Annotated in this window: 532 protein-coding genes, 3 tRNA genes and 1 riboswitch (1 of these 536 running past the window's edge); of the genes, 186 read left to right on the top strand and 349 right to left on the bottom strand. The window is 39.0% G+C overall.

The genetic code is table 11. The features are described 5' to 3' along the window. The 7 genes from OQ267_RS06985 to OQ267_RS06955 form a co-directional block, all read right to left on the bottom strand. The coding region (locus OQ267_RS06985; RefSeq protein ID WP_265835355.1) for a beta strand repeat-containing protein at positions 1–4,471 on the bottom strand (4,471 nt) is incomplete at its 3' end. Between the two features lie 105 nt (positions 4,472–4,576). Beyond that, a complete protein-coding gene (locus tag OQ267_RS06980) occupies positions 4,577–5,197 on the bottom strand; it encodes a phage tail protein (RefSeq protein WP_265835354.1) in 621 nt (206 codons plus the stop codon). A gap of 29 nt (positions 5,198–5,226) precedes the next feature. Then, entirely contained in the window at positions 5,227–5,844 is a 618-nt protein-coding gene (locus OQ267_RS06975; protein ID WP_265835353.1) for a phage tail protein, read from the bottom strand. Between the two features lie 24 nt (positions 5,845–5,868). Then, positions 5,869–6,477 carry a phage tail protein gene (locus OQ267_RS06970; protein WP_265835352.1) on the bottom strand — a complete coding sequence of 203 codons (609 nt, stop codon included), beginning with the start codon at positions 6,475–6,477 and terminating at the stop codon, positions 5,869–5,871. Positions 6,478–6,483: 6 nt separating this feature from the next. Continuing rightward, entirely contained in the window at positions 6,484–7,422 is a 939-nt protein-coding gene (locus tag OQ267_RS06965; RefSeq protein WP_265835351.1) for a formyltransferase family protein, read from the bottom strand. A 2-nt stretch (positions 7,423–7,424) separates the two neighbouring features. Next, positions 7,425–8,549, bottom strand: coding sequence for an ABC transporter substrate-binding protein (locus OQ267_RS06960; protein ID WP_265835350.1), 1,125 nt, complete (start codon positions 8,547–8,549; stop codon positions 7,425–7,427). Positions 8,550–8,562: 13 nt separating this feature from the next. Next, positions 8,563–9,279: a Fe2+-dependent dioxygenase gene (locus OQ267_RS06955; RefSeq protein ID WP_265835349.1), complete on the bottom strand. Its 717-nt coding sequence runs from the start codon at positions 9,277–9,279 to the stop codon at positions 8,563–8,565. A 207-nt stretch (positions 9,280–9,486) separates the two neighbouring features. Between OQ267_RS06955 and OQ267_RS06950 the strand changes: the two genes are divergently transcribed. The 5 genes from OQ267_RS06950 (at position 9,487) to OQ267_RS06930 (ending at position 15,152) form a co-directional block, all read left to right on the top strand. Next, on the top strand, positions 9,487–11,190 hold the full coding sequence (locus OQ267_RS06950) for a carbamoyltransferase (RefSeq protein ID WP_265835348.1): 1,704 nt from the start codon (positions 9,487–9,489) through the stop codon (positions 11,188–11,190). Continuing rightward, a complete protein-coding gene (locus OQ267_RS06945; RefSeq protein WP_265835347.1) occupies positions 11,174–12,370 on the top strand; it encodes an aspartyl/asparaginyl beta-hydroxylase domain-containing protein in 1,197 nt (398 codons plus the stop codon). The genes OQ267_RS06950 and OQ267_RS06945 overlap by 17 nt, the downstream gene beginning before the upstream one ends. Continuing rightward, positions 12,371–13,384 (top strand): phytanoyl-CoA dioxygenase family protein, encoded by a 1,014-nt coding sequence (locus OQ267_RS06940; RefSeq protein ID WP_265835345.1) that lies wholly within the window; start codon positions 12,371–12,373, stop codon positions 13,382–13,384. Between the two features lie 291 nt (positions 13,385–13,675). After that, on the top strand, positions 13,676–14,245 hold the full coding sequence (locus OQ267_RS06935) for a glycoside hydrolase family 108 protein (RefSeq protein WP_265835344.1): 570 nt from the start codon (positions 13,676–13,678) through the stop codon (positions 14,243–14,245). Between the two features lie 16 nt (positions 14,246–14,261). Further along, positions 14,262–15,152 carry a hypothetical protein gene (locus OQ267_RS06930; RefSeq protein WP_265835343.1) on the top strand — a complete coding sequence of 297 codons (891 nt, stop codon included), beginning with the start codon at positions 14,262–14,264 and terminating at the stop codon, positions 15,150–15,152. A 69-nt stretch (positions 15,153–15,221) separates the two neighbouring features. Here OQ267_RS06930 and OQ267_RS06925 read toward each other — a convergent pair whose 3' ends face one another. From OQ267_RS06925 to OQ267_RS06910, 4 genes are all read right to left on the bottom strand, one after another. Then, positions 15,222–16,199, bottom strand: coding sequence for a methyltransferase domain-containing protein (locus OQ267_RS06925; RefSeq protein ID WP_265835342.1), 978 nt, complete (start codon positions 16,197–16,199; stop codon positions 15,222–15,224). A gap of 98 nt (positions 16,200–16,297) precedes the next feature. Continuing rightward, entirely contained in the window at positions 16,298–18,157 is a 1,860-nt protein-coding gene (locus tag OQ267_RS06920) for a clostripain-related cysteine peptidase (protein ID WP_265835341.1), read from the bottom strand. Further along, entirely contained in the window at positions 18,157–21,300 is a 3,144-nt protein-coding gene (locus tag OQ267_RS06915; RefSeq protein ID WP_265835340.1) for a hypothetical protein, read from the bottom strand. Before OQ267_RS06915 ends, OQ267_RS06920 begins: the two co-directional genes overlap by 1 nt. A gap of 80 nt (positions 21,301–21,380) precedes the next feature. Beyond that, positions 21,381–21,878 carry a hypothetical protein gene (locus tag OQ267_RS06910; RefSeq protein ID WP_265835339.1) on the bottom strand — a complete coding sequence of 166 codons (498 nt, stop codon included), beginning with the start codon at positions 21,876–21,878 and terminating at the stop codon, positions 21,381–21,383. A 965-nt stretch (positions 21,879–22,843) separates the two neighbouring features. On the opposite strand from OQ267_RS06910, the gene ettA reads away from it, so the two are divergent. After that, a complete protein-coding gene (gene ettA, locus OQ267_RS06905) occupies positions 22,844–24,523 on the top strand; it encodes an energy-dependent translational throttle protein EttA (protein ID WP_088303269.1) in 1,680 nt (559 codons plus the stop codon). Between the two features lie 119 nt (positions 24,524–24,642). On the opposite strand, the gene OQ267_RS06900 is transcribed toward ettA, so the two are convergent. The 7 genes from OQ267_RS06900 to OQ267_RS06870 all read right to left on the bottom strand — a co-directional run bounded on the left by OQ267_RS06900 (position 24,643) and on the right by OQ267_RS06870 (position 31,034). Then, positions 24,643–25,035, bottom strand: a complete 393-nt coding sequence (locus tag OQ267_RS06900; protein ID WP_265835338.1) for a hypothetical protein — start codon at positions 25,033–25,035, stop codon at positions 24,643–24,645. A gap of 18 nt (positions 25,036–25,053) precedes the next feature. Next, entirely contained in the window at positions 25,054–25,401 is a 348-nt protein-coding gene (locus OQ267_RS06895) for a hypothetical protein (protein ID WP_265835337.1), read from the bottom strand. 192 nt (positions 25,402–25,593) lie between these two features. After that, entirely contained in the window at positions 25,594–26,331 is a 738-nt protein-coding gene (locus OQ267_RS06890) for a GDSL-type esterase/lipase family protein (protein WP_265835335.1), read from the bottom strand. Between the two features lie 36 nt (positions 26,332–26,367). Next, complete coding sequence (locus OQ267_RS06885) at positions 26,368–29,067, bottom strand: TonB-dependent receptor (protein ID WP_265835334.1); 2,700 nt, start codon at positions 29,065–29,067, stop codon at positions 26,368–26,370. After that, positions 29,051–29,284, bottom strand: a complete 234-nt coding sequence (locus tag OQ267_RS06880) for a DUF1456 family protein (protein ID WP_029287857.1) — start codon at positions 29,282–29,284, stop codon at positions 29,051–29,053. Before OQ267_RS06880 ends, OQ267_RS06885 begins: the two co-directional genes overlap by 17 nt. A 180-nt stretch (positions 29,285–29,464) precedes the next feature. Beyond that, positions 29,465–30,769 (bottom strand): DEAD/DEAH box helicase, encoded by a 1,305-nt coding sequence (locus tag OQ267_RS06875; protein ID WP_265835333.1) that lies wholly within the window; start codon positions 30,767–30,769, stop codon positions 29,465–29,467. Between the two features lie 46 nt (positions 30,770–30,815). Next, a complete protein-coding gene (locus OQ267_RS06870) occupies positions 30,816–31,034 on the bottom strand; it encodes a hypothetical protein (protein WP_088303275.1) in 219 nt (72 codons plus the stop codon). A gap of 215 nt (positions 31,035–31,249) precedes the next feature. Here OQ267_RS06870 and OQ267_RS06865 point away from each other — a divergent pair, with 215 nt between their 5' ends. Next, positions 31,250–31,723, top strand: coding sequence for a ribonuclease H-like YkuK family protein (locus tag OQ267_RS06865; RefSeq protein ID WP_088303276.1), 474 nt, complete (start codon positions 31,250–31,252; stop codon positions 31,721–31,723). A 353-nt stretch (positions 31,724–32,076) separates the two neighbouring features. Beyond that, positions 32,077–32,544 (top strand): SRPBCC family protein, encoded by a 468-nt coding sequence (locus tag OQ267_RS06860; protein WP_088303277.1) that lies wholly within the window; start codon positions 32,077–32,079, stop codon positions 32,542–32,544. A gap of 12 nt (positions 32,545–32,556) precedes the next feature. Here the strand turns inward: OQ267_RS06860 and OQ267_RS06855 are convergent, their stop codons facing one another. The 15 genes from OQ267_RS06855 to OQ267_RS06785 all read right to left on the bottom strand — a co-directional run bounded on the left by OQ267_RS06855 (position 32,557) and on the right by OQ267_RS06785 (position 48,067). Then, entirely contained in the window at positions 32,557–33,135 is a 579-nt protein-coding gene (locus OQ267_RS06855) for a DUF4468 domain-containing protein (protein ID WP_265835332.1), read from the bottom strand. An 87-nt stretch (positions 33,136–33,222) separates the two neighbouring features. Next, a complete protein-coding gene (locus tag OQ267_RS06850) occupies positions 33,223–34,239 on the bottom strand; it encodes a porin (protein WP_265835331.1) in 1,017 nt (338 codons plus the stop codon). 37 nt (positions 34,240–34,276) lie between these two features. Next, complete coding sequence (locus tag OQ267_RS06845) at positions 34,277–35,683, bottom strand: ammonium transporter (protein WP_088303280.1); 1,407 nt, start codon at positions 35,681–35,683, stop codon at positions 34,277–34,279. Between the two features lie 345 nt (positions 35,684–36,028). Further along, the gene (locus tag OQ267_RS06840; RefSeq protein ID WP_265835330.1) at positions 36,029–36,976 is read right to left on the bottom strand and encodes a TIGR01212 family radical SAM protein; all 948 of its coding nucleotides are present in this window, start codon (positions 36,974–36,976) and stop codon (positions 36,029–36,031) included. A gap of 748 nt (positions 36,977–37,724) precedes the next feature. Continuing rightward, positions 37,725–38,264, bottom strand: coding sequence for a hypothetical protein (locus OQ267_RS06835; RefSeq protein WP_265835329.1), 540 nt, complete (start codon positions 38,262–38,264; stop codon positions 37,725–37,727). 35 nt (positions 38,265–38,299) lie between these two features. Further along, positions 38,300–38,572, bottom strand: coding sequence for a hypothetical protein (locus tag OQ267_RS06830; RefSeq protein WP_265835328.1), 273 nt, complete (start codon positions 38,570–38,572; stop codon positions 38,300–38,302). A gap of 440 nt (positions 38,573–39,012) precedes the next feature. Beyond that, a complete protein-coding gene (locus tag OQ267_RS06825; RefSeq protein ID WP_265835327.1) occupies positions 39,013–39,591 on the bottom strand; it encodes a hypothetical protein in 579 nt (192 codons plus the stop codon). A gap of 16 nt (positions 39,592–39,607) precedes the next feature. Continuing rightward, a complete protein-coding gene (locus OQ267_RS06820; RefSeq protein WP_265835326.1) occupies positions 39,608–40,219 on the bottom strand; it encodes a hypothetical protein in 612 nt (203 codons plus the stop codon). After that, positions 40,212–40,832, bottom strand: a complete 621-nt coding sequence (locus OQ267_RS06815; RefSeq protein ID WP_265819653.1) for a hypothetical protein — start codon at positions 40,830–40,832, stop codon at positions 40,212–40,214. The genes OQ267_RS06820 and OQ267_RS06815 overlap by 8 nt, the downstream gene beginning before the upstream one ends. A 5-nt stretch (positions 40,833–40,837) precedes the next feature. Next, positions 40,838–41,833, bottom strand: a complete 996-nt coding sequence (locus tag OQ267_RS06810) for a hypothetical protein (RefSeq protein ID WP_265835325.1) — start codon at positions 41,831–41,833, stop codon at positions 40,838–40,840. 47 nt (positions 41,834–41,880) lie between these two features. Beyond that, positions 41,881–42,825 (bottom strand): hypothetical protein, encoded by a 945-nt coding sequence (locus OQ267_RS06805; RefSeq protein ID WP_265819655.1) that lies wholly within the window; start codon positions 42,823–42,825, stop codon positions 41,881–41,883. 2 nt (positions 42,826–42,827) lie between these two features. After that, a complete protein-coding gene (locus tag OQ267_RS06800; protein WP_265835323.1) occupies positions 42,828–44,633 on the bottom strand; it encodes a type VI secretion system Vgr family protein in 1,806 nt (601 codons plus the stop codon). A gap of 29 nt (positions 44,634–44,662) precedes the next feature. Beyond that, positions 44,663–45,379, bottom strand: coding sequence for a hypothetical protein (locus OQ267_RS06795; RefSeq protein WP_265819657.1), 717 nt, complete (start codon positions 45,377–45,379; stop codon positions 44,663–44,665). A gap of 6 nt (positions 45,380–45,385) precedes the next feature. Next, positions 45,386–45,967 (bottom strand): hypothetical protein, encoded by a 582-nt coding sequence (locus tag OQ267_RS06790; protein WP_265835322.1) that lies wholly within the window; start codon positions 45,965–45,967, stop codon positions 45,386–45,388. Between the two features lie 657 nt (positions 45,968–46,624). After that, complete coding sequence (locus OQ267_RS06785) at positions 46,625–48,067, bottom strand: APC family permease (protein ID WP_265835321.1); 1,443 nt, start codon at positions 48,065–48,067, stop codon at positions 46,625–46,627. A 299-nt stretch (positions 48,068–48,366) separates the two neighbouring features. Here OQ267_RS06785 and OQ267_RS06780 point away from each other — a divergent pair, with 299 nt between their 5' ends. The 4 genes from OQ267_RS06780 (at position 48,367) to OQ267_RS06765 (ending at position 54,276) form a co-directional block, all read left to right on the top strand. After that, positions 48,367–50,613 carry a sodium-translocating pyrophosphatase gene (locus OQ267_RS06780; RefSeq protein ID WP_265835320.1) on the top strand — a complete coding sequence of 749 codons (2,247 nt, stop codon included), beginning with the start codon at positions 48,367–48,369 and terminating at the stop codon, positions 50,611–50,613. A gap of 132 nt (positions 50,614–50,745) precedes the next feature. Then, the gene (locus OQ267_RS06775) at positions 50,746–52,203 is read left to right on the top strand and encodes an amino acid permease (RefSeq protein WP_088303239.1); all 1,458 of its coding nucleotides are present in this window, start codon (positions 50,746–50,748) and stop codon (positions 52,201–52,203) included. A 105-nt stretch (positions 52,204–52,308) separates the two neighbouring features. Continuing rightward, on the top strand, positions 52,309–53,634 hold the full coding sequence (locus tag OQ267_RS06770) for a porin (protein WP_265835319.1): 1,326 nt from the start codon (positions 52,309–52,311) through the stop codon (positions 53,632–53,634). Positions 53,635–53,709: 75 nt separating this feature from the next. After that, entirely contained in the window at positions 53,710–54,276 is a 567-nt protein-coding gene (locus OQ267_RS06765) for a MarC family protein (protein ID WP_029287908.1), read from the top strand. Positions 54,277–54,651: 375 nt separating this feature from the next. Here OQ267_RS06765 and OQ267_RS06760 read toward each other — a convergent pair whose 3' ends face one another. The 5 genes from OQ267_RS06760 to OQ267_RS06740 form a co-directional block, all read right to left on the bottom strand. Beyond that, on the bottom strand, positions 54,652–55,812 hold the full coding sequence (locus OQ267_RS06760) for an RsmB/NOP family class I SAM-dependent RNA methyltransferase (RefSeq protein ID WP_265835318.1): 1,161 nt from the start codon (positions 55,810–55,812) through the stop codon (positions 54,652–54,654). A 14-nt stretch (positions 55,813–55,826) separates the two neighbouring features. Continuing rightward, positions 55,827–57,038 carry an ABC transporter substrate-binding protein gene (locus tag OQ267_RS06755; RefSeq protein WP_265835317.1) on the bottom strand — a complete coding sequence of 404 codons (1,212 nt, stop codon included), beginning with the start codon at positions 57,036–57,038 and terminating at the stop codon, positions 55,827–55,829. A 105-nt stretch (positions 57,039–57,143) separates the two neighbouring features. Next, on the bottom strand, positions 57,144–58,673 hold the full coding sequence (guaA, locus tag OQ267_RS06750; RefSeq protein ID WP_265835316.1) for a glutamine-hydrolyzing GMP synthase: 1,530 nt from the start codon (positions 58,671–58,673) through the stop codon (positions 57,144–57,146). 178 nt (positions 58,674–58,851) lie between these two features. Beyond that, positions 58,852–59,310, bottom strand: a complete 459-nt coding sequence (locus OQ267_RS06745) for a deoxycytidylate deaminase (protein ID WP_088303244.1) — start codon at positions 59,308–59,310, stop codon at positions 58,852–58,854. A gap of 60 nt (positions 59,311–59,370) precedes the next feature. Continuing rightward, entirely contained in the window at positions 59,371–60,978 is a 1,608-nt protein-coding gene (locus tag OQ267_RS06740) for an MFS transporter (RefSeq protein ID WP_265835315.1), read from the bottom strand. Positions 60,979–61,128: 150 nt separating this feature from the next. On the opposite strand from OQ267_RS06740, the gene OQ267_RS06735 reads away from it, so the two are divergent. Next, positions 61,129–61,755, top strand: a complete 627-nt coding sequence (locus tag OQ267_RS06735) for a LysE family translocator (protein WP_088303246.1) — start codon at positions 61,129–61,131, stop codon at positions 61,753–61,755. A 227-nt stretch (positions 61,756–61,982) separates the two neighbouring features. Here the strand turns inward: OQ267_RS06735 and OQ267_RS06730 are convergent, their stop codons facing one another. The 14 genes from OQ267_RS06730 to ubiE all read right to left on the bottom strand — a co-directional run bounded on the left by OQ267_RS06730 (position 61,983) and on the right by ubiE (position 76,385). Continuing rightward, the gene (locus tag OQ267_RS06730) at positions 61,983–63,884 is read right to left on the bottom strand and encodes a class II glutamine amidotransferase (protein WP_088303247.1); all 1,902 of its coding nucleotides are present in this window, start codon (positions 63,882–63,884) and stop codon (positions 61,983–61,985) included. Between the two features lie 317 nt (positions 63,885–64,201). Then, on the bottom strand, positions 64,202–65,020 hold the full coding sequence (gene murI / locus OQ267_RS06725; protein ID WP_265835314.1) for a glutamate racemase: 819 nt from the start codon (positions 65,018–65,020) through the stop codon (positions 64,202–64,204). A gap of 219 nt (positions 65,021–65,239) precedes the next feature. Then, positions 65,240–65,818 carry an OmpH family outer membrane protein gene (locus OQ267_RS06720; protein WP_088303249.1) on the bottom strand — a complete coding sequence of 193 codons (579 nt, stop codon included), beginning with the start codon at positions 65,816–65,818 and terminating at the stop codon, positions 65,240–65,242. A gap of 61 nt (positions 65,819–65,879) precedes the next feature. Continuing rightward, complete coding sequence (locus tag OQ267_RS06715) at positions 65,880–66,410, bottom strand: OmpH family outer membrane protein (RefSeq protein WP_088303250.1); 531 nt, start codon at positions 66,408–66,410, stop codon at positions 65,880–65,882. Positions 66,411–66,727: 317 nt separating this feature from the next. Beyond that, positions 66,728–69,286 carry an outer membrane protein assembly factor BamA gene (bamA, locus tag OQ267_RS06710; RefSeq protein ID WP_265835313.1) on the bottom strand — a complete coding sequence of 853 codons (2,559 nt, stop codon included), beginning with the start codon at positions 69,284–69,286 and terminating at the stop codon, positions 66,728–66,730. A 148-nt stretch (positions 69,287–69,434) separates the two neighbouring features. Then, on the bottom strand, positions 69,435–70,175 hold the full coding sequence (locus OQ267_RS06705; protein WP_088303252.1) for an isoprenyl transferase: 741 nt from the start codon (positions 70,173–70,175) through the stop codon (positions 69,435–69,437). Positions 70,176–70,194: 19 nt separating this feature from the next. Then, positions 70,195–71,001 carry a DUF6089 family protein gene (locus OQ267_RS06700; protein WP_088303253.1) on the bottom strand — a complete coding sequence of 269 codons (807 nt, stop codon included), beginning with the start codon at positions 70,999–71,001 and terminating at the stop codon, positions 70,195–70,197. A 2-nt stretch (positions 71,002–71,003) separates the two neighbouring features. Next, positions 71,004–71,885, bottom strand: coding sequence for an NAD kinase (locus OQ267_RS06695; RefSeq protein WP_088303260.1), 882 nt, complete (start codon positions 71,883–71,885; stop codon positions 71,004–71,006). Between the two features lie 9 nt (positions 71,886–71,894). Continuing rightward, on the bottom strand, positions 71,895–72,557 hold the full coding sequence (locus OQ267_RS06690) for a CBS domain-containing protein (protein ID WP_265835312.1): 663 nt from the start codon (positions 72,555–72,557) through the stop codon (positions 71,895–71,897). Next, the gene (locus tag OQ267_RS06685) at positions 72,557–73,321 is read right to left on the bottom strand and encodes an alpha/beta fold hydrolase (RefSeq protein ID WP_088303255.1); all 765 of its coding nucleotides are present in this window, start codon (positions 73,319–73,321) and stop codon (positions 72,557–72,559) included. The genes OQ267_RS06690 and OQ267_RS06685 overlap by 1 nt, the downstream gene beginning before the upstream one ends. 170 nt (positions 73,322–73,491) lie before the next feature. Further along, positions 73,492–73,938, bottom strand: a complete 447-nt coding sequence (locus OQ267_RS06680) for a GatB/YqeY domain-containing protein (RefSeq protein ID WP_088303256.1) — start codon at positions 73,936–73,938, stop codon at positions 73,492–73,494. A 60-nt stretch (positions 73,939–73,998) separates the two neighbouring features. Continuing rightward, positions 73,999–74,763, bottom strand: a complete 765-nt coding sequence (locus OQ267_RS06675; RefSeq protein WP_088303257.1) for an SDR family oxidoreductase — start codon at positions 74,761–74,763, stop codon at positions 73,999–74,001. Between the two features lie 96 nt (positions 74,764–74,859). After that, on the bottom strand, positions 74,860–75,657 hold the full coding sequence (locus OQ267_RS06670) for an outer membrane beta-barrel protein (protein WP_265819669.1): 798 nt from the start codon (positions 75,655–75,657) through the stop codon (positions 74,860–74,862). Beyond that, the gene (gene ubiE / locus OQ267_RS06665; RefSeq protein WP_265835311.1) at positions 75,654–76,385 is read right to left on the bottom strand and encodes a bifunctional demethylmenaquinone methyltransferase/2-methoxy-6-polyprenyl-1,4-benzoquinol methylase UbiE; all 732 of its coding nucleotides are present in this window, start codon (positions 76,383–76,385) and stop codon (positions 75,654–75,656) included. The genes OQ267_RS06670 and ubiE overlap by 4 nt, the downstream gene beginning before the upstream one ends. A gap of 168 nt (positions 76,386–76,553) precedes the next feature. On the opposite strand from ubiE, the gene yihA reads away from it, so the two are divergent. From yihA to OQ267_RS06645, 4 genes are all read left to right on the top strand, one after another. Beyond that, entirely contained in the window at positions 76,554–77,177 is a 624-nt protein-coding gene (gene yihA, locus OQ267_RS06660) for a ribosome biogenesis GTP-binding protein YihA/YsxC (RefSeq protein WP_265835310.1), read from the top strand. Between the two features lie 189 nt (positions 77,178–77,366). Then, positions 77,367–78,224 carry a UbiA-like polyprenyltransferase gene (locus OQ267_RS06655; protein ID WP_265835309.1) on the top strand — a complete coding sequence of 286 codons (858 nt, stop codon included), beginning with the start codon at positions 77,367–77,369 and terminating at the stop codon, positions 78,222–78,224. A 174-nt stretch (positions 78,225–78,398) separates the two neighbouring features. Continuing rightward, on the top strand, positions 78,399–80,105 hold the full coding sequence (locus tag OQ267_RS06650; RefSeq protein WP_265835362.1) for a M3 family oligoendopeptidase: 1,707 nt from the start codon (positions 78,399–78,401) through the stop codon (positions 80,103–80,105). A gap of 90 nt (positions 80,106–80,195) precedes the next feature. After that, on the top strand, positions 80,196–80,912 hold the full coding sequence (locus tag OQ267_RS06645) for a hypothetical protein (protein ID WP_265835308.1): 717 nt from the start codon (positions 80,196–80,198) through the stop codon (positions 80,910–80,912). A 151-nt stretch (positions 80,913–81,063) separates the two neighbouring features. On the opposite strand, the gene OQ267_RS06640 is transcribed toward OQ267_RS06645, so the two are convergent. Continuing rightward, the gene (locus tag OQ267_RS06640) at positions 81,064–82,287 is read right to left on the bottom strand and encodes an MFS transporter (protein WP_322974797.1); all 1,224 of its coding nucleotides are present in this window, start codon (positions 82,285–82,287) and stop codon (positions 81,064–81,066) included. 278 nt (positions 82,288–82,565) lie between these two features. Between OQ267_RS06640 and OQ267_RS06635 the strand changes: the two genes are divergently transcribed. Beyond that, a complete protein-coding gene (locus OQ267_RS06635) occupies positions 82,566–84,515 on the top strand; it encodes an amino acid permease (protein ID WP_265835307.1) in 1,950 nt (649 codons plus the stop codon). A gap of 354 nt (positions 84,516–84,869) precedes the next feature. Here OQ267_RS06635 and OQ267_RS06630 read toward each other — a convergent pair whose 3' ends face one another. Then, positions 84,870–86,849 (bottom strand): KUP/HAK/KT family potassium transporter, encoded by a 1,980-nt coding sequence (locus OQ267_RS06630; RefSeq protein WP_088299365.1) that lies wholly within the window; start codon positions 86,847–86,849, stop codon positions 84,870–84,872. A gap of 232 nt (positions 86,850–87,081) precedes the next feature. Here OQ267_RS06630 and OQ267_RS06625 point away from each other — a divergent pair, with 232 nt between their 5' ends. The 17 genes from OQ267_RS06625 (at position 87,082) to OQ267_RS06545 (ending at position 106,637) form a co-directional block, all read left to right on the top strand. Next, the gene (locus tag OQ267_RS06625; protein ID WP_265835306.1) at positions 87,082–87,561 is read left to right on the top strand and encodes a T9SS type A sorting domain-containing protein; all 480 of its coding nucleotides are present in this window, start codon (positions 87,082–87,084) and stop codon (positions 87,559–87,561) included. A 69-nt stretch (positions 87,562–87,630) separates the two neighbouring features. Continuing rightward, the gene (locus OQ267_RS06620; protein WP_088299363.1) at positions 87,631–88,242 is read left to right on the top strand and encodes a fumarylacetoacetate hydrolase family protein; all 612 of its coding nucleotides are present in this window, start codon (positions 87,631–87,633) and stop codon (positions 88,240–88,242) included. Between the two features lie 3 nt (positions 88,243–88,245). After that, the gene (locus OQ267_RS06615; RefSeq protein ID WP_265835305.1) at positions 88,246–89,979 is read left to right on the top strand and encodes a M23 family metallopeptidase; all 1,734 of its coding nucleotides are present in this window, start codon (positions 88,246–88,248) and stop codon (positions 89,977–89,979) included. Positions 89,980–90,096: 117 nt separating this feature from the next. Next, a complete protein-coding gene (gene bcp / locus OQ267_RS06610; protein ID WP_265835304.1) occupies positions 90,097–90,561 on the top strand; it encodes a thioredoxin-dependent thiol peroxidase in 465 nt (154 codons plus the stop codon). 55 nt (positions 90,562–90,616) lie between these two features. Continuing rightward, on the top strand, positions 90,617–91,462 hold the full coding sequence (locus tag OQ267_RS06605; protein WP_088299360.1) for a transketolase: 846 nt from the start codon (positions 90,617–90,619) through the stop codon (positions 91,460–91,462). A gap of 89 nt (positions 91,463–91,551) precedes the next feature. Next, positions 91,552–92,511, top strand: coding sequence for a transketolase family protein (locus OQ267_RS06600; RefSeq protein WP_265819677.1), 960 nt, complete (start codon positions 91,552–91,554; stop codon positions 92,509–92,511). An 86-nt stretch (positions 92,512–92,597) separates the two neighbouring features. Then, positions 92,598–93,158 carry an RNA polymerase sigma factor gene (locus OQ267_RS06595; RefSeq protein WP_088299358.1) on the top strand — a complete coding sequence of 187 codons (561 nt, stop codon included), beginning with the start codon at positions 92,598–92,600 and terminating at the stop codon, positions 93,156–93,158. Positions 93,159–93,191: 33 nt separating this feature from the next. Next, complete coding sequence (locus OQ267_RS06590; RefSeq protein WP_265835303.1) at positions 93,192–93,842, top strand: hypothetical protein; 651 nt, start codon at positions 93,192–93,194, stop codon at positions 93,840–93,842. A gap of 2 nt (positions 93,843–93,844) precedes the next feature. Continuing rightward, positions 93,845–94,285 (top strand): hypothetical protein, encoded by a 441-nt coding sequence (locus OQ267_RS06585; protein ID WP_088299356.1) that lies wholly within the window; start codon positions 93,845–93,847, stop codon positions 94,283–94,285. 66 nt (positions 94,286–94,351) lie between these two features. After that, positions 94,352–95,551, top strand: a complete 1,200-nt coding sequence (locus tag OQ267_RS06580) for an aspartate aminotransferase family protein (protein ID WP_265835301.1) — start codon at positions 94,352–94,354, stop codon at positions 95,549–95,551. An 81-nt stretch (positions 95,552–95,632) separates the two neighbouring features. Next, a complete protein-coding gene (locus OQ267_RS06575; RefSeq protein WP_088299354.1) occupies positions 95,633–96,310 on the top strand; it encodes a response regulator transcription factor in 678 nt (225 codons plus the stop codon). Positions 96,311–96,594: 284 nt separating this feature from the next. Beyond that, positions 96,595–97,905 (top strand): sensor histidine kinase, encoded by a 1,311-nt coding sequence (locus OQ267_RS06570; protein ID WP_088299353.1) that lies wholly within the window; start codon positions 96,595–96,597, stop codon positions 97,903–97,905. A 55-nt stretch (positions 97,906–97,960) separates the two neighbouring features. Beyond that, on the top strand, positions 97,961–99,859 hold the full coding sequence (locus OQ267_RS06565; RefSeq protein WP_265835300.1) for a 7TM diverse intracellular signaling domain-containing protein: 1,899 nt from the start codon (positions 97,961–97,963) through the stop codon (positions 99,857–99,859). A 289-nt stretch (positions 99,860–100,148) separates the two neighbouring features. Beyond that, a complete protein-coding gene (locus tag OQ267_RS06560) occupies positions 100,149–103,061 on the top strand; it encodes a SusC/RagA family TonB-linked outer membrane protein (protein ID WP_265835299.1) in 2,913 nt (970 codons plus the stop codon). Positions 103,062–103,072: 11 nt separating this feature from the next. Beyond that, positions 103,073–104,497, top strand: coding sequence for a RagB/SusD family nutrient uptake outer membrane protein (locus OQ267_RS06555; protein ID WP_265835298.1), 1,425 nt, complete (start codon positions 103,073–103,075; stop codon positions 104,495–104,497). Between the two features lie 97 nt (positions 104,498–104,594). Further along, complete coding sequence (locus OQ267_RS06550) at positions 104,595–106,037, top strand: glycoside hydrolase family 30 protein (RefSeq protein WP_265835297.1); 1,443 nt, start codon at positions 104,595–104,597, stop codon at positions 106,035–106,037. A gap of 141 nt (positions 106,038–106,178) precedes the next feature. Then, entirely contained in the window at positions 106,179–106,637 is a 459-nt protein-coding gene (locus OQ267_RS06545; protein WP_265835296.1) for a hypothetical protein, read from the top strand. Between the two features lie 34 nt (positions 106,638–106,671). Here the strand turns inward: OQ267_RS06545 and OQ267_RS06540 are convergent, their stop codons facing one another. Together OQ267_RS06540 and panB are read right to left on the bottom strand one after the other, a co-directional pair. After that, positions 106,672–107,358 (bottom strand): RluA family pseudouridine synthase, encoded by a 687-nt coding sequence (locus OQ267_RS06540; protein ID WP_088299347.1) that lies wholly within the window; start codon positions 107,356–107,358, stop codon positions 106,672–106,674. Between the two features lie 75 nt (positions 107,359–107,433). Next, positions 107,434–108,249, bottom strand: coding sequence for a 3-methyl-2-oxobutanoate hydroxymethyltransferase (gene panB, locus OQ267_RS06535; protein WP_088299346.1), 816 nt, complete (start codon positions 108,247–108,249; stop codon positions 107,434–107,436). Positions 108,250–108,569: 320 nt separating this feature from the next. Between panB and carA the strand changes: the two genes are divergently transcribed. The 5 genes from carA to OQ267_RS06510 all read left to right on the top strand — a co-directional run bounded on the left by carA (position 108,570) and on the right by OQ267_RS06510 (position 113,672). Next, a complete protein-coding gene (carA, locus tag OQ267_RS06530; protein WP_088299345.1) occupies positions 108,570–109,682 on the top strand; it encodes a glutamine-hydrolyzing carbamoyl-phosphate synthase small subunit in 1,113 nt (370 codons plus the stop codon). A gap of 237 nt (positions 109,683–109,919) precedes the next feature. Next, positions 109,920–110,684, top strand: a complete 765-nt coding sequence (locus OQ267_RS06525) for an ABC transporter ATP-binding protein (protein WP_088299344.1) — start codon at positions 109,920–109,922, stop codon at positions 110,682–110,684. 69 nt (positions 110,685–110,753) lie between these two features. Beyond that, positions 110,754–111,872: an ABC transporter permease gene (locus OQ267_RS06520; protein ID WP_265835295.1), complete on the top strand. Its 1,119-nt coding sequence runs from the start codon at positions 110,754–110,756 to the stop codon at positions 111,870–111,872. 111 nt (positions 111,873–111,983) lie between these two features. Next, on the top strand, positions 111,984–112,940 hold the full coding sequence (locus OQ267_RS06515) for a Fic family protein (protein ID WP_265835294.1): 957 nt from the start codon (positions 111,984–111,986) through the stop codon (positions 112,938–112,940). Positions 112,941–112,985: 45 nt separating this feature from the next. Beyond that, entirely contained in the window at positions 112,986–113,672 is a 687-nt protein-coding gene (locus tag OQ267_RS06510; RefSeq protein WP_265835293.1) for an XAC2610-related protein, read from the top strand. Positions 113,673–113,676: 4 nt separating this feature from the next. On the opposite strand, the gene OQ267_RS06505 is transcribed toward OQ267_RS06510, so the two are convergent. The 4 genes from OQ267_RS06505 to kbl form a co-directional block, all read right to left on the bottom strand. Continuing rightward, a complete protein-coding gene (locus OQ267_RS06505) occupies positions 113,677–114,252 on the bottom strand; it encodes a TetR/AcrR family transcriptional regulator (RefSeq protein ID WP_265819689.1) in 576 nt (191 codons plus the stop codon). Further along, complete coding sequence (locus OQ267_RS06500) at positions 114,252–114,659, bottom strand: hypothetical protein (RefSeq protein WP_265835292.1); 408 nt, start codon at positions 114,657–114,659, stop codon at positions 114,252–114,254. Before OQ267_RS06500 ends, OQ267_RS06505 begins: the two co-directional genes overlap by 1 nt. A gap of 2 nt (positions 114,660–114,661) precedes the next feature. Beyond that, the gene (gene pheS, locus OQ267_RS06495; protein WP_265835291.1) at positions 114,662–115,702 is read right to left on the bottom strand and encodes a phenylalanine--tRNA ligase subunit alpha; all 1,041 of its coding nucleotides are present in this window, start codon (positions 115,700–115,702) and stop codon (positions 114,662–114,664) included. Between the two features lie 167 nt (positions 115,703–115,869). After that, entirely contained in the window at positions 115,870–117,057 is a 1,188-nt protein-coding gene (kbl, locus tag OQ267_RS06490; protein ID WP_265819692.1) for a glycine C-acetyltransferase, read from the bottom strand. Between the two features lie 282 nt (positions 117,058–117,339). Here kbl and OQ267_RS06485 point away from each other — a divergent pair, with 282 nt between their 5' ends. From OQ267_RS06485 to OQ267_RS06440, 10 genes are all read left to right on the top strand, one after another. After that, positions 117,340–119,751, top strand: coding sequence for a DUF5686 and carboxypeptidase regulatory-like domain-containing protein (locus OQ267_RS06485; RefSeq protein WP_265835290.1), 2,412 nt, complete (start codon positions 117,340–117,342; stop codon positions 119,749–119,751). A 185-nt stretch (positions 119,752–119,936) separates the two neighbouring features. After that, positions 119,937–120,881 (top strand): rhodanese-related sulfurtransferase, encoded by a 945-nt coding sequence (locus OQ267_RS06480; RefSeq protein WP_265835289.1) that lies wholly within the window; start codon positions 119,937–119,939, stop codon positions 120,879–120,881. Between the two features lie 399 nt (positions 120,882–121,280). Further along, positions 121,281–124,148, top strand: coding sequence for a ligand-binding sensor domain-containing protein (locus tag OQ267_RS06475; RefSeq protein ID WP_265835288.1), 2,868 nt, complete (start codon positions 121,281–121,283; stop codon positions 124,146–124,148). Between the two features lie 333 nt (positions 124,149–124,481). Next, complete coding sequence (locus tag OQ267_RS06470) at positions 124,482–127,514, top strand: SusC/RagA family TonB-linked outer membrane protein (RefSeq protein ID WP_265835287.1); 3,033 nt, start codon at positions 124,482–124,484, stop codon at positions 127,512–127,514. 22 nt (positions 127,515–127,536) lie between these two features. Continuing rightward, positions 127,537–129,006 carry a RagB/SusD family nutrient uptake outer membrane protein gene (locus tag OQ267_RS06465; RefSeq protein ID WP_265835286.1) on the top strand — a complete coding sequence of 490 codons (1,470 nt, stop codon included), beginning with the start codon at positions 127,537–127,539 and terminating at the stop codon, positions 129,004–129,006. A gap of 56 nt (positions 129,007–129,062) precedes the next feature. Continuing rightward, on the top strand, positions 129,063–130,430 hold the full coding sequence (locus OQ267_RS06460; protein ID WP_265835285.1) for a glucoamylase family protein: 1,368 nt from the start codon (positions 129,063–129,065) through the stop codon (positions 130,428–130,430). A gap of 52 nt (positions 130,431–130,482) precedes the next feature. After that, entirely contained in the window at positions 130,483–130,884 is a 402-nt protein-coding gene (locus tag OQ267_RS06455) for a hypothetical protein (RefSeq protein ID WP_265835284.1), read from the top strand. A 13-nt stretch (positions 130,885–130,897) separates the two neighbouring features. After that, positions 130,898–132,652, top strand: coding sequence for a family 43 glycosylhydrolase (locus OQ267_RS06450; RefSeq protein WP_265835283.1), 1,755 nt, complete (start codon positions 130,898–130,900; stop codon positions 132,650–132,652). A 26-nt stretch (positions 132,653–132,678) separates the two neighbouring features. Continuing rightward, complete coding sequence (gene bglX, locus OQ267_RS06445; RefSeq protein ID WP_265835282.1) at positions 132,679–134,976, top strand: beta-glucosidase BglX; 2,298 nt, start codon at positions 132,679–132,681, stop codon at positions 134,974–134,976. 66 nt (positions 134,977–135,042) lie between these two features. Then, on the top strand, positions 135,043–135,822 hold the full coding sequence (locus tag OQ267_RS06440) for a prolyl oligopeptidase family serine peptidase (RefSeq protein ID WP_265835281.1): 780 nt from the start codon (positions 135,043–135,045) through the stop codon (positions 135,820–135,822). A 52-nt stretch (positions 135,823–135,874) separates the two neighbouring features. On the opposite strand, the gene OQ267_RS06435 is transcribed toward OQ267_RS06440, so the two are convergent. Together OQ267_RS06435 and OQ267_RS06430 are read right to left on the bottom strand one after the other, a co-directional pair. Then, positions 135,875–136,603, bottom strand: coding sequence for a YebC/PmpR family DNA-binding transcriptional regulator (locus tag OQ267_RS06435; RefSeq protein WP_088299327.1), 729 nt, complete (start codon positions 136,601–136,603; stop codon positions 135,875–135,877). Positions 136,604–136,728: 125 nt separating this feature from the next. Beyond that, a complete protein-coding gene (locus tag OQ267_RS06430; RefSeq protein ID WP_265835280.1) occupies positions 136,729–137,676 on the bottom strand; it encodes an NAD-dependent epimerase/dehydratase family protein in 948 nt (315 codons plus the stop codon). A gap of 525 nt (positions 137,677–138,201) precedes the next feature. Here OQ267_RS06430 and OQ267_RS06425 point away from each other — a divergent pair. The 10 genes from OQ267_RS06425 (at position 138,202) to OQ267_RS06380 (ending at position 148,678) form a co-directional block, all read left to right on the top strand. After that, positions 138,202–138,786, top strand: coding sequence for a gluconate 2-dehydrogenase subunit 3 family protein (locus OQ267_RS06425; RefSeq protein ID WP_088299325.1), 585 nt, complete (start codon positions 138,202–138,204; stop codon positions 138,784–138,786). 26 nt (positions 138,787–138,812) lie between these two features. Continuing rightward, a complete protein-coding gene (locus OQ267_RS06420; RefSeq protein WP_172406412.1) occupies positions 138,813–140,513 on the top strand; it encodes a GMC oxidoreductase in 1,701 nt (566 codons plus the stop codon). A gap of 82 nt (positions 140,514–140,595) precedes the next feature. Then, entirely contained in the window at positions 140,596–141,753 is a 1,158-nt protein-coding gene (locus OQ267_RS06415) for a Gfo/Idh/MocA family protein (protein WP_265819703.1), read from the top strand. Positions 141,754–141,761: 8 nt separating this feature from the next. Further along, positions 141,762–142,820: a sugar phosphate isomerase/epimerase family protein gene (locus tag OQ267_RS06410; RefSeq protein ID WP_265835279.1), complete on the top strand. Its 1,059-nt coding sequence runs from the start codon at positions 141,762–141,764 to the stop codon at positions 142,818–142,820. Between the two features lie 75 nt (positions 142,821–142,895). Beyond that, complete coding sequence (locus OQ267_RS06405; protein ID WP_265819705.1) at positions 142,896–143,279, top strand: c-type cytochrome; 384 nt, start codon at positions 142,896–142,898, stop codon at positions 143,277–143,279. Positions 143,280–143,309: 30 nt separating this feature from the next. Next, positions 143,310–144,767 (top strand): Gfo/Idh/MocA family protein, encoded by a 1,458-nt coding sequence (locus OQ267_RS06400; protein WP_088299321.1) that lies wholly within the window; start codon positions 143,310–143,312, stop codon positions 144,765–144,767. A 43-nt stretch (positions 144,768–144,810) separates the two neighbouring features. After that, entirely contained in the window at positions 144,811–145,491 is a 681-nt protein-coding gene (locus OQ267_RS06395; RefSeq protein WP_265835278.1) for a 3-keto-disaccharide hydrolase, read from the top strand. A gap of 183 nt (positions 145,492–145,674) precedes the next feature. After that, entirely contained in the window at positions 145,675–146,910 is a 1,236-nt protein-coding gene (locus OQ267_RS06390; RefSeq protein ID WP_265835277.1) for a nucleoside permease, read from the top strand. 1 nt (position 146,911) lies between these two features. Next, positions 146,912–147,796, top strand: coding sequence for a hydroxypyruvate isomerase family protein (locus tag OQ267_RS06385; RefSeq protein ID WP_265819707.1), 885 nt, complete (start codon positions 146,912–146,914; stop codon positions 147,794–147,796). 9 nt (positions 147,797–147,805) lie between these two features. Continuing rightward, the gene (locus OQ267_RS06380) at positions 147,806–148,678 is read left to right on the top strand and encodes a sugar phosphate isomerase/epimerase family protein (protein ID WP_172406411.1); all 873 of its coding nucleotides are present in this window, start codon (positions 147,806–147,808) and stop codon (positions 148,676–148,678) included. A gap of 102 nt (positions 148,679–148,780) precedes the next feature. On the opposite strand, the gene OQ267_RS06375 is transcribed toward OQ267_RS06380, so the two are convergent. Then, the gene (locus OQ267_RS06375) at positions 148,781–149,800 is read right to left on the bottom strand and encodes a lamin tail domain-containing protein (RefSeq protein WP_265835276.1); all 1,020 of its coding nucleotides are present in this window, start codon (positions 149,798–149,800) and stop codon (positions 148,781–148,783) included. Positions 149,801–149,849: 49 nt separating this feature from the next. Between OQ267_RS06375 and OQ267_RS06370 the strand changes: the two genes are divergently transcribed. The 7 genes from OQ267_RS06370 to OQ267_RS06340 all read left to right on the top strand — a co-directional run bounded on the left by OQ267_RS06370 (position 149,850) and on the right by OQ267_RS06340 (position 156,989). Then, positions 149,850–150,839 carry an aspartate-semialdehyde dehydrogenase gene (locus OQ267_RS06370; RefSeq protein ID WP_265835275.1) on the top strand — a complete coding sequence of 330 codons (990 nt, stop codon included), beginning with the start codon at positions 149,850–149,852 and terminating at the stop codon, positions 150,837–150,839. Between the two features lie 291 nt (positions 150,840–151,130). Next, positions 151,131–152,243 carry an ATP-binding protein gene (locus tag OQ267_RS06365; protein WP_265835360.1) on the top strand — a complete coding sequence of 371 codons (1,113 nt, stop codon included), beginning with the start codon at positions 151,131–151,133 and terminating at the stop codon, positions 152,241–152,243. A 13-nt stretch (positions 152,244–152,256) separates the two neighbouring features. Further along, a complete protein-coding gene (gene dacB, locus OQ267_RS06360) occupies positions 152,257–153,663 on the top strand; it encodes a D-alanyl-D-alanine carboxypeptidase/D-alanyl-D-alanine-endopeptidase (protein ID WP_265835274.1) in 1,407 nt (468 codons plus the stop codon). A gap of 23 nt (positions 153,664–153,686) precedes the next feature. Beyond that, positions 153,687–154,046: a hypothetical protein gene (locus OQ267_RS06355; protein ID WP_088299314.1), complete on the top strand. Its 360-nt coding sequence runs from the start codon at positions 153,687–153,689 to the stop codon at positions 154,044–154,046. Positions 154,047–154,184: 138 nt separating this feature from the next. Beyond that, the gene (locus OQ267_RS06350; RefSeq protein WP_265835273.1) at positions 154,185–155,003 is read left to right on the top strand and encodes an alpha/beta hydrolase; all 819 of its coding nucleotides are present in this window, start codon (positions 154,185–154,187) and stop codon (positions 155,001–155,003) included. A gap of 191 nt (positions 155,004–155,194) precedes the next feature. Further along, complete coding sequence (gene eno, locus OQ267_RS06345) at positions 155,195–156,490, top strand: phosphopyruvate hydratase (RefSeq protein ID WP_029286806.1); 1,296 nt, start codon at positions 155,195–155,197, stop codon at positions 156,488–156,490. 199 nt (positions 156,491–156,689) lie between these two features. Continuing rightward, positions 156,690–156,989: an FtsB family cell division protein gene (locus tag OQ267_RS06340; protein WP_088299312.1), complete on the top strand. Its 300-nt coding sequence runs from the start codon at positions 156,690–156,692 to the stop codon at positions 156,987–156,989. Here OQ267_RS06340 and OQ267_RS06335 read toward each other — a convergent pair. Together OQ267_RS06335 and OQ267_RS06330 are read right to left on the bottom strand one after the other, a co-directional pair. Further along, positions 156,986–157,600: a trimeric intracellular cation channel family protein gene (locus tag OQ267_RS06335; RefSeq protein WP_265835272.1), complete on the bottom strand. Its 615-nt coding sequence runs from the start codon at positions 157,598–157,600 to the stop codon at positions 156,986–156,988. The genes OQ267_RS06340 and OQ267_RS06335 overlap by 4 nt on opposite strands. Positions 157,601–157,718: 118 nt before the next feature. Next, positions 157,719–159,803, bottom strand: a complete 2,085-nt coding sequence (locus OQ267_RS06330; protein ID WP_265835271.1) for a hypothetical protein — start codon at positions 159,801–159,803, stop codon at positions 157,719–157,721. Between the two features lie 214 nt (positions 159,804–160,017). Here OQ267_RS06330 and OQ267_RS06325 point away from each other — a divergent pair, with 214 nt between their 5' ends. Next, on the top strand, positions 160,018–160,752 hold the full coding sequence (locus OQ267_RS06325; RefSeq protein ID WP_265835270.1) for a L,D-transpeptidase family protein: 735 nt from the start codon (positions 160,018–160,020) through the stop codon (positions 160,750–160,752). Positions 160,753–160,860: 108 nt separating this feature from the next. Here the strand turns inward: OQ267_RS06325 and fabG are convergent, their stop codons facing one another. From fabG to sucD, 11 genes are all read right to left on the bottom strand, one after another. Continuing rightward, the gene (fabG, locus tag OQ267_RS06320; RefSeq protein WP_088299308.1) at positions 160,861–161,604 is read right to left on the bottom strand and encodes a 3-oxoacyl-[acyl-carrier-protein] reductase; all 744 of its coding nucleotides are present in this window, start codon (positions 161,602–161,604) and stop codon (positions 160,861–160,863) included. A 91-nt stretch (positions 161,605–161,695) separates the two neighbouring features. Further along, positions 161,696–162,772: an agmatine deiminase family protein gene (locus tag OQ267_RS06315; protein ID WP_265835269.1), complete on the bottom strand. Its 1,077-nt coding sequence runs from the start codon at positions 162,770–162,772 to the stop codon at positions 161,696–161,698. Between the two features lie 103 nt (positions 162,773–162,875). Then, positions 162,876–163,751 carry a carbon-nitrogen hydrolase gene (locus OQ267_RS06310; protein ID WP_265819717.1) on the bottom strand — a complete coding sequence of 292 codons (876 nt, stop codon included), beginning with the start codon at positions 163,749–163,751 and terminating at the stop codon, positions 162,876–162,878. Positions 163,752–164,016: 265 nt separating this feature from the next. Next, complete coding sequence (locus tag OQ267_RS22435) at positions 164,017–164,238, bottom strand: cysteine-rich CWC family protein (RefSeq protein WP_082491372.1); 222 nt, start codon at positions 164,236–164,238, stop codon at positions 164,017–164,019. A gap of 261 nt (positions 164,239–164,499) precedes the next feature. Next, positions 164,500–166,884, bottom strand: coding sequence for a ribonucleoside-diphosphate reductase subunit alpha (locus tag OQ267_RS06300; protein ID WP_265835268.1), 2,385 nt, complete (start codon positions 166,882–166,884; stop codon positions 164,500–164,502). Positions 166,885–167,042: 158 nt separating this feature from the next. Next, the gene (locus tag OQ267_RS06295) at positions 167,043–168,038 is read right to left on the bottom strand and encodes a ribonucleoside-diphosphate reductase small subunit (protein ID WP_088299304.1); all 996 of its coding nucleotides are present in this window, start codon (positions 168,036–168,038) and stop codon (positions 167,043–167,045) included. Between the two features lie 430 nt (positions 168,039–168,468). After that, positions 168,469–168,849, bottom strand: coding sequence for a septal ring lytic transglycosylase RlpA family protein (locus tag OQ267_RS06290; RefSeq protein ID WP_265819718.1), 381 nt, complete (start codon positions 168,847–168,849; stop codon positions 168,469–168,471). Positions 168,850–168,993: 144 nt separating this feature from the next. Next, positions 168,994–169,497, bottom strand: coding sequence for a methionine-R-sulfoxide reductase (locus OQ267_RS06285; RefSeq protein ID WP_088299302.1), 504 nt, complete (start codon positions 169,495–169,497; stop codon positions 168,994–168,996). 217 nt (positions 169,498–169,714) lie between these two features. Further along, the gene (locus tag OQ267_RS22535; protein WP_416348655.1) at positions 169,715–169,816 is read right to left on the bottom strand and encodes a GxxExxY protein; all 102 of its coding nucleotides are present in this window, start codon (positions 169,814–169,816) and stop codon (positions 169,715–169,717) included. A gap of 52 nt (positions 169,817–169,868) precedes the next feature. After that, on the bottom strand, positions 169,869–170,099 hold the full coding sequence (locus OQ267_RS06280; RefSeq protein WP_265835267.1) for a GxxExxY protein: 231 nt from the start codon (positions 170,097–170,099) through the stop codon (positions 169,869–169,871). A 176-nt stretch (positions 170,100–170,275) separates the two neighbouring features. Next, positions 170,276–171,148: a succinate--CoA ligase subunit alpha gene (sucD, locus tag OQ267_RS06275; protein WP_088299300.1), complete on the bottom strand. Its 873-nt coding sequence runs from the start codon at positions 171,146–171,148 to the stop codon at positions 170,276–170,278. Between the two features lie 198 nt (positions 171,149–171,346). On the opposite strand from sucD, the gene OQ267_RS06270 reads away from it, so the two are divergent. Further along, on the top strand, positions 171,347–171,775 hold the full coding sequence (locus OQ267_RS06270; RefSeq protein WP_265835266.1) for a cupin domain-containing protein: 429 nt from the start codon (positions 171,347–171,349) through the stop codon (positions 171,773–171,775). Between the two features lie 262 nt (positions 171,776–172,037). On the opposite strand, the gene rlmF is transcribed toward OQ267_RS06270, so the two are convergent. The 6 genes from rlmF to truA all read right to left on the bottom strand — a co-directional run bounded on the left by rlmF (position 172,038) and on the right by truA (position 178,207). Then, positions 172,038–173,003, bottom strand: a complete 966-nt coding sequence (rlmF, locus tag OQ267_RS06265) for a 23S rRNA (adenine(1618)-N(6))-methyltransferase RlmF (RefSeq protein WP_265835265.1) — start codon at positions 173,001–173,003, stop codon at positions 172,038–172,040. A 308-nt stretch (positions 173,004–173,311) separates the two neighbouring features. Then, complete coding sequence (locus tag OQ267_RS06260) at positions 173,312–173,794, bottom strand: cyanophycinase (RefSeq protein ID WP_265835264.1); 483 nt, start codon at positions 173,792–173,794, stop codon at positions 173,312–173,314. Beyond that, positions 173,742–174,146 (bottom strand): hypothetical protein, encoded by a 405-nt coding sequence (locus OQ267_RS06255; RefSeq protein ID WP_265835263.1) that lies wholly within the window; start codon positions 174,144–174,146, stop codon positions 173,742–173,744. Before OQ267_RS06255 ends, OQ267_RS06260 begins: the two co-directional genes overlap by 53 nt. Beyond that, positions 174,146–175,171 (bottom strand): isoaspartyl peptidase/L-asparaginase family protein, encoded by a 1,026-nt coding sequence (locus OQ267_RS06250; protein ID WP_265835262.1) that lies wholly within the window; start codon positions 175,169–175,171, stop codon positions 174,146–174,148. The genes OQ267_RS06255 and OQ267_RS06250 overlap by 1 nt, the downstream gene beginning before the upstream one ends. A gap of 52 nt (positions 175,172–175,223) precedes the next feature. Beyond that, positions 175,224–176,993, bottom strand: a complete 1,770-nt coding sequence (locus tag OQ267_RS06245; RefSeq protein WP_265835261.1) for an ABC transporter ATP-binding protein — start codon at positions 176,991–176,993, stop codon at positions 175,224–175,226. Positions 176,994–177,448: 455 nt separating this feature from the next. After that, positions 177,449–178,207, bottom strand: a complete 759-nt coding sequence (gene truA / locus OQ267_RS06240; RefSeq protein ID WP_265835260.1) for a tRNA pseudouridine(38-40) synthase TruA — start codon at positions 178,205–178,207, stop codon at positions 177,449–177,451. A 148-nt stretch (positions 178,208–178,355) separates the two neighbouring features. On the opposite strand from truA, the gene OQ267_RS06235 reads away from it, so the two are divergent. From OQ267_RS06235 to OQ267_RS06210, 6 genes are all read left to right on the top strand, one after another. Continuing rightward, positions 178,356–178,823 (top strand): DUF4293 domain-containing protein, encoded by a 468-nt coding sequence (locus tag OQ267_RS06235; protein WP_265835259.1) that lies wholly within the window; start codon positions 178,356–178,358, stop codon positions 178,821–178,823. 19 nt (positions 178,824–178,842) lie between these two features. After that, positions 178,843–179,733, top strand: a complete 891-nt coding sequence (locus tag OQ267_RS06230; RefSeq protein WP_265835258.1) for a dienelactone hydrolase family protein — start codon at positions 178,843–178,845, stop codon at positions 179,731–179,733. 321 nt (positions 179,734–180,054) lie between these two features. Next, positions 180,055–181,971, top strand: coding sequence for a DEAD/DEAH box helicase (locus OQ267_RS06225; RefSeq protein ID WP_265835257.1), 1,917 nt, complete (start codon positions 180,055–180,057; stop codon positions 181,969–181,971). 159 nt (positions 181,972–182,130) lie between these two features. Beyond that, positions 182,131–182,559: a putative quinol monooxygenase gene (locus OQ267_RS06220; protein ID WP_265835256.1), complete on the top strand. Its 429-nt coding sequence runs from the start codon at positions 182,131–182,133 to the stop codon at positions 182,557–182,559. A 221-nt stretch (positions 182,560–182,780) separates the two neighbouring features. Beyond that, positions 182,781–184,367, top strand: a complete 1,587-nt coding sequence (gene bshC, locus OQ267_RS06215) for a bacillithiol biosynthesis cysteine-adding enzyme BshC (RefSeq protein WP_265835255.1) — start codon at positions 182,781–182,783, stop codon at positions 184,365–184,367. A 149-nt stretch (positions 184,368–184,516) separates the two neighbouring features. After that, positions 184,517–185,602, top strand: coding sequence for an Ldh family oxidoreductase (locus OQ267_RS06210; protein ID WP_265835254.1), 1,086 nt, complete (start codon positions 184,517–184,519; stop codon positions 185,600–185,602). Positions 185,603–185,887: 285 nt separating this feature from the next. Here OQ267_RS06210 and OQ267_RS06205 read toward each other — a convergent pair whose 3' ends face one another. The 10 genes from OQ267_RS06205 to OQ267_RS06160 form a co-directional block, all read right to left on the bottom strand. Continuing rightward, positions 185,888–187,312 carry an alpha-L-fucosidase gene (locus OQ267_RS06205; protein WP_265835253.1) on the bottom strand — a complete coding sequence of 475 codons (1,425 nt, stop codon included), beginning with the start codon at positions 187,310–187,312 and terminating at the stop codon, positions 185,888–185,890. A 55-nt stretch (positions 187,313–187,367) separates the two neighbouring features. After that, the gene (locus OQ267_RS06200; RefSeq protein WP_265835252.1) at positions 187,368–188,975 is read right to left on the bottom strand and encodes a SusD/RagB family nutrient-binding outer membrane lipoprotein; all 1,608 of its coding nucleotides are present in this window, start codon (positions 188,973–188,975) and stop codon (positions 187,368–187,370) included. A gap of 20 nt (positions 188,976–188,995) precedes the next feature. Beyond that, the gene (locus OQ267_RS06195) at positions 188,996–192,262 is read right to left on the bottom strand and encodes a SusC/RagA family TonB-linked outer membrane protein (RefSeq protein ID WP_265835251.1); all 3,267 of its coding nucleotides are present in this window, start codon (positions 192,260–192,262) and stop codon (positions 188,996–188,998) included. An 80-nt stretch (positions 192,263–192,342) separates the two neighbouring features. Then, on the bottom strand, positions 192,343–193,533 hold the full coding sequence (locus OQ267_RS06190) for an ROK family protein (RefSeq protein ID WP_265835250.1): 1,191 nt from the start codon (positions 193,531–193,533) through the stop codon (positions 192,343–192,345). A gap of 138 nt (positions 193,534–193,671) precedes the next feature. Beyond that, positions 193,672–194,859, bottom strand: a complete 1,188-nt coding sequence (gene lepB / locus OQ267_RS06185) for a signal peptidase I (protein ID WP_265835249.1) — start codon at positions 194,857–194,859, stop codon at positions 193,672–193,674. A gap of 397 nt (positions 194,860–195,256) precedes the next feature. Then, positions 195,257–196,450, bottom strand: coding sequence for a signal peptidase I (gene lepB / locus OQ267_RS06180; protein ID WP_265835248.1), 1,194 nt, complete (start codon positions 196,448–196,450; stop codon positions 195,257–195,259). Between the two features lie 159 nt (positions 196,451–196,609). Further along, a complete protein-coding gene (gene dapB, locus OQ267_RS06175; RefSeq protein ID WP_265835247.1) occupies positions 196,610–197,344 on the bottom strand; it encodes a 4-hydroxy-tetrahydrodipicolinate reductase in 735 nt (244 codons plus the stop codon). A 69-nt stretch (positions 197,345–197,413) separates the two neighbouring features. Beyond that, complete coding sequence (locus OQ267_RS06170; protein WP_265819739.1) at positions 197,414–198,127, bottom strand: DUF5683 domain-containing protein; 714 nt, start codon at positions 198,125–198,127, stop codon at positions 197,414–197,416. Next, positions 198,127–199,035, bottom strand: coding sequence for a ParB/RepB/Spo0J family partition protein (locus OQ267_RS06165; protein ID WP_265819740.1), 909 nt, complete (start codon positions 199,033–199,035; stop codon positions 198,127–198,129). The genes OQ267_RS06170 and OQ267_RS06165 overlap by 1 nt, the downstream gene beginning before the upstream one ends. A 7-nt stretch (positions 199,036–199,042) precedes the next feature. Beyond that, on the bottom strand, positions 199,043–199,846 hold the full coding sequence (locus tag OQ267_RS06160) for a ParA family protein (protein ID WP_088299278.1): 804 nt from the start codon (positions 199,844–199,846) through the stop codon (positions 199,043–199,045). A 183-nt stretch (positions 199,847–200,029) separates the two neighbouring features. Here OQ267_RS06160 and OQ267_RS06155 point away from each other — a divergent pair, with 183 nt between their 5' ends. After that, complete coding sequence (locus tag OQ267_RS06155) at positions 200,030–200,551, top strand: NADPH-dependent FMN reductase (protein ID WP_265835246.1); 522 nt, start codon at positions 200,030–200,032, stop codon at positions 200,549–200,551. A gap of 225 nt (positions 200,552–200,776) precedes the next feature. After that, on the top strand, positions 200,777–201,364 hold the full coding sequence (locus OQ267_RS06150; protein WP_088299276.1) for an autotransporter outer membrane beta-barrel domain-containing protein: 588 nt from the start codon (positions 200,777–200,779) through the stop codon (positions 201,362–201,364). 101 nt (positions 201,365–201,465) lie between these two features. Here the strand turns inward: OQ267_RS06150 and OQ267_RS06145 are convergent, their stop codons facing one another. Beyond that, on the bottom strand, positions 201,466–202,539 hold the full coding sequence (locus OQ267_RS06145) for a DUF2891 domain-containing protein (protein WP_265835245.1): 1,074 nt from the start codon (positions 202,537–202,539) through the stop codon (positions 201,466–201,468). A gap of 82 nt (positions 202,540–202,621) precedes the next feature. Continuing rightward, complete coding sequence (locus OQ267_RS06140; RefSeq protein WP_088299904.1) at positions 202,622–203,074, bottom strand: hypothetical protein; 453 nt, start codon at positions 203,072–203,074, stop codon at positions 202,622–202,624. A 46-nt stretch (positions 203,075–203,120) separates the two neighbouring features. On the opposite strand from OQ267_RS06140, the gene OQ267_RS06135 reads away from it, so the two are divergent. Next, positions 203,121–204,755 (top strand): ABC transporter substrate-binding protein, encoded by a 1,635-nt coding sequence (locus tag OQ267_RS06135; RefSeq protein WP_265835244.1) that lies wholly within the window; start codon positions 203,121–203,123, stop codon positions 204,753–204,755. On the opposite strand, the gene OQ267_RS06130 is transcribed toward OQ267_RS06135, so the two are convergent. The 14 genes from OQ267_RS06130 to OQ267_RS06065 form a co-directional block, all read right to left on the bottom strand. Beyond that, complete coding sequence (locus OQ267_RS06130; protein WP_265835243.1) at positions 204,752–206,827, bottom strand: S9 family peptidase; 2,076 nt, start codon at positions 206,825–206,827, stop codon at positions 204,752–204,754. The two genes, OQ267_RS06135 and OQ267_RS06130, sit on opposite strands and share 4 nt — an antisense overlap. An 80-nt stretch (positions 206,828–206,907) precedes the next feature. Then, positions 206,908–208,341 carry a SusD/RagB family nutrient-binding outer membrane lipoprotein gene (locus OQ267_RS06125; protein WP_265819745.1) on the bottom strand — a complete coding sequence of 478 codons (1,434 nt, stop codon included), beginning with the start codon at positions 208,339–208,341 and terminating at the stop codon, positions 206,908–206,910. Between the two features lie 11 nt (positions 208,342–208,352). Next, positions 208,353–211,487, bottom strand: a complete 3,135-nt coding sequence (locus OQ267_RS06120; protein ID WP_265835242.1) for a SusC/RagA family TonB-linked outer membrane protein — start codon at positions 211,485–211,487, stop codon at positions 208,353–208,355. Between the two features lie 262 nt (positions 211,488–211,749). Beyond that, the gene (locus OQ267_RS06115; protein WP_088299271.1) at positions 211,750–214,206 is read right to left on the bottom strand and encodes a TonB-dependent receptor domain-containing protein; all 2,457 of its coding nucleotides are present in this window, start codon (positions 214,204–214,206) and stop codon (positions 211,750–211,752) included. A 291-nt stretch (positions 214,207–214,497) separates the two neighbouring features. Further along, a complete protein-coding gene (locus tag OQ267_RS06110) occupies positions 214,498–215,226 on the bottom strand; it encodes an acyl-CoA desaturase (protein ID WP_088299270.1) in 729 nt (242 codons plus the stop codon). A 158-nt stretch (positions 215,227–215,384) separates the two neighbouring features. Further along, positions 215,385–215,882: a phosphoheptose isomerase gene (locus OQ267_RS06105; protein ID WP_088299269.1), complete on the bottom strand. Its 498-nt coding sequence runs from the start codon at positions 215,880–215,882 to the stop codon at positions 215,385–215,387. Positions 215,883–216,007: 125 nt separating this feature from the next. Beyond that, a complete protein-coding gene (locus OQ267_RS06100; RefSeq protein ID WP_265835241.1) occupies positions 216,008–218,356 on the bottom strand; it encodes a glycoside hydrolase family 127 protein in 2,349 nt (782 codons plus the stop codon). Between the two features lie 6 nt (positions 218,357–218,362). Next, the gene (locus OQ267_RS06095; RefSeq protein ID WP_265835240.1) at positions 218,363–219,481 is read right to left on the bottom strand and encodes a glycoside hydrolase family 43 protein; all 1,119 of its coding nucleotides are present in this window, start codon (positions 219,479–219,481) and stop codon (positions 218,363–218,365) included. Between the two features lie 60 nt (positions 219,482–219,541). Then, positions 219,542–220,783 carry a DUF2264 domain-containing protein gene (locus OQ267_RS06090; protein ID WP_265835239.1) on the bottom strand — a complete coding sequence of 414 codons (1,242 nt, stop codon included), beginning with the start codon at positions 220,781–220,783 and terminating at the stop codon, positions 219,542–219,544. Between the two features lie 11 nt (positions 220,784–220,794). Next, entirely contained in the window at positions 220,795–221,901 is a 1,107-nt protein-coding gene (locus OQ267_RS06085) for a glycoside hydrolase family 88 protein (protein ID WP_265835238.1), read from the bottom strand. Between the two features lie 20 nt (positions 221,902–221,921). Beyond that, positions 221,922–224,084, bottom strand: a complete 2,163-nt coding sequence (locus OQ267_RS06080) for a family 43 glycosylhydrolase (RefSeq protein WP_265835237.1) — start codon at positions 224,082–224,084, stop codon at positions 221,922–221,924. Between the two features lie 11 nt (positions 224,085–224,095). Further along, positions 224,096–225,451, bottom strand: a complete 1,356-nt coding sequence (locus OQ267_RS06075; RefSeq protein ID WP_265835236.1) for a BNR repeat-containing protein — start codon at positions 225,449–225,451, stop codon at positions 224,096–224,098. A gap of 247 nt (positions 225,452–225,698) precedes the next feature. Then, the gene (locus tag OQ267_RS06070) at positions 225,699–226,298 is read right to left on the bottom strand and encodes an FMN-dependent NADH-azoreductase (RefSeq protein ID WP_088299263.1); all 600 of its coding nucleotides are present in this window, start codon (positions 226,296–226,298) and stop codon (positions 225,699–225,701) included. Positions 226,299–226,445: 147 nt separating this feature from the next. After that, positions 226,446–226,976 carry an NAD(P)H-dependent oxidoreductase gene (locus tag OQ267_RS06065; RefSeq protein ID WP_265835235.1) on the bottom strand — a complete coding sequence of 177 codons (531 nt, stop codon included), beginning with the start codon at positions 226,974–226,976 and terminating at the stop codon, positions 226,446–226,448. 400 nt (positions 226,977–227,376) lie between these two features. On the opposite strand from OQ267_RS06065, the gene OQ267_RS06060 reads away from it, so the two are divergent. Beyond that, positions 227,377–227,670, top strand: a complete 294-nt coding sequence (locus tag OQ267_RS06060; RefSeq protein WP_265835234.1) for a hypothetical protein — start codon at positions 227,377–227,379, stop codon at positions 227,668–227,670. A 62-nt stretch (positions 227,671–227,732) separates the two neighbouring features. Then, entirely contained in the window at positions 227,733–228,185 is a 453-nt protein-coding gene (locus OQ267_RS06055; RefSeq protein ID WP_265835232.1) for a GNAT family N-acetyltransferase, read from the top strand. A 39-nt stretch (positions 228,186–228,224) separates the two neighbouring features. On the opposite strand, the gene OQ267_RS06050 is transcribed toward OQ267_RS06055, so the two are convergent. The 19 genes from OQ267_RS06050 to OQ267_RS05960 form a co-directional block, all read right to left on the bottom strand. Next, positions 228,225–229,325 carry an ATP-binding protein gene (locus OQ267_RS06050; RefSeq protein WP_265835231.1) on the bottom strand — a complete coding sequence of 367 codons (1,101 nt, stop codon included), beginning with the start codon at positions 229,323–229,325 and terminating at the stop codon, positions 228,225–228,227. A 218-nt stretch (positions 229,326–229,543) separates the two neighbouring features. Continuing rightward, positions 229,544–231,580 carry an NPCBM/NEW2 domain-containing protein gene (locus OQ267_RS06045; RefSeq protein WP_265835230.1) on the bottom strand — a complete coding sequence of 679 codons (2,037 nt, stop codon included), beginning with the start codon at positions 231,578–231,580 and terminating at the stop codon, positions 229,544–229,546. Between the two features lie 79 nt (positions 231,581–231,659). Next, positions 231,660–233,027, bottom strand: coding sequence for a glycoside hydrolase family 43 protein (locus tag OQ267_RS06040; protein ID WP_265835229.1), 1,368 nt, complete (start codon positions 233,025–233,027; stop codon positions 231,660–231,662). A 143-nt stretch (positions 233,028–233,170) separates the two neighbouring features. Next, complete coding sequence (locus tag OQ267_RS06035) at positions 233,171–235,105, bottom strand: RagB/SusD family nutrient uptake outer membrane protein (RefSeq protein ID WP_265835228.1); 1,935 nt, start codon at positions 235,103–235,105, stop codon at positions 233,171–233,173. Between the two features lie 9 nt (positions 235,106–235,114). Then, positions 235,115–238,210, bottom strand: a complete 3,096-nt coding sequence (locus OQ267_RS06030) for a SusC/RagA family TonB-linked outer membrane protein (protein WP_265835227.1) — start codon at positions 238,208–238,210, stop codon at positions 235,115–235,117. A 550-nt stretch (positions 238,211–238,760) separates the two neighbouring features. Next, positions 238,761–239,792, bottom strand: a complete 1,032-nt coding sequence (locus tag OQ267_RS06025; RefSeq protein ID WP_265835226.1) for a DUF5627 domain-containing protein — start codon at positions 239,790–239,792, stop codon at positions 238,761–238,763. 28 nt (positions 239,793–239,820) lie between these two features. Continuing rightward, positions 239,821–241,593: a RagB/SusD family nutrient uptake outer membrane protein gene (locus OQ267_RS06020; protein WP_265835225.1), complete on the bottom strand. Its 1,773-nt coding sequence runs from the start codon at positions 241,591–241,593 to the stop codon at positions 239,821–239,823. 21 nt (positions 241,594–241,614) lie between these two features. After that, complete coding sequence (locus tag OQ267_RS06015) at positions 241,615–244,482, bottom strand: SusC/RagA family TonB-linked outer membrane protein (RefSeq protein ID WP_265835224.1); 2,868 nt, start codon at positions 244,480–244,482, stop codon at positions 241,615–241,617. A gap of 16 nt (positions 244,483–244,498) precedes the next feature. Continuing rightward, on the bottom strand, positions 244,499–246,394 hold the full coding sequence (locus OQ267_RS06010; protein WP_088299253.1) for a RagB/SusD family nutrient uptake outer membrane protein: 1,896 nt from the start codon (positions 246,392–246,394) through the stop codon (positions 244,499–244,501). Positions 246,395–246,405: 11 nt separating this feature from the next. Continuing rightward, positions 246,406–249,573: a SusC/RagA family TonB-linked outer membrane protein gene (locus OQ267_RS06005; protein WP_265835223.1), complete on the bottom strand. Its 3,168-nt coding sequence runs from the start codon at positions 249,571–249,573 to the stop codon at positions 246,406–246,408. An 869-nt stretch (positions 249,574–250,442) separates the two neighbouring features. Further along, a complete protein-coding gene (locus tag OQ267_RS06000; RefSeq protein ID WP_265835222.1) occupies positions 250,443–252,224 on the bottom strand; it encodes a glycoside hydrolase family 43 protein in 1,782 nt (593 codons plus the stop codon). A gap of 165 nt (positions 252,225–252,389) precedes the next feature. Beyond that, positions 252,390–253,967: a glycoside hydrolase 43 family protein gene (locus OQ267_RS05995; RefSeq protein ID WP_265835221.1), complete on the bottom strand. Its 1,578-nt coding sequence runs from the start codon at positions 253,965–253,967 to the stop codon at positions 252,390–252,392. Positions 253,968–253,993: 26 nt separating this feature from the next. Continuing rightward, a complete protein-coding gene (locus OQ267_RS05990) occupies positions 253,994–256,480 on the bottom strand; it encodes a glycoside hydrolase family 95 protein (RefSeq protein ID WP_265835220.1) in 2,487 nt (828 codons plus the stop codon). A 34-nt stretch (positions 256,481–256,514) separates the two neighbouring features. Then, positions 256,515–258,938: a glycoside hydrolase family 127 protein gene (locus tag OQ267_RS05985; RefSeq protein ID WP_265835219.1), complete on the bottom strand. Its 2,424-nt coding sequence runs from the start codon at positions 258,936–258,938 to the stop codon at positions 256,515–256,517. Positions 258,939–258,956: 18 nt separating this feature from the next. Continuing rightward, positions 258,957–260,891, bottom strand: a complete 1,935-nt coding sequence (locus OQ267_RS05980; RefSeq protein WP_265835218.1) for an alpha/beta hydrolase-fold protein — start codon at positions 260,889–260,891, stop codon at positions 258,957–258,959. A gap of 78 nt (positions 260,892–260,969) precedes the next feature. Then, on the bottom strand, positions 260,970–261,938 hold the full coding sequence (locus OQ267_RS05975; protein WP_265835217.1) for a glycoside hydrolase family 43 protein: 969 nt from the start codon (positions 261,936–261,938) through the stop codon (positions 260,970–260,972). Between the two features lie 48 nt (positions 261,939–261,986). Then, positions 261,987–262,862 (bottom strand): sialate O-acetylesterase, encoded by an 876-nt coding sequence (locus tag OQ267_RS05970; protein ID WP_265835216.1) that lies wholly within the window; start codon positions 262,860–262,862, stop codon positions 261,987–261,989. Between the two features lie 263 nt (positions 262,863–263,125). Next, positions 263,126–265,066: a sialate O-acetylesterase gene (locus OQ267_RS05965; RefSeq protein WP_265835215.1), complete on the bottom strand. Its 1,941-nt coding sequence runs from the start codon at positions 265,064–265,066 to the stop codon at positions 263,126–263,128. Between the two features lie 258 nt (positions 265,067–265,324). Beyond that, on the bottom strand, positions 265,325–269,494 hold the full coding sequence (locus tag OQ267_RS05960) for a hybrid sensor histidine kinase/response regulator transcription factor (protein WP_265835214.1): 4,170 nt from the start codon (positions 269,492–269,494) through the stop codon (positions 265,325–265,327). 594 nt (positions 269,495–270,088) lie between these two features. Here OQ267_RS05960 and OQ267_RS05955 point away from each other — a divergent pair. The 3 genes from OQ267_RS05955 (at position 270,089) to OQ267_RS05945 (ending at position 275,945) form a co-directional block, all read left to right on the top strand. Then, a complete protein-coding gene (locus OQ267_RS05955; RefSeq protein WP_265835213.1) occupies positions 270,089–271,177 on the top strand; it encodes an endo-1,4-beta-xylanase in 1,089 nt (362 codons plus the stop codon). 99 nt (positions 271,178–271,276) lie between these two features. Then, entirely contained in the window at positions 271,277–273,901 is a 2,625-nt protein-coding gene (locus OQ267_RS05950; RefSeq protein WP_265835212.1) for a glycoside hydrolase family 3 C-terminal domain-containing protein, read from the top strand. Position 273,902: 1 nt separating this feature from the next. Further along, positions 273,903–275,945, top strand: coding sequence for an alpha-glucuronidase (locus tag OQ267_RS05945; RefSeq protein ID WP_265835211.1), 2,043 nt, complete (start codon positions 273,903–273,905; stop codon positions 275,943–275,945). A gap of 70 nt (positions 275,946–276,015) precedes the next feature. On the opposite strand, the gene OQ267_RS05940 is transcribed toward OQ267_RS05945, so the two are convergent. The 7 genes from OQ267_RS05940 to OQ267_RS05910 all read right to left on the bottom strand — a co-directional run bounded on the left by OQ267_RS05940 (position 276,016) and on the right by OQ267_RS05910 (position 282,348). Next, positions 276,016–276,885, bottom strand: a complete 870-nt coding sequence (locus OQ267_RS05940) for a helix-turn-helix domain-containing protein (RefSeq protein WP_265835210.1) — start codon at positions 276,883–276,885, stop codon at positions 276,016–276,018. A 231-nt stretch (positions 276,886–277,116) separates the two neighbouring features. Continuing rightward, positions 277,117–278,778, bottom strand: a complete 1,662-nt coding sequence (locus OQ267_RS05935; RefSeq protein WP_265835209.1) for an alpha-L-fucosidase — start codon at positions 278,776–278,778, stop codon at positions 277,117–277,119. Positions 278,779–279,223: 445 nt separating this feature from the next. Then, a complete protein-coding gene (locus OQ267_RS05930) occupies positions 279,224–280,219 on the bottom strand; it encodes an alpha/beta fold hydrolase (protein ID WP_265835208.1) in 996 nt (331 codons plus the stop codon). A gap of 1 nt (position 280,220) precedes the next feature. Beyond that, positions 280,221–280,781 carry a TetR/AcrR family transcriptional regulator gene (locus OQ267_RS05925; RefSeq protein ID WP_265835207.1) on the bottom strand — a complete coding sequence of 187 codons (561 nt, stop codon included), beginning with the start codon at positions 280,779–280,781 and terminating at the stop codon, positions 280,221–280,223. 391 nt (positions 280,782–281,172) lie between these two features. Next, positions 281,173–281,249 (bottom strand) — tRNA-Ala (locus tag OQ267_RS05920). Positions 281,250–281,295: 46 nt separating this feature from the next. Beyond that, complete coding sequence (locus OQ267_RS05915) at positions 281,296–281,511, bottom strand: hypothetical protein (RefSeq protein ID WP_088299236.1); 216 nt, start codon at positions 281,509–281,511, stop codon at positions 281,296–281,298. A gap of 141 nt (positions 281,512–281,652) precedes the next feature. After that, on the bottom strand, positions 281,653–282,348 hold the full coding sequence (locus OQ267_RS05910; RefSeq protein WP_265835206.1) for an HAD family hydrolase: 696 nt from the start codon (positions 282,346–282,348) through the stop codon (positions 281,653–281,655). Between the two features lie 570 nt (positions 282,349–282,918). On the opposite strand from OQ267_RS05910, the gene OQ267_RS05905 reads away from it, so the two are divergent. Together OQ267_RS05905 and OQ267_RS05900 are read left to right on the top strand one after the other, a co-directional pair. After that, positions 282,919–283,533, top strand: coding sequence for a hypothetical protein (locus tag OQ267_RS05905; RefSeq protein ID WP_265819782.1), 615 nt, complete (start codon positions 282,919–282,921; stop codon positions 283,531–283,533). 327 nt (positions 283,534–283,860) lie between these two features. After that, on the top strand, positions 283,861–284,490 hold the full coding sequence (locus tag OQ267_RS05900) for a carbonic anhydrase (protein ID WP_088299233.1): 630 nt from the start codon (positions 283,861–283,863) through the stop codon (positions 284,488–284,490). Positions 284,491–284,652: 162 nt separating this feature from the next. Here OQ267_RS05900 and OQ267_RS05895 read toward each other — a convergent pair whose 3' ends face one another. The 3 genes from OQ267_RS05895 to OQ267_RS05885 all read right to left on the bottom strand — a co-directional run bounded on the left by OQ267_RS05895 (position 284,653) and on the right by OQ267_RS05885 (position 287,620). Beyond that, on the bottom strand, positions 284,653–285,420 hold the full coding sequence (locus tag OQ267_RS05895) for an SDR family NAD(P)-dependent oxidoreductase (RefSeq protein ID WP_265819783.1): 768 nt from the start codon (positions 285,418–285,420) through the stop codon (positions 284,653–284,655). Between the two features lie 72 nt (positions 285,421–285,492). After that, positions 285,493–286,332, bottom strand: a complete 840-nt coding sequence (kduI, locus tag OQ267_RS05890; RefSeq protein WP_265835205.1) for a 5-dehydro-4-deoxy-D-glucuronate isomerase — start codon at positions 286,330–286,332, stop codon at positions 285,493–285,495. Between the two features lie 442 nt (positions 286,333–286,774). Further along, a complete protein-coding gene (locus tag OQ267_RS05885; protein WP_265835204.1) occupies positions 286,775–287,620 on the bottom strand; it encodes an XAC2610-related protein in 846 nt (281 codons plus the stop codon). Positions 287,621–288,350: 730 nt separating this feature from the next. On the opposite strand from OQ267_RS05885, the gene OQ267_RS05880 reads away from it, so the two are divergent. Together OQ267_RS05880 and OQ267_RS05875 are read left to right on the top strand one after the other, a co-directional pair. Continuing rightward, on the top strand, positions 288,351–289,667 hold the full coding sequence (locus OQ267_RS05880; protein WP_265835203.1) for a M23 family metallopeptidase: 1,317 nt from the start codon (positions 288,351–288,353) through the stop codon (positions 289,665–289,667). Positions 289,668–289,675: 8 nt separating this feature from the next. Further along, positions 289,676–290,098 carry a secondary thiamine-phosphate synthase enzyme YjbQ gene (locus OQ267_RS05875; RefSeq protein WP_265835202.1) on the top strand — a complete coding sequence of 141 codons (423 nt, stop codon included), beginning with the start codon at positions 289,676–289,678 and terminating at the stop codon, positions 290,096–290,098. 78 nt (positions 290,099–290,176) lie between these two features. On the opposite strand, the gene OQ267_RS05870 is transcribed toward OQ267_RS05875, so the two are convergent. The 15 genes from OQ267_RS05870 to surE all read right to left on the bottom strand — a co-directional run bounded on the left by OQ267_RS05870 (position 290,177) and on the right by surE (position 314,133). Beyond that, entirely contained in the window at positions 290,177–291,157 is a 981-nt protein-coding gene (locus OQ267_RS05870) for a YihY/virulence factor BrkB family protein (protein ID WP_265835201.1), read from the bottom strand. Positions 291,158–291,254: 97 nt separating this feature from the next. Then, on the bottom strand, positions 291,255–293,861 hold the full coding sequence (locus OQ267_RS05865) for a PAS domain-containing protein (RefSeq protein ID WP_265819789.1): 2,607 nt from the start codon (positions 293,859–293,861) through the stop codon (positions 291,255–291,257). Between the two features lie 101 nt (positions 293,862–293,962). Beyond that, a complete protein-coding gene (locus OQ267_RS05860; RefSeq protein ID WP_265835200.1) occupies positions 293,963–295,282 on the bottom strand; it encodes a DUF3887 domain-containing protein in 1,320 nt (439 codons plus the stop codon). A 917-nt stretch (positions 295,283–296,199) separates the two neighbouring features. Then, positions 296,200–296,589 carry a LiaF transmembrane domain-containing protein gene (locus tag OQ267_RS05855; RefSeq protein ID WP_216359244.1) on the bottom strand — a complete coding sequence of 130 codons (390 nt, stop codon included), beginning with the start codon at positions 296,587–296,589 and terminating at the stop codon, positions 296,200–296,202. 147 nt (positions 296,590–296,736) lie between these two features. Then, positions 296,737–297,426 carry a ribose-5-phosphate isomerase RpiA gene (gene rpiA / locus OQ267_RS05850; protein WP_088302007.1) on the bottom strand — a complete coding sequence of 230 codons (690 nt, stop codon included), beginning with the start codon at positions 297,424–297,426 and terminating at the stop codon, positions 296,737–296,739. Between the two features lie 260 nt (positions 297,427–297,686). Next, complete coding sequence (locus OQ267_RS05845) at positions 297,687–299,975, bottom strand: GH92 family glycosyl hydrolase (RefSeq protein ID WP_265835199.1); 2,289 nt, start codon at positions 299,973–299,975, stop codon at positions 297,687–297,689. A gap of 26 nt (positions 299,976–300,001) precedes the next feature. Continuing rightward, entirely contained in the window at positions 300,002–300,673 is a 672-nt protein-coding gene (locus OQ267_RS05840) for a basic secretory protein-like protein (protein WP_088302005.1), read from the bottom strand. Between the two features lie 204 nt (positions 300,674–300,877). Continuing rightward, entirely contained in the window at positions 300,878–301,753 is an 876-nt protein-coding gene (locus tag OQ267_RS05835) for an ROK family protein (protein WP_088302004.1), read from the bottom strand. A gap of 305 nt (positions 301,754–302,058) precedes the next feature. Next, the gene (locus OQ267_RS05830) at positions 302,059–304,503 is read right to left on the bottom strand and encodes a glutaminase family protein (protein ID WP_265835198.1); all 2,445 of its coding nucleotides are present in this window, start codon (positions 304,501–304,503) and stop codon (positions 302,059–302,061) included. 289 nt (positions 304,504–304,792) lie between these two features. After that, positions 304,793–305,794, bottom strand: a complete 1,002-nt coding sequence (locus OQ267_RS05825) for a LacI family DNA-binding transcriptional regulator (RefSeq protein ID WP_088302003.1) — start codon at positions 305,792–305,794, stop codon at positions 304,793–304,795. A 171-nt stretch (positions 305,795–305,965) separates the two neighbouring features. After that, a complete protein-coding gene (locus OQ267_RS05820) occupies positions 305,966–307,618 on the bottom strand; it encodes a RagB/SusD family nutrient uptake outer membrane protein (RefSeq protein ID WP_265835197.1) in 1,653 nt (550 codons plus the stop codon). A gap of 11 nt (positions 307,619–307,629) precedes the next feature. Further along, positions 307,630–310,830: a SusC/RagA family TonB-linked outer membrane protein gene (locus OQ267_RS05815; protein ID WP_265835196.1), complete on the bottom strand. Its 3,201-nt coding sequence runs from the start codon at positions 310,828–310,830 to the stop codon at positions 307,630–307,632. A gap of 920 nt (positions 310,831–311,750) precedes the next feature. Then, positions 311,751–312,851, bottom strand: a complete 1,101-nt coding sequence (gene lpxB / locus OQ267_RS05810; RefSeq protein WP_265835195.1) for a lipid-A-disaccharide synthase — start codon at positions 312,849–312,851, stop codon at positions 311,751–311,753. 156 nt (positions 312,852–313,007) lie between these two features. Next, positions 313,008–313,280, bottom strand: a complete 273-nt coding sequence (locus OQ267_RS05805; protein ID WP_265835194.1) for a stationary phase survival protein SurE — start codon at positions 313,278–313,280, stop codon at positions 313,008–313,010. 10 nt (positions 313,281–313,290) lie between these two features. Beyond that, complete coding sequence (surE, locus tag OQ267_RS05800) at positions 313,291–314,133, bottom strand: 5'/3'-nucleotidase SurE (protein ID WP_088301998.1); 843 nt, start codon at positions 314,131–314,133, stop codon at positions 313,291–313,293. 204 nt (positions 314,134–314,337) lie between these two features. Here surE and OQ267_RS05795 point away from each other — a divergent pair, with 204 nt between their 5' ends. Beyond that, positions 314,338–317,271: a M16 family metallopeptidase gene (locus OQ267_RS05795; RefSeq protein WP_265835193.1), complete on the top strand. Its 2,934-nt coding sequence runs from the start codon at positions 314,338–314,340 to the stop codon at positions 317,269–317,271. 178 nt (positions 317,272–317,449) lie between these two features. Here OQ267_RS05795 and OQ267_RS05790 read toward each other — a convergent pair whose 3' ends face one another. Further along, positions 317,450–318,502 carry a glycoside hydrolase family 130 protein gene (locus OQ267_RS05790; RefSeq protein WP_322974788.1) on the bottom strand — a complete coding sequence of 351 codons (1,053 nt, stop codon included), beginning with the start codon at positions 318,500–318,502 and terminating at the stop codon, positions 317,450–317,452. Positions 318,503–318,913: 411 nt separating this feature from the next. Here OQ267_RS05790 and OQ267_RS05785 point away from each other — a divergent pair, with 411 nt between their 5' ends. Continuing rightward, positions 318,914–322,009 (top strand): SusC/RagA family TonB-linked outer membrane protein, encoded by a 3,096-nt coding sequence (locus OQ267_RS05785; RefSeq protein WP_265835192.1) that lies wholly within the window; start codon positions 318,914–318,916, stop codon positions 322,007–322,009. A gap of 17 nt (positions 322,010–322,026) precedes the next feature. Continuing rightward, a complete protein-coding gene (locus OQ267_RS05780) occupies positions 322,027–323,406 on the top strand; it encodes a RagB/SusD family nutrient uptake outer membrane protein (RefSeq protein ID WP_265835191.1) in 1,380 nt (459 codons plus the stop codon). A gap of 50 nt (positions 323,407–323,456) precedes the next feature. Here OQ267_RS05780 and acs read toward each other — a convergent pair whose 3' ends face one another. Further along, complete coding sequence (acs, locus tag OQ267_RS05775; RefSeq protein ID WP_265835190.1) at positions 323,457–325,355, bottom strand: acetate--CoA ligase; 1,899 nt, start codon at positions 325,353–325,355, stop codon at positions 323,457–323,459. A 213-nt stretch (positions 325,356–325,568) separates the two neighbouring features. Here acs and rpmB point away from each other — a divergent pair, with 213 nt between their 5' ends. The 7 genes from rpmB to OQ267_RS05740 all read left to right on the top strand — a co-directional run bounded on the left by rpmB (position 325,569) and on the right by OQ267_RS05740 (position 329,808). Then, entirely contained in the window at positions 325,569–325,802 is a 234-nt protein-coding gene (gene rpmB, locus OQ267_RS05770; protein WP_025145121.1) for a 50S ribosomal protein L28, read from the top strand. Between the two features lie 42 nt (positions 325,803–325,844). After that, positions 325,845–326,027, top strand: coding sequence for a 50S ribosomal protein L33 (gene rpmG / locus OQ267_RS05765; protein WP_010599807.1), 183 nt, complete (start codon positions 325,845–325,847; stop codon positions 326,025–326,027). Positions 326,028–326,110: 83 nt separating this feature from the next. Then, complete coding sequence (locus OQ267_RS05760) at positions 326,111–326,266, top strand: DUF4295 domain-containing protein (protein ID WP_088301992.1); 156 nt, start codon at positions 326,111–326,113, stop codon at positions 326,264–326,266. Between the two features lie 81 nt (positions 326,267–326,347). After that, the gene (gene ftsY, locus OQ267_RS05755; RefSeq protein ID WP_265835189.1) at positions 326,348–327,310 is read left to right on the top strand and encodes a signal recognition particle-docking protein FtsY; all 963 of its coding nucleotides are present in this window, start codon (positions 326,348–326,350) and stop codon (positions 327,308–327,310) included. Positions 327,311–327,395: 85 nt separating this feature from the next. Beyond that, positions 327,396–327,770, top strand: coding sequence for a GxxExxY protein (locus OQ267_RS05750; protein ID WP_088301990.1), 375 nt, complete (start codon positions 327,396–327,398; stop codon positions 327,768–327,770). An 80-nt stretch (positions 327,771–327,850) separates the two neighbouring features. Next, the gene (gene rimO / locus OQ267_RS05745; RefSeq protein ID WP_265835188.1) at positions 327,851–329,182 is read left to right on the top strand and encodes a 30S ribosomal protein S12 methylthiotransferase RimO; all 1,332 of its coding nucleotides are present in this window, start codon (positions 327,851–327,853) and stop codon (positions 329,180–329,182) included. A gap of 116 nt (positions 329,183–329,298) precedes the next feature. Beyond that, complete coding sequence (locus OQ267_RS05740) at positions 329,299–329,808, top strand: hypothetical protein (protein ID WP_265835187.1); 510 nt, start codon at positions 329,299–329,301, stop codon at positions 329,806–329,808. Between the two features lie 56 nt (positions 329,809–329,864). On the opposite strand, the gene OQ267_RS05735 is transcribed toward OQ267_RS05740, so the two are convergent. The 4 genes from OQ267_RS05735 to OQ267_RS05720 all read right to left on the bottom strand — a co-directional run bounded on the left by OQ267_RS05735 (position 329,865) and on the right by OQ267_RS05720 (position 334,246). After that, complete coding sequence (locus OQ267_RS05735) at positions 329,865–330,206, bottom strand: hypothetical protein (protein WP_088301987.1); 342 nt, start codon at positions 330,204–330,206, stop codon at positions 329,865–329,867. Between the two features lie 201 nt (positions 330,207–330,407). Beyond that, entirely contained in the window at positions 330,408–331,406 is a 999-nt protein-coding gene (locus OQ267_RS05730) for an NAD(P)H-dependent glycerol-3-phosphate dehydrogenase (RefSeq protein ID WP_253249045.1), read from the bottom strand. Positions 331,407–331,523: 117 nt separating this feature from the next. Next, positions 331,524–332,858, bottom strand: coding sequence for an efflux RND transporter periplasmic adaptor subunit (locus OQ267_RS05725; protein ID WP_088301986.1), 1,335 nt, complete (start codon positions 332,856–332,858; stop codon positions 331,524–331,526). 29 nt (positions 332,859–332,887) lie between these two features. After that, positions 332,888–334,246 carry a TolC family protein gene (locus OQ267_RS05720; protein WP_265835186.1) on the bottom strand — a complete coding sequence of 453 codons (1,359 nt, stop codon included), beginning with the start codon at positions 334,244–334,246 and terminating at the stop codon, positions 332,888–332,890. Between the two features lie 74 nt (positions 334,247–334,320). On the opposite strand from OQ267_RS05720, the gene OQ267_RS05715 reads away from it, so the two are divergent. Further along, complete coding sequence (locus OQ267_RS05715) at positions 334,321–334,956, top strand: polysaccharide deacetylase family protein (RefSeq protein ID WP_265835185.1); 636 nt, start codon at positions 334,321–334,323, stop codon at positions 334,954–334,956. Between the two features lie 348 nt (positions 334,957–335,304). Further along, the gene (locus tag OQ267_RS05710; RefSeq protein WP_265835184.1) at positions 335,305–337,584 is read left to right on the top strand and encodes an aconitate hydratase; all 2,280 of its coding nucleotides are present in this window, start codon (positions 335,305–335,307) and stop codon (positions 337,582–337,584) included. 344 nt (positions 337,585–337,928) lie between these two features. Here OQ267_RS05710 and OQ267_RS05705 read toward each other — a convergent pair whose 3' ends face one another. From OQ267_RS05705 to OQ267_RS05695, 3 genes are all read right to left on the bottom strand, one after another. Beyond that, positions 337,929–338,360 carry a putative signal transducing protein gene (locus tag OQ267_RS05705; protein ID WP_265835183.1) on the bottom strand — a complete coding sequence of 144 codons (432 nt, stop codon included), beginning with the start codon at positions 338,358–338,360 and terminating at the stop codon, positions 337,929–337,931. A gap of 404 nt (positions 338,361–338,764) precedes the next feature. Beyond that, positions 338,765–340,102, bottom strand: coding sequence for a GH1 family beta-glucosidase (locus OQ267_RS05700; RefSeq protein ID WP_265835182.1), 1,338 nt, complete (start codon positions 340,100–340,102; stop codon positions 338,765–338,767). Between the two features lie 135 nt (positions 340,103–340,237). Then, positions 340,238–342,052 carry a MutS-related protein gene (locus OQ267_RS05695; protein ID WP_265835181.1) on the bottom strand — a complete coding sequence of 605 codons (1,815 nt, stop codon included), beginning with the start codon at positions 342,050–342,052 and terminating at the stop codon, positions 340,238–340,240. 43 nt (positions 342,053–342,095) lie between these two features. On the opposite strand from OQ267_RS05695, the gene rlmH reads away from it, so the two are divergent. Next, a complete protein-coding gene (gene rlmH, locus OQ267_RS05690; RefSeq protein ID WP_265819809.1) occupies positions 342,096–342,569 on the top strand; it encodes a 23S rRNA (pseudouridine(1915)-N(3))-methyltransferase RlmH in 474 nt (157 codons plus the stop codon). Positions 342,570–342,831: 262 nt separating this feature from the next. On the opposite strand, the gene OQ267_RS05685 is transcribed toward rlmH, so the two are convergent. Together OQ267_RS05685 and OQ267_RS05680 are read right to left on the bottom strand one after the other, a co-directional pair. Continuing rightward, positions 342,832–343,374: a DUF5606 domain-containing protein gene (locus OQ267_RS05685; RefSeq protein WP_265835180.1), complete on the bottom strand. Its 543-nt coding sequence runs from the start codon at positions 343,372–343,374 to the stop codon at positions 342,832–342,834. Between the two features lie 72 nt (positions 343,375–343,446). Continuing rightward, the gene (locus tag OQ267_RS05680; protein ID WP_088301977.1) at positions 343,447–343,905 is read right to left on the bottom strand and encodes a peptidylprolyl isomerase; all 459 of its coding nucleotides are present in this window, start codon (positions 343,903–343,905) and stop codon (positions 343,447–343,449) included. A 230-nt stretch (positions 343,906–344,135) separates the two neighbouring features. On the opposite strand from OQ267_RS05680, the gene OQ267_RS05675 reads away from it, so the two are divergent. After that, the gene (locus OQ267_RS05675) at positions 344,136–345,317 is read left to right on the top strand and encodes an asparagine synthetase B (RefSeq protein WP_088302022.1); all 1,182 of its coding nucleotides are present in this window, start codon (positions 344,136–344,138) and stop codon (positions 345,315–345,317) included. A gap of 260 nt (positions 345,318–345,577) precedes the next feature. Then, positions 345,578–346,324: an outer membrane beta-barrel protein gene (locus OQ267_RS05670; RefSeq protein ID WP_265835179.1), complete on the top strand. Its 747-nt coding sequence runs from the start codon at positions 345,578–345,580 to the stop codon at positions 346,322–346,324. Between the two features lie 267 nt (positions 346,325–346,591). Here the strand turns inward: OQ267_RS05670 and OQ267_RS05665 are convergent, their stop codons facing one another. From OQ267_RS05665 to lpxK, 3 genes are read right to left on the bottom strand one after another with little or no spacing between them, the layout of a single operon-like run. Further along, positions 346,592–348,604 carry a putative porin gene (locus OQ267_RS05665; protein ID WP_265835178.1) on the bottom strand — a complete coding sequence of 671 codons (2,013 nt, stop codon included), beginning with the start codon at positions 348,602–348,604 and terminating at the stop codon, positions 346,592–346,594. Next, the gene (locus OQ267_RS05660) at positions 348,591–349,406 is read right to left on the bottom strand and encodes a purine-nucleoside phosphorylase (RefSeq protein WP_265835177.1); all 816 of its coding nucleotides are present in this window, start codon (positions 349,404–349,406) and stop codon (positions 348,591–348,593) included. The genes OQ267_RS05665 and OQ267_RS05660 overlap by 14 nt, the downstream gene beginning before the upstream one ends. Then, positions 349,378–350,442, bottom strand: a complete 1,065-nt coding sequence (gene lpxK, locus OQ267_RS05655; RefSeq protein ID WP_265835176.1) for a tetraacyldisaccharide 4'-kinase — start codon at positions 350,440–350,442, stop codon at positions 349,378–349,380. The genes OQ267_RS05660 and lpxK overlap by 29 nt, the downstream gene beginning before the upstream one ends. A gap of 229 nt (positions 350,443–350,671) precedes the next feature. Between lpxK and OQ267_RS05650 the strand changes: the two genes are divergently transcribed. The 9 genes from OQ267_RS05650 to pruA all read left to right on the top strand — a co-directional run bounded on the left by OQ267_RS05650 (position 350,672) and on the right by pruA (position 359,718). After that, entirely contained in the window at positions 350,672–351,811 is a 1,140-nt protein-coding gene (locus OQ267_RS05650) for a sterol desaturase family protein (protein ID WP_088302019.1), read from the top strand. Between the two features lie 78 nt (positions 351,812–351,889). Then, positions 351,890–353,014, top strand: a complete 1,125-nt coding sequence (locus OQ267_RS05645; protein ID WP_265835175.1) for an NAD(P)/FAD-dependent oxidoreductase — start codon at positions 351,890–351,892, stop codon at positions 353,012–353,014. After that, positions 353,015–353,728 (top strand): methyltransferase domain-containing protein, encoded by a 714-nt coding sequence (locus OQ267_RS05640; protein ID WP_265835174.1) that lies wholly within the window; start codon positions 353,015–353,017, stop codon positions 353,726–353,728. After that, positions 353,725–354,777, top strand: coding sequence for a type III polyketide synthase (locus OQ267_RS05635; RefSeq protein WP_265835173.1), 1,053 nt, complete (start codon positions 353,725–353,727; stop codon positions 354,775–354,777). The genes OQ267_RS05640 and OQ267_RS05635 overlap by 4 nt, the downstream gene beginning before the upstream one ends. A 2-nt stretch (positions 354,778–354,779) precedes the next feature. Beyond that, positions 354,780–355,226 carry a 3-hydroxyacyl-ACP dehydratase FabZ family protein gene (locus OQ267_RS05630; protein ID WP_265835172.1) on the top strand — a complete coding sequence of 149 codons (447 nt, stop codon included), beginning with the start codon at positions 354,780–354,782 and terminating at the stop codon, positions 355,224–355,226. Then, positions 355,219–356,496: a beta-ketoacyl-[acyl-carrier-protein] synthase family protein gene (locus OQ267_RS05625; RefSeq protein ID WP_265835171.1), complete on the top strand. Its 1,278-nt coding sequence runs from the start codon at positions 355,219–355,221 to the stop codon at positions 356,494–356,496. Before OQ267_RS05630 ends, OQ267_RS05625 begins: the two co-directional genes overlap by 8 nt. Beyond that, positions 356,489–356,749, top strand: coding sequence for an acyl carrier protein (locus OQ267_RS05620; RefSeq protein WP_265835170.1), 261 nt, complete (start codon positions 356,489–356,491; stop codon positions 356,747–356,749). Before OQ267_RS05625 ends, OQ267_RS05620 begins: the two co-directional genes overlap by 8 nt. After that, on the top strand, positions 356,739–357,206 hold the full coding sequence (locus OQ267_RS05615; RefSeq protein ID WP_265835169.1) for a 4'-phosphopantetheinyl transferase superfamily protein: 468 nt from the start codon (positions 356,739–356,741) through the stop codon (positions 357,204–357,206). The genes OQ267_RS05620 and OQ267_RS05615 overlap by 11 nt, the downstream gene beginning before the upstream one ends. 877 nt (positions 357,207–358,083) lie before the next feature. Next, positions 358,084–359,718 carry an L-glutamate gamma-semialdehyde dehydrogenase gene (pruA, locus tag OQ267_RS05610; protein ID WP_265819829.1) on the top strand — a complete coding sequence of 545 codons (1,635 nt, stop codon included), beginning with the start codon at positions 358,084–358,086 and terminating at the stop codon, positions 359,716–359,718. 479 nt (positions 359,719–360,197) lie between these two features. Here pruA and can read toward each other — a convergent pair whose 3' ends face one another. The 3 genes from can to OQ267_RS05595 form a co-directional block, all read right to left on the bottom strand. Beyond that, positions 360,198–360,854 (bottom strand): carbonate dehydratase, encoded by a 657-nt coding sequence (gene can, locus OQ267_RS05605; protein WP_265835168.1) that lies wholly within the window; start codon positions 360,852–360,854, stop codon positions 360,198–360,200. A gap of 5 nt (positions 360,855–360,859) precedes the next feature. Next, positions 360,860–362,464, bottom strand: a complete 1,605-nt coding sequence (locus OQ267_RS05600; protein ID WP_265835167.1) for a SulP family inorganic anion transporter — start codon at positions 362,462–362,464, stop codon at positions 360,860–360,862. A gap of 144 nt (positions 362,465–362,608) precedes the next feature. After that, the gene (locus OQ267_RS05595) at positions 362,609–362,911 is read right to left on the bottom strand and encodes a hypothetical protein (protein ID WP_265835166.1); all 303 of its coding nucleotides are present in this window, start codon (positions 362,909–362,911) and stop codon (positions 362,609–362,611) included. A 288-nt stretch (positions 362,912–363,199) separates the two neighbouring features. On the opposite strand from OQ267_RS05595, the gene OQ267_RS05590 reads away from it, so the two are divergent. The 6 genes from OQ267_RS05590 (at position 363,200) to gpmA (ending at position 368,738) form a co-directional block, all read left to right on the top strand. Further along, positions 363,200–364,741, top strand: coding sequence for an acyl-CoA carboxylase subunit beta (locus OQ267_RS05590; RefSeq protein ID WP_265835165.1), 1,542 nt, complete (start codon positions 363,200–363,202; stop codon positions 364,739–364,741). Between the two features lie 83 nt (positions 364,742–364,824). Beyond that, positions 364,825–366,003, top strand: coding sequence for an MFS transporter (locus tag OQ267_RS05585; RefSeq protein WP_265835164.1), 1,179 nt, complete (start codon positions 364,825–364,827; stop codon positions 366,001–366,003). 8 nt (positions 366,004–366,011) lie between these two features. Beyond that, on the top strand, positions 366,012–366,422 hold the full coding sequence (locus OQ267_RS05580) for a GNAT family N-acetyltransferase (protein WP_253249040.1): 411 nt from the start codon (positions 366,012–366,014) through the stop codon (positions 366,420–366,422). A gap of 127 nt (positions 366,423–366,549) precedes the next feature. Further along, on the top strand, positions 366,550–367,665 hold the full coding sequence (locus tag OQ267_RS05575) for a M42 family metallopeptidase (RefSeq protein WP_088301944.1): 1,116 nt from the start codon (positions 366,550–366,552) through the stop codon (positions 367,663–367,665). Then, positions 367,665–367,931, top strand: a complete 267-nt coding sequence (locus OQ267_RS05570) for a hypothetical protein (protein WP_088301943.1) — start codon at positions 367,665–367,667, stop codon at positions 367,929–367,931. The genes OQ267_RS05575 and OQ267_RS05570 overlap by 1 nt, the downstream gene beginning before the upstream one ends. 117 nt (positions 367,932–368,048) lie before the next feature. Beyond that, positions 368,049–368,738 carry a 2,3-diphosphoglycerate-dependent phosphoglycerate mutase gene (gene gpmA / locus OQ267_RS05565; protein WP_265835163.1) on the top strand — a complete coding sequence of 230 codons (690 nt, stop codon included), beginning with the start codon at positions 368,049–368,051 and terminating at the stop codon, positions 368,736–368,738. 21 nt (positions 368,739–368,759) lie between these two features. Here gpmA and cobA read toward each other — a convergent pair whose 3' ends face one another. Then, positions 368,760–369,494 carry a uroporphyrinogen-III C-methyltransferase gene (cobA, locus tag OQ267_RS05560; RefSeq protein ID WP_322974802.1) on the bottom strand — a complete coding sequence of 245 codons (735 nt, stop codon included), beginning with the start codon at positions 369,492–369,494 and terminating at the stop codon, positions 368,760–368,762. Between the two features lie 288 nt (positions 369,495–369,782). Between cobA and nirB the strand changes: the two genes are divergently transcribed. Next, positions 369,783–372,293, top strand: coding sequence for a nitrite reductase large subunit NirB (gene nirB, locus OQ267_RS05555; RefSeq protein ID WP_265835162.1), 2,511 nt, complete (start codon positions 369,783–369,785; stop codon positions 372,291–372,293). A gap of 61 nt (positions 372,294–372,354) precedes the next feature. Continuing rightward, a complete protein-coding gene (locus OQ267_RS05550) occupies positions 372,355–372,750 on the top strand; it encodes a hypothetical protein (protein ID WP_253249038.1) in 396 nt (131 codons plus the stop codon). A gap of 123 nt (positions 372,751–372,873) precedes the next feature. Here the strand turns inward: OQ267_RS05550 and xth are convergent, their stop codons facing one another. Then, positions 372,874–373,644 (bottom strand): exodeoxyribonuclease III, encoded by a 771-nt coding sequence (gene xth, locus OQ267_RS05545; protein WP_265835161.1) that lies wholly within the window; start codon positions 373,642–373,644, stop codon positions 372,874–372,876. Positions 373,645–373,754: 110 nt separating this feature from the next. On the opposite strand from xth, the gene OQ267_RS05540 reads away from it, so the two are divergent. The 4 genes from OQ267_RS05540 to OQ267_RS05525 all read left to right on the top strand — a co-directional run bounded on the left by OQ267_RS05540 (position 373,755) and on the right by OQ267_RS05525 (position 376,029). Beyond that, complete coding sequence (locus OQ267_RS05540) at positions 373,755–374,210, top strand: hypothetical protein (protein WP_265835160.1); 456 nt, start codon at positions 373,755–373,757, stop codon at positions 374,208–374,210. A gap of 7 nt (positions 374,211–374,217) precedes the next feature. After that, positions 374,218–374,694 carry a hypothetical protein gene (locus OQ267_RS05535; RefSeq protein WP_088301938.1) on the top strand — a complete coding sequence of 159 codons (477 nt, stop codon included), beginning with the start codon at positions 374,218–374,220 and terminating at the stop codon, positions 374,692–374,694. Positions 374,695–374,750: 56 nt separating this feature from the next. After that, the gene (locus OQ267_RS05530; protein WP_265835159.1) at positions 374,751–375,332 is read left to right on the top strand and encodes a DUF1543 domain-containing protein; all 582 of its coding nucleotides are present in this window, start codon (positions 374,751–374,753) and stop codon (positions 375,330–375,332) included. A 109-nt stretch (positions 375,333–375,441) separates the two neighbouring features. After that, positions 375,442–376,029 (top strand): DUF4142 domain-containing protein, encoded by a 588-nt coding sequence (locus OQ267_RS05525; RefSeq protein ID WP_265819843.1) that lies wholly within the window; start codon positions 375,442–375,444, stop codon positions 376,027–376,029. 54 nt (positions 376,030–376,083) lie between these two features. Here OQ267_RS05525 and OQ267_RS05520 read toward each other — a convergent pair whose 3' ends face one another. The 3 genes from OQ267_RS05520 to OQ267_RS05510 form a co-directional block, all read right to left on the bottom strand. Next, positions 376,084–377,796, bottom strand: coding sequence for an FAD/NAD(P)-binding protein (locus OQ267_RS05520; RefSeq protein WP_265835158.1), 1,713 nt, complete (start codon positions 377,794–377,796; stop codon positions 376,084–376,086). Positions 377,797–378,122: 326 nt separating this feature from the next. Then, positions 378,123–380,618 (bottom strand): PAS domain S-box protein, encoded by a 2,496-nt coding sequence (locus OQ267_RS05515; RefSeq protein WP_265835157.1) that lies wholly within the window; start codon positions 380,616–380,618, stop codon positions 378,123–378,125. Positions 380,619–381,185: 567 nt separating this feature from the next. After that, entirely contained in the window at positions 381,186–381,605 is a 420-nt protein-coding gene (locus tag OQ267_RS05510; protein WP_140418684.1) for a helix-turn-helix domain-containing protein, read from the bottom strand. A 350-nt stretch (positions 381,606–381,955) separates the two neighbouring features. On the opposite strand from OQ267_RS05510, the gene OQ267_RS05505 reads away from it, so the two are divergent. The 7 genes from OQ267_RS05505 (at position 381,956) to OQ267_RS05475 (ending at position 390,067) form a co-directional block, all read left to right on the top strand. Next, complete coding sequence (locus OQ267_RS05505) at positions 381,956–384,373, top strand: alpha/beta hydrolase family protein (RefSeq protein ID WP_265835156.1); 2,418 nt, start codon at positions 381,956–381,958, stop codon at positions 384,371–384,373. A gap of 207 nt (positions 384,374–384,580) precedes the next feature. Further along, complete coding sequence (locus OQ267_RS05500; protein ID WP_265835155.1) at positions 384,581–384,718, top strand: helix-turn-helix transcriptional regulator; 138 nt, start codon at positions 384,581–384,583, stop codon at positions 384,716–384,718. A 452-nt stretch (positions 384,719–385,170) separates the two neighbouring features. After that, complete coding sequence (locus OQ267_RS05495; protein ID WP_265835154.1) at positions 385,171–386,070, top strand: J domain-containing protein; 900 nt, start codon at positions 385,171–385,173, stop codon at positions 386,068–386,070. After that, the gene (locus OQ267_RS05490) at positions 386,070–386,372 is read left to right on the top strand and encodes a chaperone modulator CbpM (RefSeq protein ID WP_088301930.1); all 303 of its coding nucleotides are present in this window, start codon (positions 386,070–386,072) and stop codon (positions 386,370–386,372) included. Before OQ267_RS05495 ends, OQ267_RS05490 begins: the two co-directional genes overlap by 1 nt. 101 nt (positions 386,373–386,473) lie before the next feature. Beyond that, positions 386,474–388,042, top strand: a complete 1,569-nt coding sequence (locus OQ267_RS05485; protein WP_265835153.1) for a helicase HerA-like domain-containing protein — start codon at positions 386,474–386,476, stop codon at positions 388,040–388,042. Positions 388,043–388,100: 58 nt separating this feature from the next. Then, positions 388,101–389,000: a nucleotidyltransferase family protein gene (locus tag OQ267_RS05480; protein WP_265819851.1), complete on the top strand. Its 900-nt coding sequence runs from the start codon at positions 388,101–388,103 to the stop codon at positions 388,998–389,000. Beyond that, positions 388,991–390,067 (top strand): phosphotransferase enzyme family protein, encoded by a 1,077-nt coding sequence (locus tag OQ267_RS05475; RefSeq protein WP_265835152.1) that lies wholly within the window; start codon positions 388,991–388,993, stop codon positions 390,065–390,067. Before OQ267_RS05480 ends, OQ267_RS05475 begins: the two co-directional genes overlap by 10 nt. A 243-nt stretch (positions 390,068–390,310) precedes the next feature. On the opposite strand, the gene dnaK is transcribed toward OQ267_RS05475, so the two are convergent. Continuing rightward, positions 390,311–392,221 carry a molecular chaperone DnaK gene (gene dnaK, locus OQ267_RS05470; RefSeq protein WP_088301926.1) on the bottom strand — a complete coding sequence of 637 codons (1,911 nt, stop codon included), beginning with the start codon at positions 392,219–392,221 and terminating at the stop codon, positions 390,311–390,313. Between the two features lie 315 nt (positions 392,222–392,536). Between dnaK and OQ267_RS05465 the strand changes: the two genes are divergently transcribed. Next, a complete protein-coding gene (locus tag OQ267_RS05465) occupies positions 392,537–392,896 on the top strand; it encodes a DUF1304 domain-containing protein (protein ID WP_265835151.1) in 360 nt (119 codons plus the stop codon). Between the two features lie 99 nt (positions 392,897–392,995). Here the strand turns inward: OQ267_RS05465 and OQ267_RS05460 are convergent, their stop codons facing one another. After that, the gene (locus OQ267_RS05460) at positions 392,996–394,201 is read right to left on the bottom strand and encodes a class I SAM-dependent methyltransferase (protein ID WP_265835150.1); all 1,206 of its coding nucleotides are present in this window, start codon (positions 394,199–394,201) and stop codon (positions 392,996–392,998) included. 278 nt (positions 394,202–394,479) lie between these two features. On the opposite strand from OQ267_RS05460, the gene OQ267_RS05455 reads away from it, so the two are divergent. Then, a complete protein-coding gene (locus OQ267_RS05455) occupies positions 394,480–396,216 on the top strand; it encodes a GMC oxidoreductase (RefSeq protein WP_265835149.1) in 1,737 nt (578 codons plus the stop codon). Between the two features lie 11 nt (positions 396,217–396,227). Next, positions 396,228–396,866 (top strand): gluconate 2-dehydrogenase subunit 3 family protein, encoded by a 639-nt coding sequence (locus OQ267_RS05450; protein WP_088301922.1) that lies wholly within the window; start codon positions 396,228–396,230, stop codon positions 396,864–396,866. Positions 396,867–396,935: 69 nt separating this feature from the next. Here OQ267_RS05450 and OQ267_RS05445 read toward each other — a convergent pair whose 3' ends face one another. From OQ267_RS05445 to OQ267_RS05270, 36 genes are all read right to left on the bottom strand, one after another. Beyond that, positions 396,936–399,905: a glycoside hydrolase domain-containing protein gene (locus OQ267_RS05445; RefSeq protein ID WP_265835148.1), complete on the bottom strand. Its 2,970-nt coding sequence runs from the start codon at positions 399,903–399,905 to the stop codon at positions 396,936–396,938. 82 nt (positions 399,906–399,987) lie between these two features. Beyond that, positions 399,988–401,157: a hypothetical protein gene (locus OQ267_RS05440; protein ID WP_265835147.1), complete on the bottom strand. Its 1,170-nt coding sequence runs from the start codon at positions 401,155–401,157 to the stop codon at positions 399,988–399,990. Positions 401,158–401,245: 88 nt separating this feature from the next. Then, the gene (rplQ, locus tag OQ267_RS05435; protein WP_265835146.1) at positions 401,246–401,779 is read right to left on the bottom strand and encodes a 50S ribosomal protein L17; all 534 of its coding nucleotides are present in this window, start codon (positions 401,777–401,779) and stop codon (positions 401,246–401,248) included. 125 nt (positions 401,780–401,904) lie between these two features. Further along, the gene (locus OQ267_RS05430) at positions 401,905–402,897 is read right to left on the bottom strand and encodes a DNA-directed RNA polymerase subunit alpha (RefSeq protein ID WP_056848536.1); all 993 of its coding nucleotides are present in this window, start codon (positions 402,895–402,897) and stop codon (positions 401,905–401,907) included. Between the two features lie 85 nt (positions 402,898–402,982). Then, positions 402,983–403,591: a 30S ribosomal protein S4 gene (gene rpsD / locus OQ267_RS05425; protein WP_029282720.1), complete on the bottom strand. Its 609-nt coding sequence runs from the start codon at positions 403,589–403,591 to the stop codon at positions 402,983–402,985. Between the two features lie 61 nt (positions 403,592–403,652). Then, positions 403,653–404,042: a 30S ribosomal protein S11 gene (rpsK, locus tag OQ267_RS05420; RefSeq protein ID WP_010599885.1), complete on the bottom strand. Its 390-nt coding sequence runs from the start codon at positions 404,040–404,042 to the stop codon at positions 403,653–403,655. A gap of 152 nt (positions 404,043–404,194) precedes the next feature. Beyond that, positions 404,195–404,572 (bottom strand): 30S ribosomal protein S13, encoded by a 378-nt coding sequence (gene rpsM / locus OQ267_RS05415; protein ID WP_010599886.1) that lies wholly within the window; start codon positions 404,570–404,572, stop codon positions 404,195–404,197. Positions 404,573–404,642: 70 nt separating this feature from the next. Continuing rightward, a complete protein-coding gene (rpmJ, locus tag OQ267_RS22430; protein WP_010599887.1) occupies positions 404,643–404,759 on the bottom strand; it encodes a 50S ribosomal protein L36 in 117 nt (38 codons plus the stop codon). Between the two features lies 1 nt (position 404,760). Next, positions 404,761–404,979, bottom strand: a complete 219-nt coding sequence (gene infA, locus OQ267_RS05405) for a translation initiation factor IF-1 (RefSeq protein WP_010599888.1) — start codon at positions 404,977–404,979, stop codon at positions 404,761–404,763. Between the two features lie 71 nt (positions 404,980–405,050). Then, positions 405,051–405,836: a type I methionyl aminopeptidase gene (map, locus tag OQ267_RS05400; protein ID WP_265835145.1), complete on the bottom strand. Its 786-nt coding sequence runs from the start codon at positions 405,834–405,836 to the stop codon at positions 405,051–405,053. A gap of 92 nt (positions 405,837–405,928) precedes the next feature. Continuing rightward, complete coding sequence (gene secY, locus OQ267_RS05395) at positions 405,929–407,269, bottom strand: preprotein translocase subunit SecY (protein ID WP_088301918.1); 1,341 nt, start codon at positions 407,267–407,269, stop codon at positions 405,929–405,931. 7 nt (positions 407,270–407,276) lie between these two features. Beyond that, complete coding sequence (gene rplO, locus OQ267_RS05390; protein ID WP_154281254.1) at positions 407,277–407,723, bottom strand: 50S ribosomal protein L15; 447 nt, start codon at positions 407,721–407,723, stop codon at positions 407,277–407,279. 126 nt (positions 407,724–407,849) lie between these two features. Continuing rightward, the gene (rpmD, locus tag OQ267_RS05385; protein ID WP_010599892.1) at positions 407,850–408,029 is read right to left on the bottom strand and encodes a 50S ribosomal protein L30; all 180 of its coding nucleotides are present in this window, start codon (positions 408,027–408,029) and stop codon (positions 407,850–407,852) included. A gap of 4 nt (positions 408,030–408,033) precedes the next feature. Further along, the gene (rpsE, locus tag OQ267_RS05380; RefSeq protein ID WP_010599893.1) at positions 408,034–408,552 is read right to left on the bottom strand and encodes a 30S ribosomal protein S5; all 519 of its coding nucleotides are present in this window, start codon (positions 408,550–408,552) and stop codon (positions 408,034–408,036) included. A 17-nt stretch (positions 408,553–408,569) separates the two neighbouring features. After that, positions 408,570–408,923 carry a 50S ribosomal protein L18 gene (gene rplR / locus OQ267_RS05375; protein ID WP_088301917.1) on the bottom strand — a complete coding sequence of 118 codons (354 nt, stop codon included), beginning with the start codon at positions 408,921–408,923 and terminating at the stop codon, positions 408,570–408,572. Between the two features lie 5 nt (positions 408,924–408,928). Continuing rightward, positions 408,929–409,486 carry a 50S ribosomal protein L6 gene (gene rplF / locus OQ267_RS05370; protein ID WP_088301916.1) on the bottom strand — a complete coding sequence of 186 codons (558 nt, stop codon included), beginning with the start codon at positions 409,484–409,486 and terminating at the stop codon, positions 408,929–408,931. Positions 409,487–409,504: 18 nt separating this feature from the next. Further along, on the bottom strand, positions 409,505–409,906 hold the full coding sequence (rpsH, locus tag OQ267_RS05365) for a 30S ribosomal protein S8 (protein WP_231427289.1): 402 nt from the start codon (positions 409,904–409,906) through the stop codon (positions 409,505–409,507). A 146-nt stretch (positions 409,907–410,052) separates the two neighbouring features. Further along, a complete protein-coding gene (gene rpsN, locus OQ267_RS05360; protein WP_010599897.1) occupies positions 410,053–410,322 on the bottom strand; it encodes a 30S ribosomal protein S14 in 270 nt (89 codons plus the stop codon). Continuing rightward, positions 410,322–410,888 carry a 50S ribosomal protein L5 gene (gene rplE, locus OQ267_RS05355; protein ID WP_088301915.1) on the bottom strand — a complete coding sequence of 189 codons (567 nt, stop codon included), beginning with the start codon at positions 410,886–410,888 and terminating at the stop codon, positions 410,322–410,324. Before rplE ends, rpsN begins: the two co-directional genes overlap by 1 nt. Continuing rightward, positions 410,885–411,226, bottom strand: a complete 342-nt coding sequence (gene rplX, locus OQ267_RS05350; protein WP_029282701.1) for a 50S ribosomal protein L24 — start codon at positions 411,224–411,226, stop codon at positions 410,885–410,887. Before rplX ends, rplE begins: the two co-directional genes overlap by 4 nt. Position 411,227: 1 nt before the next feature. Beyond that, positions 411,228–411,596 (bottom strand): 50S ribosomal protein L14, encoded by a 369-nt coding sequence (gene rplN, locus OQ267_RS05345; RefSeq protein WP_010599900.1) that lies wholly within the window; start codon positions 411,594–411,596, stop codon positions 411,228–411,230. A 1-nt stretch (position 411,597) separates the two neighbouring features. Beyond that, positions 411,598–411,852 carry a 30S ribosomal protein S17 gene (gene rpsQ, locus OQ267_RS05340; protein ID WP_010599901.1) on the bottom strand — a complete coding sequence of 85 codons (255 nt, stop codon included), beginning with the start codon at positions 411,850–411,852 and terminating at the stop codon, positions 411,598–411,600. Positions 411,853–411,865: 13 nt separating this feature from the next. Next, the gene (gene rpmC / locus OQ267_RS05335; protein ID WP_025145217.1) at positions 411,866–412,078 is read right to left on the bottom strand and encodes a 50S ribosomal protein L29; all 213 of its coding nucleotides are present in this window, start codon (positions 412,076–412,078) and stop codon (positions 411,866–411,868) included. 73 nt (positions 412,079–412,151) lie between these two features. After that, positions 412,152–412,574, bottom strand: coding sequence for a 50S ribosomal protein L16 (rplP, locus tag OQ267_RS05330; protein WP_010599903.1), 423 nt, complete (start codon positions 412,572–412,574; stop codon positions 412,152–412,154). Positions 412,575–412,614: 40 nt separating this feature from the next. After that, on the bottom strand, positions 412,615–413,466 hold the full coding sequence (gene rpsC, locus OQ267_RS05325; protein WP_029282699.1) for a 30S ribosomal protein S3: 852 nt from the start codon (positions 413,464–413,466) through the stop codon (positions 412,615–412,617). Positions 413,467–413,475: 9 nt separating this feature from the next. Then, on the bottom strand, positions 413,476–413,838 hold the full coding sequence (gene rplV, locus OQ267_RS05320) for a 50S ribosomal protein L22 (protein WP_025145219.1): 363 nt from the start codon (positions 413,836–413,838) through the stop codon (positions 413,476–413,478). Positions 413,839–413,845: 7 nt separating this feature from the next. Then, positions 413,846–414,112, bottom strand: a complete 267-nt coding sequence (rpsS, locus tag OQ267_RS22425) for a 30S ribosomal protein S19 (RefSeq protein WP_010599906.1) — start codon at positions 414,110–414,112, stop codon at positions 413,846–413,848. Next, on the bottom strand, positions 414,112–414,936 hold the full coding sequence (gene rplB, locus OQ267_RS05310; protein WP_088301914.1) for a 50S ribosomal protein L2: 825 nt from the start codon (positions 414,934–414,936) through the stop codon (positions 414,112–414,114). The genes rpsS and rplB overlap by 1 nt, the downstream gene beginning before the upstream one ends. A gap of 20 nt (positions 414,937–414,956) precedes the next feature. Next, complete coding sequence (rplW, locus tag OQ267_RS05305; protein ID WP_025145221.1) at positions 414,957–415,247, bottom strand: 50S ribosomal protein L23; 291 nt, start codon at positions 415,245–415,247, stop codon at positions 414,957–414,959. A gap of 1 nt (position 415,248) precedes the next feature. Next, positions 415,249–415,878, bottom strand: coding sequence for a 50S ribosomal protein L4 (rplD, locus tag OQ267_RS05300; RefSeq protein WP_088301913.1), 630 nt, complete (start codon positions 415,876–415,878; stop codon positions 415,249–415,251). 4 nt (positions 415,879–415,882) lie between these two features. Continuing rightward, entirely contained in the window at positions 415,883–416,500 is a 618-nt protein-coding gene (gene rplC, locus OQ267_RS05295; protein ID WP_088302012.1) for a 50S ribosomal protein L3, read from the bottom strand. A 535-nt stretch (positions 416,501–417,035) separates the two neighbouring features. Beyond that, positions 417,036–417,599, bottom strand: a complete 564-nt coding sequence (locus OQ267_RS05290) for a hypothetical protein (RefSeq protein ID WP_265835144.1) — start codon at positions 417,597–417,599, stop codon at positions 417,036–417,038. A gap of 76 nt (positions 417,600–417,675) precedes the next feature. Then, entirely contained in the window at positions 417,676–418,068 is a 393-nt protein-coding gene (locus OQ267_RS05285) for a DUF1634 domain-containing protein (protein WP_265835143.1), read from the bottom strand. Then, entirely contained in the window at positions 418,068–418,901 is an 834-nt protein-coding gene (locus OQ267_RS05280) for a sulfite exporter TauE/SafE family protein (RefSeq protein WP_088301910.1), read from the bottom strand. The genes OQ267_RS05285 and OQ267_RS05280 overlap by 1 nt, the downstream gene beginning before the upstream one ends. 129 nt (positions 418,902–419,030) lie before the next feature. After that, positions 419,031–419,630 (bottom strand): hypothetical protein, encoded by a 600-nt coding sequence (locus tag OQ267_RS05275; RefSeq protein WP_265835142.1) that lies wholly within the window; start codon positions 419,628–419,630, stop codon positions 419,031–419,033. An 8-nt stretch (positions 419,631–419,638) separates the two neighbouring features. Then, the gene (locus OQ267_RS05270) at positions 419,639–420,895 is read right to left on the bottom strand and encodes a prephenate dehydrogenase (RefSeq protein WP_265835141.1); all 1,257 of its coding nucleotides are present in this window, start codon (positions 420,893–420,895) and stop codon (positions 419,639–419,641) included. A 169-nt stretch (positions 420,896–421,064) separates the two neighbouring features. On the opposite strand from OQ267_RS05270, the gene OQ267_RS05265 reads away from it, so the two are divergent. Then, the gene (locus OQ267_RS05265) at positions 421,065–421,676 is read left to right on the top strand and encodes a hypothetical protein (RefSeq protein WP_088301907.1); all 612 of its coding nucleotides are present in this window, start codon (positions 421,065–421,067) and stop codon (positions 421,674–421,676) included. Between the two features lie 33 nt (positions 421,677–421,709). Here the strand turns inward: OQ267_RS05265 and OQ267_RS05260 are convergent, their stop codons facing one another. Both OQ267_RS05260 and OQ267_RS05255 read right to left on the bottom strand, forming a co-directional pair. Then, on the bottom strand, positions 421,710–422,315 hold the full coding sequence (locus tag OQ267_RS05260) for a YiiX/YebB-like N1pC/P60 family cysteine hydrolase (RefSeq protein WP_265835140.1): 606 nt from the start codon (positions 422,313–422,315) through the stop codon (positions 421,710–421,712). A 38-nt stretch (positions 422,316–422,353) separates the two neighbouring features. Next, positions 422,354–423,697 carry a deoxyguanosinetriphosphate triphosphohydrolase gene (locus tag OQ267_RS05255; protein ID WP_172406532.1) on the bottom strand — a complete coding sequence of 448 codons (1,344 nt, stop codon included), beginning with the start codon at positions 423,695–423,697 and terminating at the stop codon, positions 422,354–422,356. A 169-nt stretch (positions 423,698–423,866) separates the two neighbouring features. Between OQ267_RS05255 and OQ267_RS05250 the strand changes: the two genes are divergently transcribed. Together OQ267_RS05250 and OQ267_RS05245 are read left to right on the top strand one after the other, a co-directional pair. Continuing rightward, the gene (locus OQ267_RS05250; protein WP_140418683.1) at positions 423,867–424,250 is read left to right on the top strand and encodes a hypothetical protein; all 384 of its coding nucleotides are present in this window, start codon (positions 423,867–423,869) and stop codon (positions 424,248–424,250) included. 14 nt (positions 424,251–424,264) lie between these two features. Next, complete coding sequence (locus tag OQ267_RS05245; protein WP_088301903.1) at positions 424,265–424,459, top strand: hypothetical protein; 195 nt, start codon at positions 424,265–424,267, stop codon at positions 424,457–424,459. Between the two features lie 113 nt (positions 424,460–424,572). On the opposite strand, the gene OQ267_RS05240 is transcribed toward OQ267_RS05245, so the two are convergent. The 11 genes from OQ267_RS05240 to OQ267_RS05190 form a co-directional block, all read right to left on the bottom strand. Continuing rightward, entirely contained in the window at positions 424,573–424,851 is a 279-nt protein-coding gene (locus OQ267_RS05240; protein WP_265819864.1) for a hypothetical protein, read from the bottom strand. Between the two features lie 203 nt (positions 424,852–425,054). Further along, on the bottom strand, positions 425,055–425,300 hold the full coding sequence (locus OQ267_RS05235) for a hypothetical protein (protein WP_265835139.1): 246 nt from the start codon (positions 425,298–425,300) through the stop codon (positions 425,055–425,057). A 98-nt stretch (positions 425,301–425,398) separates the two neighbouring features. Further along, positions 425,399–425,704, bottom strand: coding sequence for a 30S ribosomal protein S10 (rpsJ, locus tag OQ267_RS05230; protein WP_008244591.1), 306 nt, complete (start codon positions 425,702–425,704; stop codon positions 425,399–425,401). 68 nt (positions 425,705–425,772) lie between these two features. Beyond that, on the bottom strand, positions 425,773–427,887 hold the full coding sequence (gene fusA / locus OQ267_RS05225; RefSeq protein WP_088301900.1) for an elongation factor G: 2,115 nt from the start codon (positions 427,885–427,887) through the stop codon (positions 425,773–425,775). 130 nt (positions 427,888–428,017) lie between these two features. Next, the gene (gene rpsG / locus OQ267_RS05220; RefSeq protein WP_056097505.1) at positions 428,018–428,485 is read right to left on the bottom strand and encodes a 30S ribosomal protein S7; all 468 of its coding nucleotides are present in this window, start codon (positions 428,483–428,485) and stop codon (positions 428,018–428,020) included. A gap of 17 nt (positions 428,486–428,502) precedes the next feature. Beyond that, on the bottom strand, positions 428,503–428,916 hold the full coding sequence (gene rpsL / locus OQ267_RS05215; protein ID WP_010599925.1) for a 30S ribosomal protein S12: 414 nt from the start codon (positions 428,914–428,916) through the stop codon (positions 428,503–428,505). A 275-nt stretch (positions 428,917–429,191) separates the two neighbouring features. Continuing rightward, entirely contained in the window at positions 429,192–429,647 is a 456-nt protein-coding gene (locus tag OQ267_RS05210) for a hypothetical protein (RefSeq protein WP_265835138.1), read from the bottom strand. Positions 429,648–429,913: 266 nt separating this feature from the next. Next, entirely contained in the window at positions 429,914–431,230 is a 1,317-nt protein-coding gene (gene ahcY / locus OQ267_RS05205) for an adenosylhomocysteinase (protein WP_088301898.1), read from the bottom strand. 160 nt (positions 431,231–431,390) lie between these two features. Next, positions 431,391–432,839 carry a M20/M25/M40 family metallo-hydrolase gene (locus tag OQ267_RS05200; RefSeq protein WP_265835137.1) on the bottom strand — a complete coding sequence of 483 codons (1,449 nt, stop codon included), beginning with the start codon at positions 432,837–432,839 and terminating at the stop codon, positions 431,391–431,393. 190 nt (positions 432,840–433,029) lie between these two features. After that, complete coding sequence (locus OQ267_RS05195) at positions 433,030–434,079, bottom strand: TerC/Alx family metal homeostasis membrane protein (protein WP_265835136.1); 1,050 nt, start codon at positions 434,077–434,079, stop codon at positions 433,030–433,032. Next, positions 434,079–435,050: a polyprenyl synthetase family protein gene (locus OQ267_RS05190; protein WP_088301895.1), complete on the bottom strand. Its 972-nt coding sequence runs from the start codon at positions 435,048–435,050 to the stop codon at positions 434,079–434,081. The genes OQ267_RS05195 and OQ267_RS05190 overlap by 1 nt, the downstream gene beginning before the upstream one ends. 291 nt (positions 435,051–435,341) lie before the next feature. Here OQ267_RS05190 and OQ267_RS05185 point away from each other — a divergent pair, with 291 nt between their 5' ends. Beyond that, a complete protein-coding gene (locus OQ267_RS05185) occupies positions 435,342–436,373 on the top strand; it encodes an alpha/beta hydrolase (protein ID WP_265835135.1) in 1,032 nt (343 codons plus the stop codon). A 44-nt stretch (positions 436,374–436,417) separates the two neighbouring features. Here the strand turns inward: OQ267_RS05185 and OQ267_RS05180 are convergent, their stop codons facing one another. The 6 genes from OQ267_RS05180 to OQ267_RS05155 all read right to left on the bottom strand — a co-directional run bounded on the left by OQ267_RS05180 (position 436,418) and on the right by OQ267_RS05155 (position 445,301). After that, entirely contained in the window at positions 436,418–437,386 is a 969-nt protein-coding gene (locus OQ267_RS05180; protein WP_265835134.1) for a YpdA family putative bacillithiol disulfide reductase, read from the bottom strand. Positions 437,387–437,480: 94 nt separating this feature from the next. Further along, complete coding sequence (locus OQ267_RS05175; protein WP_265835133.1) at positions 437,481–438,896, bottom strand: MBL fold metallo-hydrolase; 1,416 nt, start codon at positions 438,894–438,896, stop codon at positions 437,481–437,483. 207 nt (positions 438,897–439,103) lie between these two features. Continuing rightward, on the bottom strand, positions 439,104–440,123 hold the full coding sequence (locus tag OQ267_RS05170) for an asparaginase (RefSeq protein WP_088301892.1): 1,020 nt from the start codon (positions 440,121–440,123) through the stop codon (positions 439,104–439,106). 386 nt (positions 440,124–440,509) lie between these two features. Next, a complete protein-coding gene (locus OQ267_RS05165; RefSeq protein ID WP_265835132.1) occupies positions 440,510–441,277 on the bottom strand; it encodes a TatD family hydrolase in 768 nt (255 codons plus the stop codon). Positions 441,278–441,313: 36 nt separating this feature from the next. Then, a complete protein-coding gene (uvrA, locus tag OQ267_RS05160) occupies positions 441,314–444,229 on the bottom strand; it encodes an excinuclease ABC subunit UvrA (RefSeq protein WP_088301890.1) in 2,916 nt (971 codons plus the stop codon). A 112-nt stretch (positions 444,230–444,341) separates the two neighbouring features. Further along, on the bottom strand, positions 444,342–445,301 hold the full coding sequence (locus tag OQ267_RS05155) for a hypothetical protein (RefSeq protein ID WP_265835131.1): 960 nt from the start codon (positions 445,299–445,301) through the stop codon (positions 444,342–444,344). A gap of 162 nt (positions 445,302–445,463) precedes the next feature. Between OQ267_RS05155 and OQ267_RS05150 the strand changes: the two genes are divergently transcribed. Together OQ267_RS05150 and OQ267_RS05145 are read left to right on the top strand one after the other, a co-directional pair. Beyond that, the gene (locus OQ267_RS05150; RefSeq protein ID WP_265819876.1) at positions 445,464–445,712 is read left to right on the top strand and encodes a DUF6364 family protein; all 249 of its coding nucleotides are present in this window, start codon (positions 445,464–445,466) and stop codon (positions 445,710–445,712) included. Then, positions 445,709–446,125: a type II toxin-antitoxin system VapC family toxin gene (locus tag OQ267_RS05145; RefSeq protein WP_265835130.1), complete on the top strand. Its 417-nt coding sequence runs from the start codon at positions 445,709–445,711 to the stop codon at positions 446,123–446,125. The genes OQ267_RS05150 and OQ267_RS05145 overlap by 4 nt, the downstream gene beginning before the upstream one ends. Before the next feature lie 48 nt (positions 446,126–446,173). On the opposite strand, the gene OQ267_RS05140 is transcribed toward OQ267_RS05145, so the two are convergent. Next, positions 446,174–447,217 (bottom strand): ferredoxin--NADP reductase, encoded by a 1,044-nt coding sequence (locus OQ267_RS05140; protein ID WP_265835129.1) that lies wholly within the window; start codon positions 447,215–447,217, stop codon positions 446,174–446,176. A 511-nt stretch (positions 447,218–447,728) separates the two neighbouring features. Then, positions 447,729–448,514 carry a lytic transglycosylase domain-containing protein gene (locus OQ267_RS05135; RefSeq protein ID WP_088301885.1) on the bottom strand — a complete coding sequence of 262 codons (786 nt, stop codon included), beginning with the start codon at positions 448,512–448,514 and terminating at the stop codon, positions 447,729–447,731. 265 nt (positions 448,515–448,779) lie between these two features. On the opposite strand from OQ267_RS05135, the gene OQ267_RS05130 reads away from it, so the two are divergent. After that, positions 448,780–450,252, top strand: a complete 1,473-nt coding sequence (locus tag OQ267_RS05130; RefSeq protein WP_265835128.1) for a pseudouridine synthase — start codon at positions 448,780–448,782, stop codon at positions 450,250–450,252. A gap of 105 nt (positions 450,253–450,357) precedes the next feature. Then, complete coding sequence (locus OQ267_RS05125) at positions 450,358–451,470, top strand: lactonase family protein (RefSeq protein WP_265835127.1); 1,113 nt, start codon at positions 450,358–450,360, stop codon at positions 451,468–451,470. A gap of 227 nt (positions 451,471–451,697) precedes the next feature. Here OQ267_RS05125 and OQ267_RS05120 read toward each other — a convergent pair whose 3' ends face one another. From OQ267_RS05120 to tilS, 4 genes are all read right to left on the bottom strand, one after another. Then, positions 451,698–452,144, bottom strand: a complete 447-nt coding sequence (locus OQ267_RS05120; protein ID WP_088301882.1) for a KTSC domain-containing protein — start codon at positions 452,142–452,144, stop codon at positions 451,698–451,700. 206 nt (positions 452,145–452,350) lie between these two features. After that, entirely contained in the window at positions 452,351–453,493 is a 1,143-nt protein-coding gene (bshA, locus tag OQ267_RS05115) for an N-acetyl-alpha-D-glucosaminyl L-malate synthase BshA (protein ID WP_265819881.1), read from the bottom strand. A gap of 166 nt (positions 453,494–453,659) precedes the next feature. Beyond that, positions 453,660–454,148 (bottom strand): hypothetical protein, encoded by a 489-nt coding sequence (locus OQ267_RS05110; protein WP_010601266.1) that lies wholly within the window; start codon positions 454,146–454,148, stop codon positions 453,660–453,662. After that, positions 454,149–455,480: a tRNA lysidine(34) synthetase TilS gene (tilS, locus tag OQ267_RS05105; RefSeq protein ID WP_265835126.1), complete on the bottom strand. Its 1,332-nt coding sequence runs from the start codon at positions 455,478–455,480 to the stop codon at positions 454,149–454,151. It abuts the gene before it with no gap. A 167-nt stretch (positions 455,481–455,647) separates the two neighbouring features. On the opposite strand from tilS, the gene OQ267_RS05100 reads away from it, so the two are divergent. Further along, the gene (locus OQ267_RS05100; RefSeq protein WP_416348654.1) at positions 455,648–457,837 is read left to right on the top strand and encodes an OstA-like protein; all 2,190 of its coding nucleotides are present in this window, start codon (positions 455,648–455,650) and stop codon (positions 457,835–457,837) included. 117 nt (positions 457,838–457,954) lie between these two features. On the opposite strand, the gene OQ267_RS05095 is transcribed toward OQ267_RS05100, so the two are convergent. Further along, positions 457,955–458,527 carry a non-canonical purine NTP diphosphatase gene (locus OQ267_RS05095; protein ID WP_265835124.1) on the bottom strand — a complete coding sequence of 191 codons (573 nt, stop codon included), beginning with the start codon at positions 458,525–458,527 and terminating at the stop codon, positions 457,955–457,957. Positions 458,528–458,643: 116 nt separating this feature from the next. Further along, on the bottom strand, positions 458,644–459,297 hold the full coding sequence (locus tag OQ267_RS05090; protein ID WP_265835123.1) for a hypothetical protein: 654 nt from the start codon (positions 459,295–459,297) through the stop codon (positions 458,644–458,646). Between the two features lie 95 nt (positions 459,298–459,392). Here OQ267_RS05090 and OQ267_RS05085 point away from each other — a divergent pair, with 95 nt between their 5' ends. The 5 genes from OQ267_RS05085 (at position 459,393) to OQ267_RS05065 (ending at position 463,362) form a co-directional block, all read left to right on the top strand. Beyond that, positions 459,393–459,989 carry a hypothetical protein gene (locus OQ267_RS05085; protein ID WP_265835122.1) on the top strand — a complete coding sequence of 199 codons (597 nt, stop codon included), beginning with the start codon at positions 459,393–459,395 and terminating at the stop codon, positions 459,987–459,989. A 47-nt stretch (positions 459,990–460,036) separates the two neighbouring features. Next, a complete protein-coding gene (locus OQ267_RS05080; protein WP_322974778.1) occupies positions 460,037–461,404 on the top strand; it encodes a peptidylprolyl isomerase in 1,368 nt (455 codons plus the stop codon). A 5-nt stretch (positions 461,405–461,409) separates the two neighbouring features. Further along, positions 461,410–462,372 carry an AAA family ATPase gene (locus tag OQ267_RS05075; RefSeq protein ID WP_265835121.1) on the top strand — a complete coding sequence of 321 codons (963 nt, stop codon included), beginning with the start codon at positions 461,410–461,412 and terminating at the stop codon, positions 462,370–462,372. Positions 462,373–462,486: 114 nt separating this feature from the next. Beyond that, positions 462,487–463,026 (top strand): hypothetical protein, encoded by a 540-nt coding sequence (locus OQ267_RS05070; protein ID WP_265819887.1) that lies wholly within the window; start codon positions 462,487–462,489, stop codon positions 463,024–463,026. A 135-nt stretch (positions 463,027–463,161) separates the two neighbouring features. Then, positions 463,162–463,362, top strand: a complete 201-nt coding sequence (locus OQ267_RS05065; protein ID WP_265835120.1) for a hypothetical protein — start codon at positions 463,162–463,164, stop codon at positions 463,360–463,362. A 51-nt stretch (positions 463,363–463,413) separates the two neighbouring features. Here OQ267_RS05065 and OQ267_RS05060 read toward each other — a convergent pair whose 3' ends face one another. The 5 genes from OQ267_RS05060 to msrA all read right to left on the bottom strand — a co-directional run bounded on the left by OQ267_RS05060 (position 463,414) and on the right by msrA (position 468,671). Next, positions 463,414–464,298 carry a glycerophosphodiester phosphodiesterase family protein gene (locus OQ267_RS05060; protein ID WP_265835119.1) on the bottom strand — a complete coding sequence of 295 codons (885 nt, stop codon included), beginning with the start codon at positions 464,296–464,298 and terminating at the stop codon, positions 463,414–463,416. 140 nt (positions 464,299–464,438) lie between these two features. Beyond that, entirely contained in the window at positions 464,439–465,296 is an 858-nt protein-coding gene (locus OQ267_RS05055) for a DUF4440 domain-containing protein (protein WP_265819889.1), read from the bottom strand. Positions 465,297–465,376: 80 nt separating this feature from the next. Then, positions 465,377–466,360, bottom strand: coding sequence for a M28 family peptidase (locus OQ267_RS05050; protein WP_265835118.1), 984 nt, complete (start codon positions 466,358–466,360; stop codon positions 465,377–465,379). Positions 466,361–466,430: 70 nt separating this feature from the next. After that, positions 466,431–467,891, bottom strand: coding sequence for a cysteine--tRNA ligase (cysS, locus tag OQ267_RS05045; protein WP_265835117.1), 1,461 nt, complete (start codon positions 467,889–467,891; stop codon positions 466,431–466,433). 180 nt (positions 467,892–468,071) lie between these two features. Next, entirely contained in the window at positions 468,072–468,671 is a 600-nt protein-coding gene (gene msrA, locus OQ267_RS05040; RefSeq protein ID WP_265819892.1) for a peptide-methionine (S)-S-oxide reductase MsrA, read from the bottom strand. Positions 468,672–468,951: 280 nt separating this feature from the next. Between msrA and OQ267_RS05035 the strand changes: the two genes are divergently transcribed. Further along, complete coding sequence (locus tag OQ267_RS05035) at positions 468,952–469,914, top strand: isopenicillin N synthase family dioxygenase (RefSeq protein ID WP_265835116.1); 963 nt, start codon at positions 468,952–468,954, stop codon at positions 469,912–469,914. 97 nt (positions 469,915–470,011) lie between these two features. Further along, the gene (locus OQ267_RS05030; RefSeq protein ID WP_265835115.1) at positions 470,012–470,854 is read left to right on the top strand and encodes a DUF6929 family protein; all 843 of its coding nucleotides are present in this window, start codon (positions 470,012–470,014) and stop codon (positions 470,852–470,854) included. Positions 470,855–470,950: 96 nt separating this feature from the next. Here OQ267_RS05030 and OQ267_RS05025 read toward each other — a convergent pair whose 3' ends face one another. Together OQ267_RS05025 and OQ267_RS05020 are read right to left on the bottom strand one after the other, a co-directional pair. Next, entirely contained in the window at positions 470,951–472,768 is a 1,818-nt protein-coding gene (locus tag OQ267_RS05025; protein WP_265835114.1) for a serine hydrolase domain-containing protein, read from the bottom strand. Between the two features lie 235 nt (positions 472,769–473,003). Further along, positions 473,004–473,576, bottom strand: a complete 573-nt coding sequence (locus OQ267_RS05020) for a helix-turn-helix domain-containing protein (RefSeq protein ID WP_265835113.1) — start codon at positions 473,574–473,576, stop codon at positions 473,004–473,006. A gap of 186 nt (positions 473,577–473,762) precedes the next feature. On the opposite strand from OQ267_RS05020, the gene mutL reads away from it, so the two are divergent. From mutL to OQ267_RS04990, 6 genes are all read left to right on the top strand, one after another. Further along, on the top strand, positions 473,763–475,601 hold the full coding sequence (mutL, locus tag OQ267_RS05015) for a DNA mismatch repair endonuclease MutL (protein ID WP_265819896.1): 1,839 nt from the start codon (positions 473,763–473,765) through the stop codon (positions 475,599–475,601). Between the two features lie 95 nt (positions 475,602–475,696). Next, positions 475,697–476,437, top strand: a complete 741-nt coding sequence (locus tag OQ267_RS05010; protein WP_088301863.1) for a rhomboid family intramembrane serine protease — start codon at positions 475,697–475,699, stop codon at positions 476,435–476,437. Then, positions 476,430–477,284, top strand: coding sequence for a rhomboid family intramembrane serine protease (locus tag OQ267_RS05005; protein WP_265835112.1), 855 nt, complete (start codon positions 476,430–476,432; stop codon positions 477,282–477,284). The genes OQ267_RS05010 and OQ267_RS05005 overlap by 8 nt, the downstream gene beginning before the upstream one ends. Continuing rightward, positions 477,284–478,408: an endonuclease/exonuclease/phosphatase family protein gene (locus tag OQ267_RS05000; protein ID WP_265835111.1), complete on the top strand. Its 1,125-nt coding sequence runs from the start codon at positions 477,284–477,286 to the stop codon at positions 478,406–478,408. The genes OQ267_RS05005 and OQ267_RS05000 overlap by 1 nt, the downstream gene beginning before the upstream one ends. An 88-nt stretch (positions 478,409–478,496) precedes the next feature. Then, positions 478,497–479,129, top strand: a complete 633-nt coding sequence (locus OQ267_RS04995) for an NAD(P)H-dependent oxidoreductase (protein ID WP_265835110.1) — start codon at positions 478,497–478,499, stop codon at positions 479,127–479,129. Positions 479,130–479,307: 178 nt separating this feature from the next. Beyond that, on the top strand, positions 479,308–482,034 hold the full coding sequence (locus OQ267_RS04990) for a carboxypeptidase regulatory-like domain-containing protein (protein ID WP_265835109.1): 2,727 nt from the start codon (positions 479,308–479,310) through the stop codon (positions 482,032–482,034). A gap of 1,034 nt (positions 482,035–483,068) precedes the next feature. On the opposite strand, the gene OQ267_RS04985 is transcribed toward OQ267_RS04990, so the two are convergent. The 6 genes from OQ267_RS04985 to OQ267_RS04960 form a co-directional block, all read right to left on the bottom strand. Then, positions 483,069–484,028, bottom strand: coding sequence for a 2-hydroxyacid dehydrogenase (locus OQ267_RS04985; RefSeq protein ID WP_265835108.1), 960 nt, complete (start codon positions 484,026–484,028; stop codon positions 483,069–483,071). A 54-nt stretch (positions 484,029–484,082) separates the two neighbouring features. Next, a complete protein-coding gene (locus tag OQ267_RS04980; protein WP_088301858.1) occupies positions 484,083–484,883 on the bottom strand; it encodes a DUF4249 domain-containing protein in 801 nt (266 codons plus the stop codon). Between the two features lie 3 nt (positions 484,884–484,886). Further along, the gene (locus tag OQ267_RS04975; protein WP_265835107.1) at positions 484,887–487,214 is read right to left on the bottom strand and encodes a TonB-dependent receptor; all 2,328 of its coding nucleotides are present in this window, start codon (positions 487,212–487,214) and stop codon (positions 484,887–484,889) included. Between the two features lie 173 nt (positions 487,215–487,387). Beyond that, positions 487,388–488,050 (bottom strand): GDSL-type esterase/lipase family protein, encoded by a 663-nt coding sequence (locus tag OQ267_RS04970; RefSeq protein ID WP_265835106.1) that lies wholly within the window; start codon positions 488,048–488,050, stop codon positions 487,388–487,390. A 218-nt stretch (positions 488,051–488,268) separates the two neighbouring features. Further along, positions 488,269–489,702, bottom strand: a complete 1,434-nt coding sequence (locus tag OQ267_RS04965) for a SusD/RagB family nutrient-binding outer membrane lipoprotein (RefSeq protein ID WP_265835105.1) — start codon at positions 489,700–489,702, stop codon at positions 488,269–488,271. A 10-nt stretch (positions 489,703–489,712) separates the two neighbouring features. Next, the gene (locus OQ267_RS04960; protein ID WP_265835104.1) at positions 489,713–492,886 is read right to left on the bottom strand and encodes a SusC/RagA family TonB-linked outer membrane protein; all 3,174 of its coding nucleotides are present in this window, start codon (positions 492,884–492,886) and stop codon (positions 489,713–489,715) included. Positions 492,887–493,233: 347 nt separating this feature from the next. Then, a riboswitch (SAM riboswitch) is annotated at positions 493,234–493,339 on the bottom strand. 134 nt (positions 493,340–493,473) lie between these two features. Between OQ267_RS04960 and OQ267_RS04955 the strand changes: the two genes are divergently transcribed. Both OQ267_RS04955 and OQ267_RS04950 read left to right on the top strand, forming a co-directional pair. After that, positions 493,474–494,736 (top strand): peroxiredoxin family protein, encoded by a 1,263-nt coding sequence (locus OQ267_RS04955; RefSeq protein ID WP_265835103.1) that lies wholly within the window; start codon positions 493,474–493,476, stop codon positions 494,734–494,736. A gap of 106 nt (positions 494,737–494,842) precedes the next feature. Beyond that, positions 494,843–497,425 carry an alpha-L-arabinofuranosidase C-terminal domain-containing protein gene (locus OQ267_RS04950; protein ID WP_265835102.1) on the top strand — a complete coding sequence of 861 codons (2,583 nt, stop codon included), beginning with the start codon at positions 494,843–494,845 and terminating at the stop codon, positions 497,423–497,425. Positions 497,426–497,650: 225 nt separating this feature from the next. Here the strand turns inward: OQ267_RS04950 and OQ267_RS04945 are convergent, their stop codons facing one another. From OQ267_RS04945 to OQ267_RS04935, 3 genes are read right to left on the bottom strand one after another with little or no spacing between them, the layout of a single operon-like run. Beyond that, positions 497,651–500,104 carry an outer membrane beta-barrel family protein gene (locus tag OQ267_RS04945; RefSeq protein ID WP_265835101.1) on the bottom strand — a complete coding sequence of 818 codons (2,454 nt, stop codon included), beginning with the start codon at positions 500,102–500,104 and terminating at the stop codon, positions 497,651–497,653. A 45-nt stretch (positions 500,105–500,149) separates the two neighbouring features. Then, complete coding sequence (locus OQ267_RS04940; protein ID WP_265835100.1) at positions 500,150–501,904, bottom strand: PspC domain-containing protein; 1,755 nt, start codon at positions 501,902–501,904, stop codon at positions 500,150–500,152. A gap of 13 nt (positions 501,905–501,917) precedes the next feature. Next, positions 501,918–502,262, bottom strand: a complete 345-nt coding sequence (locus OQ267_RS04935) for a PadR family transcriptional regulator (RefSeq protein WP_029282550.1) — start codon at positions 502,260–502,262, stop codon at positions 501,918–501,920. Between the two features lie 368 nt (positions 502,263–502,630). On the opposite strand from OQ267_RS04935, the gene OQ267_RS04930 reads away from it, so the two are divergent. From OQ267_RS04930 to OQ267_RS04915, 4 genes are all read left to right on the top strand, one after another. Continuing rightward, positions 502,631–504,079, top strand: coding sequence for an amino acid permease (locus OQ267_RS04930; protein WP_265819910.1), 1,449 nt, complete (start codon positions 502,631–502,633; stop codon positions 504,077–504,079). 234 nt (positions 504,080–504,313) lie between these two features. Then, positions 504,314–507,391 (top strand): SusC/RagA family TonB-linked outer membrane protein, encoded by a 3,078-nt coding sequence (locus tag OQ267_RS04925; protein ID WP_265835099.1) that lies wholly within the window; start codon positions 504,314–504,316, stop codon positions 507,389–507,391. Between the two features lie 11 nt (positions 507,392–507,402). Beyond that, positions 507,403–509,061, top strand: coding sequence for a RagB/SusD family nutrient uptake outer membrane protein (locus tag OQ267_RS04920; RefSeq protein ID WP_265835098.1), 1,659 nt, complete (start codon positions 507,403–507,405; stop codon positions 509,059–509,061). Positions 509,062–509,333: 272 nt separating this feature from the next. Continuing rightward, a complete protein-coding gene (locus OQ267_RS04915) occupies positions 509,334–509,498 on the top strand; it encodes a hypothetical protein (protein WP_265835097.1) in 165 nt (54 codons plus the stop codon). A gap of 14 nt (positions 509,499–509,512) precedes the next feature. Here OQ267_RS04915 and OQ267_RS04910 read toward each other — a convergent pair whose 3' ends face one another. The 10 genes from OQ267_RS04910 to recO all read right to left on the bottom strand — a co-directional run bounded on the left by OQ267_RS04910 (position 509,513) and on the right by recO (position 514,989). Continuing rightward, on the bottom strand, positions 509,513–510,409 hold the full coding sequence (locus tag OQ267_RS04910; RefSeq protein WP_265835096.1) for an NAD(P)/FAD-dependent oxidoreductase: 897 nt from the start codon (positions 510,407–510,409) through the stop codon (positions 509,513–509,515). Positions 510,410–510,476: 67 nt separating this feature from the next. After that, entirely contained in the window at positions 510,477–511,106 is a 630-nt protein-coding gene (locus OQ267_RS04905; RefSeq protein WP_265835095.1) for a class I SAM-dependent methyltransferase, read from the bottom strand. Between the two features lie 64 nt (positions 511,107–511,170). Beyond that, positions 511,171–512,082: a UbiA family prenyltransferase gene (locus OQ267_RS04900; protein ID WP_265835094.1), complete on the bottom strand. Its 912-nt coding sequence runs from the start codon at positions 512,080–512,082 to the stop codon at positions 511,171–511,173. Between the two features lie 259 nt (positions 512,083–512,341). Further along, positions 512,342–512,626 carry a GIY-YIG nuclease family protein gene (locus OQ267_RS04895; protein ID WP_265835093.1) on the bottom strand — a complete coding sequence of 95 codons (285 nt, stop codon included), beginning with the start codon at positions 512,624–512,626 and terminating at the stop codon, positions 512,342–512,344. 153 nt (positions 512,627–512,779) lie between these two features. Continuing rightward, the gene (locus tag OQ267_RS04890) at positions 512,780–513,064 is read right to left on the bottom strand and encodes a GIY-YIG nuclease family protein (protein ID WP_265835092.1); all 285 of its coding nucleotides are present in this window, start codon (positions 513,062–513,064) and stop codon (positions 512,780–512,782) included. Between the two features lie 153 nt (positions 513,065–513,217). Further along, positions 513,218–513,502 carry a GIY-YIG nuclease family protein gene (locus OQ267_RS04885; RefSeq protein ID WP_265835092.1) on the bottom strand — a complete coding sequence of 95 codons (285 nt, stop codon included), beginning with the start codon at positions 513,500–513,502 and terminating at the stop codon, positions 513,218–513,220. A gap of 153 nt (positions 513,503–513,655) precedes the next feature. Then, complete coding sequence (locus OQ267_RS04880; protein ID WP_265835092.1) at positions 513,656–513,940, bottom strand: GIY-YIG nuclease family protein; 285 nt, start codon at positions 513,938–513,940, stop codon at positions 513,656–513,658. A gap of 57 nt (positions 513,941–513,997) precedes the next feature. Further along, a tRNA-Val gene (locus OQ267_RS04875) sits at positions 513,998–514,072 on the bottom strand. Positions 514,073–514,125: 53 nt separating this feature from the next. Continuing rightward, a tRNA-Val gene (locus tag OQ267_RS04870) sits at positions 514,126–514,200 on the bottom strand. Positions 514,201–514,263: 63 nt separating this feature from the next. After that, positions 514,264–514,989, bottom strand: coding sequence for a DNA repair protein RecO (gene recO, locus OQ267_RS04865; protein ID WP_265835091.1), 726 nt, complete (start codon positions 514,987–514,989; stop codon positions 514,264–514,266). A gap of 120 nt (positions 514,990–515,109) precedes the next feature. Between recO and OQ267_RS04860 the strand changes: the two genes are divergently transcribed. Beyond that, a complete protein-coding gene (locus OQ267_RS04860; RefSeq protein WP_265835090.1) occupies positions 515,110–517,425 on the top strand; it encodes an efflux RND transporter permease subunit in 2,316 nt (771 codons plus the stop codon). Positions 517,426–517,429: 4 nt separating this feature from the next. On the opposite strand, the gene OQ267_RS04855 is transcribed toward OQ267_RS04860, so the two are convergent. Next, positions 517,430–517,702 (bottom strand): isoleucyl-tRNA synthetase, encoded by a 273-nt coding sequence (locus OQ267_RS04855; protein WP_265835089.1) that lies wholly within the window; start codon positions 517,700–517,702, stop codon positions 517,430–517,432. 257 nt (positions 517,703–517,959) lie between these two features. Between OQ267_RS04855 and ileS the strand changes: the two genes are divergently transcribed. The 4 genes from ileS (at position 517,960) to OQ267_RS04835 (ending at position 523,079) form a co-directional block, all read left to right on the top strand. Then, positions 517,960–521,361, top strand: a complete 3,402-nt coding sequence (gene ileS / locus OQ267_RS04850) for an isoleucine--tRNA ligase (protein ID WP_265835088.1) — start codon at positions 517,960–517,962, stop codon at positions 521,359–521,361. 30 nt (positions 521,362–521,391) lie between these two features. Continuing rightward, complete coding sequence (locus OQ267_RS04845; RefSeq protein ID WP_029286865.1) at positions 521,392–521,775, top strand: TraR/DksA family transcriptional regulator; 384 nt, start codon at positions 521,392–521,394, stop codon at positions 521,773–521,775. Then, positions 521,775–522,377, top strand: coding sequence for a lipoprotein signal peptidase (locus OQ267_RS04840; RefSeq protein WP_088302274.1), 603 nt, complete (start codon positions 521,775–521,777; stop codon positions 522,375–522,377). The genes OQ267_RS04845 and OQ267_RS04840 overlap by 1 nt, the downstream gene beginning before the upstream one ends. Before the next feature lie 186 nt (positions 522,378–522,563). Then, complete coding sequence (locus OQ267_RS04835; protein ID WP_265835087.1) at positions 522,564–523,079, top strand: DUF4269 domain-containing protein; 516 nt, start codon at positions 522,564–522,566, stop codon at positions 523,077–523,079. Between the two features lie 178 nt (positions 523,080–523,257). On the opposite strand, the gene odhB is transcribed toward OQ267_RS04835, so the two are convergent. The 3 genes from odhB to OQ267_RS04820 all read right to left on the bottom strand — a co-directional run bounded on the left by odhB (position 523,258) and on the right by OQ267_RS04820 (position 528,999). After that, entirely contained in the window at positions 523,258–524,493 is a 1,236-nt protein-coding gene (odhB, locus tag OQ267_RS04830; RefSeq protein ID WP_265835086.1) for a 2-oxoglutarate dehydrogenase complex dihydrolipoyllysine-residue succinyltransferase, read from the bottom strand. Between the two features lie 100 nt (positions 524,494–524,593). Continuing rightward, the gene (locus OQ267_RS04825; RefSeq protein WP_265835085.1) at positions 524,594–527,392 is read right to left on the bottom strand and encodes a 2-oxoglutarate dehydrogenase E1 component; all 2,799 of its coding nucleotides are present in this window, start codon (positions 527,390–527,392) and stop codon (positions 524,594–524,596) included. Between the two features lie 329 nt (positions 527,393–527,721). After that, a complete protein-coding gene (locus tag OQ267_RS04820) occupies positions 527,722–528,999 on the bottom strand; it encodes a DASH family cryptochrome (protein WP_265820310.1) in 1,278 nt (425 codons plus the stop codon). Between the two features lie 179 nt (positions 529,000–529,178). Here OQ267_RS04820 and OQ267_RS04815 point away from each other — a divergent pair, with 179 nt between their 5' ends. The 3 genes from OQ267_RS04815 to OQ267_RS04805 are packed head-to-tail and all read left to right on the top strand — an operon-like array spanning position 529,179 to position 533,088. Then, positions 529,179–530,792, top strand: coding sequence for a DUF4139 domain-containing protein (locus tag OQ267_RS04815; RefSeq protein WP_265835084.1), 1,614 nt, complete (start codon positions 529,179–529,181; stop codon positions 530,790–530,792). Between the two features lie 55 nt (positions 530,793–530,847). Continuing rightward, positions 530,848–531,756 (top strand): TIGR01777 family oxidoreductase, encoded by a 909-nt coding sequence (locus OQ267_RS04810; RefSeq protein WP_265835083.1) that lies wholly within the window; start codon positions 530,848–530,850, stop codon positions 531,754–531,756. Positions 531,757–531,789: 33 nt separating this feature from the next. Next, positions 531,790–533,088, top strand: a complete 1,299-nt coding sequence (locus OQ267_RS04805; RefSeq protein WP_265835082.1) for a cryptochrome/photolyase family protein — start codon at positions 531,790–531,792, stop codon at positions 533,086–533,088. On the opposite strand, the gene OQ267_RS04800 is transcribed toward OQ267_RS04805, so the two are convergent. The 9 genes from OQ267_RS04800 to OQ267_RS04760 form a co-directional block, all read right to left on the bottom strand. Then, positions 533,085–534,098: a hypothetical protein gene (locus OQ267_RS04800; RefSeq protein WP_265835081.1), complete on the bottom strand. Its 1,014-nt coding sequence runs from the start codon at positions 534,096–534,098 to the stop codon at positions 533,085–533,087. The two genes, OQ267_RS04805 and OQ267_RS04800, sit on opposite strands and share 4 nt — an antisense overlap. Positions 534,099–534,276: 178 nt before the next feature. Next, a complete protein-coding gene (locus OQ267_RS04795) occupies positions 534,277–535,227 on the bottom strand; it encodes an FKBP-type peptidyl-prolyl cis-trans isomerase (protein WP_265835080.1) in 951 nt (316 codons plus the stop codon). Continuing rightward, the gene (locus tag OQ267_RS04790; protein WP_265835079.1) at positions 535,228–535,719 is read right to left on the bottom strand and encodes an FKBP-type peptidyl-prolyl cis-trans isomerase; all 492 of its coding nucleotides are present in this window, start codon (positions 535,717–535,719) and stop codon (positions 535,228–535,230) included. It lies immediately after the preceding gene. A gap of 216 nt (positions 535,720–535,935) precedes the next feature. Beyond that, positions 535,936–536,376, bottom strand: a complete 441-nt coding sequence (locus OQ267_RS04785) for an FKBP-type peptidyl-prolyl cis-trans isomerase (RefSeq protein WP_253249061.1) — start codon at positions 536,374–536,376, stop codon at positions 535,936–535,938. A 159-nt stretch (positions 536,377–536,535) separates the two neighbouring features. Beyond that, entirely contained in the window at positions 536,536–538,329 is a 1,794-nt protein-coding gene (locus tag OQ267_RS04780) for an acyl-CoA dehydrogenase family protein (protein ID WP_088302264.1), read from the bottom strand. A gap of 159 nt (positions 538,330–538,488) precedes the next feature. Further along, positions 538,489–539,664, bottom strand: a complete 1,176-nt coding sequence (locus OQ267_RS04775; RefSeq protein WP_088302263.1) for an acetyl-CoA C-acyltransferase — start codon at positions 539,662–539,664, stop codon at positions 538,489–538,491. A gap of 133 nt (positions 539,665–539,797) precedes the next feature. Further along, the gene (locus OQ267_RS04770; protein ID WP_265835078.1) at positions 539,798–540,175 is read right to left on the bottom strand and encodes a four helix bundle protein; all 378 of its coding nucleotides are present in this window, start codon (positions 540,173–540,175) and stop codon (positions 539,798–539,800) included. Between the two features lie 69 nt (positions 540,176–540,244). Next, positions 540,245–542,650, bottom strand: a complete 2,406-nt coding sequence (locus tag OQ267_RS04765; RefSeq protein WP_265835077.1) for a 3-hydroxyacyl-CoA dehydrogenase/enoyl-CoA hydratase family protein — start codon at positions 542,648–542,650, stop codon at positions 540,245–540,247. 5 nt (positions 542,651–542,655) lie between these two features. Then, positions 542,656–543,090, bottom strand: a complete 435-nt coding sequence (locus OQ267_RS04760) for a MarR family winged helix-turn-helix transcriptional regulator (RefSeq protein ID WP_088302260.1) — start codon at positions 543,088–543,090, stop codon at positions 542,656–542,658. A 125-nt stretch (positions 543,091–543,215) separates the two neighbouring features. Between OQ267_RS04760 and OQ267_RS04755 the strand changes: the two genes are divergently transcribed. Beyond that, on the top strand, positions 543,216–544,175 hold the full coding sequence (locus OQ267_RS04755; RefSeq protein ID WP_265835076.1) for a hypothetical protein: 960 nt from the start codon (positions 543,216–543,218) through the stop codon (positions 544,173–544,175). A gap of 89 nt (positions 544,176–544,264) precedes the next feature. Here the strand turns inward: OQ267_RS04755 and OQ267_RS04750 are convergent, their stop codons facing one another. From OQ267_RS04750 to OQ267_RS04740, 3 genes are all read right to left on the bottom strand, one after another. Continuing rightward, a complete protein-coding gene (locus OQ267_RS04750) occupies positions 544,265–545,578 on the bottom strand; it encodes a DUF6089 family protein (RefSeq protein WP_088302258.1) in 1,314 nt (437 codons plus the stop codon). A 90-nt stretch (positions 545,579–545,668) separates the two neighbouring features. Beyond that, positions 545,669–547,384, bottom strand: a complete 1,716-nt coding sequence (gene ggt, locus OQ267_RS04745; protein ID WP_265835075.1) for a gamma-glutamyltransferase — start codon at positions 547,382–547,384, stop codon at positions 545,669–545,671. Further along, a complete protein-coding gene (locus tag OQ267_RS04740) occupies positions 547,356–549,131 on the bottom strand; it encodes an AMP-dependent synthetase/ligase (protein WP_265835074.1) in 1,776 nt (591 codons plus the stop codon). Before OQ267_RS04740 ends, ggt begins: the two co-directional genes overlap by 29 nt. A 264-nt stretch (positions 549,132–549,395) precedes the next feature. On the opposite strand from OQ267_RS04740, the gene OQ267_RS04735 reads away from it, so the two are divergent. Then, positions 549,396–549,869 carry a hypothetical protein gene (locus OQ267_RS04735; RefSeq protein ID WP_088302254.1) on the top strand — a complete coding sequence of 158 codons (474 nt, stop codon included), beginning with the start codon at positions 549,396–549,398 and terminating at the stop codon, positions 549,867–549,869. 80 nt (positions 549,870–549,949) lie between these two features. Here the strand turns inward: OQ267_RS04735 and OQ267_RS04730 are convergent, their stop codons facing one another. After that, positions 549,950–551,731, bottom strand: coding sequence for a M61 family metallopeptidase (locus OQ267_RS04730; RefSeq protein ID WP_253249060.1), 1,782 nt, complete (start codon positions 551,729–551,731; stop codon positions 549,950–549,952). Positions 551,732–552,086: 355 nt separating this feature from the next. Between OQ267_RS04730 and OQ267_RS04725 the strand changes: the two genes are divergently transcribed. From OQ267_RS04725 to htpG, 7 genes are all read left to right on the top strand, one after another. Further along, positions 552,087–553,166, top strand: coding sequence for an efflux RND transporter periplasmic adaptor subunit (locus tag OQ267_RS04725; RefSeq protein WP_088302252.1), 1,080 nt, complete (start codon positions 552,087–552,089; stop codon positions 553,164–553,166). A gap of 2 nt (positions 553,167–553,168) precedes the next feature. Continuing rightward, positions 553,169–556,279, top strand: coding sequence for an efflux RND transporter permease subunit (locus OQ267_RS04720; RefSeq protein WP_088302251.1), 3,111 nt, complete (start codon positions 553,169–553,171; stop codon positions 556,277–556,279). A 1-nt stretch (position 556,280) separates the two neighbouring features. Beyond that, a complete protein-coding gene (locus OQ267_RS04715; protein WP_088302250.1) occupies positions 556,281–557,591 on the top strand; it encodes a TolC family protein in 1,311 nt (436 codons plus the stop codon). A gap of 33 nt (positions 557,592–557,624) precedes the next feature. After that, complete coding sequence (locus OQ267_RS04710; RefSeq protein WP_265835073.1) at positions 557,625–557,837, top strand: hypothetical protein; 213 nt, start codon at positions 557,625–557,627, stop codon at positions 557,835–557,837. Positions 557,838–557,962: 125 nt separating this feature from the next. Then, a complete protein-coding gene (locus OQ267_RS04705) occupies positions 557,963–558,826 on the top strand; it encodes an N-acetylglucosamine kinase (protein ID WP_265820327.1) in 864 nt (287 codons plus the stop codon). 117 nt (positions 558,827–558,943) lie between these two features. Continuing rightward, entirely contained in the window at positions 558,944–559,336 is a 393-nt protein-coding gene (locus tag OQ267_RS04700; protein ID WP_088302249.1) for a response regulator, read from the top strand. A gap of 180 nt (positions 559,337–559,516) precedes the next feature. Further along, positions 559,517–561,403, top strand: a complete 1,887-nt coding sequence (gene htpG / locus OQ267_RS04695) for a molecular chaperone HtpG (RefSeq protein ID WP_265835072.1) — start codon at positions 559,517–559,519, stop codon at positions 561,401–561,403. Positions 561,404–561,542: 139 nt separating this feature from the next. Here htpG and OQ267_RS04690 read toward each other — a convergent pair whose 3' ends face one another. After that, positions 561,543–562,031 carry a type I restriction enzyme HsdR N-terminal domain-containing protein gene (locus tag OQ267_RS04690; protein ID WP_088302248.1) on the bottom strand — a complete coding sequence of 163 codons (489 nt, stop codon included), beginning with the start codon at positions 562,029–562,031 and terminating at the stop codon, positions 561,543–561,545. 417 nt (positions 562,032–562,448) lie between these two features. Between OQ267_RS04690 and OQ267_RS04685 the strand changes: the two genes are divergently transcribed. After that, a complete protein-coding gene (locus tag OQ267_RS04685; protein ID WP_088302246.1) occupies positions 562,449–563,189 on the top strand; it encodes a LytR/AlgR family response regulator transcription factor in 741 nt (246 codons plus the stop codon). A gap of 146 nt (positions 563,190–563,335) precedes the next feature. Here OQ267_RS04685 and OQ267_RS04680 read toward each other — a convergent pair whose 3' ends face one another. Further along, positions 563,336–563,476, bottom strand: a complete 141-nt coding sequence (locus tag OQ267_RS04680) for a hypothetical protein (RefSeq protein ID WP_172406550.1) — start codon at positions 563,474–563,476, stop codon at positions 563,336–563,338. Between the two features lie 140 nt (positions 563,477–563,616). Here OQ267_RS04680 and OQ267_RS04675 point away from each other — a divergent pair, with 140 nt between their 5' ends. Then, on the top strand, positions 563,617–564,732 hold the full coding sequence (locus OQ267_RS04675) for a sensor histidine kinase (protein ID WP_088302245.1): 1,116 nt from the start codon (positions 563,617–563,619) through the stop codon (positions 564,730–564,732). On the opposite strand, the gene OQ267_RS04670 is transcribed toward OQ267_RS04675, so the two are convergent. The 4 genes from OQ267_RS04670 to OQ267_RS04655 form a co-directional block, all read right to left on the bottom strand. After that, positions 564,722–567,520, bottom strand: coding sequence for a lantibiotic dehydratase (locus tag OQ267_RS04670; protein WP_265835071.1), 2,799 nt, complete (start codon positions 567,518–567,520; stop codon positions 564,722–564,724). The genes OQ267_RS04675 and OQ267_RS04670 overlap by 11 nt on opposite strands. 118 nt (positions 567,521–567,638) lie before the next feature. Beyond that, positions 567,639–569,639, bottom strand: coding sequence for an OmpA family protein (locus OQ267_RS04665; protein WP_265835070.1), 2,001 nt, complete (start codon positions 569,637–569,639; stop codon positions 567,639–567,641). Positions 569,640–569,650: 11 nt separating this feature from the next. After that, complete coding sequence (locus OQ267_RS04660) at positions 569,651–570,652, bottom strand: PorP/SprF family type IX secretion system membrane protein (RefSeq protein WP_253249058.1); 1,002 nt, start codon at positions 570,650–570,652, stop codon at positions 569,651–569,653. 41 nt (positions 570,653–570,693) lie between these two features. Beyond that, complete coding sequence (locus tag OQ267_RS04655; protein ID WP_265835069.1) at positions 570,694–584,211, bottom strand: putative Ig domain-containing protein; 13,518 nt, start codon at positions 584,209–584,211, stop codon at positions 570,694–570,696. A gap of 213 nt (positions 584,212–584,424) precedes the next feature. On the opposite strand from OQ267_RS04655, the gene OQ267_RS04650 reads away from it, so the two are divergent. Next, positions 584,425–587,004 (top strand): hypothetical protein, encoded by a 2,580-nt coding sequence (locus OQ267_RS04650; RefSeq protein WP_265835068.1) that lies wholly within the window; start codon positions 584,425–584,427, stop codon positions 587,002–587,004. Between the two features lie 39 nt (positions 587,005–587,043). On the opposite strand, the gene OQ267_RS04645 is transcribed toward OQ267_RS04650, so the two are convergent. From OQ267_RS04645 to OQ267_RS04455, 39 genes are all read right to left on the bottom strand, one after another. After that, positions 587,044–587,883, bottom strand: a complete 840-nt coding sequence (locus tag OQ267_RS04645; RefSeq protein ID WP_088302240.1) for an OmpA/MotB family protein — start codon at positions 587,881–587,883, stop codon at positions 587,044–587,046. Positions 587,884–587,930: 47 nt separating this feature from the next. Next, the gene (locus tag OQ267_RS04640; RefSeq protein WP_088302239.1) at positions 587,931–588,593 is read right to left on the bottom strand and encodes a DUF2461 domain-containing protein; all 663 of its coding nucleotides are present in this window, start codon (positions 588,591–588,593) and stop codon (positions 587,931–587,933) included. Between the two features lie 108 nt (positions 588,594–588,701). Beyond that, positions 588,702–589,097: a DUF983 domain-containing protein gene (locus tag OQ267_RS04635; protein WP_265820333.1), complete on the bottom strand. Its 396-nt coding sequence runs from the start codon at positions 589,095–589,097 to the stop codon at positions 588,702–588,704. 3 nt (positions 589,098–589,100) lie between these two features. Beyond that, positions 589,101–589,373: a hypothetical protein gene (locus OQ267_RS04630; protein ID WP_088302237.1), complete on the bottom strand. Its 273-nt coding sequence runs from the start codon at positions 589,371–589,373 to the stop codon at positions 589,101–589,103. 688 nt (positions 589,374–590,061) lie between these two features. Then, complete coding sequence (locus tag OQ267_RS04625) at positions 590,062–590,433, bottom strand: hypothetical protein (RefSeq protein WP_265835067.1); 372 nt, start codon at positions 590,431–590,433, stop codon at positions 590,062–590,064. A 384-nt stretch (positions 590,434–590,817) separates the two neighbouring features. Next, a complete protein-coding gene (locus tag OQ267_RS04620) occupies positions 590,818–591,261 on the bottom strand; it encodes a hypothetical protein (protein WP_265835066.1) in 444 nt (147 codons plus the stop codon). 34 nt (positions 591,262–591,295) lie between these two features. Then, entirely contained in the window at positions 591,296–591,475 is a 180-nt protein-coding gene (locus tag OQ267_RS04615; RefSeq protein WP_265835065.1) for a hypothetical protein, read from the bottom strand. A 628-nt stretch (positions 591,476–592,103) separates the two neighbouring features. Continuing rightward, on the bottom strand, positions 592,104–592,967 hold the full coding sequence (locus OQ267_RS04610) for a hypothetical protein (protein ID WP_265835064.1): 864 nt from the start codon (positions 592,965–592,967) through the stop codon (positions 592,104–592,106). 89 nt (positions 592,968–593,056) lie between these two features. Then, positions 593,057–595,975, bottom strand: a complete 2,919-nt coding sequence (locus OQ267_RS04605) for a hypothetical protein (RefSeq protein WP_265835063.1) — start codon at positions 595,973–595,975, stop codon at positions 593,057–593,059. A gap of 1 nt (position 595,976) precedes the next feature. After that, positions 595,977–596,462 (bottom strand): PAAR-like protein, encoded by a 486-nt coding sequence (locus OQ267_RS04600; RefSeq protein WP_265835062.1) that lies wholly within the window; start codon positions 596,460–596,462, stop codon positions 595,977–595,979. Positions 596,463–596,478: 16 nt separating this feature from the next. Beyond that, positions 596,479–597,462 (bottom strand): hypothetical protein, encoded by a 984-nt coding sequence (locus OQ267_RS04595; RefSeq protein WP_265835061.1) that lies wholly within the window; start codon positions 597,460–597,462, stop codon positions 596,479–596,481. A gap of 10 nt (positions 597,463–597,472) precedes the next feature. Then, positions 597,473–598,888, bottom strand: a complete 1,416-nt coding sequence (locus OQ267_RS04590) for a T6SS phospholipase effector Tle1-like catalytic domain-containing protein (protein ID WP_265835060.1) — start codon at positions 598,886–598,888, stop codon at positions 597,473–597,475. Position 598,889: 1 nt separating this feature from the next. Then, positions 598,890–599,858: a DUF2931 family protein gene (locus OQ267_RS04585; RefSeq protein ID WP_265835059.1), complete on the bottom strand. Its 969-nt coding sequence runs from the start codon at positions 599,856–599,858 to the stop codon at positions 598,890–598,892. Positions 599,859–599,929: 71 nt separating this feature from the next. Beyond that, complete coding sequence (locus OQ267_RS04580; RefSeq protein WP_265835058.1) at positions 599,930–600,103, bottom strand: hypothetical protein; 174 nt, start codon at positions 600,101–600,103, stop codon at positions 599,930–599,932. A 2-nt stretch (positions 600,104–600,105) separates the two neighbouring features. Further along, positions 600,106–601,947 (bottom strand): type VI secretion system Vgr family protein, encoded by a 1,842-nt coding sequence (locus tag OQ267_RS04575; protein ID WP_265835057.1) that lies wholly within the window; start codon positions 601,945–601,947, stop codon positions 600,106–600,108. A 339-nt stretch (positions 601,948–602,286) separates the two neighbouring features. After that, positions 602,287–602,682: a type VI secretion system tube protein TssD gene (gene tssD / locus OQ267_RS04570; protein WP_088299806.1), complete on the bottom strand. Its 396-nt coding sequence runs from the start codon at positions 602,680–602,682 to the stop codon at positions 602,287–602,289. Positions 602,683–602,812: 130 nt separating this feature from the next. Next, positions 602,813–603,208 (bottom strand): type VI secretion system tube protein TssD, encoded by a 396-nt coding sequence (tssD, locus tag OQ267_RS04565; RefSeq protein WP_025141859.1) that lies wholly within the window; start codon positions 603,206–603,208, stop codon positions 602,813–602,815. 535 nt (positions 603,209–603,743) lie between these two features. Then, positions 603,744–605,060 (bottom strand): DUF4302 domain-containing protein, encoded by a 1,317-nt coding sequence (locus OQ267_RS04560; protein ID WP_265835056.1) that lies wholly within the window; start codon positions 605,058–605,060, stop codon positions 603,744–603,746. A gap of 16 nt (positions 605,061–605,076) precedes the next feature. Continuing rightward, on the bottom strand, positions 605,077–606,435 hold the full coding sequence (locus tag OQ267_RS04555; protein WP_265835055.1) for a zinc-binding metallopeptidase: 1,359 nt from the start codon (positions 606,433–606,435) through the stop codon (positions 605,077–605,079). Positions 606,436–606,437: 2 nt separating this feature from the next. After that, a complete protein-coding gene (locus tag OQ267_RS04550) occupies positions 606,438–607,898 on the bottom strand; it encodes a RagB/SusD family nutrient uptake outer membrane protein (RefSeq protein ID WP_265835054.1) in 1,461 nt (486 codons plus the stop codon). A 10-nt stretch (positions 607,899–607,908) separates the two neighbouring features. Beyond that, positions 607,909–611,529: a SusC/RagA family TonB-linked outer membrane protein gene (locus OQ267_RS04545; RefSeq protein WP_265835053.1), complete on the bottom strand. Its 3,621-nt coding sequence runs from the start codon at positions 611,527–611,529 to the stop codon at positions 607,909–607,911. Between the two features lie 339 nt (positions 611,530–611,868). Further along, on the bottom strand, positions 611,869–613,047 hold the full coding sequence (locus tag OQ267_RS04540) for a FecR family protein (protein WP_265835052.1): 1,179 nt from the start codon (positions 613,045–613,047) through the stop codon (positions 611,869–611,871). Positions 613,048–613,112: 65 nt separating this feature from the next. Next, the gene (locus OQ267_RS04535) at positions 613,113–613,706 is read right to left on the bottom strand and encodes an RNA polymerase sigma factor (protein WP_265835051.1); all 594 of its coding nucleotides are present in this window, start codon (positions 613,704–613,706) and stop codon (positions 613,113–613,115) included. A gap of 156 nt (positions 613,707–613,862) precedes the next feature. Continuing rightward, positions 613,863–614,405: a DUF420 domain-containing protein gene (locus OQ267_RS04530; protein ID WP_265820350.1), complete on the bottom strand. Its 543-nt coding sequence runs from the start codon at positions 614,403–614,405 to the stop codon at positions 613,863–613,865. Positions 614,406–614,510: 105 nt separating this feature from the next. Next, positions 614,511–615,206: an SCO family protein gene (locus OQ267_RS04525; RefSeq protein ID WP_265835050.1), complete on the bottom strand. Its 696-nt coding sequence runs from the start codon at positions 615,204–615,206 to the stop codon at positions 614,511–614,513. Beyond that, a complete protein-coding gene (locus OQ267_RS04520) occupies positions 615,206–615,553 on the bottom strand; it encodes a cytochrome C oxidase subunit IV family protein (protein WP_088302216.1) in 348 nt (115 codons plus the stop codon). Before OQ267_RS04520 ends, OQ267_RS04525 begins: the two co-directional genes overlap by 1 nt. Positions 615,554–615,577: 24 nt before the next feature. After that, positions 615,578–616,285, bottom strand: coding sequence for a cytochrome c oxidase subunit 3 (locus OQ267_RS04515; protein WP_088302215.1), 708 nt, complete (start codon positions 616,283–616,285; stop codon positions 615,578–615,580). Between the two features lie 31 nt (positions 616,286–616,316). Continuing rightward, the gene (locus OQ267_RS04510; protein WP_088302214.1) at positions 616,317–616,883 is read right to left on the bottom strand and encodes a cytochrome c oxidase subunit 3; all 567 of its coding nucleotides are present in this window, start codon (positions 616,881–616,883) and stop codon (positions 616,317–616,319) included. Positions 616,884–616,899: 16 nt separating this feature from the next. After that, positions 616,900–617,808: a heme o synthase gene (cyoE, locus tag OQ267_RS04505; protein WP_088302213.1), complete on the bottom strand. Its 909-nt coding sequence runs from the start codon at positions 617,806–617,808 to the stop codon at positions 616,900–616,902. A 12-nt stretch (positions 617,809–617,820) separates the two neighbouring features. Beyond that, entirely contained in the window at positions 617,821–618,879 is a 1,059-nt protein-coding gene (locus tag OQ267_RS04500; RefSeq protein WP_265835049.1) for a COX15/CtaA family protein, read from the bottom strand. Between the two features lie 84 nt (positions 618,880–618,963). After that, positions 618,964–620,844 carry a cytochrome c oxidase subunit I gene (locus OQ267_RS04495; RefSeq protein ID WP_172406547.1) on the bottom strand — a complete coding sequence of 627 codons (1,881 nt, stop codon included), beginning with the start codon at positions 620,842–620,844 and terminating at the stop codon, positions 618,964–618,966. A gap of 22 nt (positions 620,845–620,866) precedes the next feature. Next, a complete protein-coding gene (locus OQ267_RS04490) occupies positions 620,867–622,102 on the bottom strand; it encodes a cytochrome c oxidase subunit II (RefSeq protein WP_088302210.1) in 1,236 nt (411 codons plus the stop codon). Between the two features lie 72 nt (positions 622,103–622,174). Then, complete coding sequence (locus OQ267_RS04485) at positions 622,175–623,398, bottom strand: quinol:cytochrome C oxidoreductase (RefSeq protein WP_088302209.1); 1,224 nt, start codon at positions 623,396–623,398, stop codon at positions 622,175–622,177. Between the two features lie 15 nt (positions 623,399–623,413). Then, positions 623,414–624,031 (bottom strand): c-type cytochrome, encoded by a 618-nt coding sequence (locus OQ267_RS04480; protein WP_088302208.1) that lies wholly within the window; start codon positions 624,029–624,031, stop codon positions 623,414–623,416. Continuing rightward, the gene (locus OQ267_RS04475) at positions 624,003–624,539 is read right to left on the bottom strand and encodes a DUF3341 domain-containing protein (RefSeq protein WP_029286947.1); all 537 of its coding nucleotides are present in this window, start codon (positions 624,537–624,539) and stop codon (positions 624,003–624,005) included. The genes OQ267_RS04480 and OQ267_RS04475 overlap by 29 nt, the downstream gene beginning before the upstream one ends. Before the next feature lie 2 nt (positions 624,540–624,541). Further along, a complete protein-coding gene (gene nrfD, locus OQ267_RS04470; protein WP_029286948.1) occupies positions 624,542–626,014 on the bottom strand; it encodes an NrfD/PsrC family molybdoenzyme membrane anchor subunit in 1,473 nt (490 codons plus the stop codon). A 26-nt stretch (positions 626,015–626,040) separates the two neighbouring features. After that, positions 626,041–629,061 carry a TAT-variant-translocated molybdopterin oxidoreductase gene (locus OQ267_RS04465; RefSeq protein WP_265835048.1) on the bottom strand — a complete coding sequence of 1,007 codons (3,021 nt, stop codon included), beginning with the start codon at positions 629,059–629,061 and terminating at the stop codon, positions 626,041–626,043. A gap of 48 nt (positions 629,062–629,109) precedes the next feature. After that, a complete protein-coding gene (locus OQ267_RS04460) occupies positions 629,110–630,411 on the bottom strand; it encodes a c-type cytochrome (RefSeq protein ID WP_265820355.1) in 1,302 nt (433 codons plus the stop codon). 252 nt (positions 630,412–630,663) lie between these two features. Then, positions 630,664–631,644 (bottom strand): deoxyhypusine synthase family protein, encoded by a 981-nt coding sequence (locus OQ267_RS04455; RefSeq protein WP_265820356.1) that lies wholly within the window; start codon positions 631,642–631,644, stop codon positions 630,664–630,666. Positions 631,645–631,880: 236 nt separating this feature from the next. Between OQ267_RS04455 and OQ267_RS04450 the strand changes: the two genes are divergently transcribed. After that, positions 631,881–633,008 (top strand): polymerase, encoded by a 1,128-nt coding sequence (locus OQ267_RS04450; RefSeq protein WP_265835047.1) that lies wholly within the window; start codon positions 631,881–631,883, stop codon positions 633,006–633,008. A gap of 443 nt (positions 633,009–633,451) precedes the next feature. Here the strand turns inward: OQ267_RS04450 and OQ267_RS04445 are convergent, their stop codons facing one another. Both OQ267_RS04445 and OQ267_RS04440 read right to left on the bottom strand, forming a co-directional pair. After that, the gene (locus OQ267_RS04445; RefSeq protein WP_265835046.1) at positions 633,452–634,123 is read right to left on the bottom strand and encodes a DUF1345 domain-containing protein; all 672 of its coding nucleotides are present in this window, start codon (positions 634,121–634,123) and stop codon (positions 633,452–633,454) included. Then, entirely contained in the window at positions 634,120–634,908 is a 789-nt protein-coding gene (locus OQ267_RS04440) for an O-methyltransferase (RefSeq protein WP_265820220.1), read from the bottom strand. Before OQ267_RS04440 ends, OQ267_RS04445 begins: the two co-directional genes overlap by 4 nt. 42 nt (positions 634,909–634,950) lie before the next feature. Between OQ267_RS04440 and OQ267_RS04435 the strand changes: the two genes are divergently transcribed. Both OQ267_RS04435 and OQ267_RS04430 read left to right on the top strand, forming a co-directional pair. Then, positions 634,951–635,826 (top strand): transglutaminase-like domain-containing protein, encoded by an 876-nt coding sequence (locus tag OQ267_RS04435; RefSeq protein ID WP_088302196.1) that lies wholly within the window; start codon positions 634,951–634,953, stop codon positions 635,824–635,826. A gap of 10 nt (positions 635,827–635,836) precedes the next feature. Further along, complete coding sequence (locus tag OQ267_RS04430; RefSeq protein ID WP_265835045.1) at positions 635,837–636,940, top strand: glycoside hydrolase family 18 protein; 1,104 nt, start codon at positions 635,837–635,839, stop codon at positions 636,938–636,940. A 5-nt stretch (positions 636,941–636,945) separates the two neighbouring features. Here OQ267_RS04430 and OQ267_RS04425 read toward each other — a convergent pair whose 3' ends face one another. From OQ267_RS04425 to OQ267_RS04400, 6 genes are all read right to left on the bottom strand, one after another. Next, positions 636,946–637,494, bottom strand: coding sequence for a hypothetical protein (locus OQ267_RS04425; protein ID WP_265820222.1), 549 nt, complete (start codon positions 637,492–637,494; stop codon positions 636,946–636,948). Positions 637,495–637,595: 101 nt separating this feature from the next. Further along, entirely contained in the window at positions 637,596–638,510 is a 915-nt protein-coding gene (locus tag OQ267_RS04420) for an alpha/beta hydrolase (protein ID WP_265835044.1), read from the bottom strand. Positions 638,511–638,514: 4 nt separating this feature from the next. Then, on the bottom strand, positions 638,515–638,904 hold the full coding sequence (locus OQ267_RS04415; protein ID WP_265835043.1) for a type II toxin-antitoxin system VapC family toxin: 390 nt from the start codon (positions 638,902–638,904) through the stop codon (positions 638,515–638,517). Next, a complete protein-coding gene (locus OQ267_RS04410; RefSeq protein WP_088302191.1) occupies positions 638,886–639,086 on the bottom strand; it encodes a hypothetical protein in 201 nt (66 codons plus the stop codon). The genes OQ267_RS04415 and OQ267_RS04410 overlap by 19 nt, the downstream gene beginning before the upstream one ends. A gap of 74 nt (positions 639,087–639,160) precedes the next feature. Beyond that, positions 639,161–640,235, bottom strand: a protein-coding gene (gene prfB, locus OQ267_RS04405) for a peptide chain release factor 2 (protein WP_216359252.1) whose coding sequence is annotated in 2 segments (ribosomal slippage) — positions 639,161–640,174 and positions 640,176–640,235 — 1,074 coding nt in all. Because the reading frame shifts where the segments join, the coding sequence is not laid out codon by codon here. 105 nt (positions 640,236–640,340) lie between these two features. After that, positions 640,341–641,645, bottom strand: a complete 1,305-nt coding sequence (locus tag OQ267_RS04400; RefSeq protein WP_265835042.1) for an amidohydrolase — start codon at positions 641,643–641,645, stop codon at positions 640,341–640,343. A gap of 186 nt (positions 641,646–641,831) precedes the next feature. Here OQ267_RS04400 and pgi point away from each other — a divergent pair, with 186 nt between their 5' ends. Together pgi and OQ267_RS04390 are read left to right on the top strand one after the other, a co-directional pair. Continuing rightward, positions 641,832–643,478: a glucose-6-phosphate isomerase gene (gene pgi / locus OQ267_RS04395; protein ID WP_265835041.1), complete on the top strand. Its 1,647-nt coding sequence runs from the start codon at positions 641,832–641,834 to the stop codon at positions 643,476–643,478. A 134-nt stretch (positions 643,479–643,612) separates the two neighbouring features. Further along, entirely contained in the window at positions 643,613–644,146 is a 534-nt protein-coding gene (locus OQ267_RS04390; RefSeq protein ID WP_265835040.1) for a DUF4251 domain-containing protein, read from the top strand. 51 nt (positions 644,147–644,197) lie between these two features. Here the strand turns inward: OQ267_RS04390 and OQ267_RS04385 are convergent, their stop codons facing one another. From OQ267_RS04385 to secA, 14 genes are all read right to left on the bottom strand, one after another. Beyond that, a complete protein-coding gene (locus tag OQ267_RS04385; protein ID WP_265835039.1) occupies positions 644,198–645,283 on the bottom strand; it encodes a glutaminyl-peptide cyclotransferase in 1,086 nt (361 codons plus the stop codon). Next, positions 645,261–645,626, bottom strand: coding sequence for a YraN family protein (locus OQ267_RS04380; protein ID WP_265835038.1), 366 nt, complete (start codon positions 645,624–645,626; stop codon positions 645,261–645,263). Before OQ267_RS04380 ends, OQ267_RS04385 begins: the two co-directional genes overlap by 23 nt. A gap of 67 nt (positions 645,627–645,693) precedes the next feature. Further along, positions 645,694–647,673 (bottom strand): DNA primase, encoded by a 1,980-nt coding sequence (dnaG, locus tag OQ267_RS04375; RefSeq protein WP_265835037.1) that lies wholly within the window; start codon positions 647,671–647,673, stop codon positions 645,694–645,696. Between the two features lie 755 nt (positions 647,674–648,428). After that, positions 648,429–648,728: a GIY-YIG nuclease family protein gene (locus tag OQ267_RS04370; protein ID WP_265835036.1), complete on the bottom strand. Its 300-nt coding sequence runs from the start codon at positions 648,726–648,728 to the stop codon at positions 648,429–648,431. 238 nt (positions 648,729–648,966) lie between these two features. After that, the gene (locus OQ267_RS04365) at positions 648,967–649,266 is read right to left on the bottom strand and encodes a GIY-YIG nuclease family protein (RefSeq protein ID WP_265835036.1); all 300 of its coding nucleotides are present in this window, start codon (positions 649,264–649,266) and stop codon (positions 648,967–648,969) included. Positions 649,267–649,639: 373 nt separating this feature from the next. Next, positions 649,640–650,284 (bottom strand): SGNH/GDSL hydrolase family protein, encoded by a 645-nt coding sequence (locus OQ267_RS04360; RefSeq protein WP_265835035.1) that lies wholly within the window; start codon positions 650,282–650,284, stop codon positions 649,640–649,642. Between the two features lie 26 nt (positions 650,285–650,310). Further along, positions 650,311–651,873, bottom strand: coding sequence for a serine hydrolase (locus OQ267_RS04355; RefSeq protein ID WP_265835034.1), 1,563 nt, complete (start codon positions 651,871–651,873; stop codon positions 650,311–650,313). A 57-nt stretch (positions 651,874–651,930) separates the two neighbouring features. Continuing rightward, positions 651,931–652,872, bottom strand: coding sequence for a hypothetical protein (locus tag OQ267_RS04350; RefSeq protein WP_088302594.1), 942 nt, complete (start codon positions 652,870–652,872; stop codon positions 651,931–651,933). Between the two features lie 66 nt (positions 652,873–652,938). After that, positions 652,939–654,126: a M20 metallopeptidase family protein gene (locus tag OQ267_RS04345; RefSeq protein WP_088302593.1), complete on the bottom strand. Its 1,188-nt coding sequence runs from the start codon at positions 654,124–654,126 to the stop codon at positions 652,939–652,941. Continuing rightward, the gene (locus OQ267_RS04340; protein ID WP_088302608.1) at positions 654,113–654,553 is read right to left on the bottom strand and encodes an SPOR domain-containing protein; all 441 of its coding nucleotides are present in this window, start codon (positions 654,551–654,553) and stop codon (positions 654,113–654,115) included. The genes OQ267_RS04345 and OQ267_RS04340 overlap by 14 nt, the downstream gene beginning before the upstream one ends. Before the next feature lie 112 nt (positions 654,554–654,665). Further along, positions 654,666–655,058: a hypothetical protein gene (locus tag OQ267_RS04335; RefSeq protein WP_088302592.1), complete on the bottom strand. Its 393-nt coding sequence runs from the start codon at positions 655,056–655,058 to the stop codon at positions 654,666–654,668. Next, the gene (locus OQ267_RS04330; RefSeq protein WP_088302591.1) at positions 655,055–655,732 is read right to left on the bottom strand and encodes a DUF433 domain-containing protein; all 678 of its coding nucleotides are present in this window, start codon (positions 655,730–655,732) and stop codon (positions 655,055–655,057) included. The genes OQ267_RS04335 and OQ267_RS04330 overlap by 4 nt, the downstream gene beginning before the upstream one ends. Positions 655,733–655,928: 196 nt before the next feature. Then, entirely contained in the window at positions 655,929–656,300 is a 372-nt protein-coding gene (locus OQ267_RS04325; RefSeq protein WP_265820235.1) for a PEGA domain-containing protein, read from the bottom strand. 118 nt (positions 656,301–656,418) lie between these two features. Then, positions 656,419–659,619, bottom strand: the 3' portion of a protein-coding gene (gene secA / locus OQ267_RS04320) for a preprotein translocase subunit SecA (protein WP_265835033.1). Its footprint extends 102 nt past the window's final position; 3,201 of the gene's 3,303 nt are visible here — the last part of the coding sequence; its start codon lies beyond the right edge, outside the window; its stop codon occupies positions 656,419–656,421.

Here is a 659,619-nt window from a genome sequence, read left to right as displayed (position 1 = left end):
CCGGAGCAAAAGTATAAGTCAGTGCAGGATCAGCATCACCGTAGGTTTTGCTTTTCGCGGCTGCCGTTACCGTTACTGTTTTCGCACCTATCGTTAAATCAGCACCAATATAAGTTAAAGTATAGTTGCCATTCAGTGCAAGCGTACCCTGGTTGATCGCATATGTTCCCACGTTTTCGCCTGGCAAACGGCTTAAACTTCCCGTGAAAGTATCAGTACCCACCAGTGCGCCCGAGGTAATGCTGTACGTCAGTGCAGGGTCGGCATCGCCGTAGTTCTTTGTCTTCGCATCTGCCGTTACCGTGATCGCTTTTGCATTAACAGTAAGTGTTTGTTGTTTATTAGCAGCTGCACTGTGTGTCGCATCTCCTGTCTGGCTGGCTGTAATGGTTGATGTACCTACAGCAATAATTTGAATTTTACCATTTACAATTGTTGCTACGCTTGTATTACTACTTGTATAACTAATTGGAATGCCAGGATTGTCACTGGTTGCTCCCGGATCAAAGTCTGCATCACCATAAGTTTTTGCAGGCAAAGTATTGAATGTAATAGTTTGAGGAAGGCTTGGGGTTCCATCTACCAGTACGCCAGCGGTACTGCCCACATTATTTAATGTAGTATTTACATCGTTACCAGCTGCATCCCTAATGGTAGCCCCATTGATATTTAACGCACCTAAAACAATGCCATCCAAATCTCTGTCTGTACTGGCAACTGTGTATCGATATACGAGTGCAGTGGTGCCGCTACCCGAAATATAATTTGCACGTACAGTACCCCCTGTATTTAAATTTACATCAATATAAGGTGTACCACCTGTGGCGTCGACTGTAACAGCTTCTGAAAAATTAACCGTGAAATCAAGATTTTGTGAAGCGGTATAAGTACCATTAGCCGGAACAGCTACCGAGGTAACGGAAGGTGCAATTTTATCAATATTGTATGTTTCTCCAATAAACGGCAGGTTAGTAATTGTGCTAGGCGAGATACCGGTAGAATTAGCAAGATTTAGCCTGAGCGTTCCAGAACCTGTACCCGTATTAATGGTAACGGTATAAGTAGTACCTGAACCAGATACGGAAGGCGAAATACCGTTTATGGTACCACTTGTGGTGATGGAAAAATTAGTTGTACTCAGACCTGTTACCGATTTATTAAAAGTAACGGTATAGGTTACAGCCGCAGCATTAGTTGGATTCGATGCCGCACGAACAATTGAAGTTACTGTCGCCTGGTTAATAACCGTTACATTTTTGGTAGCCGTATTACTATTTGCAGTACCATCGTTTACTGTAAAACTTATCGTTCTTGTTGCGGTATTTGGTGATCCCGCCGTATTATTATAGGCAACTGATCTTAAAGCAGCCTGCCATTGCGCAACCGTTGCAATAGCCCCACTTGATGTTAAAGTTAATACACCTGTACCGGCATTATAGCTACCGGTAATATTGCCATATAACGCTGAAGAATTATTCGTGTAAGTCAATATATCTTCTCCGGCAATGAAGTTTCCAGTGATACCAACCGTAGCAAAACTTAGTGTGGTGTTATCAGCATCGGCAACCGTTAGCCCGTTATCTATTACAACCTGCGAACCCGAAAAAGTATTTGAACCACCGGTGGTGGTAACTATAGGAGCTTGATTGGCTTGTGCATAAGTAATCGAAAACTGACTGGCTGCCGTATTGCCATTGCCTGCAGCATCCTGTGCCACATTAGCCGCAATGTTCATCGTTACCGCACCATTCGCTATTGGTGTGGCATTAAAAGTATAAGTCGTTCCGCTTCCTGAAAACCCGCTGATCGTAGCGTTCCCCGGCGTAATATCTCCTGCTACAAAACCCGTTACGGCCTCTGAAAAGGTGACCGTAAACGGAATTGGAGAATTGCTTGTTGAACTGCCTGATGCACCGGCAGTGCTCGTAATCACCACTGATGGACGCGTCGTATCAATCGTATAATCCTGTCCAGCATATGGTAAAGCGTTACTTATGGCTGGAGAGATGCCTGTAGTATTGGCCAGATTTAACGTAAGAATTCCTGTACCGATACCTGCATTCACCGTAATGGTGTATGTATTGCCCGATCCGGTTATTGAAGTTACACTGACCCCGGATAAACTACCACTGGTGGTTATTGAAAAATTACTGGTGGTTAAGCCTGTAACCGAACCATTAAATGTTGCCGTATATTGTACAGAGGCTGCATTAGTAGGATTTGAACTTGCCCTTACAAGAGCAGTAATTGTGGTTTGCGGGTTTATCGTTACCACTCTGCTGGCCGTGTTGCTGTCATTAGCACCATCATTTACAATAAATGAGATCGTTCTTGAAGCGGTATTTGGAGTAGAAGCGGTATTATTGTATGTGATAGATCTGAAGGCCGCCTGCCACTGCGGTACTGTGGCAGTAGCGCCAGCAGATGTAAGTGTTAGTGTACCGTTACTGCTGTTATAGCTCCCCGTGATGTTACCATATGTTGAACTGTTGGCAAGAAAATTCAAAACATCCTGATTGCTTTGAAAATTTCCGGAAATGGATACCCTACCACTGCTCAAAGTCGAATTATCAGGGTCTGAAACAGTAATTCCGTTATCCACAGCAACTGCCGAACCTGAAAAAGAAATTGTACTACCTGTAGTGGTTACTACCGGAGAACCACCTATTGTAAATGTGTTTACTGCACTTTCAGGGCTTACATTACCAGCTGCATCAGTGGCAGTAGCTTTAACGGTATGTGAACCGAAGGTAAGCGCAGAAGATTGCGATCTAGTCCAGATCCCGCTAGCGTCGGATGTAGTCGTACCAATAGCGTTATTATCTACATAAACGGTAATTAAAATGTTTCCATCAGAAGAGCCTGTATAATCTGGCGTTAGAGAGGCAATCGTTGCGCCATTAGCAGGTGAAACAATAACAGGTGTAGCCGGTACCTGATTATCGACCGTAGCATTGGTAGCATCTGCGGTGGTGCTACTGTTTCCTGCATTATCAGTAGCAGTTACCGCCACATTTCTGTTGGTTACACGATTGATATTACCAGCCGTAATGGTGTAGACGGCAGTCCAGGTACCACTACTGTTCACGGCAGCAACGGCATTCCCTCCGCCAAACTGGCTGAAATTAACAGTAACGGTCGAGATGACATCCGAGTTATTATCGCCTCCTGCTGTATTGTTCCAGGTAGCGGTTACCACATCACCAATTTTAAAAACGCCGCCTGTTCCGCTTGCTCCACTGATGCTGATCCTTGCATCGGTAACTGTTGGTGCCTGGTTGTCAACGGTAACATTAGCATCGTCAGCTGTAGTGGTAGATCCGTTTGCGTTCGTGGCGGATATAGAAACATTTCTACTTGTGGCATCAATAGTGCCGGCAGTAATTGTATAAATAGCTGTCCAAATGTCGCTACTGTTGGTAGCCGTAACCGTAGTGCCACCGCCGAACTGACTAAAGTCAACTGTTACAGCTGTGATACCAGAATTGTTATCACCACTGGCAGTATTATCCCATGTTACGGTTACAACATCTCCTATTTTGAATGCACCGCCTGTGCCGCTTGCACCGCTGATGTTAATCTTAGCAGCTGTAACGGTAGGTGCTGCCGAGTTGCCCAGATTAAATTGTTTCACATTATTAGCGCCGAAACCCAAACTAAAGTCATATGCTGAACCGGAAGTGGTTTTATTAATCCAGTTAGCCGTATTCGTAATATCTGTTAAAAATGCTGTTTTGGTTCCGCTTGATGAAGTAGGATTATACTTTTCATTGGGGTACCGTGAATTAGCCGTACTGGTCAGGAAGCCGGTAGAATAAGTTGTACCTAAATCAGATGGTAATTCGCTATAAGCTGGAAGCTGCGTAGTGGGCTCAGTACTGTTGGGATTTATATTCCATCCGTTTGAGGTAGTCCCAACAGCAGTATTTAATCTGATATTATTAAACGCAAAAATAAATGAAGGGCTGACTTCATTTCCCTGGTAAATGATTAGCTGATCACCCGTTGCCGGAGGCCATGGGTTGGTAGAGAGCGTGGCATTGCTCCATGTGCCCGACAATATTGAAAAATCTGTATTAAGAAACGCAGTACCATCGCCTTTTGTAGCGGACACGGTTCTGGTAGCTAAGTCAATCTTGAAAATAATCACCGTACCTGCTGGTATAGTTGAAGAAGGCTGCCATTGCAAAGTGCCCTCATTAGTTGTTGCTACGGCTACGAAATGCCCTGCAGTTGAGCCATAGGCATTCACCCATCCACGGTCGGTGATGTAAATTACTTCATTCGCAGGAATGGTATTAAGTGCCACCACGGCAAAACTACGTAGGGTTGTTCCGCCATCTGCGTCGCTATTCATTCCAATTACCGCAAGATCACCTTTAGATAAAGCAGCGCTGGCATTTAAAGTCGTAATTATTAGTGCCAGGGCAATAGATAAAAAATGAAATGCTTTTTTGTAAAATTTCTTCATATAAATAACTTTTCTAAATCTTCAATACATTGCGGTAGATAATAAAAAGTATAACCGGGATTGAAGCTACCGGTTATACTTATAAATGGTATTAGAATCTTTATATTAGTTCCTCATGGGAAAATTTCCAAGCAAACAAATCATATAATTAAGTGCAAGCGAAGGCTGCCTGTTTTCATGTACAGCAGGTACAGCTGCACCGGTAGCAGCTATAGTCACGCTGGTTAGCTGCGGGCCGGTAACCTTTGTTACAGTAAGCGTACCGGTGGCCATAGGCACTTCTTGTGCCATCCCTTGCGGAACACCATATATGGACTCTCCTAATGCATCTGGAGCACCTAATAAGTTACCTGCAGGCCCGGGTTGATCATATTGATCAGCTAAAACCTTAATGGTGACAGTTGCAGTACCTGCTGCAGCTGTATAGATTAAATTATGGTTGTGCGCAGACATCTCTGATGAATTAATGCTTAATGCCTCCACGCCTAAGGCATCACCTGGATCATACAGGCTAAGCCCCTGGCCTTGCCCTGCGCCTACAATAGTACGTCCCTGAAGATCAGGCAACATAAATGTAGTTTTCCCGTCGCCACCATATATATTACCTATTATGGCGAAAAGTGCAGTATTGCCCCTTACTTGTAACATTTGCCCATTACAAATAGACCAATACCGTGGTGCAAATGTTCCGGCGAACATTCTTATTTCTCCTATAGTTCCTTCCATTGTTAATAAAATTTAGTATGAATCAATCTTTAGTTTCTTGAAGGATAAATTCCCTCAATACAAATAATGTAGTTTACTGCAAGTACCGGCTGTATATTATTGTGCGGAACGCTGCTACCTGCTATGCCTATATTTACCGTTGCTAAAGGTGGCGAAAGTTTGCTCACCTGTGCAGCTTTACTATTTAAGCTAACCAGGTTGGTAGAACTTCCCTCACTAGCGTAAATATTGTCGGTACCTGATGAATCCTGTGCTAAATAGTTTCCTACCGGGCTAGCCTCAAGACCTGGCGCGGCAACCGCATTTAATGAAATTTCAGCAGAACCTGCAGTTGTACTAAAGGTAGCCGAGGCCTGATGGTTATGCGTTGGCAGTTCTGATACAGTGAGTGAATGAGATTCCTCACCGCTAATCTGACCTAAATTATAAGCGCTAAGACCAGTTCCCTGACCTGCACCTACAACAGTGCGACTGGCAATGTTTGGTAAATTATAAGTTGTTACACCATCACCACCGTAAATAGTTCCAATCACCGTAAAAAGCGTCGTATATTCGTTTATTTGCATTGACTGACCCTGACAAAAAAGCCAGTTCACTGGTGCGAAATTGCCTCCAAAGGCCCGAATTTCTCCTATATATCCTTCCATAATAATTTAATTTAGGTTTAGTACTTAATTTCTTGAAGGAAATAATCCTTGTAAACAGATAATATAATTTAATGCGATGCTTGGCATAATGTTATTATGTCCGGCGCCTGCCCCGGCTGCCTGTATCGCCACACCAGGATTAGGTATATTTACGTTCGTTACTTCTACAGATTTGCTATTCAAAGCACTTAATGTACCACTGGGGGTATAAGTTTTAACCGTGCCTGATCCATCCTCGCTTATAAAAGCATTTTGTCCGCTCGACTGGCTTCCGGCACTCGGACTAGCATAAAATGTAGCATCACCTGTTCCATTACCTGTTCCAGAAGTAATGGTAGCGGTATGCGTATGTGCAGGTATTTGATTTAAGGTAAGTGACACCGTTTCTACACCAACCTTCTCACCTTCAATATAGGTGGACAAGCCAGCACCGGCACCTGCACCTATTACCGTTCTGCTACGTAGATCAGGCAATCCAAATGTAGTTTGTCCATCTCCACCATACAAGGTACCTACCAATGCAAAAAGGGCCTGATTAGTGCTTAAATTTAATAACTGACCCTGACATAAAGTCCAACCTTTGGGTGCAAAGTTGCCGGCAAAAATCCGGACTTCTGCAATTGTTCCTTCCATATTATTTTAATTTAGATTTATAAATTTTTCTCCTGCTTTTATGCCCATCTGAAAAAGCTTACTTCCTGAAAAATAGCCTTCACGCATGTGCAAAATGTTAATCTTTAAAAAACGATTTTCACGGCATGATACAATTAATCCATAAAGCGCATCAGCATAAACTATAGTGCCGGGTTCTGGCTCCGCCCCTTCCGGTAACTGAATTTCTGCCGGCGATGCTTCTAGTATGCGTACTTCTGCATTTTTTACCCAAGCCGTAGCGCCGCCATATTTTGGATTCGCTGCATTAATCAGGCACTCTATTTCATCTGAAGACTGCTGCTTCCAATTAATAGCCAGCTCCTGATGACCTGGTCTTTTTTCAAAGCGCTCCTCATTATCAGCATTTTTATTTACACCAAACAAGAGGCTACTATTATTAACCAGAAGAGGAATTGCATCTAGTGCCATAAACCCTAACCGCTGGCAAAGCAGCCCATAATTTTCACCTTTCATAATGGGTAATTGCTTTACCCATACAATGGGTCCCGCATCTATGTTCGCCGTCATTTGATGTACCGTAAGGCTTGCATAAGGTTCATTATTTTTGATTTGCCAGAATATCGGATCGGCACCACGGTATTTAGGTAATTCTCCGAAGTGAAAATTCAGATAGCCCTTGTGTACACTTTCGAGTAAGTGATCTGGAATCATCCAGGGGAAACCAAATACCCAAACAGCATCTGCATCTAATTCCGTCAACCAATGCTTTAATTCATGTTCCCAAGAGCCATGATGCAATTGTAATATTTGATTGCCTGATAAGCCAATAGCATGCAAGGGCTTCAGCAACACTTTGCTACTTCGCTCCAGAATAGCTACACCAACTAAAAGTCCTTGCGAGAATAATGCCTGGACCGTTGGAAATGCAAGTGAATCTGAATTGCATATAACCGCTATTTTCATATTTAGATACCGAGATAAGGGTTCATCCAAAAGGAAGACGTTTGGCTGTTGATCTGCTTGACATCTTCATGATTGATATTAATCGTCTCCAGTTCACCAATCAGTTGCCGCGATATTTCATCTTTAATGCCATTAAAAGTATTTTTAACCAGGTAAACCCTGCTTTGCATAGCATTTGATCGGGATTTAACTTCAACACGGCCTCGGTCTGTTTCAATTTCGGCTTCAGCAATGGCTTTTTGTAAAGATTTTCCGCCCTGATCTTTAACCGCCCGGGCAATGAGTAAACCCGTTTCAAAACCAAATTGTGTAAAAGGATTTGCCATAGCATGACTCACCTCCTCAAGCTGCTCTGGCTTGAGTTCACGGTTTATTGACAGTGTAGTGTACACCTCAACGGGTTCAGCTGTTGTAAATGGTTCCAGTAAAAATGGCAGACCAAGTAGCGGAATCGTTTTATGCAAGCCCTGCTCTACATATTGGGTTAAAAACATTTCGGCTTCTTTGCCGCAAAAAGTAGCCAGAATAAAATCAGGCTTATAGTGATGGATGTGCTCAAATACAGCCGAAATATCGCCTGCTTCTTTAGGGTTAGGTGTTGGCGCAAGGGCAAATGGCATGGTTACCCCACTCGATACTGATTCCATACCGGCACTCAGCATGCTTTGAAATGAATAGCCGCAATCATACAGACCAGATACGTACATTCCTTTTTTACCAAAGGTTTTACCCCCCCAACTACCCATTGACCACAATTGCTGCCAGGTATGATTAGAGTTCAGGAACATGTAATCGTTAAATTTTTCAGGATCTGGCAAATGCTCGCCGATGTTATTAATGATGAACGGCCGTTTAACGTTTGCTATCTTTTCAGAAAGATCAATACCGACTTTATTCGAAACTATACCGGTGATTACGTCAGCATCATCAAAACTAACCAGCTTGGTAATGGCAGCTTCAGCAAGATCACGTGATCCCTGTCCGATAAATTCGGGCACAATTTCTACTTCAACATCACTGTTCAGCTTCTTTAATCCATTTTTTAATCCGGTGCTAAATTGCTTCGCCATTGGCGTGATGGATGAATTGGATAGCAAAACGCCCACTGTTAATTTTCTAAATGCCATTAATTGTATAAAATTAGTTTGCCCACATCCGCAAAAGGTTACTATAGTGTTGCTGTAGAAAAAGATATTCTTCTCCAATCAGCGCTTTTTTATGTAGATTTTCCGTGATTTGAAAAATTTCGAATAATAACTTTCTGTATTCCGTTTCTTTCACCAAGGACTGCACCCAGCTGACGGCGACATTCCTTTCACCGCGCGTAACTGCCCGTACCTGGTGAATGTGCGTGCATGGATAGCAGATTGCATCCCCTTTATTGAGTTTGTACAATACATTTCCATTTGGCGTCTGCAGTTCCAGCTCCCCTCCGTCATAATCTTCAGGATCATTCAGGAAAATGGTAATGGCCACATCCGTACGGATCATATTGCCCATAACCGGACTATCAACATGCCAACCATAATGCATGCCCGGCTTGTAGTTACTAATTATAAAGGGATGTATGCTTTGCGGAAGAACCGCATTTCTGAATAAAGCATTGCGGTTAAGCGCTTCTAGAATACTTTGTTGGATAGCGGCATGCTCTTGTGTTTGGCTATTGAGCTGCAAATTGCTTTTCACGTCTTTCGCAGCGCTGTATGCTGTTAACCTGCCGTCATCGAATTTTCCGGATTTCAAAAGAAAATTTACCTGATTGATTTCTACTTCGTTGAGTAGTTTAGGGATATACAGATACGTACCATTTAAAATACAATGATTTTTTTGATCTGCGGTTATGACTTGAGAGTTCATTAGAGAGAGCCGATTTAGATAGGTGTAAATTTATTAATAACTTTTTATATTTGGAAGTCAGTAAGAATAAAATATTTTTAAATAGAAGTTTCCTCTACTGATACGGCTATCTACTTAACCAGACATGAACGATAACACCAGCATCTCCCTAAAATTCTTCATATGTTTATGTCCTGATTTAGCACATTTTAATCATATTAAACGCTAATGGATACTTATATTCTTGGAACAGGCCTGTCTCATAACGGATCAACTGTGCTATTAAAAAATGGGAACATTTTGGTTGCGATTGAAAAGGAAAGGCTTAGCAGGATTAAGCATGACGGAGGTAACGATTTTGATACGGTTCGATATTGCCTGGATTTTGCCGGGATCACACCTGCCGATTTAACGCTAATTGTACAGGCCTCAAATTTTGAAAACAACATCTCCCTAAGCCAATATGCCGGACGCCGGTACTTCGATACGCATATTCAAACCCCTGTTATTACCTTATCCCACCATCTGGCACATGCCTGGAGTGCTGTGGGCATGTCTCCATATCATGAATGTAATGTAATGGTTATCGATGGCGCAGGTAGTCCTTACAGTCAATGTTTAGATCTTGAAGGCACCATGGTACCATCCTATCCTTTTGATGGTGGAATGTACTGTGAAAAAGATAGTTTTTATCATTTTAACGGAAAAACCCTGATTCCTTTATTTAAAGATTTTTCTGAGGTTAAATTATTTCAGCATACCGCATCATTAAAATTACCAACCAATTATCATTCCATAGGTGGGCTTTATCATGCCGCGAGTCAATACTGCTTCGGCAACCTTGATGATGTGGGCAAACTGATGGGATTGGCGCCTTATGGTGGCCTAAATGGAAAACCGACATTGTTTAAACTGGAAAACGGATTAATCGAAGTTCTTTACGAAAATGTAAATCTATATTTTAACAGGCCTTCATCAGGCTATGATGACTTTAAAAATGATTTTGCGCATTATGCTGACATGGCACGCTGGGTACAGGATGAAACAGAAAAAGCAATCATTTATCTTTTTCAGGAGCGCGCTAAACTTCAGCCACATGCCAATTTTGCTTATGCCGGTGGTGTCGCCTTAAATGCAGTAGCCAATCATAAATTACTCCTGTCGGGCATTGTCAAAAATTTATACGCTCAGCCTGCAGCAGGCGACAACGGACTGGCTATTGGCTGTGCCTATTATGGCTGGCACGAGGTGATGGGGCATCCTAAAACATCAGCACCTGCGCATGTTTTTTTCGGACAGCGCTATTCTGATGATGTTGTGGAACAAGCCATAGCTAAGGCCGGACTCCGTGGTAACACCGCATTTTCAGTCACACAAACGGCAGATTTTGTTGCCCTTACGGCTACCGAACTTGCCCGGGGCAAAGTAGTGGGTTGGTTTCAAGGTGGAGCTGAATTCGGACCAAGAGCTTTAGGACATCGTAGCATATTGGCTGATCCGCGTATTAAAGGCATAAAAAACCACATTAACAGTGCCATTAAATTCAGGGAAGATTTCAGGCCATTTGCACCGTCGGTAAGAATTGATGATGTACAAAAATACTTCACTCATGCGTGGGAAAGTCCTTATATGATATTGATTGATGAGATAAAGCCGGAATGGAAAAATCAGCTCGATGGCATTGTGCATCAAGATGGGACCTGCAGGGTACAAACCGTTACCCAGGCCTTTAATGCAGACTTCTATCAGCTGATAGGTGATTTTGAGGCGAAAACTGGTATAGGTGTTTTATTGAACACGTCGCTCAACCGTAAAGGAATGCCAATAGTTGAAACACCTGCTGAGGCCGTATCGCTTTTTTTATCCGGCGCAATTGATGTATTAGTATTAAATAATTTTATAATTTGCAAGCATCATGATTTGCTTCTCTAAATTAAACCTCCGCATTAACGTTCATCTGCTGCAGCAAGAATTGAACGATTTATTAACTGGTAATCAATGGATGCCGCATTACAATACTGCCAATTATATAGGAAACTGGCATGTTTTGCCTTTGCGTACACCCGGAGGGAATAGTGAGAATCCCTACGCCGAACTGTTCCACCACACGCATTTTGAAAACACAGCTTTACTGAACAATCTTCCTGAAACAAGCAGATTTCTGGAAAATTTTGAATGCGAAAAATTTTCCATCCGCTTACTCAACCTCAACGCAGGATCAGTTATTAAAGTGCACAGAGATATCGAACTTGCCTTTGAACAGGGAGAGGCACGCTTACATATTCCCATATTCACCAACCCCGGAGTCGAATTTTATGTGGATGAAGACCGTGTGGTGATGAACGAAGGCGAATGTTGGTACATCAATGCCAATATCAAGCACCGTGTGGCCAACAATGGTCTGGCAGATAGAATACATCTCGTCATCGATTGTAAAGTGAACACATGGCTTACCAAAATGATCACTGAAGGAGAGAAAAAAACAATCTTTTTAAAAGAAAATCCGGAAGCCACTCAACAGGTCATCACAAGTCTGAAGATGGCAAACACGGATTGTTCCAATGAACTGGCTGATCAGATGGAAAAAGAATTAAATCACAACCTGTTAATCGCCAAACTTCTCGATTTTATTACAGAGATCGGTTTGCAATACCAGTTGGAGACAATAGAGGGCGAAACCTTCTTACCTGGCCTTAAGCTAAGGGATGGTAAATTGATTGTGGATACGGACAAGTTACTTTATCCTGGAGATATTTTGCATGAAGCCGGACACCTGGCCTGCATGCCTGCCGAAATTCGCCGCCAGATGAATGATTCTTTACCCAGTAATAATATCAATGACGGCGGCGAATTGATGGCTATTGCCTGGTCATATGCTGCATCAGTACATTTGGGTATTGATCCTCACATTGTGTTCCACGATAACGGATATAAAGGTGGAGGCCAAAGCATTGTTGAAAACTTTACCCAGAGCCGTTTTTTCGGCGTTCCATTGCTGCAATGGAACGGGATGACTTATCCTTCAGGCCATGAAGCTGATTTGTTTTTTCCAAAAATGTTACACTGGACCTGTCAACAAAATGTATATACCACCAATACAGCGGAAGAATAAATGATTACGGAATTTACTTTATCGCCATCGACACAAACAGGTGCTTTAGGCCTGATGCACATCAAGCGTTTTTGGAGCAAGGTAATGCTCAGAAGAGCAAACCAGCTTAATGATGACATGTGGAGACAGGAATGGCAAATGGACAAAACCTTACTGAGCGTTCTGGGACTTGGCCAGGAGCAAACTTTGACTTATGTTTTCCAGTATGCTCCGGCATTTGAAGAATTTGAACAATGGATTATACGAACTGCAGGTACTCCGCCCGCTGAACAAGTTGACAAATTTAACAGCTTGTTCTTTAAAACACCTGCGGTTAGCGAGTCCATACCATCCATACTCAATGATGAAGAACTTGCTTTTTGGGCACAAAACGGGTATATCATTATTAAAAATGTGGTCCCGAAAGCAGACTGCCAGGCCACGGTTGATGTGATTTGTGATTTTCTAAAAATAAAACTTAATGAGCCTGAAACCTGGTATGGACCACATACTTCAAGGCAGGGTATTATGATACAATTGTTTCAGCATCCCTTGTTACAAAAAAACAGGCAGTCAGCAAGGATCAGAATGGCTTACGAACAATTATGGCAGCGTACAGATATCTGGGTAACAACAGACCGCGTAGGTTTTAACCCTCCGGAAACCGATACCTGGAAATTCCCAGGTCCCGATTTACATTGGGATTGCGGTCTTGACCTTCCCATTCCGTTTAACCTGCAGGGCTTGCTTTACCTTACAGATACAGCTCCCGAACAGGGTGCCTTCACACTGGTTCCAGGATTTCATAACCGTATTTCGGAGTGGCTTCCCTCCCTCCCTGAAGGCACTAACCCCAGAGCAGAAAACCTGCATGCCCTGGGTAGTTTCCCTATTGCAGCAGCGGCAGGGGATTTTGTCATCTGGCACCAGGCATTACCACACGGCAGCCGCCCAAATACTTCGCTAAAGCCCCGGTTTGTACAATATATTAATTATCAACCCGCCGATATACCCCTGCAACAACACTGGCTTTAAGGACTGTCGACGTTTCAAATCTTCAAAACCAGCCTTACAGCTTCTATATGCTAAAACTTTTTTCACTTAAATTTATCGGTTCGCTTTGCTTATTAATAAAAATGAAAAGCTATATTTGAAATAACCTTGTATCTATCACAAAAGAGGTTTTACAAACCGTATTTGTTTTAAAAAAGGCCGTTAATGCCCTCAGCAATCTAAATTTTTCGATCATTTACCGTAATGGATTTTATGGTATCAGGAGCATTGACGTATGGATACTAAAAGTTAAAAACTTAATTATATCTAAATATGGCAATTTTCAATCCGGCATTTAAAATTACAATGGGCAACGAAGGTGGTTATGCCAATAATCCCAATGATAGCGGAGGTGAAACCTACGCAGGTATCGCCAAAAATTTCTGGCCAAACTGGGCCGGTTGGCCTGCAGTAAATCAGGCAGTTTCAACGCATCCGCAAAATATCAATGCAGTACTTGCTGCCGATAGTGCGGTACAGGCTGAAGTACAATCATTTTATAAGCAGAATTTCTGGGATGTGATCAGTCTCGACAATTTAAATAGCCAACAGCTTGCCAACCAGCTATTTGACACGGCTGTAAATATGGGTACAGGTATCGCCTCCCGTTTTTTACAGCAGGCAATAAATAATATTATACCTGGTAAACTCATAGTAGATGGCATAGTTGGGCAACAAACCATTGCCGCAGCTAACAGTATTCCGCTGGAAGCACTATACAACCAGGTTATTGCACTTCGAAAACAACGTTATCTAAATATTATTCAACAGCATCCTTCCCAGGCACAGTTTCAGAACTCTTGGTTCAGTCGTTTAACGCCATTTAATCCGGCTTTGCCATAATATAGCCTGAATAATTATGAAAAATATTTGGAGACTTTTATTGATCCTGATTGCAACAGGGCTTATTACCGGATGTAAAGGGACTGGCCAATCTTATGATCTTCATAAAACATTGGCACTTATCATTATACTGGGAATCGTTCTGGCTTTTTTTACCTTGGCTTTATACACGAATATGCTTCGGGATGAAGTAAATGACCAGGATTTATTTAATACCAATGCTGTAAAGATAAAAATGCGGAAACGTTTGCCGGCCTTTAAAAGCACTAATCCGTTTAGCTTGTCGCGGGTGCAATTGGGTATATGGACAGTGGTCATATCATGCAGCTATATCTATCTACAACTTTGCATGGGTAATTGCAATGACACCGAATTGAATGAAACGGCATTGATTTTAATGGGAATCAGTGCTGGTGTCGCTGCAGGTGGAACCATGATAGACAAGCGTGAAATACAGGATGGTCGCTTCAGACATCAGAACAGCCCCTCAGAAGGCTTTTTTGTTGACATTCTTTCTGATGATAATGGCATTAGTGTACATCGTTTCCAGAAGGTAACCTGGACTGTCATTGCTGTAATTATTTTTCTGAATAAAGTATATAATATTAAAACAGGCTGTGCCTTACCCGAACTGAGCCAGACACTTTTGTGGCTAACCGGGATAAGCAGTGCCGCTTACTTGACCTTGAAAACGCAGGAAAATGACCCTTCCATTGATTCTGCCGCCGCAAATAACGGATTATCTGGTGTCCCACCATCGCCGCAGGTATTCCCTCCGGCAACTAATTCCCTGCAACCACCAACAGTTACTTCTACGGAGAACAATCCGGCTTCCTATCAGGATCAGACAATGGCTACAGGTGATTCAACATCTTCGCCAAATAGTGATTATACAACGACTTCATAAATAAGCTAAACCCGGGCAAAAGAACAGCGACAGATTATTCTGTCGCTGTTCTTTTGTAAATACTATTTTTTAAAATGTGCAGGTGAAACCGGGGTTATCAGACATCACATATTCAAATGTTACCGCTATGTCTTCATTTTGATTTTCTAATTTACAAACGGCTAATGGCATGGTCAAACTGCAATTATAAGTTTTTAGCATCTCCCCGCCAAACACATTTATCTCTGTAAATAAGTCGAGGCGGTTATGGGTTTCAGAAGCGGGAGCATGAATAACAACTGGCTTTGGAAGCTGGAATTTCCTGTCAGCGCGGTACACCAATCCTGCTTTGATCCTTTTTGGCTGATAATCCGGTGTAATAAAATACTTGTATTCCTCCTCCCATCGGGTTAACACAGCTTCAACAGTTATATGCTCCGGAATGAAAATGGCATCCGGGTTTAATTGTGGAACAAGATTATTCATGATGGCCAGTTGAGGCTCTTTTCTGAGAGCATTAAGCATGGTTTCTGAAATGATCATATCAATACTCCCATTTGCAGAGAGTTGATAATGCGTTGCATCCGTACAAACAAAATCCGTCACATAATCCAATATACCCAATTCTTTATATAGTAAACGCGCCGCATCAAGTGATGCAGCATTCACATCAAGCATAGTGAACCTTACCTGTTGTGCCGTAAAAATTGTAGTTAATGGTGTAAGTAGAGTTGCATATGGACCACATCCCGCATAGAGTATGTTAATGGTTTGGTTTGGCCGCTTATCCAAAATATGATTAATTGCCTGATGTATACCCCTTAAAAATTTGCGCGTGCGGTCTATTTCCATCAGGCAATGAGCTGCTTTTATAGTTGAAACCGCTTTACCGCTTGGCAGATGAATATCTTGATCTGTAATATTACCTGCATTTACCCCGGTTACGCCGGCAAAAAGCAAATGGAGCTGGTCAATAGCATTTTTGATGTGCAGATAGTCGTCTTCAAAGAGTAAGGCATTAGTCGCATTAGAAATGCTTTCGTTGCGTTGTTGAGTCGTTAATTCCATATATTTATATCTAATACTAAAAGTAAATGCTGAACTAAAAAAATTTTAGGTCAGACCGGTCGTTAATTATTAATTTATTTAACCATATCAACAGGACATTAATTGATTATATAATCTTCAAATTTGGTATAGTGTTTATTTCCATAAAAATCCACTATACAAAATCCTACCTGATAATTTCCTTTTGGCATGGTTAAAAGCTTGATGTCTAAAGCTGAAGGATCAGTGATGGTAATTTTACCCAATTCAATACTCATTGATTCATCCAGGGTATTCTGACCCAGAAAAGTAATTTCATCATGTGCTTGAAGGTCCTTAATCTTATCCGTAATTCCATCAGCATAAATCTCCCGAAATCCGATCACTTTGGCCAGATTTTCCCCGTCAACATTAAAATACTTGATCATGAGTTCAGCTTGTTTTCCATTCCAAAGCACAGGTACATTGTAAGATACACCCGATTGATTGGAAAGGCCCATGAATACACAAACATTGATATCGTTAATACTGATCCACCTGGCATCCCATTTTTTATTACTCCCATACAAGGTAATATTTCCACGGTAATCCACATTGGTATCGTAGGCATCCAATCCATACGACACTAGCGAACTATCCCCTATTAGCTTTCTGATGTTTAAGTAAATCTTATTGGTGTTAACCAGCATGGCTGCGTTTAGCTTTCTTCCCGAATCACTAACAAAAACACTATCAGCACCTCCACCTATTAATTCAGCTACATAATTTTCAATAAATTTTTCAAATTCTGTATTGAAAGGCGTTAGCAAATAATCATTTAACTGGCTGGCTGTTTTTCTATTGTAATAAGGGAAATATACCGAAAGCCCTGAAATGGCATCTTTATCTAAATTTTTTGAATAAACATTGAATAGAACTGCATCTCGCATTTTTTTCTCGAAATCGCTAAACAATGTATCGGTACTTTTAGCGGCGATCTTAAAAAAGCTAAAAATATCAATCATATCTTCAGCCGCAAATGAAAAAGAAGGTAATCCGAATGATTTGGACTTGGCCCGGTAATTTGATTTCTGTCTAAAAGCTTCTTTAGGCGGATACGTTGAATTTAGATTTGCAGAAATATTACTGATCAATTTTCCTATACTTTTATTTAAAGCGTCAACTTTATTAAGCGCTATTACAGATAATGTTGCCTGAAGATAAGGTTGAGACGAATAAATATCGATATACGATTTTGCAATTCCCTCCAGAAGTTGAGTTGTGCTTAGATTTGGATTGGTAGATAAGGAGTTGATGATATATTTATAATTCCAGCCGTTGCCAGGTTCAAGTTCTTGTGAGGCAACCATATATTCAGCATAGGGTGCCAGTACGGTAGCCGTTTCAATGGTTGCCATTAAACAGGCGTCAAAACCTATAAAATCCAGGTTTAAATCATTTTGGCTATGTTTTAAATCAGCAAAAGCCTCTCCCATTTCACGTAACGACAGGGAAATATCTTCAGGAAATAACTCATCATATCCAAAACCATATACACTGCCTCTTCCGTGATTCCAAAAAATCAACCCATATCTTTCTGCAGGGAAGTTCTTTTTGCTATAAGCAATAAAATCAACCAGGGTTGATGGGTCTCCTATACTTTTGTTGGCTGTAACTTTTACTTTTTCAAACCCATTTTTAGTAACCTTACTATAGGTCAGGCTATCGCTGGAAATCGGCTCAGAGAATTGCCATTTTTTAGTCCCTCCCTGCAAAATCACCGTTGCAAAGTTATCTTCAACGTTATTATAGGAATGGATAATTTCGTTAATGTCTTCACTCGCCAACTGATGTTTGCTTTCCAGGTCTGATCCATTCATATAAATCAGCAGCACAAAACTGCGCTTAGGCTCCACGTTTTGAGCATAGCTGATATTAGCATAAAATATTAATCCAGATAGTATTAACAGTAAATGGCGACTTTTTCTAATGAAGCCCATTATCTTCTTGGATTAATTTGTGGAGGATTTCTAAATTGATAAATGGCTGCGGCCACAGCATCTTTAAATTCCTCGCCATATTCATTCGTATTATCTGGGAATGTTTTCTTTAACAATTCTGATAACCCATCTGCATAATTCTCATTGGCTTGATCTATATCAAAATCGCTGTTGGCCTTAAATGATCTTTTAACTTCGTTATTATCTTCAATAACGTTCTCTACTCTTGAAAACAAAGAACGTCTTTCGCTCCTTAAACTTCTTGCAACTGTTTTCTGATCGTTTATATCCCTGACAAGACCTAAGAGATCGGTCATCTGCTGGTCCATTTCATTCGAAATATTGGCCCTAACCTGGTTATCGCGTACCAATGTAATTACTTCATCCAATGAACTTACAAACTCATCATCAAAGGCTTCTACACATTGGCGCTGTATCACTTCATTTTTGAGTTTTACCTCTTCTATTTCGCAAATATTTTGTTGCCAATCTTCGGGTTGTTTTTCATATTCATTCACGTATCTCTTATTCGATTCGATCAGGAAATCTTCTATCATGTCATGAAATTCCAGTAAGTCATAATAGTCCTTTTTATTTTGCGCAATGCTTTGCAATTTAGGCGTTAATAAATTATAATCTGTTTCTGAACTTAAAGTTCTAAAAATACCGTTACCGATATTTGAGGTCACTTCCTGCGTTTTAGCAGATAGTTTATCCTTCACAAAACCAGTGATCAAAGCACCAATATCGTTCATCGCTTTATCTACATCCAACGAACCTTTTAACATGATATCATTTCCAAAAACGGTCAACTCAAGTTCGGCTTCTATTTTCTTGGCATTAGCGCTAAATTCCATACTCAATACGAAAGATTTAATCCACAGTAACTTCGTAATGGCACTTAAAATATTAGCTACCGCCTCTAAGGCTCCTGATGCGACCTTTCCTCCAAGGGTTAGTGCTGCCTTTGCTATTTCCAAAGCACCATAGGCTACGCCAATAGCCACATTGACACCCACCTTTAAGGTTTCATAATATAAAATCTGAGCGGAATAATAAATTTTTTCATCAACGCGCCACCAGGAAGCATCTTCTCTTCTATCAAGATAACCCCGGATGTAATCATTATATTCATTGATCGTGTTACTCAGATTTAAAATCTGCTGCTGCGCCTCGGTTAATTTCCGGTTTGCATTTTCTATAGAGTTTTGCACGCTCCTGGCCGCATCACGCACGGCATTCTGGGCTTCTTCCAAAAGTTTGATAAATCCACTGGTATCGAATACCAAACGTGAACTAAATCCACTGCTCGAAAAATCTGCGTAGTTTCCATCTAAATGGAATAAGATTTTAAAGCCAAAGTATTGCAGTTCGAGATCAATGTATACCTTTCTGTCTTTAAGAAGAATCAAGGCATCTAACTGAAAGATATTTAAGATATTCACATAAGCACTTAAATAAAATTCGAGTTTTTTTGATGCCCGGTTGATATTTAAATACAGTACGGGGCCTTGGGCATCTGCTTTTATCAAGGCCCCAGCCAATCCACCTTCTATAGGTTCCATAGGCATTGTTTTTCGTGACCTTGTCAATTCAAATATTCCCTTGATCTCAATTTTTGAAATTTCAATCAATGCCAGAATAGCATTACCAGGCTCTATAAGAAAGAGTCCTCTAGCCTTTACATTAAAGATTTCGATAGTGCCACACAGAAAAAAACCAACATTCATCTGATATTTCCCAATTCTGGTAGGCTGAGTGCATATAAACAGCTGGCAGTTTAAAGAAATAACTCCCGATGAGTCCACCCGGTAATGCCGCATGGTTGAAGTATCGGTAAAAATGGACTGACGGCTGGTTCCCAAAGCAGAAACCTGAAGATTTTCTACACCGGGGATAGCGAGTTCAGTAGGCAGGCTCGAATTAAAATTATTCAATATTTCTGCTTTATTGGCCTCTTCTGGGTCCCAGAGAGGCATTTTAGCATTATTGATTTCAAAATCGGCTAAAGCCACCACATCAAGAAATTCTATTCCAGGAAAATCAACTTCTGCAATATCTACGATTATGTCCTTTAAGGAAGTCCTTCCCTTGGTAGAGGTAATGGCTGCTGTAATTAGTCCGATATTAGCCTGGCTAACAATAAACCCTGCAAAAATGGAAATATTATTGGTTGTTACCCTACCAGTCATCCCAAAAGTAATTCCTGTTGCCCCTACGCCAATCATCAAGCCTAAATCGCTCAGGCTAATCGTGGTGTTTAATGGTATCTTATAGTTTGAAGAAGCAGACAAGGTAAAGGAAGAAACGGATAGGTTTCCGGCAAGAACAAAGGTTAATATATCATCTTTCAAAGGAAAATTAAGCTTCCCTCCAGCCTCCAGGTAGAACCCATTATCATTTTTAATCCCGAAATATAAATTTTCAATTTCATAACCATCCTTTTTGATATTTGCACTGATGAGCATCGCCTCAAATTTTGAAGTATTCAGCGCTGCTGCTATGATCAAGTCAATATGGTCCAGACCAGTTAATTGATAAAGCCCCGATCCAAATGCACTATCACTATTTTTCAAATCAAATAATGAGTTGGCAAGCAATTGGTAATTACCATAGCGATCTGATAAGACCATTTCGGGAAAATGATCGGACGCGATTCCTTTCAAATATTGGTTTATGGCAAGGGAAGCTTTGTTTCTAACAATTAATGCTACTTTTTTTATCGCAAAAAAAGTCATGGTGTCGTAAATGAACCGCTCTAATACATTTCCACCCTGAAAAAAATCGATGTCTATGCTTAAAGCCAACTGTTTAGTATCCGCCAGCACAACCGCGTTAACATATAGCGAAGCCTTAACACCCGCCACATTTTTATCGTACTGAATAACTACAGACCAGATACCAGCAGATTTAAGCACCTGTGCCTTAAAGCTTCCGGGTAAGCTATTAAACAGCGTAAATTGCGCAGAAAGCCCATTAACGCCCAATTCATTGTTGTTCAATAAATCTTTGATCTTAGCCCGACTGGTGTCAAGCTCTCCTAAAAGCAATTTTTCATTGTTCCTTAAAATAATGGTTACTGATGCATCTAACTCAAAAATCTTCCCGGTAGCCGAAAAAGCGAAGTTGGTATGGTTACTCATTTGAAATCAAAAAATTATGCGCTTGCGGCTGTGCTTAAAAGATATAGATCATCTTAGCTGATACTAATCATCTAATATTATTATGCTTCGGCTATTTTTTTTTCAGGAGCATCAAGTTTCTTAACTAAATTTTCAATGGTATCTAAATTCAGCTGCTGTAAGATCACATTCTTTTCGGTATTCCAGATTTTAAAAGCCAATTTTTCTATTTTCACAAATCCTAAATCAGGAATGGCATCTCCACAATCCACCTCAATGGCAAAGGCATATTCCTTAGTATCTCCTTTTTTATATATGTAAGCTGTTTTTAATGTGAATTTTAAATTATCTAAATTAAATTTATTTTCATCTTTAGATTCGCTATTTATAGCGGTAAGGCTATCTTCTATTTGCTTTGCGCTAATTTCACTACTAAAAGCAGCTTTAAAATCATCTTTCATCTCTTTAAAGCTAACGCTATTAACTTCTTTGATATTCATAGGAGCTAAAAGAAAAGAAGATTCCTCTCCAGTTTTCTCGTAAACTGCCACTAATTTGGTTTTAAGTAATTGGAACTGCACGCCCAATTGAAGACTCATGTCACTCATTTTTTTAAAATTTTTAATTTTCCTACTCTTTTGGCTTTTCGGATGATGCCCCGTTTGCGTGGTGGTGTCTGGTCTCCACTTTTGGTTATTTAAGATTATTCAGCAGATCGGTGCAAATTGCTTATGGCATTAATCACCAACCACTAATGTTTACAATCATTAATTTAAGTACAGTTAAAAGCAAGGATATGAGCCTAAGAAAGTTGGTTTACTATTCGATTGTGCTTTGGCTAAGCATCCCAAAGCACACATTGGGATCATTGTTTTTTGCATATCAACTATATTTATGGTCGTTAAATACATTTTTCAGGCACAAACTTAACATTAGCCGTTTTATGGCTAACAAAAAGATTGGTCTTTAGGCAATACAGCTGCAACGAGAAAGAGTTGTGACTTGAGAGCGTTGCATATCTAGATTGTTCCTTCAAAATTACCCTGGGATAATTCTAAACAGTTATTGCATCATGAACAATTACTGATGCACGAATATAATATTTTTATCATTTCGAATAAACATCCTGAGCAAAAAATAATATTAAAATAACACCCGGCGGAAGAGATGATGAAAGTTTAGCGAGTAAGCCTATTGCTTCATAAATTAGCTATTATTGTTTTAACCAGTTTTTTTTGATCTGTTGCTAAAACCGGTTCAGCGATAGCAGTAGCTAGAGGTCTTTCAGATGATTACCTTTAAATTTAGTGAAATTTATAATTAAAAGAAACTACACATATACCAGTTCTTCACTTCGATATTACAAAATGTGATCCATCCATCATCAAATTTAGGATATACTTAACAAACCATTTTGTAATGGGCTTGTTGTTTCTATCTTTGTACACGGTCTTGGCATTGCCATTTTCGGAGCCTGCGGCGAATTTTAAAAAGCAGATTTTAGTATAAAATTCCCCTTTTCGAAACAAAAATGCCTTTAAACATTCTAAAATAAGAAGCTAACATGTCTGACGAAAAAATAATCTTTTCAATGGCGGGTGTAAATAAAATTTACCCCCCACAAAAACAGGTTTTAAAAAATATTTATCTCTCTTTCTTCTACGGTGCAAAAATCGGAGTTATCGGTTTAAATGGTTCTGGTAAATCGTCTCTTTTAAAAATTATTGCCGGCCTTGATAAATCATACCAGGGTGAAGTGGTTTTCTCTCCAGGTTATTCTGTGGGCTATCTGGCTCAGGAGCCGATTCTGGATCCGGAAAAAACCGTTCGCGAGGTGGTTGAAGAAGGCGTTGCCGAAGTTACTGCCATTTTAAAAGAATACGAAGAAGTGAATGAGGCCTTTGGTTTGGAAGAAAACTATTCTGACCCAGATAAAATGGATAAGTTAATGGCCAAACAAGGCGAACTTCAGGATAAAATCGATTCTTTGGGTGCCTGGGAAATTGATTCGAAATTAGAAAGGGCCATGGATGCCTTACGTTGTCCTGATCCGGATACTAAAATTGGTGTATTATCAGGTGGTGAGCGCCGCCGGGTGGCCATGTGCCGTTTATTGCTTCAACATCCTGATGTACTCTTATTGGATGAGCCAACCAACCACTTGGATGCCGAAAGTATCGATTGGTTAGAACAATTCTTGCAAAACTACGAAGGAACTGTAATCGCAGTAACCCACGACAGGTATTTCCTGGATAATGTTGCCGGCTGGATTTTAGAATTGGATCGCGGCGAAGGGATTCCATGGAAAGGAAATTACAGCAGCTGGTTAGATCAAAAGGCCAAACGTTTATCACAGGAAGAAAAAACCGAAAGCAAACGTCAGAAAACACTGGAACGTGAGTTGGAGTGGGTACGGATGGCACCAAAAGCACGTCATGCCAAATCTAAGGCCCGTTTAGCAAACTACGACAAATTAGCTTCTGAGGATGGCAAAGAAAGAGAAGACAAACTCGAACTCTTTATTCCTGCCGGACCACGTTTAGGCAATGTGGTAATTGAAGCAACTAATGTAACCAAAGCTTACGGTGATAAAATATTATTTGATAACCTGAACTTCTCTCTGCCTCCTGCTGGAATTGTTGGGATTATTGGCCCCAATGGTGCAGGTAAAACCACATTGTTCCGCCTGATTACAGGTCAGGAAGAAGCCGATGCAGGAACCTTCCGCGTGGGTGAAACGGTAGAACTGGGTTATGTAGATCAGATGCATAATGACCTGGATGCTGATAAAACTGTTTATGAAAATATCACGGATGGATTGGATAACATTCAATTGGGCACAAAGGCTGTAAATGGTCGTGCCTATGTGTCCAAATTCAACTTTAATGGTGGCGATCAGCAGAAAAAAGTGGGTGTGTTATCAGGCGGTGAACGGAATCGTGTTCACCTGGCCATTACTTTGAAAAAAGGCGCGAACGTGCTTTTGCTGGATGAGCCGACCAATGATATCGATGTGAATACGCTACGTGCTTTAGAGGAAGCTTTAGAAAACTTTGGCGGTTGCGCCGTGGTGATTAGTCACGACAGATGGTTCCTGGATAGGATTTGTACGCATATTCTGGCCTTTGAAGGTAACTCTGAAGTGTATTTCTTTGAAGGAAATTATTCGGACTATGAAGAAAACCGCAAAAAACGTTTGGGTGATGTTACGCCAAAACGAATCAGATATAAAAAATTAGATTAATGAAAAGTCCCGATGAAAGTCGGGACTTTTTTGTATTACAGCGGCTGATTGATGATTTACTGAAGGTTCATTTACTCGTCCAGAAGACAAACCGCAACCATTTCTTCAAATAAATTTAGCTAATTAGAAACTGGTGTTACCATTGTGCCTGGGTTATAATTTTCCTTTGATTTCCTTTTACCTCTAAAAAACAAGTAGAGATTGATGAATAACATCAGCCCAAGATAAATAGAAAACCCGCCTATTTTAGTTCCTAAAGCCTCTACCAAATGCTGATAACTGTTTAAACTGGCGGTAATTTTCATAATTAACAAAGCAAACCCAATGTTCAGTAAATAAAAGCCTGTTTCAAACAGCTTATTGGTAGCATTGGCAATTTCCTGCCGTCCTTTAAAAATATCGAGCATATAAATTTGACTGTTTTTAAATAATGTTCTTGAAACATAGAGGGTTAAAAAAAGTACCACAGGAAGATAAATAGCATAGCCGATTAAAATTTTTGAAGTTTCCATGATTAAATTTTTAGATTGTTATTTAATTAATTTATGAATGGCATTGGTAAGCAAGAAAATATTAGTGTAATGGAGCACCGATAATGCGGAAATGATAATGGCCACCTTGATCACCAATACTTCAATCAGCTGCAAAGGCGAATTTATGATCTCCCAGGTGGCAAGCATCATCACACAATAGCCTATATTTACCAGGTAATAGCAAATCAGAAGTGTCTTATTAATCTGCAAACATAAATCCAAATGGTCAGGGATAAGTGCTCCAACAAAAACATTCCCGTTTCGATAGCAGATCTTCCCTACGATAACGATGATTAAAATAATAACTGTTATAAAAATGCCATATCCTATTAAATTGTAACTCATTCCGAATGGATTTAATAAAGTGAATATTTAAAAGGGGATCAAATTAGATGATCTGCCAAATAGTATATCATCCTGATGCACTAACTTAACCTCTTTCACGAAGTAAAGATAAATACAACTTATTGTATTTTCAAATATTATTGAAAGTTTCGTTTAAAAAATAACCCACAATTGAATTTGTGGGTATTCATCTTATAATTTTCTTTTTAAGGCTTCATCAATGGCTTTTTCAGTTACGGCTTCCATAATTTTATATCCTGCTAAATTCGGATGTACGCCATCAACTGTTAATTCTGCCCGCTGCCCTTTTTTATCATCTACTAATGGTGTCCAATAATCTAAAATGGTCAATTTATTTTCTTTGGCATACCTTTCAATGAGTTGATTCAGTGCTACAATTTTATCTGTAGGCTGAATATCTTTGTTCCAGGGATATGCATAAACAGGCAGGTATTTGCAAAGGATTACCTTAATATCATGAAGCCTTGCCAACTCTGCCATTGATTTAATATGATCCATGATGCTATCATTGGTTACATGCCCTGTATTGCCTGCAATATCATTACTTCCCGCTAAAATAATTACGGCTTCAGGTTTTAAATTAATAACATCCTGCCTGAAACGCACCAACAACTGTGGAGAAATTTGTCCGCTTATACCCCTGCAGATGTAAGGATTATTGCTAAAATATTCAGGCCTTTTTTGCTTCCAGAACTCAAATATGGAACTACCCAAAAAGACAACACTTTTTTCTTTCTTACCTTGGGCCATCAAAAGTTCATTTTCCTTTTGATACTTACTTAGCGCGGCCCAATCGTCTGCAAAATTTTCCTTTTTAGATTTTTCTTTTACATCCTTAATTTTTGAATCTTCTGTAAGAAAACGACAGGTGGAAATAAATAAAATAAAGAATAGTAGGCTACTTTTCATAATTGTATATTGAATGCTAAAATAGCAATTATGTCATTAATAGGATTCATTGTCATCAACATTAAATGCTGCTGATCTCCATTTTTTATTTCCAAACTGGCTCAGGTTATAAATCAACGTAGCCTGCACAAAACGGCTGATAAAACGCGTTCTGTTTTCGGAAATGGAATTGTTAGTTATACTGGTGCTAAAGAGTGCGCCCTGATTAAACAAATCATTAGCCTGTACTGAAAAAACCAGTTTATTGTTTTTCAGGAACGATGTGTTCAATCCCATATTAACCAGCAAGGGGTTGCCTGCATATAAACTATAGCCAAAATTAAGGCTTTTAGCGGCAGATGCATTCAACCTGAAATGCTTATTAGGAATCCAGCTGGCACTCCCACCTAATGCAAGTACCTGAATATTTTTAATATTCTGATTCATTACCGCATAAGTATTGGAGCTGAAACTGTAGGATACATTGGTATTTATTGCATATTTCTTCTCATTCAGGCTAAACCTGAATCCATTTGAAATGTTAATCCCACTGCTGCGGTTTAATACATTATCAGTATAAAAAACATTATGGCTATAGGCTATGTTTCCGTTAAACAATAAAGAGAGTTTGTTATTCAGTAACCTTTTATTCAGTGAATAATTTCCACCCAGGTTATAAATGCCGTTTACATTCTCGTAAGTGGTTTGTTGCTTTAGGCTGTTTAATGTATCCCTCAGAAAGATGGTATTGCTCACTACACTGTTAAAGGCAAAAGTTCCTGTTAAACCTGCCATAATACTTAATCCGGATTTAATTCCATATTTATTATAGCTCAGATCAGCAGTATGATTTGATGTGGCTTTCAGATCCGGATTGCCGATAATAAGATTTTGGACATCATTACTGTTTCTGATAGGCTGGAGTTTATTAAAATCTGGTGAATTCGTTGTACCATTATATCCAAAACTCAGGTTACCTTCATTTTTAAGCTGATAACTTAAATTTGCAGATGGTGCATAATTGAACTGATATTTTTTCAACTGCTGTCCGGTATTGCGGTCTCTGCCCATAATCATACTTGGGGTAAAATTGAGTCCGATATTATAACTAAGCAGCTTACTATTGAGGTTATAGCTTACTCCAATATTTTGATTGATAAAGCTGGATACATAATCCTGCCCAAGTGAATCTACCACAAAACTGTTTCCAGGCAGATTGGTAACGGTTGTAGTTTGCTCATGCTGACTTCTGGTTACAGAAAAACGATAAGTAAAATTCAAATAACCTGTACCGGTACTATCTGTTGCCCTTTTCAATGCATCTGAGAACTGGATATTACCGCCAAAAGTAGCATTTGAAGTATTATTATCCACCAATCTGTTCAGAAGAGAATCTTTCACCAGGATATTGGTTGTTTCATTATAATAACGGATCATATCTCGAATGGTACTGTTCGAATTTCCCTTGCCGCTTCCAAAATTAAATCCCATAGACAGGGATTGTTTAGGATTTGCTAAGCGCCTTGACCAGTTAACATTACCATTTAGGTTGGCGTTACTGCTTTTTGATCCGGCATCAGATATCAGATCTTGCTTAATATAGCCCGTTTTATTGGAATTAATTATGGCTTCATTTCTGGCATCCGTTAAAGTTCCGTTAAGGGAAGCATTAAAATAATTCTTTTTTGTAGTGCCGGTTAAACCAAGGTTAATGCTATTGTTCAAAGAATTAGCACTATTGTTACTCTGCCTTAAATCGTAAATGGTTCCCTGTGGGTTAAATGTTTCCAGGTAATTGCTTTGAATAGATTCATTTGCCCCCCGGCTAATGTTATAGCCCCCATTATAGTTCAGTTCTTTTGAGACCTTTTCCCTGATGTTCCCGTTCAGGGCAACATTATCCATCTTTGTAAATTCGTTATTGGTAATGCCATAGCGGCCACCAAAGCCAATTTGTTTTGTTTTTTCCCACACATTGCCATTAACTCCTAAGTTATTGGCATTATTGGTGGCCGAGCTCACATTTGCATTACCAAACAGTCCGTTATCCTTTCCAGGCTTAGTTACGAGGTTTAACATTTTAATAGGGGTGCCCGTTTTGATGCCCGTAAAATTAGCCTGATCGCCGTAATCATCAATCACCTGTAGCTTGGCAATAATATCAGCAGGTAACTGCCTGATATAATCTTCTACATTATTGGTAAAAAAATCCTCCCCGTTTACCCGAAGCTTGGTCATCTTTTTGCCCATAGCCGTAACTCCACCTTTTTCATCAACTTCAATGCCCTGCAGTTGCTTCAGCAGATCTTCCACTTTATCATTTTCCCTTATGGTATAAGCACCAGCATTATATTCGATGGTATCTTTTTTGATTTTAACGGGATCTACTTTTACTTTAACCTCTACATCTTCCAGGTGGATGGTTTCTGCTTTGAGTAAAATAGGTTCCAGAATTAAACTCTTTTTTGATTGTTGAGTTTCGTAAACAGATGCAAAGGATTTATATCCCAATGCTGTAATGGAGAGATAAAACTTGGATGGTTTAACTTTTGAAAAGGCAAAATTTCCTTTGGCATCAGAGGTTGTACGGAGCGTATCCTCAGCCATAATTAAGCGGATACCAGCACCTTCAATAGGATTTTTTAGAGAATCGATTACTTGTCCGCTGATTTTTACCGGCGATTGAGCGAAAGCGTTAAGAGAAAATATAAAAATTAAAAAAAATATTAAAAAGCATAAATTATTGCTTTTTTTCATCCCTCGGACCCCTTTTGTAAATTACCAGACCATTTAAAAAATTACGCAGAATCTGGTCGCCGCAAGGTTTAAAATTCTCGTGATCTTCATTTCTAAAAATATCGCCCAACTCTGCTTTGGTTACTTTAAACCCTACCAGGTCACAGATCGTAATGATATCATCTGTTTTTAATGATAATGCTACTCTTAGTTTTTTTAATATATCGTTGTTACTCATGTTTTTAATTGTTGAAGGATTGAATTAATGAAGGATTGAATTAATGAATGTTTGAATGATAGAAGGATTGAATTAATGAATGATTGAATGATAGAATGTTTAAATGTTTGAATGTTTGAAGGCAGTAAAATTACAATGAACTTATGAAAAAAAGTATCAACTTTAGCTTTCAAAAAAACGTCAACTCGCTATTTCCAGCTTAAGTTTTTTCCCTTTAATTTTCTCATTACTCAAAACCTTCAGCAAGTTTTCAACTTTATTGCGCTTTACAGCAATATAACTGGCAGAATCTTTCACCTCTATTAATCCTAAATCTTCTTTCTCTAATTCACCTTTTTTAAGAAAAACACCCACAATGTCAATCTTGTTGATCTTATCCTTTTTACCGTTTGGTATATATAGCGTAACCCAATCACTGGCCTCAGGTAATTGATAATGCTGTGATAAGTCTTCTTCCTCAACATTTTCTGGCAGGTATTTATAATTTTCTTCAGGAGTAAGTACAACATACGCCGTGCCCTTTGCATTCATTCGTGCTGTTCTTCCATTTCTATGGATGTAAGCATCCTCCGTGTAAGGCAACTGGTAATGCACAATATATTCCACCTCCGGAATATCTAATCCCCTGGCGGCAAGATCAGTGGTAATTAAGATTTTATGACTTCCGTTTCTGAATTTAAGCAACGCTTTTTCCCGGTCAAATTGCTCCATTCCGCCATGAAAAACATCATGCCCCAAGCCATTTTCAAACAGCAGATCACTAATCCGGTCAACCGTTTCACGGTGATTGCAAAAAACCAGTGTATTTTTACTGCCAATTTTACTTAAAAGCTTAAATAAAGCATCCAGTTTATCAGCTGCCGGGGCTGTTATTTTTTTGAGTTTTAAATCGGGTTTAACCTGAATATTTTTAGAAAAATCAATTTCAGCAGGTTTGTTCAGCTTTACAAAAGCCGGAATTTCTTCCATTTTAGTTGCGGAAGTCAATATCCGCTGTTTCAAAGAATATAGAGACCCGATGATGTATGACATATCCCTTTCGAAACCAAATTCTAAAGACTTATCAAATTCATCTAAGATGAGCGTTTCAATAAATGATTCGTCAAAATGATGGTGCTCCAGGTGGTAAGCGATGCGCCCAGGTGTTCCGATTAAAACAGCCGGAGGATGTGCGAGGTTATTTTTTTCTACCCGCACGGCATGGCCACCATAACAGCAATTCACTTTGAAGGGTGTACCCATCTGCTTAAAAACCTGCTCAATTTGCAATGCAAGCTCTCTGGAAGGTACCAGAATCAGTGATTGTACACCCTTCACTTCAGCATTCAAGCTGGAAATTAATGGAAGTAAAAATGCTAAAGTTTTGCCGGAGCCGGTTGGGGCGATCAATAAGATATCCTTCCTCAATTTTCCCTGCTTAACCGCCATTTCCTGCATCTCATTGAGCGCAGTAATATTTAATCTTTTTAAGGCATTTTCTATCATTGAGTCAAAGATAAACATTTCTCAGCCTCCGGGAAGCTGCCATGACCTAGAACTTGAAAAACTTGTTCTTAAATCGCTTTAAAAGAGAGAAATTTAACCTTTTTTCCAAAAGCAACAGCATGTTTCCTCTTTTAGAGATGGAAGAGTTCACTTTTTCGGTAACCAGGTCTACTGATGACATAAACCTGTCGGTTAATTCATCTGCAAATTTGTTAGCTCTACTATTTTGCAACATTTGAAATTCTTGAATGAGTTCGGCTTTCATAACATTAAAGTATTTAGTGAGATAATACCATTATTAACGACGGGCTGGAATATTTGTTTCAAAAAGCAGCCGCCAATATCATTTAAATTAATTAACTTGTTGATAACTAAACATTTGTTAGCAAATAAACAACTTAACATTAACACGCATTTAACTTATAGCACTTATTTTTATAAAAACCTGATTACCATTTATTAACCTCAATAAAATTGTGTATGACCTGGAAAAAATTTAGTGGTGAAATTATTCAATCTTCCATCCACGAGGAAATCGAAAAATCTATTATCAGAGAAACTGAAAAGGGCTTTAAGCTTAAAGTTTGTATTGGAACCGACTCACAGGTTAAAGGTGCCATCACTGATTTTGCAACAGTAATTGTATTGCTGAGAGAGCATCATGGTGGTTTCATGTATATCCACCAGGAAAAGAGCACACAACAGGTCAGCATAAAAGAAAGAATGCTGGTGGAAGTGCAAAAATCTATAGAAACGGCTTACTCCATTTGCGATTTACTGGATGTTTATGATGTGGCACTTGAAGTCCATGCAGACATTAATACGAATCCACTTTTCAAATCCAACAAGGCACTTAATGATGCCATGGGATACATCATGAGTATGGGCTTTATTTTTAAGGCCAAGCCTGAAGCCTTCGCTAGTTCTACCTGTGCAGATAAGATGGTGCATTAGATTTACATATAAATGTCTTTGACAACTCCCGGCAGGCGTATTCTGCCAAAGTTGTCAAAGCTAAATCAACAGGTGACGTTGCATTCGCTTTACATGCTTTGTGCTCAGATCTTAAATCAGTTAACTAACCATCGGATTCATCCAGTTCACGCCCTAACGAGATATCAAAAAAACAGACTTCAGCGTGTGTTGTGTACTTTCTTTGTACGCTCAGTGCTTAATTTCACGGGCAATTTGAGAAGGCTAATTTTATTTAGTGGCTTGCCCTATATTTTCATGCGTTTTTGTTGCTCACCAGTAAATAATAATCCCAACAAAATGTCTTCTCTGCTGTTATGTTCTAAAATAGAAAATTGAAAACATACCGATTAGCATTCGAACAAAAACTGCCAGTTGATTTAGATACCGCCTGGGATTTCTTTTCCTCTCCTTTAAATCTTGCCGAGATTACGCCGAAAGATATGACCTTTGATGTGACTTCCCCAAATATGGAACAAACGAAGATGTATCCTGGTATGATTATCACTTATAAAGTTTCGCCCTTATTGGGCATTAAGCTTGATTGGATGACTGAGATTACTCATGTAAAAGAAAAGGAATATTTTGTTGATGAGCAGCGCTTTGGTCCTTTTGCATTCTGGCATCACCAACACCATTTTAGTAAAATTGAAAATGGAATTTTAATGCGCGATATTTTACATTATGCTATAGGTTATGGTCCAATTGGTAAGATTGCTAATGCCGTTACCGTACATAAAAAGATCAATGCTATTTTCGATTTCAGGTTTAAAAAAGTAGTAGAAGTTTTTGGTCAGCTTTAGTAGTTGTTTGGCTTACCATCTTTTAGTGGAAATCGTTTCTGCGGGTTTAGCTATTTTTTTAACTGTTGCATCAGATGCTAAAAACTTCTTTAAACTTTCCCCGAACTTTTCAACCTTCTGGTAAGCTGCGGTCTGAATATCTTTCCACTGCCCTGATGTAAGTTTATCTACCTTTTTTTCTAAAGGCGAACCAATGTGTGTTGTGGCCACAAAATTCCCATACCGATCTCTTTGATATGGAATAAATTTAAAGTCAGTGAGCCAAAACCTGTATTTATGATCTCTGGCCTCAAAATTAAGGTTATAGATGACTTCTCCACTTGGATGCCCCACCACCAATACTGTTTTATCAATAATTAATTTCCCTTTTGCTGTTAAAGATGAATCTGTTTGATTTTCAGTTTGAATTATTTTTTGCTGTGCGTTAATGAAATTTTTGGCACGTTGTACCAATACATCCTTACCGACCTTTTGAGAATCTACGATCTTATAATAAATAAATTTACCATCCTCAGCTGTAGTAAACAGTTTCTGTTGTGCAGATAAAGTAATGGAAAATAAAGTAAAAACCAGAAGTAAGCCGTATTTCATTGCATTTAATTAATGGATGCTGTAATATTTAAAGGTAACAAAAAGCCGCCAGTTTTGAATGCTGGCGGCTTCTATTAAAAAATCCATTTAAAAAGCGTAAACCGCAGCTAAAGAGAATTGTCCGGCGTTTGGTGCCGCCATGCCGTTTTCTTTCACAAAAGGTTTGTTACCGCTATGGTCCAATCGCACCTCAGGAATGAACGTTAACCCACCGGATTTAATATTGGCAGTGAAAGTTACTGCCGTATATTTATCACCAGCGACTCCAGCCACTTCTTTATATTTAAAATACTCTCCTCTTAAACCCAGTGTTACCGCATCTGCAACAGCAAATTGCGGATAAAGTGCTGCACCAGCATAACCACCGCCATCATTGTCGATATCATAATTGGCTGCATTTAAACCCAATTTAAATTTACTGGTAATCTGATAAGAGGTGGTTAAGTCTTCAATGGTTCCATAGCCACCGGCACCTGCGCCAGATAATACATTCAGATAAGCTGTCCATCCTTCAACCGGGGCAATCATTAACTGACCACCAAGGCTCGATACACCGCGGGTAGCGGTATACACATTCCAGTCGTTAAATAAACCAGCCATTAAACTCACTTTATCAGAGAATTTATAGGTTGCCTTAATCCCGGCGTTCTGGAATGGACCATTGGTGAATAAATACGAAGTGGAATAGTTAAAGTTCCCTACAGGAGAAATTACTTCGTATCCGATAAAGGTCCCCATATAACCAGCCGTCATGGAAAATTGATCAGTAAAATCATAATTAACGTATAGATTCTGGATATGGAATGAGGAAACATCTTCAGCTGCGTTTATCAATGACTGCGCCTGCCCACGCGGGCCAAAAGATAGCTCTCCAACAAATGAAGCTTTACCTGTTCTTTTTTTAAGCACCAGATCAATCATACCTAAGGAAACAGAATTGTGATCTGATGCAAATGAGGTTTTGATATTAGGTTTCTTGGCAAAATCATACTTAAAGTAAGTATCTACTGATCCTGAAATTTCAAGAGGTGAGTTTGGTGTCTCTTGAGCAAAGGCACACGTAGTGCTGGCCATAGTAAATACAGCAGTTAAAAATTTCTTCATGTTTGAGCTATTGGGGTTTAGATATAGTTTTTAGGGCTTAAGAAATGGATTCAGTTACCGGACTGTTTCTTTCAATATAGATCGCTCTTTCCTCAACCAGTAAAGTTCCCTGAGAGTATTTCTCATTGTGCTGCGATTCATCAAGTCCCATTTCTTCTTCTTCTTCAGATACACGGATGGGCTGAATCAGGTTGATGAATTTGAAAATTACGAATGATACCACAAAACTAAACACAATAACAATGGCTGCACCTTTCAACTGTGTGAAAAAGAATTCCGGATTACCATAGAATAAACCATCATTACCCAAACTGTTTACTGTTTTTGTCGCAAAAACTCCTGTTAAAATCATCCCAACAATACCTCCGACTCCATGACAAGGAAATACATCTAAAGTATCATCTAAACTTGTTTTTTGTTTCCATGAAACAACCAGGTTGGAAATTACCGCAGCAATAACCCCGATAAATATGCTTGATGGAATACTGACGAAACCCGCACCAGGGGTAATAGCTACTAAACCAACTACTGCGCCAATACAGAAACCCAAAACTGAAGGTTTTTTACCTCTGGCTACATCAAAAAACATCCAGGATAAACCAGCGGCACCAGCGGCGGTATTGGTGGTTAAGAAAGCAGATACGGCTAAACTACTTGCGCCCAATGCAGAACCTGCATTAAAACCAAACCAGCCAAACCATAATAATCCTGTACCGATTAACACGTAAGGGATATTTGCAGGCGGAACTTCTTTATGCTCCATATGCGATTTTCTGCGTTTCAAAACCAAGGCTCCTGCCAAAGCCGCCATACCTGCAGAGATATGTACTACCGTTCCACCAGCAAAATCTAACACACCCATTTTTAATAAGAAACCTTCAGGGTGCCATGTCCAGTGTGCCAATGGCGAATAAACAAATACGGCAAATAATACAATAAATAAGATATAAGATGTAAAACGGATCCGTTCTGCCACTGCTCCAACAACCAAACCAGGTGTAATGATGGCGAACATTAATTGAAATACTGCAAATAAGGAAAGTGGAATAGTTAAGTCTGAACCTCCCTGTAAATGCGGCGCACCTGAATTTACATTTTTAAAGAATAAAAAGGTAGATGGATTGCCGATAAAGCCGCCGATAGTATCGCCGAAGGCTAAGCTAAAACCTACAACAATCCAAAGTACAGTAATTACACCTGCAGCCACTACACTTTTAATCATGGTGGAAAGCACATTTTTCCGGTGAACCATGCCGCCGTAAAAAAATGCCAGACCAGGTGTCATTAAAAAAACCAATGCTGCGGCAATTAAAATAAATGCCATATCCGGACCACTGTATTTTCCTTCATCAAAATTTGGAAGAAGTGGAATAAATAGGGCTAGAATCGCGACAATCATCAAGATCAAGAATGGCGCATACTGTTTTAGTGAAAGTTTAGTCATCTTTTTTTAGTTTGTTTTGCTAGTTGATATAAATAGTTTAATTATTTCCGAATTACATCTATAAAAATACAACATATTGAATTTTTAACACTATAAAATGATAATTTTCTAACAAAAACATTAAATTTTTATAAAACAATAAGATTTAATCGATTTTAAATACCAATTAATAAAAAAACAATCCTTTTTGATCGCATTTTTTAATAAAATTAAAATCGAAATTTTAACACAAACCGATAAGATGGCAATACAAATCAGACGTTTTCTAAATAAAAAAGATCTATAAAACAAAAAACCCATGAAAAAATCATAGGTTTTCTGAAAATTTTATAAAAAATTCAGTTATTAAGGTAAATACGATGATCCTTGCACGATGCCTCTTTTTTCTAATTCTTTATCCATATAAGTCTGAATTGCTGACTTATTTAATCCCCAATTGGGTGCGATTAATAAATCCCAGTCAGAAATACCAAATAATCGCTGAATAACAATATCCGGACGGAGCAATGGAATTAACTCGCAGAGTAAATCGGTATATTCTTCTAAAGTAAACAGCTTGAAAGGTTCTTTTTTATATTTAGCCCCCATAATAGAACCTTCCACTACATGCAAATGATGGAATTTAACAAATTTGATTTGCGGGAAACGATTAATTTCGTGAATATAGCCATACATCTGCGCTTTGGTTTCCCACGGAAAACCGAAGATAGTGTGCACGCAAAGGTCTAGCTTACTGTTCTCCAGAAGTTTCACCGCAGCGACAAACTCAGCATGACTGCAACCCCTGTTAATCTGATCAAGCGTTTCGTCGTAAATAGATTCCATGCCCATTTCTAAATCAACATCAAAGCGATCGGCATAACTTTCCAGTAATGCTACCTTTTCGGCATCAATGCAATCTGGCCGGGTGCCCACAGAGAAACCTACAATATCTTCTGTATTGATGGATAAAGCTTCGTCATACATCATCTTCAAATAATGTACCGGCGCATAGGTGTTGGTATTGGGCTGAAAATATACAATATACTTATCTGCACGATAGGAGGCTTTTGCTCTTGTCATCCCCTCAATCAACTGATCTTTAATATTCGGATTCTGCCTGGAGGGTTCGGGAGTGAAAGAATCTACATTACAATAGGTACAACCGCCAAAGCCCTTGCTTCCATCACGGTTAGGACAGGTAAATCCTCCATCTACGATCACTTTAAATACGCGCTGTCCTTTATACTTTTCGCGCAAATATGTACCGTAATTTCTATATCCTTTTATTCCTAAATCTACGAGTGTTCCCATTACCTGCAAAAATACGCTTTTTGAACGAAACGCAGGGTTAGATTTGAGATGTGAGAAATGAGATGTGAGATTGAGCGTACATTGAGCAGGCAGGAATGCATAACTTTTTAAATTCTTCTATTGATTTTGAACCATGTTTTTCATTGCTCAGGCAACTAACCATATCATGTTTGATCGAAGCATTTTTTTGTTTCTTGGTAAATTGTTTCCCATTCTAAATTTAGGCATGTAGCGGCCATTTTAAATTATTATTCTGTACTTGCAGTTCGCAGTTCTATACTTGCAGTTAACAGTTCTAAGTTCGCAGTTCAGCCGTTGCGGTCGATAGTTCAGACGTTGCAGTTGGTAATTCAGACGTTACAGTCGTTAGTTCAGGCGTTGCAATCGATGGTTCAGACGTTGCGGTCAGCAGTTCAGACGTTGCGGTTGATAGTTCTATACTTGCAGTTCGTACTTCTATAATTGCAGTTCGAAGTTCTATATTTGCAAATTAGCTATCTAAATTTCATTCTATCGGGCGGTGTCTCACCGCACGAAATTAAAGTATTGTAGTTCACACGCGGCAAGCGTACGCTAGCGAGGAAACAAAAAAAAGTTTCCCGTTATTTTGTTTCGGAATTGTTTCGGTCAGGCCCATTTGCTGGCGCATATGTGAAGTTTTTCAAATTTTTATAATTCACCTAAATCTATTAGCCCTTTGCTCATAATGCACACGCGGCACGCATGCGCCAGCGATGGAGATATAAATTTATTGGACTTTGGAATACCAATAAGCGCCTAATTTTTGAAATGAGCGCATGCGGTTTTTATTAAGTTTTACAAATCCAATTTCCCTTTCAAAGGCAGTCATCAATTTTCTTAAATTCCCACAAACATCTAAATCATATTTTTCAGTAAAAATAGAATCAACAATTTCTATTTTTTTGCCGCTCTTGAAGTTTATTTGAATAGAAATAAGAGAAGTACTGGTATGATGGTAATCATGTGCAAAAATGCCTGTTATGTCTTTTTTGTTATAAATAGTGCTCCTCCCATTGATGTTAATATCTATCTTTTCGGGCAAGAACCTAATTGTAATATTCTTGCTTAAGTATTTAATCAATAATGATAAAATGGCAAAAAAGATCATAGCAGTGAAAACAAGCCCCCATACACCTAAATATCGAAAACCATAGGTACCATAAATGATGAATAATGGCATGCCAATTACTAATCCTCCTAAAGGAAACCAAAAAAAAGGTAAAATAAGTACGTTTTTCAATACAAATTCTTTATTATTTACATCCATATTTTAAATTTACTACTTTGTATACCAACTAGCTGTTATATTGCTAAAAATCGGAATCTGCCTTTCTTAGCTAAACTAAAATCCAATTCTGTCAATAATGTATCTAAAAAAGCTTTAAATTTTTCATTCTTAACTTGGTCATACTTTTCTGGCAAAAACAAAGCTGAATATTCATTGGCCTCGAATACCTTTCCATTTCTATAATATATCGTTATAGACGAAGCAGGGCCTTTTTTAGTTGAGTCTGAATGGTTAATGGCTGCCTCATCATGAAAGTAAAATCCATTAACTTGACTAAGGTTAATCAAAATTGTTTTTTTCCATCGCTGATAATTAAATTATCTCCTACAATACTCAATTCCAGATTCTTACTAATTAGAAAACTTCCCGTTATATAAACTAATAGTACAATAATTGATAGTTATACTTTACTTCTTCTTTTCGTTCTATCGGGCGGTGTCTCACCGCACGAAATTAAAGTATTGTAGTTCATACGCGGCAAGCATACGCTAGCGAGGAAACAAAAGAAAGTTTCCCGTTATTTTATTTCGGAATTGTTTCGGTCAGGCCCATTTGCTGGCCCATATGTGAAGTTTTTCAAATTTTTATAATTCACCTAAATCTATTAGCCCTTTGCTCATAATGCACACGCGGCACGCATGCGCCAGCGATGGCACTATTTTGGGCTTTTCTCAATTCAAGCATTTCCTCTGTTGTGCCGGTTGCAATACCTACAGGCTGGAAACTATTATTTCTTTTCAAACCTCTCCTGAAATTCTTCTTTTGGCATAATGTAAGTTAAGTACTGTTCAACATTATATTTAAATTGATTTTTAGTAATATCAACATTCCATCCGTCCTCTGAGCCCCTTGTTTTACTGATTGAATCAGGAAGGTCTTCTCTTACTCTAAAAACAGGTATTGGATTGTCGGGGGTACCATATTTAGGATCATCTAAATCATTTTTATTTATAGTTATTATTATCTTCTTTCCCCGTAAAGAAGTTGAAAAAGCAAGTCCTTTATCATCAGGATAATTAAAAAAAGTAATCTCTAGATACTTTTTTATCGATTTTTCCCTGAAAAAAATTTTGTAAATACTTTCCTGTGGAGATAGTAAAGATGTTTTATATTGAGTATCTCTAAAATCTAGCTGATCAGGAAATAAAATCCTTAGTTCTACACAATTATCAATATATATAGGAATCGCACTTTTTGAATTATTATCTTTTTTTTTGAAAAGATAGTTAATGCCATAAATTATTAAAGGGAATATAATTAATACACCTACTGCCCAGCCAATTGCTTGTGATATTTGCTTATTCATTTACAGACCGGAACTATTATTTCTTTTCAAACCTCTTCTGAAATTCGTCTTTCGGCATAATGTAGGTTAAATAGGTTAGTACATTGTGTTTGAATTGTTGATCAGTGGGCTCTAAATTTTTATATCCGTTTACAGAACCTTCATTTTCTGAATCATATCTGATCGGCTCATCAACTCCTTTAAAATTAAAAACAGGAATAGGCTTTTCTTTAGTACCGTAATTGGGATTTTTCAAATCCTCCTTATTTACCCATGCCATTATTTCTTTACCTTCTAAAACATCAGACAATGGATAGTATTTCTGCTTATCGACATCATACATCGCTATTTTAAATATTTTTTTCATCTTTAAATCTAAAAATGAAACAGAAAGAATATTTCCACTTAAACCCTTAAAACCAATTGCGCTTGCCCCTACTCTGTAATGGTCAAAACCAACACTTAAGGTATCAGAATAATCACCTTGAATAGTTGGGACATTTAAGCGCAATACTTCAATACTCTTATAATAATTTGAAAAACCCTTTTCTCCATCATTCTTTCTTATAGTGATTTTATTATACAAAAACACGAATATGGGGAACAATACAAATACACCGACTATCCATCCTATAAATTGCTTATTCATTAGTTTTTTCAAAACGTTTTTTAAATTCGTCTTTTGGCATAATGTAGGTTAAATAGGTTAGTACATTATGCTTATATTGTTGATCAGTAGGCTCCAAGCTCTCATAAACTACTTTTGAACCCGTTGCATCTCCGCCCCAAGTCCTTATCGGCTCGCCTATCCCTTTAAAATTAAAAACAGGAATAGGTTTTTCTTTAGTACCGTAGCTAGGATCTTTTAGGTCATCTTGATTTACCCATGCAGTTATTTTCTGTCCTTCTAACGAATCCGAAAAAGGAGCAAATTTCTGATTATCAACATCATACATTCTTATTCTATAAAACTTATGTTGATTCAAATCCAAAAATCGAACACCAATGATATTTCCACTTAAACTTTTATATCCTATTGGGCTTGCACCAACCCTATAATGGTCAAATTCAACATTTAAAGTATCAGAATACCCTCCTCCCAATTTTGGTACATCTAATTGAATAGAGAATATTTTTTCGTAATATGCTGAAAAGAATTTTGCTCCATCATTCTTTTTTACAGTAATTTTATTATACAAAAACACAAATATTGGGAACAATACAAATACACCGACTATCCATCCTAAAAATTGCTTATTCATAATTATTATTTATTAGATATAATTGAAATGTTATTTTTTCCATCCAATTTATTTAGTTCTCTTGAAGCTAAGGTTGTCGTATCTTCATAAGATTTTTCCAACATATCTGTAGTTTCGCCAATGACAAGGTTAGCAGCAGCACCTATTAAACCATTTTTCATACTCGATGGTTTGAAATCGCTCATTATCCTGCTTTTACCGATAGCCGTTGCTACTCCACCTAACAACTGCGTACCAGGACTTTTAACTAATACGCCGGCTCCATAGGCTACATAACCTGTTCCCATTATTAATGCCCCTGGGGCAGCAGTGCCGGCAACTGTACTGGCTGTTGCCTCAACCGTTCCTCCAACAAAAGGTGTATCCGCCACATCGTCACTCATGATTGATTTAGCAATTAATTTATCCTCTCCAGACCAATATCCCAATGGGGTTAGCACTGCCGTTGTAACGGCACCAAGCACACCGATACCCGACATAGTTAATCCACTGATTACCCCCATTACCAATTGAGAGCCTGCTTGAATGGCTACTTCTTTTCTATTGTTGCTGCTAATCTGTTTCGCGGCCTCTTTAGCAATAACCGGATCTATTATCAGATTTAAAACTCCACCTTTCGGACAGTTTAAATATGATCGATTCAATATTGCTAATTTACTCTGAATTCGAACAGTGGTATGCGGTTTTTGCCAAAATACATCCAAAGTAGAATCACAGTCGTGGGCAATTTTTATTCCCATCATCACACCTGAACTCACAGCCACAACGCTCGCTGCGATTATAACCGCAACCAAAAGACCACCTGATAACACGCAAGCGGCACCTATTGCAATACCCACTGCTAATGCAGCTAAACCACCCCAAAATTTAGCAGGGCTTTTACATGAAAGACTGCCGGATATTTTATTATCGACAATTGTTAACAATGGAACATTTTTACTTTTATACAAGGTTTTATATGGCCGGGTAGATTGCGCTGTTTGCGGACTACTGGACATCATATATGTGCATATAACATTTGTTCCCTGCGGGATGTACGATTCTGCCATTACTCTATTTTCCTAAGTTTATAATCAACACTTAACTCAACATTATTCTTCACTTCTTCGGCAATACTTAAATCAGCCTGTAAAATCCATTTATCTTTTTTATCCAATAAAACTGTTTCTACAATGCTAGCATCATAACCAGAGAATTTATATTTGACGAGCGGTTTATATTTTAAATCATAAAGCTGCTCAAACTTCTTTGCATCTTCTTTTTGCAATCGCCCTGTATTATTGTATTGAACCTGACTTTCGTTTTCGGCAATGATGTTTTTGGTAAAATTTAAAGTGGAACTTTGACCTTCGAAAAGTTGCGAATAAAAAGGTCTTTTATGCTCTTCAAGATTTAACCTGTCATTGACCAGGTATTCATCAAAAAACAAATCATAAAACATCTTAGTTTTTAAATCATCTATCAGATTTTTTTCAATCACGATGGTATTTTCGGCTACAGTCAAAAATTTTAACACATTTAACTTTGCTTCTGGGCTTTGCACTCCGGCAAATCTCTTTTCAAGTTCAGCCCTGTATTTTTTCCATTTTTCAATAATCTCACTGTGGTTAATTATTCTATCAATATCTCCATTGGTTTGATTTACCGCTACCATGGCTGTACTTTTAACAACATCGAGTTCAATAAGCAGGTTAATCGTTTCCTGCAAGCTATCTGGATAAATATTGACGATGTTTTCTTCCATTTTTACATCAACTACCAAATTTGTTTTGCCAGCTGATTTAGTTACAAAAAATTCTCTTTTTGTCTCTGCATGGCTTTGTATCACTCCATCCATTTTAGTTATGGTAAGTTGTTCAACCCTGTATCTTGCATTACCTTTCAAGCTTAGTTCTTCTACTGCCTCTGGTTTATTATCAACCAAGTTTTCTTTTGTAATATCAGAATTGACGGTTTCATTGCCGTCATCAAAAAATTTAAATCTACTACTCATAATTAATTAATATCTACTTGACTACCTGTTATTGTTTGTACACCTGCTGAAGTTTGAGAAATAGTCGCATCCGAACAAACGACAATCGTTCCCTGCGATTCTAAATTATAAGTTTTACTACCAACGTTTACCGCAGTTGTCCCAACTGTACCCATATTCACCGCTGTACCCGGCATTTTACCCGCATTGGCATTAATCGCATCGGTACCCTGAATATTAATAATTTTTCCGACAATATCAATCGTTCCATCTTTTTTTAAGGTAATACTGCTATCGCCTGTTCTGATCACAATTGTTTCAGCAGATTCTGCCGTAATCTGTCCCGGTCCATTTTCTACCTTTACATAGTTGGCTGCGTTTGTACCCAGGTTCAGGGCATGGTTTAAATCATCAAAAGTTAACGCACTTCCCTTCCTGGAGGTTAATCCTTTAGTGTTACTATTTTTAAATCCCTTACTATCGCCACTCTTCCCATGGTATACACTGCCAATCACCACCGGCCGGGCCACATTCCCTTCCTCAAAGGCAATCACCACCTGGTCTCCTTTTTCCGGAATTACGTGGAAGCCCCGATTTTTACCGGTATCGCCGCTTCCGGCATTTGGGCTCACCACCCTTAACCATTCAGTAGGGTCGTTGGTTTGGCATTCCCATTTAAACCGCACTTTAATCCGGCCCTGCCCCTGCGGATCGTCATTATCCAGCACATCCGCCAGTTGCATATCCGGACTGGGCTTATCATAATTTTTAACCAATAGGCGCTCTGTGGTTGATACTAAACCTTCAAAGGTATTGCTGTATTTTCCGGTTCCATCCAGCGTATGGTTAACACTGGTAATTAAAAACTTACCCAGGCTTTCTGTAGCAAAAGCAATTTCCTGCCTGATGCTCATCGTAATTTCGGCAATGGTACCAATACCCAGTTCGGCATTATCGCCACTGCCATTTACTTTTAACAACTCGCTGATGTGCGCTTTTTCTTCATTTTCTACGTGGCTTTTAATGTCGTTTCCATTATCTACCCTGATCAGCGAGGGCTGGTTAAAGGTTTTGCTGAACATGTTGTTCGAAGCTTTGATGGCATGAGCCAGATCCGGATGGCCATCCGCCTTGCCGCTACTTTCGCTGTGCAGCATTTCATCCTGCTTCGGGTTATAGGCAAAACGTTTGTTTTTAATGGGGGCTACTTCCATGGCATATTGCAGGCTATGCACATCACGACCATAAAATAAGGATACATCTTTTTGCTCATCCGGCTTTCCGAAATTCAGCTGCAAGCCATCATAATACAACCATTCATGGTATTCGCCAGATAAGCGGTTCATAAATTCCCAGTCGCTTTCTTTATATTGAATCAGGTAATCTATACTCGACTGGCGGCTGGCATTTGCTACAATTTTTAAATCGTTAACCGGGGTATCTTTTGTGGCCAGTTTTACAATGTCGTTTAAATCCTTATCCAGATAAGATCCCAAATCCTGGCCCCTGTCTATTAATATAGTGGGACTATAGCCACTTACAATTAGCACCCCATGGTAACCATGGCTTTGCGAAAGTTCTACTTTGGTCACCAGGCCTGAAAAATGCTGCTGGCGTTCTGGTGAGTGACCAAAGGATGCTGTTAAGGTTTTCCCTACGAAATCCCGGCTGTCGTCTAAATTGATTAATCCCGGCGTGCCCAGTTGGTCGTGGTTAAAATGCAGCTCAAAATAATGGTGCTGATTAAAAGCCTGTACCAGGTTAAAGGAGGCAAAGTGGGCTATTGGCGTATCTTCTATATTAATTTCTACGATAAGTTTGTTTTCCATAATATTTATAGGTGGTTGAGCAGATTAATTTATATTGATTTATAGATGGCAATTTTAAACAAGCCCGGATAAAAATGCACTTCAAAGGGTAAGCCTGCGGTATTTCTATTAAGCGAAGAATCTATTGCTTTTTTTGTATAAGGATGAACCTCTACCGTATTCCCTTTCTTCAGGTAACCATTACCGATCATGGTATCTATATCATTTGGTTTAACATGAATACAGCCATGTGATTCTCCCAACTGAAATATTTTTCTCCTTGCTGTTGAGGCTTCATCTATAGGTGTGGTATGAATGAAATCGCCCATAACATATTCCTTACCATTCATTTTACGATCAAGGTTAACATCCTTGAAGTATTTAACAGATACGTGTCCGAAATCATTAAAAAGCCATTTAGTAGGGATGGGAGAATTTGGATAGAGCTCACGTTGATATTTGAGTACGGCATTTGCAACGCCTTTCTGATCATTTTTATATTGCCCCCATTGTGCGTTCACATCAGTTAATTTTTTCCATACTCCGTTGTACTTAACCATTACAATATCTCCAGTGATTTTAACTTCAGTACCCCAGGCTATACCAGACCATGCAGCATATTTACCATAGCTAACATGTTTCTCGATACTTTTAATCACAAACCTACCAACAGTTGTAGATGTTTGCGCATGTCCATCGCCACCCATCTTTACGTTTTCAGGGCCTCCATGTGCATCAAATTCCTTTATCTTTAAAAGCGTATTCATCTATAGTTAGTTATATTTTAAAATCTCTACCATAATTACATGGGCCTGATCTAGTTTCTCATGGTTATTAAAAGTTAGTTTAATGGTTGTACTATCTGATACTTTAATCTTTACTGGGAGAGGTTGTGCCGTTATCCCAATTTCAGTTTTTTCTTCTTTAATACTTCCGAAGTAGCTAGCAAAATCGGCAATGCGTAAAGAATCTGAAATCGGCTTAGGTATAAGACATATTACACCTGCCTTTATCATATTTCTTTTCTCCCCGTTTTTATAGTATTGCACCACGATGCTTTTTTCCGAATCGTGCTTTTCATCATGATAAATCTCAAGTTTGAGTTTTCCTGAAAATTTTTTATTTAATGCTTGAATATTTGGTTCATCAAATTGGGCTAATGGAAGTTTAACCAATGAATCAATATAATTAAGAAATAGATCAGCAATTCCCGTTTTATGATTATCTACAAGTTGAAGTTTACTTTCTTCTTTTTGATGATGATCTTGATTTCCACTACAACCGAGAAAACAACTTATGATGAAAGTGAAAATAATGGTGTGCCCTATTTTAGAATTAAAAGATAAGCTTTTCATTGAGGATTAGTTATGGTTAGATGGTTTAATAAGTTAAATGGATAGTTGGTTAATTAGAAAATCATGGCTGATAAAATATAGAAACCATAATCATTTTGATAGCATAGTTGCCCCCCAAACCAAATTATAAATACCTAATTGCCGGAAGAGACTTCCTATGAGGTTTTAAAGGAAAACTTAATGTAAACGTATTGTTCCAACGGATCAGAATATACAACGTATCAGAGAAACTCAAAATAGCTTGGAAAGCCATAATATTTAAATTTAGCGTTAATAAATTTGGTTAAAGCAGCTGAGAGCTACCAGCTTAATGTAAATCCAAATATCAGGCCAATTTAAATTTGATAAACTGTTAATGAGTATGATAATTATATACAAACACTAAAATGAAGTATAAAAAGCCTTAAAGGCTATTAAGGAGAAATGATTAGCCAGATTGATATATTAAAAAATTACACTATTTGAATGTAAATACCTACAGTAATGCAGATAAAATGTTCAAAAAACATACATCAAAATAAGTTTGATTGTGCAGCGAGATTAATATCATCATAGGTAGCACTAGTCATGCTACCTATGATGGGGTGCTTATAAGTTTTCAGGTAAAGACATAAATGCTCCGATCACCTGGAATACTTTTATAAATTTTAGCAGTTGTTATAATTTAGCTTCATTCCTGTTGATGAAAAAGTAAACAGGCACTCCCAACAACACAATGATGAGGCCAGGCCAGGTGTATTGTTGTTTATAAATGAGCAACAATATGCAAAATGCTGCACCTATTAGCAGATAGATAACTGGTGTAACAGGGTAAAACCAGGTTTTGTAGGGCCTTTCCAAATCAGGCTTTTTAAACCTTAAATAGATCACACCAAATACCGTAATCATATAAAACAATACAATTACAAAAGAAATCATATCTAAAAGATTGCCATACTGACCACTTAAACATAATAAAGATGCCCAAATGCCCTGCATCCAAAGTGATCTTTCAGGAACGCCATTTTTATTATTTTTAATAGCCGCTTTAAAGAACATCCCATCCTGTGCCATGGTTTGAAAAACCCTTGCACCCGCCATTACGAGTCCGTTTACGCAGCCAAAAGTAGAAATCATCACCAAAACAGCCATTATTATGGTACCTGCTCCGTTGCCAAATATTTGCGCAGAAGCTACTACGGCAACTCTGTCGTTCGGTGCAAAAGCAATACTATCTCTATCTAGAGTATTGAGGTAAACAAAATTGACCAACAAATACAATATCATCACCGCTGATGTGCCTAAAACCATCGATCGAACCACATTTTTTTTAGGGTTTTCAATCTCTCCCGAAACAAAAGTTACATTTTCCCAGGCTACACTAGAAAATACCGAACCCACCATTGCAGCAGCAATTCCACCCATTATGGTCATGCCGGAGATGGATTCCCATCCGGTTTTTAAGAAATTTCCACTCAAATCAGTCTTAAAGTTATTAAAAGCACTCCAGCCATATTTCATATGTTCTGCCCAAAAACTATTTTTTACCAGGAAGAAGCCCAATATAATTAAGCCAATTAAAGCGATAATTTTAGATCCCGTGAAAATATTTTGCAGCACCTTACCGCTTTCTACACCCTTTGTATTGATATAGGTTAGCAGCAGAATAACTGCAATAGCCAGCAACTGTATCCAGGTAATTTTATAACTTCCGCTCTGAAAAATCGGGGCAGCATCATTTAATGCCGGTATTAAATAGGCCGTAAATTTACCAAAAGCTACCGCAACGGCAGCAATGGTACCAGTTTGAATCACCGTAAAGAGCCCCCAGCCGTAAAGAAAGCCCATCATTTTGCCAAAAATCTCTTTTAAATAAGTGTATTGACCACCTGCTTTAGGAAACAGGGCAGATAGTTCTCCATAAGAAATTGCTGCAGCTATTGTCATTACTGCAGTGATTACCCAAACAACAATGAGCCAGTAACCTGAACCTAAATCCCTCATGATGTCAGCGCTGACAATAAAAATACCGCTTCCGATCATTGAGCCCATTACCAGCATTGCCGCATCAAAAAGGCCTAATTTTCTTTTAGAAGATTCTGCTTCATGTCCTTTTTCCATTTTCTTAGTTGTTTGGTTTTAGTTAGTTTGTGGCTAATTTATTTATAATAATAGAGAAACGAACCTGTTGGCCTGTATTATTTTAGTCGTATAAAATTCCGGCTTGGTTAACGGGTCCTCAATTATGAAATTTTATTTATGAATGCACCTTAAGATTCAGTCCATTAATAATTTCATCTGAAGAAAATAAAATATTATATTGCTGATTAATAACCAAATCTCTAAAATCAGCGTGCTGTTATGTATGAGCGTAATGGCAAAGAACTGATCGCTATGAACCAATAACCAAATATTTAACTATGATTTTTTTACAAGACAATTTAATTTACTGTATTCCTGCATTGGGCCTGATCGGAATAATTGTAATGATGATGAAAAGTGCCTGGGTAAACAAACAGGATGCAGGCGACAAAAACATGCAGGAACTGGCCGGCTATATTGCGGATGGCGCAATGGCATTTCTTAAAGCAGAATGGCGGGTGCTGAGCATCTTTGCTGTTTTTACAGCGGCATTACTGGCCTATTCCGGAACCATTACTGAAATTAATGGTGTTCCGATGCATTCCAGCTGGATCATCTCACTTTCTTTTATCATAGGTGCGGTATTTTCGGCAACTGCCGGATACATAGGAATGAAATCGGCAACGAAGGCTAATGTGAGGACTACCCAGGCCGCAAGAACAAGTTTAAAGCAGGCACTAAAAGTTTCCTTTACCGGTGGAACGGTGATGGGATTGGGTGTAGCCGGATTGGCTGTTCTGGGTTTAGGCGGTTTATTTATCGTCTTCATGCAGTTGTTTCACGTCACCAATGCCAATAGCGTAGAAATGAGAACCGCCATTGAAGTACTAACCGGCTTTTCTCTGGGCGCTGAATCTATTGCCCTTTTTGCCCGTGTTGGCGGTGGAATTTATACTAAAGCAGCAGATGTTGGTGCAGATTTGGTAGGAAAAGTCGAAGCCGGAATCCCGGAAGATGATGTAAGAAACCCTGCTACCATCGCTGATAATGTAGGTGATAATGTGGGTGATGTGGCAGGTATGGGTGCCGATTTATTCGGATCATATGTGGCTACCATTCTGGCTACAATGGTTCTGGGACAGGAAATAACCGTTACAGATCAGTTTGGCGGCATGTCTCCTATTTTGCTTCCCATGGTTATTTGTGGCCTGGGCATTATATTTTCCATCATCGGAACCTGGTTTGTGACCATTAAAGATGAAAAATCGAACGTTCAAACTGCGTTAAACCTTGGCAACTGGTCGTCCATTATCATTACCGCTGTAGCCTCCTTCTTTATTGTAAAATGGATGCTTCCTGAAACCTTAAGCCTTCGTGGATATTCATTTACCAGCATGAATGTTTTTTATGCCATTATTGTTGGCCTTGTAGTGGGAACCATTATGAGTGTGGTGACAGAATATTTTACGGCCATGGGGAAAGGTCCGGTTAATTCAATTATTCAACAATCATCAACCGGGCATGCCACGAATATTATCGCCGGTTTATCGGTCGGGATGAAATCCACTGTCATTCCGATTTTGGTTTTGGCGGGTGGAATTATGGCTTCCTATCATTTTGCCGGATTATATGGCGTTGCCATTGCGGCGGCGGGTATGATGGCCACCACAGCCATGCAACTGGCCATTGATGCATTTGGCCCGATTGCAGATAATGCCGGCGGAATAGCAGAAATGAGCCAGCTTCCGCCAGAAGTACGTGAACGTACAGATAATCTTGATGCAGTAGGCAATACCACTGCCGCAACAGGTAAAGGTTTTGCCATTGCATCGGCCGCATTAACATCTTTGGCCTTATTTGCCGCTTTTGTTGGCATTGCTGGAATTACGGCGATCGATATTTATAAAGCACCCGTTCTGGCCGGGTTATTTGTAGGTGGCATGATTCCGTTTATTTTTTCGGCACTTTGTATTCAGGCAGTGGGTAAGGCGGCTATGGACATGGTTCAGGAAGTACGGCGACAGTTCCGCGAGATTCCTGGAATTATGGAATACAAAGCAAAGCCAGAATATGATAAATGCGTGGCCATCTCTACCAAAGCTTCCATCCGGGAAATGATGATGCCTGGTGCCATTGCTTTGATTACCCCTATCATTGTCGGTTTTACATTTGGACCAGAGGTTTTAGGTGGATTACTGGCCGGCGTAACCGTTACCGGTGTGTTGATGGGTATTTTCCAAAGCAATGCCGGCGGTGCCTGGGATAATGCTAAAAAATCTTTCGAACAGGGGGTGATGATTAACGGGGAAATGTTTTATAAAAAATCAGAGCCGCATAAAGCTTCCGTAACTGGTGATACCGTAGGTGATCCGTTTAAAGATACTTCCGGTCCTTCAATGAACATTTTAATTAAATTAATGTCTATTGTTTCACTGGTTATTGCGCCATATATTGCCGTAAAAGCTGTTGCGGCAGAACATCGGACAGAAATTCACAGCGAAATGAAAATTCAGCAGAAAGCAGACCGTCTGGGCAACACAATTACAGACACCTTAACAAATGTTTCCGATACTTTACGCAATTAGTTGTAAAAACATAGATATAAAATATTAAGGAAGGGGATTTTAACACAATCCCTTTTAATTTTTGGTAATTTTTATTTAGGTTTACCGCTTATTATCATAAAAATCAACAAAACATAAAAGACTAAACAACTTATGAATCTAAAAAAGCCTATTGATGTACTTATAGCAGAATCTGCTGAAAGTGGCGAAGGCACACTCAAACGTACACTAAGCAGTACGAGTCTTGTCGCTTTAGGTATCGGCGCTATTATTGGGGCAGGTTTATTTTCTTTAACAGGTATCGCAGCAGCAGATCACGCTGGCCCTGCAGTAACCTTATCATTTGTATTGGCCGCAGTAGGCTGCGCATTTGCCGGATTATGCTATGCAGAATTTGCATCAATGATTCCGGTAGCAGGTAGTGCATATACTTATTCTTATGCCACTATGGGCGAGTTTATGGCCTGGGTAATTGGATGGGATTTAGTACTGGAATATGCATTGGGCGCTGCTACGGTGGGTGTTTCTTGGTCAGGATATTTCAATAAGTTACTTCATGAATTTGGCCTTGAAATGCCGCTTTATTTAACCAAGTCATTTGCTGAAGTGGATGGCGGAGGAATTAATTTCCCTGCAGTCGTAATTGTTTCTTTACTTTCCCTGATGTTGATTCGCGGTACCAAAGAATCTGCAAGCCTGAACAATATCCTGGTCATCGTTAAGGTTACTGTGGTAATCGTATTTATTGCATTGGGATGGAAATTCATTAATCCGGCAAACCATACGCCATATATTCCTGAAAACACGGGTGTTAAAGGTGAATTTGGTATTTCTGGTATCGCAGCAGGTGCTGCATTGGTATTCTTTGCTTTTATCGGTTTCGATGCGGTTTCTACAGCTGCACAGGAAGCCAAAAACCCGCAGAAAGGTATGCCAATCGGTATCCTGGGTTCATTAGTCGTATGTACCATATTATACGTTCTGTTTGCACACGTTATGACTGGTTTAGTACCTTATAGTGTATTTAAGGGTGATGCCTCTCCGGCTGCAACAGCATTTAAAGTAACCGGATATAGCTGGTTACAAATGGGTTTAATCATTGCCATCCTGGCAGGTTATACTTCTGTTATACTGGTGATGTTAATGGGACAATCAAGGGTGTTTTATACCATGTCTAAAGATGGATTACTACCTAAGTTCTTCAGCAACATCCACTCAAAATTCAGAACGCCTTTTAAAACAAACTTATTTTTCATGGTGTTCGTGAGCATTTTCGCCGGATTTGTTCCGGTAACAGATTTAGGTCACATGGTATCAATAGGTACATTATTTGCATTTTCACTGGTTTGTATCGGTGTTTTATTATTGCGTAAAACTGATCCTGACAGACCCAGACCTTTCAGAACACCATTGGTTCCTTTCGTGCCAATTATGGGTGTAATTGTTTGCGTTTATTTAATGTCGTCATTACCGATTGAGGCCTGGATCAGGTTAGCCATCTGGATGGCTTTAGGTACGGCCATTTATTTCTTCTATGGAAAGAATAATTCTGTCCTACGGAATAAAGGAAAAGTAGTTCAACCTGTTGATCCGCCAAAACCTGGCTTATAATCAATAAAAAAATATGTTTTAAATCCCCGGTTAAAAGTCGGGGATTTTTTTGTGTTAAATAATTGTTAATAAACTACCTTTGCACAAAAATCAGAGATATTATAAATGGTACCACATCAAAACAAGTATTTTGCCATTCTTGTGCTTTTGTTATTGCTTTCCTTACAAACTTATGCGCAACGTACCATTAACGATATAATGGATTCCACAACGGTTAACCATTTATTAATCATTTCAAAAAAATACGGTTCACTTTCCTTTAGTGGTTATTTACAGCCTCAGTTTCAGGTGGCGCAATCAAATGGCACACAGGCGGAATATCAGGGCGGCAATTTCGGCGAATACACCAACAATCGCTTTCGGTTAAGACGGGGCCGGTTACGTGCTGATTACATGTTATTGGATGATAACAACAATCCTTCTACTTATTTTGTATTGCAGTTCGACGGAACAGAACAGGGTGTGAATGTCAGAGATTTCTGGGGCCGTTATTATGAAAACAAATGGAAATTAATTCATGTCACATTAGGTTTATCCGGCAGGCCATTCGGAAATGAATTACAACTTTCTTCTGCAGGCAGAGAAGCGCCTGAACGCGGACGCATGTCGCAAATTTTAATGAAAACCGAACGGGATTTGGGCGCAACATTTACATTCAATCCCCGATGGAAAAATGCCAGACTTAAAAATGTGGTATTGGATCTTGGGGTATACAACGGGCAGGGATTGGCTGGTCCGGCTGAATTTGACAACAGCAAGGATGTGATTGCCAGGTTAAGCCATAAGCCATACACGTTTAAGAAAATGCGTTTCTCTATAGCGGGCGGAATAAGTACCTTACAGGGAGGATTAAACCATCGCCTACCCGTGAGTTATAAAATGGAACACAATGGTCATTTATGGCAAATGACAAAAGATTCTTCTGCCAGTACTTTAAATGCTGTTGCACCACGCCGCTACTACGGTGCAGATATTCAGCTGGCTACTGCAACCAAAAGCTGGAAATCAGAATTGCGTGCTGAGGTCATATCCGGACTCCAAACCGGAACGTCTACTACCTCAACCACACCAGGTTCGTATCCGGTAGATGATAAGGCTGAACCTCTGCCCTATTACACCCGGACTTTTAATGGGGCATATTTTACGTTTGTTCAAACATTAAACAGTACAGACAACCAGATTATATTAAAATACGATTGGTACGACCCCAACTCAAAAGTGAAAGGCATGGATATTTCAGCAGTAAGGGGATTATCAGCTGCAGATGTTCGTTTTGATACTTTTGGATTTGGTTTTTTACATCATTTTAATCCACATTTTAAAGCAGTGCTTTATTATGACGTCATTAAAAATGAATCTACAGCCTTATCAGGCTATACCGATGATAGAAAGGATAATGTATTCACTTTAAGAACACAATTCTATTTTTAAGAATTTTTTGTAAATGAAGTTTAGCACAAATTGCGCTACCTTTGATCAAAATTGCGCGATATGAAACTTGATTTTATGAAATTCGATTTAAATCAGATCCTCACGACCACGATGGTTATTTTTGCCATTATCGATATTTTAGGTTCTATTCCGGTTGTCATTCAGTTGCGAAAAAAGGCTGGTCATATTGAATCAGAAAAGGCATCCATTGTAGCTACCGGATTAATGATTTTATTTCTTTTTCTGGGTGAGTCATTGCTCAAAGTCATTGGCCTGGATGTAGAATCCTTCGCCATTGCAGGCTCCATCGTTATTTTTTGTATTGCCATGGAAATGGTTCTCGGGCTTACGATCTTTAAAGAAGAAGCACCTGAAACCGTCTCTATTGTACCACTGGCCTTTCCATTAATTGCAGGTGCCGGCACCATGACAACACTGCTTTCATTAAAAACGGAATACCAGACCCAGAATATCTTGGTAGGGATAATCCTGAACATGCTTTTTGTTTATTTTGTATTGAAAAATACGGAGCGACTGGAAAGGTTATTTGGTAAAACCGGTCTGAATATTCTGCGTAAGGCATTTGGCGTGATTTTACTGGCCATCGCCATTAAGTTATTTCGCAACAATACAGGCCTTTAGCACTTCTTGTAATCTCAGTGATAGTTACCTTCTTATGTCGGACGGACGAAGTTTCGTCTGCACTTAGCCATTTAAAACCTTGTAAATCTGCTAGTGTTGTAACAAAAACTGGTTATATTGATCTTAATATCAAGCTAACCAAAAATGAAAAGCTTTGAAGAATATACTGTTATTATCGGTGCCATTGCAATTTTGATGGAGGCAGTGAAATACCTAAAAAGAAATATGAAGAAATGGCTCGAAAATATCTAGCTACTATAAAAATATTTTGAGCTAAGCTGATTTGTTCCTTTCACTACACTTCAGGAGTTAATAATACAACACACGCTCCGTCATGGCGAGGAGGCACGACGAAGCAATCTATTCTTGCTGAGATCATTTCTTCATTAACCTGGCAACAAACATCGTATCTGCATAATTCTCATAACCGTCAATCAGTTCCATCTTTTCCAGTTCGAGTGGCAGGTTTTCCAGCATATATTTGACCACATCCTCATTTTCTTCTGCAAATGCCGAACAGGTGATGTAAATGAGTGGTTTTCCGGGTTTTAAATATTTGATCACATTCTGTACAATCCCCTTCTGGATGGCTGCAAACTGGTTAATTTTTCTTTCTTCGAAAAACGTAAGCATTTCAGGGGTTCTGCCCCAGGTTCCTGAACCGGTACAGGGCGCATCCAGGATGATTCCATCAAACTGATAATGATGCAGTACCTGATCATTATTTTTCAAAAGATCTAACTCTTTTTTATGGTACTTTTTTATTCCTGCGAGACGAAACCGCTCATCAAGATTTTGTAAAATGCTGTCGCGCAAGTCGGTTACTAATAACTCTACAACTGGCTCAATGCTATGCAAAAGCAACGTTTTCCCACCAGATGCGGCACAGCAATCCCACCATTTATCCCACTTATCTGGCTTAAAATAAGTGCCCGTATGTTGTGAAGAAAGATCCTGAACCTGGTAACTTCCCTCCTGCAAAATGCTTTCCAGCTTTGTTCCGTTTGGCATTGCCAGGGCTGTTTCACCAATGGCCTTTACCGGTATTTCCTGCGCACTAAGCCTGCTCATCACTTCTGCCTGATCATTGGCATGAACACGAATAAAAAGATCCGGCTGCTTGAAAAACGAAGTCAGAAACTCCTGTTTATTTACGGCTTCCGATAAATGCGAATGAAGTGGATAAACATCCTCCAGGTTAAAATCAGGATATGTCGTTTTGATAAAATCTATCTTTTCGGATAGTGGATGCAAAATGTGGTTAATCCATTCCGGGAATTTTTGAGCAACAACGGGACTTAAAGTTCCCTGACAAAGAAAATCTGCAATACATAAACGCTCTTCGTTATTCAGTGTTTTTAAAGCATTACCCAGCCTGAAAAAACTATAAACATGCCGCGTTGCCCATCTCCGGTCAGAGGAGCCCATTTGCTTATGCTGCTTAAAATATCCAGGTAAAAAACGGTGTAAGGGCAAACTTCCATCGTAACTGTTTAAAATCTGCTCAAAGGCCCTTAACTGATGATTGGCTTTCATAAAAGAGGGAAAATTTAGTCTACAATTTCTAAAGCGAAATTTTTGTATTTCAGCAGCATTAAACTGGTATTGATGTAACCCAGTTTTTCGTCATGGATAAATGAAAATGTATTGTGAAGCCCTTTATACTTATCTTTTGTCAGGTATTCGCGGTAATCTTCTCCATGATTACTCAATAATTTACCAAAGTAATACCCTACATCAAAACCTTTAAAAGCATACTCTCCGGGTTCAAAGCCATAGCGGTAACGGTATTTTTTGATAAAACCAATAACTGCTGTATTTTTATAATCAATTTTATAAGAAGAACTGATAATGGTATTTAATGCCTGAATTTTATCCGTTGTATAGTTTTGTTTTACCCAATTCGGATGTCCGAATAAGTTAATTACATAACCACCTGAAGCCAGATTTTTAAGCTTATAAAGTTTATCAATTGTTGGCTGAACGAAAGCACGATCAGATGAGGTAACCACTACAGCATAATGCTTGCCTTTTTGCATCTTGGTTTCAAATGTAAAAACCGATGCATATTCCTGAACCACAAACTTACCATTGGTTTTTAAATAATCCCTTACCGGCGCAGCAAATGCCTGATCATCTGTTTTTTTAGGATTGATGATAACCACAATTGTATTGGACGGATTAAAATTTTTGACAATATAGGTGGCAATTCGCTGTCCATGTAACTCAATATTGTTCACAATAGACACGAGATTAGGGTTATTAAACTCTGCCGGATTGGTTGCAGCCAGTGGAGATACAATGGTAGCATCATTTTCTTTTGAGTAAGCAGAAATATGTTTTAAACCATCAGGAAAAACCGGACCGATAATTAAATTACTTTGATTAAACCGTTCGTTTTTATACAGCATGGAGATATGAGCATTATCATCCTGTGTATCAAAAACATTCAGTTTAAAGTTTAGTCCGGATGCTGCTGCAGAATCCAACCCAAGCTTAAAGCCCTGATAAAAATCGATGGGCATGGCGAACTTTTCAATATCTGCTTTGGTGGCTGTTTTTAAATTGAGTTCATCTAATTTAAATGGAACTAAAAGAGAAACATTTGCCTGCGTAAACTTTTTAGCAGGCTTTTTCTCTTCTTGCTTCTCCTTTTCTTTTGGTTTAGCAGTATCTTTTTTTGTCGTTCTGACTTTTGGTGAACAGGCCACAAAAATCATCGCCAGCAGCATCAAAAACCAATAATTCCTCTTTAAATTCATATGTGTATTTTAAACAAAATATGCTGGCAAATGTTTAAACCGCCAGCATAATCCTATATTCTTTAAATTGACTCCTGACATAGGACTCAAGACTATGAATCAATATTATTCCCACTCAATTGTTGCCGGTGGTTTGGAGCTGATATCGTAAACCACGCGGTTAATCCCTTTCACCTTATTGATAATTTCATTTGATATTTTGGCGAGTACAGGATATGGCAAATGGCACCAGTCTGCAGTCATTCCATCAAGAGATTCAACAGCTCTTAGCGCAATTACATTTTCATAAGTGCGTTCATCACCCATTACACCAACAGATCTCACCGGCAGAAAAATTGCACCTGCCTGCCAAACCTGATCATAAAGGCCAGCTTCTTTCAGGTTATCGATATAAATTTTATCTGCTTCCTGTAAAATAGCTACTCTTTCTGCGGTTACTTCACCAATAATCCGGATGCCTAAACCCGGACCCGGGAAAGGATGGCGACCCAAAATAAAGGATTCAAGACCTAAAGTTGACCCCACTCTTCTTACTTCATCTTTAAATAAAGTTTTAAGCGGCTCCACAATTTTAAGCTTCATAAAATCAGGCAAACCGCCCACATTATGGTGCGATTTAATGGTAGCAGATGGTCCTTTCACTGAAACAGACTCAATAATATCCGGATAAATGGTTCCCTGTGCCAACCATTTTACATCCTGAATCTGGTGCGATTCTTCATCAAAAACTTCAATAAATACACGGCCGATAATTTTACGCTTTTGCTCCGGATCTTCCACACCGGCCAGCTGGCTCAGAAACTTATCCTTGGCATCAACACCTTTAATGTTTAAACCAAAATCTTTATATTGTTCTAAAACACTTTCATATTCATTTTTACGCAATAAACCATTATCCACAAAGATGCAATGCAGGTTTGTTCCGATAGCCTGGTGTAATAAAACTGCAGCAACACTACTGTCTACCCCACCCGATAACGCTAAAACAACTTTATCATTGCCTACAGTCGCTTTGATGTCCGCAATAGTGGTATCTACAAAGGCTGCTGAAGTCCAATCCTGACTACATCCGCAGATATCGACAAGGAAGTTTTCCAAAAGCACCTTTCCATCAATACTATGTGTTACTTCCGGGTGAAACTGAATGGCGTAAGTATCTGAATCTTTAATATGGTAAGCAGCAACTTTAACACTATCCGTACTGGCAATTAATTCAAAGTTATCAGGAATGCTGGTGATGGTATCGCCGTGGCTCATCCAAACCTGAGAGCCAATATTAATGCCTTTGAAAAGTTTGTTTTCCTGATTGACAAAATTCAGGTTCGCGCGGCCGTATTCACGGCTGGATGAAGGCTGAACATCTCCGCCGGAATACTGGGCGATGTACTGGGCTCCATAGCAAACAGCCAATACAGGATATTTATTATGGTATTTAGCAAAGTCAATCTGCGGTGCATCATCCTGGCGAACGGAAAACGGGCTACCCGAAAAGATAACACCTTTTACATCTTCAGTAATTTCAGGAAGATTATTGAATGGATATATTTCACAGTAAATATTTAGTTCGCGAACTCTCCGGGCGATGAGCTGTGTAAACTGCGAACCAAAATCGACGATAATGATTTTTTCTAGCATCTGCAAAGCTACCAATTAGATATGAGATTTCAGACGGGTGAGGTGAGATTTTTAGCATGAAAGTTTAGGCTTTAAGCAGAGTACACAGCGTTTGGGCTTTTGACAACAATCGTATGTCGTTTGGGCATCGACGGGACAAATTCAAGCTATAAACTAAAGCGCATCAAATCAATGAAACTTAGGATTCCATTAATTTCACTTCTACCCCGAACTTCCGGAGAAAATCTACCCCTTCATCACTGGGTAAACCTTTATAAGCGGCATAAGATTTGGAATAATAAACCAATTTAATTCCCGATGATAAGATTAACCTGGCGCAGGCGATACAGGGAGATAAGGTGGTATACAAAGTACACCCCTCTATTTTAGATCCGTTTTTTGAGGCATAAAGAATGGCATTTTCTTCGGCATGCAAAGCCAGCGAGCAACTGCCTTTGCTGTCTCTTGCACAACCATGTTCCGGCCATTCCTCATCACAATTGTGCGTTCCGGCAGGTGGCCCGTTGTAGCCTATGGAAATGATCCGGGTATCTTTGGTTAAAACCGCACCTACATGTGCACGAACGCAATGCGAACGGGCAGCCAGATCGGTAGCCAGGTTCATGAATATGGTGTCGAAGCTTGGTTTATCAGTCATGTAAAAATTAAAAAGCCACAGGAAATTTATCCCTGTGGCTGCAAAAATACTTTATTAAAATTAATGTCCGCCTTCGGCTGTAATATTTTCAACGTCAATACCTTGTTTTTTAAGTTCACCGCTTACTTTCCATGCAAAGAAAATCAGGTAGGCGAAACCAATTACCGGAATGATGTATGAATGATGGATTCCGGCACTATCTGCCAGTTCTCCCTGAATCGGAGGAATAATTGATCCACCCAGAATCATCATAATTAAAAATGATGAACCCTGAGAGGTATATTTACCCAAACCTGTAATGGCCAGTGAGAATATGGATGGCCACATGATGGAGCAACATAAACCGCCACTTACAAAAGCAAAAATAGCCACATGACCAGTGGTTAATAATCCGATAATCATTGCTACGGCACCAAGTGTACCGAAAATGGCCAGTGTTTTAGCAGGTTTTTCCTGGCCAATAAATACCGCAGCAACCATAATGGCAACACATACGGCATAAACATACAAGTTACCTACATCTGTACCTGTTGCATGGTTAACCCCTAAAATAATGGCAAATGCCACAAATGGAACAATGACAGTTAAAATCTTTTTGGTTGTTTTACTTAAATTAAATGCACCTACAGCACCAGCCCATCTTCCAATCATCATACTGCCCCAATACAAGGAAATGTAGGGTTTAATATCGGCATCATCCAATCCTCCAAAATCCGGTAGTTTAAGCAAGGCACCCAGATTACTTTGGATAGTTACCTCAGTACCTACATACATAAAGATGGCCAGCATACCCAATACCAGTTGCGGATATTGCATCGCACCCCAGCTTGCAGCATTATCTTTTTTAGTGAAATAACCGAATAATAAAGCACCCAGAATAATAACCAGTGAAGAGTATACAAAGATAGAAGCATTGATGCCTGTCAGTTTAGCCAGTGGACTTGCTGCAGCCACCATCAGGAAACCAACAATCATCACTACCAACGGACCAGTAGGTTTACTGCTGGCTTCAATCTTTTCTGTACTGGTTACATCAGGAAGTTTAGAAATAGCAAAAAATATGGCTACTGCCAGAAACAATCCACCCAGGATATAATATAAGTTGTTAATTGATGAAATTTCAACGGCTTTTGCTACGGCATCGTTCGCTGTACCAAAAAGTACCACACTAACAATAACAGGTCCCATTAAACCACCGAAGTTATTGATCCCTCCTGCCAGGTTTAAACGGTGTGCACCACTTTCAGGCTCACCTAAAGCCACCACAAATGGGTTTGCTGCTGTTTGCTGTAAGGAAAAACCCAGTGCAATCACAAAGAAGGAAAATAAGATGAATAAAAAAGAACCGGAATGTACGGCAGGTATCATTAAGAATGCCCCTCCTGCAGAAATAATTAGGCCGGCAATAATTCCTTTTTTGTAACCAATTTTGTTGAGGATATCAACTTTTGTGGCTTGAGATGCAAAATACAAGATTAATGAGCCAATAAAATAGCCACCATAGAAGGTGAAATCAATAAGTTGAGATTCAAATTGCGTTAATTTAAAATGAGTTTTACAAAAGGGAATGAAGATACCGTTTGACGCGGCAACAAAGCCCCAAAAAAAGAATACAGTGATAATTGTGTATAATGCTGTACCATAATTTTTTGTTGTTTCTTTTGACATTTCGATTTAAATTGTTTTAGTTTTAGTGGGGCTAAACTTAGCTAAAAAAAAATAAAATCCATTAATTTTTGTGCGGCAGACCTAACAAAAATAAATGTTACATGTTTAGGTATAAAATTGCATATTCGCATATTATAAACAATACAATACATGTTTGAAGCCATATTATTAGGTATTGGGGCAGGGATTATATCATCGTTTCTAACAGGTCCGGTATTTTTTGCAATGATTAAAACCAGTATAGAAAGAGGCTTTATGGCAGGTTTTTCTCTAGCTGTTGGGGTAATAATTAGTGACGTTATATTAATTGCGATCGTTCTTTTTGGCAGCCAGTTTTTTGACTATAAAGCAGACTTTGATAAATATGTAGGTGCCATAGGCGGCGTATTTTTACTCGCCGTAGGGATTTATTACCTGGTTTCTAAAATCAAGGTTCATTACGACAGTTCAGCACTTCAGAAAGTCAGTAAAAGAAGTTATGTATTAAAGGGATTTTTGATGTGCATCCTTACGCCTTCTACACTCATGTTCTGGATCATCGTAAGTGGCATCATCTCGGTTAAACTCAATAATATGCTGAACGAGAAACTGTTTTGTTTTTTTATTGCCATGGCTACCCAGCTCAGCATCGATGCAACCAAAAGTTTTTATTCCAGTAAACTTCGTTATAAAATTAAGGAAGACGCCTTAAAAACGCTGAATAAAATTGCAGGTGTAATTATCATATTCTTTGCCTTCTGGCTGATATATAAAACTTATATCCAGTTTTACGCTTAGTATTAATCTTACTATAAGGGCTCGAAGAATTGTCCTTGCGAAGCGAATTTTTATTAGCTAAAGCCATATACTCAGCAAGGCTTACCTGGTGTAAAAGATTGCTTCTCCATATCTGCTCAGCAAGAACACTCCTCTATTAGGCAAGTTCAACCATACAACCCCAATGTATTCACAAAAAAGGCCCATATTTTCATATGAGCCATCCAATATTATATTTTAATCTTCGCTTAGTAAGCCCTTTGATTATTTCCTTCTTTCCAGTTGATGAAGGCTTTATTTACAACTTTATTTCCACCAGGTGTTGGGTAATTACCGGAGAAATACCAATCACCTTTATTTTTTGGACAAGCTTCATGAAGGTTCTCCAGGCTCTGATAAATTACCTCCACTTCTGCAACAGTACCTTTAGGCGTAATGATCTGTGCGATTTTAGCTGAAATTTCCTCTGGTGTAAATGGTTTGTAAATCTCTTTTACGTGATTTACAATTTCCTCTTTTGGCAACAATAACGATGCTTTGCATTTGGCATAAACATCCTCAATCACCTGCCACATACCACGTTCAGTAAGCAACTGGATCGCCGCATCAAAAGCTACGAATTGTCCCATCCTGCTCATATCAATACCGTAACAATCCGGGTAACGAATTTGCGGTGCCGAAGAAACAATGATGATTTTTTTCGGATGTAAGCGGTCTACAATTTTGATGATACTCTGTTTCAGTGTAGTACCACGCACGATAGAATCATCTAATGCCACCAAAGTATCCTGATGATTATTGATAATACCATAGGTGGTATCATAAACGTGTGCAACCATCTCGCTTCGATCAGCATCTTGCGTAATGAATGTTCTGAGCTTAACATCTTTTACGGCAAGCTTCTCTACCCTTGGGGCCAGCGACAATAAAGCCTCCAGCTCTTCGTCTGATAATTCTTGTTTCTGATGTAAAAGGATATCCTTTTGATGCCTGCGAACATATTGCTGCACACCATCAACCATTCCAAAGAAAGCCACTTCCGCAGTATTCGGAATAAATGAAAACACCGTATTTTTTAAATCGTAATTAACAGCCTGAAGGATTTTATCACTTAGTAAACGACCTAATTGCTTACGTTCGCGGTAAATCTCTACATCACTTCCTTTAGAAAAATAAATCCGTTCAAAAGAACATGAAAGTCTTTCAGTAGGTTCCCTGAATTGCTGCATGCTTACCTCGCCATTTTTCTTGATGATTAACGCATGCCCCGGATCGATCTCCTTCACATCTTTAAACTGAATATTAAATGCGGTTTGTAAAGCTGGTCTTTCTGACGCTGCAACCACGATTTCATCATCATAATAATAGTAGGCGGGACGAATTCCGGCCGGATCACGCATAATAAACGAATCGCCGTTACCCACCATTCCACAGATGGAATAACCACCATCCCAGGTTTTAGCCGAGCGGCGAAGAATATTCGCAATGTCTAGGTGGTCGGAAATTTTGTGTGTAATGGCTACGTTATCGTGCCCTTCTTTTTTGTACTGATCAAAAAGTTCCTGGTTTTCATCATCTAAAAAGTGTCCGATTTTTTCTAACACGGTAACCGTATCTGCTTTTTCTTTAGGATGTTGTCCTAACTCGTATAATTGCTCTAACAATTCATCAACATTGGTCATGTTGAAGTTACCGGCAATGACCAGGTTACGGGTCATCCAGTTGTTTTGCCTTAAGAAAGGGTGGCAATTTTCGATGCTATTTTTACCATGCGTACCATAACGCAAATGGCCCATTAACACTTCACCGATAAAGCTTACGTTGTCTTTGAGCCATTCTGTATCCTGCATTAATTCAGGCGTATTTTCCTGAATATCGACAAATTTGTTCTGGACATATTCGAAGATATCCGCTACTGCATTCGAAGCCATGCTCCGGTATCGGCTGATGTACCTGCTACCCGGTTTCATATCCAGCTTAATGGTAGCGATACCCGCGCCATCCTGGCCCCGGTTATGCTGTTTTTCCATTAAAAGGTATAATTTGTTAAGGCCGTAAAGTGCTGTACCGTACTTTTGCTGGTAGTAAGAAAGTGGTTTTAACAGGCGAATAAAAGCGATTCCGCATTCGTGTTTTATCTGATCACTCATTGTGTGGGTTTGAAGGCGCAAAGTTATCCTTTTAAACAATCACAACCTAAATAAAAAGTATTTCTTTTGTCAGTAAGAAGTTAATTCGGATTACAGACCGCACCATTTAAGTATTTTTATATCAATTCTAAGATATGGATGATATAATGAACATGTACAATATGGCGAAGCCTGTGTAATGCGTTAAGCCAGAACAGGTAAATGATAAATTGTTAAAAGGCTTATGTTAAGCAATGCTGAAAAAGATGCGGTAGTTTCATTTTTAGCTGCATGAACCTCCTGATCCAACACACCTACCCCTTTAACCAAGTTAACGCTTACGCCATTTTCTCTGATTTCAACGCTTCTCCAAAGAAAACCGAAGCATGTTCATCAAAGGCTGAAGGATCTCCGCTGGTGTAAAAAGATTTCTTTCCGGCTCTTGCTAGTTTTGCCTCAATCTCCGGATGTCTTTCCAAATAATCAACTAAACTATTAGCAACAATTTCTCCTTGCGTTAAAATGTTTATGGTTTCCGGCAATGTATTTTTCAGTTTTGGCAACAACAAAGGATAGTGTGTGCAAGCCAGTAAAACACAATCAATACCGGCAGATTGTGCCATTAGCAGCCGGCAATATTCCTGGACAAAAAAATCAGCACCTGTTTGCAAATGCTCATTGTTTTCAATTAATGGCACCCACATCGGGCAGCTTTGCTGAAACACTTTAATATCGGGAAAGAACTTATTAATTTCCAACAGATAGGATTGCGAGTTAACCGTTCCGCGGGTTCCCATTACGCCTACCTGTTTGTGCTGCGTGAATTGGTCAATTACTTCTGCTGTCGGCCTGATTACCCCTAAAACCCTTCTATCCGGATACTTTGCCGGCAAGTCTTTCTGTTGTATCGTCCTGAGTGCTTTCGCAGAAGCGGTATTACAAGCCAGAATCACCAGTTGGCAGCCCCGGGCAAAAAGCCATTCCACACATTCTAAGGTATATTTGTAAATGGTATCAAAAGAATGGTCTCCATAAGGAGAGCGGGCATTATCACCCAGATAGATGTAATTATATTCCGGCAACTGATCTGCTATAGATCTGAATACGGTTAATCCGCCATAACCAGAATCGAAAATACCTATGGGTGATGTTTGCATTGCTTCGGAAAGTTAAATATTAAAATGTTGTAAAGTTAACTGAAAATTGGTTAAAACGCTGAGAAGGTTTAGCACCGCCTGAATAGCATCTCCTTAGTCTTTTAACTTTGCAACATTAAAATGCTTCAGTACAAAAAAGCGGAACTAAGTTAAACTTAATTCCGCTTGTATTTTTTAAATCATGAAGGAAACACTCAGTTCCTAATGCTTTACTCAGTACTATTTTTTAGGCGCAGGTGCTTTAGTAGCAGTAGCTGAAATACCTAACTTAGTTTTAACTGAAGCAGTGATATCATCACCACCTTCCCAGAAAACAAGGTTATTACCACCCTGACCATTTGCAATGTCAAAAACATAAGCTAAACCTTTTTCTTTAGCTACAGCAGAAATGGCTGTTGCAACTTTAGCCTGGATAGGCTGGAACAATTCACCTTGTTTAGCACCGATATCCTGTGACGCTTTTGTACGTGCATCAGTAATGCGTTTTTCTAAATCCTGTAATTCCTGTCCCATCGTTTGTAATTGCTTACCTACGGCTTCTTTATTTGCCTCACTTAAGGTTTTTTCTAAGCTCTGGGCACTGGTCATTTTTGTCTGATATTCTTTGATCATCGCATCAATATCAGTTTGTTTTTGTTTGCCTAATGTTTCTAAAGTAGTTTGAGCCGCTTTAGCTTCGGGAAGGTTTGCAAAAACCTCTTCTGAATTAATGTGACCTAATTTTTGTTGCGCACTTGCCATATTCACTGTAAACACTAATCCTGCTGCTACAAAGAATACGTTAATTAACTTTCTCATCTTTCTATTTTACTTTTTTTATTTTTTCTAATTGTTTCTCAGAATTCAAGGGGCGAATATACTAATTATTTGCACTTCCTGGTTTGTAACCTAATTTTACAACAACATCATTACTAAGATCGTAGCTGCTGCTGGCATAAATCATCATGGTAGCTTCACTGCTCTTGTCAAAAATGAAATCGAGATATTTTGCTTTTGCAATTTGTTTAATGGCATCGGCTACCTTATCCTGTATAGGTTTCAGTAATTTTGCCCGGCTTTGGAAAAGTTCGCCATCCGGTCCAAATTTCTGACGCTGAAATTCCTTTGCCTGTTTTTCCTTTTCGATAATTTCATTTTCGCGGCGCTTGCGCATATCGTCAGTAAGTAAAACCTGGTCTGCCTGATAAGCCTTGTACATCCGGTCAATTTCAGAAAAATTTTGATCAACCTGTTGCTGCCACTGTTTTGATGCCACTTCCAGTTGGCTTAATGCAGATTTATACTCAGGCATTTGCTTTAAAATGTATTCTGTATCTACATATGCAAACTTCTGTGCAAAGGCACCAAAAGATGTGCAAAGTAAAAATGCGACTAAAAGATATTTTTTCATTGTGTGTAAATTTGTTTTCAAAGGTAAGTGAAGCAACTATGATTTCAAAAGCCAATAAATTTATATGAACTCATCACCCTTTTCTTATTAGCTAAAGATTTTATTTAATCAGTTTAAGTTCTATTTAAACCCTGACTTATTTATTACCTGAAACATAATCAGTACAAAGATACTATCAAATAACTAAAGCCCAAGTAAACTTGAGCTTTTAACTTTTTTTAACAAATACATACTAAAATAACAATCAATGTCTATATGAATTCACAAAAAAGGGATGCTTATGGTGAGCATCCCTTTAAATATTATGTTATAATCTTTTAAAATCCGCCCAATTGTTGAGCAATACTGAATGTAAAATTCTGACGTCCAAAATTACCATCTCTACTATTGATAATTTTATCAAATCCATGACCATAGTCAATTCCTAATAACCCAAATATTGGTAAGAAAATTCTGGCACCAATACCTGCAGATCTTCTTACGTTAAACGGATTGAAATCACCAAACCTGTTCCAGGTATTACCACCCTCTGCGAAAGCCAGTACGAAAGCGGTTGCCTGCTGACTTGAAATAACAGGATAACGAAGTTCTAAAACATATTTAGTGTAAATCGGACTTCCGGAAGTTTGAGCTGTATTTATAGCATTAGGATTTATATCTACCGGTACTACAGCATTGTTTGCGTAACCACGCATGGCAATAATTTCAGAACCTTGTAAGAAATCGAATCCCTGCATACCATCACCACCCAATTTAAAACGCTCAAATGCTGATTGACCAACTGCTTTATTATATTGACCTAAGAAACCAAACTGTGCCTGTGCTTTAACAACCAAGTTTCCGGCAATACGCTGATACCATTGTGAATCAAATTTCCACTTGTGGTATTCCGTAAAACGATATTTATCTTTATCAGATGCGGTAGCATAATTCGTTTTGTTGAATAATGAATACGGAGGCGTTGCCTGAATGGTAAATCGAATAAAAGATCCTGATTTCGGGAAAATTGGTGAATCTCTCGAATCACGGCTAATTTCCTGAGACAAATTAATATTATAAGATGTTCCTGATGAAAACAAAAACCCTGTATAATTATTCAAAATGTATTGCTGCAAGCTCACTGCATGACTCAATTGGAAATAGTTATCCGGCCAGTTTAATCTTCTTCCTAAACTTACGGTTACACCATTTAAACGAATCTTCTGCAATCTATTGTCATCAGAATTATACCCATTAGATTGCAATGAGGTAAATGCACTTACACCAAAACTTACCGGTTTCTCGCCACCGAACCAGGGTTGAGAGAATGAGAAACTATAAGACTGGTAATACTTACCATTGGTTTGTCCACGTAAGCTTAATTTCTGTCCGTCACCTTTTGGCAAAGGTTTATAGGCTTTTAAATTAAATAAGTTTCTTAAAGAGAAGTTGTTAAAGGTTAAGCCCAATGTACCGATGATCCGGCCACCACCAAAACCACCTGACAATTCAATCTGATCTGAAGGTTTTTCTTCCACTGCATATTCAATATCGACTGTACCATCTGCCGGGTTAGGGCGAGGTGTAGGTACCGTTTTAGATTCGTCAAAGTTACCCAACTGTCCAATCTCACGAATAGTACGAATTAAATCACTCTTATTAAATTTCTGCCCGGGTTTGGTACGGATTTCACGCAAAACCACTTTATCATTGGTGATGGTATTCCCCTTTAAGGTAATTCTGTTGTTTACATATTGAGGACCTTCATACATGCGCATTTCCACATCTACGGTATCTCCATAAATTTTGGTTTGTACCGGATCGATGTTGAATGTCAGGTATCCATTATCAGTATACATACTGTTGATATCTCCGCCATTTTCGCCACCACCGTTCAGTTTTTTATTTAGTCGTTCCTCACTGAAAACGTCACCTTTCTCAATTGTTAATACTTTACTTAAAATACTGTCAGGATAAATGGCATTACCTGCCCAGGTAATATTTCCGAAGTAATATTTCTTGCCTTCATAAATATCCATCTTAATGTTAACCTTCTTTTTATTGTGCTGATAAATGCTATCTTTCAAAAGGGTTGCATCACGGTAACCTTTCTCCTGCAATTTCGCGATCATCTTCACTTTATTCTCTTCATATTTCTCTTTAGAAAATTTTCCTGAACCCCAGAAACGCCACCAGGCAAATTGCTTAGGGTTCTTTAAAAACTTCCTCAGCTTGGCTTCCTTAAAATCTTTATTCCCGGTAAAGTAAATGCGCTGTACTTTAACCCGGCTTCCTTTATTGATATTAGCCTCTAAAACAACACTGTTTTCGGCATTAGGATCTTTACGGGTTTTATAATCAATGGCGGTAAAAAAGTAGCCCTTATCCAGCATATACTTTTTAATGATCGTTGAGGTGGTGTTATATAAGTTATCATTAACGATTTTACCTGTTTTATCATTTAACTTTTCCTGAATGGCTGTTCTTTGAGATTTGCTGATGCCCTTTAAATCAATGGAACTTAAGCGGGGACGTTCCACTACTTCGATTTCAAAATAAACAGAGTCCTGAACAAACTTCTCAATATTAATCTTCACATCATCAAACAATCCCTGTGCCCAAAGCGTTTTAATTGCATCGGAGGTTGCCTCACCCGGAAGCACCACCTTATCGCCTTTTGTTAATTTGGATAGCGTAATCAAAACATCTTTATCCAAATACTGCGTACCTGTTACGGTTGTACCGCCGATAATGTATTCTTTGGGACTGAAATAATCGAGATCCAAGCCTCCAACCTTCAAAGATGGGGTTACCGGTGCCTGACCTTGCGGACGTATTTGAGCAAATGCCGGAGCGGCTAAAACTAGTAGGATTAAAACTTGAAATATTCTTTTCATTAAAATAATTTGTTCAGTAATGGCCACGAAGGTACACGTTTTATAAAGTAAATCACTTTATTTAGTTTCGCTTTTGATGGTTACATTTATCGTATAAAAGTGGCGCTAAGTTAGTTTAAACGCTTGTTAAAAAGTGTTAAAAGAAAAATTAGTTTAATTGTTCACTAATTTTGCCGAAGCGGCGCTCGCGTTTTTGATAGTCTACTATCGCTTCAAAAAGATCTTCACGTCTGAAATCAGGCCAGAGCACATCGGTAAAGTAAAACTCCGTGTAAGCCATTTGCCAAAGTAAATAATTACTGATGCGGTGTTCTCCGCTGGTCCTGATCATTAATTCGGGATCAGGCATATTAACCGTAGTTAACTTTGAGGAGAATAAATTTTCATCAATATCCTCAATAGAAATGGTATTGTTTTTTACAGCCTCAGCAATTTGTTTGGCCGCATCTAAAATCTCCCATTTTGCGCTGTAACTTAACGCAAGTGTTAAAGTACATTTCTGATTATGCGCAGTTTTAGCCATGGCTTCATGCAAATCATTAATGCATTGTTGTGGCAATGATGAAATGTTACCAATGGCGTTTAACCTAATATTGTTCTTATTCAGTGTTTCAGTTTCGTTGTTGATGGTAGAAATCAGGATTTGCATCAATGCATCAACCTCTTCCTTTGGCCTGTTCCAGTTTTCCGTAGAAAAAGCATAGAGCGTTAAGTATTCAATACCTACATCTACGCAACCTTCTACAATATCTTTTACAGAAAGTACCCCCTGCTCGTGACCAAACACGCGTACTTTACCCTGGCCTTTTGCCCATCTTCCATTACCATCCATGATCACGGCAATGTGCTTTGGCAGGCGGCTATAGTCTATTTGTTCTTTAAATCCCATTAATTATGTCAAAATCAGCTTAAAACGAATAGCATTTTGAGGATACAAAGGTAAAAGATATGCCAACACTAACAAATAGATAAGTATCCCTTTTTCTAAAATCTCCTCTTTGGGTACCTGGAATTCCAATCTGACCGATAGATGGATCAGATAAATTTAAACCAGGACTTCCTACTCTGGTATTGTTTTGAAGTTCTAAACTTGGATATTTTCCGCTCACATCATCAATATAATCCGTCATAGGTGTTCTGTATCCGATTTCTGAAAAAATACTCCAGGTATCTTTATAATTGTATCTTAAGCCTACACCATATGGGATAGTGAGGGCAATATTACTGTAGGCATTTTCCTGTCCTTCAGTAGCCATCCGATCCAAGCGGTATTTTTCTCCGCCATACTTGATTGTAGGTTTGAACATCACTACACCGGCACCTGCAAAAATATAAGGTGAAAACAACCTGTTGCCACCGCCCAGTTTAAAATTAAATAAGTTAAAATCTAAGATGGCGCTTAATTCATTTAAACTTGTTTTGAAACTTAGATTCCTTTCCCTGAACTGTGCATTGTCAGATTCTGAATCTTTGGCCTGAATCTGCCCGTAGCTATAATTCAAACGCACCCCTAAATATGAATTGAAATTTTTCTTTCCGAATATTCCTGCAGAAAGACCACTGATTTTAAGGGGATTATTCTGATTTAAATCACCCATGTAGCCTGCACCTCCTGCCATAACGCCAAGTTCCCAGTTTCCTCCCTCCTGCCCACGTGACACCTGCGTGCTGAAAGCAAAAAAAAGAAAAATCAAAAGGAGTTTGTTTGGCGTCATATTTAATAGTTACGGGTATCAATTCCCCATAATAATTTATTTCTTAACGTATTCAGGTAAGTCTCATTATGAAGCCGGATCAGATTCAGGCAAAAATCTGCCTTTTTAATGGAAATTTTAACAGATCGTTCTACCGTAACGGTTCTGCTGTCGCAGGAAACCAGAAATTTAGATTCACGTGCTTCTACTTCAAAAGATAATTTATGGGCATCAGGCAGCACCACCGGCCTTACATTCAGGTTATGTGGCGCAATTGGCGTTACCACAAAATTTCTGGAATCCGGATAAATGATCGGTCCGCCACAGCTTAGTGAATAGGCGGTAGAACCCGTAGGTGTAGCAATGATTAATCCGTCAGCCCAATAAGAATTGATAAACTCATCATTCATGGAAGCATGAATAATCATCATGGCAGAATTATCACGGCGGTGAATGGTAATATCATTCAGCGCAAAATTTTCTTCGCCAAACAATTTATTATCTGATTCTAAAACCAGCAGTGAGCGGCAATCTAAGCTGTATTCTCCATGAATGACAGCTTTTAGTGCAGATTCGATTTCATTTTTATTGATGCTGGCGAGAAAACCCAACCTTCCGAAATTAATTCCAATCACCGGGATGTTGGAATTTCTGATCAAGGAAAGTGTATCCAGCAATGTGCCGTCGCCACCTAAACTGATTAAGATATCAGCCCGTTCTTTAAGCTCTGCATGGTTATGAAAAATAACTGTGTTTTTCGGTAAATTAATCTTACCATGAAGCGATGTTTTAAATTTGGAATATAACACCGGCTGAACATCATAGTTAGCCAAATGATTAAAAACCTCCTGAACATAGGGCAAAACTGTATCATTAAAGTCTCTCCCGTAAATGGCTATCCTCATCATTGGTTTTTAAACATTTAAATAGTTCATGAAAGAATCAAACCGTTCCTGAGATCCATCATCAACCTGGGTGTTGTTATACACTTCTTTTACCTGATAATCGTAGCGTTCAAAAGCGGCTACTAAAGAAGTAAGTTCTGTTTTATTGATTTTTAAAGTTATTTCAAGGCGTGTAGAATCCGCAAAGGAATTAACATAAGAAGATAAAATCTGGGCATTGTCTGCTTCTACAATCTGAGCGATATGCGCCAGAGAATTGTCTCGGTTACCAATTTCCAGGACAATTATTCCGCCGGGTTCATTTACAGCGTATTGACCGGCCACAGCATCTACCATCTCATGAATGGAAATTAAACCCAGGTAATTTTTTTGCTGATCAACCACCGGAACCGCGCTGATGTGCAACTGGCTGAGTAACCTGATCACATCGTAAGTATGCGTATCATTAAGGACAAAAATACTGAGCAAATGAACCGATGCATCATTTAAAGAAGTATCATGATCATGAATATTAAGTAAATCATCCTCCGAAACTAACCCCACAAGCACACCATCATGTACTACCGGCAAGTGCTTTAATTTAAAATCGTTTAAGCGATCTAAAGCCTTTTGCACCGAGTCGTTGATGTTCAGTGTCGGGATGTCATTCGATATGATTTCTTCAGCAAACATTATTTAAGTAATATCCTGTCTAAGAATTTTTCTAAGTAATTGTTAAATATTTCGGGTTGCTCCATCATGGGTGCATGACCACATTGATCTACCCAGTTAAGTTCCGAGTTTGGCAATAATTCATGAAATTCCTTTGCCACTTCCGGGGGGGTAACCTTATCATTTTTACCCCAGATTAAGGAAACCGGAATGGTAATTTTTGATAATTCCTTCGCCATATTATGGCGGATAGCTGATTTTGCCATCGTTAAAATCCGGATCACCCTTGATCTGTCGTTAACGGTTTTAAACACATCATCAACAAGTTCTTTGGTGGCCGTAGCCGGATCATAGAAGGTAAACTCTACTTTTTCCTTAATGTAATCATAGCTTTCACGGCGTGGAAAAGAACCGCCAAAAGCATTTTCGTACAAACCTGAACTTCCCGTCAGCACTAATGCCTTTACAAATTCCTGATGTGCAACGGTAAACACCAGGCCTACATGTCCACCCAGCGAATTGCCGACCAGCACTACCTGATTTAATGATTTAAATTTTAAAAAACGGTGAACGTACCTCGACAGGGCTTTAACGCCCAAGGTTAAAATGGGTAGGTCATATATCGGAAGAATGGGAATAATGACATGATATCGGTCTTTAAATCGTTCTATCACCAATTCCCAGTTGCTCAGTTCACCCATCAGGCCGTGTAGCAATACCAGTGTCTGGCCCTTTCCAGCTTCAATATATTTAAATCCTTCTTCTTCTATTACCTGGTATGTCATATGTATTTTAGATGGTATTGTGCACTAAGTTAGTAGAGTAAAATTAAATTTCCGCATTTCTATGCCATTTTTCTGAAATAAAACAGAAAACGGTACAAAAACACGGTTATTGAAGCGGAAAGCGACTTCGATTAGCGTTTACGAACTTTCTACCTTTAAATCTTTTGTCCTTAAGCCAGTTTTTCTTTAACAATTTCAGCAATTAGTTTCCCATCTGCTTTACCGGCAAGTGCCTGGTTAGCCGGCCCCATTACCTTACCCATATCTTTAACTGATGTTGCGCCAGATTGTTTGATTACTTCATCAATAATCACTGCAACCTCTTCCCTGCTTAACTGCTTTGGCAAAAACTGGCTAATCACTGCAATTTCTTCTTCTTCCACCTGATATAAATCGGCTCTGTTCTGTGATTTATAAATATCAGCAGATTCACGGCGCTGTTTAATCAGTTTCTGAAGAATTTTTAATTCAGCTTCTTCTGTCATATCCTCTGAAGATCCTTTCTCTGTTCTGGCCAAAAGTAAAGCCGCTTTTATTGCCCTTAAGCCTCTTAACTGTGCCTGATCTTTAGCCAGCATAGCTTTCTTCATTTCCTGATTTATAGTGTCTGATATCATATTTTATTTTTTTAAAGGTGAGGTGATTATCTGGTAAGTTGTGCTATCTCAAATCCCCGACTATCCATTCTTTCTATCTATAATCGTAGCCGTGGCCTGAACTGTTGGCATAATTAACATATCATTAATATTTACATGTTTTGGCCGGCTCACTACATACCAAATGGCATCAGCGATATCATCGGCAACAAGCGGCTCCAGGTTTTCATAAACCTTCTTTGCCCGGTCTTCATCTCCTTTAAAACGCACTACAGAAAATTCAGTTTCGACCATGCCCGGATTAATTTCAGTTACTTTAATACCATGAGGTAAAAGATCTATCCGCATGCCTTTACTTAACGCATCAACAGCATGTTTGGTAGCACAATAAACATTTCCATTTGGATATACCTCTTTGCCGGCAATTGAACCAATATTGACAATATGACCAGCATGTTGAGGTATCATCCAGTTAGATACTATTTTTGTAACGTACAATAATCCTTTTACATTGGTATCAATCATGGTATCCCAATCACCGGTACTGCCCTGGTCAATCGGGTCTAAACCCTGACTCAAACCAGCGTTGTTAATCAGGATGTCTACTTTTTTCCAGTCGGCAGGTAATGCTTCCAGCGCAGCGGATAAATGCGCTTTATCTCTGACATCTGCCAAAACCTGCTTAATTTCTATTCCGTATTGATTGTTAAGTTGTTTTGCAACTTTCGCCAGACGATCTTCACGGCGGGCCAGTAGAATTAACTGATAACCTTGCTGAGCGAATGTACGTGCGCAAGCCTCGCCAATGCCAGATGTTGCGCCTGTAATTAAAACAATTTTAGACATGTTTGTGATTTTTTAAGTCATGATAAACCCCCGACCCAAAACTAAGGCTGATGATTTACCTCCGCTGGCAAAGGTAAGTTTTTTTGAATTGTACGGCTATTGAAAAATTAAACTGAACGTTAATTGACGCAATTTCAACTTATCTATCGGATTGGCAAATGCCGTATTATCATGTTGAAGGATATCATTCGTAGAATACGATAATTTAATTTCCGGAGACATTTTAAAATATTCGAAATACAAATCGAAGCCAATTCCAGTTTCGTAAGAGAGGTAATTGCGCTGATTTTTCAACAATTTATTGATGGCCGCTTCACCTTCATCTAAAGTTTTTTTCTTTGATGCAATATCAATAGAATACTTTGCGCCACCTAACCAGTAAGCACGAAAGTTATTTAGGCGGTTTGATTTCACTTTTATTCCGAGTGGAAATTCAAACATGGTCGCCTGCACTTTCTTATCTACCAGGGTTTCAAAATTTTTCATTTGTCCATTTCCCAAAGGAATTGATTCCTTTGGTTCATATTCATAGCTCACGATACGGTCGCTAAAAATTAAGGAAGGTGTTGCTCTAAGATCAAAGTTTTCAGAAATGTTTCTATTGATCACAAAACCTAATCCAAAGCCCTGAGCAGGTTTACTGGAAATGGCATTGAGTTGGCTTGTTACAGGTAAACCTGTGGTGGAGTCATACGAGACGCCAAAAGAATCCGGCAACTCATAAAATGGTGATTTCCAGTTTTCCTTTTTAAGAATTTTATATTCAGCAGAAATATACTGAAAGTTAAACCCAAAGCTCCAGTCTTCATTGTCAATGCCTCCACCCCAATTTTGGGCGAATGCCGTACTTGATCCAATAAATAAGGAAAGAATGAGGCTTAATTTTTTTATCATTTAGTTCCGACGTAAATTGAACTTATTCCGAACGTTAAAATCCTTTGTTTGGTATTTTTAAAACCAACTCTTTCCATTAGGCCAGTAAAATCATTACCATCCGGAAAGGCTGCTACAGATTCTGGTAAATAGGTGTAGGCCCTAGCATCTTTTGAAAATAATTTTCCAAAAAATGGTGTAACATGTAAAAAATAAAAATTGTATAGCTGTTTTACCGGAAACACCCTCGGTTTGGAAAACTCCAGAATGACCATTTTGCCACCTGGTTTTAATACACGGTACATATCAGCCAAACCTTTCTCCAGATTTTCGAAGTTCCGCACGCCATAAGCACAGGTAATGGCATCAAAGGTATCTGCTTCAAAATGCAGGCCTTCCGAATCACCAACCTGAACCGAAAATATTTCACTTAAGCTACGTTGGTTGATTTTTTTGCGGGCCACTTCCAGCATGCCTTCAGATATATCGACACCAACCACTTTTTCAGGATGCAGTTTCTTGATGGCTTCGAATGCAAAATCACCTGTGCCGGTAGCCACATCCAGTAAATTTCTTGGCTGAATAGACACCAGTTCCTTAATGGCCTTCTTGCGCCAGAGTACATCTATACCTAAAGAAAGAAAATGGTTTAAAAAATCGTATGTACCTGAAATGTTATTAAACATGGTTGCAACCTGCTCTTTTTTAGTTGCATCTGTAACCTGGTATGGAGTGATGTTCTGATTCATGATAAGTAGCAAATATAAGGAAAAAGTCGGGAGTCTTTAGTCAAGAGTCTAATGTCTGGGTTGCAATAATCAATGCACCATTTAAAGTTTACATTTCTACCAGACTAATCATTTTCCACTTTAGACTTTGAACTTCGGACTTCGGACTCAAAACCCTACCTTTGCATTATGGTTATCAAAACGGCAACATTTGTTTGCAGCAACACCCAGATTTCGGCTTTACCGGCACCATTAATGCCTGAATATGCTTTTATTGGCCGGTCTAATGTCGGTAAATCCTCTTTAATTAATATGTTAGTGAATCAGCATGGCCTAGCGAAAACTTCGCAGCGCCCAGGCAAAACACAACTTATTAATCACTTTTTAATTAATGAGAAGTGGTACATCGTCGATCTTCCGGGCTACGGTTATGCAAAAGTTTCAAAAACCAGCAGAGAGAAATGGGAGAAATTTATCCGCGCCTACATTACCAAAAGAGAAAGTCTGCAATGTGTTTTTGTTTTGATTGACAGCCGTTTAGAACCACAACAGATTGACATTGAATTTTGCTACTGGTTAGGTGAAAAGCAAATTCCATTTTCGCTGATATTTACCAAAGCCGATAAACAAGGTATGACAACCACACAGAAAAATGTAGCTGCATTTAAGAAAAAATTAGGCGAATTTTTTGAGGAAATTCCGGCTACCTTTATTTCTTCTGCAGAAAAAGGAACCGGAAAAGATGAGGTGCTTCAATTTATTGGAGAAGTAAATCATGATTTTGTTGTTCCAACAGAATATAAAAAGTTTTAGTTGGTTCATTAGTCATTAGTTTATTTCGACAGCCAAATGTTTATAGTTTGATAGCTCATGGTTTCGTTATCGATAGCATGTTTGAGAATTGAGTTTCACGACTGATTTTCCTTTAAAACATTTAAGCGATCAACCCTGAACAATTAACCATTTTAAATTATTAATATCTGTGTAATCAGTTCAAAAAAAATGAAAAAATACTTTTCTCTCGTATTATTCGCTCACTCCGTTTTTGCATTACCTTTTGCCATGATTGGCTTTTTTCTCGGTATAACCACCACTGAAAATCCTTTCGAATGGCATAAACTGATTTTAGTTTTACTGTGTATGGTATTTGCCAGGAATGCAGCCATGGCATTTAATCGCTACCTGGACCGGGATATTGATGCCAAAAACCCACGTACACAAATGCGTGATATTCCTGCCGGAAAGGTATCAGCTAATGAAGCACTCATTTTTGTAATCATCAACTGTATATTATTTGCAGCTGCCACCTATTTCATCAACCCGCTCTGCCTCTATTTATCGCCCGTTGCCCTCTTCGTGGTATTGTTTTACAGCTATACCAAAAGGTTTACCGCACTGTGCCACCTGGTACTCGGACTTGGCCTTGCGCTTGCCCCTATTGGTGCCTACATTGCCGTAACAGGGCATTTTGCTTTGGTACCTGTTTTATATTCTTTAACCGTACTTTTCTGGGTAAGTGGATTTGATATTATTTATGCCTTACAGGACGAGGATTTTGATCGGGCAGAAAAATTACACTCCATCCCATCCGCACTTGGCATAAAAAATGCACTGAATGTATCGGTTTTACTGCATGTATTTTCAGCAGCCTGCGTTATCCTGCCAGTTTTTTTTACCGAATTTAGCTGGGTATATTACATCGGGATTCTGTTTTTCTGCTCCATGCTGGTATATCAGCATTTGCTGGTTAAACCAAATGATATTAGTAAAGTAAACAGGGCATTTCAAACCTTAAATGGATACGCTTCAGTGGTATTTGCGCTCTGTTTTTTAATCGACGCCTATTTAAGACATAAATAAAAATGAGTGAGTTTGAAGAATAATTTAGAATGAGTAAATGACCGAATGAGTGAGTTTTAAGAACAATTTTGGATGAGAGAGTTTTGAATGAGAGAACATTTGGCAATTTCAATATCATTCAGTCATTCTCTAACTCTCTCATTCAATCCCTCGCTAATTCTCTAATTAAATATGATGATAATAGAAAAAAAAACCAGAACATATATTCCGCAGGATTTAACCATCAACTGGGAAAGCCTGGAACCACTTTTTAAGGAACTGCAAAGCCGCGAAATCAATAACGTGGAGGAACTGGAACAATGGTTAAAAGACCGTTCAGAACTCGAAGCCGCATTGGAAGAAGATTTTGCCTGGCGATACATCAAAATGAGCTGCGATACAGCCAATGCGGAATTGGTTAAAAGCTTTCAATATTTTGCTGAAGAGATTGAGCCAAAAATTTCACCACTGGCTAACGAATTGAACAAAAAATTTGTAGAAAGTCCTTTCATGGATGACCTGGACAAGGAAAAATTCTTTGTTTACAGCAGAGCGATTAAAAAGGCTTTAGAAATTTACAGGGAAGAAAACATTGAACTGTTTACGCAGTTACAGGTAAAACAACAAAAATATCAGGGCATTACCGGTGCCATGAGTGTGGAAATTAATGGCCAGGAATATACGCTGGAGCAGGCTTCCATTTTCATCAAAGATTTAAACCGTGAGGTTCGTGAGCATGCCTGGAAAACCATTCAGCAACGTCGTTTAATTGATAAGGACGACCTGAACATTTTATTTGATGAATTAATCAAGATGCGAAACCAGGTGGCGCTAAATGCAGGTTTTGAAAACTACCGTGATTATATGTTTCAAGCTTTAGGTCGTTTTGATTATAGCCCGCAAGATTGCTATGATTTTGCTAATGCCATTGAAAAAGAAATCGTTCCGATTTTAAAAGAGCAGGCAGAGAAACGCAGGGAGGCTTTGGGATTAGAAACACTTAAACCCTGGGATGTAGAAGTCAGCATCAGTGGTAAACCAGCACTTAAACCCTTCCATAATGGCGAAGAACTGATTGATAAGAGTATTGCCTGTTTCAATGCCATTGATGAAAAGTTAGGCGTAAAACTGGCAACGATGAAAGCCAACCATCTTTTTGATGTGGAGAGCAGAAAAGGTAAGGCTCCTGGTGGTTATAATTATCCACTGGCAGAAACAGGTGCACCGTTTATCTTTATGAATTCTGCAAACTCGCTTCGCGATTTAACAACAATGGTTCATGAAGGTGGGCATGCGATTCATACTTTCTTAACGGCAAACCTGGAGTTAAATGATTTTAAACATTGCCCTTCGGAGGTTGCGGAACTGGCATCCATGAGCATGGAACTCATTTCAATGGACAACTGGAGTGTCTATTTCGATAATGAAGAAGATTTAATCCGTGCTAAAAAAGAGCAACTGGCCGATGTGCTGAAAACATTGCCCTGGGTAGCCGTAATTGATCAGTTTCAACACTGGATTTATACCAATCCTGAACATACCGCAGCAGATCGGGAAGAAACATTTAAACAAATTTACAATCGCTTCGGAGCGGGTTTTGCAGACTGGGACGGTTTAGAGCAGCAATTTGGAAACGTTTGGCAGAAACAGTTGCATTTGTTTGAAGTTCCTTTTTACTATATTGAATATGCCATTGCACAATTGGGTGCTATTGCCGTATGGAAGAACTATAAAGAAAACCCTGGCAAGGCACTTGATCAATACCTGGCTGCACTTTCTTTAGGCTACACCAAACCAATCAATGAGATTTACGAAACGGCAGGAATTAAATTTGATTTCAGCTCAGATTATGTAAAGGAACTGGCAAACTTTGTTAAAGATGAGTTAGAGAAATTAGGATAATCCATACATCCATATTTACTACGTCGCGGTTAATCCCCGCGACTTTTCTATTTTTAGAAAAAAACATTTATGCGCATCCTTAAAACAATAATGATCATTTTAACATTTGCAACAAGCATTTGTTCCGCACAGCAAAATAATACCATACAGAAATATAGCTTAACCGGTTTCATCAATAAAAAGATTCCGGTTGAATTAAATATTTCCGTTTATAATCAGCTCATTTTAGGAAATATCAGGTATTTAAATACCAGGTTGAAACAGCCAATTAAGGTTATTGGCCATGTGGAAGATCAAAATCAGTATTCGATGCATGAATTTGAAAGAGATGGAAATATTAGCGGAAGCATTTATGCCGCGCTCAAAAACAATAAACTGGAAGGCAACTGGTCGGCAACCAAATCAGATACCAGTTATAACGTCATGCTGGCGATTAAAACCAATAAAAATCTTAAGCCGGAAATATTTTCACCTCTTAAACCAGATCAGCTGGCAGGTGAATATACTTATCAATACGGTGAAAAAGGGTATCAGGGAAACATCACCATCAAAAAAATAAGTGGTAACACCTACAGTTATGATATTGGTTCGGTTACGCATGATCCCGGAAGAAACATTGCTGATGCATCTGGAAAGGCTATTTTAAAAAACAACCAGCTGATTATACAGGTGAACAAATCCTGTACATTCAAAGTTAAATTTTACAATGGTTTTTTAATCATTTCGCAGGAAAGTCCAGGTCAATTAAACGATTGTGAATTCGGATTTAACGCCACCTTAGAAGGCATTTATCTGAAAATAAAATAGTAACCCGAATCAGTTACCTGTATCGCAGACATAGCACATTCTCTTTTCCATTAAATATCCCGACGTGATATATCATTATAAGCTGTAAGCTAAGCTAATATGTATGTTGATTGCCACACAGATCCTCATCTACATCAGCTTACTGTATGTCTTATACCACCTCACTATTTTTATCACGTGTTTTCATAATGACAAACATCACCATTACCGAAATTAAGATCATCACCAAATAGCTGTAACTTAAATTTCGCTCATCCTTGGCAGGGAAAAGATTAACGACACCATAACTCAGGAAGGAAACAATTACATACGTAATACCCCCTGTTAAGCCACCCGCAATCCCCGCATTTTTCGGGAACTTGCTTAAGCAAAAGGTAAAATAATTATTGAATGTATAACCGGCCCCAATATGAATGATGAAAGCGAAAAAAATAAGTGAATACAGGTTGCTGATGAATTGTAGACTGATGATCATCAAGATCACAAACAGGAGCTGCAAGGCTGCGTTAATAGCAAGTCTGCTAAAAAATGGACGGTTAATGGTAGCCTTGCCGATAAACCCACCTACCATCCAGGCAAAACCCAAAACCAGCGAGCTGTACCCCGCAATAACCGGAGAAAACTTAAGGTCGTGTTCAATAATAAAGGGACCCGTCATATTATAAACCATTACCATACAGTACGCCAGGCCCAGCATCACAATGCCAAGGGTAAAGCTACTGGTTTTTACCATCGTGACATAAATGCCCGCTATTTTTTTCAACTGAAACTCAGTAAAATGTTTTAGTGTTTCCCCACTGAAAAGAAATTCAAGTAAAGCAAAAAGCAGCGCGAAACCAGCTAAAAAGTAAAAATTTGATTCCCAGCCAAAGGCAGTTTGTAAATATCCGCCAACAAAGGGTGCAATAATTGGCCCGGTAGACCAGATGATAGAAAACAGGCTTAAATAATGCTTGAGCTGATCACCTGCAAACAAATCAACAAAATAGGCACGTTTGGCTACAACAATGCATCCAACCGTTAAACCATGGATTACCCGCATCAGATAAATCAGATAGATATTATGGGTAACGGCAATTACTATACTCGCTGCAGCAAAAATCAATAAGGCATAAAGGCAAATTTTATAACGCCCGAAACTATCCAGCACACTGCCAATAAACAATTGCGAAACACCATAACTGATCAGGAAGATACTCAAGGTTAGCTGAACCTGGATACTGCTGACGTTCATCTTGCCGGCCATAGTGGGCAGCGAGGGGATATAAATATCTGTAGCGAAACCCGAAAGTGGAATCAAAGCAAAAGCAAGCATAGTGGCTATTTTTTGATTCTTTTCTTTAATATAAGAGACATTGTGATTTACGGCTTGCATGGGGTAATAAATATTATAATCAAATAAATTTTTCCTTCTATAAATTGGCTTGATTGGTTCAAGTTGACAAAAGTATCGTTTTAGCCCATGGATAAATTATGTCAATCAAATAAAGGATAATGTTTTTCAAATAATTGCACATTTTGACACTTTACCAATAATACCTGATTTTTGATACCAATTGGGTCAAAATAATGATGCTTTGAAATTTATATCCTGCTTTAAACGTTTTTAGCTGATATTTTTTTAAGTTTGAAGAATACTACAAGCAAATAAAAATGTTCGAAAAGCTATTCAGGAAGAAATCTATTTCAAAGATATTAAAGGATGCAGCAGGAGGCTATGGCGATCATGAAAATACACTTCACAAAACACTGGGGGTACGGGATTTAACCGCATTTGGTATAGCTGCGATTATAGGTGCCGGAATTTTCAGTACCATAGGCAAAGCCAGTGCAGATGGCGGACCAGCAGTAATTTTTCTATTTATTTTTACAGCCGTTGCCTGTAGTTTTGCCGCTTTCGCCTATGCAGAATTTGCATCTATGGTTCCCGTTTCAGGAAGTGCATACACTTATTCTTACGTTGCTTTCGGCGAACTGGTCGCCTGGATTATCGGCTGGTCACTGATTATGGAATACTCTATCGGAAACATCACGGTGGCAATTTCCTGGTCGGATTATTTTACGGGATTACTTTCTACCATCCGAATTCCTTTTTTGGGTATTGATGGGATCCATATACCCGACTGGGCAACAATGGATTACTTAAGTGCCTATAACGGACACGAACATGCCGAAGCATTACGGGCAGCTGGTAAAAATATTGCTGCCCTGGATCCCGCTACCGCCTTAGCAAATAACGCATGGCTTACCGCACCCCAAATTGGAGGTTTTCACCTAGTGGCTGATCTCCCGGCATTAGGTATCATTATATTAATCACCTGGTTAATTTACAGGGGTATGAAGGAAAGCAGAAATGCCAGCAATGCCATGGTAGTGGTAAAATTAGCGGTGATTATGCTGGTACTGGCGGTTGGTATTTTCTATGTTGATACCAGAAACTGGAATCCCTTCGCACCAAACGGGGTGTCGGGAATTTTAAAAGGAGTATCGGCCGTTTTCTTTGCTTACATTGGTTTTGATGCCATTTCTACCACTGCAGAAGAATGTAAAAACCCGCAGCGTGATCTACCCCGCGGAATGATGTGGGCCATCATCATCTGCACTATTTTATATGTTGCAATTGCACTTGTACTCACCGGAATTGTAAAATCAGATACCCTTGCCGTTGGCGATCCACTGGCTTTCGTATTTGATCAGATTGATTTAAAGCTAATGAGCGGAATCATTGCCGTAAGTGCCGTTTTTGCCATGGCCAGTGTACTTTTGGTATTTCAGATGGGACAACCCCGAATCTGGATGAGTATGAGCAGGGATGGATTATTACCTAAATCATTTTCTAAAATTCACCCAAAATATAAAACACCATCCTTTGCAACCATTGTAGTAGGCTTCGTAGTCGCAGTTCCTTCACTTTTCATGAATTTAACCATCGTAACCGATCTTTGTTCTATAGGTACGTTGTTCGCATTTGTGCTGGTATGTGCCGGCGTGCTGGTATTACAAAACCGCCCTGATGTGCAGCGTGGTAAATTCAAAATCCCCTATCTTAACAGTAAATTCATTGTTCCTGTTGCGTTCATTGCTGCATTGGCCTTCGCTTTTATTCAATTTCCAAAGGAAACCAGTGCCTTCTTTTTTAATACTCCAAAAACGGTTACTACTGTAAATTTTGTCACCTCTTTAAAGGGTGAGGAACTGCAGATGGTAAAAGAAGAAATTGTTAAGGATGCTGTGCCACAAATTATCCTTTCGGAAAAAGTAGATGCAGAATCATACCTCAGTGCTTTACCGGGTAATCGTTACGAGCAGTTTATTGCAGCATCAAAGGTTTCTTTTGATAAGAAATATGAAACAGGCTGGAGTTTGTTTAAACATAAGATCCCGATGTGGATTTTTCTGATCATCTGCGTGGTCATCTCGTATTATTGCATTACTAAAAACCTATCCCTGATTCCGGTTTTAGGATTAATCAGTTGCTTATACATGATGTGTGAACTGGGCATATCCAACTGGATTGGCTTTGGAATCTGGCTGGTTATCGGACTGATCGTTTACTTTGCATATGGATACAGGCATAGCAAACTGGCACATCCTGAAGTTTAATTTATTTCTAATAAGATACTGATGATGAGAAAGTGTCCGCTATCGGTTTACTCCTCATGAACAGGTATCATACGCCGATCTTTATCATAATGAAATCAGTTTCGGTCTGTGGAGACACATGACCGATAAGAAAATCCCCTATCGGTTGGTGACTCACCAACCGAAAACAGGTCCTTTAGTTTTCATTGGATAGCATACGTTATCACCGCTTTTTAAACACAAAAACAGTTAATGCTATCAATCCTATTCCAGAAAGAATAAGGTAATATTCACTATGTGCTAAACCATTTACCTTAGCGGCTGGCCCGGCAATAAATAATAAAACAGCCAATACAATCAATAAGTTCCTGATCATTATACCGCTAATCTGTTCAACTCAATATCATCAGGTGTTACAAATATTAACGGAACTTTCTCTACATCTACATAACTGCTGTCCAGTCCAAAACTACGTTCTTCTGATAAACTTAACTTTTTAAGGATAAAATAATAGTCCATAATCTGGCGTTCATAGAAACTCAGTTTGGTGAATTTAGACAGGTGTTTCTCCAGCAATACAAACCTGAAATCGCCGGCAATTTTATGTTTGTTTAAAGAAGTATACTGACTGGTAATATCAATTTCCCCATTTTTAACCAGCTCTTCCACTACTTTACGATAAAGCAGGTTTACCCGTTGCTCTACCCTGAAGCCCAGTCTGAAATCAATCCTGATTAATTTACCGGGGATTAAAAACTCCACTTTGTAATCCATGGTATAAGGCTCATCCATCACGTCTACGTGAACCAGCCAATACACATCTGCCCGCTTAGGTTCCTTCTGGATAATGGAATAAATAATCTTGGATTCAATCTCCGTTTTAAAGTTTGCGCTGGTTAAATAAACCAGTTGTGAGGAATATTTCGGAACAGATTCATCACTGCTCAGTTCGCTTAAAATCGGATAATAATCTTCAATCTCCACATATTTTACAAAACGGTTTTTAATTTTTCTGGCCACAAACCAGCTCCACATAATAGTAAATAATAAAGATCCGATAAATACCGTCACCCATCCGCCGTGCACAAATTTGGTTAAGTTACTCACTAAAAATGTTCCCTCAATTACAATGTAAGTAAGGAAGAAAATTAAAATGGAATATTTAGGAAACCGCCTGCTGCGCAGATAAAAACTCACCAGAATCGTGGTCATTAACATAGCGATGGTAATGGATAAACCATAGGCTGCATCCATGCGTTCTGACTCTTTAAATAACAAAACAATTCCACAGCAACCAATCCATAACATCCAGTTGATAGAAGGGACATATAACTGGCCTTTTGAAACCGTAGGGTAAACAATCCGGATTTTTGGCCATAGGTTTAAACGTACAGCTTCTGATATCAGGGTAAATGAGCCGCTAATTAAAGCCTGAGAAGCTATAATTGCTGCCATTGTAGCCAGGATCACCATGCCGATCTGAAACTGTTCAGGCACAATCATAAAGAACGGATTCATTTTTGCGCCAGGCATGAAATTAGCGGAGTTTTGCAGAATCCAAACACCCTGCCCCAGATAGTTAAGAATCAGGGTAAGCTTTACAAAGATCCAGCTGATACGGATATTATTTCTTCCGCAGTGACCAAGATCAGAATATAAGGCTTCAGCCCCGGTTGTACATAAGAATACACCACCTAAAATATAAAATGCATTGTGATTGTTAGCCAATAAATGCACTGCATAATATGGATTTAAAGCCCTCAGAATGCTAAAATCTTTGATGATAAAGGTAATTCCTATAACCCCTAAAATGGCAAACCACACAAACATAACCGGTCCGAATAGTTTCCCAACCAAATTGGTTCCAAATTGCTGAATGATGAACAGCATGGTTAAAATGGTTAATACGATCGGAATAACCGGAACATCAAATTTACTCGTTAAACCCTCTATAGCTGAAGTTACCGTAATACTCGGCGTAATAATTCCATCAGCCAGTAAAGCACAGCCACCAATAATAGCCGGTACCACAAGCCATTTGGCTTTTTTCCTTACCAAAGAGAAGAGTGAAAAAATACCACCTTCTCCTTTATTATCAGCCCTTAAGGTAATAATAACATATTTAATGGTGGTTTGGAGTGTCAGTGTCCATATAATGCAGGATAGTACGCCTAAAACAACATCAGTCGTAATGGCACCCGGATGGTTAATTACACCGTCTTTAACCCCCAGTATGATTTTAAAAATTGCGTTAAGTGTATAGAGCGGCGATGTACCAATATCTCCAAATACGATTCCTAAACTAATCAGAACCCCACCGGCGGTTAATGCATTAACATTTTTATGATTTGACACTTTATGTTTTTTTAGTGGGGCAAAAGTAAACTATGTATAACAAATTAACAACCAAATTATTGTGTATTTTTAACACGATCAAAAATGTATATTATTGTTAAATTGTGTTAAAATATCGCTTTCAAACAAAATGTTTAATTTCTTTGTTTAAAATTAATACATTTGCTTCAGCAATTTGATGAAACTCTACACTAGGATAACGTTACTCACAAAACTTGTATGCACAGGGTGTATGGTTTTGTTGTGTAGTTTAAATTCCTGGTCGCAACAAACTGACAGCATTCATTTTAGCTTAAAAAACAAAACCAGAAAAGCCATCAGAATTCCTGAAATCAAAGCCAATATCGAACCTTACAAACCCATATTCGGATCGTTTGGATACTCAGGGGTTTACCATACCTACTCCAGTGTTACTAAAAGTCCGGCCGTAGCAACTAACAAAGACAAATTACTTACGGTAGTCAAAATTTATCCCAATCCTGTTGAAGATCAGTTAAATATTATTTTATCTATTGGTAAAGATGGCACCCAGACAACAATCAAAATTATTGATTTGCTGGGCAATGAAGTAGTCACCCTTGCAAACGAACGCTTAAATGCAGGAGAGCAAACCAAAAGCTTTGCAATCCCTAGCCGTTTAAATGCTGGCATTTACTTTTTAAGGGTAACCGCAGGGTCAGAAAGCCAGGTAAAGCGCATCTCAGTTTTATAAAATCATTTTCTTTTCTATTTTTGAAAAGGTATGGGCAATCTCATACTGCACACACCTTACCTTTAAGAGATGAAAATTATAGCCATCGGACGGAATTATGCCGAACATGCCAAAGAACTGAATAATCCGGTTCCCACTACTCCCGTGATTTTTATGAAGCCTGATACGGCCCTATTAAAAGATAACAAACCTTTTTATCTGCCCGATTTTTCAGATGATATCCATTATGAGCTTGAAGTAGTGCTGAAAATCTGCAAAGAAGGAAAGCATATTGCCGAAAAATTTGCTTCAAATTATTATGACGAGATTGGCCTGGGAATTGATTTTACAGCCCGGGACATCCAAAGCAAACATAAAGAAAAAGGCCTGCCTTGGGAACTGGCGAAAGGATTTGACCATTCCGCGCCGGTAAGTATCTTTTTGCCCAAAAGCGATTTTGAAGATTTATACCTGATGAACTTCGAATTGCAAATTAATGGCGAAACACGTCAGCATGGTCACACTAAAGATTTATTGTTCTCTTTCGAGAAGATTATCAGTTTTGTATCGCAGTATATCACTTTAAAAAAAGGTGATTTGATTTTTACAGGTACACCTGAAGGTGTTGGCCGAGTTCATCAGGGTGATAAATTAGCCGCATGGCTGAATGGCAAACAACTTTTGAATTTTGAAGTTAAATAAGGAATGATTAAAAAACCGATCCTGCATCTATTTAACCTCTCACTTTTTATTTGTTGTTCTATCACCGTTAATGTACTTCATGCGCAGCAGATATTCAGCAATAATAAATATCCCATTACGGATTTCAGGCAACCACTGGACATTGCACCTCCTGCCCTGGCGGGTTCATTTGGCGAACTAAGAGGCAATCACTTTCACTCGGGCGTGGATTTCAGAACCAATCAACGCGAAGGTTATCCTGTTTATGCGGTTGCGGATGGCTATATTTCCAGGTTAAGGGTTCAGAACAGTGGCTTCGGACAAGCGCTTTATATTAATCACCCGAATGGTTTCACTACCGTATATGGGCACTTACAACGTTTTGCACCAAAAATAGCTGCGATTGTAAAAAACCTGGAATATGAGAAAAAATCATTTGAGATTGATGAATTTCCCGATGCCACATTGATTCCTGTACATAAAGGTGAAGTAATTGCCTGGTCTGGTAACCGGGGAAGCTCTGGCGGTCCGCATTTACATTTTGAAATCAGAGATACCAAAACTGAAGAAACCATTAATCCACAATTTTTCGGCATTATCATTCCAGATAACATCCCGCCTATTATTCATGGATTATACGTTTACCGTTTAAACGGCAAAACATTTAATGAATTTACACCCAAACAAGCTATTGGCATTACAGGCGCGAATGGCAATTATAAAACTGTTGCCCCCCTTAGTTTAACGGGCGAAGTTGGATTTGGATTAGTGACTACAGACCGACATAATGGTGCATCTGGCACCAATGGGGTGTATTCTATTCAGCTGGAAATGGATGGGAAGATGATCTATACTTCTGCGCTGGAACGTTTTGCTTTTGAAAACAGCAAGGCGATTAATTCGCATATTGACTACCCCACATACCTGAATACGAAAAGAAGTATTCAGAAAAGTTTTGTCGATCCCGGAAATCCTTTAAAAATTTACAGCGGATTGGTGAACAGCGGAAAAATTAATTTCAACGACGGCGCCGCACATCAGCTTCGGTATATCATTACAGATGCTAAAGGGAATGCGTCCATTCTACCTTTTACCGTAAATGCAGGAAGTGCACCAATTATGGCACCTATTATTCCATCAGGCATAATTTATCCCTATGGGAAAATGAATGAATTTAATACAGAAGACATTAAAGTAGTTTTCCCAAAAGGAACCTTATATAATGATTTAAACTTTGTTTATAAAAAGCTTCCGAAGCCGGCAGGAAATGCGTGGTCTGCTGTCCATCAAATTCATAACCGTTATACCCCGCTTCACATTGGGTTTGATTTATGGATTAAGGCTGATCAGCTTCCGGAGAACTTAAGGTCAAAAGCACTTATCCTCAATTCAAATGGCTCGACACAGGGAGGATCTTATGATAATGGATTCGTAAAAGCAACACCTAGAAACTTTGGAAGTTTTTACATTGCTGTTGATACCATTGCACCACGAATTTCTCCTATCAACATCATCGAAGGAAAAAGCATGTCAGGTCTATCAAGAATGAACTTCAGGATCAGTGATAATTTGTCTGGCATTAAAAGTTTTAATGGTTACCTGGATGGTAAATGGATTCTCATGGAGTTTGATGCGAAAACCGCGACGCTTTGGCACAGCTTTGATGAGCGAACCACTTCCGGTAAGCATACCTTCGAACTCGTGGTGGCCGATATGAAAGATAACACAAGAAGATACACGGTACATTTTTCCAAATAGATGGTACAAATGTTTTAAAATGTCATCTTTTAAAAGATCGCGAACAGGATACTAATTTAAACTGTTTACATTGCAGCATTAAATTTAAATATTAATCAAAATTCAATCATTTTATATATGGCAGAATTAAAAGAAGGTGATCCGGCACCAGCAATTACATCAAAGGATCAAAGCGGAAATGAAATTTCACTAAATGATTTTAAGGGTAAAACCGTAGTGCTTTACTTTTACCCCAAGGATGACACACCGGGCTGTACAGCTGAAGCATGCGATTTCAGAGACAATTATCAGGGGCTGCAAGCCAAAGGCATTGTGGTTTTAGGTGTTAGTGTAGATGATGAAAAATCACATCAAAAATTCATTACCAAGCACAACCTGCCCTTTACCTTACTGGCCGATACCGAGCAGAAAATTGTAACAGATTATGGTGTATGGGCTGAAAAAAACATGTACGGAAAGAAATATATGGGCACTGTTCGTACCACATTTATTATAGATGGTGAGGGTAAAATTGCCCATATAATTAAAAAGGTTGACACTAAAAACTCAACTCAACAGGTACTCGATTTAATCAATAACTAATTATAATATAGCAAGTAAAATATTAACTTTGCTATGAACAACAACCTCGTATTTAATGAAACATACAATTAAAGAGCTAGAAGATATTGCCTCACAAATCAGAAGAGATATCGTTAGAATGGTTCACGGATGTCAATCTGGACACCCAGGCGCTTCGCTTGGATGTGCTGATTTCTTTACAGCTTTATATTTTGAAGTACTGAACCATAAAACAGATTTTACCATGGAAGGTGTTGGTGAAGATTTATTCTTCTTATCTAACGGACACATTTCTCCTGTTTGGTACAGTACACTGGCACATGCCGGCTATTTTGATAAAAGTGAACTGGCCACTTTCCGTAAGCTGGATTCCAGGTTACAGGGTCACCCAACCACACATGAGCATTTACCTGGAATCCGTATTGCATCCGGATCATTAGGTCAGGGATTATCAGTAGCCATTGGTGCTGCTTTAGCCAAAAAGTTAAATGGCGATCAATCTCATATTTTTGCCTTACTTGGTGATGGAGAATTACAGGAAGGCCAAAACTGGGAAGCAGCAATGTTTGCGCCGTTTAACAAAGTAGATCATTTAATTGCTTCTGTGGATTATAACGGACAGCAAATTGATGGCCCAACCAGTAAAGTACTTGCGTTAGACGATTTACAGGCAAAATTCGAAGCGTTCGGATGGCATGTAATCAATACTGATGGTAATGATATGCAGGCTATTGTGGAAGGTTTGCATTATGCTAAAACTTTAACAGGAAAAGGTAAACCGATCTTAAATTTAATGAGTACACAAATGGGTGCAGGTGTTGATTATATGGTAGGTTCGCATAAATGGCACGGTACGGCCCCAAATGATGAGCAACTGGCCTCAGCATTGGCGCAGTTACCAGAAACTTTAGGGGACTATTAAATTAGATTTGAGACCATAGATAGGAGATTTAAGACTAATTGTTGCATGATCTCCTATCTAAAATCTCATATCTCATATCTAAAAACAAAATGAAAAAATACACATATACAGAGAAAAAAGATACACGTTCGGGATTTGGTGCTGGCTTACATGAGGCAGGAAAGAAAAACGAAAACGTGGTTGCCTTATGTGCCGATTTAGTTGGATCGCTAAAAATGGATGCTTTTATCAAAGATTTTCCGGAGCGTTTTACACAGGTGGGTATTGCAGAAGCCAATATGATTGGTATTGCGGCCGGAATGACAATTAATGGTAAGATTCCTTTCACCGGAACCTTTGCCAATTTTTCTACAGGTCGCGTTTACGATCAGATCCGTCAGTCGGTAGCTTATTCTAACAAAAATGTTAAAATCTGTGCTTCACATGCCGGATTAACTTTGGGTGAAGATGGTGCAACCCACCAGATCCTGGAAGATATCGGTTTGATGAAAATGTTGCCGGGAATGGTGGTGATTAATCCATGCGATTACAACCAGACCAAAGCCGCAACTATGGCTATCGCAGAATATGAAGGTCCTGTTTATTTACGGTTTGGCCGCCCGGTAATTCCGGTATTTACAGATCCTGATCAAAAGTTTGAGATTGGTAAAGCCTGGATGGTAAATGAAGGAACTGATGTAACCATTATTGCAACAGGCCATATGGTATGGAAAGCCATCGAAGCTGGTGAACAACTGGCTGAACTGGGCATTGATGCAGAAATCATCAACATCCACACCATTAAACCATTGGATGATGAAGCCATTTTAAAATCGGTTAAAAAAACAGGTTGCGTAGTAACCTGTGAGGAGCACAATAAATTTGGTGGTTTAGGTGAAAGTGTTGCGCGTTTATTAACGACCGAATTACCTACTCCGCAAGAATTTGTAGCTACAAATGATACTTTTGGCGAAAGTGGTACACCTGATCAGTTAATGTCTAAATACGGCTTAGATGCAGTTAACATTGTTGAAGCAGTTAAAAAGGTAATTGACAGAAAAAAAGCTTAAATTAAGTCACTTTAAAGGCACGAAGAACGCGAAGAAAAACTTGGTGGTCTTGGTGCCTTTTTAGTAAAAAATACTAATATTCCTCGATGAAACCAATTGAAGATTCGCAAATTCTTGAAATGTTTGCCGTCGAGAAAACCCGCGATGAAGCTTTCAATTTACTATTAAAAAAATATCAGCAGAAAATTTACTGGCACATCAGGCGATTGGTACTCAACCATGATGACTGTGACGATTTATTACAGGAGGTATTTGTAAAGGTGTGGAAGAATATTGATAAATTTAGAAACGATTCGCAACTGTATACCTGGATTTATCGCATTGCCACAAATGAATCCATCACTTTCCTCAATAAACAAAAACTAAAAAATAATACTCCTTTGGATGAGGTTTCTGCAGAACTGGCTGAAAATCTCGTAGCTTCTTCATATTTTAATGGAGATAAATTAGAATTAAAGTTGCAAAAAGCCATTCTTACCCTGCCCGAAAAGCAACGTCTGATTTTCAACATGAAATATTTTGGAGACATGAAATATGAGGAGATTTCGGAAGTACTGGGCACATCAGTTGGGGCGTTAAAAGCATCATTCCATATTGCTGCAAAAAAAATTGAAGCTTTTATTACAAATGATGAAATAGATTATTAAACCTTTTCACTCAAATTGTATCCTATATCTGTGATGAATGAAAATATAGAAAATAACGATTGGAAAAAGGATGCTCCTGTACTGGCAGCAATGCCGGAAAGCAATCCATTCAACATTCCAAACGGATATTTCGAAAGTGTAGATGACAGGGTGAAGTCTGCTATCTTCATCGATGGCTTAAATAAAGAATTAAACGGTGATGGTTTTGAGGTTCCACAAAATTATTTTGAAAACCTCACCGAACGGATTGAAACAAATATCAAGATATCAGCACTGCCAAAAGCCGAGGATTCATTTTCAGTTCCTGAACACTATTTTGAAGGTTTAAAGCATAGAATTACTAAAAGAATAGCTGCTGAACAACCTAAAAAAGCTGCAAAAATTGTTCCTCTTTGGAGACGAAACATTTTGAAGTATGCCAGTGCAGCCTGTTTCGTTTTGATGGCGTCATTTGGTGCATATTTTTATCAAAACAATGCATCATCAATACCTTCGCAAACCCAATCTGCAGAGCTTTCGAGCGAACAACTGCTATATGATATTGATGAAAGTACCATTATAGAACATTTAGAAACTCAGAATACCACATCAGCAAATAATACTTCTGCGTCAGATACAGAAATGGAAAACTATTTATTGAGCAATTTCTCCTCGAGTGATCTATCTCATGAATTAAATAACTAATAATGAAAAACTTAGTATTCAGTACCTTAATATTCCTTTTACCCCTTACGCTTTTGGCTCAAAGACCTAAAAGTGAAGAAATCGAATCGCTTAAAATAGCTTATTTTACCCAAAAACTTGATTTATCGCCAGATGAAGCAAAAATCTTCTGGCCGATTTACAATGATATGCAGAGCGAGCAAAATGCCTTACGCAAAGAACGCATGCAAAAGATGATTTCTTTCAGAAAAGTAAATGAAATAGATAATCTTACTGATGCTCAGGTTCAAAGTTTGATTACGAGCGAATTTGATTTTAAGCAAAGAGATCTTAATTTGGATAAAAAGTATTATAGTAAATTAAAAGCCAAGCTACCGATCAAAATCGTTGGAAAATTTTATCGGGCGCAGGAAGGATTTAAGCGTGAACTGCTTAATAAATTTAGAGGCGGACAGAAAAATTAGATTAAAGACTTGCAGCGATGCAGGTCTTTTTGTTTTAAAGGCTATTGTATTTCCGTACTTTTGTGCATGCTTACTCAACGTCAGTTGTTTTTACAACACAATGCACAAACCTCTCCCGAACCGCTTATGCTCGAATTTGTACGGGCAAAAGGCGTTTATATTTACGATTCATCAGACAAAAAGCATTTAGATTTAATTGCAGGTATTGGTGTGAGCAATGTTGGCCACTGTCATCCGGCTGTGGTTAAGGCCGTTCAGCAACAAGCCGAAACCTATATGCACCTGATGGTATATGGTGAATATGTGCAGACACCCCAGGTTAATTTCGCTAAAGCGCTGGCAGAGGTTCTTCCTGAAAGTTTAAGCTGCACTTATTTTCTGAACTCCGGTACCGAAGCTGTTGAAGGCGCCATGAAGTTAGCTAAACGTTATACGGGAAGAAAAGGCTTTATTGCCTGCAAAAATGCTTATCATGGCAGTACCCAAGGTGCAGAAAGTTTAATGGAAAGTGATTTCTATTCATCAGGCTATGGGCCTTTTTTACCGCATGTCGGCTTTATCAGACATAATCATATGGCCGATTTAATTAAGATAACAGAGGAAATTGCAGCTGTTTTTATTGAACCCATTCAAGGAGAAGCTGGCATCCGCGTAGCCGACCTCGCATACATGCAGGCATTAAAAGCAAAATGCTTGGAAACAGGAACCTTGCTTATTTTTGATGAGATCCAATCAGGTTTCGGTAGAAGTGGTAAAATGTTTGCCTTCGAGCATTATAACGTTATACCCGATGTGTTGCTGCTGGCAAAAGGAATTGGTGGCGGCATGCCAATCGGTGCTTTTATCAGTTCGCTGGAAATTATGTCTGTACTATCGCATAACCCGATTTTAGGGCATATGACTACCTTTGGTGGACATCCGGTGTGTTGCGCAGCCGGTTTGGCGACATTGAGCACTTTAGTCGACAATAACATTGTGGATGAAGTAGAAGAGAAAGGTCAACTATTCAAATCGCTTTTAAAACACCCGGCCATAAAAGAAATCAGAGGAAAAGGCCTGATGCTGGCAGTTGAATTTGAAAGTTTCGAAATGAATAAAAAAATCATCGATGCCTGTATTTTAGATGGTGTACTATCCGATTGGTTTCTGCATTGCAGCAATTCGATGCGTATTGCCCCTCCCCTTATCATCACTAAAACAGAAATTGAGGAAGCCTGTAACATTATCCTTAAAAATATTAACTTAGTTCTCGAACAAAAAGCTTAAAGCGGAAAGACTAAAGTTAACAGACAAGCGATGATATTCTTCGTAAAGTTTTAATACCTGATACTAAATACTGGATACTAAATGAATGTTTTAATAGTAGAAGATGAAAAAAGCCTTGCGCTTGAAATGGATGAATTTCTGAGCAAAGAAGGGTTTATAGTAGAACATGCCTGGAAAAAATCATCTGCAGAAGAGAAGATCTTCGTGAACAACTACGATTTTATTCTGCTGGATTTAGGTTTACCAGACGGCGATGGCTTTGAGGTTCTGAAACAGCTTAAAGCAATGAAAGACCGCGATGATGCCGTGATTATTTTAACAGCCAGGAGTGCGGTTGATGACCGTATCAAAGGTTTGGATGAAGGTGCTGATGATTATTTACCCAAACCTTTTTCATTAAATGAACTTTTAGCCCGCATGCATGCCATCACCAGGAGGAAACATAAACTGGAGAAAAATGAGGTTAACATTCATAACTTCCTGTTAAGCATTCAAAATCGTACTGTTTCTTTTGGAGAAGAACGCCTGAACTTAACCAAAAAAGAATTTGAAATTTTCAACTACCTCGTTTTAAATAAAAACCGTGTGGTTTCCAGAATGAGCTTAACTGAACATGTATGGGGCGATATATTAGAAGTCAATTCTGATTCTAATTTTGTTGATGTGCATGTTAAAAATTTACGTAAAAAACTGGCTGCAACCGCAAATATAGACTGGTTTGAAACGGTAAGAAGTATCGGATACAGGATTAATTGTTAAGCGAAAAGATGATAAGGTAATAAAATTGGTTAGCGGATTAGTATTTCAAGACCGCAGAAAAAGCTTTCAATTGGCTGTTCGCAGTTTATTATGATCAGGCGATAAACTGGAGTTGAAAAGATATAATGTGATTACTAAACTTTAAATTTATACGATTAATGCCTTTTTGACGCTCAACACCTAAACAATTCTATATCTTATCAATCTGATACAACATGAATAACTAACCGTTCTAAACACTAACTCTAACCTAACCTTCACATAAAATACCTAACCAACACCCCATGAAATTACAGGTTAAGTTTTCTTTATATAATGCAGTCACTAAAATTGCGATCATATTGCTTTTAGGCGCTGCCATTTTGTTTTCACTGGAAAAACTGGCCTACAATCAACTGGATAACCGACTGATCAAAAAAAAGAATAAGATTATCAAAAACCTGACCGACAGTGAGATTGATAGCTTGCTTAATAATCAGGATTCCTTTACCGATTATAACATATTAAAAGAAGAGTTTATTGTTTTACAGGATATTCCTGACAACCAAAAGGACTCGTCAGCAACTGTTTACACAGAGAGGCGTGAAATTGAAGGCAATATTGAAGTTTACCGGATTCTGAATTATAAATTCTCTTACCACACCAACTGGTATAATCTTGAAATTGGCGAAACCATGACTACATTACAGTCAATTAAAAATTCCATTCGCTTTTATACGCTAATAGTATTGGTTATTGCCCTTTTGATCACTTTAATAGCGGACTATGCCTTTTCAAATTATTTACTCAAACCTTTTTACCTGATCATCGATAAAAAAATCAATAAGGTTGATGATCCATTGCATTATAATTACCAGAATATCCCCACCACTACTGAGGATTTTAAAATGCTCGATAACAGTGTAAATACACTCATGCGAAAAATCAATACGCTTTTTGCACTCGAAAAGCAGTTTATCGCGAATGTTTCACATGAATTATTAACCCCAATCTCTATTCTAAGTACCCGTTTCGAGAACATGCTGAACACACCTGAAATTCCGGTAGAGCATGAAAATAAAATCTACGCTTCCATTAAAACCCTGAACCGGCTTAAGGTGATCATTAACAGCCTGCTTTTAATTTCGAAAGTAGAAAACAATCAATATCTGAAAACGGAAGAAATAAGCCTGACACAGGAACTCAGCGACATTTATGAAGACCTGGAAGACAGAATTATAGATAAAAAAATCAAATACAGTATTAATTTAAATCATGATTACCAACTTATCGGAAATAAGGCCCTGATGCATACATTATTGATGAACATTATTAATAATGCCATTAAATATAACCGGGAAGGTGGAGAATTATCAGTTACAGGTTTACTCACCGGTCAAAAATATGTATTAACTATTTCAGACAGTGGACTAGGCATGAGCGAGGAGTTAGTGGCCAATGCTTTCGATCGTTTTAAAAGAGGAAATACAGAAGAAAACGGATTTGGCCTGGGCCTCGCCATTGTACAGAGTATAGCCAGTTTTCATAAAATTGATGTCGAAATTAAATCTGTTGAACAACAGGGCACCAGCATCTCCTTAATTTTTCAGGTATAATCTAAACAGCACTATATCTGTATCGGCCAGCTACAAATTTGTACCTTTGCATCTTATGCCTGTATCCTTTAAAAAAGCATTACTCCTGATCTTCAGTTTTTTGCTCTGTTGTGCGTCGAATTTATTTGCACAAAAAGTTGTAGCCATACAGGAATCGGTACCACAGCATATTTTTACGTTCAAAGAAATTGAAGTACTGGAAGATCCTGCCGGTCAATTCGAATTTAATCAGATCAGCAGTAAGGCATTTGAGCAACTTTTTAAGGCCAGTATTACCAGCACACCTCAAACCAAAAATCTCCATAAAACTTATTGGTTCAGGATCAAAATCAGGCAGAATGAAAAAGTAGAGAAACCCTTTTTACTGGAATTTTTTGATCAGACCATCGATCATGTTACCGCATTTATTCCACAATCTGACGGCAAATATCAGAAAAAAAAGCTTGGTGATGCATATGATTTCAGCAAAAGGCTGATTAACCATAAAAATTTTGAAATTCCGATTAAAAATAATGGAAACAGTATTCAGACCTACTATTTCAAGATCAAATCATCTCAGATTTCAGATATTATAATTGTATTACGAAGTGCGGAATGGTTCATTTCCTATGCCCTTGATGAATACTTTTACTTCGGTATTTTTTATGGCATGATTCTGGTTTTCAGCTTCTACAACCTGATTATGTACGTAGCCATCAGGCAGAAACAATATCTATATTATGTACTGTACAATCTGAGTGTAGGCTTTTTTGAAATGAGTACCGATGGTATTGCTTATCAGTACCTTTGGCCAAACGCACCGGCCTGGAATCAGGTTGCCTATGCTTTTGCACTTTGTGCCACCAGTATATTTGCTTTGCTTTTTACTAGAGAACTGTTATTCATTAAATCGAAAGCACCAAAAATAAACAAATTAATTACTGGCATAATCACCTTAAGGATTATCTTTTTTTTCTACTGTTATCTTTTTGATCAGACTTTATTCAGTTTTAAATTTATAGAAGCTATACCGCTTTCAGTCGCTTTCTTCACCGGAATTTATATTTACAAAAATGGCTATAAACCTGCCCGCTTTTTTGTACTCGGCTATAGCTTTCTATTTATAGGCTTTGTGCTTAAGTTCTTAATTATGCTGGGTATCAACTGGCTGAACTTTGGGGTAATAAGTTATTATAGCCTTAGTTTTTGTTTTATTATGGAAATGGTTTTCCTATCCTTCGCTATCGGCGATAAGGTGCGGATTCTGAAGTTAAAAAAAGATAAGGCTCAACAAAAAATTATTCGGCAAATGGCTGTTAATGCCACCTTAAAGGATACTATTAACCGTGAACTGGAAAGTAAGGTAGAAGAACGTACACGTGATGTTTTCCATAAATCCTTAATTATTGAGAGTAAAAACCAGGCTTTGGAAGAAGCCAATATGTTATTACAGAAGCAAGCTGAAGAAATTTCCAGGATGAATGTATTGCTGGAGCAGGATAATGAGGAGTTACAAACCAGTGTAGAAAAAGTAACCCGTGACCGGGTAATGAATACCGAAGTAGATTTTGAAGAGTTTAGTAAAATCTATCCTGATAAAGAAACCTGCTATGAATTTTTGGCTGAGCTCAAATGGAAAAATGGCTACCACTGCAGAAAATGCAGTAATGATCATTATTTTACCGGCCATATCTTACATAGCCGACGCTGCAGTAAATGCGGTTATGAAGAATCGGTTACAACCTACACCATTTTTCACAATACAAGGATTCCCATTAATAAAGCGTTCTATATGATTTTCCTGATTTATGCATCAAAAGGAAAAATCTCTTCACATAAGCTTTCAGAGTTACTAACCATCAGACAAAGCACCTGCTGGACCTTCGGATCACGAATTAAAAAAGTGATGGAAGACCGGAAAAAAACACTTAAAAAAAGTGGAAAAAATGGTTGGAGCCAGCTGGTAATTGAATAATCAGTAGTGCTTATTGGTCACATTTTTGTTATTACTGTAAATCAGCAAAAATAATTTGACCGGTATTTAAGCGTATCAAAATCGTTCTGAAGCCATATCCATTCCTTGCATTTAATAACTGATTATCAGGCTGAAGTGACCTGCAATAATTGCGGTATTAAAGCGTATCATTATTCACATAAACAACTAAAAATCAATTACTTATATCAAAATTAACTTTCAGAATACTTGCTTTTAACATGAATTGCATAGTAACTTTACCTCATATAATATTAACAAAGCAAAAATTATGAGAAAAAAGTTTACATTGCTTATGGTATTTTTTATTGGCGCTATCTCATGGAGTATGGCACAAAACATTACCGTAACCGGCCAGGTGAAGGATCAGAAAGGTCTGCCTTTACCTGGTGTTTCCGTTAAAGTGAAAGGCTCAAACCAGGGTGCATCCACGTCAGACAACGGAACTTTTACCATTTCTACACCACAGAATGCAATACTTGAATTTTCTTTTATAGGATTCAAAGCGATAGAAGAATCCGTAAATAACAGAACCAGCATTAATGTTACCTTGTCGGATGACAATCAACAACTCAATGAAGTCGTTGTAATTGGCTATGGTACCACCACTAAAAAAGACCTGACTACCTCGGTGGTGTCAGTTTCATCAAAAGATCTAGAGAATCAGCCCATCACTAACCCGCTACAAGCTATTCAGGGTAGAGCAGCAGGTGTACAGGTAAGTTCACAATCAGGTAAACCAGGCGCAGGAATTTCCATCAGCATTAGAGGGAATACATCAATTACCGCCTCTAATAGTCCGCTTTATGTCATTGATGGAGTGACTTCCAGAGATGCGAGCTTTTTAAATGCCAACGATATCGAATCCATGACAATTTTGAAAGATGCATCTGCAGCGGCTATTTATGGTTCAAGTGGTGCGAATGGAGTGGTTTTGATTACCACTAAAAAGGGATCGGCCGGCAAATTAAAGGTGGCTTTCAATGCCTTTACGGGTTTTTCTAACTTCTGGCAAAAACAAGATGTACTCAACAATGAGCAATATATTGGTTTGATGAAAGAATTGGGTTACACTACTTTTGGTGGAAATCAAAATACCGACTGGCAGAAAGAAACCTTTGGAACAGGAACACAAAACCAGTATCAGGCTTCTATTTCTGGCGGCATAAAAGGGGGACAGTATTATTTTTCTACAGGTTATCAGCAGGATAAAGGCGTTGTTGCCCCCGCAAAACTGGATCGTTTAACGGCCAACTTTAACGGATCACAAAACATCACCTCATGGTTAAAATTGACGGGTAATGCGGTGTTAACTTCAAGCAATTCTATTGATGTTGGTGACAACAGCAGCGTTTCTCGTGGAGGGGTTATTTTAGGCGCACTAACTACGCCTCCTACCATTGGTATTTTTGAGCCAAATGGTCAATACACCACGATCCCGAATGCGGGTGGATGGGATAATCCTTTAGCTTTGGCTTTCGGATCTAAAAACAAAACCCGTAATTTCAGATTCATCGGGGCTTTTGGTGCGCAAGTTAACTTCACTAAAGATTTGTTTTTCAAATCAACGATCAGTACCAATGCTAATCGAAACTTTTACAAGTATTCTACTGACAATTTCTTAACCACCTATGGCCGTCAGGAAAGAGGCGTTTACAGAGATAACACCACTAATGACCATGTTTGGTTAAATGAAAACATTTTAAATTACACCAAAAATGTGGGTAAAAATGCTTTTACGGCAACAGGTGGCTACACCATTCAATCTTCAGATTATCAATATAAAAATAATGAGTTAACTCGTTTTTATGATGTATCCGGCAATCCAACGGCACCATCAGTAGCTTTAACAGTGCCACAAAGGGCACAATGGAGTAAACAATCTTATCTGGCCAGGGTTACTTATGCTTACGATAGCAAGTATTTATTCAGTTCAAACTTCAGGGCTGATGGCTCATCGAGATTTGCCAAAGAAAACCGTTTTGGTTACTTCCCGTCCTTTTCAGCAGGCTGGAGAATTTCTGGTGAGAACTTCATGAAAGAAAGTAAGACCATCAATGATCTAAAACTTCGCGGTAGCTGGGGTAAAGTGGGTAATGATGAAGGAATTGGCGATTATGCTTACTTAAAACTTTACAACGTAAATGCACAGGGCGAATACAACCTTCAAAACCCTGCAAATGATAACCTATCGTGGGAAAAAACCACGCAAACCAATATTGGTTTGGATTTAACCCTATTCAATAGCCGCATTACCTTCACTGCTGATGCTTATTTAAAAAAGACAAATGATCTTTTAATTAACGTGCAGTTGCCTCCATCATCAGGCTTTGGAAGTCAGGCCTATAATGTTGGTGCGATGGAAAACAAAGGTTTGGAGTTTGTTTTGTCAACGAAGAACTTTGATCGTGAGCAATTCAAATGGACTACGGATTTAAATTTTTCCATCAACCGGAATAAAGTGACCGATTTAGGTGCCACTACACAATCATTAAACTTTGCCGGCATCTACGAACGTGACGATGCTGTTCGCGTAGTAGCGGATAGGCCGTTGGGCAGCTTTTACGGTTATGTATTTACAGGTGTAAATCCGTCCAACGGAGCAGCACAATATGCAGATACCAATGGCAATGGCCTTACGGGCTCGGCAGATCCGGGCGACAGAACTTTTATTGGTTCTGCACAACCGAAATTTATTTATGGTATCACTAATAATTTAACTTATGGAAACTGGGGATTTAATTTCTTCTTCCAGGGAGTTCAGGGCAGTGAATTATTTAATGCCTCTAGAATTGATATCGAAGGTATGTTCGATTCCAAAAATCAATCAACAGCCGTATTAAACAGATGGACTACGCCAGGCCAAATCACCAATATTCCAAAAGCATTAAGAAGTAGCTCAGAAAACTCCCTTACTTCCAGCCGTTTTGTAGAAGATGCCTCTTACCTGCGCTTAAAAACCGCAACGCTTTCATACAGTTTTAGCTCATCGGTATTGGAAAAACTAAAAATGAGCAAGTTAACCGTATTTGCTACCGGGTATAACTTATTAACTTTTACAAAATACTCAGGGCTGGACCCTGAAGTGAACATGAATTCAGCAAATGGCCCATCGATGGGTGTTGATTATGGCACTTATCCACAATCAAGAAGTTTATTGTTCGGTATTAATGTTGGATTTTAAAGATTAAGAAAATGAAATTAAATATATATTCATTAGTGGCAACCGCAGCATTAGCGATTACTTTGCAAAGCGGATGCAAAAAAGGTTTCCTTGAAAAACAGCCTTTCAATCAAGTTACTGCAGATGTAGCCTTTACAACGGCAGCGGCAGCAGAGAAATTAATGGCCGGCGTTTATGGTGGTATGTATAACGACTATCACATCTGGGATTACATGGTTAATGGTGATGTTACGGCAGATAATGCCTATGCAGGAGGTGATAACCCTGCAAATATCCAGATTGATCTTTTCACCACCAATTCAACGAATGGCAATGTTGGCCGCGACTGGAGTGGACTTTATTCCAATATTAAAAATGCAAATGAAGTTTTGGAAAATGTTCCAAACATTCAGGATCCTACTTTGGATGCCAGTGGCAGGAGAAATCAGATTTTAGGTGAGGCTTCCACATTACGGGCTTACTTTTATTTCCACCTGGTAAGGTTATATGGAGGTGTTCCTTTGGTTTTAACCTCGCCAACCTCTTTAGAAGAGATGCAAAAACCCCGCTCTTCAGTAGAAGCGGTTTATGCGCAAATTATTAAAGATTTGGAGTTTGCCTTACCAAATGTTCGTTCCATTGCGCCAAATAAAGGCATGATCACCAAAGGGATTGTTAATGCACTTTTAGCGAAAGTTTATGCTTCAAAACCAAATCCGGATTGGAGCAAAGTACAGCAATACGCTGATGCCACGATAAATGGCGGCTATAACCTGATGGGATCTTTTGATCAGCTGTTTGATGGCGCACATAAAAACAACAGTGAATCCATCTGGGAAATGCAATACGATGGCTGGGGCGGCCCGAATGGCCGTGGAAACTGGATGACTGGCGTAATTGTAGGTACAGGCTGGAAACGCTTTTGTACGCCTACAAATGATTTGGTTGCTGCTTTTGATACAGAAGGTGATGCTATCCGCAAAAATTCCAGCATAAGCTTTAAAAACGTAAGCACAGAAGGATGGTCTGATGATTACTGGACCAAATCCAATTATCCGTTTATCAACAAATACCGCAATGATGATTTAGCGAATTCTTATATTCTTCGTCTGGCTGACATTAAATTGCTCAAAGCAGAATCCTTAAATGAACTAAGTACATCAGGCTGGTCGGCTGCTGCTGCTCTGGTAAATGAAATCCGTCGTCGCGTAAATCTGGCCGCCACTCCGGCAAATGATCAGCCATCCATGCGTCTGGCCATTGAAAAGGAACGCCGTTTAGAACTGGCTTTTGAAGGTCACCGTTGGTTTGATTTATTAAGAACAAATAGGGCAATCGCCGTTATGAATGCGCAGAAAAACGGTAATGGTGCAAACTTAAATTATAATGTTACCGCTGAGAAGTTATTGTTCCCGATTCCGCAGGCAGAAGTAGACCGAAATCCAAGCATCAAATAATTCAACACACCAAATAATCCCTAAGGTTCGGGGCCAAAGTATACCGTCCCGAACCTTTTAAAAACAAAGATTTCGATTTTAAACTTTTTATCTCCCTATGAAATTCATTTACAATATTTGTTTAGTGACCTGTCTGCTATTATCTGCCTGCGCCAGCAGAAATGTAAAATCAGGCAATGAAGCCAATCAACAAAACAATGCTAATTCCAAAAAAAGTGAAGTGGGTTTCTGGTTAACCAAAGGTGACCAATCTCAATTGCTTCAGAAACAAAATATCGCCCTGAACTTCTCTGATGAAACCAATTCAAATCCAACGATTGAAGTTGACCCGGAAACTAAATTTCAAACCATTGATGGTTTTGGTTATACCTTAACAGGTGGAAGTGCTACTTTAATTAATGCCTTGCCCGCAACGGAAAAAGATAAACTGTTGAATGAACTCTTTGCCAATACTGATCAGGCCATCCGTGTTAATTACATCAGGATCAGCATTGGTGCTTCTGATTTAAGTGCTACTCCCTTCACTTATAACGATATCGCAGAAGGCGAAACCGATGAAGCACTGGCTAAATTTTCGATTGCCAAAGAGCAGGCAGATTTAATTCCAATATTAAAGAAAATTGTAGCGATTAATCCTGCTATTAAAATTTTGGGTTCACCGTGGACCGCTCCAACCTGGATGAAAACGAATAAAAGCTTTATTGGAGGAAGTTTGAAACCGGAATATTATCAAACCTATGCCAAATACCTGGTCAAATACATCCAGGCCATGAAGGCAGAAGGTATCGTCATTGATGCCATTACTCCTCAAAACGAGCCTTTACACCCGGGGAATAATCCAAGCATGTACATGACAGCTGCTGATCAGGCAAATTTTATTAAAACAGCTTTAGGTCCGGTATTTAAAAACAGTGGTATTAAAACCAAAATCATCATCTACGATCATAATGCTGATAAACCTGAATATCCAATCACCATTTTGAACGATGCTAAGGCGAAAAAATATATAGATGGTTCTGCCTTTCACTTATATGCTGGTCCGATCACTGCTTTATCCAAAGTTCATGAGGCACACCCCGATAAAAATGTTTATTTCACTGAGCAGTGGGTGGGCGGACCAAGTAATTTTGCCGAAGATTTGAAATGGCACGTATCTACACTAATTATCGGGGCAACCCGAAACTGGAGCAGAAATGTATTGGAATGGAATCTGGCTGCAGATCAAAATTATAATCCACACACAGATAAAGGTGGTTGTACATCATGTTTAGGCGCAATTACCATTGCACCTGCAATAAGTAGAAACGTAGCCTATTATGTTATTGCTCACGCCTCTAAATTTGTTCCGGCAGGATCAGTGCGAATTGCATCCAATTTGACCAATAATTTGCAGAATGTAGCTTTTAAAACTCCAGATGGGAAAGATGTGCTGATTGTATGCAATAACAATAGCTTCACTACCCATTTCAACATTAAATACAAAGGAAAAATAATAACCAGCAGCCTTGATCAGGGTACTGTTGCCACTTATGTTTGGTAAAAAACTTAGTTTAATTGTCAGGATAGCCTCGCCAATGCGGGGCTTTTCCTTTTCAGATGGTACTGAAATTATTGTTTTTAAAACCCTACACTGATTTTTCTGGCAAGGGCTTTGATATTAAAACTTATCAAAACCTAAACCATGAGAAATATCATTCCACTACTCGCTATTTTTGCCTCTACTATGCTTGCCTGCCAAAGTAACAGCACAAAATCTGTATCTACTGATATTAAAGCTACCCACACAGATACAGCTTCGAAACAATGCTTTCAATACGTTGATAAAAAAGATACGGCCTCTTTAAGCTTGGAAATCAACAACGGCAAAGTAAATGGAGTGCTGAGTTATAAGCTATTTGAAAAGGATAAAAATGATGGAACCATTACAGGCATCGTTAAAGGTGATACCATTATTGCCGATTATACTTTCCAATCAGAAGGTACAACATCAACGCGTGAGGTAGTATGGTTAAAGAAAAACGATCAGTTAGTTGAAGGATTTGGAGAGGGAGAAGAATCAAATGGTAAAATGAAATTTAAGAACCTCGCTAATCTTCGTTTTGATCAGGCAATGGTTTTCAAGCCGGTGATTTGTAAATAAATAGGCTATACGATCGGATCGATAAAACCTGGTATTAAAGATTCTCAAACCTTTCCCAAAAGCCGTCTACAGGCAATTTGGCAAAAATGTTGACAGGTTCTTTCTTTACCGGATGCAGAAACTGGAGTCTGCGGGCATGCAGGCAAATACTTCCTTTTCTGCTTCCCCTCGGATAGCCATATTTATTATCTCCAACTATAGGACACCCCATCGAAGACAACTGTACCCTGATCTGGTGCGACCGGCCGGTAAGCGGATCAACCTCAATGAGATAATAATCGCCTACTTTTGAGAGTAAACGATAAGATAATTCTGCACGCTGAGAACCCTGAACTTCGGCTTTATAATAGGTAACCACATTTTTCTGCGGATTTTTGATCAGCCAATGAATCAATGTTCCTGATTCATTTTCAGGCTTATTTTTCGCCACTGCCCAATAAGTTTTTTTAACCTCACGATTTTTAAAGGCAGCATTCATCCGTTCCAAAGCTTTACTTGTTTTTGCAAATAAAATGACACCGCTTACCGGACGATCTAATCGATGTACCACGCCTAAAAAAGCGCCGTTGGGTTTATTATATTTCTGGGCAATGTATTTTTTTACCTGCTCATCTAACGGTTCATCACCTGTTTCATCAACCTGTACAATATCCCCCGCTCTTTTATTAATAGCGATTAAATGATTGTCTTCAAAAAGAATATCTTTATCGGTAATGGGCATAGGGAGGTTTTTTGGGTAGAGGATTAATTGCTTAATAGACTTTAGACTAAAGGCTCTGAACTATAGACTCCAAACTTAATACTGTTCTTTTTCGCTGGGAAAATCATTGCTTTTAACATCGCGGATGTAAGACTGGGCAGCACCTAGAATATCATCATATAAATTAATATACTGACGCAAAAACCTGGGTTTAAAACCTTTGGTTAAGCCAATCATATCATTTACCACTAAAACCTGTCCGTCGCAGCCATTTCCTGCGCCAATACCAATGGTAGGAATATGTAAGCTCTCGGTTACTTCTCTACCCAGTGCAGCAGGAATTTTCTCCAGTACAATGGCGAAACAGCCGGCAGCCTGCAAAGCTAAAACATCAGTTTTTAATTTATTTGCTTCTTCTTCTTCTTTTGCCCGAACGGTATAGGTACCAAATTTATAAATCGATTGTGGTGTTAACCCCAGGTGACCCATTACCGGAATTCCTGCTGTAATAATGCGCTGAACAGATTCAATAATTTCTTCACCACCTTCTAACTTTACACCATGTGCGCCAGATTCTTTCATAATTCTGATGGCAGAGTTTAAAGCCTCCTTTGAATTTCCTTGGTAAGAACCAAAGGGAAGATCGACCACTACAAATGCACGTTTTACCGCTCTGATCACAGATGCCGCATGATAAATCATCTGATCTAAAGTAATAGGCAAAGTTGTTTCGTGACCAGCCATTACATTCGATGCCGAATCACCAACCAGTAAAACATCCAGTCCTGCATCATCTAAAATGGTTGCCATGGAATAATCATAGGCTGTTAGCATGGATATTTTTTCACCACGCTGCTTCATTTCCTGTAAAATGTGTGTGGTTATTCTTTTGATTTCTTTATGTACCGACATGGGTTTTGTTTTGTAGCCCCAAAAGTATTGTTTTTTCCTTAAATAAGCGGAAAGACCAAAGGTAAAAGACTAAAGCTACCAAACCTGAAATCGTTTTATACTCAAATCAAGCATCAAACCTTTCGCTTTAGTCTTTCTACTTTTACCTCAAAGCTTATTTAACTTTTTTCTTTACATTTCCATTCTTAAATCATATCTTTGTACCCCGAAATGGAAGGGATATATTCATCTTTTTTTGCACCCTGCAAAAACAGCTTAAGTACTGAGATAAACCCTTTTTTCATGTCTTTTTTCAACTCAAAATCCATATTGTAATTACCATGACTAACTACACCAAGTTACCTGCGATTTTATTACTGGCCGATGGCACTATTTTTCACGGCAAAGCGGCTGGAAAAATCGGCACCACCACTGGCGAGATTTGTTTTAATACCGGGATGACGGGTTACCAGGAAATCTTTACTGATCCAAGTTACTTTGGACAAATAATGGTGACCACCAACTCGCACATTGGTAATTATGGAATTCAGAAAGAAGAAATTGAATCTGATTCAATTAAAATTGCAGGCTTAGTTTGTAAAAACTACAATATTGTTTATAGCCGTAAACAAGCAACTGAATCTATCCAGGATTACTTTCAGAATGATAACCTGGTCGCTATTTCTGATATTGACACCCGTGCCCTGGTACGCCACATCAGAGATAAAGGTGCCATGAATGCCATCATTTCTTCAGAAATTACAGATATTAATGAATTGAAACAAAAACTTGCTGAAGTTCCTTCTATGGAAGGCCTGGAGTTATCATCAAAAGTAAGTACAACTGAACCTTATTTTTATGGAAACCCTGATGCCAGCTTAAAAGTTGCAGCATTAGATTTGGGGATAAAGAAAAACATTCTCCGCAGTTTCGAAAACCGGGATATTTATGTAAAGGTTTTTCCTGCAAAAACAAAGTTTGCTGAAATGGAAGAATTTGGTCCGGATGGTTATTTTATTTCTAACGGTCCTGGCGATCCGTCTGTAATGCCTTATGCTGTAGAAACCATTAAGGAAATCATGGAAGAAGACAAACCATTGTTCGGCATTTGTTTAGGCCACCAGTTACTGGCAGAAGCAAACGGCATTGGTACGATGAAAATGTTTAACGGACACCGTGGCTTAAATCACCCGGTTAAAAATATTATTAAAAACCATTGTGAAGTAACTTCACAAAATCATGGTTTTGGCGTTATTCCGGATGAGGTTAGACATTCAGATAAAGTTGAAATTACACATGTTAACCTGAACGACAAATCTATCGAGGGTATTCGTGTAAAGGGTAAAAAAGCCTTTTCAGTACAATACCACCCAGAGTCTTCACCAGGCCCTCATGATTCTCGTTATTTATTTGATGATTTCGTGAACGTGATGAAGGGCGAATTGGTTTGGTAAACGGGTCATGGGTTAAAAGGTTTCCAGTTATAAGTTGTGGATTACAGGTTTAATGTCATAGATTACAACATATAATAACACTGTATCGTTTCTGATTCTGGCTTCGCCACACAGACTTTCAACTTTTAACTAAAAAAAATGCGGATCTAACCTGATTCGCATTTTTATTTTATCATATTTTCTTTTTTTCTGACTAATTTCACTTTTAATTCATTTTTAGCTCCTTACCTTCGTTATATGGAAACAAACAAAGCCATGATCAGCGTCAAAAATCTGGTTAAAAAGTATGATGATTTCATTGCCGTTCAGGATTTAAGTTTCGAAGTTTACGAAAATGAAATTTTTGGCTTGCTCGGTCCTAATGGTGCCGGAAAAACCACTACTCTCGAAATTATTGAAACACTCAGAGAGAAAACTTCAGGAGAAATTATCGTTGATGGCCTTTCAGTTGATAAACATCCCAACGCAATTAAACAGCTCATCGGTGTGCAATTGCAGGCGGCCGGCTATTATCCCAACTTAAATCTGATTGAACTGATTGAACTTTTTGCAGGTTTGTATGGTGCTAAAATCAAGCCGATGGATATGTTGGAAAAGGTTAATCTTCAGGATAAGGCAAAAGCCAAATACAAGGCCCTTTCCGGCGGACAAAAACAGCGCTTCTCTATTGCTACGACACTTATTAACCAGCCCAAAATTATTTTCCTGGATGAGCCTACAACCGGCTTGGATCCACAGGCGAGAAGAAATTTATGGGATTTAATTATTGAAATTCGAAATGCCGGCACCACTGTGGTGATTACAACGCATTATATGGATGAAGCCGAGCAACTTTGTGATCGCGTTGCATTTGTAGAACGTGGAAGAATTATCGCTGTAGATACGCCTGACAACCTGATTGATCAGCTGATTAACAGTGGTTTCGAACGTAAAAAAGAAGTAAAAAAAGCGAATCTGGAAGATGTATTTATCAGTATGACAGGTAAAGAATGGAGAGAATAACCTCATTAGGAGTTACCTGCAAATGGAATACAATCTGCAAAAAAGTAAAAAATAATTATACGTTAATAAATGAACGATAGAAATTCAGGTTCCGCTCTGGCGGGAGAAAGACCTAAGGCTTATAGCAATACTACAGCAACACTTGCCCTGGCTAAGGCAAGTTTCCGTTCAATTATGAGAAGCCCTTCTGCAGTTGTTTTTACGCTGGCTTTTCCCTTAATATTCATATTGGTTTTTGGCTTTTTAGGTGGTGGCGGCACGCGCATTGATGTTGGCATTACACCCGGATCAGATATTAATAACCCTGTGATCAGCATGCTTGGAAAAACAGGTATGATCCGACTGGTAAAAGACAAATCAAAAGCAGAATTTGATAAATTGCTTGAAAAAGGAAATGTAGATGCGATGGTAGATATCCACAGAAAAGTGAATACCTCGGCTTACTCCGTTAATGTGGTTTATACTTCTGCATCCCGTGATAAGGGAGGCATTTTAAAGTCGGTTTTGAACAACCTTTTTTACGATAAAACACTAAAACCAACCGTTGCAGAAATTAAAGAGCGTACCGTTACCGGAAGAGAATATAAAACGATTGATTTTATTTTACCGGGTCAATTGGGTTTTTCCTTATTAAGCACCGGCGTTTTTGGCACCGCTTTCGTTTTTCTGAGCTTACGCCAGACACTCGTAATCAAACGTTTTTTTGCAACCCCTGTAAAGCGCTCCAGCATTGTAATCGGTGAAGGCATTGCCAGAATTGGTTTCGCACTCATTGGCGCTTTGTTTATTATCCTGATCGGCCATTTTTTCTTTGGTTTTACCCTCGTCCACGGAGTCGTCACGGTGATAAATATGTTATTGCTGGCTACGATGGGAATTATTGTATTTATGGGTTTTGGCTTTATCATTTCAGGCATAGCGAAAAGTGAAAGTATGGTTCCTCCCATTTCCAATATTGTAACCTTACCACAATTTTTATTGTCTGGAACGTTTTTCTCCATTGAAGCTTTCCCTACATGGCTGCAACCCATCAGCAGGGCTTTACCTTTAACCTATCTTAATGATGCCATGCGAAAAGTCGCTTTTGAAGGTATGGGCTTATGGGACGTAAAGTTTCAGATTATGATTCTGTTGATCTGGGGGATTGTGATTTACGCAGTTGCCGTAAAAGTTTTTAAGTGGGAATAACCTTTAAAAAAAATATTTTAGGCCGGTGCGAAATAACTCCGGCTTTTTTTTGGTAAAATTAATATCGGTTATATATATTTTCTATTCTAAACGATATTAATATATTTGTATATGTGGAATTTTAACCTGGACGATCTGAAAGAATTACAACCCCTTATTGATCGGTTGTATGAGAAAAAAGCCAAAATTGATTCTTCGAGGCCTTTACCTAATAGCGCACTTCAGCGCATTAAAACAGATTTAAGCCTTGAATGGACTTACAATTCTAACAGTATAGAAGGCAACACTCTAAATTTACAGGAAACCCAAATGGTACTCCAGGAAGGAATGACCATCAAAGGAAAATCACTGAGAGAGCATTTCGAGGTATTTAATCATGAAAAAGCGATTAATTATCTATACACTCTGGTAGAAGAAAGCTACCAATTACGCAGTATAGATATATTATCACTTCATGGTTTGGTATTAAGAAGCATTGAGGATGATTTTGCCGGTCGCATCAGAAATGGAGGTGTTCGAATTGTAGGTGCCAATTTTATACCGCCCAACGCAAATAAGGTTTCTGATTTACTGGATGAGCTGATTAATTTTGTGAATAATAATCCGCTGTCTTTAAATGACATGGTGCTAACCACCATTTTCCACCATAAGCTGGTATGGATTCATCCTTTTTTTGATGGCAATGGCCGAACCGTAAGGCTGGCCATGAATCTGCTATTAATGAGAAAAGGGTTGCCACCTGCAATTATTCTTAAAACAGACCGAAAAAAATATTACGAATCACTTAACCAAGCCAATAAAGGAAATTACCATAAGCTCTGCTTACTTATGCTTCAGGCTGTTGAACGTTCATTAAATATGTATATCAATGCCCTTCCCGGCAATCACTATGGTGATTATGAATCAATAGCAAGCATTGTTGCAGAACCGGATATTCCTTACGGCCAGGAATATGTTAGCTTGTTGGCCAGGCAGGGCAAAATTGATGCACACAAAGAAGGAAAAGACTGGCTCACCACAAAAAAAGCTGTAAAAGAATATATCACCAACAGAAAAAGAATACGTTAACCTTTTTTAACTTTTTGCTTAAAACGAATCAGGTACTTTTGTATCATGAAAAAACTGATGATTATTTTTGCAGCCTTATTGGTTTCTTTTAACGCATCTGCGCAATTTAAATTTTTATCGAATAATACCTCAGATGAATATAATGCGAAGTTATTTGTTGCCGATTGCACTGATGGCCATTGTGAGGGAAAAGCTACGATTGCCATTTCTGACAAAATCACAGGAGATGATATTCAGACATTTCACTCTGATGACCTGGATTTTTCTTTAACTGAAAAACAAAATGCAAGAATAGGCTGGCTTGATCTCGGAAAGTATCAAAGTCCGTTAATTTTTGGCGATTTTAATTTTGATGGCAAAGAAGACCTCGCCATCAGAAATGGAAATAAAGGTGCCTATGGCAGTGCTTCATATGATATTTATATTTCTGATAAGAACAGGAAGTTTACACTGGATAAAAATCTGACGAAACTGGCCAGTGAAAATTTAGGTATGTTCGATGTTGACCGGAAGAAAAAGCAAATCAGTATTGAACAAAAAAGCGGATGTTGTTTTCACAGTACAACCAGTTATGAAGTGGATAGCAAAAAGGGACTTAAAGAAGTGTCGTCAGTGATTGAAGATTCCAGTATGGGCGATGAAGTAACCGTTATCACGCAAAAAATGGTGGGAGGCAAAATGCAAAAAACTGTTCAAAAGTTTAAAACCAAAGATTACTATGCAACACCCTAATTATTTATAGGGCTGCTTTCACCAGGAATGGTAAAATTTCTTTTTGAAAACTGACAAAATTCTTTCTCACATCGGCATCACTCACTGAAGTAAATGCAAATGAAAATACGATACTTTTACTGGCTTTAAGCAAAAAGGCTAAACCTTCTCTCCTGGCGGGATTATTCTTAAAATTATCCAGTTCCAGATAAGCCGCGAGCAGTAAAGCTTCCAGTTGATCGGATAAATGCTTTAAAAACTCCTGCGAATTGGCATTTTCACGAACAAAATCCCATCCGATAAATTCATTACATGCAGTGAAGGATAAGCGGCTTGTTTTCATCACCAAAGCTTTCAGGTGCTCTTCTTCAGAAGCATAGCTTACTTTGTTATTGATGATTTCGTAAAGATTCTGATCTAAATAATCCATCAGGATACTGTCCAGCACCTGCTCCTTGCTTTCAAAATATTTATAAATGGTAGCCTTGGCTATCCGGGCCTTTTTAGCAATTTCGTTTACACTTGTTTTGTGATAACCATATTTTCTAAAAAGTTCTTTGGCAGCTTTTTTTACGGTATCTTTTATTTTTTCGGCTTCCATTAATTGGTTACGTTTAATAAAACATTCCCCTGCAGGGAAACATTGTAAATTTTCAGATTTTTTTCTGCCGGAGCTTTCTGCGGTGTTCCGTCAAGCAGGGAGAATTTTGCCCCTGAACACGGATCAGTAGCAGTGATACTGTTGTCATCAGGAACAATGGCACATTTTTTCTCCGGATTAACGGTGCTGCAACGATCAAAAGCCACAAAGCTACCCAATGGTGTTTTAACAATAATTAAACCAGCTACTCCCTGATTAGGCACCAATAATACACCGTTTTTTGCCTGCAAACTAAATTGTGTGAGTGTAACATTATAATTAACCACCACTTCTGGAATATAGTTTTCCTCTTTCCCGCAGCCACACAATAGTATCGTAAAAAACAATATGCTATAAAAATGCCGCATTGCTAAATTAAGGCTGATTTAAACTGTTTTAAGAAGCGGGCGTCGTTTTCTGAAAATAAGCGTAAATCTTTGATCACATATTTTAAATTCGCAATGCGCTCAATACCCATACCAAAAGCAAATCCGCTGTATTTTTTAGCGTCGATCCCACAGTTTTCCAACACATTCGGATCAACCATTCCACAACCTAGAATTTCTACCCAACCACTGTATTTACATAACTGGCAGCCTGCGCCTTTACAAATGGTACAAGAAATATCCATCTCGGCAGATGGCTCAGTGAAAGGAAAGTAAGAAGGACGGAAGCGAACTTTTGTTCCCTCGCCATATAATTCCTGTACAAAGTAGAATAAGGTCTGTTTTAGATCCGCAAATGAAACATTTTCATCCACATACAAACCTTCTATCTGATGAAAAAAGCAGTGTGCCCTGGCCGAAATGGCTTCATTGCGGTAAACCCTGCCCGGCATAATTGCCCTGAAAGGTGGCTGTCCCTGCTCCATCATACGCACTTGTACCGATGAAGTATGTGTACGCAAAGCAATGTCGCCTTTTTCTCCGCCTTTTTTTATGAAAAATGTATCCTGCATATCTCTTGCCGGATGTTCTTCAGGAAAGTTTAGCGCCGAGAAGTTATGCCAGTCGTCTTCAATTTCTGGTCCTTCGGCAACATTAAAACCAAGCTTGGCAAAAATCTCTACAATTTCACGCCTAACCAGCGCCAAAGGATGCCGTGAACCAATTTCAAAACCTTCTCCAGGTAGTGTTAAATCCTGGTCATTCACAGAATCCTGAGCCGTACTGGATTCCGTAATTTCCTTCAGGGAATTGTATTTTGATTCGGCAATTTGCTTAAACTCATTTAAAACCTTCCCCAGTGATTTTTTTTCTTCAATGGAAACAGATTTAAATTCTTCGAAAATTTCTTTTATAATGCCTTTACTGCCTAAGTATTTAATTCGGAATTGCTCCAGTTCATCTGCTTTTTGTGTTACGAAAGCTTGAATATCCGTGGTGTATTGTGTGATCTTATCCTGCAACATGGGTTCAAATATACAGCAAAATATCGTAAAAATTTAAACATACCGGGTTCAAAAATCTGTTTACAATATCAGCATAAAAGAAAATGAACCCAAAACAGCAAAAGCCACATGATGTGGCTTTCTAAATATTTACACTGGTTGGTGAGACACCAACCAGTAGGTTAAATTTAAATGACACCTAAGTCTTTACCCACCTTGGTAAAAGCGGCAATCGCCTGATCAAGGTGATGTTGTTCATGTGCAGCAGAAAGCTGGACGCGAATCCGTGCTTTACCCTGCGGAACAACCGGATAGAAAAATCCGATCACATAAATTCCTTCTTCCAGCATTTTTGCAGCAAATGTTTGGGCTATCTTCGCATCATATAACATCACCGGCACAATGGGGTGAAAACCAGGCTTGATATCAAAACCTGCCCCGGTCATTTTTTCACGGAAATATTTGGTATTGCTTTCCAGTTTATCTCTCAATGAAGTGGTTTCACTTAACATATTCAAAACGGCGATAGAAGCACCGGCAATAGCAGGCGCAAGCGTATTGGAGAACAGATATGGGCGAGACCTTTGACGCAACATATCAATGATTTCTTTTTTGCCTGAAGTAAATCCGCCTGATGCTCCTCCCAAAGCCTTACCTAAGGTTCCGGTAATGATATCAATGCGATCCATTACATTAAAATGCTCATGTGTGCCACGTCCGGTTTTACCTATAAAACCAGAGCAATGCGACTCATCAATCATGATCAATGCTTCGTATTTATCAGCTAAATCTGCAATTTGGTCTAATGGTGCAACAGATCCATCCATTGAAAAAGCACCATCGGTAACAATAATCCTGTGGCGACAATCTTTAGCTGCAATCAGTTGTTTTTCCAAATCTTCCATATCTGCATTTTTATAACGGAAGCGCTGTGCTTTACATAAACGAACACCATCAATAATGGACGCATGATTTAGTTCATCTGAAATAATGGCATCTTCAGCATTAAATAAGGGTTCAAAAACACCTCCATTCGCGTCAAATGCTGCTGCATACAAAATAGTATCTTCAGTGCCTAAAAATTCAGATATTTTGGCTTCAAGTTCTTTATGTACATCCTGGGTACCACAAATAAAACGTACTGATGACATGCCATAACCATGGTCATCAATTGCTTTTTTAGCAGCTTCAATTACTTTCGGATGAGAGGAAAGGCCTAAATAATTATTCGCACAAAAGTTGATCACCTCTGCGCCGCCACTCACTTTAATATCTGCACCCTGAGGTGTAATAATTATACGTTCGCGTTTAAACAATCCAGCGTTTTCAATTTCTTCAAGTTCCTTCTGAAGAACAGGTTGTAAGGTTTTGTACATGGCTTTTTATGGTTATTACGGCATCAAAGTTATAAAAAAAACCGCGCTCCGTTTGAAATTCCAACTTGAAATACCATTTTACTTCCAATGAAATCTGATCTCAGCTTGCCGATGCAATATATTATCTTGCAAAAACGAAAAAAGAAACCAGGTAAGCTATTTTTTTTCCTACTTAACAAACTTTAACATTGAAATTCTGTATAGTCTTAAAACTTATTCGATATTTATAGCTTACTAATCATTACCATGATAAAATTTTGCGCGCTCCTTTTATTTTGTAGTTTGGCCAATTTTGTAATTGCACAGCAACATATTATTTCAGGAACTATTCGGGATACGGGCGGGCAACCAGTACCTTTTGCATCTGTTTATATAAAAAATACCACTACGGGCACATCAGCCAATGTGGATGGAAAGTATACCATTAAGCTGAATAGTGGCCAGTTTACACTTAGTTTCAGGGCTGTAGGCTATACACAACAAGATCATATCGTAAACGCTAATACAAATATCGTTTTGGATGTTAAACTCTCTTCTGAAAGTTATACGCTTGATAACGTTAACATCAAGGCAAATGCAGAAGACCCTGCCTATGAAATCATCAGACAAGCCATTAAAAAGAGAAAGGAACACCTGGAGGAAGTGAAAGCATTCTCCTGCGATGTTTATATTAAGGGAGTGCAACGGCTAAAAGGTGCCCCTAAAAAATTCATGGGCAGAGATATCAGAAAAGTAATGGATCTGGATACGAATAGAAAAGGCATTATTTATCTCTCAGAATCGCAAAGCAGATTCAATTTTCAAAGGCCAGATGATATCCGTGAGGAGATGATTTCTTCTAAAGTAGCAGGTACAAACAGTGCGTTCAGCTTTAATAAGGCTTCAGATTTAATTATTAATTTTTATGATAATTACCTGTTAGAGAATAAATTGAGTGCCAGAGGATTCATATCTCCAATTGCTGACAATGCGCTGTTCTACTACAAATACAAATCTTTGGGTGATTCGAAAGAAAATGGTGTACTCGTTCATAAGATAGAGGTGATCCCACGTCGCGAAAATGATCCTGTATTCAGAGGTATTATCTATATTATTGATGAAAGCTGGAGAATTTACAACACCGATCTTTACCTGACTAAAAATGCAGGGATCAATTTTATTGATACTTTAAACATCAACCAGCAGTTTACGAAGGTAAAAGAGGTGTACATGCCTACCAGTGTGAACTTTCAGTTTAATGGGAATATTTTGGGTTTCAAATTTGCAGGGTACTATGTTGGCGTATATAGCAATTACAACCTTGAGCCTAAATTTCCAAAAAGCTTTTTTAATGGTGAAATTCTGAAAGTTACCCAAATGGTGAATAAAAAAGATTCTATTTATTGGAGCAGTAACCGTCCGATTCCTTTAACACCTGATGAGAAATTAAATTATGTTAAAAAAGACAGCATTGCAAAGCTTAAAGAATCTAAAAAATATTTAGACTCTCTGGAGAAAGAAAATAATAAATTCGGATTAGGTAAGCTTTTTATGGAGGGCCACAGCATCAATGACCGCTATGATAAAAAATATTATTCATTTGATCCCATCAGAAAATCTATTTTTTATAATACCGTAGAAGGACTTGTGATCAAGTATGGTGTTACGTACAAAAAAGTTCTTGATGACAACGTTTCATACAGTATCAGACCGGAGGCAAGGTATGGTTTTGCTAATCAGAAATTAACGGCGAGTTTAAGCGGAAATTACCTTTACAATCCATTAAAACGAGCCAGTGTGAGTGCATCTTTTGGTAATGGAATTTTCGACATGAACAATTTGGGTTCGATGACGGCCATAGGTAATACCATTAACTCGCTATTGTACGAAAAGAATTTTGCGAAATACTACGAAAAAAGTTTTTTCAACATCAATACCACCAGAGAACTGGCTACAGGTTTACAAGCCAGCCTGGCCTTTGATTATAACAGGAATCATTATCTCACCAACAGCACTGATTTTAAATTCTTCGATAATAAAGAGCGGGAATTTACCTCCAATAATCCGTTTAGTCCGAATGTGGAGACACCACTATTTCCAACTTACACTTCCGTTAGTGCGACAGCAAGTTTAACTTATACCATCGGGCAAAAATACATCACCAGACCGGATGGTAAGTTTTACACTGAATCAAAATATCCGAAAATAACCTTCTTGTATAAAAAAGGGATGAACGGGGTATTGGGCAGCGATGTCGATTACGACTTTGTAAAAGCAGAGGTTTCTCAGGATAGGATTGGGTTAGGCTTATGGGGATATACTTCACTTTTAGCGGGCGTTGGAAAGTTTTTAAATAACAGCAAAATGTATTACCTGGATTATAAACATTTCCAGGGTAACATTTCTACCATCTTCCCTCCTAACCTTCGTAAATTTCAATTTCTTGATTTTTATCAGTTCAGTACCAATCAGCAATATTTTGAAGCACACCTGGAACATAATTTTGCAGGCTTTTTCTTCAATAAGGTTCCAATCTTACGCAAAGCAAGGTTAGAAGAATTTATAGGCGGCGGGTATTTATCTTCACCAGAAAAAAGAAATTATAAAGAATTTTACTTTGGTATTCAGCGATTGGTATTAAGAGCAAGTTATGGCTTCGCCTATGATGGCGCACAAAAGCTGACGCAGGGATTTAGAATCAGCTATGGATTTTAATTTAGGTTAAGATTAAAGGTTGGATTGGTTAGGGGTTAGATGAGTTAGGCTTATTTCTTACATCTTTTACTTATAACCGGGAGACATAAGAAAGCACCTCCTTTACCTAAACGCTTTCTTCCATCCATCTTTTTTATTATCTTTGCCTCGCTTTAAACGCCGTTTGCAACGGTATCAACAGCATTATGAAAAAATATCAGACACTTCTTTATTATTGCTATAGTTACATAGCAGATGCAGAACAATTTGCTGCAGATCACCTTAAATTTTGTAAATCTTTAAATTTAGTAGGCCGTATTATTGTGGCTGATGAAGGTTTAAACGGAACGGTTTCAGGTACGCAACAATCGTGCGATGCCTACATGAAAGCGATCAATGCTGATGAACGTTTCGCGAAGACAGAATTTAAAATTGATGAGGTGGAAGAACCATCATTTTTAAAGATGCACTGTCGCTATAAGTCAGAAATTGTGCATTCGGGCTTAAGAGACACTTCGATTATCAATCCAAATGAAAAGACAGGCAAACACCTGGAACCAGCAGATTTCATGGCCATGAAGGATGATGAAGACGTTGTTATTTTAGATGTTCGCTCCAATTATGAGCATAACCTGGGGAAATTTAAAAATGCAATTACGCTAGATATTGAAAATTTCCGCGATTTCCCGGAGCAGATAAATCAGTTGGCTCAATACAAAGACAAGAAAATTTTAACTTACTGCACCGGAGGCATCAAGTGCGAAAAGGCTTCGGCCCTTCTTTTACACCATGGCTTTAATGATGTTTACCAGTTACATGGTGGAATTATCAAATATGGAAAGGAAGCAGGCGGTAAAGACTTTGAAGGTAAATGTTACGTATTTGATAATCGAATAGCCGTAGATGTTAATCAGGTTAATCCTACCGTTGTATCAGTTTGCTATAATTGTGGCAAAACCACCCCAAAAATGATCAATTGCGCCAATCCGGAGTGTAATGAACACATTACCCAGTGTGATGAATGTGGAGAAAAACTGCAAGGTTGTTGCTCTACGGCTTGCACCACTAATCCACGGAAACGCCCATACGACGGAACAGGTTATTATGTGAAGGTTCCTCAGCCAGTAGCAAAGAAAGTAGAAATGATATGATGGAGTTGATGGCCAACAGTTAGTGGTCAATAGCTTAGTTGGAAATCCATAATTGATTGTTTAATGCGGATAGGCACCAGCCGATAAACCTAAAAAGCGTCCATTCTGGTAATTAAGAAAGCCGCAGATTCAGTAAACCTAAATATTGCATGACGCTGTATGGGCAATAAAAAGCTGAATTTTCTAGATCCGGATTAGAAGTTGTTTATTTATGGCTTCATCCCGGAGTGATATCATTAAAGCTGCATTTAAGAGGCTTTATGATGAATATGAACAACTTTGCAAAAATGATGTCTATGGACTATTGAGCAATTAGTTTAATAATAAAACCATCAACTAACAAGCATCCAATGTTTTTCATTTACTTTGCAATGCAATGGCTTAATCAGATCCCATTATATGTTTAGTATAGTACGCCTGTTTTTATTATTTCTTCTTCTATCCCATTATACTTTTGCTTCCGACATTAAGAGCATTGGTGTTCCGTATATTGAAAATTACTCCAAGTCTGTTTACGGTGCAGGCAATCAGAATTGGAGCATAGCCAAAGACCATCATGGCATTATGTACTACGGCAATGCCGAAGGTTTACTCACTTTTGATGGAAAGTATTGGCAAAAATATAAAATGCCAAACGGTCAGATCGTAAGATCGGTTGCGACAGATCAAAAAGGAAAAATTTATACCGGATGCTTCGGCGAATTTGGTTATTGGGCCATTAAGGAAAATAAATTAACTTATCATTCGCTCATTTCACTGCTTCCAAAAGGGGCAAAAATCACAGATGAAATCTGGAAAATTTATGTGGATGGCGACCGTGTTATTTTTCAGTCGTTTTCCAAAATTCTCATTTACCATAATAATAAAATTAGCATTGTAGCTTCCTCAAAATCATTACTTTTTCTGCACCAAGTAAATAAACGATTTTTTGTAGAGATACTTGAAAACGGATTACACGAACTGGTTGGCAATAAACTGGTTTACCTTGCAGAGAGCGATCAGTTGGGCAAACAAGGGGTATTATCTATCCTACCCTATAAGAATGGAGGACTTTTAATCGGCACCAGCAAAAACGGCCTTTTTGTCTATGACGGAAAAAATTTTACCCCCCTAAATACACCGGCAAATGCATTCCTGAAAACTTATCAGCTTAATAACGGTGTTCGGTTACTGGGAAAATATTATGCCTATGGAACCATTCTGAATGGCTTGATTATCATTGATGAAGACGGCAACATTGTACAGAAAATCAATAAATCAAGCGGACTTCAGAACAATACCATATTAAGTTTGTATGCTGATAACGAACAGAATCTTTGGGCAGGTTTGGATAATGGCATCGACAGGATTGAATTAAATTCGCCCCTGTACTTTTATTTTGATAAAACCGGGCAGTTCGGAACAGTTTACTCCAGTATTATTTTCGACAAAAAAATCTATCTTGGCACTAACCAGGGGCTATTTTATAGTGAATGGTCTCCAAATACGGCATCAAATCTTAATTTTAAACTTATTCCGGGTTCACAAGGACAAGTTTGGGAACTGAGCATCATTGACAGCGAATTAATTTGCGGCCATAACAGCGGTACATTTAAAGTTTTTGGTGACCGGATTGAATGGATCTCGCGTACAAGTGGCGGCTGGACGATAAAAAAGCTAAATTCCAATCCCAATTACCTGATCCAGGGCACTTATGTTGGTCTCTCACTATATCAGAAAATACCCGGGGCAGGTTTAAAATTTATCACACAAATTTCGGGTTTCGATGCACCATCCCGGTTTATTGAGCAAGATAATAAAGGCGATATATGGGTCGGTCATGCTTACAAAGGGCTTTATAAACTTACTTTAAATTCAGATTATACAAAAGTCATTAGCACCAAGTATTTTGATGAACGCAATGGTTTACCTGGTAATTATAATATCAACATTTTTAATCTGGAAAACAGAATTGTCTTCTCTTCTGATAAAGGTTTTTATACCTATGATGAATTGAGCAATAAATTTACCAGCTACGAAGTATTAAATAAAAAACTGGAGTCTTTTGCCGCTTCAAATAATATTATTCAGGCCGGAGAAAAGAAATACTGGTTTATCAACCACGGCAAAACATCTTTGGTTAATTTTTCTGCCCCGGGGAAAATAGAAATAGATTCCAACCAGTTTAGTTTGCTCGACGGACGAATGGTTCAATACTATGAAAACATTAGTAAAATTAGTAATTCCATCTATCTGATTAGTGTAGATGATGGCTTTGTAATTTATAATTCACAGCAAAATCAATCTATTGCGAGTAAACTCCCCGCTGTTCTCATTCGGAGAATAGATGACATTACCGATAAATACTATACGCTTAATGAAACCGGAAATGATACCGAGCTCCCGTACAGCAGAAATAATATCCGCATTTCTTTTGCACTTCCTTATTATAGGCAGGCTAAAGTAAAATACCAGTATTTCTTAGAAGGTTATTCAAAAGACTGGTCAGACTGGAGTGATGCTGCCGAAAAGGATTTTACTAATCTATCCAGTGGAAGCTATAAATTTAAGCTCAGGGCTAAACTTAATGACTCATCAGTAACAGATGTAACGGTCTTTAAATTTACCATTCTTCGTCCCTGGTATTTGAACAACTGGTCATTACTTGCCTATTCTATTCTTTTCGCTGTGGTTTTGATCTTAGGTAAGAAAATCTATGAAACAAAGCTTAAAAGAGACAGTCAAAAAATAAGTGAGCAACTAAAGTCAGAACAGGATGAAATCCTGAGAAGAGAAACAGAAGCCAATGAGAAGCAGATTACAAAGCTTCAGACAGAAAAATTACAGGCTGAGCTGGCTTCTAAAACCCGCGAGTTAGCCAATTCGGCCATGACACTGGTTTATAAAAATGAGTTGCTGCAAAAATTAGGTGGCGAAATTACCAAATTGAAAGATGAGAACGGCAAGAAGCTGTCTGATGATCAAACCCGTAAAATACAGAAGGTAATTAACGATGGGATGAATGATGAACGCGACTGGCATTTATTTGAAAACAGTTTCAATGAAGCACATGAAAGTTTCTTCAAAAAATTAAAAGCACAGCATCCTGATTTGGTCCCTAACGACCTTAAACTATGTGCTTACCTAAGGATGAATATGAGCAGTAAAGAAATGTCATCACTGCTTAACATTAGCCTGAGGGGCGTGGAAATCAGAAGGTATAGATTGCGTAAAAAACTAGAGGTTCCGCACGATAAAAACCTTACAGAATTCTTGATGGAATTGTAGTTTTAAAATGACAGGAAGTTTTAGGCAGATCATTTTAAATAAAATTGTACTCATAAATTCATTAGTTAGGGCAGCAAACCACTACATCATTACCTCTCATAGCCGAAAAATTTACCCCACAATTTACTTCGTGTATATTTTACACTATTTAAAAAAAATTATTAAGGTGCCGTATTAAAAAAGTGCCTATTTGGCCCTTTACGCTATTTGGTACGTTTAACTGAAGTATTCAAATCAACTTCATGATGTATAAATGTTGAGGTATATTTACTTGCACAAGCAGAAAAACAACCTCACTTTTATATTAACAATTAACTAAATTTTAATAATAGCATGAAAAGAATCTTTACAAGAATTTCTGTTCTCGCTGCATTTTGCTTGCTAACCATTAACGTAGCATTTGCGCAAAACATTACCATTAAAGGTAAAGTAACTGATGGAGGTGATAAGACATCTTTACCGGGCGTAACCATTACAATTAAGGGTGCACAAGGGGGAACGCAGACGGATGCAGACGGGAATTACTCAATCAGCGCACCTGCTGATGCCACTTTAGTATTCAATTTTGTAGGTTACACGGCACAAGAGCAGGCAGTGGCTAACCGCACCGCCATTAATGTGGCTTTAGCTTCATCAACACAACAATTAGAGCAGGTTGTAGTGGTAGGTTATGGTACACAAAGAAAAATTGATGTAACCGGATCGGTAGCCAGTGTTAAGGGTGAGGATATTTCAAAACAACCATCTACTAATCCAATTAGTGGCTTACAAGGTAAAGTTGCAGGGGTTTCTATCAGCAATAACGCTACACCTGGATCGTCGCCTCAAATTACCATTCGTGGAACGGGAACTATTTATGGTAACACCGGACCATTATATGTTGTGGATGGTGTTTGGTATGATGATATTACATTTTTGAATCCTGCTGATATTGCAAGTATCAATATTTTAAAAGATGCATCTTCACAATCAATTTATGGTATTCGTGCTGCAAATGGTGTAGTATTGGTAACTACTGTTAAGGGTAAAAGCGGTAACGCTACAATTAATTACAATGGTACTGTAGGTTTGCAAAGTGTTACAAATGCAGTTAAAATGACTAATGCAAGTGAATACGCAACCGCAGTAAATGAAGCCTATGCAATTAATGGTGCCACCCCTTTATTTACAAATACTAATCTTGGAGAAGGTACCGACTGGTATGATCAAGCATTAAGAAATGCTATTATTAGTAATCATCAACTTTCCATCAATGGCGCAACAGAAAAATCAAGTTATAATTTTTCATTGGGTTATGTAGATCAGGATGGTATCATAAAAACCAATAATTATAAGAGATATACTGCACGTTTATCAAACGATTTTCAGGTACATAAAAATCTTAAAATAGGTTATAATGTTACTGGTAGCTCTAGTATATCTAAGAATGTTCCTGAATCAATATACCGCGCTCTATATACAGCTGCTCCTGTTTTACCTATTTTTAATGCAGATGGTTCCTATGGAGATCCTACTAAAGTTTCAAATGGAAACTCTACCGTAAATTTAGGTAACGGAAGTAATGTAAACCCACAAGCAACGCTTGATTTCAACAATAGCAGAACTTCAAAATACAGAATAACTGGGAATGTTTATGCAGAATTAAAGTTTGCAAAACATTTTACATTTAAAACAAGTGCAGGTGGAGATTTCGGACAGGAAGAAAATACCATATATGTACCTAAGTATTTTGCTACCAGTGCACAAAACACCAATATCAGTAACCTCACTATCGGCAGGGTTGAAACAAGAAACTGGATTCTGGAAAATACATTAACTTATGAAAATAAGTGGAATGATCATAGCTTGACCGTCCTGGCAGGCCAAACCGCACAACGCTATAAATCTTATACCGTAACCGGAACTGCACAAAACGTTCCTTATCAATCTGAAGGAGACCTTTACTTGCGTTTAGGCAATGCTGATGGCAGAAAAATTGAAGATGAAGGATCATTAAACACAGCTACATCTTATTTTGGACGGATAAATTATGGTTTCAAAAATAAGTACTTATTGAATGCTTCATTGAGAGCTGATGCTGCCTCGCAATTTTTTGGCGGCAGTGATTTATGGGGATATTTCCCTTCAGTTGGTGCAGGTTGGGTGATCAGCAATGAAGATTTCATGAAAGACCAGAAAATCTTCAGCAATTTAAAATTAAGAGGTAGCTGGGGTAAAGTGGGTAATGCAGGTGTACCAATCAATCCTACAACACTTACAGTAAATCAAAGTGCTGCTTTAATTGCGTTTTATAATGGTGTAGCAAATACCGGTGCCAGTGTAACAACCATAGTTCCTCCAGCACTTTTCTGGGAGCGCAGTGCAGGAACTGATATTGGTTTAGAAATGGGGTTTTTCAATAATAAACTATCCATTGAGGCCGATTACTATAACAAAAAAACAGAGCAGGCAATCTTTAACATTCCTATCCTAGGTTCATTAGGTACTTCTAACAGTTTATTATTAGGTAACCAGGCTGACTTCAGAAACAGAGGGTTTGAGCTAGTAGCTACCTGGTCTGATAAAACTGACGGCGGTTTAACTTATTCCATCAGTGGAAATATAGGCATTAATAACAATAAAGTGCTGAATGTTACTTCTGGATCCAATCCAATTGATGCTGGTGGAGATGGATTAAATAATGCAGTGGTTCCAACCAGAACAGTAGTTGGGCAGCCAATTGGATCTTTTTTTGGTTATCAGGTAACTGGCATTATTCAAACTGCACAGGAAGCTGCTACATCTGGGTTATCCGGAGCCAAACCTGGAGATTTTAAATATGCAGACTTAAATGGAGATGGAATTATTGACCAAAAAGACAAAACCTTTCTTGGAAATCCAAACCCTAAGTACACTTATGGTGTTAACACAAACTTTGCATACAAAAATTTCGATTTAACAGTTGATATTCAAGGCGTTGCAGACGTAGATGTATTTAACGCAAACTTAGGCAACAGATTAGGTAATGAGAATTACACTAAAGAGTTCTATGACAACAGGTGGACAGGTGCTGGAACTAGTAATACCTATCCTTCAACAAATTTGGCTGGCGGGAACAATAACCAAACCAATTCATTTTATGTAGAAAGTGGTGCTTATATCAGATTAAGAAATATTCAATTGGGTTATAATTTGCCACAACAGTTAACTTCTAAATGGAAAATACAAAAATTACGCGTATTTGCCAATGCACAAAACGCAGTTAACTTATTTGGATACAGGGGTTTTACGCCTGAGGTTGGAGGTGTACCCACCAAGGCAGGTATAGATCTAAACGTATATCCAATGTTTGCTACCTACAATATTGGTGTAAACTTAACTTTTTAATTGATTTGAAATGAAAACATATATGAACATAAAATTACAAAGATGGTGTGCAGTTGGTGTGTTATCCACTTTAATGCTCGCATCTTCCTGTAAAAAAAGCTTTCTTGATGTAGATCCACAAGGGCAACAGGCTGCGCAGCAGTTCTGGAAAACCCAAGATGATGCAACTAAAGCGGTTAACGCGATTTATGGAAACTTACGTACATGGGAAAACCTGGCTTTTCCCGCTATAGCCATAGAAAGTACAGGCTCTGACGAGGCAGATAAGGGCAGTACACCAGTTGATGCTACCTTCTTTAATTTATATGATACCTTCACTGTTACTTCTACTGAAGGTTCTTTACAAAGTTTCTGGACAGGTCAGTATAGAAATATCAATCTCTGCAACCAGGTATTGGATAACATTCCTTCCATTTCTATGGATGAAAGTTTAAAATCGCGTTATCTGGCTGAAGCCAAATTTGTGAGGGCTTATTCTTATTTCAGGTTAGTCAGAGCTTATGGTGGTGTTCCCCTTAGGCTTAAGGTTCCCGCAGATGCTTCAGAATATAATATTCCAAGAGCAGATAAGGCAGCCGTATATGCGCAGATTGAAAAGGATTTAAACGAAGCAGCTGCAGTATTACCGGCCTCTTATGGTGCTGCAGACTTAGGCAGAGCTACAAAAGGAGCAGCTATTGGTATGCATGCTAAAGTAGCCATGTATCAACAAAAATGGAGTGATGTATTATCATTAACCAATCAGGTCATATCTTTGGGTTATGCTCTGTTTCCAGATTTTGAAAAAGGGTTTCGCACCCAAAATGAAAACAATGTTGAATCTTTGTTTGAAGTTCAATGTGAATACTATCCTACAAACCTAGATGCCTCGAACTCGCAATATAGCCAGGTTCAGGGTGTAGCCGGAGAACCGGCAGGAGGTTGGGGCTTTAACACACCATCTCAGGTATTAATTGACGGCTTTGAAACGGGTGATCCAAGAAGAGATGCGACTATAATTTTTCCTGGTGAAACTACTCCACAGGGAGATATCATCAAAACCAATTTAGTAAATATTGGGTATAATCAAAAATCATATGTTCCATTCAGCATGTACATTGCCGGAAATCAGGGATCTCAGCAAAATTTCAGAGCGCTAAGATTCGCTGATGTCTTGCTTATGAATGCTGAAGCAGCAAATGAACTAGGAAATTCTTCTTTAGCCTTAACATCGCTAAATAAAGTACGTGCTCGTGCAAGAGGCTCCTTAACTGGAATTCTTCCTGATGTTATCACAACAGATAAAGCTTTACTTCGTTCAGCCATCTACAGGGAAAGAAAAGTGGAGTTGGCTTTAGAGAATGACCGTTATTTTGATGTGATCCGTCAAGGTAGAGGTGCTGAAGTATTTGGTGTTAAAGGTTGGAAGGCTAATAAAAATGAAGTATGGCCAATCCCACAAACAGAAATTGAATTAAGCGGAGGCTTGCTCACGCAGAATCCTGGTTACTAATAAAAATTTTGATAAAGGTTGCCAGATGATCTGGCAACCTTTTTTTTTAAACCGCTATGTTAAAAACTTACCTTATCCGTAACATCCTAATTTTCTCGCTCCTTCTGGTTTCACTTTCATCATGTGCACAAAAAGAAAACACCAATGATAGTGCTCAGCAAACCATTAAAAAAAATCTTTCTGATGAAGAACTTTTAGACCTTGTTCAGAAACAAACCTTCCAATATTTTTGGGATGGTGCCGAACCTACATCCGGTGCGGGAAGAGAACGTTATCATGTTGATAATATTTATCCTGAAAATGACAAAAGTACGGTAGCGACAGGAGCAACAGGTTTCGGATTAATGGCCATTTTAAGTGGAATAGACAGGGGTTATGTAACGAAACATGATGGCTTAACACGCCTGAATAAAATACTTGATTTTCTGGCTAAGGCTGATCGTTTCCACGGCGCCTGGCCGCATTGGCTTTACGGGGAAACCGGTAAAGTGCGTCCATTCGGACAAAAAGATAATGGAGGCGATTTAGTCGAAACTTCATTTGTCGCTCAGGCACTGATTTGTATCGATGCTTATTACAAAAACGGATCTGCTGAAGATAAAGCCCTGGCAAAAAAAGCAGATGAACTTTGGAAGGGTATTGATTTCAACTGGTACCGCAACGGCAACCAGAATGTACTATACTGGCATTGGTCGCCGGAATACCAGTGGGAAATGAACTTTCCTGTTAAGGGCTATAATGAATGTTTAATTATGTATGTTTTAGCAGCTGCATCACCTACCCATACCGTTCCTGCCGAAGTTTATCATCAGGGCTGGGCCGACAATGGCGCAATCAAAGCTGATTTTAAGGTATATGGTCATCCATTCACATTGAAATATCAGGGACAAAAAAAATCTGTTGGTCCATTATTCTGGGCACATTATTCCTATCTCGGATTAAATCCTAAAGGTTTAAAAGACCGCTATGCCGATTACTGGCAAAATAATGTGAACCATACCCTTGTCATTCATGATTACTGTGTGGCTAATCCTGAGAAGTTTAAAGGATATGGCGAAAACAGCTGGGGATTAACCGCAAGCTACTCGGTTAAAGGCTATGCTGCGCATAATCCACAGGAAGATTTTGGGGTAATCTCCCCTACCGCAGCCATTTCATCCATCCCATATACATCAAAAGAATCAATGAAGGTTATCCGCCATCTTTATGAAGACTTAGGCGATAAGGTTTGGGGTAAATATGGCTTCTATGATGCTTTTTCTGAAAGTGAGAACTGGTATCCAAAAAGATATTTAGGCATCGATCAGGGGCCAATGGTGGTGATGATCGAAAATTACAGATCAGGTTTATTATGGAAATTATTTATGAGTAACTCCGACGTACAAAAAGGGTTAACAAAACTCGATTTCCAGTTTAAACCTTAGCATTCCATATAAATGTTTAGCCATCATATATTTAAACTTAAATTCAAAAACCATGAAAAAAGTAATTTTAATATTGACAGCAATGATGGGATTCGTAATCCTTAATTCAAGTTTTACAACCCTACCAAAGGTTAAACATAAGACAATAAAGGCAAAATTTGCTACCGTAAATGTAACCGCAACCAATTCAACCAGCGACGGCATTTATGTACAGTTAGAGAACAACACCAGTGGTGGCACTTATTCTTTTTTTATTGCTCCGAATACGCCAAATGCAACAATTATCGGACAAATACCTGAAAATAGTGACATCTATACCGTAAAATTAACTTCTGCGGGAGGTGCCCATGATATGTGGGTTTACTTGGAACATCGTACGCATGTTACCGGGCTTAGTGTAAGTGGCATGGCGATAGGCTGTTCCAGCTGCGCTAGAATCACCATTTTTAATTAATTACGAAGGAATAATGGCTAAACATTTATTCAAAATATTTGTAATTACAGCGCTGTTTTGCAATAGCTATCGCATTTATGCTCAGCAAAAAACCTATTGTAACCCCATCAATGTTGATTATGGTTACACTCCTATTGAAGATTTTACCAAATGGGGAAAACACCGTGCTACAGCCGACCCTGTAATTGTAAATTACAAAGGCGACTTTTACCTCTTCAGTACCAACCAATGGGGTTACTGGCACAGTCCCGATATGCTGAACTGGAAATTTGTAGAACGCAAATTTCTTCGCCCGTGGAATAAAACCAAAGATGAGCTTTGTGCTCCTGGCGTAGGCATTGTAGGTGATACCATGGTCGTCTTCGGCAGTACCTATACCAAAAACTTCACTTTATGGGGAAGCACTGACCCCAAAGGCAATAAATGGTTTCCGCTGGTTGATTCGCTGGAAATTGGCGGATGGGATCCTTCCTTTTTTACAGATGATGATGGCAAATTTTACATGTACAACGGCAGCAGTAATAATTACCCGATGTATGGTGTAGAGTTAGACCGCAAAACCTTTAAACCTAAAGGAACACGAACGCCCATGTATTTACTCGAAAGCTGGCGCTATGGCTGGCAACGCTTTGGAGAATATATGGATAATACTTTTTTAGATCCTTTTGCCGAAGGTGCCTGGATGACCAAGCACAATGGCAAATATTACTTCCAATATGGTGCGCCGGGAACAGAATTCAGCGGGTATTCTGATGGTGTGGTGGTAGGAAGCAAACCTTTATTTTACGATACGCAGTTTACACCACAATCTGACCCCTTAAGTTATAAAGGTGGTGGGTTTTCACGGGGTGCAGGCCATGGTGCCACCTTTCAGGATAATGCTAAAAATTATTGGCACATTTCCACCAGCATCATCTGCGTTAAAAATACCTGGGAACGCCGGATGGGCATCTGGCCAACAGGGTTTGACAAGGATGACGTGATGTGGACGAATACCGCATTTGGAGATTATCCGCTATATCTTCCAGCTGAAAGAAAAGAAAATGGCCCTGCCGGACCAGGCTGGATGCTGATCAATTATAAAAAGCCCGTAATGGTTTCTTCCACACTGGGTAGCTTCTACGCCAACAATGCAGTTGATGAAAATATTAAAACCTATTGGAGCGCCAGAACAGCGAATAAAGGTGAATGGATTCAAACTGATTTAGGCAGCCTGGCCGCTGTTAATGCCATTCAGATTAATTATGCTGATCAGGATGCCACGTTTATAGGTAAACAAATTGGAATTTATCACCAATACCAGATTCTTTCTTCAACTGACGGAAAGAAGTGGACCATGCTGGTTGATAAAAGCAAAAACAAAACGGATGTGCCTCATGATTACATCGAACTTCAGAAAGCGGTTAAAACCAGGTTTATCAAAATGGTCAATATCCATATGCCCACCGGAAAGTTTGCCATAAGCGGTTTACGTGTTTTCGGAAATGGAAACGGCAAAAAACCATCAGCAGTTGAAAATCCAGTGGTATTAAGAACTGAAAAAGATAAACGTAGTGCTTACATTAAATGGGAACCTGTTGACAATGCTTTTGCCTACAACCTGTATTATGGAACAGCGCCAGATAAACTGTATAACTGCATCATGATACATGATTTTAATGAATATTGGTTTAAGGCAATGGATAGCCAGAAAGCCTACTACTTTTCAATTGAAGCCATCAACGAAAATGGCGTTTCAGAGAAAACAACGGTAAAGAAAGTAGATTAATTTTAAAAGAATAAAACACACATATAATGAATAGAGCGAAAATCCTGATTATTTTATTAGCATCCTTTGCGCTGAACGCATCAGCACAAAACAAAAAAACAGTATCTCCCGAAGAGGCAAAGATGAATACCTTTATCACCAACCTCATGTCGAAAATGACAGTTGATGAAAAGATTGGGCAGCTGAATTTACCAAGTTCCGGAGACATCACTACCGGACAAGCCAATAGCAGCGACATTGGTAAAAAAATCGAAGCCGGACAGGTAGGCGGTTTGTTCAACATCAAAGGTGTAGAAAAAATCAAAGCGGTACAAAAGGTTGCGGTAGAACAGAGCAGAATGAAAATTCCATTACTTTTTGGTATGGACGTCATTCATGGCTATAACACTGTTTTCCCAATTCCATTAGGCGTTAGCTGTATCTGGGATATGGATCTGGTACAAAAAACAGCCAGAATTGCAGCCATTGAAGCCAGTGCAAGCGGTATTAACTGGACCTTCTCCCCTATGGTAGATATTTCACGCGATCCACGATGGGGCCGGATTTCTGAAGGTAGTGGTGAAGATCCTTACCTCGGTTCAAAAATTGCAGCAGCCATGGTAAAAGGCTATCAGGGCAGGTTACAAGCCAACAATGAAATTTTAGCTTGTGTAAAACACTATGCTTTATACGGAGCAGCTGAAGCAGGCAGAGATTACAATACGACTGATATGAGCAAGGTAAGGATGTATAATGAATATTTCCCTCCTTATAAAGCAGCTGTAGATGCCGGTGCAGCCAGTATCATGGCTTCATTTAACGAAGTTGATGGTATCCCGGCTACAGGAAGCAAATGGTTAATGACTGATGTTCTACGCAACCAATGGGGTTTTAAAGGCTTCGTGGTAACCGATTATACAGGTATTCCTGAAATGATCGCGCACGGAATGGGGGATTTACAAACGGTATCTGCATTGGCCATGAATGCCGGCATTGATATGGATATGGTTGGCGAAGGATTTTTAAGTACGTTAAAAAAATCACTGGCAGAGAAAAAAGTTAGCATCAATGAAATTAACAGGGCCTGCCGTTTAATCCTTCAGGCGAAATATAAACTGGGTTTATTTACTGATCCTTATAAATTCTTAAGTACAGAAAGAGCCGAAAAAGATGTTTTCAATGCCGAAAACCGTCAGGTAGCCCGTGATATTTCAGCTGAAAGTTTCGTATTACTTAAAAACAACAACAACATTCTGCCCTTAAAAAAATCAGGTACCATTGGTTTAATTGGCCCACTGGCAGATAACACCGCTAACATGTATGGAACCTGGAGTGTTGCTGCCTTGTTTGATAAGTCTGTTACCGTATTACAAGGATTAAAAAATGCTTTAGGCAACGATGCCAGGATTTTAACTGCTCGTGGTTCTAATTTCCTGGCCGATTCTGCCATGGAACACCGTTATGTAAATGTGCACAATCCTACATATAAACGGGATGGACGCACAGAAGCAGAAATGATTAAAGAAGCTTTAAAAGTGGCCGAAAAATCCGATGTCATCGTGGCTACACTTGGCGAAGGTTCTGAATTTACAGGGGAAAGCAGTAGTGTTACGGATATTCAGATTCCTGAAACCCAAAAAAACCTGTTAAAAGCATTGGCAAAAACAGGCAAACCCATAGTACTCGTATTATTTACAGGCCGTCCATTAGCCTTGAAGTGGGAAGAAGAAAATATCCCTGCCATTTTAAATGTTTGGTTCCCGGGAAGTGAAGCCGGAAATTCCATCGCAGACGTATTGTTCGGCAAAGTTAATCCTTCAGGAAAACTGAGTACCACTTTTCCTCAAAACGTTGGACAGGTGCCGTTATATTATGCACATAAAAACACCGGACGTCCTCTGGCTGAAGGAAAATGGTTTGAAAAATTCCGTTCCAATTATTTAGATGTAAGTAATGATCCGTTATACCCATTTGGATTCGGTTTGAGTTACACCACATTTGATTATAGTGATGTGAAATTAAGTGCTAACACTTTAACCAAAGGAAAATCAATTACTGCATCGGTTACCTTGAGTAATACCGGAAAGTATGACGGCAAAGAAGTGGTTCAATTATACATCCGCGATTTGGTGGGCAGCATTACCCGCCCGGTAAAGGAGTTGAAAGGTTTTCAGAAAGTAAGTTTAAAAGCCGGTGAAAGCAAAACCATCAGTTTTAATATTTCAGAAAATGATTTGAAATTCTACAATTCAGAACTAAAATTCGTTGCTGAACCAGGAGATTTTAAAGTATTTATCGGTACCAATTCCAGAGACGTAAAAGAAGCTGCTTTTACATTAAAATAAAGAAATCAAATGGTTCACTAAACCCTGACCCATTGCAAAATGATCAGGGTTTTTTATTTTTGTCAGATGAAAAAGATTATCCTATCCCTTTGTTTAATTTTCAGTTTCCCTCTTTTAAATGCCCAGGATTTAAAGAAATACGAGTATGGAAGTTTTATCAAAAGAGGCGACTCCATTCATTACAGAATCCTCTTCCCTGAGAACTTTAATCCCACACAAAAATACCCGGTTTTATTTGTATTGCATGGCCGTGGCGAAAGCGGAAGCGACAATGAAAAACAATTAACACATGGTGCCAGACTATTTCTGAGAGATGATATCAGGAAGAATTTTCCTGCAATTGTGGTGTTTCCACAATGCCCTGCAGATAGTTACTGGGCCAATGTAAACATCACAACGAATGATAAAGGGAAAAGAAAGTTTAGTTTTGTGGAAGCTGGCAAACCAACCCGGGCCATGCGGGCCTTACAAGGGATGGTAAAAGATTTTCTAAAAAAACCGTTTCTTGATAAAAAACAAGTCTATGTTGGTGGCCTCTCTATGGGTGGAATGGGCACTTATGAATTACTGAGAAGACAGCGAAGAACATTTGCCGCAGCTTTTGCCATTTGTGGTGGCGATAACACCAACAACATTAAAAAATACCAAAACGTGCCCCTTTGGATTTTTCACGGCGGAAAAGATGATATTGTAGATCCGGCCTTTTCAATGGCCATTGCCGAAAGGTTGAAAACCGTTGGCGATGATGTAAAATTTACGCTATACCCAAATGCCAACCACAACAGCTGGGATAATGCTTTTGCTGAACCAGACTTGCTGCCTTGGTTATTTGGACATAAGAGATAAAATTTCAGACCATATAGATTTTAAGAATCTATATGGTCTTGATCATTAATTACTATTCAGCCATATTATGGTAAACCGCCTGAACGTCATCATCTTCCTCTAATTTATCAATCAGTTTTAATACATCAGCTGCCTGCTCCTCTGTTACTTCATGATGTGATAAAGCAATACGCTCTAATTTGGAACTTTTCAGTTCGATTCCTTTTTCTTCCAAAGCTTTTTGCAATGAACCGAAGTTTTCAAAAGCACCCTGTGCAACCGCGATATCATTTCCTTCTTCATCAGCCTCTACATATAACTCTTCTAAACCGGCATCAATCAATTCAAATTCAAGTTCTTCCAAATCCAAACCTTCAGCAGGAACAAAGCGAAAAACAGATTTGCGGCTGAAAACAAAATCCAGGGAACCTGTTTTACCCAGGGAACCATCAGTTTTGTTAAAATAGCTACGCACATTGGCAACGGTGCGGTTGGTATTATCTGTAGCCGTTTCAATTAAAACCGCAACACCATGAGGCGCATAACCTTCATATACAATTTCCTCATAGTTAGCCATCGACTTATCAGATGCACGCTTGATTGCAGCTTCTACCCTGTCCTTTGGCATATTTACAGCTTTCGCATTTTGCATGGCTGTACGTAAACGTGAATTGGTTTCCGGATGAGGTCCGGATTCCTTTACTGCCATTACAATATCTTTACCAATACGCGTAAATTGAACGGCCATCTTGGCCCAACGCTTAAATTTTCTTTCTTTTCTAAATTCGAATGCTCTTCCCATGTTTTAGTATTGAGATAGGAGATGTGAGATAAGAGACCTTAGGCCTTCAACCTTCCAACCCTGTACCTAATTATTTATTTTTTAATTTATTCCTTCAGCTTTTTGCTTTTATTTTCGCTTAGCTTTTAGCTCTTCTTTAAATTCGTTAACATGTCTTCTGTCATTTTCGCCAGATCAAATTCAGGTTTCCAGCCCCAGTCTTTAGTTGCGAAACCATCATCAATTGAACGTGGCCAGCTATTGGCAATTTGCTGACGTGGATCATTGCTGGCGTAAGTTAAGGTAAAATCCGGAATATGTTTTTTAATCTCTGCCGCAAGCACTTCCGGCGTAAAACTGACGCCACCAAAATTGTAACTGCTGCGTACAGAAATTTGATCGGCCGGTGCATCCATTAACTCAATAGTGCCGCGGATGGCATCATCCATGTACATCATTGGCAGTTCGGTTTCTGCATTCAGGAAACTCTGGTAACTTCCCTTTTTCAAGGCCTCATGAAAAATGTGAATGGCGTAATCCGTTGTTCCGCCACCCGGGGCAGCTTTCCAGCTGATTAATCCGGGGTACCGGATACTTCTTACATCTAAACCATATTTCTGGTTATAGTATTCGCACCAGCGCTCTCCGGCCAGCTTACTAATGCCGTAAACCGTATTCGGATCCATTACACAAAATTGCGAAGTATTATCCTTTGGTGAATTTGGTCCGAAAACAGCAATGGAACTTGGCCAGTAAACCTTCGCCACTCTATATTCAAGTGCTAAATCCAGCACATTTAAAAGACCGTTCATATTCAGATCCCAGGCCAGTTTAGGATTTTGTTCTCCGGTTGCCGATAATAGAGCAGCCAAAAGATAAACCTGCGTAGGTTTGTATTTTTTGAAAATGCCATTGATCATTTCTTTATCCAGAACATTTACAAACTCGAAAGGAGCAGAATTTTTGATGTCATAATCAGGTCTGCGGATATCGCAGGCAACCACATGATCATCACCATATATCTTACGTAACATGGTTACCAACTCCGTACCAATCTGGCCATTAGAGCCTAAAACAATAATTTCTTCCTGCATATTTTTTTTGAGAATGTGCAAAGGTAAAAAAATGAGACAAAAGGCTATAAAATATTTGTACTAAGCATATGCGATGTGTGTTTCCGATAATAAATAAATCAATATTTCTGGAAACTGCTTTGTACCATCAACATAAATAGGAATTTTTATTACGGTGCATTGCTGATAATCGATCATAAAAGCTAAAAATAATGCCAATTCAAAGCTGACAAATTTTAAAATTAGAGCGAAGAAAAAGAAAACAAAACAAAAAAAAATCTTTCAAAAGCAGGAGAGGTGAGAATTTATGAAAAAAACTTATCTTTATCTAAGGTTAATGTAATTAGTACACGAAGTATTTAGCCTACAAAAACCAACATAAACGTACTTAAGACAGTAATTAATTAATTATTTAGAACAATTCTATTTAGTAACAATCGCATTGCGAATACGGAATTAAAGCTTTCATATTTGATTATCATGCCATTTTTTTCTAATATTACCTATCCAACGCATAAATAACCAATATATAAAAATACAAAAACGATGCACAGAAGAGAAGCACTCAAAAACGTTGCATTTTTACTGGGAGGAGCCATCTCAGCGAGTACAATGGGCGTTCTATTTGAAAGTTTTACACTCCCTGAAAATGAAAAGAATTTTGTTTCATTTTCAGTACAGGATCAAAAAATTTTCGCCGAATTTGCCGATATTATTGTCCCGACAACTAAATCATCTGCCGGCGCTAAAGCTGCAGGCCTAGGTAAATTCATTCCAATGATGATGCAGGATTGCTATCCGAAGGAAATGCAAACCTCATTTGCAAGGGGTTTCAAACAACTTCAGGACAAGTCGATGCAAGATTTCAAAAAAAGTTATGTGGCCTTAACCGTTCCTGAACGTACCAAATTAATGGTTGATTTAAGACTAATGTCTATAGCCCAAAAAGAAACAAAATCAGAAGAAAATAAGGATCTGGTTTACTTTTTCATTACGGCCAGAGATCTTACCTTATTGGGCTACTATTCTTCTGAAATTGGATGCACCAAAGCCCGAGAATATATTCTTGTTCCCGGAAGATACGATGGCAATACCAAGCTGAAACCCGGACAAAAATCCTGGGCTACCTAATTTCAAAACTACAACGACAAAACATCATGAATTTAAATACAAATTTAAAAGCTGAAAATACTTACGATGCCATTGTAATAGGATCGGGGATTAGTGGCGGCTGGGCTGCAAAAGAACTTACAGAAAAGGGCTTACGGGTATTAATGCTCGAAAGAGGAATGAACATTGAGCACATTACCGGTTATGAAACAGCCATGAAAAATCCTTGGGATTTTGAACATGCAGGCAGATTAACCGAAGAGCAAAAACGTACGCACCCGGTACAAAAAAGAGATTATCCATATAGTGAGGCCAATGAAAAATGGTGGGTAAATGATTTGGAATGTCCGTATACAGAAGATAAACGTTTCGACTGGTACCGTGGTTTTCATGTTGGTGGTAAGTCTTTAATGTGGGGCCGTCAGAGTTACCGCTTAAGTGAACATAACCTAGAAGATAATGCAAAAGACGGACACGGTAGTGACTGGCCTCTACGTTACAAAGAACTTTCTCCATGGTATGATTATGCAGAGCGCTTTGCAGGAATAAGTGGTTCTAAGGAAAACTGGTCAACCTGCCCGGATGGAGAATTCTTACCTCCAATGGACTTGAATATTGTTGAAAAATCAGTAAAAGCCAGGATTGAGGAGCATTACAAAAGAGAGCGAATCATGATGATTGGCCGTGTAGCCAATCTAACTGTTCCTCATAAAGGCCGTGGAAACTGCCAATACCGTAACTTATGCAGCCGTGGTTGTCCGTTTGGTGCGTATTTCAGTACGCAATCCTCTACCCTGCCTGCAGCAATGGCTACTAAACGTTTAACGTTAAGACCTTACTCTATCGTAAATCATATCATTTATGATAAAGACACGAAAAAAGCAAAAGGCGTAATGGTAATCGATGCAGAAACCAACAAAACCATGGAGTTTTATGCAAAAATTATTTTTGTGAACGGTTCTACATTGGGTTCAACTTTTATTTTATTAAACTCTACTTCGGATGCACATCCAAATGGATTAGGGAATGGAAGTGGACAATTGGGGCATAATTTAATGGATCATCATTTCCGCTGTGGTGCTTCAGGCGAAGCAGAAGGCTTTGATGACAGATATACCTACGGACGCCGGGCAAATGGCATTTATGTCCCGCGATACCAAAATATTGGAAATGATAAACGTGATTACCTGCGTGGTTTCGGTTACCAGGGTGGTGCAAGCAGATCAAACTGGCAAAGTGATGTTGCCGAACTTTCATTTGGTTCTGGTTTAAAAGAAAAAATGACGAAACCAGGCAGCTGGACCATGGGTCTTGGCGGTTTTGGAGAAATGTTACCATACTATGAAAACAAGGTTTACATTGATAAAACTAAAAAAGACAAATGGGGTCAGCCAGTATTAGCCATTGATTGCGAATACAAAGAAAATGAGAAAAAAATGCGTGTGGATATGATGAATGATGCAGCAGAAATGTTAGAAAAAGCGGGCATGAAAAACATCAAAACATATGATGCAGGTTGTTATCCGGGTATGGCCATCCATGAAATGGGAACGGCAAGAATGGGTAATGATCCGAAAACTTCAGTTCTCAACAAATGGAATCAAATGCATGAAGTGAATAACGTGTTTGTAACTGATGGTGCCTGTATGCCTTCAATCGCATGTCAAAACCCATCATTAACTTTTATGGCTTTAACCGCTCGTGCTGCTGATTATGCAGTGAAAGAATTAAAGAAAAACAACATTTAATTAATAGGTAAAAGGTATGAGGTTTAAGGTATAGGGTTAGGAGTCCAAAGCCTTAAACCTTATATCTTAAACCCTAACCTCTATGAAAAGAAAATTAAGAATGGGCATGATAGGCGGTGGAAAAGACGCCTTCATCGGTGCAGTACATCGCCTTGCGGCCAATATGGATGGTTTAATCGAATTTACCGCAGGTGCACTAAGTGTGAATCCGGAAGTTGGTTATGAATCCGGTAAAATCCTCTTCCTCCCTGATAACAGAATATATAAGAGTTATGAAGAAATGATTCAGCAGGAAAGTGAATTACCTGCTGATGAAAAAATAGATTTTGTAACCATCGTTACCCCAAATTTCGCACATTTTGCCCCAGCCATGCTGGCACTGGAACATGGCTTTAACGTGGTGATCGAAAAACCAATGACGCTTACCTTGGAAGAAGCTAAACTGTTAAAAGCAAAGGTAGAAGAAACAGGCTTAACACTTTGTTTAACGCATACCTACTCTGGCTATCCAATGGTAAAACAGGCCAGGCAAATGGTAAGTGAAGGTTTGCTCGGCGCCATCAGAAAAATTATTGTGGAATATCCGCAAGGATGGTTAAGTACTTTGTCTGAACGTGAAGGAAATGCACAGGCCGCCTGGCGTACAGATCCTTCCAAAACAGGAAAAAGTGGCAGTATGGGCGACATTGGAACACATGCGGCACATCTTGCAGAATATATTTCCGGTTTGAAAATCGCCAAAATTTGTGCGGATTTAAATATCGTTGTTCCTGGAAGAGCTATAGATGATGATGGAAACGTGCTTTTAAAGTTCGATAACGGATCAAATGGCGTACTCATTGCATCTCAAATTGCAGCAGGTGAAGAAAATGCATTAAAAATTAAGGTTTATGGTGAAAAAGGGGGATTAGAATGGCATCAGATGGAACCAAATACACTGATTGCAAAGTGGCCTGATGCACCGGCTCAAATTTACAGAACAGGTAACGGTTATATGGGCAGCTTTGCGAAACACAATACGCGTACACCAGGTGGACATCCTGAAGGTTACCTTGAGGCATTCGCCAATATTTATAAAAACTTTGCCTTAACGGTTAATGCAAAACTGAACCAGGAACAACCTACACCTGAAATGTTAGATTTCCCTACCGCTGATGATGGAATACGGGGAATGGCATTCATTGAAAATGTAGTGAACTCAAGCCAGTCTGACCAAAAATGGTGGGATTATAAAATTTAAATACAAGCATGACAACAATAAAAGGACCGGCCGTATTTTTAGCGCAGTTCATCAGTGATGATGCGCCGTTTAATTCGCTGGAAAACATATGCAAATGGGCTGCAGGCCTGGGTTTTAAAGGGATCCAGATGCCAACCCTGGATAAAAGGTTTATCGATCTTCAGAAAGCCGCAGAGAGTAAAACCTATGCTGATGACTTAAAAGGCACTATTGCTTCTTATGGTTTGGAAATCACTGAATTATCTACCCACCTACAAGGGCAATTGGTTGCTGTTCATCCTGCTTATGATGATTTATTTGATGCCTTTGCGCCAAAAGAATTGCACAAGAATCCAAAAGCCAGAACGGAATGGGCAGTGCAGCAAATGAAATATGCCGCAAAAGCATCTCAAAATTTGGGGTTAAACGCACATGCTACTTTCAGTGGATCCTTGCTTTGGCAGTATTTCCATCCATGGCCACAACGTCCGGCAGGTTTAGTGGAAGAAGGTTTTGCCGAACTGGGCAAACGATGGATGCCTATTTTAAATGAATTTGATCAGTGTGGTGTAGATGTTTGCTATGAAATTCATCCTGGTGAAGATTTATTTGACGGAGAAACTTATGAAATGTTCCTTGCGGCAGTGAATAATCACAACAGGGCATGCTTATTGTATGATCCATCTCACTTTGTATTACAACAGTTGGATTATATTCAATACATTGATATTTACCACGAACGCATTAAAGCATTCCATGTAAAGGATGCTGAATTTAATCCAACAGGTAAGCAAGGTACATTTGGTGGTTATCAAAGCTGGGCAAACAGAGCAGGCCGCTACCGCTCTCCTGGAGATGGCCAGGTTGATTTTAAAACCATTTTCAGTAAACTGGCACAATACGATTTTAAAGGTTGGGCCGTAATGGAATGGGAATGCTGCATTAAAAACCAGGAAGACGGTGCCCGAGAAGGTGCCGAATTTATAAAAAATCACATCATAAAAGTAACCGATAAAGCATTTGATGATTTTGCTGCATCGGGTAGTGATAGCGCTTTCAACAAAAAAATATTAGGATTACAAGACTAACAACATGAAAATCTGCATGGTTTTCTACATTAGATCATCAAACCTGCAGCATCACATGTTATTAAAAACACACAAATGAAAAAAACATTATTAGGTTTAGGCGCTGTAGTTATTTTTATGGCCTCTTTTACCAAAGCAGACTTAGAAAAAGAAAAAACGGTAGTGGCAACAGCTACATTATCCAGTCATGCCATGCAAATGAGTGCAGGCGAAAAGCTGATTAACAAATCAGATTGTATTGGTTGCCATAACAAGGTGAATAAGATTATTGGTCCTTCTTACATGGATATTGCTAAAAAATACCCTGCAACTGAAAAAAACATCAATTATTTAGCAGATAAGATTATCAAGGGCGGTACAGGTGTTTGGGGTACTATGCCAATGACAGCCCATTCAACATTAAAACCTGCCGATGCTAAATTGATGGTTAAATATATCTTATCCTTAAAAAAGAAATAGGCATACATTTTTAAACCTCATATAATTCTAATGAAAACAGAGCAAGAAAATAAAAACACGAGTAACCGCCGTGATTTTATTAAAACCAGCGCCATAGCTGCCGCTGCATTTATGATTGTTCCACGACATGTTTTAGGTGGGCCGGGTTTTTTAGCACCCAGCGACCGTTTACTGATTGCCGGTATCGGCGTGGGTGGTAAAGGACAAGGTGATATTGCCATGTTTGCCAAAAGTGGTAAGGCAGATATCGCTTTTTTATGCGATGTAGATGATCGCCGTGCTGCATCAAGTGTAAAAGCATTTCCAAAAGCAAAATACTATAAAGACTACCGCGAAATGCTGGATAAGGAACACAAAAACTTTGATGCCGTTTCGATCTCCACACCTGATCATAACCATGCGATACAGGCACTTGCAGCCATGCAGCTTGGTAAACATGTGTATGTTCAAAAACCGCTTACGCACGATATTCATGAAGCACGGATTTTAACCGCTGCCGCGAAAAAATATAAGGTGGTTACGCAAATGGGTAATCAGGGCGCATCAAATGATGGTCCGCGCCAAATGAAAGAATGGTATGAAGCAGGCTTAATTGGTGATGTACATACGGTTTATGCCTGGACCAATCGTCCGGTTTGGCCGCAGGGTATTCCATGGCCGGATAAAAAAGCAGAAATTCCAAAAGAGTTAGACTGGAATTTATGGTTAGGCACAGCCCCTGAGAAGGATTATGTAGATAAACTCGTGCCATTTAACTGGCGTGGCTGGTGGGATTATGGTACCGGTGCACTGGGAGATATGGGCTGTCACTTAATTGAAGCACCTTTCAGCGTTTTAAACTTAAAATATGCCAAAGAGGTAGAAGCCAGTGTGGGATCTGTTTATGTGGATGAATTTAAACGTGGGTATTTTCCTGAAAGTTGTCCGCCGTCAAGCCATGTTACTCTGAAATTCCCTAAAACGGAGAAAACAAAAGGCGATGTTACTTTACACTGGATGGATGGAGGTATCCAACCGGAACGCCCTGCTGAATTGGAAGCTAACGAAACCTTTGGTGATGGTGGCAATGGTACTTTGTTTATCGGCACGAAAGGTAAAATGATGTCGGAAACCTATAGTGCAAATCCGAAATTGTTACCACTCAGCAGAAACAAAGACATTAAAGTAAAAGAAAAATATGCCCGGGTTAAAGGAGGTGCTGATGGACACTATGCACAATGGGTAGAAGCAGCAATTGCAGGTTATGGTAAACAGGAAGTAAGTTCGCCTTTCGAAATTGCTGGCCCTTTAACTGAGGCTTTATTAATGGCTAATTTAGCCATCAGAAGTTTCGATATTCAAAAAACGGTAAATGGTAAAGTAACTTACCCGGGCAGGTACATGAAAATGCTTTGGGATAATGACAACATGAAAATTACTAATTTCGATGAGGCCAATCAGTTTGTCAAACGTGAATATCGCAAAGGCTGGAACAATTTAACTTTATAAAAATACACTCATCATTCCTCGCAATGATGAAAACCGAAGTAAAATGAAAAAAATAATCCTTTCTGCCTGCATCATGTTGGCAGTTACACAAATATCCCAGGCACAAAAGGGCTTCAAACCCTTATTTGATGGTAAAACAACTACTGGCTGGCATACTTACAATAAAACCAATGTGGGCAGTGGCTGGCAGGTTCAGGAAGATGCATTACACCTTGATCCTAAAACCAAAGGTGCTGATGGCGGTGGCGATTTGGTCACAGACAAAGAATACAAAGATTTCCATTTAAAATACGAATGGAAAGTAGCACCAAAGGCCAACAGCGGTTTAATTTTCTACGTTCATGAAGAACCAAAATACCATGCAACCTATTCTACTGGTTTAGAAATGCAGGTATTGGATAATGATGGTCATCCTGACGGAAAAATAACCAAACACCGTGCCGGAGATTTATATGATTTAATCAAAAGCTCATCTGAACCTGTTAAGCCGGTTGGTGAATGGAACAAAGCAGAAATTATTAGTAAAAAAGGAAATTTAACCCTAATTTTAAATGGGGTTCAGGTGGTGAAAACAACCTTATGGGATGAAAACTGGAAAAAGCTGGTTGCCGGAAGCAAATTTGCTAATTGGGAAAACTGGGGAACTTATACATCAGGCAAGATTGCCCTTCAGGATCATGGTGATGAAGTTTGGTACAAAAACATCATTATAAAAGAATTATAACTGAGGTTTAGGGCGTAAGGTAAAAGGCTTGAGGGTTTCCTTTCTCGCTTTAACTTTACACCTTAAACATGATAACCTTACTAAAATTAGGCTAAAAGCGTAAGGCAAAAGATTGATGGATTTATATTCCTAGCTTAAACCTTACGCCTTAAACCTTATACCTCATAAACTTATATAAACCAAATGAATACCACTACCCGCTTTAAACTCTCTACCATGATGTTCCTCGAATTTTTTATATGGGGATCATGGTTTGTAACACTGGGCACATTTTTAGGCAACAATTTGAAAGCAAGCGGATCAGAATCTGCTTCTGTTTTTGGAACACAATCCTGGGGAGCTATTATCGCTCCGTTTATTGTTGGCTTAATTGCAGACAGATATTTTAATGCGGAGAAAATACTTGGTGTGTTGCATATTGTTGGCGCTGTATTAATGTATCAAATGTACAGGGCAACTGATGTAAGTGTATTTTACCCTTATGTACTCGGTTATATGATTTTATTTATGCCAACATTGGCATTAATCAATTCCGTTTCATTTAACCAAATGCAGGATCCGGAAAAGGAATTTTCAAAAATACGGGTTTGGGGAACCATCGGCTGGATCATTGCAGGCTTGCTTATTAGTTTTGTTTTCCATTGGGATTCTCCTGAAGGCATTCAATCGGGATTATTGAAAAGCACCTTCCTGATGGCTGGTATTGTTTCATTGGTACTGGGTATCTTCAGCTTTACCCTCCCTAAAACACCGCCTAAAGTTTCTTCGACCGAGAAAATCAAAATTGGTGATTTAATTGGTCTGGATGCCCTCAAGCTGTTAAAGGATAAAAACTTCGCCATCTTCTTTATTTCGGCTATATTAATTTGTATTCCGTTGGCATTTTATTATCAGAATGCCGGCTTGTTTTTAGCGGAAATTAAAGTTTCAAATCCAACCGGAAAAATGGCAATCGGTCAGATATCCGAAGCATTATTTTTGCTGGCCATTCCTGTTTTCTTTTCGAAATACGGCTTTAAAAAAACCATATTGGTAGGTATGCTTGCCTGGGCACTTAGATATGTATTATTTGCTTTTGGTAATGCCGGCGATTTAAGTTTTATGCTTATTATTGGTATTGCATTGCATGGTGTTTGCTACGACTTCTTTTTCGTATCCGGTCAGATTTATACCAATTCCAAAGCTGGCGAGAAATACAAAAGCTCAGCGCAGGGTTTAATAACCTTAGCCACTTACGGTGTAGGGATGCTTATCGGATTTGAGGTTGCAGGTAAAATAACAGATACTTATAAAGCAGCGGATGGTGCAATCGACTGGAAAATGGTGTGGATTATTCCTGCAGTTATTGCTGCTGCAGTCTTCCTGCTTTTTGCTGTTCTTTTTAATGATAAAACAAAATCAGAAGCTAAAGCCCTTTAACATGCCTTCAAAATTAAACAGAAGAAATGCACTAAAGAACATCATTGCAGGCACTGCCGCAATTGGTGTTTCATCGGGTATATCATCCTTCGCTATGGATCAGCCAAAACCATCTGAAAAACTTAAAGGCAATGTAAATCATGCTGTTTGCCGCTGGTGTTTTAGTACGCTTGATGTAGAAACACTTTGTACCGAAGCAAAAAAAATCGGTATAAAGGGCATTGATTTGGTTGGCCCGAAAGATTGGCCAATACTTAAAAAACATGGACTGGTTTCTTCTATGTGTAATGGCGCTGAAATTAATCTCGTTGATGGGTTTAATGATAAAAAATTTCATGAAACTTTAATCAAGAATTATTCTGCCATGATTCCCCTTGTGGCCGAAGCTGGTTACAAAAACTTAATCTGCTTTAGCGGAAACCGTCGTGGAAAAGACGATGAAACCGGCTGGAATAACTGTGTAGAAGGATTAAAACAGTTAATGCCATTGGCAGAAAAACATGGCGTGGTATTGGTAATGGAATTGTTAAACAGCAAAATAAACCATGCCGATTATCAATGTGACAAAACGGCCTGGGGTGTTGAACTGTGTAAACGCTTAGGTTCAGAAAACTTTAAACTGCTTTACGATATTTATCATATGCAGATCGATGAAGGAGACGTGATTCATACCATCCGGGATCATCATCAATACATTGCGCATTATCATACAGCTGGTGTTCCAGGCCGGAATGAAATTGATGATACGCAGGAACTTTATTATCCGGCAATTATGAAAGCCATTGTAGAAACCGGCTTTAAAGGTTTCGTTGCACAAGAATTTATACCTAAAAATGCAGATAAAATAGCTTCGTTAAAAAAAGCTGTAGAGATCTGTGACATTTAATTAATTATTATGTTATCAAGAAAAAGTTTCATCATCAATAGTTGCTTAGCAGTAGCAACTTTACTTTTGGCACCATCAATTGCATGTGTAGCCCAGAAAAAGGCAGTTGGCCTACAACTTTATTCGTTAAGAGAAGACCTGCCAAAAGATTTAAAGGGAACGATTGAAAAAGTGGCAAAAGCAGGCTTTACAGAAGTTGAAACTTATGGCTTTTCTATTAAAGGTCAGTTTTGGGGTTTAACTCCTGTAGAATTCAAGAAACTACTGAGCACAAACGGACTTAAAGCAGTTAGCGGGCATTATGGATTAGGTACTTATTTAGCTGATGGCAACACTGATGAACTAAAAGCGGCTATTGCTGCTGCAAAGGTTTTAGGCAGTGAATATGTTACTATTCCTTATCTGGATGCCAGTATCAGAAAAAATGCAGAAGACTATAAAAAACTTGCCGCCAAAATCAATATTGCAGGCAAAATGTGTAAAGATGCAGGTTTACGACTGGCTTATCATAACCATGATTTTGAATTCCAGAAACAGGGAGAAACCACCGGCTATCAAATTTTGTTAAATGAAACGGATAAGAAACTCGTTGACTTTGAACTGGATTTATACTGGGTAGTACGCTCTGGAAATGATCCTATCAAATTATTTACAGAAAACCCAGGTCGTTTTACCATGTGGCATGTAAAAGATATGGACAAAACAAATCCTGCTTTAAATGCAGAAGTTGGAACGGGAAGTATTGACTGGAAACCCATTTTCGCTGATGCCAAGTTATCAGGCATGAAACATTTCTTTGTTGAGCATGAAACCAATTATAAGCCTAACCCAATCGAATCTGTTGCGGCAAGCTGTGCTTATATCAAGAAAAACATTTTGTAATTTCTTATCAAAATTTTATTAGTAAAGGTCGTAGTGTTTTCTCGCTACGACCTTTTTCATGTTAACGCCTTTCTGAGTTATGATCTGACAAGACATTATTGCTCAATTCAACTTGCCAGCGAGTACACATGCCAGCTTAAATCTTTTGGTATAGCCCTGTAAATCAAAAACATCAAACAGGACAATATAAATTCCGATATTGGACATACCTCCGTGATCATCCAAACCATCCCAGGTTAAAAAGCCATTTGTTCCGATGGTTTGATTGTTAAGCAACTTTCGAATCAGCCTTCCTTTATCAGAATAAATACTTACCGTAGCCAGGCTTGAATTCTGCCTCATATGGTATTCCAGTTTAAGCACATCCTCGAAGTTATCCCCATCCGGAGAAAAGGTTTTAGACAATAGAAAAACTTCGCTATTGCCATCAACTGACGATTGTGAGTTTTGATAGGTTGGAGTGGCAAACCCCGCTGCGGCAGCTGCTGATGTGAAATTACCAGGTTCATTTGCCGGCACCTTGAATGATACCCTTTCCAGCGAGATTCCGTCTTCATCCTGGATTAACGGATGATGAATTTTCGATTGATAATCTAACCGGTCCAATACCTGATTATGGCTCAACAAAACCACCGTTCCCTTATCATTATTATAGGCCGGCATACTGCTGATCTGAATCAGTTGGTTCGGAAACTTCACATCATAATTCTCCCGGATATTCTTTTGATTGCTCGTAATTACCCAAAACGTTCCCTCAGGCATGGTTAATTTTTTAGCCGAAATATTTTTAATATTGGCTACTTTACCAGCAGTATTGGTATTGGCGAGTTGCAATTCACTTAAATCAATATCATGACCGGAATTGTTGTAAATCTCTACAAAATCCACTCCACCAGGCCTCGGATTGAATAACACCTCCGAAATTAAAACATCATCCTGAACGAGAATGGATCGTGCACAACCAGGTGAAGCCTTATTTCCTGAAGAACTGGCTATAGTAGCTTTTTTGGGGATGTGTTTGCTGATATTTTTAATCCGGTCATTTCTGACAGGGTGAGGATTAAAAATAATCGATGCAATTTTAATGGGTAACAATAGGGATATAAGCTTAATTTTTAGCATATTTGGACTTATATCAAATGTTTTATAAATATAATAATTAAAATTTAAAATGAAAGTAGCAGTTGTTGGTGCCACCGGATTGGTTGGAACCGTAATGTTAAAAGTATTGGAGGAAAGAAATTTCCCTTTAACAGAGTTAATTCCCGTAGCTTCAGAAAAGAGTGTTGGTAAGGAAATTACTTTTAAGGGTAAGAAGTTCCCAATCGTTAGCATGGATACTGCAATTGGTATGAGACCAGATATTGCCTTGTTTTCTGCCGGTGGAAATACTTCATTAGAACATGCACCACGTTTCAAAGAAGCTGGTACTACTGTGATTGATAATTCATCAGCCTGGAGAATGGATCCTGCGATTAAATTGATCGTGCCAGAGGTTAATGCCCATGAACTTTCTATCGATAATAAGATTATCGCCAATCCAAATTGCTCTACCATTCAAATGGTTGTGGTTTTGAAACCATTGCATGATAAATATAAAATTAAAAGGGTTGTTGTTTCTACCTATCAATCCGTTACTGGCACGGGTGTTAAGGCCGTTGAGCAATTAATGAATGAACGTAAAGGCATTGATGGTCCAAAAGCCTATCCATATGAAATTGACTTAAATGTTCTGCCTCATATTGATGTTTTCATGGATAATGGGTATACCAAAGAAGAAATGAAAATGGTTAAGGAAACCAATAAGATCATGAGCGATGATGCCATCAAAGTTACGGCAACTACTGTTCGTATTCCGGTAATGGGCGGCCACTCTGAATCTGTAAACATTGAATTTGAAAATGATTTTGATTTGGCTGAAGTACGTAGTATTTTAGAAAAATCGCCTGGAATTATTGTAGTTGACGATGTAGCAAATTTAAAATATCCAATGCCTAAAGATGCACACGAAAAAGATGAGGTTTTTGTTGGCCGTATTCGGAGAGATGAATCAGCACCCAAAGCTTTAAACCTTTGGATTGTTGCCGATAACTTACGTAAAGGTGCAGCTACTAACGCTGTTCAGATAGCAGAATACCTTATCCGGAAAGAATTAGTTTAATTTTAAAACAAAAAACTTAAGCCCGTGCCACAAACACGGGCTTTTTTGTATTCTTTTCAGGATAAAAATTCATATCACCACAGTTTATCCTATGTTATATTTCTACACATGCCTATGAAATTTTAATCAGAAATCAATTACTAAACATAAAACGAAAACACTAATCACCAAATTATATATAATTTGGTGATTACAATATTAAATTTATATATAATTTGATGATTACAATATCAAAATTATATATGAATGAATTATATTTGTTTAGAAAGGTATTTTAATTATGATTAAAGAATATTAGAGAATTATATTGAATCCAAGTTTTTTAAGGGAAAGGCAATCATCATTACTGGTGCCAGGCAGGTAGGTAAAACAACGATGTTAAAAAAACTCGCGAAGCGGAAAGAAGAATCATTTGTTTTTCTTAATTGCGATGAAGCCAATGTGCGTATAACACTGGAAGATATCAGTATTGAACGATTGAAATCAATCATAGGAACGCATAAAATACTTTTAATTGATGAGGCGCAAAGGGTTACCAATATTGGTTTAACATTAAAGCTTATTGTAGATAACTTTCCAGAAGTACAACTTTTAGTTACGGGTTCCTCCTCTTTAGATTTAGCAGCTGGCACAAAGGAGAGCTTAACAGGTAGAAAATTTGAGTATCACCTTTTTCCTTTTTCAGTCGCTGAGCTGGTGCAGCATACCAATATTCTTACTGAAGAACAATCATTGGAAAAGAGATTAATTTTTGGCAGCTACCCAGATGCGATAAACTATCCAGGTGAAGAAAAGGAACTTTTATTAAATTTAACCAACAGCTATTTATTTAAAGATATACTGGCACTGTCCGGTATCAGAAAACCCATTCAGCTGGAAAAACTAGTACAGGCTTTGGCACTGCAGATTGGAAACGAGATCTCATATAACGAACTTGGGCAAATGATAGAAGCAGATAAGCTCACTGTTGAACGCTATATAGATTTACTTGAACAATGTTTCGTGGTATTCAGATTAGGTGCCTACAGTAAAAACCTGAGGAATGAAGTAAAGAAAGGGAAGAAAATCTATTTCTATGATAATGGCATACGCAATGCTATAATCCAGAATTTTAGTCCGCTAAGCTTACGGCAAGATACCGGGCAGCTTTTCGAAAATTATATGATATCCGAATTTATAAAAGCCAATAGTAACCAGATTAAGCATACCAAACATTTCTTCTGGAGAAGTTTCCAGCAGCAGGAAATAGATTTGATTGAAGAATTTGAAGGAAATTTAACCGCATATGAGATTAATTGGAACGAAAACAAAAAAGTGAAATTCCCAACCACATTTACCAATGTTTACCAACACGTACAAACCAAGGTAATTAATAAAAAAAATTATACCGATTTATTGGTTTAACTATATTTTTTATATGAAAAAGTCACTTATCATTCTTTTATACGCTCTATTTTATGTGAACTGCTTTGCCCAGAACAGCATCCAAAACCTGGATAAAGCATTCAATACTTTACTCGGCGACGAGCAGGCCAAACATGCCATAACATCCATTTGTGTTTTAGATGCACGCACCGGAAAAGTACTGTTCGCCAGAAATGAGCAAATAGGCCTGGCGACAGCATCAACTTTAAAAACCATTACAGCGGCAACCGCTTTCAGTATTTTAGGGAAAGATTTTCAATTCCAAACCACACTCGCCTACTCTGGAGAAATCACAGCTGATGGGACTTTGAAAGGCCATATTATCATTACAGGAAGCGGGGACCCTACATTAGGCTCCCCCCGCTTTCAAAACACTGAACCCGCAGTTTTAAAACAGTGGGTTGCAGCGATAAAATCTGCAGGCATTAAGAAAATTGAGGGATCAATTATTGGTGATGATCAAATATTTGGCACGCAAACCACACCCGAGGGTTGGGTATGGCAGGATATCGGCAATTACTATGGTGCCGGAACATCAGGCCTAGCCTGGAGGGAAAATCAGTTTGACATACAATTGCGTCCCGGATCAAGTACAGCTACAGCAGTGCAAATCATAAAAACAATTCCGCTTACACCATATATCCAGATCGAAAATGAATTAAAAACAGGTTCATCAGGTAGTGGAGACAAAAGCTATGCCTTTCTTCCACCCTATTCTAATGTTGCTTATTTACGCGGTACCTGGGGCATGGGCATTGGCAAATCGGGTATTTCCGTAGCCCTGCCCGATCCTGCTTTTGATTGTGCTTACCATTTACAGGACACGTTGAAGCGCTTGGGTATTCAAATCACACGGGAAGCTACTACCACAAGATTACTGAAACAGAATAAACAATCCGTTCCAACAGCTATGCAAAAGATCAGCACCGTTACTTCACCCACCCTGAGCAAAATGACTTACTGGTTTCTAAAAAAAAGCATCAACCTTTATGGTGAAACTTTTTTAAAAACTATGGCCTTGAAATCCGGAAAACCTGCAACTACTTCTAAAGGAGCAGAAACTGAAATTAATTTCTGGGCAGCTAAAGGCATTGATCAATCTGCCCTGAATATCATTGATGGTAGCGGACTTTCTCCGGGAAACCGAATTACGACCGCTGCCATGGCAAATATATTGTTCCAGGTTCAAAATGAAGATTGGTTCACGGATTTTTATAAAGCTTTGCCGGAATATAATGGCATGAAAATAAAAAGTGGCACTATAAATGATGTTTCGGCATTTGCCGGATACCACACTGACACCGCTGGAAATAAATATGTGATTGTAATCAATATCAACAATTATAGCGGAAGTGGAATTAATAAAAAATTGTTCAAGGTACTGGATGAACTGAAGTAAAAATTTTATCTAAAAACGACGCTATGCCACATTTTATTAAAAACCTTCAAACGGTTGATGGTTTGATCTCTAATTTATACAAAGACATCTCTATTGCAGAGATGACCGAAAAGATAAATCATTATTTTGATATCCAAGGTTATAAAGTAATTAACCAGCAATTTGGAAACCTGATTCTGGAAAAAGGCAACCGGACCATGCGCATTTTGTTCGGTGCATTTGTGAAGTACTTTAAATTTAGTGTAACCATTACACAAACCGCAGAGGATGAGCTTACAGTAAATGTTTTTCAGCAATCAAGCGGCATATCCGGAGGTTTAATCGGGATGAACCAAGTTAAAACGGAACTCACCAGATTGAATTTTGTTTTTTCTCAAATTTAAGACGAAAGGTATAAACGGATAATAAATTGCTATTGCAACTGCATCAACAACAGATATTTGCAGGCAGTAAATAAGTCAGCATTATAAATGAGTGTTTGTCTTTTAAAACCGGATATTCTTTTCTAATGTTGATTGGATATGGATGTAAGAATCGAAAACTGGAAAGACAACCTCAAACAAGAAAAACCTGATTACCAATTTGGTGACCATGTTCATGTGGTAGATGAAAAATTCTACATGCCTCAGCTTGACAAACACAGGCAGGTTTGGATTTATCTCCCTAAAAGCTACAAAGATTCTGAAAAAAAATATCCTGTTCTTTATATGCACGATGGTCAGCATCTATTTCATGCCAAACCAGCCAGAAATGATGAATGGGCTGTTGATACGACTGTAGATAACCTGATCCGTGAAGGTTTGCAAGAAATGATTATAGTTGGTATAAATCATGGTGAGGAAGATCGCCTGACAGAATATAATCCCTATGATAGTGAAAATGGCAAAGGCGAAGGGAAAGCATATCTGCAGTTCTTGGTAGAAACACTTATGCCATTTATCAATCATCAATACAGAACACTAACCGATATGAATCATACAGCAATTGCCGGAAGTTCTCTTGGTGGCCTGATTTCCATGTTTGCCATTGCAGAGTACCCTGAAGTTTTTGGTTCAGCAGGAATATTCAGTCCGGCATTTTGGCTGGGACCTGAAATTTACACAGATGTTACGGATCGTTTACCTGGTTTAAAAGGAAATAAAATCTTTTTAGTTGCCGGAGATAAAGAAGGTACAGAAATGGTAAACAATGTAAAAAAAATACATGCCATCTTAAATCCTGATGGTAGCAACCAAAATATTCTTTTTCATGAGTGCGAAGATGGAAAGCATACGGAATGGTTCTGGCACCGGGAATTTCCCGCATTTTATAGCTTTATAGCGAAAGATTCAGACAATTAGAATAGTGCCATACCATACAAAAACCCTCTGTATTAAATTAAAATTAACGAATCATTAGGCTTTGTAATGATCGTAACATTAAGCCTGAAAACGCTTTATTTATTTAAAAATTATACTAACTTTGATGTTAGGCTTAGTAATTGTACTTTATACACTAAGCAGATTAAAAAGTAACAAAAAATCAAATAAAAATGAGCATAATCGTTAATGTCCATGCCAGACAAATCCTCGATTCAAGAGGCAATCCAACAGTAGAAGTAGAAGTAGTTACAGAAGCAGGTGCTTTTGGCCGTGCTGCTGTTCCAAGCGGTGCATCTACCGGGCAATATGAGGCTGTTGAATTACGTGACGGAGATAAATCTACATACTTAGGTAAAGGTGTTTTAAAAGCTGTAGAAAATGTAAATACTAAAATTGCTGATGCTTTAAGAGGTATTGATGTTTTCGAACAAAATGCAATTGATAAATTAATGCTATCTCTTGATGGTACAGAAAACAAAGGTAATTTAGGTGCTAATGCTATTTTAGGTGTTTCTTTAGCGGTGGCTAAAGCTGCTGCCGATGAAATAGGCCAACCTTTATACCGCTATATTGGTGGTGTTAATGCCAATACTTTACCAATCCCAATGATGAACATCATTAACGGCGGTTCTCACTCTGATGCCCCTATTGCATTTCAGGAGTTTATGATCATGCCAGTTGGTGCGCCTTCATTCTCTGAGGCTTTACGTTGGGGAACTGAAGTTTTTCATAGCCTGAAAAAAATTCTTCATGATAGAGGTTTATCTACTGCTGTAGGTGATGAGGGTGGTTTCGCCCCTACTTTTGATGGTACTGAAGATGCAATTGAAACCGTATTAAAAGCGATTGAAACTGCTGGTTACCAACCTGGTTCTCAGATCTGTTTAGCTTTAGATTGTGCTTCTTCTGAGTTTTACAAAGATGGAAAATACGATTACACGAAATTTGAAGGTGCTACCGGTGTAATTCGTTCAAGCGAAGAACAAGCGCAATATTTAGCTGATCTTTCTGCAAAATATCCAATTATCTCTATTGAAGATGGTATGGATGAAAACGATTGGACCGGCTGGAAAAGCTTAACCGATAAAATTGGCGACCATGTTCAATTGGTTGGTGATGATTTATTTGTAACCAACGTAACGCGTTTACAACGTGGTATTGATGAAGACACTGCAAATTCAATTTTAGTAAAAGTTAACCAGATCGGTTCTTTAACTGAAACAATCAATGCTGTTACTTTAGCTCAAAACAGTGGCTATACGTCGGTAATGAGTCACCGTTCAGGCGAAACTGAAGATGTGACCATCGCTGATTTAGCTGTTGCTTTAAACTGCGGACAGATTAAAACAGGATCAGCATCTCGTTCAGACAGGATTGCAAAATACAATCAGTTATTGCGTATAGAAGAAGAATTAGGTGAAAATGCTCGTTTCATCGGTTCGAAATTCAAATACGCAAAGAAATAAACCCCCTAAATCTCCTAAAGGAGACTTAAGGAACTGCCACTAAGTCCTTCTAGGCTTTGGGTTGTTAAGAAGTTGAAAAACTAATTTGCTAAACATCCGGAGATTTTAAATCTTCGGATGTTTTTATTTTAATACTATATTTGTTCTGTGTTAGGTGCATGATCTTAAATCACATATCCCAATACTCATATCTTCAACTATGAAACGTTTAATAGACCTTTTCCGCAATAAATATTTTCTTGCAACGGCTGCATTTGCAGTTTGGATGCTATTTTTCGATAAAAATGATATGATGTCGCAATATGAATACCGTAGTCAGGCGAACAAATTACAGGAAGAAAAAGAGTATTTTGAAAAGGAAACCGCTCAGGTTAAAAAGGATTTAAACGAGCTGAATACGAACCTTAATACTGCTGAAAAATTCGCTCGCGAAAAGTATTTCATGAAAAAAGATAATGAGGATGTGTTTGTGATCATTCGTGAGGAGAAAAAAGACTAATCCCGGGCATAATTAAATTTCGGCAGTGATAGTTTATACTTAACCGCTACAACCCTTAATAAAAAGATAATAGCGATAACGGCAAGCTTTGCAATTACACTACCTACTCCAAATTCCAGCAGTAAAAAATAAATCGAACCACCCAAAATACAAGCAGTGGCATAAATTTCTTTTCTAAAAATCAGCGGAATCGTATTTAACAAGGTATCTCTGATAATACCTCCGAAACAACCGGTTATGGTTCCAAGTGCAATACAAACGCCAGGATTTAAACCAAAAGCAATTCCTTTAAGTAAACCCAACATTGTAAAAAACCCCAGCCCAAGGCTATCAAACAGGAATAAAGTAATTTTTAGTTTCTGAACCTGCGCCTTGAAAAACATCGCCACTAAAGAGGTCGCAAGAATAATCAAACAGGTTTGAATATCCCGCATCCATGCCACGGGAGTATCGCCAATTAACAAATCCCGAACGGTTCCCCCACCAATTGAGGTTACAAAAGCAATAATCAAAACACCAAATGGATCCAGTTTACGCTGCATAGCTGTAAAGGTCCCGGAAATGGAGAAAGCAACAGTGCCCAGGATTTCTAATATTTCTGAAGTACCCATCTATATAATTGAATTGTCTTCTCTTTTAAACTGAAAATAATATTGATCTTATTGAAATAACTCATTTAAACTACTTCAAAAAGTAATACTTCCCGGATACGTTCGGGGTTGAAAAAATCTACAGTTCTCCGTTACGTTTTCTTAAAAACCATTCTATACTCAATAGTATCAGAATACATGCATATAACCACTTTATATTAATCAGCTCATCGTATTTGCGGTCTTCATAACTAATAGTTTTAATATTTTCATTTTTCAAGATCTCATCTGCTATCTTTAACAGATCTTCAGGCATAAAAAGCTTGCCATTGCTCTGTTTAGCCATCGTATTTAATAACTGATGATTCGCCGTGGTTTCCTGATATTCGGCCATTAAAGAATTGACGTAAAAACTTCCTGATGCTGTTAAACGTTTTCCGCCAAGAGCAGTATTGGACAAATAGGAATAATTGCCCGCATCCATTGTCCCGGCATCAAGTTGATAAGCATTCTCGGTTTTAGAAAAAGTATAGTTGAATACCTTCCCCGCTTCATTTTTTACCTGAAGATTAACTTCCGGTTCATTTACAGGCTGGTAACTATCGTTATAAAGTGTGGCATTAAACTGAACAGCTTCATTTTCATCATAGGCTGATTTTGAGGTAAAAACTTTAAACTTTCGCTGATCATCTTTTACCGCAAGATATTGAATCGTTTTAGAAATCAAATCGTTTAACCCGGATGATCCATTTTCATTTTGTGCTTCTGATAATTTCCAGCGCCATAAGCCTTCTCCCATCAGGTAACCGCTTTTTAACCCATTTTCATTGGTAAAAAACAATAACGGTTGTTGTGTACTTACCTTTCCGATACGTTGATTAAAAACGGGTGTTGCACTTGCATTTACCATTAACCTTCCGAACGGCATCAATAAGGGGTCGAAAGTGGAAAATTTCTTTTTATCATCTTCGGATAAGTTAAAACTCGTAAAACCATTGGCAACATCAGCATAAACTTCTTGAAAGGAACCATTGGCAGCACTTAAGTTTACCTGATTTTGAATCTGATTAAAAGCATTCACATTGCTTTGTGCACCTAAAACATACCAAACGGGCCTTTTTAAAGCCATTACTTTCTGCAAAAATGAAGTCGACATATTTTGAGCATCTGGCAACTGGTATAATATGATTAAATCAAATTTGGATGGATCAGTGGCATTCAAATCATCAGCAAGGGCGAGTTTAGCCTCATAATGTTTATTGAGTGAAATGGCCTCTTTTAAAACACCTAAATCAGGATGTGGTGCTGCTGCAGCCAATAACACTTTTTGTCTGCCATCAATCACTTCCACATAAAAAGTTTGTGAATTATTTTTCGTGGTGATTTCATTAGGTAAAACGCCCAGTTGAACGGTATATTTTTGAACACCTATTTTCCCGGCATGCAGTTTTATAGGAATATTTTTAACAAATGAATTTCCGTTAATGGCAATGGCTTGCTGAACTACTTTAACCCCATTCTGATTCACCGCTATTGTCGTATTTTCATGATCGCTTTGAAAAGCCTGAACCTGAACTTCAATGGTGAAGTCATCATCCAGGTAAACGATATTATTATAGTTTACATTTGAAATTAAAACATCTCGTTTGGGAATACTATCGCCCAAGGCAATGGTATAAATCGGCGCATTCATCTGATTGATGCTATATAAGGGATTTCCGCCACGATTGAATATCCCATCAGTAGCCAGGATAACAGCGCCTACATTTCTGTTGGTATACTCATCTCTGATTTTCCGAAAAAAAGCGGAAGCATCTGTAAGTTTTCCCTGGTTTTTAAAGTCAAGGCCATCCTTTACCGTATCAGAAAAATGGTAAGCTTTAACTTCATACCGATCTGATAGTTTATCCTGAAGAATTTTCAGGTTTTTCTCGTACAATTTCTGGTCAAAACCAGCCGCTTTAACCTGAGCAATAGAAAGGGAATTGTCCTGCCCGATAATGATGACAGGCTTATCTAAAGTATAGTTTAGCGTTTTAATTAAGGGCACAAATATTAGCCAGGCAATCGCCGTAACAGCAACTATTCTGATGGCAGCTAAACCATATTGCAGCTTTCTATTAATATTTTTATTTCCCCGATACAGTAACCATGCATATAAAATACCTAAAGCCAGGCAAGCCAGAAAATATAAAATAGAAGTACCGGCAAAAATGCTGTTCATATTTTATAAAGATGCTAATTTTGTTATTAACCACAAAGAAAGAAAGTTGAGGGTTTTTAACTACAGGGGACACAAAAGGTAGGCATAGAGATATACGTAGTCGGGTGTGAAGATTACTAAAAGATGAATCATTTGGTGTGTGTTATGCCTGGAAATCTATAAATTCTCTGCGTGCGCTGTCGTTAAATAAGTAGATTTGACCAAAGCAAATTTTATGAAATTAATCTGTTTAACGCTTCTCTTATCATTCAGCATTATGGCCAATGCACAAAATAATTTCAAGTCGACCCAAATTCAATTCGAAAGGGTAGAAAAAGCTTATCAAGAGAAGTGGGAAACTTTATATCAGTCACTACAATTAGCGGGTTATAAAGATCATTTTTCAATGATCATCAATGCTTATAAAGCTGAAGGAAAATTAGAAATATGGTTAAAAGCTAAAACTGACCATAAATATTCACTTTATAGGGCGTATGATTTCTGTGCCCATTCCGGTACATTGGGTCCAAAAGTAATGGAAGGCGATAAGCAAACACCCGAGGGATTTTATGCTATCAATGTTTTCAACCCGATGAGTACCTATCATTTATCACTTGGCCTAAACTATCCTAATAATGTTGATTTGGCGAGAACCGGCAAAGACAGAAAACCTGGAAGTGACATCTATATTCATGGGAATTGCGTAACTGTCGGTTGCATTCCGCTCACTGATGACAAAATTAAGGAGATTTATATTTTAGCAGTTGAAGCCAGAAATTATGGTCAGGAAAAAATACCGGTAAACATCTATCCTTTCAAAATGACAAATGAAAATATGAAGAAATATTCCATTCAGTTTCCTCTACAAGCCGGTTTTTGGAAAACACTACAACCGGGTTATTTAGCTTTCAAGAAGCATAAAAAACAATTGGATATTAATGAAATTGATGGGGAATATACGTTGAGGTAAAAGCTAAAAGGCATAAGGTTCAGGCCAAAAAACCCATCTTATGCCTTTTAATTTTTTAGTTTGGAACAGGAGAATCCTGTGTCTTAAACCTTTAATCCCTCTACCTTCTTATAGCATTCCGCCACAAACGGATAAAGTTTGACCAGTAACATACGCACTCATATCTGAAGCTAAAAACACGCAAACATTGGCAATATCTTCCGTTTCGCCGGCACGTTTTAATGGAATGTCTTTTTCCCAGCCCGCAACCACTGCAGGGTCTAAAACTTCTGTCATTTCAGTACGGATAAAACCCGGAGCCACCACGTTTGCACGGATATTCCTGGAACCTAATTCTTTGGCCACAGATTTTGTAAAACCAATAATACCCGCTTTAGACGCCGCATAATTGGCCTGACCTGCATTACCTGTAACACCGACTACAGAACTCATATTGATAAATACACCTTTACGCGCTTTCATCATCACTTTGGATGCAGCCTTAGTCACATTAAAGATAGACTTCAGGTTGATATTGATAACATCATCCCAGTTTTCTTCACTCATCCGCATTAATAAACCATCTTTGGTAATGCCTGCATTGTTCACTACAATATCAATAGTTCCAAACGCTGCTACAACATCACTGATCAATTGCTCGGCCTGATCGAATTTCGAGGCATCAGAACGATAGCCTTTAACTTTCGTTCCAAAAGTTTGCAGTTCTTTTTCTAATGCTTCGCCTTTTTCTACTGATGACAAGTATGTAAAAGCAACGTTAGCACCTTGCTCCGCAAATTTTTCAGCTATTTTACGACCAATACCTTTTGATGCACCGGTAATTAATGCCGTTTTTCCTTCTAATAATTTCATGATGAAATGTTGTAAAGTTGAATTTTTTAATGTTGTAAAGTTAATACTAAAAACCAAATTGACTAAATGACTTCAGACTAAAGACTTCTGACTAAACTGCCGGTTCCTGCTGACTTAAACAGTGAAAACTTCCCAATCCCCAGATAATATCTACGGAATTGATTCCGATAACTTTTCTATCCGGGAAACAGCCCTGAATAATATCCAGCGCTTTCTGATCATTCACATCATCAAAGACCGGTACGATTACAGCTGCATTGGCGATGTAAAAGTTAGCATAAGATGCCGGCAAGCGCGTGTCATCATAAATCACGGGCGAAGGCATTGGTAATTCTACAATATTCAGTGAACGGCCATCCTTTAATTTCATGGCCTTTAAAGCTTCTAAATTCTCTTGCAACAGCAAATAGTTTTCATCCAGCGGATTGCTTTCTACCACCGTCAAAACGGTATCTTCATTGACAAAACGGGTAATATCGTCAATGTGTCCATCCGTGTCATCGCCAACAATACCATCTCCTAACCATAAAACCTGGTCTTGACCATAATATTCCAGCAAATATTTTTCAATCTGCTCTTTGTTTAACTGTGGGTTACGGTTTTCATTTAGCAAGCACGCAGTCGTAGTCAGAATGGTTCCTGCACCATTAAATTCAACAGAACCGCCTTCCATTACTAGATCAGGATTAAATAATGGCAAATCAAAATGTTTAGCGATTTTTGTTGGCACCACATCATCCAGATCAAAAGGGGGATATTTTCCACCCCATGCATTGTAGCCCCAATCCACTACGGCTTTTTCATTCCCTTTTAATACAAAAGCAGGACCATGGTCGCGACACCAGGCATCGTTGGTTTCGTTGAAATAAAACTCAATCTGCGATAAATCTGCATCAACTTTAATAAGTTCGGAAACAGCAAATGCTTTCATCTCCTCATCTTTCACATTAATGCGAACTTTCTCGCCTTCAGCAACTGCTTTAATAAACTGGCAATATGGCGTATATATCGTTTCGATTTTCCCTGGCCAGCTTGCCTCTTTATGTGGCCAGCTTAACCACGTGGCTTCATGTTTCGCCCACTCGGCAGGGAAAGCATAACCTTGTTGTTTTGGTGAATAATCGAATGGATTGATATTTAATTCTTTTCTTGGAGGGAAGTTTGACATTTCTTGTAGTCTTATAAGTTTAAGGTATCACATGGAATTTGTCGAAGTGTTTAGACCCTTCGACAAACTCAGGATGCACCCATACGTGGTTTTCGCTTTCAGCTTAATCCCCGTCAATATATCTTTTGGTAATTGGTTGATAAGAATCAATTCTTCTGTCTCTTAAAAATGGCCAGTGTTTACGCATGAAATCGCTTTGATCCAGGTCCAATTCCACCACTTTTGTTTCCTCCTGATCATGAGAGGCCAGATAAAGTAATTTACCCTGGGCATTCGTAGCAAAACTTCCGCCCCAGAATTTCATTCTGCCTTCTTGCTCAAAACCAACTCTGTTTACGCTTACCACAGGTACACCATTAGCCACAGAATGAGAACGCTGAATAGTTTGCCAGGCATTATATTGATCTTGATTCGTCTCTTCATCCTGCGTAGTATCCCAGCCAATAGCAGTTGGATAAAACATAATATCTGCGCCCATTAAAGCAGTTATGCGGGATGCTTCCGGATACCATTGGTCCCAGCAGATCAGGATTCCTATTTTAGCAAATTTGGTTTCAAAAACTTTATAGCCTAAATCACCCGGTGTAAAATAGAATTTTTCGTAATAAGCAGGATCATCTGGGATATGCATTTTACGGTATTTTCCTAAATAGGAACCGTCGGCATCTAATACAGCCGTTGTATTGTGGTACAATCCCTCAGCGCGTTTTTCAAACAGAGATGCAATAATCACCACACCAAGTTCCTTTGCTACCACCTGCAAAGCATCAGTTGATGGTCCAGGAATGGCTTCTGCTAAATCAAAATTATCATAGTCTTCCACATCGCAGAAGTACAATGAAGTAAAAAGTTCTTGCAAACACACAATCTGTGCACCCTTTGCCGCTGCCTCTCTTACTTTAGCAATTGCTTTGTCTAAATTTTCCTGCTTATCTTTAGTACAACTCATTTGTACCAAGCCAACGTTTACTTTCTTCATGTTTTTTTGAAATGAGAGAATGAGAGAATGATTCATTGAGAGAATGTTATTGTACCTATAGGCTACATTCACTCATTCAAAATTCATTCATTCAAATTTCCGTCAAAGTTACTATTTTGTTTAAAAGTAGAACGGCATAATCGTGTAAATGTTTTCTGGAAAAGGATAGGATAAGCTTAGAAGATTTTTAAATAATTTAGAGTACTTTAAACTGAACTGACGAAGTTCCCCCATCACACAAGCCAGCTAAACTTCGTAAGTTGAGTTATACCCCAATTTCTTCACGGTATTCTTGTTGCAATTCGAATAAACACTTGGCACACAAGCAACCATCATACAATTCAGAAATATATTGTACTTCGTTAATACTAAGTTGAACCACGCTACACTGACATTTGGTATAAGCATTTGCCTTGCACTCAATAGCTGTTCCGCATCTTTCGCAGGGAATGATTTCGTGTTTGCTATGTTTCAAAAGGTTGTTCATTGGTTCACTCGTCATTAGTTCATTGGTGCTTGGCGCATTAAAACCAAATGGCTAATGAACTATTGAACTAAGCAAAAATAAGGACAAAAAGTAAGGTTTTGAGCGTTTGCCCAAAACCTTACTTAATTTTGAATATGTGATACAAGTGCTATTGGAAAACAGATTGCTTCAGCTCGCTCGAATTGGCTTCGCAATGACGGCAAGGTGATTAGCTTTTCGCTTTAGTCTTTTATCCTTGCTCCTTAATCCTTGTTCCTGTTTCTAACCAGAGCAACTGATACAGCCTTCTTCCATTGAACAAACCGGTCCGTCAACAATTTCTTCGGCCACCTGATCTTGTGTCATTTGCGCCGGGATAACCGCTTCGATCGCTTTACCGCCTTGATTTTCGACAGTGAATTTAACAGCTTGTGATGCGGCTTGCGTACGTAAGTAGTACATACCGGTTTTCAAACCTTTCTCCCATGCATAGAAGTGCATTGAAGTTAATTTTGAAGTATTCGGTGCATTTACGAATAGGTTTAATGACTGCGACTGGCAGATATATGCGCCACGGTCTGCAGCCATATCGATGATGTTACGCATCTTGATCTCCCAAACCGTTTTGTATAATTCTTTAATGTAATCCGGAATAGATGGAATGGCCTGAATGGAACCGTTTGCCAATATGATCTGGTTTTTCATTTCATTGTTCCATAAGCCTAAGGCCACTAAATCTTTCAACAAGTGTTTGTTTACCACCACAAACTCTCCACTTAATACCCGGCGGGTATAAATGTTTGAGGTATATGGTTCGAAACATTCGTTGTTACCTAAAATCTGAGAAGTAGAGGCTGTTGGCATCGGTGCAACCAATAAAGAGTTATATACACCATCTTTTACTACTTTACTACGTAATGCTTCCCAATCCCAGCGACCACTATCTGGTGTTACGTTCCATAAATCAAACTGGAACTGACCTTTTGATAAAGGCGATCCTGCAAATGTTTGATATGGACCATTTTTAACCGCTAAATCATGAGATGCAGTCATTGAAGCAAAATAAATTGTTTCGAAAATATCTTTGTTTAAACGTTTTGCCTCATCGCTCTCGAAAGGTAAACGCAATAAGATAAAGGCATCAGCCAAACCTTGTACACCTAAACCAACCGGACGGTGACGCATATTAGAGTTTTCAGCTTCCTGAACAGGGTAATAATTATGATCAATAATTTTATTCAGGTTTAAAGTAGCCTGATAAGTTACTTCATATAATTTCTGGTGATCAAACTGTCCGTTGATTACAAAACGAGGCAATGCTAAAGATGCTAAATTACAAACCGCAACTTCGTCTTTTGATGTATATTCAATAATCTCAGTACACAAGTTAGAACTTTTAATGGTTCCTAAATTCTGTTGATTAGACTTGCTGTTCGCCGCATCTTTAAACAACATATAAGGTGTACCCGTTTCAATTTGCGAATCTAAGATAGCAAACCAAAGTTCCTGTGCTTTAATCGTTCTTCTGCCACGGCCTTCAGCTTCATACTTTGCATATAAAGTTTCGAATTCCTGACCAAAGCAATCAGCTAAACCCGGGGCTTCATGCGGACAGAATAATGTCCAGTCGCCATTATCTTTAACGCGTTGCATAAACAAATCGTTGATCCAAAGGGCATAGAACAAATCGCGGGCACGCATTTCTTCCTTACCGTGGTTTTTACGCAGGTCTAAAAATTCAAAAACATCCGCATGCCAAGGCTCTAAATAAATAGCAAATGCGCCTTTGCGTTTACCACCACCCTGATCTACATAACGGGCAGTATCATTAAATACACGTAGCATTGGAATAATACCATTGCTGGTGCCATTTGTACCACCGATATAAGATCCTGTCGCACGGATGTTATGAATACTTAAGCCAATACCGCCGGCACTTTGAGAAATCTTAGCGGTTTGTTTTAAAGTATCGTAAATTCCTTCAATGCTATCATCCTGCATGGTTAACAGGAAGCATGACGACATTTGGGGTTTTGGGGTTGCAGCATTGAATAATGTTGGCGTGGCATGTGTAAACCAACGCTCGCTCATTAAATTATACGTTTTGATTGCACTTTCAATATCTTCTTTATGGATACCAACTGAAACACGCATAAACAAATGTTGCGGGCGTTCTACAATCTGACCGTTAACTTTTAACAGGTATGATTTTTCTAAAGTTTTGAAACCGAAATAATCAAAACCAAAATCACGGTCGTAAATGATAGAACTATCTAAAATATCCTTGTTTTTTTCAATAATTTCAAAAACATCATCAGCAATTAGCGGTGCAGCCTTTTGCGCTTTCGGATCGAAATATTCGTACAACATTTTCATCGTACCCGAAAATGATTTTGTGGTATTTTTATGCAGGTTGGAAACCGCAATACGCGAAGCCAATAAAGCATAATCAGGGTGTTTTGTGGTTAACGATGCAGCCGTTTCTGCAGCAAGGTTATCCAACTCTGATGTGGTAACACCATCGTATAAACCTTCAATTACCTTTTTGGCAACGTCGATTGGATCGACAAGGTCTGAATTTAAACTGTAACACAACTTTTGAATGCGGGCTGTGATTTTGTCAAATTGCACCGGCTCTTTGCGGCCATCTCTTTTTAGTACGAACATATGTTATGAGATTTAATTTTTATTGACTGAATGAGTGAGTTTTGAATGTGAGAATGTTAATCTACCCATCGCCTCCACTCTATTCATTGCATTTATTTATTTCTTTGACTGATAAAAGAGCATTTACTCATTCCATCATTCACTAATTCGAATTTGGATTAAAAGTCTTCGTCTAATGAAAACGCTTGTTTATTATTATCGGCTGAGGTTAGCACACCACTTTTTTGATAATCACCTACCCTTTTCTCAAAGAAGTTGGTTTTTCCCTGCAAGGAAATCATTTCCATAAAATCGAATGGATTGGTTGCATGGTATATTTTTTTATAACCCAGTTCCTGTAACCACCTGTCTGCTACAAATTCGATATACTGACTCATTAATTTAGCGTTCATGCCAATCAAGGCTACCGGTAATGCATCTGTAATAAACTCTTTTTCAATTTCTACTGCATCACTAATGATCCCGTGAACCGCTTCTTCACTTAGCTTATTGCTCAACATGCTGTATAACAGGCAGGCAAACTCACAGTGTGAACCTTCATCTCTTGAAATTAACTCATTACTGAACGTTAATCCTGGCATTAAGCCACGTTTCTTTAACCAGAAAATTGAGCAGAAACTTCCGCTGAAGAAAATACCTTCAACCGCAGCAAATGCCACTAAACGCTCTGCGAAAGTTCCGTTTTCAATCCAGCGAAGTGCCCATTCCGCTTTTCTTTTAACTGCCGGAACAGTGTCAATGGCATGGAATAAACGGTCTTTTTCTTCCGGATCTTTAATATAAGTATCAATTAATAACGCATAGGTTTCGGCGTGGATGTTTTCCATCATGATCTGAAAACCATAGAAACAACGGGCTTCCGGCAACTGCACTTCACTCATGAAGTTTACCGCCAGGTTTTCATTAACAATACCGTCACTGGCAGAAAAGAATGCCAGAATATGAGAAATGAAGTGTCTTTCTCCATCATTTAAATTATCCCAGTGTTTCTGGTCATCAGAAAGATCAATTTCTTCTGCCGTCCAAAAGCTGGCTTCGGTTTTTTTATACATCTCCCAAATTGCCGGATATTTAATCGGCAAAAGCACGAACCTATCTTTGTTTTCTTGTAGTAATAATTCCTGTTCCATAACTGATACTTTATTTTTCTTCATTTTAATCAGAGCCGACGAAGACATGCATCCACCAATGTGATATGGTGATTGAAATGTCTTTATCAAAACGCTGTAGTGAAAGTGCTAACTCCTGCTTTCTGGCAAACAACTACATTTTTTAGCTGGGGAAATTTAAATTTTAATCGAGAGATCTACCAGTAAATCACTAAAAAATAAGCCTTTATATTTGTTTTCAGGTGCAAGAAGTTGAAGAACTTTGTTGAAACAAATATAGATACACAGGGCTTGTTTTTTGAACCAAAGTTGTTAACACCGTTGTGATTTAGGTGAATAAACACATCAGCTAAATCTCATTTTCTGGCGAAAAAAAAGGTAATTGTTTAGTTTCAAGGGGCTAGCAAATAAAAATAAGTGTTAATAACTTAAATTTAAGCCATATAGGCTTTACAAAATAGAGCTAAAAAGAATATTATTCTAAGTTATAACTGAGGCTAACTTTGGCAATTCCCTGGCGATAAATGCCAATCTGTTTTGCGGCACTTTCTGAAAGATCTATGGCTAATTTTTTTGAGAATGGACCACGATCATTCACTTTTACCACAACTGATTTTCCATTGTCGGGATTAGTTACGGTAATCATCGTTCCCATGGGTAAGGTGCGGTGTGCGGCAGTTAATTTTTTTGCCCGGTATTTAACACCGCTGGTGGTTCGGCGGCCTTCGAATTTTCTGTGATAATAAGTTGCCAGAACTGTTTTATTGATACTATCCGGCGCATTTAAGGGACCGGAATTTTGTGCTTTACCTTGTAAAAACAGCAGACTAAAACTTAATAACAGCAGATACTTCATAGGCTAAATTTTATTTGTAGAGCGCACAAATATAAGCATTTAGTTTATAATCAACAATTTGTGGAAAAACAGCTAAATTCTGAGCATCAAAAAAGGCGTATAACTTATCGCTATACGCCTCTACCTAACCCTACTACATCCACCTTATTTTTTATCCGGCACAAAGTTCATGGAGATTGAATTTACACAATGACGGGTGTCTTTATTGGTAAATCCTTCACCTAGAAATACGTGACCTAAATGCGCGCCACAATTGGCGCAAACAATTTCTGTACGTGATCCGTCAGCATCCGGGATGCGTTTAACGGCTCCTTTAATTTCATCATCGAAGGCCGGCCAGCCGCAGTGTGCATCGAATTTACTTTCTGATCTATATAATGCTGCATTGCAACGTTTGCAGGTGTAAGTACCTTTTTCGGTAGTATGTTCATATTTACCCGTACCAGGATATTCTGTTCCTTTATTAACAATTACTCTTTCTTCTTCGGGGGTTAATGGATTCCAGTTCATTTTCTTTTTCGGTATAATATTTTCTGATTGCTGTGTTCGCTCGGTCTCTTTCTTTTCCTGCTTTTGCGCACAGGCAGAAAGACTCGTAATTAAAACAACAGCAGAGATCAAAAATAGTTTATTTAACATCGTGTTCATGTATCAATATACGCCATTGATTTTGATTTGGTTTGCAGGTTTGAGAGAATGTAGTAGTGTTTACAAAGGAATGATAAATCAGTTGGGCGTTGGGCAATTCCGGAAGCTAAAGGTGCCATCATTCGAAAGATCGCTGGTTTGCCATGGAAGACCCGGAAAGTTTTTTAAATTTTCTTATGCGCCATTTTTTTTTGCCACGGAATAAACGGAAAATGATTTAGAAAACAACGCGTCTTATTTCTAAAATGGGCTTGCCGAAGTTTAATACTAAGCCAACGCTACATTCAGCGCATTTCAGGTAGTTTATAGTTTGTGCCAAATCTTCGCTATTCTACTTTTTGATTTTATTTCTAAAACTACAGTATCCAAAACTATAAAATCACATAAAAGCTATGCGGAAATAAAACATCCTTATAGTAAACAGGATAATATTTTTCGCTCTCATAAAAGTATCCGCGGCTTTCAAATTCGATAGAAAGCGCGTTTTTATAAATCTCAAGAAAACCACGACCTAAATCCTTATGAACTTCAATTGCAGCATTAATAATTAAATCAGTTTCATTTTTATAGGGAAGATTACCTTGTTTTATTTGATAATCCATAAATGAGAATTTTAAGCTAACTAAATTTTCTAATTTTTTCCTGTTTTTTATTCCGTGCTTTCCGTGGCAACTAATTTATTGTTTTCTTTTTTCCTTTAGTTGTATGCAACCTGCCAAAACAAAAAAAGCGTCTCGAACCTAATCGAAACGCTTTTCTATAATGAGATTTTTAAATCTTACTTAGCCAGTTCTTCTGCCATTGCAGCACCAATTTCAGCAGGACTTTCTACTACACGAATACCACACTCACGCATGATTTTCATCTTTGCAGCTGCAGTATCATCAGCACCGCCAACAATTGCACCAGCGTGACCCATTCTACGTCCCGGAGGCGCAGTCTGACCAGCGATGAAACCTACAACCGGTTTAGTACCGTGTTCTTTAATCCAGCGGGCCGCTTCAGCTTCCATTCCCCCACCAATTTCACCAATCATGATGATACCGTGTGTTTCAGGATCGTTCATTAATAACTTAACTGCTTCAACTGTTGGTGTTCCGATAATCGGGTCACCACCGATACCGATAGCTGTCGTAATACCTAAGCCTGCTTTAACTACCTGATCTACCGCTTCGTAAGTTAAAGTTCCTGATTTAGAAACCACACCTACATGACCTTTTTTGAAGATAAAACCTGGCATGATACCAATTTTAGCCTCATCAGCAGTAATCACACCCGGGCAGTTAGGGCCAATCAAAGTCACATCACGGTCTGAAATATATTCTTTAACCTGAATCATATCCTTAGTCGGGATGCCCTCAGTAATACAAACAATTACTTTAATACCACCTTCTGCAGCTTCCATAATGGCATCAGCAGCAAAAGCAGGTGGCACAAAAATGATAGATACATTTGCTCCTGTTTGATCAACAGCATCTTTAACCGTATTAAAAACAGGCTTTTCTAAATGCAATTGCCCACCTTTGCCAGGCGTTACACCACCAACTACGTTTGTACCGTACGCCAGCATCTGCTCGGCATGGTAAGTTCCTTCGTTTCCGGTAAAACCCTGAACGATAACCTTAGAATCTTTATTTACTAAAACGCTCATGTATCTATTTTTTTTGTGCAAAGCTAATATTATTGACTGGAAAGTCAAGCCTAAAAACAGATTATTTAGTCCATTTTTTCATGAAAATGTAAGGATTCGTTACTTTAGTGTAGAAAAATTAAGGACTAAAGCAGGAAGCTCAGGGCTTAAAGTTCGATGCAAGAAACAACAATATAGTTTAATACTGAAATCTACCTTATGAAAATCAAAATATTGATCATTACGGCCATTTTCGCCTCGCTGGCTGTTTGCGTTAATGCGCAGCAGAGCGGGGCCGCCGGATATATCCTGCAGAATGATGCGGAGGTGGCAAAGAAAGAACCCGGGACCCATCAGGGTGGGGGCGAAACCATCGGTTTTAATTTCTTCGGTGCGGCCAAAGACCTTAAAACAGTTTTTAAAAAAAGAATATTAAAGCCTGGATCTGCTATCGGTTATCATTTGCAAAAGGAAGATGAAATTTATTATGTCATCAGTGGAAATGGCATCATGCGGATGAATGGCAAAGTTTTCCCGGTAAAACCTGGTGATGCCATTTTAACCCGACCGGGAAGTTGGCATGGCCTTGCACCGGACCAAGACAATAACCTGGTTATCTTAATTGCTTACGAAAAGAAGTCACATTAGAATTTTTCTGTATTTACCATTACCAGGATAAGCTGTACTTCGTTTAATTAAGGCATTTCTATAATTGCAGCAGGCAGTTCTATGGTTGCCCTTCGTAAAAATACGTTGCTTTCAGGATCCCGAATCTTTGTAGCTCAAAACTTGATTGCAAATGCTACTAATGCAAAAAGCCAGATTAACTTTCATTAATCCAGCTTTGTTTATATTTTGCTTCGACAAAATCGCTTGGCCGACTAAAGACTTCCGACTCCAGACTTGAGACTTATTTCCATCCTTTTGCCCATTCGGCCTGTTCATGGTCATCCTGGAAAGTCCAGGCAACGAAACGACTTATTTTCTGTCCCTGACTCATTTGCACAGTACGCACCTCAAAGGCTTCTGCTTTAACCAAAGCACCATAAATGCTTTTTAAATTGGCACTTTTAGAAACCAGCGAGGTAAACCAAAGCACCTGGTTTTTGATTTGTGCACTTTGAATAATCATTTGTTCCACAAAAGCGCGTTCACCACCCGGGCACCAAAGTTCGGCCTTGTTGCCACCAAAGTTTAAAACGTGTTTCACTTCTTTTTCATTGCCACCCAGGTTGCGCCATTTTTGACGGGTACCCTGCTCTGCTTCTTTTAAGGAGGCATGAAATGGCGGATTGCAAACTACCGCATCAAAACGTTCAGTTCTACCCACAATCCCCCTGAAGATACCCATTTTTGATGATTGCTGACGGATTTCAATTGCGCCCTGCAACTCTTTGTTTGCCTCTATAATACGCTTTGCAGAATCTACAGAAAGCGGATCGATTTCAGAACCGACGAAATTCCAGCCGTATTCCTGATGGCCGATAATCGGATAAATACAATTGGCGCCCACACCAATATCCAGCACATGGACGTTTGCGCCTTTAGGATTCTTTCCTTTATTACTTGAACCTAACAGATCGGCTACATAGTGGATATAATCGGCCCTGCCCGGAATTGGCGGACAAAGAAAATCCTGCGGGATATCCCATTGAGAGATATTGTAAAAATATTTCAGTAATGCCCTGTTTAATGCTTTTACCGCATTCTGGTCTGCAAAATCAATCGAATCATCGTGATGTTCATTTTTGAAAACGAAACGTTTTAATTCTTTTGAAGTAGAAATAAGTTGTTTGAAATTGTAGCGCGAACGGTGTTTGTTGCGTGGGTGTAACTCGCTTTTTTCCTTGCGGTTATTTTGTTCTTCCTGAGCCAATGTGATCTGGTTTAATTAAACAAGCTGTGTGCATGTTTCTGCCGCAAAGATAGTCTAAATAGTTGGAAGTTGAGCGCATGGAGACGGGAGTCGAAAGTTACAAAGCGCTTCAGGCTTTGTGCATATAAGATAAAAATGCTTAGAGCTGGAAGTTTCGAGTATGGAGTTGCATAGAATATAAAACACAAATGGTTGAGTTTATGCACCACTATCCCATTAAACAGATCACTTCAAAATTATCTTTAATCCAGCGCACCAGGTTCTGCACTTAAACCAAACTCCTAATCTGCATCATCAAAAGCGTTTCTTCAAGGTTTTACATCAATCACATCACCAGCGGTAAACACCCCAAATTCGGCGTGACTAAATTTTAATAAACCTTTATCTGTATTTTTAAGTGCCACAGGATTGGCCAGCCGAATCACCTGACCTTCACCAGCTACAGTGGCCTTACTACCGTGTACAATAATGGCTGTGCTTTCATCAATCCCCACACAAACCAAATCGGGATGTGCGGCCAATGCCGAAATCAAACGGCTGTATCGGTTGCGTTTCAGAAAATGCTGATCAATAATGGTATTTTCCAGCAACCCTAAGCCCGGCGAAAACTCAATATTTTTATCCCGGAGTTTATTAAAAGCTTCTTTGTAAGCCGTATCTAAAAGCTGTTTTCCGGTAATCATATATTTACTCATTACGGCAGCTCCGGCGCTTGTGCCAGCAATAGTGGAACCATTTTTACAGGCTTTGTGTAGGGCGGTATAAATGGGTGTATTTAAAACAGACTTCATAAACCGGTTTTGATCGCCGCCTAAAATAGTAGATCAGCTTCGCTCCTGCAAGTGAATCAATCCAGCTTTTATCATTTACATCGTGTTTGTTAAAATTAAAGTTCCTGATCGGGTGTTGATCCAGCTTTTTCAATTGCAGAACAAGTGTTTTATAGCCAGAATCCGGGATTTCACTCGCCATAGGCAAAACGATAATATAATCCTTTGCTTTTAAATCAGCAGTATTCAACATTTGTTTCATCAAATCATCAGAACGATTTCCACCCCCGATAATGAACAAATTACCTTTATTTTGGGCATTTACAAAAATTGAAAAACCAGCCAGCACCAGCAACAAAAACAGCTTTTTCATTATTTATAAATGCTCACTTCAATTCTACCATCAGCCGTAATGGCGCCTCTGTACATGCCTTCTGTATTAAACGGCATGGTGATATTCCCTTTTCTATCCAGGGCAATCAAACCACCATCCCCACCCATTTTACCTACTTTATCTAAAGCAATTTTTGATGCTTTAACAACCGATAAACCTTTGTATTCCATTAAATCTGAAATGGTTTTGGCAACCACATTACGGATGTAAAATTCCCCCCAGCCTGTACAGGAAATACCGGCCGTTTCATTATTGCAATAGGTACCGGCACCAATAATGGGTGCATCGCCTACCCTTCCATACTTTTTATTGGTCATGCCTCCCGTGGAAGTTCCGGCCGCTAAGTTACCTGCCTTGTCCAGCGCCACACAACCTACGGTACCAAATTTATAATCGTGATTTTTTATACCCAAAAGCTCAGATTTTTTGCTGCCATGATCCAATACGGCTTTGGTAGAATCTTCTTTAATGGCTTGCTGCAAACCATCCCAGCGTTCTTTCGTCCAAAAGTATTTTGGATCTACGATTTCCAGACCTGCTTCCTTTGCAAACAGATCAGCACCTGCACCAACCAGCATTACATGTTCTGATTTTTCCATCACCGCCCTGGCTGCAGAAATTGGATTTTTAATTGTAGTGACGCCGGCAACAGCACCCGCCATTAATGTTTTTCCATCCATCATGGCGGCATCCAGTTCATTTTTACCCTCATGTGTAAAAACAGCCCCTTTGCCTGCATTAAAGTGCGGGTCATTTTCCAGTACTTGAATGGTTGCTTCCACAGCATCCAGACTAGATTTTCCAGCTTTTATTTGTGCGTAACCTGTTTGCAATGCCTGTGTTAAAACCGCTATATAAGCCGCCTCCTTTTCAGGTGTCATGTTCTTTTTAAGAATGGTTCCGGCACCACCATGGATCACCATCACATATTTTTTCTGCTGTGCAGATACGTTCAATGTAAATAAAACAATTAGGAAAAGTATGGATTGCTTAAATATTTTCATCTTTCAGGTATAAAGAGGTTAAATTAAGAAATTCTATCGAGAAAAGGTTAGATTAAACCTTGGCAATTCCTTTTGAAGAAAACTGCAGGTCGTAAAGTTTTTTATAGTAGCCATCAAGTTTCAATAGTTCCTGATGCGTACCTTTTTCTTTGATTTCGCCTTTATCCAAAACAACAATCAGATTGGCCTTCTGAATGGTAGATAAGCGGTGTGCAATCACAATCGAAGTTCTGCCCTCCATTAAGTTATCGATGGCTTTTTGAATCAGCAATTCTGTTTCGGTATCTACCGATGAGGTGGCCTCATCTAAAACGAGAATAGCCGGATTGTGGACCAGTGCACGAATAAAGGAGATCAACTGGGCTTGTCCGGCAGACAGTGTAGCCCCTCTTTCCATCACATTATACTGGTAGCCCCCGGGTAAACGCTCAATAAACTCATGAGCGCCCACCTTTTTTGCCGCATTTACGACTTGCTCCATGGTTATTTCAGCATTATTGAGTGTAATGTTATTCAGGATGGTATCTGAAAACAGGAAAACATCCTGAAGCACCGTGGCAATGTGGCTACGCAGGTAATCTAAATCAAAATCTTCAATCTGAATGCCATCTACTGTAACCTTTCCTTTTCCTGTTTCATAAAAGCGGTTTAAAATATTGATTGTTGATGATTTGCCTGCACCGGTTGCACCCACTAATGCAATAGTTTCACCGGCCTTCACCTCGAAAGTTAAATCTTTCAATACATAATGATCCTCATTATAGGCAAACCAAACGTTTTTAAATTCGATATTACCTGCCAGTTTTTCTGGCTTTTGACGCCCTTCATTAGGTGTAGTGTCTTTGGTATCAAGCACTTTAAATACACGTTCTGCGCCAACCATCCCCATTTGGAGAGTATTAAATTTATCGGCCAGCTGTCGAATGGGCGTAAAAACCATCCCCAGGTACATAATGAACTGGGTAATTGTTCCTGGTGTTACATCAAGTGGCTTCGCTAAAATACTCCTCGCACCATACCAGATCAATAAACCAAGGGACATGGCTGAAATCAGTTCTACTACAGGAAAAAATATAGAATAATACCAGTTGGACCTGATATTCGCATCGCGGTAACGCTTATTGATGGCATAGAATTTCTTATACTCCTGACGTTCTCTTGCAAAATACTGCACAATAGAAACACCTGTAATGTGTTCCTGCAAAAAAGTATTCAGGTTGGAGACCTCGTTTCTGATTTCCTGGAAAGCGATTTTTATGGCTTTCTGAAATTTCCGGGTGGCCATGATCAGGAGCGGTATGGGTAACAGTACTACTATACTCAGCTCCCAGTCGGTATACAGCATCACTCCAACAATGACCACCACCTGGAGTGAATCGCCAATCATGGAGATCAATCCTTCCGAAAAGATATCGGCTATGGTTTCTAAATCGGATACCGTGCGGGTAATCAATTGCCCGATGGGGGTCTGATCAAAAAACTTTAGCCTGAGTTTGGTAATGTGATTAAACACATTTATTCGTAAATCACGAATAACAGACTGGCCCAGCGTATTGGTTAAAAGGGTATGGTTATACTGAATCAGCGTTTGAAGGATCAGCATAAAAATCATCAGCATGGTCATGTTCACCAAACCCGAATATTTACCGGCCAGAATATAATGATCAAGTGTATATTTAATTAAAAAGGGACGAATGGGAGAAATTGCGGCCAGTAAAACCGTTAAAATGACCGACCATACAAAAACAGCACGATAAGGCTTAACATATTGAAAAATACGCTTTAGTAATCCTGTGTTATATACGTCGCCTGTTACTGCCATTTTTTAAATTTTGAATGAATGAATTTTGAATGAATGAATAACCACTCTATAATTCAATCAATCTGTAATTCTATAATTTTGAATGAATGAATTTTGAATGAACGAATAATCATTCTATAATTCAACCAATCTGTAATTCTATAATTTTGAATGAATGAATTTTGAATGAACGAATAATCATCCTATAATTCAATCAATCTGTAATTCTATAATTTTGAATGAATGAATTTTGAATGAATCAATAACCATTCTATAATTCAACCAATCTGTAATTCTATAATTTTGAATGAATGAATTTTGAATGAATGAATAACCATTCTATAATTCAACCAATCTGTAATTCTATAATTTTGAATGAATGAATAACCATTCTATAATTCAATCAATCTGTAATTCTATAATTTTGAATGAACGAATAATCATTCTGTAATTCAATCCATCTATAATTCTATACTTCAATCATTTTTTATATACGGATATTCTATTTTAACCAAATACAAACCACAGGCTGGCACGGATTGACCGGCATTGCTTCGGTTTTTACTTTCAATAATTGTTTTAAATCCAGCTAGATTAAGTTCATTTTTGCCAACGCTTACCAGTGTTCCCATAATTGCCCTGACCATGTTCCGCAAAAAACGATCAGCCTGAATGGTAAACACCAAACCTCCATCTATCTCTGCAAAAAAGGCCTGGGTAATTTTACAATTATTCGTAAATGTTTGGGTATTAGATTTACTGAAACAGGAGAAATCAGAATAATCAAACAATAGTGCAGCCGCCTCATTCATCGCTACGATATTTAGATGATCTTTTACTAACCAGGATCTGTTGAGTTTAAAAGGATCTTTCGCAAAATGGATAAAATACTGATAAGCACGTGATATTGCATCGAAGCGGGCATGTGCGGCATCATGTACCACAATAATCTGCTTTGCTGCAATCTGGTAAGGTAAAAGTGCGTTTATACCTGAAATTGAATTTAAAACCTTATTTTCTTCTATTTCATCCAGATCAAAATGGGCATAAAAATCTTTGGCATGTACACCTGAGTCAGTTCTGCCGCAGCCCAATGTTTCAACAGCTTGTCTAAAAACAGTCGACAATGCCTTATCCAATAGCTCCTGAACGGTTATGGCATTGGGCTGAATTTGCCAGCCATGGTATAAGCTGCCATCATATGCGATTTGTATGAAATACCTTTTTCTGTTCAAAGCGCTGCAAAAATACGTTTTAGGTAGCAAAGGGCAAAGGGTTTAGTTTATTGGATTCGGCGGTTAGGTGAAAGCACAAGCCTAATGTTTGAATCTCTTTTATCCTACCGATAAAAAAGTTATTTTTGCCAAAACAGTTTAAATTAACATGATACAAAGGATACAATCAATTTGGCTTTTCTTAGCTACTGTCGTTCTGATCTTAATGCTTTTCTTACCAATTGCCACAAAAACCGTTGATGGTTCTGAAGCCATACTCTATACCTATGGATTACATCGTTTCATGCACGTGCAAAGCGGAAGTGCATTAAATGCTGAAGTATTTTTGCCGCCATTAATTGTAAATATCATCCTGATTCTTTTATGTTTTGTCAATATCTTCAATTTTAAAAGAAGAACGTTACAAAAACGCCTGGTAATTTTGACCATACTGACCATAATTGGTTTTGCATTTTTGTGCAGTTTTTACGCAAAAGAGCTTCCGGGCGGCATTGAAGGTGCGAGTTTTGGAATGGGTGCCTATATGCCTGCATTGGCTATTTTATTTCTCATTTTAGCTATTTTTGGCATTAACAAAGATGAACGCTTAATTCGTTCAGCTGAAAGGTTAAGATAGTTTAACTTCACCAGCAGATATGTCGAAAATTTTGCTCCAAACCACTAAAGCAATTTCCAGCCTATTAAATAAAAGACCAATAACTTATCCCCTGTTATTGGTTTTATTTTGTGGCATATTATCTTGCAGTAAACGTATTCATACTTTTGGAAAAACCATTATCCCTGAAAGTACTGATACTGTTTTTCTTCGAAAAAGAATAGGCAAAATAAAAAGCTTCAATACCGATGTTTTTACGAGGGGATCATTCAATGGTAATGCTGACACCGCAATTGTTTACCGCTTGTTTAAACCTGGCCATATTAAAGGTAAACACCCTTTAGTGATTGTGTTTCATGGATCCAATGCCGTTGGAAATGACAATAACAGCCAGTTGGGAATTTTGGCCAAGCTGTTTGCAATGGATGAAATACAGGCCAGATACCCGGCTTTTATTTTAGCACCGCAGGTTCCTTCGAGATCATCAAATTATATACCGGATAAAAATAGAAATGTTTTAACTTCAGTACCGCAATCTTGTCTGCAAACAGCATTGCAATTAATAGACAGTTTGAAAAACACTTTAAATATTGATGAAAAGAGAATTTATGTAGTCGGTTTTTCGATGGGTGCTTCTTCTGTGATCAATGCGCTATCTTTAAAACCTGGTTTATTTGCCGCCGGCATCAGCATATCTGGCATACCACAGTTCGATCACATCAACGAACTGGCAAACACCCCCATTTGGTTGATTCATGGAAACAGGGATACAGAAAACCCTTTTAACAGCGACAAGCAATTTTACATGGAATTAAACCACAACAAAACCAGATTTTGGGAATTCGACCATCTGGCCCACAACGATATATTTGCGCCAGCCATATTAACCGATGAGTTACCGAAGTGGTTATTTAAAAACAAACGCAAATAATTGCATTCCCCCCGCCAACTAAACCCGGTTGGAGTGAAAATCCTTTTTAAAACCGGAAAGGTTTAAAAAGATTGAAACGGAAAACGGGACTGCTGCGACACAAGCACTACTGCAACCGCTTTCCAAATAAAAACGCCCATCGCTGACGTAGTCACAACCTTCACTTAAACCTGTTCCATCCAACATTTCCCATCATCCTTTTCTCATTTTCCTTTAGTCGCTTATTCTCAAATATTTAGCTCAAAAAACTATTTACTTGATTATCTGTAAAATACGAAATATTAACCTTACCTTTGCGGCTCAATTAAAAATAAAAGACGAATGACAAACCCATTTCAATTATTGGGGATAAGTGATGACGTCGTTAATGCCGTAAAGGACCTTGGATTCGAAAATCCAACGCCGATTCAGGAGCAAAGTATTCCTGTACTGTTAGAAGGCACTAATGATTTTGTTGGTTTGGCCCAAACAGGAACAGGAAAAACAGCCGCATTTGGTTTGCCGCTGTTAGAACTAATCGATTTTAAAGTTAATAAACCACAGGCATTGATTTTATGCCCTACCCGTGAGTTATGCTTGCAGATCGCTAACGACCTTAAAAACTTTTCTAAAAACATTGCTAATGCCCACGTTGTTGCCGTTTACGGTGGCGCGAACATTATGCAACAACTACGTGAAATACGCCAAGGCGTTCAGATCGTAGTGGCCACGCCCGGCCGTATGTTGGATATCATTGGCCGTAAAGCCATCGATTTTTCTTCAGTTAAATATGTTGTGCTTGATGAAGCTGACGAGATGTTAAACATGGGTTTCCAGGATGACATCAACGACATTTTATCAACTACACCTGATGACAAAAAAACCTGGTTATTCTCGGCTACCATGCCAGCAGAAGTTCGCCGTATTGCTAAAAAATACATGAACGAGCCTGTTGAATTAACCATGGGCACTAAAAACACTGGTAACGTAAACATCGAACACGAATATTATATTGTTCGTGCCCGTGATAAATACGCGGCCTTAAAACGTATTGTAGATTTCAACCCTGAAATTTTTGCGGTAGTATTTTGTAAAACCAAACTGGATACACAAGATGTTGCAGAGCACTTAATTAAGGATGGCTACAATGCCGATGCTTTACACGGCGATTTATCGCAACAACAACGTGATAAAGTAATGCAACGTTTCCGTGAGCGTAACATGCAATTATTAATTGCTACTGATGTTGCTGCCCGTGGTATCGATGTAAATAACGTAACACACGTCATCAATTATTCTTTACCTGATGAAATTGAAAGTTATACCCACCGTTCTGGCCGTACCGGTCGTGCGGGTAAAACAGGTATATCCATCTGTATCATCAACTCTAAAGAAGTTGGAAAAATCCGTCAGTTAGAACGCATTATTGGTAAGCAATTTACCAAAGCTGAATTGCCTACCGGATTTGATGTTTGTGAAAAACAATTATTCTCTCTGGTACATAAAGTACACAACGTTGAAGTTAACAACGAACAGATTGACCAGTACATTCCCCGTATTATGGATGAATTTGCTGATTTGACCAAGGAAGACGTAATCAAACGTTTCGCTTCATTAGAATTTAACCGTTTCCTGGATTACTATTCTAAAGCACCTGATTTAAATGCAGCTGTTGGCGATGACCGCGGTGAAAGAGGTGAGCGTGGTGAAAGACGCGGACGTGGTAGCGAAGGCTACACCCGTTTGTTTATCAACCTGGGTTCTGTAGATGAATTTACCCGTGGCGATATGTTATCATTTATCTGTAATAATGGTAAAATTGGTGGCAAAAGCGTTGGCAAAATTGATTTAAAAGGTGTTTTCTCTTTCTTTGAAGTTGAAGATGCTGTAGCTGATACCGTTTTTGAAGGTTTCAAATCTGTTGAATTTAATGGTCGCCAGGTTCGTATTGAAAAAAGCGGAGATGGCGGTCGTGAAGGTGGTGGTGAAAGACGCGGTGGCGGAGAAAGACGTAGCGGTGGTTTCGGCGGTGAACGCAGAGGCGGCGGTGGCGGTGGTTTCCGTGGCGGCGACAGAAGATCATCTGGCGGTAGCGGCAGACGCGAAGGCGGAAGTCGTGAAGGCGGAGCCAGCAGTGGTGGTTTCAGAGATTTCTCTGGCCGTAGCCGTGATGAAAAAGGTGGAAACACCGGTGGTAGCGGACGTAGAGAAGGTGGAAATCGTGAAGGCGGAAGCGGCGAACGCAGAAAAAAATGGTAAATCACTAAACCAAATATTTCACAACCGGTCTTGTTTATTCAAGGCCGGTTTTTTTTGGCCATTTTTTTTGTATTCATCACTACATGAGCGTATATTATCAATTTTATTGCCGAAACCAGCTCGCAGGTTTTGATTATTCAAATTAACTCAATATAAATTATGAAAATCCTACAACCAATTTATAAAATGCAAATAAGAGAAATTAATTTGCTGAAATTTGTAGCTATCTTATTTATGCTAACACTTTTATTTAGCATAAATACTATGTCGCAGGAGAAAAATCAAATGGTTCGATTGGCCAAAATTAAAGTTGCCCCATTACAACTAGACAAATATAATAGGGCATTAAAAGAGCAAATGACTGCTGCCATTAGTTTTGAGCCAGGTGTATTAACCTATTATGCTGTTTCCGACAAAAATGATCCATCACATGTTACCATACTTGAAATTTATGCCGATACTGCTGCATACCAAAAGCATATCACAACAGCTCATTTTAAAAAGTATAAAGAGACGGTTAAGGATATGGTTAAATCTTTAGAACTTGTTGATGTTGATTTGATTGCTGCCGCCAAAAAACCTGACTAATAGATTCTTAATTTTATAAAAATAATCTAAAATGAATACATTCATATCAACCGTCATCTAGTTTAAATATCATCAGTAATCGCTTCAACATTTGGAGTATTTTTTTTGCCAAAAAAATCAGAAAGTGAAATGTGAAGCTCTTCGCAATGAAATTATTTAACAATTGTAAAATAGTTATGTAGCTTTATATTTATCCTTAAATTGCACTACATTCGCTGATTATGCAGGCAAAATACATCTCCTATCAGGAAACCGGTTCATTTTCTAAACTGGTTTTGGATTACATCCATAACGAAGAAGCACTACAGCCTTTTTACAGTTACCGCCCTGATATGGAAGGTTTAAATGAAGCCATAGAGCGCAGGAATTTTCTAGGCGACCGGAACATCCTCGCAGATGTGCTCAAGAAGCAATATGAAAACCTGAAAACCAATAAATCTGTATCCAAAAATATTGAATTACTTGCCAGTGAAAATACCTTTACTGTCACCACGGGGCACCAGTTAAACCTTTTTACTGGTCCGCTTTATTTTATTTATAAAATTGTTACGGCCATTAACCTGGCCATTGAGCTGAAAATCGCGCATCCTGAAAAAAACTTCGTGCCGGTTTATTGGATGGCAACAGAGGATCATGATTTTGAGGAAATTAACCACGTCAGTGTTGATGAAAAAAACATCAGCTGGATACAAAAAACAAATGGTGCAACAGGCAGGCTAAGTACTAAAACTGTTGCTGCTGCTGTTACGGCTTATAAGGGTTATCTGGGCATCTCTAAAAACGGAAAACATATTGCCCGCCTGGTTGAAAAAGCCTACCTTGAACATGATAACCTCGCAGATGCGACCCGGTACCTCGTGAATAAATTATTCGAAAAATATGGGCTGGTTATTGTTAATGCCGATGATCTAGCACTGAAAGGTTTATTTAAACACATCATCGCTGCAGATATTACGGCACAGAACAGTGCTAAAAACATCGAAAACAGTTCAAAAGATTTAGAAAGCTTAGGTTATAAAACCCAGGTGAATGGTCGTGATATTAATTTCTTTTACCTGAAAGATGACTTACGCGAACGGATCATTTTCGAAAACGGCAAATATGTGGTAAACCATACGCCAATCAGTTTCAATGAAGATGAATTAAAAACAGAAATCAATGAATATCCGGAACGCTTTAGTCCGAATGTGGTGATGCGCCCCATGTATGAGGAAGTGATCTTACCAAACATTGCCTATATAGGTGGTGGCGCTGAAGTGGCTTACTGGATGCAGTTAAAGGCTAATTTTGATTATTATAAAGTTGATTTCCCGGTATTATTGCTGCGTAACTCTGCCTTATTGATTGATAAACGAAGTGCTGAAAACTTATATAAGTTAGGCTTTTCGCTGGAAGACATCTTTCTGCCAGTTGAAGAATTAAAAAATGAGTGGGTTAAGAAAAATACCAGCGCTCAATTAAGTCTGGCAGATGAAACCAGGGCCATTAACAGCATTTTTGATCAGATTAAACTGAATGCCTATAAAATTGATAAAACCCTCTCCGTTTCTGCAGATACCGCAAAGCAGAAAACTAATCATCTGCTGGCTAACCTGGAAAAGAAATTATTCAGGGCTGAAAAACGCAAGCATGAGATGGCTTTAATCCAGATTGAAAATGTTAAGAAAAGACTTTTTCCAAATGGAACCATGCAGGAAAGAACGTTAAACATTGCGCCGATGTATGTAAATTACGGGGAGGACTTTATTTCTACCTGCATTGAGAATTTTGAACCATTGGGCGGAGATTTTACCTTATTGCTACCATAAGAGCAAGTATAAAAGAACAAAGAGTAAGGGTAAAAGAGCCAGGTATAAAGAAAAAAACCGACACATAGCAGAAAATATAAAAAATGAAACCTGATTTAAAGGCATAAATCATTGTTCTTTGCTCTTTATTCATTAATCAAAAATTAAAAATGAACTTCATCACTTTTACCGAAAGCAAACTCCGAACTTTTACCTGTAACGTGTTTAAAAAAATGGGTTGTTCTGATGAACATGCTACTTTAGCTACAGATGTATTAATCCGTTCAGATTTACGGGGAATTGATTCGCATGGTGTGGCACGTTTGAGTGGTTATGTGCGTTTATGGGAAAAGAAAAGAATTAATGCCACACCCAATATTAAAATCGTACATGAAACACCAACCACTGCCACTATTGATGGTGATGCAGGCTTAGGTTTAGTGGTGGCACCTTTTGCGATGCAGGTAGCGATAGACAAGGCTGAAAAATATGGTAGCGGATGGGTTTCAGTTAAAAACTCTAACCATTTTGGTATCGCGGGCTATCATGCCTTAATGGCGGTAGAAAAAGATATGATCGGCATCAGCATGACCAATGCGAGTCCCCTGGTGGCGCCTACTTATGCCAGCGAAAGGTTATTGGGAACCAACCCTATGTGTTACGCCTTTCCAGCGGGAAAATATCCACCCGTAATTGTGGATATGGCTACCGCAGCTGCTGCCAATGGAAAGTTAGAAATTGCCCAAAGGGCAAATAAAAGTATTCCGGATGGCTGGGTTCAGGATAAAAACGGAGAAATTTCTACCAACCCGAATGAATTAAAAAGCGGTGGTTCACTTTTGCCCTTAGGCAGTGACAAAGATCATGGCAGCCATAAAGGTTACGGATTGAGCGCTACTGTTGATATTTTATCGGCGGTACTTTCAGGTGCTAATTACGGCCCATGGGTACCTCCCTTTGTAGCTTTCCTGGAGCCTTCGGCAAATCCGGTCGGCGAGGGACTCGGACACTTTCTGGGAGCCATGCGGGTAGATGGTTTTCGCCCTGCAGCAGATTTTAAAAATCATTTAGATAACTGGATCGAGCGGTTCAAAAATGCTGAAACAATCGATCCTGATAAAAAAGTGATTATTCCCGGCGAACCTGAGCATGAATTTGAACAGGAAAGAAAGGTTAACGGAATTCCTTTAATTGATGTGGTGGTTAAAGATTTGAATGAACTGGCTGTTAAATTAGAAATTGAGGGGTTAGATTAGCCAATTTGCAGTGTATATTATCTATAATGACTGTTCAGCCTTCTTTTCATCTATATATGGGTTCAAATAAGCCCCGTTCAAATTTCGTATTTAATAACCGTACCAAGTCATCATCAATTCTGGATTAGGGCATACTGCCATCTAGAAATGCAGGCAAGAACAGTTTATAGTGCTGATAACTCACCTGGAAAATCATATCCAGACCTGCATTGATCGCCTGGGCGGTAACACCATCATAATTTTTTGCCGTGAAATGTAATACATTGGCACCACTTACGGTCTTTTTTACTGCGGAATAAATTCAAAAGCCAGGGCAGCAGTTTTTTCAAGCTTCGGTAAGGATAAAATGATTTCACCACCTACATTTTGCCATCTCACTTTCTTACCTGTTGATAAAAGAAGAACGTCAGTACCTTTTTTCGGTATATTATTGCGCCATTTTATTACACCAGGAATAGCCTCATCTGCATGAATACAATAGATTGCAAAACGCTTTTTGCCATCCTTACTTTGTGTAAACCAGGTTTGTCCGTCGTGATAGTTTTTGGTGATTCGGGTATTGTAAATGGCTTGTCCATTTTTGGAAGTCCATTTCCCGATTTCACTTAATTTCTGAGTCACTTCGTCGGGTAGTGTCCCATCTGGTTTAGGGCCGATTCCAAGAAGCAAACTGCCTCCTTTGGCTACAATTTCCACTAATTTATGTACTACCTCGCCAGCCGGCTTATATTGGTCATTGGGCACGAAACCCCATGCACCACCCAAAGTCATACAACTTTCCCATGGATGATCCAGTTGTGTATCAGGAATTTTTTGTTCAGGTGTCTGATAGTTTTCATAAGGACCATGAACGGTACGATCTACCATCAGTAAACCAGGTTGTGCCTTTCTGGCCATGGCCGCTATTTTTGGCATATCAATGTCCTGACTCCATTTCGGGATTGGTGCACCCCATGAAAGTACTTCTTCATTCACCGTTTCCAGCGGACGAACCCAGCCACCATCCAGCCAGAGAATATCAATACTTCCATAATTATTCATTAATTCGCCAATCTGGTTATACGTAAATGATTTGAACATATTCCAGCGCCAGGGGTATTTCTTGATGTCATAGTTATTATTGCGATCGGGCGTGGCGTATTTTTGCCACCAGTAATATTGCGAGTGCCAGTCTGGTTTAGAAAAGTAGGCACCAATCATAAAGCCATCTTTTCTAAAGGCATCAAAAACATATTTCGCTACATCAGCTTTGGGATTATTAGCAAAAGGCCCTTTGGCAATACTAAAATCACTTTCTTTGGTATCAAACATGGCGAAACCATCGTGATGCTTGGTGGTAAAAACCAGGTATTTCATGCCTGCTGCCCTGCCGGCAGCCGACCATTGTTCAGGATTAAATTTAGTAGGATTAAATTGCTTACTATAATCCCAGTAAGTCTTTTTATAATCTTCATAGGAAATGGTGGTGTCTCTTTCAATCCAGTCTTCGGAGCAGATGGACCATGATTCGATAATTCCAGGAACAGCGTACAACCCCCAGTGGATAATCATACCGAACTTTTCATCCTGCCAATGATCCAGCTTTTCTTTTACCAATGGATCTTTGGGCCATTCATAAGTGGTAGATTCTTTTACAATATCATGGCGTTGGGCATAAAGAAGGTTGGCACAGAATCCGAGAGTCAGCACTAAAAGTAATTTTTTATTCATGTGTAAATATAAAAATCCCAGCCATTTTAGTGACTGGGATTAGTGAATCATTTAATTAAGGCATCCAGAATATTTTGGTTTTCCGGGTATCTTTTGAAACAACAGCCTGATAGTTTTCGCTGTTAAGTGTTTTTTCCTTTGCAGGATAAATTAATCTTGTTGGAGGGGTATCAAAACCGGATAACTTTCCGGTTGTTGGAAATGTTAATACCGGGAAACCAGTTCGTCTATATTCAGACCATGCTTCCGTTGATTGTAATACACCATAGTGTAACCATTTTTGCGTGTAAATCTGAGTAAGTTTTGCAGCTGACGAGCCTGCGTAAGTAGCTGTTGATGAATTAACCCAGGTATCTACCACTGAAGTTGCAGGAGCAGCTACATTTTTGAAGCCACCACCTTGGTTTAAATTGTTTAAGTAATGATAGAAAGTTACTGATTGTCTTAACGCATTATCATAGGCCGTTTTTGCATCAGTTGTACTTCCCCATCTTTCAAAAGCTTCCGCTTTGATAAAGTTTACTTCAGAAGCTGTAATTAAAATTCCAGGAAGTTTTTGGTTAAACAAGAAGGTTGCCGAATCTAGAACAGCATAATCAGCAAAACCAGCCTCTTGTTGAGCAGTGGTAAAAGTAATTGGCATTGCTCTATAAGTCGCATTTGGAACAAAAACATCTTGGTTATTAATTTTGACAGTACGCCCGTATTTATCATAAATTACCGGAATACGCGGATCATTTGCTGGTAACATTACCGTATTTAATGCATAATCAGTTGCATACCAGCTACCTTCAAAGAATGCATCACGCAAATCACTGGAACTATTTGTGAGTGGTGTAAGTAAAATATCAGAAGCTGCTGGATTATAAGTTCCCACATTGCCACCATCTACCAAGGGGTAGGTATTTTGATTAGCTAACATGGCCAATATCGCAGTCCTTGCAGTCGCTTCATCTGTTCTGGATATGCGCATTAATAACCTTAAGCGTAGAGAATTAGCATAACGTGCCCACATATTCATATTTCCCTTCAATAAAATATCCGATTTTGAAAATGCAGCAGTTGTAGTATTAGTATTAAAATAGGTTCCTAACGCATCTAAATCAGCAATAAATGATGTATATAATGCTTTTTGTTCATCATATTTAGGGTTGTTGATTGTATTTGTAGTATTTAAACTTCCAGCTGCTGAAAATGGAATATCACCCCACAAATCAACCATTTTAGCCGCCTGCTCTATTAATACTACTTTTGCTGCTTGCATAATTACTTTTTGACTGGCCTGATCTGCCGCAGAAAGCGTATTATATTTCGTTTCCATCGTTCTGTATTGTGCCATTACACCACTACCATTACCACCAGTGCTATAAAAATCATCCCAGTATTGCTGAGAGTAACCATCATTTTGCTGATAAATTGTATTTCCATTTGCGATATAGCTGGTTTGTGCATATACGCCAGGCATTTGTGTTAGAAACGTACGTACATTCCAATATTTTGCCGCTACCCTGTCATTATTTAACATACCTGTAAATAGCCCGGTCACACTAGGATCCAGAACTTTTTCCGGATTATTAAATTTTTCATCAAGGTTCTTTTTACAACCAACCACAGTTGTTATTGCAATTAAAAGAAAGCTTGCTTTTATGATTAACTTTTTCATAATTCTTTTTTCTTATCTGATTAAAAGTTTGCATTTAAAGAGAAACCAAAGTTTCTGGATGCAGCTGTAGAACCTACGTCAACACCTTGAGACCACCATTTATTACCTAGTGGTGCTTCAGGATCCAAATCTTTTAATGTGCGGTGGATATAGAATAAGTTACGTCCGATTAAAGAAAAACGCATGTTGGTAATGCCTATCTTTTTGGTAAAAGTTGAAGGTATTTTATAACCTAGCGTAATTTCTCTCATTTTGATATAGTTATTTTTGAATATCTCTGCTTCAGTTAGCGATCCTTCACCCCAATTGTAAGTAGTGATGTAATAATCAGCTGCTGAAAGGATTTTGGTATTTGGCAAGCCAGTTGTTTGATTTACACCTTGTAAAAGTACACCGTCATTATAAGTTTTGCCGTTGCTGGTATAAGAAATTCCACCATTTTCAGCATCTCTAAACTCCATTGAATTCTCCAGCATACCTGCACCAAGTATATACTTTAAGTTAGGGGCGATCATTTTACCACCGAAGCGATAATCGATTGTAAAATCTAAAGAAAAGTTACCATAACTAAAGGTATTTGAAAATCCACCAACTGCTTTAGGCATAATATTTCCAGCTTTTACGTATACTGAATTATCCATTACATAGAAGCCATCATCATTGATCAGGTAGTTTCCATTTGCGTCAGTCTTACGTGGACGAATGTAAATATTTCCAAGATCTTCACCTGCTCTTGCTACAATTTTAGCAGTGGCCTGATCAGAACTATAGAAGTTGATTTCAGAATTAGCATCTTTTAAAGAGTTAACTTTAGATTTATTGGTCGAGAAATTTAATCGTGTGTCCCATCTAAACTTTCCTGTTATTGGCGTTGCATTTAAAGCTACTTCGAATCCTCTGTTACCGATCTCACCAACATTTACAATCTGGCTTTGTGCACCATTAGTTGCTGAGATGTCAAGTGGTAAAATCTGGTTTTTGATTTTATTATCATAATAACTAAAATCAAATCCTAATCTTCCTTTTAAGAAACGGGTTTCCAATCCAAATTCAGCTTCATGTTTCTTTTCGGGCAATAGGTCAAGATTACCATATGATCTAGGTGCCAGAATAGATGGTACTGATCCATTGATGGTTTGAAGGGAATTTTGGGTATAAGCAATATTCGCTTCGTATATTGGAGGCGCATTACCTACTACACCATATGATGCTCTCAATTTACCATAATCCCAGAATGACGGAAGTTTTACTACATCACTGAATACAAATCCACTGTTGACAGAGAAGTAAGAATACTGATTATTTTGTGGCGGCAAAGTAGAAACATATTCTCTTCTGCCGGTTGCTTCCACAAAAAGGAAATCTTTATAGCTAAAGTTTGCTATCCCTAAATAAGCATATTTTAATTGTTCTTTTCTTGCTTCTGTTGTTTCAGCCACATTAAATGAATTTGATAAGGCAAAGAAATTCTCCGTTACCAAACCATCCCTTGTATTTGATTTTAAATCTTTATAGGTTTCTTTTCTGCCCTGATAACCTCCGCTTAATGACAAGCCGAAATCTTCCCCAATTTTATTTGAATAGGTCACCAATGCATCTCCATACAATATCGCATACTGACCTTGGTTTGTGGTATAAGCACCGGTACTGGTGTTGCCATTCAGCGCACTAGGAATTTCTGTGAACTGTCTGTTCTCCGCTTTTAAGCTGGTATAATCATTACCAATACGCCCCCTAAATTTTAAGTTTTTGGCAAAATCATAATTTAAGGTAAAACTCGACAATAACCTGTTTTCATTTTCATTATACTGGTTTTTTAATTGTTGCCAATAAAAATCTAATAAGTTTGTTGCCCTGATATTGTAAACAAACGGCTCCGGACGGTTTGGTTGATCGAATGTTGAATATTTATAGCCATTGCTGGTTTGGTATTTTTCCTTCATCAGCCCCATATCTTCTGCACGGCTAAAGAATCCTGCAAACGAACCTAATACCTGTCCTAATTGATATGGCCTATTAATAGTTTTAGTATTTACATAACTTACAATTACGTCAGCAGATAATTTTGGTGCTAATTTGATTGTAGAGTTTAAGTTGAATGAATTTTTTGATCCTGTATTTCCTGGTTGCGTTCCTTTATAATCTAAGCGTGATGCTGAAAAACGATAATTCAATGCATCTGTTTGATTAGAAATAGCAACGTTTGCATTTGAGGTATAACCATCCTGATAAACATCTTTGTAATTATTTGGCTGTGGTGAATAAGAACGAATTGATCCATCCCACCATCTCACCTGCTGACCTTCCATTTTAGGCCCGAAGTTGGCATAAGCCCTGAAATATGGCCTTAATCCTGTCGGTGAAAGCAGATCTGCAATCCATCCTTCTTCCGTTGCACCATTTGCTACGTTAGTTTCTCTGTCGTAACCTGGTCCATAGGTATTTTGAAAGTTTGGTAAAAATGCAACCTGGTCTATTGATCCCTGATAGTTGAAATCAATTCCTAAACCGCGGTTTTTAGAACCTTTTTTAGTCGTGATTACCACCACACCACTGGCTGCATCAGAACCATACAATGCGGATGCACTTGCACCTTTTAAAACGGTCAAGCTCTCAATATCTGCAGGATTGATATCTAAAATACCGTTACCGCGCACACGTTGATCATCTGAATAGTTATTATTGTTTGCACCTGTAGCTCCATTCTGTCCATCATTTCTAATCATTACACCATCCACCACATATAAAGGTTGCTGGTTGTAATTAATAGAGTTAATGCCGCGAATCTGAACATTTACCGCACTACTGGCACCACCTGGCGCAGTGGTCACTTTTACACCCGCAGCTTTACCATACAATGCCGATGCAAAATTGGTGTTACCTGCTTCCGTTAATTGTTTCGCCGTTACTGTACTTACAGCATATCCCAGAGATTTTTCTTGTCTCTTGATACCCAGCGCAGTGGTTACCACATTCACTTCATCCAATTGATTGGAACTTTCTTTCAGGGTTACGTTTAATGTTGTTTGACCGCCATATACAATTTCTTGTTTTGCATATCCAATAGCAGTAAAAACCAGCGCTTCTTTAGCATTTACAGCGATGGAGAACTTTCCGTTCCCATCTGTCTGGGTAACTTTAGATGTGCCTTTGATAGAAATACTGACCCCAGGAAGAGGACCAGAAGCATCTCTCACCGTTCCGGAGATGCTTGTTTGTGCGTAAGATGTTATTGTTAACAAGGTTAACAACAGTATACTTAAGCACCTTAAGTACATTTTTTTCATAATTCTTTGTTGTTTAGGGTTATTAGTTGATTGGATACGCGTTCTACTTTACTTGCTATTTATTTGTTAGGTTTGTTTACTTATTCGAATTGACTGTTCTCGACCATTAAACTGGCTGCAGCCAAAAGTTCAGCCTCATCAGTCAGTGTTGATAATTTTATAGTTGTAAATTCCGAAATACGAGGCATGCAAAACTGATTAATGGCCTGCTGAATAGATGGCAAAAACATTTTTCCTACTTTAGCCCCTCTTCCACTCAGCACCACACACTCCGGATTTAACAGGTGCATTAAGGTGGAAAGCCCTTTTCCAATCTGAAATGCGGCTTTGGAAAGAATAGAAATGGCTAATGGGTCCTGCGCTTCTACAGCATCTAAAAAATGATCTCCGGGATGTTTGGTTTTATCTTTAAAGAGTATGGACATGCTGGATTCGGCACCTTCTTCCAGCGCCCGTTCTGCTTTCTCAGCCATCACAAGCAAAGATGTGTCTACTTCCAGGCAACCTCTTTTTCCACAGGCACATAGATTATTGCTATCGGATAAGGGAATATGACTGAACTCACCTGCATAACCCCGACTTCCACGATAAAGCTTTCCATTTACAATCATGCCTAATCCCGTACCCCATCCTATGTTTACCACCATCACATCCTGTAAATCAATTGCTTCACCAAAATTGAGCTCAGCCAGGGCAATTAAACTGGAGTCATTGTCTATCGATACGGGAAGATTTATTTTTTTTGAAAGATATTCCTGAAGCGTTTCACCACTTTCAACAAACAGGAACGAAGAATTGATACCCAATTGTGTATTTACGAAACCCGGCATACCAATTCCAACGCCAATGATATCATTACGCTTGATTTTGGATTTTTGAATACTATTGCTAATGAAGTCAGCGAGTACGTCCACATCTTGAAAAGAATCAGACATATTCAGATCAAGGTGTTCAATCGGTAAAATCACCCTTCTGGATAAATCATATATGGTAAGCCTGGTAATCAGCTGATCCATTGCCACCGCTATGATGTATTTCTGGTGATCGGGATTTAGTAAATAGATGGATGCCCGTCTGCCTCCCGTGGATGGCGCAAGTCCTTGTTCAAGAATATAACCTTCTGCTATTAAACCATTTACAATAGCAGTAACCAGCGGCAAACTTTTTTTGGTGAGTTTACTTAAGTCTGTTAAGGATAAAGCCTTTTTATAATAAAGATGCTTGATAATATCAGCCCGAAGCCGCTGACCTTTCTCAATAATTACCGACATTTTTATTTGGTTTATCAACAAACTTAATAAATATTTTTAAAACATTATCCGACTTATTAATTTTTTTTAAAAGTATTTTCCCAAACAAAAAAAGGCCTGAATTACTCCAAGCCTTTTTTTGTTTGGTTATCGTTTAATTTAATTTATACTTTTGAACAACCTGTTCCATCTGATTTTATGAAAAAAAGAAGCATCAGCATCAAAACTCATCCAGATAAATAATGCTTTTCCAACTACATGATCTTCAGGAACAAAGCCCCAATATCTTGAATCTGTAGAGTTGTGGCGGTTATCCCCCATCATCCAATAGTAATTCATTTTGAAAGTATAAGTAGTGGCGGGCTGATTATTGATATACCAAACACCACCTTTTTGTTCTACCTTATTTCCTTCATAAGTTCTGATGGCCCTGTAATAAAGCGGCATGGTATTGCTATCAATTTTTATCGTCCAGCCTTTTGCAGGAATTTTGACCGGGCCAAAATTATCCACATTCCATTTTCGATTTGGATCCAGCGGGAAAAGATCACCATCATTAGCAGTAGATGGCGTTACAGATAGTTCGACAGATTTTACAAAATCAAGCGGCTTTAATTTCTGAATCATTTCCGATGTGGCATTGGCGATGTAGGTCTCTCCGTCAAGCTGTTGCATTTCACTGACTTTAAATCCCAAATTGCTGAATACCTCAAGATTAACATTGGCTGTGGTTAATTTAATTTTATAAGGCATCTGACCTGTATTTTTTAAGGGGTCTATTTTACCATTAATGCTTACTATGCCATTTTTCATCGCAACTACATCACCAGGAATTCCTATACATCTTTTAATGATATTTTCTCTTTTATCTACAGGCCTGCTGGTGACGGTATATTGGCTGTTTACAGTTTTCCAGTCAGACTGACGAATCAAATTATAATAACTGGGTTCCTGATTTTCAAGAGCCACCGTATCTCCTACCGGTAAATTGAAAACCACCACATCATTTCTTTTGATTTCAGATAAACCGGGTAGACGGTGATATTTCCATTGAATACCATCCCAATATGCTTTGGTACCGGTTAAGGGCATGGTATGGTGAGCAAAAGGAAATGCTACAGGGGTCATGGGGATTCGGGCACCATAATTTACTTTACTGACAAAAAGAAAATCACCTATTAAAAGTGATCTTTCCATTGACCCTGAAGGAATGGTATAGGCTTCAATAAAAAAAACACGAATAATTGTTGCTGCCACTACTGCAAAAACAATCGCATCTACCCATTCCCGGGTTTTGGTTTTCTTCTTTTTATGATCATTTTTCTTTTTCCAGATTTTCCAGTTCATAATAATGATTGATACAATGGGTTTTAGATGAAGAGAAGGTTATTTTGTTACAGGCATGTAGTGATGTGCTATTTTTCCCTGTGCGTTCGCTTGCCTCAACTAACCGCCGAAGGGCTTTACTTTTGGCCTGGCCCATAAAGTAACAAAAGACCAAGGTTGCATTAAAATACGCCTTCACATCGCTACTGTCAGCCAGAGATAAGATGGAGACCTGCGTTTTTAATCAATACATTCATTGTTAACCGAACCAGGCCTTCTAATTGCTAGTTACGTATTACACGCCCTTTCCCTCCCTGGGGAAAAGTGCCGACAGGCAGATAGGGACTGCTTACATTTATGGCCCATAAAAAAAGCGCTTTGATTGACATCAAAACGCTTCTTAACTTTTAACCCGGGATTAGTGGATCCCTCTGAATAACCTGCTCCACCTTATTTTATGCAAGAATGAACCTTCGCTATCAAAACTCATCCAGATAAATAGGGCTTTACCTACAACGTGGTCTTCAGGCACAAAGCCCCAATACCTTGAATCTGCAGAGTTATGGCGGTTATCCCCCATCATCCAGTAGTAATTCATTTTAAAGGTATAGCTGGTGGCCACTTTATCGTTGATATACCAAACGCCACCCTTCTGCTCTACTTTATTTCCCTCATATGTCCTGATGGCACGGTAATAAAGCGGCATTGTGTTGCTGTCAATCTTAACTGTCCACCCTTTTGCAGGGATTTTAATCGGACCAAAATTATCCCTGTTCCATGGTCTTTTCGGATCGTGAGGAAAAATACCACCAGCTTCTTCACCAACAGGATCAGGATTCATCACCACTGATTTTACAAAATCTAAAGTTTTAAGTTTCTCTACAATCTCTGGTGATGCATTGACCACATAAGTATTTGCTGCTATCGCCGGACTGCTTCCCAAATCAAGTTTGTACTCATCTAAAGCTGAGTAGTTAAAATCCATAGTTTTAAACTCAATACGGTATGGCATCATCCCTGTACTTTTAATAGGCTCAGGCTTACCATTTACACTCACCACACCGGCAGACATAGACACCACATCGCCTGCAATACCAATACATCTCTTAATATAATTTTCACGTTTATCAACAGGTCTGTCTATAATGGTATAGGTATTTCTCACCTGCTCACGTCCACTCATCCTAACCAGATCATAATAACTGGCATCTTGTTTTTCAACAGCAACGGTATCGCCTTCCGGGAAGTTAAAAACCACTACATCATTTCTTTTAATATCTGATAAGCCTGGCAAACGGCGGTATTTCCATTGAACGCCATCCCAGTAGGCCTTGGTAGATGTGGTTAGTGGCATGGTATGATGTGCAAATGGAAAAGCCACTGGCGTCATCGGGATACGGGCACCATAATTTACCTTACTTACAAAAAGAAAATCGCCGATTAATAAAGAGCGCTCCATTGATCCGGATGGAATGGTATAAGCCTCGATAAAGAAAACACGAATAATGGTGGCAGCCACTACTGCAAAAACAATGGCATCTACCCACTCGCGGGTTTTGGTTTTTTTCTTCTTTGTGGCATCATTTTTTTTCTGCCAGAATTTGTAGTTCATATTTTTATCTGTTGGTTAACGGTAAATCCGGTAACTATTATCTGCATTATTTTATAATTATACTGTTTTTATTGTTCTATTCATCACCTCGGTTATTAATTGTACAAATTGAATGATTAAACAGATCAATAACAATCCAGTCTTTTATTCATTCAGCTCCTATTCAAATATATCGGTAATACTGAAAAATCCTTTTTTATCTTTTAACCATTCTGCAGCAACCACCGCACCTAAGGCAAAACCCGCTCTGCTGTGTGCGGTATGTTTAATTTCAATCTCATCCACTTCACTGCTATAAATTACCGTATGTGTACCTGGTATATTTTCAATCCGGTGAGATTCGATCAGTAGCTGATCTGCCTTTGGAAACAATTCAACATCAGTTCCTACCACTTCATTTAACCATTCCGATTTACGTTCTAAATGATCAACGATTCCTTCAGCGATGGTGATGGCAGTACCACTTGGCGCATCTAACTTTTGCGTATGGTGAATCTCTTCTACCTGCACTTCATAAGCTGGATAATTGTTCATCAGCTTTGCTAAAGTTTGATTCAGTTTAAAAAAAAGATTGACACCGATACTAAAGTTGGAACCATAAAGCAGGGTATTGTTACTGATATCACAATCATTTTTTACTTCCTGCAATTTCCCGTACCAGCCAGTTGTACCCACTACTACCGGCACATTGGCATCAAAACAAGCATCAATGTTGCCCAACACTGAATCAGGTGTACTGAAATCAATGGCTACATCGGCATTTTTTAAATTTTGCCTGTTTAAATCTTCACGATTTTCTATTGATATTTTTAACACGATTTCATGACCACGTTCCAGCGCAAATTTTTCAATAATCTGCCCCATTTTGCCATAACCTAAAAGTGCTATTTTCATCTGTATTATTTTATAGTTAAAAATGATGAATCCATCTTAATCTCAATTACCGCGATGGTTCCCTATTTATTAAAATGTTAAAGACAGTTTTAGTGCCGGTGCAGCATTAAAACCATACATGGTATTGTTACTGATTACTGTAGGATGAACCTGAAAAGTCAGGTTGTCATCAATGTTAAAAAAGTGTAAGCGTGCTGCCACGTAGGCATCTACGATATTTGCCGCGTAAAGCAATCCATAAGAGAAAATCACGATCTGGGAATTTCTCTTATAAAGACTTTTCCCATCTAATACACCCTGATCAGAATATTGAGTTAAGTCTAATTTTTTCTGAGGATTTGCTGCGCGATATTGTGCCTCATTCAAAAAACGATTGTAGTTTTTCCTACTATCGATATAAGATAAGGTGAGCGCAGTAAAACCACCATAAATGGCCACAATTTTACCGGAAGTATAGATTTTTTGAAGCGTCTGGCTTTTACCCGCTCTCGTTCCATATCCATCATTAAGCAATGACATGTTGTACAATTGTCCCCAGCCGGGAATAATCATTGATCTGAACACGGCCTTTCTCCCTGCCACTTTTCCTGGATTAACATATCTGGCTTTTGCAGAATCGCGCCGCGACATTACTTTTGGCGAATCAAGCTTTACCGGCTTATCTTTACTGCTTTTCAGCGTATCAGGTTGTTTTAACACCGTATCTCTTACCTGTGCAGCAGCCAGATTTACAAGAAAAAATGTAAAGAAAGAAACCAGAATTAAAAACTTGAGGATACGCATTACCAGTCTAATAATTCTAAGATTCTGTTTAAATCATCATCACTCATGAAAGGAATTTCAATTGCTCCCTTACCATTCTGACTTACTTTTAATTTTACCCGGGTGGCAAACTTAGAGGCTAAATCATCCTGCAGTTTCTGATACTGAAAGGAAGCACCCTTTGTTTTTTGTTTCTCTTCGGCTTTTAAAGGCGCGTGTTGCAGGTTTCTGACCAATTCTTCCACCTTACGAACAGATAAACCTTTTTCTAAAATTTCCTGGTGAATAAATAACTGCTTATCCACCCCATCAACATTGATTAGTGCCCTTGCATGCCCCATCGAAATTTTCTGATCACGGATAGAAGCCTGAATGGCTGGCGGAAGTTTCAGTAAGCGAAGGTAATTGGTTACCGTGGTTCGGTTTTTCCCTACACGCTCACCCAATTGTTCCTGTTTTAAGCCAACCTCATCAATCATCCGCTGAAAACTCAGGGCCACCTCAATTGCATTTAAGTTTTCCCGCTGGATATTTTCAATCAATGCCATTTCCAGCATTTGCTGGTCGTTAGCACTCCGGACGTAAGCCGGAATTTGTGTTAAACCGGCTAATTTTGAAGCCCTGAACCTACGCTCACCCGATATTAGCTGGTATTTGTTGGCACCAAGTTTACGAACGGTAATGGGCTGAATCAAGCCCTGAATCTTGATCGAGTCTGCCAATTCATTTAAAGCAACCTGATCAAACTCTGTACGCGGCTGATATGGATTGGTTTCCACTTCCGTTAAACTCACATGACTGATATTGCCGATCTGCTCGGTTTCGCTTACCGCATTGACCTGCTGCTTTGGGGGATGAGCGGATTCGCTATCATCTAAAAGCGCACTTAATCCTCTTCCTAAACCTGTTTTTCGCTGAAAAGATGTCATCTATAATTTATAAAGTTGCAGTATCAATATTTTCTTCTTCCTTTAACAGGCCATTTTTCTTCACAATCTCTCTGGCCAGGTTGAGGTAATTAATGGCACCTTTACAGTTTGCATCGTGCATGATAACAGATACGCCATAACTCGGCGCTTCACTTAAACGCGTATTCCGCTGAATGATGGTATCAAAAACCAATTCATGGAAGTGCGTTCTCACTTCTTCTACTACCTGATTTGATAAACGTAAACGCACATCATACATGGTGAGTAAAATGCCTTCTATTTCCAGGTCAGGATTTAAACGGTTTTGTACAATCTTAATGGTATTCAATAATTTCCCTAAACCTTCGAGTGCAAAATACTCACATTGAACCGGTATGATTACTGAATCGGCAGCGGTTAAGGCATTAATGGTAATTAAACCCAGAGATGGGGAACAGTCAATAATGATAAAATCATACTGATCTTTAATCTTCTCTAAAACCGCCTTCATTTTATATTCACGGTTATTGAGGTTAATCATCTCAATTTCGGCACCCACCAGATCAATATGCGCGGGCAATAAATCCAGGTTTGGCGTTTCCGTTTTCTGAATAGCCTGAGCCGGGTCGATATCATTGATGATGCATTCGTATATACTATCTTTAATATTCCGGGGATCGAAGCCAATACCTGATGTTGAATTTGCCTGAGGATCAGCATCTACCAATAAAGTTTTGTATTCTAATACGGCTAAACTGGCAGCCAGGTTTATAGATGAAGTTGTTTTACCAACACCACCTTTTTGATTTGCTAATGCAATAATTTTGCTCATCTATCTATCCGAAATTTACTTAACGTTTATTTGGGCGTTGTTTATTTTATGCCTTTTAATCGGCAAAAAGTTCTATTTTTGCGTTGTTTACGCCCTTTTTCTCAATCAGCTAAGATACAAACTATATGGCAATTTTAGCAATAAGGGTTTCCGGGTTTTGAACATCTTATTAACAATTCATCCATGATCACTATAATAGCCGCCACCAACAGGCCCAATAGCAATACGTTAAAAGTTGCCAATTATTATCAAGCGCAGTTGCATCAGCGAGGTGAAAACGTAAATGTATTTAGTCTTGAACATTTGCCTGCCGATGTATTGAACACGGACATGTTTGGCAAGCGCTCAACCGCTTTTCAAAAAATACAGGACCTGATTACACAAACAACCAAATTTATTTTTATCATTCCTGAATACAATGGCAGCTTTCCGGGCGTGCTGAAGGTATTGATTGATGCCTGTGATTTCCCTGGCAGCTTTTATGATAAAAAGGCCTGCCTGGTTGGCATTTCTTCAGGTAAATATGGAAACATTCGCGGAATTGATCATTTCACCGGCGTTTGCCATTACATTCACCTGAATGTAATGCCCCTCCGCATTCATATTCCAAACATTAAACTGGAACTGGATTCATCCGGAAATTTGATCCAGGAAGATACCATTAGGTTTACGCACGAGCAGATTGATAAGTTTCTTAGGTTTTAGGATTTATGACCTCGGGCATAAAAAACCAGGAGGGTTAAGATATTGGCCTGTCAAATAAAAAATAGCCTTGTTCTTTAACGGGCGATGGCGCAAAGAGAAAATCAAAACAGCAATGGAAAGGCCATTTAGTCGATGTTTTTAACATAAATTAAGTTAATTATTGTAAACTTAGTTAAACGAGGTTAATAAATCCATTTATGGTTTTAGCGGGTATATTTTAGCGGTATGAAAACTAAAAACATACTTCTCATGCTGCTGATTACAGTAATCAGCATGTCTAAAATCAAAGCACAGGATTCACTGGTAAGACATTCGGTTCATGTTTCACCTTTTGCAGGCTATAACGCCACACTTAAAGCCGCGGTTTACGGGGCAGAGGTTGGTTATGAATACCGGCTGAATAAAAACTGGGGGCTTACTGCCGGCGTAAATATTGCCTATACGCAAAAAAATGCCGATGGATCAACGAATATGGTTAGCAACGGCGTATCGCAATTTAAAAACATGAAATTTCTTCAAAATGCAATCTATGCAGGAGCCAAATATTATATTGGCCGGTTTTATCTATCTGCCGACCTTGGTTATCAGGAAGCTTATTCAACTACTAACTACACTTATCAAGGTGCAGGATCCAGCTATAATAATGGTACATCTGCCACAAATGGCTTTTACCAGGCATACGGATTAGGTTATCAATTACCACTTAAAAAGGGCGATAACATTGAGTTCTTCGCTAAAGGCAGCAATGGAAACAGCAATACCAGTTATGTTGCCGGTTTCAGGTATAATTTTGGCTTATTCAGACGAAAATAGTGTAATTTATCCCTTGCGCTCGTTTTAGAAACGAGCGCATGATCCTCTACTGATTCAATCGCAATTTCTAACAAAAAAAGATTAATGCAAATCTTCAGAAACTATTTTTCTAATGCATAAACCGCAAAAGAGGCCAACCAATGATCGCCACCATAATTGCCGGCAAAAACAAGTGGTAAGGCATTGGCTAAAAACCGGTTGGCTGTAACTTCAAAATGCTTTTTTAGCTTATGGTTTTGAGGTAATTCTTTAGCGATTCCCTTCATACACCATGCCCGGGTAAACGATAAACCAACCAGGTGAACCCCCTGATAATCGTTGATATCGCTAATGATTGGTAGATCACTGATGCGTTTAATACTTTTCTCTTCGTAAAATTTATTTAACCAACGCACAAATTCTTTATTCGGCAATACCCGCCTCATTAAGTCAGCTATCTCCAGGCTCGGCGAAAAGAAATCTGATCCATCCGGCTCGAGGTATGCCGGTGTAGCAGTATTATCCAGGTAAAAGGCTTTGGCCTTCTCATCAATTTGCTTTTCAAAATCAGCATCCTTTAAAGTCCTGGCCCAATCTAAGGCAAAAACTAAACCAAACGCCGTATTGGGATGAACACCCGTCCGGTTTGGATAAGTTTGTTTAGGCAGATAAGCTTTCCAAAGTTTCAAAATTTGCTGCGTAAGGGGTTGCAACGCCGCATACCATTTCTTTGCGTCAGGATTATCCCAGGTATACAATTCCTGATCAAGTTTTAATAACCAGGCCCATCCATAAGTCCGTTCGTAGGTATTGGCTACCTGGTATTTCGTAAAATATTCGGCCTCTGCCCTCATTTTTTCTGGGGTAAAGGTTTTGTTGAGCTGGGCAACAATTTCTGGCTTATTTTTTAAATCCGGAATGGTTTTTAGTAACCGAATCAGCATCCAGTGACCGTGCACAGAACTGTGCCAATCTAAACAGCCATAAAATGCAGGGTGTAATTCACTGGGCAACAATCGACCATCTACAGCTGCATTGGCTACATGAGAAGTTTTATTGGGAAATTCCTGACTGATACATCCTAAAGGCATCTTTGAAAGTTGATCAGCTACATCTGCCGTTAGTGTTGGAACAACTTGTGCACTGACTAACAAGGATGAAAAGAAAAGGATAACGATTAATGTAAGTTTTTTCATGATGAAATTGAATTTGATGCATTTAGATGATGTAGACTTATTGGCCATTCTTCTTCAAAACCAGCCCTCTGTTTCCCCTTTGTTATGCGCCAAAACGAATCCACTTGTCGCCTTCGTGACCAAAAATAAATGAGCCAGGATGCAGCATTTCGGCCATATCTTCAATTAAAGACACTACGTTTTCAGCAGATCTCTCCCGGTTAACATCATCATTAAGCAAGATAATCCGGTTGTTTTTCACCGCCTGCCAATCTGAGCTTAACAGGGATGGCACTTCCCGCATTAAATCGGTCAGCGTTTTTTCAGGCTGATAGTAAATAATGAATACGGCACTCATGATATCTGCCTCTATCATTCCACCAGCGAAGGCAATTTCTTCAGAAAAATAATAGCCCGGCATATTACTTACATCAAGCACAGCCACGGGCACTTTTTCCATAAATTTAATTTTGTGCTCCACAATATCTAAACGTTCCTGTAAATCTTCACGTTTTGTAGCATCAAGGCCGATAAATAAATCGTTTAAAAAAGACATCTGCATTAAATTTATTAATTTGTGCAAAAATAACAATCCTTATTTCATGCGAGCCTCATTTAATTATATATTTTGGATTTTCATTAGCATTATTTTCGTTTCATGTCATCAGGATACTTCAAATAATCATAAAAAAACATTTAATATTAATCTCGATCAGGGCTTAACCTCCATCGATCCGGCTTTTGCCCGCAACCAGAATGCCATCTGGATGACCAATCAGATTTTTAATGGCCTGGTACAGATCGATTCCAATCTTCAAAGCGTTCCCTGCATTGCTAAAAATTGGAAAATATCTGAGGATGCCTTGACGTATACCTTTAATCTTCGCAATGATGTTTACTTTCATGATGATCCGATTTTTAAAAACGGCAAAGGCAGAAAGGTAGTAGCCAAAGATTTCAGTTATAGTTTTTACCGGTTAATTGATCCTAAAGTGGCTTCTTCCGGTGGATGGATTTTTAGCGATAAGGTAAAAGACAGGCGTAATTTTATCGCCATAAATGATTCGACTTTTCAGATTAAACTGGTAAAACCCTTTCCTCCATTGATGAATTTGTTAACCACACAATATTGTTCGGTAGTACCTGAGGAAGTAGTTACCCATTACGGAAAAAATTTCAGAAGCCACCCGATTGGCACAGGCCCCTTTAAATTTAAGTACTGGAAAGAGGGCGAGATCCTGGTTTTATTAAAGAATGAGCATTATTTTGAACATGATCAAAAAGGGACCAAGCTACCTTATCTGGATGCCGTAAAAGCAACATTCATTACTGATAAGCAAAGTGGCTTTATGAGTTTCCTGAAAAAGGATTTGGATTTTTATTATAATGTTGATGGCAGCTACCGCGATGACATTCTAACCAAAAGCGGCAAAATGGTTTCTAAATATAAAGACAAATTCACCTTAACCAAAAGCCCCTATCTATGCACGGAGTATGTAGGTATTTTAGTCGATACTAATCTGGCCATTGTAAAGCAATCGCCGTTAAGAATAAAAAAGATCAGGCAAGCCATTAATTATGGCATTGACCGGGATAAATTAATCCGGTATTTGAGAAATGGCATTGGTATTGCGGCCACGTCCGGATTTATTCCAAAAGGCATGCCCGGCTTTGATAGTTTAGCCGTGCGTGGTTACACTTACAACCCTGTTTTATCTGCCAGGTTATTAAAAGAAGCTGGTTTTCCGGAGGGCAAGGGTTTACCTGAAATCACATTAAATACCACCACCACTTATAAAGATTTGATTGAATTTATTCAGGGCGAACTGACCAATATTGGGATGAAGGTTAAAATTGATGTGAGTCCGAGTGCAAGTTTAAGAGATCTGATGTCTAAGAATAACGTAAATTTCTTTAGAGGCTCCTGGCTGGCAGATTATGCTGATGGCGAAAACTTCCTTTCGATGTTTTATTCCAAAAATAAAGTACCTAACGGACCCAATTATTTTGCCTTTTATAACCGGGATTTTGACAAATTATTTGAGCAAAGTTATTACGAAACCCATACAGAAAAACGTTTTGAACTTTACCGGAAAATGGATCAGCTGGTGATGGATCAATCGCCGGTGGTTCCGTTATTTTATGATCAATCTGTCGTGATGCTTCAAAATAACATCAGCGGTTATGCTTTTAATGCTTTAAGCTTAATGATTTTAAAAAACATTAAGAAGAATTAATTTTTCATCAGCTTACGTGTAAGAAAATCAGCCGTAATTTTACTGACTTTAACCGCATTGGAAAATTTCATCCAGTGATGGGTATCATCAGGAATAACTAAGAATTCAAAGTTGAACTTCCTAGCTTCAAATCGTTTAGCTAAATCAACACTTTGGCTAAAGGCTACATTACGATCGTCATCTGCATGGATAATTAGTGTTGGTGAAGTCCACATTTTTAAATAAGCGACGGGCGAAGATTCACCTGCAATCTTTGCGGCAAGGTCTGCATCGGGAGCGGGTAATTTACCTTCCATTGCCACACTGCTAAACCGGCTGTTTACGCCGTGAATATCTACCCCAGCCGCAAATAATCTGGAATCTTTTCCCAATGCCAAAGCAGTTAAATAACCACCATATGATCCACCATAAATACCGATTCTTGCCGGATCTACATTAGCCTGTTGAGCCAGCCATTCACCAGCGGCCTTAATATCCTGGTATTCTGAAGCACCTTGAGCCCCTGCCCGTAAAGGCTTATGGAAATCATATCCATAACCCAAACCCAATCTGTAATTTACTGATAACACTGTAAAACCCAGGTTTACCAGGTATTGGTTCAAAGCATAATCGATGGAATAATAATCCATCGGGTTCCAGCCCAGCATCATCTGTCGCTGTGGTCCTCCGTGTACATAAACAATGGCAGGATGATTTTTAACCGTCTTTTTCGGGGAAAATAGTTGGCCATAAACTGTTTTTCCATCTGCCGACTTAAAACTCACATGAACCGGGCTAACCAGCGCGCTGGTTGGAAAATCTGTTGGAAGCAACTCTGCTCCGATCAGATGGATTTTACCCTGATCAATCCTCGCTGGCAATAAAGGCTGACTTGCAGTAGCACTTAAACAGAATACATTTTTACCATCTCCCGAAATAACAGGATAAGCCTCAATCCCTTTTCCGGTAGTAAGCGGCTTCATCCCGGGCTGATCTACAGATGCCTGATAAATGTGGCGTCTGTCCAGATCATCCTTATCTAAACCCGTATTGGCCGCAAATACCAATGTTTTTAAATCATTACTCAGCTTGATATTTTCAACAGTAAAATTTCCCGGCGTGAGTAAGGTTTTTCCCGACCCGTCAGGATTCATCGCATATAGATGTGGCCAGCCGTCCTCATAAGAAGTAAATACGATTTTCTGATGTGCCCACATTAAATTGGCTCCTCCTTCCATGGCGGGAAATGAACCCCTGATGGTTTCAGGTGCCTTGTTAAGCTGCATCCCTTTGCCATTATTGACATTAACTTTCCAGATGGCCCATGGCTGATGTTTTCGGGTTAAAATGGAATCCGTTTCCAAACCAATGCCAGGCAGTCTGATAAAAGCAATTTCATTTCCATCAGGAGACCAGGAAGGCGTAATATCCCTTGAAAAAGAAGGCAACAGCCATTGAACAGGTGTTTTCTGATCGGTGTAAATCCCTACATAGGAATGATCCGTCCGGTTGCAAACAAAAGCTATTTTCTTCCCGTCCGGCGACCATCTGTAACTGCTATTGTTTCCTTTGGCATAAAATAACGGTTTAGCCGCTGTTGATCCATCTATTGGCACACTTTTAACTTGTCCGCCATTTGAAAAAATAACTAACTTACCATCAGGTGAAATCAGGGGATAATCACCTTCGCCGAGTGGGATCGTATTTCGATTTTTAAGGTTAAGCGAAAATACCTGCATTTTTGGAGCAAGCGGAGCAGATGCCGCGTTTACAGGTCCACCGTCTTTACCTCCATGATCTCCTCCCCTGACATAAACAATCCAGTTTCCATCCGTAGAAAACGAAAGGCTGGTGAGTTCCTGTCCGTCATCCTCGTTATAACTGGTCATTTTTATGGCTTTGTAGTCTGGTGCTCCTGCAACATAAATATTTCTTTTGCCCTGTTCATTTGCCGTCCATGCCACATTTGATCCGTTTGGGGAAGCCACCAATTGAGATGGAAAGGGATAACTCAGAACCGACTGAACAGAAAAAGACTGCGCAAAAATATTTGTTGAACAACAGCACAACAGTACGAAAAACAAATGCTTCATGGTTTAACGTTTGATGATAAATTGCAAAAAAGCCCTATCCATTAAAAGGAAAGGGCTGGAAAGTTCTTTTTATAAAAATGTTACTGATCCCACCACAACCTGCTTGTCCTTGGGACATCAATGGGTACGTTTGCTCCATTTTTGCTTCTTTCACCCTGAGGATAATCCAGGCGGCGAATAAAGGTTGGCAACGCAGCATTTACCGGCATGGTGAAATCTTTATATTGATAATCAAAGCGGCGGGCATCATTCCAGGCTTCCGGATTTAGATAAGTAGCAATGTATTTTTCCTTAAAAATTAAGCTTTTCGTTAATGCAGCTGCACCAACCGCCACTGTTGGCTGCGCCATATACGCCTCTTTATCTGTGGCTGAAACCTGGAATTTATCCATATTCGCCCGGATCGCCGCCAAATAAGCAGCATACGATCTGGCCCGATCAATATTCAATGCGGCCTCAGCCTCAATAAATTTTAGTTCTGCATAAGTCACGATAAAAATTGGCGACGTGTTTCCACTCCATGGAGAATTGCGCGAAATGTAATTTTCATCTTTTCGGGTATTGGCACCCGGAGCCCGGTTTCCTGCACCATTCACTGTTCCGATATATTTCCCATCTACTGTTAAATCTGTAATTTTCGGCAAGCGCGGATCAAATACACCATAGGTTGTTCCATTTAAGGCGTCGATCAACTGCTCTGAAAGCCAGCCACCTAATGATTGTTGTTCATTATTTAAAGCCACTGTTGCCCACGGACTGCGTTCTCTAAAGGTCTGCATTCTGGCATCATCGTCATTACCCGTAAAGGATTTGCTCACCGCATCCAATACAGCAGCAGGATTATAAGTACCGGACTTACTCACCTTATTCAGCAAACGGGCCTTTAGTGCATAAGCCATTTTTAACCAGTTTGCCCTTTCAGTAGAAACATTAGTGCCATAAATTAAATCGCTTGCTGCAGCCAGTTTAATGGCAGAATTGGTTTTAGATAGTTCTGTGATGGCCTCATCTACCAGTGCCAATGTCGACGCATAAACATCCTGCTGCTTATCATATTTTGGTACCAGGTTATTGATGTTGAATGCTTCAGAAAATGGTGCATCGCCCCAAAGGTCATTCACCATCATCAGGTTGTAGGCAATTAATACATCAGCCACACCTTTATATTCACTTGAATTTTGTGTTACAGCCAGTTTTTTCATTTCATTGGCATCAGCCATGGCAAAATAAAGCAAATCCCAGGTGGCACTGAAATCAATAGCCTGAAAGGTATCTCCGGCACCATTTGCCGCCGGGTTGGCTGTATATTGCACATATGGAAGGATAATGCTGGCCACGCTGTAATTGTTAAAACCAGCCTTATAGGTAGAGGTAGCCAGCAAAGCATTTAAACTTGGTGCTGTCACCTGATTCGGATTATCAGATAGTTTATCAAAGTAGCTATCTTTACAACCCTGCAAGCCTAATGTTGCCATCATGGCTGATAAAAAAGTATATTTTATAATCTTTTGCATCTTAATTCTTTTTAAAAACCAACATTAAGGGTAAACATAATGGTACGTGCTGATGGATAGGTAAAACCTGCAGAGCCATCATTGTTACTGCCCGAGTCATAAGAACTCGATTCAGGATCTACGCCATAATATTTAGTCCATAACCATAAATTATTGCCTGTAACAGATAAGGATGCACTTTTAATGGCTTTTGCCGGCAGCCATTGTTGCGGGAACCTGTAACTTAAACTGGCCGAACGCAAACGCACCCATGAAGCATCAGAAACAAAAGGTTCTGAAACGTTTCTATACAGAATACGATAGTAACCTTCACCATAATTATTACCATCTGGTCCAAGGCCCTGCCCCATGTAAACAGGCTTGGTATTGGGTTGTCCGTTGGCCAGCACGCCATCAAAAACTTTAGTCGTTCTTCTGTCTGCCGTATAATCCGGAAGACCAAAGGCAGAATAGAAATCTTCGAGCCAGTTGTATTTTTCGAAACCTAAGCGGGCATCAAACAAGACATTTAAACTGAAGTTTTTGTAGCTGAAATTATTACCGAAACCAATAATATAATCTGGCTGGGAATTTCCTAAAAGTTTTTGCTTCCCTCCCGAAATACTTGGAAATCCATTGGCACCTATCAGTAAAGGCAGATTTTTATCTAAAATCGTCGGATTCTCTGCCTGCGTTCCATAATACCTGTTGAAATAACTCCCATAAATATTACCATATGCCTGACCCTCAATTAATTTCATCGTTACTCCTGCATTACCATAACCTCTCGCTGCACCATACACAATTTCAGTAACGCCATTAGGCATGGAAAGCACCTTGTTGCGGTTTGCAGAAAGATTAAGGTTCACGCCCCAGTTAAAATCTTTTCCAACAATGGGCTTACCGTTAATCACCAGTTCTACCCCCCGGTTTCTGATATCACCGGCATTAATTGATTTGGTCACATAACCCACTGCAGAAGATACTTGTGTTTGGATAATCTGGTCTGTACTTAATGAGTAATAATAGGTTAAATCAAAACCTAATCGATTTTTAAAGAAAGACATCTCTAAACCTCCCTCATAAGTATTGGTAAACTCCGGCAGTAGATCAGGATTGCCTAAATTGGATCCAATCGTTAAGCCACCTGTTCCTGATGGTAAATTAAGGTATGGGGTGTAACCTGTAAAGGTAGAATACTCTGCTGCATCCTTCCCAATGCGGGCATATGATAATCTTAATTTAGCCTGACTGATGACGGCTGGTAATTTAAACTGATCCGAAAACACATAACTTAAACTGGCAGATGGATAAAAGAAAGATCTGTTTTCCTTCGGTAAGGTAGAGCTGATATCATTTCTCCCTGTAACGCTTAAGAAAAGGAAATTTTTATAATCAAAAGTAGCCTCTCCGAAATAGCCAACTAAACGTTTCTCTCTTGTGGCCTGACTCGGGGTAAGCACACTGGCATTCTCCAGACTAAAGAAGTTATAAATTCCTAAAATACTTCCCAGCGTTCCGGTTTCTTTAATTCTTCTATCATAAAGTTCCTGACCCAATCTTAATGTTCCGGTAATATCTTCACCTAATTTTGTAGAGAGTGTTGCCACAAAAGTGCTGTTCAACGTTCTGAACTTTGAATTATATTCTCCGTAGTAACCCTGATCATTATCGTACATAGCCTCTCCGGTATACATCGGACCGCGAGCGGTTCTTACCCGGTTTTCATTATAAGTATCTACCCCAAAGCGATAAGAAAAGTTTAACCATTTGGTTGGATCATAGGTTAGACTTGCTCCGGCGATGTAACGGTTTACATCACCTTTCAGTTTATTATTGGCCGTACCCCATATTGGATTATTGGTACCCAAATACTTTTGCGAGCCATCTGCATTCTGGTAATCTGCTAAGTCATATCTAGGCGAAAAATAAGCCAATCCCTCACCAAACCGGTCGGCACTATACGTGTAACCACCAGAATTGGTAAAGTTCATATTCACAGAAGCCTTTAATTTCGGACTGATAATAAAATCAGTATTCAGTCGCCCGGAGAGGTTCCTGTTGTCGGTATTTGGCATCATTCCCTTTTGGTATAACTGAGAAACAGAAGAGAAAAACTTGACTACATCACTTCCTCCGGTTAAAGAGACGGAGTTTTTAATTTGCTGACCGGTACCGAATGCCTGATCGTAATTGTTATATAATTTATCTGGATGGGTTGGATCAATCAATTTAGCTTCTGCAATGGTTGGACCCCAGGCAGGTCCGATACCACCCGGCGGATTGGTGTACACACCGAGCACACCCTGCGTATATTCCGTTTGCACTTTCGGACTGATCAACACCTCATCAAAACCATAACTGCTGTTGAGGTTAATTTGGATGCCATTTTGCTTACCTCTTTTTGTGGTAATCACCACCACTCCATTTGCACCCCTTAAACCATAAAGTGCCGTTGCTGCCCCACCTTTTAAAATATTAATGGTCTCAATATCTTCTGGGTTAATATCTGATGCCCTGTTGGTTACCCCTCTTGAACCATACGCATTTCCGCTCGGGTTTGCACCCTGGGTTGAGGTGGTGTTATCAATCTGAACACCATCAATCACATAAAGCGGATCACCGGATCTGTTCGGATCTATAGAGTTTACCCCTCTGATTCGAATGCTTGCTCCCTGCCCCGGACCACCACCTGTGCTTGAAATGGTGGCACCGGCAACTTTACCTTGCAAAGCATTAATTAAGTTGGGCTGATGGTTAAAGTTAAGATCCTTATCACCCACAGTTTGTGCAGCATAACCTAATGATTTCGCCTGCCTGGTGATTCCTAATGCTGTTGAAACAGTTACTTCCTGAAGTTGTTGGGAATCTGAAGCAAGAGCAACACTAATGACTGTTTTATCACCTATGGTAACTTCCTGCTGTTTGTAACCTACTAAACTAACCTGTAGCACCGCATTAGCTGAAGGAACCTGGATACTGAAAGCACCATTTCCATCCGTAGATGTCCCGGTAGTGGTACCTTTAATTTTTATACTGGCTCCTGGCAATGGCCCTCCATCTTCAGCGGACGTAATTTTCCCTGTAATGGTTTTTACCTGAGCTATGGCAGAAAGCCCGGTTAACAAAATACACAGAAAAAAAAGTGAAGTAAAGATTTTTTTCATATCTAAAGATTTAAATGAATGATGTTAGTCACTGCAAGATAACCTTTTAACATAAAAAACACGCACAAAATATCATACATACATTCAAATACCGCAAAAAGCCGTATAAATCAACCCCAAAACGAAGCAAAAACAGGCAATAACAATTAAACAATCAAAAAAATTACAAATCTTAGTGTATTTTTCAAACACTAAATTTCCGGCACAAAAAAAAGCGCTTTCAGATTAACCAGAAAGCGCTTTAAATAAGAAGAATATTGTTTTATTGCTGTAAGCCTCCACCCATTCCGCCACCTTGTTGCTGATCCTGCTTCACATCGTCGTTTTTAATCTTTTTCTTTTCCGTAAATTTCAACTTACCAAAAGAATAACTAAAGTTTACACCGAACGAGCGCAATGGGTAGTAAATGTTAGAACTTTGGAAAAGTGTACTTACCTTATTACCTACATTAGTTACCGAATTATTCACGGTTTTAATGTGTAAATCGCGGGTAAAAGGATTTAAAGTATTGATTCCGATTGATCCCTTTTTATTCAGAATGTCCTTTTTAAATGAGGCTCCGTAAAAAACCATTGCATCGGTTTTACCCTGATAGGTTCTTCTTGGAGAATTAACTACGCCGAATAATTCGAAGTTATATCCTTTACCGAAACCGTAAGCCGAACGTCCAAAAATATTATAATTTAAAAACGTACCCGTGCTTACTCCGGTTTGGGTATTACTTACTTCATAAGTATTTACGCCAAGATTAGTCATTAAAGTCCATTTTGGTTTTGGATTGTATGAACCAAATAAGTTAGCACCATAAGTTTGTGCAGTACCCACGTTGATATATGTGGTGAGTGTTTTATCCAGGCTTCCTTCTCTAAAAGGCGTAATTGAACTCTCAATTACACCACCCGTACGGCGGTAGAATACAGAGGCATTGATGACCGATCCTTTAATAAAGGTAGAATACCCAAGCTCAAGGTTATCACTCAGCTCCGGGTTTAATGTTGGCTCACCCTGGCGGATATTGAATTGATCGCTCTCATTACGGAAAGGATTCAGGTAGGCTAAACTTGGCCTTTGAACCCTGCGGTTATAACTCAGTTTTAAGGTAGCGTTCCCTTTTAATGTTTGTGAGATAATTGCACTTGGGAATAAATTGAAATAGTCGTTTTTCTGGGTACCACCTTGTGCGGTATTAAAATCGATTGCGGTATATTCTGATCTTAAGCCACCTTTAAAATTTAATTTTTTATTCAGTTTAAAGCTGATCACACCATAAGCGGAGGCCACATCCTGACTATATTCAAAATCCTGTGCGGTATTATTTGAAAATTCACTGTTAATGTTTCTGAAGATCCCTTTTGCTCCCACTTCCAATATCGTTGATTTGCTAAATGGATAGGTATAATCTGTTTGGGCAGTATATTCTTTATTTCTGCCGATATTGTTACTGCTTATCGCCGGAAAAGGACTTCCTATAATTTCATTCTCAAAATCCGTGGTATTACTTCCTGATGATAACTGACCTGAAATGGTAAATTCTTCACCTTCTTTCTTGGTGGTATGTTTATAGTCAACGTTCCAGTCGAAATTGTTGAAACCCACATCCATGTTGCTGACATTTTTAAGCGGAACACCATTTAAAATATAGTCGGCACTACCCGGACCACCATTAGAGAAATTATTATATTTAAAGGTAGAACTTACATTATCATAGGCGTTAAAATCATAATCTGCTCCAAAACTTCCGTTGTAGCCATTGCGACTGAATTTGGAAACACCATTCTGGATAATACTGTTTATCCTGTTTGTTCCGGCAGAATCTGTACGGGTAATGTTTTCAAATAATAATCTTGAATCCTGCGCATAGGCCAGGTTTGCACCCAAACTGGTATTCACACTTAAACGACCTGTTTTAGCAGTCAGGTTAAAAGCACCATTATTTTGCCTGGTTCCAACAGATGTATTTACGGTTCCGCTTACACCCTGTGCATTTGATTTTTTAGTAATGATATTGATAATCCCTCCTGAGCCTTCTGCATCATATTTGGCAGAAGGACTCGTGATGACTTCTACACTTTTAATCTGCTCTGCAGGAATCATTTTTAAAGCATCAGAAACGCTGCTGGCCATGGTTCCGGATGGTTTGCCATTGATTAAAACCCGCACCGCACCCCCACGCAACTGAACATTTCCGTCAACATCTACTGAAAGCATAGGCACTTTACGCATCACATCCGTTGCATCTCCTCCCGCATTGGTTCCGTCAGCTTCTGCGTTATAAACCATTCTGTCAATTTTATTTTCAATGACTGCCTTGGTACCCTGCACCTGAACATCTGCCAGTGAATTTTCTGTAGAAGAAATATAGATCGTTCCTAAATTCTGATCTGGCTTTGCAGGTGTAGTCGTAACTGTAACCGATTTGGTTTTATAACCCATAAATCCAATCATCAGTTTGTAAGTATCAGGCGCTACATTTTGCAAGGATAACTTACCTTTCGGATCAGTTACACCACCATTTACGGATTTATTATCTTTAGCACTGATTAATGATACGGTTGCATAATCTATAGGCTGTTTGGTTACAGAATCTAAAATGGTTGCCGTTATCCGGCCGAAAACTGTGGGCTTCTTTGCGCCTCCGCCAAAACCTCCTGCAGGAAACTGGGCATTGGCATGAATAAACGTTCCAAATATCAGGAGCGAGAGTAAAATTCTTTTCATTATAATTTGTTAGTATGATGGTTTATTAGTCTGCGCAAATTGCATTTTGTTACAATTCTTCAAAATAGTTTTTATGCCACTACGTTAATTTAGTCGGCAAAGGTGCAATTTTTATCGGTAAAATACTGGTCAACAGGAGAAAAGATGAAACATTTTATATACATGCCTGCGCAAAATGGCTTAAAAAAAAGGCTGATGAATTAAATCCATCAGCCTTTGTAAAATATGGTAGTCTGTAAAATGTTTGTACGAGCTATCCTCAATTGAGGTGAGGCTTTGATTGGAACAGGATTAAACCTTTCTGATTTTGATAATCTTCATCCAGTGCAATACCTTCATCACCGGGTAAGTAGGATCAAACTCCCACCATTTGGTTGCAAAATTAGGGCTGTTTGGTTTTTTGTGGTGATTGTTCTGAAACAACTCACCCATTAAAAGGAAATCCCATGGCAATGAATTTTTACTGTGATCATCATTATCGTGATTGGAATAACCATATTTATGTCCGCACCAATTTACAATAGCACCGTGTAAAGGTCCCATCAAAAAGTGAACGGGCAATAAAATAAATAACCACCAATGGCTGGCAAAAGCGATGTAGAAACCAATATAGAACAAGCCACATCCTATTCTCCATAACCATGAATTACCAATCCGGTCTACCAGTGGCCATTCCGGATAATTCCCCTGGAAAGCAGGTTCAGGTTGTATTTTAAAATGAAGATAATTCATGTACATGTTTTTGGTCGCGATCATCATCCCAAAAACGTCCTTAAAAAAATGTGGCGAATGCGGGTCTTTTTCTGTATCACTGTAAGCATGATGCATCCGGTGTAAAATGGCATAAGCTCTTGGATTTAAAAAAGATGAACCCTGAGAAATCAGTAAAACAAGATAAAAAAACCTTTCCCAGAAAGGCTCCATTTTAAACATTTTATGTGATGAGTAACGGTGGAGGAAAAAAGTTTGGCTGAAAAGAGATAAGAACCAATGGCAAAGAAAGAAAATAAGGATAATCATGTATAACGTGTATGCTTAATAAACGGAATTTCCCGACATTTAGTTTTCGGTATCTTTCCGCTGGCAAATATCCGTAATTAAACGAATACCTGAAAGTTGTTAAAAAGGCACTTAGAATAATTCATCCATGCCTTTTTATCTTTTATTTTTAAAAAAAATTATCTTCCGAAATCGTCCTGAACCCTTACGATATCGCTTTCATCTGATGGATTTGAAGCATCTGTATGTTGCCAGATTTCGGCCACTACCCCCCAATCATCCAAACCAATTAAGCGGTGACGCTCACCCTGCTGTAATTTGATCTGATCTTTAGGTGCATATTTTTTAACTTCTCCTTCTTCATCAGTCTCACTGGTTTTAATGCCAACTGTACCGGTTACCACTTGCCAGATTTCTGCCCTGCGGTGGTGGTATTGCCATGACAGGCGGGTATTTGGGGCTACGATTAAAATCTTCGGACTTAATTTACCACCAATTTTTAAGCTTTCTACATCTAATCCATCAAAATAAGTGTCTGCAAATTGCTGAGCTTGTGCTTCATCAATCACAAAAAAACCACCCCAAGGGCGTGTTTCATCGCGGTTTACCACATTAAAGCCTTCAATTTTTAATCTTTGTGCAACGCTATCGAATATTTCTTTTTTATCATTTTCCATAATTGGCGTAAAAATAATGCTTTGGAATTAAAAAAGCACTTTTGAACTTTTATTTTTTTCCATATGATATTTTAATACTGCTCACAAGTGAGCCGAACATCTTGCTTAAAAAAAATTGCAGCTGCCTATTTCACCAGCCTTACTTCAAAAATACTGGCAATGGCAGATCCGGGCTCGGCTTTTAATGTCAATTCCAGCTGTGATTTTAATAAGTTTTCAGGGATTTCGAAATCCTGCGAATAAAAAACATCGCCCTTACTTCCATCAAGTTTAACTTTTTCCACGACTACGTGATTGATCAGGATTTGGAAATTTCTATTTTTTTCTTTGCCATAAAAAGTAAGCCTGATCTTTTTCCCCTTCAAATCCTTATTCGCTAAATTATAACTGAACCAGCCCTTCCCCGCGCGAAAGTGCTGGTCCTGAAAAATTCCATTATCTGTATCTTCACCTTTAAAACCATGATCTGATTCCGGCTGCTGCTCTCCCGTACGCACAATGTCAACGGTTTCCTGTTCTAACTTGATTTTTTCAGTCTCAGCCAATTTAATCGCTTTAGCTTTTGCCTCCAGATTTTCTGGATTGGTATAAGGGAAGTATACCACATAACGCTTCTCTGCCAACTCATAAAAGGGAACCAGTTTGAGGTTTTTATATTTAGGCTGGTAGATTATCTTTTCTGCGCTGAACGTAAGCACCTCATTTTTAACTGGTGTAAGCTGCTGTGCCAGATCTGTTTTTTTACCAGATACCAATGGCGCCTCGCTCAGCGGGAATAAGGGACCGGAAGCAATATGCCCCATCCTGCTGCCATCTGCAGTTAAATTGGGTTGCGACAGGGTATCCAGCTCTGCAGCTAAAACGATTGGCCCATGAAGAAAGGCCACCCAATCTGATCCATCGGGCATGAACTGGGCAGTATTGTGCATGGGTAGTGCCACTTTAATTACGTCACCAGATGACCAAACCCGATCAATACGCACATAACCATTACCTAATGCTTTTGCCATGATTTTTTTACCATTCACCAGGATAGTCATTTGCCCTGCTGCAACCCATGATGGATGGCGCAAACGGATCGAAAACTGTTGTTTTTTATCCATTTTTAACACCATCTGCGTAAATTCCTGATTTGGAAACTGATTTCTTTGTGTAAGGGTAATGCCTTTTTCCTTCCAGTTGATCACCGATGGAATAAAGAGATTAACGTACAGGTTTTGATCGTCATGTGCATATATCAATTCGCCGTATTTGCCATGATTTTCTAAACCGGAGCCTACACAACACCAGAAACTTTCCTGGGGATTGGAATACGTACGGTAATGCCCGGGGCGCATGGGTGTAAAATAAACAAAACCTCCACCGGCCCTTTGTGAAGTTAGAATATGATTGTATAGTGTTCTTTCATAATAATCTAAATATTTAATGGAAGGAGCATCAAGAAATAACTGTTTGGTTAACTTGAGCATGTTATATGAATTACAGGTTTCCGGTCCTTCCCTGGATTCGAGCATGGAAGAAAAATCGTTAGCCGGATGGAAGTGTTCTCTTACGCTATTTCCACCAATGGCCACCGTGCGGTTATTCACCACGGTTTGCCAAAAAAAACCTGCAGCCTTTGCCCAGCTGGCATCGTGATCTACCCGTGCAATCTGCTCAAAACCAATCACCTTCGGAATTTGCGTATTGGCATGTAAACCGTTTAAAGCATCTTTTTGTTCCAATAATGGCTTCAAAATGGATTGATCTGAAAATTGCCTGGCCAGTTTCAGGTATTTTTTATCCCCGGTAAGGGCATAAACATCCGCGAATATTTCATTCAACCCACCATGCTCACTTTTTAACAGCTCCTGAATCTGCTGATCGGATAAACCAGCCACCAAATCAATGCACCAGTCTGTTAATCTGATCAGCATTTGTTTCGCTTTTTCATTATCCGCCACGGCATAAGCATCGTGTAAACCCGCGAAAATTTTATGAATATTGTACAAGGGCACCCATTTGCCATTCAGGGAGAAGCTGGAAGCTTTGATGTTTCCGGATTTGATTTCTGCCCATATTTCTTTACCTCCGGGAACGCCGGATAGGTAACCATTTCCATTTTTTAACTGGCATTTTTCCAACTCATCAATCATATAATCCAGCCTTTCTTTCACTTTTGCATCGCCTGTAGCAGCGTACATGAGTGAAAGTGCCGAAACATAATGCCCGCCAATATGGCCATCCAACCCCGTATTCTCCCAGTTACCATAAGATTCAGCTTTTGGGGTGAGACCTGCCTCTTTTAAATAAGGTGCCAGTAAGCGATCGGGATTGAGGGAAAGCATATAGGTTTTATCCGTTTCTTCTGCCTGGAGAAACGGACTTTCCAGCAAACGCACATCTTTTAGTGAAAAGGCCTCCAGTTTCTTGGTCTGCGCAATTGTTTGGAGTGAAGATGTAGCAATCAATAAAAAAATGAAGATCCGTTTCATAAGCTCCTATTTATTAAACGTACTGAGGTTCCACTCATCCTGCCAGTTTATAGTAAGCTTATCGCCTTCAAATTTAATCGGCAACCAGAGGTAACGACCATCGATGGCGTTTTTAGGTTCCCATTTATCTGCCATAAAAATGAAATCACCTTTCTTTCCTGGAGCCGGAAGAATGTGGGTGCTTTGTCCGCCATATGTGATATTTGCACCTGGTCCCTGACAAGGGTTTCCCATATACGTCCATGGTCCCCAAATGGAACTGGCCTTAAACCATCGGGCAGGGTTTGGAGCCCAACCTGTGCAACCAGAACCCACCATATAATAGGTGCCATTTTTCTTAAATAAAGCTGGTGCTTCTGTTTGATGTCCTACATAGATTCTGATGAACTTGCCTGTATGACTTAAATAATCAGGGCTTAATTCGGCTAAGTGTAAGGTGAAATTCTCTTCAGAAGAAAAAACATGATAAGCCTTGCCATCATCATCAACAAAAACAGTCATATCTCTTGCCATCTGTCCGCCAGGAAAATCCCTGCAGAAAAAGCCATCACTTTTATTTGCCGGATTTTCACAATTTACCTTTTCTGCCTCAGGTGTACCCTCTGCATAAAACGGCATTTTACCTGCATTAGGGCGATAGCTTTTGATAAAGGTATAAGGCCCGTTGGGTTTATCTGCTACGGCAACGCCACTTCTGGCGGCTTCATAACTTTTGCCCAGAAGTTCCAGGTGGAACCACATCACAAATTTCTTAGTTTTTTTATTGTAAACAACCTTAGGTCTTTCTAAAATACATCCTCTTGCAATATCACTTTTCAGGTCATCAGAAACCGACAGTGCGATGCCTTCATCCTTCCAGTTATATAAATCTTTTGAAGAATAGCAATGAACCCCAACCTGTGCGGTATTTCCTTTTTCACCTTCAATTTTATGTTCACCAAACCAATAATAGGTGCCTTTATGTTCAACTATACCACCACCATGCGCATTAATGTGTACGCCTTTATCATCCTTCCAGATTTTACCCTGCGTAAATGAAGCATATTTTTGCTGCGCAGAAGCAAGTTGACAGGCCAATAAAGAGAGGGTTAAAAAGCATAAGATAAAGTTGATCCTCTTATTCATAACTATGTTGTTTGGTTTAATTACATGTGAATGAGTTAATAAACACTTATTTTTTTGTTTTTACTTTAAATTTTCGCTGTGGTCATTTTTGAAATTTTCGCCACTCCAGATCTTCTGTGCACTCCATTTAGCTGGTGGATTTGCCCAGAATGGGTCGCTGGCGGGTAAGCCCAGCGGTAAAAAAATATTGGAAGCAATATAAGGACTACCTTGGTTGTTATAAAAATCGCCTAACTCAGTCTGCTCACCATATAAGCCAATGGTTAACCAACCATTTTTATAGGTGGTAGAGCTTTCCAATGTTTTTCTGATCACGGCAGTCAATGCACAGCGAACCTGTTCTGCTGATAATTGCTTTGGCAATGCTTTTCGCAAAGCCATATCCGCTAAATGATGAAATGCCGCACCACGGTAAATGATCGAGCGGCCAGTTGCAGGATAAGTTCCATCTGCATTAATTAACCGCTCCTGAATGATGGCATATCTTTCATTGCGCTTTTTAATCTTCTCAAACATATCCCTATAGGCATTGGTTTTTTTGCCAATAATTTCTGAAAGTGCCGCCAGGTAAGGATGAATCACGTAGCTATTGTAATAGTCAAAAGCGAATGAGGTGCCATCAGTATACATCCCATCACCCGTATACCATTGCTCCATTTGCTGGAGAGCATAGTCCACACGCATAGGGTCCCAGTCATAACCAAATTTGGCTAGAAAAGCTTCATTCATGGCTGAAAACAATAGCCAATTAGAAAATACAGGTTTAAATTTCCGGGTAGTGACAATGGATTTCATCAATAAAGTTTGATTTTTCTGATCCAGGTTTTCCCATAACCAGGGTGCACGTACCACTGCCAGCGCCACATAGGAAGCATCAACCAGTTGTTGTCCGCCGATATCAAAATTCATAAAATCTTTGGCATTAGAATCCAAAGCATTTTTTAATCCACGGAGTGCCCATTCGCGATATTGTTTCCTTAAGGCAACCTCTTCTGCATCACCACCATCCAATTGCAACCATGGCGCAATACCACTTAAAACTCTTCCCAACACTTCTACATATTGAACTTTAATCCGGTGCTCTTTATTATCAACATGCACTGAGGTTACCTTTGGCATGGCAATCCGCAGACTATCATTGGCTAAATTCTGTAACACCGGACGAACCATTTTATCCATCTGCTGGATCCAGAATTGCCTGTCGTTAAGCATTACACTTTTTTTACTTACTTTCTGTGCAATTGCCGATCCGCCAAGGCACATCAGCATTAAAAAAGCAAGCGCAATATTTTTTATGTTCATTGAATTGAGCTTTACTGTTGATTTGATAAATAACGATACATTTCGCAGCCGGCTAATAAAAAGGCACCTACGCCAAAATTAGCTGTAGAATTTGCATCTACTACTTGCCCGGGGATGGCCTTTTCACCAATAGGCTGTACATACCCTACTTTTCCATTCTTTTGCAAGGCCGTTTCTGACAAGTATTTCCATGCCTTTTTTGCTGCCGGAAGATATGTCTTCTCTTTTAAATAGCCATTGTTAATACCCCAAAGCAAACCATAGGTAAAAAAAGCAGTTCCGCTGGTTTCTGCACCGGGCGCATGTTCAGGATCCAGAATACTCCTTGTCCAATAGCCTTCTTTTTGCTGAGATTTTGCAATAGCCTTGGCCATGTTCTGGTATTTGGTAAGGTATTCTTTCCGATGCGGATCATTTTTAGAAAGATCTTTTAACACTTTAGCCAAGCCAGCGAAAACCCATCCATCGCCCCTGGCCCAGAAATCTTTTTTGCCATTGGTACTTTTATGCTTGGGATAAACATATTTGGCATCGCGGTAATAAAGCTTCGCTTCCTGATCATACATAATGCTATTGGCATACATAAAATATTCATAAAGCTTATCTGAATATTTTTGATCGCCTGTTAACTTATAAAGTTTGGTCATTACAGGCATCACCATATACAAACCATCTGCCCACCACCAATAATCATGATTGGGCGTACTCATTTCGTATTGCATCACATCTTTTGCACGCGCCACTTTATATTCTGCAGGTTGTATATGATAAAGATCGATATAGGTTTGAAAGCAGATTTGCCAGTCGCCAAAAAGCACATGGTCATCTGTTTCACCATAGTTATATTTCCATTCAGATTTATTGGCAGACTTTGCTCCCATCCATTGGTTGTGTTCCGCCCAATCCTCAGCATATTTGCGGTAAGCCTCATTTTTGGTGAGCTGATAAAGTTCCATATTGCCCGTATGGTAGGCGGCATGATCCCAAAAGGCACGAACTTGTGGTTTATTTGTAGTCTGCCAGTATTGATTGGCTAAATTAAGCTGAGCAAGTACGGTATCTTTTGTTTGCGCATGAACTTCTGTTAACCCATAAAACAGGATTAAAAGAAATGCCATTGAAAATAATTTTATTGTTCTCATTTACTAATTGGGTTTATACCTTCCAATGTGGGAATAACTTTCTTGATATTGCCATTTTCATCAAATTCCATTTGATCAATGCATACCTCCCGGTTGTAGCCTGCGGCATCACCCATGGTTATCCCTTTTGGTCTGTTAAAACGGTGATAAACGATATACCATTCATCTTTACCCGGAATTTGAATCACACTATTATGGCCAGTACCATAAATACCCTGATCTGGCCTTTTCGATAAAATTAAATTATTAGCCGGAACCGTAATTTTTCCTGTAGGTGAATCAGAAAATCCATATCGCACGGCATAATCAGGACTTCTGGTGTCTTCTTCCGACCAAAGAAAATAGTATTTTCCGTTTCTATAGAAAACCTCTGTGCCTTCACGGAAACTATTATCCGGTGTGATGATCTTCACAGATGTCGTATCAATGGATACCATGTCATCATTAAGTGTTGCTACAGCCATATATCCATTACCCCAATACAAATAGCTTTTCCCGGTTTTCGGATCGGTGAATACATCAGGATCAATTTCTTGTCCACCCTTTATACCTGCAGGCCGCTTGGCAATTAATGGTTTACCACTGTCCTTAAAAGGTCCGGCAGGATGATCAGACACGGCCACTCCGATTTTCTGTGCAGCAGTGAAATAGTAAAAATATTTATATTCGCCATTTACCTTCTTCTCTATCGCAGTTGGAGCCCATGCATTTTTCTTTGCCCATGAAACATCTTTATTTAAATCTACAATCACCCCTTCATCTTTCCAGTTCACCAGATCTGTTGAAGAAAAGGTTTTAAAATAGGTGCCACTCCAGCCGGTAAAGCCATCACTGGTAGGGTATAAATAAAATTTTGAAGTTTTGTTTGAATACAGGATTTCAGGATCGGCATAAAAACCATTTAATACCGGGTTACGGTTGATGGCGGCGGATATGGCATAAGTTTGCATTGCCTGGTTGCCAATTTTAAGTGTATAACGTACAGGTCCTTTAGAGAAATCAACCTTCCCTTCAGGCTTAATGCTCACACCTGAAAATTTAGAAAACCCGGGATCAAATGCTTTCAAATCTGTACCATCATTAACAGGCAAATAAACGGTTCTGGCCACAGTATCCAGCACAATGTTATTTTGCTTGATGGATGGGTTGCCTGCCCCCTGCAATACGGATGAAGCACTATACCATTTGCTTAACAAGCGGTTTTCTTCTTCTTTACTGATTGACATCACCGTTCCATGGCGGGGATGAAAATCCATTGTTACTTCTTCATCAATGATTTTGAAAGTGTTCAGGTCCTTAGATTTGGTAAACTGATAGCGTCCTTTCATGTAAACATCATACATTAAAATATAATCTTCAGAATCATTCAGCTTAAAAACCCCGGCACCCTCAACCGCATCAGTGGTTTGTTGTAAGTAACGGTCTTTCAATACATATCCCTTTGTTAAGGAACTGGAAACTGCTTTTTTGATGCCGTTTCCATTGCCCTCCGTTTTAAAAAACAGGTTGTATTTTCCCTTATCGTAAATGATATCTCCATCAATACAGGATCCATTTGTCGGGCTGAAAAATAATTGTTTAGGCGTTCCCTCCAGGTCGCTAAAATCTGCATTGGCATAAGCATAATAGATTTTATCAGGATCATTGCCATGTTTCATAGACCAGTATACCATGTATTTTTTAACAGCCGGATCATAAATGGTTTGCGGCGCCCACACCCGTTTTAAATTCTCCTGATTCGGATATTTTTTTTGAATATTAACAATACTGGATTTCCATGTAATTAAGTCATTTGATTTCAATAACACCATTGCCCGGTTACTGTCCCAACCTTTTGCCGATACCATATCAGTTGCCACCATGTAAAAATGCTTGCCATCGGCACCACGTAAAATATGCGGATCGCGAACACCGCCTGTTGAGCTGATTTTTTCTGATGAAATAACCGGCCTGTTATGATTTAAGGCTTTGTAATGATAGCCATCTTCGCTAATGGCAAAGCGAATAGATTCTTCCGCTTTATCATTCCCTGTAAAATAGGCAAACAGGTAAGCACTGTTACGAGCTTGCTTTTTTCCTTGTGCATGTACGCCAAAATTTAAAGTAAATACGGCGAAAAGCACGAGTATCATACTGGCCTTTGTCTTATTTTTATTCATATTAATTGTGCTTAATCATTTTTTTTAGGTTCCCAATTCAATACCTGAACGGCAGTAGGTTGCTGACTGGCTTTTCCTTCGCCGTCTATCTGTTTTACATCCTGCAAAAACAAACTTAACACTTTTCTATTTTTCCACAATTCGGTATCATAACTGGGTTCCCAATCGCCAACGCTTTGGGCAGTTAAATCCTTTATTGTCCAGTTCGTTGTCTGCAGGTTATTATTCAAAGCGATTGAAGCTTTACTTCCTCTTTCCTTGTCTCTAAAGATCAGGCCGGCAGCGTAATGCCTGCCATTTTTCCAAACGATAATCTGGGGCCTGGCGATGGGAATCTGCTTGGTTCCACCACCACTTAAACTGAATGTGGTTTTTCTAAAATTTAAGTGATGCACTCTCCAATCGTTATCCGTTTTATAAACCAGATGATATTGCGGAATGCTTTCCCCCTCCTCACGCCAATAACTTGCTATAAACACTTTGCCTTTGGCATCTGCAAACATAGAAGTCTGGTTAATGAGCTCACTTTTTTGTGGGATTTTTAAGGCATACTCTGCATTACCCGCACTGATAGGCAATTGATAAGGTGCACCATTAGATTTTTGCCAGGTTAAACCCCCATCAGCAGATTTTGCATAACAGAGATCGTGGTTACTGGCCACATCAGGACTTTCACGCCATACCCAGGAAAGATGAATCACGCCTTTTTGATCGATTGCAACCTGCCAATAGGCATTTCTACGTCCTTCGCCATCAATTAAGTTATTCTGGATTCTGCTCCATTTTTTTGTTTTTACCGCATATCGATTAATCACCAGATTGCCGTTACCAGATCCTCCATCCCGGTAGAGGAATAACAAATCGCCGTTAGCCAGTTTGTAAAATTCGGGATAACTCACCTTACCCTCCCGTTCGGCCAGCATTGGTTTTTTCTCACTTAAAATCAGGCTGCCTGCACTTAGCGCATATGCATAATTTAACGTGTTATTGTGCTGGCTCCATACCACATGTAAAATCCCATCTCCATCTACCATAATACTGATGGATTTATGTGCATCGGCTGCATCACCTTTATAAGCAGTTCTTAAAGTTTCCCAGGTTGGCGAATTCAGTTCTCTTTTGGCAAGCACTAAAAACTGATCAGCATCATAATAGGCCGCATATTGAATATGCCGAAAACTGACTAAGGCATTTTTTCTAAAGATTACCGTATTTACCGAATTGTTAGACCATCCGTTAGCGGCAACGGTACTGACAGTACTTTGCTGCGCCACACTATATAAACTCAGCATACAGCATAGGCCACTAATCAGTATATCTTTAATCAGTAAGTGCAACTGGAAATTAGGATGCTTGATTTTCATCATTTGGTTAAAATTCAAAGTACCGATTTTTTATGGATTTAAACAGGGGGTTAAATCACACTTTAGGGGGGACAATTTAACACAAAGGCTTTTAAACTGTAGCATTGATGTTATAATAGTTACGGAAGTTTTGCAGTATTTCTTAATAAACCCTTAAAGTGTGGGCAAAAAATCTAATTCCAGGATGCGACATATACAAAAAAGGCCATCTCTTTTTTAGAGACGGCCTTTAATATGCATTCAATTTATTTTACAGAACGATACTATCAATTGCTTTGTCCAATGCAGTTTCCTGCAAGTCAGCCACAGCAAAACCTTCAGCCCTCACTATGGTTACATCAGTAATACCGATAAAACCTAAATAGGCTTTAATATAAGGCGCTACGAAATCGTAACCTGCGGCAGGTCCTGAACTATAAACGCCACCTGTAGCCATAGCGATATATGCTTTTTTACCGGTAACCAAACCTTCAGGACCATTTGCACCATATTTAAACGTAATCCCGGCACGGCCGATATGATCAAACCAGGCCTTTAATACTGAAGGAATACCAAAGTTGTACATTGGCGCACCGATGACCAACACATCTGCATCCATAATTTCCTGAATCGCCTGGTTCGAGTGGCTGATGGCCGCTTTGTTTTCTTCGGTATGGTGTTCAACAGGTGTAAAGAAGGCATTTAAATGCGCTTCTTCCAGGTGTGGAAAAGGTGTTTTGGCTAAATCCTTTACCACAACAGCAGCTGCAGGATCTTGTGCTCTTAACTGATCTATAATGGCATTTGCCAATTTAATACTATTGGATGCTTCGCCTCTTGGGCTTGAAATTACATGAAGAATCTTTGACATTTTATTCTAAGTTTAGGTAGCTAAAATCGCTATGTTTAGCCAAACCCATCTTGATGTGTGATAAGAAATTACTTTTTCCTAAAAATTTATCACGCGCTAATGCCAGCACAATGCAATAGAAAATACTTTTCAGTCCAGCCCATAAAATTACAAAGCATTTAAAAAATCCATATAGGGTTGTACGCTTTTTTCTATCCATTCAACAGTAGAATGATATTCTATTCCATAATATGTAAACGGTGGCTGATAATCTGCTTTAACATATCCAAAAGAAAGTTCAAATGGACGGAGTAACTCGGCTAAGGTATAATTGTAAGTCCCTGATGGCAGATAGTCAGCCTCATCAACCCCCACCGATATGGCCAGGGCTATGGTTTTTCCTGCCAGTTTATACCCACTCTTACTTCCATAAGCCCAGCCATGGGTAAGCACTTCATCTAACCACTTTTTAAATAACCATGGGCAATTGAACCAATAGTACGGAAACTGAAAAACAATTTGATCATACTGTTCTACCAGTTGCTGTTCATAATGAACATCTATCTTCCCGTCGGGATAGCACTCATGCAATTGATGGATCACATATTGATCAGGAAATTTCTTCAGTTCTTCTACCCATCTTTTATTCACTACAGCACCCGGAAGATCAGGATGAATCACAATAATGAGTGTTTTCATAATTTTAATTTTTAAATTTTATGTTGCAAACATATGTTAAGTAACCTGAATTAGATTCAATAGCAACCCATTGTGATGTACTATAAAAAATGTAAGTAATGTCTACAATCGAAAAAACATCTGTCAACTTCGCCAAAAAAAGCATTGGCAGCAGAATGTCCTGAAGCCTATCCCGCCAATGTTATACTGTAGCACTGATGATTGATGCCGCAAGGGATACCGGTATCCAACAAATCTGGGATATCTGCCATTTTGGATACCCGGTAGATTTGAGCCCCCTACACCCTCATTTCCTGATTCGATTTGTGGATGTCTGCTCGGCGTTTGCCACCTTTTATAAAAATTACTGCCCCGGCCAGCAGCTTATTGTTACCCCAATTAATGAAGTAGGTTTCATATCATGGTTAGGTGGCGACTAATTGTATTAACAGAAACCAGCCATCCGGGTGAACATCGCCCAAACTGGATAGAACTCATCGCAAAAGAGTGTGTAAAAACTTTAAAACCGGGCATCCCGTTAAAGGGCATTTGCCTCTATCTCATCATTGACAGGCCAGATTGGGATCACCTGCATTACTGGCATCACTCCGGCTTATGGGATGCCGATGCACTTAATCCGCATGCAAGAAATTTATATCTGCCATATGCTGAGGCCATTGAAGAGGCCATGACCTTAGTTAAACCATATTTATAAATAATGGGGCTGCCTGACTCATAAAAAATGTTCAACTTTACGTGCTTAATTAAAAAAATTCAATGATTACCCCTATTGTTAACCAAACATATCCTACTCAAATTAATCCGGATTTAACCCGTATAGACTGGACACATGTATTGCATTTATTCCAAAAAATTAATTGGAAACATCGCCTGGCTGCAGAAATAGAAAGTGCCTTTAAATTGAGTACGCATACCCTTTTTGTATACCATGAAGAGGTAATTATTGCATTTGGAAGAGTAGTCGGAGATGGCCGTTATTACGCCATGCTGGCTGATGTAGTTGTTGATCCTGATTACCAGGGACAGGGCTTGGGCAAGTATATTGTGACCACCTTAAACAATCAATTGAATAATTATCATTTCGTAAACTTAAGCGCGGCACCCGGGGCAGATTCTTTTTATAAAAGTATGGGTTGGAAAAAGCAAACCACTGCATTTATATGGCCGCAGGGGCCAAAGCAACTGAGGCAGCATTGTGCAGAAGATTGAACGGCATTTACTTCAGTCTGATATTCAATTTTATAGTTTTCAGGCTGTTGTACTCTTATCTACATTTTGGTTTTTCAGGTAGACCCTGAATATGGTTCCTTTATCCGGTTCACTTTCAATGCTGATTTTTCCGCCTGATAAATTAACAATTTCTTTCACGAGGTGAAGGCCAACACCTGTCCCTTCCACATCTGTTGAAAGGCGCTCGTATTTATTGAATATTTTTTCCAGGTTTTCTTGTGCTATCCCCCTCCCGTTATCCGAAACGCTGAGCACAAAATCATCATTTTCCATATAGGTTTTAATCATAATTTCCGGCACACGGCTGGTACTCCGGTATTTGATTGAATTGTTAATCAGGTTGTAAAGTACACTTCTGAGCTTGCGGCGCACAAAAACAACTTCCGAGTGTTTAAACGCCCAACTGATGACGGCATTAGATTCCAGTATCTGCGCTGCCAGCGTTAAGCGGACATCTTCCAGAATTTGTTCAATATCCAATAACTCTGCAACAGTTTTAAAATGATGTTCAGATTGTCTGGCATCTGTTAAATCGATGATAATTCCTTTTATTTTTAACAGCCCGGTTTCAATTTTCTCCAGCAGTACCGGGAATTTTTCCATTCCTTTTTCGGGTACTTTCTTCAGCATTTCAATGGTTAAACCCAGGCTGGTTAATGGGGTTTTGATGTCGTGAGAGATGGTATCCAATAATAACTCATGCTCCATAATTAATTTTTCCTGCTCTTTGAGATCGCGGATCCTGGAAGTAATGTCAATAAAGGTAATGATCACCCCATTGGTTTTATTTTCCTTCATCACAATGTACGGCAAAATGTTCATCTGGAACCACCGCATATCCACCGTTTGAACTTCCTTCTCTAAAAGTTCGCCAGTGCTGATTACCTGCTCAATATTATCAATAATGCTGGGAAAGCGAAAATTGTCTTTAACATCAAGAATGGATTTTCCAATGTCGCTATGATGAAGCTTAAACTGCTTCATTGCCGGTGGTGTAAATTTGCGCAGTATTAAATTGGCATCAACAAAAAGCTGGGGAATGATGGTGTTTCGAAAATAATTCTCCAGCTCGTCATTCAGATCTATTAGTTCACTAATCTTAGAATTTTTGTTTTGCATTCACCGTTGTTGCGCGTAAATGTACCTGCGCGGAGTAAGGTAGTTAAAATTATCGGGTTAGCACCATTATGTAACAATCTAATCATTAAGCGCATTTTTTTCATACGCCTCAAAAATGGCATTTAAATACATCCGTGATCAGGCATTGTAAAAAATCAAAATGCCTGGCAAGCGATCAAACCCACTCCCCAACCATAGGTGCAGCACAATCCAAGCTATTATTTTGTTGCAAATGAATACAGCAATACACCGTGGGCAGGTATGCTCAGGGGAAGTTTACCATTTTCGCTGTTTACGGATGCCAGATCCTTTTGTCGCCAGAGATCACGAACGTTTAAATTGCCTTTAAGGCCCAGCTTTTTAAAATCGCTATATGTTAATTCTGCCTTTTCCTGTCCAAAATTGGTAAATCCTACGGCATGGCTTCCATCTTCTAAGGCCTTTACATAAATGCGGACATCGCCAATGGTTTGTACGCAGGTAGCCTGTTTGCCAAGCGGATCCTGATTGATGGCGATTACTTCATCATTGGTGAGCAGATTCATCGTAAAATCATCCAGTTTTTCCATATCGCAGCCAATCAGTAATGGTGCAGAGAAGAGGCACCATAAACTAAAGTGAAGGTATTGTTCATCTGGCCTGAGTTTGCTGGGATGCGGATTACCCCATCCCACCGTGCCCACTACCAGCATATCCGGATCATTCCAGTTGCCAGGCTTGGCCCATGCAGCTGCCTGATCTTGTTGCAAAGCAATATTTTTGACACTTGTCCAGGTATCGGTAATATCATTGGTGGTACGCCAGGATGTACCTCCAACAGCATTGCCCCATTTCCAAACATCAGACATTCCATACTGACACAGACTGAAAACAATATCCCGTGGCTGTGCTTTAAGTGCATCGCCCATTAATTGAAACGGTTTCATCGCGGTAGCCAGGTCGTTTCCACCTTTATAAGATAAGGCACCAATTTTATACGGATCATTATTTGGCATGCCATTAATTACATGACCGTAACTGCACCAATCATATTTCAGGTAATCGAAACCCCATTTTCCATAGGTGTCTGCATCTTGTTTTTCATACCCATAACTTCCGGTGCAACTGCCACAAGTCCAGGGACCAGGACTGGAATACAATCCAATTTTCAGGCCCATGGCATGAACGTCGTCTGCCAGCCCTTTCATGTCCTTAAAACGTGAGTTGGTTATGATGTTTCCGGCCTGATCACGAAGTTCGCCCCTAATGGAAGGGTCTTTAGCATCTTTATTATTTTGCCAGAAATCATCAATATTGATGTAAGTCCAGCCATGATTTACTAATCCGCTTTTGATCATTGCATTTGCAGCACGCTTCACTTTATCAGCAGATACCTGATCAGCAAAACAATTCCAGCTGTTCCAGCCCATAGGTGGCGTAAGCGCAATCTGATCGCCACAAACAATGCGTAATGCTTTTTTTGCTTTACCTTTTGCATTCATGGCACCCAGGCTTACTGAAAATGTGCCTTTTTCCTTCAGATAACCTGTAATGATGCCTGTATTTACATCTAATTTTAGTCCGGAAGGCAATCCGGCTGCTGAGAACTTCATTGGCCTTTCTCCGGTTGCCGCCACAATAAACTGAAATGGCGAACCGGGTCTTACGCCGAAAACGCCGGCACTGTTGATTTTTGGTAACAAAGATGTTTTAGGTGTAAGGATATATGGTATACCTGGAATTGGATTAAGGGTAGCAAAGGTGCTGACACCCGTTGCTTTGAAAGCTGCATTTGCCCAATTTGCATGGTCATAATAATTGCCATTGCCACCATCTGTCACAACTAATTCCAGTTTTTGTACCCCTTTAAGTGAAGCTTCACAAGGCTTTGCTTTATCACCCAGGTGCATTATTCCGCTTGACCAGATTTTTTGACCATCTGCCACCAGTATAAACTCGGCTGCAGGCTCATGCCCGGTTATTTCATCATCAATACCCACCTGTGCTGAAAATGAATTTGCTTTTCCGTTCAGTAAAATCAACAATGAACTTTCGGCATGTGTTCCAAATCCACGATCAAAAGTTTTGCCTGCAATGGTCATGGTTTTTCCATCAACCGACTTGTTTTTTTGAGGTGTACCATTTCCCTGGGTGGCTGCTGTTAAATCCAGCATATCAAGCCATATGATCTCTTCATGAGCGGAAGTTTGTGCCCAGCAACTTCCCGCAGAAATGAATGTTAAAATGGTGATGACAAATAATTTTACGATGTTCATGATGTGGGTAGATTTTTTATAATAAGGTATTCATGATAGAAAGTTCAGCAGTATTGAGCGAAGCGGAGTGTTTTTTAAATTATTTCGTAAACATCCAGTAATCAAAAAAGGCGATATCTGTTTCTGCCTTGCCTTTAAAAACAAAGTAAAGATCATGGATGCCTGTGATTTTGCTTACTGCCGTTGAAACAACAGCCCAGCGATTATTGCCCCCTGTCAAAGGGACTTTGATGGTGCTGAGTAAGGGGCCGTTTAAACCATCAGCGTGAACTTCCATCGTTACATCAGCATTATGCGTAGTGCCAACTCTCGCTGTAAATTTTGAAGCACCCGCAGCCTCAAAGTCGACAGATTTAACTTTCGTATAGGCCAGATTTTTTTTCGCGGTAACAAACACACCCACATTTTTATTTTCAGAAGCTTTTATGTTTTCAGACCAGGCAATGGTTTCAGCCTCCACTTTTTGATAGGGATTTAAATTTTGCAGGGGCTTAACAATGCCATCCGTCATTTTCATGGGTGATATGCTGCCATCTTTTTTAAAGTTCATTTCCTGTACAGCGACAGAGCGGTTAAAACCATTTCCGCCTGGCAGTGCTCCGGAATGGTAAAAAAGGTAAGTTTTTCCTTTATAATCGACCACGCCCGGGTGATTGGTAAAACTTCTGCCTTCAGGCGGCATTAGCGTACCGCTGTATTTCCAGGGGCCTTTCGGACTTGTGCTGGTAGAGTAACCCAAATGTTCCGGTATGGGGCCACCTGCCCAAAAGAGGTAGTATAGCGGGTTTCGCTTATATAACCACGGCCCTTCTTCATATAAGGTTGGGCGGCGCTCGTTGGCTTCACGTTTGCCAAAAGATGCCACCGTCATGGGTACACGAATAGCCTCGCCTTTGAGCGAGATCATATCATCATTAAGCTCGGCATAATAGCAGTCTGGATTTCCCCAATAGAGATAGGCTTTTCCATCCGCATCGATAAATACTGTAGGATCAATATCTCCGTCACTTACGCTGACCAAAGGTTTCCCCAGCGGATCATAAAATGGGCCATATGGATTATCGGCAACTGCCACACCAATAGCCGAATGTTTTTTATCGCGTGATTTTACCGGCGCGTATAAATAAAATTTACCTTTTCTCTCTACCACCTGAATGGCCCAGGCATCACCAATGGCCCAGTCAAATGTTTCATATGATGCCACTGCGCCATGATCGGTCCAGTTGACCATATCTTCTGTGGTGTATAATTTCCAGTTATTCATCACAAACCATGTGGAATTATCCTCATCATGGCTGGTGTATAAATAAAGTTTTCCGTTATACATCAAAGGTGCGGGATCGGCCGTATAATGGGTTTGTACAATGGGATTTTGCGCGGTAACCCTGAGCGGAAAATAAAAAACCACGCATAGCATCAGGCTCAGGCTCAGAATAAATTGTTTCATTGGGTTTTTCAAAATTATTTTATTTCAGTTGCGCTGTAGGGAATGGTATTTTTATGGCAGAATGAATTGAACTGCTTGTCCATAAAAACAGATAAAAAAAAGGCAGATTATTCCGTAGAACAACCTGCCTGATTTTTTAAAGGTTAATATCCTGGATTCTGATAGGCCTTTTTATCAGCATCTGACATTTGCATTTTGTCAATCTGATCCTGAGGAATCGGACGCAAATATAAAGCTGGTGTAATGGTTCTGGTTACCGTTACTGGTGTATGATCACCATAATTGATCCCGGCAATGCTATAAGTGGTGGATAATTCAGCCCATTTCTGAGTTCTGATCAAATCAAATCTTCTATAGCCCTCTCCATAATATTCACGGGAGCGTTCTGCGAGAATGTAATTGATATCAATAGTAGCTGGCGTGGCAGCAACCATTGCGGCACTGTTATCTTGCACTTTAGCTACATTTCCATTATTATCCCAACGCCATTTTCCAGCGCGTGCACGAATCACATTAATCAATTCGCGTGCACTTTTGCCCGCTTTTACATTAGCCCCTTTTACGGCAGCTTCTGCAGCAACAAAATACAGTTCAGAGAATTTGGCGATTGGATACGGGCGTGTACTACCGGCATTTGGCTGCCCCAGTCCGGTTCCATTATCTGTACGGTAAGGGCCGAGTTTCCAAAGCCCAGGATAAACGATTCTGCTGATGCCATTTGGTGCAATCACATAATCTGCTCTTCCAGGCAAAGTTCCGGCTCCAACGTTGCTGGCTCCGGCACCGGTTGGGTAAGTAATTGCACTGTTGTCCGTATCTAAAAAGCTTAATACCGCATTGCCCGGAACAATTGATATGCCGTTGGCATTCACCAATGAAGCAGGTGCAGACTCTGGCGGATTATAACCTTTTGGCCAGTTACCACGATATACGGTAGTAAAGGTTCCGTCGTAACGGGAATCAAGGGTTTTATCTGCAAAGGTATTTTTAAACACTTCTATGGTTGGGGCCATACGGTTCCACGGGCGACCAAGATGTTGTTCTGCTTCACGTTGAACTGAACTGATGCCTCCACTTCTCAGGTTGGTGTAATTCCAGGTCATCATCCACCCAGAAAAATTATCCGGTGCACCACCACTTCCAAAAGTTAAACTACCACCGTTATACCGCTCACTGCTTTCTGTGTGATCGGCATAAAGCAACATTTCTTTATTGCGGTCATTTGGACCCAGATTAACATCATAGTAAGTATCAACCAATCCGTTAGCACCAGGGTTTTCTATACCTGTTGTAGCAATATCATAAGCCTGCTGAAAATACCAGGCGGCATCATGTCCGTCAGGATCAGTTCTGTTGGCTGCCGGGTATGTTGGAATGTTATTGGGATTTTGTAACCACCATCCGTAAGTCAGGTATGCTTTAGATAAAAAGAGTCTTGCTGTAGTTTTGGTTACGCCTCCGATAACCCTTGAAGTTGCAGGTAAATCGGCAACGGCCTGCAACAGGTCAGGAAATACCGCTTTGGTATAAACCACTGGTACAGTATTGCGGGTAGAAGTTCTCACCGGATTGATATTAAATTTAAGTTCACCTCCGCCTAAATCAAGTGGTACACCTCCAAAGGTTTGTACCAGCATGAAATAATCAAAAGCACGGAAAAACCTGGCTTCTGCTACCAATGCACTGGAAATACCCGCCGCACTGGCATTCTCTATCACACCACTGGCCGTATTGATATTTGGAAAAGCTTCGGTCCACAATACGCTGCTTGGATAACTCGTAGAAAGAATAGAGCCTACGCCTGAACAATCCATATCTTTAAAGTTACCATCGGCATCTTTACCCCAGGTTGCTTCATCTGTACCTGTAATCAATGAATTATAGTAATAGGCCTGCCCGTAAATGTTACGCAGGTGAGCGTACATTGCGGTAAGTCCGCCATTTACACCTGTTACTGTTTTAAAATAATCAGGGGTAAAAATACTGCGTGGTTCTTCATCAAGAATTTTTTTACAGCCGGAGAACATGACCATTCCCAGCCAAACCCCTAAAGTTATATTGAAGTGTATACGTTTCATATTGGTATATTAAAAAGTTAAGTTAAGGCCGGCCACATAATTACGCGTAGAAGGCGTATTGGTACCTACAGTTAAAAACCTTCTCTGGTATGTATTGGTTACCGCAGCATTTTCATCGCCATATGAATTGGTTTCCGGATCCATACCTGATTCGCTGTAATATGGAGAGAACATTACAAATGGATTTTGAACAGTTAAATACATCCTAAGTCTCACCTTCGAATTCTTAATTAAGTCGCGGTTAAAATCATAACCCAGTGAAATGGTACGGATTTTTAAAAATGACGCATCAAAATAACCTAATGTACTGCCATATTTAGGATTATCACCACTTGCAATACCACCTGGTTTCGGATATTTTGCACCGGTATTATCTGGCGTCCAATAATCTACCTTTACGTTATTTCTTCTTCCTGATAAAAGGTTTAAGTAACCTGTAGAACCATATAACGTACTGATCAGGATACCGCCATCTTTGAATAAACCAACTACATTCAAGTCAAAGCCTTTATAGGCTACCCGGGTGTTAAAACCACCTGATAATTTCGGATCTACATTCATAATCTGTCTGTCAGCGGCTCCAATTGCCCTTGTAGGCTTGCCTGTAGCATCATAATCGCCGGTATATTTAACCTTGATCATACCCACGTTACCACCTGGTTCCAAAACATTCAGGTTAGGATCTCCAGTCTGCCATAATCCTATTTTTTCATAGTCATAAATGGCATTGATGTTATACCCTACAAACCAGGCATTTCCCTCATCCCTGGTTTGTCCGGAAGCCAGTGAAACCAGTTTGTTACGGTTTGCAGACAGGTTAAAACCTACATCCCATGACCAGCCATCTTTATTGTTGAAGATGTTACCATTCACGCTGAGTTCCCAACCTTTATTCTGTGTTTGTCCGATGTTGGCCGTATAACTTCCCACACCTGAAGTTGGAGGCAAAGCAATACCCAGTAAAATATCATTGGTATTGGTTACATAGTATTCAAATGTACCGTTGATTCTGTTTTTCAGTACAGAGAAATCTAAACCATAATTCCAGGTTTGTGAATATTCCCATCCTAAATTCGGACTTGGAAGTTGTGAAACATAGTAGCCTATAGCATAGTTCGTATCGCCAAAATTATAAGGCCTTGTATTTAATAAACCTAGTGTCTGGTAAGGATTTACCGACTGGTTTGATGTTTGTCCGTAACCTACTCTGATCTTTAACCTGTCAATAGCTGTAATGCCTTTCATAAAAGGTTCATTCATCAGGTTCCATCCTACTGAAACAGCAGGATAGGTATTCCATTTATGTCCTGGTGCCAGGCGAGATGAGCCATCAGATCTGATTGTGGCACTGATTAAATACCGGTTATCATAAGAATACATCACCCTTCCCATGTATGACATTAATCCGCTTAAGTTGTAATTTCCATTTCCGATTGTTAATTCACCATTGGCCTGACCAAGATTATAGAACTGGAAAGCATCTGAAGGAATATCACGTGCTGACATGGAAGAGGAATTAAATTTATTCTGTTCGGCAGAATATAATGCCACTACATTAAAATTGTGTTTTTCTGAAAAGGTACGGTCGTATGTTAATAAATTTTCAAGTGTCCAGTGGTATGTTTGTGAGTTGCTCACACCTGCGGTAGAAACTGTAGTAGCGGTAGCACTTCCAATTCCAACACCTGTATAATTACCATTATTGCTCTGAATAAAATCAAGCCCCAGGTTGGCCCTGTATTTTAAACCTTCTACCCCCGGAATTTTTACCTCTCCATAAAATGAATTATAGGTAGCAAAACCACGTGTTTCATTTAACCATTTATCATGAAGGTCTTTCGTAGATTGATTGGTGTAAATCCACGATTCATCCTGTGGCATTCTGATGGTTCTTTTTAAACTGCCATCTGCATTATAAGGGTTTGACATTGGCGTATTGCTCAGCACACCGTAAACACCCACCTGATTACCTTCACTTAGATTATAGTTATTGTTACTGGTAAAACCAACCCGGAAAAACTTACCAATTTGCTGATCCAAAGATGCTTTCATTGAATACCTGGTGTATTGTTGTGTGGGGATCAAACTTTGATTCTTATAATAACCACCGCCAAAACTATAGCTACCTGTAGCAGAACCACCTGATACGCCTACGTCATGACTGGTTACTACTGCAGATTTGTTATAGAATAAATCCTGCCAATCCGTATCGGTATCATTAGATTCATCTACCCCGTTAGTTGTAAACAAACCTGCTGCTTTACGCATTGCGATTAATTCCTGCGAATTCATCATCGGGAATTTTGCAAAAAGTGTTTGTAAACCCGTATAGGTATTATAAGAAACCTGAGCAGGCGCACCTTGTTGTCCACGGTTTGTAGTTAACAAAATTACACCATTTGCACCTCTTGATCCATAAATCGCAGTTGCAGATGCATCTTTAAGGATATCTATACTTTTAATATCGTTTGGATTAATATCACCGATGGAGCCTGGAAAAGGAATTCCATCCAATACCACTAATGGATCATTACTGGCAGAAAGTGACCGTGCACCACGAATCAGAATCTGCATGGTTGCACCAGGTTTGGTTGAAGTTTGGGAAATATTAACTCCGGCTACACGACCTTGAATGGCCTGTGCGATATTTGGAGCCGGAACTTCGCGAACCTTCTCACCGGATATATTGGCTACTGATCCGGTTACGGCTTCTTTACGTTGTGTACCATAACCCACTACCACTACCTGTTCCAGCTCTGCTGCACTCGGCAATAAAGTCACATTGATTTCGGTTTGGTTGCGTACCGGAATTTCTTTACTGGTAAAGCCAATATAAGTGAATACCAATACCGAACTGGCTGAGGGCACTGAAATACTGAAGTTACCGGTGTTGGATGCAGTTGTACTCGTGGATGTTCCCTTCACTAAAATGCTTACGCCCGGAAGGGGTTTTCCCTGATCATCTAATACACGCCCCTTAATTTGAGTTTGTGCCTGTGCGGCCAGCGTGAAGATCATTAAAATTGCGGTAAGTGCAATTCTGGGGAGACTTATAGAAAATCTCAAATGAGGTCTTACAATAAATCGTAAAATTTCAATTCTCATAAAAACAGTTTATAATGGTTAAAAAAAACAGACCTCAACAGATGATCAATCGTCAGTTGAATAGCAAGAGCATGTCATGAAAGACATAAAAGAATGCGAAACAAAAAATACTACTGAATACTATTAAGCCTGTATGAAGGTAAAGGTATTTAGATCAACCCTTCAACAATGATTCAATTGTACATTTTTAAGGTAGAAATGTGCAAGAAAATTTCTTTTTTTATCAAATACAGCGTTTCAGGCAAGATTCTTTAAATCAAGCCCAAAAACGCATCATTAAAAATGCAATCGATTGTATTTTTTTATTTTCTCAATTTTTATTCCAAACACCACCAAATAAAAGCTTAACAAATGGAAATTATCAGGCTATTTAATCATACAATCCTAGCATCAGGAAATCGTTTTTTAACCTTATTGTTTTTATCAAATTAAGGGACAGGCTTGCTCACCTGTCCCGTTCTGGAGTAAATATTAATTCGAATATTTTGGAATCATAAAGAGACTCATTTCAGACAATTTTATAAAAGCTTCGAATTAATGAACAATATGACTAGTTAGTCACATCAAAATATTCAGCTTTAATTCCTCTGTCGCGAGCAATTAGCGTGTCTTTTGTTGCATATTTTAAATTAAGATTTTTAAAGTTCACCGTATAATCTACGTATATCGCACTTCTGTTGCTGCCACCGATACTGTTCTTCTCACCATTGGAAACAAACCTGCCACTTCCTGTAACCTCTATATTGGTCGTACTGCTGGTGAGGGTACAGGTATTGTCATCAGCAAAATTTAACAGGAGCGTAAAGGGTACGTTTGTACCTGCACTATTTTTAATGGTAAGGGGTAAACTTGCCGTTTTAAGTGATACCGTGCTCATGCTCACCAGCTCATTGCTTTCTACATAAGGCGTATGACGTGAAACGGTATTCATGGTACCGTTGGCCTGGGTAATCTGGTCTATGCCTTTGCGTAAATAGTTGGCATGCCACGGATTAACGTATTTAACACCATAAAGTATATAATCTTTTGGTCTGGTTGCCCAGTGCAGCGGGTTTACCCTTGAAGGATTGGATACAACAGGAATCCCTTTTAAAATAGAATCCGCACCGGTAACCTTGGTCATTACCAATGGGATGACATAGTTTCTGCTCAGCGCTTTGGGATCAGCAAAAAATGCATCTGTTAATTGTACATCCACCCCACCTAAAACATCACCGGCATTGATTCTGATTTGGTTAGACATTAAGCGATAGTATTCTGCCGGCATCGGCAAAACCTGTCCGCCGCCATTATTAAACTTCAGTCCATTCAGCAATGTTTCAGCCTTCTGAATATCAATTACCACATCGTTTTTATTTTCATAGCCTCCGCCAAGGGTAGCTTTAATGGAAACCATGTGGTTTTTATCCATTGAATTGTCTACAATTAAATCTTCTCCCAAAACCACTGTTCTTAAAGGATATTGACTGGCAAAATAAACTGTTTTATAGTCAAATTCAGGAAAGGCAATCTTCTCGTTTTTACAGGAGGCCATCAGGCTAAGTGCTAATGCGAGAGCGATATATATATTGTTAATTTTCATATTGTCTAAATGATTAATTCAGTGTTACTTATTTCCAACCTTGATTTTGCAGCAGTTGATTATACTTCAGGACTTCTGAGTTTGGAATGGGGCCGTAAATCATATATTGCTGAAAGGCCCTCGTTTCGGCATTAAATGGCTTATAAACACCACCATTGACATCTAAGCCTCTGGCCGTTTCATTAAGTTTTGACAGATCTGCTTTCCAGCGCCTGAGGTCCCAAAACCTAAAACCTTCGAAAGAAAGCTCCAATCGGCGTTCATTCCTGATCAGTTCACGCATTTTAGCTACATCGGCCTTACATTCTTCCAGGTAAGGATCGTTATTGAATCCGAAAGCCCGCTTACGAATGGCTTTTATGATATCGTATGCAGAATAGGTTCTGGTTCCGGTGGCGGTTGGCCCCCATGCTTCATTTGCTGCTTCGGCATAATCGAGGTAAATCTCGGTATAGCGGATCCGTGGATTATAATGTGTTTTACCACTTAAAGAGATCGGGTTACGGTTAACATCCATCCTTAAACGCTTTTTCATGTAATAACCTGTACGCGTAGAAGTTGCACGAACATTAATACCGTTATCTGTGCCGGAAGCACTACCTGTTCTGATCACGGCATTGGTTACACCGGCGGTTGCCCCGTCAAAAATAATATATTTTGCAAATCTCGGGTCTCTTGACGCATATGGTGCATTGGCATTAAAATTAGCGTTCGGATGATTTATCGGGTAACCGTTTGCCATAGCAAAAGATTCTACCAGGTTTTGTGTGGGATTCATTAATCCGTTTCCGAATAAAGATGGCGGAAAATGCTGCCCTTCCTGGGTACCGTCATTAGTGATGATATTTTCACGCCAGATGATTTCAGAAGGATTACTACCCCCACCTAATCCATCAACCTCTGAGTTGTTGGCATAATAAGTACCTCCATTTGCCGGAAGGGCGTTGGCTCCGCCTTTATAATCGATCACACGGCCGGCATATTCAGCAGCATCAGCCCAGGTAGTGGTATTGGCACTATTCTGAAATGCCGGACTGGCCGCCAGCAGTGCTGCTCTTGCCCTAAACGATCTTGCTATTAATCCATTAAACAATTGACGTGCATATTGTCCCATTACCCGATTGTAGGTTTCCACATTTCCGGTAAAAGCTTTAAAGCGATCGGGTATCTGGCTTGCAGTCGAGATATCATTATACTCCACGGGTAAATACGCTTCAGCGCTATCCAGGTCTTTGTAAATTTGTTTAATACAGGCATCAAATGTAGCCCGCGGAACATTAAAATCTGTTTTAGGGGTTTGATAGGCTGTTACAATCGGCACACCCATCAGCTGTCCATTGGTGGCAATACCGCCATGGTTGCGCAACAGAAAATAGAGATACAATCCACGAAGACCGAAAGCCTCTCCCCTCATTCTCAGGTTAAAAAGCCTGGAACTTTCTGCATCCGTTGCCCACTTGACTTTCGGTGAATTTTCCAGGAAAAGATTGATGTATTGCATGGCTTCATAAGACTGGTTCCAAACTGATGCAGGATTATTGGTTGATGTCCATGAACCCGCAGCAGCCTGCAAATAACCATTGGTAAGCTGGTTGGTTACAGCATCATCAGTGGCATATTCAGAGTTATCGTAATAAGCGGGAATGGTACGGTAAGCGTTGATTAAAAAACCTTGTGCAAAATTCGCATCCGTATACATCTGATCAATCGTCTTCAGATTTTCTGGTTCAGGTTCCAGAATTTTTTTGCAGCCAGTGAATGAAAGCACTGCCAATCCTAAAATTAATATTTTGAATTTCATATCATTAAAAGTTATAGGTCATTAAAAAGATACCCTTGCACCCAGGTTAAAGAACCGTGTTTGCGGTGCTGTCCCAATGTTGGTTTCCATTAGTTTCCGTTCTGATGAAATCACCAGTAAATTATCTCCTTGTATGTATAAGCTTAGTCCATGCACAAATGAATCATTGAAAATTTTCTTATCAAAATCATAAGTTAACTGTACCCGGTTAAGATCGAACCGATTCGTTTTATACATCCAGAAGGTAGAATTTCGGAAGTTATTATTGCTATTGGTGGTTAAACGCGGATAGGTTGCCGTTGCTTTGGTTTGCTCGGTCCATCGGTCTAACACCGCCTCAGAATATTTTCCACTTCCGCCAACCCAGTAGTACGAGCTGTTTTTAAATCCAACGGCTCCCCTGGTACCAGATGCCAGGGCAAATAAGGTGAAGTGCTTATATTTTAACGTGAGGTTTAACCCGAAGCTAAAAGGTGAAGCGGCCCAGCCTGTATGGCCCAGATCCTGCTGATCCCTGTTATCAATTAAGCCATCATTATTTAAATCCTTGTATTTGATATCTCCTGGCTTAACTGTACCAAAGGTTTGTTTGGCATGAGCATCAATTTCTGCCTGATTTTGAAAAAGACCCTCACTGATGTATCCATAATAAGCATCTAACGGCCGGCCGGCCCTGGCCAGATAAGCCTGATCAATGATTTCATCCCTTTGAACAGCCTTACTATTATAGAACATTCCTGATACGCCAAGCGAATAAAATAACTGTCCGGCCTGTTTGTTCAGGTTCAATGCAAAATCAAATCCTGTACGTTTGTCTTCATTAAAATTGATCCACGGGCGGAAATCTCCTGAGCCAGAAAAATAAGAAGGATAAATGGTGAGGCCCCGGGCAAGTAATCCTTTGGTGTTTTGTGAAAAATAATTAAAATCAAAAGTCAGGAGGTTTTTAAATATTGTACCATCCAGACCTAAACGAAACTCATTTCTTTTAACAAAAGTTAAATCAGGATTTTCTGCCTGTCCGGATAAGGTGGTTCTGCCACCCGCAACATTGTCTCTCCATTGGTAATATCCACCAAGGATAGCATTGTTGCTGTAATAACCCTGGTATAAATAATAATCTACCGGCTCATTTACATTATTGGCCCTGTAGCCCGTGATATCCAGATCTTGTTTAATAGAAGCATATGATGCAGATAGCTTAAGATCATCAATAAAAGATAAATGATCTTTAAAAAATGATTCATTAGATATGCGCCATCCAACTGTAACTGCCGGAGAAATTCCGTTTCTGTTACCTGGAGGTAGTTTTGCGGAGTGAATCAATGCCGCTGAAAAATCGAAATAATATTTACTCCTGAAGTTATAAGCCGCCTGAAAACCAAGATTCGTGTTGAGAACAGGTTGATAATCGCTGCCACCTTCATTGTCGATATCACTTGAAAACTGTGTTTTATACCACCAGCCTAAAACATTTGCAGAAACCGTATGGTCCTGAGCAAAAGTTCGGTTGTAATTAAACTGCGACCTGAATGACATGGTTTGCGTGTAAGTAGAACGGCCAACATATTCATTAGTAGAGTTTTTATCTTCTCCGAATTTCTCCAATGAGGTGATCACATCCTTACCATTTACAGTTGACCATGTTGGTCTGTAAGTGGCATAAGGTAATAGATAGGCTTCAGAATACAGAGAAGAATAATCCATACTGGTTCCGGTTTTAAAACTTAAACCCTCTGTTATCGAACTTAAATCTGCCTTCAGGTTCAGGTTGTAGAGAAAAGTATTGGATTTGGTCCGAATATAACCTGCGGCAAGCATATCTGAGAATACGTTTGTAGGGTTGGTACTTTGTCCGCCCAGTAAAAATTTTCCATCGATAATATGATTGCTATTTTTAACAATCGTTTGCAAAGCCGCATTACTGGGGTCAAGCATATCAATTGGTATAAGTGGCGAAAACCTGTTGAAATTAGGTGCAATGGTAGAACTTGAACCCCAAAAATTTCCTCTGCCAGTGTAATTACTATTAGAGATGGCTACTGCATCAGCTGATGCGGTGAGCCATTTGGCAATGTTCATATCTACATTTCCCCTCACATTGAATGCCAGGTCGCTATTGTTTTTTTGTTCCCCGTATTTGACCAGGCTGTTGTTATAAGAAAGGCCAATATTGGTATAATAACGTGCAAAGTTGTTGCCACCGGAGACTTCAGTGGTTACATCTGAACGGGAATAGGCTTTCCTCAAATAATCCGAGCTGAAAAAATCTACATCAGGATATTTGTAAGGATTTACACCAGACCTGGTATTGTCAATATCCTGCTGCGTGTATCCCGCTCCTGAAGTGGCAATTCCATCATTGGTTAAGGCTTCATTGTACAAAGTCATGTAATCAGCTGATTTTAAATAGCCGGGAAAACTTTTAGGCACAAAAATCCCTGAATTGAGCCTTACTTTAATTTTTAAAGGATTTTCACTTCCACGTTTTGTGGTAATGAGGATTGCACCCTTGGCTGCGGTACTCCCGTATAAGACCACTGCACTGGCCCCTTTTAAAACCGTGATAGCTTCTACTTCCACCAAACGGACATCTGTGGCGCGGCGCGGAATACCATCAACCAATATTAATGGTGCCTGGCCCCAGATATTTCCGGTATAACCGCCAACAAAACTCTGAAGATTATCCAGACTATAGGTGCCGTAACTTTTATTCAGTAAATCTGAAACGTTTACGACAGACACCCCTCCGAGAAGATTTTTTTTCGCGACCTTATCAAAGGCAACATTTACCAAACTGTCTTTGGTTTCCTGTGCATAGGCTCCATTGAAGCTGAAAAAGCAGATCAGGAGCCAAAAGCAGTAAGCATTTATATTTTTTGTGTTCATCTTTTCTCCCTTAAAATTACCAACCTGGATTCTGCTTGAATTCTTTATACATGTTTATATCCTCTACACGGAAAGGCAGCCAGTAATGGCGTTGCCCAAGCTGTCTTTCAAACAACACTGTTTCCCTGAAATTTCTTACCCTTGCATTTTTAGGATCTGCGTAAACCTGAGCGTTTGGTATTGCCCGATCAAACTCTACTGCTTTTTTTAAAGTATAAGGACGTTCTGTAAGCAGTAACCATCTTCTTAAGTCATTGAAACGGTGTCCTTCAAAAGATAATTCTACAGCTCTTTCTCGCCTTAATTCACCAAGAAAATCAGTAGTTGAGCCCAAAAATTTGCTGGCAACGCCTGCCACGCCGGCTCTGGTTCTGATTTTATTCACAGCCTCAACCGCACTAAGCGAATAACCTGCTGCCATACTTTGGGGGCTGCCATATCCTGTTGCTGTGGCTTCTGCATAAAGGAGGTATACATCTGCCAAACGCATTAAACTGAGCACAAACGTATTGTTCTCCCGGTATCCGTCATATTCGTTCATCAGTTTAGATACAAATTTGGAATTCAGGTATCCTGTCCACACTTTTTTATTACCGTCAGCAGTTCTATAAAGTCCGTTGGTATATAGGCTGGCATACTGGCGAAATTCATTGTTACCAACGCTTTGCGCGGTAAGTACACATTTCTCGCCGTCAATTAGAATATCGTTATAAAAACGTGGGTCTCTGTTTTTCCATGGATATTCCGGGTCATAACCACTTTCTGCATCCTTTTTTTCTGCATCTGTAATGGGTAAACCATTGGCCATGCCATAGTAATCTGCATAGTTAGCTGTTGGATAAACCTTAATTCCGGTTTGATGGATCACGAGAGGACGATAATCATTTACCTGGTTCCAACGCCAGCGTCCGCCTGCATTTGCTAAATTTTCCAGAAAAATAGATTCTTTTAATCCTGGAATTTTGCCGTTTTGGTTAAAGGTGTAAAACAAATCGCGATACTGCGAAAAAGGAGCCAGTTCATAGCGGTTTGTACTTTCTGTAATTTTTAAAGCTTCGGCCAGTACATCAGCGGCTTTTTTACAAAACTCAGTATTATAGCTGCTGTTTCCGGTTGACGCCCTGTTCATTAGCGGACTTCCTGCCCACAAGTAATTTTTCCCCATAAAACACAGGGCCATAATTTTATTAATCCGGGTGTTGTTGTTTCCTGAGGTTTGTTTGCCCACAAGTGTCTGATCCCAGTCTACAGGAAGCAAGTCTGCAGCACGCTTTAAGTCTTCGGCCACTTTATTGGCACTTGCCTGATAGCTGAGTCTTGGGATTTTTATCACCTCATCACTTGGCAATACCTGGTCAATGTAAGGCAATCCGCCCCAGTACTCCATTAACACAAAATGAAAGTAGCCCCTGAAAAAATAAAGCTGGCCTGCAATCAGGTCTTTTTCTTCCTGGGTGGCATCGGTTAGTTTATCCAGATTTGCCAGCCCTATGTTGGCTTTCCTGATGGCATACCAGGAGAGACCCCATAGTTTTCCTTTTGATCTGTTCGGATCATTAAGGGTTCCATTAGCCGGATCGCCTCCTGTACCTAAAAAATTGTAGAAAGTATTGGTCCAGGCCATGTAGTTACCCTGATCAATATGATAGGAGATCAGGCGGGTTTCGCCCACTTCCCAAAATTCCTCTTCACCAAGATTGAAACTGTTATGTGCTTCAACAACACTTAACAACGGGATACAGTTATAGAGTTCTTCAGTAAAGCCCTGAAAGTTCCTGAAATTTTTGTAAGGATCGGTTTCCTGGATATCAGCTAAAGGCGATCTTTCCAGATACTTTTTACATGAAGGTAATGTTAATGTACCCACCAGGATAATTGCTGGGAACAAAATATTCTTAAAGAGATTTTTCATCTTCAAATCGTTTATAAAGTGATGTCAATACCAAAATTGAAACGTTTAACTGTTGGATATGCCCCACCTTGGGAAACTCCGCTGAAGTTGGATTCCCGGTCGTCCGGCATGTTTGTCCAAAGGAACAAGTTGTTGCCGTTCACATAAAACCTGCAGGACCTTATTCCCAGCTTGCTGATTGATTTTCCCGAAAGGGTATAACCCAGTTCTGCGTTTTTTAAACGGATGTAAGAGGCATCATAATAATAGCGGGTTCCGCTGCCACCAAAAGCATCAAGAACACTCCAGCGCGGTGGCGGAACTTCTCCTCCTCCATCCTGCAGATACCAGAAAGGACGTTCCACAAATACCACATTGCTTTTTCCCTGGTAATTCGGAAATTCAATTTCACGGGTAACATTATTTACGGCATAAAATTGAAAGAACAGGTTAAAACGTTTCCATTCAAAGCCAATACTGGCATTATAGGTATTTTGAGGGCTTCCTGTGTAACCATAAGGCGCCCTGTCTTTATCATCAATCACCCCATCTGCATTAAAATCAATGATGTTATAATCTCCGGGAAGTTTGTTTTGATTGTTAGATAAGCGCACTGTGCTGCCGTATAAATCATCCCAGCTTTTGATAAAACCATTATCCAGAAAGGAACGGGTTTGGCCAATGGCATAACCTTCCTGTTTCTGATAATCTGGTGTGAGTTCCGGATCATCTCTGAAATTGGTTTTATTGGTGGCATGTGTTAAGGCCAGGTTTGCCCATGCCCTGATGCCTTGCCCAAATGAATGTGTTAGGCGCAGTTCAATTTCATAACCTCTACTGCTTACTTCACCCAGGTTTGCCCTCGGGGCACTGCTGCCAAATCCATAATAAGAAGGAATGGCCCGGGCGCCCCCGCCAATCATAATATCTTTTCTGTGATCTCTGAATATATCTATGTTTCCGGAAATATCACCTTTAAAAAAACTATACTCAATACCCAGATTTCGTTTTTCTACGGTTTCCCATGACAGGTTTGGATTACCCATTGTCCCGATCCGGTAAATGGTATATGGCGTAGCAATAGCCGGACTGCCCATTGGCGTATTGTTTCCATACAGATAGGAATCGCGGAAAGGCCATCTTGGTCCTCCTAAAGCATCATCCCCAATTCTTCCCCATGATGCCCGTACTTTTAATAAATCAAGAAATTTTAAAGACTTCATAAATTCCTCGTTACTAATGGCCCAGCCAGCAGAAACTGAGGGAAAAAATGCAAAGCGATAATCCGGGCCGAATTGCTCTGATCCATTGTAGGCACCATTTGCTTCAAATAAGTATTTTGATTGATAGTTATAAGTGGTTCGGAATACCCAATCTTCACGAAATGTTGGAAAGGCACTACCCCTGGCCGTTCGCTGACGTTGGACCAAACCCATTCCGGTAACAGCATGTGAACCGAATGTACGGTCATAGTTTACCTGAAACTGGTAGTTCATGTTCCGGAAGGTAGCATTTTTATCAACTTCACCGGCAGCTGTTGACCATTGAATGGCATCCGTAAAGTCAAACTGGGTTCCGGTATTCCTTTGTTGTTCAAATGAGATAATACCGGTTAGCGGATTAACATATTTTCGCTGTGCGGCGTTGAACTGGTCATTAACGCCCCGTTTTCTTTCCAGAAAAGTATTATCCAGCGATAAGCTACCTCTCAAACTCAATCCTTTGGTAAGCATATCAAGCTTTTGCTGTAGAATGAAATCCGTTGTCAGCTGCGTACTTGTTCTTTTTTCAACACCTGAATACGCCAGCCAGAAAGCCGCATTGGGCTGATCCTGTGTAGCTGTTGGAAAAAAACCATAGGTACCATCACTATAAATAGGACGAAATGAATCAGGTGCTGTTCGATAGGCAGATGACCAGAAAGACTGGTCGCCATCAGCCATATCATAAGGCAACTGGCGTACACCATTTGATCCGAATAATTTGGTTGAAAATTTGGTTGTCTTGGTTAAGTTGAAATCGAGATTACTCCTCACGTTGGTACGGTTATAGCCAAAATTTGATTCATAGCCACGCTGATTCGGAAATGTTTTAAATAAATCCCCTTCACGCGTCAGATCCAGGCCGGCAAAATAGGTCACAAACTTAGACCCACCGGAAACATTGGCAGAGGTATTGTAAGACATGGCCCTGTCTTTAAAAAGTTCTTTTTCCCAATCTACATTAGGATACCTGTCCCATTCGTTTGCATTTAGCGGATTCCGGTACTTATCAATCATCTGCATCGCAGTATAACCAGACCATGCGTTTTGATCTACCACAGATTCACGTTCAATAATCCTGTTTTTAATCATCAGGGCATCATATGAATCATATTTTTCAGGCAGTCTCGAAGCAACTTTAGCCGTTAAGTTCGACCGTACCTGTACTTGTGCCCTGCCTTCAACGCCTTGTTTGGTGGTCACCAGAATTACACCGTTTGCCCCTCTTACACCATAAACTGCAGTGGCCGAAGCATCTTTAAGTACAGACACACTTTCTACTGATGAAATATCAATAGAACTGATAGAACGTTCAATACCATCAATTAGAATTAATGGCGAGCTGTTATTCCAGGAGCTTTGTCCACGGATCAGAATTTGCGGATCTTCTCCACCCGGCATACCGGATGAAGCGGTAGTAACCACGCCAGGAAGATTTCCGGTTAAGGCCATTCCCAGATTGGTTACCCCTCCGCTACGTTCCAATACCTTGCCACTGGTTTGGCTAATGGCACCCACCACACTGGCTTTCTTTTGTTGTCCGTATCCCACTACAATAACCTCGTTAAGCACTTTGTTATCATTGTTCATAGATACCACAATATCATTTTTATCAGTAAGGGTGATTTCTTTTTGGCTCATCCCGATATAATTAAATAAAAGCGTGCTTTTCTCTGTCGGGATTTCCATTGAAAATTTACCCTCACCATTGGATACCACACGGGTATTAGTGCCCTTTAATGTAATGGTTACACCCGTAAGCGGGTCATTCTGTTCATCTACAACGGTACCTCTTAATATCCTTTTTTGCTGAGCCATCACCGCATTGGCCATGAGCAATAAGGAGAGCATCATAAAAGTTATTCTGAGTAATAATGCGCTAAATTTTTGATGTATATGCCGGCCATTACTACTTGTAATTGTGTAATTGTCCATCATATAAATTGATTTAGAAAATGCAGAATTTGATTTGTTCGGTTGTGCATAGAAGGCTCATATTCTATGGCTTTGAAGTTGGATTTCTTCATCATACATGGGTTAGAATTTGGTTAGTATAAAATGCTGTAAACTGATGCAGGTCTGAGTTAGAGACATTGCTATTGTTTAGTTAGGTAGGCGGTCTCATATGGGCAATATTTGGTTTATTTGTATTAATGGATCATATCTAAAATCGTCCATTCAGTTCAATCCATTAATCAGGTGCAATAAATTCCATCATCGGACAGCTCACCTGCCCCATAAAAAATCTGTAATTAGTTAAAATGCACGCTAATGAAAAGGATTAAGTTTGGTTAAATTTAGATTCATAAGTTATTTGGTTAGCCTTACATCTCAGTTAAGATGTGTCTTATATTTGGTTGAGATAAATGTAGGATCGTGTGTAATTTATAGATAGCACAATTGTTTAAATTTATAGGATTCATGTTCAGGACAGGTAAAAGCAGCCAGAAAACCGCCCTTAGAGACATATAAAAGCAATTATGACGAAAAATTATTTTAAAATATTTATTACCCTGAATAATATTTTTAAGACTTAGTGTATTTTAATCTCCAAAAACATAAAAAAAATGCATAAGCATTCATAATGGGAATGTTTCAGCAGGATAACAAAACACCAAACCTGCGAAAAATACCGAAAAGACTAAATGATGTATGATGTATTAGTCATAAAATGGACATAGTGATGTTATTAATATTCATCTGATAATTAAATTGCCTCAATACAAAAGGAGGATAAATAAAAAGCCCTGGTCGTGTTTCCACAAACCAGGGCGCATACTTTAAAATTTACTTTTTATAACAATTGCTTACAATTTAACCTCGCTTGCTGAAGTAGCATAAAGTCCGATTAGGGCACCGGTGAATCCTTTTGCCACATTTGTTGAAAGGATATCACCAGAAACGGTACCACCCAGATTGGTAAATTTCTTGTCTCCTGAAGCATAGCTGAAAGTGTAATCATCACCTTTTGCAGCTACCTTCAAATCGATAGGGCGGTTAACATCAATTTTTACCTTTGCCAATATGGTTGAGGCATTGTCTTCCGTACGTTGCAATAAAAGGTAATAATCATTATCTTTTTTAGTGACACCAAAAACATAGTGATAGCTTTCCTTTTGCAGACAAACAATTCCGGCCAGGTCTTTATCCGTATCTGGTTTATAATTCATCGTTACCGTGGTGGAGAAGCTATTGTGCTGCTGCCGCTGAAACAATGCAGAAATGGGTTCAGCAGCTTTTACATCTTTAGCAAAGGGCTTAATCTGCAAACCATTGGGCGTTACTGCAGCAAATTCTTCTCTTGGCCCTCTTAATCCAATCCAGCGGTAATCCAGCTTTCCTGCAGAAAAGTTATCCCGGAAAGTAAAGTTCCCATTTGGGAAAAAACCAGGTTTGCCGGTGTTATTTTTAACCCCTGCAGGCATTTTCAGTTTTGTTTTTAAAGGCTCCAGTCCACCTTCAAAAACAGGAAACTCTCCATCCCAGTTTACCGGAAGAATATACGTTTCGCGACCAGTATTTACACGGTCTTTTTCATTTGGCCTGATGCCCAGGAACACGCCATAATACTGTCCGTTCGGACCTTCTACCAGATCAGCATGACCTGCCCAGTCTATTTTATCTGCCCTTTTAGCCGGAAGATGACGCTGACTTAAAATCGGATTTTTTGCTGAAGGTACATATGGCCCTTTAACGTTATCGCTCACAAAAATAACCTCGCTGTGCGCACCGCCTGTACCGCCTTCGGCACACATCAGGTAATACTTATTATTCTTTTTATAAATATGCGGCGCTTCAATCCATATCGGGCGCTTGCTCAGATCTACCCCGCCATTCACAATAATTTTATCCGTACCCGGAATAATCTGGTCATTTACCAAATCATACTCCCAGATTTTGATGGCCCGGTGACCGGTATACAATTCCTTTTCAGGAGCATCATTGTGCACTACGTAGGCCTTTCCGTTATCATCAAAAAACAATGACGGATCGATGCCATCAAATTTTAGTTGATAAGGCTCACTCCATCCTTTGGCCGGATCTTTCGTTTTCACCACCATATTCCCCATTCCGCCTGCAATCTGCGTGGTAATCATGTAGAAGGTATCATTAAGCTTGTTGTATAAGATAGCTGGTGCATAAATGCCGGCACTCATGCCAGAACGTGCCACTTTTAGTTGCGAAGTGCGGTCTAATACGTGTCCGAGTTGTTTCCAGTTTACTAAATCTTTAGAATGAAAAATAGGAACTCCGGGAAAGAATGCAAAAGAGGAAACCACCAGGTAATAATCATCTCCTTTCTTGGTGATGCTGGGGTCTGGATAACACCCCTGAAGGATGGGTGTATAAAACTCATCGGCTTTTAGGGGATATTTTTTATAAATATCATCGTCACCCTGATAAACGTAATTACTAAATAAAGGAATAGCTGATGGCACTGGTTTACGGCCATCAGCATTCTGAGTAAAAGCGCTAAATAAAAAAAAGGTGAAACAGGTTAATGCACCTGCGAGTATAAGTTTAAAAGAAAAATATGGTTTGTCCAGATTTTTCATTTTCAGAAAAAGGTTTTCAAATGGTTTGTTCATAAATCAGTTTATATTGGTTATTCCAGATGAATGCTGGCCATTATCACCACACATTCATACCCTTAATAAATTCCGAAGATAGGCCTATCAGATACCGCAGCGTTGAACTATTGACTAAATTATTAGCATTATTGTTCAATTTTGGTATAAAAAAGGCTTGTCTTTTTATTCTGTGCTCTGAATGGAAGGCTTTTCTGACAAATGGAAATAATCAAAATCAACATAGCCACCTGATTCTTTTTCTGCATAGTTAAAAAGTGCAAAGCGATAACCCATAAAGTGCGGAATGGTATAGCTCATTTTTACCGGATCGCCAATGCTTATCCATGCTTTTCCATCCAGGCTATAAAAGAATGTAGCGAGATCTTTTCTTTCAGCAAAATTGCAATCAACCCTGAAGAATATTTTGTTTTGCTGAATGGGAATTGCTGTTGATAATTTGGCTTTCCCCCCGGTAGCATTAACGAAAACGATCGACTTATGCTCATTTTCTACTTTTATATAGATTTGTCCATAATTTTTCTGTAAAACTGCCAGGCCGGCAAAATCACCGTTTTTCATATTGGAAAGATCCAAAGCCGTAGTGGCCGATGAAAATGGGCCGATGGTGCGTTGCGTAAGCGTATTCCTGGCAGTAAGAAAGCTGGTATCAATACGTCCGGTAGTTAACCGCAGATAACCTTTTCTTTGGTGAACCGACCAGTATTGTGCATCAGGATTATGGTTCCATTGCCAAACCAGTGGCAAATCACGTTCTCCTTTTTTTCGGATAAATTCATCTGAAGCAGCAATCGACGGAATCATTCCTTTACTTTTTGGCAAATGAAGTGTTTCGGGCACTTTGCCGTCAATCCCTAAGATGGGCCAGTCATTTTCCCATCTGATCGGCACGAGGTAAGGAATCCGTCCAACGGCGCCATTATCCCGAAACAAATAGGCAAACCAGTCTCCTTCAGGTGTATCAATCATGCCACCTTGCGCCACACCCTTATCCTGTAAAGCTACTTTCCCTTCATAAGGGCCGAATAAATTATCCGAGCGGTGGATCACTACGGTCCGCATTCCTCCTTTTGGCCAGGTGATATTGAACAGGTAGTATTTTCCTTTCACCTTAAATAATTGTGAGCCTTCGGCAGGCAAGCCGCCTGCATTACCCGAAGGCATTCCGGCATCTTCTATTAATATACGTTCAGGCACCTCGGTATTGATTCTGCTGAGGTCAGCCTTCAGCTCAACCAATTTAATTTTCCCGCTGCCATATACCATGTAGGCTTTTCCGTGATCAAAAAATAAAGAATGATCATGAAGACTGGGTTTGAAATCTATCCTTTTCCAGTTTCCTTTTTCGATATCTTTGGTACTGAAGATGGTCGTCTTTCCGGTAGTCTGAGCAAAAGTGCTCACATAATAAATACCCTCATGATAGCGCAAACTGCTCGCCCAGGTACCTTTTCCATAGGCACTTTTACCATTAACCAGATTCAGTGCATCTACATTGGCCAGTGTATCATAGGCGTAACCCACCATTTGCCAGTTCACCAGGTCTTTTGATTTCATGATAGGCAAACCCGGGCTCATGTGCATCGTGGTGCTGCTCATGTAATAGGTATCACCAACCCGGATCATGGAAAGATCGGGTACATCGGCAAAAATAACCGGATTTTGTGCCTGTTGCTGAGCAAATGCCTGCAGGTTTAACAAGGCGATAAACAGCAGACAGGCCAGTAATTTTCTCATCTTCATTTTATATATTGTTTTGATTGTAAAGATCATTTTAACAGAAGTGTGTAAGATTTACCCGCAATTGTAGGAATATCATATAAGAAAGTCTCCCGCAAAACAGGTTCGGCAGTTACTGCATGTTCAGACAACAGGGCAGCAGGTGTTTTAGCTACGGCATAAAATACATTTGGATTGCTTCCCTTAGCGGGTTGCAGTACAAATCCCCGGCCTTTCAGCTGATTGGGCACCCGAAGACGCAGGTTACCGCCAATGGTTGACCTGATTACAACTTTAGTCAGTTTACCCGCTACCCATCCCATTTCCTTTACTTCAAAACCTCCCCTGGCGCGCAATCCTTTTATCGTTCCCTGCTTCTTCCATACCTCGGGAAGTGCCGGCAGGAGCTGCAGGGCTTCATCAGCACTTTGCATCAGCATCTCCGTAATCCCGGATGTGCAACCAAAATTTCCGTCAATCTGAAAAGGCGGGTGCGCATCAAAAAGATTGTTATAGGTACCTCCACCGCCCGGATTTACGCCTAATGGTGTCAATTGGTTCTGGATCAGCTGATAGGCATGATTTCCATCCTGCATCCTGGCCCACCAGTTAATTTTCCAGCCCATGCTCCAGCCGGTTGAAACATCTCCCCGCTGCAATAGCGTATTTTTGGCTGCCGAAAAAAGTAAGGGTGTGCGATATGGTGAAATCTGATTGGAAGGGAAGAGCCCATAAAGGTGTGAAATATGACGGTGTTTGTCATTCGGACTGTCGATATCATCCAGCCATTCCTGCAACTGTCCGTACTTACCGATGTGCATCGGGGGTAATTGGGCCCGCATCTTCGCCAGGCTATCGGTGAAATTCTGATCAATGTTCAGGATTTTTGCGGCCTGGATCACCGAAGAGAAAACATCAAAAACGATCTGGTTATCCATGGTTGTGCCGGCATCTATAGATGAACCCCCATGTGCCTGGGGTGCATTTTCGGGTGAAGTGCCCGGGTTAACCACCAGCCATTTATATTTCGGGTGTACCACCAGAAAGTCTTTATAAAAAGCCGCTGCTCCTTTCATCACCGGATAAACCGTTTTCAGGTAGTTTTTGTCGCCATTATAGAGATAATGTTGCCAGAGGTGCTGACTTGTCCACCCGCCACCGGCATTCCAGATGCCCCAAAATGCCCCATCCACAGGGCCGGTACTTCTCCAGATATCCGTGTTATGATGGGCGACCCATCCTCTTGCCCCATACATGTTCCTCGCGGTGACTGTACCGGTTTCAGCCATTTCTTTTACCATTTTCAGAAAAGGTTCATGCAATTCAGCAAGATTAGTAGGTTCTGCCGGCCAGTAATTCATCTGTGCATTGATATTGATGGTGTATTTACTGTCCCAGGCCGGATAAAGTTTATCATTCCAGATGCCCTGTAAGTTTGCGGGCTGCCCCCCGGGCTGCGAAGAACTGATGAGCAGATATCGCCCGAACTGGTAATAAAGGGCTACAAAAGCCGGATCATCTACCTTTCTGAAATTTGCCAGCCGCTGATCCGTAGGTAATGCAGCAGCAGGAGTTGTTCCCAGGTCCAATTGCACCCGGTTAAAATATTTTTGATATTCTGCTACATGGGTATGATACACGCTGGCATAAGATTTTGCCACGGCCTTTTTCAGGTATGCTGAAGCACGGGCAGCAGCATTTCCACTCACATCAAGATAATTATTAAAATTGGTGGCAATGGAAATATAAACCGTAACCGCATCTGCCCTTTTTACCGTGATACTGCTGTCTGAAACCATGGCACTACCCCCTTCATTTTTGAATTGGCTGATAACCTGGTATTTTACTTTTCCTTTTACCCCTTCATGGTCACTTGAAGTGCCTTCCATCATCAGGTCTTTTGCTTCCGAAGACCTGACCACATTTTTGTGTGGCGTAGTATAAGTTGCTGAGAAAGAAATTTGTCCAGGCTTGCTGGCCGTAAGCCGCATCACAATCACCCGGTTACCAAAAGCGGCAAATGTGGTTCTGGTATAGGTTACCCCGGCAACTGTATAGCTGGTTTTCGCCACAGCCTTTTCCAGGTCCAGTTCCCGACGATAGTTTTGATAAACATCCTGACCTGGAAAACTGAGTTCGAGATTTCCTGCTGGCTGAAAAATCTGTCCGGAAGATTTTTTTCCAAACATCACTTTATTGGCCAGGTTTTCTGCCGCTTTGTGTTTTCCATCAAAAATCAACTGCCTGATTTCTGCTAAATAATTGATGGTTTCCGGAACATCATTCTGGTACGGGCCTCCGCTCCAAAGCGTATGTTCATTGAGTTTAAGGATTTCCCGTTCCACATTTCCATACACCATGGCACCAAGCATGCCATTCCCCACAGGCAGGGCATTTTCCCACACTTTTCCGGCAGGCTGATGATACCAGAGTTTTAATCTGGAATCATCAGTTTGCTGAGCTTTTAAAAAAGAACTAAAAGCAGCTGAAAATAAGAATATGAATGTCAGTATCCTGAGGTGTTTGCCTGGGCTCATTGAAAGATTTTTATTGTTTTAGGAATGGTATCGTTTATTCAGGCTTCACTAAACGGACATAATAAACCCTGCCGGTAGCTTTCTTATCCAGGGATACAAATTTCACCCGGATATTTTGTTTGCCTTTAAGCATGCTTACGGGAATTTTATATTCCTGGTTGTAAAAGCCTGGTTTATGTTGCACGGCAGCAGGATTAACGGTTAATAATTTTTGGTCGTCAATCAAAATATCAAACTGACCATTGGCATTGCCTATAGTATGATAACGGACATGAAGTAACAACGCGTCCGAACCGCCGGTACTTAACTGATAACTAAAATATCCGCCGTTGCCGGCATCCCGCCAGAATTCATCCAAATAAGATCCGCTTTGAGAACGTTCGCTCTTCAGCTGATGATCCACCTCGGGCTGCTGCTCGCCGGGGGATACAAAATCCACCGTACGTGCTGAAAGTGCCATTTTCTCCGCCTCTGATCGCTTTACCTCATTCAGATAATCTTTATATTGACCTGGTGTTAAAGCCATCCAGTACATCATATACCTCGAATCATGGATGCGGTAAAAGGGTTCAAGCGTTAGTGGTTCGGGATTAATAATTTGTTCATTGACAAAAGAAAACTGCATGGGATGACCCGCAACCGGAACAAGCTTACCGGAGATTTTAGTTATATCCTGATCAATTAAAATTGGTGCCTGATCAATGGCTAACTTCTGACCACTGGCAATATGCCCCCAGCGACTATCATTTGCGATCAGTCCGTTAAGGTGCTCTGTTTTGGTTTTGGCACCCAGCAAAATTGGCCCGTGCATAATGGCCACATATTCCGGAAGGTTAGGCAGACGCTCAATGGTTGATTCCATCGGCATATCAAGTTCTACCACATCCCCTTTTTTCCACTTACGCTGAATAGCGATATAAGATGAAGGAGATAAGGTATAGCTTATTTTTTTTCCATTGATTTTGACTTCCATACTATCCTTTTTCACCCACGAAGGGTGTCTGAGCAGGAGGGTAAATGCTGCTGAACCATTTATTACGGTTAGCCGGGTACGCGCTTCATCAGGAAACAGGGTTTCTTGCTTTAGTTTAATATTCTTTTCTTTCCAATCCAGTTCAGAAGCAATAAACAGATTCAGGTATAAAGAATCTTTCCGGTGTGTATAAATAAATTCGTTGTATTTACTATGGTTTTCCATGCCACTGCCCACACAACACCACATGGCTTCATTCGGTGCCGAATAAACCCGGTAGTGCCTTGGCCTGGCTGGTGTAAAATAAACATATCCGCCATGTTGCGGATGCTGCGTAGAAAGAATGTGGTTGTAGAGTGCGCGTTCGTAAAAATCGGCGTATTTCGCATCCGGTTTCTCTCTGAACAATCCCTCGGTAAGTTTAAGCATATTGTAGGTATTGCAGGTTTCAGGGCCTTCCACATCGTTTACAAAATCAGCACTGGCAGCGGCACTCGGAAAAAACTCCCTGCGGCTGTTTCCACCAAAGGCCAGACTGCGTTTTCCGGTAACGGTTTCCCAGAAAAAATGCCCCGATTCTTCATAAGCACTATTGTGGTTTAATTCGCCGATCCGCTGAAAACCAATGGCCTTCGGCACCTGTGTATTGGCGTGTTTGTTATTGAGGTTATCCTGATCATTTGACATTGGTTTGAGTAACATCTGATGCGAAAAACGCATGGCCGCATTCAGGTATTTCTGGTTACCGCTAAGCTGATAGGCATCAGCCAGCACCTCATTCATTCCGCCATGCTCTGTATCTAACATTTCCTGCATCTGTTGTTCAGAAAGGCCTGATGTGATGTCAATGGCCCAGTCGCAGAATTTAAGAAAAACATCTTTGGCTTCCGCACTTTTTCCGTATACCCAGGCATCACGCAAACCGGCAAATGTTTTGTGTAAGTTATACCAGGGCACCCAGGCCGCCTTATAAGCTTTAAAATCTCCGTTTTTAAGTTTCGACCATACCTCACGACTGTTTGGTACGCCACCAGCATAGCCTTTTCCCCAGTCAGGCTGCCCTGCCGTATTTTTGCGCTGGCATGCTTTCAGCACCTCAACCATTTTATCCATGCGGCTTTTACATTCCGGGTTATTGGTAGAAGCATAATTAAAAGCCAGCGCAGAAAGGTAATGTCCGCCAACATGCCCGTCAAGGCCATCCCAGTTTTTATAACCACTTTTAACAACTGGCAGCTGGGCTTCCTTCAGGTAAGGATAGAGTAATTTATCCAGATCATAACTCAATAAAGTTTGAATGTTGAGGTCGCGGGCATGGCCAAATGGCCCTTTAAGCAAAGTGACCTGCTCGAGTGGAAAGGTATTGGGATACAACTTGTCCTGTGCAATCACGGTTCCGCAAAAGCTTGTCATCAGTACAGCAGCAAAGCAGCATTGCGGTAAAATAGTTTTAGCGGCTGGAAACTTCCATAGCATCTTCATCATTATATTATTTATATCGTGTTATTTAAAAAGTAAGGCAGAAAATTGGTAAAGATTATTGCGCCATACCGGCCAGGTATGGCCGCCGGGGTACTCCTGGTAAGTGTAATTGATGTTTAAATTTTTCAGCTTATCCATCATGACCTGACAGTTTTTATAAGCAATATCTTCCTTACCACCCATGGCAATCCAGAACTGTTTCAGGTTAGCATTGATTTTTTCACGGTTGTTTTTCATAAAATCGTATTGGGCATCGGCTACCTCATTCTGGCGACCAACAATCCAGCCGGAGCTGAACACGCCCAGATATGCAAAATCAGCTGTATTTTTGATTCCGGTATACAGGGTATGCATTCCGCCCATTGATAAACCTGCCAAAGCACGGTTTGCAGCATCGGTTTTGGTACGGTACGTTTTTTCCACGAGTGGAATGATCACCTCCTTGAGTTCGGATTCAAACGTTTTTAATCCGCTTTCAGCGAAAGCCGATCCACCCACGTTGGCATCAGGCATGACAATGAGCATGGGTTTGGCCTTTTGCGCCGCGATCAGGTTATCCAGGATCAGATCAGTTTTCCCCTGGTTTGCCCACCCCGTTTCATCTTCACCTCCTCCGTGGAGAATATAAAGCACGGGATATTTTTCACTGGTACCGGCATCATAACCTGGTGGCGTATATACATAAAACTGTCTCCAGGAGTTGGTGACTTTAGAAAAATACTTCTTCAACCGGATATCACCATGTGGCACATCTTTCAAAGCATAATAAGCGCCACCTGTAAATGGTATTTCGATACCACTAGCCATCCTGCCCATTCCATAATACGTTTTACTGGCCGGATCGGCTACCGGAATGCCATCGATAATGAGCGAATAATAGTGAAAGCCTTCGCCAATAGAATCAGTGGTGGCTGTCCATTTTCCCTGGCTATCCTTTACCATATCATATTTTTTCCCTAAATCTACCTGTACCTTTTGGGCTTCTGGTGCAGAAATACTAAACATCACCCGGTGATCATCCAGAATCTGCGGATATTTGTTTGATCCGATATTAGTTGAGGCCGGTACTCCTGCTACCGGATATTTAGAAAATGTGGCGGTATCTACGGGTTTGAAAATTAACTGCGAAAACATATACAAACCATCTTTCCATACCTTAAAATCATGTACACCTGGCTCAATGAAATAAATATGCGGGACATCATTTTTTTGCAGGTAACCATGTGTACGCTTACTGAAACTGATGAGGTTATCACTTGCCCCACAGGAAATAAACAATAACTTCAGCATTTCTTTTGCTTTTTTAGGATCAGGTACCAGTTCCTGAGGCAACTTGGTATTTGGTGCAGAAGAAAATCCACCTACCCAGGCAAATTTATTCAGATTGCCTAAACCAAAATTGAGAGACTGGCCTCCGCCCATTGACAAGCCGGCAATTGCCCTGTGCTCGCGGTCTTTGTAGACGCTTAATTTCTTCTCCACATATGGAATGAGATCATTCAGCAAGTCTTTTTCAAAGTTGGCAAAGGCTTCTACTTTATCTTTCGCCATAATGTTACCCGTTGCACGGTCATCTTTCATGGCTCTTCCGTTGGGCATTACCACCACCATTGGTTCAATTTTCCCATCTGCATACAGATTATCAAGAATGACCTGTGGTTTTCCACCCCTGAACCATTCTTTTTCATCACCTCCTATGCCATGCAAAAGATATAAAACCGGGTATTTTTTATTTTTAGCGTAACCCGGCGGCGTGTAGACCAGGGCCCGGCGATTGTTTCCAACAGTTTTGGAAGCATAAGTCAGGGTATCGATTTTCCCGTGGGGTATATTTGGTTTTTCTACGTCAAATTCCGGCGGGCCCGGTGTTACCATGCCCTGTGAGAAAGCCGGAAAGGTAAATAACGCTGAAATGCCGAAGAGCAAGGCGATATGAAATTGTGAAGGTTTAAGCATATTTGGTTAGGTTAATTAAGGTTATCAGGCACGGCAATGCTGTCTGTGCTGTTGCATTTTATGATTGAATGGGCTGGTTTAGCGTTTACCAACGGCAGCGACACCTTCAGTTGTTTGAATGATTTTCTGAATCGTACCATCCGGATTGTAATGCATATAATCGATGCAAATTGATCTTCTGTAACTTCCACCGGTTGGCAACGTGCCGTTATGATAGAAAAAATAGGATTTTCCTTTAAAATCTACAATTCCCGGGTGCGTAGTAAAACTATTGGCTACGTTTTCCTGAATAATCCCTTTGTACACCCAAGGGCCCTGCGGACTTTTAGCCATACAATATTCAATCATTTCGGGTTTGGTACCGGCGCCCGCATAAACCAGGTAATAATTTCCCTTTCTTTTATAAACCCAGGGGCCTTCTATATAGTTTTTAATATCCAATACCGTAATCGGCCCATCCAGCTCCGTCATATTTTTTTTAAGTTTTACACTTTTGCAACTGCCGTTGCCCCAGAAAAGATAGGCCTGGCCATCATCGTCGATAAATACAGTAGGATCGATATCATCCCATCCGTGTTTTTTATCTTTGGTCATTTCATTGGTGATCAGTGCCTTTCCTATCGCATCTTTAAATGGCCCCGTCGGATGATCTGATACAGCAACCCCAATGGCCATTCCGCCGCCACTTTCCGCATTTTTCTGATGCCCTGTTGATACAAACCAGTAAAACTTACCGTTACGGAAAATACATTGTGCAGCATAAGCATCTCCGCCTGCCCATGAAAATGTTTTGGGTGAAAGCAGCGCGCCATGGTCTTTCCAATCGACCATATTCTGAGAAGAAAACACATGCCAGTCGGGCATTTTATAATTGGTATCTTTTACTGTAGCCGTATCATGCCCGGCATAAAGATAAACAGTATTTTTATACACGATTGGTGCCGGATCGGCCGTAAAAATATTTTTAATAACGGGATTCTGTGCCTTTAAATTACTTTGTGCGGAGCAGATCACCGCAATCAGCAGCATCAGGTAAGGGAATTTCATATCGTTCGTATTTGGTTAGTTTAATAATTAAACTGCAGGGATTTAGTCTTATTTTTTTAACAGCGAAAGCATTTGTGCAGCATATCGCTTTCCAAGTTCACGGTAACCCGCAGCATTAAAATGGAGTTTATCAGCAGCTACCGTACAACCTTTTGAGGAAATGACATGTGCAGCAGGAATGGTTTGAGGCAGCTTTGCAATGATATTGTTCATACTGGCGCAAACCCCACCCTGATCTGCATTCACAACCTCGCCCGCAAGCAATGGCACCTGATCAGGTTGCAGATGAAGATCCTGAAGCAGGTGATCATAAACGCCTTTTACTTTGTGCAGCCATAAGCTATCGCCCGTATTGGATTCCCCCTGATGGAGCAATATTCCTTTAATAACGCCTTTTTTCTGTGCTTCCTTTGCCAGGCTTAATAAACGACCATAAGGATTCCCATCATATTGCTGAAGCATACCTTTCATCCATTCTGGTGCAGTGGCCGTATAAGAGGTATAATTGTCTTTATCAAATAATTCAATTTTGCATCCGCCGACAGCTACGACAATCACCCCAACGCGTACTTTTTCAGGAAGTTCAGCAACCATGGTGCGCCCGAAATAATCAATTGGTGTTAAGCCGGTATTGCAACGGGTTAAAGGCGGAACGGCAGTGTACCATTGATTCATTTCCCGCTTCAAATCCGGACAATTAACCGCCTGCAAAACCTGAAAACGAGGGTCAACCTGAACGGTATCCTGTGCTTCAAAACGGGCATTTCCTTCCATATTTGACTGGCCCAAGCAAAGGTAAATATGAAAATCCGGGTCTTGTGCAAAGGAAGTAAATGGCAGGGTTAAAAATAACAGCGCAGTTATAATGATCCTTTTTAAATTAACAGGCGATAAAATTCTGGTTAGCAGTTTTTGGTCATTCATGGTGATAAATTAATATTCATCGTGCCTTTCCTGATTTAAAAAATCACTATAACTTAATAATGACCCGATCAGGAATACCACAGGATAAAACTAGGCGATATGCCCGTTTCAGGCGGGAAGTTTTGATGATTATTATAGAAAATATGTTTACCGGTGATTTTGAGAGGTAACGCTTTGGATACAAACATCTTTAAGTTTAACCCTTGAGTGAAAAGAATAAAACAGGTATGGAAGGTCATTAATTAACCTGAAACTTAATCAGGCTACCTGTCAGTACGAAAGGGTGAAGCCGGAAGGTTTTCCTGGTTATATAAATTTGGATTAACCGGATTATCTGCCCAGGCATAACGTACATACATCGGCTTTTCAATCTGTGATGAATGAACAATCACCTGATCACCTTTAATTTCTGCATCTGCCCATACAAATTTCTTGTCTGCACCGGCAATTTCAAACTGTGAAAGGGCTTCTCCATCGATTGTTTTCAGGCCTGAACCGATATGATCAAAACGGAGGATCATCTGACGACCTTCAATAGCCGAGGATTTGTAAATAGGCCCCGAATAAACGAGATTTTTTCTTCCGTAACTCCATCGTTCAGCAATCAATGCCAGGCGTTCGCCAACATCTTTTTTATCATCCGGATGAATGTCATTCCACTCTCCAAGATCAATTGTAACGGCCATTCCGGTATGGGGTACCTGGAGTGTTTCCAGTGCTGCTTCTCTCAACAAAGCCCAGGCACTTTCACCTGGCTGATAGCGCATATCGCCGTAATTGGGCAGTTGAACATAGTAAAACGGAAGGTCAGGTTTTTTAAACTGCGTCCTCCAGTCCTGAATCATGGCCGGCAATAACTTTTTATAGGCCAATGCATTGCCAACATTACTTTCACCCTGATACCACAATACGCCTTTTATCCCGTATTGAATAGCAGGTGCTACCATCGCATTATAAAGTGCGGTAGGTTGCGCCTGTTCCTGAATGCGGAAGGGGCCCTTTCTAAATACAGGTCGATAAGTTTCTCCTACTTTATATTGCCATTCTCCTTTCAAACTGATTAGCTGTTGATTAGCTTCAATCGAATACGGTTTATCTGGCACAAAACCTCCTTTTCCATTTGAATTTTCAACCCGAACCACCAAAATATTTTTACCGGGCTTTAGTACGCCGGCGGCGACATGGTATCTTCTTTGAGGATACTGATAGCCCGTTGAACCCACAAGCGTTCCGTTGAGGTAAAGGCGGTCTGCATCAACTATTCTTCCCAGCTGGATAAAGGCAGGAGCATCGGCCATACCAGCAGGTACTTCTATTTCTTTCCGGAACCAGACCACACCATCCAGATCCCGCACGCCCTGATCTTCCCAGTAACCAGGCAGATCAAACTTACGCCACCCTTTAGGCTGGTATGCCGGATCAAACCATTTCACCTCCTCCAGCAAGCCTTTATCGGCACTTACTGCAGGCGGGGCTTGGCTGGCATCGGCCATCCTGTTTATTTTGTTAACTGCAGCCGTGTCTTTATTACGGGCAATAACCTGACTGATTTCATCCATTCCTTTTAATCCGTCTTCCCCTGTCCAGGCTTCAATTGTGGTTCCGCCAACACTTGAATTGATGATCCCGATGGGTATTTTTTGTTCTTCATAGATTTTACGTGCAAAAAAATAAGCCACAGCAGAAAAATCATTGATGCCTTCCCGGGTGGCCGGTTTCCAGTTGCTTTTAGGCAGGTCTTTGGATGGTCCGTTTAAATTGGTGGCCGTGGGCACCCAGAATTGCCTGATCTGCGGATAATTTGCAGCAGCAATGTCCTTTGCGTAGGTAATATTGTGTACCTTCAGCTGGTGTACCATATTGGATTGTCCGGCGCAGAGCCATACATCACCAAAAAGAACATCTTTTAATACCACTTTATTTTTACCGGAAAATTCCATGGTATAAGGCCCGCCCGCTTTCACGGCCGGAAGTGCGATGCGCCACTTTTCATCTGCACCTGCTGTAGTGCTGAATTGCTTTCCCTTAAAATGGAGTATCACCCGTTCGCCTGGTGAAGCCCATCCCCATATTTCCAAAGGCTGATCGCGCTGCAGGATCATGCTGTCGCAGATAATATGCGGCAATCTGATCTGGGCATTTCCTGCCGAGGCCCCACAAAAAATAAGGTATAGAAAAAAAATAAAGCGCTTGCTCAGGCTCATGCTATAATTGGTTAATCTTCAAATTTAGTTTAATTGCCTAAGCCAATAAAACAGATTTGAATAAAAAAGTGCGATAAATGTTTAAGTTGGCCTCCTATCGGCACCTTTTCGCTGAAAGGAAGAAGAACGTAAAAAAACAAACACCTGATCTGGAAACCCAATCGTTCACAGCTTTATGCCTGTGCTGGTCTGGAAACGAGCGTGAGCGGGGCAAGAACAATTTAATTCAAAGCCAACATCCAGATCAGGGTGAACATCTTACTTGTCCTTTGTAACATGATCCTCCAACTTCCGTTTCAGATTCATGTATTCAGAGGGCTGCATATTGTATTTGGCCTTAAATGATTTCGCAAAATAATTTGGCGTGGCAAAACCAACCATATAGGCAATCTGCGATACATTCAGATCGCTTTTTTCCAGTAATACGGTTGCCTTATCCAGCTTAACCGACCTGATATACTCTACTGGTGAAAGTCCTGTCAGTTCTAAAATTTTATGGTAAAGCGAACCCCTGCTCATGCCCACATGTTTACTTAAATCTTCTACCGACAGCTTTGGATTGTTCAGGTTTTCCTCAATATACAGTGCAACCTTATTCAGTAAGCGGTTGCTATGCGATTCGATGACCACCTCTGGTGCCTGAACTTTAATTTGCTTGGTATAGGTATCCCTTAACCTTTGATTCAGGGCCAGCAGGTTTCTAATTTTCGCATGCAGAATTTCAAAATTAAAAGGCTTGGTCAGGTAATCATTTGCACCGGTTTCCAGTCCTTTGATCTGCTCTTCTTCACCCGTTAGGGCTGTTAATAAAATAACCGGGATATGGTTTGTACGCTTATCTGATTTCAATTTTTTGCACAATTCAATTCCATTCATATAAGGCATATTGATGTCGCTAACAATGATCTGTGGATGGTTAGCCAGGGCTTTTTGCCATCCTTCCTGACCATTACAGGCTTCATGTACCTTGAAAGATGATTTTAATCCATCCTTCAGGTAAAAACGAAAATCCTCATTATCCTCTACCAGTAAAATAGATGGAATTTCTGCTCCTGATGTTTGTTTGGCAGTTTCCTCATTTTCTTCCGCGATCACTTCAGTTTTTCCTGAATCAGAGAAATCAATGGTTAACTCCTCTGAAAATTCTGCTTCAGCAAATGGCAACTCAATGCAAAAAGTACTTCCCACACCGGGTTCGCTCTGTACGGTAATGTCTCCCCCATGCAGTTTCACAAATTCCTTTGCTATTGATAAACCAATCCCGCTTCCCTGATTTAAAATCGGAGCGATGCCATCGGCCTGAAAAAAACGTTCAAATATCTTTTCCTGGTCTGCTGTGTTGATGCCGATCCCTGTATCAGTAACCTTAATCACTAAGGCCGATTGACCGTTGCCTGCCGAAAATTCCTTTTTTTCCAGCTCTACGGAAATGGTACCACCCTGCGAGGTAAACTTAAACGCATTAGACAACAGGTTAAATAATACGCGCTCTATTTTATCGTGATCAAAAGCAGCATTAAAATAACGCAGCTGACTTTTAAAAATAAGCTGAATTTGCTTGCGTTCACTCAAATCATTAAATGATTCGAGTACTTCTTTAATAAAAGCCACAATATCGGTTTCCGAACGGTCTAATCTCAATTCATGATCTTCAATTTTCCTGAAATCAAGAATTTGGTTCACCAGGTTAAGCAAGCGCTTGGTATTGCGTTTAATCATGCTTAGCGGCGCAACAACCTGACTGTCTTTTTCTTCTGCAATCAGTTTATCTACCGGCCCCATAATTAAGGAAAGCGGTGTACGGAATTCATGGCTCAAGTTGGTTAGGAATTTGATCTTCAGTTTATCCAGTTCTCTTAACCTTTCGGCTTCCTGTTTTTCCTGCATGCTGCGCTGATCGGCCTTCATTTTCTCCTGAACCACGGCAAATTCCCTTTTTAACTTCCGGATGCCACGGTGACGGATATACAGCAAGGATCCGGCAATTAAAACAACATAAAAAATATACGCATAAATGCTTCGCCAGAAAGGTGGCCGCACGTGGATACGGATGGAAGTTTCTGCTGCATTCCACAAACCATCATTGTTACTGGCTTTAACATGAAATACATAGTCACCCGGATCCAGATTGGTATAGGATACCGATTTAGAAGATCCGGCATTGATCCATTCATTATCAAAACCTTCTAAACGATACGAATAGCGGTTTTGCTCCGGCGCAGTATAATTGACGCTCACATAACTCAATGTAAAGCTTTGCTTATAATCCAGGTAAATATCTTTTGCCACTGAAATATCCTCTTCAATCGGCCCGTCTTCTGCCGGAAGAATGGAGGTATTGGATATTCTGAGATCAGTAAAAAGAACTGAAGGCAGATTTTTATTCTTTTTAAAATACTGCGGATTAAAATAATTAAAACCATCAGCACCACCAAAATAGATTTCACCATCAGGAGTGCTCAGCCCGGCGCCCACTACAAAATTATTGTTCTGAACGCCGTTATAAATGGTATAATTGGTGAACGTATGTGATTTTCGGTCAAAGCTACTGATGCCTTTATTGGTGCTCACCCATATCTGTCCCTGCTTATCTTCTTTTATAGCATATACAGTGGCATTGTTTAGCCCTTCCTTTTCACCAAAGGTGATAAACTTTTTAGTAGCCTGATTATACAAGCTTAATCCACCGCTGAACGTTCCTACCCATAAATCACCGGCATGGTCTTTCAGAATAGATAAAGTCAGATCATTGGGTAATTTATTTTCTGCTTTGTTCAGGATGGTAAACGTTTTTCCGGTTTGGTTAAAGATGGCTATGCCCGATCCGTATGAACCGATCCAGATATTGCCGGCGTTGTCTTCTTCAATAAAACGGATAAAATTATTGCCGGGATAATCCACTTCATTGATGGCCTTCGGGTTTTTGCAGTATTTAATCAATGCCTTATTGTCGGCATTTAGCACATTTACTCCACCACCATTGGTTCCTACCCAGATTTTACCAGTGTGGTCTTCTTTAATACAGAAAATATCGTTTGAATTTAAGGCATTGGCACCTGTACCCTGTTTATACTGCTTCAGGTTTTGCGTGGCCAAGTCCATCACCACCAAACCATTTGAATAGGTACCCATGTAGAGTTTTTGCTGCCGGGTCAGTTCCATGGCCATGATGGATATGTTATTTAAGGCACTTCCATCGGCAAGACCTGCATCAAACCGCTGCACCAGTTCTGTTTTGCGGTTAAACAGATTCAAACCTCCCCCATCGGTACCTACAAATATATCGCCTTTATATGCGGCAAATGATGTGACAACAGAACCATTCAAACCATTCCGGTCCAGAATATTACTTTGCTTCAGGTGAAATAAATTCAGGTTGGTATCATATTTACATACCCCGCCATGGTAAGGCCCAAGCCAGTAAATCCCGGCGTTATCGACATAGATGCAACTGATCGATTTGCCGGTCAGGCTGTAAATATCCCTCGAATCGGGCCTGTATCTCGACATCCTGCCACTTTTAATGTCCAGTACGTTTAAGCCATCTTCCGTTCCGATCCAGAGCTGATTCTTCTGATCAACAGCCAGGCTTCTGATGCCATTGTTCATCAGCGTATTCAGGTCACCTTTGTTATTCCTTAACGTTTTAAAACCTTTTCCTTCCGGAAGCAGCATACTCAGGCCATTTCTGGTACCAAACCAGATGTTTCCGGTTTTATCTTCCACGATTGATGAGACAGCATTATCACACAAACCGGCAGGATCAGAAGCATTATGCTGAAATAACCTGAAAGTGTTGGTTGCCCTTTGGTATAAGTAAATGCCATTGTTTGAACCTACCCAGATTCTGCGTTTACTGTCTTCAATCAGGCAGTTAAAGGTGAGTGCAGGAAAAGAACCTTTGGAGCTATACTGGCGAAGGTGGTTTTTAATTTTGCGGGTTTTGGGATCAAGTTCATCCAAACCATTAAATGTGGCAACCCATACCTTACCTTTATAATCACTGCAGATAGAACGAATGATATTACTACTCAGTGCATCGGCTTTGTTTGCAGGGAAGGTAATAAAAGCATTTTTTTTCCGGTCAAATAAACTCAGAGAACCGCCCGAAGTACCAATCCATAAATTTCCGGATTTATCTTCATGCAGGGATCTGATGTCATTAGACTGGATGCCAGTAGAATCATCTGATTTATACCGGTATACGGTAAAGTTACTTCCGTCAAACTTATTCAGTCCGTCTTCTGTCGCGAACCACATCAAACCATAGTGGTCCTTTTGAATCGCATTCACCGTATTGGAAGAAAGTCCGTCTCTGATTTGTAGGGAAGTAAAATTAATTTTTTGTTCTTGTGCATGTCCGGACATTGTGAAAACCAGACAAAGCGTAAAACAAAAAACAGTATTTAAAACAACGCGGTTCAGCATGATGATTAGGTCAATTTTTTATTCCGGTTAACTTTAAACCTGCAAAATCTGATGATTTTCCAAGCGGTAAACCAGTTATCCTTTGCAAATAGGCCATGTGTTTGAACAGGCCTATTGGGAGATGATTTGGTTAAAGCCACCAATTTATATAAAATTTAATAGTACAGCGAATCAATTATTTATTTGATGATGATGAACATGCATTTCAGTCAGTTCAGCTTAAAGTTAATGTTCAGCAATGCTTTAAAATAAGTGCTGTATGAAGCTCCGGTTTAAGCGGGGCGGTCCTGCCAGTTTGATGGTATATCATATTTGGTTATTTATTTTTGTCTGGTTACGGGATAGCCCCGGTTACCATTGAATTTGCTAAATTAGGACAAATGAAAACAGCGGAGTGTGATTATTGTAAAAAGTGCGGCAACAGATGTTCATTTTTATCCGTTTACAGGGTTAAAAAGCATTTCACATAAAGTAAAGGCGTGCAAAATCACTTTGTAATCTAATGGTTAGAAAACATTTGTTTCCGATATTTATCCATAAGAGCACTGTTAAAAATCAAAATGTGGCGAATTTGCAAATCCTAAAAAACCAAATATGACAAAAAGGAATGTGTTCATCATCGGTACCCTACTTTTGATGGCTTTTGGCATCATCATGACAGCCTTTAAACCAATGCTGCCGAAAGCAAAGGGTTTAAAAGACTATTACCGAAACTACTTTCCTATTGGCGTAGCCATTACCCCACGTGATCTGGATGGCACAAACAAAGCACTCATCCTAGATCAATTCAATAGCGTGACAGCAGAAAATGCCATGAAAATGGCCCCGATTCATCCTGTGGAAAATGAATACAACTGGAGAAACGGAGACGCTATTGCCGGTTTCGCCAGAAAAAACAACCTAAAAATGAGGGGGCATTGTCTGGTGTGGTACAATCAGGCACCGCGATGGTTTTTCAAAGATGAACAGGGAAATACCGTATCAAAAGATTTATTATTGAAAAGGTTAAAGGAACACATTCATACTGTAGTTAATCACTATAAAAAAGATATTTATGCTTGGGATGTGGTAAATGAAGTTATTGCTGACGATTCTACCTATTTCCGCAATTCGCAATTTTATAAAATAGCAGGTGAGGATTTTGTAGAAATGGCTTTCCGTTACGCGCATGAGGCCGATCCAAAGGCCCGTTTATTTTATAATGATTATAATACAGAACAACCTAAAAAGCGGGATAAAATTTATAAAATGCTAAAGACCTTGCTGGCCAGGGGCGTACCCATTCATGGCATCGGCTTACAGGGACATTGGTCGGTAAGTAACCCAAGCCGTTCCGAACTTGAAAAATCAATCGCGTTATTTGCCGGCCTGGGCCTGGATGTGCAGATTACCGAACTGGATGTTTCTGTATACGATGGCAACCAGGGCGGGCAGCTCATTCAAAATGCCGAACAAAAAGCAAAGGTAGAATTTACCCCGGAAATGGAATCGCGCCAGATGGAACAATATAAAATGATATTTGAAGTATTGCGGAAATATAGAAAAAACATTACCGGCGTAACCTTCTGGAACCTGTCTGACCGCTATACCTGGCTGGATGCCCGGGGCAGAAAAAATTATCCCCTGTTATTTGACACTGAACTAAAGCCCAAAAAGGCATTTTATGAAGTGACCAAGTTTTAGATCCGATATTGGATCCACAATTTATCAACCTATAAAATATTAACCATCTGCTAAAACGATTAATTCGCCATGAACTTTGGTGATCGCTAACCAAAACCTATGAGAAAAGCCCAACCTTTAAAAATCTTCATCACCCTTTTACTTTTAACGGGTTTCAGTTCAGTAAAAGCGCAACAATACCCTTTTCAGGATTATAAACTGCCTTTTGAAAGAAGAGTTGACGACCTGGTTTCACGCCTGACACTGGAAGAAAAAGTATTTCAGATGCTCAACTCTGCCCCGGCCATTCCGAGATTAAAAATCCCGGCATACGACTGGTGGAACGAAACCCTTCATGGCGTGGCCCGTACCCCTTTTAAGGTAACCGTGTTTCCGCAAGCCATTGCCATGGCAGCCACCTTTGATTCGGATGCCCTGTTTAAAATGGCTGATTATGCTGCACTCGAAGGTCGTGCCATCTACAATAAAGCGGTAGAATTAGGTAGAACCAATGAGCGCTACCTGGGTTTGACCTACTGGACACCCAATATCAATATTTTTCGCGATCCCCGCTGGGGCCGGGGTCAGGAAACCTATGGTGAAGACCCTTACCTTACCGCTACTCTGGGTGATGCTTTTGTAAGAGGCTTGCAGGGTGATGATCCTAAATATTTAAAGGCCGCTGCCTGTGCCAAACATTATGCGGTACATAGCGGACCGGAACCACTGCGGCATGTATTTAATGCCGACGTCAGTCAGTTTGATCTTTGGGATACCTATCTTCCTGCGTTCGAAAAACTGGTTACCCAATCTAAGGTGGCGGGTGTAATGTGTGCTTATAATGCTTTTCAGGGGCAGCCTTGCTGTGCCAGCGATTTACTTATGACAGATATCCTGCGCAGGCAATGGAAGTTTACCGGTTATGTAACCTCCGATTGCTGGGCGATAGATGATTTCTTTAAAAATCATAAAACCCATAAAGATGCTGCTGCAGCCTCTGCGGATGCTGTTTTTCATGGTACTGATATTGATTGTGGCACAGATGCTTACAAAGCCTTGCTTACTGCAGTTAAAAACGGGATCATTACAGAAAAGGACATCGATGTTTCCGTAAAACGCTTATTTATGATCCGCTTCAGACTGGGCATGTTCGATCCGCCAACGATGGTTAAATATGCCAATACCCCCATCACCGTATTGGAAAATAAGGATCATCAGGCACATGCACTGAAAATGGCCCGCGAATCAATGGTTTTACTGCGCAATGAGGCCAATACCCTTCCATTGAAAAAAAACCTGAAGAAACTGGTGGTTTTAGGTCCGAATGCAGATAATGCCATTGCCGTACTGGGTAATTATAATGGTACCCCATCCAAAATCACCACGGTACTGGAAGGCATAAAAAACAAAGTTGGTCCAAATACAGCGGTGGTGTATGAACAAGCCGTATCATTTACAAACGATACCCTTTTAAATTACCTTGATCTGGACAAACAACTGAACATCGACGGTAAGCAGGGATTTAAATCAGAATATTTTAAAGGGGAGAAACTGGAAGGAAAACCAATTCTTACACAAATGGAGGCCAGCCTTAACCACAGTTGGCAGGAAGGCCAGCAGATGGAAGGAGGCCTTACCGCAAATCATTTTTCAGCACGATACACCACCGACTTTAAAGCCGCGCAAACAGGCAGCATGACTTTTGAGCTGGAAGCTGATGACGGCTACCGCTTTTTTGTAAATGGGAAAAAAGTATTGGATGCCTGGACCAGAAACCGCTGGGGAGCACAAACCTATAAGCTACAAACTGTTAAGGATAGTACTTATAACCTGGTTATTGAATACTGGCAAGGCGAAGGTACCGCTAAAATCCGCTTCTCCGGTGGTGCATTTATGCGTACTGATTTTAATGCTTTGGTCAAGCGGCACCAGGATGCAGATGCCTTTATTTTTGCAGGAGGCATCTCTCCTCAGCTGGAGGGCGAAGAAATGAAGGTCGATCTTCCTGGTTTTAGCGGTGGCGACCGGACATCCATCATGCTTCCACAAGCGCAAACAGCATTAATGAAAGCCTTAAAAAACAGCGGTAAACCAGTGGTTTTTGTGATGATGACAGGAAGTGCCATTGCCATGCCGTGGGAAGCAGAAAATATTCCGGCGATTGTTAATGCCTGGTATGGTGGTCAATCGGCTGGTACGGCCATCGCCGACCTGCTTTTTGGCGATTATAATCCATCTGGCAGACTCCCGGTTACTTTCTATAAAAGCGACCAGGATCTGGCCAACTTTAATGATTACAGTATGGAAAACCGGACCTACCGCTACTTTAAAGGCAAGCCGCTTTTTGGTTTTGGCTACGGATTAAGTTACACCACTTTTCGTTATGAAGGCTTTAACGCACCCGCAACAATTAAAGCGGGTAAAGGCACTAAAGTCACCGTAAAAATCACCAATACCGGAAAAATGGAGGGTGATGAGGTTGTACAACTATATGTAACGCACAGTGATCCGGCGATTAAAGCTGCCAGGAAAGCACTTAAAGGTTTCCAAAGGGTAAGCCTGGCCCCTGGCAAAAGCCAGCTCATCAGTTTTAACCTGCAACCCGGCGACCTTACCTATATTGATCAAAACGGCAAAAAACAACCGCTGACAGGCAAAATAGACATTACTGTTGGTGGCAGTCAGCCCGACGAAACCTTGAAAACCAGCGGAAATATTTTAAGCCACACGCTTAACATCAACTAAAATGAAAAGAACAATATACCTGGTACTGACTTTTATTGCCTGTGCCTATCTTGCAAAAGCTGAAGACGGACATGAACTTTGGCTGCGTGGTAAATCTGCTGCAAGTGTTCAGATACAGCACAGCAGAAAATCATCCGTTCTGGATGTTGCGATAAATGAGCTGAAAACGGGATGGCTAGGTAAAAATGAGGCCAACATAAAGTTCGAATTCAGCCAGCATGCATCCATTAAAGGTGATGGCTTTCGCCTGGAACAGGATAAAATTATTGCCAGAACCGATCTTGGCATCCTTTATGGAACCTATGAACTGCTCAGAAGGCAGTATATGGGCAAAACGGATGATCACTTTAGTTCCAACCCCTCCTATTCCCGCAGGATATTGAATCATTGGGATAATCTGGATGGATCAGTAGAACGTGGTTATGCCGGTCAATCCATCTTCTGGAAAAATGATCAGGATTTAACCATCAGCAAGGCAGATGAGGCGCTTTATCAATTATATGGCAGGGCCAATGCTTCCATCGGCATAAACGGAACAGTATTAAACAATGTGAATGCCTCGGCAAAAATTTTAACGGCACCCTACCTTAAAAAGGTTCAGGCCATTGCCGGAATTCTACGCCCCTATGGTTTAAAGGTTTATCTGTCTGTTAATTTTTCCTCACCGGTTACCATCGGAAAACTGAAAACTGCCGATCCACTTGATCCACTCGTCAGAAAATGGTGGGCAAACAAAGCGAAAGAAATTTACCAGCTGATTCCTGATTTTGGCGGTTTTCTGGTGAAGGCCAATAGTGAAGGACAACCGGGTCCGCAGGATTTTGGCCGCACACACGTGGATGGCGCGAATATGATGGCTGATGCGGTATCTCCTTTCAACGGAATCGTGATGTGGCGGGCTTTTGTTTACCAAACCAGCGAACAGGACCGAACCAAACAGGCTTATACAGAATTCCTTCGCTACGATGGGAAATTTAAGAAAAATGTGATCCTCCAGGTCAAAAACGGACCATTGGATTTTCAGCCCCGTGAACCTTTCAGTGCCTTATTTGGTGCAATGAACCAGACACCGGTGATGCCGGAATTTCAGATTACGCAGGAATACCTCGGCCAATCCAAACAACTTGCTTTTCTCTCTACCCTCTGGGAGGAATGTTTAAACAGCGATACTTACCAAAAAGGCAAAGGAAGCACTGTTGCGGTGGTTACTGACGGAACACAGGATAAAAGTACATTCACTGCTATTGCAGGTGTGGCTAATATCGGTTCAGACCGCAACTGGACCGGGCATATTTTTGCACAGGCCAACTGGTATGCTTTCGGCAGATTGGCCTGGAATAACCAGCTTAAAAGTGAAGACATTGCCGATGAATGGATCAGACAGACATTTTTAGGTGTTCGGGAGAATGCAAAGGACCAGTCATTTGTGAAACCCGTTAAGAAAATGATGCTCGAAAGTCGCGAAGCAATAGTGAATTACATGATGCCACTTGGCCTGCACCACATCTTTGCCGAGGGACATCATTATGGCCCTGCTCCCTGGTTTGCCAATACTAAAATCAGGGCCGATTGGACTTCTGTATATTACCACAAGGCAGACCTGGAAGGGCTGGGTTTTAACAGGAGCCACAGCGGAAGCAATGCCGTAGCACAATACCACGAACCATTGCGTTCCAGATTTGATGACCTGAATACCTGCCCCGAAGAATACCTGTTGTGGTTTCATCATGTGCCCTGGACTTACCGGCTTAAAAATGGTCAAGATCTCTGGACAGCACTCTGCTATCGTTATGATACCGGCGTACAACAGGTGCGGGATTTCCAGAAAACCTGGGATAAAATGCATGGCCTTGTAGATGAAGAACGCTTCATGGCAGTACAATCCAAATTGCGGATACAAAGCCGTGATGCCCAAATCTGGAAGGATGCCTGCCTGCTGTATTTTCAGACTTTCAGCAAAAGGGAAATTCCTTTTGATATCGAGCGCCCTGTTCATGACCTCGATGCCCTGAAAACCCTGAGCAAAAGTAAAAGTTATGAGTAGTTTTGGTACGCCATACCGCCTCGTTTTTGCAAGGCGGATTTTTCAGCAACCGAAGGATATTAAACAGTATTTAATATCCCGGGTTTTGGTTCCGGTATGCTTTCGGACTAAGTCCGGTGATTTTTCTGAATATCCTGGAGAAATATTGCTGATTTTCAAAACCAGTTAATCTGGCAATCTCTCCATATTGTATATTGGTGGTCATAATCAGATATTGTGCCCTTTCAATACGCTTTTCCAGTATAAAATTGACCGGACTTTTACCTGAATACCGATGAAAGATTCGGGAGAAATAATCTGTATTGAGATTTGCATCCGAAGCCAGTTGACTGACTTTAAGGGGCTTTGCGATATTAATCTGTATATAACTGATTGCCGCGAGAATTGCAGAAGGTATAGCCTCCTGATTGGAGATCCCAAATCTTTCTGACTTCATAAACCTGGATAACAGCTGCAAAATAATGCCCTGGGTTTCAAATTGTGTGGCAGCTGTTTGAAGCTCATTCAGTTTCGTATACTCCTTATAATAAACATCTTTTTCATATACTTTTGGATTATCAGAACGGTTGATTCCTCTTCCGGGGTTAATCTCAAGCAGCCTTTTAAAGTTACCTACATCAATGGCAGATGCAGCTACACTTAAAACCTCCCTGCAATGTCCGAATAAGGAAATGCCATCTGGTGACTCTTCAAAAAACTGAACAAAATATTGCGACAAATAATCCTCGCAATGCAAATCACAGAGGGTAAAACTAGGAATGAGATACAGATGACCTGCTGCAAGTGGCGTACGTCCGGCTGGACTATTGATATAACCTGTTCCATCTTCAATGTAATAAAGCCTGTAGTAAGGGCTGATGACATTGATAAAATTCCAGCTGTGTCCTAACCTTACGGCATCAGCATTTAAAAGATGAAAATGGTTTTTTATAAATTTCATGGATAACAGCATACTAAATCTTCCTGACGTTTCTTAGGGGATACGATGTAGCGTGCAATGAATATATCAAATGCAGTCAATGCATCAAAACATTCTGATCATTAATTATCCATTAGTTCAAAAAGAGATTTCATTATATGGATTAAGACGGCTCATCATCGTATAAAAAACGGCCGGAAAAAATCCGGCCGTTCTCATCTCAAATAAATTGTGATATGGAGCCGTGATGAATTAACTGATTTTTATGGGGACGGCAAAAGATGGCAATTTGCTGTGCGCCGGAAAGGTTACCTTCAAGCCATCTGCGGTACGTGAAAACGGCAAGGGTGCACCTGTTGCAACCAACTCCACTTTATTAATTTTTTGTCTGTAATACGGACTATTCTCTGCCAGGCTTTTGATGAATATGACGTCTTTTTGCGGCACAGACATGATGGTTGCAAATAAAACATCACCTTTTGTGGCAAACCTTACATCTTCCACCGTAAAAGATTTCCCCTTGCCTTCATTAAAACCTTGTGCCGTTAGTGCAGCAGCAGCCTGTTGTGCCGGACCTTCGCCAAAAATCTTCCAGGGGCGGGTTTTATAAATACTTTCACCATTCTCCCGCATCCACTGGCCAATCTCTTCCACAATTTTAGCTTCCAGCTCATCCATGGTGCCATCCCCCCTTAAAGGTATATTTAACATCAGATTTCCATTTTTACTGACGACATCAATAAGTGTATGTATAACTGACTGTGGGGTTTTATACCTGTTCTGATCATAAACTTCGCGGTTATAATGCCAGTCGCCGATACAGGTATCCGTTTGCCATGGTAATGGCTCAATAGCATTGCTTTGACCTCGTTCAATATCCCACACCATGGCCTTTCGCTGTTCAACATCCAGAATCTTGCCTGTGATTACCGCCTGAAGGCTTCCTTTTTCATTTATACTTTTATTGTAGAAATGAGATGCGATCTCCAGTCCTGCATCACTGATTGGCCATAAGGGAAGCTGCGAATCGTCAAAATAGATCATGTCTGGCCCGTACTTATCAATCAGCTCAATGGTCCGTTTATAAAAATTTTCAATATATTTTTGATCGGGGATGCTTACCCCATTCCCCCAGTTCCACTGGCGGTGAATCATGCCATCATCTAAACTGTTTTCACTTAAGGCATGGTTCTGGGCATACAGTTCCTGAGGGTCAAGCCCCTCCCACCATTGGCCTTTACCCTGAGTTTTTGTGAGCTTCCCGTCATATGGAACACCTGCCAGTGGCCCGGATTTATCCGAGCGTTGTGCTGTTTCAAACCAACTCCAGGCATGTGCGGCATGCACACTTACACCAAAGTGTAATCCTCTTTTGCGGGCTGCATCAGACCAACCTTTAACAATATCTTTTTTAGGGCCTATTTTGGTCGAATTCCAGTTTTTCTGGTAAGAACTGTCATATAAATCCAGGTTATCATGGTGGTTCGCCAAAGCCATAAAATATTTCGCCCCTGTGCGGTGATAAAGATCTACAATGGCCTGGGGATCCCATTTTTCTGCTTTCCAGGTATTGATCACATCTTTAAACCCAAATTTAGAGGGATGTCCATATTTTTTGAGGTGAAACTTATACTGACCGGAACCTTCCATATACATATGCCTGGCGTACCAGTCGCCTGCCTCTGGCTGACATTGAGGCCCCCAGTGTGCCCACATCCCAAATTTGGCATCACGAAACCACTCGGGCGTCTGGTAATTTTTTAAGGATTCCCAGGTAGGCTGAAAGGTGCCCTTCGGCAAACCAGTATTCGGCTTACCTATCATATGTTGGAGCAATGATGCTTTAGCAACCTGTGTGAGATAAAGTCCGGGGATACCGGCAGCAATGTACCTGAGCAATGTTCGTCTCTTCATAAAATATTTGGCTAAAAAGATTAAAAACAAATATACAGACCTCCCTGCCTATAGTTTTTGTATCAGTGCGACAAATTATTGTACTGATCCGACTTTTCGCTGTTTAGCTTCCCTAAAGCATTCAATAAGCAGCAGAGACAACATTCCCAAGCAAAGCATGCAATTCAAGTAAGATAGCGTTTTTCATGTTCGGATTAAAATAGATCACATAGTAGAATTCCGGGGGGTTGCTCCGGATCTAAATAAAGTCCCTTTAAAGTAAAATCCAAATCTTTTTATCCGGTTTTTTTAAGATCATTCTCACTAAACGCAAAACATAACAGATAGCAGCTATAAATCAAGTTAACCTCTTTCTCTCTTTATTTTTAATCATTAATTACCACAAACGAACGGCAAACTTAAGTGTTCATACACAAAATTTATGTCGTACCATACCGTATAAGAATTATTTAGATTTCAAAAATTCCAGTATTGAACTTCCCACCTCTTCAGGCCGCTCTTCCTGAATGAAGTGGCCACTATCCTTAATCTCCTTTAATTGTAGATTTTCAATATAATTTGGCAAGGATGCCTTCAGCATTGTGAGTCCGGCGCTACTTCCAATTCCTAAACACGGTGCCGCTATCATCTTCATTTGTTTAATATCCTGAATATCTTCCGGAAATGCCTGATACCAACCATTAGATCCCTTAATTGCTTCTTTGGATTCGTAAGCTTTTGCATAAACCTTCCTGTCAAAATCATTTATACTTTCTTTGTCAACCAGCATTTTATCGAAGATCCAATTCTGTACAATATGATAGCGCCCTTCTAATAACAACTCCGGTAATTCCTTTACCTGGTTGAAGGCCACCCACCAAGGATGCACAGGCATCCCGATTGGCATCATAGGCAGTTTATAAAGATCTTCTTCGGGGTGTGGGGTGTCCAGCACAATTAATTTGTCAGTTTGATGGGGAAAGTGGCCGGCAAAACTGATGGCAATGTTGGCCCCGATGTCATGGCCTGCAATACTTACTTTATCAAGTCCTAATTTTTTTATTAGCGATGCGATATCTCCAGCCATTGCTTTCTTACTATAGCCTTCGCTTGGTTTGCTTGAAGACCCCATGCCGCTATAATCAACAACAATTACTTTATGATGCTTTGCCAGCATCGGCATGATTTTGTGAAAGCTCCACCAATTCTGCGGCCAGCCGGCAAGCAGTATCAATGGTGAACCTTCACCACCTTGTACATAATGGAGTTTAAGTCCCCCTATATCCTGGTATTGATTAGTGAACCCAGGCAATAGGCTTACAAGATATTCATCATCATATTGTTCCTTTTGTGGTAGTGTCAATTTTGAATTCATAGATTTTTTGTTTTGTGCAATGCTTCTGATGCTCGTTAGGATTAATATTAAAAGCAATACTGTTGTAAGCTTATTTCTTTTTTTCATTTCATGAATTATTTATACCAATACTGCCTTTAAAAGCAGTCCAGGAAAGCATCTTAATATCATTTACTGCTACGTCTCCGCTCGTTTGTGCTGCTATGGCAATGTCTATCATACCTCCAAAAAGATCGTAAATCCACGGGAGTGGGATCGTGCTTTTGATGATCTGTTTTTCTTGTAACGCTAGAATTAGCTTAAACCATTTTTCTTTGACATTGTCATAAACTTCCACTTCAGTACCAACTACATCAGCATATCCGCTACGATCAAATAGCTTTTTAACAAAAGAGTATTCTGTACCAATTGTTAACGCCGCGTAAAACATGTTCTCAATCTGTTTCAAAGCTTCATTACTGCTATCATAGGCTTGATTCATGGCTAAATTACATGTGGTCATCATTTTCTCCTGACAACATTGGATTAAAGTACTTCGATCTTTAAAATACCTATGGATTGTTCTTCTATTTAATCCAAGATGATTTGCAATCTCATCAATGCTTGCTTTTTCATTCTTGTTTAAGCAGAAAACGGCAGCATCAACAATTTTATCCTTTGTACTTTTCATGGCGCAAACATAAGACAAATGTCACACATAAGAGACATTTTTTTAAAATTTATTTCTTATAAAAAAGTTATGGATGAAGATTGTGTTTGCATCAACTAAGCTGTGCAGAAAGCAATTTAGGGGCTAAGAATAATTTATAGATGAATCCTGTTAGCAAAAAAAATTGATTCTTTGGAGCTGGAATTTAAAAGGGTAAAATTATGCACCAGTTACGACAAATAGAAAAGCTCAAAAAACGAACATTTTCTTGATTTTCTTTAGCAGAATTTGATTTTTTCGCCTTGCCGCACAGGGCGAACTTTAAATTCCCGAGGCCTTTAGTGGCAGACTTTCATCAAAGTGACGAAGCAAAAAAAATTCCAAGTCATTGTTTTCAACGACTTGGAATTATTGGTGGAGAATATCGGATTCGAACCGATCACCTCTTCACTGCCAGCGAAGCGCTCTAGCCAAATGAGCTAATCCCCCTTATGGTGCAAAAATAGCAATTAGTTTAGCTAAAGCAAATGATAAATTAATTTATTATTAAAATTCTTTTTAAACGCTTCAGCAACATCATCGACAGCACACTTAGTGCCGAAGGTAAAGGATAATCGATAAACAGAAAAAGAATAAAAGTAACCGCCAGCAACAACACCAAAAACATCAGCGCTTTAAAAAAGGTGTCCATGTAAAACATGGCTACAATAGCTAAGGTATATATTGGAATGGAAATGACGATAAGAAACATTAAACCTAAAATAGAAGGTTCATGTTAAGTCAGCATTATATTGTAATTAACTCACGTTCTTATTCGGTCGTTTCTGATCAGCAGGAACCAATGATCAAACATGAATGCTGCCAGAAAATGATCCCGCCATCCAATCTTATTTCATATCCGCAATTTTAATAGAACCTCCGATAAACTCTCCATCTGATAAAAATTAGGGTGTTCAATGGTATGATCAATATGTTCATGCACCCAAGTGGTATGAAATGGAATGTGAATGGCATTCCCACCAATGGCTAAAACCGGTAAAACATCAGATTTCAGTGAATTACCAATCATCAGAAACGCTTCCGGTTGACAATCCAGGTGCCTGATTAACTTCTGATAATCTTTTTCCTGCTTGTCACTCATCACTTCAATGTGGTGAAAATAATGATCCAGACCAGATTTCGTTAGTTTTCGCTGCTGATCCAGTAAATCGCCTTTTGTTGCCACTACCAATCTGAATTTTCCATGCAGGGCTTTCAGCACCTCTTCCACTCCCTCAAGCAGTTCCACTGGCTTATTCAGCATGGACTGCCCTAACTCAATCACCTTTTGGATCACCAAGGGATCCGCTTTTCCTTCCGTAATGCGTAAGGTAGCTTCAATCATACTTAACATAAAGCCTTTGATGCCATAACCATATAAAGGCAGATTCAGGATTTCAGTTTCATACAAAGCCGCAACAATGCTTTTTACGGGCATAAAATCTGCTAACAGCGAAGCAAACTGCGCTTCCGCCTCACGGAAATAAGGTTCATTTACCCAAAGGGTATCATCGGCATCAAAGGCAATCACCGAAATTTGATTATCCATAATTCTGCTTAAATTTTGCGTGACAAAGGTAAAAAACATCATGATCGCATCAAGCATATTTGCCTGCCTGCGCGATCTGCATGAATGATTCAAACCAGTACCGGGACATCCTTTTCGAAAATGATATACGCTGGAATATTTGTTAGTGGAGAACGCGCGACTCCGGCGTGAAAAAGAAATCACCCGCTTTCTATGCCTGTGGCATCCTGATAATAAGTTTCATCCACATCAAAAGCCTTTTTGCAAAAAAAAATGACCATAAAACTGCAAAAAATTAGTTTAAAGGGGGGCTGAAGAAACAGTTAATAAAAATTAAACAACTGACATGCTGACTTTTAAAACTAATAGAGATACTTGTGTAACGTTTTCATTAATTCATGCGTTTATCTTAAAAAAAACACCAATATTAAGAATATATTTGCAACCTTTAAACCAACGGCTCAATATGTTAAAAATATTAATTTCTAACCTGATTTTCAAAATACCTGCCCGGCCATTTCAATGGCAGTTCCAATTAATTAATAAACCTGTGCTTTAAAACAGTTTTTTTGTTGATGTAATAAAAAATTTATGAGTGCTCACATAAACGTATATACAAATTCTCTAACGGACAAACTGATTCCTGAAATTATAGAACGCTTAAATCAACATGAACATGTATTAAGCCTGGAACCGTCATTTACATTTAATAATCCAAGAAGTATTTTGTCTTTGATTTTCAGGTGGACGAAACCAAGTATTGAAATTCTGAACAACAGCGATCTGAAAGCACAGTTTAGCACATCTTTTAAGCCCTTTGAACTGGCTGAATTTAAAAGAAAAAACGTCCGCCAAAAGGTGGTTAAACAAAGTTTCATCAATAAATTATTGGGCAAAAAGAAAACCAAGGTTTATAAACCGATTAAAATCAGTGCCGAGGTAGAAGCACAACTTAAAGGCTATAATAAGGTTTTTTCTATTAAATATTATCCTGGAAACTTATTTGAACATCACCTGGCTTCTTTATTTGGAAGCATTGTAACGGAAATGGGTAAAGGAATCTGTCATTTCACCAATGATGATACCTGGTATACAGATAAAAACGCAGTGGCAGAGTGTATGGCTAATCTGTATTCATTGGAAGAACTTTCTAACGTAGCAGAAGAAAATGTGCTGAAGATCCCCCTCGTGAAAACACGCCTTTAATTTATTATCGTCACTATAAACATTTTCTAACCAGACTTTCTTGTAAACTGTCATTTATTGTCGTTGCTTTTTAACCTTATGTTGAGGCATTAATTTTAGCAAAAAGGAAATAACAACAAACATTTTATTTGACCGTTTGTTAAAAAACAGATAAATACGCTGATCATTCATCGCTGAATAAATGTTTTGCCGGTGATTGATTTAATGCCACATATTTTCTGTAACATTTGGAATTTAATTGTGGAAAGGGTATCTTTTTTTATTTTTGGCGCAGATAGTATATCCTTTATCTTAACGATAATACAACTATAAATTTAAAGTAAGCATATGAATGTAGAACAAGTTTTTAAAAATAACGAGGAATGGATCGGCCGGAAACTGGCTAATAATCCGGATTATTTTACAGAATTAGCAAAAGGCCAGACACCTGAGTTTTTATACATTGGATGTTCTGATAGTCGCGTTACTGCCGAAGATTTAATGGGTATACAACCTGGACAGGCTTTTATACACCGAAATATTGCCAACCTGGTCAACAACGTAGATTTAAGTGTGATGACCGTCCTGAATTATGCGGTCCGTCATTTAAAAGTGCAGCACATCATCGTTTGTGGCCATTACAATTGTGGCGGGGTTAAGGCTGCCATGCAACCTGCAGATATGGGGATTTTAAATCCATGGCTCAGAAACATCCGCGATGTTTACCGTACGCACCGTGATGAATTAAATGCAATTGAAGATGAATCCGCCCGCTACAATAGATTGGTGGAACTAAATGTACAGGAACAATGTGTGAACTTACTTAAAACAGCCGCTGTACAGGAAGCCATTACAAAAAGAGGTTTAACCGTACAAGGTTGGGTATTTGATATCCATACCGGCCGTTTAATTGATCTGAAAATAGATTTCGACAGTATCCTGAAAGATATTAAGGAAATTTACAACCTTTATCCTTAATCATATAGTCAGCCGTAATTGGCTATAAAAATTTTATTTAATAAAAAACCGGTGCCTGAAGGATATGGATGTTTAATACGCCAGCTTCAGACACCGGTTTTAATTTATAGATAGCGTTGTTTAAAGACTTTAGACTCCGAACTCAAAACTTTGGACTCCAAACTACCTTCCCATCCAGCCGCCATCAACAGTTAATATGGTACCATGAACGTAATCACTTGCATTTGAGGCCAGAAACAAGGTTGGGCCTTTAAAATCTTCTGGTGTCCCCCACCTTCCTGCGGGAATACGAGATAAAATAGCAGTACTTCTTTCCTGGTCTTCGCGCAAAGCTGAAGTATTATCGGTTGCTACATAACCCGGGGCTATGGCATTTACGTTTACCCCCTTAGATGCCCATTCATTTGCAAAAGCCTTGGTTAAGGAGGCAATCGCACCCTTACTGGCAGCGTAACCCGGAACCGTAATTCCACCCTGAAATGATAACAGTGAAGCGGTAAAAATGATCTTGCCACTTCCCCTTGCCACCATGTCACGCCCGATTTCTCTTGTTAAAATAAAAGGTGCATCTTGGTTTACGGCAATTACCTCATCCCACATCTCATCCGGGTGCTCGGCAATTGGCTTACGCAGAATTGTGCCAGCATTATTTACCAGTATGTCAATTTGCGGATGTTCTGCTTTAACTTTTGCTACAAAAGCCAGGGTAGATTCACGTTTACCAAAATCACATTGATAAGCATAAAACTTTCTTCCCAGTTTTACAACTTCCTGCTCAATTGAACTTCCTTCCAGTTCCAGACTGGCCGAAACACCAATGATATCTGCTCCGGCCTCTGCCAGGGCGACCGCCATGGCCATGCCGATTCCTCTTTTACAACCCGTTACCAATGCAGTTTTACCTGCCAAATTAAATACGTTAGCTAACATTTTTTGTTTAGTTATCATGATTTCGGGATCTGCAGCACTAAATCCAGGATTCCCCATACCATTCTTTCGAAATTATTTTAATTCAGTGATGGCACAGTGGTCCATATCACCATAATCCAGGTTTTCACCAGCCATTCCCCAGATAAAGGTATAGTTGCTGGTTCCGGCTCCGGAATGGATGGACCAGTTGGGCGAAATTACCGCCTGATCATTCTGCATCCAGATATGACGCGTTTCCTGAGGCTGCCCCATAAAATGGCAAACACTCTGTCCCTGCGGAACCTCAAAATAGAAATAGGCTTCCATTCTTCTGTCATGGGTATGGGCAGGCATGGTATTCCAGACACTGCCTGACTTTAACTCAGTCATTCCCATCTGCAACTGGCAGGTGGGCAATACACTGTTCACCAAAAGTTTATTGATAATGCGGTGATTAGCTGTTTCAGGAGTGCCCAGTTCAACTATTTCTGCTTCGGCCTTGCTGACTTTCTTTGTTGGATAAGTATGATGAGCAGGTGCAGAATTGAGGTATAGTTTACCTGGTTCAGCAGCATCTGCCGATTCAAACGAAACAACCTTTGTTCCTTTCCCGATATACAGGGCCTCTTTATATCCAAGTTCAAATTGAACGCCATCAGCGGTGACAATGGCCTTACCGCCAACATTGATCATGCCCAGTTCCCTGCGTTCTAAAAAGTAACTGGCTTTTAGATCGTCAGGATTTGGCAAATCCAGTTTCTGATGAACAGGCATGGCACCGCCAACAATGTACCGGTCAAAATGTGATAAGGTTAAATTAACCTGGTTAGCCTCAAAAATGCTTTCGATTAGAAAATTTTCCCGCAATGCTGCGGTATCCATTTGTTTAACTTCTTTCGGGCTCTGGGCGTAACGGCTTTCGAATGTATTCATTGGTTAAAATTTGAGGTGTGGTTAAAATTGAAAGATCAATCTTCTCCACAAATATATTTAACCGATCCTGATTAAAGGAATTAATAGTCAAATTGTTTTTGTTAAAAGACGAATACGTCAGTGTGCAGCTATGTTCATGGAATCATCAGTTTGAGCGATATTTTCCGGATACTGCAGCACCTCTTCTTTTTTTCTGCTGGAAACGCGTATATTTTCTTTATGCTCCGTTTGTAAATAACCTTCTCGATCGTATTTTTTACGTACCTGAATTGATTAAATACGATTGATGACACCTCAGAAAGCCCAAATGGTGTAAGCCAGGCTTTCGTATTCCTTCAACCTTTTGACACCACAATTTCCCGTCTGATGTTTAAATAGAAACTCGTAAACAAATTTTCTAACTGGCTTTTTTATCGGTTTCCGGTACTTTTATTTCTTCTGGTTAATTCTGATGTTGCGCTGCAGACCGAACCCAAACCAACCTATTATTGGCTGTAAAACGATATTGATCCTGCCACCATTTGGCGCCGCCGCGACAAGAGGTAAGGAATAATTTCCGCTTCTGATCAAGGGTAACATCGCACAGGCAACTGCAACCGGCTTTCCCATAATCGGGTTCAGACAACTGATCAAAACGCTTTGATACAGGGTTATATAACCATATGCTAAACATGCGGTACACCCCCATACCGGCATCGGGAATAGAGAATGCCAAATCGTCATAACCATCAAAATTATAATCGGCAATGGTGCTTTGCCGGGCTGCATTTGGCGAATCGAAATCAGGCAGCGCAGCATTAAATCGTTTACCGTCGGGATATTGAATATTTAACTTATTGTTATCAAAATGGTTAAAACGAATTAATGCACCATGTAAAAGGTATTGATCATCATTATGGTCACCCTTATGTTCCATATTTTGTAACTTAAATCTTTTGTTATCCTTGTTGCGCAGATACCAGATGTTATCAATACCATTTATGGTTTGTGTAAGGCCATAACGGCCATTTATCTTTCCGTCAATCAGCTCATCCCACACTAATGTTTCCACATCTGGCTGCCCGTCGCTTCTACCGCTTTTATCAACGTGATAACTTTTAATGCGCAAGGCGATAATATGAGTTTGGCCCTGGTATTTAACAAAAGCACCTTTGCCTCCATCTCCAAAATAAATACTTAAGGAAAAGGGTTTACTTAAACCAACTGATTGCAAGGTGTAGGGCTGTGCCAGGCTTCTATTGCCCAAAAATACAGATAAGAGCAGGATCAGTTTTGTTACTATTTTCATTTCAATATTTCTTTAGTTTACCATTTGCAGGCATCTTATAATTCCTGAGCACACTCACTATACACCACGATTAAATTTCATCTTCCGTGAAATGGTGCCTTCCTCCTTATTTTATTCGTTATATTTTCCATTTAAACTTAATTCAAATTAATCAATCTTTTACATCATTAAAACAAGTAATTGCAATTTGCAGCAGCCGGGGTAACAGCTGTTAGACGTTGCTTAAGATTTGATGAAACGATTATCGATGGATGATATTTAATGCTATTTACAGGGATATGTTGGATAAACATCAATCTCCTAACTGTTTATCCTTTGGTGCAGATGTATTAACCTTTTGCTTACCTTTTGTTTACCCTTCGTTTACCCCTTGTTAACCCTTTGCTTACCCTTTGCTTACCCTTGGTTAACCCCTGGCTTACCCTTTGTTAACCCCTGGCCTACCCTTTGTTAACCCTTTGCTTACCTAAAAGGTAACAAAACACACTACAAATGGTATTTAGGAAGCGAGCACACTGGTATTCTTAAAATTAACCAGTATCAGACCAATGATGATGCATTGGTTATTGCTGTGGTGATAAAACTATAATAATTGCTGCTTTTAATCTATTGCCTGCTTATCCCACTCCCACCGCATGAGGGTTACATCTTTAAGGCTTAAAGAAATAAGACCTATCATGAAAGCAAACTTGTGTACATCACATTTGTTATTCAACTATAATCCATCCAGATGAATAGATTACTTGATAGAATACTTCCTTTTATTTTACTTACCTCCATGATCCTGTCCTGTAAATCAGGGACGGTGAATTTGTTTAAAGCCGCCAGCCCGCATGAACAGTATCTCAGAAAACTCGAAACTTCAGGTTTAAACAAAACCGCCATGGGATCAGCCTGGATCAAAACTGCCTCTTTAAGTATGGAAAAGGCATTGAATATCAATATTCCTTATCTGGAAACCGGTTATTTTGCTTCGGACAGAACACCTGCCGCCGCTTACAAATTCACGGCCACGAAAGGACAAAAGATAAACATCTCCATCACTAAAAAACCGACAAATGCTGCCATGCTCTACCTTGATCTCTGGCATTTACCGGCAGATGGAAAAATCAGGATGGTGGCATCTGCAGATACGCTGAATAACCCCATCCAATACGACATTGAGGCTTCAGGAAATTACCTGATCAGATTACAGCCTGAACTGCTGCAAAGCGTTCAGTATACTTTAGAAATCACCTCAGGCCCTTCACTGGCTTTTCCTACGCAATCAAAAAGCAAAAACATTGGAAGTTTCTGGGGCGACGGACGAGACAATAATGCCCGGAAACATGAGGGAGTTGATATTTTCGGCACTTTTCGAAGTCCGGTTTTAGCCATTGCCGAAGGTACCATCACCCGGGTAAATGAAAATAACCTGGGTGGAAAAGTGGTTTGGCTGAGACCAAAAGGTAAAGATTATACGCTATACTATGCACATTTGGATGAACAGATCGCCATGCAAGGCCAGGAAGTAAAAACAGGTGACACCATTGGTTTGATGGGCAATACAGGAAACGCCAGAAATACCCCCACGCACCTCCATTTTGGGATATATGCTTCTGACGGAGCTACGAATCCTTTGCCCTTTATTGATCCGGTAACGAAAACACCTCAAAAAATTATTGCTCCCCTTAACAGTCTGAATGAAAACTTAAGAACTTCGAAAGCGGTGAAATTTTACCGTGCGCCTTCTCCGGCTGCCCTTGCAGAAAACCTGGATGCGGCTACTCTTCTGAATATTCAATCGGCAACCGGCCATTTCTATAAAGCTGAATTACCTGATGGCAAAACCGGATTTGTACCAAGTGCGGCATTAAGCAAAATAAACAAACCCTTAAAAAAAATTAAAGTTAATTTGGCCCAACAAATGGTTTACGACCAGCCGGATAGTGCAGCCGCTGTAAAAAAGACACTGGCAGCCGGACAATTGGTAAACGTTTTAGGCAATTTTGGAAATTATCAATTCATCAGTGAAGATCAAGTGCCTTTGGGTTGGATTGTTAAGTAATTTTGAATATGAAAATATATCAGCATGCGCTTTCATTGCGCGCAAGAAAAAGAGGCTTTCACCTCATCACGGATGAAATAGAAAATTCGATGAAAGAAATCAGTTTGATAAAGGCCGGTATTTGCCAGATATTCATCCAACATACCTCTGCTTCATTAACCATTAACGAAAACGCCGATCCCACGGTAAGGGTAGATTTTGAAATGTTTTTTAACAAAACAGTAATGGAAAATGATCCGGCTTATGAACATGATTATGAAGGTGCTGATGACATGCCCGCACATTTAAAATCAGCTTTACTGGGCAGTTCCGTTACCATTCCTATCCGGAACGGAAGGCTGGCACTTGGCACCTGGCAAGGGATATATTTAGGTGAACACCGCAATCATGGCGGTCCCAGGCAACTGATCATCACCGCCTGGGGAGAATAATACGCGATAGCGTAAAGGCCTGCCTCTCAAATCAAATCTCCATCACCGGAACATTTTAAGTGTGCTTATGTGAAAGGATTATTTTTCCGATGCATGCTGCTTCACTTCTTCAACAAGCTCAGGATGATTATCCTGGATAGAAACATGGCCGGTTTCAACCTCTACCTCCTTCAGCGTTACCGCATAGTGTGAAGGATAAATTTCTGATCCGTAGGCAATGGCATAAGCTTTGGTAAATTCGGCTCCGAAATATAAAATGATAGAGGAATAATATGTCCACATCAACACGACAACCAACGATCCTGTGGCACCATAGGTTCCACCCACATCACTTTGTCCGATATAAAGGGAGATGGCGAACTTTCCAATCATAAACAAGATGGCGGTAACCACTGCTCCGGCAATTACATCCCGCCATTTAATAATCGCATCTGGCAATACTTTAAAAATCACCCCAAAAATTAAGGAGATAACAGATAAAGTTACTACCTGGTTAATGACATAGAATACATAATAAGAAATATCTGCAAAACGGGCCTGCAACCTGGCGCTAAATATATCTAAAAGGGAAGTTACGGCTAAAGAAACCAATAGAACAAAACCTAAACTAATGATCACAGAGAAAGACAGAAACCTGTTCTGCAGCATTTTCACCCACCCTCTTTTAGGTTTAGGTTTGATGCCCCAGATGGTGTTAATCGAATCCTGAATGTCGCCAAAAATAGTAGTTGATCCAATCAGTAAAGTAACAATACCAATAATCAGGGCAATGGTACTTTTGCCATCCAGGTAAGCATTTTTAATCAGCTCCTGCAAGGATGCTGCAGACTCTCGACCTAAAAAGCCCTCCAGTTGCGCATATACCTGGCCTTCGGCTATTTCTCTTCCTAAAAAAATACCACATAAAGAAATAATAACCACCAGAAGCGGCGCCATCGAAAACACAGTATAATAAGCCAGTGAACCACTTAATTTCGTAACCTTATGGTCTCCAAAACCTGTAAAAGCGGCTTTTAACACGCTCCATATTCCCCTGATAGTGATTTTGTTCTTTGCCATAAATAGATCGGATAGAATAAATATATACCTATTCTAACTGTTCTGCCGGCAGAATTGTTTAAACTTTATAAGAATGAACATCAAAAGTCATCAACTTTTAATCACTTAACGGGATGGAGAAACTAAAAACAGAACCCTTGCCCTCTATGGAGTCAACCCATATTTTGCCGCCCAGTCTTTTAATAATTTCTGATGAAATATACAGTCCTAAACCCAAACCCGGAAAAGTATGTTGCTTTTCCCCGCTCACCCTGTAAAACTGTTCAAAAACATGATCTTTTAATTCGGGGCTGATGCCAATTCCATAATCTCTTACCGAAACCTGAACACGATCTTCCAGATCATGCGTATAAATCACCACTTCACTGGCACCAGGAGAATACTTGATGGCATTGGTTAACAGATTGGTTACCACCTGGCAAATGCGATCACGATCACCGATAATATTCCTTCTGAACCCCAGGTCTGCCCGAATAGCGTGATTAAAGGAAGTCCGCTGAACATCTTCAATCACCTCCTCAACCATCTCATTGAAATCAAATTCCGTTGGGTTAAACTGCAGCCTTCCGGAATTCATTTTAGTGACATCAAGCAAATCGCTGATCAAACTGCTTAAACGGTCTACCTGTTTATTCATCCTGGCCAGAAGATCCGCATTTTTAAAATCACCGGAACGCTTAAACATAGCTTCCAGTACCTGTGCATAGGCTTTAAGACTGGTAACAGGTGTTTTTAATTCATGACTGGCAATACCTAAAAAGTCATCTTTTTGCTTTTCCAGTTCCTTTTGGTGATGAATATCTGTGTTGGTACCATACCATTTGATGATATTTCCTTCAGCATCTTTAAGTGGAATTGCCCTGACCAGGTACCAGCGGTAGGTTCCGTATTTATCCAGGCAGCGAAATTCAATTTCATACGGATTACCTGTTTCTAAAGAGGCTTTCCAGGTTTTAATGGCATCAGGAACATCATCAGGATGTACATTCTCTGCCCAGCGGCTGCCCAGTGTTTCATCATCGCCTTTACCGGTTTGGTCAAACCATCGTTTATTGATATAATCCAGGTAGCCGTCTGGCTTACTAGACCAAACTACGGGCGGTACACTATTGGCTAAGAACTCCAGTTCTTCCACTGCATTTTGCAAGGCTGCATTTTTATCAGCCAGAATTTTCCGGATGTTTAGTTCCGGACGTAAATCTCTGGCGATGGCTGCTATTGCCACCGGCATATTGGTAAATTCTTCCCTGATCATATAAAACTGTTTATGAATGGGGATAATTTCTCTGGTTACCTGATGGATTAATTCAAGTTCTCCAGACCATTTTCCTTCAGCAAAAAGCACGGGAAGGATTTCCTTTTTAATCTTGTGATTTGATGCCTCGCTATGGTAATCAAAAAGATTGGTGTTTAGCAATTGGTCCTTATCAATGCCGATAAGGGCAATACCTGATGGATTGATATAGCGGGTACGGCCATCTATGTCGCAGTAATTACAAAAATCTTCGCTGCTGCCGATGATGGCTGCCAGTTTCTGAAGATCTGCCTTTACCCTGATTTCCGGCCTTAAATCCCTGGCGGTGGCTCCCCTTCCGATAATCTCACCTGTTTCCAGATCTTTGATCAATAAATAGCTAACCATACAGGGAATACTTTCCCTGGTTTGATAGTTAACCAGGGTGATATGGCCTGTCCATCCCCGTACTGCATCAATCTCATTGATAATGTGGTTCTGTACACGTGCCAATTCTTCAGGAGTATAAAAATCACCGGCACTGAATTTACTGACGTCTGCATCCAGCGCTACGCCCAGCATTTTCCTGGAGGCTTCATTCATGTAAATCAGTCTGCCATCTAAATCGGCAATAGTCATGTGGTCGGCATTATGATTGACCAGCGTTAACATCTGATGTTCCCTTTGCCTGGATTTTACTTCATCTGTGATATCCTGTACGATACCTGCAAAGCGGTAAGCAATATCGTTTTCATTAAAATAAGCTTTTCCTTTACAGTGAACCCATCTGATCTGGCGATCTTCTTCATTGATGGTGCGGTATTTAATATCATATTGCCCGTCATTGACCTGATGAATAGCCTTAGATACGGCCTCACGAACCATCTTCTCATCCTGAGGATGGATACAGGACAATACTTCTTCATATTTAACCTCGCCCTCTTTACCAAATCCAAAAAGGGTCCTGCATTTATCATCCCAGTTTACTTTGTTGTTAATGGGATCAAAATCCCATGTGCCAATTTCAGCCGATAGCAATGCAAAAGATAAACGTTGCTGTGTTTCAATAATTTGCTTTTTTGCTTCTACCAGCTCGGTAAGATGCGCGGCGGTATTAATAATGGCAAAAACTTCCCCCAGATCATTTCTGATGGGTTTATAGGTAAAAGTAAAATAGAAAGTTTGTAATACACCATTTACCTCCAGATCTGCAGGAGATTCTTTGGTATGATAAGTTTCCCCGCTTTGAAAAACCTGACTTAATATCTGAAAAAATGGTTGTCCTTCCAGTTCAGGAAGTGCTTCCATGAGTTTTAATCCGATAATTGAGGCTGATTTACCCCACAAATCGAGCATGGCCTGGTTTGCAGCTCCTATGATCATATCCACTCCAATATATAGGGCTGTTGGCATCGGTGATGCCTCTACCAGAGACTTATATCTCTCCTGCTCAGAAAATAGCGTTACCATTAAATAGTTTTGTTCATTAAAGATAAGAAATACTATTTAATCAGAAATAAAAGCAACAAAAAAGCCTTGATTAAATCAAAGCTTTAGAGAATATTTCATGTTTATTTACTTTTAATCCACGTGGCAATATCATTAACCAACACTTCTGAAACATTTTTTGGGATCTGGTATTGTGCAGAGCTGCCTTTTTCGGCTTGTACACTTAGCAAGTGGTTAAGTTCAGGATAATATTTAAGCTGAACATTTTTCTTTTTTCCCAATGCCGCATTCCAGAGGTCATAATCAGTTTTACTTACCTGGAAATCATTTCCGCCCTGAAGGATATAAATTCTTTGTTTATTTAATCCTTTCGCTGCATTAACCTGATCATAGGCATTTAAATCGGCCCAGTATTTTGCCGGTATACCCAATATTATGGAATCTGGTTTGATGCTTGTACCTAATTGTGAGATTCTGCTTTTATTGATCTGTTTAACAGCCTCATTCAGTTGCGCTTTATTCTCTGCTGTGGTATCTTTAGAAAGATTAAACATGTATTTATTCTGTTCGATAATGATATCCGTTAGCTTTCTTGCCGGAGCCGCCGCCAGAATGATGCCGGCCAGATCTGGTGTGCTAGTTGCAATTCTCGGTGCTAACATACCACCCAAGCTATGTCCGAATACGTATACCTGCTTTATATTTGCCCCTGTAATGGTTTTGGCCATGGCAATAGCAGCCGCAGCATCATCCAATACTTCATCCTTTACGGTATAAACATTTGCAAATTCATTGGGGTATACCAGCGTTCTTTTCACATAGCGTACCGAGCCGATTCCTTTGGAAGCTAAACCTGTGGCCAGATCTTTAAAAGGTTTGTTTGCACCGATCGTTTCATCCATATCGCTTGGCCCCGAACCATGCACAAAAACCACCATCGGAAAATTCTTCATATCTTTAGGTGTGGTAATGATGGCAGCCAGTTGCTTTCCGGCTGCACCAATATAAACTGATTTTTCGCTATAGTGACTCGTATCAGCATAGGTGGGTTTTAAATAAGCCGATGCTGTTTTAGGCGGAGCCAGAAAAATGCCCACAATTTTTTGTGCTTTATTGAAACCTAAAATAAAATTCTGATCTCCGTTACTGAATTTACCTTCAACAGTTACGGCAAAAAATTCACCCTGTGCCTTACTTTGAATCGCATCGAATGATTCTGCCTTTCCGAATTTGGTTCCCATATCTAACCATAACTTTTTTAATCCTTCTTCGGTAAGTTTGCTTTTCAGGGTGTCATCAAAAATGGCATGCGCATCGGCAAATTTTTCTTCCTGTAATAACTTAAAGAAATCATTTGCGCCATTAAATAGTTGAATGACATTTTGTGAAAATGCACTTGTAGTAAACAAAAGTGCGATGATCATTAAAATATTTTTTTTCATGTCTGGTCTTGGAATTGTAGATATTCAAAGTTAATAATATTTACCACTCAAAAGCCGCTGAATCAACTATCTATTTAGTTTTAACTTTTTTTAACATTTAGCAGAGTAAGAATAACATGTTGTCGTTTCTCTTTCAGCATATCCTGGCATCCTTCACCGTCATCAACTGGCTGATGTGTAACGATGAGCCTGTCAGCAAAAGGTTTATTTCACAGATCAAAAGGATTTCGCAAAGTTTTGCTACCTGCTGCTACGGAAATCTTTAAAAGATGCGGAATGATTACTGTTACCAGTGGTTTGCACGTTATCAACTAGCCTATAAACAGCAGCAGTCATTATTTTTTTAAATAAAAATATGCCTGAGCACAATATTTCGATATCTCAGCGTTTATGTATGTGAGAGCGTTAATTTAGATGACGGGGATACTGCCTTAATGGTGGAATCCCCGTTTCTTTTTTTAAGAGGATTTTTTTAGTCTGAAAAAATAGGATAGTGATGAATTTTAAAATTAATTTCCTTTTGTCGCACCATAAATCTATCGGTTGCTATCTTAACAACTGAAAAAATCATACTGATTAACACTATGGTTTTAGAAGATAATTATTGATGGTCGGTGAGACACCAACCAATAGGGACATTTAAATCTATCTGTTGCTGTCTCATCAACCGAAAAAATTATACTGACTAACGCTATGGTTTTAGAAGATAACTATTGATGGTCGGTGAGACACCAACCAATAGGGACATTTAAATCTATCTGTTCCCATCTCACCAACCAAAAAATCATACTGACTAACGCTATGGTTTTAGAAGATAATTATTGATGGTCGGTGAGACACCAACCAATAGGGCTTTTACGAAAAAGGGACAATTACTAAAATGTCCCTTTTTTACAGATATGATGGAGTGATGAATTTTAAAATTTAATTTCTTCTTTCTTTGAAGATGGGTTTTGAAAATAATGATCAAATTTCTTAGTCTTATTCGGTTTCAGGATTACGTATAAACCGAGTACAATTAAGATTAACGCAGCACTGATTCTGGATAAATCAAAGTCGAATACCGAGATATCTTTTAAAGTAAAAATCCCACCGATGATGGTAAGCGCCAGCCAGCTGCCGCTTTCAAAGTTTCGACGATAGCCCAACCATAAACCAACGCCCAGCATGACAGTATGCCAGCTTAAAATCCAATGTGGAATATCCAACCCGGTGTTTCTCAGCACAAAGATTGAACCGATTACCAAGAGTAAAATACCTAAGCCAAATTGTTTATTGTCGTGATTGTTTTTAGTGAAGTTTTCCATGATCGTTTTGATTTATATTCAAATGTATCATGAAAATGAAGGCGGGAGAATGGCTTTTCCCTTAACAACTTTAATTCGTCGGTGAGTTAAATAAATTTGCCGGTTAAAACATTTCTGTTTTTTTCGCCGGGCACTATTTCGGTGAATTTACTTAAAAACAATAATTTCCGACCTGTCACTCATCACTACCTCTGCCGTTAAATCAATAAACAATCCATGAGCCAATAAACCATCTATTTTATTTAAGGCATCTGATAAAGCTCGTGGATCATCAATTAAACCAAAGTCGGCATCAATAATCAGGTTTCCGTTGTCAGTGATATAATCTTGGTTAGCTATAGTTCTTTTTTTACCGCTACCATTCAGTTTTGCAATCTGATCGAAAACATATTGATAGGCAAATGGAATGACCTCGATTGGCAAAGTGAATGCACCCAGTTTTTTTACTTTTTTAGAGGAATCAGTTACGATAATGGCCTTTTTACTTAATGAGGCCATGATTTTTTCCCTGAATAAGGCACCGCCGCCGCCTTTTATTAAATCTAAAGATTCTGTAAATTCATCTGCACCATCAATACTGATATCCACGGAGGAGATTTCGCCTAAATTTAAAATTTCAATGCCCAGCGATTTCGCAAGTTCTTCTGTACGAATGGAACTGGCCACGGCTTTGATGTTCAGCCCCTCGCCTACCAGCCTGCCCAATTCCTTTATGGCAAATGTTGCGGTAGTTCCGGTTCCCAACCCCACAATATCTCCATTTTTAACCAGTTTAACGGCCGTTTTTGCCGCAGCAAGTTTCTCTGCATTCTGGTGATGTTGATCGATGATTCCCATAAGGTAAAACTAAGAAAATTTGTCGAGCGTTTTTGCTGGTTGTTATTTGTGATCGCTTCGTTTGGTGTAATAATGATCAATTTATAGGTAAACCCAGTAACAAAATGATAAGCTGATAAAAGTTCAGAGACCCAAAACAAAAAAATTATTGCACGCATGCAATAATTCCTTTTAATAACGTTTATATAACTGAGAGCGTTAATTTAGATGATGGGGATTCTGCAATTGTGGAATCCCCATTTCTTTTTGTCGAAGGTTTTTTATTTCTCTGTCGAGAGTGAATAAGGGAAATCAACCGGTTTAGATCCCCTCACTTTATTCGGAGTTGAAGTCATATTGAAATTCAATACCGCACCTTTTTGTAAGCCGCTATGGCTGATCCAGTTTTTTGAATAAGGTTTACCGTTCATCTGCAACGATTGTACATAACGATTGCTGTCACTGTTATCAGCCGCATTAATCGTTACTGTTTTGCCATTATCCAGGGTTACGGTTACTTTCTTAAACAAAGGCGCACCCAACACATATTGATCTGTAGCCGGCGTTACGGGATAAAACCCCATGGCAGAGAAAACATACCATGCAGAAGTTTGTCCGTTATCTTCATCACCGCAATAGCCGTCCGGTGTTGCTTTATACATCCTGTTCATGGTTTCCCTGACCCAATACTGCGTTTTATAAGGTGCACCACCATAGTTATACAGATAGATCATGTGCTGGATAGGCTGGTTTCCATGTGCATACTGACCCATATTTGCAATCTGCATTTCACGGATTTCATGAATCACGCCACCATAGGCACTTTCATCAAATACCGGAGGCATTGAGAAAACAGAATCCAGCTTGGTTACGAATTTCTCATGACCGCCCATTAATTTAGCTAAGCCATCTATATCCTGAAATACCGACCAGGTGTAATGCCAGCTGTTTCCTTCGGTAAAAGCACCACCCCATTTAAACGGACTAAACGGCGTTTGGAAACTGCCATCTTTATTTTTACCCCTCATTAAGCCGGAAGCCGGATCGAAAAGGTTTTTGTAGTTCATGGCTCTTTTCTTATAAATATCAATCTCTGATGCCGGTTTGCCTAAAGCTCTTCCTAACTGATAAATGGTAAAATCATCGTATGCGTATTCTAATGTCTTTGCGGCATTTTCATTTTTCTTTACATCGAAAGGCACATAACCCAACTCGTTGTAATACTTTACGCCATCACGGCCAACTGCCTCTATCGGGCCTTCATTGTTTGCACCATGTTTTAAAGCATCCCATAAGGTTTGGATATCATAGCCACGCAAACCTTTGATATAGGCGTCAGCAACCACAGATGCAGAATTATTTCCTACCATGATATTGGCGTAACCCGGGCTACTCCATTCCGGCAACCAGCCGCCTTCTTTATAATCGTTGATGAGGCCTTCCTGCATTTCTTTGTTAATGGAGGGATATACGAGGTTTAAGAATGGATATAGAGCACGGAAGGTATCCCAGAAGCCCGTTCCTGCAAACATATAACCCGGTAAAGTCTGGCCATTATATGGGCTCCAGTGTACCACTTTGTTGTTCGCATCTATTTCGTATAATTTATTCGGAAAAAACAGCGTACGGTATAAGCAAGAATAGAAAGTGCGGGTTTGATCGATCGTTCCGCCCTCTACTGCAATTTTATTCAAGGTTTTATTCCAGATAGCTCTGCCTTTTGCTTTCGTAGCATCGAAACCATCATTGGCCAATTCTCTTTTTAAATTGAGATCTGCCTGTTCGAAACTGATAAATGATGAAGCCACTTTAGCGGTTACCTGCTCACCTTTTGTGGTTTTAAAACCAATGATGGCACCACTATGATCACTTTCCAGTTCGAGTTCTTCATCTTTAAGCTTGTTGCCACTCCAGGTTTTAGCCAGCTTGAAATCTTTATTAAAGTAGATCACGAAGTAGTTTTTAAAGTTTTTAGGAAGTGGTCCGCGGGCATATTTCGTAGTATAGCCGATAATTTTACGTTCAGCCGGGATAATTTTAATGTACGACCCTTTGTTTAAAGCATCTACCACCACATAAGAACTATCTGTTTCAGGAAAGGTAAATCTGAACTGTGCTGCTCTTTCGGTGGGTGTAATTTCAGTGGTTACATCAGCATCAGCAAGATAAACACTGTAATAATAAGGCTTTGAAACTTCTGCCTTATGGCTGAACCAGCTGGCACGGTCATCTTCGGCGAATCTAAGTTTACCCGTTACCGGCATGATGGAAAACGCGGCATAATCATTCATCCATGGAGATGGCTGATGGGTTTGTTTAAAACCGCGGATTTTATCCGCATCGTAAGTATAGGCCCAACCATCACCCATTTTACCAGTTTGTGGGGTCCACATGTTCATGCCCCAAGGCAGGCCAATGGCTGGATAGGTATTGCCGTTTGATAAGCTGGGTTTTGATTGTGTCCCCATTAAAGGATTGATCCAGTCTACAGGGTCAGTAATTTTGCCCACCGTTTGTGCAAAACTTGCTGAGGCAGCAAAGCTGAGGAAGGCAATAAATAGTTTTTTCATTCGTGTATATCGGTTTATGTCTATAATTAAAGTTCAGGATTTTTTACGTAATCTGCCCAAAGTGCATCCAAATCTTTGCCTGTTAATGTAGTCCAGATTTCTGGCTGATAAGTATGATCTCTTAAAGATGCATCAACTGCTTTGATGGTACCTGCCTTTACCTTTTTTTCTATCCAGGCAAAAAACCGGGCGGTAATTCTGTAACTGTTCTGATAACTGTGTTCAGGTTTTAAAGCCGGTAAGGTCCATTTTGCACCTGCATGATCTACACCAAACTTAAAGCGTGCATAATCTGCAATGCCTTCTGTAAGCCAACCTGGCCCAACACTGTTACCATAATCCTGAACAATATGCATTACTTCATGCGTAACTACATCAATATCTTCAGGGTGCTTGTTCATCCAGATCGAGCTGTAAGTTACTTTACCATTAGTCGTTGCCGCCACACCTTTATAAGCAGTATCTACAAAAAACTGAACTGATTTCAACGTATTTGGATTATACTCCTTCGCCAGCTTTGGATATACCACAAAAAAGGTTTCTATTAATCTTTTCTTCAGTTTTGGATCGAGCGCATCGTCATTACTTTCAAAGGATAGCGTGTAACCATTTTTTTTAATGGTTTCCTGGGCCGAAAGCTTTGATAAAGGCAATAGGGCCATAATGGGCAATGAAATTAAAAAGGATATTTTTTTCATTTAATTTTATTTTCAGTTTTAATCATTTGATGATAATACAAGTTTGCAATATATTTAAAACGTTTTAGCAAATCATCCAATTTTTTTCAGGCCGTTAATTACATTATTAAAAATTTTGTGAATGATATTTAAGCTGTAATTTAATCCTTATCTCCATTAATGAATGGATGGAAATTTTCCACCCATTTATAAATATCCGGTGATTTACATTACACGCCCATCGCAACAACTGGCGGCTCCAATTAAAGTGGCATGTTCTTTCAGTTCTGACACTTTAATACTGGCATCAATATCGTTACCCTTTAAGGCAGCAATCAATTCAGGTGCAAAAGCAGGAAAAGCTTGTGATATATTTCCACCAATAATGACGGCATCTATCTTATGTTCATTGATAATAGGAATCAGAAATTGCGCCAGGTTATAGCCAAACTCCATAAATACACGGGTGGCCAAATGATCCTCTTCTACAATCTCCACCAGTTCTTTTACACCTGCCAGTGTTTTTCCACTCAATTGCTGATACCGTTTGACAAACCAGCGGGTAGACAGGTAATCTTCGGCAATGCCATCCAAAAACGGGGCATTCCATAAATCGGCATCTATTGCCCTGGTTTTTAAACTCAATGATGACCCTAAACCCGTTCCCAGGGTTAAGCCCAAAACATTGGCATTTCCTTTTGCCGCACCTGCAAAAACTTCACCTTGCAAAAATCCGGCGGCATCGTTAATGAAGTGAATGTTTTCAAGCGGAATATTAAGTCGACTGGCCAGCTCCTGTTTTACATTGACTTTGTAAAGTGATTTAAATTTATCCTGATCTTTGATGAGCGATATACCTTCCTGGTAATCAAACGGGCCAGGCATCGCGATCCCAATGTTCCGATGACCGTTTTTAATGTTTTCAAATGATTGATTAATAACCTCACACCAGGCGGATAAGATATCTTCTTTACTCTCCTGAGAATTTACAGGGCTACGTTTGATTGAATCATCAATCAGGCTTCTTGTTTCTAAATTTACCAATGCGGCTGTAATATGCGAGCCGCCGATATCTACACCCAGTGCTACAGGCTTTTCCATTATTTATGTATTTCTATTTTATTTGTTCATTATTTTACCAGACGTTAAACGTTTTACCAAATGAAAAATATAGATTTTTTATAAAAGCAATATTTAAATCATTCGTTATAAAGCAATTTATTTTCCGCCTGGTTCTGCAAGTACCGGCAGTATAAATTTTTCATCGGCCTGCGAAAATACAGAATCTAACCGAGCAACAAAATTTTAATGGCACTGATCAACAGGTGAATGTTCTTTTATAACGCATTTATTTCAAATCTGGTCTCCGTTAAACCTTGTACTGCTCCTGTTCTGACAACTTTTGTCTATTTTATATTCCATTGATCAGCCAGCATTTTGATAAAATATCCGCCCACAACACTTCGTGCCTGAAAACCAACCTGTTTACCCGTTTTGGTTTCATGCCAATCTGTTAAGGGTACTTTACTCGTTGTTTCTGTAGCGAATTTGTGAACAGGACTAATAAATTTCTCAAAGTCAGCCTGATTATCTGCCAATGTAGCTGTCCACATGATCCAGTCTGATTTGGTATAGTCTTTCCGGCTATCCAATGGCAAACCAAATTCATTTTGTTTGCTCAGGTAAAAATCTATTTCTTTTTTATATACCTCCTGTGGAAAAAGATTTAGTTTTAAAAGCTTATCCCAAACGAGGTTATATTTCTGGCTCCAGGTATTTTTATCATTAAAGGTCAGGGCAAAATGATCACCGCTGTTGGCTAAAGTCTGCCAGTTTTTCGCCATTTCCAATGCTGCATTTTTGTATTTAGTGGCGATATCCTTTTTACCTAATTTTTCGGCCATTTGGGCATAAGCGCCTAAACCCACAATTGCTTTCACTGACAAGTTTGCATTTCGGGCAAGATGACCTGCGAAATCATCTGTACACAATTGATTTGCCGGATCAAAGCCTTCCTTGAGGAGATAATCTGCCCAGATGGACATCACGGCCCAATGTTTACCGGCATAAGCGGTATTGCCATCTGCCCTGGTAATGGCCGCCGTTAAAATCAGCATATTACCTGCTTCTTCTACCGGCATGTCTTCTCCGTAAATCTGGCCATTGGCTATGGGATAAACGCCAATATCATGTGCAGGATAAGGTTTTTTCCATCTTCCGCTTTCTGAATAATAGAAAATACCGTTTAGCATACCTTTCAACAATTCAGGATTGTATAACAAATATTGGGGTGCTGAAGGATAAGTTACATCAACAGTGTTAATGAAACCACCACTAAAATTTTCCTTAGAGAGAAACAACAGGTCTCCGTTTGGTGCATAAACAATTTTATGTGCAGCTATACTCTGCCTGTACACCAGTTTACATAAATCTGCATATTCCTTGCCGCCCGCTCGTGTCGCATCAGCAAGTAGCCTGGCATCAAAAGCTTTTGTTTTCGCCTGGAGGGACTCATAATCCTTACTGGCTGCCGCTAATTGATCTTCAAAAGTACTCGCTTCAGATTTTCTCCAGATGGGAAGCAGTTGATTGCCAAAATATTCGATAGACTTCAGGTCATCATAGCCCAGCATGAGATATTTCTCTACCGGTTTCGAATTAACCGTACCAAATGGGATTACTGTACTTAAGCTTTGTGTTTTAACATTCAAAGCCTGTGTGGTTTGCAGGTATTTTCCTGTTTTGAAATTGCGGAGATTATCCATCGGTGTGCCTAAAAATTGGGTAGCCTTGAATTGATTGGGCACAGCGATGTACAGGTAACCCCAATCAATTCTTAAATCATCGTTTTTCTTTTTCAGCACGGGTTGTTCAACTGATCCGGCTTTTAGAATAGAAAGGTTATCCTGGTTCTTCTTCCAAACAGCAACGGGTTGATTGGGCGTATTTACAGCGAGATCAGATGAAGCACTAAAATAAATATCCACCTGATGTGGTTTTGCATCTGCTGATTGTACGGTATAAGTCAGGTAACTGATGGGCCTGGCGGTTAAATTCAAATCATTCAGCAGTAAGGGCGAAGTAAAAGTAAGATTAAGGTTTATACCGCCGGCTTTAAAAGTATAAAGGGTATGGGTAGCCCCAACTGAAACATTGGTTTGATTTGCATTTAACATATTTGCAGCCTGCGGAACCTCTTCCACGATGCCGGCATCTAAAAACCGTCCGCCAGCTGTGTTTTTACATTCTATGGCTAAAAGGTTTTCGCCTTTTTTTAAAATACCCTCAGCCAATGGAATGTAAATGTATTCATGTACCCAGCCTTCTTTTTCATAAACTTTCTGACCATTGATATACACGATGACATTGTCATCATGGTTAAGCTTTAAATATTTTCTGGCTGAAGATATTTTGTTGACAGTAAACTTTCTTCTGTAAAAGATTTCATCCGTATTCCATTTGGTTTTCGCCTGCTGGTTATCACCAAAAGGTGCATCTCCATTTTGCCAATTTTTATCGTTAAAGGCAAGCGTATTCCATCCATCAGCAGGTTTTTTAGTAAGATAACCGGCTTTATATTTTAATTCATCAGCCGCAGCCAGAATGGTTTTATAGGTTTTACCATCTGCACCTAAAAAGCGGTAGCACTGGTTATCAACTTTGATGATTCCGGTGAGGGCTTGTTCTTTACCTGTCCAGTGTTTGGTTGTTGATTGATTCAGTCCATCACCGAACGACCAGATACTGAGATACGTATCATGTGTGATTAAAGGATATGCAGGAGCCTTGTCCTGTCCGAAAGAACAAAGGTTCAAAAACATTAAAACTGCTGATAAATAAAAGGGTTTCATATAGATCATATTGGTTAGTGTTCTTCGCAAAAAGATTCACTTATTCAATTAGGAGGCAATTAGAAAGCATCCCATAAATAGTAAAACGTTTTACTATTCAATATTAAAAACTAAAGCCTGCAAATACAATAGTTCTCAGTAACATTTACATGACGGAATGATTAAGTCGGTTTTTCTGGTTGGTGTTATCTTCAGTTAATATGTTGCATAGGAGTGGTGATTTACCGAGTTTGTTAGTGAACACTACCTGAATGGAAAATCAAATGATAGAAGAATGAATGAATTATCATTATCTCTGAACAATTTTAGCAGGGAATATGATCTGCTGGTTATCCAGCTTGGTTTTAGAAGATAGCTGTCTCAAAATCAACTGAATAATGGCTTCAGCAATTTCCTCCAGTGGCTGTTGTATGGCTGAAATGCCTGGTGTATGGAGTTCGAAAACCTCATGGTCATCATATGCCATCACACTTAAGTTTTTGCCGATTTTTTGTCCGGTTTGTTTCAATACTTTTAGCCCGCTGATGGCCAGGTAATTGGTTGCAAAAAGTATGGCATCTGTTTCTACGGTGCGAAACAGTTTTTCCATCTGCAGCCTGGTTTCATCTTCTTCCTGATTAAAATGAACCTTTAAAACCAGGTTTTCATCATAGGCAATGTCATGGTCCTCAAGTGCTTTCTGATATCCTTCTAAACGGGCAGTAATTTGCGCCACATCAATATCAGTGGTAATCAGTGAAATTCTCCTTCTTCCCTGTTTAATAAAACTTGCTATGGATTCATATGTCGCTTTAAAATGATCAGCACCAACATAATTGGTATCCAAACCGGGCAAACTCCTGTCAAAAAGAATAACGGGTTTCTGATCAGTTAATAACTGCTGAATATCTTCTTCCAAACCCTTTATCGGCGATATAATATACCCATCAACCTTTCGTGATTTAAACATGTTGATCAGTTCTTTAGCCTTTTCAACATTGTTTTCGGTACTGGAATAAATGATTTTATACCCTTTTTTATAGGCTTTGTCTTCTATCAGGCGTGCAATCCTGGAAAAAAAGGAATTTGAAATATCCTCAATGATTAATCCGATAATATTAGAATTTCCGGTGCGCAGGCTTCTGGCAATCTGGTTGGGCTTATATCCGCTTTCGGCAATTATTTTTTCTACTTTTTTAATTACGGCTTCGCTAATTGATTTATTCCGGGCTTTACCATTAATGATAAAAGAAACTGTGGTGATGGATACGCCAGCTTCAACTGCGATATCTTTTATAGAAAGGGTTTTCATTTAGCGAACGTATTAACTGGGTACATTTCAGGTCAAATCAATTCGATATTACCTGTGATTGGGCTAATATAATGTATAATCGTTAATATTAATGGTTTAACAGAAAGGAAACTTGATTTATGTTAAAAGAAAAAAGACGCCGTTTTTTGGCGTCTTTCTAATTGATGTTAATTAATATCCCGGGTTTTGGGTCAGTTTTGTATTTAAATCTCTTTGTCTTTGAGGTATAGGATACAATGTTCTGAATGATGCAGATGGCGAATGATCCCACCATTTCTCCGTAGTTAGCTTCCCAAATCTGATTAAGTCATCTCTTCTGTATCCTTCAAATATGAATTCTCTACCTCTTTCTGCCAGAAGTTCATTTAAATCCAGTGTACCTGTAGTGTAAGCTTTCGAAGGCCATATTGCCGGATCATATGCTCTTGATTTGCAATCATTAATTAACTGTACGGCTTCTGCAGTTGCAGCACCGCCATTTTTACGCATAATGGCTTCAGCTTTCGCAAAATAAATCCAGGTTAACCGGTATACGTTCCAATCGGTATTGTTATAATTCGGATCTGGCTCTACCCTTACACCATTTACAATACCTGGAATAGAATTGCCCAATTTATATTTATTAAATCTAACACCACTATTTTCCTCCCCTTCACTCATATTGCTAAGGGTAGAATTTTTGGAATTTCTTTGAATATTATCAACAAATACAAGTGGCTTGCCTGCATACTCTACGGTACCCTGAACATCAGACCCATCTACAAACTTCTTCTGAGGACCAAATAATAACCAACTGGTTTTACGTAAATCTTCCGTTTCATACTTGTTGTAAACCTCCGGAATCAGCACTATGCCATCATTACCATTTCTACCGCCACCATAAATATCACGTTGTGCAAAGTGGTAAAATTCTCCCGTCCACGAAGGTTCGAATTTTGCTCTGGTGAAATCGTAAGCAATGGAGAAAATAACTTCTTTTGATAAATCATTGGTGTTTTTAAACTGGTCAAAAATATTTGGATCAAGTGCCATGTTTCCATTTTGTCCACCAGCTTCACCATTAATTAGTTTGTTAGCCGCAGCAATACAGTCATCCCACCGCTGTGTACCTGTCCATACCTCTGCATTCAGGTATAACTCCACCAACATAGCGTAACCACTTGCCTGGCTCATTCTTCCGAGTTGCGATTTTGCCAGCTTAGGTATGTTGTTGATATTATCTTTAATTTCCTTTTCAATGAAGTTGAAAACATCTTTCCTTGCAGTAGTATTTGGCAATACAGGGTTTGATGGATCAACCAGATCTGTGGCGATTGGAATATTACCGAACAAATCCATCAGCTTTAGATAGTGAAACGCCCTAAGTAATTTTAGTTCTGCAACATAACCATTCTTTTCCTGTTGGGTAATGCCCATTTGCGCAACATCACGCTTCTCGATGTTTCCAATGGCGTCATTACAAAAACCAACTCCGCCATACATCAGAGACCAGGCATTATTAATACCCCCTTCATCAACCGTCCAGGTATGGTAATGTAATCTTTTCCATTTACCACCATCTTCACCATGCGGACCCTTTGTTGGCCAAGCCAACTGATCGGCCGAAAGTTCGGCCAATCGCCACCAGCCATCCTGACCGGATGGTGTTACCCATGCATTGGCGTGCGTATATGGTCTTAAAACAGCAGAAACAACTTCGTTTTTATTAGAGTAGAATTTATCAGCCGGGATAACATCGTATGCATTTTCATCGAGTTTAGTGCAAGCAGAACCCATACTTACCACTAATGCAAGAGTTGCGTATATGATTGATTTATTTTTCATTTGATTATATTTTAAAAGCCTACGTTAACACCAAAAAGGAATGATCTTGTACTTGGATAAGCACCACGACTATCAATACCAGGGCCTAAGCCAGTATCTTGTACAAAATCAGGATCATTACCGGAGTAACCAGTTATCGTAGCTAAATTTTGTCCTGTAGCGTATACTCGCAGATTGCGGATGAACTTCGTTTTTAACTTAAAGTTATAACCTAAAGTCACCTCATCAATTTTAACATTGGTTCCGTTTTCCAGGTAATAGTCTGAATACATAAAAGTATCGTTGATTTCACTATACTTTCCAAAAGCATCTCTTAAATAGTTAGAACCCGTAACAAACGGATTACCATAAGTTAATGCTGTAGTATTTAAAATTTTATAATCAAACTTACCTCTTAGGAAAACCCTGAAATCGAAATTTTTATACGTAAAATTCGCTGTATATGAAGCGTAATATTTAGGTATGGCATTTCCCAGTGGAGCAAGATCTGTTAAGTTTTTATCTTTCGAATTGTTGATTTGATCGTTGCGAACAGCTTGTCCGTTTCTATTAAAGAAAAGCCATTTTCCATCAGCATCAAAACCGGCGAAACGCTTCCCATAAAATATACCCACATCTTCTCCTTCGTAAGTAGTAATCGCATCACCCAAATCTCCTGCACCACCAATACCACCAAATGTTTTAAACTTAACGGCAAAAACATCATTTGAGTAAGAGTTTAAAGTGTTTTTAATGGTACTTCCTGTAAAGTCCATGCTGAAAGTAAAATCTTTGGTCTTGATTGCTTGATAACTTAAAGCAAGTTCGATACCTCTCGAAGAAATATTACCCACGTTGGCATAGATTTGGCTTTGAATATATGGCGGTTGAGGCGTGGTATAAAGATCTAACAAATCCTTAGTTGTTCTATCAAACAAATCTAATGAACCTGTTAACTTGCTATTAAACAATGTAAAATCGGCACCAATGTTGGTTTCACGTTTTGATTCCCATTTCAAAAATGGATTTGGGTTACGTGTTGGCCCATAAGTTTCACGGTAACTCCCGTCAGGATATAAATATTTTCCACCTGGACCCAGTGTTACCCTTGATGCATTATTTGCAAAACCAGAGTTACCAGTTACCCCATAACCTGCTCTTAATTTTAGATAATTAACCCACTTTACGTTCTCCATGAATTTTTCTTCGGTAACATTCCAACCTAATGATACGGCTGGAAAATTTCCCCATTTGTTATTATCACCGAAACGGGAAGAACCCTCACGTCTTAAAATTAATTGCACCAAATACTTATTGTCAAAAGCGTAGTTCACTCTTCCGAAAAATGCGATTAGCGTATTGTCGTTTTTATAACTACCCATTGACGCTTTTCCATCTGCTAATGCCTGCCCAACGCCCATGTTATCTTCATTAAACTGATCGTTCAGAAAACCACGGGTACTCATTCTAGCACCTTCTTCGATATTGTAACGATAACTGTAACCTGCCAATGCCGTAAAAGAATGTTTATCTGCAACAACAGTATTATATTGTAAAGTAGGTTCAAAAGCATAGGCCTGAGAAAGGAAATTATTTTTGAAAGCATAACCGCCGCTAGGGTAATCACTATTTTCGAAAGAATCTTCGCTTGCTAAGGTTGCATATCCACCATCTAAATAACTGTCACGCTGCATCGATCCAAAAACACTGGCTTTTAATCCTTTAGTAATGTCAAAATCAGCTTTTAAATCTGCCGATGTTGTTTGCTGCTTGCGGTAACTGGTGTTATTGAATAATCTGGCATATTGGTTAGTACTCTGGTTATCATAATAGTATGAACCATCTGGATTGTAAATTGGCTTAGTCGGATTTTTACCCAGTTCTTCTTCCCAACCACTTCTGTTTAGCTCATTGTTAAAAAATTCTGTTGTTGCGCCATTGGATAGCAAATTCGCATTATTAACATTGGTAGCTAAATTTAGCTGAATGTTCAATTTATCATCAAAACCTTTTTGATTGATATTTAAACGACCAGTATATTCTTTTCGTCCGTTTTCCAAAGCAATACCTTGTAAATCGCGGTAGTTTAAACTTGCACGATAGCTCGTTTTATCAGTACCACCAGATAGCGCAAGATTATGATTTTGCGACAAATTATCGCGATTGATTAGTGAACCATATAAATCTTCACTTGCACCGTAATCACGGGCATTAATCTCTCCTGAATTGATTTTTGCTCTAAATTCTTCTGCTGATAAAAAATCTAAGCGTCTTTGAACAAACTCTTTACGAAGGTAGCTAGCGTAATTAAAAGTTGGCGGACCTGGTTTTCCCTTTTTGGTTGTAATTAAGATTACACCTGCATTTGCACTTGTACCATAAATAGCAGCACCAGAACCATCTTTCAATACATCAACAGATAAGATATCATCTTGTTGTAAGAGATCCGGGTTACCACCTGGGATTCCATCAATTACATAAAGCGGACTGGCACTTCCTGATACGGAAACTACCCCACGAAGTTGCACACTTGGTCCGGAATTTGGATTAGAGCTTCCCGCCCTGGTGATGTTTAATCCGGCAACTTTTCCCTGAATAAGATCTAACGGGCTTCGGGCACCACTTTGCCTGAACTGAGCAGTGTCAACATGCGCAACCGCAGATGTTACTTCTTTCGATTTCATGGTACCATAACCCACAACCACCACATCGCTCAAGCTTTGCGCACCTGAAGGAACTAGATTCACGGTTAAAGGCGAAGCACCCGTTCCTGCTGCAACAGATTTAGATTGGTAACCAATGTAACTAAATACCAGTATATCAGTTGGTGAAGTAACACTGATACTGAATTTACCATCTCCCTGCGTTACAGCTGCACCGGTTTTACCCTGAATTTTAATACCAACTCCCGGCAATCCGATTTTTTTTTCATCTAAAACGATTCCGGTAATGGTTTTCTGTGCAACTGCTGTTTTAGGAGCAGCGGCTGGTCCATCTTGAGGAGGAGCTTGTACAGGACTTGTCCCACCTAAAGGATTTACCGGAACTTTTACTGAATCAGCTGGCTTTGGAACCGGAACTTTTTTAGTCGTATCCTGCCTCTTCGTAGTGTCTTGCTGAAAATAAAAGCGATTTATTTTAATCTTTTCGCTTTTAAATGCTGCAAATAGCCATTGGCTGGAAATTAGGAACAGGAATATAAATCCTGTTATCCTGAGTAAATTAATTTTCATTAGCAATTTATTATAGGTAGATATGGATAGTATTAGCCTCTATAAATGATTGACAAGCAATCCAGGAACAATTTTTTAGGATATGGACACAATTATTCATTGTTTAATAGTTATTCGGTTAGTTATCTGATATAGTTAGGTCAATATTAATAAAATATCCATTTATTAAAACGTTTTAGTTAGTAAAAAAAGTGTTACAAAAACGTTTTAGTATTTATTAGAAGAATTATTTAAGTTTTAGTTTATAATGCATTTAACCCAGAGGTGAAATGATTTGATATAAATGTCAATGTTGCGGAAATTCATTTAATGTGTAAGAGAAATAAGCGTTTAGTTTGCTATTAATGTTTCCCGCGGATTTTAGATGATTTCGCAGATCAGGTCAACATCATTAAATCTGCAGAAATTACTTTAATCTGCGGGAGAAACAGGCGTTTAGTTTCCTATTAATGTTCCCGCTGATTTTAGATGATCAGGTCAAGATTATTAAATCTGCGGAAATCAATTTAATCTGCGGGAGAAACAGGCGTTTAGTTCCTATTAATGTTTCCCGCTGATGTTCGCTGATTTCGCAGATCAGGTCAAGATTATTAAATCTGCGGAAATCAATTTAATCTGCGGGAGAAACAGGCGTTTAGTTCCCTATTAATGTTCCCGCTGATGTTCGCCGATTTCGCAGATCAGGTCAAGATTATTAAATCGGCGGAAATTACTTTAATCTGCGGGAGAAACAGGCGTTTAGTTTCCTATTAATGTTCCCGATGATGTTCGCTGATTTCGCAGATCAGGTTAAGATCATAATTGCTACGGAAATCAATTTAATCTGCGGGAGAAACAGGCGTTAAGTTTAATATTAATGTTCCCGCTGATTTTAGATGATTTCGCAGATCAGGTTGCTTCTCTCTGATTCAAATGTGACCTTACTTGAGGTAGGAATAAATCAATTGTGCTGTTTTTGAAGATGCCCCGGGCGTCCCCATGAGTTTCATCAACGCCTCATAATCGCGCAGTACGTCTTTTCGGCCTTCGCCATCCAGGATTTGGAAAAGTTCCTGGTTCAACTTTTGTGAATTGCAGTCTTCCTGAATCAACTCCGTAACAATTTTCTTGTTTACAATCAGGTTAACGAGTGAGATGAATTTAATTTTCACCAGCATCCTGGCTATGGCAATGGATATGGCGCCACCTCTATAAACCACCACTTGCGGCACTTTAAACAAGGCGGTTTCCAGTGTAGCGGTCCCCGAAGCGACAATAGCAGCATGTGCAACGTTCAACAGGTTATAGGTATTGTTGAAAAGTAGCCGGACTTTTTTGGTCCCGGTAAACTGATGGTAGTAGTCTTCAGAAAAAGTAGGTGCCGCAGCAATAGCAAAAGTATATTCGGGATAATTTTCGGTTACACTTAACATTACCGGCAAAAGCCATTCAATCTCTTGTTTCCGGCTTCCCGGCAACAGGGCAATTATTTTATCCCCTAAATTATTCTTCGTGCTGAAATTTACATCGGGGCTGAACTGTGCAATTTCATCCAACAGTGGATTACCGACATAATCTACCTCCATCCCCCATTCACGATAAAAATCGACCTCAAATGGCAGGATGCAAAACAGATGATCGACTATTTTTTTGATTTTCAATACCCGCTTCTGATTCCAGGCCCATACTTTAGGTGAAATATAATAACAAACCTTGAGGCCATTGGCTTTTGCAAAATCGGCTATTTTAAGGTTAAACCCCGGGAAATCTATCAAAATCAAAACATCGGGTTTCCATTTCAGCAGGTCATCTTTGCAGGCTTTGAGGTTTTTAAAAATCGTGCGCAAATTCAACACCACTTCCGTAAATCCCATAAAGGCCATATCGGCATAATGTTTAACCAATTCGCCACCTTCTCCCTGCATTTTATCACCTCCAAAATACCGGAAAACAGCATCGCTATCCTCTGCCTTTAAAGCCTTCATCAGGTTTGCTCCATGTAAATCGCCGGATGCTTCTCCTGCTACGAGGTAATATTTCATAATTTTTATTTTAGCACAAAATCGTCATTGCGGGGAGGCATGACGAAGCCATCTTTGATATTGTTATTGTATTCGTTAATCCTTTTTTTGTTCTGGAAGGATTGCTTCACCCCAACTCACACGCCCCTTCTTCAGTTCGCAATGACGCCAGTTTTTTCAAAAAACTTTATACGTAAAAAAAATAAAAGCGCACAAAAATGTAGCGGCTAAAATTCCTCTTCCAATGTTAAGTTTATGGTATCTGAAAAAATATTGCATCACATAAGCATTGACAGCAATACTTCCAATATACAGTAAATCAGCTTTCGCCAATACGGCCACATGATGAATAATGTACCAGGCTAATCCGCATAAAATTGCCGGAATGATTAAACCCAGGCCCAGTCCAATCCAAACTGAATCATTCACTTTCCTAAACTTATCATTCATGTTTAATCAATCAGCCTAAGTTAATGCCATCAGGCGATGAAACCTGAGTGGTCTGACCAGATTTCGCTTTATTCACCATCCCAAAATCCCAGCTGCTTAGGGTTTGAATGGCGTGATGAGCAGTTAAATCAAACTGCACCGGAACTATGGAAACATAGCCATGTTCCAAAGCCCATACATCGGTATCTTCACCATGATCAAAATTTTCAAAAACACCGGTAAGCCAATAATAAGGACGGTTGTATGGATCGGTTCTTTCGTCAAATTCTTCCATCCATTTCGCATTGGCCTGTCTGCAGATCTTAATTCCTTTTAAATCTGCACCCTTTGGGAAATTAACATTTAACAAGGTGCCTTCAGGTAAACCATTGGCTAAAACCTGTTCGCAAATATTTTTAATATACTTTTTGGTATGACTAAAATCAGCATCAGCGGCAAAATCATCCATGGAAAAACCAATAGACGGAATTTTTTCAATGGCGCCTTCTACGGCGGCAGACATGGTACCGGAATAAAGTACATTGATTGAATTGTTTAAGCCGTGGTTAATTCCTGAAACACATAAATCGGGTTTTTTACCTTTGAATATCTTATTCACGGCAATCTTCACACAGTCTACAGGTGTACCACTGCATTTATACATTTCTACTCCTTCATAAATGCTTACTTTATCAAAGCGAATGGGCTTTCCTATCGTAATGGCATGCCCCATTCCGCTTTGCGGACTATCAGGTGCAACCACCACCACATGGCCAATTTCCTGCATTACTTCCATCAGGTTTTTGATCCCGGTAGCTGTAATCCCGTCATCATTAACTACTAAAATATTGGGTTTAGAACTTTGCTTTGTCATACCGGTAAAAATACGGATTATTAAATTCAGGCCACAATTAATGGCAATTTAATATACTATTTTCATTAATTCCTGCAATTTTGTTTGAGATTTACAAAAAGCATTTCATTCAACAAAAGAAAGCATATATATTTGGGTAAAAATGAGTGCGCTGTTTATACTAATTGAACAGGCATTTATTTTATAAACCAAAAAAACAATTCAATGAAAATCAAACTATTTACTTTAGCTTGTTTTCTGATTACAGGTACAATTGCCCAGGCACAAAATACCTATCAATGGAAAACAGGGTCATCTGGTGGCTACAGTTATAAATATGTAACAAACGATCCCACCAAGACGCGTTTTTATACTTTAAAGAATGGCCTGACCGTTATTTTATCTCAAAATAATAAAGAACCAAATATTGTTTATAAAATGGCTGTCAGGGCGGGCAGTAATACCGACCCACGCACCAATACCGGCCTTGCACATTACCTGGAGCATTTATTATTTAAAGGAACGGATAAATTCGGAACTTTAAATTACGCCAAAGAAAAACCACTTCTGGATAAAATTGAGGCACTTTACGAAACCTATATTAAAACTACAGATCCGGCAAAACGTAAAGAAATTTATAAAGAAATTGATAAGATTTCAGGAGAGGCGTCCAATTATTCTATCGCGAATGAATATGATAAAATGATGAAATCAATTGGAAGCGGTTCAACCAATGCCCATACTTCGGTAGAGGAAACTGTTTATGAAGAAGATTTTCCATCTAACGCAATCGATAAATTTTTAGCTGTTCAGGCCGAACGTTTCCGTTCACCGGTTTTTCGTATTTTCCATACGGAACTGGAGGCTGTTTATGAAGAGAAAAATATCGGAATGGATAATGACGGACGTAAAATGTATGAAAAAATGCTTAATGCTTTATTTCCAACACATAATTATGGCCAGCAAACCACCATTGGTACCATAGAGCACCTTAAAAATCCTTCATTAGTAGAAATCAGAAAATATTACAATAAATATTATGTGCCTAATAACATGGCCCTGATTATGTCTGGTGATATTAATTATGACGACATAATTAAGAAGGTTGACAAAGATTTCTCCTACATGGTTCCAAAGCCATTTGCACTTTACAACCCTGCTGCTGAAAAACCACTTACACAGGTGCAAAAAGTTGATATTTATGGCCCAAGCGCAGAAAATTTATATGTAGCTTACCGTGGTTTTGCCCAAAATACCCATCAGAGTTTATTGCTGGATTTAATCGGTAATATCTTATCTAACGGCAAAGCTGGTTTAATGGACATCAACATCAATAAACAACAGAAAATGCTACGTGCCAGTGCAGGTTATAACCAGATGAAAGATTATGGCGTTTTCGTTTTGTCAGGTTCACCTAAAGCCGGACAAAGTTTAGAAGAAGCGCAGAAACTATTACTTGAACAGGTTGAATTACTTAAAAAAGGCGAGTTTGATGAGGGACTGATCAAAGCTACTGTAGCCAACGCTAAACTATCGGAATTACAGGCATTTGAGAACAATGATGTACGGGCAGATTATACCATGACTGCCTTTATCCAAAACCGGGGAACCGAATGGGATAAAATGCTGGCCTCAACAGATGCAATGGGTAAAGTAACTAAAAAGGAAATTGTAGATTTTGCCAACAAATTCTTTATCAATAATTATGTTTCTGTTCTGAAACACAAAGGTGAAGATAAGAGCATTTTAAAGGTAGAAAAACCTGCCATAACTGCAGTTAAAACCAATTCGAATGAAGTTTCACCATTTACCAAAAGTATCATTGATGCACCGGTAAAACCAATTGCCCCTAAATTTTTAGATTACACCAAAGACCTTAATTTTGGTAAAGCCGGCATTGCGGATGTAATTACTGTTCAAAACACAGAAAATGAAATCTTCCGCATGAATTATCGTTTTGAGATGGGTTCTTATAACTATAAACTGCTTCCCTATGCATCGCAATACCTGGCTTTCTTAAGCACAGATAAATATTCTGCTGAAGATATCAGTAAAGCTTTTTATAACCTTGCCTGTAACTATAACATCAATGTTGGCACCGATGTAACCACTGTCAGCCTTTCTGGTTTGCAGGAAAACTTTGATAAAGCAACGGCTTTGTTAGAAGATGTATTGGCAAACTGTAAGCCAAATGAAAAAGCACTGGAAGATCTTAAAGGGAGGATTTTAAAATTAAGGGAAAACACAAAATTAAACAAGTCGTCAATTTTAAGCGGCTTGATGAGTTATGCACAATATGGTACTGATAACCCATTTAATTATGGCCTTAGCAACGATGAAATTAAAAACATGAAATCATCTGATTTAATTTATCTGCTGCACAATCTAAGCAATTACCAACATACCATTACTTATTACGGGCCTAAAACCTTAGCTGCTTTTTCTGCAGATATTGTAAAGGTACATCCGTTAGCCAAAGAGTTTACACCGGCAGCACCATTGAAGAAATTTGTTTACACCAAAACAGATTCTAACAAAGTATATTTCGCAGATTATGACATGGTGCAGGCTGAAATCCGCTGGGTAAGAAATGGCGGTTTATATGATCCTTTAAATGCAGCCAAAATTAGTTTATTTAACAACTATTTCGGTGGTGGCATGGGCTCTATCGTATTCCAGACTATCCGCGAATCAAAAGCCTTGGCTTACTCTACATTTGCGGTTTATTCTTCTCCAAACAGTAAGGATAAAGAAAATGCAGTAGTGGCTTATGTAGGTACCCAGGCTGATAAAATGAATGAAGCCGTTGCGGGCATGAATGAATTGCTTACTACTTTACCAGAATCAGATAAGTCTTTCAATCTTTCCAAAGCCAATTCATTGAACAGTATTGAAACTTCCAGGATTACAAAAGATGGCATTATCGCCAGTTATTTTTCAGATAAAAAGTTAGGATTTGATCATGATTCCAGAATAGATGAATATGCCAACCTTAAACCATTAAGTTTTTCGGATGTAAACACTTTCCATCATGATAATTTATCTGCAAAGCCTTACAACTATTGCGTTGTTGCTTCTGAGAAAAAAATTAACATGACTGATTTAGCCAAATTTGGTCCGGTTACTAAATTAACATTGGAGCAGATTTTCGGATACTAAGTAAGACTAAAGCAAAAGCTTAAAGAATAAAGTAAAAAGCGATTTCTGGAAACAGAAATCGCTTTTTTTATAGCTGTTGGTCTGGAAATATTTTCGAGATTATTGATCTGTGGATTTGTAATCCGCTTTAATAAAATATCCCCAACATCTCATCAGTCTCCATCTGCATGCTAATAAATTACAGCCATTTCAATGCCCCTAAAATTTCTTGAATCGAAAACTTTGCCCCGCAAACAAATTCATCGGCCGCACCATAATACAGGGTTAATTCATCACCATTTACCAGATGACCGTTGGTAAACACCACCTCCCCAAAGAAACCATTTATTTCATAATCAGTTGTTGGTACCATAATCGGGTATTCCGTTTGGGCCAATACTTTTGACGGATCTGCCAAATCCATTAAAAAAGCCCCTAAACAGTATTGGTGTTTTTCATTTGCACCATGATAAATTTCAAGCCAACCTTGTGCGGTTCTGATTGGAGCTGCCCCTGCTCCTACACGTTTGCTATCCCATTGATGCTTTCTTGTTTTGATGATGCATTGATGGTTTCCCCAGTGGATTCCGTCAGGCGATTCTGCCAGCCAGATATAATTCCCTCCTAAATCAACACTACTCGGACGGTGAAGCGCATAAAACTTTCCGTTAATTTTTTCTTCAAAAATGGCGCAATCTTTATTATGCGGAGAAATGATCATACCGTGCTTTTCAAAGGTCTTCCAATTTTTGGTGGTACGAAGCCCCACACCTACTCCATGTACAGATACCGCGGTATAGGTAAGGTAATAAGTATCGTCAATTTGAGCAACCCGGCAGTCTTCTATTCCAAAGGTTTCATTTTTGCCCTCCCCCAGTAATAACGGGAATCCTTCAGGCTGATAGAAATGAACACCATCTTCACTGCAAACCAAACGGAGGTGCGAAAGTGTGGTTAAATAATCCATTCCTTTATAACGGATGACTCTTGGGTCGTCTGCTATCAGTTCAGGATCATTTTCTTCTATCGATATTATTTCCATTCCTCCATCTTTCAGTACAGGAAAAGAAATGATACCAGGTTCTTGCTTGGGCCGCTCTGCCACCCTGATGATCATCCAGACTTTTCCCTGAAATCTAAATACGCCAGGATTTAACAAACAGGCTATTTCCAAACCAGGCCTGCTCGGAACCAAATCCATTGGTGAAAGAATTGGATTTTCTGAAAATCTTTTAATCTGTTCGTTCATCATACGCATTTAAAACTGTTGCTTATCTACCAAAACTATGAATAGTAATAAGCACTTGCCCATAATTTTATTGTTTGATTGAATGACATTAATACTTTGCAAGGATTCATTATGCTCACTAAGAATCAGTTGATCTTACACTAGATTAAGCATATAAAGCTTATTAAAAGTTTCATTTTTAAAACATTCGCTTTCATTCTCTTCAAAAAGAAACTAATTCCGGAAAAATCACTCAAAAAACAATAAATAACCGAGAAATATCAATCTCGTTCCGCATAAATTAAATTTAAAAACAAGATCACACTTAGAAAAGTGTTAAAATTTACATCTGGATATTTTTCTGACTATTTTTTACTTAAATTTCATTGTCATCCCCTAAATCATTCAATTACACTAAACAAAACTAAACAATTAATGAAAAAACTACTACTTAGCATGGTTTTAACTTTCGGGTTAATTTCATTTGCTTTCGCACAAAGCAAAATGATTAGCGGTAAAGTTACATCTGGCTCCTCTGGTCCTATACCAGGTGTGAGTGTCTTTGTAAAAGGCTCACCATCCAACATCACGCAAAGTGATGCCACCGGAAATTATAAATTAAATGTTCCCGACAATGCAAAAACACTTGTTTTTAGTTTTATCGGCTATACCACTTTAGAACTGCCCATTAACGGAACAACAGTTAATGCCAGTCTTAAAGAAGAAAACACTACACTTTCTGATGTTGTAGTGGTGGGGTATGGTACGCAGAATAAACGGGATGTATCCGGATCGGTTGCTTCTGTAAAATCAAAAGATCTGGAGAACTTACCTGTAACCAGTTTTGAACAAGCTTTGCAAGGTAAGGCTGCCGGTGTGCAAATATCTGCACAAAACGGAAAACTCGGCCAGGGCATTACGGTTAGGGTTCGTGGTGCCGCTTCTGTTACTGCAGGTAGCGAACCGCTTTATATTGTAGATGGAATCCCCATTACTTCAGGAAATTTCTCAGCAACGTCATCTCCTACAAGTGCACTCGCAGATTTGAACACCAATGATATAGAATCTATCGAAGTGCTAAAAGATGCGTCAGCATCTGCCATTTATGGTGCCAGGGCATCAAACGGTGTTGTGCTAATTACCACTAAACAAGGTAAGACAGGTAAAACATTAATCCAGTTTAATGCGCTCGGCGGAATAAGTACACCCTCAAATCATAGAGAATTTCTGAATGCCGAACAGTATGTTCAACTCATCAGAAGAGCCGGACAAGGTGCTGCTAATCAGGATTTCTTAAATGGAGATTATACCACATTGCAGGAAGCACTTGATGATTATAGTTCCATTGTCGAAGGCAGACTAAATCGTTATTCGGCAGGAAACAATGATTATCAAACCTATAAAGTGAATACGAACTGGGAAAGAGAATCTTATCAGGATAATCCTGTAACACAACAGTATGATTTAAACTTTACTGGCGGCAACGAAAAAACAAAATTTTACATTGGTGGACAGGCACTCGATCAAAATGGTATTTTAGTGGGTAATAGCTATAAGCGCTACAGCGGAAGATTAAACCTGACCAATAAGGCAACAGATTTTCTGGAGGTTGGTATAAATTTGAATTTTTCCAATAGTATAAATAACCGTCTATCCAATGATAATGCTTTTTCTAGTCCATTACAATCAGTGGCCTTATCTCCCATTACGCCATTTATCGATCCAAGATCTGGCTTAATCAGCGGAACTTTACCTGGAGCTGCAACAAATTATCCTGTTTATTATAATCCATTTATTAGCATCGAAAATGCTGCATACAAAGCAACTGTATACCGCACCATAGGGAAAGCATTCGCCAATGTTAACATTGCCAAAGGATTAAAATTCAGCACAGATTTTTCTATTGACAATTTAAACCAGAATGAAGAAAGTTATTATGGTTCACTAACATTTAGAAATACAGGCACTTCCAATGGCGATGGACAAAATATCTCCACATTCGTAATCAATGCCAACACAAACAATTTTTTTAGCTACAATACCACGGCAGGCAAAAGTACTTTTGATGCTATTTTAGGAACAAGTTATCAAAAATCTACTACCAAATTTAGCAGCATTGAGGGCCAGGATTTCCCGAGTGATGCCTATATTAAGTTAGGCTCTGCGGCAACGAAGGTAGTTGCCCTGAGCAATGAAAGTGCCTTTAGTTTTCTTTCCTATTTTTTCAGAGCCAATTACAAATACAATAACCGTTATTTAGTTGGCCTTAGTGTTAGAGCAGATGGTTCATCCCGTTTTGGCGCAAACCACAGATATGGATATTTTCCTGCAGGATCGGTGGCATGGATTGCTTCAGAAGAAGATTTTCTGAAAAATAGTGAAACAGTTAGCTTATTGAAAATTAGAGCAAGTTATGGTCTTACCGGTAATGCAGAAATTGGTAACTATTCAGCAAGAGGCCTATTTGCCGGAACGGGTGCTTATGGAGGCATAGCTGGTCAGATCCCATCACAAATTGCCAATCCAGACCTAACCTGGGAAAAAACAAAACAACTGGATCTTGGATTTGATTTTGGCTTATTAAAAAACAGGATTACGGGCACCTTTGATTTCTATCAGAAAAACACCACAGATTTATTGCTGGATGTGCGAATTCCCCAAACTACGGGTTTTGGTATTAAGACACAAAACTTGGGTGCCTTGAAAAATAATGGCTTTGAACTGGGTATCAATACTGAAAATTTTGTTGGTGACTTTAAATGGTCTACGGCCATTACAGGTGCCATCAATAATAACAAAATCACGAATCTGGGTGGACAAATCCTAAACTCGAATGAAATCAATGCCGCGGTGGAAGGACAGCCCATTGGTGTATTTTATTTACCAGAATATGCCCGTGTCAATCCAGCCAATGGCGATGCCCTGTATTACTTAAATACCGTAGACCCAAGCACAGGAAACATTAACAGAGGCACAACCACTAACATTAATGAGGCCGCAAGAATATTTGCCGGCAACCCAAACCCTAAATATACCTTTGGTTTAAACAATACATTTTCTTATCAGAACTTTGATTTAACTGTGTTTTTTCAAGGCGTATCTGGCAATAAAATATTTAATGCCGGTGGGCAGTACATGAGTGCAAATGGTTCAAACGGATACGATAACCAGACGGTTGATCAGATGCAATACTGGAATAAGCCAGGTGATATCACTTCCGTTCCTGAACCCAGGTTAGGTTATGGAAACGGAGTAGGATTCTCAACCAGATATATATCAGATGGCAATTATGTCCGCCTAAAAACCTTAACCCTAGGCTATACTTTTCCTGCATCAGTTTTAACGAAGATTAAACTTAGTAAACTGAGACTTTATGCCACAGCCCAAAACCTGGCAACGATTACGGGTTACAAAGGCTGGGACCCGGAGGTTAATGCAGATTATCAATCTACAAACATTAACCAGGGTGTAGATTTTTATTCTGCCCCACAGCCGCGGGTAATTTCACTTGGCATAAACATAGGTTTATAATTTACAGACGAATCAACATGAAAAATACATATAAATATACTTTGCTTTTTGCATCTGCGGTACTTTCTGTAGCCTCATCATGTAAAAAAGCACTTGAAATTTCTCCGGTAAATACCATTGAACAGAGCAATGCATTACGCACTTCAAAAGATGTTGAGGCTGCGCTGGTAGGTTCTTATTCGGCACTTGGAAGCAGAAATCTTTATGGTGGCAGACCATTTTTAATGGCCGATTTCTTAGCAAATACCGATGCCATTGAATGGTATGGAACTTATGCCGAACTTACTCAAACCATCAATAAATCGCTATTAAAAACCAATACCTTTGTAAATAATATTTGGGCGGATAGTTATACCGCAATTAATGATGCCAATAATGTACTGGCAGCGATTGATAAAGTAGATGCCACGAAAAAAAATAAAGTTGAAGGCGAAGCCAAATTTATCAGAGGCTCAGTTTATTTTGACTTGGTAAGACTGTTTGGTAAGGCATATAATGATGGATCGCCATCAACCAACCCAGGGGTACCTATAGTACTAAGTCCTACTATAAATATTACTGATGGAAGTTATGTTAGCAGAGCAAATGTTGCCGCTGTATACACGCAAGCTATTGCTGATTTAACCGATGCAGAGGCTAAGTTACCAGCAACTAATGGTTTCTTTGCTACAAAATTCGCAGCGGCAGGCATGCTGGCCCGAATCTACCTGCAAATGGGAAACTATGCAGCAGCTGGAGCAGCAGCCAATCGTGTGATTACATCTGGCAATTATAACTTAATAAATACTTTTATTGCAGCATTCCCTAAAATGCCCGAACCAGGAAATTCAGGTCAACCAGCAGACAATACAAAAGAAGATGTCTTTGCAATTCAAGTGAGAACCTTAACAGGCTTTAACGCTTATAATGAATTTTATGCCTCATCAACCTATGGTGGGCGTGGAGATGCTGTGATTTCGAAAAATTGGATTGAACGTACTTACAGCACGGATGATGATCGAATTAATGCCTTTTATGATGATGGAGATATGTTCACTTCTAAGTTCGGCAACCAATATGGAAATGTTCCAATTATTAGATTGGCTGAAATGTACCTGATTAGAGCTGAATGTAATGTACGTTTGGCCCCTGCCACACCAATTGGTGGACAAACTCCTCTACAGGATTTGGACGTGATTAGAAATAGGGCTGGATTAACTACAACCACAGCAACTTTAACGGATATCCTGACCGAAAGAAAACTTGAACTTGCTTTTGAGGGCTTTGCGCTTCATGATGCTAAGCGAACGCAAACCAATATCGGATCTATTCCATGGAATGCAAATCAACTGGTATTCCCAATTCCGCAAATTGAAATTGATGCCAACAAAAATATTGTTCAAAATCCAGGTTACTAAACAAAAATGCTCCCGGAAATCGGGAGCATTTTTGTTTAAATCAATTTACACTACTTCAAATCTTTAGCCGCTTCAATAATTTCATCTACCACAGCCGGATCCAACAATGTCGAGGTATCACCCAAATTTGAAGTATCACCCTCTGCTACTTTCCTTAATATTCTCCGCATAATTTTACCGGAACGTGTTTTAGGCAAGCCTGAAACAAAAAGAATTTTATCGGGCTTAGCAATTGCACCAATAACACGTGTTACGGTTTGAAGGATATCTTTTTTAGTCAGTTCAGCTTCACCATGCATTTCAGGGTTAATCACGAAGGCATAAATGCCTTGCCCCTTGACATCGTGTGGATAACCTACAACAGCACTTTCCACTACTCCAGCATGCATATTGATGGCATTCTCCACTTCAGCAGTCCCGATCCGATGCCCTGAAACATTTAAAACATCATCTACACGCCCGGTAATTCTGTAATAACCATCCTCATCGCGTAAGCACCCGTCTCCTGTAAAATATAAATTTGGATAAGTAGAAAAATAAGTCTGTTTACACCGCTCATGGTCTCCATAAGTAGTTCGCAGCATTCCAGGCCATGGAAATTTAATACACAGATTCCCCATTACACCATTCCCAACAATTTCCTGCCCGTTTTCATCAACCAGAATAGGCTGAATGCCAGGCAAAGGCAAGGTTGCAAAACTAGGTTTGGTAGGTGTTACTGTAGCGATGGGCGAAATCATGATCCCTCCGGTTTCTGTTTGCCACCAGGTATCAACAATAGGCGCTTTACCCTTTCCTATTTTTTCATCGAACCAGTGCCAGGCTTCTTCGTTAATAGGTTCTCCTACCGATCCTAAAACGCGGATGCTGCTCAGGTCTTTCCCTTCAAGTGGTTCATCACCATAACTCATTAAAGACCGAATTGCTGTTGGCGCCGTATATAAAGTATTTACTTTGTGTTTTTCTACAACATCCCAAAAACGAGATGGGGTTGGATAAGTAGGGATGCCTTCAAATAATACTGAAGTTGCACCTTGAGACAGCGGACCGTAAACAATGTAAGAGTGACCCGTAATCCAGCCAATATCTGCCGTACAGAAATAAACTTCCCCCGGCTGGTAATTGAAGACGTTGGCAAATGTATAACCGGCATAAACCATGTAGCCGCCACAGGTATGCACAACACCTTTTGGTTTTCCGGTTGAACCGGATGTATAAAGAATGAAAAGCATGTCTTCTGCATCCATCTCTTCCGCTTCACAAATATCATTAACATGCTTCACTTCATCTTCCCACCATACATCACGACCTTTTAACATGGAAACAGGCGTACGCACATGTGTCAGCACAATACATTTTTCTACCGTTGGACACCCAATCAGTGCATCATCAATTACATCTTTTAAAGGAATCTGTTTACTTCCGCGATAGGCACCATCTGCTGTGATCACCACTTTACATTGCGAATCATTAATACGATCGGCGATTGATTTAGCAGAAAAACCGCCAAAAATGACGGAGTGAACGGCACCGATTCTGGCACAAGCCAAAACAGCGATCGCCAGTTCCGGAACCATTGGCATATAGATACAAATGCGGTCGCCTTTTTTTGCACCATTGCGTTTTAATACATTGGCAAAGCGGCAAACACGTTCATGCAGCATTTTATAGGTAAGCGTAACGCTTTCTTCTTCAGGATTATTGGGTTCCCAGATGATGGCAGGTTGATCACCGCTTTTTTCCAGGTGGCGATCCAGACAATTTTCGGTAATATTCAGTTTTGCACCTTCAAACCATTTGATTTCAGGTGCTTCAAAATTCCATGATAATACCTTAAACCAAGGTTTACGCCATTGAAAATTCTGCGCAACCTCCCCCCAGAACTGTTCCGGATTTTCTACGCTTTTTTTGAAATCTTCCTCGTATTGCTTAAAAGATGTAATTTGCATTGCTCAATTATATGTTTTGGATTAGTATCGGCTAATTTAATTAAATAATGATAAGGAGAAATATTCAAAGATGATTAAAATGAATCCTGCACCATATTTAAAAAATATATGAAAATATTTACAGGCTCTCTTGCGCTTTTCATTTATTATTCAGATATTTGCACACTCTTAAAAAAATTAAGCGGACGATATTAACAACTATATTTACAAGTCATGTCAAGAGTTTGTGATTTAACAGGAAAAAAAGCAATGGTAGGTAACAACGTTTCTCACTCAAACGTTAAAACCAAACGCAAATTTTACCCGAACCTTCAACTTCAGAAATTTTATATTCCTGAAGAAAACCGTTGGATTACGTTGAAAGTTTCAACTTCAGCGATCAAAACCATTAATAAAGTGGGTATCAGCGAAGCCATTAACCGTTTCGTTAAAAAAGGATTTTTGTAAAAACATTAACTGTTGAGATTAACAGTTTAAATTTATATTATAATGGCAAAAAAAGGTAACAGAGTTCAGGTTATTTTAGAATGTACTGAACATAAAGAAAGTGGCATGCCAGGTATGTCTAGATATATTTCTACCAAAAACCGTAAAAACACGACCGAGCGTTTAGAATTGAAAAAATTCAATCCGGTATTGAGAAAAGTAACCGTACATAAAGAGATAAAATAATTGGATGATAGATTGATTCAATGATTGAGTTAAAATTCTTTCATTTCAACATTCTATAATTCGATCATTAAAATTATAAAAACATGGCAAAGAAAGTAGTTGCAACCCTTAAAACAGGTACAGGTAAAGAATATTCGAAAGTAATTACAATGGTTAAATCACCAAAAACAGGTGCTTATTCATTTAAAGAACTTATCGTTCATAACGACCACGTAAAAGATGCTGTTGCATCTAAATAAGGTTAGTATTTTAATATTGAACATATTAAAGGCCGTTCCGTTTTAACCGGAAGGGCTTTTTTTGTTATATAAAATTTAGATATGGGCTTATTTGATTTTTTCAAGAAGAAAGAGGCTGCGCCTGAAGCTCAGGAAGCTTTAGAGAAGGGTTTAGAGAAAACAAAAGATGGTTTCTTTAATAAAATTACCAAAGCTGTTGCCGGTAAATCTACTGTTGATGATGAAGTACTGGATAACTTGGAGGAAGTTTTAGTCACTTCTGATGTGGGCGTAAAAACCACTTTAAAGATTATTTCACGTATTGAGGGCCGTGTATCAAAAGATAAATACCTCAATACTTCTGAATTGAATTACATCCTTCGCGATGAAATCCAATTGCTTTTATCAGAAAACAACAGCAATGATTTCCGCCAGTTTGAATATGGCGACCATAAGCCTTATGTCATTATGGTCGTGGGTGTAAATGGCGTGGGAAAAACCACAACGATTGGTAAGCTGGCGCATAAACTGAAAGAATCGGGCTTAAAAGTTGTTTTAGGTGCCGCTGATACTTTTAGGGCGGCAGCTGTAGATCAGATTAAACTCTGGGGCGAACGTGTAGGTGTTCGGGTAGTGGCGCAAGCCATGGGCTCTGATCCTGCTTCTGTTGCTTTTGACACGCTGCAATCAGCCGTAGCTGCTGGTGAAGATGTCGTAATTATCGATACAGCCGGCCGTTTACACAATAAAGTTGGCTTGATGAATGAATTGGGTAAAATTAAGCAGGTGATGCAAAAAGTGGTACCTAATGCCCCACATGAGATTTTATTGGTGCTGGATGCCTCTACCGGACAAAATGCTTTTGAGCAATGCAAGCAGTTTACAGAAGCTACTGATGTAAATGCATTAGCCATTACAAAACTAGACGGAACGGCTAAAGGCGGCGTGGTAATTGGTATTTCTGATCAGTTTAAAATACCCGTTAAATACATTGGTGTGGGTGAAAAAATAGGAGATTTACAGCTTTTTGATAAAAAAGAGTTTGTGAATAGCTTGTTTAAATAACGCAATCTGTTGAGTACAAATATTTTTCACTTCGTGGTTGATTCCATAGATTACATGATTACACCGATTTTATGTAATTTCAATAATGGAAGCATATGAAAATCATGAACTTACAAGAATTATAATTGGCTGTTGTTATGAAGTTCATACTCAATTAGGACCAGGCTTTTTAGAGAGAATCTATGCAAATGCACTTAAAATAAAACTTCGCCAAGCCGGGCTCAGTTTTGAAGTTGAAAAGGAATTTGTAGTCATATTTGAAAATCAGATGATTGGTAAATTTCGATGTGATTTAGTAGTTGAAAACAAAGTGATAGTAGAGCTTAAATCCATAACAGGATTTCAACCAAAATTATTCCAGCACCAGGTTATTTCCTATTTAAAGGCAAGTAAAATTAAAACTGGATTATTGATTAACTTTGGAAACATAAGTTGCGAAGTTAAAAGGATATCGGTTTAATCTCTTAAATACCACATCCGATCTGTGGAATCGTCAAATCTGTGACATCAAACCGTAGGTAAGACGTAATAAACAATAATATGAATACCAAAATTATAAAAAGTAAATCTGCCATAAAACAACCTAAAATCAATGTGATTACTTTGGGTTGCTCTAAAAATATTTACGATTCGGAAGTATTGATGGGACAGCTGCGTGGAAACAATTTAAATGTGGTGCACGAATCTGACAAAATGGGAAAAGATGATATCGTAGTCATTAATACCTGTGGATTTATAGATAATGCCAAACAGGAATCAATTGATACCATTCTGCAGTTCAGCGAGCTGAAAGAAGCTGGCAAGATAGGAAAGGTTGTAGTTACAGGATGTTTATCTGAGCGTTACAAACCCGAACTGGAATCAGAAATCACCAATGTTGATGCCTTTTTCGGCACCAATGATTTGCAAAATATCTTACATGAACTAGGAGCGAATTACAAACATGAACTGATTGGTGAACGTTTGCTTACCACCCCTTCTCATTTCGCCTATTTTAAAATTGCCGAAGGCTGTAACCGTCCGTGTTCATTTTGTGCCATCCCGCTGATGCGCGGAAAGCACATGAGTAAACCCATGGAAGAATTGGTTAACGAAGCCAAAATCCTGGCCAAAAATGGCACAAAAGAGTTAATTTTAATTGCGCAGGACCTCACCTATTATGGGCTTGATTTATATGGCGTTCGTAAATTAGATGAACTGATGCGCCGCCTTTCTGACGTTCCCGGAATTGAATGGATCCGTTTGCAATATGCCTATCCGAGTGGTTTCCCAATGGAAATTTTAGATGCCATGAATGAGCGTGATAACATTTGTAATTACCTTGACATGCCGTTGCAGCACATTACGGATAACATGTTAAAATCCATGCGCCGTGGGACCACGAAACAGAAAACCATCGACCTGGTAAACCAGATCAGAGATAAGGTGCCGAATATAGCCATGCGTACAACATTGATTTGTGGTTATCCCGGCGAAACACAGCATGATTTTGAAGAAATGGCTGCTTGGGTGGCAGAAACTAAATTTGATCGCTTAGGTTGTTTCACGTATTCGCATGAGGAAAAAACACATGCACATACGCTGACTGATAATATACCTGATGAGGTAAAGCAACAACGTGTTGATGACATTATGGAAATTCAGCAAGGCATTTCATTTGAGATCAACCAGGAAAAAGTTGGTCAGACATTTAAAGTACTGGTTGACAAAAAAGAAGGCGACTTCTTTGTGGGAAGAACAGAGTTTGATTCTCCCGAAGTAGACAATGAAGTTTTAATAGATGCTGCAACAGGTTATGCCGCAAACGGAAGTTTCGTTCGGGTTAAGATAGACCGTGCCGAAGATTTCGATTTGTATGGCACAATCGTTTAAGATAATTACCTTTACATTAATCCCGATAGCAATACTCCTATCGGGATTTTTTTTGCTGTTATTTTTTCTTTGAACTGTAGCGGTATCCCTAACACAGTCGTTTAAAGAAAAAAACAATGATGAAAAAAATCTTTATCGTTCTCGCAGTCATGCTTGTCGTTGGCATTGCTTGTAAAAAAACAATTGATCCGGGCGGAGGTGCATGTGCCTGCTCCCCTACCGAAGAACCATCTTACTTAAGTTTATCTATAAAAGGAGATAATGGTTCAGATTTGTTAAATGCAGCAAATGTTGGTGCATTTAGTAAAGATCAAATACAACTTTATTATAAGGACAATCAAGGCGTTTCGCAGTCAATAGAATTTACCATCAGGCAATCTTTCTCTCGTGGAACCACGGTATATGCATTTAACCAGTTATTTTCTACTCAAATTACGTCACTTGCTAAAAACATCAATCACACATTTTACCTGAAACTTGGCGATCGCCAGCCGTTAGCACTTAACCTGAAGATGAATGGAAACAAAACAGAGCAGTTGTTAATAGATCAGGTAGCAGTACCTCTGGAAACAATGGTACCAAATGACGATTTCTACATCAAAAGTATATTTTCGCTAAAATTATAAAGCAAAAAAGCAGCTCATTATGATTGAGCTGCTTTCCTTGCTAAATTTGCCTGACCCTATTTTTTAGATTGTGGTCTGTTTTTGATCTGGCTAGCTTTTAACCAGATTTTTGCACCTTTAGCATTAACATAATACTTTTCGTTTTTCGAATTGATGTATACATCAGAACCATCAGGTGCCATCTTACCTTTCCAGGTTTTATCTGCAACCTTTGAACCACCTTTAACAGCAACTTCAGCCGTTTTATTGCCTACAGATTTTGCACCTTTTTCAATAGCTTTACCGGTATGATCTAATGCTTTTCCTACTTCTGTTTTTTTCTCTTGTGCACCAGCACTGAAGGTTAATCCACCAACTAATGCAAGCGCTAATAATCCGATTGAAAATTTCTTTTTCATGGCCTTTATATTTATTTCAGATGATAACAGCCGTTGATTAATTTTGTTTTAATTTACAGGCAACCAAAATGTTAAATAATTTTACATTTCCATTCCAGTGTTAAAAACCAGATTAATAAATTGAAGGTAATACCATCAAAGAATGGTAAGCGGTGCAATAAACGTGGTGTAGTACATCTTTTCCATCACCGCAACAAATGATTAATTTAATTTTTCAGCCAGTAACTTCATCTCCACCTGTGGTGAACGGTTACCGTATAAAATATTATGAACGGCCTTGCTGATTGGCATATCTACATCATATGACTGATTTTTAATATGCATACATTTAACGGCATAATAGCCCTCCGCAATCATATTCATTTCAAGCTGTGCCGATTTAACGGTATAGCCCTTGCCTACCATATTGCCAAAAGTACGGTTACGACTGAACTGAGAGTAAGCCGTAACCAGTAAATCGCCCAGATAGGCAGATTCCATAATGTCTCTGTCGATTGGATGCACTGCATCAACAAAACGCTTAATTTCACGGATGGCATTGCTGATTAATACGGCCTGGAAATTATCACCATAACCAATACCATGGCAAATACCGCTGGCCACCGCATAAATATTTTTTAATACTGCAGCGTATTCGGTACCGAAAATATCATCTGATACATTGGTTTTGATATAACGGGTATTTAAAAATGCCGCAAATGTAGCAGCCTTTTCCACATCCGTACAGGCAATGGTCAGGTAAGAAAGCTTTTCGAAAGCCACTTCCTCTGCATGGCAGGGACCACTGACCACTAAAATATTTTCATAAGGCACCTGATAAACTTCGTGCAAAAACTCACCGATGATCAGGTTATCCTCCGGTACGATTCCTTTTATCGCCGAAATAATTTTTTTCCCTTTTAAATCTTCCGGAGTAATGCCTTTTAAACTTTCTTTTAAAAAAGCAGCAGGAACATTCAAGATGACAAAATCTGCTGACTGGATGATACAGGCAATATCTGAAGAAATCTGATGTTCAGGCAATTTAATTTCTACAGAACTAAGGTAATGAGGATTGTGCTTAAACTTTTTAATGTGTTCAATCGCCACTTCATTGCGCATCCACCAATAAATTTCCTTCTCAGATAAATTATCAGATAGCATTTTCACAATAGCCGTAGCCCAGCTACCGCCTCCTATCATTGCTATTTTAGGTACCATTCTATAAAAAAGATTTAAGGTAAAAGGTGTAAGCTTTAGGATATAGACCATTGCCTTAAATCCTAAACCTTACACCTTAAACAACGCAAGTTACTATTTCTTGCGATTAATTATCATCTACTTTTTACCGTCTTTGCTAAACAATTGGTCTTTAGCTGTTTTTTCTACGATCATTCCATCCTTTAATTTATTTTGAATGGCAGAATATGGTCCGGTTACAATTTCTTGTCCGGCTTTAAGACCAGATTTAACAATAATAAACTGATCGTTTTGGATACCAGTGGTTACTTCAGCTTTTTTAACCTTTTTGGTTTTAGCATCGTAAGTGTATACAAACTGCTTAACCTTTTTATCTGTTAATTTAGATTTTTGTTTATCTGCACTTTCCTGATTCCCCTGGTTTTGATCGGCATTTTTACCGCTTTCAGTAAATACGGCCTGAATCGGAATGGCTAAACCATTCACTGAAGCACTTTCGATATCTACTGTAGCTGACATCCCGGGACGGAAAATAGATTGCTGTTTGCCTTCCATAACCTCAGTAATCCTGATTTTAACTGAAAAGTTGGTTACCTGATCTACAGAAGTGCCGGTGGTCGTACCAACAGCGGTTGATGAACTGGCAATTTCAGTAACGATTCCCCTGAATTTTTTATCAGAAAATGCGTCAACTTCTATTGCAGCCTTATCACCCACTTTAACGCGGGTAATATCATTTTCATTCACATCCACATTCACTTCCATGGAAGATAAATTTGATATGCGCATAATTTCGGTACCGGCCATTTGAGAAGTACCTAAAATACGGTCGCCTAATTCGATGGAAAGTTTAGAAACTACCCCGTCTGCCGGTGCATAAATTGTTGTTCTGGCTAAGTTCGCTCCTGCTTCTTTCACATTTGCACCAGTTTGCTCCAGTGTAAACTTGGCACCGGTTACACTTTCTTTAGCGCTGGCTAATGTTGCTTTAGCGGTTAAATATGCTGCTTTGGCCGAATCAAATTCAGAAGCAGAAATTACCTTTTTCTGAAACAGTTCAACATTACGTTTATAGGTGGCTTCCGCATTAACAAAGTTAGCCTGATTTTGGATCAGCTGTTGTTGTGCAGCCGCTACACTTGCTTTTTGTGCATTAAATGTTGCCACGCTTCTTTCATAACCTGACTGTAAGATATCCGGACGAACCTTACAAAGCAGCTGGCCTGCCTTTACAATATCACCTTCTTTGACCTTCAATTCTACTACTTCTCCTGAAACCTCAGAGCTGAGTTTAACTTCGGTTTCGGGTTGAATTTTACCACTTGCGGTTACTGTTTCCACAACATTTTTTGTGTTTGCTTTTTCAGTAGTTACTTTCTCAGTTTTATCTCCGCCAATCACACCCGCCAGTTTTAATCCGATAAGAATGGCAATGATCACACCAATGGTAATGAGTATATGTTTCAGTTTCATAATTGTTAATGTGTTTCCTTTGTGGTTATTTAAAATGTTATCTGTTTCCCTAAGTAATAATCAATCACTTTGGCTCTGAATAAAAGATCATATTTAGCCTGAATAAAATCTATTTCCGCTTTATTTCTATTCGTCTGGGCTGTACTGTAATCCAATGAATTTACCAGGCCAACATTGTAACGTTGCTCAACTACATAAAATGCATCTTTTTGAGCATCAAAAGCATTTTGTGTAGAACTGTACCGGCTTTCGGCTGCTTTTAAATCCGTTGTGGCCTGAAAGATTACCTTATTTAAATTGTTCTTTGCAAGCTGCTCTGAAGTTAATGTATTCTGATAAGTTATTTTCGCCCTCCGGACATTTGAGCGGGCAGTAAATCCATTAAAAATAGGAATCTGTAAACTCATCCCAATACTTTGTCCTAAACGTTGATTAATCTGATCTGCAAATGATGACTGCGGAAATGCTCCGGAATAATCAAACTGGTACGAATAAGAAGTATTAAGTCCGGCACCCAGGCTTAACGAAGGCGCATAAGCACCTTTTGCAACTGCAATTGCTTGTTTAGCTGCCAGTGAACGTAAATTTGCCAGTTTTATATCCGGAAAAATGTTCAAGGCATTATTGTAAATTTCTTCAGCATTAGCTGCTGAAGAAGCTGCTTTAACATTATCAATTAATGGTGCCTGCACAACAAATCGCTGGTTGGGTTGCATTTCCATAAGCTGCCCCAGCGTTAAATAAGAAATTGACAACGCATTTTGAGCATTTGTTAAATTAAGCTCTGCAGTGGCCGCCTGAGATTTAGCCTGAGATACATCAGCAAGTGTTTTATTTCCCGCATCAAGTAAAGCATTTTCCCTGATTAAAGTTTTATTGGCTATATCCAATTGTTCTTTTGATGCCCTTTCCAAGTCAGCATTATATAAAACCTGAAGGTAGGCCGTAACCACACTTAAAATTAAATCATTTTTAATCTTGTCTACATTGGTTTGATCAGCTTGTAATAACAATTTATTTTGTCTGATCTGATTAATTTTAGAAAAGCCTTGAAACAAATTAACATTAGAACCCAAATTACCGCTTGTATATAAGGATGTTTGATTGGTCACCTGAAAAGTGGTTTGATCCAAACCACGTCCGAATGTTAAATTTGGACTCACACTTGCGCTTAAGGTCGGATACAATGCGTATTTAGATTGCGTTAAATTTTCATCAGTAATTGCAGCATTAAACTGCGCCTGCTTAATGGTAAGATTATTTTTCAAGGTATTATCAACCGCTTGCTGTATGGTAATGACTTCCTGTGCTTTAAGCGTTTGGCCAAAACCTAGCGCAACTAACAATACAGAACCGGTAAAAAACTTTGTTTGGGTAAACATCTTCATAATTTGTTTTCAAATCTATATAAACAACTCTAATAATTTAAATCTGTACAGGCATTTACTAACTTTGAAATTAAATGTACCTGATCAAATCACCGCTTCTGCTAAAATGGTATTATCCATCTTTGTTGTGGAATAAATCCCGCACCGAAAAAGTTATTTATTTGACCTTTGACGATGGACCTATACCCAATGTTACAGAATTTGTATTAAAAACTTTAAAAGCCTTTAATGCAAAAGCTACTTTTTTTTGCATTGGCGATAATATTGTAAAGCATCCTGAAATTTACGCTAAAGTTATAAAGGACAGTCATGCCATCGGAAACCATACTTTTAACCATTTAAAAGGCTGGAAAACCGATGATGAAACCTATCTCCAAAACACTTTAAAATGCCAGCAACTTACCCAAACCAACCTTTTCAGACCACCTTACGGAAGAATAAAGAAAAGTCAGATTGCGAGTCTTCAGTCCTTAGTCCAAAGCCCAAAGCCAGACTCCAAACTGAACATCGTCATGTGGGATGTACTCAGTGGTGACTTCGACATTAAACTTTCTCCTGAAAAATGCTATCAAAATGTAATTAAACATACCGAGAACGGCTCCATCATTGTTTTTCATGATAGCTTAAAGGCTTTTGACAGATTGGAATATGCATTACCACGGGTTTTAAAATATTTTACGGGTAAAGGTTTCACTTTTTCAACGCTTTAGCTTTTAGCGATTGCTATGCCAATAAAATTAATCTGATTACAGGTGCGTTGGACACACATTCCTTTCCTATTTAAAACTTAAAGCGTCCGTAATTGAACAACTATGTTCGTTAGCGGACAATTATTTTTACGGATATTAATCAATACCGTGATTAAGTATATTTTAGCAAACGTTATACTAAAAAGTATAACATTTATATAAACTTCAATACTTATAACCACCTGAGCATATTTTATTTAGAACATTTCCAAATAATACAATGATCTAAGGATGACCCGAAGAGGTGCTTTTTTTTTGTAAATTCGCAGCTATTAGAATAGAAGTATTACCTTTTAACCAATAAAATCGATGGCTTTTGATATAGACATGATTAAAAAGGTGTATGCAAACTTTGGAAGCCGTGTTGATGCGGCCCGTAAAATTGTTGGCAGACCTTTAACATTATCAGAAAAAATATTGTATGCTCACCTTTGGGATGGCGATCCTAAAAAAGCATTTTCACGCGGAACTGATTATGTAGATTTCGCACCAGACCGCGTTGCGATGCAAGATGCAACCGCTCAAATGGCGCTTTTGCAATTTATGCAGGCGGGCCGTCCACAAGTGGCTGTTCCCTCTACCGTTCACTGCGATCACTTAATTACCGCAAAAGAAGGTGCTTCAATTGATTTGCCTCACGCCAGAACAGAAAGTGCTGAAGTTTTTGATTTCTTATCATCTGTATCAAATAAATATGGTATCGGCTTCTGGAAACCCGGAGCAGGTATTATTCACCAGGTCGTTTTAGAAAATTATGCATTCCCGGGTGGAATGATGATTGGAACCGACTCACACACGGTGAATGCCGGTGGTTTAGGTATGGTTGCTATTGGTGTTGGTGGTGCTGATGCTTGTGATGTAATGGCTGGTTTACCTTGGGAACTTAAATTTCCAAAGTTAATTGGAGTTAAACTAACAGGTAAATTAAATGGCTGGACTGCTGCTAAAGACGTTATCCTGAAAGTGGCTGGTATCTTAACTGTAAAAGGTGGTACCGGTGCAATAGTAGAATATTTCGGTGATGGTGCTACATCAATGAGTTGTACCGGTAAAGGTACCATCTGTAACATGGGTGCTGAAATTGGCGCAACAACTTCAACCTTTGGTTACGATGAAAGCATGGAGCGTTATTTACGTGCTACAAACAGAAATGAAGTTGCTGATGAGGCAAACAAAATCGCGGCATATTTAACTGGAGACAGCGAAGTTTATGCTAATCCTGAAAATTATTTCGATCAGGTTATTGAAATTAATCTTGATGAGTTAGAGCCTTATCTAAATGGTCCTTTTACACCAGATTTAGCTACTCCTGTTTCTCAGATGAAAGTGGAGGCAGAGAAAAATGGCTGGCCTTTAAAAGTAGAATGGGGATTGATTGGTTCTTGTACCAACTCTTCTTATGAAGATTTATCAAGAGCAGCATCTATCGCTAACCAGGCTATTGAAAAAGGATTGGTAACCAAAGCTGATTTTGGTATTAATCCTGGATCTGAGCAGGTTCGTTATACCGCAGACCGTGATGGCTTCTTAAAAACATTTGAAGATTTAAACGCAACTATCTTTACCAATGCCTGTGGACCATGTATCGGTATGTGGGACAGAACAGGTTCAGAAAAAGCTGAAAAAAATACAATCGTACATTCGTTTAACAGAAACTTTGCTAAACGTGCCGATGGTAATCCAAATACTTTCGCTTTTGTAGCCTCACCAGAAATGGTTGCTGCAATTGCTATTGCAGGCGATTTAGGCTTTAATCCATTAACGGATACGTTAATAAATGATAAAGGCGAACAGATCAAATTAGACCCACCTACAGGTGACGAATTGCCGACAAAAGGTTTCGCGGTAGAGGATGCAGGTTATCAGGCACCAGCTGCCGATGGTTCTGCTGTGGAAGTTTTGGTTTCTCCAACTTCTCACCGTTTGCAACTGTTAGATCCATTTACACCTTGGGAAGGCACCGATTTAAAAGGTTTGAATCTTTTAATCAAAGCTAAAGGAAAATGTACAACGGATCATATTTCTATGGCAGGCCCATGGTTAAAATTCCGTGGTCACTTAGATAACATCTCTAACAACATGTTAATTGGAGCAGTGAACTACTTCAATGATAAGACCGATAATGTTAAAAATAATTTAACAGGCGAATACGGTCCTGTTCCGGCTACACAACGTGATTATAAAGCGGCGGGTATCGGTTCAATCGTAGTTGGTGATGAGAATTATGGTGAAGGTTCATCTCGTGAACACGCAGCTATGGAACCTCGTCATTTAGGTGTTCGTGCTGTACTGGTAAAATCTTTTGCCCGTATTCATGAAACTAACCTTAAAAAACAAGGGATGTTGGGCTTAACTTTCGCAGATAAAGATGATTATGATAAAATCCTGGAGGATGATAAAATCGACATCTTAGGCTTAACAGAGTTTGCACCTGATAAACCATTAACATTGGTGTTACACCATGCAGATGGTACTGAAGAGTCATTCCCGGTTAACCACAGTTATAATGCACAACAAATCGACTGGTTTAAAGCTGGTGGAGCATTAAACATTATCAGGGCAGAAGCTGCTGCTAAAGCCGCGCTTTAATTCAGTCTAAAGTCTTCAGTCAATAGCCTGGAGTCTATTAATAATAAAATCCCGTTTTGAGTAAAATCAGAACGGGATTTTTATTTTGGTTAAAGCACTAAAGTTGATGTTTAATCTTTTAGATCTGCTGGAAAATAATATACAACCATTCCTAATCCTATATCTGCGATTATCACTCCAAAATCTGCGGGAAAACATATATAACCATCCTACACTGCGCTTATCACCCTAATCAGCGGGAAAATAATGTACATCCCTTCCTAATTCCTATTCTTCAAAAATTCTTCTAACAGATCTAAATAACTAAAATCGAAAATCAACACAAATCTTTACTGATGACGGCCTTATTTAAACTCATAGCCGCAGTCATAACAGTGGTAGCATTTCTTCGCGAAGAATGGAAGGACTAAAAATATTAGAGACAATACTTTTACCCATGAACTGTGCTTATCTTGTGTTGCCATCCCATAGCTCACATTTAGTGAACCACATTTTTCACAGGCTACACCAGCCGTTTCTTCGGGCGTATATTCACTAAATTCTTGCTGATCGAGTACCGGATATTCGACAGCAAGCAATTCATTTATCGTCATGACGTCTTTTTCAAATACAATCAGCTTTACTCCTCCAATTGCCTGATTATAAAGCGGATTAAGCGTTGCAACATTTTCATCTGCAAGAAAACAAGCAAAACCACTATCTTCCAATCTGGATTTAATAATATTGGCTTCCATTGGATTATAATATGTGCTATGCACTATAGTTTTATCGCTCATGTTGTTAAAATAATGATTATTTGGGAATTAAAAAATTTATATGCGGAAAAATAATGTATAACACTTTATAATGCTATGCCTTTCAATCTGCGTTTATTATTCCCAAATCCGCGGGAAAATAATGTACAACCATACCTAATGCTATGACCCCTTCAATCTGCGCTCATCGTTCTCAAATATGCAGAAAAATAATGTACAACCATACCTAACACTATAACCCCTTCAATCTGCGGTCATCATCTCCAAATCTGCGGGAAAATAATGTACAACCATACCTAATGCTATAACCCCTTCAATCTGCGCTTATCATCTCCAAATCTGCGGGAAAATAATGTACATCCATACCTAACGCTATAACCCCTTCAATCTACATTGATCATCCCCAATCACCAGAAAAACCCAACCTAATTCCTTAAAAACTCCTGCCACCAATAACCCGAATATTTAATTGTCCTCACCAGTGTTTTAAAATCTGTGTGCACCAAACCGAACCGGGCATTAAAGCCTTCTGCCCATTCGAAGTTATCCATTAAAGTCCAGACCATGTAACCGGTAATATTGATTCCTTCTTTCTTTGCCTTTAGCAAGGCACTTAGATACAGTTCAAAATATTCGATCCGCTCGGCATCTACTATATTTCCATCTGTTAGCTTATCATGGTATGCAGCACCATTTTCACTAATCACCAAATTTTTAATATTAGGATAGGCAGCAAATTGCTTAATAATCCTATAAAAACTATCAGCATTAATCTCCCAACCCATTGCGGTATGCGGTTTCTTTCTGCTCTTCGCTTTAACTTCCCAGGCCTGAATCACAGGGATAAAAGCATTGTATTTTATGGTTAGAGGGAAGTAATTTTGCAAACCAATAAAGTCGAAATCAAACTTCATGCGTTCATTTAATCGCCAGGTGCCGTATTCAATTTGAAATTTCTCCAGTACATCCCAGTTTTCTGTCGGAAAACCTAAACCCTGAGCGGGTTCAACAAATAATCTGTTCATTAAACAATCTACCCGCTTGGCAGCCAGGAGATCATTATCGCTATGCGTATAAGGAATAATCTCAGAGCAGGAATAGGTTGTACCAATATTGGCATGTTGAATTTCAGCACGAAGAATCCTGCCCCCGTCAGCCTGTGCAATGGCGGTATGTAAAACAGCAGGAAAAAAATTACTTAATCCGGTTCTGCCAGGTGCATGGATTCCCAGCATGTAACCCAATGATGTGAATCCGAAGGGTTCATTTAACACCAGCCAGTTTTTAACTTTATCGCCATATTCTGATGCACAGCGGCTTACAAAAGCATTAAATGCGGCGTTAATACTGAAACTTGTCCAGCCACCTTCATTTTCCAGTGCCTGTGGTAAATCCCAATGGTATAAGGTAATGCATGGCGTAATACCCAGGGTCAGACACTCGTCGATCAAATTATGATAAAATCTGATTCCTTGCTCATTAACTTCTCCCCTTCCTTCCGGTAAAATTCTGGGCCAGGAAATGGAAAACCTGAATACCTTAAAACCCAAAAGCTTAACAAGCTGAAGGTCCTCATGGTATTGATGGTAGAAGTCGCATGCCACATCCAGTTTATGTCCCTTTTTTATTTTTCCACTTCTGGCAGAAAAGGTATCCCAGATGGAAGAACCTTTGCCATACAGCTGTGCAGCACCCTCTATCTGTGCTGCAGCAGTAGCCACCCCCCATGAAAAATCATTACCGAAATCACTTGCTTTAATCATCTTATCAATTGATTGGGCGTAAGTTGCAAGTTTACTATTAAGAAATCATTAACAATTAAGATGGGATAAAGAATTTTAACCATTTTACAGCTAAATTATTCCCTTCATATTATGTCAGACGATTTTAGCTAAAAATTAAGTCAGGGTTAATCCAATTTCCTTCAGCAAAATTGCAGCATTAAAAGTAGCACAGGGCCCCTCTTTCAATTTATAATCAAATTTCATCTCACCATTTGCAATTTGAATATCAAAATGAAAATTACGAAGTGTTTGTTCGTGATCATTTTTAAGATCAGCCAATTGCAGATCATGGGTAGCAAAAAGTGCAGGTGTGCCTTCTGCAATCAGTTTTTCTACAAAAACTTTCGATCCAAGGTATTTATCTCGACTATTGGTTCCCCGTAACATTTCATCAATTAACACGAAGGTATCTGGATCACGAACGACATGATCCAGAATCATCTTCAAACGATTGAGTTCTGCTTTGAAGGTAGAAGTGCTTTCATTCAGCGAATCTTTAATCCGCATGTAGGTATTGATCGAGAAAACGGAAAGACTCATCGATTGTGCACATACCGGTGCTCCGGCATAAGCCAATACCATGTTGATGCCCAGTGTACGAAGGAAAGTACTCTTTCCAGCCATATTGGAGCCTGTTATAATATCTACAGTAGGTTCTGCTTCTAATGAAAAAGAATTGGTTATTCTTATGTTGGGTGAAATTAAAGGATGGCCAACCGCTATGGTACTTAAAGCAAAGGCATCTGCGATTTCCGGGAAAACCCATTCCGGTTCATTATGGGCTGAAGTAGCCAGAGAAATCAATTCTTCAAAATCACCTAGATGATTAAGTGCCGAAATCACATCATCAGATGAAGATTGATACCATTGATTTAGTTGAATGCAGCATTTAAGATCCCATAAAGACAGCGCATTGAGTACGGTGCCGACTACAACATTTAACCTGGTATCAAAACGCTGTATAATTTTAGACAGGCCTTTGATTTCCTGGCTAACGGGTATTTTCGAATGAAATAAAGCGAGGATATAGGTACTGGTCCATTGATGGTTTTCCGTCCATAAAATGGCATCAGCATAACCATTCAGTAAATTAGAACTGCCCCCGAAGCTATAAAACACCATATTTATTTTTGAGTTTTGGAGTACGGTAATACCAATGTTAATGATCATATATATGGTAATGACATTCCAAAAGGTACTGTTTAAAAATATTGCGGCTAAGAATATTATTCCGGAAATATAAGGCGTAATGGCAACATAATATTTCAAGATCTTCTTACGAATAAAACCCAGCTGTTCACCTAACTGAAATTTGAGCTGAATTTTAATCTGCTCAATTTTTTCCACATCGTGGCCATGCAGGTTAGCCCTGAAATCGAAAGTATCTTCAATTTTTGTCTGCATTTCTCTTACAGCCTCCTGCCTCTCTAGCATTTTGTTCCTGGATGTTTTTTCTGCTAAACTTTTAGCCAGCAGTTCTTTACCATTTTTAGTATAACACCTGTTTATCAAACCATAAAGTGATGCATTTCCAAAAACATCAAGATCAGAGGAATAGGGGTGAATCTCTGATTCAAACGATTTGCCATCATCGTAACCATTAACCTTACCGTTTAAAATATTCCATTCATTTTGATAAACCCACAACAGTTCTTTTTGATATTCAATTTCACGATCCAGTTTACTTTGCTTTTTAACAATATAAGCGAATACCAGAACAGGCAATAAGAGTAAAATCTGAAGAAGTGTTCGCCAGCTATCGTCAGCAGAATTAAGAAGCAAAACGAAAAATAAAATTTCGATGAGAAAGAGTCCTATTCTAACCAGAGAGAGCTGATCTATCTGCTTTTTCGTCTGATCAATCCGATGGGTTACTTCACTAATTTTTTGGCTGTAACCAGATATTATTTGTGCTTGCGTTTTTAACATTATCTTTGAATCGCTGAAAATTCTAAAGATAGCAAAATATTAAATGAAGATTACCTTAATAGCCATTGGCAAAACGGAGGATAAATATTTGATTGAAGGAATTGATAAATACATCAATCGCTTGAAGCATTATATTAATTTTAACTTTTTAGCAATCCCTGATGTGAAGAATGTAAAAAACCTGAGTGAAGCACAGCAAAAGGGTAAAGAGGCAGAGTTATTACACAAACAAATTAATAATGGCGATGTTGTTATTTTGCTGGATGAAAAGGGGAAAAAATATTCCTCTGTAGCCTTTTCAGAATATTTGAACAAACAGATGATTGGCAGTGTTCAACACTTGATTTTTATCATCGGCGGTCCATATGGTTTTGATGAGCGCATATACCAAAGGGCAAATGGATTAATTTCCTTATCCGACATGACCTTTTCACATCAAATGATCCGTTTATTTTTTGTGGAACAATTATACCGCGGATTCAGTATTCTAAAAAATGAACCTTATCATCATGCCTAAGATGAAAGATATGGAAAATGGTAGATGTAAAGGATGAAATTGATATGGATTTGCTTTTCATTAAGCATCATTAAATAAAAAAGATATGTTAGATAAATATAAACGCCAGTACCGGTTCAGAAGTAATCAAAGTGGAAACAGCAGAATGTTATGGATTAGTATTATCATTTCATTGGTAATTGTAGCAATCCTTTATTATTTCTTTTAAACAAAAAAACACCAGACAAATGGCCTGGTGTTTTCATCATATCCAAGTGAAAGACTAAACGCCTTTTTTGCTTGTCATACTTGCTTTTTTAGCTGGAGCAGAAGTTTTAGTAGTGGCTTTCGCGCTTGCCGAACCTTTAGTACTTGCAGCTTTCTGTTTTTTATCTGCAGCTACTTTTTCTTCAGCTAAGCTCACTTCCGCCGGAGAACCCTGAGTTTCAGGCGTATCTTCCGTAAATAATGGCAAATCTTTCAATAAGTTATACCAGGTAATGATTTTTTTCATATCTGAAGCATAAACTTTTTCCTGATCATGACCAGGGGCAACTTCTAAAAAGTAAGCGCGTAAATCACCTTTTAAATCAGGAGTTGATCCCTTTTCAGAAATTTTAGTAAAAATATCTGCAAGTTTGATCTCTTCCTCTTCGCCATATACGGTAATATCTTCCAATGAAGCCAGTTTTGTATTGGTAATATTGGCTACCACTTTGGTTTTCTGGGCATCTAAACCCTCTAAAATATAACCTACTTTATTTTGTCCAACCAGTTTAAATAATCCTGGTCTGCCGGATACGGCAACAATTCCTCTTAAATTCATAATATATTTGTTAAGCGGTTAGCGGCTGGTGCATCGCGAAATAAACGCTTATCGCCAAACGCTCAACGCAATTTAATCTTCAATTATCTCAATTCCTACAATTTTATCTCCCTGACGGATATCATCCACAAGATCAACATTTTCAATTGCTTTACCAAAAACGGTATGATTGCGGTCTAAATGTGCCGTATTGGCTCTGCTATGGCAGATAAAAAACTGAGAACCACCGGTATTGCGACCGGCATGAGCCATAGATAATACGCCACGGTCATGGTATTGATTTTCACCATCAAGCTCACAATCAATCTTGTAACCCGGACCACCAGTGCCTGGCATACCAGTAGCACCATCTTTGGAATTCGGACAGCCGGTTTGAACCATGAAATCAGGAATTACACGGTGGAAAGTCACACCATCATAAAAGCCTTCGTTGGCTAATTTTTTAAAGTTTGCAACTGCTTTAGGAGCATCTTGTTCAAAGAACTCAACAGTCATATTTCCTTTTTCGGTTTTTATTATTGCTTTACTCATATCAATTGGGTACTAATTTAAAATTTAACACGTTAAAAAACAGTTCATTTTTTAAGTAAAGGGCAAAAATAACAAAATTGTATCAATCCAATACCATTAAATTTTTCTAAACAGTTTAAATGCGTAATTTTAATAATTTAAACATCTGCATTTTGAGAAAAAAATATTATATCTGGATATTTTGTTTGTGCTGCACACTTGGTGCTCGCGCATCCTCCCTGTTAATTTATATGGATGAAGACCAGAAAAACCACCTGAAAGCCTATGGCATAGCATATTGGACCATCAGCAAGCAGGTAGAAGTAGATTGGCTTTTAAACTACCGTGGAGGCAGTTTCCTGATTAAATACAATAAAAACGTTGAAGATGAATTGAAGATCAGGGGTGTTTCTTACGAGGTAATGGCCGACAGCAAAGTGATTAACCTTTTAAATGAAATCAGCGATCCATCCGTAAATATGGAAATGGTTAAACTGGAAAAGACACCCAAAATTGCTGTATATTCCCCTAAAAGTAAACTGCCCTGGGATGATGCAGTAACGCTTGTGTTGACCTATGCTGAGATCCCTTACGAGGTTATTTACGATGATGATATCATTCAGGATAAATTAAGCAAGTATGACTGGCTCCATCTGCATCATGAAGATTTTACTGGTCAGTATGGTCGGTTCTGGTCTAACTTCAGGTATGCCAAATGGTATCAGGATGATGTTAAAAATCAGGAAGCCCTGGCCAAAAGATTAGGCTTCAAAAAGGTTTCGGAGATGAAACTTGCCGTTGCCAAACACATTAAGGAATATTGTGCCGGCGGCGGCTTTATGTTTGCCATGTGTTCCGGTACAGATAGTTTTGACATTGCCCTGGCAGCAGAAGGGGTAGATATTTGTGCCCAGATGTTTGATGGGGATGGTGTTGATCCAAATGCACAATCCAAACTCGACTTTAACAAAACACTTGCTTTTCAGAATTTCAAATTGGACAATAACCCAATGAATTACGAATTTTCAGATATTGACGTTACGCAGTTCAGAACGCTGAACCAAAGTAATGATTACTTTACCTTATTTGATTTCTCGGCAAAATGGGATTTGGTGCCAACCATGCTGACACAAAACCACGATAAGGTAATTAAAGGTTTTATGGGCCAGACCACTGCATTTAAAAAGAGTTTGGTTAAGCCTAGTGTAACTGTTTTAGGCGAAAATAAGGGTGCTGCAGAAGTGAGGTACCTTCATGGAGAAATCGGGAAAGGACAATTTACCTTTTATGGTGGCCACGATCCTGAAGATTATCAGCATGCCGTTGGCGACCCTCCTACTGACTTAAATCTACATCCAAATTCTGCAGGTTACCGTTTGATCTTAAATAACGTGCTTTTTCCGGCAGCGAAGAAAAAGCCACAGAAAACGTAATCAGGCATTCAAAGAAAACCTAACATATACAATTTAATCATATTCCTGATTTGTATACACTTCACAAAGGTGTATTGAGTCCGTCCTGAGTTTATATCTCAATCTTAAATCAATGTAAAAAAGCACTGGCAAACAATGCTTTAGCACTGAAATTATCAAAGCATCATACTTTGGCACAGCTTTTGGAAAGAGGCATGTAATTAACAAAAGGTTTCGGCCTTGATTATTTTAAACATGATTTTTTATCTAAGAAAGATATTATGAAAAAGTTACTATTAAGTGCATCAGTGGTATTATTGGCAACGGGTGCTTTCGCGCAAACAACAACCATGACTGGCTCTGATGCTAGATTCGGAATTAAGGCAGGTGTTAACTTATCAAAGTTCCACATGGGCGGAGATAACGCTTTATCAAATGCATACAATGACAATGTAAAAAATAATGTTGGTTTTAATGTTACCGCATTTGCAGATTTTGGTGTGGCAAACAACTTTTTTATTCAGCCAGGCGTTTCCTTACAAAACAAGGGTGATAAGTTTGAATCAGTTAATTCAGCAACTGTAAATAACACAACTACAACTGTTACCACTACGGGAAAAAGAAATTTAATGGCAATTGAAGTTCCAATCAACGCAGTTTTTAGAATTCCTACTGGTACAGCCGGTGCAGTACAAATTAGTGCTGGTCCTTATATAGGCTTCAACATTTCTGGTAAAAATAAAGGAGATATAACTACAACCGTTACAAACAATACGACTAATACAAGCTCATCATCAACTGTAGCGAATGACACCGACTTATCTTTCGGTAGTGCAACAAACAAAAATTTTGCTAGTACAGATTTCGGTGCAAACTTTGGTTTAGCTTACCGTACCAATTCTGGATTCTTGGTTGGTGCAAACTATGGTTTAGGATTGTCAAACCTTATCCCTAAAGATTCAAGAGCGAATAACGATAACAAATTGACTAACCGCGTATTAGGTTTCTCAGTTGGTTATTCTTTCTAAGAAAGCGTAAAATTTCAAAAGCCGTTTTGATTCATTTCAAAACGGCTTTTTTGTTTAGAAATTTTAAAGTCCATTATTCGCTATAATATATTACGGCTGAATAACTGGCATTGACTACCTAATTCCTATAATATTCATCAAAGTTGACAAAGCTTATTTACTAAATCATATTCACTTCATGATTGTTCAATGAAATAGTATTTAATGGCCTTGTATCAAGGAGCATGAAGAAGCTGCTGAACTACTACAGTCAACACTATTAATTTGCTAGTCGTAAAAATTCCAGCTTACACCAAACTTCAATAAAGCATCCTGCATAGGATAGCGGTTAACAGTATAGTAACCCGGCACAAACAAACCCTGGTTAATGAAGTCGTATTTAATAAACAGGTTGGCCCTTTTTAAATTGGCTTTCAGAAAAACATCAACAATAGGCGTAGATTGGTAAACCGTACTGCTGCCCACATAAAACTGCGCAGTGGCTGGCGAATATGAATAATTGGCATATTCAGAATTGTAGCGCACATCAAAACCAATATTTGCCTTAAGTACCTTAAAAAAGGTATTGTTCAGGTAAAAACTGTTATAGGTATAAAATTCAGGGGTTCTTAAGATTTCATTCCGGTCTGTTTTTTGGTAAGCCAGATAATTTTCTAAAACAAATTTGCCAAACCGCCACTTTTTGGAAACATCAAACCTGATCAGGCTGATATCTCCATCTACCTGCTTTGGCGCGATGGCATTGGTACCGTTACTGTCATCCATACCAAAATATAAATAATTGCTGGTTAAAAAATACTTCGCTCCTGCTGTAAAATCATATTTGTCATTGATAAACTTGAATGAAAGGTTAGCGATTTTGGTATTCTTAAAGCCTGTATTATCCCAGCGGTAATGGTTACCATGATAATAGTTAAAAAGTTGTGAGGGAGACTGGTTCTGAGCATAAGCACCCAATTCTATCCTCCCTACCGATTTACTCAAAAGGATTTTAGTTTTGGCTTCATATAAATAATCACCGGCATTTTCGCCCTGGAGAATCTGCTGTAAATCCAGGTTAAAATCAATGTTATTAGAGAAGCGATAACCAGCAGACCCTAAAACAGTAATGTTCTGATAAGAAAACTTGCTTTCTTCGTAGGTAAGTCCATTGGGTTTAAAGCCTAAAAACCTGTGCTGGTAATAATCATGACGAATCCCGGCATCAATTTTCAGCTCATTTTTAATTACTGTTGAGTTTTTTGGACGCAAAAAGAAACTGTAAATAAATTCATTTTTAAGGTGTTTTACCTTAGTTGAATCATTGGTAAAACTAGCATCAGCCAATCCCGGTGGCATTACATTATTTACATCCAGCTCATTCTTAAAAAAACTGTAATTGTCGCTATTATATTCTACGGTATAGGTTACTTTATTGGTTGGTAAAACGGCATTATTAACATTTGCTGAAGTATCAATCCGGCCCACGTAATAGGTTTGCCTTAAAAACAAAGTATTTTTTCGGTATAAATTCCTGGCTGTATTTAAGTTAACGGCTTCTGCAGTCCTTTCAATTTTCTGATAACCTGGCTCAAATATGTTGGGGTTGGTGTTCGAACCATTTTCATATGCCCGCATGGTATTAAAAATAACGGATGCCCACATATTATATCGCTTACTGGGAGACTGGTACCATGAAAATACGGCAACATTTAAATTATCACCCCGCTCCCTGCGGTAAAAACCACGTGAATCGCCACGGTTAAAATTAACGCCAACATTCCAGTTTTTTTTAATGTTCTGACTGTGAATCATTTTAAACAGCTGCTCTTTTTGTCCGGCACTGATCAGGTATAAACTCGAATATGGTGCCCTGGCCTGATAATACACAATATCATCCGGAGTTAAAGCGTAATAATCTAAAGAATGAAAACCTACGTCAAAGCCAATTCTTTTGCTTGGCTCATAAAGCAAAGGCCTGGCAGAAAGCCCCATGTTTCCATTATTGATGGTTGGGTGTTCCGGCTGTAAAAGCGGGCTATAATTCTGGATATTTGTAGTAGAAGTATCAAGCGGCAGCAATACGATACTGTCTTTACTTAAGCCGAGTTTGGTATAACGGATAAATTTAGCCGTATAGATAATCGAGTCTTTACTATCCAGTTTTTTCCTGATGGAATCTGCTTCCGTTTTATTATTAATGCTTGTTTTTAAATCCTGTGCAAAAGTTTTGTTAATGCCGGTAAGCAGTAAGATGAAAAGAAAAATTTGAGCCAGTTTACCCATCTTACAGTTCAGCAATTAGGCGGGTTAAAATTTCGGTCATTTTAGGCTCTGCCTTTGCAGCAGCAGCTAAAATCTCATCCAGGTTAAAGGGTTGTAAATCTTCCGGGAAACCTTCATCTGTCAGCACAGAAATGGCAAACACCGGCAAGCCCGCGTGGTTGGCAACAATTACTTCGGGTACAGTGCTCATGCCTACAGCATCTCCTCCTATTAAACGAAGGTATTTATATTCTGCCTTGGTTTCCAAATTCGGACCTGAAACGGCTACATAAACGCCTTTATGGCATTTTATATCTACTTCTTCAGCAATCTTTAAGGCCTTTGCAATGACATCACGTTTGTAAGGTTCACTCATATCCGGAAAACGCGGACCCAATGAACTTTCAATTAAGCCCCGTAAAGGATTATTCGGCTGAAGGTTGATGTGATCTTCAATAATCATTAAATCGCCTTTTTTAAACTCGGGATTCAGTGAGCCTGCGGCATTAGAAACGATTAAGTTTTCAATACCCAATCCTTTCATTACCCGAACCGGGAAAGTAATTTGCTGCATGCTATAGCCTTCATAATAATGCAGACGCCCTTGCATGGCGACTATTTTCTTACCGTTTAAGGTTCCAAAAATTAACTTACCGCTATGAAATTCTAAAGTAGAAATAGGGAAATTCGGAATATTCGAGTACATCAGCTGATGTTCGATTTGTATTTCCTTCACCAGGCCACCTAAGCCAGTGCCTAAAATAATACCAATTTCGGGCTTAAAGTTCTCGGTTTTACGTTTGATGTATTCAACGGTTTCTTCTATTGCTCTTAACATAGTTTAAAATAAGTTCATCAAAGGTAATCTTATCTTCCTCAAATAATTCAACCTCGATGGGTAAAAAATATACCGGTAAATTTACCAGTAAATCTTTAAATCCCGCAGCTTTTAAACGTTTGCTATCCTTTTCTGTTGTGATGATGATTTTTTCTTTTCTGTTACCCGATTCATAAGCTGATTTAAACTTTTTGATATCATCCGTTTTAAAGGCATAATGATCAGGAAATTTTTCGTGCTTAATGGTTTTCGTATATTTCTCCAGTTCCTCAATTAAAGGATCCGGATTGGCAATACCGGTTAATAAATATATTTCAAAATCCCTGATTGTTTCCAGCGAACGTTGCTCTTCTGTATACAGCTGTTTCAGATCACCATATTTTAGGTAACTATGCAGTACTTTCTGGGCATTATTGGGTTGCAGTTCATTTATGGAAGCCTGTTGGGCAACATGTAACAAAGGCACCGGAGATTTGGTGACCAGTAAAACCTCGGCCCTTTTCCGTGATGAAAAAACATCTCTTAAGTTTCCGGCGGGAAGTAAAAACTGTAGGGTTCCCAGCTTGCGGAATTCAAAAAGCAATATATTCAATCCTGCCTTAACGGGGCGATGCTGAAATGCATCATCCAGGATAATGAGGTCATGACCATCTTTTAATTTTTCGATGCCCTTAACCCGGTCCTCACAAACGGCCACGGTGATGCCCTCAAACTTCTGATAATACTGTAAAGGTTCATCGCCGATGCTTTTTGCAGTTGCCCGGTCATCAGCCAATATAAATCCTTTCGTTTCCCTTCCATATCCCCTGCTGAGTATGGCGATTTTATAACCTGCCAGCAACCTCACCAGATATTCTGTTGTAGGTGTTTTCCCTGAACCACCAACGGCCAGGTTACCCACGCAGATTACAGGCAAATCAAATTTAACTGAACTTATAATACCCCAATCATACAGTTTTTTACGAAGCGTAATGGCAATCCCATAAATAAAAGAAAAAGGCAGAAGTAAAAGGCGCAAATAATTAAGTAGCATCATGATGTGTTCAAAATTACTGATTATTTAAAAAAGAAAAGTACCGCGTTATGGCGATGCCTATTAAAGCAACCCCAATCCAACAAAAAATGTTTTTCCAAATGTTTAGCTGATTTGCTGAAACTGATTTATCAGAGACAGCATGAAAGTCTGTTTAAAAAATAATCTGATGCAAAACTTTACGTAATTGGCCCGTATTTTTATTATCATTGTTATTATCAAATGCAGCATCATGTCTCCAAATAAACGTTTAGTAGTTGGCCAAGGCCAGATCAGTGGCTATATTTCCATATTCCTTGCCGTTTTAGTCCTGCTTGGGATATTGTGTTTTCATTACCCCGAGAAGCTGACCACGCCAGAATTTAGAGAGATTTACACTAAAGACAGTATGGAAGTCTTAATGCTCGGGGGCGTAATTGCTTCATTCTTTTTCGCTGCTTTAAGTATTATTTTAAGCAAGAAACTTAAATGGGGCTGGCCGGGTTTCGCACTGGCGGCGCTGGCGGTTATCCTGGGTGCCTTGAGTGTGGAAGGCAGGGATGTAGCCAAATCAGGCTGGCATTTTGGCCTTGACTGGATGATTCTGGATTTACTGCTGATGGTTGCTATTTTTGTTCCGCTTGAGCTATTCTTTCCAAAGAACAATGAACAAACCAAATTTCATGAAGAATGGCGTACCGATTTAACCTATTTTGTCATCAGCCATTTGTTTATCCAGTTTTTCGGAATCATTACCCAAAAGCCTGCTGTGTTATTTTTCGGCTGGATGGGATTAGATAAATTACATACCTGGGTACAAGGCTTACCTTTCATCGTGGCCTTATTTCTTGCCTTTTTTACTACAGATTTATTTCAATACTGGGCGCATCGCTTTTTCCATACCCGTGTGGCGCTGTGGCGTTTCCATTCCATCCACCATTCTACACAGCATATGGATTGGCTGGCCGGTAGCCGAACCCACTTTATTGATATCTTTTTTACCCGGGCCATGACATTCATTCCTTTGTACGTCCTTGGTTTTTCCTCAACAGTGTTTAATGTGTACATCATTTTTATCGCCATCCATGCCGTATTGATCCATGCGAATACCAGAATTAATTTCGGGCCGATTAAATATATTTTTACTACGCCGCAATACCACCATTGGCACCATTGTGAAGATCCTAAATATTACGGACATAATTTCGCATCTATTTTCCCCTTTATCGATATGATGTTCGGAACCTATTATTTGCCGAAAAATGAGTGGCCTGCGGGTACAGGCGTACATGAGGCATCATACCCAAAAGGATTTGTCAAGCAATCCATTTATCCTTTTACCAAAAGTCCGTTTGATACTGACTTAAATATGGAGGAAAGAAGCGACAGATAAGTTTGATCGATCGCTTTCGTTTAGCATTTGATTGATGACTTCAAACATTCTTCATTTAATTACCTTAAATTGCGGAATATGTTTGATGCCGATGTGATGATTATTGGAGGAGGCCTTGCCGGGTTGGTGAGTGCCATTCATTTATCGCAGGCAGGCAAGAGGGTAATTGTGATCGAAAAAAATAACTATCCGCACCATAAAGTTTGCGGTGAATATGTTTCGAATGAGGTATTGCCATATCTTACCACCTTAGGCGCAAATCCGGCCATTTTAAATCCAGCAAACATTACTAAATTCGAAATGAGCACACCAAAAAGTGCCCTGGTACATGCTGATTTACCTTTAGGTGGCTTTGGGTTGAGCCGTTTTTCATTTGATCATTTCTTACAGGAAAGGGCAAAACAATCAGGTGCGATCCTTATCCATGACACCGTTGTAGATGTAGTTTACGAGGATGAAATCTTCACCGTTGTAAGCAAAGATAATCGCTACAAAAGCCGTATTGTAATTGGCGCCTATGGCAAAAGATCAAACCTGGATCTTAAACTGGAACGTCCTTTTATAAAAGAAAAATCTGATTGGCTGGCCATAAAAGCACATTATACAGGTGATTTCCCAAACGATCTTGTTGCGCTGCACCATTTTAAGGGTGGCTATTGCGGGGTATCAAAGGTAGAGCATCACTTTATTAATATCTGTTACCTGGTTAACTACGCTTCCTTTAAAAAGTATAAGAATATCAAAGAACATCAGGAAAATGTATTGTTTCAAAATCCACATCTGAAAATGATCATGGAAAACAGCACCCTGCATTTTGATGTGCCAATGAGTATCAGTCAGATTTCCTTTGAACAAAAAGAATGCGTCAGAAACCATATTTTAATGGTTGGCGATACTGCCGGATTGATTCATCCGCTCTGCGGCAACGGAATGAGCATGGCCATCCATGCGGCCCAAATCGCCAGTACGCTAATTTTAAAGTTTTTAAATGGAGAAGTGGCCACACGGAAAAATCTGGAAAATGCCTATACAGCCGAATGGAAATTTCATTTTAATTCGAGATTAAAAACCGGGAAGCTCCTTTCAGGGTTACTAAGAAAGGAAGGCCTGTCTGAATTTTTAATCAATGGTTTGGCTAAATTCCCGGCACTTTTGCCTGAAATCATCAAACGTACACACGGAAAACCCATAACAATAAATTAAATGCCGGTAAACACCAGAACCAGAAGCAATGAACCCGAACTGATGGATGATTTTGCACTTGAGGGGGAGATATTGAGGGATGCACTTGACAAAATTGCCAGCATAAATAAACTGCTGGGCGGAAACAATGTAACCCTGCATGGTGTTAAAACTTTAATTCCTCACCTGCACACTCAGAAAGAAATATCCATTCTGGACGTAGGTTGCGGAAACGGCGATATGCTGAGAACATTGGCAGACTACGGACAGAAAAACAATATAAACTTTAAGCTGACGGGTGTTGATGCAAATGCTTTCACCATCAAACATGCTGAGGGCTTGTCTGTAGCTTATGAAAATATCAGTTATGACTGTGTTGATATTTTTAGCGATGCGTTTAAAACTAAAGATGTTGATATCATTTTATGTACATTAACCTTGCACCATTTTAAGGATAACGAAATTTTAGCCTTAATGCATGCATTTCAGCAGCAGGCTAAACTTGGCGTTGTGATTAATGATTTACACCGCAGCAAACTGGCCTATTATTTATTTAATGCGATATGTTTAGTATTCAGGCTGAATGACATGTCAAGAAAAGATGGACTGGTTTCCATTTTAAGAGGGTTTAAAAAAACTGATCTGCAGCGATATTCATCCACATTAAAATTTAAAAATTTCAGCATCCGGTGGAGATGGGCTTTCCGTTACCAGTGGATTATAAAATCAATATGAGCGTAAAAATTAAAGCCGTTAGCAAAGCCTTACCACCTTTTAACCGTGCCACTGAAGAGATTGTACCGTTTCTGGATGCCTGGCTAACCGGGCAGGACGAAAGGTTTATCCGGAAAGTGAAGAAGATTTTCGAAAATGCAGCGGTTGATAAACGCTATTCGTTCATGTCGCCGGAAGAGGTTTTTAGTGATGCTTCATTTGAAGAACGAAACAAAATCTATATTAGAGAGGGGATTAAACTGGGTACGCAATGCCTCACTGATGCTTTGGAAAAAGCCAATTGGAACCCCGGAGACCTGGACTTTCTGATTACGGTGAGTTGCACCGGGATTATGATCCCATCTTTGGATGCTTTTTTAATCAACGAATTAAAACTCCGTCAGGATGTTGTTCGCCTACCGGTAACCGAAATGGGTTGTGCTGCCGGTGTTTCAGGAATGATTTATGCCAAAAACTTTTTAAAGGCAAACCCAGGCAAAAGAGCAGCAGTTGTTGCTGTGGAATCGCCAACGGCAACTTTTCAGTTAAACGATTTCTCCATGACCAACATTGTAAGTGCGGCTATTTTTGGTGATGGTGCAGCTTGTGTGTTATTATCTTCACATGAAGAAGATGAAGGGCCTGAAATTATCGCCGAAGAAATGTACCACTTTTACGATGCGGAACACATGATGGGTTTTGACCTCACCAATACTGGTTTAAAAATGGTTTTAGATATTGAAGTTCCGAATACGATAGAAGCACATTTCCCGGATATTATCCATCCTTTTCTGGCTAAGCAAAACCTGAAAATTGATGACATTGATTATTTAATCTTCCATCCGGGAGGAAAAAAAATTGTACAGATGGTAGAGGGGTTATTTGGTGCACTCGGAAAGAATATTAATGACACCAAAGAAGTTTTGCGCCTTTACGGGAACATGAGTAGCGCAACTGTATTATATGTTTTAGAACGTTTTCTGGATTCAAAACCTGCCGAAGGAGAAAAAGGCTTAATGCTGAGTTTTGGTCCGGGGTTTTCAGCACAAAGAATTTTAATCGAATGGTAAAAATGACAAGCAAAGAAATAATAACCCTACTGCCCTATTCAAAGCCATTTCTTTTTGTTGATGATATCGAAAGCATCAACGAGGATGGTGTAAGAGGTTCTTTTACTTTCGATCCGGAACTAGATTTTTACAAAGGTCACTTTAAAAACAACCCGATCACACCTGGCGTTATTTTAACGGAAACTATGGCGCAGATTGGCCTGGTTAGCCTGGGGATTTTTTTGCTGTCGGCTAAAGAAGAGGACTTTAATGGTCAGGTGGCGATGACATCTACCAATGTTGAGTTTTTACGACCTGTTTTTCCGGGAGAGAAAGTAAGCGTTGTTTCAGAAAAAATATATTTCAGGTTCAATAAACTGAAGTGTAAAATCACCATGCAGAACCTGGCTGGAGATAAGGTTTGCTACGGGGAACTGGCCGGGATGTTTATTAAAAGCACAAATGGATAATCGAGTCGTCATTACCGGGATGGGTGTAGTTTCACCAAATGGCATTGGGTTAGATCAGTTTCTATCCGCCATACAAAATGGTACTTCAGGGATTAAACACCAGCAGCTTTTAAGCGAGCTAAAATTCTCCTGTCAGATTGCCGGCTTACCAGACGTACCTGCTGAACTTGCTGCTCAATACTTCAGCCCTTTAGAATTGCGTAATTTTAACAGCACGGGCATTTTATATGGCGTAATCGCCGGCATGGATGCCTGGAAGGATGCAGGATTGCCTTTAAATGATACAGATGAACCTTTCTGGAATTATGGAATGGTTTTCGGTGCCGGCACTTCCGGAATCGACCGCTTCAGGGAAGCCATTTACACCATTGATAAACTCGACATCAGACGCTTGGGCAGTACTGTGGTGGCACAAACCATGAACAGTGGGGTAAGTGCATACCTTTCAGGAAAAATAGGACTGGGAAATCAGATTTCCACCAACTCATCTGCCTGCTGTACCGGAACGGAAAGTTTATTAACGGCTTTCGAAAGAATAAGGAGCGGGCAGGCAAGCGTAATTCTCGCTGGTGCCACCAGTGATAGTGGTCCGTACATTTGGGGCGGTTTCGATGGTATGAAAGTGTGTACTTACAAGCACAATGATAGCCCTGAAAAAGGTTCACGACCAATGAGTGCCACCGCAAGTGGTTTTGTACCGGGAGCTGGCGCAGGTGCTTTGGTGGTAGAATCATTAAGCCATGCCAAAGCAAGAGGGGCAAAAATATATGCAGAAATTTTAGGTGGACATGCCAATTCCGGCGGACAAAGGGGGGCTGGAACGATGACTGCCCCAAACTCCACAGCGGTGCAACGCTGTATTGTAAAAGCACTTGAAAATGCCGAAGTTGAAGCAGGTGAGATTGATGCCATTAATGGCCATTTAACGGCTACCGCAATGGATGCATTGGAAATTAAAAACTGGACCATGGCATTGAATAGGAAAGGGATTGATTTTCCTTACATTAATGCTTTAAAAGGAATGACAGGCCACTGCTTAACGGCATCTGGCAGTATAGAATGTGTAGCCTCCGTGCTGCAGATCCATCATAATTTTCTTTTTCCGAATGTAAATTGTGAAGATTTAAACCCCGCCATTACGGCGTTAATCGATGCAGAAAAAGTTCCGCAAAAAATGAAATCAATAAAAATCAATACCTTAATTAAGGCAAGCTTCGGTTTTGGCGATGTAAATGCCTGTATTATTTTTAAAAAATACGCACATGAGTAACGAAGAAATTATCCATAAACTAAAACTAATCATCACCACTTATGCACCGGCTTCCGCGGCATTGGAAAACCTGAGCGAAGAGTCTGATTTCATCAAAGATTTAAACATCAACTCAGCCAATTTGGTGGACATCATCTTAGATGTAGAAGAGGCATTCGGCATCAACATTGATAACGCCTCTATGGAAAAAATGTTAACCGTGAAGGCTTCCATTGAAGTGATAAAAGAAAAACTAAGCAAAATTGATCGGTAACGACATTGTAGATTTAGATTTAGCGAAAGTACAAAGCAACTGGCGACGTAAAGGCTATCTGGATAAAATTTTTAGCCCAAGCGAACAAACCTTAATTGCGACCACAAACTGTGCTGATGAAATGGTTTGGCTATTATGGAGCATGAAAGAAGCGGCTTACAAAATACATAATCGTAAAACAGGTATTCGAAATTTCGCCCCGGCAAGCCTGGCCTGTAAACTGACTTCTGCTCATGAAGAAGTAAATGGTTTGGTTACTGTTGATGGCCAGGTGTATTTCACGAAAACGAGTGTTTTGCCAAATCATGTGCATACGATTGCTGCTCCGGTTTGTGATCAGCTTAGTAAAATCAGCATCGCCATTTATTCGCAACCCCATCACCCGGCGGATTATAAAAGTATGGCTCCCGGCTGTGTAAGCCATCATGGGCGGTATCTGGCTTTGGTGTTTGGATAATAATACTTAGATTATAATGAACTACGTTCGGGTAAGGCAGAATTAACATTGAATACATTCAACTTATTGTATTTTCTATTTCATTTCCGTATTTTATATTACGAACATCAAATTAAAAAGAAATGCTGGTTTGCTTCTACTATTCTAAAGGCTAGAACAGCAGTATGATCAAATAAAATTAGCTGTTGGGAATAACATAGGTAGTTACAATAGCTTCTAATGAGTTAAGTAATAAAGCATTTTTCCAAATAACAAGCCTACAGGAATGGATAATATCATACAACCTATTGCCAGGAAAATAATATTCAAAATAAACGCATTTTTCTTGACAACATTCCCAATAATGAATGAAAAAGTCGGAATGCAACACATAAGCGCGGAAAGTACAAGCAGGAAAATCATATAATATTTTTTAAGTTTATGATGCAGTATCAAATACCTTAATCAGATATTGTTTAGTAGCGGATGGCTAATAAATCATTTAAGCCTGCTTGCAATCCATTTAAAAAATCTACCCTATAATCATATAAATAGATAGATAGCAGTAAAATAAAAAATAGTAAGCTCGTTAGATTTTTATTTTTCTTTAACAGCGAATTTTCCATAATTCAATTATTTTTTGTTTAGAATTAAATGTTTAACTCTTTTAAATTTAAAACATATAAATGTCAATAGCAAGGTAAATAAGTCTTAAAGATTTTACAGTAGTCAATGTTTGATCAATTCGTGCTTAGACTAAAAATTTCTAAAAAGCTTTGTGTTCCATAAACTGTATATCCTATTATCATTAGCAAATCGCTAACTTATTTCTTTACAGAATAATAGAATAGCATCCCTCAAAAAGCCTTATCTTTGGCCAACTCATAAAAAATACACTATGCTTAAAGGATTTTTTAACGTACCCACTCCGGTAAACGAACCTATATTAAACTATGCCCCGGGCAGTAAAGAACGTGCACTTTTAAAAGAAGCATTAGCTGAAGCCCGCGCACATCAACAAGATATCCCCATGTATATCGGCGGGAAAGCCGTTCATACCGATAAAAAAGGAAAAGTTGTTGCGCCTCATGATCATCAGCATGTTTTGGCCCAGTTTAGCATTGGCGATCGTACGCATATTTCACAAGCCATTGATGCCGCTTTAGCAGCGAAAGAAGATTGGGAAAACCTTTCCTGGGAACACCGGGCGGCCATCTTTTTAAAAGCCGCAGATTTAATTGCGGGCAAATACCGTTATAAATTAAACGCCGCAACCATGCTTGGGCAGAGCAAAAATGCTTACCAGGCAGAAATTGATGCCGCTTGCGAGTTGATCGATTTCTTACGTTTTAACGTCAGCTATATGGCTGATATTTATAAACAACAACCTCCTGTATCGCCGCGTGGCAGCTGGAACCGTGTAGAACAACGCCCTTTAGAAGGTTTTGTATTCGCCCTCACCCCATTCAACTTTACCGCCATTGCAGCCAACTTACCGGCATCTGCGGCCATGATGGGCAATGTGGTGGTTTGGAAACCTGCAGACACACAAGTATATGCTGCCAACCTGTTAATGGAAATTTTCCGCGAGGCGGGCTTGCCAGATGGCGTGGTGAATTTAGTATATGCGGATGGCCCTGAAACGGGTGAGGTGATTTTTAATCACAAAGATTTTGCGGGGATTCACTTCACCGGTTCTACTAAAGTTTTTCAGGAAATCTGGAAAACCATTGGCACAAACATCCATAAGTACAGGTCATACCCACGCATTGTAGGCGAAACAGGCGGTAAAGATTTTATTCTTGTTCACCCTTCAGCACAAACGGATATTGCCAGTACTGCCATTGTGCGTGGTGCTTTTGAATACCAGGGACAAAAATGTTCTGCTGCATCAAGAGTTTATATTGCAGCAAGCATCTGGCCTGAAATTAAGGAATTAATGCTTCGTGATTTAGCCACATTCAAAATGGGCGGAACAGAAGATTTCAGCAACTTTATCAATGCGGTAATTGATGAGCGTTCTTTTGATAAGTTAGCGAAATACATTGATCAGGCCAAACAGGATGAAGGTGTAGAAATCATTGCCGGAGGGAACTACGATAAATCAAAAGGATACTTTGTAGAACCAACTGTACTGGTTGTTAATGACCCTAAATATACCACCATGTGCGAAGAGCTGTTTGGTCCGGTATTAACGGTTTATGTGTATGCCGACCAGGATTTTGATGCTATTTTAGAGGTGATAGATACGACTTCGCCATATGCCTTAACAGGTGCTTTAATTGCTCAGGACCGTTATGCCATTGATAAAGCATCACATGCTTTACGCAATTCGGCTGGTAACTTTTACATCAATGATAAATGTACAGGAGCCGTGGTTGGTCAGCAGCCCTTTGGCGGTGCCAGAGGTTCTGGTACAAACGATAAAGCCGGTTCAATGATTAACTTGTTGCGCTGGGTTTCGCCACGTACCATTAAGGAAGTTTTTGAATCTCCAACGGATTATCGCTATCCGTTTTTAGCAGAAGATTAACTTATATACCCATATCCTTTTAAAATCCCCGAATACCCGGGGATTTTTCTTTTTAAAAGCTTCGGAATGCAATTGGTGTAGCAATATTTAATCTTAGGCTTTATGCTGTGTTCCCGATAAAAACCGGACTTCGTTTTTAAACCTGACAGCAGCGGCAGCCCCGAATTTTTCATGAGGGCTACAGCAAATGGCAGGACTGCAGCAGCTACCTGGCATAAACATTCATTTTCAAACCTTTTGCTATCCGTTCGGTCGAAAATTTTTACACCCCAAATAAAAAATCAGGATGTAAATCATTTGCAAGGATTTTGGGCTTTGCCCAAGAACATAATAAAGAAGCGGTAGCACCAGATTAAGATTGTCATGCCGAACTTGTGAAGACACCGTTAAAGACATTTTTTACCAGTCCTTCGAGGCTTCCCTGACCTTCCAAAATTTGTGCTACGGCCACTCCTTAAGAACTCATATCATCAGAATAATTAGCCAATCTTAAATGCTGGCGTCACATCATCCAGGCAGTTACTGGTTACTTCCAGATCTTTAATGATACCGGTTTTTAAACTATAAACCCATGCATGCACAGATAAATCCTGTCCGTTAGCCCATGCACTTTGAACAATAGAGGTATTCATAATATTCGCAGCCCCTTCAATGGCATTTAACTCCACCAGGCGGTCAAACTTTTTTTCAGGATCCTGAATGGCGGCCAATTCATGTTCATGAGTACGGTATACATCACGGATATTTCTCAGCCAGTTATCAATAATACCGACCTGCTTATTACCCATTGCAGCTTTTACACCTCCACAGCCATAATGGCCGCAAACAATAACATGTTTAACTTTTAATACGTTTACTGAATAATCCAGAACAGAAAGCATATTCATATCCGTATGCACCACTACATTGGCAATATTTCGATGAACAAAAATATCACCCGGCTTGGTATTTGTGATCTGGTTGGCTGGCACTCGGCTATCCGAACAGCCAATCCATAAAACAGGTGGATTCTGACCATTGGAAAGCTTATCAAAAAAAGCCGGATCTTTATCTATCGTGTCTTTCACCCAGTCTATATTTCCTTGCAATAAGGCTTCGTAAGATATATCTTTTGTTTCTATTGGTTTTGCGCACATGGCTTCTACTTATTAAGGTCTTCTACAAATTTGTTGGTTAATTTTGGCACAGCATAATGTTTCTTAATGTGCTCTAAAGTGACAATAATGCCTTTGGTATAGGCATTATGCTTATAATTGAAAATGGTTTCCAATACATCAGGATCAATATACCGGGCATTGGAACCATCAATAATGACGTTTGTTTCGCGTGGAATATTTGTTAAAACCACCTGTATAGCCGCTTTATTTAAAAACGACACTTCTTCTGCCAGCTTAATCCGGATGTTCTTCCGGTCGCCATCATTGCTGATCCGGTAAAAGAATGGGTTACGCATGTTGGTACGCAGCAAATAAAATATGGAGACCATCATTCCTACAGCTACCCCTTTCAGTAAATCGGTAAACAATACGGCCAGTACGGTAACCACAAAAGGTACAAACTGATCCCAACCTTTATGATACATATGTTTGAATAAGCCTATACGCGTGAGTTTATAACCTGTTACCAACAAAATGGCCGCCAGACAGGAAAGCGGAATCATATTGATCACCTGCGGAATAAACAGTAAAGATAAAAGCAGCCAGATGCCGTGGAAAATAGCAGACATTTTAGTCCGCCCGCCTGCATTCACATTAGCAGAACTCCTTACAATTACCGATGTCATGGGCAAACCGCCAACCATCCCACTCGCCATGTTGCCAATTCCCTGTGCAATCAGTTCACGGTTGGTAGGCGATACCCGTTTGATCGGGTCTATCTTATCCACTGCTTCAATACTTAAAAGCGTTTCCAAACTGGCCACTACGGCTATGGTAAGGGCTACGATGTAAACGTTTTTATTGGCCAGCTGTGAAAAATCTGGAAGTGTAAACAGGCCCAAAAATCCACTGAAACCACTGATCACCGGAATTTTAACCATTTGATCTGCCCGTAGCGGATGATCTGTTCCGGAGAAAAAGAATGTCCCTAAAATACCCAGGGCCACCACCAGTAAGGGAGCAGGTACTACAGTTAATTTGGGAAATTTGGGCCAGGTAATTAAAATTGCGATTGATAATAAGCTGATGACCACAGCCGCCAAACTAAAATGACCAATTGCAGCAGTAATTGCAGAAAAGGTATTTTCATGATCTTGCTGAAAAAATCCCTCATCACCACTAAAATCGGTATCCACACCCAATGCATGTGGCAATTGTTTCAGGATCAAAATCAAGCCAATGGCGGCTAACATGCCTTCAATCACGCTGGATGGAAAGTAATTTCCGATAGTGCCGGCCTTTACCAAACCCAGAATTAATTGAAAAACCCCGGCCAGTACAACAGCTAATAAAAACGTTGGATATGCACCTAATGAAGTGATTGCACCTAAAACGATCACCGTTAAACCGGCAGCAGGTCCGCTTACGCTCAACTGCGAACCGCTACATGAGGCCACAACAATACCACCGATAATCCCCGTGATTAAACCGGCGAACAATGGTGCACCGGAAGCCAGGGCAATGCCCAAACATAATGGCAGGGCCACTAAAAACACGACAATACTGGAAGGAAGATCTTTTTTGAGATTCTTTTTCAGGAAATACTTTTTGATATCCGAACCTGAAAAGGCCGGGTTAAACTTTTGCATAACAGTATAATGATCGGGTGAATTTTAACGAATAAATCGCTGGGTATATCCATTCATGCCAAAGAAAACTTTTCGCATAAATCTGTCAGTAAGATGCCTGAAACAGTTTATGTAAACAGCATCAAAGAATAACCCAGAAAAAAATCAGATCTGGTTGGGTGGTGGCGTAGGTACCCAAGGATGATATGGGTCTACATATCTTCTGAAATGTTCAATAAAACTACTCTTCAATACAATGTGACTGGAAGAGAATTCATAAGAAAAGATCGGGTGATTGAGTTCAAGAAGTTTGAAATCGCTAAATTTCGTGAGGTCATTTGCAGCATCCTTGCCGCCATCATGTTCCTGCTCAATTTGCATGATCACGGCACTCATGATGTCTTTGTCCATACTCTTATAAAATACCGGCGCGCCCGAAATACCCATCTTCGCAATGAAGATGAACATAAAGGTGCTCACGATAATATATTTGTATTTCCTGAAAAACATTGACTTCTAATCCTGTTCTAATGTTATATTACAAAAATAGACGGATAATCGAGTTTTCAATACGATATGTTGTAAAAAAAACGTAACAACATGTAAAACAGATCATTTGATTAATTTAACAATCCGCATTTTCAGTAGCTTTCAGGTAACGGGCCGCAAATAGAAATCATGACATGCGCAATTCAATCTGATCTAACCTTGTAATACCGATGGTAATTTCTAAATTTAAAATCTCATTAATCAGCGATGGAAAAAAAAATAGCACTCCTTCAGGATAAAATAAAGCAAGCCAGCTTAGGTGGTGGTCAGACCCGCATTGACAGCCAGCATAAAAAGGGCAAGCTCACCGCACGTGAACGCATTCATTTTTTAATGGATGAAGGAAGTTTTGAAGAAATCGGGATGATGGTTACACACCGGAGTACGGATTTTGGAATGGAGCGTGAAAAGTATCTGGGTGACGGCGTAGTAACCGGTTACGGTACGATAAACGGTCGTTTAACTTATGTCTTTTCTCAGGATTTTACTGTTTTTGGCGGATCATTATCCGAAACCCATGCGGAGAAAATCTGTAAGCTGATGGATATGGCTATGAAAAACGGCGCACCATTAATTGGGCTCAACGACAGCGGAGGGGCCAGGATTCAGGAAGGCGTGGTTTCATTAGGTGGTTACGCTGATATCTTTTATAAAAATGTACAGGCTTCGGGGGTAATTCCTCAGTTATCGGCCATTATGGGCCCCTGCGCGGGTGGCGCTGTATATTCACCAGCCATTACCGATTTTATTCTAATGGTAGAAAACACTTCCTATATGTTTGTGACGGGCCCGAATGTGGTTAAAACCGTTACACATGAAGATGTCACGTCAGAAGAATTGGGTGGCGCCATCACACATGCAACCAAATCTGGCGTAACGCATTTCGCCTGCAGCAACGAGATAGAAGCCATCAATCATTTAAAAAAGCTGTTGAGTTATATGCCACAAAATTGCGAGGAAATACCTTTGCAGTGGCCTTATGAAACAGCAGATGAAAGCCGGCTGGCCCTAAATACCTTTATGCCGGAAAATGCATCGCAACCTTATGATATCCGTGAAATTATTAATAGCGTAGCTGATCAGGACAGTTTTTTTGAAATCCATAAAGATTTCGCTGAAAATATTGTGATCGGTTTCGCCCGCTTAGCTGGCCGGAGCATTGGTATAGTGGCCAATCAGCCTGCGTATCTGGCGGGTGTTCTGGATAGCAATTCTTCTACAAAAGCGGCAAGGTTTGTGCGTTTCTGTGATTGCTTTAACATCCCCTTGCTCGTGTTCGAAGATGTTCCGGGGTTCCTTCCGGGAACAGATCAGGAATGGAATGGCATTATTACCAACGGTGCGAAATTGCTGTATGCTTTCAGTGAAGCAACAGTTCCGCGGATTACGGTCATCACCCGGAAAGCTTATGGTGGTGCCTACGATGTGATGAACAGCAAACACATCGGTGCAGATTTGAACTATGCCTGGCCTAGTGCAGAAATTGCCGTTATGGGTGCAAAAGGTGCCGCAGAAATTATATTTAAAAAAGAAATACATGCAGCAGAAAATCCGGAAGATAAATGGATAGAAATGGAAAAACGCTATGCTGATATTTTCGCCAACCCCTATCGTGCTGCAGAAAGAGGCTTTGTAGATGAGGTCATTGAACCTTCGCAAACCCGGATCAAGCTGATTAAAGCTTTCAAAATGCTGGAAAATAAAGTAGTTAATCATCCCCGAAAGAAACATGGAAATATACCTTTGTAAAAAATAGTCCATCGTCATAAGTCCATAGTCTGGGAGTATCAATCTCGGCCTCCAAGACTAAGGACTTTGGACTTTAGACTAGCATGCAGACTACTTCAACATTATCCCGTACCGACATCCTTCTCATGGCCTTTTGTACCGGCCTTATTGTGGCTAATATCTATTACTGCCAGCCGCTGGTGATCCTCATTGCCAAAGATTTTAACATAAATGAAACCTATGCAGGCAGAATTACCTATATCACGCAGATTGGCTATGCATTAGGTCTATTTCTTTTGGTTCCGCTGGGCGATATGTTCGAGCGTAAAAAACAGATTTTATTTATCACTGGCTTAGCCATTGTGGCTTTACTGGTGGCCGCAGTTTCGCATACTTTTTTCTTACTTGAAATTGCCTCCTTATTAATCGGCATCTGCTCCATTGTTCCGCAGCTTATTTTACCACTCGCAGCCAACTTAAGTACTGACGAAAACCGAGGGGCCAACATAGGCATCATCATGAGTGGTTTACTCGTGGGCATCCTCGCCTCCAGGGCAGTAAGCGGAAGTATAGGTTTCTGGCTGGACTGGCGTGCCGTTTATTATATGGCTTCCGGAATCTGTTTCCTGCTGATCCTCTTAATGGCAAAACGGTTTCCGCAAAGTTTCCCGGCATTCAAGGGTTCCTACAAACAGTTAATGGGTTCAATGTTCAGCTACATCAAAACACAACCCGTTTTACGCGAAACATCCATCATCAACTTCCTGGCTTTCGCCATCATCAGTGCCTTCTGGACAACCATGGTATTATTTTTAGCCAACCCTCCCTTTCATTTTCAAACCTTACAAATTGGTTTGTTCGGCATTGCCGGGGCTGCTGGCGCGTTGGCTGCACCCTTGGTAGGCAAATTAAGTGATGGAAATAACCCACGTAAAAACCTGATGATTGGTTTTGTGTTGCAATTGGTTAGCATCGCCTTATTCTATTTTACCGGCAGTCATTTATACCTTTTTGTCATTGGGATTATATTGATTGATATTGGTCAGCAGGCCATTCACGTCACCAATCAAACCCGCATCTACACCCTCATTCCGGAAGCCAGGAACCGGTTGAATACCATTTTTATGTCAGTCAGCTTTATTGGCGCGAGTTGCGGCTCCGCCTTAGGCTTATGGCTGTGGGGGCACGGTGGCTGGACACTGTTTTGCTTTGGCATGGCCGCCATCACAGTACTTAATATCCTAATTTATCAGTTCTACGGAAGAAAAAGAACACGCTCATAAAGATTATTATGCTCATTCAGATTGAACAAATTTTCCCTTCCCTCACCTGGCGCATTCGACATCAGGTGATGTATCCTGAATTACCGCTGGATCGTGTTAAACTACCCGATGATTTCGACGGCATACATTTTGGTTTATACCTGGATCATCAACTTACAGGTGTGGTATCGTTATTTAACGAAGGTGATGTATACCAGTTTAGAAAGCTGGCCATTCTTTCAAATGCACAAAAAGCTGGCCTGGGTACCCAACTCATGCAGCATATCTTGGATTTTTGTAAAATTCAGAAAGCCTCAAAGCTTTGGTGCAACGCCCGTGTAAATGCTAAAGAATTTTATTATAAATTTGGCTTTCACGAAACACCAAAAACCTTTTTTAAGGATGGGTATGATTTTGTGATCATGGAGAAGGAATTTTAGATTGTAGATTAACAAAATGGTTGGTTTAACCTATCAAAAGAGCAATTCTAAAATCCAAAAAATTTGATTGATGATTTGATTTGATCCATGCAAATCATAAATCTGAAATCGTAAATCTAAAATACACATGGCTAAAAAGAAAGAAGACGAAAAAAAAAATCATGTTCCGGTAGTAACTAAAAAATCATTACAGTTTCTGGAAGAATACATCAATAACCCTGCGCCTACCGGTTACGAATGGGAAGGGCAGAAACTTTGGTTAAACTATTTGAAACCCTATATTGACGAGCATTTTGTAGATAACTACGGCACGGCAGTTGGTGTAATTAACCCCAAAGCAGCTTACAAGGTGGTAATTGAAGCACATGCCGATGAAATTTCATGGTACGTGAACTATATCACCAGTGACGGCTTAATTTATGTCATCCGCAATGGCGGTTCTGATCATCAGATCGCCCCATCCAAAAGGGTAAATATTCATACCGAAAAAGGGCTGGTTAAAGCCGTTTTTGGCTGGCCGGCCATTCATACCCGCCATGGTGAAAAAGAACAGGCACCTGAATTAAAAAATATCTTTTTAGATTGTGGCTGCACATCAAAAGAAGAAGTAGAAAAACTGGGTATCCATGTAGGCTGTGTAATTACTTACGAGGATGAGTTTATGATTTTGAACGACCGTTATTACGTAGGTCGCGCTTTAGATAACCGTGTGGGTGGTTTTATGATTGCCGAAGTTGCACGCTTATTAAAAGAAAACAAGAAAAAACTTCCTTTCGGATTGTATATCGTAAATTCGGTACAGGAAGAAATTGGCTTACGCGGTGCAGAAATGATTGCTCAACGGATTAAACCAAATGTAGCCATTGTGACCGATGTAACACATGATACCACCACGCCAATGATTAATAAAAATATTCAGGGCGATTTATCAGCAGGCAAGGGCCCGGTTGTATCATATGCACCCGCGGTTCAGACCAATTTAAATAAACTATTAATTAAAACGGCTGAAAAGAATGAAATTCCTTTTCAGCGCCAGGCTTCATCACGCTCTACCGGAACGGATACAGATGCCTTTGCCTATTCTAACGGAGGCGTTCCATCTGCATTGATTTCATTGCCGCTCAGGTATATGCACACCACAGTAGAAATGGTTCATAAAGAAGATGTTGATAATGTAATCAGCTTGATTTATGAAAGCCTACTGAACATTAAAGACGGCCAGGATTTCAGAGAATTTAAATAATGAAAGAAAAGATTTCGCACCCGAAAATAGCAGTCAGAACCTTATTAAAGGTGCTTTTAATGATTGTAATTATTTTCATTATAAACTCCTGGCCAAGCATTATGCGAAGCCTGGATGGCCAGGCGCCACCTTTTAACTACTGGCTCGACCACAGTTTTAAGCCCAGCAACTTCCTGCTCATCATCGGCTTTGGTGCTTATTTTTACTATAAGGATTTAACAGATCAGAAAGAACTGATAGCAAAAAAGCAGAACGAAATTGAATAAAGCTTATCAAGGCTTGAAGTGAACTTCAGGCCTTTTATGTAGATATTGCGTTCTAATTTGACAATCCGCATACAGCAGCATAAATCAATTATCGAAAATAACGGTCATCAGAAACAAATGAAAAAACTCGTATTAATTCGCCACGGACAAAGCATCTACAACCTGGAAAACCGTTTCACAGGCTGGACAGATGTAGACCTTTCTGAAAATGGCTGCCAGGAAGCTAAAAAAGCTGCAGAAATATTAAAAAAACATGGTTATAATTTTGATATTGCCTTCACGTCCTTACTGAAGCGTGCCATCAAAACCCTGCATATTATTTTAGAAGACCTGGATCATCTCTGGATTCCGGAATATAAAACCTGGCACTTAAACGAGCGTTTTTATGGCGCATTACAGGGATTAAACAAGGCCGAAACAGCAGAAAAATATGGCGCGGAACAGGTTTATAAATGGCGCAGAGATCCTGATGAAGAACCGCCACAGTTAACAAAAGACGATGAACGTTACCCGGGAAATGATTTGCGCTATCAGCATTTAACCGCCGGACAATTGCCACTCAGCGAAAACCTGTCGGACACGATTGCGAGGGTATTGCCGTTCTGGAACGAATCTGTTGTGCCCGCCATCAGCAAAAATGAGAAGGTGATCATTTCTGCACATGGAAATAGCCTCAGGGCCTTAATCAAATATATTGATCACCTCTCAAACGAAGAAGTTACCGCCTTAGAGATTCCTACAGGAAGCCCACTGGTTTATGAACTGGATGACGACCTGAAAAAAATCAGGCATTATTATCTGGAGTAATGAATTCTATAAAAACAAAGGTTAAACAGCAATAGCTTGTTTATAATAATGTTGTGCAGCCATAATCTCCCTTGCCCGCACCACATCACCAATAACAATGATTGCCGGGTGTGCCATTCCTTCCTTTAAGGCCGTTTCCTGAAGATCTTTAACCATACACCTTACCTGTTTTTGTTTAGCCAGGCTAGCATGCTGAATAATCGCTGCTGGCGTAGCACCCAAACCAGCTTGTTTATATGCGGCAGAAATTTCCGCAAGCTTTTTCATGCCCATATAAATCACTACTGTAGCCGAACTGCTCATGGCACACTTAAGATCTTTTGATAAGCTTCCATCTTTCTTTGTACCGGTTATCGCCCAAACGCTTTCGCTAATGCCACGGTGGGTAAGTGGAACATCAATAAAACCTGCACCCTGCATACTGCTGATTCCTGGAATGTAGTGTGATTTAATCCCATATTTCTCTGCATAAAGCAATTCTTCGAAACCCCTGCCAAAAATAAATGGGTCACCTCCCTTTAACCGCACCACCACATTGTAGGTTAACGCGTATTTTACAATCAAATCATTTATATCATCTTGCGGCGTGCACCTGGCATAAGGTTTTTTACCTACGTATACCATTACACAGCTTTTTGGAGCAATTTCCAGCAGCTTTTCATTGCTTAAGTTATCATATAGGATCACTTCTGCCCTTTTCAGCACATTAAATGCTTTCATTGTGATTAATTCGGGATCTCCGGGCCCCGCTCCCATTATAAAAAGTCCAAAATCTTCCATTATTACAGTATAATTTTAATGATTTAATCAAAATAATAGTAAATATGATTAAATAATATTAAAAATTATATTAATTTATGATAAAAATCATGTTTAAATAAAAATATTAATCAATAAAACTATATTTGAATATCATAAATCATATAAAAAGCCTTTACAAAGACAAAATAATCATTAATAGCACCATTTTTTTAGCACTAAAGACTAAAGAACCTATAAAAAAATAAGTACAAAGCAAAATATTTCACCAAAAAACAAGAAGTCATGAACAAATTAAAGATAATCGTAATTGGAAATGGGATGGTTGGATATAAATTCTGCGAAAAGCTAACAGCTAAATCTGATGCCTTCAAATTAATTGTTTTTGGTGAGGAACCAAGAAGGGCTTATGACCGTGTTCATTTAAGCGAATATTTTAATGGCAAAACCGCTGATGATCTTTCGATGTCGGCAGCAAACTGGTACCAGGAACAGGATATTGACCTCTATTTAAACAATCCAATAGTTGGTGTAGATCGCAATTTAAAAACAGTTAGAACATCCGGCGGTGAAATTTATGGCTACGATTTTTTAGTTTTCGCAACAGGTTCTGCTGCATTCGTACCCAATATAGAAGGGATAGAAAAAGAAGGTGTTTTTGTTTACCGGACCATAGATGATCTTGATTTGATTGCAGGCTATGCAACGAAAGCCAAAACAGCCGCCGTAATTGGTGGCGGATTATTAGGCCTTGAGGCCGCGAAAGCACTGATCGATTTAGGCATAGCAGAAACCAGCATTGTAGAATTTGCGCCCAGGTTAATGCCCAGGCAAATTGACCTGGCGGGCAGCGAAATGCTGAAATCCATGCTGAATGAATTGGGCTTACAAATCCACCTCAATAAAAATACAAGCCGCATTGAAGGTGATCAATGCATCACAGGTTTAAAGTTCAGTGATGATTCAGAATTAGCATCAGATATGCTGGTAATTTCTGCCGGAATAAAACCAAGAGATGAACTGGCCAGGTTTTGCGGCCTTGAAGTAGGCACCAGGGGCGGCATTCTGGTCGATGATAAAATGCAGACCAACGACCCCTGCATTTTTGCCATCGGAGAATGTGCCCTGCACAATGAAATGATTTACGGGCTGATCGCCCCGGGTTATGAAATGGCTGAAGTGTTGGCTACCAATCTTTGTGCAGAAGATAAATCCTTTAAGGGTTTTGACATGAGCACAAAACTTAAACTCATTGGTATAGATGTAGCCAGTTTTGGTGATCCATTTATCAATGAACCCGATTGCCGCACCATCGTATTTGAAAACAAACATAAAGGCATTTATAAAAGAATAAACATTAGTAATGACGGGCAGTACCTTTTAGGAGGTATTTTAATTGGCGATGCAGCAGCGTACAATATGCTGCTGCAAACCAGTGTGAACAAAATATTATTACCTGAAAACCCGGAAGAACTTATCCTGGGAAGCAGAGGTGGCGAAGCATCAGCCGCCGCAGGAATCACTTCCCTTCCAAATGAGGCCTTAATCTGCAGCTGTGAAGGCGTAACCAAAGGCAACATCTGCCATTCCGTTGCTGAACAAGGTTGCGAAACGCTGGATAGCATTAAGAAATGCACTAAAGCCGGAACCGGATGTGGTGGCTGCGTACCCATGGTAAAAGACCTCATGCTGCATACCTTAAAAGCACAAGGCAAATATGTCCGGAACGTCATTTGCGAACACTTCAATTACAGCCGTCAGGAACTTTATGACCTGATTCACATCCACGAATTAAAATCTTATGATGAGGTATTGGATAAATTAGGGAAATCTGATGGCTGCGAGGTTTGCAAACCATTGGTGGCTTCCCTGCTGGCCAGTTTATGGAATGAAATGATCCTTAAAAAAGGGAATGATACCGCGCAGGACAGTAACGACCGTTTCCTGGCGAACATTCAGAAAGGGGGTTCCTATTCTGTTGTACCACGCATTCCTGGCGGAGAAATTACACCTGATAAACTCATTGTCATTGGTGAAGTAGCAAAAAAATATAATTTATACACCAAGATAACCGGCGGACAGCGAATCGACCTGTTCGGTGCTCACTTAAATGATCTTCCGGTAATATGGGAAGAATTGATCGCGGCAGGTTTCGAAAGCGGTCATGCTTATGGCAAAGGACTAAGAACAGTAAAAAGCTGCGTTGGAAGCACCTGGTGCCGTTTCGGATTGCATGACAGTGTCAGTTTCGCCATCAGAATTGAAGAACGATACCGTGGCATCAGGGCACCCCATAAATTCAAATCGGCGGTGAGTGGCTGCATCAGGGAATGTGCCGAGGCGCAGAGCAAGGATTTTGGTATCATCGCCACAGAAAAAGGCTGGAACCTTTATGTATGCGGCAATGGCGGAAGTAAACCGCAGCATGCGCAGCTACTGGCCGCAGATGTAGACAGCGAAACCTGCATTAAATATATCGACCGTTTTCTGATGTTTTACATCCGTACAGGAGATCCCTTAACCAGAACGGCAACCTGGCTCAATAAAATGGAGGGCGGCATGGAATACCTCCGCAATGTGGTGATTCATGATAGCCTGGGCATGGCTGAAAAATGGGAAAACGAAATTGAAAATCTGATTGCCAGCTATAAATGCGAATGGAAAGAAGCTGTGGAGAATCCTGCCATCAGAAAGAGATTTTCACACTTCGTTAATGCGCCGGAAGAAAAAGACCCTACTATTGAATTTGTGGAAATGAGGGGCCAGAAAAAAACACCTGAATGGAAAACAACCTAACCAAATATAAGCCAGTTATTGCACGGGATCAAACAATTAAAACCAAAACCAAACTTACATTATGAAAAGAAGAAACATCGTTATGCTTTCAACCTGCCTTTCACTGGCTTTATTTTCTTCAGCGCTAAAGGCACAAACCAAAGTGGCGTTATTTGATGGAACAATCGTTGCTGGTTATGTAGATCACGGAGGATATGTTAACTGCATCGGACCATCGGTTAAATACCTGAAAAAACCATTTTCAATCAGCGCCGGTTTACTTCCTTCATTAAGAATTAAGGAAGACAAGGTGGCTGCCGGAGCAACTAAAAACAGTTTGATCACGCCATCTTTAGGCTTGGGCTTAACAGCGGTTTTTAACCACATCGCCCTTCAGCTTCCGCTTTATTATAATGCCAAAACGAGCACCAAAAATGGTGAATGGAATGTGGGTGTAGGCTTGGGATATAAGTTATAAAAATGAATGATTGAATGTTGAATGAATGAATGTTGAATGATTGAATTTTGAATAATTGAATGTTTGAGTGATTGGACATTCTCTAATTCTTTCATTCAATCACTCAAACATTCAATCCTTTCCCTATTCAATTTCTATCCACACCGGACAGTGATCACTTGTTTTTTCCCAGCCCCGGACATGCTTATCTACGCCACCCTTTACTAACCTGCCATCAAGTTGCGGACTTAATAAAAAGTGATCGATCCTTAAACCAGCATCACGACCATATGCATTCCTGAAATAATCGTAAAAAGTATAAACCGTTTCTGTCGGATAGAGTTTTCGGATGGCATCTGTCCAGCCCTGATCTACCAGCTTTTTAAAAGCTTGCCTGACTTCAGGCTTAAACAAAGCATCATTAATCCAGCGTTCGGGTTTGTAAACATCTTTTTCGGTTGGCATAACATTGTAATCGCCCGCAAGTACCACAGGTAGGTTATATTCCAGCAATTTCGAAGCATGATCAGTTAATCTTTCAAACCATGCCATTTTATAATCAAATTTTGGCCCCGGCGTTGGGTTTCCGTTTGGAAGATACAGGCAACCAATTACGACATCATTAACCAATGCTTCTATATAGCGGCTATGCAAATCTTCCGGATCACCAGGTAAACCGCGTTTAAGTTCTTTGATTTCGTAACCATGCGACAGGATAGCTACACCATTCCAGCTTTTTTGTCCGTGCCAGATGGCCTGATAGCCAGCATCTAAAATGGCTTGTTCCGGAAATTTTTCTTGTGGGGCTTTTAGCTCCTGAAGACAAACCACATCAGGCTTAGTTTCCGCAAGCCATTGTAACAGCACGGGTAAACGACCATTAACACCGTTTACATTATAGGTTGCAATTCTCATGATCAATTAAAGTCAACAGAGCAGTTAATCATTAAAAAAAAGTTTTTTTTGTAAATGTAAATCAAAATTTGGCCTTATCTTGCAATTTATTTCACCAGGAACGCTAATTAATGTCTGAAGTTATTCTAAACATCTCAAAAGAAGCATCAAAAGATATCCGGCAATTTTATGATAAATATGCGGGTATGCTTCTGGGCTTTATCCAGGGTACTATCCAGGATCCCCAAAAATCTGAAGCGCATTTAATAAAAATTCTAACATCTTTTATATTGGAAGTAAAATTAAATCCACAAAGTAAATCAAGTACCTGGATGCTTTTAAGGCAACATGCGCAAAAGATATTAGCTCAGGAACAACTTACAGATACAGAATCAATGATCACATCTGATTACGCATCGGTAAATCCAGACCAGTTAAGCTTAAAAGAAAAAGAAATTTTCAATGCGGTATATTATCTTGGCAGATCAGTTTCATACCTGGCGGCATCTTTTGGAGAAGAAGAAAACAGCATACGCATTCAACTGAAATCATCAATAGACAAAATGAGGAGGTTACGTGAAAATTAAGGAAATAATGGAAAGCGGCATCATGGAAACCTATGTCATGGGCATCGCCACCGAACAGGAAATTGAACAGATAACATCACTTAAAAAACAGTATCCGGAGTTTGAGCAGGAACTTGCGAAGCTGGAATATGACATGGAAATTCTTGCACTCGGCATGGCCATTCCACCTCCGCCCGGAGTATTGGCTAAGATCGAAAATGAAGTGAATGAAATTCAGCTCCGCGATCAGAAAGTGGAGAAATTTACTGCACGTGATCACGCAGCGGGCTACGATGATATCCGGAAAGACCGTTATATTGAAGTGGAATCATCATCCAGCCACATGCGCATCCATAAGGCATGGAGATGGGTTTTTGCCGCCGTTTTTGTATTGGGAAAAATATTTTTAGGCTTCGCCATTTATTATTACCTCGAAAACAGACAGGCTAAAGAACAGATTAATGAACTTAAATTGGAGATTAAACAAGGTATCCAGAGACGTTAATTTCTTATTTTTTTAAACCATAGCTTCTTTATGGCGTTGTTAAAGAAAAAATAAAAATGTCCGTAGATTTAAATCAGCATCCCCATCCTAAATTATATATGCTATTGCTGGGCTCAAAAGCGCCCAAAAGAAATGTAGAACAGCACGATTACTTTTTTGGCATAGCGCATTCATTGAAAGAACTTGTTCCGGAAATTAAAGCTTTCTGGCCAGAAGCCGGAGCAAGCATCCATGTTGATGGCTGGCGTGAAGTGAACCAGGTGGATGGTTACCAGATTAAAATACTACCTAGAACATCAACCCCTGAAACTTCTCCTCATCAGTTATTTTTCACCAACCTCGGAGGATACCAGGCAGGCAAGCTGGCCGAACAGCATTACATCGTGTTAAGCGTAAAAGATGACCGGGCTTCGGCCATACAGGATGCCAAAAAAACTGTATTCTTTAAAACCAATTCCATTAAGGGAGCAAATGCCCATATCGACGAAAAGTACGGCATAGATATCGATGATATCTACCGGGTTGAAGAAATTTTAAGTCCCGTGTTTAAAGCCAAGTACCTCATCGAAATCACACCTCATTCCGCTTTACCTGAAGATGAAATTCATTTAGGCTATTTCAAACTGGATAAACTTTAAGACAGTACGCTATAAAAACCATTCTTAATTTATCCTGTTATTAAGGTGATAACAAAACCAATATTTGAAGCGATTAGGATTGCTTCATCACCTTTTTAAAAATAAAACGATGAAAAAGTTAATTTATGTAATGGCAGTTTCCGTATCAGCCCTGGCATTTCAGGCTTGCAATGGCGGAAATAAAGATGCTAAAGAAAGTGCAGACAGCTTAAATTTAAGCAAAGACACCACTACCAATGTAGCCGCAACCGGCGGAATTGCGGTTGATGAAGCTGATGCCAAATTTGCAACCACTGCAGCAGCGGGCGGAATGGCTGAAGTGGAATTAAGCAAACTGGCCCTTCAAAAAAGCAGCAATGCGCAGATTAAAGAGTTTGCCACCATGATGGTTACCGACCATGGCAATGCCAATACAGAATTGATGGGAATTGCCAAAACTAAAAATATTACCTTGCCTACTACTGTAGATGCTGACCATCAGAAAAAACTGGACGATTTAAGCAAGAAATCAGGCGCAGAATTTGACAAGGCCTATGTAAGTGATATGATCGACGGACATAAATCCACCTTAAAATTAATGGAAGATGAATCGAGAGATGCTAAAGACACAGAATTAAAAGCATTTGCCACCAAAACAGCCCCTATTGTTCAAAGCCATTTGGTGATGATCAATAAAATCAACGATTCCATGAAATAATTAAGGAATAAGCATTTATTAAAAAAAACCGGAACGTATTCCGGTTTTTTTATTTTAAAGCTGCTTTAATATTTCAAGAGAAGCCATTTCACTAAAATCAATTCCTGAATAATCGGGGTTATAACCACCAATATAAGGTACAGCCATGATGTAAATCCGATTGTTCGCCTGGTCATCTTCACCAATTACCTGAAAGAAATCATTGATCTTAATTCCCGGAACCCGCAACACATATTCTCCTTTTCCCTTTTCTGTAACAAGCTTATTTTCCTTTTCAACCTCTTCTTTACCTTTTGCTTTAGATTTAAAGTTTAATGTAGCAGGGCTGACCATGCCACCATCAACCAGGCCTTTAAACGGAAAATCTTCATATGATAAATGTGGCTGGCCAATGCAATTCACAAAAGTTTGATAAGCAACGGCTATTTCTTTGCCTGTATCATCTGTATAGGTATATATGGCACCACCTTTTTCCTGAGGGTCTACAGTGCTGTCTTCACCTACTGAAATTATTTCCAGCACACCAGCATCGTGCATAGCCATTAAATCGCGGCAGGAGCTTTGGGGCACGAAGGCAATCACAATAGAAATCAAAGGCATTAATGCCTTTTGTAACCGCTGCATATCTTCTGCCGATAAATATTTTGCAGGATAGTTCATGGCAAAACTAAGCACAGCCAATGCCTCTTTCCAATAAATGGATTCTTCACGCTCAATCGATTTTTCCGCCTCTTCATATTCCTTTTTAAACAAGTCAAATGGCGGAACATTTTCCCGGTAAGACATCATGGCCCCCACAAAGGTTTCCAGATCCATATCCTTTATTTTCTGATAAAATGCCGGCTCTTTCTTTTTAAACTGATCTTTAAAGTTTTTTTCAAAAACATAATCCAGCGATATGAAACCACCATTATCCTTAATATTTTTCTGAATCTGTGCCTTGGTCAGTGTAGCATCTTTTCCCAGATGAGAATCTTCCAGATGAAATCGAACGGCAGGCAACAAACCATTCCTGGAATGCATAACAATTTTAAACTGATCGCTTTTTTCATCAGGCACAAATTTATACCTGCCATCTTTTTCTTCCTGAAATACGCCATTATTGCGCGCCAATGTTCTGATGGCGTCTATTGCGGTAAGCGATGATCCCATAATAGCGATGGGATGATTGAATCTCTGGGCCAGCTTTTTCGGTGGATAGGGCGAATCAAAATAATCCGGGATTTTACCTTCATATTTTTTTGGCCAGTTGTGGCCTACACAGATAATGATCCGGTCAAAATATTTCATTTCCTTCCCGTTTGTTTCAACACCAACCTTATTTGCATTGGCATCATCCACAACATCCGTAACTGATGTATTGAGGTGAATAATTGTAGTCATCCCCTTACTGTCAGCCACTTTTTTCAACAAACTAAATTGTGCAGAAAGGTATTCACCAAAAAATAACCTGGGGAGTACTTTATATTCATTAAAATTATCCGGACTAATATTGAACTTTTTTAAAACAGACTTTGGTGCCATCTTTACCCAATCTTCAATGGAGTTAAAAATAACCGGTATTTCATTGTCTGATACATTCGTAATGTGCTCCTGGTTGGCGCCTTCTGTGCTATAAGGCATTCCGGAGCCCAGCATATTTTTGCGTTCAAAAATTTCAATGGTCAGATCTTTAATTTCTGATTCAACCAATCGTTTATACATAAAAAGGCCACTGGGGCCACCGCCAAGAATGGCTATTTTTAAGGGATGAGCTTTGTGAGTCATTTAAAATTGATGATAGTTTTGTAACCTATGTCCGAAAAAACTAATATTTTGCAAGCCTGGTATAGATCATTCCTTACATAATCTTAAAAAGGAGAAATTGTTTTGCGAAAAATTAAATCCTGCATTAAAGCAAAATATACATGCCTGCTGTATAACCTTTCCATTGAAATATATCTGGCAACAGCAAGAAGTAAATAAGGAATTGAAAAATAAACTAATCTAAAACCAACATCAACAACGGTTGTTTATTTCGTAATTCATTCATGTTTGAGCGCATGTTTGGGTTTAGATAGAGGGACGGGCTTTTTGCCTGTCCCTTTTTGCGATTAATGAAGCGGGAGAGAGAAGTAAAATGTAGAACCAACGGATTCATTGCTTTCTACCCATATTTTACCATTATGGCGCTGGATAATTTCTGCACTCAGGTATAAACCAATACCAAAACCTGATATAGTGTGGTTACTTTGAACACGATAATAACGGTCAAACAGCTTTTTCGCGTCTTCGTCTGAAATTCCAATTCCCTGATCCATTACGCTTACTATAACTTCATTTTCCCTTAATTCACAATTGATTTCAATCGTACTTCCGTTTGAGGAATATTTATGTGCATTGCTTAACAGGTTTGAAATCACACTGCTGATTTTATCCCGGTCGGCAAATATCGTCACCTCGCAGGATAGCGCAAATACGATATCATGCGTAGAAGGAGATATAAAGGTTTCATCTACGGTTTCCTGTAAAAGCTGATCTAAACGGAAAGATGTTTTATCAATCATCAACTTGCCTGATTCTAACCTGGAAACATTCAGAAAACCATTAATCATGGTTGTCATTTTACGAACCTGAATATGGGTTTTTTCCAGTGCATTAACTGAATACTGATCTCCATCGATTTTTGATTTGCGCTGCAATACCTGTACAAAACCGTTTATGGCCGTTAGCGGTGTTTTCAGTTCGTGGCTTACCATGCCAATAAAATCATTTTTACGAAGTTCGTCCAGCTTACGTTCGGTAATATCCATAAACATTCCTGAATATTCTGCTACATTACCCATCTCATCCAAAAAGACTTTACCTGTGGCGCGAACCCACTTTTCTTCCCCACTTCTTAAATTGTTGATCAGATACTCGATATCGCTGGAAGAATGATGGTTTAACGCTTCATCTAATGTTGCTGAAAATATTTCCCGGTAATCTTCATTAATGGTGTTTAAAACCTCCTGCATAGCAACCTCCCCTTCCATCTGCAGCCCCAGTAATTCACGTACAAAGCCAGACATGGAAATCTTCAGCGTATTGGGATCGATGCTCCAGGCGCCCATTTTTCCGGTTTCAATAGCCTGCAGCAATTTTTCTTCACTATCTGATAATTTCCGGATGTACTGAACGAGGTCAAAATGTGTTTGCGCAAGCTCTTCATTGGTGGCAGCCAACTCTTCATTGGTTGCCGCAAGTTCTTCATTTGCCGCAGCCATCTCCTCATTAATATCCTGTAATTCTTCCTGATGGCGCTTTCTTTCCGTTACATCCGGCCCTACCGTTGCCAAAGCAATAAACTCATTGGAAATCGGATCTTTAATGGAAATACCGTTCCACTCTACCCAGAAAGGTTTACCCGTCCTTTCATTCCAGTAACGAATTTCATGTCTGAAGTTGCCATATTCGGCTAAACTCACCAAGGCTTTTTCTGCAAAATTTCTGTCATCAGGATAGACACAATCCAATATGGTTCTGTTTCTCACCGTATCCCATCCCAGCTTTTTAAGGGCAATTGGATTGGCATAGGTCATTTCATAATTTACATTGGCTAAAGAAATAAATTCTGAGCTTGCATCTACCAAAGCACTCAGGTTTTGCCTTTCCAGTTCCGCCAATTTACGGTCAGTAATATCAATACACGAACTGATATAACCGGCAAAGGTTCCATCGGGATGAAAACGGGGCGGGCCACTGGCTAAAAGCCACCGGTAATTCCCCTCCTTACTCAGGATGCGGAATTCGCCAGCAAAAGGTGCTTTTTTTGCTAGTGCTGAAAGATAAATATTAACATAATCTTCCCGGTCCTGAGGGTGAATAAGATCTGCCCAGCCAAAGGCTAGCAGATCGGTCATAGATCTTCCGGTAAGATCCATCCAGGGCTTATTGAAATATATGGCATTTCCACTTTCATCGCCAACAGCAATAAAAATCTCAGTCCCTTCAGCCATTGTCCTGAAACGCTCCTCGCTTTCAGAAAGTTCTTTTACGCGTGCAGTAACCCGCTCTTCGAGTTCAGTATTCAATAGGTATAAACGGTTTTGTGCCTCCTGCAATTCTTCATTGGTAGCAGAGAGTTCCTCGTTCATGGCGGCAAGTTCTTCATTTAAAGCCTGCTCACGGTTTAGTGCAATTTCTTTCTCCGCGGCAAGTTCAATCGCTTCCTGTCTAAGTACCCTTTCGCTTACATCTATTGCCGTATGAAGAATGCAGATTACTTTTCCGTTATCATTTTTAACTGCGCGATATTCGAAGTCAAAATAGAAGGTTTTTATTTCGCCATCAATATTGAGGTCTGCGGCTGTATCTTTTCCCGATATCACCAGTCCTTCATTCCATACCCTTTTAAACATATCAATAAAAGGTTGGCCTTTGAGTTCCGGTAGCGCATCAGCCAATGATTTCCCTATCACACTTCTATCCTTACCCCAAATGGCCAGCATGGCATCATTGGCTTCCTGTATAATGGCGTCTTCTGTTACATGTATGGCTGTGGCAGTATGGGTGAGATTAAAAACCTGGAGTAATTCATGGTTACTTAAAAGATATGACGGACGACTCATTCTAATATGCTAGGATAAAAGGTTAAAATTATACTTTTTCGAGAAATAGTGCAGTAAGTTTTAAAAATAATCTACTCCTAATTCCGCTATAATCCTCCAACAGAACAAGTGTGTTTTAATATCTCGATTTAGGAAACCAGAAAAAAATATAAATGTTTGATCGTGACTGAATTTTAGTTATTCACATTATCCACATGATGTGTAAAATTATTTTGCAGATTGAAACTAACATTTCACTAAATTGTTACTGTTAAATAATAGAGATAAAAAAGTCCTGTGAGCGGGTGATCCGCGGAGGGCAGGCACACCATAAAAGGCTAAAGAAACCTAAGAGATGTAGCCACTTATTTAAAATAAGTGGCTACAATATCTGAATGTTTGAATGCCGGATTCAGACCCAATCATAGTTAAAAAATGGGGTTATTCTGCCCTTCAGAATCAGATCAGATTCTGAATAATCCTAATCAATAAAGATGATTTGAATATCCTTAACATCTAATCTTTTGCTTCAACTAGCTTATATGAAGCAATGATACTGATTCAGACTTTTCCATCCCAACTGAATGGTTACTGATACATAAATGCTTCAGCAATCCTTTCTTTTAACGGCATTTTTTGCGCATTATCCGCATCACACTCTTCATCTTCAACACTAAGCAAACTATTGTATTTTTCCAATAGATGAATGTATTTATTCATCCAGAAATAAACTGAATTGGAATCTGCAGAAAGTTTTACACCATTCTCTGTACGAGACGTTACGTCATCTCTGCTTTCTGCAAAAACATCCGGAAAAGAGACAGCAAGATTCTGCCCTAACGATTGTCCGATCTGCCAAATGATCTCATGATTGAGCTGATCCTGGCCGAACCAATTATAAATTGTTCTTCTGCTAACATTCAGTTTCCTGGAGAGCTCGCTAATGCCCATTCGATTTCTGCGAACTATTCGCTCTAAAATCTCACCGTGCTTTAATTTTGTTGTCATTGAGATAATTAATTTTAAGTTTAAAAATTCAATTAAATCAATATCGGGGACGATTGACGGAACGAAAGTATGAAAAAGTGCGTGACAATGGTTAAAACCAGCAATTAATTTGACTTATGTCAACATTTTGAGTGGTTTTTGACATTAAAAACAGGTATTTAACTAAAATAATACATTTAAAACTGTAATGTTAAAAATACATCACTACCATCAATTGTAAAAAATATAGATTATGATTGAAAATGATGATATCATCAAGCTTTCCTCCGGCAAACTGTAAATAAGAAGTTACGGGGCAATACTTTTAAATTTCCAATCTTTGAATCCCTTATTCATCATAACTCATTAAAATGATTAAAAATTTATACGCCTTTTTATTGATAGCGGGTACTTTTAATTCGCTTAACGCTGCTGCACAGGATGCCATTAGCTATCAAAACCCACCAAAAGAAATTGCTGATTTATTATTGGCTAAACCAACACCTGCAGTAAGCATGGATGGCAAAGCAGAATGGATTTTATTTAGCGAACGCAATTCTTATCCTTCAGTAGAAGAATTGGCCATGCCCGAATACCGGATCGCCGGTTTAAGGTTGAATCCTAACAATTACGCACCAAGCAGGCAGAATTACATTAATAATTTCAGCCTGAAAAACATTAAAACAAATCAAACCTTTCAGGTTACTGGCTTACCAGCTCCTTTATTCGCCGGCAATATCAGCTGGAACCCTTCAGAAACCAAAATTGCCTTTACCCAAACCACCCAAAAAGGAGTTGACCTGTATGTGATTGATCTGACGACAAAAAAGGCTGTCAAAACAAATAAAGCATTTTTAAATGTGGTATTGGGAAGCGGATTAACCTGGTTAAATGACCAAACATTAATTTATCGTACGGCAACGCAACCAGCTGCTGCTGCACCTAAAAAGCCTTTAATGCCAAAAGGGCCAACCATCCAGCAAAATCTGGGTAAAGCAGCACCAAGTGCTACCTATCAGGATTTAATCAAATCACCATTTGATGAGCAGCTGTTTGAATTTTTTGCTACCGCTCAACTGGTTAAAAATACAGCAGGCGTAGAAACCCCTATTGGAAAGCCAGCCATTTACACCCGGGTAGAATTATCTCCTGATAAAAATTATATGCTGACAGCAACCATCAGAAAACCTTTTTCTTATCTGGTTTCAGCATTTGGTTTTCCATCAACCATCACCATTACTGATCAAAATGGAAAAACGATTAAAACCATCGTTGAATTACCTTCATCAGAAGGAACACCATCTGGTTACGACAATACACAAAATGTTGCCCGTAGTTTCGACTGGCGGGATGATGAACCAGCCACACTGATTTGGGCAAAACCTTTAGATAGTGGCTTGATTAAAAAAAGTGTTCCATTTCATGATGCTGTTTATGCCTTAAGTGCGCCTTTTGCAGGTGCTGAAAAAGAATTGTTCAAAACTCAAACCCGTTACCGCGGTGTACAGTGGGGAGATGCTCATCTGGCCCTGATTATGGAAGGCCTGAGAAGTAAACAAACCAATAAGGTAAGCAGGTATAATCCAGCCAACGGTGTTGTAGAAGAATTATATACCCGTAATCAAACAGATGCTTACGGCAACCCAGGATCGCCGGTAACCGTGAAAAACAAGTATGGCCGCCAGGTGATTAAAACGGTTGATAATGGCACCAAACTGTTGATGAATAATCCGGTTGGTTCTTCAGAAAAAGGAGATTTACCTTTCCTGGCCAAGTTTGATCTGGCCACAAAGAAAAATGAAATCATCTGGCGCAGTGCAGAAGGCACATTTGAATACGTAAGTGACGTCATCAATCCGGATAAATTAGTTTTATTAACCCGCAGGGAAAGCCAGAAAATGGTACCCAATTATTTCATTAAAAACCTCGTACTGCGCATTGCCGATCAGCCTGTGACTGATTTTGCGAATCCCTATCCATCACTTGATGGCATCACAAAAGAAAAAATTTCTTATAAGCGTGCAGATGGGGTGGATTTAACCGGCGATTTATATTTACCGAAAGGATATGACAAGGCCAAAGACGGACCACTGCCAACGCTAATCTGGGCTTATCCACGTGAATTTAATTCTGCAGCAGATGCGGCGCAAATCCGTGGTTCTAAAGATAAGTTTACCAACATCAGCTGGGGATCGCCAATTTATTGGGTTACCAGGGGCTATGCCATTTTAGATAACGCAGAAATGCCTATCGTAGCCAAAGATGGTAAAAAACCAAATGATACTTTTATTGAGCAGCTTAAACTAAATGCAGAAGCAGCAATTAATAAACTGGCTGATTTAGGCGTTGGCGATAAAAAAAGAATGGCTGTTGGCGGCCACAGTTACGGAGCTTTCATGACAGCAAATTTGCTGGCCCATACCGATCTTTTTGCAGCAGGAATTGCCCGCAGCGGCGCTTACAACCGTACACTTACACCGTTTGGTTTTCAAAATGAAGAACGTACCTACTGGCAGGTACCCCAACTTTATTATGAGATGAGTCCCTTCAGTTATGCAGATAAAATTAAAACACCATTGCTGTTGATCCACGGCGATTCTGATGATAATCCAGGTACCTTCCCAATCAATAGCGAACGTTTATTTAATGCGATTAAAGGTGCCGGCGGAACCACCCGTTTCGTATTCTTACCTTATGAAGCGCACGGCTATCGCGGAAAAGAAAACATCCTTCATACCTTATGGGAAGAAGACCAATGGTTAGAAAAATACGTTAAAGGAAAGAAATAATTTTTCGCTGATCATTAACATTAACCCATTAAAATATCTGCTCTTGCTGGTATTTTAATGGGTTTTTACTTTTCTAAACCCACTTTAATCTTTGTTTTTGTATTACTGTAATGCTGATATTGCCTACTGCAAAGTTCATAAATAGGCTATTGTTAACGACAACTCCATATAGTCTTTTACCAGACAAAAATTAGATATATTTAAAATATGGAAACCGCAGAAAAAACAAACACCCCTCACATCAGTAGAAAAATTAGCCGTATAAGAGAATCACGCGGCATGAAGCAAGAAGCCTTAGCCATAGAACTTGGTATTAGTCAGCAAGCGGTAAGTAAATTAGAATAGAGCGAACAAATAGAAGATAGCACTTTAGATAATTTGCCAGCATATTAGGCCTGAGCAAGGAAGCAATAAAGAATTATAGTGATGAAGTGGTTTTCAATGTCATATCAAATACCTACCATAATTCCAGTAGGGATCATTCAACACTGATTGCAAGTTCAGTAAATTATCAACCGACGTTCAATACGGTTGAAAAGATTATTGAACTATTTGAGCGTTTATTGTCAAGTGAGCGGGAAAAAATAGAAATTTTAAAAGGGAAGTAAATCACATCCACAAAGATTAATAACACTAATCTGATCATTAACATCAGATGCCTTCAATTTTTTGGAGGCATTTTTGTTTAATGGTTTTGAAGTAAAAATCAATATTTAAGTAAGATATACGTTAAAAATATAAAGTAAATTTAGCTGCCAAACATTAAACTTTAGCACTTATGATTTGTTAACAGCATTATGGACTACATAGATTACTATAAAATCCTCGATTTAAAAAAAACCGCAACCATTGACGATGTAAAAAAAGCATATCGGAAATTGGCCAGGAAGTATCACCCGGATTTAAATCCCAATAACGAAGAGGCAAACAAGAAATTTCAGCAAATTAACGAAGCCAATGAGGTTTTGAGTGATCCTGAAAAACGTAAAAAGTACGATAAATACGGTAAAGACTGGCAACATGCCGATCAGCTGGATGCGCAGGAAAAACAACGCAGACAATACCAGTCTCAGGGTGGAGGCTACGGCAATGGCGGAGGTTATTCCGGTGGATTCGGAGGTGATGATTTCTCCGATTTTTTCTCGTCCATGTTTGGCGGTGGCGCTGGCAGAAGCAGCAGGCAATCGCCTTTTAAAGGACAGGATTATAATGCTGAGCTGCAATTAAACCTTCAAGATGCTTACACCACACATAAACAAACCTTAACGGTTAACGGGAAACAAGTGCGGATTACCATCCCGGCAGGGGTAGAAAATGGGCAAAAGATAAAACTACCGGGTTATGGTGCACCAGGTGCAAATAACGGACAACCTGGCGACCTGTATATTAAGTTCAGCATCAGTGAAGACCCTAAATTTAAGCGGAAGGGGAATGATATCTACATTCAGGAAGAAATTGACCTGTACACAGCTGTTTTAGGTGGTGAAAAAATTGTGGAAACCTTAAATGGTAAAGTAAAGCTTAAAATACCTGAAGGCACTCAACCTGATGCCACCTTACGCTTAAAGGGAAAAGGATTTCCCGTTTATAAAAAAGCAGATCAGTTTGGCGATTTGTATATTAAGTGGCAGGTTAAATTACCTACCCATCTAAACCAGGAGCAAAAAGAATTATTTGAAAAACTTTCTAAAAGCTAATGATGATGAGAAATAATCTGATAGCCTTAAATGATATATGTGTGTATCACCATGTAGAGATCGATTTTATTCAATCACTTGAAGATTTCGGCCTGATTAAAACCACCACTCAAAAAAAAACTATCTTTCTGAGTATGGATGAGCTTTTAAAACTGGAACGGTATGTTCGTTTAGCCAAAGACCTCAACATTAACCTGGAAGGTTTGCATGCCATTTCTCAATTGCTAAATCAGGTAGAAACCATGCAAAACGAAATCAGCACATTAAGGTCTGAATTAAATCATTATAAACAGTTTAATTAATTTAGTGACCAATCCTGTGCAATAAATTGAACCAGGATGTTCCGGTAATTACACATTTTTTTAAGATTAGTTTCTTAGATTAGGCATTTAAATAAAACAACATGAGTGAGTCGGCTAAATTCATCGAACAAATAAAATCATCCTACAGCCCTACGGGTTCATATATTTATTTGGGTGCCGGAATTTTAGATGGACAGGTTTATAGCGAGGCTGAAGTTAATTTATCATTAAAAATGATGAACCGGCATGGTTTAATTGCCGGGGCAACCGGGACAGGAAAAACCAGAACACTGCAGTTGCTTGCAGAACAGCTATCAGACGCTGGTGTACCGGTATTTATGCTGGATGTAAAAGGAGATTTATCAGGTTTAAACAAACCCGGATCCGTTAATCCTAAAATTGAAGAACGTGCCCGACAATTGAATAAGCCATTTGCACCATCAGGCTTTCCTTTGGAAATTTATTCCTTATCTGGAAAAACAGGTGCACAAATGCGTGCTACAGTATTGGAGTTTGGTCCTACACTGTTATCAAAAATACTTGACCTTAATGATACGCAGGCAGGTGTGATGGCTGTGATTTTCAAATATGCCGATGACAACAAAATGCCCATCATAGACCTGAACGATTTAAAAAAACTGGTTTCTTATCTCTCAGAAGGTGCTGGTGCCGCAGAAATCAAAAGTGATTATGGCAGTATTTCCAGTTCAACATCTGGTACAATACTGAGAAAAATCGTGGCAATTGAGCAACAGGGATTAGGTGGAATGTTTGGCGAAAAATCTTTCGACATAGCCGATTTATTAGAACGTGTGGATGGCAAAGGAATCATTAGCTTGCTTAATATTGCCGATGTTCAAAATCAACCGGTATTATATTCAACCTTTTTATTAAGTCTGCTGGCCGAACTGTTTAATACAATGCCTGAAGTTGGAGATTTAGATAAACCAAAGTTGGTGTTCTTTATTGATGAAGCACATTTATTGTTTAAAAATTCATCTAAAGCTTTCTTAGAGCAGATTGAAACCATTATCAGGTTAATCCGTTCAAAAGGTATAGGGGTGTTTTTCTGCACGCAGTCTCCAACAGACGTACCCGAAAGCGTATTGGGCCAGTTGGGTAACCGGGTTCAGCATGCACTAAGGGCATTTACACCAAATGATGCCGATGCTTTGAAAAAAACAGTGAACACCTATCCAAAATCTGATTTCTATGAAATAGATAAAATTTTAACGGCACTGGGCACCGGGCAGGCACTCATTACCGTATTAAATGAGAAAGGAATCCCAACAGAAGTTTCTGCTACCATGCTTACACCTCCCCGGTCAGTGATGGCGCCCTTGAGTTCAGCAGATTTCGAGCAACTGATCAATGGCAGTCAGATGTATGCAAAATATAAAAATACATTAGACCCTGAAAGTGCTTATGAAATGCTAACAAAAAAAATAAATGATCAGACAGCAGCAGCAGAACAGATAAAGCAGGAAAAAGAATTACAAAAACAGGAAACAAGTAAAAATAAACCCGGCACGAATGAAAAGAGTTTGGTTGAACAGGTAATGGGCGCAACCATCACTCGCCAAATTGGCAAAGAAATTGTTAGGGGTATATTCGGAATGCTAACCGGCAAGAAAACCAAGTCTAAAACCGGTGGTCTTTTCGGTTTTTAACCCTCCAAAATAATCAATATAAGTACAATACATTAATGCTCCGTTAATATTTTATAACATGAAACCAACCCTATTGATATTGGCTGCCGGGATGGCCAGCCGTTATGGCAGTATGAAACAAATTGATGGCTTTGGCCCAAATGGCGAAACCATCATCGATTATTCCATATATGATGCAATTAATGCCGGATTTGGCAAGGTTGTATTTATTATTAAAGAAGAATTTGTAGAAAATTTTAAATCTATTTTTGAGCCAAAATTAAATGGCAGAATAGAAACTGAATATGTTTTCCAGAACTTTGATCTGAAACAATTTGGTATTGAAGACGAAATTTACCGGGAAAAACCATGGGGAACCGCCCATGCCATTTTATCCGGAAGAAAGGTAATTAAAGAACCTTTCTGTGTGATCAATGCCGATGATTATTATGGTTTTGATGCCTTTCAGAAAATGGCTGATTTCTTAAACACAGAAGCTACTGACAGTAATTATTCAATTATAGGCTATGAAATTGGTAAAACACTTTCTGAATTTGGATCAGTATCCAGAGGGGTTTGCAAAGTAGACGAATCCGGTAACTTATCAGAAATTGTAGAACGCACAAAAGTTTATCCTAAAGATGGCAAAATTTTCTATGAAGAAGATGGTGAAGAGTTTCCATTGGATTTCAGCACGCCTGTATCCATGAACTTCTGGGGTTTTACACCTGCTGTTTTTGAAATTACAGAGCGCCTATTTAAAGAATTTGCCATGGCCAACAAAGACAAACCTAAAGCAGAATTTTTTATTCCGTTAATCGGCGAAAACCTAGTACGAAACAATACGGCGACATTTAAGGTGGTTCCAACTTCAAATAAATGGTTTGGTGTAACGTATAAAGAAGATAAACCATATGTTCAGGATTCTATTAACCAATTGGTTAACAATGGAACCTATCCTGAAAAATTATGGAACTAAATTTAGCTTCCGAAGTTTTAAGCGCTTACGGATTTACTAAAGAAGATACAACAATCACACAAATAGGTACGGGTTTAATTAACCGTACCTATTTGCTTACTCCCCTAGCCGGGCAGGATAAATTTATTCTCCAGAATATCAACAGTTCGGTTTTTAAATCCCCCTGGATCATTGCCAATAATCTAAAGGCAATCTCAGCTTATCTTTCGCTGCACGATCCCGATTACCTTTTCATTAAACCACTTCCTACTACCGGTGGAATGCAAATGGCGCACATCAATGAGGAGTTCTGGCGGTTATTACCCTTTGTGCCGAATACCATTTCTCTTGATGTTTTAACCACGCCTAAGCAAGCTTTTGAAGCAGCAAAGCAATTTGGCAAATTAAGTAGATTGCTTGATGATTTTGATACGAAGTCGCTTCAGGCTACTATTCCTGGTTTTCACGACCTGGCGTTGCGATATGCACAATTTGCAAAGGCATTAGCCAAAGCCCCGGAATTTGTGAAGGTACAAGCTGAAAAGCAGATTGAAGATGCTTTGAACCATAAGCATATTTTAGATTATTATATTTCCTATTCACACAGAAATGACTTTCCTGACCGCGTAATGCATCACGATACTAAAATCAGTAATGTGCTATTGGATGAAAAGACTTTCGATGGCGTTTGCGTAATTGACTTAGACACTATCATGCCTGGCAAATTTATTTCAGATTTAGGCGATATGATGCGAACTTACCTGTGTGCATGTTCTGAAAATGAAACAGATCTCAGCCTGATCAAAATCAGAATCCCTTATTTCGAGGCCATGATTAAAGGTTATCTTTCAGAGATGAAGTCAATATTAACCGCAACAGAGAAGGAGTTGATTTTATTCTCAGGCAGGTATATCATTTACATGCAAGCTTTACGCTTCTTAACTGATTTTTTAAACGGCAACATGTATTATCCTGTAAACTATGCCGCTCAAAATTTAGATCGGGCTAAAAACCAGTTTAAATTGCTTCAGGAAATAGCCATAAATGAAAAAGAATTGCAGGATATTATAGCGGAAAACCTGAATTAAAAATTATCTGCTTGTAGCTTCGCTACGTCATGACGCTTATAGCAATCGCATGAAGATTGCTTCGTGCCTCGGAATGACGAATATGAAAAGCCTTCCTGAACTTAATCAAAAACACTTGCTATTTCCGTCCAAAACGCTCCACTCAAAAACTTCAGACTCCAAACTAAAAAAGCGTTCCTGAACTTAATCAGAAACGCTTTTATTTCAACCCAAGACTCTCGACTCAGGACTTCAGACTCAAGACTATTTCTTATCGTCTTCTTTTACTTCTTCAAAATCAACGTCAGTAACGTTATCGCCACCACCTTGAGGTTGACCATCAGCTTGTGGTTGCTCGCCACCTTGAGGCTGACCGCCATCTTTGTACATTTCCTCAGATGCTGCGTTCCATGCATTTTGCAATTCAGCTTGTGCTGCATCGATATCTGCAAAGTTACGAGATAAGTGAGCTGCTTTTAATTTCTCTAAACCAGATTCGATTGGCGCTTTTTTATCAGCAGATAATTTATCACCAAACTCTTTCAATTGTTTCTCAGTAGAGAAAATTAAAGCATCAGCACCATTGATTTTATCAGCTTCTTCTTTAGCTTTAGCATCATCAGCTGCGTTAGCTTCTGCTTCTTCTTTCATTTTTTTGATCTCAGCATCAGTTAAACCTGAAGAAGCTTCGATACGGATTTTCTGCTCTTTACCAGTAGCTTTATCTTTTGCACTTACGTGTAAGATACCGTTAGCATCAATATCAAAAGATACTTCTACCTGAGGCACACCACGAGGTGCTGGTGGAATACCATCTAAAATGAAACGACCAATTGTACGGTTTTGGTTAGCCATTGGGCGTTCACCTTGTAAAATATGGATTTCTACCGAAGGCTGGTTATCAGCTGCAGTTGAGAAAGTCTCTGATTTTTTAGTTGGGATAGTTGTGTTAGACTCAATTAATTTAGTCATTACACCACCCATAGTTTCGATACCTAATGATAAAGGCGTAACGTCTAATAACAATACATCTTTCACATCACCAGTTAACACACCACCTTGAATAGCAGCACCAATCGCCACAACCTCATCAGGGTTAACACCTTTACTTGGCTCTTTACCAAAGAAAGCTTTAACTGCATCCTGGATTGCAGGAATACGGGTTGAACCACCTACTAAGATAATTTCATCGATATCGCTTGTGCTTAAACCAGCATTTTTCAAAGCAGATTTACAAGGCTCGATAGTACGTTTAATTAAGCTATCAGCCAATTGCTCAAATTTAGCACGGGATAAGGTACGCACCAAGTGTTTTGGGCCACTCGCATCGGCAGTAATATATGGCAAGTTAATTTCAGTAGAAGTAGTGCTTGATAACTCAATTTTAGCTTTCTCAGCCGCTTCTTTCAAACGTTGTAATGCCATCGGATCTTTTGCAAGGTCCATGCTGTTTTCTGATTTGAATTCTTCAGTTAACCAGTCAATAATAATGTGGTCAAAGTCATCACCACCTAAGTGCGTATCACCATCAGTAGATTTTACTTCGAAAACACCATCACCTAATTCTAATACAGAAACGTCATGCGTACCACCACCACAGTCAAACACAACAATTTTCATGTCTTTGTGTGCTTTATCTAAGCCATAAGCTAAAGCAGCTGCAGTAGGCTCGTTAATGATACGTTTTACAGATAAACCAGCAATTTCACCAGCCTCTTTCGTAGCCTGACGTTGTGCATCATTAAAGTAGGCAGGTACAGTGATTACCGCTTCTGTCACTTCCTGACCCAAGAAATCTTCAGCAGTTTTTTTCATTTTCTGTAGAATCATGGCAGAAATCTCTTGTGGAGTATATTTTCTGTCGTCGATTTCTACGCGAGGTGTATTGTTATCACCTTTAATTACTTTATAAGGTACACGTCCAGCTTCTTTCGCACTTTCGTCGTAGCTGCTACCCATAAAGCGTTTAATCGAATATATCGTTTTTGTTGGGTTGGTTATAGCCTGACGTTTAGCAGGCTCGCCAACTTTACGCTCACCGTTTTCTGCAAAAGCAACAATAGACGGTGTAGTACGTTTACCCTCACTGTTTGCAATAACTACAGGCTCATTGCCCTCCATTACGCTCACGCAAGAGTTTGTTGTTCCTAAGTCTATTCCAATAATTTTTCCCATTGTATTATGTTTTTTCTTTTTTAAGCTTTATAATTTCTACCTGTTAAACAATGCTTGTGCCAATTGGGTTTTGGCAGATAATATGTGCAAAAGACTGATAAAATGTAAAAAAAGGGGCTGCAGATTACTGACAGCATGACAGAATAAAGATGAATGGTGAAAGCTGAAGGCTACAACTCATTTCAAAGGTTAAGGATTATCTCTTGATCAGATTACTTTTAGTTGCTTGGTTTAAAAATAGCATGTAAGTGCTAACATATTAGGGCCTGATAACATTTTTTTTGTACCTTGAGCTATTAAAAAAACCCATTCAAAATGCAACTAGCAGCACAGATTTTAATTGGTATTATTGCCGTCCTTCATATTTATATTTTATGGTTAGAAATGTTTGCCTGGACAACCAAAGCACCTCATGTTTTTAAAACCATCCCTAAAGATTTGTTTCCACAAACCAAGGCATTGGCCGCTAATCAAGGTTTATATAATGGTTTTCTGGCCGCTGGACTAATTTGGTCATTATGCATCGGCGATCATCAATGGAAAACATATGTAGCGATCTTTTTTTTATGCTGCATCATCGTGGCCGGGATTTATGGTGCAGCTACGGCAAGTAAAAAAATTCTGTATGTACAATCCATTCCAGCTTTAGTTGCCTTGATTTTATTGCACTTATAAGCTTGATCCTATAGGTTGACATCGAGCTAAATAAGAAATTATCTGGCACCTGAAGCCTTTCGTTTCTTCGCGAAAAACTTAGTGCTCTTTGCAGTTAATCTACAATTCCAACAATTTTTCCAAATGATGATAGCCAATCCCAAAATAGGCTTTACTTGCTTTAATTTTTTGTAAAATCATGTTCTGCTCCTCATTCCACAAACTTCCGACTAAAGACTTCGGACTTTTTTTAACTCCAACTACAAGCACATTCTTCGGTGTATGTGCATCCGAAATGAATTCAAAAACCTTAGTCTTATAACCAAAGTATTCCAAAATCAAAGCACGAATTCCATCAGCCACCATTTCAGCCTGGCGTTCTAAAAAGATCCCGTATTTGGTTAAAAACGAAACATCATTTTTTACTTTATGCTGCTCAATCTCCCTCCTGATCTGTTTATGGCAGCATGGTGCAACTACAATTAACTCAGCATTTGCCTTAATTCCTTTAAAAATAGCATCGTCAGTAGCGGTATCGCAGGCATGAAGCGCAATTAATAAATTCACATTTTCGGCATTATAATCTTCTATCGTTCCCTGAACAAAACTCAACTGATCAAATTCAGACTTATCCGCTACAGCATTACATAAATCAACCATATCCTGACGATATTCTACACCTACCACTGCTGAATCCAGCTTTAAAACCGAATGCAGATAATCATATAAGGCAAAGGTTAGGTAGCCCTTACCTGATCCCATATCAGCAACTTTCTTAATGGTTCCTTCGGGCAGTTCTTTAATTAATGCACTCAAAATTTCAATGTAATGATTAATCTGACGAAATTTATCCTGTGCATTCTTAAATACCCTGCCATCGGCATCTGTAATTTTTAATTCGGTTAAATAAGATTTATCATCTGGTTTGATTAACCTTGCTTTCTCCTTATCGTGGCTGGCTGCAGGAACTTCCTTTGCAGATGCTGTGATTTCCCTGATGACAACCTTCCCGTTATTCAATTCCTCAAAAATCAAATCCTTTTCAGTTGTAAAGAGTGTAGCGATTTTAAAACCAGATTGTAAATATTCTGAAATCAGCTTCACCCCTTCTTCTTCATTAAAGTTCTTTACAATATCACGGGTTTTATAGCGAAAAGTTAAAGCCAGTTTAGGCATTCTTTTAATCAATACTTTTCTAACTAAAATTTGCCTCAATCCTTCATCTGTGCCCTTATAATTCCCCAGGGAGATTTTAACAAATTGTTGTAAGCTCAGGCTATCTGCTAAAGCTGCTATAAATTGTTCTGTTTGTGCTGAAAATACCATCAATTAAATTTATAACGCAAAGATAAACCTAATTATTCGAAGAAATGCTGAGCCTGATCATGTAACAATGAAGCGATGTTTTTATTCATCATTTATAGCAAAAAAATTAATGTTTAAGCTAAAAATTGTCTTGAGATCAGGAAATCACATTTCATGAGGTAATACGATTTAGAAAACTCAGAAAAGACATTATCTGTAATCGTTCCAAAATGATTAAACGTTTTTATTTCATAAAAAATAGCACTAGCTTAGATAAACAGTTTATCTAACCAATACAAATGAGTGAATTTCAGATTAAAAAATCGCCCACCGTTTACGACGTGATTATCGTTGGTTCTGGTGCAGGTGGCGGGATGAGTGCTTACGTTTTAGCGAATGCCGGACAAAAAGTTTTAATGCTCGAAGCTGGTCAGTATTTTGATCCTAGAATTGATGCACACCAGTTAAAATGGTCCTGGGAATCTCCTCGTCGCGGTGCTTCAACCACCAGACCATTTGGTGATTTCGACGCCTCTTATGGCGGCTGGGAACTGGAGGGCGAACCTTATACCACAAAAGATAAAACCGAATTTGAATGGTTCAGGTCGCGCATGTTAGGCGGACGTACCAATCACTGGGGAAGAATATCGCTCCGGATGGGGCCGCTTGATTTTCAGGCAAAAGATGGTTTAACTGACGATTGGCCCATCACTTACGATGAAGTGAAGCCATTTTATGATAAAGTTGATCGTTTAATTGGCATTTACGGAACTAAAGAAGGTTTGCCAAATGAACCAGATGGCATTTTTATGAAACCACCAAAACCACGCCTGACCGAACTTTTCATTAAAAAAGGTGCAGATAAAGCTGGTGTCAAAGTCATTCCCGGCCGTGGCTCCGTTTTAACGGAACCCTTACCCAATAATAGCGACCGGGCCCCATGTTTTTATTGTGGCCAATGCGGCAGAAGCTGTAAAGTGTATGGCGATTTTTCTTCTTCATCCTGTCTCGTTATCCCGGCTGTAAAAACAGGAAATTTAACTGTAATCACTGATGCAATGGTCCGGGAAGTCATTACCGATAAAGATGGATCTGCCAAAGGGGTTTCTTATGTAAACCGGAAAGATTTGCAGGAATATCAGGTGAATGGCAAAATGGTCATATTAGGTGCCAGTGCTTGCGAATCTGCCCGTATTTTATTGAATTCGAAATCATCTGCACATCCTAATGGTTTAGCCAATAGTAGTGGCATTGTGGGTAAATATCTGCATGATTCTACCGGTGTTAGTGTTTCCGGTTTTTTGCCTCAACTCATGGACCGGAAACGTTATAACGAAGATGGTTTGGGGAGTGTTCACATTTATTCTCCATGGTGGCTGGATAACAAAAAACTTAACTTCCCCCGCGGATATCACATTGAATATTGGGGCGGAATGGGCATGCCAGCTTATGGTTTCGGAGGCGGTGTACCGGAAATGAATGGCATGGTACCCGGCAGAGATGGCAAAATGAAAGAAGCTGGTGGGTATGGGAAATCACTCAAGGATGATTATCGCCGTTTTTACGGTACAACGGTAGGAATGGCCGGACGTGGAACTGCTATTGCCCGCGAAGATAACTATTGTGAAATTGATCCCAATACTGTTGATAAATATGGTATCCCCGTTTTAAGATTCCACTACAAATGGGCTAAAGAAGAAATTTTGCAAGCCAAACACATGCAGGATACTTTCCTCACGATGATGAAAGAAATGGGCGGTGTAGTGACCTCTAAAATCCAGGGGCCGGAAACCAATTACGGATTGCTTCCGCCAGGAAAAATAATTCATGAAGTGGGGACCATCCGCATGGGTGATGATCCGAAAAAATCTGCGCTAAATAAATACTGCCAGGCACATGATTGTAAGAACTTGTTTGTGGTTGATGCTGGTCCGTTTGTACAACAAGGCGATAAAAATGCTACCTGGACCATCCTTGCACTCTCTATGCGAACCGCCGAATATATTTTAGCTCAAAAGAAAAAACATAACATTTAAAGAATTACAACATGAACAGACGTGATTCCATAAAAGCACTAGGTTTAACAGCAATCAGTACCACTGTAATATTAGAAGCCTGTAAGCAACCCGAAACAAAAACAGCTGAAGTTGTTGCCCCTAAAGAGGAAGCTGCTACAGAAGCCGGAAGGGAACAATGGGAAATTGACCGGGATAAAAAACTAAAGGCAGAAACGTTTTTCAATAAACACGAAATGGCTACCATTACAGTGCTTGCTGATATTATTATTCCAAAAGACAATGTTTCAGGCAGTGCATCGGATGCCAAAGTACCCGAATTTATTGAGTTTATCGTAAAAGATATACCAGAACATAAAACACCCATGCGTGGTGGCTTAAAATGGCTGGATGTTTATTGCTTTAATAAATTTGGTAAATCATTTATTGATGCTTCATCTGCCCAGCAGATCTCAATAATTGATGAAATTGCTTATCCTAAAAAAGCAAAGCCTGAAGTTCAGGCAGGCGTGACTTTTTTTAATAGAATGAGAAGTTTAACAGCATCAGGATTTTACACCACCGAAATTGGGGTTAAAGACATTGGTTATGCAGGAAATGCACCAAACCAGTGGACGGGTGTTCCTGCCGATGTACTAAAGCAGTACGGTATGGAAAATGTAAAGGTATAATTCTAAAAATTCGTCATTGCAAGGAGGCTTTTTCAGCTAACGAAGCAATGACGAATACTTACTTACCAACTACTCCACAATCAATATCAAACCTTTTCCTTTTTCAATAGGAATAGATTTTCCGTTAGTATAATTCCCTGCAGTCTGAAAATTTTCAATTGCCGGAGCCAATATTTTTATCTTATCGGCATCCAAGCCAAGTGTAGCCCAATCGATATTTAAATTAATTTTTACATCTTCTTCTGCCCAGCTGGCCAAGGCAATCATCGTTTTACCTTTCTGTTTATAAACCGTAGCCAATACTTTAGGATGATCTGTTTTTACCGGGCAATTATCACTCCAGTAACCAATCATTTCAGCACCCTTTAATCCGAAGTTATCCCATGCCTTCCAAAGTGGTTTAGGATCGCTCTTCTCAGACCAACCTAACCTGCTTGTCATCCCATAAATCATCCCACGCCAGGCGTTTCCATCATCCTGCAGCATCTCTCCCATCAATCCAAATGGAATTCCGCTTACTTCGGTCAGCAAGAAATCCGGATCATTTTTCTGATAATCAAAATATTCACCAAACCATAAACGATTCAGATAAGGAAAATGCTCCATGTACAAAATGGCACTATTGTTAAAACCATCACTTTTATTGTATTGATTCGCAGAGTGCAAATCAATAATTCCCGGATGATTATGCTGTGTTAACACCCGTTTAATGCGCTTCATGGTCACCCGATCAAAAGCCACATCATCCAGGTAAACCCCATCTATTCCAACATTATTTACCAGCCAATTCATCCCTTCTACATAATAGTTATGCCAGCGATTCATTCCGCTGTTAATCACAGCAGCGTCTTTTATTTCCGGCACAAACCAGGCCGCAATATAATTAGAATCCAAATGTTCCTGGAGCCAGCTGAAACCACCACCTTTACCCGGAGAATACACTTCAGTACCTAGACTTCTTAATGCAGGCCATTCATAAGCATGATTAGAAAGCTCCCGAACAGTATTATAAATCTTTACTTTCAAGCCTTTATGGTGTGCCTCATCCACATAAGTTTTCATCTTCTTCCATTCGATAAACGGATAATTAATCCATGGATTTATTGGCGTGGCATGATGAATATTTACAACCGTTGCTCCGGTAGCTTTAATGGAATCTAAACTTCCATATTTATGATAAAAACGATTATCCCACTGAAAATCAGTATCCAGTAAGTGAAACGGCGTAATGAGCAAATTGAAATTATAGTAAAGTACATCTCCCTTCTTCATGCTCCTTGCTCCTGTAAAACTATCTGCCAACATGGAACTTCCTTTTATATTAATCTGGATACCGCCTTTATTGTCGTTTCCCCAGGATTTTGGTAACACTAATGGTTTCTGCAGATAGAAATTTGTATTCAGCGGACGGACATAGTTCTCATCTCTCAAATGGTAGTACAGGCCTGCATTTACATTTCCAATCCACACGGCATCTTGATTTTTGTTTGCCACGTCCCATTTCCATTTTACAGTGTCAGGCCTAACCCCACCCTTCTCACCTAACCCCATCAGGTACTTTGTTGCAGATTTATCAAAAGGAATATGAAAATCGACATTGCTAAATAGCACATCGTTTAATGCCGTAACCTTGATCACATAATGTATATAACCATCAAATTCTAAAGTACCTTCCAAATCCATTGCCAGGTTTTTCGAGGTATTATTTGCTTTCCATTTTACCGTTCCTGCTTCTTTACTGGTAATCTGGAAGCTACCCGTAATAAACTTCTCTTGTGTTTTAGGGGTATTGTAAAAATGAAAATGTATCGGTTCGTATAACAAATTATTGGGTTTATCGGTATAACCAGTCATTTCTGTATTGAAAAAAGTCTGGATCTGCTTTGGAAAACCATCGCTATTGATTTCAAACTTTCGCCCGAGCAGTGAGATTACATTTCCATCAACCTTTAGTGGTGTATATGGTGCCACAACGGTATTTGATTGTGCCAGTTTGGAGTTCAACCATGTTAACCGGGTTTGTTTATATGGCATTCCAACGCCGGCATCGGCCAAAACTTTATGGCCAACAGTTAATTTTACATTGATAACTTTTGATTTACCTCTGGATTTCACGGTAAATTTGCCCTTATAAATCCCCGCTGAAGTTGATTCGGGGATATCAACCGTAATCCACATGGGCTGCATTTTTCCTGCTGCAACATTTACCGTTTCTGTTAATGATTTGTTATCATAGCTCGTTCCGTTTGTATTTAAGCAGTTGATATATTTAGCAGAAATTATTTTCCCTGTTGATGTTTTTAAATCACCAAAAGAAACTTTAACATCTTTCAAATCCTTCAAGGCATAAACACCCAATTGAAATGCGTAATTTTCGCCCTTGCTGGCCGTTCCTGTGAAAGAATTTAATGCACCTTTCTGAACCCATCGATAAGGCAAATCGTTTTGCATTTTGATGGGGTACATCCTATCCTCCGGAAATACAATAAAAGCTTCGGATGGATATTTAGATTTTACAACAGTAGTTTCCTTAGCTGTCGCAATAACTTCCATCGGATAAAAAGAATTGAAAGCATCGATAGACTGAATCTCTACCACTGAAGCGTTAACCTTAACCTGCTTTGCAGTCGCTAACCAGGCCTGATCTGCTTGTTTAGGTTTGATATACACACCTTTTGGATAATTGCTCCTGCCTTCGTTTTTATAAGCCAGATAGTACACGTAATACTTGCCTGGACCAGAGGTTTCGAAATAAACATCAGCACTTTCTCTTGTTAGTTTATCTGTACCAACAACCGAAATGGTTTTACCGCTGGCATCCTGAACAATGATTCCCTTTAATTCAGGATGTTCATCTCTTCTGCGCCAATCGATTTTTGCATGGGCAATTTTGCCTTTTCCATTAAACAGAACAACTACCCTGTGGTTGCCCAGCGAATCAGGATTCCAGGCATTGTTACCGTTAGTATATTTTAAAATTTGGGCGTTTGATGCAAACGCAGAGCAAATGAAAAGAATCAGAAAAAGCTTAAATTTCATTACGGTTTATTTTAAGCTAATTTATAGATCCATAGCCGAAAAACTACTATGTAATAAAAAAATGAGACAAAGGTTTGTCCAATTATTTAAATCCGTTATAGATCAAAAAGGCATCGTAACGTTTTAAAAAATCAAGTTTTCCAGATGGCAATTGCTTAAAGTTTCCCATTAAAATAAGTTGCTTATCCACTTTTCCAGCAGTTTCTTCAACCAAGCGATTAGCTTCTAGCTGATCTTTTGAAGATAATCCTGTTATTGCTGCACCTTGCCAAATCACTGGTTTCAGTTTATCATACGTCGATAAAGAGTTGTAATAACCGGTTGCAATAAATGCTACATTGTTCCTGAAATCTTTGGATTTATCCAAAATCGAGGCAAAAGAATATTTTTTTTCTATAGAAGCATGGTAACTACCAAAATTGCCGAAAAACCTAGGTTTCAAATCAGGGTTTGTTTTTAAAATTCCGTCAAATGCAATTTTGAAATTCTCCAATAACTCCTCTTCACGGTGAATGCCACGAAATTGCTTTACACTATTTACAATAAGGTAATAATCTTTATAAAAATCACCAAAGCAGGCCAGTAATTCAGGAACATGCATTTTGCTTACTTCTTTCAACCGAAATGTTAAACCACTTAAAATCTGATAATCATTACTATTTAAGATTTTTTCGAATAAATCATTGATCTCTCCAGGTAAGGGCCTGAGAGAATATTTTCTTAAATACTTAATAGCATTCAAATAATCACGCTGAACATTTGTTCTTGTGGATGTATTTTGAAGATCAATATCTATTCCTACAAATGAAATCCTATTTGAACTTGATTGTTTTAAATTGTATTTGTACAAAGAAATCATGTTGTAATAATATCGCTTAAGGCTTAAACTATCAAGCCCCAGCTGATCATCCCAAGTAGCCAGAATCTTTAGATCTCCGGTTTTCAGGAAAAGATTATAACAAAATAAGTAAGAATGACTATATTCTGAAAGCATGTAATTAACACCCTTTATTTCATGCAACGCGATAAAAATTGAACGAAGGCTCCTGCCGGTTGATTTCATATCATGATATTCTCCTTTCAAATAGATCATTTTTTCAGGTAGCATCTTAGCCATTGATTGAGATAAAGATTTAATATCAATACTATCTGAAGTTGCGATAACAAGTTTATTAATAATACTATCCTGTTGATTTTGAGCCGCTGCGCTTGAAAAGCAGAACAGGATGCAGAGGGGGATAATAACTTTCATAATTTGGTAATACAAGAATAGAAAAAAAACAACATAAAAAAAGTCCTGCTCTTTCGAACAGGACTTTTTAATCTTAAGGTGAATAAAATTATTCTCCTTTTGGTTCTTCAGTTGCAGGAGCTTCTTCGGCAGCAGGTGCTTCAGTTGCAGCTTTTTCAGCAGTCTCAGCTTTAGCTTCTTCTGCTTTAGGAGCAGCAGCTTTACTTCTACCACGACGAGTTGTTTTCTTCTCTTCTTTCGCTTCTACATCTTTACCGTAAACTTCGTTATAATCAACCAATTCAATTAAAGCCATTTCAGCATTATCACCGGCACGGTTATTTAATTTAATGATACGAGTGTAACCACCTGGACGGTTTGCCACTTTCTCAGCAATTTCGCGGAATAAAATAGTAACTACTTCTTTATCCTGTAAATAAGCAAAAACTGTACGACGGGAGTGCGTAGTATCATTTTTTGATTTCGTGATAATAGGCTCAACATAAGTACGTAATGCTTTAGCTTTAGCTAAAGTAGTTGAAATTCTTTTGTGCAAAATAAGTGATGAAGCCATGTTCGCTAACATCGCCTTTCTGTGGCTTGCGGTTCTACCTAAGTGGTTTACTTTTTTACCGTGTCTCATTGTTTTTTAATAAAGTGTATACCGTCTCTGTCTCAGAGGGAATTATACACAGTGAATAATTAATGTATTAAAGTAATAAGTTGTAAGTTTTACGTAAGACGTATCACTTATAACATATAACGTTTTTATTCTTCGTCTAATTTAAATTTAGACAGGTTCATACCAAATGATAAACCTTTTGATTTTACTAATTCCTGAATTTCTGTTAAAGATTTTTTACCGAAGTTTCTGAATTTTAACATATCAGCAACATCGTAAGAAACCAAATCAGCTAAAGTACGGATATCAGCAGCTTTTAAGCAGTTTAATGCTCTTACTGAAAGGTCCATATCCACTAATTCAGTTTTAAGGATTTTACGCATATGTAAAATTTCCTCATCAACTTCTTTAGTTTCTTCTTTAGCCTGAGATTCTAATACCAAGTTCTCATCAGAGAATAACATAAAGTGTTGGATAAGAATCTTAGCCGCTTCTTTTAATGCTTCTTCAGGATGAATTGAACCATCAGTAGAAATATCTAATACCAATTTTTCATAATCCGTTTTTTGTTCAACACGGAAATTTTCAATTGTGTATTTTACATTTTTCATTGGCGTGTAGATCGAATCGATCGCGATAACACCTACAACAGCATCAGCAACTTTATTTTCTTCAGCAGGTACATAACCACGTCCTTTATTGATGGTTAATTCTACCTCCAGAGTCACAGATTTATCCATATTACAAATCACATGCTCAGGGTTTAAAACTGTAAAGTTGTTAGAGAATTTAGTGATATCACCAGCTTTAAACTGATCCTGGCCATTAACGATGATGAAAACTTTTTCTGCATCACCTGAATCACCGGTTTTCTTAAAACGAACTTGTTTTAAATTTAAGATGATATCAGTTAAATCTTCTACAACACCTTTCATGGTAGAAAACTCATGAGAAACGCCTGAAAAACGAATAGTAGTAATAGCATAACCTTCTAATGAAGAAAGTAATATTCTTCTTAAGGCATTACCAATTGTTACACCGAAACCGGGCTCTAAAGGACGAAATTCAAATGTGCCATCGAAATCAGTTGATTTCTGCATGATCACTTTGTCTGGTTTCTGAAATGCTAAAATTGCCATTTATAATTTTTTAAATTCGTTATTGAATATATAGTAACAAGAAAAAAGTTAATTACCCTTTCGAGGTAATTAACTATCTTATTTATTACTTTGAGTATAACTCGATGATTAAGTTTTCCTTAATGTTTTCAGGAATCTCATCACGTTGTGGATAGGTTAAGAACTTACCGGTTAATTCACTGGCGTTCCACTCTAACCAGGCAAACTTATTAATTGTTCTGCCTGCAACTGAGTTACTAATTGATTCTAATGATTTCGATTTTTCACGAACAGCAACCACATCACCAGCTTTTAACTGATATGAAGGAATATTTACAACTTCACCATTCACGGTAACGTGTTTATGGCTAACTAACTGGCGTGCACCAGAACGGGTTGTTGAAATACCTAAACGGTAAACTGTGTTATCTAAACGTGCCTCTAATAATTGAAGTAAGTTATCACCGGTGATACCAGCACGAGAAGATGCTTTTTTAAACAAGTTACTGAATTGTTTTTCTAATACACCATAAGTGTATTTTACTTTTTGTTTCTCCATTAACTGGATAGCATATTCAGATTGTTTTCCTCTTCTTTTTGATGAGCCATGTTGCCCAGGAGGATAATTTTTTCTGTCTAACACCTTATCAGGACCGAAGATTGGTTCTCTGAATTTACGGGCGATTTTTGATTTTGGGCCTGTATATCTTGCCATTTTTTTTCTGTTTTAAAGTACCATTCGGCCTGTAACCGAAGATTCTTAGCTTTAAAATTAATTAAACTCTTCTCTTTTTAGGAGGACGACATCCGTTGTGTGGAAGTGGTGTAATATCTTTGATAGATGTTACTTCGATCCCTGCTACTTGCAAAGTTCTGATTGCAGATTCACGACCTGAACCCGGACCTTTTACAAATACTTCAACTTTACGTAAACCTAAATCAAACGCCACTTTACCGCAATCTGAAGCCGCTTGACCAGCTGCATACGGTGTGTTCTTTTTAGAACCTTTAAAGCCCATTTTACCAGCAGAAGACCAAGAAATAGTCTGTCCGTTGTTATTTGTTAAGGTAACGATGATGTTGTTGAAGGTAGCATTGATATGCGCCTGACCAACAGGCTCAATTACAACGATACGTTTTTTTGTTACTTTTTTACTCTTAGCCATTTTTTTTATTAGATTTTAGATATGAGACTTAAGATATGAGACTTTCTCTTACCCCGACACTCAGTATCCTACTTTTTATCTTTTATTCCAGATTTGAGCAGATTTTAAAGATATGTTCTCACATCTAAAATCTCACATCTCGTCTCTATCTATTACTTAGTAGCTTTTTTCTTGTTAGCAACTGTTTTTCTCTTACCCTTACGAGTACGGGAATTATTTTTAGTACGCTGACCACGAGAAGGTAAACCTTTTCTGTGACGTAAACCGCGGTAACAACCAATATCCATTAAACGTTTAATGTTTAACTGAACCTCTGAACGTAAAGCACCTTCTACTTTAATTTCATCGTTAATCATTGTACGGATTGCTGATAACTCATCATCAGACCAGTCTTGTACTTTTTTGTTCAAGTCGATGCCTGCAGTAGTTAAAATACGTTGTGCAGTAGTTCTTCCTATTCCGTAGATATAAGTTAAACCAATCTCTCCTCTTTTGTTTCTTGGTAAATCAATACCTGAAATCCTTGCCATATTTGTTTATTATTTTTAAGTAATTCCGAACGGCGGGCCACCGTTGTACGGGTCATTACACTATTTTAAATTACCCTTGACGTTGCTTGTATTTAGGATTTTTCTTGTTGATAACGTAAAGTTTACCTTTACGGCGAATAATCTTGCAATCAGCGCTACGTTTTTTAATTGATGATCTAACTTTCATTTTATTTATATCTATAAGTGATGCGTCCCTTTGTTAAATCATAAGGAGACATCTCTAATTTTACTTTGTCGCCAGGAAGGATTTTGATGTAGTGCATCCTCATCTTACCTGAAATGTGCGCGATAATCTCGTGTCCGTTTTCAAGTTCTACCCGGAACATTGCATTAGACAATGCTTCTCTGATTACTCCGTCTTGTTCAATTGAGGCTTGTTTAGCCATATTTTGTTGATTGTTACTTAATTAGCTGCTTCTAAACAGGGTTGCAAAATTAAATAAAAAATTTTAATTATTTATTTTTTTTGTTGTAAAACTTCTTCTATTATAGAAAAGGTTGATAAAACTTCTGCTTTGCCCCTTTTTATGGCCACTGTGTGTTCAAAATGTGCCGATGGTTTATTATCATTACTAGTTACCGTCCATCCATCGTTATGGAATTTAACACCGGCAACACCTGCATTAATCATAGGCTCGATTGCAATCACCATTCCTTCTTCAAGTTTTGGTCCTGCTCCGCGTTTCCCATAATTAGGTACTTCAGGCTTCTCGTGAAGTTTTACACCAACGCCATGCCCTACCAGTTCTCTTACTACTCCGAAACCATTGGCTTCCGCATATTGCTGAATGGCAAAGCCTATATCACCGATCCGCATACCTACAACAGCCTTTTCAATTCCTAATTCCAGGCAACGTTTAGTAACCGCTACCAGCTTCTGTTTTTCAGCATCAATTTCTCCAATAGAGAAAGTATAAGCCGAATCACCGAAATAGTTGTTTTTGATTACGCCGCAATCAACTGAAATTAAATCACCCTCCTCAATCACATACTTACTTGGAAACCCATGAACAACTTGCTCGTTAGGTGAAATACACAAAGAATTAGGGAAACCATTGTAGTTTAAAAAAGCTGGGATTGCACCATGATCGCTGATAAACTCATAAGCCAGCTTATCCAGTTCAATAGTAGTCATGCCTGCCTTTATTACCTTAGCCACTTCTGCTAAAGTTTTAGAAACAAGCATGGAACTTTCTCTTATTAACTCGATCTCCTCAAGAGACTTGTAATAAATTTTAGACATTTAATTCTAGTTTTGAATGATTGAATTTTGAATGAATGAATAGCTATATGAGCATTCATTCATTCTATCATTCAAAATTCACTAATTAATATTTACAAAGCTGCATTGCTACTCGCAGCAGGAACACCTGTTCTTCCAGTAACTCTGCCCGTTTTCATCAAACCATCATAATGGCGCATCAATAAATAACTCTCGATCTGTTGTAAAGTATCTAAAACAACACCAACTAAAATTAATAAAGAAGTACCACCAAAGAAGTGAGCAAACTCTTGTTTAATACCAAACTTAACTGCCAATGAAGGTAAAATAGCAATGATTGCTAAGAATACCGCACCTGGGAAAGTGATTTTAGAAATCACATCATCAATAAAGGTTGATGTTGCAAAACCGGGTTTAACGCCTGGAATAAAACCACCATTTTTCTTCATATCGTCACTCATTTGAGTTGGATTAACTGTAATTGCAGTATAGAAGAATGTAAATGCGATAATTAAAAAAGCGAATGTTAAGCTATAGGCTAACGAAGTTGTATTGCTGAACTGAACCAACCACGAACCTTGTAATGACGGAACGAATTGCATTAAAGCGCCCGGGATGAACATCAATGCCTGAGCAAAAATAATTGGCATTACACCAGCTGCATTTACCTTTAATGGAATATATTGACGAACACCACCAAACTGACGGTTACCTACAATTTTTTTAGCATATTGTACAGGGACTTTACGTACACCTTGAACAATTAGAATGGTAAACATGACTACAGCAAATAAAGCAACAATCTCCAATACCAATGCCACCGGACCTCCACCTTCACTGGCAGAACCCACGCGGGCACTAAATTCCTGACTGATCGCCTGCGGTAAGCGGGCAATAATACCAGTCATGATGATTAAAGATGTTCCGTTACCAATTCCTTTATCCGTAATTTTTTCACCTAACCACATTACAAATAATGTACCTGCCGTTAATACAAACGTAGATAATATTAGAAATATCGTGTTTGGTAATAAAATAGCTTCAGCCGGAACCTGCGTTTTAACGTAACCTACAGACTGAACGATTGTGATCGCTACCGTCAGGTAACGCGTGATCTGGTTCATTTTCTTTCTACCACTTTCGCCCTCTTTCTGCATTTTTTGGAAAGAAGGAACAGCAATACCTAATAATTGCACCACGATAGACGCAGAGATATAAGGCATTACCCCCAACGCTAAAATAGACACACGGGAGAAAGAACCTCCGGCAAACATATCTAGTATGCCTAAAAGTCCTGATTTTTCATTAGCATCTAAAGCAGTTGGATCCACACCTGGTAAAACCACGTGAGATACGAAACGGTATACCAAAAGAATTAAGAGCGTAAACAAGATACGCTCTTTTAATTCTTGAATTTTCCAGATATTACTTAAAGTAGTAAATAGCTTCTTCATTTAATAATTACAATTTTACGATAGAACCACCTGCAGCTTCAATAGCTTTTTGTGCGGTTGCAGAAAACGCATGTGCAGTAATCTCTAATTTTGCTTTCACTTCACCACGACCTAAAATTTTAACTAAGTCATTTTTTGAAGCTAAACCATGCGCTTGGAGAGCAGCGAAATCGATAGTTGTTAAGCTGTGTTTTTCAGCTAAAGTTTGTAAAACATCTAAGTTTACACCAACGTACTCTGTACGGTTAATTGGTTTGAAACCAACTTTAGGCACACGACGTTGTAAAGGCATTTGACCACCTTCAAAACCGATTTTGGTTTTGTGACCTGAACGGGAACCCGCACCTTTGTGTCCACGAGTTGAAGTACCACCACGACCAGAACCTGTACCACGACCAATTCTTTTGCTGTTTTTTGTAGAACCTTTTGCAGGTTTTAAATTACTTAAATTCATTTTTTTGAATTTGTGTTGCCCTTCGCTTTCACTAAACAGGTACAACGATAAATAATAATGATTGAATTTTGAATGAATGATTGTTTCACATTCAATCACTCAAAACTCATTCATTTAATAATTCTCTTAAATTGCTTCGATTGCTACCAAGTGGTTCACTTTACGAACCATACCAATAATTTGTGGTGTAGCTTCAACCTCAACACTTTGGTTCATTTTAGATAATCCCAAAGCCTGAACAGTTCTCTTTTGGCGCTCGCTTCTGTCGATAACGCTTTTTACTTGTGTTATTTTGATCTTAGCCATGATATTATCCGTTAAATACTTTGTTTAAATCTATACCACGGGTTTGAGCCACCGTATAAGCATCACGCATTTTTGTTAATGCATCAACAGTTGCTTTTACCACGTTGTGTGGGTTTGATGAACCTTTAGATTTTGCCAATACGTTATGCACGCCAGCACTCTCTAATACAGCACGCATCGCACCACCAGCAATTACTCCGGTACCTACTGCAGCTGGTTTAATTAAAACAAAACCACCTGAGAATTTACCAATTTGTTCGTGAGGAACAGTACCATTTAAGATTGGCACTTTTACTAAGTTCTTTTTAGCATCATCCACACCTTTAGCAATGGCTTCAGTTACCTCTTTCGCTTTACCTAAACCGAAACCAACAACACCGTTCTCATCTCCAACAACAACAATTGCTGAGAAGCTGAAAGTACGACCACCTTTGGTTACTTTGGCAACACGTTGTATACTAACCAAACGATCCTTTAATTCGATATCGGTGGTTTTTACTCTTTTTATATTGATAGTTGACATCTTACTTTTTCTTCAGATTAAAATACTAAACCAGCTTCGCGGGCACCCTCTGCCAACGATTTTACACGACCATGGTATAAATAGCCGTTTCTATCGAAAACAACTTGTTTAATACCTGCAGCGATTGCTTTTTCGGCAACTAGTTTACCTACAGCTACTGATTGGTCACTTTTGTTTCCAGTACCAGTAAAATCTTTCGATAATGATGATGCTGATGCAATTGTTTTACCGGTTACATCGTTAATTACCTGCGCATAAATCCCTTTATTGCTTCTATATACAGATAACCTTGGACGTTCTTCTGAACCGGTAAGTCTTTTTCTGATCCCTTTTTTAATACGATCTCTTCTTGATAATTTTTTACCTGCCATGATTACTATTTTTTAGACGCTGATTTACCTGCTTTTCTTCTTAACACTTCACCTACAAACTTGATACCTTTACCTTTATATGGCTCTGGTGCACGTAACGAACGGATTTTCGCTGCTACCTGACCGATCAATTGCTTGTCAATACTTTCTAAGATAATTTTAGGCGTCTGACCTTTTTCTGATGATGTAGTTACTTTAATCTCTTCTGGTAACTGGAATACATAATGGTGAGAATAACCTAAAACCAGATCCAGTGTATTACCTTGATTTGTAGCACGGTAACCAACACCTACTAATTCCTGAGTTAATTTATAACCATCCGTAACACCAATAACCATGTTATTAAGCAATGAGCGATATAAACCGTGTAATGCTTTGTGTTTCTTTTGTTCTGATGGACGTTGAACCGTTAAAATTCCATCTTCCTGACTAACAGTGATATCTGTATCAACTGCTTGCGTTAATTCACCTTTAGGACCTTTTACAGTTACTACGTTATCATTTGATACGGTAATTGTAACACCTGCAGGGATTGTAATTGGGGCTTTTCCTATTCTTGACATTGTGCTGTTCTCCTAATATTAATAAACGTGACACAATACCTCACCACCAATGTTTAATTTGGCTGCTTCTTTATCAGTCATTACACCTTTAGAAGTAGATAAGATTGCGATACCTAAACCGTTTAATACTCTTGGCATATTTTCAACACCAGCATAGTTTCTCAAACCTGGTTTACTTACTCGCACTAACGTACGAATAGCAGGAACTTTAGTAATCGGATTGTATTTCAAAGCGATTTTAATGGTGCCTTGAACGGTAGTATCTTCAAACTTGTAGTTCGCGATGTAACCTTTGTCAAAAAGAACTTTAGTAATTTCTTTTTTAAGGTTTGATGCAGGAATTTCTACAACACGGTGGTTGGCCTTAATGGCATTCCTTACTCTTGTTAAATAATCTGCTATTGGATCTGTATTCATTATTTATTGTTTTTGATAGTGGTTTCCTTCTGCTACCCAGCTGTGGGACCTGCTATCGGTTAAAATTCTTTCAAAGCGAAAAGCAAAAAGACTAAAGCCTAAAGCGGGTTTATTCGCTTTAGACTTTAAGCTTTCAGCTCTAAGCTATATTACCAAGATGCCTTTTTAACACCTGGTATTTTACCGTCTAGTGCCATTTGGCGGAACGTTACCCTTGAAATACCAAAGGTACGCATATAACCACGTGGACGACCAGTTAATTTACAACGGTTGTGTAAACGTACCGGAGATGAGTTTTTAGGTAATTTATCTAAACCTTCGAAATCTCCCGCAGCTTTTAATGCTGCACGTTTTTCAGCGTATCTAGCTACCAATTTTTGGCGCTTAACTTCGCGTGCTTTTACACCTTCTTTTGCCATTATTCTGCTGTTTTTTGATTTTTAAATGGTAATCCGAATTGTTTCAATAACTCAAGTGCTTCAACATCAGATTTCGCCGAAGTTACGAAAGTTATATCCATCCCTAAAATTTTATTGATTTTATCTATATTAATCTCCGGGAAGATGATTTGCTCAGTAACACCTAAAGTATAGTTACCTTTTCCATCAAATCCTTTATCGTTAATACCTTTAAAATCACGAATACGTGGCAAAGCTACAGAGATCAGACGATCTAAGAACTCGTACATATTGTTATCACGTAATGTTACACGTACACCTACCGGCATACCTTTACGCAATTTAAAGTTCGAGATATCTTTCTTAGAGTTAGCAGGAACTGCTTGCTGACCAGTGATGGTTGACAATTCAACGATTGTCGTATCCATGATCTTTTTATCAGTTACAGAAAAACGACCTACACCCTGATTGATACAGATTTTTTCCAATTTAGGAACCTGCATTACAGTTTTGTACTGGAATTTCTCTTTTAATGCATTTACAACTTCTTCTTTGTATTTGCTTTTTAATCTAGGTGTAGCCATTATTTAATTTCCTCCCCTGAAATTTTAGCAACTCTAACTATTTTACCATCTGCGTTTAGTTTACGACCAACGCGGGTAGCTTTACCTGATTTTGGATCAACCAACATCAGGTTAGAAATATGAAGAGCAGCCTCTTTTTTAATAATACCACCGTTCGGATTTGCAGCATTTGGTTTAGTATGTTTAGATACTAAGTTAACGCCTTCTACAATGGCTCTGTTTTTATCTATTTGTACTGATAGTACTTTTCCTTGTTGACCTTTTGAATCGCCAGCAATTACTTTAACTAAATCTCCAGTGCGGATTTTAAGTTTTGATGGTGTATTTACTTTGTTTCCCATTTTATAATACCTCCGGTGCTAATGATACAATTTTCATGAATTGTTTTTCACGTAGTTCTCTCGCAACCGGGCCAAAGATACGTGTACCTCTTGGCTCATCCTGTGCGTTCAATAATACAGCAGCATTATCGTCAAAACGGATATAAGAACCATCTTTACGACGGATTTCCTTTTTAGTTCTTACAACAACTGCTTTTGAAACTGTACCTTTTTTAATATTACCTGACGGTAATGCGCTTTTTACGGTAACAACTACTTTATCACCAATTGAAGCATAACGTTTGCCGGTTCCACCTAGCACGCGAATTACCAATACTTCTTTTGCGCCGCTGTTATCAGCAACGTTTAATCTTGATTCCTGTTGTACCATCTTATTTAGCTCTTTCTAAAATTTGTACCAATCTCCAGTTCTTGTTCTTACTCAAAGGACGAGTTTCCATGATCAATACCGTATCACCGATACCACATTCGTTTTTCTCGTCGTGAGCCATAAATTTGGTAGTTTTCTTCACGAACTTACCATAAATCGGGTGCTTTACTTTACGCTCAACGCTCACTACAACAGATTTGTCCATCTTGTTGCTCACTACTAATCCCGTTCTTGTTTTTCTTAATTGTCTTTCCATGTCGACTCTCAAATTATTTAGTTTCAGTAGCTGACTCAGTGTTTTTCACTTTAGTCAACTCAGTGTTTAAACGGGCTATGTCTTTCCTTACTTTCGCAATACGCGAAGGATTTTCGATAGCTGAAATAGTGTGTGCGAACTTTAATTTTGATAAGTTCTCTTTTTCTTCCGCAATCTTAGCTACTAATTCTTCTTTTGAAAGCCCTGTGATTTCTGAATTTTTCATTTTTCTTTTTCTTTTACGTTGAGTGTAGCGGTTATAATAAACAAGTATTTACAACATTCACCTCAACACTTTACTATGCTTCTACGTAATCTCTACGTACTACGAACTTGGTTTGGATTGGTAATTTCTGAGCGGCTAAACGCAATGCTTCTTTAGCTACTTCTAAAGGCACACCTTCAGCTTCGAAAATTACACGTCCAGGTCTTACAACTGCTACCCAATACTCAGGAGCACCTTTACCTTTACCCATACGTACCTCAGCAGGTTTTTTAGTTACCGGTTTGTCCGGGAATATTCTGATCCATACCTGACCTTCACGTTTCATGAAACGTGTTACGGCGATACGGGCAGCCTCTATCTGGCGACTTGTGATCCAAGTGGCTTCTAAAGATTTGATACCGAAAGATCCGAATGCTAATTCAGCTCCACGAGAAGCTAAACCCTTCATTCTGCCTTTTTGCATCTTCCTGAACTTCGTTCTTTTTGGCTGTAACATTTTATTTTGTTCTAATCGTTAAACGATGTTAATAAATCAATTATTTACGAGGACCTCTGTTAGCGCCTGCGCCACCACCTCTATTTGCTCCGGGACCGCCTTGACCTGGACCACGACCACCACCTTGGTTTCCACCACGTCTGTCGTTACCGCCGCCACGGTTATCTCTTCCACCACCTCTGTTATCTCTTCCGCCGAAAGCTGGTTTCTCTGATGCGCCTTTTGGACCGTTGTTTGTCGAACCAATGTTCGGAGACAAATCACGTTTTCCATAAACTTCACCTTTACAGATCCAAACTTTAACACCTATTTTACCATAAGTAGTTAAGGCTTCAGCTAAAGCGTAATCGATATCAGCACGGAATGTATGCAAAGGCACTCTTCCTTCTTTGTACTGCTCAGTACGTGCCATCTCAGCACCACCTAAACGACCAGAAGTCATGATTTTAATCCCTTCAGCACCCATACGCATAGTTGATGCGATAGAAGATTTCATTGCTCTACGGAATGAGATCCTTGCTTCTAATTGTTTTGCAACACCTTCTGCAACTAATTGTGCATCAAGTTCTGGGCGTTTAATTTCGAAGATGTTAATTTGAATTTCCTTTTTAGTCAATTTCTTTAACTCTTCTTTGATTTTATCAACCTCAGCACCTGCTTTACCGATTACGATACCTGGACGGGCTGTGTGGATAGTTACGGTGATACGTTTTAACGTACGCTCGATCACTACTTTTGCAACGCCACCTTTAGCGATACGGGCAGAAAGGTATTTTCTTATTTTCTCATCTTCAACTAATTTATCGGAGTAGTTGTTGCCACCGAACCAGTTAGAATCCCATCCTTTGATGATACCTAACCTGTTACCTATTGGATTTGCTTTTTGTCCCATTTCCTAAAATTAGTTTTGAGTTGTTTCTGTATTTTTACTATCTACAATCAGCGTTACGTGGTTAGAACGTTTACGAATTCTATATCCACGGCCTTGAGGAGCTGGACGTAAGCGTTTTAACTGACGGCCACCATCAACCATAATTGTTTTAACAAAAAGTTGATTTTCTTCAGGACGGGCACCTTCATTTTTAGCTTCCCAGTTTTTAATGGCAGATAATAATAATTTCTCAACTCTTATTGCTGCTTCTTTATTGGTAAACTTTAAAATGCTTAATGCTTTCTCTACACGTTCACCTCTGATAAGATCTACAACCAAACGCATCTTACGTGGTGAGGTTGGACAATTGTTTAATTTTGCTATTGCTTCCATTGTCTAATTATTTTTTCTTTTCAGCGTGTCCTCTGAATGTTCTGGTTGGAGCAAATTCTCCCAACTTGTGACCAACCATGTTTTCTGTAACATACACCGGAATAAATTTATTTCCATTGTGTACTGCAAATGTATGATTAACGAAATCTGGTGAGATCATTGATCTGCGAGACCAAGTTTTGATTACAGACTTTTTGCCTGAATCATTCATAGAGTTTACTTTTTTCTCTACGTTATGGTCAATATACGGTCCTTTTTTTATCGAACGAGCCATTATTTCTTCCTTCTCTCTATGATGTAACGATTAGAATATTTTTTAAGTTCTCTGGTTTTAAAGCCTTTAGCTAAAACGCCATTTCTTGAACGTGGGTGACCACCTGATGATCTACCTTCACCACCACCCATTGGGTGATCGACAGGGTTCATCGCTACCGGTCTAGTTCTCGGACGACGGCCCAACCAACGTTTACGACCAGCTTTACCTAATACTTCGTTTGCGTGATCTGAGTTAGATACCGCACCGATAGTAGCCAGACAAGTAGTCAGGATTAAACGGGTTTCGCCTGAAGGCATTTTCAAAGTCGCATATTTACCATCGCGGGCAGCTAATTGTGCGTAAGCACCTGCACTACGAGCCAATTGTGCTCCTTTTCCAGGGTGAATCTCCACGTTGTGGATGATAGAACCTAATGGAATGTTCGATAATTTTAAAGTGTTACCTACTTCTGGTGCTGCTGCATCGCCCGATAATAATACCGAACCAACTTGCAATCCTTCAGGAGCAATGATATAACGCTTCTCGCCATCTGCATAATGTAATAATGCGATGCGGGCAGTACGGTTTGGATCGTATTCAACAGTAGCTACTGTTGCAGGAATATCAAATTTATCACGTTTGAAATCGATCAAACGGTATGATTTTTTGTGACCACCGCCCATGTAGCGCATAGTCATCTTTCCCGTGTTATTACGTCCACCAGACTTTTTTGATGATACAACCAATGATTTTTCGGGCGTGGTTGCTGTAATCTCCGTGAAACTGGCACCAACTCTGAAGCGGGTACCTGGAGTAACTGGTTTAAATTTTCTTAAGCCCATAGTTATAATGAATTATTAAATTAAAGGGTTGCGTAATAATCTATTGTTTCGCCGTCTTTCAACGTTACGATTGCTTTTTTGTATTTCGGGCTACGGCCAGATACAAAACCTGCTTTAGTGTAACGTGATTTAGCTTTTCCATCCACAACCATTGTGTTAACTGCAACGATAGTTACACCGTACAATTTTTCAATAGCTGCTTTAATCTGGATTTTGTTAGCCTTATGGTTAACGCTAAACGTGAAACGGTTAGATTTCTCAGTTAAAGCTGAAGCTTTTTCGGTTAATATTGGTTTTTTTAAAATTTCCATATTATTTGGCAAATGCCTCCTCCAAAGTTTTAACAGAATCAGCAGTTAACACAAGCACACCAGCATTTAATACATCATAGGTATTTAAGTCTGCTGCAGAGATTACTTTAGTTTTCTGAACGTTTCTGCTTGATAAATAGATATTATTATTTTGTGCAGGTAAAACCAATAAAGTTTTTTGAGTACCTACGTTTAACGCAGCCAATAAACTGGTGTAATTTTTAGTTTTAGCTGTTTCGAAGTTGAAATCTTCTAAAATTACCACGTTATTATCTTTTGCTTTATAAGCTAAAGCAGATTTACGTGCTAATGATTTTAATTTCTTGTTCAATTTGAAACTATAGTCACGTGGCTGAGGACCGAATACACGACCACCACCGTTAAATAAAGGAGATTTAATGCTACCAGCACGTGCACCACCTGTACCTTTTTGTTTGTATAGTTTACGGGTCGAACCTGCAATCTCATTACGCTGTTTAGATTTGTGCGTACCCTGACGTTGGTTAGCCAGATACTGTTTTACATCTAAATAAATCGCGTGGTCGTTAGGCTCGATACCAAATACCGATTCAGGAAGTTGCACCTTGGCACCTGTTTCTTTACCTGAAATGTTTAATACTTTAACTTCCATCTGATTACTTGTCTAAGATTACGTAAGAACCTTTAGCTCCTGGAATGGAACCACTAACTACTAATAAGTTTTGCTCAGCATAAACTTTCAAAACCTGTAAGTTCTGAACTTTTACCCTGTCTCCACCTGTTCTTCCAGCCATGCGCATTCCTTTGAATACACGTGAAGGGAATGATGATGCACCCAATGAACCTGGGGCACGTAAACGGTTATGCTGACCGTGAGTCTGCATACCAACACCGGCAAATCCGTGGCGTTTTACAACACCTTGAAAACCTTTACCTTTTGAGGTACCTACAACATCAACAAAATCGCCTTCTGCGAATGCATCAACAGTTACCACATCACCTAAGCTAAGTGAAGTTGTAAACGAGTTGAATTCTACCAGCTTGCGTTTCGGAGTTGTGTTTGCTTTCGCGAAATGGCCTTTTAACGGTTGAGTTGTGTTTTTCTCTTTTTTCTCATCATAACCCAATTGGATTGATGAATACCCGTCTTTTTCTTCGGTTTTCACTTGTGTAACTACACAAGGCCCAGCCTCGATTACCGTACAAGGAATGTTTCTTCCTTCGGCATCAAAGATACTGGTCATTCCTACTTTTTTTCCAATAATTCCTGACATTTTATCTTTTATTTTTAACACCCATCGAAGCAGTAGGGCTTCGTTCAAGGTGGTTGTACATCCCCCGAAAGGGACGGCAAAGATAGGCAAGAAATATTAATTTTCAAATAGTTAGCTAAATATTTTTTCAAATAAATTGCTGATATGATGGGATTTAACTTTCACTGAGCAGCTACAGCATCAAACCAGGCCTTTAAACCCATAGTTGGGTAATCCTGTTTATATCATTTATTTTTGTTTTCCTGCTTAAAATACGTTGTCTTCAGCTACTTAGCACCATTCCGCTCTAAGAGCAAAGATCATATAGATGGCATATTCATACATTCACAAAGCAAATGGCGGGAGCAATATCTTTTTTAGCCAAGAAATATTCGCACAAAGCAGAATATAAAAATATAAACTCAACTGTTGGAAATATAAGAATCAGGAAAAAGTTCATCCCTGTTCCGCTATTTCACAGGCCTCACCATGAGAGCCTAACTCCATATAAATAAGGCTTGGTAATGATGTAGATTTATCCCCTTTCATTCCTGCATCAGTCACGCTTATCATCTTCATAAAAATAATAATTTCCAGGCCCCAGGTTTTTATCCAAAGTGGCCAAAATTCTATTGATTGTATCATCATCTTCATTTGGACCGGGATAATAAGCAGGAACTCCTTCTTCTCCAAACGGAATATCAGTAATTTGAATCCGGTCATCGTCTTCCTCAAGTATAAGCTGACCTATGGCCCAATCTTTATGGGGTTTAAAGCCACAACTTTCAGCAAATGCTTCTGCACCATATAGCATATTATGAACCCGGTTGTATTCAATTTCTTCACCCTTTATATAGGCGATCAGGTATTGAACTTCATCTAAAGGGATATTAAACTTAAAAGCGGAATCTTTAATACCTAAACACTTAAAGTCAACAAGGTACATGCCTATTGTAAGATTTCCATTAATGTGGATTCGGCTTACAATCACATTTGCAATACCACTTTCCTCCCAGTTGGCAGAGATATAGCATTTCCCGAGCTGGAGTTGTCGGGCACGGGATTTTATAAAATTTTCAGGTTTCTGAAACAGCTGAACTATCTTTCCAGACTTTGCCATTTTGGTGATTTTATATACAATCTTAAGCGTTTAAACTTAATTTTAATATTTTTTTTCAACAAATAAGCTATTTGACTTAATGGGCCAGTCCTCCATTCAGACTAATGGTAATAATGGACAAGATAATTAGTCCAATCAATACATACAAATAGTCCTTTTCAATTAAAAAGCTGAAAATGGCGAAAACGATGCGGGCTACCGGTGTAAAAATCAACATCAATATACCAAATTGTACAATGGCATCACCATGAAAAGTAAGCAGGCCTTTGAAAATAGCTGAAATAGATGAAAAACCAGCCAGTTCCGGTCTGAATACTTTATAATCGGTTATCACACCATTTTGATGAATAAGAAAGATAATCCCACCAATGAGCACAATGGTCATCGATATGATTACACCTGCACGCAATAAGGTGCCCAGTATAACCTGAATATCCTTATCATTCATATTTTCTTTTGATGCTGCCATTATAATCCGCTTATTCCTTTGTAAATCATTTGTAATGCTAAAAATGTTACCACTACAGCAAATACAATTTTCAATTTATCTGTTTTGGCTTTTAATAAAACTTTTGAGCCAACGGTAGCCCCGGTTAATACGCCGATACAAACCGGCATGGCGATACCCGGATCAATTTGTCCGCGATGTAAATAAACAATAGCACTGGCAGCGGCGGTAACGCCCATCATAAAATTACTGGTCGTGGTAGAAACTTTAAAGGGTAAACGCATGATATTATCCATCGCGATTACCTTAAGGGCGCCACTTCCTATTCCCAGCAAACCTGAAAGTGTGCCGGCAAAGAGCATCATTAAAAAACCAGCTGGGACGTGTTTTACGGCATAAGGGTGATCAGTACCTTTATCAGGATATGAACCATTTAGTTTAAAAAATTTGGCCCACCGGTCAGTGTCATCTAAAGTAGTATGATCTACTTTTTTCTTTAAAGTCATAATAGCAGAAAAGATCAGGATGCAGCCAAATATGATAGCGATGTAATTGGCATTGAGGTAAACAGCTACAATGGCACCGCAAATAGCGCCCACAGTAGTTGCAATTTCCAGAAACATCCCAATCCGGATATTGGTGATTCCTTCTTTAACATAAGCTGCTGCAGAACCGGATGAAGTTGCTATAACCGAAACAATGGATGCGCCAATTGCATAATGAATATCAACACCCAGTGCCAGCGTAAGTAAGGGTATGATAATTACACCACCACCTAAACCAGTGAGTGAGCCCAGTAAACCGGCTAAAAAAGCCCCTAATAAAACTATAATGGTAAACAATAATACCGACATGCCGGCAAAGATAATGTACTGATTTTGTGGAAACGAAAGATTAACCGAATAAAATAAAATCTATATATAAAGGGGATAAAATAGATTTTCATATAAAAATCATCTTTATGCCTATTTTTAGAAGCCGATCTATAAATTAGATTTGTAATACAATTTACTTTCTTGATTCAGGTTCACTGTACGAAAACACACTAACACTTCGAAAGCAATTTGCCTAATCGTTTCAGGGATTGGGTTAATCGTTGTTTTCTTACCATTAGCATCAGTAATTTTCCATCCGGATGTATCAAGTAATAAAGGATCGTTATGGGCAGCTGATTTTATGATCTTGGCCCTTGTAAAGGCATTACCATCCGAATCAATCATCACTTTTTTATTATTCCACCAGTTTTCATAAGAAACCTTCACCAATTCGAACTTATGTAACCTGGCTAGATATGTCCAGCCTTTCTCAGTGTGGTGTTCTAATTTCAATAAGCCAATAAAATTAGTAAGGCTTTTTGAATCATCCCTTTCTGAACTGCAAAGAAAATCAAGATGCGTTAGCTTAAGTTGATTTAATAATGATTGAGATTGATTTGAGTTGTGAAAAATTAAAGCAATCTTTTCAGCTATTAAATGTATAACTCTTTCATTCCCGCTATCGTAATCATTACAAAGAATATCAATATTTTTTAATTGTTGCTGCAATAACGAAACCAGTTCTGGTTTATTTAAAATAGTCTTCATATAAAAAACTACCTTCCTAATCGCTTAATCAACTCTGCACTTAAATCCCGTCCATCATTTAAACGGTTTGCAAAAAATGATTTCGCGGCTTCAAAATGCGCTTTATAACCTTTCAAATCGCCATAACCAATAATCGATGCCCATTCGTGTACGGCGGTATGAAATTCTAAATCATCGCCACGAATAGATTTATCATATAATGCCGTATGAATAGATTCTTCGAGCATTTCCTCATTTTTAAACAAATATTCAGCAATGCCCAACCTCAATTTAAATGGCGGTGTCTGGCAAATTAAATTATCATAAGGGTTTACACCCATTTTATACCAGGCGTAAACCATACTCAATAAACTCAGGTGTGAATTGGGTTTTTGTTTATGAGCGGCATCAGACAGGCTAAATTCTTTCATAATGTTATCATCCAGGAGCAAAAGGCTTCTGCTTTCGTGAAAAACAAAATCACGGGCAGCATAAATTTTAGATCGAAATTCCGTTTCATTTTCACAAATCATCAATTTATACAATTCTGACTCTGCCTGTGCATAATACTTTACCTGCTTTTGTGCATATGGATTTAAAATAGCTAAGCCTGCATAAATATGTGATTTGTAACTAAAAATGCGCAGTGTGGTTAAAATCTTCACATTATCAATTCCACCAGCATAAGCCGGATTATCCCAGGGGAAGAAACCTGCATTTTTCCAGGCTGAGCCCATGCTTTCAAACCCCATATGGGTAACGGCCTGCGTATCGGCGACGATCCGGTCGTGTTCGCGGTAATCATCCATCTCGATAATATTCGATTTTAAAGACTTATAAATCTCCAGTGCCCTTGCATAAACCTCGTTGGTTGCACGGTGCCTAACCACAACTAAGGTTTGCCCCTCAGGACTAAAAGCAGGGCCATGCAGAGAGTGACAGGTTACGATTTGCGTATCTGTTGGTAAATGTTTTTCAAAAGCTGCAATTTCAGGATGCTTTACAGAGGTTTGCCCGGAAACAATGGCACCAAATTTAGTTGAACGTGCAAAAGTAGCCACCACTTCATCAATCTTCTCTGCCTCTACACAATAGATAATAAAATCAGATTTTCGGGCAACCTCATGCCCATCTGCTAAAATTTCAATGCCTTTAGGTTCAAGCTCACTTTTCAATTCTGAGTAGCGTAAGGGCATGTCTGCACCACACACTTTGTAACCTGCATTAAAAAACGAAATGGCGTATAATCTACCCATATCGCCTAAACCGATAATTCCTATTTGCATGTGGCAAATGTAATCTATCACGATTAATTTATAATAAAACGCCGATAAAATTGTTAATTTATAGATTATATCACATCATTTTATAACTAAGCCAAAAGATAAGGTCATTTAGATGAGCTCATGATGGTATAAAAATGTAGTTTTACACTTTAACACCTATAATTTAACTATGCAAAAACTTAAACCAACCCTGTTATTTTTAGTAGCCATGCTATTGGTAAATATCGCATTCGGGCAGGCCAGACAAGACACTTCGAAAAATACTGATCCATCTCTAAACGGCCAGTATAATTTTATGCTGAAAAAATCTAAAAGTTTATATGGTTCAAAACTGATTAACCCATCCAGGTTATCTGCTTTATGGAAAAGCGTTAATGATACATTAAGAAAAGAGCGAAAACAACTTCAGGAAGCTAAAAAAGAAATAAAGGGACAAAGTGATAACATTGCCAGTTTGAAAGGCGAAGTTACGGGCAAAGAAAGTTCGCTTGCTCATGCAACGGCATCTGTAAATGAAATCAAATTTTTAGGGATCGCTTTCGATAAAGGTACATACAATACCATCGTTTGGGCAATTATTATCATACTGGGTGCCGGTTTGGCCATTGTGATCTTTCAATCCGGAAAATACCGTAAAGAAGCCACCTACAGAACTCAACTTTACCAGGAAGTTGCAGATGAATTTCAAACCCATAAGGTTAAAGCCAAAGATAAAGAAATGAAACTGGCCCGTGAATTACAGGATGAGCGTAATAAATGGGATGATACAAGAGGCAGATAATTGATATGGTTGAATTTCATCAATTAATAGGATTTAATTGATGAAATTCCCTATTAAAAATAATTTATTACTGGCTGCTAAACCATTTGGATTACAGCCTAACTTCCCCTCGGGAACTTCAAGGTTTTGTTTTTTATAAAACTCAATCCAAAAATCATCCGGTTTTCCGGTTTTCGGATTAATAAAGGTCATTGGTTCCAGCGCAAATATTTGATTTTTTCTAAAACACCTTTCAATAAAATCAGAGCAATAGTAAGAACTGTCATTCAGAATATATGTCCAGTTATACGGTTTGCCTAACATCTTCTTGGCAGATAAAATGGCATCAGGAATGGCCTGATCAAAATTATTCTTTAACCTATAAACGACTATTTTATTGTCTGCCGTTTTTTCTGCCTGATAAAATGCTTGCATATTTTCTCTTATGCTTCCTTTTTTTGAAGAGGCATGTAACACAAATATGGAATCAGCACTTTTTTCAATGATTCCGATATGATCAAAAGCGATAGCATCTCTTTTTTGCGTCACCCGGTTAATGGCACCTGATAGGTTAGCTTTTTCGGCACCCACAAATATTAAATCTCCATTTTTTAAATCACGCAGGGTAATGGTTTGTGCATTAACATATGAGGAGAGCATTAATAGGCAGGTTATATATATTAATAAACGCTTCATGATTATGTTTCTGATGGAAAAGAAATGCCTTTAATATTCCGGTACAAATCTACCGCATATAAATCTGTCATACCTGATACAAAATCTAAAACGCTTTGCGTACGGGAGTAGATATCGGTTAAATCGGTATGGTATTGCTTAGGGATAAGCTTCACCAGTTTTTGATAATAATGCGTGTTGTTATTGATTAATGCCGGAACAAATTCTTCCAGTAAGCCTGCCATAATTTTATAACCAGCCACTTCTTTTTGAATAACAGATGAAAAATTATAAATCCTTTCTACCGATACTTTCTCAATCGCTTTCCAGGCCGTTAAATAGGGTTCTGGCAGAAGATCTGTTAAGCTGTTATTCAGTTCACCTTTTAGCAATAATTCCTGCTCTTTAAAAAATATTTCTGCACAAATGTTGGTTAGCGTGTTGATCGCTTTAGCTCTTAGCAAGCCAATTTTTGCATCATCATCTTCATAATCATTTTTTAATCGGTTTTCAATGGTCTGAGAATTGGAAAAAGGCAGCAAATAATTCTTAACTTCCTCATATGATAATATCTTTAAGCGATGCGCATCTTCCAGATCAATGATGCTATAGCAGATATCATCGGCGGCCTCTACTAAATAAACCAAAGGGTGACGTTTATAAATCAGATATTCACTTTCTTCCTGAGCCAGATTTAACTCTGATGCAATCTTTCTGAAGGTTTCTTCTTCTGACTGAAAAAAACCGTATTTCTTCCGGTGTAAAAGTTTTTTCTGCCGTCCAGCTATTGATGCGCAGGGATATTTTGCAATCGAGGCCAATGTGGAATACGTTAAGGCATAGGCATCGTTTCCTTTTCCTTTCAAAGGGTGCGTCAAAATCCGAATGGCATTTGCATTCCCTTCAAAATAAATAAGGTCGTGCCATTGCGAATCGCTCATATCCTTTTGATAGATTTGTCCATCCCCATCGGTAAAATAACGTGAAATTGCCGCTTCTCCCGAATGTCCAAAAGCTGGATTACCCAGGTCGTGAGCCAATGCTGCAGCTGCTACAATATTGCCTACTTCATTTAGCAAGGGCACTTCTTTAAGTAAAGATGGCTGATGTTCTTCTAAATTATTTAAAAAAATATTGGCCATAGAGCGGGCCACACTTGCCACTTCCAAACTGTGCGTTAAGCGGTTATGAACAAATACACTCCCCGGCAAGGGGAAAACCTGTGTTTTATTTTGCAAGCGCCTGAATGGTGATGAAAATATTAACCTGTCATAATCCCGCTGAAAATCAGAACGAGCCTTGTCCCGATCGCCAGTCCAGCTTTCCTGTCCGAATCTTTTATTTGATAATAGGTATTTCCACTCCATCAGATGCTTACTTTTAATTTTCGCCCGAAGTTAAACAAAAGAAAAAACTCGTGTTGAAATTTATTTATGCAATTATCTTATTTGCCTGTTCGTGAGATACAACATCAAGATCTGCCAGATTTAATACAAACCATTTGCTTGGCAGGATGTTCTTTATAAAAACATGATTATGAAAACGAGTATTTATAATAAGGACGAACATACCGAAGGTTACTTCGGAAATGGTAATACCGATAAAAAATCTGACCTTCAGAAAGCACATGAAAAAGGTAATGAAGGAAATGAAGTTACTGCCTTTGGGCGGGCACCAATAGCCGAAGAAAATGCAAATGGTTTTAATGATGGGAATATAAATGCACGGGATGGGTTTGATAATTCAGGTACACAAGGCAAGGATTCATTAAGCGATGATACTTACAATAGCACTGAAGCGCAACATACAGTTGAAAGTGCTGCAAGCAAAACCGGTAGTTCATCTGAGGATTTTAAAGACAATAAAGATTCAATTATCAAAAACCGTGATGAGGATGATGTGCTCAATACGGGAATTTAAATTAATAATATATTATGGGATTACTAAAGTATGCCTTCGTTGGCGCAGCAAGTGTTTATGCACTTCATTATATCACTAAAAAAAGACTCAGTGATGGAAAATCATTAGTGGACGATTTAATAGAAAAAGCACCGGAATTAATTAAAGAGGTGAATCATCTCAGCCAGAATATTAAGCAGGATTACCGGCAAACCACCACACTTTATTAAATTTTTAATAGCCAATACTAATCTGGAAGTGGTTATCTTATTAATAGCCAGATTCTGGATTAAAGCATAATAAAAGGGATTTTCAATAGCTTTTAGCTTTTCCCTTTTATTATTTATAAATCTTTGCCACCCAATCCCTTTTCCTGATTACTGTTCCGGTGATCAGGATTGTCACTTTTACTTAAATTTACATTTTTAAGATTTCCGTTTACATCCTGATCATTTTCTTCTAATTTCGACAAATGATTTTCATCCGGAGTATTCTTCCTTCTGAACGGCGAATCACTAACGGCATGACCATAGGTAGCGTCGTCATTGTCCCACTCTATATTATTATGATCAAGATCCTGCTTATTTTTCTGATCATTATGTGCGTTCTGTGAGGTGCTCATCTTTTTAATTTTTAGTTCACTATTCATTTGACAACATAGCGCTGACTTAGAAAGTTTGGTAGATTTTATTTTATTTCTTTAAATGGTTATTTTGGGCGTACTATTTAATCTCCGTTTATCTATAGTCAGGCAAAGGAATATCATTTAAAACGAGCATCAGAAAATAAAAAAGAATACGCTCAACAGGCAGAAGTTATGCCGCCTTATTTTACACCTTTAGATTGATCTATCTCGCCTTCTGGATTGTCAACATCACCTTCATCTGAACCATTTTCATCACGGTGTTCAGGGGGATGTTCCATCCTGCTTTCTTCCAGATCTGAGAAATCACTTCCTTTCTGATTGGCAACTTCACCATGTGAGGAAGGTTTTTTTACTGTTTCTTCTTTCGGATCAGCAAAATCCTGCCCCTCAACCGGCAAACTTCCTTCTTTTAATGGCTTTTTCATACTTATTAAACCTGTGTAATTACTTTTTGTTTGAAAATGACCGGGCACAAAAAAAGGCCGCAATTTAACATTACGACCTTTCTTAATTTTTAAATCAATTAAACTTTGATTTCAACTTCAACACCACTAGGTAATTCAAGTTTCATTAAAGCATCAACTGTTTTAGAGTTAGAGCTGTAAATATCTAATAAGCGTTTGTAAGCGCATAATTGAAATTGCTCTCTGGCTTTTTTGTTTACGTGTGGAGAACGTAAAACAGTAAAGATTTTTTTCTCTGTAGGAAGTGGAATCGGACCACTTACAACTGCACCCGTAGGCTTAACAGTTTTCACGATTTTCTCAGCAGATTTATCTACCAAGTTGTAATCGTAAGATTTTAATTTAATTCTGATTCTTTGGCTCATCTTATTTTTAATTGTGATTCCCTGTTAGAGCTATTAACAACAGGAACCGGATTTATCTTGAGTATTAATTAGTCTTCAGATTTTACTCTTCCTTTGGATTTAGCAATTACTTCATCCTGAACGTTTTTAGGCGCTGGCTCGTAATGATCAAATTCCATTGTAGAAGTTGCACGGCCTGAAGTGATGGTACGTAACTGCGTTACATATCCGAACATTTCTGAAAGTGGAACCAATGCTTTAATTACCTGAGATCCGTTACGGGTATCCATACCTTGTAACTGACCACGACGACGGTTCATATCACCGATTACATCACCCATGTTTTCTTCAGGGGTTAAGATTTCGATTTTCATGATTGGCTCCATCAAAGTAGGTTTACATTTAGGTAAAGCCTCACGATATGCCATACGGGCAGCAAGCTCGAATGATAAAGCATCTGAATCGACTGCGTGGAATGAACCATCAATCAAACGTACTTTCATATCAGGAAGTGGATATCCTGCTAATACACCATTTGACATCGCTGCAGCAAATCCTTTTTCTACTGAAGGAATAAATTCACGTGGAATTGAACCACCTGTAATTTCGTTTACGAATTGTAAACCACCTTTTTCGAAATCAGTATCAATTGGCGAAATGATCACCTGAATATCTGCGAACTTACCACGACCACCTGATTGCTTTTTATAAGTTTCACGGTGTTGAGTGGTACCAAAGATAGCTTCTTTGTAAGCTACTTGTGGTGCACCTTGATTAACCTCTACTTTAAACTCACGTTTTAAACGGTCGATTAGAATATCTAAGTGAAGCTCACCCATACCAGAGATTACAGTCTGACCAGTTTCCTGATCTGTTTGTACCCTGAATGTAGGATCTTCTTCCGCTAGTTTAGATAATCCCATACCTAATTTATCCACGTCAGCCTGAGTTTTAGGCTCAATAGCTAAACCGATAACCGGCTCAGGGAATACCATTGATTCAAGAACGATTGGGTGTTTCTCATCACAAAGTGTATCACCTGTTTTGATATCTTTAAAGCCCACTACCGCAGCAATATCACCCGCACCTACATTAGGAATTGGATTTTGCTTGTTAGCGTGCATCTGGAAGATACGGGAGATACGCTCTTTGTTATTTGAACGGGTATTGTAAACGTATGAACCTGCTTCTAAATTACCAGAATACACACGGATGAAACATAAACGACCTACGAATGGGTCAGTTGCAATTTTAAATGCCAATGCTGCAAACGGCTCGCTTTCTGATGGTTTTAATAAAACCTCAGCATCTGTATTTGGATTAGTACCAACCACACCTTCAGAATCTAAAGGAGAAGGCAATAATTCCATTACATAGTCAAGCATAGTTTGTACACCTTTATTTTTGAAAGATGAACCACAAACCATAGGAACAATTTTCGCATCTAATACAGCTGCACGTAAAGCGTCTAAAATTTCACGTTCAGTGATGGAGTTTGGATCATCGAAGAATTTCTCCATCAATGTCTCATCATAATCCGCTACAGACTCCAATAATTTCTCTCTCCATTCTGCCACCTCATCCAACATATCTTCCGGAATCGGCACTTCAGTGAAAGTCATACCTTTATCGTGCTCATTCCAAACAATACCACGGTTGTTGATTAAATCAACCACACCAGTAAAATTATCTTCAGCACCGATAGGTAACTGTAATGGAACTGCATTACTACCTAACATGTCTTTAACCTGCTTAACTACTTTTAAGAAGTCAGCACCTGAACGGTCCATTTTATTAACAAATCCGATACGGGCAACATTATAGTTGTTAGCTAAACGCCAGTTGGTTTCTGATTGAGGCTCAACACCATCAACTGCAGAGAATAAGAATACTAAACCATCTAATACACGTAGTGAACGGTTTACCTCAACGGTAAAATCAACGTGTCCTGGTGTATCAATAATATTGATATGATAGTTTTGGTTTCTATATTTCCAACCAACAGTAGTTGCGGCAGAAGTAATGGTGATACCACGCTCTTGCTCTTGTGCCATCCAGTCCATTGTTGCAGCACCTTCGTGCACTTCACCAATTTTATGACTTACACCAGCATAATAAAGAATACGCTCAGTTGTTGTAGTTTTACCTGCATCAATGTGAGCTGCAATTCCAATATTTCTTGTAAATTTTAAATCTCTTGCCATTGTATTTTTTTTGATTTATCTGATTTTAAATGATTACACCGATTATGTTAAAAACAAATCGGTGTAATTTATTTAATCAGTATAATCTTCTAATTAAATCTGTGTAATCTTACTAATTTGCTAATCACTACTAGAAACGGAAGTGAGAGAACGCTTTATTGGCTTCAGCCATTTTATGCGTATCTTCTTTCTTCTTAACAGCAGCACCTTCACCTTTAGCAGCAGCAACGATTTCGCCAGCTAATTTCTCTTTCATCGTTTTTTCACCACGACGACGGGCATATAAAATTAACCATTTCATACCCAGAGCTGTTTTACGTTCTGGTCTAACCTCAGTTGGAACCTGGAAGTTAGCACCACCAACACGGCGAGATTTAACCTCTACAGCCGGCATGATGTTAGTTAAAGCACGTTTAAATATCTCTAAACCGTTTTCACCTGCTTTTTTCTCAGCAATTTCAACAGCATCATAAAAAATAGAATAAGCGATAGATTTTTTTCCATCGTACATCATATTGTTTACAAAACGAGTTACCTGAACATCGTTAAATTTTGGATCAGGAAGAATAATTCTCTTTTTTGGTTTTGACTTTCTCATTTCTTATTTCCTCCCGATTATTTCTTTTTGCCTTTTGCAGGAGCTGCAGCAGCTTGACCTGGTTTAGGACGTTTAGTACCATATTTAGAACGACGTTGGTTACGACCAGCAACGCCTGATGTATCTAATGCACCACGGATAATGTGGTAACGTACACCTGGTAAATCTTTAACACGACCACCACGGATCAATACGATTGAGTGCTCCTGTAAGTTGTGACCTTCTCCAGGAATGTATGCATTCACCTCTTTACCGTTCGTTAAACGAACACGGGCTACTTTACGCATTGCTGAGTTTGGTTTTTTAGGGGTAGTGGTGTACACACGTGTACATACACCTCTTCGCTGTGGACAGCTGTCCAACGCTGGAGACTTACTCTTGAACTCCAGTGCTACTCTACCTTTTCTAACTAATTGTTGAATGGTTGGCATTGTGCTTTTTTATGTTTTTTATTGAAAATTTTACCGCTCCCCCGGCATCCTTACAGATAGCCCATAAAACGGACTGCAAAAGTAGAACAATTCTTTTTAAGAATCAAGGGGTTAGAAGAAAAAAATAACGATAACGCTTTTTCAAATATGCTAGTGGTTTGATAAAGTGTCATTCACCGGAATAGTTTGGGCATAAACAGATTATGATGTTAACCGTTTTAAACTAACAGTATTGTCTGCTTACTTTGTTTGTAACGATCAATATAAAGGATCAGTTAATTGCAATCTGTAATTGAAGCTTCAGTTTCCCTTAACTTATCAACCAATTCTTTAATAGCCGCCGGAGCCTTACCGTAATCGAAAGTAACTTTTTTTGATTTTCCATTTTCGATTATCGTTACCCATTCAGCTCCTCCATCTGCACAATCAGGACAATCTATAACATCCGGAAGTTCAAAAAACTCACTTTTAATTAAGCTTTTTATGGAAGAAAGCTCTTCATTGGATAGTGATTTCTGACAGCGTTTAACATCAGATTGATCACTGTTTTTTTTCTTCTCCAAGGAAACCTGATTAGATGTGATGGCCATAATTCTCACGCAATATCCCCAACACATTCCGAAAGAGCTTCCATATTCAATTTTATTTAAGGAAGCATGGGCACCCTTTTTACAAGAACCAACACCCAGTATCACGATTAATGTGGCCAGTAAAGTTAAAATTTTCTTCATCTTTAGTATTTTTTTACCAATACGTTTAAATAAACACTTTCGCTACAATAACTGGATATGATGCAAACAGGTGAATGATAAATTTCAAATTCAATCAGGTATGCAAATGGGCTGAAATCCATCAAATGAGGAAACCATTGATATTTTAGCTACCGGGTTTTATATTTAAAATCAGAATTACAACAAAAAAAAAGGGATATGCAATGTGCACATCCCTTCTATTTTTTTAGACTCCTGACTCTGTACTACAGACTCAAAACTAATTTTTAGTAACGATATTCGTCTGATTTAAAAGGACCTTCCACCGGAACACCAATATAATCAGCCTGGTGCTGATCCAAAACATCTAATTCTACACCGATTTTAGCTAAGTGTAAACGGGCAACTTTTTCATCCAGATACTTAGGCAAAACATAAACTTTGTTTTCATACTTATCTGTATTTGTCCAAAGTTCTAATTGAGCCAGAGTTTGGTTAGTAAATGAATTACTCATTACGAAACTTGGATGACCCGTTGCACAACCTAAATTTACTAAACGACCTTCAGCCAATAGGATGATATCTTTACCTTCGATCGTATACTTATCTACCTGAGGTTTGATCTCCACCTTAGATGAACCATATTTCTCGTTTAACCAGGCAACATCAATTTCATTATCGAAGTGACCGATGTTACAAACAATCGCCTTATCTTTCATTGTTAAGAAATGTTCTCCGCGAACGATATCACGGTTACCAGTTGTGGTAACAATAATATCTGCTTCTTTAACAGCTGTAGCGAATTTTTTAACTTCATATCCTTCCATTGCCGCTTGTAGTGCACAAATCGGATCAATTTCCGTTACGATTACACGAACACCTTGTGAGCTTAAAGATTCTGCAGAACCTTTACCCACATCGCCATAACCACAAACCACAGCTACTTTACCAGCCATCATGACGTCAGTTGCACGACGAATTGCATCAACCAATGATTCGCGACAACCGTATTTGTTATCAAATTTAGACTTGGTTACAGAATCATTCACGTTAATTGCCGGTAAATGCAATGTTCCGTTTTTCATTCTTTCGTATAAACGATGAACACCAGTTGTGGTTTCTTCTGATAAACCTTTAATTGCTGCAATAAGTTCAGGATATTTATCGAAAACCATATTGGTTAAATCGCCACCATCATCCAGAATCATGTTTAATGGTTGTTGCTCCGGACCGAAGTGTAAAGTTTGCTCAATACACCAATCGAATTCTTCTTCATTTAAACCTTTCCAGGCATAAACCTGAATACCTGCAGCAGCGATGGCAGCAGCAGCATGATCCTGTGTAGAGAAAATATTGCAAGATGACCAGGTAACTTCAGCACCTAATGCCACCAATGTTTCGATTAAAACAGCCGTTTGGATCGTCATATGCAGACAACCTGCAATACGTGCACCTTTTAACGGTTGCGTAGGACCAAATTCTTCACGTAAACTCATTAAACCGGGCATTTCTGCTTCGGCTAATTCAATTTCTTTACGGCCCCATTCTGCCAGTGAAATGTCCTTAACTTTATAAGGAATGTATGTTGTCTCTACTGATGACATAATTATTTGTTTTTAAATGTGATGCAAAGTTACGGCATCGCTTTGTGAAAGCCAAATAATTAAAGACACTGGCTCGTTTATACAATGTAAAATAGTGTGATTATCATTTCTTCCTGTAAAGGAATTAGCCTTTATCTGGATCCTTTATTTTAACCAGATTTTACTTCCACTTCCACTCACCCGCAATGGTGAGCGGTTCCTTTAGGTTCTGGGATTCTAAGAAAGCTTTTAATTCTTGATCTTCCTGAACACCTACCGGTATTTTCGGCGTATTCGCCAAAGCATAGGTAAGCATGGCGCTATAACGAACGGTATTTTTTAATTCCTGTTCATTTACCAGTTTAAACGAATCGCCATCTGAATGATAAAAGGGGCCTGAATTATTTGGCAATTTACCGCCAAAGCCACCTCCTGTTGGGATTCCTTCTAACATAAATGGCTGATGATCGCTATGTAAACCAGCACCCGCATTAAATAAGTTTTTAAAACCGGTGTCTATTTTTACGATATCAGTTCCCCAGGCCGTAAATAAGTCTTTCATTTCGGCACGGGATGTTGAGAATCCCTTCGGATCATTGGTCATGTCGTAGTTCAGCATAAACTTCACCTGGTTGAGCGTTTTATCTTTCTTGGCCTGATCAATGTATGCCTTCGAACCCAGTAAGCCTTGCTCCTCCCCCATAAACAATACAAATTCAACTGTACGTTTTGTCTTTAACTTTAGCTTTTTGAATGTCCGGGCCATATCCATAATGGCGAAGGAACCTATTCCATTATCAATCGCACCTGTTGCCAGATCCCAACTATCTAAGTGTCCGCCGACTACAATTTTATCTTCCGGCAATTCTGTTCCTTTAAACACAGCAACTACGTTTCTGGCTTTAATTAAACCAGAAAAATTAGTCATGGCAATATGCGCTGTTTGTGGCTGCGATTTAATCTTCTCTTTCAAAGCCATTCCATCTTCCAAACCAATACATACTGCTGGTATTGGAATCAATTTACCCGTTACTGAAGCAGTTCCGGTTAACAACACCCCATTTTTAACTGTATTGATGATAATTACACCAATGGCACCATATTTCGTGGCAATAGCAGTTTTTTCTGAGCGGTGTAATGATTTTGTTCCGGTAGCCGAACCAGGTAAAATACCCAGATAAATCAAAGCAATTTTACCTTTAAATTTTTCAGGACTGGCCTGATAATCTGCTTCCAATCCATTACCAGCGTCTACAATTTCACCTGTAACATCGGCACTCACCGGCGAATGCGCCAGGGTTACGGCTTTCATTTTAGTCAAACTATTTTTATCGGCGCCAATTTCTACATTGATCGTTTTTCTTGCCCAGCTTTCGACCTCAAAAGGTTGAAATTTAACGTCACAACCATACGATTTTAGTAAATCATAAGCATATTGTTCTGCTTTAGCACCATTTTCCGAACCTGTTAACCGATGACCAATGTTCTCAGTTTCATATTTAAGCGTTTGATAAGCTTTTGAATTTTGCTGAACGTCAGTATTGATTTTTAAGAAGACATTTTCAAATTTATCCTGAGCATTAGCGAAGAAGGTCGTACAAATAATTACTGTTAAGAAAAGGGATTTCATGAATAATGTTGCTGATTATTCGATGAAAATACAAAAATTACGCTTAGGTATTAGGCTGTAACGTATATTTTGCTTAGCTGGTATTTAAAACGGCTATGGGTAATTTTCAAAAAAACATATAATACCTTAGAAAAAATAGCCTTAGAACATTAACTTAAATGATCTTAGTTGCCTGAGATGGTAAATTATATTATTGATGCATCACCTTTTTCGGAAAAACCAATGATGCCACTACACTGATCACCAGAATACTGACAATAATAATCAATGAGTGCTGAGTGGTAAACCCTAACTTCTCCAGGTAAACATGCCCAAGCATTTTCACGCCAATAAAGGCAAGTAACACGGCCAGGCCTGTTTTCAAATAATGGAACTTATGGATAATATTCACCAGTAAAAAGAACATGGAACGCAGCCCCATGATGGCGAATATGTTAGAGAAAAATACAATATAAGGGTCTTTTGTCACCGCAAAAATAGCCGGGATAGAGTCTATGGCAAAAAGTAGATCGGTAAACTCTACAATTAAAAGAACCAGGAAAAGTGGCGTAACCAGTGTTTTGTGGTTGATTTTTACAAAAAAATTTTTTCCTTCATACTTCGGATGGATAGAGAAGATTTTTGAAGCCCATTTTACTACCGGATGGTTCTCAGGATCAATTTTCTCATCTTCATCCTTACTAAAAAACATTTTGACGCCGGTAAAAACCAGGAAAGCTCCGAAAATATAAAGAATCCAGGCAAACTTCGCGATCAATGCCGCACCTACAAATATAAAGATGAAACGCATGATAATCGCACCCAGGATTCCCCAGAACAACACACGATGATAATACTTTTCTTCCACAGCGAAGGCAGAAAAGATTAATACAATAACAAAAATATTATCTACAGATAAGGCGTATTCTATTACATAGCCAGTTAAAAACTCTAAACCGAGGTTCTTTTTGTAGACAGATAGGCTTCCTTCAAAATCGTTTGGAATAAGGTTGATATGATGCTGGTGTTTGACAACGATTTCCTTGAGATGCGCAAAATCCTTAATCCCGTGAAGCTGATGGCCTTCTGTCCGTAAAATAAAATAGAAGCCTAATGCAAGTGCTACCATGATTACGCTCATGATTCCTGCCTGTTTCAAACTCACCACATGTTCTTTACGGCTAAAAAGACCTAAATCCAAAGCCAGTATGATCACAATAAACAGCAGGAAACCAATACTGAAAAGTAGCTCGTTACTCATTATTTTTTACGTTCTGTAGTATAAAGGACAAGTTGTTCTAAACCTGTTCTGGCTTCTCCTGCATCAAACTGACGCAGAATATCAAAAGCCTCTTCCTGGTATTGCAACATCTTCTCATTAGCATAATAAACACCTTTATGTCCATTAACAAAATCGATGATCTGCTGAATTTTAGCCGGATCATCCTGATGGTTTTTTACCAAATTGATGATGCGTTTACGTTCAGGTTTTTCAGCACGGTTTAAAGCGTAAATCAGCGGAAGTGTTACCTTTTTCTCCTTAATGTCAATTCCAAGAGGCTTCCCTACGTCATCCGTTCCAAAATCAAAAGTATCATCCTTAATCTGAAATGCAATTCCCACCTTTTCCCCAAATAATCGCATCTTCTCAATAATAGTATCATCAGCACCTGCAGATGCAGCACCCGCAGCGCAGCAGGAAGCGATTAAAGAAGCTGTTTTCTGACGGATCACGTCGAAATATAATTCCTCTGAAATATCCATTCTGCGCACTTTCTCAATCTGCAGCAATTCACCTTCACTCATCTGCTTCACTGCCTCTGATACAATTTGTAACAAACGGTGTTCATTATTGTTTACCGAAAGCAACAACCCTTTAGCCAGTAAAAAATCGCCAACCAATACCGCTATTTTATTTTTCCATAGTGCATTAATAGAGAAAAATCCACGCCGCTCATAGGCATTATCAACCACATCATCGTGTACGAGTGTTGCCGTATGCAACAATTCCACTAATGCAGCCCCACGGTGGGTAGATTCGGTAATGCCACCACATAATTTTGCAGCAAAAAACACGAACATGGGCCGCATTTGTTTGCCTTTTTGTTTTACAATATAGTGGGTAATTCTGTCAAGCAACGGTGCGTCGCTATGCATAGATTCTTTGAACGTCTTTTCAAACGCTTTAATATCTGCTGCTATAGGTTTTTTTATCTGTTCGATTCCCGGCATTAAGTCGAAAAATTTTGATTGCAAACTTAAGCTAATTTCCCATAAAAAAGGAATGTATTATGAAGCATCCTCATCTGTAGAAAAGCAACGGCAGTAATCACCTGCACCTTTCCTCCTGCTTTTGCCTATAGTCCTTCGCCCTCATGCTTCGGGCTGTGGGCTATTTGGCGCAATCAGGTTTAGCGTGAAAGTTGCTGCAGATCAAAGCTTCCCCTCAAAATGAAAAACCAGCTACTGAAAAATTACTTTACTCCGTCAAAAGTTTATTTGTAAACCTATAATTTAGGCACAATGAAAAAACGTTATAAAGTATTAATCGGTTTTTCGGTATTTATCATTGTCGGGTACTTATTGGGGCCCAGGCCAAAAAAACCGCTGTACAATACTTCATTGCCCGATGTTCCGGATATTAAAAACCTTGAAGATTATGTGGAAGCTATGGAGCATTCAAACAACATTAAGCCCGGAAATGAGGCTGAAATTGTATGGGCTGATACCGCACATCAGCAAACCGAATATGCCGTGATTTACCTGCATGGCTTTTCTGCTTCAAAAATGGAAGGTAACCCCATACATCTCCATCTGGCGAAAAATTTAAGCGCCAATTTATATTTAGCGCGTTTGGCCGACCATGGTATTGATACCCTTGCGCCGATGCAGTATTTTACCGCCGACAGGCTTTGGGAAACCAGTAAGCAGGCTTATGCCATCGGTCAGAAATTAGGTAAGAAAGTAATCTTAATCGGAACTTCAACAGGTGGAACAGTAGCCTTAAAACTTGCCGCTACTTATCCTGAAATCAATAGTTTAATTCTGCTGTCTCCCAATGTAGCGATAAACGATAAAAACGCCTGGTTGTTAAACGATCCGTGGGGTTTACAAATAGCAAGGCGGGTTTTAGGTAGTGATGAACGCAAAGTGGATGGCAGAACAGATGAATTTAAAAAATACTGGTATACCCATTACAGAATAGAATCTTTAGTGCAGTTACAGGAATTTGTAGAAAGCACCATGAATAAATCCGTTTTTCAAAAAGTGAAGCAACCGGTTTTACTGTTATATTACTATAAAAATGAACTAGAACAAGACCCTGTGGTACGTGTAGATGCCATGCTTAGCATGTTCACAGAATTGGGTACATCAGAAGATTTGAAACGAAAAATTGCCATTCCAAATGCAGGAAATCATGTACTTGGTTCTTATTTAACTTCTCAAGATTTGCCAAGTGTAGCAGTTGCAATCAATAGTTTTATGGGAAGTGTTCTTAAAATCAACTTGCCAAGTTTCAACAGCCCTGTGCTCGAAAAGCCTTTGCCGGTTTAACTTTCCTCGTGCAACATTCCACCAGGACTTTATTAACAGGAAATCTAGTTAACGATATTTTTAATAATCATTTCTGCATGCACCCTGGAGTTCTCTATAAACAACTTGTGTGTATCCAACCCCCCGCAAACAACTCCCGCCAGGTACAAACCTTTCACATTGGTTTCCATCGTTTCTTCGTTGTAAACAGGACAAAGGGTTTCCGGTAGTTCTATGCCAAATTTCCGCAGCATTGAAAAATCAGGCTGATAGCCCGTCATGGCAATCACAAAATCGTTCGGAATGGTTTCAATGCCTTCAGGTGTTTTAATATCTACTTCACCTTCTCTTATTGCAACAAGTTCTGAATTAAAAAGTGCAGTTACCTCTCCTTCTTTTATCCGGTTTTGAATATCCGGACGAACCCAGTATTTTACATGCGGACCAAGATCTCCACTGCGGACAACCATGGTTACGTTTGCGCCTTTCCGGTAAGTTTCCAAAGCGGCATCTACACCCGAATTATTTGCACCAACAACCACAACATTTTGAAATGCATACAAATGCGGATCTTTATAATAATGAGTTACTTTGGGTAAATCTTCACCAGGAACATTCATTAACAAGGGAACATCATAAAAGCCTGTTGCCACAATCACATTACTGGCAGTATAATTTGATTTAGTGGTCTGAATTTCAAATCTCTCCTGATCATTTTTATGAACCTGATTGACCCTTTCAAATAAATGAATATTCAGATTAAACTTTTCAGCAACCCTGCGGTAATACTCAACAGCCTCATTACGGTTTGGTTTCGGGTTGATGGTAACAAAAGGCGCACCTCCTATTTCCAGTTTCTGTGAAGTGGAAAAGAAGGTCATGAAGACCGGGTAATTGAATAAACTATTCACTAACGCACCTTTCTCGATAATGAGATAACTTAAGCCAGCCTGTTTAGCCGCTATTGCGCAGGCCATGCCAATTGGTCCGGCACCGATGATGATGATATCGTAGTGATTTTCTTTTTGAAGCATTTTAAAAATGTTGACCACCTTAGACATTTAAGATCATCTAAGCTTAGCGTGTAAAATAAATGAACAGTGGTAAGATGCTCTTAGGTTATTCAAACTAACTAACTTTCATGGCCTTGCTTGGACAGGCAAAATCAGTTCTTTTTAAGCCTGTGGTTTTAAGTGCACCATATCCGCCAGCGATGTCAATTACATTTTCAACACCTCTGGATTTTAAAATTGAAGCCGCAATCATGGAGCGATAACCACCAGCACAATGAATATAATAAGTTGCTTTAGGATCAATTTCGCCCATCCAGTCGTTGATAAAATCAAGCGGACGGCTTAATGTAAATTCCAGGTGTTCTGCTTCATATTCGCCAGGTTTACGAACATCCAATGCTGTAATTTCACTTTCCTGCACAGCTTGTTCAAAAGCTTCTGCAGAAATGGATTCGATACGATCGATTTCCTTACCTGCATCCGTCCATCTCTCAAAACCACCATCCAGATATCCAATGGTACTGTCATAACCTACCCGGGTTAAGCGCGTAATGCTTTCCTGTTCTTTACCTTCGTCAGTAATTAATAAAATAGGCTGTTGTAAATCAGTAAATAATGCCCCCACCCAAGGTGCAAATTGCCCGTTTAAACCGATGTTGATGGAGTTAGGAATAAAACCTTTGGCAAATAGCTGTGGATCACGCGTATCGAGCATAATTGCACCAGTTTGGTTAACGGTATCTTCAAATGCCTGCGGTGTTAAAGCATTCATTCCCTTTTCATAGACATCGTCGATACTTTCCACGCCTCCTTTATTAATGGCTGCGTTTTTAGCAAAATATTGTGGCGGAGGCATGATTCCATCCGTTACTTCTTTTATAAACTGCTCTTTTGTTTGTGCTTTTAAAGCGTAATTAACCTGTTTCTGATGACCCAATGTATCGAAAGTTTCCTTACTCATGCTTTTACCACAAGCTGAACCCGCGCCGTGAGCCGGGTAAACAGTCACATCATCCGAAAGTAGTTTTATTTTCTCATTGAGTGAATCATAAAGCATACCAGCCAGATCCTCCATGGTTAAATTTCCTTTCTGAGCCAGATCAGGTCGACCTACATCACCAATAAAAAGTGTATCACCACTAAAAATACAGTGATCTTTACCATTTTCATCCGTTAATAAATAAGTGGTAGATTCTAAGGTATGGCCAGGGGTATGCAAAGCGGTTATGGTAACATCTCCGATTTGAAATTTTTCTCCATCATGGGCGATGTGCGATTTAAATCCTGTTTTAGCAGTAGGGCCGTAAATAATTGTAGCGCCAGATTTTTCGGCAAGGTCTACATGTCCGGAAACAAAGTCTGCATGAAAATGCGTTTCAAAAATATATTTAATGGTTGCGCCGGCTTTTTCAGCTTTTTTCAGATATGTTCCAACTTCCCTTAATGGATCGATGATAGCCGCTTCCCCTTTGCTTTCTATATAGTAAGCAGCTTCGGCTAAACAACCCGTGTATATTTGTTCTATTTTCATTTTTCTGGAGTATCAAATTTGGGTATCAGGTATCAAGAAAACCCCTGAATCAAATATCTTGCCTCAAAAATAGGGCTAAATGTGAATAACTGAAATGATGATGATCATAATTGCAGAAGTTTTACGAATCAGCATTGACAACTTTTATAAACATCATGCATCAAAAAGTTGTCAATACTTAGAATATCGCTCAGATGTTGACTTATATTAATCTTTAGTCAATTCACCACGAAGCGATTCTTCCATTAATCTACGGCTTTCCACAATGGTTAAACCTAATCCCATTACAAACATCAGTTTGGTAACCGTAGCTTCAAAAGTAAGGTCATAACCACTTAGAACGCCCATTTTTTGAAGCTCCCGACTTGTTTCATAACGACCGAGGTGTACCGAGCCTTTTTTACACTGAGAAATATCAATAATGATTTTCCCACTCAGGATGGCCTGGCGCAAACTATCTAGAAACCATTGTGCTGTAGTGGTATTACCGGATCCGAAGGTTTCTAAAATAATGGCATCTACTTTCGAATCAGCAATGGCTGAAACGGCCTGTGGCGTAATGCCGGGATAGAGTTTTAAAACCCCGATATTTGAATTAAAATTGGTATGCAAGGTCAATTTACCTTCTGGTGCATTTAATACATAGTTGGTATGGAACTGAAGATGTACACCCGCTTCTGCTAAAACCGGGTAGTTAGGGGAACGAAAGGCTTCAAATTTTTCACTGTTGTATTTAATAGAACGGTTTCCCCTGAACAGCTGCGCATCAAAATAAATGCAAACTTCTGGGAATAACGACTTGCCGTTTTCTTTGGTGGCAGCAATTTCCAGTGCAGTAATCAAATTTTCTTTTGCATCGGTTCTGATTTCGCCTATCGGTAACTGGGAACCTGTTAGTACCACTGCCTTACCTAGGTTTTCGAGCATAAAACTCAATGCAGACGCAGTAAATGCCATCGTATCTGATCCATGAAGAATCACGAAACCATCATAAAGATCATATTTTTGGTAAACGAGTTCTGCTAATGTCTTCCAGATTTCAGGATCCATATTGGATGAATCTAAAACAGGGTTAAAAGAATGTACGTCTAAATGATAATCCAAACGACTTAATTCGGGAACGTTTTCTTTGATCTGTTCGAAATCGAAAGGAATTAACATCCCATTGCTGGGATCATTTACCATACCAATGGTACCACCGGTATAAATAATCAGGATTTTCGTCATTACTTGGTTTGGTTGCTCTTCACAAAGAAACTAAAAGAATTTTAATTTAAAGGGCTTTTTAATGATAAAAATCAGGAAAAACAACTTAATCGTTTTACTTTATTGCCATTTTAACAATAAGTGTTTCAATAACGTTTATTATGATCATATAGCTTTTAAGGGAGTGCACTGAATAGAATTTATAAATGACAAATGCAAACAAAAAGGGCGTTTTTGCGGGGAGGAACAGCGAAGCAATTTTTCATGCGAAAGAGACCTGCTAAAAGGATTGCCTCATCACTTTAAAAATTGTTCACAGCAATGACAGCACCGCTATTATAAGGAATTGCAAGTAACTTTTCAGAAAACATAAGAAGATGCTGAATCAATTTCAAGACGGCCAAATCTTAAACCCCAAAAATTTTCTTTGAATTTTCTGTGGTAATATTTGCAATTTCTTCCACAGAAACGCCATTAATTTCCGCCAGTTTTTCAGCAATATAAATCAGATAACTGCTTTCATTCGGTTTACCTCGAAAAGGAACCGGCGCCAGATAAGGTGAGTCGGTTTCCAATACCAGATTTTCCATAGCAATTTCACTCAACACACCATCCAATCCTGCTTTTTTATAAGTGACCACACCACCTATTCCTAAATAAAAGTTCAGATCAATAGCTTGTTTTGCCTGCTCTACATTCCCAGTGAAGCAGTGAAATATGCCCCGCAACTTTTCATCGCGCTCACTTTCCAGCACTTCAAATACTTCGTCAAAGGCTTCACGACAATGAATCACAATGGGTAGACCTAAATCTTTCGCCCAGGCAATTTGCTTGCGGAAAGCATCCTGCTGAGATGACAAAGTGGTTTTATCCCAAAATAAATCAATTCCGATCTCCCCAATGGCATAGATTTGTCTTCCGGATATACTTTTATAAATTTCATCCAATACAGCCAGGTAGTCCTCCTTTACATCACAAGGATGTAAGCCTGCCATTGCAAAACAATTTTCCGGATATTTACTCACCAGATCATTAATCATTGCAATGGATTTAATATCAACATTGGGCAGAAATAACCTGTTTACATCATTTTCAAAACAGCGGTCCATCAACTGCGCCTGCTTTTCGGCATCTTGCTCGTAATATAAATGGGTATGGGTATCAGTAAAATTCATTTTAGTATCAAGTAGTAAGTATCAAATCTGGCGGGTTTAATTTTTTTTCTCCGATTTTGTCTTTTTAGGTTTCTTCATTTCTACCGGCTCGACTTCAAACTTATGCCCATCGAATTCCATTTCTTTTTTCAGGAATTTTCCAGTCAAGCTAATCGGATTCTGAATTAAGCCTTCCGGAGTACCTTCAAATAAGATTCTTCCGCCGCCTGCTCCACCTTCTTCCCCCAAATCAATCACCCAATCAGCCACTTTAACTACATCCAGATTATGCTCAATCACCAAAATGGTATTTCCTTTTTCCACCAATTCCTGTAATACACCTAAAAGCACATTAATATCTTCAAAATGCAATCCGGTGGTAGGTTCATCTAAAATATAGAATGTTTTTCCGGTATCTTTTTTTGATAACTCGGTGGCCAGTTTAACCCTTTGTGCTTCCCCACCCGATAAAGTGACTGATGATTGTCCCAAAGTGATGTAGCCTAAACCTACATCTTTCAGGGTTTTTATTTTCCTGTAGATGATCGGAATATTTTCAAAGAAAACGCAGGCATCTTCAATACTCATATCCAGCACATCACTAATCGATTTGCCACGAAAACGAACCTCTAAAGTTTCACGGTTATATCTTTTACCGCCACACTCTTCACATGGCACCTGCACATCAGGTAAGAAATTCATCTCAATCACCTTTAGACCGGCTCCCTGACAGGTTTCACACCTTCCTCCTTTTACATTAAAAGAAAAGCGACCGGGTTTATAACCCCGGATTTTTGCTTCAGGCAATTGCACAAAAAGGTTCCTGATATCTGAGAAAACGCCCGTATAGGTAGAAGGATTAGAACGCGGTGTTCTGCCTATAGGTGCCTGATCTATTTCAATCACCTTATCAATTTCCTTTAACCCTGTGATTTTCTCGTATGGAAGTGGTGTCTTTTTCGCCCTGAAAAAATGATGATTCAGAATCGGGTATAAGGTTTCGGTGATTAAGCTCGATTTTCCTGAACCCGAAACTCCGGTTACGGCAATAAATTTGCCCAGCGGAAAATCAACAGAAACTTCTTTCAAATTATGTCCGGTAGCTTTGGTAATAGATAACTTATGTCCGTTGCCCTTTCTCCGAACCTTTGGCGTCTCAATTTTCTTATCACCATTTAAATACGCTGCAGTTAAGGTGTTAGAATTTAAAATTTGTGCCGCAGTGCCTTCTGCTACTACTGTTCCGCCATGAATACCTGCTCCAGGCCCCACATCAATTACCCAATCAGCTTCGAGAATCATATCTTTATCATGCTCTACCACCAAAACGGTGTTCCCCAGATCTCGAAGGTTTTTTAAGGCATTTATTAAACGCTCATTATCACGCTGGTGCAAACCAATACTGGGCTCATCCAAAATGTACATGACATTCATTAACTGAGAGCCAATTTGAGTAGCTAAACGAATCCGTTGTGCCTCGCCACCAGAAAGGGTACGGGCTGTTCTATCTAGTGTTAAATAAGTTAAACCTACATCCGTTAAAAAACCAATCCGGGCTCTGATTTCTTTTAAAATTTCTTTTGCAATGATATTCTGGCGATCGGTAAGACGCTCATCAACATGTTCAAACCACTGGAAGAGGTTATTAATATCCATGGAAGAAAGTTCAAAAATATTCTTACCATCAACTTTGAAGTGCAAACTTTCCTTTTTTAAGCGGGCGCCATGGCATTCCGGACAGGTTTTTAACTTGCGGAAAGCATCCATATCATCAGATGCAGACTCGCTTCGCTTTTCGTTCTGCTCTTCCAGCATTTTAATGATGCCATCGAAAGTAATGTTATAGTTTTGAACGTTCCATTTATTGTATTCCACTTCTACCTTAATCAGATCTGGCGATCCGTTTAAAATAATATTGATGACTTCATCGCTCAATTTTTCTATCGGCGTAGATAAAGAGAAGCTGTATTTTTTGGCCAGTGATTTCAATACCTGAAACATCCAGATATCCCGATATTCGCCTAACGGTGCCAGGCCACCATTCAGAATGCTCAGCTTAGGATTGGGCATCACTGATTCCTTATCCACCACAAAAATATAACCTAAACCATCACAACGGTCGCAGGCTCCATAAGGTGAATTAAACGAGAAGCTATTCGGTTGCGGTTCATCATAAGAAATCCCCGTAGTTGGACACATCAGAAACTTACTAAAATGGGCAACATGATTATCCTTATCAGTAATTTTAATCACACCTTTACCCATCTTCATGGCCGTTTGCACAGAATCCAACAAACGCTTTTTATCTTTATCATCAACAATCAGGCGATCAATCACCACTTCAATATCATGGATTTTATAACGATCAACCTGCATTTTGGCCGTAATATCTTTGATTTCTCCATCTACACGAACCTTTACATAGCCTTGCTTACGGATTTGCTCAAAAAGCTCCCGGTAATGTCCCTTCCTGCCTTTTACTACCGGCGCCAGGATATTTACGGCCATACCGTCGAACTTATTAAAAATGTTCTGCAGAATCTGATCTTCACTCATCCGCTCCATCTTCTCCCCGGTATTGTATGAAAAAGCATCCGCCACACGGGCATATAGCAAACGCATGAAGTCATAAATTTCCGTAATGGTACCAACAGTTGAACGTGGGTTTTTACTGGTTGTTTTTTGTTCAATGGCAATCACCGGACTTAAACCCGAAACCTTATCTACATCCGGGCGCTCCATCCCACCCATAAACTGGCGGCTGTAAGCACTAAATGTTTCCATATAGCGGCGCTGGCCTTCAGCATAAATGGTATCGAAGGCCAGAGAAGATTTCCCGCTGCCACTTAAACCAGTGATTACCACCAATTGGTTCCGTGGGAAACTAACATCTATATTTTTTAAATTATGTACCCTCGCACCGTATACTTCTACATCTTTTTGCTCGCCAAGGTCGATAGATTTATTGCTCATATTTTATTTAAAAGTTGAGGAAAAATTCAGCTTATAAAATAGCCAAATTTCAATCCGCAAAAATGCTAAAAATTTTATCAAAATGAAAGTGTAACTCAAACTGTATTAAGGATTAATTGTCATAATGCTTGCTTCTATTCCGAAGGAAACCAGATGATAAACCAAAACGCAGATAACCATAATGATCCTGAAAATAGATGTTATAATTATCTTCACCATAATAGCCAACTGCAGCCATTAGAAAGACGTTATTCATAAATGGAAGACTATAATTAAAATTAATTTCGGCGTTTAACCGCTTTTGAAGATTCGCTAAATTCTTTGCAGGGATTTTATTCACTGCATAGGAAACCTCAGCATTTAAACGCCAGGTTTCTTTCTCGGTTTTAACTTTCAGTTTATTTCTCGCATGTCTTTCGATCAGTCCATATTTTCGCCAGGAGAAATTGTATAAGATTCTCGTGAATCCAAAGCCCAGATCCAAAGCAGGTTCATACCTGAAAAACTTATACCACTGTAAACCTACCCGATGATTAAAGGAATAATAACTTTCATCTGCATCTGTTTCCGTTAAATGTCCGAAACGATAAGATGCCGTTAAATAATTGGCATTGAAATTCCCCGTTAACGTATTTACTGAGCCATCGGTATTTAAAGCATCCTGATCCTGGCCATTAGAATGATGGGTAAAAGCAAGTTCTCCATATTGATAATTTTCCGGATTGGCATTTAGCCTTGCATATAAGGCACCGCCAAGGCGATAACTCGGCGTACGTACGCCTGCAGAAAACTCATTTCTGACCCGAACCGTAAAATCTGGAATGATGGCGAAGGCTATGGGTGATTTATAAGTTCCAACCAACATATAGGTAGTGGTCAACCTCCCATTAATGACATATTTAGATGGCGCTCCCAATTCTCCGGCCGGAGCAGTATAAGAGAAATCAGCATTTTCTTTGTAAAGATTGATATATTCTTTATTGGCAGACTCATTTCTAATGATAAGGGAATCTTGCGCAAGGAGATGAAAACACAGAAAAGAAAAAACAAACGTTAATAAAGTTTTCATCATACCATATAAACGTTAGTGAATGATTGATGGTTTTGTAATTTGTTAAATCGCTATCAGATCTGCACTTTAATTTCTTTCTTAAAAAGAAAAATAAAATTAAAGTATTATGAAATATTTTGATACGTCTATAAATACATATATTTGTACGTACAAATATTAGCTATGGATATTAAACTTACATTAAAGCTCAATCAGGAAATTATTGAAAAGGCTAAGCTATATGCTTCAGATAAAAAATTAAGTTTGTCCAAATTAATTGAAAATTACCTTAACTCCTTAACTTCCAACCAGGATAATGATGAATTACAGATTTCACCTTTTGTGAAGAGTCTGACATCTGGTGTTAAAATCCCTGCTGATTATGACTATAAAAAAGATCGTGCAGATTACTTAGACGAAAAGCATAAATGACCAAAATATTTTTAGATACCAACGTCATATTGGATTTATTGGCTGAAAGAGTTCCTTTTTTTGATTCAATTGCTAAAGTTGCCACACTGGCTGATCAGAAAAAAATCATTTTAATGGCATCTCCATTATCATTTACAACTGTTGAATACGTTTTAACTAAGTTTGAACCTTCAGAATCTGTATTGAACAAATTAAGAAAATTTAAAATTCTTTGTAAAGTATGCGAGGTTAACGAAGAAATAATTGATAAAGGATTAAATTCAAATTTTAAAGATTTTGAAGATGCTGTACAGTATTTCACAGCAATTCAATCAGGTTGCAACATCATCATCACCAGAAATGGAAAAGATTTTAAGTATTCCACCATCCCGGTTATGGCAGCTGATGAATATTTAAGTAGTGTTGGATGCTGAAACCATCAAACTAATAACGGTTTTTCTGATTAGTAGACTAATTAAACCCTACCACTCTATCGTGGTTCCATTCTCTGTTGGGTGACCAGTGCAAACCAACACCCTACCCTTTTCTATTTCTTCATCCGTAAGTACTTCATTATAATCCATGCGAACATTTCCTTTGGTACAGGTAGCTACGCAAGTGCTGCATACACCTCCCCTGCAACTATAAGGGAGTTTGATTTTATGTTCAAGGGCAACATCTAAAATTCTTTTTGGCCAGGGAACTGCCAGATTATACGTTTCGCCATTGAAATTCAAGATGACCGAGTAGGTGCTTTTATCTACTACTTTTTCTGAACTATCGTCTTCATCCATTTCATCTTCTGGTAAAACGAATGTTTCTCTTTTGATCTGTTTTAAATCGAATCCCATCCCCAGCAAAGTAATCCTGCATAAATCCATATATATTATAGGCCCGCAGGTATAGCATAGCGCTTGTTTGCGATCGAAATGTAAATGTGTTTTAATTAATTGCTCGATGTAAAACTTATTTAAGCGGGCAGTCATCAGGTTTTTACTATTGCTAAAAATCCACACGATTTTTAATCTTTCTGGGTACCGTGCTTGCCATTCTAAAAGCTCATTATAAAATAAGGCATCTTCCTTTGATCGGTTACTATACACCAGTGTGATTAGTGAATTTCTCTCTCTTACCAATGCTGTTTTTAAAATGGAAAACAAAGGTGTAATGCCCACACCAGCAGCAAACAGAAAAAGATCCCGTTCTACATATTCATCAGGTAAATAGCTGAATAATCCTTGGGGCTCCTGAGCAAACAACACATCATTTACAGCGGTTTTATGATGCAAAAATCTAGATATTTCTCCATTCTCAACCCTTTTAACTGTAATGGCCAGCGGTTCATCCACATCAGGTGAACTGTTGAATGAATATGATCTACGAACTTCTCTATTTTTTCCTTCAAATACCAATGAAACAAACTGACCGGCCAGATATTCAGGATATGACTGATCTACCTCTTCAAATTGAAATGTGAGGTTATCACCAGGTTGATTGATGATTTTATGGATGCGAAGCTTGAACATAGTGCAAAGAAAAGGATTTGAGTTGAAAAGTTGTTAGGCGTTAGGCGTTAGGCGTTAGGCGTTAGGCGTTAGGCGTTAGGCGTTAGAAGTAACAAGCTTCAACCAATGGGTGTTTGATTGTTTAAAATATTTTTTTTAAGGGTTAGAAGTTTAGGGTGGTAGTAAACACACTGAAGAAATCCGTTTATGGCTCAAAATCATTTATTCGTTATTAGAACGGCGATCGGAGAAATTGGGCGATAGACTTAGAAAGTTAAAAAATAATTCCGTGGAAGTTTGTGCTTCCTAGGCAAAGAAACTTTATCTCATTAATAATTGGTTCATTACTAACCTAGAAGGCGCTTTAAACTTTAAAAAAACAATTTGATGGTCAGTGATTTATTCAATATCACTACAAACACTCACACCGAAATCTGTGAAATCAAAAAATCTTTGTAATTATCTTCAAAAAAAACGCTCCGATTCAGAAATCGGAGCGCCTTACCAAATGCTTGTCTTTATCTTAATTATATTATTCGGCGTTGTAAGCCAATAGCACACGCTTTTTCTGATATCCGTAGCGTTTCGGATGTTCCACAATCTGTTTCATCGAGATCACCTGATAAACGTAGCGGCCGGTTTCCCGGTTTAGCCTCATTTTATAATAATTATCCTGATTTTGATTGCTGATTTGCCTGCGTAAACGTCCGTCACCAACATTATAGGCCGCAGCCACCAATGTCCAGCTCTCTAAACCTTTATACATTTCTTTAATGTATTTACAGGCTGCGATGGTTGATTTACGCAAATTATAGCGTTCATCTACATCAGCATTTACTTTTAAACCATATGAACGTGCAGTGCCTGGCATAAACTGCCATATTCCGGCTGCACCTTTTGGAGATACGCCAGCTGCCATTCCAGATTCAACCAAAGCCAAATATTTGAAATCATTAGGAATTCCGTAAGCAGCAAGAATCGGCTCTATCACTGGAAACCATTCTTTTGCCTTTTTATGCAAACGATTTGTCTGCGTGTTGCCGTAAGTGTGTGCGGCAAGGATTTTTTTCATTTTGCGTTCCACCTTTTTATCGCCTAAAGGCAGGGTTTCATCCGCGAAATTCAACTGAGCCATTAAAGATTGAGGCTTAACCTCCTTTTTTTCAACTTTCAGGCGTTGAGTTGTTGGTATTGTAGTGTGTAATTGTTCTTTTTTTAAAAGACTTTTTTGTGCTAAGGGCATTTGGTAAGCGAACACTTTTGCCAAGATAAATAGTGTAACCACTACCGCAATTGGTACGATGTGTTTCTTTAACATTTTCCTCCTTTTTTTGGTGAACTTATATAAAAACGTCGGCAAAGCTAAAAAATAATAAGCACATTATCAAACAGTTACACAATTAAGCTCAAAAAACAGGCGCTAAAGTGCTTTAAACGTGGATTTTAAATTTTGAATTTTGACCGATATTACCTATATTAGAGGCTATTTTTTTATCTGATTTTCTGCCTACTCAATATTGTAATACTCATCAATTTTTCATAAATTTGCAACCCGCATTTCAGGATGCGGTTAAAAGCGTATCATGATAAATAAAAACAACAGGAACAGTCGGGATGACAAGTCCAAACCGGGTAGCCGGAAAACTGATGGCAGAAGTAATTCAGCCGGATCTGACAGAAAAAGATCAGACGACAGAGACAACAAATTCAACAAATCATCCGATTCAAAAGACAACTTCAGACCTAGAAGTTCAGAGGGTAAAGATTTTAAATCAAAATCATTTAGCGACAGAAAAGATTCCAGACCAAGAACAGGCGGGCGAGATTTCAAATCAAAAGATGCAGAGCCACAAAGCTTTAAATTTGGCGATCGTGAATTTAAATCTAAAGACACCGGAGCAAAAGAAGAACGCAGTTACAAACCCAGGGAAGGTGGATCAAGAGATTACAAGCCGAGAACGGGTGACAGAGACTTTAAATCAAGAGATGGTGGAGCAAGAGATTATAAACCAAGAACAGGAGAACGCGACTTCAAGTCTAAGGATGGAGATTCGAGAGATTTTAAACCGAGAACTGGCGACAGGGATTTTAAATCAAGAGGTGGAGAACGCGACTTCAAACCCAGAGAAGGCGGATACAGAGATTATAAATCGAGAGGTGAAAGAACTGATGACTTTAAGCCAAGTGCCGGAAGTTCAAGAGATGTAAAACCTAGAGAACCAAGAGAAGGTGACACTCGTCCGTTTAGAAAACGTGAAGAAACACAACCAAGAGATACCGAATTTAACCGTCCGGAGCGAACTGTTATTGCGCCAGCACGTAAAACAAATGAAGATAAAGGCTTAATTCGCCTGAACAGATATATTTCCAATGCAGGGATTTGCTCGCGCCGTAAGGCTGATGAACTTATTGCTGCCGGCGTAGTTTCTGTAAACGGCGAAGCTGTTACGGAATTAGGTCATAAAGTAGATCCTTCGAAAGATCTTGTGCGCTATAATGGCGAGCTGCTTAAGCGTGAGAAAAAGGTTTATGTGTTACTGAATAAACCAAAAGACTATATTACCACGACAGATGATCCGCAGGAACGCCGTACCGTCATGCAGTTAGTGGACAAAGCAAGCCGTGAACGGATTTATCCGGTTGGCCGCCTGGATCGCAATACAACAGGATTATTGTTGATGACGAATGACGGTGAACTGGCTGATAAATTATCGCATCCAAAGAACGGAATCACTAAAATCTACAATGTTGAACTAGACAAAGCATTATCGCAGGGAGACCTGAATAAAATTGCTTTCGGCTTAGAACTCGAAGATGGATTGATTAAACCGGATAACATTTCTTATGTAGCGGGTGGAACGAAAAAAGAAATCGGCATCCAGATTCACAGTGGTAAAAACAGGATTGTTCGCCGTATTTTCGAACATCTAGGTTATAGCGTAGATAAGTTAGACCGTGTAGTTTATGGCAATTTAACAAAGAAAGATTTGCCTCGTGGCAGATGGCGTTATTTAGAAGATCATGAACTGATCCAGATTAAACACTTAATAAAATAATTTTAAAGGCAATCGTAAAGGTTGCCTTTTTTGTTTGTCATTAAATTAATTTAGGAATTGCCTCAACAAATTTTTCTCATATTTGTTGCTAAAGCAGGTCATCTTATGAAAAAATATATTGGATTATTCTTAATGTCGTTATTATCAACCATTGCAACTGCACAACAAACCCATTACAACTTGGTCATCGGCACCTATACCGCTCCTGGTAAAAGTGAAGGAATTTACACTTATGATTTTGATACCAATGCAGGGAATACAGCGTTAAAAAATATCACAAAAGGCACGGCTAACCCGAGTTACCTGGCTATTTCTGCTGATCAAAAATATGCATATGCTGTAAATGAAACTGGTGAAACCAGCGCTGTTACGGCCTTTAAATATGATGCCATAACCGGAGCATTAACTTTCATCAATAAGGTAGATAGCCATGGGGCTGATCCATGTTTCATTACAATTGATGAGCAAAATGTAATTATTGCAAATTATTCTGGCGGCAGTTTAGCTGTATTTTCGCGTAAAACTGATGGATCTTTAAGTGAAGCCGTTCAGGTGATTCAACATACAGGTAAGAGTATTGACCCTAAGGGCAGGCAAAAAAGTGCACATGTGCATATGGTTAAGTTCACTCCAGACCACCGGTATTTAGTGGTAAATGATTTGGGCGAAGACCAGACTTACATTTACAGCTATAATAAAACCGGGAAGGACAAAACCCTTGTTGAGAAATCAATTATTAAAACCAATGCAGGTACAGGCCCAAGGCATATTGTTTTTAGTCCGGATGGAAAATTCGCCTACCTGGTTCATGAATTTAACGGGCGCATAACCGCATTTAGTTATTTGAATGGTCACTTAAACAAATTACAGGAGATCGGAACCACGGCAAAAGATTTTACAGGTGCTATTGATGCGGCTGATATCCATATTTCTTCAGATGGGAAGTTCCTTTATGAAACCAACAGAGGTGATGCCAATAGTATTTCTGCCTTTTCTATTCTTCCCAACGGCCAACTTAAATGGATTGAAACGTTAAGTACTTTAGGTAAAGGACCAAGAAATTTCACCATTGATCCGAGTGGAAAATTTTTATTGGTTGGCCATCAGTATACCAATAACGTTGTGATTTTTAATAGAGATGTTAAAACAGGTAAATTAACGGATAGCGGAAAAAGGATTGATGTTGGCGCACCGGTTTGTTTGGTGTTTGATAAATAAGTTCCTTCAAGTAGATCCTGAATCAAGCTCGGGAGGACGACCGTTCATAGTTGGTGCATTTAAGACTCCGTAAAACAATAACCGCATTAAACGCTTTCTATAAACAATCGCTACAGCCTACTCATCCTGAACTTCATTCAAGGGCTTAATGCTTGATATCCCTGTTACTCTGAATACAAAAAAGACCCGCTTTTCAACGGGTCTCTAATCAATATTTTAAGTTTAAACTAAGCAGGTTCTGCTACCTTAGCCACATTACGATAAGGGAATGAATTACAGATGTGACGACGGGCAAAACGACCAGGAGAATCGGCATTCACTAATTTAATGTAGATGGCTCTGGGCACATCAAAGTATTCATAAGCACTTCCATCAAAAAACTGAATATTCAAAACTGATTGTTTGTACTCAAAATCTAAAATATTAGAATTTGTTATCGTATGGTTATATGTCTCAATGTTTTGCTCACGGGTTTCCGGTGCAATACTTACCAGGAAATGGTAAGCTTCTATAATTTCTTTACTTCTAGCTTCTGCCGCTAATTTCTCTTCCTCTACCTGGAATTTATCAGGGTGATACTCTTTCATTAGGGTGCGGTAAACCGACTTAAGCGCTGCAAGCTCGGCCGTTTTATCTACGTTCAAAAGCTTTCTGTAATCTACTATCTTTTTCATTTGGCGCAAAGGTACGATTTATAATGATTTGATTTTGAGAAAGTTTAATTTGATAATGATTTCTTTATAAGAACCTTACGTCATAAATTTGTTCAACAGATTTTTATTCCTATATCGAATATATCATCAGAAAAAGATTTCAAATATTTATATCCATAAAAAAGTCGCCAGGCAACCCAGCGACTCACTTTTTTGATCAATTAAACTTATTTACTATGCTGTAAAGCATTTTCTATAACTTCCCTGTAAAACTCTACGTAAGATGGCAGAATCTTTTTCAAATCAAAATCCTGCGCCCTTTTAAAAGCATTTTCTTTGAACTGCTTTAAAGTATCGTCGTCTTTTAAAATAGCAATAGCATTAGCAGCCATTGCATCTACATCACCAACATCGCTCATATAACCACAGAAACCATTTACATTTAATTCTGGTAAACCGCCGGCATTTGTAGTAATGGCTGGCACTTTACAAGCCATAGCTTCCAGTGCGGCTAATCCGAAACTTTCAGACTCTGAAGGCATTAAAAACAGGTCAGAAACAGAAAGGATTTCTTCTACAGCATCCTGTTTGCCCAGAAATCGTACATTTTCTCCAATATTTAAATTTCGACAGAGTTGTTCATCATAAGCACGTTCTGGTCCGTCACCTACCATCAACAGTTTCGAAGGAATTACGGCCTGAACTTTTTCGAAAATTCTGATTACATCTGCGGTGCGTTTCACTTTTCTGAAATTCGAAGTATGAATCAGGATTCGCTCGTTATTTGGCGCAATTGCCTTTTTAAAGTGATCTTTAGCCTGCAAACTAAACCTGGTGAAATCAATAAAATTAGGAATAACCTTAATGTCTTTTTTGATCTCGAAATGGTTATAAGTGTCTTCCCTCAAGTCATCCGAAACAGTAGTCACCCCATCACTCTGGTTGATAGAAAAAGTAACCACCGGTTTGTAGGTCGGATCTTTACCTACAAGCGTAATATCTGTTCCGTGTAAAGTAGTCACCACCGGGATATGGATACCATAACTGGCCAGAATCTGTTTGGCCATAAAAGCAGCTGAAGCATGTGGAATGGCATAATGAACATGCAACACATCCAGCTGTTCAAAACGAACAACGTCAACCAGTTTACTGGCAAGTGCAGATTCATATGGTGCATAATCAAAAAGCGGGTAATCTCTTACGGAAACTTCGTGATAAAATAAATTTGCAGAGAAAAAATCCAACCTGGCTGGCTGGCTGTAGGTGATAAAATGAACCTGGTGCCCTTCATTTGCAAGTGCCTTTCCAAGCTCTGTTGCAACGACTCCACTACCGCCAAAGGTTGGGTAGCAAACAATTCCTATCTTCATTTATAAATGCGTTGTTGTTGCCACAAATGTAGCCGATTTTAATCTATAATATGTGTCGGGGTATTGCAATAAAAACTTTGGTCAGTCAGGCCGTAGATTCGTAGATTAAGTTTTCTAAAAAAAATTATAGCACAATCAGTATAAGCAGTTTAATGCGTCAATTTAATTATTTTAAATTTCTCATTTCCTCTTTAATCACCAGAAAAAGTTCATTTGGTCTTTGGGTGCCAATAAAATATTCCAGCCCATCGCGATCAGTTAATACTACGGCATCTTTACCAGAGGAGTAAAAACGGATGGTGCCTTTGGTATGCAGGTTATAAACCGGGTTATTAAAAAAATAACGGCTATAAGTAGCCTTACGCACATCAACAATACTGTTCAAATCAATCTTTACGCGTTTTGTTGTCCACAACCCATCCAGTATCATACTTCCGTTATCCACAATGATTTTATACTGAATTAAGAAAAGCAACAGCATGGAAACACCAATGATTCCAAAACCCACTACCAGAAAAAGATCTTGCGTATTATCGCGGTCACGCTCGTAAACATAAGCAGCAAAGCAGAAGGCGGCCATAATTAACCTGATGAAAATGCGAACATAATCCCGACCAATGTATTGTTTTTCGATATAGGCGTATTTGCTTTCCACTTAATAATTTTCGAGTTCGAATATAGCAACTTTTTTTGTTGCTGTAGTTAATTTATATCGATTATCCTGCCGCATACCTGCAACCCAGATAATATCTCCGTTTCCGTTTACCAGGATGGGCGTGTTATGCTTGACGTGCAGCGGCACTTTCTCATCAATAAAAAAATCACTGACCTTTTTAAACATCTTCATGCCTAGTGGAATAAATTTATCACCATTTTGCCAATTTCTAATCACCAAAGGGAAAATAAGTTGATCAGCATTTACGAATGCTTTCTCCGCATTGACCTCAAACTTTATTTCGGTGGAATAGTGTACAAAAATAGTAGCATCCCCAAAATCAATTTTAGCTGTAGCAGGATGAACAAACTGATTAAGAAGGTTACCGGCATGCTTTTCTACAATCACCAAATCGTTCCTGTTGATAATCGCCTGATGCGTGGAACTGAAAAAATGCGTTCCGCTCACTGCGTTTAAACTATCTAAAATCTCTTCAGCTACAGTGGCTGTAAAATGATAGGGTTTTAGCAACTCATACAACAGGAGCTTTTGCGGATTCAATCTGGCAATTTCATCTAAGGCAATATACAGGCCATCAACCTTTTTGTGGATTAATTTAGTTCGGAGTTTAGCCACCTCCAGTTCCAGGAAGTTTTCAAGTTCCGTAAAGCGGGCCATATTTTCAGCAAAAGTTTTCTCAAGGTTGGGATTAATATCCTGTAAATGCGGAATCACCTGTAGCCGCAGTTTATTCCGGGTATAGTGCGTACTTACGTTAGAGCTGTCTTCTACAAAAGAAATATTTTCTGCTGTTACAATTTCATCAATCTCTTCCCTGCTTAAAAACAAAAGCGGACGGATCAGATGTTGTTTTTTTGGTAGAATGCCATGCAAACCACTGATTCCGGTTCCGCGAATCAGATTAATCAACACCGTCTCAATGGCATCATTCTGGTGCTGTGCTAAAGCAATATAATCATACTCATGTGCCAGCCTGATCTCTTCAAACCAGGAATAACGCAAATAACGGGCAGCCATCTGCGTAGAAATTTTATTTTCGGCTGCATATTTTTTAGTATCAAAATGCGTTATATGCAACGGAAGATCAAGGGTTTCAGCAAGTATTTTAACGAAATTTTCGTCGCGTTGCGCTTCATCACCCCTTAAATTAAAATTACAATGTGCCACACCAATATTAACGCCTATCGCCTTAAACAAATGCAACATCAATACAGAATCTTTTCCTCCGCTAACGGCTAAGAGAATCTTGTTACCACTGCTAAACAACTTGTGTTTTGTGATAAAATCCTGAAATGGAGATAAGGGTAACATCCACCAAAAATATTTAATTTTAACTGGTATTCCGAACGTTCGGAACAAAAAACTAACTTTGTAGGGTGCAAAAAATATTTGTTTTTATATTTCTTTTAATCAGTCCTATTTTACTATTCGGCCAAAAGCAGATTAAAATTGTTTCATACTCCAAAATTAACGGAGATATGAAAAACAGCATTACATATCTTAGAAATCCGGTTTTTCAGCAGGATAATGCCACGCTTACCTGTGATAGTGCGGTTTTTTACAACAAGCGGAATTATTTCGAGGCTTACAGAAATGTGCACATCAATCAGCTTACCACCAATATTTATTCTGAACAACTGCAATATGATGGAAACAAAAAGCAGGCCCATTTAACCGGAAATGTTCGGATGACTGATCCTACATCGGTTTTAACGACTGATATTTTAGATTATAATACCGTCAGCAAAATAGGAACTTATACCAGCGGCGGTAAAATTGTGAATCAACAAGTTACATTGACCAGTAAAAACGGCTACTATTTTAGCGGAAGTAATGATGCCTATTTCAGGTACAATGTGGTGGCGGTAACTCCTCAGGTAACCATTAAATCAGATACGCTTCGGTACAACACGCAAACCAAATGGACCTATTTTTATGGCCCGACAAATATCAAAGGGAAAGACGATAATCTTTACACCGAAAATGGCGCCTACAACACCACTACAGAAGATGCTTATTTCGGAAAAAAAAATCTTTACACACAGGGCACCAGATCACTTAAGGGGGATAGTTTATATTACTATGGTAAAATCGGCTATGGCAAGGCAGTAAAAAATATTGTGTTTTCTGATACCAAAGATAAAATGAAAATGTTTGGAGATCTTGGCTTTTACTACAAAGCGGATCAACGGACATTGGTTACCCGCAATGCTTACATGGGGATTGGCACAGAAGATTCTGTCATGGTGAAGGACAAAAAGCGCCCGGATAGTTTATGGATGGGTGCAGATACGCTTGAAACACAAATGGTTTTACAGAAAACCCTGAAACTGATTCCCAAAATTTCGATAAAATCTGACAATGAAGTGGGGGAAGATGATGAAGACGAAGGGAAAAAAGATGGTGCAGAGTCGCCTGAAGAAATGCCTGCAAAAAACACGGAAAGTAAGCTTGGCGACAGGAGAAATCAACTTTCCAAAAATGATAAGCGTGCTAAAAACAAACCTAAAGAAGACACAAAAAACACCGTGCCAATCAGTGTACCAACAACAGTTCCTATAGATTCACTGTCTAAAAAATTACCGCAGTTAAACACAGATAGTTTAAAGAAGGGAAATATATTAAAAGACAAGGCAGATAGTATTGTGAAGAGCTTACCCAAGATTAAGGCCGACACTACAGTAACTAAAGCCATTAAAACAGATAATATTAAAAAAGCTGCTGGTAAAGCAGATAGCCTGGCTAAAACAATTGATAAAAGCAATATTAAAACAGTCGGTAAAAATGTACTATCGGCCTTGAAGCCCGGCCAGGCTAAAAATGATACCACAAAATTTAATCCGGCAGATACCTTACAGGCGAGGATTATAAAGGCTTATCATGGTGTTAAAATCTTTAAAACAAATATCCAGGCCAAGACAGACAGCGTATTTTATACCAGTGCCGATTCTACCCTGCGCTGTTTTGTCAACCCCATTATCTGGTCAGAAGGTTCGCAGCAAATTGCAGATACCATTTATGTGCAGTTTAAGAATAAAAAACTAAATAACCTCCAGGCCATCAGAAATGCATTTTTAGTGAATACACCTAAAGATTCATTAAGATTTAATCAGATTAAGGGGCGTTTAATGACTGGCTTTTTTAGTAAGGGAAAACTAAAAACCATGTATGTGGATGGTAATGCAGAAAGTATTTATTACACGCAGGATGACAGCACAAAAGTATATAAAGAAATGAACCAGACACTCAGTAGCCGGATTAAGTTTATTTTTCAGGATAATGAGAACGACATTCAGGATATTGTATACATCAAAGGGGTTGAAGGTGCTTTAAATCCGGAGAGTAAGGTTTCTAAAGATAAGGTACTGAAAGGTTTCTCATGGAAACCCAAGGAACGTCCAAAGACCAAAAAAGACGCTATAGGATCATCAGGGAAGGCAAAACCTAAAACCAAAGCAAAAGCAACCGCACCTGTAAAACCGAATGCTGCAGGTAAAACTATCGCACCTGGTAAAGCCGTTTCCTCGCCGGCTAAAACTGGTAAAGAAGTAAATTTAAACCTGAATAAAAACTTGCCTGCTGGAAAATTAGCTGATACGGCTAATTTTGGGATCAAACCTATTTTACCGAAAGCAGATTCTTTAAAGAAAGTAATTCAAAAATTATAAGTTTAAGATGTACCTGAGAAAAAGTACTACTAAACAAAATTTTCCATCTATCAGTTGGTGCCTCCAACTTAGGCAGGTTGGTGAGACAATAACTTCTAGGTTAGATTAAATGATCCATTATCCTTTCAAAAACTCCATCATCTTTTTCAGTGCAATGGCCCTATGGCTGATTTTGTTTTTCTCCTCCATCTCCATTTCAGCAAAGGTAATATCATAACCATTCGGCTGAAAAATAGGGTCATAGCCAAATCCTTTAATGCCTGATAAGCTTTCTCTGATGGTTCCTTCAATTACCCCTTCAAAAATATGGTTTTGCCCAGCGATCATGAGTGAGATCACCGTTTTAAATTTTGCCCTACGATTGGTCTGCCCTTTTAATTTCTGTAAAACCAGCTGCATGTTTTCTACCGTATCTCTGCTCCCACTGTAACGGGCAGAAAAAATACCAGGTTCATTGTTTAAGGCTTCGATTTCCAAACCGCTGTCGTCGGCAAAACAGTCAAGTTTAAAATTTTTTACCACATAACTGCTTTTTAGTGTGGCATTGCCTTCAAAAGTATCGGCCGTTTCCGGAATGTCTTCAGTACAACCAATATCATTCAGGTTTAAAATTTCATACTGGCCAGCAAGTGCCAGGCGGATTTCATCTGTTTTATGTTGATTGTTGGTGGCGAAAACGAGTTTATGCATTAGGATTAAGTGCTTAGGTAGTTAGGTTTTTGATAAAGTTGTGCAACTGATGTTATAAAATAACCTGATTAATTGACTTACACAATATTTTGATAATCGATACGAACAACTTGTTACTATTTAATTTTCTGGAGATTTGCCCAAAGCAGCTTCTTGGCACCTAAATCACCATCAAGATTGTGCAGATTCGGTGCAAAGATTATCCGAGTAGTTTCATGTTTAATAATTTCATTTTGCCATTCGTATTCCAATTGTAAATCAGCAATTTCAACACCGAAAGAAAGCATAATTACAGGTTTGAAAAACTGGTGAAAAGATGCAAAGGTAGTGCCTGGATAATTAGCATAATTTACCAAGGCAAAATCAGCAGTTCCTAAATCTATAGCTTTTACAATTTTCCGAAGTAATTCTTTACCCTGTTCAGTGCTCACATCATTCGTTCCATCATTCACCAAAATCAAAACTGATTTTTTATTTCCGCCTAAAAACTTAAATGATTTTTCAGTCGCTGAGTCTGCTATATTAGGCAGAATTTCCCCGTTTTCTGTTTTGTTTTTGGGTATTTCGATATCCTTAGGCAAAGAAATTTCCGTATGAACCAAGGGTACAGCAACATTAGTATCTACTTTACTTACAACAGAAGCCTCCTCTAAAACAGGCTCTGCAGCAACATGATGCGATATTTCCACACTTTCATCTTTCACTAAAAATACTTCTTCAGTAAAAAATAAACGTAAAGCGTTCGCATTGTTGGTAAGCTGGTTTTCCATTCGTATTTTTGCAGGATAATAATTTCTGTTAAAATTAGTTAAATATCTTATAATAGCGCCGCTTATTGTTACTTTTATCCTTTAAAATTTACAGAGTGCTCCATGTAAAAAAGGCTTATGGCTTATTCGTTTTCGGCTTTATTTGCAGTTATTCGTTTGCCCAAAACGTTGCTGTAATTGATGCTAAACCCATAAGTTCAAAGGAATTTCTCTGGGCTTATAAAAAAAGCCACAAGGGTAGCGTAAGTTCAGATTATGCTGAGTTAGCATCCTATCTGAACTTGTATATAAATTTTAAACTGAAAGTTTTGGATGCCCGCGAAATGGGGCTGGATAAAAATCAGGTATACCTGGAAGAAATTAAGGCTTATGAAACTGCGTTGGAAACCCATAAAAAAAATAACGGGGTCAATAAAAACCACGACTTTTTGCTCAACGAATACCGCGAAGGTGTTTTAATGTTTAATGTTTCTGAGCAGAAAATCTGGAGTAAGGCACAGGAGGATGAACAGGAGATCAGGGATTTTTACCAGGATCACAAAAAGAACTATCATGCACCTTTAAGTGAAATCAGAGGCGAAGTGATCGCAGATTACCAGCAAGACCTGGAAGAAAAATGGCTTAAAGGCCTGAAACAAAAATATCAGATTAAGGTGAATGAAAGCGAATTGAAAAAACTCACCAAACCTTAAAAACTGATACTGAATACGTATAATAATTGCAAAATATAAATAATAGAATGAAAAAAGTTTTTTTAGCAGTAACCGCATTAACTTGCTTATTTTTAAACAGTTATGCTCAAACGGGAAAACATAACATTGATAAAGTTGCTGCTGTTGTAGGAAATAACATTGTACTCCTTTCTGATTTAAATCAACAATACACACAATATCTTTACCAGGGCAATCCTGCAAATGAGGATGTTAAATGTAAGATTTTACAAAACACACTTACCCAGAAACTTTTAAAGCAACAGGCAGAAATCGATTCGGTTATGGTTGAGGATGGCCAGGTTGATGATGAAGTGAATAAACGGATGCGTTACAGTATGCAGCGTGCAGGCGGTCAAGAGCGTTTAGAACAGTTCTTAAACAAATCTGTATTGCAGTATAAAGATGAGATCAGACCGTCAGTAAAAGATGAATTGATTGCTCAGAAAATGCAGGCAAAAATTACCGAAAACATTAATGTCACACCAATGGAGGTTGAAAAATACTTCAAAAGCCTTGGCGATAGTATTCCGGAATTTAACACTGAAGTGGAAGTTGGAGAAATTATCTTAGACCCGAAACTAACCAAAGCAGAGAAACAAAGATTTCATGATAAGATTGAAGCCCTTCGTTTAAGAATAAAAGGTGGTGATGATTTTGGTGTTCTGGCTAAAACCTATTCTGAAGATCCAGGCTCATCAGCTGATGGTGGTGATTTAGGCTTCTTTGACCGGAGTACCATGGCGAAAGAATTTACAGCCTGGGCTTTTAAACTTAAAGCCGGCGAAATGTCGCCTGTTTTCGAAACTGAATTTGGTTTCCACATTTTACAGGTCATCGAACGTAGAGGTGAGCAGGTTCATGCCCGCCACATTTTGATCAGACCTGCAACCACGCCAGAAAGTTTAACCCGTTTGCAACTTCATGCAGACAGTATTTACAATAATATTTCTTCCAAGAAAATCAGCTTTGCTGCTGCTGCAAGTTTATTCTCTGACAATAAGGAAACGAAGTTTAATGGCGGAATGAAACTGAATGCTGAAGATGTTCAATCCAGAAGTACATTCATTCCGATTGATAAATTGGAACCTTCTGTATTTTTAGTGATTGATACCATGAAAATTGGCGGTATTTCTAAACCAAATTTATATACCGGTGCTGATGGGAAACAAGGTTATCGCATTCTATACCTGAAATCGAAAATCCCACCGCATAAAGCCAATATGGCGCAGGATTTTCCAAAAATCAGAGATGCTGCACAACAAGACAAAATAAGTCGTACATTAAGCGAATGGTTTGAGAAACGTCGTGAAAGCACTTATATTAAAATTGACGATGAATTCAACACTTGTAATGAGTTAAAAATCTGGACTAAAACCTCCACAGCCGCAAAATAAAACGAATGCAGTACAAAAATGAAGTAGAAGCTGTCAACGCACTTCACCTGGCTTTCAATAACATTAAAGCTGAAATTGGTAAAGTGGTTGTTGGGCAAGATGAAATCATCAAATCTGTTTTAATCGCCATCTTCAGTAACGGACATTGTCTGCTGGTTGGCGTTCCCGGATTGGCTAAAACCCTACTCGTTCAAACTGTAGCTGCAGTACTGGATCTGGACTTTAACCGGATTCAATTTACACCGGATTTAATGCCAAGTGATATTATTGGCGCAGAAATTTTAGGAGAAGACAGGCACTTTAAATTTATCAAAGGGCCTGTTTTCTCTAATATTATCCTGGCGGATGAAATTAACAGAACGCCTCCAAAAACACAGGCAGCTTTATTGGAAGCCATGCAGGAGAAATCGGTTACCGCCGCTGGCCAAACCCATACCTTACCAAAACCATTCTTTGTTTTGGCTACTCAGAATCCAATTGAGCAGGAAGGTACTTATCCCCTGCCCGAAGCACAGCTGGATCGCTTTATGTTCAATATTCAGTTAAATTATCCTGCTTTCGCAGATGAACTGAACATTGTTAGAAACACAACCAGCAACAAAACCGTAGCCTTACAAAAAATCATTCATGCAGAAGATATCCAGTATTTTCAGCAACTGATCAGGAATATTCCGGTTACGGACAATGTACTGGAATATGCAGTGAAACTGGCTTCGAAAACCCGCCCCAATAGTGAATTTGCAACAGAGGCGGTAAATAAATACATCAGTTGGGGTGCTGGTCCAAGGGCTTCACAGTTTCTTGTTTTGGGTGCGAAATGCCATGCCGCTGTAACGGGAAAATATGCTCCGGATATAGAAGATGTTCAGGCGGTTGCAGAACCGATTCTTCGCCACCGAATTGTTCGCAATTACCGTGCGGAAGCAGAAGGCTTATCTATTGAGAAGATTATCAAAGATCTTTTCTAGCATCTTTGGTTTAACATAATACCTTCTTAATTTTCATTTTCCAGGTAGTACTTTTTATCATTTGTTTATTTTGATATCTTTAAACATAAATTGTTTAATCCTAAAAACATTCAGATGAAAACCAAAGCATTCACCCTTTTTATCCTGTTTCAATTGTTATTAGCAACTGCTTTTGCTCAAAAAAATGCTGGCTTAAACACTTTACTAGATAAAAATGCTGAATTTATTCTCCCACAAACCACTGATAAAATTTCTGCAGCTTTACATGCAAAAACCATTATTACAGATGATGAGAATGATGGAGAGCGATATGCAGAATGGATTACCTCATCAGGTTTAGGCGTCTACACCAATATCGGAGATAAGAAGACAGTCAATGATATCTGGTTCAGTATTCCCGACGATCGGTATCTCATCCTTTCAGGCTTGCCTTTTAATCTGGTACTGAATAAAACGACAATCGATGAGGCCATGGCTAAATTTAAGAAGTATAATGTAAAAAAGTCTAAACTTAGTGATGGCAGCTTCTATTCAAATGGTACAAAGCTGCTTTTTAAAAAAGGTCGTCATTATATAACCCTATCCTACAATGATCAAAACCTGTTAAAATCGCTATCTATTATGCGCTTCATTCCTGATCCGGCAGCCGGATAATTAATTTACATTTAAAATGAACAAGCATTAATTATCTGCACGACAAATCACATTGTAAATCTTTATTTTATATTTTTTGTTATTATCTTTACCACACTTATCACAGCATTCATTTAAAAATCAAAAATATTAGATATGTCAGCTCACGATTCACACGCTCCGGTTCTGGAAACAAAAGGGATTTGGACACTACCTTTAGCCGCATGGATTATTGTTTTAATTCTTCTTGTAGCATTCACCAGACCAATTTTTCATCATGCAGAAGAATCAACTTCTCATGAGAAAACGGAGAAACCACATTCAAAAGCTGAAGAGGGCGAGGCATCTCACCACTAGAAAATTACAGGAATAAAAAAAGCGATGATATCATCGCTTTTTTTATGGATTTTATTTCACCTGATGCATCAGATTGGGAAAATCAGTAATGACACCGTCTACCCCCAGGCTCATAAAATACTTCAGATCCTTAACCGTATTCACCGTCCATGGAATGATTTTAATACCCATTTCATGGCAACGATCTACCAGGCCTTTGCCAACCAAAACCGAATATGGGCTATAGATGGTAGGTTTAAAACCTAATTTTTCAATATAATCCTCAAAAGGTTCTTTCTCATCAATGAGTAAGGAAGTTTTCACTTTAGGATATTTTTCATGTAGATATTGTAAGGTTCGCATATCAAAAGATTCGATGATTACCCTTTTAGCGATTTTTTTAGCATTCACTACATCCATAATCAATTCTACAAATTCTGCAGGCTCCGGATGGAATTCATTATCGCCATTTTTGATGGTTTTGGTTTCAATACTGTAAACCGGTTTGGCTAAGCGATGTTCCTTTACATAGGCTTCTACAGCATCTATCGTTTCGGAGAGCAAAGGTTTGTAAGCCTTGAATTTCATTTGCCCTGGAAAACGGGCATGGATCTTACTTCCTACATCAAATTTTTTCACCTGCGCATAATCCATCTGATAAATATTGTAGTTTTTCTGATCCTTAAAAGAAATGGGCTTGCCATTGGGCAATAATGAAATTTCATTGTTAAAATAAGGTTCCTGAGATAAAACAACCTGTTTATCCTTTGAAATTACCGCATCCATCTCTAATGTGGTTACGCCTAAATCCAGGGCTTTCAACATGCCTTCAATTGTATTTTCGGGCATAATGCCTCTCGCTCCTGCTTTGCCCTGAACATCAAACTTCCTTTTTTGTGCCGACGCCTGAAAGAACAATAGCATGATAGCAGATAGGATAAATAGTTTTTTATGCATAAATTTTGTTTTTAGGGTAAACGTAAAACCCGGATTTAAGTTGTAAAATAATTAGGATAACAGGTTTGCATTCTTCGCCCGTTAGAAATAAAAAAAGCTTTCCTTTTACAGAAAGCTCGTTTAATTCACATTTTAGGTTACTATCTTTCAGCGGGAACAAATGCTTGTACAATCAGGTTCCAGCTCGCATCAGCGGCTTTTTCATATACGAAAACGTAATTAAAACTTTCGCGTAAATCTGCTTTATAATCTATGGTGGCTACTCCGAAGGTATAGGCTAAATCACTGCCCAAGGCTTTATCTACGCCTGTGGTTTTCAGGTTGATTTTACTAATCATTCCGTTATAAAACGAAACAATTTTACCTTTCCCGGTGATCAGGTCATTACCTGGGAATAGCACTCTTGCATCATCTGTCAAGAAACCACCAAAAGCCGCAACACCATGCGTTTTTAAAAAGGTATTCAAGGTTTTCTCAGTGGTGAGAATAATATCCTTTCCGGCTTTAATTTCTTTTTCATTTAAAAACTTGGGTGCAACATGATCTTTCGGTTCAATAAATTTTGCTGCGGTTTGACCCAGCGGCTTGTTGCTTGAGGTTTCCAAATCAATAGCCAGCTTCCATTTACCATTTTCTGATTTCCAGATGGATAAATATTGGCCATATTTTTTCTCTGCACCATCAACCATATACGGACCGGTAGTAAAACCTAAATCACCACTGTGTGAAACCTGCGCTAAGTTAGGCTCCCAGGTAACTGATTTTTCGCTATTGGTTTGGGCATTATAATATGTTTTTACATTAACCGGATTTGGTCGAAACACCAAAGCACTCGCTAATGAATGTGCCAGATAGGCATCTTTATCGCCACTTTTTGCAACCGATTTTGCGAAATCTTTTTCTGCATTAACCAGAGATTTTGTAGTTCCATCATTTTTTTGCGCAAATGCACTCAGCGCTAAAAGTGATACGATTGCTGTTGAAAATATTGTTTTCATTATATGTGTTTAAGTATAGTTGTGCGAATATAAAATTTTATCAGTTCGCTGACTTTAAAAGTAATTAACAATTACACAATTTATTTTTCGCGAAAGATGGTTTCCAGTACGGTTTGTCCGGTAGCTTTAAGCGTATTCCGATCAATATTGGCCAGGTTATCCAACTGTGTATGCCAGTTGATATAAAAACCACTGTTATCGTTATAATGGATAATATCTATTGAAGGTACACCAGCCTTATTCATCCAGAAATGATCATCAACCAGTTTTCCGCTGGGCAGATTTACAAAATAGGAACCATAGCCAATCTCATTACCAATAGCCCATACATTGTTTACCACAGCCGGTGCCGACTGCCGTGAAATTTCATCCTGCGTAAATTGTGCATTACCGCCGCCAACCATATCCAGATTGATACCATAACGGGCTTTATAGCCTTTTGCGATGGCATTTTTAGACCAATACTGAGAGCCTAAACACCAGGTTACCTCATCTGGTGTTTCATCATTTGCTTTACCGTAGTCTTCCAGATCCCACAGCACAAAATCGACACCTACATTGGGCTGTTTTTTCTCGATCTGGCGAGCCATTTCTAAAATTACGGCTACGCCACTGGCACCATCGTTCGCCGCATCAAATGGTTTATCATGATTCGATGGATCAGTATCCTGATCAGAAAACGGACGGGCATCCCAATGTGCGGTAATGAGCACCCTTTCCCTCTTCTCCGGATTAAAACTGGCCTCAATATTTTTCAATTGAAAAGTTTTCCCATCGTAAGTCCTGGTTTTTTCACCTGTTATTTTGACTGTCGCACCAAAAGATTTAAGCTTAGCCACCAGGTAATCTGCACATTTCTGATGCGCTGGCGTACCCGGAATACGCGGACCAAAATCAACCTGGACCCTGGTATAAACGTAGGCACTATCAGCATTAAATGCTGGCGAAACCAATTTGATCTCCTCACTGGAAGAACTTTCAGTAGCTTCAGTTTTTGATTTGTTTTTACATCCCTGAAATGCCATAAATCCAATTAATGGGATGATTAAAAGTTTTTTATTCATTTGGTAAATTTTATAGCTGGCCATTTAATCAGGCAGACGCCATACTCCCGACCTAAGACTCCCGACTTAATTATGCCTTACTCCAGGTTGTTCCTTCTTTACTATCTTTCAATTGAATGCCCAGTTCCTGCAAACCAATTCTGATTTTATCAGATGTAGCATAATCCTTATTGGCCTTAGCCTCTGTACGCAGATCAATCACCATATCCAACACACCATTCAGATCATTACTTCCGGCATCTTCATCTTTTAGTCCGAGGATATCAAAAACGAAGTCGTTGATCAATTGCCTTAACTGCTCCAGCTGATCTGCAGAAATTTTGGCTTTTCCATCATATACTGTGTTGATAATTCTAACGGCTTCAAATAATTCGGCAATTAAAATCGGGCTGTTAAAATCATCGTTCATTGCATTGATGCACTTCTCTTTGATTCCTTCTATATTAAAGTCACTTGTGTCGGATACGGTTAATTTATCCAGCAAACTAATCGCGGCCATTAGCCTTCTGAAACCTTTTTCAGAAGCATCCAAAGCATCATTTGAAAAATCCAGTGTACTGCGGTAGTGTGCCTGAAGCATAAAAAACTTAACCGTCATCGGGCTATAGCCTTTTTTCAGTAGCGGATGATCACCAGTGAATAATTCTAAAGGGAGAAAACCGTTCCCGGCAGATTTGGACATCCGTGTACCATTTACCGTAAGCATATTGGTGTGCATCCAGTAACGGGCAGGCTGTTTATGGCTGCAGGCTTCAGATTGCGCGATTTCATTGGTATGGTGTGTAGCTGCAAGATCCATCCCACCGCCGTGAATATCAAATTCATCGCCCAGGTATTTAGCGCTCATGGCTGAACATTCGATGTGCCAGCCTGGAAAACCCAAACCCCAGGGCGATTGCCATTGCATTAAGGTTTCTGGTTTTGCTTTAATCCATAAGGCAAAATCTAAACGGCCGCGTTTTTCATCCTGGCCACCCAATTCACGGGTGTTATTGAGCATATCCTCCAGATTTCTGTTGGTGAGGATGGTGTAATTATATTCCTTGCTGTATTTTTCAACATCAAAATAAACATTGCCACCAATCTCGTAACCGTAACCATTGGCGATAATAACCTTAATCATTTCAATCTGCTCGATAATGTGACCGGTTGCTGTAGGTTCTATACTCGGAGGTAAAGTATTAAACATGCGTAACACATCATGAAAACCTAAAGTGTATTTCTGTACAATTTCCATAGGCTCCAACTGTTCCAGTTTAGCACGTTTGGCAAATTTATCATCCCCTTCATCGCGATCACCTTCCAGGTGGCCGGCATCGGTAATGTTACGCACATAACGAACCTTAAAACCTAAATATTTAAGGTACCTGAAAATTAAATCGAAAGATATAAAGGTACGGCAATTGCCTAAATGCACATCGCTGTAAACTGTAGGGCCACATACATACATGCCCACATGGTTTGCATTAAGTGGTTGAAAAAGTTCTTTCTTACGTGAAAGCGTATTATAAAGCTGTAAGCCAGTATTCATATTGCAAATGTAATATTTACCAGCGTAAAGTTTGAGGAATGAAAAATTGTTTAACCAACTGAATGGTTAATTGACAATTCTTCAATGAAAAGGATAGGTGAAATTGGCTATCAACTACGAAAAAAGTTCCTGACCTTGATTGCATAATGCCAATCACGGTCAGGAACTCTAGATTATTCGTCATTTCTTCAATTTCGATTTAAAGATTTTTTCCAGTTTTTCAATTTTAGGTTGAATAACTAATCTGCAATAGGCTTCATTGCCGTTTTTATTAAAATAATTTTGATGATAACTTTCCGCAGCATAAAATGGCTTTGCGGCTTCTATGGCTGTTACTACTTTTTTACCATAGGCATTTGTTTTGTTTAATTCTGCCTTATACTTTTCAGCCAGGGCTTTTTGTTCTGGTGTATGGTAAAAAATCACTGAACGGTATTGTGTTCCGGAATCTGCACCCTGACGGTTTAAAGTAGTTGGATCATGGCTTTTCCAGAAAACTTCCAATAATTCATCGTAAGAAATTTCCATTGGGTTGTAAGTAACCTGTAAAACTTCAGCATGACCCGTATTACCTGTACAAACTTCTTCGTAAGTTGGATTAGCTAATTGCCCACCTTCATAACCTGATTTTACGGCAGTAACTCCTTTTAAACGCTGAAAGATGGCTTCAGTACACCAGAAACAACCCATTCCAAAGGTTGCCTTTTCTGTTTTTTTCCCTTGTGCATTGGCCTGATTTAAGGCTAAGACAGACAATAGAATTAAAATTATTTTTTTCATGTGCTTTGTGTGTTTATTTCAGGATACTAAATACTTTATCTGATACATTCGAAACTTTAAGCTAAAATATCCTTGTTATTAATATTACGAAATAAAACCCATCGTGGTTTAAGATTAAACAATAATGGATTTTACATGACAAACCCAACATTTTGTCCTTTCTTGTGTTTATGTTAATAACTTAAAAATCTGATCATTAATTTTTTAGCTCCATCTTATTTACCTTAAAGACACTTATTAACAATTCTTTTTTAAATTCGTAAACATTAAATTTAAAATCATGTCTACACCGTATATTCCCTGTTTGAATTTGGGTTCTTATATCAATGGAACTGAAGAAGAACGTAAAAAATTTTCTGATGAGTTGGGCAGGGCCTTCAACGATTCGGGTTTTGTAACCATTACCAACCATGGTCTAAGCCAGGAATTAATTGACAAGCTGTATGAAAACATCCGTGCTGCTTTTGCTTTGCCTTTAGATATTAAAAAGAAATATGAGAAACCAGAGCTTGCTGGTCAACGTGGATATACGAGCGCAGGCAAGGAAACAGCAAAGGGTGCCAAAACGCCGGATTTAAAAGAGTTCTGGCAGATTGGACAGGAAGTGACGGATGGCGATCCGGTAAAGGAGCAATATCCCGACAATGAAGTTTTAGAAGAGCTGCCAGAATTTAACCAGGTTACGGGCGATATTTACAAGAAACTGGAAGAAAATGGAACACATCTTTTACGTGCAATTGCGACCTATCTTGAATTGCCCGTAAACTATTTTGATCAACATGTTCACAATGGTAACTCCATTTTGAGAGGTATTCATTACTTCCCTATTGAAAACCCTGAAGTTATTCCTGATGATGCTGTTCGTGCAGGTGCACATGAAGACATTAATTTGATTACTTTATTAATTGGTGCAAGTGCCGATGGTTTAGAGGTTTTAACCCGAAGCAATGAGTGGTTACCGATTAAGGCGCACCATACCGATATTGTGGTCAATGTTGGCGATATGCTGCAGCGTTTAACCAATAATAAATTAAAATCTACTACCCACAGAGTGGTTAATCCACCTCGTGAATTAATGAAAACATCCCGTTTCTCGGTACCGTTCTTCCTGCATCCACGTAGCGACATGGATTTAACCAGTTTATCATCTACCATTGATGCTGAACATCCAAAAGCTTACAGCGACATGACTGCCGGTGAGTACCTTGATGAAAGATTGAGAGAGATTGGTTTGAAGAAATAGTTTGGCGTTGGAAGTCCGGAGTCGGAAGTCCATAGTCCGGAGTTAAATAATATAAAAGCATCGGCTAAAATCGATGCTTTTTTGTTTACCTTAAAATATGCATTCCATTCAATTAGAAATTTTCAGACAGATAAAAGGTATTGGCTCTGCTTCCGGTATATTTTCAAATGCCGTACAGCTATATATTGTAGGTGATAATAGTGCCTTTTTAAATCAATACGACCTGAGCAGCAATAGATTGGAAAAGATTCAGATTTTATTCGATCAGCCCCTTACCCGGAAAGAAAACATTCCTAAATCCCTGAAACCAGATTTTGAGGTGCTCTGTCATTCTGAAAACACACTATATATTTTGGGTTCTGGCTCTACACTAAACCGGAACCGTCTAATTGCATACGATTTAAATACTAAAAAAATTAAGGCTCAAAATGTAAATAAAACCTATGAAAAGATGCGGCAAGTGGCCGGGATTGACCTTAAGAATTTTAATATTGAAGGTGCTATTTTTACCGGCAAGCAGTGGTTGCTATTTAACAGGGGAAATGGTCAGGAAGGAAAAAACGGAATATTTACCTTAATGGGGAATGATTTAACAGTTGTGAGCGAGATTAAATTTAGTCCGGTTCAATTGCCTCATATCAACCATGTAGAATCTTCCTTTACCGATGCGATACAGGTAGGAAAGAATATTTTTTTCATTGCTACTGCTGAAGATACTCAATCAACTTATCATGATGGTGAGATTCTGGGAAGCTTTATCGGAAGCATTGATTTACAAAACTTAAAACTCAGCTTTAGTTATAAAATTCCAGGTCAGCATAAGTTTGAAGGGATTGCCTTATTTAAACAGGAAAAAGACCGGCTTGAATTTTTGCTATGCGAAGACCGTGATACAGCGGAACTAAATACAACTGTTTATAAGTTAAGCTTAACTTTATAAGGTAGCTTTTAAGTGTAAAACACTTTATGATAAAACTTATTTAAAGTTGCCAACTTTCTGGCCAATTGACTATTTAGAATTGACAACTTTTTAGCTTTATTTTTTCGAGTCGTCAATCGCCTTATTCACCACATCCTGTATTCTGCCTCTAATTTTAAGATTTGATAATTTATCCGTTACCGTTGGGTTCACCCGGTTTGATAAGAAAATATAGACTAAACCCCGAGATGGATCTACCCACACGCAGGTTCCGGTATAACCGGTATGACCATAAGTTTGCGGCGATGCTAAATTAGAAGGATAGTGTTTGGTGCTATCCGGATCCCAGCGATCGAAACCTAAACCCCGGCGGCTTACGTTTGATTGCTTTGCTGTAAACATATCTACCGTTTGGGGTTTAAAATATTCCGTTCCGCCATAAGTCCCGCGGTTTAAAAGCATTTGGTACATGATAGCCAGATCATTTGCGCTGGCAAATAAGCCTGCATGGCCTGAAACACCTCCCGCCAAGGCTGCACCCTGATCATGAACATAACCTACCAACAATGTTTTTCTGAAATAAGTATCTTGTTCTGTTGGGATGATCTGATCCTTACTGAATCTGTTTCTCGGTAAAAACCCTGCAGTTTGCATGCCAAGAGGTTTATAAAACTGCTCGTAAGCATACTGATTTAATGGTTCCTCACTGATGTGCTCTACAATATCTTTCATCACATACATGCTGATATCGCTGTATACATATTTACCACGTGTTCTGATGGGCGAATTGAGCATTTTTGGCCACATAAAATCTTTAAAGAAACCTTTCTTAATGTAATACTGATCCGCCACTTTAGTAGGAAAAGCGGCAGATGAATCTCTGCTGTAATCGCCGGTTTTTACATAATCATGAAAAGGAATATATGGAATAAAACCTGCCTGGTGCAGCATCACTTCCCTCACCTGAATATTGTTCATTGGAGAAGTACGGGCTTTGGCAATATAGGTACCAATAGTGGTATCTAGTTTCAGTTTTCCTTCTTCAACTAAACGCATTACAGCAGGGGTAGTAGCGGCAATTTTAGTCACTGAAGCTAAATCAAAAATATCAGTAACCTGATCAGGTACTGTGGTATCATAAGTATGTGTTCCATAGGCCTTATTGAAAATTACCTTACCATCTTTGGCGACTAAAACAACCAAACCTGGTGTAGCTTTCTGGCTGATGGCTTCAGCCGCAATGGCATCAATTTCACTTAAACCATTTGAATTTAGTCCGGCATCTTCTGGAACCGTGTATTTCAACCTTGTTTTAGCAGTTATAAAGCCAGAACCCAAGGTATAACGTGCTGAAAAAGTAGTGGTGAGTTTATTCTCTGCCGCAATGCCACCAAAAATATATTGCGGAACCAAAGCCGCAGCATCTGCATTATTTTGTGCAGTAAAAACAATTGGCGATTGCAAGGCATCAAAGGTTTTTAAACCCGGTCCGTTGCCAAAAAAGGCTATAATTACTTTTTTTGTTTTGCTGATACTATTGATAAAATTAATATACCTGGTATTAGTGAGGTGTTGATCATCAATAGAAACCAATACGGTGTTATAGTATTTCAGGTCATCTTCCAGATCATTCAGGTTAACACTATCTTGATAATTCGCCGCAGAAAAAGAAGTTACCTTATCATATTTATTAGACAGACTATCAAAAACCATACTGTAGGCAAAACCTAAGCTGACCGAAGCAATAGTCTTTTTTTCCAGCGATTTTAAGGGGATAACCGAATCCTGATTATTTAATACCACGATGGTTTTAGCAATACTATTAGCAATGGAAAGCTTCCTTTCGTTGTTGGCATGATCTTGTGCACAAGCCATTAAACAGAGAATATTAAAAAAACTTACAGCAGCCAGAACCACTAATTTATTTCGTTTCATACGGCTAAAGATAGAAAATTGTAGTGATTTGACTTTTAAAAATCTACTTTGTAGCGGAATAAAAAGGTGAAAAGGTGTTATGAAATAACCATTCCTAAATTAGAAAGAAAGCCTTTCGGCACCAGACTTTATAATTCCTCATCTGCTTGCTGATATCGTTCGTCTCTTCCATAAGGAAGGCGATAACAAAATAATTCTTATCAACCACGGTTATTACATGCATCCCCAACCCTATTCAGGAAAATGATTTAAATAAGGGAATGGCAGGCTGATAAAAAGCTTTTTTAGATCGAACAGCCAGTATGATATTGATAATAATGCATATGAAATTAATTACATACATTAATAATATACAGATCATCATAACTTCTGGTCTGCCTAATTTTCCGATATGAAAAAACTTTCCATTAAAGCCAGAGGCACATAAAATAAATAGTAAAATACACCAAGTGGCCTGAAAATTCAGTAGCTTTCTTGCTGCATCATCTTCATCATCCCGTCTGTCCTTTTTAACGGCCCAAATAATTAAAGGCAATAAAAAACCAAGTAAAGGAAAAAGTATAAAGCTGAATGCGGATACATGAATGAGAATAACTGAGTTTCCTGAGGTCGTCTTGTTTGAAATTAATTTTTCATAAGTAGTATCTAAAGCTTCTGCAATATTGTTTAAGGTATATCCCCTTGGCATGGTCTCGTTTAATTCTATCCGTTGAATGGTTCTTAAACTTAAATTAGATTTCAACGCCAGTTCTTCCTGACTCAACCCTTTCTGCTGACGAAGTGTTTTAATTTTATAAGCTATATCCATTTGAAAACGTTCTTTTCAACAAATGTATTGTTATGGATTCAATTTAGCCAAAAACTTACTTACGTCATTTTTGTGACAATCCATTTTTACCACCCCAATATCCGTCATTTACATGTTGAGTTTTAAACAAATCCGTTTCATTAAGCTTATTTTCTATAATTTAGCCCATTCACATTGCCATATTACATGACTGATATTATTCACTTATTGCCCGATGCTGTTGCCAACCAGATTGCTGCCGGAGAAGTTGTTCAGAGGCCAGCTTCGGCGGTAAAAGAATTGCTAGAAAATGCTATTGATGCCGGTGCAGATAAAATACAACTGGTGATTAAGGATGCTGGTAAAGCACTAATACAGATCGTAGATAATGGTTGTGGGATGAGTGTAACAGATGCGCGTATGTGCTTTGAACGCCATGCCACTTCGAAGGTAAAAAAGGCAGAAGATTTATTTGCCATTCGCACCATGGGTTTTCGTGGTGAAGCCATGGCCTCCATCGCCGCGATTGCACAGGTGGAAATGAAAACCCGCAGGCATGAAGATGAGATTGGCACCTGTATTTCCATTGAAGGCGCACAGGTCATTGCACAGGAACCGGTTGCTACAGCAGCGGGCACTCAAATTTCTATTAAAAATCTGTTTTTTAATACGCCTGCCCGGAGAAACTTTTTAAAAAGCAATCCGGTAGAAATGCGCCATATCATTGATGAATTTCAACGTGTGGCATTGGCACATCCTGCTGTATTTTTTAGTTTGCACCACGATGGAACAGAGATTTTCAACCTTCCTAAAGGTAATTTGAAGCAGCGGATTGTACATCTTTTTGGCAATAATTACAATGAACGACTGGTTCCTGTTGAAGAGGAAACAACCATCATAAATTTAAAAGGATATATCGGTAAACCTGCCTTCGCTAAGAAAACGAGGGGAGAGCAGTTCTTTTTCGTGAACAACCGTTTTATAAAAGATCCATACCTTAATCACGCCGTTAGTTCTGCCTTTGAAGATCTTTTACCTGATGACAGTTATCCGCTTTACGTGTTGTTTATCGAAATTGATCCTGCAAAAATTGATGTCAACGTTCACCCAACGAAAACGGAAATCAAATACCTGGATGAAAAATCCATTTATGCGATTTTAAAATCGGCTGTAAAACGTTCCATCGGTCGGTATAACATTGCACCCACGTTAGATTTTGACCAGGAAACAGGCTTCAGTAATATGATCACGCAAAAGGCCGTGGAAGATATTGTTCCACCAAGTATCAACTTTAATCCGGATTTTAATCCCTTTGCCAGTGATAGCAGTTCAACCTCCGGTTATTCCTCCTCGCCCAGAAATTACGATGCAAAACCCAGTGCCAAAAACTGGGGTTCCTTATATGAGATTACTGACCAACCTGTTGTTGAACAAACATCCATTTACGCAGAAGACAGTCACGAAATTGAAACATCAAAAAAGCAGTACATGCAATTGCATAACCGCTATATTGTGTCGCAGATTAAATCAGGCTTAATGGTGATTGATCAGCAGATGGCACATGAACGAATCCTGTATGAACGTTTTCTCGTACATCTGGATGACCGCAAAGGTGCATCGCAGCAAAGTTTGTTTCCCCAAACCATTACTTTAAACGCCAATGATTTCGAACTGGCTAAAAGTTTACTGGATGATATAAAAAGTTTAGGCTTCGATGTACGGGAATTCGGTAAAAATACGTTGGTGGTAGAGGGTGTTCCCGTAGACCTGGGAAGCAGCAGCATTAATGAAACACAACTTTTTGAACAATTAATTGAAGGTTTTAAAAACACCCAGCAAGAATTAAAGTTAAGTAAGCGCGATCGCCTGGCAAGGAGTCTGGCTAAAAACAGTGCCATAAAAGCAGGTACAGCTTTAGCACAGGAGGAAATGAATACGCTGATTGATGAACTTTTTGCCTGTAAAACGCCTAACTTTAGCGTGAGCGGAAAACCAGTTATCCAAACGATTACATTAGCAGAACTGGATAAAAAATTTGAGAAGTGAGGAAAGTAAAAAGTTGAAAGCTAAAAGCCTGACAACCTAAACCCTAAACAATGGGCGATCAACAAAAAACGAAAAACGATAGAAGAAAACAATAAATGAACAACATACATATTCCACCAGTAGTTAAAAACCTGCTGATCATCAATATATTATTCTTTCTGGCTACTTTATATTTCGAAACCAAAGGAATCAGATTGGGCTTTAGTCTGGGTGCTTTTTACTTTGATTCACCAATGGCCAGGCCATGGCAACCCATTACCTACATGTTTATGCATGGTGGCTGGGCACATATTTTCTTTAACATGTTTGCGCTTTATTCCTTCGGTACGCTATTGGAAGCACGTTGGGGTGCAAAAAAATTCTTGATTTTTTATTTAATAACCGGACTTGGTGCGCTTGCTTTGCAGTTAGGCGTGCAGGCCTTCGAAACCTATCAGATAACTGGTGCTGTTGTTAACCCGGGTGCCGTTTCAGTTGATTTTGCCACCAGCATGGTTGAAGCCAATATAAAAGGTTTAAACAATCAGCAATTGTCAAAATTAATTGATATTTACACCACACCAATGGTAGGCGCATCAGGTGCCATTTTCGGACTTTTAGTTGCCTTTGGTATGCTTTATCCGAATGCGGAACTCATGATTATGTTCATTCCGGTGCCCGTAAAAGCAAAGTATATTATTCCTTTTTATATTCTGGTGGAATTGTTTTTAGGCGTGGGTCAGTTTGAAGGTGATTCTGTGGCACATTATGCACATTTGGGCGGGGCCTTAATCGGCTTCATACTGGTGAAGATATGGAAAGATAAAAACACCAATTTTTACACTTATTATGAATAATACTTTTAGAGATTTAAAGTTTAAAATATTTCAGTCTGGCAACCCGCTGTTTTTATATATTGGTTTAAATACCATTATATTTCTGGTTACCACTGTTCTTTCTGTATTCTTATTTCTGGCAAAAAGCGACTTCATGATCAGCGAATGGATCAGGAATTACTTTGGTGTTCCGGCAGCAATTTCTGCACTTCCTACCAGATTTTATACGGTAATTACCTATATGTTTTTCCATGATGGTTTCCTGCACCTTTTATTCAATATGCTTGGGCTATTCTGGTTCGGGAATATCTTTATGAATTTCTTAAAAAGCAGGCAATTCCATTTTGTTTACCTGGCTGGTGGAATTACAGGTGCCCTCCTTTATATTGCCGGGTTAAATATTTTTCCGGCCTTCGCCGGAGGCATTATCGGGCAAACGGTTATTGGTTCATCGGCAGCAGTAATGGCCATCATTGTGGCTACCGCTACGCTTGTTCCCAATTATGCCATTATGATGATGTTCATCGGTGAAGTAAAAATTAAATGGGTTGCCATCGTTTATTTCTTTATCTCATTTATTGGATTATCATCTGCAAATGCTGGTGGAAATTTAGCCCATATCGGCGGTGCGATTTTAGGCTTTGCGTTTATAAAAAGTTTACAGCGTGGCCGTGACTGGAGTAAATTATTTGAGCGTAAACCAAAATTACGCGTGGTTAAAAATGAAAAACCCCCCGTTAAAAAACCTGCCTTTAAAGATGTATCACAACAAGAAATCGATGCAATTTTAGATAAAATATCTTCATCAGGCTATGATAAATTAACTGCAACAGAGAGAGAGAAATTATTCAAAGCAAGCAAAGATTAATGTCGACTAAAAAGTATAATTTACTGGATAAACTATTATTTCCGATAGCGATCATTTTAGCTATAGGGTTAATATTGGGAACAGTTGCGGGCAATATGGATCCGCGTCAACATCCTATTATTGCTTTTTTCGGTTTAGCCTATCCATATTTTTTATTTCTTCACATCATCTTTATCGCCTGGTGGTGCATGAGTAAAAAATGGATTTTCGCATTGGCCAGTGTGGTTGTCATCGCCTATGGCTATAAAACTTTAAGGGCAACATTTTCCATTAGCGGAGATAAAGGCCCTATTGAAAAAGCGGATAACAGCATTAGAATGATGACCTATAATGTTCATAATTTTAAACTATACGGTGGTGAAAATGATGAATCGGTAAAAGAAAAAATACTCCAGGTGGTGAAAGAGCAAAATCCTGACATCATTTGTTTCCAGGAATTTTATACCCGTTATAAAGGAGATTTTGATACGATTGACAGCCTGAAAAAGATTTTAAAAACAAACCATTTCTTTTTTGTTCCGACCAATAAAAACGATTATGAAGCCATTGGTTTAGCCATTTTTTCAAAATTCCCGATTAAAGCCTCCGGTAAAATCCCATTTGTGGAGGGCTTCCCCGGCAATATGAGCATCTACACTGATTTAGATGTTAAAGGCCAAAACTTAAGGGTATACAATGTGCATTTCCAATCCATTTCTTTCGAAAAGCAGGATTATGAATATCTTGATAAGGTGAAAGAAATGAATACGCAAATTCAGCCATCAAAACGCATTTTAAGGATGTTAAAAAGTGCTTTTCTTAAAAGGAGCAGTCAAGTAGATGTAATGAAGAAAGAAATGGCAAACTGTAAAACCCCTTACCTGATTGCCGGCGATTTTAACGATACGCCTGCATCATATGTAGTGACCCAGATTACTCAAAACCTTAACAATGCTTTTATTAAAAAAGGTTCGGGCTTCGGCACCACTTACAATGGCAAATTTCCAAATTTTCAGATCGATTATATCGCCACCTCCAAAAACCTGGAAGTGCTGAACTATAAAATAGAAAAAGCAAAATTATCAGATCATTTCCCAGTAAGAAGTGATTTAAGACTAAACGCTCAACCAATAGAGAAGAAATAGTTATTTGCCCTGCATGAATTTATTTTCTTATCATACATCAACATACCAGGTAACTGTTTTGCAGATATTTGGACAAAATTTATAACCCATGAGCTTAATCGATGCACTAAACTGGCGTTATGCCGTTAAAAAAATGAATGGTCAGCCTGTAGAACAAGATAAGGTAGATCAAATTATAAAAGCTGCGCAGCTGGCCCCAACATCTTCAGGCTTACAGCCCTTCAAGGTTATTGTCATCACAAACCAGGAATTAAAAGAACAAATCTTGCCAATAGCTTATAACCAATCGCAAGTGGTAGATGCTTCTCACCTTTTGGTTTTTGCTGCCCAGGAAAATTATACCGAAGAAGGAATTGATGAAGTGTTCGATAGAATGAATACCGAACGCGGTTTGCCCTTAGATACTACAGATGCTTATAAAGCACAGTTAAAAGGCATGGTATTATCCCGATCTGCGGAAGAAAACTTTCACCATGCAGCCAAACAGGCCTACCTTGCTTTTGGTGTTGCCATTGCCCAGGCCGCTTTATTAAAAGTTGACCATACGCCTATGGAAGGTTTTGATGCCTCAAAACTGGATGAATTATTAGGCTTAAATGAAAAACACTTAAAAAGCGTAACCTTATTACCATTAGGGAACAGAGATGAAAATGGCGACTGGCTGGCAAATCTTAAAAAAGTGCGTACGCCTTTAAATGAGTTTGTAATAGCATACAAATAAAAAATCCATATCCAACAGTATAATGAACAAGCTGGCTTTGGCCGGCTTGTTTTTTTATATCAAAATTCCGGTAAATTTTCTGAATACTTAATGTAAAAAAGTGTTAAAGATGCATACAATTTAGGTGCTCTATTTTTAATTGGATATATTTACAACCTAAGTATTTAATTTCCAATTCATGAAAATTTTTAGACTATCCTTTTTAATCCTCACCCTTCTATTTACCATACATTTTTCCTCATCAGCACAAACGGATACAGTTAGCATCAATACCCTCATTGCCAAAACCAACAAAGCATTAAATGATTATCCGTCAGAGAAAATCTATCTTCATTTTGATAAGCCTTATTATGCCATTGCAGATACGGTTTGGTTTAAAGCTTACGTAACCGAGAATCAAAACTTGCTATCCGGAATCAGTAAGATTATTTATGTTGATGTGATTAACCAGAAAGATTCATTGATCCAAACGATAAAACTGCCTGTTAACGGCGGCGTGGCGAATGGAAATTTCCCTCTGGATCAGGTGAATTATAAACAAGGCAATTATCATATCAGGGCTTATACCATGTGGATGCTCAACTTTGATAACCCAGCTTATTTTAATAAAACTTTCTATGTAGGTGAGGCGATTGATAAAGAAGTTAAAACCCACATTACCTATAAAAACACTTCTACTGATAAACAGGAAAAGATTGATGCCCGTGTGCAGTTTAAAGATGTCAATAATAAGCCTTATGCCAACAGAAACGTAAGCTGGCAGGTAGTAACCAGTTATACGGTGATTGCCAAAGGCAGGGGTACAACTGATGCCAATGGTTACCTAACAATTGCCATGAGCGCCAACCAAAAGGCCGAATATCAATTAAAAAAAGGTGAATTAATCACCAGCCTGAATACCACGGATAAAGATGTAGTAAGCAATAGCTTTACCCTGGCCAATGCCATTTTAAGTAAGGATTTTCAATTCTTTCCCGAAGGCGGAAACCTCATTGCCGGACTGGTGAATAAAATCGCCTTCAAGGCCATTAAAAGTGATGGATTAGGCATTAATGCTAAAGGAACTGTTACCGATAGCGATGGCAAGCAAATCGCGACTTTTAATGCCCAGCACCTGGGGATGGGCAGTTTTGATTTACTGGCCGAAAATGGAAAAACGTACAAAGCCACGGTAACTTATACGGATGGCACTACAGCGACTTATCCCCTTCCGGCCGTTAATGAAAAGGGTATCAAAGTAACCGTTGATAATACGGACGCTGAAAACGTTCAGGTTAAAATTGTTTCTAATGATGCTTTCTTCGATGAAAATAAAGGCAAAAAGCTATATCTGGTAGCACAAAGTAAAGGTGTAATTTGTTATGGTGCGCAAACGGCATTATCAAATAAAGAATATAGTACGAGTATTTTAAAATCTAAGTTTCCATCTGGCATTGCGCAGTTCACCTTATTTACAGATGCAGGCAAGCCACTAAGTGAGCGATTGGTATTTGTTCAGCATAAAAATAACATGGCTGTCACTTTAACCACTGCCACCCCAGCTTATGGCGTAAAGAAAAAAGTAAAGGTTAATGTATCTGCTAAAAAAGATGGTGCTCCTGTTGAAGGAAATTTCTCTGTGGCAGTGGTAGACGAAACAAAAGTACCGGCAAATGATGATGCTACCAGTACCATTTTAACCGGACTATTACTCAGCAGTGATATTAAGGGTTATGTAGAAAAACCTAATTATTACTTTAACGCACCCGATGCTAAAAAGAATGCTGACCTGGATGTACTCTTGCTTACGCAAGGTTACCGCAGTTTTAAGTATACGGATGTGTTGGCAGGCAACTTACCAAAAATCAGCTTTATGCCAGAACAGGGCATAGAAGTTTCTGGAATATTAAGAATGAATAATGGTATTCCGGTGAGGAAAGGACAGTTATTGCTTACCATTCCTGATAAACGTTTTAACCTGGAAGGCATAACAGATCCGGTTGGAAATTTCAGGTTTAAGAATTTAGTGCTGAATGATTCTTCAAAAGTAACCATCACGGCTAAATATAATCCCAATTATAAAGCCATGGCCATCAGCCTGAACGGATCTCCTGTACCAACCCTAACCCGAAATTTCAGTGCCGCAGAGGAGGTTTTAAACATTGATAGTGCCCTGACCACTTATTTAGATAACAGCAAAAAGCAGTATTCTTATTTACACACGCTAAAAGATGTAACCATTAAAGGTGCTGTTACCCCAAAAGTGAGCCATAAAGATTACCCCAACCTAACCGGACTTCCGCAAATGGCTGATCATGAAATAACAGGTGATCGTTTACAAGGTTGTGCTTTATTAATTAATTGTTTGCAGGGTATGCTTGCCGGTGTAACCTATCAGGATAATAACTTTTATGTAACCCGCGACTTTAATGCCGGCAAAAAGATTCCGATGGGAATTTTTATCAATGGAATGAGTGTTGATGTGAACCAGATTAATACTTTAAATCCAAATGAAATCGAATCTATTGAAGTATTTTTAAGGGATGAGCTGGGTTTAGTAAACCGTGCAAATAACGTAAATGGAGTAATTGTATTTAACCAGAAGAAAGCACCGAAGGGAACGAAAATCTCAAAAGCACAATTGCTGGATTTGCTTCCTAAAAACTACGAAGTGACGTTTTCACCTCAAGGTTATAATAAAGAGAAACAATTCTATTCGCCTAAATATGATGTTCCGGCTAATATGAACAAAACCGATTTAAGAACCACCATTTACTGGAATCCAAAAATCATCACAGACGCTACCGGAAATTCCTCTTTTGAATTTTATAATGCAGATGGAAAGGGGCAATATAAAGTGATTATTGAAGGAATTGACGCCAATGGAAACTTAGGCAGATCAATATTACGATATACGGTTAAATAGTAGTAATATGGTTTTATAATGGCTCGGATACTGATGGTATCTGAGTCTTAATTGATTTATATAGTTTAGTAGTTCCCGCTGATTTCGCAGATCCACGCAGATTCATACACCTCACTTAAAAAAAATAAGTAAGTATCAGCTTCATTATTCTGCGCTTATCATTTTAAATCTGCGGGAGGTAATGGCATGTCATTCAAAGTTTCCCGCGGATTTCGCAGATCCACGCAGATTCATACACCTCGTTTAAAAAAAATAAGTAGACATCAACTTCATTATTCTGCGCTTATCATTTTTAATCTGCGGGAGTTAATGGCATGTGATTCAAAGTTTCCCGCTGATTTCACAGATCCTCGCAGATTCATACACCTAATTTAAAAAATAAGTAGGCATCAACTTCATTATTCTGCACTTATCATTTTAAATCTGCGGGAGTTAATGGCATGTCATTCAGAGTTTCCCGCGGATTTCGCAGATCCCCGCAGATTCATACACCTCACTTAAAAAAAATAAGTAAGTATCAGCTTCATTATTCTGCGCTCATCATTTTAAATCTGCGGGAGTTAATGGCGTGTGATTCAAAGTTTCCCGCTGATTTCGCAGATCCACGCAGATTCATACATCTCATTTAAAAATATAAACATCAAATTCATTATTCTACGCTTATCATCTTAAATCTGCGGGAGTTAATGGCGTGTGATTCAAAGTTCCCGCTGATTTCGCAGATCCCCGCAGATTCATACATCTCATTTAAAAATATAAACATAAAATTCATTATTCTGCGCTTATCATCTTAAATCTGCGGGAGGTAATCGCATGTCATTCAAAGTTTCCCGCTGATTTCGCAGATCCACGCAGATTCATACACCTCGTTTAAAGAAAATAAGTAGACATCAACTTCATTATTCTGCGCTTATCATTTTAAATCTGCGGGAGGTAATGGCATGTCATTCAAAGTTTCCAGCTGATTTTCATACTGATCCGGAGTAACTACTGATAAAAGTAAACGCATTTTATACACTGGAAACTTAAATCACTTACCAAACAGGATACGGCAATTTCTCACCATTCAATCCGGCAATAACATTTTCAGCAATGAGTTTCGCCATGGCATCACGTGTTTCTTTCGTTGCGGAGCCGATATGAGGTAAAACAGCCGCATTATCCATATTTAATAAGGGGTTATCTTTATCCATGGGTTCAGGATTGGTTACATCTAAACCCGCACCCCAGATGATTTTTTCTTCCAATGCCTTGATTAAATCTTTTTCATTGTGAATGCCACCTCTCGCTGTGTTGATAAATATGGAGCTTAGTTTCATTTTTTTGAAAACATCCATCGAAAATTTATCTTTCGTTTCATCTGTCAGCGCAGTATGAACGCTAATGACATCACTTTTTGCCAGCAATTCTTCGAAGGAAACATATTTTGCATCGATTTCTTTTTCTGCAGCTTCGTTACGAGACCGATTATGGTAAATAACAGGCATCTGAAAAGCACCTGCACATTTTTTAGCCATTTCCAGTCCGATTTTCCCCAATCCAAAAATGCCCAGTGTCTTTCCGTTTAACTCTATACCTAATTCTGGTGTAGGCTCGTAATTCTGCCACTTACCATTTATAATTTTCTTATGCAGGTAAAATGCTTTTCTGGAAACGGCCAGCATTAATAAAAAAGCAGCAGAAGCCGTGGCACCGCTTAAAACACCAGGTGTATTGCCAACGGGAATATTTAACTTTTTTGCCTCCGCTACATCTACCTGATCAAATCCTACTGAATGTAGCGCAATAACCTTTAAATGTTTAACAGCATTCAAAAATTTAGCATCAATTTTATTCGGGCCCACACTCACTAACGCATCCTGATCTTTACAGGCCTCGATTAATTCTTCAGGAGTAATCTGCCGATCCTCCTTCCATTGGGTAATTTCTATGTTTTTTTCTTCCAGTTGTTTTATACCAATCTGTGCAATGTTACCGCTTATAAATACTTTCATACAGTTAAAACAATGAAAATTTGAAGGTGTTTTAATATTCCAAAATCGGCATCTTTATTTTACCGTGGTACTTAGCCTTTGAAAAGTATGGGCACTAAAATAACCTAAAGCTCCGTTAGAAATATTAGATGTTGGGTTAGCAGGCGTGGTCCCCTGATTCGGACCCCCACCAGATTGCTCGCTTAATGCGTACCAGTAATTAAAAATATTGGCGTCAATACCTTCCATTTCTACACTAATATTATCGCCGCTTTTTAAACCCTCATCATCGTCATCATTTGCCTCATAAAACAATTGAATCCGCAGGTTATTGCCATTGGTTAAGCGATCGTTGTTCACATAAATCCGATCAGAAAAAAAGCCATTTACATACAGGTTAAAGTGGTAAAAATTGGTTTCATTTACAGGATCTACCAGAAAAGCAGCAGCCGTTTTACGCTCATTTCCAAAAAAGTTATTGGTTATCACACCAATAGAATCCAGCTTCACAAGGTTAGGCATTTTTGAACTGGCCTGGTAATTTTTACCCTCAGCAGTGACATCCATTTTATAGGTAATACCAGCAACACCTCTCATACGGTTTACATAAATACCGGGCGCCTTCTCTGTAAAAACATAGGTGTTGCCATTGTTATCACTCACTTTAACTGTAGCGCCTGATACTTTGGGATAAACCCCTTTCTCATCATAGCCCACAGTTTTACTGATCAAAATCTGCTGTTCGATTAACCTGTTTGAAATTTTCCCTTCAATAACCAACTGTGGTGCTGCATTGTTGGTATCAATCTGGATAATCTTTTTACAGGATGCCAGACCAATAGTGGTCATCAGCAAGTATATTAAATATTTTTTCATGGGTTAAAATTTAAAATTCCAGGTTACAGAAGGAATAATTCCAAAAAGAGAGGTTTGTTCTGCCGCGGTTTTACCTGGCTCATTCGGATCATTGATAAACTCAATTGAATATGGATTTTTTCTGTTCAGGGCATTATATACACCAAAGTTCCAGCTGGATTGAAATCTGCCTCTGCGTTTGCCTTCCAGCGTGGCACTTAAGTCCAGGCGCATATTATAGGGCATTCTTCCAGCATTTCTTTCTGTATAATAATATACTGTTTGTCCGCCAACGATATACTTCCCTGCCGGAAAAGTAACGGCATTTCCAGTACTGTAGATAAAGCTGGAAGAGAAAGTCCAGCGTTGATTCAGGTTATAGATACCAACTACCGATAGATCATGCGTGCGATCCTGTCGGGCCGGGAAGTAGTTCCCGTTATTCAGTTCCGCAAACTTCCGTTCTGTTTTTGATAAGGTATAACCGATCCAGCCATTGATCTTTCCGAATTTCTTTTTAAAGAACAATTCCAAACCATATGCCCGGCCCGTACCATAAAGCAATTCTGACTCTACATTTGAATTGGCCAGCAGTTGCGCCGCATTCTTGTAATCGATCTGATTCTGCATCCATTTGTAATACACTTCACCAGACAGTTCATAATTATTTTCATCGAGGTTTTTAAAATAACCCAGGGCTACCTGGTCTGCGATTTCGGGTTTGATGTTATTGCTGCTTAACACGTACTGATCAGTGGGTGAACTCGATGTGGCATTGGTTAAAATATGGATATTTTGTGTATTTCGGTTATAAGATGCCTTTACAGAGTTTCGTTCGTTGAGCAAATAACTCACAGAAAAACGAGGTTCCAGATTGAGGTAATTTTTATAAAACTTCCCACTACCGACCTGATCTGTCTGGTTGATATTTCCTTCCTTATCATACTGGCTAAAATTACCCGGACCTAACAATGAAAAAGCAGCCAGGCGTACACCATACAAAAAGTTAAGCTTATCGTTTACCGCCCATTCATCTGATACATAGGCGGCACTTTCCAATCCATAACGTTTTTCTTGTACCAGTGGATTCACCTGCGATTCCTGACTGCTTGTCGTGATATCAATGGGCGAAATGCGGTGATGCGTAGCGTTTAAGCCAAACCTGAAAGTGTGCTGGTTACTGAAATATTGAAAATCTTCCTTAAAATTAAAATCCCTCACCAATGAAGTAGCCTTAAAATTGGTGACATCATTCAGCAACCTTACGGTGTAGTTATAATTGTTGTAAATGAGTGAAGTATTGGAAAATAAGCGATCGTTAAAAATATGATTTAAACGAATAGTGGTGGTTACGTTTCCCCAGTTGTTTTCAAATAAATCTTTAACACCAATATTATCCTTACCGAAATAGCCAGAAATATAAATGGTGTTTTTATCGTTGATTTTATAATTCGCCTTGGCATTGATGTCATAAAAGTTCAGGGTACTTCCATTGATGGATGAATCAGGTGAAGCACGTAAAAAAAGATCGATATACGTCCGCCTGAAACTGACCATGAATGAGCCTTTATCTTTTACAATAGGTCCTTCGGCTTTTAGTCGGGAGGCGATTAAACCTATTCCACCCTGAAATTTAAATTCCTTATTATTGCCATCATCCATTTTAACGTCTAAAACAGATGATAATCGGCCGCCATATTGTGCGGGCATTCCTCCTTTGTATAAACTTACATCCTTGATGGCATCGGCATTAAAGGTAGAAAAGAAACCCAAAAGATGGGAGGAGTTGTAAACCACTGCCTCATCCAGGATAATCAGATTTTGATCGGCCGCACCACCACGTACATAAAAACCAGTATTTCCCTCGCCTCCTGATTTCACACCTGGCAGCAATTGAATGGTTTTTAAAACATCCTTCTCCCCCAACAAAACCGGAATAGTGTTTAAGGATTTCATATCGATCCGCTCCAGACCCATCTGCGCACTTTTGACGTTCTCATTTTTGCGGTTATTGGCATTTACCGTTACTTCGGCCAGATCATTGGTACTCTTCAATTCCTCATTCAGTTTCGTATCCTTATTGAGGGTAATGCTTTTTGTTACGGGAATGAAACCAGTATAACTCACCGTAACGGTGTACGTTCCTTCGGTTTGTATTAAGGCAAAATAACCATAGTTGTTGGTTAGCGTAGCCGCATTGGCTGGTCCTGATATTTTAATGGTAGCACCAATTAAGGTTTCGCCAGAACTTGCATCACGGATGGTACCGCTTAAAGTAAATTTGTTTTGAGCGGAAACCGATGAACTGAATAATAACAAAAGGAAAATAGGCAGGTAGAATTTTATCGACATATATACGGGAATCTTTTGAAATAAAGTTTCAAATGTACGAAATACGTAATGATGTCCATGTGATGAATGTATTAATGCAGACACATTTAATCAAAATGGCGCACTGCATTGTGCTGACGTAAGGCCATCACTCAACTAATGTCATTCGATCAAAAAGCCAACGTCATATTAATTTAATTCTTCAATAAATGTGGTTCAACTGCTTTTTTCCAGATGGCATATCCCGCAGCATTCATGTGCAACATATCTTCCACAAAAAGTTCCGGACGTAGATCGCTCTTTTTTGTTAACATTAAGCTGTACACATCAATAAATTTGGTATTGGATTCTTTGGAAAGAAAAGCTTTGATTAATGCATTAGCGGCGATTGCTTTTTCTTTGAATGCCGCCCTGCTAGGGCTGGGTTTAATGGAGATGTACAATATGGGTATATTAGGCAATGTAGCCCTTATCGATTTATATAGGGTGATGGTTCTGTTTAAAACCGAATCGGGTGTAGTCTTTTCATTTGGCAGATCGTTCTCCCCTACATAAAGTACAATTTGACGGGGGTGATATGGAAAAACAACATCCTTTAAATAGAAAGTAATGTCGTTGGTTACCGCCCCGCCAATGCCACGGTTAAGTACATTGTATTTGGCAAAAACCTGGGTGAGATCATCCCATTTACGAATGGATGAACTCCCTACAAATAGTATGGGTTTCACCGGAGGTTTATACATCTGGTCATATTTTTTTATCGTTTGTACATCATCCCAGAAAGCAGGTTTATTTTGGGCAAAAGCAGCTATAAATAAAAATGGAGAAAGAATCAGTGTAAAGATTATTTTTTTCATGATGTTGAGATTTTGAAAGTGCACAAGATAACAATCGTACATATAAATTTAAGAAATTTGATGTAACAGATTTAGTAACCGCGGTTTTTATACTATAGATATGGCCTTTATTTAACCCTCTTTAAAAACTAGTTTGAGCAAAATGAGTAAAGTAAGAACACTGCACAACAAAGCCGCCTTAACGATTGCTAAAGCGGCTTCAAAATTTTGCATGAAGATTATTTCACATCAAACCATAATCTGGTGGTTAACAAATCTGCTCCCTGACTGGCTACCGCATTCCTGTAACTCTGCCCATTGAGCGATTGCTCCGTTCCGGGATAGATAAAGCGCACCGGAATTTGTCCGTTCAACACCGTATTAACTGATGGCGTAAGTTGAGGATAATCCAGTCTGCGTCTTTCTGCCCAGGCTTCCAGACCTTGTCCGAAGAGTGCAATCCACTTTTGTTCGCCGATTGATTTCTTATAATTTGTCGCATCATATTGCACTGCGGCCTGTGTTACATAACTGGCGACTAAAGCATCAGCTACGCCAAATTGTTTTAAAGAAGCGACAATCCCTTGCTGGTATAGATCAGCCGCGTTCTCTGCGGTAAAACCTCTTGCTGCTGCCTCTGCTCGATCGAACAATAATTCTGCATAACTAAAAATTACTGCCGGTGATTGTGGCGTCAGAAAATAAGTGCCTGGTTTGGAGGTTTTCGCAAAACCAATACCGCTGGCTTCCGAATTGGTTAAACCATTAGGTAACCCTACATATTCTTCAGCTGTAGCTGTTTGCGTTTTACTGGCATAAACAGGTAAACGGGGATCATTCAGACTGAATAATTTATCTACAATGGTTTTGCTGATCCGGTAATCATCTCTGGTATCAAACAATGCACTCACCGGGTTTTGTTGTGGTGAACTCTGGTAAATTAATTGTGCAATATCTGCATTTTCACTCATGTAAGCATCACCGTCATTTTTAATATCGTCTAAAACCTGCTTCGCCTTCGCTGGTTCCTGATCTGCTATCCGGAGTGCAATCCGTAACCTGAGTGAGTTGGCCAGTTTTTTCCACCTGGTAATATTGCCATTGTAAATTACATCTCCGGCAATCGCTTTTCCGGCAGGATCTAAAGTATTTTTTGCTGTTTTCAAATCTTTTAGCAGGCCGTCATAAACATCCTTTTGTTTATCATAAGCTGGTGTGATAAATTCTTTTATTTGTCCTGCCTGACTGTATGGGATATCGCCATAAGCATCAGTAAGCAACAAAAATGACCAGGATCTTAAAGTTAATGCCACACCCGTATAATTTGGATTACTGGTTGTATTTCCAATCTCTATAATTTTATTTAAACCATTAATACTGGTTGAATATAAAGTAGACCATAGCGTGGTAAAGCTACTGTTGGTATAAATAAACCTATCTTCTTCCGTATACTGTACTTTGGCCCAATGCTGAACAAACAGGAGACTGGAGTTCATGTTATTGGTGGTGCCCCAATAGGCGTCAGCTGTATTTTTGATGGCAGCAGTTAACAAATAATCAGGCTGTGCATTTTCAGTTACATTGGGGTTGATGTTGGTCTCATCCAGTTCTTTCTTGCAGGACGTAGCGCAAACAGAAAGAGAAATCAGGCTATATAATAATATTTTTTTCATGATGGGAAGATTAAAATTTGATGTTCAGGTTAATTCCGTAAGTACGTGTGGTTGGGTTAGAGAGGCTCTCCAAACCCTGTCCGTTACCGGTATTAAAAGCAACTTCCGGATCAATATCTTCAACATTGCGGTGAAGGATTGCCAGATTTCTACCCACTAATGCAACCGATACACCTTGCAAATTCAGTGATTTGATCCATTTTGCAGGCAAATTGTAGCTCAGTTTAATTTCACGAAGTTTCACATAAGAGGCATCAAAAATATTGGCCTCATCTATCGTTCTGAACGATTTGTAATAAGTTTGTGCCGAGAGAATTTTTTCATTCGGTTTGCCATCCGCAGTTACCCCATCAAAGATCATCCCGTCATCATAAACGGTTGCTCCTGCCGGCGCATTTGCTCCACTAGCTAACCTAACCGCTCCGTTTGCCTTTAAATTTTCTGGGTAGTAATAAGAAATACCGCCGAATTCTGCACCTCTCCCAGGCAATGTAGATGCTAAAACACCGGTATAAGTACCTGTAGAATAAGTACCGTTATAAATAGAACCACCGAAACTGGCGTCGATCAACACGCCTAAACTAAAGCTTTTGTAGCTAAAAGTATTTGAAATTCCGCCAATCCAATCTGGTGTATATTTCCCTAAAACTCTTTTGGTCGGGTCAGTTTGTGGTGCACCTGTAGCATTTACCAAAATATTACCATTCCCATCTCTTAAAAAAGCATTGCCAAAAAGTGTTCCGTAAGGTTGACCAACAGTCGCAATTACCTGTGCAGAATTGGTTGCCACCACATAATTTTGCAGTAAACCTTCCTGATCCAATTCCACCACCTTACTTCTATTTGCCGCATAGTTGATATCAATATCCCAGGTAAATTGTTTTTTCACCGGCGTAATACCCAGCTGAACTTCAATACCCTTGTTATTAATTTTTCCGGCATTTATATTTTTCGATCTGAAACCTGTACTCGGACTCACATCTACATTTAAAATCTGATTGTAACTGTTCGTATTATATACACTGACATCAAAACGAAGTCGCTTGTTAAACAAAACAGCTTCGGCACCTAGCTCTGATGAAGTGGTGGTTTCAGATTTTAGATTCGGATCGAAATCTGTTCCGGACGGACTAAGCTGCGGACTTGCTCCAAACGGTGCAGAGAAACTGTAAGTATTGGTTAAACGATAAGGTGAGGTGTCCTTACCTACCTTAGACCAGCCACCACGTACTTTTGCGTAATCCAGCACCTCGCTTTTGATATCAAAAGCTTCAGTGAGCACTAAACTACCGTTGAAAGACGGATAAAAGTAGGAGCGGTTTTGAGCGGGCAAGGTGGATGACCAATCATTACGCGCCGTAATATTGGCAAAAAGGTAATTCCTAAAACCAATCTGACCGGATGCATAACCACTGTAAGACTTTAACTTACTGTAATTATTAGATGAGGTTAAGGGATCTCTGGAATTGTTTAACGTATACAATCCGGCAACAGCCAAACGGGGTGCACTTTGATCATTTTGTTCGATATAACTGGTCCGGATATTACCACCAAGCAACACATCTAAGCTAAAATCATCATTTAATTGCTTCGTATAATTTAATGTCGCATCCGTATTGTTTTCATTTACCGTAAAGGCACTTTCGGTATACGATCCAAATGGCGTTCCGTTAGTACCGTAGGCAATTTTAATTTTTCGGCGATCATTGTAATAATCTGTTCCTGTACGGAAATTGAAGTTCAATCCGTCAATAATTTTGTAGTTTAAACCTATACTTCCAATTAAACGGTTCCTGTTTTGAGACACCGTATTCTCATAAGCCACCCAATAAGGATTGCTGTAATAACTGTTGTTCCAATTAAAAGTATTACCATTCTCATCCAGGTAATTTTTCAATTGATTGATATCAACCTGTCTGCCAAACCACGCAAACTGCAACATGGTACTGGTTGATCTTGATCCGCCCGTTCCAGGCAGGTTGTCGGCACCAAGTTTACTATAATTGGCATTCGCGGTGATGGTGAGTTTAGGTGTTAAACGTAAAGTAGTATTTAAAGTGAATGAGTTTTTACCCTGACCTGAATTGGGTACGATACCGACCTGCTTAAGGTTGTTATAAGATAACCGGTAATCGAATTTCTCTCCTGCATCCTCAATTGAAATACCATTTGTTAAGGAGTAACCTGTTTGAAAGAAATCCCTTACGTTATCCGGATGGGCCACAAAGGGCACTGCTACACCTTTCGAAAAGAACTGCGGAATCAACCTGCCATCCATTCTGGGCCCCCAGCTTTCATCAACCCCATCATTTACGCCGGCACCTTTTCCATCCACATAGCTGAATTTACCTTCCGATCCCTGTCCGAATACATCCTGATATTTTGGTAAGGTTAATATACTTTCGATCACGCCATTCGAGTTTAAAGAAATACCCAAACCTTTTTTAGATTTTCCTGATTTTGTTTTAATGATAATCACACCTGCTGCTGCCCTTGAACCATATAAAGCGGCCGCATTCGGACCTTTTAACACACTGATGGATTCGATATCATTAGGGTTAATATCTGAAATGGCATTGGCGTAATCTCTCGCCCCCGCCGAATTAAGCTGTGAATTATCTACCGGAATCCCATCTACAACAAAAAGAGGCTGATTATTTCCGGCAATAGAAGTTTCCCCTCTAATTACCACACGGGAAGATCCCATATCACCCTGGCTATTGGTTACCCTTACCCCGGCTACTTTACCGGCAAGTGCATTTACCAGATTGGTTTCCCGCGCTTCAGTTAAACTTTCCCCTTTTAATTCCTGAACGGCATAACCTAACGATTTTTTCTGTTTAGTGATACCTAAAGCCGTTACCACCACTTCATCTAATGCATTTTCTCCGTCACTTAAGGTTACATTTAATGCATTCGAACTTTCGGTAACCACCACTTCCTTAGTTGTAAAACCAATATAAGAGAAAACCAATGTACCTTTTCCATTAATTGTAATGCTGAATGCGCCACTATTATTGGTGGTTACGGCTTGCTTGGTTTCCTTAACAAATACTGAAACTCCGGGCAATGTTTCTCCTGAAGCACCTTTAACCGTACCGGAAATACTGATGTTTTGGGCATGCACGAGTGACGAAAGCAAGAGCAAGCATACGATTGCCAACAGCTTAATTTTTTTGAACATAATCAATTTATTAATAATGAGATGAATGAAGGATGTAAAAATCAGGGCAAAGCAATTCCACTTCGCTTACCGGCGAATTTTTTACAAACGTGAATACTTAATGATTTAAATTATTGGGTTTGGTATTTATAGCCTCATACAGCAACAAATACCCTCACGCATTCGAAGACTTAAAAAGGTTTTTAAATGCCCTGATTGAGTAGATTGTTTTTTGTTAGTTTTTTCCATCAAATTGTTTTTAACGATATACCTTATACTTAGCATTTCCGGTAAAGCTGATTTACAAAAAAAGCACGCCCGTAAAATCAGGAGTGCTCTCATATAATATTAATACTTTGCATTCAACTGACTTAACTTACCCAAATTACTTCGGGATGGAATTAGCACCATATCCAATTCAGGCTGGTTGCTAAGGTTTCGCAGGGCCATTCCCTCCACCTTTCTTGATAAGCATTTTAAAATAACTGCGGCAAAGATAATATAAAAATCATAATGACTACAAATTCTATAGATTTTATTGAAAATATTTTTTCCATGCTTTTATGATGCTTACATTTGTCTCGTTATCAATAGATCTCAAATATCACATGAATATAAAATCATTACTATTTCTGCTACCGGCTTTTATGTTGTCGCAGACTTTACAAGCACAAACACAGAAAAAACAATCAGCCACTGCCCATAAATTAACTACATCCTTTGTTCCGAACGGCAAATGGCGGGGTGTGTTTGAAATTAAACCTGGAGTTGAAGTTCCCTTTAATTTTGAAATTACTAAAAGCGATACAAAGCCACACTTAATATTTTTGAATGGTGAAGAACGCTTTGATGGTGGCGTGGTTAAACAAACTGCAGATTCCATTCTGGTTGCGTTGGATCAGTTTGACAATGAACTTGCCTTCAAAATCACAGGTGATTCGCTGGTTGGAACGCTTAGGAAACAAGATGGCTCCGGTAAACCTTTGGCCGTAAATGCAACCAGAGGGAATCCATATCGTTTCAAACCTAACGGCAAAAATCCAGCAGCTGATTTCTCTGGCAAATATGATATCACTTTTAAATCGCCTACCGGAAAAGATGAAAATGCAGTCGGATTGTTTAAACAGAACGGTAATAAAATCACCGGGACTTTTTTAAGGGTAACGGGCGATTCACGTTACCTGGAAGGAATAGTGGAAGGCAATGATTTTTATTTATCCAGCTTTATTGGCTCTAGTCCATCCTATTACAAAGGAAGTTTTTCAAAAGACGGAACCATAACAGGAGAAACGGTGAGTGCCAGGGGAAATACACCCTTCACAGGCAAACAAAATCAAAACGCGGCCTTACCTGATGCCTATAAATTAACCTTTTTAAAGGATGGATACAAAACACTTGATTTCTCCTTTCCTGATGTAAACGGGAAAAAGGTATCGCTCAGTGATGAGAAATTTAAAAATAAGGTGATCATTCTTACCATTACAGGCACCTGGTGCCCAAATTGTGTAGATGAGGCTTCTTTTATTGCACCATGGTACAAGGAAAACCGTAATCGCGGCGTTGAAGTTATCGGCATTCATTATGAAAGACAACTGGATTCAGCCTACGTGCGGAAGGCCTTAACCCGGTTCAGGGATAAGTTTGATATCCAATATGATCAGGTAATTGCTGGCACACCCGATAAAAAAATAGTATCTGAATCTTTACCAGCCCTGAATAATTTCATCTCTTTCCCAACCACCATCATCATTAATAAAAAAGGAGAAGTGGCACAGATTCATACGGGTTACAGCGGACCAGCAACCGGCCAATATTATACCGATTTTGTAAAGGAGTTTAATGCTGAAATAGATGGACTGCTGAAAGAATAGTTTGAATAATTACATCGTAATTAAATAAATACAAAATAATAATCGTTAAACCAACGATTATTATTTATTTTGGTCTTCGCATTTCCAACCAAATAGCTGCAGACCCATGAAGTTTTACCTTAGATTCTACGTTTTATTTGCTATACTTTTTACTGCCACAGCCAGTTTAATGGCCAAAGAAAATAAGTTAACGGATGAGCCGGATTCTGCCTATCTGTTTGCTTACAATGCCAATGGCTTGCGCTTTGCCTGGAGTCGTGATCAGACCAACTGGACACCAATCGGAAAGGATTACCTGTTTTTGAAAAGCGATTATGGCAGGTGGGGAAGTGAAAAAAAAATGATTTCACCCTATGTCATCAGGGGAAGAAATGGTGAATGGGTTTGTGCGTGGGAATTAAATGATCAGACCAATCAGTTTGCCATAGCCACTTCCAAAAACTTAATCAACTGGGGGCCCCAGCATTATCCATATGTTGCCATGGGGAAAAATGTATTAAAGCCTGTTGTTGATTATAACCAGCTGAAAGATGAATATTCCATCACTTATGCTGATGTGGAAGGCAAGCATTTTCAAACCAGAACGAAGGATTTTATTGCTTATGAAAAAGCTGTTGAAGTACCATTATCCGCATTTAATGCTGAGGATAAAACAGCAAATATTTCTGGTCATACCATTGGGCAATCTCATTATGTGGCTTGGTCAGTAATCAAGAACCTTCAAAAAGCCTATGATTTGCAGCAATATAAAGCCCGCCAAAACAGTGAAACAACCAAAGATGATACACAAAGATTTGCTGGATTAAAACCGGTTGATGCTAAAATTACCATTGATTCAAAAGGTGCAAAAGCCATCAGTAATATGCTTACCGGTATATTTTTTGAAGATATTAATTATGCTGCAGACGGAGGCCTTTATGCAGAATTGATTCAGAACAGGGGATTTGAATATCAACCCAGCGATAAATCTTTCCATGATAAAAACTGGAACAGCAGTTTTGCATGGAAGTTAAAAGGAGATCAAAGCACTTTCACCGTTGATTCAATTGCGCCGGTTCATCAAAATAATCCACACCATGCTGTGCTGGATGTTAAAGTTGCCGGTGCTGCATTAAGCAATACGGGTTTTGACGGAATAGCGGTAAAAAAAGGAGATGCTTATCTTTTCTCTGCTTTCAGTAAGCAATTGGCTGGTCGTATTTCTGGTTTTGAAGTGCGTTTAGTTAGTGATACAAAGGGTATTCTAGCTAAAATTACTTTAAAAAATACCACTTCATGGAAAAAGGTGAGTGGTACCTTCTATCCATCAGCAGATGCGACAGATGCCAGACTGGAAATCATGCCGCTTGCTGCCGGAAAATTTGCTTTTGATATGGTTTCTTTATTTCCGCAGAAAACTTTCAAGGGGCATCAAAATGGCTTAAGGGATGATCTTGCCACATTAATTGCCGATATTCATCCTAAATTTGTTCGCTTTCCTGGCGGATGTTTAGCACACGGGGATGGCATTCAGAACATTTACAAATGGAAAAACACCATTGGTGCTTTAGAAACCAGAAAACCAGACCGCAACCTTTGGGGCTATCACCAAACCATGGGATTAGGCTATTTCGAATACTTCCAGTTTTGCGAAGATATTGGTGCAGCACCTGTTCCGGTGATTGCCGCAGCAGTACCTTGCCAGAATTCGGGCACTGGCGGTGGTGGCCAGCAGGGCGGTATCCCGATGGAAGAGATGGATCAGTACATTCAGGATATTGTAGATTTAGTGGAATATGCCAATGGCGATGTACATACCACATGGGGTAAAAAAAGAGCTGAAGCAGGTCACCCGAAACCCTTTAATTTAAAATACATCGGGATTGGAAATGAAGACCAGATTACCCAGGTGTTCAAAGAACGCTTTACCATGATTTATCAGGCACTGCGAAAAAAGCATCCTGAAATTACGATTATTGGTACGGCAGGCCCATTTTTTGAAGGTACCGATTATGAAGAAGGCTGGAAAATTGCCACCGACTTAAAGGTGCCAATTATTGATGAACATTATTATCAGTCGCCCGGATGGTTTATTAATAACCAAAACTTTTATGACCAGTACGATCGGTCAAAATCAAAAGTTTATTTAGGTGAATATGCGGCAAGTATGTCCGGAGGAAATAAAACCAATCTGGAAACGGCGTTGGCTGAAGCCTTATATTTAACATCGCTGGAAAGAAACGGAGATGTGGTGAGCATGGCTTCTTACGCACCGCTGATTGCAAAAGAAGGCCATACCCAATGGAATCCTGATTTAATTTATTTTAACAATAGCGAAGTAAAGCCAACAACGGGTTATTTCGTGCAGCAACTTTATGGAAATCATGCGGGCGATCAATATCTTCCCGGAGAAATAAAACTATCAAATGATCAGGATCAGGTGAGTAAACGAATCGCCTTTTCTGTCGTAAAAAACACGCAAACCAATGAACTTTTTGTTAAATTGGTTAATCTGTTACCTGTTGAAGTGAATACTACGCTGGATTTGGGTGGCCAGATTAAAAGTGATTATATGACTACGAAAACGGAAATTTCCGGTAATCCATCAGAGCGACTAATCAAGCCGATCACCTCAACGGTAAACTTAAAAGATGCACTAAAGCTTCCCGCTTATTCTTTTACCGTGCTGAAGATTAAATTGAATAAATAAAACTTAACAACATAATTCCCTGGGTGTCGCCCTCCTGAACTTGATTCAGGATCTTATCAAAATAGTTGCTGTTCAGAAATGAATCCGATAACTATCGGATCAGAATGACGCCAAATTCAGCATGACGATTCGTTTAACAGATCCCCTTTTTAATGACTAACGATCTGAACTTACGACTTAAGACTCACGACTTATGACTCACGACTCCCAACTCAAAACTCAAACCTACCCCCCTGCCCGGTTTTTAATATCATCCGTAGCGGTATTTCTGGATCTTGCTGATTTCACATTTTGGTTACCGAAATTATAGCTGATGTTAAAAGATGCTCTTCTACTGATGTAATTATTCTGAACCCTTAAATTTACATTCTGATAATTCAAAGTGCCTTTCCAGTAATTAGTGGCGAAAATATCATCGATATTCAATTTTAATTTCAGGGCTTTATTCAGGAAGCTCTTTTGTACACCGGCGTTCAGGGCATACTGATAAATAATGGTTTTTTCCAATCCCCGTACTTTTGGCGAATTTAACCAGAAATTGGTTTCGATGGTCCAGTTATGGTCCAGTGAAATGGAACTGGTGATGTTAAAATTATAAGATACCTTGCTCAATGCGAAAGGGGCTCCTTCTAGGTTGTTATCATTAAATTGATTATAAAAGAGGTTAAAATTATTTTGCAAATTCCACCATTTGGTAATGGCTAAAGGAAAATATAAGCCTGCAGAATAATACTGACCGCTACCAATATTCCCCTGACCAACAGTAACAATCCTGGTGCTATCATTTTGTGCCGTTTTACTATCTAGTATTAAATCTCTGATTTTTGAATACCCCAGAAAAAAAGATAGCCCGCTTTTATAACCATAGCTTATTTCAAAATTATTGGTAAACTGTGGTTTTAAATATGGATTTCCCTGTTGTATGGTGTAAGGATCCATATAAAAATTAAAAGGATTCAATTGCTGGTAATTGGGCCTGTCGATCCGTCTGCCATAGGTATAACGCAGGTTACTGCTTTCTGAGATTTTCTGATTAACAAAAATGGTTGGAAACAAAGACAAATATTTTTGATTTGATACCGTATTATTGGTAATTAAAGCACCATTTGCGTTTGTATATTCAGCCCTTAACCCAGCCTGGATTTGAAATTTCCCCAGATCTTTAGAAAGATTGGCATAAGCGGCATTAACCTTTTCTTTATAAATAAAATGATTGCTCTGGCCTACAATATTCTGCCAGTTATTATTTAAGAAAGCAGCAGATAAAAAATTGTTATCGGTTTTAACAAAACTGGTTTTTAAACCCGTCTCTAATTTGGTCGTTTTTGAAATCGGCCATGCAAAATCAGCTTTAGCGGCAAAAATATCGATATTGGTTTTGCTATCGTTTTTGATAATGGTTTGATTGTAAACGGTTCCGGCTTCATTAAAAAAATTGGTATTAAAATTTTCAAGTCCGGTATAATCAAACCCTGAGTAATCGGCATCGAAATTTAAACTTGCCCCTTCTTTTTTAAATTCATGCTTGACGTTAAAATTTGCGCTATAGTTTTTATTGGGTGTATTGGCATCCGAATTTAAAATAAGCGAATTATTGCTCGCTACGCCAGACTGAACCTCATTAATAAAAGTCTGAGAAAAATTATCCAGTTTGCGGGTACTGGTATTGCCATCCAGCATGATGCCGATGGTTGTTTTTTCACTGGCATAATAATCTGCGCCCAATTTAGCCGCTAACCTGGAACCTGTATATATTTTTAGAAAATTCTGGTTGAAAGCACTTTGTAAACCGCCAGAGTTTGTGGTTCTTTCTAAAAATAACTTTGAAAAGTTGTTACTTTTAGAAGCATTGGCATTGCTGTAAAAATTCCATTTTTCATTCCGGTTGTTGATGTTAAAATTCAGATCAGAACCATAAATATTTCTTGGTAAGTTTGCAATGAGGGCATTACGATAAGTTGATGAAATACTTCCATTGGTACCAAAGGCTTTATTCTTTTTCAATTTGATATTGATAATGCCTGCATTTCCTGCAGCATCATATTTAGATGAAGGATTTGTAATAATTTCTATGGTAGCAATTTGACTGCTGTTCAAGCTGTTTAAATAAACAGCTAAATCTGCACCTGATAAAAAGTTATTCTTTCCATCAATCATCACCATTACACCCGATTTATTATTTAACAAAATTTGGTCGTTTTGCTTATCCACCTGTACACCTGGTGCCTTCTCCAGAAGTTCTAATGCTGTACTTCCTGATGAAACAATACTATTTTCTATATTCAGCACTGTTTTATCGATCTGATGTTCAATAAAGGGTTTCTTACCGGATACACTCACTTCATTTAACTGCTTAGTTAAACTTTGAAGGGTTATAACGGGTATATTTAGATTACCATTCAACAAAAATTTATCGGTTCTCTTGGTTTTATATCCAACAATAGAAACTGATAAAATGTATGTTCCTTCCTTTAACTGATTCATTTCATAAGCACCATCTAAATTTGTTGCCACCGTTTTCACCACACTGGTATCAGGAAAATTCAAAAGTCTAACGATTGCAAACGGCACCGCGGCAGCCTTTTCATCTATCACTTTACCTGTTATTTGAGGTGAATTTTGGGCAAAGGAAACCCCGCACACCATCAGGCATGTCATTAACGTAAATAATATTTTCATGGCTTTTTTAGCTTTTATTAAACTGTAGTGTAGCGGAGGTAAGTTTTAACGATATTTTTGATCTTCAGGTTTAATGCCCAGTTCTTCTTTCAATTCCCTGATTCTGTTTAGGATAGATTCCTGCTTAAGTGTATCAACAGGTTTATTTTTTTGTGAAAGTTCTAAATCATGCAGTTCATCTTTAAGTTTTTGCTTATTTAGTGCCTCTTCTTTTAACTGAGCGATGCATTTCAGGCCATCCTCCGTCATGATCCAGGAAGTATAATCGTTTTTGTCGCCTTCCTTTTCGCCGCAATCCCAGGTTCCATAATTATTGACATACCTGTATGAATCTTCTTTTAAGATCACTTTTGTACCAACCGGAATTTCAAGCTGTAAGCGAACTTCCTGGTTTCTCCAAATGGTTCCCTTTCGGAGCTGAAAACGTGGATTAAAAACTATTGTCGAATCTTTTAGACTGTATTTATAATCTATATTTTGAGCATTTTGTAAGGCACTTTGAAAAGTTTTACCCTGAGATTCGTATTTTTGTATCAGGCGTGTAGCATTTGTAGCACCTTTTTCAATGTCAATACGGATATTATTTGGCATCACGAAAGGTCCGTTTTCAAAATCATCAGTCACAATCTGGTTCTTGCTATTTGTGTTGATATGATAAGCAATACTATCTTCCTTACTGAAATATTTACTTTTATCAATATCAATGATATAAGTTTTAACGGATTTTAAATCAACCGTTTGCGTTAATTCTGCATGTTGCTTAAACTCAGAAGATATTTTTGCAGCCTGGTAACCAGCAATGGCCACACCACCTAACCAAATGATCAGTAGGGCAAAAGAAAGGGTTTTGTTGATGGCCTGTTTGTTAAAAGCAACACGGATCGAAAATAACACAAGTGCTAAAACCGGAATAAACAATACAATAAAAGCACTGAACAAAATCATGCCCCTGTTTCCGTCGTTGATGATTGAAAATGGAAAAGTGTCATAAATGCTGGAGTCCCAATAACCCTGAAAAGCTGCAGTAGTAATAATCAGCATGAGTAATATAAATGCACCGAATACAATGATAAAGCCGGCAATAACTTTAAATATAACTTTTCCTGTTCCCGATAAAAACCTGCCGATCCATTCAAAAAATTCGCCGATAACCATTCCGAAACGGGCTAATATGGGTTGAGCATGCCTGTTCACTTCTCCTAAACGTTCTTTAACGGCCTGTAATTCTTCATCCAAATTCTTTTGAAAACCCTGTAAGTTTGCCGGTTCGCCTTTCATTTCCATTTTTTCCAAACGGGATGTTGCTTTAGGCATGATGATCCAGAGTATGGCATACACCAGAAATCCGAATCCGCCCAGAAAGGCCATGAGCAATACGGCAATCCTGATCCATTTCGCATCAGTATTTAGAAAATGAGCAATTCCTGAACAAACACCAGCCACTACCCTGTCGTCCATATCCCGGTATAATTTCTTTTCGGCATATTGGTGCTGGTAAGCAGATTGTAAAACAGGTTCCTCTTCATTCTCCTCAACGTTATCAAAATCTTTAACGCGGCCCATTTGGCTTACTACGTGTTGAACATCTGCAATGTCAACGACCTGTTTCTTCTGTTCCTGTAACTGCTCGGTTAATAATTCTGCAATACGGTTTTCGATGTCGGTTACAATCTCCAGATCGTCTGCATGATTGGCAAAATGTTGCTTAACTTCATTGAGATAAGCCTTTAAAATATCGTAGGCACTTTCTTCGATGTGAATAATCGTATTGCCTATATTGATGATGATGGTTTTTTCCATTTCCTTGTTTGCGTTATGAGGTTGTTGAATTGGCGCCGCTTTGCGATATGCCTACGGCATAGGCAAGTTCCTGCCAGGTTTGATCTAATTTTGATAAAATTTCCCGACCAACATCAGTTAAGGTATAATATTTTCGGGGCGGACCTGAGGTAGACTCTACCCAGTTGTAGCTTAATAAACCATTGTTTTTAAGCCGGGTTAATAATGGATAAAGTGTGCCCTCCACCACCAGCAATTTTGCCGAGCGCAATTCAGCAATAATATCAGAAGCATATATTTCGCCCCTTGAGATGATTGATAAAACACAGTACTCCAGAATTCCCTTCCGCATTTGCGTTTGCGTATTTTCTGCTATCATAATACAAAGATATATGTTTTATATTGTACTATGCAATACATAGTACTAAAATAAAGCAAAATTATTGCTCAAAATATTGATAATGAGTTTATTATTTTTTATTTAAAAAATTAGAGATAACTTAATGGGTCGTTTATTAGTTGGATTTTTGGTAACTAAACCATTGGTTTAGTCTAATTATGCAGTCTCAAAGCCGGAAGTGCAACAGCACTTTGCGAGTATTTATACATCACTGAATTTATAATTTACAGACGATTGATCCCTTATATAGTCATCTAAACTTCGTTTATGGTTGAATTCAAAAACAAATTACTACAAATACGATAGAATTAATATTATTTGATAATTTTGCAACCTTAACTTGTTTCATGAAAAAATCGATTGCCAGCATTGTTGCTGAAGCAAACCAAAGTGGCGAAGGTACGCTTAAAAGAACTTTAGGCCCGGTTAACCTGATTTTAATCGGTGTGGGTTTAACACTTGGTGCAGGCCTGTTCTCTATTACAGGATTGGCTGCAGCCAATCATTCGGGTCCGGCAGTGACCCTTTCTTTTGTCATTGCCGCTTTGGGCTGCGGTTTTGCCGCACTTTGTTATGCAGAATTTGCATCTATGATTCCGGTTGCGGGAAGTGCTTACACCTACTCTTATGCCACCATGGGCGAACTTTTTGCCTGGATTATTGGCTGGGATCTGGTATTGGAATATTCCGTAGGTTGTGCTACGGTAGCCATTAGCTGGTCTCAATATTTAACGAAGTTTTTAGGAAGCCTGGGGCTTTTTCTTCCTCCACAACTTACCCTCTCTCCTTTCGAAACCGCAAAACTGGCAGATGGCTCAACAGTAAACGGAATCATTAATATTCCTGCAGCACTGGTTGTTGTTTTAATGACAGCGATTCTGATTCGTGGAACAAAAGGATCAGCCATAGTGAATGGCATTATTGTATTTTTAAAAGTTGGTGTGGTGCTGGTTTTCATTGCCCTGGGCTGGCAATATATTGATCCGGCCAATTATCATCCTTATATTCCTGAAAATACGGGCACTTTCGGGCAGTTTGGCTGGAGTGGTGTATTGCGTGGTGCAGGCCTTGTTTTCTTTGTATTTATCGGTTTTGATGCCGTTGCCGCATCTGCACAGGAAACTAAAAATCCAGGACGGGATTTGCCAATTGGAATTATTGGCTCGCTGGTGGTTTGTACCATACTTTTTGGCTTATTTGGTCATGTAATGACCGGTTTAGCCAATTATAAAGAATTTGCCAACAGTGGTGCACCAGTAGCAATTGCAATCGAAAAAACGCCTTACGGCTGGTTAAGTCAGGCCATCATTTTAGCGATTCTGATTGGTTATACTTCCGTAATCTTAATTGATTTAATGGCACAATCCAGAATGTTTTACTCTATTAGTAAAGATGGCTTATTGCCTAAAATGTTTTCTGATGTACATGCGAAATTCAAAACACCCTGGAAATCAAACATCATCCTTTGTATGTTTATTGGGCTTTTTGCTGCATTCGTACCCATGAATGTAGTTGGAGAAATGACCAGCATCGGAACTTTGCTGGCATTTTTAATGGTTTGCGTTGGTATACTGATTTTACGTAAAACCAATCCGGAAGCCAAACGCCCGTTCCGGGTTCCTTTTGTTCCATTAATTCCTATCCTAGGCATTTTAACCTGTGTGGCCATGATGGTATTTCTTCCCTGGGAAACTTGGCTACGTTTAGCGGTTTGGTTAGTCATCGGACTTGTGATCTATTTCTGGTATGGCAAAAAGAACAGTAAACTGAATATCAATCCTGAAGAAAAAATTTAAAACGACGAAATACATCAACAATAAATACAGATTTACAATTCATTTAAAATACAATTATACCTCTGATATTAACACAACAGAATAATACTTCTTAGACATCATTTACGGGAACGATTGCACAGTTTTGAGTCGTATTATAGTTACGAATTGAATTTGGTTGGCTAAATTGTAAGCCATATAACCAAATATAATAGTCGTACCAAAATGGCTATTTCAATTCTTAACCAAATAATCATGAAAAAAAAATTACTTTTTTTCGTCATTTCTTTCTTGTTCAGTACCGTTTTGATGGCACAAAGTCAAAAAATTTCTGGCAAGGTAGTAGATGAAAAGGGCGAAACATTAATCGGTGTATCCGTCAAAGTCAAAGGTGCTGCTATTGGCAGTTCAACAGATGTGAACGGGAACTTTTCATTTGATGCACCACCTAATGCTACATTGGTATTCTCCTTTGTAGGTTATAACAATAAAGAAGTTGTACTGGCGGGGCAGAAAACAATATCCGTTACTCTAACTGAAGCAGCAGGTCAGTTAAATGAATTGGTAGTGGTGGGTTATGGCACACAAAAGAAATCGCAGGTAGCCACTGCAGTGGGTAGCGTTCAGGGCGATGCGATTGCCGAAAGGGGAACAGTTAGTGCCTTACAGGCCGTTCAAGGTCAGGTTGCCGGAGTAGATATTTCTGCGGGTTCAGGCCGCGCAGGCGCAAATTTCAATGTTCAGATCAGGGGGCAGAACTCACTGGCGGGCGGACAGCCCCTTTTTGTTGTGGATGGTGTAATTGTTTCAGACATCAATTTCCTTAATCCACAAGATATTGCCAAAATGGACGTATTGAAAGATGCGGCCTCAACAGCCATTTACGGATCAAGAGGATCAAATGGTGTTGTACTAGTAACCACAAAAAATGGTGCAACCAATAAAAGCAGCGGAGCAACCATTTCTTATGATGGTTACGTAGGCATCAGAAAAGTTGCCCGAATGCCTGATTTTATGTCCGGAGAAGAATGGTGGGAATACCGCCAAAATACTTTCATCTCACCAGAACTCATCGCCGGCAGAACTTTTACCAATACCATTGGAAGTTTAGATAATCCAACGGTATTGCAAACGGTAGCCAATCATGATTATACCGACTGGAAAAGTTTGGTATTACAGGATGGTATTCAGGCTAACCACTGGATAACCGCTTCAGGCCGGAGCAGTAACAGTGATATTCAATATTTAATTGGTGCAGGCTATCAGAATGAAAAAGGGAATTTTTTACAGGACAATTTAAGTCGCTATAATTTTAAAGTAAATGTAGACGGAAAGATCAATAAAAGTTTTTCTGCCGGAATGAGCATTAATTTTTCATTTACCGAAACCGAACGTGGGAGTGATGATGCGGTGAGAAATGGCTTCAATATGGCCCCAATTTTCAAACCTTATGATGCCAATGGAAATCTGGTATTCAGACCAGGTCAAATTCCGGTTCCCGGATCTTCCGTAGTTTCCAGTTTTACCAGCGTGGTGAATCCACTTCTCGAAATTACCAATTCACAAAATAATACCAGAAGACATTTTGGAGTAGGTAATGTTTACCTTCAGTATGCCCCTGCAAGCTGGATTGATGTGCGGTCAACCTTTTCTCCGAGTGTAAACTTTGTCAGAAATGGCAGATATTGGGGTTCTTTAACGGGGGTTGGCGATGGATTACTACCGGATGCACAAAGGGTAAACCAGCAAACTCAATCTTATATTTTTGATAACGTGGTAAACATCCGTAAAAAAATCAAAGAGCACAATTTTGCTTTTACCGGTTTGTACAGCATGCAAAAAGACAGATTTGAAAGTGATACCACGAAGGTTAACGATCTGCCTTACAATTCTTCTTTTTACAACTTGGGCGCGTCTAACAACAGACAGTTATCTTCCAGTAATTTTAACCAGTTCTCCATTCTTTCCTTTTTAGCAAGAATAAACTATTCCTTTAGAGACAAATATTTTGTAACCCTCGCCAACCGATGGGATGGCTCATCCAAACTGGCTGAAGGCAATAAATGGTCGTCATTTCCATCAGCAGCCATTGCCTGGCAAATTTCAAGGGAATCTTTCATGCAAAACGCCTCATTTGTATCTGATTTAAAACTGCGTTTTAGTGCCGGGGTGGCTGGCAACAACAATAACATCAGGCCGTACGAAACACAAATGAACCTGAGTGCACCCACCTATTACGATTTCGGCGGAACACCTGCCCTCGGTTATTCACCAAGCAGACTGCCCAATTCATCATTAACCTGGGAAAGAACACGTGAATTTGATTTAGGTATTGATTTTGGCTTCCTGAAAAATAGAATTTCCGGCTCCATTGACCTCTATGATAAATTATCGGAAGGTTTATTGCTTAACCGGGATTTACCAATCGAAACCGGCTATTCATCCATCAAAGACAATGTGGGTTCTGTAAGTAATAAAGGAATTGAGGTATCTTTAAGAACCATCAATATTTCTGCAAAGGATTTTACCTGGTCAACCTCATTCACCTTTGCCAGAAACAAAAATGCCATTATTGACCTGTTGAATAAAAAGCAGGATTTAGTCGGTAATTCCTGGTTTATCGGACAGCCGATCAATGTTAATTATCTCTATGTTTTTGACGGGATCTGGCAGGAAAGCGAACGTGCACTGGCCCTGACTTATGGCCAGCTGCCTGGCCAGGCCCGGGTAAAGGATTTAAATAACGACGGTAAAATCAGCAGCACAAACGACAGGCAGATTATTGGCCAGAAAGATCCAAAATGGACGGGCGGCTTTTCTACACAGTTCACCTATAAAGCTTTTGATTTATCAGCTTCACTTTTTGCCAGGCAAGGCATGCAGGTTTACAGTGCTTTCCACAGTGTTTTTACCCGCTACAACGACCGTGGAACCAATAAAATTTACAACGATTATTACATGCCTGCCAACGCTGTCACGCAGGGAAGAAGTTCCAATACTTACCCTCAGCCAAACAACATTGGTCCTTATTGGGATGGCATTACCGGTGTAGGCTATTATAAAGATATTTCATTTGTTAAAATACAGAACATCTCCCTGGGGTATACCCTCCCGGCCAAAATAATTGAAAAATTAAAAATCAAGAGTTTACGTGTATATGCCAATGTATTAAATCCATTTGTGTGGACCAATTACGATGGATTTGATCCGGAAAGTGCAAGTGGAATTGACCCTTCCATCACCACTGAACAAACCAACACAACCGTAGGAAACATTAACAATACCGGCCCAAGCACAATCACCTATCAATTTGGTGTTAACCTGAAATTTTAAACCGAGGTATCATGAAAAAACAGATCATACTATCCCTTTTAATTCTTGCCAGCTCATTTACGGGTTGTAAAAAATTTTTAGAAGAAGAAAATAAATCGAATATCACATCCAATGAATACTATGCCACTGCAGAAGGATATGAAAAATTAATTAACGCTACCTATGCTACACTTCGCAAAGTATACAGTTCGCCATATGTATTTTGTGCCGGAACTGACATGTATGTGGAAGGCAGAGATGCACAACCCGTGGGCATTAGTGAATATCAAAACCTAAACCCCGATAATGCGGAGGTAACGGCATTTTATACCAACACCTATTCTTCCATTCAGCTGTGTAATACTGCACTTTATTTCAATAGCAATACCGCATCCAGTGCAAATTTGTCCATTAGAAAAGGAGAAGTAAAATTTATACGGGCATACTATTATTTCCTGCTGGTACAATCTTTTGGCGGAGTGAGTTTGGTAACAGATCGCTTTGATACACCCATTGAGCAGTTTAAAAGAAACACTGCACAAGAGACATATGATTTTATTATCAGGGAAATGAATGAAGCACTTTCTTTGGTACCGGAAACAACTTCGGATTTTGGTCGTGTGACTAAAAAAGCTGTTCGCCATTACCTGGCAAAAGTATATTTAACCCGGGGCTATGAAGCATTTGGATCTGCGCAGGATTTTAGTACAGCAGCTACTTTCGCTGATGCTGCCATAGCTGGAAAAACCTTAACCACTTCCTTTGAAAATTTATTTTTCCCAGGTAATGAAAAAGATCCTGAAGTATTGTTTTCGATCCAATTTGATGCGGCTTCCCTGCCCACTGCTACCACCGGGGGAAATACACAGGCGGCATTTTTCGGGCCCTATCAGGGAGGCTCAGGAGGCGCACAAGGCTACCCTTACCGGGCATTTGTACTGGTACCTACGTTATACACTTTTAATACTTTCACCGAAAATGATGCACGTTTCGATGCCACATTTATGATTAAACTCTATCAGCGTTATTATGATTATTATGATAAAAGCACCGAAAGAGCCAACCTGAATATCCGGTTCTATTATAAACCAAAATGGGACACGACAACAGATGCAGATTGGCGTGCTGCAGATCCTACACGCCGGGCAACCACCACCATCATCCCTTATTCAAATGCCTGGCAGGCCGGCAGGAGCACCGTACTGGATAATGCCACACCATCTGTTAAGAAATTTGATGATCCAAAATCACAGTTTGGAGCGGCCACCAGTACACGTGATCTGTTTTTAGCCAGGTTAGGTGAAACTTATCTAGTTGCTGCCGAAGCTTATTTTAAAGCTGGAAATCTGGCATTGGCCACTGACCGGATAAATGAGGTAAGAAGAAGAGCTGCTAAAACAGGGAAAACCGCTGAAATGACCATCACTCCAGCGAGTGTAAATATAGATTTCATTTTGGATGAACGTGCCAGAGAAATGGTGGGAGAATATGAAAGGTGGTTCGATTTAAAAAGAACAGGAACACTGGTAGAAAGGACCAGACTATATAACCGGGATATCAAAACCAACTGGTTTGATAAAGGCATTAATCCATTTGTCGGTGCTGGTGGTCAGTTGAAATTATTACGACCAATTCCGAGCAGGGCTATTGATCTCAATGGCGGACCTTTTGCGCAAAATCCAGGCTATTAATCCTACAAATTAACAATAACCTGAAATAAAAGCAGGTTATTGTTAATTATAAAAAAAGCAGGCGCAACTAATTATCCTACAACCTGATACAAAAACAGATGTGCATCTTATGCTATACACTACAATAGACCAGAAAATCACAAAAATGATACAATAACCTTTAAACAAGCGAGTTAGTTAACAAAAAACTGAAGTTATCCACATTTACGCATATTTGGCGGTTTTTGGCTTAGGGTTTGTCTTAAAAGATATACCTATTAAAAACATTTACCATGATTATTAAATTAGACACTTCCCTTTTCAGGATAGCCAGGCCAAAAGCAGAAACAGTTAGAAAAGCAGCAAATCCTTTAACCAGAGCACAATGGATAACAGCCGATCGAATTGTTATGGCTGCTATGTTAGCAGTAGTAATTATCGGCGCCATTTTATTCTAGTTACCGATGGCATCTCAAAAATCTTCTGAAATCATTTCTTTATTGATCATGATTCCTGCTGATGTTCCGGCGGCAGTAATTATGGATAGCGACCGCATCAATGTGGTACAATCTCCTGCTGCATAAATTCCATTTGCGGTAGTCTGCTGCTGCTCATTCACTTTTATGGTATTGAATTCCGTAAGCTCAAAGCCCAGCTGGAGATCCAAATCCGTATGCTGCGAAACTTCTGCCCTTGCATAGAGCGCATTAAAGCTCAGTTTATTTCCTTCGGAAAATACAACATTTTTTAAAACACCATTTTCATGTTCAAGGGCTATAATTTCATCTTCAATAACTGCAATTGATTTAGACCGGAGTTTTTCAGCTTGTGCTGCTGTAAGCTGAGATTTACCGTTGGTTAAAATAGTTAAATCCTTATTCCACAAATTAATGTTTTTGGCCATCTCGAAAGCATGATCACCATTCATCATTAAGCCAACCTTTTCATTTTTCACTTCATACCCATGGCAATAAGGGCAATGAATCACCGTAATTCCCCAGCATTCTGCAAATCCGCTGATATTAGGAAAAGAATCTTTCAATCCTGTTGCAATCAGTAATTTCCTGGCCGAGAATTCTTCTTCATTTTGAAGCGAGATCCTGAATTCACCGGATGATTTCCGCGCAGAAACGACCTCCCCATTCTTAAACTGAACTGTAGGGTATTTTAACACCTCAGCCTTTGCCTGGGCAGCAATATCAGCCGGTCGATCGCCATCGTGAGTGAGAAAATTATGTGAATGCGGCGTTTGCCTGTTGCAGGGCTTACCTGCATCAACAATAAGCACTTTTCGGGTTGCCCTTCCTAAAGCCAGGGCCGCTGACAGGCCGGCATAACTTCCGCCAATAATGATTATATCAAAATACATATCTAATTTTTTTCACAAAAATCGAGATACCAATCATCAAAAGCAACTTTATTGCATTAAATAAATGTCATGATTTCTGATATACAGTTGCCATAATGAAGCTGCCATAATAAAACCGCCGCTCCCTGATCTTATACTTTTCCCCGATGAAATATGGATGCATCTCTATTAAATGACTGGCTTCTACGATACGGATCAGTTTAAAAAATGAATACATCGCTTTCAGCAAGATGAATTTCCACCATTTGCCGTTTTGACTGTTTACTGAAAAATCTACAAAAAGCCACAGTCCATTGATCTTCAGGTGATGATGCAGGTCTTTAAAAATAGCAGATGCCTTTTCCACAGGAAAGTTATCAAACAAAAATGGGGTTAGCACGAGATTAAATTGCATATTGGTTTTGAAATCCTCAATGCCGGAATGAATAAATTTTACCTGGTTGTTTTTAATATCCCGCGTTTCTGAAAGCTTAATCATTTGTTCCGATATCTCTACATAAGTGATGCTTAAACCGGATGGATGAACCTTGGCAATTTCCTCTAAAATCCACCCGGTACCACCACCCACAATAAGCAGGGAAGCATTTTCCGGGATATAAGACAGTTGATTAACCTGTGCCTTCACCTGCGATTTCCAAAAAACCAGGCGACTTAAAACATCGTATTGACTGGCTATTTTATCGTAATTATTTGTCAATTGAGATTTGAATTAAAAATTTATATTTTCCTGACCGAGAAGCCTTTTTAGCTTTCCTCATTCGCTATTGAACAAACTGCATTCCAATCATACCACACAGGGCTTTGAACAGGATTAATCCATCAATGACCATCAGGTAATACAGGATATTTTTCCTCCTGTGCATAGAATAGGCAATATAAATGGTCAGCACAAAAGGCAATATATTACACAATACCTGTGGCAGACCAAATCCTTTATAGCTGGCAAAAATACCAAGAGAAATGAGTCCGATAATGAGCAGGGGAATTAAAATACTAAAGATCGTTTTGCGCAGGCCATAACGTACCACGAAGGTACGCAGGTGTCTGTTGGCATCTGTAGGATAATCTTTAATATCAAATATGATGGCATTTACGGTACAAAACATCCAGTTTTTGATAAAAAGCCATGTCCACAAAACAGAATCATGATAACCAACTCCCGTTTCAATTTTGAGCATAATCAGCGGCAACACATTGGCACAACATGCCCAAACGAAACCAATCACGAATGCTTTTAACCAACCTGTATTTCTAAGGTTAAATTTCAGGAATGACCGGGGTAGTAATCCATAATACAAAACTCCGGCAATAATGATAATGATAATGGCGAGCCAATAAATGGCCGGAAGATTTAAAATATGCTGATAATTTTGATTAAGCAGCTTTAGTGCAAGAAATATACAAAGCATGAAAAGTAACATCTGGCTCCATCCGATAATCTTTTTATGCTCGAAATACCACTGCGTTCTGGGATTCGTTGCAGAGGGCTGATTGGACACTTTATTGTATGCGTAGGTATAATAAATTGTCGGTGCTAAAAAAAGCAATAAATAATAATTTAAAGAATTAAAGGGAAGCCGCAACTGATAGGTAGCCTCAAGAGTTAAGGCCACAGCTAAAATGCCGACAAAGTAATTACCAAAAAAAATAAACCGGACTATTTTATTTAACATGAAATTGCATCATTTTCAGAGGCCAATTTCGGATATAAAACTGAATATATAACTGGAAAGTGGAAGATTCAGAAAATAAAATATTTTGGTCTAAAAGTAAAATCAAGCCCGGATGGAATGCAAACCTAAAAAACAAAAAAGCCCCTCAGTTTCCTGAAAGGCTTAGTGTGGGAGGGGTTCGAACCCCCGGCCCTCCCGACTGATAAAGTCGGGATGCACTGAACCAGCTGGACTAATTTCCCTTTGATTATTTTGAAAGTTATCCTATCTTATCACCAATAGTATCAGGATTTGACAATACAGTTGTGTTAATTAAATTTATGATCATCCTTCTACTCTTCCAGCTTTTGATTTGTTTTTCTCTTTTAGCAGCATCAGATTTTTCAGTAAAAGATTGTACCCAAACAATTTGCCAGTCCCCTGTATGTCCGGTAAAGCCCGGATGATTTGTATTATGCTTTATAATTCTTGCTTTCAGATTAGATGTTGAACCTACGTAATATTTATTACGGGTTTGGGAATATAAAATGTATGCATAAAACATACATGAAGATATGGAAATTTAATAAAAAAGCCTCTCAGTTTCCTGAAAGGCTTAGTGTGGGAAATGAGGGGTTCGAACCCCCGACCCTCCCGACTGATAAAGTCGGGATGCACTGAACCAGCTGAACTAATTTCCCTTTGATTATTTTGAAAGTTATCCTATCTCATCACCAATAATATCAAAATTTGACAATAAAGTTGTGTTAATTAAATTTATGATCATCCTTCTACTCTTCCAGCTTTTGATTTGTTTTTCTCTTTTAGTAGCATCAGGTTTTTCAGTAAAAGATTGTACCCAAACAATTTGCCAATCCCCTGTATGTCCGGTAAAGCCCGGATGATTTGTATTATGCTTTATAATTCTTGCTTTCAGATTAGATGTTGAACCTACGTAATATTTATTACGGGTTTGGGAATATAAAATGTATGCATAAAACATACATGAAGATATGGAAATTTAATAAAAAAGCCTCTCAGTTTCCTGAAAGGCTTAGTGTGGGAAATGAGGGGTTCGAACCCCCGACCCTCCCGACTGATAAAGTCGGGATGCACTGAACCAGCTGAACTAATTTCCCTTTGATTATTTTGAAAGTTATCCTATCTCATCACCAATAATATCAAAATTTGACAATAAAGTTGTGTTAATTAAATTTATGATCATCCTTCTACTCTTCCAGCTTTTGATTTGTTTTTCTCTTTTAGTAGCATCAGGTTTTTCAGTAAAAGATTGTACCCAAACAATTTGCCAATCCCCTGTATGTCCGGTAAAGCCCGGATGATTTGTATTATGCTTTATAATTCTTGCTTTCAGATTAGATGTTGAACCTACGTAATATTTATTACGGGTTTGGGAATATAAAATGTATGCATAAAACATACATGAAGATATGGAAATTTAATAAAAAAGCCTCTCAGTTTCCTGAAAGGCTTAGTGTGGGAAATGAGGGGTTCGAACCCCCGACCCTCCCGACTGATAAAGTCGGGATGCACTGAACCAGCTGAACTAATTTCCCTTTGATTATTTTGAAAGTTATCCTATCTCATCACCAATAATATCAAAATTTGACAATAAAGTTGTGTTAATTAAATTTATGATCATCCTTCTACTCTTCCAGCTTTTGATTTGTTTTTCTCTTTTAGTAGCATCAGGTTTTTCAGTAAAAGATTGTACCCAAACAATTTGCCAATCCCCTGTATGTCCGGTAAAGCCCGGATGATTTGTATTATGCTTTATAATTCTTGCTTTCAGATTAGATGTTGAACCTACGTAATATTTATTACGGGTTTGGGAATATAAAATGTATGCATAAAACATACATGAAGATATGGAAATTTAATAAAAAAGCCTCTCAGTTTCCTGAAAGGCTTAGTGTGGGAAATGAGGGGTTCGAACCCCCGACCCCCTCGGTGTAAACGAGGTGCTCTGAACCAGCTGAGCTAATTTCCCTTTTGTTAAAGGTCTTTATTCTTAATAAATCTTTCAAATCCTTGAAAGCTGTGTGGGAAATGAGGGGTTCGAACCCCCGACCCCCTCGGTGTAAACGAGGTGCTCTGAACCAGCTGAGCTAATTTCCCTTTCCTTTTGGGAATGCAAATATAGCGCTATAATCTTGTTTCGCAAATCTTTTTTATTTTTTTTCAGTTTAACAGGGTTTCTAAAATTTTATGTGATTGCACTTCCCCAAACGAAGCCGTATGTAAGGTATAGAAAACCAATATCTTATCCAGCAGAAAACGCCTGCGCACATTACTCATTTTTATTTCAGAAATTTTTTCCAGTGGCGTAATAAACAATAAGATGAAGCTTTCTGCATCCTCAAGCTGAAGATAATTCGCATGAACAGGCAAACGGGAAACAAATGCTCCCTCTTGTAAATCGAAATAAACCTGATCACTCCTTTTTTTCTCATTTGGTGAAAACCCTAAAAACCGGGTTAGTTTTAATAAAAAAGAAAGATGGAAATTCGGATTAATTTCTTCCACCTCATCAAACCAGGCAATCGCATTAAAAAGATAATCAAACAGGCTTTCATCAGCCGATTGCTGGCGGATACTTTTATAAAGTACTTCGTTCAGAAAAATAACTATACTGGTCTTAACAATATCATAGGGAATGGTTTTAAATACAGGTGTTTGCCTCAACTCCGAAATCCGTTGAATATTGGTATTGGCCTTATGATAAACCACCATATCCAGAAGATGTAAAGACTGAAGCACATTCATCTTTATCTTCGCCTTTGGCTTTTTTACCCCGTTAATCAGGTAAGACTGCATTCCAAATTTATCCGTAAGCACCTGAACAATTACACTCGTTTCGCTGTAACTGGTGGTTTTTAAAACTATGCCTCTTACTTTGTGCAACATCTTATAGAATCATTTTTTCAAAAGTATGCTATTTGTGTAAATTTAATTGCCCTAAAAGTGATTACGATTTGTAAATAAGATTAGTTTTGTCGTTATCATTAAAATTAAACCAGTTAACACATGTGGGAAAAGCTATCAAGGTTTATTCTTCAGAACCGTATCGCCATTATTGTCTTTTTTTTATTAGGAACAGCTTTCATGGCCTATCAGGCCAAAAATGTAAAACTCTCTTACACGGGAAGTAAGATTTTACCTGTTACCGATAGCGCATTTATCAAATACAACGCATTTAAAAAAAACTTTGGCGAAGATGGCAGCGTAATGGTTGTCGGAATCCAATCACCTGACATATTTAAGAAGGAAATCTATAACCAGTGGGTTCAACTATCTAACGATATCCAAAAATTAAAAGGCATCAAACAAGTCTTATCATCCGGTCGGATTTTTCAATTGGAAAAAGATACTGTAAATCAGAAATTCACCTTAAAAGCAATTCCAGGTGGATTGGTTACGACCGATGCGGAAATGGATTCCATCAAAAATACCCTATATAATACACCATTTTTTGAAGGCCTTGTTTACAATAAACAGAATACCACGCTAATGGCCATTACTTTCGATACAAAAATATTAAATACGGCTGCGCGAAATCCTATATTAAAACAGATTGAGGAAAAAGCAAAGGCCTTTCAGAAAAAAACCGGCATCCATGTTCATATTTCGGGTTTACCATATATCAGAACTGCCGTAAGTAAATTGGTAAGCAATGAGTTTGTGCTCTTTCTGGGCTTATCTATTTTGGTTTCAGCAGCAATTCTCCTGTTCTTTTTCAAAAGGTTTTACGCCGTGTTTTTCCCTATCCTGGTGGTCATCATGGGTGTGATCTGGAGCATCGGAGCACTGGTTTTATTTGGATTTGAACTTACCATTTTAACGGGATTAATTCCACCACTTATCGTGATCATTGGCATTCCAAACAGCATTTTACTGTTAAATAAATACCAGAATGAATTGAGAAAAGATGGAGATAAACAGCGGGCTTTAAGCATTACCATCGAAAAAATTGCGGTGACTACACTCATCGCGAATATTACGGCGGCAATTGGTTTTGGCGTGCTCTATTTTACAGGAAGTGAATTATTGATGCAATTTGGCAGCGTGGCATCCATTAATGTGATGATCACCTGGTTCATGTGCCTGTGTTTAATTCCGATTATTTTCAGCTACCTGCCCGCACCGAAATTAAAAGCTCAAACACATGTTGAGGAAGGTTTTCTCCATAAATTATTAATTAAAACCGATAACCTGGTTCAACAGCGAAGCAGCCTGATTTACCTGGCCACCATCGTGATCTCCATTATTGCTATTATTGGGGTATTTAAAATTAATGTAAATGGCTACGTGGTTGATGATTTGCCTAAGAATTCCGAGATCTTAACCGATTTAAAGTTTTTTGAGAAAAATTTTGAAGGAATTTTGCCTTTAGAAGTAAGTGTTGATACGAAGAAAAAGAATGGTGTATTTAATTTAATCAACTTAAAAAGAATGGAGAAAATGGAAAAAATGATTGCTGCCTACCCAGAGTTCTCCCGGTCTATTTCGGTTAATATGGGTTTAAAATATGCTACTCAGGCTTTTTACAATAATGATTCAACGTTTTTCCGATTACCAGATAACCTGGAGAAAAACTTCATTCTGGCGTATATTGCTAATGGTGGAAAAGGAAATTCAAATTTACTAACCAATTTTATCAGTAAAGGCAATCAAAGCACCAGAATCAGTTTTCAAATGGCTGATGTAGGCTCCAAACGCCTCGATGCTATCATGGCTGAATTAAAGCCCCGTATTGATAGTATTTTACCACCAAATAAATTTGATGTGGAGCTTACTGGCTCAAGCGTAATTTTTTCGAAAGGAACAGATTATATGCTGAAACATCTTTTTGAAAGCATTGGCTTGGCGATTATTTTAATTTCACTTTTACGTTTAGCGCAATTTAAGAGTTTAGGCATTATGTTTATTTCATTGCTTCCAAACATCGTTCCTTTAATTATTACCGCCGGAATCATGGGTTACTTTGACATTTCGTTAAAGCCATCAACGATTCTGATTTTCACCATCGCATTCGGACTGGCTTCTGATCAAACCATCTATTTCCTTACCCGTTATCAGCAAGAAATCAACCTGACCAATTTTTCTGTTCCGAGAGTGATTAAAGATACCATCACCGAAACCGGCGTAAGTATGACGCATATTGCGCTGATTCTCTTTTTTGGATTTGGAATTTTCACAGCTTCCACCTTTGGAGGAACCGTAATTTTAGGCCTGTTGCTGTCTATCACCTTATTTGTGGCATTGCTATTTAACCTCACCTTATTACCGGCATTGGTTTTATGGTTGGATAAAAAGAAGGTGAGAAAAGATTTAAATCCATAAAACTTTAATCCTTATTGTTTTTTTCTTCTTCCTCATCAACAGATACTTCTACGGTAGGGTCAGTGATAATTTCTGCATTTCCATCCCGGTCTTTTTTGGCAAAAAGTATTGGGTATAACATCCATAATGCACCTATCATCACTAAAATACCGGCAATAATTTGCAGATATCTGGCACCCTCCACATCATATGCATCTAATGTGCGATAAAGTATATAGGAAATCACGCCTGCAATCAATACCAGAACGGCTTTTTGTAGTTTTAATAATTTTATCATCAGAACTTAAATTTGAATCGATATTATAAATAGAACAGAAATTATTCCTGTTGGTTCTAAAAGTTACTAAAATAAACAAATCTAACTTCGTTTATTTTAAAGCACTTGTTGATGTAACAATGAAGGTTTCTGATGCTAATGAACATCATGCATAAAGAATATTAAGCCATTTTGCATTAAAGTATTTACATCAAAACTACCAAATTTGAGTGAAAAACTTTAACTTTGCATCCTTAATTTTTTGAGGTACTTGATTGATGTATAGCGAATTTAAACAATTGGAACTGGCCAAAATAGGACAGGAAATACTGGATTTCTGGAAAAAGGAAAACATCTTTGAGAAGAGCATTTCTTCCCGTCCGAAATCTAATCCGTTTACCTTTTACGAGGGTCCGCCGTCGGCCAATGGCATGCCGGGGATTCACCACGTAATGGCACGTGCAATTAAGGATATTTTTTGTCGCTATAAAACCCTAAAGGGCTATCAGGTAAAACGTAAAGGCGGTTGGGATACGCATGGTTTACCAATTGAACTTGCCGTAGAAAAAAAATTAGGAATCACTAAAGAAGATATTGGCAAAAAAATCAGTGTTGATGATTATAATGCAGCCTGTAAAGAAGAGGTGATGCGTTATACTGATGTTTGGAACGACCTGACCGAAAAAATGGGTTATTGGGTTGATCTTGAAAATCCGTACATCACATATGAAAATAATTATATTGAAACCCTTTGGTGGATCTTAAAGCAACTTTACAATAAAGGATTTTTATACAAGGGTTACACCGTTCAGCCTTATTCGCCTGCTGCGGGAACAGGTTTAAGTTCGCATGAGCTAAACCAGCCAGGTACGTATAAAGATGTAAGCGACACTACAATTGTGGCGCAGTTTAAGGTCATTAATGAAACATTACCAGAGGCTTTAAAGGCTTTTGGCACCATTCACTTTTTAGCCTGGACCACTACGCCATGGACTTTACCAAGTAATACAGCATTAACGGTAGGACCGAAAATTGATTACGTCCTGGTTAAAACGTTCAATCAATATACCTTTGAACCTATTCAGGTCATTTTAGCTAAAGCACTGGTAGGGAAACAATTTGCCGGAAAATACTTTTTATCAGAAAGTGAAGAAGACTTCAACAACTTCAAAGCTGACGATAAAAAAATCCCCTATACCATTTTGGGAGAATTTGCTGGGTCGGATTTAGTAGGTATAAAATACGAGCAATTATTGCCTTATGCATTGCCATACCAAAATGCTGAAAATGCTTTCCGCGTCATATCAGGAGATTTCGTCACCACCGAAGATGGTACGGGTATTGTGCACACGGCACCTACTTTTGGTGCTGATGATGCGCGTGTAGCCAAACTGGCTACTCCGGAAATACCGCCTATGCTGGTATTGGATGAAAAGGGAAATGCTGTTCCATTAGTGGATTTACAGGGAAAATTTATCGCTTCTTTAGGTGGCAACTATGGCGGTAAATACGTTAAGAACGAATACTATAAAGATGGCGAGGCTCCTGAAAAATCTGTTGATGTAGAGTTGGCCATCCAGCTGAAAGAAGAAAACAAAGCTTTCAAGGTAGAAAAATACGTCCACACCTATCCACACTGCTGGAGAACGGATAAACCAGTTTTATACTATCCATTAGACAGCTGGTTCATCAAAACCACCGCTGTAAAAGATAAAATGGTGGAACTGAACAAAACCATCAACTGGAAACCAGAATCTACCGGAACAGGTCGTTTTGGCAACTGGTTGGAAAATCTGGTTGACTGGAATTTATCACGCTCCCGTTATTGGGGAACTCCCCTACCCATCTGGCGCACCGCCGATGGCCTGGAAGAGAAATGTATCGGTTCTATCTCGGAATTAAACATTGAAATCGCAAAATCTATTGAAGCTGGCTTGATGCCTGCAGGTTTTGAGTTGCAAGATATGCACCGCCCATATGTTGATGACGTGATTCTAACTTCATCAACAGGTGAAAAAATGATGCGCGAAACTGACCTGATCGATGTTTGGTTTGATAGCGGTGCCATGCCTTATGCACAATGGCATTTCCCTTTCGAAAATAAAGATGAATTTGCAAATGCTTATGCTGCCGATTTCATAGCAGAAGGTGTTGACCAAACCAGAGGCTGGTTCTTTACTTTACATGCCCTTGCCGTAATGTTAAGTGAAGCCAGTGATGAAATTAAGGAAGTAAATGCTAAAACTGGTAATCCGGGTGTTGCTTTTAAAAATGTAGTTTCAAATGGATTAGTACTAGATAAGAATGGCAACAAAATGTCTAAACGTTTAGGCAATGCCGTTGATCCGTTCAGTACTATCGAAACCTACAGTGCCGATGCAACACGCTGGTACATGATCAGCAATGCATCCCCATGGGATAACCTGAAATTCAGTTTGGAAGGATTGGATGAAGTGCGCCGGAAATTCTTCGGTACACTGTATAATACTTATGCCTTTTTTGCTTTATATGCCAACATCGATAAATTTGAGATCGACAAAAATAACTTGAGCAAAGTAGCAGAAAGAACAGAGTTAGACCGTTGGATTTTATCGCTGTTGCAAAACCTGATCAGCGAAGTAGATGAGGCTTATAATACTTATGAGCCTACCAAAGCATCAAGAGCTATCCAAACTTTTGTAGATGAGCATTTAAGCAACTGGTACATCAGGTTAAGCCGCCGCCGTTTCTGGAAGGGTGAAATGACAGATGATAAACGTGCTGCTTATGAAACACTTTACACCTGTTTGGAAACTTTGTCGCAATTAATGAGCCCCGTAGCTCCATTCTTTGCAGATTGGCTATACAGAAACCTGACCGTTACGGACGCATACGCAGAACAATCGGTGCATTTAACCTTATGGAATGAAGCAGACCAAAGTTTGATTGATCATGATTTAAATGAACGTATGGTTTACGCCCAGAATATTTCTTCGATGGTTTTATCATTGCGTAAAAAATCAAGCATCAATGTTCGTCAGCCATTAGCGAAAATCTTAATCCCATCTTTAAATGGAGATTTCGAGCGTAAAATATCAAAAGTTGCTGATTATATCCTTTCTGAAACCAATGTAAAGCATATCGAATTCATTACCGATACGCATGGCATTGTGAAGAAAAAGTTAAAGCCTAACTTTAAATCCTTAGGTAAAAAAGTTGGTAAAGACATGAGCATCGTAAAAGCGGCTTTAGAAAACATGACCCAGGATGATATCCAACGTCTGGAGGTTGATGGTTACCTGAATGTTTTTGGAAGTGATAATATTCAGCATGCGATCGATTTAAATGATGATGTGGAAGTTTTTGCTGAAGATATTCCGGGCTGGCAGGTAACCAACATGGGCAACTTGACAGTAGCTTTAGATGTGACGATTTCTGAAGAGTTGAAACATGAAGGACTCTCGCGTGAACTGGTCAATAGAATCCAGAATTTACGCAAGGAATTAAACTTTGAAGTAACGGATCGGATTAAAGTGTCTTTACAAAATGATAACCTTATTGCTATAGCAGTTGCTAAAAACAAGGCCTACATTTGCGCTGAAATTTTGGCCGATGAATTTGAATTGACGGATACTGGCTTAGCTGAAAACAAAATCACTATAGATGATGTTGAATTAAGCATTTCAGTAACTAAAATATAAATCCATATATTAGAAAACTAAATTAAAAACATGGAAAACAGTAACAAAACACGCTACTCAGACAGTGAACTTCAGGAATTTAAAGAGCTTATTCAAGATAAATTACGCAGTTCTAAAGAAGAACTTAATGCCTTAACTTCATCTTTGAGCAATCCTAATGCAAATGGCACTGAAGATACTTCCGGAGCCTATAAAACGTTGGAAGATGGTTCTGCAACAATGGAGAAGGAACAAATCAATCAGTTGGCTGCCCGTCAGAAAAAATTTATTGATAACCTGGAGAATGCATTGGTTAGAATTGAAAATAAAACTTATGGTATTTGCCGTGAAACTGGCAAATTAATTCAGAAAGAACGTCTACGCGCAGTTCCTCATGCTACTTTGAGCATGGAAGCCAAATTAAAACAAAGTTAATGAAAGGCTATACAAAACCTTTACTTCTTATCTTTCTGGTTTTACTTGCCGACCAGGTATTAAAAACCTGGATTAAAACCAACATGTATCTCGGCCAGGAGTTTAATATTATAGGTAAATGGTTCATTATCCATTTTACTGAAAATAATGGAATGGCCTTCGGTATGGAGTTTGGTGGAGAATTTGGTAAGCTTGCCTTATCATTGTTTCGCATTGCTGCCGTTGCTGGTATCGGATATGGACTTCATTATTTAATTAAGCATAAATACCACCGGGGTTTAATCTTAAATGTTGCACTGATTTTTGCTGGTGCTGTAGGAAATATCATCGACTCGGTTTTTTATGGAAAAATTTATGGCTACGAAACGTGGTTCCATGGCAGAGTGGTAGATATGCTTTATTTTCCAATCGCTGAAGGACACTTCCCGAGCTGGATTCCGATTTGGGGAGGAGATGAATTCATCTTCTTCAGACCCGTTTTTAACCTTGCAGATGCTGCGATTTCAGTCGGAGTGATTCTCATCTTGATCTTTCAGAAAAACTACTTTAAAGAAGATGTGAAGGATGAAGTAAGTATTAACAGTGAGATTGTGGAAGATTAAGCCAATTAAGATTGTTAATTTACAGCTTACAATTGAAAACTATCATAGGGATAGTAATAGCTTTAAATAATTACAGGCCCGTTTCTTTACCGAAATGGGCTTTTTTGTTTATTGATTAAGTTGACAACTTTAATGCCATAATAGAAAAGAATTTGTCAACTTTAAATCCAGAAAGGGTGCCCAAAAATGATAAATTTTCTTAACCTGTCTTATTTAAAATCAGGAAATCCAAAGCAACAAAGTGCTTATCAGGTTTTAACCAAAAATAGCATACTGGAGAAACTGGCGGAGTTTACACCTGTTTTGGTTGGAACCATACCAATCAACATCGACATTCAAAACAGTGATTTAGACATCATTTGCGATGTTCAGGATAAAGAAAAATTTAAGCATACTTTGTTAACTCATTTTCAAGGAGAGAGGGGCTTTAGCATTTCTGAAAACCAAGCCTTAAACGCGCTTAAGGTAAATTTCTTTTTAGAAGATTTTGAAATCGAAATCTTTGGTCAGAATATTCCTGCTACTGAACAAAATGCCTATCGCCACATGGTAATCGAACATCAATTACTGCTGGAAAATGGTGAGGAGTTCAGACTAAAAATCATTGATTTAAAAAAGCAGGGTTACAAAACAGAACCGGCCTTTGCAAAGTTGCTGGGTTTGAGCGGAAATGCTTATGAAGCACTTCTAAACTCGTCCTAAACGGACCTGAGCTTATGTAAACATGAGTAACTCTTAAAGATTCCTGAGTTGTACCTATTTCAAGGGCAATTGTATTGACATGGCATTTAAAAGCTCGGTTACCTCAATAAAAAAGCCTTCGATTGAAAAAAATCGAAGGCTTCTCGTATATATCAATTCCCTTTGAAGGAATTAAGGATTAAACACCCAATAATAACCTGGCTGGATCTTCCAATAGTTGTTTCACCCGAACCAGAAAACCTACAGACTCACGTCCGTCGATAATTCTATGGTCATAAGATAACGCAACATACATCATTGGGCGAATCACCACCTCACCTTTTTCAGCAACCGGACGCTCCACAATATTGTGCATGCCTAAAATAGCAGATTGTGGGGCATTAATAATCGGAGTTGACATCATTGAACCAAATACACCACCATTGGTGATGGTAAAAGTTCCACCAGTCATTTCTTCGATGGTTAATTTACTATCGCGTGCTTTCAAGGCCAAGGTTAAAACTGATTTCTCAATTTCTGCAAGCGACATACTTTCAGCGTTGCGGATAACCGGAACAACTAAACCTTTTGGAGCGGAAACAGCAATAGAGATATCAGCAAAATCGTTATAAATCAATTCTTCACCTTCAATGCGACCATTTACAGCCGGAAATTCTTTTAATGCTACGGTAACCGCTTTAGTGAAAAAACTCATAAAGCCTAAGCCTACACCAAATTTTTCTTTAAACTGATCTTTATATTTTCCACGTAAATCCATAATCGGCTTCATGTTCACCTCATTGAAAGTGGTTAACATGGCCGTTTCATTTTTAACTGCAACCAAACGTTTTGCAACGGTTCTGCGCAGAGGAGACATTTTCTCACGACGCTCAGCACGAGCACCTGCAGGAGTAGCGGCAACGGGCGCAGCAGCAGCTTTAGGCGCTTCCGGTTTTTTACCAGCTTCCGCTTTTACCGCGTCATCTTTAGTAATACGGCCATCAACACCTGTACCTTTTACAGCAGCAGTATCAATCCCTTTTTCTGCAAGTATTTTTCCCGCAGCAGGAGAAGGTGTTCCGCTAGCATAAGAGTCTTTATTCACCTGTTGTGAGCCTTCAGTCTTTGTTGCTTCTGCAGCTGGCGCAGGTGCATCAGCTTTAGGGCTTTCACCTTCCTGCTTAGGACTGGCAGCAGCACCACCATCTTCAATATTACAAACAACTGCGCCAATGGCTAATGTATCACCTTCAGCGGCTATGGTTTTTAAAGTTCCAGCTTGTTCTGCGGTCAATTCGAAAGTAGCTTTGTCTGATTCTAACTCCGCAATAACTTCGTCCATCTCCACAACATCGCCATCGTTCTTTATCCAACGTGATAAAACAACTTCTGTTATCGACTCACCAACCGGTGGAACTTTGATCTCTAAACTCATATTTTTAAAATTGTAATTTTTGTTGTTATCTGTTTTAAGATTGAAAGTTGGGATATTTTAAATTTACAACCTTCAGCCTTATACTTTTTTACCTTAAACCTTAGTCTGCTTCAGCTAATTTTTTACTGGCCTTTTTTGTTTCATCTTTAACTTCTTCTTCCTTTACAGAAACCTCTAAAGCCTTCGCTAAAATATAGGTTTGTTGGTTGGCATGTTGTTTAGCGAAACCTGTTGCGGTACTACTGCTCTCTTTTCTTGAAATCACATCAATACCTTTTAAGCCTGTTTTGTACAATTTGCGGAACAGATATGGCCATGCCCCCATGTTTTCTGGTTCTTCCTGTACCCAGAAAATTTCGTTTGCATTTTTATATTTTGCCTTGATAGCTTCCATCTGATCAACTGGTGTTGGGTATAATTGCTCTACACGAATAATAGCAACATGTTTTACCTGATCAGTTTGTTGTTTTTCCAATAGTTCGTAATAAATCTTACCACTACAGAAAACAATACGGGTGACCTCATCTACCTTTACATTTACATCATCAATCACCTCTTTAAATCCACCATCAGTAAACGCTTCTAATTTAGAAACACAAGATGGATGACGCAATAAGCTTTTTGGAGAGAAAACTACTAAAGGTTTCCGGAAATCGCGTTTAAACTGGCGACGTAGTACGTGGAAAAAGTTAGCAGGAGTAGTACAATTAACCACCTGCATGTTATAATCAGCACAAAGCTCCATAAAACGCTCGATACGTGCTGATGAATGCTCAGGTCCCTGCCCTTCGTAACCATGTGGCAATAACATGACTAAACCATTTTCACGTTGCCATTTGGTTTCTGCACTGGCAATATATTGATCGACTACAATTTGTGCGCCGTTAAAGAAATCGCCAAACTGCGCCTCCCAGATGGTTAAAGCATTAGGATTAGCCATTGCATAGCCGTACTCAAAACCTAAAACACCATATTCTGATAAGTGGGAATTATAAATATCAAATGGTGCCTGCTGATCTGAAATGTTTGCCAATGGTACATATTCTTCCTCACTATCTTCAAGCGTTAAAACTGCATGACGGTGTGAAAAAGTACCACGCTCAACATCCTGACCACTTAAACGAACACGCTTGCCCTCTGATAACAAAGTACCGTAAGCCAGTTGCTCGCCCATTGCCCAATCGAAAACATGGGTTTCATTAACCATCTTTGTACGTTCAGCAAAAAGTTTTTCAATTTTTTTGAAGAATTTTTTATCTGATGGTAAAGTGGTGATGCGTTTACCTATTTCCAGTAAAGTTGATTTTTTTACCGCCGTAACAGGAGAGGTTTCGAAATCTTTTGGTGTCGCCATCCGCAAATCTGCCCAGGCACCACCAAATTTAACTTCATCCTTACTTGCAACAAATTCTTTGGCTTCGTTTAAGCGTTCCTGTAAAATACCACGGAAATCTTTTTCCATTTCCTTGGCCAGTCCAGCTTCCAGTTTACCTTCTTTAGTTAATTGTTCAATATAAATTTCCCTTGGGTTAGGGTGTTTTTCGATGGTTTTATACAACAGAGGCTGTGTAAATTTAGGTTCATCAGATTCATTGTGCCCGAAACGACGGTAACATAAAATATCAATAAACACATCGTTCTTGTATTTCTGACGATATTCCATCGCCAGATTAATGGCGTAAACCAAAGCTTCAGGATCATCACCGTTTACATGAAAAACTGGTGACAATGTTACTTTAGCAATATCCGTACAGTATGTACTCGTACGTGCATCTTTATAATTGGTGGTAAAGCCGATCTGGTTATTAATTACCAGGTGAATGGTTCCACCTGTTTTATAACCTTCAAGGCCTGCCATCTGAATCACTTCATATACAATTCCCTGGCCAGCTACTGAAGCATCACCATGAATTAAAATAGGTGCCAACCGGCTGTTATCGCCACCATATTTGAAATCAATTTTTGAGCGGCTCATGCCTTCTACCACACCGTCAACGGTTTCTAGGTGTGATGGGTTTGGGCAAAGACTTAAGTGTACACTTTTTCCGGTAACGGTAGTAACATCTGTAGAGTAACCTAAGTGATATTTTACGTCACCTCCAAATGGGGTGTCAGGATTATAGCTTTTGCCTTCAAATTCTGCAAAAATATCTTTATAGGTTTTTTGCATGATGTTCGCCAGTACGTTCAAACGACCGCGGTGCGCCATACCAATTACAAATTCTTCAATTCCTAAATCTGCACCTTTTTCAATAACAGAATCCAATGCCGGAATTAAAGCCTCTGCGCCTTCTAAAGAAAAACGTTTTTGTCCTAAAAATTTAGTCCCAAGAAAGTTTTCAAAACTTACCGCCTCATTTAATTTTTTCAGAATACGCTTCTTCTCATCAATAGAGAAACTTGGCGTATTACGGGCACTTTCCATCTTTTGCTGAATCCAGTTCAACACTTCCGGTGTACGTAAAAATTTATATTCTGCCCCGATAGAGCTGGTGTAGGTTTGTTTCAGAAAAGCAACAATATCTTTTAATTTTGCTGCGCCAATCCCGATTTCAACCCCTGAATTGAAAACTGTTTCCAGATCGGCATCAGAAAGGCCAAAGTTTGAAAGATCTAAAGTTGGTAAATGCTTGCGTCTTTCGCGAACAGGATTGGTATGTGTAAATAAGTGACCACGGCTTCTGTATCCGTCAATCAGGTTTAAAACACTAACCTCTTTTAAGAACTGTTCAGGGGTTTCTACGTTAATGGCTGAAGTTTCAGCACTCCGCCCGAAATCGAAACCTTCAAAAAACTTTTGCCAACCAAACTCAACTGATTCAGGATCTTGCTGATACGATTGATATAAAGAATCTACATATTCGGCGTTAGCGCCGTTGAGATAAGATAAACTATCCATTATTAACTGATTACTATAAGCATTACAAAATTAGAATTTTACCTTATATAAATGGCAAAAAACTGGATTAATTGCACAAAAAAATATATTTAGAAACATTCTGACATTCAGCAAAATTAACGCTGGATGAATTAAAGAAATTTTTAGTTAAAGCATAAAGCAAAACCCAGGCCAGTATTCGCAATTGAATGAGAGAATGAAAAATGAATGAGTGAGTGAGGGAATGAATGAATGAATAAGTGATAGAATGATTAAATGACGTGAACAAAGAACCATTCAATAATTCTATCACTTATTCATTCTCTCAATAATTATTGAATTCAATCATTCTATTCCGAAGCCCAGGTTAAAGCATAATTCCCTTTGGGATCTAAGTTTTTAATATTTTTATCCAGGTCAAATACACTTTTTGATTTCTGGTCATTGCCTACACCTGCAACATTTGCCCAGTTGCCCCAGTTACTTGCCGGGTTATAATCAATCAATTTTTCTTCAAAATATGCAGCTCCAAAAACCCAGCTCACTTCCAAATTATTAATCAAGTAAAGTGCAGCTGTCTGTCTCGCAATATTGGAGATAAAACCAGTTTGGTTTAATTCTGTCATTACTGCATCTACAACAGCAAAGCCAGTCTGGCCGCCTCGCCATTTATTAAAATTTTCCTGTTCATTTTCTACGTCCACCAAACCCTGGCTTCCAAAACCATTTGGATTAAAAAAGGTATTGCCATATTTTTTGAACATAAAACGAAAATAATCCCGCCAGAGTAACCCCAGTAAAATGTGGTTAAACATAGCCTTGGTATTGGGCATTCCTTCCATTTTTTTTATTTCCCAATACACCTTACGGGGAGATAAGCAACCCATGGCCAGCCAGGCGGAAAGTTTAGAAACTAAAATCAGATTTTTAGTGGTTGCTGCCTGCTGCATGGCTACAATAACCTTTTGCAAATGCACTAATCCTGCAGATTCACCACCCGCAAATTCGAAATCTGAACGCTGATCTTGTTGCTGCTGAGACAATCCCAGTTCTTCCAGAGAAGGTAAAGTTCCCCAGTCAATTACCTCTGCAACGTTAATCCGGTCGGGAGAAGGAAAGCAGGGCTTGATCATGGAATCACGTTCAATCTTTTTCTTAAACTGGTTAAAAGCATCAGGAATATCTTTGATGGGGAAGGGTAAATCTTCCTTATTGTATAAGGTGTGACCGATAAAATGCTTGAGGTTGATGCGTAATTTCCAAAGGGCATTTTCTACCAGCGTAGAAACATGGGTTTCTTCTCTAGCCACTTCCCTATGGTGATACACTTCAGAAATTTCATATTCCTGAATCAACTGAGGGATGAGCTCTTCCGGGCTGCCTGTCGCAATTAACAAATTCCCCCCAATCTGCTTCAGCGCACTTCTTAATCCGAGTACACTTTCTAATAAAAACTGTGCCCTGACACTGCCCGTTTTCAGTGTACCGTACTTGGTTTCTCCGAACTGACGGGGATCTAAAATATAAACAGGTAAAATTGAATCTGACTTAGCAATTGCCTCCACCAGCAATTCATTATCATGCAAACGAAGATCATTTCTAAACCATACTAAAATTTTTTTGGACATCTTTTATTGGAAATGAAATTAAGCGGACGAACACAAATTTATCTTATTTTTTTCTGGCATCAAAAACCTGCCAAATTCTTTACACACAGTAAACAATATACATACACAGTTATGGAATATAGGCAAATTACTCATCTTCAATTTAAATATTGAATTATACACACCCATAAGCCTGAAAAATGAAACGAATTTTAATCACCCTGTTATTGCCATTAAGTGTTTTTGCACAGCAACAAATTAAAACCAAAGCCAATTTAGAAAGTGTAACGGTTTACAATAACGGGGCACAACTTACACACTCCGGAACAGTTAATCTTCCATCCGGAACATCCGAAATCGTGATCAATAACATCTCCGGGCGGGTGAATGAAAATTCTATTCAGGTAGGTGTTTCTTCAGGTGTAACCATTTTATCCGTTCAGTTTAACCGAGATTTCCTGAACACTGATGCTGCAAACCCCACAGTTAAGTTATTAAGTGATAGTGTAAAATTAATCAGTGCGGCATTAATGAAGACGAAAAATTCAAAAACCATTGAAGAGCAAACATTGGCATTATTGGATGAAAACAGAAAATCAGGCGGCACGGCTTCGGGAACCAATGTGACTGAATTGATAAAACTGGCAGAATATTACAGAGCTAAAAATGCTGAAGTGAGGAATGCAATAGCTACCCTGAGCGTTACCGAAGAAAAACAAAGCCAAAAACTAGATGCTTTACAGCAACAGATTGCCGCTTTAAGAAATAATCCAGACCAGCAGCTTGGTCAGTTGGTTTTGCAACTTATGGCGAAAACCAATACAGATGCCAATTATAACATATCGTATATTACACCAAATGCAAGTTGGTTAGCCAGTTACGATATTAAATCCACCAGCACAGCTAAACCGCTGGGTATCGTTTATAAAGCCGCAATTACCCAAAACACAGGTTTAAACTGGAAAAAAGTGAAACTTTCTTTATCTACCGGAAACCCGAATTATAATATTACTGCACCAACTTTAAACCCCTGGTTTGTATCTACTTACACTCAAACGCAAAAAGCATTAATGGGTAGAGCAGCAGGTTTAGAAGTTGCCGATAATAGCCTTCATGAAATTGTGGTAAGGGGATCTAATTCTTTAGCAAAACAAGCCATGCCCGCACCTTCCACCGTAAACAACTATACATCCGTGAATGAAACTCAACTTGGTGTAACGTTTGATATCGATATTCCTTATGATGTCAACAGTGATCATAAACCACATACAGTTTCATTTAAAGAATATGAAGTACCAGCGAGGTATAAATATTATGCCGCACCAAAACTAAGTACAGATGCCTACTTACTGGCTGACGTGGCTAATTGGGAAAAATTAAATCTCCAGGCTGGAAATGCCAATATTATTTTTGAAGGCACTTATACCGGAAAATCTTACATTAACCCTGCAAATATTCAGGATACGCTAAGCCTGAGCATGGGTAAGGACAAAAAAATTATCATCACGAAAGAGAAGCAGGAAGATTTTAGCAGCACTAAATTTATCGGGTCTAACAAAAAGCAGTTGTTTATCTATCTCATCAAAATCAGAAATACCAAAAAAGAAGCGATTGATTTATCATTAAAAGATCAATACCCCTTATCAACCGAAAGTGATGTTGAAATTGAATTATTGGATAGTTCAGGAGCTGAAGTAAATAAGGAAACCGGATTACTTACCTGGCAGTTAAAAATTGCACCCAATGAAACCAAAACCATTAAGTTGAGCTATACGGTGAAAGCTCCAAAAAATAAAGTTATTGCTGGTTTGTAACTTTTAGTCTTTAGCCTTAAAAAAAACCCTTTCGCATGTTTGGTGTTTTAAAACCATGGCAAAAAAGATTCTGATTACAGGCGCTACCGGACTTGTAGGAACTGCACTCAAAAAACACCTGTTAGCGCAGGGATATGAGGTCAATACACTATCCCGTAAAGAAAGTGATGATCCAAATAATTTTACCTGGGATGTATACAAAGGAGAAATTGATACCCAATGCTTAACTGGTGTTGATGCCATTATCCATTTAGCAGGAGAACCGGTAGCCGAGAAAAAATGGACCAAAGAACGAAAAAAACAAATTATTGATAGTCGGGTAAAATCAACTCAATTAATATATAAAGCTATACAGTCTAATCCTGACCATCAAATAAAATCTTTTATCTCCGCATCAGCAGTTGGTTTTTACGGAGATTGTGGCGATGAGATTTTAACTGAAGAAAGTCAGAATGGTTACGGCTTCCTGGCAGAATGTTGTAAACTGTGGGAAGATGCTGTAGATGAAGGTAAAAAACTAAGTTTGCGCATTGTAAAACTTCGTACAGGTATTGTTTTCAGTACCAAAGGCGGTGCTTTACCTCAGCTCGACAAACCTGTGCGTTTATTTGCAGGTGCTGCCTTAGGAACCGGCAAACAGTGGACACCCTGGCTGCATATTGATGATATGGCAGCCATGTATGTTTATGCATTGGAAAACTTCAACATGGAAAGCAGCTATAATGCCTGTGCCCCGTTTCCGGTTACCAATGAAGGATTAACCAAAGCGATTGCCAAGCATTTACATCGGCCATTCTGGCCGGTTAAAGTTCCAAGAAAAGCGATAGAATTATTAATGGGTGAGCGTACAGAAGCCGTAATGATGAGCAACAATACCGCTGCGCAGAAAATTTTAGATGCAGGATTTAAATTTAAATTTACCCATTTAGATGATGCATTGGCAAATCTATACCAGCATAAATAGCCTAAAAAAAGCCGATAGCATAATTTCAAATAGATGAAGAAAACAATTAGTATCTTTTGGTTCCGCCGTGATTTACGCCTGGAAGATAATGCCGCTTTATACCATGCGCTGAAAGGCGCCCATCCGATTCTGCCACTTTTCATTTTTGATCAAAATATTTTAGATCAACTGGCAAAGGATGACGCCCGGATTACCTTTATTTATCAGACTATTGAAGATTTAAAGACCACACTTCAAAAACAAGGATCGGATGTATTGGTGAAATATGGCAAGCCCGAAAAAGTATGGCCGGAGATATTAAAAGAATATGATGTTGCTGAAGTGTATACCAACCATGATTATGAACCATATGCCCGCGAGCGGGATGATAACATGGCGGAGTTTTTAAGGAGTGAAAATATTGAATTTAAGACTTATAAAGATCAGGTGATTTTTGAAAAGGGTGAGATTTTAAAAGCAGATCAAACACCCTATACAGTCTTCACGCCATTTTATAAACAGTGGCAAGCCAAACTGAATGAATTTTACACAAAGGCCTATCCCACTAAAAAATATATTAAAAACCTGCTGGAAACCAAACACCTGCCTTTACCCAGCCTGAAGGAAATGGGTTTTGAAAAAAGTAAGCTGCAATTTCCGAAAATTGAATATAAAAGTAAACTGGATAATTATGCCAAAAAGCGGGATTATCCGGCTATCGCCGGAACTACCCGTATTGGCTTACATTTGCGCTTTGGAACCATCAGCATTCGCAAATTGGTTAAAGATGCCGTAGCTGCAAAATCCAATGTCTGGTTATCAGAACTGGCCTGGCGCGAGTTTTACATGATGATTTTGTGGCATTTCCCTTATTCGGCTCATGATTCTTTTAAAAAACAATACGATAAAATAAAATGGCGCAACAATGAAGAGGAATTTAAAGCCTGGTGTGAAGGAAATACAGGATATCCAATTGTTGATGCGGGGATGAGGCAACTTAATACAATCGGCTGGATGCACAACCGGGTGCGCATGGTAACCGCAAGCTTTCTCTCCAAACACTTGCTGATTGACTGGCGATGGGGCGAGGCTTATTTTGCAGGTAAACTATTGGATTATGAAATGGCGAGTAATGTGGGTGGCTGGCAATGGGCAGCAGGCTCCGGTAATGATGCAGCACCCTATTTCAGAGTCTTTAATCCGGAATTACAAACCAAGCGTTTCGATCCTAAATTTGAATATATCAAGAAGTGGGTGCCAGAATTTGACACCAAAAAATATGCCCAACCAATAGTTGAGCATAAATTTGCAAGGGAAAGGGTTTTAAAAGTTTTTAAGGAAGCATTAAGTTAGTAACCAAAAACTGGAGCATCAGGAACACCACCAGTTGTAAACCTACCAGTTCCTGTAATAGAAATGCCAGACCCTGCGAATGATGGCATATTATAAATTATAGGTCCTGTTACACCTTGAAAAGCATTAAAACTGCTATTAAAATAAATAACGCTAGATCCTGGGGAATTAGGATTAAAATTACTAGTGAATCTCAGATCAACTCCATTTGAATAGTAATCAGTTTCATTAGATCGCCATCCACCAAATGTTTTTTTTAACTCTTGTAACACAACAAAATAGAAACGAGATGAACCATAGGTCACAAGATTTGGCTGATTATGTTCATACCATAGTTCCACATACAAACGTCTTTTACCGTCTCCGTTATAAAATAGATATTGAGACAACATTCCATTATTAAACATTGTACTACCCTGTGGCGGTGCAAGGGATTTAACATTTTTGTTGGTCATCAAAAGTCGTTTAACTGGCAGAATAGTTAAATTAGATGTATTTTTTAGTTCGGATGCATTTTTATGGTTACCCGTATAAAGTATAAGACTATTTTCTTTAGTATACTTTCTAAATTCATCACCTATTTTTAACTCTCCAGAATTATTTGTAATGATTGCGGAAAAAGGCGTGCCAAATCCATAAGTTAATGAGCTGTCAGGTCTGATTGTAATTAAATCGGCATATTTGGCTTTGAAAAGTTTAAAATTCTCAGAACTATTTACATTATCATATTCTCTTTGCGCTTTAAGATAAGTGCTTCTATAAGAATTAAATCCTATAAGACCTTTTTCCCAACGATCTAACTCTTGAGGAGAATAATTAATAATAATGTTTTGTAGAGAATCAAATGCTTTTTGATCTCTAAATTTTAAATATCCATTTTCAACAGTAACGGCAGTCGATAAAGTTTTTTCAGTTACGTTTTCCTTGTTAGCATCCTTTTTACAGGAAAATAATAAAGTTATACATACTGATAGTAGTATTAAACGGCTTAAATTTTGGTTTATTTTCATATAAATATTGTAGTTTTTCCCTTACTGCCTCAAACATACATAAAAGCGGACTATCGCAATAATTAATCTCAAGAAATATTATAAAAGCTATTATTTTTCAATAAAAAAAATGCCCAACCAGTAGTTGAGCATAAATTCGCAAGAGAAAGGGTTTTAAAAGTTTTTAAGGAAGCCTTGGCTAATTTGTAATGCTTACAATCTCTATATCATAATCCAATACAGCATTTGAAGGAACTATAGCTAAACTTCCAGTATGTCCTGATCTTCCATAACCCAAATTAGAAGGAACTAAAATTCTAAATTTTGCTCCTACTTTAAACTTAGGTATCATCGTTTTCCAACCTTGAATTATTCCCGGAGTAGCTGAAGCGAGTCCTGTAGAGTAAGTACCGTCAGTATTAGAATCAAAAACGGTACCATCTAAAGTTCGCCCGGTATATTTAATCACAGCCGTGCTTTTCTCCACATCAGCAATGGCATCACCAGTACCAACGGTATTCACAATATAGTAGATGCTGCTAGGATCTTTTGTTGCAGTTAAACCTTTTGCTGTTAGATAAGTAGTAATCCTATTATCATCTAATAATGCTTGCTGTTGATATGGATAGGTTGTTACAATGAGGTCTATTAATTCATTTGATGGAATAGTTCCGGCACCATTCTTTCCAAATGCCAAATACGACGGCAATAAAATACGAGCTACTCCTCCTGGTTTAAGTGAAAGTATTGCAGTTCTAATTGCTGGAATATCATAACTACCATTATGGGTGGAGGTAGCCAGTGAAGAATTAGTTAGAACGTTCGTATAACCAACAAGATTATTCAAATTAGCAACTAATGGAGACTGCAGATAAGTTGTTCCGTTTGTTAAAGATTTAACTGTTAAATTATAGAATACAGAATCTGCCGTTCTAAAGTTAGAACCTGTTCCGGCTGTAATGACTTGATAATAAAACCCCGTTTTATCAGGATCCTGGATCATGGAGCTTGTTAAATTATTTTTAGCGATATAAGATTGAAGAGTAGCTCCATCAATCGTTTCAATAGAGTCATATTCTTTTTTGCAGGCGCTGAAAAGTACTGTAGCCAATAAACCTAAGCAAAGGCCAAGTTTGGTAAATTTGTTCATTTAATTTGTAACTTCTGTAAGTGTGATATTAAAATCGAGTATAGCATTTGCAGGGATACTCGCTCCCTGTGCCCTATTTCCATAAGCATAATAGGAAGGTATAATCAATCTGATTTTTCCTCCTTTTTGGATTTTTTGAATTCCTATCTGCCATCCGGCGATTACCCGGCCTAAGGCAAATGTAATTGGTGTGCCTTTAGATGCGTCGAATATAGTACCATTCAGTAATCTGCCCTCATAATCTGCTGTAATCTGAGTATTTGTAGTATAGGCTACACTACCTGTTCCAGGTTCAATTACCTGATAAAAAACGCCTGACGGATCCTTTATTGCCGGAATATTATTGGTCTTGATAAAGGCCCTGATAGCCGTGGTATCTGCCGCAAACTGGGGTAAGGGATCATACGTTTCGAATGCCTCATTTTTTTTACAGGCTGCAAAACAACCTATAAGGCATACCAACAATATTAAATATTTGAATTTAAGCATCATTGGCAAAAATAAGCTTTTAATATGGATGCAACAATTTTTAACCAATTTTAACAAAAAGCGGCGTTGAAAGACTAAACTTAAAATACACTATCGAAAAATGAGCATATAATACCCTGCTAAACCAGGGTGTAGCATGTCTTGATTGTCTTTTTGCATTGAATCTGTTTTAATCCGCTTATCGCTCAGTCTTTGAGCTTTCAGCTTTGGCCTTTAAGCTTATTGCGTATTGGAAAGTTGTATGGTAAAATCAAGAACCGAATTTCCTGGAATGGAGCCTGCAGCATTGCCTCCATATCCAAGGCCTGGTGGAATAATCAACCTGATCTCACCACCTTTCTGAATTTTTGGAATGCCGATTTGCCAGCCCTGAATCAATTGTGAAAGTACAAAAGTTTGCTCTTTTCCTCCTCCATTGTCAAAAACACTACCATCTAACAACCGGCCTTCATATTTAATGGTAATCCGGGTATTGGCAGGATAAGTAAAGCTTCCCGTACCAGGCTTGATAATTTGATAATATAAACCAGAGGCATCTTTTGTTGCTGGAATATTATTTTTAGCAATAAAATCAGTGATCTGCTTATCTGTATCTTCATCTTTTTTACAAGACGAAATCGCAATAACAACAAGCAGCATAAAAAAAGTAAAGTATTTCATTTTAATCATTTCCAAAAATAGGCTTTCGAATTCCTATTCGCAATTAATTTTTATTGATCATCCTTTTACTACTTTGCAAAAGTAAAGAACATAAAAAAAGGTTTAAGATTCTGGCACATACACCCGAATCTTAAACCTATATAACTTTAACCTTTATGGCTAAAAGATGTACTTATTGGCTTCGATTAACTGCTGCGCTACCCGCTGACGCGCATCCTTCACATTGAAAGGTTCTACTTTGGTAAACCTGCGAAGCCCAACCAACATCATCCTTTGCTCATCACCTTCTGCGAAGGCCCAAAGTGCCTCTTTACCTGCTTTAGCTACACCATCAACTGCTTCGACCATATAAATCCGGAGTAAATCTAACTGACCAGCTGCGGCTTCCTCGCCCCTGGTTGCTACTAATTTTTCTGTTCTAAGCAAAGCAGATTCCAGCACATAAACATAACCTGCCATATCAGCAATATTCATCAGAATTTCCTGCTCTTTGCTTAAAGTCATCATGAGTTTTTGAACGGCCGCACCAGCAACCATTAAAGTTGCTTTTTTAAGGTTAGCCAATACCTTTTTCTCCGCCGCAAATAACGTAGTGTCTTCTTCGCCGAAATCAGGGATGCTCATTAATTCGGCTGCCACGGCTGTAGCCGGGCCCATCAAATCAAGTTCTCCCTTCATGGCCCGCTTCAACATCATGTCAACCGTTAACAGGCGGTTAATTTCATTCGTTCCTTCAAAAATCCGGTTGATCCGGGCATCGCGATAGGCTCTATCCATTGGTGCATCGGCACTAAAGCCCATCCCACCATAAATCTGAACGCCTTCATCAACTGTATAATCCAGTGCTTCAGAGCCCCAAACTTTTAAAATCGCACATTCAACCGCAAACTGCTCTACTGATTTTAACCTCGCTTTACCAGATTCCATTCCCCCGGCAACCAATTGATCATAAGTATCATCTATATTTTGTCCGGCCCTGTAATTTGCCGCATCAACGGCATATAATTTTGATGCAATCTCAGCAATTTTGAAGCGAATGGCACCGTATTTTGAAATGGGGCGGCCAAACTGACTGCGTTCATTCGAGTAATTAATAGCTGTATTTAATGTTGCTTTAGAAGCCCCGATTGCCGCTGCCGATAACTTAATCCGGCCGATGTTTAAAATGTTTACAGCAATTTTGAACCCATTTTCCCGATCGCTCAGCATGTTCTCAACAGGCACAGGACAATCATTAAAGAAAACCTGGCGGGTTGATGAACCCTTGATTCCCATCTTATGCTCTTCAGGATTCATGGTGATGCCACCGAAATCTTTCTCTACGATAAATGCGGTTAGATTTTTATCATCATCTATCTTGGCAAAAACGATAAAAATGTCTGCAAAACCACCATTGGTAATCCACATTTTTTGTCCGTTGATGATATAATGTTTGCCATCATCACTCAATTTTGCTTTTGTTTTACCGGAATTTGCATCCGATCCTGAATTGGGTTCCGTTAAGCAATAAGCGGCTTTCCACTCACCAGATCCTAATTTCGGAATATATTTCGCTTTTTGTTCTTCATTACCATAATAGAGGATAGGCAAAGTTCCGATACCTGTATGTGCTGAAAGTGCCACAGCAAAAGAGTGACCGGCACCAACCACATCAGCAACCAACATGGAAGTGTTAAAGTTCTTGCCAAAACCGCCGTATTCTTCCGGAACAGAGACGCCAAGAATACCTAATTCACCTGCTTTAGTCAGCAATGCTGGCATTAATTCAGGGTCTTCCTGCTTATCGATTTTATCTAAATTCGGATAAACTTCTGCCTCCAGAAAATCGCGACACGTTTGCGCAATCATCTGTTGTTCTTCATCAAATTCTTCAGGGATAAATACATCCTGATAAACGGTTTCTTTTATTAAGAATTCGCCGCCTTTAATCGTTTTTTTTTCAGTTGTTTCCATTGTTATGAGATTTGAGAAATGAGATTTGAGATGTGAGACCAGCTCAACTCAAAGTCAATTCATAATATTTCAAGATGTGAGATGGGAGACATAAGATTTGAGACTCTAGTTTTCTTGATTACACTTGCTGTCTCAAATCTCATATCTGGCTTCTCAAGTCTATAAAAGTTCAAAAATACCTGCTGCCCCCTGTCCCGTACCTACGCACATGGTTACCATACCATATTTCTTATTTTGCCGTTTCAATTCATTCATCATCTGAACGGTTAGTTTTGCTCCGGTGCATCCCAGCGGATGGCCCAAAGCAATAGCGCCACCATTTACGTTAATAATGTCCGGATTCAAATCCAGTGTTCTGATAATGGCCAGTGATTGCGAAGAGAAAGCTTCATTCAGTTCAATCAGGTCAATCTCATTTTGATTTAAACCGGCCTGTTTTAAAGCTTTAGGTATTGCTTCAATCGGTCCGATACCCATAATTCTTGGTGGCACACCTGCTACGCTATAACTCACTAATCTGGCAATCGGCTCTGCATTCAATTCTTTCATTTTCCTTTCAGACACCACTAAAACAAATGCTGCACCATCTGAAGTTTGAGATGAATTACCTGCAGTTACACTACCCACAGCATCGAAAACGGGTTTCAATTTTGCCAGTTTTTCCAAAGTGGTATCTGCACGGGGCCCTTCATCCGTATCTACAACATAAGATCGTGTTTTCTTTTTCAGGTTTTCATCCAGGTAATTTTCATTTACAGTAATGGGCAGCACTCCATCTTTTAAATGTCCGTTTTTAATGGCATGGATGGCCTTTTCATGAGATTTAAGTGCAAAGGCATCCTGATCTTCACGGCTCACATTATATTCTTTAGCTACGGCTTCAGCGGTTAGTCCCATTCCCCAATACCAGTCTGGATTATTTTTCGCTACTTCCGCATTCGGAACCAGTTTCCAGCCACCAAATGGCATTCCACTCATTACTTCCACACCGCCGGCAATGATACAATCTGCCATTCCTGCCTTAATTTTCGCTACGGCAGTTGCGATGGTATCTAAACCTGATGCGCAATAACGGTTTACGGTAACCCCGGGAACTTTATCGGTATCTAAACCCATTAGCGAAATCATCCGGGCAATATTTAAGCCCTGTTCAGCTTCTGGTGTGGCATTCCCTACAATCACATCATCAATTTGTTCCTTATCTAAATTTGGAACTGATGCCACCAAAGCCCTGATCACTTCTGCAGCGAGATCATCTGCTCTTGTAAAACGGAATACGCCGCGTGGTGCTTTACCCACTGCTGTACGATATCCGGCTATAATATATGCTTCCATTTTTTAAGATTTGAGATCTGAGACTTTAGATTTGAGACCTGCCCAAATTCAAAACTCAGATCGATTATTATTTTTTGAGATCCTAGATATGAGACATTGGATTTGAGACCGATACCTTCTAAAATCTGGGGTCTCATATCTCTGTCTTTTTATTAATTTTCTTTTCCAGCATATGCTGAAAACCATAAATCATTTTTTGTAATTCATCTATTTGAGCAAGTAATGGTTCCAAAATTTTAGATTCAAGGATTGCGAGTTTACCAGCAATTACTAATTGAGTTTGCAATTCATTAGATGATCCATTCGCAATTCCTAAAAAATTATTGAATTCTTTAATTGAATTCCTCCCTGCACCTTCGGCAATGTTAGACGGAATGGAGACAGCAGCCCTTCGAGATTGACTGATTAAACCAAAACGTTCATCAGTTGGAAAAGTTGAAGTAGCTTTGTAAACATCTACCGCCAAATCAATAGCTTTATTCCAAATTTTCAACTCTTTTAAATTATTCATATCGTATTAATATGTGTAATTAACGACCGAATCAACTCAAATCTAACGTCTCAAATCTCCTTTCTCACACTAATTCCTCAACGGCTTGCCTTTGGTTATAATAGATTGAATTCTTTCCAATGATTTCCGTTCTCCCGCCAATGATAAAAAAGCTTCTCTTTCCAAATCCAGTAAATACTGTTCACTTACCTCTGTAGGCGATGAAAGATCCCCGCCACACATCACGTAACCTAATTTTTCGGAGATTTTTTTATCATGCTCAGAAATGTAATGTCCGGCGTACATACTATTTGCACCGGCATAAACAATCCCTAAGCCTTGCTTTCCAAGCACTTTAATATCCGTTCTTTGAACGGGTTTGGTATACCCGGCATCGGCCAGTTCAATGGCTTTCGCTTTTGCATCGGCCAGTAAACGGTTGCGGTTCATCGAAATGGAAAATTTATCCTTTTGCAAATACCCTAGTTCATAAGCTTCATATCCTGAAGTGGATACTTTTGCCATTCCAATAGTTAAGAAGCGTTCTTTTAAAGCATTCTGGACAATCTGATCATCTTTATATTCATCAGATGCACGTAAAGCAAATTCTTTTGTACCGCCTCCTCCAGGGATCACGCCTACACCAAATTCTACTAATCCCATATAAGTTTCTGCGGATAACTGAACATGATCTGCATGTAAGCTGAACTCGCAGCCACCGCCAAGTGTTAAGTTATGCGGTGCCACCACGACCGGGATAGCGGAATAACGGATGCGCATAGACGTATTCTGAAACATGCGAATGGCCATATTCAGTTCATCCCACTCCTGCTCTACCGCCATCATAAAGATCATGCCCACGTTTGCACCGGCAGAGAAATTTGCACCATCATTACCGATTACTAAACCACGATAGTCTTTTTCAGCCATATCAATAGCTTTGTTAATGCCTGAAATTACATCGCCCCCAATGGTATTCATTTTGGTGTGGAACTCTACATTCAAAATGCCATCCCCTAAATCGATGATGGACACACCGGAGTTTTTCCAAAGGGTTTTATTTTCACGGATGTTATCCAGGATAATAAACTCATCCGTTCCAGGCAGGGCTTTATAAGATTTGGTTGGAATATCATAATACTTTTTGATACCCGCTTCCACTTTATAAAAGGAAGTATTGCCTGCATCAAGCATTTCATGCACCCAGGCCGCAGCTTTGTTTCTATATTGCTCCATGCCTTCTACACCTTCTTTTACGCCAACAGCATCCCAAAGTTCAAATGGCCCCAATTCCCAGCCGAAACCCGCACGCATGGCATCATCAATGCGATACAACTCATCAGAGATTTCCGGAATCCGATCAGACACATATTCAAATAATCCAAAAGAAGAATGGCGGAATAACTCACCTGCCTTATCTTTCCCCTTAGCAAAAATCTTCATGCGTTCGGGAAGATTTTCAACAGGTTTGGTCATCTCCAGCGTAGCTGATTTAACCTTTTGCTGAGGTTTGTATTCTAATGTTTTTAAGTCCAGTGCGAGGATTTCTGTTTTGCCTTCAGCCGTTTTTGTTTTCTTATAAAAACCTTGTTTGGTTTTATCGCCCAGCCATTTGTTCTCTTCCATTTTCTGCACGTAGGCAGGAAGTTTAAATAATTCGTGGGCTTTATCATCCGGACAATTATCATAGAGTCCTTTGGCTACTTTAATCATGGTATCCAAACCCACCACATCCGATGTACGGAAGGTGGCCGATTTTGGTCTGCCCAAAGCCGGACCTGTAAATTTATCAACCTCTTCTACTGTCAGATCTAACTTTTCAACCAGGTGGAGTAAAGCCATAATGGAGTAAACCCCTACGCGGTTGGCAATAAATGCAGGCGTATCTTTACATAAAACAGTTGTTTTACCTAAAAACTTATCGCCATAATGCATCAGAAAATCAACAATTTCCGGTTTGGTATATGGCGTTGGAATCACCTCCAGTAATTTTAGGTACCGGGGCGGATTAAAAAAATGTGTACCGCAGAAATGCGCTTTAAAATCTTCACTTCTGCCCTCAGCCATTAAGTGAATAGGAATGCCTGAAGTATTAGAAGTGATTAAAGTGCCAGGTTTACGAAATTGTTCTACCTGCTCGAAAACCTTTTTCTTAATATCTAGATTTTCTACCACCACCTCAATTACCCAATCAAAGCCGGCAATTTTCGACATATCATCATCAAAATTTCCGGTTTTAATTTTATTCAGTGCCTTTTTAGTGTAAACTGGTGATGGATTTGTTTTGACAGCCGTTTGCAAGGCTGTATTTACAATCCGGTTTTTAACAGCCGGTTTATCTAATGTTAATCCTTTTGCCTGTTCTTCTGGTAACAGTTCTTTCGGGGCAATATCTAAAAGCAAAACTTCTACACCAATATTGGCAAAATGGCATGCAATCCGCGAACCCATGATTCCTGAACCCAGAACAGCAACTTTATTTATGCTTCGTTTCATAATTATTAATCAACAGTATATGCTACAGTTATATCATTTAATTTTATCAACAGATTAATGAAAGTCTCTTTTTCCTTTTTAGAAAAATGTTCATCGAGATATTCATTAAATTTTCTAACAACCCCCTTAGCCAAGTGTTTCTTTTCTTTACCAAAATCAGTCAGAAAAACTTTTACCGAACGTTTATCACCAACAGAAGTTTCTCTGTAAATCAGGCTGGCATCTTCCATGTTGTTTAGCATCCGCGACAGGCTGGTTGCCTTTACGCCAAGCAACCCTGCCAGGTTAGAAACAGCAGTACCTTCTTCATCATTGATATTGATCAGCATATAACCAATAGCCTGAGTAATTCCAAAACTGGAAGCCATCTGATTATACTTGTTAAACATATTTTGCCATGCAAATTTCACATGGTAATCAATAGTTTGCTGTTGTTTCATTTCAATAATTTATTATGCTTGCATAACAAAGCTAATGAATGTATTTTATTATTGCAATAGAAAATTTTAAAATAATTGTTAAAAGATGCTTATAATAGACGGATACAAATCAAACCTTCATAACGATGCTTTTTACGAAAAAAAATCTGATCATCCATTTATTGATACTGCCTGCTTTTTCATGTCTGGCGCAAACATCATATTTTGGAAGTGAGGCAACAACACTGGATAAAATAGAAAAATTAAAGAAAACAACTACGCTATTTACTTTACCTTATTCCGGATATAAATCTGTTGAAAAATTTGAGGAAGCCATAAAAAAATCCTGGACCATTACACCTTATAAAATTATTAAACCAGAAGAGCTGGCGGGTTATCAGCGCTCAACGGCTTATTCTTTTTTTTATTTAGACAGCTACAGTGAACAAATTGACACCCTTAAAAATTTGAACCTGGTTTATGCACTAAAGGTGATTTCACCATCCGAAAACCCGAAGCAATTTGCAGAAACCACGCTGGCTACAGTTACCCTTTTTCCGGATGTACTGACCAGCTTACAAATGTCGCTTATTGAGCAGTCCAATTCAAAAAGAGCTGCAAAATCGAAACAACTGAATTTACTTTATAATCAGGCTGTTTTCTTAAACTGGTCTCCGGGTATGCTCTCGGGCTATTTAAAACAGATTAATGATGGACTATTATCCAACCAGACACGCGGACTGGATTATCAGTTCTATAATAAAGTAAGACTTCCTGAACTGGTAAATGAAACCTTATACCTTCCTGAATATATCAGGGAGGTTTTCTCAGCCCAGCCTGTTGCTCCGGTACAAGACATAGCTACTGAAGCACCATACCGTTATAAAATCAAATTCGTACCGAACGCCATACTGGATAGTTTAATTCTGAATAAAGATTCAACCATTAAATACCTGGTTTACACGAAACGTTCGAATGATAAAATCATCAGTATTTATGATAGCAGAGACGGATTACTGATTTACCAGATGTTTTCCTTTCAATCGCCAAATTTCAGCATGAGTGACCTGAATAACATTAAAAAAACGATCACATTGATTCATTAGTCATCCATTTTTAATGAACCATAAAATGTTATGGCATAAAAAAGGCCTCCGATAAAAATCGGAGGCCTTAAATTTATTTTAACTATTAACTAGTATAATGTAAATTCTACACGACGGTTTTTTTGACGACCAGCTGCAGTTTTATTCGTTGCAATTGGCTGACCCATTCCATAGCCTGTAGCCTCAATACGTGATGCATTTGCACCTTGAGATACTAAGTAAGCTTTTACAGATTCAGCTCTTTCTTTAGATAAACGTAAGTTTAATTCTTTTGAACCAGTGTTATCTGTGTGACCAGCTAATTTTAAGCTAAAGTTTTTCTGTACCAATAATGCAGCAACTTTGTTTAATGAAGCATAAGATTTAGAACGGATAGTTGCTTTACCTAAATCAAACTCTAAGTTTTTAATGGCTTCACTCACCACTTTACGATCTTCTTCAGTAATTACTGTTACCTGAGGTTTTGGAGCCACTAACGGACAACCTGAACCATCAACCACTGTTCCTGATGGTGTATCCGGACATTTATCCAATTTATCAGCAACACCGTCACCGTCTGAATCTTTTAAAATGTCAGCCATATCTGAACGCAATTTTGCATTTTCAGCTTTTTGAGCATCAAGATCACCTTTTAATGCATCAGCAGTTTGTTTTGCTTTTAATGCCTCATCATAAGTTAAAGCAACCGGATTGTGGAAAGCCAATTGTTTTCCACTTCCCAAAGCAAATTCTAAACCAGCATAAGCGTAGTTATATTTGTCATTGCTTCCTCTGTAATAACCATCTAAGTTATCGCCATCAACAAAGTTGATTGTCCAACCTAAATCGAAGTTTACAGCATCTGAGATTTTAAATTTAGCACCGAGGCCTACCGGGATAATTAATTCGCTAATTGTTTTATCACCTGCATACAATGAAGTACCAGCTGCTGTTGTAATTGTTGGTTTGTAACCAGCCAAGCCCGCTCCAACAGATGTATAAAGTTGCAAAGCATTCTCTTTCTTGAACATATCGATGTTAAACAAGTTAACAACAGCATTTAAACTACCCGAATATTCTAATTGCGTATCAAAAGCTGAAACCGAAGAGTTATTTGTTACACCACTGTCATAAGCTTCAGTATTATCGCCTTTTAATTTACCTCTTACCCCGTCTAAACGTAAAGAGAAATAAGGTGTAAATTGTTTCTTAATGTAAAGACCATAACCAAAACTCGTTTTGTTATTGCTAAAATCATTTTTACCACCTAGCGGAGAAAGTGGCGTTAAAGCACCTGCATTAACACCAATAGACCAAGTTCTGAAAGGTGTAGTTGAGGTAACTGGTTCCTGTGCCGAAGCAGCAGTTCCAATAAACAAACCGGCCAATGCTACCGGTAAAGATTTAAATAGATTTAATTTCATGTTCGATATTTTAATTTGTAAGCGTTTCCCTTAAATAGCAATTGCCATACCAAAAATATTGTTTTAAAAAATTAATCATATTTTTAATGCTTAATACCCAATGGCCTGATCATCTCCACGGGGATCGGCTCCCCCCTGATAGCTTCCGTTTTTGGTTCTTAAAATGGCATCTACCCTGCCAATCGGCCCACGGGGTACCAACTTATAACCTTTGGCTTTTAGTTTTTCCATCAACAGGCTATCCATGGCATCTTTTTCTACATAAACTTCATCCGGTAACCATTGATGATGAAATTTCCTGGCTGAAACAGCCTGTTGCATATTCATGTCAAAATCAATCACATTAATAATGGTTTGAAAAACGGAGGTGATAATGGTTGACCCACCCGGTGTACCCACCACCATAAATAAATTTCCATTTTTCTCTACAATAGCTGGTGTCATCGAACTTAACATCCTTTTATCTGGCGCAATGGCATTTGCCTCTCCACCGATCAGTCCGTACATATTCGGTGCCCCTGGTTTGACTGAAAAATCGTCCATTTCATTGTTTAGCAGAAATCCACCACCTTTTACAGCAACCAGTGAACCATAAGAACCATTAAGCGTGGTGGTAACGGATACTGCATTTCCATCATGATCTGCGATGGAAAAATGAGTTGTTTCTTCATGTTCAGTCCCATTTATTTTTCCAGCCAGAACCTGGCTACTTGGTGTGGCAGCGGCCCAGCTAAAGTTGGCCATTCGTTTTCTATTATACTCGGGACTGAGGAGCTGATTTTGCGGCACCTGATAAAAATCCGGATCACCAAGATGTGTTGCACGATCGGCATAAACCCTCCGTTCTGCTTCAACCATTACCTGAACGGTTGAATCTTGATTATGCCCCCATCTTTTAAGTGGAAACGGCGCTACACTTTCCAGTAATTGTACCAGGGCAATACCTCCGCTCGAAACGGGTGGCATGGTGATGATTTTATAGCCCCGGTAATCACCTGTAATCGGTTTGCGCCATTTGGCATGATAATGCAGTAAGTCTTCTTTGGTGATCAAGCCTTTCCCACTTTGCATTTCGGCTACAATAGCATCGGCCACAGGCCCTTCATAAAAACCGGCACGTCCTTTTTCCTGAATCAGTTTCAGCGTATTGGCCAGTTCGGTTTGTACCAGCAAATCATTTTCCTTCCAGGTACTTTCTAAATTTACGAGAGCAGTTCCATTCGGATTAAACATCATTAATTTCTGATGCAGGCCGTTTAATTCTGCTGCCTGCCTTTTTGTAATGCTAAAACCATTCTGCGCGAGTTGTATGGCTGGCTGAACTACCTGTGCCCAGGTTAAATGTCCATATTTTTGATGGGCTTCTACCATCCCGTCTACCGATCCGGGAACACCGGCAGCAAGATGTCCGTACAAACTTTTATCTACAATTGGCTCTCCCGATGCATCCAGATACATATCCCTGCTTGCTCCTGCCGCAGCTTTTTCCCTGAAATCAAGGGTATTAATTTCACCTTTGGCAGAGCGGTACACCATAAAACCTCCGCCACCGATATTACCTGCGTTTGGGTACACTACGGCTAATGCAAACTGAACGGCCACTGCGGCATCTATGGCATTGCCACCTTTCTTTAAAATATCAACACCTACCTGAGAGGCCTCCGGATGGGCTGAAACCACCATTCCGTTTTTATATTCGCCACTGTTATTTTTACCAAGCTGCCCGGTTACACAACCCGAAATGATAGTGGTAATGGTGATAAAAACTGATAATACCTTAATGTGGGGCTTTATAGTTTTCTGCATCCTTATATATTTTTTCGATGATATCTATATTCTTTTCTGTAATTACTTTTCTCTTCAAACTTAATTTTGGTGTAAGTTCTCCACCATCAATGCTCCATTCTTTCGGTAATAAAGCAAATCTTTTTACCTGTTCCCATTTACCAAAGGAAACATTTAATGCTTCGATTACTTCATTGTATTTCGTTAAAACCTGCTCATTTCTGATAAGATCTTCCGGATTTGTAAAGGCAATGCCTTTCTTATTTGCCCATGATTTTAAGGTTTCAAAATTAGGGACAACCAAAGCTGAGGGGAATTTTCTATTTTCACCTAAAACCATAATCTGTTCAATAAAAATAGATTCTTTATATTTATTTTCCAGCATTTGCGGGGCAACATACTTCCCACCTGCGGTTTTAAACATTTCTTTCTTGCGGTCAGTAATCTTTAGAAATCTACCCTCTACCAATTCTCCGATATCACCGGTATGGAACCATCCATCCTGGTCAAGCGCTTCATTCGTTAAATCGGGACGTTTATAATAACCTTTCATCACCTGATGGCCTTTTGTTAACACTTCACCATCTGGTGCAATTTTAACTTCCACGCCGGTAATGACCTCACCCACGGTTCCAAACATGGTACCACCAAAGCGGTTTACCGTAATTACCGGAGAGGTTTCCGTTAAGCCATAGCCTTCAAAGACAGGCATCCCGGCGGCCCAGAATATCCGGGCCAGACGTGGGTTTAAAGCAGCTCCACCGGATACAATCACCACGATTTCTCCACCCAAAGCTTCCTGCCATTTCTTAAACACCAGTTTTCTGGCAATACTTAATTTAAAGTTATACCAGGCTCCGGCATCAATAGTATATTGTTCAGCCAAAGCCACAGACCAAAAAAAGATTCCTCTTTTAATACCTGTCAGGGCTTTACCCTTTTCCATGATCTTATCATATACCTTTTCCAATAAGCGTGGCACGGTAGAAAACGCATTGGGCTTAACATGCTGAATATCGGCTACAATGGTTTCCATACTTTCAGCATAATAAACTGCGGTATGGTTATACAGGTACAGATAAATAATCATCCGCTCAAAAATGTGCGACAGGGGTAAGAAGCTTAATCCTTTTTCTACGCCATTCGGCATCACCACCAATGAATTCACAAAATTCGACACCAGGTTATTGTGCGTTAACATCACGCCTTTGGGTGTGCCGGTGGTGCCGGAGGTATAAATCAGGGTCAGAATATCTTCCGGTTCAACTTTATTGCGGTATTCATCCAGATCAATATCGATGGCAGATTTACCCAGATCAGTTAATACTTTCCAGTTTTCTACACCTTCAACTTGATTAAAACTATAAATTTTGATATCCGGATTTACCTCATTGACACAAGGTTTGATCTTCTCATATAATTCCTGATCAGCAATAAAAATGATAGAAACTTCTGCATCCTTTAAGATAAACTGAATGTCATGTTCGGCCAGGGTTGGATAAAGCGGAATCTGATAAGCACCAATTTGATTAATGGCAAAATCAGTGATATTCCATTCCGGGCGGTTATGTGACATGACTGCAACCCTGCTTTCTTTAGCCATTCCCACGCTGATTAATCCGCGGCTCAGGTGGTCAACAGCCTCACAAAATGCAACTGTACTATAATTGACCCATTTCCCTTTAATTTTCCCACTAACAAAATCATCCTTAGGTTTTTCCAAGCTGTACTTTAATAGATCGAAAACGCGTTTAATTTCTGCAGCCATATCATCAATATATTTGGTTAAGTTAAAAAAATCAACATAAAAGACCTCACATCTGTATATGTTTCTTGTCAAATAATTTAGCCTAAAGCCGGAAAACCAGCACAAAGCTCATTACCTGAAATATTTGACTAAACTTAAGAATTCCATAATTACTATGCAAGCATTGTTTTTTAACATTAATTTTTTTACCCTCAAAACATAATCGGCATTAAAGTTGTTAGGCAGATCGTAATTAAAAAAATATTAATTTAAAAAAGCTCGTTTATGAAGAAGTTATTTACAATTTTAGGATGCATTGCTTTATTTGCTGTTACAACAACAACGGTTAAAGCACAAAATTACAAAAACGCAATCGGTGGTCGTTTTGGAACAGCTAATGGTGTGAGTTTTAAAACTGGCCTGAATAAAGGTGCTATGTTGGAGTTAATTGGTAATTTCAGAAGCTCAAAGGGCGTAGACTATTTAAGATTAACTGGTTTGTATGAAGTTTACAATCCAATTAATGGTGCTGATGGCCTTACCTGGTATTATGGTGGTGGTGGTACCATTGGTTCATACAAAGTAAAGGGCTTTGATAGCGATGTTTATTTAGGATTAAACGGTGTTTTAGGTTTAGATTATAAATTCAGAGGTGCTCCAATCAATTTATCTTTGGATTGGGTTCCTACTTTACAATTAACACCTGATACAGATTTTTATAGCGGTGATGTAGGCTTAGGCGTTCGTTTTACTTTCTAGAAAATGATTTCATAAAAAAGTCCTGCTAGATTCATTTCTTGCAGGACTTTTTTATGGACTATCAATTCACAACTCCAAACTTATTTCCCCGTCCATTTAGCAAATACCGCTTTCTGCTCAGATGTGGCATGCTCATTAATAGTAGCTTTTAAACGCACACTTGGATTTTCCTTTAATGTTAAAGCAATTTCTTTTTCCAAACCATCACGCATTACTTTCAGCTTCAGCACATCACCTATATTTTTCTTTGAAACCAGTGGCAAGGTTTCCAGTGAAATCATCGGACTTCTTAATTTAATGTTAGACAAAGCATCGTTAACACTAACACCATCTAAAGAAACAATTTCATCATTTACATTTAAACCGCTTATCCAGGCTGCCGAATTTCTGGTTACTGAAGTCACACTAAGAGTACCATTGTTGGTTAATTGGCCGGAAGCACCACTTACCGGTTTACCTGGTGTAGCATTTTCTGTGGTAACATCTACCCCGGCCATTTTAAAATATTTCTGATATTCCACATCATCCACGCCATTCACATACTTTGCCCAGAAATTAGTGAAACTGATTCCTGCAATTTTTTCCACCATGGCTTTAAATTCTGCATCGGTATAGCCACGTTTCAATGTTTTGCATTGCAGGTACATCGCTTTCATCACATCATCAAGGCTTTTGGTTCCTTTTGTGGCGTTAATAATTTCCAGGTCCATCAAAATACCAATGACCTCACCTTTACTGTAATAGGATATGGAATTATTCTTTGAATTTTCATTTGGACGATAGCCAATAATCCACGCATCATAACTGGATGATGCTGCCGACTGGTATTTGGCACCAGGCGTATTCACCACTGTACCAACGGCACCTGCCAGATCATTTACAAACTGAGCCGCATCATTAAAGCCAGCCCTTTGCATATATTTATTTTCATAATAAGAGGTAAAACCCTCTGCCACCCAGAGATTGGTGGTGTAATTTTCATTGTCATAATCGAAAGGACCTAAAGCCACCGGACGTAAACGCTTTACATTCCATAGGTGATGATATTCATGCGCCACCAGGGCAAGGAAACCTTTATACCCTGCTTCAGTATTATAGGCATTTCTGCTTGCCCCCAAAGTGGTAGAATTTAAATGCTCCAAGCCGCCGCCGCCCCTTAAAAAATTATGCACGATAAAAACATAATGTTTGTTGGGGTTTTCACCATAAACTTTAGTAGGCTCCTCCACAATTTTAGCCATATCTACTTTCAGCTTTTCTTTATCGTAGTTTCCGCCGCCATACATGGCTACCTCGTGACGTACTCCCGCTGCCATAAATTCAAAAACATCCTGGTTGCCTACTTCAATGGGACTATCGTATAAAATATCAAAGTCAGTGGCTTTGTAAGTAAACTGCTGACCGGCAACAGGCTCCAAACCAGTAGACACTTTACTCCAGGTATTAAACGGAATAATCTTTACTGTACTTGGCGATTTGATCATGCCATCAGGATGCATAAAAATCCCTGTGGGCGATAAAAAAGCGTGAGACTCATCTATGAATGGTGTACGCACAGAAATTTCAAATGCATAAACACGGTAGTTGATTTTGATATTGGCTGATTTTGCCGAGAAAATGCGCCAGGTATTTTTTCTTACCTTCTCTACCTTTACGGCTTTGCCGGATGCAGTGGCTTTAAATTCCTCTACACTTTTTTCAAATTCACGTACCAGATAAGATCCTGGTGTCCAAACCGGCATTTTAACATCAACATAATCTTTAACCAAACCAGAGATATTCATCTGAACTTCTGCATAATGTGCCTGTGGTTCTTTAAAAGAAACTTCAAAGCCAATTTTTACCTGCGCCTTCGCTGCCATAATACATGTTAGTAATAAAACTAAACCTAAAATTGATTTTTTAATAAACATATTAATGTGATTTGCCACAAATTTATATTTATTGCTTAGTTTTTCGAATTAAAAACGGCGAAGAGGTGTAAAATTGTTGGGAGTTTTTAGTTTGAAGTCATGAGCTGATAGTCTTGAGTACAAAGTCTGCAGTCGCAAGTCTACTAAAGACGATGGAATGAAGACTCAGGAATAAATACTCAAAGCTAAGTAACATCCTTAATACAACAAATTTAGGACTAAACTATTTGGATATTTTTACACTCTATTAGCAGGTATTAAAATAACATTAGTGCAGGTTAAGGGGTACTACACAAATATAAACATGAAGAAAAGGTATATTATCTATGCTGTTTTGGCTCTGGGCTTGGCCTATCTGGTTTATTACAGAGTTAACGCAAACAAAAAAATAGATGGAAAAGGTGCGGGTACAACCGGTAAAAGTGGCAATTCTAAAAATCCAGCACTGGTTGTTGACGGAATTATAGTAAAACCAACTTCTTTTGATAACGATCTGGAAGTAACTGGCGCCATTGACGCCAATGAATCTGTTGTTTTAAAAAGTGAAATCTCGGGTCTGGTAACAGGCATCTATTTTAAAGAAGGCACTCAGGTAACTAAGGGCAGTGTATTGGTTAAAATAAACGACAGGGATCTCCAGGCACAGTTGCAGGAAGCCATTACGAAACAAAAACTTTCCGGGACAAATGAGAACCGGGCTAAACAGCTATTGGAAAAAGGTGCGATCAGTCAGGAAGAATATGATACTTCCCTGGCCGATTCCAGGTCGTTGCAGTCGCAATCACAATTGGTTAGGGCTCAGCTGGCGAAAGCCACCATCCGGGCCCCATTTTCCGGAAGAATCGGTTTGCGCAGCATTTCTGAGGGCACTTATATCACGCCATCAACCGTAATAGCCAACCTGGTGAGTACCAATCCCATTAAAATTACCTTTTCCATTCCGGAGAAATATGCCGGTCAAATCAAATCGGGTTCAACAATTACCTTTACTACAGATGGATCAGCTAAGGAAAATACCGGAAAAGTGTATGCCATAGAGCCCGGAATTAATGCTGCCACCAGAACTTTACAAATCAGGGCTTTGGCACCAAATGCCGATAATGCTTTATTGCCCGGATCTTTCGCCAAAATCAAACTGGCCTTAAATACCTTGCAAAATGCAATCCTGATTCCTAACCAGGCTGTTGTGCCGGTTTTAAAGGGAAAGATTGTGTATATCCAGAAAAATGGCAAGGCGAAGGAGGTAAAAGTAGAAGCAGGTACCCGTACTGATGAAAATATAGTCATAACATCAGGTTTAAATGTTGGTGATACCGTATTGACCACCGGTTCAATGGCACTAAAGCAAGATGCACCGGTAAAAGTTCATCTGGTTAAACAATAGATATGAGTATTTCTACCACGAGTATAAAGAGGCCGGTACTGGCTATCGTAATGAACTTGCTGATTGTGCTTTTCGGCATTATCGGCTATACCTTCCTGGGTGTAAGGGAATATCCTTCCATTGACCCAACAGTTGTATCAGTGAGAACTTCTTACCCCGGTGCCAATTCTGATATTATTGAATCGCAGATTACAGAACCTTTAGAAAAATCCATCAATTCCATTGATGGGATCCGGAATATCTCCTCTTCCAGTAATCAGGGTACCAGTAATATCACCATTGAGTTTAACCTGGATAAGAATATTGAAGAGGCAGCGAATGATGTCCGGGATAAAGTTTCGCAAGCCGGCAGAACGTTGCCAAAAGACATTGACGGTTTACCTGTGGTAAGCAAAGCAGATGCAAACTCCGATCCGATTTTATCCATGACCATTCAAAGCGACAAAAGAAATACGCTGGAATTGAGTGATTTTGCCGAAAATGTAATTGCCGACCGGATTCAAACCATTCCGGGCGTAAGTAGTGTGCAGATTCAGGGCCAGCGGAAATACGCCATGCGAATCTGGATGGACCCCAACAAACTCAGCGCATATGGTTTAACTTCACAGGATATTGTAACGGCATTAGATAATGAAAATGTAGAATTACCTTCAGGAAAAATTACCGGTGCCACCACAGAATTAACGGTTAAGACGCTTGGGAAGTTAACCGATGAAAACCAGTTCAACAACCTGATTTTAAAATCAGACAGTAACCAGGTCGTCAAATTAAAAGATGTGGGTTATGCTGTTTTGGGTCCGGAAAATGAAGAAACCATTTTAAGGGAATCCGGCAAGCCCATGGTTGCAGTAGCCATTATCCCTCAACCCGGCGCCAATTATCTTGACATCAGCAAAGAATTTTATAAACGTTTTGATAAGTTAAAGGCTGATATTCCCCAGGATATTAAACTAAAAGTTGCCCTGGATAATACGCTTTTCATCAAACGTTCGGTAACCGAAGTTGCCGAAACAATTGGTTTATCACTCCTACTGGTGATTCTGATCATCTACCTGTTTTTCAGAGACTGGGCCATTGCTTTCCGGCCACTCATTGATATCCCGGTATCATTGGTTTTTACCTTCTTTATCATGTATGCCTTCGGCTTTTCCATCAATGTTTTAAGTTTACTGGCTATTGTGCTGGCCACGGGGCTGGTGGTTGATGATGGTATTGTAGTGACCGAAAATATTTTTAAGAAAGTTGAAGAAGGCATGTCACCTTTTGAAGCGGCGATTAAAGGCTCAAATGAAATTTTCTTTGCAGTAATTTCCATTTCCATCACCCTGGCAGCGGTATTTTTACCGGTGATCTTTTTACAAGGCTTTGTAGGGCGATTGTTCCGAGAATTTGGCGTGGTCATTGGTGCAGCCGTTTTAATTTCGGCATTCGTATCGCTTACCCTTACCCCAATGTTAAATGCTTATTTAATGAAACCGGGCGGACATAAGCCTTCCAGATTCTACAATTGGACGGAGCCTTATTTTGTTAAGTTAAATGATTCATATGCATCAAACCTGAATAAATTCTTAGATCGCCGATGGCTTTCCATTCCCATTATTGTGGTTTGTATGGGACTGATTTTTCTATTCTGGAAACTGCTACCTAAAGAAACTGCGCCTTATGATGACAGAAGTGCCATTAACATCAGTGCAACCACACCCGAAGGCTCATCTTTTGCCTATACTGATCAGTTTATCATGAAACTGAATCAGCTGGTTATTGATTCCGTTCCAGAGAAAAACGTGAACATCACCATTACCTCACCTGGGTTTGGAGGTTCCGGTTCGGTAAATTCCGGTTTTGTAAGGATGGGATTGGTTAATCCTGAAGACCGTGAGCGATCGCAAAAAGACATCGCTGATATGCTGACCAGAATTACCAAAAAATACAGTGAAGGAAAAACAATTGTTAACCAGCAACCCACTATTTCTGTAGGCCGCAGGGGTGGCTTACCAATCAGCTATATCATTCAGGCACAAAATTTTGACAAACTAAGGGAGAAAATCCCTTTGTTTATGGATGCAGTGGCAAAAGATCCAACCTTTACCGTTTCTGATGTTAACCTGAAATTTAATAAACCCGAAATTAACCTCACCATTGACAGGGATAAGGCTAAAAACCTGGGTGTTTCTATCTCTGCCATTGCACAAACCCTGAACTTAGGTTTAAGCGGCCAACGTTTTTCGTATTTCTTTATGAATGGAAAACAATACCAGGTTATCGGTCAGTTTGACCGTGGCGACAGGAAAGATCCGCTGGATTTAAGTTCTGTGTATGTGCGTAGCGATAAAGGTGAACTGGTACAGCTGGACAACCTGGTGACAGCGAAAGAAGAAAGCAGTCCGCCGCAATTATACCGGAACAACCGTTTTATTGCCGCTACCGTATCTGCAGGATTGGCCCCTGGCAAAAGTATAGGTGAAGGGATTGATGCGATGGACGCCATTTCAGCAAAAATCCTGGATGAAACTTTTTCAACAGATTTAAGTGGCGAATCACGGGATTTTAAGGAAAGTTCTTCAAACACTTTTTTCGCTTTCGGCTTAGCCCTGTTATTGGTTTACCTCATTCTTTCAGCACAGTTTGAAAGTTTCAAAGATCCGATCATCATTATTCTGACCGTACCAATGGCAGTTGCAGGCGCGTTCTTATCGCTGTGGTTATGTGGTCAGAGCTGGAATATCTTCAGCCAGATCGGAACCATTATGCTGATTGGCCTGGTAACGAAAAATGGTATCCTGATAGTAGAATTTGCCAACCAGTTGAAAGAAAAAGGCGTCCCCATTGCAGAAGCCATCCGCGAGGCATCTGTTTCGCGTTTGCGGCCGATTTTGATGACAAGTTTAGCCATTGCCATTGGTGCCCTGCCTATTGCATTGGCTTTGGGTGCTGCAGCAAAAAGCAGGATGAGTATGGGAACGGTGATTGTTGGCGGAACGATGTTTTCACTGATACTAACACTGTTTGTTATTCCAGCCATATATTCCTATTGGGCAAAGCCGTACAAACCCAACAAACAATTAAAAGATGCGCATCGCTTCGAAGAAGAAGCCTTAAACACAGCACATTAAGATGAGCATAAAGATCAAAACATTCATCATCCTTTTAAGCCTGTCAATTTCAGGATTTGCACAGGAAAAGCTCAGTTTGCAGGAAGCCATTACGGTTGCTTTGCAAAACAATTACGACATTAAAATCAGCAGGAATGATCTGTCTATTACCCGGAACAATGCCAATATTGGCAATGCAGGCATGTTGCCCAATGTAATCGGAACGTACAGCAATGGCGGAAGTATTCAGAATACCCGCCAAACTCCGGTTACCGGAGAAGACCGGGTTATCCGCGGTGCAAGAAGTACAAATAACGATTTGGGTGCAGATTTAAACTGGACCATTTTTGATGGTTTTACCATGTTCGCCAATTATGATCGTTTAAAAGAACTGCAAAAACAAGGAGAGGTAAACGCCAGACTTAATATTTTAACTACGGTTTCGGATGTAATTACCGCCTATTATGATGTTGTACGGCAGCAACAATTGCTGGTAGCAGCTGATAGTGCCATGGATGTTTCTGTTTTGCGAACCAATATCGCAAACACCAAACTGCAGCTGGGCCGGGGATCAAAGCTTGATGTTTTAACAGCACAGGTAGATTACAATACAGATACCTCCAGTTATCTGCAAATTAAAAATGCCTTACAGGTGGCTAAGGTTCGCCTAAACCAACTGATGGTGCGTGATATCAGCAGCCAGTTTTCTGTAGGGAATGAAATTGATGTCAATACCGGAATCCTCTTTAGCAAGCAGGCTGAAATTGCAGCAAAGCAAAATCCTGATTTACAGAATGCATTTATCAATCAGAAGATAGCATCATTAAATTTAAAGGCCATCCGTGGTGCAAGGTATCCGGCCATCAGTTTAAACTCAGGCTACAGCCGCACCAATAGTACCAGTCCGACAGGTTTTAACCAGAAGTTTGCCGCGAATGGCTTTACCTATGGTGTAACAGCCAGTTTAAATATCTTTAATGGTTTTTTACAACGCCAGAATGAGCGTAACGCGAAAATCAATATTGAGACGTCAAAGCTCAACTTTGAAAAAACGAAGCTTGATGTTAATTCCCAGTTATTAACGGCCTATCAAAACTACAGTACTTATCTGGATCTGATTAAGCTTGAACAACGAAACGTTGACCTGGCTAAAGAAAACTTAGATATTACCCTGGCTAAATATCGTTTAGGAAGCATTGCCCCGCTTGAATTGCGTGAGGCTCAACGCAATGCCATCGAAGCACAGAACCGGTTCATCGAAATGCAGTTTCAAGCCAAGTTAGCCGAAACGACACTAAAAGAAATTAGCGGAAATATTGATTTAGGAAATTAGTTTGCCATTTAGCTTCAATCGATGGAAAAGTAGATGAAAAATGGCTCAATTACTTTTAGAGGCCTGGCGGCTATGGATAGCCTAAAACTAATTGATTATGCATTTACTAAAAAACATAAAGGTTGGTATAGCAAAAATGGAGACTTTAAAACAGCAAGGATGAATACTTTAAGTGATTGTGAAATAAGAAGTGTGATTCGTTATATTAAAGACTTTGGCAGAGATATCCCAATGCCGACCCAATAATTTTAAGGTTTATCAGTATAAGAATCAAATAATATTAGGTAAACGGATATTGAATCAACCCTATTTAGAAGTAACGAAATTATTGCAAGTATAATATTCTCCAATTAATATTTATATTTATTGCCATGATACTTGTTGCAGATAGTGGCTCATCAAAAACAGATTGGATGGGTTATCTTAATGGCGAAACCATAAGATTTAATACCACTGGAATAAACCCCTATTTTTTGAGTGAACAGGAAATTTCGAAATTGATTTCGAAAAATGAAACTTTAATACAATATGCTGATCAGGTGAAAGAAATTTACTTTTTTGGTGCCGGTTGCTCCTCCCCTGATAAACATGAAGTGGTTTCCAACGGATTATCTGAAGTGTTTCAAAATGCCTTTATTTCCGTAGATCATGATTTGCTCGGGTCGGTATATGCCACCTGCGGCAATACAGAAGGCTTAAATTGCATCTTAGGTACGGGATCTAATATCTGCTATTTTGACGGCAAAAAGATTCATGATGGTCATCACGGTCTTGGTTACGTTTTAGGTGATGAAGGCTCTGGCACCTTCTTTGGCAAAAAAGTATTGCTGGCTTATTTATACAACAAAATGCCATCAGGTCTGGCTGCAGCATTCAAAAAAGCTTTCCCGGCAGATAAGGAGCAAATTATCACCAACGTATACCAAAAGCCTTTCCCTAATATTTACCTGGCCGGCTTCAGCCGTTTTATGGCCAGCCATAGCGACCATCCTTTTATCCAGAATATTTTAAAAACCGGATTCCAGGAATTTGTAGACTCCAACATTAAGGATTATCCGAAATACAGAGATGTTCCCTGCCATTTTGTGGGTTCCATAGCCTACTATTACCAGGATACCCTGATGGAGGTTTTAGCAGATAATGGAATCAAAGCGGGCAAAATATTGCAGAAACCCATAGAAGATCTCTTCCATTTCATCCTTCAGAAAGAAGGAATTGCACGCCAGGCAAGCTGATTTTTTTTAAAAAAACCCCTGACTGTATAAACTTATTGTTAAAATATTTTTAAGATTGTAAACTTAACAAGATACATTTTGTTATATTTTTAGCAGCAAATAAATGGATTAGAACATATGAAAAGAATACTGGTAGTAGATGATGACATTGAGGTTTTAGAAACCATACAATTAATACTGGAAATCGGCGGATTCAAAGTTTCGTCACTTAATGATGGTGAAGAGGTATTTAACCGCATTGAGAGTTTTAAACCAGATTTGATTTTGCTCGACATATCACTTGGCCATATTGATGGTCGTGTTTTATGTGAGCAGTTAAAATCCATCGAAAGTACCTCCAAAATTCCAATTCTGCTGATCTCAGGCCTTTATAATCCTGAAGATTTTACCACACTGAATTACGGCCAGGACGATTTCCTTTCGAAACCATTTCAAATGGATGTACTCCTGAAAAAAATCACCAAAATTCTTTCATTAGAAGAAGATAAACCTAGTTTTCACTTAAACTAAATCAATACTTCATATTATTTAAACCCAAAAAACCAACCGTTTTTTGGGTTTTTGTTTTAAGGCCATTTATCAGCATGTAAAACTTCATTGGCGGCACCTATTCAACTGTCATTTTGTCAATTAAATTCATTTGGAACAAGCATTGATATGCAGGTAGTAGATTAAACAATTTATTTACATATGAGCATTCAAGAAAAAGGAAACATCTCCATACACACCGAGAACATTTTCCCGATAATTAAAAAGTTTTTATACTCTGATAACGAGATTTTCCTCCGCGAGTTGGTTTCAAACGCTGTAGACGCGGTTCAGAAAATCAAAAGACTGGGTTCATTAGGTCAGTTTAACGGCGAGGTCGGACAGCCCTTGGTAAAAGTGGCTGTAGATAAAGAAGCTAAAACCATCACCATCAGTGATAATGGTTTGGGAATGACTGCCGAAGAAATTAAAAAATATATTAACCAGGTGGCATTTTCTGGCGCAAGTGAGTTTGTAGAGAAATTTAAAGATGCTAAAGATGCCAATGAAATCATCGGTAAATTTGGTTTAGGTTTTTACTCGGCATTTATGGTTGCTGATTTGGTAGAAATCCAAACCTTATCTTATCAGGATGGTGCAGAACCAGCCCGCTGGGTTTGTGATGGCAGCACAGAATTTGAGATAACCGAGGGCACCAAAACTACCCGGGGTACAGATATTATCCTTCATGTTAATAAAGATTCAGAAGAGTTTTTAGAAGAATCGAAATTACAGGAAATCCTGAATAAATATGCTAAATTCTTACCTGTTCCCATTCAGTTTGGTACGAAGACAGAATCTGTTGAAGATGGTGAAGATGAAGAAGGAAAGAAAAAATATAAAGATGTTGAAGTTGATAACATCATCAATACCACTAACCCGATCTGGACAAAAGCACCTGCAGATTTGTCAGATGAGGATTACTTAAACTTCTATCGCGAATTATATCCGTTTAGTGAAGAGCCCTTATTCTGGATTCACCTGAATGTTGATTATCCTTTTAATTTAACAGGCGTATTATACTTCCCGAAATTGAAAAACGATTTCGAAATGCAACGCAACAAAATCAAATTATATTCCCGCCAGGTATTCATTACCGATGAGGTGAAGGATATTGTTCCGGAGTTTTTAATGTTGCTTCATGGTGTAATTGACTCACCTGATATTCCGTTAAACGTATCACGCAGTTTCTTACAGGCAGATAGTAATGTGAAAAAAATCAACAACTACATTACTAAAAAAGTTGCTGATAAATTAGCCGAGTTATTTACAAAAGACCGTAAAGCTTTTGAAGATAAATGGAAAGATATTGGTTTGTTCGTTAAATACGGCATGATCAGTGAAGATAAATTCTATGATAAGGCAAAAGATTTTGCGTTGGTTGGCAACACTAAAAATGAACTTTTCACCTTAAATGAATACAAAGAAAAGGTTGCACCTCTGCAAACCGATAAAAACGGAACGGTAGTTTATCTGTACTCAAATGATGCAGCCAAACAAGATGCATTTATTCAATCGTCTAATAAGAAAGATTATGATGTTCTGGTATTAGATTCACCAATAGACAATCACTTTATTAACCAGATGGAGCAAAAACTGGAAAAAACATCGATCAAACGGGTAGATTCCAGTGTTGCGGATAAACTGATTGAAAAAGATGAAGTGAATGAACATGTATTATCTGAAGATCAGGTTAAAGAAGTAACAGCTATTTTTGAAAAGGCAATTACCAAACCAGGCATGCAGGTAGAGGTAATTGCATTAAATCCGGATGAGTTACCGGTAACGATTACGATGGATGAATTTATGCGACGCATGAAAGACATGGCGGCGATGGGTGGCGGAATGGGTTTCTATGGCCAGATGCCTGATAACTACAAGGTCGCCATTAATGGAAACCATAAATTGGTAAGTAAAATTCTGAAAGCTGAAGGCGAAGAACAAAGCAACCTGGCTAAACAGGCTGTAGATTTAGCTTTATTGGCTCAGGGTATGTTAACAGGTGCAGAATTAACCGCATTTGTGAGCAGAAGCGTAGCATTAATTTAAGCTTTATTCATGATTGATAAAGGGAGAAATCGGAAGGTTTCTCCCTTTTTATTTTTAGCCAGGCATAAAAAAAGTCCTGACTGATCAGGACCTCATGTTATAGAATTTTTCGGGAACTTTAAGGTATGCGTAAAAGTATTTAGCTGGCTACATTTTTTTGATCAACATTAAAGTAGTCTTTATGTTCTTCAATCATTTTGGCAATGGTTGCAGCTTTTGTATCAGTTAATTTAAATTCAAATAATGGCTCCTGGTTTTTCTTCGATCTCACCATTTTCTCTGTGTAAAAACGGTATACCAGGCCATTGGTTAAGAGGCCATATTTAGCTTTTGTTTTACGAAAATATTTCGACAAACGGGAATCATGAATATCCAGGCTGTCTTCATGGTGTTTACATTCTACCAAAATAGTTGGCTCACCATCTTTCATAATGGTATAATCAACTTTTTTACTTTTTTTTACACCAAAATCCATTACCGCTTCAGACTGAACTTCTGAAGGATCGAAGCCTAGTATTTGAATGAAAGGCATCACCAATGCATTTCGGGTTAAATCTTCTGTTTGAACTTGTGGGAGCATTTTTTTGATCCTGACAGCAAATTGCCCTATTTCGTCTTTAAGTTCCATGATGTGTATATATGTTTAGAGGTATCTTTATCAATAGCATTTTTAAATGCTTTAATCCTGTATTTGCCAGATTACTATATGCTTTGCTACCCTAAAACCCAGTGTTGTATGGCCTGTTTAAAATGATATTTTTAACAGGCTACACAAGCGCTTGGGCAGGCAGATGTTAGTTAATTAAAATGATGATCTTTTAAAGATCAGTCATCTCAATCATTTGTTTTTGGCAAACATCTTAAAGATTGGAAAAATATGATCAGCTGGATATTTTTTTACATGAACCTACCAGTTTATTACACGAAACCCGTAGATTTTTAGACGAAACCGATGTTACGTTTTTTTTAAGGGGGGAAGATAAATACAAGCCGTTTTTTATTTATCTTGCATTGAAATCATTACAGGCCATATTATATAACTATCATGAATCTAAAATGCGTTGTTATTGACGACGAACAACATGCAATTGAGGTCATTACCGATCATATCGCGGAAATGCCAGGCTTAACTATATTTAAGACATTTACCAGTCCTATTCAGGCATTAACAGAACTAAGTTTAAGTGACGATATAGACCTGTTATTTATGGATATTGACATGCCTGGTATCAATGGCCTGGAGTTAGCTAAAAACATCAGAGAAAAAGCAAAGTACCTGATTTTTACCACGGCGCATCCTGATTATGCGCTGCAGGCTTTTGATGTACAGTCAGATCAATACCTATTAAAGCCAATATCATTTGCAAAATTTGCCCTGGGCATTGACCGGATTCTTAAAAAAGAAGCAAATCACAGCAGAACGGCTAAAGAACCAGATCATGCCGCAGCTCTTTATATTAAAGGCGACCATAAATATGCTTTTTCCAATATTGCCATTGATGAAATACTTTACATCAAGGCATTACAGAATTATATACAGATCATTACCAGTACCGAAACCCATATTACTTACCTAACCTTAAAAGAGATCGATAAGGCTTTAGAACGACATCCGTTTATCCGGGTAAATAAATCAAATATTGTAGCCAAAGCCGCGATCAAAAAGGTAGATGGAAACATTATCCGCCTGATTAATAATGAAGTAATTCAAATAGGTGAAGGTTATAAAGAAGCCTTCTTTACCTATGTACAAAACAGCTTACTCAAATCAAACAGGAACCAGTAACGCAAATGAAATATTATTGCTATTCTGGTTTTCCGGTTAAATGGATAATTTCCGGTTTAAATTTATTCTTCAAGGGTGGCTCAGTACCTGATATGTAGCTGAATCAATGAAGCCTATTTAACCTTTCAAAGAAGGTAATGCCGATACTAGTTCGCTACAATAAAACTTGTGGCAATACTATGGCTCATATCACCGGTTGGATGAGTAGCAAAATTATCCTGAACTTTAACGGCTTTGTAAATGAAAACAGTTTTTTTTGTAATTTTAGAATGGCCTTGTGGTTTCATATTCGCTTTATTTAAGTTATGTTAAATGTTCTTATTATTTATGTAAAGGTGCAGGGTAAACTTCAGGGCAACCACTTTTTTACACAAAACCTTAATTTTAGCAGATAAAATCCATAATTTAATAGATTAACGAATCAAAAATGACCTCCTTTAACCTTAAAACCTATTATAAAAACTACAGACTTCACCTATTAATTTGGAGTATTTATATTTTTTATGATGTATTTATTTTAGGTTTTATATCCAAATTCCGGGAACCCGGAGTTTATGTTATCGTATATATCATCAACATTTTCACCTTTTATTTACAGGCACATCTCTTAAAGAAGATATTAAATGACAACAGCAACTCTGTTAAAATCATAAAAATCCTGTTGCTGGTTGTACTGGTGGTTTGCACGTATATCCTAACTACTCAAGTATTGGTAATAGCCTTTGAGAAACTTAAGTTTATAGACTCAAACGCGTTAAGCATTTTTGACAGAAGTTTTATTTTATCCTGTATTTACAGATCCTTGCTTTTTATTGGTTTTGCTACAGGCTATGTATACATCATTCAATCATTCGAAGACCAGAAAAAGGTTGAAAAATTAGAGCGGCAAAACTTAATCAGCCAGATCCAGAAGCAGAACCTGGAAAATGACCTGGTACAATCGCAGAATAATTTTTTGCGTAGTCAGATCAACCCCCACTTCCTGTTTAATACATTAAATTTTATTTACAATGATACCCGTAAGAAGGCTCCGCTGGCTGCAGATGCCATTATGAATTTATCAGAAATGATGCGTTATGCCTTAAAACAACCCGGAGCTTCAGAAATGGTACCTTTAAGTGAAGAGGTAGAGCAGATTAAACATTTAATCAATTTACATCAGTTACGCACGGCAAACAGCATCAATCTGTCCCTTGAAGTAAAAGGAGATTTATTTGGACTGCGGTTTCCACCGCTTATTCTGCTTACCCTTGTAGAAAATATTTTTAAACATGGAAATGTTTCCCACTCTACCCAACCCGCAGTGATTAAAATAGATTACAGCCTGAATACCTTAATGATCAGCACCATTAATATGATTAATGATGTGAGAGGCAAACATGAAAGCCATCATGTAGGCCTGGAGAATGTAGCCAACCGGTTAAAAAACTTCTATAAGGATGATTATGTTTTTAAACATTATACTGACCCCTTAAACCGCTATGTTACTGAAATATCCGTAAACGTGGTTAACCCAATGGCTAAACTGAACATTACCCGATAGCTTTACTTCGCTGCAGATCTTTTAATAAAAAATAATACATCACCATTTCATGCATGCGCTGGTTTTTACTAAAAAGGCGGTTGACATGCATATGCATTAAATCAGTAAAAAGTCTTATCCGCCGGTTTGACTCCGTTTTTTTTAACAGCGTAACCATCGATTGAACCATCTGCTGAAAACACAACTGCTGATCTTTGTCCAATGCTTCCCCCCCAGTACTTTTATAAGACTGATATTGCTGATTCAGTTGTTTAAAATCGGCCGCATCCAGCTGATGTTCCTCATTAAAGGCATCGGATGTTAGCCTGATCACCCTCCTCAGCTCATCCGTTTCAAAAACCTGCTGATGCGCCAACTGATTTATAATCGCTGCACATAACCTGTATTTACCAAAAGAATCAGCCTGGCTTGCCATAAGGCTCAGTACAAAGTTGCTGTCTGTACTAAAATGAGCTTCCACCGCTGCGATCAGATCGCTGCCATACCGGTCAATTTCGCGCTTATAGGCTTTAGCGTAAAAATCTGATACTAACCCGGCGATAACATAAGGTGAGAGCATATCGGCAAAAGCAGCGCTTAGTTTCTGACCATCTGCCGCACGAAAAAGATTTACCCGGAACCTTAAATGATTCCCATTTTCATTATAGCGGATAAAAAACCAGGCGTTAATTTCACCTTGGTGCAGCTGCAAAAAAGGATCAATAACCTGAAGAAGGATTTCATCGGCGCGATGCTGATGACAAAACAACTCAAAATACAACCATTCCTGACCAGGCAGAAAAATATGCTGGACAGGTATGTCGCTATTTGCATTTAATGCTGACATACCCTGATAAACCAGCTCATTATGGGTAAAACTAAGCATAAACTGAGCGAGGTAAGGCTTAGCTGTTTCATTTACCACTATATTATGCTTTGGTAAGATTACTTCTTCCAGGTAAATGTTGTTATGCTTTTGCATCAGTTGCATGAAGGCCTGCAAATCCTCATCAACGGATAAACTGAAGCACAGCGTCTGATCTGATAAACCGGTTTTAAAATATGCTGAAACGCCTATACCCGTTAGATAATCCCGGCATGCACTTACAGTAAGCTGGACTTTTTCAGGAAAAAGCTTTTTCTTTTCTATCCGCCATTTTTGGGTATTCAATAGGATATTCTGATACTGTAACCTAGGATAGTAATCCAGATCAGGGAAAATATTTTCTAAAGGAAGTGATAAACTGCTTTGGATTCCCTGATGTTGTACATCGCAAAGCAACCTGAACACGGAAAGATCTGACCTGGTATAATTATATGCTGAAGCCATCCGCGGCATCAAACGTTTGTTTAAGGATTTAGACCTAAGGATAACCTGGTTATTCCTTACTGAAATCAGAATATCACTCAACTGAAGCGGATTTGCTGATGTATCAAAATTAAGGATAGATAATTGATGATCATAAACCAGTTTTCGCCTGTTAATATTATCTACATTGGCCTCTACCATATAAGCCACATCAAAAAACAACACATCAGGATTTGCCTTTTTCTCTATTGCTGAAATCTCTTTACAAAAATGTTCTACGGACTGACTTGCCATGGTAAAGCGACCGGTTAATGCATTTGCGGTTACCCCACCGATCTGGTCGATGATAATTTGTTCGTCCGCAATATGCATCAACATGCTGAATGAGTTTGGCAAAACGGCTGGTTTTTCAATCCGATTCAGGTCAAGTTCATTCAGGAAAACAGTTTTTCCACGTTCAAAACTTTCCAGGGAAAGTGCCTTTTTTAATCTTGCCTTTAAATCATCAGTGGTTTTATTATTCCGCTGTTTACTGTTTAAATGTACCATAAGATCATCGCCATCACTACTTTGTTCCAGTTCATCATAACCAATACCCATTTCCGGATCAAGGGCCACCAGGAGTGAAACTTCACGTTGCTCAAACTTTTTCTTAAACTGCTGAATAAAGGTTTTTAAAGCGGCTTTTTCTTCCTTTGGTATAATTTGCTGCAATAACATGAGCATATTAGGAATAAACTTTAAAAGATTCCTGTGTATGCCTCCGGCATTAACCTTACGTTCTGCAATCAGGTATTGGGGTATATTTTCGGTTACTTCCAGGCTGAGTCTTTTAAAATAATCCTCACCAATGATATTGGGATCATGTTCAGCAAAAAGAAGCTGCAGGTCGTGCATATCCTTTAGCAAACCAAGCAACTCTGGTACACGCGCTGCATCCGGCTGAAGTTGATCAACCAGATCTTTAACCTGAACAGGCACTAAACAGGCATTCAGGATCTGTATAATGAAATCGTCTCGATCAATTTCGGCGAGTTCAAAAACGCCTTCCGCACAGGAAATATACCTGATGCCGTTTAAAGTTTCATAAAAGCTGCTGTTGCTCAACAGCCATCCATTTTGTTTAATTGTGTCTTCGAAGTCAAGACTGAGCTGATTGCGGTAAGGCCAGTCGATAAGGCGATGAACAGTTTGTTTATCGGTTATCTGCAAATTGTCTGCCTCATTTTTGATGGCATCATTTAAAATGCTGAAACTTGCAAAGGTGCCATATGGCGTAGAGCGGTATTTCGCCCTGTTAAAATATTTCCATATGGTAAAATAAATTCTGGGTGGCAACGTCTCTAAATCTTTGACTTCTATATCTTTTATTGTTTCATAAAAATCGGCTGATGAGACGGAGATCGCATTTTTCAATTCTGCCCAGCAAGCCTGTAAACCGGCTTGGTAAGAAAAAACAGGGGTTCTGAAAACAATTGTCGGGTGAAGATGGAGTTTCATAAAATAGTATAGACAGCGAAAAATACAAAGATTAATGAGAAATCAGCGAGTATTAAAACTAAAAAAGCCACTTACATATCAATGAAAGTGGCCATCAACGGGTTAAATGAGATAGCGTTTATTTTTTAGTTACCTTGAACTCCGTTCTTCGGTTCTTGGCTCGTCCATCCGGGTTATCTTTCTTTCTCCTTCCCCGGCCGATTTCATTTGGTGCAATTGGCGTGGTTTCTCCATAACCTTTGGAAGTCATTCTGGTGGAGGAAATTCCTTTGCTCACCAGATAATCGACACAGGATTGTGCCCGTTTATTTGATAAATCAAGGTTGTATTCTTCTGTACCTACATTGTCGGTATGCGATCCCAGTTCTATTTCCATTGCAGGGTTATCTTCCATCACCGGAATAAGGTAATCAAGTACCTTTTTAGATGGCTCCGTTAATGCTGAACTGTCAAATTCATAGTAGATATTTTCCAGCGCAATTGGAATACCGATTTTGAAAGGGCTCAGGCAATAATCCTTATTGATCAGGGTATCGGCTTTTGCCAGTTCCTCATAAGGATAGTTTTTTGTGATCGAAAAATAATCTTCCTTGGCAAATGATAATTTTACCGGCCGCCTGGAATCTGCTTTAAAATGATATTTTCCATCGGCACCGGTTATTGCCTTTTGTGTTCCTTCTGCATTGGTAAAAATTACCGTTGCATTAGCCATAGGTAAACCCGTTTTACAGTCGGTTAACAGGCCGCTTACTGAAATAAATTCCTTTTTAACTTCAAATACTTCCAAACAGCAGGACGATTCGCGATCCGAGCTGATGTATCCCCTCGTGCCATCAGCATCAATAGCAGTGAAATATAAATCGTCTTTTGATGAATTGAACGGATAACCCATATTTTTAGGTTCAGACCAGGAAATGAGGTCACCATCCGACTCAAAAAAATCTAACCCGCCTAATCCAATTCTGCCATCCGTACTGAAAATCAATTTTTTAGAGGAGGGATTATAATAAGGTGCACGCTCGTCATCTTCTGTGTTAATGGTTGGACCCAGGTTAACCGGCTGCCCCAAAGATCCGTCGCTGCGAATGGCACAGTACCACAGATCTAATTTGCCATAACCACCGGTACGATCGGATGAGAAAAGCAGAAAATGACCATCTTTGGTGACAAACGGCTGTAGTGAATTAAAATCCTTACTGTTTACTTCCAGGCCTACCGGTTGTGGATCTGACCATTTATTGTCATCTTTTCTGGAAGAATAAATGGAATACCGCTCCTTTTCTCTCCATGCCGTAAAATAAACTGTATTTCCATCAGGTGAAAAACTTGCCGCAGCAACTTCCATCTCTCTTGGTAAATTAATCCCCATCATTCTCACTGAAATTTCGCTGGATGACAACTCGTTTTTAGTGGTATAAAGGGTATTCAAAAATGGATTGGCCTTGGTTGAAACCTGTACCTCACCTGTTTCGGTTTTTACCATGTCGCGCTTGCCTGCTACATTGATGGGCCTTGAGGAGGTAAAATAAAAATTTTGATTAATATTTACCGGAGCATAATTAGAGCCTAACCCATTAACGTTTGCAGGCATCTTTTTAACCTGAACCATCTTCGGGAACCGCATTTCTTCAATTGCAAATTTACAGGACGCAATTTCTTTATGCGCATCTTTAACCAAAATATCGTTGGGATTTTTGCTGATAAATGATTCAAAAGCTGCAATTGCCGGGTTGAACTTTTTGTTTGCCCTTAAGCTTTCTGCATAATAAAAAAGTGCTTTTCTATACCGGGTATTGGTAAAGGTAATGGCAATAGCATAGTATTTCTCAGCCTCGGCAAATTCGCGGTACATCCGGCTTGATTCTGCCAAATTATAAATTGATCCTTCATAATCTTCAATCACTTTTTCATCTGATGTACCCTTGCGTTCTTTTCCATAAGGCAGAATGGCCTGAGTACTATCACCTGTAATTCTCAATGCCTTTTTATAAAAAGTAGATGCCGCATAATAATCCTTATTTTCAAAATAGGTATCTGCAACCCTTTTGTAATTTACAACATACTGCGCTTTAGCTAAACCCCCAACTGCCAATAATAAAAACAATAATATTTTTCTCATTTGATGATCAATTATAATCGTGGACAAAAGAAATTCGGACCAATAATACCGTTGCGGCCGATTAAAGAAATAGACAGCTCAATACCTCCGTTACTGTTGGATGCCCGGTTAAAGTTGGAAGTATTGACATCATAACTTAAGCCAAATACCATATTGCTGAGTTGTAAACCTACAAAGGCAATTGCGGCATCTTTAACACGGTAATTGCCTCCAAATAAGATATTGGAAGATTGACTTACATTAAGCTGGGCATAAGCGCCCAAGGATATTTCATTGGTATTTCCCTGGTACATCACCAAAGCGTTCGGCACAAGATCTAAAAAATCTGAAGCACGGATTCTGGCTCCACCGTGCCCGGTTAACCGAATCGGGATTCTGGATTCAGTTCCGGTAAAGCGATCAATTGGCCGGGTTAAGTGTGCGGCACTGGCGCCAACAAAAACATTTACATTCTGATTGGGATTGCCATCAAAATACATCACACCAAAGTTAACATCAGGCACCAATGTGGATTGCGACTGAAAGGTTTCACCACTGACCATACCCCCATCATAACCCGTAATCGGATTGAACTGGTTGCCAAATCTGGCTTGCGAATAATCGAAACTCCTGTTGATGATGCCTGCCTGCAAACCAAAATTGAGGGTTTGCAAACCTTCACGTCCAAATCTTAAACGATATGAACCCGATACCAGGGCGGTGAGGTAATTAAAATCAAGTTCACCCGCACGTTGATTCAGGATGGTACCGCCAAATGCAAAGTTTTTTCTGGGTGCCAGATCAAAGGATGCTCCACCCGTTAAAAAGGAACTGTTTAAAGCACCCCATTGCTGCTTAAAATTTACTGATGCACGGTAATCACCATCAATAACACCCGTTAGTGCAGGATTTAGCCAAAGGGGATATGCATAATATTGTGAAAAATGCGGATCAGTTTGTGCAAATAACCCGGAGGTACAGAGTAGCAAACTCAGCATTGCCAGCAATGATCTTAAAGACGATGGTATTTTCATGGTATTTAATTTTGTCTGTTTATATTTTATCCTGCTCATCATTATCTAATTAGCGTTACTGTTCCTTTTTTCATGGTGCTGGTGCCATCGGCAAAATCAGCCTCTACCATGTACACATATACACCAATCGGTTGGTTTATGCCTTTAAATGTTCCATCCCAACCATTAGCCATATTATCAGACTGGAAGATTAACTGTCCCCATTGCGTAAATACCGACATTCTGGCTGATGTGATGGTTGTTCCATAAATCAGGAAGGTATCATTCTTACCGTCATTATTTGGTGTAAATGCATTCGGAATATAAATCTGGTTTCCAAGTGGGTTAGTGGCTCTCGCGGTTACCGGACTCGAATTCGCACTCGTTTGGCAAGCCAACTGACCTCTTGCCCTTACGATAATGGCAACGCTTTGATCTGGTTTTAAACCTGCAGCCAGATAACTCGTTCCGGCAGTGGCTTGCCAGGTTAAGCCGTTATCAGTAGAAATTTCATATCCCAATGCTCCATTTACAGCTAACCATGCGAAGGTTATACTATTTGGAGTAGTAGCTTGCACTATTACTGAAGGCGTAGCCAATACCGGAAGAACCGTTACCGTAACCGGCGTTCTCGTAGCACTGGCACAACCACCAGTTGCGATACTTTCTACATAAAAGATAGTGGTTGCACTGATATTCGGTGTGGTAAACGTAGGGCCTTCACCTAAAACATTTCCATTAACGCTTACATTGTACCATCTGTAAATGATACCCGGTACCGGATTATTTACAGTCAATATGGTATTGCTGCCCGCACAGATTATTCCATTAGCCGCAGTTGCTGATGCAGGTGCACCTGGCACTGGTAAGGCAACTACATTTACCGGAGTTCTTGAGGCTGAAATACATGATCCATTTGCTCCTTCCACATAATAGGTAACATTGGTGCTAATGCCTGGCGTGGTAAATGAAACACCCGTACCCGCAATTGTACCACCCGTTGCCGAAGTATACCAGTTGTAAACTGCACCTGCTTGCGGATTGATTACCGTTAAAACGGCTGTATTCCCAATACACACATTTACATTGGCAGCGTTAACCGCCGGAACAGCTGGTTTTTGATTTACAGTTACTGTAACCCTCACCCTGCCACCATTATTATTACAGCCTCCTGCATTTACTGCTGTTACATAATAATCAGTAGTAGTGGCTAAAGCTGGGGTGTTGTAAGTTAAGCCGGTGAATAATAAGTTTCCACCTGTAGCAGCACTATACCATTCATAAGTAACATCAGTTTGCGCATTGCTGATGACCAGTTGTGTAGTCTCTCCGGAACAAATGCTTGTTCCGGTATTGGCAACCACCGGATTATTTGGTGCACTGTTTACCGTAACGGCTATGGCTAAACCATTACCCGAAGCATTCTCGCATTTATTATCGCCTTTCACACTTACATAATAAGTGGTATTGGCTGTTAAAACTGGTGTGGTAAACACATTGCCAACAAACACTGGTGAGGTTAATGCAGCATCACTATACCAGGTAAATACCGGATTGGTTACCGTATTCGTACTTGCGGTTAATACTGCAGCAACATTTCCACAAACTGACCTGTTTCCGCTTACGGCAACATCAGCCTGCACCGCCCGTGGGTTTACGTTAACCGTAATGGTCTTGGCATTTGCCGCTGAATTCTCACATTTATTGGTGCCTTTAACGGTTACATAATAAGTAGTGCTGGCTGTTAATGCTGGTGTATTAAAGATCGGACCGACAAAGGCAACACTGGTTAATGAAGCATCATTATACCAGGTAAATACCGGATTGGTTACCGTGGTTGAACTGGCATTAATGGTTGCTGTCCCTGAACCACAAATTATTGCAGGCGCAGATAAAGTAATATCTGATGCTGTTGCCGCTTCATTTACATTCACAGTAATTACCCTGGCAGTAGCAGCAGTACTTTCACATCTGTTGTCGCCTTTAACCGTCAGGTAATATCTTGTGGTTCCGTTTAATGATGGTGTGTTAAATGTTGCTCCAACCAAAGCTACGGATGTTAGCGTCGCATCTGTATACCAGGTAAATATTGGATTAGTTACCGTGGTGGTGCTTGCCACTAATGCCGCTGAAGTACCCTGGCAAATGCTTGCATCATTTGCGGAAACATCTGCCACACTTGCAATTGGCGTAACCGTCAGTGCTACCGCTAAAGCACCTCCGGATGCATTTTCACATTTATTATCGCCCCTAACGGTTACATAATAAGCAGTATTGGCGTTTAATACCGGAGTAGTAAACACACTACCGGTAAATACTACTGATGTTAAGGCTGCATCACTGTACCAGGTAAATACCGGGTTGGTTACGGTAGTGCTGCTTGCGGTTAATACAGTGGCCACGCTTCCGCAAATTGATCTTAATCCATTCACGGTAATATCGGCTTGTACAGCCCGTGGATTAATGATTATGGTAACTGGTTTTGCTCCTGCCGCCGTATTTTCACACTTGTTGGTGCCTTTAACCGTTACATAGTATGTTGTGGTTGCGGTTAGGGTTGGTGTGTTAAAAATCGGACCGACAAAGGCAACACTGGTCAGTGAAGCATCATTGTACCAGGTAAATACCGGATTAGTCACTGAGGTTGAACTGGCGTTAAGGATTGCAGTTCCTGAACCACATAGCACCGCTGGTGCAGATAGTACAATATCCGCCGCTGTTGCTGCTTCATTCACATTTACAGTAATTACCCTGGCGGTAGATGCTGAACTTTCACACCTGTTGTCGCCTTTAATGGTCAGGTAATATCGCGTGGTGGCCGTTAATACAGGGGTATTAAAGTTTGCACCTACAAAAGCGACAGTAGTGAGTGCTGCATCAGTGTACCAGGTAAATACCGGGTTGGTCACTGTTGTAGTACTTGCCACCAATGGTGCTGAACTACCCTGGCAAATACTTGCATCATTTGCAGCAACATCTGCTGTACCTGCCACTGGTGTAATGGTGATGGTTACCGGTTTACCTGTATTTGCAGCATTCTCGCATTTGTTATCCCCGCGAACGGTTACATAATAGGTGGTTGTTGCATTTAAAACTGGTGTGGTGAAAACACTGCCAATAAAATTGATATTGGTTAAGGCGGCATCACTGTACCAGGTAAATACCGGATTGGTTACCGTTGGAGAACTTGCTGTTAAGGTAGTACCTCCCCCGGCACAGGCATTGGTATTACCATTCACGATTATATCAGTTGTAGTAGCCAGCGGATTTACGGTTACCACAACTACCTTAGCATCAGCCGCGGTATTTTCACATTTATTGGCCCCTTTAACGGTAACATAATAGGTGGTAGTGGCGGTTAAGCCATTTACGGTAAAGGTTGGTCCTACAAATGCCACACTGGTTAAGGAGGCATCGCTGTACCAGGTAAATACAGGCTGGGTTACGGTTAAACTCGAAGCCATTAGCATGGTGGTCGAACCTGCACAGATTTGCGTATTTGCCACGGTGATATCTGCTGCTGTAGCATATGGTTTTACCGTTACCGTAATCAGTTCAGCCGCATTTGCCGGATTCTCGCATTTATTATCACCTTTAACCGTTACATAATAACTGGTTGTATTGGTTAATACTGGTGTGGTAAATGAGGCACCAACATAAGCTACTGAAGTTAAAGCAGCATCACTGTACCAGGTGTAAACCGGGTTGGTTACGGTAGTGCTTGATGCCGATAGCTGAGTGGTTGAACCCTGACAAATCGAAGTGATTCCATTCAGGTTAATATCCGCAGCGGTAGCAAAAGGGTTTACCGTTATGGTTATTGCCCTGGCTGATGCGGCAGTGTTCTCACATCTGTTATCGCCTTTAACCGTTACATAATAAGTGGTAGAAGCGGTTAACACAGGCGTTGTAAATTGAGCTGTTGTATTTACCGGAATGGTTAAAGCTGCATCGCTATACCAGGTAAACACCGGATTAATTACGGTTGTACTGCTTGCTGATAAAGTAACCGTTGAACCTCCGCAAATGGATGTGGGGCCGGTCAGAATCAGATCGGAAGCTGTTGCTACCGGATTGGTGGTAATAGTTACTTCCTGCGCATTTCCTGGCGTATTGGCGCATTTATTATCACCCCTTACAGTTACATAATATTTGGTGATGCCCGTAATGGCTGGCGTAGTAAATACGGCCGAATTACTTACCACCTGCGTTAAAGCGGCATCACTATACCAGGTAAATACCGGATTTTGAACAGTTGTACTTGCAGCAGTTAAAGTTGTGGTAGCTGATGTACATAATGCTGTATTTCCTGTAACGGTGATATCAGATGCCAGGGCAACTGGAAGAACGGTGATAGTGGCTTTTGTTCTGGTTGGGTTGCTACAGCCATTTGCATTAACAGCTTCTACATAGTAATCATAAGTTCCGGCAGGTAAGCTCGCAGACGTTACAAAACTACTGTTATTGGTCACCAACATATTGCCGTTTACAGCAGCATCATACCAGTTATAAGTGTTGCCCGCTACAGGAACAACGGTTAGCGTAGCTGATGAATTGATACAAGTACTCGCCGGATTGGTTGAAGAAAGCACTGGTGGCACAGGAGGAGCCAAAATGGTTACCGTAACTTTTACTTTAACGGTTTCGCAACCATTGGCACTGGCACTTACGGCATATTCGTAGCTACCTGCCGCCAATGCTGGATCAGTTATAAATGTTGTTCCATCCTTACCAGTTTGATATACGCCACCCAAATACCACTTATAAGTAATTCCGGGCTGAGGATTTTGTACACTTAATGTAGCCGAAGCGCCCTGACAGGCATTAACTGTAGTCGAAGTTACAGCCGGAGCCAGAATACTTCTCTGTGCATAATCAAAATTCACAGCATTTAATGCTCCGAGTAATCCTGAGCCTAATCTCAACTCAACACCATCAAACCGATTGGCTGGCACAAAAGTAAGTATGGCAGAATTTCCTCCGTTCAGCAAACTCAAATTGATTAATGGATTGGAAATGGCAATGGCATCGTTATTTGAAACAGTACCCTGATAAGTTGTTAAGGTTAGGTTTGACAGTAACCCGACAGAAATCAGCTGACCTGGAGTGGTAATTTTTACCCTCAAGGTATCACCAACATTAGATAACCCTGGGAAACCCAACTGTTGGAATACAGATGAACCTAATAATCCAACCGGAATAACCAGACTTGATCCGGTATTAATATTACCATCAATGGCCTGAAGCGGATTAATGACACCTGCACCAATGGTTATTCCCCCGGCTACACCATTGGTTTGGGTAGTTGCTGCCCCACAAGGTGTTGGTATAGGAGTTCCATTCGGAATCACCGTAACCACAACCGCTGTTCTGGTTGAGGTACATCCGCCAGGGATGGTTGCTTCTACATAAAAAGTAGCATTGCTTGATAACGGGTCGGTTACATAATTGGTTCCGGTAAAGATGGGCGTAGTTGCAGTTGCGCTGGTGTACCAGTTAATTGTTGCGCCTGCAGTACTTGATGTTGCCGTTAAGGAAGCAACAGAATTTTCTGAAATGGTAATTGCAGATGGCGTAACTACCGGCGCATCAATATTACCTATGGTAATGGTTGCCGTTGTTCTGGCAGATGCAGCACCGCAACTGTTCACGGCCTCTACAGTATAGCTGGTATTAGTGTTTACATTTGCCACGGTGAAAGTTGTACCATCTAAACCTGCCTGATAAATGTTTGCAGCATCATACCATTTATAAATAGTTCCTGCAACCGGATTTTTTACCTGGAATACCACGGTTGTATTTAAGCAAGCCGTAACATCAGGATCCAATAATTCTGGTACCACAGGAGCTGGATTAACAGTAACGTTTACCACCGTTCTGGCACTTACACAACCTGATGCCGATACCGCAGCTACAAAAAACCGGGTATCACCAGTTAATACAGGCGAGGTAAAAATGATCCCGTCTTTACCAGTTAAATAAGTTCCTGCAGCATCATACCACCTGTAAGTTAAGCTTGATGATGGATTATTAACCACCAGCTGCGTAGTCTGACCCACACAAGCGGTAACATTTGGTGAAACCACTGCCGGTGCCACCAGAATACGCTGGGCATAATTAAAGTTAATGGAAGTCAGTACACCCAAAGCACCCCCATTTAACCGTACTTCTACGGCATCAAAGCTCGTAGCAGGTACAAATGTTACCAATGCTTGTGTATCACCATTTAATAACTGAACATTTAAAAGATTGTTGTTTAGGAATCTTGAATCGCCGTTACTGTTGGTTCCAAGGTAACTCGTGATTTGCGCATTACCCAATAAGCTGAGTGAAAGCAGCCTGCCTGGTGAAGAAACCAAAACCCGTACCGTATCACCAGCGTTGGAAACGGTACCAAAACTTGCTCTCTGGTAAACCGAAGCACCTAATGCACCCACTGGCAATACCAGTGATGAGGCTGTTTCGGTATCGTTATCAATCGCCAATGCCGGATTAAATACGCCTGCCAGTAAGGCTACACCGGTAACACCATTGGTTTGGGCAATCGCAGCTTCGCAGGGAACTGGATTAGCTGTATTGTTACCATCAACAGTAATGGTTACCTGCACCCTGCCGGCAGAAGTACATCCATTAGCCGAAACTGTTTCCACAAAATAACTGGTGGTGGCGGTTAACGGCGGTGTAACATAAGTAGCACCTGTATAAATTGGTGTAGTTGCATTTGCAGCATTGTACCAGTTAAAGGTAACCGCAGGATCTGTAGACGTTGCCGTTAAAATAACGGTTTGACCGGATGTAATTGTCGATGCACTTGCCGTAACAACAGGTAGCACTGGACGAGGATTCACTGTTACTGAAACAGTTGCACGGGTTGCACTTACGCAGCTACCCTGAGCCGCCTCTACATAATAAGTTGTATTTGAATTTAATGCTGGTGTAGTTACCACTGCACCGGTAAATAATAAATTACCTCCAGCCGAAGCGTCGTACCAATTATAGGTAACGCCGGGAACCGGATTGTTAACCGATAAAGTAGCAGGATTACCTGCACAGTAGGTGGCTGCTGCCGCTGTTACTGGTGTAGCCAGTGCAGGTGTAACAGTTACCGTAACCGGAATGCGTAATGTATTTGGACAAGAACCTTTTGATACTTGTATATAGTAAGTAGTGGTTGCTGTTAAAGCCGGTGTGGTAAACGTTCCGCCAACAGCCAGCTGGGTACCACCGGATGGTGCATTATACCAGGCTAGCGTGGTACCTGCATTAGCCGTAGCCGCAAGTGTAGCGGTACTACCGGCACAAATCGTTTGTGCACCAGCGGTAATGGTTGGACTAGGGTATACCATTGTTGCACCGAAAATATCTAAACTGGTTACGGCAGAAACCAAAGCACCAATTCGAACTTCAACCCGGTCAAATGCACCACCCGCAGCTAATGTTGCAGCAAAGCGGCTTCCACTTAATAACTGAAGATTTAATAAGGAAGAACCCAATTGAACTGTTCTGACAACCGTTGTTCCGTTCAGGATATTCACCGTTACATTATTCAGCAACTGAAGATCCAATAATCCACCTGGCAAAGCCAGATCTAATCGTACGCTATCGGTAGCAGAACCAGCTGTTGGAAAAATTAATTGTTGATATCCTGTTGAAGCTACGCCGGCACCCAGGGTAATCCGGGTAGAATTTGTCGCATCAGCATCTGTTGAATTACCGGCACCCGTAATACCACACAACAGGCAGATACCCGTAATGCCACTGTTCTGGCTGTTCGCTGCATTACAGGCCGTACCTGTACCACTTGGGATGACTGTAACCGTCACCGGAACACGACTTGCACTTAAACAGCCTGCGGCGTTAGTGGTTTCAACATAATAGATAGTAGTAGCGCTTAAAACAGGGGTAATGAAAGAAGTTCCGGTGCCTACCTGTGTACCACCTGTTGGTGCATCAAACCAGGCAATGGTATTTCCCGCATCAGCAGTGGCCAGTAAAGTAGTAGATTGTCCGGCATTAATTACCTGACTATTGGTTGTTACAGTGGCTAAAGTTGCAGGTGGATTAATATCAACAGTTACAGCTGTACGCGGGCTAATTGCTGTGCCGGATACCGCTTCCACATAAAATACAGTTTGAGCAGTAATAGCAGGGGTAGTAAATGTACCTGTAGTATTGGTCGCCAGTGGCGCACTTCCTGTAGAAGCATATAAATTATAGGTCACACCAGACAGCAAATTGCTAACCGTTAAAGTTGCAGGTGAACCTACACAAACGGTAGCAGCAGCTACAACCGGCGCATTTATGGTGACTGTTAAGCCATAACCGGTAGTCGCCTTATTGCCGTTAGCATCAGTTGCCGTTAAGGAAATGGTAAATGTACCACCCACCGTTGGCGTGCCTGTAATTTCTCTTGTTGTCGTATTAAATGACAATCCTGCCGGAAGATTGGCGGCCAAATAAGTGTATGGTCCGGTTCCACCCGTAACAGCAGGTAAGGTTACTGTCGGATAGCTATTGCCAACTACCCCATTTGGCAGGGTTGCAGTTGGTAAGTTTAATGCACCGATTACGGTGATGCCATAATTATTGGTTGCAGTTCTGTTCTGGCTATCTGTAACCGTTACCGAAACAACATAATTACCGGCCTGAGTTGGCGTACCCGTAACGTTTCTGGTTACCGGATCAAATGATAAGCCTGGAGGGAGATTAATAGCCACATAACTGTATGGCCCCACTCCACCAGTAGCTGGCGGAATATTCTGAACCGGATAAGCTACATTTTCAGTTCCATCAGCCAGGCTGGCCGGTGGCAATACCAACGGATCCAGGATTGAAATGCTGTAATTGGTCGTGGCGGTTTTTCCCGTTGCATCTGTTACCGTTACAGGTATACTAAAAATACCGGATTCGCCAGGCGTACCCGTAATTTCCCTTGAAGCAGGGTTAAAAGTTAAGCCCAATGGAAGGCCCGTAGCTGAATAGGTGTATGGTGTTGTTCCACCAGTTGCCGATGGAATAGCCTGCGTAGGATAAACAGTTCCCTTAACTCCACTGGCTAAAGTTGCAGGAGGTAAAACCAGCGGATCTGTAACTTTTATCGAGTAATTAGCCGTAATGGTATTTCCATTGGCATCGGTTACCGTAACCGGAATAGTAAAGGTGCCGGTTTGCGTGGGTATGCCTGTAATTTCTCTTGTTGTCGGGTCAAAAGTCAATCCCGGAGGAAGACTATTGGCCGTATAAGTATAAGGGCCAGTTCCACCTGTAGCAGCCGGAATGGTTTGAGGAACATAGGTTGTTCCGGTGACTCCATCAGCCAATACCAGAGGTGCCAGCGCTATTGCCGGAGTTACAGTTAAATTAAAAGTAGCCGTTACACTGCAGTTTTTTGTATCCGTAACCACCACAGAAAATGTTGGTGTTCCTGTTGCGGTTGGCGTACCACTGATTAGACCAGTTGATGATAAAGTTAAACCGGCAGGCAAAGTATTTCCCGCTGCCAGGGCATAGGTAAAACCTGGTGTACCACCGCTTGCCACCGGAAGTTGCCTGTTATATGGTGAAGCAATGGTTGCGTTTGTTAAGGTTGTACCCGAAAATATAATCGGCGGATTTACCGTCACCACTACCGGAATACGTGTAGTATTGGCACAATTTGCGCGGTTTACCTGGATATAATAAGTAGTAGTGTTAGCAATGGCTGGCGTAGTAAAAGTTTCGCCGGCACCAAGCTGTGTTCCGCCAATAGCGGAATCAAACCAGGTAAGTGTTGTACCTCCATTCGCTGTTGCCGCTAAAGTAGCGGTGCCACCGGCACAAATAGACTGGGCACCTGCTGTAATAGTTGGATTTGGATAGATCACTGTGGCACCGTAAACATCTAAGCTGCTCAAGGCAGAAACCAAAGCACCGAAGCTTACCTGAACACGGTCGTAAACCCCACCTGCCTGCACAGTAGCGGTAAATCTGTTTCCACCTAATAAAGTAAGATTCAATAAACTTCCATTGATTTGAACGGTTCTGACAACGGTAGTTCCGTTTAATACACTTATTGTAATATTATTTAAAACATTAACATCTGCCAGTCCTCCCGGTAATCCTAAATCTAAACGGATACTATCTGTTGCAATGCCTGCAGCAGGAAAAATCAATTGCTGATAACCTGTAGCACCGGCACCAACAGCCAGCGAAATCCGGGTAAAATTACTTGCATCGGCATCGGTAGAGTTGCCGGCACCATTCACGGCACACAGCAAACAAATGCCATTGATACCTGTATTCTGACTGCTGGCGGTATTACATGCCGTATTGCCTCCGCCAACAATTACAGTAACGGTTACCGGAACCCGGGATACACTTACGCAACCCGCAGCACTGGTTGTTTGCACATAATAAGTTGTGCTGGCCTGTAATGCCGGCGTGGTAAATGAACCACCAATTCCAACCTGATTTCCACCCGTAGCCGCATCATACCAGGTAATGGTATTTCCGGCATCAGCAGTAGCTGAAAGGGTAGCCGTTTGCCCTGCATTAATAACCAGACTGCTTGTGGTTACCGTAGCCAATGTAGCAGGCGGATTTACCGAGACCGTAACAGCAGTTCTGGCACTTACTGCCGAACCAGAGAAGGCTTCCACAAAAAAGGTAGTTTGAGCGGTAACTGCCGGAGTGGTAAAAACACCTGAAGTACTGGTCTGTAAAACTGAATTTCCTGCCGGACCATATAACCGGTAAGAAACATTTGGCAATACATTACTAACCGTTAATGAAGCAACCGAACCCGAGCAAACCGTTGTAGATGCCACCACCGGCGCATTTACATCTACCGTAATACTGTAAGATGTGGTGGCCTTATTGTTATTGGCATCTGTTGCCGTAACCTGTACGTTAAATACTCCTCCCTGTGTGGGTGTGCCCGAAATTACTCTTGTTGAAGGATCAAAGTTTAAACCCTGCGGAAGATTAACAGCCGCATAGGTATAAGGCCCCGTTCCACCACTTACAGCAGGGATGGTTTGAGCCGGATAACCCGTTCCGACAATGCCGTTTGGTAAAGTAGAGGATGGTAAAGTCAGTGTTCCAACAACCCTGATGCTATAGTTCCCCGTAGCCGTTCTGCCTTCACTATCTGTTGCAGTTATGGAGATAGCATAATTACCTGCCTGAGTTGGCGTACCGCTTAATTGTCTGGTTAACGGATTATAGCTTAAACCAGCCGGAAGGTTACCGGCCAGATAAGTATAGGGTCCTACACCGCCGGTTGCTGCCGGAAGCGTCTGAACCGCATAAGCCACATTTTCAGTACCATCAGCAAGCGTTGCAGAAGGCAATAACAAAGGGTTAATTACCGTAAGCGCATAATTTGTAGTCACTGTTTTTCCATCTACATCTGTGGCCGTTACCGCAACGGTGAATGGACCGGCAACAGTTGGGGTACCGGTAATGGCCCGGGTAACCGGATTGAAAGTTAAGCCGGCAGGTAAACCAGTTGCAGTATAGCTATAAGGCGTAGTACCTCCTGTTGCCGACGGAATAAATTGTGGTGTATAAACCGTACCTGTTGTGCCAACGGCTAAGGTTGCAGCAGGTAACAGGAACGGATTTGTAATTTTAACCGTATAATTTGCGGTGATGGTATTTCCATTGGCATCAGTTGCAGTTACCGGAATGGTATAAACACCCGGTGTAGTTGGCGTTCCTGTAATTTCCCTTGTTGCGGGATTAAAAGTTAAGCCTGCAGGAAGCGGATTCAAAACGGCATAGGTATAAGGCCCTGTACCTCCTGCTGCCGCAGGAATGGTTTGTGTTGGATATGTTGTACCTGTAATTCCCTCTGGCAAAGCAGCGGCTGTTAACGTCAGTGCGGTGGTTACAGTGAGCGTATATGGCACCGTTACATTACAGCCCTTCGAATCAGTGGCGACAATGGAAAAATTATAAACGTTCGGAACCGTAGGTGTACCGGTAATATTACCTGATGGTGAAAGTGTTAATCCCGCTGGCAATGTGCTTCCTGCGGCTAAAGCATAAGTAAAACCAGGTGTACCACCAGTTGCCGGATTGATCTGTTTGCTGTAAGCAGACTGGCTGGTTGCATTTGTTAAAGTTGCACCTGCAAAACTGATCTGTGGATTTACAGTAACCACCACCGGAACCCTTGTTGATTCGGTGGTACAGTTCAGGCGGCGGGCAGCTACATAGTACGTTTTATTCGCGGTTAAAGCGGGTGTGGTAAACGCTGCATTAAATGCTACCGTAGCCAATGGTGATCCACCTTCAACAGCCTCATACCAGATCAATTCATTTGCGCTGTTTGTAGTTGCGGTTAATGCTGCCGGAACATTGTAACATGCCGCTACCGCATTACTGGCAGGAGCCGTAAAAGTTGGCCGACCTGCAGAACGGGTTAAACCATACACGTCAATTGACTGTGTTAAATTTGCATTTAAGAGAGAAGATAGGGTGACCTTTACCCTGTCGAAGGGCCGCCCGGGCGAAAACGGAAGGTTAACTATTGATCCGCTGTTCAGGAGGGTAAGCAATTCCAGGTTTAATAAACTCGGATTTAAAGCTTGTGTATAAACTTCTTCATTCCCATTGTAGGCCGTAACCCTGATATTATTTAAAAGGCCGAGGTTTAACAGCGCAGTAGACGTTTTGAATCTTAAATTAAAGTCATCAGTAGCGTTGGAAGGCGTGGTAAAATAAAAAATCTGACTGGCTGTTCCACCTACAGCGGCAACACCCAAACTGATCTGCGAAAAGTTGGTCTGGTCAGCATCAATTGCCCGGTCGCTGTTAATCACTCCTGAATTGCCAAGGCGCAATGCATCCAGGGAAATTCCAGTCCCTTCGAAACTGGTTAAAAATGCCTGTGCACAAGGATCAGTTCCTGAGGTATGAAATGCATAATAAACTTTAGTTGTATTATTTGCGCCCAGCAAAGCGGCATTGGTAATGTCTCTGATCAATACGCGGTCATAAATCTGGTTTGGTGTAATGGCTACATAAAACCTGCCCAAACCATCTTTAACCAGACGAAGGTTGCTGTTGGTAAACTGTCCACTGCTGGCACCATCAGTTACAATTGTACCTGCCGCATTTTTTGCCGCCACATAAAAACTATGATTGCCTAAAACAACGTTCCCTAAAACATTGGCCAGTAAACCGCCTAAATTACCACCCAACAAGGCATTCAACAGATCAGGATCAGAATCTATTCTAATGTAAGTGGTCGTATTGGCCGGAATATTAGATGGAAATTTCAACTCTATTTCACCACTGTAAGCCAGAATATTTAAAGCTATACCACCTGATGACTTCACCGTTGCAAAAGTATTATCATCAGGAGTAATCGCATTCGCCGCATTATCTACGGTAGTAACCGAACAGGGGCTTAAACCTAAAGCACCACACCCTGTAAGGCTTGTGGCATTAGCTGATGTTGTGACTGAACTGGCATAAATTTTACTTTGCCCATAAGATTTGGAATAAAGCAGCGTTATTATAACGATGAATGCAAATGTTAACACATGTCGTGTTATCCTGCTTACAGATAGATAGGTAAAAATTTTCATCATTTCAGGCGTTATTTAGTTTGATTCCTTCGGGTGATCCTTCGGAAATGTTAGTGACAAATCTACATTCGTGACTTTAACCTGACTTATCCATTTCTATTCATTGTTTCAATAAGCTATCCTATTCATTTTATTCATAAGCGTTATTGTTACCTAATTCATTTCTCCTATTGTTAAAATTTGATGACATTAGCAAAGTCATCATCTCTATAATTAATGAACTCGAACGAACTCCTCATTGAACTCAGGAAGTTTGTACTTACAAAATCAGGATTGCGAAATATTGATCCGGCACATTGTAAAGTAATTTCTGAGTATGTATTTCAGGAAACTAAAAACTATGTTAGTGAAACCACTATCAAACGTTTCTTTGGTTTTGCCAATACGCTGCATAAATTTTCGCTGTTCACTTTAAACAGCTTATCGCAATATATCGGGTATGCAGACTGGGACGCTTTTACGAAAGATAAAAGAGATAACCTTACAGCTGACCAGAGTTTATGGCAAACTTTAAAACTAAAGGCTAAAGCCATTACAGACTCATCCCTGGTTAACAAGAAAAATAATTCTGGTGTACCGTTTGAGTTTACGGCAAAAAGGAGTTTCTATTACCCGGATTTTGATTACTTTCTAAAAAACAATTATCAGTTTGCCACCATCAGTGCCCAGCCTGGTCATGGCAAATCTATCCTGGTTGCCCATCTGGTAGAGCAGTTTTTCCATGCTGACCATGCACTATATAAAAATGATATTGTTTTAATGATTAATTCCTATGCTATCATGACCACCATTCAGGCGGGATTAACATTAAAGGAATGGTTTTTAAAAGAATTCAATTTCGCCAGTGTGAGTGATTTAGTCACTTATTTTAAAAATAACCCCAACCTGAAAGAAGGCCGATTTATTATTATCATTGACGGCATCGATGATTACATTGCAAACAGCAACCGGTTTAAGTTATTTGTAGATTTTCTGTACAGCATTGAAGAGAATAACTTCTTAAAAACGGTCATCAGTTTACGTACCCACACCTGGATAAACCTGCAGCCTGTTTTAACCGGATCGGCATTTTTAACCAAATCATGGTATACCGGCGTATATTATGATGAAGATACGTTATGCAATGTTCCACCGCTTAATAACAATGAAATTTTACATACACTCAGTCATATTGAGAAAAAGCAGGTTACCATAGATGATATTAGCCAGCCATTAATCACACAATTCAAAACCCCATTCTGGCTACAGGTATATTTTAAGCTTTCCAATGAGATTAAAACACTGGAACTTGAAGATCCGTTGCTATGCTACGAGCTGATCAATTATTTTCTGGAGAAAAAAATATTTTTAGCTAAAAAAAGTACCGAAAAAATATTTCTGCTAAAAAAAATAACCGAGCATATTTCCATAGGGAACAAAGGTTTAAGAGTAGCTAAAGAAAACGTGCTGAGCTATATTGACAGCTATCCTGAAGCCTATGAAGAATTATTGTATACCGGTATCTTAATTGAAGAAAAGAGGTTAAGCACGGTTGTACCTACAGAAATCGTTCGTTTTTTAAATAATGACATCTATACGTATTTCGTATTTATCCAGATTACCGAAACTTTCAAATACCGGTCGAGCAAAGCGTTTTTTGAACATATATTACAACACTTTTTGCCTAAAACCCCCTTAAGAAACAATATCTTAAATTGGGCGGTCAGATTTTGTGTAATCAGAAATGAGATTTCCGAACTCAAAAATATCTTAACACTTCCCTTTACTAATGAAGAAAAAAACAAAGCCTTTGATTTCATTTGCAGTGTTGCAAAATATGAACTGAGCAAGCCAAGTGCCATGTTCAATAAACAGAGCATTGGCGAAGATTTTATCAGTTTGCTGGCTTCAGGCAGAACCATGAGCAGGTTATACAAGGAGACGGTTAAACATATTTCTGATAATGTATTAAATGAGGATGTGCAAATTATGTTGCATGTTATAGAATGCAATATCTTATTAATTGATATCGATAAAGCCTCATTGGTGAATACCATGCAGTTGTTAAAGCGAAAATATAAAAGGCTGAATGAACTTTTCCCTATTAACCCTTACGACCTGATTTTATATTTTTATAACAACCTGATTAACAAACCAAATGAAGGGCGGGCGATTGAAGATAAAATTATTAAGCTTTGCCATCAGATTGACCGCACACATCCATTAAAGAATGAAGCACTTACCACGGCAGAAATTCTTTCCTACCGGCTGGTGTTGATTACATTGTTTGCACAGAAAAACTATGCAGAATGCCACCGTTTCATTATGGCTATCCTGAATAAATACCCCAATATTTTTCATATCAGGAATTCTGTATTTTCACCATTCCTGCTCATTCACTTGGGCCATACTTATCTAAAACTGAATTATTACAAGAAAGCACAAAGGATCGTTAATTTTGTAGATAAAATTATCAGGAGCGAATACACCTACTACACACCGTTTATTTCAGTTGGTTTTTTTGTTTTTAAAGCCAGCTTTTATAATTGTATTCACCACTATGAACAGGCAATTGTGGAATGCGATGAGGGCTTAAGAATAGCACAAAAATCCGATTTCAAAACGATGGAAGTAACCCTTTACCTGTTAAAAATAGACGCCCTTAAACATGGTGAAGAATCGGAAGAAGTATCAAACGTCATTAAGCAGCTGTTAAACTTTTTATCACGACATAAAATTTCCATGCCGGATTATACAAACTTAAATGGCGGAGATTTTGAACAAACCTTCAAAGTATTAAAATCATACCGTGAATAAAAAAAGCCTGTTGATGGTGATCAACAGGCCTGGCATATTTTATTTGATCAGGTTATAGAGTTCATCCAGTTTTGGTGACAGTACAATTTCTATTCTTCTGTTTTTACTTCTTCCCTCAGCAGTGGTATTTGCACCAAGGGGTTGATATTCTCCTTTTCCGGTAGCCGTCATCCTTACACTTTCTACCTTCTCATTTTCAGTTAAATAACGGACAACTGATGTGGCCCTTAATACACTTAAATCCCAGTTATCTTTAATTTGCCCCAGGTTATTGATTTTCTGGTTATCGGTATGCCCTTCCACTGCAATATTAATTTCCGGCTGTTGCTTTAATACATTGGCCAGCTGGGTTAAGGCTTGTTTACCTTTATCATCAATAATAATACTTCCCGAAGGGAACAACAGTTTATCAGTTAAAGAGACATAGACTTTACCATTTTTAATGTCTACCGTTAAGCCACTTTTGGTAAAGCCTAATAATGCCTGCTGTAATTTTTCTTTTAGCGAGTTTGTGGCCTCATCACGTTTGCGCAATACTTCTTCAACTTCTTTTAAACGCTTTTCTCTTGCGGCTAAATCGCCAGATAATTTGGTAATTTCAGTAGTGGAATTGTTTTTAAGCTTTTTATAATTCGCATCTACTTCATTGTAGCTGTTTTGAAGATCTCTCAATTCTTCGGCCATCATGGTGGTATCCTTTTTAAGTCTGGATACCTCTTTTTCGAGATTTTCTATCTTAACCAGTCCTTCATTGAAAGCAGTATACAACGAGTCTTTGCTGCCCAATAAGGCTTTATACTTTTTCGGAGATAAAACAACACATGAGTTTAAGGAAGAGACGAACAGGAGAACAGCAAAAGCGAAGAAGGTGTTTTTCATATTAGTATTAAGATGTTAGTATTATGTAGCAGGTTCAATAATTGTGGTTACTGATCAATAGCGCTCCGTAAAAATGCAACTAAAGGTTGTACCGTACCAAAAGAAATTATTAACTTATTAACGATTGAGGGCTTAAAAAATTCTTCGTCATCCAGTTTCATTGTGGCCTCAAAACTTTTAAGTTTTAAATATTCGATGTTCGGATCAGCCGGATCATAGCCTTTAGGAGCATTCTTTAATGCATTGGATGTACCCAATTTAAAGTGACTTTTAAAGTCTTTGTTATTGATGATCGCTTTAAAATCACCGATATTGTAATCGATCTCCTGCCTGATGAGTTTAACATCCGGCGCTTCAGGCATCCAGTAACCACCCGCTACAAAACTATTGCCCGGCTGAATATGCAGGTAATAGCCAGGTCCGTTCCCGCCCTTACCTTTCGCGGAAAACCAGATCCCGAAATTATTTTTATACGGATCTTTATTTTTACTGAAACGAACATCCCTGTAAATGCGCATCAGACTTTTCTTCGCATCCGTATCAGCCGAAATCGTGGGATCTATTTTAGAAAGTTCCGGAATAAGTGCAGCAACCAGGTTTAAAACGTCTTCCCTGGCTTCCTCATATTTAGCTTTATTTTCAGCAAACCATTCACGGTTATTGTGGCTGGCTACATCTTTTATAAATTTTAAAGTTTCTTTTTTTAACATTGTTGAGATATTAATCTGGTAAACTGTAGAGTTGGTCAGCTGACAAGTTGGATTGAATTGACTAAGCCACTATCTATAAATAACTTACCAAATCTCCAACTAACCCTTTCATTTATCATAATACGGCTTGTACTTAATATTTGGCGACAAAATATGCAGTAATATAATTCTCGAATACCGGTAATTGAGCGGATAAAGAATAAAACAGCCCGCAAAAATCACAATAAGATAATGCCAGAAGGTATCATCCGTTAAGGGACCAAAAATAAGGTAGGTAAGCAAACTGGCCAGCAACATTTCAATCACATTCATGGCATAACTCACGTACATGGCCGCATAAAAATACCCTGGTTCAATTTCAATCCTTTGTCCGCAGTGGCTGCAAACTTCTTTTGTATGCTGAATGTTCCAGCCATACATGCTGCCTGTAAAAATATCACCTCTGCGGCAATGCGGGCATTTGCAATGCACAATGGCGTAAAGCTTGGATGTTTGATCGGCCATGGCTTAGTTCAAATGAAAGGGCTCTTTCTTCATGTCCAGGTGAACATTCTTTTTGCGGTATTTTTTATACCACACCACACCAACCACCACGGCCATGAGATATGGAATGGCTAAAAGATAGAGTACACCTGTATTCAAACCGGCAGAAACCGTATTACCATTCTTATTGCCTTGTTCAGCATTGATGCTGCACATGGCACATTGGGCATTCACTTGTGCTGCAATACCAAAGTTGAGCAACGCCAGAAATAAGACAAAAATCATTTTCCTTTTCATGTTCACAAATATACAGATTTAACGACTGGAGCAGCTTAAAAATTATGTCATAAAAACCCCTGCTGATGAGGCGAGGATTTAAAGGCCATTGCAAAAATGTAAATAACCCTTATTCTTATAATCTGCCTGAAGATTGTTCAGGAGTGTTCTTACTTTTAGATAAAAGTACATTTTACCCAGGTCTTTGCTGTTATCCCAACCCACTAATTGATAAGCTACTTGGGCATAAAAATCAAAGCTGAATTTGTAAAATCTTAGCCATCGACTATTGGAGTACATCCCATTAACATATGATATCTTAAGGGAAAAATATTTTTATTAGCAATAACAGATTGGTAAGGCTCTTGCAAAATATTAAATGCAACTTTATCCGGCTTTGTCTGGCAAGAAGTCAAAATAAAATTTAAGCTTATGATTAAAGTAAAGATGTTAATTTTATTATTTAAATATTCTTTAGCCGACCCTTTTAAACCTCCTTATTTCCCAAGGAAGTTGCATCCTTCACTATTGATTCTATATATTCCTTAATTTTATTTTTATAAAATGTTTTATATTCAATTTTTTTATTCCCAACTTTTATACCAACATAATTCTTTTGCCGTCCCTTATACAGTATTTGGAAAATCTGGTAAAATATTAATCTGCGATCCCTCAACAAAGATCTAGGATTCAATCTTTTAAGAATCCGTTATCTGTTAATTCTAACAGCCTTTAATTTATTTTTATTCAGACAGACCATGATACTTAGAAAAAGAAAAGAAAGATTAAATGCCAAACAGATGATTATCAAGGCATCAGCTTTTATCTGAAGTACAACAGAAATTAAATATAGAAGTGCCGAAACTGGAACCGTTAACATAAATGCGAATAAAAAACGGAAAAACTGGGTTTTGGCATGATCAAAAGCATTGATAAAATCGTAGTAAAAGCCCAACATATTAAGGCCTAAAAACATAATTGCCATTATCAATAAGCTTGTATTTTCAATTATGTAATAGTTGGCCTTTGTAATTACATCAATTACATTTCCTAATGCATTTTTGAGAATCAATAATGGCATCCCGAACACGGCAAATAGTACACCAATATAAACGATCCAGAAAAAAGATTTTATGGATAATTTTTCAGTCCCACCATCTTTGTAACTCTTAATAATAGTTTTATTAAATCGTGATGGCCTAAAACTGTATAAAACAATAAAGAAAAAATAAAACTCAAGCTGGAAAATGGTCAGTTGGTAACCATCGTTTGTATTCCTGATTAAGCTTTCGTTAGTTTCTTGGGTAATGAAGAAATAGAATAACGAGCAAACAACATAGAGCCTAAAAAGTAGGAAATAGCAGAATAGAATAGTTGAAATTCTTTTGGCAATCATACTTTAATAGCTATTTACATCTAATTAAGAGACTAATTTAAGCCTATTTTATCCACTCCAAACTATTTATTATTTTTCCAACAATATCTTATGTTTCAACATGACTCTTTTCAAACCTAAGCCTTCCCTACTATAAACAAGTTTCATTTGCTTAAATTGTCCACCCTCATCATAAGTCATCCATGTAAAGCTATGAGCTAAATCAAGATCTTTTGTTTTAATAAGTGGAGATAGATAAGGCTTTAACAAACTAAACATACTAGTAATAAGTTCATTGTCATAAGCGCGATAAATTCTAAATTTTTCTGTATTAAATGCTAAAAATATTTGAAATAACATTTGATAAAACCAAGATCTTCTGGTCAATTCATATTGTATCGGTTTATCAAAGTAAGTAAATAGCTTATGTTCATTCCATCCACGATGGTATGAAATAATGATGTCATCAATTGAATCAATAGCGATTTTCTCCTTTAAAAAGAATGTTTCAATAATCAGATCGTTGTTTTCCAAATAAATTTTATAGAACATATTCTACAATATAAATTTATCTTATTAAAGAAAGTGCTTCCCCTTTATTTTTTCTATGAAAGATTGCCTGTTCGTAGACTACACTGTCCGTTTCATCATCAGAAATAAATTTTAATCCGATTGGTTCATTAGGAATTCTAATTGCAACTAACTTTCCTCCACCTAAAAATATTATTTGATAATTTTCGATAGGCAAGGAAACTATTTAGACTTGGCTTTGAAATCGACTTTGCAAGTTTAATTGGCTTTCTTCCTGCCAAAACTGGGTTATCACCTTTACTTTTCAACGACTTGTAATCATAAACACTGCTACATAATGAATAATTTCTTCAATGGATTTATCATACCCACCAATATAATTTTTTTTCACATCACCATGATAGATAAACCTAAAATGCGTACTAGTAAACATACCCCGCTCGTTATTAAATTCTTCTGAACAAGAAAGATCAAGTATTTCTGGCCAAATATATAAATGATCTTTTTCTGTAATGCCTATACTATTTATAACTATTAAAGGTTTCTTCTTAAATGTGTACTTAAAATTCCACAGGTAGCGTATGCCAATAAAAATGATGTTAAAAAAAATAAAAGCAATAAGGCCGGGTCTACAAAATATAAAAGCGCTGTAAGTAAAAGAGAAAGAATACTGAGATATTTAAAGTCGTTATGTGTTTCAAAAACCTCTAATTGATCACTCGGATTTATTCTCGGAAAATTTGGAGAGATTTTGATCTTCAACTCATTCTCTAAATATCCATGGTCTGTTCTTTCCAATATTATTTTTAATTAATACCTTATAAAGATTCAAATTCTGTTTTGCTTTATTTTCTAATAATTTCGAAAGTATTTGAGCCTTTAGGTTTGTGTAATAATATTCCCCAACTTGTTATCCTTCCTTTGGGCGTTTTACTTATCAAAGCAGTCCAGTTTTTATACTTACCATTGGGTATAACCAGTGTAACCAACCTGCCATTTCCATAGATTTTCATTTCATAATTATCAAATGGTTGCATATTTCCAGGGCATAGTTTCAACATTTTTTCTTTGTTGTTTTGATAATCAATTTTTGAATCCTCTGGCGTGGTATAGGTAACAACATCCAATTCCTCGTCTCTCTTTTTACACAGCTTACGGAAATCATCAATTTTCCCAGTATTGAGCAAATCTTTTAGATTAGAAAAATATTCAACTACCTCCTTTTGCAGGACATTTCTATCTATTTTTTTCAAATCTTGACTTTCACTCCAACCTTTGACCTGATAAGGTAAATCTTTAACATCTACCTCCCAAGCCTGTTCCCAAAAAGGTACCTTTTTTGTAGGCGCCTGAATCTTCAACTCGCTTTTAGCATAGTCTATTTCATTTGAGTAGCCTAGTGGCGCATTTTTGTCTGAAACAATTTTTGAAAAATAAATATGCCATCTTGCGGTTTCATTAAAAATGATGTCTTTTGGCAATACCATTTGATCAGAAGAATCTTGCTTAGGAAGAAACTTGATTTTTAAGGTATGTTTTCCATTGCCTAATAAATAAGGATTCAATTCAGTTGTATTGCTTATATTATTTCTATAGTAGGAATCAATAAGTATATCATCCAAATAAAGTTCATAAGGAGATAACGCATTAACATGAACTATATAGCCTATTTTACCTGCAGCTGGATTAGCACTTTCTTGTCTATTCATTTTTTCTGAGTTTTTATTAATGTTATTTTGTGATGTTTGTTGGCAATTACAAAAAATCATCAGAATTGAGAATATTGTTAAACTAATTTTCATATGATATCTATATTCCATGGATCTTTAGGGTCTATTATTGAGAATTTATGATCGGGTTCTTCTTCCGGCTCTCCCTCTTCACTTTTAGCGTCATCTTTCGCGCTAAATTTCAACCAGACCTTGCCGGTCAGTCCATTAAATTTCAGCAAAGCTGGGCATTTATTATTTCTTTCATCATGGGTTGCCCTAACCTCAAATTCGGCTTTTCCTTCTATACGAGCGTCGGCTGAAATCGACCCAATTCCCTCTATACTTGCATTTACATCAACACCTGCATTGAGATATACTTCAATAGGAATATAAAATTGGATTTCACCACCATCCCAACCATCAACGCTATGGTATTCCAAGGCTTTAATTTCTAAATTAAAATCAACTTTTGCCCCTACATTTATGTAATAATCAATCCTTATGGCTCCTAAAGTTAAATAATTTACTTTTTTAACTATTTGTGACAGTCTATACATCGCTTGGCCAATGGGCCCGATAAATTGAGCATAGAATAACAAATCTAATTCGCCTTTAATACCGAAAAGTGGTTTTGCAGCAAACTCTAAAAAATAAAATGCGCCCATTTCATTTGGTTTAGATTTACTTTGAGCAAACTTACCTTGTATACCGCCACTAAATGCAGGCGTGGATACTTCTATTCTGAATGGAAGCCCCCTTCCTTTCCTAAGCTTCCAACGTGCTACCATCTTTTTACTAGAAGGGGAACCATCTGTAGTTCTTGCGGTTCCGCTTGCAATAGCGGCCTCTCCTTCTTTTGCTTCATCAGCAAAAGTAATTTCCTTAAATGTTTCGTAGGCCTTCAATAAAAAATTTATAGCATTTAAAAGAGGAAATCCATCTCCAGGAATTAGGGGATTCTCTTCACCATCAATTTTAAAACCAGCTTCAAAATCCAATTCATATTTTTTTATCTTCCAGTTTTTTTCCTTTTCTTTTAACCTACTTTCTTTAAGTTTCTTGTTTTGACCTTTTTCAGTAAAAAATTCTCTATGCTTGTAATTAGGGGTCTGTCTTACATATACTGGTTCTTCCGTCTCATATTTCACATTAATCCACCATTCCAAATTAGGAAAAACCCTTGTCCTTACTAATTGATTGGGATACCTGCAAGTTGATACAGGCACAAAGTACTGTTGAACAAAGTAATCTTTCCAAAAAATATATCTTGCCACCCATGCAATTTCTTTAACCTTTAAGTTGGCCGCAGAATATTGTTCGTCAATTTCATAACCTATGGCTTTGAGAATGGCATTATCATAACTTTTATTATAAAGATATTTGAGCTTTAGCTTTAATTTATCTTCTCCTGCATATTCATAATCCGTACCAGCAACTAAATTTTGTACTTTTTCAACATCATATGCTGGTTGCTTTTCATCAACTATAACATCGGTATCGTTTTCATTTTCTGCTGTTACAGCAATGTTCGATTTTCGTAATTGCTTTTTATGTTTTGTATCTTCAACTCTTTCGTAATCATTTCCTAACTTTTTAGCTGCCAATATGGTATCCATCAGGAAAACATTTTCTTTACTATCGTGCTTTTCGTTTTTAGGTAGCATTACCCCCATGCACATTACATTTTTATTATGAAGCTCTTTTAAAGAAATTAATACATCTTTTTTAGCATCGCCCCTAATAATATCGAAGGTTTGTGAAGTTTTATCTCCACTGTCAGCCAATTTATTTTCGTCAAAAACAACAAACGGCTTTCTATCTTCATCTCCCTCATCACTAATTTCAATCATAGAATATCCACAAGGATCATATTCTTTCCTTGTGTATTGTACATCGCCAATATATTGTATCTGGTTGTTCTTTTTTGCTTCAAGTTCCCTTAAGATTACATCAAAGCTATTATACTTTACGGCAAAAAAATGACTCGTTGGTATTTGCTCAATTTTATTATCGACAGTCTGGAACCATTGTTCGTCTTTAGGATTACAAATATAGATAACGCCAGTCTTTTTATTTTTAATGGCAATCATCACATAATATTTTTTTGTAGGTTGTGCTTTATGATTTTTATGAAATTTATCTTTCCAATCTAATTCTATGGTAATAGGTACTATGAAACTACAATTTGCACTGAGACTTGATTGATCTTCAATAAATTTGTTTAATTCTCCTTCAATCAATGGCTTGTCTAATATGAACTTATAACCATTATCACAGCGATATTCTCTTTCTTTGGTACTTGCTGTTGTTTGAGTGTCACCAGCTTCATCTAATAATTCTATAGTAAGTTGTAAATTCTCCCATTCTGTAGCAACATCTACATTAATTCCATCTTGAATAACATTACTGCCTTTGGGAAGGCTTTTAATAGGAAGCATGTGAGTGGAAAAATATAGCTTGATTGTAGTATTATAATTATAAAAACCATCATTAATTCCTATTTCTGGATTATTTTCTATATTTTTTTGTTTATCAAAATAGTACCCCCGAATTTCGGGAAGGTTTTTTACTGCCATAAAAGGAAATGATATCCCATCACCAGGCTCGTCAATAAATAAAATCATTACATAGCCTGCGCCTTCCCAAAATGGATTTTCTTGCGAAGTGGGTGAAAATGTAATTTCGTTTCCTAGAATATAATTTTTATCAATGCCATATTTTTTGATTGGAACGGTACCATTTTCCTTTATGAAATAACCCCAGACATCTTGCTTAGCTTTATTTTTTTCAAGCTTTGAAAAAGAATAACTTAAAATATATGCCCATTTTACTTGAGAAATAGCTGCTTCTTTTTTTGGTATAAAATCTTGTTCAAAATTCTCATTGGTTGCAAACTCAACAAAAAATTTATGATCTTTTCCAATTTGCATAAGAATCGCAGAATTATAATTCACGAGGAATTTTTTACCATTAACTTCGTAATAGCAACTTTTTATTTTTTTCATCTTACTTAGCATTTAAGTATTCATAAGGAGATGGCACATTCATTTGCTTTATATTCACCAATGGGTTAATCTGCGATTGTTGTTCCTCATCAGCATTATCAATATTCTGCTGAGAAGGCTGTCCTTTTTGCCCTGTTTTGGCAAAAAATATACATGGCGAACCGCTAATGGTGCAAACCCCTTTACTATCTTCTACCAAAACCTGCCCACTGTTAATTAACACCATGTCTTTATACATGCCCTTCCATTCAGTTAGTGCAGGCACACAGGGCTTAAAACCACCCGGGGTTGGCTGAAGTTTACATTGGCCAAAGGTATTTTTTTCAAAAGTCATTCCGATATCTACATGAGACGCAATAAGTTTTTGTGCACCATCTTTATCGTTCACATAATGTTTTTGCTGGGTAAGCACTTTCAATTTATCCGTTGTGGTACCAAACTGGCATTGGCAGGTAGCACCTTGTACAATGATTTCTTTCTGTGACATTTCTCTTCTCCTTTATTTAACCCAATACTCTTGCCCAAAACCCCTTTTTCTTTTCAACAGGAAGACCGTTATTTCCCTCTTGAATTAACAACTGCTGATCTGTTGCCGGAATGCTGCTTTCAATTTCATAAGCAGAAAATGCAATGCGCTTAATGCTTATCTCTTCGCCCTTGTCCTTTTTATACAAATTCCAATCTACTCGGGCATGTTTAAGCAAAGCTCCATCCCGGTCTAAATCAAACACCGCATTTAATTTCATTTTTAAAGGCCCTTCTAGCTTTACTTGTGTTTTTTGCGCTTCAGTAAGTTCACATTCTGAGACAAAATTCACGTTAAATGTCCCATAATCGGTATAGTTGGGCTGAATAGATTGGACACCTTCGAAAGCCACGTTTTTATAAGCGATAACTGGAAAAAACAATGTACTTTGTTGTGATAAGTTACCATCATATTTTAGGTATTGGGGATGAAAAAACACGTTCCAGAACATATCTGCCTTTAATGCATATTCGAGCTCAAACCTATCTGATATCTTTTTCTCCATCTTTTCTAAATAGAGTTCCGCATATCTGCCTTCATACTTATCGGAGATCTTTTCGGCTACCTGTTTCCAGCGGTTTAGGATTTCTCCATGATTAACAATTCCTCTAAATATCTCGTTCGTAGAATTTACATCAACCTTTAAGGGATAAATGGCACTCATGGCCATACTGGCTAATTGTTCGCCCACAAAATCGGGTTCATGGCGATCTATGAAAAGTTCTGTTTTATCAAAGCATAACTGCCAAACTTTATTTTCATCCCTAAATTGGTTCACCTTGAGGTGGATCTGGTAATCTAATCTTTTTGTCGCTTCTTGATTGCCCTGGTCGTAATATTTAATGGTAATGCCATAACTTCTGTAAGATCTTGGCTTCGGAGCAAAGTCTATAGCGTGATTTAAGTTAAGTTCAATCTTACCTGGTAGAGATGAATGTGAGGGTTTATTTACTTTTTCCATAAGCTAGCAGTTAATAAATAATTCTCTTACCATCAGCATTCGGATCCATACCTATTCCTTCTTTTCGTGCAGACCAGTGCAAATATTTATTTCTTAAAATCCGCAAATCTTCTTGCTGCTGCTTTTCTTTTTGATAATCTGCATATTTCCTTTCAGGTATTTTAGCCCCTGCATATTTTTGATCAAGCTGATCAAGAGGTTTAAAAGTATAGGGTTGCCCATTACCCATCACATAATCTTTTAAATAGCCTTTTACCCTCACCAATAAGGCATCATCAGAAATACTATATTTAGTTTGTTCAACCTTGGTTGTATTAATTGGATTGTTTGCTATTTTGGCATATTGTGCCATATAATGAAGGGGAATGTAACTATATTCCTTTTTGATCAGTTTTCTTGTTCCTTTTAATGCAAAGTATGCAAAACCACCAGTAATTTCGAGTTCATTATCCTTATACCAAGCTTGCTCAATTAATTTTCTTTTGAATACTTCCAGGTTATTTCTATTGGTCCAGGTGGTTTCCAGTTCTTCCTTTACTTCAGGACCGGTATCATAACTACCACCTACATCACTATGTACTCCGGGAAATGATTTTTCTTTTCCCATAGTTACTTTCGTAAGTGAAAAGTTCTGTCTATGCTCATTTTCAGCAATAAAATGAATTACAGTTTGTGCTCTTCCTATTTCATTTAAATGAAGTTCATCCACATCATTAAAATTAGGCATTGCGCTGATATATTTTGAATAAGATGACACGGTATCAAAAATACCTAAGAACCTTACTTTGATTTGGTTTGGTTTAATTTTAAAACCAGCTTGTTCACACATCAGCCCTAGATGCCCACATGCTGGTAATACCTGTGCGCCTGTTGGCTTCCCGTCTGAATCAAATTTTGATACTGTTCCTGATCTGGGCTCTACTATAACGCTAGGTTTATATTCAGATTTGCCAATTTCATAAACAAAGTTTCTTGCCGCCGCCGCTCCTCTACTAAAACCAAAAACATCAAAGGTTATACTGCGCAATTTTTTACTTCTGTTCGCCATTAAAATCCTGCTCAACTTTTCTGATACAATCTTTTCGCAGGCAATTCTTACTTTCCCTCTAATTCCTGTATCTCCAGAACCAAAAGCATATCCAATAGTACTGTCTGATTTTTGATCTTCAGTTCCGATTCCTTCAATATATAGGCTAGAAGCCTTATCATAGTTATCCCAGAGTCTTGCTACATTAGACCAATCATTATAATAGCTGCTTTCATCATCGTCCTTTCCGTATTTCTGAAAATTGCTTGTATTTGCCAGCCTTTCATTGGTATTGGTTTTACTGTTTTTTGTACCATCAAAAAAAATTCCCAGATTTATATCAAGGTATTCAGTTATATTATTTTTTGGCGTGTAAGCTCCTAATTGAACACTAGTCATATCAATCCAGATTTTCGTTAATCTTAATTTTACTATTGATCAGTTTTATTTCGTTCTCCTTATTTTTTATAGAAATCTGTGCATCCGTTCCGTTTTCGTTTAATTTGATCATGAGATCTATCGGGCTAGAATTACCTAGTTCTGCAAAAGCTGCTATAATTTCCTTTTCATTAAATGGTCTGATTTCAAAACCTCTCTTTCTTGCATCTTTATCCTTCCAGATTAAGGTAATATAATGGGGTACAGCCCTTGAGCTATATGAATTACTAATTAATTCCTTACCAAACCTATTTTCTTCCTCACCATTCCAAAAATTATAAAACAATGAGCTTGCCTCCCCTCCAGCTGGAAGGGTAATAACAGGACGCCAGTCATAACGTTTGCGGTAAACCTCATAAATATCCATCTCTGGCTGACCGTACTGCGTAGTACGAGCTTTTATTTCTGGCTTCATTACCATACTATCTGCCAGTGTAAGCTGAATATAATCAGGTTTAAACATATACTTCGCATTTTCATATGCCTGGTCTGCTGTTATCGTGGTATCATGTGCCTGATATGCACCAACTTCGGTTTGAAAACCTGCCCCTGTTAGCCAAACCACTACCCTGCCTTTTGGTGCTAAGCCGATTTTAATTAAGGTATAAGTTTCCTTTTTATTGCTTATCTCATTTATGAAACCTTCTTTAAAAAGTGTAGCAATTCTATTTTTATCCAATTTCCATTTACCTGTATAGAATTTCTTTTCGATAAGTGATAGCCAGGTAAAATTTAGAGAATCTGGCACCTCCATTTGCTTGGTAGATACAGACATGATGCCTCCATCATTTCCCCATCCTGTATTTTGTGTACCCCAAATGGCATCAAATCCATAGGTGAAATCATTAGCAATAATTGCACCTTTATAAACTTCTATAGGATACTCTTCCGGAGCCGAGACCGTTCCCGTCCACTCAAACTTTTCTTCCATTTTTTGTCCTTTGCAACTTATTATAGCTAACGATGTTAGAATAAGCAATAAGTATTTGTTTATTTTTAAATTCATGTTTTGTTACCGCTTGAAACAATTTTTTTGTTACTGGCGAGCGATAAATTTTGAGCAGTGGCTTCCACATTCATTACCTGCGCAATCTTTTCCAATTTAACACCAACACGCAATTCGTATTTTTGGATAACTTCAATACTAATATTTTTTGCCTGCTTTATAATTGCCATACTTAGAAAAGATTAGATTTTTCTGCGCTGTTAAGCTCTACAATTTTACCGCTTTGCATCGTCATATTTTCTTTTGCACTGAACAAGCTTATTTCACTTGCTATTTCATTTGAAGTATCAGCTGTTCTTTTAAAATCTTTCGTAGCAAGCTCTGTTCTATTGTTTGATGTTTCTGATACATCACCAACTGCACTTAAAGAATAGTTATTTCCAGCGGTTATCGCGATATCTTTACCTGCATTCGTAGATTGATTCTGACCCACCTGCACATCCATATTCTCGCCTACATTAATCTGCATATTCTTGCAATTCAGCGTCATGTTTTCCAGCGCGGTTATGGTAATGTTATTGCCCTTGGTATCGATGTAGATAATGTTTTGGTGCATATCGGTCAGCTTAATCCCTTGTGTGCCCTCGCTATCATCAAATTCCAGTAAATGCCCGCTTCTGGTAATGATACTTTTGAGGTGATTTTTAATCAGCGGGCTGCTATCCACACTCGAACTGTGGTATACGCTGCCCATCACCACCGGACGGGCGATGTTGCCTTCTTCAAAGGCGATCATCACCTGGTCATTGATCTCAGGAATGGCAAAATAACCCCGGTTACTGCCTCGCTCACCTGTTCCGGCACTTGGCGTAACTACCCGCAACCATTCGGTAACATCATTGGTTAAACATTCCCACTTAAACCTTACTTTAATCCGTCCCTGCCCTTGGGGGTCATTGTTATCAATCACATCTGCCAGTTGCATATCCGGCTGTGGCTTTTCGAAATTTTTAACCAGAATACGTTCGGTGGTGGCTATCCTTCCCTCAAAGGTATGGTGGTATTTACCGTTTTCATTGATGTGGTGATTGATGCTCGTGATCAGGAATTTACCTAAGCTTTCGGTGGTAAATGCCAATTCTTTCCGAAGACTCATCGTAATTTCGGCAATGCTGCCAATGCTCAGTTCTGCATTGTCGCCTCTGGCGGTAACCTTTAAAAGTTCGCTGGTATTGGCCTTTTCCTCATTTTCGACCAGCTTTTTGATATCGTTCGAATTATCTACCCGGATTAAAGCGGGCTGATTAAAGGTTTTGCTGTAAGTAAGGTTTGATGCTTTGATGGCATGTGATAAATCTGGTGTCGATCCATCCGTTTTTCCAGTGCTTTCGCCCTGAAGCATTTCATTCTGATTTGGACTATAGGAGAACCGTTTATTTTTGATCGGCCCGATTTCCATGGCATACTGCATTTCCTGAACATCCCGCCCGTAAAATAAAGAGATTTCGTTTTGTACATCGGGCTTGCCGAAATTGAGTTGTTTGCCATCATAGAAAAACCACTCATGGTATTCTGCCGAAAGGCGGTTAAGAAAGGCGAAGTCGCTTTCTTTATATTGGATAAGGTAGTCGATTGAGGTATCTCTGTCTGCATTTGCCACCACCTTTAAATCGTTGGCCGGCGTATCTTTGGTGGCCAGTTTTACAATCTCATTTAAATCTTTATCTAAATAAGAGCCCAGGTCTGGTCCGCGGTCTATTAAAATCGTAGGGCTATAGCCGCTTACAATTAACACCCCATGGTAGCCATGACTCTGCGAGAGTTCTACTTTGGCAACAATCCCTATAAAATGCTGCATGCCTTCCTGCGAATGGCCAAAAGATGCAGTTAAGGATTTACCTACAAAATCGCGGCTATCATCTAAACTGATCAGGCCAGGCGCACCCATATGGTCGTGGTTAAAACGAAGTTCGAAATGATGGTGATCATTAAAAGCCTGTTTTAAACTGAAAGAAGCAAAGTGTGTAATTTCTTTGCCTTCAATATTGATTTCTGCAAGGAGTTTCTTTTCCATATTGACGATAAATCAGTGGTTCAACAATTACTTGAAACTTTATTCAGAAAGGAATGTGGTGTTCTTTTTAAGAACTCATTTGATTCACGTACCGTGCCGGGTTTAAATAAATGTTGCTTCTTTAATGTCCACCTTATAACCGCTAAAAATATGAATGTTTTATCATCGCAGATAGGGTTAAATGCAATGAGAAAGCATCAACTTCAGATGGTCCCTCGACGGGACATCAAAATAACGAATAATTTAGATGGACTAATCTGTTATAAATAAAATCGGATAGCGAAAAGCGACTGGTTTATACCAATCGCTTTAACTATATTATTTTTTGCCTGAAGCAGACTATGCCTTCGGCCAATCGTTTTCGTGTTCTGCATTACCCAGCTTGAGTTTCCTTGCTGATACCACGAAAGTAAGTGTCATTGGTGTATTGTCATTTACGGCAATACCTTCACTATATTGAACGATATAGCCATCTTCGAAAGTTAGTTCTTTCATTTTAGCATCTTCTTCGCCTTTTTTGAAGACAATCGTTCCTGATTGTGGTTTGTATTGGTTATTCACCATTGATTCGATGACTGAAGTATCTTCAGTTGATTCAATTTCGATGTTAATGGTACCACCGTATACACCTGATGATGGACGGCCTTTAGCATCTACATCCCTGTTTAATGAAAAGCTGCACTGTAATACATCAAATTCTTTTGAACCTAATGTTAATCTGGTCTTAAATGCCATTTTGGTAAGTTTTAAATGTTTTTGAAAAAATGAATTGTGGTTAGCGGCTGGCGTGTGGTGAAGAGCATGGTCGTGGGCATCCGGCATTTAATTAACCTTATTCCTTCAACCTTTTTATCCTCTACCTCTTTTACGCTTTAGGCCAATCGTTTAGATGCTCTGCATTTCCGAGTTTCAGCTTTCTGGCCGAGATCTGGAATTTAAGTGTCATCGGGTGATCACCTACAATGTTAATTCCTTCGGAATACTTGACAATGTAGCCATCTTCGAAATTAACCTCCTTCATTTTGGCATCTTCTTCCGTTTTCTTAATCAGAAGGGTTCCGGTAATGGGTTTGTACTGGTTGTTTACCATCGCTTCGATAATGGAGGTGTCTTCGGTTGACTCGATCTCAATATCAATGGTACCGCCATAAACTCCGGAAGAGGGTCTTCCTTTAGCATCTACATCGCGGTTTAACGCATAGGCGCAATGAAGCACATCGTACTCCTTGCCCGAAAAATTTAATCTAGCTTTGAAAGCCATAGTTTTAGGGTTTTTGGTTAAAATTGGTTCTTTATAGCTTACGCTACCATATCAAACCTTAACCAAATATCAAGCCAGCAGCACATTAAGCAAGAAATAATGTATGTAAAATTTTTAAAAAAGTGGAAAAACTCAGGTTATTCGCCTTTCCAGATTGGTAAAACCAAATATATACGATAAAAATGTGGAAAAGTTTTACAAAAATTTTCATGTAGCACATACATTGAAGATCATAATACACTCCACAAACTGTAGTAATTCTCCACAACTTGTAGAAATTTAGGACACACCTAAAGGCGGTAGTTAATTAAAAATCAGGTCATCAAAAGAGAGCGGTATCAAAAGTAAAACATAATTACATAACGGAATTAAATTTCGCAAACCTTGTTATCAATCAAGAAAGAGGCTACTTTCAAATCGAAAATAGCCTCTTATAATTGCAAGCTTAACAGCTTTAGAATTTAATTTGGCACTCCCTGTCAAAAAATAACTTTTGACACAGCCGCTAAGTACAAATTATTTAAGTTATACGTCGTTACTGTAAAGAGCCGGAGAATGTAAAGTTTGGATGTTCTACACTTTTAAACTGACCTAAGATCTCCCCCGTTGTTGGATTTGTAAAATAGGCAAGTGTGAAAGTATCTGCATTAATGCGTTGTGTAGTAAGTGGTGCCATTTGTGTTACAATTAAAGCAGCATTCCCTGTTGGTGCTGATCCTGTAAATTTATACACACCTGCTGTAGTTTTAGTAAAAGTATATGGAAAATCTGCAACAAACCTGTTTGCACCCTGATAAACATCAGCACTTAACAACATGGTATTATTTATGGTATTAAAATTAAAGACCATTCGATCTAATCTTAAATTATATCCTGATGTAAGTGTACCTGCTGCTGCGGCTGCTCTTCGGGTAATAAATTCTGTTCCCCATCCTGGGTAATTCGTACCATTCGGAACAATAATTCCGGAATATTGGATACCTAAAAGTAAGTGTAAAGGATAAATTGAAGTTGTTGAAGAAACGATTTCCAGTCTTACTCCGCCTACTGTGGTAAAATATACCTGCTTAGCCGGATCCCAGGTGAACTCGCTAATGGCTTTATCTTTATATATTAAAGGTTCCTTAAACCTTATTCCGGTTAAGGTAAAAGCAAAGCCAGTTGAAGTTGTAGTTACGCCACCATTACCGTTATCCCAGATTAGGGTTATCACTTTTTGGAAATAGTTGATAGAAGTTTGAACCTTTATAGCGTCAACAAGCGTAAAATATAGGTTATTGTTAGCATCAATATAATCTACGGATGTTTGAATAGCATTTAGTAAACCTTTTTCATCATAAAGCTTTTTTTCAGCTGCCGTTGCCTTTACCAAAACCAATTTGCTTTTTAACAGCTTACCGGTTAACATAATGGAATCCCCTACCTGTTTATCAAATGTAAATTCGAAATCGGAATATAGTCCCCAACCTGCAACGCCACCAAAGGTATTGGGATCAGGATCGGCCAGAATATGTAAGTAACTATAAGTATCAAAAGATAATGTTGGATTTTGTAATGCTTTTACCCGAAATGTACTTTCCATACTTTCTCTAGCCGGATCAACATCCAGATCAGCATACATACTCACTTTATTATCTTTGGTAAAATTAAAGTAGAATGAATAGCCACCTCCGCCTTCCGGGTATAGGAATGCCTTCCAGCCGTTTGTACTCCCGGTTAATTCACTATTATATTTTGTTACAGCAGTAGAAACCCTTTCTTCAGGTCTTTCGCCATCAATCAATACCTCTTCCTTTTTACAACCCGTAAATAAGGCAAGAGAAAAAAGTGTATATATTAATATTTTTTTCATGTTGATTTCCCTTAAATTATTGCCCCATTGTTCCATAAAAATAGGAGTTAGCATTTGTGGTTTTATAAAATGCGCCTAGTGAACCTAAGTATCCAATTTCGCCTGGTATAATTTGATTAATCCAATTCGCCCTGAATGATCCCGTTGAAAAGTAACTGTTCACCCCTGCCATTCGGGCATTAATTACTCCCATGTTACTATACGTAGTTCCAGTTGGTTGAGTCGCCATTAAGGTAAATGTAGTTAAGCCAGTGTTTGCATTTAGTGCTAAAGTATAATCGGCATCGGCAAAATAAGTCGTAGTTCCTGTGGCATTTGTAAATGTATATCTCAATGTCATTACATTATTTGCTTTAAAAGTCATTAAGAAATCTTTAAGAACAAAGCCGCCAGCAGCCATAGAAGTTCTTGCGGCATTCCATAATCCTAAAAATTCTGCAGATTGATTTGGGTCTGTGCTAGGGTTCGAATATAATGTAGTATAGCCTACTCCATAACCAGTTAACCTCGATAAAACAGGAGGAGATACTTTAAATAATGCCCTTTGAACTTCCTTCTGTAGCTGATAGAAATCAATATTAAATGCAGTCTTAAAATAGTCTACTACATATTGTTCTTTTTTCTTCAGTTTAACCTGAGCATCTGCAGGTGTTGTGGCTACAATGGCATTATATTGTACCCTCCCCAACATTAACATATTGGATGATTGCTCTGCAAAATCTTCCAGTGGTGACACCCGGGCATATTGTGTAATGAAACCCAGCGAATATGCCTCTGAAAGTGGCCGTTGAGTCCAGTTGGCTTCATAACCACCACGAGATACGGTTTGATATTCCGGAGAAAAATCCACCGTTTGATTCAAAATATGCGTGTACTCATGCTGAATCACCTGAATCATCTGTTTCACAGAATTGATATTCGTTTTATCAAACGAATTAATCACATAAAGAACAATTTTACGCCCGCCTTCTGCTGTACCTAAAGTGATAGAACCATTGCTGTTATATTCTGCACTACCAGCTAAAACGAATTGTTTTGGTGAGATTTTTTTAATAAAATCTCCTCCACCGGCAACTTCATATGGTCTGATCCACACATCACGAACCATTTCCATTGCAGGAATTACCTGTTCTACTGCGGGAGGAGTAATATTCTTTCCTGATGCTAATTCAAAACGGTCAAACCGATATTTGGTTTCAATATTATACGGATTCAAAAAGTTTTGATCTAACCAGATATCAGTCGAATTTTTATCTTTTATTATATTTTGGTCTATCGCATCCAAATCAGCATTCAGCTTAGATTCCTTTTTACAGGATGTGAGGATTGTAAACATGGCTAATGCAACCAATCCATATTTAAATGTTTTTTTCATAATTATCTTGGATTTTGGTTAATACCTGAAAGTGTAACTTGTGTAGGGAGTTGAAATAATCTTCTTGGATCATTAGCAGTAAGCTCCATGGTTGTAAATGAACCATTTACAGCATAAACACGATGCGTTACAGGTATTTTATACCTTAAAATATCAAACCAGCGCAAACCTTCCTGAGTAAATTCTTTTTTCTTAAAATCCAGGACAGTGGCGATTAACCCTTCTTTGGGATCGGCGATACCATAAAAAGCGGCAATTTTAGCTAATGTTATGGCATGAGTAGTTGCACTGTAATTTAAAATTCTGGTGCTGGCATAGGTGTTCAGATCCTGTAGGGCCAATGTATTTTGTCCTGATGAGGCATAAGCTTCCGCCCTATTTAATAAGGTTTCATCTGCTGTAAGTACGGGAACTATCGTGTATGGTTCTCCAATGGTGGCATTAGGACTTGTTTTCACAAAATATTCTTTCCATTTCAGCATACTATAATGTGGTTGCCCATAATAAGCTGATTTATATGACCAACGGGCTCCGGTAACATTATTGGTAAAAACTTCATTATTAATGATCTGCCCATAACCAAACCTAGGTGTTAGGGTTCTTGCCCATGATGAAGCGGTCTCAATTAATAATAAGGTAGATGGCTCTGACGCTTGGGTAAAATACAAGTACATTTCATCCAGGGTATAAGTGTTATATCGAGTATTCCATGGTCTCAAAATGTTTGCAAATGAATTTCCCGGAGATACGGCACTTGCATATTGAATTACTTTATCGTAATCTTTTTTAAACAAAAAGAATCTCGCCGCAAACGCATTTCCTGCAGAAATATTAAAGTGATATTTAGGAATTTTATATGCCGTGTTCCTTAAAAGCGGCAACCCTTCGGTTAAGTCCTTTTCTATATTCGCATATACTGATGCAACAGTACCTCTGGAATATTGGCCAACTACAACCTTCTCTGGTGAAGTTACATATGGAACCCCCGGAGAATCATTAGCGGTACCGGCCTCATACGTTTTGGAGAAAAGCGTAACCAACATAAAGTGAGCATACGCTCGGGCAAGCAATGCTTCACCTTTATAAGGTAAGTAAGCCGTTTGATCAGGTGCCTTACCAATGGCTTCTAGTGCAGCATTAGCTGCTGCAATTGCAGTATAACAGGCGTTCCAGTAATTAGTAGGTGTATCTTCAGTATAATTTTCATTATCTCTCCAATAGTAAGGAAAAACAATTTCCCTGTTTTCATCACCTATACCCGGACCTTTATCTTCTACATTATCTGATGATGTTTCCGTAAAAGCAATATAATTCCCTTCCGGATAAGCACTGGTTAATAATTCTGCTACTTTATCAACTGAATTTAATTGTGTTCTTTGATCTGGAGATTGCTCTAAAAACTTCTTACACCCCATGGTTGAAAGAAAAGAAAGGGCAACAATAGATATAAATATTTTTTTCATGATTTTTTATTTAGAATCCTACTTTTAAAGACAATGTGAACTGACGTGGTATCGGCAATGCAACACCACCTGATCCGAAGAATTCCGGATCTTGCCCATTCAACTTTTTATCTGAATAAATCAAGAATAAGTTGTTACCGACAGCACTTATTGAAGAATTAGTCAATCCAAGCTTCTTCGTATATTTTGATGGAATATTATAGCTTAAAATGACTTGTTTCATTCTTACAAAGCCTCCATCTGCCACACGTTCTGTAGAATAGTTATAATTATTATAGGCATAAATACTTCTAAAGTCAATTGCTTCAAGTGCATCTAAAATAGAAGGTACATTGGTTTTAAGTTCATCTCCTTGCATTTCCCAACGGCTTAAAAAAGCTTTAGGCATAGCATCCAAATCGGTATAGCTTGTTTTAAAAGCTGGAGAAAGACGTACTTTATTTCCTGCAGCAAAAGTAACCAGTGTAGAAAGTGTAAAATCTTTATACTTAAATGTATTGGAGAAACCACCAGTATATTTCGGATCAATTGGTCCTTCATATTTTAAATACTTAACCACATTGCTCTGCAAATAAACATCGCCACTAACCACCCCTTCATTATTCAGAAATTTTGGAGAACCATTTAACGGATCTAATCCCTTGAAATCGATCGAGAATAAACCGCGTTGGGCATAACCTTCCAAAGCACCCCCATCTGGTCCAATTAAGTCAAAAATTAATGGCTGGTTCTTAAGGTTTGTGATTTCATTTTTATTGTATCCAAAAATGAGTTGTGATGACCAGCTAAAGTTTCCTGTCTTTAAAATACGAGCGCCAAGAGATGCTTCTATACCGTTTGATTTCATATCTGCATAATTGGCTTGCTTTACTGCTTCGCCTCCTATGCCGCCATTTCTAAATTCGCCAATTAAATCAAAACTCTTTCTCTGATAGGCATCTACAGTAAGGGTTAACCGGTCATTAAATAACCCTAAATCCAAGCCAAGATTTAACTCATTGAGTTTTTCAAATGTTAACTCAGAATTTTCCAGTCCATCGATATATAATTTGGTCTCTTTTTCTGGTATGTAAGGCCTGCGTGTGGCCATACTTCTTAACACGAGACTAGAATTTTGCGCTGTACCCATGCTTGCAACTAGCCCATAAGTAGCACGAAGGGTAGCCCGGTTAATGATCTTTTTAATCCGCTCAGATTGCATAAAATTTTCTGTATCAATATTCCACGCGCCGGAGACGTTCCAGGTAGGCAACCATCTTGCTGTAGGTGATTCACCCAAAAGATTTGATCCGTCATAACGCCCTGTAGCGTTAATACTGTACTTGCCTTTATAAGAATATGCGCCCCTTAATGAATAGTTTAAGTATCGTTCATAACGATAGCCCATACTATAATAATTAAAACCACCCTCTACATTTGATTTTACAATATTTGGATCGATAAACGGAATACCGCCCTTATCATATTGGTATCCATAACCATCAAATATTTTATTCTGACGGTTGATGTATCTCATTTCCTGAGTGGCAAAAAAGTTGACCAAATGGTCTACGTTAAAAGTTTTATCATACTCCAAACTGTTTCTAACATAATAATTTACGATATTATCATCATTGGTTTTATAGAAACCTCCATAAGGCAATACACTAACCGGTAATGCATTTGGATCATCAGGATTGCGGTATAAAAATTTATTGTTCGATCTAACTGTTGCATCATTTGGACTTATACCAGCACGGTAAGCCTCAGCCATATTGGAGTTTTCGGTAATTTTATGCTCCTGACTGGTTTTAGCATAACGATATGCTCCATCAAATGAATACTTTAAATCTTTCGTGATTTTATATCTTACCCCACCCTGAACCTTAAAATCAATTAAATTAAGTTCAAGCGTATTGTTTTCCAACTCATGTAAAATATTGAACGGTGCGTAGTTCTGGGTAAAAAACTCACGATTTCCATTTGCATCAAAGGCAGTAAGAGCACGGCTGGTATTTAATGAATAACTGAATGGGTTAATATCAAAATCACGATCATATGTTCCATAAACCGGATTACCGTTTCTACCCAATGTACCTGGTGCTTTTTGGTCACGGATTGATCCCTGCGTAATGAGCTCAATACTTAATCTGTCATTAATTTCAAAGTTTCCACGAACATTGCCTGTAAAACGTTTCACATTATCGCCAACAGTCCAACCATTATCCTGCAAATAACTCGTTGAAGCATAAATCTTTGATTTTTCAGTACCTGATGAAATCCCTATTGAATGTTCCTGCATGAAAGACTGTTTGAATAAGATATCAAACCAATCTGTATTGGCATCCGCATAACGTTGCAAATATTGTTTTTGACTAAGTGCATCATTTTTTAATCCATACGTTCCGGTTGCAGCATCATATTTATACATTTCATTGTACATCTTGGTAAATACACCTCCATTTGCACTACGTGATGAACTAGAATGATTTAACCAACCCTTATTTTGCATTTCCAGATAAACGTTCATCTGATCTGCAGAATTTAAAATATCAAAATTATCATATGAGGGTTTCATGTAACTGGAAAAGTTACCTGTATAAGAAATAACAGGTTTCCCTTGTGTATTTCTACCTTTTTTAGTGGTAATGATCACCACACCATTCATTGCTCTTGCGCCATATTGGGCTGTAGCGGCTGCATCCTTTAAAATATTGAAACTTTCAATATCATCAGGGTTTAGCCCGGCTACGGAAGATCCAACCAAAGTTGAAGGATCACCAGTGGATAATTGTTCATTGGAAATGTTTACAACATCTTCCAGGATAATCCCATCTACTACCCATAATGGCTTATTATCTCCGGAAATAGAGGTTGCACCACGAACACGGATTTTTGGTGCAGCGCCAAAGGTACCCGATACGTTTTGTACAGAAACACCTGCAACCCGCCCCTCCAGCATTCGGCTCACATCATTGATACCATCTCTTTTCACATCCGAAGCTTTGAGTGCTGTGGCGGCACCTGTAAATAACTTTTTATTCAGGTCCTGATAACCAGTTGAAACTACATTTACTTCACTAAGCTGTTCAGCATCTTCTGATAAAGTTACATTTATGGTGGTCTGACTTCCGATTTCAACTTCTGTTGATTTATATCCAACATAGCTAAAAACGAGTGTCGCTCCCTCTTTTACGGTGATGGTGTACTCTCCTGATGAAGTAGTAGAAACCGCATTTGATGCACCTTTTTCTCTAACGCTTACGCCAGGAAGCGCATTACCGCTTTTGTCTTTAACCTTACCTGTTACCTTTACAGCGACAAAATAATCGACTACTTTATCTAAGATTGATTTATCTTTTGGTTTAATTAAGATCGTTTTATCTTCAATAGAGTAGCTTAAATCCCTTCCAGCAATGATCTTTGTCATCACTTCTGTTATGGTTGATTGATTAAAGTTCGCGTTAAACGTAGTGGTACTTTTAAGCTTATTTGTTGATAGTAAAACATCGTAACCAGATTGCTTTCTAATTTCTTTAATCATTCTTTCCAGTGTTACGTTTTTATCATTTAACGTAACCAGTTGTCCAAACGAAGCTGCACTAACCTGCATGAGGGAGGCCAGTAATATGACCGTAATTAACTTCATCATCAATAGCAATTTAGGTATGTAGCGGCGATGCGTACATAAAATTCTTATATAAATTTTGTACATTTAATAGTCTGTTTTTTATCGATACACACTTATTGTTTAAGCACATCATGTGGTATCGTGGTTTATCAGGAAATAATTGATTTTTGGTTCCGGGTTACCGAAATAGCCAGACAGCAAAATTAAAGGGGTGTTGCAAGCACTCCTTTTTTATTCTATTGGCTTTTTGAACGTCAGTGGTGTTGTCGAAGTTTGTACATAGTTTTTTGGTTTAGGTTAAGGTTGATAGTTAGTAATATTTTTATAGATAAGGGTTAGTTACGTCCTCATCTTTTTGATTTAATCTTTGTAAACAATAATCTTATTGCCTTGCATCTCAAAACGAACCTCACCGGTTTGTTCAAACTTGTGTAACACCTGAGAAATTTTATCAAATCTGCTTACTGTTCCGTAATACATTACATCCTTTGCTTCTTCGTCTGCGTATTCCACTTTGATGTTGTACCACCTTGATATTTTACGGAGGATACTTTCCTGTTTCTCATTATTAAACATAAAATATCCCTTTTTCCAGGCAACAGATTCATCAGTATCTACCGTATTGATTTTAATTCCCTGAGCTGATAATACAGATTGCTCACCAGGCTTTAAAATTCCATATTCTGCTAAATTAGTGCGCGAGGAAATGCGAACACTACCTTCTAATAGCGTTGTTCTGGTTGTGCGTTCATCTGCATAGCTATTAATATTAAAGTGGGTACCTAATACTTCTAATTTTTGCTTTTCTGTTTCTACAACAAACGGATGAGCACTGTCTTTAGCCACTTCAAAATATGCTTCCCCCTTTAATCTCACACTTCGTACGGAGGTTTTACTCATATTTAATGGATATTCCAGTGAGGATGCGGCGTTTAACCATATATCACTGCCATCTGGCAAGTGTATCTGCCATTCACCTCCGTTTGGTGTTGTAATGGTATTGGTTTCATTGCCGCCTGTAGACTGATCCTCATTCATCACATGGTAAACCAAATGACCATCAGCTGTTTTTGAAATGGAAAGGCCAGCTTCTTTAATCACATCTCCATTAGCAACATCACTTAATGAGATTTTTTTTCCGTTAGCCAGGGTAAGTATTGCCTTGTTTCCACCAGGCGCAATGTCAGTAGTAAAAACAGGTGACTTTTCACGTATTTTATAAATGAATATGGATGTTAACGCCAGAATTAAAACAGCTGCTGCCGCCCATTTGTAATAAAGTGAGATAGGAGGTTTCTGCTGGTATTTTAATTGATCTACAGATACAATTTTCTGAAGGATTGAATCCCATTTATGATGACTAATATTTATTTCATCATCATTGGTATGCACCAGATCATGGGCCATGAGTAAATTAAATATTTCTTCACTTACGGCGTCTGGATGATCTTCTATAAAGAGAAGTAATTCATTCTTTTCAGCTTCCAACATTTGGCCAGACTGAAACTTATTTATCAGAAATAATACTCTTTCTTCCATAGATCTGATACTAAGAAGCACAAAAGACAAATCAGGACTATCGAAAAATTATTTTTTTTGTATTTTTAATGAATCCCCTTGATTAAATAAATTAAAAAAAGAGATATTCCATGTTTAACTAAGCTTTCCCGAATACTTCTTAAAGCAATAACAAGTGCATTTTTAACAGTACTGGCAGACAGGCCTAAAATTTCGGCTATTTCAGGAATACTTTTACCTTCCACCCTACTTAATTCGTAAATTTTTCTGCGTTGGTTTGGTAATTTAGATACTGTTGCAGTAATAATATGATTTATTTCATTGAGGTGGATGGCGTCAAGGGTCACATTGTCCTGATCGGCATGATGAATTTTTAAAAAACCTATGGCTTTCTCTTCCTTGATTTTTTTTCTAAGAAAGCTTAAGCATTCATTTGATACATATTTATAGAGATAGGCTTTCACATTATCAACGTGTTCTAGTTTATCACGGTTTAGCCATATACGCAAAAAGGCATCTTGAATAACCTCTTCTGCAGCATGCTCAGATTTAGTAAACTTAAACGCAAAAGACTGTAAAACAGAGAGATAATTAAAAAATAGAATAGAAAATGCTTTCTCGCTTCCCCCAACAATTGCCATAAGCAGTTCCCGTTCTTTTTCACTATCCTTAAAGGCCATATATCAATTGGTCATCATTCGTTTTAGTTAATTAAATCACGAGGGATATCAAAAGAGATATATTTATTCATCCGTATCAGGATGGCATAAACATGTACCAATAATACATAATATTGGCTAATGTTTTACAAAAAAAAGCTAAAAATCAAAATCGTATCAATATTGATAATAAGGAGCAATCATCAGGTACACCACTACGCCGGTAATGGCTACATAAAGCCATAATGGAAAGGTGATTCTGGCAATTTTGCGATGCCGGTCAAATCTTTCGGCCAGTGCCCTTACATAGGTCACCAATACCAAAGGTATAATGGCGATAGATAACAGAATATGGGTTAATAAAATAAAGAAATAAACATATTTTATCGTTCCATCCCCTCCGAACTTGGTAGAAGGTGTTGTCATATGGTAAGCAATGTACATCACCAGGAATAATAAAGAACAGGCGATAGCCGATTTCATTAAGTTTTGGTGCAGGTTAACTTTACCGTTTTTAATAGCCCAAACAGCAATAACGAGTAACACGGCGGTTATGCCGTTAATGGTGGCATAGATGGGTGGTAAAAAAGGAAGAGTTGGCGCATCTATACCTAAATCCTTAAGCTTCACCACAAATAAAAAGGCCACTGCAACAGGTATGAAGATGGATAAAATGATGATCCACTTGCTATACTTTTTTTCAATTGGGCTATTTTCCATGCGTATATAAATCTTTTTATTATTTGTTGCTATATGCCATCACCAACTTTAGACTTTAGACTTTTGACTAAAGACTTTGGACTATGAACTTTGGACTAAAGCTCCCTACCTGCCGTCTTTAACATTCCGTAAGTATTCGGCAATGAGTACTTTTATTTCATCCTCCAAACGGGATGTAGCCTCAGGGCTGTCACTTTCATACATTCCCCTGATGCGGTGTTGAACATCAATCAGTATGATCTTATTTCCAAAAATAAAACTGGGCTTATCTTTTCTGTCATCCTCAATCACATCAAGTAATAAACCCTTTCTGATCAGGGGATAAGTCACACTGCTATCTCCTGCCAGAAAGCTCCACTTATCCGCTTTAGCCTGAAATGTAGCAGCATATGCCTTGTTTTTTGTCTGGTCAGATGGATCAACCGAAAGACTGATAAAGCGTACCAATGGTTTCTCTTCATAACCATCAGATAACTTTTTAATGTACTGAACTACACTGGTATTATTGGAGCCGGTATAAAATAGGTTTAATACGATAATCTTATTTTTAAAGGCCGACCATGAAACCGTGTCCAGATCCTGATTGATCAGTTTAAAATCTGGTACCTGGTGATAAATGGTATCTGGTATTTTTTCACCTCTTACCGTATGAAAACTGGATGCAACGGTTTTCTCCCCGTAAATAGGAAGACTTTTGTAGCGGTTCTTCGCAAAGTGTGGCAATAAGTAAAAAAATAAAAATCCCGGTACAGCCAGAATGCTTACCAGGATTAAAAGTTTTTTGATGGTGTTACCTTTCATTAATGATTCATCATGTGGATATTTAAAAATCCACCTTCAATTAACATTAAAACAATAAAGTAAATAATGAAAATGAATGATACGGTTAAGGAAAGCTGTAATCCTAATTTTTCATACTTTAAGTGCATAAAGTATGCAACGATGTAGAAAGCTTTAACTAAGGTTAAAGCGATATAAACAAAGTTCCCAATAGCGTGAGACAAGTAGCCATTAGGCAAAACCCAAAGGGCTACGATAAATTCAATAATCGTAATTAATAAAAGGATACCGAAAACCTGCCAGATTTTACCTTTGGATAAACCTGCATGCTCTTCGTGTCCTTCTGTATGTGCGTGATGTTCTGACATGATAATATGTTTAGAAATGATAAATTAAACTAAATAGAAGAATGTAAATACAAACACCCATACTAAATCAACAAAGTGCCAGTATAAACCCACTTTTTCTACCATTAAGTAATGGCCTCTTCTTTCAAAAGTACCGTTAATGGTCATGATCAGAATAATGATGTTGATGACCACACCACTGAATACGTGAAAACCGTGGAAACCTGTAATGGTGAAAAATAAGTTAGCAAACTGTTGTGCCGCTACTAAAGATACATCACCGGTAAATAAGTGTTTCAATTCTTCAGCTGTTGGAATTTGACCCCACCAGAAACCTTCGTGGTGTAAGTGTGTCCATTCCAGTGCCTGGCAACCCAGGAACATGAAACCACCAATAATGGTAGCCACCATCCACCAGATCACTTCCTTCTTTGCACGGCGATGACCAGCTTCAACCGCTAAAACCATTGTTACCGAACTCATGATCAGGATGAAAGTCATGATACCCACAAATACCAATGGTGCACCAGTATCTTTAATACCTGGAATTGATTGGAAAACCAAATCAGGATCAGGCCATGTTAATTTAGAAAAGCGTTGTGCGCCATAATAAATTAATAAAGAAGAAAAGGTAAAAGCATCTGACAAAAGGAAAAACCACATCATGATTTTGCCATATTCTACCGACCACGGAGAACGGCCACCATTCCATGGCCCGGTTTTAACTTGATCTAATTGTGATACTGAATTCATTTGGAAATAGTATAATAGTTTGTTAACAAATTTAACGGTTCAAAAGTAAAAAAACATACAGATATATCCATAAGATATCTATAAAATGCCAAAAAATAGAAGCGATTTCCATCCGGTAATTGCTTTTGGCCGGAGAAATATTTCTGTAGCTGCCCACCAATGCATTAATGATTAATCCAACACCGCCGATAATATGCAGCAAGTGTAAACCCGATACCACATAGATAAAGGATATAGCGGCATTATTGCCTACCAGTGTTGCACCGGTTCTAACCATACTGCTCCAGGCATTAAACTGCATCACGCCAAATACAACAGCCAATATAACCGTTAACCACAGCATGTTGCGCTGAAGGCTGAAGTTTAGCTTTCGCATGGCTTTTGAAGCCAGCACGAGTGTAATGCTGCTCGCAATAATCACCAGCGTGCTGTAAATAAATGCATCAGGTAACACCAAGCCATGACCTTTGCCTTTTGATGCGGCAAATACCAGGTAATAGCTGGTAAAGCCACCAAACATGATGGTAGATGATACCACAAAAAGCCAGACGATAAATTTCCGGGGTTTTGGATCAAATGTATCTTGGATCTTTTCCATTGTTAGAACCATAAAATTATTGTGCTATAAAATTTAATAATAAAGCCAGCTGTACAGCTGGAATGTAAAAAAATGAACAGAACATCACTTTTCTGGCGTCTGCCAGTTCCCTGTTCATTAACAGTTTAAAAGCGAGCCAGCTAAATATCAAGCCTGCAATTAAGGATAAACCAGCCACATAATAACCACCGAAACCCATAATAGTTGGCAGTAAACTTACCGGAATCAAAATTAATGTACTGATGAAGGTAAGCAAAGCCGATGTCTTATCCCTTTTCTTAGTGGGTAACAACCGGAAACCCGCCTTTTTATAATCGTCATCCAATACCCAGGCAATGGCCCAAAAGTGAGGGAATTGCCAAACAAACTGAATCATGAATAACACAACAGCAACCCAGTAATCAACCTCATGAAACATCTCTGCTTTCAAGCTTCCGAAAGCAGCCAGGTAACCAATCAATGGCGGCAAAGCGCCCGGAATAGCACCAACAAAAACGGCTATCGGCGATTTCCGCTTTAAAGGCGTGTAAACAAATGCATATAACAAAATGGAAAACACAGATAACAAACCGGTTTCCAGGTTCAGCTTACCCAATAACCAGGTACCCAGAAAAGCCATAAATACCCCCATTATTAATCCCTGTCCGGTGGTCATTCTGCCGGCAGGCATCGGGCGGTCTTTCGTTCTGGTCATCAGTTTATCCAAATCCTTCTCAATAATTTCATTAAAGCAATTGGCCGCTGCGGTAACCAAAAATCCGCCGGCAATCAATATCCCCCAATTCGCCCAGTCAATTGACGGAATGTGTCCCCTGCCAACCTGCATTTTCTGTCCGATTAAAAATGAGATCGATGCAGAAAACACTACCGTAAACGATAGCCTGAATTTAATGAGCTTAGAAAAATCTGAAAAAAATTGTTTCAACTTCCTTAAATATTATTGCTTATATGTACTTGTCCGGTAAACCAACAGGTAGAGATAAAACTGTAAACTGAATAACAACGTAGAAAACAAAATATGTATGGCCTGCGCTGCCGGTGGAAAAGCTAAATATGCCAGTGCAAATCCACTTAATAATTGAATGAGAAGCGTTACTAAAATAAATCGTGCCGTTAACAACGGTGCCGCCTTACCACTAAAACGATCGATCACCATTTTATATACGATGGCATTGGCAATGATCACCAGAATCGCTAAATCGCGGTGGTGAGAAAATATGTCTCCCAACCTGGATATCCAGCTGCTTCTTAATCCGCCTGATAGTGACTTAGCCACAACGTCAACAGATTCTCTAACCTCTGTACCCAACACAATCTGAAGAATGCTTAATACCACTGTAAACAATAAAAATCCTTTCAACCATAGTATCCGGTACATAATTACCGAAGGTGTTTTGTTTAGTTGCTTGGCATAACTATAAGTATAAATCGATATCGCTAAAATAACCAGCGCCAGAAGCATGTGTACCGTTACCACCCATTGTGCCAGATTAGTGGAAACTACAATTGAGCCTAACCAGGCCTGATACCCTACCACAAAAATATTGAGTATACTTAAGACTATGATGCGCTTGGCACGCTTCCGGTAAGTAAACGAAAAAACCAGTGTCAGCAACAAAAATAAACCCGCCATTACGCCGACCAACCTGTTTACATATTCTACCCATGTTTTGGTTGGATTAAACTCTTCAGGGATGGTGATACTTTTGTCATGCCTGATGCGATCAGCCAATTCAGTTTTACCCATGCTTTCCAGGTACCTGGCAAACTTTTCATTCTTCTTTAATCTTCCCTCAACATACTTCTGCTGGTAATTTGGCGGAAGCTGCGAAATGTCAGTAGGTGGAATGTACCGATCAAAACACTTTGGCCAGTCAGGACAGCCCATACCAGAACCTGTACTTCTGACAATACCGCCCGCCAGTATAACCAATAATGTAACAATAATGGTTATAAAGTTAATCCTGATAAAATTTTGCTCTGATCTGCTGATCATATACCTTTTTATGTGAAAAGGGTATCCGGATAAGCAGAAACTTAGTCAGATACCCCTTTTTAAATTGTATTGAAGACTAATTAACTAGCCCTTGTTTTCTTCAACAGGATTAGCCAATTCCCAGTCCTGCTGTATTTTTTCGGCTTCTGCATTTCCTTCAAAATCATGAGGTAAATTAGAGCTCATGGTTTGAGAAAAAGGAACCGTTTGCGGAATAAAGTCTGCATCATGACCAGGTTTGCTATAGTCATAAGGCCATCTGTAAACCGTTGGAATTTCTCCAGGCCAGTTTCCGTGAATGTGTTTTACCGGAGCAGTCCACTCTAAAGTATTGGCTTCCCAAGGGTTCTGAGGAGCTACTTTACCTTTAAATATCGAGTAGAAGAAGTTAAACAGGAATGCTACCTGTGCAAGTGCAGCCATAATAGCAGCCCAGGTTACAAATATGTTTACTGTTAACCATTTCTTCATGAATTCAAATTCAGTGAAAGCATAATAACGGCGCGGTACACCATCTAAACCCAAAAAGTGAAGCGGGAAGAATACCAGGTAGGCAGCAATGAAGGTTAACCAGAAATGCAGGTATCCTAATTTAGCATTCATCATTCTACCGAACATTCTTGGGAACCAGTGATAAACACCAGCAAGCATACCAAAGATCGCAGCAGACCCCATTACCAGGTGGAAGTGGGCAACCACAAAATAAGTATCATGTAAGTTAATATCTAAAGAGGCATTTCCTAAGAAGATACCGGTTAAACCACCAGAGATAAAGAATGATACCAAACCAATGGCAAATAACATGGCTGGTGTGAAACGGATATTACCACGCCATAACGTTGCTAAATAATTAAACGTTTTTACCGCTGAAGGTACCGCAATGATCAATGTGGTAATCATAAATACACCACCTAATAATGGGTTCATACCGGTTACAAACATATGGTGTCCCCATACAATGAAGGATAATACGGTAATACCAATTAAAGAGTAAACCATGGCATGGTAACCAAAAATAGGTTTACGTGAATTTACTGAGATGACCTCCGATGAAATACCTAAAGCAGGCATAATTACGATATAAACCTCAGGGTGACCTAAGAACCAGAATAAGTGTTGCCATAAAATTGGAGAACCACCTTCATTCGGTAAAATATCAGTACCCATTACGATGTCTGATAAATAGAAACTCGTTCCGAAACTACGATCGAATACCATTAAAACCACCCCGGCTACAAGTACAGGGAATGATAAGATACCTAAAATAGCGGTTAAGAAGAAAGCCCAGATCGGTAATGGCATTTTCCAAAGATCCATACCTTTGGTACGCATATTCAAAATGGTACTGACATAGTTGATACCACCCATTAAAGATGAAGCAACGAAAAGTACCATACTGATCAACCATAACGTCATACCCATACCAGATCCCGGCATGGCTTTAGCCACTACGGATAATGGCGGATACACTGTCCATCCACCTGATGCCGGACCAGTTTGAATGAAGAATGAAGACATCATGATCACACAAGCCATAAAGAAGAACCAGTATGAAAGCATGTTCAAGAATGGCGAAGCCATATCCCTTGCGCCGATTTGTAGTGGAATCAATAAGTTACTGAAGGTACCACTTAAACCAGCGGTTAACACAAAGAATACCATAATGGTACCGTGAATGGTAACCAGGGCTAAATAAAAATCAGACTTGATACGTCCGCCTTCAGCCCATTTTCCTAAAAATGTTTCCAGGAAAGGGAAGCTTTGATCTGGCCAGGCCAGTTGAATACGGAATAATATTGATAAGCCCATCGCAATCACTGCCATGATTATACCCGTGATTAGGAATTGCTTAGCAATCATTTTATGATCCATGCTGAAGATATACTTGGAAATCAACGTTTCCTTGTGGTGTCCATGATCAGCGTGATCGTGATTGTGTTCGTCGTGTAATGCTATTGTTGACATAATTCTTTCGCTCTGCGGTATATTATTTATTTAAAGCCATTTGGTTTGGTTTCACAGCTGCTGAATCTTTAGCTGTTGAATCTGATGCTGCTTTAGGGGCAGCAGGAGCAACCGGCAAATTAAATTGTTTTCTCAAATCATCATTTAAGTATGTTTTCTGTTCAGCTATCCACGTTTTGTATTCTGCATCCGAAACTACGCGTACAACTTTCTGCATGTTGTAGTGACCAGATCCACAGATTTTCGCACAAAGGAAAAGAAACTTAAAGTTCGGATCATTTGTTTCCTGCTGCATCTGAGCAGTAGTTTTGGTTGGCGTAAACTCAAAGAAGGTTTTCATACCCGGTACAGTATTCAATTGTACCCTGAAGTGTGGCATATAAAAACTGTGAATCACATCCTTACTGGTTAAGATCAGTTTTACCGGTTTTCCAACTGGAATAACCATTTCATCTGCCATCTCATCATCACGGGAGTGAATATCTTTAAAATCAATTCCCAACTGATTTGTTGCTGTAGTCAGTTTATAGTTCTTATCTCCAACAATTCCGTCAGCACCCGGATAACGGATAGACCATTTGAACTGCTCTGAAGTAACTTCAATTTGCAAAGGTTTATGGTTTGGATCTTCAGTTTTAAAGAAGATTGATCTCCAGGTTAAGAAACCCATCAGCACCAATACCGTTAACACTAAAGCCGGAACAATTGTCCAGATTTTTTCAATGGTATTATTATGTGGGTAGTAGTAAGCTTTTCTTTTAGCAGAATACCTGTAGATATAAGAAAATCCGAATAACAGGATATGTGTAGCGATAAATACAATGGTTGTAATGATTAAAGTTAAATTAAACATTTCATCAATTTTCTTACCATGCTCAGAAGCTGCAGCCGGTAATAACATTGAACCATGTACGGTATATTCCCAATACACACCGTATAAACCTAAAACCAGAAACAAGGCAAATAAACTGGCATGTACCCTGTTCCAGTTGATGCCTACCGGTTTACCTTGTGCTTCGCGGCTTAATTCATATACTTTTATTGATTTACCAATAATTGCAATGAATAAACATACGGCCAGGAAAATCAGAATATAAAAAATTACTGATTTATAAACCTCACCCATATCAACTTTCGGTGCCGCTGCTGCACCTGCTACTGATGCCTCCTGCGCAAATGCGCTCGTGTTCGCAAAAACAGTAAGTAGTACTGCCAAAGCTGCGGTCGTTTTATTCGTGATAAACTTTCTTAAACTCATTTTCTTAAAAGTAGTACGCTGTACTGCTAATTATAATAATAATATAAATATTTGCCCTTATAATATCACCTGCTAAAGTTGGTGATGCAAACTTTCCTGTAATAATGGGTGGTTTTTCGCAATCAAAGGCTTTTTACTCAATGATGTTAAAACCGTAAAGGTAAACAATCCTACGAAACCAATTGCAGTTCCGATTTCAACCACGCCAAATCCATTGTGTCCATCCTCAACTGCACCTGGCATAATCATTTGATAATAATCAACCCAGTGGCCCAACAGCACTACAATAGATACGAACAATAATTTCACATCTGTTCTTTTGTTATCCCTGTCCATTAACAATAAAACAGGAGCTAAAAAGTTCATCGCCAGGTTTAAGAAGAACCAGAATTTGTAGTATTCAAAACGTTTATAGAAATAAACGGTTTCTTCAGGCATATTGGCATAATAGATCAATAAGAACTGTGCAAACCAAACGTAAGTCCAGAAGATAGAGAAACCAAAAATAAACTGACCTAAGTTATGTAAGTGGCTATTGTTTACCCATTGCATGTATCCCGCTCTTCTTAATAAGATCAGGATGATGGCGATAGTGGCTAAACTACTCACCCACATCGCTGCGAAGTTATACCAGCCGAACATGGTAGAGAACCAGTGTGCCTCTAAAGACATGATGGTATCGAAAGCGAAGATCGGTGTGGTAAATCCATAAATCACTAAAAAGATACAGGCATTCTTAAATCCTTTTCTGTATGATTCCAAACCTCCTGCTAAATCTTCATTGTATGATAACTTAACAAAAAGCATGGCAAAGATGCTGTATACACCTAAAAACACAACCTGACGACCAAGGAAGAAAGGTACATTTAAGAAAACGGCTTTCCCTGCAATTAATGAATCATAGTTAGGGCTGTTCGGATCGGTTAATCCATCAGCATGCCAGTGATGGTATAAATTGTGTGTATATAAACCCGCCGAAATAATAACAACCAGTATTACAGCTGCAATTGGCAAAGTTTTAGCCATTGCTTGTGGTACACGTAAAATAGATGCAGACCAACCAGCCTGTGCGACGTATTGAACAGCCAGGAAAAACATACCCGACATACAAACGCATGCAAAGTAGTATCCCATAAGCAACAGGTTGGCAAAAGTACGCTCATGCATCACTTTATCGCCGGCAATAAAACCATAAGCAACAGCAGCGATACCTAAAGCGATACCAACTATACTTAAAGTTTTTACTTTCCCTGTAAACTCAAATTGTTCACTAAAATTAATATTGTGAGTTCCCATTTATATTCTGCTTTACTATTGTCCTTTTTGTAATTGTTGAACATACATCACTACTTTCCAACGGTCTGTCGGTGTAATTTGTGAAGCATGCGAGCCCATGTTATTTACACCGTAAGTGATGGTGTGATAAATTTTACCGGCGGTAAGATCTACCATGTTACCACCTCTTGATGAAGCGCCTGTTTGATAAGCAGGAACACCGCTGAATTTCTCAATCTTAACCAGGTGGCCTTGTCCATCTCCCTTTTCACCGTGGCAAGGGCTGCAAAATACAGTAAACAAATGTTTACCCGCTGCAAGATTCAGGGTATCAACCGGTAGTGGATTTACCATGCTCACACCTGCTGCCTCATATCCTTCTTTGGTATTTGGATATTCATCATACTCTGTAAAACCTACAGGTTTTGTATTTGCCGGTGGCAACTGGGCAGCATGACCTTTAAAACTAGGTACATGTGCGGTATCAACAGGCTGATCCGGATTTAAAGCAATCGGATCATACATATTTCTGGCATATTCCAAACCAGTACTGCGTTTATCTTTACAAGCGGTGAAAGTAGTTGCAAAAGCAATAGCTAAAAACGCCGTATAAACAAATTTATTCTTATTCATAGCTAATGTACTTCCTTTCATTATACTTTACTTCTAAAGCACCTGCATCTTTTAATAATCCATCAATAACTGTATGTGCTGCATTGTCTTTTGCATCAATTGCGATCACAAAACGATCATCAGTTGCACGAAGATCCATTACCCTTGGTGCTCTTCCCGGAAACAAATGCGTAGATGCATAATAGGTTAATACCATACCGAAAGCACAGAATAGTACCGTCAACTCGAACATTATCGGAATAAAATCCGGTAAGGCAAAGGATGGTTTACCACCAATATTAACTTTCCAATCAATCACCGCACAGAAATAAATCAATGCAAATGCTGCGCAGGTTCCGGTAATACCAAAGCAAAATGCTGCGATATCAATTCTGGATCTTTTAATTCCCAATTTGGCTTCTATTCCGTGGATAGGCATTGGGGTGTATACATCATGAATGCTGATGTTATTTTCCTGAAGCTTTTCGATGCCATGCATCATTTCATCAGGATCGCCAAAACTGCCTAAAATATATTTGATATTACTCATTGTTATATTTTTGCGTAATCTTCTTGTTTAACACTATCAAATTTCTGTAAAGACTCTACGTATTCAGCAACGTATTCTTTATTCTCATGACCTTCTTTAATCTGCTTCATTTTGGCCTGCTCACTTGCAGATTTCAATAACAATTTAACCTCTGCAATAGCAATTGAAGGCAATACCCTTAAGAATAATAAGAACAACGTAAAGAATAAGCCGATTGAACCCACAAATACACTTACATCAACCCAGGTTGGATAGAACATGGCCCAGCTTGAAGGAATATAATCACGGTGTAATGAGGTGACGATAATTACGAAACGTTCAAACCACATACCGATGTTTACCACGATCGATAAAATCCAGGTGGCACGGATGCTTAAACGGATCTTCTTGAACCAAAGTAATTGCGGTGAAATAACGTTACAGGTCATCATCATCCAGTATGCCCACCAGTAAGGACCTGTAGATCTGTTGATGAAGGCATATTGCTCATATTCTGAACCAGAATACCAGGCAATAAAAAATTCTGTTAAGTATGCCACACCAACAATAGATCCGGTTAAGATGATGATCTTATTCATCGACTCAATGTGGAACATGGTGATGTAGTTTTCAAGGCCTAATACCTTGCGGGCAACCAACAATAAAGTTAATACCATCGCAAATCCGGAGAAAATCGCCCCAGCTACGAAGTACGGAGGGAAGATCGTGGTGTGCCATCCGGGAATTACGGATGTTGCAAAGTCCATGGATACAATCGTGTGTACCGAAAGTACCAGTGGTGTAGAGATACCGGCTAAAATTAATGATACCGCTTCAAAACGTTGCCATGTCTTAACACTTCCACTCCATCCGAAAGAGAAGATAGAATAGATTTTTCTGCGTGTACCCACTGCACGGTCGCGAATGGTTGCAATATCCGGCAACAAACCTGTATACCAGAATAATAAGGATACAGAGAAATAAGTGGAGATGGCAAACATATCCCAAACCAATGGGGAGTTAAAGTTTACCCAAAGTGAACCGAATTGGTTGGGTAAAGGTAAAACCCAGTATGCTAACCATGGACGGCCCATGTGTGATACCACATAAGTAGCAGCACAAATAACGGCGAAGATCGTCATCGCCTCTGCAGAACGGTTAATGGAGTTACGCCAGTTTTGACGGAAAAGTAATAGTACTGCTGAAATTAATGTTCCAGCGTGACCGATACCAACCCACCACACGAAACCGGTGATATCCCAAGCCCATCCAACAGTTTTATTTAAACCCCATGCACCGATACCATTCCAGAAAGTATAGCTTACTGCTACCACCCAAAGTAAAGCACCTAATGAGGCAAAAATGAACCCAATCCACCAGGCTTTATTTGGCTTATTTTCTACCGGTCCTAAAATATCATCCGTAATTTTAGCATACGTGATATTATCGCCGGTAATTAATGGTTCTCTAAGTATTGATTCGTTATGTCCTGACATAATTTGTATTTTCTTTATGCTAAAGCTTACGCTTGTACTGATGGATCTGTATTTCTAATTTTAGTCATATATCCGATACCTGGTTTCACGTTGATTTCTTCCAATACGTAGTAGATACGCTCAGAACGTAAAGCTTTTGAAACTTCTGAATTAGGATCGTTTGCATCACCAAATACAATTGCATTTGCTGAACATGCTTCTTGACAAGCCATTTTAATATCACCATCCTTTAACGGACGCTTCTGTAATTTGGCTGTTAGTTTACCTGCCTGGATACGCTGAATACACATTGAGCATTTTTCCATTACCCCACGTGAACGTGTAGTGACATCAGGGTTTAAAACCAGTTGTGTAAACTCGTTATTTAAATAGTTATCAAAACGTGAATCATTCCAGTAGTTGAACCAGTTGAAGCGACGAACTTTGTACGGACAGTTATTTGCACAGTAACGGGTACCTACACAACGGTTATACGCCATTTGGTTTAAACCATCAGAAGAGTGTACTGTTGCCAATACCGGGCAAACTGTTTCACAAGGTGCGTGGTCACAATGTTGACACAACATCGGTTGGTGAACAACAGAAACATGATCCAGGTCTTCCAGTTTTGCAATTTCTTTTTCCCTGGTTACATCACCATCTTTTGTTTCGTAACTGTAATAACGGTCAATACGAATCCAGTGCATTTCACGGCGGCGGCGAACCTCGTCACGACCTACAACAGGAATATTATTTTCAACATTACAAGCCACTACACATGATCCGCAACCTGTACAGGCATTCAGATCAATGGCCATTACCCAGTTATTTCCTGGTTTCTCATACTGATCCCAAAGATCATAATCTTTGTGCTCTCCCTTTTCGTTACCGGCAGCAGGATCTTTTAAGTATTCTTTGAAAGTAGCCTCTTTAATTACTGCACGACCTTCGAAAGAGTGGTGTGTTTGTGTTTGCGCCAACTCATAGTAACCGCCTGTTGGCGTAATGGTTACTGAAGTAGCATACTGCATGGTACCGTTTACAAAAGAAACAAAAGGGAAAGCATTTTTACCCACTTCGTTACCAGCTTTACCTACTTTAGTACGGCCATAACCCAATGCGATGGATGCAGTTCCCTGTGCTTGTCCGGGTTGGATCAATACAGGTAAATCTATTGAATATCCGTTTGTACCTTTTACAGTAACCACGTCAAATTCTTTAACTTTTAATTTCTCAGCGTATTTTGGTGCAATGGCCACATAGTTATCCCAGGTTACTTTAGAAACCGGATCAGGTAACTCCTGTAAGAATGCATTATTGGCATTTTTACCATCGCGCATTGGGATATTTTCATACACCTGTAACTCGATGTCTTTCGCTAAAGATTTGCTTCTGTTTAAAATTGAAGCTGCAACAGGTGCTACAGATTGTGTGAATGAATACGCTGCAGCAGTTTTTGGTGCCACATTGATCACACCTTTTTCCAGTACATCGTTCCATTTTAAACCAAGTGCAGGCAGCATTTTAGTTTCCCAGTTGCTGCGCACATACTGATAGTAATCTTTTACCGGAGCATCAGCCCATACCAATAAACTTTCTTCTGCCTGGCGGCTGTTGAAAACCGGGTTGATGGTTGGCTGAACGATCGAATAATATCCTTCATAAGCATTTGCATCACCCCAGGATTCTAAATAATTGTGGTTGATGGCGATGGCATCACAAAGTGAAGCGGTTTCATCAGCCCTGTCTGCAAAGGAAATCTTAGCCGGAACATTTTTCAATGCAGCCTCAAATTTCTTTGTATCCAGGTAGTCATAAGCCGGGTTGCTGTTTAAGAATAAAACTGCACCAACTTCACCACGACTCATTTCGGTCACTAAACCATTAAATTCAGCATCATTACCTGCATATAAATAGCAAGGATTATCTAAATCAATAGTCGTACCATAACTGCCGATTGCAGCATTAATCGCATTAACAAGGATTTGAGTAGAAACATCGTTCGAACCACAAACCACAAGGCCTTTGCCTTTATTTTGAGTTAATTCTTTTGCAGCTAACTTAATTACTTTATCAGCAGTGGTATTGTTTCCTAACGTACCACCTGGCAGTGACTGACCGGTGATGGCATTATATAAAGCAATTAAAGCAGGTCCCTCTTCAGATAATTTTACCGGAACCCGGGTATCTGCATTGGTACCTGTTAAGCTCATACCACTTTCAATCTGAATGTGGCGGCTCATTTTTTTACCTGCTAGAGATTTGTAGTTACGGTTTGAAGTGTATTGCGCAGTATACTCTTCACCACTGATCCATGTGCCCAGAAAATCTGCACCAAAGCTCACAATTAAATCTGCCTGATTAAAATTGTATTTTGGTAAAACCGCTTTTCCGAAACTGTTTTGATTGGCCTGAATGATCCCGGTATAAGAAACCGCATCATACTGAACCAGTTTGGCAGCAGGATATTTCGTAATGAATTGTGCAATAACTGCATTGGTAGAAGGACTGTTTACAGTTGACGCTACAATACGAATCTTTTTACCTGAAGCCTGTGCTTTAGCCAGTTCTGTTTTAACAAAACCATCTAATTTAGCCCAGGTGGTTTCTTCATTTTTAAGCACCGGTGCCTTAAGTTTAGATACATCATATAAATCTAAAACTGAAGCCTGTGCTCTGGCGTCTGTTCCGCAATTGAACTCACCTGCATTAGGATTTGGTTCAATTTTGATCGGACGGCCTTCTCTTGTTTTCACTAAGATACTCTGGCCATTAAAGCTTGAGGTATAATAGTTGGGAATACCTGGCGTAACCTCCTCAGGCTTTACCAGATAAGGAATAGATTTATGAATCGGGGCTGTTTGACATGCAGCCAAAGTAACTGCACCCAAACCAAAACCTAACGCCTTTAAAAAGTCGCGGCGTGGGGTAACGGTACTCAACCCTGCTTCATTTAAAACATCTTCTATTGGAAGTGGCTCGGCAAATTCGTTTTTGTTATTCTTAACAAAATCGGGTGTATTGTTATACTCCTCTAAGCCTTTCCAGTATTTTTTGTTGCTTTCCATTTAAGCTATATTACTGTTTATTCGAACGTTCTTACTAAACTCTATCTATTAATAGTGGCATTTACCACACTCTAAACCACCCAATAATGCCGGGGTAACTTTTTCGCCTTTTTTAATTTTCTCGTGCGCTTCGATTACCTTCACATAGAAAGCATTATTTTTCTGTCCGGAAATATCAGTTTCCTTATGGCAGTTAATACACCATTTCATGGTTAACGGAGAGTATTGATAAATCTCTTCCATGGTATTAACCGGACCGTGACAAGCAAAACATACTGGCTCAGTTGGTTGTAAACCTTTTGCTTTACGAATGGCATCCTCTGCAACCACTACGTGCTGAGAGTGATTGAAGTAAGCAAAATCAGGCAGGTTGTGCACACGCACCCACTCCATTGGTTTTGATTTACTTTCATCGTATTTCTGCGTTTCAGGATCATAACCCAAAGCATTGTAGATTTTTTTAATCTCCGGAGAAATCTCACCATCATATTTATCTCTTGCCTGTACCGCTTTATGGCAGTTCATACAAACGTTTAATGACGGAATGGTTGCATTTTTAGATTTAAAGGCACCATTGTGACAATACTGACAATCAATCTGGTTAACTCCGGCATGCAATTCATGAGAGAATTTAATGGGTTGTACTGGCTGATAACCGGTGTGAACACCTGTATTCCACATCCCCATCCAACCGAATGAACCTAACGCAATGATTAAACACAAGATGAAGAACATCACGAACTTCTTGTTTTTAAACATTTTACGAACGCCCACTTTCAAGGGTACATCCTCTTCAGTCTCAATGCCCTGTTTCTGAAGAATTAAGCGCTCCAATAATTTGCTGGCACGACCTAAAATCACCAAAATCACGATGGCGATAACCACAATGGCCACAATACCTGCGATAGATAAACCTGAAGTACCTTCATCTTTAGCTGAAGCACCTGCAGCATCTCCAGTACCAGGAACCGGTTTCGGCTCACCTTCCTGAATGTAGGCTAAGATATCTTTTACTTTAGCTTCGTCTAATTCAGGGAAAGAAGTCATGGCAACTTTTCCGTTTTCATTGTACAATTTAACAGCTTCCGGATTACCGGATGCGATTAACGCCTGAGAATTAGGAATCCATTTTAAAAGGAATTCTTCTGAATGGCGATCGGTTACTCCGGTTAAGGCCGGACCGACTAATTTCGCATCTAAGGCGTGGCATGACGAACATTTAGCCTTGAAAAGCGTTCTCCCCTCTTTAGCATCCTGCGCGTTAACAGTCGAAACCGCTATTACAGAAACTGCTGAAAATACGAATAACGACTTCCAAACGCTTTTTAAAATCATCGAGATATCTCTCATAATGAACACTTTATACTTATTTAATTTACTTTTTGTTGTGAAATTGATGCCTGAACCAAGATAGCCCCATCAAAACTTGAACAAAAGTATAACTTATTAATAAATCCCATGACATAATAGTGACCGGAAATACAATTTATAATCATTCTAAACAAATGTCGATTCTAGCCATTCAGGCAATAAAAATGCCCATTTTGATCATGATCATAAATGGGCATCACCGAATCAATTTGTATTATTCAGTTTTACTTCTTATTGTTTTAATATCCAGGCAAACATTAGTGGTGCAACAATCGTCGCATCACTTTCTACAATGAATTTTGGCGTATGGATATCCAATTTACCCCAGGTTATTTTTTCATTTGGTACCGCACCTGAATAAGATCCGTATGAGGTAGTAGAATCTGAGATCTGGCAGAAGTAGCTCCAGAAAGGAATATTCTCCATTTCCATATCCTGATATAACATCGGCACCACACAGATAGGGAAATCACCGGCTATACCGCCACCAATCTGGAAAAATCCGATGCCCTTGCCGCCACTGTTTGCAATGTACCAATCGGCCAGCCAGCCCATATATTCAATACCACTTTTCATGGTTGTAGCCTGTAACTCTTTTTTCATCACATAAGAGGCGAAAATGTTACCCATGGTAGAATCTTCCCATCCCGGAACAACAATCGGCAAGTTCTTCTCTGCTGCAGCCAGCATCCATGAATTTTTCGGATCAATTTCATAATACTGCTCCAAATCGCCACTTAAAAGCATTTTGTACATAAACTCGTGCGGAAAATATCTTTCTCCAGCCGTATCTGCATCTTTCCAGATTTTATGAATATGTTTTTGCAGGCGACGGAAGGCTTCTTCTTCCGGAATACAAGTATCCGTAACCCGGTTGTAATGGTTTTCTAAAAGATCCCATTCATCCTGCGGACTTAAATCACGATAGTTGGGTACGCGTTTATAGTGTGAGTGGGCAACCAGGTTCATAATATCCTCTTCCAGATTGGCACCTGTACAAGAAATGATGGCCACTTTATCCTGGCGGATCATCTCCGCAAGGGAAATACCCAATTCTGCAGTACTCATCGCACCAGCGAGCGTGATCATCATTTTACCACCTTCATCCAAATGCGTTTCATAACCCTTAGCCGCATCCATCATAGCAGCAGCATTAAAATGGAGGTAATTGCGCTCCATAAACTGAGATATCGGTCCTCTTGTATTGCTCATTTTGTTTTGTCTTATTTGGCGCAAAAATAGGCATTTAGCTTGAAATTTAACCGCAAAGACTGCAAAGTTTTTCGCAAGGCAGGCAAAGTAAATCATCTTATGCGACAAAGAGTAAGGAACAGGGAGCAAGGAGCAAGGAAGAAAGAGCAAAGAGTAAGGAGTAAAGAACAAGGACTAATGAACCATTGACCCACGAATCAATAAATCTTAAATAAAAATTCAGTTAATTTGCGGCGATGAAAAAAATTTATTTCCTCTTCGTATTTGTAATCCTGTGTGGAAGCGCATTTGCTCAAATGAAACTGATAAAAAAAATGCTTTCTAACGAGAAAGATACGCTGAGAAAGGCGAGTTTTTTACCCATCCCTTCATTTGGTTATGCCCAGGAAACTGGATTTCAGTTTGGCGTGGGTGCTATTGTTGGCTTTTATGCTGACCGGCAGGATACGCTTAACCGCCCTTCATCAATTACACTTAACCTGAACTATTCTACTTTGAAAGCCTATAACATGAGTTCCATGATTGACATCTGGGGCAGAGGTAATACGCTACATTATATAGGAGAGTTACGTTTCAAACGGATGCCCTTTAATTTTTATGGTATTGGGAACAGCACCGAAGAAACGAATGAAGACAAACTCATCCAGCAACAGATTAAAATATTGCTTCAGGCCGAGAAACAACTGTTACCGAAAGCCTATACGGGCGTTTCTTTAGGTTTTGAGAATTATAAATACCGCGATTTGGTAGCTGATGGCATTTTTAGTCGTGATGCTTATTATAATAACAGATCAGGAAGTGTTTTTTATGTAGGCGTATCACAAAGTTATGATTCGAGAAACAATAATAATTACACCACAAAAGGCTTCTTTATAAGGGGTACGTACCAATATGCGCCCGCTGTTTTCTCAGCAGACAACTTTACCGGCAGCCAGATCAAAATTGATGCACGGAACTTCTGGAAATTAAATAAAAGTTTTGCCATTGGGATGCAGGGCTTATACAATACCGTTATGGGTAAAAACACACCTGTTTACCTCCTTCCGCAAATGGGCAATGATGAAATGATGCGCGGCTATTATGGCGGACGTTACCGTGATGAAAACCTCCTGGCCTTTCAGGCCGAATTGCGGTACCGGTACAGTAACCGTTTTGGTGCGACAGCCTTCGGAGGAACCGGAACAGTTTGGGGCATTGATCATTTTTCTATCCGTTCATTTAAACCTAATTACGGCGCAGGTTTGAGGTATTTCTTTGATCCGGAAAAAGGTATCAGTATCCGTTTAGATTATGGTATTGGTGAAAAAAGGGCCAATGAAAAACGCCAGAGTGGATTTTATATTAGTATAGCGGAGGCTTTTTAAAAAATAGCATAGTCTATGGTTCATCTTACTTCTCTCACAGGCAGATTTGAGCTTTCGCGAAGTAAATAGCAAAGCCCGACATTTCTCTGCCGGGCTTTGCTACAAATTTATTCATCTCTCACACGCGACACGCGTGCGCCAGCGAGGCCTTAGATATCAGCTGCATGAATCTGTTATTACCATTTGTTCGACATTGCATTACCTTTTGTTAACCTTTTCTGTACCCTTGGTTAACCCTTAGCTTACCCTTTGTTAACCCCTTGCTTACCCTTTGTTAACCCATCGGTTACCCAAAAGGTAATCAACCAGACCAGAAATGGTGAAGAACAGGTCATAAAGGATGCCACTATTTTCAGATCATCTGTATAGAAAGGCCAATAAAATAAAGAATTTTGCATCATCAAATCAGAAAAGCTGCAATGCCTATAACCATACAACAAACATTACTTTCCTAACCCGGCCAGTGCATTTATAGTCAATGCCACAATAACTGTATTAAATACAAAAGCAATTAAACTGTGAAGTAACGAAAGCCGGCGGATTCTCCGGGAAGAAATTTCCACATCAGAAACCTGAAAAGTCATGCCGAGAACAAAAGAAAAATAAGCGAAATCAATGAAATCTGGTGCTTCATTCCCGGGGAAATCCAATCCGGAGCCTTTTTTCCGGGCATCGCCCTGATCAATGGTTTCGTAATAAAGATGGGCATAACGCATACTGAAGGTAGTATGCACCAAAAACCAGGATAAGAACATGCCTGATATGGCGATGATGAGGTCAAATGGCCTGATATCCTGATCAATTAATAATAAAACCACGGCAAGTAAGCCTGCGAAGGTAGAAACCACCACAACGGCAAAGATCTCGCCCCGGGTTTCATCCTGCCTAACGGCCTTTAAATGGGTTTGCGCTACAGAAGTATGAAAAAACATGTACCAGTGCAGGCTGATTAAAACCAGGCAAAAAAGATCCCAGCCAAACATCATATGGGTTAAAGTTCCGAATTGAAGCGGCAACGCAATAAAATAGCCAGCAATACCTACCAGCAAACTGATCAGCAGTATATATAAAGCAGATAACTTTTGAATGCCCTTTAATTTCGGTTCGATGTTCACTGTTTAAATTTTAATTTAAAATGTTCTTTTGCCTGACCTTTCTTAAAATAAACCAAACCGATCCAGAATAAATCGATCGTTACGGTCACATCCGGATGGCTTTTAATCTCTTCCCAGGCTTCTTTCATGCCCTGGCTCCAGTAAATATCATCAAAAATAAGCAATGAATGTTCAGTTACTTTCGGCAGGCACCATTTAAAGTAATTCAAAGTGGCATCTTTTCTATGGTTGCCATCAATGTAAACGAAATCCAGACTCGGTTGCTTCGCGATAATATCTGGCAGGATAAGGTCAAAGTTCCCTACATGAAGTTCGACATTTTGCAGGTCAAGATCTTTAAAGTTTTGATGGGCAACTTCAGCAGTTTGCGGACAACCTTCAATCGTGATAATTTCAGCCTCCGGACAGGCTTTAGATAAATAGGAAGTAGTGATACCTAAACAGGTGCCCAGTTCAATGGCTGTTTTAGGCCCGGTATCTTTTGCCAAACGATATATCAATTTGGCTAAACGCGGACTCTTAAGTGCGTTCTGTGCAATCTGATTGACTTTCTTTGTACGATTTTTATTGAGATGAGAACCGGCCCCCAAGTCAGTAACGGTTATAGTGGATTCGTCAGAAAAAAGTTTTTTTCTTTGCGCTTCTATTGTTTTGTATTCAGATTTGTCGGTAAAATCGTAAATTACCTCATCTGCAAGCTTGTACACAAAGGGTGAGTGTGTACCGTGTCTGGTTTTAGCTGTTAATTGGTGTTTAAGATAATCGGTAATAAATTGAAATAGCATATTGCAAAAGTAATTAATCGCCGCATACAGGTTATATGTTTTATGGAAAATATCACAGAGATAAGTGCTTTAGTTAAATTACTTGATGATCCTGATGAAGAAGTTTATCATCATGTAGAAAAAAAATTACTGGAATATGGTGGTGAAGTGATCCACTATCTGGAAAATGCCTGGGAGCAGTCTTTTGATGGACTTTTACAGGAGCGCATCGAAAATATCGTTCACCAGATTCAGTTTAGTACGGTTAAAGAAGATTTAAATTTATGGTATCTGAGTGGTGCATTTGATCTGCTTCAGGGTGCCATGATTATTAACCGCTATCAATATCCTGATCTGGATGAACAAAAAATCATCATCCAGATGGAAGAAATCAAACGCGATATCTGGCTGGGTTTGCAATATGAGATGAGTTCTGTAGAAAAGGTTAAACTCATCAACCATGTATTGTACCAGCAATATGGCTTTGGCGGCAATACGAAAAACCACCATGATCCACAAAACTCTTATTTAAACCAGGTTTTAGAAAGTAAAAAAGGCAATCAGATTTCACTGGCCATCATTTATTCTACCCTTGCCCAGAAATTGGATTTACCTGTTTATGGTATCAATTTGCCTCAACATTTTATTTTAGGTTATATTGACGACAGCAAACAGGAAGGAACGGATTATAGTGTTTTATTCTATATTAATGCCTTTAACCGGGGCAATATTTTTGGTAAGCATGATGTAGACCAGTTTCTGCGTCAGCTCAATTTAGAGCCGTTGCCAGAATATTATAAGCCCTGCAGCAATACAGATATCATTCGCAGGGTGATCAGAAACCTGATTTCTGCTTATGAAAATGCCGGTGCAACAGAAAAAGCAGCAGAACTAAATGAATTACAAGATATTTTAAAAGAAGAGCCAAATACCCATTAAAATTTTCAGCATGCAGTCTAAGTCACTTTTTTTTACCTTTTTTAGTTTTACAGCAATATTTTTCAGCACCAGTCTTTTTGCTCAAAAACCTCTTAAACCGAATGTGATTGCCTACTATACGGGTAATGGAACAGTGATCGATAGTTTTCCGGTTGAAAAGATCAGTCACCTGATTTATAGTTTTGGTCACTTAAAAGGTGATAGCCTTTACATCAGTTCTGCTAAAGATTCTGCTTTGATTGCCAGAATGGTACATTTAAAAAAAAGAAATCCCGATTTAAAAGTGATGATTGCCATGGGCGGCTGGAGTGCCTGCCCGAATTGCTCCGAAGTTTTTAGCCGGGCCAGTGGCCGGAAAACTTTTGCCCAAACCACAAAAGCCTTATTGAATTATTTCAAAGCTGATGGAATTGATATCGATTGGGAATACCCGGCAGTTGAAGGTTATCCAGGGCACAAATACATGGCAGCTGACAAACAAAATTTCACTTTGCTGATTAAGGCTTTAAGAGATGAACTGGGCAGGAAAGCCGAAATTAGCTTTGCTGCCGGTGGCAATAAAAACTGTCTGGATTCATGCTTTGAATGGAAAAAAGTGATGCCATTGGTTGATCGTGTTAATTTAATGAGCTATGATCTGGTAGGCGGTTATGCCAAAATCAGCGGTCACCATACGCCACTTTATTCTACGCCGCAGCAACAGTCATCAGCAGATTATGCCATTAAAGAAATGATCAAATATGGTGTTCCGCCAGATAAAATTGCCTTAGGTGCGGCATTCTATGGACGAATATTTGAGAATACCACGGATGCGAATCATGGCTTATATCAGCCTACTAAATTTCTGGATGGTGTTTCATCCAGAGATTACAAAACCTTTTTCAGTAAAGACAGTGGCTATCAGTACTATTGGGATGATGTGGCTAAAGCGCCATATTATTACAATGCCACCGCCAAACGTTTGGTTACATTTGATGATAAGAAATCTATAGCACTAAAAACCAGATATATTATCGATCAAAAACTGAACGGGATCATGTTCTGGGAATTGAATGATGACCCTTATAGTGGTGGCTTACTTCAGACAATTCATGAAGCGTTACCCCATCAATAATAAATCTAATTGCTGAATTTTAAATTAAATTTGCCCTCAGTAATTTTAATGATAGCACCATTTGTTCCTTTTACCTGACCACTAAACGATCCCTTTATTATACCACCATTAGTGTATGCCACATCAGAATAAAAGAAATAAATACCTTCGCTATCATTAATAGTCGAATATAAAGCGTTTGATGCATTTGTATATTCTACATATGAAAATGGATAGGTGTAATCGCTATTCCCTGTATTTAATCCCGGCGAAAATCCGATAACTGACTCATTACTAAAGAATTTAAGTCTTGGCGCTGTGCCATTAGCCATAGTACCTAAAATGGTTAATGATCTAGGTGTTGAACTTGTATTTCTCACTGCTGAAACTTCCTTTTCAGTTATAGCAATACCATCTGCCTTAAAAGTAATGAAATATTCAGAGGTAGCTCCACCATTACTACTTTCAGGACTTGTGTTCGGCCCTAAACCGTCCCAATCAATTTCTTTTCTACAACTTGCAATCGAAATAATGGCTACAAGAGCCACCATGAGGTATTTAATCTGGTTATTCATCTTCACAGCATTGAGCGTAATTACTAGCAGCAAATATATTAAAAATTTGCAAGTCTTAATCTTTTGGCAGCCAGCTTAATTCCTGGTATTTAAGCAACAAGCTAATTCATTTTTTGCGCTTTAAGCCAGTTTGCCATCAGGTTAAACCAATCCACATTTGAGGTTTTATTGATGAGGCCAAAGCCATGACCACCTTTTTCATAAAGATAAACTTCAGAAGATATACCATGGCTCTTCAAAGCATCATGCATTAAAATACTATTAGCATAAGGAACCGCGTTGTCATCCTTTGCATGAACGAAAAACACCGGCGGAGATTTCCTGTTGATGTTTTTATTTGCTGAGAAATAATGTTTCAAACTATCTGTCGGGTAATCGCCCAGTAAGTTTTTCATTGTTCCGGTATGAACAGATTCTTCAAAACTAATTACCGGATAAACCAATATGCCAAAATCTGGCCGGAGATCAATTTTTTCAGGGTCGGCAATTTTTATATCATGATAATGCGTAATCAGGGTTGAAGCAAAATGCCCACCGGCTGAAAAGCCCATGATGCCGATTTTATTCTTTTTAATGCCATATTTCCTGGCATTTTTCCGCACCAGATAAATGGCTTGCTGCGCATCCTGCAAGGGGCCATAGGTTTTCTCCGTCATGATCTGATCACTTGGCAAACGGTATTTCAAGACAAAAGCGGTAATACCAATGGCATTAAAACGTTTGGCCACATCAATGCCTTCATGACTAAAAGCTAAAGCGCCATAACCACCACCCGGACAAATGATTACCGCTGTACCCGTAGCAATATCTTTTGGTGCTTCGAAAACCGTAAGTGTGGGTACAGCAACTTTGGTGATACTTAAAGTACCATTCGCACGCGTTTCAATATTTTCTATATAATCTGACGGGGTTGGTTTTGCACCAGGAATATTTCCTGCGTAAAGGGGAATAACTTCCTGGGCTTTTGTGATAATAATACAATGAGAAATGATCAAAATTAAGAATAGTCTATTCACTGTTTTATAAATTATTTGGATTAATACATATTAGAGATTCAACTTTAGCAAAATCCTTATCATTGTCAGCTATTAGCATTAGATTATTAATTAAACAGGTAGCAGCAATCAATGCATCAGGTAATTTAAGATGATAAGTTTTTCTAACTCTTATCGTCTCGGCAATAATCCCATTTTCCAGAAATAAGATAATGGAGTTGGAAACAAATTGCCTGTAAATATTGATATCATCCGGATTAATAGGATTCCATACCTGCAATTCTATTTCTGAGATAAATGACAATACAGATTCAACATCTAAAACATCATCCATAAAGATTAAACCTTTTAATGGGAATGTTCCATTTAAATATTTTATGGCAGCAGATGTATCAATTAAATATCTCTGTGCCATTCCTCACGTAAATGATTTAATTGTGCATCAATAGATTCAGTATTCATCGGACTTTTAATTTGATTTCGAAGAGTGGATATTTTAGTTGAATCATTGATTACCTTAATAAGATGTAACTCTTCTAATTCCTTTAAAAGTTTATAGGCTTTTTGATTGGTTAATTCTATCGTTAATGTATTCATAATGATTTAATTAATATTAATACTTGCTAATCAAATATACAAAGATTTAAATTTAGCTAATCAAATCTCCAGGATTAAAATTCCATTAAATAAGCTTTCAAAAAGTCGTTGATATCACCATTTAATACGGCATCAGGATTTGAGGTCTGGTAGTTCGTTCGGTGATCTTTAACCCGCCTGTCATCTAACACATAACTTCTGATTTGCGAACCCCATTCTATCTTTTTCTTCGATCCTTCTACCGCTGCAATGGCTTCATTCCGTTTACGTTCCTCTACCTCATATAACTGAGATTTTAATAAACGAATGGCGTTTTCTTTGTTCTGCAATTGCGATCTTGATTCCTGGTTTTTAATAATAATGCCTGACGGTTTGTGGTATAAACGAACGGCTGTTTCCACCTTGTTTACGTTTTGTCCGCCGGCACCACCCGCCCTGAAAGTTTCAAATTCAATATCAGCCGGATTAATGTCGATCTGAATCGTATCATCTACCAGAGGATAAACATATACCGAAGCAAAAGAAGTGTGTCTTCGGGCATTGGAATCAAAAGGTGAAATCCTCACTAAACGGTGAACGCCGTTTTCACCTTTCAGGTATCCGTAAGAAAAATCACCGTCGAACTGGAGGGTAACCGATTTAATCCCGGCAATCTCCCCTTCCTGACTATCCTGTTCCGTTATTTTATATCCGTTTTTCTCACCCCACATGATGTACATCCGCATGAGCATATAAGCCCAGTCGCAACTTTCTGTTCCACCGGCCCCAGCGGTAATCTGCATCACTGCAGAAAGCTGATCTTCCTTGTTGCGCAACATGTTTTTCAGTTCCAGTTCTTCAACGGCCCTGGTACTGGCTTCAAACTGTTCCTTCATCTCTGCTTCTGAAGCATCGCCAGCCTGGAAAAACTCCAGCATCACCGCCGCATCTTCCACAGCATTATGGGTATCATTGAAACCATCTGTCCATTTTTTCTTGGAACTGATTTCAGCCAGAATTTTTTCTGCTTTTTTTGGATCATCCCAGAAATCGGGTGCCATGGTTAATTTTTCTTCTTCGCGAATGGCGTAAAGGAGCTCATCAACGTCAAAGATGCCTCCTCAGGGACGTTACTCTGTCCCTTAAATCCTGCAAGTTTTCTTTTGTCATAGTGGCAAATATATAAAATCGGATTGAGCATCAGGCATAGCCAGATGAGGATCAAAGCGAAACGTTACGGTAAAATCAGTTAAAGTGATCCAGAATTACACTTTTTTATTTTTTCATCGCCAAATAATCAAGCGTAAGGTTGGAAAGTAATTTAACGCCCAATACAAAACCACTTTCATCCAGGTAAAAATCGGGTGTATGGTGCGAAGGGGCTTTTAAAGGATCTTTACCTTTGGGCATACCACCTAAAAACACAAATAGTCCAGGAATTTTTTCCTGGAAGAATGAAAAATCTTCGGCTCCGGTAACCGGTGGCCTCAATAATACATGATCTTTGCCGGCAGTCGCCTGCATACTCGGCAGCATTTTTTCCGTGAGGGCGACATTATTAAAAGTAACCGGATAGTGGTTGCTGTAAGGGATCTTTACTTCTGCAGTTGCACCATTTGCTTCTGCTGTTTTGGTGGCAATGGTTTTAATGCGCGCGATAAACATGGCTTCATCTTCCTGACTGAAATTACGAACCGTGCCCAGCATTTCTACTTTTTCCGGAATGATATTAGAACGGATACCTCCATTTATAGCACCAATAGTCACCACACCAGGATTTTCGGTTACATTGAGGTTTCGGCTGACAATGGTTTGAAGGTTATTGATAATCTGAGCTGAAGTCACAATAGGATCAATGCTACTCCATGGGTATGCGCCATGTGCCTGACGACCAGTGACTGTAATCTTCATATCATTCACGGCAGCCATTGTTCCGCCCGGACGATAAGTGACATTTCCAACTTCAGTTTGAGAATTGATGTGCAAGCCAAAAATCACATCAACTTTTGGATTTTCTAAAACACCTTCTTTAATCATTAAAGCTGCCCCGCCTTCTTCACCGGCAGATACGCCTTCCTCAGCAGGCTGAAAAATAAACTTCACCGTTCCGGGAATATCTTTTTTCATGGTACTCAATACTTCTGCACCCCCCATCAATATGGCCACATGGCTGTCATGACCACAGGCATGCATTACGCCAACTTCCTGCCCGTTATATTGTGTTTTAACTTTTGAAGCAAAAGGCAGATCAACCCTTTCCACTACGGGTAACCCATCCATATCTGCACGCAAGGCCACCACGGGCCCGGGTTTACCACCTTTTAACACCCCAACCACACCTGTTTTGGCCACACCGGTAGTCACCTGAATGCCCAATGACTCCAGGTGTTTAGCGATAATACCAGCGGTTCTGACCTCTGTATTGCCCAATTCGGGATGTTCATGAAAATCTCTCCGCCAGGTAATCACTTTTTGTTCAATCGCGTTAGCTTTTTTAGCAACCTCTTCTTTTAAAGGTGATTTCTGAGCAAATAAGTTGAGCGAAAGGAATGACAAGCCGGCGAGATAGATGTATTTCATGAGCGGAACTGAAGTTTAGTTTAAGATAACCTAAGCTATACATTTTTGCCCGAAATTACAATAATCAACCTCCCTTACTCGCTTACTGCTACAAATGAGCGCAGGGGAGTTAATCATAATGATTTTTGAACATTAAAAAGACCATTTTAAATTTTTGCTTTATTACTTTTACAAAAAACAAAGATTATGTTACCAAAAATAAATTTTACAGAAACAGCGGCCTATAAGTATTTAGCCGATCATTTTATTGATATTAACCAGAAAAGCATTAAAGATCTTTTCGCTGAAGATGCAGATCGTTTCAACAAGTTTTCTGTTTTTTTTGAAGATATTTTATTAGACTACAGCAAGAACCGCATTAGCGATGAAACTTTAGCTTTGCTGATGCAACTGGCACGTGAGTGCAAACTGGATGAAGCTATAAAATCAATGTATGCTGGTGATAAAATTAACGAAACTGAAGATCGTTCGGTTCTTCACATCGCCTTGCGAAATTTAAGTAACACCCCTATCCTGGTGGATGGTAAAGATGTGATGCCGGATGTAAATGCGGTATTGGCCAAGATGGAAAAGTTCAGCAACGGCATTATCAGTGGCGAATGGAAGGGTTACACCGGCAAAGCCATTACAGATGTAGTAAATATTGGTATTGGCGGGTCAGATTTAGGCCCGGTAATGGTGACTGAAGCTTTGAAGCACTATAAAAATCATTTAAATATACATTTCGTTTCCAATATTGATGGAACACATATTGCGGAAACCTTATCCGGATTAGATGCTGAAACCACGTTATTTTTAGTGGCCTCCAAAACTTTCACCACACAAGAAACCATGACAAATGCACACTCTGCCAGATCATGGTTTTTAGAAAAAGGTGGTAAAGAAGGCGACATTGCGAAACATTTTGCGGCATTATCAACCAATGCCAAGGATGTATCCGCTTTCGGGATTGATACTGAAAATATGTTTGAATTTTGGGATTGGGTTGGCGGTCGTTATTCTTTATGGAGCGCCATTGGTCTATCCATTTCATTAAGTATCGGCTTTGACAATTTTAAAGAATTACTTGCTGGTGCACACGCCACTGACAATCACTTTAAAACTGCAGAATTTGAAAACAACTTGCCTGTAATTTTAGGCTTATTGGGTGTTTGGTACATCAATTTCTACAATGCAGAAACGCAGGTAATTTTACCATATGATCAATACATGCATCGTTTTGCTGCTTATTTCCAGCAGGGAGATATGGAAAGCAATGGTAAACATGTAGATAGAAATGGCCATGAGGTGGATTATGAAACCGGACCCATTATCTGGGGCGAGCCCGGCACGAATGGCCAGCATGCTTTTTATCAATTGATTCACCAGGGCACCCGGATTATTCCTGCTGATTTTATCGCGCCTGCACAAAGCTTAAATCCATTGGGTGACCATCACCCGATTTTACTTTCAAACTTCTTTGCCCAAACAGAAGCCTTAATGAATGGTAAAACGGAAGAAGAGGTAATGGAGGAGCTGAAAAAAGATGGTAAATCAGAAGCAGAAATTGCGAAAATTGCGCCATTCAAAGTTTTTGAAGGCAACCGTCCTACCAATTCTATTCTCTTGAAGAAAGTGACACCATATACATTAGGCAGTTTGGTCGCTATTTATGAACACAAAATCTTCGTTCAGGGGGTAATCTGGAATATTTTTAGTTTCGACCAGTGGGGAGTTGAACTGGGAAAACAACTGGCGAAGAAGATTCTTCCTGAATTAGACGGCAGTGAAAAAGTAGAAAGTCATGATAGTTCAACCAATGGCTTAATCAATCAGTATAAAGTCTGGAGATAATCATATTATTTCCATTGATTAATTCATACAGCCGTCGCATTGTAAAATGCGATGGCTTTTTTATTGGCACCCTGTTTATGGAATCTTTCAAACCCATACATCCTTAAATTGTTATATCATTAAGAAACAGCAATATGAAACTTTTAAAACTGATTTTGAGCATTGCCTTAACTGCATCTGCCTTACAGTTATTTGCACAAACAAATAAAGAAACTACTGTAAAAATATTGAGCGAAAAAAATTACACCTTCGTAGCCAATTCAGCCATGCCTTTGGCCAATATGGATGTTTCCAGAATTTTATCCAGCATGCCCGGGAATCAGGGCGGCGCAACCATCAATTTAACCGGTAGTCAGTATGATTTAAAAGTAACCAAGGATAGCGTGGTTGCTTATTTACCTTATTATGGCCGCTCCTTCAGCGCGCCGATGAATCCGAATGAAGGCGGCATTAAGTTTACCTCAAAGGATTTCAGCTATAAGGAATCGAAAAACAAAAAGGGGGCATACACTATACAGATTAACACAAAGGATGTTTCACGGGAGAATTTCAGGCTTACTTTGAGCGTAACCGAAAATGGCTATGCAAACTTAATTGCCAGCGGAAACAATAAACAGCCCATTAACTTTAATGGTTATTTAAGTGAATCAAAGAAAAAGGACAAATAATGAAAAAGCCAGATGACTCTGGCTTTTCATTGAATCATACACTGAAATATTTTATTGCTTTGATATTTTAATTTCAAAAATGTGCGGCCATTTTTTGCCTGTTACAAATAGTCTTTTAGAAGCTTTATCGTAAGCGATTCCATTCAGCACATTATTAGCCCTTGCATCATCTGTTTTGAAATAATCATCTGCCAGTAAGCCGCTGAGGTTGATTTTACCTTCAACTGCACCAGTTTCCGGGTTAATGATGAGGATATGATTTGTTGTATAAACATTGGCATAAATTTTCCCGTCAATATATTCCAATTCGTTGAGTTGTTGAATCGCTCCCTTATTGTCAAAAACATCAATCTCGCCAATGGTTTTATAGGTGTTTTTATCTAAAAAGAATATGGTATTGGAACCATCTGTTTTCAGTATTTTTTCACCGTCAAAATTTAATCCCCAACCTTCCTGCGTGCCTTCATTATAGGTAAATTCTGATAATTTTTTAAAAGTCTTTTTATCGTAAACAAATCCGGTTTTTTCACGATAAGTTAACTGGATGATTTTATCGCCTACCACCGTCATTCCTTCTCCAAAATACTGCTGATCAAGGTCTGCCTTTAACACAATCTTTCCTGTAGCGGGTTCTACCTTGCGTAAACTGGAATGACCATAATCGCCGGCACTTTCATAGAAAAATCCATCATGATATTCCAAGCCTTCTACGTATGAAGACGTATCATGAGGAAGTGTTTTGATTATTTTATAGCTGTATTCTACCGGTGCCTGGGCAGCCAGTATGTTTACATTAGAGGTAAGATCTTCTGATTTTCCATCACCATAAATTCTAGCCGTAATTAAGTGATTACCCAATTTTAAACCAGCAGTTTTCATTTTTATGGCCATGGTATCGGTTTTGGCGGTAACCTTGGTACTATCCATCAGGTAAATTACGGAATCTACTTTTCCTTCTTTACCAAACAGGGCTTTAACCTCAAAATCATTTCCCGATGCAACGTTAAGTCCCATCATGGGTGAAATCAAAGACCGATAAGTTTTCGGCGCATCGTCTTTACAAGAGCCTAAAAAGGCAAGGGTAATTCCAAAAAGGATAAATGTGCTGATTTGTTTAGTCTTCAGGCCAAAAAGCATCTTCAATATGGTTTAATGTGTACGTATTATTTTTTGTAAAGGTAATGGCAATAATGTCAAAACGAATATCATTTTGATGATTCACGATTTCGATGTATTCTGCAGAGGCCAGTTCCAGCTGCTTTTGTTTGGCGGTGTTTACAAAATCTTCGGGTTCACCAAACGCAACAGAAGTTCTGGCTTTTACTTCCACAAAAACCATAATTTTATTTTTGTAGGCAATTAAATCGATTTCAGCCTTTCCATATGTCCAGTTTTCATCGAGGATCTCATAATCATTGGCTTCCAGGTAGTCCTTAGCAATAGCTTCACCATGTTTGCCTAAGTCGTTGTGAACAGCCATATAAAATTATTGAATGAAAGAGTGAGTGAGTTGTTGAATGAGTAATTCTAATGATTGAGTGGCTTTATTATTCTAAGATAATAGTTCCCATAAAATCTGCAATCATTTTTTCAACTCTCTTAATATTTGAATATCTCACCATAATATCTTCTTGGCTAGAGGGGTTCTTTTCGTTTTTCAACTCTTGAAGGATTCCCTTTTTTATAACTTGAATTTTGTTTTTTTTAAGATGATAAATTCCACCTAAGATGGTCTTTTTTAGATCCATGGATTCATCTTTTACATATATTTTGTGTTTATCTAACCAATTTTTACTTAATTCATAAGGGCTTGAAGATAATGTGATCGCTAATTGTGAAATTTCTTGATCAGAACTTTGAATGAAGTCTTTTTCAACTGGCAAATACCCTTTTTCTGCTCTATCCCAGTAATGCTTAATTATTTTATCATGTAGGCTCCTTTTAAATACCACATCAGTAAGATTTTGTAAAATAAATGAACCAATGTACAATTCTTCGTTTTGATCCCAACTAACCTGTACATGACCGTATGACAAAATTAGTCTTAAAATTTCCCTTTCTTGAGGTTCATCTTCGTCGACAGCTTGTTGTTCAGATGGTCCGGCATTATCATCCCATAAATCATCTGGTGGCCCAAGCGGTTCTGGTGCACCTGATGAATAGGATTGCGGCTGACTGCTTTGTGCATGAGCCCTTTGGTTGCTCTCAAAATTCTTTTTAACCTTCCCGGAACGGATTTTATTTAATTCTGAAAGCAATACGCTTTCTTCGATCTCGAGTAAACTGCTGCTCTCTCTGATAAAAACAGAAGCTTTAATCTGATCGGGAATTTTAGCAATACTTTCTACGATGTCGCGAATAATCCCGGCGCGTTTAATCGGGTCGTCACCAGCGTCTTTCAGCAGAACATTTGCCTTGTACAGGATAAAATCCTTCCGGTTATTTTCGAGGTAAGTTTTAAATGCGCCCGCCCCCACATGATGCATATAAGAATCGGGATCGTGCCCATCGGGAAAGGAAACAATTTTAACATTCAGCCCTTCTTCCAAAATCATGTCCAGACCACGAAGTGAGGCTTTTATTCCGGCAGCATCCCCGTCAAACAGGATGGTAATATTTTGCGTAAAACGACCAATCAGCTTGATCTGTTCTACCGTTAAGGAGGTACCCGAAGAGGCTACCACATTTTCTATTCCGGCCTGGTGAACGGAGAGCACATCGGCATAACCTTCTGCCAGGTAACAGTTGTCTGAATCGCGAATGGCTTTCTTGGCATGAAACAAGCCATATAAAACATTCGATTTATGGTAGATCTCGCTTTCGGGCGAGTTTACATATTTCGGAACATTTTTATCGGTTTTTAACGTTCTGCCACCAAAGCCAATAATTCTACCGGTAAAATTATGAATGGGGAACATCACCCGGCCGCGAAAACGATCGTAAATTTTCCCGTTATCATTTTTAATGGATAAACCGGTTGATTCCAAAAATTCGAGTTTATGACCAGCGTGGGTTGCGTTTTGTGTTAAAGCATCCCAAACATCGGGAGAATAACCGACTTCAAACTTCTTCAGGATGTCTTCCCTGAATCCGCGTTCCTTAAAGTAACTTAAACCAATTCCTTTACCTTCATCCGTTTCCCAAAGTTGTTTCACAAAAAAAGCCGCAGCGTACTGAGATACGATGTAAAGACTTTCTTTTGCACTCTGCGCTTCCGCTGCCTCCGGAGAAAGTTCGGCCTCCTCTACTTCTATATTATATTTGTTGGCTAAAAATTTAAGTGCTTCCGGATAAGAGTATTTCTCATGATCCATGATAAAACGCACCGAATCGCCACCCTTGCCACAACCGAAACACTTATAAATGCCTTTGGTTACGGATACGTGAAAGGAAGGTGTTTTTTCACCATGAAAAGGACAGTTACCAATTAAACTGGTTCCGCGTTTTTTTAAGTGCACAAAATCCCCTACTACCTCCTCTATCCGGGCGGTATCCATTATCTTATCTATCGTTTCGCGGTTTATCATACTTATTATTGTCCTTCATTGCGAGGCGGCACGACAGCCCGTCCCGAATTTCGGGAAAGCAATCTTTTTTGCTATTTATTCATTTTTAAAATATCAACGTCTTGCAGCATAGATTGCTTCACGCCAACACTCAATCCAAACCCTTCGGTTCGCAATGACGATTCCACTTTTCGTCATTGCGAGGAGGCTTTTTCAGTCGACGAAGCAATCTTTTTGCTATTATACACTTTTAATCAGTTATCGCCTATCGCCTTGCAGGATAGATTGCTTCACTACAGCACTTAATCCCAACCCTTTAGTTCGCAATGACGATACCACTTGTCGTCATTGTGAGGAGGCTTTTTCAGCAAACGAAGCAATCTTTTTCGCTATTCATTCATTTTTAAAACATCAACGCCTTGCAGGATAGATTGCTTCACACTAACGCTCAATCCCAATCCTTCGGTTCGCAATGACGATTCCACTTGTCGTCATTGCGAGTAGGCTTTTTCAGCCGACGAAGCAATCTTTTTTGCTATTCACTTTTAAATCATCAATGCCTTGCAGGATAGATTGCTTCACGCCAGCAATTAATCCCAACCCTTCGGTTCGCAATGACGATTCCACTTTTCGTCATTGCGAGGAGGCTTTTTCAGCTGACGAAGCAATCTTTTTTGCTATTCATTCATTTTTAAATCATCAATGCCTTGCAGCATAGATTGCTTCACGCCAGCACTCAATCCCATCCCTTCAGTTCGCAATGACGTAACAGATATTTACCAATCTTTTACTATCTCCCATAAATCCTTCCATTCAGGATTCATGGATTGTATTAATTTTATCTTTTTTTTCCGGCTTCCGCCTTTAATCCTCTTTTCTTCTGCAATTGCCTCCTCAATTGAATCATAAGAACAAAAATATACCAATTTATCTGTATTGTATTGAGCGGAAAAAGATTTGGGATGTTCTTTGTCTTTATGTTGTTTTACCCTAAACATGATATCTGAAGTAACTCCAGTATATAAAGTGGTGTGGGTAAAATTAGTAATGATGTAAACTGTTCCGCCTCGTTCCATTATTATATTTTAAGTACACCGTTATACAGGATAGATTGCTTCACACCAACGCTCAATCCCAACCCTTCAGTTCGCAATGACGATACCACTTATCGTCATTGCGAGGAGGCTTTTTCAGCAAACGAAGCAATCTTTTTTGCTATTTATTCATTTTCAAACCACTAATGCTTTGCAGGATAGATTGCTTCACTCCAACACTCAATCCCAACCCTTCAGTTCGCAATGACGTAACAGATATTTACCAATCTTTTACTATCTCCCATAAATCCTTCCATTCAGGATTCATGGATTGTATTAATTTTATCTTTTTTTTCCGGCTTCCGCCTTTAATCCTCTTTTCTTCTGCAATTGCCTCCTCAATTGAATCATAAGAACAAAAATATACCAATTTATCTGTATTGTATTGAGCGGAAAAAGATTTGGGATGTTCTTTGTCTTTATGTTGTTTTACCCTAAACATGATATCTGAAGTAACTCCAGTATATAAAGTGGTGTGGGTAAAATTAGTAATGATGTAAACTGTTCCGCCTCGTTCCATTACTATATTTTAACTACACCGTTATACAGGATAGATTGCTTCACTCCAACACTCAATCCCAACCCTTCGGTTCGCAATGACGATTCCACTTTTCGTCATTGCGAGGAGGCTTTTTCAGCCAACGAAGCAATCTTTTTTGCTATTCACTTTTAAATCATTAACGCCTTGCAGCATAGATTGCTTCACGCCAGCACTTAATCCCAACCCTTCGGTTCGCAATGACGATTCCACTTTTCGTCATTGCGAGGAGGCTCTTTCAGCCGACGAAGCAATCTTTTTTGCTATTCACTTTTAAATCATTAATGCCTTGCAGGATAGATTGCTTCACTCCAACACTCAATCCCAATCCTTCAGTTCGCAATGACGTTATATTCTATTTTACCAATGGCAACAACTGTTCTGCCACCAACTGATTACCCTTTTCATTCAAATGAACCCGGTCTTTAGTTAAAACATCCTTTTCTTTATCTTCAGGATTATGATTTGCTTCGTATTCCGCAAATACTTTTCTTAAATCGCATACAGGCAAATTATTTTTAGCGGCTAACTGCCTGATGCCTTCAGCATATTTATTTAAGTCGGCATCCATTTCGTTCGTACCATCCTTTTTTTCACCAATTACAGATGGCGTACATAATACCACCTTACTTCCAATGCCCTGAATTTTATTAATCAGTGCCTGATAAAATTTTAAATACTTATCATAATCTGTCCCGGTATGCGACGATTGTTTATGCCATACATCATTAATGCCTACATAAATCACCACCAGATCTGGTTTTTTATTTAATACATCATCCTCTAAACGTAAATATAAATCGTATATTTTGTTGCCACCTATACCAGCGCCCATCACTTCATATTTTGATGAATCAAGCAACTTTTTAAGCAATGTGATGTAGCCCATTTTAGATACGCCTTGTTGGGTTATAGAATCACCGAAGAAAATAATTCGTTTTGGTTTTAGCGACATTGATGTGAAGATCACCAGGCATAAGCCTATTAAAATTGTATTCATTAAGGTTCTCATATTTTGCAGGTTAATTATGGTTTCTTTTTAAAATCAAGATCTTGAAAATCAAAGCTGAAATCTGTTAATGGAGAAATGGCTGCTATTTTAAATCCATCCGCAACGGCGTTATTATTCAGGCTAAAGTTGACAAATGCATCAGCATCTAAACTCCGGTCGTACCATTTTACAATAAATGTATTCCCTTTATAATAAGTCATGTCACCCCGCAACTTTGGTGCATTCTTCGCCTGGAAATGCATTTTTCCATTTACCTCGCTTATGGTCACTTCGCCAAACCAGGCATCCTGATAGGTTCCGTAATAGTTTTTAATAACTGGTTTTGCAGCAGTAGCTTTTTGTGCAGCTTCAATTTCCGTCCAAACCTTGGTTACTATTTCCTTCGCCTCTTTCTCATCGGCCAACCGGCTATCATTAGAAGATTTAATTCTATCCCGGCCCTTTATTCCCAGGTAACCATCTTTAATGGAATTGGTAATTGCACTAAATGCGGCACCGGATTGTTGATTGGTTAAAACAATGATTCCTAATTTTAATTCCGGTAAAATTGTTACCTGCGTTACAATTCCAGATAAGCCGCCGGTGTGGGTAGCCTGGAACTTACCATTCACGTTACTGAGAAACCAGCCCAGTCCATAGCTGTTAAAGCTGCCCTGATTGCCAGCTGCAATAATGGTTTGAGGGGTCCATAGTTCGCGGGCTACAGCGTCGCTGAATAATTTCTGATTAAGTTTCTCGCCATATTGACCACCATTGATCATTGCCTGAACCCATTTACTCATATCAGTTACGTTTGAATAGATACCGCCTGCTGCATTTGCGATCTCACCAAAACTTAACCCAACAGGCAACAACTTTCCTTCATAGGGTGCGTGGCCGTCAATTACATTTGATTTATCTTTCAACCGATACCATGATGCGGCAGTTTTAGTCATTCCTAAAGGTTTGATCATCCGGCTTTCGATAAAATTTTCGTAAGTCATTCCTGACACCCTGGCCACCACATCGCCTGCAACAATATACATCAGGTTATCATAATCGTATTTGGTACGGAAAGAAGAAATAGGCTTTAAATACCTGAGGTTATGGATCAGTTGATTTTTAGTTACCGTTGAAGAATCGGGCCAGATCATTAAATCGCCTGCTCCAAGGCCTAAGCCACTGCGGTGCGTTAATAAATCACGGATGGTAAATTCACTGGTGACATAGGCATCATACATCTTAAATTCCGGAATCACGTCAGTTACTTTCGTATCCCAGGTAATTTTTTTCTCATCAACCAGCATGCCTATTGCAGCTGCGGTAAAAGCCTTTGTATTGGATGCTACGCCAAAAAGTGTATTCTCATCTACTTTCTTATTGGTTTTGACAGAGCGGACGCCATAACCTTTCAAATGAATTATCTTACCATCTTTTATGACAGAAACGGCTATCCCCGGAACATTAAAAGTGGTTAAGGTCTTTTCAACCACACTATCAATCTGACTGGAAGAAAGGATTTGAGCCTGTAGGTTGACCACACAGCACAGGAAAAGAACAGGAAGAACGGTAAATTTTAAAAAGAAAGAAAATTTCATTTTTGAAGATTTAAATAACGGCTTAAAGATAATAAATCTTTTATGCGCAAGCCATTCTTACTTCCCCTTTTCCAGCTTATAATCTTTATGTACAATCAGGAAACTTGCCCGCTCCTCTTTCTTAAATGGGTAATCCCAATTTCCCTGATAGGTGATTTTAGTTGGTAGTTTATCCTCACCAAAATAACCCATTTCAATATTCATCTGCACATTAAAATCAAATAACATGTTGCCATATTTCATGTCTACATATCTTCCCAGAATATTAAAATTCCGTTTATCAAATATGGTTACCAGTTCTTTGATCATGATACCATCCTTGGTCCAGCTGCTTAAATCTGGTTTCACTGAAACTTTAAAACGGTAAACCGGAATAGAATCCAGGTATGTACCGCTGGTGAAAGCATAGTCATAATACTGACGCATATTTGCGCTAAAAATTTCAGTTTTACTCCCAATAAAGGGTACCTTAACCGGCCTGCCCGGATTAAAAATCAGGGTTTTGAGTTTGTCTTTGTAGCCTTCATTAGTCCCACCTTTACCATCGCCTGTTGGGGCATTTGGCACAAAGTCAGTATTATAGGCATTCATAAAAATATAGTCAAACATCTCTACGGTGTAAAGTTGATATTTGCCGTTTTTCTTATAAACCTTACCAGTATCCTGTTTTACCAGGTATTCCATTTTATAAGGGCCGTTGTTGTTGTGTTTAATCTTTCTGTAAATCTTTCCGTCAACCTTATTTTTTTTATCATAGGTATAAATCCTGTTTTCGGCGATGAAACTATATCGTTTCATGTTTCTAAAGGATTGATAAAATGACGTATCATTAATCACTTTATTGATAAAGGTTTCAATATTCAGCTTTTCGGCTTTAATATTTACGGTAGAATCAAGGGTGATGGTTTTAATCGTATCGGGATTAAAACGGGGAATTTCCTGTGCAAAACCTGTAAAATAGACTGCGGTAATGACCAGGATTAAAAATATTTTCTTCATGCTTGTGTAGCTTGGCAAAAACGATGCCTTATTTAATTTGAGAAGCATTAATTACATGCACAATATTTATTCGTTACCCAATTGTTTTAATGCAATGTAAGCCATTAAACCGGTTGAGATTTTCAATGCATCTTCATCAATATCAAACTTTGGTGTGTGCACAGAATATTGCGTATCCTTTGCAGCATTCCCGGTACCTAAGCGGTAAAAACAGGCATCTGTTACCTGTGAGTAGAAAGAAAAATCTTCTGCAGCCATCCAGATATCCAGGTCAACTACATTTTCCTTGCCTAAAAAATCTTCAGCAAAAGATTTAGCATTGGCGGTTAGCTTTTCTTCATTAATTAAAAACGGATAACCCTTGTGGATATCGAAATCACAGCTTCCGCCCATGCTTTCGGCCATACCTTCAGCCATTTTTTTCATGCGTCTGTGCGCTTCCGCTCTCCACTCCTCATCAAGGGTTCTGAATGTACCTTCAATTTTAACTTCGTTAGGGATAATATTCGTAGCACCATTGGCCGTAACCTTACCAAAGGATAAAACAGAAGGGATGCGTGGATCGGCATTACGACTTACAATTTGCTGCAAGGCAATAATAATATGTGAAGCAATCACCACCGGATCGATATTTTGATGCGGCTGCGCACCGTGTCCGCCTTTTCCGGTTACGGTGACATATAACTCATCCGTTGATGCCATGTAAATTCCCGAGCGGAAACCTACCTTACCAGCATCTATTAGGGGCATTACGTGCTGTCCAACAATATAATCGGGTTTTGGATTTTCGAGAACACCTTCCTTAATCATGATGCTAGCTCCTCCGGGAAGCAACTCTTCTGCCGGCTGAAAGATTAATTTTATGGTACCACCAAAATCAGTTTTCAGCTGGTTTAAAATATAAGCTGTTCCCAACAGCGACGAGGTATGCACATCATGTCCGCAGGCATGCATCACTCCCGGATTCCTGGAAGCATAAGGCTTATCACTGATTTCGGTAATAGGCAGGGCATCCATATCGCCACGAAGTGCAATGACTTTTTCAGAAGGAAGATGGCCTTTAACTAAGGCGACAACACCGGTATTGGCGCAACTGGTAAATTCAATTCCCCATTGCGTTAGCTTTTCCTTCACAAATGCAGCAGTTTCAAATTCCTGGTAAGATAATTCGGGGTTGGCGTGTAAATGCTGGCGGTAGCCTACGACATCATTGAAAATGGCATTCGCTACATCTTTTATTTTATCTTTGATCATCGGTTGTAATATCTAATTGCGGAGCATTAATTTTCTCCCTGAAAATAAATAAAGTAGGAAAGGTTGGCCGGATTTCACTCATTAATCGTTGTGCTTCCAATCTCGTTCTAAAATCGCCTACCCTGACATAATAATTGGGTTCTTTATAAATCAGGTATGTATTCAGTTTAGGATACAATGTTTTAAAACGTGCCTGCTGATTAAAAACCTCCCGCCGGTCAGAACCATAAAAAATCTGCACCCGATAACCGTAAGAGGACACAATGGGTTTACCTGTTTTTACCTCACCTGAAGTCCGGTAGACCTGTATTCTTTTGGCAATCAAGCTATCAATTAATGGGTCTTTTATCACCACAACCTCACCTTTTTGAGCGAACGCCATGTTAAAGAAAAATAAACTGAAGATTAGCGTATAAAATATTTTCATGATGGTATGACAGTAGACAGGCAAAAATTGTTTTAAATACAGGAATGCCGAATTCGCTGCAAAATTCGGCATTCTTTATGGGTTGTGCAAATGTTGGCCAATCTTAGTATTGTTATCCTTTTGTGATTCGCTTTGCTGAAATAAAGTAAACATATGGAGGTTTATTCATTTCGATAATCTTAACTATTTCGATCCAATGTTTAATAATTACTTGCGTCTTATCCCAGTATCGATAACCTTTTGGCAACTTTAAGAAAAACGCTCCAATATTATGTTTAGTCAAAAGTGCTGCCTGTAATTTGGTTGAATAGATTCTTAAATCCTGAGAAATAAAAACACCAGATCGATTTCCCCAATCTGGAATCCATTCTTCGTCTTTTATTCCTTTGCCAAATTCTTTTTCAATAGAAGTGACCTCAATATTATTTCCGAGAGGATATTGTAATTTATCTAAGCCTTCAGCAAAATATTTTGAGAGGTTCTCATCTATTAAAACTTTTATCATGCCACGGCTTTACGGTTAAATAACTCAATGGCACAAACCACATCTGCTTCACGAAGATCATATAATCTGGTTAAGAAACCTACCGTTTCACCTGCTGTATAAAGATCATATAATGTTTGTGCCAAAATATTAGTTTCCTCTATAACAGGCTGGCCAAACTGGTGATGAGGGTCTATTATGATATGTTTTTCTTTTCCTAAAGGATAAAACCGCTCTGCTATATCCGAAGTAGAAAATTCAATTTTCTTACAAAATTCTTCAATTATTTGTTTAAAAGCTGCTTGTCTGGATTTGTCTGCGTGCACAACTGTTCCGTCATCCAGCGTAAAAAGAATACTTTTCCCATCAGATAACATTTTAGAAGAGGCAAAAGGATAGGCTGTGCCTAAAATCTCGGCCATATCCTGATGAGCATTTATTATTTTATTCACGCTAACATTAATTTCTCTTAATTGATAAAAAACGTAAAATTCTATGAGTGTGAAGAAATTTGTCGCTTTTTCACGGCCGTCCCCCCAGGAATATTCAACATGATGCTTTTCAGAAAACTGGTTATCCCAAAAATCTTTCATCCACCGGCGTACTTTAGCCGTTGGCAACTTTAAAATAAAAGCTACTTCAGGAATAGTGTACATCCCGCTACCAAGTTCTTGATTTAAGTTTTTACCTTTCATAGTTGATAACAAATATAATACTAATTAATTTAGCTTACTTATCATATTATTTAATAAAAATCCATTATCTAAAATACTAAACTTCCTCACCTTACTATTTTATCGCTAATATTTCTTACATTAAAAACAAGCATATCAAAAAACAGCAAAGCCGGATTTCTTATCAAAATCCGGCTTTGCTACCTGGTTTGGTTAACTATTTCTTTTGTTCCAGTTTAAATTCGTAAACTTTCGGATCGTACTTCATCATTGCACCGGTGGCAGCGTCAATAATAAAACCTGGGACAAACAGAAAATTGACTACAGATACCGCATTAAATGTGGTGGTTGGTTGAAATGTTTTTGCTTCGTAACCATTTAATTTAAGACTGACAGTTTGCCCCGTGAATCCTTTTTTTAACGTCACGTCCATTGGTGTTACACCAACTTTAATACCGTCTACTTCAATGTCGGCAGCCGGTGGATCTGTCTTGATATTAACGGTTTGTTTTGTACCGGTAAAAACGGTTGCGCAGCTCGAAAGCATCAGTGTTGCCGAAATGGCAAAAATGTTAAAAATCTTTTTCATTTGTGTGTTATTTTGTGTGTTTCTAAATATAGGTTTAATCCTACAGATTAAAAACCAAATTACACAAAAAAGGCCCTGACAAATGTCAAGGCCTTAATAATGTGCGATATAATTTATATTACAAATTTGCGCCGTGGCAATTCTTGTATTTTTTACCACTACCACAAGGGCAAGGTTCATTACGTCCTACAGTGGCTTCTTTACGAATAGGCTGCTGCGGAATGGCTTCACGCGTATCACCAAATTCAATACCCGGCTCCTCTCTTCCAAACTCCTGTTTGGTGGTTTGTAATTTAGGCTGCTTAGCCGGTGCCGGTGCTTCCCTTATTTCATCAGGCTCCTGCTGAACCGGAATACCACCTTTATATAAGAAACTGACCACTTCCTTATTCACCGCATTAAGCATGTTTTTGAATAAGTTAAAGGCTTCCATTTTATAGATTACCAATGGATCTTTCTGCTCGTAAACGGCATTCTGAACAGACTGTTTCAAATCATCCATTTCACGTAAATGCTCTTTCCAGCTGTCATCAATCAAAGCCAGTATAATGGTTTTTTCAAACGAACGAACAACCTCTTTACCTTTATTTTCAATGGCTTTCTTCAAATCAACCGCAACCTGAATGCCACGAATTCCATCTGTAAACGGAACCACAATTTGTTCGATATGCTCGCCACGTTCTTCATAAACCTGCGTTAAAACAGGCAATGACTGTTGTATTACGGCTTCTGATTTTCGGGCATAGAATGATTCTGCCTCATCAAATAATTTTTCAGTAAGCTGAGTAATATTGCCAGAGGCAAATTCTTTTTCAGTAATGGTGGTATCCAGGGAGAAATTTTTGATAACTTCCAGTTTAAAACCATCGTAGTTAGCTTCTTCTTTATATTCTGTTACGATATCTTCTGCCACATCGAACACCATGTTGTTCATATCCACATCCAAACGTTCGCCAAATAGCGCATTTTTACGTTTGGCATAAATTACCGTACGTTGAGCATTCATCACATCATCATACTCCAGTAAACGTTTACGGATACCAAAGTTGTTTTCTTCTACTTTTTTCTGCGCACGTTCGATAGACTTGGTAATCATAGAATGCTGGATCACTTCACCATCTTCAATACCCATGCGCACCATAATGCTCGAAATTCTTTCCGAACCAAACAAGCGCATGAGGTTATCTTCCAGTGAAACGAAGAACTGTGAAGAACCCGGATCACCCTGACGGCCGGCACGACCGCGTAACTGCCGGTCTACACGACGTGATTCATGGCGTTCAGTACCCACAATGGCTAAACCACCTGCTTCTTTTACACCTGCACCTAACTTAATATCGGTACCACGACCAGCCATGTTGGTGGCAATTGTAACCGTTCCTGCCTGACCAGCTTCGGCAACAATATCGGCCTCTCTCTGGTGCATTTTAGCATTTAATACATTGTGTTTAATACCACGAAGTTTAAGCATACGGCTTAACAATTCCGAAATCTCAACAGAAGTAGTACCAACCAATACCGGACGACCAGCTTGTGTTAACTTCACAATTTCATCGGCAACCGCATTATATTTTTCACGTACCGTACGGTAAACATAATCCTGCTGATCCTGTCTGGAAATATTTCTGTTGGTCGGAATCTCAACCACATCCAGTTTATAGATTGACCAGAATTCACCTGCTTCGGTAGTGGCCGTACCCGTCATCCCACAAAGTTTATGGTACATACGGAAATAATTTTGCAAAGTTACGGTAGCATAGGTTTGGGTAGCATCTTCAACCTTAACGTTTTCTTTAGCCTCAATAGCCTGATGTAATCCGTCAGAATAACGGCGGCCATCCATGATACGGCCAGTTTGCTCATCAACGATTTTAATCTTGCCTTCATCAATGATGTATTCCACATCAATTTCAAACAAGGTATAAGCTTTTAATAATTGATTTACTGAGTGAATGCGTTCTGCCTTTACCGAATAATCACGCATTAAAGCATCTTTAGTAGCTACCTTTTCTTCTAATGGCAAATCAGATTTTTCAAGCTCTGCCACTTCTGTACCCACATCCGGTAACACGAAGAAATGAGGATCCTCACCTGATTGTGTAATTAATTCAATACCTTTTTCTGTTAACTCCACCTGGTTATTTTTCTCATCGATGTAGAAATATAATTCAGAATCTACCTTGGGCATATTCTTCGATTGATCGGCCATGTAGTAGTTCTCTGTTTTTAACAACAAACCACGCACGCCGCTTTCACTTAAGAATTTAATTAAGGCTTTATTTTTAGGCAATCCGCGGTAAGCACGTAATAAAGCTAAACCACCTTCACCTTCTTCTGTTCCGCTGTTACCGGCATTGATTAATTTTTTGGCTTCATTTAAGGCCTGAGATACATAAGCTTTCTGCGCATTCACCAAACGCTCAATACGTGGTTTCAACTCATAAAACTCATGCTGGTCTCCATGTGGAATCGGACCTGAAATAATCAATGGTGTACGGGCATCATCAATTAAAACCGAATCGACCTCATCCACCATGGCAAAATGTTGTTTGCGCTGCACCAATTGATCTGGCGTTTGCGACATATTGTCACGCAGGTAATCAAAACCAAATTCATTATTGGTTCCGTAAGTAATGTCTGCGGCATAGGCTTTTCTTCTTTCCTCAGAGTTTGGCTCGTGTTTATCAATACAATCTACACTTAAACCATGAAATTCAAATAAAGGTCCGTTCCATTCACTATCCCTGCGGGCCAGGTAATCATTCACGGTTACGATGTGAACACCTTGTCCGGCAAGTGCATTTAAGTATGCTGGCAAAGTACTCACCAAGGTTTTACCCTCACCAGTGGCCATCTCAGCAATTTTACCACTATGCAGCACAATACCACCAATTAACTGCACATCGTAATGAACCATGTTCCATACCACTTCGGTTCCGGCAGCATCCCAACGGTTTGCCCATTGTGCTTTATCACCTACAATCTTAACATTACCCTTACGTGCGGCATAATCCCTGTCAAACTGTGTAGCGGTTACTTCCAGGTAATCATTTTCACTTAAACGTCGTGAAGTTTCTTTTACCACGGCAAAAGCTTCAGGAAGAATTTCTAAAAGCACTTTTTCCAGTTCTGCATCGCGATCTTTTCCTAAAGCATCGACCTGATCGTAAATGGCCGTTTTTTGATGAAGATCCAACCCTTCACCTTCGGCTTCAGCCTTTAGGGTAGAGATTTTACCATCAATTTCTGTTAAAAAATCAGATATCCTGCTTTTAAATTCTATTGTTTTACCACGCAACTCATCATTACTGAGTGCTGA

The sequence above is a fragment of the Pedobacter sp. MR22-3 genome (assembly GCF_026240075.1).
GTDB lineage: Bacteria > Bacteroidota > Bacteroidia > Sphingobacteriales > Sphingobacteriaceae > Pedobacter.
Note: the sequence above shows the minus strand (reverse complement) of the source record. Positions and strands in the feature narration are given on the sequence as shown.

Bases quoted from the DNA above. Each gene is read 5' to 3' on its own strand.
- OQ267_RS06980 (WP_265835354.1), bottom strand. From the start codon at position 5,197: ATGGAAGGAACTATAGGAGAAATAAGAATGTTCGCCGGAACATTTGCA.
- OQ267_RS06975 (WP_265835353.1), bottom strand. From the start codon at position 5,844: ATGGAAGGATATATAGGAGAAATTCGGGCCTTTGGAGGCAATTTCGCA.
- OQ267_RS06970 (WP_265835352.1), bottom strand. From the start codon at position 6,477: ATGGAAGGAACAATTGCAGAAGTCCGGATTTTTGCCGGCAACTTTGCA.
- OQ267_RS06965 (WP_265835351.1), bottom strand. From the start codon at position 7,422: ATGAAAATAGCGGTTATATGCAATTCAGATTCACTTGCATTTCCAACG.
- OQ267_RS06960 (WP_265835350.1), bottom strand. From the start codon at position 8,549: ATGGCATTTAGAAAATTAACAGTGGGCGTTTTGCTATCCAATTCATCC.
- OQ267_RS06955 (WP_265835349.1), bottom strand. From the start codon at position 9,279: ATGAACTCTCAAGTCATAACCGCAGATCAAAAAAATCATTGTATTTTA.
- OQ267_RS06950 (WP_265835348.1), top strand. From the start codon at position 9,487: ATGGATACTTATATTCTTGGAACAGGCCTGTCTCATAACGGATCAACT.
- OQ267_RS06945 (WP_265835347.1), top strand. From the start codon at position 11,174: ATGATTTGCTTCTCTAAATTAAACCTCCGCATTAACGTTCATCTGCTG.
- OQ267_RS06940 (WP_265835345.1), top strand. From the start codon at position 12,371: ATGATTACGGAATTTACTTTATCGCCATCGACACAAACAGGTGCTTTA.
- OQ267_RS06935 (WP_265835344.1), top strand. From the start codon at position 13,676: ATGGCAATTTTCAATCCGGCATTTAAAATTACAATGGGCAACGAAGGT.
- OQ267_RS06930 (WP_265835343.1), top strand. From the start codon at position 14,262: ATGAAAAATATTTGGAGACTTTTATTGATCCTGATTGCAACAGGGCTT.
- OQ267_RS06925 (WP_265835342.1), bottom strand. From the start codon at position 16,199: ATGGAATTAACGACTCAACAACGCAACGAAAGCATTTCTAATGCGACT.
- OQ267_RS06920 (WP_265835341.1), bottom strand. From the start codon at position 18,157: ATGGGCTTCATTAGAAAAAGTCGCCATTTACTGTTAATACTATCTGGA.
- OQ267_RS06915 (WP_265835340.1), bottom strand. From the start codon at position 21,300: ATGAGTAACCATACCAACTTCGCTTTTTCGGCTACCGGGAAGATTTTT.
- OQ267_RS06910 (WP_265835339.1), bottom strand. From the start codon at position 21,878: ATGAGTCTTCAATTGGGCGTGCAGTTCCAATTACTTAAAACCAAATTA.
- ettA (WP_088303269.1), top strand. From the start codon at position 22,844: ATGTCTGACGAAAAAATAATCTTTTCAATGGCGGGTGTAAATAAAATT.
- OQ267_RS06900 (WP_265835338.1), bottom strand. From the start codon at position 25,035: ATGGAAACTTCAAAAATTTTAATCGGCTATGCTATTTATCTTCCTGTG.
- OQ267_RS06895 (WP_265835337.1), bottom strand. From the start codon at position 25,401: ATGAGTTACAATTTAATAGGATATGGCATTTTTATAACAGTTATTATT.
- OQ267_RS06890 (WP_265835335.1), bottom strand. From the start codon at position 26,331: ATGAAAAGTAGCCTACTATTCTTTATTTTATTTATTTCCACCTGTCGT.
- OQ267_RS06885 (WP_265835334.1), bottom strand. From the start codon at position 29,067: ATGAAAAAAAGCAATAATTTATGCTTTTTAATATTTTTTTTAATTTTT.
- OQ267_RS06880 (WP_029287857.1), bottom strand. From the start codon at position 29,284: ATGAGTAACAACGATATATTAAAAAAACTAAGAGTAGCATTATCATTA.
- OQ267_RS06875 (WP_265835333.1), bottom strand. From the start codon at position 30,769: ATGATAGAAAATGCCTTAAAAAGATTAAATATTACTGCGCTCAATGAG.
- OQ267_RS06870 (WP_088303275.1), bottom strand. From the start codon at position 31,034: ATGAAAGCCGAACTCATTCAAGAATTTCAAATGTTGCAAAATAGTAGA.
- OQ267_RS06865 (WP_088303276.1), top strand. From the start codon at position 31,250: ATGACCTGGAAAAAATTTAGTGGTGAAATTATTCAATCTTCCATCCAC.
- OQ267_RS06855 (WP_265835332.1), bottom strand. From the start codon at position 33,135: ATGAAATACGGCTTACTTCTGGTTTTTACTTTATTTTCCATTACTTTA.
- OQ267_RS06850 (WP_265835331.1), bottom strand. From the start codon at position 34,239: ATGAAGAAATTTTTAACTGCTGTATTTACTATGGCCAGCACTACGTGT.
- OQ267_RS06845 (WP_088303280.1), bottom strand. From the start codon at position 35,683: ATGACTAAACTTTCACTAAAACAGTATGCGCCATTCTTGATCTTGATG.
- OQ267_RS06840 (WP_265835330.1), bottom strand. From the start codon at position 36,976: ATGGGAACACTCGTAGATTTAGGAATAAAAGGATATAGAAATTACGGT.
- OQ267_RS06835 (WP_265835329.1), bottom strand. From the start codon at position 38,264: ATGGATGTAAATAATAAAGAATTTGTATTGAAAAACGTACTTATTTTA.
- OQ267_RS06825 (WP_265835327.1), bottom strand. From the start codon at position 39,591: ATGAATAAGCAAATATCACAAGCAATTGGCTGGGCAGTAGGTGTATTA.
- OQ267_RS06820 (WP_265835326.1), bottom strand. From the start codon at position 40,219: ATGAATAAGCAATTTATAGGATGGATAGTCGGTGTATTTGTATTGTTC.
- OQ267_RS06815 (WP_265819653.1), bottom strand. From the start codon at position 40,832: ATGAATAAGCAATTTTTAGGATGGATAGTCGGTGTATTTGTATTGTTC.
- OQ267_RS06810 (WP_265835325.1), bottom strand. From the start codon at position 41,833: ATGATGTCCAGTAGTCCGCAAACAGCGCAATCTACCCGGCCATATAAA.
- OQ267_RS06805 (WP_265819655.1), bottom strand. From the start codon at position 42,825: ATGAGTAGTAGATTTAAATTTTTTGATGACGGCAATGAAACCGTCAAT.
- OQ267_RS06800 (WP_265835323.1), bottom strand. From the start codon at position 44,633: ATGGAAAACAAACTTATCGTAGAAATTAATATAGAAGATACGCCAATA.
- OQ267_RS06795 (WP_265819657.1), bottom strand. From the start codon at position 45,379: ATGAATACGCTTTTAAAGATAAAGGAATTTGATGCACATGGAGGCCCT.
- OQ267_RS06790 (WP_265835322.1), bottom strand. From the start codon at position 45,967: ATGAAAAGCTTATCTTTTAATTCTAAAATAGGGCACACCATTATTTTC.
- OQ267_RS06785 (WP_265835321.1), bottom strand. From the start codon at position 48,067: ATGGAAAAAGGACATGAAGCAGAATCTTCTAAAAGAAAATTAGGCCTT.
- OQ267_RS06780 (WP_265835320.1), top strand. From the start codon at position 48,367: ATGATTTTTTTACAAGACAATTTAATTTACTGTATTCCTGCATTGGGC.
- OQ267_RS06775 (WP_088303239.1), top strand. From the start codon at position 50,746: ATGAATCTAAAAAAGCCTATTGATGTACTTATAGCAGAATCTGCTGAA.
- OQ267_RS06770 (WP_265835319.1), top strand. From the start codon at position 52,309: ATGGTACCACATCAAAACAAGTATTTTGCCATTCTTGTGCTTTTGTTA.
- OQ267_RS06765 (WP_029287908.1), top strand. From the start codon at position 53,710: ATGAAATTCGATTTAAATCAGATCCTCACGACCACGATGGTTATTTTT.
- OQ267_RS06760 (WP_265835318.1), bottom strand. From the start codon at position 55,812: ATGAAAGCCAATCATCAGTTAAGGGCCTTTGAGCAGATTTTAAACAGT.
- OQ267_RS06755 (WP_265835317.1), bottom strand. From the start codon at position 57,038: ATGAATTTAAAGAGGAATTATTGGTTTTTGATGCTGCTGGCGATGATT.
- guaA (WP_265835316.1), bottom strand. From the start codon at position 58,673: ATGCTAGAAAAAATCATTATCGTCGATTTTGGTTCGCAGTTTACACAG.
- OQ267_RS06745 (WP_088303244.1), bottom strand. From the start codon at position 59,310: ATGACTGATAAACCAAGCTTCGACACCATATTCATGAACCTGGCTACC.
- OQ267_RS06740 (WP_265835315.1), bottom strand. From the start codon at position 60,978: ATGTCAAAAGAAACAACAAAAAATTATGGTACAGCATTATACACAATT.
- OQ267_RS06735 (WP_088303246.1), top strand. From the start codon at position 61,129: ATGTTTGAAGCCATATTATTAGGTATTGGGGCAGGGATTATATCATCG.
- OQ267_RS06730 (WP_088303247.1), bottom strand. From the start codon at position 63,884: ATGAGTGATCAGATAAAACACGAATGCGGAATCGCTTTTATTCGCCTG.
- murI (WP_265835314.1), bottom strand. From the start codon at position 65,020: ATGCAAACATCACCCATAGGTATTTTCGATTCTGGTTATGGCGGATTA.
- OQ267_RS06720 (WP_088303249.1), bottom strand. From the start codon at position 65,818: ATGAGAAAGTTAATTAACGTATTCTTTGTAGCAGCAGGATTAGTGTTT.
- OQ267_RS06715 (WP_088303250.1), bottom strand. From the start codon at position 66,410: ATGAAAAAATATCTTTTAGTCGCATTTTTACTTTGCACATCTTTTGGT.
- bamA (WP_265835313.1), bottom strand. From the start codon at position 69,286: ATGAAAAGAATATTTCAAGTTTTAATCCTACTAGTTTTAGCCGCTCCG.
- OQ267_RS06705 (WP_088303252.1), bottom strand. From the start codon at position 70,175: ATGGGATTTAAAGAACAAATAGACTATAGCCGCCTGCCAAAGCACATT.
- OQ267_RS06700 (WP_088303253.1), bottom strand. From the start codon at position 71,001: ATGACGCCAAACAAACTCCTTTTGATTTTTCTTTTTTTTGCTTTCAGC.
- OQ267_RS06695 (WP_088303260.1), bottom strand. From the start codon at position 71,885: ATGAGGATAGCCATTTACGGGAGAGACTTTAATGATACAGTTTTGCCC.
- OQ267_RS06690 (WP_265835312.1), bottom strand. From the start codon at position 72,557: ATGTTTGCTGAAGAAATCATATCGAATGACATCCCGACACTGAACATC.
- OQ267_RS06685 (WP_088303255.1), bottom strand. From the start codon at position 73,321: ATGACATACCAGGTAATAGAAGAAGAAGGATTTAAATATATTGAAGCT.
- OQ267_RS06680 (WP_088303256.1), bottom strand. From the start codon at position 73,938: ATGATATCAGACACTATAAATCAGGAAATGAAGAAAGCTATGCTGGCT.
- OQ267_RS06675 (WP_088303257.1), bottom strand. From the start codon at position 74,763: ATGTCTAAAATTGTTTTAATTACAGGCGCAACATCTGGCATTGGCGAG.
- OQ267_RS06670 (WP_265819669.1), bottom strand. From the start codon at position 75,657: ATGATAAAAAAATTAAGCCTCATTCTTTCCTTATTTATTGGATCAAGT.
- ubiE (WP_265835311.1), bottom strand. From the start codon at position 76,385: ATGAATCAGAACATCACTCCATACCAGGTTACAGATGCAACTAAAAAA.
- yihA (WP_265835310.1), top strand. From the start codon at position 76,554: ATGGTTATCAAAACGGCAACATTTGTTTGCAGCAACACCCAGATTTCG.
- OQ267_RS06655 (WP_265835309.1), top strand. From the start codon at position 77,367: ATGAAAAAATACTTTTCTCTCGTATTATTCGCTCACTCCGTTTTTGCA.
- OQ267_RS06650 (WP_265835362.1), top strand. From the start codon at position 78,399: ATGATAATAGAAAAAAAAACCAGAACATATATTCCGCAGGATTTAACC.
- OQ267_RS06645 (WP_265835308.1), top strand. From the start codon at position 80,196: ATGATCATTTTAACATTTGCAACAAGCATTTGTTCCGCACAGCAAAAT.
- OQ267_RS06640 (WP_322974797.1), bottom strand. From the start codon at position 82,287: ATGCAAGCCGTAAATCACAATGTCTCTTATATTAAAGAAAAGAATCAA.
- OQ267_RS06635 (WP_265835307.1), top strand. From the start codon at position 82,566: ATGTTCGAAAAGCTATTCAGGAAGAAATCTATTTCAAAGATATTAAAG.
- OQ267_RS06625 (WP_265835306.1), top strand. From the start codon at position 87,082: ATGGTTTTGTTGTGTAGTTTAAATTCCTGGTCGCAACAAACTGACAGC.
- OQ267_RS06620 (WP_088299363.1), top strand. From the start codon at position 87,631: ATGAAAATTATAGCCATCGGACGGAATTATGCCGAACATGCCAAAGAA.
- OQ267_RS06615 (WP_265835305.1), top strand. From the start codon at position 88,246: ATGATTAAAAAACCGATCCTGCATCTATTTAACCTCTCACTTTTTATT.
- bcp (WP_265835304.1), top strand. From the start codon at position 90,097: ATGGCAGAATTAAAAGAAGGTGATCCGGCACCAGCAATTACATCAAAG.
- OQ267_RS06605 (WP_088299360.1), top strand. From the start codon at position 90,617: ATGAAACATACAATTAAAGAGCTAGAAGATATTGCCTCACAAATCAGA.
- OQ267_RS06600 (WP_265819677.1), top strand. From the start codon at position 91,552: ATGAAAAAATACACATATACAGAGAAAAAAGATACACGTTCGGGATTT.
- OQ267_RS06595 (WP_088299358.1), top strand. From the start codon at position 92,598: ATGAAACCAATTGAAGATTCGCAAATTCTTGAAATGTTTGCCGTCGAG.
- OQ267_RS06590 (WP_265835303.1), top strand. From the start codon at position 93,192: ATGAATGAAAATATAGAAAATAACGATTGGAAAAAGGATGCTCCTGTA.
- OQ267_RS06585 (WP_088299356.1), top strand. From the start codon at position 93,845: ATGAAAAACTTAGTATTCAGTACCTTAATATTCCTTTTACCCCTTACG.
- OQ267_RS06580 (WP_265835301.1), top strand. From the start codon at position 94,352: ATGCTTACTCAACGTCAGTTGTTTTTACAACACAATGCACAAACCTCT.
- OQ267_RS06575 (WP_088299354.1), top strand. From the start codon at position 95,633: ATGAATGTTTTAATAGTAGAAGATGAAAAAAGCCTTGCGCTTGAAATG.
- OQ267_RS06570 (WP_088299353.1), top strand. From the start codon at position 96,595: ATGAAATTACAGGTTAAGTTTTCTTTATATAATGCAGTCACTAAAATT.
- OQ267_RS06565 (WP_265835300.1), top strand. From the start codon at position 97,961: ATGCCTGTATCCTTTAAAAAAGCATTACTCCTGATCTTCAGTTTTTTG.
- OQ267_RS06560 (WP_265835299.1), top strand. From the start codon at position 100,149: ATGAGAAAAAAGTTTACATTGCTTATGGTATTTTTTATTGGCGCTATC.
- OQ267_RS06555 (WP_265835298.1), top strand. From the start codon at position 103,073: ATGAAATTAAATATATATTCATTAGTGGCAACCGCAGCATTAGCGATT.
- OQ267_RS06550 (WP_265835297.1), top strand. From the start codon at position 104,595: ATGAAATTCATTTACAATATTTGTTTAGTGACCTGTCTGCTATTATCT.
- OQ267_RS06545 (WP_265835296.1), top strand. From the start codon at position 106,179: ATGAGAAATATCATTCCACTACTCGCTATTTTTGCCTCTACTATGCTT.
- OQ267_RS06540 (WP_088299347.1), bottom strand. From the start codon at position 107,358: ATGCCCATTACCGATAAAGATATTCTTTTTGAAGACAATCATTTAATC.
- panB (WP_088299346.1), bottom strand. From the start codon at position 108,249: ATGTCGGTACATAAAGAAATCAAAAGAATAACCACACACATTTTACAG.
- carA (WP_088299345.1), top strand. From the start codon at position 108,570: ATGACTAACTACACCAAGTTACCTGCGATTTTATTACTGGCCGATGGC.
- OQ267_RS06525 (WP_088299344.1), top strand. From the start codon at position 109,920: ATGGAAACAAACAAAGCCATGATCAGCGTCAAAAATCTGGTTAAAAAG.
- OQ267_RS06520 (WP_265835295.1), top strand. From the start codon at position 110,754: ATGAACGATAGAAATTCAGGTTCCGCTCTGGCGGGAGAAAGACCTAAG.
- OQ267_RS06515 (WP_265835294.1), top strand. From the start codon at position 111,984: ATGTGGAATTTTAACCTGGACGATCTGAAAGAATTACAACCCCTTATT.
- OQ267_RS06510 (WP_265835293.1), top strand. From the start codon at position 112,986: ATGAAAAAACTGATGATTATTTTTGCAGCCTTATTGGTTTCTTTTAAC.
- OQ267_RS06505 (WP_265819689.1), bottom strand. From the start codon at position 114,252: ATGGAAGCCGAAAAAATAAAAGATACCGTAAAAAAAGCTGCCAAAGAA.
- OQ267_RS06500 (WP_265835292.1), bottom strand. From the start codon at position 114,659: ATGCGGCATTTTTATAGCATATTGTTTTTTACGATACTATTGTGTGGC.
- pheS (WP_265835291.1), bottom strand. From the start codon at position 115,702: ATGTTGCAGGATAAGATCACACAATACACCACGGATATTCAAGCTTTC.
- kbl (WP_265819692.1), bottom strand. From the start codon at position 117,057: ATGTACAAAACCTTACAACCTGTTCTTCAGAAGGAACTTGAAGAAATT.
- OQ267_RS06480 (WP_265835289.1), top strand. From the start codon at position 119,937: ATGAAAAAATATCAGACACTTCTTTATTATTGCTATAGTTACATAGCA.
- OQ267_RS06475 (WP_265835288.1), top strand. From the start codon at position 121,281: ATGTTTAGTATAGTACGCCTGTTTTTATTATTTCTTCTTCTATCCCAT.
- OQ267_RS06470 (WP_265835287.1), top strand. From the start codon at position 124,482: ATGAAAAGAATCTTTACAAGAATTTCTGTTCTCGCTGCATTTTGCTTG.
- OQ267_RS06465 (WP_265835286.1), top strand. From the start codon at position 127,537: ATGAACATAAAATTACAAAGATGGTGTGCAGTTGGTGTGTTATCCACT.
- OQ267_RS06460 (WP_265835285.1), top strand. From the start codon at position 129,063: ATGTTAAAAACTTACCTTATCCGTAACATCCTAATTTTCTCGCTCCTT.
- OQ267_RS06455 (WP_265835284.1), top strand. From the start codon at position 130,483: ATGAAAAAAGTAATTTTAATATTGACAGCAATGATGGGATTCGTAATC.
- OQ267_RS06450 (WP_265835283.1), top strand. From the start codon at position 130,898: ATGGCTAAACATTTATTCAAAATATTTGTAATTACAGCGCTGTTTTGC.
- bglX (WP_265835282.1), top strand. From the start codon at position 132,679: ATGAATAGAGCGAAAATCCTGATTATTTTATTAGCATCCTTTGCGCTG.
- OQ267_RS06440 (WP_265835281.1), top strand. From the start codon at position 135,043: ATGAAAAAGATTATCCTATCCCTTTGTTTAATTTTCAGTTTCCCTCTT.
- OQ267_RS06435 (WP_088299327.1), bottom strand. From the start codon at position 136,603: ATGGGAAGAGCATTCGAATTTAGAAAAGAAAGAAAATTTAAGCGTTGG.
- OQ267_RS06430 (WP_265835280.1), bottom strand. From the start codon at position 137,676: ATGCAGGAAGAAATTATTGTTTTAGGCTCTAATGGCCAGATTGGTACG.
- OQ267_RS06425 (WP_088299325.1), top strand. From the start codon at position 138,202: ATGCACAGAAGAGAAGCACTCAAAAACGTTGCATTTTTACTGGGAGGA.
- OQ267_RS06420 (WP_172406412.1), top strand. From the start codon at position 138,813: ATGAATTTAAATACAAATTTAAAAGCTGAAAATACTTACGATGCCATT.
- OQ267_RS06415 (WP_265819703.1), top strand. From the start codon at position 140,596: ATGAAAAGAAAATTAAGAATGGGCATGATAGGCGGTGGAAAAGACGCC.
- OQ267_RS06410 (WP_265835279.1), top strand. From the start codon at position 141,762: ATGACAACAATAAAAGGACCGGCCGTATTTTTAGCGCAGTTCATCAGT.
- OQ267_RS06405 (WP_265819705.1), top strand. From the start codon at position 142,896: ATGAAAAAAACATTATTAGGTTTAGGCGCTGTAGTTATTTTTATGGCC.
- OQ267_RS06400 (WP_088299321.1), top strand. From the start codon at position 143,310: ATGAAAACAGAGCAAGAAAATAAAAACACGAGTAACCGCCGTGATTTT.
- OQ267_RS06395 (WP_265835278.1), top strand. From the start codon at position 144,811: ATGAAAAAAATAATCCTTTCTGCCTGCATCATGTTGGCAGTTACACAA.
- OQ267_RS06390 (WP_265835277.1), top strand. From the start codon at position 145,675: ATGAATACCACTACCCGCTTTAAACTCTCTACCATGATGTTCCTCGAA.
- OQ267_RS06385 (WP_265819707.1), top strand. From the start codon at position 146,912: ATGCCTTCAAAATTAAACAGAAGAAATGCACTAAAGAACATCATTGCA.
- OQ267_RS06380 (WP_172406411.1), top strand. From the start codon at position 147,806: ATGTTATCAAGAAAAAGTTTCATCATCAATAGTTGCTTAGCAGTAGCA.
- OQ267_RS06375 (WP_265835276.1), bottom strand. From the start codon at position 149,800: ATGCTAAAAATTAAGCTTATATCCCTATTGTTACCCATTAAAATTGCA.
- OQ267_RS06370 (WP_265835275.1), top strand. From the start codon at position 149,850: ATGAAAGTAGCAGTTGTTGGTGCCACCGGATTGGTTGGAACCGTAATG.
- dacB (WP_265835274.1), top strand. From the start codon at position 152,257: ATGAAAAAGTCACTTATCATTCTTTTATACGCTCTATTTTATGTGAAC.
- OQ267_RS06355 (WP_088299314.1), top strand. From the start codon at position 153,687: ATGCCACATTTTATTAAAAACCTTCAAACGGTTGATGGTTTGATCTCT.
- OQ267_RS06350 (WP_265835273.1), top strand. From the start codon at position 154,185: ATGGATGTAAGAATCGAAAACTGGAAAGACAACCTCAAACAAGAAAAA.
- eno (WP_029286806.1), top strand. From the start codon at position 155,195: ATGAGCATAATCGTTAATGTCCATGCCAGACAAATCCTCGATTCAAGA.
- OQ267_RS06340 (WP_088299312.1), top strand. From the start codon at position 156,690: ATGAAACGTTTAATAGACCTTTTCCGCAATAAATATTTTCTTGCAACG.
- OQ267_RS06335 (WP_265835272.1), bottom strand. From the start codon at position 157,600: ATGGGTACTTCAGAAATATTAGAAATCCTGGGCACTGTTGCTTTCTCC.
- OQ267_RS06330 (WP_265835271.1), bottom strand. From the start codon at position 159,803: ATGAACAGCATTTTTGCCGGTACTTCTATTTTATATTTTCTGGCTTGC.
- OQ267_RS06325 (WP_265835270.1), top strand. From the start codon at position 160,018: ATGAAATTAATCTGTTTAACGCTTCTCTTATCATTCAGCATTATGGCC.
- fabG (WP_088299308.1), bottom strand. From the start codon at position 161,604: ATGAAATTATTAGAAGGAAAAACGGCATTAATTACCGGTGCATCAAAA.
- OQ267_RS06315 (WP_265835269.1), bottom strand. From the start codon at position 162,772: ATGTCAAACTTCCCTCCAAGAAAAGAATTAAATATCAATCCATTCGAT.
- OQ267_RS06310 (WP_265819717.1), bottom strand. From the start codon at position 163,751: ATGAAGAAAGTAAACGTTGGCTTGGTACAAATGAGTTGTACTAAAGAT.
- OQ267_RS22435 (WP_082491372.1), bottom strand. From the start codon at position 164,238: ATGAACAACCTTTTGAAACATAGCAAACACGAAATCATTCCCTGCGAA.
- OQ267_RS06300 (WP_265835268.1), bottom strand. From the start codon at position 166,884: ATGTTCGTACTAAAAAGAGATGGCCGCAAAGAGCCGGTGCAATTTGAC.
- OQ267_RS06295 (WP_088299304.1), bottom strand. From the start codon at position 168,038: ATGAAGAAAAATAAAGTATCAGTTATGGAACAGGAATTATTACTACAA.
- OQ267_RS06290 (WP_265819718.1), bottom strand. From the start codon at position 168,849: ATGAAGTATCTGCTGTTATTAAGTTTTAGTCTGCTGTTTTTACAAGGT.
- OQ267_RS06285 (WP_088299302.1), bottom strand. From the start codon at position 169,497: ATGAACACGATGTTAAATAAACTATTTTTGATCTCTGCTGTTGTTTTA.
- OQ267_RS06280 (WP_265835267.1), bottom strand. From the start codon at position 170,099: ATGGATTATCAAATAAAACAAGGTAATCTTCCCTATAAAAATGAAACT.
- sucD (WP_088299300.1), bottom strand. From the start codon at position 171,148: ATGAGCGTTTTAGTAAATAAAGATTCTAAGGTTATCGTTCAGGGTTTT.
- OQ267_RS06270 (WP_265835266.1), top strand. From the start codon at position 171,347: ATGAAAATCAAAATATTGATCATTACGGCCATTTTCGCCTCGCTGGCT.
- OQ267_RS06260 (WP_265835264.1), bottom strand. From the start codon at position 173,794: ATGAAGTCTGTTTTAAATACACCCATTTATACCGCCCTACACAAAGCC.
- OQ267_RS06255 (WP_265835263.1), bottom strand. From the start codon at position 174,146: ATGAAAAAGCTGTTTTTGTTGCTGGTGCTGGCTGGTTTTTCAATTTTT.
- OQ267_RS06250 (WP_265835262.1), bottom strand. From the start codon at position 175,171: ATGAAAATATTTAAGCAATCCATACTTTTCCTAATTGTTTTATTTACA.
- OQ267_RS06245 (WP_265835261.1), bottom strand. From the start codon at position 176,993: ATGGCAGTAACAGGCGACGTATATAACACAGGATTACTAAAGCGTATT.
- OQ267_RS06235 (WP_265835259.1), top strand. From the start codon at position 178,356: ATGATACAAAGGATACAATCAATTTGGCTTTTCTTAGCTACTGTCGTT.
- OQ267_RS06230 (WP_265835258.1), top strand. From the start codon at position 178,843: ATGTCGAAAATTTTGCTCCAAACCACTAAAGCAATTTCCAGCCTATTA.
- OQ267_RS06225 (WP_265835257.1), top strand. From the start codon at position 180,055: ATGACAAACCCATTTCAATTATTGGGGATAAGTGATGACGTCGTTAAT.
- OQ267_RS06220 (WP_265835256.1), top strand. From the start codon at position 182,131: ATGAAAATCCTACAACCAATTTATAAAATGCAAATAAGAGAAATTAAT.
- bshC (WP_265835255.1), top strand. From the start codon at position 182,781: ATGCAGGCAAAATACATCTCCTATCAGGAAACCGGTTCATTTTCTAAA.
- OQ267_RS06210 (WP_265835254.1), top strand. From the start codon at position 184,517: ATGAACTTCATCACTTTTACCGAAAGCAAACTCCGAACTTTTACCTGT.
- OQ267_RS06205 (WP_265835253.1), bottom strand. From the start codon at position 187,312: ATGAATAAAAAATTACTTTTAGTGCTGACTCTCGGATTCTGTGCCAAC.
- OQ267_RS06200 (WP_265835252.1), bottom strand. From the start codon at position 188,975: ATGAAAAAGTTAATCATAAAAGCAAGCTTTCTTTTAATTGCAATAACA.
- OQ267_RS06195 (WP_265835251.1), bottom strand. From the start codon at position 192,262: ATGAAAAAAATGTACTTAAGGTGCTTAAGTATACTGTTGTTAACCTTG.
- OQ267_RS06190 (WP_265835250.1), bottom strand. From the start codon at position 193,533: ATGTCGGTAATTATTGAGAAAGGTCAGCGGCTTCGGGCTGATATTATC.
- lepB (WP_265835249.1), bottom strand. From the start codon at position 194,859: ATGAACTGGAAAATCTGGAAAAAGAAAAATGATCATAAAAAGAAGAAA.
- lepB (WP_265835248.1), bottom strand. From the start codon at position 196,450: ATGAACTACAAATTCTGGCAGAAAAAAAATGATGCCACAAAGAAGAAA.
- dapB (WP_265835247.1), bottom strand. From the start codon at position 197,344: ATGAAAATAGCACTTTTAGGTTATGGCAAAATGGGGCAGATTATTGAA.
- OQ267_RS06170 (WP_265819739.1), bottom strand. From the start codon at position 198,127: ATGCGTATCCTCAAGTTTTTAATTCTGGTTTCTTTCTTTACATTTTTT.
- OQ267_RS06165 (WP_265819740.1), bottom strand. From the start codon at position 199,035: ATGACATCTTTTCAGCGAAAAACAGGTTTAGGAAGAGGATTAAGTGCG.
- OQ267_RS06160 (WP_088299278.1), bottom strand. From the start codon at position 199,846: ATGAGCAAAATTATTGCATTAGCAAATCAAAAAGGTGGTGTTGGTAAA.
- OQ267_RS06155 (WP_265835246.1), top strand. From the start codon at position 200,030: ATGATCACTATAATAGCCGCCACCAACAGGCCCAATAGCAATACGTTA.
- OQ267_RS06150 (WP_088299276.1), top strand. From the start codon at position 200,777: ATGAAAACTAAAAACATACTTCTCATGCTGCTGATTACAGTAATCAGC.
- OQ267_RS06145 (WP_265835245.1), bottom strand. From the start codon at position 202,539: ATGAAAAAACTTACATTAATCGTTATCCTTTTCTTTTCATCCTTGTTA.
- OQ267_RS06140 (WP_088299904.1), bottom strand. From the start codon at position 203,074: ATGTCTTTTTTAAACGATTTATTTATCGGCCTTGATGCTACAAAACGT.
- OQ267_RS06135 (WP_265835244.1), top strand. From the start codon at position 203,121: ATGCGAGCCTCATTTAATTATATATTTTGGATTTTCATTAGCATTATT.
- OQ267_RS06130 (WP_265835243.1), bottom strand. From the start codon at position 206,827: ATGAAGCATTTGTTTTTCGTACTGTTGTGCTGTTGTTCAACAAATATT.
- OQ267_RS06125 (WP_265819745.1), bottom strand. From the start codon at position 208,341: ATGCAAAAGATTATAAAATATACTTTTTTATCAGCCATGATGGCAACA.
- OQ267_RS06120 (WP_265835242.1), bottom strand. From the start codon at position 211,487: ATGAAAAAAATCTTTACTTCACTTTTTTTTCTGTGTATTTTGTTAACC.
- OQ267_RS06115 (WP_088299271.1), bottom strand. From the start codon at position 214,206: ATGAAAAGAATTTTACTCTCGCTCCTGATATTTGGAACGTTTATTCAT.
- OQ267_RS06110 (WP_088299270.1), bottom strand. From the start codon at position 215,226: ATGATTATCCTTATTTTCTTTCTTTGCCATTGGTTCTTATCTCTTTTC.
- OQ267_RS06105 (WP_088299269.1), bottom strand. From the start codon at position 215,882: ATGGAAAATGATAAAAAAGAAATATTCGATAGCGTTGCACAAAGATTA.
- OQ267_RS06100 (WP_265835241.1), bottom strand. From the start codon at position 218,356: ATGAAACGGATCTTCATTTTTTTATTGATTGCTACATCTTCACTCCAA.
- OQ267_RS06095 (WP_265835240.1), bottom strand. From the start codon at position 219,481: ATGAATAAGAGGATCAACTTTATCTTATGCTTTTTAACCCTCTCTTTA.
- OQ267_RS06090 (WP_265835239.1), bottom strand. From the start codon at position 220,783: ATGAACATAAAAAATATTGCGCTTGCTTTTTTAATGCTGATGTGCCTT.
- OQ267_RS06085 (WP_265835238.1), bottom strand. From the start codon at position 221,901: ATGGCATTTCTTTTAATCCTGTTTTATGGGTTAACAGAAGTTCATGCG.
- OQ267_RS06080 (WP_265835237.1), bottom strand. From the start codon at position 224,084: ATGAATAAAAATAAGACAAAGGCCAGTATGATACTCGTGCTTTTCGCC.
- OQ267_RS06075 (WP_265835236.1), bottom strand. From the start codon at position 225,451: ATGATGAAAATCAAGCATCCTAATTTCCAGTTGCACTTACTGATTAAA.
- OQ267_RS06070 (WP_088299263.1), bottom strand. From the start codon at position 226,298: ATGTCAAAGATTCTTCATGTAATTTCAAGCCCAAGAGGCGAAGCATCC.
- OQ267_RS06065 (WP_265835235.1), bottom strand. From the start codon at position 226,976: ATGAAAACACTCATTATTGTGATTCATCCTGATCTTCCGGGTGCTGTA.
- OQ267_RS06060 (WP_265835234.1), top strand. From the start codon at position 227,377: ATGGTTAGGTGGCGACTAATTGTATTAACAGAAACCAGCCATCCGGGT.
- OQ267_RS06055 (WP_265835232.1), top strand. From the start codon at position 227,733: ATGATTACCCCTATTGTTAACCAAACATATCCTACTCAAATTAATCCG.
- OQ267_RS06050 (WP_265835231.1), bottom strand. From the start codon at position 229,325: ATGCAAAACAAAAATTCTAAGATTAGTGAACTAATAGATCTGAATGAC.
- OQ267_RS06045 (WP_265835230.1), bottom strand. From the start codon at position 231,580: ATGAACATCGTAAAATTATTTGTCATCACCATTTTAACATTCATTTCT.
- OQ267_RS06040 (WP_265835229.1), bottom strand. From the start codon at position 233,027: ATGAAACAATTTATTCTGAGCCTGAGCCTGATGCTATGCGTGGTTTTT.
- OQ267_RS06035 (WP_265835228.1), bottom strand. From the start codon at position 235,105: ATGAAACGTATACACTTCAATATAACTTTAGGGGTTTGGCTGGGAATG.
- OQ267_RS06030 (WP_265835227.1), bottom strand. From the start codon at position 238,210: ATGAGAATTGAAATTTTACGATTTATTGTAAGACCTCATTTGAGATTT.
- OQ267_RS06025 (WP_265835226.1), bottom strand. From the start codon at position 239,792: ATGAAAATTAACAATATATATATCGCTCTCGCATTAGCACTTAGCCTG.
- OQ267_RS06020 (WP_265835225.1), bottom strand. From the start codon at position 241,593: ATGAAATTCAAAATATTAATTTTAGGATTGGCAGTGCTTTCATTCACT.
- OQ267_RS06015 (WP_265835224.1), bottom strand. From the start codon at position 244,482: ATGAACACAAAAAATATAAATGCTTACTGCTTTTGGCTCCTGATCTGC.
- OQ267_RS06010 (WP_088299253.1), bottom strand. From the start codon at position 246,394: ATGAAAAATCTCTTTAAGAATATTTTGTTCCCAGCAATTATCCTGGTG.
- OQ267_RS06005 (WP_265835223.1), bottom strand. From the start codon at position 249,573: ATGATGGACAATTACACAATTACAAGTAGTAATGGCCGGCATATACAT.
- OQ267_RS06000 (WP_265835222.1), bottom strand. From the start codon at position 252,224: ATGAACAAACCATTTGAAAACCTTTTTCTGAAAATGAAAAATCTGGAC.
- OQ267_RS05995 (WP_265835221.1), bottom strand. From the start codon at position 253,967: ATGAAGATGAGAAAATTACTGGCCTGTCTGCTGTTTATCGCCTTGTTA.
- OQ267_RS05990 (WP_265835220.1), bottom strand. From the start codon at position 256,480: ATGAGCCCAGGCAAACACCTCAGGATACTGACATTCATATTCTTATTT.
- OQ267_RS05985 (WP_265835219.1), bottom strand. From the start codon at position 258,938: ATGATGAAGATGCTATGGAAGTTTCCAGCCGCTAAAACTATTTTACCG.
- OQ267_RS05980 (WP_265835218.1), bottom strand. From the start codon at position 260,891: ATGCTTAAACCTTCACAATTTCATATCGCCTTGCTCTTCGGCATTTCA.
- OQ267_RS05975 (WP_265835217.1), bottom strand. From the start codon at position 261,938: ATGAAATTCCCTTACCTGATGCTGCTGATTGCGGTGATCTGCTCCGCA.
- OQ267_RS05970 (WP_265835216.1), bottom strand. From the start codon at position 262,862: ATGAATGACCAAAAACTGCTAACCAGAATTTTATCGCCTGTTAATTTA.
- OQ267_RS05965 (WP_265835215.1), bottom strand. From the start codon at position 265,066: ATGAGCCTGAGCAAGCGCTTTATTTTTTTTCTATACCTTATTTTTTGT.
- OQ267_RS05960 (WP_265835214.1), bottom strand. From the start codon at position 269,494: ATGCTGAACCGCGTTGTTTTAAATACTGTTTTTTGTTTTACGCTTTGT.
- OQ267_RS05955 (WP_265835213.1), top strand. From the start codon at position 270,089: ATGACAAAAAGGAATGTGTTCATCATCGGTACCCTACTTTTGATGGCT.
- OQ267_RS05950 (WP_265835212.1), top strand. From the start codon at position 271,277: ATGAGAAAAGCCCAACCTTTAAAAATCTTCATCACCCTTTTACTTTTA.
- OQ267_RS05945 (WP_265835211.1), top strand. From the start codon at position 273,903: ATGAAAAGAACAATATACCTGGTACTGACTTTTATTGCCTGTGCCTAT.
- OQ267_RS05940 (WP_265835210.1), bottom strand. From the start codon at position 276,885: ATGAAATTTATAAAAAACCATTTTCATCTTTTAAATGCTGATGCCGTA.
- OQ267_RS05935 (WP_265835209.1), bottom strand. From the start codon at position 278,778: ATGAAGAGACGAACATTGCTCAGGTACATTGCTGCCGGTATCCCCGGA.
- OQ267_RS05930 (WP_265835208.1), bottom strand. From the start codon at position 280,219: ATGAAAAAAAGAAATAAGCTTACAACAGTATTGCTTTTAATATTAATC.
- OQ267_RS05925 (WP_265835207.1), bottom strand. From the start codon at position 280,781: ATGAAAAGTACAAAGGATAAAATTGTTGATGCTGCCGTTTTCTGCTTA.
- OQ267_RS05915 (WP_088299236.1), bottom strand. From the start codon at position 281,511: ATGTTTCTTATCGTCATTTCCATTCCAATATATACCTTAGCTATTGTA.
- OQ267_RS05910 (WP_265835206.1), bottom strand. From the start codon at position 282,348: ATGGATAATCAAATTTCGGTGATTGCCTTTGATGCCGATGATACCCTT.
- OQ267_RS05905 (WP_265819782.1), top strand. From the start codon at position 282,919: ATGAGTGCTCACATAAACGTATATACAAATTCTCTAACGGACAAACTG.
- OQ267_RS05900 (WP_088299233.1), top strand. From the start codon at position 283,861: ATGAATGTAGAACAAGTTTTTAAAAATAACGAGGAATGGATCGGCCGG.
- OQ267_RS05895 (WP_265819783.1), bottom strand. From the start codon at position 285,420: ATGTTAGCTAACGTATTTAATTTGGCAGGTAAAACTGCATTGGTAACG.
- kduI (WP_265835205.1), bottom strand. From the start codon at position 286,332: ATGAATACATTCGAAAGCCGTTACGCCCAGAGCCCGAAAGAAGTTAAA.
- OQ267_RS05885 (WP_265835204.1), bottom strand. From the start codon at position 287,620: ATGAAAATAGTAACAAAACTGATCCTGCTCTTATCTGTATTTTTGGGC.
- OQ267_RS05880 (WP_265835203.1), top strand. From the start codon at position 288,351: ATGAATAGATTACTTGATAGAATACTTCCTTTTATTTTACTTACCTCC.
- OQ267_RS05875 (WP_265835202.1), top strand. From the start codon at position 289,676: ATGAAAATATATCAGCATGCGCTTTCATTGCGCGCAAGAAAAAGAGGC.
- OQ267_RS05870 (WP_265835201.1), bottom strand. From the start codon at position 291,157: ATGGCAAAGAACAAAATCACTATCAGGGGAATATGGAGCGTGTTAAAA.
- OQ267_RS05865 (WP_265819789.1), bottom strand. From the start codon at position 293,861: ATGGTAACGCTATTTTCTGAGCAGGAGAGATATAAGTCTCTGGTAGAG.
- OQ267_RS05860 (WP_265835200.1), bottom strand. From the start codon at position 295,282: ATGAAAAAAAATATTTTAATGATCATCGCACTTTTGTTTACTACAAGT.
- OQ267_RS05855 (WP_216359244.1), bottom strand. From the start codon at position 296,589: ATGGAAAACTTCACTAAAAACAATCACGACAATAAACAATTTGGCTTA.
- rpiA (WP_088302007.1), bottom strand. From the start codon at position 297,426: ATGGGAATCATCGATCAACATCACCAGAATGCAGAGAAACTTGCTGCG.
- OQ267_RS05845 (WP_265835199.1), bottom strand. From the start codon at position 299,975: ATGAAAAAACTATTTATTGCCTTCCTCAGCTTTGCTGCCTCAGCAAGT.
- OQ267_RS05840 (WP_088302005.1), bottom strand. From the start codon at position 300,673: ATGAAAAAAATATCCTTTTTAATTTCATTGCCCATTATGGCCCTATTG.
- OQ267_RS05835 (WP_088302004.1), bottom strand. From the start codon at position 301,753: ATGGAAAAGCCTGTAGCACTGGGTGTAGATATCGGCGGCTCGCATATT.
- OQ267_RS05830 (WP_265835198.1), bottom strand. From the start codon at position 304,503: ATGAAACCCTTTTATTTATCAGCAGTTTTAATGTTTTTGAACCTTTGT.
- OQ267_RS05825 (WP_088302003.1), bottom strand. From the start codon at position 305,794: ATGAAAACCCTTTCTATAAAAGATATCGCAGTTGAAGCTGGCGTATCC.
- OQ267_RS05820 (WP_265835197.1), bottom strand. From the start codon at position 307,618: ATGAAAAATAAATCAATCATATACGCAACTCTTGCATTAGTGGTAAGT.
- OQ267_RS05815 (WP_265835196.1), bottom strand. From the start codon at position 310,830: ATGAAAATTAATTTACTCAGGATAACAGGATTTATATTCCTGTTCCTA.
- lpxB (WP_265835195.1), bottom strand. From the start codon at position 312,851: ATGAAATATTACCTCGTAGCAGGAGAAGCATCCGGCGATTTACATGGA.
- OQ267_RS05805 (WP_265835194.1), bottom strand. From the start codon at position 313,280: ATGAATGATAAGTTTAGGAAAGTGAATGATTCAGTTTGGATTGGACTG.
- surE (WP_088301998.1), bottom strand. From the start codon at position 314,133: ATGACAAAGCAAAGTTCTAAACCCAATATTTTAGTAGTTAATGATGAC.
- OQ267_RS05795 (WP_265835193.1), top strand. From the start codon at position 314,338: ATGAAAATCAAACTATTTACTTTAGCTTGTTTTCTGATTACAGGTACA.
- OQ267_RS05790 (WP_322974788.1), bottom strand. From the start codon at position 318,502: ATGATGAACGAACAGATTAAAAGATTTTCAGAAAATCCAATTCTTTCA.
- OQ267_RS05785 (WP_265835192.1), top strand. From the start codon at position 318,914: ATGAAAAAACTACTACTTAGCATGGTTTTAACTTTCGGGTTAATTTCA.
- OQ267_RS05780 (WP_265835191.1), top strand. From the start codon at position 322,027: ATGAAAAATACATATAAATATACTTTGCTTTTTGCATCTGCGGTACTT.
- acs (WP_265835190.1), bottom strand. From the start codon at position 325,355: ATGCAAATTACATCTTTTAAGCAATACGAGGAAGATTTCAAAAAAAGC.
- rpmB (WP_025145121.1), top strand. From the start codon at position 325,569: ATGTCAAGAGTTTGTGATTTAACAGGAAAAAAAGCAATGGTAGGTAAC.
- rpmG (WP_010599807.1), top strand. From the start codon at position 325,845: ATGGCAAAAAAAGGTAACAGAGTTCAGGTTATTTTAGAATGTACTGAA.
- OQ267_RS05760 (WP_088301992.1), top strand. From the start codon at position 326,111: ATGGCAAAGAAAGTAGTTGCAACCCTTAAAACAGGTACAGGTAAAGAA.
- ftsY (WP_265835189.1), top strand. From the start codon at position 326,348: ATGGGCTTATTTGATTTTTTCAAGAAGAAAGAGGCTGCGCCTGAAGCT.
- OQ267_RS05750 (WP_088301990.1), top strand. From the start codon at position 327,396: ATGGAAGCATATGAAAATCATGAACTTACAAGAATTATAATTGGCTGT.
- rimO (WP_265835188.1), top strand. From the start codon at position 327,851: ATGAATACCAAAATTATAAAAAGTAAATCTGCCATAAAACAACCTAAA.
- OQ267_RS05740 (WP_265835187.1), top strand. From the start codon at position 329,299: ATGATGAAAAAAATCTTTATCGTTCTCGCAGTCATGCTTGTCGTTGGC.
- OQ267_RS05735 (WP_088301987.1), bottom strand. From the start codon at position 330,206: ATGAAAAAGAAATTTTCAATCGGATTATTAGCGCTTGCATTAGTTGGT.
- OQ267_RS05730 (WP_253249045.1), bottom strand. From the start codon at position 331,406: ATGGTACCTAAAATAGCAATGATAGGAGGCGGTAGCTGGGCTACGGCT.
- OQ267_RS05725 (WP_088301986.1), bottom strand. From the start codon at position 332,858: ATGAAACTGAAACATATACTCATTACCATTGGTGTGATCATTGCCATT.
- OQ267_RS05720 (WP_265835186.1), bottom strand. From the start codon at position 334,246: ATGAAGATGTTTACCCAAACAAAGTTTTTTACCGGTTCTGTATTGTTA.
- OQ267_RS05715 (WP_265835185.1), top strand. From the start codon at position 334,321: ATGTACCTGATCAAATCACCGCTTCTGCTAAAATGGTATTATCCATCT.
- OQ267_RS05710 (WP_265835184.1), top strand. From the start codon at position 335,305: ATGGCTTTTGATATAGACATGATTAAAAAGGTGTATGCAAACTTTGGA.
- OQ267_RS05705 (WP_265835183.1), bottom strand. From the start codon at position 338,360: ATGAGCGATAAAACTATAGTGCATAGCACATATTATAATCCAATGGAA.
- OQ267_RS05700 (WP_265835182.1), bottom strand. From the start codon at position 340,102: ATGATTAAAGCAAGTGATTTCGGTAATGATTTTTCATGGGGGGTGGCT.
- OQ267_RS05695 (WP_265835181.1), bottom strand. From the start codon at position 342,052: ATGTTAAAAACGCAAGCACAAATAATATCTGGTTACAGCCAAAAAATT.
- rlmH (WP_265819809.1), top strand. From the start codon at position 342,096: ATGAAGATTACCTTAATAGCCATTGGCAAAACGGAGGATAAATATTTG.
- OQ267_RS05685 (WP_265835180.1), bottom strand. From the start codon at position 343,374: ATGAATTTAAGAGGAATTGTTGCCGTATCCGGCAGACCAGGATTATTT.
- OQ267_RS05680 (WP_088301977.1), bottom strand. From the start codon at position 343,905: ATGAGTAAAGCAATAATAAAAACCGAAAAAGGAAATATGACTGTTGAG.
- OQ267_RS05675 (WP_088302022.1), top strand. From the start codon at position 344,136: ATGGATGAAGACCAGAAAAACCACCTGAAAGCCTATGGCATAGCATAT.
- OQ267_RS05670 (WP_265835179.1), top strand. From the start codon at position 345,578: ATGAAAAAGTTACTATTAAGTGCATCAGTGGTATTATTGGCAACGGGT.
- OQ267_RS05660 (WP_265835177.1), bottom strand. From the start codon at position 349,406: ATGTTAAGAGCAATAGAAGAAACCGTTGAATACATCAAACGTAAAACC.
- lpxK (WP_265835176.1), bottom strand. From the start codon at position 350,442: ATGATGCTACTTAATTATTTGCGCCTTTTACTTCTGCCTTTTTCTTTT.
- OQ267_RS05650 (WP_088302019.1), top strand. From the start codon at position 350,672: ATGTCTCCAAATAAACGTTTAGTAGTTGGCCAAGGCCAGATCAGTGGC.
- OQ267_RS05645 (WP_265835175.1), top strand. From the start codon at position 351,890: ATGTTTGATGCCGATGTGATGATTATTGGAGGAGGCCTTGCCGGGTTG.
- OQ267_RS05640 (WP_265835174.1), top strand. From the start codon at position 353,015: ATGCCGGTAAACACCAGAACCAGAAGCAATGAACCCGAACTGATGGAT.
- OQ267_RS05635 (WP_265835173.1), top strand. From the start codon at position 353,725: ATGAGCGTAAAAATTAAAGCCGTTAGCAAAGCCTTACCACCTTTTAAC.
- OQ267_RS05630 (WP_265835172.1), top strand. From the start codon at position 354,780: ATGACAAGCAAAGAAATAATAACCCTACTGCCCTATTCAAAGCCATTT.
- OQ267_RS05625 (WP_265835171.1), top strand. From the start codon at position 355,219: ATGGATAATCGAGTCGTCATTACCGGGATGGGTGTAGTTTCACCAAAT.
- OQ267_RS05620 (WP_265835170.1), top strand. From the start codon at position 356,489: ATGAGTAACGAAGAAATTATCCATAAACTAAAACTAATCATCACCACT.
- pruA (WP_265819829.1), top strand. From the start codon at position 358,084: ATGCTTAAAGGATTTTTTAACGTACCCACTCCGGTAAACGAACCTATA.
- can (WP_265835168.1), bottom strand. From the start codon at position 360,854: ATGTGCGCAAAACCAATAGAAACAAAAGATATATCTTACGAAGCCTTA.
- OQ267_RS05600 (WP_265835167.1), bottom strand. From the start codon at position 362,464: ATGCAAAAGTTTAACCCGGCCTTTTCAGGTTCGGATATCAAAAAGTAT.
- OQ267_RS05595 (WP_265835166.1), bottom strand. From the start codon at position 362,911: ATGTTCATCTTCATTGCGAAGATGGGTATTTCGGGCGCGCCGGTATTT.
- OQ267_RS05590 (WP_265835165.1), top strand. From the start codon at position 363,200: ATGGAAAAAAAAATAGCACTCCTTCAGGATAAAATAAAGCAAGCCAGC.
- OQ267_RS05585 (WP_265835164.1), top strand. From the start codon at position 364,825: ATGCAGACTACTTCAACATTATCCCGTACCGACATCCTTCTCATGGCC.
- OQ267_RS05580 (WP_253249040.1), top strand. From the start codon at position 366,012: ATGCTCATTCAGATTGAACAAATTTTCCCTTCCCTCACCTGGCGCATT.
- OQ267_RS05575 (WP_088301944.1), top strand. From the start codon at position 366,550: ATGGCTAAAAAGAAAGAAGACGAAAAAAAAAATCATGTTCCGGTAGTA.
- OQ267_RS05570 (WP_088301943.1), top strand. From the start codon at position 367,665: ATGAAAGAAAAGATTTCGCACCCGAAAATAGCAGTCAGAACCTTATTA.
- gpmA (WP_265835163.1), top strand. From the start codon at position 368,049: ATGAAAAAACTCGTATTAATTCGCCACGGACAAAGCATCTACAACCTG.
- cobA (WP_322974802.1), bottom strand. From the start codon at position 369,494: ATGGGAGCGGGGCCCGGAGATCCCGAATTAATCACAATGAAAGCATTT.
- nirB (WP_265835162.1), top strand. From the start codon at position 369,783: ATGAACAAATTAAAGATAATCGTAATTGGAAATGGGATGGTTGGATAT.
- OQ267_RS05550 (WP_253249038.1), top strand. From the start codon at position 372,355: ATGAAAAGAAGAAACATCGTTATGCTTTCAACCTGCCTTTCACTGGCT.
- xth (WP_265835161.1), bottom strand. From the start codon at position 373,644: ATGAGAATTGCAACCTATAATGTAAACGGTGTTAATGGTCGTTTACCC.
- OQ267_RS05540 (WP_265835160.1), top strand. From the start codon at position 373,755: ATGTCTGAAGTTATTCTAAACATCTCAAAAGAAGCATCAAAAGATATC.
- OQ267_RS05535 (WP_088301938.1), top strand. From the start codon at position 374,218: ATGGAAAGCGGCATCATGGAAACCTATGTCATGGGCATCGCCACCGAA.
- OQ267_RS05530 (WP_265835159.1), top strand. From the start codon at position 374,751: ATGTCCGTAGATTTAAATCAGCATCCCCATCCTAAATTATATATGCTA.
- OQ267_RS05525 (WP_265819843.1), top strand. From the start codon at position 375,442: ATGAAAAAGTTAATTTATGTAATGGCAGTTTCCGTATCAGCCCTGGCA.
- OQ267_RS05520 (WP_265835158.1), bottom strand. From the start codon at position 377,796: ATGACTCACAAAGCTCATCCCTTAAAAATAGCCATTCTTGGCGGTGGC.
- OQ267_RS05515 (WP_265835157.1), bottom strand. From the start codon at position 380,618: ATGAGTCGTCCGTCATATCTTTTAAGTAACCATGAATTACTCCAGGTT.
- OQ267_RS05510 (WP_140418684.1), bottom strand. From the start codon at position 381,605: ATGACAACAAAATTAAAGCACGGTGAGATTTTAGAGCGAATAGTTCGC.
- OQ267_RS05505 (WP_265835156.1), top strand. From the start codon at position 381,956: ATGATTAAAAATTTATACGCCTTTTTATTGATAGCGGGTACTTTTAAT.
- OQ267_RS05500 (WP_265835155.1), top strand. From the start codon at position 384,581: ATGGAAACCGCAGAAAAAACAAACACCCCTCACATCAGTAGAAAAATT.
- OQ267_RS05495 (WP_265835154.1), top strand. From the start codon at position 385,171: ATGGACTACATAGATTACTATAAAATCCTCGATTTAAAAAAAACCGCA.
- OQ267_RS05490 (WP_088301930.1), top strand. From the start codon at position 386,070: ATGATGATGAGAAATAATCTGATAGCCTTAAATGATATATGTGTGTAT.
- OQ267_RS05485 (WP_265835153.1), top strand. From the start codon at position 386,474: ATGAGTGAGTCGGCTAAATTCATCGAACAAATAAAATCATCCTACAGC.
- OQ267_RS05480 (WP_265819851.1), top strand. From the start codon at position 388,101: ATGAAACCAACCCTATTGATATTGGCTGCCGGGATGGCCAGCCGTTAT.
- OQ267_RS05475 (WP_265835152.1), top strand. From the start codon at position 388,991: ATGGAACTAAATTTAGCTTCCGAAGTTTTAAGCGCTTACGGATTTACT.
- dnaK (WP_088301926.1), bottom strand. From the start codon at position 392,221: ATGGGAAAAATTATTGGAATAGACTTAGGAACAACAAACTCTTGCGTG.
- OQ267_RS05465 (WP_265835151.1), top strand. From the start codon at position 392,537: ATGCAACTAGCAGCACAGATTTTAATTGGTATTATTGCCGTCCTTCAT.
- OQ267_RS05460 (WP_265835150.1), bottom strand. From the start codon at position 394,201: ATGGTATTTTCAGCACAAACAGAACAATTTATAGCAGCTTTAGCAGAT.
- OQ267_RS05455 (WP_265835149.1), top strand. From the start codon at position 394,480: ATGAGTGAATTTCAGATTAAAAAATCGCCCACCGTTTACGACGTGATT.
- OQ267_RS05450 (WP_088301922.1), top strand. From the start codon at position 396,228: ATGAACAGACGTGATTCCATAAAAGCACTAGGTTTAACAGCAATCAGT.
- OQ267_RS05445 (WP_265835148.1), bottom strand. From the start codon at position 399,905: ATGAAATTTAAGCTTTTTCTGATTCTTTTCATTTGCTCTGCGTTTGCA.
- OQ267_RS05440 (WP_265835147.1), bottom strand. From the start codon at position 401,157: ATGAAAGTTATTATCCCCCTCTGCATCCTGTTCTGCTTTTCAAGCGCA.
- rplQ (WP_265835146.1), bottom strand. From the start codon at position 401,779: ATGAGACACGGTAAAAAAGTAAACCACTTAGGTAGAACCGCAAGCCAC.
- OQ267_RS05430 (WP_056848536.1), bottom strand. From the start codon at position 402,897: ATGGCAATTTTAGCATTTCAGAAACCAGACAAAGTGATCATGCAGAAA.
- rpsD (WP_029282720.1), bottom strand. From the start codon at position 403,591: ATGGCAAGATATACAGGCCCAAAATCAAAAATCGCCCGTAAATTCAGA.
- rpsK (WP_010599885.1), bottom strand. From the start codon at position 404,042: ATGGCTAAGAGTAAAAAAGTAACAAAAAAACGTATCGTTGTAATTGAG.
- rpsM (WP_010599886.1), bottom strand. From the start codon at position 404,572: ATGGCAAGGATTTCAGGTATTGATTTACCAAGAAACAAAAGAGGAGAG.
- rpmJ (WP_010599887.1), bottom strand. From the start codon at position 404,759: ATGAAAGTTAGATCATCAATTAAAAAACGTAGCGCTGATTGCAAGATT.
- infA (WP_010599888.1), bottom strand. From the start codon at position 404,979: ATGGCTAAACAAGCCTCAATTGAACAAGACGGAGTAATCAGAGAAGCA.
- map (WP_265835145.1), bottom strand. From the start codon at position 405,836: ATGTCTAAAATTTATTACAAGTCTCTTGAGGAGATCGAGTTAATAAGA.
- secY (WP_088301918.1), bottom strand. From the start codon at position 407,269: ATGAAGAAGCTATTTACTACTTTAAGTAATATCTGGAAAATTCAAGAA.
- rplO (WP_154281254.1), bottom strand. From the start codon at position 407,723: ATGAATTTAAGTAATTTAAAACCTGCAAAAGGTTCTACAAAAAACAGC.
- rpmD (WP_010599892.1), bottom strand. From the start codon at position 408,029: ATGGCTAAGATCAAAATAACACAAGTAAAAAGCGTTATCGACAGAAGC.
- rpsE (WP_010599893.1), bottom strand. From the start codon at position 408,552: ATGTCAACTATCAATATAAAAAGAGTAAAAACCACCGATATCGAATTA.
- rplR (WP_088301917.1), bottom strand. From the start codon at position 408,923: ATGGCAGGTAAAAAATTATCAAGAAGAGATCGTATTAAAAAAGGGATC.
- rplF (WP_088301916.1), bottom strand. From the start codon at position 409,486: ATGTCAAGAATAGGAAAAGCCCCAATTACAATCCCTGCAGGTGTTACA.
- rpsN (WP_010599897.1), bottom strand. From the start codon at position 410,322: ATGGCAAAAGAAGGTGTAAAAGCACGCGAAGTTAAGCGCCAAAAATTG.
- rplX (WP_029282701.1), bottom strand. From the start codon at position 411,226: ATGGGAAACAAAGTAAATACACCATCAAAACTTAAAATCCGCACTGGA.
- rplN (WP_010599900.1), bottom strand. From the start codon at position 411,596: ATGGTACAACAGGAATCAAGATTAAACGTTGCTGATAACAGCGGCGCA.
- rpsQ (WP_010599901.1), bottom strand. From the start codon at position 411,852: ATGGAAAGACAATTAAGAAAAACAAGAACGGGATTAGTAGTGAGCAAC.
- rpmC (WP_025145217.1), bottom strand. From the start codon at position 412,078: ATGAAAAATTCAGAAATCACAGGGCTTTCAAAAGAAGAATTAGTAGCT.
- rplP (WP_010599903.1), bottom strand. From the start codon at position 412,574: ATGTTACAGCCAAAAAGAACGAAGTTCAGGAAGATGCAAAAAGGCAGA.
- rpsC (WP_029282699.1), bottom strand. From the start codon at position 413,466: ATGGGACAAAAAGCAAATCCAATAGGTAACAGGTTAGGTATCATCAAA.
- rplV (WP_025145219.1), bottom strand. From the start codon at position 413,838: ATGGAAGCAATAGCAAAATTAAACAATTGTCCAACCTCACCACGTAAG.
- rpsS (WP_010599906.1), bottom strand. From the start codon at position 414,112: ATGGCTCGTTCGATAAAAAAAGGACCGTATATTGACCATAACGTAGAG.
- rplB (WP_088301914.1), bottom strand. From the start codon at position 414,936: ATGGGCTTAAGAAAATTTAAACCAGTTACTCCAGGTACCCGCTTCAGA.
- rplW (WP_025145221.1), bottom strand. From the start codon at position 415,247: ATGGAAATTTTAAAAAAACCAATATTAACCGAAAAAGCTTCAGCTTTA.
- rplD (WP_088301913.1), bottom strand. From the start codon at position 415,878: ATGGAAGTTAAAGTATTAAACATTTCAGGTAAAGAAACAGGTGCCAAG.
- rplC (WP_088302012.1), bottom strand. From the start codon at position 416,500: ATGTCAGGAATTATTGGAAAAAAAGTAGGAATGACCAGTATCTTTGAT.
- OQ267_RS05290 (WP_265835144.1), bottom strand. From the start codon at position 417,599: ATGGCAAAGTCTGGAAAGATAGTTCAGCTGTTTCAGAAACCTGAAAAT.
- OQ267_RS05285 (WP_265835143.1), bottom strand. From the start codon at position 418,068: ATGGCAGCATCAAAAGAAAATATGAATGATAAGGATATTCAGGTTATA.
- OQ267_RS05280 (WP_088301910.1), bottom strand. From the start codon at position 418,901: ATGTCGGTATTATTGTTTACCATTATAGTTTTATTAGGGGCTTTTTTA.
- OQ267_RS05275 (WP_265835142.1), bottom strand. From the start codon at position 419,630: ATGAAGACTATTTTAAATAAACCAGAACTGGTTTCGTTATTGCAGCAA.
- OQ267_RS05270 (WP_265835141.1), bottom strand. From the start codon at position 420,895: ATGCAAATAGGAATTATCGGTTTAGGCGATATGGGTAGATTATACGCC.
- OQ267_RS05265 (WP_088301907.1), top strand. From the start codon at position 421,065: ATGCAAAAACTTAAACCAACCCTGTTATTTTTAGTAGCCATGCTATTG.
- OQ267_RS05260 (WP_265835140.1), bottom strand. From the start codon at position 422,315: ATGCTCTCCTCATATGTTAATGCACAAACCATTACCCTGCGTGATTTA.
- OQ267_RS05255 (WP_172406532.1), bottom strand. From the start codon at position 423,697: ATGGAGTGGAAATACCTATTATCAAATAAAAGATTCGGACAGGAAAGC.
- OQ267_RS05250 (WP_140418683.1), top strand. From the start codon at position 423,867: ATGAAAACGAGTATTTATAATAAGGACGAACATACCGAAGGTTACTTC.
- OQ267_RS05245 (WP_088301903.1), top strand. From the start codon at position 424,265: ATGGGATTACTAAAGTATGCCTTCGTTGGCGCAGCAAGTGTTTATGCA.
- OQ267_RS05240 (WP_265819864.1), bottom strand. From the start codon at position 424,851: ATGAGCACCTCACAGAACGCACATAATGATCAGAAAAATAAGCAGGAT.
- OQ267_RS05235 (WP_265835139.1), bottom strand. From the start codon at position 425,300: ATGAAAAAGCCATTAAAAGAAGGAAGTTTGCCGGTTGAGGGGCAGGAT.
- rpsJ (WP_008244591.1), bottom strand. From the start codon at position 425,704: ATGAGCCAAAGAATCAGAATTAAATTAAAATCTTACGATTACAACTTG.
- fusA (WP_088301900.1), bottom strand. From the start codon at position 427,887: ATGGCAAGAGATTTAAAATTTACAAGAAATATTGGAATTGCAGCTCAC.
- rpsG (WP_056097505.1), bottom strand. From the start codon at position 428,485: ATGAGAAAGTCAAAACCAAAAAAGAGAATTATTCTTCCTGATCCAAAA.
- rpsL (WP_010599925.1), bottom strand. From the start codon at position 428,916: ATGCCAACCATTCAACAATTAGTTAGAAAAGGTAGAGTAGCACTGGAG.
- OQ267_RS05210 (WP_265835138.1), bottom strand. From the start codon at position 429,647: ATGAAGAAAATTTTAACTTTACTGGCCACATTAATCGTGATACTGGGT.
- ahcY (WP_088301898.1), bottom strand. From the start codon at position 431,230: ATGTCATCAGTAGAGACAACATACATTCCTTATAAAGTTAAGGACATT.
- OQ267_RS05200 (WP_265835137.1), bottom strand. From the start codon at position 432,839: ATGAAATCCCTTTTCTTAACAGTAATTATTTGTACGACCTTCTTCGCT.
- OQ267_RS05195 (WP_265835136.1), bottom strand. From the start codon at position 434,079: ATGAGTAACGAGCTACTTTTCAGTATTGGTTTCCTGCTGTTTATTGTG.
- OQ267_RS05190 (WP_088301895.1), bottom strand. From the start codon at position 435,050: ATGCCGGGAATCGAACAGATAAAAAAACCTATAGCAGCAGATATTAAA.
- OQ267_RS05185 (WP_265835135.1), top strand. From the start codon at position 435,342: ATGAAAAAACGTTATAAAGTATTAATCGGTTTTTCGGTATTTATCATT.
- OQ267_RS05180 (WP_265835134.1), bottom strand. From the start codon at position 437,386: ATGCTTCAAAAAGAAAATCACTACGATATCATCATCATCGGTGCCGGA.
- OQ267_RS05175 (WP_265835133.1), bottom strand. From the start codon at position 438,896: ATGAAAATAGAACAAATATACACGGGTTGTTTAGCCGAAGCTGCTTAC.
- OQ267_RS05170 (WP_088301892.1), bottom strand. From the start codon at position 440,123: ATGACGAAAATCCTGATTATTTATACCGGTGGTACCATTGGTATGGTA.
- OQ267_RS05165 (WP_265835132.1), bottom strand. From the start codon at position 441,277: ATGAATTTTACTGATACCCATACCCATTTATATTACGAGCAAGATGCC.
- uvrA (WP_088301890.1), bottom strand. From the start codon at position 444,229: ATGAGCAATAAATCTATCGACCTTGGCGAGCAAAAAGATGTAGAAGTA.
- OQ267_RS05155 (WP_265835131.1), bottom strand. From the start codon at position 445,301: ATGATGAAAACTTTATTAACGTTTGTTTTTTCTTTTCTGTGTTTTCAT.
- OQ267_RS05150 (WP_265819876.1), top strand. From the start codon at position 445,464: ATGGATATTAAACTTACATTAAAGCTCAATCAGGAAATTATTGAAAAG.
- OQ267_RS05145 (WP_265835130.1), top strand. From the start codon at position 445,709: ATGACCAAAATATTTTTAGATACCAACGTCATATTGGATTTATTGGCT.
- OQ267_RS05140 (WP_265835129.1), bottom strand. From the start codon at position 447,217: ATGTTCAAGCTTCGCATCCATAAAATCATCAATCAACCTGGTGATAAC.
- OQ267_RS05135 (WP_088301885.1), bottom strand. From the start codon at position 448,514: ATGTTAAAGAAACACATCGTACCAATTGCGGTAGTGGTTACACTATTT.
- OQ267_RS05130 (WP_265835128.1), top strand. From the start codon at position 448,780: ATGATAAATAAAAACAACAGGAACAGTCGGGATGACAAGTCCAAACCG.
- OQ267_RS05125 (WP_265835127.1), top strand. From the start codon at position 450,358: ATGAAAAAATATATTGGATTATTCTTAATGTCGTTATTATCAACCATT.
- OQ267_RS05120 (WP_088301882.1), bottom strand. From the start codon at position 452,144: ATGAAAAAGATAGTAGATTACAGAAAGCTTTTGAACGTAGATAAAACG.
- bshA (WP_265819881.1), bottom strand. From the start codon at position 453,493: ATGAAGATAGGAATTGTTTGCTACCCAACCTTTGGCGGTAGTGGAGTC.
- tilS (WP_265835126.1), bottom strand. From the start codon at position 455,480: ATGTTACCCTTATCTCCATTTCAGGATTTTATCACAAAACACAAGTTG.
- OQ267_RS05100 (WP_416348654.1), top strand. From the start codon at position 455,648: ATGAAAAACAGCATTACATATCTTAGAAATCCGGTTTTTCAGCAGGAT.
- OQ267_RS05095 (WP_265835124.1), bottom strand. From the start codon at position 458,527: ATGCATAAACTCGTTTTCGCCACCAACAATCAACATAAAACAGATGAA.
- OQ267_RS05090 (WP_265835123.1), bottom strand. From the start codon at position 459,297: ATGGAAAACCAGCTTACCAACAATGCGAACGCTTTACGTTTATTTTTT.
- OQ267_RS05080 (WP_322974778.1), top strand. From the start codon at position 460,037: ATGAAAAAAGTTTTTTTAGCAGTAACCGCATTAACTTGCTTATTTTTA.
- OQ267_RS05075 (WP_265835121.1), top strand. From the start codon at position 461,410: ATGCAGTACAAAAATGAAGTAGAAGCTGTCAACGCACTTCACCTGGCT.
- OQ267_RS05070 (WP_265819887.1), top strand. From the start codon at position 462,487: ATGAAAACCAAAGCATTCACCCTTTTTATCCTGTTTCAATTGTTATTA.
- OQ267_RS05065 (WP_265835120.1), top strand. From the start codon at position 463,162: ATGTCAGCTCACGATTCACACGCTCCGGTTCTGGAAACAAAAGGGATT.
- OQ267_RS05060 (WP_265835119.1), bottom strand. From the start codon at position 464,298: ATGCATAAAAAACTATTTATCCTATCTGCTATCATGCTATTGTTCTTT.
- OQ267_RS05055 (WP_265819889.1), bottom strand. From the start codon at position 465,296: ATGAAAACAATATTTTCAACAGCAATCGTATCACTTTTAGCGCTGAGT.
- OQ267_RS05050 (WP_265835118.1), bottom strand. From the start codon at position 466,360: ATGAATAAAAAACTTTTAATCATCCCATTAATTGGATTTATGGCATTT.
- cysS (WP_265835117.1), bottom strand. From the start codon at position 467,891: ATGAATACTGGCTTACAGCTTTATAATACGCTTTCACGTAAGAAAGAA.
- msrA (WP_265819892.1), bottom strand. From the start codon at position 468,671: ATGAAAAAAATAATTTTAATTCTATTGTCTGTCTTAGCCTTAAATCAG.
- OQ267_RS05035 (WP_265835116.1), top strand. From the start codon at position 468,952: ATGTCTACACCGTATATTCCCTGTTTGAATTTGGGTTCTTATATCAAT.
- OQ267_RS05030 (WP_265835115.1), top strand. From the start codon at position 470,012: ATGCATTCCATTCAATTAGAAATTTTCAGACAGATAAAAGGTATTGGC.
- OQ267_RS05025 (WP_265835114.1), bottom strand. From the start codon at position 472,768: ATGAAACGAAATAAATTAGTGGTTCTGGCTGCTGTAAGTTTTTTTAAT.
- OQ267_RS05020 (WP_265835113.1), bottom strand. From the start codon at position 473,576: ATGGATATAGCTTATAAAATTAAAACACTTCGTCAGCAGAAAGGGTTG.
- mutL (WP_265819896.1), top strand. From the start codon at position 473,763: ATGACTGATATTATTCACTTATTGCCCGATGCTGTTGCCAACCAGATT.
- OQ267_RS05010 (WP_088301863.1), top strand. From the start codon at position 475,697: ATGAACAACATACATATTCCACCAGTAGTTAAAAACCTGCTGATCATC.
- OQ267_RS05005 (WP_265835112.1), top strand. From the start codon at position 476,430: ATGAATAATACTTTTAGAGATTTAAAGTTTAAAATATTTCAGTCTGGC.
- OQ267_RS05000 (WP_265835111.1), top strand. From the start codon at position 477,284: ATGTCGACTAAAAAGTATAATTTACTGGATAAACTATTATTTCCGATA.
- OQ267_RS04995 (WP_265835110.1), top strand. From the start codon at position 478,497: ATGAGCTTAATCGATGCACTAAACTGGCGTTATGCCGTTAAAAAAATG.
- OQ267_RS04990 (WP_265835109.1), top strand. From the start codon at position 479,308: ATGAAAATTTTTAGACTATCCTTTTTAATCCTCACCCTTCTATTTACC.
- OQ267_RS04985 (WP_265835108.1), bottom strand. From the start codon at position 484,028: ATGAAAGTATTTATAAGCGGTAACATTGCACAGATTGGTATAAAACAA.
- OQ267_RS04980 (WP_088301858.1), bottom strand. From the start codon at position 484,883: ATGAAAAAATATTTAATATACTTGCTGATGACCACTATTGGTCTGGCA.
- OQ267_RS04975 (WP_265835107.1), bottom strand. From the start codon at position 487,214: ATGTCGATAAAATTCTACCTGCCTATTTTCCTTTTGTTATTATTCAGT.
- OQ267_RS04970 (WP_265835106.1), bottom strand. From the start codon at position 488,050: ATGAAAAAAATAATCTTTACACTGATTCTTTCTCCATTTTTATTTATA.
- OQ267_RS04965 (WP_265835105.1), bottom strand. From the start codon at position 489,702: ATGAAAAAAATATTATTATATAGCCTGATTTCTCTTTCTGTTTGCGCT.
- OQ267_RS04960 (WP_265835104.1), bottom strand. From the start codon at position 492,886: ATGTTCAAAAAAATTAAGCTGTTGGCAATCGTATGCTTGCTCTTGCTT.
- OQ267_RS04955 (WP_265835103.1), top strand. From the start codon at position 493,474: ATGAATATAAAATCATTACTATTTCTGCTACCGGCTTTTATGTTGTCG.
- OQ267_RS04950 (WP_265835102.1), top strand. From the start codon at position 494,843: ATGAAGTTTTACCTTAGATTCTACGTTTTATTTGCTATACTTTTTACT.
- OQ267_RS04945 (WP_265835101.1), bottom strand. From the start codon at position 500,104: ATGAAAATATTATTTACGTTAATGACATGCCTGATGGTGTGCGGGGTT.
- OQ267_RS04940 (WP_265835100.1), bottom strand. From the start codon at position 501,904: ATGGAAAAAACCATCATCATCAATATAGGCAATACGATTATTCACATC.
- OQ267_RS04935 (WP_029282550.1), bottom strand. From the start codon at position 502,262: ATGATAGCAGAAAATACGCAAACGCAAATGCGGAAGGGAATTCTGGAG.
- OQ267_RS04930 (WP_265819910.1), top strand. From the start codon at position 502,631: ATGAAAAAATCGATTGCCAGCATTGTTGCTGAAGCAAACCAAAGTGGC.
- OQ267_RS04925 (WP_265835099.1), top strand. From the start codon at position 504,314: ATGAAAAAAAAATTACTTTTTTTCGTCATTTCTTTCTTGTTCAGTACC.
- OQ267_RS04920 (WP_265835098.1), top strand. From the start codon at position 507,403: ATGAAAAAACAGATCATACTATCCCTTTTAATTCTTGCCAGCTCATTT.
- OQ267_RS04915 (WP_265835097.1), top strand. From the start codon at position 509,334: ATGATTATTAAATTAGACACTTCCCTTTTCAGGATAGCCAGGCCAAAA.
- OQ267_RS04910 (WP_265835096.1), bottom strand. From the start codon at position 510,409: ATGTATTTTGATATAATCATTATTGGCGGAAGTTATGCCGGCCTGTCA.
- OQ267_RS04900 (WP_265835094.1), bottom strand. From the start codon at position 512,082: ATGTTAAATAAAATAGTCCGGTTTATTTTTTTTGGTAATTACTTTGTC.
- OQ267_RS04895 (WP_265835093.1), bottom strand. From the start codon at position 512,626: ATGTTTTATGCATACATTTTATATTCCCAAACCCGTAATAAATATTAC.
- OQ267_RS04890 (WP_265835092.1), bottom strand. From the start codon at position 513,064: ATGTTTTATGCATACATTTTATATTCCCAAACCCGTAATAAATATTAC.
- OQ267_RS04885 (WP_265835092.1), bottom strand. From the start codon at position 513,502: ATGTTTTATGCATACATTTTATATTCCCAAACCCGTAATAAATATTAC.
- OQ267_RS04880 (WP_265835092.1), bottom strand. From the start codon at position 513,940: ATGTTTTATGCATACATTTTATATTCCCAAACCCGTAATAAATATTAC.
- recO (WP_265835091.1), bottom strand. From the start codon at position 514,989: ATGTTGCACAAAGTAAGAGGCATAGTTTTAAAAACCACCAGTTACAGC.
- OQ267_RS04860 (WP_265835090.1), top strand. From the start codon at position 515,110: ATGTGGGAAAAGCTATCAAGGTTTATTCTTCAGAACCGTATCGCCATT.
- OQ267_RS04855 (WP_265835089.1), bottom strand. From the start codon at position 517,702: ATGATAAAATTATTAAAACTACAAAAAGCCGTTCTGGTATTGATTGCA.
- ileS (WP_265835088.1), top strand. From the start codon at position 517,960: ATGTATAGCGAATTTAAACAATTGGAACTGGCCAAAATAGGACAGGAA.
- OQ267_RS04845 (WP_029286865.1), top strand. From the start codon at position 521,392: ATGGAAAACAGTAACAAAACACGCTACTCAGACAGTGAACTTCAGGAA.
- OQ267_RS04840 (WP_088302274.1), top strand. From the start codon at position 521,775: ATGAAAGGCTATACAAAACCTTTACTTCTTATCTTTCTGGTTTTACTT.
- OQ267_RS04835 (WP_265835087.1), top strand. From the start codon at position 522,564: ATGATAAATTTTCTTAACCTGTCTTATTTAAAATCAGGAAATCCAAAG.
- odhB (WP_265835086.1), bottom strand. From the start codon at position 524,493: ATGAGTTTAGAGATCAAAGTTCCACCGGTTGGTGAGTCGATAACAGAA.
- OQ267_RS04825 (WP_265835085.1), bottom strand. From the start codon at position 527,392: ATGGATAGTTTATCTTATCTCAACGGCGCTAACGCCGAATATGTAGAT.
- OQ267_RS04820 (WP_265820310.1), bottom strand. From the start codon at position 528,999: ATGTCCAAAAAAATTTTAGTATGGTTTAGAAATGATCTTCGTTTGCAT.
- OQ267_RS04815 (WP_265835084.1), top strand. From the start codon at position 529,179: ATGAAACGAATTTTAATCACCCTGTTATTGCCATTAAGTGTTTTTGCA.
- OQ267_RS04810 (WP_265835083.1), top strand. From the start codon at position 530,848: ATGGCAAAAAAGATTCTGATTACAGGCGCTACCGGACTTGTAGGAACT.
- OQ267_RS04805 (WP_265835082.1), top strand. From the start codon at position 531,790: ATGAAGAAAACAATTAGTATCTTTTGGTTCCGCCGTGATTTACGCCTG.
- OQ267_RS04800 (WP_265835081.1), bottom strand. From the start codon at position 534,098: ATGAAAATAAACCAAAATTTAAGCCGTTTAATACTACTATCAGTATGT.
- OQ267_RS04795 (WP_265835080.1), bottom strand. From the start codon at position 535,227: ATGAACAAATTTACCAAACTTGGCCTTTGCTTAGGTTTATTGGCTACA.
- OQ267_RS04790 (WP_265835079.1), bottom strand. From the start codon at position 535,719: ATGATGCTTAAATTCAAATATTTAATATTGTTGGTATGCCTTATAGGT.
- OQ267_RS04785 (WP_253249061.1), bottom strand. From the start codon at position 536,376: ATGAAATACTTTACTTTTTTTATGCTGCTTGTTGTTATTGCGATTTCG.
- OQ267_RS04780 (WP_088302264.1), bottom strand. From the start codon at position 538,329: ATGGAAACAACTGAAAAAAAAACGATTAAAGGCGGCGAATTCTTAATA.
- OQ267_RS04775 (WP_088302263.1), bottom strand. From the start codon at position 539,664: ATGGAAGCATATATTATAGCCGGATATCGTACAGCAGTGGGTAAAGCA.
- OQ267_RS04770 (WP_265835078.1), bottom strand. From the start codon at position 540,175: ATGAATAATTTAAAAGAGTTGAAAATTTGGAATAAAGCTATTGATTTG.
- OQ267_RS04765 (WP_265835077.1), bottom strand. From the start codon at position 542,650: ATGAAACGAAGCATAAATAAAGTTGCTGTTCTGGGTTCAGGAATCATG.
- OQ267_RS04760 (WP_088302260.1), bottom strand. From the start codon at position 543,090: ATGAAACAACAGCAAACTATTGATTACCATGTGAAATTTGCATGGCAA.
- OQ267_RS04755 (WP_265835076.1), top strand. From the start codon at position 543,216: ATGCTTTTTACGAAAAAAAATCTGATCATCCATTTATTGATACTGCCT.
- OQ267_RS04750 (WP_088302258.1), bottom strand. From the start codon at position 545,578: ATGAAATTAAATCTATTTAAATCTTTACCGGTAGCATTGGCCGGTTTG.
- ggt (WP_265835075.1), bottom strand. From the start codon at position 547,384: ATGCAGAAAACTATAAAGCCCCACATTAAGGTATTATCAGTTTTTATC.
- OQ267_RS04740 (WP_265835074.1), bottom strand. From the start codon at position 549,131: ATGGCTGCAGAAATTAAACGCGTTTTCGATCTATTAAAGTACAGCTTG.
- OQ267_RS04735 (WP_088302254.1), top strand. From the start codon at position 549,396: ATGAAGAAGTTATTTACAATTTTAGGATGCATTGCTTTATTTGCTGTT.
- OQ267_RS04730 (WP_253249060.1), bottom strand. From the start codon at position 551,731: ATGGCAGCGAAGGCGCAGGTAAAAATTGGCTTTGAAGTTTCTTTTAAA.
- OQ267_RS04725 (WP_088302252.1), top strand. From the start codon at position 552,087: ATGAAGAAAAGGTATATTATCTATGCTGTTTTGGCTCTGGGCTTGGCC.
- OQ267_RS04720 (WP_088302251.1), top strand. From the start codon at position 553,169: ATGAGTATTTCTACCACGAGTATAAAGAGGCCGGTACTGGCTATCGTA.
- OQ267_RS04715 (WP_088302250.1), top strand. From the start codon at position 556,281: ATGAGCATAAAGATCAAAACATTCATCATCCTTTTAAGCCTGTCAATT.
- OQ267_RS04710 (WP_265835073.1), top strand. From the start codon at position 557,625: ATGAAAAATGGCTCAATTACTTTTAGAGGCCTGGCGGCTATGGATAGC.
- OQ267_RS04705 (WP_265820327.1), top strand. From the start codon at position 557,963: ATGATACTTGTTGCAGATAGTGGCTCATCAAAAACAGATTGGATGGGT.
- OQ267_RS04700 (WP_088302249.1), top strand. From the start codon at position 558,944: ATGAAAAGAATACTGGTAGTAGATGATGACATTGAGGTTTTAGAAACC.
- htpG (WP_265835072.1), top strand. From the start codon at position 559,517: ATGAGCATTCAAGAAAAAGGAAACATCTCCATACACACCGAGAACATT.
- OQ267_RS04690 (WP_088302248.1), bottom strand. From the start codon at position 562,031: ATGGAACTTAAAGACGAAATAGGGCAATTTGCTGTCAGGATCAAAAAA.
- OQ267_RS04685 (WP_088302246.1), top strand. From the start codon at position 562,449: ATGAATCTAAAATGCGTTGTTATTGACGACGAACAACATGCAATTGAG.
- OQ267_RS04680 (WP_172406550.1), bottom strand. From the start codon at position 563,476: ATGAAACCACAAGGCCATTCTAAAATTACAAAAAAAACTGTTTTCATT.
- OQ267_RS04675 (WP_088302245.1), top strand. From the start codon at position 563,617: ATGACCTCCTTTAACCTTAAAACCTATTATAAAAACTACAGACTTCAC.
- OQ267_RS04670 (WP_265835071.1), bottom strand. From the start codon at position 567,520: ATGAAACTCCATCTTCACCCGACAATTGTTTTCAGAACCCCTGTTTTT.
- OQ267_RS04665 (WP_265835070.1), bottom strand. From the start codon at position 569,639: ATGAGAAAAATATTATTGTTTTTATTATTGGCAGTTGGGGGTTTAGCT.
- OQ267_RS04660 (WP_253249058.1), bottom strand. From the start codon at position 570,652: ATGAAAATACCATCGTCTTTAAGATCATTGCTGGCAATGCTGAGTTTG.
- OQ267_RS04655 (WP_265835069.1), bottom strand. From the start codon at position 584,211: ATGATGAAAATTTTTACCTATCTATCTGTAAGCAGGATAACACGACAT.
- OQ267_RS04650 (WP_265835068.1), top strand. From the start codon at position 584,425: ATGAACTCGAACGAACTCCTCATTGAACTCAGGAAGTTTGTACTTACA.
- OQ267_RS04645 (WP_088302240.1), bottom strand. From the start codon at position 587,883: ATGAAAAACACCTTCTTCGCTTTTGCTGTTCTCCTGTTCGTCTCTTCC.
- OQ267_RS04640 (WP_088302239.1), bottom strand. From the start codon at position 588,593: ATGTTAAAAAAAGAAACTTTAAAATTTATAAAAGATGTAGCCAGCCAC.
- OQ267_RS04635 (WP_265820333.1), bottom strand. From the start codon at position 589,097: ATGGCCGATCAAACATCCAAGCTTTACGCCATTGTGCATTGCAAATGC.
- OQ267_RS04630 (WP_088302237.1), bottom strand. From the start codon at position 589,373: ATGAAAAGGAAAATGATTTTTGTCTTATTTCTGGCGTTGCTCAACTTT.
- OQ267_RS04625 (WP_265835067.1), bottom strand. From the start codon at position 590,433: ATGCCATTATTGATTCTCAAAAATGCATTAGGAAATGTAATTGATGTA.
- OQ267_RS04610 (WP_265835064.1), bottom strand. From the start codon at position 592,967: ATGAATAGACAAGAAAGTGCTAATCCAGCTGCAGGTAAAATAGGCTAT.
- OQ267_RS04605 (WP_265835063.1), bottom strand. From the start codon at position 595,975: ATGAAAAAAATAAAAAGTTGCTATTACGAAGTTAATGGTAAAAAATTC.
- OQ267_RS04600 (WP_265835062.1), bottom strand. From the start codon at position 596,462: ATGTCACAGAAAGAAATCATTGTACAAGGTGCTACCTGCCAATGCCAG.
- OQ267_RS04595 (WP_265835061.1), bottom strand. From the start codon at position 597,462: ATGGAAAAAGTAAATAAACCCTCACATTCATCTCTACCAGGTAAGATT.
- OQ267_RS04590 (WP_265835060.1), bottom strand. From the start codon at position 598,888: ATGACTAGTGTTCAATTAGGAGCTTACACGCCAAAAAATAATATAACT.
- OQ267_RS04585 (WP_265835059.1), bottom strand. From the start codon at position 599,858: ATGGAAGAAAAGTTTGAGTGGACGGGAACGGTCTCGGCTCCGGAAGAG.
- OQ267_RS04580 (WP_265835058.1), bottom strand. From the start codon at position 600,103: ATGGCAATTATAAAGCAGGCAAAAAATATTAGTATTGAAGTTATCCAA.
- OQ267_RS04575 (WP_265835057.1), bottom strand. From the start codon at position 601,947: ATGGAAAAGAAACTCCTTGCAGAAATCAATATTGAAGGCAAAGAAATT.
- tssD (WP_088299806.1), bottom strand. From the start codon at position 602,682: ATGGCATTTAAGACCAGATTAACATTAGGTTCAAAAGAATTTGATGTA.
- tssD (WP_025141859.1), bottom strand. From the start codon at position 603,208: ATGGCTTTCAAAGCTAGATTAAATTTTTCGGGCAAGGAGTACGATGTG.
- OQ267_RS04560 (WP_265835056.1), bottom strand. From the start codon at position 605,060: ATGAAAAAAATATTAATATATACACTTTTTTCTCTTGCCTTATTTACG.
- OQ267_RS04555 (WP_265835055.1), bottom strand. From the start codon at position 606,435: ATGAAAAAAACATTTAAATATGGATTGGTTGCATTAGCCATGTTTACA.
- OQ267_RS04550 (WP_265835054.1), bottom strand. From the start codon at position 607,898: ATGAAAAAAATATTTATATCTATTGTTGCCCTTTCTTTTCTTTCAACC.
- OQ267_RS04545 (WP_265835053.1), bottom strand. From the start codon at position 611,529: ATGATGAAGTTAATTACGGTCATATTACTGGCCTCCCTCATGCAGGTT.
- OQ267_RS04540 (WP_265835052.1), bottom strand. From the start codon at position 613,047: ATGGAAGAAAGAGTATTATTTCTGATAAATAAGTTTCAGTCTGGCCAA.
- OQ267_RS04535 (WP_265835051.1), bottom strand. From the start codon at position 613,706: ATGGCCTTTAAGGATAGTGAAAAAGAACGGGAACTGCTTATGGCAATT.
- OQ267_RS04530 (WP_265820350.1), bottom strand. From the start codon at position 614,405: ATGGAAAATAGCCCAATTGAAAAAAAGTATAGCAAGTGGATCATCATT.
- OQ267_RS04525 (WP_265835050.1), bottom strand. From the start codon at position 615,206: ATGAAAGGTAACACCATCAAAAAACTTTTAATCCTGGTAAGCATTCTG.
- OQ267_RS04520 (WP_088302216.1), bottom strand. From the start codon at position 615,553: ATGTCAGAACATCACGCACATACAGAAGGACACGAAGAGCATGCAGGT.
- OQ267_RS04515 (WP_088302215.1), bottom strand. From the start codon at position 616,285: ATGAATTCAGTATCACAATTAGATCAAGTTAAAACCGGGCCATGGAAT.
- OQ267_RS04510 (WP_088302214.1), bottom strand. From the start codon at position 616,883: ATGGAAAAGATCCAAGATACATTTGATCCAAAACCCCGGAAATTTATC.
- OQ267_RS04500 (WP_265835049.1), bottom strand. From the start codon at position 618,879: ATGATCAGCAGATCAGAGCAAAATTTTATCAGGATTAACTTTATAACC.
- OQ267_RS04495 (WP_172406547.1), bottom strand. From the start codon at position 620,844: ATGTCAACAATAGCATTACACGACGAACACAATCACGATCACGCTGAT.
- OQ267_RS04490 (WP_088302210.1), bottom strand. From the start codon at position 622,102: ATGAGTTTAAGAAAGTTTATCACGAATAAAACGACCGCAGCTTTGGCA.
- OQ267_RS04485 (WP_088302209.1), bottom strand. From the start codon at position 623,398: ATGGGAACTCACAATATTAATTTTAGTGAACAATTTGAGTTTACAGGG.
- OQ267_RS04480 (WP_088302208.1), bottom strand. From the start codon at position 624,031: ATGAAAGGAAGTACATTAGCTATGAATAAGAATAAATTTGTTTATACG.
- OQ267_RS04475 (WP_029286947.1), bottom strand. From the start codon at position 624,539: ATGAGTAATATCAAATATATTTTAGGCAGTTTTGGCGATCCTGATGAA.
- nrfD (WP_029286948.1), bottom strand. From the start codon at position 626,014: ATGTCAGGACATAACGAATCAATACTTAGAGAACCATTAATTACCGGC.
- OQ267_RS04465 (WP_265835048.1), bottom strand. From the start codon at position 629,061: ATGGAAAGCAACAAAAAATACTGGAAAGGCTTAGAGGAGTATAACAAT.
- OQ267_RS04460 (WP_265820355.1), bottom strand. From the start codon at position 630,411: ATGAGAGATATCTCGATGATTTTAAAAAGCGTTTGGAAGTCGTTATTC.
- OQ267_RS04455 (WP_265820356.1), bottom strand. From the start codon at position 631,644: ATGAGCAATACAAGAGGACCGATATCTCAGTTTATGGAGCGCAATTAC.
- OQ267_RS04450 (WP_265835047.1), top strand. From the start codon at position 631,881: ATGAAAAAAATTTATTTCCTCTTCGTATTTGTAATCCTGTGTGGAAGC.
- OQ267_RS04440 (WP_265820220.1), bottom strand. From the start codon at position 634,908: ATGCTATTTCAATTTATTACCGATTATCTTAAACACCAATTAACAGCT.
- OQ267_RS04435 (WP_088302196.1), top strand. From the start codon at position 634,951: ATGGAAAATATCACAGAGATAAGTGCTTTAGTTAAATTACTTGATGAT.
- OQ267_RS04430 (WP_265835045.1), top strand. From the start codon at position 635,837: ATGCAGTCTAAGTCACTTTTTTTTACCTTTTTTAGTTTTACAGCAATA.
- OQ267_RS04425 (WP_265820222.1), bottom strand. From the start codon at position 637,494: ATGAATAACCAGATTAAATACCTCATGGTGGCTCTTGTAGCCATTATT.
- OQ267_RS04415 (WP_265835043.1), bottom strand. From the start codon at position 638,904: ATGGCACAGAGATATTTAATTGATACATCTGCTGCCATAAAATATTTA.
- OQ267_RS04410 (WP_088302191.1), bottom strand. From the start codon at position 639,086: ATGAATACATTAACGATAGAATTAACCAATCAAAAAGCCTATAAACTT.
- OQ267_RS04400 (WP_265835042.1), bottom strand. From the start codon at position 641,645: ATGAAATACATCTATCTCGCCGGCTTGTCATTCCTTTCGCTCAACTTA.
- pgi (WP_265835041.1), top strand. From the start codon at position 641,832: ATGTTACCAAAAATAAATTTTACAGAAACAGCGGCCTATAAGTATTTA.
- OQ267_RS04390 (WP_265835040.1), top strand. From the start codon at position 643,613: ATGAAACTTTTAAAACTGATTTTGAGCATTGCCTTAACTGCATCTGCC.
- OQ267_RS04385 (WP_265835039.1), bottom strand. From the start codon at position 645,283: ATGCTTTTTGGCCTGAAGACTAAACAAATCAGCACATTTATCCTTTTT.
- OQ267_RS04380 (WP_265835038.1), bottom strand. From the start codon at position 645,626: ATGGCTGTTCACAACGACTTAGGCAAACATGGTGAAGCTATTGCTAAG.
- dnaG (WP_265835037.1), bottom strand. From the start codon at position 647,673: ATGATAAACCGCGAAACGATAGATAAGATAATGGATACCGCCCGGATA.
- OQ267_RS04370 (WP_265835036.1), bottom strand. From the start codon at position 648,728: ATGGAACGAGGCGGAACAGTTTACATCATTACTAATTTTACCCACACC.
- OQ267_RS04365 (WP_265835036.1), bottom strand. From the start codon at position 649,266: ATGGAACGAGGCGGAACAGTTTACATCATTACTAATTTTACCCACACC.
- OQ267_RS04360 (WP_265835035.1), bottom strand. From the start codon at position 650,284: ATGAATACAATTTTAATAGGCTTATGCCTGGTGATCTTCACATCAATG.
- OQ267_RS04355 (WP_265835034.1), bottom strand. From the start codon at position 651,873: ATGAAATTTTCTTTCTTTTTAAAATTTACCGTTCTTCCTGTTCTTTTC.
- OQ267_RS04350 (WP_088302594.1), bottom strand. From the start codon at position 652,872: ATGAAGAAAATATTTTTAATCCTGGTCATTACCGCAGTCTATTTTACA.
- OQ267_RS04345 (WP_088302593.1), bottom strand. From the start codon at position 654,126: ATGATCAAAGATAAAATAAAAGATGTAGCGAATGCCATTTTCAATGAT.
- OQ267_RS04340 (WP_088302608.1), bottom strand. From the start codon at position 654,553: ATGAAAATATTTTATACGCTAATCTTCAGTTTATTTTTCTTTAACATG.
- OQ267_RS04335 (WP_088302592.1), bottom strand. From the start codon at position 655,058: ATGATAAAAGTTTTAATAGATGAGAACCTCTCAAAATATTTTGCTGAA.
- OQ267_RS04330 (WP_088302591.1), bottom strand. From the start codon at position 655,732: ATGAAAGGTAAAAACTTAAATCAAGAACTTGGTAGCGGGATGTACACT.
- OQ267_RS04325 (WP_265820235.1), bottom strand. From the start codon at position 656,300: ATGAAAAAGATTTTTAACATTTTTGCCATTTCGGCAACACTGATGCTT.